At 71.3% G+C, this 922,746-nt stretch carries 748 protein-coding genes, 2 tRNA genes, 13 pseudogenes and 1 riboswitch (2 of these 764 cut by a window edge); of the genes and pseudogenes, 392 read left to right on the top strand and 371 right to left on the bottom strand.

The window, feature by feature from the left end:
* The 8 genes from SROS_RS17775 to SROS_RS46025 all read left to right on the top strand — a co-directional run.
* A protein-coding gene (locus SROS_RS17775) for a non-ribosomal peptide synthetase (RefSeq protein WP_012890333.1) crosses the window boundary here: on the top strand, nt 1-181 show its 3' end. Its footprint begins 1,607 nt before the window's first position; 181 of the gene's 1,788 nt are visible here — the last part of the coding sequence; the start codon falls outside the window, past its left edge; it ends in the stop codon at nt 179-181.
* On the top strand, nt 178-1,413 hold the full coding sequence (locus SROS_RS17770; protein WP_012890332.1) for an ATP-grasp domain-containing protein: 1,236 nt from the start codon (nt 178-180) through the stop codon (nt 1,411-1,413). The genes SROS_RS17775 and SROS_RS17770 overlap by 4 nt, the downstream gene beginning before the upstream one ends.
* Before the next feature lie 2 nt (nt 1,414-1,415).
* Nucleotides 1,416-2,177: a hypothetical protein gene (locus SROS_RS17765; protein ID WP_012890331.1), complete on the top strand. Its 762-nt coding sequence runs from the start codon at nt 1,416-1,418 to the stop codon at nt 2,175-2,177.
* The gene (locus SROS_RS17760) at nt 2,168-2,920 is read left to right on the top strand and encodes an SDR family oxidoreductase (RefSeq protein ID WP_012890330.1); all 753 of its coding nucleotides are present in this window, start codon (nt 2,168-2,170) and stop codon (nt 2,918-2,920) included. Before SROS_RS17765 ends, SROS_RS17760 begins: the two co-directional genes overlap by 10 nt.
* 42 nt (nt 2,921-2,962) lie before the next feature.
* Nucleotides 2,963-6,055, top strand: a complete 3,093-nt coding sequence (locus tag SROS_RS17755; RefSeq protein ID WP_012890329.1) for an AfsR/SARP family transcriptional regulator — start codon at nt 2,963-2,965, stop codon at nt 6,053-6,055.
* 575 nt (nt 6,056-6,630) lie between these two features.
* Nucleotides 6,631-7,098 (top strand): hypothetical protein, encoded by a 468-nt coding sequence (locus SROS_RS52155; RefSeq protein ID WP_012890328.1) that lies wholly within the window; start codon nt 6,631-6,633, stop codon nt 7,096-7,098.
* Between the two features lie 935 nt (nt 7,099-8,033).
* Nucleotides 8,034-8,462 carry a hypothetical protein gene (locus SROS_RS17740; RefSeq protein WP_012890326.1) on the top strand — a complete coding sequence of 143 codons (429 nt, stop codon included), beginning with the start codon at nt 8,034-8,036 and terminating at the stop codon, nt 8,460-8,462.
* A 249-nt stretch (nt 8,463-8,711) separates the two neighbouring features.
* Nucleotides 8,712-9,935, top strand: coding sequence for a DUF4352 domain-containing protein (locus SROS_RS46025; RefSeq protein WP_012890325.1), 1,224 nt, complete (start codon nt 8,712-8,714; stop codon nt 9,933-9,935).
* A 482-nt stretch (nt 9,936-10,417) separates the two neighbouring features.
* Here SROS_RS46025 and SROS_RS17730 read toward each other — a convergent pair whose 3' ends face one another.
* The 3 genes from SROS_RS17730 to SROS_RS17720 form a co-directional block, all read right to left on the bottom strand.
* Complete coding sequence (locus tag SROS_RS17730) at nt 10,418-11,239, bottom strand: hypothetical protein (RefSeq protein WP_148269116.1); 822 nt, start codon at nt 11,237-11,239, stop codon at nt 10,418-10,420.
* 239 nt (nt 11,240-11,478) lie between these two features.
* A complete protein-coding gene (locus SROS_RS17725) occupies nt 11,479-12,075 on the bottom strand; it encodes a hypothetical protein (RefSeq protein WP_012890323.1) in 597 nt (198 codons plus the stop codon).
* Nucleotides 12,076-12,249: 174 nt separating this feature from the next.
* On the bottom strand, nt 12,250-12,822 hold the full coding sequence (locus tag SROS_RS17720) for a DUF6461 domain-containing protein (RefSeq protein ID WP_012890322.1): 573 nt from the start codon (nt 12,820-12,822) through the stop codon (nt 12,250-12,252).
* A gap of 714 nt (nt 12,823-13,536) precedes the next feature.
* Between SROS_RS17720 and SROS_RS17715 the strand changes: the two genes are divergently transcribed.
* Nucleotides 13,537-13,791: a hypothetical protein gene (locus tag SROS_RS17715; protein WP_012890321.1), complete on the top strand. Its 255-nt coding sequence runs from the start codon at nt 13,537-13,539 to the stop codon at nt 13,789-13,791.
* A gap of 335 nt (nt 13,792-14,126) precedes the next feature.
* Here SROS_RS17715 and SROS_RS50965 read toward each other — a convergent pair whose 3' ends face one another.
* Both SROS_RS50965 and SROS_RS17705 read right to left on the bottom strand, forming a co-directional pair.
* The gene (locus SROS_RS50965; RefSeq protein WP_043652243.1) at nt 14,127-14,717 is read right to left on the bottom strand and encodes a hypothetical protein; all 591 of its coding nucleotides are present in this window, start codon (nt 14,715-14,717) and stop codon (nt 14,127-14,129) included.
* 312 nt (nt 14,718-15,029) lie between these two features.
* Nucleotides 15,030-15,623, bottom strand: coding sequence for a hypothetical protein (locus tag SROS_RS17705; RefSeq protein ID WP_148269113.1), 594 nt, complete (start codon nt 15,621-15,623; stop codon nt 15,030-15,032).
* A gap of 477 nt (nt 15,624-16,100) precedes the next feature.
* On the opposite strand from SROS_RS17705, the gene SROS_RS17700 reads away from it, so the two are divergent.
* The 3 genes from SROS_RS17700 (at nt 16,101) to SROS_RS17690 (ending at nt 18,776) form a co-directional block, all read left to right on the top strand.
* Nucleotides 16,101-16,883 (top strand): IS5-like element ISStro2 family transposase, encoded by a 783-nt coding sequence (locus SROS_RS17700; RefSeq protein ID WP_012890318.1) that lies wholly within the window; start codon nt 16,101-16,103, stop codon nt 16,881-16,883.
* A gap of 42 nt (nt 16,884-16,925) precedes the next feature.
* Nucleotides 16,926-17,549, top strand: a complete 624-nt coding sequence (locus tag SROS_RS17695) for a DUF6461 domain-containing protein (protein WP_012890317.1) — start codon at nt 16,926-16,928, stop codon at nt 17,547-17,549.
* 654 nt (nt 17,550-18,203) lie between these two features.
* Nucleotides 18,204-18,776, top strand: a complete 573-nt coding sequence (locus SROS_RS17690) for a dihydrofolate reductase family protein (RefSeq protein WP_012890316.1) — start codon at nt 18,204-18,206, stop codon at nt 18,774-18,776.
* 535 nt (nt 18,777-19,311) lie between these two features.
* On the opposite strand, the gene SROS_RS17685 is transcribed toward SROS_RS17690, so the two are convergent.
* The gene (locus SROS_RS17685) at nt 19,312-19,602 is read right to left on the bottom strand and encodes a hypothetical protein (protein WP_012890315.1); all 291 of its coding nucleotides are present in this window, start codon (nt 19,600-19,602) and stop codon (nt 19,312-19,314) included.
* A gap of 103 nt (nt 19,603-19,705) precedes the next feature.
* Here SROS_RS17685 and SROS_RS17680 point away from each other — a divergent pair, with 103 nt between their 5' ends.
* The gene (locus SROS_RS17680) at nt 19,706-20,587 is read left to right on the top strand and encodes a sigma-70 family RNA polymerase sigma factor (protein WP_012890314.1); all 882 of its coding nucleotides are present in this window, start codon (nt 19,706-19,708) and stop codon (nt 20,585-20,587) included.
* Nucleotides 20,588-20,768: 181 nt separating this feature from the next.
* On the top strand, nt 20,769-21,110 hold the full coding sequence (locus tag SROS_RS17675; protein WP_012890313.1) for a DoxX family protein: 342 nt from the start codon (nt 20,769-20,771) through the stop codon (nt 21,108-21,110).
* 486 nt (nt 21,111-21,596) lie between these two features.
* Here the strand turns inward: SROS_RS17675 and SROS_RS17670 are convergent, their stop codons facing one another.
* Nucleotides 21,597-22,553: an SDR family NAD(P)-dependent oxidoreductase gene (locus SROS_RS17670; RefSeq protein WP_012890312.1), complete on the bottom strand. Its 957-nt coding sequence runs from the start codon at nt 22,551-22,553 to the stop codon at nt 21,597-21,599.
* A 54-nt stretch (nt 22,554-22,607) separates the two neighbouring features.
* Between SROS_RS17670 and SROS_RS17665 the strand changes: the two genes are divergently transcribed.
* The gene (locus tag SROS_RS17665; RefSeq protein WP_012890311.1) at nt 22,608-23,027 is read left to right on the top strand and encodes a MerR family transcriptional regulator; all 420 of its coding nucleotides are present in this window, start codon (nt 22,608-22,610) and stop codon (nt 23,025-23,027) included.
* On the opposite strand, the pseudogene SROS_RS47470 reads toward SROS_RS17665, so the two are convergent.
* A pseudogene (locus SROS_RS47470) lies at nt 23,022-23,785 on the bottom strand (IS5 family transposase); the annotation flags it as partial. The gene SROS_RS17665 and the pseudogene SROS_RS47470 sit on opposite strands and share 6 nt — an antisense overlap.
* A 3-nt stretch (nt 23,786-23,788) precedes the next feature.
* On the bottom strand, nt 23,789-24,427 hold the full coding sequence (locus tag SROS_RS17655; protein WP_012890310.1) for a TetR/AcrR family transcriptional regulator: 639 nt from the start codon (nt 24,425-24,427) through the stop codon (nt 23,789-23,791).
* 99 nt (nt 24,428-24,526) lie between these two features.
* Here SROS_RS17655 and SROS_RS17650 point away from each other — a divergent pair, with 99 nt between their 5' ends.
* The 4 genes from SROS_RS17650 (at nt 24,527) to SROS_RS17635 (ending at nt 28,875) form a co-directional block, all read left to right on the top strand.
* A complete protein-coding gene (locus SROS_RS17650; RefSeq protein WP_245564664.1) occupies nt 24,527-25,897 on the top strand; it encodes a DHA2 family efflux MFS transporter permease subunit in 1,371 nt (456 codons plus the stop codon).
* Complete coding sequence (locus SROS_RS17645) at nt 25,894-26,673, top strand: SDR family NAD(P)-dependent oxidoreductase (protein WP_012890308.1); 780 nt, start codon at nt 25,894-25,896, stop codon at nt 26,671-26,673. The genes SROS_RS17650 and SROS_RS17645 overlap by 4 nt, the downstream gene beginning before the upstream one ends.
* Before the next feature lie 4 nt (nt 26,674-26,677).
* Nucleotides 26,678-27,358, top strand: coding sequence for an SGNH/GDSL hydrolase family protein (locus tag SROS_RS17640; protein ID WP_012890307.1), 681 nt, complete (start codon nt 26,678-26,680; stop codon nt 27,356-27,358).
* Nucleotides 27,359-27,468: 110 nt separating this feature from the next.
* On the top strand, nt 27,469-28,875 hold the full coding sequence (locus tag SROS_RS17635) for an RICIN domain-containing protein (protein WP_012890306.1): 1,407 nt from the start codon (nt 27,469-27,471) through the stop codon (nt 28,873-28,875).
* Nucleotides 28,876-29,062: 187 nt separating this feature from the next.
* On the opposite strand, the gene SROS_RS17630 is transcribed toward SROS_RS17635, so the two are convergent.
* The 3 genes from SROS_RS17630 to SROS_RS17620 all read right to left on the bottom strand — a co-directional run bounded on the left by SROS_RS17630 (nt 29,063) and on the right by SROS_RS17620 (nt 33,109).
* Nucleotides 29,063-30,073 (bottom strand): coiled-coil domain-containing protein, encoded by a 1,011-nt coding sequence (locus SROS_RS17630; RefSeq protein WP_012890305.1) that lies wholly within the window; start codon nt 30,071-30,073, stop codon nt 29,063-29,065.
* Nucleotides 30,074-30,587: 514 nt separating this feature from the next.
* Nucleotides 30,588-30,956 (bottom strand): BlaI/MecI/CopY family transcriptional regulator, encoded by a 369-nt coding sequence (locus SROS_RS17625; protein ID WP_012890304.1) that lies wholly within the window; start codon nt 30,954-30,956, stop codon nt 30,588-30,590.
* A 209-nt stretch (nt 30,957-31,165) separates the two neighbouring features.
* A complete protein-coding gene (locus SROS_RS17620; RefSeq protein ID WP_012890303.1) occupies nt 31,166-33,109 on the bottom strand; it encodes an FUSC family protein in 1,944 nt (647 codons plus the stop codon).
* A 428-nt stretch (nt 33,110-33,537) separates the two neighbouring features.
* Between SROS_RS17620 and SROS_RS17615 the strand changes: the two genes are divergently transcribed.
* Nucleotides 33,538-34,743 (top strand): YncE family protein, encoded by a 1,206-nt coding sequence (locus SROS_RS17615; RefSeq protein WP_218919865.1) that lies wholly within the window; start codon nt 33,538-33,540, stop codon nt 34,741-34,743.
* A 25-nt stretch (nt 34,744-34,768) separates the two neighbouring features.
* Here the strand turns inward: SROS_RS17615 and SROS_RS17610 are convergent, their stop codons facing one another.
* From SROS_RS17610 to SROS_RS17590, 5 genes are all read right to left on the bottom strand, one after another.
* Nucleotides 34,769-35,746: an aldo/keto reductase gene (locus SROS_RS17610; protein ID WP_012890301.1), complete on the bottom strand. Its 978-nt coding sequence runs from the start codon at nt 35,744-35,746 to the stop codon at nt 34,769-34,771.
* Nucleotides 35,747-35,748: 2 nt separating this feature from the next.
* A complete protein-coding gene (locus tag SROS_RS17605) occupies nt 35,749-36,126 on the bottom strand; it encodes a DUF2255 family protein (protein ID WP_012890300.1) in 378 nt (125 codons plus the stop codon).
* Between the two features lie 21 nt (nt 36,127-36,147).
* Nucleotides 36,148-37,185, bottom strand: a complete 1,038-nt coding sequence (locus SROS_RS17600; RefSeq protein WP_081453141.1) for a zinc-dependent alcohol dehydrogenase family protein — start codon at nt 37,183-37,185, stop codon at nt 36,148-36,150.
* A gap of 325 nt (nt 37,186-37,510) precedes the next feature.
* On the bottom strand, nt 37,511-38,473 hold the full coding sequence (locus SROS_RS17595; RefSeq protein WP_174435255.1) for a quinone oxidoreductase family protein: 963 nt from the start codon (nt 38,471-38,473) through the stop codon (nt 37,511-37,513).
* A 44-nt stretch (nt 38,474-38,517) separates the two neighbouring features.
* Nucleotides 38,518-39,348, bottom strand: a complete 831-nt coding sequence (locus SROS_RS17590; RefSeq protein WP_245564663.1) for a helix-turn-helix transcriptional regulator — start codon at nt 39,346-39,348, stop codon at nt 38,518-38,520.
* A 323-nt stretch (nt 39,349-39,671) separates the two neighbouring features.
* Here SROS_RS17590 and SROS_RS17585 point away from each other — a divergent pair, with 323 nt between their 5' ends.
* Nucleotides 39,672-41,063, top strand: coding sequence for a tetratricopeptide repeat protein (locus tag SROS_RS17585; RefSeq protein WP_012890296.1), 1,392 nt, complete (start codon nt 39,672-39,674; stop codon nt 41,061-41,063).
* Nucleotides 41,064-41,139: 76 nt separating this feature from the next.
* Here the strand turns inward: SROS_RS17585 and SROS_RS17580 are convergent, their stop codons facing one another.
* Nucleotides 41,140-42,327, bottom strand: a complete 1,188-nt coding sequence (locus SROS_RS17580; RefSeq protein ID WP_012890295.1) for a thiolase family protein — start codon at nt 42,325-42,327, stop codon at nt 41,140-41,142.
* Nucleotides 42,328-42,424: 97 nt separating this feature from the next.
* Between SROS_RS17580 and SROS_RS17575 the strand changes: the two genes are divergently transcribed.
* Nucleotides 42,425-42,880: a winged helix-turn-helix transcriptional regulator gene (locus SROS_RS17575; RefSeq protein ID WP_012890294.1), complete on the top strand. Its 456-nt coding sequence runs from the start codon at nt 42,425-42,427 to the stop codon at nt 42,878-42,880.
* A 262-nt stretch (nt 42,881-43,142) separates the two neighbouring features.
* Here SROS_RS17575 and SROS_RS17570 read toward each other — a convergent pair whose 3' ends face one another.
* The gene (locus tag SROS_RS17570) at nt 43,143-44,072 is read right to left on the bottom strand and encodes a tyrosine-type recombinase/integrase (RefSeq protein WP_012890293.1); all 930 of its coding nucleotides are present in this window, start codon (nt 44,070-44,072) and stop codon (nt 43,143-43,145) included.
* Nucleotides 44,073-44,609: 537 nt separating this feature from the next.
* Nucleotides 44,610-45,512, bottom strand: coding sequence for a LysR family transcriptional regulator (locus tag SROS_RS17565; RefSeq protein ID WP_012890292.1), 903 nt, complete (start codon nt 45,510-45,512; stop codon nt 44,610-44,612).
* 188 nt (nt 45,513-45,700) lie between these two features.
* Here SROS_RS17565 and SROS_RS17560 point away from each other — a divergent pair, with 188 nt between their 5' ends.
* Both SROS_RS17560 and SROS_RS17555 read left to right on the top strand, forming a co-directional pair.
* The gene (locus tag SROS_RS17560) at nt 45,701-46,024 is read left to right on the top strand and encodes a DUF1330 domain-containing protein (RefSeq protein WP_012890291.1); all 324 of its coding nucleotides are present in this window, start codon (nt 45,701-45,703) and stop codon (nt 46,022-46,024) included.
* A gap of 456 nt (nt 46,025-46,480) precedes the next feature.
* Nucleotides 46,481-46,873 (top strand): hypothetical protein, encoded by a 393-nt coding sequence (locus SROS_RS17555; RefSeq protein WP_012890290.1) that lies wholly within the window; start codon nt 46,481-46,483, stop codon nt 46,871-46,873.
* A gap of 16 nt (nt 46,874-46,889) precedes the next feature.
* Here the strand turns inward: SROS_RS17555 and SROS_RS17550 are convergent, their stop codons facing one another.
* On the bottom strand, nt 46,890-49,919 hold the full coding sequence (locus SROS_RS17550) for a Tn3 family transposase (RefSeq protein WP_012890289.1): 3,030 nt from the start codon (nt 49,917-49,919) through the stop codon (nt 46,890-46,892).
* 130 nt (nt 49,920-50,049) lie between these two features.
* Complete coding sequence (locus SROS_RS17545; protein ID WP_245564662.1) at nt 50,050-50,691, bottom strand: TetR/AcrR family transcriptional regulator; 642 nt, start codon at nt 50,689-50,691, stop codon at nt 50,050-50,052.
* 89 nt (nt 50,692-50,780) lie between these two features.
* On the opposite strand from SROS_RS17545, the gene SROS_RS17540 reads away from it, so the two are divergent.
* Entirely contained in the window at nt 50,781-51,188 is a 408-nt protein-coding gene (locus SROS_RS17540; protein WP_012890287.1) for a RidA family protein, read from the top strand.
* An 18-nt stretch (nt 51,189-51,206) separates the two neighbouring features.
* Here the strand turns inward: SROS_RS17540 and SROS_RS47465 are convergent.
* Nucleotides 51,207-52,100, bottom strand: a pseudogene (locus SROS_RS47465) (IS5 family transposase).
* Nucleotides 52,101-52,306: 206 nt separating this feature from the next.
* Complete coding sequence (locus SROS_RS17525) at nt 52,307-52,927, bottom strand: L-threonylcarbamoyladenylate synthase (RefSeq protein WP_012890286.1); 621 nt, start codon at nt 52,925-52,927, stop codon at nt 52,307-52,309.
* Between the two features lie 263 nt (nt 52,928-53,190).
* Here SROS_RS17525 and nadE point away from each other — a divergent pair, with 263 nt between their 5' ends.
* The 3 genes from nadE (at nt 53,191) to SROS_RS17510 (ending at nt 55,897) form a co-directional block, all read left to right on the top strand.
* Nucleotides 53,191-54,003 (top strand): ammonia-dependent NAD(+) synthetase, encoded by an 813-nt coding sequence (gene nadE / locus SROS_RS17520; RefSeq protein ID WP_174435292.1) that lies wholly within the window; start codon nt 53,191-53,193, stop codon nt 54,001-54,003.
* 345 nt (nt 54,004-54,348) lie between these two features.
* Entirely contained in the window at nt 54,349-55,560 is a 1,212-nt protein-coding gene (locus SROS_RS17515; RefSeq protein ID WP_218919863.1) for a monooxygenase, read from the top strand.
* Nucleotides 55,561-55,654: 94 nt separating this feature from the next.
* Nucleotides 55,655-55,897, top strand: a complete 243-nt coding sequence (locus tag SROS_RS17510; RefSeq protein WP_342632932.1) for a DUF2277 domain-containing protein — start codon at nt 55,655-55,657, stop codon at nt 55,895-55,897.
* A 121-nt stretch (nt 55,898-56,018) separates the two neighbouring features.
* Here the strand turns inward: SROS_RS17510 and SROS_RS17505 are convergent, their stop codons facing one another.
* Entirely contained in the window at nt 56,019-57,323 is a 1,305-nt protein-coding gene (locus tag SROS_RS17505) for an MFS transporter (RefSeq protein WP_012890282.1), read from the bottom strand.
* A gap of 121 nt (nt 57,324-57,444) precedes the next feature.
* Between SROS_RS17505 and SROS_RS17500 the strand changes: the two genes are divergently transcribed.
* From SROS_RS17500 to SROS_RS17475, 5 genes are all read left to right on the top strand, one after another.
* On the top strand, nt 57,445-58,434 hold the full coding sequence (locus tag SROS_RS17500; protein ID WP_012890281.1) for an Lrp/AsnC family transcriptional regulator: 990 nt from the start codon (nt 57,445-57,447) through the stop codon (nt 58,432-58,434).
* Nucleotides 58,431-59,735 (top strand): M20/M25/M40 family metallo-hydrolase, encoded by a 1,305-nt coding sequence (locus SROS_RS17495; RefSeq protein ID WP_012890280.1) that lies wholly within the window; start codon nt 58,431-58,433, stop codon nt 59,733-59,735. The genes SROS_RS17500 and SROS_RS17495 overlap by 4 nt, the downstream gene beginning before the upstream one ends.
* 246 nt (nt 59,736-59,981) lie before the next feature.
* Nucleotides 59,982-60,230: a DUF6400 family protein gene (locus tag SROS_RS17490; protein ID WP_012890279.1), complete on the top strand. Its 249-nt coding sequence runs from the start codon at nt 59,982-59,984 to the stop codon at nt 60,228-60,230.
* Nucleotides 60,217-60,447, top strand: a complete 231-nt coding sequence (locus tag SROS_RS17485) for a hypothetical protein (RefSeq protein WP_012890278.1) — start codon at nt 60,217-60,219, stop codon at nt 60,445-60,447. Before SROS_RS17490 ends, SROS_RS17485 begins: the two co-directional genes overlap by 14 nt.
* A 133-nt stretch (nt 60,448-60,580) precedes the next feature.
* Nucleotides 60,581-60,985 carry a RidA family protein gene (locus tag SROS_RS17475; protein ID WP_012890277.1) on the top strand — a complete coding sequence of 135 codons (405 nt, stop codon included), beginning with the start codon at nt 60,581-60,583 and terminating at the stop codon, nt 60,983-60,985.
* A 29-nt stretch (nt 60,986-61,014) separates the two neighbouring features.
* On the opposite strand, the gene SROS_RS17470 is transcribed toward SROS_RS17475, so the two are convergent.
* Nucleotides 61,015-61,245, bottom strand: coding sequence for a zinc-ribbon domain-containing protein (locus SROS_RS17470; protein WP_012890276.1), 231 nt, complete (start codon nt 61,243-61,245; stop codon nt 61,015-61,017).
* A 182-nt stretch (nt 61,246-61,427) separates the two neighbouring features.
* Here SROS_RS17470 and SROS_RS17465 point away from each other — a divergent pair, with 182 nt between their 5' ends.
* The 4 genes from SROS_RS17465 to SROS_RS17450 all read left to right on the top strand — a co-directional run bounded on the left by SROS_RS17465 (nt 61,428) and on the right by SROS_RS17450 (nt 66,260).
* Nucleotides 61,428-62,165: a lytic polysaccharide monooxygenase gene (locus SROS_RS17465; protein WP_012890275.1), complete on the top strand. Its 738-nt coding sequence runs from the start codon at nt 61,428-61,430 to the stop codon at nt 62,163-62,165.
* A gap of 249 nt (nt 62,166-62,414) precedes the next feature.
* The gene (locus tag SROS_RS46020; RefSeq protein WP_012890274.1) at nt 62,415-63,611 is read left to right on the top strand and encodes a CysS/YqeB C-terminal domain-containing protein; all 1,197 of its coding nucleotides are present in this window, start codon (nt 62,415-62,417) and stop codon (nt 63,609-63,611) included.
* A 123-nt stretch (nt 63,612-63,734) separates the two neighbouring features.
* Nucleotides 63,735-65,576: a glycoside hydrolase family 15 protein gene (locus SROS_RS17455; protein ID WP_012890273.1), complete on the top strand. Its 1,842-nt coding sequence runs from the start codon at nt 63,735-63,737 to the stop codon at nt 65,574-65,576.
* Nucleotides 65,577-65,807: 231 nt separating this feature from the next.
* Complete coding sequence (locus tag SROS_RS17450) at nt 65,808-66,260, top strand: hypothetical protein (protein ID WP_012890272.1); 453 nt, start codon at nt 65,808-65,810, stop codon at nt 66,258-66,260.
* Nucleotides 66,261-66,320: 60 nt separating this feature from the next.
* On the opposite strand, the gene SROS_RS17445 is transcribed toward SROS_RS17450, so the two are convergent.
* Nucleotides 66,321-67,532, bottom strand: a complete 1,212-nt coding sequence (locus SROS_RS17445) for a damage-control phosphatase ARMT1 family protein (protein ID WP_012890271.1) — start codon at nt 67,530-67,532, stop codon at nt 66,321-66,323.
* Nucleotides 67,533-68,050: 518 nt separating this feature from the next.
* Here SROS_RS17445 and SROS_RS17440 point away from each other — a divergent pair.
* The 3 genes and pseudogenes from SROS_RS17440 to SROS_RS17425 all read left to right on the top strand — a co-directional run bounded on the left by SROS_RS17440 (nt 68,051) and on the right by SROS_RS17425 (nt 70,302).
* Nucleotides 68,051-68,461: a PPOX class F420-dependent oxidoreductase gene (locus SROS_RS17440; protein WP_043652228.1), complete on the top strand. Its 411-nt coding sequence runs from the start codon at nt 68,051-68,053 to the stop codon at nt 68,459-68,461.
* Between the two features lie 68 nt (nt 68,462-68,529).
* Nucleotides 68,530-69,338: pseudogene (locus SROS_RS47460) on the top strand (IS5 family transposase).
* A 178-nt stretch (nt 69,339-69,516) separates the two neighbouring features.
* Complete coding sequence (locus SROS_RS17425; protein ID WP_012890269.1) at nt 69,517-70,302, top strand: DUF72 domain-containing protein; 786 nt, start codon at nt 69,517-69,519, stop codon at nt 70,300-70,302.
* A 13-nt stretch (nt 70,303-70,315) separates the two neighbouring features.
* On the opposite strand, the gene SROS_RS17420 is transcribed toward SROS_RS17425, so the two are convergent.
* From SROS_RS17420 to SROS_RS54715, 3 genes and pseudogenes are all read right to left on the bottom strand, one after another.
* Entirely contained in the window at nt 70,316-72,082 is a 1,767-nt protein-coding gene (locus SROS_RS17420; protein ID WP_012890268.1) for an ABC transporter ATP-binding protein, read from the bottom strand.
* A 212-nt stretch (nt 72,083-72,294) separates the two neighbouring features.
* Nucleotides 72,295-73,443, bottom strand: a complete 1,149-nt coding sequence (locus SROS_RS17415; RefSeq protein WP_012890266.1) for a lanthionine synthetase LanC family protein — start codon at nt 73,441-73,443, stop codon at nt 72,295-72,297.
* A gap of 565 nt (nt 73,444-74,008) precedes the next feature.
* Nucleotides 74,009-75,223: pseudogene (locus SROS_RS54715) on the bottom strand (class III lanthionine synthetase LanKC N-terminal domain-containing protein); the annotation flags it as partial.
* Between the two features lie 626 nt (nt 75,224-75,849).
* Here SROS_RS54715 and SROS_RS53885 point away from each other — a divergent pair.
* From SROS_RS53885 to recD2, 4 genes are all read left to right on the top strand, one after another.
* Nucleotides 75,850-77,214: an N-acetylmuramoyl-L-alanine amidase gene (locus SROS_RS53885; protein WP_043652222.1), complete on the top strand. Its 1,365-nt coding sequence runs from the start codon at nt 75,850-75,852 to the stop codon at nt 77,212-77,214.
* Between the two features lie 204 nt (nt 77,215-77,418).
* The gene (locus tag SROS_RS17400; RefSeq protein ID WP_012890263.1) at nt 77,419-78,537 is read left to right on the top strand and encodes an LLM class flavin-dependent oxidoreductase; all 1,119 of its coding nucleotides are present in this window, start codon (nt 77,419-77,421) and stop codon (nt 78,535-78,537) included.
* 99 nt (nt 78,538-78,636) lie between these two features.
* Nucleotides 78,637-79,254 (top strand): FMN reductase, encoded by a 618-nt coding sequence (locus tag SROS_RS17395; protein WP_012890262.1) that lies wholly within the window; start codon nt 78,637-78,639, stop codon nt 79,252-79,254.
* Between the two features lie 98 nt (nt 79,255-79,352).
* Nucleotides 79,353-81,515, top strand: coding sequence for an SF1B family DNA helicase RecD2 (recD2, locus tag SROS_RS17390; protein ID WP_012890261.1), 2,163 nt, complete (start codon nt 79,353-79,355; stop codon nt 81,513-81,515).
* Nucleotides 81,516-81,672: 157 nt separating this feature from the next.
* Here the strand turns inward: recD2 and SROS_RS17385 are convergent, their stop codons facing one another.
* Nucleotides 81,673-83,268: a penicillin-binding transpeptidase domain-containing protein gene (locus SROS_RS17385; protein ID WP_012890260.1), complete on the bottom strand. Its 1,596-nt coding sequence runs from the start codon at nt 83,266-83,268 to the stop codon at nt 81,673-81,675.
* 266 nt (nt 83,269-83,534) lie between these two features.
* Here SROS_RS17385 and SROS_RS17380 point away from each other — a divergent pair, with 266 nt between their 5' ends.
* Genes SROS_RS17380 through SROS_RS17370 form a run of 3 tightly spaced genes read left to right on the top strand, consistent with a single transcriptional unit; the run spans nt 83,535 to nt 85,758 of the window.
* Nucleotides 83,535-84,143 carry a vWA domain-containing protein gene (locus tag SROS_RS17380; RefSeq protein ID WP_012890259.1) on the top strand — a complete coding sequence of 203 codons (609 nt, stop codon included), beginning with the start codon at nt 83,535-83,537 and terminating at the stop codon, nt 84,141-84,143.
* A complete protein-coding gene (locus tag SROS_RS17375; RefSeq protein ID WP_012890258.1) occupies nt 84,140-85,120 on the top strand; it encodes a protein kinase family protein in 981 nt (326 codons plus the stop codon). The genes SROS_RS17380 and SROS_RS17375 overlap by 4 nt, the downstream gene beginning before the upstream one ends.
* Entirely contained in the window at nt 85,117-85,758 is a 642-nt protein-coding gene (locus SROS_RS17370; protein ID WP_012890257.1) for a hypothetical protein, read from the top strand. The genes SROS_RS17375 and SROS_RS17370 overlap by 4 nt, the downstream gene beginning before the upstream one ends.
* Before the next feature lie 222 nt (nt 85,759-85,980).
* Here SROS_RS17370 and SROS_RS17365 read toward each other — a convergent pair whose 3' ends face one another.
* On the bottom strand, nt 85,981-86,823 hold the full coding sequence (locus SROS_RS17365) for a class I SAM-dependent methyltransferase (protein ID WP_012890256.1): 843 nt from the start codon (nt 86,821-86,823) through the stop codon (nt 85,981-85,983).
* A gap of 747 nt (nt 86,824-87,570) precedes the next feature.
* Here SROS_RS17365 and SROS_RS17360 point away from each other — a divergent pair.
* The 5 genes from SROS_RS17360 (at nt 87,571) to SROS_RS47445 (ending at nt 96,488) form a co-directional block, all read left to right on the top strand.
* Nucleotides 87,571-89,709, top strand: coding sequence for a carbon starvation CstA family protein (locus tag SROS_RS17360; RefSeq protein WP_012890254.1), 2,139 nt, complete (start codon nt 87,571-87,573; stop codon nt 89,707-89,709).
* Between the two features lie 449 nt (nt 89,710-90,158).
* Nucleotides 90,159-90,935 carry a TnsA-like heteromeric transposase endonuclease subunit gene (locus tag SROS_RS17355; RefSeq protein WP_245564747.1) on the top strand — a complete coding sequence of 259 codons (777 nt, stop codon included), beginning with the start codon at nt 90,159-90,161 and terminating at the stop codon, nt 90,933-90,935.
* The gene (locus tag SROS_RS17350; RefSeq protein WP_012890252.1) at nt 90,935-93,208 is read left to right on the top strand and encodes a COG3415 family protein; all 2,274 of its coding nucleotides are present in this window, start codon (nt 90,935-90,937) and stop codon (nt 93,206-93,208) included. Before SROS_RS17355 ends, SROS_RS17350 begins: the two co-directional genes overlap by 1 nt.
* A 167-nt stretch (nt 93,209-93,375) precedes the next feature.
* Nucleotides 93,376-94,476: an AAA family ATPase gene (locus SROS_RS17345; protein WP_218919861.1), complete on the top strand. Its 1,101-nt coding sequence runs from the start codon at nt 93,376-93,378 to the stop codon at nt 94,474-94,476.
* Between the two features lie 17 nt (nt 94,477-94,493).
* Nucleotides 94,494-96,488 (top strand): TniQ family protein, encoded by a 1,995-nt coding sequence (locus SROS_RS47445; protein ID WP_012890250.1) that lies wholly within the window; start codon nt 94,494-94,496, stop codon nt 96,486-96,488.
* 327 nt (nt 96,489-96,815) lie between these two features.
* On the opposite strand, the gene SROS_RS17335 is transcribed toward SROS_RS47445, so the two are convergent.
* The 3 genes from SROS_RS17335 to SROS_RS17325 all read right to left on the bottom strand — a co-directional run bounded on the left by SROS_RS17335 (nt 96,816) and on the right by SROS_RS17325 (nt 99,709).
* Nucleotides 96,816-97,970 carry a hypothetical protein gene (locus SROS_RS17335; protein WP_012890249.1) on the bottom strand — a complete coding sequence of 385 codons (1,155 nt, stop codon included), beginning with the start codon at nt 97,968-97,970 and terminating at the stop codon, nt 96,816-96,818.
* Nucleotides 97,967-98,479 (bottom strand): SigE family RNA polymerase sigma factor, encoded by a 513-nt coding sequence (locus tag SROS_RS17330; protein WP_012890248.1) that lies wholly within the window; start codon nt 98,477-98,479, stop codon nt 97,967-97,969. Before SROS_RS17330 ends, SROS_RS17335 begins: the two co-directional genes overlap by 4 nt.
* Before the next feature lie 345 nt (nt 98,480-98,824).
* Complete coding sequence (locus SROS_RS17325) at nt 98,825-99,709, bottom strand: S1 RNA-binding domain-containing protein (protein WP_012890247.1); 885 nt, start codon at nt 99,707-99,709, stop codon at nt 98,825-98,827.
* 227 nt (nt 99,710-99,936) lie between these two features.
* On the opposite strand from SROS_RS17325, the gene ligA reads away from it, so the two are divergent.
* The 4 genes from ligA (at nt 99,937) to SROS_RS17305 (ending at nt 107,010) form a co-directional block, all read left to right on the top strand.
* Entirely contained in the window at nt 99,937-102,027 is a 2,091-nt protein-coding gene (ligA, locus tag SROS_RS17320) for an NAD-dependent DNA ligase LigA (protein ID WP_012890246.1), read from the top strand.
* Between the two features lie 183 nt (nt 102,028-102,210).
* Nucleotides 102,211-104,304, top strand: a complete 2,094-nt coding sequence (locus SROS_RS46015; protein WP_012890245.1) for a DUF4132 domain-containing protein — start codon at nt 102,211-102,213, stop codon at nt 104,302-104,304.
* Between the two features lie 107 nt (nt 104,305-104,411).
* Nucleotides 104,412-106,424, top strand: coding sequence for a hypothetical protein (locus SROS_RS17310; protein ID WP_012890244.1), 2,013 nt, complete (start codon nt 104,412-104,414; stop codon nt 106,422-106,424).
* Between the two features lie 82 nt (nt 106,425-106,506).
* Nucleotides 106,507-107,010, top strand: a complete 504-nt coding sequence (locus tag SROS_RS17305; RefSeq protein ID WP_012890243.1) for a DinB family protein — start codon at nt 106,507-106,509, stop codon at nt 107,008-107,010.
* 273 nt (nt 107,011-107,283) lie between these two features.
* On the opposite strand, the gene SROS_RS17300 is transcribed toward SROS_RS17305, so the two are convergent.
* Both SROS_RS17300 and SROS_RS17295 read right to left on the bottom strand, forming a co-directional pair.
* Nucleotides 107,284-107,604, bottom strand: a complete 321-nt coding sequence (locus SROS_RS17300; RefSeq protein WP_012890242.1) for a DUF6204 family protein — start codon at nt 107,602-107,604, stop codon at nt 107,284-107,286.
* Nucleotides 107,592-108,245, bottom strand: a complete 654-nt coding sequence (locus SROS_RS17295; protein ID WP_012890241.1) for a TetR/AcrR family transcriptional regulator — start codon at nt 108,243-108,245, stop codon at nt 107,592-107,594. The genes SROS_RS17300 and SROS_RS17295 overlap by 13 nt, the downstream gene beginning before the upstream one ends.
* 253 nt (nt 108,246-108,498) lie before the next feature.
* Here SROS_RS17295 and SROS_RS49610 point away from each other — a divergent pair, with 253 nt between their 5' ends.
* Nucleotides 108,499-108,753, top strand: a complete 255-nt coding sequence (locus SROS_RS49610) for a hypothetical protein (RefSeq protein WP_148269109.1) — start codon at nt 108,499-108,501, stop codon at nt 108,751-108,753.
* A gap of 59 nt (nt 108,754-108,812) precedes the next feature.
* On the opposite strand, the gene SROS_RS17285 is transcribed toward SROS_RS49610, so the two are convergent.
* Together SROS_RS17285 and SROS_RS17280 are read right to left on the bottom strand one after the other, a co-directional pair.
* The gene (locus SROS_RS17285; protein ID WP_043652211.1) at nt 108,813-109,406 is read right to left on the bottom strand and encodes a phosphoribosylanthranilate isomerase; all 594 of its coding nucleotides are present in this window, start codon (nt 109,404-109,406) and stop codon (nt 108,813-108,815) included.
* Between the two features lie 38 nt (nt 109,407-109,444).
* Nucleotides 109,445-110,275, bottom strand: a complete 831-nt coding sequence (locus SROS_RS17280) for a PIG-L family deacetylase (protein ID WP_012890238.1) — start codon at nt 110,273-110,275, stop codon at nt 109,445-109,447.
* 193 nt (nt 110,276-110,468) lie between these two features.
* On the opposite strand from SROS_RS17280, the gene SROS_RS17275 reads away from it, so the two are divergent.
* Entirely contained in the window at nt 110,469-110,810 is a 342-nt protein-coding gene (locus tag SROS_RS17275; RefSeq protein ID WP_043652208.1) for an ArsR/SmtB family transcription factor, read from the top strand.
* Between the two features lie 186 nt (nt 110,811-110,996).
* Here the strand turns inward: SROS_RS17275 and SROS_RS17270 are convergent, their stop codons facing one another.
* Complete coding sequence (locus tag SROS_RS17270) at nt 110,997-113,990, bottom strand: chitinase C-terminal domain-containing protein (RefSeq protein ID WP_012890236.1); 2,994 nt, start codon at nt 113,988-113,990, stop codon at nt 110,997-110,999.
* Nucleotides 113,991-114,423: 433 nt separating this feature from the next.
* On the opposite strand from SROS_RS17270, the gene SROS_RS17265 reads away from it, so the two are divergent.
* Entirely contained in the window at nt 114,424-115,389 is a 966-nt protein-coding gene (locus SROS_RS17265) for a polysaccharide deacetylase family protein (RefSeq protein WP_012890235.1), read from the top strand.
* Between the two features lie 141 nt (nt 115,390-115,530).
* Here SROS_RS17265 and SROS_RS17260 read toward each other — a convergent pair whose 3' ends face one another.
* The 5 genes from SROS_RS17260 to SROS_RS17240 all read right to left on the bottom strand — a co-directional run bounded on the left by SROS_RS17260 (nt 115,531) and on the right by SROS_RS17240 (nt 120,414).
* Nucleotides 115,531-116,298 carry a helical backbone metal receptor gene (locus tag SROS_RS17260; protein WP_012890234.1) on the bottom strand — a complete coding sequence of 256 codons (768 nt, stop codon included), beginning with the start codon at nt 116,296-116,298 and terminating at the stop codon, nt 115,531-115,533.
* Nucleotides 116,295-119,516: a fused isobutyryl-CoA mutase/GTPase IcmF gene (gene icmF, locus SROS_RS17255; protein ID WP_012890233.1), complete on the bottom strand. Its 3,222-nt coding sequence runs from the start codon at nt 119,514-119,516 to the stop codon at nt 116,295-116,297. Before icmF ends, SROS_RS17260 begins: the two co-directional genes overlap by 4 nt.
* Nucleotides 119,517-119,627: 111 nt before the next feature.
* Nucleotides 119,628-119,885, bottom strand: a complete 258-nt coding sequence (locus tag SROS_RS17250) for a hypothetical protein (protein ID WP_012890232.1) — start codon at nt 119,883-119,885, stop codon at nt 119,628-119,630.
* On the bottom strand, nt 119,882-120,217 hold the full coding sequence (locus SROS_RS17245) for an ArsR/SmtB family transcription factor (protein ID WP_043655883.1): 336 nt from the start codon (nt 120,215-120,217) through the stop codon (nt 119,882-119,884). Before SROS_RS17245 ends, SROS_RS17250 begins: the two co-directional genes overlap by 4 nt.
* Nucleotides 120,218-120,219: 2 nt before the next feature.
* Nucleotides 120,220-120,414: a hypothetical protein gene (locus SROS_RS17240; protein WP_043652203.1), complete on the bottom strand. Its 195-nt coding sequence runs from the start codon at nt 120,412-120,414 to the stop codon at nt 120,220-120,222.
* A gap of 301 nt (nt 120,415-120,715) precedes the next feature.
* Here SROS_RS17240 and SROS_RS47440 point away from each other — a divergent pair, with 301 nt between their 5' ends.
* On the top strand, nt 120,716-120,883 hold the full coding sequence (locus SROS_RS47440) for a DUF3073 domain-containing protein (RefSeq protein ID WP_012890230.1): 168 nt from the start codon (nt 120,716-120,718) through the stop codon (nt 120,881-120,883).
* A gap of 238 nt (nt 120,884-121,121) precedes the next feature.
* Here SROS_RS47440 and SROS_RS17235 read toward each other — a convergent pair whose 3' ends face one another.
* Both SROS_RS17235 and SROS_RS17230 read right to left on the bottom strand, forming a co-directional pair.
* Nucleotides 121,122-123,134, bottom strand: a complete 2,013-nt coding sequence (locus SROS_RS17235) for a DUF4132 domain-containing protein (protein ID WP_012890229.1) — start codon at nt 123,132-123,134, stop codon at nt 121,122-121,124.
* Nucleotides 123,135-123,195: 61 nt separating this feature from the next.
* A complete protein-coding gene (locus SROS_RS17230) occupies nt 123,196-124,320 on the bottom strand; it encodes a TetR/AcrR family transcriptional regulator (protein WP_012890228.1) in 1,125 nt (374 codons plus the stop codon).
* Between the two features lie 211 nt (nt 124,321-124,531).
* On the opposite strand from SROS_RS17230, the gene SROS_RS17225 reads away from it, so the two are divergent.
* Both SROS_RS17225 and clpX read left to right on the top strand, forming a co-directional pair.
* The gene (locus SROS_RS17225) at nt 124,532-124,828 is read left to right on the top strand and encodes a cytochrome P450 (protein ID WP_043652200.1); all 297 of its coding nucleotides are present in this window, start codon (nt 124,532-124,534) and stop codon (nt 124,826-124,828) included.
* 64 nt (nt 124,829-124,892) lie between these two features.
* Complete coding sequence (gene clpX, locus SROS_RS17220) at nt 124,893-126,188, top strand: ATP-dependent Clp protease ATP-binding subunit ClpX (protein ID WP_012890226.1); 1,296 nt, start codon at nt 124,893-124,895, stop codon at nt 126,186-126,188.
* Between the two features lie 34 nt (nt 126,189-126,222).
* Here the strand turns inward: clpX and pcaD are convergent, their stop codons facing one another.
* Nucleotides 126,223-126,978 carry a 3-oxoadipate enol-lactonase gene (gene pcaD / locus SROS_RS17215; protein WP_012890225.1) on the bottom strand — a complete coding sequence of 252 codons (756 nt, stop codon included), beginning with the start codon at nt 126,976-126,978 and terminating at the stop codon, nt 126,223-126,225.
* Between the two features lie 185 nt (nt 126,979-127,163).
* Here pcaD and SROS_RS17210 point away from each other — a divergent pair, with 185 nt between their 5' ends.
* The 5 genes from SROS_RS17210 (at nt 127,164) to SROS_RS17190 (ending at nt 130,467) form a co-directional block, all read left to right on the top strand.
* Entirely contained in the window at nt 127,164-127,895 is a 732-nt protein-coding gene (locus tag SROS_RS17210; RefSeq protein WP_148269106.1) for an IclR family transcriptional regulator, read from the top strand.
* 141 nt (nt 127,896-128,036) lie between these two features.
* Nucleotides 128,037-128,498, top strand: a complete 462-nt coding sequence (locus tag SROS_RS17205) for a helix-turn-helix domain-containing protein (RefSeq protein WP_218919860.1) — start codon at nt 128,037-128,039, stop codon at nt 128,496-128,498.
* An 80-nt stretch (nt 128,499-128,578) separates the two neighbouring features.
* A complete protein-coding gene (locus tag SROS_RS17200) occupies nt 128,579-129,271 on the top strand; it encodes a formylglycine-generating enzyme family protein (RefSeq protein ID WP_012890221.1) in 693 nt (230 codons plus the stop codon).
* A gap of 216 nt (nt 129,272-129,487) precedes the next feature.
* On the top strand, nt 129,488-129,955 hold the full coding sequence (locus SROS_RS17195) for a MarR family winged helix-turn-helix transcriptional regulator (RefSeq protein WP_012890220.1): 468 nt from the start codon (nt 129,488-129,490) through the stop codon (nt 129,953-129,955).
* A gap of 146 nt (nt 129,956-130,101) precedes the next feature.
* Nucleotides 130,102-130,467, top strand: coding sequence for a hypothetical protein (locus tag SROS_RS17190; protein WP_012890219.1), 366 nt, complete (start codon nt 130,102-130,104; stop codon nt 130,465-130,467).
* Between the two features lie 438 nt (nt 130,468-130,905).
* Here the strand turns inward: SROS_RS17190 and SROS_RS17185 are convergent, their stop codons facing one another.
* The gene (locus tag SROS_RS17185) at nt 130,906-132,093 is read right to left on the bottom strand and encodes an ROK family protein (protein WP_012890218.1); all 1,188 of its coding nucleotides are present in this window, start codon (nt 132,091-132,093) and stop codon (nt 130,906-130,908) included.
* Nucleotides 132,094-132,296: 203 nt separating this feature from the next.
* Between SROS_RS17185 and SROS_RS17180 the strand changes: the two genes are divergently transcribed.
* Genes SROS_RS17180 through SROS_RS17165 form a run of 4 tightly spaced genes read left to right on the top strand, consistent with a single transcriptional unit; the run spans nt 132,297 to nt 137,440 of the window.
* Nucleotides 132,297-133,517, top strand: a complete 1,221-nt coding sequence (locus tag SROS_RS17180; RefSeq protein WP_012890217.1) for an ABC transporter substrate-binding protein — start codon at nt 132,297-132,299, stop codon at nt 133,515-133,517.
* Nucleotides 133,518-133,534: 17 nt separating this feature from the next.
* Complete coding sequence (locus SROS_RS17175) at nt 133,535-134,503, top strand: carbohydrate ABC transporter permease (protein ID WP_012890216.1); 969 nt, start codon at nt 133,535-133,537, stop codon at nt 134,501-134,503.
* Nucleotides 134,500-135,348: a carbohydrate ABC transporter permease gene (locus SROS_RS17170; RefSeq protein WP_012890215.1), complete on the top strand. Its 849-nt coding sequence runs from the start codon at nt 134,500-134,502 to the stop codon at nt 135,346-135,348. The genes SROS_RS17175 and SROS_RS17170 overlap by 4 nt, the downstream gene beginning before the upstream one ends.
* A gap of 37 nt (nt 135,349-135,385) precedes the next feature.
* Nucleotides 135,386-137,440, top strand: a complete 2,055-nt coding sequence (locus SROS_RS17165) for a beta-galactosidase (RefSeq protein WP_081453138.1) — start codon at nt 135,386-135,388, stop codon at nt 137,438-137,440.
* A 111-nt stretch (nt 137,441-137,551) separates the two neighbouring features.
* Here the strand turns inward: SROS_RS17165 and SROS_RS17160 are convergent, their stop codons facing one another.
* Nucleotides 137,552-138,553, bottom strand: a complete 1,002-nt coding sequence (locus tag SROS_RS17160) for a hydroxyacid dehydrogenase (RefSeq protein WP_012890213.1) — start codon at nt 138,551-138,553, stop codon at nt 137,552-137,554.
* A 499-nt stretch (nt 138,554-139,052) separates the two neighbouring features.
* Here SROS_RS17160 and SROS_RS17155 point away from each other — a divergent pair, with 499 nt between their 5' ends.
* From SROS_RS17155 to SROS_RS17135, 5 genes are all read left to right on the top strand, one after another.
* Nucleotides 139,053-140,939 (top strand): DUF2264 domain-containing protein, encoded by a 1,887-nt coding sequence (locus SROS_RS17155; protein WP_218919859.1) that lies wholly within the window; start codon nt 139,053-139,055, stop codon nt 140,937-140,939.
* A 100-nt stretch (nt 140,940-141,039) separates the two neighbouring features.
* Entirely contained in the window at nt 141,040-143,553 is a 2,514-nt protein-coding gene (locus SROS_RS17150) for a carboxylate--amine ligase/circularly permuted type 2 ATP-grasp protein (RefSeq protein WP_012890211.1), read from the top strand.
* 3 nt (nt 143,554-143,556) lie between these two features.
* Nucleotides 143,557-145,347 carry an N-acetylglutaminylglutamine amidotransferase gene (locus SROS_RS17145; RefSeq protein WP_012890210.1) on the top strand — a complete coding sequence of 597 codons (1,791 nt, stop codon included), beginning with the start codon at nt 143,557-143,559 and terminating at the stop codon, nt 145,345-145,347.
* Nucleotides 145,344-147,293, top strand: coding sequence for a S9 family peptidase (locus SROS_RS17140; protein ID WP_012890209.1), 1,950 nt, complete (start codon nt 145,344-145,346; stop codon nt 147,291-147,293). The genes SROS_RS17145 and SROS_RS17140 overlap by 4 nt, the downstream gene beginning before the upstream one ends.
* A gap of 673 nt (nt 147,294-147,966) precedes the next feature.
* Complete coding sequence (locus SROS_RS17135) at nt 147,967-149,079, top strand: carboxylate-amine ligase (protein ID WP_012890208.1); 1,113 nt, start codon at nt 147,967-147,969, stop codon at nt 149,077-149,079.
* Between the two features lie 41 nt (nt 149,080-149,120).
* Here SROS_RS17135 and SROS_RS17130 read toward each other — a convergent pair whose 3' ends face one another.
* The 3 genes from SROS_RS17130 to SROS_RS17120 all read right to left on the bottom strand — a co-directional run bounded on the left by SROS_RS17130 (nt 149,121) and on the right by SROS_RS17120 (nt 151,524).
* The gene (locus tag SROS_RS17130; protein ID WP_012890207.1) at nt 149,121-150,113 is read right to left on the bottom strand and encodes an Acg family FMN-binding oxidoreductase; all 993 of its coding nucleotides are present in this window, start codon (nt 150,111-150,113) and stop codon (nt 149,121-149,123) included.
* 65 nt (nt 150,114-150,178) lie between these two features.
* Nucleotides 150,179-150,658 carry a CBS domain-containing protein gene (locus tag SROS_RS17125; RefSeq protein ID WP_012890206.1) on the bottom strand — a complete coding sequence of 160 codons (480 nt, stop codon included), beginning with the start codon at nt 150,656-150,658 and terminating at the stop codon, nt 150,179-150,181.
* Nucleotides 150,658-151,524, bottom strand: a complete 867-nt coding sequence (locus SROS_RS17120) for a universal stress protein (protein ID WP_012890205.1) — start codon at nt 151,522-151,524, stop codon at nt 150,658-150,660. Before SROS_RS17120 ends, SROS_RS17125 begins: the two co-directional genes overlap by 1 nt.
* A gap of 453 nt (nt 151,525-151,977) precedes the next feature.
* Between SROS_RS17120 and SROS_RS17115 the strand changes: the two genes are divergently transcribed.
* Both SROS_RS17115 and SROS_RS17110 read left to right on the top strand, forming a co-directional pair.
* The gene (locus SROS_RS17115; protein ID WP_081453421.1) at nt 151,978-153,153 is read left to right on the top strand and encodes a glycoside hydrolase family 65 protein; all 1,176 of its coding nucleotides are present in this window, start codon (nt 151,978-151,980) and stop codon (nt 153,151-153,153) included.
* Nucleotides 153,150-153,794 (top strand): response regulator, encoded by a 645-nt coding sequence (locus SROS_RS17110; protein WP_012890203.1) that lies wholly within the window; start codon nt 153,150-153,152, stop codon nt 153,792-153,794. Before SROS_RS17115 ends, SROS_RS17110 begins: the two co-directional genes overlap by 4 nt.
* Nucleotides 153,795-153,908: 114 nt before the next feature.
* Here SROS_RS17110 and SROS_RS17105 read toward each other — a convergent pair whose 3' ends face one another.
* The gene (locus SROS_RS17105) at nt 153,909-155,609 is read right to left on the bottom strand and encodes a sensor histidine kinase (protein ID WP_043652193.1); all 1,701 of its coding nucleotides are present in this window, start codon (nt 155,607-155,609) and stop codon (nt 153,909-153,911) included.
* A 78-nt stretch (nt 155,610-155,687) separates the two neighbouring features.
* On the bottom strand, nt 155,688-156,236 hold the full coding sequence (locus tag SROS_RS17100) for a DoxX family membrane protein (RefSeq protein ID WP_012890201.1): 549 nt from the start codon (nt 156,234-156,236) through the stop codon (nt 155,688-155,690).
* A gap of 319 nt (nt 156,237-156,555) precedes the next feature.
* Between SROS_RS17100 and SROS_RS17095 the strand changes: the two genes are divergently transcribed.
* The 4 genes from SROS_RS17095 (at nt 156,556) to SROS_RS17080 (ending at nt 161,985) form a co-directional block, all read left to right on the top strand.
* Entirely contained in the window at nt 156,556-158,313 is a 1,758-nt protein-coding gene (locus tag SROS_RS17095) for an IS1182 family transposase (protein WP_012890197.1), read from the top strand.
* A 267-nt stretch (nt 158,314-158,580) separates the two neighbouring features.
* Nucleotides 158,581-159,756 carry a sensor histidine kinase gene (locus SROS_RS17090; protein WP_012890200.1) on the top strand — a complete coding sequence of 392 codons (1,176 nt, stop codon included), beginning with the start codon at nt 158,581-158,583 and terminating at the stop codon, nt 159,754-159,756.
* On the top strand, nt 159,753-160,415 hold the full coding sequence (locus SROS_RS17085) for a response regulator (protein WP_012890199.1): 663 nt from the start codon (nt 159,753-159,755) through the stop codon (nt 160,413-160,415). Before SROS_RS17090 ends, SROS_RS17085 begins: the two co-directional genes overlap by 4 nt.
* 109 nt (nt 160,416-160,524) lie before the next feature.
* On the top strand, nt 160,525-161,985 hold the full coding sequence (locus tag SROS_RS17080) for a serine hydrolase domain-containing protein (protein WP_245564660.1): 1,461 nt from the start codon (nt 160,525-160,527) through the stop codon (nt 161,983-161,985).
* A gap of 128 nt (nt 161,986-162,113) precedes the next feature.
* Here the strand turns inward: SROS_RS17080 and SROS_RS17075 are convergent, their stop codons facing one another.
* Both SROS_RS17075 and SROS_RS17070 read right to left on the bottom strand, forming a co-directional pair.
* Nucleotides 162,114-163,871 (bottom strand): IS1182 family transposase, encoded by a 1,758-nt coding sequence (locus SROS_RS17075; RefSeq protein WP_012890197.1) that lies wholly within the window; start codon nt 163,869-163,871, stop codon nt 162,114-162,116.
* A 268-nt stretch (nt 163,872-164,139) separates the two neighbouring features.
* Nucleotides 164,140-166,698 carry a collagenase gene (locus tag SROS_RS17070; protein WP_012890196.1) on the bottom strand — a complete coding sequence of 853 codons (2,559 nt, stop codon included), beginning with the start codon at nt 166,696-166,698 and terminating at the stop codon, nt 164,140-164,142.
* 208 nt (nt 166,699-166,906) lie between these two features.
* Between SROS_RS17070 and SROS_RS17065 the strand changes: the two genes are divergently transcribed.
* On the top strand, nt 166,907-167,863 hold the full coding sequence (locus tag SROS_RS17065; RefSeq protein ID WP_012890195.1) for a LysR family transcriptional regulator: 957 nt from the start codon (nt 166,907-166,909) through the stop codon (nt 167,861-167,863).
* A gap of 127 nt (nt 167,864-167,990) precedes the next feature.
* Here the strand turns inward: SROS_RS17065 and SROS_RS17060 are convergent, their stop codons facing one another.
* Together SROS_RS17060 and SROS_RS17055 are read right to left on the bottom strand one after the other, a co-directional pair.
* Nucleotides 167,991-169,172, bottom strand: a complete 1,182-nt coding sequence (locus SROS_RS17060; protein WP_012890194.1) for a globin domain-containing protein — start codon at nt 169,170-169,172, stop codon at nt 167,991-167,993.
* A gap of 71 nt (nt 169,173-169,243) precedes the next feature.
* The gene (locus SROS_RS17055) at nt 169,244-169,672 is read right to left on the bottom strand and encodes an RrF2 family transcriptional regulator (RefSeq protein ID WP_012890193.1); all 429 of its coding nucleotides are present in this window, start codon (nt 169,670-169,672) and stop codon (nt 169,244-169,246) included.
* A 384-nt stretch (nt 169,673-170,056) separates the two neighbouring features.
* On the opposite strand from SROS_RS17055, the gene SROS_RS17050 reads away from it, so the two are divergent.
* The 5 genes from SROS_RS17050 to SROS_RS17030 are packed head-to-tail and all read left to right on the top strand — an operon-like array spanning nt 170,057 to nt 175,656.
* Entirely contained in the window at nt 170,057-171,763 is a 1,707-nt protein-coding gene (locus SROS_RS17050) for an ABC transporter substrate-binding protein (protein ID WP_012890192.1), read from the top strand.
* Nucleotides 171,760-172,713, top strand: coding sequence for an ABC transporter permease (locus tag SROS_RS17045; protein ID WP_012890191.1), 954 nt, complete (start codon nt 171,760-171,762; stop codon nt 172,711-172,713). The genes SROS_RS17050 and SROS_RS17045 overlap by 4 nt, the downstream gene beginning before the upstream one ends.
* Entirely contained in the window at nt 172,710-173,699 is a 990-nt protein-coding gene (locus tag SROS_RS48655) for an ABC transporter permease (protein ID WP_012890190.1), read from the top strand. The genes SROS_RS17045 and SROS_RS48655 overlap by 4 nt, the downstream gene beginning before the upstream one ends.
* Complete coding sequence (locus SROS_RS17035; RefSeq protein ID WP_012890189.1) at nt 173,696-174,688, top strand: ABC transporter ATP-binding protein; 993 nt, start codon at nt 173,696-173,698, stop codon at nt 174,686-174,688. The genes SROS_RS48655 and SROS_RS17035 overlap by 4 nt, the downstream gene beginning before the upstream one ends.
* The gene (locus SROS_RS17030) at nt 174,685-175,656 is read left to right on the top strand and encodes an ABC transporter ATP-binding protein (protein WP_012890188.1); all 972 of its coding nucleotides are present in this window, start codon (nt 174,685-174,687) and stop codon (nt 175,654-175,656) included. The genes SROS_RS17035 and SROS_RS17030 overlap by 4 nt, the downstream gene beginning before the upstream one ends.
* Nucleotides 175,657-175,689: 33 nt before the next feature.
* Here SROS_RS17030 and SROS_RS17025 read toward each other — a convergent pair whose 3' ends face one another.
* Nucleotides 175,690-176,817 (bottom strand): MDR family MFS transporter, encoded by a 1,128-nt coding sequence (locus tag SROS_RS17025; RefSeq protein ID WP_245564659.1) that lies wholly within the window; start codon nt 176,815-176,817, stop codon nt 175,690-175,692.
* Nucleotides 176,818-176,972: 155 nt separating this feature from the next.
* Here SROS_RS17025 and SROS_RS17020 point away from each other — a divergent pair, with 155 nt between their 5' ends.
* From SROS_RS17020 to SROS_RS16985, 8 genes are all read left to right on the top strand, one after another.
* Nucleotides 176,973-177,767, top strand: a complete 795-nt coding sequence (locus SROS_RS17020; RefSeq protein ID WP_043652190.1) for a DUF6202 family protein — start codon at nt 176,973-176,975, stop codon at nt 177,765-177,767.
* Nucleotides 177,764-178,900, top strand: a complete 1,137-nt coding sequence (locus SROS_RS17015) for a DUF6421 family protein (RefSeq protein WP_218919858.1) — start codon at nt 177,764-177,766, stop codon at nt 178,898-178,900. The genes SROS_RS17020 and SROS_RS17015 overlap by 4 nt, the downstream gene beginning before the upstream one ends.
* A gap of 23 nt (nt 178,901-178,923) precedes the next feature.
* The gene (locus SROS_RS17010; protein WP_012890184.1) at nt 178,924-179,769 is read left to right on the top strand and encodes a PhzF family phenazine biosynthesis protein; all 846 of its coding nucleotides are present in this window, start codon (nt 178,924-178,926) and stop codon (nt 179,767-179,769) included.
* Entirely contained in the window at nt 179,769-180,770 is a 1,002-nt protein-coding gene (locus SROS_RS17005) for a proline racemase family protein (protein WP_012890183.1), read from the top strand. Before SROS_RS17010 ends, SROS_RS17005 begins: the two co-directional genes overlap by 1 nt.
* Before the next feature lie 32 nt (nt 180,771-180,802).
* On the top strand, nt 180,803-181,672 hold the full coding sequence (locus SROS_RS17000; RefSeq protein ID WP_012890182.1) for an aspartyl/asparaginyl beta-hydroxylase domain-containing protein: 870 nt from the start codon (nt 180,803-180,805) through the stop codon (nt 181,670-181,672).
* Between the two features lie 152 nt (nt 181,673-181,824).
* Nucleotides 181,825-182,184: a phosphopantetheine-binding protein gene (locus tag SROS_RS16995; protein WP_012890181.1), complete on the top strand. Its 360-nt coding sequence runs from the start codon at nt 181,825-181,827 to the stop codon at nt 182,182-182,184.
* 35 nt (nt 182,185-182,219) lie between these two features.
* Complete coding sequence (locus SROS_RS16990; protein WP_043652188.1) at nt 182,220-184,103, top strand: hypothetical protein; 1,884 nt, start codon at nt 182,220-182,222, stop codon at nt 184,101-184,103.
* 5 nt (nt 184,104-184,108) lie between these two features.
* Entirely contained in the window at nt 184,109-185,683 is a 1,575-nt protein-coding gene (locus SROS_RS16985) for an AMP-binding protein (protein ID WP_012890179.1), read from the top strand.
* 70 nt (nt 185,684-185,753) lie between these two features.
* Here the strand turns inward: SROS_RS16985 and SROS_RS16980 are convergent, their stop codons facing one another.
* The 3 genes from SROS_RS16980 to SROS_RS16970 form a co-directional block, all read right to left on the bottom strand.
* Nucleotides 185,754-186,233 carry a hypothetical protein gene (locus SROS_RS16980; protein WP_012890178.1) on the bottom strand — a complete coding sequence of 160 codons (480 nt, stop codon included), beginning with the start codon at nt 186,231-186,233 and terminating at the stop codon, nt 185,754-185,756.
* Nucleotides 186,234-186,488: 255 nt separating this feature from the next.
* The gene (locus SROS_RS16975) at nt 186,489-190,001 is read right to left on the bottom strand and encodes a S8 family serine peptidase (protein WP_012890177.1); all 3,513 of its coding nucleotides are present in this window, start codon (nt 189,999-190,001) and stop codon (nt 186,489-186,491) included.
* 242 nt (nt 190,002-190,243) lie between these two features.
* Nucleotides 190,244-191,737: a mannitol dehydrogenase family protein gene (locus SROS_RS16970; protein WP_012890176.1), complete on the bottom strand. Its 1,494-nt coding sequence runs from the start codon at nt 191,735-191,737 to the stop codon at nt 190,244-190,246.
* A 443-nt stretch (nt 191,738-192,180) separates the two neighbouring features.
* On the opposite strand from SROS_RS16970, the gene SROS_RS16965 reads away from it, so the two are divergent.
* From SROS_RS16965 to SROS_RS16945, 5 genes are all read left to right on the top strand, one after another.
* Nucleotides 192,181-193,644, top strand: a complete 1,464-nt coding sequence (locus tag SROS_RS16965) for an extracellular solute-binding protein (RefSeq protein WP_012890175.1) — start codon at nt 192,181-192,183, stop codon at nt 193,642-193,644.
* Nucleotides 193,645-194,580 carry a carbohydrate ABC transporter permease gene (locus tag SROS_RS16960; RefSeq protein ID WP_012890174.1) on the top strand — a complete coding sequence of 312 codons (936 nt, stop codon included), beginning with the start codon at nt 193,645-193,647 and terminating at the stop codon, nt 194,578-194,580. It abuts the gene before it with no gap.
* Nucleotides 194,577-195,527 (top strand): carbohydrate ABC transporter permease, encoded by a 951-nt coding sequence (locus tag SROS_RS16955; protein WP_012890173.1) that lies wholly within the window; start codon nt 194,577-194,579, stop codon nt 195,525-195,527. The genes SROS_RS16960 and SROS_RS16955 overlap by 4 nt, the downstream gene beginning before the upstream one ends.
* 11 nt (nt 195,528-195,538) lie before the next feature.
* Entirely contained in the window at nt 195,539-196,567 is a 1,029-nt protein-coding gene (locus tag SROS_RS16950) for an NAD(P)-dependent alcohol dehydrogenase (protein ID WP_012890172.1), read from the top strand.
* 175 nt (nt 196,568-196,742) lie between these two features.
* Nucleotides 196,743-197,855 (top strand): ABC transporter ATP-binding protein, encoded by a 1,113-nt coding sequence (locus SROS_RS16945; protein WP_012890170.1) that lies wholly within the window; start codon nt 196,743-196,745, stop codon nt 197,853-197,855.
* Between the two features lie 39 nt (nt 197,856-197,894).
* On the opposite strand, the gene SROS_RS16940 is transcribed toward SROS_RS16945, so the two are convergent.
* Nucleotides 197,895-199,049, bottom strand: coding sequence for a methyltransferase (locus SROS_RS16940; protein ID WP_012890169.1), 1,155 nt, complete (start codon nt 199,047-199,049; stop codon nt 197,895-197,897).
* Between the two features lie 202 nt (nt 199,050-199,251).
* On the opposite strand from SROS_RS16940, the gene SROS_RS16935 reads away from it, so the two are divergent.
* Entirely contained in the window at nt 199,252-199,908 is a 657-nt protein-coding gene (locus SROS_RS16935; protein ID WP_012890168.1) for a hypothetical protein, read from the top strand.
* A 59-nt stretch (nt 199,909-199,967) separates the two neighbouring features.
* Here the strand turns inward: SROS_RS16935 and SROS_RS16930 are convergent, their stop codons facing one another.
* Nucleotides 199,968-201,236 (bottom strand): aminotransferase class V-fold PLP-dependent enzyme, encoded by a 1,269-nt coding sequence (locus tag SROS_RS16930; RefSeq protein WP_043652186.1) that lies wholly within the window; start codon nt 201,234-201,236, stop codon nt 199,968-199,970.
* A 36-nt stretch (nt 201,237-201,272) separates the two neighbouring features.
* Nucleotides 201,273-202,049 (bottom strand): glycerophosphodiester phosphodiesterase, encoded by a 777-nt coding sequence (locus SROS_RS46010; RefSeq protein ID WP_169369310.1) that lies wholly within the window; start codon nt 202,047-202,049, stop codon nt 201,273-201,275.
* An 834-nt stretch (nt 202,050-202,883) separates the two neighbouring features.
* Between SROS_RS46010 and SROS_RS16920 the strand changes: the two genes are divergently transcribed.
* From SROS_RS16920 to SROS_RS16905, 4 genes are all read left to right on the top strand, one after another.
* The gene (locus SROS_RS16920; protein ID WP_052316958.1) at nt 202,884-203,441 is read left to right on the top strand and encodes a hypothetical protein; all 558 of its coding nucleotides are present in this window, start codon (nt 202,884-202,886) and stop codon (nt 203,439-203,441) included.
* A 373-nt stretch (nt 203,442-203,814) separates the two neighbouring features.
* Nucleotides 203,815-204,513 (top strand): metal ABC transporter ATP-binding protein, encoded by a 699-nt coding sequence (locus SROS_RS16915; RefSeq protein WP_012890163.1) that lies wholly within the window; start codon nt 203,815-203,817, stop codon nt 204,511-204,513.
* A complete protein-coding gene (locus SROS_RS16910; protein ID WP_012890162.1) occupies nt 204,510-205,325 on the top strand; it encodes a metal ABC transporter permease in 816 nt (271 codons plus the stop codon). The genes SROS_RS16915 and SROS_RS16910 overlap by 4 nt, the downstream gene beginning before the upstream one ends.
* A complete protein-coding gene (locus tag SROS_RS16905) occupies nt 205,322-206,110 on the top strand; it encodes a metal ABC transporter solute-binding protein, Zn/Mn family (protein ID WP_012890161.1) in 789 nt (262 codons plus the stop codon). Before SROS_RS16910 ends, SROS_RS16905 begins: the two co-directional genes overlap by 4 nt.
* Nucleotides 206,111-206,197: 87 nt before the next feature.
* Here SROS_RS16905 and SROS_RS52150 read toward each other — a convergent pair whose 3' ends face one another.
* Nucleotides 206,198-208,414 carry an MFS transporter gene (locus SROS_RS52150; RefSeq protein WP_012890160.1) on the bottom strand — a complete coding sequence of 739 codons (2,217 nt, stop codon included), beginning with the start codon at nt 208,412-208,414 and terminating at the stop codon, nt 206,198-206,200.
* A gap of 264 nt (nt 208,415-208,678) precedes the next feature.
* Here SROS_RS52150 and SROS_RS16890 point away from each other — a divergent pair, with 264 nt between their 5' ends.
* From SROS_RS16890 to SROS_RS16880, 3 genes are all read left to right on the top strand, one after another.
* Entirely contained in the window at nt 208,679-209,281 is a 603-nt protein-coding gene (locus SROS_RS16890) for a sigma-70 family RNA polymerase sigma factor (RefSeq protein ID WP_012890159.1), read from the top strand.
* A gap of 102 nt (nt 209,282-209,383) precedes the next feature.
* Nucleotides 209,384-209,830, top strand: a complete 447-nt coding sequence (locus SROS_RS16885) for a MarR family winged helix-turn-helix transcriptional regulator (protein WP_012890158.1) — start codon at nt 209,384-209,386, stop codon at nt 209,828-209,830.
* 116 nt (nt 209,831-209,946) lie between these two features.
* Nucleotides 209,947-210,435, top strand: a complete 489-nt coding sequence (locus tag SROS_RS16880) for a hypothetical protein (protein WP_012890157.1) — start codon at nt 209,947-209,949, stop codon at nt 210,433-210,435.
* 141 nt (nt 210,436-210,576) lie between these two features.
* On the opposite strand, the gene SROS_RS16875 is transcribed toward SROS_RS16880, so the two are convergent.
* Together SROS_RS16875 and SROS_RS16870 are read right to left on the bottom strand one after the other, a co-directional pair.
* Nucleotides 210,577-212,205, bottom strand: a complete 1,629-nt coding sequence (locus SROS_RS16875) for a class I adenylate-forming enzyme family protein (protein ID WP_012890156.1) — start codon at nt 212,203-212,205, stop codon at nt 210,577-210,579.
* Nucleotides 212,202-213,977: a CoA transferase gene (locus tag SROS_RS16870; RefSeq protein WP_012890155.1), complete on the bottom strand. Its 1,776-nt coding sequence runs from the start codon at nt 213,975-213,977 to the stop codon at nt 212,202-212,204. Before SROS_RS16870 ends, SROS_RS16875 begins: the two co-directional genes overlap by 4 nt.
* Nucleotides 213,978-214,114: 137 nt before the next feature.
* Here SROS_RS16870 and SROS_RS16865 point away from each other — a divergent pair, with 137 nt between their 5' ends.
* The 5 genes from SROS_RS16865 (at nt 214,115) to SROS_RS16845 (ending at nt 221,342) form a co-directional block, all read left to right on the top strand.
* Nucleotides 214,115-215,314: an acyl-CoA dehydrogenase family protein gene (locus tag SROS_RS16865; protein WP_012890154.1), complete on the top strand. Its 1,200-nt coding sequence runs from the start codon at nt 214,115-214,117 to the stop codon at nt 215,312-215,314.
* Nucleotides 215,315-215,497: 183 nt separating this feature from the next.
* Nucleotides 215,498-216,415 (top strand): siderophore-interacting protein, encoded by a 918-nt coding sequence (locus tag SROS_RS16860; protein ID WP_012890153.1) that lies wholly within the window; start codon nt 215,498-215,500, stop codon nt 216,413-216,415.
* A 129-nt stretch (nt 216,416-216,544) separates the two neighbouring features.
* Nucleotides 216,545-218,233: an ABC transporter ATP-binding protein gene (locus SROS_RS16855; RefSeq protein WP_218919855.1), complete on the top strand. Its 1,689-nt coding sequence runs from the start codon at nt 216,545-216,547 to the stop codon at nt 218,231-218,233.
* Entirely contained in the window at nt 218,230-220,272 is a 2,043-nt protein-coding gene (locus tag SROS_RS16850) for an ABC transporter ATP-binding protein (protein ID WP_245564658.1), read from the top strand. Before SROS_RS16855 ends, SROS_RS16850 begins: the two co-directional genes overlap by 4 nt.
* Entirely contained in the window at nt 220,272-221,342 is a 1,071-nt protein-coding gene (locus SROS_RS16845; RefSeq protein WP_012890150.1) for an iron-siderophore ABC transporter substrate-binding protein, read from the top strand. Before SROS_RS16850 ends, SROS_RS16845 begins: the two co-directional genes overlap by 1 nt.
* A 71-nt stretch (nt 221,343-221,413) precedes the next feature.
* On the opposite strand, the gene SROS_RS16840 is transcribed toward SROS_RS16845, so the two are convergent.
* A complete protein-coding gene (locus SROS_RS16840; protein WP_012890149.1) occupies nt 221,414-221,614 on the bottom strand; it encodes an MbtH family protein in 201 nt (66 codons plus the stop codon).
* Entirely contained in the window at nt 221,611-244,236 is a 22,626-nt protein-coding gene (locus SROS_RS16835) for a non-ribosomal peptide synthase/polyketide synthase (RefSeq protein WP_012890148.1), read from the bottom strand. The genes SROS_RS16840 and SROS_RS16835 overlap by 4 nt, the downstream gene beginning before the upstream one ends.
* A 173-nt stretch (nt 244,237-244,409) precedes the next feature.
* On the opposite strand from SROS_RS16835, the gene SROS_RS16830 reads away from it, so the two are divergent.
* From SROS_RS16830 to SROS_RS16820, 3 genes are read left to right on the top strand one after another with little or no spacing between them, the layout of a single operon-like run.
* Entirely contained in the window at nt 244,410-245,435 is a 1,026-nt protein-coding gene (locus SROS_RS16830; protein WP_012890147.1) for a FecCD family ABC transporter permease, read from the top strand.
* Nucleotides 245,436-245,437: 2 nt separating this feature from the next.
* A complete protein-coding gene (locus tag SROS_RS16825) occupies nt 245,438-246,544 on the top strand; it encodes a FecCD family ABC transporter permease (RefSeq protein ID WP_012890146.1) in 1,107 nt (368 codons plus the stop codon).
* 4 nt (nt 246,545-246,548) lie between these two features.
* Complete coding sequence (locus SROS_RS16820) at nt 246,549-247,382, top strand: ABC transporter ATP-binding protein (RefSeq protein ID WP_012890145.1); 834 nt, start codon at nt 246,549-246,551, stop codon at nt 247,380-247,382.
* Nucleotides 247,383-247,569: 187 nt separating this feature from the next.
* On the opposite strand, the gene SROS_RS16815 is transcribed toward SROS_RS16820, so the two are convergent.
* Nucleotides 247,570-248,517, bottom strand: a complete 948-nt coding sequence (locus SROS_RS16815) for a methionyl-tRNA formyltransferase (RefSeq protein ID WP_012890144.1) — start codon at nt 248,515-248,517, stop codon at nt 247,570-247,572.
* A gap of 85 nt (nt 248,518-248,602) precedes the next feature.
* Between SROS_RS16815 and SROS_RS16810 the strand changes: the two genes are divergently transcribed.
* Nucleotides 248,603-249,937 (top strand): lysine N(6)-hydroxylase/L-ornithine N(5)-oxygenase family protein, encoded by a 1,335-nt coding sequence (locus SROS_RS16810; RefSeq protein WP_012890143.1) that lies wholly within the window; start codon nt 248,603-248,605, stop codon nt 249,935-249,937.
* A gap of 24 nt (nt 249,938-249,961) precedes the next feature.
* Here SROS_RS16810 and SROS_RS16805 read toward each other — a convergent pair whose 3' ends face one another.
* Entirely contained in the window at nt 249,962-251,203 is a 1,242-nt protein-coding gene (locus SROS_RS16805) for an RNA polymerase sigma factor (protein ID WP_012890142.1), read from the bottom strand.
* A gap of 2 nt (nt 251,204-251,205) precedes the next feature.
* On the bottom strand, nt 251,206-251,574 hold the full coding sequence (locus SROS_RS16800) for a YciI family protein (RefSeq protein WP_012890141.1): 369 nt from the start codon (nt 251,572-251,574) through the stop codon (nt 251,206-251,208).
* Nucleotides 251,575-251,707: 133 nt separating this feature from the next.
* Here SROS_RS16800 and SROS_RS53880 point away from each other — a divergent pair, with 133 nt between their 5' ends.
* Both SROS_RS53880 and SROS_RS16795 read left to right on the top strand, forming a co-directional pair.
* Entirely contained in the window at nt 251,708-251,842 is a 135-nt protein-coding gene (locus SROS_RS53880) for a hypothetical protein (RefSeq protein ID WP_012890140.1), read from the top strand.
* A gap of 147 nt (nt 251,843-251,989) precedes the next feature.
* A complete protein-coding gene (locus tag SROS_RS16795) occupies nt 251,990-252,451 on the top strand; it encodes a hypothetical protein (RefSeq protein WP_012890139.1) in 462 nt (153 codons plus the stop codon).
* Here SROS_RS16795 and SROS_RS16790 read toward each other — a convergent pair.
* Entirely contained in the window at nt 252,421-253,341 is a 921-nt protein-coding gene (locus SROS_RS16790; RefSeq protein ID WP_012890138.1) for an alpha/beta fold hydrolase, read from the bottom strand. The genes SROS_RS16795 and SROS_RS16790 overlap by 31 nt on opposite strands.
* A gap of 108 nt (nt 253,342-253,449) precedes the next feature.
* Here SROS_RS16790 and SROS_RS16785 point away from each other — a divergent pair, with 108 nt between their 5' ends.
* A complete protein-coding gene (locus tag SROS_RS16785) occupies nt 253,450-254,130 on the top strand; it encodes a winged helix-turn-helix transcriptional regulator (RefSeq protein ID WP_012890137.1) in 681 nt (226 codons plus the stop codon).
* Nucleotides 254,131-254,267: 137 nt separating this feature from the next.
* On the opposite strand, the gene SROS_RS16780 is transcribed toward SROS_RS16785, so the two are convergent.
* The 3 genes from SROS_RS16780 to SROS_RS16770 form a co-directional block, all read right to left on the bottom strand.
* Nucleotides 254,268-255,644, bottom strand: coding sequence for a protein kinase domain-containing protein (locus SROS_RS16780; protein WP_012890136.1), 1,377 nt, complete (start codon nt 255,642-255,644; stop codon nt 254,268-254,270).
* A 43-nt stretch (nt 255,645-255,687) separates the two neighbouring features.
* Nucleotides 255,688-259,326 carry a serine/threonine-protein kinase gene (locus SROS_RS16775; protein ID WP_148269103.1) on the bottom strand — a complete coding sequence of 1,213 codons (3,639 nt, stop codon included), beginning with the start codon at nt 259,324-259,326 and terminating at the stop codon, nt 255,688-255,690.
* Nucleotides 259,327-259,598: 272 nt separating this feature from the next.
* Nucleotides 259,599-260,813: an acyl-CoA dehydrogenase family protein gene (locus SROS_RS16770; protein WP_012890134.1), complete on the bottom strand. Its 1,215-nt coding sequence runs from the start codon at nt 260,811-260,813 to the stop codon at nt 259,599-259,601.
* 143 nt (nt 260,814-260,956) lie between these two features.
* Here SROS_RS16770 and SROS_RS16765 point away from each other — a divergent pair, with 143 nt between their 5' ends.
* Complete coding sequence (locus SROS_RS16765) at nt 260,957-261,166, top strand: hypothetical protein (protein ID WP_012890133.1); 210 nt, start codon at nt 260,957-260,959, stop codon at nt 261,164-261,166.
* Here SROS_RS16765 and SROS_RS16760 read toward each other — a convergent pair.
* On the bottom strand, nt 261,129-262,085 hold the full coding sequence (locus SROS_RS16760; RefSeq protein ID WP_012890132.1) for a glucosyl-3-phosphoglycerate synthase: 957 nt from the start codon (nt 262,083-262,085) through the stop codon (nt 261,129-261,131). The two genes, SROS_RS16765 and SROS_RS16760, sit on opposite strands and share 38 nt — an antisense overlap.
* A 130-nt stretch (nt 262,086-262,215) precedes the next feature.
* Here SROS_RS16760 and SROS_RS16750 point away from each other — a divergent pair, with 130 nt between their 5' ends.
* Nucleotides 262,216-264,348: a hypothetical protein gene (locus tag SROS_RS16750; RefSeq protein ID WP_012890131.1), complete on the top strand. Its 2,133-nt coding sequence runs from the start codon at nt 262,216-262,218 to the stop codon at nt 264,346-264,348.
* Here the strand turns inward: SROS_RS16750 and SROS_RS16745 are convergent.
* Nucleotides 264,333-265,802, bottom strand: coding sequence for a helix-turn-helix transcriptional regulator (locus SROS_RS16745; protein ID WP_012890130.1), 1,470 nt, complete (start codon nt 265,800-265,802; stop codon nt 264,333-264,335). The genes SROS_RS16750 and SROS_RS16745 overlap by 16 nt on opposite strands.
* Nucleotides 265,803-266,042: 240 nt before the next feature.
* On the opposite strand from SROS_RS16745, the gene aceA reads away from it, so the two are divergent.
* Nucleotides 266,043-267,335 carry an isocitrate lyase gene (gene aceA, locus SROS_RS16740; RefSeq protein ID WP_012890129.1) on the top strand — a complete coding sequence of 431 codons (1,293 nt, stop codon included), beginning with the start codon at nt 266,043-266,045 and terminating at the stop codon, nt 267,333-267,335.
* A gap of 247 nt (nt 267,336-267,582) precedes the next feature.
* On the opposite strand, the gene mihF is transcribed toward aceA, so the two are convergent.
* Nucleotides 267,583-267,891 carry an integration host factor, actinobacterial type gene (gene mihF / locus SROS_RS16735; protein ID WP_012890128.1) on the bottom strand — a complete coding sequence of 103 codons (309 nt, stop codon included), beginning with the start codon at nt 267,889-267,891 and terminating at the stop codon, nt 267,583-267,585.
* Nucleotides 267,892-268,053: 162 nt separating this feature from the next.
* Here mihF and SROS_RS50955 point away from each other — a divergent pair, with 162 nt between their 5' ends.
* Nucleotides 268,054-268,227 carry a hypothetical protein gene (locus SROS_RS50955; protein WP_012890127.1) on the top strand — a complete coding sequence of 58 codons (174 nt, stop codon included), beginning with the start codon at nt 268,054-268,056 and terminating at the stop codon, nt 268,225-268,227.
* A gap of 381 nt (nt 268,228-268,608) precedes the next feature.
* Nucleotides 268,609-268,896, top strand: a complete 288-nt coding sequence (locus SROS_RS16730; protein ID WP_031163487.1) for an HU family DNA-binding protein — start codon at nt 268,609-268,611, stop codon at nt 268,894-268,896.
* Nucleotides 268,897-269,379: 483 nt separating this feature from the next.
* On the opposite strand, the gene SROS_RS16725 is transcribed toward SROS_RS16730, so the two are convergent.
* From SROS_RS16725 to SROS_RS16705, 4 genes are all read right to left on the bottom strand, one after another.
* Nucleotides 269,380-270,114 carry a DUF7873 family protein gene (locus SROS_RS16725; protein WP_012890124.1) on the bottom strand — a complete coding sequence of 245 codons (735 nt, stop codon included), beginning with the start codon at nt 270,112-270,114 and terminating at the stop codon, nt 269,380-269,382.
* 99 nt (nt 270,115-270,213) lie between these two features.
* Nucleotides 270,214-271,017, bottom strand: a complete 804-nt coding sequence (locus tag SROS_RS16720) for an ABC transporter ATP-binding protein (protein ID WP_218919854.1) — start codon at nt 271,015-271,017, stop codon at nt 270,214-270,216.
* A 405-nt stretch (nt 271,018-271,422) separates the two neighbouring features.
* The gene (locus SROS_RS46005) at nt 271,423-273,012 is read right to left on the bottom strand and encodes a serine/threonine-protein kinase (RefSeq protein ID WP_012890122.1); all 1,590 of its coding nucleotides are present in this window, start codon (nt 273,010-273,012) and stop codon (nt 271,423-271,425) included.
* A 190-nt stretch (nt 273,013-273,202) separates the two neighbouring features.
* Nucleotides 273,203-274,279, bottom strand: coding sequence for an alpha/beta hydrolase (locus tag SROS_RS16705; protein WP_012890121.1), 1,077 nt, complete (start codon nt 274,277-274,279; stop codon nt 273,203-273,205).
* A gap of 1,159 nt (nt 274,280-275,438) precedes the next feature.
* Between SROS_RS16705 and SROS_RS16700 the strand changes: the two genes are divergently transcribed.
* From SROS_RS16700 to SROS_RS16685, 4 genes are all read left to right on the top strand, one after another.
* Entirely contained in the window at nt 275,439-275,996 is a 558-nt protein-coding gene (locus SROS_RS16700) for a Pycsar system effector family protein (protein WP_012890120.1), read from the top strand.
* A 264-nt stretch (nt 275,997-276,260) separates the two neighbouring features.
* On the top strand, nt 276,261-277,034 hold the full coding sequence (locus SROS_RS16695; RefSeq protein ID WP_012890119.1) for an ABC transporter permease: 774 nt from the start codon (nt 276,261-276,263) through the stop codon (nt 277,032-277,034).
* 42 nt (nt 277,035-277,076) lie between these two features.
* Nucleotides 277,077-277,865 carry an ABC transporter permease gene (locus SROS_RS16690; protein WP_012890118.1) on the top strand — a complete coding sequence of 263 codons (789 nt, stop codon included), beginning with the start codon at nt 277,077-277,079 and terminating at the stop codon, nt 277,863-277,865.
* A 4-nt stretch (nt 277,866-277,869) separates the two neighbouring features.
* Complete coding sequence (locus SROS_RS16685) at nt 277,870-278,634, top strand: ABC transporter ATP-binding protein (protein WP_012890117.1); 765 nt, start codon at nt 277,870-277,872, stop codon at nt 278,632-278,634.
* Between the two features lie 19 nt (nt 278,635-278,653).
* On the opposite strand, the gene SROS_RS16680 is transcribed toward SROS_RS16685, so the two are convergent.
* Nucleotides 278,654-279,127, bottom strand: a complete 474-nt coding sequence (locus SROS_RS16680) for a hypothetical protein (protein ID WP_012890116.1) — start codon at nt 279,125-279,127, stop codon at nt 278,654-278,656.
* 105 nt (nt 279,128-279,232) lie between these two features.
* Between SROS_RS16680 and SROS_RS16675 the strand changes: the two genes are divergently transcribed.
* Nucleotides 279,233-279,787, top strand: coding sequence for a hypothetical protein (locus tag SROS_RS16675; protein WP_043652162.1), 555 nt, complete (start codon nt 279,233-279,235; stop codon nt 279,785-279,787).
* A 74-nt stretch (nt 279,788-279,861) separates the two neighbouring features.
* Nucleotides 279,862-280,614, top strand: coding sequence for a YcnI family copper-binding membrane protein (locus SROS_RS16670; protein ID WP_012890114.1), 753 nt, complete (start codon nt 279,862-279,864; stop codon nt 280,612-280,614).
* Between the two features lie 60 nt (nt 280,615-280,674).
* Here the strand turns inward: SROS_RS16670 and SROS_RS16665 are convergent, their stop codons facing one another.
* Nucleotides 280,675-283,002 (bottom strand): AfsR/SARP family transcriptional regulator, encoded by a 2,328-nt coding sequence (locus tag SROS_RS16665; RefSeq protein ID WP_012890113.1) that lies wholly within the window; start codon nt 283,000-283,002, stop codon nt 280,675-280,677.
* 385 nt (nt 283,003-283,387) lie between these two features.
* Here SROS_RS16665 and SROS_RS16660 point away from each other — a divergent pair, with 385 nt between their 5' ends.
* Both SROS_RS16660 and SROS_RS16655 read left to right on the top strand, forming a co-directional pair.
* The gene (locus tag SROS_RS16660; protein WP_012890112.1) at nt 283,388-284,632 is read left to right on the top strand and encodes a hypothetical protein; all 1,245 of its coding nucleotides are present in this window, start codon (nt 283,388-283,390) and stop codon (nt 284,630-284,632) included.
* Nucleotides 284,633-284,645: 13 nt separating this feature from the next.
* Nucleotides 284,646-286,733: a tetratricopeptide repeat protein gene (locus tag SROS_RS16655; protein ID WP_012890111.1), complete on the top strand. Its 2,088-nt coding sequence runs from the start codon at nt 284,646-284,648 to the stop codon at nt 286,731-286,733.
* Between the two features lie 132 nt (nt 286,734-286,865).
* Here the strand turns inward: SROS_RS16655 and SROS_RS49600 are convergent, their stop codons facing one another.
* From SROS_RS49600 to SROS_RS16625, 6 genes are all read right to left on the bottom strand, one after another.
* Nucleotides 286,866-287,384, bottom strand: a complete 519-nt coding sequence (locus tag SROS_RS49600) for a flavin reductase family protein (protein ID WP_012890110.1) — start codon at nt 287,382-287,384, stop codon at nt 286,866-286,868.
* Nucleotides 287,381-288,619, bottom strand: a complete 1,239-nt coding sequence (locus SROS_RS49595; RefSeq protein WP_012890109.1) for a styrene monooxygenase/indole monooxygenase family protein — start codon at nt 288,617-288,619, stop codon at nt 287,381-287,383. The genes SROS_RS49600 and SROS_RS49595 overlap by 4 nt, the downstream gene beginning before the upstream one ends.
* 177 nt (nt 288,620-288,796) lie before the next feature.
* Nucleotides 288,797-289,786 (bottom strand): AraC family transcriptional regulator, encoded by a 990-nt coding sequence (locus tag SROS_RS16640; RefSeq protein WP_012890108.1) that lies wholly within the window; start codon nt 289,784-289,786, stop codon nt 288,797-288,799.
* A 214-nt stretch (nt 289,787-290,000) separates the two neighbouring features.
* On the bottom strand, nt 290,001-290,876 hold the full coding sequence (locus SROS_RS16635) for an ABC transporter permease (RefSeq protein ID WP_245564657.1): 876 nt from the start codon (nt 290,874-290,876) through the stop codon (nt 290,001-290,003).
* Nucleotides 290,877-290,889: 13 nt separating this feature from the next.
* Complete coding sequence (locus tag SROS_RS16630; protein WP_012890106.1) at nt 290,890-291,912, bottom strand: ABC transporter ATP-binding protein; 1,023 nt, start codon at nt 291,910-291,912, stop codon at nt 290,890-290,892.
* A gap of 311 nt (nt 291,913-292,223) precedes the next feature.
* Nucleotides 292,224-293,369, bottom strand: a complete 1,146-nt coding sequence (locus SROS_RS16625; protein ID WP_012890105.1) for a LolA family protein — start codon at nt 293,367-293,369, stop codon at nt 292,224-292,226.
* Nucleotides 293,370-293,526: 157 nt separating this feature from the next.
* On the opposite strand from SROS_RS16625, the gene SROS_RS16620 reads away from it, so the two are divergent.
* From SROS_RS16620 to SROS_RS16595, 6 genes are all read left to right on the top strand, one after another.
* Nucleotides 293,527-294,201: a response regulator transcription factor gene (locus SROS_RS16620; RefSeq protein ID WP_012890104.1), complete on the top strand. Its 675-nt coding sequence runs from the start codon at nt 293,527-293,529 to the stop codon at nt 294,199-294,201.
* A complete protein-coding gene (locus tag SROS_RS16615) occupies nt 294,191-295,585 on the top strand; it encodes a sensor histidine kinase (protein WP_012890103.1) in 1,395 nt (464 codons plus the stop codon). Before SROS_RS16620 ends, SROS_RS16615 begins: the two co-directional genes overlap by 11 nt.
* A gap of 59 nt (nt 295,586-295,644) precedes the next feature.
* Complete coding sequence (locus SROS_RS16610; protein WP_012890102.1) at nt 295,645-296,292, top strand: TetR/AcrR family transcriptional regulator; 648 nt, start codon at nt 295,645-295,647, stop codon at nt 296,290-296,292.
* 145 nt (nt 296,293-296,437) lie between these two features.
* Entirely contained in the window at nt 296,438-297,076 is a 639-nt protein-coding gene (locus SROS_RS52955; protein ID WP_012890101.1) for a TetR/AcrR family transcriptional regulator, read from the top strand.
* Complete coding sequence (locus SROS_RS16600) at nt 297,073-298,443, top strand: MFS transporter (protein ID WP_012890100.1); 1,371 nt, start codon at nt 297,073-297,075, stop codon at nt 298,441-298,443. The genes SROS_RS52955 and SROS_RS16600 overlap by 4 nt, the downstream gene beginning before the upstream one ends.
* On the top strand, nt 298,430-299,848 hold the full coding sequence (locus SROS_RS16595; RefSeq protein ID WP_012890099.1) for a pyridoxal phosphate-dependent decarboxylase family protein: 1,419 nt from the start codon (nt 298,430-298,432) through the stop codon (nt 299,846-299,848). The genes SROS_RS16600 and SROS_RS16595 overlap by 14 nt, the downstream gene beginning before the upstream one ends.
* 111 nt (nt 299,849-299,959) lie before the next feature.
* On the opposite strand, the gene folP is transcribed toward SROS_RS16595, so the two are convergent.
* The gene (gene folP / locus SROS_RS16590; protein WP_012890098.1) at nt 299,960-300,793 is read right to left on the bottom strand and encodes a dihydropteroate synthase; all 834 of its coding nucleotides are present in this window, start codon (nt 300,791-300,793) and stop codon (nt 299,960-299,962) included.
* Between the two features lie 90 nt (nt 300,794-300,883).
* Entirely contained in the window at nt 300,884-301,750 is an 867-nt protein-coding gene (locus SROS_RS16585) for a LysR family transcriptional regulator (RefSeq protein ID WP_012890097.1), read from the bottom strand.
* Between the two features lie 427 nt (nt 301,751-302,177).
* On the opposite strand from SROS_RS16585, the gene SROS_RS16580 reads away from it, so the two are divergent.
* Together SROS_RS16580 and SROS_RS16575 are read left to right on the top strand one after the other, a co-directional pair.
* Nucleotides 302,178-303,434, top strand: coding sequence for a neutral zinc metallopeptidase (locus SROS_RS16580; RefSeq protein ID WP_245564656.1), 1,257 nt, complete (start codon nt 302,178-302,180; stop codon nt 303,432-303,434).
* Between the two features lie 143 nt (nt 303,435-303,577).
* Entirely contained in the window at nt 303,578-305,401 is a 1,824-nt protein-coding gene (locus SROS_RS16575) for an LCP family protein (protein WP_148269594.1), read from the top strand.
* Between the two features lie 76 nt (nt 305,402-305,477).
* On the opposite strand, the gene SROS_RS16570 is transcribed toward SROS_RS16575, so the two are convergent.
* The gene (locus SROS_RS16570) at nt 305,478-307,523 is read right to left on the bottom strand and encodes a spermine/spermidine synthase domain-containing protein (protein WP_012890094.1); all 2,046 of its coding nucleotides are present in this window, start codon (nt 307,521-307,523) and stop codon (nt 305,478-305,480) included.
* A 171-nt stretch (nt 307,524-307,694) separates the two neighbouring features.
* Between SROS_RS16570 and SROS_RS16565 the strand changes: the two genes are divergently transcribed.
* From SROS_RS16565 to SROS_RS16550, 3 genes are all read left to right on the top strand, one after another.
* A complete protein-coding gene (locus SROS_RS16565; protein ID WP_012890093.1) occupies nt 307,695-309,056 on the top strand; it encodes a S8 family serine peptidase in 1,362 nt (453 codons plus the stop codon).
* 319 nt (nt 309,057-309,375) lie between these two features.
* Nucleotides 309,376-310,767, top strand: coding sequence for an RNA-guided endonuclease IscB (gene iscB, locus SROS_RS16555; RefSeq protein WP_342632941.1), 1,392 nt, complete (start codon nt 309,376-309,378; stop codon nt 310,765-310,767).
* Entirely contained in the window at nt 310,767-311,000 is a 234-nt protein-coding gene (locus SROS_RS16550; RefSeq protein WP_012890090.1) for a hypothetical protein, read from the top strand. The genes iscB and SROS_RS16550 overlap by 1 nt, the downstream gene beginning before the upstream one ends.
* A 29-nt stretch (nt 311,001-311,029) precedes the next feature.
* On the opposite strand, the gene SROS_RS16545 is transcribed toward SROS_RS16550, so the two are convergent.
* Both SROS_RS16545 and SROS_RS16540 read right to left on the bottom strand, forming a co-directional pair.
* Nucleotides 311,030-311,761 carry an ABC transporter permease gene (locus SROS_RS16545; protein WP_012890089.1) on the bottom strand — a complete coding sequence of 244 codons (732 nt, stop codon included), beginning with the start codon at nt 311,759-311,761 and terminating at the stop codon, nt 311,030-311,032.
* Nucleotides 311,758-312,498, bottom strand: a complete 741-nt coding sequence (locus tag SROS_RS16540; RefSeq protein WP_012890088.1) for an ABC transporter ATP-binding protein — start codon at nt 312,496-312,498, stop codon at nt 311,758-311,760. Before SROS_RS16540 ends, SROS_RS16545 begins: the two co-directional genes overlap by 4 nt.
* A 76-nt stretch (nt 312,499-312,574) precedes the next feature.
* Here SROS_RS16540 and SROS_RS16535 point away from each other — a divergent pair, with 76 nt between their 5' ends.
* The 3 genes from SROS_RS16535 (at nt 312,575) to SROS_RS16525 (ending at nt 314,793) form a co-directional block, all read left to right on the top strand.
* Nucleotides 312,575-313,243 carry a TetR family transcriptional regulator gene (locus tag SROS_RS16535; RefSeq protein ID WP_012890087.1) on the top strand — a complete coding sequence of 223 codons (669 nt, stop codon included), beginning with the start codon at nt 312,575-312,577 and terminating at the stop codon, nt 313,241-313,243.
* A gap of 69 nt (nt 313,244-313,312) precedes the next feature.
* The gene (locus SROS_RS16530) at nt 313,313-313,807 is read left to right on the top strand and encodes a nitroreductase family deazaflavin-dependent oxidoreductase (protein WP_012890086.1); all 495 of its coding nucleotides are present in this window, start codon (nt 313,313-313,315) and stop codon (nt 313,805-313,807) included.
* Between the two features lie 113 nt (nt 313,808-313,920).
* Nucleotides 313,921-314,793 carry an ion transporter gene (locus tag SROS_RS16525; protein WP_012890085.1) on the top strand — a complete coding sequence of 291 codons (873 nt, stop codon included), beginning with the start codon at nt 313,921-313,923 and terminating at the stop codon, nt 314,791-314,793.
* Between the two features lie 223 nt (nt 314,794-315,016).
* Here SROS_RS16525 and rpsD read toward each other — a convergent pair whose 3' ends face one another.
* Entirely contained in the window at nt 315,017-315,631 is a 615-nt protein-coding gene (gene rpsD, locus SROS_RS16520) for a 30S ribosomal protein S4 (RefSeq protein WP_012890084.1), read from the bottom strand.
* Between the two features lie 87 nt (nt 315,632-315,718).
* Here rpsD and SROS_RS16515 point away from each other — a divergent pair, with 87 nt between their 5' ends.
* Complete coding sequence (locus SROS_RS16515) at nt 315,719-316,447, top strand: DUF2470 domain-containing protein (RefSeq protein ID WP_012890083.1); 729 nt, start codon at nt 315,719-315,721, stop codon at nt 316,445-316,447.
* 207 nt (nt 316,448-316,654) lie between these two features.
* Here the strand turns inward: SROS_RS16515 and SROS_RS16510 are convergent, their stop codons facing one another.
* Complete coding sequence (locus tag SROS_RS16510; RefSeq protein WP_012890082.1) at nt 316,655-317,233, bottom strand: ClpP family protease; 579 nt, start codon at nt 317,231-317,233, stop codon at nt 316,655-316,657.
* Between the two features lie 265 nt (nt 317,234-317,498).
* Between SROS_RS16510 and SROS_RS16505 the strand changes: the two genes are divergently transcribed.
* The 3 genes from SROS_RS16505 to SROS_RS16490 all read left to right on the top strand — a co-directional run bounded on the left by SROS_RS16505 (nt 317,499) and on the right by SROS_RS16490 (nt 320,021).
* A complete protein-coding gene (locus SROS_RS16505) occupies nt 317,499-318,059 on the top strand; it encodes a hypothetical protein (protein WP_012890081.1) in 561 nt (186 codons plus the stop codon).
* Nucleotides 318,060-318,191: 132 nt separating this feature from the next.
* Nucleotides 318,192-318,779, top strand: coding sequence for a copper chaperone PCu(A)C (locus tag SROS_RS16495; RefSeq protein ID WP_012890080.1), 588 nt, complete (start codon nt 318,192-318,194; stop codon nt 318,777-318,779).
* A 15-nt stretch (nt 318,780-318,794) separates the two neighbouring features.
* Nucleotides 318,795-320,021 carry a Dyp-type peroxidase gene (locus SROS_RS16490; RefSeq protein WP_012890079.1) on the top strand — a complete coding sequence of 409 codons (1,227 nt, stop codon included), beginning with the start codon at nt 318,795-318,797 and terminating at the stop codon, nt 320,019-320,021.
* Between the two features lie 306 nt (nt 320,022-320,327).
* Here the strand turns inward: SROS_RS16490 and SROS_RS16485 are convergent, their stop codons facing one another.
* The 3 genes from SROS_RS16485 to SROS_RS16475 all read right to left on the bottom strand — a co-directional run bounded on the left by SROS_RS16485 (nt 320,328) and on the right by SROS_RS16475 (nt 324,331).
* Nucleotides 320,328-320,927, bottom strand: coding sequence for a DUF305 domain-containing protein (locus tag SROS_RS16485; protein ID WP_012890078.1), 600 nt, complete (start codon nt 320,925-320,927; stop codon nt 320,328-320,330).
* 202 nt (nt 320,928-321,129) lie between these two features.
* Nucleotides 321,130-322,431, bottom strand: coding sequence for a DUF1996 domain-containing protein (locus SROS_RS16480; protein ID WP_012890077.1), 1,302 nt, complete (start codon nt 322,429-322,431; stop codon nt 321,130-321,132).
* Nucleotides 322,432-322,564: 133 nt separating this feature from the next.
* Nucleotides 322,565-324,331, bottom strand: coding sequence for a discoidin domain-containing protein (locus SROS_RS16475; protein ID WP_012890076.1), 1,767 nt, complete (start codon nt 324,329-324,331; stop codon nt 322,565-322,567).
* Nucleotides 324,332-324,903: 572 nt separating this feature from the next.
* Here SROS_RS16475 and SROS_RS16470 point away from each other — a divergent pair.
* The 3 genes from SROS_RS16470 (at nt 324,904) to SROS_RS16460 (ending at nt 327,762) form a co-directional block, all read left to right on the top strand.
* Entirely contained in the window at nt 324,904-325,899 is a 996-nt protein-coding gene (locus SROS_RS16470; protein ID WP_043655807.1) for a LacI family DNA-binding transcriptional regulator, read from the top strand.
* A 217-nt stretch (nt 325,900-326,116) separates the two neighbouring features.
* Nucleotides 326,117-326,737 carry a hypothetical protein gene (locus SROS_RS46000; RefSeq protein WP_012890074.1) on the top strand — a complete coding sequence of 207 codons (621 nt, stop codon included), beginning with the start codon at nt 326,117-326,119 and terminating at the stop codon, nt 326,735-326,737.
* A gap of 239 nt (nt 326,738-326,976) precedes the next feature.
* On the top strand, nt 326,977-327,762 hold the full coding sequence (locus SROS_RS16460) for a sulfite exporter TauE/SafE family protein (RefSeq protein WP_218919853.1): 786 nt from the start codon (nt 326,977-326,979) through the stop codon (nt 327,760-327,762).
* Nucleotides 327,763-327,914: 152 nt separating this feature from the next.
* On the opposite strand, the gene SROS_RS16455 is transcribed toward SROS_RS16460, so the two are convergent.
* The gene (locus SROS_RS16455; protein WP_012890072.1) at nt 327,915-330,830 is read right to left on the bottom strand and encodes an AfsR/SARP family transcriptional regulator; all 2,916 of its coding nucleotides are present in this window, start codon (nt 330,828-330,830) and stop codon (nt 327,915-327,917) included.
* Between the two features lie 191 nt (nt 330,831-331,021).
* On the opposite strand from SROS_RS16455, the gene SROS_RS16450 reads away from it, so the two are divergent.
* The 3 genes from SROS_RS16450 to SROS_RS16440 all read left to right on the top strand — a co-directional run bounded on the left by SROS_RS16450 (nt 331,022) and on the right by SROS_RS16440 (nt 334,705).
* Nucleotides 331,022-332,050, top strand: a complete 1,029-nt coding sequence (locus SROS_RS16450) for a M23 family metallopeptidase (protein WP_012890071.1) — start codon at nt 331,022-331,024, stop codon at nt 332,048-332,050.
* A gap of 68 nt (nt 332,051-332,118) precedes the next feature.
* Nucleotides 332,119-333,561, top strand: a complete 1,443-nt coding sequence (locus SROS_RS16445; RefSeq protein WP_012890070.1) for an N-acetylmuramoyl-L-alanine amidase — start codon at nt 332,119-332,121, stop codon at nt 333,559-333,561.
* A gap of 631 nt (nt 333,562-334,192) precedes the next feature.
* Nucleotides 334,193-334,705, top strand: coding sequence for a DUF5946 family protein (locus SROS_RS16440; RefSeq protein WP_012890069.1), 513 nt, complete (start codon nt 334,193-334,195; stop codon nt 334,703-334,705).
* 4 nt (nt 334,706-334,709) lie between these two features.
* Here the strand turns inward: SROS_RS16440 and SROS_RS52950 are convergent.
* From SROS_RS52950 to SROS_RS16425, 3 genes and pseudogenes are all read right to left on the bottom strand, one after another.
* Nucleotides 334,710-334,898 (bottom strand): annotated as a pseudogene (locus tag SROS_RS52950) (IS256 family transposase); the annotation flags it as partial.
* Between the two features lie 356 nt (nt 334,899-335,254).
* Nucleotides 335,255-336,109, bottom strand: a complete 855-nt coding sequence (locus tag SROS_RS16430) for a hypothetical protein (protein WP_043652156.1) — start codon at nt 336,107-336,109, stop codon at nt 335,255-335,257.
* Nucleotides 336,110-336,207: 98 nt separating this feature from the next.
* On the bottom strand, nt 336,208-341,925 hold the full coding sequence (locus SROS_RS16425) for a LamG-like jellyroll fold domain-containing protein (protein WP_043652152.1): 5,718 nt from the start codon (nt 341,923-341,925) through the stop codon (nt 336,208-336,210).
* A gap of 334 nt (nt 341,926-342,259) precedes the next feature.
* Here SROS_RS16425 and SROS_RS16420 point away from each other — a divergent pair, with 334 nt between their 5' ends.
* A complete protein-coding gene (locus tag SROS_RS16420) occupies nt 342,260-345,322 on the top strand; it encodes an AfsR/SARP family transcriptional regulator (protein WP_012890066.1) in 3,063 nt (1,020 codons plus the stop codon).
* Nucleotides 345,323-345,466: 144 nt separating this feature from the next.
* Here SROS_RS16420 and SROS_RS16415 read toward each other — a convergent pair whose 3' ends face one another.
* The 3 genes from SROS_RS16415 to SROS_RS16405 form a co-directional block, all read right to left on the bottom strand.
* Nucleotides 345,467-346,363 carry an SDR family oxidoreductase gene (locus SROS_RS16415; protein ID WP_012890065.1) on the bottom strand — a complete coding sequence of 299 codons (897 nt, stop codon included), beginning with the start codon at nt 346,361-346,363 and terminating at the stop codon, nt 345,467-345,469.
* Nucleotides 346,360-346,929, bottom strand: a complete 570-nt coding sequence (locus SROS_RS16410; protein ID WP_043652148.1) for a TetR/AcrR family transcriptional regulator — start codon at nt 346,927-346,929, stop codon at nt 346,360-346,362. The genes SROS_RS16415 and SROS_RS16410 overlap by 4 nt, the downstream gene beginning before the upstream one ends.
* Before the next feature lie 142 nt (nt 346,930-347,071).
* Nucleotides 347,072-347,746: a hypothetical protein gene (locus SROS_RS16405; RefSeq protein WP_012890063.1), complete on the bottom strand. Its 675-nt coding sequence runs from the start codon at nt 347,744-347,746 to the stop codon at nt 347,072-347,074.
* A 74-nt stretch (nt 347,747-347,820) separates the two neighbouring features.
* Between SROS_RS16405 and SROS_RS16400 the strand changes: the two genes are divergently transcribed.
* Nucleotides 347,821-348,015, top strand: a complete 195-nt coding sequence (locus SROS_RS16400; RefSeq protein WP_012890062.1) for a CsbD family protein — start codon at nt 347,821-347,823, stop codon at nt 348,013-348,015.
* A gap of 275 nt (nt 348,016-348,290) precedes the next feature.
* Here the strand turns inward: SROS_RS16400 and SROS_RS16395 are convergent, their stop codons facing one another.
* On the bottom strand, nt 348,291-348,686 hold the full coding sequence (locus SROS_RS16395) for a hypothetical protein (RefSeq protein WP_012890061.1): 396 nt from the start codon (nt 348,684-348,686) through the stop codon (nt 348,291-348,293).
* A gap of 96 nt (nt 348,687-348,782) precedes the next feature.
* Between SROS_RS16395 and SROS_RS16390 the strand changes: the two genes are divergently transcribed.
* The 3 genes from SROS_RS16390 to SROS_RS16380 are packed head-to-tail and all read left to right on the top strand — an operon-like array spanning nt 348,783 to nt 349,859.
* The gene (locus SROS_RS16390) at nt 348,783-349,148 is read left to right on the top strand and encodes a hypothetical protein (protein ID WP_012890060.1); all 366 of its coding nucleotides are present in this window, start codon (nt 348,783-348,785) and stop codon (nt 349,146-349,148) included.
* A gap of 3 nt (nt 349,149-349,151) precedes the next feature.
* Nucleotides 349,152-349,541: a hypothetical protein gene (locus SROS_RS16385; protein WP_012890059.1), complete on the top strand. Its 390-nt coding sequence runs from the start codon at nt 349,152-349,154 to the stop codon at nt 349,539-349,541.
* A 54-nt stretch (nt 349,542-349,595) separates the two neighbouring features.
* Nucleotides 349,596-349,859, top strand: a complete 264-nt coding sequence (locus tag SROS_RS16380; protein WP_043652145.1) for a hypothetical protein — start codon at nt 349,596-349,598, stop codon at nt 349,857-349,859.
* Between the two features lie 194 nt (nt 349,860-350,053).
* Here SROS_RS16380 and SROS_RS16375 read toward each other — a convergent pair whose 3' ends face one another.
* Complete coding sequence (locus SROS_RS16375) at nt 350,054-351,223, bottom strand: ROK family transcriptional regulator (RefSeq protein WP_012890058.1); 1,170 nt, start codon at nt 351,221-351,223, stop codon at nt 350,054-350,056.
* 145 nt (nt 351,224-351,368) lie between these two features.
* Between SROS_RS16375 and zwf the strand changes: the two genes are divergently transcribed.
* From zwf to eda, 4 genes are read left to right on the top strand one after another with little or no spacing between them, the layout of a single operon-like run.
* A complete protein-coding gene (zwf, locus tag SROS_RS16370; protein WP_012890057.1) occupies nt 351,369-352,844 on the top strand; it encodes a glucose-6-phosphate dehydrogenase in 1,476 nt (491 codons plus the stop codon).
* Nucleotides 352,845-352,903: 59 nt separating this feature from the next.
* Nucleotides 352,904-354,784: a phosphogluconate dehydratase gene (edd, locus tag SROS_RS16365; RefSeq protein ID WP_012890056.1), complete on the top strand. Its 1,881-nt coding sequence runs from the start codon at nt 352,904-352,906 to the stop codon at nt 354,782-354,784.
* A 43-nt stretch (nt 354,785-354,827) separates the two neighbouring features.
* Nucleotides 354,828-355,784, top strand: coding sequence for a glucokinase (gene glk / locus SROS_RS16360; RefSeq protein ID WP_012890055.1), 957 nt, complete (start codon nt 354,828-354,830; stop codon nt 355,782-355,784).
* Nucleotides 355,781-356,392, top strand: coding sequence for a bifunctional 4-hydroxy-2-oxoglutarate aldolase/2-dehydro-3-deoxy-phosphogluconate aldolase (gene eda, locus SROS_RS16355; protein WP_012890054.1), 612 nt, complete (start codon nt 355,781-355,783; stop codon nt 356,390-356,392). Before glk ends, eda begins: the two co-directional genes overlap by 4 nt.
* 156 nt (nt 356,393-356,548) lie before the next feature.
* On the opposite strand, the gene SROS_RS16350 is transcribed toward eda, so the two are convergent.
* Nucleotides 356,549-357,931 carry a PucR family transcriptional regulator gene (locus SROS_RS16350; RefSeq protein WP_012890053.1) on the bottom strand — a complete coding sequence of 461 codons (1,383 nt, stop codon included), beginning with the start codon at nt 357,929-357,931 and terminating at the stop codon, nt 356,549-356,551.
* Between the two features lie 89 nt (nt 357,932-358,020).
* On the opposite strand from SROS_RS16350, the gene SROS_RS16345 reads away from it, so the two are divergent.
* The 6 genes from SROS_RS16345 (at nt 358,021) to SROS_RS16320 (ending at nt 365,855) form a co-directional block, all read left to right on the top strand.
* Nucleotides 358,021-359,193, top strand: coding sequence for an S-methyl thiohydantoin desulfurase family protein (locus tag SROS_RS16345; protein ID WP_012890052.1), 1,173 nt, complete (start codon nt 358,021-358,023; stop codon nt 359,191-359,193).
* Nucleotides 359,190-360,584: a hydantoinase/oxoprolinase N-terminal domain-containing protein gene (locus SROS_RS16340; protein ID WP_012890051.1), complete on the top strand. Its 1,395-nt coding sequence runs from the start codon at nt 359,190-359,192 to the stop codon at nt 360,582-360,584. The genes SROS_RS16345 and SROS_RS16340 overlap by 4 nt, the downstream gene beginning before the upstream one ends.
* A gap of 22 nt (nt 360,585-360,606) precedes the next feature.
* Complete coding sequence (locus SROS_RS16335; protein ID WP_012890050.1) at nt 360,607-361,926, top strand: purine-cytosine permease family protein; 1,320 nt, start codon at nt 360,607-360,609, stop codon at nt 361,924-361,926.
* 19 nt (nt 361,927-361,945) lie between these two features.
* Nucleotides 361,946-363,469: a hydantoinase/oxoprolinase N-terminal domain-containing protein gene (locus SROS_RS16330; RefSeq protein WP_012890049.1), complete on the top strand. Its 1,524-nt coding sequence runs from the start codon at nt 361,946-361,948 to the stop codon at nt 363,467-363,469.
* Nucleotides 363,462-364,529: an S-methyl thiohydantoin desulfurase family protein gene (locus SROS_RS16325; protein WP_012890048.1), complete on the top strand. Its 1,068-nt coding sequence runs from the start codon at nt 363,462-363,464 to the stop codon at nt 364,527-364,529. Before SROS_RS16330 ends, SROS_RS16325 begins: the two co-directional genes overlap by 8 nt.
* A 663-nt stretch (nt 364,530-365,192) precedes the next feature.
* Nucleotides 365,193-365,855 carry an ATP-binding protein gene (locus SROS_RS16320; RefSeq protein WP_012890047.1) on the top strand — a complete coding sequence of 221 codons (663 nt, stop codon included), beginning with the start codon at nt 365,193-365,195 and terminating at the stop codon, nt 365,853-365,855.
* A gap of 41 nt (nt 365,856-365,896) precedes the next feature.
* On the opposite strand, the gene SROS_RS16315 is transcribed toward SROS_RS16320, so the two are convergent.
* A complete protein-coding gene (locus SROS_RS16315; protein WP_012890046.1) occupies nt 365,897-366,862 on the bottom strand; it encodes an endonuclease/exonuclease/phosphatase family protein in 966 nt (321 codons plus the stop codon).
* A 200-nt stretch (nt 366,863-367,062) separates the two neighbouring features.
* Between SROS_RS16315 and SROS_RS16310 the strand changes: the two genes are divergently transcribed.
* Nucleotides 367,063-367,398 carry a cupin domain-containing protein gene (locus tag SROS_RS16310; RefSeq protein ID WP_012890045.1) on the top strand — a complete coding sequence of 112 codons (336 nt, stop codon included), beginning with the start codon at nt 367,063-367,065 and terminating at the stop codon, nt 367,396-367,398.
* Nucleotides 367,399-367,423: 25 nt separating this feature from the next.
* On the opposite strand, the gene SROS_RS16305 is transcribed toward SROS_RS16310, so the two are convergent.
* Nucleotides 367,424-368,326, bottom strand: coding sequence for an NmrA/HSCARG family protein (locus SROS_RS16305; RefSeq protein WP_012890044.1), 903 nt, complete (start codon nt 368,324-368,326; stop codon nt 367,424-367,426).
* Between the two features lie 100 nt (nt 368,327-368,426).
* Between SROS_RS16305 and SROS_RS16300 the strand changes: the two genes are divergently transcribed.
* On the top strand, nt 368,427-369,014 hold the full coding sequence (locus SROS_RS16300; protein ID WP_012890043.1) for a TetR/AcrR family transcriptional regulator: 588 nt from the start codon (nt 368,427-368,429) through the stop codon (nt 369,012-369,014).
* Here SROS_RS16300 and SROS_RS16295 read toward each other — a convergent pair.
* Nucleotides 368,985-369,443, bottom strand: a complete 459-nt coding sequence (locus tag SROS_RS16295; RefSeq protein ID WP_012890042.1) for a hypothetical protein — start codon at nt 369,441-369,443, stop codon at nt 368,985-368,987. The two genes, SROS_RS16300 and SROS_RS16295, sit on opposite strands and share 30 nt — an antisense overlap.
* A gap of 175 nt (nt 369,444-369,618) precedes the next feature.
* On the opposite strand from SROS_RS16295, the gene SROS_RS16290 reads away from it, so the two are divergent.
* From SROS_RS16290 to SROS_RS16280, 3 genes are all read left to right on the top strand, one after another.
* Nucleotides 369,619-370,443 carry a helix-turn-helix domain-containing protein gene (locus tag SROS_RS16290; RefSeq protein ID WP_012890041.1) on the top strand — a complete coding sequence of 275 codons (825 nt, stop codon included), beginning with the start codon at nt 369,619-369,621 and terminating at the stop codon, nt 370,441-370,443.
* Complete coding sequence (locus tag SROS_RS16285) at nt 370,434-370,628, top strand: DUF397 domain-containing protein (RefSeq protein ID WP_012890040.1); 195 nt, start codon at nt 370,434-370,436, stop codon at nt 370,626-370,628. The genes SROS_RS16290 and SROS_RS16285 overlap by 10 nt, the downstream gene beginning before the upstream one ends.
* A gap of 175 nt (nt 370,629-370,803) precedes the next feature.
* Nucleotides 370,804-372,882, top strand: coding sequence for a SpoIIE family protein phosphatase (locus SROS_RS16280; protein WP_012890039.1), 2,079 nt, complete (start codon nt 370,804-370,806; stop codon nt 372,880-372,882).
* Here SROS_RS16280 and SROS_RS16275 read toward each other — a convergent pair.
* Nucleotides 372,854-373,306, bottom strand: coding sequence for an Lrp/AsnC family transcriptional regulator (locus SROS_RS16275; RefSeq protein ID WP_012890038.1), 453 nt, complete (start codon nt 373,304-373,306; stop codon nt 372,854-372,856). The two genes, SROS_RS16280 and SROS_RS16275, sit on opposite strands and share 29 nt — an antisense overlap.
* A 114-nt stretch (nt 373,307-373,420) precedes the next feature.
* Between SROS_RS16275 and SROS_RS16270 the strand changes: the two genes are divergently transcribed.
* Entirely contained in the window at nt 373,421-376,888 is a 3,468-nt protein-coding gene (locus tag SROS_RS16270; protein WP_012890037.1) for an indolepyruvate ferredoxin oxidoreductase family protein, read from the top strand.
* Here SROS_RS16270 and SROS_RS16265 read toward each other — a convergent pair.
* The 3 genes from SROS_RS16265 to SROS_RS16255 all read right to left on the bottom strand — a co-directional run bounded on the left by SROS_RS16265 (nt 376,883) and on the right by SROS_RS16255 (nt 380,651).
* Nucleotides 376,883-378,334: an MFS transporter gene (locus SROS_RS16265; protein ID WP_012890036.1), complete on the bottom strand. Its 1,452-nt coding sequence runs from the start codon at nt 378,332-378,334 to the stop codon at nt 376,883-376,885. The genes SROS_RS16270 and SROS_RS16265 overlap by 6 nt on opposite strands.
* A 68-nt stretch (nt 378,335-378,402) precedes the next feature.
* Nucleotides 378,403-379,314 (bottom strand): carbohydrate kinase family protein, encoded by a 912-nt coding sequence (locus SROS_RS16260; protein ID WP_012890035.1) that lies wholly within the window; start codon nt 379,312-379,314, stop codon nt 378,403-378,405.
* A gap of 272 nt (nt 379,315-379,586) precedes the next feature.
* On the bottom strand, nt 379,587-380,651 hold the full coding sequence (locus tag SROS_RS16255) for a LacI family DNA-binding transcriptional regulator (protein ID WP_012890034.1): 1,065 nt from the start codon (nt 380,649-380,651) through the stop codon (nt 379,587-379,589).
* Nucleotides 380,652-380,958: 307 nt separating this feature from the next.
* On the opposite strand from SROS_RS16255, the gene SROS_RS16250 reads away from it, so the two are divergent.
* Nucleotides 380,959-382,245 (top strand): ABC transporter ATP-binding protein, encoded by a 1,287-nt coding sequence (locus SROS_RS16250; RefSeq protein ID WP_012890033.1) that lies wholly within the window; start codon nt 380,959-380,961, stop codon nt 382,243-382,245.
* Nucleotides 382,246-382,305: 60 nt separating this feature from the next.
* Here SROS_RS16250 and SROS_RS16245 read toward each other — a convergent pair whose 3' ends face one another.
* From SROS_RS16245 to SROS_RS16195, 11 genes are all read right to left on the bottom strand, one after another.
* The gene (locus tag SROS_RS16245) at nt 382,306-382,938 is read right to left on the bottom strand and encodes an ACT domain-containing protein (RefSeq protein ID WP_012890032.1); all 633 of its coding nucleotides are present in this window, start codon (nt 382,936-382,938) and stop codon (nt 382,306-382,308) included.
* A 95-nt stretch (nt 382,939-383,033) separates the two neighbouring features.
* Nucleotides 383,034-384,626: a condensation domain-containing protein gene (locus SROS_RS16240; RefSeq protein WP_012890031.1), complete on the bottom strand. Its 1,593-nt coding sequence runs from the start codon at nt 384,624-384,626 to the stop codon at nt 383,034-383,036.
* Nucleotides 384,623-385,603 (bottom strand): DUF6734 family protein, encoded by a 981-nt coding sequence (locus SROS_RS16235; RefSeq protein ID WP_012890030.1) that lies wholly within the window; start codon nt 385,601-385,603, stop codon nt 384,623-384,625. Before SROS_RS16235 ends, SROS_RS16240 begins: the two co-directional genes overlap by 4 nt.
* Nucleotides 385,594-391,188, bottom strand: coding sequence for a non-ribosomal peptide synthetase (locus tag SROS_RS16230; RefSeq protein ID WP_012890029.1), 5,595 nt, complete (start codon nt 391,186-391,188; stop codon nt 385,594-385,596). Before SROS_RS16230 ends, SROS_RS16235 begins: the two co-directional genes overlap by 10 nt.
* A 4-nt stretch (nt 391,189-391,192) precedes the next feature.
* Nucleotides 391,193-394,372, bottom strand: coding sequence for a non-ribosomal peptide synthetase (locus SROS_RS16225; RefSeq protein WP_012890028.1), 3,180 nt, complete (start codon nt 394,370-394,372; stop codon nt 391,193-391,195).
* Between the two features lie 49 nt (nt 394,373-394,421).
* On the bottom strand, nt 394,422-397,199 hold the full coding sequence (locus SROS_RS16220) for an AMP-binding protein (protein ID WP_012890027.1): 2,778 nt from the start codon (nt 397,197-397,199) through the stop codon (nt 394,422-394,424).
* A 146-nt stretch (nt 397,200-397,345) separates the two neighbouring features.
* On the bottom strand, nt 397,346-398,395 hold the full coding sequence (locus tag SROS_RS16215) for a LacI family DNA-binding transcriptional regulator (RefSeq protein WP_012890026.1): 1,050 nt from the start codon (nt 398,393-398,395) through the stop codon (nt 397,346-397,348).
* Nucleotides 398,385-400,001, bottom strand: a complete 1,617-nt coding sequence (locus tag SROS_RS16210) for a glycoside hydrolase family 13 protein (protein WP_012890025.1) — start codon at nt 399,999-400,001, stop codon at nt 398,385-398,387. The genes SROS_RS16215 and SROS_RS16210 overlap by 11 nt, the downstream gene beginning before the upstream one ends.
* 49 nt (nt 400,002-400,050) lie before the next feature.
* Nucleotides 400,051-400,929, bottom strand: coding sequence for a sugar ABC transporter permease (locus SROS_RS16205; RefSeq protein ID WP_012890024.1), 879 nt, complete (start codon nt 400,927-400,929; stop codon nt 400,051-400,053).
* Nucleotides 400,926-401,942 (bottom strand): carbohydrate ABC transporter permease, encoded by a 1,017-nt coding sequence (locus SROS_RS16200; protein WP_012890023.1) that lies wholly within the window; start codon nt 401,940-401,942, stop codon nt 400,926-400,928. The genes SROS_RS16205 and SROS_RS16200 overlap by 4 nt, the downstream gene beginning before the upstream one ends.
* A gap of 3 nt (nt 401,943-401,945) precedes the next feature.
* A complete protein-coding gene (locus SROS_RS16195; RefSeq protein WP_245564655.1) occupies nt 401,946-403,244 on the bottom strand; it encodes an extracellular solute-binding protein in 1,299 nt (432 codons plus the stop codon).
* A 365-nt stretch (nt 403,245-403,609) separates the two neighbouring features.
* Between SROS_RS16195 and pulA the strand changes: the two genes are divergently transcribed.
* The 5 genes from pulA (at nt 403,610) to SROS_RS16170 (ending at nt 425,217) form a co-directional block, all read left to right on the top strand.
* A complete protein-coding gene (gene pulA, locus SROS_RS48650; protein WP_012890021.1) occupies nt 403,610-409,438 on the top strand; it encodes a pullulanase-type alpha-1,6-glucosidase in 5,829 nt (1,942 codons plus the stop codon).
* Between the two features lie 79 nt (nt 409,439-409,517).
* Complete coding sequence (locus SROS_RS16185) at nt 409,518-411,557, top strand: carbohydrate-binding module family 20 domain-containing protein (protein WP_012890020.1); 2,040 nt, start codon at nt 409,518-409,520, stop codon at nt 411,555-411,557.
* 125 nt (nt 411,558-411,682) lie between these two features.
* Nucleotides 411,683-414,676: a carbohydrate binding domain-containing protein gene (locus SROS_RS16180; RefSeq protein ID WP_012890019.1), complete on the top strand. Its 2,994-nt coding sequence runs from the start codon at nt 411,683-411,685 to the stop codon at nt 414,674-414,676.
* Nucleotides 414,677-414,968: 292 nt separating this feature from the next.
* The gene (locus tag SROS_RS16175) at nt 414,969-419,822 is read left to right on the top strand and encodes a non-ribosomal peptide synthetase (protein WP_012890018.1); all 4,854 of its coding nucleotides are present in this window, start codon (nt 414,969-414,971) and stop codon (nt 419,820-419,822) included.
* Nucleotides 419,823-419,886: 64 nt separating this feature from the next.
* The gene (locus tag SROS_RS16170; protein WP_012890017.1) at nt 419,887-425,217 is read left to right on the top strand and encodes a non-ribosomal peptide synthetase/MFS transporter; all 5,331 of its coding nucleotides are present in this window, start codon (nt 419,887-419,889) and stop codon (nt 425,215-425,217) included.
* A 125-nt stretch (nt 425,218-425,342) separates the two neighbouring features.
* Here SROS_RS16170 and SROS_RS16165 read toward each other — a convergent pair whose 3' ends face one another.
* The 4 genes from SROS_RS16165 to SROS_RS16150 all read right to left on the bottom strand — a co-directional run bounded on the left by SROS_RS16165 (nt 425,343) and on the right by SROS_RS16150 (nt 429,815).
* Complete coding sequence (locus tag SROS_RS16165; protein ID WP_012890016.1) at nt 425,343-425,915, bottom strand: putative glycolipid-binding domain-containing protein; 573 nt, start codon at nt 425,913-425,915, stop codon at nt 425,343-425,345.
* 184 nt (nt 425,916-426,099) lie between these two features.
* Nucleotides 426,100-427,071 carry a proline dehydrogenase family protein gene (locus SROS_RS16160; protein WP_012890015.1) on the bottom strand — a complete coding sequence of 324 codons (972 nt, stop codon included), beginning with the start codon at nt 427,069-427,071 and terminating at the stop codon, nt 426,100-426,102.
* 108 nt (nt 427,072-427,179) lie between these two features.
* On the bottom strand, nt 427,180-427,854 hold the full coding sequence (locus tag SROS_RS16155; RefSeq protein ID WP_043655786.1) for a response regulator: 675 nt from the start codon (nt 427,852-427,854) through the stop codon (nt 427,180-427,182).
* Between the two features lie 5 nt (nt 427,855-427,859).
* Entirely contained in the window at nt 427,860-429,815 is a 1,956-nt protein-coding gene (locus tag SROS_RS16150; RefSeq protein WP_043652130.1) for a sensor histidine kinase, read from the bottom strand.
* 173 nt (nt 429,816-429,988) lie between these two features.
* On the opposite strand from SROS_RS16150, the gene SROS_RS16145 reads away from it, so the two are divergent.
* Nucleotides 429,989-430,789, top strand: a complete 801-nt coding sequence (locus SROS_RS16145) for a CPBP family intramembrane glutamic endopeptidase (protein ID WP_169369308.1) — start codon at nt 429,989-429,991, stop codon at nt 430,787-430,789.
* 130 nt (nt 430,790-430,919) lie between these two features.
* Here the strand turns inward: SROS_RS16145 and SROS_RS16140 are convergent, their stop codons facing one another.
* Genes SROS_RS16140 through SROS_RS16125 form a run of 4 tightly spaced genes read right to left on the bottom strand, consistent with a single transcriptional unit; the run spans nt 430,920 to nt 436,349 of the window.
* Nucleotides 430,920-432,710 carry an alpha-amylase family glycosyl hydrolase gene (locus tag SROS_RS16140; RefSeq protein ID WP_012890011.1) on the bottom strand — a complete coding sequence of 597 codons (1,791 nt, stop codon included), beginning with the start codon at nt 432,708-432,710 and terminating at the stop codon, nt 430,920-430,922.
* A gap of 2 nt (nt 432,711-432,712) precedes the next feature.
* Nucleotides 432,713-433,549 (bottom strand): sugar ABC transporter permease, encoded by an 837-nt coding sequence (locus tag SROS_RS16135; protein ID WP_012890010.1) that lies wholly within the window; start codon nt 433,547-433,549, stop codon nt 432,713-432,715.
* The gene (locus SROS_RS16130; RefSeq protein ID WP_012890009.1) at nt 433,546-435,084 is read right to left on the bottom strand and encodes an ABC transporter permease subunit; all 1,539 of its coding nucleotides are present in this window, start codon (nt 435,082-435,084) and stop codon (nt 433,546-433,548) included. The genes SROS_RS16135 and SROS_RS16130 overlap by 4 nt, the downstream gene beginning before the upstream one ends.
* Nucleotides 435,081-436,349, bottom strand: a complete 1,269-nt coding sequence (locus SROS_RS16125) for a sugar ABC transporter substrate-binding protein (RefSeq protein WP_012890008.1) — start codon at nt 436,347-436,349, stop codon at nt 435,081-435,083. The genes SROS_RS16130 and SROS_RS16125 overlap by 4 nt, the downstream gene beginning before the upstream one ends.
* Nucleotides 436,350-436,508: 159 nt before the next feature.
* Between SROS_RS16125 and SROS_RS16120 the strand changes: the two genes are divergently transcribed.
* Nucleotides 436,509-437,552, top strand: coding sequence for a LacI family DNA-binding transcriptional regulator (locus SROS_RS16120; protein ID WP_012890007.1), 1,044 nt, complete (start codon nt 436,509-436,511; stop codon nt 437,550-437,552).
* 82 nt (nt 437,553-437,634) lie between these two features.
* On the opposite strand, the gene SROS_RS16115 is transcribed toward SROS_RS16120, so the two are convergent.
* Nucleotides 437,635-439,389: a glycoside hydrolase family 2 protein gene (locus tag SROS_RS16115; protein WP_012890006.1), complete on the bottom strand. Its 1,755-nt coding sequence runs from the start codon at nt 439,387-439,389 to the stop codon at nt 437,635-437,637.
* A complete protein-coding gene (locus SROS_RS16110; protein ID WP_012890005.1) occupies nt 439,386-440,675 on the bottom strand; it encodes an MFS transporter in 1,290 nt (429 codons plus the stop codon). Before SROS_RS16110 ends, SROS_RS16115 begins: the two co-directional genes overlap by 4 nt.
* A gap of 375 nt (nt 440,676-441,050) precedes the next feature.
* On the opposite strand from SROS_RS16110, the gene SROS_RS16105 reads away from it, so the two are divergent.
* The 7 genes from SROS_RS16105 (at nt 441,051) to SROS_RS16070 (ending at nt 448,684) form a co-directional block, all read left to right on the top strand.
* Nucleotides 441,051-441,791: a dienelactone hydrolase family protein gene (locus tag SROS_RS16105; RefSeq protein WP_043652124.1), complete on the top strand. Its 741-nt coding sequence runs from the start codon at nt 441,051-441,053 to the stop codon at nt 441,789-441,791.
* An 18-nt stretch (nt 441,792-441,809) separates the two neighbouring features.
* Nucleotides 441,810-442,787 (top strand): alpha/beta hydrolase, encoded by a 978-nt coding sequence (locus SROS_RS16100; protein WP_012890003.1) that lies wholly within the window; start codon nt 441,810-441,812, stop codon nt 442,785-442,787.
* Between the two features lie 128 nt (nt 442,788-442,915).
* The gene (locus tag SROS_RS16095; protein WP_012890002.1) at nt 442,916-443,101 is read left to right on the top strand and encodes a CsbD family protein; all 186 of its coding nucleotides are present in this window, start codon (nt 442,916-442,918) and stop codon (nt 443,099-443,101) included.
* Between the two features lie 204 nt (nt 443,102-443,305).
* Complete coding sequence (locus tag SROS_RS47415; RefSeq protein WP_081453131.1) at nt 443,306-445,363, top strand: N-acetylneuraminate synthase family protein; 2,058 nt, start codon at nt 443,306-443,308, stop codon at nt 445,361-445,363.
* Between the two features lie 65 nt (nt 445,364-445,428).
* Nucleotides 445,429-446,358, top strand: coding sequence for a glycosyltransferase family 2 protein (locus tag SROS_RS16080; RefSeq protein ID WP_043652119.1), 930 nt, complete (start codon nt 445,429-445,431; stop codon nt 446,356-446,358).
* On the top strand, nt 446,355-447,644 hold the full coding sequence (locus SROS_RS16075; RefSeq protein WP_012889999.1) for an alpha-2,8-polysialyltransferase family protein: 1,290 nt from the start codon (nt 446,355-446,357) through the stop codon (nt 447,642-447,644). The genes SROS_RS16080 and SROS_RS16075 overlap by 4 nt, the downstream gene beginning before the upstream one ends.
* Before the next feature lie 92 nt (nt 447,645-447,736).
* On the top strand, nt 447,737-448,684 hold the full coding sequence (locus SROS_RS16070; RefSeq protein WP_012889998.1) for an aldo/keto reductase: 948 nt from the start codon (nt 447,737-447,739) through the stop codon (nt 448,682-448,684).
* A gap of 20 nt (nt 448,685-448,704) precedes the next feature.
* Here SROS_RS16070 and SROS_RS16065 read toward each other — a convergent pair whose 3' ends face one another.
* Both SROS_RS16065 and SROS_RS16060 read right to left on the bottom strand, forming a co-directional pair.
* Nucleotides 448,705-449,910 carry a DUF6716 putative glycosyltransferase gene (locus SROS_RS16065; RefSeq protein ID WP_012889997.1) on the bottom strand — a complete coding sequence of 402 codons (1,206 nt, stop codon included), beginning with the start codon at nt 449,908-449,910 and terminating at the stop codon, nt 448,705-448,707.
* Nucleotides 449,907-450,956: a hypothetical protein gene (locus tag SROS_RS16060; RefSeq protein WP_012889996.1), complete on the bottom strand. Its 1,050-nt coding sequence runs from the start codon at nt 450,954-450,956 to the stop codon at nt 449,907-449,909. The genes SROS_RS16065 and SROS_RS16060 overlap by 4 nt, the downstream gene beginning before the upstream one ends.
* Nucleotides 450,957-451,121: 165 nt before the next feature.
* Here SROS_RS16060 and SROS_RS16055 point away from each other — a divergent pair, with 165 nt between their 5' ends.
* The 11 genes from SROS_RS16055 to SROS_RS16005 all read left to right on the top strand — a co-directional run bounded on the left by SROS_RS16055 (nt 451,122) and on the right by SROS_RS16005 (nt 463,513).
* Nucleotides 451,122-451,994, top strand: coding sequence for an oxidoreductase (locus SROS_RS16055; RefSeq protein ID WP_012889995.1), 873 nt, complete (start codon nt 451,122-451,124; stop codon nt 451,992-451,994).
* Between the two features lie 15 nt (nt 451,995-452,009).
* Nucleotides 452,010-452,588, top strand: coding sequence for a TetR/AcrR family transcriptional regulator (locus SROS_RS16050; protein ID WP_012889994.1), 579 nt, complete (start codon nt 452,010-452,012; stop codon nt 452,586-452,588).
* Nucleotides 452,589-452,959: 371 nt separating this feature from the next.
* Nucleotides 452,960-453,099, top strand: a riboswitch (cyclic di-AMP (ydaO/yuaA leader).
* 20 nt (nt 453,100-453,119) lie between these two features.
* Nucleotides 453,120-453,824 carry a CHAP domain-containing protein gene (locus SROS_RS16045; protein WP_012889993.1) on the top strand — a complete coding sequence of 235 codons (705 nt, stop codon included), beginning with the start codon at nt 453,120-453,122 and terminating at the stop codon, nt 453,822-453,824.
* A gap of 576 nt (nt 453,825-454,400) precedes the next feature.
* The gene (locus SROS_RS16040; protein WP_012889991.1) at nt 454,401-455,753 is read left to right on the top strand and encodes an ABC transporter substrate-binding protein; all 1,353 of its coding nucleotides are present in this window, start codon (nt 454,401-454,403) and stop codon (nt 455,751-455,753) included.
* Nucleotides 455,754-455,834: 81 nt separating this feature from the next.
* Nucleotides 455,835-456,812, top strand: a complete 978-nt coding sequence (locus SROS_RS16035) for a carbohydrate ABC transporter permease (protein ID WP_012889990.1) — start codon at nt 455,835-455,837, stop codon at nt 456,810-456,812.
* The gene (locus SROS_RS16030; protein ID WP_012889989.1) at nt 456,809-457,684 is read left to right on the top strand and encodes a carbohydrate ABC transporter permease; all 876 of its coding nucleotides are present in this window, start codon (nt 456,809-456,811) and stop codon (nt 457,682-457,684) included. The genes SROS_RS16035 and SROS_RS16030 overlap by 4 nt, the downstream gene beginning before the upstream one ends.
* Entirely contained in the window at nt 457,681-459,105 is a 1,425-nt protein-coding gene (locus SROS_RS16025) for a GH1 family beta-glucosidase (RefSeq protein ID WP_012889988.1), read from the top strand. Before SROS_RS16030 ends, SROS_RS16025 begins: the two co-directional genes overlap by 4 nt.
* A 33-nt stretch (nt 459,106-459,138) precedes the next feature.
* Nucleotides 459,139-460,146, top strand: coding sequence for a LacI family DNA-binding transcriptional regulator (locus SROS_RS16020; protein WP_012889987.1), 1,008 nt, complete (start codon nt 459,139-459,141; stop codon nt 460,144-460,146).
* Nucleotides 460,147-460,222: 76 nt separating this feature from the next.
* Nucleotides 460,223-461,116, top strand: coding sequence for an aldose 1-epimerase family protein (locus tag SROS_RS16015; protein ID WP_012889986.1), 894 nt, complete (start codon nt 460,223-460,225; stop codon nt 461,114-461,116).
* A gap of 9 nt (nt 461,117-461,125) precedes the next feature.
* A complete protein-coding gene (locus SROS_RS16010) occupies nt 461,126-462,121 on the top strand; it encodes a phosphotransferase family protein (protein ID WP_012889985.1) in 996 nt (331 codons plus the stop codon).
* A gap of 213 nt (nt 462,122-462,334) precedes the next feature.
* Nucleotides 462,335-463,513 carry a S8 family serine peptidase gene (locus SROS_RS16005; protein ID WP_245564653.1) on the top strand — a complete coding sequence of 393 codons (1,179 nt, stop codon included), beginning with the start codon at nt 462,335-462,337 and terminating at the stop codon, nt 463,511-463,513.
* Nucleotides 463,514-463,641: 128 nt separating this feature from the next.
* Here SROS_RS16005 and SROS_RS45995 read toward each other — a convergent pair whose 3' ends face one another.
* Together SROS_RS45995 and SROS_RS15995 are read right to left on the bottom strand one after the other, a co-directional pair.
* Nucleotides 463,642-465,048: an Ig-like domain-containing protein gene (locus SROS_RS45995; RefSeq protein WP_148269098.1), complete on the bottom strand. Its 1,407-nt coding sequence runs from the start codon at nt 465,046-465,048 to the stop codon at nt 463,642-463,644.
* A gap of 152 nt (nt 465,049-465,200) precedes the next feature.
* Nucleotides 465,201-466,043 (bottom strand): class I SAM-dependent methyltransferase, encoded by an 843-nt coding sequence (locus tag SROS_RS15995; protein WP_012889982.1) that lies wholly within the window; start codon nt 466,041-466,043, stop codon nt 465,201-465,203.
* 430 nt (nt 466,044-466,473) lie between these two features.
* Here SROS_RS15995 and SROS_RS15990 point away from each other — a divergent pair, with 430 nt between their 5' ends.
* Complete coding sequence (locus SROS_RS15990) at nt 466,474-468,081, top strand: N-acyl-D-amino-acid deacylase family protein (protein WP_043652113.1); 1,608 nt, start codon at nt 466,474-466,476, stop codon at nt 468,079-468,081.
* Between the two features lie 8 nt (nt 468,082-468,089).
* Here SROS_RS15990 and SROS_RS15985 read toward each other — a convergent pair whose 3' ends face one another.
* The 5 genes from SROS_RS15985 to SROS_RS15965 form a co-directional block, all read right to left on the bottom strand.
* Nucleotides 468,090-468,590 carry a hypothetical protein gene (locus tag SROS_RS15985; RefSeq protein WP_012889980.1) on the bottom strand — a complete coding sequence of 167 codons (501 nt, stop codon included), beginning with the start codon at nt 468,588-468,590 and terminating at the stop codon, nt 468,090-468,092.
* Entirely contained in the window at nt 468,587-468,844 is a 258-nt protein-coding gene (locus SROS_RS15980) for a hypothetical protein (protein ID WP_012889979.1), read from the bottom strand. The genes SROS_RS15985 and SROS_RS15980 overlap by 4 nt, the downstream gene beginning before the upstream one ends.
* Nucleotides 468,845-468,928: 84 nt before the next feature.
* Nucleotides 468,929-469,636 carry an RraA family protein gene (locus tag SROS_RS15975; RefSeq protein ID WP_012889978.1) on the bottom strand — a complete coding sequence of 236 codons (708 nt, stop codon included), beginning with the start codon at nt 469,634-469,636 and terminating at the stop codon, nt 468,929-468,931.
* Between the two features lie 159 nt (nt 469,637-469,795).
* On the bottom strand, nt 469,796-470,317 hold the full coding sequence (locus SROS_RS15970) for a GNAT family N-acetyltransferase (RefSeq protein WP_012889977.1): 522 nt from the start codon (nt 470,315-470,317) through the stop codon (nt 469,796-469,798).
* Between the two features lie 114 nt (nt 470,318-470,431).
* Nucleotides 470,432-471,280: an antibiotic biosynthesis monooxygenase gene (locus SROS_RS15965; protein ID WP_218919851.1), complete on the bottom strand. Its 849-nt coding sequence runs from the start codon at nt 471,278-471,280 to the stop codon at nt 470,432-470,434.
* A gap of 232 nt (nt 471,281-471,512) precedes the next feature.
* Here SROS_RS15965 and SROS_RS15960 point away from each other — a divergent pair, with 232 nt between their 5' ends.
* Nucleotides 471,513-472,079, top strand: coding sequence for a nucleoside deaminase (locus tag SROS_RS15960; RefSeq protein WP_012889975.1), 567 nt, complete (start codon nt 471,513-471,515; stop codon nt 472,077-472,079).
* Between the two features lie 23 nt (nt 472,080-472,102).
* Here the strand turns inward: SROS_RS15960 and SROS_RS15955 are convergent, their stop codons facing one another.
* Together SROS_RS15955 and sigK are read right to left on the bottom strand one after the other, a co-directional pair.
* Nucleotides 472,103-472,849 (bottom strand): anti-sigma factor, encoded by a 747-nt coding sequence (locus tag SROS_RS15955; RefSeq protein ID WP_012889974.1) that lies wholly within the window; start codon nt 472,847-472,849, stop codon nt 472,103-472,105.
* Nucleotides 472,846-473,436 carry an ECF RNA polymerase sigma factor SigK gene (gene sigK / locus SROS_RS15950; RefSeq protein ID WP_043652108.1) on the bottom strand — a complete coding sequence of 197 codons (591 nt, stop codon included), beginning with the start codon at nt 473,434-473,436 and terminating at the stop codon, nt 472,846-472,848. Before sigK ends, SROS_RS15955 begins: the two co-directional genes overlap by 4 nt.
* Before the next feature lie 93 nt (nt 473,437-473,529).
* Here sigK and SROS_RS15945 point away from each other — a divergent pair, with 93 nt between their 5' ends.
* Together SROS_RS15945 and SROS_RS15940 are read left to right on the top strand one after the other, a co-directional pair.
* Nucleotides 473,530-474,747, top strand: coding sequence for an FAD-dependent oxidoreductase (locus tag SROS_RS15945; RefSeq protein WP_012889972.1), 1,218 nt, complete (start codon nt 473,530-473,532; stop codon nt 474,745-474,747).
* 65 nt (nt 474,748-474,812) lie between these two features.
* Complete coding sequence (locus tag SROS_RS15940; RefSeq protein ID WP_012889971.1) at nt 474,813-476,144, top strand: class II 3-deoxy-7-phosphoheptulonate synthase; 1,332 nt, start codon at nt 474,813-474,815, stop codon at nt 476,142-476,144.
* A gap of 84 nt (nt 476,145-476,228) precedes the next feature.
* Here SROS_RS15940 and trxA read toward each other — a convergent pair whose 3' ends face one another.
* The 4 genes from trxA to SROS_RS53875 all read right to left on the bottom strand — a co-directional run bounded on the left by trxA (nt 476,229) and on the right by SROS_RS53875 (nt 482,516).
* A complete protein-coding gene (gene trxA, locus SROS_RS15935) occupies nt 476,229-476,600 on the bottom strand; it encodes a thioredoxin (protein WP_012889970.1) in 372 nt (123 codons plus the stop codon).
* Nucleotides 476,601-476,691: 91 nt separating this feature from the next.
* Nucleotides 476,692-478,422: an outer membrane protein assembly factor BamB family protein gene (locus tag SROS_RS15930; protein ID WP_012889969.1), complete on the bottom strand. Its 1,731-nt coding sequence runs from the start codon at nt 478,420-478,422 to the stop codon at nt 476,692-476,694.
* Between the two features lie 15 nt (nt 478,423-478,437).
* Nucleotides 478,438-479,952, bottom strand: coding sequence for a hypothetical protein (locus tag SROS_RS51825; protein WP_148269097.1), 1,515 nt, complete (start codon nt 479,950-479,952; stop codon nt 478,438-478,440).
* A 176-nt stretch (nt 479,953-480,128) separates the two neighbouring features.
* Complete coding sequence (locus SROS_RS53875; protein WP_012889967.1) at nt 480,129-482,516, bottom strand: ExeM/NucH family extracellular endonuclease; 2,388 nt, start codon at nt 482,514-482,516, stop codon at nt 480,129-480,131.
* 162 nt (nt 482,517-482,678) lie between these two features.
* Here SROS_RS53875 and SROS_RS15915 point away from each other — a divergent pair, with 162 nt between their 5' ends.
* Together SROS_RS15915 and SROS_RS15910 are read left to right on the top strand one after the other, a co-directional pair.
* Nucleotides 482,679-484,106, top strand: a complete 1,428-nt coding sequence (locus SROS_RS15915; protein WP_012889966.1) for a pentapeptide repeat-containing protein — start codon at nt 482,679-482,681, stop codon at nt 484,104-484,106.
* Between the two features lie 170 nt (nt 484,107-484,276).
* A complete protein-coding gene (locus SROS_RS15910; protein ID WP_043652103.1) occupies nt 484,277-484,960 on the top strand; it encodes a permease prefix domain 1-containing protein in 684 nt (227 codons plus the stop codon).
* Nucleotides 484,961-485,070: 110 nt separating this feature from the next.
* Here the strand turns inward: SROS_RS15910 and SROS_RS15905 are convergent, their stop codons facing one another.
* The gene (locus SROS_RS15905; RefSeq protein ID WP_012889964.1) at nt 485,071-485,400 is read right to left on the bottom strand and encodes a PadR family transcriptional regulator; all 330 of its coding nucleotides are present in this window, start codon (nt 485,398-485,400) and stop codon (nt 485,071-485,073) included.
* 166 nt (nt 485,401-485,566) lie between these two features.
* On the opposite strand from SROS_RS15905, the gene SROS_RS15900 reads away from it, so the two are divergent.
* The 4 genes from SROS_RS15900 to cydC are packed head-to-tail and all read left to right on the top strand — an operon-like array spanning nt 485,567 to nt 490,964.
* A complete protein-coding gene (locus SROS_RS15900; protein ID WP_012889963.1) occupies nt 485,567-486,751 on the top strand; it encodes a cytochrome ubiquinol oxidase subunit I in 1,185 nt (394 codons plus the stop codon).
* A 10-nt stretch (nt 486,752-486,761) separates the two neighbouring features.
* Nucleotides 486,762-487,529, top strand: coding sequence for a cytochrome d ubiquinol oxidase subunit II (locus tag SROS_RS15895; RefSeq protein ID WP_012889962.1), 768 nt, complete (start codon nt 486,762-486,764; stop codon nt 487,527-487,529).
* 19 nt (nt 487,530-487,548) lie between these two features.
* The gene (cydD, locus tag SROS_RS15890; protein WP_012889961.1) at nt 487,549-489,288 is read left to right on the top strand and encodes a thiol reductant ABC exporter subunit CydD; all 1,740 of its coding nucleotides are present in this window, start codon (nt 487,549-487,551) and stop codon (nt 489,286-489,288) included.
* A 17-nt stretch (nt 489,289-489,305) separates the two neighbouring features.
* Entirely contained in the window at nt 489,306-490,964 is a 1,659-nt protein-coding gene (cydC, locus tag SROS_RS15885) for a thiol reductant ABC exporter subunit CydC (RefSeq protein ID WP_043652101.1), read from the top strand.
* A gap of 94 nt (nt 490,965-491,058) precedes the next feature.
* Here cydC and SROS_RS15880 read toward each other — a convergent pair whose 3' ends face one another.
* Entirely contained in the window at nt 491,059-492,033 is a 975-nt protein-coding gene (locus SROS_RS15880; protein WP_052316950.1) for a Vgb family protein, read from the bottom strand.
* A gap of 559 nt (nt 492,034-492,592) precedes the next feature.
* Nucleotides 492,593-492,892, bottom strand: a complete 300-nt coding sequence (locus SROS_RS15875; protein ID WP_052316949.1) for a hypothetical protein — start codon at nt 492,890-492,892, stop codon at nt 492,593-492,595.
* A gap of 250 nt (nt 492,893-493,142) precedes the next feature.
* Between SROS_RS15875 and SROS_RS50945 the strand changes: the two genes are divergently transcribed.
* Nucleotides 493,143-493,727, top strand: a complete 585-nt coding sequence (locus SROS_RS50945; RefSeq protein ID WP_081453128.1) for a hypothetical protein — start codon at nt 493,143-493,145, stop codon at nt 493,725-493,727.
* Nucleotides 493,720-494,781, top strand: a complete 1,062-nt coding sequence (locus SROS_RS15865) for a hypothetical protein (RefSeq protein WP_012889957.1) — start codon at nt 493,720-493,722, stop codon at nt 494,779-494,781. Before SROS_RS50945 ends, SROS_RS15865 begins: the two co-directional genes overlap by 8 nt.
* Before the next feature lie 174 nt (nt 494,782-494,955).
* On the opposite strand, the gene SROS_RS15860 is transcribed toward SROS_RS15865, so the two are convergent.
* The 3 genes and pseudogenes from SROS_RS15860 to SROS_RS47410 form a co-directional block, all read right to left on the bottom strand.
* Nucleotides 494,956-496,269 carry a S1C family serine protease gene (locus tag SROS_RS15860; protein WP_148269096.1) on the bottom strand — a complete coding sequence of 438 codons (1,314 nt, stop codon included), beginning with the start codon at nt 496,267-496,269 and terminating at the stop codon, nt 494,956-494,958.
* 368 nt (nt 496,270-496,637) lie between these two features.
* The gene (locus tag SROS_RS15855) at nt 496,638-499,088 is read right to left on the bottom strand and encodes a tetratricopeptide repeat protein (protein WP_169369306.1); all 2,451 of its coding nucleotides are present in this window, start codon (nt 499,086-499,088) and stop codon (nt 496,638-496,640) included.
* Nucleotides 499,089-499,350: 262 nt separating this feature from the next.
* Nucleotides 499,351-500,363 (bottom strand): annotated as a pseudogene (locus SROS_RS47410) (IS5 family transposase).
* A gap of 136 nt (nt 500,364-500,499) precedes the next feature.
* On the opposite strand from SROS_RS47410, the gene SROS_RS15840 reads away from it, so the two are divergent.
* Both SROS_RS15840 and SROS_RS15835 read left to right on the top strand, forming a co-directional pair.
* Complete coding sequence (locus SROS_RS15840; RefSeq protein WP_012889954.1) at nt 500,500-501,759, top strand: carotenoid oxygenase family protein; 1,260 nt, start codon at nt 500,500-500,502, stop codon at nt 501,757-501,759.
* Between the two features lie 19 nt (nt 501,760-501,778).
* Nucleotides 501,779-502,660, top strand: a complete 882-nt coding sequence (locus tag SROS_RS15835) for a GntR family transcriptional regulator (RefSeq protein WP_012889953.1) — start codon at nt 501,779-501,781, stop codon at nt 502,658-502,660.
* Between the two features lie 765 nt (nt 502,661-503,425).
* Here SROS_RS15835 and SROS_RS15830 read toward each other — a convergent pair.
* Entirely contained in the window at nt 503,426-504,961 is a 1,536-nt protein-coding gene (locus tag SROS_RS15830; RefSeq protein WP_012889951.1) for an acyl-CoA synthetase, read from the bottom strand.
* A 312-nt stretch (nt 504,962-505,273) separates the two neighbouring features.
* On the opposite strand from SROS_RS15830, the gene SROS_RS15825 reads away from it, so the two are divergent.
* A complete protein-coding gene (locus SROS_RS15825; RefSeq protein ID WP_012889950.1) occupies nt 505,274-505,456 on the top strand; it encodes a hypothetical protein in 183 nt (60 codons plus the stop codon).
* An 801-nt stretch (nt 505,457-506,257) separates the two neighbouring features.
* The gene (locus SROS_RS15820) at nt 506,258-506,800 is read left to right on the top strand and encodes a dihydrofolate reductase family protein (protein ID WP_012889949.1); all 543 of its coding nucleotides are present in this window, start codon (nt 506,258-506,260) and stop codon (nt 506,798-506,800) included.
* Nucleotides 506,801-506,852: 52 nt separating this feature from the next.
* Here the strand turns inward: SROS_RS15820 and SROS_RS15815 are convergent, their stop codons facing one another.
* Nucleotides 506,853-507,968 carry an IS630 family transposase gene (locus SROS_RS15815; protein ID WP_043655750.1) on the bottom strand — a complete coding sequence of 372 codons (1,116 nt, stop codon included), beginning with the start codon at nt 507,966-507,968 and terminating at the stop codon, nt 506,853-506,855.
* A gap of 443 nt (nt 507,969-508,411) precedes the next feature.
* On the opposite strand from SROS_RS15815, the gene SROS_RS15810 reads away from it, so the two are divergent.
* A complete protein-coding gene (locus SROS_RS15810) occupies nt 508,412-508,879 on the top strand; it encodes a hemerythrin domain-containing protein (protein ID WP_012889947.1) in 468 nt (155 codons plus the stop codon).
* 244 nt (nt 508,880-509,123) lie between these two features.
* On the opposite strand, the gene SROS_RS15805 is transcribed toward SROS_RS15810, so the two are convergent.
* The gene (locus tag SROS_RS15805) at nt 509,124-509,426 is read right to left on the bottom strand and encodes a hypothetical protein (protein WP_218919850.1); all 303 of its coding nucleotides are present in this window, start codon (nt 509,424-509,426) and stop codon (nt 509,124-509,126) included.
* 155 nt (nt 509,427-509,581) lie between these two features.
* On the opposite strand from SROS_RS15805, the gene SROS_RS15800 reads away from it, so the two are divergent.
* On the top strand, nt 509,582-510,484 hold the full coding sequence (locus tag SROS_RS15800) for an aminoglycoside phosphotransferase family protein (RefSeq protein WP_012889946.1): 903 nt from the start codon (nt 509,582-509,584) through the stop codon (nt 510,482-510,484).
* 5 nt (nt 510,485-510,489) lie between these two features.
* On the opposite strand, the gene SROS_RS47405 is transcribed toward SROS_RS15800, so the two are convergent.
* From SROS_RS47405 to SROS_RS15790, 3 genes are all read right to left on the bottom strand, one after another.
* On the bottom strand, nt 510,490-510,738 hold the full coding sequence (locus SROS_RS47405; protein ID WP_206641468.1) for a recombinase: 249 nt from the start codon (nt 510,736-510,738) through the stop codon (nt 510,490-510,492).
* 149 nt (nt 510,739-510,887) lie between these two features.
* Nucleotides 510,888-511,724, bottom strand: coding sequence for a S1 RNA-binding domain-containing protein (locus SROS_RS15795; protein WP_012889945.1), 837 nt, complete (start codon nt 511,722-511,724; stop codon nt 510,888-510,890).
* A gap of 98 nt (nt 511,725-511,822) precedes the next feature.
* The gene (locus tag SROS_RS15790) at nt 511,823-512,758 is read right to left on the bottom strand and encodes a hypothetical protein (protein WP_052316948.1); all 936 of its coding nucleotides are present in this window, start codon (nt 512,756-512,758) and stop codon (nt 511,823-511,825) included.
* Between the two features lie 479 nt (nt 512,759-513,237).
* On the opposite strand from SROS_RS15790, the gene SROS_RS15785 reads away from it, so the two are divergent.
* The gene (locus SROS_RS15785) at nt 513,238-513,441 is read left to right on the top strand and encodes a hypothetical protein (RefSeq protein ID WP_043652098.1); all 204 of its coding nucleotides are present in this window, start codon (nt 513,238-513,240) and stop codon (nt 513,439-513,441) included.
* Between the two features lie 7 nt (nt 513,442-513,448).
* Here the strand turns inward: SROS_RS15785 and SROS_RS15780 are convergent, their stop codons facing one another.
* From SROS_RS15780 to SROS_RS15770, 3 genes are all read right to left on the bottom strand, one after another.
* Nucleotides 513,449-513,793 (bottom strand): hypothetical protein, encoded by a 345-nt coding sequence (locus SROS_RS15780; protein ID WP_218919849.1) that lies wholly within the window; start codon nt 513,791-513,793, stop codon nt 513,449-513,451.
* On the bottom strand, nt 513,790-514,035 hold the full coding sequence (locus tag SROS_RS15775; protein ID WP_218919848.1) for a hypothetical protein: 246 nt from the start codon (nt 514,033-514,035) through the stop codon (nt 513,790-513,792). Before SROS_RS15775 ends, SROS_RS15780 begins: the two co-directional genes overlap by 4 nt.
* 286 nt (nt 514,036-514,321) lie before the next feature.
* Nucleotides 514,322-515,596, bottom strand: coding sequence for an alpha/beta hydrolase family protein (locus SROS_RS15770; RefSeq protein WP_012889941.1), 1,275 nt, complete (start codon nt 515,594-515,596; stop codon nt 514,322-514,324).
* A 231-nt stretch (nt 515,597-515,827) separates the two neighbouring features.
* On the opposite strand from SROS_RS15770, the gene SROS_RS15765 reads away from it, so the two are divergent.
* Together SROS_RS15765 and SROS_RS15760 are read left to right on the top strand one after the other, a co-directional pair.
* On the top strand, nt 515,828-516,946 hold the full coding sequence (locus SROS_RS15765; RefSeq protein ID WP_012889940.1) for a sensor histidine kinase: 1,119 nt from the start codon (nt 515,828-515,830) through the stop codon (nt 516,944-516,946).
* Nucleotides 516,943-517,608 (top strand): response regulator transcription factor, encoded by a 666-nt coding sequence (locus SROS_RS15760; RefSeq protein ID WP_012889939.1) that lies wholly within the window; start codon nt 516,943-516,945, stop codon nt 517,606-517,608. The genes SROS_RS15765 and SROS_RS15760 overlap by 4 nt, the downstream gene beginning before the upstream one ends.
* A gap of 43 nt (nt 517,609-517,651) precedes the next feature.
* On the opposite strand, the gene SROS_RS15755 is transcribed toward SROS_RS15760, so the two are convergent.
* From SROS_RS15755 to lon, 5 genes are all read right to left on the bottom strand, one after another.
* A complete protein-coding gene (locus SROS_RS15755; protein ID WP_012889938.1) occupies nt 517,652-518,485 on the bottom strand; it encodes a MetQ/NlpA family ABC transporter substrate-binding protein in 834 nt (277 codons plus the stop codon).
* 76 nt (nt 518,486-518,561) lie between these two features.
* Nucleotides 518,562-519,218, bottom strand: coding sequence for a methionine ABC transporter permease (locus SROS_RS15750; RefSeq protein ID WP_012889937.1), 657 nt, complete (start codon nt 519,216-519,218; stop codon nt 518,562-518,564).
* A gap of 55 nt (nt 519,219-519,273) precedes the next feature.
* Nucleotides 519,274-520,236 carry a methionine ABC transporter ATP-binding protein gene (locus tag SROS_RS15745; protein ID WP_012889936.1) on the bottom strand — a complete coding sequence of 321 codons (963 nt, stop codon included), beginning with the start codon at nt 520,234-520,236 and terminating at the stop codon, nt 519,274-519,276.
* A gap of 363 nt (nt 520,237-520,599) precedes the next feature.
* On the bottom strand, nt 520,600-521,733 hold the full coding sequence (locus SROS_RS15740; protein WP_012889935.1) for a Fic family protein: 1,134 nt from the start codon (nt 521,731-521,733) through the stop codon (nt 520,600-520,602).
* A gap of 162 nt (nt 521,734-521,895) precedes the next feature.
* Entirely contained in the window at nt 521,896-524,265 is a 2,370-nt protein-coding gene (gene lon / locus SROS_RS15735; protein ID WP_012889934.1) for an endopeptidase La, read from the bottom strand.
* Between the two features lie 210 nt (nt 524,266-524,475).
* Here lon and SROS_RS15730 point away from each other — a divergent pair, with 210 nt between their 5' ends.
* The 8 genes from SROS_RS15730 (at nt 524,476) to SROS_RS15695 (ending at nt 531,713) form a co-directional block, all read left to right on the top strand.
* A complete protein-coding gene (locus SROS_RS15730; RefSeq protein ID WP_012889933.1) occupies nt 524,476-525,768 on the top strand; it encodes a sensor histidine kinase in 1,293 nt (430 codons plus the stop codon).
* Nucleotides 525,765-526,421 (top strand): response regulator, encoded by a 657-nt coding sequence (locus SROS_RS15725; RefSeq protein ID WP_012889932.1) that lies wholly within the window; start codon nt 525,765-525,767, stop codon nt 526,419-526,421. Before SROS_RS15730 ends, SROS_RS15725 begins: the two co-directional genes overlap by 4 nt.
* Before the next feature lie 337 nt (nt 526,422-526,758).
* Nucleotides 526,759-527,499, top strand: a complete 741-nt coding sequence (locus tag SROS_RS15720) for an alpha/beta hydrolase (protein ID WP_012889931.1) — start codon at nt 526,759-526,761, stop codon at nt 527,497-527,499.
* A complete protein-coding gene (locus tag SROS_RS15715; RefSeq protein WP_012889930.1) occupies nt 527,492-528,601 on the top strand; it encodes an acyltransferase family protein in 1,110 nt (369 codons plus the stop codon). The genes SROS_RS15720 and SROS_RS15715 overlap by 8 nt, the downstream gene beginning before the upstream one ends.
* 78 nt (nt 528,602-528,679) lie before the next feature.
* Entirely contained in the window at nt 528,680-529,333 is a 654-nt protein-coding gene (locus SROS_RS15710; RefSeq protein ID WP_012889929.1) for a biliverdin-producing heme oxygenase, read from the top strand.
* A gap of 86 nt (nt 529,334-529,419) precedes the next feature.
* The gene (locus SROS_RS15705) at nt 529,420-530,025 is read left to right on the top strand and encodes a TetR/AcrR family transcriptional regulator (RefSeq protein ID WP_012889928.1); all 606 of its coding nucleotides are present in this window, start codon (nt 529,420-529,422) and stop codon (nt 530,023-530,025) included.
* A gap of 235 nt (nt 530,026-530,260) precedes the next feature.
* Nucleotides 530,261-530,587, top strand: a complete 327-nt coding sequence (locus SROS_RS15700) for a hypothetical protein (RefSeq protein WP_012889927.1) — start codon at nt 530,261-530,263, stop codon at nt 530,585-530,587.
* A 94-nt stretch (nt 530,588-530,681) separates the two neighbouring features.
* On the top strand, nt 530,682-531,713 hold the full coding sequence (locus SROS_RS15695) for a DUF6745 domain-containing protein (RefSeq protein WP_012889926.1): 1,032 nt from the start codon (nt 530,682-530,684) through the stop codon (nt 531,711-531,713).
* Nucleotides 531,714-531,744: 31 nt separating this feature from the next.
* Here SROS_RS15695 and SROS_RS15690 read toward each other — a convergent pair whose 3' ends face one another.
* Genes SROS_RS15690 through SROS_RS15665 form a run of 6 tightly spaced genes read right to left on the bottom strand, consistent with a single transcriptional unit; the run spans nt 531,745 to nt 537,968 of the window.
* Nucleotides 531,745-532,641, bottom strand: a complete 897-nt coding sequence (locus SROS_RS15690; RefSeq protein ID WP_012889925.1) for an STM4011 family radical SAM protein — start codon at nt 532,639-532,641, stop codon at nt 531,745-531,747.
* On the bottom strand, nt 532,638-534,098 hold the full coding sequence (locus SROS_RS15685) for an STM4012 family radical SAM protein (protein ID WP_012889924.1): 1,461 nt from the start codon (nt 534,096-534,098) through the stop codon (nt 532,638-532,640). The genes SROS_RS15690 and SROS_RS15685 overlap by 4 nt, the downstream gene beginning before the upstream one ends.
* The gene (locus SROS_RS15680; RefSeq protein ID WP_012889923.1) at nt 534,089-534,919 is read right to left on the bottom strand and encodes an STM4013/SEN3800 family hydrolase; all 831 of its coding nucleotides are present in this window, start codon (nt 534,917-534,919) and stop codon (nt 534,089-534,091) included. The genes SROS_RS15685 and SROS_RS15680 overlap by 10 nt, the downstream gene beginning before the upstream one ends.
* Nucleotides 534,912-536,120, bottom strand: a complete 1,209-nt coding sequence (locus tag SROS_RS15675; protein ID WP_012889922.1) for an STM4014 family protein — start codon at nt 536,118-536,120, stop codon at nt 534,912-534,914. Before SROS_RS15675 ends, SROS_RS15680 begins: the two co-directional genes overlap by 8 nt.
* Nucleotides 536,121-536,128: 8 nt before the next feature.
* Nucleotides 536,129-537,070, bottom strand: a complete 942-nt coding sequence (locus SROS_RS15670) for an STM4015 family protein (RefSeq protein WP_012889921.1) — start codon at nt 537,068-537,070, stop codon at nt 536,129-536,131.
* 4 nt (nt 537,071-537,074) lie between these two features.
* Nucleotides 537,075-537,968 (bottom strand): STM4015 family protein, encoded by an 894-nt coding sequence (locus tag SROS_RS15665; RefSeq protein ID WP_012889920.1) that lies wholly within the window; start codon nt 537,966-537,968, stop codon nt 537,075-537,077.
* A 212-nt stretch (nt 537,969-538,180) separates the two neighbouring features.
* On the opposite strand from SROS_RS15665, the gene SROS_RS15660 reads away from it, so the two are divergent.
* Nucleotides 538,181-539,608 (top strand): MFS transporter, encoded by a 1,428-nt coding sequence (locus tag SROS_RS15660; RefSeq protein WP_052316946.1) that lies wholly within the window; start codon nt 538,181-538,183, stop codon nt 539,606-539,608.
* Nucleotides 539,609-539,724: 116 nt separating this feature from the next.
* Here SROS_RS15660 and SROS_RS15655 read toward each other — a convergent pair whose 3' ends face one another.
* The gene (locus tag SROS_RS15655) at nt 539,725-540,363 is read right to left on the bottom strand and encodes an NAD(P)-dependent oxidoreductase (RefSeq protein ID WP_012889918.1); all 639 of its coding nucleotides are present in this window, start codon (nt 540,361-540,363) and stop codon (nt 539,725-539,727) included.
* A gap of 103 nt (nt 540,364-540,466) precedes the next feature.
* On the opposite strand from SROS_RS15655, the gene SROS_RS15650 reads away from it, so the two are divergent.
* Both SROS_RS15650 and SROS_RS15645 read left to right on the top strand, forming a co-directional pair.
* On the top strand, nt 540,467-541,045 hold the full coding sequence (locus SROS_RS15650) for a TetR/AcrR family transcriptional regulator (protein ID WP_218919847.1): 579 nt from the start codon (nt 540,467-540,469) through the stop codon (nt 541,043-541,045).
* Nucleotides 541,046-541,333: 288 nt separating this feature from the next.
* A complete protein-coding gene (locus SROS_RS15645; protein ID WP_043652095.1) occupies nt 541,334-542,761 on the top strand; it encodes an FG-GAP repeat protein in 1,428 nt (475 codons plus the stop codon).
* Nucleotides 542,762-542,861: 100 nt separating this feature from the next.
* Here the strand turns inward: SROS_RS15645 and SROS_RS15640 are convergent, their stop codons facing one another.
* From SROS_RS15640 to SROS_RS15630, 3 genes are all read right to left on the bottom strand, one after another.
* On the bottom strand, nt 542,862-543,410 hold the full coding sequence (locus SROS_RS15640; RefSeq protein WP_012889915.1) for a hypothetical protein: 549 nt from the start codon (nt 543,408-543,410) through the stop codon (nt 542,862-542,864).
* A gap of 39 nt (nt 543,411-543,449) precedes the next feature.
* Nucleotides 543,450-545,000, bottom strand: a complete 1,551-nt coding sequence (locus SROS_RS15635; protein ID WP_012889914.1) for an alkaline phosphatase D family protein — start codon at nt 544,998-545,000, stop codon at nt 543,450-543,452.
* Between the two features lie 266 nt (nt 545,001-545,266).
* On the bottom strand, nt 545,267-546,100 hold the full coding sequence (locus tag SROS_RS15630; protein WP_012889913.1) for a hypothetical protein: 834 nt from the start codon (nt 546,098-546,100) through the stop codon (nt 545,267-545,269).
* Between the two features lie 192 nt (nt 546,101-546,292).
* Here SROS_RS15630 and arfB point away from each other — a divergent pair, with 192 nt between their 5' ends.
* The gene (gene arfB / locus SROS_RS15625) at nt 546,293-546,712 is read left to right on the top strand and encodes an alternative ribosome rescue aminoacyl-tRNA hydrolase ArfB (protein WP_012889912.1); all 420 of its coding nucleotides are present in this window, start codon (nt 546,293-546,295) and stop codon (nt 546,710-546,712) included.
* A gap of 92 nt (nt 546,713-546,804) precedes the next feature.
* Nucleotides 546,805-547,248: an NUDIX hydrolase gene (locus SROS_RS15620; RefSeq protein ID WP_012889911.1), complete on the top strand. Its 444-nt coding sequence runs from the start codon at nt 546,805-546,807 to the stop codon at nt 547,246-547,248.
* 80 nt (nt 547,249-547,328) lie between these two features.
* Here the strand turns inward: SROS_RS15620 and SROS_RS15615 are convergent, their stop codons facing one another.
* The 4 genes from SROS_RS15615 to SROS_RS15600 all read right to left on the bottom strand — a co-directional run bounded on the left by SROS_RS15615 (nt 547,329) and on the right by SROS_RS15600 (nt 550,469).
* On the bottom strand, nt 547,329-547,958 hold the full coding sequence (locus tag SROS_RS15615) for a neutral zinc metallopeptidase (protein ID WP_218919846.1): 630 nt from the start codon (nt 547,956-547,958) through the stop codon (nt 547,329-547,331).
* Between the two features lie 256 nt (nt 547,959-548,214).
* Nucleotides 548,215-549,024 (bottom strand): HAD-IIA family hydrolase, encoded by an 810-nt coding sequence (locus SROS_RS15610; protein WP_218919845.1) that lies wholly within the window; start codon nt 549,022-549,024, stop codon nt 548,215-548,217.
* Nucleotides 549,025-549,113: 89 nt separating this feature from the next.
* Nucleotides 549,114-549,545, bottom strand: coding sequence for a nuclear transport factor 2 family protein (locus SROS_RS15605; RefSeq protein ID WP_012889908.1), 432 nt, complete (start codon nt 549,543-549,545; stop codon nt 549,114-549,116).
* A 24-nt stretch (nt 549,546-549,569) separates the two neighbouring features.
* Entirely contained in the window at nt 549,570-550,469 is a 900-nt protein-coding gene (locus tag SROS_RS15600; protein ID WP_012889907.1) for a TIGR03619 family F420-dependent LLM class oxidoreductase, read from the bottom strand.
* Nucleotides 550,470-550,525: 56 nt separating this feature from the next.
* Between SROS_RS15600 and SROS_RS15595 the strand changes: the two genes are divergently transcribed.
* Both SROS_RS15595 and SROS_RS15590 read left to right on the top strand, forming a co-directional pair.
* Complete coding sequence (locus SROS_RS15595; RefSeq protein WP_012889906.1) at nt 550,526-551,422, top strand: phosphotransferase family protein; 897 nt, start codon at nt 550,526-550,528, stop codon at nt 551,420-551,422.
* 46 nt (nt 551,423-551,468) lie between these two features.
* Nucleotides 551,469-551,744 (top strand): TFIIB-type zinc ribbon-containing protein, encoded by a 276-nt coding sequence (locus SROS_RS15590; RefSeq protein ID WP_012889905.1) that lies wholly within the window; start codon nt 551,469-551,471, stop codon nt 551,742-551,744.
* Between the two features lie 69 nt (nt 551,745-551,813).
* On the opposite strand, the gene SROS_RS15585 is transcribed toward SROS_RS15590, so the two are convergent.
* A complete protein-coding gene (locus SROS_RS15585) occupies nt 551,814-552,797 on the bottom strand; it encodes a hypothetical protein (RefSeq protein WP_148269095.1) in 984 nt (327 codons plus the stop codon).
* A 251-nt stretch (nt 552,798-553,048) separates the two neighbouring features.
* A complete protein-coding gene (locus SROS_RS15580; RefSeq protein WP_043652090.1) occupies nt 553,049-554,488 on the bottom strand; it encodes a bifunctional phosphatase PAP2/diacylglycerol kinase family protein in 1,440 nt (479 codons plus the stop codon).
* A gap of 135 nt (nt 554,489-554,623) precedes the next feature.
* Between SROS_RS15580 and SROS_RS15575 the strand changes: the two genes are divergently transcribed.
* Genes SROS_RS15575 through SROS_RS15560 form a run of 4 tightly spaced genes read left to right on the top strand, consistent with a single transcriptional unit; the run spans nt 554,624 to nt 559,164 of the window.
* Complete coding sequence (locus tag SROS_RS15575; protein ID WP_012889902.1) at nt 554,624-555,730, top strand: hypothetical protein; 1,107 nt, start codon at nt 554,624-554,626, stop codon at nt 555,728-555,730.
* A 1-nt stretch (nt 555,731) separates the two neighbouring features.
* Nucleotides 555,732-556,886, top strand: a complete 1,155-nt coding sequence (locus tag SROS_RS15570; RefSeq protein ID WP_012889901.1) for a toxic anion resistance protein — start codon at nt 555,732-555,734, stop codon at nt 556,884-556,886.
* The gene (locus SROS_RS15565; RefSeq protein ID WP_245564650.1) at nt 556,883-558,472 is read left to right on the top strand and encodes a VWA domain-containing protein; all 1,590 of its coding nucleotides are present in this window, start codon (nt 556,883-556,885) and stop codon (nt 558,470-558,472) included. The genes SROS_RS15570 and SROS_RS15565 overlap by 4 nt, the downstream gene beginning before the upstream one ends.
* Entirely contained in the window at nt 558,469-559,164 is a 696-nt protein-coding gene (locus SROS_RS15560; protein WP_012889899.1) for a hypothetical protein, read from the top strand. Before SROS_RS15565 ends, SROS_RS15560 begins: the two co-directional genes overlap by 4 nt.
* A gap of 97 nt (nt 559,165-559,261) precedes the next feature.
* Here SROS_RS15560 and SROS_RS15555 read toward each other — a convergent pair whose 3' ends face one another.
* From SROS_RS15555 to soxR, 4 genes are all read right to left on the bottom strand, one after another.
* Nucleotides 559,262-560,056, bottom strand: coding sequence for a polyphosphate kinase 2 family protein (locus SROS_RS15555; protein WP_012889898.1), 795 nt, complete (start codon nt 560,054-560,056; stop codon nt 559,262-559,264).
* Nucleotides 560,057-560,239: 183 nt separating this feature from the next.
* Complete coding sequence (locus SROS_RS15550; protein WP_148269094.1) at nt 560,240-560,668, bottom strand: protease inhibitor I42 family protein; 429 nt, start codon at nt 560,666-560,668, stop codon at nt 560,240-560,242.
* A gap of 34 nt (nt 560,669-560,702) precedes the next feature.
* Entirely contained in the window at nt 560,703-561,296 is a 594-nt protein-coding gene (locus SROS_RS15545; RefSeq protein WP_012889896.1) for a maleylpyruvate isomerase N-terminal domain-containing protein, read from the bottom strand.
* A gap of 12 nt (nt 561,297-561,308) precedes the next feature.
* A complete protein-coding gene (gene soxR / locus SROS_RS15540) occupies nt 561,309-561,740 on the bottom strand; it encodes a redox-sensitive transcriptional activator SoxR (RefSeq protein WP_012889895.1) in 432 nt (143 codons plus the stop codon).
* Between the two features lie 479 nt (nt 561,741-562,219).
* Between soxR and SROS_RS15535 the strand changes: the two genes are divergently transcribed.
* On the top strand, nt 562,220-562,693 hold the full coding sequence (locus SROS_RS15535; protein WP_043652088.1) for a PASTA domain-containing protein: 474 nt from the start codon (nt 562,220-562,222) through the stop codon (nt 562,691-562,693).
* A gap of 61 nt (nt 562,694-562,754) precedes the next feature.
* The gene (locus SROS_RS15530) at nt 562,755-563,030 is read left to right on the top strand and encodes a Tn3 family transposase (protein ID WP_012889893.1); all 276 of its coding nucleotides are present in this window, start codon (nt 562,755-562,757) and stop codon (nt 563,028-563,030) included.
* Nucleotides 563,031-563,214: 184 nt separating this feature from the next.
* On the opposite strand, the gene SROS_RS15525 is transcribed toward SROS_RS15530, so the two are convergent.
* The 3 genes from SROS_RS15525 to SROS_RS52935 are packed head-to-tail and all read right to left on the bottom strand — an operon-like array spanning nt 563,215 to nt 564,759.
* A complete protein-coding gene (locus SROS_RS15525; RefSeq protein ID WP_012889892.1) occupies nt 563,215-563,898 on the bottom strand; it encodes a DNA alkylation repair protein in 684 nt (227 codons plus the stop codon).
* A gap of 13 nt (nt 563,899-563,911) precedes the next feature.
* Complete coding sequence (locus SROS_RS15520) at nt 563,912-564,565, bottom strand: SRPBCC family protein (protein WP_012889891.1); 654 nt, start codon at nt 564,563-564,565, stop codon at nt 563,912-563,914.
* Nucleotides 564,562-564,759: a hypothetical protein gene (locus SROS_RS52935; protein ID WP_052316945.1), complete on the bottom strand. Its 198-nt coding sequence runs from the start codon at nt 564,757-564,759 to the stop codon at nt 564,562-564,564. Before SROS_RS52935 ends, SROS_RS15520 begins: the two co-directional genes overlap by 4 nt.
* Nucleotides 564,760-564,939: 180 nt before the next feature.
* On the opposite strand from SROS_RS52935, the gene SROS_RS15510 reads away from it, so the two are divergent.
* From SROS_RS15510 to SROS_RS15500, 3 genes are read left to right on the top strand one after another with little or no spacing between them, the layout of a single operon-like run.
* Nucleotides 564,940-565,689: a hypothetical protein gene (locus SROS_RS15510; protein WP_012889890.1), complete on the top strand. Its 750-nt coding sequence runs from the start codon at nt 564,940-564,942 to the stop codon at nt 565,687-565,689.
* The gene (locus SROS_RS15505; RefSeq protein WP_012889889.1) at nt 565,689-566,876 is read left to right on the top strand and encodes a sensor histidine kinase; all 1,188 of its coding nucleotides are present in this window, start codon (nt 565,689-565,691) and stop codon (nt 566,874-566,876) included. Before SROS_RS15510 ends, SROS_RS15505 begins: the two co-directional genes overlap by 1 nt.
* Entirely contained in the window at nt 566,876-567,514 is a 639-nt protein-coding gene (locus tag SROS_RS15500; protein ID WP_012889888.1) for a response regulator transcription factor, read from the top strand. The genes SROS_RS15505 and SROS_RS15500 overlap by 1 nt, the downstream gene beginning before the upstream one ends.
* A 165-nt stretch (nt 567,515-567,679) precedes the next feature.
* On the opposite strand, the gene SROS_RS15495 is transcribed toward SROS_RS15500, so the two are convergent.
* From SROS_RS15495 to SROS_RS15440, 12 genes are all read right to left on the bottom strand, one after another.
* The gene (locus SROS_RS15495; RefSeq protein ID WP_012889887.1) at nt 567,680-569,701 is read right to left on the bottom strand and encodes a CehA/McbA family metallohydrolase; all 2,022 of its coding nucleotides are present in this window, start codon (nt 569,699-569,701) and stop codon (nt 567,680-567,682) included.
* Between the two features lie 176 nt (nt 569,702-569,877).
* The gene (locus SROS_RS15490; RefSeq protein WP_012889886.1) at nt 569,878-570,501 is read right to left on the bottom strand and encodes a GTP-binding protein; all 624 of its coding nucleotides are present in this window, start codon (nt 570,499-570,501) and stop codon (nt 569,878-569,880) included.
* Nucleotides 570,482-570,868, bottom strand: a complete 387-nt coding sequence (locus SROS_RS15485; RefSeq protein ID WP_012889885.1) for a DUF742 domain-containing protein — start codon at nt 570,866-570,868, stop codon at nt 570,482-570,484. The genes SROS_RS15490 and SROS_RS15485 overlap by 20 nt, the downstream gene beginning before the upstream one ends.
* Nucleotides 570,865-571,293 (bottom strand): roadblock/LC7 domain-containing protein, encoded by a 429-nt coding sequence (locus SROS_RS15480; protein WP_012889884.1) that lies wholly within the window; start codon nt 571,291-571,293, stop codon nt 570,865-570,867. Before SROS_RS15480 ends, SROS_RS15485 begins: the two co-directional genes overlap by 4 nt.
* Nucleotides 571,294-571,389: 96 nt before the next feature.
* Entirely contained in the window at nt 571,390-573,795 is a 2,406-nt protein-coding gene (locus tag SROS_RS15475) for a sensor histidine kinase (protein WP_245564649.1), read from the bottom strand.
* A gap of 261 nt (nt 573,796-574,056) precedes the next feature.
* On the bottom strand, nt 574,057-575,739 hold the full coding sequence (locus SROS_RS15470; RefSeq protein WP_012889882.1) for a prenyltransferase/squalene oxidase repeat-containing protein: 1,683 nt from the start codon (nt 575,737-575,739) through the stop codon (nt 574,057-574,059).
* Nucleotides 575,736-576,533, bottom strand: a complete 798-nt coding sequence (locus tag SROS_RS15465; protein WP_245564648.1) for a terpene synthase family protein — start codon at nt 576,531-576,533, stop codon at nt 575,736-575,738. The genes SROS_RS15470 and SROS_RS15465 overlap by 4 nt, the downstream gene beginning before the upstream one ends.
* Before the next feature lie 86 nt (nt 576,534-576,619).
* Entirely contained in the window at nt 576,620-578,005 is a 1,386-nt protein-coding gene (locus tag SROS_RS15460; protein ID WP_012889880.1) for a cytochrome P450, read from the bottom strand.
* Between the two features lie 449 nt (nt 578,006-578,454).
* Entirely contained in the window at nt 578,455-579,423 is a 969-nt protein-coding gene (gene meaB, locus SROS_RS15455; RefSeq protein ID WP_012889879.1) for a methylmalonyl Co-A mutase-associated GTPase MeaB, read from the bottom strand.
* On the bottom strand, nt 579,407-581,584 hold the full coding sequence (gene scpA / locus SROS_RS15450; RefSeq protein WP_012889878.1) for a methylmalonyl-CoA mutase: 2,178 nt from the start codon (nt 581,582-581,584) through the stop codon (nt 579,407-579,409). The genes meaB and scpA overlap by 17 nt, the downstream gene beginning before the upstream one ends.
* Nucleotides 581,581-583,482: a methylmalonyl-CoA mutase family protein gene (locus tag SROS_RS15445; protein ID WP_012889877.1), complete on the bottom strand. Its 1,902-nt coding sequence runs from the start codon at nt 583,480-583,482 to the stop codon at nt 581,581-581,583. Before SROS_RS15445 ends, scpA begins: the two co-directional genes overlap by 4 nt.
* Before the next feature lie 69 nt (nt 583,483-583,551).
* Nucleotides 583,552-584,322 carry a peptidoglycan recognition protein family protein gene (locus SROS_RS15440; protein WP_012889876.1) on the bottom strand — a complete coding sequence of 257 codons (771 nt, stop codon included), beginning with the start codon at nt 584,320-584,322 and terminating at the stop codon, nt 583,552-583,554.
* A gap of 246 nt (nt 584,323-584,568) precedes the next feature.
* Between SROS_RS15440 and SROS_RS45990 the strand changes: the two genes are divergently transcribed.
* The gene (locus tag SROS_RS45990) at nt 584,569-586,041 is read left to right on the top strand and encodes a serine/threonine-protein kinase (RefSeq protein WP_052316943.1); all 1,473 of its coding nucleotides are present in this window, start codon (nt 584,569-584,571) and stop codon (nt 586,039-586,041) included.
* 165 nt (nt 586,042-586,206) lie between these two features.
* Here SROS_RS45990 and SROS_RS15430 read toward each other — a convergent pair whose 3' ends face one another.
* Nucleotides 586,207-587,388 carry an amidohydrolase gene (locus SROS_RS15430; protein WP_012889874.1) on the bottom strand — a complete coding sequence of 394 codons (1,182 nt, stop codon included), beginning with the start codon at nt 587,386-587,388 and terminating at the stop codon, nt 586,207-586,209.
* A gap of 110 nt (nt 587,389-587,498) precedes the next feature.
* Between SROS_RS15430 and SROS_RS15425 the strand changes: the two genes are divergently transcribed.
* The 4 genes from SROS_RS15425 to SROS_RS15410 all read left to right on the top strand — a co-directional run bounded on the left by SROS_RS15425 (nt 587,499) and on the right by SROS_RS15410 (nt 593,835).
* Nucleotides 587,499-588,227 carry a GntR family transcriptional regulator gene (locus SROS_RS15425; protein ID WP_012889873.1) on the top strand — a complete coding sequence of 243 codons (729 nt, stop codon included), beginning with the start codon at nt 587,499-587,501 and terminating at the stop codon, nt 588,225-588,227.
* A gap of 99 nt (nt 588,228-588,326) precedes the next feature.
* Nucleotides 588,327-589,439 (top strand): DUF5925 domain-containing protein, encoded by a 1,113-nt coding sequence (locus tag SROS_RS15420; RefSeq protein WP_043652082.1) that lies wholly within the window; start codon nt 588,327-588,329, stop codon nt 589,437-589,439.
* Nucleotides 589,440-589,659: 220 nt separating this feature from the next.
* Nucleotides 589,660-593,112: a DUF4062 domain-containing protein gene (locus SROS_RS15415; protein WP_012889871.1), complete on the top strand. Its 3,453-nt coding sequence runs from the start codon at nt 589,660-589,662 to the stop codon at nt 593,110-593,112.
* 57 nt (nt 593,113-593,169) lie between these two features.
* Nucleotides 593,170-593,835 carry a DUF4232 domain-containing protein gene (locus SROS_RS15410; protein WP_012889870.1) on the top strand — a complete coding sequence of 222 codons (666 nt, stop codon included), beginning with the start codon at nt 593,170-593,172 and terminating at the stop codon, nt 593,833-593,835.
* Here SROS_RS15410 and SROS_RS15405 read toward each other — a convergent pair.
* The 3 genes from SROS_RS15405 to SROS_RS15395 all read right to left on the bottom strand — a co-directional run bounded on the left by SROS_RS15405 (nt 593,804) and on the right by SROS_RS15395 (nt 599,456).
* Nucleotides 593,804-596,506, bottom strand: coding sequence for a DUF6493 family protein (locus SROS_RS15405; RefSeq protein WP_012889869.1), 2,703 nt, complete (start codon nt 596,504-596,506; stop codon nt 593,804-593,806). The genes SROS_RS15410 and SROS_RS15405 overlap by 32 nt on opposite strands.
* Nucleotides 596,503-597,876: an SWIM zinc finger family protein gene (locus tag SROS_RS15400; RefSeq protein ID WP_012889868.1), complete on the bottom strand. Its 1,374-nt coding sequence runs from the start codon at nt 597,874-597,876 to the stop codon at nt 596,503-596,505. The genes SROS_RS15405 and SROS_RS15400 overlap by 4 nt, the downstream gene beginning before the upstream one ends.
* 125 nt (nt 597,877-598,001) lie before the next feature.
* Nucleotides 598,002-599,456 (bottom strand): serine hydrolase domain-containing protein, encoded by a 1,455-nt coding sequence (locus tag SROS_RS15395; RefSeq protein ID WP_012889867.1) that lies wholly within the window; start codon nt 599,454-599,456, stop codon nt 598,002-598,004.
* A 422-nt stretch (nt 599,457-599,878) separates the two neighbouring features.
* Between SROS_RS15395 and SROS_RS15390 the strand changes: the two genes are divergently transcribed.
* Entirely contained in the window at nt 599,879-600,388 is a 510-nt protein-coding gene (locus tag SROS_RS15390; RefSeq protein WP_148269093.1) for a DUF732 domain-containing protein, read from the top strand.
* A gap of 42 nt (nt 600,389-600,430) precedes the next feature.
* On the opposite strand, the gene SROS_RS49575 is transcribed toward SROS_RS15390, so the two are convergent.
* From SROS_RS49575 to SROS_RS53870, 11 genes are all read right to left on the bottom strand, one after another.
* Entirely contained in the window at nt 600,431-601,153 is a 723-nt protein-coding gene (locus SROS_RS49575) for a GntR family transcriptional regulator (protein ID WP_012889865.1), read from the bottom strand.
* A 65-nt stretch (nt 601,154-601,218) separates the two neighbouring features.
* Nucleotides 601,219-602,418: a dipeptidase gene (locus SROS_RS15380; protein WP_012889864.1), complete on the bottom strand. Its 1,200-nt coding sequence runs from the start codon at nt 602,416-602,418 to the stop codon at nt 601,219-601,221.
* Nucleotides 602,419-602,483: 65 nt separating this feature from the next.
* Entirely contained in the window at nt 602,484-603,500 is a 1,017-nt protein-coding gene (locus SROS_RS15375) for an ABC transporter ATP-binding protein (protein WP_012889863.1), read from the bottom strand.
* A complete protein-coding gene (locus tag SROS_RS15370; RefSeq protein ID WP_012889862.1) occupies nt 603,487-604,476 on the bottom strand; it encodes an ABC transporter ATP-binding protein in 990 nt (329 codons plus the stop codon). Before SROS_RS15370 ends, SROS_RS15375 begins: the two co-directional genes overlap by 14 nt.
* Complete coding sequence (locus SROS_RS15365) at nt 604,473-605,369, bottom strand: alpha/beta fold hydrolase (protein ID WP_012889861.1); 897 nt, start codon at nt 605,367-605,369, stop codon at nt 604,473-604,475. The genes SROS_RS15370 and SROS_RS15365 overlap by 4 nt, the downstream gene beginning before the upstream one ends.
* Entirely contained in the window at nt 605,366-606,541 is a 1,176-nt protein-coding gene (locus SROS_RS15360) for a M24 family metallopeptidase (RefSeq protein ID WP_012889860.1), read from the bottom strand. Before SROS_RS15360 ends, SROS_RS15365 begins: the two co-directional genes overlap by 4 nt.
* Nucleotides 606,542-606,544: 3 nt before the next feature.
* Nucleotides 606,545-607,453: an ABC transporter permease gene (locus SROS_RS15355; protein ID WP_012889859.1), complete on the bottom strand. Its 909-nt coding sequence runs from the start codon at nt 607,451-607,453 to the stop codon at nt 606,545-606,547.
* A complete protein-coding gene (locus tag SROS_RS15350) occupies nt 607,450-608,403 on the bottom strand; it encodes an ABC transporter permease (protein WP_012889858.1) in 954 nt (317 codons plus the stop codon). Before SROS_RS15350 ends, SROS_RS15355 begins: the two co-directional genes overlap by 4 nt.
* A 32-nt stretch (nt 608,404-608,435) precedes the next feature.
* Nucleotides 608,436-610,058, bottom strand: a complete 1,623-nt coding sequence (locus tag SROS_RS15345) for an ABC transporter substrate-binding protein (RefSeq protein ID WP_148269573.1) — start codon at nt 610,056-610,058, stop codon at nt 608,436-608,438.
* Nucleotides 610,059-610,060: 2 nt separating this feature from the next.
* Complete coding sequence (locus tag SROS_RS15340) at nt 610,061-611,263, bottom strand: dipeptidase (RefSeq protein ID WP_012889856.1); 1,203 nt, start codon at nt 611,261-611,263, stop codon at nt 610,061-610,063.
* Between the two features lie 213 nt (nt 611,264-611,476).
* Nucleotides 611,477-611,611, bottom strand: a complete 135-nt coding sequence (locus tag SROS_RS53870; protein WP_012889855.1) for a hypothetical protein — start codon at nt 611,609-611,611, stop codon at nt 611,477-611,479.
* Nucleotides 611,612-611,782: 171 nt separating this feature from the next.
* On the opposite strand from SROS_RS53870, the gene SROS_RS15335 reads away from it, so the two are divergent.
* From SROS_RS15335 to SROS_RS45980, 8 genes are all read left to right on the top strand, one after another.
* Nucleotides 611,783-612,232 carry a hypothetical protein gene (locus SROS_RS15335; RefSeq protein WP_043652078.1) on the top strand — a complete coding sequence of 150 codons (450 nt, stop codon included), beginning with the start codon at nt 611,783-611,785 and terminating at the stop codon, nt 612,230-612,232.
* 469 nt (nt 612,233-612,701) lie between these two features.
* Nucleotides 612,702-613,373 (top strand): TetR/AcrR family transcriptional regulator, encoded by a 672-nt coding sequence (locus SROS_RS15330; protein ID WP_012889853.1) that lies wholly within the window; start codon nt 612,702-612,704, stop codon nt 613,371-613,373.
* A gap of 145 nt (nt 613,374-613,518) precedes the next feature.
* Nucleotides 613,519-614,637, top strand: a complete 1,119-nt coding sequence (locus tag SROS_RS15325) for a C39 family peptidase (protein WP_245564647.1) — start codon at nt 613,519-613,521, stop codon at nt 614,635-614,637.
* 3 nt (nt 614,638-614,640) lie between these two features.
* The gene (locus SROS_RS15320) at nt 614,641-616,629 is read left to right on the top strand and encodes a dipeptidyl-peptidase 5 (RefSeq protein WP_012889851.1); all 1,989 of its coding nucleotides are present in this window, start codon (nt 614,641-614,643) and stop codon (nt 616,627-616,629) included.
* Nucleotides 616,630-616,657: 28 nt separating this feature from the next.
* Complete coding sequence (locus SROS_RS15315; protein ID WP_012889850.1) at nt 616,658-617,923, top strand: M20/M25/M40 family metallo-hydrolase; 1,266 nt, start codon at nt 616,658-616,660, stop codon at nt 617,921-617,923.
* 605 nt (nt 617,924-618,528) lie between these two features.
* Nucleotides 618,529-619,194, top strand: coding sequence for a TetR/AcrR family transcriptional regulator (locus SROS_RS15310; RefSeq protein WP_012889849.1), 666 nt, complete (start codon nt 618,529-618,531; stop codon nt 619,192-619,194).
* A 161-nt stretch (nt 619,195-619,355) separates the two neighbouring features.
* Nucleotides 619,356-620,561, top strand: a complete 1,206-nt coding sequence (locus tag SROS_RS15305) for a cytochrome P450 (protein ID WP_012889848.1) — start codon at nt 619,356-619,358, stop codon at nt 620,559-620,561.
* A gap of 258 nt (nt 620,562-620,819) precedes the next feature.
* Nucleotides 620,820-621,413 carry a DUF1269 domain-containing protein gene (locus SROS_RS45980; RefSeq protein WP_012889847.1) on the top strand — a complete coding sequence of 198 codons (594 nt, stop codon included), beginning with the start codon at nt 620,820-620,822 and terminating at the stop codon, nt 621,411-621,413.
* On the opposite strand, the gene SROS_RS15295 is transcribed toward SROS_RS45980, so the two are convergent.
* The gene (locus SROS_RS15295; protein WP_012889846.1) at nt 621,387-622,265 is read right to left on the bottom strand and encodes a MarR family winged helix-turn-helix transcriptional regulator; all 879 of its coding nucleotides are present in this window, start codon (nt 622,263-622,265) and stop codon (nt 621,387-621,389) included. The genes SROS_RS45980 and SROS_RS15295 overlap by 27 nt on opposite strands.
* A gap of 139 nt (nt 622,266-622,404) precedes the next feature.
* On the opposite strand from SROS_RS15295, the gene SROS_RS15290 reads away from it, so the two are divergent.
* Nucleotides 622,405-623,964, top strand: a complete 1,560-nt coding sequence (locus tag SROS_RS15290; protein WP_012889845.1) for an MFS transporter — start codon at nt 622,405-622,407, stop codon at nt 623,962-623,964.
* A 151-nt stretch (nt 623,965-624,115) separates the two neighbouring features.
* Complete coding sequence (locus SROS_RS15285; protein ID WP_043655699.1) at nt 624,116-625,021, top strand: LLM class flavin-dependent oxidoreductase; 906 nt, start codon at nt 624,116-624,118, stop codon at nt 625,019-625,021.
* A gap of 123 nt (nt 625,022-625,144) precedes the next feature.
* Here SROS_RS15285 and SROS_RS15280 read toward each other — a convergent pair whose 3' ends face one another.
* From SROS_RS15280 to SROS_RS15270, 3 genes are all read right to left on the bottom strand, one after another.
* Entirely contained in the window at nt 625,145-626,035 is an 891-nt protein-coding gene (locus tag SROS_RS15280; RefSeq protein WP_012889843.1) for an ABC transporter permease, read from the bottom strand.
* Nucleotides 626,028-626,951 (bottom strand): ABC transporter permease, encoded by a 924-nt coding sequence (locus SROS_RS15275; protein WP_012889842.1) that lies wholly within the window; start codon nt 626,949-626,951, stop codon nt 626,028-626,030. Before SROS_RS15275 ends, SROS_RS15280 begins: the two co-directional genes overlap by 8 nt.
* An 80-nt stretch (nt 626,952-627,031) precedes the next feature.
* A complete protein-coding gene (locus tag SROS_RS15270; protein WP_012889841.1) occupies nt 627,032-628,645 on the bottom strand; it encodes a peptide ABC transporter substrate-binding protein in 1,614 nt (537 codons plus the stop codon).
* Nucleotides 628,646-628,763: 118 nt separating this feature from the next.
* Here SROS_RS15270 and SROS_RS15265 point away from each other — a divergent pair, with 118 nt between their 5' ends.
* Nucleotides 628,764-629,741, top strand: a complete 978-nt coding sequence (locus SROS_RS15265) for a LuxR C-terminal-related transcriptional regulator (protein ID WP_012889840.1) — start codon at nt 628,764-628,766, stop codon at nt 629,739-629,741.
* Between the two features lie 132 nt (nt 629,742-629,873).
* On the opposite strand, the gene SROS_RS15260 is transcribed toward SROS_RS15265, so the two are convergent.
* The 3 genes from SROS_RS15260 to SROS_RS15250 form a co-directional block, all read right to left on the bottom strand.
* Entirely contained in the window at nt 629,874-630,314 is a 441-nt protein-coding gene (locus SROS_RS15260) for an ATP-binding protein (RefSeq protein ID WP_012889839.1), read from the bottom strand.
* Nucleotides 630,315-630,479: 165 nt separating this feature from the next.
* Complete coding sequence (locus SROS_RS15255) at nt 630,480-631,292, bottom strand: DUF1206 domain-containing protein (RefSeq protein WP_012889838.1); 813 nt, start codon at nt 631,290-631,292, stop codon at nt 630,480-630,482.
* A 36-nt stretch (nt 631,293-631,328) separates the two neighbouring features.
* A complete protein-coding gene (locus tag SROS_RS15250) occupies nt 631,329-632,261 on the bottom strand; it encodes a Ppx/GppA family phosphatase (protein WP_012889837.1) in 933 nt (310 codons plus the stop codon).
* A gap of 229 nt (nt 632,262-632,490) precedes the next feature.
* Between SROS_RS15250 and SROS_RS15245 the strand changes: the two genes are divergently transcribed.
* Nucleotides 632,491-633,642: a polysaccharide pyruvyl transferase family protein gene (locus SROS_RS15245; protein ID WP_012889836.1), complete on the top strand. Its 1,152-nt coding sequence runs from the start codon at nt 632,491-632,493 to the stop codon at nt 633,640-633,642.
* 216 nt (nt 633,643-633,858) lie between these two features.
* The gene (locus tag SROS_RS15240; RefSeq protein ID WP_043652074.1) at nt 633,859-635,535 is read left to right on the top strand and encodes an MFS transporter; all 1,677 of its coding nucleotides are present in this window, start codon (nt 633,859-633,861) and stop codon (nt 635,533-635,535) included.
* 161 nt (nt 635,536-635,696) lie between these two features.
* Here the strand turns inward: SROS_RS15240 and SROS_RS15235 are convergent, their stop codons facing one another.
* Entirely contained in the window at nt 635,697-636,842 is a 1,146-nt protein-coding gene (locus SROS_RS15235; RefSeq protein ID WP_012889834.1) for a MalY/PatB family protein, read from the bottom strand.
* Between the two features lie 292 nt (nt 636,843-637,134).
* On the opposite strand from SROS_RS15235, the gene SROS_RS15230 reads away from it, so the two are divergent.
* Nucleotides 637,135-637,971 carry an AraC family transcriptional regulator gene (locus SROS_RS15230; protein ID WP_012889833.1) on the top strand — a complete coding sequence of 279 codons (837 nt, stop codon included), beginning with the start codon at nt 637,135-637,137 and terminating at the stop codon, nt 637,969-637,971.
* 369 nt (nt 637,972-638,340) lie between these two features.
* On the opposite strand, the gene fabG is transcribed toward SROS_RS15230, so the two are convergent.
* The 3 genes from fabG to SROS_RS47400 all read right to left on the bottom strand — a co-directional run bounded on the left by fabG (nt 638,341) and on the right by SROS_RS47400 (nt 643,971).
* Nucleotides 638,341-639,099: a 3-oxoacyl-ACP reductase FabG gene (fabG, locus tag SROS_RS15225; protein WP_043652072.1), complete on the bottom strand. Its 759-nt coding sequence runs from the start codon at nt 639,097-639,099 to the stop codon at nt 638,341-638,343.
* Between the two features lie 410 nt (nt 639,100-639,509).
* Nucleotides 639,510-643,151 carry a CARDB domain-containing protein gene (locus SROS_RS15220; protein ID WP_012889831.1) on the bottom strand — a complete coding sequence of 1,214 codons (3,642 nt, stop codon included), beginning with the start codon at nt 643,149-643,151 and terminating at the stop codon, nt 639,510-639,512.
* Nucleotides 643,152-643,737: 586 nt separating this feature from the next.
* Complete coding sequence (locus SROS_RS47400) at nt 643,738-643,971, bottom strand: TetR family transcriptional regulator C-terminal domain-containing protein (protein ID WP_281048029.1); 234 nt, start codon at nt 643,969-643,971, stop codon at nt 643,738-643,740.
* Between SROS_RS47400 and SROS_RS15210 the strand changes: the two genes are divergently transcribed.
* The 4 genes from SROS_RS15210 (at nt 643,951) to SROS_RS15195 (ending at nt 646,201) form a co-directional block, all read left to right on the top strand.
* Nucleotides 643,951-644,136 (top strand): hypothetical protein, encoded by a 186-nt coding sequence (locus tag SROS_RS15210; protein WP_012889829.1) that lies wholly within the window; start codon nt 643,951-643,953, stop codon nt 644,134-644,136. The genes SROS_RS47400 and SROS_RS15210 overlap by 21 nt on opposite strands.
* 530 nt (nt 644,137-644,666) lie before the next feature.
* Nucleotides 644,667-644,879, top strand: a complete 213-nt coding sequence (locus SROS_RS15205; protein ID WP_012889828.1) for a DUF6461 domain-containing protein — start codon at nt 644,667-644,669, stop codon at nt 644,877-644,879.
* Nucleotides 644,880-644,917: 38 nt separating this feature from the next.
* On the top strand, nt 644,918-645,604 hold the full coding sequence (locus tag SROS_RS45975) for a DUF4190 domain-containing protein (protein WP_012889827.1): 687 nt from the start codon (nt 644,918-644,920) through the stop codon (nt 645,602-645,604).
* Nucleotides 645,605-645,838: 234 nt separating this feature from the next.
* Complete coding sequence (locus tag SROS_RS15195) at nt 645,839-646,201, top strand: nuclear transport factor 2 family protein (protein ID WP_012889826.1); 363 nt, start codon at nt 645,839-645,841, stop codon at nt 646,199-646,201.
* 121 nt (nt 646,202-646,322) lie between these two features.
* On the opposite strand, the gene SROS_RS15190 is transcribed toward SROS_RS15195, so the two are convergent.
* From SROS_RS15190 to SROS_RS15170, 5 genes are all read right to left on the bottom strand, one after another.
* Nucleotides 646,323-646,790, bottom strand: coding sequence for an SAM-dependent methyltransferase (locus SROS_RS15190; RefSeq protein WP_012889825.1), 468 nt, complete (start codon nt 646,788-646,790; stop codon nt 646,323-646,325).
* Nucleotides 646,791-646,943: 153 nt separating this feature from the next.
* The gene (locus tag SROS_RS45970) at nt 646,944-647,939 is read right to left on the bottom strand and encodes an RDD family protein (protein ID WP_052316942.1); all 996 of its coding nucleotides are present in this window, start codon (nt 647,937-647,939) and stop codon (nt 646,944-646,946) included.
* Between the two features lie 219 nt (nt 647,940-648,158).
* On the bottom strand, nt 648,159-649,070 hold the full coding sequence (locus SROS_RS15180; protein ID WP_012889823.1) for a GlxA family transcriptional regulator: 912 nt from the start codon (nt 649,068-649,070) through the stop codon (nt 648,159-648,161).
* Between the two features lie 11 nt (nt 649,071-649,081).
* Nucleotides 649,082-649,666 carry a cysteine hydrolase family protein gene (locus SROS_RS15175; RefSeq protein ID WP_012889822.1) on the bottom strand — a complete coding sequence of 195 codons (585 nt, stop codon included), beginning with the start codon at nt 649,664-649,666 and terminating at the stop codon, nt 649,082-649,084.
* 174 nt (nt 649,667-649,840) lie between these two features.
* Nucleotides 649,841-650,041 carry a hypothetical protein gene (locus SROS_RS15170; RefSeq protein ID WP_043652069.1) on the bottom strand — a complete coding sequence of 67 codons (201 nt, stop codon included), beginning with the start codon at nt 650,039-650,041 and terminating at the stop codon, nt 649,841-649,843.
* Nucleotides 650,042-650,579: 538 nt separating this feature from the next.
* Here SROS_RS15170 and SROS_RS15165 point away from each other — a divergent pair.
* The gene (locus SROS_RS15165) at nt 650,580-651,092 is read left to right on the top strand and encodes a hypothetical protein (protein ID WP_012889821.1); all 513 of its coding nucleotides are present in this window, start codon (nt 650,580-650,582) and stop codon (nt 651,090-651,092) included.
* 341 nt (nt 651,093-651,433) lie between these two features.
* Here the strand turns inward: SROS_RS15165 and SROS_RS15160 are convergent, their stop codons facing one another.
* The gene (locus tag SROS_RS15160) at nt 651,434-651,805 is read right to left on the bottom strand and encodes a DUF5997 family protein (protein ID WP_012889820.1); all 372 of its coding nucleotides are present in this window, start codon (nt 651,803-651,805) and stop codon (nt 651,434-651,436) included.
* A 55-nt stretch (nt 651,806-651,860) separates the two neighbouring features.
* Here SROS_RS15160 and SROS_RS15155 point away from each other — a divergent pair, with 55 nt between their 5' ends.
* From SROS_RS15155 to SROS_RS15130, 6 genes are all read left to right on the top strand, one after another.
* Nucleotides 651,861-652,613, top strand: a complete 753-nt coding sequence (locus SROS_RS15155) for a LysR family substrate-binding domain-containing protein (RefSeq protein WP_081453121.1) — start codon at nt 651,861-651,863, stop codon at nt 652,611-652,613.
* Between the two features lie 739 nt (nt 652,614-653,352).
* Complete coding sequence (locus tag SROS_RS15150; RefSeq protein ID WP_245564646.1) at nt 653,353-655,656, top strand: sensor histidine kinase; 2,304 nt, start codon at nt 653,353-653,355, stop codon at nt 655,654-655,656.
* Nucleotides 655,653-656,084 carry a roadblock/LC7 domain-containing protein gene (locus tag SROS_RS15145; RefSeq protein WP_012889817.1) on the top strand — a complete coding sequence of 144 codons (432 nt, stop codon included), beginning with the start codon at nt 655,653-655,655 and terminating at the stop codon, nt 656,082-656,084. The genes SROS_RS15150 and SROS_RS15145 overlap by 4 nt, the downstream gene beginning before the upstream one ends.
* Nucleotides 656,081-656,479 (top strand): DUF742 domain-containing protein, encoded by a 399-nt coding sequence (locus SROS_RS15140; protein WP_012889816.1) that lies wholly within the window; start codon nt 656,081-656,083, stop codon nt 656,477-656,479. The genes SROS_RS15145 and SROS_RS15140 overlap by 4 nt, the downstream gene beginning before the upstream one ends.
* Nucleotides 656,460-657,059, top strand: coding sequence for a GTP-binding protein (locus SROS_RS15135; protein WP_012889815.1), 600 nt, complete (start codon nt 656,460-656,462; stop codon nt 657,057-657,059). The genes SROS_RS15140 and SROS_RS15135 overlap by 20 nt, the downstream gene beginning before the upstream one ends.
* 568 nt (nt 657,060-657,627) lie before the next feature.
* A complete protein-coding gene (locus SROS_RS15130; RefSeq protein ID WP_012889814.1) occupies nt 657,628-658,239 on the top strand; it encodes a DUF6461 domain-containing protein in 612 nt (203 codons plus the stop codon).
* A 35-nt stretch (nt 658,240-658,274) separates the two neighbouring features.
* Here SROS_RS15130 and SROS_RS15125 read toward each other — a convergent pair whose 3' ends face one another.
* Complete coding sequence (locus SROS_RS15125) at nt 658,275-658,745, bottom strand: NUDIX hydrolase (RefSeq protein WP_012889813.1); 471 nt, start codon at nt 658,743-658,745, stop codon at nt 658,275-658,277.
* A gap of 2 nt (nt 658,746-658,747) precedes the next feature.
* Nucleotides 658,748-659,497: a helix-turn-helix domain-containing protein gene (locus tag SROS_RS15120; protein ID WP_012889812.1), complete on the bottom strand. Its 750-nt coding sequence runs from the start codon at nt 659,495-659,497 to the stop codon at nt 658,748-658,750.
* Between the two features lie 518 nt (nt 659,498-660,015).
* Between SROS_RS15120 and SROS_RS15115 the strand changes: the two genes are divergently transcribed.
* Nucleotides 660,016-660,303: a hypothetical protein gene (locus SROS_RS15115; RefSeq protein WP_012889810.1), complete on the top strand. Its 288-nt coding sequence runs from the start codon at nt 660,016-660,018 to the stop codon at nt 660,301-660,303.
* A 721-nt stretch (nt 660,304-661,024) separates the two neighbouring features.
* Here the strand turns inward: SROS_RS15115 and SROS_RS15110 are convergent.
* The 4 genes from SROS_RS15110 to SROS_RS15095 form a co-directional block, all read right to left on the bottom strand.
* Entirely contained in the window at nt 661,025-661,429 is a 405-nt protein-coding gene (locus tag SROS_RS15110; protein WP_012889809.1) for a hypothetical protein, read from the bottom strand.
* Nucleotides 661,430-661,601: 172 nt separating this feature from the next.
* Nucleotides 661,602-662,426 carry an IS5 family transposase gene (locus SROS_RS15105; protein WP_012889808.1) on the bottom strand — a complete coding sequence of 275 codons (825 nt, stop codon included), beginning with the start codon at nt 662,424-662,426 and terminating at the stop codon, nt 661,602-661,604.
* Nucleotides 662,427-662,571: 145 nt separating this feature from the next.
* Nucleotides 662,572-663,339 carry a hypothetical protein gene (locus tag SROS_RS15100; RefSeq protein WP_012889807.1) on the bottom strand — a complete coding sequence of 256 codons (768 nt, stop codon included), beginning with the start codon at nt 663,337-663,339 and terminating at the stop codon, nt 662,572-662,574.
* 137 nt (nt 663,340-663,476) lie between these two features.
* Complete coding sequence (locus SROS_RS15095; protein WP_012889806.1) at nt 663,477-664,115, bottom strand: UTRA domain-containing protein; 639 nt, start codon at nt 664,113-664,115, stop codon at nt 663,477-663,479.
* Between SROS_RS15095 and SROS_RS52930 the strand changes: the two are divergent.
* Nucleotides 664,101-664,313, top strand: a pseudogene (locus SROS_RS52930) (replication initiator); the annotation flags it as partial. The gene SROS_RS15095 and the pseudogene SROS_RS52930 sit on opposite strands and share 15 nt — an antisense overlap.
* Before the next feature lie 333 nt (nt 664,314-664,646).
* On the top strand, nt 664,647-664,814 hold the full coding sequence (locus SROS_RS50940; protein ID WP_169369304.1) for a site-specific integrase: 168 nt from the start codon (nt 664,647-664,649) through the stop codon (nt 664,812-664,814).
* Between the two features lie 75 nt (nt 664,815-664,889).
* Here SROS_RS50940 and SROS_RS15085 read toward each other — a convergent pair.
* A tRNA-Pro gene (locus SROS_RS15085) sits at nt 664,890-664,966 on the bottom strand.
* A 113-nt stretch (nt 664,967-665,079) separates the two neighbouring features.
* Here SROS_RS15085 and SROS_RS15080 point away from each other — a divergent pair.
* The 4 genes from SROS_RS15080 (at nt 665,080) to SROS_RS15065 (ending at nt 667,209) form a co-directional block, all read left to right on the top strand.
* A complete protein-coding gene (locus SROS_RS15080) occupies nt 665,080-665,511 on the top strand; it encodes a hypothetical protein (protein WP_012889805.1) in 432 nt (143 codons plus the stop codon).
* Nucleotides 665,512-665,667: 156 nt separating this feature from the next.
* Nucleotides 665,668-666,306, top strand: coding sequence for a hypothetical protein (locus SROS_RS15075; protein WP_012889804.1), 639 nt, complete (start codon nt 665,668-665,670; stop codon nt 666,304-666,306).
* Nucleotides 666,307-666,312: 6 nt separating this feature from the next.
* A complete protein-coding gene (locus SROS_RS45965) occupies nt 666,313-667,011 on the top strand; it encodes a hypothetical protein (RefSeq protein WP_012889803.1) in 699 nt (232 codons plus the stop codon).
* A 3-nt stretch (nt 667,012-667,014) separates the two neighbouring features.
* On the top strand, nt 667,015-667,209 hold the full coding sequence (locus SROS_RS15065; RefSeq protein ID WP_012889802.1) for a hypothetical protein: 195 nt from the start codon (nt 667,015-667,017) through the stop codon (nt 667,207-667,209).
* Between the two features lie 68 nt (nt 667,210-667,277).
* Here the strand turns inward: SROS_RS15065 and SROS_RS15060 are convergent, their stop codons facing one another.
* The 3 genes from SROS_RS15060 to SROS_RS15050 form a co-directional block, all read right to left on the bottom strand.
* Nucleotides 667,278-668,603: an NAD(P)/FAD-dependent oxidoreductase gene (locus SROS_RS15060; protein ID WP_012889801.1), complete on the bottom strand. Its 1,326-nt coding sequence runs from the start codon at nt 668,601-668,603 to the stop codon at nt 667,278-667,280.
* 65 nt (nt 668,604-668,668) lie between these two features.
* Nucleotides 668,669-669,124, bottom strand: coding sequence for an ATP-binding protein (locus tag SROS_RS15055; RefSeq protein ID WP_012889800.1), 456 nt, complete (start codon nt 669,122-669,124; stop codon nt 668,669-668,671).
* A 119-nt stretch (nt 669,125-669,243) separates the two neighbouring features.
* Nucleotides 669,244-670,020: a SigB/SigF/SigG family RNA polymerase sigma factor gene (locus SROS_RS15050; RefSeq protein ID WP_012889799.1), complete on the bottom strand. Its 777-nt coding sequence runs from the start codon at nt 670,018-670,020 to the stop codon at nt 669,244-669,246.
* 193 nt (nt 670,021-670,213) lie between these two features.
* Here SROS_RS15050 and SROS_RS15045 point away from each other — a divergent pair, with 193 nt between their 5' ends.
* A complete protein-coding gene (locus SROS_RS15045; RefSeq protein ID WP_012889798.1) occupies nt 670,214-670,585 on the top strand; it encodes an STAS domain-containing protein in 372 nt (123 codons plus the stop codon).
* Nucleotides 670,586-670,662: 77 nt separating this feature from the next.
* On the opposite strand, the gene SROS_RS15040 is transcribed toward SROS_RS15045, so the two are convergent.
* Complete coding sequence (locus tag SROS_RS15040) at nt 670,663-671,373, bottom strand: ANTAR domain-containing response regulator (RefSeq protein WP_043655674.1); 711 nt, start codon at nt 671,371-671,373, stop codon at nt 670,663-670,665.
* Between the two features lie 133 nt (nt 671,374-671,506).
* Between SROS_RS15040 and SROS_RS15035 the strand changes: the two genes are divergently transcribed.
* The 4 genes from SROS_RS15035 (at nt 671,507) to SROS_RS15020 (ending at nt 676,478) form a co-directional block, all read left to right on the top strand.
* Nucleotides 671,507-673,366: a SpoIIE family protein phosphatase gene (locus SROS_RS15035; RefSeq protein WP_012889796.1), complete on the top strand. Its 1,860-nt coding sequence runs from the start codon at nt 671,507-671,509 to the stop codon at nt 673,364-673,366.
* 161 nt (nt 673,367-673,527) lie between these two features.
* Nucleotides 673,528-674,481: an MEDS domain-containing protein gene (locus SROS_RS15030; RefSeq protein ID WP_043652062.1), complete on the top strand. Its 954-nt coding sequence runs from the start codon at nt 673,528-673,530 to the stop codon at nt 674,479-674,481.
* 118 nt (nt 674,482-674,599) lie between these two features.
* Nucleotides 674,600-675,751: a glycosyltransferase gene (locus SROS_RS15025; RefSeq protein WP_043652059.1), complete on the top strand. Its 1,152-nt coding sequence runs from the start codon at nt 674,600-674,602 to the stop codon at nt 675,749-675,751.
* A 109-nt stretch (nt 675,752-675,860) separates the two neighbouring features.
* Nucleotides 675,861-676,478, top strand: coding sequence for an FMN-binding negative transcriptional regulator (locus tag SROS_RS15020; protein WP_012889793.1), 618 nt, complete (start codon nt 675,861-675,863; stop codon nt 676,476-676,478).
* A gap of 258 nt (nt 676,479-676,736) precedes the next feature.
* Here SROS_RS15020 and SROS_RS15015 read toward each other — a convergent pair whose 3' ends face one another.
* Complete coding sequence (locus tag SROS_RS15015) at nt 676,737-677,693, bottom strand: hypothetical protein (protein WP_012889792.1); 957 nt, start codon at nt 677,691-677,693, stop codon at nt 676,737-676,739.
* A gap of 271 nt (nt 677,694-677,964) precedes the next feature.
* Complete coding sequence (locus tag SROS_RS15010; RefSeq protein WP_245564645.1) at nt 677,965-679,032, bottom strand: PucR family transcriptional regulator; 1,068 nt, start codon at nt 679,030-679,032, stop codon at nt 677,965-677,967.
* A 94-nt stretch (nt 679,033-679,126) separates the two neighbouring features.
* Between SROS_RS15010 and SROS_RS15005 the strand changes: the two genes are divergently transcribed.
* Both SROS_RS15005 and pruA read left to right on the top strand, forming a co-directional pair.
* A complete protein-coding gene (locus tag SROS_RS15005; RefSeq protein WP_012889790.1) occupies nt 679,127-680,053 on the top strand; it encodes a proline dehydrogenase family protein in 927 nt (308 codons plus the stop codon).
* Nucleotides 680,053-681,678: an L-glutamate gamma-semialdehyde dehydrogenase gene (gene pruA, locus SROS_RS15000; protein WP_012889789.1), complete on the top strand. Its 1,626-nt coding sequence runs from the start codon at nt 680,053-680,055 to the stop codon at nt 681,676-681,678. The genes SROS_RS15005 and pruA overlap by 1 nt, the downstream gene beginning before the upstream one ends.
* A 281-nt stretch (nt 681,679-681,959) precedes the next feature.
* Here the strand turns inward: pruA and SROS_RS14995 are convergent, their stop codons facing one another.
* From SROS_RS14995 to SROS_RS49550, 5 genes are all read right to left on the bottom strand, one after another.
* On the bottom strand, nt 681,960-682,985 hold the full coding sequence (locus tag SROS_RS14995) for a DUF6461 domain-containing protein (RefSeq protein WP_012889788.1): 1,026 nt from the start codon (nt 682,983-682,985) through the stop codon (nt 681,960-681,962).
* A 117-nt stretch (nt 682,986-683,102) separates the two neighbouring features.
* Entirely contained in the window at nt 683,103-683,516 is a 414-nt protein-coding gene (locus SROS_RS14990; RefSeq protein ID WP_012889787.1) for a type II toxin-antitoxin system VapC family toxin, read from the bottom strand.
* A complete protein-coding gene (locus SROS_RS14985) occupies nt 683,513-683,737 on the bottom strand; it encodes a FitA-like ribbon-helix-helix domain-containing protein (protein ID WP_043652056.1) in 225 nt (74 codons plus the stop codon). Before SROS_RS14985 ends, SROS_RS14990 begins: the two co-directional genes overlap by 4 nt.
* A gap of 986 nt (nt 683,738-684,723) precedes the next feature.
* Nucleotides 684,724-685,482, bottom strand: a complete 759-nt coding sequence (locus SROS_RS49555) for a hypothetical protein (RefSeq protein ID WP_148269091.1) — start codon at nt 685,480-685,482, stop codon at nt 684,724-684,726.
* A gap of 18 nt (nt 685,483-685,500) precedes the next feature.
* Complete coding sequence (locus SROS_RS49550; protein WP_012889784.1) at nt 685,501-686,145, bottom strand: hypothetical protein; 645 nt, start codon at nt 686,143-686,145, stop codon at nt 685,501-685,503.
* A gap of 575 nt (nt 686,146-686,720) precedes the next feature.
* Between SROS_RS49550 and SROS_RS14975 the strand changes: the two genes are divergently transcribed.
* Complete coding sequence (locus SROS_RS14975) at nt 686,721-687,452, top strand: class I SAM-dependent methyltransferase (RefSeq protein ID WP_012889783.1); 732 nt, start codon at nt 686,721-686,723, stop codon at nt 687,450-687,452.
* 18 nt (nt 687,453-687,470) lie between these two features.
* Here the strand turns inward: SROS_RS14975 and SROS_RS49545 are convergent.
* Nucleotides 687,471-687,674 (bottom strand): annotated as a pseudogene (locus SROS_RS49545) (IS5/IS1182 family transposase); the annotation flags it as partial.
* Between the two features lie 541 nt (nt 687,675-688,215).
* Here SROS_RS49545 and SROS_RS14965 point away from each other — a divergent pair.
* Nucleotides 688,216-688,596: an STAS domain-containing protein gene (locus SROS_RS14965; protein WP_012889782.1), complete on the top strand. Its 381-nt coding sequence runs from the start codon at nt 688,216-688,218 to the stop codon at nt 688,594-688,596.
* A 42-nt stretch (nt 688,597-688,638) separates the two neighbouring features.
* Here the strand turns inward: SROS_RS14965 and SROS_RS14955 are convergent, their stop codons facing one another.
* Nucleotides 688,639-688,923 carry a hypothetical protein gene (locus tag SROS_RS14955; RefSeq protein ID WP_012889781.1) on the bottom strand — a complete coding sequence of 95 codons (285 nt, stop codon included), beginning with the start codon at nt 688,921-688,923 and terminating at the stop codon, nt 688,639-688,641.
* 316 nt (nt 688,924-689,239) lie between these two features.
* Nucleotides 689,240-690,541, bottom strand: coding sequence for an aspartate aminotransferase family protein (locus SROS_RS14950; RefSeq protein WP_043655664.1), 1,302 nt, complete (start codon nt 690,539-690,541; stop codon nt 689,240-689,242).
* Between the two features lie 136 nt (nt 690,542-690,677).
* On the opposite strand from SROS_RS14950, the gene SROS_RS14945 reads away from it, so the two are divergent.
* The 5 genes from SROS_RS14945 (at nt 690,678) to SROS_RS14920 (ending at nt 695,732) form a co-directional block, all read left to right on the top strand.
* The gene (locus tag SROS_RS14945) at nt 690,678-691,538 is read left to right on the top strand and encodes a fumarylacetoacetate hydrolase family protein (RefSeq protein WP_218919842.1); all 861 of its coding nucleotides are present in this window, start codon (nt 690,678-690,680) and stop codon (nt 691,536-691,538) included.
* A gap of 17 nt (nt 691,539-691,555) precedes the next feature.
* Complete coding sequence (locus SROS_RS14940) at nt 691,556-692,647, top strand: helix-turn-helix domain-containing protein (RefSeq protein ID WP_012889778.1); 1,092 nt, start codon at nt 691,556-691,558, stop codon at nt 692,645-692,647.
* Between the two features lie 258 nt (nt 692,648-692,905).
* Complete coding sequence (locus SROS_RS14930) at nt 692,906-693,706, top strand: BadF/BadG/BcrA/BcrD ATPase family protein (RefSeq protein WP_081453118.1); 801 nt, start codon at nt 692,906-692,908, stop codon at nt 693,704-693,706.
* Nucleotides 693,703-694,995, top strand: coding sequence for a hypothetical protein (locus tag SROS_RS14925; protein WP_012889777.1), 1,293 nt, complete (start codon nt 693,703-693,705; stop codon nt 694,993-694,995). Before SROS_RS14930 ends, SROS_RS14925 begins: the two co-directional genes overlap by 4 nt.
* Nucleotides 694,992-695,732, top strand: coding sequence for an SIS domain-containing protein (locus tag SROS_RS14920; protein WP_012889776.1), 741 nt, complete (start codon nt 694,992-694,994; stop codon nt 695,730-695,732). The genes SROS_RS14925 and SROS_RS14920 overlap by 4 nt, the downstream gene beginning before the upstream one ends.
* Before the next feature lie 48 nt (nt 695,733-695,780).
* On the opposite strand, the gene SROS_RS14915 is transcribed toward SROS_RS14920, so the two are convergent.
* The 6 genes from SROS_RS14915 to SROS_RS14890 are packed head-to-tail and all read right to left on the bottom strand — an operon-like array spanning nt 695,781 to nt 703,202.
* Nucleotides 695,781-697,115, bottom strand: a complete 1,335-nt coding sequence (locus SROS_RS14915; RefSeq protein WP_012889775.1) for a GTP cyclohydrolase IIa — start codon at nt 697,113-697,115, stop codon at nt 695,781-695,783.
* A gap of 52 nt (nt 697,116-697,167) precedes the next feature.
* On the bottom strand, nt 697,168-698,004 hold the full coding sequence (locus SROS_RS14910; protein WP_012889774.1) for an amidohydrolase family protein: 837 nt from the start codon (nt 698,002-698,004) through the stop codon (nt 697,168-697,170).
* Nucleotides 698,001-698,744, bottom strand: coding sequence for an amidohydrolase family protein (locus SROS_RS14905; protein WP_218919841.1), 744 nt, complete (start codon nt 698,742-698,744; stop codon nt 698,001-698,003). Before SROS_RS14905 ends, SROS_RS14910 begins: the two co-directional genes overlap by 4 nt.
* Nucleotides 698,745-698,754: 10 nt before the next feature.
* Nucleotides 698,755-700,893 (bottom strand): heparinase II/III family protein, encoded by a 2,139-nt coding sequence (locus SROS_RS14900; RefSeq protein ID WP_012889772.1) that lies wholly within the window; start codon nt 700,891-700,893, stop codon nt 698,755-698,757.
* Nucleotide 700,894: 1 nt separating this feature from the next.
* Nucleotides 700,895-701,923 (bottom strand): Gfo/Idh/MocA family protein, encoded by a 1,029-nt coding sequence (locus SROS_RS14895; protein WP_012889771.1) that lies wholly within the window; start codon nt 701,921-701,923, stop codon nt 700,895-700,897.
* Complete coding sequence (locus tag SROS_RS14890; protein WP_012889770.1) at nt 701,907-703,202, bottom strand: ABC transporter substrate-binding protein; 1,296 nt, start codon at nt 703,200-703,202, stop codon at nt 701,907-701,909. Before SROS_RS14890 ends, SROS_RS14895 begins: the two co-directional genes overlap by 17 nt.
* Before the next feature lie 295 nt (nt 703,203-703,497).
* Between SROS_RS14890 and SROS_RS14885 the strand changes: the two genes are divergently transcribed.
* From SROS_RS14885 to SROS_RS14855, 7 genes are all read left to right on the top strand, one after another.
* Nucleotides 703,498-704,394, top strand: a complete 897-nt coding sequence (locus SROS_RS14885) for a carbohydrate ABC transporter permease (RefSeq protein ID WP_218919840.1) — start codon at nt 703,498-703,500, stop codon at nt 704,392-704,394.
* Entirely contained in the window at nt 704,391-705,224 is an 834-nt protein-coding gene (locus tag SROS_RS14880) for a carbohydrate ABC transporter permease (protein WP_012889768.1), read from the top strand. The genes SROS_RS14885 and SROS_RS14880 overlap by 4 nt, the downstream gene beginning before the upstream one ends.
* A 24-nt stretch (nt 705,225-705,248) precedes the next feature.
* Entirely contained in the window at nt 705,249-706,787 is a 1,539-nt protein-coding gene (locus SROS_RS14875) for a hypothetical protein (protein WP_012889767.1), read from the top strand.
* 206 nt (nt 706,788-706,993) lie between these two features.
* Nucleotides 706,994-708,046: an iron-siderophore ABC transporter substrate-binding protein gene (locus tag SROS_RS14870; protein ID WP_012889766.1), complete on the top strand. Its 1,053-nt coding sequence runs from the start codon at nt 706,994-706,996 to the stop codon at nt 708,044-708,046.
* Entirely contained in the window at nt 708,043-709,068 is a 1,026-nt protein-coding gene (locus tag SROS_RS14865) for a FecCD family ABC transporter permease (protein WP_012889765.1), read from the top strand. The genes SROS_RS14870 and SROS_RS14865 overlap by 4 nt, the downstream gene beginning before the upstream one ends.
* A 100-nt stretch (nt 709,069-709,168) precedes the next feature.
* Nucleotides 709,169-710,209: a FecCD family ABC transporter permease gene (locus tag SROS_RS14860; RefSeq protein ID WP_012889764.1), complete on the top strand. Its 1,041-nt coding sequence runs from the start codon at nt 709,169-709,171 to the stop codon at nt 710,207-710,209.
* Entirely contained in the window at nt 710,188-710,997 is an 810-nt protein-coding gene (locus SROS_RS14855; RefSeq protein WP_012889763.1) for an ABC transporter ATP-binding protein, read from the top strand. Before SROS_RS14860 ends, SROS_RS14855 begins: the two co-directional genes overlap by 22 nt.
* A 131-nt stretch (nt 710,998-711,128) precedes the next feature.
* Here the strand turns inward: SROS_RS14855 and SROS_RS14850 are convergent, their stop codons facing one another.
* The 6 genes from SROS_RS14850 to SROS_RS14825 form a co-directional block, all read right to left on the bottom strand.
* Nucleotides 711,129-712,139, bottom strand: coding sequence for an aliphatic sulfonate ABC transporter substrate-binding protein (locus SROS_RS14850; RefSeq protein WP_012889762.1), 1,011 nt, complete (start codon nt 712,137-712,139; stop codon nt 711,129-711,131).
* Nucleotides 712,136-712,939: an ABC transporter ATP-binding protein gene (locus tag SROS_RS14845; RefSeq protein WP_012889761.1), complete on the bottom strand. Its 804-nt coding sequence runs from the start codon at nt 712,937-712,939 to the stop codon at nt 712,136-712,138. The genes SROS_RS14850 and SROS_RS14845 overlap by 4 nt, the downstream gene beginning before the upstream one ends.
* Nucleotides 712,936-713,778: an ABC transporter permease gene (locus SROS_RS14840; protein WP_012889760.1), complete on the bottom strand. Its 843-nt coding sequence runs from the start codon at nt 713,776-713,778 to the stop codon at nt 712,936-712,938. The genes SROS_RS14845 and SROS_RS14840 overlap by 4 nt, the downstream gene beginning before the upstream one ends.
* A gap of 2 nt (nt 713,779-713,780) precedes the next feature.
* On the bottom strand, nt 713,781-715,265 hold the full coding sequence (locus tag SROS_RS14835; protein ID WP_012889759.1) for a sulfatase family protein: 1,485 nt from the start codon (nt 715,263-715,265) through the stop codon (nt 713,781-713,783).
* A gap of 137 nt (nt 715,266-715,402) precedes the next feature.
* A complete protein-coding gene (locus SROS_RS14830; protein ID WP_012889758.1) occupies nt 715,403-716,581 on the bottom strand; it encodes an ROK family protein in 1,179 nt (392 codons plus the stop codon).
* Nucleotides 716,582-716,625: 44 nt separating this feature from the next.
* Nucleotides 716,626-717,552, bottom strand: coding sequence for a formylglycine-generating enzyme family protein (locus SROS_RS14825; RefSeq protein ID WP_012889757.1), 927 nt, complete (start codon nt 717,550-717,552; stop codon nt 716,626-716,628).
* 320 nt (nt 717,553-717,872) lie between these two features.
* On the opposite strand from SROS_RS14825, the gene SROS_RS14820 reads away from it, so the two are divergent.
* The gene (locus SROS_RS14820; protein WP_012889756.1) at nt 717,873-719,096 is read left to right on the top strand and encodes an ROK family transcriptional regulator; all 1,224 of its coding nucleotides are present in this window, start codon (nt 717,873-717,875) and stop codon (nt 719,094-719,096) included.
* Between the two features lie 95 nt (nt 719,097-719,191).
* Nucleotides 719,192-721,654 (top strand): family 20 glycosylhydrolase, encoded by a 2,463-nt coding sequence (locus SROS_RS45960; protein WP_012889755.1) that lies wholly within the window; start codon nt 719,192-719,194, stop codon nt 721,652-721,654.
* Nucleotides 721,655-721,810: 156 nt separating this feature from the next.
* Here the strand turns inward: SROS_RS45960 and SROS_RS14810 are convergent, their stop codons facing one another.
* Nucleotides 721,811-723,190, bottom strand: coding sequence for an alpha/beta hydrolase (locus tag SROS_RS14810; protein ID WP_012889754.1), 1,380 nt, complete (start codon nt 723,188-723,190; stop codon nt 721,811-721,813).
* Between the two features lie 195 nt (nt 723,191-723,385).
* On the bottom strand, nt 723,386-724,114 hold the full coding sequence (locus SROS_RS14805) for a dienelactone hydrolase family protein (protein WP_012889753.1): 729 nt from the start codon (nt 724,112-724,114) through the stop codon (nt 723,386-723,388).
* Nucleotides 724,115-724,186: 72 nt separating this feature from the next.
* Between SROS_RS14805 and SROS_RS14800 the strand changes: the two genes are divergently transcribed.
* On the top strand, nt 724,187-724,672 hold the full coding sequence (locus SROS_RS14800) for a MarR family winged helix-turn-helix transcriptional regulator (protein ID WP_012889752.1): 486 nt from the start codon (nt 724,187-724,189) through the stop codon (nt 724,670-724,672).
* A gap of 27 nt (nt 724,673-724,699) precedes the next feature.
* Here the strand turns inward: SROS_RS14800 and SROS_RS14795 are convergent, their stop codons facing one another.
* The 6 genes and pseudogenes from SROS_RS14795 to SROS_RS14780 form a co-directional block, all read right to left on the bottom strand.
* Nucleotides 724,700-725,251 carry a hypothetical protein gene (locus SROS_RS14795; protein WP_012889751.1) on the bottom strand — a complete coding sequence of 184 codons (552 nt, stop codon included), beginning with the start codon at nt 725,249-725,251 and terminating at the stop codon, nt 724,700-724,702.
* Between the two features lie 38 nt (nt 725,252-725,289).
* Nucleotides 725,290-726,042, bottom strand: a complete 753-nt coding sequence (locus tag SROS_RS14790; RefSeq protein ID WP_012889750.1) for a lysophospholipid acyltransferase family protein — start codon at nt 726,040-726,042, stop codon at nt 725,290-725,292.
* A 195-nt stretch (nt 726,043-726,237) separates the two neighbouring features.
* Nucleotides 726,238-726,375 carry a hypothetical protein gene (locus tag SROS_RS52130; protein ID WP_218920210.1) on the bottom strand — a complete coding sequence of 46 codons (138 nt, stop codon included), beginning with the start codon at nt 726,373-726,375 and terminating at the stop codon, nt 726,238-726,240.
* Between the two features lie 19 nt (nt 726,376-726,394).
* A pseudogene (locus tag SROS_RS52925) lies at nt 726,395-726,442 on the bottom strand (hypothetical protein); the annotation flags it as partial.
* 448 nt (nt 726,443-726,890) lie between these two features.
* The gene (locus SROS_RS14785; protein WP_012889749.1) at nt 726,891-728,645 is read right to left on the bottom strand and encodes a thiamine pyrophosphate-binding protein; all 1,755 of its coding nucleotides are present in this window, start codon (nt 728,643-728,645) and stop codon (nt 726,891-726,893) included.
* Nucleotides 728,642-729,415: a cyclase family protein gene (locus SROS_RS14780; protein ID WP_012889748.1), complete on the bottom strand. Its 774-nt coding sequence runs from the start codon at nt 729,413-729,415 to the stop codon at nt 728,642-728,644. The genes SROS_RS14785 and SROS_RS14780 overlap by 4 nt, the downstream gene beginning before the upstream one ends.
* A 132-nt stretch (nt 729,416-729,547) precedes the next feature.
* Between SROS_RS14780 and SROS_RS54410 the strand changes: the two are divergent.
* The 6 genes and pseudogenes from SROS_RS54410 to SROS_RS14755 form a co-directional block, all read left to right on the top strand.
* A pseudogene (locus tag SROS_RS54410) lies at nt 729,548-729,814 on the top strand (DUF4062 domain-containing protein); the annotation flags it as partial.
* 12 nt (nt 729,815-729,826) lie between these two features.
* On the top strand, nt 729,827-736,246 hold the full coding sequence (locus SROS_RS45955; protein ID WP_052316938.1) for a HEAT repeat domain-containing protein: 6,420 nt from the start codon (nt 729,827-729,829) through the stop codon (nt 736,244-736,246).
* Between the two features lie 386 nt (nt 736,247-736,632).
* Nucleotides 736,633-736,998 carry an RNHCP domain-containing protein gene (locus SROS_RS14770; RefSeq protein WP_043652036.1) on the top strand — a complete coding sequence of 122 codons (366 nt, stop codon included), beginning with the start codon at nt 736,633-736,635 and terminating at the stop codon, nt 736,996-736,998.
* A gap of 156 nt (nt 736,999-737,154) precedes the next feature.
* On the top strand, nt 737,155-738,147 hold the full coding sequence (gene dhaK, locus SROS_RS14765; RefSeq protein WP_012889745.1) for a dihydroxyacetone kinase subunit DhaK: 993 nt from the start codon (nt 737,155-737,157) through the stop codon (nt 738,145-738,147).
* Nucleotide 738,148: 1 nt separating this feature from the next.
* Nucleotides 738,149-738,790: a dihydroxyacetone kinase subunit DhaL gene (gene dhaL, locus SROS_RS14760; RefSeq protein ID WP_012889744.1), complete on the top strand. Its 642-nt coding sequence runs from the start codon at nt 738,149-738,151 to the stop codon at nt 738,788-738,790.
* A 58-nt stretch (nt 738,791-738,848) separates the two neighbouring features.
* On the top strand, nt 738,849-739,220 hold the full coding sequence (locus tag SROS_RS14755; RefSeq protein ID WP_012889743.1) for a PTS-dependent dihydroxyacetone kinase phosphotransferase subunit DhaM: 372 nt from the start codon (nt 738,849-738,851) through the stop codon (nt 739,218-739,220).
* 284 nt (nt 739,221-739,504) lie between these two features.
* On the opposite strand, the pseudogene SROS_RS14750 reads toward SROS_RS14755, so the two are convergent.
* Nucleotides 739,505-740,767: pseudogene (locus SROS_RS14750) on the bottom strand (RNA-guided endonuclease InsQ/TnpB family protein).
* A gap of 122 nt (nt 740,768-740,889) precedes the next feature.
* Between SROS_RS14750 and SROS_RS14745 the strand changes: the two are divergent.
* The 3 genes from SROS_RS14745 to SROS_RS14735 all read left to right on the top strand — a co-directional run bounded on the left by SROS_RS14745 (nt 740,890) and on the right by SROS_RS14735 (nt 742,607).
* Nucleotides 740,890-741,630, top strand: a complete 741-nt coding sequence (locus SROS_RS14745) for a DUF2975 domain-containing protein (RefSeq protein ID WP_012889740.1) — start codon at nt 740,890-740,892, stop codon at nt 741,628-741,630.
* A 174-nt stretch (nt 741,631-741,804) separates the two neighbouring features.
* Nucleotides 741,805-742,185: a helix-turn-helix transcriptional regulator gene (locus SROS_RS14740; protein WP_218919974.1), complete on the top strand. Its 381-nt coding sequence runs from the start codon at nt 741,805-741,807 to the stop codon at nt 742,183-742,185.
* A 5-nt stretch (nt 742,186-742,190) separates the two neighbouring features.
* Nucleotides 742,191-742,607 carry a VOC family protein gene (locus SROS_RS14735; protein WP_012889738.1) on the top strand — a complete coding sequence of 139 codons (417 nt, stop codon included), beginning with the start codon at nt 742,191-742,193 and terminating at the stop codon, nt 742,605-742,607.
* 293 nt (nt 742,608-742,900) lie between these two features.
* Here the strand turns inward: SROS_RS14735 and SROS_RS14730 are convergent, their stop codons facing one another.
* Nucleotides 742,901-743,155, bottom strand: a complete 255-nt coding sequence (locus SROS_RS14730) for a Smr/MutS family protein (RefSeq protein WP_012889737.1) — start codon at nt 743,153-743,155, stop codon at nt 742,901-742,903.
* 127 nt (nt 743,156-743,282) lie between these two features.
* On the opposite strand from SROS_RS14730, the gene SROS_RS14725 reads away from it, so the two are divergent.
* The 6 genes from SROS_RS14725 (at nt 743,283) to SROS_RS14700 (ending at nt 751,889) form a co-directional block, all read left to right on the top strand.
* On the top strand, nt 743,283-744,839 hold the full coding sequence (locus SROS_RS14725) for an ABC transporter substrate-binding protein (RefSeq protein WP_012889736.1): 1,557 nt from the start codon (nt 743,283-743,285) through the stop codon (nt 744,837-744,839).
* Nucleotides 744,836-745,858, top strand: coding sequence for an ABC transporter permease (locus SROS_RS14720; RefSeq protein WP_012889735.1), 1,023 nt, complete (start codon nt 744,836-744,838; stop codon nt 745,856-745,858). Before SROS_RS14725 ends, SROS_RS14720 begins: the two co-directional genes overlap by 4 nt.
* A gap of 36 nt (nt 745,859-745,894) precedes the next feature.
* Entirely contained in the window at nt 745,895-746,764 is an 870-nt protein-coding gene (locus SROS_RS14715) for an ABC transporter permease (RefSeq protein WP_012889734.1), read from the top strand.
* Between the two features lie 2 nt (nt 746,765-746,766).
* Nucleotides 746,767-747,702: an ABC transporter ATP-binding protein gene (locus SROS_RS14710; protein ID WP_043655643.1), complete on the top strand. Its 936-nt coding sequence runs from the start codon at nt 746,767-746,769 to the stop codon at nt 747,700-747,702.
* On the top strand, nt 747,695-748,342 hold the full coding sequence (locus tag SROS_RS14705; RefSeq protein ID WP_012889732.1) for an ABC transporter ATP-binding protein: 648 nt from the start codon (nt 747,695-747,697) through the stop codon (nt 748,340-748,342). Before SROS_RS14710 ends, SROS_RS14705 begins: the two co-directional genes overlap by 8 nt.
* A 205-nt stretch (nt 748,343-748,547) precedes the next feature.
* Nucleotides 748,548-751,889 (top strand): S8 family serine peptidase, encoded by a 3,342-nt coding sequence (locus SROS_RS14700; protein ID WP_218919839.1) that lies wholly within the window; start codon nt 748,548-748,550, stop codon nt 751,887-751,889.
* A gap of 124 nt (nt 751,890-752,013) precedes the next feature.
* On the opposite strand, the gene SROS_RS14695 is transcribed toward SROS_RS14700, so the two are convergent.
* A complete protein-coding gene (locus SROS_RS14695; protein WP_012889730.1) occupies nt 752,014-752,442 on the bottom strand; it encodes a CBS domain-containing protein in 429 nt (142 codons plus the stop codon).
* A 94-nt stretch (nt 752,443-752,536) separates the two neighbouring features.
* Nucleotides 752,537-753,736, bottom strand: a complete 1,200-nt coding sequence (locus tag SROS_RS14690) for a PucR family transcriptional regulator (RefSeq protein WP_012889729.1) — start codon at nt 753,734-753,736, stop codon at nt 752,537-752,539.
* A 183-nt stretch (nt 753,737-753,919) separates the two neighbouring features.
* Here SROS_RS14690 and SROS_RS14685 point away from each other — a divergent pair, with 183 nt between their 5' ends.
* From SROS_RS14685 to SROS_RS14610, 16 genes are all read left to right on the top strand, one after another.
* Nucleotides 753,920-754,744 carry an ABC transporter ATP-binding protein gene (locus SROS_RS14685; RefSeq protein ID WP_012889728.1) on the top strand — a complete coding sequence of 275 codons (825 nt, stop codon included), beginning with the start codon at nt 753,920-753,922 and terminating at the stop codon, nt 754,742-754,744.
* 133 nt (nt 754,745-754,877) lie between these two features.
* Nucleotides 754,878-755,702 (top strand): ABC transporter ATP-binding protein, encoded by an 825-nt coding sequence (locus SROS_RS14680; protein ID WP_012889727.1) that lies wholly within the window; start codon nt 754,878-754,880, stop codon nt 755,700-755,702.
* Nucleotides 755,699-756,589, top strand: coding sequence for a branched-chain amino acid ABC transporter permease (locus SROS_RS14675; RefSeq protein ID WP_012889726.1), 891 nt, complete (start codon nt 755,699-755,701; stop codon nt 756,587-756,589). Before SROS_RS14680 ends, SROS_RS14675 begins: the two co-directional genes overlap by 4 nt.
* Nucleotides 756,582-757,712: a branched-chain amino acid ABC transporter permease gene (locus SROS_RS14670; RefSeq protein ID WP_012889725.1), complete on the top strand. Its 1,131-nt coding sequence runs from the start codon at nt 756,582-756,584 to the stop codon at nt 757,710-757,712. The genes SROS_RS14675 and SROS_RS14670 overlap by 8 nt, the downstream gene beginning before the upstream one ends.
* A gap of 1 nt (nt 757,713) precedes the next feature.
* Nucleotides 757,714-759,036: an ABC transporter substrate-binding protein gene (locus tag SROS_RS14665; RefSeq protein WP_012889724.1), complete on the top strand. Its 1,323-nt coding sequence runs from the start codon at nt 757,714-757,716 to the stop codon at nt 759,034-759,036.
* Between the two features lie 105 nt (nt 759,037-759,141).
* The gene (locus SROS_RS14660; RefSeq protein ID WP_043652029.1) at nt 759,142-760,560 is read left to right on the top strand and encodes an aminopeptidase P family protein; all 1,419 of its coding nucleotides are present in this window, start codon (nt 759,142-759,144) and stop codon (nt 760,558-760,560) included.
* A 225-nt stretch (nt 760,561-760,785) separates the two neighbouring features.
* Nucleotides 760,786-761,595 carry an MlaE family ABC transporter permease gene (locus SROS_RS14655; protein WP_012889722.1) on the top strand — a complete coding sequence of 270 codons (810 nt, stop codon included), beginning with the start codon at nt 760,786-760,788 and terminating at the stop codon, nt 761,593-761,595.
* Entirely contained in the window at nt 761,595-762,461 is an 867-nt protein-coding gene (locus tag SROS_RS14650; protein WP_012889721.1) for an ABC transporter permease, read from the top strand. The genes SROS_RS14655 and SROS_RS14650 overlap by 1 nt, the downstream gene beginning before the upstream one ends.
* Nucleotides 762,462-762,467: 6 nt before the next feature.
* Nucleotides 762,468-763,484, top strand: a complete 1,017-nt coding sequence (locus SROS_RS14645) for an MlaD family protein (protein WP_012889720.1) — start codon at nt 762,468-762,470, stop codon at nt 763,482-763,484.
* A complete protein-coding gene (locus SROS_RS14640; protein ID WP_012889719.1) occupies nt 763,481-764,548 on the top strand; it encodes an MCE family protein in 1,068 nt (355 codons plus the stop codon). The genes SROS_RS14645 and SROS_RS14640 overlap by 4 nt, the downstream gene beginning before the upstream one ends.
* Complete coding sequence (locus SROS_RS14635; protein WP_012889718.1) at nt 764,548-765,570, top strand: MlaD family protein; 1,023 nt, start codon at nt 764,548-764,550, stop codon at nt 765,568-765,570. The genes SROS_RS14640 and SROS_RS14635 overlap by 1 nt, the downstream gene beginning before the upstream one ends.
* Before the next feature lie 109 nt (nt 765,571-765,679).
* Nucleotides 765,680-766,723, top strand: a complete 1,044-nt coding sequence (locus tag SROS_RS14630; protein WP_245564644.1) for an MCE family protein — start codon at nt 765,680-765,682, stop codon at nt 766,721-766,723.
* Between the two features lie 70 nt (nt 766,724-766,793).
* On the top strand, nt 766,794-767,813 hold the full coding sequence (locus tag SROS_RS14625) for an MCE family protein (RefSeq protein WP_012889716.1): 1,020 nt from the start codon (nt 766,794-766,796) through the stop codon (nt 767,811-767,813).
* Nucleotides 767,810-769,192, top strand: coding sequence for an MCE family protein (locus tag SROS_RS14620; RefSeq protein ID WP_012889715.1), 1,383 nt, complete (start codon nt 767,810-767,812; stop codon nt 769,190-769,192). The genes SROS_RS14625 and SROS_RS14620 overlap by 4 nt, the downstream gene beginning before the upstream one ends.
* A gap of 57 nt (nt 769,193-769,249) precedes the next feature.
* Nucleotides 769,250-770,080: a hypothetical protein gene (locus tag SROS_RS14615; protein ID WP_012889714.1), complete on the top strand. Its 831-nt coding sequence runs from the start codon at nt 769,250-769,252 to the stop codon at nt 770,078-770,080.
* 211 nt (nt 770,081-770,291) lie between these two features.
* Nucleotides 770,292-770,972 carry a 4'-phosphopantetheinyl transferase family protein gene (locus SROS_RS14610; RefSeq protein WP_012889713.1) on the top strand — a complete coding sequence of 227 codons (681 nt, stop codon included), beginning with the start codon at nt 770,292-770,294 and terminating at the stop codon, nt 770,970-770,972.
* Here SROS_RS14610 and SROS_RS14605 read toward each other — a convergent pair.
* Nucleotides 770,922-771,905, bottom strand: coding sequence for a cation diffusion facilitator family transporter (locus tag SROS_RS14605; RefSeq protein WP_012889712.1), 984 nt, complete (start codon nt 771,903-771,905; stop codon nt 770,922-770,924). The genes SROS_RS14610 and SROS_RS14605 overlap by 51 nt on opposite strands.
* Before the next feature lie 110 nt (nt 771,906-772,015).
* Between SROS_RS14605 and SROS_RS14600 the strand changes: the two genes are divergently transcribed.
* Genes SROS_RS14600 through SROS_RS14585 form a run of 4 tightly spaced genes read left to right on the top strand, consistent with a single transcriptional unit; the run spans nt 772,016 to nt 775,597 of the window.
* On the top strand, nt 772,016-772,603 hold the full coding sequence (locus SROS_RS14600) for a malonic semialdehyde reductase (protein WP_012889711.1): 588 nt from the start codon (nt 772,016-772,018) through the stop codon (nt 772,601-772,603).
* Between the two features lie 15 nt (nt 772,604-772,618).
* Nucleotides 772,619-773,170, top strand: coding sequence for a MarR family winged helix-turn-helix transcriptional regulator (locus tag SROS_RS14595; RefSeq protein WP_245564643.1), 552 nt, complete (start codon nt 772,619-772,621; stop codon nt 773,168-773,170).
* Between the two features lie 60 nt (nt 773,171-773,230).
* Nucleotides 773,231-773,908, top strand: a complete 678-nt coding sequence (locus tag SROS_RS14590) for an LppX_LprAFG lipoprotein (RefSeq protein ID WP_012889709.1) — start codon at nt 773,231-773,233, stop codon at nt 773,906-773,908.
* A gap of 3 nt (nt 773,909-773,911) precedes the next feature.
* Nucleotides 773,912-775,597 carry an MFS transporter gene (locus SROS_RS14585; RefSeq protein WP_012889708.1) on the top strand — a complete coding sequence of 562 codons (1,686 nt, stop codon included), beginning with the start codon at nt 773,912-773,914 and terminating at the stop codon, nt 775,595-775,597.
* A 138-nt stretch (nt 775,598-775,735) separates the two neighbouring features.
* Here SROS_RS14585 and SROS_RS14580 read toward each other — a convergent pair whose 3' ends face one another.
* From SROS_RS14580 to SROS_RS14570, 3 genes are all read right to left on the bottom strand, one after another.
* Entirely contained in the window at nt 775,736-777,997 is a 2,262-nt protein-coding gene (locus SROS_RS14580; RefSeq protein WP_245564642.1) for a transglycosylase domain-containing protein, read from the bottom strand.
* A 295-nt stretch (nt 777,998-778,292) separates the two neighbouring features.
* Complete coding sequence (locus SROS_RS14575; RefSeq protein WP_012889705.1) at nt 778,293-778,904, bottom strand: TetR/AcrR family transcriptional regulator; 612 nt, start codon at nt 778,902-778,904, stop codon at nt 778,293-778,295.
* 74 nt (nt 778,905-778,978) lie between these two features.
* On the bottom strand, nt 778,979-779,899 hold the full coding sequence (locus SROS_RS14570; RefSeq protein WP_012889704.1) for a LysR family transcriptional regulator: 921 nt from the start codon (nt 779,897-779,899) through the stop codon (nt 778,979-778,981).
* Between the two features lie 115 nt (nt 779,900-780,014).
* Here SROS_RS14570 and SROS_RS14565 point away from each other — a divergent pair, with 115 nt between their 5' ends.
* The 3 genes from SROS_RS14565 (at nt 780,015) to SROS_RS14555 (ending at nt 784,855) form a co-directional block, all read left to right on the top strand.
* Nucleotides 780,015-780,953 carry an MBL fold metallo-hydrolase gene (locus tag SROS_RS14565; RefSeq protein WP_012889703.1) on the top strand — a complete coding sequence of 313 codons (939 nt, stop codon included), beginning with the start codon at nt 780,015-780,017 and terminating at the stop codon, nt 780,951-780,953.
* A gap of 353 nt (nt 780,954-781,306) precedes the next feature.
* A complete protein-coding gene (locus SROS_RS14560) occupies nt 781,307-782,113 on the top strand; it encodes an SDR family NAD(P)-dependent oxidoreductase (protein ID WP_012889702.1) in 807 nt (268 codons plus the stop codon).
* A gap of 327 nt (nt 782,114-782,440) precedes the next feature.
* Nucleotides 782,441-784,855, top strand: coding sequence for an ATP-binding protein (locus tag SROS_RS14555; protein WP_245564641.1), 2,415 nt, complete (start codon nt 782,441-782,443; stop codon nt 784,853-784,855).
* A gap of 112 nt (nt 784,856-784,967) precedes the next feature.
* Here SROS_RS14555 and SROS_RS14550 read toward each other — a convergent pair whose 3' ends face one another.
* The 13 genes from SROS_RS14550 to SROS_RS14490 form a co-directional block, all read right to left on the bottom strand.
* On the bottom strand, nt 784,968-785,453 hold the full coding sequence (locus SROS_RS14550) for an ATP-binding protein (RefSeq protein WP_218919838.1): 486 nt from the start codon (nt 785,451-785,453) through the stop codon (nt 784,968-784,970).
* 74 nt (nt 785,454-785,527) lie between these two features.
* Nucleotides 785,528-785,722, bottom strand: a complete 195-nt coding sequence (locus tag SROS_RS14545; RefSeq protein WP_012889700.1) for a DUF5999 family protein — start codon at nt 785,720-785,722, stop codon at nt 785,528-785,530.
* A gap of 293 nt (nt 785,723-786,015) precedes the next feature.
* Nucleotides 786,016-787,434, bottom strand: coding sequence for a ribosome biogenesis GTPase Der (gene der, locus SROS_RS14540; protein ID WP_012889699.1), 1,419 nt, complete (start codon nt 787,432-787,434; stop codon nt 786,016-786,018).
* Nucleotides 787,431-788,087 carry a (d)CMP kinase gene (cmk, locus tag SROS_RS14535; RefSeq protein ID WP_012889698.1) on the bottom strand — a complete coding sequence of 219 codons (657 nt, stop codon included), beginning with the start codon at nt 788,085-788,087 and terminating at the stop codon, nt 787,431-787,433. Before cmk ends, der begins: the two co-directional genes overlap by 4 nt.
* Before the next feature lie 124 nt (nt 788,088-788,211).
* Nucleotides 788,212-789,321: a prephenate dehydrogenase gene (locus tag SROS_RS14530; RefSeq protein WP_043652019.1), complete on the bottom strand. Its 1,110-nt coding sequence runs from the start codon at nt 789,319-789,321 to the stop codon at nt 788,212-788,214.
* A 7-nt stretch (nt 789,322-789,328) separates the two neighbouring features.
* Complete coding sequence (aroH, locus tag SROS_RS14525) at nt 789,329-789,688, bottom strand: chorismate mutase (protein ID WP_012889696.1); 360 nt, start codon at nt 789,686-789,688, stop codon at nt 789,329-789,331.
* 78 nt (nt 789,689-789,766) lie between these two features.
* The gene (locus SROS_RS14520) at nt 789,767-791,632 is read right to left on the bottom strand and encodes a pseudouridine synthase (protein WP_012889695.1); all 1,866 of its coding nucleotides are present in this window, start codon (nt 791,630-791,632) and stop codon (nt 789,767-789,769) included.
* Nucleotides 791,632-792,189 carry an SMC-Scp complex subunit ScpB gene (gene scpB / locus SROS_RS14515; RefSeq protein ID WP_012889694.1) on the bottom strand — a complete coding sequence of 186 codons (558 nt, stop codon included), beginning with the start codon at nt 792,187-792,189 and terminating at the stop codon, nt 791,632-791,634. Before scpB ends, SROS_RS14520 begins: the two co-directional genes overlap by 1 nt.
* The gene (locus tag SROS_RS14510) at nt 792,182-793,033 is read right to left on the bottom strand and encodes a segregation and condensation protein A (RefSeq protein WP_012889693.1); all 852 of its coding nucleotides are present in this window, start codon (nt 793,031-793,033) and stop codon (nt 792,182-792,184) included. Before SROS_RS14510 ends, scpB begins: the two co-directional genes overlap by 8 nt.
* A 30-nt stretch (nt 793,034-793,063) precedes the next feature.
* Nucleotides 793,064-794,011, bottom strand: a complete 948-nt coding sequence (locus SROS_RS14505; protein ID WP_012889692.1) for a ParA family protein — start codon at nt 794,009-794,011, stop codon at nt 793,064-793,066.
* 99 nt (nt 794,012-794,110) lie between these two features.
* Nucleotides 794,111-795,037: a site-specific tyrosine recombinase XerD gene (locus tag SROS_RS14500; RefSeq protein ID WP_012889691.1), complete on the bottom strand. Its 927-nt coding sequence runs from the start codon at nt 795,035-795,037 to the stop codon at nt 794,111-794,113.
* A gap of 12 nt (nt 795,038-795,049) precedes the next feature.
* The gene (locus SROS_RS14495; protein ID WP_012889690.1) at nt 795,050-795,676 is read right to left on the bottom strand and encodes an NUDIX domain-containing protein; all 627 of its coding nucleotides are present in this window, start codon (nt 795,674-795,676) and stop codon (nt 795,050-795,052) included.
* Nucleotides 795,673-797,343 carry a CTP synthase gene (locus SROS_RS14490; RefSeq protein WP_043655618.1) on the bottom strand — a complete coding sequence of 557 codons (1,671 nt, stop codon included), beginning with the start codon at nt 797,341-797,343 and terminating at the stop codon, nt 795,673-795,675. The genes SROS_RS14495 and SROS_RS14490 overlap by 4 nt, the downstream gene beginning before the upstream one ends.
* A 156-nt stretch (nt 797,344-797,499) precedes the next feature.
* Between SROS_RS14490 and SROS_RS14485 the strand changes: the two genes are divergently transcribed.
* The 6 genes from SROS_RS14485 to SROS_RS14460 all read left to right on the top strand — a co-directional run bounded on the left by SROS_RS14485 (nt 797,500) and on the right by SROS_RS14460 (nt 804,137).
* Nucleotides 797,500-798,354, top strand: a complete 855-nt coding sequence (locus SROS_RS14485; RefSeq protein WP_012889688.1) for an acyltransferase — start codon at nt 797,500-797,502, stop codon at nt 798,352-798,354.
* Between the two features lie 51 nt (nt 798,355-798,405).
* Entirely contained in the window at nt 798,406-799,557 is a 1,152-nt protein-coding gene (locus SROS_RS14480; protein ID WP_012889687.1) for an NAD(P)H-dependent flavin oxidoreductase, read from the top strand.
* Between the two features lie 426 nt (nt 799,558-799,983).
* Nucleotides 799,984-801,141, top strand: coding sequence for a ScyD/ScyE family protein (locus SROS_RS14475; RefSeq protein ID WP_169369300.1), 1,158 nt, complete (start codon nt 799,984-799,986; stop codon nt 801,139-801,141).
* A gap of 176 nt (nt 801,142-801,317) precedes the next feature.
* Nucleotides 801,318-801,908 carry a DUF4126 domain-containing protein gene (locus SROS_RS14470; protein ID WP_012889685.1) on the top strand — a complete coding sequence of 197 codons (591 nt, stop codon included), beginning with the start codon at nt 801,318-801,320 and terminating at the stop codon, nt 801,906-801,908.
* Nucleotides 801,909-802,005: 97 nt separating this feature from the next.
* Nucleotides 802,006-802,590 (top strand): hypothetical protein, encoded by a 585-nt coding sequence (locus tag SROS_RS14465; RefSeq protein ID WP_245564640.1) that lies wholly within the window; start codon nt 802,006-802,008, stop codon nt 802,588-802,590.
* Nucleotides 802,591-803,261: 671 nt separating this feature from the next.
* A complete protein-coding gene (locus tag SROS_RS14460) occupies nt 803,262-804,137 on the top strand; it encodes a serine protein kinase RIO (RefSeq protein WP_012889683.1) in 876 nt (291 codons plus the stop codon).
* Between the two features lie 369 nt (nt 804,138-804,506).
* Here SROS_RS14460 and uvrB read toward each other — a convergent pair whose 3' ends face one another.
* On the bottom strand, nt 804,507-806,618 hold the full coding sequence (gene uvrB / locus SROS_RS14455; RefSeq protein WP_043652017.1) for an excinuclease ABC subunit UvrB: 2,112 nt from the start codon (nt 806,616-806,618) through the stop codon (nt 804,507-804,509).
* 173 nt (nt 806,619-806,791) lie between these two features.
* Here uvrB and SROS_RS14450 point away from each other — a divergent pair, with 173 nt between their 5' ends.
* The 6 genes from SROS_RS14450 to SROS_RS14425 all read left to right on the top strand — a co-directional run bounded on the left by SROS_RS14450 (nt 806,792) and on the right by SROS_RS14425 (nt 813,126).
* Nucleotides 806,792-808,402, top strand: a complete 1,611-nt coding sequence (locus tag SROS_RS14450; RefSeq protein ID WP_012889681.1) for an SPFH domain-containing protein — start codon at nt 806,792-806,794, stop codon at nt 808,400-808,402.
* Between the two features lies 1 nt (nt 808,403).
* On the top strand, nt 808,404-809,651 hold the full coding sequence (locus SROS_RS14445) for an SPFH domain-containing protein (RefSeq protein WP_012889680.1): 1,248 nt from the start codon (nt 808,404-808,406) through the stop codon (nt 809,649-809,651).
* Between the two features lie 25 nt (nt 809,652-809,676).
* Nucleotides 809,677-810,450, top strand: coding sequence for a sporulation protein (locus tag SROS_RS14440; RefSeq protein WP_012889679.1), 774 nt, complete (start codon nt 809,677-809,679; stop codon nt 810,448-810,450).
* A gap of 135 nt (nt 810,451-810,585) precedes the next feature.
* Entirely contained in the window at nt 810,586-811,596 is a 1,011-nt protein-coding gene (locus SROS_RS14435) for a hypothetical protein (RefSeq protein WP_012889678.1), read from the top strand.
* The gene (locus SROS_RS14430; RefSeq protein ID WP_012889677.1) at nt 811,596-812,249 is read left to right on the top strand and encodes a hypothetical protein; all 654 of its coding nucleotides are present in this window, start codon (nt 811,596-811,598) and stop codon (nt 812,247-812,249) included. Before SROS_RS14435 ends, SROS_RS14430 begins: the two co-directional genes overlap by 1 nt.
* A 64-nt stretch (nt 812,250-812,313) precedes the next feature.
* Nucleotides 812,314-813,126, top strand: coding sequence for an inositol monophosphatase family protein (locus SROS_RS14425; protein WP_012889676.1), 813 nt, complete (start codon nt 812,314-812,316; stop codon nt 813,124-813,126).
* Here SROS_RS14425 and SROS_RS14420 read toward each other — a convergent pair.
* Nucleotides 813,116-814,306, bottom strand: a complete 1,191-nt coding sequence (locus tag SROS_RS14420; RefSeq protein WP_012889675.1) for an ArsB/NhaD family transporter — start codon at nt 814,304-814,306, stop codon at nt 813,116-813,118. The genes SROS_RS14425 and SROS_RS14420 overlap by 11 nt on opposite strands.
* 89 nt (nt 814,307-814,395) lie before the next feature.
* On the opposite strand from SROS_RS14420, the gene SROS_RS14415 reads away from it, so the two are divergent.
* Complete coding sequence (locus tag SROS_RS14415; protein ID WP_245564638.1) at nt 814,396-820,125, top strand: WD40 domain-containing protein; 5,730 nt, start codon at nt 814,396-814,398, stop codon at nt 820,123-820,125.
* Nucleotides 820,126-820,153: 28 nt separating this feature from the next.
* Here SROS_RS14415 and SROS_RS14410 read toward each other — a convergent pair whose 3' ends face one another.
* Nucleotides 820,154-821,113 (bottom strand): helix-turn-helix transcriptional regulator, encoded by a 960-nt coding sequence (locus tag SROS_RS14410; protein ID WP_012889673.1) that lies wholly within the window; start codon nt 821,111-821,113, stop codon nt 820,154-820,156.
* A gap of 63 nt (nt 821,114-821,176) precedes the next feature.
* Between SROS_RS14410 and SROS_RS14405 the strand changes: the two genes are divergently transcribed.
* Together SROS_RS14405 and SROS_RS49530 are read left to right on the top strand one after the other, a co-directional pair.
* Nucleotides 821,177-822,445 (top strand): epoxide hydrolase family protein, encoded by a 1,269-nt coding sequence (locus SROS_RS14405; protein WP_012889672.1) that lies wholly within the window; start codon nt 821,177-821,179, stop codon nt 822,443-822,445.
* A 134-nt stretch (nt 822,446-822,579) separates the two neighbouring features.
* Nucleotides 822,580-822,732, top strand: a pseudogene (locus SROS_RS49530) (DNA glycosylase AlkZ-like family protein); the annotation flags it as partial.
* 14 nt (nt 822,733-822,746) lie between these two features.
* Here SROS_RS49530 and coaE read toward each other — a convergent pair.
* The 5 genes and pseudogenes from coaE to polA all read right to left on the bottom strand — a co-directional run bounded on the left by coaE (nt 822,747) and on the right by polA (nt 829,859).
* Entirely contained in the window at nt 822,747-823,343 is a 597-nt protein-coding gene (gene coaE, locus SROS_RS14400; protein ID WP_043655609.1) for a dephospho-CoA kinase, read from the bottom strand.
* A gap of 285 nt (nt 823,344-823,628) precedes the next feature.
* Nucleotides 823,629-824,135 (bottom strand): annotated as a pseudogene (locus SROS_RS14395) (GNAT family N-acetyltransferase); the annotation flags it as partial.
* Between the two features lie 105 nt (nt 824,136-824,240).
* Nucleotides 824,241-825,743 (bottom strand): 30S ribosomal protein S1, encoded by a 1,503-nt coding sequence (rpsA, locus tag SROS_RS14390; protein WP_012889668.1) that lies wholly within the window; start codon nt 825,741-825,743, stop codon nt 824,241-824,243.
* A gap of 213 nt (nt 825,744-825,956) precedes the next feature.
* Nucleotides 825,957-827,048: a polysaccharide deacetylase family protein gene (locus tag SROS_RS14385; protein ID WP_012889667.1), complete on the bottom strand. Its 1,092-nt coding sequence runs from the start codon at nt 827,046-827,048 to the stop codon at nt 825,957-825,959.
* A gap of 105 nt (nt 827,049-827,153) precedes the next feature.
* Nucleotides 827,154-829,859, bottom strand: a complete 2,706-nt coding sequence (gene polA / locus SROS_RS14380; RefSeq protein WP_012889666.1) for a DNA polymerase I — start codon at nt 829,857-829,859, stop codon at nt 827,154-827,156.
* 68 nt (nt 829,860-829,927) lie between these two features.
* Here polA and SROS_RS14375 point away from each other — a divergent pair, with 68 nt between their 5' ends.
* On the top strand, nt 829,928-830,350 hold the full coding sequence (locus SROS_RS14375) for a PaaI family thioesterase (protein ID WP_043652013.1): 423 nt from the start codon (nt 829,928-829,930) through the stop codon (nt 830,348-830,350).
* A gap of 219 nt (nt 830,351-830,569) precedes the next feature.
* On the opposite strand, the gene SROS_RS14370 is transcribed toward SROS_RS14375, so the two are convergent.
* Genes SROS_RS14370 through SROS_RS14360 form a run of 3 tightly spaced genes read right to left on the bottom strand, consistent with a single transcriptional unit; the run spans nt 830,570 to nt 833,043 of the window.
* A complete protein-coding gene (locus SROS_RS14370) occupies nt 830,570-831,331 on the bottom strand; it encodes an amino acid ABC transporter ATP-binding protein (protein WP_012889664.1) in 762 nt (253 codons plus the stop codon).
* Nucleotides 831,328-832,176: an amino acid ABC transporter permease gene (locus SROS_RS14365; RefSeq protein ID WP_012889663.1), complete on the bottom strand. Its 849-nt coding sequence runs from the start codon at nt 832,174-832,176 to the stop codon at nt 831,328-831,330. The genes SROS_RS14370 and SROS_RS14365 overlap by 4 nt, the downstream gene beginning before the upstream one ends.
* Nucleotides 832,177-832,179: 3 nt before the next feature.
* Nucleotides 832,180-833,043 carry an ABC transporter substrate-binding protein gene (locus SROS_RS14360; protein WP_012889662.1) on the bottom strand — a complete coding sequence of 288 codons (864 nt, stop codon included), beginning with the start codon at nt 833,041-833,043 and terminating at the stop codon, nt 832,180-832,182.
* 561 nt (nt 833,044-833,604) lie between these two features.
* Here SROS_RS14360 and SROS_RS14355 point away from each other — a divergent pair.
* The gene (locus SROS_RS14355; protein WP_012889661.1) at nt 833,605-834,165 is read left to right on the top strand and encodes a DUF4352 domain-containing protein; all 561 of its coding nucleotides are present in this window, start codon (nt 833,605-833,607) and stop codon (nt 834,163-834,165) included.
* A 62-nt stretch (nt 834,166-834,227) separates the two neighbouring features.
* On the opposite strand, the gene SROS_RS14350 is transcribed toward SROS_RS14355, so the two are convergent.
* The 6 genes from SROS_RS14350 to SROS_RS14325 form a co-directional block, all read right to left on the bottom strand.
* Nucleotides 834,228-834,998: an ABC transporter ATP-binding protein gene (locus SROS_RS14350; protein WP_012889660.1), complete on the bottom strand. Its 771-nt coding sequence runs from the start codon at nt 834,996-834,998 to the stop codon at nt 834,228-834,230.
* Nucleotides 834,988-835,803 (bottom strand): ABC transporter ATP-binding protein, encoded by an 816-nt coding sequence (locus SROS_RS14345; RefSeq protein ID WP_012889659.1) that lies wholly within the window; start codon nt 835,801-835,803, stop codon nt 834,988-834,990. Before SROS_RS14345 ends, SROS_RS14350 begins: the two co-directional genes overlap by 11 nt.
* Complete coding sequence (locus SROS_RS14340) at nt 835,800-836,969, bottom strand: branched-chain amino acid ABC transporter permease (RefSeq protein WP_012889658.1); 1,170 nt, start codon at nt 836,967-836,969, stop codon at nt 835,800-835,802. Before SROS_RS14340 ends, SROS_RS14345 begins: the two co-directional genes overlap by 4 nt.
* Nucleotides 836,966-837,934: a branched-chain amino acid ABC transporter permease gene (locus tag SROS_RS14335; RefSeq protein ID WP_012889657.1), complete on the bottom strand. Its 969-nt coding sequence runs from the start codon at nt 837,932-837,934 to the stop codon at nt 836,966-836,968. Before SROS_RS14335 ends, SROS_RS14340 begins: the two co-directional genes overlap by 4 nt.
* 157 nt (nt 837,935-838,091) lie before the next feature.
* Entirely contained in the window at nt 838,092-839,264 is a 1,173-nt protein-coding gene (locus tag SROS_RS14330) for a branched-chain amino acid ABC transporter substrate-binding protein (protein ID WP_245564637.1), read from the bottom strand.
* Between the two features lie 358 nt (nt 839,265-839,622).
* Nucleotides 839,623-840,222, bottom strand: a complete 600-nt coding sequence (locus SROS_RS14325) for an ANTAR domain-containing response regulator (RefSeq protein WP_012889655.1) — start codon at nt 840,220-840,222, stop codon at nt 839,623-839,625.
* 113 nt (nt 840,223-840,335) lie between these two features.
* Between SROS_RS14325 and SROS_RS14320 the strand changes: the two genes are divergently transcribed.
* Both SROS_RS14320 and SROS_RS14315 read left to right on the top strand, forming a co-directional pair.
* Nucleotides 840,336-840,408: transfer RNA gene (locus tag SROS_RS14320), tRNA-Leu, on the top strand.
* Between the two features lie 201 nt (nt 840,409-840,609).
* Nucleotides 840,610-841,182 carry a GNAT family N-acetyltransferase gene (locus tag SROS_RS14315; protein ID WP_218919837.1) on the top strand — a complete coding sequence of 191 codons (573 nt, stop codon included), beginning with the start codon at nt 840,610-840,612 and terminating at the stop codon, nt 841,180-841,182.
* A 755-nt stretch (nt 841,183-841,937) separates the two neighbouring features.
* On the opposite strand, the gene pyk is transcribed toward SROS_RS14315, so the two are convergent.
* The gene (gene pyk / locus SROS_RS14310; protein WP_012889653.1) at nt 841,938-843,368 is read right to left on the bottom strand and encodes a pyruvate kinase; all 1,431 of its coding nucleotides are present in this window, start codon (nt 843,366-843,368) and stop codon (nt 841,938-841,940) included.
* Nucleotides 843,369-843,602: 234 nt separating this feature from the next.
* Here pyk and SROS_RS14305 point away from each other — a divergent pair, with 234 nt between their 5' ends.
* Nucleotides 843,603-844,295, top strand: coding sequence for an ArnT family glycosyltransferase (locus tag SROS_RS14305; RefSeq protein WP_012889652.1), 693 nt, complete (start codon nt 843,603-843,605; stop codon nt 844,293-844,295).
* Between the two features lie 140 nt (nt 844,296-844,435).
* Here SROS_RS14305 and SROS_RS14300 read toward each other — a convergent pair whose 3' ends face one another.
* From SROS_RS14300 to gltB, 3 genes are all read right to left on the bottom strand, one after another.
* Nucleotides 844,436-846,106: a S8 family peptidase gene (locus SROS_RS14300; RefSeq protein ID WP_012889651.1), complete on the bottom strand. Its 1,671-nt coding sequence runs from the start codon at nt 846,104-846,106 to the stop codon at nt 844,436-844,438.
* A 133-nt stretch (nt 846,107-846,239) separates the two neighbouring features.
* A complete protein-coding gene (locus tag SROS_RS14295) occupies nt 846,240-847,718 on the bottom strand; it encodes a glutamate synthase subunit beta (RefSeq protein WP_012889650.1) in 1,479 nt (492 codons plus the stop codon).
* Between the two features lie 77 nt (nt 847,719-847,795).
* Nucleotides 847,796-852,301 (bottom strand): glutamate synthase large subunit, encoded by a 4,506-nt coding sequence (gltB, locus tag SROS_RS14290; RefSeq protein WP_012889649.1) that lies wholly within the window; start codon nt 852,299-852,301, stop codon nt 847,796-847,798.
* Nucleotides 852,302-852,501: 200 nt separating this feature from the next.
* Between gltB and SROS_RS14285 the strand changes: the two genes are divergently transcribed.
* Nucleotides 852,502-854,052 (top strand): bis-aminopropyl spermidine synthase family protein, encoded by a 1,551-nt coding sequence (locus tag SROS_RS14285; RefSeq protein ID WP_012889648.1) that lies wholly within the window; start codon nt 852,502-852,504, stop codon nt 854,050-854,052.
* On the opposite strand, the gene SROS_RS14280 is transcribed toward SROS_RS14285, so the two are convergent.
* The 14 genes from SROS_RS14280 to ppk2 all read right to left on the bottom strand — a co-directional run bounded on the left by SROS_RS14280 (nt 854,018) and on the right by ppk2 (nt 865,605).
* Complete coding sequence (locus tag SROS_RS14280) at nt 854,018-854,638, bottom strand: hypothetical protein (RefSeq protein ID WP_012889647.1); 621 nt, start codon at nt 854,636-854,638, stop codon at nt 854,018-854,020. The genes SROS_RS14285 and SROS_RS14280 overlap by 35 nt on opposite strands.
* A gap of 155 nt (nt 854,639-854,793) precedes the next feature.
* Entirely contained in the window at nt 854,794-855,600 is an 807-nt protein-coding gene (locus SROS_RS14275) for a hypothetical protein (protein ID WP_148269084.1), read from the bottom strand.
* Nucleotides 855,600-856,319, bottom strand: coding sequence for a VIT1/CCC1 transporter family protein (locus tag SROS_RS14270; RefSeq protein WP_012889645.1), 720 nt, complete (start codon nt 856,317-856,319; stop codon nt 855,600-855,602). The genes SROS_RS14275 and SROS_RS14270 overlap by 1 nt, the downstream gene beginning before the upstream one ends.
* Nucleotides 856,316-857,434 (bottom strand): prolipoprotein diacylglyceryl transferase, encoded by a 1,119-nt coding sequence (gene lgt / locus SROS_RS14265; RefSeq protein WP_012889644.1) that lies wholly within the window; start codon nt 857,432-857,434, stop codon nt 856,316-856,318. Before lgt ends, SROS_RS14270 begins: the two co-directional genes overlap by 4 nt.
* Nucleotides 857,435-857,460: 26 nt before the next feature.
* Nucleotides 857,461-858,225, bottom strand: coding sequence for a thioredoxin domain-containing protein (locus tag SROS_RS14260; protein WP_012889643.1), 765 nt, complete (start codon nt 858,223-858,225; stop codon nt 857,461-857,463).
* Complete coding sequence (locus tag SROS_RS14255; protein WP_043652008.1) at nt 858,225-858,806, bottom strand: DoxX family protein; 582 nt, start codon at nt 858,804-858,806, stop codon at nt 858,225-858,227. The genes SROS_RS14260 and SROS_RS14255 overlap by 1 nt, the downstream gene beginning before the upstream one ends.
* 466 nt (nt 858,807-859,272) lie before the next feature.
* Nucleotides 859,273-860,067, bottom strand: coding sequence for a tryptophan synthase subunit alpha (trpA, locus tag SROS_RS14250; protein WP_012889641.1), 795 nt, complete (start codon nt 860,065-860,067; stop codon nt 859,273-859,275).
* A gap of 67 nt (nt 860,068-860,134) precedes the next feature.
* Nucleotides 860,135-861,340 (bottom strand): tryptophan synthase subunit beta, encoded by a 1,206-nt coding sequence (gene trpB / locus SROS_RS14245; protein ID WP_043655585.1) that lies wholly within the window; start codon nt 861,338-861,340, stop codon nt 860,135-860,137.
* Nucleotides 861,341-861,383: 43 nt separating this feature from the next.
* Nucleotides 861,384-862,193: an indole-3-glycerol phosphate synthase TrpC gene (gene trpC, locus SROS_RS14240; RefSeq protein ID WP_012889639.1), complete on the bottom strand. Its 810-nt coding sequence runs from the start codon at nt 862,191-862,193 to the stop codon at nt 861,384-861,386.
* A 169-nt stretch (nt 862,194-862,362) separates the two neighbouring features.
* Nucleotides 862,363-862,800: a DUF2752 domain-containing protein gene (locus SROS_RS14235; RefSeq protein ID WP_012889638.1), complete on the bottom strand. Its 438-nt coding sequence runs from the start codon at nt 862,798-862,800 to the stop codon at nt 862,363-862,365.
* Between the two features lie 81 nt (nt 862,801-862,881).
* Nucleotides 862,882-863,271, bottom strand: a complete 390-nt coding sequence (locus SROS_RS14230; protein WP_012889637.1) for a DUF4190 domain-containing protein — start codon at nt 863,269-863,271, stop codon at nt 862,882-862,884.
* 273 nt (nt 863,272-863,544) lie between these two features.
* A complete protein-coding gene (locus SROS_RS14225; protein ID WP_012889636.1) occupies nt 863,545-864,195 on the bottom strand; it encodes a Trp biosynthesis-associated membrane protein in 651 nt (216 codons plus the stop codon).
* Nucleotides 864,192-864,539 (bottom strand): phosphoribosyl-AMP cyclohydrolase, encoded by a 348-nt coding sequence (gene hisI / locus SROS_RS14220; RefSeq protein ID WP_012889635.1) that lies wholly within the window; start codon nt 864,537-864,539, stop codon nt 864,192-864,194. The genes SROS_RS14225 and hisI overlap by 4 nt, the downstream gene beginning before the upstream one ends.
* A 109-nt stretch (nt 864,540-864,648) precedes the next feature.
* Nucleotides 864,649-865,605: a polyphosphate kinase 2 gene (gene ppk2, locus SROS_RS14215; RefSeq protein ID WP_012889634.1), complete on the bottom strand. Its 957-nt coding sequence runs from the start codon at nt 865,603-865,605 to the stop codon at nt 864,649-864,651.
* A gap of 320 nt (nt 865,606-865,925) precedes the next feature.
* On the opposite strand from ppk2, the gene SROS_RS14210 reads away from it, so the two are divergent.
* The 4 genes from SROS_RS14210 to SROS_RS14195 are packed head-to-tail and all read left to right on the top strand — an operon-like array spanning nt 865,926 to nt 869,242.
* Nucleotides 865,926-866,924, top strand: a complete 999-nt coding sequence (locus SROS_RS14210) for an amino acid ABC transporter permease (protein ID WP_012889633.1) — start codon at nt 865,926-865,928, stop codon at nt 866,922-866,924.
* Complete coding sequence (locus SROS_RS14205) at nt 866,921-867,685, top strand: amino acid ABC transporter ATP-binding protein (RefSeq protein WP_012889632.1); 765 nt, start codon at nt 866,921-866,923, stop codon at nt 867,683-867,685. The genes SROS_RS14210 and SROS_RS14205 overlap by 4 nt, the downstream gene beginning before the upstream one ends.
* A gap of 49 nt (nt 867,686-867,734) precedes the next feature.
* Nucleotides 867,735-868,733, top strand: coding sequence for an ABC transporter substrate-binding protein (locus SROS_RS14200; RefSeq protein ID WP_012889631.1), 999 nt, complete (start codon nt 867,735-867,737; stop codon nt 868,731-868,733).
* On the top strand, nt 868,730-869,242 hold the full coding sequence (locus SROS_RS14195) for a GNAT family N-acetyltransferase (RefSeq protein ID WP_012889630.1): 513 nt from the start codon (nt 868,730-868,732) through the stop codon (nt 869,240-869,242). The genes SROS_RS14200 and SROS_RS14195 overlap by 4 nt, the downstream gene beginning before the upstream one ends.
* Here SROS_RS14195 and SROS_RS14190 read toward each other — a convergent pair.
* On the bottom strand, nt 869,197-870,975 hold the full coding sequence (locus SROS_RS14190) for an ABC transporter ATP-binding protein (RefSeq protein ID WP_043652005.1): 1,779 nt from the start codon (nt 870,973-870,975) through the stop codon (nt 869,197-869,199). The two genes, SROS_RS14195 and SROS_RS14190, sit on opposite strands and share 46 nt — an antisense overlap.
* 64 nt (nt 870,976-871,039) lie before the next feature.
* Nucleotides 871,040-872,821, bottom strand: a complete 1,782-nt coding sequence (locus SROS_RS14185) for an ABC transporter ATP-binding protein (RefSeq protein WP_043655573.1) — start codon at nt 872,819-872,821, stop codon at nt 871,040-871,042.
* 176 nt (nt 872,822-872,997) lie between these two features.
* Here SROS_RS14185 and SROS_RS14180 point away from each other — a divergent pair, with 176 nt between their 5' ends.
* Complete coding sequence (locus tag SROS_RS14180) at nt 872,998-873,630, top strand: TIGR03085 family metal-binding protein (protein WP_012889627.1); 633 nt, start codon at nt 872,998-873,000, stop codon at nt 873,628-873,630.
* 78 nt (nt 873,631-873,708) lie between these two features.
* Here the strand turns inward: SROS_RS14180 and SROS_RS45950 are convergent, their stop codons facing one another.
* From SROS_RS45950 to SROS_RS14135, 9 genes are all read right to left on the bottom strand, one after another.
* Nucleotides 873,709-874,641, bottom strand: coding sequence for a GNAT family N-acetyltransferase (locus SROS_RS45950; protein WP_012889626.1), 933 nt, complete (start codon nt 874,639-874,641; stop codon nt 873,709-873,711).
* A 71-nt stretch (nt 874,642-874,712) separates the two neighbouring features.
* On the bottom strand, nt 874,713-875,627 hold the full coding sequence (locus SROS_RS50935) for a DMT family transporter (RefSeq protein ID WP_012889625.1): 915 nt from the start codon (nt 875,625-875,627) through the stop codon (nt 874,713-874,715).
* Nucleotides 875,600-876,658, bottom strand: coding sequence for a thiaminase II/PqqC family protein (locus SROS_RS50930; protein ID WP_052316936.1), 1,059 nt, complete (start codon nt 876,656-876,658; stop codon nt 875,600-875,602). The genes SROS_RS50935 and SROS_RS50930 overlap by 28 nt, the downstream gene beginning before the upstream one ends.
* A 9-nt stretch (nt 876,659-876,667) precedes the next feature.
* Nucleotides 876,668-877,642, bottom strand: coding sequence for a thiaminase II/PqqC family protein (locus tag SROS_RS14160; protein ID WP_052316935.1), 975 nt, complete (start codon nt 877,640-877,642; stop codon nt 876,668-876,670).
* Between the two features lie 363 nt (nt 877,643-878,005).
* Nucleotides 878,006-878,800 (bottom strand): DUF1295 domain-containing protein, encoded by a 795-nt coding sequence (locus SROS_RS14155; protein ID WP_012889622.1) that lies wholly within the window; start codon nt 878,798-878,800, stop codon nt 878,006-878,008.
* Between the two features lie 147 nt (nt 878,801-878,947).
* Nucleotides 878,948-880,165 (bottom strand): class I SAM-dependent methyltransferase, encoded by a 1,218-nt coding sequence (locus SROS_RS14150; RefSeq protein ID WP_012889621.1) that lies wholly within the window; start codon nt 880,163-880,165, stop codon nt 878,948-878,950.
* Nucleotides 880,162-880,848: a DUF1365 domain-containing protein gene (locus SROS_RS14145; RefSeq protein ID WP_012889620.1), complete on the bottom strand. Its 687-nt coding sequence runs from the start codon at nt 880,846-880,848 to the stop codon at nt 880,162-880,164. The genes SROS_RS14150 and SROS_RS14145 overlap by 4 nt, the downstream gene beginning before the upstream one ends.
* Entirely contained in the window at nt 880,845-882,086 is a 1,242-nt protein-coding gene (locus tag SROS_RS14140; RefSeq protein ID WP_012889619.1) for an NAD(P)/FAD-dependent oxidoreductase, read from the bottom strand. Before SROS_RS14140 ends, SROS_RS14145 begins: the two co-directional genes overlap by 4 nt.
* A 15-nt stretch (nt 882,087-882,101) precedes the next feature.
* Nucleotides 882,102-882,329, bottom strand: a complete 228-nt coding sequence (locus SROS_RS14135; protein ID WP_148269082.1) for a hypothetical protein — start codon at nt 882,327-882,329, stop codon at nt 882,102-882,104.
* 459 nt (nt 882,330-882,788) lie between these two features.
* On the opposite strand from SROS_RS14135, the gene SROS_RS50925 reads away from it, so the two are divergent.
* Entirely contained in the window at nt 882,789-882,950 is a 162-nt protein-coding gene (locus SROS_RS50925; RefSeq protein ID WP_012889618.1) for a hypothetical protein, read from the top strand.
* A gap of 149 nt (nt 882,951-883,099) precedes the next feature.
* Nucleotides 883,100-884,509, top strand: coding sequence for a glutamine synthetase family protein (locus SROS_RS14130; RefSeq protein ID WP_012889617.1), 1,410 nt, complete (start codon nt 883,100-883,102; stop codon nt 884,507-884,509).
* Between the two features lie 193 nt (nt 884,510-884,702).
* On the opposite strand, the gene hisF is transcribed toward SROS_RS14130, so the two are convergent.
* The 9 genes from hisF to hisD all read right to left on the bottom strand — a co-directional run bounded on the left by hisF (nt 884,703) and on the right by hisD (nt 890,888).
* Nucleotides 884,703-885,473 carry an imidazole glycerol phosphate synthase subunit HisF gene (gene hisF / locus SROS_RS14125; protein WP_012889616.1) on the bottom strand — a complete coding sequence of 257 codons (771 nt, stop codon included), beginning with the start codon at nt 885,471-885,473 and terminating at the stop codon, nt 884,703-884,705.
* A gap of 12 nt (nt 885,474-885,485) precedes the next feature.
* Nucleotides 885,486-885,878 (bottom strand): RidA family protein, encoded by a 393-nt coding sequence (locus tag SROS_RS14120; RefSeq protein ID WP_148269081.1) that lies wholly within the window; start codon nt 885,876-885,878, stop codon nt 885,486-885,488.
* Between the two features lie 25 nt (nt 885,879-885,903).
* Nucleotides 885,904-886,626 (bottom strand): bifunctional 1-(5-phosphoribosyl)-5-((5-phosphoribosylamino)methylideneamino)imidazole-4-carboxamide isomerase/phosphoribosylanthranilate isomerase PriA, encoded by a 723-nt coding sequence (priA, locus tag SROS_RS14115; protein WP_012889614.1) that lies wholly within the window; start codon nt 886,624-886,626, stop codon nt 885,904-885,906.
* A 4-nt stretch (nt 886,627-886,630) separates the two neighbouring features.
* Entirely contained in the window at nt 886,631-886,972 is a 342-nt protein-coding gene (locus tag SROS_RS14110; protein ID WP_012889613.1) for a hypothetical protein, read from the bottom strand.
* A gap of 31 nt (nt 886,973-887,003) precedes the next feature.
* Nucleotides 887,004-887,639: an imidazole glycerol phosphate synthase subunit HisH gene (gene hisH, locus SROS_RS14105; RefSeq protein WP_174435288.1), complete on the bottom strand. Its 636-nt coding sequence runs from the start codon at nt 887,637-887,639 to the stop codon at nt 887,004-887,006.
* Nucleotides 887,630-887,785 (bottom strand): hypothetical protein, encoded by a 156-nt coding sequence (locus SROS_RS50920; protein WP_012889611.1) that lies wholly within the window; start codon nt 887,783-887,785, stop codon nt 887,630-887,632. Before SROS_RS50920 ends, hisH begins: the two co-directional genes overlap by 10 nt.
* 40 nt (nt 887,786-887,825) lie before the next feature.
* Nucleotides 887,826-888,446 carry an imidazoleglycerol-phosphate dehydratase HisB gene (hisB, locus tag SROS_RS14100; RefSeq protein WP_012889610.1) on the bottom strand — a complete coding sequence of 207 codons (621 nt, stop codon included), beginning with the start codon at nt 888,444-888,446 and terminating at the stop codon, nt 887,826-887,828.
* The gene (locus SROS_RS14095; protein WP_043652000.1) at nt 888,443-889,519 is read right to left on the bottom strand and encodes a histidinol-phosphate transaminase; all 1,077 of its coding nucleotides are present in this window, start codon (nt 889,517-889,519) and stop codon (nt 888,443-888,445) included. The genes hisB and SROS_RS14095 overlap by 4 nt, the downstream gene beginning before the upstream one ends.
* Nucleotides 889,520-889,580: 61 nt before the next feature.
* On the bottom strand, nt 889,581-890,888 hold the full coding sequence (gene hisD / locus SROS_RS14090) for a histidinol dehydrogenase (protein WP_012889608.1): 1,308 nt from the start codon (nt 890,886-890,888) through the stop codon (nt 889,581-889,583).
* A gap of 99 nt (nt 890,889-890,987) precedes the next feature.
* Here hisD and ybaK point away from each other — a divergent pair, with 99 nt between their 5' ends.
* Together ybaK and SROS_RS14080 are read left to right on the top strand one after the other, a co-directional pair.
* The gene (gene ybaK / locus SROS_RS14085; protein WP_012889607.1) at nt 890,988-891,488 is read left to right on the top strand and encodes a Cys-tRNA(Pro) deacylase; all 501 of its coding nucleotides are present in this window, start codon (nt 890,988-890,990) and stop codon (nt 891,486-891,488) included.
* Between the two features lie 95 nt (nt 891,489-891,583).
* Nucleotides 891,584-892,975: an amidase gene (locus SROS_RS14080; protein WP_012889606.1), complete on the top strand. Its 1,392-nt coding sequence runs from the start codon at nt 891,584-891,586 to the stop codon at nt 892,973-892,975.
* Here the strand turns inward: SROS_RS14080 and SROS_RS14075 are convergent.
* Complete coding sequence (locus SROS_RS14075) at nt 892,962-893,510, bottom strand: hypothetical protein (protein WP_012889605.1); 549 nt, start codon at nt 893,508-893,510, stop codon at nt 892,962-892,964. The two genes, SROS_RS14080 and SROS_RS14075, sit on opposite strands and share 14 nt — an antisense overlap.
* Before the next feature lie 98 nt (nt 893,511-893,608).
* On the opposite strand from SROS_RS14075, the gene murA reads away from it, so the two are divergent.
* Together murA and SROS_RS14065 are read left to right on the top strand one after the other, a co-directional pair.
* Entirely contained in the window at nt 893,609-894,925 is a 1,317-nt protein-coding gene (murA, locus tag SROS_RS14070; protein WP_012889604.1) for a UDP-N-acetylglucosamine 1-carboxyvinyltransferase, read from the top strand.
* Between the two features lie 52 nt (nt 894,926-894,977).
* Complete coding sequence (locus SROS_RS14065; RefSeq protein WP_012889603.1) at nt 894,978-897,257, top strand: transglycosylase domain-containing protein; 2,280 nt, start codon at nt 894,978-894,980, stop codon at nt 897,255-897,257.
* Nucleotides 897,258-897,356: 99 nt separating this feature from the next.
* On the opposite strand, the gene SROS_RS14060 is transcribed toward SROS_RS14065, so the two are convergent.
* Together SROS_RS14060 and SROS_RS14055 are read right to left on the bottom strand one after the other, a co-directional pair.
* Entirely contained in the window at nt 897,357-898,190 is an 834-nt protein-coding gene (locus tag SROS_RS14060; RefSeq protein ID WP_012889602.1) for a hypothetical protein, read from the bottom strand.
* On the bottom strand, nt 898,183-898,698 hold the full coding sequence (locus SROS_RS14055) for a SigE family RNA polymerase sigma factor (protein ID WP_012889601.1): 516 nt from the start codon (nt 898,696-898,698) through the stop codon (nt 898,183-898,185). Before SROS_RS14055 ends, SROS_RS14060 begins: the two co-directional genes overlap by 8 nt.
* Nucleotides 898,699-898,832: 134 nt before the next feature.
* Between SROS_RS14055 and SROS_RS14050 the strand changes: the two genes are divergently transcribed.
* From SROS_RS14050 to SROS_RS14040, 3 genes are all read left to right on the top strand, one after another.
* The gene (locus SROS_RS14050; protein ID WP_148269080.1) at nt 898,833-899,825 is read left to right on the top strand and encodes a hypothetical protein; all 993 of its coding nucleotides are present in this window, start codon (nt 898,833-898,835) and stop codon (nt 899,823-899,825) included.
* Nucleotides 899,826-899,905: 80 nt separating this feature from the next.
* On the top strand, nt 899,906-901,213 hold the full coding sequence (locus tag SROS_RS14045) for a glycosyltransferase family 4 protein (RefSeq protein WP_012889599.1): 1,308 nt from the start codon (nt 899,906-899,908) through the stop codon (nt 901,211-901,213).
* Between the two features lie 464 nt (nt 901,214-901,677).
* On the top strand, nt 901,678-902,253 hold the full coding sequence (locus SROS_RS14040) for an RDD family protein (protein ID WP_012889598.1): 576 nt from the start codon (nt 901,678-901,680) through the stop codon (nt 902,251-902,253).
* A 169-nt stretch (nt 902,254-902,422) separates the two neighbouring features.
* Here the strand turns inward: SROS_RS14040 and SROS_RS14035 are convergent, their stop codons facing one another.
* The 5 genes from SROS_RS14035 to dnaE all read right to left on the bottom strand — a co-directional run bounded on the left by SROS_RS14035 (nt 902,423) and on the right by dnaE (nt 911,166).
* A complete protein-coding gene (locus SROS_RS14035; protein ID WP_012889597.1) occupies nt 902,423-903,574 on the bottom strand; it encodes a serine hydrolase domain-containing protein in 1,152 nt (383 codons plus the stop codon).
* Between the two features lie 321 nt (nt 903,575-903,895).
* The gene (locus SROS_RS14030; protein WP_012889596.1) at nt 903,896-904,864 is read right to left on the bottom strand and encodes a TolB family protein; all 969 of its coding nucleotides are present in this window, start codon (nt 904,862-904,864) and stop codon (nt 903,896-903,898) included.
* Nucleotides 904,861-906,081, bottom strand: a complete 1,221-nt coding sequence (locus tag SROS_RS14025) for an MFS transporter (RefSeq protein ID WP_012889595.1) — start codon at nt 906,079-906,081, stop codon at nt 904,861-904,863. Before SROS_RS14025 ends, SROS_RS14030 begins: the two co-directional genes overlap by 4 nt.
* Nucleotides 906,082-907,440 carry a galactose-binding domain-containing protein gene (locus SROS_RS14020; protein ID WP_012889594.1) on the bottom strand — a complete coding sequence of 453 codons (1,359 nt, stop codon included), beginning with the start codon at nt 907,438-907,440 and terminating at the stop codon, nt 906,082-906,084.
* 204 nt (nt 907,441-907,644) lie between these two features.
* Complete coding sequence (dnaE, locus tag SROS_RS14015) at nt 907,645-911,166, bottom strand: DNA polymerase III subunit alpha (protein ID WP_012889593.1); 3,522 nt, start codon at nt 911,164-911,166, stop codon at nt 907,645-907,647.
* Between the two features lie 183 nt (nt 911,167-911,349).
* Between dnaE and SROS_RS14010 the strand changes: the two genes are divergently transcribed.
* The gene (locus tag SROS_RS14010) at nt 911,350-912,729 is read left to right on the top strand and encodes an amino acid permease (protein ID WP_043651993.1); all 1,380 of its coding nucleotides are present in this window, start codon (nt 911,350-911,352) and stop codon (nt 912,727-912,729) included.
* A 115-nt stretch (nt 912,730-912,844) separates the two neighbouring features.
* Here SROS_RS14010 and SROS_RS54210 read toward each other — a convergent pair whose 3' ends face one another.
* The gene (locus tag SROS_RS54210; protein WP_012889591.1) at nt 912,845-913,639 is read right to left on the bottom strand and encodes a chorismate mutase; all 795 of its coding nucleotides are present in this window, start codon (nt 913,637-913,639) and stop codon (nt 912,845-912,847) included.
* 454 nt (nt 913,640-914,093) lie between these two features.
* On the opposite strand from SROS_RS54210, the gene SROS_RS13995 reads away from it, so the two are divergent.
* The 6 genes from SROS_RS13995 to SROS_RS52900 all read left to right on the top strand — a co-directional run bounded on the left by SROS_RS13995 (nt 914,094) and on the right by SROS_RS52900 (nt 921,657).
* Nucleotides 914,094-916,100, top strand: a complete 2,007-nt coding sequence (locus SROS_RS13995) for a serine/threonine-protein kinase (RefSeq protein WP_012889590.1) — start codon at nt 914,094-914,096, stop codon at nt 916,098-916,100.
* A gap of 48 nt (nt 916,101-916,148) precedes the next feature.
* Nucleotides 916,149-918,128, top strand: a complete 1,980-nt coding sequence (locus SROS_RS52910) for a serine/threonine-protein kinase (RefSeq protein ID WP_012889589.1) — start codon at nt 916,149-916,151, stop codon at nt 918,126-918,128.
* Between the two features lie 48 nt (nt 918,129-918,176).
* A complete protein-coding gene (locus SROS_RS52905; protein ID WP_012889588.1) occupies nt 918,177-918,971 on the top strand; it encodes an AraC family transcriptional regulator in 795 nt (264 codons plus the stop codon).
* 10 nt (nt 918,972-918,981) lie between these two features.
* Complete coding sequence (locus SROS_RS13980; protein ID WP_012889587.1) at nt 918,982-919,662, top strand: AzlC family ABC transporter permease; 681 nt, start codon at nt 918,982-918,984, stop codon at nt 919,660-919,662.
* Nucleotides 919,659-919,970, top strand: coding sequence for an AzlD domain-containing protein (locus SROS_RS13975; RefSeq protein ID WP_012889586.1), 312 nt, complete (start codon nt 919,659-919,661; stop codon nt 919,968-919,970). Before SROS_RS13980 ends, SROS_RS13975 begins: the two co-directional genes overlap by 4 nt.
* A gap of 109 nt (nt 919,971-920,079) precedes the next feature.
* Nucleotides 920,080-921,657, top strand: a complete 1,578-nt coding sequence (locus SROS_RS52900; protein ID WP_012889585.1) for a serine/threonine-protein kinase — start codon at nt 920,080-920,082, stop codon at nt 921,655-921,657.
* A 22-nt stretch (nt 921,658-921,679) separates the two neighbouring features.
* Here SROS_RS52900 and SROS_RS13965 read toward each other — a convergent pair whose 3' ends face one another.
* Together SROS_RS13965 and SROS_RS13960 are read right to left on the bottom strand one after the other, a co-directional pair.
* Nucleotides 921,680-922,609, bottom strand: a complete 930-nt coding sequence (locus tag SROS_RS13965; RefSeq protein WP_012889584.1) for an RluA family pseudouridine synthase — start codon at nt 922,607-922,609, stop codon at nt 921,680-921,682.
* On the bottom strand, nt 922,602-922,746 hold the final stretch of the coding sequence (locus tag SROS_RS13960; protein ID WP_245564634.1) for a signal peptidase II. The gene runs 503 nt beyond the window's last position; 145 of the gene's 648 nt are visible here — the last part of the coding sequence; the start codon falls outside the window, past its right edge; the stop codon is at nt 922,602-922,604. The genes SROS_RS13965 and SROS_RS13960 overlap by 8 nt, the downstream gene beginning before the upstream one ends.

Here is a 922,746-nt window from a genome sequence, read left to right as displayed (position 1 = left end):
CTTCTTCCGGCTCGGAGGCCACTCCCTCGACGCGGCCAAGGTCATCGCCAAGGTACGCGCCCGGCTCGGGATCCCGCTGGCCGCCGACTCGCTCTACACTCACCGCGAGCTGGCGGCGTTCAGCGACCTGGCGGACCACCTGCGCCGGAACGCCGGCCACGAGCTGGAGGGGACGCCATGACGCTTCCGGTGGTCCTCGTCGTCGGAGGCGCGGGGTCCGCCTCTCCCATGGAAGTCGCCGACGCGGCGGCCGGGCTCTGCCGCCCGCTGTTCGCCTACCGGCGCTCCGATCCCTCCGTGTCCACCCGGCTGATCGAGCTGTTCGAGCTGCTGGGGCCCGCGGTCGACCTCGACGACGCCGGCGATCTGCGGCGGCTGGGGGCTCGGGGCATCGTCTCTTTCAGCGATGCGGGAATCGGCCAGGCCGCCGCGATCGCCGAAGAGCTGTGCCTGGAGTACCACAGCTCCGCCGCGGCCACCGCGCTCACCGACAAGTCGGTGCAGCGTGCCGTGCTCGCGGCGGCGGGAGCGGAGTCGGTGCGGCACGCGCGGGTCAGCTCGTCGGCGGACGTGGGGCCGGCTCTGCGTAGCGTCGGGGTGCCGGCGGTCGTCAAGCCGGTCTCCGGATCGGGAAGCCGCGACACCTACCCGGTGTCCGACGTCCCGGCGGGGTCCGCGCTGCTTCGAGAGCTGCTGGCCGACCGGCCGGGGACGGCGTACATCGTCGAGGAGCAACTGTCCGGCGACACGAGCGTGGCCGGTCCGGCCTGGGGCGACTACGTCTCGGTGGAGACACTGGTGACCGGCGGCCATCCTCGGCCGCTGGCGGTCACCGGTCGGCTGCCGCTGGAGGCCCCGTACCGGGAGACGGGCTTTTTCGTCCCCGCGACGCTGAGGCCGGAGACCGTCTCGGCCGCGGCCGAGCTCGCCCATCGGGCGATCCGGGCCCTGGGCGTCACCTCGGGGCTGGTCCACACCGAGCTGAAGCTCACCGCGACGGGGCCGCGCGTCATCGAGGTCAACGGCAGGCTGGGTGGCTTCGTGGCGCCGCTGCTGCGCCGGGCGGCCGGCGTCGACCCGGTACGGCTCGCCCTCGCCGCGGCACTGGGCACGGCGACGCCGCGCACGCTGTCCTACTCCTGCGTGGCGTTCCAGCGGCTCGTCCTGCCGCGGGCCGGGGCGGTGCGGGTGGCCGGCATCCGAGGGGTGGAGGACCTCGGGCGCGTACCCGGCGTGGAACAGGTCCGGATCTCCGCGCTGCCCGGCGCGGAGGTCGACTGGAGGGCGGGCTACCACGGCAACCTGGGCCTTGTCGCGGGCGCGGTGGAAGACCACGGACAGCTCTCCGCCACCCTGGACGAAATCACGCGGGTTCTCCGGGTGGAGTACGTCTACCGGGCGGAGGTGGGGTAGGCATGCGGCCCATCGAGTCTCCGGCGACGATCGTCCGCTTCGAGTTCTCCACCCAGACGCCGCCGGTCTCCTTCCGGCCGCTCAGCGACCGCTTCGGGGCCCGTGTCGACCACGTCGTGGACCCTCTGGAGCATTCGGGGCTGCACGAGGAGGTGGTGCCGGTGGACGCCCAGGCCCGCCACTGGGCCGCCGTGGCACAGTCCCTCGGCGGACCGCCCTATCTGCTGCTCGGCCACTGCTCGGCCGTCTCCCTGGTACGGGCCACGCTGAGGCGGCTGCCGGCGCACGTGAGCGGCCGGGCCGTCGTGTTCGACCCGTCCGTCCCGACTTCCGCCACCGTGGCGGACCTCATGCGCGAAACCACGCGGAAGTACTGTGCCGACGCCGGCTGGGTCGAGGAGATCATCCCGTCCGCCCGACCGGAGGCGGCCGGGTTCCCGGCCGAGTTCGCGACAGCACTCGCGCGGCGCCTGCTCACCGAACACGGCCTGCCCGCGGACATCGCCGCGGATCTGGCGGCGCGGCAGGCGCGGTGGATCTCCTACTGCGCCGGCGCGAGCGCGGAACCCGACGACGGGGAGAACGAGGACCGGATCGTGGTGGTGCTCACCGACGAGACAGAGGAGCGGTGCGGCCCGGCGGGCGCGGCGATTCGCATCGCGGGCGGCCTGCCCGCCGCGATCGGCTCGGCCGAGCTGTACCGGCGGCTCAGGCACAGCCCAGGCTCACCGACCCGCCGGACGGAGGGTGAGCCGTGGACCTGAAGCTGGCCGGGCGGGTGTACATCGTGGGCGGAGCGTCGCGCGGGCTCGGCCGGGCGACGGCCGAGGTGCTCGCGGCCGAGGGAGCGCACGTCGTGCTCGCGGCACGCACCGCGGGCGCCGCCGAGCAGGCGGCCGTCCGGCTGCCCGGACCGGGCCGCGGCATCGGCCTGCACGTTGATCTGTCCGCGCCGGAGACCGCGACGGCGCTGGTCACCGCCGCCCTCGACACCTTCGGGCGTCTCGACGGGGCACTGGTGAACACGGGAGGCCCGTCGCCGGGACGCGTCGAGACGATCACCGACGAGCAGTGGGGAAGCGCCTTCGATGAGATCTTCCTCGGGCCGGTACGGCTGATGCGCGCGGTCGCGGGCAGCCTCGGCCCGGGCGGCTCGATCCTGGCCGTGCTGTCCACTGCGGTACGCGCCGGGATACCGAATCTCGACATCTCCAACGGCCTGCGCCCGGGGTTGGCCATGGTCGCCAAGTCTCTGGCCGATCAACTGGGGCCGCGGGGGATCCGGGTCAACGGCCTGCTGCCGGCCTGGATCCGGACGGACCGCACCGCCGACCTCGGGCGGCCGGACCTGACCGGCGGCGTGACCATCCCGGAGAATCTACCGCTCCGCCGGTACGGGGAGCCCGAGGAGTTCGGCCGGGTGGCCGCCTTCATGCTCTCGCCGGCGGCCTCGTACCTGACGGGAACGATGCTCGCCGTAGATGGTGGTGGCTTGCGGGCCCTATGACCGTGCCGGTCGATCGGCGCCGACCGCGCGGGCGGAGCCGATATGGTGATCACCATGGGGGCCCGCGAGGTGGAGTTCAGAATCCTGGGCCCGTTCGAGGTCGTGGTGGACGGGCGGGCGGTGCGGCTGAGCGGGCAGCGTGCCCGGGCGGTTCTGGCCATGCTCGTGGTGCACCACGGGCAGATGTTCACCATCGAACGCCTGGCCGCGATCTGGGGCGCCGACCCGCCGGCCACCGTGCGCAACCAGGTGATGATCGCGATGGCCACGGTACGCCGGGCGCTGCGGGAGGCCGGTGTCGAGCCGCAGCTCATCGAGACCATGGGTTCCGGCTACCGGCTGCGTGGCGGTCTCACCGACGCCCAGCGAGCCGAACAGGACATCGAGCGAGCCCGGCAGGCGGCGAGGGAAGGGCGACCGGCCGAGGCCAGCGACCTTTTGAGCCGGGCACTGGCGTGGTGGCGAGGTCCGGTGCTCGCCGATCTGGAGCTGCCGGAGGCGGAGGCCTCCGTGAGCCGGTGGGAGGAGCTGCGGCTGGTCGCCCTCGAAGAGCGGGCCGAGCTGGAGCTGACGCTGGGCCGGCACCGCGACCTGACCGGCGAGCTGGCGGCGCTTCTCGCCGAGCAGCCGCTACGGGAACGCCTGCGCGGGATGCTCATGCTGGCCCTCTACCGGTCGGGGCGGCGCTCCGACGCGCTGGAGATCTACCGCACCGGACGGATCCTGCTGGCCGAGGAGCTCGGCCTCGACCCGGGGCCCGAGCTGCGCCGGCTGGAGGCGGCCATCCTCGCCGACGATCCCGGCCTGGACATCCCGCCACAGCAGCAGGCGCGGCACACCCCGGCCCCCGCCGAGCTGCCACCCGACGTCATGGGCTTCGTGGGGCGCGAACGCGATCTGGCCGCGTTGCGGCGCTACGCCGTTCCCGACAGTTCGACCATGGCCGTCGTGACAGCCGTCACCGGGGCGGCCGGGGTGGGAAAGACCGCCCTCGCCCTGCGTTTCGGCCACCGGACGGCCGACGAATTCCCGGACGGGCAGCTCTACATCGACCTGCGGGGGCACTCGCTGCGTCCGCCGATGGCGCCGCTGGAGGCGCTCACCCGGATGCTGGGATCACTGGGCGTGCCGGCCGAGCAGATCCCCGGCGACGAGGAGAGGGCCGCGGGCCTGTACCGGTCACACCTGTCGGGCAGGCGGATACTCGTACTGCTCGACAACGCCCACACAGCCGACCAGGTACGACCGCTGTTACCGGGCGCTCCGGGCTGCCTCACCCTGGTCACCAGCCGGGACGCGCTCGCCGGGCTGGCGGCCTCCCATGGCGCCCGGCGGCTCTCCCTGGGCATGCTCGGCCACGCCGAAAGCCTGAGACTGCTGGAATCGGTGATCGGCGCCGAGCGCCTGGCGGCCGAGCGGCGAACGGCGGAGGAGATCGTCCGGCTCTGCGCCCACCTGCCGCTCGCCCTGCGCGTGGCCGCCGCCACCCTGGCCACCCATCCGCACTGGTCGCTGGCCGGCTACGGCACGGCTCTGGCCGCCGGGCGGCTGGACATGCTCCAGATCGACGGCGACATGGCGGTGCGCGCCGCGTTCAGCCTGTCCTATGCGCGGTTACCGCCCCCCGCCCGGCGGCTGTTCCGGCTGCTCGGACTGGTCCCCGGACCCGACGTCACGGCGCCGGCCGCCGCGGCCCTGGCGGGCATCGACGTGACGCAAGCCGAGCGGCTGCTGGACCGGCTCGCCGCCGCTCACCTTCTCACAGAGCATCAGCCGCACCGCCACACCTTCCACGACCTGCTGCGCCAGTACGCCGGAGAACTCGCCCGGCAGGAAGACGACTCGGAGAGCCGCCATGAGGCCGCCGAACGCCTCGGCGCCTGGTATCTGGCCAGAGCCGCCTGGGCGGCCGAGATCGCCTATCCGTCGATCACCCGGCTGCCCGCCCTCGAAGCGGTCGTTCGGCAGCCCGCCGTACAGGCGCCGGACGAGCACGCCGGCCGCTCGCCGGACGGGCGCGGCGCGGCCGCGGACTGGTTGCGGGACGAGCGTGCGAACCTGATCGCGATCGCGGTCCACGCGGCCGAGCACGGACCGCGGCACCACGCGTGGCTGATCGCCGATGCCCTGCGCGGCCACCTGTTCCAGCACATCGACATCGCCGACTGCGTGGCCGTCGCCGAGGCGGCCCTGCGCGCCGCCACGGCCGAGGGCGAGCCGTCCGGCCTGGCGACGGCGCAGCTCTGCGTCGGCGCCGCCGCCCAGCTACGCTCCGACTACGGTCAGGCACGCGCCGCCTACGCCGCCGCCGCGCGCTACAGCGAACAGGCCGGATGGCCTCAAGGCGTCTCCGCCGCCCACAACAACGCCGCCTCCGCCTGCCACGATCAGGGCGAGCTCCAGCCCGCCGTCGACCACCTCGATGTCGCCCTGCGGATCAACCGCGACATCGGCAATGTCTACGGCGAGACGAACGCCCTGAGCAATCTCGGCACCATGCACCTCGAACTCGGCGCCCTCGGCGAGGCGGAACGATACTTGCGCCATGCCGTGGCACTGCACCGGACGCTGCGTGGCAGCCCGCTGAGCTCCTCGTTGAACGAGCTCGCAACCGTCCGGCGCCTCCTCGGGCACCTCGACGAGGCCTTGGCCCTGGCCACCGAGGCGCTCGCACACGATCGCGCAAGCGGCCTGCCCGTGCCCGAGGTCAAAAGCCTCGCCACCCTGGCGGAGATCCACCGCGACGCGGGCCGTCTCGGCCCTGCCCTCGACCACGCGATCGCGGCGCACGACCTGGCCGAGAGCACCCATCATGTCTACGCCCTGTGCACCGCGGCGAACGTCCTCGGCACCGTCCGTACGCTGGGCGAACGCTACGGCGAGGCGGCGGACGCGCATCAGCGGGCCCTCGAACTCGCGACTGAGGCGGGCATGCGCTACATGCGAGTCCGGGCCCTGCTCGGGCTCGCCCGCGCGCACCTCGGTACAGGCCGGCGCGACCTGGCGCTCTCCCTCGCCGACGAGGCGCTGGAGCTGGCCCGCCCGACGAACTACCGCCTCCAGGAGGGCGCCGCGCTGGCCGTGGTGGCGGAGATCGGCCGAGCGTGGGAACAACGTTCCGCCCGGCCCTCGTGATCGCCCGTCCACTGCCCGCGCCCGAACTCCTCAGCCCGCCGCCGGCCGCGCCCGGCGGACCGGTCGCCCTGCACGGCGACCGGTTCGGCGAGCGCGGCGGTGCACATCGTCGCACGGTCCGCCTGTCCTTCTCAGCTATGGATCTTCGAGGCAAGTCCGCCGTCCTGGCGGGCGGATTCCGCACCGAGTCGGCCGCGAAGCTGAGGATGCGGCTTCGGGGGCCGGGGCGAACGTCGTGGATGAGGTGTCGCGTTCCGTGGACGCCGTGTTCGACAGGTACGACAGGTACGACGGCACCTACCCGAACGAGCGCGTCCTTGCGGCGGAGCCGCCGTCCTCCTGCCGCCGCCCTCCTTCGTGTGCCCTGAGGCTCAGGGCACATATTCGGGCTCATGTGCCCTGCCCTCGTAGATCCGGGTGATCTCCGATATGTGGTCGGTCCACCCGCGAAAACGGCTCGATCATGGGGACGAGCAGCGGCTACGCTTGCGGGCGTCTCGCGTCACTTCACTTCTCGATGCCTTCGGTACTCCCACGGAGCAGCGACGCAACGGAGCAGAAACTCGGAGGCGCCCGTGGCGATGCCCAGAAAGGGCTCACGGCCCATCAACGTCGACGGCACCGCCTTCCGCTGGCGGATCCGGCGCAGGCCCACCCACCGCCAGGGCGACGGCTGGAGCCCCCTCACCGTCACCGTCGAGCGGCCCGAGGAGCCGGGGCGCGTTCTCGTGGTGTCACTTCCCTTCGCCCGGCCGGACAACCCGCTCGGAGAACGGACCACCGCGGTCCGCCCCGTCCTCGTCGCCGGATGCATCCGGCGAGCCCTCGATCAGGGATGGAACCCCGGGCAACCGGGCTCGGCATTCACCCTCACCATCACCGAGGACGAACTGACCGCGCTCCTGGGCGAACCACCCCAGTACCTGATCCCCTTCCTCTGGGGCATGATCCCCGAAGGCGGAGGCATCGAAGACCTCCCTCGATGCACCGAGATCTGGAGCCGGGACAGGCAGAACACCGGCCGGGCACCTTCCGATCCGTAGTCGGTTCGGGATCCCACGGATGTCAGAAAAACCAGCTCGGAGACACCTCACACTTGATCATCTTCTGTGGGTGTCCACTCGCGTCCAGGGATGGTGTCAGCACTTCCGTCAGCAAGATCACGCGCGGTGCGGAGGCACTGTCGGACCCGACCGCCACTCCCCCGCGCATGGCAGTCCCCGAGATCATCCCCATCAGCTACGAACCCGACTACCGCGGCCGGCTCGCCGCCCTGGTCGCCGACCCCGCTCAGGGCTTCACTCCCATCCCGCACTTCTCCGGGCTCCGGCCGCCCTCACGCTACGACACGACCGCCGTCATCTGCGACGGAGTCGAGATCCGCGAGATTCCGCTGATCGAGATCGATGCTGACGGCGTCCGGAGCGTCACACCGACCCCGTCACACGGTGCACCGGCTTGGCCGTCTCCGGTTCCGAGCTTGCCTTCCTCGATCAGCACCGAGCGAGCGGCGGCTTCCGCTGGGAGATCCGCGGGACCCGCCGGCAGGACGGAGCCGTCACCGAGACGGATCGCGAGCACCTGCTGCTACCAGACGGCCGGCACCCGACCCGGCTGGGCACGGGGGAAGATCGGCAGAGATGGGACGCTGTGGCTGCACGAGGGCGGGGATCCGCGGCGTTGGTATCGCTATGAGGTGGACACCTGAACCCAATCCGGGGTTGCCGTCAACACCACGAAAGCGCCCCGGAGCGATGATCGCTTCGGGGCGTTCTTGCTGGTCAACGCTGACGGTCAGGGGCGGAGTCGAACTGCTGACCTTCCGCTTTTCGGGCGGATCAATCACCCTGGCCGGGTAGCGGAGACCTCGGCCAGAGGGTGGTGGACGGTTGCCGTGGTGTGCCCGCGTGCGGGGACGCTGCTGCCACCGCTCCGCCGGGACCTGCCAAATCGTTCCGGTCTGTAGGACCATGTCCTCATGTCAGCGACCGAGTTCGCCGGCGTGACGAAGGACAGAGATCGTGGCATCACTTCCAAGGGAGGCATGTACGAGTTCTGGACCGAGGAGGGTGCCCATGTCTACCTCCACGACACCGACTTCAGGCGCCTGACCTATGCGCCCGGCAGGCCGCCGACATTGGAATTGGAGTTCGTCTACGATCTGCAGTGGACTCCACTCGAACTGGCGAAGACGCCTGTCGTGGTCTTCCGGTTCGAGGACGTCCGCCTCGTCGAGTGGCACGAGGACCAGGAGGGCCATGACTGCGTGGCCACTACCCCTGATGCTCCACCGGGGCAGGTCGGGCTGTTCGACTGGGACGGCACCGACCTGTTCACGCTGGACGCCTTCACGCTGAGCCTGGTCTTTCACGCGCCGCGAGCAGCGGTGACCGTACGCGCGAAGTAGCACGGGAAACCACTCACGTCCTACCCGTTCGAACCTCAGCCCCCTCATGACGAGTGAACAGCGCGGCCCAGATCTGCAGGCTCACTCCTTGGTCGGATGGTGAATACGGGACGGCGACGTGTGGTCGCATAAGGCGGTGTTGCCGTACGGCGCTGCTGTAAGCGGCACACGGGTGGCCCGGTTTGGCCATGTGTAACCCGGGGCGACATCTCAGGCGTCTCACACGCACCCCAGTCATCCGGAGATGTCGTGACGTATCCCCCGCAGGGTCGGCAGCCGCATGGTCAGCGCCCGTGGCAGCCCTACAACAGCCAACCGTCCCAGCACGGCCCCTACCCTTCCCAGGGCTACCCGCAGCAGCCGACGGCATACAGGCAGGTACAGCCGCGGCTGTATGCGACTAACGGCTATCCGATGCAACAACCGGTGCCGCAATCACAGCAGCGGCGTGGCGGGTCGGCCCTCTCCGTGGCGACTGTCGCGCTGGCCGTCATCGCGCTGCTCGGTGTTGCCGTCGTCACGACCCTCCTCGTACTCAACTCCGCCACCTCGACCGGATCATCCGAGGGAGCGAGAGTGGCCCTGGTGGACCTGCGGGCGCAGGAGCAGACCGAGCCCGGGGTACGCACTGCCGCGCAACAGGCGTTCGATCTGTACTCGGCCGGCTCCTATGGCGAGTTCTGGGATCGCTGGTCTGCGCAGTCGCAGTCCCTGATGCCGCGCGACGACTACATCAGCATGTTCGAACAGTGCCCGCAGGCCGCGCAGAATCTGCGGTTCACAATCAGCTCAGTCGCTGTCAACGGCACCGGCGCGAAGGTGAACGCCAACCGTTTGATCGCAGCGTTCACCTTCGACTTCACCTATGAAGGCCAGGCGTGGCGGTATGTCCTACCTGCCGATCAGCAGCAGGAGTACCGCACCAAGAGCCTCGATCAGATCGTGCAGGAGCGGCGGGCCTCCAAGGTCTGCGGTGGACAGGATGGCGGCTTACGGCTCACCCCCGTGCCGACTCAGCCCCTGATCGCACAGCCGCCGACAGCGCAAGCGCAGACAGTGACGGTGGCGAAGGTCGGCGAGACCATCACCGTTAAGGGGCTACAGCCCGGCGTTGAAGTCGCTGTCACCCCCAATCGGGTCATTGACAACGCGACCTCCGGCAACCAGTTCCTGAAGCCGAAAGACGGCAACCGCTACATCGCTGTCGAACTCACCTTGAAGAATGTCGGCCAGGAGATCTACACCGACTCACCGGCTGTCGGCGGGACGTTGATCGACGCCGAAGGGCAACAGCATCGGCCAACGTTCGCGGAAGTGACGGAGGGAGCCGCGTTCGGCGGATCGGTCACTGTGAACCGCGGCGATACCCGAAAAGGCCTGATCGTATTCGAAGTTCCCGCCTCGGCGACGCCTGCCAAACTGCAGTTCGGGGTCATGTTTGGTCAGCAGAAGGGCGAATGGGCGCTGTCTTAGCCGGACGTGATCCACGGCGCAATCACCATGGGCCTGTGAGGTGGGATGGACGAACGACGTCCTAGCCCATTGATCACCCCTCAGACCTGTGGAGAGATCAGTGGAGGCTTTAGCCTCCGGGATATTCGCCAAAGCGATCAGCGAGTATGAGGAGCCAAGCTGTTAACAAGAAGCACGAACAATCAAAAAGACACGAAGGCCCTGACGGCGTAACCCTTGTCCAGAGGCCTCCTTGCAACTGCGCGGCCGGAGGTACTCGAACCTCTAACCTTCTGATCCGTAGATCTCCAAACGACGTCCAAGAGCGTTCAGATCAGTTCGCCGCGCAGGTCGCGTACGATCCGCCTGTTCATATCAGTCCAGCTCAACCCAGGGTCGCGTGGCCTGATGGCTCCCAATACGGCTCCCAGAATGCTGGTGGATCACCTGCTTGCAAGTCAGTCCGATCGTGGGCCGCAAAAGGCGCGAGCCGAGCGGTGAACTCAGTCGTCTTCGGCCACAAGGTTCTTGGGCGGTGCTGCGATGTGGACAGGCGTTCCCCAGCCCTTGTAGAGGACATTCATCCTCACGATGTCTACTTCCCGCTCTGGGCCGTAGGGATCAGAGACGATCTCGGCCTGGAAGCGCCTGGGCAGGCTGTCCGGGCCCAACCAGAGCTTCCACTTGATGCGGCCTCCTACCGATCTCCCATCTTTCGGGCCGTAGTAGATCCCGGCCTGGCGCGAGCCGAGGCTACCGACCTTCACCGAACCGTCATACCGGATGGCAGGGACACCGTCGTATCGGTCCATGGCGGATGTCTTCTCCGCTCCGGAGGAGATCAGCTGCAAGAATTTCGGATTTAGCGCGTCTACCAGGTTTTGAGACCAGAGGAAGCCGTCCGAGTCCCGCCGGTGGAGCCACTTCTTGCCCTCGGGGATGTTGGCCCAGGTGCCTTGAGTGTAGCTGTCGCGACCGACGTTGATCATTCGGAAGTGGACAGGCCTGTCACCCGTGGTGAAGGTGTCCGTGACGTCACTGGCGTACACGCCCACCTTGGCCGCGAAACGGTGTTTGCCGTGGGCGACCGTCAAGGCGACGACGTCCGAGCCGAAGCCGTCGCGGGTCTTCTGGGAGAAGAGCACACTGCTTCTTTCTGCGAACTCACTCTTCAGCGCGGATATCGCCTGTGTCAGTGAGCCACGACTCTGAGCGTGCGCCGTGCCTGGCAGCGACGGCGTGAGCAGGAGAGCCAGGACACCTAGCAGTACGGATAATCTTCTCATGAGATCATCTTTGGCCATCGCTGATCTCAGCCTTGTCACCGGGGGATTGCGATCCTGATGCCCGGCTGGGTGTTTCGCTGTCGCATGAATCGCTTCCGGCTCTCGTTCCGAGAAATCTGAATCTTGAAAAGTGATTCGGACCTCGGATAGACAGTAAACCCAAACCGCATTAGCAGCTCTGATCTTGCCCGTTCAGATCAGTTCCACCTGGACCAATGGGCGTGGCCGGTCCCTCCGGGACGAGATTGAACAGGGCTGGATTGCAACTAGAACTGCAACTAGGAACCGGCTGTCACGGGCAGACTGATCCCGGTGATGCGCGCGGTCCCGATAGGGGCTCGGATCTCGTGCATGGTGATCACATCGCCTGGCTTGAGGTGCTGCCAGTGTTCGAAGGTCAGGGGAAGCAATCTCAGCGACCCGCACTCACCCGGCTCCAGCGGATCACGACCTTCGACCCAGAGGCGGGCGATGCCGAGCAGGGGTTCATCCTCGGGCGTGAGAAGGCCGATGTCCCGCATGGGCCGGAGCACTCCGCGGAGAGGCATGGGGCTCATGCGGCCTCCGTCCTCGGCGCTCGTGAGGCAGAGGTCGGCGCGAACGGCACCGTTACGGGCCTCACCACATCGCCATTCGCACCAGTCGGCGTCCCCCTGAAGCCACGTCAAACGAGCGGCATCGGTCAGCAGGCTCCAGAACTCGGGCAACTGAGGATGCGCGTCGCCGAGCTCTTCGAGAAGGAGGAAGGCCATCTCCCATTCGTCATGTTCCAGATACCCCAGCATGTCGGCCACGCTGATGCCGACTTCCTCGGTCCGGACGTCGACGGGACAGAGCCGGGCAGCTTTCAGAAGCGGGGAATCCTGGAAGTCCACGGAGCCCTTTTCATCCTCCCAGCCGGCCAGTTCGGAAGCGGGTGATGTGGAGTTGCTTGGACCGGGCAGGATCGCCCGACGACCTGCCCAGCGGCGACCTGAATGCTCACCTCTACCGGTTCACTCGCTCTGAGCTGCGACTTTAGGAGGAAAAAGACTCACTGTTGGCCAACGTTACGACTTGGCTGGTTCTGGGACGACGCCCCACATGAACGTGGAGCCCTTCAGTAGATGCTCCGTCACCCTGATCCCGGTCAGGTGCTCGACGAGTAGGAAAGCCGGCCCTTCGTAGAGCGGGGGAAACGATGGGTAGAGTCTGTCGATCTCCGTCATCGTGTCCACGAGTTCGTCCGGGGTCTCCGTCGGATGTTCGGCATCGACTCCGAAGCAGAATCGGATCTCGCCGTTCTCACACCAGTAGAAATAGTCCATGCCCTTGATGGCAAGTGCGGCTTGGGAGACGAGGCGGGTGCCTTGGGAGAGTTCAGTGATCACGTCTTCGCAGGTGCCGAGCCAGTCAGGGTCGAAAACGAACGTCCAATCGCCGATGGAGGTGACGCCGAGAGGCTCCCCAGAACGCGGGTAGTGATCCGGGTCGTCGGGGAAGGGGCCCGGCGTGAAGTCCTCCCATCGACCGCCGAGGCGTGCAATCACCTGCTCAGGCGTGGCACGGATGTAGATGAAGCTGTAGCACTCCTCGGAGTATTCGCCGCAGAGCCAAGAGATATCGAGGGGCTGCATAGTCATGTCGTCATGCTGCCAGCCGCCACCGACAGGCACAGAACCCGGTGGTCACAGGATGATGGGGCTGGGCGCAATGCGGCGTGACGCACCTCGGCCAGCGTGAACTCAGGGTTTTAGTGATCAGTGCGCTTTTTCATCTTCCCAACCGGACAGCTCGGGAGCTGGTGATGTGGAGTTGCTTGGACCGGGCAGGATCGCCCGACGACCTGCTTGGCGGCCTGGGTGTTCACCTATACCGGCTAAGCCACTCTGAGCTGCGACTTCAGGATGAAAAGGTTTCACGATCTGATGTGCCTGGCCACGGCGGTAATCCTCAGCTCAGGCACCTCATGGTCCGCAAGTCCCCGAACGGCTTCCGTTCAGCTCGATCGATGTCGTACGCCTTCGTTGGTTTCCACTGGCAGAGCGTCGACGGTTTTACAGCCCGTGACCGTTCCGGCGGGAAGATGGCCTCCCACCTGCGGCGCGACCGCGCCTCATCGCCATGAGCGTCATGATCATTGCACGCATATTGTACGGCGGTCGTTGGGTAAGATTCCTGGGACCCAAACCCGGAACCTGCGGATTAAAAGATCGGCCCTACGCTGTTCCGGGTAGTTCAATGCAGTTCAGAGGGCATGGGCGGACCGCTCTGAATCGCCTTGAACGATCCTGGACTGCAACTGGAAGTGCAACGGTGCTACTGGAAGGAGAGGTGGCGAGCATTATGACCATCGAATGCTTGACACCATCCTCCCAGCCGTCTTCATCGGACTCTTTGTCTGCTTCCTTCTCTTCTTTGTGGCGACTCTGATCAAGACCCTGCGACAACGCCGTGTGCTGAAGTACACGGCCCCGATGAGAGCCATGGACATCATCGGCCGCGTGCGACAGTTCAAAGTCCGAGGCCAGGATGAGGAGGCCGTACTTCTTGTCCAAAGCGAACTCGCGATGCCTGCCGACGAAGCGCCGCCTTGGGTGAAGTCGATCTGAATCAAGACGCTCCAATCTTCTGAGCCGTAGATCCACAAACGGTCGCCAAGGACGTTCAGACCAGTTCGCCACGTAGGTCGTGAACGAGCCGCCCGTTCATATCAGTCCAGCTCGGTCCGGGATTGTACGGCTCGATGGCTCCCAAGTTGACTCCCGGAAACGGACTTGCCGGTGCTCATGTGAGCTGCCCATACTCCTCGTGGTTCCGCTCGGGAAGCCCGCCCGCGTACCTGCTTGGTGAGCCGTACGACAACGCGTCAGGGCACCGGCGCGGCGACGGTGACTGGGAACTCGGCGGATCACCCAACGTACGGATCAGAAGATCAATCTGACGCCTACTCCACCCACCACCAATCGTCTCCAAGATCGTGTGTGGCGCTGCCGAGGTCACCGCTTGCCGTGTGGATCGTCGTGCCTCGACCATCGGAACCCGGTATATAGGCAATGCCTCTGCCGCTCTCCGCCCGCCAATCCTCGAACACCGGCAGGTAGAGCACGTCGCGTTGTGGCCGTACCTGACCGTCTATCGACAGGTACTCCATCCACCCGGGCACTGTGAGCGGCCGGTGGTGCTCGTGGTCGGCGGCGAGTTCAGCGAATGCGTCCCTGTGCAACCAGACCTGGCCCTCCGCATACAGGGCACTCCAGTGAGCGGTTCTGGCCACCGATCCGGCACTGAGGACAAGCAACAGCGCGGCGACACACCGACCGTAGTCCCTACGGGACAGATAGGTCAGCACCACCATGGTCGACCGACTGATCACCCACAACCAGGCCGCCATGATCGCAAGCCAGGCAAGCAGCTCGGACACCCTGAACAATGGAATCCAGAAGTACTCCAGCGCTACCAGCGTGAGCCATGCAAGTGACACCATCTTGAGCGCCGGCCAGCTCGGGGGCTTCTTCTCGCTGGATGCAGTCGACACGGCGTGAAGTCTTCCGGAGCGACGAGTGGCCAAGCTACACCTAGACAGATAACTTCACACCGTTTGCACGGTTCCCCTACATATCCATGATGCTCGGTGGATCCGTGCTGAGACATCCGATCGCCCCCCTACGCGCCCAACCATCGCCGAGCGATCGTGAGGCCAACATCTGTGCGGCGACATCATGGCTGCACCAAACCGCATTAGCAGCTCTGATCCTGCTCGTCCCGATCGGTTCAACCTGGACCAACGCGCTTGGTCGGCCCGTCTGGAACGGCATGGCACGGCGGTGGATTGCAACTAGAACTGCAACTAGGAGCCGACTGCTAAAGGGAGAATGACTTTTGTGACGCGGGCCCAACCGGTGGAGGGCCGCATCACGTGCATGGTGATCACATCACCTGGCTGCACATGCCGCCAGTACTCGAAGGTCAGCGGTAGCAGTCTCACCGGCCCGCACTCCCCGGGCTTCAAGGGGGCGCGGCCCTCGACCCAGAGGATGGCGATGCTGAGCAGGGGTTCACCCTCGGGCGTGAGATGGCCGATGTCCCACATGGGCCGGAGCACTGCGCCAGGAGGAGCGGGCCCGGGCCAGCCTCCCTCCTCTGAGCTCATCAGACAGAGCTCGGCGAGAACGGCACCGTTGCGAGCCTCGCTGCTCCGCCATCCGTACCAGTAGGCGTCCTTGACAAGCCACAACAGGCGGGCAGCGTCAGCCAGCAGGTCCCAGAACTGGGGCGGCTGAGGATGTGCGTCGCCGATCTCTTCGAGGAGAAGGAGAGCTGCTTCCCAGTCGTCGTCCTCCAAGTGCTCCAGCACGCCGGCCACATCGACGTCGGCTTTGGGCCGGATGCCGCCAGTACAGAGCTGAGCAGCTTTCAGCAGCGGGGAATCCCGGAGATCCACGGTCTGATTGTGCCCGGCCATAGGGTAGCTCTCAGCTCAGGCACCTTCTGACCCGTAGATCCCCAAACGGTCACCAAGGGCGTTCAGATCAGTTCGCCACGCAGGTCGTGAACGAGCCGCCCGTTCATATCAGTCCAGCTCGGTCCGGAGCCGTACAGCCCGATGGCTCCCAGAAACGGGCTTGTCGACGCCTGTGTGGGCTCTGCCCATACTCCTCGTGGTGAGCCGTACGGCAACGCGTCAGAGCGCTGGCGCGGCGACGGTGTCTTGGAACTCGGCGGATCACCCGACATGCGGATTAAAAGATCGACCTCGGCTCGTTCCATATAGTTCAATGCAGGTCAGAGGGCATGAGTGAGCTCTTTCCATCGTGAAGGCACTGGTCAGGATGGGTCTGCGGAAAGCAGTGGTGGATGAGAGGAGACTCCCGATAAGACAGCAGTCGACCAAGATCCGATGCCCCAACCGGGAGCCTCGTTGCTGTCTTACCGTGCCTCGATTCCACTGTCCAACCACACCCTGATTCGCCTGGCCGAACTCATCCGCACCCGGCACGCCGAACGTCGCTCCCGGTGGCGGAAGTTAGATTCGGCGCAGCAGGCGCTACTGGTCCTGGCCCATTTACGCAATGGCGACACCTACGCCCGCCTGGCCGCCGGTTTCGCCGTAGGGACCACCACGGCCTGGCGCTATGTTCGCGAAGCCGTCGATCTCCTGGCCGCCCTGGCCGACGACGTGCACGCCGCCGTCGAGCGCGCATCCCGGCTGGCCTACACCATCCTGGACGGCACTCTCATTCCGATTGACCGCCTCGCCGATGAGCGGCCGTATTACAGCGGCAAACACAAGCGGCATGGAATGAACGTGCAACTGCTGGCCGACCCCATGGGCCGATTGGTGTGGGCCTCGCCCGCGTTGCCGGGCGCCGCGCACGACGTGAGCGCCGCCCGGAAGGTCGGCCTAATCGACGCCTTGACCAGCGCCGGCGTGAAGACCTTTGCGGACAAGGGTTATCAAGGCGCGGGCGCCATGATTCGGACGCCGTTCAAGCGACATCGCCATCGGCCCTGGTTGTCGCGCGGGCAGCGGGACGTCAACCGCGCCCACGCCCGTATCCGGGCCATCGGTGAGCGTGCCGTCGCGACCTTGAAGGGCTGGAAGGTGCTTACTAGGCTGCGCTGTTGCCCGCATCGAGCGACAGCGTTCGTGCAGGCGATCTTTGTGCTGCAGCTCGTGGAAGAAGGCCGCTACTCAGGATGAAATGGTTCTTATTGTGTCGGTGGGCACTGCAAGCATGACGGGATGATCGCGACCCCTGACGACTACTCCTGGTTCTCCCCCGAGCGCTTCCCCGGCCTGGCGGACGCCTACTGCTTCACCTACGTCCGCGGCCTGACGCTTGAGGAAGTGGTGACCCGGCTCGGCGTCCGGGTCGAAGACTGCTCTCGCGTAACGCTTGATGGGCTGATCCGGTGGCAAACCTTCGGTGCCGTCGCCGTTGGAGACTGGGTACTCCTCGTCGAGGCCAACGGCGGGCTCGGCGTCACCCAAGAGATCATCATGCCGCTGTCGGCGGGCACCCGTCTCGTCTCCCACTTCTACCTCGACGTCGATGACATGGACTACTTCTACTGGATCGACGACGGAAAGATCCGGTTCGAGTTCGCGCACGACGAAGGCTATTCCCACCGGATCGAAGACGGGAAGATGCAGTTCATGGCCAGGCCCCACGAAAGCTACTCAGAGGAGATGCCGGACGAACTCGCAGAGATTCTGGAGCGGATCGACTCCCCCGTCTACTCGATCGCCGCCCCCCACAGAGGGCCGGCGTTCCTTATGGCCGAGCGCCTCACCGGGATCACGATGACGCCGCAACTGCTGGAGGAGTCCACCTATCTGTGCGGAGTCGTTCCCGGATCGAGGTGAGCAGGATCATCGTCTGCAGCTTCCGCGGGTTGGTAGGCGGACGGTGGATCACTTCGCTGCACGCTCCTGCAGGTTTCACAGGAGCACTGTTCTCCGCGGGCCTGCCGCACCAGGCCATCAGGATGAAAAATCCTCAGTGGTCCATCCTGAACAGCTCTGAACGCTCCTGTATTGCAACCAAAGTGCACCCCTGCTACCCGTTGGGCTGGGGTTGAGGAACGAAATCCCGGACTGCCGATCGCCCCCGACCACGCACGAAGATCAGCCCCCTCAGGGCCGAACCACTCCACCACTGAGTTCGAGTCCGGTGACACCGGCCGGGACTGATGGAATCATGGTGATCATACGGATTTGCAGCAGACCTCCCGGGTTTTCTGCACTACCGGAGGTGCACTGCAAAAGCGGTCGGATCGCTTCCAAAAGAAGGCTTTTGAACTGCGGTTTTACTCCGGAGCCCTCATCACCCCGGCGAGGGGTCGCAACCGGACGGCCTCTGACGCATTAAGCATGCCTGGGCCGTGCCTTGAAAGATCGCCGGCCTTCTTGATGATCTTCGCGTGGGGCGGGGAGATCTGAGAGAATCCCGCGAGCCGTGATGAATCCTGCGGCGTCCGGCGGTCGTGCTGTCGAACCAGTTACCGGGGAGGATTTCTGATGCGCAGTGTGACCTATTCGATGAGCGTCTCACTTGACGGCTACATCGTCGGGCCGGACGGCGGCTTCGACTGGACGGCACCCGACAAAGACGTCTTTCGCTTCAACACCGACCAGATACAAGAGGTCGGCGTCCACCTGTTGGGACGACGGCTGTACGAGACGATGCTGTATTGGGAGACCGCCGACCAGGATCCATCGCTCGACGACTCAAGGCTCGTGTGGGCCGCGATCTGGAAGTCGCTCCCGAAGGTGGTGTTCTCCACCACGCTGTCGGCGGTGCGGGGCAATGCCCGTCTGGCCTCCGGCGGCCTGGCGGAGGAGATCGAGCGGTTGCGAGCCGAGCCAGGAGAGGGCGACATCGCGATCGGCGGCGCGACTCTCGCCGCAGAGGCCGCCGCGTTGGGTCTGATCGACGAGTACCGGGCCAGGGTCTACCCGGTGCTGGTTGGCGGTGGCATTCCATTCTTTCCCCAGCGCGAGCGCCAGGTGGATCTCGAACTCGTCGAGACCCGCACCTTCTCAAGAGTCGTCTACCTCCGCCACCGCGTGGCGCGCCAGGCCGTGTCCTGAGAACGCTGCCGCCTCAGCTTGTTGGCCTGGGGCGGCTGTCCTCATCACTCCCACAAGGGTTCGCAGCGGGGCGAGCCGCACCGTTGGGGACGGGGCAACGAGTCCTCATCGTCTCCGTAAGGACGGACCGGTGAGCAGGGGTTATTGTTCACATCCGTTGACATCATCGGTCTTTTCACAGATCAGGATGGGGTTCAGACGGGCAACCCCGCTCCGATCGACGATGGCTCCGGGACCGACTCTCAAGAAGGGACGCTGATGGCCGGCGAGCTCAGCGGCCTCAACCTGTAGGGGCGATCACCTTTCGTGAAGTGATTTCGTGGCAATCCTCGGTGATCTGCTGGTCGTCCAAGGGGCCGCCGGGCCCAGTACTCGGCCAGGGCGGGGCCATCGGTGGATGCCCGGCCCAGGACGAGGGGTGCCGGACGATGTTGGTCCAGGAGGGTGTTCGCCGAGCGGTTCGCCCTTCCCAGGTCAGGCTGAGCCCGGCGCAAGCCGTCGCTCTGAGCGCGCCACTCGGCCCGAAGAGTACCCGTCAGTCCTGGTGGCGGCAGTAGGCCACCGTATCGAGATGGTCGTCGAGGGCGGTCAGGTCGGGGTGGTCGAAGGTCGCCTGGGTGCTGGCCCATTCGGTGTTGTCGGCTTGGTAGGCGGCGACGACGTCGCTGGTCATGGTGCCGGTCATGGTCGCGACGTGCTCTGCCACATCGGGTGAGAGGCCCTCGGTACGGGCGAGGAACCCGATCGCCTCAATGAGGTCATCGGGGTCGTCGCGGAGGAGACGTTGTTCGATCCAGCGGGTGAATCCGCTGCGGAAGCGGGTCACCGGGGCAGCTCGTCCGCGATGGGTGACGTCATGACTCCTCCGTGGGGTCGATATGTCGATAAGTATCGTTCTCCCTTGGCACTGGTTAATGGAGGAATGTGACATGGACGAACATCAGTGGCTGACAGAGCGGTTCGCCGAGCAACGCTCGCATCTCCGCGCGGTGGCTTTTCGGATGCTCGGATCGCTGAGCGAGGCCGACGACGCGCTGCAGGACGCCTGGCTGCGTGCCAGCCGCGCCGATGTCGGCCAGGTGCAGAACATTGCCGGATGGCTGACCACGGTGGTGGCTCGGGTGTGTCTGAACATGCTGCGTTCGCGCGGTAACCGCCACGAGGAGCCGCTGGACATCCAGACGGCTGATCCGCTGCTGGGCCCCGCCTCCACCGGGAATCCCGAACAAGAGGTGGTGATGGCCGACTCGGTGGGGGTGGCGCTGCTGGTGGTGCTCGACACCCTGAGTCCGGCCGAGCGGGTCGCCTTCGTGTTGCACGATCTGTTCGCCGTGCCGTTCGAGGAAATCGCCCCCATGTTGGAGCGTTCACCTGAGGCGACCCGGCAACTGGCCAGCCGTGCCCGCCGCCGCGTCAAGGGGGCCGCACCCGCGCCGCACGTCGATCTGACCCGCCGGCGGGAGATCGTCGAAGCCTTCCTGTCCGCCACTCTCGGCCGGGATTTCCAGGCGCTGATCACGCTGCTCCACCCCGATGTCATGCTCCGGGCGGACAAGGCTGTCATGCTGACCGCCGAGCCCGTCGTGGTCCACGGAGCCGAGCCCGTCGCCAAGGGCGCGATGGCCGCCATGCAGCGGGCCCAGTTCACTGGAGCCGCCCTCATCGACGGCGCCGTTGGCCTCGTGATGGCTCCCCACAGCCACCTGCGTGTGGCACTCACGTTCACGATCGCCGACGGCCTCATCACCGCCATCGACGTCATCGCAGAACCCGATCGTCTCGATCGACTCCATCTGGCAGTCCTGGACTGACAGGGGCGGGGAGGTGGATCGCTCGGATTCACCTCCCCACCGCCGGGCTCCTCGCCTATGACGCACGTCACATTCGCCGGCGGTCACATCACCGTATGGCGCCGGGTCAAGGCAGTGACGGACTCACCGATCACGCCGCTGCGGCCCCGGCCCAGCGTCACCGAAGCAAGGAGCGCCCCAAATGGTTCACATTATCGTCACCGTTCTCGCCGCCGCCTGGGTGGCCTTCTCCGCCTACGCCATCCTCACTCGCGCCGCGTGGGTCGTCCAACCGCTGGCAGCGTACGGCGTCCCGAGCTCATGGTGGCCCTGGCTCGGTGCCGCCAAGGCCGCGGGGGCAGCGGGCCTGCTGGTCGGCCTGTTCGTACCCGTGATCGGCACCCTGGCCGGAATCGGCCTGGTTCTGTACTTCGTCGGGGCCGTCATCACTGTGCTCCGTGCACGCTCCTACGCGACGGTCGCCTACCCGCTGCTGTACCTCGTGCCGGTTGTCGCCGCCCTCGCGCTGGGAGCCACCGCCTGACAACACAGCCAGAGCCCAGGCCGACTGTCCACCCAGATCCCCCGGCACCCCTCGCCGCACGCGAGGAGTACCGGGGTTTCAGTTTTCACGACCGTGACCAACCGGGCCGCCGCATCATCCGGGGCGGCAAGTACGACACGAAGTACTGGTACTCGAACCCGTCGCACTGCGGCTGACCGAGGGCCCCGAGGGGCGCCGATGCGGGCTGTCGGCAGGAGTCCTGTCAGCAGGTACACGTGATTGCGCCAGCCCAGGTCAGCGGAGCCGTTTTCTGGCTGGTTGAGAATCTTCTGCCTCAGAGGTTTGGATCTGGGCCGCCCTCGGGTGCTTTTCGTCCTGGCTCTCTCCTTGCGCACTTCTGTTCGCATGCGTTGTAGTTTTCCTCGTTTATGAATCCGGGTGCGGATCATGCGGTTCAGGACTCGCCCGCACAGTGCTCTCTGGTCCAGGCGCACGAGGCGTGGCGCGTGACCTCACCCCCCTGAGTCAGGAGAAGCAATCCAGCCCGGTGAGTTCGCCGGAGAGGGCCCATAGCCGGGCTGCGGAATCGGGATCGATCGCCCACGTCTTGACACCGCCGACGAGCATGTCGTCGGTGGTCGCGGGTTCGGCGATGTCGCAGTCCTGGCAGTAGGCGCCGCCGTACTCGTCGAGCAGAGGTGACGTGGCCGCCCATACAGCCGTCGCCGCACCCTGCACCGGGGTTTTGAAGCCGTCGGCCTGGCGGCCCTCCGGGGTGATCCAGCCCTGGGCAATCTGCTGCTCGCGGGGGATGCGCCGTTGCAGCGGGGTGAGGATGCTGCCCGGGTGCACCGCGAAGGCATGCACGCCACCGGCCGCACCGAGGGCGTCGAGATGGACGGCGAACAGGGCGTTGGCCGTCTTGGACTGCCCGTAGGCGAGCCAGTGGTCGTAGCCGTGGCGGAAGTGCGGGTCGTCCCAGCGGATGTCCGACAGGAAGTGCCCGGACGAGGCGACGGACACCACTCGCGCCCCGGTAGGGGCCAGGGCCGGGCGCAGGCGGTTGACCAGGGCGTAGTGCCCGAGGTGGTTGATGGCGAAATGTGCTTCCCAACCTGGACCGACGGGCGTGTTCGGGTAGGCCATGACACCCGCGTTGTCGATGACGATGTCGAGGGGCCGCCCGGTCTCCAGGAACCGGTCACTGAACGTCCGGATGCTGTCGGGGTCCGCCAGGTCGAGTTCCCGCACCTCCGTCCGCGGAATGCCGCACAGCGCCTCCGTCGCCACGGCGGGACGGCGAGCGGGCACAATGACGTGCGCCCCCGCGCGGGCCAGCGCGCTCGTGGCCTCCAGTCCAAGACCTGAGTAGCCGCCGGTGATCAGGACGTTCTTGCCGGCCAGCTCGATGCCGGCCAGGACTTCGTCCGCCGTGCTGTGCGCGTTGAATCCCGAGCCGACCTTGTGTTGCGTGATTGCCATGTACTCGACGTTAAAATCTAGAGTGCAATCTAGGTCAAACTAGGGCGGTGCGGCATGAGCAGGAACGCGGACGGCCTTTCCATCGGAGACGTCGCGAAGGCGACCGGCCTGAGCGTGCACGCCTTGCGGTTCTTCGAACGTGAGGAGCTCTTCATCGGCCCGATTCCGCGCACGGCCGGAGGGCAGCGCGTCTACGGACCGGCGGACGTGGAGTGGCTCCTGTTGTGCAACCGGCTGCGAGAATCCGGCATGCCCATCGCCACCCTGAAGGAGTTCGCTCGGCTTGTCCGATCCGGTCGGGGCAACGAGGCGGAGCGGCTCGCGCTCCTGGAGGAGCACGAAAGAACCGTCCGGGACAGGATCGCCGATTTGACTGCCAGCCTGGAGATCATCCATGGCAAGGTCGTCACCTATCGCAAGCACGTCGAGGAGGGAACCGCGGCCGGACTCTGGTCTCCGACACCCTCCGCGTAGATGCAGGCCGGCCAGGTAGCTTTCGGGTGTCTTGTCGAAGCGGAAGGCCGGCCCGCGCCACTCTTTGATCTGGTTGATGCAGCGTTCTGCCGTGTTGCGCTGTTTGTAGAGGTCTGGATCGTGGCTGACCGGGCGGCCGCCGCGGGAGCCGCGTTTCTTTCGGTTGGCTGCCTGGTCGGTCTTCTCCGGGATGACGGCTTTGACGCTGCGTCGGCGCAGGTAGGCGCGGTTGCCGCGGGAGAAATAGGCCTGTCTGCGGCTACTGCGGCCGGGCGGGTGCGCGGGCGGCCGACGGGTGGCCGGATCTTGATGCGGGCCAGGACGGCACAGAACTGCGGGCTGTCGCCGGCCTGGCCCCGGGTTCAGGACGAAGGACAGCGGGCGGCATCGCCGGTCGGCCGACAGGTGCACCTTGCTGGTAAGCCCACCCCGCGAGCGGCCCAGCTTGGCCGCCGTCAGCCGGATCCTGCGCCGTAGCCGTCGGCGTTCGCTCCGGTCCCCGCCATCACTCTCGTCGAGTCCGCCACCCTGGTGGTTCCGCCCCTTTGGCGCAGCCCCTTTTCCTGCTTGGCGGCCTCCTCCGGTGCCGCGACCAGCTCGCCGTCCAGAGCCATTCCGGCGGCGTGGTGGTGGGCACGGGCGGTGGTGGAGTCCACGCTGACCAGGTCGAGGCCGGCCTGCCCGCGGGCAGCGGCCTCGGCGATCATCACCTGCATCGGTTGCTCGAAGACGCCCGTCACCGCCCATGACCGGAACCTGTCCTAGATGATCGATTGCCGGTCAGAGGGGGCGTAAGCCTGGAGGAAAGTGTCGACGGCGCCCCGGGTCACCACCCACAGCTCATCGTCGCCGAGGAGTCGGGTGCCCATGCGGGAGCGCGCCTCCAAGGGGCCGACGAGCAGGGCGAGCAGCTGCTCGGCCGCCAGGTCGGGGTCGCCGGCGCGCAGGCGGCCGACCAGGATGAGGCGGGCAAGCCGGTCGGCCAGTGCCTGGGTGAGCCGGTGCGGACCTGACTCGGTGACGACGTCGAGGATGTCGGGAAAGCAGATGATCTCCGAGTAGAGGAGCCGTCGCAGCGCGCAGGAGTGCTCGTCGCAGTACAGGCGCAGGAGCTCATGGCCGACGCCCTCGAGGGCGTCGCGCAGGTTGTCGCCCGGTTCGACGAGCGGCTCCAGCGCGGCCAGGCGCTGCTGCAGAGCGGCCTGCGCCGCGTCCTGGACGGCGTGCCGGAACAGGGTGGCCTTGTCGGTGAGGTGGTTGTAGACCGTCGGCTTGGCCACACCCGCCTCGTCGGCGATCTCCTGGACGCAGGCCTGCGCGTAGCCCTGCCGGGCGAACACGGCGAACGCGCCCCGCAGGATCGCCTGCCGCTTGTCGATCCGTCCGCGCGATGTGGTCATGGAACTACTATACCGGCCGGTTCACTCTGATGGATCTGCGAGTTGCATGCAGACTCGCTGGGTAACTATGTTGAACTCGTGAGTTCAATTGACGATCGTTTGGATCCCCGACTCCTGGCGATGATCGCCGTGATCCTGCTCGGCGGGCTGCTCGGCATTCTCAACAGCACGATGGCGGCCGTGGCCACCGGCACCCTGGCCACCGCCTTCGACACCTCGCTCAGCACCATCGGCTGGGCCTCGACCGGCTTCCTGCTCGCCGTCACCGCCACCATCCCGTTCACCACCTGGGCGGTCGACAGGTTCGGCGGCAAACGGCTCTGGCTGGCGGGCCTGGCGGTGTTCGTGGTGGGCTCGCTGGCAGCGGGGCTGGCGTGGAACGTCGGCAGCCTGATCGCCTTCCGGGCCCTTCAGGGCGTCGGCGCCGGGATCCTGGACCCGCTGGTGCTGATTCTGCTGGCTCGCGCCGCGGGACCGCGACACGCGGGACGGGTGATGGGGTTGATGGGAGTGGTGCTCTCGCTGGGGCCGGTCCTCGGGCCGGTCGCGGGCGGCGCCGTGCTGAACGCCCTGAACTGGCGCTGGATGTTCCTGCTCAGCGTGCCCGTCGGCGTGCTCGCCTACCTGCTCGCGCGGCGCGTGGTACCCGACGAGACACCTGCGGACCACGCGCGGACCCGGCTGGACGTCCTGGGCCTGGCCCTGCTCGCCCCCGGTTTCGCGGCTCTGGTGCTGGCCCTGTCGCAATCGGCCGAGCAGGGCGGGCAGGTCGCCCTTCCGCTGGTCGCAGGCGCGGCACTGCTTGCCGGCTATGCCGTGCACGCGCTGCGGGCCCGCCGCGTGCCGCCCCTGATCGAGCCCAGGCTGTTCGCCGGCCGCGGTTTCGTCGCCGGCGTCACCATCATGGGGCTCGGCGGCTTGGCCAACTTCGCCACACTGTTCGCCCTGCCGCTGTACTACCAGCAGGTGCACGGGCACGGCGTGCTGGCCGCCGGGCTGCTGATGGCTCCCGCGGGCCTGGGCGGGGCGATAGCCATGCCGCTGGCCGGACGGCTGTCGGACCGGTTCGGCGCCCGCGGCCTGGCCACGGCGGGCGCGATCCTGGCCGGGCTCAGCGCGCTGGCCTTCACCCGCATCGGTGCCGGCACCGCCGAGATCTGGCCGGTGCTGGCCGCGCTGGCGATCGGGCTCGGCATGGGCTGCTTCAGCGCCCCGACCATGGGGTCGCTCTACCGCAGCCTGCCCGGCCCGCTGGTGGCGCAGGGCAGCTCCGTGCTCTACATGCTCAACCAGCTCGGCGCCGCACTGGGCGTCGCCGTGGTCACGCTCGTCCTGCAGATCGCCGGCGACCCGATCGTCGGCTTCCACGGCATCTTCTGGCTCGCCCTCGCGATGCTCGTGATCATTCTCACCGTCATCCCCCTCCTGCCCTCTCGTGAACCCGCCCTGACCGGAAAGGCATCCCCTTGAAGACCCTCGTGATCACCGGCGGCACCGACGGGATGGGCAGAGAGCTCGCCCGCACCTACCTGCGCCGCGGCGACACCGTCGTCATCGTCGGCCGCGAAAAGGACAAAGCCCTCCCCGGCGCCCACCTCATCGCGGCCGACCTGAGCCTGGTCAGCGAGAACCGGCGCGTCATCGACGAGATCAACGCCACCTGCCCGGCCGTCGACGCACTCGTGCTGTGCGCTCGGCACTTCCGCTCCACCCGGTCCGTCACCGCCGAGGGACTCGAGGCCACCTTCGCGCTGGAATACCTGAGCCGCCACCTGCTCAGCCACGGCCTGACCGATCTCGGGGTCATCGTCAACGTGTCCGGACCCGGCGTCCCGATCGGCCGCATCCACTGGGACGATCCGATGCTGGATCGCGGCTACGACGGGGTGGCGGCCCAGATGCAGGCCGGGCGCGCCAACGACCTGCTCGGTGCCGCCTTCGCGGCCGGACGGGCGGCCAGCCGTACCCGATATGTCCTGATCAACCCCGGGCCGGTGTCCACCGCGTTCCGCGGCGAGTACGACGCCGTCACCGCCGCCCACGTCGAGTCGCTCAAGAGGTACGGCGCGCCGGTCGCCGAAGGCGTCAAACCCATCATCGCCCGCATCGACGACCCACCCGCCGCCCCGCTCAGCGCCTTCATGCAGAGCAAGCCGATCAGCCTGGACCACCCGTCATTCTCCCCCGAGGCCGCCGCGCGTCTCAGCGACCTCACCCGCCACCTGCTGAGCTCCCTGGAGGGCTGAACACATGACCACCGCATGGACGGCGGCCTTCAGATCCGCCCCGGTCAGCGCGTACGAGTCGATGACGCTCATCTACCCCTCACGCGCCTTCCGCGATCAGACGCTCCGTCAGATCGTGCGCCTGCGCGGGTCCGGTGATCGTCTGCGGGTACGGCTCAGCAACCGGTACGGCAAGCAACCCCTCACGGTCGCCCGCACCCACGTGGCCGCGCACGACACCCGATCCTCGATCACCCCTGACACCGACGCCGTCTCCCGGACGCACCTGACGGGCGCCGAAGAGGTGGAACCCCGCTTCTACCTGAGCGGCATCGACATCGAGGCTCCCGAAGGACGCCACGTGGTCGCGGCCTTCGGCGACTCACTCACCGACGGGGTGGGCACCGCCCACGGCGCCCACGAGCTCATCGCCGGGCCGGCCTCGATCACCCGACAAGCCAGGCGAGCGGGACTGACCGCGCTCGTCGCGACCGTGTCTCCCTTCGGCGGAGCCGACGGCGTCAGCCCCGGATTCGACGATGCAGGCCCCCACTCCCGCATCAACCACGCACCACCGCTCGCGGCCGGCGTGCCCGCGTCGATCCCCAGGTCTCCACGTTACGAGGGGAGGCTCAGCCACAACATGAATGATTTCACTAGAGGCTGGGGCCACATCTCCTGCTTACCATGGCCCATAGCGGCTTGATCAACTCTCCTCTAGGGTGCGCAAATAATCCCTCGACGAGAGGTTTGTCCGTGCGACGTTGGATCGCTTTCCTCTGCACGTTACTGTTACCGGCAGGCATGATCACCGTGATGGCAGGACCGGCCCATGCCGCGGTCGCGAGTGAGGTCATCCTCACCCTGCCGAACGATCGCTCCATCGAGGCGAAGGCGGTGGACCTGATCAACAAAGCCACCGGAACGATCAAAGTCGCGGCCTTCGCCATCAAGGAGGACAACGGCACCGAGCCCAACCCGATCCGCGTCGCCCTGGCCGCGGCGGCCGCACGAGGCGTCAAGGTACAGCTCGTCATCGGCGGACGGTACGCCGCCGAGAGCTCGATCACCCAGTTGCAGACCGCCTTCAACGGGACGACGTCGGGGATCAAGAAGTGCGGGACGGTGGTCGGCGGTGACAGCGGCGGCGGCTGCTTCGGCACCTACGACCAGCACAGCAAGTTCATCATCTTCGACCAGACGGACGGGGTCAGCAACGTCATCCTGGTGACGTCGCAGAACTGGGCCAAGTACGCGGGCGGCTGGAGTGCCGCCAACAACGCCGTCGTCTACGGCGGGCTGCCGTGGGACTCGCTGTTCTCCGCCAACCTCCGCGGCTTCTTCACCGACCTGTGGACGAACACCGCCCGTGACAACAACTACTGGGCCCAACGTGGATACGTCAGCTCCCCCAATGACTCCGACGTGCAGTTCTATCCCAAGAGCAGCGGCGACCCGGTCGTCTCCCTCATCAAGGGCACCGACTGCAAGGACGGCGCCAACCACGGCAGCATCCGCATCGCCGTCCCGGACTGGTCCCGCGAGAGCCCGCCCAAGCGTCCCGTGATCGCCGCGCTCGCCTCCGCGGTCACCCGCGGCTGCGAGGTCCAGGTCGTGACCGACGAGAGCCCTTCCGTCATCACCCAGCTCCAGGCGGCGGGCGTGACGACCTGGAACGACAAGGCGACCTACACGTCCACCTTCGTCCACTCCAAGTACATCCTGGTCAGGGACTCGTACGGAGCGAAGACGGTCTGGACGGGCAGCCCGAACATGACCAACGGCTCACTCCGCGGCGCCGACGAGGTGCAGCTGACGTTGAGGAAGGTCGGCAATACGACCGTGTCCGGTCTGTACGACGCCTACAACGCCAACTTCGAGGCGATGAAGGCCCACTCGCGGGTCGAGCTGTTCCCGCCCTCCGGATCGGCCGGCGGGGCAGGTGGCACCTACCGGTACGTCAACCCCGTCAGCGGCAGGTGCCTGGACGTCGCCGCCGCCGGCGTGGCCGACGGGAGCAACGTACAGATCTGGGACTGCAACCTGGGTGACGCCCAGGACTGGTACTTCACCCCCCTGGGAAACAACCAGTACATCGTCAGCGTCAAGGCCAGTGGCCAGTGTCTCGACGTCGCCGGGGCCGGCGTCGCCAACGGCACGGACGTCCAGCAGTATCCCTGCGACGGCAATCCCGCCCAGATCTGGGAACAGCAACCCGTCTGACCTCTCGGGACCGGCCGGTACGGAAGCGCCGGCCGGTCCCGGCGCGTTCTCCTCCCCGATTCGCCCGCCCGGCGCTCGGACCGTGGGGAGTCCGGTGAGCACGGACCTCGGCAGATCCGGAATGCGCCCTGGATGTGCCCTCAGAGGGACAACCGCCTGCGTGACCGCGGGTCAGCCACCTCGAACATCAGTAGACCGAGATGTGGGGATGGTCGAAGTGGTTGGCGGTGGTGCCGCCGCGGTCGGACATGGTCCGCCAGCTGCCGGTGCGGACGTGCCAGATCCGCTGGCGGAAGATGATGTACATGATGCCGAGCCGCCGGGCGTTCTTGACGGCCCATGCCGCGATCTCGTGCCCGCGCTGGGTCTCGGCACCGGAGGGCATGCCCCCTCCGCGGCTGAGCATGAAGTCGCAGGCGCGGCCGAGGGGGTGCTCCCCGCCGCCCGCGATGCCGCCGTCGGCCCGGTAGCAGCCGATGCCGAACCGCGGGCCGAAGCGCTGTGCGATCAGCTGCCGGACCAGCCGCATCCGCGGTGTGATGTTGTCCGGGCCCGAAGGCAGCTGGGGAACCCACGTGCCGTCGGCCCTCCTGAGCCCCGGGGTGGGGTAGAGCTGGTCGATCCTGTCCTTGATCTGGCCGATCAGTCTCTCCGCGCGCTTCTTCTGACCGTCGAGCTTCTTGAGCGACGCGCGGAGCGCGGCGGCGCGCTGCTCGGCCATCGTCTGCGCGCCCCGGTGGGAGTCACGGACCTTCGCGAACCCCTGCAGTTTGGCGTCCTGCTCGCTCACGATCTGCTGGGTGAGCGCCAGGCGGTTCAGCATGGCGCTCGGATCGGGGTTCTCCAGCAGCGCGAGGGTCACGCCCATCCCGCCGCTGCGGTACTGCTCGACGGCCAGCATGCGGATCTCCGCCGCCGCCCGGTCGAATTCCTGCTGCGCGCGCTTGAGGTTGCCCCGCGCCACCTTTTCGGTCTTCTCCACTTTCTGCAGCTCGATCCGGCCGTTGTAGTACTCGGTGATCATGGCCTCTGACTGCTTCTGCAGTTGTGCCAGCTCCTTGCGGAGCTTCTTGGCGCTGGGCTTGGGATCGGCCTGACCCGCCGACGCCAGACAGGCGCACAGGATCACGGCGGTGAGCGCGGAGATCAGGGCTCGGAGTACGTCGTGACGTCGAATCCCGCGGGACGCAGCCGTCACGCTTCTCCCTTCCTCTGAGGTGTGGGGCGCCGGCTGTGGCGTGTCGAGCCGGGACGCCCTTCGTCCGATGGACGGTAGTAGAGGATGATGCCCCTAGGGCGACCGTTGTGCCAAATCAGACATTCAGTGACTTGAGTGGAGAGATTTCCCCTGAAATCGCTCTGACTTGGCCTATCAACGCCACTACGACTCATCGTTGTCGATGGCGATTTCCTTCAGGGAAGGCCGCCGGTGGACGCCCGGACCGGCTGCCGCGGAGTCCTGGAAGCCGCGGCTCAGCGGGGCGGGCCCGCGGGGCGCGGCGGGGCGCCCGCGATGACGGCGCACGGGGCCGGGGCTACCGGGGGCGCCGTTCGCGGGCAGGCCCTCACCATGGCCCTCATCACAGCCGTCACCTGCGATCCCCGTGCCGATGGATCTTCACCGCGGCCCTCATGCCCGGCTCCCGGACCGATGGATCTTCACGACGGCCCTCATGCCCGGCTCCCGGACCGATGGATCTTCACGACGGCCCTCATGCCCGGCTCCCGGGCGGATAGACCTTCAGCGCGGCCTCCAGCGCGGCGGCCTCCTCCGGGCTGAGGCGCTCCAGGAAGTGCACCAGCGTGGCCGCCTGGTTGCCGCCCGAGGCGAGCGTGGCGCGCATCAGCTCGGCGGTGTAGGCCTCCTTGGTGGCGACCGTCCGGTAGATGTAGGCCCGGCCGACCGGCTCCCTGCGGAGCAGGCCCTTGGTGTGCAGCTTGTCCATCACCGTCATGACGGTGGTGTAGGCGATCTCCCGCTCGCGGCGGAGATCCTCGAGCACGTCCCTGACCGACGCGGGCCGGCGGTAGGACCACAGCCGGTCCATGATCGCCGACTCCAGGTCTCCCAGACCACGCATCGCGCGCGACTCCCATCTACCTGTCGATCATCTGATGCTACCGGCCGTCGTAGAGACCCGCCATGCCCCAACCGCAGACCGGTACGGCGCGCCCGCCTCCAGTGGCACCGCGGCCACCGGCACCACCGGCCCTTCACCGATCGCCCGTAGTAGGTCGCGTCGCCACCGGGCGGGGCCCCGCCCGGAGCAACCAGCCTTCCGGGCCCGCATCACGTTCCGTCCCTGCCGTCCCCGCCGCCGGCGTCAGGGTGCTCCCCCGACACGGTGTCGCGCAGGCCATGGACGGCGGAGTTCACCCGCTCCAGGGTCTCCTCGTCGGCGAGCTCGGGCTTTCTCGGCGTCCGTCCCGCGCGTACGTCGGCCGCGATGCCCTCCAGGGACGTCACCAGAGCCTCGACGGCGGCGTCCGACGGCGGCGGTACCCCGTGTTCGGTGCGCGCGACCGTGGCCGCGGTCACGTCGGCCACCCGTTCCAGCGCGGTCATCGCGGGCATCCAGGTGGTGACGCGGCGGCTGACCACCCTCGGCTCGGTCACCGCCCGCTGGAAGACCGTCCGCAGGTCGGCGAGGGCGTCGTAGGCCTTGCGGCGGAGCAGCGCCCTGCCGGGATCGCGTGGATCGAAGGCGTGCCGGATGTAGTGCGCGGTGGCCGACACCGCGTCGGCGAACCTCGGCCCGACCGGCGCCTCCCAGCTCGCCGGCCACGGCAGATACCCCAGCAGGAGAACGATCACGCATCCGGCCAGGGTGTCGACCAGCCGGACCTCCGCCAGCCTCGGGCCGCCACGCGTCAGCAGGTCCACCAGGAGCAGGACCAGCGGAGCCTGGAAGGCCGACATCAGGCCCCAGTTGCGTTGCATGCCGTACGGCATGAGCGCCGCGAAGACGGCGATCGGGATCAGGAGCGCCGGGCCGTACGGCACCGAGAGGAGCACCACGGTGCCGATCAGCGTGCCCGCGAGCGTCCCGAGCGCGCGCTGCACGGCACGCGCGAACACCGACCCGAAGTCGGGCTTGAGCACCAGCGCGACGGTCAGCATCACCCAGTAGGACCGTTCGAACCAGCCGAACTCGCTCACCGCGCCGGCGACGCCCATGCAGAGCGAGAGCCGGATGGTGTAGACGCGGGTGAGGTGCCCGTACCACATCTTCTCCCACAGCGCCCGGAGCCGCCGGCGGTACCCGACCGGCTCGTAGGGCACCTGGTCGGCCGCGATGTCACCGCCGGAGGCCAGCTCGACGGCGCCCTGCATGCTGGAGTGCAGGGCGCGCAGGGCGGGCGAGTCGTACGCGTGCCGCAGCGCGTGCGGCTCCGGCCCGCCGGCGAGGGAGTCGGCGACCTCCTCCACGGCGGCCGCCAGATCCCCGGGCGGCTCGCGCTCCTCCTGGCAGAGCGAGATCAGCGCGTTGCGGATCAGCGAGGCCTGGTTCAGCAGGGCGACCAGGCGGGTGCGCTCGGGATCCGTCCCCGCCGCCGCGGAGCGGGCGCTGAGCACGGTGTCGTAGCCGTTCTTGAGAGCGGTGTCGAACGCCGTCAGGGCGCCGGGGCCGCGATCGGCGAACAGCCGGGAGAGGGCGCGGTAGACCGCGATGACCGCGGCCTCCTCGGCGGCCCGGGGATGCGCCGGCCAGTGGACTAGCGCCAGCGCGAGGGTCCACAGCGCGCCCAGCAGGAACATCAGCGCGTGCGGGCCGGGCGGTCCGGGCAGCGGTATGCCGGTGCCGAGCACGGTCATCACGAGCAGCTGGAGCCCTGCCGCCGAACCCGCGCCTCCCCCGGTGCTGAGCAGCGCGGACACCAGCGAGACGGCCACCACGACCAGGACGGTCCACCAGCCCTGGCCGCGGGCCAGGGCGCCGGTGAGGTACCCCAGCGCGCCGGCGGAACCGGCCGCGCACATCAGGATGATCCTGGCCCGGTAGGATCCGCCCCGGTCGGCCATGGCGGTGGACATGGCCCCCATGGCGGGCAGCAGGCCGAGTGCGATCTGCCCGGCGGCGAGCCCCACCAGGAGCGGGGTGGTCACGGCCACGGCCATGCGCAGCATCGGCTCCCAGCGCAGCGCCGCCGGCGCCGGCCGTACCGTCTCCACCAGCCAGCCCGGGGCGGCGTCGGTCAGTCGGCCGGCGGCCCGCCGGAAGACCGGTGGCATCGCTGACCGCGCTCAGCGCACCGGTCTGCCGGGACCGGCCGGCCCGGCCGGGCGGGAGGGCCCGTCGGGGCGGTACGGCGGCCGGACGTCCGCCGGGCCCGGGGCCTGCGGTCCCGTGGTGCTCGCTTCGCCCTTCACGGGCGCTGTCCTACCCGCCCGTCCATCCGGCTTATCCCCGCGTTCACCGACGAACATTTGACCGTCGGGCGACCCCGGACGCCTCCCCCGCCGGGTTGTCAGGCGGAGACAATCCCGTCGGGTGAATTGCTGACGCGCCCACAAGCGCCCGTCCGCGGGCGCCTGTAGCGTTCTCGCCTGAACGGATTCCGGCCGTCGGGGCGGGTGCGTCCTCCCGCCACCGGCCACGGCGACCGGTCCCGCGGCGCGAGCTCACGGAAGTGCCCATCGACCGAGAGGACGGCGACACCGTGCGCGCACCTTCCCTGAAATCCGTCATGCCGCTCTCCGCGGCCGCCGTGCTGCTGGCGGCCCTCATCGGCCCCGCCACCGCCGCCCGGTCGGCGTCCCTGCGAGAGGTGCTCCTGGTGGGCAACGCCCAGGGCGGAACGGTCAGCTTCGTCGACGGCCGCACCTACCGCAACCTGGGCTCGTTCGACGCGGTCCCGGACCTCGACGAGCGCCTGAGGGCGATGAACCCGGTCGAGCGCGCGGGGTACGAGGCGGTCAACCGGATCCAGGGATACCGCAAGCTCGTCGACGACATGGCGGTCTCCCCCGACGGGCGCACGCTGTACGTCTCCCGCGGCAACCTGTCGGACGCGGTCGCCTTCGACATCGCCGGCCGGAGGATGCTGTGGCGCTACAAGATCGAGGGTTTCAAGGCCGACCACGCGGCGCTCTCCGCCGACGGCAGGCACTTCGTGGTGTCGGCGACGACGGCCTCCGCGGCGCAGGTGATCGACACCGCCACCGGCGGGCTCGTGACCGACATCCCGACCGGCACCTATCCGCACGCCAACGACTACTCCCCCGACGGCAGCCTCCTGTACAACTCCAGCATCGGCGTCACCTCCCTGCCCCGATCGCTGAACGCGCTCAAAGGCGCCCGGCAGCTCACCGTCGTGGACGGCGCCACGCTGAAGGTGATCAGGAAGTACACCTTCGAGTACGGCATCCGCCCGGCGGTGTTCACTCCCGACAACCGGACGATGTACGCCCAGTTCTCCTATCTCAACGGCTTCGCCGAGGTCGACCTGACCACCGGGAAGATCACCCGGAAGGTGGAGATGCCCTTCAGCGAGGCGGGTGGGAGGCTCGCCGCCGACGACTACCCGCAGAACTCCGCGCACCACGGAATGGCGATGTCGGCGGACGGCGGCAAGCTCTGCGTGGCCGGCACGATCGACGACTACGTGGCGATCGTCGACCGCCCCGGGCTGACCACGCGGGGCTACGTGCACTACGACACCGGCAGCCTGCCGTACTGGACGGCCACCGCCGCCGACGGCCGGCACTGTTCGGTGTCGCTCAGCGAGAAGGACGCGATCTCGGTCGTGGACTACGACACCGCGCGCGAGGTGGCCCGCGTGCCGGTGGGCGACTTCCCCCAGCGTGAGCGGCTGGGACAGGTCGCCGAGGACGTGATCGGCTCCCTGGACGCCGCCGCGGGGTGACGGGCGCCCTCACAGAGCGACCGCCTCAGTGCTCGATCATGCGCATCTGCTCTTCGTTGTGATGCTCGCCGGCGGCCGGCGGAAGGTTGTCGAGCTTGGCGATCTGCTCGGCGGTCAGCTCGATGCCGTCGGCGGCGATGTTCTCCTCCACGCGGGCGACCCGCTTGGTGCCGGGGATCGGGGCGATGTGCTCGCCCTTGGCCAGCAGCCAGGCCAGAGCGACCTGCGCCGGGGTGGCGTCGGCCTCGGCGGCGACGGCCTGCACCTCGTCGGCCAGGCGCAGGTTGCGCTGGAAGTTCTCGCCGGCGAAGCGCGGGTTGGTGGCGCGCCAGTCGGTGTCGTCGAACTGCTCGGGAGAGCGGATCGCGCCGGTCAGGAAGCCGTGGCCCAGCGGCGAGTACGGCACGAAGCCGATGCCCAGCTCCCGAAGCACCGGCAGCACTCGCTCCTCCACGTCCCGGGTCCACAGCGAGTACTCCGACTGCACGGCGGTGACCGGATGCACGGCGTCGGCGCGCCGGATCGTCTCCGGGCCGGCCTCGGACAGGCCGATGTGGCGGATCTTGCCCTGCTCGACCAGTTCGGCCAGGGCGCCGACGGTGTCCTCGATCGGAGTGTCCGGGTCGACGCGGTGCTGGTAGTACAGGTCGATGCGGTCGGTGCCGAGACGCTTGAGCGAGCCCTCGACGGCGGTGCGGATGTTGGCCGGGCTGCTGTCGAGCTGTCCTGGGCCGCCGTGCGCGTGCGAGACCATGCCGAACTTGGTCGCCACCACGACCTGGTCGCGGCGGCCCTTCAGAGCCCGGCCGACCAGTTCCTCGTTGACGTACGGGCCGTAGATCTCGGCGGTGTCGAGGAACGTGACGCCCAGCTCCAGCGCCCGGTGGATGGTGCGGGTGGACTCGGCGTCGTCGCTGCCCGCGCCGGTGTAGCCGAAGGACATGCCCATCGTGCCCAGGCCGAGGCGGGAGACGTCCAGATCTCTCAGGGCGGTGTGCTTCATGATCACCTTTCGGGGACGAGTCTGATGGTGGCGGCTCGCGCGTCGGGGTTGACGACGCCGCCGATGATGTTGGCGCCGTGGCGGCGATACTTGGTGCGGTAGACCTCGTCGATCTCGTCGTCGAGGGCGCGGCCGGCGTCGGCGAAGGTGACGTCCGCCTCGACGCCGCCGGCCGAGACGCGGCCTTCGCGGCGGGTCTGGGTGCCGCGGTACCAGGCGCCGGAGCGGCCGTTCATGGAACGGACGTACAGGTCGTCGCCGACGCGGACGACCCACATCGTCACCGGCCGGCGCAGCGTGCCGTCGTCCCGCCGGGAGGCGAGGCCCAGCTCTTCGGCGTCGCCGATCGTGGTCAGTTCGTCGCTGGTCCAGGTGGCCATCGCGAATGGTCCTCCTTCGGGTCAGGGCTGGATGAGGACCTTCAGCGCGGTGCGGCCGTCCATCGCCCGGTAACCGTCGGGCACCCGCTCCAGGCCGATCGTCCGGTCGAACACCCGGCCCGGCTCCACCCGGCCCTCCAGCACGTCCGGCAGCAGTTCCTCGATGTAGGCGCGCACCGGGGCCGGGCCGCCGGTCAGCGTGATGTTGGGGCCGAACAGACTGCCGAACCCGATCGGCGCGTCCTCGTACTGCGGCACGCCGACCCGGCTGATCACGCCGCCGGGACGGACCACGCCGACCGCCGTCTCATAGGAGTTCATGTAGCCGACCGCCTCCAGCACCGCGTGAACGCCCTCCCCGCCGGTCAGCTCCCGCACCCGCTCGACGCCCTCGCTGCCGCGCTCGGGCACCACGTCGGTCGCGCCGAAGTCGACGCCCAGCTTGGTCCGGTCCTCGTGCCGGCCCATCAGGATGATCCGCTCCGCGCCAAGCCGCCGGGCCGACAGCACCGCCATCAGCCCGACCGCGCCGTCCCCGATGACCGCCACCGTGGTACGCGCGTTGACGTCGGCCTGCTTGGCGGCGTGGTAGCCGGTGCCGTACACATCCGCCAGGGTCAGCAGCGACGGCAGCAGCTCCGAGTCCTCGTTTACAGGCAGCTTGACCAGCGTGCCCTGCGCCTGCGGCACGCGGATCGCCTCGGCCTGGGCGCCGCCCACCCCGCCGACGGCCCAGAAGCCGCCGTTGAGGCAGGAAGTGTGCAGACCCTCGCGGCAGAACACGCACGTGTTGTCCGAATAGGCGAACGGCGCCACCACCAGGTCACCGCGCTTGAACCCCGACACCTCCTGGCCGAGGTCCTCGATCACGCCCAGGAACTCGTGCCCCATCGGGGTGCCCTGCTCCGAAGCCGGCAGGGAGTGGTAGGGGTGCAGGTCGCTGCCACAGACGCACGAGCGCACGATGCGCACGACCGCGTCGGTGGGCTGCTGGAGGACCGGGTCCGGCACGGTCTCCACGCGCACGTCACCGGCACCGTACATGAAAGTAGCTCGCATCAGAGTTTTCCCTATCTTGTATTCGTGGTCGGACCTACCCGCGGCCGGTTGACCGGCACGCCTGGTCCAGGTCTGTTACCGGTAAATCCGCCCTGCAGCGGCGAGGGTGGGTGGGGTGGCCGGGGGCCGCTCCTTCCGTGCGGCCCCGCACAAAAAAGGCGGGCCTGGGCCGGAGCGGAGGTGAATGGGCACCGCTACCGCCGTCTGCCATCGGCGGAACCCGTCGGACGCTCGTCATGCCCCGACCTGCGTCTGCAGGGGGCGTCGACCCGGTCATGGGGAGTGTGGGCCGGTGTGGCGCGCCTGAGGATCTTGTGACGCTCGCTCAGCTCCGTTCGACTTCGAGCACGAGTTTGCCGGTGGTGCGGCCGGCCTCGATGCGGCGGTGTGCCTCCGCGGCCTGCTCCAGTCGCAGGGATTCGACCTGGACCCGCAGTTCCCCGCTCGCCGTGGCGGATACCGCGCGGTGCAGGGCCCGGCCCGTCTCGGCGGGGAAGGCCGCGGCGAAGGCCGCCAGGTTGAACCCGGAGACCGTCTTGTTGGTGAACCACAGCTCGTTGGCCGGGATGCCGACGTCCTCGGCGCCGGAGGCGTTGCCCATCACCACCAGCCGGCCCATCGGCGCGAGCAGGTCCAGGCTGCTCCGCCGCGCGGGACCGCCGACCATGTCCACCACGATGTCGAATCGGCCGGCCTCGGCCACCTCCTCGCGCAGCACGACCTCGTCGTAGCCGAACGACCTGGCCGTCTCGATCTTGGCGGGGCTGCCCACGGTGCCGACCACGCGGCCGGCGCCCAGCGACCGGGCGGCCTGGCCGAGCTGGCTGCCCACGCCTCCGGCGGCGGCGTGCACGAGCACGCTCTCCCCGGGTTCGATGCGGGCCACCCGGTCGAGCACGAGGAACGCGGTGGTGCTGTTGGACGGCAGCGCCGCCGCGACGCCCGGCTCCAGGCCGGTGCCGTCGAGCGGGGCCACCAGGTCCGCGGCGGTGGTCACCACCTCGGCGTAGCCGCCGCTGCCGACGATCGTCAGCGCGGCCACCGGCTGACCCACGCGCAGCCCTTCGACGCCGGGACCGAGCGCCCGGATCCGGCCGGCTGCCTCGATGCCCGGCACGAACGGCAGCGGCACGTCCACCACGCCCTGCCGGTAGAGGATCTCGGCGAAGTTGGCGCCCGCGTACGCCACGTCGACGGACACCTGTCCCGGTCCGGGTTCGGGGATCTCGATCTCGTCGAGGCGGAGGACGTCGGCGTCGCCGAAGCGGGGAATCGTGATTGCCTTCATGCCGTCGAGCATGCCGGGACGGCTTGCGGCGAGGCAGTGTCAGCTCATCCTGGGTGTACCACCACCATGCTCTCCACCTTCTCCTTGGTGTCGGTGTCGGGATCCGGGGTGTGCAGGACCACGTTGAGGTCCGCGCGATCGGGGAGCCGCAACAGCGAGTACTCGAAGACGAGGTCGCCCGCCTCGGGGTGGGTGATCGCCTTGATCCCCTGGGAACGGGATCGGACGTCCGGCCGCGCCCACAGCTCGGCGAATTCCGGGCTGGCCGCGCACAGCTCCTCGGCGATGCGCCCGAAGACCGGGTCGTCGGGGTACCGGGCCGCACTGGCGCGGAAGTCGGCCACCATGTCCGGGGCGAACTCCTGCCATGTGGTGAACCGGCCGCGGTAGATCGGGTGGGTGAAGAACGCCACCATGCAGTTGCGGACGTCGTCGTCGAAGCCGAACACCCACCTGGCCGCGTCGTTCATCGCCACCAGGTTGTAGTGCCGGTCCAGCACGTGCGCCGGGTTGGGCATCCACGCCGTCAGCACCCCGCGCAGCTGCCCGCTCACCGGCGCGCCCGGCTGCCCCGCCGGGTCCGGCGGATTCAGCCCGGCGAGCACGTACAGGTGCGTCCGCTCCGCCTCGTCGAGCCGCAGCACGCGGGCGACCGCGTCCAGCACCGCGCCGGAGACCTTGATGTCGCGCCCCTGCTCCAGCCAGGTGTACCAGGACACCCCGACCCCGGCGAGCACCGCCACCTCCTCCCGGCGCAGCCCGGGAGTACGGCGGCGCCCCGCGTCGGGCATGCCGACGTCCGTCGGGTGCAGGGCCTCCCGCTTGGCACGCAGGAACTCTTTGAGCTGGTCACGGCGGGATTGACTGGCTTTCACGGAGCACACCATAGGCGACTGTCGACCTCGGCTGCCGAAAGTGATCTCGCCGGCAAGACGGTGGCCACTGATCGTGCGCGCTCAGCGCCGTTCCCGGATCTTCCCCACCAGCTCCTTCCAACCGGGGCCCGGCGTTCGGACCGGGTCCGGCCGGTCGCCATCGCCTATGAGCTGGGCGTGGTATCGCCGTCGAGCTGAGCGAGCGCCCCCGCTGTGAGCTGCGCCTCGAACCCCGCTTTCAGGGGGCTTTTCGACAAAAATCAACATATTTCCTACTTGTTTGGTCTGATATTTTGGCGTCGCACGCCGATCCGGGAGGGCCGATGCACAAGGACGAGCACGGGCTGGCGATGAGCTCCGCGAGCGACGCCGCCGCCCGCCACTACGACCGGGCCGTCCACGAACTGCTGCACTTCCGCGCGGAGGTGGACGCCGAGGCGGAGGCGGCGCTGGCGGAGGACCCCGGCTTCCCGATGGGCAACGTCCTGGCCGCCTACCTCGGCCTGCTGACCACCGAGCCCGCGGATGCGCGGCGCGCGCGAGAGAGGTTCGCGCGGTTCCGCTCCGGCGTCGACGTGACGGCCCTGCCGTCCCGCGAGCAAGCGCACGTGCATGCCGTACAGGCGCTCCTGGACGGCGACCTCCTCACCTGCGGGACCCTGCTGGGACGGATCACCGAGGAGCATCCGAGGGACGCGCTGGCGCTGATCGCCGGGCACCAGATCGACTTCCTCACCGGCGACGCGCGGGCGCTGCGGGACCGGGTCGGGGGCGCGCTGTCGGCCTGGGGCGAGGACGACAGGCACTACGGCCACCTCCTCGGGATGTACGCCTTCGGGCTGGAGGAGGCGGGCCACTACGACAGGTCCGAGGAGGTGGGCCTGCGCGCGGTGGAGCTCAACCCCAAGGACGTGTGGGGCGTCCACGCCGTCGCGCACACCTACGAGATGCAGGGCCGCTTCGGCGAGGGCGTCCGCTACCTCGACGACAGGCTGGCCGACTGGTCCACCGGCACGTTCTTCAACGTGCACACCTGGTGGCACTACTCCCTCTACGCCCTGGAGGCGGGCGCGACCGGACGGGTGCTCGACATCTACGACTCCGTCCTGGCGGGCGGGGAGACCGCGATGGAGATGCTCGACGCCGCGGCCCTGCTCTGGCGCCTCCACCTGGAGGGCGGCGACCAGACGGAGCGGTGGAAGGTGCTCTCCGACACCTGGGTGCCCAGGATGGAGGAGCCGTTCTACGCCTTCAACGACATGCACGCCGTCATGTCCTACGTGGGCGCGGGCCGGATCGCCGAGGCCGAGAGGCTGATCGCCGGCCGCGAGGACTACGTGGCGGGCGAGCACGCCACGACCAACCACGCGATGACCGCCCGGGTCGGCCTGCCCGTCTGCCGGGCCCTCGTCGCGTTCGGACGGCGCGACTACGGCGGGGTCGTCGACCTGCTCCACCCGATCAGGCACCGGATCAACGAGTTCGGCGGCAGCCACGCCCAGCGCGACGCGGTCCACAAGACCCTCGTCGAGGCCGCGATCCGGGCGGGACGGAGCGAGGCCCGGGTGCTGGTGAGCGAGCGGATCAGCATCCGGCCGCGCAGCCCGTTCAACTGGCTCAAGCAGAGCGCGGTGGCCGACGACCTCGGCGCGCGGGCCGCCGCCCGGGCACGGGCCGAGGAGCTGGTACGGCAGGCGGCCCTCCCGTTCCGGTGATCCACCGATCAGGCGGGCCCCGGACCCGGCGTCCGCCCGCCCGGCGGCGGGCCGGCTCCGGGAGACGGGCCCGCCGTCAGGCCATGACGGCCTCCAGGATGGTCGCGTTGGCCAGGCCGCCGGCCTCGCACATGGTCTGCAGCGCGTAGCGGGCGCCGCGCTGGTGCATGGCGTTGACGAGGGTGGCCATCAGGCGGGTCCCGCTGGCACCGAGGGGATGGCCCAGCGCGATGGCGCCGCCGTTGACGTTGACCTTGGCCGGGTCGGCGCCGGTCTCCCGCAGCCAGGCCAGCACGACGCCGGCGAAGGCCTCGTTGACCTCGAACAGGTCGATGTCGTCCAGCCGCAGCCCGGCCCTGCGCAGCACCTTGTCAGTGGCCGGGATGATGCCGGTCAGCATGGTCAGCGGGTCGGAGCCGGTCACCGCGGAGCTGTGCAGCCGCGCCTTCGGGCGCAGTCCGAGGCGGGCCGCGGTCTCGCCGGAGGCGATCAGCACAGCGGACGCGCCATCGTTGATCGGACTGGCGTTGCCCGCGGTCACCGACCACTCGATCTGCGGGAAGCGCTCTGCGTAGGCGGGGTCGGCGTAGGCGGGGCGGAGCCCGGCGAGGATCTCGGGGGTGGTGCCCGGCCGTACGGACTCGTCGGCGGTCACCGTGCCCGCGTCCGTCGCGACAGGCGCGAGCTCGGCGTCGAACAGGCCGTCTGCGTGCGCCTGGGCGGCGCGCCGGTGGGAGGAGGTGGCGAAGACGTCCATCTCCTCCCTGCCGATCGACCATTTGGCCGCGATGAGCTCGGCGCTGATGCCCTGGGGGACGAGCCCCTCCGGGTAGCGGGCCGCCAGCCCCGGGCCGAAGGGGTCGGCGCCCGGCGGCACGTTGGACCACATCGGCACCCGGCTCATCGACTCGATCCCGCAGGCCACGACCAGGTCGTACGCCCCCGAGATCACGCCCTGGGCGGCGAAGTGGACGGCCTGCTGGGAGGAGCCGCACTGGCGGTCGATGGTGGTCGCCGGGACAGACTCCGGGAAACCGGCCGACAGCCAGGCGTAACGGGTGGTGTTCATCGCCTGCTCGCCCACCTGGTCGACGCAGCCGCCGATCACGTCGTCGACGAGCGCCGGGTCGACGCCGGAGCGTCCGACGAGGGTGCGCAGGGTGTGGGCGAGAAGGTCGACCGGGTGCACTCCGGCGAGCGCGCCGCCGGGCTTCCCCTTCCCGATCGGAGTCCGTACGGCCTCCACGATGACGGCGTCGCGCATGTCCATCGACTCCTTGGGTCAGCCAGTCAGTTGGAAAACTGGATGAACTATAACCCGGTCGGTTTGATAAGCAAATGCACTGTCCTAAACTGGGCGGATGCGCGACCCCCGTCCCTGCTCGATCGCCGACGCGCTCGGCGTGATCGGCGAGAAGTACTCCCTGCTGGTGCTCCGCGAGGTCTTCTGGGGGGTCCGGCGCTTCGACGCCATGGTCCGCAACATCGGGGCTCCTCGCGACATCCTGGCCACGCGCCTGCGCGCCCTCGTCGAGGCGGGCGTGCTGGAGAAGGTCCCCTACAGCGAGCGCCCGCCCCGCTCCGAATACCACCTCACCGACGCGGGCCGGGAACTGCGGCCGGTGCTGCTCACCCTGATGAGCTGGGGCGACCGGCATCTCACCGACCGCCCGTCGGTGGTGTTCCGGCACTCCTGCGGGAGCGATCTCGACCCGGTGGTGGTCTGCCGCGCCTGTGGCGAGGAGGTGGCGGAGACCTCGCTCACCGCCCGCTTCCAGACCCCGGGCTGGGGACCCGCGGGCGCCCTGCCCGCCTGAGACCCGCTCGCCACCCGCTGCCACCGCCGGCCACAGAACCGCACGAGCCGCATGGGCCGCATGGGCCGCATGGGCCGCATGGGCCGCACGAGCCGCACGAGCCGCACGAGCCGCACGAGCCGCACGAGCCGCTGGATCGTCGGCGCGGGTCATGGCCGGACGCCGCCCCGACCCCGGTCACCACGTGCCCGGCGTGTCGGGGTATCGGTAAGAGTCGTGCAACCAGGTACACCCGTTTGAGTTCGCCCAGATCAGCGGTGCCCTATTGATCGGTGGGGAGGCGTCCGACGGCGTCTTCGAGGTCGGCGTGGGTGGGCAGGGTGTACCGGCGGGTGGTGTCGAGGCGGGCGTGACCGAGTAGTTCGGCGACGACGACGATGTCGACGCCGGCGCGCAGCAGGTTGGTGGCGAGGGTGTGCCGGAGGATGTGGGCAGATAGGGCGAGGGCGCCCGCTTCGTCGAGGATGTCGGCGTCGGCTGCGAGTTCGTCGACGAGCTGGTCGACGGCCCGGGTCGACAGGCGTCCGCCGCGGCGGTTGAGGAGCAGGGCGGGGTTGTCGGTCGCGCCGGGCCAGGACGCGCGCTCGGTGCGCCACTCGGTGACCGAGGCGCGGGCGGTGCCGTCCAACAGCGGGATCTCGCGGGAGGTCTCTCCCTTGCCAGAGCGGACGATGACCTTGCCCTTGCGGGCCGAGAGCGGGACATCGTTGTCGTCCAGGGCGACGAGCTCGGCGATTCGGACGCCGGAGTAGAACAGCAGCCGGCCGATCGCGCGGTCGCGGGCGAGGGGGCGGCGTTCGACGGCGCGCAGGTACCGCTTCTGCTGGCGGGCGTCCAGGGCGCGGGGCGCGAGTTTGGGCGCGTCGTCGCGGCGGACGACCGCGGGGCCGAGCCCGAGCTGGGAGAAGAAGTGGTCCAGCGCGGTGAGGTGGGCGTTCACGGTGTTCGACGCCCGATGCAGGACGGTCTTCATGTGGGTCTTGTAGTCGCGGACGGCGAAGTCGCGGTCGTGGGCGTCGGTGAGAGGGTCGCTGTCCAGACCGCTCGCGTCGAGCCAGGCGAGGAAGGTTCGCACCCGGGAGTCGTAGGCGCGTCGGGTGTCGCCATCCAGCGGGGCGCGTTCGAGTGCCGCGGCATAGGCGGCGTGGATCGTGGTGAACGCCTCGGGTACCGCTTGGTGTTGCCGCCCCACATGGCCCCCCTCGCAATATCAGAAGTGGTTTCGCTGGGCTAAGCGTAGCCCAGTGCCGCGATATCAGAAGCTGACCCTGGTGCATGGCTTCTGATATTGGATAATATCAGAAATACGAAGCCGGCCCCCGAGCGGAGATCGTGATGGAGTCTTCAGTGGTGCGAATGCTTCGCATGATCAGGGAGCACAACCCCTACGCCGACCTCGGGACTGGCAATGGAACAGTGGTTGGCGTTAAGCATTGACCGACGTCATGGACGCCGTTGACGGCGGGCGTGCCCGCCGGTTACCCGTGCTTGTCCGGTTCGGCGTCGGCGAAGGCGCGGTATCCGCCGAGATCTCGGGCTGGGCGAGGACGTCGCCGCGGTGTACGACTCGGACCGGACCCGGGGCCATCATCGGATGCTGATCCGCCGGCGTAGCGAGGTCGTGTCGGACATTCAGCAAGACCGCCGTCGTCATCACCGCGAAGTCCGCCGGGCGTAAGGTCTTCGGCCTGGCCACCGCAGGCGTCCGTCTCGCTTGACCTCTTGCGCGTCAGTCCGACAGCCAGTGCAGCTCGTGCGCCAGGGTTTTGGCGACGGCACGGATGCGGCGGTGTAGTGGCGACTGCTCGCGTGGGAGGACCAGGTGGATCGTCAGGCTGGGCGCGCCCCGCAGCGGTCGCCAGGTGAGACCGGCCGGGGATGCCGTGGCCGCGGCTTCTCCGGCCGGGGCGAGGGTGACCCCGTCGCGCAGGTCGCGCTGAGACATGTCGAAAGAAACTGCGGGCGTGTGGAATCGAGGGTGTGGTCGGGTGTCTCGGAACAGTGCGGACAGCTGATCGTGGATCACGGGGTTGGCCGCACGGTCCGGGAGTCGCAGCGGATACGCGGCCGCGGCGGCGATCTCGATCTCCGGGTGTTCGGCCAGCGGATGATGCTGCGCCAGCTGGACCCCGACGCGCATACGCCGCAGCAGGAACCGGCGCACGCCACGGCCCGGCTGTTCACCGCGGGTGATCCCGGCATCGATGCGGCCGTCGGCGACCGCGGGGGAGATCTCCGGTGTCGCCATCGGGACCGCGCCGACCTCGAGTCCGCTGTTGCCGCGAATCAGCCTGTCCACCAGGGCGGGTGCCGTCTCGGCCCCGGCGCTGAGGCTGTATCCGATGCGCAGTGTGCCCAGTTCACCGGCCGCCGCGCTCCGGGCGGTGTCCCATGCCCGGTCCAGCGCCGCCAGCGCGGGCGGCGCGGACTCCGCCAAAGCCGCACCGGCCGTGGTCAATACGACGCTACGCGTGTTGCGGACCAGCAGGGCCGTACCGAGTTCCGCCTCCAATCGGCGCATCCGGGCGCTGAGTGCGGGCTGTGCGATACCGATCCGTGCGGCCGCGCGGGTGAAGTTCAACTCCTGCGCCAGCACCAGGAAGTACCGCAGGCTCACCGTATCCGGCGCCACGTACCCTCCCTGCCGATTGATAACGATCCGTTCTGAGTCTATCCCGTACCGATCTTTCCCTCGACCGCACATCAAGCCCTAACCTGCGCGTATGACGATTCAACTGACCGCAGTACCGGTCGCCGGGATCGATCGATCTGAGTGTCAATTCGAAGTCGGATGTGTCCGGCCGAACACAGGAGGTTTCCATGGCTAAGGGCTACTGGGTCAGTGTCTACCCCGCCATTTCCGGCCCTGAGAGGCTGACTGCCTACGACAAGCTGGCCGGTGCGGCTGTCCAGGCTGGGGGCGGGCGCGTCCTGTCCGTTGGCGGTCGAGTCGTCGCCCACGAGGCCGGAATCACGCAACGCGTCGTTCTGATCGAGTTCGACAGCTTTGAACAGGCCGTCGCGGCATACGAGAGCGAGGCATACCAGAAGGCGCTGGTGGCCCTCCCCGACAGCTTCGAGCGCGACTTCCGCATCGTCGAAGGCGTCGAGCGCGACTTCCGCATCATCGGAGGCGTCTACTGACCGGCGGGCCCAGCCATCGCTGAGCATCCGTCACCTGATACGCACACGGTGCTGAACGACGACTCACGAGACGAGTTCGAAGCCATGCCCCGCGTCCCAGTTCGTCGTCGACGTCCTCGACAGCCTGATCCCTGTCGGGCGGATCGAAAGAAGCGACGCGCCGTCCGGGGCAGCGGGACTGTCTCGCTGACCTCGTCGACGAAACTCACCCTCGCCCGAAGCGAACCGCGAACCGCTTCTCACACGACAGATCGGTCCAGCGAACACACGGCTTCGAATGACCAGGGGCGGATCCTGCATCCATCTGCCGTGTGCCCCATCGGGGCTACTCAGAGTTTGAAGAACCTCAGGTCAAGACCTCTTTCAAGGGGTTTCGATCTGCGGTTCTTCTGTTGTTGAAGTAGCCCAGGGGCGCGCCTGGCTGCGCCAGGATGGCGCACTGGAGCCGGCGACGGCGTGGTGCGGTGGACCAGCACCCGCGCCGACCTGCCCAGGGTGCGGGTGTGGATCGGCCCCTACAAGAATCTGCATGGGGTGGTAGAGCCCACCATCCAGTTCAACGACTCCTTCGAGAACGACGGCCAGGGCAAGGACGCCCTGATCGGCGAGCTGGCCTCGAAGGGCTCCCGCGACATCCTCGCCGAATGCCTGGCCAACCGTGAGGAGGAAGGCTTCTATGACGCCGACTGCTTTGACGACGAGGAAGACATCGGCGCGCTGCGGACGTGCGGAGAGCCCCATCCGACCATCCCCCTCGGGGACTACGGGTACTGCACGCTGCCCCTCCACCACGCCCACCACGTCCATCAGAACGTCAGGGGCGCCCAATGGACCCGCAGCGGGTCCTGACTGCGGGTGCGGCCCGCTACGCGGTCGGCAGGTCGGTGAGGTCGAGGCGCCGGTCCGTGCGCAGCTGGATCTCGCCGTAGGGCGTCATGTTGGTGTGGAACAGCGGGGTGAGGCCGCGCCGGTCGGCGTCGGTCAGGACGTTCTCCCACTCGGGTAGCGCGAGGGTGTCCTGGATCATCAGGGTGTTGATCAGGCCGAGGGCCGACTGGAGGATGTGCAGGCACAGCATCCCCAGCTCCTGCTCTTCGCGCCGGTTGGAGGCGAGTTCGCCGCGCTTGCCGAACTTGATGTAGTCGTTGACGCCGTTGTAATTCTCCACCACGTTCAATCCGGATTCGGTCTCCCGCTGGAGATCGCGGTCGCGGAGCCAGCGGGTGAGGAAGATCGTGCGCTGGGCGCGGCCGACCTCTAGCATCGCGGCGTAGGCCGGGTGGGTGGTCTCGCTGGTGAATCGGCGCAACAGGGCCTCGGTGGACGCGGTCCGCAGCCGGATCGCGGTGGCGTACTTCATCATGATGTCGTAGTTCTGGGTGATGATGTCCCACCGGATTGGCCTGGTCAGCGCGGGGCTGAGGAGCGGGTAGGAGAAGTCCTCGCCGCGGCCTGGCACGTACAGCTTCATCTTGTTGATCTGCTTGAACCGGGCGACCAGGTCGAAGTCCAGCAGCCTGGTGATCCCGAACCCAACGAAGCTGGCGCCGTGGGAGTCGACGAAGTTCTGCTCGATATCCATGTCGGTGCCGTGCCGCATCGCGCCCTCGACCATCGCGTGGACCTCGGAGGCTGAACAGCTGATGAGCTGGCTGTGCACGGCCATCGACCCACCTACCTCGACCGTCCAGTAGATCAGCACCCCGCGCTTGGCCCGCCGGTAGCGGGAGTGCCACTCGGTGAAGATGTTCTGATCGAAAGCTGAGAAGTGGGTGGAGTCCGAGGCGACCGCGGTCGTGCCCACGCCCCACAGGGCAGCCTGCCGGACGGCGAAGGTCGCGTTGGCGATGACCCGGGCGACCTCGCGGCAGGCCTCGACGGTCAGGTAGCGGCGGCGCGCGTACCGCAGGTCGTCCTCGGTGTGCGGGTGGTCGCCGGCGGCGACCGCGCGGATCCCGGTCCCCGTCCCGTAGGCGTAGATCAGCAGCAGGAGCCGCTCGAACAACACGGCCGGGTCCAGGTGGTTCTGCGTTCCGGCCGGGGTGAAGACGTTCAAGCAGCCGGTCCGCAGGGCGGTCTCGGTGAGCATGTCCATCAGCGGGACGACGCCCCACCGGTCCCGGATCGCGGCCTTCAGTCGGCGCAGGTTGCGCGGCTCTGGGGCAGCGTCCAGCGGGGTGAGGTGGATCGCCCCGGCGTTGCGCCGTTCGGCGATCTTCAACCACGTGAGGCCCTTGCCACCTAGGGCGTCGTTCAGCGCCGACAGCTCGGTGTCCATCTCCTCGCGCAGCTGATCGACGAACACCTGCGGGTCCAGCGGCTTGCGGAGCTTGGCATAGTTCTCGGTGCGATTGGCCTCGAAGTCCTTGGGCAAGTCGTCGTCGGGGTTGCGCCACCGGTCCGCCCCGTGGACCCAGATCTCCTTGCAGCGCAGCTTCTCGCGCAGGGACTGGAAGACGCCGCACTCGTACACGGTGCGCAGGATCCGCTGCCGCTTGGTGCTGTCGGCCCGGTACATCAGCTCCACCAGCTCGGCCGGGACGATCCCGTCGACGGGGACGTGCTCGCCGAGGGCGTAGCACTTGATCCGGTTGGACTGTTCGGCCTTGTACCGCTTGATCAAGGTGAGGGCCTGCACCATGGGCGTGTGCACGGTGTTCGTCGACCCGAACTCCAGCACCTCCAGGATCTGGATCAGGCCGATCCGGTAGTGGTTGGTGTAGGAGGCCTTGAACACCCGCTGCTTGTGCTGCCGGTAGGAGGTGCCCTTCGCCCTGTACTCGTGCAGCAGCTGGACCAGCGTCTTGTAGCCGCCCGGCACCGCCGGGTAGATGACGTCCTCCACCCGCGCCTGCGGCGACTCCAGCGCGGCCTCGGCCATCTTGAACAGGATGTTCTCCTTGCCCGACACCCGCTTCAGTTCCGCCACGAAGTCACTGATGACCTTCGTGTCGGCGCGGGCGTTGATCCGATGCACCGTCGCGATCAGCAGGTCGACCAGAGTGTCGGTGATCTCACGGGACCGGCAGTACAAGTAGGCGGCCAGCAACGTCACCTTGACGTCGTGCGGGTGCGAGCGCAGGTGCGACGGCGCCTCGGCCGCGACCCGAGCCCGCCAGGCTGCCAGCACCTTCGGAGCGACGTCGGCGAACAGGTTGTCCGGCAGGCCGACCTTGCCGATCGCGGTCAGCTTGAACACCTCCCGCTCGATCGTCTTCACGCTCACGTTGCCCGGCTCCTCGCGGATCACCGCGAACACGTCCACCGCGGCGGCCTCGGCGGCGCCGAACAACGCGCCGTCGTCCTCGTCCTGGTCTTCGGGTCCGTCACCGGGATCGGTGCTCTTGGCGATCAGGGCGAGCAGCTGCGGGACGGCCTCTGCAGGGATCCGGCTGGAGATCCGGGAGGTCTGCGTCTGCTCGGCCTGCCGCAGCGCTGTCCCGATGATCCGGCGGATCCGGTCCCGCGCCGGCGGCTCGATCCGCTCCTGGCGCAGATGCGCCAGGAGCTCGGCGCGGACGCGGTCGACCTGCCGCTCCTTCAGGCAGACCTGGGCCGCCAGCCAGTCCGCGGCCTTGTCGGAATCAGCGAGAGAGCACTCGCGGAACCCGAAGTACTTCCGGATGTCCTTGCGGTGATCCTTGATCGTCCGGCCGTCCCACTCATACAGCCCCAGCTCTGAGGCGGGTACGTCGACCAGCCGGGCGACGTAGGCGACGGCCTGATCGGGAAGCTCGGCGCGGCCCGTCGGGAACCGGCCGTTCAGCGCATAGAACCGCAGCAGGAGCGCGAACCCGAGCTTGGTCACGCCCCGCCGGCCTGACAGCTGATCCAGCTCATCCCCGACCAGCGTCCAGTTCCCAACGAGCTCGTCCTCGTCCAGCACACGCGCCATGCGACATCCGGCTCTCTCGCGAAGCGGTCGGCCACGCCGCCGCAAACCCCACGAATCCGGATCAATACTGGCCGTGCACGATCACGCACGTCCGACGATCAAAGAAAGATCCCTCAACGGTCCGTGGACACTAGGGTGTGTCTTGTGGATCATGCACTTGTCGTCTCCGGCTTGTTGCCGGTTCAGGCAAGAGCCGCCCCCAGCCTCGTTCCACTGATTGGGGGCATGAGTCGGGGTCATCGCCTGCGCCGACGAAGAGGGCGGTCAACATGGGGATCCCGTACGCGAGTGCTTCACGTGGGAGCGGGCCGGTGGCCACGAGCGACACCAGTCCGTGGCCGATGGCCCAACTTTGGGTTGCGAGCGTGAGGGGGTCGACATTGCTGCGGAAGCGGCCGATGGCTTTGCCTCGTTGGACGGCGTGGACGAGGCTGTGCAGGGTGTCATCGGCGGCCTGGGGGTCCTCGAGGTCGAAGTTCGCATCGAACATGACACGGTAGAGGTCGGGTTCGTCCAGAGCGTTGGTCACGTAAGCGGCGCCTAGAGAGGTGAGGTCCTGGACCGGATCCTCGGACATCGTGACTCTGGAGAGCCTGGCTGCCAGTCGGATGAAGCCTTCCTGCCGCATCGCCTTCCACAAACCGTCCATGCCGCCGAAGTAGGTGTAGACGGCCATCGTCGACACGCCGGTTCCGGCGACAAGGGAGCGGAGACTGATCGGCTGCCGTGCGCGCAGCATCTGCGCGGCACGGTCGATCAGGAAAGCGCGCACACCTGGATCCTTCGTCCTAGACATGATCTCACATTACATAGCAATGCTATGTTTTGGAGAGTTAGTGTCGTCATCAAAGGAGTGCAGCTGTGACCGTGACGCTGATCAATCCCGACGGACTACCGAAGCCGGAGGTGTACCGGCAGCTGTCGATCGCCACTGGATCGAGAACGGTGTTCCTCGCCGGACAGGTTGCGCGCGACGCCGAGGGCCGGAAGGTCGGTGAGGGCGACTTCGCGGCCCAGGTCGAGCAGGCCTATCTGAATGTGGGCACAGCACTGGCCGAGGTCGGTGGGTCGTTCGACGACGTGGCCAAGCTGACCATCTATGTCGTCGACTGGAGTGCGGACAAGATGCCGCTGCTGGGCGAGGGGGTCGCGCGGGCAGCAGCGAAACTGGGAGTCGACCCGGTCAAGCCGATCACTCTGCTGGGCGTCGCGGCCCTGGGCGAGCCCGATCTGATGGTCGAGGTCGAAGCCACCGCGGTGCTCGACTAAGGTCTACCCCTGTTCATCTCAGGTGACGGGGTCGCGAAGCCATATCCGGATCGAGGCAACGTCGATGGTGCCTTGGTAGATGTGTTTTCTCTTGTCATAGCGGGTGGCCACAGCGCGGAAGCCTTTGAGCTTGTTGAAGCAGCGCTCGGCGGTGTTGCGGTCTTTGTAGCGTTCGGCGTCGAAGGCGCGGGGGCGCCCGCCGGCCGAGCCGCGGTTGCGGCGATGGGCCTTCTGGTCCTCCTTCTCGGGGATGACCAGCTTGATGCCGCGGCCGCGCAGGTGGTCGCGGATGGCCCGGGAGGAGTACGCCTTGTCCGCCAGCACGCGGGCTGGGGTGACTCGCGGTCGCCCCAGCCCTCGGCGCAGGATCCGGATACGGTCCATGACCTTGGTGAATGCCCGGCTATCGTGGTGCTGCCCGGGGGTGGTTACCGTGGCCAGCGGGCGGCAACGCCGGTCGGCCGCCAGATGGATCTTAGTGGTGCGGCCCCCGCGGGACTTGCCGATGGCCTCGCGGCCGTCCGATTCGTCCTTTACCCGGCAGCCGTTGTCGCGGGGCAGCTCGCGGCGGGCCCCGGCGGAGTCCTAGTGGGCCCGGTTGATGGTGGAATCGACGCTAACCGTCCAGTCGTCGCCTTCGGCCACATCGCACCCGGCCCGCAGCAGGTCCAGGATCAGCTGCCATGTTCCGTCGCCTGACCAGCGGCGATGCCGCATGTATACGGTTTTCCAGGTGCCGTACTCGCTCGGCAGATCGCGCCAAGGCGAGCCGGTACGGGTCCGCCATAGGATCCCGTTGATCACACGGCGGTGGTCGGCCCACCGTCCACCACGAGGCGGATCCGAGGGAAGCCGGGGCTTTAGTCGTTCCCACTCGTCATCGGACAGATCGTGGCGATCCTGCACATGCAGCGATCTTTGCAAAATGTTCCGCCAAGCCAGCGCGCCACGCCGGAGATCCAAGAGACAGGCCCTAGCACCGACCTGGGCGGACTCAATCGGGTGTACTTGGTTGCACGAGTCTTACCGGCACCCCGTGTCGCACCGCATCGCCAGGGGGCGCGCGGACTCCCCTCCTCGGCCCCGTCAGAGAACCCGGCCCTTCGCTGGCCTGCCGCCTACTCGAAGAGGGACGGGTCTCCGGTGCCCCGGCGGAGGATCTCAGGCTCTCCCTGTGAGAAGTCGACGACCGTCGTCGGGGTGGCGCCGCACTCGCCGGAGTCGATGACGGCGTCCACCACGTGGTCGAGCCTCTCCTTGATCTCCCACCCCTGCGTCAACGGCTCGGTCTCATCGGGCAGCAGCAGGGTGCTCGACAGCAGCGGTTCGCCGAGCTCGGCCAGCAGCGCCTGCGTGACGACGTGATCGGGGATCCGGACGCCGACCGTCTTCTTCCGGGGATGCAGCAACCGCCGCGGCACCTCCTTGGTCGCGGGCAGGATGAACGTGTAACCGCCGGGAGTCGCCGCCTTGACCGACCGGAACAGCGCATTGCTCACATGAACGAACTGGCCGAACTGGGCGAAGTCCCTGCAGATCAGAGTGAAGTGGTGGTCACTGCCGAGTTTGCGGATCTCTCTGATCCGGTCGATGCCCTCCTTGTTGCCCAGCCGGCACCCCAGCGCGTAGCAGGAGTCCGTCGGGTACGCGATCAGCCCGTCCGCATGCAAAAGCTCGACTATCTGGCTGATCAACCGAGGCTGAGGGCTGTCCGGATGCACATCGAAATACTTCGCCACACCTTGGATCCTAGAAGGGGGGCGCTCCACCGCATGACACGCGCTCCGCGAAGGCGACCCGCGGACGCCGGGTGAGGTGAGGCCTCCGCCGGGACAGCGGTGGACCCGGCGGCACTGCGGCGGACGAGGACCTGAAACGACGTGCCCGGCTCGCTCCCCGTAGAGTGCCTCCGTCCCCCACACCCCTGGGCCCCGGTCCGGCGGCGCGTGCCGCCCCTGCCCGCGGGCCCGACCGAGGAGCAACCGTGACCGAGCCGGTGTCCATGTCCCCGCAGCAGGAGATCGCCCGGGATCTCCAGGTGAGCGCGTCCTTCGATGTACGGCAGGAGATCGAGCGCCGGGTGGCCTTCCTCACCGGCCAGCTGACCTCCACGGGCCTGCGCTCGTTGGTGCTGGGCATCAGCGGCGGGGTGGACTCCATGACCGCGGGCCGGCTGTGCCAGCTCGCGGTCGAGCGGGTCCGTGCCGCCGGGCGGGAATCGACGTTCTTCGCGATGCGGCTGCCGTACGGCGCCCAGGCCGACGAGAAGGACGCGCAGCTGGCGCTGGAGTTCATCCGGCCCGACCGGGTCCTGACCGTCGATGTGAAGTCCGCCAGCGACGCCGCGCTGGAGGCGCTGCTGGCCGGCGGCATGGTCTTCCGCGACGCGCACCACCAGGACTTCGCGCACGGCAACATCAAGGCCAGGCAGCGCATGATCGCTCAGTACGCGGTGGCGGGCGCACACGAAGGGCTGGTTGTGGGCACCGACCACGCTGCCGAGGCGGTCTCCGGCTTCTTCACCAAGTTCGGCGACGGCGCGGCCGACGTGGTTCCGCTCACCGGCCTCACCAAGCGGCGCGTGCGGGCCATGTCGCAGGCTCTGGGTGCGCCGTCCGCGCTGATCGGGAAGACCCCGACCGCGGACCTGGAGACACTGAACCCGGGCAGGCCCGACGAGGAGGCGCTCGGCGTCACCTACGACGACATCGACGACCTCCTGGAAGGCAAGCCGGTCGATGAGGCCGCCTTCGTGACCATCGTCCGCCGCTACCGGCTCACCGAGCACAAGCGGCAGCCGCCGATCGCCCCCTGAGCCGCTCCCTCGTCAGCCGGGTCCCGACCCGGACGGCCTCGCCTTCCACGGCGATCTCCGCGGCCGCCGGCGGGCGAGGGGACCGGGCGGCGGGGACGGTCGCGTGACCTGGGCGGGCGCGGGGAAGGTGTGATGACTGCCACTTGCGGCGTAGAGGCGTCCTCCGTCGCACGGAGGAGTGCCGCCGGCCGCATGAAGGAGTGGTTTCGACCTTCCGGCCGATGAAAAACGCCCCGGGAGCGAGGACTCTGGAGTGGGCGCCCGGGGTCCGGAACTCGACCGGAGTTCCTGCCCCGGCACGCGTCGGAGCCCACGGGTGGTCCCGTGGAGAACAGGGGGCGGGTTTTGAGACACGCAGTCCGGCCGGTGCGGTGGGTGGCCGGGATGGCCATCGCGCTCGCCACCGTCCTGCTCATCGCGTCATGCTCCGTACAGCGACCTCCGGCCGCCTCGAACGCTCCGAGCGCGGCGGCCGGGACCGGGGCGCACGGCGGTCACGGGAAGCCGTCCGTGCCACCGGCGGCGGCACCGCTGCGGGCCTCCGAGCGATTCGTCAGCCTGAAGCTGCCGCAGCCCTACACCCCGTCGGCGCCCTCCGGGGGCACCGACGAATACCGCTGCTTCCTGGTCGACCCCGGGCTGACCGGCCGGGCGTTCCTCACCGGCAGCCAGTTCCTGCCGCAGAACACCGACATCGTCCACCACGCGATCATCTTCCGGGTCGGCGCGGAGCAGGCCGCGACGGCCGGCAAGCTGGACGCGAGCACGCCGGGTGAGGGATGGACCTGCTTCGGCGACGCCGGCGTCGAGGACGGCGACTGGATCGGCCACTGGGCTCCGGGGGCCGACGAGACACTGCTCACCCAGAAGGTCGGCTACCCGATGCCGGCCGGCAGCAGGCTGATCATCCAGGTGCACTACAACCTGCTCACCGCCGAGGGCAAGCCGGTCGGCAGCGACCAGTCCGGGATCCGGCTGCGGCTCACCGACGGCAAGGCCGACCTCGCCCCGCTGGCGACCGCACGGCTGGCGGCGCCGATCGAGCTGCCCTGCACCGCCGAGGAGTCCGGCCCGCTGTGCGACCGTGGGGCGGCGGTCCGCGACGTGGTGCACCGTTTCGGGGACCAGGCCGGGAGATCCGTGACCGAGCTCAACGCGTTCTGCAACGGCGGCAGGTCTCCCGTCGCCGCCGCCACCCAGCACTGCGACCAGAAGATCGAGGACGCCGCCACCGTGTACGCCGTCGCCGGGCACATGCACCTGCTCGGACGCTCGATCAAGATGGAGCTCAACCCCGGCCGGCCCGGCGCGCGGACCCTGCTCGACATCCCCGCCTATAACTTCGACGAGCAGGCCATCCGCCCGCTGGCCGAGCCGGTCGCCGTCAAGGCCGGCGACACCCTCCGGGTGACCTGCACCCACGACGCCGGCCTCCGCAAGCTGCTGCCCGCGATGCGCGACCTGCCGCCGCGCTACGTCGTCTGGGGCGAGGGCACCAGCGACGAGATGTGCCTGGGGCTGCTCATGGTCTCCCCCGGCGCCGGAGCGACCGGCTGAGCGCGCCCGCGGCGGGCGGAGCACCACCCCGGTCCCGGTCTCGCCGCGCGAGGCCGGGATCGGCGATGGAACACGGGGGCGGAATGTCGGAGGGATGTCGTACCGTCGTGCCATGTGCCGGAGTATCAAAACCCTTCGCGAACCGTACGCCAGCGATGTGACGACTGAGGACGTGCGTGCCGCCGCGCTTCAGTATGTCCGCAAGCTCTCCGGGTTCCGCTCCCCGTCCGCGCGCAACGCGGAGGCCTTCGACCGGGCCGTGGACGCCGTCGCCGCCGCCACGCAGGTCCTGCTCGAAGACCTCCAGGTGAAGCAGGCCCCCCAGCGGCACCCGTAGGGATCGGCGACCGCGGCGATCCCTCCACGCCGTCCCGGGCGGCTCGGCCGGCGCGCGGGCGGGGCCGTCCCGCGCCCCGGTGAGGATCCCCGGCCGGGCGCGGTGAGGGCCCGCCGGCCGGTCAGCTCAGCGGCTGGTCCTTGGTCTCCTTGAGCGCGAAGAGGTAGACCAGGGTCGATCCCAGCGCGAGCGCCGACATGTACCACGCGAACATCCCGGCGTTGCCGCCGTCGACCAGCGCCGTGCCCACCAGCGGAGCGGTGCCGCCGAACAGCGCGACGGTCAGGGAGTAGGGGAAGCCGGCGCCCGACGCCCTGACCCGGGTGGGGAAGAGCTCGGAGTTGACCGCCGCCGAGATCGAGGTGAAGCAGCCGAGGAAGACCATGCCGACGCACTGGACGAGCAGCAGGCTGGCGAAGGAGTCGGTCAGCATCCCCATCAGCGGCACCGGCAGCACCGTGAACGCCAGGCCGAAGGCGATCAGCATCGGCCTGCGGCCGACCCGGTCCGACAGCATGCCGAGCAGCGGCTGCAGCACCATGAAGAACAGCAGCGAGACCGTGCCGACCTGGAGTGCCTCGGCCTTGTCGAACTTGACCGTGAGCTGGGCGTAGGTGGGCAGGAACGTCGTCCAGGTGTAGTAGGCGACGGTGCCCGCCATGGTGATGCCGACGATCATGAATGCCTTGGTCGGGTAGCGGACCAGGAATTCGAAGAGCTTCGGCTTCTCGGCCACGCCGTTCTTGATGTCCTCGGCCAGGGTCGTGGTCTCCTCGGCGCCGTTGCGGATCCACAGCCCGACGAGGCTGGCCAGGGCGCCGACGACGAACGGGATGCGCCAGCCCCACGAGCCCATCTCGGCCTCGCTCAGGAGGGCGGCGAGGAGGGCGGCGAGGCCGGAGGCGAGGAGCTGGCCGATGGTGGTGCTGACGTACTGGAAGCTGGAGAACAGGCCGCGCCTGCCGGGCGGGGCGGACTCCACGAGGAAGGTGGTGGCGGCGGCGAACTCCCCGCCCACCGACAGGCCCTGGGTCAGCCGGGCGAGCGTCAGGATGATCGGCGCGAGCACGCCGGCCGTCTCGTAGGTCGGCGTGATCGCGACCAGCAGCGATCCGGCGCCCATCAGGATGATCGTGAAGGTCATGGCGGCCTTGCGGCCGAACCGGTCGGCGAACGAGCCGACGAGCAGCCCGCCGAGCGGCCGCATGAAGAACCCGACCGCGAAGACCGCGAACGTGCTCAGCAACGGCACCATGCTGTTGCCCGCACCCTTGGGGAAGACCTGGGTGGAGAAGTAGATCGCCAGGAACGAGTAGGTGTACCAGTCGAACCACTCGACGACGTTGCCGACGTTGGCGGCCATCAACTGGCGGACCCGGCTCCGTGGGACGCCGAGCGGGGCCGACCTGGGGGGAACTGTGGCCACGGGGACTCCTCGCGCTTAGAGGTGTACGAAGTCTCTCAAGTGGCCTACCTTGCAACTGAATGATAGAACTAGTCAAACATCTTGAAGTCTTTTTATATTTCCGACACAAAAACGAGCCTCCGTGACCATTTTGGATGATCTAGACCGTCGCTTGGTCGCCGCCCTCCAGGTCGCCCCCCGCGCGACCTGGGGCGAGATCGGCGGTGCCGTCGGCGAGCACGAACGGACCGTGGCCCGCCGCCTCCAGCGGCTGATGTCCACCGGAGCCGTGCGGGTCACCGCCATCCTCGACGAGCTGCGCTGCGGGCTCGGCACGCCCGTGCACCTGCACGTCCGGGTCAGCCCCTGTACGGCGGAGCAGGTCGCCGAGGCCCTCTCCGGCCGGTCCGACACCCGTTCGGTCTACGCCGTCACGGGAGCCGCCGACATCGGCTGCGAGCTGGTGGCCCCTTCCAGGCACCTCCTGCACGAGATCCTGACCGCGCAGATCCCCGCCACCCCCGGCATCGCCCAGACCCGGACCCAGGTCGTGCTGCACACCTTCCAGACGGTGGCCGAGTGGCACGCGCCGTACCTCAGCGAGGAGCAGGTCGCGCGCCTGAGGGCCACCGCGCCGACGGCCGGCCCGCCGCCGGAGCACCTCGAGCTGACCGGGGCCGAAAGGGACGTCGTCGGCCTGCTGGCCGACGACGGCCGCATCGGTTTCACCGCGATCGCCGAGCGGCTGGAGGTCTCGGTGCCGACCGCCCGCCGCCGGGTCGCGAGCCTCCTGGAGCGCGGGGCCGTGCACCTGCGCGCGGAGGTGGAGCCCGCGCTGCTCGGCCTGGAGGTGGAGGCCCAGCTCTGGCTCTCGGTCCGCGCCCACGGCCTGGACGAGGTGGGCGAGACGCTCGCCGCCCATCCGAGCGTGCGCTACTGTGCCGCCACCTCGGGCACCCACACAATGATCGTTCAGGTCGCCGTGGCCCACGAGGCGGAGCTCTACCGTTTCCTCACCGCCGTCGTCGGCCCGCTCGACGACGTCACCGACGTCAACGTCACCCTCATCACCCGTGCCTACAAGCGTGGTCACCTGCGCAAGTCGGGCCTGCTCACCCTGGAGTGCCAATGACCCCCGCCGAGACCGAGGTAGCCGAGCTCTGCGCCGAGCTCATCCGCGTCGACACCAGCAACTACGGAGACGGCAGCGGCCCCGGCGAGCGCGCCGCCGCCGAGATCGTCATGGCCAGGCTCGCGGAGGTCGGCGCCGAGGCGACCTACGTGGAGAGCGCGCCGGGCCGGGGCAACGTCGTGACCAGGATCGAGGGCTCCGACCCCGGCCTGCCCGCGCTGCTGGTCCACGGCCACCTGGACGTGGTGCCCGCCAACGCCGCCGACTGGACCGTCGACCCGTTCGCCGGCGAGATCCGGGACGGCTACATCTGGGGCCGGGGCGCGGTCGACATGAAGGACATGGACGCCATGATGCTGGCGGTCCTGCGGCAGATGGTGACCGAGGGCCGCAAGCCCAGGCGCGACGTCGTCTTCGCCTGGGTGGCCGACGAGGAGGCGGGCGGCGAGTACGGCGCCAAGTACCTCGCCAGCAAGCACCCCGAGCTGTTCGACGGGGTCGACCACGCCATCAGCGAGGTCGGCGGCTACTCCCTGGAGGTCGACCCCTCGCTGCGGCTCTACCTGATCGAGACCGCGCAGAAGGGCCTGGCCTGGATGCGCCTGGTGGCCGGCGGCACCGCCGGGCACGGCTCCATGCTCAACCCCGACAACGCGGTCACCGAGGTCGCCAAGGCGGTGGCCAGGCTCGGCTCGCACGAGTGGCCGCTCAAGCTGACGCCGACCGTGCGGCGTTTCCTGTCGGAGGTGGCCGACGCCTTCGGCCTGCCCTTCGACCCGGAGGATCCGGCGCCGATCATCGAGGCCATCGGCCCGCTGGCCCGGTTCGTCGGCGCGACCCTGCGTCACACGACCAACCCGACCATGCTCGCCGCGGGCTACAAGGCGAACGTGATCCCCGGCCAGGCCAGTGCCGTGGTGGACGGCCGGTTCCTGCCGGGCTTCGAGGAGGAGTTCCTGTCCACGGTCGACGAGCTGCTCGGACCGGACGTCCGGCGTGAGTACATCACCCACGACATCGCGCTGGAGACCACGTTCGACGGCGAGCTGGTCGAATCGATGATCGCGGCGCTGAAGGCGGAGGACCCGACCGCGCGGGCGGTGCCGTACTGCATGTCGGGCGGCACCGACAACAAGACGTTCTTCGCCGACCTGAACATCAGGGGCTTCGGGTTCGTCCCGCTGCGGCTGCCCGCGGAGATGGACTTCGCCGCGATGTTCCACGGCGTCGACGAGCGGGTGCCGGTGGACGCCCTGCAGTTCGGCACCCGCGTCCTCGACCGGCTGCTGACGAACTACTGAGAACACCGGCGGCGTCCCCCTCCCCGGGGGGACGCCGCCGTGAGTTACGTCACGGACAAGGCACGAAAAGCGACATAAGGTATATAAAGGACAAGGCTTCCTCTTCAGGAGGGGCCACATCCCCGCACACATTCGCGTGATCGCAAAGAATCCCCCCGGCCCGGCCCTCACCGCGCCCTCGCGGAGACCGGACCTTCCGCCGATCACACGGACACCATGTCCGCCACCCCATCGGAAGGTCGCGCCATGAGTCAGGAAAACAACGGCGCACCCGCCGTCTTCGAGATCGATCTCACCCTCGAGGAGGCCCGTCGGCGCGCCGCGTTCATGGCGGCGGTCGGACCGGACTGGGACCCACCGGCGGTGCTGCGGTCCGAGGAACTGGCCTACGACCTCCTCTACTCCGGCCTCGACGAGCGGCAGCAGGAGACCTACGACATGCTCGTGGCGGCCGGAGTCCTCCCGCGAAGGGAGCCGGGCCGTGCTGCCGATTGATCCCCACGCCGACCTGGGACGCAGGGCCTGGGTGCCATGCCCCGGATGCCGCGACGACAAGGACTGCGGAGCCTGCCTCGGCGGCCGGAACTGCGGGGAGCACTGGCGCTACCTCATCGGCAACACCGGCAGCCGCCTGCATCTGCAGTGCCCGGCGTGCACCCACCTGTGGGATCACGAGACCCACTTCGGTGCCGGCGGGACCGCCCCGTTCTGACCGGCGCGCCCGCGCTCGCGAGCGGCGGCCCCGGCCGGCCGGACACGCCGCGGCGCTTCCGCCCGATCCCGGCCTGTATGGCACAGTCTCAGGTGATCTTCCGTCCGACCTCTGAGACATCGGGAACGGCACCATGACGCACATCGACTTCAGCACTCCCCCGACGCTGCCGCCGACCAACGGCTACAGCCACGTCGCCGGCGTCCCGGCCGGCAGCCGGCTCGTCTGGACCTCGGGCCAGGTCCCGATCGCCGCGGACGGGACACCGGCCACCGCGGGCGACTGGGAGGCCCAGACGCGCCTGGCCATGCGGAACGTCGGAGCCGCCCTCGAAGCGGGCGGGGCGACCTGGGACGACGTTTTCAAGCTCACGATCTTCGTCGTCGACACCTCGGCGCTGCCCACCATCCGGGCCGTACGGGACGAGTTCGTCAACACGGAGCGGCCACCGACGAGCTCGCTCGTGCAGGTGGCGGGCCTCTTCCGGCCGGACATCCTGGTCGAGATCGAGGCGGTCGCGGCGGTTCCCGCGACCTGACGGCGGACGTTCCGGTCACGGGGCGGCGGTCAGCGGACCGCCAGACGGTCCGCCTCGTCCTTCGAGATGTCACAGGACGCCCCGCAGAAGGTGCACTGCACTCCGTACTTCGTCCGCACCGGGAACAGCGGGACGAAGAACAGGCTGAACTTGGTGACCTTCCTGGACAGCACCTGTGCCACCGTGTTGCCGCAGTTGCGGCAGAGGAGCGTCAGCACACCGAGCCGGTGGGTCACGGTGCGGAGGCCGAAGATGAGCATCACCCAGTCCTACCCGACGGAGCCGACCGGTGGCCCCGCCGGGCGGGCCGGGTCTCGCCGCCGAGGAGTCCGCGCAGGGCGCCGGGCATCCGGCGAAAGCCGGGGAACCGCATGACTAAAGCATTTACTGTTAGGAAACTTTCCTTTACGTTTGGCTTATCCCCCCAGTAAAGGAGTACCACGTGCGAAGAACGATCAACTTCCTCGCAGCGGCGATCATCGCCATCGGGGCCACGGTGTTCATCGCCACACCGGCTCACGCGCACGGCTACATATCGTCGCCGCCGAGCAGGCAGGCCATGTGCGCCCAGGGTCGCGTGGCCAACTGCGGTGAGATCATCTATGAGCCGCAGAGCGTGGAGGGGCCCAAGGGCCTGAGGAGCTGCAGCGGCGGCAACTCCCGGTTCGCCCAGCTCGACAACGAGAGCAAGGGCTGGCCGGCCACGAGCGTGGGCGGCTCGGTCACCTTCAACTGGGTGCTGACCGCTCGCCACGCCACCAGCACCTGGGAGTACTACGTCGGCGGCACCCGGATCGCGGTGTTCAACGACCAGGGCCGCCAGCCCGGCGCCACGGTCTCGCACAGCGTGAACCTGGGCGGCAGGTCGGGCCGGCAGAAGGTCCTCGCGATCTGGAACATCGCCGACACCCCCAACGCCTTCTACTCGTGCGTCGACCTGCAGGTCGGCGGTGGCTCCCCGAACCCCAACCCGACCCCGACCACCGGCCCGACCCCGACCGCGAGCCCGACCCCCACCACCGGCCCGACGACCCCGGCCGGCACCTGGGCCGCGGGCACCGCCTACCAGGTGGGTTCCCAGGTCACCTACGGCGGCGCGAGCTACCGGTGCATCCAGGCGCACACCGCGCTCCCCGGCTGGGAGCCGCCGAACGTCCCGGTGCTCTGGCAGCGGCTCTGACCCCCCTGAGATCGGTCCCGTAGATCTCGCCCGAGCGGGCGGCGCCCGGCCGCGTTCACGATCCCCCCGGCCGGGCGCCGCCCGCCGTCGTCACGCGAACGCCGTCGTCACGCGGGCACCGTCGTCACGCGGGCACCGTCGTCACGCAGGCGCCGTGGCCGGCGGGTGAAAGCACCGGTGGTATTGCCCTCGCCCCACTTCCCGTGAATGGCTGGAATCCGTCACCTACGACGGAGAGGCGGGAGCGCGATGCAGGACCGGCCCGGCGTGCTGGTGCTCATGGGATCGGGCGAGACGAGCCCGACCATGGTCGAGGTCCACCGCTCCGTCGTCCGGCGGCTGGGCGACGGACCCCGGGCCGTACTGCTCGACACTCCCTACGCCTTCCAGGAGAACGCCGCGGACATCTCCTCACGCGCCCGGAGATACTTCGCCCGCAGCGTCGGGCTCGACGTCGAGGTCGGCACCGCGATCGCCGGAGCCGACTGGGTGTTCTCCGGCCCCGGCAGCCCGACGTTCGCACTCGACCGATGGACGGCCACGCCGGTGGCGGCCGAGCTGCGGGGCCGCGTCCGCGCGCGGGACGGGGCGACGGTGCTCGCCTCGGCCGCGGCCTGTACGGCGGGCATCGCGGCGGTGCCGGTGTACGAGGTCTACAAGGTGGGCGCCGAGCCCCACTGGCGCGAAGGCCTCGACCTGCTCGGCGTGCTCGGCCTCCGGGTCGCGGTGATCCCGCACTACGACAACGCCGAGGGCGGCACCCACGACACCCGCTACTGCTATCTCGGCGAGCGGCGACTCGCCTTCCTGGAGCGCCTGCTCCCCCCGGACGCGGCGGTGCTCGGCATCGACGAGCACACGGCCGTCGTCTTCGACCTGCGGGCCGAGAGCCTCCAGGTGGCGGGGCGGGGCGGCCTGACCGTCCGCCGCCCCGGCTCCCAGACGGTCCTGCCCGCCGGGACGGTCGCCGGGCTGGCCGAACTGCGCCGGCTGGTCCGGGGCGGGGGCGGGAGCTCCGGAGCGTCCCCCGGGCCCGTGGTCCCGCCGGAGGCCGGCCACGTCACCCTCGGCGAGCTGACCCGCGCCTGCGAACAGCGCTTCGGCGCCGCGCTCGGCGAGCACAACACCGCGGAGGCCACGCAGGCCGTACTCGACCTGGAGGCGGAGATCACCAAATGGGCCGCCGACACCGAGGAGGACGAGGGCGGTGTCGACGAGGCCCGTGAGATCCTGCGGCACCTGGTCACCCGGCTCGGCCGCCTGGCCGACACCTCCGAGCCACGCGACCGGCTCGCCCCGCTGGTCGAGCCGCTGCTCGCGCTCCGTGAACGGCTGCGCGAGCAGGGGGCTTACGACAGCGCCGACGCGCTGCGCGAAGCGCTCGCCGCCGGAGGCGTGTCGATCGAGGACGGCCCGGACGGCCCCCGCTGGACCGTGCGGGGGTGAGCGCCGCGAGCCGGCCTGTGCCGGAAACCTGCCGGGTCCTTGACGCGGCACAGACCCCGGCGAGCCTCCGCGGCACGTAGCTTGAGGGCGTGAGGTGCGGGCTGCGACGGTGGGAAGGCTGAGATGGCGGCAGCGGGGTCCGCTCGTCGCCCGGATCCGGCGGGCGCCTCTCGTTACCCGCCGATCGCCGACCACGGACTGATCGGTGACCTGCGCAGCGTGGCGCTCGTGGACACCGGCGGCACGATCGGCTGGTACTGCTGCCCGCGCTTCGACTCGCCGAGCGTGTTCGCCTCGATCCTGGACGCCGACCGGGGCGGGTCGTTCGAGCTGGCCGCCGACGTGCCCGCGCGGACCAAGCAGTTCTACTTCCCCGACACCAACGTGCTGATCACCCGGTTCTTCGCCGCCGACGGGGTGGGCGAGATCCAGGACTTCATGCCGGTCGTCGCCGGCTCGGCCGAGGACGGCAGGCACCGGCTGATCCGGCGGGTGATGTGCGTCCGGGGGGCGCTGCCGTTCCGGGCGCGGGTGGCGCCCCGCTTCGACTACGGCAGGCAGTCGCACGACCTGAGCATGCGGGACGGCCGGGCGATCTTCGAGTCGCCGTCGCTCTCCCTGTCCCTGAGCGCCAGCACGTCCATCGAGACCGACGGCCCGGACGTCTGGTCGGAGTTCAAACTCACCGAGGGCGAGTCTGCGGTCTTCGCCCTCGACAAGCTCGGCGACGGCGTGGAACCCCGCTCGTGCCCGATCGCCGAGGCCGAGGAGGAGTTCGCCGCCACGGTCGCGTACTGGCGGCGCTGGCTGTCCGCGTCGCGCTACCGCGGCCGCTGGCGGGAGATGGTGCACCGCTCCGCGCTGACGCTGAAGCTGCTCACCTACGCGCCGACCGGCGGGATCGTGGCGGCGGCGACGACCAGCCTCCCCGAGCAGATCGGCGGCGAGCGCAACTGGGACTACCGCTACGTCTGGATCCGCGACTCGGCGTTCTGCGTGTACGCCCTGCTCAGGCTGGGGTTCAGCGAGGAGGCGGCGGCGTTCATGAACTTCCTGTCCGAGCACGTCAGCCGGGACGGCACCGGCCCGTCGGGCCCGCTGCAGATCATGTACGGCATCGACGGGCGCACCGAGCTGCCCGAGGTCGAGCTGTCCCACTTCGAGGGCTACCGGGGCTCCGCCCCGGTGCGCACCGGGAACGGCGCCGTCCACCAGCTCCAGCTGGACATCTACGGAGCTCTCATCGACTCCGTCTACCTCTACGACAAGATGTGCCAGCCGATCTCCAGTGACCACTGGGAAGAGGTCCACACGCTGGTGGACTGGGTCTGCGACAACTGGGACCAGCCCGACGAGGGCGTCTGGGAGACGCGTGGCGGGCGCAAGGACTTCGTCTACTCGCGGCTGATGTGCTGGGTGGCGATCGAACGGGCCATGCGGATGGCCGGCCACCGCGGGCTGCCCGCCGACACGCCGCGCTGGCAACGGGCCCGCGACGCGATCTACCGGCAGATCATGCAGCGCGGCTGGTCGGCCCGGCTGCAGGCGTTCGTCCAGCATTTCGACGAGGACGTCCTCGACGCCTCCATCCTGATGATGCCGCTGGCCAAGTTCGTCTCCCCCACCGACCCGAAGTGGCTGTCGACTCTCGACGCCCTCGGCAGGACCCTGGTGTCCGACTCCCTGGTGTACCGCTACGACCCCCTGACCAGCCCGGACGGGTTGCGGGGACAGGACGGCACGTTCTCGATCTGCTCGTTCTGGTACGTCGAGGCGCTCACCCGCGCCGGCCGCCTGGACGAGGCGCGGCTGGCCTTCGAGAAGATGCTCACCTACGCCAATCACCTCGGCCTGTACGCCGAGGAGATCGGGCAGACCGGTGAGCAGCTCGGCAACTTTCCGCAGGCCTTCACCCATCTCGCGCTGATCAGTGCCGCGTTCAACCTCGACCGCGCCCTCGGGTAGCCGTCCGGGGCGACGGTTGACCGTGGCGCCGGCGGGCATATCGACCTCGTTGCCGCCTCGGGGGAGAACGCGCATGTCACATGGGCAGAACATGGTCGCTCAGGGGCGACGTACGGAGGCGCAGGCCGTCCGCCCGGCCGCCACCGAGCCGGCCGGAGGGCCGGAGCGCGCCCGCGGTCCAGGCGCCTCGTCCCGGCCCGGCGGCGTCCCCGGGACGGGAGAGCTCCGGCCATGAGCCTGGGAGCGGGAATCGTCGCGGGGGCGGCGGGCACCACCGCGCTGGACGCCGTCACCTACCTGGACATGGCCGTCCGAGGCCGCCCTGCGAGCCGGCTGCCGTCCGAGGCCGCCGCCGAGCTGGCCGACCGGGCCGGGGCCGACCTCGGCTCCGGACAGGCCGGCGAGAGCAGGCGCGAGGGCGTGGGCGCGCTGCTCGGATACGCGGCGGGCCTCGGAGCCGGCGCGCTCTACGGGCTGCTCGCCGGCGACCGGCGCCTCCCCCTGCCGGTCGCCGCCCTGGGCCTGTCGGCGGCGGCGATGGCCGCCGGCGACATCCCCCTCGTCGCGCTCCGGCTGACCGACCCGCGCAGATGGGAGGCGTCCTCGTGGGTTGCCGACGTCGTCCCGCACCTGGCCTACGGGCTGACGGCCGCGGCGGTCTACCGGCGGCTGACCCGCCCCTGACCTCCGCCCCGGGTCCGGCCGCCGGCGCGGTCGCCCGGCGGCCCGCCGTCACCCGCGCGGCTACGGCCTGACCTGGATCAGGGCATGCGTGCCGCTGGTGCGCCAGGGCCGCCCGCCCGCGTCCAGCTCCGTGACCACGTCGGCTCCGAGGCCCATCACGACGTCGGACTTCAGGGTGCGCAGGGCTGCCACCGGCCCGGGGAAGTATCCGACGGCCGAGGCGAACGGCGTGGTCGGCGGCCACATCCGGTCGCCGACGAGGCGCCGGTAGTTCAGATCACCCTTCATGATCGTCAACGAGGCGGAGGCGAACTCCTCCCGCAGGTCCTCGGGCATCTCGCTGTAGGGCAGGGGCGCGCACGAGAAGACGTGTGCCCGTACGGCCAGCCGCCCCGAGCCCATCGCGCCCCACAGGCGCTCCCCCACCTCCCCCGCCCGGCCCCCGGCGGCCGACAGCCGCCGCACGCAGGCGATGACGTCCGCGGGCACGGCGTCGGAGACGTAGTACGGCGTGGGCTTCACATGCAGGAGAACCTCCCGCGCCCCCCGCGCGTGCAGCAGGTGATCGATCAGGGCGAGGTCCGGCAGCAGCTCGCCTGCCGCGTTGTCGGCGACGAAGCAGATCCGCGCGGGGCGCGGGCCGTCCACCGCCGGCCAGAGAAGGTCGCTGTCGTCTGCCGTCAGGCCCGTCGTCCGGCCGCCGGCCTGCGCCCCTCCGGCGGACAGGCGGAACCCGAGGTCCGCCTGGTTTCCCCACAGCGCCCTCTGGAGCAGCGTCTGCGCCTGCTCCCCGGGGGGCATGCCGGGCACGCCGTCGAGCGCGCGGAGCTCGGCCTCGACCCCCTTGCCGAGCAGCTCGGCCTGTTTGAAGGGCTCGAACGGGTCCACGCCCCGCCACGGCCCCGGATCGAAGTATCCGACCGCGGCCAGGAGCTTGCGGTAGAAGTAGCTCTCCGCCCACAGGAACGGCGCGTCGTCCCAGCGCCGCCCGACATGGCCCCGATCCCAGCTCTCCCAGAGCTCGCGGTCGTGCGCGGCCCTCTCCAGAGGACCGATCACCCCGTCGGTGATCTCCCTGAGCAGCAGGTCGAGCGCGCGCCGACGGTCGGGACCGTACGGCGTGGCGTCACCGACCTTCCGGATCAGGGCGGGGTGCCGGTCGTGGAGGACACTCCAGGGGAAGGAGCCGGGAACGTCGCTCCGGATCACCGGCGGGTCGCCGGAGGTCACCGCGGGCTCTCCGGACCGCCCCCGGACGTCGTCATCCGCCATCTGCCGCTCCCCCGATCCGCCGCGCCGCCGTACCTCCGGCGGTCCCGGCGAGCACACGCTGTCCCCGTAGTTTGAAGCGCTCCCCACGGATGAATCCGAGGGATTCCAGCCATCCCAACCGTGCGGCTCTGCGCACGGTCGCGACGCTGTTGCTTGGCGGTTCACCTTCCGGCCCCGTTTACACGGGTTTCCACGCCCCAGCCCACGATCCCGTTCCGGGTGACACGGGCTCCGCCCTCCCGGCGGTGAGTGACGGCCAAAGGTGCGAGCCTGGTTATCGCTCACGTGTTCGACCGCGACCGACTCTACCAGCGCGTGGTGCGCTGCCGCAGCCGGTTCCGGTCAAGGCACGCTCAGGCGCTGGAGCACCTTCCCACGCCGGACTTACCGATCGTTTCAGAATGAGATGAGCCCGGGTTTTGCGGTTTGCGATCTCGGTCGGCGAGGGTGCCCTGCGTGCGCGCCGGCAGGGGATATATCGGTCGACGCCGCCTGGCGACCTGGCTAGGGTCGCGGGCGTGAGGATCAAGTTGAACGATGCCGCCTGCAGGCTCCTTGACGATGCGAATCCCGCGGTGCTGGCCACCGTGAACCCCGACGGCAGCCCGCAGACCTCAGTGGTCTGGGTCGCCCGGGACGGCGGCGACCTGCTGATCTCTTCGGCAGCCGGCCGCCGCAAGGTCACCAACATGGAGCGCGACGCGCGGGTCAGCCTGACGGTCTACGACCGGGCCAACCCGCTGCGATACCTGGAGGTACGCGGTACCGCGACGGTGGCCGAAGATCTGGGCCGGAAGCTGGCCGTCGCACTGGCCGAGCAGTACGAGGGGCCGGGCGCGGGTGAGGAGTACCTGGAACTGCCGCCGGAGGTGGTGCGGGTGGTCGTCAGGGTCACCCCGCAGCGGCTGGTCGGCACCTTCGCCGACTGACTGATCGTTTCAGAGCGAGTTGAGCCCGCGCTCTTGTACCTGGCAATGTTGATCGGGAGGCTGTGTGGGTGAGTGCTGATCTTGTTCCGGACGACCTGTGGGAGCGCGTGGCTCCGCTGCTGCCACCCGTTCCCGAGCGCCGTCGTCGCCACCCGGGACGTCTGCGTATTCCGGACCGGGCGGCGCTCACTGGCGTGATGTACGTGCTGCGGACCGGTGTTGCCTGGCGCGATGTGCCCGCGGAGACCGTGGGCTGCTCCGGAGTCACGGCCTGGCGCCGGCTGCGGGACTGGACCGAGGCTGGCGTCTGACCCCGCCTGCACGCCGCTATGCTGGCCGAGCTACGGCAGACCGACCTTCTGGACCTGGATGACTGCGCTGTCGACGGCTCACATGTCCGGGCCCTCAAAGGGGGGATCATGTCGGCCCTTCGCCCGTCGACCGGGCCCGGCCCGGTTCCAAGCACCATGTGATCGTCGATCGGCACGGAACCCCGCCGGCCGTCACTCTCACCGGCGGCAATCGCCACGACGTCACCCAGCTGCTGCCGCTGCTGGACGCCGTCCCACCGATCCGGGGCCTGCGGGGGCGCCCCCGTCGTAAGCCCCGGCGCCTGTACGCCGACCGGGGCTACGACTTCGACAAATACCGCCGCCTGCTGTGGAAGCGCGGCATCAAGCCCGTGATCGCCCGACGCGGAACCGCCCATGGATCCGGGCTTGGCAAGGTGCGCTGGGTGGTTGAACGCGCGTTCGCCTGGCTCCTCCAGTTCAAACGACTACGCATCCGCTACGAGCGCCGGGCCGACCTCCATCAGGGCCTGCTCGAACTGGCCTGCAGCATTATCTGCCTCCGGCGCCTCAGAACTTCATTCTGAAACGATCAGTTACCCCCATGGCTGAAGCCAGAGGTCCGCGCCCGGCATCTCCGATCGACCGCCTCCTCGCGGAAGGAGGCACCACCCCCGCCGCGTGGCCGCGGGTGGTGTCGAAGGCCGCGGCGGCGGGCAGATCCCGCCCCATGGAGAAGGCGGGGTTCGACGGGGCGGGACCGTCATGATGCGGGTGGGGACGTCCGGCTGGCAGTACGCCGACTGGCGCGGGGTGCTGTACCCCCCTGCCCTGGCCCGGCGGCTGTGGCTGGAGCGGTACGGCGAGAGCTTCGAGACGGTCGAGAACAACAACACCTTCTACCGGCTGCCGGCCCGCCGGACGTTCGAGGACTGGAGGGACCGCACCCCGGACACCTTCGTCATGGCGGTCAAGGCGAGCCGCTTCCTCACCCACGTCAAACGGCTGAAGGACCCCGAGGAGCCCGTCGAGCGCCTGCTGGCGGCGGCCGGCGGGCTGGGGAGCAAGCTCGGGCCGATCCTCCTGCAGCTCCCGCCGACGCTGACGGCCGACCCCGGACGGCTCGGCGCGTGCCTGCGCTGTTTCCCCGCCGACGTGCGTGTCGCCGTCGAGCCGCGGCACGCCTCCTGGTGGAGTGATCCCGTGCGCGAGGTGCTGTCGGCGCACGGCGCGGCCCTGTGCTGGGCCGACCGGCTCGGCCGCCCGCAGACGCCCCTGTGGCGGACCGCCGACTGGGGTTACCTCCGCTTCCACGAGGGCCGCGCCACTCCCTGGCCCGCGTACGGCGACGGCGCGCTCCGTTCCTGGCTACGCCGGCTGGGCGAGGCCTGGGACGGACGCTGCGACGTCCACGTGTACTTCAACAACGATCCGGGCGGCGCCGCGGTGCGCGACGCCGCCCGGTACGCGGCACTCGCCTCCGCCGAGGGGTGGCCCGTGAGCCGCACGCCGGCCCTCACCGTTCCCGGGGGGCCCGCCACGCCTCCATGAGCGCGGACCCGGGCTACGCCGCGCCGGTCTGCGCGCGGACCATCCGGGCGTACAGCCCGTGCCGGTCGCCGAGCAGGTCGAGGCGCGAGCCGTGCTCCACCACCCGCCCCTCCTCCAGCGCCACGACGGTGTCGAAGGAGTCGAGCACGCCGAACCTGTGGGTGATCATCACGGTCGTCCGTCCGGCCCGTTCCGCCAGGATCGCCTCGACGACCTTCAGCTCGGTCAGCGGGTCGAGCGCGGAGGTCGCCTCGTCGAGCACGAGCACGGACGCGTCGGCCAGGAGCGCGCGGGCCAGGGCGATGCGCTGCCGCTCGCCGCCGGAGAACAGCGCCCCCCGCTCACCCGCCGGCGAGTCGTAGCCGTCCGGGAGCGCCGCGATCCGCTCGTGGATCCGGGTGATCCGGCAGGCCCGCACGAGATCGTCCATCGTGGCGCCGGGCGCGGCGTATCTGAGGTTGTCGGCGACCGATCCCTGGAAGAGGAAGGGGTCCTGCGTGGCGATGCAGATCCGTCCGGGCAGCGGCGCCCCGAACTCCGTCCCGTCGATCACGACCGCTCCCTCGGTGGGCGGGTGCAGCCCGGCGAGCAGGTGGCCGAGCGTCGTCTTGCCCGAGCCGCTCGGGCCCACGACCAGCGTGGTGGAGGCGGCCGGGATGTCGAGGCTCACGCCGTACAGCGCCGGGCGGTCCTCCTCACCCGTCCCCGGGTAGCGGAAGCCGGCCCCGCGGGCGGCGAGCGCGCCGGGTCCCGGGGCGGGGCTCTGCCGCGGCTCCGGCTCCGGCTGGAGGTCGAGGTAGCCGAAGACCCTCTCGAACGCCCCCTGGGCGGAGCGGAACTCGGTGGAGATGTGCAGGATCTGCCACAGGGGCTGGTAGAGCCTCGCCTGCAGCACGGTGAAGGCGACGAGGGTGCCCGGAGTGATCCCGCCGGTCAGCCCCGCCGCCACGAACACCAGGTAGGGGGTCAGCACGAAGAAGACGTGGCCCACGCTCAGCACCAGCTGGGCCACCACGCCGGAACGGACCCCCAGCCGTGCCAGCCGCTCGCTCTCCGCGGTGAACCCGGCGGCCTCCTCCTGACGCCTGCCGTGCACCCGGGCCATGGTGACGCCCCCCAGCGACAGGCGTTCGGCGATGATGGAGGAGAGCTCCGCCCGGGTGCGCTGGCCGTCGGCCGACAGGGTCGAGAGCGCCCGCCCCGACCGGGAGGCCACCAGCAGGACGAGCGGCGCGAGGATCAGGGCGACGCCCGCGAGCACCGGCGACAGGGTCACCATCGCGCCGGCCGCGACCACGAATCCGATGAGGCCGGAGAGCGCGCCGGGCAGGGTGTCCTTGACCGCGTACTCGATCTGCGTGGTGTCGCCGGCCAGCCGCGACTGGATCTCGCCGCCCCGCTCCGCGGCGAAGAAGGCGAGCGGCATGCGCTGCAGGCGGCCGAACATCTCCGCGCGCAGCCCGTGGACCACCCGCTGCGCGACGCGGGCCGACAGCCACGTCTGCCCCAGGTCCACGGCGCCCACCGCGCAGGCGATCGCCGCGGCCAGCCCGGCGATCAGGGCGAGCAGCGGCAGGTCGGGGCCGCCAGGCCCGAAGAGCGCCCGGTCGAAGACCACCCGCGTCAGCAGCGGGACGGCGGCGTTCAGGGCGGAGTAGACGGCGATGAGCACGACGAGAACGCAGACGGCGCCCCGGTACGGCATGAACAGCCGCACGACCCTGCGCCAGGTCCCTGGGGCGGGAGGGGTCTCCGGGACGGAGGCGGGACGATCGCGCACGGCCGTACCTGTCCTTGTCTGATGATCGAGCGTCGGGTGATCGAATGTCGGTGATCGGGCAGAGCCCCGCCCTCCCGGGAGCGGGAGGGCGGGGCCTTCACATCAGTCGCCTGTCACGTCAGCCGTCGGTGCAACCGGCGTGCTTGAAGCAGTGGGTCAGCCGGAGCGCCTCGTTGGTGCCCGGCTCCAGCTCCTGGAGCGCCTGCAGGTCCTCAACGTCGAAGGACATGGTCTTTACCTCCTGTGGTCGGCGGGGCCGCCTCTGATACGGCCCGCTCTTCTTTCATCGCCGTCCCGTCGCGGACGGCGAGCCTGGGGGCGTCGTCGGGCATCCACAGTCGGGGATGCCCGTGACGCAGCCGGAGGAGGAAGGCGACGACGCCCGCCGTACCTCCGAGGAAGGTGGGTGAGAAGCCCGCCTGGGCGTCGGGCACGAGCAGCCGGCCGGAACGGCCGACCGCCCTGATCTCCAGGCAGGCGGCCAGGTCCCGGGCCCACCGGTGGTAGCGGTCGTCACCGGTGAGGTCGGCCATGTCGAGCAGGAACTCCCCGTCGCCTGGGAGCCCGTGGCACGGCACCGGCCCCGACTGCCACCGGGTGCGGTGCACGGCCGCCGCCGCCCCGCGCGCGAGGTCCAGCGCCTTCGGGTCGCCGGTGGCGTGCCAGTACCTCACCAGGAAGGAGCCGATCCCGGAGGATCCGCTGCACCAGTACGGCCTGCGGGGACGCACCGTCCCCGGGTCGCCGCGGAGGGTCGGCCACCAGGCGGTGTCCCCGTCGACGTCCGCGTGCTCGTAGAGGGCGCGGGCGACCTCGTGCACGGTCGCCGTCCAGTCCGGCCGGTCGAGGGCCCGGCCCGCGTGGAGCAGCGCGGTCCCGATCCCGGCGATGCCGTGCGCGAAGCCGAAGTGGTTGGCTCCGGCGAGGCCGGAGTCGAACGTCCGCGGTGTCGGCCACTGCGGGTGGCCGTCCAGGTACGACCGCGCGTCGTGCAGGTTCTGGAACGTCGTGGCGGCGCGTTGCCGCAGCGCCGGATCGCCCGACCGCAGCGCGACGCGCAGGACCGCCATGCCGCATCCGGCCAGCCCGTGTGTCACGTCCGGGCTGGGGTGATCCGTCGGCAGCAGGCTCGCCGCCCGCACCGCGTACCGGGCCAGCCCGGCGTCGTCCAGGGCCGCCGCCGCGTCGTACAGCGCCCACACCGCTCCGGAGCGGCCGAAGTGGAGGCCGGGCCGCCAGGCGTCCTCCTCCGCCAGCCGCAGCCGCAGCCGGCGGGAGAGCGCGGCGACCGCGGCGGCCGCCTCCGGGGCGGGCATGGCCAGCGTCAGGACCCCGAGGACGCCCGCCGCGCCGGCGTGCACCGAGCACGGATCCGCCTCGGGCCCGCCGGGAACGTCGGACCACGCCGCCAGGCTGCCGTCGCCCGGGGCCGCCGCCTTCCACCAGGTACGCGATCCCGTCGTCGATCAGCCGATCGATCCGGTGGAGCGGCCGGGCCGGGCCGCCGCCGGACCGCCCGGCCCCGGACCCGCCGGCGCCCGGCTCGGGCGTGGGCCCGGCAGCACTCCGCCGGGTGGGTTCCGCGGCGCCCTGCCCGGAGGCGAGCCCGGAGACGGCCTGACCGGGGGCGAGCCCGGCGGCGCTCCGGCGGCGGGTGAGTCCGGCGAGGAAGCGCTCGCACCGCTCCAGCGGCCAGCGGCGCTCCGGCTCCGCCGCCAGCAGGCCCTCCGCCAGTGGCCGCAGCAGGGCCAGCGTGGGGTTGGCCGCGGCCACCGCCGCGACCCGATCGAGACCGGTCGCGACCCGATCGAGGCCCGGCGGGTCCAGCTCGGAGCCCGACGGGTCCAGGTAGGGGCCCGGCGGATCCAGCTCGGAGCCCGGCGGATCCAGGTGGGGGCCCGGCGGATCCAGGTGGGCGCCGACCGCGAGGAAGTAGGTCATCGCGCCGAGGCTGTAGAGGTCGGCGCCGCCGTCCGGTGCGGGCCGGGGCTCCCCGACGTGCTCCACCAGCTCCGGCGCCAGGTAGCCCGGGGTCCCGCCCACCATGACGGTGGCGCCCGGCACGGCCGCGTGCTCCAGGTCGATGAGCCGGAGCTCGCCGCCGGGGAGCAGCATCACGTTGTTCGGCGACAGGTCTCCGAACACGTGACCCCGGCCGTGCACCGCCTTCAGCAGCCCGACCAGCCGGCCGAGGACGGGCAGGACCTCCGCCGCCCCGTTGCCGAAGCCGTTCTCGCCCAGCGGACCGGCGTTCCCGTCCGACCAGCGTTGCAGCGTGATCCCCGGCACGTGCTCCTCGACGAGGAAGACGTGCCCGCCCTGCTCGAAGAAGTCCACCACGGCGGGCACCGCCCCGGTCTCCGCGAGATCCTCAAGGCGGGAGCGCTCCGCCGCCACCCGGTCCCGCGCGTCCCTGCCGCTCAGATCGGCGCACGCGTGCGGACGGCCCTCCTTGACGACCACCTCGCGCCCCGTCCTGGTGTCCTCGGCGAGATACACCCCGCCCCGGTTCGCGTGCCGTACGGCTTCGCGGACGACGAACCGGCCGTTCAGCATGACCGCGGCCGCTCCGGGGCGCCGGCCCGCCGCCGGAGCCTCGAACGGGCAGATCGCGAACGGCGGCGGGGAGAACCGCGGCTCCCGCGCGTCGAGGACGAGGCGGCCCTCCGGCGAGCGCAGCCGGATCTCGTAGAACCCGTCGTTGCCGAGCGTCCTGTGCCCGCGGAAGGCGCCGTAGCGGTAATGCACGATCCCGCCTGCCCGGTAGGGGCGGTCGGAGAGGATCACGGGTCCGGGAAGGCCCCGGGTGGCCTCGTCCAGCAGGGCGGCCAGGCGGACCGGCTCCGCGTCGTCGCGCGGGTAGGCGGTGATGAACTTCCCGGCCTGCGCGCGGCTGCAGTGCGGTTCGAGGAATCTCCAGTAGTCGTCCAGCCGGGCGGGGAACTTGAAGGCGCACCCGGCTCCGGCCAGCACCCGCGAGACGCGGGAGAGCACCACGGGGGCGGAGAGCATCGTCGCGGAGACGTGCAGCTTCCACCCCTGGTCGGGGATCGCGTACGTGTCCGGCGCGACCTTGCACCAGAGTCCGTCGTCGGCGGTCGACCACTCCTGCGCGCCCGCGCGCCCGAGCTCGGCGGTCACGATGTCGCACAGGATGGCGGGGTCTCCCGAACGCGTCCTCACGTGGACCCACTCCCTGTCGTCGCGGCTCTTCCTCGCAGGATCCGAGATTGCCGGAGACCTCTTGCCAATGACTGGAATTTCAATTGCTTACGAGGTGGGAGGGGCATTTATCCGGGCAGAAAAAAATCTTGACCGAATTGGTCACATCATTATTTGCATTTATGTTCGCATCCGCTCCGGCCGCCGTCCCACCTCCGGCGGACGGGCCCCAGGCTCCCCTGACGTGGTCACCGCCCCGGGCGGTCCGCCGGCCGGACGCGCCGCCACCGGCGCGCGACGGCCGGCTCCGACGCCGCACCCGATCACGCGCGGGGGCCGCGCCGCCGTCCACCCCGCCGAGCTGATCGCACAGGCGCTCCCGCCAAGGAGCCGACCAGCCGAAACAACGCGGAAACGGCCGTACGCGGCCCACTCGATCAAGGAAGGAAATTATCATTCACACATAAAGTAATGTCAATTATTTACATTCATCATGACTTCACCTTACTGTGCGGCCATAACCGATATCCGGTGAGACAGGGACACCTGGACCCCGAGGAGGCCCCGTGCGGAACACCCGGGCGCGCACGCCATACCGATTAGCCATGGTCCTGACCGCGGCCGCGACCATCCTTCTGGGGGTGCTCGCCCAGGGTGCGAGCGCCGCTCCGGCCGGCCCCCTGGCCCGCGCCTTCGCCCGCGCGGCCACCGCCCACGACGTCCCCCGCGACCTGCTCGTCGCCCTCGCCTACGCCGAGACCCACCTTGACGGGCACAACGGCGCGCCGAGCGCGAGCGGCGGGTACGGGATCATGCACCTGGTCGCCAACCCCACCACCCACACGCTGAAGAAAGCCGCCGAGCTCACCGGGCGGCCGGTCGCGACCCTGCAGAAGGACGACGCGGCCAACATCGCCGGCGGCGCCGCCCTCCTGCGCTCCCACGCCGACGACCTCGGACTCGACGCCACCGCCAGGAAGGACGCCGGCCGCTGGTATCCGGCGGTGGCCGCCTACGCCAACGCCTCCACCCCCGAGGTGGCCCGGCTGTACGCCGACACCGTCTACGACCTGCTCGGCAGGGGCCTGCGGGCCCCCGCGCGCGACGGCGAGATCGTCACCGTCGCCCCCCGTGAGGTCGAGGCCGAGCGCGGCGCCTACGCCCGCACCCGCGACCTCAACGCCCAGCTCGCCGCCCCCGACTACCCCAACGCCGGCTGGGTGGCCGCCAGCTCCGCCAACTACACCGCCTCCAGCCGCCCCTCCGCCTACGCCATCGACCGCATCGTCATCCACGTCACCCAGGGCTCCTACGCCGGCACCATCTCCTGGTTCCAGAACCCCAGCGCGAGCGTGTCGGCCCACTACGTCGTGCGCTCCTCCGACGGCGCCGTCACCCAGATGGTCCGTGACAAGGACGTCGCCTGGCACGCCGGCAACTGGAGCTACAACACCCGCTCCGTCGGCATCGAGCACGAGGGCTACGTCAGCGACGCCTCCTGGTTCACCGACGCGATGTACCGCTCCTCGGCCGCGCTGACCCGCCACATCGCCGACCGCTACGGCATCCCCAAGGACCGCGCCCACATCATCGGGCACAACCAGGTGCCGGGCGCCACGCACACCGACCCGGGCCCGTACTGGGACTGGAACAGGTACATGCAGTACGTCACCGGCGGGAGCAACCCCGCCCCCGGCAAGTACTGGGTCGACACCCATGCCGCGGCGCCGGGCCACTCCTCTCCGGGAGGGACGCGTACGGGGACCCTGAACCAGGGGACCAACTACGTCTACTGCCGCACCTGGGGCCCGAACGTCCAGGTCGGCGGCGACTACAACCACTGGTGGCTGAAGACCGACCTCGACTCGGGCAGCCCGTGGCAGAACCAGTGGGTGTCGGCGTACTATCTCGCGCGGTGGGGCAACGACGTGGCCAAGGACAACAGCGGCAACGACATCCCCAACTGCTGACAGACCGTACCCGCGCGCACGGGCCGCCGCCGGCGGCGGCCCGTGCGCGCGTCCGCGACCCCCGGGGACGCCGCCCGCGACACCGCCGGACCACCGGGCCGCCGGACCGCCGGATCACTGGGTCACCGGGCCGCCGGGAATAATCCGCTCACCACGATGTTAGGGGTAGTTGAAAGTTCAATGGTATTGAGGAAGGTGAGCACGATGCAGTTCGGGATCTTCACCGTGGGCGACGTCACCACAGACCCCACCACGGGCAGGACACCGAGTGAGCACGAGCGGATCAAGGCGATGGTAGCCATCGCGCTCAAGGCGGAAGAGGTCGGCCTCGACGTCTTCGCCACCGGCGAGCACCACAACCCGCCCTTCGTGCCATCGTCACCGACGACCATGCTCGGCTACATCGCCGCACGGACCGAGCGGCTCATCCTCTCCACCTCCACGACCCTGATCACCACCAACGACCCGGTCAAGATCGCCGAGGACTTCGCGATGCTGCAGCACCTGGCCGACGGGCGCGTCGACCTGATGCTGGGCCGCGGCAACACCGGGCCGGTCTACCCCTGGTTCGGGAAGGACATCCGGCAGGGCATCCCGCTGGCCATCGAGAACTACGCGCTGCTGCACGAGCTGTGGCGCAAGGACGTGGTGGACTGGGAGGGCCGCTTCCGCACTCCCCTGCAGTCCTTCACCTCGACGCCGCGGCCGCTCGACGGCGTGCCGCCGTTCGTCTGGCACGGCTCGATCCGCAGCCCGGAGATCGCCGAGCAGGCCGCCTACTACGGCGACGGCTTCTTCGCCAACAACATCTTCTGGCCCAAGGAGCACTTCATCCGCCTGATCGAGCTGTACCGGCAGCGCTTCGCCCACTACGGGCACGGCACTCCGGAACAGGCCGTCGTCGGGCTCGGCGGCCAGGTGTTCATGCGGAAGAACTCGCAGGACGCCGTGCGGGAGTTCCGCCCCTACTTCGACAACGCGCCCGTGTACGGCCACGGCCCGTCGCTGGAGGAGTTCACCGACCAGACGCCGCTCACCGTGGGCAGCCCGCAGGAGGTCATCGACAAGACCCTGACCTTCCGGGACTCCTTCGGCGACTACCAGCGCCAGCTGTTCCTTATGGACCACGCCGGGCTGCCGCTGAAGACCGTGCTGGAGCAGCTCGACATCCTCGGTGAGGAGGTCGTGCCCGTGCTCCGCAGGGAGTTCGCCGCCGGACGGCCGAGCGAGGTGCCGGACGGGCCCACCCACGGAGCCCTGGTCGCCCGCCGCTCCGCCGAGGCGAGCGAGGGGTCCTCCGTCCCCGCCGGCTCCCCGGCCTGACCGCTCCGCGCCCGCACCCCCCGGGGCGCTTCCCCGAAGCGCCCCGTCACCCCGTGAGGCGCTCCCCCGAAGCGCCCGCTCACCCGTGAAAGAGGAAACATGAAGCCCCTGAAGCTCGTGGCCGTCTCGGCGGGCCTCAGCCAGCCCTCGTCGACCCGGCTGCTCGCCGACCGCCTGGCCGAGGCGGCCAGGCGGCACCTGGCGGAGGAGCGCGCGACCGAGGTGCGCGTGGTCGAACTGCGCGACCTGGCCACCGACATCGCCAACACCATGGTGACCGGCTTCCCCGGCGCCGCACTACGTGAGGCGATCGAGGCGGTGACGGAGGCGGACGGCGTCATCGCCGTGACGCCGATCTTCACCGCCTCCTACAGCGGCCTGTTCAAGTCGTTCGTCGATGTGATCGACAACACCGCGCTCGCCGGAAAGCCCGTGCTCATCGCGGCGACCGGCGGCACGGCCCGGCACTCGCTCGCCCTCGAGCACGCCCTGCGCCCGCTGTTCGCCTACCTGCGCGCGATCGTCGTGCCCACCGCCGTCTACGCCGCGTCCGAGGACTGGGGCACGGGCGGGGACGGACGCACCGACGGCCTCGCCGCCCGCATCTCCCGCGCGGCGGAGGAGCTGGCCGAGCTGGTGCTGCGCAGGCCGGTCGCCGCCGAGCGGATCGACGCCGTCGTCCCGTTCGAGCAGCAGCTCGCCGCGCTGCGCCCCTGACCGGGGAGGGCGCGGGCGCGAGCCGGGCACCCGAACTGTCACAGCCGCCCGCTAGTGTCCTGCGGTGAGATGCTGCACATGATCCCGGGGAGCGTACGGTGACCGTGCTCGCGAAGCCGTACCTGACGGATGTGGACGCCTCCGTCGAGCAGCTGGTGTACGTCCGCGAAGACGAATACACCGTCGCGCGGATGAGCTCGGACGGCCTGGCCGGGTTCGTCGCCTCGGGTCGCGCGCTGGCCGGGGTGCAGCCCGGGGAGACGCTGCGGCTGGCCGGGGAGTGGGAGGAGCACCCGCGCCACGGCAGCCGTCTGGTGGTCCGGCGGTGCGAGCGGGTGGTCCCCTCCACGGTGCGCGCCATCACGCTGTACCTCGGCTCGGGCCTGATCCGCGGGATCGGGCCGCGGCTCGCCCACGCCATCGTCAGCCACTTCGGCGAGCAGACGCTCACGGTCATCGACACCGAGCCGGAGCGCCTCACGGAAGTCGTCAACATCGGCGCCGCGCGGCAGGCACAGATCGTCCATGCGTGGGCGGAGCAGAAGGAGGTCGCCGCGCTGATGGTCGTCCTGCAGGGCTTCGGGATCAGCCCACTGCTCGCGACCAAGATCTACCAGGTGTACGGCGACGGCTCGCGCGACGTCCTCACCCGCGACCCGTACCGGCTGATCGGCCAGGTCAGGGGGATCGCCTTCCACACCGCCGACCGGATCGCGCTGCGCTCGGGGGTGCCGGAGCACAGCCCGCAGCGGATCCAGGCGGCGGTCCTGGACAGGCTGGAGACGGCGGCGGCCCGCGACGGGCACTGCTTCCTGCCGCTGCCCGCCCTCCTCGCGGCGGCGGCGAGCCTGGTCGAGCAGGAGGAAGAGCTGATCCGCCGGGCGGTCGACGCGCTGCTCGCCGAGCGCCGGGTGGTCGTCGAGACGGCGCCGGACGGCCCCGGGCAGGTGGTGTACGCCAAGGAGCAGCACGGCCGCGAAGTGGCACTGGCGGCGCACCTGGCCAGGCTCCTGCGGGCCCGCTCGACACTGCCGCTGCGCGCGTTCGAGGAGCACAAGGGGCTGGACGAGGACCAGCGGGCGGCCGTGAACCTGGCGCTGACCAGCACCGTGTCCGTCCTGACCGGCGGTCCCGGCTGCGGCAAGAGCTACACGGTGAGGGTGATCGCGGCGACCGTGCGGGCGATGGGCGGCACGGTGACCCTGACCGCGCCGACGGGCAAGGCGGCCAAGCGCCTGTCGGAGCTCACCCGCCTGCCCGCGATGACCGTGCACCGGCTGCTCGCCCGGCAGCCGGAGCGGGAGGAGGGCACGCTGTTCCAGCAGTCCCCCGCGGAGGCGGACCTGATCGTGGTCGACGAGGCGTCGATGCTGGACCTGCAGCTGGCCACCCGGCTGACGGCCGCGATCCCGGCGGGCAGCCACCTGCTGCTGGTCGGTGACAGCGACCAGCTCCCCAGCATCGGGCCCGGCAGCGTGCTGGCCGACCTGCTGCGGGTGGAGGAGGTCCCGCGCATCCGGCTGGCCCGCGTCTTCCGGCAGGCGCAGGACAGCGGGATCGTCCAGGCCGCCCACCGGATCCGGGCTGGCGAGCTGCCCGCGCTGCCCGGCAGGGGCGGCTTCTGGTTCGAGGAGCTCGACGATCCGGACCAGGTGGCCGACCGGGTGGTCCACCTGGCGACGGAGGCGATCCCCCGCAAGCAGGACATCGGCCGGGACCAGGTCCAGGTGCTGTGCCCGATGCGCAAGGGCGCGACGGGCACGGCGGAGCTCGGCCGCAGGCTGCAGGAGCGGCTGAACCCGGCGCGCGAGGGCACGGCCGAGCACTGGTCGGGCCCGTCGGTCTTCAGGGTGGGCGACCGCGTCATGCCGATCCGCAACAACTACGACAAGGGCGTGTTCAACGGGGAGACCGCCACGGTCACGGCGGTGAACCCGCAGGACCGGCTGGTGGAGATCCGCACCGACGACGGCGAGAACGTGACCTACACCTTCGACGAGCTGGACGAGCTGACCCATTCCTACGCGATCAGCGTGCACCGCTCCCAGGGCAGCGAATACCCGTTCGTGGTGGCGCCGATCGTCGCCGAGGCCGGGGGCGTGATGCTGCGCCGCAGGCTGCTGTACACCCTGGTCACCAGGGCGAAGTCGTGGGTGGTCCTCGTCGGCCAGCGCGAGGCGCTGGAACTGGCCGTGCACCGGCTCGGCTACCGCAGGAACACCGGCCTGGCCCTCCGGCTCGCCCTGAGCCTGGAGAGCTGACGGCACCTCCCGGGGCACCTCACCGCCTCATGCGCCTCACTTCCCCTCACCCGCCTCATGCGCCTCATGCGCCTCATGCACCGAGGGGCGGACGCCGGAACGTTCCTCCGCCTCGGCGCCGTGTGCCTCTGCGGCTCCCCCCGTCCGGTCCGCCGCTCTACAGCGCCTTCAGGAACCTCGCGGCGATCGGCGCCGCCACCGCGCCGCCGGCGCCGCCGTTCTGGACGAAGACCGCGAAGGCCAGCGGGCCCCGGTAGCCGATGAACCAGGCATGGGACTTCGCACCGCCGACCTCGGCGGTGCCGGTCTTGCCGGCGGTGTCCGGGGGGAGACCGGCCTGGGCGGCCGTCCCCTGGGTGACCACGGCGCTCATCATCGTGCGCAGGCCGGCGGCCACGCCGTCGTCCAGCGGCACCGGGGGCGGCGAGTCGGCGGGGGGCTCGGCGGTCATGATCGCGGGTTTCCAGACGCCGCTCGCGACCGCCGCGGCGACCTCGGCCATGCAGAGCGGGCTGGCCTGCGCCGAGTTCTGGCCGATGGCGTCGGATCCCAGCTCGTTCAGGTCCGCGGAGGGCCGGATCCGGCAGGAACTCAGGCCGGGCTTCTCCCGGAATCCGAAACGGTCGGCGGCCTCGGCGCGCAGCCGGTCGTCGCGCAGCCGCTCATAAGCGTGCTGAACGAAGGTGGTGTTGCAGGAGAGCGCAAAAGCCGTGGCGAGGGTCACGGTGCCGTGATCGGCGCCGTCGGCGTCGGTGAAGCTCCTGGCGTTCGGGATGGTGTAGGTCGCCGGGCACGCGACCGGCGACTCCGGGGTCAGGCCGGTGCGGAGCAGCGCGGCAGCGGTCACCACCTTGAACGTCGAGCCGGGAGGGTAGAGGCCGTTGAACGCCTGCTTGGCGCCCAGCGTGTCGGCCACCGCGCGCACCTGGCGGGTCTCGACGTCGACGGCCACGATCGCGGCGGGCTGCCCGAGACCGTCCAGTGCCCGGGCCGCGGCGGCCTGCACGGACCGGGAGATCGTGGTGCGCGTCCCCGTTCCCGCGGCCGGCGGGGGCGGGGAGGTCAGCAGCACCCGGCCCGAAGACGCTTCCTCCAGCGACAGGAGCACCGCCGTCCCGCCCAGCCCGGTGAGGTAGTCGCCCGCCCTGCTGTCGCGGGGGAAGGGCAGGCCCTCGCGGGTGAGCGTGGTCGGCCTGCGGACCTGGGTCTCCCTGAGCCGCAGGCTCCCGCCGTCCTTGAGCGAGGGGTGCAGCGTCTCGGGTGCCCAGAGCACCTTCCAGGTGCCGGCCCGCAGCCCCAGTCGCAGGACGGAGGAGAACGTCCACCGTCCCAGCCCCGTCACCTCCCGCACCCCCTGGAAGGGGACCTCGGCCGCCTCCTCGCCCTGGCGGCGCAGCTCTCCGGGGTTGAGGGACAGCGACGAGACCCGCAGCTCGGTGTCGAACCGCCGGTGCCGGTCGGCGAAATCGGCCGGCGGATCGGCGACGAGGCCGTTCATGGAGGGGATGTCATCGGCCTGCCAGGCGGCGAAATACCTGGCGACGGTGAGCTCCGGACCGGCCGGCGGGGTCGGCTCGGAAGTGGGCTCGAAGGTCAGGGTGAGCGGCGGTTTCCGGGTCGCCCCGTCGGGAAGGCCCGGCCGCGGTGACGGCGAGGTCACCACGGCGCCCGGGGCGGTCGCCAGGCCGTACACGCCGAAGGCGACGATCGCGACCGCCGTGGCGATCAACGCGAGGAGCCATCGACTGCGCATACCGTTCCCCCCTGAGTCCCCACGGGTGTATATCACCGGCGGGCCGGAGCGGGCCAGGCCCGGATCCGATCCGGAGGATCCGGGCCGGATCCGGGCCCGGCCCTCCCCTCGTCCGAATCAGACGAGGGCGGCGAGCTCCTCGGAAGTGGTGACCCGCGCCCTGTCTTCCGCCGATGTGAACGGGTCTCCTCCGGCAGCGTCCGCGCCCGGGCTGTAACGGTGACAGCGGGCGGAGAGATTCTGCAGTTAGCTGGAGGGAGAGGCCGATGCGCAGAGTGGTGCCGATCTACCTGGTGGTCAACACCTCGCGGTCGATGGCGGGGAGACTGGTGGAGATCGAGCACGTGCTCGCCGCCTTCGCCGACGAGCTGCTGTTCTCGCCGATCCTGGGCGACCGCGTGCGGGTGTGCGTGGTGGCCTTCTCCGACAGCGCCCGGTGCGTGCTGCCACTTTCGGACCTGACCGGGATCGTCGAGCTCCCGAAGCTCGTCCCGGGCCGGGAGACACGGTTCGCGCCCATGTTCGACCTGCTGACCAGCCTGACCGATGTGGACGCGTCCGCGCACCTGGCGGCGGGCCTCGTCTACGACCGGCCGCTGGCGCTGCTGGTGACCGACGGCGTGCCCGCCGACCCCGGATGGCAGCGGGCGTTCGACAGGTTCTACCGGCACGCCCACCCGCGCATCGTCCTGATCACGATCGGTGTCGGGGCGCCGCAGGCCGAGGAGATGGGCTCCGCGATGCGGGTCTCGTCCACGCGGATGCTCGGCGACGCGCCGGACCAGCCGATGGTGAGTCAGATCAAGGTCGCGCTCATGGAGCACCTCGCGCCGCTGGCGACGTCCCGGCGCATCATCCGGCCGGTGGGCGAGTGATCGCCGAGGCGTGGCCACCCGTACCGCCCCGGATCCCGGAAGCCGAGGTCGGGTTCGGCGAGCCGCAGGCCGTCGGCGGCGCGTCGACCGTGTACACGGTGCTCGGGCAGCGCAAGTCGCTGCTGTACAAGAGGTACAGCGAGCCACACGTCGCGGCCGAGCTGGATCGGTTGGTGAGCAAGTATTCCGGGATGGCCCCGAAAGCGGCCGCCTACGCGCGGACGCACCTCGCCTGGCCGGTCGCCGCGGTCTGCGACGGCGACCACGTCGTCGGAGTGCTGGTGGTGCGGGCGGGGCAGGAATTCCATGTCACGCTGTCCGCGAGCCGGACGCGGGTGCGGGACTTCAACTTCCTGCTGTACGAGAAGCGGGCCGAGAAGCTGGGTGTCGAGCGGGCCACGGACCGGCAGAAGGTCGAGCTGCTGCGGGGTCTGGTGGACGTGCTGTCGTGGCTGGACGAGCGCGGTCTGGTCCACGAGGACCTGGCCGCGCACAACGTTCTGTGGAGGCTCGACCCGCCCTCGGTGTTCGTTCTGGACTGCGATTCGTTGCGATCGCTCGCCGAGTCGAGCAAGCAGCCGCTGTACACCACCGTCGACTGGACCGATCCGCGGGTGTTGACCAACGATGTGGACCGGCCCGACGGAGCCTCGACGTCATACGTACTCGGCCTGCTGGCCGCGCGGACGCTGGTCTCGCCGTACTGGCATCCGGGCGACACGCTGCCGGCTGACCGGTTTCCCGCCGCGCTCACGCAGATGGTGGCCAGGGCGCACGGGCCGGCCGAGGATCGCCCGTCACTGCCGGAATGGGGCAGGGCGCTGGACGGCGCGCTGGCGCAGACCACCGGGACCGTCGTGGAGCCCGCGTCGGTGGGAGACCCGGACGCCACCAAACGGGCGGATCATGTGGCGTTCCTGGTCGGGCTGACCGTCGGGGTGGCCTTGGCGGTGTTCGTGCTCGTGAGGTTCGTGTGACCAGACCGACGGTGGCCGGAATCTCGGAGTGGGCCGGGCAGGCCGCGCAGATCACCACCGGCGTCGCCGGGCTGTCCTACGCGTTCGGGTGGGTGCTGATGGCCCGGTTCTACGGAACGCTGGGCGTGGAGCCGGAGGATGTCGGGATAACGTTCACCTGGCTGGTGGCGCGCGCGTTCCTGGTCGGCCTGCTGGCCCTGACGGTGCTGCTGGTGGCCCGATGGCTGCAGAGCCGGGCCACCGCGGTGCGGTCGACCGACCTCGTCCTCTCCGTCGGGACGGAAGTCCGGTCACTGATGGAGGTCCGGTTGCCACTGCACGGCCGCCATCTGCTGCGTGGGGTGGCCGGGGCGCTGGTCGGGTTCGTGGTGGTGTCCCTGCTGGTCCTGCCGTTCCGCCTGGGCGATCGGTTCGCGACCGACGCACGTGCCGGCAAGCCGGTGGACTTCGGCCTGCTGGGCATGTCCGCGATCAGGGTGACCCGGGTACGGCTCGCCTCCGCCGACCCAGCCGAGCCGCCCCCTGCGGCGGGGTGCGTTCTCCGTCTCGGCAGCAACGCGGGGACCTCGCTGTTCGTGGTGGAGGGCCATGTGATGCGCCTGTCCGACCAGAACGTGACGGTGTCGTCCCCCTGCTAGCGACCGGCCATGCCCCCGCCCGAAGCCGTACCCGATTTCACCGGCTCCGGCTCGGCTGCCGGCCGTACCTCCGCTCGTCCCGCGATGAGGCCGTTTCGCGGGCCCGCCGGCCGGATCGTCCCCGGCGTGTCTCCGTCGTGGGAGCGATCCGGCCGATCCGGTCATCGGGATGTGGCGAGGGCGGGCGTCCCGAGGGAGTGGGTGGCCCGGCAAGCCGTGCGGTCACGGGGAAGTCTTGTGCCAGACGAAGACTTCGGTGCTCGGCTGACGCTCGGAGAACCGGCCCGAAGGCGCGACCTCCCGCAGCAGCCGTCCGAGGTCCGCCTCGAAGTCACCGCGTCGCGTGCCGAAAAGGTGCGGCGTGGAGGAGGACAGCGACAACACCCATGCGAGGACGTCACCACAGGTGCGTTCCAGCGCCTGTCCCCCGGGCACGACATACCGCCTCGGTCCCGAGAAGCCCGCCCGGCTGAGGACGGTGGCCTCACCGCCCGGCGTCCCGTGCGGCAGCACCCCGCGGCCGGCCCGCCGGACCGGCCCCAGGTATCGCCCGATCAGATCGTTGACGGCCGCATAGGGAACCCCCGGATGCGGAAGGTCGTCGACGGATCGCGTCTCCGTCTTCAGGTCCGAGATGTGCACCAGTGCACCGTCCGGCCGGAGCATGCCCTTGACGGTCGCCGCCACCAGATCGCGATCCATCCAGTGAAAGGACTGGCCGAAGGTCGCGACGGTGAACGTCCCGAGACCTGCGGGCAGATCCTCGGCGCGGGCCCGGACCCATCGCGCCTTGCCGGTCACGCCCGCTTCGGCGGCCCGGCGCGCAGCCTCCGCGATCATCCCGCTGTCCGGGTCCACGCCGACGATCTCACCGAACAGGTGCGCCAAGTCCACAGCGAGGGTGCCGGGCCCGCAGCCCACATCGATGAGACGTCCCCGGCCGTCGAGCATCAGAGCCCCGGCGAGCGTGTCCGCGAGGCCGGGGGCATACGGGAGCCGCCCACGCTGGTAGTAGGGAGCCGCTCCCAGGAACAGCGTGTCGTCCCACTCCCAGCCCGCAGACATGTCCGCTCCCCGCTTCCCGCCCGCAGATCTCCGCCACCGCAGGAAAGGCTCCACGTGTGATCATGCCATTTCTCCGGTACGGCCCGGGCACGCTCTCCGGACAGGGCTCACCGACGCCCCGCTACGGCGAGTGCGCACCGGCCGCCCGGCTGCACGACCGTCGCTCCCATGGGACCGCGGCCACCGGGCCGCCGCCGCCGACCAGGTCCTGGCCGCTGATGTGCCGCCGGCGCCACGGCGTACTGCCACCGGGCCGGACGGACCCGATCGGAGGAACGCGCCGACGAGGGCTGCGAGCTCCCCCGGGGAGGCGATCCGCACCACCCGGCGCCACAGTGGTCACCCCGCGTTTCAACCGCTCTCACCTGGTAAGGATCCACGTTAGCTTCTGAGTCACCTGGTATTGGGGAGCCCAGGATGTCCCAGATCGTGCTTACAACCGCCGCACGCGAAGCACTACGCGCCGATGAAGTGGTCTTTTTCGACTGGCACGTCACCGGTCTCTGCTGTGCGGACGCGGGAGAGTTCTCGGTCAGGCCGCTGCGCCGGTCGCGGTTGCCCCGGCGGGCGCGACGGCTCGGGACGGATCTGGTGTATGCCCACCCCACCGCCTGGGTACATCTCGCTGAGCTTCCGGTCATGATCGACTGTCGCCCGCTGGGGCGCTGGCGGCGCTTCACAACCGATCTGCCGCCGGACGCGGGACTGCGTTGCTGCCTGGGCCGTCCCATATATGGGAGGTAACCGGTGAATGTGCGCTCCGTCATTCTCTGGACGGCGGTCGCCGCCGTCGGCGCCACGGGGTGGGCCGTTCTCGCCCTGTCCAGGGGCGAGAACGTCAACGCGGTATGGGTGCTTGCCGCCGCGCTCGGCTCCTACGCCATCGCCTACCGCTTCTACGCCCGGTTCATCCTGCGCAGGGTGCTGGGCGCCGACGACCGCAGGGCCACCCCCGCCGAGCGGCTCAACAACGGCATCGACTATCACCCGACGGACCGGCGGATCCTGTTCGGTCACCATTTCGCCGCTATCGCCGGGGCCGGACCGCTGGTGGGACCGGTGCTGGCGGCTCAGATGGGCTACCTTCCCGGCACCATCTGGATCATCGCCGGGGTGATCTTCGCCGGAGCGGTCCAGGACATGGTGATCCTGTTCTTCTCCATGCGGCGCAACGGCAAGAGCCTGGGGCAGATGGCGCGCGAAGAGATCGGTCCGATCGGGGGAGCGGCGGCACTGATCGCCGTCTTCGCAATCATGATCATCCTTCTGGCCGTGCTGGCCCTGGTCGTGGTGGGCGCCCTGGCCAGTTCCCCCTGGGGCGTCTTCTCCATCGCGATGACCATCCCGATCGCCCTGTTCATGGGGGTCTACCTGCGCACGCTCCGGCCGGGCCGGGTCGTCGAGACCACCTTGATCGGCGTCGGGCTGCTGATTCTGGCGATCGTCGCCGGCGGCTGGGTCCAGGGGTCGAGCTGGGCGTCCACCTTCACGCTGAGCCCGTCGGCCCTGGCGCTGTGGTTGATCGCCTATGGCTTCATCGCCGCGGTCCTTCCCGTTTGGATGCTGCTCGCACCCCGCGACTACCTCTCCACGTTCATGAAGATCGGCACCATCGTGCTGCTCGCGATCGGGGTCGCCATCACGCTGCCCCCGATGAAGAACACCGCGTTCACCGACTTCGCCTTCAACGGCAAGGGGCCGGTCTTCGCCGGATCGCTGTTCCCGTTCGTGTTCATCATCATCGCCTGCGGAGCACTGTCGGGCTTCCACTCGCTGATCGCCTCCGGCACGACACCCAAGATGATCCAGAAGGAGACGCAGGTCCGGATGATCGGCTACGGCTCCATGCTGATGGAGTCGTTCGTCGCCGTCATGGCCATCATCGCGGCCTCGGTCCTGAGTCCCGGCCTGTATTTCGCGATGAACTCTCCCGCGGGGGTCGTCGGCACCACCGTCCAGTCCGCCTCGCAGGCGGTCGCCAACATGGGCTTCGTCATCACACCCGAGCAGCTGCAGTCCGCGGCGCAGGCCGTACAGGAACAGACGCTGATCGCGCGGACCGGAGGCGCGCCCACGCTGGCCGTCGGCATCTCCCAGATCTTCTCCGGATTCCTCGGGGGAACGGGACTGCAGGCTTTCTGGTACCACTTCGCGATCATGTTCGAGGCCTTGTTCATCCTCACCACGGTCGACGCCGGGACCCGGGTCGGCCGGTTCATGCTCCAGGACACACTGAGCAACCTGTGGAAGCCGATCGGCCGGGTGAGCTGGTGGCCCGGTCTGATGGCGACCAGCGCCGTGGTCGTGGCCGCCTGGGGATACTTCCTCTACCAGGGTGTCAACGACCCGCTCGGCGGCATCAACCAGCTCTTCCCGCTCTTCGGCATCGCCAACCAGCTGCTCGCCGCGGTGGCCCTCACCGTGGCCACCACCCTGCTGATCAAGAGCGGACGGCTGAAGTGGGCCTGGGTGACCGCGGTACCGCTCGCCTGGGACGTCGCGGTCACCCTCACCGCGAGCTACCAGAAGATCTTCTCCGACGAAGCCACCCTCGGCTTCTTCGCGCAGCGCGACCGTTACCAGACCGCACTGGATCAAGGGCAGCTGCTCGCGCCGGCCAAGACCCCCGACGCGATGCGGCAGATCGTGCTCAACTCCACCATCGACGGGATCCTCGCCGCACTGTTCGCGATCCTGATCATCATCGTGCTTCTGGACGCTTTCCGGGTGTGGGCGAAGGTCATCAAGACGAGGGAGCCGCTGCCGAGTACGGAGGCGCCGTTCGAGGAATCCGGGATTCTCGCACCGGCCGGGCTCATCGCCACTCGTGAGGAGCGCCGGATGATGGCCGGAGCGACGGGAGAGGCCATGATCAAACATGATTGAGATACACCACTGACTGGACACAGCCCGCACCTGCCGTCACGGCCGTGTTTCACACGGACTCGCCGTACGCGGCGCGCTCATCTGGCCCCCGGGGGCAGGGGGTGGACGCCCAGGTCTGGTCCAGAGGAGCGGGCCGATGAGGCCGGCGAACTCCTCCGGCTGAGCGGCTTATGTGACGGACCACCCACGGCGGCCTCCAGCCGACGGCCGCGCACGGGAGGGACGGTCCTGAGACAGGGGCCAACTATCGCTCCCTGTCTCAGTCCGTGAGACAGGGGGCGATAGTTGGCCCTTGGAAGCGATAGTTGGCCTGCCTGAGGCTGGCCGTTGATCTCGATTCGGGATCAGCGGCTGGAAGTTCGTCGTTCCGACGACTCGGCGCGTGGTGTGGTTGTTTGGTGACGGTAAGCGACGCTTCGGTGGTGCGGTCAGATCGGTGCGGGTTGAAGGTGTTGCTCTCCCATTTCGAGGCCGGCGAGCGGTTCCGTGAGTTGTTGGTGCTTGGGTCTGGGTGGCCCCGGCGGTGGACGGTGGCGTGGCGGACGCCGGGCGGGGAGTTGATGGGTCCGGCGCGGGATCTGGGGGCGGTACCAGTTGCGGGGTGTGAGCCGGTTCGCCGTTTCTCCTGGCGGGCGCGGCAGCGTCACCGGCCGGGGCTGGAGTTCATGGTGTCCACGGGGCGCCTGCATGGGTTCGAGTCGTTGGAGGAGCGGCGGCTGCTGCTTGCGCTGGATTTCGTAGGAGTGGTGGAGGTGCTGCCGCAGCCGTTTCGGCTGCGGTTCGAGACCATCGGTGGGTTCCGCAAGCACGTTCCTGACTTTCTGGCGGTCATGCGGGATGGGTCGAGGTGGCTGTTCGACGTCCGACCTGCGGGGTTGATCGAAGAGGCGGACGAGGTGGCTTTCGCGGCGGCAGGTGAGGCCGCGTGGGCGGTCGGGTGGCGGTATTCGGTGGTGGTGGGCTGGCGGCCTCACGTGTTCTCGGTGCTGGACGCGTTGTCGGCCCAGCGCAGGGACCTGGTCGATCAGTTAGGACTGCAGGGCCAGCTTCTGGGTGTGGTGGCGTGCGAGCCGGTGGCGTTCGGGAACCTGGTGGCGCGCACATCGCTGCCTGCGGTCGCGCGTGCTCATGCGCTGCATCTGCTCTGGCGCCGAAGGCTTGGAGTCGATCTGTCCCGGCCGTTGAGGGACGGGTCACTGGTCTGGCCGGCGGAAGGACGGCGCTGATGACGGTTCGAGCGGGTCTGCTGGATCTGTCGGTGGGGAGAATGCTGCGGCTGGACGGCATCGAGTGGGTGGTGGAGGCGATCGAGGCCCAGTTCGGGCGGGTACTGCTGCGACCAGAGGCCGGAGAACCGCAGTGGCGGTCGATCCGCTGGCTGGCGCACCACACAGGCTGCGAGGCCGTTCCCGGGCGGGAGATGCTCGGGAACAGGCATGGCACTGTGACCTGGGGTGATCTGACGGAGTATCAGCGGGATGTGGTCCGGTTGCGGGTGGCGCACTTGTTGGAGGCCGAGACCGGCTTCCGCGGCGGGGATCGGCACCACCGAGAGGACGGCGAGCCGCGGCCGGGTTATGACCCGGGGCGGACCACGGTCACGCAGCGCCGCCTGGCCAAAGTCGCGGAGCTCGCCGCCCTCGGCGCGCAGGAGGCTCGGCTGCTGGGGTTGGGGCAAGTGAGCGAGCGGACGTTGAAGCGGATGGCGGCTGCCTTCCGCGAGCACGGATCGCTGGGCTGCGTGGACGGGCGGTGGCTGCGCGCCAGCCACGGCCGTCCGAGCGTCACTGAGGAGATCCGTGAGGCGATCTTCGCGGTCCGTGAGGAGAGTCTGCGCCGCTCGAAGACATCGATGCAGGCACGGTGCGTGCAGGTGCACCAGTACGTGGCCGAGCGGTTCGGCCCGCACGTTCGGGTGCCGTCCTACCGGACGCTGCGGGAGGTCTGGCTGGAGTGGTTCGGGCCGGACGGAGCCCGGCAGCGCTATGTCCGTTCAGCGGAGGCGGTGGAGACCTCCCGGGCTCATGTGGTGGTGCACCGGCCGGGCCAGGTCGTCGCCCTGGACACTACGCCCCTGTCGGTCAAGGTCCGTGAGCACGTGTTCGGCGAACCGGTGACCGTCCGGTTGACGATCGCGCTTGACCTGTTTACGCACTCGGTCGTGGCGTTCCGGTTGACGCTGGGTTCGGAGACTTCGATCGACATAGCGATGCTGCTACGCGACGTGATGCTCCCGTTGCCGATGCGGGAAGGATGGGGCCAGGAGATGGAATGGCCCTACCCGGGAGTCCCGGCCGAGGTCGTCGCGTCCTTCGCCGGGCACAAGGTCGCCGGGTTGCCGTTCTTCGCGCCGGAGACGGTAACCACCGATCACGGTTCGCCCTATAAGAATCATGCCCTGGTCGACGCTCAGCGAGTGCTGGGCTGCAATATCCTTCCCGCCCGCACCCTGCGTCCCACGGATAAGAACGCTGCGGAGCGGGCTTTTGGGGCATTTCGATCTTTGCTGTTCGAGCAGCTGCCCGGCTACACCGGGGTTGACGTCGCGGACCGGGGCGCTGATCCCGAAGCTGATGCGGTGTTGACGATCGCGCAGATGGAACGGCTGATCGCGACCTGGATCGTCCGGTGCTGGCAGAACCGGCTTTTGGGTGAGCACGCGCCGGCTTGGGGGCCGGATGAGGAGCACAGCCCGAACACGCTGTTCGCCGCGGCGCTGGAGCAGGGCGGGTTCGCCCTGCAGATCCCCAGACCGGAGCTCTACTACCAGCTGTTGCCTGCTCACTACGTGAAGATCCCGCGGCGGCGCGGCGTCAAGATTCGCGGGCTCTGGTATGACGGCCCGGGTCTGAATGACCGCCGCGGCAAGGCATCTGGCAGGGGTGGCCGGCACAAGGACCGGTGGGTGGTGCGCAGCGACCGGCGCGACCGGCGCACGGTGTTCTTCCAAGACCCCGAGGACTTGTCGGTCTGGCACGAGCTGCGTTGGAACGGGCTGCCGCCCGCAGGAGAGATCCCTGCCTTCTCCGACAAGACCGCCGAAGAGCTCTTGGAAAAGGCCCGGGCGCGGGGCTTGTCTCCGCAGTCGGACGCCGTGCTGCTGCCCGTGCTGCTGGAACTCCTGGGCGGCCTGGTCCCGGTCGACCAGTGGCAGACCCAACTCCCCAAGGCCAAGCGGGCCGGCCAGGCCCGGCAGGCAGCCCAGGCCGCTTCCGCTCAAGCCGATCGATCACCGCGTGTCTCCAGGTCCCCGTCTGAGGGCATGGCTGAGGTGGTGCCGGCGGCCTGGGCCGAGCATTCCCGGCGGGCGCAGGAGGAGATCGACGCCGAACGCCGGCGCCGCCGCGAGGCGGCAGTTACCAGCCCGCCGACGCCACCACCCCTGATGGCCGACGCGCTGCGCGGCACAAGCATCTTCCACCTGCCCGACGAGGATGACGAAATCCACCCCCAGGCGACAGTCGAGTCTTCCACCACCGGCCCTGGCAGGCAGTGGTGACCCGATTCCGGGACGGCGATCAGCCGGTTCCGTTCGTCTCGCCTGGTCCGCTGCCACTGCGGGACACCCTGGCGGGCTGGCAGCGATATCGGGCCACTCGCGGCTCCTTCGTCCCGGCCCCACGGCTGGACCTAGCCACCTGGCGGCTGCTGCCACCGCGCCGCAAGATGCTCTATGACCTGCATCGGGCCGCAACCCACGCGAACCTTCCCCTGATCGCCACCCCGATGAGCCGGGAGGTGGAACAGTTGCTGCGCGGCCGGATCGAGTCCAACGCGCTGAAACAGAAACCGACTACCCGCGCCGGAGTGATGATCACCGGCGGTGGCTATCAGGGCAAGACCGAGACGATCTGCGAGATCTGCGCTGGCTTCGAGGACGACTGGGTCGAGCTTCACCGCTACCTCAACCCGGCCGCGCTGGCGGGGATGCGGGACATGCACGCCCCGGTCGCCTACGTCCAGACCCCTGTCACCGCCAAACCCAAGTCCACCTGCAAGGCGATCCTGAACTTCTTCGGCGCCGATACCAAGAACATGGACCTGCCCGACCTGGTCCGGCACGTCGCCGCGTCTCTGAACGACCACGGCACCAAGGCGCTCGTGCTGGACGACATTACGAGGCTTCGCATGCATAGGGCCGATGACCAGGATGTCTTGGACCTGATCCGGGCGTTCATGAGCATGCATGTCACCCTCGTCCTCATCGGAGTCGACATCCCCGGCTCCGGGCTCCTGCGGGAAGGCCGCCATGACCCGGGCACCGGCCAATGGGTGTTCCCACCCTCCCACAACGTGAAAGTGCACGGCCTGGAACCCACTCAGACCGAACGCCGCTTCGATCTGATCGAACTCGACCGCTTCCGCTACACCACCGACGAACAGATCACCGCTTGGACCGCCCACCTGACCGGAGTCGAACAGCACCTGCGCCTGATGAACGCCGCCCCCGGCATGCTCACCGCGGGCACCATGCCCGAATACCTGTTCCGCCGCACCGATGGTGTCGTCGGCCTGCTCGAGCGGCTGATCGAGGACGGCTGCCGCCACGCCATCACCACCAGCACCGAAACCCTCACCGAGCCCCTCCTCGACAACATCGTCGTCAGCCTCAACGGCGCGCCCGGCCGGGACGCCACCGCCGGAGAAGTCCCCAACGTTCCTGCTACAGCTCAGAAAGCGGCCGGGCAGACCGGCAGCAAAAAACCTGGACAGCGCCGCAACACCGTCTTCGACGACCACGGCCCGGCCAGCGGCACTGGCGCCTGAAGGCCACGGAGGATCAAATGCGCTACACCGGTCCGCTTCCCCGAAGCCTTGATCCGCTGCCGGATGAAGTCATGCCCGGTTACCTGCTCCGACTCGCGCACCGGCTGGACCGCACACCGGCGCGGTTACTGCAGATCACGGGCCTGATCCCCGAACGGTCGAGGTTTCCCTCCCGCGCTTCCCATGAATTGCTGATAGCTCTTGACCAGCCGACACGTGAAGCGTTCACAAACGCGACAAGGCTCACCCCAGCCGAAGCTGAAGCGCTCTGCCTCAGATCACTCGCACCCCGTTACCCAGTCCCACCGCCCGCCCAGGGCATCGCGCTGCGTCAGCTGGCCCTGAGGACGGACTGGTGGATCTTCACCACCGGATCACGCTACTGCCCCGAATGCCTGACCGGGGACAACAGCCCAGTCCAGCAAGCCCACGGCGGCGCGTGGCGGAGATCATGGCGGCTACCAGCCATTTTCGCCTGCATCAAGCATCGGCGCCTTCTGAATCACCTCTGCCCAGGCTGCGGTCATCCCGCGCACGCGGCTGTGGCTGGCTCCGGACTCATTCCTCTCCTGCAGTCGCTGAAGGTCGGCGGGCTTCATCCCGCACAGTGCCGATCCAGCACCGTGAACGGCACCTCCGGCATCCTCAAGGGCGTCACCTCGGTTTGCGCGGCCAGGCTCGACACCGCGCCTCCACCAGGCCATCTGCTGCCCGAGGAGGTCCTCAGCCTCCAGGAGCGTCTCGACGCCCTCCTGCAACCTCACGGCCCCACACAGGTCGACGCCGCCGGACTCCCTGCTGAGCCCGCCCAGTACTTCACCGACCTGCGTTTCCTCAGCAAACTGATCAGCTTGTCCTGGCCCAAGGCCGCCTACCTCGCCCCCTCCGCAGCGCTCCGCGAAACCCTCGACCAGCGCACCGCACGACGCACCCAAGAAGCCGAGAATTCCCTGCCACCAGTCGACAGATACCGCCACAGTTGGGAACTGGACCCCGCCATCAGTGCCGCTCAGCTGGCCATCGCCGACCAGATCCTGCACGGTGACACTCTGCAAACCCGACAGCACCTTCAAGAACTACTCTCGACCGGCGGAACCAGGCTTTCGATCAACCGAACAGAGTGGAGAGGCCACTTCCTCGAAAGCGCCAGGACTACAGCATGCTCGCCTGGTCTCCGTGCCGCTCTGGCCCCTCTAACCAACGCGTTCCGCCGTCACAGCCGCACCAGCTCCATAACCCCCGAACTAAACACCCGCCTCGGCCCTCAGCACATCCCCCAGTGGCTGCCTGATGAATGGTTCGAACGCTATCTCAGCAGCTTCGACGGCATCTCGACGCTCGCGCTCCGCCGCACCGCCGCAATTCGTCTCGTCCAGATGATCTCCGGTGGGTCGCGAGGGAAAGCTGCTCAGTACCTCGGGATGACAGTCTTCCCGCACATACACCGCGGAACACCCATCTGCAGATCCGTCACAGGAGCGTTCCAATGGGCACGAGCCCGCAGCGACCCAGACGAATTCGACGCCGCCGTCCGCGCGATCGCCGCTGACCTCGACCAGACCGCGCATCTCATCGACTACCATCATCGCCGCACCGCGCTGCGGAACTGGTGCCTCGATACCGACACCTGGCAGAAGATCCTCGACCAGAGCGGGTTCGCCAGCCATCAGTGGGAAACCACCGACCGAGAGCGCCAATACGCATCCACCCACCTCTGGGCCCAGATAACCCAGGGTGAACGGTCGTTCGCCCCTCACCCCATCCGCGATCAACAACCCCTCGACATCCAAAAGTCGTGGAGCAACCGAGACCGCCCGTCCAACTGGCCGGCTAGCCCTCACCGCCCCTTCGGCTCGGGAACATACGTCTGTCGGCGATACAGGGCCCTCAGAGAGACACTCGACGCCTACGCTGCCGAGCTAACCGCCCAGATCGATAACAAGCCAATTCGCGCCACACACGACACGAGATCGGACGAGATAAAACCGGCCCCTCCACCCACCCTGACCTAACACAGCTCGCCTCACCCAACTCCAACGGCGCAACGGACACCAACTCGCGAACCGTCCTCTGCGACCACCAGCTATAAGGGTCCCGGTAGTAATCGCGGAATATCCAACGGATATGCCCCTGACCTGCTCTGATGTGAGGGCGCCGCAGGACTGGTGTGTCCGTTGGTAGATGCGGTGGGCCGGGCCGAGGATGCCGCTGACCTTGCCCGAGGGCTCCACGTCGACGCCGGTCAGCGATATCCGTTGGATTTTCGCCGATTACTCAGGACCCCTCTGTGCCGTGTCCTTCTGCATGGCGTGCCACCTGCTCAGCCGCTGAGAGGCTTGTCAAAAGGCGGCTGGGACCCCGGGGATGACCAGGTGCATCACGTTCTGGGGATGGTAGACGGCGAGCTGCCTCACTTGGCCGGTCTCCACGTTCACCGCGTAGGTAATCTGACGGTTCTCATTCCAACGGTCCGACGGGAGGGCGGCGAGCGTGACCTCGGCCGCGCTCAGCCAGACGCCGGGGGTGAGCGTGGGGCTGCCCTTCGGCAGGCCGCGCATGGTCACCGTCTTCTTGACTTTGCCGGTCCTGGCATCGAGCACGGTGATCGTGTCGTCATGCGAGTCCAGGGACTGGCCACGCCGCAGCGCGGCCACTGCGGCGCCGTTGGGGGCAAGCGCGCTGAAGCGTGTGTAGGTCTCGTCCACCGTGATGGGTGAACCGCCCCCTGCCAGAGGCATCACCCAGATCCCTGGCTTCTCCCCGTACCTCCCGTACCGGGCCAAGGTCACGGTCGTGCCGTCGATGCTCCTGAGATCCCACCCGACGGGCAGGGGCGTCGTGGTTCTCGCTCGCATATCGATGAGCAGGCCGTCCTCCTTTCTCGACGGATAGCCGGTGAAAGCGAGGTACCGTCCGTCGTCGGAGAGCTCCAGGTGCGCGTTGCCGCCCAGCTCCGCTTCGGCTATGGCGACGGGGGCGGTTTGCTCGGTGCCGCTCGCCAGGTCTCGTACTTTGAACGTCTTGGCAGACTGGTTGTAGTAGGCGATGATGCGCCCGTCGCGGCTGATCGCCAGGGGGTAGAACTTCGGTCCGCTTTTCGTGCTCAGTGTGCCCAGTGCCTGCGGCAGGTGGTACGTCTCGCCGGAGAGGGCAACCACGCGCCACTTGCCGTTCCTGCAGTCGGGCGGGATGGGGCCACTGATGAGGCAGAAGGTCCGGTAGGCGTGGCTGAGCGGCCCGACACCCCGGCTGGGCAGATCGGCGATCTTACCGGTCTGCACCGCGACCACGGCTTTGTCGGCCATCAACGGCCCGGTGCCGGGAAATACGTCCAGTACGACGCCGGCGAGCACCGCCAGCCCGATCACGGCAGCCGACCCGGCGGCCATACGGGTCTTCCGCCTGCGCCGGCTGCTCGTGATCGCCCAGTCGGCCAGGTTGAGGGTCGGGGCGTCGGCCGCCGCATTGTCCAACGCCTCGCGCAGCCTGCTCATCGGCGCACCTCCTCGATCTCGGCGAACAACTGGGACAGCTCGGGCGCGAGCGTGCGCAGGCGGCCGAGCGCGTGGTGGGTCTGGCTCTTGACCGTGCCGAGCGAACAGCCGAGGATCTCAGCGGTCTCCCGCTCGCTGAGATCCTCGTAGAAGCGCAGGACGATCACAGCGCGCTGCCGGGGCGTCAACCTGGCAAGCGCCTGACGCAAGATGATGCGATCGATCGTGGCGTCGTCGTGAGCGTGCCCGCGCTCTGGCGGGTCGGTGTTGGGCGACTCCAACTGTTTGCGCCGCCGCCAGGAGATGTACTGGTTGATCATGGCCTTGCGCGTGTACGCCTCGGGGGTGCCGTGCCGCACCAGTCTGGGCCAATGGTTGGCGACCTTGAGCAGGACGCTCTGCAACAGGTCCTCGGCTAGGTGTGCGTCTCCCGTGAGCAGGTACGCACTCCGTGTCAGCGCCTGCTGACGGGCGAGCACGAACTCGCGAAAGCCGTCATAACGATTCAAGGTAGATGATCTCCTCTCATCGGTTCTCACGCCCGCGAGAGGCAGAAAGGTTGGAACTCTGGCCCAGAGAGAAGCGCTGGCGACTCCTAAAGCGTTCCCGCGCGGCCGACTGCCCCCCACGTTGAGGTCCTGGTAGTAATCGGCGAAAATCCAACGGATATCGCTGACCGGCGTCGACGTGGAGCCCTCGGGCAAGGTCAGCGGCATCCTCGGCCCGGCCCACCGCATCTACCAACGGACACACCAGTCCTGCGGCGCCCTCACATCAGAGCAGGTCAGGGGCATATCCGTTGGATATTCCGCGATTACTACCGGGACCCTCTATAGACGGCGGCTGGAGAGAGATCAGCCTACGGGATCGCTAGGATTCCCAGGTTTAGTTGGAGGGAGGTCCCAGGTCTTCATGGCGGCCTGACAGCGAGATAGGGCGAGCCGACGCCGCAGCGGGTCGATCTCGATGACGATCACGGTGACCTCGTCGCCGATCTGAACCGCGTCGAGTGCGGCCGCGACGGGTAGGGCGGTGAGTTCGCTGAGGTGGACCAGGCCTTCGGCGTCGTCTGCCACGCGGACGAAGGCGCCGAACGGCACCACTTTGGTGACCGGGCCGTACAGGATCTGCCCCACGTGAACGCCGCGCGCGAACTGCTGGAACGGGTCGGGTTGAGTGGCGCGCAGTGATACGCGGGCTTCGCCGTTGTGGGTGTCGAAGGTGAGAACTTCGCAGCTGATGCGCTCTCCCACGGAGACGACCTCGGATGGGTCCTCGAAGCGGCGCCAGGACAGCTCGGGCATGGTGATGAAGCCGACGCCCGGGAAGACAGGATGGTCGGGTCCGTCGTCTAGATCGACGAAGACGCCGAAGCGTTCGATGGCCGCCACGGTGCCGGACAGCCGCTGTCCCGGACGCAGCGCCTTCAGATATGCCCACAGTTGTGGGTTCTCGGTCGCGGACCACGAGAGCCGAACCCGCCTCTCTTGGAGGTCAACGGCGATCACCTCGGAAGAGACCTTGGCACCGACTTCAAGGATTTCAGCAGCCGGTCGCCCAAAAGACCGCCAGGAGAGATCGAGCCAGCTGATGCTACCGACTGGATCACTGGTGAAGGCGTCGAGGAGCACGGTCGTCTGCGATCGCGTAACCTCCGCGACGGTCCCAGTGAGGACGTCGCCGACGTTCACAGTCCTCAGGAACGCGGCGAGGGACTGTTCGTGTTCAGCTGTCCCCATGCCTCCAAGGCTCCCACGAACGCCGGAAGCTCTGCACGTCCCTACCCAGCCGCCAACAAGACCTGGGAACCGCCATCTATAACTGGGGGTCGCATCCTCTCACGTCCTGCCGCTCCGCATGGGGCCAACTATCGCTTCCAGGGGCCAACTATCGCCCCCTGTCTCATCCGACTCAGGACCACATTCCGCAAGCCGAAATTGTCGGTGCCGGGCGACATGATGGGATCATGAACGACGCACCCCCCAGCACCCTTTTCGCCGATCAGACCGCCTATGCCGAAGCCGTTCAGCTCGCCCTGGACGCCGCCGCGGCATACTACGGAGACGGCACGTCCACGCTGGACGACGACGCCTACGACCGGCTGGTCCGGGGCATCCAGGCGTATGAGGCCGAGCATCCCGACGAGGTGCTGCCGACCTCGCCGACGGGCAAGGTGGCCGGTGGCGCGGTGGTCGGCGACGTGCCACACACGGTGCCGATGCTGAGCCTGGACAACGTCTTCGGCGCCGGGCAGCTGGCCGACTGGGCCGCGTCGCTGGAGCGCAGGCTGGGCCGGCCGGTCACGGAGTGGAGTGTGGAGCCGAAGCTCGACGGGCTGGCGATCGCCGCGCGATACCGCGGCGGGCGGCTGGTGCAGCTGGTCACCCGGGGCGACGGCACCGCGGGTGAGGACGTGAGCCACGCGATCGGCACCATCGTGGGACTGCCCGCCAGGCTGGCCGAGCCCGTCACGGTGGAGCTGCGCGGTGAGGTGATGATGACCGCGTCGCAGTTCGAGGATGCCTGTGTCAAGCGCCAGGCGCACGACGGCACCACGTTCGCCAACCCGCGCAGCGCCGCCGCCGGCACGCTGCGCGCCCAGGACCGCCCCTACGTGTGCGAGCTGACGTTCTTCGGCTACGGCGCGCTGCCGTACCCCGACGACACCTCCGAGCAGGCCGTGCAGCTGCGCGAGCTGCCGCACAGCGAGGTCATGACGTGGGTCGCCGGCCAGGGCGTGCAGACGCCCGCCGTCACCGACGTCGGCGGGATCGTCGCCACCACCCTGGAGCAGATCCAGGAGCGGGTCGAGCAGATCGCCGCCAAGCGGACCGAGCTGCCCTTCGGCATCGACGGCATCGTGATCAAGTGCGATCTCGCCGCCGACCAGGCGCAGGCCGGCTTCAGCTCGCGCGCTCCCCGCTGGGCGATCGCCTACAAGCTGCCCGCCACCGAGAAGATCACCAAGCTGCTCGGCGTCGAGTGGAACACCGGCCGCAGCGGCATCATCGCCCCGCGCGCCGTGCTGGAGCCGGTCGAGCTCGACGGCAGCATCGTCACCTACGCCACCCTGCACAATGTCGCCGACATCACCCGCAGGGGCCTGATGCTCGGCGACAGCGTCGTCGTCTACAAGGCCGGCGACGTGATCCCCCGCGTCGAGGCTCCGGTCGTGCACCTGCGCACCGGCGACGAGCAGCCGATCGCGATCCCGCAGGTCTGCCCGACCTGCGGCGACGCGATCGACGCCTCCCAGGAACGGTGGCGGTGCGTTCGCGGGCGCGCCTGCCGGGTGATCGCCTCCATCGGCTACGCCGCCGGCCGCGACCAGCTCGACATCGAGGGCCTGGCCGAGAACCGCATCCAGCAACTGCTGGACGCCGGGCTGATCGTCGACTTCGCCGACCTGTTCTACCTGACCCGCGAGCAGGTGCTGGGCCTGGAGCGGATGGGCGCCACCAGCACCGACAACCTGCTGGCCGCCATCGAGCGGGCCAAGGCGCAGCCGCTCAGCAGGGTGTTCTGCGCGCTGGGCGTGCGCGGCACCGGCCGTTCCATGAGCCGCCGCATCGCCCGGCACTTCGGCAGCATGGACGCCATCCGCGCGGCCGACGCCGAGGCGATCGAGGCGGTGGAGGGCATCGGCCCGAAGAAGGCGCCGGGGGTGGTGGCCGAGCTGGTCGAGCTCGCCGACCTCATCGACAAGCTGGTCAAGGCCGGGGTGACCATGACCGAGCCGGGCTGGACGCCACCCGCCGAGCCCGGCGCCGACGCGCAGGCGGACCCGGAGGCGGGCGGCACGTCCGGGCTGCCGCTGGCCGGGATGTCCGTCGTGGTGACCGGCGCGATGAGCGGAGCGCTGGAGGCGCTGACCCGCAACGAGATGAACGAGCTGATCGAACGCGCCGGAGGCAAGGCGTCCTCCAGCGTCTCGGCGAAGACGTCGCTGCTGGTGGCCGGGGAGAAGGCGGGTTCCAAGCGGGCCAAGGCCGAGAGCCTGGGCGTGCGGATCGTCGGCCCGGAGGAGTTCGCCGGCCTCGTCGGCCCGTTCATCTGATCAGGACCGGAGTCATCTCATCTGATCGACGAGCTCGAATCAGCCACGTAGCAATCGCCTCGTAGAGACCTATACGAGGCGATTGAACCGATCACCGCATCGGCCTGGACGCGGTGACGGTTCGATAGCCGTCACCGGCCCGCCCATCACCCGCCCGATCCACCTCTGACAGGAACCATCGGCATGCACCTCTCCCCCCTCGCGCAGCGCCTGCACAATTTGATCACTGGGACCGCGAATGACCCCACGTACTGGCCCGAGGCCTCCCAGTTGAGCGCCGGGCTGGGCGCGGCGGTCCGGACCGTCGACGGCAGTTTGATATCGGCACCGTACGTGGTCGACGAGCAGCGGCTGGCCGTGGCGGCCCGCGAGCTGGTCGGATACCTGCTGGACGAACACCGACGGTACGAACCCTTCTCCGTGATGGCGGCGGCGGGGCTGGCGGGCATGGACGCCGAAGTGAGCGCCCAGTTCGCGGAGAAGCGCGGGCCGATCGCGGTCGCCGAGATGGAGGTGGTGTTCGGCTGGGACGTGGAGCTGCGGGCGCTGCTCGCCGAGGCGATGGCCAAGGCGATGCGAGAACGGCCAGACCACGCCGCCCCGCTGCCCGCCGTCATCGAATGGCTCGGCGGCCGGCCCGGCTACCTGGACTTCGCCCGGACGGTTCTGGAGGCGGCCGAGGCCCGCGTCACGGCGATCCACGCCGGCGAGATTCCCTACAGCGCGGAGAAGGCGTTCGACGACGGAGAGAAGAGGACCATCGGCCGGGCCGTACGGCTGGCGCTCCTGCGGGACGAGCCCTGGCTGCCCGAGCTGCTGGACAGGCTGCTGCGCGGGATCGCGGTGGCTCCGACCCAGGCCAAGACCCTGCCGTCGCAGGGGCTGCTGTTCGAGATCGCCCGCGCGGTGGAAGAGCACCCGACGCCCGAGGCGATCTCCGCGCTGCGCGCCGCCCGCCAGGCCACCCGGCACGCCGGGGTGCCCAAGCAACTGGACCGCATGTTCAAGCGCATCGAGGCCGCCCTGGCCAACCGGCTGGAGGTGGCGTTCCGGATACCCGACGGGCAGGTACGGCAGGCCGTCGGCGAGCACACGGCGGTGATCTCAACCGACGGCAAGGTCGAGCTGTCGTGGTGGCACGGGGACAAGAAGCTGAAGACGGTCCCGGCGGCGGTCAGACGGGAGCACCCCGAGGAGGTCAAGCGGCTGCGCGAGCTGGCCAAGCAGACCGCGCAGCAGCAGGCCACCCTGAGCAGGGCGCTGGAAGCCGGATGCGCCGGCGAGACGGCTCCGCCGTACCGGCAGCTGGAGGGCAACCCGGTCACCGATCGGCTGATCTGGGAGTTCGAGGTCTCGCCGGGCGTGTGGCGCAGCGAGCTGGGCTTGACGGTGCCGGACGTGCCGGTGCGGCTGTGGCATCCGGCCCGCGCGTCCCTGGAGGAGGTGCGCGCCTGGCGGGAGGTGGTGCAGGGCAAGGAGCTGCGCCAGCCGTACAAGCAGGCCTTCCGCGAGGTCTACCTGCTCACTCCCGCCGAGGAGGAGACGCGCGACCACTCGCGCCGGTTCTCCGACCACCTGCTCCGGTACGGCCAGGCCAAGGCGCTGCTCACCGATCGCGGCTGGACCGGCATGACGCTGGGCCACTGGGACTGGTCCGGAGGGTCCGCTGAGTGCACGGCCACCAAAAAGCTGCCCGGCGGCCTGACCGTCACCTGGGACTTCCACCTGGACGAGGGGTCCGCCGAGCGGGACAACGTCGGCCCCGTCTCCATCTGCGTCAGCGGCGGCATCCGTTTCCTCGCCGGCGTCTCGCCGGTCCCGCTGGCCGAGGTTCCTCCGCTCATCCTGTCGGAGGCGCTGCGAGACGCCGACCTGGTCGTCGGCGTCACCTCCACCGGCCTGGACCCCAATGGTCACGGGGACTACTGGCAGTCCTACAGCTTCGGCGACCTGGCCGAGAGCGCCCAGGTCCGGCGCGACGCGCTCTCCCGGTTGATCGGGCGTACGGCCATCGCCGACCGGTGCGCCATGACCGACCGCTTCCTGGTGGTCCGGGGTGATCTACGCACCTACAAGATCCACCTGGGGTCCGCGAACATCCTGATGGAACCCAACGACGCCTACCTGTGCATCGTCTCCGCCCGCGACCGCCACGCCGGACTGTTCCTTCCGTTCGAGGAGGACGGCCGGTTGGCGCTCATCCTCAGCAAGGCTTTCCTGCTGGCGAACGACACCGCCATCACCGACCCCTCCATCACCCGCCAGATCCGGGCTTGATCCACGCGGGAAAGGAACCTCCGCGGTCGCGTGCGGTTTTCCCGAGGTCGCCGGGCGGACCACGCGCGGATGGGTGTTGCAGTTGCTGTGCCTAGAGAGGCGATGCGGTGTTGGAGGGTGTGGACGAGGTGCCGTGGGTGCGGCTCGGCTACGGGTTCGGCGGGCCGGATTCGGTGCCCGGCCTGCTGCGGGAGATCGCGGCGGCGCCGCCGGGCACGCAGGTGCTGTCGCCGGTGTGGCGGCTGCGGCATGGGCTGTTCAGCGGCTACGCGCCCTCCGAGGTGTTCGGCGCGGCCCCGTACCTGGTGCCGTACCTGTTGGAGGTGACCGGCATCGCGCGGCAGCCCCATCGGGAGCTGGTGGTGGACCTGATGGCCGACATCGCGGACGCTCAGCCGTACCGTGACTCCTTCCGTGATCCCGCTGCCGGGCCCGAGCCCGACCACGCGGCGCTGGCGCGAGCGGCCATGGTCGGCCGCGTCGACGCGCTCGTGCAGTTGCTGGACGATGTCTCCCCGAACGTCGTGGTGGCGGCGGCACGCCTGCTGGCCTGCCTACCCGAGGCCGCGCCGAGAAGTCTGCCCGCGTTACGCGCGCGGGCCGACAAGGCGCGGACCGACCAGAGAGTGCGGCCGGCGGGCGACACCGGAGCGGTGGCCTGCGTGCTGGCCGTGGCGTGGCTGGCGGCGGCCGATCACACGCACTGGTTCGCCGGCCTGCTCGATACCACCGCCGCGCAGCGTGATCTGCGCGCCGCCGCCGCGGCGGGGCTCGTGCTGGCCGACCCCGCAGCAGAACCGGGCGGCGACGCGATGATCAGGCTGATGGCCGGCGCACAAGCCGACTCCGGTTCGGCGCTTCAGCGCATCCGATGGCACGGTGACGGCGTCACGCCCATCGGTTCGGCTCTGCTGCGTGCCGAGCACTGGCAGCGGGCGGTGGCCCGGGACCTGCTGGCCCGTCCCGGGCAGCAGGACATCGACCAGGCCCTCCACAGTGCGCGGGAGGCGATCTGGTACTGGCGGGCCGCACCGGCCGAGTTGCTGCCGATGGTCGCCGATCGGGTGCGTGACCTGGTGTCGGCCGCACCGTCATCACGGCGCAGGCGCAGGCTCGGGCAGCAGGACCCGCTGGTGAGCGCGGTCGAGCTGATCGCCGACTCCGGGCAGGGCGCCGCGGCGCACGCCGACCTGCTGGCCGCGATGCTGACCGGAGATCCCGCCGAGCCGTGGCCGGAGGTGGCCGCACCAGCGGTGGAAGGGCTGGCCCGGCTCGGTGACGGCCGCTGCGTCCCCTGGCTTGCCGCCGCACTTCTCGACGAGTACGGCCACGTCAAGCATCTCAACATCGGAGACATGATTCCGGCCATGGTGGCGCACGCAGACGCCCTGATGCCCGCCCTGCGCACCTTTCTCGGCCCCTCGCAGCGGTACGGCGACACCAGGAGTGTCGGCTGCATGGACGCGCTGGTCTCGTGGGGAGCGGCGGCGGCGCCTTTGGTGCCGGCGATCGCCGCCCGCCTGCCCGGGGTGTACCTGTCTGTCGCGCTGCCGCTGTTCGGGGCGATCGGTCCGGCCGCCGCCGACGTCGAGACGCGGGTGCGTGCCCTGCTCGATGATGACCACCACGGGCACGAGGCGGCCTGGGCGCTGTGGCGGATCACCGGCGAGCCGGGGCAGGCGCCGGCACTGCTTGCCGAACACCTCGCACATCATGGCGGCCATGCGGCGTGCGAGGTCGCCCCGATGCTCGAACAGCTCGGTCCCGCCGCCGAGATCGCCGTCCCGGTGCTGCGCGAGCACTTCCACGACGCTGAACATGGCCACCTGTACGACCGGGTGGCGATCGCGCGAGCGCTATGGGCGATCACCGGTGAGACGGCAGGGCTGGTCACACCGCTGCTGAACGCCATCGCGGCCAGGCCGCTGCCCGGTCGGGGACATCGGCGGCCCGCCTCCGAACTGCTCGCGGTCCAGGCCCTGGGCATGATGGGCCCGGCGACGGCCGCAGCCGTGGCGGCGCTGGAAGCCATCGCACACGGCCGGGCCCGCGTGACAGATCGCGGCGTCTGGGCCGACGAGCTCTACCGGCATGTCGCCCAGCACGCTCTCCGAGCCTGAAAGCTGGGCGTGACGGTCGTATCGTGTCGTTCCGCGGCCACGGATCCGAGACGGTATTTCGCGGGTGGGAAAATTGTGCGCCATGACTGACAACCGTGTTCCCCCTCCCTTCCTCGGCGACGAGCGTGCCACCCTGAACAACTGGCTCGATTGGCATCGTGAGACCCTGGCCGTCAAGTGCGCGGGGCTCTCAGAGGAGCAACTTCGCCAACGTTCCACACCGCCGTCGACCTTGTCGCTGCTCGGCCTGGTCCGCCACATGGCACACGTGGAGCGCGTCTGGTTCCGCCGCGTGCTGAACGACGAGGACGTCCCCCTTCTCTACAAGACCGCCGACCCCGATGCCGAATTCAACGACGTGGACACCGCCTCCCCAGAGGAGGCTTTCGCCACCTGGCGGGCCGAGACCGAGCATGCCCGCAAGCTCTCGGCCGAGGTGCCGCTGGACGCCATCGGAAAGCAGCAGCGCCATGGGCAGGACTGCTCCCACCGCTGGATCCTCGTCCACATGATCGAGGAGTACGCCCGGCACAACGGCCACGCCGACCTGCTGCGCGAGCGGATCGACGGCGTCACCGGCGAATAGCCCGATCCCCGCCGTGATCACGCACAGGTTCATGTCCGGCGGCCGCGGCGACGGTCTCCAGGGGGGCGTCGACGACTGCATGCCGCGTCGCCGGCACCCCGGCTCGCTGAGCGCGATGCCGCCCACTCCCCCATGCGTCCCTGCTCGGCCCCACTCGTGTGCACCCCGTACTCTTTCCGATCGGTCAGCGGCGGCGCGGCGTGTAGGGGGCCAGCGCGGCGATGTCCACATCCGCGTCGGGCCATGCTCACCCGTCTCCGTGCCGGGAAACGATCAACCCGCATCCGGGAAGCGATCTTTCTCGCCCCGGCCCTTTCGGCGGATCTTGATGTCGCGCATGTCCGTCACCGCGGTGCGAAGGATCCGGTACCGCTGGCCGTACGCGTCCAGTGCCGCGATCGCCCGCCCCGTGGCCTCGTTCTCGCCGTCGCCGGGGTCCGCGGGGAGCTGGCAGCGGAAGGTGAACGCCGAGAGGCTCCCGTCGTGGGTGAACGTGCCCGCCTCGGTGAATGCGACGCCGCCCGCCGCGAGGATCGCGTCGCGGCCGGAGTCGGTCAGCGCGTCGAACTTGCCGGAGATGATCACTCTGAACATGGCTGGTCCTTTCGTACGGCATAGGTGAGGACGCGTTCGCCGAGCAGGCTCTCGACGGCGTCGAGGAGCTCCAGCACCGCCTCGGCGATCGCGTCGGGACTCTCCCCCGCCGCGGTGCGCCTGCCGATCTCGGCGTACACCAGCGAGTGCACGCAGCCGAGATGCCAGGCCACCACGCGAGGGAGCGGGTCGTCCGGCGCCGCCCCGGTCTCCTCGGCGAGCGCGTCGGCGAGCGCCTCGGTCATCTGCCGGCCGAGGTCACCCAGCCGGGCGGTGAGCGTGGGTGCGGCCTGCATCATCTCCAGAACCCGGCCGAACCCCTCGGTCAGCCCCACCTTGCGGTCGCGGCGCCGCACCTCGTCACGCAGACGGGCCAGCACGGCCTGTACGGCGGGCTCGCCGGGGGACCGGCCCCGCACGATATCGGCGAGCCGCTGCGGCGACGCCTCGTCCGGTGGCAGGACGAGGTCCTCCTTGGCTTCGAAGTAGTTGTAAACGGTGTTCACGGACACCTCCGCCGCCGCGGCGACCTCGGCGATCGTGACGTGCTCGAAGCCCCGCTCCACGAACAGTCCGGTGGCCACCCGGGAGATGCGCTGCCGCGTCTGCCGCTTCTTCCGTTCTCGCAGCCCTTCGGTCATGGCCGGAACCCTAACTCAACCCCAAATATGAAGTCCATTGCAATTTTGGAGCGCAGTACATTTTTATCTGCGGCACGTCCCCACCAGCCATCCGCCCCCGGGGCCTCACCGGACGTTCCAGCTCGGCGAATCGGGCGAGCGCGCCGACGGCCAGGCAGCGCGGCAGCACGGCTCGGTCTTGCCCGAGCCGGCGGGGAGTCGGTGGATCATATTGATGCCGGTTCCGGTAGCCGACAACGCATGGGACTCTTACATGAGATCGACGAGCTTCCGCCTCATTGCCGCGCTGGCCGTAGCTGCCGCCATGATCTCAGCCTGTGGCACCGGAGGATCTCCACAGACTTCGGCCGCGATCGACACCCGGCCGACCGGGGCGGTGCACGGCATGGACACGTCGGTGCTCCGGACAGCGCAATTCGACTATGACCACAAGGGATCTCCCGAAGAACTGGTGAAGTCCAGGGATCACGAGAGCATCGTCATCGGAAGTGTCGAGGGCGTCGAGTGATCGGACAACGCACCAGCGCTCACGGCGCCGGGCGGTCCGTCCGGTGGTGACCGGCGGAGTCACCGATCCGTGCGGGCGGCGGTGACGAAGTCCCTGATGAGCCCGGCGTCCTTCACCCCGGGCGCGACCTCCACCCCGCTCGACACGTCGACCCCCCACGGCTGGGCGGCGGCGATCGCCCCGGCCACGTTCGACGGGTCCAGGCCTCCCGCCAGCATCCAGCGGCCCGCAGGGCGCCCTCGCACCGCCGCCCAGTCCCACGGCTCCCCCGAGCCGGGCCTGGGCGCGTCGACGATGAGCAGGTCCTCGTCGAAGGCGCCGCAGCGCAGGTCGGCACCCGCGGCCCCGGCGCGGACCAGCGTGAGGCCGAGGTCCTTCAGCGCGGTGAAGTCCTCGTGCGGGTGGGCGCCGTGCAACTGGACGGCGCGCACCCCGGCCTCCAGGGTGGCCGCCCGGACCTCCTCGGTGCTCTCGCCCGCGAACACCGCCACGGTCAGCACGTGCGGGGGCACCGCCGCGGCCAGCTCACGCGCCCGCGCGGGGGTGACCCGCCGGGGGCTCCTGGTGAGGACGAACCCGATCGCGTCGGCCCCCGCCTCGACGGCCGCCGCCACATGCTCGGGCTCGCGCAGCCCGCAGATCTTCACATACACCCCCCGCACAGTAGCGGCGGAGGGCCGGGCCGCCTCTGTCATTCGGCGGCGTCCCGGCGCAGGCCGTCGAAGAGGTCGTCCTCGCGGTCGGCGGCGGGGACGCGGCTGAGGTGGCGGGTGAAGGCCTCCTCGGCGAGCGCCCGGTGCTGCGCCTCGGCGGGCATGCGCAGCAGGAAGATGTTCTCCCCCTGGCTCGCGTGCGCCTCCAGCGCCTTGAGCTTGCGCTCGACGTAGGGGGCCACGTCGACCACGGCGGTGATCTGCTCGTCCGGGGTGCCGAAGTCCGGGGGGAGCTCCAGGTCCTCGGGGGCGGCGCCGGTCGAGCGGAGGTAGGCGAACAGCTCGGCGACCCGCTCGCGGGGCACCGCGGTGTAGTAGAGCTTGCTGGGGATGCCGCCGGCCTCGACCGCGGCGAGGGTGATCCGGTGCGCCTGGATGTGGTCGGGGTGGCCGTAGCCGCCGTTCTCGTCATAGGTGACGACGACCTGCGGCCGGTAGCGCTCCATCAACGCGGCGAGCCGCCCGGCGGCCTGGTCGACGGGGACGTTGGCGAAGGCCTCCGGCGCCTCGTTGGCCGCCCAGCCGACCATGCCGGAGTCGCGGTAGCCGAGCAGCTCCAGGTGGTCGATCGCGAGGTGGGCCACGGATTCGCGGAGCTCCTCCAGCCGCTGCGCGCTCACCGCGTCCTCGTCGTGGCCCGGCTCCCCCGGTTTCACCCCGCCGGGACCGTCACCCTGCTCGCCGTTCGTGCAGGTGACCAGGACCGTGCGGATGCCCTCGTCGGCGCACCGGGCGAAGAGGCCGCCCGTCCCGAGCACCTCGTCGTCGGGATGGGCGTGGACGGCCATCAGTGTCAGCTCGTCATCCATGGATATCGCAACCCCTCCGTAGTAGAGGGCCATACGGCCCCGCCCACTCTACGGCGACCGGAGGGCGGCCGGAATCGGCGGGCGCGACACCTGCCGGGCCCGCGCGCGACCACCACCCCCGAGGCGGCGACCGCGCTCCGGTGCCGGTCGCGTCCGGCGGGGGCAGACGGCCCGGCGCGGGTAGAATGCCGCGGTGAGCAGGCCGTTGTACCAGCTGAAGGCCGAGTTCTTCAAGACACTCGGGCATCCGTCGCGCATCCGGGTGCTGGAGTTGCTCAGCGAGCGGGAGCACTCGGTCGCGGAGATGCTTCCCGAGGTGGGCATCGAGCCGGCGCATCTGTCTCAGCAGCTCGCTCTGCTGCGGCGGGCCAACCTGGTGGTCTCCCGCAAGGAGGGCTCCAGCGTCTACTACTCGCTCGCCAGTCCCGACATCGCCGAGCTGCTGGCCACGGCCCGGTCGATCCTCACAGGCGTGCTCTCGGGGCAGGCCGAACTCCTGGAGGACCTCAGGGGCTCGGCCCGCAACGGCGGGTGAGCGTCCCGGCCCGCGGCGGCCGTACGGCGGGGCGCCGGCCGCCGGGCGTGCCCGGCAGGGGGCAGGATCCCGAGGCCGGCGTCGAGGCCGCCACCGCGGGGCCGGAGCCCCTCGGGAGCGCGGGCGTGGAGCCGGACGCACTCCGCCCGGCCGGGGAACGGCCGGGCGGAACGCGCCGCGGGGAGGTCAGCGCGGGTTGTCGAAGGCCATCCGGTAGGACTGGCCGCCGAACGTCACGGTGAAGTTGGACGGGCTGGCGATGGGCAGGTCGTAGCGGAGCTGGACCTCCTTGGACTGCCCGGGGGCGATGCTCTCCCAGGTCGGGACCGTCAGCCGGACCCGGTGGAAGTCACCCTTGAGGCCGCCGGTGTTCGGCCCGGTATGGCCGGTGGACACGATGGAGAGCGTCCAGCCGGTCTGCTGGGTCATGGTCGCCGGCGCGGAGGTGCCGTAGTCGAACTCGATCGTGGCACCGCCGGGGATGGTGGTCGTGGAGTTGTTGGTGAACTTGAGCTTGGGCGAGATCGGGTAGTTGGCGTCACCGACCGCGAAGCCGTACAGCTCGGCCTGGACGTTCAGGGTCTGGGCGGGCATCGCCCTGGTGCCGGCCTTCAGGTTCCCGTACGGCGCGGCCGTCCTGAAGGTGTTGTAGATCTTCGTGGTGAGCGTGTCGCCGATGAAGTACTCGCCCCTGCCTCCGTCGCGCCCCGGGTGGTAGGCGTAGTCGCCGGCCAGCTCCCAGATCATGATGCCACCGAGGCCTTTGCCGACCACGTAGTCGGCCTTGGCCTGGACGGACTGGTCGTCCTCGGTGGACAGGTAGACCTTCTTGTCGTTGTTCCACAGCCAGGGGGCGGCCATGGAGGAGGAGTACTTGCGGGTGTATGTGCCGGAGAGGCGGTCGGCCGGGTCGGTGTCGGGGGTGAGCCCGTACTGGGTGATGTAGCTGCCCTGCCTGCCCTCCTGCAGGTTCTTGAAGTGCCAGACCGGGTTGACGCCCGCGGGCACCTCCTTGCCTGTTTTATCCAGGTCGTGCCAGAGGTTGTCGATGCCGATCGCGCCGTCGCCGCACGGCACCGTGGAGCCGATCTTTCCTCCGGTGCCCTCCGGGCAGTCGTTCTGGTTGGGCAGCGCGGAGGTTCCCCAGAGCCCGTCGGTGCCACCGGTGACGCCCTTCCAGCCGCGGCTGTAGTAGCCGAGGCCCAGGTTGATCCGGCCGGACTGGATCGCGCCGCGCAGGTGGTGGTAGGCCCAGTCGCCGTTCAGGTAGCCGATGCCGCTGTAGGTGCCGTACACGTTCCAGTGCTTCATCTCGGCGTCGGTGCCGTCGTCGTACAGCGCCTGCAGCGGGCCGACGAACTGGTTCCACGCCCCGTGCAGGTCGTAGGTCATCATGTTGGCGTAGTCGAGGTACGGGGTGACCTGGTAGCTCTCGCTGCCGCGCAGGATCCAGCCGGACGCGCTGGTGGCGGCGGTCAGCAGGTAGTACTTGCCGTCGGCCGCGGCGGCCGCGTCCAGCTTCTGGCGCAGCGTCCTCATCAGGTTGACGTAGCCGGCCATCAGCGTGGCGCGGCGCGGGTTGGAGAAGGCGAAGTCGTCCGGGTTGCCGGCGCTCGGGGCGGACGTCGCGTACTCGTAGTCGATGTCCACGCCGTCGAAGCCGTAATCCCTGATGAACTTCACGGCCGAGTCGGCGAAGGTGTTGATGCCCGCCTGCGAGCCCGCCATCGTGTAGAAGCCGCCGGTGGCCTGCCGTACGCCGTTGTCGTCGAGGTAGCCGCCGGTCTCGGCCCAGCCGCCGATCGACAGGATCGTCTTGACGCCGGGGTGCTGCTTCTTGAACTTGTTGAGCAGGTTGAAATGGCCCTTGTACGAGTACGACGGGTCCATCTCGGCTCCGGCGACGCCCGGCCACTGCATGCCGAGGGCGGGGTTGTCCGGTCCCGGGGTGCCGACGGAGACCTTGCCCTGGCCGTCGATGTGCGCGAAGGCGTAGTTGATGTGGGTGATCTTGTCCCACGGGATGTCGTTCGCCAGGTAGGCGGGGGCGCCGTTCCGACCGGTCCGCCAGCTCGTGAAGTATCCGATCACCCGGCGCGGGTGGTCGGCGCCCATCTTCTCGCGCCCGTCGGTGTCGTAGACGGAGCAGTAGGGGACCCCGGTCACGCCGGGCGACCGGTAGAGCCCGTCGGGCCGGCAGGCCGACTGGTCGGTGGGCTGCCTGTCGGTCCGGACGGTGACCGTCCCGGAGAAGGCCGACCGGTTGCCCGCCCCGTCCCCGGCGCGGACCTTGAAGGTGTACTCGGTGTCCTCGGTGAGGCCGCCGACCGTCGTGGTGGTGCCCGGCGGGGTCCCGGTCACCGTGGTGGCGAGCGTGTCGCCGTTGTGGACCTCGTAGGAGGTGACAACCCGGTTGTCGGTCGACGCTCCCCACTGCAGCGTCACGCCGGTGGCCGACTTGCCGGTGACGACCGGCGTGCCCGGCGTGGTCGGCGCCTCGGTGTCCGGGGTCGGGTCCTTGAGCGTGCGCACGGTCGTCGCCGGGGAGGACGCCGATTCCTGGTTCGCGCTGTCCCTCGCCTTGACGGTGAAGGTGTACTCGGTGTCGGCCGCGAGGCCGTCCACCGTGGCCGCGCTGGTCGTGACCGACCTGACCTTGGCGCCGCCCTGGTAGACGTCGTACCCGGCGACCTGCTTGTCGTCGGTGGAGGCGGTCCAGGTCAGGGCCACGCTGGTGATGTCCGGGGTCGCGACGGGCCTGCCCGGCGCGGTCGGCGGGGTGTCCGGCGGGGGCCCGCCCTCGCAGGGGTTGCCGTTGATCTTGCAGTTGGCGGGCGGGGTGCTCGGTCCCATCCCGACGAACCCGAAGCTGTTGCCGCCGGTGGTGCCGCCCGCGGGCACGTTGGCGTTGGTGCTCGACGGCCTCACGGTCACGTGGCCGCCGCTCACGGTCGGCGTGCCGTTCCACCAGTTGCCGATGGACTGGCCGGAGTTGAGGTCGAATTCGAGGGTCCAGGTGGTGGCGGCGGTGTCACCGGTGTTCTTCACCTCGTAACCGCCCTGCCACCACGTGCCGCGGTCGGCGGCGGTGAACTTGGCGGACAGCGACGCCGCGGCATGCGCGACCGGTGTGCCGACCGTGGTCATGCCCACCGTGGCGGCCGCGCAGACGACCGCCACGGCGACTGCTCTCCATGAACGGGGACGGGACATCGTGTTTCCTCTCTGGAGGATCAAATGAGGCGTGGGGTCCCCCGGTGATCTGTACGCGTGCGCGACCTTCCTCGGAAACGGTCGAAGCCGCCCGTCAAGGAAGCAACAAACAAGAAACCTTCCTATTTAATTCGGGAAGTTACGCTCGCCGACATGGGCCGTCAACCCTTGGCTTCCGTTTTGTTCCGCCGCCCCGCCAGGGGCCCGCTCCCCCGTCCCACGCAGGGGCGGAGCGGGTGGAGGCCGGGCCGCACGCCCCTCCCGCCCCCCTCCGGGAAGTCGGCGGCACCGGCCGGTGCACCTTCGGCGGGAATCGCCGGGCCTGTTCTCCCGGCGGCCCGCATGGTAAAGAAGGTTTTCAATAAGGTGCCTCGATCTCCCCCCGTCGAAAGGCTCCGCCATGCGACTGAGCGCGCGTCTCCTCGGCTTGATCACCGTCCTGGCGGTCGCGGTGACCATCGGCGGTCCCGCCCACGCCGACCGGCCCGCCGGCGGGATCGCCCGCCCAAGCGTGCCCGCCGGCGGAGCCGTCCACTCCGGTGGACCTACCGGCTCCGGTGGACCTACCGACGAGATCATCCCCGTCGGTGGGCCCACCGGCGAGATCGTCTACGCCACCCGGGGCGCCGGCCGGCTCGCCGCCCTCACCTTCGACGACGGCCCCTCCCCCGGCTGGACGCCCGCGCTCCTCGACCTGCTGCGCGACCGGCAGATCCGCGCCACGTTCTGCCTGCTCGGCAGCCAGGCCCAGGCCCGGCCCGACCTGGTGCGCCGCATCGTCGCCGACGGGCACGCGGTGTGCAACCACACCTTCGGGCACGACTCCGTCGCCGGCTGGACGCCCGAGGCGATCCGCGCCGACCTGACCGCCACCAACGAGGCGATCCGTACGGCGGCCGGCGACCCCGGCCTGCCCATCAGGTACTTCCGGGCGCCGTACGGCGCCTGGGGCGCCTCCCCGCAGGTCGCGGCCTCCCTGGGCATGACGGCCCTGGCCTGGACGATGGATCCGGCCGACTGGGACGGCTCCCCGGCGGATGTGATCGCCCAGCGCCTGGACGCGCAGCTCCACCCGACGGCCGTGGCGCTGTCCCACGACGGCGGCGGCGACCGCGCGCCCACCCTGGACGCCTACCGGCAGGTGCTCCCCCGGTGGCAGCGGGCCGGGTGGGGCTTCGACCTGCCCGCGGTGACCGGCGGACCGTATCCGCCGGCGTGCACCGCACCGGCCTGGCACGCGCACGACGTCTACACCCGGGGCGACCGGGTGTCGCGCGACGGGCGCCTGTACCAGACCCGCTGGTGGACCCGGCTGGAGGACCCGCTCACCGCCCGGTGGGTCTGGGCGGACCTGGGTGCCTGCTGAGACCCGGCGACCGGCGCGCGTGGCGGCGGACCGCCCCGGAAACGGCGTCGCCGGGCGCCCCCGCGGGTGCTGCCCACCACGTCGGCGCCGACCTGCGCGAGGCGATGCGGCGGTCCGTGGAGCGGCCCCCGCGGCCCCGGTTCAGCCGCCCCTGACCGTACGGCGCAGCTGGGCCGACAGCACCGCGGGAGCTTCGACGAGCGAGGGGCCGTACCACGTCAGGAAGCGCCCGTCGAGCAGGGCCGCGTCGACGCCGGGAAAGCTCTCGGGGCCGTCCTCCGCGGTGAAGCGGTACGGCTCGTCCGGCAGCACCACGAGATCCGGCCCGGCCTCCCTCAGCCGGTCGATCGGGATCTTCGGATACCGCTCGGGATGGCCGGCGTAGAGGTTCTCGACGCCCAGCCGGGCCAGCACGTCACCGGTGAAGGTCTCCCCGCCGACGACCATCCACGGCCGGCGCCACACCGGGATGACCGCCCGGCACCACCGCTCGCGGGTCTCCTGCCGCCACGCGTCCTCCGCCTCGTCCAGCCAGGCCGGGCGGGGCAGGCGGCAGGCCTCGGTGAGAACGCGGTCCAGCGACACCAGCGCCTCCCGCACGGTACGGATCACCGTCACCCAGACCGGGAGGCCGGAGGCCCGGAGCGCGTCGAGGTCGGCGGCGCGGTTCTCCTCGAAGTTGGCCAGCACGACGTCGGGACGGAGCGATCCGATCCGCTCCAGGTCCGGGTTCTTGGTGCCCCGGACCCTGGTGACGTCGAGGCCGGCGGGATGGCTGCACCAGTCGGTGGCTCCCACCAGCAACCCGGGCGAGGTCGCCGCGACGGTCTCGGTGAGCGAGGGGACGAGGGAGACGACGCGGCGCACCCGCGCGGGGACCGGCACCGTGGCGCCGGTGTCGTCCCTCATACGTTGCGGCGGTACTGGCCGCCGGCCTCGAACAGCGCCTCGGTGATCTGGCCGAGGGAGCAGACGCGGGCGGCGTCCATCAGCACCGCGAAGGCGTTCTCGTCCGACATCGCCGCCCGGCGGAGCCGCTGCAGCGCCTGCGGGGCCTGCTCGGCGTGCGCCTCCTGGAAGCCACGCAGCCGGTCGAGCTGGGACCGCTTCTCCTCCTCGGTGCCGCGGGCCAGCTCCAGCGGGCCGCGCTGGGCCTCGCCGCGCGGGTTGCGGAAGGTGTTGACGCCGATGATCGGCAGGGAGCCGTCGTGCTTTCGGGTCTCGTACAGCATCGACTCGTCCTGGATGCGCCCGCGCTGGTAGCCGGTCTCCATCGCGCCCAGCACGCCGCCCCGGTCGGAGATGCGCTCGAACTCCCTGAGCACGGCCTCCTCGACCAGGTCGGTGAGCTCGTCGACGATGAACGAGCCCTGCAGCGGGTTCTCGTTCACGGCCAGGCCCCACTCCCGGTTGATGATGAGCTGGATGGCCATGGCCCGCCGTACCGAGTCGGGGGACGGGGTGGTGACGGCCTCGTCGAAGGCGTTGGTGTGCAGGCTGTTGCAGTTGTCGTAGATCGCGGTCAGCGCCTGCAGCGTGGTGCGGATGTCGTTGAAGTCCATCTCCTGGGCGTGCAGCGACCGGCCGGAGGTCTGGATGTGGTACTTCAGCTTCTGCGCCCGCTCGGCGGCGCCGTACCGCTCCTTCAGCGCCACCGCCCAGATGCGGCGGGCCACCCGCCCGAGCACGCTGTACTCGGGGTCCATGCCGTTGGAGAAGAAGAACGACAGGTTGGGCGCGAAGTCGTCGATCTTCATGCCGCGGGCCAGGTAGGCCTCGACGTAGGTGAAGCCGTTGGCCAGGGTGAAGGCGAGCTGGCTGATCGGGTTCGCCCCGGCCTCGGCGATGTGGTAGCCGGAGATCGACACCGAGTAGAAGTTGCGCACCCCGTTGGCGATGAACCACTCCTGGATGTCGGCCATCATCCGCAGTGAGAACTCGGTGGAGAAGATGCAGGTGTTCTGGCCCTGGTCCTCCTTGAGGATGTCGGCCTGCACGGTGCCGCGCACGGTGGCCAGCGTCCGGGCGCGCAGCAGCGCGGCCTCGTCGGGCGCGGGCTCGCGGCCGTGCTCGTCGCGGAAGCGGCCGAGCGCCTGGTCGAGGGCGGCGTTGAGGAAGAAGGCCAGGATGGTGGGCGCGGGACCGTTGATGGTCATGGAGACCGAGGTGTTGGGCGCGGAGAGGTCGAAGCCGTCATACAGCGTCTTCATGTCGTCGAGCGTGGCGATCGACACCCCTGACGTGCCGACCTTGCCGTAGATGTCGGGCCGGAGCGCGGGGTCGTTGCCGTAGAGCGTGACCGAGTCGAACGCGGTGGACAGCCGGGTCGCCGGCTGGCCCTCCGACAGCAGCTTGAAGCGCCGGTTGGTGCGGAACGGGTCGCCCTCTCCGGCGAACATCCTGGTCGGGTCCTCGTCGTCCCGCTTGAAGGGGAACACCCCGGCGGTGAACGGGAAGGAGCCCGGCAGGTTCTCCGCGCGCAGGAAGCGCAGCAGGTCGCCGTGGTCGGACAGGCGCGGCAGCGCGACGCGCGGGATCCGGTTCCCCGACAGCGTCGGGCGCCACAGCGGGGTCCGCAGCTCCCTGTCGCGGACCTTCACCACCAGCTCGTCGGCCTGGTAGGCGTCCGCGGTGGCGCTCCACCCCTCCAGAAGCGCCCGGCTGTCCGGATCCACCTCTGCGGCGGCGCGGTCGAGGAGCAGGTCCACGGTGGCGGTGTCGGCGCCCTCGGCGGCGACGAGCTCGCGGACGGCGGCCAGTCTCTGGTGGCGGCGCACCGCCTCCGCCTGGTCGCCGGTGTGGGCGTGGTAGCCGCGTACGGTGTCGGCGATCTCGGCCAGGTAGCGGGACCGGGCCGGCGGCACGATGCCGGCGGTGACCTCGGAGGTGGTGCCGTGCACCTCCGGGAGCAGCCGCGGGGTCGCGGGCAGCCCGTGCTCGCCGAGCAGGTCCCTGAGCCGCTGGTAGAGCGCGGTCACGCCCGCGTCGTTGAACCGCGAGGCGATCGTGCCGTAGACGGGCATCTCCTCGGGCGGGACCCCGAACGCCTCCCGGTTGCGCACCATCTGGCGGCGCACGTCGCGCAGCGCGTCCTCCGCCCCCCGGCGCTCGTACTTGTTGATCGCCACCACGTCCGCGAAGTCGAGCATGTCGATCTTCTCAAGCTGGGACGCCGCACCGAACTCCGGTGTCATGACGTACAGCGACACGTCGGCGAACGGCACGATCGCCGCGTCGCCCTGCCCGATGCCCGGGGTCTCCACGATCACCAGGTCGTGGCCCGCCACCTGGCAGGCCGCGATCACGTCACCGAGGTGCGCGGGCAGCTCCTGCGCCCCACGGGTGGCCAGGGACCGGAAGTAGGCGCCGCCGCCGGCCAGGCTGTTCATCCTGATCCGGTCGCCCAGCAGCGCTCCCCCTCCCCTGCGCCGGGTCGGGTCGACCGCGATGACGGCCACGCGCAGCTTGTCCTCGGAGTCGATCCTGATCCGGCGCAGCAGCTCGTCGGTGAGCGAGGACTTGCCCGAGCCGCCCGTGCCGGTGATGCCCAGGACCGGGACCCCGCGCCCGGCCGCCGCGCTCCGCAGCGCCTGCAGCCATGCGGCGTCCGCGACGCCGGACTCCACCGTCGTGATCGCGCGGGCCAGCGCCCGGTGGTCTCCCGTGACCACCTCGGCGAGCGGGGGCGGGCCGCCCGCGGCCAGGTCCACGTCGCACGCCTCGACGACCTTGTTGATCATCCCGGCCAGCCCGAGCCGCTGCCCGTCCTCCGGGGAGAAGACCCCGGCGACGCCGTGGGCGTGCAGCGTGTCGATCTCCTCCCGCACGATCACCCCGCCGCCCCCGCCGTAGACCTTGACGTGGCCGGCGCCGCGCTCGCGCAGCAGGTCCACGAGGTAGGTGAAGAACTCGACGTGGCCGCCCTGGTAGGAGCTGATCGCCACGCCCTGCACGTCCTCCTGGATCGCGGCGGTGACGATCTCGTCGACGGAGCGGTTGTGGCCCAGGTGGATGACCTCGGCCCCCTGGGCCTGCAGGATCCGCCGCATGATGTTGATGGCCGCGTCGTGTCCGTCGAACAGCGCCGCCGCTGTGACGACGCGGACCGGATGGGCGGGAACGTGCACGGGGACTCCTTCGACCGACAGCCGAGTACGCCTCCGCAAAATTACTAGGAAGCCCTAGCAAATACTAGGACATCCTAGTATTTCCCTCGACGGCGGTCCCCGCCGGCGCGTTCAGTTGAGGTCCAGCGCCATGACGATGGCCAGGCCGACGACATGGATCAGCACGACGGTCACGATGAGGAAGACGAACACGAACTTCGCGGGTCCGTGCTCGAACTGCCTGCCCTCCTTCAGCGCGGGCCTCTCCGCCTGGCGGTCGGCTATCCGCTCCTCAAGAGTCTTCCTGCTCCGCCGGGCCACGGCGGTCCCCGGGTCGGACGGACGGTCGTCCGCGTCCCGGTGCGGCGCGCCGCCGGGAGCCGCGCTCACCCGCGGGCCTCCGCCCGCAGCTCGGCCAGCAACTCCCCCTGGCCGGCCAGCAGCTCGGCCAGGATCCGGCGAGCGGCGACCATCAGATCGGCCACGTCGGCGGTGGACAGGGCGTACACGACGGTGGGGCCCTCCCGGGTGGCGGTCACGATCCCGGTACGGCGCAGCACCGCCAGCTGCTGGGACAGGCTGGACGCCTCGACGTCGATCGCGGACAGAAGGTCACGGACGGGCAGGGGGCCGTCCTGCAGCAGTTCGAGCACCCGGATGCGGACCGGATGGCCGAGCGTGCGGAAGAACTCGGCCTTGGCCTGGTACAGGGGCACCGTCACCGTCACCCTGTTCCGGCGGCGGGCCCGCCGCCCGCGTATCGCACGTCGATGCCGTGCCGGTCGGCGATCCGCAGCAGGTTCTCCAGCCGGCCGCCCAGGACCTCGACGGCGTGGTGGTCAAAGGCCTGCCGCATGACCCGCAGTTCGGCGTCGACCTCGTCGACGCGCGCCCGTAGCTCCGCCGCGAACTCGCTCATGCCCCCACTCCCGGTAGATCAGACCAATCCCGGCACCTGGACAGTGAGCGCATGACACTCATGATGTGGCAAGTTGCATAATTGTTCAAATCATAAGGTTTCTAGGTACGATGCCGGCAGTGATATCTTCTCGGACGTCACCCGGCAGACTCGGATCCCGGGCCAGACCAGGCCGGCGCGGAGCGGGGATGCGCCGGGTGCGACGAGCAAGAGCTGGCCTAGGATGTCAAGCTGCGTCAGTCGGTAATACGACAGTGACGAAAGGTCGAGCGCGACCTGCGTGCGTAGAGGGAGTACAGCCATGGGGCGGGGTCGAGCCAAGGCGAAGCAGACGAAGGTGGCTCGCGAGCTGAAGTACGGCACTCATGACATCGATCTTGAGCGGCTGCGTCAGGAGCTCGGCTCCGGTGATGAGCCCGTGGCGGAGGTCGAGGCCGACGACCCCGCCGACGGCCCGGTCGGCAGGTAGGCCCGGAAACCGGCGGGCGCGGGCCGGCGGAAGACCGCCGGGCCGCGCCCCGGGCGGCGTCATCGACGCAGCCGCGCTTCTCCCGGGCGGATCCGCCGCAGGGCCGTCTCATCGGTGATCTCACGGTCGGCGACAGCCGTGCGGGGCAACGCGTCGCGGCGGCCTCGGCCGAGGGCGGCAGTTCGCCGGACGACGCCTCGCGCCGGTGGTCCCGACAGAGCTCCTCCTGCCGGTCGGCTCATTCGGGGACGGCGGCGACCGTGACGAACAGGTCCACATCCCGCATGCCCTCGCTGAACACCGGCGGCGGCACCCGGGCCAGCTCGGTCCCGCGCCAGGAGCGCCCGTCGCGGCGCTCGAAACGGACCTGGCCGATGACCGCCCGCGTCACCTCGTACCTCTCGCCGGCACCCGCCGTCTCGTAGCCGAACCGGACCCGCCAGGCGCCCTCGGCCAGCTCCTTCGCCGCCTCGGCGCCGTGGCCGCCGCCGAAGGACCCCAGCAGGCCCGTCCGCCAGCCGCGCTCCTTGAGCAGCGCGTACAGCCGGGGATCGTCGACAATGCGGGCGGCGAACCGGTCGGAGTGGACCCGGGTCTCCTCCTCGGCGGGAGTGATCAGGTAGACCTCGCGGAAGGCCTGCTTGAACGGCTGGCGCAGCCGCCGCTCCGTCACCTCCTCCCGCCAGGCCGTCACCTCCGCCGGGCGGGCACGCGCGGGATGCCACAGCCGGAGCGTGGCATCCGGTACGGCCCCGCCGGACAGGTGGCCCTCCCCTCCGGCCTCCCAGATCAGCGCGCGCGTGACCGCGCCGGTGATCGGGTGGTCCCGGTAGTGGCGGGCCCATTCCTCGTACGTCCACGTCCGGTCGGCGGTGAGCAGCCCCTCCAGTCGCGCGCGCTCGGCGGACAGCGTCCGGCGGATCTCCTTCCGCACGGCCTTGAGCGCCCGGAGGTCGCCGCTCTCCCCGAGCTCGGCGGGCACGGCGCGGACCGTGGTGCCGTCCGGAGCCCGGAAGCCGAGCCGTACGGTCATCGCGTCCTCGACGGCGAGCACGGCGGTCCAGTCGCCGATCGTGCGGGTGAGCGTCCCGTCGGGGGCGAGCCCGTGATCGGGGACGCCGCGTTCGAGCAGCTGCCCGGGAGTGATCCCCTGCCGGCCGGCGGCGGCGTCGAGCGCGGTGCCGACCTGCCTGCGCAGTGCCCGATGCCGGATCGACCGCTGCAGCCGCCACAGGGCCGTCATGGCGTCCGGGCCCTCGCAGTCACCAAGCGCGTTGATCGCGGCCCCCGCCAGCTTCAGGTCCTCCCTCACCCCCGGACGGACCCCGCCCGCCCGCAGGGCGAGCTCCGTCAGCGCCGGGACGAGGCCGCCGGTCCGCAGCAGGACGGCGGCCCAGACGAATCCCCGGGCCGCGTCCACGTTGGAGTCCAGGACGATCGGCCGCAGGTCTCCTCCGCTGGGATCGCCCCCTCCGGAGACGTGGTCGAAGGCGGCGAGCGCCACCCGCACGAGCTCCCCGGCGTCGGCGGGCCGGAGCAGTTCCAAACATCGCGCGCGCCACTTCTTCGCGGGCCGCGGGCCGCGGACCTCACAGAGGTGGTCGACGAGCCGCACCAGGTGCGGCGGCGGCATGTCGCCGAGGTGGCCGCGCAGGATCACCGCCCACCCGTCCAGCGGGATGAGCACCGACGGCGACAGCTCGCCGGGGTCCCTCCGCAGGACCTCCCCGATCGCACGCTCCAGCTCACGTCGCCTGACGACCTCGATGCCGCTGTCGGCCACGGCCCACATCAGCGACGTGATCGGCTCCCGCAGCACCGCCTGTTCCCCGGCGTCGAACCCCAGCGCGAGCTCCGTCACCCGCGACAGCCACACGTCGTCCCAGTAGCAGAGTTCCCGTGACCGCACGACGGTGAGCAGCGCGGCCAGCTCCACCGCGGTCCACCCCTTCGAACCGGACAGGGCGAGGTCGAGCTCCTCGGAGTAACCGCTCAGCGAGGGGCGCGCGAGGCAGATCGCCGCGGCCCGCCGCGCGGCGCCGGACTCCCGGGACAGCCGCCTCACCATGTCCGCCCGGACCCGCCTGGCCTGACGGCTCGTCCTCCCGCCGTGCCCCTCCTCCCACCCGGCCAGGCGGGCCCCCGGATTCGAACGGCTCTCCAGCTCGCGTTCCCGGGCGACCGCATCGAGGAGCCAGCCCGCTGAGACGGAGGCGGCCGCGATCACCTCGTCCACGGTGAATTCATGCATGGCGGGATCATGCCGGAACAGACCGACATAACTCACCGCCGCGGGGCCACGGTCGGGCCGGCTACCTGTGCTGTCTCGTCGGCGACGGCTGGGGCCGGGCGGCCGGCGCGGCCCCGCCGGCCGACGCGGCCGCGTGGCAGGCGCCGCGGCCGTCGGCTCGGGCGACGATCCGGCCCGCCTCGACGCGGACGGCGACCTCGGTCCCGTCGCTGACGGCGGGCACACCCGCCGCCGCGGCGAGGGTGCCGGACTCGTCGTAGACCACCTGCAGGCGCGGCCAGGCCGCCGGGGGGAAGGCCTGGCGCAGGCAGTTGCAGAGGTCGGCGATGGCCAGCCGTGCCAGCGGCGCCAGCTCGCCGGGGTCACCGGTGACCAGGACGGCGGTGACCGTGGCCCCGGGCGCCGCGGTCCGTACCGCCTCCTCCGCGGCCTCAAGCCGGTGCAGCCCGAGGACCGCCACCACGCCGTCGCCCGCGAGCCGCGCCGGGCCGCCACGGATGACGTCCACGGCGGGCGGCGGGGACCACGGCTCGTCGGCAGGCCGGGCCTGCGGGATGTACGGAACGTGCGGGGGCTGCCACACGTCGCCCAGATCGAGGTCCACGAGCTGCTCGCAGATGCCGACGACGTTGAAGGGCTCGATGAAGCCGGGCGCGGCGGCGGCCATCTGGCTCGCGCCGTGCAGGGTCGTGAGCGCGGCCTCGGCCACGCACACCATGCGGCCGGTGGAGGTCGCCGGCGGGCGCAGCCACTCCAGGGCCAGTCCGAGCAGGATCGCGTCGAGCTTCATCAGCTGCGTGAACGGCCGCCGGGTCCGTTCGTCGACGATGACCTCGGACATCAGGTCCATGCCGAGCCGGGCGGGGCCGTGCTGCCCGTCGGTGGCGAGGGGGAGCCGGGCGACCCAGGCGCGGGCGAACGCGCTGAGCGCCTCCCGGGCGGTGCGGTCCGGCACCGGGTGCGGCGGCTCGGGTGCGCGCTCGGCGAGGTCGGCCAGGACGGCGAAGTAGAGAGCCCGCTTGCCGGGGAAGTTGGAGTAGACAGCGCCGCGGGTGAGCTCGGCGCGCTCGGCGATGCCGTCGATCTTGGCGTCGCGGAAGCCGCGCTCGGTGAACTCCTCCAGGGCCGCGGCAAGCACCTTGGCGCGGTTGCGTTCCTGCAGCTCCGCCCGGTTGAGCCGGCCCATTGTCCTCCTCGTCGCGGCGTTGCCCGTCCGTCCCGATCCACGATACTCGGACCCGTGCATATGATGAGACCATCTGATTAGAGCATTCGAAATCTGGAGCATGCATGACCGACGTCGGAGCGGATGCGAGCGGCGTTCCCGAGATCGACCTGGCCGACGCCGAGGTGCTGCGCGACCCCGCCGCCCGCGAGAGGACGTCGGGACGCACGGCGTGCTGATCCCCGAGGGCGCACCCGTCACCGCCGCCATCGTCTCCGCCGGCCGCGACCCGCGCCTGTTCGCCGACCCCGGACGGCCGGACATCGGCCGCGCGGCAGGAGCGCCGGGACATCTCGGATATGCTCACGGGCCACACTTCTGTCCCGGGGCCGCGCCGGCCCGGGCACAGACCGAGGTCGCGCTCGCCGCACTGCTGGGCCGCCTCCCCGGTCTGGCGCTCGCCGGCGCCCCGGGGCGCGCCCCCGACCCGGGCACGTGGCGCCTGGCGGCACTGCCCGCCACCCTCTGACACCCGGGCCCGACCCGGCCCTTCCGCGTTCCGGTCCGCACAACCGTTGAGAAGAGGTTTCCGAGTGGCACGCATCGGTAAAGGCGACCCGCTGACGTGTTCTTTCTGCGGGAAGAGCCAGAAGCAGGTCCGCAAGCTCATCGCGGGCCCAGCCGGCGTCTACATCTGCGATGAGTGCGTCGAGCTCTGCAACGAGCTCATCGAGGAGGAGCTCAACGGATCCCCCGAGGACGGGCCGCGGGATCTGCCGAAGCCACGGGAGATCTACGAGTTCCTGGAGCAGTACGTCGTCGGGCAGGAAAGCGCCAAGAAGACACTCTCGGTGGCGGTCTACAACCACTACAAGCGCATCCGGCCGGGAGCCGCCGGGAACGGGCGGCCCCCCGCGGAGAAGGAGCCGGTCGAGCTCGGCAAGTCCAACATCCTGCTGATCGGCCCGACCGGGTGTGGCAAGACCTACCTCGCCCAGACGCTCGCCCGGATGCTCGACGTCCCGTTCGCGATCGCCGACGCCACCGCGCTCACCGAGGCCGGCTACGTCGGGGAGGACGTCGAGAACATCCTGCTCAAGCTGCTCCAGGCCGCGGACTACGACGTCAAGAAGGCCGAGACCGGCATCGTCTACATCGACGAGATCGACAAGGTGGCCCGGAAGGGCGAGAACCCGTCGATCACCCGCGACGTCTCCGGCGAGGGTGTCCAGCAGGCGCTGCTGAAGATCTTGGAGGGTACGGTCGCGAGCGTGCCGCCGCAGGGCGGCCGCAAGCACCCGCACCAGGACTTCATCCAGATCGACACGGGCAACGTGCTGTTCATCGTCGGCGGCGCGTTCGCCGGCCTGGAGCAGATCATCGAGCAGCGGGCCGGCCGCAGGGGCGCCGGGTTCGGCGCCGCGATCCCCGCCCGGGAGGAGCAGGAGAAGCAGGACGCCTTCGCCGAGGTCATGCCCGAGGACCTGCTGAAGTTCGGGCTGATCCCGGAACTGGTCGGCCGGCTCCCGGTGCTGTCGACCTTCCAGCCGCTGGACCGGACGGCGCTGGTGCGGATCCTCACCGAGCCGCGCAACGCGCTGATCAAGCAGTACCAGAAGCTCTTCGAGATCGACGGCGTCGAGCTGGAGTTCGCCGAGGGCGCCGTCGGCGCGATCGCCGAACAGGCGCTGCTCCGCCGTACCGGCGCCCGGGCGACCCGCGCGGTCCTCGAAGAGGTCCTGCTCAACGTGATGTACGAGGTGCCGAGCCGGGACGACGTGGCCCGCGTGGTGGTCAGCCGCGACACCGTGCTCGACAACGTCAACCCGACCCTCGTCCCGCGCGAGCAGCCCGACCGCAGATGGGAGCGTCCCGAGAAGTCCGCCTGAGGCGGCCTGCGCCGCTCACGTGACCGGTGACGGCTCAGCCGGTCCCCCAGGTCGACCGGAGATGGCCGGTGAGGGCGTCGGTGACGGCGCCCGGCCGCTCGACGCCGGCCAGGTGCGCCGCCCCCGGCACCACGACGAGCCCGGCGCCAGGGATGCCCCGGGCCAGCACCTCGGCGTGCTCGGGCGGCGTCGCGGGATCGTCGGCCCCGGCGATGACCAGCGCCGGAGCCCGCACCTCGCCCAGCCGGCCGCGGAGGTCGAAGCCCGCGAGGGCCTCGCAGCACGCGGCGTACCCTTCGGGGTCGGTGCCGCGCAGCATGGCCAGGTACGGCTCCGCCCCCGGGAACCCGGGGGTGAACCAGCGGCCCGCCGCCGTCCCGGCCACCGGCCCCATGCCCTCGCGGCGGACCAGGGCGGCCCGCTCGCGCCAGCCGCCGGGAGGGCCGAAACGGGCGGAGGTGCAGCACAGCACCAGGCTGCCGATCCGGTCCGGCGCGTTGACGGCCAGCGTCGTCCCGACGGCCCCGCCGAGCGAGACACCCGCGTACGCCACCGCGCCGAGGCCGTGACGGTCCAGCAGCGCCAGCACCTCCGCCGCCAGGTCTTCCATGGTGATGCCCGACCTCGCCGGGGAGCCACCGTGACCGGGCAGGTCGTAGCGGAGCACCCGCCAGGAGCCGGTGAGAGCGGGCAGCTGCGGAGCCCACAGGTCGAGGGTCGTCCCCAGCGAGGGGCCGAGGACCACGACGGGCGCGTCCCGCGGCCCGTCGAACCGGTGGTGCAGGCTCATCCGTTCCTCCTCGATCCCACTCTGATCCTCCCCTGTCGCGGTCCGCGGGCCCGGTCCCGGTGGTCCGGGCGTGAGTCCGCATGGGGTGAGCATCCCTGGCGCACACGGCGCAGGTGTAGCCTTCGCTTCCACTGGGTGGAAGGGGTGGGCGGATGGCCGGCGGCTCGCGCGATCCGGGACGGTCGGTGACCTCCCGCGTCCTGGCCATCCTCGGCGCCTTCGACACCGGCCACCCGCGCCTCACCCTGACCGACATCGCCCGGCGCAGCGGGCTGGCCCTGAGCACCGTCCACCGGCTGGTCGCCGAGCTCGAGGACTGGCAGGCGCTCAGCCGCACCCCGGACGGCCGCTTCCACGTCGGACTGCGGCTGTGGGAGCTCGGCCAGCTCGCCGCCAACCGGCTGCAGGAGGTGGCCCACCCCTGGCTGCAGGAGCTGTTCGCCAGCACCGGCGAGAACGTCCACCTGGCCATCCGCGACGGCCTTGAGGTCCTCTACGTCGACAAGGTGTACGGCCGGCGGGCCGTGCCCATCCTCTCCCGGGCCGGCAGCCGCCTGCCCATGCATCCCACCGGCGTCGGCAAGGCGCTCCTCGCCTCCGAGGCCGACTGGTTCATCACCTCCTACCTGTCGCGCACCCTGGAGAGGCCCACCCCGCACACCATCACCGAACCCGGCAGGCTGGCCCGCGAGCTCAGGCAGGTCCACGCCCGGGGGTACGCGACCACCCACGAGGAGATGACGCTCGGCTCCTGCTCGGCGGCCGCGCCCGTCGTCGTGGACGGCCGCGCCGTCGCGGCGCTGGGGATCGTCGTCTCCTCCCACCGCGCCCGGGAGCTGCAACGCCTGGTCGACCCGCTCATGGCCGTGGCCGCCCAGATCTCCCACGCCTACAAGGCCGAGATCGTCCGGGACTGAAGCCGCCACGAGAAGTGACGGCGGCCCGGCGGCCGCTGCCGGTTCCCTTCACCTCGGCCAAGGGCGGGCGTGCCGGACGAGACCTCCGGAAAGTGCGGCAAACTTCCCTATCACTCCCTTTTGTGGCTAAGTTAGGGACTGATGAGGGAAGAAATGTACTCGGTCGAGCAGGTGGCCGACCGGCTCGGCCTGCACGTGCGCACCGTGCGCGGCTACATCCGCGCCGGACGGCTCAAGGCGGTACGGATCGGCAAGCAGTACCGGATCGCCCGCGACGACCTGGAGGCGCTGACCGGCCGGCCGCAGCCGGCACCGGCCCGATCCGCCGGCGTCGCACCGATGGAGGTGTCGAGCATCGTGCAGATCGACGGCATCGACCGGGCCTCGGCCGACCGGCTGAGCACGCTCGTCCTGGCCGGGGCGAACACCTCCCGCGACCCCGCGCGACCGCTGCGCATCCAGACCGTCCACGACGAGGACCGTGCCCGCATGAAGATCGTGATACTGGGCGGCGCCGCCGCCACCGCCGACGTGCTGCGCCTCCTCGAGGCCATACTCGACGGCGGCAGCGATCTGCTCGCCGGGGAGGCCGGCGGTGCCTGACGTGATGCGGGAGCGGGCCGGAGTGCCGGCGCCGATGTACGGCCCGGCCGGGCCGCGGGTCGTGCAGGGAAGGACCTGCGATGAGCCCTGAATCGACGCCGCGTCGGGCGACCCCCGAACGCATGGTCGAGATCCCCGCCGGGAAGATCATCTTGCGGGACGAGGGCACGGCGACGAACTGGAAGGCCGAGGTCGGGGCCTTCCGGCTGGCGCCGTACCCCGTGACCCGCGAGCTGTACCGCGCCGTCCGGGGCGAGGCGCCCGCGAGCCCGGCGGGGCCGCGGACGCCGGTGACCGAGGTCTCCTGGAAGGAGGCCGTCCTGTTCTGCAACCTGCTCTCGCAGGCGACGGGGTTCGAACCCTGCTACTCGATGGGCGAGGACCCCGACGGGCAGGACGTGGTCTGCGACTGGGAGGCCGACGGCTATCGCCTCCCGTCCGAGGCGGAGTGGGAGTACGCGTGCAGGGCCGGGACCTCCGGCGTCCGCTACGGAGAGCTGGACGAGATCGCCTGGTACCGCGAGAACTCCGGCGGTGAGGTGCACGACGTCGCGACCAGGGCGCCGAACGCGTGGGGCCTCCACGACATGATCGGCAACGTGTGGGAGTGGTGCTGGGATGTCTACGACCCCAAGGTCTACGGCCCGTACCGCGTGTTCCGTGGCGGTGGCGCGCACGATCAGCCCCGAGGATGCCGGGCGTCGTGCCGCCGCAAGAGCCACCCGACCTTCCGCGTCGACGACCTCGGGTTCCGGCTCGCCCGGTCACTGTGAGGCGGGGGGAAAGATGTTGCGGCTCGCCCGGTCACTGTGAAGCGGGGGGAAAGATGTTGCGGCTCGCCCGGTCGCTCTGAGGGGGGAAGACCGGGCGGGCCGGGCCGGCGGCCCGGCCTCTCGGCGACCCTCTCGTCCCGGCCCGACATGGGACCATGACCTCCGCGGAGACAGGATGTCCCGCCCTGCCAGGGAAGCCATTTTGGAGATCATGACATGTCAACCGGTGAGGGCCTGACCGTCGACGAGGGGATCCGGACGCTCCTGATGCTCATGCCACGCCTGGTCGGGCGTGCCAAGCGCATCCCCATCCCCGAGCCGCTCCAGTCGCTCGACCTGGCGCCGCGGCACCTGTCGCTGCTGGCCTACCTGCTCTTCGACGGCCCGCTGAGCGTCAACGAACTGGCCGGCCGGCTTGAGGTCGCCCCGACGACGGTGAGCCTGATGGTCGGCGAGCTGAGCCGTAAGGGCGTCGTGGACCGGCACGAGGACGACGCCGACCGCCGCCGCACCATCGTGAGCATCGCCGAGGCCAACCGGGCCTCGGTCGACGCCTGGCTCGCCAGAGGGGCCCGGGCATGGCGGAAGGCCCTCGAACCGCTGACGCACGAGCAGCGGGAGATGTTCGTCGAGACCCTCCGGACGTACGAGCGTGAGGCCGCCGCCGAGTACGACGGCGCCTGAGCGGCGCGACCCGGTCCGCGCCCGGTGGCAGGAAGCTGCCACCGGGGGGGAACTTGCTGACTCCGATCCGCCTGTTCCACGGGCCGCGAAAGGCGCAGAGTTGGTTGTACCGGAAGAGAACAACCACTCAAGAAAAGAGAAAAGAAATGAAGAACTCCACCGCCTCCCAGATCAGCTTCAACGTCACCGCCAAGTTCTCGGCCGCGATTGTTTCGACCGTCATCGGATTCACCGCCCTCATCGGCGGCCAGGCCGTCACGGCAGCGGCGGGCACCACGTGGGACTCGGCCACCGCGGTCATGGCGGGCACCACCTGGGACTCCACCGACGGCACCACCTGGGACTCGGCCTCGGTGCTCGCTGCGGGCACCACCTGGGACGCCGCCGGCACCGACGGCACCACCTGGGACTCCACGGACGGCACCACCTGGGACTCGGCCGGCACCGACGGCACCACGTGGGACTCCACCGACGGCACCACCTGGGACTCCGCGGCCACGACCACGCTCTGAAAAACCCCGGAAAACCAGCTCCGGAACAAATGAGATAACAAAATAAATCCGGCCGACAAAAAGAGCGGAAACCCCCGGCGGAACCGCCCGTACCACCGGCCGAAAGATTACGGATAATCACCTCCCGCCGGACGAAGGCAAGAAAAGCTCGGAACGACCGACGGATACCTCGTCACCCGAGCGGCCGCCGGCAAGGACACGACCGGCACCCCGGACCGCGTGAAGACGACCGCGGCTCCCCCCTCCAGAGACCAGCCGCCGAACCGGCCCCTCGCGACACCACGGCCAAAGGCAATCAGCGCCCCGCGACACCACGGCCGACAGCAATCGGCACCCCACGACAGCACGGCCGACGGCAATCGGCGCCCCGCGGCAGCGCGGCCGGCGGCAACCAACCCCCAAGCTCCTTGCCCGGCCCGTCGCCGATGTCATCCGGGGTCACTGGACGGCGGAGGCCTGCGCGGCGGGATGGGCGCTCAGGAACTTCTCCAGAACCAGGGTGGCCGCCCCCAGTGCCACGGCGTCGGGACCGAGGCGGCCCAGCACGATGGAAGTGGCCGCGTACGGCTGGGCCAGGGAGTTGTCCGCCGAGGCCGCGCGGATCTCGGCGAGCAGGTGCCGGCCGAGCAGGAGACCGGCCCAGCCGCCGATGACGATCCGCTCGGGATTGATCAGGTTGATCAGGTTGGACAGGCCGACGCCCAGGTAGGTGGCGGTCTCCGCGAGCACCGGCGATCCGGTTTCGAGCAGGCCGGCCAGCTCGGCCTGCCAGTCGGCCGTCCGGGTGGGAATCCCGGCACGGTCGAGGATGGCCTCGGCCCCGACGTAGGCCTCCAGGCAGCCCCGCCCCCCGCACCGGCAGATCCGGCCATTCACAACGATCTTGGTGTGCCCCAGCTCGCCCGCGCTGCTGCTCACCCCGCGGAAGGTCGTCCCGTCGGTGACGACGGTGGCCCCGACCCCCGAGCCGATGAGCACGATCACCGCGTCACCGGCCCCGCGCCCCGCGCCGAACCAGAGCTCCGCCTGGCCCATCGTCTTGGCCCCGTTGTCGATGAACACCGGGAAGGTGGTGCCGGCCCGCATCATGGCGCCGAGGGGGACGCCGTCCCAGCCGAAGGTCTTGGCGTGGACGAGCACGTCGCCGCCGCGCTCCACGATGCCGGGGACGCCGACCCCCACGCCGAGCACCTGCCCGGCGGAGACCCCGCCGTCGGCGAGCACCACGTCGATGCCCGCGAGGATGTGGCGCACCACCAGCTCGATGTCATGCCTGGCGGGACGGAGGGCGTACTCGACCTTGGCCTTCTCGTTCATCTCCAGGTCGAACAGCTCGACGCGCACGTGCGTGTCGGCCACGTCGACGCCGATCGCGTAGCCGTAGACGGGGTTGACCCGCAGGATCACGCGGGGACGCCCGCCGTCGGACTCCACGTGGCCCGCCTCGACGACGACGTTCTCGGCGAGCAGGTCACCGGTCATGCTGCTGACCGTCGCGGCACTGAGGCCGGTGAGCCTGGTGAGCTCGTTGCGGCTGGCGGGCCCGTGGAAGTACAGCGTCCGCAGCAGCATGGACTGGTTGCCCTTGCGGACATCCCGGACCGTCCTGCGCTCAGGTCGCACCATGAACCCGCCCTCCCAGTTTCCAGGCCACATGTTAGTTCAAACCTTGAAGGCGTTCATCCGGCGCGTCCGAGAACGGGACATCCCCGGTGAGAGCGGAGATCGCGACACAGCGCGGCCGCGTTATCAAAGCGTTTCCTCAGAGGGCTGAACTTTTTTCGCGTCTTACATTATCGTCCGTTCAACCCCCTATGAGGAGTCAGGAAATGATCAGGAGAGTCACAGGGACGGCGGCCGGCATGGCGCTGCTCATCGGGCTTGCGGCCTGCGGCGGCGACGGCTCCGGAGAGGCCGCGGAGACCACGACGCTGACCTACTGGATGTTCCAGGACCGCACGCCGCAGGCCGGAGAGGTCGTCGAGAAGCTCCGCACCGACTTCGAGAAGGCCAACAACGTCACGGTGAAGATCGTCAAGATCCCCAAGGACGACTACAACACCAAGCTGGGCAGCGCGGTCGCCGGCGGGACCGTCCCGGACGTCGGCATTCTCGACCAGCCGCTGGTGTCCCGGTACGCGCTGGACGGCACGATCAAGGAGATGCCCGCGGGCACGGTCGACGAGAAGGCCTACTACGCCGGGGCACTGAACACCAACCGGGTGAACGGCAAGCTCTACGGCCTGCCGGTGGACCACACCGCCGTCGCCCTCTTCTACAACAGGAAGCTCGTCCCCACGCCGCCCAAGACCTGGGACGAGCTCAAGCAGATCACCGCGAAGATCCACCAGGACGACCCGCAGACCGCCGGCATGGTGGTGCCCAAGGGAGACGGCTACGGCGGCTGGATCTGGCCGGGCGTCCTCGCGGGCGCAGGCGGCTCCCTCGTGGACGAGAAGGCCAAGAAGATCCTCTTCGACCAGCAGCCCGGGGTCGACGCGCTGCAGCTCTGGGTGGACCTGCTCTCCTCCTCGCCCAGGAAGATCACCGACTCGGACAAGGCATTCGAGAACGGCCTGGCCGGCATGATGATCTCCGGCCCGTGGGACGTCGCCAACATCAAGGACCAGTTCCCCGACCTGGAGTTCGGCACCGCGCCGCTGCCGTACAAGACCGAGCCCGCAGGCAACATCGGCGGCGAGAACGCGGTGGTCTTCACCAAGGGCAGGAACGCCGATCTGGCCTGGAAGTGGCTCAAGCACCTGACCAGCGCCGAGAACAACACCCAGCTCGCCCAGGCGCTCGGCGGGTTCCCGACCAACATCGCGGCCGCCGAGAAGGACGCCGCCACCTTCGGTCCCGAGCAGGCCGCCTTCCTGGAGCAGCTGAAGGTCGCCCAGGCCCGTCCGGCCCTGCCGCAGTGGATCCAGGTCAACGACGAGATCATCGCCCCCGCCATCGAGTCGGCGCTGAGCGGCAAGGTCACCTCCCAGCAGGCACTGAGCGACGCGGCGGCCAAGACCCGCGCCCTGCTCGGCTGGACCGGCTGATCGAAGGCGAGGCGAACGTGGCATCTCCGGTGCCGGCCGCGAGGCCCACCGCGACACCCGAGCCCGGGCGGCGCCGCCGCCGCCTGGGCCTCGGGAGGCGCGACCACGTCATCGGGTGGCTTCTGATCACTCCCGCGATGGCGTACTTCGTCGTCTTCCTGCTCTACCCGGCGCTGTCGGCGTTCTACTACAGCCTCACCGACTGGAACCTGCGGTCCGCGGCGAACTGGGTGGGGCCGGCCAACTACGCCGACCTGCTGTTCGACGACGTCAAGTATCCGCACTTCTGGAAGTCGGTGCAGGTCACCCTCCAGTACACGCTGATCGCGGTGCCGCTGACGCTGGGAAGCGCGCTGGCCCAGGCCCTGCTGATCAACGCGATCCGCCGGGGCTCCAACCTGTTCCGGCTGCTGCTGTTCCTGCCCGTGGTCACCGCCGAGGCGGCCGTCGGCGCCATCTGGCGCTGGCTCTACGACCCGCGGTACGGGCTGGTCAACGGCTTCCTGGGGCTGTTCGGAGTCCCCGGGCAGAACTGGCTCAACACCCCCGATCTGGTCATCCCGGCACTGGCGTTCATCGCCGCCTGGCAGTGCGGCATCTCCATGATCATCTATCTGGCGGGCCTGAAGGGCATCCCCGACTCGATCCGCGAGGCGGCGACCATCGACGGCGCCGGGCCGGTCCAGCGGTTCCGGAAAGTCGTGTTCCCGATGCTGCGGCCCACCACCTTCTACCTGCTGGTGACCGGCGTGATCGCGGCCCTTCAGGTCTTCGGGCTGGTCTACGTGATCTTCTCCGGCGGCGGCGGCAAGAGCGTCACCGGCGGCCCCGAGCAGTCGGGCCTGACCTACGTGCTGCACCTGTACCTGTTCGCCTTCCGCTACGACGCGATGGGCGCGGCCTGCGCGATGTCGTTCATCCTGTTCCTCTTCATCATGATCATCACCGCGCTGCAGTTCAAGTTCGTCAAGCAGGAGGCGTCGTGAGGACCTCGGGGAAAGCGGGGCGCGTCTCCATCTACGTCGCCCTGGTCCTGCTGGCGGCGGTCTCGGTCATCCCGTTCGTCTGGATGCTGGCCACCTCCTTCAAGCACGGCTCGGACGTCTACACCAAGGTGCCCAGCCTGCTGCCGCTCGACCGCAAGACCGGCGAGTTCTCCCCGACGCTGGAGAACTACGAGCACGTCCTGGAGGTCGGCGGGCTGGGCCAGGCGTTCGTCAACAGCGTCTGGGTCTGCCTGATCCTGGTGCCGGCCAAGCTCCTGATCGACGCGCTGGCCGCCTACGCCTTCGCCCGGATCCCCTTCCCCGGCAGGGACAAGCTGTTCGTCCTGCTGCTCGCCGGCATGATGGTGCCCACCATCACCCTGCTGGTGCCGCGCATCCACGTCACCCAGCAGCTCGGCATGTTCGACTCCGGGTGGGGCCTGATCGTGCCCAACGTGGCCTCGGTCCTGGACATCTTCCTGCTCCGGCAGTTCTTCCTGTCACTGCCGGGCGAGCTGGAGGAGGCCGCGCGGATCGACGGCGCCGGGCGGATGCAGATCTTCTGGCGGATCATCCTGCCGCTGTCCAAGCCCGTGCTCGCGGTCGTCACGATCACCAGCTTCATCTTCCACTGGAACGACCTGGTCTGGCCGCTGGTGGTGCTCAACGACCCCGAGCTCTACACCCTGCCCCTCGCCCTGCAGCAGCTGGCCAGCAGCGAATCCGGGCGTGCCTACTACATCATGGCGGGCGCCGCGCTGGCGGTCGTCCCCGTGATAGTCGTCCTGCTGATCTTCCAGCGCCGCATCATGCAGGGCATCGCCTTCACCGGCCTCAAGAGCTGATCCGCTACGGCGCGAGCCGTACCTCACGAACGGAAGTGTGAGCGTGACCATCGAGGTCCGCAACGGTGTCACCATCGTCGATGGAGAACCCCGGGTGCTCGTCACCGCCGACTACCCCTACTACCGGGACGACCCCGGCGTCTGGGCCGACCGGCTACGGGCGATCCGCGACGAGCTGGGCATCGAGGTGATCAGCAGCTACATCCCGTGGCGGCACCACCAGCCCGACGCCGCGACGGCGCCCGACTTCACCGGTGACGGCCACCCCGGCAGGGACGTCGTCGGTTTCCTCAACCTCTGTCACGATCTCGGGCTGAAGGTCATCGCCAAGCCCGGCCCGTTCATCCATGCCGAGACCACCTACGGCGGCCTGCCCGACTGGGTCTGCCCCTCGGCCGACGCGGAGATCGAGCCGCTGCTCGACGCGGCGGGCGCCGCCTCGTGCTGGGCGGACTCGGCCGCGCGCCCGCCGGGCAGGCCGCTCCCCGCCCCGCTGGGGGCGGCGTTCCTGGCCAGGGCCGGCAGGTGGCTGGCGGCGGTCGGCAAGGAGGTGCTGGACGCCGCGACCCACCCCGAAGGCCCGGTCATCATGATGCAGATCGCCAACGAGGGCATCTACACCAACGGCGCGCGGTCGCTGTCGGCCTACGACTACAGCCCGTCGGGGCTGGCGTTCTTCCGCGACCGGCTCCAGGGATGGTACGGCTCGATCGAGGAGTACAACCGCACCCACGCGACGGCGCACCGGCGCTGGGACGAGATCGAGCCGCCCCGCTCCTGGACCGGGGCCGAGCGGCCGGAGGAGATGCGGGGCCACGCCGACTGGGGCCGCTTCCACGCCGAATACCTCACCGAGGTCTACCGGCGCTGGGCCGCCGCGGTGGACTGCCGGGTCCCCGTGGTGGTCAACCTGAACCCGCCGACGGTCGAGGAGCTGGACGGCTGGCTGGCCCGGGTGCGCCCCGAGACGTGGGGGGACATCACCTACGGGTTCACCAACTGGATGGGCGTGGTCTCGGCCGACCCCGACGCCCAGGCGCGTTACGTGATCGCCGCCAAGCGGGCACCCGGCCCGAACCTAGAGGAGAACTGGGGCTTCTCCCAGCTGTACGACCCCGCCTACTCCGACGCCGCCACCAGCTTCCACCAGAGCCTGCTGGCCTTGGCCGCCGGATCCACCGGGTTCAACGTCTACACCGGAGCCGCCACCTCCGGCTGGTCACCCGACCTGGACTCCACCCACACCGCGCCGTATCCCGACAGCGCCCCGATCGCCGCCGACGGCTCCGCCACCGCGAAGGCGCCCGTCGTCCGCGTGCTGGCGGACTTCTTCGCCCTGCACGGGGTGGAGTTCCTGGAGTGCGCGCCGGTCACGGAAGAGGCCTTCGGGCTGTACCTGCCCTACGCCGGGATCGCCGCCTGGCCGGGCGCGGAGCGGTTCGGGGCACCCCGGTGCGGTACGGCGCTGCGCGCCTTCCACGACCGCATGCGGCAGGCGGGCCGCGACTACGCCGTGGTCGAGCTGGAGAGCGCCACGCCCGACCGGCTGGCCGCGCACGGGAGGCTGACGGTTCCCGGCGGCCCGTTCATGCATCGCCACGTCCAGGACCTGCTGGCCGGCTACCTGGCGGGCGGCGGCCGGATCCTGCTGGACGGCCCGGCGCCCGGCCTCGACGAGGACCTGCGCCCGTACGGCGTGCTCGCCGAGGCGCTCGGCCGTACCGCGTCCACGCCGGACGCCCCGCAGGCGGAGGCGGGGGCGGTCCGGGTGACGCGCGGCAGGGCGGACGCGTTCCTCCGGGCGCATCCCGGACGCGACGTCCAGTACCTGACGGTCCTCGTGGACAGCGAGAACGAGGGGCCCGTCAGGGTGGAGACCGCGTACGGCGCCTTCGAGACCTCTTGCGCGCGGGGCGGCGGGGCCGTGGTGAGGCTGGCCGGGGGCGTGCTGGACGACTTCGTCGTCAAGGGGCTCAACAGCTTCCTCGACTCCGCCGTGCCGGCCCGGATCAGTGTCGGCGACCAGGAGGAGCGGGCGGGCTTACCCGCCGACCTGGCCCGGATCGGCAGGAGGATCCGCCTGCTCGGGTAGGCCCCGGGGCGCGTCCGCCCGGGGGCGTGACGCGTGTCGCCCGGCACCCCGGCGTGCCGGGCGGCACGCGCGTCACGGCCCGGCCTGCCGGGCACGGCGCCGCCACCCGGATCAGGCCGTCATGAACAGCGTCGCCGGGTCCACCCGGTGAAGCAGCGGCTCACCGGCGACGACCCGCAGCACCTCCTCCACCGCCGAGGACCCCAGCCGGGTCATCTCGTTGCCGAGCGCCCCGGCGATGTGGGGGGTGAGGACGACGTTGGGCAGCTCCCAGAGCGGCGACTCGGCCGCCGTGACCTCGGGCTCCGTCACGTCGAGCACGGCCGACAGCCGCCCGCCGACCAGCTCGGCCACCAGCGCGTCCTGGTCGACCAGGGATCCGCGGGCGGTGTTGATCAGGGTCGCGCCGTCCCGCATCGCCGCCAGCCGTCGCCGGCTCACCATGCCGCGCGTGTGCGCGGTCGCGGGCGCGTGCAGGGAGACGATGTCGCTCGCGGTGAAGATCTCGTCGAGGTCCACCAGCCGGGCACCGAGCGACCTCGCCGTCGGCGGGTCGACGAACGGGTCGGCCAGCAGCACCCGGAGGTCGAAGGGGCGGAGCAGTTCGAGAACGCGCCTGCCCGTCCTGGATGCGCCGACCAGGCCGACGGTCCTGCCGTGGTTGCCGATGTCGAGGGAGCGCCGGACGAGGCCGAGGTCCTCGCGTCTGGCGCGGTACTCGCGGGCGAGGGCGGGGGCGCCCTTTCCGGCCAGCAGGATCATCGCCACGGTGTACTCGGCCACGGGGACGGCGTTGGCCGCCGCGGCCGAGCTCACCGGGATGCCACGGGCGAACACCTCGGGGCTGACATGGCCCTTCACGCTTCCGGCGGCGTGCACGACGGCCCGGAGCCGGGGGGCGTCGTCCAGCGCCCGCTCGTCGAGCAGCGGGCTGCCCCACCCGGTCAGCAGGATCCGTGCCCGCCCCAGGCGCTCCCGCGCCTCGGGCGAGCGGAAGCCGGTCAGCGGCGCGGCCATCTCGACCGCGGCCACCGCGCGGAGCCTGCCGGCGTCGGCGGGCGTGAACAGCCTGCCGGGCAGCTCCGGGAACATGGCGAGCTCCACGACCGTCATCGGCCCGTCCCCCCGATCAGGGGGTGCCGGGGCGCGCCTCGTCGCCGGGTCCGGGCGGGGAGGCCGGGCGGGGTGGACCGCGCCCCGGCCCGGAGGCGCGGAACCTCCCGTCCGCGGAGAGCCCGGCGGCACCAAGAGAGAGTCATACCCGGGATCATATGTTTGTTCTGACACAGAAATAAGGGTTGAAACAGCGCCGAACAGTCCGGGCGCCGGGCTGGGCGCATCCGGCCCGCGGAGCGCGCCGGATCACGGGCATCAGCGCAGGCCGGACCGGGATGCCCTACCCGTCGCCGAGGACGGAGCGCCATCGGCTCCGGCTGCTTTATCAAAATGTAAAACTAAGCATTGACAGGAATGTGGCCGACGGATCAAGCTCACCATGGGCGGCTCCACCCCGGCCCGCGCCGTCCATCCTCCGCACGGACGGCATCGCCGGGCAGGCGGTCCGCGAGACGGCGGGCTCGGCCACCACCACGGAACACGAGGTTCGGCGGTATTGAAACGATCAGCCGCGTCAGCGGAGACACCACAGATCCACCCCGCAGGGAGGCCGATCACCGGCCGGGGCGCGGAGGACCCCCTCCCCGCCCCGGGGACGGGACCGGCCGGGCCGCACGACCGCGAAGGCATGGTCCGGCTCCTGCGGGAGCTGACCGACCCGCTGATCCCCCGTTTCAGTCCCGGCCGCGCGCGCCTGCGGCTCGGGGACAACGCCGCCCACTACCCCGACGCGGCCGCCGAGCTGGAGGCGTTCGCCCGGCCGCTGTGGGGGCTGGGACCGCTCGCGGCCGGCGGGGGGACGTTCGAGCACTGGGAGCTGTGGCGCCGCGGGCTCGCGGCCGGCACCGACCCGGGGCACGAGGAGTTCTGGGGGGCGGTCACCGACGTCGACCAGCGGCTGGTGGAGACCGCCGCGATCGGGCTGGCCCTGGCCGTCGCGCCGGAGGCCGTGTGGGATCCGCTGAGCGGCCGGGAGCGGGACGACCTCGCCGCCTGGCTGCTGCACGCGATCACCGCCGAGCCCGCCGACAACAACTGGCAGTTCTTCCCCGTCATGGTGGGACTCGGCCTGGACCGCGTCGGCGTCCGCTTCGACCCCGCGCCCAACACCGCCCGCCTGGACCGCCTGGAGTCCTTCGCGCTCGGCGGGGGCTGGTACAGCGACGGCCCCACCGACCAGCGCGACTACTACGTCCCCTTCGCGATGCACTACTACGGCCTGGTCTACGCCGCCCTCGCCGGGGAGGGCGATCCCGGCCGCGCCCGGCGCCTCCGCGAGCGGGCGGCGGCCTTCGCCCTCGACTTCCAGCACTGGTTCGCCTCGGACGGCGCCGCCGTGCCCTTCGGCCGGAGCCTCACCTACCGCTTCGCCCAGGGGGCCTTCTGGGGCGCCCTCGCCTTCGCCGACGTCGAGGCCCTGCCGTGGGGGACGGTGAAAGGCCATCTGATGCGGCATCTGCGCTGGTGGATGGAGCGGCCGATCCGCGACTCCGCAGGCCTGCTCACGCTCGGGTACGGCTACGCCCAGCCCGCGCTCGCCGAGCAGTACAACGCCCCCGGCTCCCCCTACTGGGCGCTGAAGGCCTTCCTGCCGCTGGCGGTGCCCGCCGAGCACCCCTTCTGGACGGCCCCGGAGCACCCCGCGCGGGAGCTCCCGCCGGTCAGCACCCAGCCGGAGGCGGGCGTCGCGCTGATGCGGTGCGAGGAGGGCCGCCAGGTGATCATGCTGAGCGCGCGGCAGCACCACACGTGGGTCCGCCACGGTGCGGCGAAGTACGCCAAGTTCGCCTACTCGACCTTCTTCGGATTCAGCGTGCCGAGCGGCTCGTGGGGGCTTGAGCAGGGCGCGTTCGACAGCACCCTGGCGCTGAGCGACGACGGAGTGCACTGGCGGCCGTGCGAGGTGACGCGGGACGCCACGGCGCGCGACGGCCTGCTCCACACGCGATGGGCGCCGTGGCCGGACGTGGAGATCGAGACCTGGCTGATCGCCCGCCCACCGTGGCACCTGCGGGTGCACCGGCTGCGGTCGGGACGCGACCTCCTGTCCGCCGAGGGCGCGTTCGCGGTGAACCGCGACTCGCCCGCGCGCCGCTCCGCCGCGGGGCCGGGCCACGCCCGCCTCGACTCCCCCTCCGGGCTGTGCGTGATCGAGGACCTCGGCGGGGCGCGGGCCGGACGGCTTGTGCGGGCCCTGCCCGGCACCAACGTCCTCGCTCCGCGCACGGTGATCCCCACACTGGCCGGCGGGCACGGCCCGGGTGAGCACTGGCTGGCATGCGCGGTGCTGGGCCTGGCGGAGGCCCCACCGGGGGCGGAGTGGCCCGAGCCGCCCGGCCGGGAGGCGATCCCGGACCTCCCCGGCGGCGGCCCCACCAGGTGATCTTTCCGGCCACTTTGGACGGCCCCTGAAGTGCGGAAGGCCTTTTTTTGGGAAAAGGGGGATAAATCCGGACGAAACAACAGGCTTCTGAGGTGGTCAAATGGCGGGTCTCGCGGGACCGATCGCGGTAGGCGTCGAGGAGGAGTTCCACGTCGTCGACGTCGACACCCGGCACCTCGTCCCCCGGGCCGGCGTGCTGCTGGACCAGTTACCGGCGGACCGGTTCACCCACGAGCTGCAGCGTTCGGTGGTGGAGGCCAACAGCAGGCCCTTCATCCGGCTGGAGGACCTCGGGCACGACCTGACCGCGCTGCGGCGCACGGTGATCCAGGCGGCGGACGGCCTGGGCCTGGGGATCGTGGCGGCCGGGAGCGTGCCGCTGGTGGACCTGGAGGCGCTGAAGATCTCCCCGGACCCGCGCTACGAGCAGATGCTCGCCGACTACCAGCTGCTCACCCGCGAGCAGCTGATCTGCGGGACCCAGGTGCACGCCGAGGTCGACAACCGCGACCTGGCCGTCGCCGTCGCCCACCGCCTGGCTCCCTGGCTGCCTCCGCTGCTCGCCCTGAGCTCCAGCTCGCCGTACTGGCTGGGGTCCGACACCGGATACGCCAGCTACCGCCCGCTCATCTGGCAGCGCTGGCCGACCGCCGGGCCCGTCGCCGCGTTCGAGTCGGCCGCGGAGTACGACCAGGTGGTCGGTGACCTCGTGCGGTCAGGCGTGATCACCGATCCCGGCATGATCTACTTCGACATCCGGCCCTCGGCGCACGTCCCCACCGTCGAGCTGCGGATATGCGACGCCTGCCCCCGCGTGAGCGACATCGTGCTGATAGCCGGGCTGTTCCGGGCGCTGGTGGCCCGGGAGCTGGAGGCCGTCCGGCGCGGGCCCGACCGCTCGGTCCGGCTGGAGATGGTACGCGCCGCGACGTGGCGGGCGGCGCGCTCCGGGCTGGAGGGCGACCTCGTCGACCCGGTCGAGGGCGTGCCGAGACCGGCCGCCGAGGTGATCGGGCGGATGGTGGACGGCCTGCGGCCGCAACTGGAGGAGTCCGGCGACCGGGAGCTCGTCACGTCCCTGGCCCAGCAGGCACTGGGGCGGGGAAGCTCCTCGGCCCGCCAGCGCAGGGCGTTCGTCCGCGGCGGCCGGCTGGCCGACGTGGTCGACCTCCTCGTCGCCGAGACGCGCTCCGAGGAGTGGGAGACCGCCTTCGGCGGGCTGACGCCGCGGATGCGTACCAGCCTGCTCGACGGCTACGACGCCCCCGGCGACGAGGCGATCATCGAGGGCACGGTGCGCGAGCCCTACCAGCCGGTCCTGCGGACCCTCGACCGCCTGGGCCCCGACGGCCTGCGCGACAGGCAGGAGCGGCGCGACCGCCACCAGCGCCGCAACGGCATGACCTTCCAGGTGGAGGGCGAGGACGAGAGCCGGATCTTCCCCTTCGACCTGGTCCCGCGGCTGGTCCCGCCCGGCGAGTGGGCCGAGATCCAGCGGGCGTTGCCCCAGCGGGTGCGCGCGCTGGAGGCGTTCCTGCACGACGTGTACGGCGGGCGCCAGATCATCGGGGACGGCGTGCTCCCCGCCTGGGTGGTCGACGAGTCGCCCGGCTACCGGGGATCCGGGCGGCGGATACCGGCCGGCACCGTGCGCTGCGCCGTGGCCGGGCTGGACCTGGTCCGCGACGACGTCGGCCGGTGGGCGGTGCTGGAGGACAACCTCCGGGTGCCCTCCGGCATCGGGTACGCCGTGGCCAACCGGCGCCTGATGGCCGAGGTGCTGCCCGAGCTCGTCCCCGGCCCGGAGTTCGCCGACCCGCAGGAGGGCCTGCGGGTGCTGCGGGAGACCCTGCTGGCGGCGGGCACGGGCGACCCGCGGACCCTGGCCGTGGTCTCCGGGGGGCCGGACGACTCCGCCCACTACGAGCACCGGATGCTCGCCGAGGAGCTGGGGGCGATCCTGGCCGGTCCGGCCGACCTGCGCGTCAGGAACGGGCACGTCGAGGCCGCCGGTCGCCGGATCGACGTGCTCTACCGCCGGGTCGACGAGAACGACCTGCTCGCCGGTCCCCTCGGGCAGGAGATCCTGGAGGCCGCCGAACGCTCCGCGGTCGTCCTGGCCAACGCGCCGGGCAACGGGGTCGCCGACGACAAGTGCCTGTACCGGTACGTGCCCCGCCTCATCGAGTACTACCTGGGCGAGCGGCCGCTCATCGACAACGTCACCACCTATCTGTGCCGGGACGACGGCGACCGGGAGCAGGTGCTGGACCGGCTGGCCGAGCTGGTGGTCAAGCCGGTGGACGGGTTCGGCGGGCAGGGGGTGGTCGTCGGCCCCGACGCCTCCCCCGAGGAGCTCCGCGAGGCCCGGGACAGGATCCTCGCCTCGCCCGACCGGTGGGTCGCCCAGGAGACGGTCCGGCTGTCGACCCATCCGGCCTTCGACGGGCGGCGGCTGAGCCCGCGCGTCGTCGACCTGCGGGCCTTCGTCTGCCTGGGAGAGACGGCGGTGGTGCCTCCCGCGGCGCTGACCCGCGTCGCGCCGGCCGACAGCATGATCGTCAATTCCTCCCAGGGTGGGGGTTCCAAGGACACGTGGCTTCCGAGGGGATGACCGATGTGCGGACTGAGTGGTGAGATCCGGTTCGACGGGCGCGCGGCCGACGTCGGCGCCGTGGGCCGGATGACCGACGCGATGCACGACCGGGGCCCCGACGGATCGGGCCTGTGGTCGCTGGGGCCGGTCGCCCTGGGCCACCGGCGCCTGAAGATCATCGATCTGTCCGACCGGGCCGCCCAGCCGATGGTGGACAGCGCCCTCGGACTGACGGGGGTGTTCAACGGCTGCCTGTACAACTACCGGGAGCTGCGCGAGGAACTTCGGGGCGAGGGGTACCGCTTCTTCTCCACCTCCGACACCGAGGTGCTGGTGAAGGCCTTCCACCGCTGGGGGCCGGAGTGCGTCGAGCACTTCACGGGCATGTTCGCCTTCGCGGTCTTCGAGCGGGACACCGGCCGGTTGACGCTCGGCCGGGACCGGCTGGGCATCAAGCCGATGTATGTCTCCCAGGACGCCTCGCGGCTCCGTTTCGCCTCGTCACTGCCCGCGCTGCTCGCGGGAGGAGGGGTGGGCACCGACATCGACCGGGTGGCCCTGCACCACTACATGACCTTCCACTCGGTGGTGCCGGCCGAGCGGACGATCCTCACCGGCGTGCGGAAGCTCCCCTCGGCGACCGTACGCACCGTCGAGGCCGGCGGAACGGTCACCGACCACTGCTACTGGCGGCCGCCCCACACCCGGTCGGCCCTGCCCGAGTACGCCGGGCTGACCTCCGGCGAGTGGAACGAGGCCGTGCTCGACCGGCTGCGCGTGGCCGTACGCAGGCGCATGGTCGCGGACGTGCCGGTGGGCGTGCTGCTCTCCGGCGGCCTGGACTCCAGCATGATCGTCGCGTTGCTGGCCGAGGAGGGACAGGAGGGGCTGTCGACCTTCAGCATCGGCTTCCACGCCGCGGGCGGCGAGTCGGGGGACGAGTTCGCCTACTCCGACCTGGTCGCCGGGCATTTCGGCACCGACCACCACCGCATCCTCGTCGACGACACGCGCCTGCTGCCCGCCCTGGAGCGGGCGGTGGGGGCGATGAGCGAGCCGATGGTGAGCCATGACTGCGTCGCCTTCCACCTGCTGTCGGAGGAGGTCTCCCGGCACGTCAAGGTCGTGCAGTCCGGCCAGGGCGCCGACGAGGTGTTCGCCGGCTACAGCTGGTACCCGCCGCTGGCCGGCCTGCCGCGCGAGGAGGCCGCCGCCACGTACGCCAGGGAGTTCTTCGACCGGCCGCACGGGGCGCTGGCCGAGGTCCTGGCGCCGGACTATCTGGCGGACGAGGACGTCAGCGGCGAGTTCGTCCGGCGCCACCTCGCGACGCCCGGCGCCGACACCGCGCTCGACGCGGTGCTGCGCCTGGACACCTCCGTCATGCTCGTCGACGATCCGGTCAAGCGCGTGGACAACATGACGATGGCCTACGGGCTGGAGGCCCGGACGCCGTTCCTCGACCACGAGCTGGTCGAGCTGGCGGCCGCCTGCCCTCCCGAGCTCAAGCTCGCCTCGGGCGGCAAGGGCGTGCTGAAGGACGCCTCCCGCAAGCTGCTGCCCGCCGAGGTCATCGACCGGCCCAAGGGATACTTCCCGGTCCCCGCCATCCGGCACATCCACGGGCCCTTCCTGGAGCTCGTCCGCGACGCGCTGACCGGACAGGCCGCGCGGTCCCGCGGCCTGTTCAACCGGCCTTACGTGGACAGGCTCCTCGCGGCGCCCGACGAGCACCGGACGACCCTGGGGGCCAACGCGTTGTGGCAGCTCGGGCTGCTGGAGCTGTGGCTGCAAGCCCAGGGAGTCCGATGACGGAGATTCTCGGCGCCCGCCCCCACCCCGCGGTGGGGACGGGTCCCGCCGCCTGGAACTGCTGGACGCCCGCCCTGGCGCCCGACGCGAGCGCGGTCGCCTTCGTCAGCGACAGGGACGGCTCGCCGCGCGTCTGGATCAGGCCCCTCGGGCGGGAGGCGGAGTCCTGGCCGGTCGACACCGGCCCGGAGCCCGCCGCCGACGTGAGCTGGTCTCCCGACGGCGGGCGGCTGGCCGTACTCGTCGTGCCGGGCGGCGGGGAGCACACGCAGGTCTGGACGGTCCGGCCCGACGGCGGCGACCTGCGCCCGCTGGCCTCCCCCGCGGGCGGGTCGGCCTCGTTCGTGCGCTGGACCGGGCGGGGCTCGATCCTCCTGGTCGCCGAGGTCTCCGCGGCGGGCCGGACGGAGGCGGTGCTGATCGACGCCCACACCGGCGGCCGGGAGGTCGTGGCGGCGGGGGCGCTGATGCACCCGGTGGCGATGAGCCGCGACCAGGGGCGGATGCTGCTGCGGCGGGGCCCGCGCGGCGTCCGCCGGATGTACGTGGCGGACCTCCCCGCGGGCCTCCCCGGCGACCTCGCCGATCTTCCCCCGGGCCTGCCCTCCGGTCTCCCCGGCGCCCTTCCCCCGAGCCTGCCCTCCGGTCTTCCAGGTGGCCTTCCCCCGGGTCTTCGGGGAGGGGCCGTGGGCGGCCCGGGCGGGGAGCGGCCGCTGCTGGCGGGGCTGCCCGGCTCCACCGACCAGGGCGCCCTCTCCCCCGACGGGATGACCGCCTACCTGCTGTCCGACGCCGGCCGCGACCGGGCCGCGCTGGTCGCGGTGCGCGGGGACGGCGAGGCGGTCGTGCTGGCCGAGCGGCCGGACGCCGAGCTGGACCGGTTCGCGCTGAGCGCCGACGGCCGCCGCGCCGTCCTGCTCTGGAACGACCGCGGCCGCTCCGAGCTGGAGGTGCTGGAGACCGGTACCGGCACGCTGCGCCCGCTCCCCCCTCCCCCGGCCGAGGTGGTGTCCTCGGTCAGGATGTCCCTGGACGGCGGCCAGGCCGTGCTGGCGGCCGAGGGGCCCGGCCACCCCTCCCACGTGCTGCTGTGCGATCTGGCGACCGGCGGCTACCGGCAGGTCGCGGGGGCCGGTCCGCTCGGCGCGCCGGCCGGGGCGGAGCCGGTGCGCTTCCAGGCGCGTGACGGCATGGAGCTGACCGGCTGGCTCTACCGGGTCCCGGGCGTCCAGGCCCCGGCCCCGTTCGTCGTCTACCTGCACGGCGGGCCGGAAAGTCAGGCACGGCCCACCTTCACCCCGCTGTTCCGGGACCTGCTGGCCGCCGGGATCGGGGTGTTCGCACCGAACGTGCGCGGGTCGAGCGGGTTCGGGCGGGCCTTCCGCGACGCCGACAACCACGCGCTCCGCTTCCGCGCGATCGACGACGTCGCCGACTGCGCCTCGGAGCTGGTGCGGCTGGGGGCCGCCGACCCGGCCCGGATCGCCTGCATGGGACGGTCGTACGGCGGCTACCTGACGCTGGCCGCCCTCGTCACCCACCCCGGCCTCTTCCGGGCCGGGGTCGACGTCTGCGGGATGGCCGACTTCGCGACCTTCTACGCGCGGACCGAGCCGTGGATCGCCGCGGCGGCCGTCAGCGAGTACGGCCATCCCACCGCCGACCGTGACCTGCTGCGGGCCCTGTCGCCCCTGCACTCCTTCGACCGGCTGAGCGCGCCGCTGCTGGTCGTGCACGGCGCCCGGGACACCAACGTGCCGGTGCACGAGGCCGAGCAGGTGCTCCAGGCGGCGCGGGCCCGCGGGGTGCCCTGCGACTTCCTGCTGTTCGAGGACGAGGGGCACGAGATCCGGCGGAGCGCCAACCGGGTGACCTTCGTCAGGAACGTCGTCGGGTGGCTCGGACGGCACCTGACCGACCCCGCCCCGCCGCGTCGATCCGCCTGACCGGCGTCCTCCGCCCCCGGACGGGACCGGCAGGCGCGTCCACCCGGAGCCCTGAGATCACGCCGTGCGGCGGACCCGGCCCGGGAGATTTCCCGGCCCGCAGATTATCCCCTCACTTTCCGTGATCGACGGGAACGGTGTGTCCGGCGCTCACACCGTCGTTTCCGAATCGGTGAAGTCGGTCGTTTTCCCGGTTGAACACTCCCCGGCTTTTCGCTGGAGAGGAAACCAGGGAAACACCATGCCGGACATGCGCATCGACATTCGGGTACGGAACAACCGGCTCAACCTTTTGAACGGCGGGAAACAGACCGAAATATCGAATGCGCCGTGTTCTGCCGGACGACACCGGCACCCCGAATTATGAAGCCATCCCATTCGGAACCCCCGGGCCTTGATATGTTGACGAAATCATAAAAGGCCTGGAAGCTTGAAAGACGGACACGTCAGACCACCCGTTCGGGGAAAACGCGATGCCGCCGTTCCGCTCCTCCGGAAATACCGCCGATCCAGCCGCGCGTCAGATCGGCGTTCCATCCGGCCGTGTCCGCCGCGCCGCCCCGGCCGGCTCCGCGGGCGCCCCTCCCTCCCGGCCCGCCGTACGGGCCCGGGTCGCGGTCACCGGCGCGGGCGCCGCCCGGCCGTGCGCTGGCGCGACCTCACCGGAGGTGACATGCGGGCGTCGGAGCTGACCGTGGGCGTGGAGGAGGAGTTCTTCCTGGCCGACGTCGCCACCCGGCACGCGGTCCTGCGGGCGGAGACGGTGCTGGAGGGCACGGCGCCCGTCCCGGGAGGCGGGCGGGTGGAGCCGGAGCTGGCACGCGCGCAGGTCGAGAGCGTGAGCGCGGTGTGCCGGGACATCGGGTCGCTGCGCGAGGAACTGCTGCGGCTGCGGCGGAGCGTGGCCGCGGCGGCCGAGTCGAACGGCTGCCGCCTGGTGGCGAGCGGCGTGGTGCCGCTGGGCGACCCCGGCCCCCCGCCGGTCTCCGACCGCCCCCGCTACCACCGGATCGCCGAGCGGTTCGGGCCGCTGCTGGACCAGCAGAGCGCGTGTGCCTGCCACGTCCACGTGGGCGTCCCCGACCCCGAGGAGGCGGTGCAGGTGGTCAACCACCTGCGGATGTGGCTGCCTGTTCTGCTGGTGCTCTCGTCGAACTCCCCTTTCTGGCGGGGACGGGACACCGGATACGCCAGCTGGCGCACCCCCCTGTTCGCCCGATGGCCCACGGCGGGGCCGCCGCCGTACCTGTCCGGCCGGGCGGAGTACGAGGAGATCGTCGAATGCCTGCGCGAGACCGGGGCGATCCTGGACGGGGGAATGCTGTTCTGGTACGCACGCCCGTCCCGCCACGTGCCGACGGTGGAGGTGCGCATCGCAGACGTGATGCCGACCGTGGACGACACCGTGCTCTTCGCGGCGCTGGTCAGGGCCCTGGTCGCGACCGTGCTGACCGACCTGCGCAGGGGACGCGCCGCCCCCGCGGCCGGCGACCATCTGCTGCGCGCCGCCTGCTGGCGGGCGGCGCGGTACGGCCTGCGCGGCGACGGCGTCGACGTGAGCGGCCGCGTCGACGAGCGGCTGATCCCGGCGAGCGGGCAGATCAAACAGCTCATGGAGTACGTGTCGCCCGCGCTGGAGGCCTCCGGCGAGGACGGCGCCGTCCGCGCGGGCCTGCGGGCCCTGCGGCTGCGCGGCACGGGCGCCGACCGGCAGCGTGCCGCCTACCGGCGCCGCAACCGCTTCGAGGACGTCGTGGACCTCCTCGCCGACCAGGCCCTCACCTGAGCGGCGTCCCCGTGCCGCGCACGCCGCGTCCCCCGTCACCGTTACCGTTCTTTCAGCAGGTCGGTGACCGGTCGCCGGATGCCCTCGCTGTCGTCGGAGGTGTAGCCCAGACGCATGATCATCTGAGGGTGCCGGCCCGACAGCAGTTCCTCCCGCAAAAACTCCCGCAGATGGACCATCTCCAGCGCCTGGGTGTGGAAGGCCGCGTGCACGTCGTAGGCGGAGGCGTGCAGCAGGACGCGCTGCAACGCCTGACCCGCCGTGATCCAGTCCTCACGGGCATCGGCCGGCGTGGTCAGCACCGCCACCGTCCCGGTGGAGGCGGCGAAGAACTGATCGGCGTCACTGCCCCAGGGATGACCGTGGGCGTAGTCGCGCTGGGCGAAGTGCGGGGAGGTCCGCCGGGGCTCGCGGGGGTAGCCCTGCGCCGGGACCCCGTCCCCGCGGGAGCTGCCCGGCGGCTGGGCCCAGCTGATCATCTCCAGGGTCAGCAGCCGGTCCTGGGACTGCACGTCCTGGGCGGCGCAGGTGAGCGCGGCGAGCACCCGGACGGCGGCCTCGGAACGGACCGGCGTCAGCCGCGCCCCCTCGGCCTGCGCCTGGGCCACCAGCGCCTCGATGAGACGCTCCGGCACGGGCAGGTCGGTGAAGCCGGCACGGTGGGTGCGGCGGCGTTCGATCTCGGCGTGCAGCAGCCGGGTGTGCTCGTCGGCGACGACGGCCTCCCCCATCCGCACGGTCGCCAGCAGGGCGGGACGGTCGGGGTCGGGCAGCACCCTCACGTGCGGCTGCCAGCCGAGGGCGCTCAGCGTGAGCCGTACGTTCATCAGGGCGGCGCCGCAGCTGATCAGCATCTCGCGGCCCGCGGCGTCGCCGAGCCGTAGTTTCCTGTCGCTGTCGGCCCGCAGGGCGATCTCCTCGCCGTCGACGGCGAAGGACCAGGGCTGGGTGTTGTGCACCGACGGCGCCCACACGGCGGCCTGGACCGCCGCGCGGATCGCCGAGGTGATCTCCTCAGTGGTGCGAGCGCTCATGGCTTCGTCTCCGTCACAGTCGCAGATGGATCCGTCACAGTCACGGGCGGAGGGACGGGCGCGCGTCACTCCGCCGGGTCCCGGGGCATGACCGGGACCAGGCGGAACATCCCCGTCAGCAGCTCCGGAGACTCCTGCGGCCCGGCGGTCCGGCCGGCCACGGCCCGCAGCACGTCGGTGGCCGTCACCATCCCCACCAGCCTGTTCTCCTCCCCCAGGACCGGGATCGCGTCGACACCCGCGCCGATCATGGACTCCGCGGCGTCGGCCAGGCGCGCGTCGAGCCTGGTGTGCGGGCAGCGGTGCTCGGCCAGCAGCGGATGGACCCGCGCGCGCGACTGCTCGGCCGGGCCTCCCGACCAGCGGGCCATGAGGTCCTCCCGGGTCAGCACGCCCCGCAGGCAGCCGCGCCTGTCGACGACCGGCAGGTGGTGGATACCCGCGCGGCGCATGATCTCCCACGCCATGAGCGGGGACTCGTCGGGCTCGACGGCGACCAGCGTCCGGCTCATCACCTGCGCCACCGTGAGGTTCTGCACGTCCATCACGCCTCCCCCCGGGCCCGCACGACCGCGACGGGGCAGCGGGCGTGGTGCAGGACCCCGTGGCTGACCGAGCCCAGTACGGCCGAGCCGAGCCGGCCCAGTCCCCGCGAGCCGACGACGGCCAGATCCGCGGCCTCCGAGGCCTCGCAGACGACGGCGACGGGGTGCCCGCAGACCACCGTCTCCTCGACCTCCACCCGCGGGTACTTCTCCCGCCAGGGACGGAGCGTGTCCGCCGCGACCCGCTCCTCGGTGGCGAAGATCTCCTCCACCAGCGGCGCGTAGAGGGTGGCCCCCTGCCCCAGGACGGGCATCTGCCAGGCGTGGATCGCGTGCAGCCGGGCGCCGCGCCGGGCGGCCTCCTCGAAGGCGTACTCCAGGGCCGCCGCAGCGTGGGCCGAGCCGTCGAAGCCGACCACGACCTCGCCGCGGATCCGCTCCTGGTCCCCTCGCACGACCACGACCGGCGCGGCCACGTGCCCGGCCAGGGCCAGGGAGACCGAGCCGAGCAGCAGCCCGGTGAACCCGCCGCGGCCCCGGCTGCCCAGCACGACCTGCTCGGCGTCCTGGGCCTCACGCCGGAGGATCTCGACCGGGCGGCCCGTCTCCAGCACGGCGTTCACCTCGGTCCCCGGGGTGCGCTCGCGTGCCAGGCGGGCCGCGGTCGCCAGCACGCCCTGGCAGTACTCGGTCATCGAGTCGCGGAAGCCCGGCGGGGTCTGGAGCGGGATGTCGTAGACCCACGGCTCGCACACATAGACGATCCGCAGGGCGCACCCGCGCCGCACGGCGTCGTCGGTGGCCCATTCGACCGCGGCCTGCGAGGAAGGTGAGCCGTCCACGCCCACCACTACATGCGCTGTCATGTCGTCCTCCTCGGGTTCTCCCCTCCATCCGACCGTTCCCCGGCGTTCCGCGCAGCGGCCGAAAGACCCGGCCGTCAGGGACTTCCGACCCCTGTCTCCCGCCGGGGGCCGCCGGCCGGCGCGGCCCGCGGTCCCCGGCGGGACGGGCACCCGGCCGGCGGCCGTCGCGGGTCCGGGGCCCGATCTACCGACGAAGGTCCCTGACCCATAGGGCCGATCAGCCCTGACGGCGACGGCGAGCCGCGCCGTACCGTGCGGGTGGAAGAGGGGTGCTCCATGACGCTCCCGGCGGTCGTGGGCCTCGGACGGACGGCCACGACGGTCTCCGGCGCCGATGGGGCCGTCGCCGGCCCGGCCGGTGCGCGCGCCGCCGCGCGGAGGCGGGTGTCCGGGACGCCGGCGCCGGCCTCGCCGTCACCGACCCGGCGGAACTACGACTCGACTGGAGAAGACGTGAACCCCTGGCTCCTCACCTACGACGGCTTCGACCCCGCCCAGGAGGGGCTGAGGGAGGCGCTGACGGCGCTCGGCAACGGCCGCTTCGTCACCCGGGGCGCCGTGCCGGAGTCGCGTGCCGACGAGGTGCACCATCCCGGCACCTACGTCGCCGGCTGCTACGACCGGCCCCTCGCGCGGGGCGCGGACCGCCCGGTGGACCTCTCACCCGGCGCGGACCGCCCGATAGACCTCTCACCCGGCGCGGACCGCCCGGTGGACGGCGAAGCCCTGGTCAACGCGCCGAACTGGCTGCCCCTGACCTTCCGCGCCGGCGGCGGCGACTGGTTCGCTCCCGGCGGCGCCGAGATCCTGGACTGCCGTCACACGCTCGACATGCGCCGAGGGGTGCTCACGCGGTTCCTGCGCGTATGCGACCCTCTCGGGCGGATCACCCGGATGGAGCAGCACCGCCTGGTCTCGATGGCCGACCCGCACCTGGCTGCCCTGGCCGTGACGATCGTTCCGGAGAACTGGGCCGGGACGCTGGAGGTCCGCTCGGCGCTCGACGGGCGCGTCACCGGCTCCGGCAGCGCCCCGCACCGGGGACCGGCCGCCCTGCCCCCCGTCCCGATCTGCGGGCACGCCGCCCACGGCGTGATCGAGCTGCTGGCGCGCACCGCCACCTCCCACATGGAGATCGCACTCGCCGCCCGTACCACGCTGGCCGGCGGGCGGTGCCGTACCGGCGTCGAGGAGGGCTGGGTGCACGATGACCGGGCCGTCGAGGTGAGGGCGGGTGACGAGGTCACCGTGGAGAAGATCGTGGCCCTGTACACCTCCGGTGACCGGGCCGTCGCCGAGAGCGAGGCCGCCGCGAGGGCCGCGGTCGTGCGCGCGGGCGGTTTCCACGCCCTCCTCAAGCGGCATGTGCGGGCCTGGGACCGGCTGTGGCAATGCTCACATGTCACCGACGAGGACGCCGAGGTGCAGCAGATCCTCAACCTGTACCTCTTCCACCTGCTGCAGACGGCCTCCCCGCAGGTCGCGGGGCGCGCCGCCGGGCCGCCCGGCGAGGCCCGCCGGGGTCACGCGTTCCGGGACGACCTGTCCGTCCTCCCCCTCCTGGTGGAGGCGGCAGGGACCTTGGTCCCTACCTTCGGCGCCGCGGGAGGGCTAGCGTTCAGAATATGATTCGCGTGTTCTTGCTGGACGATCATGAAGTGGTACGGCGGGGCGTGGCCGCGCTGCTGGAGTCCGAGGGCGACATCGAGGTCGTCGGTGAGGCCGGGACCGCGGAGTCGGCGGTGGCCCGCATCCCGGCGCTCCGGCCGGACGTCGCCGTCCTGGACGTGCGCCTGCCCGACGGCAGTGGCGTGGACGTGTGCCGGGAGGTACGCTCCGCGATGCCGGAGCTGGCCTGCCTGATGCTGACCTCCTTCGCCGACGACGACGCCCTGTTCAACGCGGTGATGGCGGGCGCGTCCGGTTACGTGCTCAAGCAGATCCACGGCTCGGACCTGGTCGGCGCCGTGCGGACGGTGGCCGCCGGCCAGTCGCTGCTGGACCCGCAGACCACCGCCTCCATGCTGGCGCGCCTGCGTGAGCAGGCCGTCCGGAAGGACCCGCTGGCCGCCCTGTCGGATCAGGAACGCCACATCCTGGAGCTGATCGGCGAGGGGATGACCAACCGGCAGATCGGCGAACGGCTCTACCTGGCCGAGAAGACCGTCAAGAACTACGTCTCGAACCTGCTGGCCAAGCTGAGCATGCAGCGCCGTACCCAAGCGGCCGCCCTGGCGGCACGGCTGAAGGCCGACCGCCCGAGGGGATAGCGCCCTTCCGCCGTGACACGGGCCGGGGCTGGTCCCGGGCAGGCGTGACACGGGCGGGGGCTCCCGGGCCGCTGTGACACGGACCGGCTGGAACCGGGGCCGCCGCGTCCGGCGTCAGCCGAGGGGCACGCTCCACACCAGCCGGGTGCCGCCTCCCCGCGGCGTCTCGGCCACGAAGGAGCCGCCGAGCCGTTCGGCGCGCTCCTGGAGGTTGCGCAGCCCGCTGCGCCGGCCGTCCTCGGGCATCCCGACCCCGTCGTCGGTCACGACGAGGACGAGCCGGCCGTCGGCCACCTCGACGCTCACCTCGGCCCTGGCGGCCCTGGCATGACGCACGATGTTGGACAGCGCCTCCCGGACCACGGCCAGCAGATGCTCGGCCACCGGCGCCGGCACCCTGCCGTCCAGCTGCCCCTCCATGCTCAGCCCCGGCATGAAGCCCAGATGCGCGCGGGCCCCCTCCACCAGCTCCACGATCTGCGAGCGCAGCCCGAAGTCGGCGCCCCGCTGGGAGGTCTGCAGAGCGAAGATGGTCGAGCGGATCTGCCGGATGGTGCCGTCCAGCTCGTCGATGGAGTTCTGCAGCCGCCCCGAGGCCTCCGGTCTGTCGACCAGCCGCACCGTGCTCATCAGAGTCATCGCCACGGCGAACAGCCGCTGGATCACCACGTCGTGCAGGTCCCTGGCGATCCGGTCACGCTCCTCCAGCAGGCCGAGCCGCTCGGCGTCCATCCGGCTCTCGGCCAGCTCCAGCGCGACCGCGGCCTGCCCGGCGAAGGCGTGCAGGGTGCGCAGCTCGGACTGGCTGAAGGGCATGCGGCCCGAGCGCTTGCCCAGCGACAGCACCCCGCGCGCACCTCCCGCCGCGCCGATCGGCACGGCGGCCACCGGGCCGAGCGAGGCGTAGCCGGCGATCGCGATCGGGCTGTGCGCCTCGGCGGGATCGGCGACCATGAGCGGCTCGCCGCTGGTGAAGGCCCTGCCCGCCAGGGAGTCCGCGACGGGCGTCTCCCCGTGGGCCACCTGGTCGCCGGCCGGCCCCTCGGCGAGGATCACCCGCAGCACCTGTCCGGTCTCGTCCGGAAGCAGCACCGCCACGATGTCGGCGCCGGCCATCTGCCGGGCCCGGCGCGCGATCAGGGTGAGCACCTCCTGCGGTTCGGCCCCCGACAGCAGGCTGGTGGTCACCTCTGACGAGGCCTGCAGCCACACCTCGCGCCGCCGGCTGTCCTCGTACAGCCGGGCGTTCTCGATGGCCACCCCGGCGGCGGTGGCCAGGGCGCTGACGATCGCCTCGTCCTCGGCGTCGAACGCCCCTCCGCCGCGCTTCTCGGTGAGGTAGAGGTTGCCGAACACCTCCTCGCGCACCCGGATCGGCACGCCCAGGAACGACCCCATCGGCGGATGGCCCGGCGGGAACCCGTAGGACTCCGGATGGTCGGAGATGCGAGCCAGCCGCAGCGGGCGCGGCTCCTTGATCAGCAGGCCCAGCAGTCCCAGCCCGTGCGGCCAGTGCTCGATCCTGGCGATCTCCTCCTCGGTCAGCCCGACCGGGATGAACTGCACCAGGGTGTTCTCCTCGCCGATCGCGCCCAGCGCGCCGTAGGTGGCGTCGACCAGGGTGGTGGCGGTCTCCACGATCCTGCGCAGCACGGTCTCCAGGTCCAGGTCGCTGCCCACGGACACGACCGCGTTCAGCAGCGCGTGCACCCGGTCACGGGTGGCCAGCACCGCCTCCAGCCGGACATGCAGCTCCGAGAGCAGCTCGTCCAATCGCATGTGGGGTATCAACGCACCGGGCTCGATCTCTGCCATGCCTACGAGTCTGGCATCAGAAAGGATGGACGCCCGCCCCGGTGAGGGGTGGGCGTCCATGTTCGCGGCCGTCATCGTCTACTTCAGGATCGGGTGGCGGCGCACCAGCGGGGTCCGCCCCCACCAGGCTCCGGCGCCGAGGGTGTCGCCCGCGCCCGCCAGCGCCAGGCCGGCCAGCACGACGGCGTAGACGAGGTGGTCGTCCATGAACGGGTTGGTGTCCAGCGGGAGCGCGGCGGCCCACATGAGCACCAGCAGCAGGCCTCCGGTGACGGCGGCGACGCGCATGCCCACGCCCAGGATGAGCGCCGCCCCGATGCCGAGCAGGCCGAGCATGAACAGCCAGTCGACCCAGGCCTGCCCCGCCAGGCTGCTGAAGAGACCGCCGAGCGCGTTCTCGCCGGTCCCCTTGAGGAAGCCGGTGGTCGGGCTGCCTCCGTTGATCCAGGCGCGCTCCGCCGGGGTCGCGAAGCCCCAGCCGAAGAGCTTGTCCAGGAAGGCCCACAGGAAGGTCCAGCCGAGGAAGATCCGGGCGATCGCCCAGACGTAGTCGACGGGGCGGGCGGTCGTGACGGGTTCGACGGCATCTGCACGGCCGCGCCGGTGGCCGCCTTCGGTGATCGCCATGACTGGTCTCCTCGGGTTCTGACGGGCTCTGGTTGCTGTGGCTCAAGCACACCGTTTTCCGGAGCCGCCCGGCAGTGCCGTACGGCTCGCCCGTCCGGCCCCGAAGTCCCTGTTCCACGGGACTTTCGGCCCTCGATCAGATCGGCGCGTCCGGGCGCGGGTGCCTGGTGACTCTGTAGGCGAGAGACGGATCTGGCTCGAAGTCCGGATGCTGTTGGTGATCTTCCTTGTGTCTGGTGTTCCCGTTGGCTTCGTGGTTCTCTAAAGGTGACCTCTCCGCACCGCTCTGTAGTCACTGTATGGAGGTGGACGGGTGTCGATGGGCGGGGATACCGGCCGGGTGATCCCGGCGGAGACGGTCCGTGCGGCCTGGGCGGCCAATCCTTCTGGAACTCCGGCGATGTGGATCCGGGACCGGCTCGCGGGAGTGTTCGGCGAGAAGGACTTCGTCGGCTGGTTTCCCGCTGATGGGCGGCGTGGATTGTCGCCGGTGGTGTTGGCGCTGGTCAGCGTGTTGCAGTTCGCGGAGAACCTGACCGATCGGCAGGCGGCGCTGGCGGTGCGATGCCGGATCGACTGGAAGTACTGCCTCGGGCTGGAGCTGACGGATCCGGGGTTCGACCACTCTGTGCTCTCGGAGTTCCGAGATCGGATGGCCCAAGACGATCGGGCGGACCGACTGCTGGCGGTGATGGTGCAACGGCTGGTCGAGGCGGGGCTGGTCAAGCAGCGGGGCCGGGTCCGGACCGATTCCACGCATGTGCTGGCCGCGGTCCGCAAGCTCAACCGCGTCGAGTTGGTCGGGGAGACGCTGCGGGTCGCGCTGGAGGAACTCGCCGCCGCCGATGAACCCTGGCTGGCCGCCCTGATCACCCCGGAGTGGGCCAGCCGCTATGGCCGGCCGGTCCGCTATGACCGGCTGCCGCGCGGCAAGGATGATCTGGCCGCGCACGTGCTGCAGATCGGCCAGGACGGGATGACGGTCCTGGAGGCGGTGCATGCGGCCGGGGCGTCGCGTCGGCTGCGGGATCTGCCGGGGGTGCAGGTACTGCGTCAGGTATGGGTGCAGCAGTACTGGACAGACTCCTACGGTGATCTGGCCTGGCGAGCCGCCAAGTCCAGCCGGGACCGGCAGAGCCGCCACGGCCGGCCGCGTCGGTCATCCGGCGAGGAAAGCGGCCAACAGCCGGACCCGGCACGGGTGCCATGGTCCGGGATCGAGATCGTCAGTCCGCACGATCCCGAAGCCCGGTACTGCCGCAAGGAAGGAAAAACGACCACGAAAGCTGAGTGGGTCGGCTACCGGGATCATCAGAGCGAGACCTGCGACGACAATGTTCCCAACGTGATCGTTCACGTCCTCACCCGCCCGGCGCCGGTCCAGGACATCGATGCCGTGGACGACATCCACGCGGGCCTGGCCGCCAGCGGCTTGACCCCGGCCGAGCATCTCCTCGACAGCGGATACGTCACCCCGGACGTCATCCACCACACCGCCCAGCAGTGGGGCGTCGCTCTGATCGGGCCAGTTCGAGCCGACCCGCGAGGCCGCCACGGGTTCACCAAGGAAGACTTCCACGTCAACTGGGACGATCACACCGTCACCTGCCCGCGCGGGGTGACCAGCCCGCCCTTCAAACCCACCCTCGGCGATGGCAAGCCTCGCCTGTCGGTGCTGTTCCCCCGCGCGGCCTGCCGGGCCTGCCCAGACCGCCAGGCCTGCACCGGTGACGCCAACGGCAAGGGTCGCCACCTCACCCTGCTGCCCGAGCCGCTGCAGCAGATCCAGACCCGCAATCGCGCCGACCAGCACACCGAACCTTGGAAGGCCCGCTACGCCCTGCGCGCCGGCTGCGAGGCCACCGTCTCCGAAACCACCCGCGCCCACGGCCTACGCAATTGCCGCTACAAAGGCCTCGCCAAAACCCACGTCCAGCACGTCCTGACCGCGGCCGGCACCAACGTCATCCGCCTCGCCGACTGCTACACCCCCGGCATCATCCCCGACCGACCGCCACGTCCGATCAGCCCGTTCCAACAACTCTGCCGACGGCTGGCCGCCCAGACCCCAGAATGACATCGAAGATCACCAACAGCATCAAGTCCGTGAAGTGGTGACGGTGTGTGATGGGCGCCGGCTGCTGAGGAGCACGCGTTTGCGGAGAAGCACGCGTTTGCGGAGGAGCGCGAAGCCGGCTCGGCGTTCGATGAGGCAGCTCGTCGACGGGCTTCGCCGGCGGGTTCGTGGCGGGGCGCCAGAATCGGCCTGCCCGTTGCTGGCTATCCTGTGGCACGTCGAGCCAGGTACGGCTCCCCACCACGAGCCCACCGGAAGGCGACGACCGTGACAGCCCCCCAGCGCCGGAGCACATGGCCGGCGACGACGGTGGTGGCGCACGTGGTCATGGCTCTCCTGACGGTGATCATCCTGGTGGGCGTCCGGCACCTCGGCGCGGACCTGTGGCAGATCTTCACCGCGGCGGGTGCTGCCGTCCTGCTCCATGTGGGAGCGGTGGTGGCCCATCGACGGCCACGGGTGGGGTACGCGATCGGCGCGCTGGCAATGCTCGTCCTGGTGACGATGCCCTTCCTGGGCTGGTCACCGAGCATGCTGCCCTCGGCCGTGTGCTTCCCCCTCACGTTGTGGCGGCTGACCGCCCGGGTCTCGGTCAGGTCCTCGGTGGTTGCGTTGGCCGTCGCCGCGCTCGGGATCGTCCTCACCGAGCTGGTGGCGTGGGCCCGGCTGCCCCCTGACATCCCTGTGTGGAACCGCCTGGTCGAGGGCGGGCTGCTGATGCTCGTGGTCGGCGGTGTGTGGCTTGCGGCCCTGCTGGTACGCCGCAGGCACGAGGCCGGCCGACGAGCCGAGAGCGAACGGCTGGCCGCGGCGGTCGCGGACGAACGGGCCAGCATCCGCCGCGACCTGCACGACGTGATCGCCCACACGGTCACCGTCATGGTCGCGCGGATCGAGGCCGCGGCGGTGACGACGGCGGATCCGGCGACCCGCCTCGAACTCGGCGACATCGCCGAGGCCGGCCGGGACGCCCATCAAGGTCTGCGAGCGATGCTGGCCACCTTGAGCCCGGCCACCGTGGCGCCGCGCGCCGATTCCCGGCCCAGAGAGGTCCCGATCTCGCTCGATGCCCTCCCTGACCTCGTGGCATCGGCGGCGAGCCCGCTCCATGCGGTGACGTTCGCGGAGGTGGGTGAGCGACGGCCACTGAGCCTGAGTGCCGAGGTCGCGGCGGTCCGTACCGTGCAGGAGGGCATCACCAACGCGCTGCGCCACCTCCAACCACCGGTCGAGGTGGCCGTCCGCCTGCGCTGGACCCCGGCCGAGGTGGTGGTGGAGGTGCTCGACGACGGCGGCAAGGCGCTTCGCGACGTCGGCAGCCAGGGGACCGGCTTGATGGGGATCGAGGAGCGCGTGCGTACAGCAGGCGGCACCCTGTCGATCGACGACGGGGACGACGGGTGGATGCTGCGGGCGCGGCTCCCCACGAAGGAGGGGACATGACCGGGATCCGTGTCATGCTCGTCGACGATCAGGAGTTGCTGCGGGCCTCGCTCCGTACGGTGCTGTCGGCCGACGAACGCATCGAGGTCACCCACGACGTCGCGAACGGCAGCGACGCGATCGAGGTCGTCCGGCGGCACCGCCTCGACGTGGTACTGATGGACATCCGCATGCCGCGCATGGACGGGGTCGCCGCCACGGCGGAGATCGTCAGGATCGCACCGGCGACCCGGGTGCTCATGCTGACGACGTTCGATGATGACGAACTGGTCGTGGCCGCCATCCGGGCCGGCGCGAGCGGCTACCTGACCAAGGACGTCCGGCCCGCCGCCCTGGCCCAGGCCGTGTGTGACGTCGCCTCCGGGACGTCGGCGCTGACCCCGGGGGTGGCCGCGACGATCCTCGATCTCGTACGGCAGGTGCCGATCCGGAGGACGGCAGCCCTGGACGGCCTCACCCCGCGCGAGGTCGAGATCTTCGGCCTGCTCGCCCGCGGCAGGTCCAACAGCGAGATCTGCGCGGAACTGGTGCTGAGCGAGAACACGGTGAAGTCGCACGTCCGGGCCGTCCTGCAGAAACTGGACCTGCGCGACCGCGTGCACGCGGTGATCCACGCGTACGAGAACGGGCTCGTGGGTCGCAGCGATCTGCCTGGCTGAGGATTCCATCCTGCCGGGTGGTCCCGTCTCACCCCTTCGGGTGATGTCGGCCGGTGACGCCCGGCCTAGGTTCGACGTCGTGCATTTCCTACCTCTCCGCTCTCCTCGTGTGACCTCCCTCATCGTCCTCGGCGGCGTGCTCGTCGCCCTGCTGCTCGGCTGGACGGCACCGGCCCATGCCACCGGCGAACGGCTGGTCGACGACTACCGCTCCGTCTACGGCACGCCGGGTGTCGCGGCGGCCGTGATCGACGGGTCGTCGGTCGAGACGATCGTCCGCGGCCGGGACGGGGACGGCAACGCGGTGACGGCGCGGACTCGGTTCCGGATCGCGTCGATGAGCAAGTCGATGACGGCGGCGGCGATCATGCTGCTGGTCGACCGTGACCGCGTCTCCCTGGACGACCCGCTCGTCAAGGTCCTGCCCGACCTCAGGATGGCCGATCCGCGCTTCACCCGAATCACCGTGCGCCAGGTCCTCAGCCACACCTCGGGGCTGTCGAACAGCACGAACAACGAGTATGTGTTCCCGCCTCCGCGCAGCGCGCAGGAAATCGTGGCCGGGCTGGCCGACAAGACCCTGGCCGCCGATCCGGGCACCCGCTCGGAGTACCACAACACCAACTACTCGATCGCGGCGAGGATCGTCGAGGTGGTGTCGGGGAAGTCCTTCGACGCCTTCCTCCACGCCGAGCTGTTCACGCCGCTGGGCATGACCGGCACCAGCTCGACGCTGGGGTGTTCCGATCGTGCCGAGGGCCTGCCGTCCGGGTACGAGGTCGTCCTCGGGGTGGCCGTCGCGGCACCGGAGATGCCGGGGATCTGCGTCGGCAACGGCGGGGTGATCTCGACCCTGGACGACATGGTGCGGTGGCTGCGGTTCAACCAGGGAACCTTCGGGGCGGACCTGCTGAGTGCCGGCTCCCTGGCCGAGTTGCACACCGTCCAGCCGAAGGCCGGCGACTACGCCCTCGGCTGGCAGTCCCGCCCCGTCGCAGCAGGCACCCCGCCGTCGGTGATCGGCCACGGCGGAACACTGGCGACGTGGACCGGGGACATGGTCTTCTCGCCCAAGACCGGTGTGGCCGCCCTCGTCCTCACCAACAGCGGCGGCGATCCCGGCCTGCTCTCGACCAACCTTCTCGCCGGACGGATCGGGGCACCGGCAACGCCGATGAGCAACCCGCTCACCGTCGTGAACGCGGTCCTGCTCGGGCTCACGGTGGGGATGGCCGCACTGCTGGTCACCGCAGCCGTCCGAGCGCGCCGCTGGGCCTCGCGACGCCACGCGGCGCGCCGGCCGATGCTGGTTCTGCGGCTCGTGCCCCTTGCCCTGGTGACGGTGCTGGGCGCGGTGCTGCCGACGCTGATCTGGGGGGCGTTCAGCTTCCAGTACTGGATCGTCACCGCCTGGCTGCTGCCGCTGCTGGCGCTCTTGTGCCTCATCTGCTGCGTGCTCGGGGCGGTCGCACTCGGCCGTCGCCTCTGGTGCTTCCGCCGCGCCGGTCAGGCGACCTTCGCACCGGTACGGCCGGCTACGGCGGCTACGGCGGCTACGGCGGACAGCTGACCTGGGCGGGAACCTGGCCGGAGCCGGCAAGGACTGAGGATTCACGAGGCGTTTCCGGTCAGAGTCCGTCGTTCTCGGCCCGGTGGTTCTTGACTTCACGGACTTGATGCTGTTGGTGATCTTCGATGTCATTCTGGGGTCTGGGCGGCCAGCCGTCGGCAGAGTTGTTGGAACGGGCTGATCGGACGTGGCGGTCGGTCGGGGATGATGCCGGGGGTGTAGCAGTCGGCGAGGCGGATGACGTTGGTGCCGGCCGCGGTCAGGACGTGCTGGACGTGGGTTTTGGCGAGGCCTTTGTAGCGGCAATTGCGTAGGCCGTGGGCGCGGGTGGTTTCGGAGACGGTGGCCTCGCAGCCGGCGCGCAGGGCGTAGCGGGCCTTCCAAGGTTCGGTGTGCTGGTCGGCGCGATTGCGGGTCTGGATCTGCTGCAGCGGCTCGGGCAGCAGGGTGAGGTGGCGACCCTTGCCGTTGGCGTCACCGGTGCAGGCCTGGCGGTCTGGGCAGGCCCGGCAGGCCGCGCGGGGGAACAGCACCGACAGGCGAGGCTTGCCATCGCCGAGGGTGGGTTTGAAGGGCGGGCTGGTCACCCCGCGCGGGCAGGTGACGGTGTGATCGTCCCAGTTGACGTGGAAGTCTTCCTTGGTGAACCCGTGGCGGCCTCGCGGGTCGGCTCGAACTGGCCCGATCAGAGCGACGCCCCACTGCTGGGCGGTGTGGTGGATGACGTCCGGGGTGACGTATCCGCTGTCGAGGAGATGCTCGGCCGGGGTCAAGCCGCTGGCGGCCAGGCCCGCGTGGATGTCGTCCACGGCATCGATGTCCTGGACCGGCGCCGGGCGGGTGAGGACGTGAACGATCACGTTGGGAACATTGTCGTCGCAGGTCTCGCTCTGATGATCCCGGTAGCCGACCCACTCAGCTTTCGTGGTCGTTTTTCCTTCCTTGCGGCAGTACCGGGCTTCGGGATCGTGCGGACTGACGATCTCGATCCCGGACCATGGCACCCGTGCCGGGTCCGGCTGTTGGCCGCTTTCCTCGCCGGATGACCGACGCGGCCGGCCGTGGCGGCTCTGCCGGTCCCGGCTGGACTTGGCGGCTCGCCAGGCCAGATCACCGTAGGAGTCTGTCCAGTACTGCTGCACCCATACCTGACGCAGTACCTGCACCCCCGGCAGATCCCGCAGCCGACGCGACGCCCCGGCCGCATGCACCGCCTCCAGGACCGTCATCCCGTCCTGGCCGATCTGCAGCACGTGCGCGGCCAGATCATCCTTGCCGCGCGGCAGCCGGTCATAGCGGACCGGCCGGCCATAGCGGCTGGCCCACTCCGGGGTGATCAGGGCGGCCAGCCAGGGTTCATCGGCGGCGGCGAGTTCCTCCAGCGCGACCCGCAGCGTCTCCCCGACCAACTCGACGCGGTTGAGCTTGCGGACCGCGGCCAGCACATGCGTGGAATCGGTCCGGACCCGGCCCCGCTGCTTGACCAGCCCCGCCTCGACCAGCCGTTGCACCATCACCGCCAGCAGTCGGTCCGCCCGATCGTCTTGGGCCATCCGATCTCGGAACTCCGAGAGCACAGAGTGGTCGAACCCCGGATCCGTCAGCTCCAGCCCGAGGCAGTACTTCCAGTCGATCCGGCATCGCACCGCCAGCGCCGCCTGCCGATCGGTCAGGTTCTCCGCGAACTGCAACACGCTGACCAGCGCCAACACCACCGGCGACAATCCACGCCGCCCATCAGCGGGAAACCAGCCGACGAAGTCCTTCTCGCCGAACACTCCCGCGAGCCGGTCCCGGATCCACATCGCCGGAGTTCCAGAAGGATTGGCCGCCCAGGCCGCACGGACCGTCTCCGCCGGGATCACCCGGCCGGTATCCCCGCCCATCGACACCCGTCCACCTCCATACAGTGACTACAGAGCGGTGCGGAGAGGTCACCTTTAGAGAACCACGAAGCCAACGGGAACACCAGACACAAGGAAGATCACCAACAGCATCCGGACTTCGAGCCAGATCCATTTCTCACTGTCAAAACCAGCCTGGACACGGCGGAGCGGAGGGTCCCACCGGGGTGGGGCCCTCCGCCCTCGTCTCCGTCGCGGTTCCGCCCTGGGGCGGCTGTCAGGCCGTCATGCCCGGCCCGCTACGGCGACGTCAGTAGTCGACCTGGAGCGCGGCTCCGGCGAAGGCCTGTGCCGCGTGGAGGCTGATGTAGTTGTAGCCGGTCGGGGGGTTGGTGATGGTCAGGGTCTCGCCGTTGCCCGCGTTGGTCGACCGCTGGGTGTGGGTCGACGTGGTGGCCCAGGAGGTGGGGCTGTAGTAGAGGTTGGCGTTTCCGGTGCCGCCGGAGGAGGTGATGGTCAGCTTGGCGGTGCCGGCCGGGACGTACAGGTAGAGGTACTTGTACTCGCCGGCGGCGGCTGACAGGTTGCTGCGCTTGCAGTTCCGGCCGAGCTCGTCGGTCCTGCCGGCGGTGCATTCGGGGGCGGAGGACCCACCGGAGGTCACCACGACCTGCTTGCCCGCGGTGGCGGTGGCGCCGGCGTTGTCGGTGACGGTCAGCTGCACCGTGTAGGTGCCCGCGGTGGTGTAGGTGTGCGAGGGGTTGGCCGAGGTCGACGAGGTGCCGTCGCCGAAGTTCCACTGGCGCGACGCGATCGTCCCGTCCGAGTCGGTCGAGGTGTCGGTGAAGGTGGTGGCGAGGCCGTTGACGGTGAAGGTGAAGTTCGCGCTCGGCGCCTGGTTGCCGCCGCCTCCGCCCGCGCAGCCGCCCGACGCGCACGCCGTCAGCCAGGTCCGCCAGTCACTGTCGTAGCGGGTGCCGATCGTCGAGGTCAGGAAGTTCCGGGCGGAGTTCCAGCCGCCGGTCCGGTAGTGGCCGAGGACGGTGGCGACGTCAGCGGGGTGCTTCTCGAGCATGTACCGCACCGCCAGGTAGCCCCAGCGGTAGATGCGGGTCGTGTCGTTGTCGTAGGTGGTGTCCCACAGCGTGCTGAGCGCGTAGGTCTGCCTGGCCGCCTCGGTGATCGCGGCGTCGTAGGTCTCCTTGCGGTAGGAGTAGGAGATGTACTCGGCGAAGCCCTCGATCCACCAGATGGTCGGGGTGGTGACGCCGTCCTCGAAGTCGCCGTACATGTTGAACCGGCCGTCGAGGTAGTGGGTGTACTCGTGGTTCAGGTTCCAGACCTGGAAGGCGGGCCGTACCCATTCGGCCTCGTAGGCGATGAAGCGCGGCTGGTTGCCCGCGGCGGCCGGGTTGCCCTCCAGGTACATCCCGCCGTTGTTGGTGCTGATGCCGAACATCGCACCGGCGTAGGTCTGGTAGTCGGTGCTCGAGTCGAAGATGCAGACTTCGATCGTGGTGTTGTTGTCGTCGGCGACCGGGCGGTTGCCGTCCTTGGCCACGTTGTGGAAGTACGCGTCCTGGTTGATGAGGCTGGTGCAGCTGTCGGCGAGCTGCGCGGAGGTCATCGCCTGGGCGCGGATCTTGATGCTGGGGCTGCAGGTGTGGTTGACGGGCAGGATGGTCTGCGCGAGGACCTGCTGGAGGTTGCAGGTGTTGAAGTAGGCGCAGTTGGCCTTGTCGTAGGCGTCGGTCATCTCGGCTACGCCGACCCACAGCGGGGCGGTCGTCCCGGTGATGTTGCTACGGGTGAGCAGGTCCTTGGCCATCGGCCGGACCTTGGCCCGCAGCGTGGAGTGCTGGAGGAAGCGCCCGATCTCCCGGCCGGCGTTGGCGGTCAGGTAGTCACGGTCGGTGCCGAGCAGGTCGAGGTGGTTCAGCGCGAAGGTGTTGAGGGTGTCGATGACGCTCGGGTCGGACTTGACCAGGGTGACGAACGCCGGAACCTCGTGGCCGCGGAAGAGCACCGTGTAGACGTTGTTGACCGCGTTGAGCATCCACCAGCTGGCGTCGTAGGAGCTGTTGTAGCCGTTGAGCAGCCGCTTGACGACGTGGAGGTAGCGGTCGTTCTCCTGGGCGCTGTCGATCAGGGTGACGGCCTCGGCGAGGATCTCGCCGTTGGCGTCGCTGACGGTCGAGGACCGGGAGTTGCCGAAGAATCCGTCGAGTCCGGACTGGATGGCGGTCTTCAGGGAGGGCCCGTAGGTGCCCACGGTGGAGGGGTGGTACCACTGCACGTAGTAGCCGGCGCGCAGGTAGAGCACGAGCTGGGCGGTGCTCGTGCTGTTGTCTCCCTGGTAGGAGGCGGCGTTGTCGCGCAGCGCGTAGGCGACGCTGGTCATCTGCGACTCGCGGAACGCGTAGTAGGCGTCGCCGCCGGTCAGGTTGAACAGGGTGTTGACGCACTCGGTGGTCGAGGCCTTGATCTGCTGGACGAGGGCGCTTCCGGAGCGGCTGGTGAAGTCGCTCGCGCTGCACGCGGCCGCCGCGGCGGTCGACTTGGCGGATTTGTCGGTCTTCGCCGAGGGCCTCGGATGTTCCGGCGTGGGCGTGGGTTTGTCGAGGTCGCGCCGGAGCGCGTCCTTCGAGGCCGACAGCGGCGGGCGCTCCTTGACCGCCAGGGGGGACGCCTGGACGTGCTGCGATCCGTCGTCGGCGGCGCGCACCCCGACGGACGGGGGCTGCGGAGCGGTGGCGGCAGCGGCGGGCGAGGCCACCAGCGGCTGGAGGACGAGTCCCAGGCCCAGCACGGGTGCGAGCAGTGCGGGCAGATGTTTTCCGAACGCGCGCAGGGACGGTGTGAATCTCAACTAAACCTCCGGGGGGTATCCCTGATGGAATGCGAGGTTGGTTTGGTGATGAGAGGTGGGTCAGGGGAGGAACGGCGGCATCGCCTGGCCCGACGGGCGGGGCACGAGACTCCGGGGTCCCAGACCCGGAGGATCGGAGGAGTGCGTCGCCCGAAGTCTCATGGCCGGATGCGGCCAGGCGTCATAACGCGCCACATAATTCTTGGCTATGGACCTCGATATCAGGCATCTCCGTATGATCTGTGCGATAGCGGATACGGGTAGCGTCACGCGGGCCGCGGCCCGGCTGGGCCTGTCACAGCCGGCCATGACCAACCAGCTTCATCGCGTCGAGGACCTCATCGGCGAGGCGATCTTCGTACGGAGCCGTTCCGGGGTGGAGCCGACACCCCTTGGACGTCAGATCATCGCCCGTGCCCGCATCGTCCTGACGGAGGTCGACACGCTCTTCGGCGACCTGCGCGGTCCTTCCGGGCCGGACGGGGTCGTCCGGCTGGGCTGCGTCCACCTGGCCTGCGTCGCGAGCGTCGTCGACCGGGTCGGCGACATGCTGCCCAGCCACGAGATCTCGCTGCGCATCGAGCCCTCCACCGCGCTACTGGCCGAGGCGCTCACCCACGGCCATCTCGACGCGGCGCTGCTGGGCATCATCGAGGGGTTCGACGTCCCCCTGACCGCACCGGTCGTCAGCCGTACCCTGATCCCCCGATATCCGATATTCATCGCCCTGTCGGCGGCCCACCGGCTGGCCGGGGAGGAGGAGATCCACCTCGCCGACCTGAAGGACGAGTCCTGGATCAGCCCGCCGGGCGCCGACGACGGCTCGCTCGCCGCGCTGCGGGCCTCCTGCCGGGCCGTCGGGTTCGAGCCCAACGTGCGCTACGACGCCCCGAGCGGCGCGGGACGGCCACTGGTCGCGGCCGGGCACGGGGTGCGTCTGGTCGACCCCTCCTGGCCCGCGCCGCCCGGCACGGCCGTCCGCCCTCTCGCCGGGCAGCCCCAGGTCGCCCGGCTGGTCGTGGCCTGGCGGCGCGACCGCCTGAGCAACGAGCAGGCGGCAGCGGTCTACCGCGGCCTCGCGGCCGCCTACTCCGACCACGTGGACGACAACCCGATCTTCAAGCGCTGGTGGGACGCGCACCCCGAGGTGCATCCCCTCGCCTGACGGTCCCCCGGCGGGTCTCCGCCCGTCCCCGCCGGTCTGACCGTGGGATTCCTCGCCGGTCCGACCGGGAGCGGCGGCGGAGGGGACGCCCCTCTCCGGCGGCTCGGACGCCGGGACGGGACTCCGATCAGTCCTGACCGAGCCAGAGGTCGGGGCCGAACACCTCGTAGTGGATGTCGGCGGCGGGCACTCCGCGCCGGAGCAGCTCGGAGCGGACACCGCGCATGAACGGCAGCGGCCCGCAGAGGTAGGCGGACAGCCCGTCGGGCAGGTCGACCTCGGCCAGGTCGACCTGGCCGATGTTGGGCCCCGGCTGGCAGGAGCAGCCGCACGCCTGCTCGTACCACAGGTGCAGGGCGGCGCCGGGCAGGTCCGCGGCCAGCCGCTTGAGCTCCTCCCGGTGCGCGTGGTCGGCGGGGGCGCGGTCGGCGTGGACGACGGTGACCCGGCGGGTGGAGCCGGTGGCCGCGAGATGCTCGACCATCGACAGGATCGGGGTGCCGCCGATCCCGGCCGAGGCCAGGAGCAGCGGGGTGTCGCCCTCGGGCAGGGTCAGGTCGCCGAACGGCGCGGAGATCGTCAGCACGTCCCCGGCCTGGACATTGGCATGCAGCCAGTTGGACACCTCGCCGTCCGGGGTGTCGCCGCCGCGCACCCGCTTGACGGTGATCCGCCAGTCGCCTCGCGAGGGGGCGCACGAGAGGCTGTACTGCCGGATCTGCCGGGCGCCGTCGGGCAGGGTGACCGCGACGCTGACGTACTGGCCGGACTTGAAGGACAGGGGGATCGGCGGCCGCAGGGTGAAGGAGACCGCGTCGGCGGTCTGGCGGTGCCGCTCGACCACGGTCGCCCGCAGCCAGCTCTCGCCCGGGTCGCGCCGGAGATCCGCCTCCAGGGCGATCAGCGCGTTGGCCATCAGCCAGTAGACCTCGTCCCAGGCCCGCACCACCTCCGGGGTGACGGCGTCGCCGAGCACCTCGGCGATGGCGGCGAAGAGGTATTTGTGGACCACGTCGTACTGCTCGGCGGTGACCCCGAGCGAGGCGTGCTTGTTGGCGATCCTGGCGAGCATCGCGTCCGGCCGGTCGTCGGGGCGCTCCACCAGGATGGTGGCGAAGGCGGCGATCGATCCGGCGAGTGCGCCGCGCTGCTCGCCGTTGGCCTGGTTGCCCCGGTTGAACAGGTCGCGCAGCAGCTCGGGGTGGTCGGTGAACATCGACCCGTAGAACCGCGCGGTGATGTCCTCCAGGGCTCCGCCGATCACGGGCAGGGTGGCGCGGACGGTCGCGACCGACTCGGGGGAGAGCACAACATCCTCCAAATTAGTAGATGATCTTCATATTTAAGGGTGTACGACGGAGATCGGCCGCACTTCGCCGATCACCTGAGGGTGAGCAGGACCGGCCCGGTCGGCGAGGCGACCAGGTCGTTCACGGTGAGCGGGTCCAGCGACGCGTAAAAGGCCTGCTGGGCGCCGCGCAGCGCGCCGCGCAGGCGGCAGGCGGCCCGCAGCGGGCAGGGGGTCTCCCCCTCGCACGCGACGACCTCCTCCTCACCCTCCAGCTCGCGGACCAGCCAGCCCAGCGACGCCGTACGGCCGGCGACGGTCAGCTCCAGGCCGCCCCCTCGCCCCCGGCGGGCCTCCACCACCCCGAGATGCTGGAGGCGGGCGATGACCTTGGCGGTGTGGGTGTAGGGAATCGCCATCACCTCCGCCACCTGCCTGGTGGTGAGGCTCGTGCCCTGCTCGGCGACGGCCAGTCGCATGGTGACGCGCAGGGCCAGATCCGTGAACTTCGTCAGTCGCACGGCACGAGCCTACCAAACTTGACTTTTACATACCAATTTAGGGTCGGGGTGTCCGCCGCCCCTCAGGCAGGGCCGGCCCGGCGGCGCGACCACCGGCCCCTCGCGGGGTACCGAACGCCCCCTTGTCGCCTTACGTCCGTTTTATTGATTTACATACGCTTTTGGTGGGCTGTAGCCATTCATCGGGCCCACGCCTACGTTTTTCGCCCGTTCCGTCGAACGCGATGGCGAATTGCCAGATCAGCCGTCTTTTCCCGCACCGCCGGCCGGATCCGTCCGGCGAGAAACGGCCACGGGTTGATAACGCCCTATTGTCAATAATATTTCACATTACTATGTTACGTGTCACTCACCCCCTTCTCGCTCAGTTACGTGGAGTGACACATGTCCTTAAAGACCACAGTGGGCACCTGCCTACTCGCGGCTGCCCTTCTGTCCGTTTCCACGGCCTGCGGCGCCGGCAAGGCACCCGTCCCCCAGAGCTCCGGGGAGGCCTCGCAGCCCTCCGCCGGTGTGGCCGTCAAGGGCGGAACGCTCACGATCCTGTCCAACCAGGACTTCGCCCACCTCGACCCGACCCGCAACTGGACGATGCCGGAGATGGACTTCGGCCTGCGCTACCTCTACCGCTCCCTGGTCACCTACAAGGCCGAACCGGGCGCGGCGAGCCTGGAGGTGGTCCCGGACCTGGCCACCACCACCGGCGAGATGTCCGACGGGGGAAAGACCTGGACCTTCACCCTCAAGGACGGCCTGAAGTACGAGGACGGCTCGCCCATCGTGGCCGCCGACGTCAAGTACAACGTCGAGCGGTCCTTCGCCCCCGAGCTGCCCGGCGGCCCCAACTACGCCCGCCTGGTCCTGGCCGGCGCCGAGAAGTACAAGGGCCCCTACAAGGACGGCTCGCTGAAGTCGATCGAGACGCCAGACGACAGGACCATCGTCTTCAGGCTCAAGCGCCCCGTCGCCGAGTTCCCCTACTACACCACCCTGCCGACCTTCGCGCCGGTGCCCCGGGCCAAGGACACCAAGGCCCAGTACGACAGCCGGGTCTTCTCCTCGGGACCGTACAAGATCGACACCTACGACCGGGGCAAGGAGCTGGTGCTCAGCCGGAACGAGCACTGGGATCCGGCCACCGACCCGGCCCGCAAGGCGCTGCCGGACAAGGTCGTCGTCAAGCAGGGCCTGCGGCAGAGCGTGATCGTGGACCGGCTCATCGCCGACCAGGGCGACGACCGGACCGCGGTCACCTACGCCGACGTCAACGGCGAGAGCTTCTCCAAGATCCTCACCAACCCCAAGGTCAAGGCGCGCTTCCACAACGAGATCCGGGGCTGCACCGACACCCTGGCCATGAACAACACCGTGGCGCCCTTCGACAACCCGAAGTTCCGCCTGGCCCTGCAGTACGCCGTCGACAAGGAGAGCTACCAGACCACACAGGGCGGGCCGGCCGCCGGTGAGATCGCCACAGCCTTCCTGCCGCCGTCGCTGTCCGGCGGCGTCGCCCAGGACACCCTGAAGATCCCGGCGACCGGCGACGTGGCGAGGGCGAAGGCGCTGATCGCCGAGTCCGGCGTGACGACGCCGGTGAAGATCAAGATGTACGCCTCCACCGGCGACAAGGTGGCCGCCACCGCCATCCAGGAGTCGCTCAAGCGCGTCGGCGTCGAGACCGAGATCAACACCTTCGACCCGTCGGTCTTCTACGACACGATCGGCGACACCGCCAAGTTCGACGGCATGGCCCTGTACGGCTGGTGCCAGGACTACCCGTCCGGGTCCTCCTTCATCCCGATGATGTTCGACGGCCGGACCATCACCGACAAGGGCAACAGCGGCAACATGTCGCTGTTCAAGGACCAGGAGACCATGGACAGGATCGACGCGATCTACGCCATGACCGACCTGAAGGCGGCCGACCGCGCCTGGGTCGACCTGGACGCCGCGATCATGCAGAAGGCCCCGATGATCCCCCTGGTCTGGGCCCGCAAGCCGCTGCTCACCGGCTCCAAGGTCGGCGGCGCGTTCGGTCACCTGATCTGGTCCGGCCAGTTCGACTACGCCACGCTCGGGATCAGGAAGTGAGCACCGCCGTGCGGGAGGGGGCCGCGGCGGGTTCCGCGGCCCCGCCCGTCCGGGGCCGCTCCCCCGGGCGGGTCGCCTACGAACGGCTCCGCCGCGACCCGGCCGCGCTCTTCGGCCTCGCCATCGTGACGCTGTTCGTCCTCATGGCGCTGGCCGCCCCGCTGCTGACCAGGCTCAACGGCTGGGAGCCCGAGACCTTCGACAAGACCGCGATCGACCAGGCGCTCGGCGGCGTCCCCAAGGGCGACTTCGGCGGCATCGGCGCCGAGCACTGGCTCGGCGTCGAGCCGGGCAACGGCCGCGACGTCTTCAGCCGCATCGTGTACGGCGCGCGGGTGTCGCTGCTGATCGCGGTGGCCTCCACGGCCGTCACCGTGCTCGCCGGCACCGCGGTCGGCCTGGTCGCCGGATACTTCGGCGGCAAGGTGGACACCGTGCTCAGCCGGATCATGGACCTGGTGATGTCCTTCCCCAGCCTGATCTTCATGCTGGCGCTGCTGTCCATCGCGCCGGACGCCGACCGCGTCCTGCTGCTCGTGCTGATCATGAGCATGTTCAGCTGGCCGTACGTCGGGCGCATCGTCCGCGGGCAGACGCTGAGCGTCAAGCACCGCGAGTTCGTGGACGCCGCCCGGGTCAACGGGGCGATGGGGCCGCACATCCTGCTGAAGGAGATCCTGCCGAACCTGGCCGCGCCGATCCTCGTCTACACGACGCTGGCGATCCCGGCCAACATCGGCACCGAGGCCGCGCTGTCCTTCCTCGGCGTCGGCGTGCGGCCCCCCACCCCGTCGTGGGGCCAGATGATCGACAACGGGCTGCTCTGGTACCAGGTCGTGCCGACCTACTTCATGATCCCCGGCGTGTGCCTGTTCCTCACCGTGCTGGCCTTCACCCTGCTCGGTGACGCGCTGCGCGACGCCCTCGACCCGAAGGGGACAGCCCGATGACCCTCTACGCGCTGCGGCGGCTCGCCGCGGTGGCGGGCGTGCTGCTGGTCATCTGCGCGGTGACCTTCGCCATCTTCTACGTGCTCCCCTCGGACCCGGCCGCCCACGCCTGCGGCAAGACCTGCACCCCCGAGCAGGTGACGCTGGTCCGCGAGCAGATGGGCCTGGACCGGCCGGTGCACGAGCAGTTCGGCGGCTACGTGGCCGGCATCTTCGCCGGCCGTACGCTGGGCACCGGCCCGGCGGCGCTGGAGTGCTCCGTCCCCTGCTTCGGCTACTCCTACCAGAACGCCCTTCCCGTCTGGGACCTGCTGACCGACCGGCTGCCGGTGAGCGTCTCCCTGGCCGTCGGCTCGGCCGTGCTCTGGCTCGCCGGCGGCCTGGCCGTCGGGCTGGTCGCGGCCCTGCGCCGGGGCACCGTGCTCGACCGCTCGCTCATGGCGGCCACGCTCGCCTCCGCCTCGGTGCCGGTCTACTTCACCGCCATGATGCTGCTGCTGGTCCTGGTCCAGCAGCTCGAATGGCTGCCCTACCCCGACTACCGGCCGATCACCGAGGACCCCGCCGCCTGGGCGGGCAACCTGCTGCTGCCCTGGATGACGCTCGCCAGCCTGTACGCCGCCATGTACGCCAGGCTCACCCGGGCCTCGATGATCGAGACGATGGCGGAGCCGTACATCAGGACGGCCCGCGCCAAGGGCCTGCACGAGCGGACCGTCGTCACCAAGCACGGCCTGCGCTCGGCGCTCACCCCGATCGTCACGATCTTCGGCATGGACCTGGGCGGGCTGCTCGCCGGGGCCGTCATCACCGAGCACGTCTTCGGCCTGCCGGGCGTCGGCCAGCTCACCTACGACGCGATCTTCAAGGCCGACCAGCCTGTCGTCCTCGGCGTCACCCTGCTGGCCGCCTTCTTCATCACCCTGGCGAACCTCGGCGTGGACCTCGTCTACGCGCTGATCGACCCCCGAGTGAGGTACGCGTGATCCTCCAAGTCAGAGACCTGCGGGTGAGCTTCCCCGCCGGGACCGCGGTGGACGGGATCAGCTTCGGCCTGGAGCGGGGCCGCACGCTCGGCGTCGTCGGCGAGTCCGGCTCCGGCAAGTCGGTGTCGTCGCTGGCGATCATGGGCCTGCACCGCCAGGCCGCCGTCTCCGGCTCGATCGTCTTCGACGGCGAGGAGCTGGTGGGGGCGCCCGCCTCCCGGTTCCGCGAGCTGCGCGGACGCCGGATGGCGATGATCTTCCAGGATCCGCTGTCGTCGCTGCACCCCTTCTACACCGTCGGCGAGCAGATCGCCGAGGCCTACCGGCTGCACCTGCGCACCTCCCGCCGGGTGGCGCGCGAGCGGGCGGTGGAGATGCTCGCCGAGGTGGGCATCCCCGAGCCGAGGCGGCGCGCGGGTGAGTACCCCCACCACTTCTCCGGCGGCATGCGGCAGCGCGTGATGATCGCGATGGCCCTGTCCTGCGAACCGGACCTGCTCATCGCCGACGAGCCGACCACCGCCCTGGACGTGACCGTGCAGGCGCAGATCCTGGAGCTGATCCGGAAGATCCAGGAGGACCGCGCCGTCGCGGTCATGATGATCACTCATGATCTGGGCGTCGTGGCGCGGGTCGCCGACGAGGTCCTGGTGATGTACGGCGGCCGCACCGCCGAGCACGCCCCGGCCCGGGAGATCTTCAAGTCCCCCCGCCACCCCTACACACGGGGGTTGCTCGGCTCGGTCCTCCGGCTGACGGCGGGCGAGGAGGAGGACGGGGGGCGGCTGCCGGCGATCCCCGGCAACCCTCCGTCGCTGCTCGCGCCGCCGCCGGGCTGCCGGTTCCACCCCCGCTGTGCCCGCTACGCGGCCGCCCCCGACGACGCCTGCGTCACCGAGGCCCCCGAGCCGCGCCCCGCCGGTCCCGGCGGCGGCGCGACCCACCGGACGGCCTGCCATCTCATCGACATCTCCGGAGGCCGGCGATGACCGAACGACTCCTCACCGCGCCGGACACCGCGAGCCGGACCGCGCCGCTGCTGGCCGTACGGGATCTGCGGATGACCTTCGGCGGGCGGAACGGGGTGAAGGCCGTGGACGGCGTCACCTTCGACGTGCGGCCGGGTGAGACCCTCGGCCTGGTCGGGGAGTCCGGCTGCGGCAAGACCACCACCGGCCGGATGATCGTCCGCCTGCTGGAACCCACCGGCGGCACCGTCACCTTCGACGGCCGCGACATCACCCACCTCGGCCCGCGCGCCATGCGCCCGCTCCGCCGCGACATCCAGATGATCTTCCAGGACCCGTCCGCGTCGCTCAACCCCCGCCAGACCGTCGAGCGGATCGTCTCCGGCCCGCTGGGGCTGCTGGACCGGCGCGGCGTGATCGAGCTCCTGGAGCGGGTCGGGCTGGGCGCCGAGCACGCCGACCGCTACCCGCACGAGTTCTCCGGCGGCCAGGCCCAGCGCATCGGCATCGCCCGGGCGCTGGCGTCCCGGCCGAAGCTGATCGTCTGCGACGAGCCGGTGTCGGCGCTGGACGTGTCGATCCAGGCCCAGATCGTCAACCTGCTCGCCGATCTCCAGCGTGAGCTGGGGCTGGCGTACCTGTTCATCGCCCACGACCTGTCGGTGGTGCGGCACATGTGCGCCCGGGTCGCGGTGATGTATCTCGGCCGCGTCGTGGAGGTCGGCTCGCGGGAGTCCGTCTACACCGCCCCGGCCCACCCCTACACCCGCGCCCTGCTGTCGGCCGTGCCGGTCCCCGACCCGGAGGTGGAGCTCACCCGCGAGCGCATCGTCCTGCTGGGCGACCCGCCCAGCCCGGCCGCCCCTCCCCCGGGCTGCTCCTTCCACCCCCGCTGCGCCCTGGCCCGGGACATCTGCCGGACCGAGGCCCCGCCGCTGGAGATCCACGGCCCCGGGGAGAGGAGGGTGGCCTGCCACTTCCCCGGCTGACGGCCCCCGCTCGCGGCACCTCGGCCGGCGGTGTCACGCCTTCGCGCGCCGGCGGACGGCGGGCGCCAGCGCCAGCTGGCCGAGGGCGGCCAGCAGCCCCAGGCCTCCGGTGGTGAGCCACAGGAGGCGGGGGTCGGCGGCCAGCAGGCGGGTGCCGATCAGCGGCGCGAGGAGGGAGCCGGCTGACCACGCGGAGCCGTACAGGCCCGCGTAACGGCCCCGCAGGTGGGCGGGTGCCAGAGAGGCGACGATCGTACCCGCCATACCCGCCGCGATGATCTCGCCGACCGTCCAGACCGTGACCGTCAGCGCGTAACCGGCGGTGGAGGACACGAAGGCCGTCAGGGCCGACCCGAGGCCGATGACCGCGAAGCCGGTCGCCAGCACGCGGCTGGGGTCGCGGCGCGCGAGCCACCCCAGGGTCAGCGGCTGGACCAGCACGATCAGCAGGCCGTTGATCGACATGGCGGCGCCGTACGCGCCGGCGGGCAGGCCGTGGCCGGTCATCGCGAGCGGCAGCGTGGTGTAGGCCTGCAGGTAGACGAACATGTAGGTGAGATTGATCAGCACGCAGCCGGTCATCAGCCGGTCGCGCAGCACGTCGCGGAAGCCACCCCTGCCGCCGGCCGCGACGTGCCGGGTCTCGGGGACCGCGCGCCACACCAGCGCGCCGAACACCGCGCAGGTGAGCGCGTCGATCCAGAACAGCCAGTGGAAACCCGTTCCGGCGAGCCATCCGCCCGTGACCATGGCGATCGAGAAACCGAGGTTGACCGCCCAGAACAGCAGCCCGTACGCCCTCGGCCGGTCCTCCGCCGGGACGAGGTCAGCGACGAGCGCCTGTGAGGCGGGCCGGTAGAGGTCCGTCACGACGCCGAGGACGAACATCGCGGCGACGAGGGAGGGGACGGTCGTACTGCTCCCGAGGAGGACCAGCGTGACCGCCGTGGCGAGCATGCCCCCGGTCAGCGTGATCCGCCGCCCGAAACGATCGCTCAGCCAGCCCGCGAGGGGCTGCGACAGCAGTGAGCCGGCCCCGAAAACGGCCATCACCAGCCCCGCCGCGGTGACGGACATGCCGTGTGCCCGGGTCAGGTAGATACCGATGAACGGCTCGACCATCGTGCCGAGGCGGTTGACAACGGTGCCGCCGAACAGCACCCAGAAAGGGCGCGGCAGGCCGCCGATTCTTGACGTAAAGGTCGCCCGTTTCACGCCAAGGTGTGCCATATATGTCCGTTCTCCCGTTCTAAACACGCCATTGACGAGGCTTCAAATCGCAGCTTAGTGTGCGACATGTGAAATATCACGCAGCGATGCAAGGGGGCATTGTGGTTGATATCACTTTCGATGAGCAGGTATCCGATGTAGTACGCCAGGCCGGCCTGTGCAGGCCCGAGAATCGGTTTTTCCAGCGGGCACGCGCACTGGATTCCGTAGAACCGGATTCGGCTCTGGCGATCGCCCGGTACTGGCAGGCCATCACGAAGGCCTTCATGTTCACGACGATCTCCAGCCTCGGCGTGATGGCACGTGGCTTCAGCGCGCAGCCGGCACCTGACCGCGAGGTGTTGGGAGCTTTCCAGACCGCTTTCCGGGTTATCGGCGACGACCTGGACAACTTCGCCCCCGAATTCAATTCGGTATCTCCGGGCGGAGTGGCCGGAATTCATTACCTGTGGTGGGAGGACTCCATCGTGGCGCCGCTGGCGGCGCTTTTCCCCGCCGCCCACGCACAGGAGCCGCCGGAGGAGGTGAGGGAGCTGCTGGCGAACATGGACCGGCTGGCCGGGTCCCACCTGGGCGCCGCCGTACAGCTTCGGGTGGTGGAGACCATAGCCCTGGACATCGCGGTGGCGTTCCGGCGGATCTTCTCCCGGGTCCTCGTGGACGGCGGGAAGGTGTTCGCGTCGGCGGGGTCGCTGGCGTGGATCGACTCGCACATCAGGGCCGAGACGGGCCACGCGCAGTCGGTCAGCGACCACGAGACCGGCATGACGGTGATCGCGGAGAGCGAGCGGGACCGGGCGGAGCTGGTACGGCTGGCGACGGAGTACGTGGCGAACTGGGCGCGGGCTCTGGACCACTTCGCGGCCGTGCTGGCCCGGTGACCGGTGCAGAAGGGACGGTGGACGGCGTGCTCGCCCACGTGATCGACGAGATCAACGAGATCCGGAGGACCCTGGGACCGCGTGCGGCGTTCCGGGACCCGGCCTTCCTCGGCGACCTGGCCGGCAGGCTGATGGACTCGCCGGTCCTGCGGGAACAGCCGGCCGTACGGGCGTTCGCCGAGGATGCCCGTACGTTCGGCGACGCCCCCCGGCTGACGCGCACGAAGCTCCACATCAACCAGGCTTCGGACAACCACGTCTTCTCGCTGTTCGACGCGTCCTACTTCCCGTCGCTGTCGCTCGACTACCTGGTCTACCGGCCCCTGCCGGCCGACGAGCGGCTGGCCCGGCGGTATGCGAGCAACACCGTCCCGGTGACGATCGAGAGGATGTCGGCGGGTTTCGAGTCACGGGTGGTCGTCGCCCTGTTCCCGGAGAACCACCTCGACGGATCACAGGCCGAGGACGACCTGATCTTCTATTTCATCGACAAGTTCGTCGAACGGCATCTCCGGCTGACGCGGCGGCTCATGACGGCCGTGACGGCGGAGGACGGTTTCCCCCTTGTCCGCGCCGCGGGAGCCGCGGAGGTCGAGCGCGCCTCCTCATGGTGGGTGCGGCTGCACGAATACCACCACAGGCAGGGTGACATGCCGATCCCCGAATACCTGCCGATAAAGCGGCTGAAGCCGCTGGCGGGACTGGAGGAATTGCGCGCCGACGTCTCGTCGATGCTGGCGTGCCTGCATGACGACGCCCTTCCCGCCGAGGACGCGCTGCTGACATACGAATACATTCTGGCGGAGCGCCTGCTGCGTTACGCGGTGGAGGGGATTCCGCGTCCCAACTACGACGCGGTGGCCTCGCAGCTTCTGTTCAACTATCTGATCGAGGCGCGGGGCGTCCGCCTGCGCGACGGTGTGATCCAGCTCGATCCGGACCTGCCGGCCGTACTGGCCGCTTTCCTGGCGGAGATCCAGGCGATCGAACGACGGATCCACACCGAGTCCGCCGAGCGGGTCCAGGGCAGGCTGCTGGACTTCACCAACCGCTACACCGATTTCGACGAGACGACGAGGGACTACCGCCACATCCCGTACTTCGCTGAGGTCAAGCAGAGGCTGGGCCTCTGATGGGCGCGGATGAGGAGACGGCGATGGAGATCCCCCTCTATCAGGTGGACGCGTTCACCGACAGGATCTTCTGGGGCAATCCCGCCGCGGTCTGCCCACTGGACCGCTGGCTGCCCGACGAGGTGATGCAGGCCATCGCCCTGGAGAACAACCTCCCGGAGACCGCCTTCATCGTCCCGGCCGGGGGCGCCTACGACCTCCGCTGGTTCACCCCGGCCACCGAGGTCGAGCTGTGCGGGCACGCCACACTGGGCGCCGCGCACGTCGTGCTGACCCGCCTGCGACCCGGATGGGAGGAGGTCACCTTCCGCTCCGCCAGCGGTCCCCTCGTCGTCTCGCGCGCCGGAGAGCGGCTGAGCCTGTCCTTCCCTGCGCTGGACCACAGGCCCGTCGAGCCGCCGGAGGCGCTCCTGCTGGGGCTGGGGCCGGCGCGTCCCACCGCCGTCTACCGGTCGATGGACTACCTCGCCGTCTTCGAGGACGAGGAGCGGCTGCGGTCGATCGTGCCGGACCAGGCGCGTCTCGGGACGCTCGACCTCCGCGGCGTGGTCGTCACCGCCCCGGGATCGGCGACCGACTTCTCCTCACGCTTCTTCGGCCCGAAGCTCTCCATTCCGGAGGATCCGATCACGGGTTCGGCGCACTGCGCCCTCGTGCCCTACTGGGCCCGGCGCCTGGGCCGGACGCGGCTGCGGGCCCGCCAGTACTCCCCGCGGCTGGGGGAGACGCTCGCCATCGACCTCGACTGCGAGCTCCGCGGTGACCGGGTCATGCTGTGCGGCTCCGCCAGGGAGTACATGTCCGGCACCATCCGCCTGTCCGCTTCAGACCTTGTTCAGACGACAAAGACATCGGAATTGGAGGGGTGATGCGCACCAAGCGGATCTTCCACGCGGTCGACTCCCACACCGAGGGCATGCCGACGCGCGTGATCACCGGTGGTGTCGGGGTCATCCCGGGCGCCACCATGGCCGAGCGCCGCGTGCATTTCCGGGAGCATCTCGACCACCTGCGCACCCTGCTGATGTACGAGCCGCGCGGGCACGCCTCGATGAGCGGCGCGATCCTGCAACCGCCGACCCGCCCCGACGCGGACTGGGGGGTGCTGTTCATCGAGGTGTCCGGCTATCTGCCGATGTGCGGACACGGCACCATCGGCGTTTCGACCGTGCTGGTGGAGACGGGGATGGTGCCGGTCTCCGAGCCCGTCACGACGGTGCGCCTGGACACCCCCGCCGGGCTCGTGGTCGTGGACGTCGCGGTGGAGGACGGGGTGGCCAGGGGGGTGACCCTGCGCAACGTCCCGGCCTACAGCGACCGGCTCGACGCGGTGGCCGAGGTTCCGGGGTTCGGGAGCATCCGCTACGACCTGGCCTACGGCGGCAACTTCTACGCCATCGTCGATCTCGACGACTACGGGCTGCCGTTCGACCGCAAGGCCAAGAACGAGATCGTGGCAGCCGGCCTGGCGACGATGGACGCGATCAACACGGCCGACGAGCCCGTACACCCCGAAGACTCCCGGATCCGCGGCGTCGGGCACGTCTACTTCACCGCTCCAGGCTCGGACGCGAGGCATTCGCGGCACGCCATGGCGATCTATCCCGGCTGGTTCGACCGCTCCCCCTGCGGCACGGGGACCAGCGCCCGCATGGCCCAGCTGCACGCGCGCGGCGAGCTGGAGATCGGCGCGGACTTCCTCAACGAGTCCTTCATCGGCTCGACGTTCACCGGGCGGCTGGTCGAGCCGGCGACGGTGGCCGGGCGGCCGGCGGTCGTCCCGACGGTCACCGGGCGGGCCTGGATCACCGGCACGGCCCAGTACTTCCTGTCGCCCGACGACCCCTTTCCCGCCGGATTCATGCTGTAGCCGGACCACCAGGAAGGACGGACACCAGCTTCATGGCTTCGCGAATTCTCGGCCGGCTCCCCCTCGACGAGGACCGGCTGGCCCAGGACATGGCCCGGCTCGCCCAGGCGCCCGCGCCGCAGGAGCCCTACGAGGTGTTCACCATCGGCAGGTGGGTGAACCTCAACCTGTGGAACGCCTCCGGCGACGACGGTGACGGCTTCTTCAACGGCCACCGGCAGGTCGCCGGGCGCCCGACCCGCCTGCTCGGCGGCGTTCCCTACATCGGCGAGCTCCTGACCACCTGGTTCAACACCGAGCTGCTCACCATGGTGCGGGCTCGCAACGTCGTCGAATGGTCCATCGTCCCGCACCGGGACTTCCTCGAATCAGGCCCCGCCGAGGACTTCTTCCGCGTGCTGGTCTTCCTGGAGGACAACGAGCACGCCCTCAACTCCGACGAGGACATGGTCTTCCACATGCGTAAAGGGGAGGTGTGGTTCCTGGACTCCGCCCAGATCCACGCGGGCGTCAACATCTCCTCGCGCAGCCGCTGGTCGCTCTGCCTCGACTTCAAGGCGGGCGCGGGATTCTCGCCGGGCGACGTCTTCGCCCGCGCCGGGGACTACGACCCGGCCATCCGTCCCGCGCTGGTCGAGAGGGCACCCGCCCCCGCCGACCTGCCGGACCGGCTGCGCGCGCTGAGCGCCGTGGTGTCCCGGCACAACATCAAGGACATCGCCTTCCTGCTGGGCAAGGTGCACTTCACCGAGGAGGTGCCGATCGGCGCCTCCTGGGACTGGCTGGTCGAGATCACCAGAGCGTCGGGCGACCCGGCGCTGCTCGACCTGGCGGAGCGGGCCCGGCGTTTCTTCGTGCATTCCCGCGAGGTGTACGAGGAGTTCAGCTTCGTCCCCGCCTAGCGGCACGTCCGAGAACGGGATCGGGGGTCGTGCCCCGTCCACGGCGGAGCACCGGGCCCGCCGCACGGCGGCGGACCCTCCCGTACGGCGGCGCGGACCCTTTGTACGGCGGCGGCCGCGGGGCGCCGGATCGAGACGAGCGGGAGGTACTGATGTCACGGGTGGAACCGTTTCCGGACGCCGGGCGGGCGGCGGCGGCACCGGAGAAACGGCGCGGGGAGCCGGAGCAGCCACCGGACGCCGCCGCACCACGCGGTGGGACCGCGTCGCATGACGGCGCCGCGTCGCATGACAGATACGAGCGGGTCATCGCGGAGGTGTGGCGGGAGGCGCTCTGCGTCGACGAGGTCGGACCGCACGACGACTTCTTCCGGCTAGGCGGGCACTCGCGCCTGGCCGTCAAGGTCGCGGACCGCCTGAGGGAGGCCTTCCAGGCCGACCTGCCGATGCGGATGATCTTCGATCACCGTACCGTCGCCGAACTCGCCACCGCGATCGCCGCCCGCGCGTGAATCGGCTCTCACCATACGAGGCACCTGTGGGAGACATGAACCATCAAGAGGCACGGCCCGACCGGGCGATCTTCCAGGCGGTCGGCACGGTCGCCCGATTCGGGCCGGCGGTCCTGGAGTTCGAGTCGGCACTGGACCGGGGCAGGACCGATACCCCGATACCCGTGTGGGTCGGCTCCCGGAGTGACCTCAACGACGGGATCGCACTCGCCGCGGACCTCTACGACGGCATCCGCAGGCCGCCGGGATGCGACCTGGGAGTGGTCGTCGGCGCCGGCGTGCCCGAGGAGCTGCGCCGGTTCGCACGCCCGCTCGCCAGGGGGTGGACCGGCGAGGGCACGGCGCTGGAGGCCACCGAGGGCTCACTGCTCATCGTGGGGTGCTACGCCGACCTGCGGGCGGCCGTGGTGCGGCCGGTGCTGGAGGACGCCTACCGGCGGGGGCGCGACGTCTTCCTTCTCACCGGCCGTGACCTGAACTCGCTGTCCTGGGCGATCGCCAAGCAGTACGGCGAGATGACCACCGAGGCCCCCACCGGCCTGTTCACCGAGATCGACGAGTCGCCGCAGCCCACGCGGGAGCCGTACTTCCACGCCGGGCGGCTGGACGGCGCCGACATCAGGGCCGTCGTGCTGGGGCGGACCTGGGGACGGATCCTCTTCAACGGGCACGGCACCGACGACAGCGTCAACCTCGGCCAGTTCACGGTCTGCGGGCTCAGTCCCGCCGTGGCCGGCGCTCCCTCCGCGCCCGGCCCGATGTGCGCCTACGGGCTGGGCTGCTACAAACCCATGGACAAGCTGATAGCGGTGCACCGGGTCCGGGCCGCGGAGATCGTGCTCAGCGGCTGCGACAGCGGGCCGCTGGTGGACCTGGCCAGCTACGGTCCCGGTCACCAACTGCTGCTGAACGCGATCGACGGCCCGGCCCGGACCGTGGTCGCGGCGCTCTCGATGCACCAGTCGGGCCGGGTCGAGAACCTTCTCTGGCTGGATTCGGCCGGGCGGGAGGGCAGCACCGCGCGGGTGCTGAACGAGAGCCTGCGGGACATCCATCCGTATCCGTCCTTCATCCAGGCCGGGCTGCCGAGTTCGGGCCGCGTCCGGAGCTCCGCCCACTCCGCGGGGCGGGAGGCCGCTCCCGCGCCCTGGCACCGGCAGGCCGAGCTGCGGGCACTGGTACGCACGGTGAGCGCCCGCCTCCAGGGATTCCTGACCGCCGGGCTGCTGTCCCCCAGGTATGGACTTCGCGACCGGCTGGAGAGGATGGCGGAGGAGATCGATTCGAGCGCCACCCGCCTGGTCATGGGCCTGGCCGCCGAACAGCGGCTGCTGATGCGGTCGCTGGAGGCGGACCTCCGGTCGCTGGACCGCGCGCTGGCCGAGCGGGTCGCGGAGGATCCCGACGACGACATCATGGAGTTCCCCCGTTTCTTCGGCCATCGCAGCGCGGTGGCCGAGGAGGACGTGACCACGGCGCCGTGCATGTGCGGGCGCCCCGCGTGGCGCTATCTCCGCCGGGGCTTCACGGCCCGCATCCCGGACACCGTCGCGCTGGGCTGCCTGCGATGCGGACCCATCGGATACGCACTCGCGGAAGGGGTCGCGGTCCGCGGGCGGGCGGCGGACTCCGTGACCGCGGGCGGCACGCTGCGGGTCGAGACCGAGCTTGAGGCGGTCAGGTCAGGAGAGGCACAGGTGGGCGTGTCCGTTCCCGGTATCCTCCGCGCCCGGATCGGCCCGCCGCTGCACCGTGTACGGCTCCGCGCCGGCGAACCCCGGCGCGTCGGCTTCGACATCGGCGTGGATGGGGCCGCCATCCCCCAGGAGTACCACTACACCGTCTTCGCCATCCAGGATCTGGGGATCTCCGTGCTCCGCCGCCACTTCGGCGTCCTACCGGACACCGGACAGACGTGAGTGCGATGACCCTGTATGAATGGTTCGCCCGCAGTGCCGGCAGGCATCCTGACGCGGTCGCCCTTGAGGTGGGGGGCCGGTCGCTCACCTACCGCCGGCTCGACGAGCTCGCCGGCCGGCTCGCACGGCGTCTCACCGACGCCCGCGGGGCGCGACCGGAGGTCGTGGGCCTCCTGGCGTCCCGCAGCGTCGTGGCCTACGGCGGCTACCTGGCGGCACTGCGGCTGGGCGCCGCGGTGGTCCCCCTCAGCCCCTCCTTCCCCGCCGCCCGGAACCTCCTCATGTGCGCGGGCGCGGGCGTCGACCTCGTCGTCCTCGACGAGGAGGGCGGCGTCCAGTTCGAGGAGGTCGGGGCGGGCGGTGCCGGCTGCGCCGTCCGGCTGACCGGGGAGGTCGCCGACCTGCCCGGCGACGGGCTCGATCCGTGTCCGGCCATCTCCGACGAGGTGGCCTACGTCCTGTTCACCTCGGGCTCGACCGGCGTCCCGAAGGGGGTGCCGATCCCCCACCGGAACCTCGACGGATACCTGGCGAGGCACATCGCCTGGTACGAGGCCGGACCCGGCAGCAGGTTCTCCCAGACCTTCGACCTGACCTTCGATCCGTCGGTGTTCGACATGTTCGTCGCGTGGGGATCCGGCTCCGCGCTGGTGGTGCCCTCCAGGCACGACCTTCTTGCCCCGGCCGAATACGTCAGCCGCAACGGGATAACCCACTGGTTCTCGGTGCCCTCGATCGTCTCCATGGCCCGGCGCCTGGACGCGCTGCCCCCCGGGAGCATGCCCTCGCTCAGGTGGAGTCTGTTCGCCGGCGAGCAGCTCACCTTGGGACACGCCGGAGCGTGGGCGGACGCGGCCCCCAACAGCGTCATCGAGAACCTGTACGGTCCCACGGAGCTGACCGTCACCTGCACGCGCTACCGGCTGCCCGCCGATCGCGGGGACTGGCCGGAGACGGCGAACGGCACCGTCCCGATCGGGACGGTGCACGACCACCTCGATTCGATCATCCTGGACGGCGACGGGCGTCCGGCGGACGACGGCGAGCTCTGCGTCGGCGGGGTCCAGCGCTTCCCCGGATACCTGGATCCGCGGCAGAACGCCGGGAGGTTCGTCGCTCTCAACGACGGCCGGGGCGTCGTCTACGACGGAGCCGAGCCGCTCACCGGCCGTCACTGGTATCGGACGGGGGACCGGGTGGCCGGGGAGGGCGGCCATCTCGTGCATCTGGGCCGCGTCGACGACCAGGTGAAGGTGCGCGGCTACCGGATCGAGCCCGGTGAGATCGAGGCGGCCCTGCGGCGCCACGCGGACGTGCTCGACGTGGCCGTCGTCCCGGTGACCGCCGGCGACGGCGAGGTGGACCTGCTGGCCGCCTACACGGGCGGGCCGGTTCCGGGCGGTGAGCTCGCCGCCCTGGTGCGCCGGATCCTTCCCGCCCACATGACTCCGTCCGCGTTCGTGAACCTGCGCGACCTCCCGCTGAACCCGAACGGCAAGACCGACAGGAAACGCCTGGCCGATCTTCTCTCCCGGGCCCCGGCGTCCGGTGGCGGTCACCTGCCGCCCGCGGCGGAGTGAGCCCGCAGGACGCGCTGGGGCGCGCGACCGTCGTCGCGCGCCCCCGCTCATTCAGCTGTCCCGGTCCGGATCAGTAGACGACCGGCACGTCGACGGAGACGGAGTTCGGGCCGGGCAGGGGCGTGCCGCCGCCACCGGGGCCCGCGGGGCCGGGGGTGATGACCACCTTGGCGCGGACCGTGGTCCCGGAGGCCACGGTCGTGGTGACGCCCTCGACGGTGAAGGAGTTGTTCCAGATGCTCAGTGCCTGGCTCCCCGAGCCGAGCAGGGCGCCGCCGACGATCGCGCCGGAGACCTCCGCGCCGATGCTGCGGGGGTTGACCGGGGGCTCGGAGATGCCGAGGGCGCCGACGATCCCGTAGACCCGCACCTGGGCGCCGGTGACGTCCACGCACGCCCTGACGTTCAGACCCTGGATCGGGCCGCCGGTGCTGCAGGTGGTCGTCGTCGTGAGAGTCGCGGCCGAGGCGGGAGCGCTCATGGCGAGCCCGCCCGCGATGGCGGCCCCGGCCATCAGGAGCGCGAGACCGCGATTGACGATCTGGTTCATCGAGTTCCTCCGTTGGGATCGGGCGCCCGGCCCCATTGCCGGGCGCCCGTGATCTCCAAGATGTCACATGTCACATTGCACACCAATGATCTCTGGGTGGATCGCAGGGAAATTGTTCGGAACGCCGTGGAACGCTGCAATCCTGCGGCGCCGTGCAATGAAATGCCGGACCGGAGCGGCGACCCACCTCTACCCCCGACAGGCGCAGGCCCGCCCCGCCATGGAGGCGGGACGGGCCTGCGGTGGTTCGGACCGCTACGGAGTGGCCTTGTCGGGACGCTCGGAGATGCGGATGGCGTTGACGATGGGATCGCCGACCCGCTCGGCGAACCGGACGTTGAGCTGGCCGTCGGTGACCTTCACGGTGTACTGCCGGGTGACGGCGGTGTACGTGCCGGCCTCCAGAGCCAGGTCCAGCGCGGGGATCGCGAGCTGGCCCTCGACGAGGACGTCGAAGACGCGCCGGCCCTCACGCATGGCCCGGGTCTCGGCGAAGTCCAGCTCGACGGTGTAGGTGCCGTTGGGCACCTGGTCGAACCGGTACTCCAGCATCGACTCGCGGGCGCGCTTGAACAGCTCCTGCTCGGTGGTGCCCTTGATCGCCTTGCTGGACGTGTGCGTCCTGGTGCCGGAGCCCACGTAGCCGTGGCCGCCCGCGCTGTACTTTCGGTCGGCGGTCCAGCGGTCGCCGGCGGCGTCGACGAGGTCCTTGGTGCCGCCCGCGTCGATGGCGACCTGGTGCTTGGGCACCACGACCGTCACGATGATCTCGATCTGCGGGTTGCGGCCGCTCGCCGAGCGCACCAGCAGCTTGCCGGTGCGGACGGTGCCCGGCTGGACGCCCGCGCTGGAGGCGGTGACCTTCAACGTCACCGACTTGCCCGAGCCGAGCTCGCCGGCGGCGGGCGTCACGCCCAGCCAGCCCTGGGCGGGGTCGGTCACGACGGTGTAGGTCGTGGCGCCTCCCAGGTTGGACAGGTCGACCGTGCCGGTCCTGGTGGACTCGGCCGGCATCACCAGGGTGAGCTCTCCGGCCGAGGCCGTCACCTGGCCGGTGGCCAGGGCGGTGTCGACCCGGGTCACGGTTCCGGCGGTGACGGTGATCTCCTGGGCAAAGGTCCCGTAGTTGTCCTTGGAGACCTCGACCCGGTAGTCGCCCACCAGGACCTGCCCGAGGAACGTGCCGTTCTCCCCGGTGGTGAAGGTCGCCACGTCGCCCACCTTGACCGTCGCGCCCGCCAGCGGCTTGCCGTCGTTGGCGTCGGTGACGGTGCCGGTCAGCAGCCCGTGCCGGCTCGCGGCGAAGGTCAGGCTCTGGCCGTCGGCGAGCGCGGCGCTGTTGTGGGAGTACTGCAGCGCGTCGGTGCCGCCCGGGCTCTCGATGCCCACCGTGGCACTGGTCCCGGAGGCGCGTTCGCTGGTGATGCCGCGGTAGCGGAACCCGATCGAGCCGTCCTCGCCGAGCAGCGTCGAGAACGAGATGCGCGGAGCGGCGTCGGAGTAGAACCGGGCGTTGCGCCATTCGATGACGAAGGTGCGCTTGGGCGCGGTTCCGATGGTGGCGGTGTAGACCCCGGACTGGTCGTCCAGCACCAGGTCGTCCCAGTAGGGGTAGATCGCCGTGTTGGGCGCGGCGGTGGAGGGCAGGGCCCCGTTGGTGGCCGTGGTGCTGCTGGCGGCGAAGTTCAGGAAGCCGTTGCTGCTGATCCAGCCGCTGGTGTGGCCGCCGCCGTAGAACGGGAAGGTGAACGGCAGCGTGACCGGCTGGGCCGCGTCGTCGCCGGTGAGCGGGTGCTTGTCGGTGCCCGCGACGTACGCCTCGGCGGCGGCGGAGCAGGTGTAACCGAAGGAGTCGGCGCGGCGCGGCAGGTCGACGTCCTTGGTCAGGTCGCCGTTCACCGTGATCGGCACGGTGAGACCGCCCGCGCACCGGGAGACCGGGGTGATCCTCAGCTCGTAGCCGCCGTTCGGCAGCGTGAGCCGGTACCGTCCCGCGGCGTCGGTGACCACGCTGACCGGCGTGCCCACCGCGGTCACCGTGGCGCCCGCCTCGGGTGCGCCCGCGGCGGTCACCGTCCCCGACACCTCGCCCGCGGACTGCTGCGTCAGCGACACGTCCTTGGTGACGCTCTGGTCGGCCACGACGGTGACGGTCGCCGTCGCGTCGTCGTAGCCGAACTTCTTGACGGTGATCTGGTAGTCGCCCGCCAGCAGGCGCGGCAGCGCGTACGTCCCGTCCTGCGCGGTGGTGACCGTACGGCCCAGCGGCCCGGTGACGGTGAGGGTCGCCGCGGCCACCGGCGTGCCACCGGAGGTGACGGTGCCCTGCAGTGCGCCGAGCGCCCCGACCGGGACGGCCTGGACCGCGGCGAACGTGTCGAGCCTGCCCTCACCCCAGACGTTGTTGTCGGCGGCGGTGCCGCCGCAGCGGGTGTCGTCGACGTCGACCGCGGTCCGGTCGAGCAGCGCCCGCGTGGCGGCGATGTCGCCCTGCAGGGCCGGCGAGGCGGACCACATGAGCGCCACGGTGGCCGCCACGTGCGGGCTGGCCATCGACGTGCCGGAGAAGGAGTCGTAACCGCCGGGCACCGACGAGCGCACGTTCACGCCGGGTGCCGCGAGGTTGGGCTTGATCTCGCCGTTCTCGCCGGAACCGCGGGTGGAGAAGCTCGCGATGGCGTTGTTGACGTCGAACGCGCCGGCGCTGTAGCTGGAGCCGTACTGGCCGGGCGAGCCGCTGGAGTTGCAGCCCGCGCCGGTGACGTTGCCGTTGGAGAAGGCCGGGAAGATGCCCGCCGCCACCCAGGCCTCGACGATCTCCTTGTACCAGGCGTCGAAGCCGGCGCCGCCCCAGGAGTTGTTGACGATGTCCGGCGCCAGGTCGGGACGCGGGTTGTCGCCGTTCAGGTCGGTGGGCGCGAGCACCCACTGCCCGGCGGCGAGCAGCGAGGCGTCGGAGCAGCTGTTGGTCTCGCAGCCCTTCGCCGCGATCCACTTGGCGCCGGGGGCGACGCCGATGGTGTTGGCGCCCTCGCCGCCCACCATGGTGCCCATCGTGTGGGTGCCGTGGTCGTTGTTGTCACACGGCGCGGCGCTCGGGCACACACCCGCCGGGTCGAACCAGTTGTAGTCGTGCTCGACGCTGCCGTCGGCCTTCTTGCCGCGATACTGCGCGGCCAGCGCCGGGTGGTCGAACTGGACGCCGGAGTCGATGTTGGCCACGACGATGCCGTCACCGCGGGTGCCGAGCTCGCTCCATACCCTCGGGGCGTTGACGCGGTCGATGTTCCACTCGACCGCGTCGACCTTCGCCGTCTCCTTGCCCGGCAGCGGCTCGGGCAGCTTGGTGACGCGGCCGGGCTCGATCCGCTCCACCTCGGGCAGCTTCGCGATCTCCCCGGCCAGCTTGGCGTCGCCGGTCACCTGGACGGCGTTGGCGATCCAGAACGGGGTGAAGTCGGCGTGCTCGGCGGTGAGGAGTTTGCGCAGGCCCGCCTGCGATGCCGTGGCGACCTCGGTCTTGGCCCGGAAGACCTGCCGGGCCTTCTCGGTCTTGGTCTTCGCACTGCGGGCCGCGCTGAGGTCGGCGTCGTTCTTCAGGCGGACCCAGAAGGTGGCCTTGTCGTCCGCGGCCAGCTCCGCCTGGACGGTTTCGTGGATCTTTCCGGGGTCGGGCGCGGCCTGGGCCACGCCCTGGGGGAGCATGAGCGCGAGGGCGGCGACGGACCCGATCAGGACCGCTCGCCAGTGCCGGGGGGTATGGGACACACGATCTCCTTCACGCCGGGCGGGAGTGTCCCGCCGGGGAAAGCGACATGGGATGCGCATGATCTTTACAACCCACGTGGAGAATCGTGAATCGATCTTGTCGATTTTTCAAGCTTTTGGCCGGTTAAAATACGATCTCTGAGAGATTACGGCGGAAGCTGCGGCCCGACCTGATGCTCAGCCGGTTGTCGCGGTGCCCCGGGCCCGGGAAAACCGCCGGGCCCGCGATGCGCGCCGTACGCTCACGTGCGCGTTCCGTGCCCCGCCAGTTCCCGCACCGTCGCGCGGGCACCCTGGGTGTGCAGCGATTCGAGGGCGCGCAGATACGGTTCGACGAACCGCCTGTCGTCGGCGAGGTCGCCGAAGAGGTCCCGATCCTCGATGAAGGCCGTGGGGTGTTCACGCTGCCTTCTTGCGGCGGCCGTCAACCTGTCTCGCAGCGGGTCGACGATCTCGATCGGCTCACCGGATTCGTCGATCCCCTCGGCGTAGCGCGCCCAGCCGGCCACCACCGCGGCCGCGCGGGTGACCTCACCGCCGCGGGCCAGCTGCTCCCGCACGACGGGCAGCAGCCATTTCGGGATCCGGTCCGAGGACTCGGCGCACAGTCTCGCGAGCGTGTCCCGCACCTCGGGATTGGAGAACCGCTCGATGAGGGTCCGCTTGTAGGCCTCCAGGTCGATGCCCGGCACCGGCCGGAGCGTCGGCGTGGCCTCGATGTCCATGTAGTCGAGCAGGAACGCCGCGATCGCGGGATCGGTCGCGGCCTCGTGGGCGTAGCGGTACCCGCTGAGGTAACCGAGATAGCAGAGCGCCTGGTGGCCGGCGTTCAGCAGGCGCAGCTTCATCAGCTCGTACGGCTCCACGTCGGTGACGACCTGGACTCCGGCCTCTTCGAAGGGGGGACGCCCGCCGGGGAAGCGCTCCTCCAGCACCCACTGGGTGAACGGCTCGCAGACGACCGGCCAGGCGTCCTCGACACCGAACCGCCGGGCCACGGCCTCACGGTCCTGGCCGGTGGTGACGGGGGTGATGCGGTCGACCATGGAGTCGGGGAACGCGACGGAGCTCTCGATCCAGGCGGCGAGGTCGGGGTCGGCGAGCCGGGCGAACGCCGTGAAGGAACGGCGTGCGACGTGCCCGTTCCCCTGGATGTTGTCGCACGACATGACGGTGAACGGCGTGACCCCCTGGGCGCGCCGGCGGCGCAGCGCCTCGGTGACGAGTCCGAACACCGTGGCCGGGACCGCGCCGGGCGCCAGGTCCGCGCGGATCGCGGGGGCCTCGGCGTCGAATTCCCCGGTGACGGGATGGATGTTGTAGCCGCCCTCGGTGACCGTGAGCGACACGATCCGCACCGCCGGGCCGGCCATCTTCTCGATGACCGCCTCCGGATCGTCGGGGGCGAAGAGATATTCGACGATCGACCCGATGACGCGGGCCTCGCGCGTCCCGTCGGGGTGCTTCAGCACGAGCGTGTAGAGGCCGTCCTGCGCGGTCAGCGCGTCCCGCATCCGCGCGTCGCCGGGCAGGACCCCGACACCGCAGATCGCCCAGTCATGCGCCTTGCCGTCGTTCATCAGCCGGTCGAGATACATCGCCTGGTGCGCGCGGTGGAATCCGCCCACCCCGAAGTGGACGATGCCGGCCGTGAGCTCCGACCGGTCGTAGGAGGGAGTCGCCACCTCCCCGGGAAGGGTTCCCAGCGTCTCCTGCGTCAGTGCGGTCACCGCCATCGATCTCCTCTTCAGCGCTCCCTTGCTCCGTCTCTACGCCGGGAATGGCCAACTCCAACAGCTTCGGACTTTAAATTGTTGGCATAGCCTCCCGTTCCGCCGGGCGGCGTTAATACCGCACCGGCATTCACGCGATCAGGCGGCCGTCTTTCCGGCAGCGGGGGGGCGGGGCCGGGTCTGCCGTCCGCGCCGCCGGCGGGTCGGGTCCGGCGGGTGCGGGGATCACGGGAGGCGCACCGGCAGGTCACGGGCTCCACGGGTGGCCGGCGGAACGGGATCACGGCCGCCGGGCGGAGCTCCAGCGGGCGGATGTCCGAGCCTTCGACCAATTAAAGCCAATATCTCATATTTTTCCAGGAAAAATATCGCATATATGTTTACATCAATGTTTCTGAAAGATGAAACTGGCGTCGTTGCCCTTACCTGCAGTGTCAGGAGGTGCAGTGGACAGCCATTCGCCCCAGCCGAGCAGGCGCGACGTCCTCCGTGGCGCCCTGGCCGCCGGAGCGTCACTGACTCTGGCCGGGAGCCTGAGCGCCTGCGGATCCCGCAGCGACGCGCCCCGGACCGCCGGCGGCGACCAGTGGCGCCAGTTCAAGGGCGCCACCCTGAACTTCATCTCGGAGAACACCGCTCCCACCGCGGCCATCGCCGCCGACCTCCGCCCCTTCACCGACCTGACCGGGATCAACGTCAACATCGTGACGCTCGAGCTGACCGCGCTGGTCCAGCGGGTCGCCCTCGACCTGGCCTCGGGACGGGCCCAGTACCAGGTGGTCTACGCCGACCCCTACCAGGTGCTCGCGCCGTACCAGCGGGGGCTGGTGGACCTGCGTTCGCTGCAGGCCGATCCGGGCCTGCCGGACCTGCCCGGCGGCGTCACGGACTTCATCCCCACCCAGCTCGACGCCGCCGGCCGGTTCGTCGAGCCCGGACCGATCTACGCCCTGCCGTACGACGCGCCGACGATGATCTGGCAGTACCGGAGCGACCTGTTCGGCAAGTACCACGACCGCATGGCCGACGACCTCGGTTTCGACCCCGCTCCGGGCGGCGACCGGACGTGGGAGGAGTACTTCGGGATCGCCCGCTGGTTCAACAAGAACGCGACGTCGGACGTCAAGTACGGCACCGGGCACCAGGCCCGCCAGCACGACTCCCTGATGAACGACTTCAGCAACGTGCTGTGGTCCTACGGCGGGGACTACTTCGCCAACGGCCGGGAGGTGGGGCGCATGGGGTCGCGGGATCCCGGCCCGTGCCGGCTCGACTCCGAGGCCGCGATCGCGGGCGCGGAGTTCTACAACCGGCTGCTCGGCATCGCCGACCCCGCCTCGAAGACGTGGGACTGGGACGGCGTGGGCGCCGCGTTCCGCGCCGGCCGGCTGGCGATGTGCCCCAACTGGCACGAGTACGCGGCCAGCAACGAGCTGGTGCTGCCCGGCAAGGTCGGCTACGCGCCGCTGCCCAGGGGACCGGCCGGCACCGCCAACATGTACGGGGGAACCGGGGTGGCGATCAGCGCCAACACGCTGGCCCACGAGCGCGGCGCGGCCTGGCTGTTCCTCGTGTGGGCCACCTCGCCCCAGACGCAGCTCGCCAACCTCAGGAGCAAGGCCGGCGGCGGCACCCCCACCCGCACCTCCGTGTACGAGCTGCCGGAGGTGCGCGCGGCCGAGAAGCGGCCGTCGCCGATGCCCAACATGCTCACGGCCGCCGCGGTGCGGCAGGCCTGGCAGGCCGACCGGATCGGCCTCCGTCCCAAGATCCCGATGTGGAACGAGTGCAACACGGCGATCTTCACGCAGCTGTCCCGGATGCTCACCGGGGGCGCGTCGCCGGAGGAGGCGATGCGTTCGATCACGTCGCGGGTGGACCGGATCGTGGCACGAGGGTGGGTGGCCTAGATGACGCACGCCGCAGACTCCTCATCGGTGCTCCGCCGGTCCGGCCGGCCGGAGACCGCCGCCCCCAAGGAGCCGCGGATCGGCTTCGAGGGCAGGATGATGGCCCCCGGCCTGCTCCTGCTGGCCGCGCTGTCGATCGTGCCCTTCCTCGCCCTGATCGCGATGAGCTTCTCCCACGTCGGGCTGCTGGGCGGGGTACGGCTCGAACCGGTGGGCGTCGGCAACTGGGAGCGGTTCTTCACTGACGCCGACATGTGGATGTCGTGGCTGCGCACGGTCATCTACTTCGTGCTCACCGTCGGGCTGGAGATGCTCCTGGGCGTGGGCATCGCGCTGTGCCTCTACCGGGTGCTGCGCGGCCGCAACATCCTGCTCAGCCTGATCCTGCTGCCGATGTTCGCCGCGCCGGTGATCGTCGGCCTGCTGGGCCGCTACCTCACCGACTCCACCTTCGGACTCTACGCCTGGATGCTGCGCTCCCTCGGCTTCAGCGGCGACATCCTCGGCGACCCCACCACCGCCTTCGCCGCCGTCGTGCTGATGGACGTGTGGGAGTGGACCCCGCTGATCGCCCTGATCACCCTCGCCGGCCTGTCCAGCGTGCCCCAGTCGGTGCGGGAGGCCGCCGCCGTCGACGGCGCCCCGGGGTGGATGACGCTGCGGTACATCGTCTTCCCGGCGATCTCCAACGTGCTGCTCGTCGCGCTGCTCATCCGCTCGATGGACGCCATCCGCTACTTCGACATCATCTGGGTCACCACCAACGGCGGCCCCGCCGACGCGACCAAGATCGTGCCCATCCGGCTGTACGAGACCGCGTTCCGCTTCTTCGACTTCGGTTACGCCGCCGCCATCGGCCTGGCGATGCTGGCCTTCTCGATCTTCATCGCCCGCACCTTCGTCCGGCTGCTGGACACCAGGGGGTTGACCCGATGAGCACCTCGATGACGCCGCCGACGCCCGCCCACCCGCGGGCCGGTGCCGGCCGGGCCGCCCGGGGAGACAGGCCGGTGGTCACCGCCGCCCCGCCGGGCACGCCGCAGTCCCCGCTTGAGGCCAGCACCCGGCGCACGCGCTGGACGGTGACCTTCCTCCTCGCCGTGGCCATGCTCTGGACGCTGGTCCCCCTGGTCTGGATGCTGCTGTCGTCGTTCAAGAACCGCATGGACGTGACCTCGGCCTCGCCGCAGGTCCTGTTCGCCCCCACCCTGGACAACTACCGCAACCTGTTCACCGGCTCCAACAACCTCGGGCCCTACATCTGGCACAGCGTGCTCGCCGCCGGGATCTCCGCGCTGCTCGCGGTCTGCCTGGGCGCGCTCGCCGGCTACGGCCTGGCACGGACCCGGATGCGCGGGAAGAAGCACCTGGCCTTCTGGATCATCTCGACGCGCATGGCGCCCATCGCGGCGATCGTGGTCCCGCTGTTCCTCATCTTCCGCGGACTCGGCCTGATCGACTCGATCCCCGGCCTGGTGCTGGCCTACCTGACCTTCAACCTGCCGTTCGCCATCTGGCTGATGAGCGCGTTCTTCGCCGAGGTGCCGCCGTCCCTGGAGGAGTCCGCGCTCGTCGCCGGCTGCACCCGCTGGCAGGCCTTCCGCACGGTCATCCTCCCGCTGACCAAGTCGGGGCTGGTCACCACCTTCGTGCTCTGCCTCGTCTTCGCCTGGAACGACTACGCGTTCGCCGTCGTCTTCTCCGGGCCGAACTCCCAGACGCTGCCCATCGCCGCCTCCCAGCTGGTCACCCAGACGGGCATCGACTGGGGGCAGCTCACCGCCATCGGCACGATCGTGGTCGTGCCGATGATGCTGGCCGGGCTCGCCGTGCGCCGCTGGCTGGTCACCGGGCTCACCCTGGGCGCCGTCACAGGAGAGTAAGGAAAGAGGACATGACAGAGCGCACGATGCGCGCAGCCGTACTGCACGGCGTGGGCAAGATCACGCTGGAGGAGCGGCCCCTGCCCGAGCCCGGCCCGCGTGAGGTGCTCGTGCGGGTCGCGTCGGTCGGGACGTGCGGTTCCGACGTGCACTACTACGAGCACGGGCGGATCGGCGACTTCGTGGTGGAGTCCCCGCTGGTGCTCGGCCACGAGCCGTCCGGGACCGTGGCCGCCGCCGGGCCCGGGGCCGGCCGTCACCAGCCGGGGCAGCGCGTCTCGCTGGAGCCGGGGGTGCCCGACTTCACCTGCCCGTACTGCCGGGCCGGCCGGTACAACCTCTGCCCGCGGATGCGCTTCTTCGGCACCCCTCCGGTCGACGGCGCCTTCTGCGAGTACGTCGTCACGCACGAGGAGTTCGCCCACCCCGTCCCGGACGTCCTGTCCGATGACGCGGCCGCCCTGATCGAACCGCTGTCGGTGGGCGTGTGGGCCTGCCGGAAGGCGCGGGCCGGGCCGGGCAGCCGCGTGCTCGTCACCGGCGCCGGCCCGGTCGGCCTGCTCTGCCTTCAGGCCGCGAGGGCTTTCGGCGCCACCGACATCATGATCACCGACGTCAACCCCACGCGGCTCGAACTGGCCCGCGACCTGGGGGCGAGCGTGACCCTCGACGTGCGCGAGAACCGGCTGGCCGACGCCGCGTTCGACCCCGATGTGCTGCTCGAATGCTCGGGGCATCCCGCCGCCGTCGGGGAGGCCGTCCGCGCGGTGGGACGGGCCGGGCGGGTCGTCCTCATCGGCATGGGCGGGGACGAGATCCCGCTGCCGCTGTCCCACGTGCAGACGCGCGAGATCGAGGTGACGGGCACGTTCCGCTACGCCAACACCTGGCCGGCCGCGATCGCGCTGGCCGCCTCGGGACGCGTCCGGCTGGACGCCCTGGTCACCGGCCACTACGGCCTGGCCGAGGTCGAGCGGGCGCTGACGGCCGGCACCCGCGATCCCGGGCTGGTCAAGGCAGTCGTCCGGCCGCAGGAGTGATCGCATGGCACGGGTCCGGACGGCGACCGCCGGCCACGGGGGGCGGCGGCGGTCGGTGCCCGCCCGCCGGCGTCCCGGTCCGGCCTTCCCCGGCTTCCCCGGCGGCCTCGTGAAACGACCGCGTGAAGTGACCTGGTGAAGTGACCTCGTGAAGTGAACGCTTAAGGAGCGACCGATGGCCAGAGTCCTCTACGACGAGGCGACCCGCGTCTATCCCGGATCCGAACGGCCCGCGGTGGACGCCCTCGACCTCGACATCACCGACGGCGAATTCCTGGTCCTCGTCGGCCCGTCGGGCTGCGGGAAATCCACCTCCCTGCGCATGCTCGCCGGGCTTGAGAGAGTCGACGGCGGGCACATCGCCATCGGCGAGCGTGACGTCACCCACCTGCCGCCGCGCGACCGGGACATCGCGATGGTGTTCCAGAACTACGCGCTCTACCCGCACATGTCGGTGGCCGACAACATGGGCTTCGCCCTGCGGGTGACCAAGGTCCCCAAGGACGAGCGCGACCGCCGGGTCCGCGAGGCCGCCCGCCTGCTGGACCTGGAGGAGTTCCTCGACCGCAGGCCCAAGGCGCTCTCCGGCGGGCAGCGGCAGCGCGTGGCCATGGGCCGGGCGATCGTGCGCGAGCCGAAGGTGTTCCTCATGGACGAGCCGCTGTCCAACCTGGACGCCAAGCTGCGGGTGCAGACCCGCACCCAGATCGCCGACCTGCAGCGCCGGCTCGGGGTGACGACGGTCTACGTGACCCACGACCAGGTGGAGGCCATGACGATGGGCGACCGGGTCGCCGTGCTCAAGGACGGGGTCCTCCAGCAGGTCGACACGCCGCTGCGCCTCTACCAGCATCCGGCCAACGTCTTCGTCGCCGGCTTCATCGGCTCCCCGTCGATGAACCTGGCCGAGTTCCGCGTCGAGGGCGAGGAGGCGGTCCTCGCCGGGACGCGGGTACGGCTGACCCGCGAGACGCTCGGAGCGCTCAAGGCGGAGGGCAGCGACCGCGTCATCCTGGGCTTCCGGCCCGAGGCCCTGGACGTGGTCGGCGAGAGCAAGGACTACAGGACCTTCCCGGTCACCGTCACCGTCGTCGAGGAGCTCGGCTCGGACGCCTTCCTCTACGGCCAGTACGCCGACAGGACCTATCCGGAGCTGCTCGAACAGACCGTCATCGCCCGGGTCGACCCCAACGCGCCGCCCGCCAAGGGCGACCAGGTCCGGCTGCGGATCATGCCGGGCAAGGAGCGGCTCTTCTCCGCGATCACCGGCGAGCGGCTGCCCGCCTGAGCGCCGCCCTGCCGGCCGGTACGGACGGGAGCGGGGCGATCAGCTTCTGACGGCCCGCAGGATGACGAACTTCGGGTCGCTCGTGACGACCTCGCAGTTACCGAAGATCCGGCGCAGTTTCACGTGGTAGCCGAGGTGCCGGTTGCCGATCACCCACAGTTCGCCGCCACGGCGTAGCGCGGCGCGCGACCCGGTGAACATGCGCCAGGCCGTCGCGTCGGTCGTCGCCTGGTGGGTGTGGAACGGCGGGTTGTTCAGCACCAGGTCCACCGTCCCGGCCGGTACACCGGACAGGCCGTCACCCACCACGAACCGCGCCGTGGTGCCCGCGCCGGCGTTCGCCCGGAACGTGGCCTCCGCAGAGGCCACCGCCTGGTAGGACTCGTCGATGAACATCACCTCGGCCTCGGGGTTGGCCAGCGCCGCGGCCACTCCGACCACCCCGTTGCCGCAGCCCAGGTCCACGACGCGCTCGGGGCCCCGGCGGCGGGGGAGGTTCCGCAGGAGGAAGCGGGTGCCGATGTCGAGGCGGTCGGCGCAGAAGATGCCCGCGTGGTTGGTGACGGTCAGGCCCGAGGCCGTTCCGATGCCGGTGGGCAGCGCGTAGCTCCGCGGCCACGGGCTGGCGCCCCGGAGGGGCTGAGGGGCCGGCGAGCAGAAGATGAGCCGTGCCTTCCTGGCCGCCAGCGACGTCCGGGTCGGCCCGAGGATCCGCTCGAACAGCTTCAGGGTCGAGGTGTGGATCTCGGCGACCATCCCCGTGCCGATGACGACGGTGCCCGTGTGGACGCGGGGTGCGAGCCGGTGCAGCTGGTCCTCCAGGAGCGCGAGGCTCTTGGGCACCCGGATCAGCAGCACGTCGATCCGGTCCGGCGGCGTGTCCCTGGTCGACAGCAGCCGCACCATGTCCGCGTCGGCCCCGTTGCGCTTCAGGTTGCCCCGGGTCGCCTCCTGGGTGAGGAAGGAGTCGGTGATCTGCGCGGGGCGGTGATCGGCCAGCGCGGTGACCAGGGCACCCCATCGGTCGCCCACCACGACCACGGTGCCCGACAGGTCCGTCGGCTCACCGTCGATTCCGTCCAGGTGCCGCAGCAGGTATTCGTCGGCGGCGTCCCAGGCGCGGAGCAGGTCACGGGGATCATCGGGAAAGCGGGCGAGGTCGAACTCACCCCTTGACGTCGTCAAACGGTTCATCGTGCCCTCAGGCTAGCCGAATCCCCCAGGCCACCGGGCATCCCGGGGTGCGGCGGCGCCGGCCGCGCGGGCGGACGGGGGCGGCGCCCGCGAGGGGGCCGGGCCGCGGGCCGTACCGGAACATCCACCGGAGACGGCCGGCGGGTTCCCGGCCCGCCCCTCGGAGGACCCGGCTCCCGGCGTCCGCGATACGGTTCCCCCCATGTCCCGATCAGCCGAAGCCGTACCGCCCCCCTCCCCTGTGACCGCGGACGACCTCGACCGGGCCGTCCGGCTCGCCGTCGGCGCCCTCCGGGAGGCGCCCCCGGAGGCGTGGGACGAAAAGGCCGGCTCGCTGGAGTGGGGCTGCTGGGAGACCGTCGAGCATCTCAGCGACGACCTCTTCGCGTACGCCGCCCAGCTGGGCCTCAGGACACCGCCCCTGGACCGCGAAGTGCCCTTCGTGTGGGAGAGCCGCAGGCCCGGAGGTCCCCGGAACGCCATCCACGCGGACCGCGCGGCGGGGCCGGCCGGGCTGTTGCAGGTGCTGGAGGCGAGCGGCGCGCTGCTGGTCGCCATGGTGCGCACGACGCCGTCGCGGGTCCGCGTTCACCACGTCTTCGGGGCGTCGGACCCGGAGGGCTTCGCCGCGATGGGGATCGTGGAGACCCTGGTGCACACCCACGATCTGGCCGGAGGGCTCGGGCTCGCCTGGACCCCGCCCGCCGATCTGTGCTCGCGGGTGCTCGCCCGGCTGTTCCCGGACGCCCCGACGGACACCGACCCCTGGACGGCCCTGTTGTGGGCCACCGGCCGCGCCGAGCTTCCCGGGCACCCGCGTCTCACCACATGGCGCTGGTACGGCGCGCCCCGGTCGTAGATCTCCCGGTGCCGCGGCCGGGGGCCCCGCCGGTTCCGTCGTGGTCGGGCCGTGCGGCGTCACCCCGCGTGCGCCGCGCGGCTCCGTTCGACGATGAACGGGACGCCGCGCTCGACGAAGTCCTCGAAGTCCTCCGCCGTGTTGTACACGTGCGTGGAGAGCCGCAGGAACCCCTGACCTCCCCACGAGGTGATGGCGGTCTCGATGCCGAGCCGTACGGCGATGTCGTGCCGCAGCCCGTGGGCGGCCTCCGGGTCCGCCGCCACGCCGCGCGGCAGGCGGACGAGACGCAGGCCGCCGACGGGCTCGCCGACCTGCGCCGACGCGTCCGTGCCGGTCAGCCCGGACAGCGCCTCGGTGACGATGGCCTGCGCGTAGTCGCCGAGCTCCGCGATGTAGCGCCGCGCCGTGTCCCAGCCGTAGTGCTCCTCGACGGTGGCGAACGCGACCGGCGCGGCCAGATAGGAGGTCACGTCGATGGTCCCCTGCTGGTCGAAGCGCGCCGGAAACGGTTCCGGAGCGGCCCACGAGTCGATGAGCGGGTGCAGGGACCGCGCGTGCGGTCCCGAAGCGACGAGGGCCGCCGTTCCACGCGGCGCGCACGCGAACTTGTGCAGGTTGCCGACCCAGAAATCGGCGTCGATACCGGCCAGCGGGTCCGCGACGAGACCGGGCGCGTGCGCGGCGTCGACGAGCACGGGGATGCCGAGACGGCGGCCGTGGGCGGCGACGCGCCCGGCCGGCAACCGGCGGGCGGTCGCGGAGGTGACATGGTCGATGACGACGAGGGCGACATCGTCCGCCATCTCGGCGGCGACCGCCGCGAACGCCTCGTCGTCGGTGGCGTCGAGGGGGATGCGCACGGTGGTCACGGAGCCGTCCCACCGGCGGGCAAGCCGTCCGGCCCCCATCAGGACCGCGCCATAGCCGTGGTCGGTCGTCACGATCCGCATCCCCCGCCACGCCGGCACGCTGTCGAACACCACGCTCGCACCGCCGCTGGCGTTGGGGACGAGGGCCGTCGCGTCGGGGCTCGCGCCGAGGTAGGCGGCGATCTCCGCGCGCGCGGCGCCGACGCGGCCCACCACGCCCGTGAACCATGCGCAGGGGTTCGCGTCCATGATCGTCCGGTACTCGCGTTGCGCGCGCTGAGCGGCGAGCGGAACGGCCCCGAACGATCCGTGATTGAGGTGCCGGACGGCCGGGTCGAGCGACCAGTCGGAGAGGGCGGGCTCACCGGACGGCGCGAGCAGCGGATCCGGGCGGGAGATGCCGCCGGAACGGGCCGGACCGTCCGGTTCCGCGAGCGGCGACACCGGCGACTTCATGCCATCGATCATGCCAGGTCCCGCAGGTCCGCGTCCTCACGGCTGACACGCCTCCCGGGCCCACGCCAGATAGGCGGACGTCTCATTCGTGATGACGCGGTCCACTCCGTAGTCCGCCAGGCGCCGCCACGCGCTCTCGTCGTCGGGCGTCCAGGCGTAGACGGCCATGCCGTGATCACGGTATTCGCGGGTCAGCGCCTCGCTCAGGTTGTCGTACCTGACGCCGGTGAAGGAGAACTTCCCGGCGAGCGAGAGCGGCGGCGCGGTCTTGGACAGCAGGCCCTTGCGGGCGGGGATGGACCTGACCGCCTCCAGGGCCGAAGGGGAGAACGACATCAGGCTCGCCCACCGGTGGGCGCCGTACCGGTCGTAGGCGTCCTCCAGGGAGCGCAGGTCCCGGGCGTCCGGGACCTCCTTGAGCTCGACCAGCACTTCCACGGCTCCGCCCTGGACGAGCTCCAGGACTTCCGCCAGAGCCGGCGGGCTCTGGCCGTCCGCGGTGCGCAGCTCGCGGAACCGCGCCAGCGTCATGCCGGAGACCCGGCCCGTGCCCGAGGTGGTCCGGTCGACCGTGGCGTCGTGCATCAGCACCGGCTGGTGATCTTCGGTGAAACGCACGTCGAGCTCGATCCGCTCGGAGCCCGCCGCGAGCGCCCGCTCGAACGCCCTGACGGTGTTCTCCGTGCCCCCGGCCCAGTAGCCCCGATGGGACACCAGACCCGGTGTCCAACATGTCGCCGGAGCCGTCCGGGCGAGACCGGGGGCTTCCCCCACCCCGCCCACGACCAGGGCCGACAGCAGCGAGACCCTCACCGCCGCCCGCACGATCCGCGGCCATCGTGCCAGGGCTCCCCCGGCCCTCCCGGACCGGCGCGCCGGCATCCGGCCGGGATGTCCGGGCGCCGGACTCCACGCGCCGCCCACCTGGGGGTGCCGGCGCCCGGCCGGCGGCATCGGCCGGGGGCCGGGAGCGGGCCGCCTCACGGCTACTTCCCGGCCGCTTTCCGCGGATACGTGACGGAGGCCCGGACGGGTCCGCCACCGGAGGCGACCGCCACCCGGCCCTCGGTGGACCGGCGCGACCCGGCGGGGCGCCCGCCGGCCGGCAGGACCGCGCTTCGCTTTCGGATCATGACCTCTCCCCACGGTCCGCACCCTGCCCGCCGGGCCCGCGCCCGCCGGACGGTCAAGCCCCGGCGCCCGGCCCGCGACGCATACGCAGAGTAGATAATCGATTACTCCACGTGCAAGCACCTGGGCGGCCGTTCAGGTGCCGGCCGTCACGGCCGGGGCGGGCCGCACGCCGGCCCGGCGCCTCCGGGACGGCGTCTCCGGGCCACCGGCGGGGGCCGGCGCTCACCGCTGGACATGGCAGGCCGGCGCCTGGCCCCGGCGGCCGGTCACCGCGTGCGCGAGCCCGTCGCCACCGTCAACCCCCTGATCCCGCCGGCCGGTCCCTGCCGGAACCCCTAATCCCGTGAGGGCGGGCGCCCTCGGCGGCCTCCGGCCTGGCCCCGCCCCGGCCCCTGTGACCAGGCTCTCCGCCCCGGTCCACCGGTTCTCCGGGGGAGCGGGGCACCCCGCCGGGCCGAAGGACACCGGACAGTGGTCTTCTCGCCGGGCGGCGCGGCTGAAAGGATGGCGTCCGTGACCCCGATGGCGTCGGCGCTCCGCCTGCCACGAGCACTCGTCTTCGCGACGCTGTGCCTCGTGGTCTCCGGCGGCGGCCACGTCCTGGCCGGCGGAGCACCGATCCCCGTGCCGCTTGCCGTCCTCGGCGCGCTGATCGCCTTCTGCCCGGCCTACGCCCTCAACGGACGCGAGCGCGGCCTGGAGAGTGTGCTCCCCGCGACCGTCGCCACGCAGATCCTGCTGCACGAGCTGTTCACCCGCGCCGCACCCGCGCCCCACACGGCCCCCCTCGCCGATCACGGCCATCCAGGCGCCGGCATGACAGTGATCCATCTGGTGGTGGCACTGCTGACCGGCTGGTGGCTGCACCGCGGCGAGAGCGCGCTCTGGCTCATGATCCGCCTGTACGGCACGCGGATGCCCGTGATCCGGCTGCTGCTCGTCACCGCCATCGGTACGGCACCGCCCGCCTGGCAGGCCGCGCCGGCATCCGACGTCCGCCCCTACGGCGGCTGGGACGTCTCCCCCACCCTCCGCAGGCGCGGCCCGCCCCTGTCGCAGGGCGCCGGCTGAAGGGACCCGGAAGGTCCCGCGGCCGGCGCGCCCTGTGACCAGGCGCTCCTCCCCCTGCGCGGAAGCGTCTTCCCGGCCGTGCCGGGCCACGCCTCCGCCGTGGCCCGGCGGTCCCCTCCGGAGTCCGAGATGACGGAGTCCGAGATGACACACGTGCCGCGCTCCGCCCGCGAATTCACCGTGACCGGCCCCGACAGCACGGAGTAACCCCCGCCCCGGAGATCCTCCGGCGCGCGCTGCTCCGCCACGCGGTGAGCCGTCGCGGACCGCCGCCTGATCCTCCAGTACCGGCAGGTCTTCCCCTGCCGCTTTCCGGGTGGACCCGCTCCGCCCGGCTGTCGCCGTACCCCCAATCCCCGGCCGGAGTATGCCCATGCCCGTTCCCCTCCCCGACCCTCCGGTGAGCACCGATCCGGTGGCCGCCACCGCTCCCCCCGTGAGCGCCGCCGGCCTGCGCCTGTCGGCCGTGAGCTGCCGGCACGGCCGGCTCCTCGCGGTGGACGGGGTCGACCTGACGCTCGCTCCCGGTGAACACCTCGCGATCACCGGCACCAACGGCTCCGGCAAGAGCACGCTGCTGCGCGCGGTCCTCGGCCTGCACCGCCGGACGAGCGGGCTGATCGAGGTCGCGGGCCGGCAGGCGCGCGGGCCGGCCGACTGGGCCCGCCGCCGGGCGGAGGTCGCCTGGATCCCGCAGCGCCAGGCGGCCGGACGCTTCCCGCTGCTGGTACGCGAGCTGCTGGACAGCGGCCGCCACCCAGGACGGGCCCTTGCCGCGGCCGAGGAGCTCGGGGTAGCCGACCTGCTGGAACGCCCGCTCGGCACCCTGTCGGGCGGGCAGCTGCAGCGGGCCTACCTGGCGCGGGCGCTGGGGCAGGTCGCGGCCGGAGCGGGGCTGGTCCTGGCCGACGAGCCGACCGCGGCGCTGGACTTCGCCGGGCAGGAGCAGGTGGCGGCGGTGCTGGCCGCTCTGCCGGTGAGCGTGGTGGTGGTCACCCATGACCGGGTGGTCGCCCAGGTCTGCGGGCGGGTGGCCGAGATGGCCGCCGGGCGGTTGCGGGAGGTCCGGTGAACTCGATCTGGACGCTGCTGGAACTCCCCTCCGTCCGGCTGGCCCTGCTGGCGCTGCTGCTCGGCTCGGTGGCACTGCCGATCGTCGGGGCGTTCATCGTGGGGCTGGACATCATGCCGGTCCGGTTCGCGATGATGCACCTCGCGCTGCTGGGCATCGCGATCGGCCTGCTCACCGGGCTGGATCCGCTGCTGTGCGCGCTGGTGCTGTGCGCTCTGACCGGCGGCGCGCTCACACCGCTGGCCCGCAGCAGCGCGGGGCTGTCGGGTGCGATGGGCCTGCTGATGTCGCTGGCCGTCGCGGCGGCGCTGCTGGTGCTGTCGATCTCCGGGGTGAACGCCAACGGCGCCTTCGAGCTGCTGTGGGGGTCGATCCTGGCCACCCGCCCCGGAGACGTGGCCGCGCTGGCCGCGCTGGCGGTGATCGTCCCGGTCCTGTACGGCCTGCGCCGCAAGGACCTGGCCCTGCTCCTGCACGACCGGGAGCTGGCCGTCTGCTCGGGGGTGGCGGTGGAGCGGCTCACGCTGGTCCTGCTGGTGGTGATCGCGGTGGCGATCGCCTCGGCCATCCGGCTGACCGGGGCGCTGCTGGTCGACGCGCTCACCCTGCTGCCCGCCCTGGCCGCCCGCCGGGTCGGCCGGTCGCTGTCGGCGATGGTCGGCTGGTCGGTCGCCTTCGGGCTGGTCTTCAACCTGGGCGGTTTCCTCCTCGCCCTGCTCTTCGACTTTCCCCCCGGTCCGGTGCTGGTGCTGGTCGGCGGGGTCTGCACGCTTCTTCTCCACTCGATCCCGGAAAGGGTTCTCGCGAAATGATCACAATGCGCCGGCTCCGTCTCACGGCCGTGGCCGTCATCACCACCGTGGCCATGGCCGCCTGCGGAGACGCCGGGGATGGCACCTCCGCGGCCCCCTCGCCGACGGCGAAGGGCCCGAAGGTGGTCGCCGCCTCCACCTGGGAGGCGGGATTCGCCAGGGCCGCGGGCGCGACCGACATCACGGTGATCGTGCCGCCCGGCGTGCAGCACGCCTCCGACTACGATCCCAAGCCCTCCGACCTGGCCAAGGTCGCCGAGGCCGACGTGGTGCTGTACGCCGCCTTCCAGGGCTTCGCCGGCAAGCTCAAGGAGGCCGCCGGGTCCGGGGCCAAGCTGATCGAGGTGTCGCTGGACAACTCTCCCGGCACGGTCAAGGCCGAGGTCTCCCGGCTGGGCGGCGAGTTCGGCACCGCCGAGGCGGCCAGGGCGTGGACCGCGGCCTTCGACATCGAGTACGCCGCGCTGAAGGAGAAGGTCACCGGCGCCACCAGGGGCACCGCACCGGTGATCGTCTCGCAGGCGTTCGTCGCCTGGGCCGCCGACCTGGCCGGTGCCCGGCCCGCCGGGGTGTACGGCCCGCAGCCGCCCACCGCCGGTCAGATCGCCGGGCTGGCCGCCAAGAAGCCCCGGCTGGTGCTGGACAACTCGGCCATGCCCGGCGGGGACGCCCTCGCCAACGTGGGGGCCGAGCGCGTGGTCATCGACAACTTCCCCGGCCGGGAGCTGGACCTGATCGCCATGTACAGGTCCAACGCCGACGCCCTCGCCGCCGCCCTCGGCTGACCGGTCTCGCGGGGCGGCCGTCCGGGCCGCCCCGCCCTCTCGCAGGAGGAACACCCGTGGACATCCCCGTCGCCCCGGCCACGGTGCTCAGCAGGCGAAAGGAGCGATCGCCCCGGTGAGGACCGCAAGGCCCACGGCCAGGAAGAAGTCACCCCACACCAGCTCGTGGCGGGTGGCGGTGCCGTGTTCCAGGTCGTAGCAGCCGTCCAGCAGGCAGCCGCCGCGCAGGTGCTCCGCGACCAGCTCGCGGAGCACGGCGGCGGCCCGGTCCCGCAGCCGGGCAGTTCCTTCGCGATCGGCCCGCGCGGCCAGCTTGAGGGCGGCGACGGCCTCGATCGCGGCGGCCGAGGTGTCCGGCGGGCCGCCGGGGCGTGCGAGGGGGACGGCGGGCGCGTGCGCGGCGAACCGGGCCGCCACCTGGGGATGTGCGAGCAGCGCCCGCCGCAGGTCGCCGTCACCGGTGCCGGTGTCGGCGACCGCCAGCGACAGCCAGGCCGCCGTGCGGCTCCAGCCGGGCGGTGGCGTGGGGTGGGGTTCCCAGGTGCCGTCCGGCAGGGCCCGCCAGGCGGGGCGGAGTCGCCGCCCGCCCGCCGTCAGAGCGAACTGCAGGTCGAGCTGGGTCCGGGCGGCCGCGGCTCCGCCGGTGCCCGCCAGGCGCAGGAGCTGTGTGAGGCCGGGCAGGCCGTCGACGCGCGCCAGCTCCCGGGGGCCGCCGAACGCGCCGCCCCAGGGCACCAGCCCGAGCTCGGGGGCGTAGGCGTCCAGGCACGCACGGGCCGCGCGCTGCCGCAGCGTCGCCGCCGGGTCGTCCCCCTCCACCGCGCCGAACGCGGTGCCGTACCAGAAGATGAGGCCCCGGGTGCCGGTGTCGGCCCGGATCCACGGGTCGAGCGAGGCGGTACGGCTGATCGCGGCGGCCCGGTCGGCCGGATCACCGCTCATGATCGCTCGCAGCCGGAGCAGGCCCGCCCAGAAACCACCGGTCCATGATCCGCGGGCGGTGGTCGTCCAGCGGCCGGAGGCGGGGTCCGCGTACAGCGGCCACCGCCCTCCCATATCCGCCTCGACCGCCCCGGCCCGCTCCAGAAGCTCGGCCAGCGCCTTCTCCGCCCAGCTCATCGGGGTGCCCCGGCGCGGAGTCGGAGCGGCGCCGCGACGGCGGCCGCGACGGCGAACTCCGCGGCCACCAGCCCCCAGCCCGGCCCGTATCCCCCGGTCTCGGCGAGGATCCCGAACAGCGGCGGCCCGGCGGCGAACCCGGCGAAGAACCCCGCCGAGACGAGCGCGGAGTCCCGGCCGGCGCTGCGGGGGGTCGGCGCGTTTGATCACCGCGAGCATGGTGACCGCGTTGCTCGCGACGGCGAAGGCGCCGACGGCCGCCGCGCCCACCCAGACCAGGAAGGGGGCCCACGAGGCCGCGCCGAGCAGCAGGGCCGCTCCGCAGGCTCCCGCCGCGAGAGGAAGGAGAACCCCTTCGGCCCGGTCGTGGCGGTCCGCCCGCCGCGACCAGCCGACCCGGCCCGCGACCCCGGCAAGACCCAGGACCGCGACCGGCCAGGCCGCCACGACCGGCCCCAGCCCCAGCCGCTCGGCGCCGAACAGCGCGAGATAGGTGTTCACCGCTGCGATCCCGCAGCCGAGCAGGAAGGAGAACAGCGCCAGCCGGCCGACGCGGGCGCGCGGCATGTCCGAGGGCGGCGGGGCCGCGGCGGTGGAGTCGGCCGGCAGCACGCGGACGGCCCAGCACGCGATGAGGGCGGCGGTCACGGCGGCCGTCCACACCGCGCCGCGCCATCCCGTCCACGCGGCGAGCGCCGCCAGCGGCAGTCCCGCCGCGAAGGCGCCGAGCTGCACTCCGGACTGCTTCCAGCCGGTGACCGCTCCCCGCCTGCCCGGTCCGACCGTGGTCAGGATGACCTTGTTGGTGGCGGGGTTGGCCAGGGCCTGCGGGAGGCCGCCCAGCGCCACCGCCGCCAGCAGCGCCGGCGTGCCCGGGGCGGAGCCGATCAGTGCCAGTGCCACCGCGGCCAGCAGCAGCAGAGCGACCAGGCAACGGCGGGCCCCCAGCCGATCCACCCAGCGGCCGGCGGTGAGCGACAGGAGCGCGGCGACGCCGAATCCGGCGGTCGTGGTCAGGCCGATCGCGGTGCGGGAGACGCCCGCCTCCCCGACCAGGCGGGGACCGAGCGCGCCGATCAGGAAGAGCTGGAGCATCGACACGCCCATGGCCGTGGTGAGCAGGACGGCGACCCGTCGCTCCCGGCCCCGGCCGCTCGCAGGACGTACCGGTCGTTCCAGCCGCATCGCCATCTCCTTCCGCCGGCGGGGTCCACCCGACAACCGCGCTTCAGACAGTCGCTCCCGGGCCTGCCGGGGTTCCCGCCGGAGCGGGCCGGATGATGCGCCCCGTCGCGGACGCCATCCCTCCGCCCTCCGCGCTCCGGCCCCGTGGCCCGCCCTTTCCCGGCGCCCGGCCTCCCGTTCACCTGCCTCCTCGACCGGCCCGTCAGGGACCACGCCCCCCGAACCGTGTATCCGTTCTGCCCTGCGACGCAAGGAACGATCATCATGAGTTCTGTCATGCGCGACCACCGCGCCCCCCACCATGACGCCACCGCCGCACGCTCAGACGATCATCTGACGGTGCTCGCCCTGGCCGCGCGCGGAGGAGCGCCCGCGGACGTCGAGGCCTTCACCCGCGCGGTGTACGCCGACGTACGCCGATTCATCGCCTACCTGGCCGGGAGTCACTCGGCGGAGGACCTCACCCAGGAGACGTTCCTGCGCGTTCTGGGGAGCCTGCCCAGGTTCGCCGGCCGGTCGTCGGCCCGCACCTGGCTGCTGTCCATCGCCCGGCGGGTCGTCGTCGACCGGTTCCGTTCGGCGGCCGCTCGCCCGGTCGTCGCCGATCTCTCCGACTGGCAGGCCGCCGCCGAGCGATGCCAGCCCCGCGGGCTGCCGGGGCGCGAGGACGGCGTGGCCCTGGCCGACCTGCTGGCCAAGGTGCCGCGCGAACGGCGGGAGGCCTTCGTGCTCACCCAGCTCGTGGGCCTGCCGTACGCCGAGGCCGCCGCGATGATCGGATGCCCGATCGGCACGGTGCGCTCCCGGGTGGCGCGAGCCCGCAGCCAGCTGATCGAATCGCTGGAGGCCGCCGACCGGGCCGCCTAGCCGTACCCGGCCGGCAGGTCCGTGACACGGCGCGGCTGAGGCTCGGGAGGGAGTCACCGTCCACGTCGCCGCAGCTGGTGGGTGGTGCGGGAGACTTGGGCGGTGACAATCGAGAACCCCCGTCCAGGTCCGCCGGAGACCAGCCCTTCCATCGTGCTGCTCACGCTGGCGCACCGGATCGAGGCCGAGCTCGGCACCGCCCTCACACCGCTCGGGCTGACGGTCAGCAGGCTCGGCCTGCTCGGGCACATCGCCGGCGTGCCCGGCGCCTCGTTCAGCGACCTGGCGCGGATGTCCGGGATCACCGTCCAGAGCGTCCATACGGCGGTGAAGGCGCTGTCCGGCGCCGGGCTCGTCCGTGACAACACCGCCCGCGCCGGGTCCGCCTCGGCCATCGAGATCACGTCCGAGGGCGCGCGTCTCATGCGGGAGGCGATGAAGGCCGTGGCCGGGGTCGACGAGCGGTTGTTCGGCCCGGACGCCGACCCGATCCAGCGTCAGGTCGCCGACGCCGTACGCGCCGCGTTCGGGGGCCCTCCCCGGCCCTGACCTGGCGCGCGAGCCGCCCCGGACGGCAGGGGCCCCACGCCTCCACCGCAACCTTCAGGCAGACTGAAGCACCTGCTAAGCTTCAGCCTGCCTGAAGGTTGTCGATAGGAGAACCCGTGGAAGATCTGTTGCTGTCGATTCACGTGCTCGCCGGCATCGTGTTCGTCGGAGGCTCGGCCGTCGCGACGAGCCTGTTCCCCCGCTACGCCCCGGTCACCACGAGTGTCACGGTGAGCCCGGCCGCCCCGGGGGCGCCCGTCGACGCGCGGCCGGAACCCCCGGGAGACCGCAACCGGGCCGTGGCCGTCGCGCTGCACCGCATCACCCGCGGCTACGGCGTCCTCGGCGCCGTCGTGCCCGTCGCGGGGATCATCCTGGCCCTCGTCCAGGGCCGGATGGGGGAGCTCTGGATCACCCTCTCCATGGTCCTCACAGCGGTCGCGGGCGGGTTGCTCGCCCTGCACATCTGCCCGGGTCAGCGCGACGCCCTCGCCGGCCCCGACGACGGCGGGCGGCTACGCGCCCTGAGCATGGCCGCCGGAATCTACAACCTGCTGTGGGCGATCGTCGTGGTGCTCATGATCACCCGCCCGGGATCCCACTGAGCGCCATCCCCGCGCGCGAGCCGGACGGCGCCGGCCTCACGGAACCCCGGGCCCGTCACACGGCGACCCGGTGCGGTGCACCTCCAGGTGTGAGGGGGCAGGGGTCCCCCGGGCCGGAGCCGCCCTCCGGCCCGGGGGAGGTCACGCCGATCCGCGCCGCCCGCCGAGCAGCAGGTCGCGGAGCGCGTCCCGGTCCGGCTTGCCCGCCGGGGTCAGCGGCAGCTCCTCCACCAGCAGCAGGTGCTCGGGGTGCTTGCTCCGCTCCAGCCCCTGCCGGAGCAGGTGGGCGGTGAGGACGGCGAGATCGGGGGCGTGGCCGGGGCGCGGCACCACGCAGGCCGCCAGCCGCTCTCCCATCACCCGGTCGGGCACGCCCAGGCACACCGCCTCGCGCACCCCGGGGTGGGTCGCCAGCGCGTGCTCCACCTCGGCCAGGCTGATGTTGGCGCCGCCGCGGATGACGACCCGCTTGAGCCTGCCGACCAGGCGCAGCCGCCCGTCGGCGTCGATCACCCCCAGGTCGCCGGTGCGGACCCAGCCGTCCGCGGTGCGGTAGCGCCGGTTCAGTTCCGGCGCGCCGACGTAGCACATCGGGGTCATCGGGCCGCGTGCGATGATCTCGCCGAACTCATTCCCGTCCGGGGCGGGGGCGATGCGGATCTCCGCCACCCGGGGGTCCGGCAGGCCCACCACGACCCCGGGACCGCGATCGCCCACCGGGGGCGGACGGAACCCGCTGTGGCAGTTCACCCCGTCGGCCGAGCCGTACAGGTTGACGACCGGGCAGCCGAACACCCCGCCCGCCTCGGCGGCCGTGGCCGCGTCCAGCTCCGCGCCGCCCAGCACCAGCGCGGTCATCGGCGGCATCGGTCCGGGCCTCGGCTGGTCGAGCATCATGCGGATCATGGTCGGTACGGCCAGCACGTGGGTGGGCCGGTGCTCGCCGATCGCGGCGAGCGCGCCCCGGGGCGAGAAGTGGTCGAGCAGGACCAGCGAGCCTCCGTGCCTGGCCAGGGTGACGGCGGTGCCGTTGCTGCCGAAGGCCGAGGCCAGCGGGACCAGGAACAGGCAGCGGGGCGGTTCCGCGCCGGCGATCAGCGTGGCCATGAAGTTGCCCCGTCCGCCCGCCAGCGCGTTGTGGGAGTAGGCGACCATCTTGGGCTCGGACTCCGAACCGGAGGAGACCAGGATGCGGGCCGCGCCGTCCGGGTCGGGCCGCGCCGGGACGAAGGCGCGGCCGTCGGCGGAGAGGACCTCGCTCCATGCCGCACTGCCCGCCGGAGGCTCCTGCGGACCGGCGGCCACGACGGCCCGCAGGCCGGGCAGTCGCTCGGCGGCGGCCACCAGCTCGCTCGCGTGCGCCGTCCCCCGGTGCTCGGTGGCCGCGATGACGGCCCGCGCGCCGGAGCGCCCCAGCAGGGAGACCGCCTCGGTGATGCCGCGCCCGACGGGGAAGGGCAGCGCCACGGCGCCGAGCGCGGCCAGGGCCAGGTCGGCGACGACCGCGTCCCGGCCGTTGGGCAGCTGGACGCCGACGACGTCGCCCTCGCAGACGCCGAGTCTCCGCAGTCCGGCCGCCGCGTCGCGGGCGAGGTGGTCCAGTTCGGCGTAGGTGAGCTCGCCCGCCGCGTCGATCACCGCGACCCGGCCGGGGGCCGCGAGGCGGTGGGTGCGGAACAGCGCGTACAGGTCGAGGTCGGGACAGGTGCCGTCGGCGGCCCACCCCCGTCTCAACGTGGCGGGGACCAGGTCGTCCAGGTGCAGGGTCATGCGAACCTCCAGGGAACGGGTACGGCCAGGGCCCCGTGCTCGTCACGGGTGAGGGCGGATGTGAAACGCGGATCCGAGGGAAGCCTGTCGAGGGCGGTCGTCACGGCGGTGGCCCGCAGCCCCCGGCGGCGCAGGGACGTAACGGCCTCGGCCGTGTCCAGGCCGGTCAGGGCGGCGGCGTTCGCCTGCTCGGCGCAGTCGTCGGCGACGGCCACCCAGCCGTCCGCCGTGGGCAGGGGCCTGCGGAATCCGGCCGGTCTGCGGGGATCGGCTCCGGCGGCGGCCCTGCGCAGCGCGGGCCCGGTGAGCGTCTCGGCCGCGCCCAGAAGCGAGGAGTCCACCCGCACGCCCCGCCCCTCACGCTCGCGCAGCAGGAGACCGGCGAGGATCGCCTCGGCGCCCAGCAGGCCGCCGAGAACGTCGAGCAGGGTCATCAGCGACGGCGCGGGCGGTTCACCGGCGGGCCGTACGGCCTCGCCCAGGCCGGTGCGGGCCTGGACCATGAAGTCGGTGCCCAGCGGGGCGTCGGCGAGCCGCCCGGCCCAGCCGCTGGTGTAGGCGTAGACCAGGCCGGGGTTGACCGCCGACAGGTCGCCGTCGTCCAGGCCGAGGCGCTCGGCGGTGCCCGGGGCCCAGTTGTGCACGAAGACGTCCGCGCCCCTGACGAGGTCGCGCAGCTCCGCCCGGCCGGCGGCCGACTTGATGTCGATCTCCACCGCGTGCTTGCCCCGGTTGAGCGCCAGCCAGCGGGCCGACAGGTCACCGCACGTGGGCGGCATGCCGCGCAGCGGGTCCCCGCCGGGCGGCTCGATCCGCACCACGTCCGCGCCGAGCAGGCCCAGGACGTAGGCGGCCAGCGGCGCCTGGATCCGCCGCCCGGCCTCCAGGACCGTGAGACCGGCCAGCGGGCGGGCGACCTCCGCGGACGGGGGCAGGAGCGGGGCCGGCAGTCCCGGCGACAGCCGCCATGGCTCCCGCGCGCGGGGCTCGGCCAGCCGGTCCCGGAGAGACCGGAGCGCGCAGAGCGACGCCCCGGACTCCTTCGCGGCCCGCCGTACGCTCTCCCAGTCCACCGCGTGAACCCGTGCGCGCAGTTCCTCGGGCAGCGGGGAGCAGGCGGTGGCGTAGCGGAACTGGAAGGACCGCCACGCGGAGCCGGCCAGGCGTCCGGCCACGCCGAGCGCCTGCCAGAACGCCACCCACACGGCCGGGTCCAGCGTCTCGACCTCGAAGCACACACCGTCGGCCGTGGTGAACGGCGGCCCGCCCGGGGCGAACGGCACCGCTTCGTCGTCCTCGGCGTCGGCGGCGGCCAGATACTGGCCGACCGAGAGCAGGCCGGCCAGGTCCACCCCGGTCCGTACGGTCTCGACGGCCGATCCCCGGGCACGGCCGATCAGCCCGGCCAGGAGTCCCTGAACGGCCAGCACGGCGCACGCCGTGGTCAGGTAGTCGACGGCCAGGCCGCGCGGCTCACCGCTGCGGCGGCCGTGGACGCAGGCCACACCGGTCGCGGCCTGCGCGGTGGCCTCGTCGGTCACCTCGTCGGCCGGGGCGACCGCGGCCCAGGCGATCGCGGCGGTGAGCGGGAGCCCGCCCGCGCCGGTGAGCGACACGGCGCCGGGGCCGTCCGAGGCCGCGGATCCGAGGCCGGCGGCCCCCAGGAGGGTGAGGTGGTGGGCGACGGTGGTGGTGAGGGCGGGTGACCCGGCCGTCCGCAGCCCGATGCCGGCGAGCGGATGCGCGGCTCGGGCGGTGGCGGGGTGTGCCATGGCTCTCCTCTCCCGCGGCGGTGGCCGCGAGTCATGCCTGACGCGGGCGGGAACTCGGGCGCGCGTCCACCCGACCTGTTCCACAGCAGGGAGTCGGATGGATTTTTCGCTCAGTTCCCGTCATGTCTGGAGTTGGAATGTCACAGCAGGCCGCCGTCATGACCGATGCCGAGCGCCTCGGCTGGGGCGCCCCCGCCTGCCCGCCTCACGTGGTCGAGCTGCGCGACCGGGTGGCCGCGTTCATCCGCGAGCGCGTGATGCCGCATGAGGCCGGGCTGGATGCGGGTGGCGGGAGCGCGCGGGCGCTCCTGGGACGGCTCAGGCGCGAAGCGCGGTCCGGGGGATTGTGGGGGCTGCCCCTCCCGGTCGAGCTGGGCGGCGCGGGCCTGTCTCTGGCGGAGTACGCCCACGTGGCGGAGGCGGAGGGGGCGAGCGACCACGGTCCGGGCGTGCTGGGCTCCACGGCGCTGCTGGACGTGCGGACCCTGGCCGGGCACGCCGTACCCGCCGTGCGGGAGCTGTACCTGCCCCGGATCGCCGACGGGCGGATGACCATGTGCAACGCGATGACCGAGCCGGACGCGCCCGGCTCCGACCCCGCTCTCACCGCCACGCGGGCGAGCAGGGCGGCCGACGGCTCGTGGACGGTCCACGACCGCAAGTGGTTCGTCACCGGGGCGGGCGACGCGGACCTCGCGGTGGTGCTCGCCCGCACCGGCGGCGCACCGCCCTCCACGAGCGGCCTGTCCCTGCTGCTCGTCCCCACCTCCTCGCCCGGCTTCCGGGTGGTCCGCGAGCTGCCGGTCCTGGGGGCGGGCGGGCAGTGGGAGATCGCCCTGGACGGGGTCACGATTCCGCCGGACCACCTGCTCGGCGAGCCCGGCCGGGGGCTGCGCGTGGTCGGCGAGCGGGTACGGCTCGGCCGGCTGCTGCGCTGCCTGCGCTGGCTCGGCCAGGCCGAGCGGGCCTTCACCCTGATGTGTGAGCGGGCACGTTCACGGCCGGCGGCCTCGGGACGGCTGGCCGACCTCCAGCTCGTCCAGCGGCTCGTCTTCGACGCGCTGCTGGCGATCAGGACCACCCGCCCGCTGGTGTTCGAGGCCGTCGCCCTCGCGGACGCCGGGCTGGACGCCCGCGTGGAGACGGGCCTGGCCAAGGTGGCCGCCGCCCGGATGCTGCAGCAGGTCGCCGACGCGGCCATCCAGGTGCACGGCGCGGCCGGGCTGGGACCAGACACCCCGCTGCCCGCGCTGTTCCGCACGGGGCGGATGGCCCGCCTGCTCGACGGCCCCGACGAGCTGCACGTCACCGCGGTGGCCCGGCGGATCCTCGGCTGAACGCCGGGCGCGGGGCATCCGGTCCCCCGCCTCCCGGCCCGTCGGCCCGCCCGCCGGCCCGCCCGCATCCGGGAGCGCCGACGCATATCCCCGGAGCAAAAGATAGGTTAGCCTAACTTTACCTTTGCCTCCGGCGGGGTGCCCGCAAGGGAAGTGCTCGCAAGGGAAAGGGAAGCCGAGACGATGATTGACCCCTACCGCATCTTCCACGTGCGGGTGAGCAGGCTGAGCCGGCTCAGCCCCACGTTCATGCGCGTGACCTTCACCGGGGACGATCTCGATCTGTTCGCCGACAACGGGCTGGACCAGCGCATCAAGCTCATCCTGCCGCTGCCCGAGCACGGGCTGGCCCCGCTGCCCGCCGACTCCGACTGGTACGCCCGCTGGCGCGAGCTCCCCGACGAGCTGCGCAACCCCGTGCGCACCTACACCGCGCGGGCGGTCCGGCCCGGCCTGCGCGAGGTGGACGTCGACATCGTCATGCACGAGCTGCACGACGACGCCGGCCCCGCCGCGCGCTGGGCCTGCGACGCACGGCCCGGCGACGAGGCCGCGCTGTTCGGCCCCGACGCCCGGCACGACGGGGACCACGGAGGGGCGGAGTTCCGCCTGCCCGCCGAGAACGGCCCCGTGCTGCTGGCCGGAGACGAGACCGCGGTGCCCGCGATCGCCGCGATCCTGGAGCGCATGCCCCGCCACTGCTCGGGCGAGGCGCTGCTGGAGGTACCGCACGAGGCCGACGTCCTGGACGTCGACGCGCCGAGCGGGCTGGCCGTCACCTGGCTGCCGCGCGACGGCTCCGGTCACGGCAGCCGGCTGGTGCCCGCCGTACGGGCCGCCGCCGGCCGGCTGCTGCCCTCCCTGCCCTCCTCCCGGCAGTTCACGGACGTGGATGTCGACGTGGAGGAGCTGTGGGAGGTGCCGGAGGAGGAAGAGGGACAGGAGGCGCCGGCGACCCGCCCCATGTACGCGTGGCTGGCCGGCGAGGCGGCCGTCATCAGGACGCTCCGCCGCCACCTGGTCGCCGAACGCGGGCTGGACCGGCGGTCGGTGGCGTTCATGGGCTACTGGCGGATGGGCCGTTCCGAGCAGTACGAGTGACGCCTCCCGCCGCCTCCCGTCACCGGCGGCCGGGGCGGCCACGCGCCGGCGGCAGGGGCTGGATCACGACCTTCAACTTAGACTAGCCTTACCTAAGTTTTACTCGGCTGCGCCGGAGGGGTGGTGGGCGTGTCAGGACCGTCGGGACGGAACGTTCTGGGGCGCGCGATCCGAGGACAGCGGCGCGACGTCGCCCTCGGATCCTTCCTGGGAGCCGGGCACCAGGCCGGGGAGGCGCTGGTGCCGGTCCTGATCGGCCTCGTGATCGACCAGGCCGTCGCCGCGTCCGACACGGGCGCGCTGCTGCGCTGGCTCGCGGTCCTCGCCGTGGTCTACGTGGGGCTGTCGTTCAGCTTCCGCTTCGGCGCCCGCGCCGGGGAACGGGCCGCCGAGCAGGCCGGTCACGCGCTACGCCTGGAGCTGGTGCGCCGCGTGCTGGACCCCCGCGGCGGGGCCGAGAACGGCCGGCTGCCCGGCGCCCTGACCATCATCGCGACCGAGGACGCCAAGCGTGTCGGCGCCGTGAACATGGCGCTGATGTCGGGGATGTCGGCGCTCGCGGGACTCCTGGTCGGCGCCGTGGTGCTGCTGCGGATCTCGGTGCCGCTCGGCCTGATCGTGCTGCTGGGAACGCCGGTGCTGCTCTGGCTCGGCCACCTGCTGAGCAAGCCGCTGGAGCGGCGCAGCGAGGCCGAGCAGGAGCGGGCCGCGCACGCGTCGGGCGTCGCCGCCGACCTGATAACGGGGCTGCGGGTGCTCAAGGGCATCGGCGCGGAGTCCGCGGCGGTCGCCCGCTACCGGCACACCAGCCGCGCGTCCCTGACGGCCACGCTGCGCGCGGCGCGCGCGGAATCCTGGCAGAGCGGCATGGTCCTCGCCCTGACCGGCGGCTTCATCGCCGTCGTCGCGCTGGTCGGCGGGCGGCTCGCCGCCCAGGGCGACATCAGCCTGGGCCAGCTCGTCTCGGCGGTCGGGCTCGCGCTGTTCCTGCTCGGACCGCTGGAGGTGTTCTCCTGGGTGAACGCCGAGCTCGCCCAGGGCCGGGCGTCGGCGGCGCGCATCGCCGGGGTCCTGGCGGCGCCGCCGGCCGTGACGGGCGGCGACCTGCCGCTGCCCCGACCGGTGCGGGGCGAGGTACGGCTGCGCGGCGTCAGCCACGGCGGGCTGCGCGAGGTCGACCTTGACGTCGCGCCCGGCGAGATGCTCGGCGTGGCCGCGACGGACCCGGCGGACGCGGCGGCCCTGCTGCGCTGCCTGAGCCGGCAGGCCGACCCCGACACCGGGGTCGTGGAGCTGGACGGCGTGACGATGTGCGACCTGGACCCGGCCGACCTCCGCATGGCGGTGCTGGTGGCCGAGCACGACGCGGACCTGTTCGAAGGCACCCTGCACGGCAACGTCGGCGCCGCCGCCCCCGGATCGGCCGATCCGGCGCGGGCGATGGCGGCGGCCGGGGCCGACGAGATCGCCCGGACGCTGCCGGAGGGCGGCGACACGGCGGTGAGCGAGCGCGGACGCTCGCTGTCCGGCGGGCAGCGCCAGCGCGTGGCCCTCGCCCGGGCCCTGGCCGCCGACCGGCCCGTGCTGGTGGTCCACGACCCGACCACCGCGGTCGACGCGGTCACCGAGTCCCGTATCGCCGCCGGCCTCCGCGAGATCCGCCGGGGCCGCACGACGATCCTGGTCACCACCAGCCCCGCGCTGCTCGCGGTCGCCGACCGGGTGGTCCTGCTCGACGACGGCCGGGTCGTCGACGAGGCCCCGCACGCCGAACTGGTACGGCGCCACGCCGCCTACCGGACGGCGGTGCTGACATGACCGGCGGACCCGTCACCGGGAGGGCAGAGGCGATGACCACGGCGGACCAGCAGGTGCCGGATCCGGGCGAGGGCGGCCCGGCGGACGCGACGGGGGGCGGGGAGGCGGACGCGCGGCGGACGCCGGAGGAGGGCCGCGAGCTGCTGCCCGTCGCGGCCCCCGCCCGGACCCGCGCCGCCGTCCGCGAACTGCTGCGCCCCCACCGGGGACTGGCGCTCGGCGGGTTCGCCGTGATGGTCGCGGCGACCGCCGTCGGGCTGCTCACGCAGCCGCTGCTGGGACGCATCGTCGACCTGGTCGCCGACCGGCACCCGGCCGGGGCGCTCACGCTGCCGGCGGCGCTCCTGGTGCTCGTCGCGCTCACGCAAGGAGGCGCCACCGCGCTCGGGCTGTCGCTGATCTCCCGCCTCGGCGAGACCGCGCTCGCGGAGCTGCGCGAGCGGTTCATCGAGCGGGCCCTGCGGCTGCCCCTGGAGCAGGTGGAGAAGGCCGGCTCGGGCGACCTCACCGCCCGGGTCACCGGCGACGTGTCGCAGGTGTCGGAGGCGATACGCACCGCCCTGCCCGAGCTGGCCCGCTCCCTGCTGGCCATCGTGCTGACCCTCGGGGCGCTGGCCGTACTCGACTGGCGGTTCCTGCTCGCGGCACTGCTCGCGGTGCCGGTCCAGGCGCACACCGCGCGCTGGTACGTACGCAACGCCGTGCCGCTCTACGCCCGGCAGCGCGTCGCCGCCGGAGCCCAGCAGCAGCAGCTGCTGGACACCATCGGCGGCGCCGCCACGGTGCGGGCGTTCCGGCTGGAGGCCGGGCACACCGAGCGGGTCACCCGCCGCTCCCTGTCGGCGGTGGAGCTGACGATGCGCGGGGTACGGCTGGTGCTGCGGTTCTACAGCCGCCTGCACCTGGCCGAGTACACCGGTCTGGCGGCGGTGCTGGTGGTCGGATTCCTCCTGGTGCGCGACGGGTCCGCCTCCATCGGCACCGCGACGGCGGCGGCACTGTACTTCCACAGCCTGTTCGGGCCGGTCAACTCCGCGCTCGTGCTGCTCGACGACGCCCAGTCGGCCGGCGCGAGCCTCTCCCGCCTGGTCGGGGTCGCCGACCAGGCGGAGCCGGAGCGGCAGGAGCAGGGGCGGCCGGAGCAGAGGCGGCCGGAGCAGAGGCGGCCGGAGCAGAGGCGGCCGGAGCAGGGGCGGCCGGAGCAGGGGCGGCCGGAGCAGGGGCGCGAACAGCAGCGGGAGCCCGGCGCCCCGCCGGAGGGAGCAGTGACGGTGTCCGGCCTCGGGCACGCCTACGAGCCCGGCCGGCCGGTGCTGCACGACGTGGACCTCACCCTCCGGCCCGGCGAACGCGTGGCCCTGGTCGGCGCCAGCGGCGCGGGGAAGACCACGCTCGCCAAAATCATCGCCGGCATCCACCACCCGACCACCGGCTCGGTACGGCTGGCCGTCTCCGAGCGGCACGGGGCCGGCCGCGCGGTGGCCCTGGTCACCCAGGAGGTGCACGTCTTCGCCGGGCCCCTCGCCGACGACCTGCGGCTGGCCCGGCCCGACGCCGGCGACGACGACCTGCGCGAGGCGCTCGCCCGCGTGGACGCGCTGGCCTGGGCCGAGGCGCTGCCCGACGGCCTGCGGACGATCGTGGGCGAAGGCGGCCACCGCCTCACCGCCGCGCAGACCCAGCAGCTCGCCCTCGCCCGGCTGGTCCTGGCCGACCTGCCGATCGCCGTGCTCGACGAGGCGACGGCCGAGGCGGGCAGCGCCGGGGCCCGCATGCTGGAGAAGGCCACCGAGCGGGCCGTCGAGGGCCGCACCGCCCTGGTCGTCGCCCACCGCCTCGCCCAGGCCGCGACCGCCGACCGCATCGTCGTCATGGACGGCGGCCGGGTCGTGGAGAGCGGCGGGCACGACGAGCTGCGCGCCGCCGGGGGACGGTACGCCGCCCTGTGGGGGGCGTGGTCGGAGATCCGCGACACCGCTCACCACCAATCCCCGCACCCGACGAATCCACCATCTGACGGAAAAATGAAGGACCCCTGATGATCCCCTCCCTGAAAGGCAGCCGTCTCGCCACGGCGCTCGCCTCCGCGCTGCTGCTCCTCGGCGCCGTCACCGCGTGCGGCTCCGGCTCCGGCACCACCGCCACCGCGCCCGCCGCCGACCCCGCCGCCGCGCCGAAGAGCGGCGCCTTCCCGGTCACGGTCGCGCACAAATTCGGCAACACCACCATCGCCTCCGAGCCCAAGCGGATCGTCACGGTCGGCCTGACCGACCAGGACGCCGTGCTGGCCCTCGGCAAGGTCCCCGTCGGCACCACCGACTGGCTCGGCGGCTACGCCGGCGCGATCGGCCCCTGGGCCACCGGCAAGCTCGGCGGCGCGGCCGCACCGGTCATGCTGACCGACACCGGCACCGGGCCCCAGGTGGAGAAGATCGCCGCGCTCGCGCCGGACCTGATCCTCGCCCTGTACTCGGGCCTCACCAAGGAGCAGTACGAGACCCTGTCGAAGCTGGCCCCGGTCGTGGCCCAGCCGAAGGAGTACAACGACTACGGCATCCCCTGGCAGCAGCAGACCCAGACCGTCGCCAAGGTCCTCGGCAAGGAGGCCGAGGGGACACGGCTCGTCGGGGACGTCGAGGCCGCCTTCGCGGCCGCGCAGAAGGAGCACCCGGAGTTCGCCGGGGCCGGCGTCGTGGTGGCCACGCCGTACGAGGGGTTCTTCGTCTACGGCAGCCAGGACTCGCGCTCGCGCACCCTCACCTCGCTCGGCTTCACGCTGCCGGCCGACCTCGACAAGGTCATCGGCGACCAGTTCGGCGCCAGCATCAGCAAGGAGCGCAGCGACCTGCTCGACGGGGACGCGATCGTGTGGACCGTGCCCGACACCGCCAAGGACCCGGCCACGCTGCACAAGGACGGCGTCTACAAGGATCTGAAGGTGGCCACGCAGGGTCGCGAGGTCTTCATCGGTGAGAGCAGCGACTACGGCAAGGCCTTCTCGTTCGTCACCGTGCTGAGCCTGCCGTACGTCCTGGACCGGCTCGTCCCGCAGCTCACGGCGGCCGTCGACGGCGACACCGCCACGGAGGTGAAGCAGCCGGAGTCCTGACCGGACGCGCCGCACACGGAGGGGGCCGGGCCGCGAGACGTCTCGCGGCCCGGCCCCCTCCGTGTGCGCGGCTACGACTCGATGAGGCTCTTCGGGCGCATGTCGGTCCAGTTGGCCTCGATGTGCTCCAGGCACTCCTGGCGGGTGCCCGGACCGTGGGCGACGGTCCACCCCTCCGGGACCTCCGCGAACTCGGGCCACAGACTGTGCTGTCCCTCATCGTTGACCAGGACGGTGTAGACGCCCTCGGGGTCGTCGAACGGGTTGCTCATGCCGGATTCTCCTCTGCTGTGTGTAGGGGGGCGGCGGCCAGCGCTCGGGCGCGGACCACCAGGGCTTCCAACACCCGGAACCAGGTCTCGGCGAGGTCCCGGACCGCCTCCTCGGTCAGCAGCCCCGAGGCGAAGGACCAGGAGGCGACGAGTTCCGGCCCTCCGGGCCGGTCCTCGGTCAGGGAGTTGACGACCAGGGCGTGGGACAGCGGCATCCGCGGATCGTCGCCCAGCTCCGCCGCCTCGCCCTCGGCCGCCCACGACCAGTCGGTCGCCTCGGGGACGCCGAAACGGCCCAGGTAGTTGAACTGGAGCTGCGGCTCCGGACGGCGGGCCAGTTCCGGCCCGGTCACCGGATTCAGGTGCCGCAGCAGGCCGTGGCCGATGCCTGCCGACGGCAGGGCGGCCAGGTGCCGCCTGATCCGGGCCAGCGCCTCGTCGAGCGCGGCTCCGCCGGCGAGCGCGCCGGCCAGGTCCACCTCACCCGGGTCCAGGCGGACCGGGACGACGCTGGTGAACCAGCCGACCGTGCGCGACAGGTCCGCGTCGGCGGCCAACTCCTCCTGCCGGCCGTGGCCCTCCAGGTCCGCCAGCACCGAGGTGCCGCGGCTCCGCCCGTCCGTCCGGCGGCGGCGCCAGTCGGCGACGGCCAGCGCCAGGGCGGTCAGCAGCACGTCGTTGACGGTCGCCCCGAAGGCGGCGGGCACCGGGCCCAGCAGCGGCGCCGTACGGTCGGCGGGCAGGGTGAGGGACAGCTGCCGCGAGGTGGCGGCCACATCCCGTTCCGGATCGAGGGGGCGCGCCACGGGGAGCGGGTCGCCGCCCTCCAGGATCGAGGTCCACAGCGGCAGCTCGTCCTCGCGGGCCGGGTCCCCGGCCCGCTCGCCGAGCAGGTGCGACCAGTCGCGGAACGACAGGCCCGCCGGCACCGGCGTCACGGGCCGGCCCGCCGCGACGTCCTGCCAGGCGGCGGCGAGGTCGGGCAGCAGGATGCGCCAGGACACGCCGTCCACCGCCAGGTGGTGGATCAGCAGCAGCAGCCGTCCGGGCCGCTCCCGGCCCGCGTCGAACCAGACCGCCTGCACCATGGCGCCGGTGTCCGGGTCGAGGCGGGACCGGGCCGCGCGGGCGTGCTCGGCGACGGCCGCGCGGAGCGCCGCCTCGCCGGTCGCGGCCGTGTCGACCCGGACGAGCCAGGACCCCACGTCCACCGTGCCCGGGGCGGGCACCCGCAGCGACCACCGCCCGCCGGGACCGGTCTCTCCACCGGGTGGCCGTACGGCCTGCGCCCCACCTCGCGACGGCCGCCCCTCGCCGTCCCCGGCGGGACCGGTGCCGTCATGCGGCCGTTCCAGGCGGGCCCGCAGCATGTCGTGCCGGTCCACCACGGCCTGGAGCACCGACCTGAGGCCGGGCTCGTCCAGGGCCGCGGGGGTCTGCAGCAGCGCCGCCTGGTGGTAGCCCTCGATCGGGCCGCCGCGCTCGCGCAGGGCGTGCATGATCGGGGTCAGCGGGACCGTGCCCGTGCCGTCGCCGGATGCGCGCGCCCCGGCGTCCGGGCCCGACGCGGCGGCGACGGCGGCCAGGGCCGCGACCGTGCGGTGCTGGAAGACCTGACGCGGGGTGATCCTCAGGCCCGCCGCGCGGATCCGGCTCACCAGCCGCATCGCGACGATGCTGTCACCGCCGAGGGCGAAGAAGTCGTCGTCGACGCCGAGGCCGGGAAGGTCGAGCACCTCGGCGAAGACCGCGTGGAGGGCGCGCTCGACGTCGCCGGTGGGCTCACGGCCGCCGACGGCCGTGAAGTCCGGCGCCGGCAGCGCCCGGCGGTCGAGCTTGCCGTTGGACAGCAGCGGCAGCGCGTCCAGGATCACCACCGCCGCCGGGACCATGTAGTCGGGCAGGGCGCTCGCGGCGAGGGCGCGCAGGGCGGCCGGATCCGGAGGCCCGGCGCTCTCGGCCGGGACCACGTAGGCCACCAGCTGCCTGACCCGGGGACGGTCCTCGCGGGCGACGACCACGACCTGGGCGACGGATTCGTGCCGGTCCAGCACGGCTTCGATCTCGGCCGGCTCGACCCGGAATCCGCGGATCTTGACCTGGTCGTCGGCGCGCCCGCCGTACTCCAGCCGACCGTCGGCGTCCCAGCGGGCCAGGTCACCGGTGCGGTACATGCGCGCGCCGGCCTCGCCGGACAGGTGCCCGTAGGGGTCGGCGACGAACCGCTCGGCGGTCAGGCCCGGCCGGCCGAGGTAGCCGCGGGCCAGGCCCGCCCCGGCGAGGTACAGCTCGCCGGTGACACCCGGCGGGACGGGCCGCAGGGCGGCGTCGAGCACGTAGGCGCGGGTGTTGCCGACCGGGCGGCCGACCAGCGGGGAGCCGCTGTCCCCGACCCGGGCGACCAGGGCGTCCACGGTGGCCTCGGTGGGGCCGTAGAGGTTGAACGCCTCGGTGGAGCGCAGGCCGGCCAGGTCGCTCCAGAGCGAGTCCGGCACCGCCTCACCGCCGACGCCGACCACGGCGAGCGGGCACTCCCCGTCCTCGATCAGGCCGGCGTCGGCCATCTGTGCGAAGAAGGAGGGCGTGACCTCGATGAAGTCCAGCTCCTGCCCGCGGATGAGCGCGGCCAGCAGCTCGGGGTCGCGGCGCGTCTCGTCGTCCACGATGTGCAGCGCGTGCCCGTCCAGCAGCCACAGCTGCGGCTGCCACGAGGCGTCGAAGGAGAACGACCACGCGTGGCCGACGCGCAGGTGGCGGCGGCCGGTGGCGCGCTTGGCCGGGTCGTGGAGCGTGCGGCGGTGGCTGTGGAAGAGGTTGACGACGCTGCGGTGGCAGACCACCACGCCCTTGGGCCGGCCGGTGGAGCCGGAGGTGTAGATGACGTAGGCCGGGTGCCGGGGGTCCGGGGCGGTGGTGAGGTCGCCGCCGGGCTGCGCGGCGAGCCGTCCGGCGGTCTCCGGGGTGTCGAGCCGGAGCAGCGGCACGCCGCCGGCCGGCAGGGCGGCGGCCTGCTCCGCGCCGGCCAGGATGAGCCGGGGCCGGGCGTCGTCGAGCATGTCGAGCACCCGCTCGGCGGGCAGGTCCGCGTCGATGGGCAGGTAGGCCGCGCCCGACTTCAGCACGGCGAGGACGGCGAGCATGAAGTCCGCCGAGCGCGGCAGCGACAGGGCGACGATCCGCTCCGGTCCCGCGCCGTGCTCGGCGAGCAGCCGGGCCAGCCGGTTGGCGCGCTCGTTGAGCTCGGCGAAGGTCCAGGTGACCGGGCCCGAGACGAGGGCGACGGCGTCCGGGGTGGCGGCGGCCTGGGCCTCGAAGAGCGCCGGGACGGTGGCGGGCGTGCCAGGGGCGGCGGGAAGGGCGGTGCCGTTCCACGTCCGCAGGATCGTGTGGAGTTCGGCGGGGCCGAGGATGTCGACTCCGCCGACGGGCTGCCCGGCGTCGGCCGCCATCGCCTCGAAGAGGCGCACCATCGAGGCGGTCATCCGCTCGGCCGTCGCACGGTCGAACAGGTCGGGCCGGTACTCGGCGGTCAGGACGAGGCGGTCGGCGGGCTCGACCGCCCAGGTGAACGGGTAGTGGGTCGAGTCCTGGTGGTCGCGTACGGCGATGCGCGGGCCCTCGCCGGCCCCGGGGGCGGGACCGGTGACGTCGGGGTAGGACTCGAACACGACGAGGGTGTCGAAGAGCTCGCCCAGCCCGGCCCGCCGCTGGATGTCGGCCAGGCCGGAGTGCTGGTGGGCGATGAGGCGGGACTGCTCGTCCTGGAGGCGGCCGAGGAAGGCCTCCAGGGGCTCGCCGTCGCGGACGCGGACGCGGACCGGGACCGTGTTGATGAACAGGCCGATCATCGACTCGACGCCGTCCAGCTCCGGGGGCCGTCCGGAGACGGTCGCGCCGAAGACCACGTCGTCGCGGCCGGTGAGCCGGGACAGCAGGATGCTCCAGGCGCCCTGGACCAGGGTGTTGACGGTCAGGCCGCGGGAGCGGGCGAGAGCCGTCAGGGCCTCGGTCAGCTCCGGGGTCAGGTGCGTGGTGTGCGTCTCGGGCACGACCGGGGCCCGGTTCGGGTCGGCGGGCGCCAGGTGGGTGGGCCCGTCCAGGCCGTCCAGGGCCTCGGCCCAGGCGACGGCGGAGGCGGCGGCGTCCTGCCGGGCGAGCCAGGCGAGGTGGTCCCGGTACGGGGCGGGCGGGCCGGGGAGGTCCGTCCCGCGGGCGTACAGCTCCGACAGCTCGCCCACCAGCCGAGGCAGCGACCAGCCGTCCAGCAGCAGGTGCTGGTGCGACAGCGCCAGGCGGTGGCGGCCGGGGCCCAGGCGGACCAGCATCAGCCGCAGCAGCGGCGGCTCGGCCGGGGTGAAGCGCCGCCGCTCCTGGGCGAGGTAGTGGGTCCACCGGGCTTCCCGGGCCGCCTCGTCCAGCTCCGAGAGGTCCGCCTGGCGCCAGGGCAGCGTGACCGTACGCGGCACGACGGCTACCGGGCGGCCGGAGGACAGGTAGCGGAAGCCGGCGCGGAGGTTGTCGTGCCGGTCGAGCAGGGCCTGCCCGGCCTCGCGCAGCCGGGCGGCGTCCAGCGGGCCGTCGATGTCGTAGGACACCTGGACCGTGTAGACGTCCGGTCCGCCGTCGCCGGAGTCGAACGAGGCGTGGAACAGCAGGCCGGCCTGGAGCGGTGTCAGCGGCAGGATCTCCGCGGCGCCCGCGGCGGGCAGCTCGGCGCGCTCGTCCTCGGTGAGCGTGAGGAGCGCGGCGGACGGGGCCGCGCCGTCCGCGGCGTCCGGCACGCCGGCGACGGCGGCCAGCGCGGCGACCGTCTTGTGCCGGAAGACGTCCCGGGGACTGATCACCAGGCCGGCCGCCCGGGCCCGGCCGACGAGCTGCATGGCGACGATGCTGTCACCGCCGAGGGTGAAGAAGTCGTCCTCGGCTCCGACACGTCCGAGGCCCAGGACGGCGGCGAACAGCTCGCACAGCAGTTCCTCGCGCGGGGTGCGCGGGAGGGTGCCGGTCACCTCGGCGGCGAAGTCGGCCGCCGGCAGGGCCTTGCGGTCGAGCTTGCCGTTGGGGGTGAGCGGGAGGGCGTCCAGGGCGACGAAGGCCGCCGGGACCATGTAGCCGGGCAGCGCGGCGCCGGCGTGGTCACGCAGGGCCGCCGCGCCGGGGGCCGCCCGGCCGGGAGCGGGGACGACGTACGCGATCAGCCGCTGCTCGCGGACGGCCACCGTGGCGTGCGCCACCGCGTCGTGGCGGGACAGCACCGCCTCGATCTCCCCCAGTTCGATCCGGAAGCCCCGGACCTTGACCTGGTCGTCGGCCCGGCCGAGGAACTCCAGCGCCCCGTCCCGGTTCCACCGCGCCAGGTCACCCGTGCGGTACATGCGCGTGCCAGGCGCGCCGTACGGGTCGGCGACGAACCGTTCACCGGTCAGCCCGGCACGGCCCAGGTAACCCCGGGCGAGCTGGACGCCCGCCAGGTACAGCTCCCCGGCGACGCCCGGCGGCACCGGGCGCAGCGCGTCGTCCAGCACGTACACCCGGGTGTTCCACACCGGCCGGCCGATCGGGACGTCCGCCGCCCCGGGCGGGACCGGGGCGGCGGTCACGTCGACGGACGCCTCCGTCGGCCCGTACAGGTTGTGCAGTTCGGCGGGGAGCAGGGAGTGGAATCGGGACGCGAGGGCGGCGGGCAGCGCCTCGCCGCTGCACATCACGCGGAGCAGCCCCGAGCAGCGCGCGGCGTCCGGCTCGTCCAGGAACGCCCGCAGCATCGACGGCACGAAGTGCGCCGTGGTGACCCGCTCCCGCCGGATCAGACCGGCCAGGTACGCGGGATCCCTGTGCCCGTCCGGCCTGGCCACCACCAGCGTCGCACCGGTGATCAGCGGCCAGAAGAACTCCCACACCGACACGTCGAAGCCGGCGGGCGTCTTCTGCAGCACCCGGTCGGCGGCGGTCAGGCCGTAGGCGTCCTGCATCCACAGCAGGCGGTTGACGATGCCCTCGTGCGGCACCACCACGCCCTTCGGCCGGCCGGTGGAGCCGGAGGTGTAGATCACGTACGCCGGGTGCCGCGGATCGTAGGAGCGGGGCAGCTCTCCCGGCGGGCCGTCGGGCAGCCCGTCGCGCAGCACGCAGACCGGACCGGCCTCCCTCAGCATGAACGCGACGCGCTCGCGCGGCAGGTCGGCGTCCAGCGGCAGGTAGGCCGCGCCCGCCCGGTGCACCGCCAGCAGGGCGACCACCAGCTCCACCGAACGCGGCAGCGCCACCGCCACCGTGCGCTCGGGGCCGGCCCCCATGCCGGCCAGCGTCCGCGCCGCGCGCTCGACCCGGGCGTCCAGCTCCGCGTACGTCAGCCGTTCGTCGCCGGAGACCAGGGCGAGCGCCTCCGGCGTCCGCTCCGCCTGGGCGCGGAACAGCTCCGGCAGGGTGGCCGGCTCCACCGCTCGCGCGGTGTCGTTCCACTCCCCGACGACCAGGCGGTGCTCCCGCTCCTCCAGCACCTCCAGCAGCCGGACCGGGCGGCCGGGGTCGGCGGTCACCTGCTCCAGCAGCCGTACCAGCCGCCGGGCGAGCCGCTCGACCGTGCCGTGGTCGAACAGGTCGGCGCTGTACTCGATCCAGCCCTGGATGCCGTTGCCGTCGCCCTGTTCGACGAAGTCGAAGCTCAGGTCGAACTTGGCGGTCTCCTGACCGAGCGGCTCGGGCCGCGCGGTCAGTCCCGGCAGGTCGGGGGCGCCGCCCTGGTCGGTCAGGTAGACGACCATCACCTGGAACAGCGGGTGCCTGGCCAGCGAGCGGGCCGGGTTGAGCGCCTCCACCAGCCGCTCGAACGGCAGGTCCTGGTGCTCGTAGGCGGCCAGGTCCGTCTCGCGCACCCGTTCCAGCAGCTCGCCGAAGGTCGGCGCGCCGGACAGGTCGGTGCGCAGCACCAGGGAGTTGACGAAGAACCCGACCAGGTCCTCCAGCCGCTCGTCGGTGCGTCCGGAGATCGGCGCGCCCAGGGGGATGTCCTCCCCCGCTCCCATCCGGTGCAGCAGCGCGGCCACGGCCGCCTGGGCCACCATGAACATGCTGACGCCGTGGGTCCGGGCGAGCCGGCGCAGGCCGCGCTCCAGTTCGGGGGTGAGCGACAGGCCGACCGCCCCGCCGCGGTGGCTGCTCTCCTGGGGGCGGGGCCGGTCCGCCGGGAGCGCCAGCTCCTCGGGCAGTCCCGCCAGGGTCCGCTGCCAGAAGGCGAGCCCGCGTGCCTGCGGGCTGTCCGGGTCGTCGCCGTCCCCGAGCATGTCGCGGTGCCAGAGGGCGTAGTCGGCGTACTGCAGCGGCAGCGGCTCCCACCGCGGCGCCCGGCCCTCGCGGCGGGCCCGGTAGGCGGTGGTGAGGTCGCGCAGCATGGGCCGGTCCGACCACTCGTCGCCGGCGATGTGGTGGACCACCAGCAGCAGCACGTGCTCCTCCGGCGCCACCTGGAACACCCGGGCCAGCAGCGGCGGTTCGCGGTCGAGTTCGAAGCCGTGCCCGGCCGCCTCGGCCAGCCGTCCGGGGAGCTCGTCCTCGGTGACCTGTTCGGTGCGGGTGGGGACGCGGACCCGGTCCGGGTCGAGGACGAGCTGGTGGGGGCGCCCGTCCCGCTCGGGGAAGACCGTGCGCAGGCTCTCGTGCCGGACCGCCAGGTCCTGTACGGCGGCGGCCAGGGCGTCGAGGTCCAGCGGGCCCGACAGCCGCCAGGCCGTCGGGATGTTGTAGGTGGCGCTCGGGCCCTCCAGCCGGTACAGGACCCACAGCCGCTGCTGGGCGGAGGACAGCGGCGGGAACTCCGGCCGGACAGCGGGGGCCGGGGCGGGGGCGGGCGCGCCGTCCCTGCTCTCCCGCAGCCGCTCGGCGAGCCGGGCGGCGGTGGGCGCCTCGAAGACCGCGCGGAGGGTGACCTCGGCGCCCAGCGCCGTGCGGACGCGGCCGGCCAGCCGCATCGCCAGCAGGGAGTGGCCGCCGAGGGCGAAGAAGTCGTCGTCGACGCCCACCCGCTCCCTGCCCAGCACGGCGGCGAACAGCTCGCACAGGATCTCCTCGCGGGCGTCGCGGGGGCGCCGCCCCGGCGTGGCGGCCGCCGGATCCGGGGCGGGCAGCGCGCGGCGGTCGAGCTTGCCGCTGACCGACCGCGGCAGGGCGGCGAGCTCCACGAAGGCCGCCGGGACCATGTGCTCGGGCAGCGCGGCGGCGACGTGCGCGCGCAGCTCGGCGGGGTCGGCGCCCCGGCCGGAGGAGGGGACCGTGTAGGCCACCAGCAGCCGCGCGCCGGGGGTGTCCTCGCGGACCGCCACGGCGGCCTGCGACACGCCGGGGTGGGCGCGCAGCACCGCCTCGATCTCGCCGAGCTCGATGCGGAAACCCCGCAGCTTCACCTGGTCGTCGGCCCGGCCGAGGAAGGCGAGGGTGCCGTCGGCGCGGCGGCGCACCAGGTCGCCGGTCCGGTACATGCGGCTGCCGGGCGCCCCGAACGGGTCGGCCACGAAGCGTTCGGCGCTCAGCCCGGCGCGGCCCAGATAGCCGCGGGCCAGGCCCTCCCCTGCCAGGTAGAGCTCGCCGGGCACCCCGGCGGGGACCGGTCGCAGCGCGGCGTCCAGCACGTGGGCGCGGGTGTTGGCCACCGGCGCCGCCCAGGGCCGGGGCCCGTCCGGGCCGCCGCCACCGTGCCATCCGTAGGCGTCGACGGCGCACTCGGTGGGGCCGTACAGGTCGTGGACCACCGTTCCGGGCAGCGCGCACAGCCGGTCCCAGAGCGGGGCGGGGGTGGCCTCGCCGCCCACCGCGATGACCCCCGGGCGGTGACGGCCGGGGTCGAGGAAGCCGAGGTGGACCAGTTCCTGCAGGTAGGTGGGGGTGAGGTCGACGAAGTCGATGCGCTCGGCGGCCAGATGGTCCAGCAGGGCGGCCGGGTCGGTCATGGTGGTCTCGCCGACGACGTGCAGCTCGTGCCCGGCGAGCAGCCAGAGCATCGGCTCCCAGGAGCCGTCGAAGCTGAAGGACGCGGCGTGCACCGCGCGCAGCGTCTGCCTGCCGGCGGCCCGGACGGCCGGTTCGATGAGGTCCTCGCGGTGCGAGCCGAACAGGTTGCTCAGGCCGCGGTGGGTGCCGACCACTCCCTTGGGCCTGCCGGTGGAGCCGGAGGTGTAGATGACGTACGCGGCGGCCGACGGCGGCGGGGCGGCGGGGAGGTCCTCCGGCGCCGGGCCGTCGAGCGGTGGCCTCGGCGCCCGCCCGGCTGCCGCGTCGTCGGACGGCGGTCCCCCGGACGGCCCGGTCCCCGGGTCGTCGAGCAGCAGCGTCCCGGCCCGCCCCGCGGGAAGCGCGGGGGCCAGGGCCGCGGTGGTGAGCACGCAGACCGGCGCCGCGTCGTCGAGCATGTACTCCAGCCGTTCGGCCGGATAGCCGGGGTCGAGCGGGAGGTAGGCGGCGCCCGCGGCGAGCACCCCGAGGATCGCCGGCACCATCTCGGCCCGGGGAAGGGCCAGGCCGACCACGCTCTCGGCGGTCACCCCGCGCCGCAGCAGCAGCCGGGCGATGCCGTCGACCCTGGCCGACAGCTCGCCGAAGGTGAACGGGCGGCCGTCGGCGACGAGCGCGACCTGGTCGCCCCGGTCCCGGACGGCCTCGGCGAACAGCTCGGGGACCGTGCGCCGTTCCACCGGCCGCGCGGTGGCGTTCCAGGCGCCCAGGGAAGCCCGGCGCTCCTCCTCGGTCAGGACGGGCACCTGGCTGATCGGCCGGTCCGGGTCCGCGGCCAGCCGGCCCAGCAGGTCGACGGCGCGCCCGGCCAGCGAGCGGGCGGTCCCCGGGTCGGCGAGGTCGGCGGCGTACTCCAGCAGGAGGGTGACGCGCTCCTCGCCGGCGTGGTCGACGAAGGTGAAGTCCAGGTCGAACTTCGCGGTCTGGATCCGGGCCGGCCACCATTCGGTGGGCAGGCCGAGCACCTGCGGGTCGCCGTCGGGGCGGTAGTGGTAGCCCAGCATGACCTGGAACAGCGGGTTGCGGCCCGGCACGCGCGGCGGGTTGAGCGCTTCCACCACCCGCTCGAAGGGCAGGTCCTGGTGCTCGAAGGCGGCCAGGTCGGCGCTCCTGACCCGGGCCAGCAGCTCGGTGAACGTCGGGTCGCCGGACAGGTCGGCGCGGAGCACCAGGGTGTTGACGAAGAAGCCGACCAGGTCGTCCAGGGCGCTGTCGGTGCGGCCGGCGATCGGCGCCCCCAGGGGGATGTCGGTGCCCGCTCCCATCCGGTGCAGCAGGGCGGCGACCGCGGCCTGCAGGAGCATGAACATGCTGGTGCCGGTCTCGGCGCACAGGGCGCGCAGGGCGCGGGAGGTGTCGGCGGGCAGTTCCGCGCGCACCGTGCCGCCGCGGCCGGTCGGCTCGGCGGGACGGGGCCGGTCGAGTGGGAGCGGGATCTCCTCCGGCAGGCCGTTCAGCGTCCCGGTCCAGAAGGCGAGCTGGCGCGTCCCCTCGCCGTCGTGGCCGGCCGGCTCGCCGAGGAGCCGCCGCTGCCAGAGGGTGTAGTCGGCGTACTGCACCGGCAGCGGCGTCCACCGCGGCGCCCGGCCCTCGGCGCGGGCCCGGTAGGCGGTGCCCAGGTCGGTGAGGAACGGCCGGTCGGACCACTCGTCGGTGGTGATGTGGTGCAGCACGACCGCCACCACGTGGTCGTCCGGGGCGACCCGCAGCACCTCGGCCCGGATCGGGATCTCGGCGCCCAGGTCGAACGGGCGGCCGACCGCGGCGCCGATCCGGGCCTCCAGCTCCTCCTGCGGGCAGTCCTCGACGGTGAGGCGCGGCTCGGCCTCGGCGGCGGGCACGATCGACTGGTACGGCTCGCCCTCGTGCTCGGCGAAGACGGTGCGCAGCGCCTCGTGGCGGCCCGCCACGTCACGCAGCGCCTGGTGGAGCGCGCCGGTGTCCAGCGCGCCACGCAGCCGGAAGACGAGCGGGAAGTGGTAGGCGTCACCGCCGCTGAGCCGTTCGGCCAGCCACAGCCGCCGCTGCGCCGGGGAGAGCGGGACGCGCTCGGGGCGCTGCGCCGCCGGCTCGACGGCCGGCCGGGCCGGCCGGCCGGTGTCCGCCCGGCCGGCCAGCAGGGCGGGTGTGGGGGCTTCGAACAGGTCGCGGATGGCGAGTTCGGCGCCCAGTTCCGTACGGGCCCGGCTGATGAGCCGGGTGGCGAGCAGCGAGTGGCCGCCGAGGTCGAAGAAGCTGTCCTCGGCGCCGGCCTGCGGCAGCCCCAGGACCTCGGCGAAGAGCCGGCAGAGCACCTCTTCCCGGGGGGTCCGCGGCCCGCGGCCGCCGGTCGGCCCCGCCGCCGGTTCGACGTCGGGCAGCGCCCGTGCGTCGAGCTTGCCGTTGTCGTTCATGGGCAGCCGGTCGAGGGTGACGAAGGCGGCCGGCACCATGTAGGCGGGCAGGCGCCGCCGGAGGTCCTCCCGCAGGAGCCGCACGAGGCCGCTCGTGTCGCGCGCCGCCGTCGGGGTGTTGGCGTAGGGGGCCTCGCCGCCGCCCGGCTGGTAGAGGCCCGAGGTGGTCCGGAACTCGCCCCGCACGAAGACGGCGTCGTAGCCGCCCGGCTCGCTCGACCACGTGGTGAGCAGCCGGTAGCCCTCCTCGGCCGCGAGCGCGTGCAGCGCCTCGGGCTCCACTCCCCCGGTCACCGCCGCGCCGGGCTCGCTGGCGGCGCGGGCGTCGGGGACGCCGGTCACCCGCAACCGCCGCGGCCGCTGCTCGCGCAGGTGGCGGGCGAGCCCGCCGTCCCATTCCAGCACCGGCTCGTCGCCGAGCCGGACGTCGGCCTCCCCGTCGTAGAGGACGACGTCGTAGCGGTGGCGCGACAGCTCGTTGTGGTGATGCCCGCGCTTGGTGCGCAGGTCGGCGCCGAAGCCCAGGGTGGTGAAGTAGTCGGGGTCGACGAGGAGTTCCTTCTCCAGCGCGAGGCCGCGATCGACGGCCCGGCGGACGTCCTCGGGGCCGGCGCCCTCCCCCGCGCGGGTGAGCTGGATGCCGGTGTGGAAGGCGCGGGCCCGCCGCGGGTTCCGCACGTCGCCGACGAACAGCGCGCCGCCCGGCGCCAGCAGCCGCATGAGGCTCCGGATGACCGCCGTCAGGTGCCCGACGCTCGGGAAGTACTGGATGACGGAGTTGACGACGATCGTGTCGAAGTAGCCGACGGGCAGCCCTTCGGTCACGTGGGCGGGCCGGCAGCGCAGCTCGACCCTGGCCGCCAGCTCGGGGTCGCGGCGCAGGTCCTCGCCGATCTTGCGGATCACCGGGGCCGCGAAGTCCGTCGCCCAGTACGCCTCCGCGTCGGGGGCCAGGCGCGACAGCAGCAGCCCGGAGCCGACGCCGACCTCCAGGATCCGGCGCGGGCGCAGCTCCCGGATGCGGGCGACGGTCTGCTCGCGCCACTCGCGCATCTGCTCGACCGGAATGGGCAGCCCGTCGTAGCTGCTGTCCCACCCGGCGAAGTCCTCGGTGAAGACGGCGGTGCCGATCTGCTCGTACTCGTCGGAGTAGATCTCCTGCCACTCGCCGATCCGCTCCCGCTCGGCCGATTCCCGCTCCTCGCCGGTGAGCGCGGCGGGCACGAGATAGCCGATGAGGCGCTGGGTGCCGGGGGCGGACGGGTCGTCACGGGCGATGACGGCGGCCTGGGCGACCTGGGGGTGCTGGGCGAGCGCGGTCTCGATCTCGCCCAGCTCCACCCGGTAGCCGCGGATCTTGACCTGGTCGTCGGTGCGGCCCAGGAAGTCCAGGTTGCCGTCGGCGCGGCGGCGCACCAGGTCGCCGGTGCGGTACATGCGCTCGCCGGGCTCGCCGTACGGGTCGGCGACGAACCGCTCGGCGCTCAGGCCCGGCCGGTCGAGGTAGCCGCGGGCCAGGCCGATGCCGGCGATGTACAGCTCGCCGGGGACGTCGTCGGGGACGGGGCGCAGCCAGGCGTCCAGGATGTGCGCGCGGGTGCCGCGGATGGGGCGGCCGACGGTGGGGGTGGGACTGTCGCCGGTGCCGCCGCCGAGGGTGTTGATGGTGTACTCGGTGGGGCCGTAGAGGTTGTAGCCGTAGGTGTCCTCGGTGTCGCGGAGCCGGTTCCAGACCGTCTCCGACACCGCCTCGCCGCCGAGCAGCACCAGCGGCGGGCGGTGGCCGTCGAGCAGTCCTTCCTCGATCAGCAGGTGGGCGTAGGTGGGGGTCACGTTGACGACGTCGACGCGGTGGGTCTCGCAGTAGGCGACCAGGGCTTCGGCGTCGCGCCGCAGCTCCTCGTCGCAGATGTGCACCTCGTGTCCCTCGACCAGCCAGAGCAGTTCCTCCCACGACATGTCGAAGGCGAAGGAGACGGTGTGCGCGATGCGCAGCCGGCGGTCGCCGGCGGAGGCGATGGCCGGGGCGAAGATCTCCCTCTGGTGGTTGAGCTGCATGTTGGTCAGGCCGCGGTACGGCGTGACGACGCCCTTGGGGCGCCCGGTGGATCCGGAGGTGTAGATGACGTAGGCCGGGTGTTCCAGGCTGAAGCGCGGGCGGTCGGCCTCGGTGACCGGGGTGCCGTCGAGCCCGGCCAGTTCCGCGGCCACGGCCGGGTCGTCGAGCAGGACGCGCGGGAGGTCCGGGACGCCGTCCTCCAGCCGCGCGGAGACGGCGGCGGTGGACAGCAGCAACGCCGGGCGGGCGTCGGCGAGCGTCATCGTCAGCCGGTCGTCCGGGTGGTCCAGCTCCAGCGGCAGGTAGGCGGCGCCCGTGCGCAGTACGGCGAAGAGCGCGACGACCATGTCGATGGAGCGCGGCAGGCCCAGTGCCACGACCTTCTCCGGCGCCGCGCCCCGCGCGAGCAGCAGCCGCGCCAGGCGGTTGATGCGGGCGTCCAGGCCGGCGTAAGTGAGGCTCTGCCCGCCGAAGACGAGCGCGGTCGTCTCGGGGGTGCGCGCGGCCTGGGCGGCGAGCAGGTCGGCGATGGTCTCCCGGGGGGCGGGCACGTGGCTCGCGGCCCGTTCCCGTTCCAGCCTGGCGTGCTCGGCCGGCAGCAGCGGGTCGAGGCTGCCGGCGGGCGCGTCCAGGTCCCGCGTCAGCCGCTCCAGCAGCAGGGTGAAGCGGTCCAGCAGGGCCTGGGCACGCGGGCGGGCGATGACGTCGGGCCGGTGAGCGAGGGTGACCCGGATCCGCTCCCCCGGCGTCACGATGAGGTTGACCGGATAGTGGGTGGCGTCGACGTTGGCCACAGCGGTGGCGCCGTGCCGGTCGGCGAGCTCGGCGAGCCGCTCCTCGGTGTCGCTGTTGCGCAGCACGAAGAGGGTGTCGAACAGCTGCCGGTGGCCGGTCTCGGCCTGCAGGACGCCCAGGCCCAGATACTCGTACGGCATCAGGGCCAGGCGCTCGCCCTGGACCCGCCGCAGCAGGTCCAGCACCGTCTCGGCCGGGGCGAAGGCGATCCGGGCGGGGACGGTGTTGAGGAACATGCCGATGACGTTCTCGACGTCGGGCACCTCGCTCGGCCGGCCCGCGACCGTCGTGCCGAAGACGACGTCGGTGCGGCCGGTGGCGCTGGCCAGCACCAGGCCCCAGGCGGTGTTGAGCACCGTGTTGAGGGTCAGGCCGTGCCCGCGGGCGGTCTCGCGCAGCCGCTCCCCCAGCCCGGCGGGGAGGACGGCCTCCAGGCTCTCCGGGATGACCGGCTCCAGGCCCCGGTCGGCGGAGCCGAGCAGGGTGGGCTCGTCCAGGCCGCCGAGGGCGGCGCGCCAGGCGCGGGTGGCGACCCCGGTGTCCTGGGCCTCCAGCCAGGTCAGGTAGTCGCGGTACGAGCCGGGCCGTGGCAGTTCGCGTCCGTCACCGCCCGTCTCGTAGAGCGCGAAGAGCTGGTCGAGGAAGAGCCAGGCGGACCAGCCGTCCCACAGCAGCAGGTGCCGGCCGATGACGAGCCGGTCGCCGCGGTCCTCGCCGAGGCGGATCAGCAGCATCCGGAAGAGCAGCGGCCGGGCCAGGTCGAACCTGCGGGTCCGCTCGGCGTCCATCAGCTCGCGCAGCCGCGCGTCCTGCTCGGCGGCGGGCAGCCCGGACAGGTCGACCTCTTCGAGCGGTATCTCGGGGTCGGCGACGATGAACTGCACCGGCCGGCGCAGGCCGTCGCTGGTGAACCCGGCGCGCAGGCTGGGGTTGCGGGCCAGCAGCGCCCCGGTGGCGGCGCGCAGGCGCGCGGCGTCGACGCGGGCGGCGAAGTCGAAGGACTCGTGGACGGTGTAGACGTCCAGGGCGCTGTCGTCGTAGGTGGAGTGGAAGAACAGCCCTTCCTGGAGGGGCGCCAGCGGCCAGATGTCCTCCACCGAGCCGGCGCCGAGGCGGCGGACGCGCTCGGTCTCCTCGTCGGTCAGCGCGAAGGTGGAGGTCAGGTCGCGGGGTTCGGCGACGGCGGCCGCCGTGGCGGCGGCCGCCAGCTCGGCGGGGGTCCGGTGCTCGAAGACGTCGCGGGGGCTCAGGTCCAGCCCCGCCCGGCGCGCGCGGCTGGAGACGCCGATCGAGGTGATGCTGTCGCCGCCGAGCATGAAGAAGTCGTCGTCGACCCCGACCCCGTCGAGCCTCAGCACGGCGGCGAAGATCTCGGTGAGGGCGCGCTCGTGCTCGTCGCGCGGCGCGCGAGCCCCGGCCCGTACCGGCTGGGGAGCGGGGAGGGCGTTGCGGTCGAGCTTGCCGCTGGGGGTCAACGGCAGGGCGTCGAGCGCCACGTACACCCCCGGCACCATGGGCGCGGGCAGCGCCCCGGTGAGGGCGGCCTGCAGCGCGGCGGTGTCGAGGGGGGCCGGCTCGCCGCCGGCGGGGACGACGTAGGCGACGAGCGCCGACCCGTGGACGGTCACCGCCGCCTGGGCGACGGCGGGCAGGCCGGTCAGGGCGGCCTCGATCTCGCCGGGTTCGATGCGGTTGCCGCGCAGCTTGACCTGCCGGTCGGTGCGGCCGAGGTAGTCGACCGTGCCGTCGGCCCGGCGGCGCACCAGGTCGCCGGTGCGGTACATGCGGCCGCCGGGCTCGCCGTACGGGTCGGCCACGAACCGCTCGGCGGTCAGGCCGGGCCGGGCGTGGTAGCCCCGGGCGAGCTGCACGCCGGTCAGGTACAGCTCGCCGGGCACACCGGCCGGCACGGGGCGCAGGCAGGAGTCCAGCACCCGCAGCCCGGTGTTCCAGACCGGGCGGCCGATGGGCACGGTGGTGTCCGCCGAGCCGTCGCAGGCGTGGTAGGTGACGTCGACGGCGGCCTCGGTGGGCCCGTACAGGTTGTGCAGCGGCACCGCGGTGAGCGCCTGCCAGCGCGTGGCGGCGGCGCCGGGCAACGCCTCGCCGCTGCTGAAGACGCGGCGCAGCGAGGCCGCCCAGGACGGGTCGGCGGTGATCTCCTCGGCCCGCAGGAAGGCCTCGAGCATCGACGGCACGAAGTGCATCGTCGTGACGCGCCGGCGGCGGATGAGCTCGGCCAGGTAGGCCGGGTCGCGGTGCCCGTCGGGCCTGGCGAGCACCACGGCGGCGCCCTCGCACAGCGCCCAGAAGAACTCCCAGACGCTCACGTCGAAGCTGGAGGGCGTCTTCTGCAGGACCCGGTCGTCGGCGCGCAGGCCGTACTCGCCCTGCATCCACGCCAGCCGGTTGACGATGGCGCGGTGGGTGACGACGACCCCCTTGGGCCGGCCGGTGGAGCCGGAGGTGTAGATCAGGTATGCCGGGTCGTCCGGACCGGCGACCGCCGGCGCGGGACCGGCGCCCCGGCGGTCGCCGGTGTCCGAGGGGTTCGAGGGGTCCGGGGCGTCGGGGGGATTCGGAGCATCCGAGGAGTCCGGAGAGTCCGGAGAGTCCGGAGAGTCCACGCGGTCCTGGGCGTCCCCGGTGTCCGGGGTGTCCGAGGGGTCCGGGGCGTCGAGGACGAGCGGGACGAGCCCGTCGACCCCGGGCAGCCGCGAGGCGGTGGCGGCGGTCGTCACGACCGTCCTCGCACCGGAGTCGGTGAGCATGTAGGCGACGCGGTCGGCCGGGTAGTCCACGTCGACCGGCAGGTAGGCCGCGCCGGACTTCAGCACGCCGAGCAGGGCGACCATCAGTTCCGCCGAGCGCGGCACGACGACCGCGACGATCCGCTCCGGACCCGCGCCCCGGGCGCGCAGGCGGCGGGCCAGGGCCTCGGCGCGGGCGTCCAGCTCCTCGTAGGTGAGGCTCTCGTCCTCGTGGACGACCGCCGTGGCCCGCGGGGTACGGGCCGCCTGGGCCTCGAAGGCGGCGGCCAGGGTGGTCGCGGGGACGTCCCGCTCCTGCCCCGCCGGCTGCGCCCGCGTCAGTTCCTCGCCCGACAGCAGCTCGACGCGGGCGGCGCGCCGCCCGGGATCGGCGGCCAGGGCCTGGAGGATCCGGACCAGCCGGTCCGCGATCCGCTGCACGGCCGCGCCGTCCAGCCGCTGGGCGTGGTGCTTCAGGCGCAGGTCAAGCCGGCGGCCCGGCTTGACGATCAGGGCGAGGGGGTAGTGGACGGCGTCGTGGAACTCGTGGCCGGTGATCCGGACCGCGCCGGAGGGGTCGGCCAGGCCGGTGCCGGCCGGGTAGTTCTCGAAGACGACGAGGGTGTCGAAGAGTTCGCCGCCGCCCGCGAGCCCGGTGAGGCGCTGGAGTTCGGCGAGGCCGAGGTGCTGGTGGTCCAGGAGTGCGGCCTGCTCGTCCTGGAGCCGGCCCACCAGCTCGGCGAGGGTGTCGGCGGGCTGCCACCGGAAGCGGGTCGGCAGGGTGTTGATGAACAGCCCGACCATGGACTCGATGCCGTCGACCTCGGCGTCGCGGCCGGAGACGGTGGTGCCGAAGACCACGTCCTGGCGGCCGGTCAGCCGTCCGAGGAGCAGGCCCCAGGCGCTCTGCACGACCGTGCCGAGGGTCACCCCGTGCTCTCGCGCGCGGGCCGCGAGCTGGGCGGTGACGCGCTCGGGCAGCTCGATGCGGACCTGCCCGGGCCGGAGCGGGGCGCCGTCCGCCGGGACGTCGACCAGGCGGGTCGGCTCGTCGAGCCCGCCGAGCGCGCTCCGCCAGGCCGCGCGGGCGGCGTCGCGGTCCGCCGCGGACAGGCGGCGCAGGTACTCGCGGTAGGGGGCCGGCTCGGGCAGCGCGGCCGGGGTGGTTCCGTAGGAGGCCATCAGCTCGTGGTGCAGCACCGGCAGCGACCAGCCGTCCGCCACGATGTGATGGAACGTCAGCACCAGCAGGCTGCGGTCGGGCCCGAGCCGTACCAGCGCGCATCGCACCAGCGGCGGCCGTGCCAGGTCGAAGCGGCGGGCGCGCTCGTCGGCCGTGACGGCGTCGATGAGCGGTCGCTGCTCCTCCGCGTCCCGCGCGGACAGGTCCACCTCACGCCAGGGCAGGTCCAGCCGGTCGGCGACGATCTGCACGGGCCGGCCGTCCGGGCGCTGGCGGAAGCAGGCGCGCAGCGGGGCGTGCCGGTCCAGGAGGCGCTGGGCGGCGCGGCGCAGGCTCTCGCCACCGACCGGACCGGCCAGCTCGATGACCTGCTGGACGACGTAGGCGTCGCCGTCCGAGCCGTCCAGCAGGGAGTGGAAGAAGAAGCCCTCCTGGAGCGGGCTGAGCGGCAGCACGTCCTCGACGGTGACGGGGTGCTCGCCCTGGATCTCGGCGAGTTCGGCCTCCGGCAGCCGGACGAGCGCGAGGTCGCCGGCGGCGTCGGGGGCGCCGCCGGGGGTGTCCGCGCGGTCCAGCGCGACCCGGGCCAGCGCGGCGACCGTACGGTGCCGGAAGACGTCGCGGGAGGTGAGCTGCACGCCGGCCTTGCGGGCGCGGATGAGCAGTTGGATGGCGATGATGCTGTCTCCGCCGAGGGCGAAGAAGTCGTCGTCGGCGGAGACCTGCCCCAGGCCCAGCACCTCGGCGTACAGCGCGCACAGCAGCTCCTCGCGGGCGCCGCGCGGCGCGCGGCCGGAGCTGAGGGCGGCGTAGTCGGGGGCCGGGAGCGCGGCGCCGTCGAGCTTTCCGCTCGGGGTGACCGGGAGCCTGTCGAGGGGGACGAACGCGGAGGGGACCATGTACTCGGGCAGCCACCCGGCCGTGTACGAGCGCAGGGACTTCATGAGGGTGGTGATGTCGCGGAACGGCGCTGGCCGGTTGGCGTGCGGGAAGCCGCCGTCCGGGCGGTAGGGGGCGGCGAGCGGGGTGTCCCCGGTGGCGAAGAGCACGTCGAGGCCGCCGTCGTCGGCGTGGCCGTTCCAGGTGACGGCCACGCGGTAGCCGTGCCGGGCCCCGAGCGCGTGCAGCGTCTCGGGGTCGGGTGCGCCGGCCGGGGCGGCGGGACGGCTGCTGTCCTCAAGGGCGCCCAGGTCGGCGAGGTCCTCGGCGAGCCGGGCGTTGGGCACCCCGGTGACCCGGAGCCGGTCGGGACGGCCGGCCAGGCGCGCGTCGAGGGCGTCCAGGCCACCGAGCCCGGCCCAGCGGACCTCCTCCGCCTCCGCCTCCGCGCCGGCCAGGGCCGGCGTTTCGGCGTCGCCCGGTACGGAGGCTCCTGATACGGAGGCTCCCGGTAAGGAAGCTCCTGGTACGGCATCGCCCGGCACGATGGCTCCGGGCGCGGAGGCGGCAGGCGCGGAAGTGGCAGGTGCGGAGACGGCAGACGCGGAAGTGGCGGTCCGCTTGCGCAGCACCACGTCGTAGCGGTAGCGGGTCAGCTCATTGTGATGGGCGCCCCGCTTGACGCGGATGTCCGCGTCGAAGTCCTCCAGCGTCGCGAAGAAGTCGGGGTCGAGCAGCAGCTCGCCCTCCCACGCCATGGAGCGCTCGACGGCCGCCAGCAGGGTCTGCTTGTCCTGCGGGCCGTCGCCGCGCCGGGTCTCGACGGCCGCCCGCAGGCAGCGCAGCAGGCGCAGGTTCCGCACGTCGCCGACGAAGACACGGCCGCCGGGAGCCAGGAGCGTCGCGGCCGCGCGCAGGACGCCGGCCAGGTATTCGACGCTCGGGAAGTACTGGGCGACGGAGTTGATGACGACGGTGTCGAAGAAGCCCTCGGGCAGCCCGGTGGCGTCGTGCGCGGGCTGGGCGCGCAGCTCCACCCTGTCGGCGAGCTCCGCCACCGCGCCGACCTGGGCGCGCAGTGCCCGTACCGCCTCCTCGGAGACGTCCGTACCCCAGTAGGTCTCACAGTTCGGGGCGACGCGGGAGAGGATGAGCCCGCTACCGACGCCGATCTCCAGCACCCGGCGAGGCCGCGACTCCTCGATGAGGCCGATCGTGGCGTCCCGCCACTCCCTCATCCCCTCCAGCGGGATGGGCAGGCCGTCGTATGTGCTGTTCCAGCCCGCGAAGTTCTCCTGGAAGCCCTCGGAACCGGCGGCGGAGTAGAGCAGCTCGTGCAGCTCCTTCCACTCCTCCACCTGCTCGGTCTCGTCGTGACCCGCCTCGGCGTCCAGCGACGGGACGACGTAGGCGGCCAGCCGCCGGTCGCCGGGCCGGTCCTCGCGGACCACGACCGCGACCTGATGCACGGCCGGATGCCCCCGCAGTACGGACTCGATCTCGCCGGGCTCGATCCGGAAGCCGCGGATCTTCACCTGGGAGTCGACGCGGCCGAGGAACTCCAGCCGCCCGTCGGCCTTCCAGCGCACCAGGTCACCGGTGCGGTACAGGCGCTCCCCCGGGGCTCCGAAGGGGTCGGCGACGAACCGTTCGGCGGTCAGGTCCGGCCGCCCGAGGTAGCCGCGTGCCAGCCCGGCGCCGCCGAGGTACAGCTCGCCCGTGGCCCCGGCGGGCAGGGGCCTGAGCCGGGTGTCGAGCACGTAGGCCCGGGTCCCCGGGTCGGGGCCGCCGATGGGCACGATGGTGCCCGACGGGGTGTCGGGGTCGCACAGGCCGAGGGTGGAGTTGGTGGTCGCCTCGGTCGGGCCGTAGGCGTTGAACATCATCCGGCCGCGCGCGTAGCGGCCGACCAGCTCGGGTGAGACGCGTTCGGTGCCGGCCAGCAGGGTGGCGGCGGGCGGCAGCCGTACGTCGTCCGGCATGGCGGCGAGCAGGGCCGGAGGCAGGATCATGAAGGTGATGCCGTTGGCGTTCGCGTAGTCGGCGAGCGGCGCGCCGGGCACCCGGCGCTCGGTCGGCACGACGACGAGGCGCCCTCCGGAGAGCAGGCCGAGGCACAGGTCCCAGAAGGCCACGTCGAAGCTGGGTGAGGCGAACTGCAGGACGCGGCTGTCCGGCCCGATGCCGAAGCGCTCGCTCTGGGTGGCCACGAGTTTGGCGACGCCGCTGTGGGACAGCACGACGCCCTTGGGACGGCCGGTGGAGCCGGAGGTGTAGATCACGTATGCCGCGTTGAGGACGGACAGCCGCCCCCGGTCGGCCTCGGCCGGGTCGTGGCCCGGGCGGGCCGCCACCTCCCGCTCGGTCTGCGGCGCGTCGAGGACCATCACCTCCAGCCCGGCGCACGGGGGGATGTCGGCCACCATGTCGGCGGTGGTGACCAGGCAGGCGGGCGCGGCGTCGGCCAGCATGTAGGCGATGCGGTCGGCCGGGTAGTCGGTGTCCACCGGCAGGTAGGCGGCGCCGGACTTCAGGACGGCCACCTCGGCGACGATCAGCTCGGCCGACCGGGGCAGGGCCAGGGCCACCACGCGTTCGGGCCCGGCGCCGCGCGCGATCAGCGCGTGGGCCAGCCGGTTGGCGCGCTCGTCCAGCTCGGCGTAGGTGAGCGAAATGTCCTCGAACACGAGGGCGACGGCGTCAGGCCGCAGGCGGACCTGCTCGGCGAACATCTCCGGCCAGGTGAGCGGCGGGACGGCGTGATCGGTGTCGTTCCACTCGACGAGGATCCTGTGCCGCTCCTCCTCGCTCAGCAGCTCCAGCTCGCCGACGGGGACGTCCGGCCTGGCCAGGCCGTCGGCCAGCAGCGTCGCGTAGTGGCCCAGCAGCCGGTCGGCGGTCGCGGCCTCGAACAGGTCCGGGCGGTAGGTCACCCGGGCCTGCCCCGCGGCGACCTCCAGGACCACGTCCAGTGGCCCGGCGGCCTCCACCGTCGCGGAGCCCGGCACGGAACCCTGCGCGGACCCCGTGTCGGAGCCCAGCGCGGAACCCTGCACGGAACTCAGCATGGAACCCGTGTCGGAGCCCGGCGCGGAACCTGTCTCGAAGCCCGGCGCGGAGCCGATGCCCGTGCCGATGCCCGTGCTGAAGCCCGTGCTGAAGCCCGTGTTGAAGAACAGCCCGCCGCCGCGCGTGGGCTCCGGCCGCAGCTCGGCGACGAGATCCGACAGCGGGATCCGGTGCGCCCGCGCCTCCCGGCAGGCGGCGGTCACCCGCCGCACCAGCTCGCCGAAGCTCGTGCCGCCGTCCAGCCCGATCCGTACCGGCAGCCCGTCGTACCCGACGCTGATGTCGCCCGACCCGCCGTAGCGGTGCAGCAGCGCGACGTACCCGGCGAGCAGCGACGCCTCCGGCGCGGTGACGGCGACCGTACGGCTGCGCGTCTCCCGGTTCCCGGTGGCCGACAGCGGATAGGGGAAATCGACCGGAAGGGTCGTTTCCTGCGGAAGTGGAGCAAGCTGCCGACGCCAGTACGCCGTCGCTTCTTCAATAGCGGACACAGGCGGCCGCCCTCCCAAGCTGTAACGAACCGGCTCGGCCGAGCCGCGACCGCCACATACTAAGGTAAGCGTTACCTAAGTAGATAGACCCTTGCGAAGAGCGGCAGTTCAGCCCCGCGGGCTAAAGTTAAGGTCTGCCTAACCTAAGGAAGTCGCAAAGTGGAGACAGCCCGATGACTCGGAGCGGAGCGCTCCGGCCGGCCTTTCTCGTGGCGCTGCTCGGCGCCCTCCTCGTCGCGCTCTGCCTGCTGTCGCTCGCGCTCGGCGCCCTGAGCATCCCCCTTGACCAGGTCGTACGGACGCTGCTCGGCCACCCGGGCAGCACTCTCGTCGAGAACGTCATCTGGTCCGTGCGCGTGCCGCGCACCGCGCTGGGCCTCACGGCCGGCGCGGCTCTCGGACTGTCCGGCGCGCTCATGCAGGCGCTGACCCGCAACCCGCTCGCCGACCCCGGCATACTGGGCGTCAGCGCCGGCGCCGCCTTCGCGATCGTGCTGTCGGTCGCGGTGCTCGGGCTGGGGACGCTGCTCGGCTACATCTGGTTCGCCTTCGCGGGCGCGCTCGTCGCGAGTGTCCTGGTCTTCATGCTGGGCAAGCTGGGGCGGTCCGGTCTGACGCCGGTCAAGCTCGCGCTCGCCGGAGTCGCCGTGACCTCGCTGCTGTCCTCACTCACCAGCGCCGTCGTCCTGACCAACCCGGAGGCGCTCAACCGCTACCGTTTCTGGTCGGCCGGCTCGCTCGCCGACCAGAACGGCGATGTGGTGCTCCATCTCCTGCCGTTCGTCATCGCCGGCACCGTACTGGCGCTGGCCTGCGCGCCCACGCTCAACAGCATGGCCCTCGGTGACGACGTGGCCGCCTCGCTGGGGCGGCGGCTGGGTCTCGTACGGCTGCAGGGCGTGATCGCGATCACGCTGCTGACCGGCGGGGCGGTGGCGGTCATCGGGCCGGTCGTCTTCCTCGGGCTGGTCGTCCCGCACATCGCCCGGGTCCTGGCCCAGTACGCCGGCCTGGGCCCCGATCATCGCTGGCTGCTGCCGCTGTCGGCGGTGCTCGCCCCCTGCCTGCTGCTCGTCGCGGACATCATCGGACGGGTCGTCGGCCGGCCGGTCGAGATCCAGGCCGGGATCCTGGTCGCCTTCATCGGCGGCCCGTTCTTCATCACCATGGTCCGCCGCCGTCGGCTCGCGGAGGTGTGAGCATGAACGTACCGTCGCCCCTGCGGCCCCGGAAGACCCCGCACCGCACCGGCGGGGAGATCCCCGCCTCTTCCCACCGCACCTTCCGGCTGGCCGCCCCGCCCGTCTCCGGGATCCTGCGGCCACGGCTGATCACGGTGTGCGCCGCGCTCTCCGTCGCCACCTTCCTCGTCTTCTGCTGGGGCGTCTCGGTCGGCGACTACCCGATCCGCCTGGTCGATGTGATGAAGGCGCTGGTCGGCTCCGGCGACCCCGGGACCCTGCTGGTCGTCCGGGAGCTGCGGCTGCCGCGCGCCGTGGTCGGGCTGCTGGTCGGCGTCGCCTTCGCCGTCTCCGGCGCGCTGTTCCAGACCATGACCCGCAACCCGCTGGGCAGCCCGGACATGATCGGCCTCACCGAGGGCGCCGGCACCGCCGTGGTCGCCGGCATCGTGCTCGGCTGGGACGGCGGCCTGGGCACCCAGACGCTCGGGCTGCTCGGCGCGCTGGCCACCGCCCTGCTCGTCTACATGCTGGCCTGGAGGCGCGGCACCACCGGCTACCGGATCATCCTGGTGGGCATCGGGGTGGCATGGGTCTGCACCAGCGCCACTGACTATCTGGTGGCCAGGGGCGGGCGGTTCCAGGCGCAGGCCGCGCTCGGCTGGCTGGTGGGCAATCTCAACGGCCGCACCTGGGAGCAGGCCGTCCCGCTCGCCGCCGTCATGGCGCTGCTGGTTCCGGCGGCACTGGTGCTGGGCCGCCTGATGCGCACGCTCCAGCTCGGCGACGACATCGCCGCCGGTCTCGGCACCCGCGTGCAGCCGGTCCGCTTCGCCCTGCTGCTCACCGGTGTCGGGCTGGTCGCCTTCGGCACCGCGGCGGCGGGCCCGGTCGCCTTCGTGGCGCTCGCCGCGCCGCAGATCGCCCAGCGGCTGGCCGGCACCGCCTGGCCGCCGCCGATCGCCTCGGGGCTGACCGGAGCCCTGGTCATCCTGTCCAGCGACCTCATCGCGCGCAAGCTGATCTCCGGCACGGAACTGCCGGTCGGGATCGTCACCGGCGTCCTCGGCGCGCCGGTCCTGCTCTGGCTACTCATCCGCGCCAACCGCGCGGGCTCAGGAGGGTGAACGCATGTCGACCACCGACCCGGACCTGCGGGCGAGCGGACTGCACCTGGCGTACGACAACCGGCTGGTGGTGGAGGACCTCGACGTGGTCATCCCGCCGGGCCGCGTCACCGCCATCGTCGGCGCCAACGCCTGCGGCAAGTCCACCCTGCTGCGGGCTCTGGCACGGCTGCTCGCGCCGCGCCGGGGCGCCGTCCAGCTCGACGGCCGGGCCCTGCACTCCATCCCCACCAGGGAGCTGGCCCAGCGCCTGGGCATCCTGCCGCAGACGCCGGTCGCCCCGGAGGGGCTGACGGTCATCGACCTGGTCAACCGGGGCCGGTCGCCGCACCAGACCTGGTGGCGGCAGTGGTCGAAGGCCGACGAGCAGGCCGTCCGCGGCGCACTGGCCGCCACCGGCATGACCGGCCTCGCCGACCGCGCGGTCGACGAGCTCTCCGGCGGCCAGCGCCAGCGTGCCTGGATCGCCATGGCCGTCGCCCAGGGCACCCCGGTGCTGCTGCTGGACGAGCCGACGACCTACCTGGACCTGGCCCACCAGATCGACGTCCTGGACCTGATCACGGACCTCAACCGGCACGAGGGCCGCACGGTCGTGATGGTCCTGCACGACCTCAACCAGGCCTGCCGGTACGCCGACCACGTCATCGCCATGAAGTCCGGCCGCATCGTCGCCGAGGGCGTCCCGTCCGACGTCATCACGGCCCGCACCGTGGAGGAGATCTTCGATCTGCGCTGCCAGGTCACGACGGACCCGGTCAGCGGCACACCGCTGATCATCCCGATGAGCCGCCACCACGGCGCCTCCGCCATCAGGGCGGTCGCCGAGACGGCCTGAGCCCGCCGCCGGGCCGTCGCCGTACCGGCGGCCCGGCGGCGACCCCGGAAGAATCGGCTCCTCGGAGGGAGCGGCGGCGGTCCCGTGGAGAGGGCCGGCCCGGCGGCGGCCCGAAAGGGGTGCCCGGCCCGGCGGCGGTCCCGGCGGGAGGGTCACTCCGGCGACGGGCGCCTTCCGGCCGGGGCGGTCACGGCTGCGAGGTGAGATAGCCGCCCATGGTCCGGAAGTAGTCGGCGGCCGCGTGCTCCGTGCCGTCGTCGGTGCGCAGCCGCCTGAGGACCAGTCCGGGCCGCTGCCCGCTCCGCGCGTCCGCGCCGGTGACGATGACCACCCCGTCCCCCTCGCGGATGAAGACGCGCCCGGGGGTGCCGCCGTAGCGGGCCCGCGACACCGCCGCCGACACGATCCGGATCCGCTCCCCGCGGTGGTAGGTGAACGCGCTGGGGTACGGGTCCGACTGGGCGCGCACCAGCCGCTCCAGATCCTCCGCCGGCCAGTTCCAGTCGATCAGGCTGTCCTCGACGGACCGTTTGTGGAAGAAGCTCGCCTTGCTGCGATCCTGCGCGACCCACCGCGCCCTGCCCGAGGCGATGAGGTCGAGCGCCTCGCGCACGATCGGCTCGATCAGGTCGACCGTCCGGTGGAACAGGTCGGTCGCGGTGTCGGCCGGTCCCACCGGCACGGCCCTCTGCAGCACGATGTCGCCCGCGTCCAGCTCGGCGTTCATGCGGTGCGCGGTGACGCCGACCTCCTTCTCCCCGTTGATCAGCGCCCAGATCAGCGGCGAGAAGCCCGCGTAGGCGGGGAGCAGCGAGTCGTGGACGTTCAGCGTGCCGTGCGGCGGCAGGTCGAAGATCTCCGGCGGCAGCCAGGTCCGCCAGTTGTTGGCGACGATGATGTCCGGTGCCGCGTCGCGGAGCGCGGCGAGCAGCTCCTCGTCGTCGGGCCGGTAGCGCAGCAGCACCGGGACGCCGTGCTTCTCGGCGAGCTCGGCGACCGAGTCGTCCCAGATCTTCTCGTAGGCGTGGTCGCTCCTGGGATGGGTAACGACGAGGACCACCTCGTGGTCGGAGTCCAGCAGAGCCCGCAGCGTGCGGTGGCCCCACGTCTGGTAGCCGAACATGACGACCCGCATGGTGGATCCTCTCCTCGAAATGCATCATTGCAAGGCAAGGCTAACCTTATTTAAAATATGACGCGCAGAGGGAGGCGATGCCGCGGTGAACACACTGCGTAGTGGGCCGGACAGCATCTACGACATCCTGGGAGTCGGTTTCGGACCGTCAAATCTGGCGCTGGCCATAGCAGTTGAGGAGCACAATGCGAAAGTCCCCGCCGGAGAGCGGTTACACGCCGGGTTCCTGGAGAGACAGCCGCACTTCGGCTGGCACCGGGGGATGCTCATCGACGACGCGACGATGCAGGTCTCCTTTCTGAAGGACCTCGTCACAATGCGCAACCCGACGAGTGAGTTCAGTTTCCTGTGCTACTTGAAGGAGCGCGGCAGGCTGGCGGATTTCCTCAACCAGAAAACCCTTTTCCCGCTGCGTATCGAGTTCCACGACTACTTCGAGTGGGCCGCCGCCCGGGTGGACCACCTGGTCGGCTACTCCGCCGAGGTCCTGGCCGTCGAACCGGTGGTCACGGAGGACGGGGAGATCCGCTGGCTCGACGTGATCAGCCGTCACCCCGACGACCCGGGCCGCACCGTCGTACGGCGGGCCCGCAACGTCTGCGTGGCCACCGGCCTGGAACCCCACCTGCCGCCGGACACCGTCCTTTCCGACCGGGTCTGGCACAACAGCGAGCTGATCCCGCGCGTCGCCGAGCTGGCCGGAGCCGGCACCCCGGTCCACCGCGCCCTGGTGCTCGGCGCCGGGCAGAGCGCCGCCGAGGCCGTCGACTACCTACATCGCTCCTTCACGGAGGCGGAGGTCTACGCGGTCTTCGCCAAATACGGCTACACGCCGGCCGACGACAGCCCCTTCGCCAACCGGATCTTCGATCCCGAAGCGGTCGACGTCTACTTCAACGCCCCACCCGGGGTGAAGCAGTCCCTCTTCGACTACCACCGCAGCACCAACTACTCGGTGGTCGACACGGATCTCATCCAGTCCCTCTACGCGACCGCCTACCGCGAGAAGGTTCAGGACCGGGAGCGCCTGCACATCCTCAACGTCTCCCGCATCCGGGAAGTACGCGCCCTGGACGACCGCCTGGACGTCACCGTGGAGTTCCTGCCCACCGGCGAGCGGACGGTCCTCACCACCGACATCCTCGTTCACGCCACCGGCTACCGCTCCCAGGACATCGGCACCCTTCTGGGCGAGACGGCCAAGCTCTGCCTGCGCGACGACGAGGACGCCGTCCGCGTCGGCCGCGACCACCGCGTCGAGACCGCCCCCCAGGTCACCGCCGGCATCTACCTCCAGGGCGGCACCGAACACACCCACGGCATCTCCTCCACCCTGCTTTCCACCACCGCGGTCCGCGCCGGCGAGATCCGCGACTCCCTCCTCTCCCGCCGCGCGCCCGCCGTAGCCGCCCTCGCCTGAACGGCTCCGCTCGCCGGGACGGCGTCACCGCCCCGGCGAGCGGAGCCTGGCGGCCCGTTCGCGCAGGTGGCGCCGCTCAGGGATGCTCGTGGTATGCCGGGCCGCGATCTCGTAGCACTCCCTCGCCCCGGCCTCCTCGCCGGCCAGCTCCAGCAGGTGTCCGCGCACCGCGTGCAGGCGATGGTGGTGGGCCATCCTCGCGTCGCCGTCGAGGGTCTCCAGCAGTTCCAGCCCGGCGCGCGGTCCGGCGGTCATCGCGACCGCGACGGCGTGGTTGAGCGTGACCATCGGATTCGGCGCGATCCGGCCGAGGATCCGGTACAGGACGCGGATCTGCCCCCAGTCGGTGTCCTCGGCCCGCGGTGGCTGCACGTGCAGCGCGGCGATCGCCGCCTGGAGCTGGTAGGGGCCGAGGGGCGACCTGGCCATGGCATCGGTGACCAGCGCGGTGCCCTCCTTGATCGCCACGCCGTCCCACCGGCCCCTGTCCTGCTCGGCCAGCGGCACGAGGGAACCGTCCGGCCCGACGCGGGCCGGACGGCGGGCGTCGGTCAGCAACATCAGCGCGAGGAGCCCGGCGACCTCACCGTTGCCGGGCAGTGACCGGTGCACCGTCCGGGTGAGCCGGATCGCCTCTCCGGCGAGCTCGCCACGGTGCAGGTCGGGCCCGGAGCTGGCGGTGTAGCCCTCATTGAAGATCAGGTAGAGCACGTGCAGGACCGCGTCCAGCCGGTCGGCCCATTCCTGCGTCGTGGGCGTCGGGAAGGTCGCTCCGGCTGCCCTGATCCGCTGCTTGGCCCGGCTGATCCGCGGTGCCATCGTGGCCTCTGGGACGAGGAACGCCCGCGCGATCTCGGCGGTGGTGAGGCCGCCGACGGCGCGCAGGGTGAGCGCTATCTGGGAGACCGGCGTCAGCGCTGGATGGCAGCACAGGAACAGCAGCATCAGCGTGTCGTCCCGGTCACCCGGCCTCCGGACGTCGGGTGCCGCCACGAGATCGGCGTCCGTCGCCTCCCGCGCCGCCAGGGTCGCCTCGCGGCGCCGGCGAGCCTGCTGGCTGCGCACCTCGTCGACCAGCCGGCGGGAGGCGACGGTGACCAGCCAGGCGAGCGGCCTGTCGGGGACACCCTCGGCCGGCCACTGCGTCGCCGCCGCGAGCAACGCCTCCTGGACGGCGTCCTCGCAGGTGTCGAACGTGCCGTACCTGCGCAGGAGCGCGCCGAGGACCTGCGGCGCCAGCTCCTGCAGCAGTCCCTCGATGGCCACGCTCACATCTCCATCCCCGCCGGGCTCATCAGCGGCCGCACCTCGATCCCGAGCCCCTCGACCCCGGCGTCCGGAATCAGCGCGGCCAGCTCCAGCGCACGCTCACGATTTTCGCAGTCGACCAGGTAGTAGCCGCCGATGTACTCCTTGGCCTCAAGGTAGGGGCCGTCGGTCACCGCCGCCACCCCGCCCCGGACCCGTACCACCGCGCTGTGCGACGGGTCGGCCAGGCCGGTGGTGCCGACCAGTTCCCCCGCCGCCCTGACGGTGTCGATGAACGCGCCGTGGCCGTTCATCACCTCGTTGCGCTCCTCCTCGGTCAGGGTGTCCCAGACCTGCGGATTCATCTGCATGATCAGCAGGAACTGCATGTCATCACCTCGAATGATCCATGGCTTCCGCGACGCGCCGGGCGGCGCCGTCAGAGGAGAGTCGTAGCGGACGGCCCGGTTTTGACATCCTGCCGGGACCGGCCGCGAAAACGGCCTCTTACCATGACCATCCATGACCGAGCCGGACTTCCTCACCGCCACCCGCGCCGCCTACGACACCGTCGCCGTCCTCTACGCCGAGACCATCCCCGAGCGTTTCACGCCGACCCGCTCAACCACGCCACGATCTCCGTCTTCGCCGAGCTGATCCGGGCCGCAGGTGACGGCCCGGTGGCGGACCTGGGCGGCCGGGGCGCCACAACCGTGCTCCAATCGATTTCCAAGTGGAACAGCTCAGGCTGAGGGCATGACGAACTCATGGCGCCGAGCTGCCGCCGTCACAGGACTCCTTCTGGTGCTGCCACTGACGCAGGCGGCACCCGCCAGCGCCCACCGTGGCTCCGGCGAACTGCTCATCCGCCTCACCAGCCTGTACGCCGCCGACATCTCCGAATCCGGCCACGACGAGCTCTACATGCTCCGCAGCGGCAACGGCCTGGTCTGGCCCAGCCAGTATCCGGGCATCAGCACCGCGCAGAACGACTGCATCGTCTTCGACGCCTCCAGGGCCGCCTGCCCGCCCGGCAGCAACGTGCGGTCGGCGGGAGACGAGAACATCAACTGGGCCAATCTCACGGCCGCCCCGAACGAGCAGCTCACCCTGGAGCTGAAGGAGGAGGACCTGATCGGCGACGACAAGCTGGGCTCGGTCCGCGTCACCGCCGTCGCGGGCAGGAGCTGGGAGATGACCTGGGCCAAGTCCGGCGACTTCGAGTACCGCTTCGCCTACAGCGTCACCACGAACCCCTGGCCGTGACCGGTGTGCGCGCCGATCGCGGGGATGACGGTGTCCCAGACCTCGTACGGCGGCATCTGGTGGCCCACCCCGGGTAGCGGGATCAGCGTGGCGCCGGGGATCTCGCGGGCCAGGGCCTCGGCATGGCCGTACGGGAAGAGCGGGTCGGCCGTGCCGTGCAGCACCAGGGTCGGCGCGGTGATCTCGCCGAGGCGGGACCGGACCGGCTCGCCGCCCTCGATCATCCAGTGGTTGGACGCGGCGGCCGGGACCGGACTGCGGTCGAAGGCGCGGCCCGCGGTGCGGCGGACCCGCTCCTCGTCGACGGGGATCGTGCCGGCGAAGACGCGTTCGGCGTCGAGGAAGTAGCCGATCACCGCGTCGCGGTCCGCCCAGTCCGGGCCGGGCGCGGGGTCGGCGAACATCTTCGCCAGTTTCTCGCTCATCGGGGGAAGGTCGGGGTTCTCCGGGCCGCCGGGGCCACCGGGGCTGGTGGAGATCAGGGTCAGCGTCAGCACCCGCCCGGGATGCCGCACGGCGAGGCACTGCGCGAGCCCGCCGCCCATGGAGACGCCGACGATGTGTGCCGCGGCGAGGCCGTACCCGTCGAGCACGCCGAGCGCGTCGGCGAGCAGGTCGTCCTGCGTGTACGTGGGCGCGCCGACCGGGAACGTGGTGGAGCCGCCGGTGTCGCGGGTGTCGTAACGGATGACGTGCCGGCCGGTCGCGGCGAGCCGGGCGGCGAAGTCGTCGTCCCACCAGTCCATGGAGGCTTCCGCCCCGGATACGAGCAGGATCGGGGGCGCGGCCGGGTCGCCGAAGGCCTGCGTGGCCAGGTCGACGCCGTTGGCGCGGACGATCTTCTCGGGGGCGGCCCGGAACGGGCTCGACGCCGGCGGGACGGTGCTCACGAGATGCCTCCTGGCTGGGGGTGACTTGGCATGCGCCGACTATACTTCGAAACTCGAAGTCCTTGCTACGATTTTCGAAGTAGCGATGCGCCGACAAGCGAGGTGGCGATGGGATCCGAGAAGAACTCCCCCGGCAGGACCGGGAGGCGGACGTACGGCCAGGCGTGCCCCATCGCCCACGCCCTCGACATGATCGGCGAGCGCTGGGCGCTGCTGGTCGTGCGCGAACTGCGCCTCGGCCCGCGCCGCTACGCCGATCTGCAGGCCGCCCTGCCGAGCCTCGGCCCCAGCGTGCTCGCGCAGCGGCTGCGCGACCTGGAGGCGGTCGGCGTGCTGCGCCGCCGCGCGCAGCCGCCGCCCGTGGCCACCAGGCTGTACGAACTGACCGAGTGGGGCACCGAGCTGGAACCGGTCTTCGCGGCACTGCGGACGTGGGGCATGCGCTCACCCGTCGTACCGCTGGAGGGCGACATCAGCGCCGACACCGTGTTCCTGGGGCTGCGGGCGTTCTTCGTCCCACGGCCGGACGATCCGTGGTCGGCGACCTACCGGATCCGGTTGGAGCGGGACGTCTACCGCGTCGAGGTCACCGAAGGCGAACTGACGGCGGTCGCGCGCGGCGAGACCCCGGACCCCGCGGACGTGCACGTCGCGAGCGACTACCGCACGCTGCAGTCCGTCCTGAGCCACGAATGCCCGCTGGAGTCGGCGATCGAGGACGGCACACTCACCGTGACCGGGGACGTGGGCGCGGTCCGGCGACTGGTCGGCGCGGTGCCGCCCCGCTGATCCGGCGACCGGGGCGAGGCCGCGCCGGCCCTCGCCTCACCGACGCCGAGCCCGACTCTTCGTACGGCGTCCGCCGCCCAGCCGCCGGAAATTCGGCGGACACCACCGGGGCCCCGGCATGCGCGAGCGATGTGAGGTCATGGAGTCAAGGTACGGAGCGCGTCGTGGAGTTCCGCCGCGCTCCGGTAGCCGATCGCGGGCTTCTCCTGGAGCGCTCTGTCGATGACGGCGGCCAGTGCTTTCGGGACACCCGGGTCCCGGCGGCGGATCGGTACCGGCGGTGACTGCAGGACGATCTGCCAGGGGTCCCTTCCGGCCGGGAAATCCCTTGGGTACCGGCCGGTCAGGACGTGGTAGAGACAGGCGGCGAGTGCCCAGACGTCGACCGCGGGCGCGGCGTTGCGGAAGTTGACGACCTGCTGGCGGGGCATGTACCAGGGTTTGCCCGCGGCCGTACCGGTCCGGGTCAGGCCGCTCAGGCCGGCCTGGTCGAAGGCCTTGGCGAGGCCGAAGTCGCCCACCTTCGCCACCGGTGAGCCGTCGGCCGCCTCGCTCAGCAGGATGTTCTGGGGGCTGAGATCGCGGTGGACGACGCCCTGCTCGTGCGCGTGTCCCACACCCTCCAGCGCCTGCAGCGCGAGGCGGACGGCCTCCGCGGCCGGGAGCCGCCCACCCCTGCGGTCCAGGAGCCGGTCGAGACTGCCTCCCGCGCAGAACTCCGTGGTGAAGTAGAACGTGCCGTCGGCGGATCCGGCGTCGTACAGAGCGGCGACGTTCGGGTGGCGCAGTGCCCGGGTGAGTTCCACTTCGCGCAGGAAGCGGCCGTGCGCTTCGGCACTGGCCGCCACCTTCGGCAGCATCACCTTCAGCGCCACTTCTTCGCCGGTGGTCCCGTGTCGGGCGAGGAACACCGCGCCCATCCCGCCACGGCCGAGCTCGCGCAGGATCGTGTACCCGGCGATGGGGGCGAGGTCGCGGCGCCCGCCGTGCGCGAGGTCAAGCAGCATTTCGGCCACCGCGGCCGGTTTCGCCTGGCAGGCGGCGCAGACGTAGTCACCGGACCGAGCGCCGAGCTCGCTGCCCACTTCCCGGTCGCAGACCTTGCACCGGGCCAGCTCCAGTGTGCGCTTCACACCGCCCGCGGCGGGCTGGACGCCGACCCGGAAGACTGTCTTGCCGATCCGGATCTCGTCACCGTCGGCCAGGTCGTGCTCCGGGAACGACAGCGCCGCGGCCTCCTCGGGTGTCTGGTGTGCCTCGCGCTGGCCGATCTTCTCATCGTTGACGTAGGTTCCGTTGAGGCTGCCGAAGTCGCGGATGCGCGCATCGGGCGGGTTGATGTCGAGCAGGCAGTGATGCCGGGAGACCGTGCGGTGGTCGTCGTCGTTCGGCAGCCGCGGCGCGCAGTCCTCGGCGCGGCCGAGCACGCAGGTGGTCCGCTCGTCGAACACGTACTCGGTGCGGGCGAGCTTGCCCTTGACGACTTTCAGCGTGATGGTGGCCGGCCGCGTCATCGCATCTCCTCTTCGGCGCCCGCGACGCTCTGCGCGTACCGCCTCACCGTCTCCACATCCTGCTCAGAACCGTGCCGAGCCGCCCGGCGCCCCGGCGTTCGAGCCGCGCCCGTACGCCTTCGGGCCGCAGCCAGCCGAACCCGGCGTCCCGGAGCCGCTCCATCAGCTCGTCGGCGTCGCCGGCTTTCCGGCCGGTCCGGTGCCGGGCCAGGAAAAGCTCCAGATGGGGGGTCGCGCCGTCGGCCCAGTCCGCCGGCTCGCGTGTCGACAGTTCCCAGTCGAAATCCCAGCGCTGGACGGTCCCGTCGGCGCCCGCGGACAGGGCGAAGCTGCCATCGGGGGCGAACGCGATGTCCCCTATCCGCCTCTGGTGTCCTTCCAGGGCACGCAGCATCTGCCCGCTGTGGACATCCCAGACCCGGAGAGAGGAATCGCTGTCGGCCGAGAGCGCGAAGCGCCCGTCCGTGCTGAGCCGGGCCTTCAGCGGATGGCCGGGGTGCTCGAGGACCCGCACGCATTCCCCCGACACGACATCCCACAACCGGATGTACCCGCGGCCGCACGACACCACGGAACGCCCGTCGGCACTCATGGACACCGACGACACCTGGTCGTCGTGCCCCTCCAGGGTGCGCAGCCGCCGTCGCCGGCCGAGATCCCACAGCAGGATCTTCCTGCTTCGACCGGTCGTGACGGCGACACGCTCGTCCGGGCTGACCCAGATCGAGTGCGCCAGGCCGCAGTCCTCGACGGTCCGCAGGAGACGGCCGTCGGCCAGATCCCAGAACTGCAGCCTGTTGTTGACGGCGGCCAGCGCCTGTCGCCCGCCGTCGTAGAACCGCGCCGAGGTCGCGCCGTGGGTGCTCGCGAACAGGACGCGCAGGCACTCACCGGTGCCGGCGTGCCACAGCCGGAGCCTGCCGTCGTGCCCGGCGGACAGCACGCGCTGGGTGTCGGCGCTCAGGCTGATGTCATTCACCATGCTCGAGTGGCCTTCGAGGACGCGCTCGCAGGCTCCGCCGGCGACGTCCCAGATCCGGATCGTCCCGTCGCCGCCGCTGGAGACCGCGATCGTGCCGTCGGCGGAAAGCACGACCGAGTCCACGTAGATGCGGTGCCCGGAGAAGGTCGTCGTGGGCCAGGCCGCCCGCAGGCCCGTGCGGACCGTGTGGCGGCCCAAGGCCCGCCAGGCGGTGAGTACCTGAGGCGATCGCTCGTGACCGGGGATCGCCCGTGCCCGGGTGAGCACGTCGAGCGCGCGCGGGTACCGGGAGGCGGCGATCTCCCGCACCGCCTCGGAGACCAGTGCCTCGACCTCGCCACCGAGCCGGCTCAGTTCCGCGTGCCGCCGTGGTTTGCTCAGCTGCGGTGCGGCGGTCCAGTCGAGGGGGAGGTCCCACCGGCGGACGGCGTTGTCCTGGCCGGCGGAGATCGCGGAGCGGCCGTCCGCGCTGAGCCGGACCGCCCGCACCGCGGAGCGGTGGCCCCGGAAAGTCCGCAGGCATCGCCCGCTGGCGATGTCCCAGATCCGGACCGCCTTGTCCTGCGAGCCGGAGAGCACGGAGCGCGCGTCGGCACTCAGCGACACGGTTTCCACCCAGTCGGGCGCGTTCATGGTCCGCAGGCAGCGGCCGGTGCGGAGGTCCCACAGGCTGATCGTGCCGTCCATGGCACCGATGACCGCGAGACGCCCGGCGGGGTCGAGGCAACTGGCTTTGACCGGCGAGGCGTCGTCCGCGCGGATCGGCCGGTAGCGGCCGGAGCTCAGGTCCCAGAAGCGGACTTCTCCGTTGGACTTGCCGGTGGAGAGCAGGAAGTCGCAGTCGGCGGTCAGCTCGATCGAGCGCACGCCGCCGACGTGCCCGGCGAGGGTCCGCCGGATCTGTCCACTGTGGACGTCCCAGATCTGGATCGGCCCGTCCGCGTTCGATACCAGCACGATGCTCGCATCGGCGTTCAGCGCGACCGGGTGGGTCGCGTATTCGAACTGGGGTGGCGGCCTGAGGGCGAACCCGCGCAAACAGCGGCCGGTGCCGAGATCCCACAGCCGCAAGGTCTGGTCTTTGCCGGTGGAGGCGGCGAAGCGCCCGTCCGGGGTGAGGGCGACCGAGCAAACCTCTTTGCGGTGCCCGTTCTCGAAGTGCGCCTCTAACGCCTGGAGGCATTCCCCGCTGCGCAGGTCCCACAGCTTCACCATGCCGTCGCGGCCCCCGGTCAGCAGCAGCCGACCGTCGGGGGTGAGGCTGGTGAGGATGTAAGGGCCGCTTTTGTACGGACCATCCGGCTCGGTCAGCTCGTCGTTCCAGAACAGCGCCCACGGGATCGCCCTGGCCTCGGCGCAGCGCGCGTCGGTGAGCTGTCCGGATTGGACGGTCCGCAGGGCCGCTTGGACTTCGGGTTCGCCGGTGGCCTCGTCTCCGAGCTCGCCGAGGAGCGCGCGGGCCGCGGTGAGGTCGCCGCGTTCGAGGTGGACCTGGGCGAGCAGATGGCGTGCCTGCCACGGATCCCCGGCGTCGGTGCGGATCGCTTCGAGGCCGGTGATGAGTTCTTCGTCGGTGACCTCGCCGTGGCGCCACCGGTGCAGGCCCGTGTTGTAGGTGGCCTCCAGGTGCTGCGGGTCCGCCGCCAGCGCCGCCGCGAACGCCTCCCGAGCCTCGGTCGTGCGGTCGAGGTCGAGCAGCGACACTCCCCGGTTGTTGAGCTCGTCGGCGCGCAGGTCGGCCGCCACCGGGGTGGCACGCGGATACGGGCCACCCGAGATCCACTGATGGACCTCGGCCAGGCCGGTGGCGACCTCGGCCATCGAGCCCGGCCGATCGGCCGGGTCGAGGCGCAGGCATCGCTCCAGCAGGTCGGCGAGTTCGCCGGGCATGGCCGGAAGCCCGGCCTCCCCCGGCCCGTCGGCGCGGTACGCCGCGAGTGCCTCCCCCGCGATCGGCCCGGCCATCCAGGTGATCCCGCCGGTGAACATCTCCAGCACCGACACCGCGAAGCTGTAGATGTCGGTGCGCCGGCCCAGCGACTCGCCCGAGGTCTGTTCCGGCGAGGCGTACGCACGGGTCATGCCACCGGCGGGGACCAGCACGCTGACGCCGGGCGTACCCTCGCGTGCGGGCATCGTCATGGCGACGGCGCGAGCCCTGGCCAGCCCGAAATCGGTGACCTTCGCGGTGCCTTCCTCGTCGAGCAGGACGTTGGCGGGCTTCATGTCCTGGTGCACCAGGCCGCGGCTGTGCGCGTGCTCGAGGCCCCACGCGGTCTGGATCGCGACGTCCGTGATGCGGGTGAGCGCCTCGCGTTCGGTGCCTTCGTACAGCCTGCGGTCGTCGATCCAGTCACGCAGGCTGCCGCCCGCGACGTATTCGGCGAACACCCGGGGAATGCCGCCCAACGTGCGGACGTAGTGGCAGGCGCACACATTCGGGTGCAGCCCCAGCGACACCCACACCTCGGCCTCGGTGACGAACCGCTCCCGGTCGGCCGCGCCCCGGAACAGCTCCGGGCGGGGGCATTTCACCGCGAGATCGGTGCCCCACAGCAGATGCCGGACCCGGTACACCAGCCCCATCCCGCCGTGCTCGTGCACCCGGGCCACCTCGTACCGGCCGTCGATGACATCTCCGACCCGCCACAGTGGCGGGACCTCGGCAGGCTCGCGCATGGACACCCTTTCGCCACCCACGCGGCCACAGTAGCGAATCCGCGAACAGGGTCCCGGTAGTAATCGCCACAAAAGCAACGGAAATGCTGGTCAGAGCTTCGGCGGAGGGCCTTTCAGGGCGAACCTCGGAAGGGCCCTGACCTGCATATCCATTGGAAATTCGGCGGATACCAGTACGGCAGCCGCCATTTTCCGGATGAGCCGGGGTGATCCGCCCGCGTTCCCGTCTGCCGGAGGAGGCGTGGCGCGGCACCTGCCCTGTGGCCACGCCACCCCTGTGAAGTGCGAAGTTGTCACCGCACCGGCAGCCCCGTGACAGCCCGGCCGATGATCAACCGTTGGATCTCCGACGTCCCCTCGAAGATGGTGAAGATCTTGGCGTCCCGGTGGAAGCGTTCGACCGGGTGTTCGCGGGTGTAGCCGGCTCCGCCGAGGATCTGGATGGCCTGCTCGGTGACCCAGACCGCGGCCTCGCCCGCCACCAGTTTGCACATCGAGCCCTCGGCCTGGCCGAAGGCGCGGTTGTTACGGGCCATCCAGGCCGCACGCCAGGTCATCAGGCGGGCAACGTCGACGCGGGTGGCCATGTCGGCCAGCAGGAAGGCGATCGCCTGGTTCTCTCCGATCCTGCGGCCGAACTGCTCGCGTTCCCGGGCGTAGTCACGGGCGTACTCGTATCCCGCTCGGGCGATGCCCACCGCCATCGCCGCCACCGACGGGCGGGTGGTCTCGAAGGTCCGCATCGCCGCCTGCTCGCCGGCACGCTCGCCGGAGCGGACGCGCGCCAGCCTGGCGTCGAGCTTCTCCCTGCCGCCGAGCAGGCACGAGCCGGGCACACGCACGTTGTCGAGGATCACCTCGGCGGTGTGGGAGGCGCGGATGCCGTGCTTCCTGAACTTGCGCCCCATCGCGAGCCCGGCCGTGCCGGGAGGGACGATGAAGGAGGCCTGGCCCCGGGTGCCCAGCGAGGGGTCCACCGAGGCGACGACGATGTGGACGTCGGCGATGCCGCCGTTGGTGGCCCAGGTCTTCACGCCGTCGAGGATCCAGTCGTCGCCGGAGGGGACGGCCCGGGTGCGGATGGCCCCCACGTCGGAGCCGGCGTCGGGTTCGGAGGCGCAGAACGCGCCGAGCCTGACGTCCTCGGGGGTGCCGAACATCTGCGGCAGCCACTCCCCCATCTGCTCGGGTGTGCCGCCCGCGGACAGGGCCGCGGCGGCGAGGCCGGTGCCGACGATGGACAGGCCGATCCCCGCGTCTCCCCAGAAGAGCTCCTCGAAGGCCACCGTCAGGCCCAGGCCGCTCGGTTCGAACCACTGCTGGGCGAAGAAGTCGAGCGAGTAGAGCCCGATCTTGGCGGCCTCCTGGATGACCGGCCAGGGCGTCTCCTCGCGCTCGTCCCATTCGGCGCCGGCCGGGCGGACGACGGAGCGGGCGAAATCGTGCACCCAGTCGCGCACCTCTCGCACGTCGTCGCTCAGCTCCGGGCAGAAGCCGGTCTCGCTCATCGTGCACTCCTCCCAGGAAGCGTTACCACCGGTAACACCCCCCTACTTTACCGACGGGCGGACCGCTCCGCGCAACCCGCGGCGGCCGCGCGCACCCACGGCGTACGGCCGGCACCGGCGAGGAGAAACTGTCCGGCCGCGACATGTACGCCGTGCCGGACGGGATGGCCGAGGTCGTGGCGGCGCCCGGCGACGACCCCGTGGACCACGCCGGCGAGGTCTACGACTTCCACCTCGCCCACCCGGCGCGGCTGCCCACGGACACCGCCGGCCGCTCGCAGTACGGCGCAGCCGGCCCACGCGCCGTACCCGCGATCACCGTCCCGGCGCGGCGGAGTATCCGGGGATGGTGATCATCGGGGGGCGTTCGGCCACGGCCACGTCGCGGACGGTCGCGTGATGGCCGGTCGTGCCCCGGCGGAACTGGGCCAGCCGGAGCGACGGCGTGTGCAGGGAGACCATCATGTTCTGGCGTTCGAGACGGGACCAGGAGGTCTGCAGGATCTGGGAGGCCATGCCGCCCAGCGCCTCGGTCGACTGGTGGGAGTGGACGCGGCGGCCCAGGTCGACCTGGGCGAGGGCGTCGAGGCCGGCGAGGTCGAGCAGATCGATCAGCAGGCCCAGCTCCACGCCGTAGCCGGTGACGAACGGGACCCGCTCCAGCACGGACCGGCGCCCGGCGTACTCCCCCGCGAGGGGTTGCACGAACCCGGCCAGCAACGGCCAGTGCAGGTTGAGCAGGGGCCGTGCGACGAGCTCGGTGACCCGGCCGCCGCCGCTCTGCACGTTCTGCAGCGGCCGGTCGTAGCAGCCCTTGACGTAGGCCACGCCCGGGTCGGCGAACAGCGGGCCGAGCAGCCCGGTCACGAACGACGTGCGGAACTCCCGCAGGTCGGCGTCGATGAAGACCAGCAGGTCGCCGGAGGTCGCGGCGAGGGACTTCCACAGCGCCTCGCCCTTGCCGTCCATCGGCTTCAGGTCGGGCAGGATGTCGTCCTGCGCGATCACCCTGGCGCCCGCCCGCGCGGCACGCACGGCGGTGTCGTCGACGGAGCGGGAGTCGATGACCACCAGCTCGTCGACGAGGGGCACCGCCTCCATCAGGTCGCGCCGGATCGCGGTGACGATCTCCCCCACCGTCTCCGCCTCGTCACGGGCGGGCAGCACGACGCTGACCGTCGTGTCGCCCTTGGCCTCCAGCAGCCACGGCACCGACCAGTCGTCCGATGATGAAGTGTGCCCACGCAGCCATGCCTCCACCTCAGGCAGCACAGCCCACCCTTTCCATCACCTCGGAACTCACGGCTATCACCCTATGTGGCGCCGATTGTCACCGGGTACCCGATCCCGACCTGTCCCCACAGGTGGGAAGATCGGATCAGACCGGAGCGAGGGGGGCGGTATGGAACCGGTGGCGGTGATGAGGGCGGCCCGTACCGTCCGCGACGAGCTTGACCATTTGCTGGGCGCGGCCTCCGGCGAGCTGCGGGAGCGGCTCGATCCGCTGCTGGCCGAGGAGGGCAGGCAGGATCCGGGGCCGCTGGCCGACGTCATCGTGATGCTCATCGCCCAGTACGGCCCCGCCTGGGAGCGGTTCGCCCTGCTGCGCCGCCTGAACGAGCAGGCCCTGACCGAGGTGCCGGACCTGTCGTCACCGGGCCCCATCGGCCCGGCCCCGTCACCGGGCCCCGCCGGCCCGGCCCCATCGCCTGGCCTCACCGGTCCGGACCTGCCGCCGGGCCCCTCCGGCCCGGACGGCCCGGACACGCCGCCCGGCTCCGCGCCCCCGGACCCGCCACCGGGGCACACGAGTCCGGCTCCGCCTCCGGGGCACCCGGCCCCGCCCCCCGGACCCGCCGGTCCGGGGCACCCGCCGTACGGCCCCGCCGGTCCGGGGCACCCGCCGTACGGCCCCGCCGACGCGGGGCACCCGCCGCACGGGCCCGTCGGCGCGGGGCACCCGCCGCACGGCCAGGACGGGCCGGACCGGCCGGGGGCCGGCCAGGCACCGGCCGGCACGTCCCCCGGCCACGGACCTCAGCCCCAGCAGGGGGCACCTCCCCCGTCCGACCGTGGCCACTCCGTGCTCGGCCGGCTGACCGGGGCCTTCCGCAGGCGGCGCAGGCAACCCGCTCCCACCGGGCCGGAGTGGGAGGCGTTCCCGCTGATCGAGGCGCCCGGCGAGGTGGTGGCGGGCTGGGGGATCGAGATCGAGGTCGGCCTCTCCCCCAGAGCCGACTCCTCCGGAACCGCCCCGTTCCCCGGGGCGGGAACCCCACCCGGCACGGGGGCGCCGCCCGGGGCCGACGCCTCACCCGGAGCCGCTCTTGCCTCCGGAGCCGTACCCGGCGGCCAGGAGGCGCCCTTCACCCACGAGCCGGTCGACCTGGACATCCAGATCGTCGCCGAGGGGTTCGAGGCGCCCGGCGGGTGGCGGGTGCGGCTCCGCGTCGACGGGGCCTCGCCGTACCCGAAGGCGACGGTCCGCCTGGTCGCCCTCCCTCAGGACCAGCCGGCGGTCGCCCGGCAGATCCAGGCGGTCCACTCCGTCGGCGGTCAGGTGACCGGGTTCGGCGTGCGCGCGCTCGCGGTCCTCGACTCCCCCGGGCTGCTCGGCCGGGAGAGCGTCCCTCAGCCGGTCGCGGGAACCCGGGTGCGGGTGGCCGGCGGCGGGGAGCCGGCGGACGTCACGGTGGTCATCGTCCACGGCGACCGGCCGGGGCTGCTGTGGTGGACCTACCAGTCCCCGCACTTCACCACCCCCGACCAGGCGGAGGCGTGCGACCTGGGGATGCGGACCTCCGAGTTCGGGCGGCATGTGGCGGAGCGGGCGCGGACGGTCGAGGACATGGGCCGGCAGGTCGCCTCGGAGATCCCGCGGGGGTTCTGGGAGCTGCTGAACGCGGTGGCCGGGCGCGTGGCCCCGCGACGCCCGAGCGTGCTGGTCCTCTCCCAGGAGCCGCACATCCCCTGGGAGCTGGCCACGCTGGAGCAGCCGTTCGACCGCTCCGCCCCCGCCTTCCTGAACTGCCAGACGGTGATCGGCCGCTGGCCCCTCGGCGGGCGGCGTCCCGAGCTGCCTCCGCCGGTGCGCGCGCGAGGCGACAGCATGGCGGTCGTGTACGGCGGGGCGGAGCCCCATCCGCTGGTCACCGCCTACGGCGCCGCCCGGGTCACCCCGGTGCTCGGCGAGGTGCTGGCGATGCTGGGCGATCCACCGGACATGATCCACTTCACCTCCGGCGGCGAGGCGTTCGACTCCCTGGGCCGGGGCATGGGCGAGGGCCCGTTCGTCTTCCTTGAGGAGCCCGGAGACTGCCAGGCGTTCCTGCTCGCGGGCGCGAGCGGGGTCGTCGCCCCGCTCTGGCCCGTCGGCGACGGCCTGGCACCGGAGTTCTACCGCCGCTGCCTCGGCGGCGAGCCCCCGGCCGAGGTGCTGCGCTCCCTGCGCTGCCAGGTCCCCGCCACGGGGCCCGCCTACCGGTTCTTCGGCCACCCGTCGCTCACGCTGTCGCGGGGTCACTCGAGCGCGTGACGCTCCAGGAAGGTGTAGACGTCGGCCTCGTCCACGCCGGGGAAGGACCCGGGCGGCAGGGCGGCCAGGACGTGGGAGTTGCCGCGGGCCGAGGGCCAGGCGTAGCCCTCCCAGCGCTGGGTGAGCTCGACGGGCGGACGGCGGCAGCAGTCGCCGGTGGGGCAGCCGGACTTGGTGCGGTGGGTGGTCTCCCGGCCGCGGAACCAGCGTGATTCGCGGTACGGCACGCCGAGGGTGATGGCGAAGTCCCGCTCCCGGGAGGGATCGACGTGGGCGACGCAGAAGTAGGTGCCGGTGGGCGAGTCGGAGTACTGGTAGAAGACGGAGAACCTGTCCGGGGAGCGGAAGACCTGCCGGCCCGACCACTGCAGGCACATCCGCTGCCCCTCGATCGCGCCCTGCTCGTCGGCCGGGAAGACGATGCCGTCGTTCTCGTAGGCCTTGTAGATGATCCCGCCGGCGTCGTTGCGGACGAAGTGGCAGACCAGGTCCAGGAAGTGGGTGGCCAGGTTGGTGAAGCGGTGCGCGGCCATCTCGTAGGAGACGGCGAAGACGTCCCGCAGGTCCTCCACGCTCAGCGCGCGGTCCTGCTTGGCCTCCCGCAGGTACGGTACCGCAGTGGCCTCGGGCACCAGCACGGCGGCGGCGAAGTAGTTGGCCTCGGTCCGCTGGCGGAGGAAGTCGGCGAAGTCACGGGGCTTGTGGTGGCCGAGGGCGAGGTGGCCGAGGGTCTGCAGCAGGATCGTGCGCGGGGTGTGCATGCCGAGCTGCTCGTGCTTGACGTAGATGCGCCGGTTGCGCAGGTCGGTGATGGAGCGGACCGTGCGCGGCAGGTCCTGGACGGTCCGCACGGTGTAGCCGAAGTGGGTGACCAGGGCCTGGACGGTGCTCTGCGACAGCGCGCCGGTGCGGTAGCCGACCGCGGAGAGCGCCTCGGCCGCGGCCTTCTCGATCTCCTCGAAGTAGTTGCCCCGCTCGCGCTGCATCCGGCGGAGCTCGGCGTTGGCCACCCGTGCCTCCTCGGGGGTGGCGGTGCCCTTGGCCTGGCGTGAACGCAGCTCGCCGTACAGGCCGAGGATGTGTTCGAGCACGTCGTTGGGGACGCGGGCGGAGACCTTCAGCCTGGCCAGGCCGAGTCCGGCATACAGCGGGTCGCGCTGCGCCTCCTCCAGGGCCATCTCCAGCTGCGCCCGCCTGCTGGGCGCCTGGCGGCGGAGCAGCTCCTCGACCGGCACGTTGAGCGCGGTGGCGAGGGACTTCAGCAGGGAGAGCTTCGGCTCGCGCTTGCCGTTCTCCAGCAGGGAGAGCTGGCTCGGCGCGCGGCTGACGCGTTCGCCCAGGTCGGAGAGGGTGAGACCGCGCTGCTTGCGCAGGTGTCTCAGTCGCTGACCGAACGCGATGAGATCGAGCTCCTGCGTCAAGGACAGCGGTTCTTCACCGACCAACGATGCCATAGCACGATGTTAAACGAAATTTCCGTAGTTATTTCAACGCACCTCCGGATCCGGTGATCCACCTCGTGGGATTGGTCTAGTCCATAGCGCAAACTCTTAAATTCTTCTCTCCTGCATACCGACCGATATTCGCCAGACGATAAAAATGAAGGTTTTTTCGCGAAGATCGACCTTGTTTGCCTGTTTCGCCCGAGCACACACTCAGAGCAAGGCACCCAGGGGACGACAAGGAGTGAAAAAATGAACGATCGCCTCAAGGGAGCCGCAGACGAGCTGCGGCGCGACTGGGAGACCAACCCCCGTTGGAAGGGCACCGAGCGGACCTACACGGCCGAGGACGTGGTCCGGCTCCGGGGGTCCGTCCAGGAGGAGCACACCCTCGCCCGGCTCGGCGCCGAACGGCTGTGGGACCTGCTCAACACCGAGGACTACGTGCACGCGCTCGGCGCGCTGACCGGCAACCAGGCCGTGCAGCAGGTGAAGGCGGGCCTGAAGGCGATCTACCTGTCCGGCTGGCAGGTCGCGGCCGACGCCAACCTCGGCGCGCAGACCTACCCGGACCAGAGCCTCTACCCGGCGAACTCGGTCCCGGCCGTCGTGCGCCGCATCAACAACGCGCTGCTCCGCGCCGACCAGATCACCTGGTCGGAGGGGAAGGAGGACGCGCCGCACTGGCTGGCCCCGATCGTGGCCGACGCCGAGGCCGGCTTCGGCGGCGTGCTCAACGCCTTCGAGCTGATGAAGGGCATGATCGCCGCAGGTGCGGCGGGCGTGCACTGGGAGGACCAGCTCGCCTCCGAGAAGAAGTGCGGCCACCTGGGCGGCAAGGTCCTGATCCCGACCGGCCAGCACGTCAAGACCCTCAACGCGGCCCGTCTCGCGGCCGACGTGCTCGGCGTCCCGTCCCTGATCATCGCGCGGACCGACGCCCAGGCCGCGACGCTTCTGACCACCGACGTCGACGCCCGCGACCAGGCCTTCACCACCGGCGAGCGCACCGCCGAGGGCTTCTACCGCGTCCGCAACGGCGTCGACTCCTGCATCGCCCGGGGTCTGGCCTACGCGCCCCACTCCGACCTGCTCTGGATGGAGACCTCCCTGCCGGACCTGGACGTGGCCCGCGAGTTCGCCGAGGCCATCAAGGCCCGCTACCCCGACCAGATGCTGGCCTACAACTGCTCGCCCTCGTTCAACTGGAAGAAGCACCTGGACGACTCGACCATCGCCAAGTTCCAGCGTGAGCTCGGTCACATGGGCTACAAGTTCCAGTTCATCACGCTGGCGGGCTTCCACTCGCTCAACTACTCGATGTTCAACCTGGCCCAGGGCTACGCCGAGGAGGGCATGACCGCCTACGTCGGGCTCCAGGAGGCCGAGTTCGCCGCCGAGTCGCGCGGCTACACCGCCACCCGCCACCAGCGCGAGGTCGGCACCGGATACTTCGACCTGGTCAGCACGGCCATCGCGCCGGAATCCTCCACCACGGCCCTGCGGGGCTCCACGGAGGAGGAGCAGTTCGAGAAGGCTCACTAACCCTTCGGACCCCGAGCCCGCCCGGGGCGCTTCCAGGGCATGGGACTCCTTCCCGGGCGAGCTCGGTGACCAGGTCGTAGAACGAGGCCCCGCCGTACGGATATCCCCCGAGTCCGTCCGGCGGGGCCTCTCACTGCCCGGGGCCCGGCCCTGAAGCCGCCCCGCCCGCTCCCGGACGGTCACCCGTTCTCGGAGCGGTTCAAGCGGTACGGCCCGCTGCGTGGCCGGGCCCGGCCGTGCCGGCGGATCAGCCGGCGACGGCCTCGATCAGCTTGCGGCGCTGCTGGACGCCGAGCCCACCGAGACGACGGGCCTCATCCACGTCGGCCTCCGCCATGAGCTGGGCGGCCTTCACATTGCCGATGCCGGGCAGCGCGCGCAGCGCCTGCGACACCTTGATGCGCTTGGCGATCTCGTCGTCGCGGCCCAGCAGCTGCTCAAGGCTCACGGAACCGGCTTTGACCTCGGCCAGAAGCTTGGCACGGGCCGTACGGGTCTCGGCGGCCTTGGCAAGGGCGGCCTGACGCTGTTCGGGGGTTAGCTTAGGCAGAGCCATGTTGACTTCTCCTCGATTACTCGGATTATGACGTTCTGTTACCCACAGCAACTCGGCTAATCATCGCCTAACTGTGGGAAAAGTGGTGCGTCCGGCACAGACCATCACGATATGCCCGGATAGTTACCCCGGCCTTACCTGACTCTTCGTAGCCTCGACCTCATGGGTATCTGGCAAGGGCCGGACGGCATCGAAGTCGAGGCGATCATGCTCAACGATCTCCCGTGTCTGCGCGTGACCCAGCGGGTCGGTGGACAGCGGATGGTGCTCGCCTACTGCATGGACGTGCGCGAGGTCGGCCGGCTCGTGAACCTGGCCGAACTCGTCGAGACGTAGGAGCCGGCCTCCGGACGGTCAAGTATTGATCACAACCGAGTCCGATTCGGTATCGGCGTGAACTTCTGGGATTCCTGAGACGTCGGTCTAGGCAGGGAGGCCCGTATGGAAGTTCTGGACGGCCTCGTTGACGAAGACCTCCGACTGGAGTTCCTCCTCGTTGAGGCCCTGTACGAGGAGGCGGAACGGCTGGCCGCCCAGTCCGACCGCTGAGCTGCGGAGTGCCTGCCACCTCGTCGAGGCGGCAGGCACTCTCGCCGTCGGACCGCGGGGCCCCTCGGGGCGCGATCACCCCCGGATCCCGGCCGTCCTCCGACGCGGAGGACCGCGAGAGGCGGGCGGGGCTCGATGGATCCGGCCCCGATGGCGTTAACTATCCCCATGAACAAGCGCGAGCTGATCGAGAAGGCCGCGGCTGAGGCGGGGCTCAGCCGGCGGCAGACCGCCGCCGCCCTGGAGGCGATCCTGGGGACCATCCAGACGGCCGTGGCGGCCGAGGACAAGGTCGCGATCCCCGGATTCGGGTCCTTCGAGATCGTGCACAAGCCGGCGCGGACCGGACGCAACCCGCAGACCGGCGAACCTCTGGAGATCGCCGAGACCTGGACGGCCAAGTTCAAGCCGAGCCCGGGGTTCATGGGCCTCATCCGGCAACGCAAGAAGGACTGACCGCTCCCCCTCCCCGGGCGCCGACGCCGCGCGCCGCCGTACGGAAGCAGGGTCCCGCACCGGAACCGGCGCGGGGCGGAGGCGGGCCGGGACAGGCGACGGCCCCCGGGGAGGTTGTCCATTCCCCGGGGGCCTTGGGTGCCGCCATGTCACGGCGTCAGCGCGTTTAAGAGGGCCGGTCATCTCTGACGATGTCGTGCTCTGCCATTAAGCTACGAACGCATGTGGAGCGCCCAGCGGGACTCGAACCCGCACCCGACGATCACTGCCTGCCCTCGGTCGATCTGACGCTCGGCGGCGAATGCTGATCCTGGAGCGAGAGTCTGAGCTTGAGCGGCTGCCTCTGCCAGTTGGGCTATCCCGGCGCGGAGAGTGCCGGGAGAGGGAATCGAACCCCCACTTGGACCGCGTGTCAGGCTGACATTTCAGTTTCAGCTTCCGCGCTTTCACGCGTCCCCGCGCTCCCGCGGGGAGTCTTGGAGGCTACCCCAGGAGGTAGCCGAATATCCGGTCGCCGATGCGCTGGTCGGCGACCTCGGTGCCGTTGGCCTCCTCGCGGGCGAACTTCACGGCGTCCTGGAGCTTGGTGACCCGCTCCAGGAGCTCGTTGATCCGCTTGCGCGGGACGGCGCCGGAGAAGGCGACCTTGGTCCAGAAGCCGACCACGATGTCCTCGTGGTAGACCTCGACCTGGGCCGGGTGCTTGTCGGTCGCCTCGGCCTTGACGTGGTTGCGGGGCACCTTCTTGGTCCGGGTCGTCTTGACCGGCTCGGTCCGCCAGCAGTCGGTCGACTGGTCCAGCGTCCACGCCTCCGCCGCGTCGAGCACGGGCAGCTTGGAGACGAAGGTGTGCAGGTCGACGAGCTGCTTCTCCAGGAAGAGCAGGTAGGTGACCGGCACGTTCTCCAGCAAGGTGGCGCCGTCCACCGTGATGTCGGCCCGCGCGACGCAGTTCGCCCAGTCCTTGGTGGCGGTCACGTCGAACAGCCGGGTGAGCGCGGTTCCGAGCTGCTTGAGCAGGTCCTCCGCCTGGACCTGCACGCGCGTCGACTCGGCCGGCAGGTGCTCGCCCTCGTCGTCGACCGGCTGGTAGGTCCGGGAGATGCCCGACAGCAGAGCGTTCTTCTGGATCGTGTGATACGCGTCGGTCACCTTGCGCTGGGTGTCGGACTTGACGCCCTTCTCCACGGCGAGGATCTGGTTCAACTTGGTCGCCATGGATGTCACGCTATCGGGAAGATCACCCGTTCTCACCTGCTTTTAGCGGCATACGCCCTCTTTCGACGGCGTACGGCCCGGCTGTCGACGGCGTACGGCTCAGCGGCGTACGGCGCGGGCGTACCAGCGCCCGTCGAGGTTGTCGATCCGCAGCGGACGCCCGAAGCACTCCGACAGGTTCTCGCCGGTCAGGATCTCCGCCACCGGGCCGGCCGCCTGGATGCGGGTGTCACGCATCAGCAGGGCGTGGGTCGTGGTGGCCGGGACCTCCTCCAGATGATGGGTGACGGTGACCGTGGTCAGCGCCGGGCGGGTGGCGGCGAGATCCTCCACGGCGGTGATCAGATCCTCGCGGGCGGGCAGGTCGAGACCGGCGAACGGCTCGTCCAGCAGCAGGACCACCGGGTCGGCCATCAGCGCCCTGGCCACCCGGACCCGGGCCCGCTCGCCCTGTGAGCAGACGCGGAAGAGCCGGTCGGCGAGGTCCTTGCAGCCCATGTCCGCCAGCAGGCTGTGAGCCCGCTCGTGCTGGGCGGGGCCGTACCGGTCCCACAGGGGGGCGCTGGTCCCGGTGTGACCGGTCAGCACGACGGTGTGCGCGGTGGCGCCCTCCTCCTCCATCAGGTCCTCGTCGACGAGCCGCTGGCTGGCCGCCACCAGGCCGATGTGACGGCGGAGCTCCCGCAGGTCCACCCGGCCCAGCCGCTGGCCGAGCACCGTGGTGGTGCCCTCGGTGGGATGCCGCACGGCGGCGGCCAGCGACAGCAGCGTGGTCTTCCCCGCCCCGTTGGGCCCGAGCACCACCCAGTGCTGGCCGTACTCCACCCGCCAGTCGATGCCGGCCAGCAGGGTCCGGCCGACCGCCCGCACGCCGACACCGCTCAGCTCAACCACACCGGGCACGGACTGGTCCACTGATCTCCCCCTATGACTCGATACGCGCCGATCACCTTAACCGATGTGCCGATCTGCCCCCGGGCCCGTCCGAGAAAGTCTTCACGCCTCAACACGAGGACTTGTCAGCGGAGGCCGCATTACGTGAAGTGGACCGCGAGCAGGGCGCAGTACGGAAGTTCAGCCGACGGGGCGCGTATCCGCCGATGACCGGTGAGCCGTCCCCGGCCCGCGCTCGACGAGATCATCGAGGCGACAGGCCAGGCGCCGGAGACCGCCTGCCGGGGACCGGGAGGACGCCCTGGCCGCCAGGCAGGCGCGCCTGTCGAAGCGGGCGTCCCCGGACGCCGGACCGGACAGGAGAAGGCTGTTCGCGCTGGTCTTGGGCACCGTCCTGGTGGCCCTGGCCGCGCCTCAGCCGCCTATCTGGACCGAGGGACTCATGCTGGGCAGCGGCGAGGGCGCCGTCGCCGTGACGGACGGGGTCGGCGAGGGCCCCGGGCTCTCCCCGTCACCGGTCTGCGGGATCTGGGTGAAGGAGGGCTTGGGGCTACCGCCCGGCGTCGCCGGGCAGTCCCGATCCTTGTTGCCTCTGCCCTGGCCCTTGCCCTTGCCCTTGGCCGTCGCGTCCGCGCAGGTCTGCGCCCCGCCCTCGCCGGAGGGGCCGTCATCGCCCTGCGAGCGGTCGGGCCGGGGCTCCTCGCGGCCGTCGCTCACGGGAGGCGCCGAGACGGTGTGGGTCGTGGTGACCTGGACCGTGGAGGGCGTCATCACCCGCGTGGGCTGCTGCCTGCCGCCGGGCGGCCGGGTGCCCCGGGAGGTCGAGCCCACGGTGGTCTCCTGAGCGGGGATCACCATCGGCGCCAGGGCGGGAGCGCCCGCGCCGGCGCCGGCGCCGCCGCTCCCGGCGGCGACCACCGTGACGGCCGCCATGGAGAGCGTGGCCAGCGCCGCGAAGCTCGCCTGCGACAGGTGTGCGGCCCTGCGTGGCGCCGCCCTGCGGGAGGTCCTGGCGGGGACCTCGGACCACTCCCACGGCGGCTCGGCGGAGGCGGGCCGTACGGGGCCGATCCCGGACGGGTGGGGCACCGGCGTCCAGATCTCCGCCAGCACCTCGGCGACCGCCACGCGAAGGTCCCACGGGGCGCCCACACCACCCGCCGCGAGCAGCGCGCCGAGCAGGTCGGCGGCCCGGGGCCGGCGCGCGGGCTCCTTGACCAGGCAGGCCTCGACGGCCGGGCGGAGCAGCGCGGGCACCGAGGCGACGCGCGGCGGCTCGACCATGATGCGCCGGGCCAGCGCGTCGGGCTCTCCGGCGCCGAAGGGATGGTGGCCGGTGGCCGCGTAGGCGACCAGGCAGCCCCAGGCGAAGATGTCTGAGGCCGGCAGCGCGGAGCCGCCGGTGAGGCGCTCGGGCGCCACCCAGCCGGGGCTGCCCATGACCTGCCCGGCCTGCGTGTGCGCGGCCAGGGCGTCCACGTCCCTGGCGATGCCGAAGTCGATCACCCGGGGACCGGTGTCCGACAGCAGCACGTTGCCGGGCTTGAGATCGCGGTGGACCAGCCCCACCTCGTGCACCGCCACCAGCGCGGCGGCCACCCCGAGGGCGACGCCGTAGGCGAGGTCCGGGGTGAGCGGGCCGCGCTCGGACACCACCTGGGACAGCGCCGGCCCGGGGATGTATTCGGAGACCAGGTAGGGCCGGTCGCGGTCGGTGCCGTCCTCGACCACTGCGGCGGTACAGAAAGGCACCACCCGCCGGGAGAATTCCACTTCCTCCGCGAAACGGGCGCGGAGCGTGGGATCGTTGAGATGCACCGGATGCGGCGTCTTGAGCGCCACCACTCCGCCCTGCGGATGCTCGGCCAGGTAGACCACGCCCATGCCACCGACGCCAAGGCGGCCGAGCAGGAGGTAACGGCCGATGATGACCGGGTCCCCGACCGTCAGCGGCCGCACCCCGGGCGGCATGCCGTTCTTGGAACCAGTTCCGCCACGCGCCATCCTGGTTGAGCCTCTCGTGTACGCACTCCGGCAAGCACACTGTGGCGGGATGCGAGAGGCCTTCGCCGCCGACCTGTCATAAGGGATATGAACAGGTAAGGCGAATGATCCCTCGGGGTAAGTCACCGGTGATGTCCCGGATGCGTACCGATACCGGATGTGACGGCGTGACCGGGGAGGAGATCACCCCTCAGGCCGCGGCGGAGCCGGGCCTCGCGAGGCCGGGATCAGGGAGGCCGGGATCGGGGAAGCCGGGATCGGGGAAGCCGGGATCGGGGAGGTCCCGCGCCGGGAGATCCCGCACGGCCGTGAGGAAGCGAGCGATGTGCCGGAAGACCTGGCGGGCCTCGGGGACGACGTCGGCGAGGATGGCGAAGACGTGGGGCATGCGGCGCCACTCCTCGTAGGTCACCGGCACCCCGCCGGCGCGGGCCCGCTCGGCGACGCGGCGCCCCTCGTCGCGGAGGACCTCGGTGGAGCCGGTGACGATCATCAGCGGCGGCAGGCCGGTGTAGTCGCCGAAGACCGGGGAGACCAGGGGGTCGCGAGGGTCGAGGCGGGCGGTCCAGCGGCGGGCGAGCCAGCCGACCCGGCCCGCCGGGATCATCGGGTTGAGCAGGCGGTTGGCCCGGCGGGGCGCGTCGGTGAGATCGGTCCACGGCGACAGGCACACCGCGGCCGAGGGCAGCGGCAGGCCCCTGTCGCGCAGCGCCAGCAGCGTGGCCAGGGTGAGGTGGCCGCCGGCGGAGTCACCGGCGAACAGGATGCCGGCCGGGTCGTAGCCGCGCTCCAGCAGGCACGCGTAGGCCGCTGTCGCGTCCTCCAGGGACTCGGCCAGCGTATGGACCAGCCCCTGGCGGTAGTCGACGGCCAGCACCGGGCACCCGGCGGCGGCCGACAGGCGCCAGGTGATCGGCCGGTGCGTCGCCGGGGAGCAGAGGAAGTAGCCGCCGCCGTGGAAGTACAGCACGGCCCTGCTCTCGTCGAGCGTCCACCCGGCGCTCTCGTCGAGCGTCCGCCCGGCGCGGACCCACTCGCCGGAACACGTCCCGACCGGTTCCTGCACGATGCTCACGTGGGCGGGGACGGGGAGCGGCGCCCTGCCCGCCAGCGCGACGATGCGGGAGGCCGCGACGACGCCGACGTCGGCTCTGAGCAGCAGGCCGGAGATCGGTTTGAGGGTGCCGCGCATCACCGCGTTGAGGGCTGCGGCCTGCCAGCTCACGGGGTAGCCGGGGCATACGTCCACGTCGATCTCATCGTGCATGCGGACCTCCGTTAAGGAGGATTCCCACAGAACATCCTTCTACTCCAGCGATGACCCCATTCGCCGCGCTCCACTCCGCCCACAAGGCGGCCGACGGCCGGCGCGCACAGGCCGACCGGGGCGCTCGCCCGACCGCCTTCATGTCGCGCTTCTCATCCGGGCCGCCCGCACATGGAGACGCCCACCCCCCTTGCGCTCACCCGAAGTAGCGAGCAATCACCGAGAGCGACCGGAGGGGCCCAGTCCTCTCGGGCAGCCAATGACCGGCCGCGACACGGTCCGGACTTTCCGTCAGAGGCCACCGAAGCGGGTCGATTCCTCTAGGGGAATTATGGATGAATGGGGGAAATATCGGAAAAATAGGAATCTGGCCGGTTCGCGCCTCGCGCGGCTCCAGAACACGGGCCGTGAGACCCACCGGGAGGAGACATCCATGAACGGCAAACGGTCGTCAGCGCTCGGCGCGGCAATCCTCGCCGCAGTTGCTCTCTGGCCGACCGGGATTTCGGCGTCGTCGACGATCTCGGGTCCCACCGAGGCGACAGCGGCCGCCTCTACTGAGCGCGGCATCTTCAACCTCAGACCCTGCCGGCGCAAGGGCCCTCTCATCTGCTGCAGATCCTGGAAGGGCGTCAGATGCCACAGAAGCTGGCGGGAGCGCCGCGGAGGCTTGGACGACCTTCACGACGAATGGCGGGACCGTCACAGGAGACAGGACCACAGCCAGGGGTGGGGTGACCGCTACGGAGGCTGGGGGGATCTCCACGAAGACCTGACGGAGTCGCGGAGAAGTACAGGCCTCGGAAGCGGTCATACGGCCATACGGTCGTCCTGGAGTGATGGAGCGGCCGCCGCCCTGAGGGTCCATCGCACACCGTCGCCGGCGGAGCCCTGGTCGGCACGTGGCCCTGCCCGGTCAGCACCGACCGCCTGACCAGGCTTGGCGGAGGGCGAGCGACGGCAACGCCCTTGCCGCCGCCCCGCTACCCGAAAAATCGATTCGCGCTCAGCGTCTCGTGGCACGCTGCGGCACATGACGTGATTCTTGCTGACGCCCTGTAGCGTCGTAGATGACCTGGATCACACCGCCCGCGTCCGAGGCGCCGGCCGCCTCGCGCACCCACTGGCCAGCGGGTGCGGTGGAAAAGAGGCGCCCACCATGAACCATGACCCGACCGCGCCGGCTTCCCACCCCGGAGGCGACAGCGGCGCAGCCCACACATACATGACCCCGGCTCTCAGGGAGCGGCTCGACTCCGTCAGTAAAACGGCCCAGATCGAACTGGTACGCGCCAGTGAGAACAAGGCCGGCCTCCTGCTGTCCTGGGGAGGCGTCGCGTACGGCGTGCTCATCACCCTCATCCTGACCGGCCCCGCCCGCTTCCCCGGACTCGGGCGCTTCGGCGTCATACTGGCGTTGCTCATGCTGTCCATGGCGGTCATGCTGATCCTGATCACCGTCCGCCCGAGAATCCCCAAAGACGGCGGGCCGAGGATCATCACCTACGCCAAGGCCCCCACGCCCGAGGCCCTGATCGATCTGATGCACGCCGAGGCGGCCGAGGCGGGCGGATACGAGCTGTCACTGGCCAACGACGCCCTCCTGGCCTGCCAGATCGCCGTGATCAAGCACCGCAACCTGCGATGGTCCGTTGACCTGATCGTCGCCAGCATCGTGACCTTGACGGTCACGGTCTTCCTGGAACGCCTGATCTGAACAGGTGCCGTTGCGCCCCGGCACTTCGGGGTGCGGGGCCTGAACACCGCCGGGCTCGTCTCGGTAGCCGAGCACGAACTCCCCGGCCTTGAGCGGCGCCTCCAGCGGGTTGGAACCGGCGATACCACTGCCCTCGACGGCGGCAACGGATTTTCCGGCTGCCCGCCGTCCGGCCGCCGGAAAATCCGTTGCCGCCGTCAAGAGGGATGAGGAGGATAGGAGGGTTGCCCTGACGCCCTTGAGGAGGCCGCCTTCCTGCTCTACGTGCGCATCGCCGGATACGGCTTCCGCCGTCACTCCGCCTACCGCGCCGCCGCCCTCGCCGGAGCCTTCACCAACACCGTCTTCGGGATCCTCCGCGCCTATGTCCTCATCGCCCTCTGGGAGGCCCGCCCCGGGCTCGCCGGATACGACATCGCCGACGCCGTCACCTTCTGCTTCCTCAGCCAGGCCTTCATCGGCCCCATGCAGCTCTTCGGCGGCGGGCTGGAGATCTCCGGACGGGTCCGCAGCGGAGACATCGCCGTCGACCTCGTCCGGCCGGCGTCGCTGCAGATGTGGAGCCTCGCCGACGATCTCGGCCGGGCGTTCTACCTGCTCCTGCTGCGCAGCCTGCCGCCGACGGTCGTCGGCGCCGCACTGTTCGGCCTCGTCACACCGGCCTCCCCGGCGACCTGGGTGTTCTTCACCGCGAGCTGCGCGCTGGGAATGATCGTCAGCTTCGGCTGGCGCTACCTGATGGCGCTGTCCGCCTGCTGGGTCGTCGACGACCGGGGCACCCAGTCGCTGTCGCTGGTGATGACGCTCTTCTTCAGCGGCATGGTCCTGCCGCTGAACCTGTTCCCCGGCTGGCTCGGCTCCCTGGCCGGCGCGCTGCCCTGGTCGGCGATGGTCCAGGTCCCCGCCGACGTCTACCTCGGCAAGCGGGATGTCCTGGAGGCGCTGGGATTCCAGGCCGCCTGGGCGGTGGCGCTGCTGACCCTGGGCGCTCTGCTCACCCGGGCCGCCCGGCACAGGGTCGTGATCCAGGGTGGCTGACGGCGCGACCGTCACGGGACACGGGAAGGCGATGAGCCCCTGATGGTCAGGACCTACCTGCTGCTGGCCTGGACGTGGCTGAGAGCCTCGGCTCAGTATCCGGGCCAGCTCGTCACGATGGCGATCGGCTCGTTCGCCGTCAACGCGCTGGACGTCCTGGCGATCTGGGTGATCTTCGAGCACACCGGGTCGCTGGCCGGCTTCGGCCTGGCCGAGGTGATGTTCCTCTACGGCAGCGCGGGCCTGTCGTTCGCGCTGAGCGACATGCTCTTCGGCAACGTCGACCGGCTCAGCCAGCACATCAGGGCCGGCACCTTCGACACCATGCTGATCCGCCCGGCGAGCGCGTTCGTCCAGATGGCCGTCGACCGCTTCGGCGTGCACCGCCTCGGCAGGACGGTCCAGGCCGTGGTCGTGCTCGGCATCGCCCTGTCCCAGCTCGACCTCCCCTGGAGCAGGGCGTGGATGATCCCGGTGATGGTCGTGTGCGGGATCGTCATCTTCGCCTCCATCTTCGCTCTCGGCGGCGCGCTGCAGTTCCTGCTGACCGACGCGCCCGAGGTGGCCAACGCCTTCACCTACGGCGGCGGCACGCTCACCCAGTATCCGCTGAGCGTCTACGGCGGCGAGCTCGTCCGGGGCGTCACGTTCGTCGTGCCGCTGGCGTTCGTGAACTGGCAGCCGGGACTGTTCGTGCTGGACCGGCAGGACCCCTTCGGCCTGCCGTACGGACTACGCTTCGCCGCGCCCCTGGCGGCGCTGATCCTGGCCGCCGTCGCCGCGTTCGCCTGGCGGGCGGGCATCCGCCGCTACCGTTCAACGGGGAGTTGATCGCATGATCGAAGTCGACCGGGTCGGCCGCTCGTTCACCGTGGGCCGCCGCCGCGCGCGCAAGACCGTGCACGCCGTACAGGATCTGTCCTTCACCGTCGAGGCCGGGGAGTTCGTCGGCTACCTCGGCCCCAACGGCGCGGGCAAGTCCACCACCATCAAGATGCTCACCGGCATCCTCGCGCCCACCTCGGGCCGCATCCAGGTGGCCGGGCTCGACCCGTCGCGCCGCCGTACGGCTCTCGCCCGCAAGATCGGCGTGGTCTTCGGCCAGCGGACGACCCTGTGGTGGGACCTGCCGCTGAAGGACAGCTTCGAGCTGATCCGCCACCTTTACAAAGTAGATCGAGTTCTCTTCCGCCGCAGGCTGGACGAGCTGACCGGCCTGCTGGACCTCGCCGGGTTCATGAACACCCCGGTCCGCCAGCTCAGCCTCGGCCAGCGCATGCGCGGTGACATCACCGCCGCCCTCCTGCACTCCCCCGCCGTGCTGGTGCTCGACGAGCCCACGATCGGCCTCGACGTGGTCAGCAAGGCCGCCATGCGCGAGTTCCTGCGCCGTCTCAACGCCGACCACGGCACCACGGTCCTGCTCACCACCCACGACCTGGGCGACATCGAGAGGCTCTGCCGCCGCGTGATGCTCATCGACCACGGCCGCCTGACCTTCGACGGCACCCTGGACGACCTGCGCGCCACCGTCCCGGAGGAGACCTCCATCGAGGACGTGGTCGCCCGCCTCTACACCGGCGGGAGCGCGAGCCCCTGACGACCGCGCGGAGCCGCCGTCAGTAGTAGCCCTCGTCGTTGGAGCGCTCGTAGCCGTCGTCCTCGCGGACCCGGCCGGACCAGCGGGAGGGCATGAGAACGGGGACGAAGAGCGCCACGCCGAGGAGGGCGTAGACGCCGCCGGCGAGCAGCGGGGCCACGCCACGGCCGGCCGGGGCGAGCGCCGGATGGAGGGAGACGACGTCGGCGATCAGTCCGGCGGCGCGCCTGGCGTCGAGGGCGTAGACGACGTTCCAGGAGAGCAGGACCATCGACGGGACGAAGGTCGCCAGCGGCGAGACCCGGCCGGCGACCACCAGGCCGAACAGCAGGCCGATCCCGGCCATGACGCCCAGCACGACCCAGGTCCGCGGATTGCTCTCACCGGAGAGAGCGACGGCGTCCGTCCCGGCCTCCTGCACCGCCCAGCCCCCGCCGAACAGCAGGGCAGCCGTCATGACCAGCCCCACGAGCAGCCCGGAGAAGTGCCGCATCACCACCGCCTCGGCCTGTTGCGCATGTCACGGTCGCGGTAACCATAGCGACAAATGCCATTAAACGGCAGCCGTTGCCGGGTGCGTGAGAGCATATGTGTCACCATGCACGCCCGACTCCCGTTACGCCTCATGCGGGCGGCCGCCTTCTCGGCCGTCTGCGTGATGCTCGCCGCTCTCGGCCACCTGGCCGCGGGCGGTTCGGGGCCCGCGCCGTGGGCGATGGCCACCGGAACCACGACGGTCACGGCCCTGGCGGTCATGCTCGCTGGACGCGAGCGGTCCACCGCCACGATCAGCGTGGGATTGTCTGCCATGCAGCTCTTCCTGCACGAGCTGTTCGCCTACGGCGACCCCTCGGGGATCTCGCTGACAGCGCACCCCCACGGGCAGGGGCTGGGCGAGGGCCTGGGCATGCTGGTCGCGCACCTCACCGCCACGCTGATCACCGGCTGGTGGCTGGCGCGCGGCGAGGCCGCCCTGTGGGCGCTGCTCCGCGCGGCGGGAGGGCGTCTGGGCGCGGCGCTCCGGCTGCTGCCCTGTCCCGTGGCTCCCGCCCTTCCCGCGCGCACGGCCGTCCCCGCCGTGGTGCCCGCCCCCGCGCGGGCCGTCCTCCGTCACACCGTCAGCCGGCGTGGTCCTCCACTTCCCGCCCGCTGACCTCCCACCCCCCTTTTTCCCTCTTCGCACGTCCCCGCGTGCTCGAAGCCCAAGCATCGAAGTGGAGAACCCCCATGTCGCTTTCCTCCGCCTGCCGCCGTGCCGTCGCCGTGACCGCCGGCGTCACCGCCCTCACCCTCGGCCTGGCCCTGCCCGCCCTCGCCCACGTGACCATCAACCCCGGCAGCGCCGAGCAGGGCAGCTTCAGCAAGGTCGCCTTCCGGGTCCCCAACGAGCGTGACGACGCCTCGACCAACAAGGTCGAGGTCGCCTTCCCCACCGACCACCCGCTGCCGTTCGTCTCGGTCAAGCCGGTGCCCGGCTGGGAGGTCAAGGTGACCGAGAGCAAGCTGCCCAAGCCCGTCACCACCGAGTACGGCGAGATCACCGAGGCCGTCACGAAGATCACCTGGTCGGGCGGGAAGATCGAGCCCGGCCAGTTCCAGGAGTTCGAGGTGTCCATGGGCGCGCTGCCCAAGGACACCGACCACCTCGTCTTCCCCGCGACCCAGACCTACAGCGGCGGCGAGGTCGTGAAGTGGGACGACGAGCCCAAGGCCGACGGCTCCGAGCCCGAGCGCCCGGCCCCGGTCCTGAAGCTCACCCCCGCCTCCGCCGAGGGCGACGGCCACGGCACGGCCTCCGCGACCCCGGCCGCGGCCCCGTCGGCGTCGGCCACCCTCGCCGCGCCGTCGGTGGCCCCGGTCGCGGCCACGGACTCCTCCGACGGCACCGCCCGCCTGCTCGGCGGCGTCGGCCTGATCGCCGGGCTCGCCGGGCTCGTGGTCGGCGTGCTCGGCCTGCGCCGCGGCAACCGCGCCTCCTGAGGCTCCCGGATCAGACGCGACGGCCCCGCGGAGTCCTCTCCGCGGGGCCGTCGCGTGAGGTCAGGTCGCGGGGGCCGGCGCCGCCCTCGCCCGGAGCGCGTCGAGCCGGGCGGCCGTGTCGGCCTCGCCCGGGGCGTCGCGGATCTCGGCGAAGAGGGCGCGCGCACGGTTCAGGGTGTCCAGGCACTCCTGCCGCCGCCCCAGGTGGTGGTCCAGCTCGCCCAGGCCGCGCAGCATGACGGCCTCGCCACGCCTGTTGCCGGTGGCACGGCAGACCAGGAGCGCCGAGCGGTGGGTGGCCCCGATCTCGGCCCACGGCGTCCGGATGATCGCGGCGTTCAGCGTGGCGGCGGCCAGCTCCCAGGCCAGCTCGTCGTGGCCCAGGTCGGACGCCTGCAGGACCGCGGCGACCAGGCAGGACCGCTCGCTGTCGAACCAGGCCAGCGGGTCGGCGAGCAGCGGCTCGCGGACGGCCGCCGGCGGCGGCCAGCGCGGCGACCGCCCGTAGAGCGGCGCCCGGACAGTGTACGGCAGGCGGCCGTCGGCGTCCTGGGCCAGCGCGAGCAGGATGGCCAGGGCGCGGATGACGACCGTGCTGACGGTGGCCTCGCTCTCCTCCCTGAGCGCCAGCTCCCGGGCGTAGCGGCGCACCAGCTCGTGGAAGCGGTAGCGGGGCTGGCCCACGGCGTCGACCCCTGCGGTGTCCAGGAAGTAGGCGTCGGCGAGCGCGTCGATGAGGTCCTCGGCCGACTCCGTGGACGCCTCCAGCACCCCCGCGACCAGCCACGGGGCGAAGGTCGGCAGGTCCAGCAGCCCGAGCAGGCGCAGGGCCCGCTGGGCCGGCCCGTCGAGCCTGCGGTAGCCGAGCGCGAGGGTGGCCCGCACGTCCGAGAGCTCGTCGAGGCCATGCCGTTCGTCGGCCATCCGGCCGGCCATCCTGGCGAGCGTCCAGTGTGGGCGGGCGGCGAGCCGGGTGGCGGCGCCCCGGATGGCCAGCGGCAGCCGGCCGCAGAGCCGGACGAGCTCGGTGGCGGCCTCGGGCTCGGGCGCGACACGCTCCGCGCCGACGATCACCGCGAGCAGGTCGCCGGCGTGGTGAGGCTCCAGCAGGTCCAGGTCGACGGCGTGCGCGCCGGGCCATCCGGCCATCCGGGACCGGCTCGTCACGATGACGGAGCAGGAGGGCGATCCGGGCAGCAGCGGCCGTACCTGGGCCTGGTCGGCGGCGTCGTCCAGCACGACGAGGACACGGCGGCCGGCGAGCTGCGTGCGGTACAGCTCGGCGCGCTCGTCCGCGTCCTCGGGGATCGCCTGGCCGCTGATGCCCAGCGAGCGCAGGAACCGGGTGAGCACCCGGGAGGGATCGGCCGGCTGCTCGGCGGAGCCGCGAAGGTCGGCGTAGAGCTGGCCGCCGGGGAAGTCGCCGATCATGCGGTGCGCCAGGTGGACGGCCAGCGTCGACTTGCCGACGCCCGCCCTGCCGGTGATGGTCGACACCGGGATCGGTCCAGGCCTGCGGTCGGCGATCAGACCGCTCAGCTGCTCGACCAGCTTGTCCCTGCCGGTGAAGTCGGCGATGTCGGCGGGCAGCAGGGACGGGCAGGGCGGCTCGGCGGGGCCGGCGCCCTCGTAGCGGGTCTCCTGGCGCAGTACCTGGAAGTACGCCTCGCGCAGCTGGGATCCGGGGTCGACGCCCAGCTCCTCGGCCAGCCTGAGGCGGATGAGCCCGTACTCGGCCAGTGCCTCGGCCTGCATCCCGGACGCGGCCAGGGCGAGCACGAGCGCGGTGTGGACGGCCTCGTTCAGCGGTTCGGCGGCGGCGACCGCGCGCAGTTGCGGGATGACGTCGGCCGACCGGCCGAGCCGCTGCGCGGTCTTCGCGGCGTCCAGCAGCGTGTCGATCCGCTCGTGCTCGATGGCGCGGACCCAAGGGTGACCGCGCAGCACGTGGTCGAGGTCGGCCAGACATGGCCCGTTCCACATCCGCAGCGCGGAGAGCAGCAGCGCCAGGGACTCCTCGGGGGAGGTGGCCGAGCGGGCCCCCGCCACCCCCGCGCGGAAGCGGACCAGGTCCACGTCGCACCGGTCGAGCCGGACCACGTAGGCGGTGCCCATCCCCGCCAGCCAGGTCGAGGCCGAATAGGCGCCCTTGCCCGGATCGATCTGGCGCCGCAGCCTTCCCACGTAGGTCTGTACCAGGTTGACCACCGACTCGGGGGTGTCGTCGCCCCAGAGCGTGTCGATGATCTCCTGACGTCTGACCGGCGAGCCGGCCCGGAGCAGGAGCAGGGCCAGCACGGCCCGTTGCTTGTCCGAGCCGATCTTGACTTCGGTCTCTCCCCTCCACACGCGGAGCGGACCAAGCAGGCGGAACCGTATGTCCGTCATATTCCCATCCAGGTCAGACCTGCAGCGGATGGCGCAAACCAGAGAATCATACGATTTGACCTAGTCATGTGCGAGGGGCTGACCTGTCAAAGTCCGGCCACTGGAGCCGCGCTGGCACCCCGCTGGATCCCCTCACCCCCGCAGGGGATCTCCCGTCCAGTACGGCGTCGGCGGCGCTCCAGCACCACCGGTCATGGTGATGCGGAACCTTCGACGCAGGGAGGGGGTGCACAGATGAAGAAGATCAAGATCCGTAAGGTCGGCCCGATCCGCCTGACCGCCGCGGCGTGCTCGATCTACAAGGTGCCCAACTAGGCGGGACCCCCGTGCGGGTGCCTGCCGGCACCCGCACGATTCCTCACGCCCTCATGCACGGAAAGGCCCCGTGGTGACCGCGAGTGCCGGCTACGACCCCGACCGACCGCTCCCGCTGCACCAGCTCGTCTACCTCGCCGACGGCGAGGAGGTGACGGTCGGCAGGCCGGACATCGACTCCTACGGCATCTTCCCCGCCGACGGCGCCGAGATCGTGCGCAGGCTGGAGGCGGGCGCCACCCCGCGCGACACGGCCGCCTGGTACCTGGACGAGTACGGCGAGAGCGTCGACATGGACGACGTGATCGCGGCCCTCGGAGAGCTGGAGTTCGTCAGGCCGGAGGAGTCGGCGGAGGCCGGCGCGGCACCGGAGACGGCCACGGCGCCGGTGCGCTGGCAGCGGCTGGGCGCGGCGCTCTTCTCGCCCCCGGCCTGGATCGCCTACGCCGCGCTCACCGCGTGGGCCCTGGTCGTCATGGTCCGTCGGCCCGACCTCGCGCCGACCTACAACCACGTCTTCTTCACCGACTACTACACCGTCGTCCAGGCCGCGCTGTTCGTCTTCGCCATCCCCCAGCTCCTGCTGCACGAGGCCTTCCACGCCCTGGCCGGACGGCGCCTGGGGCTGCGCTCCACTCTGACGATCGGGCGCAGGCTCTACTTCATCGTGCTGGAGACGTCGCTGCCCGGCCTGGTCGCCGTGCCGCGCCGCAGGAGATACCTGCCGATCCTCGCCGGGATGCTGGCCGACGTGCTCGTCATGGCCGTGCTCACCCTCGTCGCCGACCTCACCCGGGAGCCTTCCGGCGCCTTCTCCTTCGGGGGAAGGGTCTGCCTGGCGATCGCGTTCGCGGTGCTGATCCGGGTGGTCTGGCAGTTCTCCTTCTATCTCCGCACCGACCTGTACGTGCTCATATCCACCGCCCTCGGCTGCGTCGACCTGCACGACACCGCCAAGCAGTACCTGCGCAACCGGGTCAACCGGCTGCTGGGCCGTACCGGGCACCTGGTCGACGAGTCGGGCTGGCACGAGACCGACCGGCGTACGGCGCGCTGGTACTCCTGGCTGATCGTCGTCGGCTACGCGGTGAGCATCGGCTCCTTCGCCCTGGCGGCCGTCCCGATCGGCTACCGGATGCTCGTGGGGGTGCTGGGACGCTTCACCGGCGGCGGCGAGGTCGGCTGGGAGGAACTGCTGGACTCGGCCGTCTTCTCCGGGCTGGTCGTCCTGCAGTTCGTGATCATCGCCTGGCTGATGATCCGTGACCGCCGGAACCGGCGCGCGCAGCGGCGGCTCGCCCACGTCATCGCCTGAAGGGACTCATCACATGGGCAACCACTACTGGCTCCGAGGCGCCCGGCGCCGCGACCGCGACCGGTCCAGGGACGGGCTCGACCTGCCGCCGACGCTGGCGGTGATCGACGCGCACCGGCGGCTGCGGGGTCCCTACACCGCCGCCGGCGCGCTGATCCGCTCGATCGCCGCGGAGGCCCTGGCCCTCCGTCCCGAGCTGGGCCCCGCCCACAACATCGAGCTGCTGACCAGCACGCCGGAGCTCGCCGGCGTCGTGCCCTCGGCCTGGGCGACGCTGGAGTGGAGCGTCGGGGAGAAGGAGCGCACGCGTTTCTACTCCCGGCTGCACACCCTGAACGTCTCCAACGGCCTGGCCGAATTCCTCCGCGACTATCTCGCCGCGATCGGCGGCGGGCCGCGCACCCTGGTCCTGGAGAACATCCACCAGGCCGACCCGACCGACCAGGAGTTCGCCGCGGTGCTGCTGCGCCGCAGCGACCTCGGGCAGCTGACCGTCGTGGTCGGCACCGGCCCCGACCCGGTCGCCGACCCGCAGGGCGAGATCGCCGTCTCGCTGGCGAGCGTCCTGGCGGCCCACGCCGAGCCCGTCGACTGCCCCGCCTCCCCCGCCTCTCCCGCCTCCTCGGACGGGGACGCGTGGGACTACGTGGCCGGCGACGGCACCACCGACGACCCGGAACTCCTCGCCGCCTACGAACGGCTCCCGCGAGAGGAGCGCGCCCGCCTGCACGACGAGCGCGCGGCGCTGCTGACCGGCCGGGGAGAGTTCTCCCTGCTGCTCGGCGCCGTCCCCTACCACGCCGAACACGGCAGCGACCCCCGCGGGGCGGGGCTGGGCGCCATCCGGAAGGCGCTCCAGCACTGCAAGGACATCGGTCTCTACCAGGCGGCCGTCGAGCTGGGACTGCGCGCCCGCGCGATCGTGGACCGGCCGGCGCAGGAGGAGCTCTGGTGGTACTTCACCAACTCCACCAGCACCTGCATGGCCTCGCTCGGCCGCGCCGACGAGGCGAACGCGATCTACGACGAGGCCCGCGGGGTCACCCAGGACCCGGTCGTGCACATGGACCTCGCCTACGGCACCGCGATGCTCTACGCCCGCCACTACCCCGAGGAGCGCCGGGACTACCAGCAGGCCAGGGCCTGGATGAACCTGTCCGTCGCGATCGCGTCGCTGCTGGGCGACCGGAAGGAGCGCGCCTTCCACTCGGTCTTCGCCAACAACGGGCTGGCCCTGGTCGAGGTACGGCAGAAGAGCTCCGAGGTGGCCCTGCGGCTGCTGGAGGACGGGATGGCCCGGCTGGACCGGGAGCTCGGGCCGGACGAGCACGCCCTGCACCGCGCCGTGCTGCGCTACAACCGCGCCCAGGTGTTCGGCATGACGGGCCGCCTGGAGGAGGCGCTGGCCGACTACGCCGTGGTGGTCGAGCTCGACCCGGAGTTCCCCGAGCACCACTTCAACATCGGCAACATCCTGCGCCGCCTGGGCCGCAACGAGGAGGCCGTCGCCGCCTACGAGCGCGCGCTGCGGCTGTCCCCGCCGTTCCCCGAGGCCTACTACAACCTCGCCGACGCCCGGCTCGAACTCGGCGACGTGCCGGGGGCGGTGGCCGACTTCGTCTACACCATCGAGCTGGACCCCGGCCACGTGGACGCCCACGTGAACCTGGCCGGGCTGCTGCACGAGCTGGACGACGCCGAGGCCGCCTGGCGTGTCACGACCGCCGGGCTCGCCCTCGCCCCGGACAACGCCCACCTGCTCTGCCTGAAGGGGAAGCTGCTCGCCGAGCGGGGCGACGCCGACGCCGCCCGCGACGCCCTGTCTGCGGCGCTCCGGCGCGACGACGCCCTGGCCGAGGCGTGGGCCGCCCGGGGCGAGCTGGCCTTCGAGGCCGGCGACCTGGCCGGCGCCGCCGGCGACCTGGACCGGGCGGTCGAGCTGGCCGGCACGCCCGCGATCCGGTTCAACCGGGCCGTGGTCTACCAGGAGGCGGCGCGATACGCCGAGGCGGCGGCCGACTACGGGGCCGTGCTGGCGGCGATCGACGACGCGGAGGCCCGGGAGCGGCTGGACGCCTGCCTGAAGGCCGTCGCGACCTGACACCGCCGCCCGGCCGGATCCGCGCCCGGCGAGTGGACCCACGCCGGGCGAGTGGATCTCACCGCCCGGCCGGATCCGCGCCGGGCGAGTGGACCTACGCCGGGTGGCCGGATCCACGCCCGGTGCGTCGATCTACGCCGGGCGGGCCAGGACGGGCCGGGCTCCGGCCCGCCCCGCCGCCCGGCCCGCCCCGGCGAACTCGCGGTAGCCGCCCGCGTGGAAGACCAGCGGCTCGCCCTCCGCGCGCTGGAAGTGCTCGACCTCGCCGACGAAGATGACGTGGTCGCCGCCGTCGTGGGTGGTCAGCGTACGGCAGGCGAAGTGGGCCAGTGCCCCCACGAGGAGCGGCGGCCCGCCGGGGCCGGGACGGGTCTCCACCCCGGCGAACTTGTCGGGCAGCGGCCTGGCGAACCGCTGTGACAGGTGGTCCTGCCCCGCGGCCAGGACGTTGACCGTGAACCGCCCGGCCCGCAGGAAGAGCGGCGCGCTGGGAGCGTTCCTGGACAGGCACCACAGGACCAGGGGCGGGTCGAGGGAGACCGACGTGAAGGAGTTGACGGTGACTCCGGCCCGTTTCCCGTCCGGGGTGACGGTGGTGACCACCGCCACCCCGGTAGCGAACTGCCCGAACGCGTCGCGCAGAGTTCTCATGACATCTCCCCGGAGGCGCCGATCCGCGCCAGGTACTCGCCCGCCCCGGCGGGGTCCAGGAACCAGCCGGCGTAGTCCGACGGGTCGTCGAAGCCGTTGACGAAGCGGGAGGCCACCTCGGGCAGCCGGCCGGCCGCGCCCAGGATCTCCAGCACGTGCGGGGGCGGGGGCGCCAGGAGCGCGTTCGTCCAGGCGGTGGTGTGCCGGGCGTCCTCCCAGTGGCGCTCGAAGGCCCCCTCCATCCAGGCCCTGTCGAACGGCAGCTCGCCGCGCTCCAGGATGCTGGAGAGGTAGGAGGCGGCGCACTTGGCGGCGTTGTTGGCCCCCTGCCCGGTGATCGGGTCGTTGAGCACGACGACGTCGGCGACCCCGAGGACCGCGGCGCCCGAGGGGAGCGTCGCCACGGGTTTGCGGACGGTCGGAGCGAAGCGGCCGGACAGCACGCCCCGCTCGTCGGTGAGCTCGACGCCGCCGCAGCGGTCGGCCTCCCACGGCAGGAAGGTCTCCAGGATCCACCGGCTCCTGGCCAGGTGCTCGGCGGGGGTGCGCACGTCCGCCCAGCAGTCCATCGGCCCGCCGGGAACGCCCTCGAACACCATGATCTCGCAGGGGCCGGTCATGGTGAGCGCGGGGAAGACGAAATACTCCCCGACCCCGGGGATCAGGTTGAAGCACACCGCGGAGTGCTCGGGTCGCGGCGTGAGGCCGGTGACGTAGGTGACGGCCAGGGCCCGCTGCGGGGCGTCGTACGGCGAGCGCGAGGCGTCCCGCTCGAACAGCGAGGCGATCCGCCCCTTGCCCGCGGCGACCAGGACGAGGTCGTACCCGGCGGCGTAGGCCTCCAGGTCGTCCACCGTCGCGTCGTGGATGACGATCTTCCCGCCGAGCCGTTCCACCTCGGCCATCCAGGCGGGCATCTTCAGCCGCTGGTCGACCGAGCGGGCGGGCGTGTCGAGCCGGGCCGCCCAGTCGATCGCCCTGCCGCCGTCGGGGCCGGGGACGGTGAACTGGATCCCGTCGATCGGGGGGCAGGCGTCCCCCCACAGGTCCAGGCCGAGGTCGCGCTCATGGCCGAGGCCCGTGCCGAATATGACCTGGCCCGACATGACGCGGCCGTCGCGGATGTCCTCCGGGGTGCGGTTGGAGACCACGGTGACGTCGTAGCCGTTCCGCAGCAGGCCGGCGGCGAGGTGGAGGCCGGCCTGGCCGGCTCCGACGACGAGGATTCTGCGCATGGCGATGTGTCCTTTCCGAAGATCTGAAGAGGGTCCGAGAGGCTCCCGGTGAGGGAGGTGGCCGGCCGCGGCGCCTGGTGAAAAGGTACGGCGGGCGGCGCCGTACGGGCTATCCGCTCAGCGCGGACTCCGTCCGCCTGGCGCGGAGTTCCCGGACCCGCCGCGGGCCGCGCGCCGTCAACGGCCGCGCAGCGTGTGCGAGGGCGCCTGCCCGTACCGCGCGCGGTAGGCCGCGGCGAACCGCCCCTGGTGCAGGAAGCCCCACCGCGCGGCCACCCCGGTCACGGTGCACCGGGCCGGGTCGCCGGTCACCAGCTCCTCGTGGACCCGGCCCAGGCGCACGTCCCTGAGGTAGGTCATCGGGGTCAGGCCGAGATGGCGGCGGAAGCCCTCCTGGAGCGAGCGGCCGCTGACCGCCACCGCGCGCGCCACGTCGTCGGTCGTCAGCGGCTGGTGGGCGTGGCCGTCGATGAACTCCATCGCCCGGCGCACCACCTTGGGCACGGCGGGAGGCCGGGGGGCGTCCAGCCGCGCCCGGTAGTTGGACGGCTGCATGGTGAGCAGGGAGGAGAGCATCGCGTTCTCGAGATGGGCGATCGCCAGCGGCTGCACGGCGAGCCCGTCGCCGTGCTCGGCCTCCCCGATGATCAGGTCGGTCATCGCCCGCCAGGCCCGCGCCCAGCCGGCGGTCATGTCCAGCCCCAGGTCGAAGACGAGCGGCCGGTCGAGCCGCTCACCGAGCATCTGTTCCAGCGCGCCCTCGACGGCCGTCCGGTCGAACTTGACGATCAGCTGGGGGCAGCCCGCCTCCCAGCGCATGTCGAGGTGCTCCGACGGCGAGGGCAGGGAGGCCAGCAGGGGCGTCGAGACGATCTCCTGTCCGCCGCACCGGATCAGGCTCCGGCCGGCCAGCGGGATCTGCACCAGGAAGAAGGACTCCAGCTCGCCCGGTTCGATGCGGACGTCCGTCCCGTAGTCCAGGTAGTTAATCCGCACGCCGCCGAGCTGGGCGGAGTGGAACCGCGCGGCCAGCCGCGACACCTCACCGGTCAGCTCCAGCCGGTGCGGGCAGAACACGCGCGCCACCCGCTCGCGGGCCTCGTCGAGATCCCCGGTGCCGAAGAGCCGCCGGTTGCCGAGCGGGATCCGCTCGCGCGCCTCGTCCATCGACGCTCCCACCCCCGGGTGCCCATCGCCTGTGTACGGCGGCGCGGAACCCGCGCGGCCGGTCCATGGACGGTCACATGTCCGGGCGCGCCCGACCACGTACAAATACACAGAGCGCGGAGACGTCTCTCAGGGGCGATCCCGGCCGGCGGGCCCGGGGTCGTTCAGGGGGCGATCCCGGCCGGCGGGCCCGGTCCGGCCCGCCGGCCGGAGGTCAGCAGGTGATGTCCTTGCCGGTGAAACGGGCCCAGGCGATCGAGCCGAAGACCGCGATGTAGGCGGCGAAGACCAGCAGGCCCTGGCCCATCTCGCCGGTGGCCATCGGATCGCGCAGCACCCCGTCGAAGCCGTTCCACCAGTGCGTCAGCAGGTACGGCTGGAACGCCGAGAGCTGCGGGATGACGCCGAGCACCTGGACGACGACGACGAGCCCCACCGTCGAGGCGATGGCGCCGACGGCCGCCTCGGTCATCGTCGAGAACGCCAGCGCCACGGCGGCCAGGGCGGCCATGCCCGCCGTGACGTACAGCACGACGACGCCGATCCTGAGCATGCCGTCGAGCAGCGGGATCGTCCCCCCGGACAGCAGCGTGATCGGACCGGCCGGGAAGAGCAGCACCCCGGCGAGCAGCGACGACAGCGCGACCGCGGCGACGGCCGTCAGGCAGAAGACGACGGCGTTGGCGTACTTGACGCCCAGCAGCCGGGTCCGGCCGGCCGGGGCGGCCAGCAGGTAGCGCAGCGTGCCGAGGCCCGCCTCCCCGGCGACCGCGTCTCCGGCGACCACCGCGACCGCGACCGGCAGCAGCAGCTGGACCAGAACCGAGAGCGCGGCGAAGGTGAGGAACAGGCCGTTGCCGGTGACCTGCCCGAAGATCGAGGGCCCTCCGTCGTTCTCGCCCGGCCCGCCGAACGCCCGCAGCGCTACGCCGATCAGCACGGGGACCAGGGCGAGCACGGTCAGCATGGCGATGTTCCTCGGCCGCCGGAGGGTCAGCCCCACCTCCGATCCGAGCAGCCGCAGCCACGCCCGGGGGGCGCCCACCGCCCGCGCCCGGGAGAGCGGCGCGGCGCCCCTCCCGATGGACACGGCCTCTTCCCCGCTAACCGTTGACATCGAAACCCTCTCCGGTCAGGCCCACGAACACGTCCTCAAGACTCGGCCGCTGCACGGCCAGGCCGCGTACGGCGACGCCGCCGGCCACCAGCTCCGCGCAGATCCGCTCCGGAGCGGCGGCGCCCAGCTCGGCGCTGACCTCGCCGTCGCCGGTGCGGACCTGTGCCAGCCCGGAGGCCGCCAGTACGGCCGCCGCCCCGGCGAGATCCGGTGTCTCCACCCGGATCCTCACCGCCTCCCCGGCCCGGAGCCCGGCGATGGGTCCCTGGGCGACCAGGCGCCCGGTCCGCATGACGGCGATGTGAGAGCACATCTGCTCCACCTCGGCCAGCAGGTGGGAGGAGACGAACACGGTCGTCCCCCCTGCGGCGATCTCCTTGATCAGCCCCCGCACCTCGCGGGTGCCCTGCGGGTCGAGGCCGTTGGTCGGCTCGTCGAGGATCAGCAGCTCCCTCGGCCCGAGCAGCGCCGCAGCGATCGCCAGCCGCTGGCGCATGCCCAGCGAGTAGGCCCGGTAGCGTTTGCGGGCCGCGGCGGCCAGCCCGACCCTGTCCAGGGCGAGCCCGATCCTGGCGGAGGCCGTACGCGGGTCGGCCGCCGGGTCGGCGGCGTCGTAGCGGCGCAGGTTCGCCTCACCCGACAGGTAGGGGTAGAACGCCGGTCCCTCGACCAGCGCCCCCACGCGTGACAGCACGGAGGCCATCCCGCCCGGCATCGGCGTGCCGAGCAGCTCCCAGGTGCCCTCGGTCGGCGCGGCCAGGCCGAGCAGCATGCGGATGGTCGTGGTCTTCCCCGAGCCGTTCGGGCCGAGGAAGCCGAAGACCGACCCCCGGGGCACGGCCAGGTCGAGGGCGTCCACGGCCACCTGGCCGCTCCGGAAGCGCTTGGTCAGCCCGCGCGTGACGATCGAACAGTCCTCGGCGGGGAGCGTGGCGGACGGCGTCCGCTCCCGGACGGCCGGCACGGCCTCCCCGCCGGTCACCGCGTCACGGCCGGCACGGCTCTCCACTGGTCTCCTCGTCACGGTCACCGCGACTCTCCCATCGGTCTCCTCGTAACGGCCACTCCGGCTCCCCGCCGATCCCCTCGTCACGGTCACCGCGACTCTCCCATCGGTCTCCTCGTCACGGTCACCGCGGCTCCCCGCCGATCCCCTCGTCACGGCCACCGCGGCTCCCCCGCCGGTCTCCGCCTTCCGGGCGGCGGGCGGGGACGCCCCAGCGGACGTCCCCCGGATCTCATCGAGCTCCGCACGGTGGGACCCGCCGTCGCGGCCCCCACCACCGCCCGCCAGGAGCCGTACGTCTCCTGGCATCCCGCTCATCTCTGCCCGGCCGCCTCGGTCAGCTTCTCGGGGGTGACAGCGCCGACCAGCAGGCGGCCGTCGTCGGTCAGCAGCGCGGAGACCAGCTTGGTCTGGATGACCTTGCCGCTGCCCCACGCCCCGCTGACCTGCTTGGCCGACTTCAGCAGGGCGTCGGCGACCGCGGTCGTGTCCTGCCCGCCGGACCGGCCGCCCTGCTGGGCCGGACCCGCGAGGTCCTGCGCGGAGAACGGGAGCACCGCGACCGTGGTCCAGCCCTCGCCCACGGTCGTGATCTCGCCCTTCAGCGCCTCGGCCCGCTCCTGCCCGGCCTCCGGACGGCGCCCCAGGTCGGCGAGCGACTTCTCCTCCACCTTCGCGCCCGCGGGCGGGGTGAAGGTGAAGTTGTCCGGGGCGGGCGGGGTGAACGTCACCGAGGTGAAGCCGACCTCGAAGGCCGGTTCGGCCGCGCTCTTGGCGTAGACCTGGACCCGCAGCGGGACGAAGGTCTCACCGTCGAGCGCCAGCTTGACCTCCTTGACCAGGGAGGAACCGTCCCTGGGCGTCAGGACGAGCTGGTAGGCCGACCGGCCGGCGACCTTCTCGGTGTTGCTCACGCTGACCGCGGTGGCGGCGTCGGCCCGCTTCAGCATCTCGTCGGCGACCTGCTGCGGGGTGGTCGCCGCGGGCAGGGCCCTGTCATGCTCCGGCCCCGCCTGGCCGGCGCCCTTGATCCGGGTGGCCTTGTTGGTCGCGCTCTCCCACAGCCAGGCCTGGTCGCCGTTGACGATCAGGTCGGTCTCGCTCATCCGCCCGGGGAGGGCGAACCGGAACCGGTCCTCGCCGCCGTACCAGACCTTGAGCTCGTGCGAGCCCGCCAGCAGGGCCGCGGGCGACGTGCCGCCCATCCCCGCCACCTCCGGCAGCCCCGGTAGGCCGAGGGAGGCGGTCTGCATCACGGTGCCCGACATGGGCTTCAGGCCGGACTCGGTGGCCTGGACGGCGTCGGCCAGCAACTGCGCGGCGGTGCGCTCGGGCAGCACCGGATCCCCCTGGACCGCCGCGATCACCGGACCCGCGCCGATGGCCCCGGCGACCAGCGCGATCGTGGCGATCGGCACGCCCCACCTCACCGCACGGCCCCGTCTCGTCTGCTCTGACATGTCACTCCTTTACGTTATGCCGTCAATCCCTGACATATGCAGCTTGCGTGACCGCTCCTGTGCCGGAGCTGAGACAGACTGAGAGGGCTCACAGGGTTCTCAGCCGCCTCTCAGGCGGGCTGGCCGAAGATGGGGCGGACACCGGAGGGGGTGGAGGATGCGGGTTCTCGTCGTGGAGGACGAGCGGCGGATGGCCGCGGCGCTACAGCGCGGGCTGCAGGCCGAGGGGTTCGCGGTCGATCTCGCGCATGACGGCGAGGACGGTCTGCACCTGGCCAGGCAGGGCGACTACGACGTGGTCGTGCTGGACATCATGCTGCCCAGGCTCTCCGGCTACAACGTCTGCAAGCAGTTGCGGGCCGAGGAGAACTGGGTGCCGATCCTGATGCTGTCGGCCAAGGACGGCGAGTACGACATGGCCGACGGGCTCGATCTGGGCGCCGACGACTACCTGACCAAGCCGTTCTCCTACGTCGTGCTGGTGGCCCGGCTGAGGGCGCTGCTGCGGCGCGGCGCCAACCGGCGCCCGTCCGTGCTGCGGGCCGGGGACCTGTCGCTGGACCCCGCGCGCCGGCGGGTCTCCCGGGGCGAGACGCCGGTGGAGCTGACGCCCAGGGAGTTCGCGCTCCTGGAATACCTGATGCGCCGCCACGACGAGGTGGTCTCCAAGACGGAGATCCTGGAGCACGTCTGGGACACCTTCGACACCGACCCCAACGTGGTCGAGGTCTACGTCGGCTACCTGCGCCGCAAGATCGACGTGCCGTTCTCCAGGACCGCGTTGCAGACGGTGCGGGGGGCCGGATACCGGCTGGCCGGCGATGGCGGCTGACCCGCGTCCCCTCGAGCGCGTCCGCCGGGGACGGCGCACGGTCGGCTGGTGGCGGCGTAAAAGCCTGCGTTTCCGGCTGACCGCGGTGGCCTCGGTCGCGCTCGGCGCGGCGCTGGTGCTCTCGGCCTACGTGATGATCAGCGTGCTCGGCAGGTCGCTGCTCGCCACCATCGACGACTCGATCTACCAGCGGGCCCGCGACACGGTCTCGCTGGCCGACGCCGAGCGGCTGCCGGACGAGCTGACCTCGCCGGACGGCACCCTCCTGCAGGTCGTCGACGCCACCGGGCGGATCACCCATGCCACCACCGGAACCGACCGGCTGGTCCCGCTGCTGAACGCCGGGGCGCGGGCGGCGGCGATCGGGAAGGGGCAGGCGCGGTTCCTGGGCGGCGAGCCGTACGGGATCCCGCACGTGTTGCGCGTGCGGGTGCTCAGCGCCGACCGGGGCCTGACGGTGATCGCCGCCCGCCCCTTCAGCGAGGTGCAGACCAGCATCACCACGGCCGGGCACGTCCTGGGCGTCGGCACCCCGCTGCTGCTGGTGCTGCTCGGCGGGGCGAGCTGGGTGATCATCGGCAGGACCCTGCGGCCCATCGCCGCGCTGCGCCGGGGCGCAGAGGAGATCACCGACACCGCCCGCTCCCGGCGCCTGCCGGTGCCCGAGGCACGTGACGAGGTGCACAGCCTGGCCGTCACGCTCAACGACATGCTCGCCAGGCTGGAGAAGGCCGACACCCGGCAGCGGGCCCTGGTCTCCGACGCGGCGCACGAACTGCGCAGCCCGCTGGCCAGCATCCGGCTCCAGCTGGAGGTGGCCCTCGGCCATCCGCACGGGCAGGACTGGCAGGAGACGGCCGAGGGCGTGCTGGAGGACACCATGCGCCTGGCCCGGCTGGCCGAGGACCTGCTCGCACTGGCCCGCCTGGACGAGCGCGGCGGCGCGCCGGCCCGCAGGGAGCCGGTGGAGCTGGACCAGCTCGTCCCCCAGACCGTCGAGCGGTACGGCGAGGCCGTCACCGTGAAGATCGGTGACGGGGCGATCGTGGTGGCCGGGGCCGCTCTGGACCTGGGCCGGGTCCTGGTCAACCTGGTGGACAACGCGCTGCGGCACACCGACTCCCCGGTGGCGGTGGAGCTGCGCGCCGAAGGCGCCGACGCGGTGCTCACCGTCACCGACGACGGCCCCGGCATCCCCGAGCCCGACCGGGAGCGGGTCTTCGACCGGTTCACCAGGCTGGACAGCGCGCGCAGCCGCGACGAGGGCGGGGCTGGGCTGGGCCTGGCCATCGTCCGCGAGACCGTCCACGCCCACGGCGGCGCGGTCCATCTGGAGGACGCCTGCCCCGGTCTGCGGGCCGTCGTGCGACTTCCGCTATCTTGACCGAGGTTTGCCCGTCCGGTGATTGGCCCGGCCTCGTTTCCGGATCTAGCGTCGTTTTCATGACTTCCGCTGACAGCGGGCAGCGGGAGCTGATCCTGCGGGTCGCGACCCGGCTGTTCGCCGCCCTGGGCTACGACGCGACCTCCATCAGCCAGATCGCCGAGGCCGCCGGGCTGGACGTCGCCACGATCACCCAGCAGGCCGGTGGCAAGCGTGAGCTGTATCTCGCGGTCATGGAGCGCGCCCACCACGCCGAGCTGGTCGGCCTGGAGAGGTCGGTCGGGGAGATCGCCGCCGCCTCGCCCGGGGAGACCTCGGCCGCCGTGCACCACCTCATCGACGACTACATCGACTTCTGCGCCCAGAACTCCGAGTTCCCCGCGCTCTGGATGCACCGCTGGCTGTTCGACGCCAGCGACGTCACCGAGCTGGACCGCCAGTACGTCCAGCCGCTGGTCCAGTACATCATCGAAGCCATCGCGCCGCTGACCCGCGGCTCTCCCGACATGAAGTACGTGATCTGGTCGGTGATCTGGTGCACCCACGCCTTCTCCCGCGGCGGGGTGCTCGACGACGAGGGCAACCGCGTGGGTCCCGAGGACCCGGAGACCCTGCGGCGCTTCCGCGCCTACCTGCACGAGATGGTGCACTGCGTGCTCGCCCTCCCCGGAGATCTCCCCGGAAATCCCCCCGGAGGCGCGACCTGACATCTCGGAGGCCGCGCCGGGGACGTGGTCCGACGCCGGGAGACCGCCCCGGGACGCGGGCTCCCGTACGGCTTCCGCTATCTTGACGGAGGCTTGTCCATCCAGTGATTGGCCGGGGCATGTTTCCGGATCTAGCGTCGTTTTCATGACTTCCGCTGATGGCGGCCAGCGGGAGCTGATCCTGCGGGTCGCGACCCGACTGTTCGCCGCCCTGGGCTACGACGCGACCTCCATCAGCCAGATCGCCGAGGCCGCCGGGCTGGACGTCGCCACGATCACCCAGCAGGCCGGCGGCAAGCGCGAGCTGTATCTCACGGTCATGGACTGGGTGCACGAGACCGAGCTGGCCTCCCTGCACAAGGCGGTCGAGGGCGTTCCCGTGACGAGCCCCGAACAGGCGAACGCGCTGGTGTGCCGGATCATCGACCAGTACCTCGACCTGTGCGTGGCCCATCCCGAGATCCCGGCCCTGTGGATGCACCGGTGGCTCTCCGATGCCAGCGACGTCACCGAACTGGAGCTGCGCTACACCCGGCCGATGGGCAAACTCGTCAAATCCGCGCTCGCCCCCGCGATCGCCGGCGGATACATCGACCCCGACGTCGACATGGAATACCTCCTGTGGTCGATGCTCTGGTGCGTGAACGGCTTCTCCCAGAGCGGGGTGCTCGACGAGCACGGCAATCGCCGGCACATGGACGACCCCGAGGTCCTGCGCAGGTTCCGCGCCCTCCTTCACCGGATGATCCACCGCACCGTCGCCTTCCCCGGAGACCCTCCTTGACCTTGGAACACTCCCCCTCGCGGCCCCTGGCGGCCGCACCCCCGCTCAACCGCGGGCGACTGCTCGGCTACGCCCTGGGCTCGGTCGGCACCGGGATCTTCTCCGCGGTCCCCGGCCTGCTCCTGCTGTTCTACCTGACCGACGTCCTCGGGGTCTCCGCGGCCGTGGCGGGGGCCGTGCTGGTCGCCCCCAAGGCCTGGGACGTCCTGCTCAACCCGGTCGTCGGCGCGGTCAGCGACCGCGAGGCCGTGCGGACCGGCCGGCGCACCCGGCTGCTGTCGCTCGGCTCGCTCGCCCTGCCGGTGGCCTTCGCCGCTATGTTCGCCGTGCCGGGCCAGACGCCCGGCGTGGTCTGGGCGGGGGGCGCGTTCCTGCTCGCCGCGTCGGCGTTCGCCTGCTTCCAGGTGCCCTACGTGGCGCTGCCCGCGGAGATGGCCGACGGCACGGCGGAACGTACCCGGATCATGTCCTGGCGGATCGTCTGCCTGACCCTGGGCATCCTGGTCGCCGGAGGGCTGGCTCCGGAGATCGTGGGCCTGGGCGGCGGCGGCCGGGCCGGATACGCCGTGATGGGCGTGGCGGTCGGCGCGGTGATGGCCGCGGCTCTGCTGGCCGCCACCCTGTCCACCCGCTGGGTCGTCTCCCGCCCGGGTCCCCGGCAGCTCGGGCTGGTGGCCGCCTTCCGCACCGCCCGGGGCAACCGGCCGTTCTTCGCCCTGCTGGCCGCGTTCGTCACCCAGTCCCTGGGGGTGGCGGTGATGCTGGCGGGCGCGCCGTACGTGGCGGTCTACCGGCTGGGCGACTACGGGCTGACCTCGCTCATGTTCGTGTGCATGGTGGGGCCGAGCGCGCTCGCCGTACCGCTGTGGACGCGGGCGGCGCGCCGGTTCGGCATGGTGGCCTGCTACCTCGTGGCCGTGGCGGGGTTCGCGGCGGCGGCGCTCGCGCTCATCCCGGTGGCCGGCTCGGCCGGGGTCGCGGGCACGCTCCTGCTCACCGGCCTGATCGGCGTCTGCTACGCCGCTCTGCAACTGCTGCCGCTGTCGCTGCTCCCGGAGACCGTGCACGCCGACGCCGCCCGCACCGGGCACGCCCAGTCGGGCGCCTTCACCGGCCTGTGGACCGCCGGGGAGACGGCGGGCATGGCGGTCGGCCCGGGACTGTTCGCCCTGGTGCTGGCCGCGAGCTCGTTCGCCTCCGGGTCGTTCGACGCCCCCGCCGTACAGCCCGGCTCGGCCCTGACCGGCCTGCTGCTCGGCTTCACCGCCCTCCCCGCGGCCCTCATGCTGCTCAGCCTCCCTCTCGTCATCGCCTATCACCGGCTCGCACGGGCCGTATCCCCCAAGGAGATTCATGAGCCTGCCTGAGAAGGGCCGGGACATCGAGGAACTGCTGGCCGAGATCTCCCGGCTCAAGCAGGACGACCTGCCGGTGCGCGGAGGCAAGGTGACCGCGTACGTCTACGACACCGGGCGGCCGGAGGTGCACGAGGCCGCGGCCCGCGCCTACTTCGAGATGCTGGAGGTCAACACCCTCGACCCGACCGCCTTCCCCAGCGTGGTGGAGATGGAGAAGCAGGTCGTCGGCGCGGTCGCCGAGCTGCTGGGCGGCGGGTCCGGCATCTTCACCAGCGGCGGCACCGAGTCGATCATGCTGGCCGTGAAGGCGGCGCGGGACGCGCGGCCGGTCGGGGGCCGTCCCCGGATGGCCGTCCCGGTCACCGCGCATCCGGCCTTCCACAAGGCCGCGCACTACCTCGGGGTGGCGGTGGACGCCGTGCCGGTCGATCCGGTGACGTTCCGGGCCTCCGCGGCGGCCGTCGAGGCGGCGATGACCGAGGACACGGTGCTGGTGGTCGCCTCGGCGCCGTCCTATCCGCAGGGCGTGGTGGACCCGGTCGCCGAGATCGCCGCGGTCGCCTCCGCGCGCGGTGTGCTGTGTCACGTGGACGCCTGCGTGGGCGGATGGCTGCTGCCGTGGCTGCGCGAGGCCGGGGCACAAGTCCCGCAGTTCGACCTGTCGGTGCCCGGCGTCACCTCGCTCTCCTGCGACCTGCACAAGTTCGGCTACTCCCCCAAGGGCGCCTCGGTGGTGCTGTTCGCCGACCCGGCGCTGCGGCGCAAGGCCTACTTCGCGTCGGCGTCGTGGCCCGGTTACACGGTCATCAACGCCACCGTGCAGAGCTCGAAGTCCGCCGGCCCGCTGGGCGGCGCCTGGGCCACCTTCCAGGCCCTCGGCCGCGACGGCTACCTCGAACTCGGCCGCGCCACCCTCGCGGCGGCCCGGCGGCTCCGCGAGGGCATCGCCGGGATCCCGGGCCTGCGGGTGCTCGGCGACCCCGAGTCGGCCCTGGTCGCCTTCGGCTCGGACGAGGTGAACGTGTTCGTGCTGTCCGACGAGGCCAGGAAGCGCGGCTGGTTCCTGCAGCCGCAGCTCTCCTACGCGGGGATCCCCGCCAACATCCACATCACCGTGACCGGGGTGACCCTCCGGGGCGTGGAGGCGATGCTGGAGGTGATCGCGGAGTCCGCCGAGGCGGCGCGGGAGCGTGGTCCGGCTGCGCTGCCCGACGGGCTGGTGGACCTCGTCGCGAGCCTGGACCTGGACGCCCTGGACGACGCCGCCTTCGGCGAGCTCGCCGCGGCCGTCGGAGTGGACCTCGGCGGCTCGGGGCAGCCGGAGATGGCCGTGGTGAACGCGGTCCTGGACGCGCTGCCGGCCGACCGGCGCGAGGCGGTCCTGATCCGGTTCCTGTCGGTCATCTACGCCTGACCGTGACCGCGCGCGGCGGGTGACAGGACGATTCACCGCGCTCACGGCGACGGTCCCGCCCGCGGCGGGGCCGTCGCCGCGGCCCGGCGACCGTGGCCGGCGCGGCGGGGACTATCGCCGCAGCTCGGCGATGGTGGCCAGCGCGGTGCGGGCGGAGGCCGCGTCGTGGACCCGGAAGACCCGGGCGCCCTGCCAGGCGGAGACCGCCAGGGTCGCCATGGTGCCGGCGTGGCGCTCGTCGACCGGGAGGCCGCCGAGGGTCTCGCCGACGAAGTCCTTGTTGGAGACGGCGACGAGCACCGGCCAGCCGGTGGCCACCATCTCGTGCAGGCGGCGGCTGACCTCCAGGGAGTGCCAGGTGTTCTTGCCGAAGTCGTGCGCCGGGTCGATCAGGATCGACTCCCTGCGGACCCCGGCGGCGACCGCCCGCTCGGCCAGGTCGGTGGTGTAGGCGATGACGTCGGCGACCACGTCGGCGTAGGCGATGCGGTGCGGGCGGGTGCGGGGGACGACGCGGCCGGCGTGCGCGCAGACCAGCCCGATGCCGTGCTTGGCCGCGACCTCCGCCAGAGCGGGGTCGACCCCGCCCCAGGTGTCGTTGAGCAGGTCGGCGCCCGCCTCGGCGACGACCTCGCCGACCTCGGCACGCCAGGTGTCGACGCTGATGATCAGTTGGGGATGGCGCTCCCGGACCGCCGCGACCAGATCGGCCACCCGGCGGATCTCCTCGGCGGGGTCCACCTCGTCTCCGGGGCCCGCCTTGACGCCGCCGATGTCCACGATGTCCGCGCCGCCGTCGACGGCCCCGTCCACCGCCTCCAGGGCGGCCGCGAAGCCGTACGTCCTCCCCCTGTCGAAAAAGGAGTCCGGGGTACGGTTGACCACCGCCATGATCGCGAACTCGCCGGGCCGGAACTCACGGCCACGCAGGCGCAAGATAGTCATCGAGACCGAGCCTACCGCCCGGTGTCGGAGAGGCAGGCGCTCCCACCTGCGCCGCCTCTGGGGGTTTCGGGAAGAACGGACGCTGGGTCCCTAGGCGGCCGACCCACCTTCGGCCACCGACAGGAACTCCTGGGCGATGGCGGGCAGCCGCCGTCGCGCGTGGACGATGGCGATCACCCGGCGGACCGAGGGATCGAGGGGGCGGACCACCAGCCCGGCCCGGGTGGCCTGCTCGGCCATCCCCCGGTACCAGAGCAGGGAGGCCGCGCCCGAACGGACCGTGTTCAGCCAGTTGCCGCGCTCGTCCAGCTGCACGGTCGGCACCGGGGTGACGCCGTACTTGGCGAACAGCGCGTCGAACTCCCTGCGCCGGGCGCTGCCGGGGATCGGCAGGACCAGCCGCATGCCGTTGAGCCTGCTCATCGGCACCGGGTTGGGCAGGTCCATGCCGGGCGGGGAGATCAGCACGATCTCCTGACGCTCCAGCGGGTGGCTGACGAGGTCGGCGGGGACGGGCAGGTCCGTCAGGCCGAGATCGGCCCGCTGGTCCCTGATGGCGTTCACCACGCCGTCCCGTCCGTCACAGCGGACGATGTGCACGCGCACCCCGGGGTGCTCGGCACTGTAGGCGGGAAGGAGGCGTCCGGCCAGCCCCGGCTCAAGGCTGGGGGTGGAGGCGATACGCAGTTCCGCCTCGGAATGGCCATGGCTGGACAGTGCCTCGATCTCGCGGACAGCGTCGAGCGCCTCCTTGGCGAGCTTGACCACCCGGCGCCCCTGCGCCGTGACGACCACGCCCCGCCCGGAACGGGCGAACAACGTCATCCCCAGCTCTCGTTCGAGGTCTCTGATCGCACGGGAAAGCGCAGGTTGTGCGATGTACAGCGACCTGGCCGCATCGGTCATGGTGCGGTGCTCCGCTGTCGCGACCACATAGCGGAGCTGCTGCAGATTCATGGCTTTGAAGCTAAATCACCGGGCTGGGATCGGTCCTGCACATCGCGGAGATCACCTCGGATGATTTCGGAATGTAATCGAACGCAGCGACATCCGTGACGGGTGAGAAATCAGTATGCTTACGCCCCAAATTCGGCAAAGGTCCGGGCTTTTGCGCCATATCGGACGCTCGGGTTAACGGGGAGACAGCGTGACAGGCAACGGGCAGTACCCTCCACTCCCGCCTCCACCTCAGGGAAACCCGTACCCTGTCCAGCCACCGCCCGCCTGGGCTCCCCCGCCGCCCCAGGGCCCGCCGCAGGGATATCCTCCCCAGGGCCCGCCGCGGGGCTATCCGCAGGCTCCGCCTCCGGGCCAGGGCTATCCCCCGCCGCCGGTCCAGGGACCGCCGCCGCCCGGCTACGGCCACCCGCCGCAGCCCTCCCCGGTGCCGCCGCCGAACCACGGCCATCCCCCTCAGGGACCGCCGCGGGCGTATCCGCCGCACCCGCCCACGCCCCAGGGACCGCCGCAGGGCCACCCCGCGCAGGGCTACCCGCCTCCGCCCGGCCAGGGCTACCCGCCTCCGCCCGGCCAGGGCTACCCGCCTCCGCCCGGCCAGGGCTACCCGCCGCGAGGGCCGATGCCGTACGGCCAGCCTCCGCCGCCGGACCCTCGGCACCGGCAGCCGCCGTATCCGCCGCCCCAGTGGCAGCCGCAGCGCCCCCGCTCCGGCGGCGGCGCCGGCGTGATCATCGGCGGGGTCTTCGGCGTGGTCGCGCTGGTGTTCGTCGGGCTGGTGGTGGTCGGGGCGCTGATCAAGGGCAGCCGCACCGCGGACCCGGTCTCGCCGGTCGCGATCCCCACCTTCACCCCGTTCGAGCCGCCCGCGAGCAGCACCGCCTCCCCGGAGGCCACCCAGTCACGTCCAACCGAGTCCACGGTCACCACCCCGGCCAGGCGGCGGATCCTGAACACCACCCTGAAGAACAACACGCTCTACCGGGCCGGGGGCCTGCCCAGGGTGAACTGCCCGGTGGGCTCGCCCAGCATCTACAGCCACAGCCAGCTCAAGGCGCTGATCCTGAAGACCTCCAAGTGCCTGGACAGGGGCTGGTCCCAGATCATGCGCGCGCAGGGCATGACCTGGCATCCCCCGGGCTACGCCGTCACCTCCAGCCGGGGACGCGGCGCCTGCGGGGACTTCCCCTCGCCCGGCAGCATCGTGCCGTACTACTGCCCGCGCAACACCACCATCTACGCCTCGACCACGGCGATGGCGAAGGGGTCCGGAAACTCCGGCGGGTATGGCCAGATCACCGACTGGCACGGCGGGGTCATCAGCATGATGGCCCACGAGTACGGGCATCACGTCCAGCAGCTGTCGGGCCTGTCCAACGACTGGTGGCAGCAGACCACGCGCTCCACCAGCCGGAGCGGCAAGCTCGCGCTGAGCCGCCGGTTCGAGCTCCAGGCCACCTGCTTCGGCGCGATGTTCATGCGCTCGGTCTCGGCCAGCTACCCGGTCACCCCGGCGCGGCGCAACACGCTCTACTACTTCTACTCTCGGGTCGGCGACTGGCCGGGCTACCCCCGCGACCACGGCTCGCCCGCGAACAACAATCGCTGGTTCCGCCAGGGCTATGAGAAGAACAAGACCTTCCAGTGCAACACCTGGCTGGCCCCGGCCTCATCGACGTCGTAGCTTAGATGACCGTTAACCGAGAATTGGTCATCTGTCTGTCATGTCCAGGTATGGGGACTAGAATCCTGGCAATTCTGTGTAATCGGGGCCCCTCGGCTGTTTTGCCAGGTGGACTGGGATAAGACGTAGGAAGCGGTGTGACGATGCACCTTGGGCAGGACTCGGGGGGTTCCGCCGATGACGGCGGGAAACGGCGCACCCGGCGGCGCGGCGCGGGCGGCGAGGCGCGGCCCGGCGCCGGCGGCGCGCAGGACACCCCTGAAACACAGGCCTCAGGGCTGCCGGAGACCGGCCGGGGGCGGGAGCCCGAGGCGGCCGACAACACCGTGCGGGTGGAGAAGCCCGGGAAGGCGCGGGACGCGGGACAGGACCGCGAGCCCGCGCAGGCGGCCGACAACACCGTGCGGGTGAGCAGGCCGGGGCCGGCGCCCGCGGCCGAGCCCCCGCCGTCCGGCCCGCCCCCGAAGGGCCGGCCGCAGTTCGCCAAGCCGCTGACGACCCCCTCGCTCATCGGCTGGACCCTGCTGTCGGCGATCCTGCCCGGCGCGGCGCACCTGCGCGCCGGGCGGCGCCGTACCGGCTACATCCTGCTCGGCGTCTTCGGCCTGCTGCTGGTGACCGCGCTGGTCGGCGGTCTCACCCTGTACGGATCGGGCAACACCGGCGTCGTCACCCGGGACGGCACGCTTCTCGCCGCGGTGATCGTCGCCGCGCTCGGCGCGCTCGGCTGGTTCCTGCTGGTGCTGTCGTCCTACATCTCCCTGAAGCCCAACCGGCTGACCGGCAGGGGGCAGATCGTCTCCGGCATCGTGGTCGGCGTGCTGTGCGTGTCGGTGATGGCGCCGTTCGCGCTGACCGCCAGCACCGTGCTGGCCGCCAAGGAGACGGCCAACGCCATCTTCCCGAGCGTCAAGGACGACACGGCGGCGACCCCGATCAAGCACGAGGACCCGTGGGACGGGCGCGAGCGGGTGAACTTCCTGCTCATCGGCGGTGACGGGGCCGGCAACCGGGAGGGTGTACGGACCGACAGCATGAACGTGGCCAGCGTGAACGTCAAAACCGGCAACACGGTCATGTTCAGCCTGCCCCGCAACCTGCAGCACGTCCACTTCAGGCCCGGCACCCCGCTCGCCAAGCATTTCCCCAACGGCTTCATGCGCGAGCTGCCCAACGGCGGCCTGCTCAACGAGGTCTGGCAGTACGGCGAGGACCATCCGGAGATCGTGCCGGGCAAGAACGACCAGCGCGGCCCCCGGGCGCTCATGAACGCCATCGGCCAGACGCTCAACCTGCAGATCGACTACTACGCCCTCGTGAACATGTTCGGCTTCGCCCACCTGGTGGACGCCATCGGCGGGCTGAAGATCCGGGTGGACAACGACGTCAAGTGGGGCGGCCTCTACGGCACCGCGGGCACGATCAAGGCCGGCTACCAGACGCTGTCCGGCGAGGAGGCGCTCTGGTACGGACGCTCCCGCGTCGGCAGCGACGACTTCTCCCGCATGGCCCGCCAGCGGTGCGTCATCGGCGCCTTCGCCCAGCAGGCCACCCCGTCGGTCGTGCTCACCAACTTCGTCAAGGTCGCGAACGTGGCCAAGCGGATGGCCAAGACCAACATCCCCCGCGAGCTGCTGGAGCACGTGACCGACCTCGCTCTCAAGGTCAAGGACGCCAGGATCACCAGCCTGCAGTTCGTGCCGCCGGAGTTCTACACCGGTTCCCCCGACTGGCAGAAGATCCGCACCGCGACCGCGAGGGCGCTGCGCCAGTCCTCCCAGCCCTCCCGCCGCGCCCTCGCCGCCGGTGTGACGGCCTCCCCCGGGGCCAGCGCCTCTCCCGGCGCGAGCGGCGCCAGCCCCACTCCGGACCCGACCCCCACCAGGACCGCGACGGTCCGGCCGAGCCAGACCCCCACCCAGAACGGCAAGGCGGCCCAGTCCCTCAGCGAGCTCTGCGGGTTCTGACCCCCGCGCTGTGTACGCCGATGTGGCCCGGCTCCCCTGGGAGCCGGGCCACAGTCGTCTCACCGCCCCGCCGCGCTCAGGCGGCCCTGGTGCTCCGGGGGAGCAGGGCGAAGGCGCCGAGATAGAGCAGGCCCGCCACGATCAGCAGGGCCTGGTAGCCGATGACCAGCGCCAGATACTCCAGGCAGCCGCCGACCATCGCGCCCAGCAGGTTCGCGCCGAAGGCCGTCGTGCCGTCGCTGGAGTCGGCGAAGCGCTTGGCGAACACCACGTTGGCCGCGAAGATCGGCAGGAACGCCACGACCACGGCGACCACCGCCCGCAGTGGCAGCGGCAGGCCCAGCAGCCAGGAGTTGGGCACCAGCCAGGCCAGCACCAGCCCGCCGAGGAGCACGCCGTACATGACGGGCACCGGCGGGGTCCTGAAGCGGCGCGTCACCTCCACCGCGGCGAGCACGGCGACCAGCACCCCGGCGAACACGATCGCGTTCACCACCCAGGTCGTGCCGAACAGCAGCGCGAACCCGGTCACGCTCTTGGTCTCCAGCAGCAGGAAGGCCACGCCCAGCAGGAACAGGTCGGCGTAGGGGCGCATCCGGGTGTACGGCCCGGCGACCGCCCGGACGGCGAACACGCTCACGAGCAGGATCAGCCCGAGGGTGATGAGGTAGATCTGGGGGATCGTCCGGTCCTTCAGGTAGAGGAAGGGCCGGTCGTCACCGGTCGGCGGCGGGGTGAGGGCGGTCGCGCCGGCCCACTCGGCGCCGCAGCTCTGGGTCTGCGCGCTGAGGCCCGCGGTGATCACGGCCTGCTGGCCGGTCTCACTGACGATGTCCACGCACGGCTTGTGCCCGAAGGCGGCCTGCATGGTGGCGGCGAGCCGGTCCACCAGCCAGCTCTCCCGGTAGTAGTTGTACATCGAGAAGGTGCCGCCGGGCTTGAGGTGGTCCCTGGCCGCCTCCATGGCCTGCTGGGTGAACAGGTAGCTCTCCAGCCGCAGCGAGCTGGCCCCGGAGACCAGGGTGAGCGAGTCGGGCAGCGCGAAGAGGATCAGGTCGTACTTCCCCGAGGTGCGCTCCAGGAAGGCCCGGCCGTCGGTGACGACGGTGGTGACGCGGGGGTCGGCGTAGGGCCTGTCGGGGTGGTAGGTCCCGCCCAGCTCGCGGAGTTTGGGGTCGATCTCCACCGCGTCCACGTGCTTGGCGCCCTTGGACAGCGCGATGGCCACGTCGGTGCCGCTGCCCGCGCCGACGATCAGGACGTCGTCCAGCTTCTGCGCCGCCGCCCGCTCGTACGGCAGCGCGTACTGCCTCTCCCACTCCAGCCGGTTCCGCGCCGGGACGGCCTGCTGGTGCGGGATGCCGTTGACCTGGATGTCCATCACCGGGACGCCGCCGTAGTCGAGCCGCTTGTAGGTCACCTTGTAGTAGGGCGACCACAGCGCCCCCGCCGTCAGCGTCTCCACCGCGAGGGCACCGACCACGACCAGCGCCGGGACGGCCAGCACGAGCCGCCCCAGGGCCGTGCGCGGCCACAGCAGCACGAGGTAGGCGGCCGCGGCGATCGTGCCCCACACGACCGGCGGCGCGCTGAGGAACGACAGCGCGGTGAACAGCGCGATGCCGGTGAGGCTGCCGACCAGGTCGTAGCGGTAGGCCTCCAGCCGGTCCAGCTCGGGGAAGCACCGCCCGACCAGCTCGGCCGGGCCCATCAGCACTACCGCCGCCGCCACGAAGATCACCGGCAGGATCAGCCAGGGCGGCGGCCCGCTGGTGCCCAGGCTGGTCCAGTACAGGACACCCTCGGTCTGCCGGTCCACGGTGACCGGGAAGAACAGGATGACCAGCACGAGGACGGCCAGGGTGATCGGCGAGTAGTACGGCTGCCGCGCCGTGCGGCCCACGCGGAGGAAGCCGAGCCCGATGCCGAGGAACGAGCCGAGCAGGACGAAGTTCGTGAAATAGCTCAGATGAACGATGTTCGATCCGGTCCATCGGATCAGCGCCAGCTCCAGGAAGAGCATGAAGGCGCTGGCCACGATCAACCGCGGCCTGGTGCTCAGCCAGTGGGTGGACGGGGCGTCGGGATAAGGGGGTGGCGTCGTCTCCGCCGCTGCGGTCATGCCGTCCAACGCTAGTGACCGTCCTGCCCCCAGGGAAGGAAATAAGTGTCAGCGGTTTGCGGGGTTCAGGTGGGCTGATACCGATGCGGGATGCTTTGAATGGGTGGACGGGATCGAGGCGGATGAAGGAACGTGGTGGGGTCCGTTCCCCCCGAATCCTGGTGGTGCACCATGCGGGTCCTGATCCAGCTCCGCCCCTCCCCGGACGTCGTCGCGGCGGTGGCCGATCCCGATGTGACCGCGACCACGGCCGACGTCGCCGACGGCCTGCCCGGGGTCGTCCTGGACCCCTCCTTCACGCCGGTCGCCGTGCCGCGGCCGGTGCCCGCCGCCGCCGACGGCGACCCCCTGTCCCTGAACCAGTCGCTGACCTTCTCCCTCGCCGCCGGCGACGCCTCGGTCATGGTCCGCGGGGAGATCTCCGACGACGAGCTGTCCACCCGGGTCACCCTGCTGCCCACCCTCCGCAACGACGTCGTGGGGGTGTTCGCCGACCCGGTGATCGAGTCGAACCTCACCTGCGGCGGCGACGCCCCGGTGGGCGACTGGCACGACGTGGAGCGGCTGCTGCACGTCGCCGAGCTGCACGCGGAGGGCCTGGACGGCTCAGGCGTGGCGCTGGCGGTGCTGGACACCGGCATCAACGCCGCGCACGTGGCCCGCCACCTCGGCCGGGACCTGCTGCTGGACAAGGAACGGAGCTGGAACCCCGACGGGGTGACCGGCAGGCCGGGCGAGTTCGAGGTCGACCACGGCACGATGTGCGCGTTCGACACGCTGATCGCCGCCCCGCGGGCCACGCTGATCGACATTCCCGTGCTGCTCTCCCGGCGCCCCGGCGGTTCGGCCCTCGACGGCCTGCTGTCGGACGCGGTGGCGGCCTTCGCCCACCTGCGCACCGTCCTCGAGGCCCAGCCCGCGGAGACACGGTCCCTGGTGGTCAGCAACAGCTGGGGCTCCTTCTCCCCCCGCTGGGACTTCCCCGTCGGCCATCCCGGCAACTACTCCGACAACCCGGCCCACCCGTTCAACCTGATCGTCGCCAGCCTGGAGCAGGCGGGCGCCGACGTGCTGTTCGCCGCCGGCAACTGCGGGCGTGACTGCAGGGACGGCCGGTGCGCGTATCCGAACCGGCCGATCGCGGGCGCCAACTCCCACCCGGGCGTGCTGTCCATCGGCGGCGTGGACACCGGCGGGCAGCGGGTCGGATACTCCTCCCAGGGCCCCGGCCGCCTCACCCTCCGCAAGCCCGACATCTGCTCCTACACCCACTTCTCCGGTTCCAAGGCCTTCGGCGCCGGCGAGCCCGACTCGGGCACCTCGGCCGCCTGCCCCGTGGCCGCCGGCCTGGTCGCGGCCATCCGCACCCGGTGGCCCGTCTCCGCCCTCTCCCCCGCCCAGCTGCGCACCCTGCTCCGCCGCACCGCCGACGACCGCAGCGACATCGGGTTCGACTACGACTACGGCTACGGCGTCACCGACACACCGGGGGTGCTCGCGTCGTTGCGGCGCAGGGCGATGCGCGTAGCGTGAGGGCGTCAACGACCACCTCTTGAAGGAGAGGGCTTGAGGTGCCGCACCGCGCGCTGACGGCCCCGCGTTGACCAGCCCAAGTCGATCATCTTGAAGGAGGTGCATTCGATTGACTACGTTTCACGTAGGTCAGCAGACCCACCAGTCCGTGCTTCCTCAGCGGGCTGCTCTGGAATTCGCGTCAGCAGACACGCCCGAGGGTGGGCACGAAACGGGACGCGGACACCGCCTCAGCACGGTAACCGGTGTGGAACATGGGCGAGGGGAGATCGCACCGGATGGCACCCGTCTGCTGCGACGTCACCCCGAAGACACTTCGGTGTCCGAGGGAGCGGACCGTGAGGTTCACCCGGCCGTGTTCGTCCTGGACACGCACGGCCATCCGCTTGATCCGTGTCACCCGGCCCGTGCCCGCCGTCTCTTGGCGGCCGGTAGGGCTGTGGTGGTCCGGCATACCCCGTTCGTCATCCGGCTGAAGGACCGGACCGTCGCCGGCTCGACCATGCAAGGTGTCGAGCTGGGGATCGACCCCGGTAGCAAGCACACCGGCATCGCCGCGTTCTCCGAGCGCGGCGGTAGCCGTATCGGCCTGTACGCACTCCAGCTTGACCATCGGGGCGGTCAGATCCGCGACAAGCTCGCCTCACGGGCGGCGTTGCGCCGTGGTCGCCGGTCACGGAACCTGCGCTACCGCGCACCCCGCTTCAACAACCGCACCAGACCGCAGGGGTGGATTGCGCCGTCCCTGCGGCACCGGGTGGACGGCACCGTGTCGTGGGTGTCCCGGTTGTCCCGTTGGGCTCCCGTCACGGCTGTTCATGTGGAGCGGGTCGCCTTTGATACGCACCTCTTGTCGGCCGGCAGGCCGCTCGAAGGGGTGGAGTACCGGTACGGCACCCTGCACGGCTACGAGGTGCGGGAGTACCTGCTGGCCAAGTGGGGCCGGGCGTGTGCGTACTGCGGCGCGTCCGGTGTGCCGTTGAACCTCGACCACATCCACCCCCGCAGCCGGGGCGGCTCCAACCGGATCAGCAACTTGTGCGTGGCGTGCGTCGGCTGCAACCAGGCCAAGAACGCCACCCCGATCGAGGAGTTCCTCACGGATCGGCCAGTGGTGCTGGTGAAGATCCTGCAGCAGTCGAAAGCTCCGCTCAGGGACGCCGCCGCTGTGAACGCGACCCGGTGGGCGTTGTGGCGGGCCTTGACCGCCACCGGCCTGCCGGTCGCTACGGCGTCGGGTGGCCGCACGAAGTGGAACCGATCACGCACCGGCGCGGCGAAGTCACACACGTTGGACGCGTTGCACGTCGGCGCACTTGACCACGTGACCGGCTGGCCGTCCATGGTTCTCGTGATCGCGGCAACCGGACGCGGAACGTATGCCCGCACCCGAGCCGACCGGTACGGGTTCCCCCGGCTGGCGTTGCCCCGCACCAAACAACACCACGGTTTCCAGACCGGAGACCTTGTCCGGGCGGTCGTCCCGACCGGCAAGAAAGCAGGGGTCCATACCGGTCGGGTAGCGGTCCGCTCCACCGGAAACTTCAACATCCGTACCCGGCACGGCTCCGTGCGGGGCATCAGTCACCGTCATGTCCGTCTGCTCCAGCGAGCCGACGGCTACGGATACACCACCCATCCAGAAGCGCGGAACCGTGCCGCGTTTCCTCCCCCGCCTGAAGGCGGGGGTATCCACGCTGGGGGTAATTGATGAAACTCGTCACCGTACGGCTCCCGCCCCAGGCGACGCTCGCACAGGCCGTGCGCCGCCTGGGGCTGACGGAGGAGGAGGTCGACACCGGCTACGGCCTGGTGCTCATCGACCCCGGCCAGGGCCTGTACGGCCTGCGCGTGGCCGAGGAGGCCGCCCGCCGGATCGACCCGGCGGCGGGCGGCGGCCCCTACGCCGATCCGAGGATCGAGCCCTACGGCCCGCCGGACTGAGGCGGGGCCGCGCCCGGACCCGCGAGGACCTAGGCGTTCTCGCGGTTGAAGACGCGGGTCCCGACCGCCACGCAGGTCACCGACAGGACCAGGGTCACCGCGACGCCCACGGCCACGGTCCAGGTCGAGTAGTGCCCGCCGAACAGCTCGCGCAGGGCTTCGAGCACGTAGCGGAAGGGGGTGAGCCGGGACAGCGCGTCCAGCCAGCCGGGCGCCATCGACATCGGCAGGAACGCGCCGGACAGCAGCACCAGCGGGACGATTCCCGTGCTCATCACTGGCGCGAAGAGGTCGGGGTTCATGGTGAGCGCGATCGCGTTGGACAGGGCGGCCAGGCTCACCCCCAGCAGCGCCATGAGGACCAGCCCGGCCAGCACCCCGGGGACGGCCGCGCGCATGCCGAAGGCGTAGCCCACCAGGATCAGCGCGACCGACTGGATCAGCAGGGTGACCGAGCTGCCCAGGACCCGGCCGAGCAGCAGGGCCACCCGGTGGGCCGGGGTGACCCGCAGCCGCTCCAGCACGCCCGACCTGGCGTCGAAGACGACGCCGAAGCCGGCCATGCCGGCGCTGAGCAGCCCCACCTGGACCAGCAGGCCGGGGATCAGCGTCTCCCAGGTCCCGATCGTGGCGAACAGCGGCCCGAACAGCACCAGGTAGAGCAGGGGCTGCAGGACGCCGAAGACGATCCCGGCCTTCTGCCGCAGGGAGATCCGGACGTGGTGCCGGAAGATCAGCCAGGTGTCGCGGAGGATGCTCATCGGGCCGGCTCCTCCCTCAGGGAGCGGCCGGTGATGGACAGGAAGACGTCGTCGAGGGTGCCGGAGCCGCCCTTGAGCTCGGCGGGGGTGCCCTCGGCGACGATCACGCCGTGGTCGATGACGAACAGCCGGTCGGCGAGCGCGTCCGCCTCGTCGAGGTAGTGGGTGGTCAGGAAGACCGTGAGTCCGCGCTCCTCCCGCAGGCGCCTGACGTGGTCCCAGAGGTTGGCCCGGCTCTGCGGGTCGAGGCCGGTGGTGGGCTCGTCGAGGAAGAGCAGCGACGGGCCGTGGACCAGGCCGAACCCGAGGTCGAACCGGCGGCGCTGGCCGCCGGAGAGCGCACCGCCCGGACGGGTCTCCAGACCGGTGAGGTCGAGGTCGTCGAGCACCTCGCGGACCCGCTCGCGCGCCTCGGCGGGGCGCATGCCGTACAGCATGGCGTGGAGTTCGAGCGCCTCTCCCACCGGGTCGGCCGGGCTGAGCCCGCCGTTCTGGGACACGTAGCCGATGCGCCGCCGTACGCCCTCGGGATCGGCGAGCAGGTCGTGCCCGGCGACCGTGGCGGTGCCGCCGGTGGGGCGGAGCAGCGTGGTCAGCATGCGCATGGTGGTCGTCTTCCCCGCGCCGTTGGGGCCGAGGAAGCCCACGATCTCCCCGGCCTCGACGGCCAGGTCCACCCCCCGGACGGCCTCGACGCCGCCCGGGAAGGACTTGCTCAGATCCGATGTCTTGATCATTTGATCGCCTCCGTTTTTAAAGTAACACTAATTTTGGTGTGACTGTAAAATTCATCCGGCACCATAGAATGGGCCCATGAGCGAAGGGCTGCGGGAGCGCAAGAAGCGAGAGACCCGGCTGCGCATCTCCGACGTCGCGACGGGACTGTTCATGGCGCGGGGGTTCGACAGCGTGACCGTCGCCGAAGTCGCCAGGGCCGCCGACGTCTCGGTCAACACGGTCTTCAACTACTTCCCTGCCAAGGAGGACCTGCTCTTCGACCGGCAGGGCGAGGTGGTGGAGCTGCTCGGCAAGGTCATGCGGGAGCGGAGACCCGGAGAGGGCGCGGCGGAGGCGCTGCGCCGCGACTTCCTGGACGCCCTCGACACCGGCCACTGGCGGTACGGCATCCACGAGGGGGGCGACGCCTTCCACCGCATGGTCGGCGCCAGCCCGGCCCTCGTCGCCCGGCTGCGGGAGATGGACGACCTCCGAACGGACTCCCTGGCCCGAACCCTGGCCGACGAGACCGGCGCCGACCCCGGCGACCTCACCCCCGCGCTCGTCGCCGGCCAGATCTGCGCGACGCTCCACACGCTGACGGCGTATGCCGTCCGGCGCATGCTCGCCGGCGAGAGCGTGGCCGCCATCACCCCGGACCTGCGCGAGCAGGCCGGCCATGCCTTCCGCCTCCTGGAGTCGGGGATCGGCGGCTACTGCGTCCGGCGGGAGGAGACCCCGCGACCGGCGGGGCCATGGAGTTGACCTAACGCTTGCTAGGCTCTACGGTGAGGCGGAAATCGGATCGGGGCGGCGCGGGATTGTGAGATCACTGTGGGCCGACGCCTCATCGGGCTGCTCAGACCGTTCTTCCAGTGGCTGGCGGGGACCGACGCGTTCGCGAGGTTCGGGCCGAAGATCGTGCCGCGGATGGACCGGGCCGTGCACCGCCTGAGCCGGGGCAGGACCGTGATGAGCGACCGGATGATCCCCACGCTCGTCCTCACCACGGTCGGCGCCAAGTCCGGCGAGCTCCGCGAGGCCCCGCTCGCCTGCCTGCCCGAGGACGGCGGCGGCTTTCTGGTGGTCGGCTCCAACTTCGGCCGTGCGCACCACCCGGGCTGGAGCGGCAACCTGCTCAGGACCCCGGAGGCCACGGTGAGCTTCCGCGGCCGGGAGATCCCCGTCACCGGCCACCTGCTGAGCGGCCGGGAGCGGGCCGAGGCCTGGCCCCGGCTGCTCCGGGTCTGGCCCGTCTACGACCGCTACAGCGAGAAGTCGGGCCGCGAGTTGCGGGTCTTCCGGCTCTCCCCCCGGCCGCGACCATGATCTGAGCCGGGGAGGGGCCGGGCCGTCGCCGTAACGGATCGGAAGATCTTCAAGGCGATATGATCTACCCGCAGTTCACTCGGCCCTAGACCCTCGGGGAGTCATCCGTGCCGATGCGCGAGCGTGTCCGCGCGGCCCTGGAGGCCCCGCGTTTCCAGCGGGTCATCATCGCGGTCATCGTGATCAACGCCGCCACACTGGGACTGGAGACCTCCGCCACGGCCGTCGAGCGGTACGGCACGGCGCTCACCGTCGTCGACCATCTGGCGCTCTACATCTTCGTGCTCGAACTGGCCGCGAAGATGTACGTCTACCGCCGGGGGTTCTTCCGGGACCCGTGGAACCTGTTCGACATCATGATCGTCACGGTCTCCCTGCTCCCCACCGCCGGGGGCCTGTCGGTGCTGCGGGCGCTGCGGATCCTGCGGGCGCTGCGGCTGATCTCCGTGGTGCCGAGCCTGCGCAGGGTCGTGACGGCCCTGCTCACCGCGGTGCCGGGGATGACCTCGATCGTGGTGCTGCTCGGCCTGGTGCTCTACGTCACGGCCGTGATGGGCACCAAGCTCTACCGCGCCACCGCTCCGGAGTACTTCGGGGACCTGCCCACCTCGCTGTTCACCCTGTTCCAGATGATGACCGGGGACGCATGGTCCGACATCACCCGGGAGGTGATGGACGAGCATCCGTCGGCCTGGGTGTTCTTCGTGCTGTTCATGCTGGTGTGCACCTTCGTGGTGCTGAACCTGTTCATCGCGGTGGTGGTCAGCGCCATGGAGGACGAGCACGCCGAGGAGTCGGTCCAGGCCACCCAGGATCTCGGCGTGGCCGTGCTCACGGAGCTGGCCGCGCTCAGGGCGGAGGTGCGGGAGCTGCGGGAGCGGGTCCCGGTGCCGGCGGGGGCGGGGGCGATGTCAGGCGACAGGAGCCCGGCCGCCCCGGCGCCCCGGCGGCGCGGATCGGCACGCGGGCGGACCGGCGGCCGATGACCGGCGACCCACCGGCAGACGGCGGATCGGCACGCGGGCGGACCGGCGGCCGATGACCGGCAACCCACCGGCAGACGTCCGAGCCGGCGGCCGGCGGTAGCGGGCCGGGCCGGCGCCCCTCGGTGAACGGCCAGGCCGACGACCGGCGACCCGCGATGGACGGCCGGGGGCCGGGGGACCCCGCGGCCGGTGACCGGGCGACCCGGCCACTCGGCGGCACGGGTCAGCGGGAGTAGAACTCCACCACGAGCTGCTCGTCCACGGGGACCACGATCTGCTCGCGCGCCGGGCGGCCGACCACCGTGAAGCGGAGATCGGCGTGGTCGACACTCAAGTACGGGGCGATCCGGTCGTCGGCGTAGGTGCCCTCGGCGGCGGCGACGAACGGCTGCATCGCCCGGGACCTCTGCCGCACCGCGATCACCTGGCCCGGCTTGACCAGGTAGCTGGGGATGTCCACCTTGCGGCCGTCCACGGTGATGTGGCCGTGGGTGACGTACTGGCGTGCCGCGTAGATGGACGGGGCCAGGCCGGCACGGAGGACGAGCGAGGCGAGACGGCTCTCCAGCAGCACCACCAGCTCGGCGCCGGAACGGCCGGTGCTGCGCAGCGCCATGTCCCAGTAACGGCGCATCTGCCGCTCGGAGACGTCGTAGTACCAGCGCAGCTTCTGCTTCTCCATCAGCCGCAACCCGTAGTCGCCGGTCTGCCGCCGGTTGGTCTTGCGTCCATGCTCACCCGGCGGGTAGGGGCGCTCCTCGAAGTAGCGGACCGCCTTGCGGGTCAGCGGGACGCCGGCCCGACGGGACAGGCGCACCTTGGGTCCGGTGTAGCGCACGATCACTCCTTTGTGGTTAGGTTTGCCTTATTCAGGTAAGCCTAACCTTAGTTGAAAGAGTCCCCCGATCTCAAGGAGAGCCGGTCCATGCAGCAGCCCGTCACCGCTCCGCCGGTCCCTGAGCGCGTCCGCACGCTGGCCGCCACCGCCGCCCCCACCCACGTGTCCCTCGCCGGTACGGCCCTGCCCGCCATGCCCGCCAGGGGTGGCGTGGACGGCGCGGGGCGCCCGGTGCTGCTGGTGCTGCCGGGGGACCCGCTCCACGAGGTGCGCGACGAACCGGTGGTGACCGTCGACCTGACCGCGACCCGCTCCCTGGGCGGGCTTGAACTCTCGCGCGGCCTGCTCAAGGTGCAGGGCTGGGCGCAGGCCGTACCGGCCGCCGAGGCGCGGGAGACCGCGGTGGCGATCGCCGAGCGCTGCCCGGACGAGGCCCTGTTCGACGCCCTGGAACGCGCCGACGGCCCCCGGCTGCTCCGCGTCGACGTCGGCCAGGTGATCTATCTCACCGGCCCCGAATCAGGCGTCCTGGATGCCGAGGAGTATCTCGACGCCGACCCCGACCCGCTGATGAGCGAGGCCGAACGCATGCTCCACCATGTCAACTCCACCCACCGGGGGCAGCTGGAGACCGCGCTGCGCTCGCTGCTCGCCGCCCCGGTCTCCGAGGCGTGGCTCTGGGAGCTCGACCGCTTCGGCGCGACCGTCCGCTCCGGCATCGACAACCCCACCCTGGTCCGCCTGCCCTGGCCCACCCCCATCACCGACGCCGGCTCCCTGGAGCGGGCCCTGCGCTGCCTGCTCTGCCACCACTGACGGGAGGCGGTGCGGAAGGCGGGGAAACGGTGGGGCGGCGCGGGCGGCCGAGGTGACGGGCCGCCTCCGGAGGAGGCGGCCCGTCACGTCCTCGCCGGGGCCCGCCACCGGCCGTACGGCGGACCCGCGCATTACCGTCAGGAAAAACTCGGCGCCATTCCAGAAGGCGCCTGAATTGGGCGAGAAGATTTCCTTGACAGCAAATGACTAATTTGCCGACGGGACCTCACTGGTCTTCCGAATAACCTCGTCGACCAATCCGTAGTCCTTGGCCTCGGTGGCGGTGAACCAGCGGTCCCGGTCCCAGTCCTCCTCGATCTGCTCCAGCGGCTGGCCGGTGTGGAAGGCGATCCGCTCGCTCATCATCTGCTTGGTGTAGAGCATCTGCTCGGCCTGGATGACGATGTCGCTGGCCGTGCCGCCGACGCCGCCGGACGGCTGGTGCATCATGATCCTGGCGTGCGGCAGCGCGTACCGCTTGCCCGGCGCGCCCGCGCAGAGCAGGAACTGGCCCATCGAGCCCGCCAGGCCCATACCGACGGTGGCGACGTCGTTCGGGATGTACTGCATCACGTCGTAGATCGCCATTCCGGCCGACACCGAGCCGCCGGGCGAGTTGATATAGAGCCAGATGTCACTCCTGTCGTCCCCGGCGGACAGCAGCAGCAGCTCCCCGCAGATCCGGTTGGCCACCTCGTCGTTCACCTCGCTGCCGAGCACGACGATCCTCTTACGCAGCAACCGCTGGTACAGCGGGTCTTCGAACACGGGCTGTGGACTGCTCATCACTTTCACCTACCCCGAATCCAGAATTCACGAAGGGAGAATCCCTGAGACCATAACGCGGTGCCACGCCGCGGTTTCAGTCCGTTCGCTTTCAGCGCTTTCCGCTGACAGCGCAAAGCATGTGAATTCATCGAACCTCCTTGAGCGGGGAGACCCCGGGCTTCAGCCATGGGGAGGAAGTCGACCACTCGCCCGAGACACGACCGGATCAGGGGTGGGATCTGGGGTGGGGGGCGACCCGGCCGTGTGTGATGATTGCCGCACCATGCCCGCGACCGTGCCCTTCCGTCTGGCCCGCACCTCGGCCTTCGCCGTGGTGTCCCTCGGGCTGGGCATGATCGCGCACGTGCTCGGCGGGGGCGCGATGCCCGTGTGGAGCGCGGCGGTCGGGCTCGCGCTGGCGTTCGCGGCGGCACTCCCGCTGACCGGGCGCGAGCGCGGCGCGGGGGTGATCCTGCCCCTTCTCGGGAGCACGCAGGCGGCACTCCACCTGCTGTTCTCCGCGACGGCCCCGGCTGTCTCCCACGAGGCCCTCGCCCACCCGCACTCGGGCCTGCTGCCCGGCCTCGCCATGCTGGTCATGCACGGCTGGGCGGTGGGGCTGACCTCACTGTGGCTCGCCCGCGGCGAAGCCCTGCTCTGGGCGCTGCTGCGACGGCTCGGCGCCCGACTCGGCCCGGTCCTCACCGGCGCCCCCTCCCCCGTGCCGGCGCCGCCCTCGGCGATGGCGCACCCGGACAGACCCGCCGCGCTCCGTCCCTCCCTGCTCCGTCACGTGGTGAGCCGGCGCGGTCCGCCGGCGCCCCTCCCCGTCACGTCCTTCTGACGGGCCCCACGACCTGACGACTCCGGGCCGCGCCATGCGGTGCCGGGTGTTCCGCCTGACCTCTCGGCGCCTTCCGGCGGCATGTCGAGCCCAGCTCCAGCCGCCGCGCCGTACACGTTGAAAGGCTTTTTCATGATCGTTCGTCGTGTTCTCTCCGCCGGCCTGCTGGCCGCCCTCGCCACCGCGTCGGTGAGCGCCTGCGGTGCGCAGTCCAGCGAGCAGCCCGCCGGGCAGGTGGCCGCACCGGTGGTCGCGAGCGCCCCCGCCACCGCCACCGGCCCCGCCGCGGCCGACGCCGCCCCGCCCGTCGCGATCACCGATCCGTGGGTGAAGACCACAAAGAAGGGGATGAGCGCCGCCTTCGGCACCCTGGTCAACAACACCGACAGCGACGTCACCGTCGTCTCCGGGACCTCACCGCTGTCACCGAAGATCGAGCTGCACGAGGTGGTCGACTCCAAGGGGAAAATGATCATGCGGCCCAAGGAGGGCGGCTTCGTGATCCCCGCGCGGAGCACCCATCAGCTCCAGCCCGGTGGTGACCACATCATGCTGATGGGCGTCACCGAAGAGGTGAAGCCCGGCGCGCAGATCCCCTTCACCCTCACCCTCAAGGGCGGCGAGACCCTGGAGTTCACCGCGGTCGGCAAGGACTTCGCCGGCGGCAAGGAGGACTACCAGCCCGGCAAGGACATGGACATGAACAAGGACCACGGCTGATCGAGGACGCACCTCATGCCAGACCCCCGCTTGACTCGCAGGGGACTCCTCGCGGGAGGCGCCGCCGCAGCGGCCGGCGCCCTCGCGGGGTGCGCCCCCGGGCAGGTCGCCCTCTCCGGGCCGGCCGTCCCCCCCACCACGCCGGAAACGGCTCCCCCGATCTCCGGCGCCTCGGCGACGGAGCCCTTCCACGGCCCCCACCAGGCCGGGATCGCCACCACCCCCCAGACCCACGCGGTGTTCGTCGGCCTGGACCTGCTGCCCGGCACCGGCCGCGAAGCCGTCGTCCGGATGATGCGCCTGCTCACCGACGACGCCCGCCGCCTGAGCGAGGGCCGCCCCGCCCTGGCCGACACCGAGCCGGAACTGGCCGCGCCCCCCGCCCGGCTGACCGTCACCTTCGGCTTCGGTCCCGGCCTGTTCGCCGCGGCCGGAGTCCAGGACCGGCGGCCCGGGTCGATCGCGCCCCTGCCCGGGTTCGTGGTCGACAAGCTGGAGAAGCGGTGGACAGGCGCGGACCTGCTGCTGCAGCTCTGCGCCGACGACCCCGTCACCCTCGCCCACGCCCTGCGCATGACGATCAAGGACGCCCGCTCCTTCGCCCGGGTGCGCTGGACCCAGCGGGGGTTCCGCCGCAGCCCGCAGGCCGCGGCCCCCGGCACGACCCAGCGCAACCTCATGGGCCAGCTGGACGGGACCGTCAACCCCCAGCCGGGCACGCCGGACTTCGACCGGGCCGTCTGGGTCGGCGACGGCCCGCGGTGGCTGCATGGCGGCACCACCCTGGTGCTGCGGCGCATCCGCCTCAAGCTGGAGACCTGGGACGCCGCCGACCGGGTGGCCAAGGAGTTCACCATCGGCCGCCGCCTGGACACCGGCGCCCCGCTGACCGGGCAGAAGGAGCGCGACGAGCCCGACTTCGACAAGCTCAACGCGGTCGGCTTCCCGGTCATCTCCGAATACGCCCACATCCGCCGGGCCCACGTCACCGACCCGGGCATGCGGATCCTGCGCCGGGTCTACAACTACGACGAGGGCCTCACCCCCGAGGGACACGCCGACTCCGGACTGCTGTTCGCCTCCTACCAGGCCGACATCGACCGCCAGTTCGTCCCCATCCAGAAGAGACTGGCCGAGGCCGACCTGCTCAACGAGTGGACGACCCCCATCGGCTCGGCGGTCTTCGCCATCCCTCCCGGATGCGCACGCGGCGGATGGGTAGGAGAGACCCTCCTGTCCTGACCCGTCCCCGTCCCTGTCCTGACCCGCCCCCGTCCCCGTTCCCGTCCATGTCTCCGTCCATGTCCGGCCCCATCACCGTCCATGTCCGGCCCCGTCACCGCGCCGGCCCGCCGTACGGATCCGCATCCGCCGGATCCGTACGGCGGGACGCGCGCCGGGCCTCGCGTCTTCGAGGCCCGGAGCGCGGGCGGGGCGTGGACGGGGCGGGCGGGGCGTGGGCGGGCGGGGCGTGGGCTGGACGCTACGGCGGGGAGCCGGTCCGAGCCGTCCCGGGCGGAGGTTCTCCGGCCGCGTGGCGGGACACGTCTACCCGTCGAGCAGGGCGAGCTGGGCGGCGCGGGTCCTCTCGATGTCCGCGGCGAGCTCCCTGACGGCCTGTTCGGCGCCCGAGCCCTGTTCTCCCCGGGACACCAGGATCCCCTGTTCCAGGTGCTCGCGGATGTGCTCGACAAAAAGCCGGTCGAACGCGGCCCCCGTGGTCCGGCCGAGGACACGGAGGTCCCCGGCGGTGACCATGCCCGGCATGTCGTGCCCCTCGTGCACGTTGACGCCGGGCGCGCCCGACCGGCCGAGCAGCTCGCGCAACCGCGGGAGTTCGGCGCGGTGACCGGCGCCGAGCCGCGCGGCCAGCCGCGTGACCCGCGGGTTCGAGGTCTGTTCCGGGGCCAGCTCCAGCAGGCGGAGCATCTGCTCGGTCATGGGGATCATCAGTTGCAGCCAGGCGACGTCGGTGGCGTTGAAGGCGCCCGGCGTCGTGCGGGCCGGTGCGGAGATCGTCTCCCGGGCCGCCGGAGGCGGCAGGTGTGCCGCGGCCGGATGCGCGGCCGGCCCGGCGGCGGCGCATCGTGCGACCAGCAGCACGGTGAGCGCCGCCAGCACCGGTGCGCCTATGGTGGCCGCTTTCATCGCCGCCTCTCTCCTCTCTCGTTCCGGGTCTCGTGTGCCGGGCTTCTTGTTCCGGGTCGACGGTGGTGCCGCCCGGCCGCCCGGTGCTCCGCTCCGTACGTTCGGGTATGGAGTCCCGGGCTTTCGGCTGCGGGGACGGGGCCCGGTGCCGCCGGCCCCGTCCCGGGTGAAACGGCACCGCGCGGGGTGTTCGCCGGCCCTGTCAGGGGTGGCCGTCGGCGCCGCACTTGATGATCGGCCGGATGCAGTCACGCACCCGGCGCTCCATCTCCGCCTCCGGCCAGGCGTTGAAGAAGTCGCCGTGCATCGTGAAGCCGGGCCCGGAGGCCAGCCGGAACTTCGCGGGGTCGCCGTTGACCGGGTAGCGCAGGACCTGGCGCAGTTTCGGCACCGGCACCGGGTGCGAGGCCGGGCAGGTGCCGGCCACCGGGTAGGCCATGTGGCTCTTGTGGTCGGCCGAGTCCAGGTCCCGCCCGTTCCAGCACTGCGGGAAGTCCAGGTAGGACTCCAGCATCGTGCCGGCGGGGCAGGTGACGAAGTTCTTCGACGATCCCACGTGGCCGGCGTGCAGGCACGACCAGCGCGCGTTGCTGGTGTCGTCGGGCTGGGTCGCCTTGGCGTTGCCCGCCACGATCCTCAGCCCCAGCGGGAGCGGCTGCGTCCGGGCGATCACGTCGTCGCGCACGCCCTCACCCAGGTAGTAGAACGTGGTGCCGGTGGGCTCCACCGGGACGTTGTCGTTGTAGAGGGTCGGCACCCAGTACGACGACAGGTCGATCCGGGGGCTGCAGGTGCTGTCGGCGTTCAGCAGGCTCGTCAGGTCGGAGTGGGCGTCGGTGGAGGTGTTTCCGAAGAAGCTGTGCATGTGCGAGCCTCCCGGCAGTCCCGGGAACACGATCGGGTCGTCGGGCAGGCGGTGGGTGAACGGGCACTCGGCGAGAAACTCCGCCACACGGACGACGGGCCCTCCGCCGTTCGGGGGCGGGGTGGCGCCGGTGCCGTAGACCTGGAACTCCCACAGCGAGACCCCGTACTGCGTGGCGCGCCCGGTGGTGGTGAGCCGGACGTAGCGGCCGGTGCCCGACACATTCAGGGTCTGGTCGCCGCCGGTGCCGGCGGTCGCGGTGTGGATCGTCGTCCAGGCGGCGCCGTCGGCGGAGGTCTGGACCGTGAAGGCGGTGGCGTACGCGCCCTCCCAGTCCAGCACCACTCTGTTGATCGTGGCCGTCGAGCCCAGGTCGACCTGGAGCCACTGCGGATCGCTGAAGGCGCTCGACCAGCGGGTGCCGCCGTTGCCGTCGACCGCGGCCGAGGCCGGCGTGCCGGCGTTCTCGGCCGAGGAGGCGGTGGCCGGGCGGCCCTGCGACAGCGGGGTCTCGGCCGCGCCGGCCTGGGGGATCGCGACCGTCAGGGACGCGCCTGCGAGCGCCGCCACGGCGCTCACCAGCACCGCGAGCCGCAGGCGGTGCCGCCGGCCGCGGGAGAGGATGGACGTCCGAGCCATGGGACTCACTCCTTCGGTGATGAAGGCGGGGGGTGTGCCGGGAGCGCCGCCGGGACATGCCGGCGGCGCTCCCGGCAGGTGAGAGGGGTCCCGGTACGGCCTGCGGCGGCCGTACCGGGCCTCCGACGGCCGGCTACTGGTAGACGCGCACGTAGTCGACGAGCATCTTCCGGGGGAAGGGCGTGGTGGCGTCCGGCGGGCCGGGCCAGTCACCGCCCACCGCGAGGTTGAGGATGATGTAGAAGGGGTGGTCGAAGACCCATGGACCCCGTGTCGCCTCCACCGCCGCCTTGTCGATGGTGAAGACCGTCCGGCCGTCCAGGGTGTAGACGATGCCCTTGCTGTCCCAGTTGGCCGCCCAGACGTGGAAGTCGTCGGAGAAGTCCGCGTCGCCGGGGAGCCTGTAGGAGCCGCCGACCCCGCCACCGCCGTTGTAGGCGGGTGCGTGCACGGTCGAGTAGGCGGTCTTCACGTCCTTGCCCAGGACCTCCAGGATGTCGATCTCGCCGTTGTACGGCCACGGCCTGCCGGTGCGGAAGTCCGCGCCCATCATCCAGAACGCCGGCCACAGCCCGTTGCCCTTCGGCACCTTGACCCGGGCCTCGACCCGGCCGTAGGTGAACTCGAACTTGCCGCCGGTGTTCATCCGCGCCGAGGTGTACTGGCAGGTACCGCTACCGCTCAGCGGATCCCTCGGACAGGTCGATCCGGCGGTGACCTGCTTGCGCGCCTCCAGGACGAGGCTGCCGGCACCGTCCATCGCGGCGTTGTCGTGGTTGGTGTAGTACTCCAGCTCGTTGTTCGGGCCGGTGCCGGGGTCGGCCGTCCACTTGGCGGCGTCGGGCCTGGTCCCGGCCGCTCCGTTGAACTCGTCGCTCCAGACGAGCCTGGGCGGGCCGGCCGGGTCGGGCGGCAGCGGCGGCGGGGTGATCGGGGCGCCTCCGGTGCCGTAGACCTGGAACTCCCACAGCGAGTAGCCGTAGGGGGTGGCGCGCTGCGTGCCGTACATCCGCACGTAGCGGCCGGATCCGCTGACGGTCAGCGTCTGCTTGAAGCCGGTGCCGGCGGTGGTGGAGTAGATCGGGGTCCAGGCCGACGCGTCCGGTGAGACCTGGATCTGGAAGGCCCTGGCGTAGGCCGGATCCCACTGCAGCACGACCTTGGTGATCTGCGCGGTCGCGCCGAGGTCGACGTAGATCCAGCCCGGGTCCACCCAGCCGGTGGTGGAGCTGGTCGCCCAGCGCGAGGCCGGGTCGCGGTCGAAGGCCCTGGCCGGGGTGCACTCCCAGCAGTTCTGGTCGCTCTGGGAGGAGGAGGCCGCCCCCGTCCTGCCGTAGGAGAGCAGCCTGTCGCCTCCCGGGACCGTCGGCGTGGGGGTGGGGGTCGGGTCGGGGCCGCCGCCGAGGGTGCCGTAGATCTGCAGTTCCCACAGCGAGTAGCCGTACTGGGTGGCGCGCTGCGTGCCGTACATCCGCACGTAGCGGCCGGATCCGCTGACGGTCAGCGTCTGCGTGCCGCCCGCCCCGGTGGTGGTGGAGTGGATCGGGGTCCAGTCGGCGCCGTTGCGGGAGGTCTGGATCTGGAAGGCCTTGCCGTAGGCGGTCTCCCAGTTCAGCACCACCTGGGTGACGGTGGCGACCTCTCCGAGGTCGACCTGGATCCACTGCGGGTCGCTGAAGGCGCTCGACCAGCGGGTTCCGGGATCGCCGTCCACGGCCGCGGTGGCGGGGAAGGCCACGTTCTCCGCCGACGACGCCGTGACGGGCCTGCCCTGCGACAGCAGGGTGTCGGCGGCCGTGGCGGCCGGGATGACGGACAGGGAGGTGACCAGGGTGACCACCGCGGCGACGAGCAGGATCAGGCGGTGGGGATGGCGGCCGGGGCTCCGGGACGAGTGCATCGCGTCTCCTCGCAAGGGGGTGCCGAACCCGTAAGGGTTCAGGGAGCGCTCTCTGATCGAGAGGTTGCACTCCCTCGACAGGCTCTGTCAAGGCCTGTTTAACCTGCTGGAAACGGGCCATACATGGTCCGGCAACAGTCCGGGCCGGGCGAGGGAGCGCTCCCTCAGTAAATTTTTGCAACGCGACAAAGGGCTTCGAGCTGCATCGATGCGAAGTTGACCGGGGGAGCGCTTTCCCATCCTCCCGGAGTCGCGCAGGGACGTACGGGGTCCTCGATCCGCGCAAAAGTTGACGGCCGGTGGAATCGGAGCCACCCTCGATGAGGGAGCGCTCTCTCCATGATCTATATTTGAGTGGCGGGGAAGGTGCCGAGGAGCAGGCGCGCGGCCGTCGGCGACATGGCGACCGGCCGCCGGATCCGTCACGCCCGCAGGGCCGCCCCCTGGAGGGTCGCCCGTGCGGTGTGGACATTTCGATCACAATGCCCGCGGACCTCCACGCCGCCTCTCCGGAGGACGGCGCGCTCTGGCAGCATGAAACCGCCCAGCGAAACGGACTCCGGGAGAGCAAGATGAGACGACCAACCCTGGAGGCGGTCGCCACCCGGGCCGGCGTGTCCAAGTCCACCGTCTCGCGGGTGGTGAACGGCCAGACCACCGTCGCCTCCGACATCCGCGACCTGGTGATGCGGGCCGTGAACGACCTGGGCTACGTCCCCAACCCCGCGGCCCGCAGCCTCGTGACCCGCCGCACCGACTCCGTCGCGGTGATCGTCTCCGACCCCCCGGCCGGGCTCCTCTCCGACGACCCCATGTTCTCCATGGTCGTCCGCGCGGCCAGCCGCGAGTTCGAGGCGGCGGGCAAGCAGGTCATGCTCATGCTGGCCGGCTCGCCGGAGAGCCTGCTGCGGACGCGGCAGTTCGTCACCGCGGGCCACGTGGACGGCGTCATGCTCGTGTCGATGCACGGCGCCGACCCGCTGCCGGCCGCGCTGGCCGGAACGGGGGTCCCGGTTGTCTCCCACGGCAGGCCGGCTGTCACGGCAGAGCTGCCGTGGGTCGACAACGACAACGTCGGCGGGGCCACCCAGGCGGTGCGGCACCTGCTCGACCAGGGGCGGCGCCGGATCGCCACGATCTCCGGGCCGCTGGACATGACCGCCGCGCAGGACCGGCTCGGCGCCTACCGGGAGACCCTGCGCGAGACCGGACGCCGCTCGATCGTGGCCATCGGCGACTTCACCCGGATCTCCGGCGCCGAGGCCATGGCCCAGCTGCTGGAGGACGACCCCGCGCTGGACGCGGTGTTCGCCGCCAACGACCTGATGGCGATCGGCGCCATGCGGGCGCTGCGCCAGGCGGGCCGCCGGGTGCCCGACGACGTGGCCGTCGTGGGATACGACGACATCGAGGCCGCCCTCTACACCGACCCGCCGCTCACCACGGTCCGCAGCCCCATGGCCGACCAGGCCGTCGCCTCGGCCCGCCTCCTGCTCGGCATGCTGGAGGGCGGGTCCACCGCCTCGGTGACCCTGCCCACCGAGCTCGTCGTCAGGGACTCGGCCTAGTGCGATCACGACGTATCACCGAGCAAGCCGGCTGACAGCGGTAACCGGGCCGGAAGGCCGTTGTTTTCCGGGATTGTCACGCATTGCGATCAAGAGCATGCTTGGTGTCGGCGGCCCACGCCCCCCGGTTTCCCACGCGACGCACGTCCTGGTGAGGGGGAGCGGACCCTGCCGACCGTGATCGGGCACGTCACCCAGGAAGGTTGCGAGGGGACCCATGCAGGAAACACCTGGTAACGGGCGATTACCGCGCCGTTCCGTGCTGGCCGGCGCGGCCGTGCTCGGCCTGTCGGTAGCGGCCGCCGCGGCCGAATCCATGTTGTCGCCCACCGCGGCGACCGCGGAAACCCGGTACACACTGGACGGCTGGCGGTTCTGCGTGAACTGCTTCGAGCTGTTCCTGGTCGACTTCACGGTCGACCAGAGTCTCTGCCCGCGCACCCGCGGCCCGCATCAGGCCGCAGGCTGGACCTTCCGGCTGACATACAACCTGAGCCCCGCCGGCACGGGCGAGGACGCCCACACCCAGAGCAACTGGCGGCACTGCTACCGATGCGCGGCGCTCTACTGGGCACCCAGCACCGCACAGAAATGCCCGGCAGGCGGGGCGCACAGCTACATCCACCCGGGCGGCTACCCCCGGCAGTTCCTGCTGCCTCACGACATCGGCGAGCCGGCCTGGACGCAGCACCAATGGCGGTTCTGCTTCAAGTGTTCCGCGCAGTTCTACAACGGCTACGCCTACAAGGGCGAGTACGGCCTGTGCCCCTATGACTACATCTACGGCCACAGCGCCGCAGGACACGACTTCGCGATCCCTGTCTCGGCCTATACCTGATCACACAGCAGTCCCGCTCACGCCGCCCTTGAGCCAACCGCATCCCCTCAGGTCAGCAACCTGGCTCCGGTTTGAGTGCCCATCCGGTCCCACGCGCCGCACGACAGCCTGCCGCCGGCACGGGGGTCGAGGGCCATCGGCACGAAAACCGGCGCCAAGCCGCTGGGAACCTTCAAGACGGACCGTGCTGAGGTGGGCCCCGGCCGCGGCGGAGAAATACTGTCGATCACACTTGCTCCGTGGGTGAAGGCTGTGCCGGATCACTGGTGAAGAGCACCCGCGAGGAGTCGTTCGTGGAGAGTGGCTGGGCCGTCGTCCTCGTGCTGGGCGTCATCGTGGTGGTGGGCGCGTCGGTGCAGCGGCTGGCGGGGATCGGGTTCGCGCTCGTGGCGGCGCCTGCCCTGGTGTTGCTGCTCGGCCCGGCCGAGGGCGTGGTGCTCGCCAACTGCGCGGCCGGTGTCATCAGCGCGGTCGGGCTCGCCGGCGCCTGGCGCCAGGTTCGCCTGGCCGCGATGGTCCCGCTGGTCGCCGCGGCCGCCTGTACCGTGCCGGCCGGGGCCTGGGTTGCCGCCCACCTGTCCGAGCCGGTGCTGCTGGCCGGCGTGGGGGCGCTGGTGAGCATGGCCGCACTGCTGGTGATGCGGGGTGCCCGGGTACCCGCGTTGCGTGGCGTCAAAGGCGCGGTGGCCGCCGGCGCCGCGAGCGGGTTCATGAACTCCTCGGCCGGGGTGGGCGGACCGGCGGTTTCCTTGTACGCGGTCAATGCGGGCTGGACGGTACGGGAGTTCGTGCCGAACGCGCAGTTCTACGGGGTCGTGGTGAACGCCTTCTCCGTGACGGCCAAAGGCTTGCCTCAGCTCACCGCGCCGGTCTGGCTGCTGGTCGCGGCCGGGATCGCGGCAGGCTCCGTGATCGGCAAGGCACTCGCCCAGCGGGTGCCGGAAGGACCGGCCCGGCTGGCAGTACTGCTGCTCGCGCTGGCCGGCGGGCTCACCACGCTGGGCAAAGGACTGTGGAGCCTGTGATCGGGGGTTCCCCGACCTTCCCGCCGCCGATCCTTCCTGTCGCCGATCCTTCCTGCCGCCGATGTCCTCGGCGGCAGGAACCCGGCCCGGCTCCCCGGCCGGAGACGCCGGGGAGCCGCCGCTTGCCAGGACGGTCGTCGGCGCTCCCGCGCTCAGGGATGCGAAGCCATCAGCGCGGGCCCCTGCCCACCTCCCGCGCCGCTTCGCAGCTCGCGCCTCAACGTGAGGGCCTGGTGCAGGTAGTACTGGGCGAGAGCGGTACGGCCCGCCGACTGGTGCAGCTCGCCGAGCGTCTGGAACGCGGCGGCCTCCCCGCTCCGGTCGCCGAGCTGCTGGAAGATCGCCAGCGAGCGCTGCAGCTGGTCGGAACCGCTGGACCGATCGCCCTTCTTCACCTGCAGCCCGCCAAGGTTCCGCATGGCGTAGGCGCCGCAGTGACGATCGCCGAGCGTCTCGAAGATGTCGAGCGCGCGCCCCTGGACGCGCATCGCCTCGTCGGACTGGGCCACCAGGTCGTACAGCCGCCCGAGCTGCATGGACACGCCCCCTTCACGATGGGCGTCGCCGAGCTCCTCGGCCAGCCGCAACGCCTCCCCGAGCCATCCCGAGGCCCGGCGAAAGTCGCGCAGCGTCAGGTACACACGCCCGATCGCCTGCCGGGCGTAGGCCTCACCGCTTCTGTCGTCCATGGCGAGGAACATGGCCAGGGCCTGCCGGAAGTATCCGAGCGCCGTGAGATGTTCACCGGAGAACTGGCTGGCCGCTCCCAGCCCGCAGATCGAGATCGCCTCGCCGCGTAGGTCGCCCAGCTCGTGGAAGATCGCGCGAGATCGCCGGAGCATCTCTCGCGCCTCGGCGTATCGATCCTGGTAGAGGCAGACCTGAGCCAGGCCGCGGAGCATGGCGGCCTCGCCGTTGAGGTCCTCGGCCATGCGCGCGGAGTCCAGCGCGACCTGATGCGTGTGCCGCCACTCGTCGAACCGGCAGTTGAGGTCGAAGTAGGGGACGAGCGCCGCCGCGAGTCCCCACGAGGCCTGCGACAGTCCCGCGTCGGCGGCCAGCCGCACCGCCGCCACCAGTGACTCCCGCTCGGCGTCGAACCACGGCAGCGGGTCGGCGGTCAGGCGCCTGAGGGTCTCTTCCGCCGGGTCCCACCGGGGTGCCGCCGCGGACGTCAGGCTGAAGAGCGTGGTCGGCAGCCGCGACGCGGCCTGCTCGATGGCGGTCATCCATGTTCCGAGCACCCTGACGAGGGTGTGACGCTCGCCGCCGGCCTTCTCCCTGGCGTTGCAGCGGGCCAGGTCGTGCAACCGGTAACGGCGCTGGCCGATCGCGTCCGTCCCGGCCGGTTGCACGAGGTTCACGTCCACGAGAGTGTCCATCACCGTCTCGGCCCGGGTGCGGTCCAGGACGGCGTCGACCACCCAGCCCGGCATGGACTGCGGGCCGAGAAGGCCCAGCGTCCGGTAGGTCCTGGCCACCTCGTCGGGCAGCTGCCGGTAGCTGCGGTCGAAGGAGTCCCGTACTTCCAGGTCGCCCGCTCGCAGCTCGTCGAGCCGGTTCGACTCGTCGTCCAGCCGCTGTCGCAGCACGCTCAGCGGCCAGCCCGGCCGGCCGGCGAGCCTGGCTCCTGCGATCCTGACAGCGAGCGGCAGGTATCCGCAGGAGCGGAGGATCGCCGAGGCGTCCTCCCTCTCCTCTGACAGCCGTTCGGCACCCACGATCTTCCCCAGGAACTCCTCGGCCTCAGGGGGCGACATGACGCCCAGGTCCAGCCGGAGCGAGCTGGGCAGCTCCGTGATCCGCCGCCGGCTCGTCACGAGCACCGCGCAACCGTTGCCGGGAAGCAGGGCCCGCACCTGCGCCGCGTCGGCGGCGTCGTCGAGCAGGACGAGCATGGGACGTTCCGCCAGCAGGGAGCGGTACAGGGCGGAGCGTTCGTGCACCGTGGGCGGCAGGTCCGCCTCACCGGCCCCCAGCGCCCGCAACGCCTCGGCCAGGAGCTCGCCGAGGTCGGCAGGGGCGGCGGCCGTACCGCCGAGGCCGAGGTAGAGCTGGCCGGCGGGGTAGTCGGCCCGTACGGCGTTCGCGCAGTGCACGGCGAGCGCCGACTTGCCCACGCCCGGCGGCCCCACGACCACCGCGATCGACGGAGGCTCGTCCGACGGCCGCCCCTTGGCCGACAGGGCTCGCGCCAGGTCGGCGACGGCGCCCGTTCTGCCGGTGAAGTCCGGAATGTCCGGCGGGAGCTGCTGGGGCGCGATCACGCTTCGCGCGGAGGGCGCCGGGGGCCGCTGGAGAGCGGATGCGGCCGGCACGGCGGGCAGGAGCTCTCCCGCGAGGACGGCCGCGTGCACCGCGCGCAGGTCCGGCCCCGGTTCGATGCCGAGCTCGTCGACCAGCTGCTGCCTGACGGTGGCGTAGGCCTGCAGCGCTTCGGCCTGCCGGCCGCTCCCGTGCAGGGCGAGCATCAGCTGCCGCCAGAGGTCCTCCCTGAAGGGATGGACCTTGACGAGTTCCCGCAGGTCACCGATCGCGGCCGGGTACTCCCCTCTCTCCATTCTCATGGCGGCCAGGTCCTCGGCGGCGCCGAGGCGCGCCTCTGTGAGCGACCGCAGCCGCCCGTCCCACTGCGGGCTGGCCGGCAGGTCGCCCAGCGGCGTGCCGTGCCAGAGCGCGAGCGCCCGGCGTAGGCACTCGATGGCCTCCTCGTCACGGCCCGCCGCCCGCGCCCTGGCGACCAGGTCCTCGAACAGCAGCGCGTCGAGCTGGTCGATCCGCAGCTCGACCGCGTAGCCGGACGGCCTGGCCAGGATCTGCGCGCCTGCCGCGCCGAGGGTGCCGCGCAGGAAGCTGACGTAGGTGCGGAGGTTCGCAAGGGCGGACCGCGGACGGCGCTGGGGCCACAGCGTCTCTACGAGCAGGTCCGAACCGACCACCTGGTTCGCGTTGAGCAACAGCGAGGCCAGCAGGACCCGCGGCTTCGTGCCCGCGACGGGAAGCGTCCCTTCCGGCATCCGGACCCGCAGAGAACCGAGAACGCTGAATACGGGCTGATCAACCACCATGACACAGGTACTCCTCAACGGAGGCTGGCAACCGGTTGTTGTTGCGTTGGAAGCCCTTTATACCGATTTCGGATGTTCTTTGTATGGGTTCCTCGCACTCTTGATCCCCAGCACGAGCCTTTCGACGGGTCCGGCGGACAGCGCACAGCGCGAGCCGGACCTTCACCCCCCGCACCGCAGAAGGGATCCATATGAGACTCGACGGAGTGCTCACGGCGGGATTAGTCCTGCTGCTCGGCCTGGGATCGGGGGCGGCGACGTCCGCCGCCGCCGCGACCCTACCGGCCGCCCCCACGCCGACCCCGACGGCCACGCAGTCGAGCCCGACTCCCACGCCGACCGCCGGAGCCGAGAACAACGACCCGCCGAACGAGGCCGCGGTGGCCGAGCAGTCGGTGAGGGTCATGGCCTCCACCAACTTCCAGCTCCCCTTCCCCTGCGGCCAGTCCTGGGCCGGCAACAGCAGCGCAAGCAGCGCCCACAGGGCCTACGAGATCGACTTCAACCGGGGCAGCTCCGCGGACGCCGATCTGGGAGACACCGTCGTCGCGGCTGCGGCGGGCACGGTGGTCATCTCCTCCCACCAGGGATCGACCAACGGATACGGGAACCTGGTCAAGATCGACCACGGCGGCGGCTGGACGACCTTCTACGCGCACCTGAACTCGCGATCGGTGAGCGCGGGGGCCAAGGTCTCCCAGGGCCAGAAGATCGGCACGGTCGGCAAGACCAGCAAGCCGGGCAACAACGTCTCGGCCCACCTGCACTACGAGGTACGTCAGGGCGAGGGCTACCCCGGCAACATCCGCAAGGCCGTCTTCAACGGGACCACGTTCGGCTACCCGATCCAGACCCTCACCTCGAAGAACAAGTGCGGCGGTGGAGGCGGCACGAACCCGCACACCGCGCAGTCGGTCTGCGGCAGCGGCTACACCGTCATCGACTCCGCCGCCCTGGGCACCGCCGGCACCGCCTACCTGCTCTACAACAACGCCAACGGCAACAACTGCGTCGCCACCATCAAGAAATCCTCCCTGGGCACGGCGACCGCCACCACCGCCTACCTGGAAGTGCAGGGCAAAACCCGCATCACCGACAGCGGCAGCTTCACCTACTACGCCGGCCCGGTCCGCGCCGCCGCCGCCGGCAAATGCGTCAAATGGGGCGGCAAGGCCGGCTCGTCCACCTACAACAGCCCCTTCGAACACTGCGGCAGCTGACGCGTGAGCGCCGCCTCCCCTGCCGGAGGCGGCCTTTCGACGAACCCCCCACCCTTCGAGGAGAACCCGTGAAGGCCCGCCTCCGTCGTCCGGCCGCACTGCTGGCCGGCTCGCTCATCCCCCTGTCGCTCCTGATCGGGCCGCCCGCGAGCGCCGCTCCGGCCGCCCCCCTGGCCGACGCCTTCACCCGCGCGGCCGCGACCTACGAGGTCCCCCGCGACCTGCTCGTCACCCTCGCCTACGCCGAGACCCATCTCGACGGCCACGACGGCGCCCCCAGCGCCAGCGGCGGCTACGGGGTGATGCACCTGGTCAGCAACCCGACCACCCACACCCTGGAGCAGGCCGCCAAGCTGACCGGACAGCCGCTGCCGGCGCTGAAAGCCGACGACGCCGCCAACATCACCGGCGGCGCCGCGGTGCTGCGCGCCCACGCCGACGCACTCGGACTGGACGCCACCGCCCGCAAGGACGCCGGCAAGTGGTACACCGCCGTGGCCGAGTACGGCAACGCCTCCTCCCCCGAGGTGGCCCGGCTGTACGCCGACACCGTCTACGACCTGCTCGCCACGGGCGTGCGCGCCGCCACCCCCGACGGCGAGACCGTGACCGTGACCGCGCAGGCCGTACAGCCCGACCGCGGCGACTACGCCAAGGCCCGCGATCTGGACCGGACCTTCGCCGCCGCGGCCGTGGACTACCCCTCGGCCCACTGGGCGCCGGCCAATTCCGGCAACTACGCCGTCTCCAGCCGGCCGTCCGGTGACGTGATCGACCGCATCGTCATCCACGTGACCCAGGGCTCCTACGCCGGGACGATCTCCTGGTTCCAGAACCCCGCCGCCCAGGTCTCGGCGCACTACGTCGTGCGCTCCTCCGACGGCGACGTCACCCAGATGGTCCGCGAGAAGAACCGGGCCTTCCACGCCGGAAGCTTCAACAGGCGGTCGGTCGGCATCGAGCACGAGGGCTACGTCGACAACGCGTCCTGGTTCACCGACGCGATGTACCGCTCCTCGGCCGCGCTGACCCGCAACATCGCCGACCGCTACGGCATCCCCAAGGACCGCGCCCACATCGTCGGGCACCACCAGGTGCCGGGAACCGACCACACCGATCCGGGTCCCAACTGGAACTGGACGAAGTACATGCAGTTCGTCACCGGTAACAGCGGCGGAGGCGGCACGAACCCGCACACCGCGCAGTCGGTCTGCGGCAGCGGCTACACCGTCATCGACTCCGCCGCCCTGGGCACCGCCGGCACCGCCTACCTGCTCTACAACAACGCCAACGGCAACAACTGCGTCGCCACCATCAAGAAATCCTCCCTGGGCACGGCGACCGCCACCACCGCCTACCTGGAAGTGCAGGGCAAAACCCGCATCACCGACAGCGGCAGCTTCACCTACTACGCCGGCCCGGTCCGCGCCGCCGCCGCCGGCAAATGCGTCAAATGGGGCGGCAAGGCCGGCTCGTCCACCTACAACAGCCCCTTCGAACACTGCGGATAGCCCATCCGGTCATCCCGCGTCCGGGACGGCGCCGTGGCCCTCCATCGGGGGGAACGGCGCCGTCCTGGCAGGCGTCCCGCGGTTCGACGGCCAGGACGGCGGGTCGAAGCCCAGGAAGAGGGACCCGTGGTTCGAAGGCCAGGAAGGAAGAGCAGGAAGAGGGACCCGTCGTTCGGAGAGCAGGAAGAGGACCCGTGCTTCGAAGACCAGAAAGAGGGAGAGGCGCGTAGACCAGGCCGAGCCTGCCGGCGCGGTCCCGTCCGCGACTTGACCCTGACGTTACGGCAGTCCGTAGCGTCGTGGCCGACGACACCGGCGGACCGCGCGTCCACGGACAGCGTCAAGATCAGGAGCGTCGCACGAAGGGCGGCCGCTCCGGATCCGGAGCGTTCCGGCGGTGCCCCACCCGCGTCCGTCGAACGTGTGCGGGGACGGAACGGCCGCCACCGCCCCGCACACGAGCGCGGAAGCGGAGCCGTACGAGGCGGACGCGGAGCCGTACGAGGAAGAAGGAGAGAACCGTGACCGAGACGATCCCCCGAGGGGCCGCGGCCGGAGACGGCTCCACCCCGGTCGTCCCCTGTGCCGGCCGCGGTGGGCCGGTGCCGGACCTCCGGTCGAGCGGGTCCCGATGACCGCGACCACCTGCCCCGGATGCGGGTTGGTGGCTCCGGCCACCGGCGGGCCGTTCCCCGACGAGTGCGGGGCGTCGGCCGAGTGCTGGGGGCGCTACGGCGAGCTGCTGGCGCGCTCGTACACCGTCGCCGAGTATCGCCACGTCCATCAGCTGGTCGTGGACGCCTACATCGCGCAACACCCCGGCGGCGGCAGCCGTCGCGAGGTGCAGGGCCTGGCCCTGTGCCTGATGACGCTGTGCCTGTTCGTCGAAGACGGCGCCGACCCGAGAGAGGGCGCAGCGCTGCACAAGCAGATGATGGCCGGCCGCCCGGACTACTTCCACCGGCTGGAACCTCCGCCGCGGCTCGGCCCGACGACCGCCGTCGACGTGCTCGCCGCCCGCGACGCGGTCGAGCACGAGCGACTCTCCTGGGCCTGGGGCCGCGACGTGTGGCGGTCGTGGGAGCCGCACCACGCCACGATCCGCCGATGGAACACCCGTGCCCTGGCAAGACCGGAAACCTGAGAGCCGGACACGTCACCCGCGCGGACTTGATCGCGCCGGCCACAGTGAGGATCTCGCGCGGGGTGTGGTGGCCGTTGCGCACTACCAGGCGAGCGAAGGCGGCAATGCAGGCGTCGACCTCGGCCTTGAGAGCTTCGGCGAGCATGCGGCGGGCACCTTCGCGGACGAGTTCGTCGATCAGCGAGGCGGAGATGGTGCCGTCGGCCGTACGACGGGGGCAGAGACTACGGTGAGCATCGAGTGCGCCTTCCCAGCCGACATTGGCGTGTCAGCCATGTGTGTGAGCCCTCAAACGATCGAGCGGGAAGGTATACCCTTCCCTGTCGCTCCACAGGTCTCAAACATCGCTCTCTAGCTGATCCCCCTGTGATGCCTTCGCCTGCACATCTCCTCACCCCGGAGCCGGAGCACGGCTGTCATGCAGGGACTGATCAAGATATCTGCCCGCCAGCGGAAGACGTCCTCGCCAAGCCTCTCAGCGGCTCCGGAAACACCTAGAAATCCCCATCCATGCAATAATTCCGAAGCCGCAGAACATCTAGATAGTGACTACCCCCACATACGCGTGACCTCGACCACCTGGACGTCCTCAACGGCAGGTTTCTTGGCCAGTTTGCGAATCCCGGAGACGTCGCCGGTCACAAGGATCCCCGCAATACGGCCGGACGCAGCTCTTTTCTCGATCTCGTCGCCATCTAGACCCACCAACTCAAGGAGGCCACGGTCCTTCTGGGTGAGGCTGGATGCCCAGAGCTGAAACTGGCCAACATTGGAAAGGATCTGCTCGCACTCTTGGAGTGCCCGAGAATGGCAGGACGTCGTCGCCGACCATGTGATCGGGGGCGCCTCAACACCTCGCGCTGAGGGAGGGAAGAAGACCGTCTCCACGTCGTGCGGCCAGATCGCTTCCACTTCCATCTCTGTCAGGGGGTGCTTGAACCAGGCAATGGCGGTTGCCCAGAACGGTCCGCGAACCTCGGCCAGCATGTCCTCGACGGGTTCGGTCTTGAACGCAAGCTTTCTGAAAGCCGCCGAGACTCGCGAACTCCACAGCTTGGGCAGTTTGATCGAGCCGTCCGGGAGCAGTCCCACCGACGTCTCGAACCGAAGGTCATTGCCCAACTGCCCCTGCATGGGTGACAGCACCAGCCGCAGATCGCCGCCCCGGCTTGATATATCTGCATCCTCTCTGCGCGACTCCCGAAAGTCGACCGCGTAGTCAGGGTTGACCGAGGCGAAGCCGTTCACGAGAACCCGCCAGACGTCTTTGGTGTCATACGTGTTCTTCCACAGGTCCGAGGAAGGCGTTCGGACGGCCACGGGCAGCAGGCCGAGGCCAGCTAGCACCACGACCACGACGATGGCCACGCTCCACAGGCGAACGCTGCCCGCCTTCACTGCCATGGCACTCCAGGAGTTCGTATTGTTACTTGTCTCAGCCGAGACCGGCGGCAGGATGCGTCTCAAAACATCCTGCCGCCACATAATAAGAACGCTCCGGCTTAGTCTAGCGTTCCCGCGACGAGCTGCTGAATCACAGGTTCGCACTTCAGCGGGCGCGACACCACTTCGTTAGGGTTCTTGCGGTAGCGCGACACGTAACAGTCCGTCGAGTGGTTGGCCTTCACCGAGTACTTCTTGGTGGATGTCTTCTTGGTCTTCGGATCAGTGGTCTTCACGCTGAAGTACGCCCATATATTGGCGGTGAAGTGATGGGTATATCTTTCGATCCCGCACTCGCCGAAAACCGGGACAGTGCATCTCGCCTGAACGTTTCCGGTCGCATCCGAGATTTTCGTCGGATTGTTGCGGTCGTTGTTCTTCAGCAGGAGGTCCTTGGTGCAGCCTTCGGCGATCTCACCGCTCACGGTCTTGTCACCCGAGACTCCGAGCTGCTCCCACATCAGCCCTATCGTGCCCTTGATTTCGCCTTTTATGGTCTGCTTCCGGAAGCAGCCTTTCGAACGGTACTCCATGCCGCCCTGCTTGGCGGAGTTGGCGTAGAGCGCCTTGGAGAATGCACGGCCGAACGGGGTGTCCAGTTCCTTCCGGCCGTTGGAGGGATACACGTGCATGAAGCTGTGGAACCTGTTGATCTTCCAGCGGTGCTCCGGGAACTCGTCGCACTCCCGAGGACAGCCGGCGCCTATACCTTCGTGAGGTCCCCACTCGGCGTAGCCCGAGGTGAGAAGCCACCAGTTCTTCCGGCCAAGCTGTTGCCGCATCTCGCAGTACAGACTTTGGTCGGCAGTCCAACATGAAGTCCGCTCTTCCGTTGACCTGCTGCAGCCAGGCGTTCCGGAACGACACGGCGGAGGAACGGCGGCACCGCCGGCGGCACGGTCCGTATGGTCAGTGGGATCCTCGTTTACCTCCAACGGGACGTCAATGATGGTGACATTGCCGCAGCGATCGAACACGAAGATCGAAATGCTCGCCTCGCTGGGTTCGATCGTCCCCGTCGTACCCGTAGCGGATCGAGCCCGAGCGGCGTCGAACGTGGATCCGCTCGTTTCGGTCCAGGTGCGCTTGACCTCGGCGGTGACGCGGACGCTGCCATCCGGGATCGCCTGCACAACCGTATTGGCCAGCTGTACCGATGAGCCGGACCTGGTTTTACCGTCCTGCGCCAGTGCCTCTCGCTCCTGTATGAGAGCAGTGTTCAGCAGCGACAGCTTGGCCGCGCTGGGTGCGTTCGCGGTGACGCCGGGGGCATCCCAGATGGTGGTGGCCCGGCCTTCGAGGACGGCGTCTTGTGCCTGGTAATAAGCCTGGATGCGGTCGATGTACTCCTGTGCCCCCGATTCCGAGGCTGACACGCTCTTCGCAGCCGAAGGCGGTGTGTCAAGGAAGGGGATGCACGCCGTCGCCGGACGCGGCACCGGAGGCGGTGGGACCGCCTTGGTCATGGCGGTGGCCACTTCCCAGTCGCTGACACCGAATGCAGTCCTAGCCCGTACCTTGATGGTGTAGGTGACATCGTTGGCCAGGCCGCTAATTGCCGCCCACGGGTCCTTGACTTGCACCGTCTTGACGGCAGTGCCGCCATTGTCGACCACTTCGACGTCGTAGCCGTCCAGCATCGCCATGCCGCCGTTGGATTCCGGCAGGCCCCAACTGGCGACAGCGCTGGCGTCACCACCGGAGGCATTCAGGTTGAGCACCTTGCTCGGCGGTCCGGCGGGCAGGTAGGTAAGCGCGAGCGAGGGCTGTTCGGCGGCCGCCGCATCCGCGAAGGTGATGATCTCGTCCTTGTTGGATGTGAGCAACAACCACTGATACTCGCTTCCAACGATGTCGGCCTGTGGACCGACCAACGGTAGCGAGTACGGCGTCGCCTCCGGGTCGGCGTCACTCGCCAGGTCCGAACCCTTCGACTCGCTCGTAATCGGGCTCTTGAGTGGAGTGGCGGTGATGACCGCGTCCGTGGGGCAGGTGCCTGCCGGACACGCCGGGATGCCGAGCTTAAGAGTGCCTTCCGTGAAGGTCGCACCGTCGGGGAGCTCATCGAGTCTGAATCCGATGACGGCGGCGGTCTTGTCGGCGCCGGTGCCGCCGATCCGCATCACCGTGTCGTCGGTCACCGTGCATGGTGCGCCATCGCAGGCGGTGGGATCGGTCTTCGCCGACTTGATGACGAAGTTGTCCTTCAGCAGCGTCAGGTGCCGGACGTCTTCGGCGGGCGGTTCGGTCGGGGTACCGGGGACGGTGAAGCTGACCGGGGCCGTCTTGGCGGTGCAGACCTCTCCGCCGGTTTCGGTGGTGGCCTGGGTGCCGGCGGCGGGCGCCTGTGCCGTGGCGGTCTGGGCGGCGCCGCTGTAGAGGGCGGTGATCTCCGCTGTGGTCAGGGATTTCTGGTAGAGGCGGATGTCGTCGACGGTGCCCTTGAGGTAGCTGTTGTGCGCGCCGTTGACCTTGGTGCGGCCGATCTGGACGTTGCTGGTCGCGTCCCAGGTGCTGGTGTAGGCCACCTCGGCGTTCAGCACGCCGTCCACGTACAGGCGGATCTTCTTGGCGGTGGCGTCGTAGACGCCGGCCAGGTGGGTCCACTGGCCGGCCACCGCGTTCTGGGTGGACAGAGCGCGTACGGGCGCGGCGTTGGTGGTGTCGGACTGGTAGGTGACCATCCGCCACTTCTTGTCACCGGAGGAGTAGGCGAGCTTGAACGCGCTGTTGACCGCGCCGTCCTGGCTGACCACCGAGTCTTCCCGGGTGGTGGCGTCCAGGCGTGCCCACGCGCTGACGGTGTAGCCGTCGTTGGTGTGCACCGCCGGCCCGTTGGTGACCCCGTAGCTCGAGGTGCCACTCAGTACCAGGCCGTTCTGACTCTTGCCCGCTCCCCACGAGGCCGCGTTCAGCGTGGCCGTACGGCCGTTGCCGGAGGAGTCGGCCGCGACGGTGCCGCTGCCTTCGCCGAAAGCCCAGTGCGCCTTCTGCGACGGGTCGGACGTGGGAGTGGGAGTGGGCGTCGGGGTGGGAGTCGGCGTCGGATCAGGGGTAGGTGTGGTGCTCTGCGGGCCTACGCAGGCGAGCATCTGCCAGGTGTAGGTCCGGCCGGCCTGGACGGTGTTCTCCGGCACTTGGAAGGAGGCCCGCTCACCGCCGTTGACGGTGCGCTGACCGAGCGGGCTGGAGCCGACCGGGGAGCCGCCGTTGTCGTAGAGGAAGTACTTGGCCGTGACCGCACCTCCCGAGGGACGCGAGACCATGCCCGCCAGGATCGGCCGGGCCGGATCGGCCATGCCGGTCTCGGTGTCCGTCGGCAGGAACGGCGCATCCGAGGTGATGCGGTAGGCCGGGCTCTCGTTGCAGGAGGGCGGGGTGACGCCGGTACGGCATGCCTTGACGACGAACTTGAAGCTGGCCGGGTTGTCAAGGGTGAAGGTCTGTTCGATGACCTGGCCGGAGGGCTTGGCGTTGTAGCTGGTGGCGGCGACCTCGCCGTACAGGTCCTTGACCTCCTTGGAGGTCAGGACGCGCCGGTAGAGGCGCATGTCGTCAACCACACCCTGCAGGTTGTGAGACCCCGACTTGGCGGCGCCGATGCGGAAGGGGCCGCTGGTGGTGGTCCCGGAGGGCTGGTAGTCCGTCTCGGCGGACAGCGCGCCGTCGACGTAGAGCCGGATCTTGCCGGCGCCGGCGTCGTACATCGCGACCACATGGGTCCAGGTATTGACCGCGGCCGGTTTGGCGGAGTCGACCCATACGCCGTAGCCGGTGGATCCGCCGCTGCCCGATATCTGCAGACGCCAGTTCTGCGCGCTGCCACCCAGATAGTAGACGCTCAGCCCGAACGGATTGCCGTCCTGGCTCGCGACATACTGAATGTGGTCGTTGTCGTTCAGTTTGACCCAGGTACTGATGGAGAAACTGGAGTCCTGGTTGAGCGCCGCCTTGCTGGTGGCGGCGTAGGAGTCCGGCAGACAGCAGCCGTTGCTCCCGGTCATGTCATTCAGCTGCAGGGCCGATCCGAGCTTGCCGGTGACGGTCTTGCGCCTGCTGCCGGAATAGGTAGCGGTGTAGCCGTTGCCGCTGGCATCGGCCGCGGCGGACGCACCTGCCGCCTCGTCGAACTTCCAGTGCGCCACATGGCCGGTCGGGAGACTCGGCGGAGGCAGCATGGTGGAGTCATTGACCGCGACCGTGTAGTTCAGAGCCGTGCTCTCCGGGACGCTCGACTTGAAGCCGACCTTGACGCTGGTGCTGCGGGCGATCGCGTCGTTGCCGTTGAGCGAGTCGATCGACTCGGCGGTCACGGTGGGGATCTCGGGAGGCAGCATGTAGTCGACGGTCAGCTTGGGCGGATGTCCACCGGTCTTGTCGGAGGAATCGAACTCGGTCCAGCCCGGAGTGCCGCCCGAGGCGTCCCAGGGCTCGTACTCACCGCGCAACTGCAGGCCGTAATTGGTGACACCGGCCGCCCAAGTGGTGGCGATGTTCTTGATGTCCCAGGTCACCGCGCGCGGAAGCTGGTTGTAGGCCGGGCACACCTGCAACTGGGAATCCGCCTCGGCCACGGGTGGCTTGTTGGCCCAGGTGTAGGAGTACGGGTCCGGCCAGTCCGCGGTGAGACGCGACACCTTCAAGGCCCCTGTGGTGGTGCAGCCATTCGCCAGGCGGGAAGCCCGCAGTTCCAGCCGTGCCGAGGCCACCGCCCTGCCGACGAGTGGAGTCGCGTCGAACTTCAGGTAGGTGCGCATGTAGGTGACCGGCTGAGTGCTGCAGCCGCTGTTCGATGAGCTGCCGACGTTGAGGTGCTCGCTGCCGAGCACATAGGTGGCACCACAGTGATACTGCAGGTAGAAGTCCCTCAGGAGGGTCAAACTGGTGGTGGGATCCACGACGAGCGGGTAGTGGGTGGCGGGATCGGCCAGGAACGCCGGATCCGGCTTGAGCACCAGGACCTGCCGGCCCTTCTCCTTGACCACCCGCGTGTCGATCTTGCCCAGGCGCGCAGCGACCGCGGCCCCGCTCTTGACGCCCGCCGGGGCGGGCCCGCCGTCCATGATCACCGGCTCCGGCGCCGAGGCGACCTGCTTGCCCTCGGCGTCGGCGAGGCTCAGCCCGCCCTTCTTGCCTTCGGCGAAGGTGAGCCCCTCGGTCTGCACAGGGATACGGAACTCCACCGGAGCGGTGGGGCGCTCACGCAGCACCACGTCATGCCGGAACCCCGCCGGCAGTGCGGTGACGACCAGGTCCGCGCCCTGACCGGCGGCATCGCGGTAGGTGGCGACGTTGCCTTCGACCTGCGGCCGGGGCAGGTCCTCCAGCCATGACAGGGCGAATCGCTGGCCCTTGTCGCGTTGCATGGACGCGAACGGTTTGTCGGCACCGCCGGTGGAGAACTCCATGTCGGCCTTGGCGAGCTTCGGCCGCAGCACCCCGTCGCGCTCGACCAGCGTGGTGTCGATCCACGCCCATGATCCGTCCTGCTGCTTCAGCTGAGCCGGCCCCGCATACGACTGCATGGTGAGATGGCCGTCGGGATAGGCCCAGGTGCGCGAGGTCTCGGTGAACGCGTCGGTCACCTCGACCGGCTTGCTCTGCTTCCTGGCCTCCGCGATCGCGGCCCTCAGCGGCGCGTCGGGATCCGCCGGGCGGGGGAACTCCGTCGCCGTGGGGACGGCGGGAGTGGCCGGCGCGCCGGGCTCCGGGTCGGCCTGTGCGGGCATGGCGCCGCCGGCTACCAGGAGTGACGCGGCCAGGGCCGAGACGGTCACGACCGTGGGAGTGATCCGTTTGGGCGATCCACGCCGTGGCGGCGGCGTGGATGGGCGATTCGGTAAGGGGAACCCCACCGATTACCTCCAGCGATTAGGGGGTGAACCGGCCAGATGTTGGGAAATGGGAGCATCCGGCCGGACATGATCGCCATAAGCATCAGTGTTGGCGCTGTTGATCTTGTCGGATAGAATGTCGCGATCTTGGTATTCGATCCGCCGACGCCTGTTTCTTGCGGGGAAACCCCAGGTGAGAGGAGAGACGGCGGTAAACATTCATGGCCCGCAGCAGAGTCCGCTCCGTGGGACGACCGCGATTTCATCGGGGGTTGAAGTGGAAATCAGGATTCTCGGTCCGGTCGACATCTGGCGCGATGGGCGATCGACCGCGATCGTCGGGCTGAAACAACGGACCTTGCTGGCCGTCATGGTTATGCACGCCAATCGGGTGGTCTCCCACGATCGGCTTCTGACCGCATTGTGGGGCGCGAAGGCCCCGGCGACCGGACGGCGACTGCTCCACAACCACCTGTGGTCGCTGCGGCGCCTGCTCGCCGAGGGTGACGCCGTGGAGAGCACGCCCACCGGCTACCTGCTGCGCCTGCGGCCGGGCGCCTCCGACCTCGACGTCTTCGTCACCGAGACGGCACGGGCCCGCTCCGCCCTGTCGGAAGGTGACACCGCCCAGGCCGCGGAGAGGTTCCGCACGGCGCTGTCCCTGTGGCGCGGCCCCGCGCTCGGCGGCACCCACCCCGAGCTGCAGTCGACGGAGGGGGCGGCCCTGGAGGAGTTGCGCCTCGCCGCGCTCATCGGTCGCATCGAGGCCGATCTCGCCCTCGGACGTCACCCGGAGCTGATCGGCGAGCTGCGCCTGCTGGTCGGCGAGCACCCGCTGAACGAGGAACTGCGCGGCCAGCTCATGCGCGCGCTCCACCGTGCCGGCCGTACGGCGGAGGCGCTTGAGGAGTTCCGGGCCGGCCGCCTGCACTTCCGCGACGAGCTCGGGCTGGACCCCGGCGAGGAACTCACCCGCGTCCACCAGGCGATCCTCTCCGGGGAGGCCGCAGCGACCGGAAACTCCGGAGGGAACGGGGAGAACGCTCCCGGCACCGCCATCGCGGCACCCGTCCCCGCGGCACCCGGCTCACCCGTGCCCCGGCAGCTGCCCGCCGACGTCACGCGCTTCACCGGCCGCGTGGAGAAACTCCGCCGGCTCGACATGCTCCTGTCCGAGGAGGAGGGCACCGCGACCGTGGTGATCTCGGCCATCGCGGGCACCGCCGGGGTCGGCAAGACCGCATTGGCGACACACTGGGGACACCGGGTGGCCGCCCGGTTCCCCGACGGGCAGCTCTACGTCAACCTGCACGGCTACTCACGGGGACGGGCCACCACCGGGGCTCAGGCACTGGACCGGCTTCTCCGCGGGCTCGGCGTGGTCGACGACGAGATCCCGCACGACGTCGACGAGCGCGCGGGGCTTTACCGCTCGCTGCTGGCGCACCGGCGGATGCTCATCGTCCTGGACAACGCCGCCACCCCGGAACAGGTCCGTCCCCTGCTGCCCGGCTCCTCCCCCTCCAGGGTCGTCATCACCAGCAGGGACGCCCTGCGCGGGCTCTCCGTCACCCACGACGTCCGCGGCATCGTGCTCGACGTGCTGCCGGCCGACGAGGCGACCGCGCTGCTCAACAAGCTCCTGGGCAGAAACGGAACGGATGACGAGACGGATCCGGTCCCCGAGCTGGCCCGGCTGTGCGGATACCTGCCGCTGGCACTGCGACTGGCCGCGGCGCAGCTCGCGGGAGAACCCGCCTCCCGGATCGGTGACTTCATCGCCAAGCTCCGGCAGGAGAACCGGCTGACCGTTCTGGAGCTCAGGGAAGACCCCGGCACCGGGGTCCGCTCCGCTCTCGAACTGTCCTACCGGAGCCTCCCGGAACCGGCACGGCGGACGCTCCGGCTGCTCAGCGTGCATCCGGGACCGGACATCGACCTCCAGGCGGTGGCCGCTCTCACCGCCATGTCCGCCGAGGACGCGTCGGCGGCCGTCGAGTCGCTGCTGAACGCGCACCTGCTCCAGCGGGACGGCGACGGCAGACTGTCGATGCACGACCTCGTGCGCGTCTACGCGGGAGAACGGAACGAGGCCGACGACAGCGCGGCGGATCGTGACGGCGCGCTGACGAGGATGCTCGACTGGTACCAGTACGCGGTCCTGAAAGCCATGGAACACCTGTCCTCCGATGACAGCGCCTCAATGACGATCACTCCCGTGGATGACGGGATACCGGACCTGCCCGGTGTGGATGAGGCGATGGCCTGGCTGGAACGGGAGCGCCACGTTCTCATAGCCGTGATCGTCCACGCCGCGGAGCGGGATCGGCACATCCACGCATGGCAGACCGCCGCCCTGCTGTCGTGGTTCTTCTACGCGAAGAACCACTTCGACGACCTGTTCATGACGGGCGAGGTCGGGCTGTCCTCCGCCCGGCGGATCGGTCATCGGCACGGTGAGGCCGAGATCCTGAGCGACCTGGGCTACGCCAAGATGTTCACCGGGCGGTACGCCGAGCACCTGAGCCACCAGCAGCAGGCTCTGGACATCTGGCGTGCCGTCAAGGATCGCAGGGGTGAGGCGAAAGGGCTGCGCCACGTGAGCTACGCCCTGCAGCTGGCCGGACGGCCCATCGAGGCGATCGAGGTCGGCGAGCGGTGTCTCGCCCTGAGCCGCGAACTCGGGGATCGCACGGGCGAGTTCACCGCGTTGGACAATCTGGCGATCAGCTACCACGTCGCAGGGCGCTACGAGGAGGCGCTTGAGGCCCTGTCGAAGTGCCACGGCTACTGGCGGGAAGAGGGCAGGGAGTATGACGAGGCCTACTGCCTCATCCAGATGGGCGCCGTCCACACGAAACTGGGTGATCTGACGACGGCTCTGGACTGCTTCGAGAAGGCGCTCCCCCTGGGGCGGAGCCAGGGCAATCTCCGGATCGAGGTCGACGTGTTCAACGGCATCGCCGTGGTCCTGCGCCACCAGGGATCTCATGCGGAGGCTCTCGACCACCACGAGAAGGCGCTCGCCCTCGCGAGAACGCTGCGGAGCAGGCCGCTGGAGGGTGAGCTGCTCAGCAGCCTCGGGGAGACCTGCCTGGCGAGCGGGGACAGCCGGGCCGCCCTGGAGCACTACCAGGAAGCGGCGGTCTACGCCGACGAGGCGGACGACGCCTACCAGCGAGGATTCGCCTACGCGGGGCTCGGCAGCGCCCTGCACGCCCTGGGGAGGCCCGACGACGCCGCGAAGCATTGGCGGACGGCGTTCGACATACTGTCGCCCATGGACCTCCCCGAGGCCGGGGTCATCGCCGAGCGGATGCGCGCGGCGGGCCTGACATGAGGGGGCGGCGTCCGGCATCGCGGGTGACCACCGGCAGTCCCACGGGGCGCCCGCCGTGCCACGGGACCACCGGCAGTCCCACGGGGCGCCCACCGTACCACGGGACCACCGGCAGTCCCACGGGGCGCCCGCCGTGCCAGGGGACTAGCGGTAGTCCTGCGGGTCGCCCGCCGCACCCCGCTGGGCGTCGGCGAAGTAGCGGCCCCAGTCCGGACGTGAGCCGTCGGCGTCGGTGAAGCCGTACTCCCTGGCCAGCTCCCAGCTGGCCAGGGACCTGCCGTTCCAGCGCTGGACGTCGGGGTCGGCGGCGAGCGCGGCGACCGCGCGGCCGACGTAGGCCGGGGTCTCCGACATCGCGAAGTAGGGGTCCTTGGCGATCCCGTCGCGCCAGGTGTCCTCGGTCACCCCGAAGTGGTCGAGCATCGCCTCCGAGCGGAGGAATCCCGGGGTGAGCGCGAGTGCCGTCACGCCGTACGGCTTCAGGTCGCCGGCCTGCGCCTGGGCGATCCGGATGACGCCGGACTTGGCCAGGTCGTAGAAGAAGGTCCCCCGGTAGCCGTGGTCGGCCAGCCCGTCGGTGACCTCCACGACCAGGCCTCCGCCCCGGGCGACCATCAGCGGCAGCGCGTGCCAGCTGGTGATGATGTGGGTGTGCACGGCCTGGCGCTGCAGCCGCAGGCCGTCCTGGAGCGACTGCTCCCACAGGGGCTTGTCCCACACGGTCAGCGGGTCGCCGCCCCAGACGTTGTTGACCAGGACGTCCAGGCGGCCGTCCTGCTCGGCGCCGATCCTGGCGACCAGGTCGCGCACCTGGTCCTCCTCGAGATGGTCGACCTGTACGGCGATGCCGCGTCCGCCCGCGGCGGTCACCAGCTCCGCGGTCTCCTCGATGGTCTCGGGCCGGTTCATCGGCGACCTCGATGCCGCGGTCGTGCGCCCGGTGACGTAGACGGTCGCACCGGCGGCGCCGAGCTGGACCGCGATCCCACGTCCGCCGCCCCGGGTCGCTCCGGCCACCAGGGCCACCTGTCCGTCACTCATCGGTCCTCCTTGGTGATGCGATAGGGGTCGAGCAGGGTCCGCAGGTCCCGGCGGAGCTCGTCGGCGAGCGATCCCGATCTGGTCATCGCCCAGGTGAGCTGGGTGCCGTTGCGGATGGAGTCGGCGGCGGCGGCGAGCGCGCCGGGGTCGGCGGTGCCCGCCAGGTGACCGCTCGCCACGGCGGCCTCCAGGTAGCCGCGCAGCTCGGCCCGGACACCGCGGCTGTGCTCGCCCAGGAGGGCGCGGAACTCGTCGTCGGCCAGCTCCAGGTGGAGAAAGGCGAGGTTGTTGGCGAACTCCTCCGGCCCCAGCTCGTGACCGGCGCTGCGCACCACGGCCCGGATCAGCCCCTCGACCGGATCGGCCGCCGTCTCGAACGCCGCGCGCATCGGCCCCGCGAACGACTCCCGGGTCAGCTCCCACCGGACGAAGCCGAGCAGCAGGCCGCGCTTGCTGCCGTACCGCTGGACGAGCGCCCCCGTCGACACCCCGGCGGCCCTGGCCACATCCGCCAGCGTCAGCCGGGCCGGACCCGCACTCCCGACGGCCGCCGCGACGGCGGTCATGATGTCCTCTTCCCTGATCGTGCGAGGCCGCCCTGCCAAGTCCCCCACCCTTCGATTAAATAATGACTGTTCATTATTTATATCAGACACGGTGGCGCCGCCGGGACGGCCTCCGGCCCCTGGGAGACCGTCCCGGGATCCGTCAGGGGGCCGTCACCGCAGGGAGGGAGGCGCCGCCGAGTGCCGCGACGACGCGCCGGAACACGCCGTCCCAGGGACGCGCGGCCACCACCGGGACACCCGCCTCGGCGGCCTGCGCGGCGAGGCGTTCACCGTGCAGAGCGCTCACCCGGGCGCGATGGAGCTGCTCGCCGCCGCCGGGTTCACGGCGCCGGTAGTTCTCCAGGAGCTGAGCCTCGTCCGTCTCCTGGAGAACCACGGCGGCGACCTGCCCGCCCGCCGGGACGCCGGCGAAGCTGTCGCGCACGGCGAACGCGGGCAGCAGGTAGTCCCCTTCGATGATCACAGGGGTGTCGGTCTCCAGGTGGTTGCCCACGACCGCGTCCACGGCGGGGATGAGCGCCTCGGCGATGGCGATCTGCAGCTCGACGACATCGGCCGGCGGCAGCAGCGCGTCTCCCGGGTGGGCGCGCCAGTGGTGCAGGAGCGGCTGCTGCCGCGGTGTGGTCATGGCCTGCAGCGCCTCGACGAGATCGTCCACCTCGACGATCGGCGTCCCGTAGTGCCGTGCCAGCGGATAGCCGACCCGGCTCTTGCCCGTCCCGGAGGAGCCGCACAGGAGCAGGACGCGCCAGGAAGGCCGCTCCCCCGGTACGAGCATGCCGTCCACCGTCACCGCGGCAGGCGCGTGACCCATGTTTACCCCTCTCATCTGCGGACACTAAGTATCACTGCACGATGAGAACTTCGCATAAAAGGAGGAATCACACCATGGGTGCTGACGACAAGATCTCCAACAAGGCCGAAGAGCTCGGAGGCAAGGTCAAGGAAGGCGCCGGCCGCGTCACTGGCAACGAGAGCCTTGAGGCCGAGGGCCGGGCCGACCAGGCCGACAGCAACCTCAAGCAGGCGGGGGAGAAGGCGAAGGAAGGCATGAAGAAGGTCAAGGACGCCTTCAAGAGCTGACCGCCATCCGGACCCACCGGATGCGTCCACGGCGGAGGCCCCGACTTTCGGGGCCTCCTTCGCTCTGTGCCGCCGCGCTTCCGGGACCTGCCTCGCATGGTGCCGCCGCACTTTTCGCTTGCAGACCCTTCAGATCTTCCAGGCCTTTAAGATCTTTCACGCCTGTTTCACGTGTGCTTCCGCCGGGTGCCGCCGACCACTCGAGACGTGCTCGGAGCGCGCTGGGGACATCGGCCCCACGGCCCAAGACGCGCTCAGGGCACACCCAGAACGCCTCAGGACGTCGGCCCCACCTTGGGCTCGGGGACACCCTCACCGGATTTCTCGTCGGCTCCCTCGGGGGCTCGCGCGTCATCGGGGTCGGCCAGGAGCGGGCGCTCCGGGAAGGAGGTGTCGGCCCCCGACCTCTCCGCCACGACCCGGCTCTCCCCGTCGATACCCCGCGGAGCCGCGGGCACCGGGCCCTCCCCGCCCCGCGGGGTCCCGGACGCCGAGTCCTCCCCCTCCCCGCCCCGTGGAACCGCGGAGGCCGGGCTCTCCCCGTCGACGTCCTGCGGAGCCGCGGGAGCCGGGTCCTCCCCCTCTCCAGCCCCTGGAGCCGCGGGCGGCGGGTTCTCCTGCGAGGGGTCGTGGCCGTCGGCCTTCTCACGCACTTCACGGTCATCGGTCATGACACCCCCTCTCCCCGACAAAGGACTAAATATGCCGCCTACCAGGCATGGAGTGGGGCAGCCGGGTACGGACCTCCTGGAGAAAGGAACACCACCATGACAGTGACGCGATTTCAGGATCTCCCCCTCGCCGACCGGGACCGGCACTGGGACTCGGACGAGGCGGACGGGCGCGTCCGCGCGTGGGCGGGGGCCGAGGAGAAGCCCAGCGCGAAGTTCCGTGACGCGCACGTCTGGTACGACGGCGATCATCCTGACAAGTTCGAGAGCTACAAGCTGCCGATCGCCGACGTGATCGGCGGTGAGCTCAAGGCGGTGCCACACGCCGTCATGGCCGCCGGCGCGGTCGTGCAGGGGGCGCGGGGCGGGGTCGACGTACCCGCCGAGGACGTCGAGCGGATCAAGTCCCACCTGGCCAAGTACTACGCCAAGATGGGCGAGACCCCTCCCTGGGACCGCTGACCGATGCCACGTTTCGACTTCGCGATCGAGCCGGCGTGGAGGATCCCCCTCCGGCTGTTCGGGGTGACCCCCGAGCGGGCCTTCGCCCTCGTCGAGGAGGGCGCGCTCACGGTCCGCTTCGGTCACTGGCTGCTGCGCACGCCCCTGTCCAATGTCGCCGGCACCACCCTGACCGGCCCCTACTCGACATTGAAGGTCATCGGAGCGCACCTTTCGCTGGCCGACCGGGGAATCACCTTCGGCACCAATCCCAGGCGCGGCGTCTGCGTCCGCTTCCACACGCCGGTGCCCGCGCTCCTGCCCGGCGGGTTGCTGACCCATCCCGGTGCAACCCTCACCCTCGCCGATCCCGAAGGACTGGTGAGGGCACTTGAGAAGAGACCGGACACCTAACCACATGACAGGCGGACATCCGGGTACAGGGTGCGTCTGATCGAAGGAGGAACCATGACTTTCGAAGGACAGCCGGAGGAGACGTCCACGACCGGCAAGCCCATGGTCCGCGCGACACCGCGAGATGTGGTCCACATCCGCCTGGGCTCGTTCGCCCTGATAGCGATCATCGCCATCGGCGTGCTCGGTCTCGTGGCCGGGCTCAGATGGCTGATGATCACCATGGCCGTACTGGCCGTGATCGCGATCGTGGACATCGCCCTCGCGATCCACCGTCAGTCACGGACTCCCGGCGGTACCACCACGGAAGCGGGTTGAGGCTCCGGGCGGACCGGCGGGGCGGCACGCCGCCGGCCCGCCGTCACCCTCCGGGGGCTCCCCCTCACGTGCAGGCCGATGACGCCTTCACAGCAGGCCGACGACGCCCTTCACGATGACCCCCGGTCCCGCTCTGCTCACCGACCCGGTGACGCTTTCGCGGCGGCGCGGTCGCACTTCGCCCGGCGGCCCGGTCAGGCGAGGGAGTCGACGGCCTCGGGCGAGAGGATGTGGTCGAGGACCATGTGGGCGCAGCCGACGATGCCCGCGCCGGGACCGAGGCGGCTGCGTTCGATCCGCAGGTTGCGGGTGGACAGGGCGGTCGAGCGGCGGTGGACGACCTCTCGCACACCCGACACCATCGGCTGGAAGGTCTCGGCCACGTCGCCGCCGAGGACGACCACGGCGGGGTTGAGCAGGTTGACCGCGCTGGCGACGACCTCTCCCAGCATCCGGGCGGCGTTGCGGACCACCGTCATGGTCTCGGCGTCGCCCGCCCGCACCAGGCTCACCACGTCGGCCAGGGTCTTCACCTCGTGGCCGCGGGCGCGCAGGTCTCGCAGTATCGCGGTGCCGCTGGCCACCGAGTCGACGCAGTCGATGTTGCCGCAGCGGCACAGCACTCCCCCGCCGTCGCGGACCGGGATGTGCCCGATCTCCCCGGCCGCGCCGAGCGCGCCGCGCAGGATCTCGCCGCCGGCGATGACGCCGGAGCCGATCCGGGTGGAGACCTTGATGAACAGCAGGTCGTCGGCCTCGCCCGCGTAGACCGCGCGGTGCTCGCCGATCGCGATGACGTTCACGTCGTTGTCGAGGAAGACGGGGACGGGGAAGCGCTCGGCGATGATCGGCGGGACGGCGACGCCGGTCCAGCTCGCCATGATGCGGGCGCTCTCGGTACGGCCGGCCGCGAACTCGACCGTGGCGGGGACTCCCAGGCCGACCCCGCGCACCTGGGAGAGCGGCCGGCCGGCGAGCAGCCTGCTCCAGGTGTCCATGACCAGGGGGAGGACGACGTCCGGGCCCTCCTCCACGTCGACGGCCAGGCTCTCCCGGGCCAGCTCGCGCCCGGCGAGGTCGCAGACGGCGATCTGCGCGCGGCTCGCGCCCAGCGAGGCGACCAGCACGATGCCACCGGAGGCGTTGAAGACCAGCCGGGTGGGGGGCCGGCCGCCGGTGGAGGGACCCTCGCTGTCCTCCACGACGAGGCCCCGGTCGAGCAGCTCGGTGACGCGCAGCGAAACGGCCGGCCGGGACAGGCCGGTCACCCGCCCTATGTCCGCGCGCGTGACAGCCTCACCAGCGCGGATGAGGCGGAGCACCTCACCGCTGGTGGCGAGCGCGGCAGCGGGACGTCGAGGCATCGGCCAAGTGAATCACACCCACTTAGGAAATGAAAACTTCCATCTTTCTCATCTCGGATTACAAAACTCCGCTTGTGTAGAGCGCAAGATGTGACTACTGTCCGATCTATCCCCAATTTCGGTAGATCACTACGGAGCACTCCCCATGTCCGAGAACCCGCAATCCGCCGACCTGATCGTCTTCGGCGGCACAGGTGACCTCTCCATGCGGAAACTTCTCCCGGCCCTCTATCACTGCGACCGCGACGGGCGCCTGTCCCCCGAGACCCGCATCATCGCGATGTCGCGCGGCGGGCTCGACGACGCCGACTTCCGCGGCAAGGTGGACGCCGAGGTACGGGGCTCCGTGCCGGTGGACGACCTGGACACCTGGCAGCGCTTCCTCGGCCGCCTGCACCACGTCTCCGTCGACATCGGCGGCGAGGACATGACCGGCTGGGCGAAGATCACCGGCCTGCTCGCCGGGCACGAGCAGCGGGACCGGGTGTTCTACCTGGCCAGCCCGCCCATGACGTTCGGCCCGTTCTGCCGGGAGCTGCACCGCGCCGGACTGGTGACCCCCGCCTCACGGGTGGTGCTGGAGAAGCCGCTCGGCCGGGACCTGGCCAGCGCGCAGCGCATCAACGACGAGGTCGGCGCCATCTTCGACGAGCGGCAGATCTACCGCATCGACCACTACCTGGGCAAGGAGACCGTCCAGAACCTGCTCGTCCTCCGGTTCGCCAACGCCTTCCTGGAGCCGATCTGGAACTCCCTCTGGATCGACCACGTCCAGATCACCGCCTCCGAGACCGTGGGCACGCCGGGCCGCCGCGGCTACTACGACCACGCCGGCGCGCTGCGCGACATGGTCCAGAACCACCTGCTGCAGCTGCTCTGCCTGGTCGCGATGGAGCCGCCGTCGCGCAACGACCGCGAGTCCATCCGTGACGAGAAGGTCAAGGTCCTGGAGTCGCTACGGCCGATCACCGGCGGCGAGGTGGACCGTTTCACCGTCCGCGGCCAGTACACCGCGGGCGAGTCCGGCGGCGTGCCGGTCCCCGGCTACCTCGACGAGCCCGACAACACCGCGCCGACCGAGGCCTCGCGCCAGGTGGAGACCTTCGCCGCGATCCGCGCCGAGGTGAAGAACTGGCGCTGGGCGGGCGTCCCGTTCTACCTGCGCACCGGCAAGCGCATGCCGTACCGGTGCTCGGAGATCGTGGTGCAGTTCAAGGACGTGCCCCACTCGATCTTCGCGGGCAGCGCACCCAACCGCCTGGTGCTGCGGCTGCAGCCCAGCGAGGGCATCAAGCTGCACATCATGGCCAAGGAGCCGGGCGCGGGCGAGGTGGCTCTCAAGCCGGTCCCGCTCAGCCTGAGCTTCGCCGAGACCTTCACCACCCGGGTGCCCGAGGCCTACGAGCGTCTCCTCATGGACGTCCTGACCGGCAACCCGACCCTGTTCATGCGGCGTGACGAGGTGGAGGCCGCCTGGCGCTTCATCGACCCGATCCTCCGCGAGTGGGACTCGTGGGGCACGCCGCCCGAGCCGTACCCGGCGGGCTCCCCGGGACCGGCCGGAGCCCACGAGCTCGTCCTGCGCAGCGGCCGCTTCTGGCACGAGGAGGACCTCGCATGAGCGACCGCGCAGAACGAGCACGACACGCAGACCGAACCGACGAAAACGGAGGAGGCCGGGTGAACCCCGTCATCCAGGAGATCACCGACCGCCTGATCGAGCGCAGCCGCGCCAGCCGTACCGCCTATCTCGCACGGCTCGACGCCGAGGCCGAGGCGGCCCGCCGGCGTGGACCGGCCCGGGCGAGCCTGGGCTGCGCCAACCTGGCCCACGGCTTCGCCGCCGCGAGCCGGTCCGACAAGCTGGACCTGCGGGCCAACGTCAAGCCCGGCGTGGCGATCGTGTCGAGCTACAACGACATGCTGTCCGCGCACCAGCCGTACGAGACCTACCCGGCGGTCCTCAAGGCGGCCGTCCGCAAGGCGGGCGGCGTCGCGCAGTTCGCCGGCGGCGTGCCCGCCATGTGCGACGGCATCACCCAGGGCCGCGCGGGCATGGAGCTGTCGCTCTACAGCCGTGAGGTCATCGCGATGGCCACCGCGATCGCGCTCTCGCACGACATGTTCGACGCCTCGCTCATGCTCGGCGTCTGCGACAAGATCGTGCCGGGCCTGCTGATCGGCGCGCTGCACTTCGGCCACCTGCCGGCGGTGTTCGTGCCGGCCGGGCCGATGACCTCCGGCCTGCCCAACAAGGTCAAGGCCCGCACCCGGCAGCTGTTCGCCGAGGGCAAGGTCGGCCAGGACGAGCTGCTCGACGCCGAGTCGAAGTCCTACCACTCCGCCGGCACCTGCACCTTCTACGGCACCGCCAACTCCAACCAGGTCATGATCGAGGTCATGGGCCTGCACCTGCCGGGCTCCACCTTCGTCAACCCGCGCACCGAGCTGCGCGAGGCCCTGACGGAGGCGGCGGGCAGGCGCGCGGTCGAGCTGACCGCGCACGGCGACGAGTACACCCCCGTGGGCCGGGTCGTCGACGAGAAGGCGATCGTCAACGCCTGCGTGGCGCTGCTGGCCACCGGCGGCTCGACCAACCACACCATGCACATCGTCGCCATCGCCGCGGCGGCCGGCATCGACCTGCTCTGGAACGACCTGGCCGCATTGTCGAAGGTGGTGCCGCTGCTCACCCGCATGTACCCCAACGGGCAGGCGGACGTGAACCACTTCCAGGCCGCGGGCGGCATGCAGGTGCTCATCGGCGACCTGCTGGACGCCGGGCTGCTCCACCGCGACGTGCTGACGATCGCCGGGCGCGGGCTGGACCACTACCGCTCGTCCGTCGAGCTCAAGGACGGCGAGCTGGTCTGGGAGGAGCGCACCGGCGGCAGCACCGACCCCGACGTGCTGCGTCCCGTCTCGGACGCCTTCTCCCCCGACGGCGGCATCCACATGCTCGACGGCAACCTGGGCTGCGCGGTCAGCAAGGTCTCCGCGGTCAAGGACGAGCACCTGGTCATCGAGGCCCCGGCGAAGGTCTTCGACGACCAGCTGGAGCTGCTGCGCGCCTTCGAGGCGGGCGAGCTGGACGGCCAGGACTTCGTGGCGGTCATCCGCTACCAGGGGCCGAGCGCCAACGGCATGCCCGAGCTGCACAAGCTCACCCCGCCGCTGTCGGTGCTGCTGGACCGGGGGCAGCGGGTGGCGATCGTCACCGACGGCCGCATGTCCGGCGCGTCGGGCAAGGTCCCGGCCGCCATCCACCTGTCGCCCGAGGCCGCCCACGGCGGCCCGATCGCGCTGGTCTGCGACGGCGACCCGATCCGCCTCGACTCCACCGCCGGCACCCTGGAGCTGCTGGTCCCGGCGGAGGAGCTGGCCGCCCGCACGCCGCAGGGCGCGCCGCTCACCGACGCCCAGTGGGTGGGCACCGGCCGCGAGCTGTTCGCCGCCTTCCGCCGTACGGCGGGCCCCGCCGAGCGCGGCGCGGGAATCTTCGCCCTGAACGGCCACGCCGAGGGCGTCGCCGCCGCCGCCGTGAACGGGGTCCGGCCGTGAGCGGGCAGCGCGTCTCCCGTACGAGCCCGGCGAAGGAGGCCTGGTGAGCCTTCCCTGGCTCGTCGCCGACATCGGCGGCACCAACGCCCGGTTCGGACTGGTCACGGAGCCGGGCGGGCAGCCGCAGGCGGTGGCCGTACTGGCCGGAGCGGATCACGACGGGCTCCCCGAAGCCGTAGCCGCCTATCTCGCAGACCATGCGGGCGGAGTTCAGCCGGGAGCGGCCTGCATCGCGATCGCGGGTCCGGTCGAGGGCGACCGCTACCGGCTCACCAACGCCGGCTGGGCGGGCTCGGTACGCGACCTGGGCATCCCGAACGCCGAACTGCTCAACGACTTCGAGGCGCTGGCGGCCTCCCTGCCGCACCTGGTGGGTGACGACCTGGTCTCCCTGGGCGGTCCCGCGCCCTCGCGCGGGGTCAAGGCCGTGCTGGGCCCGGGAACGGGGCTCGGCGTGGGAGGCCTGGTGCCAGCGGCCGAGGGCTGGGTGCCGATCCCCGGCGAGGGCGGGCACGTCACCGTGCCGGTTCTGGACGAGCGCGACCACGCGATCGTCCAGGCGCTGCGCGCCGAGGGCCTGGAGCACGTGGTGGCCGAGCACCTGCTGTCGGGGCCGGGACTGACCCGGCTGCACCACGGTCTCGCGCTGGTGCACGGCGTGGACGCGCCCCGGCTGTCCGCCTCGGACATCGTGGCCCGGCTGGACGACTCGCTGTGCGCGGAGACCGTCGAGGTCTTCTGCGGCATGCTCGGCACCTTCGCCGGGAACGTCGCCCTGACCCTGGGCGCCCGGGGCGGGGTCTACCTGGGCGGCGGCGTGCTGCCCCGTATCGTGGACCGGGTCCGTTCCAGCGACTTCCGCCGCCGGTTCGAGGCCACCCCGACGCTGAACGACTACCTGTCCGCCATCGCCACGACGCTGATCGTGGCCCCGCAGCCCGCGCTGGTCGGCGCGGCGGCCTGGCTGAACCAGCGCCTGTCGAACATGGAGTATGTATGAGTCTGCTGGACATCGCCCCGGTCGTGCCGGTCGTCGTGATCGACGACCTGGAGACCGCGGTGCCCCTGGCGCGCGCCCTGGTGGCGGGCGGTCTTCCGGTCATCGAGGTGACCCTCCGCACGGCCGACGCTCTGAAGGCCATCGAGCGGATCGCGGCCGAGGTGCCCGAAGCGGTGATCGGCGCCGGGACCATCCGCACCCCGGCCGACGTGGCGGCCTCCGTGGCCGCCGGATCCCGGTTCCTGGTGAGTCCGGGCAGCACGCCGAAGCTGGTGGACGCCATGGAGGCGAGCGGCGTGCCGTTCCTGCCCGGCGTGGCGACCGCGTCGGAGGTCTTGGCGCTGGCCGAGCGCGGGCTGACGGAGATGAAGTTCTTCCCGGCCGAGGCCGCCGGCGGCCTGCCGTACCTGAAGGCGCTCGGCGGCCCGCTGCCGGACGTGCGGTTCTGCCCGACGGGCGGGATCCGGCTCGCGTCGGCTCCCGACTACCTCGCGCTGCCGAACGTCGGCTGCGTGGGAGGCACCTGGCTCACCCCCGCCGACGCGCTGGCCACCGGCGACTACGCGCGGATCGAGAAGCTGGCCGCCGAGGCGGCCGCCCTCCGCTAGGGCGCACCCGCCCCCGAACCTCGCAGGCGGGCCGCCTCCTCCCTTGGTCCGCCTGCGGCCATGAGTCACCGTGACCCGGTGCAGAAGCTCATGGAACCCGGCCCATGGCCGCCTTACCCGGCGGCCATGGGCTTTCCCCGTCGCGGCCTTCCGAGGTCAGATGCGGGCCGCCCGGCAGGCGAGCTGCAGCGCCAGGCGCTGCTGGGGGTCGCCGAGGTCGGTGTGGAGGAGCTCCTCGATGCGCCGGATCCGCTGGCTCACCGCGTTGCGGTGCAGGTGGAGCTCCTCGGCGACCCGCGCGGGCGAGCCCTGGTGGTCGAGGTAGGACTGCAGGGTGCGCACCAGCGGCTCGGCCCGCTTCGCGCCGAGGGCCAGCAGCGGGGCGAGGAGTTCCTGCACGGCCTGGCGGGCGGCGTCGGAGGAATACCACTCGACGAGCATGCGGTCGAGCCCGGCCACGTCGTGCGCGGTGACCGGGGAGGCGGAGGCCGGGTTGCGGAGCAGCGCCGTACGGGCTTCGAGGGCCGAGGCGCGCAGGCCGAGCGGGCCGCGGTGCGCGCCGCTGACCCCGCAGCGCAGGCCCGCGCCGGCGAAGCGGTCACGGAGGTGGGACAGCAGCCATTCGGCGTCGGCGACGGCGGCCCGCAGGCCGTCCCTGCCCGGGTCGAGCTGCTGGGTGCGGATGATGATCAGCGCGTCGTCGGCGCGGGCCAGATGCCAGTCGGGGCCGCCCGCCGACCGCAGCAGGCGCGCCGCGACGGGTCCCGCCGCGTCGAGAACGGCGTAGCGGTCCGAGCCGGTCAGCTCGGTGGGCTCCACCCGCAGCGCGATGTGCCAGGCGTCGACGGCGAGCCCGAGGGCACGCGCGCGGGTGGCGAGCCGGAACGCCTGCTCCTCGGGGGCGATCAGCAGCTCGGTCAGCAGTTGCGAACGTGACCGCACCGGGTGGTCGTCGGAGTGGCCGCCGGCCGCGGCGAGAGCGGCGACCCCGAGGACCAGCCGGACGGCACGGGCGAGATGGCCGTCCGGCGGGTCCGCGGAGAAGGTTGCGCCGTCGGTGTGGACGGGGACGCCGAGCGAGTCGGCGGCCGCGGCCGCGATCCGGTCGGGGTCACCGCCCGCGCGCAGGACCGACGCGGTCGCCGCCTCGGCCCGGACCAGCGCGTCCGCCGCCGAACCGGACAGGACCCGTTCGGCCGCCACCGCCAGCTCGGCGAGATCCCCGGTGAAGGCGAGCAGCGCGAGCGCGCCCCGATCGGCCAGGGCCGTCGCCGTGACGGGGAGCGGGCCGTCGAAGGAGGTGAACACCAGGGCCGCGGCCGAAGCGGCGGCGGCGTCACGGATGGCGACGTCCAGGCGGTAGCCCGCGGCCTGCCGGGTGACGGCGCCGGTGAGCACGATCATGGAGCCGGGCGGCTGGTGGACCAGATCGCGCAGGTCCTCCGCCAGCCGGACGTGGACGACCGGCCGGGCGTCCGGCGGACCCGCCAGGTGCCGGAGTCCGTCGAGGCCCGGCGCGCTCAGCAGACGATCCAGCATCTCTCCAGTGTGCCAGGCGCACACTTACCCGGCGAACCGTGTTCTCCCAGCATAGGGAGCATGCGCGGGGTTGTTCATAGCCTTCGGGGGTGGACATCGACAACGAGCTGCTCCCCGCGTACGCACGCGGCTGCGCCGTCCTGGGATCGGGCGGCGGCGGGTCGGTGTCGATGATGCGCGCGGTGGCCGCCCAGGCGCTGGAGGAGCACGGCCCGGTCCGCGTCATCCAGCCGGAGGAGCTGGCCCCAGGCGCTCTCGTCATGCCCTGCGGCAGCGTGGGCACCTCCGCGGTGCAGGTCGAACGGATCGGCGGCCGGGGCGAACCGGCCTACCTGCGGGAACAGGTCGAGAAGCTGCACGGCTCCCGCGTCGAGGCACTGATGCCCAGCGAGATCGGCGGCGCCAACGGATGCGTCGCCGTGGCGTGGGCCGCCTACCTCGGGCTGCCGCTGGTGGACGCCGACGGCATGGGCCGGGCCTTCCCCCGGATGGACCAGACCGCGATGGAGCTGCACGGGATCAGTCCCACGCCCGCCGTGCTCTGCGACGAGCGCGGCCGGACCGTGGTGATCGACAACGTCGACGGCCGCTGGCTGGAGCGCCTGGCGCGGGTCGCGCTGGAGGCGTTCGGCGGGCAGATGGCCTCCAGCGAGTACGTGCTGCGCGCCGCCCAGGTCCGCGCCTCCACCGTCACCGGCTCGATCACCCGCGCGGCCGGGCTCGGCGAGAACCTCCCCGCCCCGCTGCTCACCGGGAAGGTCGCCACGGTGGAGGGCGGCTCGATCCTCGTCGAGGGGCTGGGTGCGGACGGCGGACGGCTCATCCGGATCGAGGCGCAGAGCGAATACCTCGCGGTCTTCGAGGACGGCGACCTGCTGGCCGCCGTGCCGGACATCATCGCGCTGCTGGACACCAGGAGCGGGGACGCCGTCCAGGTCGAGCAGCTCCGGTACGGCCTGCGCGTCGGCGTCGTGCGGCTGGAGTGCGACCCCGTGTGGCGGACCCCCGCCGGCCTCCGCCTCGGCGGACCCGAGGCCTTCGGACTCTCCGGACTCCCCGGGCCGTCCGGGCGGTTCCCCGGACTCGCCGGCCTCACCGCCCCCGGACTCTCCCGGCCGTCCGAGCCGCTCCCCGACCCCTCCCGGACATCCGAGCCGCTCCCCGACCCCTCCCGGACATCCGAGCCGCTCCCCGACCCCTCCCGGCCGTCCGGGCGGCTCTCCGGGGCGCCCCGGCCCTGCGGACCGGAGGCGGAGAAGTGAACATCGGCGTGGACGTGGGCCCGACCAACACCGACGCCGCCGCCCTGGACGACGCCGGAGCCGTGCTGGCCACGGTCAAGGTGGCCTCGGTCCAGGGCGACCCGGTGGCCGGCGTGGTCGCGGCGCTCACGGCGCTCGGATCCGCCGGGGCCACCCGGATCGCCGTCGGGCTGCGCGGAGCCGCCACCGCGGTCGCCGAGCGCGCCGGGCTCTGCCGCGTCGCCGCGCTGCGGATCGGCGGCCCCTCCGCGCAGGCCGTGCGGCCGTTCTTCGGCTGGCCCGTCGACCTGCGGGAGGCGGTCGAGGCGGGCGCGGGGATCGTCGACGGCGGCGGCGGACTGGGCCCCGAGCACCGGACCCCGCTGGATCGGCAGGCGGTCGCGCGCTTCGCGGCCCGGGTGGCGGGGCGGGCCGAGGCCGTCGCCGTGACCGGCGTGTTCTCCCCCATCGACGGCGACCAGGAACGCGAGGCGGCGGAGATCGTCCACGCCGAGCTGGGGCCGCTGCCGGTCTCCCTCTCCGCCGACCTGGGTTCCCTCGGGCTGATCGAGCGGGAGAACGCGACGATCCTGGACGCGGCGCTCTCCCGGTTCGCCCTGGACACCGCCGAACGGCTGGCCCTCGCCCTCCCCGGCGCGGCCGTCTTCGTGACCCGGGGCGACGGGACGCTGATGAGCCTGGAGTATCTGGCCCGGCATCCCGGGCTCAGCCTGGGCAGCGGGCCCGCGAGCACGCTGCGCGGTGCGGGCGTGCTGACCGGCCTGCGGGACGCGGTGGTCGCCGACGTGGGCGCGAGCCGTATCCGGGTCGGGGCGCTGGCCGGGGGCTTCCCCGAGGAGACCACGCGGGGGGCCGACATCGGCGGCGTCCCCGTGGGCTTCCGCATCCCCGAGCTGATCCGGGTGCCCCGGGGCTCCGCCGGCGACCGCGCCCCCGGGGCTCCTCTCCGTGACCGCGCCCAGGCGGCCGCCGGCCGGGGCGCGGGGAGCGGTGGCCTCACGGAGCTGGCCGAGGCGGTGGACCGGCTGCAGCCGGGCGTCGACCGGCTGCCGGTGGTCATGGTGGGCGGCGGGGCGCCCGCCGTACCGGACGGGCTGCTGGGCGTGCCGGACGTCCGGCGGCCCGAACACGGCAGGACCGCCGGGGCGATCGGCGCGGCGACCAGCCCGGTCGGCGGCCAGTACGAGCGGATCGTCCGCCTGGAGGGGCGGACCCGGCTCGCCGAGGCGCTCGACGCCGTCGCCGAGGAGGCGCGGGCGCACGCGGTGCGCGCCGGAGCCGACCCCCGGCACGTCGAGATCGTCGAGACCGGCAGCTCCCCGCTGGCCTACCTGCCCGGCCCGTTCCTCAGGCTCCGCGCTCGGGCGGCCGGCCCTCCTTCACGGCTCTGAAACCCCCCTGAAAGGTCTCGAAATGATCGATGAGGACTACCCGCTGGAGCGGGTTCCGCAGGCTGCCCGCTACTCGTGGTTCAACGTGGCCGTGCAGCGCTTCGGCCAGCTGTCGGACCTCACGCAGTTCCTGCTCGGCGCGACGCTGGGCGCGGGGCTGTCGTTCTGGGGAGCGTTCTGGGCGTTCACGCTCGGCTCGGTGATCCTGGAGATCGTCTGCATCTTCGTCGGCATCGCCGGGATGCGCGAGGGCCTGTCCACCTCCGTGCTGGCCCGCTGGACCGGGTTCGGCCGGTACGGCTCCACGCTGATCGGCGTGATCATCACGCTGAGCCTGTTCGGCTGGTTCGGCGTGCAGACCGCGGTCTTCGCGGCGGGCCTGCACGCCATCATGAGCGGCATCCCCCTGTGGGCCTGGTCCCTCATCGCCGGCCTCGGCGTGACCGCCCTGGTCCTGAAGGGCTTCCGGGCGATGGGCTGGACGGCCTTCGTCACCGTGCCCGCGTTCCTGGGGCTGGCGGGCTGGGCCATGTGGGTGGAGGTCTCCCGGCACAGCCTGGGCGAGCTGATCTCCTCCTCCCCCTTCGGCGCCCCGATCACGGTCGCGACCGGGGCGACGATCGTCGCCGGTTCCTACATCGTCGGCGCGGTCACCACCCCGGACATGACCCGGTTCAACCGCAGCACCTCCGACGTGGTCAAGCAGACGCTGGTCGGCATCTCCCTCGGCGAGTACGTGCTCGGCCTGGCCGGGGTGCTCCTGGCCTACGCCGTCAAGACCTCCGACATCGTCGCGATCATCACGGCCTCCTCCGGAGTCGTCGGCGTCGTCATCCTGGTCTCGGCCACCGTGAAGATCAACAACTGGAACCTCTACTCGGCGGCGCTCGGACTGATGAACGCCGTGGAGTCCACGGTCGGCGTACGGCTCAACCGGGTCGCCGTCACCGTCGGCATCGGCCTGCTGGGCAGCATCGCCGCCGCCGCCGGGATCCTGGACGCCTTCGCCGGATTCCTGTTCGTCCTCGGCGTCGTCACCCCGCCGATCGCCGGGATCATGGTCGCCGAGTACTTCGTGGTCAAGCGCTGGCGGCCCGTCCTGGACGCCTCCCGCGAGCTCGGGCGGCTGCCCGAGACCGAGCCCGCCTGGGTGCCCGCCACCATCGCGATCTGGGCGGCCGCGGCCCTGGTCGGCTGGCTGAGCGACGCCTACGGGTGGATCGGCATCCCCGCGCTCAACTCGCTGATCCTGGCCGGGCTCGGCTACATCGTCGCCGGGAAGCTCGGCCTGGTCCGCGGGACGCGGGAACTCCCCGTCGACCAGCCTGCCGTACACGTCTGAAATCCATCCGGAAGAGAGCATGATGCGCATCGGAATCGACGTCGGCGGCACCAACACCGACGCCGCCCTCCTGGGCGACACCGGCGAGGTGCTGGCCGCCGTCAAATCCCCCACCACTGCGGACGTCACCTCCGGCGTCGCCGGGGCGATCACCGCTCTCGGCGCCGCCGAGACCTCCGCCGTGATGATCGGCACCACCCACTTCGTCAACGCGCTGGTGGAGGCCTCCCGCCTGGAGCCCGTCGCCGCCGTACGGCTCGGCCTGCCCGCCACCGCCGCGCTGCCGCCGATGGTCGACTGGCCCGCCCGGCTGCGCGAGGCCGTCAGAGGGCGGAGCTACCTGTGCCACGGCGGCCACGAGTACGACGGCACCCCCATCTCCGACCTCGACCACGAGGAACTGAAGCGGGTCGCGGCCGACATAGCCGCCCGGGGCCTGCGCTCGGTGGCGATCTCCTCGGTCTTCTCGCCGGTCAGCGCGGAGTTCGAACTGCGGGCCGCCGAGATCCTGGCCGCCGAACTCGGCCCGGAGGTCCATGTCTCGCTCTCCCACGAGATCGGCCGGGTCGGCCTGCTGGCCAGAGAGAACGCCACCATCGTCAACGCCGCCCTGCGGCCGCTCGCCGAGCGCACCGTCGGCGCGTTCGAGGACGCGCTGAAGGCCGCGGGCATCGTCGCCCCGCTGTTCCTGTCGCAGAACGACGGGACGCTGATGGACGTCCGGCAGGCGCAGCGCTACCCGGTGGCGACGTTCGCCTCGGGGCCGACCAACTCGATGCGGGGCGCGGCGTTCCTGTCCGGGCTCGCCGACTGCGCCGTGGTCGACATCGGCGGGACCACCACCGACGTGGGCATCCTGGTCGGCGGCTTCCCCCGGGAGGCGTCGGGCGAAGCCGAGCTCGCCGGGGTGCGGACCAACTTCCGCATCCCCGACGTGCTGTCGCTGGGCATCGGCGGCGGCTCGCTCATCGCCCCGGACGGGTCGGCGGGACCGCGCAGCGTCGGCTACCGGCTCACCGAGGAGGCGCTGGTGTTCGGCGGCCCCACCCTCACCGCCACCGACCTGGCGGTGGCCGCCGGGTACGCCGAGATCGGCGACCCCTCGCTCGTCGCGCACCTGGACCCGCGCGCCGCGCTGGCCGCGATCGCCGAGCGCATCGCCGAGACCGTGGACCGGATGCGGATCTCGGCCGCCCCGCTGCCCGTCGTCGCGGTCGGCGGCGGCAGCATCCTCATCCCCGACGGCCTCCCCGGTTTCGACGAGGTCCACCGCCCCGGCCACTTCGCCGTCGCCAACGCCGTCGGCGCGGCCATCGCGCAGGTCGGCGGCGAGGTGGACCAGGTCTTCTCCGGCTCGCGCGAGGTCATGCTCGACGGGGCCCGTGACGAGGCGGTCTCCCGCGCCGAACGGGCCGGAGCCCGCATCGGCAGCGTACGGATCGTCGAGGTGGAGGAGATCCCCCTGGCCTACCTGCCCGGCGGCGCGACCCGCGTCCGCGTCAAGGCGGTCGGCGACCTGGACCTGGAGAAGATCAATGCGTGAACTCGGAGCCGACCAGCTCGACGACCTCGCCCGCGGCGCCGGGATCCTCGGCACCGGCGGCGGGGGCGACCCCTACGTCGGCAAGCTCCTGGCCCGCGAGGCGATCCTCGCCCACGGCCCGGTGACCCTCCTGGACATCGACGAGGTGCCGCCCGACGCCACCGTCGTGCCGGTCTCCGGCATGGGGGCGCCGACCGTGCTGCTGGAGAAGCTCCCGGCGGGCACCGAGGAGCTCACCGCGCTGCGCGCGCTGGAGGCCGTACTCGGCCGCCGGGCCACCCACATCGTCCCGATCGAGATCGGCGGCATGAACTCCATGGTCCCCATCGCCGCCGCCGCCCAGGCCGGGCTGCCGCTGGTCGACGGGGACGCCATGGGCCGGGCCTTCCCCGAGACCCAGATGGTGCTGCCGACGCTGATCGGCGTCTCGACCACCCCGATGGCGCTCGCCGACGACAAGGGCAACACCCTGGTCGTCGACGCGGTCTCCAACCTCTGGTCGGAGCGGATCGCCCGCGCCGCCTGCATGGTGATGGGCTGCCAGGTCTCCTGCGCCGACACCGTGCTCCGGGGCGACCAGCTCCGCGACGGGCTGGTCCCCGCGACGCTCACGCTCGCCGAGGACCTGGGCCGTGCCGTACGGCTGGCGCGGGCCGAGCACTCCGACCCGGTGGCCGCGGCGACGCGGCTGCTGGGCGGCATCCACCTGCTCACCGGCAAGGTGGTCGACATGGAGCGCCGCACCACCGGTGGCTTCGCCCGGGGCCGGGCACTGCTGGAGGGCCCGGCGGGCACCCTGGAGCTGAGCATCCAGAACGAGCACCTGATGGCCGTACGCGACGGCGCCGTCGTCGCCACCACTCCCGACCTGATCTGCGTCCTGGACACCGACACCGGCGAGCCGGTCACCACCGAGGCCATGCGGTACGGCCTGCGCGTCACGGTGATCGCGGCCCCCTGCGACCCCCGGTGGACCACTCCCGAGGGCCTGGCGCTCGTCGGGCCGCGCTACTTCGGCTACGACTGCGACTACGTGCCCCTGGCGGGGGTGAGGAGCTAAGGCCCGCCGACGGCGGATCAGGGCGCCGGGCGGATTCCCCTTCCGCCCGGCGCCCCTTCCGCGTTCCCGCCCTGCGTCCCCTGCGTTCCCAGCCGCCCCTTCCGCGTTCCCGCCCGGCTCGGCCGGCTCTCCTGCGGCAGGGGATGTCCGTGGCCAATTGATGACATATCTATCGCGAGACAGACATATCGGAGAGCGGATCAGGCAGACAGGTGGAGTGACACGCCGGAGTCCCCTAACCTGGGAGGACGAGGGGAGTACTTCCCAAGAACCGCCCCGGTCAGTACGGACGCCCTGCGGCATCCCCGGACGGTCGCCTGCGACATGCGGGTGAAGGAGACCTCGAATGGCCAAGCGCATTCGAGGAGTCCCCATGATCGCTGACAGACCGCTCCCGGCTTCCGGCCCGGCTCCCGGCCGTCCCCCGGGCCCTGCCTTCCCGCGCCCGGTCCCCGGGCACACCGCCGTCACGGCCTCCTGCCCGCGCACCGGCCGTCGTGCGGCCGGTCCGGCGGACGCGCACCATCGATAGCCCCGCCCGACCTTCACCCGATCCGTCCGGTCCCCTGCGGCACCGGACCACAGGCGAACCCGTTTCCGCCCATCTGGAAGGCCGCGAGACGCATGACGAGACAAGTCCCCCACCCCTGTGAGGTGCACGCGATGGCCACGACCACACCGGCCGGCCGGGCGTCCGCCGAGGAGCTGAACTATCCCCCCGGATCGCTGGTGCTGCTCGCGGGACTTCCCGGCGCGGGCAAGAGCACCCTGCTGGACCGGCTGTACGGGCTGCGCGGCGACGAGAGGGAACCGGTCCGGGCCGGTGAGGCTTGGGTGATCGACTCGCGGCAGTCCCGTAACTGGTGGGCGCGCTACCTCGGGCCGATCCCCCCGCGGATCCGCACCCCGATCGTGCACGCCACACACGTGTCGCGGATCGCGCGGGCGGTGATGCGCGGGCACGGCGTCGTCGCGCACACCCGGGGCACCTGGCCCCACATCCTGTACGGCTTCGCCTGGCTGGCCCGCAGGGTCGGCGGCGAGGTCCACCTGATCATGCTCGACGTGGAGCCGGGGATCGCGCGCGCGGGGCAGCTCTCCCGTGGAAGGGTCGTCACCGCCTCCGGCTTCGCCCGGCACTGCCGGCGCTGGCAGGTGCTCATCGAGCGTGCCCGCGGCGGCTCCCTCCCGCCCGCGGCGGGTGTCACCGTGCTCGACCGGCCCGCCTCGGACCTGCTGCGCGCCATCCGCTTCGACGCACCGCGGGCCGGGGGGCCGGACCGGCGGACGGGTGGCCGTCCGGAGGGGGGACAGGACCGGCCGTAGGGCCGGCGGGCGGACCGGCGGTCACCCGAGGCGAGCAGGCCCTATCCGTCCCGGCGTGAGGCCCGGCGGCCGGAGACCCTCAGATCGGCCAGGATCGCGCGGTGGTCGCTGATCGACATCGGCAGCACCCGGCTGTCGAGGGTCGTGAAGCCGCGGGTGAGCACGTGGTCCAGGCGTACGGCGGGCAGGACGGCGGGCCAGGTGAACTGCAGGCCCGTGCCGGCCTTCTCCGACACGGGCGACAGGAGCGCGGTGAGGCGGCCCAGTTCCCGGTCGGTGGTGGCGGTGTTCAGGTCGCCGACGACGATGATCCGGGGGCTGGGGTCCTCCCGGACCGCGCGGGCCAGTGCCCCCACCTCGGCGTTGCGGTTGGCGATGACGGACGGCTGGGCGGGGCGGAAGGACGCGAGGTGCACCGCGTAGAGGCTGACCTCGCCCTGCGGCGTGCGGATGACGGCCTGCTGCGAGCGCGGCACTCCGGGCACGGGCCGCGGCAGGCCGTCGAAGGGATATCTGCTCCACACCGCCACACCCGGATTGCCGGGGAACCGGTAGGGGTAACCGGGGCCGATCTCCCGGGCGAAGACGGGATCCATCGTCCCGTTCTCCAGCACCGGGTCGTCGGAGACCTCCACCGCCACGAGGATGTCCGCGTCGGTGGCCCGCAGGGCCCTGGCGGTCGCCGCCAGGTCGCCGTTGGCGTAGCTGACGTTCTGGTGGACCACGCGCAGGTCCCGCGGCCCGGTGGCCGCGGTGCGGACGAACGCGGGACCGAACATCGCCGCCCACATCACGGCCGGGACCATGGCTCCTGCCAGCGCGAGCCATGACCGGCGGGCGAACGCGACAAGGGCCAGGAGGGGGACCGCGAGGCCCAGCCACGGCAGGCCGCTGTCGAGCGTGTTGCCCATCCCCCGCCAGTTCGGCAGCAGCCGGTGCCCCGCCAGGACGAGGGCGATCAGAGCACCCGCGGCTGCTGTCAGCCCTCCTCGGAACCGCGGCGACATGATGATCAAAAGATCCCTTCGGCGACTACGGGTTCCGGCGGCCTTCACCGGAGCAGTCCATCACGGCGCCGGCGGGCGCGGCGGCGAGGCGGGCCACTCCGGGACTCGACGTGCCCGTGCCGGGCGGATGACTTTACCGCCCCCTGGCGATGTCCTCCGTGCAGGCGGGGCAGATGCCAGGAGAAGCGGGAGGAATGCCGATGATCGACGTACTGGCCCTCGGCGAGGAGCATCTGGCCCTCGCCCGGGAGAACCCCCACGGCCGCAGCGCCCACACCTTCCTCCGCGAGGGCCCGCTGCGTCAGGCGATCATCGCGCTGACCGCGGGGTCGGCCCTCGGCGAGCACGAGGCCCCACCGGCCGCGAGCCTGCACGTCCTGTCGGGCCGGGTGCGGATCATGGACGAGGAGGGGGCCATCGGGCTGGCCACCGGGCAGATCGCGCCGATCCCGCTGCTGCGGCACTCGCTGGAGGCCGACGAGGACTCCGTCGTCGTCCTCACCACCGTCGTCGATCTCGCCTCCGGCGCCGGCTGACACCCGGTACGGCGCGCGGGCGCGCTCAGCCCCGTGTGGCGAACAGGTCCTTGAGCAGGGCCGCCCCCTTTCCGTCCAGCCAGGCGTCGAAGGTCGTCAGGCCCGGGTGAAGGCGGCGCAGCGCGGGGATGTCGGCCTGCCAGCCTCCCTTCTCGTTGACGAAGCGGTACGCGGCGCGCAGGTTCTCGGCGGCGGCCCCCATCTCCGCGCCGAGCAGGTCGATCGTCTCCGGCGTGACGGGCCGGTAGGAGACGGGGTGCCCGGTCGCCCGGCTGATGGCGGCGGCGACCTGCGACGGTGTCGGCGCGTCGCCGGCGAGCTCGATGGCCTCCCCGAGATACCTGCCGGGGTCGGCGAAGGCGAGCGCGGCGAAGACACCGATGTCGTCCACGGCGATGAGCTGGCCGGGCCTGTCGGGCGGCCCGTAGGCGGCCAGCGTGCCGTTCCGCAGGCCGTACCGGGGGGAGGCGTAGTTCTCCATGAACTGGACGGGGCGCAGGAACGTGGCGGGCAGGCCGAGCGCGCGGATGTGCCGCTCGATCTGCCACTTGGTCTCCCAGTGACTGATGCCGCTGGCGCGCTCCACCCCTGCGACCGAGGTGTAGACGAGGTGCCGGACGCCGGCGGCCTCGGCGGCGTCCGCGACCGCGATGCCGAGGGGGACCTCCATGGGGGAGTTGACGGGGTCGTCCCAGGTGGGCTGGACGCTGAAGACGCCGTGGACGTCGCGGGCGGCGGCGTCCAGCGAGGCACGGTCGCCCATGTCGCCGGCGACGAGCTCGGCCCCGGCGTCCGCGAGCGCCCGGGCGGCCGCACCGGAGGGGTCGCGGACCAGCGCCCGGACGTGCCAGCCGGCGGCGAGCAGGTGCGCCGCCGCCGCCCCTCCCTGGTTCCCGGTGCCGCCGAGGACGAGGATCGTGCCGGCCATGATGACTCCTGGTGATCGGGGTTAGACTCCAGCTATATGGAGCACTGCTCCGCAAATATACGGAGCGCCGCTCCGGATAGCAATACGGAAGGGTCACCCCATGGCGAAGGCAGCCGCCACACCGGCCACCACCGACCCCGCGATGCGCGCCGACGCCCGCCGCAACCGCGAGCGGGTGCTGACCGCCGCCCGGACCGTCTTCTCCGAGCACGGCACCGACGCCTCCCTGCGGGACGTCGCCCGCCGCGCCGGGGTCGGGATCGGCACGCTCTACCGGCACTTCCCCACCCGCGAGGCCCTGCTGGAGGCACTGGTCGGCCACGGCTTCGACAGGCTGAACAGCACCGCGCGGGAGCTGCTCACCGCCGCGTCCCCGGCCGACGCGCTGGTCTCATGGCTGCGCGACTTCGCCGCGGGCACCACCACCTACCACGGGCTTCCCGCGTCGGTCATGGCCGCCGTGCACGACGAGGGGTCGCGACTGCACGCCTCCTGCGCGGCCATGCGCGCGGCGGGAGCCCGGCTCCTCGCCCGCGCCCAGGAGGCCGGATCCGTACGTCCCGACGTCACCGTCGAGGAGCTGCTCACGCTCGCGGCGGCGATCGCCTGGGCGAGCGAGCAGTCCCGCGGCCGGACGGACCTGACCGACCGGCTCCTGTCACTGACCGTGCAGGGCATCCAGGGGTAGGGGGACCGAGGGGACGCGCACCCGCTCGTCGCACCCGGTGGTCTCGACGGCCGTCCGGAGAAGACCCGCCAGCGCTCCTTGCCGCCCGTACGGGCGGGAGCGGAGAGTCTCGGCGATCAGCCCGGAGCGCGGATGGCTCTCCCTCAGCTCGGCGTAGCGCAGCGCCACCACGCGGGCGACGGCGGCCGGATTGTCCAGGCCGTAGACGGCGTAGAGCCGCCGCCTGGTCCTCGGCGACAGGCGGCCGGTCCACCAGCGGTAGACCATGCCGTCCGTCCAGACCACCAGGTCGGCCCAGACGGACACCAGCGCCAGGCCGTAGCCGTCGTGAACGTCGCCTTCGACGCCGTGCCGTACCAGTTCGTCGCGGAGCAGACACGCGGCGTGAACGGCGGGCGTTCCCGCGAGCACGCCTCGGAGGTTCGCCATTGCCCACCTCCTCTCGGCGTTCGGTGAAAACGACGAACCGTTTCCCCTACACAGGGTGCCGTGGGATGATTACTTTCGGTAGGTGCTCGATTACTAAGAGACACATGCAACTTGGTTGGGTTTCACTGTGGGACCCACCCCGGCACATGTAGGACCCGAAAGGACGGGAGCCCCCATGCCCGCCCCAAACGAGCTGGATCCCAGCGCCAGCGTCATGGCCTACTGGGGCTCCGAGCTGCGCCGGCTGCGAGAGGCCATGGGCTGGAGCCAGCAGGAGCTCGCGAAGCGGACGACCTACTCCACCTCTCTGGTGGGCCTGGTCGAGACCGCCATGCGCGCTCCGACCAGGAAGTTCGCGCAGCGATGCGACGAGGTGCTGGAGACCGGCGGAACGCTCATCAAGCTCTGGCCGCTGATCGGCCGGGAGTCCTCGCCCGCCTGGGTCCGCTCGCTGTTCGAGCTGGAGTGGGAGGCGCGCACGCTCCGCAACTACCAGCTCGCGGTGGTGCCGGGGCTGTTGCAGACCGAGGACTACGCGCGGACGCTGACCCGGCTGGGTCGGCCGTTCGACACCGCCGAGCAGGTGGAGGAGATGGTGACGGTGCGGATGCAGCGGCAACGGCTGCTGGACCGCCCGGACCCGCCGATTCTCTTCGTCCTGCTGGACGAGGCCGTGCTGTCGCGCCCCATAGGAGGCGCCCGGGTGATGCGAGAGCAGCTCGGGCACCTGCTGGAGGCGACGGCGCGACCACGGGTCACCCTTCAGGTGATCCCCTTCGAGGTGGGGGCCTACCCCGGACTGGCCGGACCCATATTGGTCCTCTCCTTCAAGGGAGCGCCCGATGTGGTGTACATGGAGAACGCGGAGAACGCACAGCTCCTGACCGATCCCGCCCGGGTCGACCCCCTGTCGGCCCAGTTCGACGCATTGCGTTCCTGGGCACTCCCACAGGCCGCCTCCGCGGTCTTTATCGAGAAGAGGATGAGTTCATGGATCTGACCGGTGCCCGGTGGCGCAAGAGCAGCCGCAGCAACGGCAACGGCGGCGAGTGCGTCGAGGTGGCCGTCAACCTCCCCGGCGTCGTCGCCGTCCGCGACAGCAAGAACCCCGACGGTCCCGCTCTGCTGTTCTCGCCCGAGGTGTGGGCCACCTTCCTGACCCGGATCAAGGGCGACTCGCTCTAGGATCGCCTCCGCATGGTGAGGCTGCTCCCGCGGGCGTAGCGTAGATCTTTCCGGCTCGACGGTAACCATCGTGTGTATAGGCCCGAACTGTCTGGGTATGCGACTCAATCAGGGGGAAGTGCGCAGGCAGAGTTCGACGCCGGCGCACACGCGTTCTTCGGCCAGAGAAGGCACGATGAAAGTTGCCCGGGGGGAGAGATCAAGCGGGCTGGGGCTGGAGGTGTTCGATCCGGCCCCCGTCGGGGTGTCGGTCACCAGTGCTCGGGACCACCGGCTGGTGTACGCCAACGCGGTCTACCGGTCGGTCTTCGGCGACAGATCGCTCTGGGCCCTCGCTCGCGAGGCGTTCAGCGACCACGTCGATCGGGACTACTACTTCGGGCTGTCCGACCAGGTCCTGAGCACCGGCGAGCCCGTGACCGTCACCGACGCCCCCGTGGCCCTCGCCTACGCCGACACCGGCCCGCAGGAGCGCTTCTTCACCTTCAGCCTCTCGGAGATCTCTCTCGGCGGCGGCGAGCGCGGGGTGCTGCTGGTGTCGGTGGAAATGACCGAGCAGGTCAGCGCCGCGCAGCGGATCCAGGCCCTCTCCGAGGAACGGCGCCGCCTTCTCCAGCGCTACCAGAAGCTGGGGAGCGTCGGCGCGGAGATGGTCTGGGTGACCGCGGCCGACGGCCGCGTCATCGAACCGAGCCCCGGCTGGGAGAGGATGACCGGGCAGTCGTGGGAGGAATTCGCGGGAGAGGGGTGGCGGGATGCCGTCCATCCCGATGACCGCGAGCCGACCGACGAGTCGTGGTCCCGGGCGACTCGGGAGGTGCCCGACCTGTGGGAGCACATCCACCGGATACGCCTGGTGGACGGCACCTACCGGCACTTCAGCGTCCGCGCCGTACCGGTGCTCGAAGGCGACACCGTGGTGGAGTGGGTGGGCAGCTGCACCGACATCGAGCAGGCGTGGCAGGAGGACCGGCGCTGGGAGCTGCTCAACCGCGCCGCCACCGCCACCGCCGATGTCACCCGCCTGGAGGAGATGCTCTCCGCGCTGGCCCGCGCGATGGTGCCGGACCTGGCCGACGGGTGCATCATCTACCTCCTCTCCGACTCGCCGGACCGTCCCGAGAACGCGTCGCTGGTGGCGCACCTCGTCGCCTCCGCCGCCCGGCCCGGCCTGCCCGAGCTGCCGGAGTACGGCGAGGAGGTCTTCGCCCCCGACAACGTTTTCACCCGCACGGTGCAGCGCCGCCGCCCCATCCACCGGACATTCCCCACGGGGTGCCCCGCCCCCGGTGTCGCACCGGCGGGAGCCGAGGCCTGGCTCGTCTCGGCCGAGGCCAACAGCGTGGTCCTCGTGCCGGTCGTCGTCGACGGCACCGTGGCGGCGGTGGTGGTGGCCTCCGTCTGCGGTGACCGCCCCCCGATCAGCTCGGCCGACGTCGCCCTGATGGACCAGATGCTCGACAACGCGCACGACTCCCTCAGCAACGCCATCGAGTTCCGGCGCACGAAGCGGGTGGCGCTCGCCCTGCAGCGCAGCCTGCTCCCGAAACCGCCCGCCGTGCCGGGCCTGCAGATCACCGCCCGTTACCGGCCGAGCGCCGCCGCCGCCGAGGTCGGCGGGGACTGGTACGACTGCTTCCGGCTGCGGGACGGCGCCACCATGCTGACGATCGGCGACGTGGCCGGCCACGACCTGCCCGCCGCCGTCACCATGAGCCAGATCCGCAACCTGCTCCGGGGGCTCGCCGTCGACCGCGAGGAGCCCGTCGGCGACATCCTCAGACGCCTGGACATCGCGATGGAGACCCTCTACGAGGAGCAGACCGCGACCTGCGTCCTGGCGCGTGTGGAGTGTTCCGAGGAGAGCGGCTGGCAGCTGAACCACTCCGTGGCCGGGCATCCACCGCCTCTGCTGATCACCGGCGACGGCGGGGGCCGCTTCCTCGACAGCTCCACCGACCCCCTGCTGGGCCTGCTCCCCGACCGGCCGCGGAGCAGCGTCATCGAGCCGCTGCCGCCGGACGGCACGCTGCTCCTCTACACCGACGGTCTCGTCGAACGCCCGGGGGAGGACATCGACGAGGGGCTGGCCCGGCTGTGCCGCCACGCCGCGTCGCTCGCCAGGGCCCCCCTGGAGACGTTCTGCGACGCGCTGCTGTCCGAGCTGGCCGTCGACGGCAAGGACGACATCGCCATGATCGCCGTACGCCTGCCGCCCGCACGGCTCACAGCGGCAGAACGCCGCCCGGCTTGAGTGCCTTCATGGCGATCTGGGAGGTGAGCTTGTCGAGTCCGGGCAGGCGGCCGAGCTTCTCCAGGCAGAGCTGGCTGTAGGAGTCCATGTCGGGCACGGCGACCCGCAGCACGTAGTCGGGGCGGCCGAACATGCGCAGGCACTCGACCACGTCGTCGATCTCCATGACCGCCGCCTCGAAGGCGGTCACGGTCTCGGCGTCCTGCCCCTCCAACTCGACGTAGGCGAGGACCTGGAACCCGCGCCCGACCGCGGCGGGGTCGACCACGGCCCGGTAGCCGGTTATCACCCCCGCCTCCTCAAGGTTGCGGACCCGGCGCAGGCACGGCGAGGGGGTCAGCCGCACGCGCTCGGCGAGTTCGAGGTTGCTGAGCCGCCCCTCCACCTGCAGGAGACCGAGAATTGCGCGATCCGTTGCATCCATGGCAACAGATGCTAACCAATCCCATAATCGCCATAAATGTTGACATCGGATTTCGGTCCACCTGACATAACCTTGCGGGCAATCGAAGCGGTGCAGACAGACGGGACCACGATCATGACGATCTTCGCAGACGCCCGTGAGGTGACGCCCGACGACCGGTACGTCCTCGACGAGGGCCAGGTCTTCATGACCGGCACACAGGCACTGGTCCGCGTGATCCTCGACCAGATGCGCGCCGACCGCTCCGCCGGCCTCGACACGGGCACGATGGTGTCGGGCTACCCCGGCTCCCCGCTCGGCGGCTTCGACCAGGAACTCGCCCGCTCCCACAAACACGCCGGACCACTCGGCGTCGTGCACCGGCCGGGCCAGAACGAGGAACTGGGCGCCACCGCCGTCTGGGGCAGCCAGCTCGTGCCGGCGCTCCCCCGGCCGCGCAAGGCGGGCGTCCTGGGCGTCTGGTACGGCAAGGCCCCCGGTGTCGACCGCGCGGCAGACGCGTTCCGGCACGGCAACTTCGTCGGCGCCCACCCCGACGGCGGCCTGATCGCCTTCTGCGGCGACGACCCGACGTGCAAGTCCTCGACGCTGCCCTCGGCCACCGAGAGCGCACTCGCCGCGCTGGGCATGCCGATCGTCCACCCCGGCAGCGTGCAGGAGCTGCTCGACCTGGGCCGCCACGCGATCTCGGCCTCCCGCGCCAGCGGCCTGTGGGTGGCGGTGAAGGCGGTCACCAACGTGGTGGACGGCACCGGCACGGTCGGCGTCGGCCCTGGCCGGGTGGTCCCGGTCATGCCGGTCGTCGAATACGAGGGCAGGCCGTACCGTCACACTCCGGACGCCACCCTGCTCACCCCCTGGTCGCTGGAGATGGAGCGGACGCTGGTCGGCCCGCGTCTGGAGCTGGCGCGCGCCTACGCAAGGGAGAACGGCCTCAACCGGATCACCGTCGACCCCCGTGACGCCTGGCTCGGCATCGTCGCCTCGGGCACCGCCTACCACGACGTGTGCGAGGGGTTCCGCAGGCTGGGCGTGGACCCCGCCGAGCTCGGCGTCCGCATCCTCAAGATCGGCATGCTCTGGCCGCTGGAGCCCGGCATCGTCCGGACCTTCGCCCGGGGCCTGGAGGAGATCCTGGTCGTCGAGGAGAAGGCCCCGCTGCTGGAGACCCTGGTCAAGGACGTCCTGTACGGCACCGCCGACGCCCCGCGCGTCCTCGGCAAGCTCGACGAGAACGGCGCGGCCCTGATCCCGCGGGCCGGGGGCGTCGACGCCGACCTGGCCGCCAAGGCGATCGCCTTCCGGCTGCGCCGCAAGGGCCTGGACGGCCGCGCCGAGATCGCCAAGGGCCTGGCCGTGATCTCCCGCCCGGCACCGCTGAAGCTGCTCGGCGCGGAGCGCACCCCGTTCTTCTGCTCGGGCTGCCCGCACAACCGCTCCACCGCCGTTCCGGACGGCGCCCCGGTGGGCGCGGGGATCGGCTGTCACACGATGGTGGTGCTCAACCGCGAGGGCAAGGGCACGCTGACGGGCCTGACCCAGATGGGCGGCGAGGGCACCCAGTGGATCGGCCAGGCGCCGTTCACCGACACCCCGCACATCTTCCAGAACCTGGGTGACGGCACCTTCCACCACTCCGGCTCGCTCGCCGTGCGCGCCGCCGTGGGCGCGGGCGTCAACATCACCTACAAGCTGCTCTACAACAGCGCCATCGCCATGACCGGCGGCCAGACGATCACCCCGTCCCTCGCCGTGGCCGACCTGACCCGCTGGCTGGAGGTGGAGGGCGTGCGCCGGGTGATCGTCACCACCGACGAGCCCGAGCGCTACCGGGGGATCAGGCTGGCCCGGATCGCCGAGGTCCGCGACCGCACCGCGCTGGAGGAGGCGCAGCGCGAGCTGGCCGCGATCCCCGGCGTGACCGTGCTGGTCCACGACCAGCAGTGCGCGGCCGAGAAAAGGCGGCTGCGCAAGAAGGGCCTCCTGCCCGACCCGGTCAGGCGGGTGGCGATCAACCAGCGGGTGTGCGAGGGCTGCGGCGACTGCGGGCAGAAGTCCGAGTGCCTGTCGGTGCTGCCGGTGGAGACCGAGTTCGGCCGCAAGACCGAGATCCACCAGTCGTCGTGCAACAAGGACTACTCCTGCCTGGAGGGCGACTGCCCCTCCTTCCTGACCGTCACGCCGGGCAAGGCCGCCGGGAGGCGCGCCGCCGTACCTGCTCCCCCGGCGCTGCCGGCGCCGCCGGCGCGCACCGGGGCGACGATGATCCGGCTGGTGGGCATCGGCGGCACCGGCGTGGTGTCGGTGGCGCAGATCCTCGGCACCGCCGCGATGTTCGACGGCAGGCAGTCGCGCGGGCTCGACCAGACCGGCCTGGCCCAGAAGGGCGGCACGGTCGTCTCCGACATCCTGATCTTCGAGGGCGACGACGACCGGTCCGGGCGGGCGGGCACGGCCGGCGTGGACGCCTACCTCGCGCTCGACCTGATCGGCGCCACCGACCCCAAGCAGCTGAGCGGCGCCGGCCGTGACCGGACCGTCGCGGTGGTCTCCACCAGCCTGGTCCCCACCGGCTCCATGGTCCTCGACCCGTCCACGCACGTCACCGACCTCGGCTCGCCGATCGGCGCGCTGGAGTCGCGCACCCGGCGCGAGCTGAACGTCTATCTCGACGCCGAGGACGTGGCCCAGAAACTGTTCGGCGACCACATGCCGGCCAACACGATCGTGGTCGGCGCGGCCTGGCAGCGCGGGCTCATCCCGCTCAGCCTGGAGTCGATCGAGCGGGCCATCCGCCTGGGCGGCGGCAGGAGCGCGGAGCGGACGATCGCCGCCTTCCACTGGGGCCGGGCCGTCGTCGCCGCCCCGGAGTCCGTGGCGCGGGCGACCGGCGCCCCCGCACCGGCCGGACGGCCGGCGAGCCCCGAGGTCGCCGGCCTCGTCGACTCGGTCGCCGCGGCCGGCACCGAGCTGCACCGGATCCTGACGGTCCGGGTGGCCGACCTCGTCGCCTACCAGAACCTGCGCTACGCCACCCGCTACGCCGACGCGGTACGCGCGGTCCTCTCCCGGGAGCGGGAGACCTCGGCGGAGCGGTGCCCGATCACCGAGGCCTACGCCCGCCACCTGCACCGCCTGATGGCCTACAAGGACGAGTACGAGGTGGCCCGCCTCCACCTCGACCCGGACGAGAGGGCCCGCATCGCCGCCGAGTTCGGTCCCGGCGCGAAGATCTCCTACAACCTGCACCCGCCGGTCCTGCGCGCCCTGGGCATGAACCGCAAGATCCGCCTCGGCGCCTGGTTCGACCCGGCCTTCCGCCTGCTGTACGGCATGCGCGGGCTGCGCGGCACCCGGCTGGACCCGTTCGGCATGGCCGGGGTGCGCAGGACCGAGCGCGAGCTCGTCGCCGAGTACACCCGCGACGTGCACCGCGCCCTCTCGCACCTGCGCCCGGAGACCGGGGACCGGGTCCTCGAACTGGCCGAGCTGCCGGAGGTGATCCGCGGCTACGAGCACGTCAAGACGCGCAACGTGGCCGCCTACCGGGAGCGGGTGGCGGCCCTGCTCGCCGCGCTATGACCCGACCTGCGAGAGCGGTGGGGTGAGGTCTTCCAGCGAGGCCCGCTCGGCCTTCACCCCGAGGAAGATCGTGATGATCCCGGCGGCCACCATCATGGCCGCCGCGAACAGGTAGCCGTAGAACAGCCGGGTCGGCTCCGGATGGGCCTGGTCGCCGATCAGCGCGCCGAAGACGGTCGGGCCGAGCGAGCCGAACGTCTGGGCGATCGCGAAGAACACCGCGATCGCCAGGGCCCGGATCTCCAGCGGGAACAGCTCGCTGACGGTCAGGTAGCCGGAGCTGGCCGCCGCGGAGGCGACGAAGAAGATGACCGCCCACAGCAGCGTCTGGGTCGTCGCGGTGAGCACGCCCTCCTTGAACAGCCAGCCGGTCAGGGCCAGCAGGAGCCCGGAGAGGATGTAGGTGGAGGAGATCATCGGCTTGCGGCCGACGATGTCGAACAGCGGGCCGAGCAGGAGCGGGCCGAGCAGGTTGCCCAGCGCGAACAGGAACAGGTACTTCGACGCGTCCGACGCGCTGACCCCGTAGAAGTTCGAGAGCACCAGCACGTAGGTGAAGAAGATCGCGTTGTAGAGGAAGGACTGGCTGATCATCAGGGTGGCGCCGAGGGCGGACCGCTTGGGATAGTCCTTGAAGACCACCCGGATCACGTCGCGGTAGCGGACCGTGCCGTGCGGCCGGATCTCCAGGGTCTTGCGCTCGTCCACCGGCGGCAGTTCCTTGCCGGACTCCAGGACGTGCTCCTCGATCTCCCTGATCGCCCGCTCGGCCTCCTGCTCCCGGCCGTGCATGACCAGCCAGCGCGGGCTCTCCGGCAGGTGCCTCCGCAGGCCCCAGATCGCCAGGCCGAGCAGCGGGCCGATGAGCAGGCCGAGCCGCCAGCCCACGTTCACCGGGAGCAGGTCGGGGTTGAGCAGGATGAAGGTGGAGGCGGTGCCGATCATCGCGCCCAGCCAGTAGGTGCCGCTGACCGCCAGGTCGATCCGACCGCGGTACCGGGCGGGGATGAGCTCGTCGATGGCCGAGTGGATCGCCGAGTACTCACCGCCGATGCCCGTCCCGGCGATGAACCGGAACAGCAGCAGCCACCAGTAGTCGAACGAGAGCGCGGTGAGACCGTTGGCGACGAGATAGACCCCGAGCGTGAAGATGAACAGCTTGCGCCGCCCCAGCCTGTCCGACAGCCGGCCGAACACCAGCGCGCCCGTCACCTGGCCGAGCAGGTAGACGGTCGCGGCGAAGCCCACCTCGGTGGAGGTCAGTCCGAGCGTCTCCGGCGCCCGCAGGACGTCGCCGACGGCGCTGGCGATCGTGATCTCCATGCCGTCGAGCACCCAGGCCACCCCGAGCGCGGCCACCATCCTGGTGTGGAAACGCGACCAGGGCATGCGGTCGATCCGCGCCGGGATGAGCGTCCGGATGGTCTGCTCCTGCGCCGCCCCCATAACTACTCAGTGTAATAATATATGACCTAAAGTCATGGTCGATGAGGCGTCACGGGTAAGACAGGACATCACGCCGGCGAGGACCGGAGGAGGTCCTCGCCGCGGCCGAGGAGGGCCGGCTCGTCGATGGGGTTCTCGTGGGTGCCCGCCGACGTGCAGGCGTGGGCCCCGGCGACGGCGCCGAGGGAGACGGCGTCGCCCAGGGACCGCCCGGAGAGCAGGCCGTACAGGACGCCGGAGACGAACGCGTCCCCGGCTCCGTTGCTGTCGACCACCGGGCCGGGCAGCGGGGCGGCGGGGAAGTGCCGGAACCCGTCGGCGTCGAGGACGTGGCAGCCATCGGCGCCCGACGTGCAGATCACGGTCCTGGCGCGGCCACCGGTCAGGATGTCGCGCATGACGGCCTCGCGGCGGGAGCCGAGCGCGGTGCTCGACAGGAAGACCAGGTCGGAGGAGTAGGCGTAGTCCTTGTGGAAGTCGTTCTCCCCGTCCCAGTCGTGCAGGTCGGTGGAGACGGACCCGCCCTCCAGGTCGGGGTAGACGTGCCGGGAGAAACCGGTGAGCGACACGTGGACGTGCCGGGCCTCGCGCACCGCCGCCAGGTAGAGCTCCCGGGGCAGCCGCTCGCCGGGCGCGTCACGCGGGTCGAACAGCGACAGCCGCCGCCCGTCGGGGCCGACCAGCAGGACGCTGCGCCGGGTGCCCTGGGGGGCGGGCGCCCACGCGAACTCCACCCCCCGGGCCTCCATGTGGGCCCGGATGAACCGGCCCTGCGGGTCCTCGCCGATCAGGTCGACCAGCTTGACCCGCAGCCCGAGCGCGTGGCAGCCGAGCGCGACACCGCTGCCGGTGTTGCCGATCCGGTCGACCATCGGGGGGACGGCGTAGGTGTCGGCGTACGGCAGGGGCAGCTCGGGCACGTAGGCGGTGGTGTCCACCCCGGTCCCGCCGATGACGACGACGTCGTAGGCACTCTCCATCGCCCCATGATCCCATCCGCCGGATACGGCCCGATCCGGCCGGTGAGCGGTCGCCCGCCGCAGCGCCGGCGTCACCCGTCCGTGTCCGCTCATGGGGGCTGCCGAGCGTTGGCGGCGGCATTCCCCGGCGCCACGGCTCCGAAAAAGCTCACGAAAGTTTCGATGGCGGACCTCGGCCGGACATCCCCACGACCAGGAACGCGGCAGGCGCACCGGGCATCCGTCCCGCCGGCCTTCCGGAGATCGGGTACGAGGAGGTCCGGTGCGGCCCTCTAGCGGTTGACCAGCGGGCCTGAGCCGGTCGAGCGGCGCACGACCAGCTCGGGCTGGAACATCAGCTCGATGTGCCTGCTCCGGATGCCGTTGATCTCCTCCAGGAGAGTGGCCACCGCGGCCGAGGCCATCGCGCCGATGGGCTTGCGCACGGTGGTCAGCGGCGGGTCGGTGAAGGCGATCAGCGGCGAGTCGTCGAACCCCACCACCGACACGTCCGCCGGAACCGACAACCCCCGATCCCGGCACGCCCGGATCGCCCCCAGCGCCATCAGATCCGAGGCGCACACGATGCCCGTGCACCCCCGCTCCAGCAACTGCGCCGCCGCCGCCTGACCCCCCTCAACCGAGAACAGCGAATGCGAGATCAGCTCATCCACCTCGCCCGCCCCCAGCAGCTGCGCCATCGCCTGCCGGTAACCCTCGATCTTGCGGATCACCGGCACGAACCGGCGCGGTCCGACGGCCAGGCCGATCCGCTCGTGCCCGAGATCCACCAGATGCTGTACGGCCAGCCGCGCGGCGGCCCGGTCGTCCGGGGAGATGAACGGCGCCTCGATGCGTCCGCTGTAGCCGTCCAGCAGGACGATCGGCAGTCCGCGGTCGGTCAGCCGGGTGTAGCGGTCCATCTTGGCCGTGGTGTCGGCGTGCAGACCGGAGACGAAGACGATGCCGCTGACCCCGCGGTCTATCAGCAGCTCGGTGAACTCGTCCTCGGGGGCGCCACCGGGGAGCTGGGTGCAGAGCACCGGGGTGTAGCCGTGCTGGGTCAGCGCCTTCTCGATCGCCTGGGCGAACGCCGGGAAGATCGGGTTGTCCAGCTCCGGGGTGACCAGGCCGATCAGCCCGTTGCTGCGCTGGCGCAGCCGCTGCGGCCGCTCGTAGCCCATGAGGTCGAGCGCGGTCAGCACCGCCTGCCTGGTCCCCTGCGACACGCCGGGCTTGCCGTTGAGCACCCGGCTGACCGTGGCCTCGCTCACCCCCGACTGGGCGGCGATGTCGGCCAGCCGGATACCCGCGCCGTCGGGGCGGGACCGGGAGGTATTCGTGAGTTCACCGTCCATCAGAGGTACCCCACCATGCGGCTGAATTGGGCGCAAGCTGAACGACATTCGACGCCCCGGCGTGAAATTCGTTTCCGAAACTTTTCGCAAACTGTAACATCTCCCACTCGCCGGGACGGCCGTGGCCTCGCCTTGGAGCACCATCCCTCTAATGCGCGACATAGCTACTCACCAGAAACATGGAAGTAACCAGCAGATGTGCAATTTCTAACGACATCTATGGACACATGGGCAAGTGGCGCGATGTACTACCTCATCAATCACACGGCTGGATCCGGGCAGCGGAACCCGGGAGGAACGAGCGCGCATGAGTACCGTCGTCCTCGACAATGTGAGCAAGGTCTACCCCGGCGGATACCTGGCGGTCGACCGCATGAATCTGCGCGCCGAAAACGGGGAGTTCCTCGTCCTGCTGGGGCCTTCCGGCTGCGGCAAGTCCACACTGCTCCGGATGATCGCGGGCCTGGAGGAGGTGACCTCCGGAGACCTCTGGCTGGGCGGCACCCTCGCCAACGACCTCGCCCCGCGTGACCGGGACGTCGCCATGGTCTTCCAGAACGGCGCGCTCTACCCTCACCGCACGGTACGCGGCAACATGGCCTTCCCCCTGGAGATCGCCAAGGCGGACCCGGCGATGGTCAGGGAACGCGTGACGGAGCTGTCCAAGGCGCTGCACATCGACGAGACCCTCGAACGCCGCCCTGGAACGCTCTCAGGCGGCCAGCGCCAGCGCGTCGCGATGGGCAGGGCGATCGTCCGCCAGCCCTCGCTCTTCCTGATGGACGAGCCGCTGTCCAACCTCGACGCGGGCATGCGCACCGAGCTCCGCATGGAGATCTCCTCCCTGGTCCGCTCCCTCGGCGTGACCACGGTCTACGTGACGCACGACCAGGTCGAGGCCCTGACCCTGGCCGACCGGATCGCCATCATGAACCGCGGCGTGCTCCAGGACGTCGGCACCCCCGGTCAGGTCTACAACGACCCGGCCACCGCCTTCACCGCCGCCTTCCTCAGCTCCCAGCAGCTCAACCTGCTCGCGGCCACCGTGCGCACCCCGCAGAACCAGTTCATCCTGCTGGACTTCGGGGTGCACCAGATCATGATCCCTTGGACCGATCCCAGGGCCTACGCCATCTCCCAGCACGTCGGCCACCAGATCATCGTGGGCCTGCGCCCGGACTGCCTGGCGCCGGTCCCCGAGACGTTCGAGGGCCCCGTCTTCCTCGGCCGCGTCCGAGCCCTGGAGTACCACGGCCACGAGTGGCTCGCCTACGTCGAGAGCGGCATCCCCACCGTGCCCGTCCCCGAGCCCCCGGACCCCCGCCACAAGGTCCGCGACCTGGCGGCCACCGCCCCGGGAGGCCGGGCCCGCGCGGTCCTCAGGCGCCTGCTGCCGGGCTCCGGGCTCGACCCCGAACCTGCGCAGGCGCAGGAGCAGGTCGGCGCCGGCACCCACCGCCGGGCCGACCTGATCGTCCGCGTCGGCTCCCGCCCCGTCTGGCGGGCCGGCGAACCGGCCCGCGTGGGCGTCGACGTCACCCGCCTGATGCTCTTCGCCCTCGACGGCTCCCGCATCGACCCGCCGCACCGCTGACCGGCCGGCACGGCACCGCCGTACGCCCTCCGGCGCGGGTCCGCCGGTGCCGCCGCGGGATCAGCGGCCGAGGATGGAGACGATCTCCACGACGCGGATGGCACGGTCCAGCTCCGCCCGGTGGAAGGACGGCCCCTCGGTGCGGGCCAGGATAAGGTGCAGGCCCGCGGCGGGCACGGGGAGGCTCATCAGGTGGCACCGGCCCACGGCGAGGGTCGAGGGCCGCAGGGGGGTGAGGTCACCCGACTTGACGCCGGCGAGGCCGCCCGCCTCGTCGAGCGAGGCCGGGGCCTGCCAGCTGCGGTGGACGAGCTCGCCGGTCCCGGAGGAGACCGCGACCGCCCACGCGGCGCTCACCAGGTCGGGCGCGGCGTCCACGAGAGTGGCGAAGGCCCTGCCGGGGTCGGCCGCGACGTGCTTCAGGAGGTCGTAGTCGGGCGCGGCGCCGGGAATCTCGCGGGTGGGCCAGACGGCCTCGACGCGTATGCCGGGGATGACCGACAGGCGATCCCGGACCGTGTCGGCGTCGGCGGCGCCGGGCCAGGAGACGGTGAAGTCGTCCACGGCCCGGCCGGTCTCCCGTTCCAGCACCGTCACCTGGAGAATGTCCGCCCCCAGGGTGCCGAGCACCCGGGCGACCTGCCCCAGCGCCCCCGGGCGATCGGGAAAGGACACCCGTAGCCGCAACATCATTGTGGATCACCTCTCTTCGGACATCAGGGTGTCCTAGACAGGTTTCACGAAGGTTCCGGGGAGATGTCCAGGATAAGACCTGTCGCCGGAAAACATCAGCCCTGGCTGGCCTCCGCCCCGGCGTGGCTGGCTGTCGCGGGCAGCGGCGGCAGCGGGGAGTCAGGAACGGCCACGGCGGCCCTGACGTACTCCTGGAAGGACTCGGCGAGCTCGGCGGCCGTCGCGGGGTCGTAACCGTAGTGGTTGTAGACCACGGCGGCCAGCATGGAGCCGTCCCGCTGCTCCTCGACGATCAGCTCCGGGGCGCTGAGGTCGACCTCGCCCGGGTTGGCGCTCCAGTCCAGCCCCTCCTGCTCCCGGGGGAAGGGGAAGGCCTCGGACATGAGGCCGGGGAAGTGCGGGGCGCCGAAGCTCTCGTAGTGGATCCGCGAGGGGAAGGGCACCCGGAGCCGGGCGTCCTGGTAGGCGTGGAACTGGTGCGCCACCGCCCCCACGGACACCTCCCGGACCCGGTCGACCAGCTCGCCGTAGGAGGGGTCGCCCGAGGCGTCCAGGCGCAGGATGAGCGACTGGACCAGGCAGCCGATCAGCGTCTCGTGCTCGGGCGCGGTACGGCCGGGCACGGGCGACATCACCACCAGGTCGGTCATCCCCGTCCACTGGCGCAGCAGCCAGGTCCAGCACGCGGCCACCGCCATGAACGTGGTCGCGCCGCGCGCCCTGGCGGTCTCCCCCAGCCGGCCGGCCAGCTCCGCGTCGATCTCGAAGGCGTGCCTGCGGCGGGAGAACAGGGTGGTCTCCCTGCGGCCGGGGAACGGCGTCAGTTCGCGGGGGGCACCCTCCAGGACCAGGTCCCAGTACGCCTGGTTGCGCGGCCACTGCTCGCGGGTGAAGGCGCAGTAGTCGGCGTAGGACATCGGCAGCGGGCGCAGCGGGCTGGGGTAGCCCGTACGCAGGGCCGAGTAGACGATGCCCAGCTCGCGGAGCATGACGCCCAGGGAGAAGCCGTCGAAGGCGAAGTGGTGCACGGCGAGGACCAGCACGTGGTCGTCCTCGCCGAGGTGCACGACGAGGGCCCGCACGAGGGGGCCGCGCAGAACGTCGTCGAGACGCATGCGCTCGTGCCAGACGATCCGCTCGGCGTCGCGCTCGCGCTCCTGCGGCGTCCGGCCCTCGGCCACGGCCTCGGCGACCTCGGGCGGCAGCTCGTCAGCGACGATCACCTCCCCCGACGCGGTGACGACGCTGCGCAGCGGCTCGTGCCGCGCGATCACCGCCTCCAGCGCGCGGGTGAGGACGGCCACGTCGAAGGAGTCGCGGATCCGGATCGCGGTGGCGCAGGACCCGATGTCGCGGACGGGCTCGCTCTCGAACATCCAGTACAGGAAGTCCTCCTGCTGGGTGCTGAGCGGAGCTCCCCCGCCGGTCGCGGGCCCGGCGGCGGCCGAGAGCCCCGCGGCGCGGGCGTCGTCGATCCAGCGGGCCTGCCCGGCCAGCTCCGGCCGGTCGAAGGCGAGGGCCGGCGTGACGGGCACCCCCAGGCGGGTGCCGACCAGGCCGGCGAGCTGGGCGGCCCGGAAGGAGTCGCCGCCCAGCTCGAAGAAGTTGTCGCCGGGGGCGACGGCGGGCACGCGGAGCACCTGGCGCCACAGGGCGCCGAGCTCCGTCTCGGTGGTCGGGGCGGTCACGGGGTGCTCCATTCGATCAGGCTGGGGCCGTGGGCGGCCAGGTCGCGCCGGACGGTGCGGACGAGGTCGGCGCACTCCTTGAGCGCGGGCACCGACAGCAGCAGATCGCCGGTGCCGGGGAAGCGCCACAGCAGGTCCTCCAGCAGGTAGCGCCAGTAGGCCGGGCGCAGCTCGGGGAACTGGCGCAGCAGCCGTTTCTGGTTCCAGGTGTGGTGGAAGCGGTCGGCGTAGGAGGGGCCGTCCCACTCCTCCGTCTCCACGATCCAGAAACGCTCGGTGACCGGACGCAGGTCCACCCCGAGGGAGCGGGCGACCGCGGGGGCGATGCGCTGCTCGGCGAAGGTCTGGCGGACGATCGGGGCGGTGGCCGACGGCCCGGCGTTGCCGGTCATGAACGCCATGGACGCCTCGGCGTACTCGGCGCGGTGCCGGTCGTCGAGGAAGATCGAGACCGCCATGTTGGCCGCCGGGGTGTCGAAGGTCCAGCGCGACAGGTCCAGGCCGGCCTGGTTGGGGACCTCCGGAACCGGCGGGTAGACGTCGTTGCCCACCGACTCCCAGTGCGCGAAGACGAACCCGCCGCGCTCCAGCCCGTCGACGGGACGGCGCAGGTAGAGGTCGGTGTCGACGACGGCGAACGGCGCGGCGCGCAGCCGGGCCGCGTAGCTCTTGCCCGCCGCGAAGTAGAACAGCGGGTCCACGTCGAGGGCGTCGAGGGCGTCGAGGGAGGTGTCGATGCGGTCGTAGAGCGCGTCCAGTCCCTGTGCCGCCGCGTAGGAGGCGCCCAGCTCGTCGGTCACCAGCTCGACGCCGCCGTGGAAGGCCCGCCAGGCGTGGGCGCTGTGGACGCAGGTGAGGATCTCCTCGACCGGCATGCCGTAGGGGCCGTTCTCCAGGGCCCGGTCCCGGTGGCGGCGGAGGCCGGCCCGGTGCGGACCGGTCCAGTTGACGTGGAGGGCGGGTACGGTCAGGGACACGGGACGGCTTCCTTCCGCTCGGTCGTGCCGGTTCTGTCGTTCAGCGCCTGGATCCCGACGAGATCGTCGGCGACGGCGTCGGGGACCTCGTCGTCGAACCGCGACAGCGTCCGGCTGCGCAGCGCGACGAGGGCGATCAGAGCGACCAGCAGGCCGCACACCACGTACATGAACGCGATGCCGCGGCCGGGACCGACCCCGATGACGGCGCCGGCCGTACCGGCGAGGAGCCCGCCGGGCAGGAACATCGGCTCCAGGAGGCGCTCGCCGAGCGGCGCGATCACGGCCACGCCGAGCGGAATGGTGGACAGCGCGACCATCTGGTTGAGGGCGAAGACCCGCCCGTGGAAGCGCTGGGCCACCTTGACCTGGACGATGGTCGCGTAGACGCCGTTGACGAGCGCGAGCGAGCACGCCACCCCGAAGGCGCCCAGCCCGACGAAGAGCAGCGACCCGTGCGCGCCGGTCACCAGGCAGCAGGCGGCGAGCGCCAGGGTCCCGAGGAGGACGCCGTGCATGCGCCGGTGCGCCGGTCCGCCCCACACGCTCATGACCAGCCCGCCGGTCACCGCTCCCGCCCCGCCGAGGAGCGCGACGTATCCGGCGTCGGCGAGCGTGCCGAAGGACAGCGTCAGCGGCGAGAACAGCAGGAAGACCGGTGAGAGCACCAGGTTGAAGAGGGCGAAGAAGACGAGCATGGCCCGGAAACCGCGCTGTCCCATCTGGAGCCGGAACCCCCCGGCGATCTCCGCGCCGACGGACTCGCGGCGCTCGCCCGCCAGCCTGGCCGGGAAGCCGACGCACAGCAGCACGATCACCCCCGCGACGTATCCGGCGACGTCGAGCGCGAGGATCCCCTCCAGGCCGATGGTCGCCAGCAGTCCCACCGCGACGAGCGGCGCGACGAACTGCGCGACGCCGGTGGTCATCTGGACCACCCCGTTGGCGTGGCCGAGGTAGCGCTTGGGCACGAGCTGGGGCACGGCCGACACGTAGGCCAGCCGCTGGAAGGTCAGCGCGATCGACAGGGCGGTGAGCAGCGGGTACAGGTGCCAGACCGCCAGCTCGCCGGTCCACAGCAGCGTGCCGGTGAGCAGCTGTACGACGAGGGCCGCGATGTTGCCGCCGAGCATGACCGTCCGCCTGCTCGCCCGGTCCACCACCGCCCCGGCCAGCGGGGCCACCAGGATGCCCGGGATCAGCGCGAGCACCTGGAGCACGGCGAACTGGGTGAGGGAGCGGCTGTCCAGGTAGGTGGAGATCGGGATCGCGAACTCGGTCAGCGTGGCACCGACGATGGTGACGAGCTGGCCGATCGCGACCGCGAGGAACCGGCCCAGGCTGGGCTCGGGGGCCGCGGTGCCCCTCTCCACGGGTACGGAGGAGTCGGAGCGGCCGGCCACGCGCCAGGTGGGGGTGGCGGGCTCCGGCACGGCCGGCGCGGCGAGAGCCGGATGGACCGTGGTGACGATCTCCGCCAGCTCCTCGGCCCGGTATTTGAGGAAGTAGTGCCCGCCCTCGTCGAGTACGGCCAGCGCCGTGCGCGGCGAGAGGAAGTCCCACTCGGTGTAGCGCTCGGCGTGGAACTCGGTGTTGGGGTCGCGCTCGCCGACCACCGAGATGATCGGGGCGCTCAGCGGCTCCGCGCCCTCCTCGACCAGGCGGGTGAAGTACTCCTCCGCCTGCCTGGAGTCGTGCCGCATGTTGCGCACGACGAACGCCAGCTGCTCCTCGGTCAGGCCGGACAGGTCGGCGCCCATGCCGGTCAGCCAGTTCACCTGGCCCCGGTCGCCGCGCAGCCGTTCCAGCCCGGTGAACCGCGCCCAGCGACCCAGCACGCCCCGGGTGGGCCGGGCGAAGGGGAACAGGCCGCCGAGGTAGACCGCGTCGAGCGGGCGCCCGGCGGCCTCGACCTGACGGGCGATCTCGACGGTGAGCGCGCCGCCCACCCCGCAGTGCCCGTACAGCACCAGCGGGCCGGTCACCTTCCTGAGGATCTCCGCGGCGCACTCGGCGGCGACCTCGGCGAGGGGACGCGGCTCCTCGGCCAGGCCGAGGTCGTGGCCCGGCACGGCCACCGCGTGCAGCGCGCATCCCGCGGGCAGGGCGTCGGCGAGCGGCTGGTAGACCACCGCGCTGCCGCCGCCGTACGGCACGCACACCAGCGTCAGCTCGGGTGCGGCGATCCTGGGCGTCAGCTCGTACAGCAGGCCGCGCGGCCCGTCGTCGCCCGCCTCCACCAGGGTGGCCAGGCCCCGCGCGGTCGGGTGCTGGAACAGGTCCATCACGCTGACCGGCCGCATCCCGTCCAGCCGGCGGCGCAGCCGGGCGACCACCTGCACGGCGAGCAGGGAGTGCCCGCCCAGGTCGAAGAAGTCGTCGGTGGCGCCGACCCGGTCCAGGCCGAGCACCTCGCCGAAGGCCGAAGCGACGGCCTCCTCCACCATCCCGGAGGGCGCCTCGAACGCCGCCTCCCGGTCGGGCCGGACCGCCTCGGGCTCGGGCAGGGCGGCGCGGTCGACCTTGCCGTGCGACTTCAGCGGCAGCCGGTCCAGCCAGACGTAGCGGGTCGGCACCATGTAGTCGGGCAGTACGGCCTGCAGCAGCCTGCGCAGCTCCCCCACCCCCGGCCGGGCCGCCGGCCCGTCGGCGGCGACCAGGTAGGCGACCAGTTCCAGCGCCCCCGGCCCGCCGCGCGCGTCGACGACGGCGTGGGCGACGCCCGGCAGGGTGCGCAGGGCCTCGTCGACCTCGCCCAGCTCGACCCGGTAGCCGCGGACCTTCACCTGGAGGTCACGGCGGCCGAGGAACTCGAGGTTGCCGTCCGGCAGCCAGCGAGCCAGGTCGCCGGTGCGGTAGAGCCGGTCGCCGGGCTCGCCGTACGGGTCGGGCAGGAACTTCTCGGCGGTCAGGTCCGGGCGGCCGAGATACTCGCGGGCCAGCCGGTCCCCGCCGAGGCACAGCTCGCCGATCACGCCGATGGGCGCCGGCCGCATCCGCCCGTCCAGGACGTAGGCCCGCGCGTGGCCGAGCGGCCGCCCGATCGGGGTGACCGGCCCGCGGACGTCGTCGTCGGCGCCCACCTCGTAGGTGGTGACGCCGACCGTGGCCTCGGTCGGGCCGTAGTGGTTGACCACCCGGCAGACGCCGAGGGCGGCCAGCTCGCGGGTCCACTCCCAGGCCGACCCCTCGCCGCCGAGGATGAGCACCCGGCGGGGCAGCAGCCGGCGCGGGTCGACCTCCGCGGTGAGGGCGCCCAGGTGGGAGGGGGTGATCTTCAGGTAGTCGATCCGGGCCCGGTCCGCGTAGTCGGCGAGGTCGGGGCCGGAGATCCGGGACGGCACCAGGTGGAGGCACCCCCCGGTCGCGAGCGCCAGGTAGAAGATCGTGATCCCGAAGTCGAAGGAGAGCGACTGCAGCAGGGCGTACCCGGCCCCGTCCACCACCTCGAACCGCTCGTGCGCGTCGGCCAGGTAGTTGAGCACCTGCCGGTGCTGTACGGCCACGCCCTTGGGACGGCCGGTCGAGCCCGAGGTGTAGATGACGTAGGCCAGGTCGTCCGGGCCCGCCTCCCTCGGGGGGAGGAGGCCCCTGAGCTCCTCCCGCCCGTCGAGGAGGACCGTGGGCGCCTCCCCCTCGCCGAGGAGGACGGTGATCCCGGCGGACACGCGACCGGCCAGCGCGCGGGTGGTCACCAGCACCTCGGCCCCCGAGTCGGCGACCATGTGGGCCAGCCGGTCGGCGGGCTGTTCGGGGTCGAGGGGCACGTAGGCGCCGCCCGCCTTCAGCACGGCCGGCACGGCCACGGCCAGGTCGAGCGACTGCTCCAGGCAGATCGCCACCCGGCGGTCGGGGCCGGCCCCGTGATCGCGCAGGACCGCCGCCAGCCGGTCGGCGCGGGCGTCCAGCTCCCGGTAGGTCAGCGCGTCGTCGCCGAAGACGACCGCGACGGCCTCGGGCGTCCGGGCGGCCGCCCGCTCCACCAGCCCGTGCAGGGTGGCGACGTCCCGGAACGGCCCGCCGTCCCGGGACGGGCCGGCCCCCTGAAGCGGGCCGGGATCCCGGGACGGCCCGGGGTCGCCCGCGGGCGCCGGGCCGCCGGAGGTGCCGGAGGTGCCGGGGGCGCCGGGGGCGCCTGCGCGACCCGGAGGGCCGGGCCTGCTCCAGTGCTCCAGGATGAGCCGGCGCTCGTCCGCGTCGAGCAGCTCCAGCTCCGACAGCCGGGTGCCCGGGTCGGCGACGGCGCAGCGCAGCAGGGCCTCGAAGCGGGCGGCCAGCCGCTCGACCGTCGCCGGCTCGAACAGGTCGCTGTTGTAGGCGAAGTGCGCCCGCAGCTCCCCCTCTTCCTGCCCGATCTCCAGGGACAGGTCGAACTTGGCCAGGGCGAACCCGCCGTCGAACAGCTCGGTGGTGATCCCCGGCAGGGACGGGCCGGCCTGGGCCTGGTTGTGCAGGACGAGCTGCGCCTGGAAGAGCGGGGTGCGCGACAGGTCCCGGTCGATGCCGAGCTCGTTCACCAGCGCGTCGAAGGGCGTGCTCTGCCGCTGGTAGGCCTCCAGCGCGGTGGCCCGGGTGCGGCGCATGAGGTCGCGGAAGGACGGGTCGCCGGACAGGTCGCCGCGGAGCACGAGGGTGTTGACGACGAAGCCGACCATCCCCTCCAGCTCGGGCCGGTCCCGCGCCGCGACCTGGGTGCCCACGCAGACGTCGTCCTGGCCGGTGTGGCGGGCCAGCAGGGCCTGGAAGGCGGCGGTGAGCGTCATGAAAAGCGTGCAGCGCTCGGTCCTGGCCAGCCGGGCGACCTCCGCGGCCAGCGGGCCGGGGATCCGTCGCGCGACGTAGGCGCCGTTGGCCGTCCGGATCCGGGGCCGGGGCCGGTCCGTGGGCAGCGCCAGCACCGGCGGGTCGGCGAGCCTGGTCCGCCAGTAGGCCAGGTCCTCGTCGCGGCCGGGGTCCTGCCGGCATGCCAGCGCGTAGTCGGCGTACTGCAGGGCGGGGGGCGGGAGCGGCGAGGGCAGCCCGGCGGCGAAGGCCCCGTACAGGGCGGCCAGCTCCGCGCGGAGCACCCCCAGCGACCAGCCGTCCACCGCGATGTGGTGGATGACGAGGCACAGGACGTGGTCGTCGGCGGCCAGCCGGATGAGGGCGGCCCGCAGCACGGGGCCGCCGGCGAGGTCGAATCCCCGGTTGGTCAGCTCGGCCACCAGGTCCCGGGCCCGCCGCTCCGGCCCGTCGGACGGATCCCGGGGCCGCTCCTCCGGCCCGTCGGACGGATCCCGGGGCCGCTCCTCCGGCCCGTCGGAGAGGTCCACGTACCGCAGGCCGGGCCCGGCCGGGTCGGCGACCTGGACCGGGCGGCCGTCCTGGCTCGGATATCGGGTCCGCAGCACCGCGTGCCTGGCCACGACCTCGCCGAACGCGCGGACCAGCGCGCCGGAGTCGAGGGGCCCGCGGAGCCGTTCGGAGACATAGACGTTGTAGGAGGCGTCACCGGGGGTGAGCTGGTCCAGGAACCAGAGCCGTTCCTGGCCGGGTGAGAGCGGGACGCCGTCCGTGCGGGCGGCGTCGGGGAGTCGTGTCTGCACCGGCTCAGTTCTTCCCGTTCAGGCGCTCGACGGCGGCGGCGACGGCGCTGATCGTGGGCTCGTCGTAGTAGATGTGGAGCGGCAGGTCCGCGCCCAGGCGCAGGCGGACCCGGGAGGCGATCTGGGTGATGGTCAGCGAGTGGCCGCCCAGCTCGAACAGGTCCTCCTGCGGCCCGACGGCCTCAAGCCCCAGCACGTCGCACCAGATCTCGTGGAGCTCGGCCGCCACCCCGCTGTAGGAGTGCGGCCCGGCCACGCCGGCCGCGCTCTCGTGAGGGCCTGCCTCGCTCTCCCGGGGGCCGGGCGCGGGCAGCGCGGACCGGTCGAGCTTGCCGTTGGGGGTCAGCGGCAGCCGGGGCAGCCCGACGAAGTCGGCCGGGATCATGTAGGAGGGCAGCGTCCCGGCGCAGTGCTCGCGCACGTCGCCGGGGACCTGCCCGCACTCCAGGTAGGCGACGATCCGCCGCTCCCCCTTGTCGTCCTCCCGGGCGACCACGGCCGCGCGGGGAATGCCGGGGTGTTCGAGCAGCCTGGACTCGATCTCCCCCGGTTCGATCCGGTGCCCGCGGAGCTTGATCTGGTCGTCGAGGCGTCCGATGAACTCGATCTGCCCGTCGGCCCTTCTGACCACCCGGTCACCGGTGCGGTACAGCCGGCCGGGCCCGAACGGGTCGCCGGCGAACCGCTCGGCGGTCAGCTCGGGGCGGTTGTGGTAGCCGTCGGCGACGCCGTCACCGGCGATGCACAGCTCGCCGGGTACGCCCAGCGGCAGCAGCCCGAGCCGCTCGTCCAGCACGTGCACCCGGGTGTTGGCCAGCGGAACGCCGATCGGCACGGTCGTGACGGGCTCGGCGATCTCCGCGCTCATCGACCAGATCGTCGTCTCGGTGGGGCCGTAGACGTTGATCAGACGGCCGGCCCGGCTGAGGATCTCGCGGGCCAGGGGGGCGGGGAGAGCCTCACCGCCGGCCAGGGCGGTCACGCGGGGCAGGTCGAACCCGGCGTCGAGCAGCATCCGCCAGCCGGACGGGGTCGCCTGCACGTGGCTCACCCCCTCGGCGGCCAGCCGTACGAGCTCGTGCCCGTCCCTGGCCGCGGCGTCCGGGGCGATGACGACCCGTCCCCCGGTCACCAGCGGCAGGTAGAGCTCCAGCGCCGAGATGTCGAACGACAGCGAGGTGTGGGCGAGCCAGCCGTCCCCCGGCTGGGAACCGAGCCGGTCACGCATGGCCAGCAGCAGGTTGGTCAGCGCCCGGTGCGGGATCTCGACGCCCTTGGGGCGGCCGGTGGAGCCGGAGGTGTAGATGACGTAGGCGAGGTCGCCGAGCTCCGGCCAGGCGAGCCCGCCCTCCCCCCGACCTCCCGCGCCGGACCCGCCTTCCCCGGACCGCTCCAGGCCGGAACCGCCCTCCCCCGGCCCCCGATCGCCTTCCCCGGACCGCGGGCCGGGGGCGTCGAGCGAGATGACCGCCACGCCGGAGCCGGCCAGGCGGTCGTGCCGGCCGGAGCCGGCCAGGATCAGGGCGGCCCCGGAGTCCTCCAGGACCAGGCGCAGGCGCTCGGCGGGATGGTCCGGGTCGAGCGGGAGGTAGGCCCCGCCGGCGCGCGCCACGGCGAGCAGGCCGACCAGGGTGGCAAGCGAGCGCTCGGCGCAGACCGCGACCAGCGTCCCCCGTCCCACGCCGGCGCCGCGCAGCCGCCGGGCCAGGTCGTCCACGGCCGCGCCGAGCTCGGCGTAGGTCATCGTCTGCGCGCCGCACACGGCCGCGGTCGCGTCCGGGGTACGGCCGGCCTGGGCGGCCACCAGCTCGGGAAGGGTGAGCGGCGGATGGCCGGCGGCGGTGTCGTTCCACCGCGACAGCAGCCGCCCGGTCTCCTCCGCGTCGAGCATCGGCAGCTCGGCCAGCGGCATGTCGGGGTCGGCGGCCACCGCGTCGAGCAGCGCGCGCCAGTGGGCGGCCACCCGCTCGGCGTCCTCGCGGGCCATGATCTGCGGGTTGTACTGGAGGACGACACCGAAGCGGCCGGGCCCGTCCACGATGTGCACGCGCATGGCGCCGCGGACGGTGTGGTTGAACAGCACCCACTCCACGTGGGCGTCGACCCCGTGGAAGGCGGGCGCGGCCTCGCGCCTGCGGTAGCCGAGCGAGATCGGGGCGAGCGCGACACCGGGCCTGACCCCGCTGACCGCGCGCGACAGCGGTACCTCCCGGGCCCGGAAGAGGCCGCGCAGGTCGGAGCGGAGCCCGTACCCGAAGCGCTGGTCGGCCACGAACCGGCGGAAGCCCCATTCGGGCCGGAGCCCGGCGGTGACGGGCAGCTCGTTGACGAAGGCGCCCAGGTGGTCGCGGGTCTCCGGCGAGCGGGTGCCCAGATCGACCGCGACCGTCGGCTCGGCGTTGCCGTACCGGTGGAGCAGCACGTGCAGCGAGGCGAGCACGATCTCGAACCTGCCGGCCCCGATCTCCTCCGCCAGCCGGGCCAGCGCCTCCCGGGACTCCGGCGGCAGCGCGAACTCCACGGCCGCCCCCTCGTCCACCGCGGGCACCGGTCCGGCCAGGCCGGGCAGGATCACCTCGGCGGGCGGGCGCCACCGCGAGCTCCAGAACTCCCGGGCGAAAGAGAGGCCGGCCTCGACCCTGGCCGCGGCCCGCTCGGCGAGCCCGTCGTGGTCCAGCGCGGGCAGGTCGGCGGGGGTGCCGGTCACCCCGGCCCGGTAGAGCTCGGCCAGGTCCCGCAGGAACACCGAGGTGGACTCGCCGTCGAAGACGAGGTGGTGCGCCACGACCAGCAGCGTCGCCCGGCCCGCCTCCTCGACGTAGAGGGTCATCCGCACGAGCGGACCGGCGGCCAGGTCGAAGGGGCGCAGGATCTCCGCCCTCATCAGGTCGTCACGCCGGGCGGCCGTGACCTCGGCGACCACCGGCGCGGGCGGGGTGGCGGCGGGCACGACGTACGGCACGCCCTGCCGTTCCCGGACCGTGCTCGCCAGGATCGGGTGCCGCTCGATCAGCGCCCGGCAGGCGGCGGTCAAGGCGGGCACGTCGAGCGGGCCGTCGAACGTGACGGAGAAGGGCATCGTGTAGACGGTCCCGGCACCGCCCAGCCGTTCGTTGAACCAGATTCCCTGCTGGGCGAGCGAGGCCGGGACGGGTGGGGAGTCGATCTCGGACGTCACTGACATCACTTCCGATCAGTGCTGAAAGCTCGGAGGGCCGCAAGGCCGCGGGAGCTCAGGAGACAGAGAGGTCGTCGCACATGCGCCGGAACCGCCGGCCGAGACGCTCGGCGCCGGGTCCCGCGCAGACGCCGGACATGGATCCGTCCGGCTGTTCGGTGAGGGTGAGGAGGGGCCTGCCGTCGGCGGGTGCGGCCACCGGCAGCGGGTGGGGCTCGGACTTCAGGCCGGGCAGGTACGGCTCGGGTCTGAAGCCCTCGAAGAGGAAGCGGGCGGTGTGCGGCCCGGAGGGCGGGGACGGCCGGGTCGCGGCCGACTCCACCGTTTTCAGGAGGTCGGAAGGGTCGTCGAGGCCGCCGGGCGGCGCGATCCGGACGGGGACGTCCAGCGCGAGCGGGCCGACCATGCCGGCGTGGGCGGGCTCGGCCCGGCCGGGCTCGCGCACGAGCACCACCGGGTCCGGCACCTCCTCCATCAGGGAGACCGTGGCCGCCCAGCAGACCAGCGCCACCGTGGCGGGCGTGGTCCGGCAGGCACGGGCCATCTGCCGGAACCGCCCCGCCACCTCGGGCGCCAGGCGGAAGCCGTACGGCACGGCCGGGCCGGGCGGCATCGGAGCGGGACGGTCCTGGTGGGACACGGCCGGGCCGGGCGGCACGGGGGAGGCCGGATCCGGATGAGACACGGCCGGACCGGGCGGCGTCGATCCGACCGGGGGTGGATGAGGCGCGGCCGGACCGGGCGGCGCGGGGGGCCGGTCTGAGCGGCGGCGGGCCGCCCAGTCGGCGTAGCCTGCGGTGGCGGCCGGGACGGGGGCGGCCCGGCCCGCGAGCGCGGCGGCGTAGGCGGTGCCGAGCTCGTACAGGACCGTGTCGAGTGACCAGGCGTCGCAGACCAGCGGGGAGGCGCAGAGGACGAGCAGGCAGCCGTCGGCGGACGGCCCGGTCAGGATCACCCGGAAGAGCGGCCCGCGTTCCAGGTCGAAGGGCCTGCCCGACTCGCGCTCGACCCGGTCCTCCGGCCCGGCCCCGTCCCCTGCCGGGTCGTCCCCGGACCGGCCGTCCGCCGTGGCTGGCCCGGCTCCGTCCTCTCCCGCCACGCCGCCGGGGCGTCCGGCCGGGAGGCGGACCAGGTCGGGCTCGATCTCCGGGGCGATCTCGGCGACGTGGGCGCCGTCGGCGGACGGGAAGGTCAGCCTGAGCGCCTCGTGGGCGGCGGCGACCTCGCGGAGCGCGCGCCGCAGCGTCCCGGGGTCCACCGCGTCGCGGACCCGCATCGCCACCCGGACCGTCTCCTCCCGCATCCGGGGAACGGCCAGGCGCGCCTCCTGCTCGGAGGTGAGCGGGACCCGCCGGCCCCGGGCGGCGAACAGGTCGCGCACCCCGGACTTGAGGATCTTGCCGATGTCGTTGCGGGGGAAGGAGTCGACCACGACGATCCGGGTGGGCAGCTCGTGGCGGGCCAGCCGGGTGGAGAGGAAGTCGCGGATCTCGTCCACCGGCACCGGGTGCGCCAGCCGTACCGCGGCGGCGGGCATGGCGCCCATCACCGGATGGGGCACGCCCACGACGGCGGCCTCGGCCACCGCCGGATGCTCGTGCAGGGCGGCCTCGATCTGGACGGTGGAGACCTTCAGCGCCCCTGACTTGATGACGTCGCTCTCCCTGTCGGACAGGTAGAGGTAGCCGTCGGCGTCGAGGTGCCCGAGATCGCCCATCCGGACCCAGCCGTCGCGGAACACCAGCGCGCTGCCCTCCGGGTCGCCCACGTAGGAACGCGGGGCCGCCGGGGAGCGGAGCCAGACCTCGCCGGTCTCCCCCGGCGGCAGGGCCCGGCCGTCGGGGCCGAGGATGCGCAGGTCGCCGAGGTCGGTGGCCCGGCCGAGCGAGGTGGGCCGGGCGGGATCGACGATCATGGTGGTCTGGGCGGGGACGGCCTCGGTCGAGGTGTAGTAGTTGACCAGGGTCGCCCCGGCGAAGGCCGCGGCGAGATCCTGGGCCACCGACGGGGGCAGCGCGGCGGCCGAGGAGCTGAGCAGCAGGACGCTGGACAGGTCGTGCCTGCGGTGGGCGCCCGAGCCGAGCAGCTCGATGGCCATGGAGGGGACCAGGAAGACGGTGCCCACCCGGTGGGCCTCGATGAGGCGGCAGAACTCCTCGGGCTCGAATCCGGGCAGGGTGAGCGCCGCCGGGTGGGCGGTGAGGGCGTCCATCAGCATCATCTGCGCGGCGTTCGTCCCGATGGGGAAGGCGTGCAGGAAGCGCTGGGAGTGGGAGTAGGCCCGGCGCCGGGGGTACGGGGAGCGGCCGTGGGTCAGGTTGGCGTGGGTGGCGCCGACGCCCTTGGGAGTGCCGGTCGTGCCGGAGGTGTAGATGATCTGGGCCAGGTCGCCGGGCCGTACCTCGACGCCGGTGGGTGAGCCGCCGCCGGTCTCGGGCGTCGTCGTCCACCAGCGGCCGGGGTCCTGGAGCCCCGGCGTGCCCGTGCCGTGCAGCACGCCCGTGGCGGCGCAGCGTCCGAGGGTGTCGAGGACCTCGTGGCCGCTGAGGCGGGCGGAGAGCGGCACCGCCACGCCGCCGGCCTTGAGCACCGCGCAGAAGGCGACCGCGAACTCGGTCCACTCGTCTCCGCCGAACAGCAGGCCGATCCGGTCCCCGTGACGGAGTCCCCGGTCGAGCAGGCCGCGGGCGGCGGCGTCGGAGCGCCGTTCCCACTGGCCGAAGGTCAGGTCGCCGAGTCCGTCGGCGACGAGGGCGGGTCTGTCGGGATCGGTCTCCGCCCGCGCGGCGAGCAGCCGGGGGATCGTGAGCGGAGCCGGGTCGTGCACACTCATGCCGGCCTCCTGGGCGGGCGCGCGCGAGCGGGGGGGGAATCGAACGAGAGTGACACCGGGCCGCGGGCGGCCCGGATGATCACCATATCGAGGCGAGAGACCGACCGGACCCGCCGGAACGGCCGGTCCGGCGGGAGGGGAAGGGGTCAGCGGAGGATCTTCGGGCCCGAGCCCGTCGAGCCCCGCACGATGAACTCCGGCTGGAAGATCAGCTCGGAGTGCTGCATGGGCGCGCCGGAGACGGCCTCCAGCAGGGTGTGCACCGCGGCGGTCACCATCGACTGGACGGGCTGGCGCACGGTGGTCAGCGGCGGGTCGGTGAAGGCGATCAGCGGCGAGTCGTCGAACCCCACCACCGACACGTCCGCCGGAACCGACAACCCCCGATCCCGGCACGCCCGGATCGCCCCCAGCGCCATCAGATCCGAGGCGCACACGATGCCCGTGCACCCCCGCTCCAGCAACTGCGCCGCCGCCGCCTGACCCCCCTCAACCGAGAACAGCGAATGCGAGATCAGCTCATCCACCTCGCCCGCCCCCAGCAACTGCGCCATCGCCTGCCGGTAACCCTCGATCTTGCGGATCACCGGCACGAACCGGCCGGGGCCGACGGCCAGGCCGATCCGCTCGTGCCCGAGATCCACCAGATGCTGTACGGCCAGCCGCGCGGCGGCCCGGTCGTCCGGGGAGATGAACGGCGCCGGGACGTCGCCGGCGTGCCCGTTGAGCAGGACGATGGGCACGCCCTGCCCGATGAGCTGGGTGTAGCGGTCGGAGCGCGCAGTGATGTCGGCGTGCAGCCCGGAGACGAAGATGATGCCGCTGACCCCGCGCTCCACGAGCAGCTCGGTGAACTCGTCCTCCACCGCTCCGCCGGGGAGCTGGGTGCACAGCAGCGGGGTGTAGCCGTGCTGGGTCAGCGCCTTCTCGAAGGCCTGGGCGAACGCCGGGAAGATCGGGTTGTCCAGCTCCGGCGTGACCAGGCCGATCAGCCCGTTGCTGCGCTGGCGCAGCCGCTGCGGCCGCTCGTAGCCCATGACGTCCAGCGCGGCCAGGACGGCCTGCCGGGTGACGGCCGAGACGCCCGGCTTGCCGTTGAGCACCCGGCTGACCGTGGCCTCGCTCACCCCCGCCTGCGCGGCGATGTCGGTCAGCCGGGCCGCGCCGTTGCCCGGCGGGCCGCCGCTATACGGCATCGCGTTCCCACCAGACCGCGGAGTCGGGGGCGAGCCGTACCGTGTCGCCGTCGACGACCGGTTCCTCGCTGGCCAGCAGGACCCGTCCGGGCGCGGGCAGCTCGACCGGCTCGCCGGTCAGGTTGAGCGTGCAGGCGAAGCCGTCGCCCCGGGTGAAGGCCAGCGTGCCCTCGGGTGAGTCCAGCCAGGTCAGCGGCGCGTCGCCGAAGGAGCGGCGGTCCCGCCTGATCTCCAGCGCCGTCCGGTAGAGGTGCAGCGTGGAGAGCGGGTCGCGCAGCTGGGACTGGACGCTGAGCGGTCCCCAGGAGGCGGGCATGGGCAGCCATGACTCCTCGATGCCTGGCAGGCTGAAGCCGAAGTGCGGCTCGACGTCGGCCCACGGGATGGGGACCCGGCAGCCGTCGCGGCCGTCGTCGGGGTTGCGCAGCCGCTGCGGGTCGCGCAGGAACTCCTCCGGCAGGTCGAGGACCTCCGGCAGCCCGAGCTCCTCGCCCTGGTAGACGTAGGTCGAGCCGGGCAGGGAGAGCGTCAGCAGGGCCGCGGCGCGGGAGCGGCGCAGGCCGATCTCGCCGCCGCCGTAGCGGGTCAGGTGCCGCTTGACGTCGTGGTTGGACAGCACCCAGGTGCTGGGCGCGCCGACCAGTCCGGCCGTGGCGAGCGACTCCTGGATCACCGTGCGGAACCCGGCCGCGTCCCACGGGGTGTTCAGGAAGTGGAAGTTGAACGCCTGGTGCAGCTCGTCCGGGCGGACGTAGTTGGCCAGCCGCTGCGGGGACGGCGCCCACGCCTCGGCGACGCCGATCCTCTCGCCCGGGTAGGAGTCGAGCAGCCTGCGCCAGCCGCGGTGGATCTCGTGCACGCCGTCCTGGTCGAAGAACGGGACCACGTCGGAACCGATCATCCGGACCTGGTCGGGGTGGCCGACGTCGGGCAGGCCGTCGGCCTTGACCATGCCGTGCGCCACGTCGACGCGGAAGCCGTCCACGCCCAGGTCGAGCCAGAAGCGCAGGACCGACTCGAACTCCGCGTGAACCTCGGGGTTGTCCCAGTTCAGGTCGGGCTGTTCGGGGGCGAACAGGCGCAGGTACCACTCGCCGTCGGGCAACCTGGTCCAGGCGGGGCCGCCGAAGACCGACTCCCAGTCGTTCGGGGGCAGCTCCCCGTTCTCCCCCTTGCCCTGGCGGAAGATGTAACGCTCCCGCTCGGGGCTGCCGGGCCCGGCGGCCAGGGCCTGCTGGAACCACACGTGCCGGTCGGAGGTGTGGTTGGGCACGACGTCGACGATCACCCGCAGGCCGTGCCGGTGCGCGTCGTCGATCAGGGCCCTGGCGTCGCCCAGCGACCCGAAGATGGGGTCGACGTCCCGGTAGTCCGCCACGTCGTAGCCGAAGTCGGCCATCGGCGAGGTGTAGAACGGGGTCAGCCAGATGGCGTCGACCCCCAGATCGGCCAGATACCGCAGCCGGCTCCGCACGCCCAGCAGGTCGCCGATCCCGTCACCGTTGCCGTCGGCGAAGCTGCGCACGTAGACCTGGTAGATCACCGCGTCGCGCCACCACCGGGTGGCGGTCTCGCTGGCATGGTCCGCGTGGACGAGCTCGGTCATATTGGTCCCCCGATCAAGTGACATGTCAGGACGTGATAGCACGATGGTGTTACGACTTGGTGGCGCCGGCCGTGAGCCCGGCGACCAGGTGACGCTGGACCAGCAGGAAGACGACCGCCGCGGGCAGCGCGATCAGCACGGCCGAGGCGGTCAGCAGGCCCCAGTCGGACCAGTGCTGGCCGACGAACTGCTGCAGGCCCGCCGCGAGGGTGCGCGTCTCCTCCCCCGTCATGAAGACCGAGGCGTAGGCGACCTCGCCCCAGGCGGTCATGAAGGAGTAGAACGCGGTGACCGCGATGCTCGGCCGGGCCAGCGGCAGGATGACCCGCCAGAAGGTGCCGAACGGGGTCAGCCCGTCGATCATGCCGGCCTGGTCGATCTCGCGCGGGATGGAGTCGAAGTAGCCCTTCATCATCCATGCGCAGAACGGGACCGCCACGGTCATGTAGGCGATGACCAGGCCCGGGATCTGGTTGAGCAGCCCGAGACCCGCCATCAGGTTGTAGAGCGGCACGATCAGGATCGCCACCGGGAACATCTGGGTGATCAGCAGCATCCACATGACGCCGCGGTAGCCCGGGAACCGGAAGCGGCTGATCGCGTACCCGGTCGTCGAGGCCAGGAACACGCCGATGACCGTGGTCAGCCCCGCGATGATCACGGAGTTGAGCAGCCAGTTCGGGAACTGCGTCTCGGTCAGCACCCGGGCGTAGTTGTCCAGCGACGAGTTGTCGAAGAACTTCAGTTCGCTGGAGAGCCAGCCGTCGCGCGGCTTGAGCGAGGTCAGGATCAGCCACACGATGGGGAACAGCGCGATGAGAGACGCGGCGATGAGCGTGCCGTGCAGCAGGATCGAGCTGCCGATGCTGCGCTCCTCGCGGCTGCGGGCGCGCCGGCGCCTCGCGGGACCTGCGGTGGCGGTGCTCACCAGACCTCCCCTTGCTTGCGCAGCGCGCGGCGGTAGACCAGGGCCATCACGACGAGGAGCAGAAGGATGATCACTCCCCATGCCGCCGAGCCCGAGTAGTTGCGGATGCCGGTGAAGGCCTCGCGGTAGGCGTAGGTCACCAGGATCTCCGTGGAGCTTCCCGGGCCTCCGCCGGTGATCAGGAAGATCAGCGGGAACATGTTGAACGTCCAGATCGTGCCCAGCAGGACGACGGTGCTGGAGACGGTACGCAGGCCGGGGACGGTGATGTGGCGGAAGCGCTGCCACGGCGTGGCGCCGTCCACCTCGGCCGCCTCGTAGAGCTCACCGGGGATCGACTGGAGCCCGCCGAGCATGGCCACCATCATGAACGGCACGCCCACCCAGACGTTGACCGCGATGACCGCGATCTTCGCCGTGGTCGGGTCGTCGAGCCAGCCGACCGCGCCCAGGCCCGCCGCCTTCAGCATCGCGTTGATGACGCCGTAGTCGCTGTTGTAGAGGTAGCGCCAGATGAACGCGGCGACGAAGGGCGGGATCGCCCACGGCAGGATCAGCATCAGCCGGTAGGCCGAGCGGAAGCGCATCTTCCGGTTGAGCAGCAGGGCCAGGCCGAGACCGAGACCGTAGTGGAGCCCGACGCAGGCGACGGTCCACACGATCGTCCAGGTCAGCTTGTCCCAGAACAGGCCGCTGGTGAGGATGTCGACGTAGTTGCCGAGCCCGGTGAACTCATAGGTCGAGGGGATCACGTTGACGCCGATGGTCCGGCCCATCGTGGCCTCGGTGGCGTCGGTCAGGGACAGGTACACGCCCCGGACCAGCGGCCAGCCGATCAGCGCGGCGGTGACCACGACGACCGGCGCGACCATGGCCCAGGCGTACCAGTACTGCGACATCGACCGCCGGACCGGGCCGGCCTTCTTGGGGCGGCCCCGGCCGCGGGCGCCGTCAGCGGCGCCCGCGGCCCGGTCCCTGGCCGTGCCGGTCACACGCCCAGTGGAAGTCGCCACGGATCAGCTCCAGTCCTTGAAGATGCCGCGGTACTTCTCGTCCACCGACTTGACCAGGTCCTCGGGCGAGGACTTTCCGCCGACCAGGGACTGGTAACCCTCAAGGAGGGGCTGGAAGAGCTGGCCGCCCTCGGGGATCCACGGACGCGCGACCGCGGTGTCGAGGATCGGCTTGAAGGTGGCGACGTCCTTGTTGCCCTGGACGTCGGGGTTGTCGTAGGCGGAGGCGCGGGTCGGCAGGAGGCTGATCTCCTTGGCGACCTTGGCCTGGGCCTCGGGGGTGCTCATGAAGCGGACGAACTCGTAGGAGGCGTCGAGGTTCTTGGAACCGGCGTAGATGGCGTAGTTCCAGCCGCCGGTGGGAGCGCCTGCTTTGACCGACCCCGCGGGGACGGGGGCGATGCCGAGGTTCTCCTTGTCCTTGAACTCCTTGCCCTGGTAGATCTCCGACAGCGCCCAGGGGCCGTTGTAGATCATCGCGGCCTTGCCGTCCTTCAGGGCGGTCATGGCGTTGGCGTAGCTGTCCTGGATCGCGGGCTTGGGCGCGGCACCGGACTTGATCAGGTCGTCGACCGCCGCCATGGCCTTGACGTTGGCCGGGGAGTTGACGGCGATCTTCTTGTTCTGGACGTCGAGGAGGTCACCGCCCTCGCCGTACATGAAGGGCAGCAGGAAGTAGGCGTCGACGTTGAGCGCGATGCCGCTGACGCCGGCCTTCTCCTTGACGTCGAGCGCGGCCTTCTTCAGCTCCTCGAGCGTGGTGGGCGCCTTCTCCCAGCCGGCCTCCTTGAGCAGCTTCTTGTTGTACAGCAGCGCCAGGGTGTCGGTGACCTGCGGTACCGCGTAGGCCTTGCCGTTGTACTTGGTGCTGCTCAGCGGGCTCGGCAGGAAGTCGGACTCGTTCTCCACGGCGCGCGTGCCGTCCAGCGGCTGGAGGTAGCCGAGGGAGGCGAACTGGGGGGTCCAGGCGACCTCGGAGCGGATCACGTCCGGCGCCCCGCTGCCGGCCTGCGCCGCGGTCTGGAACTTGTTCTGCGCCTGGTCCGAGGGGACGTTGACGTACTTGACCTTGATATTGGGGTACTTCGCCTGGAATTCGTTGATGAGCGCCTGGAACGTCGGCCCCTCACTGTCCGGCCGGACGGTGTCCCACCAGGTGATCTCACCGCTGATCTTCGACGGGTCGGCCGCGGCGGACTGGGCGGGGGCCGCCGCCGAACCACTGTCGCCGCCACCACAGGCGGAGACCGCCAGGGCGAGTGCCGCGACGATCGTCGCAGCCGAGAAGGCTCGCCGCATCATTTCTCCTCATAGCTCAGGGGACCGGTCCGGACGGGGGAAGCCACCGGGCCGGGTTTGGAGTACGCCGGACGTTACGCCGCCGTGAACCGCATTGGAAGAAGTTTCTGCAAGAGTCTGCAAAGTTGTTACATACTCCGCCAAGGGGACAGGGTGCGACAACCCCTCCATTGCCGGTGCTACTGACGGCAAATGCAGCTCAGACGGCACATCTGCCTCACCAGGTGACCTCCGGGCGGGACGCGGCCCCCTCCAGCACCCCCTGAAATCATTACAATTCAGAAAGTTTCGGCAAGGGATTGCATAGATCATGTCCAGTGAGTAACTTCCGGGCAACACCCTCGAAACAACTCCGCGGAGGCCCCCCGGTGGTCTGGCCACTCCTCCCACGACGCGCGAGAGCGACCCTCCTGTCGGGTGCCGTCCTCACGGCGGCCCTGATCATCCCCCTCGCCGCACCCCTCCCCCCCGCCGCCGCCGAAGCACGGCGACCGGCCCTGCCCGCCGGAGCCGTGACGGCGCCACAGCCGCCCGCCTCCCCCGTGGTCTCCGAGCTGAGCCGTACGGCGGGGCCCTCCGACCGCGACCTCGCCCGGGACGCGCTCCGCGCCGACCTGAGCCGCGAGCGCTTCTACTTCGCGATGACCGACCGGTTCGCCAACGGCGACACCGGCAACGACCGGGGCGGGCTGTCCGGAGACCGGGACGCCACCGGCTACGACCCCACGCACAAGGGCTTCTACCAGGGCGGCGACCTCAAGGGACTGCTCGGGAAGCTCGACTACGTCAAGAACCTCGGCAGCACCGCGATCTGGATCACCCCGGCGTTCCGGAACCGTCCCGTCCAGGGCACGGGCGCGAACGTCTCGGCCGGCTACCACGGCTACTGGATCACCGACTTCACCCGGATCGACCCGCACCTGGGCACGAACGCCCAGATGAAGCAGCTCGTGCGCGAGGCGCACCGGCGCGGGATGAAGGTCTTCTTCGACATCATCACCAACCACACCGCCGACGTGATCGACTACCGGGAGAAGACCTACTCCTACCGGTCGAAGGGGGCCTACCCCTACGTAGACGCCGGCGGCGCGCCGTTCGACGACCGGCGATACGCCGGCGGGGACACCTTCCCCGAGGTCGGCACCGGCTCCTTCCCCTACACGCCGGTCGCGCCCGGGGACGCCAAGACCCCGTCCTGGCTGAACGACCCGACGATGTACCACAACCGGGGCGACTCCACCTTCAGCGGCGAGAACGACCAGTACGGCGACTTCTTCGGCCTCGACGACCTGTGGACCGAACGGCCCGAGGTCGTCAAGGGCATGACCGACATCTACAAGACCTGGGTGCGCGACACCGGTCTCGACGGCTTCCGCATCGACACCGCCAAGCACGTCAACATGGAGTTCTGGGAGAGGTTCTCCCCCGCCCTGCGCGGCTACGCGGCCGGACTCGGCAACAAGCGCTTCTTCATGTTCGGCGAGGTCTACTCCAGCGAGCCGGCCTTCACCAGCCGCTACTCCACCCGCGGCGGGATGAACGCCACCCTGGACTTCCCGTTCCAGGAGGCCGCCCGCTCCTTCAGCGGCGGTACGGCCGGAGCCGCCAGGCTGGCCCAGCTCTTCGCCGGAGACGACCACCACACCGACGCCGACGGCAACGCGGCGTCGCTGCCGACCTTCCTCGGCAACCACGACATGGGGCGCATCGGCAGGTTCATCGCCCAGGACAACCCCGGCGCCGCCGACTCCGAACTCCTGCGCAGGGACCTGCTCGCCCACGAGCTGATGTATCTCACCCGGGGCCAGCCGGTCGTCTACTACGGCGACGAGCAGGGCTTCACCGGCAAGGGGGGCGACCAGGACGCCCGCGCCTCCATGTTCGCCTCCCGGACCGGCAGCTACCTGAGCGACGACCTGATCGGCACCGAGGCCACCCACGCCCAGGACAACTTCGTCCCCGGCCACCCGCTCTACCAGGGCATCTCGGCCCTGGCCCGGCTCCGTGACGCCCACCCGGCCCTGGCCGACGGCGCCCAGGTCGAGCGGCTCGCCGCGGGCGGCGTCTACGCCTTCTCCAGGATCGACGCCAGAGCCCAGGTCGAATACGTCGTCGCGGTCAACAACGCCGAGCAGCCGGCCGCCGTGAACGTGCCGACCTTCTCGGCGGACGTGGCCTTCACCAAGGTGTACGGCGAGGCCGCCGCGGCGCTCACGACGGGTGCGGACACCAAGCTGGCGGTGACCGTGCCGGCCCTGTCGGCGGTGGTCTACCGGGCCTCGGCGAGGCTCGCCGCCCCGGCGGCGACCCCGGCGGTGTCGATCGCCCTGCCCGGCGCCGAGATCAGGGGGACCGCCGAGGACGGCCGGATCCCCGTCACCGCGACCGTGCCGGGAACCGGCTTCGACCAGGTGACCTTCGCCGCCAAGGTGGGCGGCGGCTCCTGGAAGGTGCTCGGCACCGACGACGCGCCCAACGCCGTGCCGGGCGCGAGCCGTACCTTCCGCGTCTTCCACGACCTGCGCGGCATCCCGGCGGGAACGGAGATCGCCTACAAGGCGGTCGTGAAGGACTCCGCCGGCAGGTTCGCCTCGGCGACCGCGACGGCCGCCGTCGGCCCCGAGCCCGCCCAGGAGGAGCCCAGCGCGGTCAAGCGCGACTGGCTGGTCGTGCACTACCAGCGCGAGGACGCCGACGGCTGGGGCCTGCACGTCTGGGGCGACGTCGACAAGCCGACCGAGTGGGGCAGCCCGCTCCCGCTGACCGGCGAGGACTCCTACGGCAGGTTCGCCTGGATCAAGCTGAAGCCCGGCGCCTCCAACGTCGGGATCATCGTCCACAAGGGCGACGAGAAGGACGGCGGCGACCGCGTCGTCAACCCGGCCAGGACCGGCGAGGTCTGGCTGGCGGCGGGCGACCCCGCCACCCACGCCTCCCGCGCGGCGGCCCAGGGCTACGCGACCGTCCACTACCGCCGCCCCGACGGGAACTACCAGGGCTGGGGCCTGCACCTGTGGGGCGACGGGCTGGCCGACGGAGTGCCCACCGAGTGGGCCGCGCCGCGCCCTCCGGACGGCACCGACGCCTACGGCGTGTTCTGGAAACTCCCGCTGAAGAACGCCTCAGCCCCGGTGAACCACATCATCCACAGGGGCGACACCAAGGACCCCGGCCCCGACCAGACGTTCACCCCCGCCCTCCAGCCGGACGCCTACGTCGGCTCGGGTGTGGCGAAGGTCCATCCGACCCGGGCCGCGGCCGAGAACGTCGCGATCCTGCATTACCACCGGCCGGACGGGAATTACGAAGGCTGGGGACTACACCTGTGGGGTGACGTGGCCACTCCCACCGAGTGGGCCACCCCGCTCCAGCCGGCGGGTGAGGACGGGTTCGGAGTCCACTTCCGCGTCCCCCTGACCGAGGGGGCGAAGAACGTGAGCTACATCATCCACAAGGGCGACGAGAAGGACCTGCCGGACAACCAGGCGCTGGACCTCACCGCCGCGGGCCACGAGGTCTGGCGGGTGGCGGCCACCGAGGGCCACCTGCTGCCCCAGCCCCCGGCCCGCGGCGCGGCCGCCGACCTGAGCAAGTCGGCGGCCCACTGGATCGACCGGGACACCGTAGCCTGGAAGGTCGAGCCGTCCGCCTCGCTCCACCATTCCCTGGCCTTCTCGGAGAAGGGCGACATCGCCTACGCCAAGGGGGACCTCACCGGCGACCTGCGGATCATCCGGCTGATCCCCGGCGAGCTCACCGATGCCCAGAAGGCCAAGTGGCCGCACCTGGCCGGCTACGCCGCGCTGAAGGTGGACCCGCGCGACGCCGGCCTGACCGGTAAGGCCCTGCGCGGCCAGGTCGTGGCCGTCGAGCGGGACGCCTCGGGTGTGCTGCTCACCGCCACCGGCGTGCAGATCCCCGGCGTGCTCGACGACGTCTACGCCAAGGCGGCCGGCGTCGAGCTCGGCCCGGTCTGGCGCGGGACCCCCAGGTTGTCGGTCTGGGCGCCGACCGCGCGGAAGGTCGAGCTGGCGCTCCACCGCGACGCCGCGGGCGGCGGCCGTACCGTCCACGAGATGCGGCGCGACGACGAGACCGGCGTCTGGTCGGTGCGGGGCCTGTCCTCCTGGAAGGGGCGCTACTACACCTTCCTGGTCACGGTCTACTCGCCCGCGGCGGGCAAGGTCGTCACCAACGAGGTGACCGACCCCTACAGCCTGTCGCTGGCCGCCGACTCGGTCCGCAGCCAGGTGGTGGACCTGTCCGACCGGTCCCTCGCGCCCGGCGGCTGGTCCTCTCTGGCCAAGCCCCAGGCCGTGACCCAGGACAGGGCGTCGGTCTACGAGCTGCACGTGCGTGACTTCTCCGCCTCCGACGCCTCGGTCCCGGCGGACCGGCGGGGCACCTACGCGGCGTTCGCCGGGGACGGCGCCGGGATGAAGGAGCTGCGCAAGCTCGCCGAGGACGGCCTGACCCACGTGCACCTGCTGCCGGTCTTCGACATCGCGACCGTCCCGGAGAGGAAGGCCGACCGCGCCGAGCCGGACTGCGACCTGGCCTCGATGCCCGCCGACTCCGACCAGCAGCAGGCCTGCGTCGCGAAGGTCGCGGCCAAGGACGCCTTCAACTGGGGATACGACCCGCGGCACTACACCGTGCCCGAGGGCTCCTACGCGTCCGACCCGGACGGCTCCGGCCGGATCAAGGAGTTCCGGGGCATGGTGGCGGGGCTGAACGGAGCCGGGCTCCGGGTGGTCATGGACGTGGTCTACAACCACACCCACGCCGCCGGCCAGGACCCCACCTCGGTGCTCGACCGCATCGTGCCCGGCTACTACCACCGGCTGCTCGACGACGGTGCCGTGGCCACCTCCACCTGCTGCGCCAACACCGCGCCGGAGCACGCGATGATGGGCAAGCTCGTCGTCGACTCCGTCGTCACCTGGGCCCGCGACTACAAGGTGGACGGCTTCCGGTTCGACCTGATGGGCCACCACCCGAAGGCGAACATGCTCGCGGTCCGCAAGGCCCTGGACGGGCTGACCCTCGCCAAGGACGGCGTGGACGGCAAGTCGATCATCCTGTACGGCGAGGGCTGGAACTTCGGCGAGGTGGCCGGAGACGCCCGCTTCGAACAGGCCACCCAGCTCAACATGGCCGGCAGCGGGATCGGCACCTTCAGCGACCGCCTGCGTGACGCGGTGCGCGGCGGCAGCCCCTTCGACGCCGACCCCCGGGTCCAGGGCTTCGGCTCGGGCCTGGCCGGAGCGCCCAACGGATCGCCGGCCAACGGCACGGCCGAGCAGCAGCGGGCCCGCCTCCTGGGCTACCAGGACCTGATCAAGGTGGGGCTCACCGGCAACCTGCGCGACTACACCTTCACCGCCTCCGGCGGCAGGCAGGTCAAGGGCTCGGAGGTCGACTACAACGGCTCCCCGGCCGGCTACACCGCCTCGCCGGGCGAGGTCGTGACCTACGTGGACGCCCACGACAACGAGACGCTGTTCGACGCCCTGGCCTACAAGCTGCCGCAGGCGACCACGATGGCCGACCGGGTGCGGATGCAGTCGCTCTCCCTGGCCACGGCCGTGCTGGCGCAGGGCACCTCCTTCGTCCACGCGGGCAGCGAGCGGCTGCGCTCGAAGTCGCTCGACCGCAACTCCTTCGACTCCGGTGACTGGTTCAACCGGCTGCTGTGGGACTGCTCGCAGGGCAACGGCTTCGGCGCGGGCCTGCCGCCCAGGGCCGACAACGAGGACAAGTGGGCCTACGCCAGGCCGCTGCTCGCCGACCCGGCGCTCAGGCCCGACTGCGCGTCGATCGGCTCCGCGCGGGCCAGGTACGGCGAGCTGCTGAGGATCCGTTCCTCCTCGCCCGCCTTCGCGCTCGGCTCCCTGGCCGAGGTGCAGAAGCGGCTGACCTTCCCCACCAGCGGCGCCGCGGAGACCCCGGGCGTCGTCACCATGCACCTGGACGCCTCAGGCATCGACCCGCGCTGGAAGTCGATCACCGTCGTCTTCAACGCGACCCCCGAAACGCAGCCGCAGACCGTGACCGCGCTGAAGGACGCCCAGGTGACGCTCCACCCCGTCCAGACGGCCGGCGACGACGCCGTCGTGAAGCAGTCGGCCTTCGATCCCATCACCGGCACGCTGACGGTCCCGGCCCGCACGGTGGCCGTCTTCGTGCGTTCCTGACCGGAAAAGAGCTCGGGCCGGGTGTTGCAGCACCCGGCCCGATCAAGGGAACCCGTCCACAACCCTGGAGGCCCCCCGCATGAGATCCTACAAAGTCATTGTCACCACAGCGTTGAGCGCCCTGGCAAGCGCCGTCGTGGTGGTGCCCGCGGTGCTCAGCGCCCCCGCCCAGGCGGCACCGCCCACGCCCGGCCCGATCGTCAAGCTGTGGAACTGGAACTGGAACTCGGTCGCGCGCGAGTGCACCGACGTGCTCGGCCCCGCCGGGTACGGCGCGGTCCAGGTCTCCCCGCCCAGCGACTCGATGAGCAAGGGCGGCTCGGTCTGGTGGGACATCTACCAGCCCGCCCGCTACACCCTGAACAGCAAGTTCGGCGACGAGAACGCGTTCAGGAACATGGTCAGGGCCTGCCACGACGCGGGCGTCAAGGTCCACGCCGACGCGGTCGTCAACCACATGACCGGCCAGGGCAGCAGGAGCTACGGCGGCTACGACTTCGGCAAGTACTCCTACCCCGGGCTCTACTCCTCCTGGGACTTCCACTCCCCCACCTGCTCGATCAACGACGGCGACTACGTCAACGACGGCTGGCGGGTGCAGAACTGCGAGCTGGTCGGCCTGTCCGACCTCAACACCGGCTCCGAGTACGTCCGCAACCAGATCGCCGGCTACCTCAACAAGCTGACCGACCTCGGCGTGGACGGCTTCCGCATCGACGCCGCCAAGCACATCGCCCCCGGCGACCTGGCGGCGATCAAGTCCAAGCTGAGGGGCTCGCCGTACATCCACCAGGAGGTCATCGAGGGCCCGAACGAGGCGGTCAAGCCGGGCCACTACACCGGGATCGGCGACGTCCACGAGTTCGTGTACGGCCGCAAGATGAAGGAGCAGTTCACCGGCCAGATCAAGTGGCTGCAGAGCTTCGGCCAGAGCTGGGGCCTGTCGGTGCCCAGCGACAAGGCCGTGGTTTTCGTCGACAACCACGACACCGAGCGCAACGGCTCCACCCTCAACTACAAGTACGGCGACGCCTACAAGCTGGCCAACGTCTTCATGCTGGCGTGGCCGTACGGCACGCCGCGCGTCTACTCCGGCTTCACCTGGAACAACGGGGAGGGCGGCCCCCCGTCGGCCAACGGCGGCTTCGTCACCGACGCCGACTGCGGCAACGGGCAGTGGACCTGCTTCCACCGCCAGATGAGCGGGATGGTCGGCTTCAACCGGGCCGTCGCGGGCACCCCGGTCGGCAACTGGTACGACAACGGCAACAACGTGATCGCCTTCAGCCGCGGCGGCAAGGGCTGGGTCGCGATCAACAACGAGGGCGGCTCCGTCACCCGGACCTTCAGCACCGGCCTGCCCGCCGGGACCTACGCCGACGACCTGGGCGGCGGCTCGGTGACGGTCGGCTCGAACGGCACCGCCTCGGTGACCGTCCCCGCCAAGGGCGCGGTCGCCATCCACACCGGTGGCGTCAGGCCCACCGACCCGCCGGCCGGTGACGCCACCGTCTACTACGCCACCACCTGGACCGCCGCCAACATCCACTACCAGCCCACCGGCGGGACCTGGACCCCCGTCCCCGGCGTCGCCATGGACGAGACCGCCTGCGCCGGCTGGAAGAAGAAGACCGTCGACCTCGGCACCGCCACCGGGCTCAAGGCCGCCTTCAACAACGGCTCCGGCACCTGGGACAACAACGGCGACCGCGACTACACCATCGGCAGGGGCGTCAGCACGGTCAAGGGCGGCGTCGTGACCGCGGGCGCCACCAGCCCCTGCGGCGACGGTCCCGGCCCCAGCCCGACCCCGACGGTGAACCCGGGCGAGGTCGCCGCCTCCTTCAACGCGAACGTGACGACCTCCTACGGCCAGAACGTCTTCGTCGTCGGCGACGTCGAGGAGCTGGGCGGCTGGGACCCCGCCAAGGCCGTGGCGCTGTCGCCGGCCGGCTACCCCGTCTGGAAGGCCACGGTGAGCCTGCCGGCCGGCACGGCGGTCTCCTACAAGTACGTCAAGAAGAACCCCGACGGCTCGGTGACGTGGGAGAGCGACCCCAACCGCTCCTTCACCACCCCGTCCGGCGGCGCCGTGACGCGCGACGACACCTGGCGCTGAGCATCGCGGCCGGGCCGCGGCCCGGCCGGCCGTCCCGGGCTCCGGTGAGCCCGGGGCCACCCCCTCGCGGTCCCGGGCTCCGGTGAGCCCGGGACCGCCCCACAGCCTCACACGGAGGAGACCCCATGCGCTCATCCCCCCGACGCGCTCTCCGGCTGCTCACCGTCGCGGTCCTCGGCCTGGCCGGCGTCGCCGTCCCGCTCTCGGCGGCGCTGGCGGCCAACAGCGTGACCGTCTACTACGCCACCGCCTGGACCGGCGCCAACATCCACTACCAGCCCACCGGCGGAAGCTGGACCCCCGTCCCCGGCGTCGCCATGGACGAGACCGCCTGCGCGGGCTGGAAGAAGAAGACCGTCGACCTCGGCACCGCCACCGGGCTCAAGGCCGCCTTCAACAACGGCTCCGGCACCTGGGACAACAACGGCGGCCGCGACTACACCATCGGCGCCGGGGCCGTGAAGGTCTCCGGCGGCCAGGTCACCGCCGGCGACCCCTGCCCCGGCGGTGGACCGACCGAGCCGCCCGGCAAGCAGGCCGTCGTCTACTTCCACAAGAAGACCAGGGGCTGGAGCGCCGCCAACATCCACTACCAGCCCACCGGCGGGACCTGGACCCCCGTCCCCGGCGTCGCCATGGACGAGACCGCCTGCGCCGACTGGGCCAGGAAGACCGTCGACCTCGGCACCGCCACCGGCCTCAAGGCCGCCTTCAACAACGGCTCCGGCACCTGGGACAACAACAACGGCGCCGACTACGCCATCGGCACCGGACTGACCACCGTCAAGGACGGGGCGGTGCGCGCGAACGCCACCGAGCCGTGCACCCCCGAACCCCCGGACACCACCGCCCCCTCCGTCCCCACCGGGCTGACCGCCACGGCGGAGGGCACCACCGTCAAGCTGAGCTGGAACGAGGCCGGCGACGACATCGCGGTGACCGGCTACGAGATCACCCGCAGGAAGGGCTCCGAGGCCCCGGTGACGCTCACAACGGGCACCAACACCGTCTACACCGACGCCCGCCTGGAGGAGCAGACCACCTACGCCTACACGGTCAGGGCCCGCGACGCGGCGGGCAACCGGTCCGGGGCGAGCCCCGAGGCGGCGGCGAAGACCGGCGACGCCCCGCCAGGACCGGCCAAGGGCTCGCCACTGGGCGGCGACCCGCGCGAGGACTCCATCTACTTCGTGATGACCGCCCGCTTCAACGACGGCGACACCTCCAACAACCGCGGCGGCGGCCAGCACACCGTCTCCGGCAACGCCAGGAACAACGACCCGATGTTCCGCGGCGACTTCAAGGGCCTGATCGACAAGCTCGACTACATCAAGGGCCTCGGCTTCTCCGCTCTGTGGATCACCCCGGTCGTGCTCAACCGCTCCGACTACGACTTCCACGGCTACCACGGCTGGGACTTCCACCGTGTCGACACGCGGCTGGAGACCCCCGGCGCGACCTACCAGGACCTGATCGACAAGGCGCACGCCAAGGGCATCAAGATCTTCCAGGACGTGGTCTACAACCACAGCTCCCGCTGGGGAGCCAAGGGGTTGTACGTCCCCCCGGTGTGGGGCGCGCGTGACGAGCAGTGGAAGTGGCTCTACAGCGAGAAGGTCCCGGGCAAGGAGTACGACCCGCTGGAGGAGCACCAGGGCGACGACCCGGAGCTGACGGCCAGGCAGAACGAGATGGCCAAGGGCAGGCCGTACAACGGCGACCTGTGGTCCACCGCGGCCCCGGCGGGCAACACCTGCAGGGACTACGGCACGCCCACCCAGTGGAAGAGCCCCGAGGGCTTCACCATCCACAACTGCCAGTGGCCCAGCCCTACCTCGGGCATGTTCCCCGCGGAGTCCTATCACCAGTGCTGGATCGGCAACTGGGAGGGCTCGGACTCCAAGAGCTGCTGGCTCCACGACGACCTGGCCGACCTCAACACCGAGAACAAGGCGGTGCAGGACTACCTGATCGACGCCTACAACAAGTACATCGACATGGGCGTCGACGGCTTCCGCGTCGACACCGCCGTGCACGTCTCGCGGCTGGTGTGGAACCGCCGCTTCCTGCCGGCCCTGCAGCAGCACGCCGTGGCCACGCACGGGGACAAGGGCAAGGACTTCTACGTCTTCGGCGAGGTCGGGGCGTTCGTCAACGACAAGTGGAACCGCGGCTCGGTCAACCACTCCGCGCAGTTCTACACCTGGAAGGAGCGCAGGGAGTTCAACCCCGACGACGCCAGGGCGGTCGTCGAGCAGTTCGACTACGAGAACCTGATGGGCACCGGCAACCAGCCCACCACCGACAACGCCTTCCTGCGCGGCAACGCCTACCACGCGCCCGACCACTCGAAGTTCTCCGGCATGAACGTCATCGACATGCGCATGCACATGAACTTCGGCGACGCGCCCAACGCCTTCAACAACGGCAAGGACTCCGACGACAGCTACAACGACGCCACCTACAACACCGTCTACGTCGACTCCCACGACTACGGCCCCAACAAGTCCAACGAGCGCTACACCGGCGGGACCGACGCGTGGGCGGAGAACATGTCGCTGATGTGGACCTTCCGCGGCATCCCGACGCTCTACTACGGCTCGGAGATCGAGTTCCAGAAGGGTCAGAGGATCGACTGCGGGCCCACCTGCCCGCTGGCGACCACCGGCCGCGCCTACTACGGCGACCACCTCGCGGGCAGCGTCACCGCCTCCGGCTTCGGCGTCGTCTCCTCGGCCACCGGCGCGGTGGCGCAGACGCTGGACAAGCCGCTGGTCAAGCACGTGCAGCGGCTCAACCAGATCCGCCGGGCCATCCCGGCACTGCAGAAGGGGCAGTACTCGACCGAGGGCGTCACGGGCCAGATGGCCTACAAGCGCCGCTTCACCCAGGGGGCGGTGGACAGCTTCGTGCTGGTCTCGGTCTCCGGGGGCGCCACCTTCACCGGCATCCCGAACGGCACCTACGTCGACGCGGTCACCGGTGACAGCAAGGCCGTGACCGGCGGGACGCTCACGATCGCCGGCGGCGGCAAAGGCAACCTGCGGGCCTACGTCCTGTCACTGCCCGGCAACCCGGCCCCCGGGAAGATCGGTACGGCGGGGCCGTACCTGAGGTAGGACACGGTTCGCCGGCCGCGACGGCGGCCGGCGAACCCCCCGGGGCCGCCGGCCCGCTCGGCGACCACGCGCAGGTGACCGACGTGTCCCATCGCGGCGCTGTCCGCCTGCGCGAACTATGGGACGCCATGTCACACAGGGTAATCGAAAGCCCACTCGGGGGTAATTTGTCCTAACCAATACCGTTCGGGTAACAAAAAGATCTTTGCCCTACCTTGCCAGAACACCCTTTGTCACCCTTGCCGTCGTACGGCCTATGCCCCCTTTTCCGTACGCCAAGAGGAGACCAGAGGTGGCTGGCAAACTTGCCCTGCTCGAACCTGTCCACAAGGCCTTCGAGCAGCAGGCGCGACGGACCCCGCAGCGCACGGCGATCATCGCGGGGACGACCCGCACGACCTACACCGACCTCAACGCTCAGGCCAACCGGATAGCACACGAACTCGTCTCCCGGGGAGTACGGCGAGGCTCGACCGTCGGCGTGTGCCTGAACCGCGACGAGACGCTGATCGCGGCGCTGCTGGGCGTCTGGAAGACCGGCGCCGCCTACGTGCCGCTGGACCCGGCCTATCCGGCCGACCGCCTGGAGTTCATCGTCGAGGACGCCGGAGTGTCACACGTGGTGACCTCCGCGGCGCCGGCGGAGCGGCTGCCGGGGCGCGACCTCATCCTGGTGGACACGGTCGGTGACCGTTCGCAGGATGATCCGGACCTGCCGAGCGACCCGGCCGACCTGGCCTACGTCATGTACACCTCCGGCTCGACCGGCCGCCCCAAGGGCGTCGTGATCGAACACCGCAACGTGATGACGCTGCTGCGCTGGGACGCCGACCACTTCACCGCCGGGGAACTGGCCGGGTTCCTCGCCTCGACCTCGGTCTGCTTCGATCCGTCCGTCCCCCAGCTCTACCTCCCCCTGCTGCTGGGCGGCACGGTGATCATGGCGGAGAACCCCCTCGCACTGCACACCCTGCCCGCCAGGGACGAGGTCACGATGATCAGCGCGGCGGCCTCGGCGCTGACCGCGCTGCTGCGGGAGCCGCTGCCCCCGGGTGTGCGCACGGTGCTCTCCAGCGGCGAGCCGGTGAGCCGGGCGCTGGCCGACCGCGTCTTCGCCAACCCCGGCGTGCGGCGCATGGTGAACCTGTACGGGCCGACCGAGTGCACCGTGCACTGCTGCGCTCACGAGATCTCCAGGGACCATACGGGCGAGCCGCCGATCGGCACGCCGTACGCCTGGTCGGAGCTGTCGGTGCGCGGCGCCGGCGGCGAGGCGCTCGGCGACGGCGAGCTCGGCGAGCTGTGGGTGGCCGGTCCGCTGGTCGGCCGGGGTTACCTGAACCGGCCCGAGCTGACCGCCGAGCGGTTCGTGACCGACGCCGGAGGCGTGCGCCACTACCGCACCGGCGACCTGGTCCGCAGAGAGGGCGGAGTCCACTTCTACGAGGGGCGGATCGACGACCAGGTGAAGGTCGCGGGCTTCCGCGTCGAGCTGGGCGAGGTGCAGGGCAGGCTGGTACGCCACCCGCTGGTGAACCACGCCGTCGTGCTCGCCCCCATCGACGAGGAGGGCACCCGGCGGCTGGTCGCCTACGTCGAACCGGCCGGTCCCGGCCTCGACGACGGGCGGTTGCGGCTCTGGTTGCGCGACTGGCTGCCCGACTACATGATCCCCTCCAGGATCGTGTTCCTCGACGCCATCCCCGTGGGCCCCACGGGGAAGGCCGACCGCTCCCGGCTTCCCGCGGTGACGTTCTCCTCCGCCCGGGACTCCGCCACCCCGGCCTCCTCCGCCACCGTGGACGCAGCCGGGAACGAGTACGTCGCCCCCCGCGACGAGACCGAGCGGCGGCTCGCCGCCATCACCGCCGAGGTGCTCGTCGCCGAGCGGGTCGGCGTCCACGACCACTTCCTCGACCTGGGCGGGCACTCCCTGGCCGCCGCCAAGATCTGCGCCAGGGTCGAGCACGCGCTCGGGGTCCACGTCCCGCTGACGGCGTTCCTGGCGCGGCCCACGGTCGCGGAGCTGGCGGCGTACGTCGCCGAGGCCGCCCCGGCCGCCGTGACGCCGCTGGTCCGCCATACCGGGCGGATCGGCTACCCGCTGACCGAGGACCAGCGTGGCATGCTCCTGCTGCGCGAGGTCAGCCACAACCCCGGCGCCACCGCCATCGCCTTCCGGCTCGGGCTGCGCGGCCTCACCTCGGCGGAGCCGCTGCGGGCCGCGTTGGACGCGATCGTGCGCCGCCACGAGGCGCTGCGCGCCGTCGTCGTGGACAACGCGACCGTCGAGATCGGGCCGCCGGTGGCGGTGCCGCTGGACGAGCACCGCCCGGCTTCGGCGGAGGAGGCCGACGCGCTGCGGCGGGCCGCGGTCGCCCATGACTTCGACATCACCCGGGTGTCGCCGCTGCTGCGGGCCACCCTGCTGTGGTCGGGACCGGACAGCGCGGAGCTGGTGCTCCTCACCGATCACACCGCGTTCGACGGCTGGTCGCTGGGGATCGTCATGCGGGAGCTCCTCGACGGGCTCACCCGCTCCGGCGACGTCCCGGAGCCGCCGCTCCAGCTCGGCGATGTCGCGCTGCGCGAGCAGGCGACCGCCCGAGACGCCGAGGCGTTGCGGGCCTTCTGGGCCGAGGAGCTCGCCGGGGCGGTCCCGCCGTACGAGCTGCTGCCCCGCCCGGACGACCACCCCAGCCGCCTGCGCGGCGAGCGCCTGGTTCGCCCGATCGACCCGGCGACGGTCGCGCGGGTCGGCGAACTCGCGGCCGACTGCGGCGCCACCCCGTTCGCCGTCTACCTGACCGTGCTCGGCATGCTGGTCGCCGGGCTGACCGACCGGCGGGATGTCATCCTCGGCGCCGCCGTGGCCGATCGCGCCGAGCCCGGCCTGGAGGCCGTGGTCGGCGTGCTGGTCGACGTGCTGCCGGTGCGGCTGCGCCTGGAGGACGGGCTGTCGCTGCGCGCGGCCGTACGGCACGCGGGAGCCGTGACCGCCCGCGCGATGGACCACCGCGCGCTGTCCGCGTGGGAGCGGGCCGAGGCCGGCGGCGTCGAGCGCCCGCCCGGCGCGGTGCTGACACCTGTCACGCTCTCCATCCAGCCGACGGAGGTCCCCCTCTCCCTGGAGCGCGAGGGCGTGGGCGTGGACCTGATCGGCGAGCTGGACGCGGGCAGCGCCCAGGCGCCGCTGATCGTTTACGTCAACGCCACGGCGGCCGGGCCCGAGCTCCAGGTCGAGTACGACGTGGAGCATCTGGACCGGGCCGGGGCCGAGATCCTCACCGACCGGCTGGTCCGCCTGCTGGTGGACGCGCTGGCCCACCCCGACCGGTCGCTGTCGGCGTTCGAGGTGGTCGGCGCCGAGGAGCGGGCGGCGCTGCTGGCCGCAGGGACCGGCGTGCCGCTGCCCGCCGACGTGCCGCGGACCGTGGTGGAGGCGGTGCTGGAGCAGGCGGTACGGCGCCCGCACGCCCCGGCGGTCGTCGACGCCGGCGGCGTCCTCACCTATGGCGAGCTGGCCGGCTGGTCGCGACGGGTGGCCGCGGCGCTCGGCCCGACGGCAGCGGGCGCCTGCGTGGGCGTATGCCTGCCCCGCGACCGGTACCTCCCCGCGGCGCTGCTGGGCGTGCTGCTCGCCGGTGCCGCCTACGTTCCGCTCGACCCCGGCCACCCGCTCCGGCGGCTCCGCCACCAGGTCGACGACTCCGGCATCAAGATGATCATCGCGGCGGGCGAGGGGCTGGCGGTGGCCGGGAAGCTCGGCGACACCGTCGTCGATCTGGCCGGACTGCCCTCGGCGGAAGCCGTACAGGACGGGGCGAATCCCGCTGATCCCTCACGGGTGGAACCCCGCGACCTCGCCTACGTCCTCTACACCTCCGGCTCCACCGGCAGGCCCAAGGGCGTCGAGGTCACCCACGCCAACCTCGCCGCGTTCGTCGCCTCGATGACGATCGCCCCGGGGATCAGGCCCGACGACGTGATGCTCGGCCTGACACCGTTCTCGTTCGACGTGTTCGGCTTCGACCTGTGGGTGAGCCTCTGCCACGGCCTGCGGCTGGAGCTGCTGGGCCGTGACGACGCGCTTGACGGGCGGGCCGCCGCGCGGCGGATCGAGGAGGCGGGGGTCACGCTGATGACCGCGACCCCGACGACGCTGCGCATGCTGGTCGCCTCCGGCTGGCGCGGCGGGGACGTGCGCGTGGTCAGCATCGGCGAGGTGCTCGACCCCGCCCTCGCCGGTGACCTGCTGGAGCGGGTCGCCGAACTGTGGAACGCCTACGGCCCCACCGAGACCACGATCTACTCCACCATGCTCCGGGTCACGGCCCCGGTCGGCGACCAGGTGCCGATCGGCACGCCACTGGCCGGGGAGCGGGCCTACGTGCTCGACCGGGCAGGCCGCGTGCTGCCCGCCGGAAGGCCCGGCGAGCTGTGGATCGGCGGCGCCGGCGTGGCCAGGGGTTACCGGGGCCGGCCGGAGCTGACCGCCGCGGCCTTCACCGAGGACCCGCTGGGCGGGCGCCGCTACCGTACCGGCGACCTGGCCCGCTGGCGGCCCGACGGCACGCTCGACTTCCTCGGCCGCCGGGATCAGCAGGTGAAGGTCCGCGGCCACCGGATCGAGCTGGGCGAGATCGAGACCGTGCTCCGCGAGAACGTCGCCGACGCGGTCGTGACCGTGTACGGAGGCGACCACCTGGTCGGCTACCTCGTCGCGCCGCCGGGGACCGGCACCGATGAGCTGGAGCGGCGTCTGAGCTCCCGGCTCCCCGACTACATGGTTCCCCGCCGCTGGGTGCTCCTGGATGCTCTGCCCGTCACGGCCTCCGGCAAGGTGGACCGCACCGCTCTGCCCGAACCCGGCGGTGAAGCCTCGCGGGTGTCGCCGAGCACCGAGGCCGAGCTGCTGGTCGCCGAGGTGTGGGCCGCCGTGCTGGGCCGCTCCGACCTCGGCGCGCACGACGACTTCTTCGCACTCGGCGGTCACTCCGTGGCCGTCGCCCTCGTGACGGCCCGGCTGAGCGCCGCCCTGGACCTGCGGGTGCCCGTGCGCCTGCTGTTCGAACGGCGGAGGCTGGCCGACTACGCCGCACGGCTTGAGGTCCTGCTGCTGGCCGACCTGGAGGCGGATTCATGACCGAGCTTGTCGAGACCATCGGCAGACACGGCACTTTGGTCACGGGACCGGCGAAGGAGGGCTCATGACCATCAGCGACGAGCGCCGGAGCGCCCTCGCGGCCCGGCTGTCGGCCGCGCGCCGCACCGCCGCCCGGACCGCCCCGGCGATCCCCGCCAGGGAGGCGACCGGCGGTCCCGCTCCGCTGTCGCCCGCCCAGGCACGGCTGTGGTTCCTCGCCCAACTCGACGACCGGGCCGCCTACAACGTGCCCGCCGCCGTACGGCTGCGCGGCCCGCTGGACACCGCCGCGCTGCTGGGCGCCGTACGCGACCTCGCGGACCGGCACGAGGTGTTGCGCAGCCTGGTCACCGACGAGGGCGCCACCCCGGTCGACGCCGACCGGGTCCCGATCACGGTCGAGGACCTCGACGACCACGATCTGTTGGAGGCGCGGCTGCAGGGGGAGCTCGCTCGCCCGTTCGCGCTGGACTCCGAGCCTCCCGCCCGCGCCCTGCTGCTCCGCCTCACCGGCGCCGACGAGCACGTCCTGGCGCTGACCGTGCATCACATCGCCTTCGACGCCTGGTCGCGGAACCTGGCGCTGGCCGAGCTGGCCGCCCTGTATGCGGCACGGCTTGGCATGGCCGAGCCGCCCGCACCGCCGAAGGTGCAGTACGCCGACTACGCGGCGTGGCTGGCCGGGCGGCCGGAGGGCGACCTCGCCTGGTGGACCGGACGGCTGGCCGGGCTCGAACCGGTCCTGGACCTGCCCGTGGACCGGGCCCGGCCGTCGATCGCCGACTGGTCGGGCGCCGCCGTCCCGTTACGGCTGGCGCCCGCGCTGACCGCCCGGGTCCGCGGGGTCGCCGCCGAGACCGGCTGCACCCCGTTCATGGTGCTGCTGGCCGCCTGGCAGGAGCTGCTGGGCCGGATCTCCGGCACCGACGACGTGCCGGTCGGCGTGCCCGAGGCGGGACGGCTCCATCCCGACACCGCGCACATGCTCGGCTGCTTCGTCAACACGCTCGTCCTGCGCGGCGACAGGTCCGGCGAGCCGACCGGCCGCGAGCTGCTGGTCCGGACCAAGGACGCCGTGCTGGACGCCCTCACCCACCGCGACGTGCCCTTCGAGCGGATCGTGGAGCACCTGCACCCCGAGCGCAGCCTCGCCACCACTCCGATCTTCCAGGCGCTGCTCAACGTCCTGGACGACCGCCCCCAGGCGCTGGACTTCCCCGGCCTCACCGCGGAGCAGGCGCCGCCTCCGCCGCGCACCACCAAATACGACCTCAACCTCGCCTTCGTCAACGAGGGCGAGGAGTACGACGGTGAGCTGACCTACCGTACCGACCTGTTCGACGGGCCGACCGCGCGGCGTATGGCCGGCTGGTACCTGAACCTGCTGGAGGGCATGCTCGCCGACCTGGACGCTCCCGCGGCGGCCGTGCCGCTGGAGCCGGTGTCCGGGCCCGCCGTCGCGGGCGCGCGGACACGGATGGACCTGACCCGGCCGCTGCACGCGGTGATCGGCGACCGGGCGCGGCGCACGCCGGAGGCGACCGCCGTGGTGGACGCCTCCGGATCGCTCACCTACGGCGAGGTGGACCGGCTGGCCAACCGCCTGGCACGTCACCTGACCGCGGCCGGGGTGCGGCCGGACGAGCCGGTCGGAGTGCTGGTCGATCGCCGATCCGTGCTGGTCCCCGCGCTCCTCGGCGTGCTGCGGGCGGGTGGGGCGTACATGCCGATGGAGCCCGCCTACCCCGACGACCGCCTCGCCTACATGATGGAGACGGCTGGCGCGCGCGTCGTACTGGCCGACCGCGAGCACGCCGGCCGGGTCCCCGGCACGCTGGTCCTGCCCGACCTGCTGGCCGCCGGGCCCGACGATCCCGTGGAGGTCGACGTCACCCCCGGCCACCTCGCGCATGTGATCTTCACCTCCGGCTCCACCGGGCGGCCCAAGGGTGCCGCGATCGAGCACCGGTCGGCGCTGCACTACCTGCACGGCCTGGCCGAGCTGGTGCCCGACGTCCACTCCTCCTACGGCGTGGTCTCCACGATCGCCTCCGACCTGGTGCTGACCTGCCTGTACGGCGCGCTCGTCCGGGGCGCCGCCGTCCATCTGGTGGACCAGGACGCCGCCACCGACCCGGAGGCGTACGCCGCCTACCTCGCGGCGCATCCCGTCGACGTGATCAAGATGGTGCCCAGCCATCTGGAGCTGCTGGCCGCCCACGGCGACCTGGCCCGGATGCTGCCGCGCCGGCTGCTGATCCTCGCCGGCGAGGCGACGTCGTGGGAGCTGGCCGAGCGCGTCCGGGCGGCCGGCCCCGACCTGGAGGTGCAGATCCACTGCGGGCCGACGGAGACCATGGTCTCGGTGCTCGGCGGCCGGGTGCCCGACCCGCCGTCGAGGTCGGGGTCTGTCCCGCTGGGCCGCCCGCTGGCCGGCGTCGACTGCTACGTCGTCGACGCCGCGAGCCGTCCACTGCCCGCCGGGGTGCCGGGTGAGCTGTGGGTTGCCGGTCCCAGCCTGGCCCGCGGCTACCTGAACCGCCCCGACCTGACCGCCGAGCGGTTCGTCCCCGACCCGGTGGCCGGGATCGACCGCTGCTACCGCACCGGCGACCGGGTCCGGCTCAACTCCGCCGGGCTGGTGGAGTTCCTCGGCCGGGTCGACGACCAGGTCAAGATCAGGGGCTTCCGGGTGGAGCTGGGCGAGGTGAAGGCCGCGCTGCAGGAGCAGCCCGGGGTCCGGGAGGCCGCGGTGCTGCCGGTCGGAGAGGGACGCTCCCGGCGGCTGGCCGCCTGGGTCGCACCCGCCTCGGTGGACCTCGCCGTAATCCGGGCGGGGCTGCGCGAGCGGCTGCCCGACTACATGGTCCCGCCCGCGATCGTCGTCCTCGACGAGCTGCCGCTCACCCCGCTGGGCAAGGTCGACCGGGCCCGCCTGCCGATCCCCGAGGCGGCGCCCGCCGCGGAGCGGGTCGCGCCGAGCACGCCGACCGAGGTGCGCATCGCCGCGGTGTGGGCGGACATCCTGGACGTGGAGGTCGGCGTCGACGACGACTTCTTCGCACTGGGCGGCGACTCCTTCCGCGCGGTCCGGGCGGTCCGGGAGATCGACCCGTCGCTGCGGGTGATCGACCTGTTCACCCGGCCCACGGTCCGCGAGCTGGCCGCCCATCTCGACGGCGGCGCCGAGGCCCCGGCCGGGCTGCTGCACCGGCTGGCCGGTCCGCGCACGGCGAGCCGTACCGTCATCTGCCTGCCCTACGGCGGCGGCTCGGCCGCCGCCTACCAACCGCTCGCCACCGCGCTGACCCGCTCCTGCCCCACCACGGCGGTGCTCGCCGTCGAGCTGCCCGGGCACGACCCGGCGCGGCCCGACGAGGCCATGCTGCCGATGCCGGAGCTGGTCGACCGGATCGTGGCTGAGCTGGCCGGGATCTCCGGCCCGATCGTGCTGTACGGCCACTGCGTCGGCTCGGCCGCCGCGACCGAGCTGGCGCTGCGGCTGGAGGCGTCCGGGACTCCGGTCACCGGCGTCTTCGTCGGCGGCAGTTTCCCCGACGCCCGGCTGCCCGGACGGCTGTCGGCCTGGTGGAACCGGAGGTTCCCCGCCCATCGCTGGGCCTCCGACCGCACCCAGCGCGACTTCCTGCGCACGCTGGGCGCCCTGGACGAGGACTTCGGCGACACCGGGACCATGCTGCGCGGCCTGCGGCACGACGTCGAGGAGGCGCAGGCGTGGTTCAGCCGCCACCTCGACACCCCCGCCGGCGAGGAGCGCAGGCTCGCGGCGCCGCTGCTGTGCGTGATCGGCGAGCGGGACCGCGCGACCGAGCTCTACCAGGAGCGCTACCGGGAGTGGGGGGCGTTCGCCGACCGGGTGGGGCTGGCCACGATCCCCCGGGCCGGTCACTACTTCATCAAGCACCAGGCCGAGCCCCTGGCCCGGCACATCTCCGAGCACCTGGACCGCTGGGCCGGCGGCGACCTGCCCGAGCCGGTCGGGGAGGTCGAGGTCGCGGGCCGGAGCGCCCGCAGGGACCTGCGCCGCTTCTACACCGTCGCGGCCGGACAGACCGTGTCGCTGCTCGGTGCCGCGCTGACCTCCTTCGCGCTGGGCGTGTGGGCCTACCAGGAGAGCGGCCGGGTGCTGGACTACGCCCTGGTCAGCATGCTCGCGCTGCTGCCGTCGCTGCTGGCGGCGCCGCTGGGCGGCGCGGTCGCCGACCGGGTCGACCGCAGGCGGGTCATGCTGGTGTGCGACGGTGTCTCCGCCGCGGCCACCGCGGCCCTGGTGATCCTGCTGTGGCTGGGGCGGCTGGAGGTCTGGCAGGTCGGGATAATCGCCGGGTTGCTGTCGCTGGTGACGGCCTTCCACCGGCCCGCCTACCTGGCGGCGGTGGCGCAGCTGGTGCCCAAGCCGTACCTTATGCAGGCCAACGCGGTGGCGAACCTCGGCACCGGTCTGGGCATGCTCATCGGCCCGCTGGGCGGCGCCGCGCTCATCGCGCTGGTCGGGCTGCACGGCGTGGTGGCCGTGAACATCGTCACGTTTCTCGCCGGGCTCGGCACGCTGCTGCTGGTCCGCTTCCCCGACCGGCTGTTCTACCGCCTGGAGGAGTCCTTCGGGCAGGCCATCGTCGGCGGCTGGCGCTTCCTCGTACGGCGCCGCCCCCTGATGATCATGATCGGGTTCTTCGTCGTGATGAACTACCTGAACATGCTCGCCCTGGCCGTGACCGTGCCCGCGGTGCTGTCGTTCGGCGACGTCGCGGGCGTGGGCGCGGTGACCGCGATGCAAGGCGTGGGCGCGGTGCTCGGCTCGCTGGTCATGGTGTTCTGGGGCGGCACCGAGCGTCGCGCGATCGGCATGGTCGGCTTCGTGATCGGTTTCGGGGCCGGGGTGCTGCTGGTCGGGCTGCGGCCCTCGCTGGCGCTGGCGGCCTTCGGCGGGCTGATGTCGTGGGTGTTCCTCACCGTGCTCAACGCGCACTGGTTGGCGCTCATCCAGCTCAAGGTCGGCCTGGAGCTACAGGGCCGGGTGCTGGCCACCAACCAGATGCTGGCGGTGTCGATGACACCGCTGGCGTTCCTCACCGCGCCGTCGCTGGCCGACGATGTCTTCGGCCCGCTGCTCGTCCCGGGTGGCGCCCTGGCGGACACGCTCGTCGGTGACGTCGTCGGGGTGGGGCCGGGGCGCGGCGCCGGGCTGCTGCTGGTCGTCTGCGGTGCGCTGCTGATGCTCTGGGGCGCGCTGGGGCTGTGGTACCGGCCGCTGCGCCGGATGGAGGACGCGCTGCCCGACGCGGTGGCGGGCGCCGAGATCGCCGATGACCTGGACGCGGTCCAGGTCGAGGCGGACGCCGTCCTGCTGGAGGACGCCGGCCGGAGAGGGTGAGGGGCCTCGCGCCCCCTCACCCGGGGTCCGGAGCGACGCCCCGGACCCCGGGTGCCGCCGTCCCCGATGGCCACCTCGGCTCCGCCGTACGCGGGGACGGCCGAACGGGCGGCGGGCGCGGGCCGTCAGGAGGCGATCAGCTTCGCCAGGCCCGGGTAGTCGGTGACGATGCCGTCGTCGTCGAAGGTGAGATCGGCACTGAAGCCCTCGCTCTCGTAGCGCACCGCGCCGGGGGCGAGATGGGTGTAGCGCTGGGGGTGGCGGATCACGTGCAGGTGCGGGACCTGGACCCAGGCCATGACGAAGTCCATCCGCCCCTCGCACTTGTCGAGGCCGTGACGGAGCACCGGCATGGTGTTCGTCAGCGGCGATAGCCCGAGGTCGCAGTCGAGCGCGCCGTTCAGGACGTTCATGTCCCCGCCGGGCGGCGGCCCGCCGAGGCGCCCCTCCTCCTTGGTCTCGCACGACCAGGTCCCGTGGGCGGAGCGGCGCAGGTCGAGCGCCCGGTGCCAGTCCGCGCCGTGGACCCGTACGGAGAGCAGCTCGGTCATGTATCCGGGGAGGGTCCGCAGGATGTACTCCAGCCGGTAGGGCACGGGATCCGTCCCGATCGCCACGCCGACCGCCGTCAGCTCCGACGCGAGGCCCACCTCGGCGTATTCGGCGCCCTCGTCCTTCATCCACACGAGTCCACGCATCCCTCTCCCCTTTCGCCCGCCCCTTCCCACCCCCGCGCGAGGTGGCCGGCGGCACCGACGTACCCCGGGGAGGGAGGCGTGAACCGCGCGCGGCCCCGGGGAGGGGGCCGGCGGTCGCGGCCCGCCCCCGTGCCGGTCTCCGGGCATCAGGCCCCCCGGCCGGCGTGCGGCCCGCTCGGGGGTGTCACGCACCTGCCGGTACGGCGTCGGCGAGTGCCTGGAACAGGCGGGACGGGTCCTCGGCGATCCGGTTGCAGACGTAGAGCCACCATTCGGTGCCGAAGATGACGTACTCGCGGACCGGGTAGCCGCGCGACTGCGCGGAGCGCAGCTGCTCGGGGCCGAGGCCGAGCAGCGTCTCGAACTCGAAGCGCTCCGCCTCCCGCCGCGCACCGGCCAGGTGGTTGTGGAGCTCGTCGAGGATGTCCTGGTCGTGGGTGGCGATGGAGCAGGCGTGGCCGCTGTCGAGCAGGGCCCTCGCGTAGCGGAGGTAGGCCGTCCGGAGGTCGGCCCCGCCGCGCGGGTAGGCGACGGACTCGGGTTCGAGGAAGGCCCCCTTCACCAGGCGGATGCGCCCGGGGCGTTCCAGCAGGCGGGGAAGGTCCTCGGCGGTCCGGTGCAGCCGGGCCTGAACCGTGATGCCGACGTGGTCGAACCGCTCGCACAGCCGCCCGTGGGTCCACAGGATGAGGTCGGTCCGGTCCGACCCCTCCATGGAGATCATCATCTCCTGGCCGGCGCCCGCCGCCGCCTCGGCGACGCGGACGGCGTTGGCCAGGCCCAGCTCGGCGTCGACCACCGAGCCGATGTGGGACAGGTCGAGCGAGATCGAACAGTTCAGCCCCTGTTCGGCGACCTGCCCGGCGAGGGCGACGAACACCTCCGTCTCCGCCACGGCCCGCGCGGCGTCCCGGCAGCTCTCGCCCGCGTATTCGACCGAGGCGGCCTGTCCCCTGGCGTTGATCTCACGGACCCGCCCGAGCGCCTCCTGCGGGGTCTCCCCGCCGATGTAGCGTCCGGCGACCCGCCGGGCGATGGGGAGCAGCACGGGGTCGGCCGCGATCCGCCATTTAAGGGCTTCGTCCAGCGCCAGGGCGCGCAGCGTCTCGGCCGCGAGTTCCTCGGGTCTCCGGGACCCGATCGTCGATGAGGTCATGGTCATCTCCTTCTTCAGCTCCCGGACTCTATCACCAACGAATATTGTTTTTACAGATTCACCGGTGGACGCCTTCCCGCTGGACGATCGAGTCCAGGCAGCCTCACCTCACTCCCCCAGGCCGGCGCGACGGGCGCGGACCACTGCCTGGGTACGGTCGGCCACCTGCAGCTTCGCGAATATCGAGGTGAGGTGGTTCTTGACGGTCTTCTGGCTGAGGAAGAGCCGCCGGGCGATCTCGGCGTTGCTCTTCCCCGAGGCGAGCAGGTCGAGGATCTCCCGCTCCCGCTGGGTCAGCTCCGGGAAAGGGCCGCTCTCCGGGCCTGTGGTGAGGAACCTCCGGATACGGCGGGCCACCGCCGGGCCGTACACCGCCTCTCCCCTGGCGACGGCCCGGACGGCGGCGATGAAGTCGTTGCCGTCCGCGCCCTTGAGGACATAGCCCCGAGCTCCGGCGCGCAACGCGGCGAAGACCGACGCGTCGTCCTCACTCATCGTCAGCACGAGCACGCCGAGATCGGGCCGCCGGTCGATCAGCGTCCGGGTCGCCTCGATCCCCGTGACCCCCGGCATCACCAGGTCCATCACGACGACGTCCGGGTTCAGTGACAGGACGAGCGCGATCGCCTCCTCTCCGTCCCCCGCCTCGCCCACCACCTCGGCCCCGCCGACCTGCTCCAGCAGCGCCCTCAGGCCGTGCCGGAGCAGCGGGTGGTCGTCCACGAGCAGCACGCGGATCGGTTCACCGATCGACTCGGAGCTCACAGGCTCACCTGTCGGCATGAAGCTCACAGGGGAAGCACCGCCTCGACGATCGTGCCCTTTCCCTGGCTGGACGTCCTTCGCAACAGGCCGCCGAGCTCGGCGGCCCGCTCCCGCATGCTGCCCGATCCCACTCCCTCTACGACGGGGTCGGGCAGGCCGCGGCCGTCGTCGCGGATCTCCAGGAACAGCCGCTCCGGCTCGGCCCTCACCGTGATCTCCACGTTCGACGCGTCCGCGTGCCGGAGCGCATTGGCCAGAGCTTCCTGGCTGATCCGGTACGCGGCCACCTCCACCGCCGCCGGGAGGGCCGGGAACGGCAGCGGAGCTCTGACAGCGACCGCCGGACCGCCGCCGGGATCCGGGGCGATGTCCAGGACGAGGTCCTCCAGCGCGCCGTCCAGGCCGAGCTCGTCCAGCGCCGGGGGCCGCAGATCATGCACGGTCCGGCGGATGTCACCGACGAGCCCGTCGGTGAGCTGCCGTACTTCCCGGAGCTGGTCGCGCAGGCCGGCCGGTGCCATGGCCCGGATCAGATCCAGCCGGACGCAGATGGTGGCCAGGCCGGGGCCGAGGCCGTCGTGCAGGTCGCGGCGGAGACGGCGGCGCTCCTCCTCGCGCGCGATGACCAGTCGCTCGCGCGAGGACTGGACCTCCCGGGCCAGGCGTACCGCGGCGAGAGCCACCGCCAGGTGCCGGGCGAGATCGTCGAGTACGGCCAGGTCCAACCTGGACAGGTCCTCACCCGGCGAGCGCGGGGCGGCGCGCAGTTCCCCTTCCCGCTGACCGCCGCTCAGCAGCGGCAGCCGTACCCCGTGTTCGGGGACGCCGCCGACGACGGAGACGGGCGTGCCGTCGGCGGCGAGCACGGCGACCGAGGGAAGCCGGAGCGTGTGCGCCACGGTCTCCGCGGCGCCGTCGAGGAGCCGCGTCGGGTCGGCCGACACCTCCAGCCGCTGGCCGAGCAGGGACAGCGCCGCCGCGGGATCGCCCCGGTTGCCGAAGAGCAGGCGGGCCACCGCCCGCTGTACCGCGTCGCGGAGCGGTGCGAACGCCACCGCCACCACAGCGGTGCCCAGGAGAGGTTCCAGCACCCCGCCGTCCTGCCGCAGCAGCGTGTCGAACGTGGTGACCGTCGCCAGGTAGGCGCCGAGCAGCAGGCACGTGACCGCGACGTAGACGACGGTACGCCGGATCAGCACCTCGATGTCGAACAGCCGGTAGCGGAAGATCGCGACCGCCGCCGCGGCGGGGAGCAGCGGCAGGGTCGCCGCCTGAAGCCACGCCCCGAGCAGCGGCAGGCCGTCCGGCGGCGCCGCGTCGACGATCGAGGCGAGCGCGATGGCGACGGCCGAGGCCAGTACGGGCAGGAGCCGGCGCCGGTCCTGGGCGGAGCGGACCCGCATGGCCACCGCGACCACGCCGGCGACGGACATCGCGACGATCACGGCGCCGAAGGAGACCGCGACGACGTCCGTCGGCACGAAACCGAGCGGGTTGGGCTCCTCGGTGCCCCAGACCCAGCTCCGGTCCCGGAACATCAGCATGGCCTGGAGCACGACGGTCATCAGGACCAGCGTCCCGATCACCCACCGCCACCGCCGGGACGGCAGCCGGCCGTCGGGCAGCAACATCGGCAGCAAGAAGAGCGGCCCGAACCCGGTGAAGAACACCCAGTTCATCACCCAGGCCGCGAAACCGGCCCCGGGCCACCCGTGCGCCTCGCCGTACACGGCATAGCCGCCCGCCAGCGCCTGCATCGCCAGCCCGGCACCGCTGAGGCAGAACAGCCAACCGAGCAGGTTACGCGGTCTGCGCGTGACGATCAGCGCCCCGACGAGGGGGAAGGTCAGGCCGACCACGGCGTCGAGTACCAGGTAGGTGACATCCGGGACGGGAACCGCGACGGTCAGGACGGCACCGGCCAGGATGGCCGTCGACGAGGCACCGGGGATCAGCCACGGCCATCGATAAGTACGCACTCGCACATGGTGAAATATCCCATGTCACCTGGACAATGGGGGCGGGACCATGACGGGACCACAGGTCCAGGAGATCGGGACCGCCGGGCGGATGTACTGCCGCCATGCATACAACGCCATCTCCTCTGTCGGAACGCGATCTGACGCGGCGGCAGCTCACAGTGTTCGCGATCGTGCTGTCCGCACTGGTGCTCCCGTCTCTGGCCTTCGCCGTGTCCCAGGGGCTCGACCTGAACCGGCTCGACCAGGCGCCGGTCGCCGCGCAGATCGCCGTCTTCAGCGGGGGGTTCATGCCGGGCATCGCCGGGCTGGCGGCCTGGCTGGCGGACAGGCGCGGCCTGCGCGGCTTCGACTGGGGCTTTCGCCGGGCACCCTGGCGGACGATCGGCCTGGCCTGGGCGATACCCGTGCTGGGTGTCGGGCTGGGGTACGGCGTGGCATGGCTGACCGGCGCCGCGCGCTTCGATCCCGGCAACCTTGCTGAGACCACCGGGCTCCATCCCGCCCTGGGCGTCCTGCTCGGGCTGGTCGCCGGCATCGTGCCGTACATACCGCTGTCGTTCGGTGAACAGGTCGGCTGGAGTTCCCTGCTGGCCGTCCGGCTCTCGGCGACCAGGAGCATCGACGCCACGGCCCTCATCGTGGGCCTGGCCTGGGGGGCGTCCCACTTCCCGCTGATGCTTTTCGTGCCGGGCGGGATCGAGAAGGGTGTTTCCACGCCGTACGCGCTGGGGTGGTTCATGGTGGAGGCGGTGGCTCTGGCCTATCCGCTGGTGTGGCTGCGGCTGCGCACCGGGAGCATCTGGCCGGTCCTGGTGTTGCACGCCACCCTCAACGCCTCGATCTACTTCGTGGCCGGGGCCATGACCGCCGCCACGCAACACTCCGGCTGGTTCGTCGGGGAGGGAGGCGCGCTGACGTCGAGCTTCACGGCGCTCGTCGTGCTCGCCACCCGGCCCCTGTGGAGGAGGTAGCGGCGGAGTCCCGGATTCTCGGTCCTCAGGCACATACCCGGCCTCGTCAGGAAGCCGGGCCCGCTGCCCACGCGCCTGGACCGCTGCGGCCTCCCGCCCCCGCCGACCGGACGGATCCCGTGACCAGGCCCTACCGGGTCAGCCGCCAGATGTGGAGGGCCGGCCCGTCGGCCGGCAGCGTGACGGTGCCGTCGTCCGAAAGGGCCGTCTCCGCGCCGCCGTACACGGGGACGGCCGAACGGGCGGCGAGCGGGAGCCGTACCGGCCGGTGGGCGGCGCGGGCGGCCAGCACCAGCAGGCGCTCGCCCGCGTGCTCCCGGACGTAGACCACGGCGTCCTCCGAAACGTGCAGCCAGCGCAGGCCACCGTGGCGCAGGGCGGGCTCGCTCCGGCGCAGCGCGACCAGGTCGCGGTACACGCCGAAGGTGCCGTGGTCCCATCTCTCCGGCCGGTCCCAGGGCATGGTCCGGCGGGCGTCCTCTCCCCAGGCCCCCTCCAGGCCGATCTCGTCACCGGCGAACACCATGGGCGTGCCGGGCAGCGTGAACATCAGCCCGGCGGCGACCTCCACCAGGGCGGGATCCCCTCCGCACACCGTACGGATCCTGGCGGTGTCGTGGGAGCCGAGGATCGACCAGGAGTGCGTCAGCGAGCGCCACGACACGAGGCTGGAGAACGCCCGCATCGTCGCCACCGCGTCGCCGCCGCCGATCCTCGGCACCTCCGCCGGGACGCCGAGGAACGGCAGCCGGAGCTCGGGGCCCCGCAGCCAGCTCCACACCGGGCGGGTGAATCCGGCGTAGTTCATCGTCCCCTGCCAGCCGTCGGCGTCGAGGTCGCCGGTGGCGTCGTGGGCGTGCTCGGCGACGAGCAGCCCGTCCGGGCTCTCGGCGGCGAGCGCCCGCCGGATGCGCCGTGCCACCTCGTGGGCGTGGTCCGCCCGGCGGAGCCTGCCGGTCATGTTCGCCACGTCGATGCGCCAGCCGTCCAGGCCGAAGCGGAGCCACCGCCGGACGACCTCCTCCATCTCCCCGGCCAGCCGCTCGCTCGCCCAGTCGAACTTGGGCAGGGACGGAACGCCCATCCACGCCTCGTAGCCGAGGTCGTCGTCGGTGAAGAAGAACATCTCCCGCTCGGCGGCGCCCTTGTCCTTCGCCGCGGCCCGGAACCAGGGGTGGGTGTCGCCGCAGTGGTTCGTCGTGAGGTCGCCCAGGATGCGCATGCCCCTGCGGTGCGTCTCGTCGATCAGCGCACGGTAGGCCGCGTCACCGCCGAGCAGCGGGTCGACCTCGGCGAAGGAGGAGGCGTTGTAGCGGTGGTTGGAGGCGGCGGGGAAGACGGGCGTCAGGTAGAGGGTGTCGGCACCGAGGGCGGCGACGTGGTCGAGCCGGGACCGGATGCCGTCCAGGTCGCCGCCGAAGATCTGCCGGGGGGTGTCGGGCCCGGTCCCGGCGACGGGGTCGTCCCAGCCCCGGGCGATCGCCCACGACGGCAGGTCGCGCTCCGCGCCGGAGGAGGCGAACCGGTCGGGGAAGATCTGGTAGACCACGCTGCCGGTCGCCCACGCGGGTGGAGCGGCATGGGTGACCAGCCGGAAGTCGGTGGTGTCCGGCACGTCGTGGGAGGTCAGCCCGGCGGCGGTCAGCCAGCGGTAGCCGCCCGGCCCGTCGATGAGGAAGCGGTAGCGGCTCACCGGATGGCGGGCCACGACGTCGGCCCGCCACCAGGTCTCGTGCTCGGTCTCGCGGTCGATCACCGCTTCGGTGAAGTGCGGTTCGCCGTCGGGTGTGGTCCGCACGTGCACGCCGGAACGCTGGTCGCGCGGGGTGCGGACGAAGACGGTGACCGTCTCGCCGAGTTCGGGCGCCTGCGTGCTGACGTGGTCCGGCGAGCCGTCGTGGTGGAATCCCCGATCTATCATGATCATCCTTTCACAGCGCCCGCGGTGAGCCCGTGGACGATGTATCTCTGCAGGAACTGGAAGACGGCGACGGTCGGGATCGCGGTGAGCAGGGTGCCCACGGCGAACATGCCGAAGTTGGCGTTGCGCTGGTCGGCCAGCATGCTGAACAGGCCGACCGCGAGGGTTCGGGCGTCGTCGCCGGTGAGGAAGACGCTGGCGATGAGGAACTCGTTGATCGTCCCGATGAAGACGAGCAGCGCGCTGATCGACAGGATGGGCGCCGACAGCGGCAGGACCACCTTGCGGAACGCCTGGGTGGGGGTGCAGCCGTCGATCAGCATGGCGTCGTCGAGCTCCCGGGGGATCGTGTCGAAGAAGCCCTTGATCAGCCAGGTGTTCACGCCGACCTGGCCGCCGATGTAGAGCAGGATCACGCCCCAGATGCTGTTGAGCCCGAAGGCGGGCCAGTTGTCGCTGATCACGCTGAAGATGACGTACAGCGGGACGATGGCCAGGAACTGCGGGAACGCCTGGATGACCAGCAGCGCCACCAGGCCCGTACGGCGGCCGGCGAAGCGGAAGCGGCTGAAGGCGTAGGCGGAGACCGCCGACACCGCCACCGACAGGACCGCGGTGAGCGCGGCGATCAGGACGGAGTTGAGATACCACGTCGGGAAGGCCGTGCTCGTCAGCAGGTCCGCGGCGTTGCCGAGACTCGCGCCGCTCGGCAACAGGGTCGCCGAGCTGAGCGTGCCGAGCGGGTTGAGCGCCGAGGAGACCACGAACAGGATCGGGAAGAGGGCGAAGGCGGTGACGACGATCGCCACCAGGTGCCGCAGGAGCAGTTCGCGCCTCATCGGCCCACCTCCTGGAAAGCCCGGGTGCGCCGGAAGCCGATGATCGAGAGCACGGCCACGATCAGATAAACGTAGATGGACATCGCCGAGGCCAGGCCGTACTGCGCGCCCTGCTGCCCGAAGGCGAGCCGGAAGGTGTAGGTGATCAGCAGGTCGGTCGCCCCCACCGTCGGGTTGTCGGCGGGGAACGGGCCTCCGGCGGTGACCAGGAAGATGCCGTTGAAGTTGTTGAAGTTGAACGCGAAGGAGGAGACCAGCAGCGGGGCCAGCGCGAGCATCAGCAGCGGGAGCGTCACCTTCCCGAACCGCTGCCAGGCGGTCGCGCCGTCGACCTGGGCCGCCTCCAGATACTCCGGCGGGATCGTCTGCAGCGCCCCGGTGGCGATCAGGAACATGTAGGGGAAGCCCAGCCAGAGCTGGACCAGGAGGACCGACAGCCGGGCGGTGAGCGGCGCGCCGAGCCAGTCGACGTCGAGCCCGAACATCCTGTTGATCAGCCCGAAGTCGGTGTTGAACATGTCCCGCCAGACCAGCAGCATCGCGAAGGCGGGCATGGCGTACGGCAGCACGATCAGGGTCCGGTAGGCCCGTACGGCACGCATCCGGGGATGGTGCAGCACCAGGGCGACCGCCACCCCGAGCCCGGCGGTCAGCACGACCACGGACGTGGCGTAGACGAGGTTCCAGCCGAAGACGCCGAGGAAGTGAGCATTGATCTTCGGGTTGGTGAGCGCGGCGGTGAGGTTGGCCAGACCGACGCCGACCTTCCAGCCCTGCGCCAGCGCCCTCCCGTCGTCGGAGACGAACCTGCCCTGCTCCTCGTCGGCCCGCCAGATCCCGTCCTGGCCTGAGACGCAGTCGCACCCCTCGTCGTAGGCCAGCGTCGCCGTGCCCCGGTAGGCCCTCGACAGGCCCTGGCTGCGGATCGCCCCGCCCTCGACGGGCACGATCAGCTCGGTGATCTCCGAGCTCCGGGCGGAGGCCTGCGCGGCGGTCAGCACCGTGTAGCCGCCGGCCGCGGTGATCCGCCCGCCGGCGCCGAGCGTGGCGCCCTCCAGCGGCCGCAGCCCCCCGGCGGTGCCGGTGTAGGCGCGCCCGGCGGACGCCAGCAGGAAGACCAGGTCGCCGTCCTTCTCCGCCACGGTGAGCCGGAATTCGGCGGAACCGGGCTGCCGCTTGACGGAGGAGGACTCGATCGCGGCGATCGCGTCCTGCTTGGTTCCCAGATGGCCGTCCCCGATGTTGGTCAGCGCCAGCGACATCGTGTGGACCACCGGGAAGACCTGGAAGGCGAGGACCAGGAGCGTGGTGGGCAGCAGGTATTTGACGGGCAGCCGCCGCGGCGTCAGGTAGACGAAGATGCCGGCCGCGGTGACGACCGCGACGATCGCCACCCCGATCCAGTTGTCCGCCGCCAGCAGCGGCGCGACCGCCCAGAGCGCGACGGCGACGATGAGCCCGAGCACGAGGACCCGCGCCGCGATCCCGCCCGCACTCCCCGGCCACGCCCCGGCCCGGGATCGTCCGGTGGTCATTGCTTGAGCTGGTCGGCGATGGCCTTGCCTGCCGCCTCGACCGCCGGAGGCACCGGCTCGCCCTTCACGGCGGCGTGGATGAGCGTGTTGAACGGCACCCAGATGGCCACCATCTGCGGGATCGCGGGCAGCGGCGTGCCGTTCTCCGCGGCGGCCCGGAACTTGGCGACGTCGGGGTCCTTGCCCGCCGCGTAGGTCAGGGCCTCCTCCAGCGCGGGCATCCGCGGCTCGGCGTCGAACAGCGCCCGCGACACCTCGGCGGAGGCCAGGGTGCCGGTGACGAACTCCTGGGCGAGAGCCTTGTTCCCGCCCTTGCTCGCCACGAAGAAGGACTGCACGCCCACGAACGGCTGAGCGGGCTTGGCCCCCTTGAAACCCGGTACCGGGGTGACGTCGTACTTCACACCGGCCTTGCGGGCGTCGGCCAGCCGCCACGGCCCGGCGACCATGAACGCGGTCCTGCCCTCGTTGAAGGCCGCAGCCGAGTTGTCGGAGGTGAAGGAGCGCTTGAGCGCGCCCTCCCCCTTCTCTCCGAGCTTGGCGATCCTCTCGAACGCCTCGACGGACTTCCTGTCGCCCACGCCCAGGTCGGAGGGGTCGGGGTCACCGCTCGGCGTGGTGCCGAACAGGTGGGCGCCGGCGGAGGTGTAGAGCGGGTACAGGTGGTAGGTGTCGCCGGACTGGCCGTCCTGCTGGCTGACCGGGTAGCCGACGATCTCCTCGACCTTCCCGGCGGCCTTGAGCTTCTTGCCCGTCTCGACCAGCTCGTCGAAACTCCCGGGCGCCTCCGGCGCGAGCTCGGTGTTGCGGAACAGCGCCAGGTTCTCCACCGCGTACGGCACGCCGTACACCTGGCCGTTGTAGGTGACGGCCTTACGAGCCACGTCCACGTATCCGGCGAGCTGGTCCTCGGTCATCTGGATCGGGTCGATGAGGCCGTTCTGCACCAGGTTGCCGATCCAGTCGTGCGCGCCGACGAGCACGTCCGGGCCCTTGCCCGCCTGGGAGGCGGTGGTGAAGGTCTGCTGCTGGTTCTGGGCCACGACGACGACCTCGGCCTTGATCCCGTTCTCCTTGGCGAAGGCCTCGGCGAAGGGCTTGAGGGTCTCCGAGCGCATCTGGTCGGCCCAGATGAGCAGTTTGGCGTCGCCGGCGGCTGCCGGGGCCGAGGAGGGCTGCCCCTGCGTCGGCGTCTGCGCTCCGCAGGCGGTCAGAGCGAGGCCGAGCGCGAGGGCTCCGGCGAGGGCGTGTGCGGGTCTGCGCACGGTTGAGCTCCAGGTGGGAAGGGGTTTTCAGGGGGTGCACCGCGGTGTGCGCCGAAGTTAACAGAGGGTTCACACGACCTGGAATGGGTTGCAGAGAATTGCAGCAATGTTTCACTACATCTTGCAATGTTTCAGAAAGCTGCATCACAATCACCGAGCATGGCGGCACGACTCGATCACATCGCCCGGCAGGCCGGGGTCAGCAAGGCGACGGTCTCCCGGGTGCTCAACGAGCGTCCCGGAGTGAGCCCGAAAGCCAGGAGCGCGGTGCTCACCGCGATGGACGTGCTGGGCTACGAGCGCCCGATCGGGCTGCGCCCGCGCAGCTCGGGGCTCGTCGGGCTGATCACCGCCGAGCTGCAGAACCCGGTCTTCCCTTTCTTCGCCCAGGTGATCGAGACGGCGCTGGCCCGCCACGGGTACACCGCGGTCCTGTGCACGCAGACCCCCGAGGGAGCGGGCGAGGACGAGTACGTCGGGATGCTGCTGGACCGGGGCGTGTCCGGCATCCTGTTCGTCTCCGGGCTGCACGCGGACACGACCATCGACCGGTCCCGCTACCACACCCTCAGGAGGCGGCGGCTGCCCATCGTGTTCGTCAACGGCGACCTGCCGGGCCTCGGCGTTCCCTGCGTCTCCTGCGACGACGTCGCCGCGGGCCGTACGGCCGCCCGGCACCTCATCGAGCTGGGCCACCGCCGCATCGGGTTCGTCAACGGCCCGCTGCGCTACTCCACCGTCCAGCGGCGGCTGGCCGGGTTCCGGGCCGCGCTGCGGGAGATGGGCGGGGAGTATGACACCGACCTGGTCGAGCTGTCGCCCTTCGACGTCGAGGGCGGCCAGAGCGCCGCGTCCCTGCTGGTCGAGCGGGGCGCCACCGCGCTGGTCTGCGGCAGCGACCTGATGGCGCTGGGCGCGGTGCGCGCGGTGCGCCGGCACGGCCTGAAGGTGCCGGAGGACGTCTCGGTCGTGGGCGCCGACGACTCCCCGCTCATGTCCTTCACCGACCCGCCGCTCACCACGGTCCGCCAGCCCGTCCAGGCCATGGGGGTGGCGGCCGTGCGCGCCCTTCTCGACGAGATCAAGGGCCGCCCCGCCAAGGCCGCCGAGTATCTCTTCCAGCCCGAGCTCGTGGTCCGCTCCTCCACCCGGGCCCGGTGGAGCCGCCACGACGGCGACGCCGCTCCGCCGGGGACGCGATGACGGCTCCGGGACCGGCGACGGCGCGGTGGGCCGACCCCGGCCGGCCCACCGGGGAAGGCGCGTGACCGCCGGAGGGGCGGCCCTACTCCAGCCGCAGCAGCGCGTTGACCGACCGCACCAGCTCGGCGGGCAGCTTGAGCGTCTCGCGGTCGTAGGTGAGCAGCCCGTTCAGCTCGTCCTCGACGTCGGAGAGCTGGGTGTACACGGTCGCGCTCAGGCCTCGCCGGACGGCCGGGACGATCTGCTCGGTGTGCAGCCGGCTGAACGCCTCGCCGAGCTGCCCGGCCGAGCCGTACCGCCGGTAGCCGAAGTCCCTGTCGTTGAACGCGTGGCCGTCCACCCGCAGGTTGTACCCGCCGTACTCCGACAGCACGAGGACCCGCCGGTCGCCGCGGCGCCGGCGCGGCACGCGGAAGCGGCGGAAGTAGACGTGCAGGCTCTTCAGGTCGCCCCCGCCCTGGTCGTGCCAGCCGCTGGCGTGGTCGACCGTGCGGGTGGGGTCGAGCTCGGCGACCTCGGCGGCGATCCGCACCGCGTCGAACTGCCCCCAGCCCTCGTTGAACGGCACCCAGACGGCCAGGCTCACCACATTGCGCAGGTGTTCCACGGTCTCGCGGAGCTCGGCGCGGAAGCGGGCCCGGCCCTGGGCGTCGGCACGCCCGAACCACCGGTGACGGCGGTCGCTGAGCCGCAGAGGGGTGAGCACGGGCGCGGTGATGACCAGCGGGTGGTAGTCGCCGCCGCCGTTGACCATGTCCTGCCAGACGAGCATGCCCAGCCGGTCGCAGTGGTAGTACCAGCGCAGCGGCTCGATCTTGATGTGCTTGCGCAGCATGGTGAAGCCGAGCCGCTTCATCGTGGCGATGTCGTAGATCATCGCCTCGTCCGACGGCGCGGTGTACATGCCGTCGGACCAGTACCCCTGGTCCAGGATCCCGGCGTGGAAGTAGGGGCGGCCGTTGAGCAGCAGCCGGGGCACGCCGTTCTCGTCGGGCCCCACGGAGAACGAGCGCATCCCGACGTAGCTGCGCACGCGGTCGGCGCCGAGCTCCACCGTGACGTCGTACAGGAAGGGGTCCTCCGGGCTCCACGGCCGCACGTCCGGGATCGGGACACGTACCGGCCGCCCCACCGGCACGACGGCCCGCGCGACGGCGGCCCCGGCGGCGAGGATCTCGACCCGGGCGTCCCCGGCGGTCCCGGCGTGCACCGTCACCTCGACGCATCCCTCGCCGAGGTGCGGGGTGAGGGTCAGCCGCTCCACGTGGACGGCGGGCACGCACTCGGCCCACACGCTCTGCCAGATGCCCGACTGGGCGGTGTACCAGATGCCGCCGCGCTTCAGTTTCTGCTTGCCGCGCGCGTGGTGCCCGGTGTCGGAGTCGTCGCGCACCGCCACGACCAGCGTGTTCTCCCCGTCGCGCAGGGCGTCGGTGATGTCGCAGGTGAAGGGCAGGTAGCCGCCGGTGTGGGCGCCGACCTCGGCGCCGTTGAGCAGCACCCGGCACGTCTGGTCCACCGCGCCGAAGTGCAGCAGCACCCGGACGGGCACGTCGCCGGCCGGCAGGAACCCGTCGGGCGCGGTGAGGGCGCGCCGGTACCACAGCGTCTGTCCGGGGAGCAGCTGCCGGCCGACGCCCGACAGCGGCGACTCGGGCGAGAACGGCACGAGGATGGCGCCGTCGTAGGCGCCGGGCTCCTCCTCGTCCGCGGTGATGGCGTACTCCCAGCGGCCGTTGAGGTTGAGGTGGCTGTCGCGGGCGAGCTGGGGCCTGGGGTATTCGGGCAGGATCGCGTCGGGGTCGAGGTCCGCGCCCCAGCGGGTGAGCAGGCTCATCGGCCCTCCCTCCGGCGCAGCGCCAGCACGGGCACGACGATGAGCACCAGTACGGCCGCGGCGGCCAGGAAGACGGCCGGCGTCGGGACCTGTTTGAGCACACCCAGCTCCTCGTAGTGTTCGTCGGCCCCCTTGATCACGGCGGCGCCGAGGGACGGCCCGACGATCATGGGGATGAGGATCGCGAAGACCATCCGCAGCCCCTGGACGTGCCCGGCCCGGCCCGGCGGCGAGTAGTCGCGGACGATCGCGCCGATGGGCGCCAGGACGAGCATGAAGCCGGACATCATCACCAGTCCGGCCGCGATCACCGGGATCATGCCGCGCGCGACGGTCATCAGCAGCAGCCCCGCCCCGTACACCGCGACCGCCGGCAGCAGGAAACGGATCTTGCCGATCCGGTCGACGTACCGGCCGCAGACGACGCTGACGGCCGAGGCACCGGTCAGGACGACCGCCAGGACGACGGCGTAGCCCTCGATGTGCAGGTACCGCTGCACATAGATGATCAGATAGGGCAGGAAGACCTGCGTGGAGATCCCCCAGATCGACCACGCCGCCAGCGCGAGGTAGAGGCCCGGGTTGGCGCGCATCACGGCCGGGCGCAGGCCGTGGACGAGGGAGCTCAGGTAGCCGCCCTCCTGCCGGGCCGGAGTGGGCCGGTCCCGCACGAGGAACCAGGAGGCCACCCCGACCATGACGATCGCCGCCCCGATGAGCAGGAAGAACAGCCGCCAGTTCCCCGCCCGGGTGAGAGCGTCGAAGCCGCCGAAGACCGCCAGCATCGACACCAGCGGCATGGTCGCCAGGACCGACTCGACCCTGCCGCGGTTGCCCGGATGCGTCACGTCGGTGACCCAGGCCTGGAAGGCCGCGTCGTTGGCCCCGGCCCCGAGGAAGGACATGAGGCAGTCGAGGGCGATGACGGCGACCACCGCGACGAGGACGGCGCCGGCCGCGGAGACGACGCCCGCGACCGCGTCCACGGTGACGAACCCGAACGCGGCGGTGACCAGCCCCCACAGCACGTACCCCACCGAGACGAACACCCTGCGGCGGCCGGTGCGGTCGGAGACGGCGCCGATCAGCAACGTCGCCAGCGTCGCGGCCAGCGCGCTGGCCGCGACCATCGTCGCGATGGCTCCGGGGTCGTCGCTGATCGTGTCGTAGACGAAAACATTGAGGTACATGTTCTCGACGGTCCAGGCCACCTGACCGACGAAGCCGAGCACGATCAGGGCGGTCCAGAGCCGCGGGCCCAGCCGGGGGGCGACTGCCGTTGTCACGGGCGAGAGCCTACAAGCCTCACTCCTGTCACAATAGATCGTTTTAGCATCATCTATTTGATTTTGCCGCAGGTCTCCCTATTCGGGTTGAGTGTCCGGTCAGCGAACCTCCGGGACGGCGGGAGTGCCCGGCCGGCGGACGGCCGGCTCGCCCACGCGCCGGAGGACGCCGGGCGGGGCCGGTGCGGGATCACGCGGCCCGGGTGGCGGGACATCTCCCCCGGCGGGAAATCACGCCGGACTGCCGTCTCATTCGCCACAATTCGGGCATATCCGGGGAGAGTGACGGACCACACCGATCAGCGGCGGACCCTCCCCACCCCGGGCGGGGAAGGGTCCCCTCATCCGAGGGAGGACGCCTTGAATGCCGTCCGGATGAACCTTGAACGCCTGGAGATCCCGGCCGCGGACATCGTGCTGGAGGCCGACGTCGTGGTGCCGCGACCGGCGCACGGAATGGTGCTGTTCGCGCACGGCAGCGGCAGCAGCCGCCACAGCCCGCGCAACCGCCACGTGGCGGGCGAGCTCCAGAGGGCCGGTCTGGCCACGGTCCTCGCCGACCTGCTCACACCGGAGGAGGAACGGGCCGACGCCCGGACGGGTGAGTTCCGCTTCGACATCGGCATGCTCGCCGTACGGCTGGTGGCGCTGACCGACTGGCTGGCGCGGCACGCGCCCACCACCGGCCTCCGCGCCGGGCTCTTCGGTGCCAGCACGGGCGCGGCGGCCGCGCTCGTCGCCGCCTCGGCGCGGCCCGCCCTCGTCAAGGCGGTCGTCTCCCGCGGCGGGCGGCCGGACCTCGCCGGCGAGGCGCTCCGCTCGGTCCACCAGCCCACGCTGCTGATCGTCGGAGGGCGCGACCCCGTCGTCGCCGAACTCAACCGCGAGGCGGCCGCCAGGCTGCGCGGCGAGACGCGCCTGGAGACGGTCCCGGGCGCCTCGCACCTCTTCGAGGAGCCCGGGGCGCTGGAGCAGGTCTCCCGGCTGGCCCAGGAGTGGTTCCTGCGCCACCTCGCAGCGGAACCCGGCCCCGAGGGCGAGGGCCCGCCGATCCCGGGGATTCGGCCCGCGCCGATCCCGGGGATCCCGCCGACGGGCTTCACGGGGAACCGATGAAACGCCAGGATTGAGCGTGTGAAGCGCACAGCCGTACGCCTGGGAGTGCTCCTGCTGGCCGGAGCGGCGGTGACGGCCGTGCTTGTCGCGCTGCTGACACCCTTCTCGTCCGGATCCTCCGGCGACCTGCCCGGGGGTGAGGGCCGCGGCGGGTCGCCGGGCGTCGCGGTCGAACGGCTGGGCGAGCGCGACCACGTGCTCACGATCTCCTCCGCCGCGCTCGGCCGCGAGGGCATGGTCCGCGTGCTGCTGCCCGAGGGCTGGCGGCCGGGCTCGGGGCCGTGGCCGGTACTGTACCTGCTGAACGGCTGCTGCCAGTCCGAGTACGACGCCTGGGTGACCCGGGGGGAGGCCGCCAGGCTCACCTCGCGCTACCCGGCGATCGTGGTCGTGCCCGAGGGCGGCGAGGTCGGCTTCTACTCCGACTGGCGCGAGGGGCCCGGCTGGGAGAGCTTCCACCTGACCGAGGTCCGCCGGATCCTGGAGCGCGACTACGGCGCCGGGGACCGCCGCGCGGTGGCCGGACTGTCCATGGGCGGGTTCGGCGCGATGTCCTACGCAGCCCGCCATCCGGGCATGTTCCAGGCCGCCGCCTCCTTCTCGGGCGTGCTGCACACCCGCGACGGCAACGGCGGCGTCGACTGGCTGCTCGGCCGGAGCGGCGAGGACTCCGGGAAGCTCTGGGGCGCCCCGCACGATCCGGAGTGGGCCGCGCACAACCCGGCCGACCTCACCGGGAGGCTGCGCGGGGTGCGGCTCTTCGTCTCCTGCGGGGACGGCTCCCCCGGCCCGCTGGACTCCCCCGCGGCCTCCCCGGACGAGGGGGAGGCGTCCCTGCTCCGCCAGGCCGCCACCTTCGCCGAGCGGGCCAGGGCGGACGGCGTCGAGGTGGCGGTCGACTTCTACGGCCCCGGCACGCACAGCTGGCCGTACTGGCAGCGCGGCCTGGAACGCGCGCTCCCGATGCTCATGGGCTCCATCGGCGTGACAGCCTGACGCCCCGTCGCACTCCGTCACCATGAAGGCGTATTTTGTCACTTAAAGTTAGCTAAGTGACGGTTAGTGACCTCACATCTGGCTATGAGAGGAAATAACCAATCGGTCCTGAACTACGGGGGAGCAAGATGACGAACTTCGACCAGATCAAGGGCAAGGTCAAGGAGACCGCGGGGGAGGCGGTCGACAACGACAGCCTGGCCAACAAGGGCCGGGCCGACCGTGCCAAGGGTAAGGCGAAGGAGGCGGCGGACAAGGCCAAGGACAGGGCCAAGAAGGTCTCCGACGACACGCGGGGCCACTTCGCCGAGTAGGGACCGCGCCGGATGACGGGCGCCGCGGACGGCACTGACGCCGTCCGCGGCGCCTTCCGTGTTGGAGCTCCCACCTCGCCCGGAAAGTTAAGGCGGGCGACTCTGGACGTTCAGCTCAGGCACCCCTGTCCGGCCACCCTCGTGACTAGCGTTCCTAAAACACCCCAGTTCAGGGGCGTTTGTCGTATGTCATGAGGAGCCACCTTGCGAGTCCTGGCCGTTGTCCCCGCCCGTGGAGGTTCGGTGGGCGTCCCGCTGAAGAACCTGGCCGCGGTGGGCGGCACACCCCTGGTCGCCCGCGCGGTGAGGGCCTGCGTGCGGGCCGAGCTGATCGACGAGGTGGCGGTCAGCACCGACCACGCGGAGATCGCCGCCGTGGCCCGCGAGGCCGGGGCGACCGTGATCGACCGGCCTGAGGAGCTGAGCGACGCGACCGCCTCCAGCGAGTCGGCCGTGCTGCACGTGCTCGACCACCTGCCCGAGACCCCCGACGTGGTCGTCCTGGTCCAGTGCACCAGCGCCTTCATCGACCCCGCCGACCTGGACACCGCCATCGTCAAGGTCCTCGACGGCACCGCCGACGTGGTGTTCTCCGGCCTGGAGACGCACGAGTTCCTCTGGAGCGCCGCCGGCGCGGGCGTCAACCACGACCCGTCCTTCCGGCCGCGCCGTCAGGACCGCGAGCCCCACTTCCGGGAGACCGGCGCGTTCTACGTGATGCGCACCGAGGGCCTGCGCGAGCACGGCCACCGCTTCTTCGGCGCCGTCGCCGTCCAGGCGGTGCCGTCGCGGCACGCCATCGAGGTGGACACCGCCGAGGACCTGGAGATCGTCCGGGCGCTGGCGCCGTTCGTGGACCAGCCCGAGCCGATCGACGTGGACGCCGTGATCACCGACTTCGACGGCGTGCACACCGACGACCGCGCCTACGTCGACCAGGACGGCCGCGAGATGGTCGCGGTCAGCCGCTCCGACGGCATGGGCATCGCGCTGCTGCGCCGGTCCGGCGTCAAGCTGATGATCATGTCCACCGAGCACAACCCGGTGGTCGCGGCCCGCGCCCGCAAGCTGGGCGTGCCGGTCCTGCAGGGCCTGACCGACAAGCGGACCGTGCTGCGCGACTGGCTGGCCATCGAGGGGCTGGACCCGGCCCGCGTCGCCTACATCGGCAACGACGTCAACGACCTGGGCCCGATGAGCGACGTCGGCTGGCCCGTCACGGTCCCCGACGCCCACCCCCGGGTCCGCGCCGCCGCCCGGACCGTGCTCACCAGGCCCGGCGGGGCGGGAGCCGTACGGGAGCTGTGCGACCGGGTCCTCGCGGCCCGCCCGGCGACCGAGGCCGTGCCCGCCCCCGCGCCCCGCGCCGAGCTGCGGCTCACCCCGGTCGCCAGGCCGGTCCAGATCGGCGACGCGCTGGTCGGCGCCGGCCGGCCGGTCTACGTGATCGGCGAGATCGGCATCAACCACAACGGCGACCTGGACATCGCGCGCAGGCTCATCGACGTGGCGGCCGAGGCGGGCTGCCAGGCGGTCAAGTTCCAGAAGCGCACGCCGGAGATCTGCGTGCCGCTGGAGCAGCGCGACCAGATCCGGCAGACGCCGTGGGGCGAGATGACCTACATGGAGTACAAGCTCAGGACCGAGTTCGGCCTGGACGAGTACACCGAGATCGCCGCCCACTGCCGGGAGCGGGGCCTGCACTGGTTCGCCTCGCCGTGGGACGTGCCGTCGGTGGACTTCCTGGAGTCCATGGACGTGGTCACGCACAAGATCGCCTCGGCCAGCGTGACCGACCTGGAGCTGCTCCGCGCGCTCGCCGCCACCGGCAAGCCGCTCATCCTGTCCACCGGCATGTCCACGCTGGAGGAGATCGACCGGGCGGTGGAGATCCTCGGCACCTCCAGGCTGGTGCTGATGCACGCCACCTCCACCTACCCGCTGCCCCCGGAGGAGGCCAACCTCCGCACGATCGTCACCCTCCAGGAGCGGTACGGCGTGCCGGTCGGCTACTCCGGCCACGAGCGCGGCCTGCAGATCTCGCTCGCCGCGGTGACCCTCGGCGCGGTGACCGTGGAGCGGCACATCACGCTGGACCGCACCATGTGGGGCTCCGACCACGCCGCCTCGCTGGAGCCGGCCGGCCTGGAGCACCTGGTCCGCGACATCCGCATCATCGAGACCGCGCTCGGCGACGGCGTCAAGCGGGTCTTCCCCGGCGAGGAGGCCCCCAAGTCCCGCCTGCGCCGCGTCACCGTGTGACCCGCCCCGGGAGGCGGCTACGCGGGTCCTCGCCGAGGACCGGACTCTGAATGGGAAAAGGAAACTTGATCAAGCTGTCCGTCGTCGTCCCGGTGCGGGACGCCGAGCTCTACATCTCCGACGCGCTGACCTCGCTCGTCAGGAACGCGCACAGGGACTTCGAGTTCATCGTGGTGGACGACGGATCGACGGACGCGACCGGGCAGATCATCGAGGACTTCCGCGAGGACCTGCCCGGCCTGGTCGTCCTGCGCAACGAGCGGCCGGTGGGGCTGGCCGACGCCCGCAACCTCGGGGTGTCGCTGGCCTCGGGCCGCTACCTGACCTTCATGGACGGCGACGACTGGCTGGCGCCCGGCTACCTCACCGACCTGGTCGGGGCGATCGAACGGCTCGGCTGCGACTTCGTCCGGGTGGACCACGTCCAGGTGGAGGGCCGCAGGCGGGTGATCCACCGGGCGCCGCCGGCCCCCCGCGAGGTGGTGCTCAAGCCGCGCGACCACATCCTGCCCGCCGAGGTCAGGACCATGGTCGACTACCCCTACGCCTGGGCCGGGATCTACCGCCGCGACCTCGGCGACCTGCTGAACTTCCCCGGGCACCTGCACACCGCCGAGGACCGGCCGTGGATCTGGCGGCTGCACCGTCAGGCGAGCTCGTTCGGAGTGGTCTCGCTGGCCGGGCTCTTCTACCGGCGGATGGTGTCCGGCTCGCTGACCCGGATCGGCGACGCCCGGCAGCTGCACTTCTTCGACGCCTTCGACCTCGTCTTCGCCGATCTGGAAGAGGAGTTCGCGCCCAAGGCGGCGCGCACCTTCTGCGCCCTGCTGGCCCACCACCTGGAGCTGGCCGACCGCTTCTCCCCCGAGCTCCGCACCCGCTTCGAGCGGCGCGGCGCCGAAGCCCTGCGGCGGCTGCCCGGGGGCCTGCTCGCCGAAACTCGCCTGGACCCGGCACGCGACCAGATCCTGCGGCGGCTGTTGGAGGCCCGATGACGCAGCTTTTCTACGCCTCGACCCTGTTCGGCGCGATGACGCTGGCGGCGGCGATCGACGACGGCCGCTTCGGACCGCGCGACGGCCGCCGGATCCTGCTGGTCTCCAACAACGCGGCCATCCCGGAGATCACCCCGTCCCTGGACCAGGTCCCCGGCTTCGCCGCGCTGCGCCCGCGCTTCGACGAGGTCCGGTCGTGGAACGACGTCGTGGCCCCGCTGCACCCGTCGGACTGGAAGGCCCGGATCATCGAGGTCCCGATGCTGGGCCGACTGCTGCTGTCCCACCTCTCCCTCGACGGCGGCCCCGACGAGCTGATCCTGGAGTCCATCGCGGTCCCGCCCGCGCGGACCCTCGCCGGTCTGGTCAAGGACTGCCCGATCACGGTCTACTCCGACGGCCTGATGAGCTACGGTCCCACCCGCGACCCGCTCCCGGCGGAGATCTCCGGCCGGATCACCCGCCTGCTCCACCTCGACCTCGTCCCGGGCCTGTCCCCGCTGCTGCTGTCGGAGTACGGCGTGCCCGCCGAGACCCTTCCGGACCGGGCCTTCCTCGACGTGATCGCGCAGAGCGGCGCGAGCGGGGAGGAGACGCGGGACCTGCCCGCCGGACCGCCGATGATCCTCGGCCAGTACCTGTCCGCGCTGGACATCGTCACCCCCGAGGAGGAGGCCGGGCTCCACGCGGACATGCTGCGCGGCCTGGTCGCCCGGGGGTTCGACACCGTGCTGTTCAAGCCCCATCCGGCCGCCGGGCGGCGGCACGCCCAGCGGCTCCGCGAGACGGCCGGAGAGCTGGGCGTCCGGCTGGCGGTGGCGGGAGAGGGCGTCCCCGCGGAGTCGTGCTTCGCCGCGCTCAGGCCCGCCCTCGTGGCGGGGTGCTTCTCCACCGCCCTGATCACCGCCGGGCGGCACTTCGGCCTGCCGGTGGCGACGATGGGCGGGGAACTGGTCCTGGAACGGCTCTCGCCGTACGAGAACAGCAACCGCGTGCCCGCCACCATCACCGACGCCCTGCTCCCCCGCCTGTCGGCCGACGGGTCGCTGGAGGAGCCGCCGCCGGTGGACCTCCAGGCCCTGGTCCGCGCGGTCGGCTACTGCATGCGGAGCGAGACCTACCCCGGCCTGCGCGAGCCGGCCGCCGCCTACCTCGACGCCCACGGGCCCGCCCGCTACTTCAAGCGGCAGCGCCTGGCCGCCCTGGAGCTGTCCCCCGCGCCCTCCGCCCAGCAGCCCGGCGCCCTGGGCAGGCTCCGCCACCGCCTGTCCCGAGCGCTTTCCTGACCCGTACGGCCCGGCGGCGCCGCGCTGTTTGACCTTGAGCGCACTCCAGGTGGAACCCTGTGTCCCGGAGCCGACGCGGAAGGGGGCACGACATGACGACGGTCAATCTCGCGCTGGGAGCGATGAATTTCGGCACGCGCCTGGACGAGCGGACATCGTTCGAGGTGCTGGACCGGTTCGTGGACGCCGGGGGCACGCTGATCGACACGGCCGACTGCTATGCCTTCTGGTCCGACCCGAGCGGCCGGGGCGGGCAGAGCGAGGAGGTCATCGGCCGGTGGCTGGCCCGCCGCCCGGGCGTCCGGGACCGGGTGTATCTCAGCACCAAGGTGGGCGCCGAACCCGTGGGGCCCGGCGAGTGGCCCGCCAACCGCGAGGGCCTGTCGGCCCCCGCGATCAGGAACGCGGTGCAGGGCAGCCTCCAGCGGCTGGGCACCGACCGGATCGACCTGTACTGGGCGCACATGGAGGACCGCGCCGCCCGGCTGGAGGACACGGCCGGGGCCTTCGCGGAGCTCGTCGGGTCGGGCACCGTCGGCCGGCTGGGCTGTTCCAACCATCCGCTCTGGCGGGTGGAGCGGGCCCGGCAGATCGCCCGGGGCAACGGCTGGGCCGGGTACACCGCGCTCCAGCTGCGCCATTCGTACCTCCAGCCCCGTCCCGGTGCCTCCGTCCCCGGCCAGGACCACCGGTTCGGCTGGGTCACCGACGAGATCGTCGACTACGTCCAGTCCGACCCGGAGCTGTCCCTGTGGGCCTACACGGCACTTTTGGGAGGCGCCTACACCCGTCCTGACCGGCCACTCCCGGAGGCCTACGACCACCCGGGCACCACCCGGAGGCTGGCCGCCCTCGCCCGGGTGGCGCGGGAGCTCGGCGTCAGCCGGAACCAGGTGGTCCTGGCCTGGCTGTCCGGCGGCGCCCCGGCGGTGACACCGATCGTCGGCGTCAGCGGCACGGAGCAGCTCGACGAGGCACTCGCCGGGGTGTCGCTGACGTTGAGCACCGAACACCGCGGCCTGCTCGACGCCGCCGCCTGACCCTCCGGGGGCGCCTCCGGTCAGCCCAGCGCGTTGAGGTAGCGGCGCATCCGGCGCTTGGCCCGGTAGCCGACGCGCAGCACGTTGGGCGGGACCTCGACCCGCAGGCGGGCGCGGCGCCGGGCGGCGGCGTGCTGCGGGCCGTCGAGCAGCGACCGGGCCGGAGCCCGGCGTCCCGCACGGACCTGGGCGACCAGCGTGACCATCTGGGACACCCAGTCGCTCTCCCCGCGCCGGTGGAAGTAGTTGGCCTGGCACCAGGCCTCGTCCGGGGTGCGGAAGCGGCTCTCGGACAGGTCGTCCAGCGTGCCGAGCAGGCCGCTGTCCTCGAAGACCAGGTTGATCATCTCGGCGCTGACCCCGAAGTCCGACAGCACCAGCAGGGGCACCGACTGGGCGATCGCCTCCAGCGCGGCGGTCGAGCTGACCGTGACGAATCCGGCCGCGTGGGCCAGGTGCTCGTGCATGGGCCCCACGGCGAACCGCACGGCGCCGGGACGGACCCGGCCGTCGTCGGCCAGCGACTGCCACAGGCGCTGGTAGTGGTGGCGCTCGTTGTGGGTCTGCCGCTCGGTGTCCAGGGCGCGGAGCTTGACCACCACGTCAAGGTCGGGCCGCCGTCCGGCCAGCGCGGCCAGCCCGAGCAGGATCCGCTCGCGCTCCTCCCTGCGCCTGGGCACCTTGGCCTGGGTCGCGAACACCACCCGGTCGCGCGGGCCGGTGACGGGGACCTCCCCGCCGCCGCCGAGGAGGAACGGCAGCCGGGTCAGTCCCACCGCCCCGCCTCCGCCCAGTTCCCGGCCGATCGCCGAGAACTCCTCGACCTCCCGCTCGCTGTGCAGGACGAACAGGTCGCATCCGCTGCGGAACACCCATGCCTTCTCGGTCGCCGGGATGGAGATCCCCGGCAGCCCGGAGACGAACACCGGCCTCGGCGTCAGGCCGGCGAGCACCTCGCTGACCAGCACGTCCACCACGGGCCCGGTGCAGGCGACCAGCACCACGTCCGGTCTGAGCCGCTCGGCGGCCCGGCGCAGCGCACGGGCCGACAGCACGGGCGGATCGGCGGCCGCACCCGCGACGGCCGCGTGGATCTGGGCCGGGGAGGGCGTGATGGGCGTACGGATCACCGCCAGCTCCGCCGTACAGCTCGACGGCAGGTCCCCGAGCAGGTGGGCGGCCCACTTCAGGTAGGAATCCGAGTCGGCCACGGCCAGGACCTTCAAGCTGTAGCTCCAGTGTCGTGATGGGCGAACATCGACAGGTGGGAACGGAGTGAGGGCGCCGCCTGGGCGGTCCACCACTCCTCGGGGACGTCGACCGTCTCCACGGTCACGCCCCGGGCCGAGAGCAGGACCCGCAGGGAGGTGACCGCGGTGGACGGCAGGCTCAGCACCCGCTGTTCGGCGGCGAGTCCGCGCAGGGTCATCTCGGCGGGGATCCCGCCGTCGTAGACGGTGATCCCGGGCTGTTCCCCGACCTGGGCGAGATCGTGGGGGTCCTCCCTGCGGTGCGGGAAGTACGCGACCGGCTCGGACGAGCCGAGCCCGGCCAGCCAGGTGAAGTAGCGGTCACGGTGGATCAGGCCGTTGCGGACCAGCGAGGTGCCGAGCACGACGGTGCGCTCCTCGGGGCGGGGCCTGCGCAGGGGCTGTGACCGCAGCCAGGCGAAGTCGTGGGTGACCAGCTCCGCGCCCCTGTCCCGTACGGCCCGCGCCAGCTCGGCGGGGACGGGCAGCGCCGTGAAGATCGACAGCCGGCCGGATCGGGCGGCGGCGCGCAGCCGCAGGCCGGCCGCCGTTCCCAGCGCGCTCCTGAGCCCGGCCCTGAGCGGGTTCGCCGTGGCGCGGGCCCGCAGCAGCGGCGTCCGGATCCGCCCGGTGAGCAGTTCCAGGAGCCTGATGGTCGCCAGGCCGTCGTCGACGATCACGATGCGTCCCGGCAGGGCGGTCAGCCAGCCGGACTGCACCTTGCCGGAGAAGGCGTCGCCGACCACCCAGGTCGTGCCCCGGCGGGGCCGGGGCATCCCGGGCTCGGGGGTGGCCAGTTCCAGGCCGCCGGGGAGGCCGAGCCGGGAGATCTCGCGGCCGGTGACGACGAGCGGGCGCAGGCCGGCACGGGGCACCACCCGGGCATGGGCGCCGAGCAGTCCGGCGTGGTGGGCCTCCACGGCGCAGAGCATCTGCAGCGGGGACTCCACCCAGGCGACGGCCGAACCCTGCTCCCGCGCGTGGTCTCGACCGTTCTCCACGCCGGGCGATGACCCGTTCACGACCGCCTCACCGTAACCCGGATGTCTTACACGTCCTGGAACTGCGGGTGAACACCCGAATACGCCCACTTGCGCACCCGGCGCGGAACGATCTACCGTGGTGTACGGAACGGTTTCGTACACTACGGCACACATCCCGATCGCACACCTCAGAGGAGACAGGCCATGTGGACTCCGGACGACATCCCCGACCTGACCGGTTCCACCGCGGTGGTCACCGGCGCCAACGGCGGCATCGGGCTCGCGACCGCGTCACGGCTGGCCGGGCGCGGCGCCCGGGTGATCGTGACCGCGCGCGACCTCGCCAGGGGGGAGGCGGCGGTGAAGGCGGTCCGGGCGGAGACGCCGGGCGCGCGGATCGAGCCGAGAGTGCTGGATCTGGCCGATCTGGGCTCGGTGCGGGGCTTCGCGGCCGCCTTCGACGAGCCGATCGACATACTGGTCAACAATGCAGGAATTGGCATGATCCCCCGGCGGACCACCGCCGACGGCTTCGAGATGCAGTTCGGCACCAACCATCTGGGCCACTTCGCGCTGACCGGGCTGCTGCTGCCCCATCTGCTCGCCAGGCCGGGCGCCCGGGTCGTCACGGTCTCCAGCGACGCGCACAGCCTGGGCAGAATCGACTTCGACGACCTGGGGCTCGAACGCCGGTACGGACGGTTCTCGGCCTACGGCAGATCGAAGCTGGCCAACCTGCTGTTCACGCTGGAACTGCAGCGCCGGGCGGGGGACCGGCTGCTCAGCGTGGCCACCCACCCCGGCGCGACGGCCACCGGCATCATGAAGCTGGGCGTGCTCACCCGGCCGGCCGGCGCTCTCATGCGGCTGGCGCTCCAGTCTCCCGACAGGGGCGCGATCCCCTCCCTCTACGCCGCGACCTCTCCCGAGGTGACCGGAGGCCGGTTCATCGGTCCCGGCCCGAAGACCCTGACCCCTTCGCCCAAGGCGCTGGACGAGACGGTGGCCCGGCGGCTGTGGGAGGCGTCGGAGGAGCTCACAGGCGTACGATTCGAGACGATCACACAGCACTCGTAGCCCACCGGAGGCATCTTGCGGCTCGACCCCAGGCGAGAGCGGGCGATTCTCGACGCGACCATGGAACTGCTCTCCGAGGTCGGATTCGACCGCATGTCCGTCGACCAGATCGCCAGGCGCGCCAGCGCGAGCAAGGCCACGATCTACCGCCGCTGGCCGGGCAAGGAGGCCCTGGTCGTGGACCTGGTCTGCAACCATCTGGAGATCGACGTCGCACCGCCGCCCGACACGGGGTCGATGCGCGGCGACCTGGTGGCGGTGGTGGCCGGATTCTGCCGGACCCTGGAGCAGAAGCACGGCCTGGTCTTCGCGCTGGTCCCCGCCCTGCTCACCGCCCCCGGCCTGGCCGCCGCCCTGCGCGCGAACGTGCCGCGCCCCGACATCACCGGCACCGTCCCGCTCCTCGACCGCGCCCGCGAGCGGGGCGAGCTGCCGGGCGGGGCCGACCCCGGCGAGATCAGGAGGGTCACCGAGGCCCTGGTCTGGCACCGGCTCCTCATCACCGGAGAGCCGCTGGACGGCGCCTTCGCGGAGGAGACGGTCGACCGGGTGCTGCTGCCGCTGATCCGCGCCTGGTCCACCGCCACTCCCTGATCAAAATCAGGTGTTTTCGCAGGTAAAACGGGGTTAAGCCAAAAGATCTACGATGATGGCGAAACCGCGGGGCGGGGCGAGATCGGCCCGGCGGCTCCCCGCCGGCGCCGATGCCCGGAAACGCCCGCCCCACAGGCGTTTCCGGCTCCGCGCCCGCCGCCGGACGCGTCGCGAGGGATCTTGAGCGTGGCCAAGACTTCCCCCCGGATTCGGGCGTATTCCCAAGTCAGAGCAATGTGCCGGACTTGTAATCGTTTGTCCGGTTCACGTAGCTTCTACTCATTCCTGGTGAACGCCTAGGTCTAACCAGTCCTACGCATTGCCAACACATTGCCCGACCGTGCTTCATCCAAGCGGATCGTTCCGCCCGGTGATCACGGCCGCCGAATCCGCGAATCTCGCGGAACCGGGGAACCAACCGTTCTTGGGGTGAATCGGCGCCTCCGCGCGCCGTAGGGCACTTCCCAGCCCGAACCCGTCAGCTAACCCGGTAGGCGGAATGAGAAGCGAAGCAAGGAGTCACACCCCCGCATGGCCAAGAACCGCCTCACCCCCAAGACCCGTCACCTGACCCACCTCGTTCTGGGCGCCTCCATCGCTCTCGGTGGCGGCCTCGCAGCAGCCCCCTCCGCCCTGGCGGACACTCCCGGACAGGGCCACCTCAACCCCGCCCCCGCAGAGGTCGCCCAGCCCGTCAAGGCGAACAAGACCCCTCTCCAGATCGAGGCCGAGCGCCTGCCCAAGGTCACGGCCGCGCAGGTCCTGGACCTCGCCGCCAAGCAGGTCGGCATCTCCGAGAACGCCCAGGGCGGCGGGACCAAGTTCCAGTCCTGGTACGTGGCCTCCCCCCGGGCCAAGGAGACCGTCGCCCGTGACGGCGGCAGCCCGCGAGCCTACGCCAACGCCCCCTGGTGCGCGATGTTCGTCTCCTGGGTCGGCGAGCAGGCCGGCATCCGGCCCACCATGGGCTGGGACGCCTACACCGTCTCCCACGCCAAGTGGTTCAAGGACAACAAGCACTGGGGCACCACCGCCAAGCCCGGCGCCGTCGTCTACTTCGACTGGAACGGCGGCAAGAGCATCAGCGGCATCGACCACGTCGGCTTCGTGAAGAAGGACAACGGCGACGGCACGATCAGCACGATCGAGGGCAACACCGGAAACGGCAAGGTCGAGCACCGCGTCCGGCCCAAGTCCCAGGTCGTCGGCTACGGCTACCCGGTCTACGCGGGCTGATTCACACCGGCCGGTTCACCGGCCACCTGATGCACCGATCGCCGAAAGGGGTCCGGCTCACCGAGCCGGACCCCTTTCGGCGTTCCGCCCTCCCCGAACGGCCCCCTCCTCCCCTCCCGGTCATCCCTTCTCCCGCCTCCCGCACCCCGCTCCGGCCCCCTCTCCCCCGTTCCGGCCCCTCTCCCCCCTTCCGGTCCCCCTCTCGCGCAGGTCTCCCTCCGGCGCCTTTCCGGCCTCCTTTCCGCCGTCCGGAATTCGGCCCCCTCCAGCGCGACCGTTCCTCCGCGCCAGCCGCGCCGTACGGAATGTCCCGGAGTGTCCCCGTGTGATGGGAGCGCTCCCAAACACCTCTCTGAGAGGTTTGCCGAACTGTGTGTCCATTCGTCCACCCTCGGCGACCCGGATGTAACGGTTGAGTTTCGGCATATTGACGTCCTGGTTGCCTATCGTCCACTCTTCGTGGGAGCGCTCCCAAAGCACATTGAGGAACCACCCCATCGCCGATCGCGTTTGTCGGGGACCGATCCGCGATGTCACCTCCCATCGATTCGGGCGACCACCTGAGAGGGGTCCGGAATGTTGAACAACAAGCGGCAGGGCAAGCTCGCCGCGGTCGCGGTCATGGCTGCCACCGCCCTGGCGATCACTTCCTGCGGTTCGAGTGACGACGCCAAGCCCGCGGCCGGCGGCAGTTCCGCGCCGGCCGCCGCCGAGCCGGTGACCATCACCGTGCACACCTTCGGCGGCGGCGAGAACTTCGGCTACGACAAGGCCGTGGAGACGTGGAACGCCGCGCACCCGAACATCCAGGTCAAGTACCAGAACCTGACGGACCGTTTCGAGGACGTCTACCTGCCCCAGCTGCTCCAGCGCCTGCAGGCCGGCAGCGGCGCGGCCGACATCATCGCCCTGGACGAGGGCGCGATGGGCCTCATGAAGGCCCGTCCGCAGTTCTTCACCGACCTCGCCGCGTACGGGCTGGACAGCCGCAAGGCCGACTTCCCCGCGGCGAAGTGGGACAACGGCATCAACGCCGACAACAAGCTGTTCGCCCTGGGCACCGACATCGGCGGCATGACCATGTGCTACCGCGCGGACCTGTTCAAGAAGGCCGGCCTGCCCACCGAACGCGAGGAGGTCGGCAAGCTCTGGCCGGACTGGAACGCCTTCATGGAGGTCGGCAAGAAGTTCCAGGCCGCCAACCCCGGCAAGAGCGACCCCAAGTTCCTCGACGGCCCGAACACCCTCTACAACGTGATCCTGTCGCAGGAGGCGCCGAAGAACGGCAACGTCTCCTACTTCGACAAGAACAACCAGCTCGTCATCGAGAGCAACCCGGCCATCAAGACCTCCTTCGACACGGTGAAGAGCTTCAGCGAGGCCGGTCTGACCGCCAAGCTCGCCTCCTTCACCCCGCCGTGGAACGCCGCCATCAAGAAGGGCGGGTTCGCCGCGATGGGCTGCCCGGCCTGGATGCTCGGCGTGGTCTCCGGCGCGGCCGGTGACTCCAACAAGGGCAAGTGGGACGTCGCGGCGGTGCCCGGCGGCGCCGGCAACTGGGGCGGCTCCTACCTCGCGGTGCCCAAGCAGAGCAAGCACCCCAAGGAGGCCGCCGAGGTCCTGAACTACCTCACCGGCAAGGAGGGCCACGTCCTGGCCTTCCAGGAGGCCGCGGCCTTCCCGAGCTCCATCCCCGCGCAGCAGGACCCGGCGGTCAGCGAGCTGAAGAACGCGTTCTTCAACGACGCGCCCACCGGCCAGATCTTCGGCGCCTCGGTCAAGGACCTGCTCCCCACCTTCCTCGGTGAGAAGCACGCCCAGGTGAAGACCTCCGTGGAGAAGGTCCTGGAGGGCATGGACCAGGGCTCGGTCCCCTACGACCAGGCCTGGACCAAGTTCCTCGAGGCCGGCGTCAAGGCAGCGGGCTGATCCCCTTCCCGATCCGCACCGGCCCGGCGGCGGCCTCCCCGCCGCCGGGCCGGTCGCCTGCCCATCGCTGAAAGGCTGGACATGACCCTGCACGTCGACACTCCGGCTCCGGCCCGGCCAGGCCCCCGCCGGCCGTCCGGGCACCGGGGCTCGGGAAGGGGCGGCGGCGGACTCGCCAGGTTCGACCTCCGGGCGACTCCCTACTTCCTCGTCTCCCCCTACTTCCTGCTCTTCGCCGTCTTCGGCGTCTTCCCGCTCGGCTACACCCTCTGGGTGTCGCTGCACGACTGGGAGCTCGCCGGGGACAAGACCTTCGTCGGGATCGACAACTACGTCTCCCTGATCACCGACGAGGCCTTCTGGAACGCGGTGATCAACACGCTCGGCATGTTCGTCATGTCGACGGTCCCGCAGCTCGTCCTCGCCCTGATCCTCGCCAACGCGCTCAACAAGCGCATCCGGGGCCGGCTCTTCTTCCGCCTCGGCGTGCTGCTGCCGCTGATCACCTCCGTCGTCGCCGTCGCCGTCGTCTTCACCCAGCTCTACGGGCGCGACTACGGAATGATCAACTGGTTCCTCGGCCTCTTCGGCGTCGACGCGATCAACTGGCAGAACGAGAAGTGGTCCTCGTGGATCGCGATCTCCACGATGATCGACTGGCGCTGGACCGGCTACAACGCGATCATCCTGCTCGCCGCCATGCAGACCATCCCCAAGGACCTCTACGAGGCCGCGGCCATCGACGGCGCCACGGCGCGGCGGCAGTTCTGGCAGATCACCATCCCGATGCTGCGCCCGACGATCATCTTCACGGTGTTCATCTCGACCATCGGCGGCCTGACGCTGTTCACCGAACCGGTCATGTTCGACGGCAACCCGACGATGGCCGGCGGTGCCACCGGCCAGTACCAGACCGTGGCGATGTTCATCGTCAAGGAGGCGTTCCGCGACTTCGACTTCGGCTACGCCTCGGCCGCCGCCTGGCTGCTGTTCGCGCTGATCCTCATCGGCACGCTCATCAACTACTCCTTCACCCGCCGTATCGGGGGTTCCAAGTGACGGCGATCCAGACCCGGCGCCCCGCGCAGCCGGAGGCCCGCAACCGCATCTGGGACGCCGGCCCGCTGACGAAGGTCGTCCTCGCCGTCGCCCTCGTGCTGTCGGCCTTCCCGATCTACTACATGTTCATCATGGCCACGCGGACCAACGAGGAGGCGATCGACGTCCCGCCGCCGATGCTGCCCGGCGGGCACCTCGGTGAGAACGTCGAGCGGCTGCTGGCCACCGAGGACGCCTACTTCCTCACCGGCCTGGCCAACTCGGCCATCGTCTCGGTCACCGTGACCCTGTCGGTCGTGCTCATCTCCACCCTGGCCGGCTTCGCCTTCGCCAAGCTGCGTTTCAGGGGCAGCAAGATCCTGCTGGGCCTGATCCTGGTGACGATGATGGTCCCGCTCCAGCAGATGGGCGTGGTGCCGCTGTACGAGCTCATGGTCACCCTCGGCTGGACCGGCCAGCTCAAGGCGGTGATCCTGCCCTTCCTGGTCAACGGGTTCGGGGTCTTCATGATGACCCAGTACGCCACCCAGGCGGTGCCGGACGAGCTCGTCGAGGCGGCCCGGGTCGACGGCGCCTCCACCATGCGCATCTACGCGAACGTCATCCTGCCCGCGCTCCGTCCCGGCATGGCCGTACTGGCGCTGCTCGTCTTCATGCAGACCTGGAACGAGTTCATGTGGCCGTTGATCGTCCTGAACCCGGACAACCCCGTGGTGCAGACCTCGATCGCCGCGCTCAACCAGGCCCACGGCACCGACTACGTCATGTTGTTCACCGGCACGGCGGCCTCGGTCCTCCCCCTGTTCATCGTTTTCGTCGCGTTCGGTCGCCAGATCGTCGGCGGCCTCATGGAAGGTGCGGTCAAGGCATGACCACGCAAGAGACGCGGATTCAGACCCCGGATCTGGTGTTCCCGACAGGCTTCGTCTGGGGCGCGGCCACCTCCGCCTACCAGATCGAAGGCGCGGTCTCCGAGGACGGCCGCGGCCGATCCATCTGGGACACCTTCGTCCAGCAGCCCGGCCGGGTGGTCAACGGCGAGAACGCCGACGTCGCCATCGACCACTACCACCGTTACCGCGACGACGTCCGGATGATGGCCGACCTCGGCCTGGGCGCCTACCGGTTCTCCGTCTCCTGGCCCCGGATCCAGCCCGACGGCAGCGGCGCGATCAACTCCAAGGGCCTCGACTTCTACAGCCGGCTGGTCGACGAGCTGCTGGCGAGCGGCGTCGACCCGTGGGTGACGCTCTATCACTGGGACCTGCCGCAGGCCCTGGAGGACGCGGGCGGCTGGCCGTCACGGGAAACGTCGAAGCGCTTCGCCGACTACGCGGCGGCCGTACACGACGCGCTCGGCGACCGGGTCCGCAACTGGAGCACGATCAACGAGCCGTGGTGCGCGGCGTTCCTGGGATACGCCTCCGGTGAGCACGCCCCCGGGCGGCGCGAGCCGGCGCAGGCGGTGCGCGCCGCCCACCACCTCCTCCTCGCGCACGGCCTGGCCACCTCGGCCATGCGCGCCCAGCGGGCCGACAGCAGGATCGGCGGCAGCGTCAACCTCTACGCGATCTCGCCGCAGACCGGCTCCGAGGCCGACCAGGACGCCGCCCGCCGCATCGACGGCCTGCAGAACCGCTTCTTCCTGGACGCGCTGCTGAAGGGCGAGTACCCGGCCGACGTCCTGGAGGACCTCGCCGAGGTGCCTGGGTTCGTCCAGGACGGGGACATGAAGGTCATCTCCGCCCCGCTGGACATGCTGCTGATCAACTACTACAGCCGCTTCACCGTCTCGGGCACCCCCGGCGGCGCGGCGTCGGCCGCGGCGGCCCCCACCGGCACCGGGTCGCCGTGGGTCGGCAGCGAGGACGTGTCGTTCGTCGAGGGCGGGCGGCCGGTCACCGCGATGGGCTGGGAGATCGACGACAGCGGGCTGCACGAGATCCTGCTGCGGCTGGCCCGGGAGTACCCGCGGATCCCGCTGGTCATCTCCGAGAACGGCGCGGCCTTCGACGACGTCGTGGGCGCCGACGGCGTCGTGCACGACCACGATCGCCTGAACTACATCGACGCCCACCTGCGCACCTGCCACGCCGCGATCGAGGCCGGGGTGCCGCTGGAGGGCTACTTCGCCTGGTCGCTGATGGACAACTTCGAGTGGGCGTGGGGGTACGGCAAGCGTTTCGGGCTGGTGCGCGTCGACTACGAGTCGCAGCTGAGAGTTCCCAAAGAGAGCGCTCTCTGGTATGCCGGGACAATCAGGCGTGGAGGCCTGAGCGGTCCGGCAGAATAAGGGGTCAGCGAATCTTTCATGGGGGCGAAGAACATGAACGGCGACCGTCGTCCGACGCTTGAGGCGGTCGCGGCCCTGGCCGGTGTCGGCCGTGGCACGGTGTCGCGGGTCATCAACGGCTCACCGAAGGTGAGCGAGAAGGCCCGCGGCGCGGTCCAGCAGGCGATCCAGGAGCTGGGCTACGTCCCGAACCGGGCGGCCCGCGCGCTGGTCACCCGGCGCACCGACACGGTCGCGCTGGTGGTCTCGGAGTCGGAGTTACGCGTCTTCGACGAACCCTACTTCGCCGGGACCATCCGCGGCATCGGCTCGGCCCTGTCCGAGACCGGTCTGCAACTCATCCTGGCGATGGCCCAGACGCCGCAGGACCACGAGCGGCTGGAGCACTACCTGACCGGGCAGCACGTCGACGGGGTGCTGCTGATCTCGCTGCACGGCGCCGACCCGCTGCCCGGGCGGCTGGAGGCGATGGGCGTGCCGACCGTCATCGGCGGCCGCCCCGTCGGCCTGACCCCATACAGCTACGTCGACGTGGACAACCGGGCCGGCGCCCGGCAGGCGGTCAAATACCTGCTGGGCAAGGGCCGCCGCCGGATCGCCACCATCGCGGGTCCGCAGGACATGGGGGTGGGCGTGGACCGGCTCGCGGGCTACCGTGACGCGCTGCTCGCCACCGGCATGACCGAGATCGTGGCCTACGGCGACTTCAGCGAGGAGAGCGGCATCGTCGCCATGCGCGGCCTCCTCGCCGGCAACCCCGACGTCGACGCGGTGTTCACCGCCTCCGACCCGATGGCGCTGGGCGCGATCCGGGTGCTGCGGGAGGAGGGCAAGAAGATCCCCGAGGACGTCGCGGTGATCGGGTTCGACGACTCCCCCGCCGGATCGCACTCCTCCCCCGCACTCACCACCGTGCACCAGCCCACCGAGGCGATGGGCCGCCAGATGGCCCATCTCCTCGTCGCCCGCATCAACGGCGAGCATCTGGAACAGCCCGTGGTGATACTCGACACCCATCTGGTCGAGCGGGCCTCCGCGTAACAGGGACGGCTCGGCCTGTATAACTTCGAGCAGGCCGTCTCCATCCCCTCCTCACTCCCCCGGCGAAAGGACTCCCGTGTCCCGGCAGTTCACCCTCCGCAGCGGCACCATGCACGCCGAGATCAGCGAGCGGGCCGCGGCCCTGCGCGTGCTCCGACACGGTGCGCGCGACCTGGTGACGAGCTGGCAGGCAGACGAGCCGATCCCTTACTACAGCGGCACCCTGCTCGCCCCCTGGCCCAACCGGATCGCCGACGCCTCCTACATCTTCGAGGGCGAGACACACCGGCTCGTGGCGAACGAGGAGGACAGGGGCACCGCCATCCACGGGCTGGTCGCCGAGGTCGACTGGGAGGCGGTGGAGTGGCTCGCCGTGGAGGACGAGCACGGTTTCGTACGGCTGGCGTACACGATCACCCCGTCCCCCGGCTACCCGTTCACCATCGCCCTGCAGGTCCTCTACTCCCTCACCCCCGACGGGCTGACCACCACCCTGACCGCCGAGAACCTCGGCGACGGCCCCGCCCCCTACGGCTGCGGCCCGCACCCGTGGCTGCTGCCGGGCGACGTCGAGGGCTACGAGCTGCACGTGCCCGCCACCAAGGTGCTGCTGGTGGACGACAGGCTGCTGCCGCGCTCCCTGGAGGACGTCTCCGGCACGCCGTACGACTTCACGGCCGGGCGCGCGGTCGGCGACACCGCCGTGGACCACGCCTTCACCGGTATCGTCCCGGACGCCGACGGACTGGCCCGGGTGCGGGTGAGCGGCCCGGACGGCGGGGTCGAGATGCGCTGGGACGCCGCGACGCTGCCCTGGGTCCAGGTGTGCACCGGGACCGGGCTCGGTCACTCCGGGCTGGCCGTCGAGCCGATGACCTGCCCGCCGGACGCCTTCAACTCGGGCACCGACCTGGTCGTGCTCCAGGCCGGCGACAAGATCGAGACCTCCTGGACGATCTCCCCGATCTGAGGTACCGCGATGGACAGCAGGACCAAACGCCCGCTCACCGCCCCCGAGCTCGACGCGCTGGCCCGGCGGGCCCTCGGTACCGGGATCACCGCCTCCGCGGAGCTGACCGACGGCTTCGCCAACGCCGTCTGGCGGCTGACGCTGGAGGACGGCCGCGAGGTGGTGCTCAAGCTGTCGCCCCCGCCGGAGCTGGAGCAGCTGCGCTACGAACGCAACCTGCTGCGTACCGAGGCGATGGTCTACGGCCTGGCCGGGCCGGCCGGCGTGCCGGGACCCGAGCTGCTGTGCGCCGGGTTCGACGATCCGGTGCTGGGCGGCGACTACCTGGTCCTGTCCGCCCTCGGCGGGGTGCCGTGGAACCAGGTCACGCCGGCCGACGCGGACCAGCGGGCGCTCCGCCGGGAGCTCGGCGGCCATCTGGCCCGGCTGAACTCGATCACCGGTGACGTCTACGGCTACCCGCACGCGGGCCTGACCGGCGGCACCTGGCGGGCCGCCTTCCTCGCGATGACCGGCGCGATCCTGGCGGACGCCCGCCGCTACGCCACGCCGCTGCCGAGGCCGGCGGCGGAGATCTCGGCGGTGATCGAGGCGAGCGCGGGCGTGCTGGAGGAGGTGAAGGCGCCTTCCCTGGTCCACTTCGACCTCTGGCCGGGCAACGTCTTCCTGACCCCCGGCGACAGCCCGCGCATCCAGGCGATCATCGACCACGAGCGGGCGTTCTGGGGCGACCCGCTGGCCGACTTCGTCACGCCGACGATCTTCGGCGAGCTGGACGAGTCCGACGAGATCGTGGCGGGATACCGGGAGGCGGGCGGCGTGGTGGAGTTCACCGACTCCGCCCGCGCCCGGATCGCCCTCTACCGTCTCTACCTCGCGTTGATCATCCTGGTGGAGAACGGTCCCCGCCAGTATCCCGAGGAGGACTACGCCCCCCTCCGGGACCTGAGCGCCGCCGCCCTGGTCAGAGCCCTGGACCGGCTCTCCGCCCAGCCCGCGCCCTGATCCGCGGCTCCGTTTCCGGCCTGAGCTATTTGCGGTGATATATGACCATTTCAATTATTTTATATAAATATCATGCGAATCCTTGACTCAGCTTATAGAAACTCATGACTCAGCGTGTCAACCTCAGCTTTGCCTGCCCAAAACGGGCCGCAGAGTGGAGGATCCCCCATGCGCAAGACGCTCCTCACAGCTCTCTTCGCAAGTTCCCTCGCTATGACGGCGATTCCGGCCACGGCCGCGATCGCCGCCGCACCGGACCCTGTCAGCAACTACATCGTCGTCCTGCAGGACGGCACGGACCCCTCGGCCTTCGCCGGCACCCAGGCACGTTCCCGTGGCGCCGCGGTGGACAAGATCTTCAACCACGCGCTCCGCGGCTACTCGGCGAAGATGAGCGCCACCGCGGCCGCCGCCGTCGCCCGCGACCCGCAGGTGCAGTTCGTGCAGCCTGACGGGGTGGTGTCGATCAGCGCCCAGACGCTGCCCACAGGGGTCAACCGGGTCGACGCCGAGCTCAGCCCCACCGCCGCCATCAACGGCGTGGACACGCGGGTCAACGTCGACGTGGCGATCATCGACACCGGCATCCAGCTCACCCACCCCGACCTGAACGTCTACACCGCGGGGGCCAAGAACTGCAACACCGGCACGAGCGCCAACGACGGCCACGGCCACGGAACACACGTGGCGGGCACGGTCGGGGCGCTGGACAACACCAGCGCCGTCGTCGGCGTGGCACCTGGCGCCCGCCTGTGGCCGGTGCGCGTGCTGAACAACAGCGGCGGCGGCAGCTGGTCGCAGGTGATCTGCGGCATCGACTACGTCACCGCCCACGCCTCCGAGATCGAGGTCGCGAACATGAGCCTCGGCGGCCTCGGCGCCGACGACGGCAACTGCGGCAACACCAACAACGACGCCATGCACCGGGCGATCTGCGCCGCCGTCGCGGCGGGCGTGACCTTCGTGGTCGCGGCCGGCAACGAGACCGACAACGCGGCCAACCACGTGCCCGCGGCGTACGACGAGGTCATAACGGTCAGCGCGCTGGCCGACTTCAACGGGCTTCCCGGTGGCGGGGCGGCGTCCACCTGCCGCAGCGACGTCGACGACACGTTCGCCAGCTTCTCCAACTACGGCGCCGACGTGGACATCATCGCCCCGGGCGTGTGCATCCTGTCCACCTGGAGGAGCAGCGGCACCAGCACCATCTCGGGCACCTCGATGGCCAGCCCGCACGTTGCCGGTGGAGCGGCCCTCTACAAGGCCACGCATCCGGCGGCGACGCCGGCGGCGGTGAAGTCCGCGCTCCAGGCGGCGGGCACCACCAACTGGAACAACGCCGACGACCCTGACGGCATCAAGGAGAAGCTGCTCAACGTCGCCACCTTCTGACATCGGGCGAACGGACCCACGGACACCGCAGGAGGTGTCCGTGGGTCCGCGCGGTACGTGAGTGTGACAGGAGCGGGTGCGCACCCGGGTTGTGGGTCCTGCCCGCCTTCACGCGTTCTCGGTGGTGGTTACGGGCAGGGCGGCGTTTGGAAAGTCACGCCGTCCAGGAAGTTGCCGGCCGTCGGGCTGCCACCCGCGGCCGACACCGACTCGAAGGCGAATCGCGTGACGGTCTGCCCCGGAGGGACGACATACACCCCGGTGTAGCGGCGCCAGGCGGTGTTGTCGTCGGAGATGTCCGCGGAGGAGGCCCCGGTGGGGACTTGAGCCGCGGTCGAGCCCGGGGCGCCGATGAGCACCCGCATCACGTCGGTGCCCAGGCGGCCCCGGTGATACAGCGACCAGGTCATCGGAGTCCCCGGAACGGTGGGCAGGTCCTGGTAGAGCATCGAGACCTGGTTGGCGTTGAGTTCGGCGAACTGCTGGCCGTCGGCGGCCGGAATCCCGCTCGCGCCGCCGCGCCAGAACTCCAGCTTGTTGTCGGTGGCGGTGGTGTGCCAGCCGACGCTCGGGTTGGTGGAGGCGTCGGGGATGGACCAGTCGATCGAGGCCACGGGCGGCGCCTCGAAGCTGCCGTTGACCAGGTTGACCGGTTTCCAGGGACAGGGGACGGTGACCGTCACCGTGGCGGTGCTGGTCCCGCAGGCCGTGGTGATGGTGTAGGTGAAGGTGTCGGTGCCGATGAAGCCCGCGGCGGGGGTGTAGATCACGGTGCCGCCGGAGATCGTCGCGGTGCCGTTGCCCGGCTGGGTGAGAGCGCTGATCGCCGGTGCGGCCGCGGTGTCGTTGGCCAGGACGGGCACGCTGACGGCCGTGCCCATCGCGGTGGTGGCGCTGTCGGCGGCGGCGCTGGTGGGGGAGATGGACTGCCCGCTGACGATCTGGATCGGCGGGGCGGGTGCGTTGTTTCCGAGCTGGCCCGGGGCTGCGAGGACGCTGCTGATCCCGGTGGGCCGGATGGTCATGCTGTTGCCGATGGTGCCTTGCCTGACCCGGAAGGTGATGACCTTCGCGGCCGGGTCGGTCTTGGACCCCTGCGAGCTGATCGACAGGGTGGTGCCGCTGATGGTGCCCGCCCCTGACTGGCTGACGATGTCGGCGTTGGCCAGCAGGGACGACAGGTCCCACATCGTGGTGTAGCTCCTGACCAGCAGCGGCCACTGGGCGGTGCGGTGGGCCAGGGTGAGGGTGAAGGTGGCGCCCGGTGCGATCTGCCCGCCCCACAGGGACGGGGAGGTGTCGACCGCGACCGACCCGCTGCCCAGCCGCATGCCGAGGACGTTCTTCCAGTAGTAGTCGACCGGGTAGGTCGCCTGGCCCGGCCGGACACAGGGCGCAGCGGCGGCTTGCGCGGCGGCCTGCCGCACGGTGGTGGCGGGTGTGCCGGTGGCGGCCGCCACCGGCGTGCCGGAGGTGGCCAGCGCCAGCAGGGCGCAGGCCAGCGCGGTGAGCGCGGATCCGGGTCGTTGTGACATCAACCTGAACTTCCATTCCGTCGTGAGGATGCCCTCGTAGATCAACTTCACAACGGACAGTACTCTCTGTAATCGATCGATTACGTTAGGCGCGTATACGATCTCCTGGCGGTGAGCGGAGTGCCGGCCCCGGCTGAATGAGATCTCCGGCCCTACTCCCCGGCGGGCGCCTGCGACTCCCCAGCGGGTGCCTGCGCGACCGCGACGAAGTTCTGGCTCATGCCGATGACGGAGGACTCCATCTCGATCAGGCGGAGTACGGACAGCAGGTGGTCACGCTGTCCCGCGTCCTCCAACCGCTGGGCGAAGTCGGGGAGAAGCTTGACATTGCCGCTCGCGCCGACGAGCACCCGCAGATCCAAGCCCGCTTCCCGGATCTCACCGGCCAGCTCCTCCGGCCGGTGGAAGTAGGAGGTCGTGAACCCCGCGGGATCACCGCCTGGGTTGCGGTACTGCCCGTCGGCGAGGAACCGGACGGTGTCCTCGATCTCACCGGGGTTGGGCGGCCGGCCCCCGGCCAGGCTCTCGAAGAGAGGATAGAACCGGGACAGCGCCTTCGCGACGACGAACCCGCCCGGTCGCACCACCCGCCGGGCCTCACGCAGCGCCGTGATGCGATCGGACTTATCCGTCAGGTGGTAAAGCGGACCAAGCAACAGCACGGCATCGACGCCGGCCTCGGCGGCCTCCAGTGCCCGGGCGTCACCGACCGTGACGCTCGCCAGCCGAGCGGAAGCGGCCTGGGAGGCCGTGATCGCCTGCTCGACGTGGAGTGGCACCGGATCGACCAGGTGCACCTCATAGCCGGCAGCCGCCAGCGGCAATGCGTAGACGCCGGCGCCACCGCCTACGTCCAGCACCTGTGCGGGGGGCGGCGGCAGATGCCGTTGCAGCAGATCCCACATCCGGAGGAACTCGATCTGCCGCCCCCCGGCGGCCAGCCGGTCCCGCTCCAGACCGTGCTCGTAGTACTTCAAGATCTCCGCATCCATCATGGCGAACACGGTAGATGCCCCATCGCCCGCTCGGCGAGCGAAATTCACCGCCTCCGGCGCCACGTGCACGCGGCTCGAAACCCGGTGAACCCATCCCGGTCAGAGCACTGGCCGCGGCGGACCGGACCCGGCGGCGGCTTCCTCGTCCCACGGGGTGTGCTTGCTCATGCCTCGGGACGCACCCGAACCAGTGCGTCATGCGCCGGCGACCCATGGCCGCCACGACGAAACCGGGGAGACTTCTTCGGCGATCCGCGCGGAGCGGGGGTGACCGGCGCGGGCCTGTCCGGGGCGGCCGCGGTGGGGCGTCGCCGGGCTTTCGGTTTGGGGGGCGGACCAACGGGGGCGTGTTCTTTCGGCGGGTGCGACGAAGTTTCACGGTGGGTCGGGGGTGAGAATCCCGAGTGGCGCAGTGGAAAGGGGGGCTCGCATGCCCAGCACGCTGATCATCCGGGGTGGGACGGTCTACGACGGAACCGGGGCTCCGGGACGTTCGGCCGATGTCGCGGTGGAGGGGGATCGGATCCTCGGCGTTGGTTCCATCCCTGACTCGGAGGGGGCGATGGTGCTCGACGCGGCGGGGTGCGCCGTCGCCCCCGGATTCATCAACGTGCTCAGCCATGCTTATCTGGCGCTTCAGCAGGATCCACGCGGGTTGTCCGATCTTTATCAGGGTGTGACGACGGAGGTCTTCGGCGAGGGCGTCTCCCTGGGGCCGGTTGCCGGGCGCATGCTGGAGTCGGTCCCCGTCGGCAAGGTGGAGGCCGACGGCACGCGGCTGGGCTGGCCGCGGCTGGCGGATTTCCTCGGTGACCTGTCGTCGGCGGGTGTCGCCCCGAACATCGCCAGCTTCGTCGGGTCACACAACCTGCGCATGCTCGGCGCCGGGAACGACAACCGGCCGCTCACCCGGGCTGAGCTGGACGCGGCCGCGGCGCTGCTGGATGAGGAGCTGTCCGACGGAGCGCTGGGCGTGGGGTCGGCGCTGATCTACCCGCCGGAGAGCTACTCGTCCACCGAGGAGCTCATCGCCCTGACGCGCGTGCTGAGCCGGCACGACGCCCTCTACATCTCCCACATCAGGAGCGAGGGCGATCGCCTGGTCGAGGGCATCGAGGAGATTCTGCGCATCGGCCGCGAGGCCGGGACACGCGTGGAGGTGTACCACCTCAAGGCCGCCGGGCGGGACAACTGGCACAAGATGGCGCTTGCGATCGACCTCATCGACGCGGCCCGCGCGTCGGGCCAGCCGGTGACCGCCGACGTCTACCCCTACGAGGCGGGCAGTACGTCGCTGGGAGCGGTCATCCCGCCGCCGTTCCACGCGGGCGGCCAGGGCCGGTTGCTGGAGCGGCTGCGCGATCGCGGGGTCCGGGAGGAGATGAAGACCGCCATCCGACGCCCTTCAGTCGAGTGGGAGAACCTCTACCTCGCCGCGGGCGGGCCTGAGCAGGTGCTGCTGCTGTCCAACGCCGCGGACGGCTCGCTCACCGCGGGACTGACCCTGGCCCAGGCCGCCGCTCGCGCGGGAGCGGATGATCCGCTCGACCTGCTGCTGGACCTGGTGGAAGGCGACCCCGAGATGATGGCGGCCTACTTCATCGGGCATCAGGACAACATCCGGATGGCGCTGCGCCGCCCCTGGGTTTCGATCTGCTCCGACTCCGAGTCGGTGCCGGCCGAGCCTCCGTTCACCGACCTGCCGGTCCATCCCCGGGCGTACGGCAGCTTCGCCAGGATCCTGTCGCGGTACGTCCGCGAGGAGGGACTGCTCAGCGTGGAGGAGGCCGTACGGCGGATGACCTCGCTGCCCGCCGACACCCTCCGGCTGGCGGGGCGGGGCCGGATCGCTCCCGGCGCCTACGCCGACCTCGTGGTCTTCGATCCGGAGACCGTCCACGACCACGCGACCTACGAGCGTCCACACCAGTACGCGACCGGCGTCCGCCACGTGGTGGTCAACGGAATCGCCGCGCTGCGGGACGGCACCCCCACCGGCGCTCTGCCGGGACGCGCACTGCGCCGCGGTCAGGGGTGAGAGCGCGGTCAGCACACCTGGCCGATGGGGCCCTCGGGGAGCAGATCGGCGAGGTAGGCGCCGAGATCCGGCTCGGCCGGCTGGAGAACGTGGCGGATCCAGGCGGAGCGCTCGTGCTCGATGGGGGGCAGCTCCCAGACGCAGCCGATCAGCGGCTCGGCCAGCTCCACCCAGTGGGTGTAGTCCTCGTCCGGGCAGCCCAGGAAAGGGATCCCGGCGGCCGCGGTCCTGCAGTACAGGACGTTGTCCCAGTACCAGCTGTAGGCGTTGAGGAAGATGCCGTTCGCGGTCTCGTGGAGCACGGTGAACGTGGCGGCCGGGGTGCCGTCGGGGCGGGGCAGCAGGCCCGGCAGGAAGGCGTAGGCCGCCTCCTGGCGGGCCTGGTCGATCTCGGAGCCGTCGAGGTTGACGTGGTATCGCTTGACGTGACGTCCGGCGGCGACGGCCGGGGCGGGCACGCGCAGTTGTTTGCGGTGGAAGACCATGGCCGGACCGTAGGGCCGGGTCACTGACACCTTCCGTCAGTGACCCGGGAAAATTCCGTCAGTGACCCGGGAATCCTCCGGAGCTCCCCTCCCGGGATCGGCCGGAACAGCACGGCCCCGGCGGCCACCCCGGTGTCGCGGACCTCGACCGCCCAGGATCCGAACCGGCGGTCCCGCTCGTGGAAGGCCCGCCGGCCGTCCACCGCGGGCGCCGCCTCGAAGGTGAAGAAGGGCGGCAGCCAGCGGGTGACCTCCCGGCGGGAGTAAAGATCGGACATCCGGATGTGCGCGGCCCGAGGTCCGGGAGACGGTCCGCCGGGATGCGCCGCCGGGCTGTCGCTCACCCCCGCCGCGACGCGCGGTCATTCCTCAACGGCCCCGCCCACGGCTCGCAGATGATCACGGAAGCTCAAGGAGGGCGTCTGCCGGCGCTGAACGAGGTAGGTGTCGAACTGCACCTGACTGCGCAGGGAGACACCTGCGCGGACCCGTTCGGCCTGGCGTCGCTCGGTGTCGCGGATCGTCTCCGCGAGCGTGAAGAGGTCCTCGGCTCGGGCGGCCGGCACAAAGAGCACCCCATCGTCATCACCCAGGACCAGGTCCTCACGGCCCACCGTGGAGTCTCCCACCGTGGCGGACTCCAACGCGTCCCAGGGACGGGCGTCGAGGCGTAGCGGGCCGGTCGGGACCGCCCCCAGGCTGAAGACCGGCAACCCGATCGCCCGTATGTCGGCCGTGTCGCGGTGCAGCCCCCAGATCACGATCCCCTCCAGCCCGGCGGCCTGAGCCTCCAGAACCACCAGATCGCCGACGCACGCCTCATCGAGACGTCCGCCGTTGTCGACCACCAACACGTCGCCGGGCGCGGCCCCTTCGAACGCCTCCAGGAAAACGTCGACGCTGCCGACATGCTGGGCAGGAACCACGCACCCGGCCAGGCGGCTTCCGGGCACGACGGCGTGCAGGCGCGCAGGCGCGCACCGCACCGGGATCTGAGCGCGAATGCACGCATCCGCCAGATGGGCGGTGTTCAAAGCCGCAAACCGCCTCCGGAGCTCTTGGCGATCCATACCGTGCTCCCTTTCCCTGTCTCCGCCGGGACGTCATCGTCCTCGACACTCGCACGTCACGGAGCCGGCATCAATCCGCGCGGCGCCGACTTCCCGGCCGGTTCCCCTGCCTCTCTGCCCTTGGCCGTGCCCGCGCCGCGTTCTCAGCGGAACGGGTGTTCAGGGGAGGCCGGCGTCCGTCCGGGGAAGGTGGAACATCTCCGACTCCAGGTCGAAGAAACGCCGGGTCCGGCCGAGCGGGGTCATCCCGAGCCGCCGGCAGACGGCGATGGACGCCTCGTTGCCCGGCATCGTCAGGGCGTAGACCTCCTCCAGCCCGGAGGCGAAACCGCGCTCGACCGCGCCACGGGCCGCCTCGGTGGCGTAGCCGTTCCCCCAGGAGTCGGGGTGGAAGTGCCAGCCCACCTCGATCTCCCCCTCCCCTCCCGGGATCGGCCGGAACAGCACGGTCCCGGCGGCCACCCCGGTGTCGCGGACCTCGACCGCCCAGGATCCGAACCGGCGGTCCCGCTCATGGAAGGCCCGCCAGCCGTCCACCGCGGGCGCCGCCTCGAAGGCGAAGAAGGGCGGCAGCCAGCGGGTGACCTCCCGGCGGGAGTAAAGATCGGACATCCGGTCGAGGTCGCCCTGGTCATGGGTCCACAGGCGGACGGTCAGCCGCTCGGTCTCGTAAACGGTCATGGGTCCAACCCTCGCCCAACCGGGTGGCGGTGCGCATCACCCTCCAGGCGGATGAAAGGCCGGAGGCCACCCGGCCCGGCCGGAAGGGACCCCGGCCACGTCGTCAGCGCGCGTCTAACCGGTGATCATGCCGAAGGCGGCGACGGACAGCGCGAAGCACAGCACCATCACCAGCGCACCGGCCACGCTCGTGGAGGCGGAGACGGCCCTGCCGGGCAGCAGCCATGACGCGAAGATCCTGTTGACGAGCGGCATCAGCAGCCACGTGAGGAGGGCGACGCTCACCACGTTGCCGATGAACAGGGCCAGATACCCGGGCAGGTGCGCCGCCTTGAGCGCGGGGCTCAGCGTCAGGTTCAGGATCATCACGGTGGGGTAGAGCGCCAGCAGCACGGACATGGCCTGCTTCCAGTTGGGCGGGGGTCCCTGCCCGGTCTCGCCGCCGAACCCGAACCAGCCGCTGAACGCCGATCGGATCGTTCGCACGTCGTAGTCGAGGAAGTAGTGGCGGCCCTCGTCCAGCAGTTTCCTGCGGGTGTCGGAGGCGAGCCATCCGTCGAGATGGTCACGGGTGTCGAAGCGGAACATGACCACCCAGCGCTCCTGGATCCCCGCCACGGGTTCGAACCCCTCGTAACCCAGGAAGCCGGGAAACCTCTCCTGGGCCTTGCGCGTCTTGTCCTGCCAGCGCAGATAATCGCGTTCACGGCCTGGCCGCACGCTGTGGGAGACGACCACCGTGACCGTGTCCCTGGGCGGCGTCTCCCCCGCGAGGATCTCCAACGCCGCCGGCTCCTCCAGCAGCGGGCGCACCTCGTCGAGCAATTTCCCCCGCAACTCGGAATTCAGCCACCCGGTCAACCCGTCAATGCCCGAGAAACGGAACACGACCACCCACGTGCTCTGCTCGCCGGGAGCCGGCGGGTAAACCTCCGCCCCCTCGAAACCCGTGGAGGAACGCATGGCGTCATGCATTTTCTCCTGCCAGCGCCGGTAATCCCCCTCGTGGCCCTCACGGACCTTCGAGGAAATCACCACGGTTGCGCCGTCACCTCCGGGCCCGCGGGCCACATTAGGCTTCACCTGGTCAAGTGTAGTGCAGGGCCGGCCGGGTAAAAAAGCACCGCAATGAATGGGACACAACGGACGACCATGACAGGTTTTCGTTTTTTCTTTACCTCTCGGAGGTTTCGGTATGGATCCGAAGAATTTCATGACTGAAGCCGTACGGCTCGCCACCGAATCCGTCATGAATGGATGGGGCGGCCCATTCGGAACGGTCATAGTCAAGGACGGCGACATTATCGCCCGAGGGCAGAATCGTGTTCTCCTCACCGGCGATCCGACCGCGCACGGCGAAGTGGAGGCCATTCGCAAGGCCATTCAGATCTTGAATCCGTGGGCCCCCTCCATATCGGAGGAGTACCAGAACGAGTCGACGCTCACGCTCGTGCCGCGCCCCGAGGGATCTCCCGATCCGCTGCCCCGGCGGGCCGGAATGCTCCTGGGGTGCTCCCTCTACACCAGCGGCGCGCCGTGCCCGATGTGCATGAGCGCCATCTACTGGTCGAGAATCGACTCCGTCTACTTCGGCTCCGACCTGGAGGCGACCAGGAAGATAGGTTTCGACGACGCCTTCCAGTACGAGGACTTCCAGAAGCCCCTCGACCAGCGCAAGATCCGGATCGAGCAGATCTATCCGGAGCTCGGCGCCCAGGCCTACGCGGCCTGGACGGACAGGCCGAACCATCACCCATACTGATCATCGCGCCGGCCGCGGCCCGGTCAGGTGGACGGCAGGTCGGCGACCATGATCGGGGCCGTGGTGGGCTGGTCGGAGCCGCCGGCCGGTTCGACGGTCAGGCCGAGCCGGTCGTCACCCCGGAGCGGGGTGGCCATGACCGGCACCGTGTCGCCGCCCGCGGTCCGCTCCAGCAGCCCTGCCGGGCGGACGCCGTCGGGGCCCATCAGCCACAGCTCGTAGACCCGGGAGGCGGGCAGCGGGGGGAGCCCTCTCGCGGTGAACACCATCTTCCCCTCGGAGGGGGACATCACCATCGTGCCGGTGCCGCCGGAGGAGACGGGGTGCCTGACCGTCCGGGCGTCGGGCGCCGCGATCACGGCCACGACCTGCCGGAGCGCGTCGCGCTCCCGCCGGGCGTCGACGGCCACGACGCCGAGGACCACCGCGGCGGCGCTCACCGCCACGGCCAGGCCCATCGCGACGCGCCCGCGCCACGCGGAGCGGGGCTCGAGCCGTACCACCTCGCCGGGCGGCGGCTCGGCGCGGACGTCGAGGAGCGGTGGCTCCTGGCGGACCTCGGCGATCTGCGCCATGACGCGGGCGCGGAGCGAGGCGGGCGGGGCCTCGGTCGCCCCCGCGGCGAGCCGGGCCGCGGTCTCCGACAGGCCGCGCACCTCGACGGCACAGGCCTCGCACCTTGCCATGTGATCCTCGAAGAGTGCCACCTCCGGCTCCGGAAGCGCGTGCAGCGCGTAGGCGCCGGACAGGGTGTGGAGGTCCTCGTTCATCGTTCCACCCCCATGCAGTCGCGGAGCCGGACGAGTCCGTCGCGCATCCTGGTCTTGATCGTGCCGAGCGGCACCCGGAGCAGCCCCGCCACTTCCGGATAGCTGTAGCCACCGTAATAGGCGAGGGTCACGGCCTGCCGCTGGAGATCGGTCAGGCCGCCGAGGCAGCGACGCACCCGCTCCCCCTCCAGGCGGGTGGTGACCACCTCGGAGACCTGGTCGTAGGCGACCTCCCCGGACATCCGGGAGACCTTCTCCTCCCGGTCGGCCGAGGCCTGCGCGGACCGGACCCGGTCCACCGAGCGGCGGTGGGCCATGGTCATCACCCACGAAAGGGCGCTGCCCCGCGTCCGGTCATACCGGGACGCGGTGCGCCACACCTCGACCAGGACCTCCTGTGCGACCTCCTCGGCCTGGGCCCGGTCCCGCACGACCCGCCGGGCCAGGCCGAACACCGGGCCGGCCAGCAGGTCGTAGACCCGGTTGAAGGCCTGCTCGCGCCCCAGTGCCACCTGGGCCAGGAGGTCCTCCAGACCGGGCTCCTCCCCGGAGGCCGGCACCCCCGAGGGCTCACGTTCTGTCCTCACACCTGCTATTCGACACCGGGTGAGGAACGGATTGCCGGGAAGGCTGTTTTCTTGGAGAGCATCCTGTGCCAGAATTTCAATGGGTGATGAATTATGGATCAGAACACATGCGTGATCGCCGGGGGCGGCCCGGCGGGGGCCGTGCTCGCCCTGCTGCTGGCCCGGGCCGGCGTCCAGGTGACGCTCCTGGAGAAGCACGGCGACTTCCTGCGTGACTTCAGGGGGGACACCGTCCATCCCTCGACCCTGCAGGTCCTCGACGAGCTCGGCCTGGCCGAGGAGCTCGACCGGCTGCCCCACCGCAAGGCCTACAGCATGACCCTGCAGACCGACGACGCCACGGTGCCGATCGCCGACCTGTCCAGGCTCCCCGGCAGATACAACTACATCGCGTTCGTGCCGCAGTGGGACTTCCTCAACCTGGTCACCGCCGCCGCGAAGCGGTATCCCACCTTCCGGCTCGTCATGAACGCCGAGGTGCACGACGTGATCCGTGAGGGCAACGCGGTGCGCGGGGTCCGTTACCGGGACACCGGCGGCGAGCACGAGCTCCGGGCGGCGCTCACCGTGGCCGCCGACGGCCGCCACTCCGACGTGCGCCGGGCCGCCGGGCTCGTCCCGGTGGAGCACGGCGTCCCGATGGACGTGCTGTGGTTCCGGCTGCCGCGCGAGCCCGGCGACCCCGGCGACCCGTTCCTGCGGGTGTCCGCCGGGCACATGATGGTGGCGATCAACCGCGAGGACTACTGGCAGCTCGCCTACCTGATCCCCAAGGGCGGCTTCGACTCCCTGCGGGCCCGGGGCATCGAGACGGTGCGCGAACACGTCGCCAGGTTGCTGCCCTTCCTCAAGGAGCGCGTCGAGCTGCTGTCCGGCTTCGGCGACGTGAGCGTGCTGTCGGTCGCGCTCAACCGGCTGCGCCGCTGGCACCGCCCCGGCCTGCTGGTCATCGGTGACGCGGCGCACGCCATGTCCCCCGTCTTCGGCGTCGGCATCAACCTGGCCGTGCAGGACGCGGTGGCCGCCGCCAACCTGCTGGCCGGGCCGCTCGCCGCCGGGGCCGGGATCCCCGAGTCCCTGCTCGCCCGGGTGCAGCGCCGCCGCACCCCGCCCACCGTGCTCACCCAGCTCGCCCAGCGCCTGGTGCAGCACCGGCTGATCCGTCCCGCCCTGTCCGGGGAGGCCGGGCCGGTACGGCTGCCGCGCGACATCTCGCGCATCCCCGTGATCGGCGCGCTGGCCCGCCGTTTCATCGGTTTCGGCGTCCGTCCCGAGCATGTCGGGAGCCCGGTCGAGTCTCACCATGCATAAAGACGTTCTCAGTCTGTGGACAAACGGGTCGGTTCGCTGACCTGGTTGCAATAGCCTGGTATGTCGTGAGCATCAACCTCGATTCCTGGCGGCAGCTGCCTGCGGCGCAGCAGCCCGAGTGGCCCGACCGCGGCGAGCTGGACAAGGTCGTCGCCGAACTGCAGGGGCTGCCGCCCCTGGTCTTCGCAGGGGAGTGTGACAACCTCAAGGCGGATCTGGCGGCGGTGGCGCGGGGCGAGGCCTTCGTGCTGCAGGGCGGCGACTGCGCCGAGACGTTCGCCGGGGCCACCGCGGACGACGTGCGCAACAAGCTGAAGACGCTGCTGCAGATGGCGATCGTGCTCACCTACGCGGCGAAGGTACCGGTCGTGAAGATCGGCCGGATGGCCGGGCAGTTCGCCAAGCCCCGTTCCAAGAACACCGAGACCCGGGACGGCGTGGAGCTGCCCGCCTACCGGGGCGACATGGTCAACGGCTTCGACTTCACCCCCGAGTCCCGCGTCCCCGACCCCTGGCGGCTGCTGCGCGCCTACCACTCCTCCGCGGTGACGCTGAACCTGGCCCGCGCCTTCACCAAGGGCGGCTACGCCGATCTGCGCCAGGTGCACGCCTGGAACCAGGACTTCGTGATCGAGTCCCCGGCCGGGAAGCGCTACGAGCAGCTCGCCCGGGAGATCGACCAGGCGCTGGCGTTCATGCGCGCCTGCGGGGCCGAGCCGGAGGAGTTCCACAGCGTCGAGTTCTACTCCTCGCACGAGGCCCTGATCCTCGACTACGACCGCGCGCTCACCAGGATCGACTCGCGGACCGGCCAGCCGTACGACGTGTCGGCGCACATGGTCTGGATCGGCGAGCGCACCCGCCAGCTCGACAGCGCGCACGTGGAGTTCTTCGCCCGGATCCGCAACCCGATCGGCGTGAAGCTCGGCCCGACGACCACGCCGGAGGACGCCCTCGCGCTGATCGACAAGCTGAACCCGGACAACGAGGCCGGGCGGCTGACGTTCATCACCCGGATGGGCGCGCCGAAGATCCGCGAGCACCTTCCCGCGCTGGTGGAGAAGGTCACCGCGAGCGGCGCCCAGGTGGCGTGGATCTGCGACCCCATGCACGGCAACACCTTCGAGGCGCCCAGCGGCCACAAGACCCGCCGCCTGGACGACGTGCTGAACGAGGTGGCGGGCTTCTTCGACGTCCACCGCGACCTCGGCACCCACCCCGGCGGCATCCACATCGAGTTCACCGGTGACGACGTCACCGAGTGCGTGGGCGGCGGCGCGGAGATCGTCGAGGACGACCTGGCCCTGCGCTACGAGACGGCGTGCGACCCGCGCCTCAACCGGAGCCAGTCGCTGGACCTGGCCTTCCGGGTGGCGGAGCTCTACCGCTCGGTCTGACCTCCTCCCTCCGGCGCTCCGGAGGGCCACCGCAAGCGAAAGCCCCGCGCCGTCAACGGTCGCGGGGCTTTTCGGGCCCGGGCATCAGTTGTTCTGAACGCCCATCTCGTTCGCGAGCTCGGCCCGGATCGCGTCCATGTCGAGCGCGCGGACCTGGCCGATCAGGTCTTCCAGGGCGGGCGCGGGCAGCGCCCCGGGCTGGGCGAAGACGACGATGCCGTCACGGATGGCCATGATCGTCGGGATCGAGGTGATCTCGAAGCCCTGGGCCAGCGCCTGCTCCGCCTCAGTGTCGATCTTGCCGAACTTGATGTCGTCGTGCTTCTCCGACGACTTCTCGAAGATCGGCCCGAACGTGCGGCACGGTCCGCACCAGGCGGCCCAGAAGTCCAGCAGGACGATCCCCTCGTCGGCGATCTCGTTGAAGTTCTTCTCGGTTACCTCGATGGTCGCCACCGTTGGCTCCTCTTGTCTGTCGCATCTGTATGGCTCGCATAACCACTTACCCTCGCCCGGCATTCCATCCACCCCCCCGGGGAGGCCCCCTTCAGACGCCGGTCTCGACGCGCAGCACGGTGATGGCGTACCGGACGGCGACCTTCTCGAAGGGCATGATCACCAGTGTGCCGTTCCGGTGGTAGACGCGGGCGTCACTGCTCTCCCCGCCGGCCTTCTGCGGCAGCTCGGCGACCGGCGAGGCCTTCCCCGTCGCGGGGTCGATCCTGGTCAGCCGCGGGACGGGCTCGTTCGTTCCGCCCTCCTCGATGACCAGCAGTCCCTTGTCGTCGGCGTCGACGAAGGTGAGCATGGTGTCACCGGTGCCCGAGGACTTCCACCGCTGCCTGCCGCTCGCCAGGTCGAAGGCCAGCAGGTCGTTGCGGGAGATCCCGCCGCCCTTCACGTTCGCCGGGAAGGTGGCCAGGTAGAGCGTGTCCCCGCGCACCATGGTGCGGAGTTCCCGGTAGCCGCCGTCGATGTAGATCGTGTCGTTGAGCGCGAGGAAGTCGGTCTTCGTCCCGGTCTCGAACTCCCTGACCTTTCCGCCCTTGTCGTCCAGCACGAGGATGGAGGACTCCTCGCCTCCCCGCCACGCCACCACCACCGGGTCGGCGGAGAGCAGGTCGTCGGGGCCCCCGTCGCCGTCCTCGATCCGGTACTCCCCCTTGAACCTGCCGCTCTTCCCGTCGAGCACGACGACGCTGTCACCACCCTGGTGACAGTCCAGGTTGACCACGACCTGCTTGGGCGAGCCGGCGACGCCGGTGGTCGTGCACACCTCCGAGGCCTTCGACGTCCACACCCGCTTGCCGTCGGAGAGCCGGTGGCCCGTCACCTGCTTGCCGGTCCGCACGACCACGAGGTCTCCGGCGAGCACGAGGCCGGGGGCCTGAAGGTTCTTCGAGCCGGCCCGCTGCGCCGGCGCCGCCGGGATCTTGATCTTCCACAGCAGCTTGCCGGTCTTGACGTCGAGGCCCGCCACGCGGTCGCAGACCTTCGTGGTGCCGTAGGCGACGGCTCCCCTGCCGCCCGCGATGTCGGGGGTGGCGGCGCAGAGCTGCTCTCCCGGCGAGGGCGTGCCCCAGGTCCGCTTGCCGGTCTTCAGGTCGTAGGCGAGCACGCCGTCCTTCTGCACCCGGATGGCGGCGGTCTCGCTCATCCAGGCGCCGAAGGCGATCGAGGCGTCCGTGCCGATGACCTCGGTGCCGGCGGCGGTGAACGGCACCTGCCAGTCGCCCTCGCCGAACCCGTCGCCGAACCCGCCGGCGACGACCCATGCCGTGCCGCCGCCGAGACCCAGCAGCAGGACGAGACCCAGCGCCACGAAGAGCACCGTCCTGCCGGTCCGCTTCCTGGCGGGCTGCCGGTCCGGCTGCCCGCCGTACTGTCCGGGGGGCTGATGCGGCGGGAACGGCTGCGCTCCCTGCGGGTAGGGCTGTGGCCCCTGCGCGTACGGCTGCGCCTGCGGATACGGCGGTGGCGCCTGTCCGTACGGCTGCCCCTGCTGCGGGTAGGGCTGCGCCCCCTGCGGGTAGGAGTGCGCCTGCGGGTGGGGGTGCACCTCCTGCGGATACGGCTGCGACCCATGCGCGTACGGCTGCCCTTGCGCGTACGGCGGCGCCTGCCCGTACGGCGGCGCCGCCGGCGGGTACGGCTGCGGCCCGGCGGGGACGCCGTACTGCCCGGGCAACGGGTTCCCGTGCGCCTGCGCCGGCGGCCCCTGGTATGCCTGCTGGGGATACGGATTCCCCTGGGGACGGGCGTTGTGCGGGTCGGTCATCTCGTCTCTCCCCGATCAGCCGAGCCGGGCCCGGACGTAGGCCGCCCACTGCCGCTGGAACTGCGCCTCGCCGGTGCCCAGGACCTTCCGCAGCGCCTCGTCGCTCGTGGCGCCCCGGTAATGGGCACTGACGAACGCGATCAGCTTCCGCTCGCCGTACTTCTCCTCGATCATCCGCATCGCCAGGTGCCCCATCAGGTAGTTGACGCTGGTCATGCCCGGGATGTCCCAGGAGATGTTGTCCGGGATCCTGCCGTCGAACCGCTCGGGCAGCCGCCCTGCCAGGTAGGCGCGGCCCTCGTCGTAGCGGATGTTGCCGGTGACGGCGGCGCCGCGGTTGGCGACGTACTCGGCGAATCCCTCGACGACCCAGTTGTCGAGCCCGCTGAGGGAGAACTTGCCGCTGTCGAGGCTGGCGACCGCAGAATGCGCGAACTCGTGCCGGAAGATCTCCCCGCTGCCCTCGGCGGTCTCGAAGAACGACGAACCGACGTCCATCACGACCCGGCTGGCACCTACCCTCACCTCGTCCGCGGCCCCGCTCCAGGTCGGCATCCCGATGGAGACCCCGGCCTCGGTGGCCTTCTCCTTGCGGAACAGGTTGCCGAGCTGGGCCTTGCCCTTGACGAGCGCCACCACGAAGCCCTTGGGCAGGGCGGCGCCCTGCGCGCCGTTGGCCGACAGGAACCGCAGATCGTTCACGGCCGCCTTCTCGGCGGTGGGAGCGAGCCGCGCCGCCTGGGCGGCCATGGCCGGATGGGCCAGCACGACGGTGTGATCGGTCCTGACGACCGAGACGTCCGGCCAGATGTCCCAGGGCCCCGGGTAGTAGACGGTCTTGGACTCGCCCAGCGGCGCCGGGGCCCCGCCCACCTTGATGACCGTGAGCGGGGCGTCGGCGCCGCTCTTGGTGATGGTCCAGCGGTACCACTCCGAGACCGGGCGCAGGTCGATCCCCTCGAACTGGTGGACGAAGGCGACGTCGAGGGTGAACGTCAGCCCCCGGCCGAAGCTGTCCTGCGTGCGTCCCTGCTGCTGCAGGGTCTGGTAGGACATCCGGGTGATCGGCAGCTTGCGCAGGTTGTTGAAGATCCTGGTCTGCTGCTGGACCAGCGCCGCGTTCTCACGGTCGAAGATCCCGGTGTAGGCCTTGAGGTCACCGGCGTTCAGCGCCTCACTGTGCCCCTGAAGGAGCTTCTGCAGGTCCTGTTTGGTGACCAGCACCGAGTTCGGATCGGAGGCGAGCTCCTCCTTGTCGAACGGGTCGTAGCGCTTCTCCGCGCTCATCACGAGCCCCGCCACGGCTCCGCCTCCCACGGCCAGCACGACCGCGAAGGCGCCGAGCGTGACCCAGAGCCAGGTCCTGCGGCGCCGGGGCGGCGGCGAGGGAGGTTGCTGCCACTGAGGCTGGTGGGGCTGCGGCTGGTTCTGCCACTGCGGTTGCTGCGGCCACTGAGGCTGCTGCGGGTGCTGCGGGTGCTGCCATTGAGATTGCGGCGGATACTGCCCGCCGGCCGGCCCCGAAGTCACTCGCGCCCCACAAGTACCAGGAGTTACAGAACGCCCAAAACCATACCGCCCTACACAAAACCTGAAAGAAGGAGTAGGACGAAAAAAAGGGGGCCGGCGACGTTCCGCGTCGCCGGCCCCCTCAACGGGTGACCTCCGGGATCAGCCCCGGCCCCCTCAACGGGTGACCTCCGGGATCAGTCCCTGCCGCCCGGCAGGGTGAGCCCGATGACCACGGGGTCGTGGTCGGAGGAGCGGAAGGCGTCGGGCCGGTAGAGGGCCGGGGGGTTGTACTCGGTGTTGTAGTCGAGGATCCGGCTCTCGTCGGCGTTGATGTGCCAGATCGTCGCGCTGGTCACCCGCTTGAGCAGGGCCTTGCCGACCAGGGCGTGGTCCAGCTCGCCGAGCTGGCCCTCGTAGAGGTAGCTGTAGCGCAGCGGCGCGGGGACGAACCTCTTGGTCACGCTGGTCAGGCCCCCGGTCTCCAGGGTGTCGATCGGGTCCTCCTCGCCATAGGCGTTGAGGTCGCCCAGCACCAGCGGGTTGGGCAGTTCCAGGCTGTCGATCAGGCCCAGCGTCGCCTCCGCCTGGCGGACGCGCTCGCCGTTGTAGCAGCTCTGGCCGTCGCCCTGGTCGGCGTCGGGGCCGGTGGCTTCGTCGTCGCAGCCCTTCGACTTGAAGTGGTTGACGATCATCGTGAACGGCTGCCCGCCCTGGACCCGGCGGAAGGTCTGGATCAGCGGGGGACGCCGGAAGACCGGGTCGGCGGACGACTGGGCCGCGCCGACGAGCTGGAGCCTGCCGGGCTTGTAGATCATCGCCACGTGGATCAGGTCGGTGCCGGGGTAGGGGTGGGCGAGCGCCGCGTAGGTGCCCGCGCCCACCTCGGCGTTGAGCGCGTCGACCAGGGCCTGGACCGCGGTCTGGCCGTTGTTCTGGACCTCCATCAGGCCGACCACGTCGGCGTTCATGCCCTTCAGCGCGGCGACCAGCTTGGCGAGCTGGCGCTGCTGCTCCCCTGCGTTGCTCGCCCCGCGCGAGCCCAGGGTGGTGAACCAGTTGAGGGTGTTGAAGCTGGCCACCTTGACGTTGCCGAGGACCGGGAACGGGGCGGGCAGGCGCGGGCTGGTCCGCAGGAAGTCGATCGGCTTGGTCGGCTGGAGCCGATACTTGCCGAAGCCGTACCCCAGCACGCCGGTGACGCCGAGCGCGGTGTCGCCCAGCCGGACGGTGCGCGGGTCGGTGTAGGGGATGACCGGGGGGTTCTCCCTGGTCGAGGCGTCGTCCACGAGCAGGGTGCGGCGCGCGTTCCCGGCGGTGTCCACGCCTGGCCGGTCGGTCGGCTGGAACACGCGGCCCTCGGAGGAGAGCGTGACCTCACCGAAGCGGCCCAGGTTGTAGTGGTCGCTGACGGTCAGCGGCTCGGGGAAGGTGACGAGCATGCTCTCGACCGGCTCGAAGGTCACGCCGTCGGGGCGGGGCAGGCTCTGCCGGGCGGGCTGGACGGTGCCCGTGCCGCAGACGTCCACCGCGGTGACCGGCGACAGCTCCGTCCAGCCGTTGAACTCCACGACCTTGCCGGTGACCAGCACCCGGTCGCCGGCCTTGACGTCCTTGAACGAGCTGCGGGCGAAGGCGAACAGGCCCTCGGAGGTGGCCGGGTCGGCATCCGGGGTCAGGTCCTGGAGGAAGAAGCCGCTGAGCTGGTCCGTCCCCTGGAAGTCCCCGGTCACGACGCCCTCGACGCGGACGCTCTGGCCGGCCAGCGGGCTGACGTCACCGCTCCCCTGTACCTGGGCGATCTGGTGGGTGGCCGGGGTCTCGCACGGATCGCCCGGCGGCGTCGGGGTCGGGGTCGGCTCCACGGTCGGCGTGGGGGTCGGGGTCGGGGTCGGCGTGGGGGTGGGGGTGGGCTCGACGTCGCCGCAGGGCGCCGGGGCGGTGGCCCGGTTGCGCGGCGCGGGAGCCGCGGCCTCCACGTCCGCGCCGTTGACGTCGGTGTCGGCGCAGCCGTGGTCCTTGCGCAGCCCGGCGGTGGTGCCGGACAGGGCCGGGGCGGCGGTGCCCTCGAAGTAGTTCGCGGTGCCGTATCCGATGAGGTCGGCGATCAGCGCCGCCTGCTCCGCCGTACAGGGGGTGGAGCCCCCGTTGCAGGCCAGCCCCTCCGCCGAGCGGGCCAGGACGACCTTGCCCGCGCTGCCGCTCATGTTGATGGCGCCGGTGCTGTCCGGTGCGGGCAACGGAGCGCCGTTGGCGCCGCCGGCGAGCTGGACCAGGTGGTACTGGCCGGGTGCCAGCGTGCCGGACAGGGGCACGACCGGGTTGGCGCCGAAGTTGCCGGTGCCGGTGGCGCTGCCGTACTGGACGGACCATCCGTCCAGCGCGACGGCCGCGGGGCCGCGGTTGAACAGCTCGACGAAGTCGTTGGTGAGCGGCGCGCCGCTGTTGCCGCCACCGCCGTAGACCTGGCTGATGACGACGGTGCCCGGCTCCGCCAGGGCGGGGGCCGAGGTGAGGGCGGTGACGCCGGCGGCGGCGATGCCGACGGCCACGAGGGCGGCGGACGCCCTGGATAAAGCACGCATGACCGGGAGCGTAGAGCCCCTTGGATCGGCGGACACTTACCTATAAGTGGATAGAGAGTGAAATCGGTAAATCTTGACACTTCATGTCGATCGGACGGGATCAGATATGGCTTGCCTTGACCTAGATCTCGCCTCGCCGCCGTCTTTGGGTATCACTTGGTCATGAGAACTCTGGACGTGGGTTGGGTGACCTGCGCCGCCTCCCCGGAGTGCGCCGGATCGGCATGGCGGCCGTACGGACGCTGCCTGGCACATCTGGACCACAGTGAGCTCGACGAGGTCGTCCGCGGCCTGTCCCCCGGCTCCGCGATCGACCTGCGGGGCACCACCGTCGGCAGGCATCTGCTGGCACGGATCCTGTCCGCCACGCACGGCCGCCTGGGCCGGGCCAGGTTCGATCGGGCGGTCTTCCCCGAGGAGGCCAGGTTCGGCGGCGTCGTGTTCGGCGGGGACGTCTCCTTCGACCATGCCCGCTTCCACCGCCTCGCCTCCTTCCTGGACGCGAGTTTCGCGGGAAACGTCTCCTTCAGGGAGGTCAGGTTCTCCAGGGAGCTGTCCCTGCACGGCGTGACCGTCATCGGGCACGCCGCCTTCGACCGGATCTCCGCCGGCAGGGACGCGCTGTTCGGCGCGGCCCGGTTCGAGCGGGCCGCGTCCTTCGAGAGCGCGGAGTTCCACGGTTTCGCCACCTTCGACGGCGCCCGGTTCACCGGTGACGCGACCTTCCGGGGATGCCGGTTCGGCCGTACGGTGTCGTTCCGCAAGGCCGGGTTCGGCGGGCTCGCCGGGTTCGAGGCGGCACGGTTCTGGGCGGGCTGCTCCCTGGCCCCGATCGCGGTCGGCCGCCGCCTGAGCCTCGCAGGAGCGTGGGCGGGCGACGGTCTCGACGTGACGGCCCGCGACTGCGCGGTGGACCTGCGGCGGCTGCGGGTGGCCGGCCGGCTGGCCGTGCGCCTCGACGGCGCGGAGGCCGACCTTGAGGGCGCGACGTTGCGCGGGCCCGCCACGGTCAGCGGGCGGGGCGCGGCACGGGTGACCTCGCTGCGCGGCCTGGACTCCGAGGCGCTGGAGCTGGACGGCGTGGACCTCAGCGTCTGCGGCTTCGCCGGGATCCGCCATCCCGAGCGGCTCCGGCTGACCCGCTGCGCGTTCGCCACCACCCCGCGCGGCGTGCGGTTCGCGCTGCGCTGGCCGCCGATGCGCTGGTGGACCCGGAGGCGCACCCTCGCCGACGAGCACGCCTGGCGCGGCTGGTCGGGGTCCGAGGCCGACCCGCCGACCCCGTACCGCCTCGCCGTCCTCTACTCCCGGCTCGGCACCGGCGTGGACGACAAGGCGACGGCCGCCGACTTCGCCTTCGGGGCGATGGAGATGCGCCGCGTGACCAGCCGGCCATCCGGCCGCTGGCTGCTGTCGCTGTACTGGATCCTCTGCGGGTACGGCCTGCGGATGGGCCGTGCCCTGGGTTGGTCCGTCCTGGTCGCGGCCATCACCGCCGGAAGCCTCCTGGTGAGTTCGGCCTCCCACGCCGCCCGCCGCCCGGCCGCCCCCCGGCCGCCCTCCCCGCCGTCGGCCCACCTGTCGCCGTAGGGCCCGTCCGGCGGCCAGCGGCCAGCGGGCAGCGGGCAGCGGGCAGTGGGCGGCGGGCAGTGGGCGGCCGGCTCGGGGGATTATCAGGGTGGTCCCCGATGCGCCGGTCCCGCCCGGAGGGCAGGATGGGGGCGAGCGCCCTCAAGGGGGATCACACGGCTGGGGAGAACATGGCGAGCACCGGAGTCATCGACGACTACGTGACCCGGCTCAGCCGCACTCTCAAAGGCCCCAGGGGGCCGAAGCTCGACATGGTCACCGAGGCGCGCGACAGCCTGCTCGACACCGCCGAGGCGCTGGAGGGCGACGGGCTGGACCGGGCCGAGGCCGAGCGCGTCGCGGTCGAGGAGTTCGGCTCGATCAGCGAGATCGCGCCGGGCTACCAGGAGGAGCTGTCCATCTCGGCGGGCCGCAGGCTGGCCGCCCTGCTCTTCCTCAGCATGCCGCTCACCACGCTCATGTGGTCCGTGATCTGGCGGATCTTCCCCACCGACGTGGCCGACTACGCCGCCAGGCCGGGCTGGTTCGTGCCGGTCGCCCGCGGGCTGGACATCCTGCAGATGCTGACCGGGGTGCTCGGCGCGCTCGCGCTGGTCGCGCTGGGGCGCGGGCTGCGCCGGATCCGGCGCCCCAGGCTCGTCACCCGGTCGCTGGCCGTGTTCGTCTGGCTCATGCTGCCGGTCACGCTGGCCCTGGGCGCGGCGCTGACACACGGCTCGCACGGTCCCACCGGCTTCTCCGACTACCCGCCGGGGATCGGCGTAGGACTGGTGAGCTACACGTTCATGCTGCTGCAGCTGTACTGCGCGGCCCGCTGCATGAGCGTCACCCGGCGCCGCCCCGTCACCGCCTGACGCGCGGCCCCGGCGGTCACCGCGCGACTCCCGCGGTCACCACCCGGCACGCGACTCCTGCGGTCGCCGCGTGACCCCGGCGGTCACCACCTGACGCGCGCTCCCGACGGTCACCGCGTGGCGCGCGGCTCCAGCACGCTGCCGATCGCGCCGGCGAACTCCCGCCAGGCGGAGCGCTCCCCCGCCAGGGCCGTACGGCCCGAGGAGGTCAGCCGGTAGGTGCGCCGCTTGCGCCCGCCCACCGTGGCCCACTCGCTGGCGAGGTAGCCCGCCTGCTCCAGCCGGCGCAGCGCCGGGTAGACGGTGCCGGTCGGCACGTTCAGCGCGCCTCCGCTGCGCTCCTGCAGCGCCTCGATGATCGCGTAACCGTGCAGGGGGTCGTGCTCCAGCACCGAGAGCAGCAGGGCGTCCATGTGCCCCCGGAGCGCGTCGGTGTTCACGCGGCCTCCCGTGCCGGGCGCGCGGGCACCGTTCCGCCGCCCCCACCGACCCGTTCGCTTCGCTCACTCACGGTGTCACCTTACCTCTCGTATAGGCACTCTACATGTAGACCTTCTACATGTAGAGTGCCTACAGGTAGACAGACATAACAATGGAGGTGACACCATGGACGTGCTCGACCTGGCCCGGACTCAGTTCGCGGTGACGGGGAGTCTCCACTTCCTGTTCGTCGTGCTGACCCTGGGCCTGGCCCCCCTCGTCGCGATCATGCACACCCGCCACGCCATGACCGGCAGGCCGGTTCACGAGCGGATGACCCGCTTCTGGGGCCAGATCTACGTGATCAACTACGCGCTCGGCATCGTCACCGGCCTGGTGATGGAGTTCCAGTTCGGCATGAGCTGGAGCGGCCTGTCCCACTACGCCGGAGACATCTTCGGCGCGCCGCTCGCCATCGAGACGCTCGGCGCCTTCTTCCTGGAGTCCACCTTCCTGGGCCTGTGGATCTTCGGCTGGCACCGGCTGCCCAAGTGGCTCCACCTGGCGTGCATCTGGCTGGTGACGCTGACCGCCTACGTCTCGGCCTTCTGGATCATGGTGGCCAACTCGTTCCTGCAGAACCCCGCCGGAGCCGTGGAGCGGGGCGACCACCTGGTGCTGACCGACTTCGGCGCATTGGTCACCAACCCCATGCTGACCATGGCGCTCCCCCACGTGCTCGGCGCGGGCCTGTGGACCGGCGGGTTCGTGGTGATGGGTGCCAGCGCCTACCACCTGTTCAGGCGGACCGCCGGGCAGGAGTTCTTCACGGGCTCGCTCCGCCTGGGGGTGGTCGCCGCCTTCGCCGGCTCGCTGGTCACGGTCGGTTTCGGCTACGCCCAGTTCGGCCCGGTCTCCCTGTTCCAGCCGGACAAGTTCAACGGCGCGCCGCTGGCCGGGATCGGGCTCGGCTTCATGATCCTGATCGGGCAGCTGCTGCAGTTCCTCATCATGTTCGTCCTGCTGCCCACCGTGTACTGGCTGCCGCGCTGGCGCTGGGCGCACCCGATCCTCATGCTCATCACCCCGCTGCCCTTCCTGGCCGCGATCTTCGGCTGGCTGGCCCGCGAGGTCGGCCGCCAGCCGTGGCTGGTCTACGGCAGGCTCACCGTCGCCGACGCCATGTCCCCGGGCCTCACCAGAGGGATGATCACCCTGTCGTTCGTCGGCTTCGTCGGCGTGCTCGGCCTGCTCGCGGTCGTCGACTACCTCCTGATCGCCCGCACCGTCCGGCGCGGACCCGGCGCCGCCACCCTCGGCGCGGACGGACCCGCCGACTCCACCGAGCGCGCGCACGCGCTGAGCCTCTAGGGAGAAGCCCGTGGACATCCTCTGGACGGGCGTGCTCGCCCTGCTGCTGATCGGCTACTTCGCCCTGGAGGGCTCGGGCATCGGCGCGGGCATGCTGCTGCCCGCGCTGGGCAGGACCCAGCCGGACCGCGACCGCGTCGTCGCCGCCATGGCGCCCTTCGTCCTGGCCAACGAGGTCTGGCTGGTGGCCGTGGCGGGGGTGCTGTTCGGCGCCTTCCCCTCGATCGAGGGAGAGGTGCTGTCCGGCCTCTACCCGCTGGTGGTCACCCTGCTCGTCTCGTGGATCCTGCGCGACGCCGGCCTGTGGTTCCGCCGCCGCCTCGACGGCCACGCCTGGCGGGCGGGCTGGGACTGGATGATCTGCCTCGGCTCGTACGGCCTGGCGCTGAGCTGGGGCATGGCGCTGGTCGCGATGGCCGGCGGCCTGTCCGGGCCGCCGATCGGCCTGCCCGGTCTCGGCGGAGGGCTGGTGGTCGCCGCCGCGTTCGCCCTCCACGGCTGGACCTTCCTCTCCTGGCGGCTGCCCGGTCAGGTGACCGGCGCGAGCCGGACCGGCAGGGCGCTGCTGGCCTCGGCTGGCGTCGCCGCCCTGCCCGTCGCCGTGCTGCTCGCCGCACTCGCTCCGTGGCTGCTGGAACACATCGCACCCTCCGGAACGCTGAATGTGTTGAGTGTCATGATTCTGCCGTTCGCGCCGCTCATGCTGGGCGCGCAAGTATGGGTGTGGCGCACGTTCAATCCCCGGCGTGCGACCGACAGGATCCCGTCGTTCTTCTGAGGCTTTTCAAAAGGTTCGCATGCACAAGGATCTCCTACGGCTTGCCCTGAGCGAGCGGGCCGTCCGCCGCCACCTGGCCCTCTGCCTGGCCGCCGCGGTCGTCACCGGACTGCTCGTCCTGCTCCAGGCGGAGCTGCTGGCCGGCGTGCTGTCCGGAAGGTTCGCGGCCTCGGCCCTGATCCTCCTGGCGCTGGTCGTCGGCGTCCGGGCGGCGCTGAGCCTGGCGCAGGGCGTCGCCGCCGGCCGTACGACCACGGGCGTGAAGTCGGCGCTCCGCCACCGGCTGCTGTCGCGGCTCCAGGAGCTGGGCCCGGCCCGGCTGACCTCCCACCGCTCCGGCGAGCTGGTGACGCTGACCGGCCGGGGCCTGGACGCCCTCGACCCCTACATGTCGGGGTATCTCCCGGCGGCCGCGGTGGCGGGCGTCGTGCCGATCGCCGTGCTCGTCCGGCTGTTCACCGCCGACCTGGCCAGCGCGGTGATCGTGCTGGTCACGCTCCCGCTCATCCCGATCTTCGGCGCGCTGGTCGGCATGCACACCAAGGCCGTCACCGAACGGCAGTGGCAGGCCCTGTCCCGTCTCGGCGGCCACTTCCTGGACGTGGTCCGGGGCCTGCCGACGCTGCGCGCCTTCGGCCGTGCCCGCTTCCAGGCCGGGGTGATCCAGCAGGTCGCCGACGCCCACCGCGGCGCGACGATGCGCACGCTGCGGGTGGCGTTCCTGTCGTCGCTGGTGCTGGAGCTGGCCGCCTCGCTGTCGCTGGCGCTGGTCGCCGTGCCGGTGGGCCTGCGGCTGCTGTCCGGTTCGCTGGATCTGCCGATCGCGCTGCTGGTGCTGCTGCTCGCCCCCGAGGCCTACCTGCCGCTGCGCAACATGGGCAACAAGTTCCACGCGGCGATGGAGGGGGTCGCGGCCGCCGACCAGGCCTTCGCCGTACTGGACGGGCAGGCCGAGCGCCCGGCACGGGACGAGCGCGCGTCCGGCGCCGGCGCGGGTGGGCGCCGGGCGCCGGAGATCCGGCTGGAGAACGTCACCGTGCGCTACCCGGGCCGCGAGGAAGCCGCGCTGGAGGACGTCTCGCTGGTGATCGCGCCCGGTGAGCGGGTCGCGCTGGTCGGCGAGAGCGGCGCGGGCAAGAGCACCCTGCTCCACCTGCTGCTCGGCTTCGTCTCCCCCGCAGCCGGCCGGGTCCTGATCGACGGCGTCGAGCTCACCGACCTCGACGCCTGGCGCGGGCGGCTGGCGTTCGTGCCGCAACGGCCCCACCTGTTCGCCACCTCGGTGGCCGACAACATCAGGCTCGGCTCCCCCGGCGCGACGATCGAGCAGGTCCGGACGGCGGCGGAGGCGGCGTACGCCGACGAGTTCGTGACGGCGCTGCCCGAGGGATACGAGACGGTGCTCGGCGAGCGCGGCGCGAACCTGTCGGCCGGGCAGCGGCAGCGGGTCGCGCTCGCCCGCGCGTTCTGCCGGCCGGCGGCGGACGTCCTGCTGCTCGACGAGCCGACCGCGCGGCTCGACGGCCGCAGCGAGGGCGCGGTGGTGACCGCCACCCGCGACCTCGCCGAGGGCCGCACCTCCGTGATCGTGGCCCACCGGCCCGCGATGATCGACCTGGCCGACCGGGTGATCCGGATCGCCGACGGCCGCGTGGTGTCCGACCGTCCGGCCACATCAGGGTCCGGCCGGACGCCCCGCTCCGGAGACGACCTGGCCGTCAGCGCCGTTTCGGCGGAGAAGAACGGGGGATCGCTGTGAACCGGGCAGGTGGGCGGATGGCTCTCGCCGCCGCGGCGGGCGCCGCGGCCGAGCTGGCCGGGCTCGGGCTGATCGGGTCGGCGGCATGGCTGATCACCAGGGCCGCCGAGCAGCCGCCGCTGGCGGCGCTGAGCGTGGCGATCGTCGGGGTCCGGGCGTTCGCCACGAGCAAGGGCGTCTTCCGGTACGGCGAGCGCCTGGCCGGGCACGACGTCGCGCTGCGGGCGCAGGCCACGACCCGGGAGCGGCTGTACCAGGCGCTCATCCCGGCCGGGCCGCTGAACCACCGGGGGGCCGACCTGCTCAGCCGGATGGTCGACGACACCGACGCGGCCCAGGACCTGCTGGTGCGCTGCCTGCTGCCGGCGGTGGCGGCGCTGGTCACCGCGGTGGCCACCGTCGTGGTCGCGCTGTTCCTGCTCCCGGCGGCGGCGCTGGTGCTGCTGGCCGGGCTGGCCGTGGCCGGAGTGCTGATCCCGGCGGGCACGGCCGCCGCTGCCCGGCGCTGGTCGGCACGGATCGCCCCCGCGCGGGCCGACCTGGCCGCCCGGGTCGCCGACCTGGTGCACGGCTCCGCCGACCTGGCCGCCTACGGGGCCGGCGACCGGGCGCTCGCGGCCTGCGCCGAGGCCGACGCCCGGCTGGCCGCGCTGGAGCGCCGGCAGGCCCGGGGGAACGCGGTGGCCACGGGGCTGGGGATGCTCGCCCAGGGGCTGACCGTGCTGGCGATCGTCCTGGTCGCGCAGAACTCCGGAGCGGGCTCGGTCGCCACGGCGGTGCTCGCGCTGACGTCGCTGGTGTCGTTCGAGCCGGTGCTGCCGCTGGCCGCGGCCGGCGAGCGGCTGACCGGGGTGCTGGCCGCCCTGCGCCGTCTCAGGGAGGTCCGCGCGACCCCTCCCGCCGTGACCGACCCCGTGGCTCCCGCCTCCGTCCCCGGCGGCCCGCTGACCGTCGAGATCGACGACCTGGTGGTCCGGCACAGCGCCGACCGCTCCCCCGCCCTCAACGGCGTCAGCCTCACCCTCACCCCCGGCAGGCGCGTCGCCCTGGTCGGCCCCAGCGGGGCCGGCAAGAGCACCCTGCTGTCGGCCCTGATGCGCCTGGTGGAGCCCGAGTCCGGCACGATCCGGCTGAGCGGGGTGGAGATCGGGGAACTGTCGGCGGATGACGCCCGGCGGGTGATGACGGGGCTGACCCAGGATCCGTACGTGTTCCAGGCCTCGCTGAGGGACAACCTTCGGCTGGCCGGCCCGGAGGCCGGCGAGGACGCGCTGGCGGAGGCGGTGCGGCGGGCCCGCCTGGAGCGGTGGGTGGAGCGGACCGGGTGGGACACCGTCCTCGGCGAGGACGGGCGGACGGTGTCCGGGGGGCAGTTGCAGCGGCTGGCGCTGGCACGGGCGCTGCTGAACGACCCGCCGGTACTGCTGCTGGACGAGCCCGCCGAGGCGCTGGACGAGGAGACGGCGGACGCGCTCATGGCCGACCTGCTGGACGCCACCCACGGTCACACGACGTTGCTGGTCACCCACCGCCTCCGCGGGCTGGAGCAGGTGGACGAGATCGTCGTGCTGGAGAACGGCTCGGTGATCCAGCGGGGCACCCACGGGGAGCTGGTGGACACCCCGGGCTACTACCGCGACCTGTGGCGGTCGGAGGCCCTGACCGCGGGACGGTGACCGCCGGCGCCCGCCGGAAGGCGGGTGCCGGCAGGGCGTGGGACGGCCGGCAGCCGCGGCCCGGATCTCGTGGGGCGGCTGCCGTCCGGCCTGGTCAGGGGGTCACGACGGCGATCTGGTCGACGTAGTCCTCGGTGATCCAGAGGTTGTCGTCGGGGCCGGCCGCGATGTCGAACGGCCCGGAGACGACGGTCGGCATCGCGTACTCGTTGATTATCCCGGAGGTGGAGGAGCTGGCGACGTTGTTGGCGCTCTGCTCGACGAACCACAGGTTGTTGTCCGACCCGACCGTGATGCCCCAGGGGAAGCTGTCGGGGTCGGTGAGCGAGTATTCGGCGAAGGTGCCCGTGGTGGTGACGGAGCTGACCTTTCCGTTGGCGTCGGTGTACCACATCTTGCCGTCCGGGCCCGCGGTGATCCCGATGGGCATCGCGCCGGAGGACGGGACGGTGAACTCGGTGATCGTCCCGCTGGTGGTGATCCGCCCGATGCTGTTCCCCAGCGGCTGGGTGAACCACAGGTTGCCGTCCGGGCCCGGGGCGATGCGCATGGCGTAGACGTCGCTGGTCGGCAGGGCGTACTCGGTGATCGTCCCGGAGGTGGTGATCCGCCCGATCTTGTTGCCCAGCGTCTCGACGAACCACAGGTTGCCGTCCGGGCCCGCGGTGATGCCCCAGGGATAGGAGTCCGCGGTGGGGATGGTGTACTCGGTGATCGTCCCGGAGGTGGTGATCCGCCCGATCTTGTTGCCGACCGCCTCGGTGAACCACAGGGCTCCGTCAGGCCCGGTGGTGATGTGCGCCGGCTCGGAACCGGAGGTGGGGATGGTGTACTCGGTGAACAGGCCGGCGGTGGTGACGCGCCCGATCTTGTTGGCGAAGTTCTCGGTGAACCACATCGCGCCGTCCGGCCCGGCGGTGATCCCGATGGGAGTCGACGGGATGGTCGGGATCGACAGTTCGCTGATCGTCGGTATTCTCCGGCTCTCCGCCATGCGCTTGGCCGCCGCCGCCGTGGCGAGCCTGGGCGCGGGCGGGAAGTGGCAGCGGATGCGCCGGTGCTGCGGCATCAGCTTGAGCTTGGAGCAGAGCTTCACCCATGGGCGTACGGGGGACGGAGGGTGTGGCGGCGGAGTGGCAGAGGCGGACCCCGGCAGCGGAGCGCTTGCCGCCAGGATCAGAGCCATGACCACGAGCGGATACCCCAGGCGTCGAGAACGGTGACGCATGACATCCCTTCCAGGAAAGAAAGAAGAAAAAGGAACGCGGGTGGGCCGCTGAGCGCAATCGGGCGATCGAGGTCCGCGGCATCGGGCCGCCGTCAGCGGGAATCTGCGAGCATCGGCGCAAACGCCCTTGAGGCCCGATCCGGACGATGCTGTCCATCCTCTGTCCGGCCCCGGCGGTCCCAATATCTCCCGCGGTCGCCGACGGCCGTCGATCATCCGCGTTCGTGGCTGGTCATGGAAACGTCAACTCATCGGCCGGAGTCGCCCTGCAACGCACCGGGGCCCTGGGCGGGCGGCCCCGGCTCCGCCACGTTCCCGGAAGGCGCGGGTGCGAGGTGCCCGCGCGGAGCGTCCCGAGCGGCCGGCGCCACCGTCGTGCGCCGGCCGGAGGGGTCGCCGCTCAGGCGACCGAGTGCGTGATGACGCCGGTGTAGAGGCCCGCCGCGTCGAGGGGCGGGATGGTGACGACGAGCGTCGGCTCCCGGCTCGTGGAGGAGGGGGCGCCCGCCTGCTTGCGTCCCCTGAACGCGACCACCGGTGCCGGCAGGGAGGCCTGCTGGGCCGCGGTGTTCTGCCCGGCGGTGCGGCTGCCGCCGCCCGACGAGGCTGTGCTCGGGCCGGACCAGTACGCGATGTTGGCTTTGGCGATCGTCTGCGCGGGCGATACGCCGCGTTTTCCAACGCCGTCCGTGGACGGCAAATCCGCCGCAAAGGCAGCGGTGGAAACGCCCGTTCCGGGGCGAACGGATGCGTCCTCCGGCACCGCCCGGGGGCCCCGGCCGCGGCGCGGAGGCGAACCCATCAGCCTCAAGATTACCAACAGTCACTATATGATCACCAAAAGTTGCCAGGTGCCCCCCTGTGACGGTTTCCGGCGTCCGGCCGCGGAGCAGGATGTGATCACGCAGGAACGGCCCAGGTGGGGCGAGCGTTCGACGAAGGAGACAGCAGTGTCTGAAAGCCGTCCGGGTATCTCTCTGACGGGCGCCGCCGCCCTGGTGGCGGCCATGGTGGTGGTGGCCCTGCCCGCGCAGGCCGGCACCTGCCCCGCCTCGACCACCTGTCCCACCACGGTGACCTTCACGGTGACCGCCCCGGGCGGGCTGACGATCACCGTCCCCGACGGCCCGGTCAACCTCGGCAGCGGCGCGCCGGGCACCCAGATCGGCGGCCAACTCGGCCCGGTCACGGTCTCCGACCAGCGCGCCGCGCTCACCGCGACGTGGACGGCGACGGTGATCGCGGCGACGGGGGGCTTCACCACCGGCGGCGGCACCACCCCCGAGACCATCCCCACCGACGACGCCCTCTACTGGTCCGGCCCCGCCACCGCCACCACCGGCACCGGCACCTTCGTCCCCGGCCAGGCCAACGCGGCGGCCGCGCAGACGCTGAACGTGTCACGGACCGCCTCCAGCAAGACGACCGGCTCCGGCAACAACTCCGCCACGTGGAACCCGACCCTCCTGATCAACGTTCCCGACCAGGCGGTGGCCGGCGTCTACACCGGCACGGTGAACCACTCCGTTGCCTAGCCCACTGCCGCGCCTGTCCCTCTCGGCAGCGCTGGCCGCACTCGCGCTGCACGCGATGATCGGCGCTCCGGCCGCCGCGGACACCGGCCGGGAGCAGGCGCACCCGGCCGGCCGGGCCGTCATCGGCGTCAGGCTGCTGGAGATCCCCGCCAACCGGGTGGACGACCCGCGGTCACACTCCTTCATCGTCGACCACGTCAATCCCGGCACCACCTTCACCCGGCGCTTCGAGGTCTACAGCACCTCACCCAAGCCCCAGCACGTGCGGCTGTACGCGGCCGCCGCCGGCATCAAGGGCTCCCGCTTCACATTCGCGCCGGCCCAGACGCCCAACGAGCTGAGCTCGTGGGTCACGCTCAACCACTCCACCGCCGACCTGCCCGCCCGCGGCAGGGCGCCGGTCAAGGCCACCATCGCGGTGCCGGCGTGGGCGACCGAGGCGGAGCGGTACGCCGTCATCTGGGCGGAGGTCGCCTCGCCCGGACCTGGGCCGAAGGGGAACATCGCACTCGTCAACCGCGTCGGGATCCGCACCTACCTCGACGTCGGGCCGGGTGGCGAGCCGCCCTCGGACTTCGAGATCGGCGAGATAGTCCCCCAGCGGACCGAGGACGGACAGCCGAAGATCGTGGCGACCGTCGCCAACACCGGCAAGCGCGCCATCGACCTCGACGGGCAGCTGTCCCTGTCGGAAGGGCCCAGCTCCCTGAGCGCCGGCCCCTTCCAGACCAACCGCGACACGACCCTGGCGCCCGGGGACCGCGGGGACATCACCGTGCTGCTGGGCAGGGACCTCCCCGACGGGCCGTGGACGTTCCACCTCACCCTCCACAGCGGCCGCATCAGCCACACCGCGACCGGGACGCTGACCTTCCCCACCAAGCCGGGAACGTGGGGCCTGCCGGCCGCCCTGTCCTCCCCTCTGACGCTGACCCTCGCGCTCGCCGTGGGGGTGGCCCTCGTCGCCGCGGTGATCCTCCTCCTCGGCTTCCGCCGTTTCCGCGCGCGCCGGCGGAGTCCGGCCACCGGTCCTCTCCACGGCGACCTCACCTGAGGCCGACCCGCATGACACCTCCACGGCGACCTCACCTGAGGCCGACCGGCATGACACCGCGGCCTCCGGCCGGCTGGTCCTTTCGCGGGTGAGCGCCCGGCGGCGCGCGAGGCCGCGGACATGGATGTGCCGCCGGGTCCGCAGCGACCCCGGCGGCACATCCGTCCCTGGAGGCTACTCCCCGGTCTTCTCGGCGAGGGTCACCGCGGCGGTCTGGGTCTGGCCGTCGCGGACGTAGGTCACGGTCACCTTCTGTCCCGGCTTGAAGCCGCGGACGGCGCCGACGACGGTGGTGCTGTCCTCGACCACGGTGTCGTTGATCTTGGTGATCAGGTCGCCCTGCTTGATCCCGGCCTGGGCCGCGGGGCTGCCGTCGGTCACCTGGGCGACCATGGCGCCGCCCGCGTCGCCGGTGACGGGTGCGAAGCTCACGCCCATGAAGGCGTGGGTGACCTTGCCCTTGTCGATGAGCTGCTGGGCGACCTGCTTGGCGGTGTTGATCGGGATGGCGAAGCCGACGCCGATGTTGCCGTCCCCGCCGTTGGTGGCGATGGCGGTGTTGATGCCGACCAACTGCCCGGACGCGTTGACCAGCGCGCCGCCGGAGTTGCCCGGGTTGATCGCCGCGTCGGTCTGGATCGCGCCGCCGATGGCGGTGGGCGCGCTGCCGCTCTGCTGCATGCCGTTGCCCCAGCCGGGCGGGAGCTGTTGCTGCTGCTGGCCGCCGACGGTCAGCGTGCGGTTCAGCGCGCTGACGATTCCGGCGGTGACCGAGCCGGACAGGCCGAGCGGGCTGCCGATGGCGAGCACGGAGTCGCCCACCTTGAGCCGGTCGCTGTCGCCGATCGAGGCCGCGGTGAGGCCGGAGACGTCGTTCGCCCTGATGACCGCGAGGTCGGTGACGGGGTCGGTGCCGACGACCTTCGCGGTGGCGGACTTGCCGTCGCTGAACTTGACGGTCACCTGGGCACCCTGGCCGGCCCCGCCGGACTCCACCACGTGGTTGTTGGTCAGGATCAGGCCGTCGGCCGACAGCACCACGCCGGACCCCTCGCCGCCGCCGTTGCCGGTCTTGACATGGATGGACACCACCGCGGGCTGGACGGCCTTGGCGACGTCGGCGACCGTGGTCACGTTGCTCACCGGGCTGACGATCGGGCTGGTGGAGGAGCCGATCGCGGTGGTGCCGCCGAAGGAGGTCACGGCGAAGGCCCCCGCCACTCCACCGCCGACGGCCATCGCGGCCAGCGCGAGTCCCGCCCCCACCTTCTGCCCGATGGTGAGCGAGGGCCGCTGGGCGGGCACCGTGGGCGCCTCGGCCGCGAGCGGTCCCTGCACCGGATGGATCAGCGTCGGCTGCGATCCGGTGTCCCCTCCCGCGGGGTACGCGCCCGCGCGCGGCGGCACCTTGCCGAACTGGCTCCACCCGTCGTTCCCGGAGGTCGTCTCGGCCGGGGTGATGTCCTGCTCATTCTTGTCCGGTTCCATGTCTTCCCCCAACTCGTACGTCCGCCCGTGGGTGCCGAGCGGCGACCGGTCCTCCCGGTGACTGAAACGATGCCCCAGGCCGTGTAAGAGCACGTTAAGGGGATGATCTCGGTTCTCCGAATCCTCTGACAGCCGCTTTATCAAGCATGCTCAGCGGCCCTCCTGATCGCTAGAAATCACCTCGAACCGGACTCCGTGGATCGGCCGGGACACGCATGGCACGCCCTTGATGATCACGCCTGCCGGACGGCGCGGCCGCCGTACGCTCCGCATGAAAGCCGCCGTACGCTCCGCATGAAACTCGCCATCCACCGAGTCCGGCCAGAGGCGGGCTTGCTGCCGGTGTGCTGTCGCTGGACTTCCGGTCCTCAGTCCGGCCGAACGGTTGTCAGCTTGGCACGCACCGCAGTGGTGAAGCGGTGATCTGTGCCCAGTATCCGCTCGGAGGCGGTGAGCGTGGCTTCGTACAGGGGGATGGCGCGGTCGAGATCACCCGCCTCCTGGTAGCCGGCGGCGAGGTTGTTGCGGGAGTTCAGGGTGTCGGGGTGATCGGTGCCCAGCGCCCGCTCCCGGTGGGCGAGCGTCTCCTCCAGCAGAGGGATGGCCCGGCCGAGATCACCCGCCTCCAGGTGGTAGAGGGCCAGGTTGTTGCGGAAGGACGCGGTGTGGAGGTTGTCTGCGCCCAGCACCCGCTCGCTGTCGGCGAGTGTCGCCTCCAGCAGGGAGATGGCGCGCTCCCGATCCCCCGCAGCGTCATAGCCGATGGCGAGGTTGTTACGGGAGTTCAGGGTGTCGGGGTGATCGGTGCCCAGCACCCGCTCCCGGTGGGCGAGCGTCTCCTCCAGCAGAGGGATGGCCCGGTCGAAGTCACCCGCCTCCCGGTAGGCGTTGGCGAGGTTGTTGCGGGTCTGCAAGGTGTTTCGGTGGTCCGGGCCCAGCACCCGCTCGCAGTCGGCGAGCGTCGCCTTCAGCAAGGGGATGGCGCGGCCCGGATCCCCCGACCACTGGTAGGTGTGGGCGAGATCATTGCGTGAGGCCAGGGTGTCGGGGTGGTCGGGGCCGTGGAGACGCTCTGAGAGCGCCACAGAGCGTTGCAGGTAGGTGATGGCCTGCTGGAGTGCGCCCTGCCCGCGCAGGAAATTGCCGACGTGGTAGAGAAGCGGGTTGATCGTGATGGCGTCGGTGATGGGGGGTGCGTGGTCGGTGAGGGCGGTGATGTGAGGGAGGAGTGCTCGTGCGAGAGGCCAGGCATCAGGGTGTTCGAGATCGAAGGGGAGGATGAGCCAGAGGAGCTCGGTGGCGGTGTCGCGTGCGGTGGCGATCTGGTCGGGCCGGCGGTGGAGATCGGCGGTGCCGCCGGGGGTGGAGGTGCCGGGGGCGCGGGCGACGGCCTGGACGAGCCGGTGCACGCTGATCGTTTTGCTACTGAGGGTGATCATGCTGTAGGCGGCCAGCAGGCCGAGGGCCTCCGTGAGCCCGGCCTGATCGGTGAGAGGCCGTGCCCCCCAACCGTGCCGTGTGCGCCGCCACCGCCGGCGGCGAGGGGCGCCGGGACGTGGCCTGGTGAGGGGGGCGAGGAGAGTGCGGGGAATGGCGTCTGGTGCCATCCATGCCAAGATCCGCAGGAGATCGCCCGGGAGCGGGGAAGAGCCAGTGAGCTGGTCGAGGGTGATCCGCCAGATCCGGGCGACAGTCCGGTCGCTGTCGGCGCCTTCGGCGGCTTGGTCGAAGAAGACTTCCGGCTGGGCGCGCAGCAAGGTGAGGTAGGCGGCTGGGGTCAGGGCGGTCTGGTGGAGGTAGGCGCCGACCTGGTCGATCGCCAGTGGTAGGAAACCCAGCTCCTGCACGAGGTCGAGGGCGCCCGGCCGGACATCGTGGCCGGGATCCTCGGGTTGGGCGAGCCTGGTCAGCAGATCGACGGCCTCGTCTTCGGACAGGACATCCAGGTGCAGGACCCGGGCGCCGATCCGTTGCCAGCCTTGACGGAGCCGGCTGGTCACCACCACCCGTCCGGACCGCACCCGGCCCAGCAGCGGAGCGATGTCCTGCGGACGGGTGACGTCATCCAGGACCAGCAGCCATCCCGAGTGGGTGGCCAGCCACACGGTCGCGCGTTCTGTCCGGGCTTTCAGATCCACGCCTTCAGCATCCCGAGGATCCAGCGCGGTGATCAGGGCGGCGAGTCCGGCCTCCAGCGCGGCGGGGCTGTCCGCAGTGATCCACCACACCGGATGGAACCTGTCATGGTGGAGGGCGGCATATCGTGCGGCCAGGGTGGACTTGCCGATCCCGCCCAGTCCCTGCACCACGGCCACCACCACCGGCTCATCCCCGCCCATCGCCGAATCCAGCTGGGCGAGGATTTCCTCACGGCCGACGAACTCGCCTGCGGCCAACGGCAGGTTCCCCAACCCGGCGGGGGCATCGATGGCGGCGATCGGGGTGGGGGGCGGTAGCACCGTCTGATGCGTCTGCGTGATCGTGGCGTTGTCGCCAGACACGATGATCCCTGACACATTCCCCGCTATCTCGATCGGCCGATCCCCCCGAGAACCGGGCTGCGGCGTCGGTGACGGAGCGGAACCGTTCTCCGCCACCTCCCGGCGGGCCAGCCACCGGTTCGTCCCTTCCGCCGTTATCGCGAGCCCCGCCGAGGCGCCCAACGCCCACCAGTTCCACGTTCCGCCATTCAGGATCTGGTTGACCGCCACCCCGACCGTGACCGTCCCCGCCGCGGCCACCACGATCCGCAGAACCCGTGACCACTGCCGCACTGTCCGCTCCTCACCATGCACGCCGAAGCCCGCCGAGAGACTCATAGGATTCATCTTGTTGAACGGTGCGGTGGCGGTCCCGAGGTTTCGCTGCCTGGGCGGGGCGGTCGGGCTGTCTAGGTAAATCTGTGACAGAGCCGTTGCTGTTACGCCCCCTCCCGAGGCAGGGTCGATCCGAACGTGGCGCGGTCACCGGCAAGGTAGATCCGAACGTGGCAAGGTTCACGCGCGGCGGACAGCCGCGATGCCGCGAGAGCCCCTTCGGACGGGCTCGCGCTGTTGCACTAGGAGCTGTTTGGGGTTCGGATCATGTGGCTGAAGTGAGGAGCTTCAGCCACATGACCGACCCTCGAAGGTAGAGTCCAGCCTCGTAGCTTTCCGGGGCTTTGTCATAGCGGGTCGCCAGACCACGCCATGTCTTGATCTTCTGGAAGCAGCGTTCAACGGTGTTGCGCTCCTTGTAGAGATCGGTGTCGTGGCTGATGGGTCGGCCGCCCCGGCTGCCTTTCTTCTTGCGGTTGGCGGCCTGGTCCTTCTTTTCTGGGATGACTGCCTTGACGCGGCGTTTCCTCAGGTAGGAGCGGTTGGCGCGGGACGAGTACGCCTTGTCCGCGGCGACCGCACCCGGCCGGGTGCGGGGCCGGCCGATCGGACCGGGGATGCGAATCTTGTCCAAGACGGTGATGAACCGCGGGCAGTCGGCGGCTTGGCCGGGCGTGAGCACGAAAGCCAGCGGTAGCCCGGCGGCGTCAACCGCGGCATGGACCTTGCTGCTCAGTCCGCCTCGGGATCGGCCAAGCCCGGCAGCCTTGGCCCGGGCCTCGCGGCGACGCCGCGTGGCAGCACGATTCGGCGCGGGCGACGCGTCCGCGCCGGGTGCGACCTGCGGCGCATCACCCGCAGCACCGGCGGCTGCTGTGCAAGCGGAGCCCCCTTTTCCTCGGTCAGCGCCTGCTCCAGCGCATCCAGACTCTCCCCGGCGACCGCCAGTCCGGCCGACTCCTGATGCGCCCGCACGATTGTTGAGTCCACGCTGACCAGCTCCAACCCGACCTGCCCGCGCGAGGCGGCCTCGGCGATCAGCGCGTCCATCAGAGTCTGGAACACCCCGGCTTTGGCCCAGCCGTTGAACCGGGAGTAGAGCGTGGACCACGGCCCATAGCGTTCCGGGACATCACGCCAGCCGGATCCGGTGCGAAAGCGCCACAGGATTCCGTTGAACTGATCACGCACCCGCCGCGGCAGCGGCCCGGTGGCTGCTACCGGCAGATACGGTTCGATCAACGCCCACTCGGCATCCGTCACATCAAAGCGCGCCACATCCGAGTTCTATCAGCCGCGGCCGGCTCACCACCGGACCTCACCTAGATCCAAACCCCAAACAGCTCCTAGTGCACAGCAGGGCGTTTCCCGTCGTGGCCGCAGGCTCAGGCGCTCTCCTCCGTACGGTGTCCACATGAAGTATTTGGAAGGGCACTTCGCGCCCGTCAATGAAGAGATCACCGTCTACGATCTCCCGGTCACCGGGCGGATCCCGGCCGAGCTCAACGGCCGCTACCTGCGCAACGGGCCCAACCCGCTGGGTGTGGAGGACCCCGGGGTGCACATCTGGGGCATGGGCCAGGGCATGGTGCACGGGGTGCGGCTGCGTGACGGCCGGGCCGAGTGGTACCGCAACCGCTCCGTCCGCACTCCGGGCTTCGCGCCCATGGTGCACGTGATCGAGCATGCCCGCCGTACCTTCGCCATGGCGGAGGGCGGCCTGCCGCCCGCCGAGCTGGACGCGGAGCTGAACACCGTGGGCGTGTGCGATCTGGGAGGGACCGCGGAGGGGTTCACGGCGGGGGCGCACTCCAAGCACGACCCGCTCACCGGCGAGCTGCATTCGCTGTCGTACATGCCGGGCCGCGACTTCGTCCAGTACATCGTGACCGACGCCGGGGGAAGCGTCGCCCGGGCCACCGCCATCCCCATGACGCGGACGCCGTTCATGCACGACTTCGCGCTCACCGGGAACCACGTGGTGCTGTGGGACACGCCGCTGGGGTTCGACGGGTTCGAGTGCCGGTGGGCGCCGGAGCACCCGGCGCGCGTGGGCGTCATGCCGCGGACCGGGGGCGACGTGCGCTGGCTGGACATCGACCCGGTCCACGTCAGCCACACGCTCAACGCCTACGACGACGGCGACTCGATCGTGGTCGACGTGGTCACGGCCGAGGGGCCGTTCGATCCCGCCGACCCCGGGGCGATCCGGCCCGTGCTGGACCGCTGGACGATCGGGCCGGACAAGGTCCACCAGCGGCGCATCGACGACCGGCCGCAGGACTTCCCGCGGGTGAACGACGCGCGTGCCACCCGCCCGTACCGATACGGCTACTCGGCCGCGACCGCCCTGTACGGGATCCCGTTCACACCTGAGGGAATGCCGTCGGACGACGCCTTCACCAACGCCCTGGTCAAGCATGACCTGCAACGGGGGACGACCGAGGTGCACAGGTTCGGCAAGGACGAGGCCGTCGGGGAGGCCTCGTTCGCCGCCACGGGGCAGGGGGAGGACGAGGGGTACCTGCTCACGTACGTGCACGATCCCCTCCGGAACGCCAGCGACCTGGTGATCCTCTCGGCCCAGGACTTCACCGGCGAGCCCGTCGCGCGCGTCCACCTGCCTGTCAGGGTGCCGCTCGGCCTGCACGGCAACTGGATGCCTGACCTCTGAGGCGTGGCACCATGGCCTCGTGAACGATCCGCGACCGCCGTACCTCCGGATCGTCGCCGACATCGAGCGACGCATCGCCGATGGAGAGCTGCGGCCCGGCGATCCCATCCCCACCACCAGGGCGATCATGCGTGAGTGGGGCGTCGCCATGGCGACGGCCACCAAGGCGCTGGCCACGCTCAAGCAGGCGGGCGCCATCGAGTCCGCCCCCCGGGTCGGCGCCGTGGTCGCTCCCCGGAGGCTGCCCTCGCGTTCGGCAGGAGGGCTCGAACGCGACCGGATCGTCCGCGCGGCCATGGAGATCGCCGACGCCGACGGCTTGGCCGCGCTGTCCATGCGGGCGGTGGCGACCAAGCTCGGGGTCGCCACCATGACCCTCTACCGGCAGCTCGAAGCCAAGGCCGAGCTCACCCAGCTGCTCGCCGACGCCGCGTTCGCCGAGATCAGCTATCCGGAGCCGCCACCGGGATGGCGTTCCCACCTGCGGGTGGCCGCCCAGTTGCAGTGGGCGGCCTACCAGCGCCATCCCTGGTTGCCGCGGCTCGTGTCCATCACCCGGCCGGTCACACTGCCGGGGCTGCTGGCGTACGGGCTGTGGACCCTGCGCGCGCTCGACGGCCTCGACCTGGATCCGGGCACCCGGATGCACATCTACGCCACGATGGTCAACTATGTGCGGGGGACGGCGGTGAACATCGAGAGCGAGGTCGGCGCCGAGCTGGACACGGGGATGACCAGCAGGCAGTGGAGCGCGGCCCGGCTCTCCGTCGACGGGCCGCTGATCGCCCAGGTCGTGGAGCCGGGCACGGAGCTCGACCTGGAGTCGCTGTTCGCCTTCGGCCTCGAACGCCTGCTCGACGGCCTGACCATGGTGATCACGCCCCGGCAGGTTCGCCGGTGACCGGGCCTTCACCGGACGGCGCGTCCGGCTAGGCCTTCACCGGAGCCGGCGGGTCAGGCTAGAACGTGAAGCCCTGGTCGGGCTCCCCGCTTCCCTGCACTCTCTCCAACTCGGCTTCCAGACCGGGCACCAGGCGTTCGAGGGCTTCATGCCATTCACGGTGCCGCCCGGGGTGTTCCACCATGACTCCGCATGTCCTGCACATGGGCGGCTGGGGCTGTGTCATGCCGGGATCCCTTCAAAGTAGGCGATCGACATCACCGAGCCGGGGCGGGCAGGTCACTTTCCCGCCCCGGGCCTCGTGGGTCGTCGCCTGCCCCGGCAGAGGGATCCAGAACCATATTCCGCGAACCGGGCTCCCGTCCGGAGCCACCGCCCGCGCCGACCTCCGGCGGGTCCGCGTGGCTCGCCTCACCGGTCAGGGACCGGGAGGAGACGGGGCACCGCCGTACGCCACGAGACGATCACCGTCGCCCGTACGGCCGCCGTCCCAGCCCCGCGGGGCTGGGACGGCGGCTGCCCGGAGGAGGGCGCGTACCCGGGCCGGCCGCACGCCGGCAGGGTTCTCACAAGGTTGGACGCCGGGCACGGCGGGAGAGTTCACGGGGTGGAGGCCGGAGAGTGCTCGCCGCCGGTGAACATCTCCGCCAGGACGCTCAGGATGCGTTCGGCAGGCCGGCGGCCCCGCGCGGGCCTCCGGGTCGGTGAGACTCCGGGTCAGTGAGACTCCGGGTCAGTGAGACTCGGGGCCGGTGAGACTCCGGGTCAGTGGCCGGCGGGCCAGTACTCGTCGCGGAGGAGGCGCTTGTAGAGCTTCCCGGTGGGATGCCGGGGCAGCTCCTCACGGAAGTCGACGGACCTGGGGCACTTGTAGGGGGCGAGCTGGGAGCGGCAGTAGTCGATCAGCTCGGCCTCCAGCCCCGGACCGGCCAGGTCCATGGAGATCGGCTGCACGACGGCCTTGACCTGCTCTCCCATCTCCTCGTCCGGGATGCCGAAGACCGCCACGTCCGCCACCTTCGGATGCACGGAGAGGACGTTCTCGGCCTCCTGCGGATAGACGTTCACCCCTCCCGAGATGATCATGTATGAGCGGCGGTCGGTGAGGTAGAGGAAGCCCTCCTCGTCGAGGTAGCCGATGTCGCCGAGGGTGGTCCAGCCCCGGCCCAGCGGGTCCCGCGAGGATCTCGTCTTCTCCTCGTCGCCGTGGTAGACGAAGCGGGGGCCGTCGGAGAAGTAGACGGTGCCGTGCTCGCGCGGCGGCAGCTCGTTGCCGTCCTCGTCGCAGATGTGCACCACGCCGAGCAGCGGGCGGCCGACCGTACCCTTGTGCTTGAGCCAGTCGTCGGGCCCGACGTAGAGGAATCCGTTGCCCTCGGTCCCGGCGTAGTACTCGTGGACGATCGGCCCCCACCACTCGATCATCCGTTCCTTGACCGGGACCGGGCAGGGCGCGGCGGCGTGGATCGCGCAGGCCAGCGACGACAGGTCGTACCGTACCCGTACCGGCTCCGGCAGCTTGAGCATCTTGATGAACATGGTCGGCACCCATTGCGAGTGCGTGACGCCGTACTTCTCGATCAGAGCGAGCGCCTGCTCGGGGTCGAACCTCTCCATCACCACGAGCGTCGCGCCGAGGCGCTGGAAGGTCATGCAGTAGCGCAGCGGGGCGGCGTGGTACAGCGGGGCCGGGGAGAGGTAGACGCTGTCGGCCGACGGTGCGAACAGGAACTGGATGAGCTGCAGCAGCGGCCCCGGCGTGTCCAGCGGAGCCTGGGACAGGGTGGGTTTGACGCCCTTGGGCCGCCCGGTGGTGCCGGAGGAGTAGAGCATGTCCATGCCCTGGCACTCGTCCTCGATGGGCGTGGCGGGGTGGGAGGCCACCGCCTCCTCGTAGGAGCCGAACCCGGGGGCGACACCGTCCAGCATGAGCCTGAGCTCCACTTTCGGCGTCGCACCGGTGATCGAGGTGGCGACCTCCGCCAGCTTCGCGGAGGAGACGAACACGCGCGCCTCGCAGTTGTCCACGATGTAGGCGAGTTCGTCGGTCTTCAGCCGCGAGCTGATGGCCGTGTAGTACAGGCCCGACCGGTGCGCGGCCCAGGCGACCGCCAGGAACAGCGGATGGTTCTCCAGCATGAAGGCGATGTGGTCGCCCGGCCGGAGTCCGGCGGCGCGGAACAGGTGGGCGAGCCGGTTGGACTCCTCGTCCAGCTCGCGGAAGGTCACGACCTGTCCGGAGTCCGCCATGATCACAGCGGGCTTGTCCGGCGAAACTGCTGCGATGGCTCCCGGGTGCATAAAACCGAACGTTACTCGGTTTGATGTTCGGTGAGAAGGCATGACAGGGCCGTGGCCCCCGGCGTCGCGGAAGCCATGGCCAGGCGGGAGAGCTCCAGACGAGTCGCGCCGAACAGGAAGGGTGTTGACGTAGATCAGGCAGGACTGCAGCAGGGTCCCGGCCGCCGCCACCAAGCGCGCTCGGTCCCGCTGTCCAGGGCCGCCCGGCCTCAGAGTCTGACGAACGTACGGCGAACGTCATGACTTCTGTCATCACTCACTCATGATTTCGACGTCTACGCGGGGCCCCTCCCCCTCCGCGAAGATCGAACCATGACGAACAACGCGAAGAACACCGCTCCCAACTGGACCATCGGCATGGCCTCCGGCCTCGCGATCGGCATGGGCCTCGGCCTCGCCCTCCACAACATCCTCCTGGGGCTCGCGCTGTCGCTCTGCTTCGGCGCGGCCCTCGCGTACGCCCTCCCCTCGAAGGACACTCAGGACCAGCAGTAACCCCGTGCCCGGTGATCCCTGGGAGCATCATGACCCATGCCACGATTCACCGATCCCGGCCCCGACCCGCGGAACTCTTTTGCCGACGTTCGTTGGCGCTGAACTCACCAGGATCCGCGGAGCAAGTTGGCAGATAAACCGGAGTCACGAGCCGGGGGCCGGTGAACCAGGGGGTTCGGCCGTGACGATCCGCACCCTCGCCCCTTTTCCTCGATCACCGATCCCCGACGAACGGAGACCACGATCAAGGGGAAGGGGCAGGCGTCCATTACCGGTAGGCATGTCAGACCCCTGACGGTTACGCCTTGAAGTTGGCACCTGCCGCTCGACTACTTTGCGGCTCGCCGTGGCTTCGGGAGTACTGGGCCCAGAAAGCCCAGAGTTCACGTGAATTGAAGGTTGTTCAGCGGGAACTCACGGGGGTTCGGCATCTGTGGGCCTGTTCGCCCCTTGGGTCCGTGGTGAACTCTGGGGCCGTCTTCGATCGTCATCTGGGGTTATTGACGTCTTCTCGCAGGTCAGAGTGACCTGATCTTGTCAGGCACGTAAGGCACGTTGACTAGTGCGCTGACCACAAACGATCACCGGGTTTGGTCACTCAGTCCGGGACCGAGGGCGACCTCACCGGCGGTGTCGTTCACGCCGTACCCGAGCACGTTCGCGACACTGCGGGCCGGCACATCCGGGTGCCGGTCTGTTCGCGTTGCGCCACCGCGGATGCGCGTGCAACTCTCGCCCTTGCCCTCCCCGCCAGGCCGAACTAGGATCCGACCTCGGTTTCCAAGATCCTTGGAGAAACGTATGAGTGATGCAGGCACCGTCACTGGCAAGGTGGTCGTGAACAGGGTGATGTCGCTGGACGGCTTCATCGCCGGTCCTGGCCACGCGATGGACTGGATCTTCGAGTACATGACTGCGGATACGGTCCCGGAGGTCATGGCGGCCACGGGCGCCATGCTCATCGGCCGGGGTACTTACGAGGTCGGCAAGCGTATGGCCGACCAGGACACCAGCTACGACGGGGGAGCACAGTTCGTCCTCACCCACAATCCTCCCGCCGAGCCGGACCCTGCCGTCACATTCCTCACCTGTGGACTTGAGGAAGCCGTTGCCACGGCACGCAGCGCCGCGGGCGGCAAGAACCTGGAGATCCTCGGTGCCGATGTGGCCGCCCAGTGTCTGCAGCGCGGGCTCGTCGACGAGATCCTGGTGTATGTCCTACCGCTGCTGCTCGGCGACGGTGTCCGTTTCTCGCCTCCAGGCCTCGGCAGGATCGACCTGGAACCTTTCAGCAATACCCAGTCGGGCGCCGTCACCATGCTCCGCTTCCGCGTGCGAAAGTAGGCGCAGCCCTTCAACGGCTACAGCGCTGTCCCTGAACGTTCGCCGAGTGTGATCAGGCAGCTTGGGGTCGTGGGCGTCCCCAGCGTTGCCGGCGTTCGCTGCGGATGCGGGCGCGTTCGCGGCGTTGTGCGGCCAGGACGTCGGGGTGGCGGGCGTTGGCGTTGCGCCAGCGCAGGTAGGCGTGGCGTTCGCGGGTCTGCACGGTGCGGTTGGGGTGGTTGGAGCTGGCCGTCACGAAGGTGCGCAGCGGCCCGAACCGGGCCTCGATCGGGTCGGCCCAGGACGCCTGGGTCGGGGTGAAGCACAGCTCCACCTTGTTCTTCCTGACCCAGGCACGAATGGCGGGGGTCTTGTTCGCGGACAGATTGTCCAAGATCACATAGATGGGGCCGTCCGGACGGGCCGCCCGGATCGACTTCAGCGCCGCCAGGCTGTGATCGCCGCCCTTTCGCTCGCGGACCACACCCCACAGCTGGTCATCACCCAGGGAATAGCAGCCGTGGAAGTACCGGATGCCGTGGGTGCGATGGCAGGTCGCCGGCAACCGATCCGGCTTGCCCTCTTCGGCCCAGGTGCTGCCGTGGCAGGGCCGGATCGACAGCGGCCCGAACCGATCGAAGGCAAAGCACCGCTCGGGAAACGCGGCGGTGACCTGTCCGATCCGATCCAGCTTGGCGTCCTTGTCCGGGTCCTTTGACTCCTTCCAGGTGCGGGTCCGCTGGAAGGAGATCCGATGCTCATGCAGGATCTGCCGGACCCGCTCGCGGCCCACCTCCATCCGCCGGTCGGGGTTATCGGCCAGATAGGCGGCGAGCTTGCGGATGCTCCAGTGCGTGAACGGACACCCGAGCTTGCGCGGACGTGTCCGGGCCGTCACAACGATGAACGCTTCGTCATCACCAGAGATCAGGCGGGGACGGCCACCCGCCCACTTATGGTCCAGCGCGGCCAACCCCCGGGCGTTGAAATCATGAATCGCATCCCGGACCGTGTCTTCGTCCGCGGCGACCAGCCGGGCGATCGCCGGAACCGGCGTCCCGGCCGCCGAGGCTTGAATCATCATCGCCCGCCGCACCCGGATCGAGCTGCCCTTGCCCCGCCGCATGATCTGCACCAGCCGCTGACCTTCCTCATCACTCAACCGCCGCGCTCTGACCGGCTCAGCCACCCCGGCCCCCTCCACCTCGACAACGATCACATCGCTAACGATCACATCGCTAACGAGCGTGAAACCCGCGCCTCCCAGAACCCGGCACATCCACTGACGTGTCACAAACCCGGCCAACCTTCGTGGTCACCGCACTAGCCCCCAAGGCACGTTGCATCGCACGCGTGTCCAGGCGCTTCGCCCGAACCCGCGACGCCGGACAGAGGTCGAAGTCGGCGCGATGGCGAAGCCGAAGCCGCCCAGCAACGCGATGGTGACCGCGGCCTGGGCGGCGGCGGTGAAGGCGAACACCGATGTTGCGGGACGGCCGACCTGAGTTGCTCGTCCAGGGGCCGTCGGTTTAGAGTTCCAGACAGCGTCGCGTGTCGGTGGCGGATTGCGTCAGGCATGGAGGCGTCGGATCCGGAAGGTGGTCATGATGACCCTTTCCCCGTTCTCCACCCGTGGGTGAGAGCGCGAAGAACAGGCTCATAGCCTGGAATCTTGAACTGCAGGCGGCGCATCAACGCCTGCAGCGAGCACTGCGCCTCGCGCGTGAATCCCTGGAAGCCGGGGACACCTCCTCGGCACGGGCAGACCTCCTGCTGTTCTGCAAGGGATTCTGTGCCGCCCTCGACGGGCATCACGTGCGCGAGGACGTCGGGCTCTTTCCCGAACTGTCCGCGCGCCATCCGTCGCTGCGGCCCACGATCGCCAAGCTCCAGCAGGACCACGAGATGATCGCGATGCTGCTCGGGCGGTTCGACCGCGCGATCACCTCGGACGCCACGCCGAGCGAGCTGGCCATGCACCTGGATGGCCTCTCTGCGATCATGGAGTCCCATTTCCGGTACGAGGAGCGCGAACTCCTGGGCGCCCTGTCAACGCTGGACCTCGACGCCGATCCGCATGACCTCCTCGGACCGCTCTGATCGCGGCCTTCCAGGCCACTCGGGGGCTGCTTACCTGACGTACCGCCAGGTAAGCGCACGCCTCGACATGCAACCCGAAGCTCTCATCCACCACCCACCACACCGACTCGTCGGCGCCCACCGCCCGCTCAGGGCGGTAGTACCGAGGCAGCGCACCTGACAAGCCTAAAGACCCTTGAATACTGAGGAGGCAAGTAGCGCCAACCCTACTTGCCTCACATGGCTTCTCTGAACTACGAAACGATCATGAATGCTGCTGGTTGTCAGGCCGTTTCCTGTGCGTCCCGAAGCGGGGCTCTCCTGAGAGGGTGAGGGTCTGGGCCAGGTCGCGATAGGTGGGTGTGCCCAGATCGACGGCGGCGTTGCGGCGGGCGATGAGCCCGTCGACTTGGGCGAGTTTGGCTTCGGCGGCGGCGAGGCTGACGTGGAGCCCTTCGGCTTCGCCGGTCCAGCCCTCGCGTTCGGCTTCGGTGATGCGGGCGAGCAGGTTGTCGCGGACCTCCTGGAGCCGACGCTGCTGGGCAGGGTCGATGCGCAAAAGTGGCACCGAATGCAGGATTCTCTGAACTATGGGGCCGTTCCGTCCCAAAGCCTCTGATCTGCAGCTCTCTGAAACCGAATCGGTGATGCCAGAGGAATCACAGCGAGATGCTCCGGAGAGCGAGAGCCGCTCCGCCTGCCGCCTCAGTACTGTGACTTCGCATGACCGACACCGAGATTGAGATCACCGCAGACCTGGTCCGCGACCTGCTGCAGGAGCAACATCCAGACCTTGCAGGGCTGGCCATCCGCGAGGTGGCAGGCGGCTGGGGCAACCAAATGTGGCGCCTCGGGGACGAGTTGGCCGTACGCATGCAGCGCATGGACCCCACCCCGGAGCTCCAGCTCAAGGAGCGGCGGTGGCTACCCGTGCTGGCCCCGCGCCTGCCACTCCCGGTGCCGACCCCGGTGCGGTTCGGCGAACCGTCCGAGCGCTTCCCCAAGCACTGGACCGTGATGACATGGGTTCCCGGCGAGCCGCTGGACCACGGCTCGATCAGCTGCGGCACCCACGCGGCCGACACGCTGGCGAGCTTCCTCAGGGCGCTCCATGTGGAGGCGCCCGCCGAGGCCCCGGCCAGTTCGGACCTCGGCGCTCACCCCAAGAGGTGCACGGGCGGCTTCGAGCAGTTCTTGCAGGCCATTGACCCCGACACCGTCGGCGATGTCCGCGCCGTCTGGGCCGTCTGGGCCGATGCCGTCGCGGCCCCCGAGTGGGAGGGCCCGCCGATGTGGCTGCACGGTGACCTCCATCCCGCGAATGTCGTCGTCTCGGACGGGACGCTCTCGGGCGTGGTCGACTTCGGTGCCTTGTTCGCCGGCGATCCCGCGTGGGACCTCGGCGCCGCGTGGGTGCTGCTCCCCGCGGGCGCGGCCGCACGGTTCTTCGACGCGTACGCGCACGCGGACGAGGCAACGATCAGGCGCGCCCGCGGGCTGGCCGCTATGAAGAGCCTCTTCCTGATGCTCATGGGGCAGAACGGAGATCGGGGCCTTCCCGGCGGGAAGCCGAACTGGGGACCTGCAGGCCGGGCGGCACTTGATCGTGTTCTGAAGGGCCTTTGATGCAGTCAGCCCGTCTTGTCCCGGTTCTCAGCTTCCCGAACTACGAGCTGGCCGATCGGTGGCATGCCGATGAATACCGGCGAGTCCTTTCGTCGCTCCCTGGCGTCAATCTGGCTGATCTTGTCATCGGTGGCGGCGAGGCTGACGGTCAGTTGCTCAACGTCGCCTAGCCATCCTTCACGTTCGGCTTCGGCAATCCTGGCATGGAGGTTCTCACGGATCTCTTCCAGGCGGGGCCGTTCGCCTGGCCCCACGATCAGTACTGGGCATCGAACACAGGCGTAACCGAACTGATCTTGATCGGCTGGTGGAGTGACGGCTTCAGGGCCTGGTGACGGATAGTGGCTGACCGAGCCTGTTGGTCTTGGGCTCTCGGCGTGTCGCGAGGATGCCGTCGGCGTACTCAATGGAGCGCCGAGCGTCGGCGGCGCGATAGAGCGAGCCGGCGTCGTGGCAGGTCGATGTCAGTGACGATGACCGTGACCTCCTCACCTTCCTGGACTACTTGGTCGGGTGTCTCGATGGGTGCGGTGGAGAGCTCACTGAGGTGGATCAGGCCTTCGACGCCGTCTGCGACGCGGACGAAGGCTCCGAAAGGCACCAGTTTGGTGACCGGGCCGTGCAGGATCTGCCCAACGTGAATGACGCGGGTGAACTGTTGGAAGGGATCAGGTTGAGTGGCACGCAGCGACAGCCGGGCCTCACCGTTGGTGGTATCGAATGTGAGGACTTCGCAGGTGATGTGCTGTCCCATCGAGACGATCTCGGACGGGTCCTCGAATCTGCGCCAGGACAGCTCGGGCATGGTGATGAAGCCGACGCCGGGGAAGACGGGGTGCTTCGGCCCGTCCTCCAGATCGACGAAGATGCCAAAACTCTCGATAGCCGCCACGGTGCCGGACAAGCGCTGTCCCGGTCGCAATGCCTTGAGGAACGCCCAGAGTTGGGGGTTCTCGACGGCTGCCCGGGAGAGCAGGACTCGCCCGCCCTGAGAATCGACGGCGATGACCTCGGCAGAGACCCGGTCGCCGACATGCAGGATCCCACCAGCCGAACGTTGGAAGGACTGCCAGGAAAGATCAAGGGAGCCGATGACGCCGACCGGAGCGGCGACGAAGCTGTCGAGGAGCACCGTTGCCCCCGATCGTGTCACGTCGGCCACGGTGCCGGCGAGGGTGTCGCCAACGTTCACTGTCGCCATGAACGCGGCAAGGGGCTGATCGTCTTCCACCGTCCCCATGATTCCAGGGCTCTCAGGAGGTACTCGATGGCGCATTCGCTGGCTTTGATCGGGCAAGGGACTGCCCACTTGGCCCAGCGGGTGGGGTCGTCGAGGGCTCAGCGGGCGATGTCCTCGTAGAAGGCCTTGACGAAGACCAGCTCGCTGCGGAAGTTGACGCGCGGCCGTATCGGGTTGCCGTCGGCATCGCGGATGTAGGCGAGCCGCTTCTTCCATGCCTGGGAGACCTCTGGCGCCAGGTGCAGGGAGTCGATGCCAGGGTGGTGGACTTCCAGGTCGCACCAGAACAGTCGGCAAAGGTTGCGGGCGATCGAGCGGAGCGAGGTGTGGTCCAGGTCGGGCGCCCGCTCGGTCAGGTAGTCGACCATCAGGTCTCGGATCGGCTGGCACTCGATGCCGTACTTGTCGACGACCTGCTCGATGCTGGGGCGGGCCTCGATGCGCAGCGCCCGCAGCCGCGGTGGAGCGGTGGCGGGCAGGATCCCGGTCTCCTTCAGCAGCGCGTAGAACAGCGGCCGTCCGGCGCTTCCCCGGAAGTGATGTTCCTCCAGGGCGGCCGTCAGTTCGACGCAGTCGCCGACGGTGATGTCCGCGACGACGCCACCCTTGTGGATCACTATCCAGGTGAGCTTGTTCATCGCGTCCGAGCGGGCCCATCCGATCGTGTCCTGGGCGTGCTGTTCAAGCCGGGCGAGCCCTTCGGGATCGAGCGCCTGACGTGCCTCGGCCAGCATCAGCGCCAGGCGCTGCCGCAGGAGCCACCGGCAGGTCGGGCGGATCACCTGCCCGACGATGAGCAGGGGGAGCCCGCCGATCAGCTCGTCGCGACGGAACCGTCGCATGTCGCTGCCCAGAATCGGGTCGGTCCAGTCCTGCCCGGCGGCGTCCGCTCCGCTGGCCGGCCAGCGGTCCTGCCAGGTGTCGCCAGGCTGTTGTTCCAGCCAGTCCAGGAGCTTGATCAGCCCGCGTCGCCGGGTCAGGTCACGTCTGACCGTCTTGGTGTCGGTGAAGGTGGCCAGCAGCCGCGTCGTCATGGCCTGGCGTTCCTGCCGAGCCTGCCACCACTCATCAGCCAGCGGACGTGCCTGCCGATCCGACGGAGGCTCCGGCAGGGTTTGCTGCGCGGTCCCGTTCGCGGGGCCGTCATGGATCTTGCGAGGCATCATGCCTCCCCGGTGATCTGCGACGTGCCGAACAGAGCGGCCAGGACCTCGGGCCGATACCCAGGCGCAGGTGGCGCCGGGAGCGACGGGGCCCGCTGCGCCGCCGCTCATGGTGGGCCAGGACGTGGCTGATCACCTCGTCCGGGGCGGGATTCGTGCGCGTGCCGACGACCTCAACGGCACGCGATCACAACAGATCCAGCCGATCACCCGCAGTGACGATCAAACCACCACAGCCACGGAACCCGGCCACTCGCGCCTCGGCCTGACCGGCTCCGCCATGCACACCGACGACAGGTTAGTTCGGTCAACGGGACCTCAGATGCCCCATGATCAACATAAATCCGAAGATGCTGCCCCGACTCGACGAGATCGAAGTCGACCTCCTGGCCCGCAGAGCCCGAGCCGAAGCCGAGGGATGGCTCGGTGAGATCGAAGGCATCGACCTCACCCTCATCTTCTTGCGCCAGAAACGAGACCAGACCCGCCGCCTCGCCAGAGTCGCCCCGATCCACCTCGGCATGCCGGGCATGCCTACGCCAGGTGAAGCATGATTCATGATCAATATGGAACGACGATGCCAAGCTCACGGAGTCTGGCGACCGCCGACGACAAGCACAGAGCAGCGCTGGCACCGTCAGCACGCATGCCCGCCTCCAACGGACCGCCACTCGCCGCGAAGGTCCAGGGAGGCCTTCCCTCCGCCAGCCTCTCGGCATCGACCCTCAGCATCGCGTTGACTCCCTGCTCGGCGAGCCACTCCAAAATGAGCAGCGCCGCGTCCTCGACACCGCCCTCTGAATCGGTCTTCGGCCATCGGCTCTTCCGTCCGGTCACGAGGGGGACCCTATCGACGACACCGAGGCCGGAGAGCTTCGGAAGATCGTGGGACGCTGCAACCCTCACACGGACGCGACTTGCATAGTGCAGAGAAACTCCAGGAACAAGAAGTAGGTCTTGATCGCCTGGGCACGCGACAGCCGGGTGCCCTTGGCCGCACCGCGCAGCACCTTACCGAAGTAGACATCGGCGTCAGCGGGCTCCATCTCCCACAACGGTCGCCCCAGCCAGGCCCGGACCTGCTCAACATGCACCACATCGGAGCTGATCGTGGCGTCCGACAACCCGGCAGCCGCGCGGGCGAGCACGAACCCCCGCCAGCACATCGGTCTCGAACTCAGCCGGCTCCTGCGGCCCGGCCGGAGCGCGTGCCTCGCGAAGATCCCGCACGACCGACAGGCTCAACCCACGTCTCCTCGTCTTCGACGCCGATGTCACACGATCGAGGAGGACGATAGACCTTCACAATCCATGAAGTCCCATCAACTCTGAGGATTCTCGGAGCCCCAGGAAGAAGCCCCGGGTCCAGGGGCAAGACCGGCCACAGAGACTTCAAGGAACCCAAGGCTTATCTCTTATACGGCGGTGGCCGGGTCAGGGGATGAGGGAGACTTCGGGAAAGCGGGCGTCGGGGGTGTCGAAGAGCCGGGTTGGCCGCCTGTTCAGGTGCAGGTCGAAGAAGGCCGCGACGTAGGCGCGCTGGGCCGACACGGACCGGCCGGGGTCGATCGTGCCGATGAAGTCGGCGGCGGGCACCTTCGGCAACGCCGCTGCGATCTGCGGCAGCATGACTTGGAGGTCCGTGAACGAGCCGTGCGCCGCGCCCGCGAAGCGCAGCTCCCGTTTCCAGCCGGTCGAGGCATCCCGGAAGGACTTCCAGCTCGGTTCGCTCGCCCGGGTGTGCGCCTCGGCTGCGACCTGCAGGAACGGTTTGGCGACGCCGGTCTTCGCCACCCGGCCGACATAGCCGCCGTCGAGGTTGACACCCGCGTCCACGCGCCGGTCGTCGTGGACAAGCTGTGCGGCCACCGACCCGCCGAGGGACTGGCCGAGCACTCCCACCCGGGACAGGTCCGGGGCGCCGCGCAGCCCGGCGGGCAGCTGCCCGGCCTCCTCGCCGAGACCGTGGCCGTGTCCCAGCGCGGCGATCCTGTCGAGGACGAACCGCATGTCCGCAAGGCGGGCCCGCGAGTGCCGCGCGAGCAGCTTGGCGATGACGCGCGGAGTCAGCTTCTTCGGCAGGGGGACGGCTCGCGCGACCCGCCCGCCGGGGAACTCCACCTGGTCGGCCTCGTAGGTGTGGTCCACGGTGACGACCAGGTAGCCACGGGCGGCCAGGTCCTCCACCAGGGAGGTGCCGAGCGTGCGCGGGCCGCCGTCCCCGGAGCCGAAGAGCACGACCGGGAGCCTGCCCGCCCGGCGGTCCACCGGCGCGCCGACGCGGGCATGGGCGGGCGTGGCGGCCCAGTCCACCGCGCCCGCCGCGATGCCCATGGGCGGCGCGGAGTGACGATCCCAGTCGGCCGCGGCCAAGGGTGCCATATGGGGGGCGACGGGCAGGGTCCGGCCGGTGTCCTTCGCCGGGTACCACAGGCTGACCATCAGCTCCCGATAGGGCTCCGACCTGACCAGGGGGTCGGGGCGCGACCGGTCGACCAGGCGCACGGCGAGGGTGCCGACGGGGTACGGCCCGGCAGGCGCGGGCAGGGCCAACGTGACGCGATGCCCGGCAGGCGCAGGATGGGCCAACGTGACGCGATGCCCGGCAGGCGCGTGATGGGCCAGGACCGCGGGGGCGGCCGTGGCGGGCGCGGTGACCGCGGCCAGCGCCAGCCCGGCGACCATTGCAGTGATCTTGACGAAGAACATGTGAGGCCCCTTGCGAGCTGCGGATTCCTGTGTCCGACGAGGCTGGCAGCGGGGCGCGGCCCCGGGCCAGCGGCGTACGGCTGATCCACGCCTACGACTTCCGGCTGACATGCCCGGATGTTCATCCTGAAGCAGGATGGGGAGCGGACCCGCGGGACAACTAGGGTGATCGGCATGAAGCAAGGCGACCGTCCAGTGGCCTGCCTCGCAGCGTCCACACGATGGCCGTCCATGCCTGCCGACGCGCTGCTGGCAGCCGTGATCTTTCTTGCCACGCTCGGGCCCGGCCGGGTGCCGGCACCCGGCGAGCCGGGGCCGCTGCTGCTTCAGGTGGCCCTGGTGGCGCCCCTGGTATGGCGGCGGCGCGCGCCGCTGACGGTGTTCTACGCGATCACGGCGGCGGCCGCGGTCCAGTGGGTCGCCGGCGTGCAGCTTCCCGCCGACGCCGCGCTGCTGGTCGCTCTCTGCACCGTTGGCGCGTACTGCACCGGTCGGCAGACGCTGGTGGCCGGGCTCACACTGGAGGCCGGAGCGCTGCTGGCCGCGGCGCGATGGGCGCCGCCCGGCCAGTTCCCGTTCACGGCGGCCGCGCTGACCGCGATGACCGCCGCCGCCCTCGCCACGGGCCTGTGGACGCGCGCCCGGCGGGCGTACGTCACCTCGCTGGAACACGACCGCGAGCAGCGGGCACGGCTCGCCGTCGCCGAGGAGCGCGCCCGGATGACCCGCGACATGCACGACATCGTCACCCACAACCTGTCGGTCATGGTGGCGCTGGCCGACAGCGCGGCGTACGTACGGCACGGCGCGCCGGAGCAGGCGGCCGCCGCCGTGGAGCAGATCGCGGCCACCGGGCGGCAGGCCCTGGACGACATGCGACGCTCCCTCGGCGCCGGCGAGCACGGCGAGCCCTGCCGGCAGGCCGGCGCGCGGCTGCAGCCTGCGCCCGGGATTGCCCAGCTCGGCTCTCTCACCGACAGGATGCGCGCGGCCGGGCTGCCGACCCGGCTGGAGGTGACCGGTGACCCGGAGGCGATGCCCGCCGCCGCCCAGCTCACCGTCTACCGGCTGGTCCAGGAGGCCTTGACGAACGCGCTCAGGCACGCCCCCGGCGCGGCGGCCGAGGTCCGGGTCCGCCTGACGCCGCGGCGCGCCGCCGTGGAGGTCGTCGACGACGGCCACCCGGGACCCGCACCGGGAGAGGCCCACGGGCGGGGCCTGGTCGGCATGCGCGAGCGCGTCGCCGCCTACGGCGGTACCCTCCATGCCGGTCCGCTGCCCGGAGGCGGCTGGCGGGTGGCGGCCGGCCTCGACATCGGCGGCGACATGGCGGGGAAGGGCACGGCGTGACGATCCGGCTGCTGATCGCCGACGATGAGTCGCTGCTGCGCATGGCGTTTCGCATGGTGTTCCAGGCCGAGCCGGACATGGAGGTGGCCGGCGAGGCGGGCGACGGCGACGAGGCCGCCCGGATGGCCCGGATGGTCCGTCCCGACGTCGTGCTGATGGACGTACGCATGCCCGGCGTCGACGGGATCGAGGCCACCCGCAGGATCGTCAGGGACTCCCCGCGCTCACGCGTGCTCATCCTGACCACCTTCGACCTGGACGAGTACGCCTTCGCCGGCCTGAAGGCCGGAGCCTCGGGCTTCCTGCCGAAAAACACGCGGCCCGAGGAACTGCTGGCCGCGATCCGCAGCGTGGCGGCAGGCGACGCCGCGGTCTCCCCGCGGATCACCCGCCGCCTGCTGGAGAAGTTCGCCCCCCAGCTCATGCCCGGCGCTCCCGAGCGCGACGAGCGGCTGGCACTGCTCACCTCCCGCGAACACGAGGTGCTGGTCCAGGTGGCGCGCGGGCTGTCCAACGCCGAGGTCGCCACGGCGATGCACCTGGCCGAAGCCACCGTGAAGACGCACTTCAGCCGGGTCCTGCTGAAGCTGGGGCTGCGGGACCGCGCGCAGGTCGTGGTCTTCGCCTACGAGAGCGGTCTCATCCGCCCGGCGACCTGGTAGCTCGGCCTTCGACCAGCCACCCGATCACACCTCGGAACAGCCCCTAGGAGGCGGGGATGACGGCTCCCTTGTAGGTCTGCTCGATGAACTGCTTCACCTCGGGGCCGGCGAGCAGCTTGGCGAGCTTGACCACGCGGGGGTCCTGCTCGCTGCCGGCTGCCACCACCAGGCCGTTGGCGTAGGGGTTGCCCTCGGCCTTCTCCAGCACCAGCGCGTTCTCGGCCGGCTTGAGGCCGGCTTCGAGCGCGTAGTTGCCGTTGATGACGGCCGCGTCCACGTCCTCCAGCGAGCGGGGCAGCTGGGCGGCCTCCAGCGGCTGGAACTTCAGGTTCTTGGGGTTGCCGGTCACGTCGCGCTCGGTGGCCGCGGTGCCGGTCCCGTCCTTCAGGGTGACCAGGCCGTTGTCGGCGAGCAGCTTCAGCGCCCGCCCCAGGTTGGTGGCGTCGTTCGGCACGGCGACGGTCGCGTTCGAGGCCAGCCCGGCGACGTCGGTGACCTTCTTGGAGTACAGGCCCAGCGGCTCCAGGTGGACCGGCTGGACGAAGCTCAGCTTGGTGCCCTTGGAGGCGTTGAAGTCCTCCAGGTAGGGCTTGTGCTGGAAGTAGTTGGCGCCGAGCTGGCCGTCGTTGAGCTGCACGTTCGGCTGGACGTAGTCGGTGAACTCGACGACCTCCAGGTTCAGGCCCTCCTTGGCGGCGAGCTTGTCCTTGACGAACTTCAGGATCTGGGCGTGCGGGACCGGGCTCGCACCGACCTTGAGCACCTCCGCGGCGGGGGTCGTGCCGACGCCGGCCGTGGTGGTCTCGGTCGAGCCGCAGGCCGTCAGCGCGAGGGCCAGGGCGGTGATCGTGGATGCGATTCCTATGAATTTACGCATGATTTGCTCCTTTTGGGCGTGGAAGACCACGGGCCCCGCTTGTGGCGGGGTCCCGGGGGGAGGGAGGAAAGACGGGTCAGTGACGCGCGAGACGGCGGGCGACGGTGTCGCCCAGGGTCTGCACGAGCTGGACGATGACGATCAGCACGACGACGGTGACCACCATGAGCGTGGTCTCGAAGCGCTGGTAGCCGTAGCGGATGGCCAGGTCGCCGAGACCGCCGCCGCCGATCGCCCCGGCCATCGCCGAGTAGGAGATCAGCGCGACCACGGTCACGGTGAGCCCCGCGACCAGGCCCGCCATCGCCTCGGGCAGCAGGACCTTGCCGACGATGGTGCTCCCGCCGGCCCCCATGGCCTGGGCGGCCTGCACCTTGTCCCGGCCGACCTCGCGCAGAGCGGTCTCCACCAGCCGGGCGAAGAACGGCGCGGCGCCGAGGGTGAGGGGGACCACCGAGGCGACGGTGCCGATGGTCGTGCCCACGATCATCCTGGTCAGCGGGATGACCGCGATCATCAGGACGATGAACGGCAGGGAGCGGCCGATGTTGACGACCAGCCCGAGCACCCGGTTCAGGGTCCACGACGGGAACAGGCCGTCCCGGTCGGTGACGACCAGCGCCACGCCGAGCGGCAGCCCGATCAGCACGGTGAACAGGGTGGACCAGGCGACCATCTGGGCGGTCTGCCAGGTCGACTCCCACAGCAGGGGGGTCATCTCATCCCACGTCATGCGTCAACCTCCGTCGGCCGCGGTCCCTCGGTGCCGTGTCTGCCGGTGCGCTCGCTCACAGGTTCTCCTCCACCAGCAGGCCGCGCCCGGACAGGTAGGCGAGGGCGGCGGCGCGCTCGTCACCGGTGAGGCGCACGCGCAGGCGGCCGGCGGAGACGCCGGCCACCTCCTCCAGCGCGCCGCCGAGGATGTTGACGTCCACGTCGAACTTGCGGACCACCTCCGACACGACGGGCTCGTCGGCCTGTCCGGTGAAGGTGATCGTGACGCTGCCGGGGTCCGGCGCGGGGAGGGGGAACAGCTCCGCGGTGAGCCGGGATCCCGGCCTGGCGATCAGCTCCGGGATGGCCCCGGACTCCTCGACCAGGCCGTTGCGCATGATGGCGGCCGAGTCGCAGATCGACTTGACGACGTTCATCTCGTGGGTGATCAGCAGGATGGTCAGGCCGAGCTCGCGGTTCAGGCTCTTGAGCAGAGCCAGGATCGACTGCGTGGTGCCCGGGTCGAGCGCCGAGGTGGCCTCGTCCGACAGCAGCACCGCGGGGTTGCCGGCCAGCGCGCGGGCGATGCCGACCCGCTGCTTCTGCCCGCCGGACAGCTGCGCGGGGTGCGCCCTGGCCTTGTCCGCCAGCCCGACCAGCTCCAGCAACTCGGCGACGCGCCTGGCGCGGTCGGCCTTCCCGATGCCCATGACCTCAAGCGGGAACGCGACGTTCCCGGCGACCGTGCGGGAGGACAGCAGCGCGAAATGCTGGTGGATCATCCCGATCCGCTGCCGGGCCCTGCGCAGCTCGCTCTGCCCCAGCGCGGTCAGCTCCTGTCCCGCCACGGTGACGGTGCCCTCGGTGGGCCGCTCCAGCAGGTTCACGCAGCGCAGCAGCGTGCTCTTGCCGGCGCCGCTCTGCCCGAGCACGCCGAAGATCTCACCTTCGCGGACATGGAGGTCGACGCCGTCGATGGCGACCACCTCGCGGTCCCGATCTCGATAGACCTTTCGCAGGCCTGACACATCAATCACAGCTGTTCCCCAACATCAGACAGATCGTCGAAAAGACTCCGGGCGGGGGAAGGGCTAGCGCGTGCCGGGGTGAAAGGGGAGATGGCTCAGGCGGCGCAGGACAAGATCGTCCGCGGGGCAGGTCATGGTCTCGGAGCCTTCGTGAAGGGAACGGGCGGGGTCGGAGCTCAGCGCACGGCGCGGATGCGGCGCATGCCGGGCATCCCACACATGCGCGCACCGCAACACATGCCCCGCCTCTGCGGGGACATGCCGGCCCGATGTGCCACGCTCACGTTCACGTCTGCCTCAACACGAGCCCTACTTACCCCCATTCCCGATATGTTATGTGATCCCCATCACTCCGACTCCGGGGTGGCGCGATCAGTCCAGCCGGTAGGGGTCGCGCAGCGGAGTCACCCGCGCGGCGAACTCGTCCTTGATCGCCTGCATCCTGGGGCCGGGCGCGTAGAAGCGCCCCTTGGTCTCCCCGTACGGCCGCAGCCAGCCCCTGGCCGCGAGATCACGCAGGTCCCTGGCCGCCTGCCCCTGGCTGAGCGACTCGTCCGTCTGGTATCGGGTGCGGCGCAGCCGCCTGTTGACGAACACCTCGTAGAGCGCAGACACGGTCCGCGCGTTCAGCCCCTCGGCGTCGGTCTGCCCCTCCAGCAGCATCCACACCTCCCCCGCCTCCGACAGGCGACGCCGGACCTGCTGGGCCTGCATGTGGTGAGCGCGCAGGCAGAAGCGCACCCAGTGGAGCGTGTCCCCGTTCGGGCTCCAGTTCCGCCTGCCGCGCGCGCTCAGCACTCGGTAGTAGTCGACCGTGTTCTCCATGCTTCCGAGCCACTCCTCGATCGAGGAGAACTCCGGGGTGGTGATCTGGTCTCTGCCGAGCACGAGCGTCTGCAGGGCACGCGACATCCGGCCGTTGCCGTCCCGCCACGGGTGGATGCTCACCAGGTTGAAGTGGGCCATCGCCGCCCGCACGTAGCTCGGCGCGTCGAGGTCGCCCGAGTTGAGCCACTCGACCAGCTCGCCCAGCAGTCCCGGCACCTCCCCGGCGTCCGGGCCCTCGTAGACGACCTCGCCCGTGGCGGAGTTGCGGACGTAGATGCCGCCGGGCCGTACGGTGCCCGGAGTCTTGTCCACGTGATGCCCGATCATCATGAAGTTGAGCGCGTGGAGCAGACCGGTGTCGAACCCGAACACCGGGGATCGCGACAGAAGCTGGATATAGGTCAGCGCCTGCTGGTATCCGGTGATCTCCCGGGCCACCCCGGCGGAGGTCTCCAGCGGATCCTCGCCGGACATGATCGACTCGATGTCCTCGACGCTGGCCCGGTAGCCCTCGATGGAGTTCGATCCCTGGATCGCCCGCGCCTGGAGCTGCCGCCGCAGCTGGCCGTCCCAGCGGTGCGTCTCCGCCAGGCGGTACTTCAGGTCGCGCCGCATCTCCTCGATCTCGCCGAGCACCGTCTCGTCCATGGCCTCGAGCCGAGGCGTGTCGTACAGCATGCCCTCATGACAGCATGGGTGAATCATTCGGTCAAGCAACTTAATGATTCACACATATATGTCCGCCATGCGCGTTCTGGCCGGTCAGGTGGATGGGACCGGTCCTCCCCGGGACGGCGGACGGCCCGCCCTCCGAAGAGAGCGGGCCGTCCGGGAGAGAGGTCAGGCCACGGCGCGCTCGGCGACCTTGGCCGGGGTGAGCGCGATCTCGAGGACCTCGCGCACGTCGCTCACCACGTGGACGGTGAGCTCGCTGCGGACGGCCTCGGGCACGTCGTCCAGGTCGGGCTCGTTGCGGGCCGGGATCAGCACGGTGGTGATGCCCGCCCGGTGGGCGGCCAGCAGCTTCTGCTTGACCCCGCCGATCGGCAGCACCCGTCCGGTGAGGGAGACCTCACCGGTCATGGCCACGTCGTTCCTGACGGGGCGGCCCGACAGCAGCGAGGCCAGGGCCGTGGTCAGGGTGACGCCGGCGGACGGACCGTCCTTGGGGACGGCGCCCGCGGGGAAGTGGATGTGCACCGAGCGGTCCTTGAGGGACGCCACGGGCAGCTCCAGCTCCGCGCCGCGCGAGCGCAGGTAGGACAGGGCGATCTTGGCCGACTCCTTCATGACGTCGCCGAGCTGACCGGTCAGGGTCAGGCCGGTGTCGCCGGTCTCCGGGTCCGCCAGCGACGCCTCCACGTAGAGGACGTCACCGCCGGCGCCGGTGACCGCGAGGCCGGTGGCCACCCCGGGCACCGCCGTACGCTGGCGGGACTCCGGCAGCGAGGACTCCGGCACGTGGCGCGGGCGGCCGAGGTAGGGGACCAGGTCCCCGACGGTCACGGGCAGCTCGCCCTCGCCGAGCGCGACGTTGGCGGTCACCTTGCGCAGGATCCTGGCGATCGAGCGCTCCAGGGACCGGACTCCGGCCTCCCGGGTGTATTCGCCCGCCAGCCTGCGCAGCGCGTCCTCCTCGACGGTGACGTCCTCGGTGGTGAGGCCGGCCTTGTCGAGCTGGCGCGGGAGCAGGTGGTCGCGGGCGATCGCGACCTTCTCGTCCTCGGTGTAGCCGTCGAGCGTCACGATCTCCATGCGGTCCAGCAGCGGGCCGGGGATGGACTCCAGCACGTTGGCGGTCGCCAGGAACAGCACGTCGCTGAGGTCGAGCTCGACCTCCAGGTAGTGGTCGCGGAAGGTGTGGTTCTGCGCGGGGTCGAGCACCTCGAGCAGCGCGGCCGTCGGGTCTCCCCGGTAGTCGGAGCCGACCTTGTCGACCTCGTCGAGCAGCACGACCGGGTTCATCGAGCCGGCCTCGCGGACGGCCCGGACGATCCGGCCGGACTGGGCGCCGACGTAGGTGCGCCGGTGGCCCCGGATCTCGGCCTCGTCGCGGACGCCGCCGAGGGCGACGCGGACGAACTTGCGGCCCATCGCGCGGGCGACGGACTCGCCCAGCGAGGTCTTGCCGACTCCGGGAGGGCCGGCCAGCGCGAGCACGGCGCCGCTGCGGCGCCCGCCGACCACTCCGAGGCCCTTCTCGGCCCGGCGTCCGCGGACGGCGAGGTATTCGATGATGCGGTCCTTGACGTCGTCGAGGCCGGTGTGGTCGGCGTCGAGGACGGCACGGGCCGCGGCGATGTCGTAGGAGTCCTCGGTCCGCTCGTTCCACGGGATGTCGAGGACGGTGTCGAGCCAGGTGCGGATCCAGCCGGTCTCGGGGGACTGGTCGGAGGTCCGCTCCAGCTTGTCGACCTCCTTGAGCGCGGCCTCGCGCACCTTCTCGGGCAGGTCGGCGGCCTCGACGCGGGCGCGGTAGTCCTCCTCCTCGGTCTCCGGGGAGGTGCCGTTGAGCTCGGACAGCTCCTTGCGGACCGCGGCGAGCTGCTGGCGGAGCAGGAACTCCCGCTGCTGCTTCTCCATGCCCTCCTGGACGTCCTTGCGGATCGTCTCGGCCACGTCGAGCTCGGCGAGGTGCTCACGCGCCCACTCGACCAGCAGCGAAAGCCGGTCGGCCGGGTCGGCGGTCTCAAGGATCTCGGCCTTGCGCTGGGTGCTCAGCCAGGGGGCGTAGCCGGAGCTGTCGGCGAGGACCGACGGGTCGTCCATCTGGTTGACCGCGTCGACGACCTGCCACGCGCCCCGCTTCTGCAGGATGGTGGTGGACAGCGCCTTGTACTGCTTGGCCAGCTCCTCGGCGCGCTCGCCCACCTGGACGGCCTCGACCAGGGTGGCCTGCACCCACAGGGCCGCGCCGGGGCCGGTCGTGCCGGAACCCACGCGGACCCGGTCGACACCGCGCACCACGGCGGCGGGCTCGCCACCGGGCAGCCTGCCCACCTGCTCGACTATCGCCCGGACGCCGACGGAACCGTATCGCCCGTCGATCCGGGGAACGAGCAGCACCTCCGGCTTGTTGTCAGCGAGAGCCTGCGCCGCGTCGATCGCGGCCCGGATCTCGTTCTCGGACAGGTCCAGGGGAACCACCATGCCCGGCAGCACGACCTCGTCGTCGAGCGGAAGAACCGGGAGGATCAAGCTCTCACTCATTTGAACTCCAAAGGTTGAGTTACATGGACTCAATTAATGGGAGCCGTGAAATGTTCCCGAGGTTGAGCGTGTTCGCTGTGAGCGATCGTAATTGTGTAATTCCACTCCTCGGCGGCCGTCCCGCCGCGCCCGCCGTACCTCCCGGGTGTGAGGCGGGGGATCACCCCCGGGTGTGACGCCGTCCGGGCCTCGGCTGTCTAGGCTGGCCGGGTGAACCTGCCCGCCGGTCTCGTACGGCTCACCCGGCCGCTGACCCTGGCGGTGCTCAGCGGCCGTGCCGACCCTCCGTTCCCCCGCTCCCGCCGCCTGGGGATACCGATCCCCAGATTTCTGGGGCTGCTGCCGTTCCGGACCGTCGACCTGGTCGTGCTGGCCAACCTGCTGATCTTCTGGCTCGCCTACAGCGGGGGCCTGTCCTCGCTCCTGTCGGGCAACGACAGTCTCTCCATTCCCTATCCCGAATGGCAGATCTACTACGCCGCCGCGGCCTGCTCCCTCCCTCTGCTGCTGCGCGAGCACTGGCCGCTCGCCGCGTGGCGGATCAGCGCGGCGGGAATGCTCACCACCGCCCCGATCATGGACGCCCTGACCGGCCATCCCGTGTCGATCGCCGGGATCGTCGCCTATCTCCTCGTCGTCTACTCCGTCGCGGTCCGCTGCGGGCGGGAGACGACCTTGGGCGCGTGGATCGCCTCCATGCTCTGCATGGCGCTCTCGACCACCAGCCGGGACGACCTCGTCATAGCCGCGGTCCTGCTGAGCGTCACCGCGCTCTTCGGCTACAACGTGCGCGCCCGGCGGCTGGCCGCCAAGCGCCTGGCCGAGGAGGAACAGCGCAGCGAGCGGGCCCTGGCTGCGCAGGCCACACTGGAGGAAAGGGCCAGGATCGCCAGGGAGCTGCACGACGTCGTCGCCCACCACATGTCGGTGATCGCCATCCAGGCGGAGGCCGTGCCGCTGCAGGCGGCCGGGGACGCCGGACGCCTGGAGGAGGGGCTGCGAGAGATCCGCGCGCTGTCGCTGGCGGCCATGACCGAGATGCGCCGCGTCGTGGGCGTGCTCCGGGACGGCGACGGGCGCGCGGACACCGCGCCGCAGCCGGGCCTCGGCCGCCTGGAGGAGCTCGTCGGCACCGCGCGCTCGGCCGGGCTCACCGTGACGCTCAAGCTGGGCGGCGACCTGATGGGGCTGCCCGCCGCGGTGAGCCTGTCCGCCTACCGGATCGCCCAGGAGTCGCTCAGCAACGCCATGCGGCACGCGCCGGGCTCGGCCGTCTCGATGAGGATCAGCCGCTCCGGCGCCGAACTGCACATCCACGTGGAGAACGACGCCAGGCGCCGCTCCCCCGCCGCGCCGGAGCACGCGGGAGAACCGGGGCACACGGGGCACGGCCTGATCGGGATGCGGGAACGGGTCTCCATGCTCGGCGGAAAGCTGTGGACCGGGCCGGTGGGGACGGGCTTCGCGGTCACCGCCATACTTCCGATCGTGGAGAACGCATGACGATCCGGGTGCTCATCGCCGACGACCAGGGCATGGTCCGGACCGGGTTCACCGTGTTCCTGGACTCCCAGCCGGACATCGAGGTCGTGGGCGAGGCGGCCGACGGCCGCGAGGCCGTGGCCCGGGTGGCCGAGCTGCGGCCGGACGTGGTGCTGATGGACGTGCGGATGCCGGTCATGGACGGCCTGGCGGCGACGCGGGCGATCCTGGACGGGGACGGCTCCCCGCCGAAGGTCCTGATCCTGACCACCTTCGATCTCGACGACTACGTGTACGAGGCGCTGCGGGCCGGGGCCAGCGGATTCCTGCTCAAGGACGCCTCCGCCCAGCAGCTCGCCGAGGCGGTCCGGGTGGTCGCGGCCGGGGAGGCATTGCTCGCGCCCTCGGTGACCAGGCGGCTGATCTCGGAGTTCGCGCGCGTCGGGCCGCGCCGCCCGCGCGGCCGGCTGGACGACATCACCGAGCGGGAGACCGAGGTGCTCGCCCTCATCGCCCAGGGCCGCTCCAACCAGGAGATCGCCGAGGAGCTCGTGCTGTCGGAGCAGACGGTCAAGACCCACGTGGGCCGGATCCTGGCGAAGCTGAACCTGCGCGACCGGGCCCAGGCGATCGTCCACGCCTACGAGACGGGCCTGGTCCGCCCGGGCGGGTGAGTCCCGGCCCCGCCCGCCCTGCCCTCCCGGACGGGTGAGTCTCCCGGCCCCGCTCACCTCTGCCCACCCGAGCCGGTGAGCCCCGGCCCCGCTCACCCCCGCCCACCCGAGCCGGTGAGCCCCGGCCCCACTCACCCCCGCCCACCCGAGCCGGTGAGCCCCGGCCCCACTCACCCCCGCCCACCCGAGCCGGTGAGCCCCGGCCCCGCTCACCCCCGGCCGCGCCGCCCCCCTCACCCCTGAGGGGGACCCGCGAGATGGGGGTCCGGGGGTGACGTGGGTGACAGACCCCGGTTCCTAATGTCCTGTCCGGTTCCCCAACCGGACAGGAGGCTCCATGTTCCGCCGCGTGCTCGCCGTGGCCACCGCCGCCGCGCTCACCTACGCGATCGTCCCCGCTCCCCGCGGCGACCGGATCGTCAGGGTCTACGGCGATCTCCGTACGGCCGGGCACGTCGCGGTCGTCGTGCCGGGCTCCGACACCACGGTCGCCAACTTCGACGGCGGCAGGGCCAAGCGGTACAGCACGCCGGGGGGCGGCGCCCGGGCGGTGCTGGCCGAGGCGCGGGCGCTGGACCCCCGGGCCGGGCTGGCGGTGGTCGCCTGGCTCGGGTACGACAGCCCGGGGACCGTCAGCCTCGCGGCGGTGACCGACGGGGCCGCCAGGAGGGGCGCCGTGGACCTGCGGCGCTACGTCGTCGGGACGCTCAGGGGCAAACGGGTCAGCCTGCTCTGCCACAGCTACGGGTCGGTCGTGTGCGCCATGGCCGCCCCCGGGTCGGACGTCGCGGACATGGCCGTCTTCGGCAGCCCCGGCCTGGGCGTCCCCCGGGCGTCCGCGCTGGGCGGCACCCGGCTGTGGGCCGGCAGCGGCAGCCAGGATTGGGTGCGGAAGGTGCCCAAGCTCCGGCTCGGGCCGCTCGGCTTCGGCCCCGATCCGGCGGACCCCTCCTTCGGCGCCCGGCTGTTCGCGACCGGCCCCGCCGGGCACAGCGACTATCTCAGGCCCGGCAGCGAGTCCCTGCGCAACCTCACCCTGATCGCCCTCGGCCGGACGGGCGAGGTGTCGCGTGGCTAGCGTCGCCGCCCGGATCGCGAGTGCCACCCCGGCGGGCCGGGACCGGGGGGTGGACGCGCTGCGCGCGCTGGCGATCCTCGGGGTCGTCGCGGGGCACTGGCTGGTCACGACGTGGGTGCACGGGCCCGGCGGGGAGGTCCACATCTCCAGCCCGCTCGCCTACCTGCCGGCGCTCACCCCGCTGTCGTGGGTGTTCCAGACGCTGGCGGTGTTCTTCTTCGTGGGCGGCTACGCGGCGGCGCGGAGCCTGCGGTCGGCCACGGGGTACCGGGCCTGGGTGCGGGCCAGGCTGGGGCGGCTGCTGGGGCCGGTGGTACCGCTGGCGCTGGTCTGGACGGGGATCGCCGCCGGGATGGCCCTGCACGGCATGCCGTACAGGACGGTCAGGGCGCTGGTGCTGCCGGCCGTCGGGCCGCTGTGGTTCCTGGCCGCCTTCGCCGCGCTCAGCGCGGCCACTCCGCTGCTGCTGCGGGTACGGCCGGCCGCTGTGGCCGGCCCGGCGTTCGCGGTCGTGCTCGTGGTGGACGCGCTCAGGTTCGGGGGGGCCGGGCCGGAGTGGCTGAAGTGGGTGAACCTGGCGGCCGGGTGGCTGGTGCCGTACGCGCTCGGGGTCGGCTGGGCGGGCGGCGCGCTCGCCTCGCGCCGGGCGGCGGCGGCGCTGCTGGCGGGCGGCGCGGCCGGGGCCGCGGCGCTGGTGGCCGGGTTCGGGTATCCGGCGAGCATGGTGGGCGTGACGGGGGCGGAGGTCTCCAATCTCGGCCCGCCCACGCTGGCCGTGGTCTGCTTCGGGATCGCCCAGGTGGGGCTGGCGCTGCTGGTGCGCGAGCCGCTGGCCCGGCTGATGCGGCGGCCCCGGCTGTGGGCGGTGGTGGCGGTGGCCAACCTGGGCGCGATGACGATCTTCCTGTGGCACCAGACCGCGCTGACCGTGACCGTCCTGGCGGCGCTGCGCTTCGGCGACGTGCCCGGCCTGCTGGCACCGCCCACCGATTCGGTGTGGCCGCTGCACCGGCTGGCCTGGCTGCCGGTGTTCGCCGCGCTGCTGGGGGCGGTCTGGCTGCTCCGGCTCGCCGGGAGGCGGTTTAATGACAGGGTGTCGTGATCAGCTTGACGAGATCCCCCGGCTTTTGTGACACTGTGTCATGAAAGTCGCGAAAGGCCCATTTGACGCGGAGTGATCATGAGTGAGTCGCCGTTCTCCGAAGTGCTCAGGAACGCCACCTGGGGCGACCACGAGTCAGCCGAGGACGACAGTTACCTCAAGGCCCTGATGGCCGGGCAGCTCAGCCGCGAGGCCTACGGGGAGCTGATCGCCCAGCACTACTTCGCCTACGTCGCCCTCGACGAGGCCTCCAGGTCGCTCGCCGCCGACCCGGTCGCCGCGCCGTTCGTCTTCCCCGAGCTCTACCGCGAGGAGGCGCTGATCCGCGACCTGGAGACCGTCTACGGCGCCGGCTGGAAGTCCAGGATCGAGCCCTCCAAGCCGACCCGGACGCTGGTCGCCCGGATCAACCAGGTCGCGACCTGGCCGGGCGGCTACATCGCCCACCACTACACCCGCTACATGGGCGACCTGTCCGGCGGGCAGTTCATCCGGATGGAGCTGCAGAAGATCTACGGCTACCAGCCGGGCGGCGGCGTCGACTTCTACCTGTTCGACGAGGTCGGCAGCCTGCCCCGGTTCAAGAACGAGTACCGCGCCCGGCTGGACGCGCTGCCCGTGGACGAGGCCGAGAAGCAGCGGATCATCCGCGAGACCAAACTCGCCTACCTGCTCAACACCGAGGTGCTGGGCGAGCTCGGCCGCGTGGTGCGGGCCGAGCTCGCCGCCTGACCTTCCCCGCCCCGGCACCGTCCGGTTCCCGTCGGGGCCGCGTCCGCCACCCGCCTGCGGCGCCACCCCTGTGCGACCATGGGGGCATGCCCCGGATTTCGGCCCCGACGATCGGCGAGCACCGCGCCCAGACGCAGGACCGCATCCTGCAGGCGGTCTCGCGCCTCTCCCGCGACCAGGGCATCGACACCATCTCGATGACCGACGTGGCGGGCGAGGCCGGAATCACCCGGACCGTCCTCTACAACTACTTCCCCGACAAGGCGGCGCTGCTGCTGGCCTTCACCGAGCGGGTGACGCACTACTTCATCGAGAGCTACGAGCGGGAGCTGCCCGAGCAGGCCTCCCCCGCCGAGCGGCTGCGCGCGTTCGTCCGGCTCCAGCTCGCCGGGCTGCTCGCCCACCCCCACCCCGGCCCCGCCGACCTGTCGGCGGCCCTGGGACCCGACGCCTACCAGCGCCTGGCCGACCACGTCGCGCCGATGCAGGACATCCTGACCGGCATCATCGACAGCGGCGTGACCTCGGGCGACTTCCACGCCCCCGACGTCGCCGCCGCCGCCCGCATCATCTTCGCCGTCATCGGCGCGGAACGGGTGCCGCTGCTCAGCGGCACGGTGACGCCCCATGAGGCCGAGGAGACCGTCTGCGGGTTCGTGCTCCGGGGACTGGGCGCCCGAACGGTCTCCTGAGACGGGTCGCTCCGGCGTCTCCCCTTCCCCGTCCCGGGACCGGCCGCCTCCCGTCCCCTCTCGCCGGATCGGCGGTAGCCGGTTCTCCTGCCATCGAACCTGCCGCCTCCCGTTCTGTCCTGGCCGGGAAGAGACCCGGCCGTGTTCCCCTGCCCCGCTCCGGGCTCCTCGGGCGGAGAAATGTCGGTGGGGATGACTAGTTTTCGATCGACCCCCGATGCGAGGAGCCTGCCAGATGTACCGCCAGGGAGACATCCTGATCGTGCCCGTCCCCGAGGACACCGTGCCCGTTCCGGCCCGGACCTCGCCGTCCGCGCCGCGTGACGCCCGCGGCCGCCTGGTGCTGGCCCTGGGCGAGGCCACCGGCCACGCCCACGCGGTGGTCGGCCCCGGCACCCTGGTCCGCGGCCTGCGGCCGATGGACCCCGACTTCCTGCACGTCCCCCAGGGCGGGCGCGTCGTCCACGAGGAACACGCCGCCATCCCCCTGCCCAAGGGCTGGTACCGCGTGCAGCGCCAGCGCGAATACGTCCCCGGCGCCTTCCGCGTCGTCGCCGACTGACCCCTCCACGCCCCCCGCCTCCCCCCGCCCGGCCGGCTCCCCTCGGAAAGCCCGGCCGGCGCGGGCGGTCCGTTCACCTGAGGAGCTCCCGCCCATGACCGTCACCACCGAACTGGCCGACGTCCTGACCGCCGCCGCGCTCCGCTGGCAGGAGGTCGCCTTCCGGACCGGCCCCGCCGACCGCCCCGGGGCGGAGACGGGGATACGGCTGGCCTACCGGAGCGCCGGGCTGGCCGAGCCCGAGAAGATCATCTGGGTCGACTCCCCCGCCGCGGGGGCCCGCGCGATCGCCACGCTCGGCGCCGGCAGGCCCGTGCGCGACGCGGTGCGGACCGGGCCGTGGGAGCGGGCCAGAGCGGAGGTGCACACCTCGCTCGGCCCCACGGCGTGGCCGCTGGCCTGGTCGCTGACCGGAGGGCGGCTCTGGGATCCGGTGAACGCGCTCGTCACCCGGATCCGCCGGGGCATCGCGGAGACGGAGGAGTCGGAGGCCGTCGCGGCCGCGCTGCGCGCCTCGACCCTGGACGCCGTGCTGGGCCAGCAGGACGCGCCGTGGCTGTCGCTGTTCGACGCGCTGGGCAGACCCGAGGTGGCGGGGCTGGTCCAGGTCGCCCGGTCGGCGGGCTGGTGGTGGCCGTTCGAGCGGGTGGCCATCGTCTGCGAGCGCCCCGCCGAGCTGCACCTCGACGAGCTGTCGCGCCTGCACCGCGCCGACGGCCCGGCGCTGCTGTTCCCCGACGGCTTCGCCGTGCACGCCTGGGGCGGCATGCCCGTCCCCGCCGGCTTCGCCGACTCCATGGCGGCGCTGACCCCCCAGCGCATCCGCGCCGAGGAGAACGCCGAGCTGCGCCGGGTCATGCTGGAGCACTTCGGCTACGACCGCTACCTCGCCGAGTCCGGGGCGACCCCGCTGCACCGGGACGAGACGGGTGTCCTGTGGCGGATCGACCTGCCCGAGGACGAGCCGGTGATGATGGTCGAGGTGGTCAACTCCACCGCGGAGCCCGACGGCACCTTCCGTAAGTACTGGCTGCGGGTGCCCCCGTCCACCCGCACCGCCCGTGAAGGCGTGGCCTGGACCTTCGACCTGTCCGAGGCCGAATACCACCCGGCCCGGGAGACCTGAGAGACGGGAGACCCCCGGCGGGCCGTCCGGGTCAGGTCAGGTGCGGGATGCGTTCCAGGATTCCGCCCGCGAAGACGTCGTAGAGACCGGTCTGCTCCAGGTGGACGTAGCCGATGTGGCAGTCGCACAGGGCCGCCGGGCACGGTCTGGCCTCCGGGCGGAAGGTGCCGTCGTAGAGGTTGCCGAGGACGGCCGGGACGAAGTGGCAGCGCCGTACGGTGCCCTCGCCGTCCACCGAGATCACGGTGTCCCCCGTACGGCAGGGCCGGCCGGCGCTGCGGTGCGGGGTGCGGCTGTAGGGGAAGAGGCGGTCGATCCGCGTCCAGTCGGCCGCCTCCTCATCGGTGTAGAGGTGCCCCTCGGCGGCGTTCACCCACAGATACACCTCGGCGGGCAGGTCGTCCCGGAGCCGGCGGGCCTGCTCCAGGTGCTCGGGCAGCCCGACGACGCCGACGCTGAAGCGGACCCCGCGCCCGGCCAGATCACGGCATCTGGCCAGGAAGCGTCCGTAGGCGACCTGACCGGGATGGTAGGTCACCCAGAGTGCGAGCGTGTCCAGGTCCGCCTCGGCCAGCCAGTCGGGGCGGCAGCTGAAGTTGGTCTGGATGGCGACCCGCCGGACGTGCGGGAGGTGGCTGAGCTCCACCATCGCCCGCCGGTACCACGACCGCACGAGCCCCTCACCCCACGGCGTGAACAGCACCGAGAGGGGGTGGTCACGCCCGGCCGCCCACCCGGCGAACCGCTCCAGCGCCGTCCGGTCCCGGCGCAACTGCTCGGTGCCGTCACGGCGCTTGGCGAACGGGCAGTAGGGGCAGTCGTAGTCGCAGCTGGACAGCGGGCCCCGGTAGAGGATCGTCAGGTGGCCGGGGTCCTGCTCTCCGGCCCGCAGGACGGGGAGGTCACGGCCGCTCGCGGGCTTGTTCAACTGTTCTCGTATCCCGCCATCAGCTCGCGGACCCGGCCGGAGAACAGCGCCGGGCCGATGGCGTCGGAGTGCGCCAGCCCCTCGGCGGCGAGCCGGAGCCGACCGCCGCCCGCCCCATCGTGGCTCTCGTCTGCTCCGCTCCGGCCGGGTCGCGTCCCGGCCTCCGAGCCGGTCGCCTCCAGCCAGCCCCGGCCGGCCAGGCGCTCCAGGTCCTCGCCGAAGTCGGCCGTCACCTCGGTGCCGAAGCGCGCCCGGTAGGCGGCCGGGTCCAGCCCCTCGGCCTGGAGCAGCGACTGGATCAGATGGCGGCGGCGCCGCTCGTCCTCGTCCAGCCGGAACCCCACGTTGGCGAGCGCGAACTCCCCGGGCGCGAGCCGTACGTAGTCGTCGATGATCGCGCGCACCTGACCGGCGCCCACCGCGTACTCGTAGGAGTAGTGCAGGCCGGAGGTGTAGGACCGGGCCCCGCAGCCGAGCCCGACCATGCCGTCGCTCTGGCAGTCGTAGCCGGTCGCGCCGGAGGATCCGCGCAGCCGGAACATCCGCATCGACACCTGCTCGTATCCGGCGGCCAGCAGGTGGTCACGGCCCTGCCGGTAGAGGCCGAGCCGGTGGTCGTCCCAGTCGCGGGCGCGGCGGCCGAGGCCGGTGAGCGGGCGGACGTACAGCGGGTAGAGGTAGATCTCCTCGGGCTTCCAGGCGAGCGCGGCGTCCAGCGAGTGGCGCCAGGACCGCTCGGTCTGCCCGTCGATCCCGTAGATCAGGTCGATGTTGAGCACCTCGAACCCGGTCTCCCTGATGTGTCCGAGCGCCGTCTCGACCTCCTGCCGTTTCTGCGGGCGTATCGCCGCGCGGGCCTCGGCGTCGACGAAGCTCTGCACGCCGATCGAGATCCGGGTCGTACCCCGCTCGGCCAGGACGGCGAGCCGGTCGGCCGTCGCGGTCGCCGGCGAGGTCTCCACCGACAGCGGCACGGCCCGCAGGTCGGCGCCCATGATCCGTTCGGTCAGGTCGAACATCCGGGTGAGCTCGGCCGCGCTCAGGTAGGTGGGCGTGCCGCCGCCGATGGCCGCGGTGACGAACCTCGGCTCCTCCAGGGCGTCCCGTACGGCCTCCGCCTGGCGTTCCAGGGCGTCCAGGTAGGCGGCGACGAGCTCCTCGGGGGCGCCGGTCCGGGTGAACAGGTTGCAGAACCCGCAGCGCATCTCGCAGAACGGGATGTGCAGGTAGAGGAAGAGGCTCCCGAGCGGCTCCCCCGACCACACCTCCCGCAGCGACGGACGCGGCTCCAGCGGCCGGTATGCCGTCTTGTGCGGGTAGGCGTACACGTACCCCTGGTACGGCCCCGCGCCGGTCGCGCCGTCGGAGGCCGGTCGCGCCGGGATGCCGTCCGGCCCGAGGGCCACCGTCTCCAGCACCCGCGTCCGTGTCCGGCCGGAACTCGGAGTCACCGCCATTGCCCCCGCTCTATCGTGAACTCTCCGTAGGGCACCGTCCAGACGACCTCGTGGCCGATCCGATGCCCGATGTATCCGTCTTCACCGTAGGCGGTGCCGTGATCGGAACAGACGATCGCGAACCCCGGCCGCCGGGTGCTCATCAGGGCGAAAAGCCGGCCGATGTGCCGGTCGACGTACTCCAGCGCGGCGGCGTGGCTCTCCCGGCTGTCACCGTGCTCGCGGGTGGCGCCCGGCAGGTGGAACCAGTTGGGCTGGTGCAGCGCCGACACGTTGACGAACAGGAACACCGGCCCGTCCACCCTCGCCACCGCCCGCTCGGCGCACTCGATCTGCGCCTCGAACGACGTCGGCGAGGTCACCCCGAACGCCGGATCCCAGTGGCTCTCGGCGAACAGCCCCGGCAGTGCGGCCCCGAGGGGGGTGAGCTTGTTGAAGAACCCCACGCCCCCGACGCAGACGGTGTGGTATCCCGCCTGGGCCAGCCCGCCGGGCAGGTCGGGCGCGTCGAACACCCACGTCCCGCCGGCGGTGGTCTCGCTGCCGGGGAAGGCCGCCGCGAAGAGGCGGGGATGCGGTCCGGGTTCGGCGGGGGTCGGCAGGAATCCGGCGAGGATCGCGGCGTGCGCAGCGTAGGTGAAGCTCCCCGGGCTGTGCCGTCGCTGCCACCGCCCGCCGGGCAGCGCCCTGGCCAGGTTGGGCAGCCGCCCGGCCCCGGCCAGCTCCTCGGCCACGTCGTGGCGGAGCGTGTCAAGGGTCACCAGCAGAAGGTCGTGGCTTCCCACGATCCCGTTCATGTCCCGCATCGTCCTCTCACCCATCGGCGTTCCCTCCCGTGGGCGCCGGTACGGCGGGGTGGTGCGCGGCGGCGTCCGGCGCCGCCGTACGGCGGGCGAGGATGGCCCTGACCTGGGCCTCGTAGGTGTTCAGGTGCTCGGCGCCGCCGCCGGGGAAGCCGGTCAGCCGGGGAAGCAGGTCGCCGAAGGCGTTGACCTCGGCCACGGCGACACTCCGCCAGTTGACGCCGATCATCAGGTCGACCCCGGCGGTCAGGCTCCCCGGAAAGCACGACGCCGCCCGGGCGCACGCCTCGGTGACCCGCTCCCAGCCCTGAGGGCCCAGCCTGGTCCTGACCGCGCCGAGATCACCGCGCTCGCCGCCGAGGTGCAGGTTCGTCATGGGGGTACGGCTCGCGCGGACGACGGCGTGGGTCGGCGTGCCGTCCACCACGACCACCCGCAGATCGATCGTCCGCCCGTCGAGGCCCGCCTTGGGGAACCACCGCTCCACGTGGAGCCCGTTCCCGGCGAGCAGGTCGACGATCGCCGCCACGTCCGCCTCGTCCTCGTAGGATCGCACCCGCAGCGAGTTGTGCAGCCCGTCGGCGGACAGCTCCGCCGACGTCACCGCCTTGATCCGGTGGCCGGAGGTCTGCAGGGCGACGACCCCGGAGGCCGACGAGCCGTGGGCCGGTTTGACGAACACCCGGCCCCAACCGGCCTGCCCCATCCGCTCGCGCAGCTCGGCGTAACCGCCGACCGGTCCTGGCAGCGCGGCGGGCACCGGCACCCCGGCCGCCGACAGCCTCGCGTGGCACAGCCGCTTGTCGAACATCACCGCGATCTCGTCGACGTCGGCGAGCAGCACGGCCCCGGGCGTCCGTTCGACGGCCCGGCGGATCCGCGCCGTCCCGGCGGTGAAGGCGGCGTGCCAGGCAGCACCGCCGCCGACCCGGGACGGCTCGCCCGGACCGCGCAGCAGCGCGTCGGCCCCGGCGTCCTCTCCGGGCGACTCGATCCGTACGAGCGTTCCCGGTTCCAGCGGGATGTCCCGGCCCCGCAGCACGGAGGTCCACGGCAGGACGGCGGGCTCCCGCAGGCCGTAGCGGACGCAGGCGTCGGCGAACATGGTCACCCGCCGCTCGCCCGGCGTGCCGACGACCGTCAGCGAGGTCGTCCGGCCACCGGCACGTGACGCCGCTCCTTCCGCGGCGGCCAGGGACGTCAGGTGCTCATGAACCATCGGAGAACCTACTCGCTGACCGCGACATAGCGGCCCTCCGGTGCCCATTCGTGCCTCGCCTCGGCCTCTCCCATGATCAACTCCACGTGTCGCAGCGCGGCGGCCATCCTCTTCACCATGAGTGGGCCGACGAAATGGTGGGTCAGGTCCAGGCGCCTGAGATGGGTCAGCGGCTGGCCCGACAGCAGCGCCTCGACGCCCTCGGCGCCCAGCGCGCCCATCGACAGCGCCAGCGACCTCAGCCCCGCCACCACCGGCGCCGACGCCACCGCCGCCGCGATCTCGTCCTGGATCTCGCTGTCCTGCAGCCCGAGGTGCCGCAACGCCGGCAGCCGCTCCCCCGACAGGATCGGCGCCAGATCCGCCACCGTGGCGTCCCCGCCGTAGTCGGATACGCCCAGCCACAGCTCAAGGTGCTCCAGTGAGGGGAAGTCGCTCGCGCCCACGGCACGGACCATGGCGCCGGACAGCCCCCCGGACTCGACGCGGAGCACCCGTAGCGAGTCGTGACTGACCGGGCGCAGGCCGAGCCCGGTCCCTCCCCGGACCTCCAGGACCTCCAGGCGGGGAAAGGCACCCAACAGTGGCGTCAGATCGCCCTGCTGGATCCAGGAGATCTCGGCCTCGTCCGAGGAGATGTCGCCGAGCGCGATCAGGCGCAGGTTCGGGAAGCGGTCCGCGGCCTGGGTGAGCAGGTCGATCGGCTCGTCGGCCGAGTCCTCGAAGGGAGCCCCCCAGGAGCCGAAGACCAGCTCACGGACGCGGCCGGTGTCGACCGTCTCGACGAAACGGACGAAATAGTCCTCGAAGGTCTCCTCACTGCTGTAGCCGTAGTCCACCCAGAGCCGCCAGGCCTGGGCTCCGCGCGGTGCGTCAGGGTCACCGTCCTCGAGGCAGGGGAAGTGTGAGAGGGGCAGGCTGCTGAACCTGCTGAGATCTCCGCGTCTCATCGGCCTACTCCGCCACGGCGACGTAGCGCCAGTCGTCGTCCGGCTCTTCCTGCTCGGACAGGTCGACCTCGACGCCGGTGCCGGCGAAGGCCTCCTCGACGTGCTTGACCATCGTGCCGGTCAGGTAGTGGTGGTGCAGGTCCAGGCGCCTGAGGTGGGTCAGCGGCTGGCCGGACAGCAGCGCCTCGGCGCCCTCGTCGGTGAGCGTGCCCATCGACAGGGCCAGCGCCTCCAGCCGTGCCACCACCGGCGCCGACGCCACCGCCGCCGCGATCTCGTCCTGGATCTCGCTGTCCTGCAGCCCGAGGTGCCGCAACGCCGGCAGCCGCTCCCCCGACAGGATCGGCGCCAGATCCGCCACCGTGGCGTCCCCGCCGTACTCCGAGACGCCCAGCCACATCTCCAGCTGCTCCAGGGCGGGAAGGTCGCTGCCGGCCACGGCACGCACCACGTGCCCGGGCAGTCCGCCGGTTTCGAACCACAGCGTGCGCAGCGCCCCGTGCCGGACCGGCCGGAGCCGGAGCCCGCTGCCGCCGCGGATGTGAAGTGTCTCCAGCAGGGGGAAGGCCTCCAGCAGCGGGGTCACGTCACCGTGCTCGATCCAGGAGATCTCGCTCTCCTCCGGCTCGATGTCGCCGAGCATGATCGACCGCACGTTCGGCAGCCGGTCGGCCACCTCGCTCAGCAGCCGGACCGGCAGCTCGGAGGTGTTGCCCTCCCAGCCGGGCCCCCACCAGCCGACGACGACCTCGCGCACCTGGGCGAGGTCGCGGGTGGCCAGGAAATCCTCGAAGTTCCGCTGGATCGAGGACCCTCCACCATCCTCGCCCACCACGTGGGCGTAGGAGTCGCCGCGCAGGTCCCATACGGCGCCGTGGCCGGGATTCTCGTTGGTCATCTCGGGTCCTCTGAGGAAAATGGGGTGAAGGGGGCCGATCCGCTCGCTGAGCGCCACGTGTCGCCGGCCACCGCCCGACGGACGCGGTGTCGTCCGTCTTGGGCTCCTGTCAGGCGAAACGTGACAGACCACGTCCTACCAGAGATCGCCGACACTTCTGGAATCATGAATCCACATCGGATGGATGAAAACGGTCAGCGATGATGAGAGTTATGGACAACGGCCACATTGGGCTCAGCTCAGCCCGGGGACGGTGGGTTCTGCTGACCACCGTGCTCGGTTCGGGGATGGCGCTGCTGGACGGCACGGTCGTCAACGTGGCGCTCCCCGCGCTCGGCGACGCTCTCGGAGCCGACATGGCGGGCCTGCAGTGGACCGTCAACGCCTACACCCTCACTCTCGCGGGTCTGATCCTGCTGGGCGGCTCGCTCGGCGACCGGTACGGCAGGCGCAGGATCTTCCTGATCGGCGTGATCTGGTTCGCCGTCGCGTCGGCCCTGTGCGGGCTGGCGCCCAACGTGGAGACGCTGATCGCGGCCCGCGCGCTCCAGGGCGTCGGCGGGGCGTTGCTCACTCCGGGATCGCTGGCCATCATCCAGGCGTCCTTCGTCCGCGAGGACCGGCCCAGGGCGATCGGAGCCTGGTCGGGGCTGGGCGGGACGGCGGCGGCCATCGGGCCGCTCCTCGGCGGGTGGCTGGTGGAGACGGCCGGATGGCGGTGGGTGTTCCTGATCAACCTGCCGGTGGCCGCGCTCGTGGTGGCGGTGGCCGTACGGCATGTGCCGGAGAGCAGGGACGTGGAGGCCACCGGGCGCTTCGACGTGCTCGGCTCGGCGCTGGCCGCGCTGGCACTGGCCGGGATCACCTACGGCCTGATCGACCTGCGGCCGGTCCCGATCGCGGTGGGCGTCCTGCTGGGAGTGGCGTTCGTCTGGCTGGAGATCAGGCGTTCACCCGACGCGCTGGTGCCGGTCGGGGTCTTCACCTCCAGGGTGTTCACGGCGGTCAACGTCGTCACGTTCATCATGTACGCCGCGATGAGCGTGGTGTTCTTCCTCCTGGTCGTCCAGCTCCAGGTGTCGGCGGGCTTCTCACCGATGACGGCCGGATCCGCGATGATCCCGGTCACGGTCCTGATGCTGCTGCTGTCGTCGCGGGCGGGCGAGCTGGCCAAGCGGATCGGGCCCCGCATCCCGATGACGGCGGGCCTCCTGATCTGCGCCGCCGCGCTGCTGCTGATGTCGAGGATCGGCGAGGGCTCGTCCTACCTGACGGACGTGCTGGTCCCGGCGGCCATGTTCGGCCTGGGGCTGTCGGCGGCGGTCGCGCCGCTCACCGCGACCGTGCTGGCCACCGCCGAGGAGCGCTACGCGGGAGTGGCCAGCGGCGTCAACAACGCCGTCGCCCGGACCGGCGGGCTGCTGGCGGTCGCCGCGATCCCGCCGCTGGCCGGCCTGACCGGCGACGCCTTCCACGACCCGGCCTCCTTCACCACCGGATTCCACACGACGATGCTGGTCAGCGCGGCGATGATGGTCGTCGCCGCGCTGATCGCCCTTCTCACCATCCGCGAGAACGTCCTGGCCGACTCCCACCCGCAGATGTGCTGCCCGGTGGAGGCTCCCCAGCAGGGCAGGTGAGAGGCGGTCCGGTCACACGGGAAACGGCCGGCCACCGGCGCACATCACGGCGGGAACCGCCGGCGCACGCCACGGCGGGAACGGCCGGCCGCCGGCGCACGCCTCGGCGGGGACGGTCAGTTCCCGACGCACACCACGGCGCTCAGCACGGCGGGATCGTCGAGGCGGCTCAGTATGCAGTCGGCCAGATCGGCGCGGGAGAGGGTGAGACCGCCGCGGACGTTGCGGTTGAGGGAGGTGCGGTAGCGGCCCGTGCGGGGGCCGTCGATCAGCCTCGGCGGCCGGACGATGGTCCAGGCGAGGCCGGTGCCGCGGATCTCCTCCTCCATGGCCCGCATGTCCGCGAACGGGTGGCGCAGGACGCGCTGGAGCAGGGGCTTGACGATCAGCCGGGTGACCGGTCCGTCGCCGTCGTCGATGAACGCGCCGCTGGCGCTGACCGCGACCAGCCGCCGCGTCCCCGTGTCGGCCATGGCCCGCACGATGCTCCGGACGCCGGCGGCGCAGACGTCGGTGGGGGTCCGCGCGCTGCCGGAGCCGAGCGCCGACAGGACCGCGTCCCGGCCCGCGACTGCGGGGCCGATGGCGTCCGGGGAGCGCACGTCGGCGCGGATCACGCTCAGCAGGGGGTGCTCGTCGAAGGACAGCCGCGACGACCGGCGTGCCACGGCGGTCACCTCGTGCCCGGCGCCGAGTGCCTGCCGGACCAGCTGGGTGCCCGTTCCGCCGCTCGCCCCGAAGACCGTCAGCCTCATCGCAATCGCTCCTGTCCTCTGCCGGGTCCCGCCGCACTGGGGTGAGTGTTCACTCACCTCTATGGTTAGTGAGTACTCACTCACTGTCAAACGGGAGGCGGCCGTGCGGAGCACCAGGGAGCGGATCGTCGACGCCGCCGCACAGGTCATGCGGACCCAGGGGCTCGCCCGCGCCACCACCAAGGAGATCGCCAGGACGGCGGGCTGCTCCGAGGCCCTGCTGTACAAGCACTTCCGCGCCAAGGAGGACCTCTTCCTTGCGGTGCTGCAGGAGCGCCTGCCCGGCGATCTCCCCCGCCTCCTGGCCACCCTGGCGGGCGAGGCGGGCCGGAACACGGTCGCGGGCAATCTGGAGAGGGTGGCGCACGCCGCGATCATCTTCTACGACGAGAGCTTCCCCATCGCCGCGTCGATCTTCTCCGAGCTGCGGCTGCTGGACGGCTACCGTACGGCGATGCGGGAGCGGAGCGCGGGACCGCAGACCGTCAATCTCGGGCTGGCCGCCTATCTCCGTGCCGAGCAGGCCCTGGGCCGCGTCCGGCCGGACGCCGACCCGGAGGCGGTCGCCGCGCTGCTGCTCGGAGCCTGCCTGCAGCACGCGTTCCTGAGCCACTTCACCGAGGTCGAGGCCGCCGGCGCCGCCGCGGGCAGGCTCGCGCGCAACCTGGCGGCGGGCCTGTGACCGGACGGCCCTGACCTCGGGCCTGTGACCGGATGACCCTGACCTCGGGCCTGTGACCGGACGGCCCTGACCTCGGGCCTGTGACCGGATGAACCCTGACCGCGGGCCTGTGACCGGACGGCTGCGGGCCGGTCTGTGACCCGCCGCCTCCGGAGGGGCCGCCGGAGGGTGGGAGCCGGGCTCCGTACGCCGTCGATTCCGGCCCGGCATGTTCTTTACCCGAGCTGGTCATGCGGATTTCACATCCCGGTGGGCGGAGTGTCCGAATTCCCGGAGACCATTCCCCGTATGAGAGCCTCGCTCCTCGCCTCCGCCGTCCTCGCCTCCGCCCTCCTCCTCCCCGCCTCCCCCGCCCTCCCCGCCTCCCCCGCCGGGACCTGCTCCGGCGTCCCCTCCGACTTCGACGGCGACAGCCGCGCCGATCTCGCGGCCGCCGCGCCGTACGCCACCGTCGGCGGTCACGCCCGCGCCGGGTCCGTCACCGTCCTGTACGGCGCGCACGCCGAGAAACGGCTCACCCAGGACAGCCCCGGCGTGCCAGGCGAGGCGGAGACCGGGGACGCGTTCGGCTCGGCGCTGGCTGCCGGGGACTTCGACGGCGACCACTGCGCCGACCTCGCCGTGGGCGTCTCCGAGGAGGACCGCTCCCGGCCGGGCGCCGACGGCGACGGCGCCGTGCAGCTCTTCCACGGCTCCGCGGACGGTCTGCGCGCCGGCAAGATGATCGACGCCGGGGATCTGGGCGGCAGGCGTGGCCCCGACCGGTTCGGCGCCGCGCTCGCCGCCGCCGACCTGGACGGCGACGGGGACGACGAACTGGTGATCGGCGTCCCGGGTCTGGGCGGGGGCGGCGTCGGGCTGTACGGCCTCAGGGGACGCGGGCCGCGGATCATCGGCCAGGACGGCGGCTGGGTCGGGCAGAGCGCGAAGGAGACCGACCAGTTCGGGGCGGTGCTCGCGGTCGGCGACTTCGACGGCGACGGCCGCGACGAGATCGCGGTGGGCGCTCCCGCCGACACGATCTCGAAGAGGAACGGCCAGGGCTCGGTCACCGTGCTCGACGTCCACCGCAGGAGGGCGACGCTGCTCACCCAGGACAGTCCGGGGATCGCCGGCCTCGGCGAACCCTGGGACTCCTTCGGGGCGGCGCTGGCCACCGGCGACTTCAACGCCGACGGCCGCGACGACCTGGCGATCGGGGTGCCGGGCGAGGGCCTGACCGACGACCAGCGGGCGATGGACTACGGCGACGGCACCGTCGACGTGGTCTACGGCTCGCGCGCCGGGCTGCGGACCGCGACCTCGCAGGCGTGGTCGCAGCGGTCGCTCAAGGGGGAGCCCCGATACTTCGACCGGTTCGGCGCCGCGCTGGCCGCCGGGGACCTCAACGGCGACGGGGACGACGAGCTGATCGTGGGAGCGCCCGGGGAGAACGCCGTCCAGGTGCTCGCCGGCAGCCGCTCCGGCGGGCTGACCAGGAGGAACAACGTACTGATCACCGGCCGGGGCGGTGACTTCGGCGCCGCCCTGGCCACGGTCCCGGACCGGGGCCTGGTGGTGGCCGCTCCGGGCGACGGCAGGCTCACCCTGCTGCGAGGGGACACGAGGAAGGGCGCGTATCCGGGCGTGCGCCCGGCGGCGGCGCGGACCTTCGCCACCGCCGCCGGGGACGCCCTCTTCGGCTACGCGCTCACCGGGGCCTCGTCCGCGCGCTGACCGCCCGCGGCGTCCGCACGCCGACCGGCCACGGCCTCCTCACCCTGACCGCCCGCGGCGACCGCGCACCGACCGGAAGCGGCCTCCTCCCGACGACTTCTCACAGGATCCTCGTCTTCGCCTTGATGGTGAGACGGACCTTCTTCGCGATCTTGCCGAGGTTCGCTCCGGGGGTCTTGGTGGCGAGCACGCCGAACCGGACCGTGGCGGTGCCGCGGCGCGAGCCCGCCCAGGCGCGGATCTTCACGGTGGTCGAGTCGCCCTTGTCGAGGGAGGTGATCCAGCAGGCCAGATCCCGCCGCTTGACGGAGCACTTCACGCTGCGCGGCTTGGCGACCACTTTGATCCTGCGGAACCCGCTCGGGAAGTCGCCGACGAGAGCCACGTAGTGCTGGCCTCGTGCCTTCCTGTTGCGGACCTTGACGGTGAAGACGAGGGACCCGCCCCGGCGGACGTGCTTGGGGAAGGAGATCTCGTAGCCGAACTTCGCGGCGGCCTCGGCGGCAGGCGACGCGGTTGCGGCGGCGGGTGAAGCGGTCCCGGCGGGTACGGCGGGCCCCGCGGCCATGGCGGGGCTCTGAAAAAGGAGGGTACCGCCCAGCGCGGCGGCGAGAGCCGCAGCGGTGAGCCTCTTGGCGAGGTGACTCATTGCCGCATCATCTAACAAATTGTCTGGAATTCCCCCTAGTTAGATCAAGGAGGATTGCCCCGCCGGAACGGTGAAGCGGGCGCCGGTCTTCGCGGGGGCGCCCCGGCGGCTGATGTAGTCCAGCGTGCGGAAGTCGGCCCGCAGCTCATCGGAGGTGAGGCGGCAGACGATGTAGCCGCGGCGCTGGTCGAGGTAGGAGATGTGGGGGTTCTCCGCGAGGGTCTCGGCGATCCGCCCCCTGTCCCGGTAGCCGTCGCCGTCGCTGGCGACCGACGAGGTGACGAGCTCCACCGCCACCCGGGGCGAGTCGGGGTCGTCGAAGTCGAGCCTGAGGTCGGCCGCGTGGTGCATGTGCGCGTCGCCGGTCAGCACGATCGGGTTGGCCGCGCCGGAGTCCCGGAAGCCGGTGAGCAGCCGGGCGCGCTCGGCGGCGTAGCCGTCCCAGGAGTCCATGTTGACCTCGGTGCCCGGCCCGACCTTGGAGTCGCGCTGGGCCATCAGGATCTGCTGGCCGACCAGGTTCCACCGGGCGCCGGAGGCGGCCAGCCCGTCCAGCAGCCAGCGCCGCTGGCCCTCCCCCAGCAGGGTGCGCCCGGTCGCGAGCCGTTCGTCGCAGCCGGACCTGAGCCCGTCCTCGCACGCCTGGTCGTCGCGGAACTGCCGGGTGTCGAGCAGGTGGAACCGGGCCAGCGGCCCCCAGTCCACCCGGCGGTGGATCCGCATCGACGAGCCTCCGGGCAGGCTCGCACGGCGCAGCGGCATGTTCTCGTAGTAGGCCTGGAAGGCGTTGGCCCTGCGCCGGGCGAATCCGGCGGCTCCGCTGCTGGAGACGCCGGCGGCCCAGTTGTTCTCGATCTCGTGGTCGTCGAAGGCGACCAGCCAGGGCGCGACCGCGTGCGCGGCCTGCAGGTCGGCGTCGCTCTTGTACTGCGCGTGCCGCACCCGGTAGTCGGCCAGCGTGGCGCACTTGCCCGCGGTGTGCCGGCGGACGCTCCCGCCGAGCGCGGTGTACCCCCGGGGCGCGTACTCGTACATGTAGTCGCCCAGGTGCACGACCAGGTCGGGGTCCTGCTCGGCCAGCCTCCTGTACGCGGTGTAGTAGCCGTGCTCGTAGTGGGCGCAGGCGGCTATCGCGAAGGTGAGCGGGGACAGGGCGGCCGGGGCGGTGCGGGTGCGGCCGACCGGCGACAGGTGGCCGCCGGCGCGGAAGCGGTAGAAGTACTCCCGTCCGGGCTCCAGCCCCGCCGGCTCGACGTGGACGCTGTGCGCCCGCTCCCAGCGCGCGGTCTCGGTACCGGTGCGGACCACCTCCGCGAACCGCTCGTCGGTGGCGAGCTGCCATTCGACGTCCACGTCCCGGGCCGGCATCCCGCCCCGCCCGTCCGGGCCCAGCGGGTCGAGGGCGAGCCTGGTCCACAGCACGAACCCGTCCCGCGACGGATCGCCGGAGGCGATCCCGAGAGTGAACGGATCGCGGCTCAGGGCTCTGGGGGTCACGGCCGGGGCCCGGCCGGCCCCGGTGAGCAACAGGCCGCCCGCACCCGCGGCGGCGACGGACAGGAACACTCTGCGTGACGGCTTCTGCTCCACACCACCAGTGCAACGCCCCCAGCTTTCCCCACTGTGGCCTGCGAATCAAGGCAGGGTGAACAGCCGTTGCACAGGCAAGCGCCTTACCCGCCGTGATTGAACGCCGCCCGTCCGGCAGGCGGCAACGGGGCGAAGAGCTCTCCTCGCGTCGGCCGCTGCCCCCGCGCCGGGCAGAACGCGGCGGTTCAGCCCGGGTACGGCCTCGGACGGCCGTGGAGCGCGCCACAGCACAGGTGCGGCCCTTCCGGGACGGCCGGCACGGCGGGTCAGCCCAGGTACGGCTTCAGATGGTCGTTGAGCGCGCCGCAGCCCAGATACTTCTCCACGGTGTGGAAGTCGAGCCAGTCCAGGTTGACCAGGGCCTCCTGGTCGACCCCGGTGAAGCAGGCCCGCAGCCCCGGCGGGATCGCCGCGATGTCGTCCTTGTCGGCGATGTTGATCCAGCGCCGCACCTGCCGGGGCCGCGCGCCCCAGCCGTTGACCGGTGCGGGCAGCAGGCGCTCGAAGATCACGTTGCGCATGCCGAGCGGGCTGCCGAGGGTGATGAGCAGGTCCACCTCCAGGTCAGGGTGGGCCCAGAGCGTCTCGTAGGCCACCACGCTGCCCAGCGAGTGCGCGATCACCACCTTCGGCCGGTTGCGCCTGATCACCTCGGCCACGGCCGCACGCGCCTCCGCCCGCACCTTGCCGCCGGCGGTCATGTAGGCGGCGACCTCGGGACAGAAGAACCTGGCGAACTCGGCGGCGTTGCCCTGCAGGCGGTCCAGCAGCCAGCCGGTCACCCGGTGCAGCGCGCCGGTCAGGCCCTCCCCCACCGAGTCGAGCTGCTTGGCCCAGGCGACGAAGACCTCCTGGGCGCCGGTGTCCATGCGCTGCACGGCGCGGGGGGAGTCGTCCTTGTTCTCGCCCAGCAGGTGGGCGTAGTAGGCGACCTCGGTGATGTAGCGCTCCTTGGCGTACGGGCCGCCACCGGTCAGGCCCTTGTGCAGGTAGCGGTCCCACTTGTCGCGCACCGCGGCGGCGGCGCCGCTGACGGAGTTCCCCGCGTCGCGGTAGTAGTGGTACTTGCCTATCCCGTGCACACCGACGATCTTGTCCACGCGCCCCACGCCTTCTCTTCACCGATCTCTGCGGTCTGCCCGCAGTCACTGTGACGGAAAAGGAGCGAATGCCACAAGACCGCTCCCATCAGCACGCCCCGAATGGGGCATAAATAGCTTGATGAATGGGTTTGCCTCCCCGTTATTCTGAACGCACACCCCGTAAGAATCCGTGAGAAGGAGTAACCCGCCATGCCCGGTCCGCTTCAGATCAGCGGCTCGGTCTCCGTCCCCGAGGCCGAGCTCCACTGGCGGTTCTCCCGCTCCTCGGGTCCCGGCGGGCAGGGGGTCAACACCACCGACAGCCGGGTGGAGCTCAGCTTCGACCTGGCCGCCACCGAGACGCTCGGCCCGGTCTTCAAGGCCCGCGCCCTGGAGCGGCTGGGGCCCCGCCTGGTGAACGGCGTCGTCACCATCGCCGCCTCGGAGTTCCGCTCCCAGCTGCGCAACCGCGAGGCCGCCGAGATGCGACTGGCCCAGCTCCTGCGCGAGGCGATCGCCCCGCCACCCAAGAAACGCCGCCCGACCAAGCCCAGCAGGGGCGCCGTCGAGCGGCGGATAACCGCCAAGAAGCAGCGCTCCGACCTCAAGCGCCTGCGCCGCGACATCTGAGCGGTCGGGCCGTCCCACCCCCTCTCCGGCCGGCCCCGTTCGCGCGGGCCGTCTCCGGGAAGGCGGTCGGCGCCCGGTGACACAATGAGCAGATGTCTCTCGTCCCCAGCGTCCGCGCGGTCCTGCTCGACGACGACCGGCTCGTGCTGTTCCGCCGCACGGTCCCCGGCGAGGAGCTCTACTGGTCGATCCCGGGAGGGCACGTCGAGCCGGAGGACGCCTGCCTGGAGGACACCCTCCACCGCGAGGTCCTGGAGGAACTCGGCGCCACCGTCTCCGACGTCACCCCGCTGACCACGCTGGAGTGCGTCCGCGAGGAGGGCGTCAAGACCCAGCACGTCTACGGCTGCCGCCTGGTCTCCATGGATCCGGCCCTGCGATGCGGCCCCGAGTTCACCGACCCCGCCCGCGGCCTCTACGAGGTGGTACGGCTGCCGCTCGACCCGGCCGAGATCACCGCCATCAACCTGATCCCCCCGGAGCTCGGCGCTTACCTGGCCGACCACATCAGCCGGCTGCCCGAGCTGATCTCGTGATCTCCGGCCGCGGGGCCCGCACCGGACGGCCCCCGCGGCGTCGGAGCGGCTCCCGCCGCGTCGGAGCGGCTCCCGCCGCGTCAGCGGGGCAGGCAGGCGGACACGCCGTACCTCGCCCCCCGCTTGAAGGCGGACATCCTCTGGGCCGCGGTGCCGTGATCGCTGATATCGGTCCACGACGTCTCGTCGCCCAGTCTCCGGTGCGCCGCCTCGATCTCCTCCAGGTCCCCTCTCTCGAACTGCAGGGTCCCGTCCGCCGCCGCGCCGTACAGGGCGGCTCCGGCCAGGCAGTCCGCCTGGAGCTCGTAGGTGCGCAGGAGCAGCGAGCCGTCGAGCCGCCGCTGCACGGCGTGCCCCCATTCGTGGGCGATGACCAGATACACCCACGCGTCCCCGAAGCGGTAGCCCTCCTCCATGAGGTCGACGTCCCAGGCGAGGTAGTCGCCGGTACGGCAGTACCACGCGTTGTCGTAGTCGAGCCGTTTGCCGTCGCACAGAGGCGGCTTTCTCCCGCCCTTCTGGTAACCGCCGAAAACGCCGGGTCGCGAGTATCTGCCGGTGAAGAATTGCGACCAGTGGGTCGCCCAGTAACGGTTGACCACGTAGAGGGCCGTGGAGATGTCCTTGTCCATGTCGTCCCTCTGCCGCACGGACGCGGAGGCGGCTCCGCCGCCCGCGCCGACAGTGATCAGGGATGCCACGGCAACCATCAGCCAGGCCGTTCTCCATCGCCGCATGCTCACGACCGCCTCTCGTCGGCCCCGATCCTGCCTAGACGGTAAACGTGAATTCAGTCCCGCGGAAGGGAGAAACATGATTCATAGCGATATCTCACGAAGCACGACTTAATCGGCGCTCCATGAGATATAAATCACTTTCATGCCCTTGTGCCACTCTTGTGGCACGCCATTGTTCCCGGTCCCGGCTCACGGGAACGCACGGCGACAGCGGACAGATCAGGTCAGGTCAGGCGCCGTCGTCGACCAGGTCGATCAGGTCGGCGACGGAGTCGACCACCCGGGACGGGCGGAACGGGTAGCGGTCGATCTGGTCCTTGGCCATGACGCCGCTGAGCACCAGGATCGTGTGCAGCCCGGCCTCCATGCCGGAGACGATGTCGGTGTCCATCCGGTCGCCGATCATGGCGGTGCTCTCGCTGTGGCCGTCGATGGCCCGCAGCGCGCTGCGCATCATCATCGGGTTGGGCTTGCCCACGAAGTAGGGATCCACGCCGGTCGCCTTGGTGATCATCGCCGCGACCGCGCCGCAGGCGGGCAGCGAGCCCTCGTTGGACGGGCCCACCGGGTCGGGGTTGGTGGCGATGAACCTGGCGCCCCCCTCGATCAGCCGGATGGCCCGGGTGATCTGGGTGAAGCTGTAGGTGCGGGTCTCGCCGAGCACCACGTAGTCGGGCTCGATGTCGGTGAGGACGTAACCGGCCTCGTGCAGGGCGGTGGTCAGGCCGGCCTCGCCGATCACGTAGGCGGAGCCGCCGGGACGCTGGCCGGCCAGGAACTTCGCCGTGGCCAGCGCCGAGGTCCAGATCGACTCCGCCGGGATGTCGAGACCGGCGGCGCGCAGCCGTACGGCCAGGTCGCGCGGGGTGTAGATGGAGTTGTTGGTGAGCACCAGGAACCGCTTGCCGGACTCACGCAGACGGCGGATGAACTCATCGGCCCCGGGCACCGGATGTCCCTCGTGGACAAGGACTCCGTCCATGTCCGACAGCCAGCACTCGATCGGCTTGCGCTCGTTCACCGTTCCCCCGCGTTCCATGCCAACAGGTACGGAACAAGGATGACAGGTCCGAGACGGGCGACACGTCATCAGGCCCGCACATCACCGGCTCCCGCCCCGGCGGCCTCCTACTGCATGGTGCGCCAGCTCTGCTCCTCGACCAGCTCCCTGCTGCGCCAGCCGTACGGCGTGCGGATCATGCGGTGGTGGTACCACCCTCCGCCGCGGATGAGCCCGGCGGCGTCGGCGGCGACCATGTCCCTGGACGGGGCGAGCGTGTCGGTGAACGAGGCGGTGACCACGGCCTCGTCCCCCTCGAACCTGACCGTCGTCGCCCCGATCAGGTGCTGGCGGCCCGGCCAGTTCGGCAGCACCTCGGCCAGCCAGCGCCGGGCCTCGTCCCGGGTGCCCCGGATGCCGCCGGCCGCCGTGTAGTCGATCACCGCGTCCGCGGTGAACACCAGGTCGAGCCTGGCCCAGTCTCCGGTGTCGATGGAGTAGGCGTATTTGGCGAGCAGGTCGCCGATCTCCAGCCGGTCCGCGATCTCCTGTTCCCTCATCCCCCTATACAACCAAACGCTTGGTCAGGGCGCGAGGGCATCCAGTGCCGCTCCGGCCCGCCGCATCGACTCCTCGGGGTCGGCGTCGGGCGAGCCGATCTCCGGGTCGAAGTTGAGGTCGTGGAAGACGTCGGTGACGCCCCTGGCCTCCAGCACCGCCACGTCCTGCCGGATCTCCTCGAACGAGCCGGTCAGCGGGGCACGGCCGGCCGCTCCGGACGGGCGGATGCAGGTGACGCCGCGGGTGACGAAACGCAGCGCCTCCGGATCCCGCCCGGCGGCCCGAGCCGCCTCCTTTACAATGTAGATTTTTTCGTCGATCCGGTCGAGGTCCTCGCGGCTCGAACTGATCCAGCCGTCCGCCAGCCGCCCCGCGCGCCGCAGCGCCACCTCCGCGCTCCCGCCCAGCAGGATCGGCGGCGGCGTGAGCGGCTTGGGATCCTGGTGGACGGGGGGCAGCTCGTAGAACTCCCCCTTGTGCTCCACGACCTCCTCCGACCAGAGCCGCCGCAGCACGTGGACGAACTCCTCCCCGCGCCGGCCGCGCCGCTCGAACGGCACCCCCGACGCGGCGAACTCCTCCGGCAGCCACCCCAGCCCGAGCCCGACGTCCAGCCTGCCGCCGGACACCGCCTGCAGGCTGGCGAGCTGCTTGGCCAGCATCGCCGGCGAGGAGAACGGCATGTTGAGCACCGCCACGCCCAGCCGGATCCGGCTGGTCACCCCCGCCAGGTAGGCCAGTGTGACCACCGGGTCGTGCACGCTCCGGTAGACCGGCCCCATCGCATGCCCCTGCGGGTACAGCAGGCGCTGGAAGGTCCACACCTCGTGGTAGCCGAGGGCCTCGGCCCGCTGCGCGACCTGCACCATGTTGGCGGGCGTCGCCCAGGATCCCGACACCGGCACCGCGAACCCGATCCTCATGTCATGCACTTTATTCGCCGTACGGCGGAGCCGCGGATCAGTGGTTCACTTGCCGGATGGATCACAGCGACGACCTGATCGACGAACTGCTCCGGATCGGCACCCGGTACGGCGACGCGCCCGCCGAGGTGCTGCCGACCAGGCCGGACGTGATCATCGTGCGGGCGGGCTCCGTCGTGGTGAAGGCGCACGCCCCCGGGGCGGCCGAGGCGCCGCTGGTGGAGCGGATGCGGGCCGTGGCGCACCCGGCGCTGCGCGGGATCATGCTCGAACCGCTGACCGAGGAGGTCGCGGTCGTCCACGACCGGCTGGTCACCGTGTGGCCGGCCGGGGTCCCGGTGGACCACCGGGACCCGGACGCGGCCCCCTGGGAGGCGGCCGCGCGGCTGCTGGCCCGGCTGCACGCCGTACCGGCGCGGGAGCTGCCCTCGCTGCCGGCCGCGGGCGGGCCCGCCCGGGTGGCCGCCACGGTCGCCCGCCTGGACGGCGACTCCGCCGCCGAGCGCGTCGTGCGCCGGGCTCTGGCCTGCCTGCCCTCCCTCGACGCCGGACCCGGCTCGCCGGCCCACGGCGACTGGCACATGGGCCAGCTGGTCCGCCTCCCGGGCGGATGGATCCTCATCGACGTCGACGATCTGGGGATCGGCGACCCGGCCTGGGATCTGGCCAGGCCCGCCGCCTGGTTCGCGGCCGGGCTGCTGGAGCCGGAGGTGTGGCACCGCTTCCTGGACGCCTACCGCGCCGCGGGCGGACTCGCCGCAGGAGCCGGCGCAGACCCGTGGGAGCGGCTCGATCTGCCGGCGCAGGCGATGACCGTGCAGCTCACGGCGGCGGCCGTGGCCACCGCCAAGCGGGAGGGACGGCCGCTGGACGAGGTCGAGCAGGTGCTGATCGACACCTGCCAAAGAATTGTTCAGCTCCGGAGCGCCTGTCATAGTGTGCCCACGCAGTAGGTTGTGGTTACGTCAAGACAATGCCAAGGACAAGGAGATCAGCCAGATGCAGTGCCCGAAGTGTCGCGGCGCAATGCGCACTTATGAGCGCAATGGCGTCCATATCGACCAGTGTGACGGCTGTCGCGGGATCTTCCTGGACTATGGCGAGCTCGAGACGCTGACTCGCATGGAGAGCCAGTGGTCTCAGTCGCATGCCGCTCCGCCGCCGCCTCCGCCGCCCCCGGTGCACGGTGCTCCCGCCTGGGGCGCGCCGCACCACGGCGGCCACTACGGCCACCACCGCCAGCGCAGCTGGGTGGGGATGCTCTTCTCGACCTGATCCGATCAGGGGGGAACCGAGACCGCGATCCCGTCACGGGATCGCGGTCTTCGCGTCTCCGGCCGGGGATCAGCCGGGGAAGTCGCCGGGCTTGATGCGCTTGGGCCGCACGGTGCCGCCCTTGACCGCGTTCAGCGTGATGGTCCAGTCGGTCCAGCGGATCTGGGTCGCGGTGTGGACCGTCCTGAAGCGCACGGACTTGCCGAACTGCTCGAAGTCGCACGACCGGGTGAAGCCGCGGGCCTTGGAGTCCCAGTCGGTGCCCAGGGTGTAGTAGACCTTGTAGCTTCCGTCACGCACGCCCTGGATCCTGAACTTCGACTTCTTGCGGACGTAGACGCGGATCGCCTTCTTCTTGCCGCGCACCAGCACGACGACCGCGTCCCGGCTGTTGCCGTTCTTCAGCTCCAGGTAGGCCCGTCCGGGACGGCCCTCGGAGGTGATGAACTTGCCGTTGGACAGGCGGCGGGACCGCTCCTTGCCGACCTTCACCGGCACGACGTCGGCGCGGTAGTCGCCCAGGTCGGCCAGCGCTTCCCCGCTGTCGCGGACGGGCGACAGCTGCCCGGCCTCCTCCACCCCGGTCAGCACGGCGGGCCCGGTGCAGACCTCCTGCGCCCGCACGTCCTCCTGCGCCGCGGACAGCGCGGACACCAGCCGCCGGAGCGTGCCCACGTAGTCGCCGTGCTCGGTCCTCACCTCGGGCGGCGGGACCACGGCCTCCAGCCCGGAGACCGCCTCCTCCATCATGGCGACCGTCCGCTCCAGCCGCTCGTCGAGCCCCTTGCCGTCGGTCGCGTCCAGCTTCTTGAGCGCTTCCCTGATCGGGCCGCGCGCCTTGTCGAGCTCGGCCCGGTAGGCCTCGGGGGTCAGTCCCGTGGGGGTGGGCGTGCCGCTGGAGGACGCGCCCGTCCCTCCCCCGCCGCCCGTGGTCCCCACGACACCGCCCGCGGTGGCCGAGCCGACCACGGGATCACTGGAGGTGCCGGAGGTGCAGGCGGTCAGGGCCAGCACGGTGACCACGGCACAGGAGAGCAGACGGGGGGTAGTCACCTGCCCCACTATCGCCGGATCGATCACGACACGTCAACGGGGAATCGTCCTTTCTCCGAATCATCGCTCGTCCGGCGGCAGAACGCCCGGCCCTCGCAGGAACAGCGCGGAAAGAGACATGAAACGATGCCCAGAAACGTGTCGTGATTTATCGGGACACAGGAGACTGCGCAGGCGCGCATGCCGTTGAAAGCGATTCCATTCCGCCTCTCCCCCTCCGGGCGGACGGCCCGGCCCTCGGGGCGGACGGCCTAGTCCACCGGGCGGACCACGAGCAGGGAGCGGGGCCGCTTGGTGAACTCCACGTCCCCCGTCACGGTGAACGTCTCGCCGTCGCGCGCCAGCCGTACCACGCCGGAGGGCGAGGAGACCTTCAGCGTGTCGGCCTGCCACTGATGGTAGTGCCGGGAGAGGCCGAGCCCGCCCAGCAGCACGCTGGTGAGCGCGCGCAGCCGGGGCAGCCGGGAGGTGGCGGTCAGCAGCCGGACGTCCAGCAGCCCGTCCTCCAGCCGCCGCCTCAGGCGGGGGGCGGCTCCACGCGAGTCGTAGCGGCAGTTGCCGACGAACAGCAGCCAGACCCGCCGGGGGACGCCGTCGACGACCACCTCCTCGGGCTCGGCGGTGCGCAGCACGCGGCCCAGGGCCCACAGCAGCGCGGGCCACTTGCCGACGCGCCGCTCGACGGACTCGCGCCGGTCGACGAGCTCCGGATAGACGCCGAGGCTGGCGTTGTTGAGGAAGACCCGGCCGGCCACCTCCCCCACGTCCACCGCGACCACCCCGCCCGACCGGTAGGCGGTCAACGCCTCCTCGGGACCGTGCAGGCCCAGCGCCCCGGCGAAGTGGTCGAGCGTGCCCGCCGGGATGACCAGCAGCGGCCTGCGGTGCTCCAGCGCGGCCTGCGCCCCGCGGTTGACCGTGCCGTCGCCCCCGGCGACCGCGAGCACCCGGGCGCGGGCGGCGGCCTCGCCCATCAGCTCCGCCATGTCCCGCCCGTCCGCCTCGACCACCTCGGCCCCCGGTAGCGCGGCCCGCACCGTCGCGGCCGTGGACGGTTCGCCGCCCGCCCGGGGGTTGATCACGGCCACCACGCCCCGGCCGTCGGGGTCGTGACCGGGCACCGACGGCGCGGTGACCACGCGCGGCGCGCCCGTCACGGCCTCCGGCCAGAGCCGCCGGGTGACCAGCCCGGTCGCCACGCCGATCGCGGCCCCCGCCAGGACGTCGCCGGGGTAGTGCACACCGGTGTAGACGCGGGAGAAGCAGACCGCCGCCGCCAGCAGCGCGACGGGGACCGCGACCGCGACGGGAGCCTCCATGGCCACGGCGGTGGCGAACGCGGCGGCCGAGGCCGAGTGGCCGGACGGGAACGACGCCGATGCGGGCACCTTGATCATCCGCGCCAGCGGGAGGCCGTCCAGCGACGGCCGGGTCCGGCCGAAGAGCTGCTTGCCGACCAGGTTCACCAGGGGGCTGGCCAGGCTGACCGCCAGCAGCCCGCGGGTCGCGGCGCGGCGCAGCGGCCGCCGCCCGCTGGCCGCCAGCGTCCCGGCCAGACCGGCCCAGAGCAGCGAGTTGTCGGCCGCGCGCGACAGGGCGGGCACGAGGCGTTCGAGACCGGGGAGCCGGGCGTCCGCCACCGTGGCGAACAGCCGCCGGTCCAGCCTGCCGAGCCTCGACCTCCACCGCATGGGCCCCACCTTTCCGAATGACGAGCAAGCGAACAGCCACTTAATTCTGTCGCATACCCCGAAATCCGGCGCACGCGCCATTTCCTGTCCTCTCATAATTCCAACAAGAGAGGCTATTTATGGAAATGGGGTGGAATGAAGCGGTCGATCGGCATCGCTCTCGCACTGTTGCTCGGCGCCGTGGTGGTGGCGGCGGTCGTCCTGGGCGACGGCGGCGGCGGACCGGCCACGGTCCGCGGTGTGATCGGCTCGGAGAAGAGGCCCTTCTTCGACGATCCCCGGGTGCGCGCGGCGTTCGAGAGGCATGGGCTGCGGGTGGAGGTGGACACCGCCGGCTCCCGCCAGATCGCGACCGAGGTGAGGCTCGACGACTACGCGTTCGCGTTCCCCTCCAGCCTCCCCGCCGCGGAGAAGATCAAGAAGGACCGGAAGGTCTCCACGACGTTCTCCCCCTTCTACTCGCCCATGGCGGTCGCGACGTTCCAGCCGATCGCCGACGTCCTGGCCAGGGCCGGGCTGGTGCGCGACTCGGGCCACGGCTACCAGGTGCTCGACATCGCCGCGTACATGAAGCTGGTGGCCGCGGGCACCCGGTGGGACCGGCTGCCGGGCAACACCGCCTACCCGGCGCGCAAGCGGGTGCTGCTGACCACCACCGACATCAGGACCTCCAACTCCGCGGCCATGTATCTGGCGATGGCCGGCTACGTCGCCAACGGCGACGACGTGGTCACCAGCCCGGCCCGGATCCCCGAGGTGGCCAGGGCGGTGGCGCCGATCTTCCTCGACCAGGGGTACTCGCAGTCCTCGACCGAGGCCCCCTTCACCGACTACCTCGTCATGGGGTCGGGCAAGACGCCGATGGTCATGATCTACGAGGCCCAGTACCTGTCCCGCGTGTTCGCGGGCGACGGCTCGATCCGGCCCGAGATGCGGCTGCTCTATCCCGCGCCGACCGTGCTGAGCAAGCACACGCTGGTGCCGTTCACCCCGCAGGCCGCCGAGATCGGGCGGCTGCTGACCGAGGACCCCGAGCTCAGGGGCCTCGCCGCGCTGCACGGCTTCCGCACCGCCGACCCCGGCGCCTTCACCGATCTGGCCGCCAGGCACCGGGCACCGGTGGCGCGCGACCTGGTGGACGTGGTGGAGCCGCCCGCCTACGAGCACCTGGAGGGGCTCGTCTCCGCCATCGAGCGGCTGTACGCGAGCGGCGCCGTGCCGAAGACCGAAGGAGGGCCCTGACATGGCCGACAGCGAACTGACGCTCACCCCGCCCGCCCCCGTGGCCGCCGTGTCCACCACGGCGGCGGCGACCATGCTCCCGCTGCCGGACGGTCGCGAGGCCGAGCTCGGCGCGAAGGCGCGGCGGTTCGCCGCCGAGCTGGCCGCGCTGGACCACCGGCAGCCGGACTTCACCCGCAAGGTGCGCGACATCTCCTCGATGGGCGACGCCGAGATCCGCTCCGCCTCCCAGGCGGCCAACCGGATGTTGAAGCGCCCGGTGGCCGCTTTGGCGGCGGCCCGGGGAGAGGGGGCCGACGCCCGGGGGCGGGTGGCGGACCGGCTCGTGGCGCTGCGCCGTACCGTGGTGGACCTCGACCCGAAGCAGGCCGCGGGCGGGCCGCGCAAGCTGCTGGGACTGATCCCGTTCGGGGACCGGCTGCGCGACTACTTCGCGAAGTACCACTCCGCCCAGAAGCACCTGGACGACATCATCCGGGCGCTCCGATCCGGCCAGGACGAGCTGCTCAAGGACAACGCCGCGATCGAGGGCGAGAAGGCGGACCTGTGGGAGGCGATGACGCGCCTGCAGGAGTACGCGGTGACGGCCGCCGCGCTCGACGCCGCGCTGGAGGACCGCGTCCTGGCCCTCGACGCGGCCGAACCCGGGAAGGCGGCGGCGCTCCGCTCCGACGCCCTGTTCACCGTACGGCAGAAGCACCAGGACATCCTCACCCAGCTCGCCGTCTCCGCCCAGGGCTACCTGGCCCTCGACCTGGTCAGGAAGAACAACCTGGAGCTCAGCAAGGGCGTGGACCGGGCCACCACCACGACCGTCGCCGCGCTGCGCACCGCCGTGACCGTCGCCCAGGCCCTGGCCAACCAGAAGCTGGTGCTGGAGCAGATCACCGCGCTCAACTCCACCACCGGCGACCTGATCCTGGCCACCGGCGAGATGCTGCGCACCCAGGCCGGCGCCATCCAGACCCAGGCCGCCTCCACCACGGTCGACATGGACGTCCTGCGCCGGGCCTTCGACAACGTCTACGCCACCATGGACATGATCGACGGCTTCCGGTCGCAGGCCGTGGAGAGCATGGCCGTCACCGTGGAGAGCCTGAGCACCGAGCTCGCGCACGCCAGGACCTACCTCGACCGCGCCGAGGCCGCCTCGTGAGCGCCGCACGCCCGGCCGCAGGCCGGCGCGTCCCGCCCGTCGTGCGGCGGGCGGCGGCCGCGCTCGCGCTGGTGACCATGGCCACGCTGGCCGCCTGCTCCTCCGGCGACGTGCCCGGGGACGGCCCGGACGTGCTGCGGGTGCTGGCCGGCAGCGAGGTCAAGGACCTGGAGCCGCTGCTGCGGAGGTCCGGGGTGAAGGTGAGGATCTCCTACACCGGCACGCTGGACGGCGCCGAGCAGGTGGCGGGCGGCGGCGCGGACGGCTCCTACGACGCGATCTGGTTCTCCTCCAACCGCTACCTGTCGCTGATCGACGGCGCGACCGCACGGCTGTCCACCGAGACGAAGATCATGGTCTCCCCGGTGGTGCTCGGGCTCACGACCGCCAAGGCCAGGGAGCTCGGCTGGGAGGGCAGGCCGGTCACCTGGGAGCAGATCGCGACCGCCGCCCGCGAGAAGCGGTTCACCTTCGGCATGACCAACCCCGCCTCCTCCAACTCGGGTTTCTCCGCACTGGTCGGGGTGGCCGCCGCGTTGTCGGACGCCGGGGAGGCGCTGAGCGGCGAGCAGATCACCGCGGTGACGCCCAGGCTCAAGGAGTTCTTCTCCGCCCAGCGGCTGACCTCGGGGTCCTCCGGCTGGCTGGCCGACGCCTACTCCCGGGAGGGCGGGGTGGACGGCATCGTGAACTACGAGTCGGTGCTGCTCGGCATGGGCGGGCTGAGCCTGGTCCGCCCGAGCGACGGGGTGGTCACCGCCGACTACCCGCTGACCCTGCTGGCCTCGGCCCCGCGGGAGAAGAAGGAGCTGTACGGCAGGCTGACGGCCTGGCTGCGGACGCCGGACGTGCAGCGGGAGATCATGACCGGCACCCACCGGCGGCCGATCGTCCCCGGCGTCCGGCCGGGGCCGGAGTTCGGCACGGCGCCCCTGCTGGAGCTGCCGTTCCCCAACCGCAGGGCCGCCGCCGACGGGCTGATCACCGCCTATCTCGACGAGGTGCGCGTCCCTGCGCGGGCGCTGTTCGTGCTGGACACCTCGGGGTCGATGGAGGGCGAGCGGATCGAGGCGCTGCGCCAGGCACTGGTCACGCTCACCGGCGCCGACACCTCGGCCTCCGGCACGTTCTCCCGCTTCCGCAGCCGGGAGAACGTGATCATGATCCCGTTCGGCGGCTCGGCCGGGCTGCCGCAGCCGTTCATCCTCCCCGAACGTGACCCGCAGCCGGCCCTGGCGCAGATCAGAGCCTACGCCGAACGGCTCCGGGCGGCCGGCGGGACCGCGATCTACGACGGGCTGCGCGCCGCCTACGGGCAGGCCGGCGACGCCGGCCGGGACCACTACACCTCGATCGTGCTGATGACCGACGGCGAGAACACCGACGGCTCCTCCTACGAGGACTTCGAGGCGTACTACCGGTCGCTGCCCGAGGCGCGGCGGCAGGTCCGGACGTTCGTCGTGCTGTTCGGCGAGAGCGACGCGGACGAGATGGAGAGGATCGCCACGCTGACCCGGGGCGCCGTCTTCGACGCCCGCACCGGATCGCTCGCCTCGGCGTTCAAGGAGATCCGTGGCTACCAGTGATCGCCCCACGGCCCGGGGCCGCGCGTGCCGCCGAGGGCGCCCCGCCGTACGGAGCCGCGGCGGGTGTCACCGTGTCCGCTGACCGGGTGCTGGGATACCTCGGCTCCACCAGGAACATCGCCGGCTGCGGCCTGGCGCTGCTGGGGACGCTGGGGCACTTCCTCGGCCTGGCCGGCGCGTTCTGGCCGGTGGTGGTCGCCGGGCTGTACGGCGTGGGCGCGCTGCTGGCCCCGCCGGACCGCGTCAGGCTGGCCGTCTCCCACGCCGAGGTCGAGACCACCCTGCTCCGCGCCGACCTGGAGGCCCTGCTGCGCGGGGTGGACCGCTCGCAGCGCTTCCCCGGCGACGTGCGGTCCAGGCTCGGCGGCCTGGCCGACGTGCTCGGCGGCGTCCTGGGCCGCGCGGAGGTGCTGACCGCCTCCCCCGACCACCTGCACATCGTCTCCCAGACAATCCGCGACTACCTCCCGGCCAGCCTGGAGGCCTACGCCAACCTGCCCCGCACCTACGCCCTCAGCCGCCGCGCGGACCGCGAGCGCAGCGCGCACGAGGAGCTCCTGGCCCAGCTCGACCTGCTGGACGTCAAGCTGCGCGAGGTGGCCGGGGCCGTGCACCGGGGCGACGAGCAGGCCCTGCGCGACCAGGGCCGTTTCCTGCGGGAGCGCTTCGGCGGATCGGCCCTGGACCTGTAGCGCGCCCCGCGCCCCGCCCGGCCCCGGTCACACGGCCCACGCCCCGCGTCCCGTCCAGCCCCCGGGCCACACGGCCGGTCGGCCGGCTCGCCACCGGCTACCGGGGCGTCCGGGCCGGGGCGGCGGCGGGGGCGCCCAGGTCGGCCAGGTCGTACCCCCGGGCCCGCAGCTCGGCCTCGACCGCGGCGCAGACCGCCTCCACGACCGTGACGCGGGCCAGCCGCTTGTCGTCTCCCGCCACCACGTGCCAGGGCGCCTTCGGATGGTCGGTGCGGGCGAGCATGTCCTCCACCGCGGCCTCGTACTGCGGGCGCTTGTCGCGGTTGCGCCAGTCCTCGTCGGTGAGCTTCCAGGCCCGCAGGGGATCGGCCGCCCGATCCTGGAAGCGCCGCAGCTGCTCCTCCTCGGAGACGTGCATCCAGAACTTGACCATGATCATGCCCTCGGCGACGAGGGTCCGCTCGAACTCCACGATCTCGTCGTAGGCCCGCGACCACTGCTCCTCGGTGGCGAAGCCCTCCACGCGCTCCACCAGCACCCGCCCGTACCAGGAACGGTCGAGCACGGCCATGCCGCCCCAGCCGGGCAGGACGGGCCAGAACCGCCACAGGAAGTGGTGCCGCTTCTCGTCGTAGGTGGGCGCCGCGAACTGCGCGACCCGCACGTGCCGCGGGTCGAGGGGGCGCACCAGCCGCTTGATGGCCCCTCCCTTGCCCGAGGCGTCCCAGCCCTCGAACACCGCGCAGAGCGGAGGGCCGATGCGCTTCTCCCCGACCTGCCCGCCCAGCACGAGCCGCAGACGCAGCAGACGGTCCAGCGCGGCGTCGAGCCGCTCGGCCGCCTCCCTTTTATTCAGCTTCTGCGACAGATCAACCTGAGACAACCGATTCATGGGCATCAGCCTCGCACCCCCGGCGAGGTACGGACCACCCGCCCCGGACCACCCACCCCAGACCACCCGACCGCGCCGGACCACCCGACATGCCAGCCCCGGACCACCCGACCGCCCCGGACCACCCGACCGCGCCGGCCGCCCGGACCGCCTGCCCGGACCGGCCGCCCGGACCGCGCCGGCTCAGGCGACGGTGATCCGGAAGATCGCCTCACCCGAGGCGCGCCTGCTCTGCTCGTCGGCGGGCACCCGATCGGCCGGGCAGCGCCGGCAGTTGGAGATCGTGACGACGGTCGTGCCGGGGCGCTTGGCGTTGAAGACGAAGTAGCGGGTCCCGCCCGCGCCGGGCTCCTCGGAGGCGGCCCGGTACTCCTCGCTGATGAACGAGGCCACCATGACGTCCGGCAGGTCGGGCATCAGCCAGCTGTCCCCGACGGAGGCGTTGTCGTCCACGGCGAGCGAGAACCGCTGGCCGGGGGTGAGCCGGACGTCCGCGGTCTTGCCGACTCCCCCGTGGACGATCAGACCCAGGTCGGAGACGGCGGATCCGGCGCCGCACCCCGCCACGAGCGCCACCACCAGCAGCACGGCCAACCACGTTCGGTGAATCACGCAGTTCACATTAGCGACCGCGACCGCCGGCGCCTCAGGGGGCCGCGCCGTCCCATTCCGCCAGCGGGGCGCAGTGCCAGCGCCATTCGCGCCGGCGGGGATGCCCGGAAAGGTCGGCGCGGCCGTTGGCCCACAGCAGCGTCCGCCACGGATCGGCGCCGTGCGGCGCCCAGGGGAACAGCCGGCGCAGGGTCGCCTCGCTCAGCTCGGCGGACGGGGTGAACGGCAGCTCCAGGCCCAGGGAGGCGTCGTAGGTGTGCATCAGCAGCTCGTCGCAGGACATGCCCGCGAACCCGGAGGCGTCGGCCATGCCGTAGGGATGCCAGCCCCGCGCCCCGGCCGGGGCGCCCTGGACGACCCTGGCCACGACCGTGGCGAACGTCCCGAGGGTGGCGGCCAGGTCCGCCGGGGAGCTCTCCGGCCGCACCCGCAGATCCATCGTGCTGAGTTCGCGCTGCCCCGCGGCGAAGTCCGTGGCGTACCACAGGAGGGTGTCGGAGATGTGCGCGACCGCCTGGGCGACGGTCCACTCCATCCCGGGGATCCCCTTCTCCCAGTCACGGTCGGACCCCGATTCGAGGAAGGACCGGCATTCCGCCGCCGTCTGGAGAACCGTGTTCGCGTCCATCGGACGATCCTCTCAGAGGCGCCGGGCTCCCGGCCCCTGGCCGGCGAGCTCGTCGCCGGGGTTGACCAGCGCGCACTGCTCGAACGACAGGCAGCCGCAGCCGATGCACTCGGTGAAGCGGTCACGCATCCGCTCCATCTTCTCGATGCGGGCGTTGATCTCCCTGCTCCAGCACTCGGAGGCCCGGACCCAGAACTCGCGGGTGGGCGGGGCGTCGGCGGGCAGGAGGGCCAGCACCTCCCCGATCACCGACAGCGGCATGCCGACGCTCTGCGAGGCGCGGATGAACGCGACCCGGCGGAGGGTGGCGCGGTGGTAGCGGCGCTGGTTGCCGGTGGTGCGCCGGCTGTGGATGAGCCCCTCCCGCTCGTAGAAGCGCAGCGCGGAGGTCGCCACGCCGCTGCGCTCGGCCAGCTCGCCGACGGTCAGTTCCTTGGTGATCATCCGGTCGGCTCCCTGGCGGTCATCGCGGATCCGGCGGGCCGGCCGCCCTGCGCGGACATGAACCGCAGTTTAGGTCCGGGACCGCCGGGCGTCAGGGGGCCCGGTGGTATCGGGGAGATTTTCGACGGACACTCAGGTCGGAGCACCCGTGCAGGCCTTGGATCACACCCTGGAAGTCTGGCCGCTGACCTGCGCATCCATTGTTTTCTTCGCCGTTCCTCAACCCCGGACATGCCGGTGTCTTTCCCGACCCGGACAATCACCGGCGCGGTTGCCCTGCGGCGCGAAGACAGCCATGATCGTCGCGTACATCCGATCACGCTCGGGAGCAGCATATGGTGGAGGTCAAGCCCCTTGTTCTCGCTCTGTTGACAGTGCCTCTGCTCAGCCTGGCGGCCTGCTCGGGCGGGGGCGAGGACAACGCCTCCACCCGAGCGAGTGAGGGAAACGGCGCACAATCGCAACGTCCGTCACCTGCATTGCCTTCCTTCAAAGGAAAGACGCTCGACGCCGTCAGCGGCGAGCTGGGGCGCTCCTGGCCCGCCTACGCCACCGCGTACAAGGCCCTGCCGGACGGTCATCTGTTCGACGGTGAGTCCTACTCCGGTACCTGGATCGTCTGCACGCAGGTCGAGGACTCTCAGGCGAAGAAGGTGGAGTTCGGTTTCCTGCCCCCGCAGGTGCCCTGCCCACCCGACGGCCGCGTCACCACCTGGCCCGTCGTGCCGAACTTCGTCGGCAAGACCGGCAATGAGGCGAAACAGGCCGCCTTGCAGCTCGGCTTCCCGCTCGTCGGCAGCCGGCCCATCGTGACCGAGGGATACGACGACAGTTCGCACCTCGAACGCACCGTCTGCACCCAGGACCCGCCCGCCGGCCAGAGCATGCGCCAGCACTACGGCACGACGCTGAGCCTGCGAGTCACCGACAGCAAGGGGTCATGCACCCCGTAGTCCCCCCCCTTGCGTAGGGGTACAGCCGGTATACGGCAGAAACGGGCCGTGGGACTGCCCCTTGATCATTAAGGTGGGCTTCGTCCTGGTTCGGTGGATCCGACGGCCAGTACGAGCCGGGGTCGTCCGCCGGCTGCAACAGGAGGGCCGACCGATCGACCCGGAGGACCTGGCGCAGGTCTCGCCGTACCTGACAGAACACGTCCACCGCTTCGGCGAATACTCCACCCACGGACTCGGCGACACCCCCGCCGCCTACGACCCCCGCCTGGATGTCGACTTCACCTCGCTACGTGGCGAAGCACCCGCCGCGGCCGGCTACGGCCAGGCCGCCTGAGCGCGGCTTGGGCGCGCGGAGCCGAATGGGGAAGTTGGCGGTGCGGCGGGGAGCGGGCTCAGCTCGCCTACCGGTAGCGGTCAACGATCGCGGCGCGCAACACCGGGGCAGACACACCGAGCGCCGATCGTCCGGCACCAGCCGCTCGACTGTCCCCATGCCCGAGGCGACGGGCCACCGTCAATCAGGCCACCGTGTTGTCGCCCTGTCGGCGCACCATCTCGGCGATCCAGGTAGGCGCGAACGGAGATGTGCAGCCCGGGGACGTCGGGTAGTCCTTGAGCACCTGGAGGCGCTCACCGATGTCGATTGCACGGGGGCGGTGCTCGGCGTGCTCGATCCCGATCCGGGCCAGGCAGTTGTTCATCTCCCACTGCAGTCGGTCCTGGGCGTCCTTCATCTCCGCCTCGATGACGTCGAGCAGTCCTGCGAGGTCGAGGCCATCGGGCTTCCTGGCCACCCGGTCGGCGGTCAGCGCCCAGCCGGCACTCGCGACCACCGGATCCGGGTCGGCGGACCAGGCCAGGCGCAGCTCTTCGGCGTGCGGGTTCTCCTTCACCACGTAGTTCACCAGCCAGGCGTGCACCTTGGGAGTGCGCGTCTGGCGCAGCATGGCGTCCAGCTCGTCGCGCCCGAACGCCTTCGGGCGGCAGATCAGCAGCGCCAGCAGCCGCGCCGCGGAGTCGCCCGTCTCCCAGAGCCGGCGCGCGAGTTCCTGCTGCGTCTTCAGCCGCTTGGCGAGCACGCGCAGCTTGCCGAGGTTCACACCGTGATCGTCACCGTGTTTCTCGTTCACCTCGCGTGTCTTGGGGTCGGCGATCTCGGCCAGCTCGGCCATCACCTCGTCCACCATCGCCCCGGCCGGCATCGTCTGGGCCACCTCAGTGTCCTGTCTCGTCGTGGGGGGCGTAGTGCTGGGTTGCGAACGCGACCGCCGCGGCGATGTCGTCGTCGCTGGTGCCCCAGGCGGCCTGGATCGCCTGTCCCCAGGCTTGGCTGCTGCGCACCGCGAACTCCTTGACCTCCGGCGCGTTCTCCCAGGTCGCCGGGTCGAGGCCCTCGCCGCGCAGGTGCAGGTCCAGGCCGAGGAGGGCGAGGTCCCAGCCGGCGCCGATGCCGATGGTGCCGCCGGGGCCGTAGGCGCGCAGCATCTCGTCGACGAACTCGGCGGGGGAAGCGTGCTCCAGCTCGAAGACGGTGTCGCCGTCCTCGCCCGCAGAGAGGCGAACCTCGACCTCGGTGGCCATGCCTCCTCCCATGGTCCAGGTCACCTTGAGCAGGTGCGGCTCCTCGCAGCGCAGGATCTCCCCGCCGGCGTTGCCCTCGAGCTGAAAGGTGCCGCCCGGGCGGAGATCACCGCTGACCGGCCCCAGCCACCGGCCGATCCGGTCGGGCTCGGTGCAGGCACCCCAGACGTCCTCGATCGCGGCGTCGTAGGTACGGCGCAGCAGCACCGAGCGCCCCGCACCCGTGCTGACGGGCTGGTCGCCGATCTCCCGGTGGACGGCGTTGACCTGGTTGATGACGTCGATCACGTGTCTTCCTCGCTCTTGGTGGGTGGTCTGCCGCCCCCCGACGGCCCGTCTCCGCGCCGTTCACCGCGTTCGCGCTTGCCCCGCGCGAGTTCGGTGCTCAGCGCGTCCAGGCGCTGGTTCCGAAACCGCCGGAAGTGCTCCAGCCGGACGTCGACCTCCTGCAACGGCTGGGCGTCGACGGCGTAGGCATGCACGGATCCATGATTTCAGTAACGACTTATATAAGTCAAACCTTAATTCTTGCTGCCGGCCGAGGAGGCCGAGAGCTGACTCCGGCGGCTCCGGGGTTGAGGAACAGAGGTGGAAGGACCTCTACCCCTGATCGGTAAGCAGCCCTATCGTCAACCACCAAGGCAGCTAAGATCATCGAAGGCATGGATGCGTCACTGGAAATCGTGAAGGTCAAGCGGCAACTCCGGCGGATGCAGGTTTGCCTGATCACCGCAGTGGCCGCCGCGGTCGCCACGGCGGCGATCGTGGCCGACAGCGGGGAAGCCGTCGCGCAGGACGGCGGTAAGGCCAAATTCGACGAGATCGAGGTCGAGCGGATCAACGTGGTGGAGCCGGACGGCAAGCCGCGCATGGTCTTGAGCAACAAGGAGAGGTCGCCGGGCGTGGTCGTGAACGGCGTCGATCTGGGCAACGCCGGCACGCGGCCGGGCATGACGTTTTATAACGGCGAGGGGGATGAGTCCGGCGGCCTGGGCACCGACAACGGTGTCAACGGCGGAAAGCCGTGGGCGGTCGGGCAGCTCTCCTTCGACCAGTACAAGCAGGACCAGACCCTCGTTCTCCGGTACATGGAACAAGAGGGCCTTCGAGGCGTCGGCCTAGCGGTCAATGACCGGCCCGGGGCGCCCCTTCCGGCGTCCTTCGAGGAGTACAAGAAGATCGAGCAGATGCCGCCCGGCCCGGCGCGGGACCAGGCGATGGCCGCGTACAGGAAGAAGTACCCGAGCCCGCAGCGGGTCTTCATCGGCAAGAACCCCGACAAGTCGTCGGCGGTGACGCTCGCCGACGGCAAGGGCACGCCGCGCATCGTGATGCGGGTCGACCAGGACGGCAACCCCCGGATCCAGTTCCTGAACGCCAAGGGCAAGGTCACTCGGACGATCAAGGGCTGATGAAGAACGTCACCTCCCTCTGGCTGGCGATCACGGGGAACCCGCTGCGGTTCCTCGGGTCGCCATGGCCCTGGCGGGCGCTCGCCTACCTGCTGACCAGTCTGCCCGGCGGCGTTGCGGTGGCCGTGGTGGCCGCCTTCGGACGGCAGACCGCGCTGCTGATCGCGATGATCACGTTGTTGATCGTCGCCGTCGTGCTGAGCGGCCCGATCGCCTCCCTCGAGCGCTGGCGGCTGAGGCTGATCGACCCGGCGGCGGTCCCTGCGCCGAAGCCGAGAACGCCGATCTCCTTCGCGGACCCGACCGCCTGGCGCGAGATCGGCTACGCGCTGCTGTGGGCGACGATCCTGCCTGCGGTCAACGGCCTCGTCATCTCTTCGGCGGCGTTGACCGTCTTTTCCTACGCCTCGGCTCTCCCGTCTGGCGGCTCACCGCTGGTGGTGTTGCCGGCCGTCGTCGTGGTGCTGGTCGGGCTGGCCGGTTGCGCGTACCTGTTCACGGTGGTGGCCGCGGCGCAGGGGGCGCTGACGCGGGGTCTGCTCGCCGCGCCCCCCGAGGAGCGGATGATCGAGTTGACCCGGTCGCGGGCCCGGCTGGTGGACGCCTTCGAAGCCGAGCGGCGGCGCATCGAACGGGATCTGCACGACGGCACTCAGCACCAGCTCACCGCCGTGCTCATGCAACTCGGCCTCGCCCGGCTGGACGTACGGGAAGACCCGGAACGTACGGCGAAAGCCATCGGCCTGGCCTACGACCACACGCAGGCCGCGCTGGACGAGTTGCGCCGCGTCATCAGAGGCATCCACCCCTCCGCGCTCACCGACCGGGGGCTCGGGGTCGCCGTCACCGACCTGGCCCGCCACTGCCCCATCCCGGTGACCCTGGACCTCGACCTCCCCCGCCGCCCGCCCGCGGGCGTGGAGGCGGCGGCCTACTTCTGCATCTCGGAAACCCTCACCAACGCGATCAAGCACAGCAGGGCACAGAACATCACGATCAAGGCGAAGCTGTCGGACCGTCTTCTCGCCCTCGACGTGCACGACGACGGCATCGGCGGAGCCGACGCCGTGAAGGGGAGCGGGCTCACCGGGCTGGCCGATCGGATCGGCGTGCTCGAGGGAACCCTGTCTCTCAGCAGCCCGCGGGGAGGGCCCACGGCGATCCGGGTGGAGCTGCCGTGCGGTTGATGATCGCCGAGGATGCGGTGCTCCTGCGGGAGGGGCTGACCGGCATCTTCACCCGGTTCGGCTGCGAGGTGGTCGCCGCCGTGGGCAGCGCCGACGAGCTGCTGCGCGCCATCGCCCGGGACCTGCCCGACGTCGTCGTGGTGGACGTCCGCATGCCGCCGAGCTTCCACGACGAGGGGCTGCGGGCCGCCATTCAGCTGCGTGGCGAGCATCCCCGGCTCGGCATCCTCGTCCTGTCGCAGTTCGTCGAGGCGGCTGCGGCCGGGGAACTGCTGGAGGCCGGCACGCGCGGCGTCGGCTACCTGCTCAAGGACCGGATCGGCGCGATCAGCCAGTTCGTGGAGGCGGTACGTGAGGTCGCCGCCGGGGGCACGGTCATCGATCCTGACGTGGTCCACCAGCTGCTGGTCCACCATCGCGCGCACGATCCGCTGGACGCGCTCTCGCCGCGCGAACGCGAGGTGCTCGCGCTGGTCGCCGAGGGGCGGTCGAACAGTGCGATCGCCCAGCGCCTGTACGTGTCGGAGGCCGCCGTGGCCAAGCACGTCACCGGTGTATACACCAAGCTGAACCTCGGCCCGGACGCCGACGACCACCGCAGAGTGCTCGCCGCGCTGACCTTTCTCCGCTCGCGCTGACCTCGAAACGGGTGCCGACCCCGGCCGACCGCGGCCCCGGCCGGTCCTGGCGACCCGGCACCCCGACGCCGGCCGCGTCCGCGTCCGCCCCCGGTCCGAGTCCGCCCTCACCTTGGCCCGCGAGATCAAGGCCCACGCCCCGCGCTGCCGCGTGCTGCTGACCGTCTATGAGCCCAGGCGGGCGCGGTAGACCTCCCTGGCCCGCTCGATCAGCTCCAGGTGGTCGCCGAGCTGCGCGGCGGTCTCGAACGTGCCCTGCCGCCGGAGCAGCGTCTCCATGCCGTCCAGCCACTCCAGGCACCAGCGGACGTCCTGCTCCCTGGCCACGTGACGGCCGGCGACGTCGAGGTAGACCGGGCTGGTATGGGCGTAGGCGCCGCCGGTGAGGGCGCGCTCGTGCGGCCCGCCGACGGCCACGGCGACGACGTAGGTGGGGTCGCCGGCGACCAGCTCGCAGGTCAGCTCGGCGGGCGGCCCCTCGGCCAGGACGCCGTCGGCGGTGCGGATCTCCAGCCTCTCCACCTCGGGACCTGCCGACCTCGCGGTGACCGTGACCCGCTCTCCCGGCGAGAGGTCCAGGGTGGCACCGGGTCCGTGCCCGCCGGCCGACAGCTCCAGCCAGGGGCCGGTGGTGCCGAACGTACGGCCCCGCCTGACGGCCTCGGCGAACGACCCGGCGGTGAGCGGCCCCTCGACGCGGGCGTAGACACGGGCCCAGCCCGGCGGGTTGGACTGGTTGCCGCGCCGGGCGAAGGAGACCATCGCGTCGGTCCCCGCGGTGACCGCGATCCGGTTGCCCGCGCCGATCAGGTGCCGGTAGACGGCGGCGGTCGCGGCGATCGAGGTGTGGTTGAGCACGTCGAGGCTGTCCACCAGGCCGAGGGCGGCGTCGGCGACGATCTCCCGGGAGGAGCAGTTGCGGCCCTGCCACAGCAGGTGGCCGGGGCCGTCGGTGTCGGAGATCGGGTTGTGGAACGGGTGGCTGTAGCCCAGGAGCGCGCCGAGGCCGCGCAGTTCCTCGCAGGCGACGCTGTTGGGCGGCCAGTCCGCGGTGCCCAGGAAACCGGTGTGGAAGCGCGAGGGCGGCGCCGAGACGCCGAAGGCGTAGAGGTGGCCGAGGAGGTCGTTGCGGTATTCGACGCCGATCCTGGCCAGGTGGGTGCCGTCCGACCACGGCAGGTCCCGGCCCGCCCAGTGTGCCAGCGCCTCGGAGTCGTAGACGCGCTCGGAGGAGACGTTCCCGGCCACCAGGTTGAGCACGTGCAGGTCCTCGCCGTGCTGCATGGCCGCCGCCAGCGCCGGGGTGCCGACCATGTCCCCGGCCCAGTTGAGGTGGGCGTGCATGTCCCCGCCGTACCAGCCCAGCGCCGCCGCGTCGTAGATCCGCTCGGGCGCCAGCTCGACCAGGGTCTCCTCGCCGGCCGCGGGAGTGACCGCCAGCTCGGCGGAGCCGTACTCCATCCCCCTGGAGACCCGCACGGTCAGCGGCTCGGCCGGGACGTCCAGCACCACGTCGTCGCCGTGGAAGTAGGGCAGGACGTGGTAGTCGCGCCTGGCCGGGGCGCCCTCGGGGTACCAGCCCTGCCCCTGCTCGCCGTACACGCTCCACCTGCACGGGAACCCGGCGCGCAGCCGCAGGCGCGCGGCGGCGGCGGGGCGGGTCAGGGGCGTGAGGTCCACGCGCCCGCCGTCGGCGATCACCTCGCTCCCGCTGGTGATCTTGATGAGGCGCGCGCCGCGCGGGCCGATCTCGTGCGCCCGGCCGTCCACCAGCACGGTGACCGGCTCGTCGCGGGCGGAGTCGACCAGCAGCGTCGTGCGCAGGGGCCCGCCGTCCAGTACGGCCAGCGGGTGCGCCTCGACCGCGAGGCCCTCCCCGGTGAGCCGGAGGGCCGCGAGGTTGTCCGACACCCTGCCCGCCAGGACGTTGCGCACGACCTCGTCCATGTCCAGCTCGGCGAAGCGCCCCGCCAGCTCGCCGGAGGACGCCTGCGGGTAACGGGCCCGGAGCATGCCCTGGCAGACGTCCCGGAAGGTCGTGGTGCCCATCAGGTAGGCGTCGGCGGTCATGGACCTGACGTAGGGGATGGGGTCCTCGCCCCAGGTCACCCCGTGTTCGGCGAGCAGCGCCCGGTACTCCTCCAGGGCCCGCGCCACGGCGGGGGGCATGGCCGGATCGTCACACATGGATCTCTCCCCGTGATGGACTCCTCGTGATCGCCGTCATCGTGGCACGCCCGGTACGGGCCGCCCAGGGGCGAAGAGTCCGGAAGAGTTGATTTGTAGCTATCTGAGGTACAGAGGTGATCCGCGGACGGTCAGCTCTCTCCCCGGGGCCCGCGGGCCCCGGGGAGGCAGGGGCGTCAGGTCGCCGGCGCGGTGCTCCCGGCGGCCGGCGCCGTGCCGAGGCGCATCTTCATCGCGTGCTCCACGAGGGTGATCAGCACCTTCTTGCCGGACTCCCGTTTGCGGGCGTCGCACATCACGACCGGGATGTCCGGGTGGAGGGTCAGTCCGAGCCGGACCTCGTCGAGGTCGTACCTGCGGGCTCCGTCGAAGCAGTTGACCGCGACGATGAAGGGCGTCTCGCGCCGCTCGAAGTAGTCGAGGGAGGGGAAGCAGTCGGCCAGCCTGCGGGTGTCGGCCAGCACGACCGCGCCCATCGCGCCGAGCGCCAGCTCGTCCCAGAGGAACCAGAACCGTTCCTGTCCCGGCGTGCCGAACAGGTAGAGCCGGTAGTCGTCGCCGATGGTGATGCGGCCGAAGTCCATCGCGACCGTGGTCGTCTGCTTGGTCTCCACCCCGGACAGGTCGTCGATCCCGAGGCCCCGGTTGGTCAGCGTCTCCTCGGTGCGCAGCGGCTCGATCTCGGAGACCGCGCCGACCAGGGTGGTCTTACCGGCCCCGAAGCCTCCGGCGACCAGGATCTTGATCGCCTTGGGCAGCTTGATCCGCCCTGCGTCACGGCTAGAGTGCGCGGAGTCCATCGAGCACCGCCCTGTACAGCCTCTCGTCGTGCATGTCCGTCTCCGAATGAGGTTCTTGCAGGGCGATGAATCCCTGGTCCAGCAGGTCGCTGAGCAGGACACGGATGGTGCCCGCCGGAAGGTTCATGTGTGCGGCGATCTCCGCGACCGACTGGGGCTGGCGGCAGAACCGGACGATGGCCAGGCACTCCGGGTCGAGACCCGTCTCCCTCGGGGAGGCGGAGCGGACGGTCACCGCCAGGGTGATGAGGTCGAACCTGCCTCGGGTCGGTTCGGTCCTGCCCCGGGTGAGCACGTACGGCCGGACGATCGGCCCGGCCTCCTCGCCCACCCATTGCGTCTCGGGATGCTGTTCGAAGGGGTTCATCGCGGGGCGTCGTCCGTCACGGGGTCCGCCGTCCGGGCGGGCGAGGTGAGGTACTGGCCGACCCGGGTGACGAGCATGGCCATCTCGTAGGCCACGAGGCCGACGTCGGCCTCGTGGGTGCAGAGCACCGCCAGGCAGGCGCCCTGCCCGGCCGCAGTCACGACCAGATACGCCGACCGCATCTCGATGATGGTCTGGCGCACCGCGCCGCCGTCGACCCGGTCGCTGACCCCCCGCCCGAGACTCTGGATCGCCGATCCCACGGCGGCCAGGTGCTCGGCGTCGGGCTGGCCGAACCCCGCCGACGCCGCCAGCAGCAGGCCGTCGGCGGAGAAGACGATTCCGTGCTCAGCTTCCCCCACCCGGGCGACCAGGTCATCCAGCAACCAGGCCAGGTCGGTGAAAGATCCTGTTCCCTGCACCACTCGTTGTCCTCTTTCTGCCGGCGGGCGTCCGGTCACCGGCCTCCGGCGGCTCGTCGGCGCCGGGCCGCCACGCGCGAATCGAGATCGTCACTTGCGTCACATGCGTGGTTCTCCGCCGTTCACGGGGTCATCACCCCGCTCGACCAGCTGTGCCGCGTCGGAGCGGCCGCGGCGCGTGCCGTCCTGGAAGGACGCCATGGCCGCGCGGATCATCTCCGGGGAACGCTCGTCGTCGTCCTCGGGTGCGGGCGCGGGTGCGGGCTCGTCGTCCTGGAGCGGGGCGGCGAGGTGGGTCTGGGGGACCCGGCGCGGCAGGCCGCCCGGCGTGTGGCTGGTGTCGGGTGGGGGCATGACGGGTGGCAGCGGGGAGGCGGGGTCGCCGGAGGCGCCCGCGGACGCGTGACGGCCCGCGGCCGGCGGGGCGGCCTCCTGCCGCGAGGGCGGCGTCGCCTCCCGGAGACTCTCCTCGATGGTCCTCTCCCTCCTGTCGAACGGGTCGCCGAAGGGCCCGTCGAGTGGCCTGTCGAACGGCTCGTCGGCCGGGGCGCCGCCACCGGTGATCGCCTGCGGGCCGGAGCCCGGCCCGCGGAGCGCGGTGGTGGCGGAAGACCCGCCGGAGAGCGCGGTGCGGGCCTGCGGGATGCTGACGACGGCCTCGGGCTCCGCCTGTTCGGTGATCAGCTCCTGCGGGATCAGGACGACGACCGTCGTGCCGCCGTACGGCGAGGCCTTGAACGTGACCCGGATCTCGTGCCGCTCGGCCAGCCGGCTGACCACGTACAGTCCCAGGCGGGCGTTGCCCGACAGCTTGAGCTCGGGCGGGTTGGCGATCCGCTCGTTGGCCCCGGCGATGTCCTCCGGGCTCATGCCCAGGCCCCGGTCCTCGATCTCGATGGCATAGCCGTGGGCGACGATGTGCCCGCTGACCTGCACGGTCGTGTAGGGCGGGGAGAAGGAGGCGGCGTTCTCGACCAGCTCGGCGATCAGGTGGATGACGTCGCTCACGGCCCGCCCGTCCAGCGCGACGTCTCCCAGGGGCAGCACGTCCACCCGGGTGTAGTCCTCGATCTCCGCCAGCGAGCCGCGGACCACGTCGATCATCGGGACGGAGTCGCGCCAGGCGCGGCCGGGAGACGCGCCGGACAGGACCAGGAGGTTCTCGGCGTAGCGGCGCATGCGGGTCGCCAGGTGGTCGAGACGGAAGAGGTCCCGCAGTTCCTGGGGGTCGTTCTCCCTGCGCTCCATGACGTCCAGCACGCTCAGCTGGCGGTGGACGAGCGACTGGGTGCGCCGGGCGAGGTTGCGCAGGATGTCGGCGATGTCGCGCCGGAGCTGGGCCTGCTCGGCGGCGACCTTGATCGCGGTCTGCTGCACGGCGTTGAACGCCTGCCCGACGTGGCCGATCTGGTCGTCGCCGAACTCCAGCGGCGGCGCCTCCTCCGCGATGTCCACCTCCTGTCCGCGGCCGATCCGCTCCACCACCGAGGGCAGGCGCTCGTTGGCGAGCTCCCAGGCCGCGACCCGCAGCTTCTCCAGCTGCTGGATCAGGGCCCGCGCCGTGGTGATGGACAGGACGACGGAGGCGATGACCGCCAGCAGTCCCAGGCCGCCGGCCAGCGAGAGCCGTACGACGACGCCGACCGCGACCGGGGTGGCCCGCTCGACGATCCCGGCGCCGGCGGTGAGCACGACCTCCGCCAGCCGGGAGTGCGCCGGTTGCGCGACGGTGCTCCAGCGCCGGACGTCGACCAGCCCGGCCGGCACCGCGCTCTCGTCCGTGATCAGCAGGTCCTCCATGGCGCGCAGCCGGGTGAAGTGCTCGCCGGCGGCCAGCCGCCGGTAGGCCTCCTGGTCCGCGGCGGGCAGATCGGCCACCGCCTGGGTGGTCAGGAAACGCCGGGTGCCGACGATCTGCGTGAGCTGGATGCGCTCGGTGTCGGTGAGCCGGCCCGCCGTCAGGGCGCCCACCATCATGGCGTCCTCCTGGGCCAGCATGTCCCGGGCCCGGTTCATCCCGATGAGCGTCCGGGTGTCGTTGGCGAGCTCATCGTCGTCCAGCGTGGCCATCGAGTCGTAGACGCGGAAGATGGCGTCGACGACGTCGGTGAACGCCGCGACCGCCCGGGTCCGGTCCATCCGCCGGGCGTCGATCTCCTTGCGCGCGGGGGTCAGGGCGTCCAGCAGCCGGCGGGTCTCGGCGATACGGTGTTCGAGGGTCGCGCTGCCCAGAAGCCGCACACCGTCGGAGCCGGTGAGTTCCCGGAAGTTGGCGTCGGCCTCGGCGGTGCGCCTGCGCTGGGCGACCAGCGCCTCCTGCCGCTGGCGCTCGGCGCCGAACGCGCCCAGGGTGATCGCGGTGAGCCGCCGCTCGGCCTGCAACTCGACGATGAGCCGCTCGCTGGGCTCGGCCACGTCGGAGTTGAGGGTGGCCACACCCAGCATGTTCAGACCGTCACGGACCGTCACCCATGCGGTGAACGCCCAGAGCGCGGTGAGTGACACCAGTAGTGCTGTGACTTTGGTCCGCAAGCGCGCGTTGCGCAAGCGCATAGCATCCACCCCGGGAAGCAGAAAGAAATAGATGGCATGCTTTGCGGCAGTCAATGCATATACGCCACCGGTCGCCGCGTCGCACGGATCAGCAGGACATCCCACATCACACCCGCTGCACCCTAGCAATGTAATCAAATACCCTCAAGACGGGATCAACCGAAGTGGCTTTCTGTCCCATTTAGGGATTTACGGCCGTTTTTTCAATGTAAGTTACCCTCCCGTAAGATTCATTGTCCGCTCAGCCAGGTGAAGCGCGCCCAGAACGGCCGCCCGGACGATCGCCACCGGCAGATACAGATCCTTGTCGACCCAGAGCGGCGCCCCGCGGTCGTGATCGTGGCCAGCCAGCAGGCGGTGATGGCCCCGCTCCACGACCTCCCGCCACCGCCCTCCGCGCGCGGCACCGGTCAGCAGCAGGGTCTGCAGCGCGTAGGCGGTCTCCTCGGCGGTGCCCTCCCAGCGGCCCCATGACCCGTCCCGGCGCTGGGTGCCGAGCACCCAGTCCACGGCCCTGCCCACCGCCTCCTCCGACTCCTCACCGCCGAACTCGCTCAGCGCGATCGCGCAGCAGGCCGTGGCGTAGTAGGGCGAGACGTGCCAGCGGTCCAGCCAGCTCCCCCGCTCCTGCTGGCGTCCGCGCAGCCACGACGCCAGCTTGGCCACCACGGCCGCGTGGCGGGGCTCCCCGCCGCACCGGCGCACATACTCGCCGAAGGCGTCGAGCACGTGCGCGTTGGTCGTCGGGGACATCCCCTCTTCCCCGCGCCAGGTGCAGAAGTGACCCTCCGTCTCGAACGGCCACAGCCCCTCCGGCTCGCGCGGCTCGCCGAGCAGCGCCAGCGCGTACAGGGCCACGGAGGTGGTGTCGGCGTCGGCCGGCAGCCCGGGGCCAGCGGCGACGCCCTCCGGGCCGAGCCCGTCGCGCAGGCTCGCGGCCAGCTCCGGCGGCACGTCCACGGCGATACCCGCACGCAGCAGCCAGCTCAGCGTCCAGCCGCGTTCGAACACGGTGATGGGGATGGCGCACGGCACCGGCCCGCCGGAGGCGGCCACGACCGCCTCCAGGTAACGCCGTACGGGCATCCCCTCCCGGATGGACCGTCCCGTGCCGCGCGGCGTGACATCGTCCCCCGGTCCGGACGCCGCGCCTCCCGCACGCTCGGGCGGTGCGGCCAGCCAGGCGGCGCTCGCCCCGGGCGAGGCCCCGACGGCGGCCATCCCCCCGGGCATCGGCGTGGGGACGACCCCGGAGGCGGCGATCGCCTCCCCGCCCGCGACCTCCAGCGCGTGAACCAGTTTCTGGGGGATCGCCGCACCCGACGCCAGCCGTGTCCTGACCGCCGCCAGTTTGGCGCCGCTCACCCCCTGAAGCGGTCCCGGCCCGTCGAGGTGGCCGTCGATCAGGGAGAGCAGGGAGGGCACGATGAGCTCGATCGCCGGCATGTCGGGCAGGGGCGCTCCCGGGCCCGCGAGCTCCCAGTCCCGTACGGCCGCCAGCCCGCGGCCGGCCGCCGCGGCCAGGAGGCCGGGATCGGCGCAGGGGGGCTCCCTCCGGCACTCGGCCATGAGCGCCTCGACCGCGCTCAGCGTGGGGACGAGGCCGTAGCCGCCGGGCGCGCCCCAGCCCCCGTCCGCCCGCTGGGCGGCGAGCAGGAAGCCGACCCGCTCGGCGTGCCCGGCCATCCACGGCGCCAGGCTCACCACCCGGCCGGTCTCGTACGGCGAGGCCGACACCTGGCCCCACGGCACGGTCAGCAGTCCCGCGACCAGCTCACGGACCTCCTCGGCAACGCCGCTCTCCTCCAGGAGAGCGGAAGCCGGGACGCCGGACACCGGGGACACCGGAGGCGGGAGGGCGGGCACCGGGGGCGCGGACAGCCCGTCGACGCTCACAGCGTCCCCCAGTAGTCGCCGACCTGGTAGAACCCGGCGCAGAAGTCCATCTGCCGCTCCATGTAGCCGGCCAGCTCCGGCTGGGCGGCACGCAGCGGGGCGATCAGCTCCCTGCTCCGGGCCACGAGCCCGGCGAGCCGCCGCTCGACCCCGTCGCGGCCGCCGGCGAGCATGAGCGCGTTGAGATCTCCCCAGGCGACGTCCCGCTCGTAGGTGCCCAGGTCGTTGAGGAGGCGGATGACCCGCTGCACGGCCCGGCCCGCCTCGCGCACCCGGTCGACGTCCGCGACCGGGCCGTGGCCCGTGACGTGGATCCAGTGGGCGGCGAAGACGAAGGAGAAGCCGAGGTTGTCGGCGTTGCCGAGATACTCCTCGAACGACGGCCTGGTCTTGTCGCTCTTCCAGCGCCACTCCACGAGCATCCCGTCCAGCATGCGCCGCAGCTCGTCGAGCCAGACCGGCCCGAGTTCGGGGAACGCGGGCGAGGACGCGAGCTCGTCGCGGATGCCGGCGAGCATGCGGGTGAGGTCGTCGCCGGGCACCGGAGGGGCGCCCGAGGCCACGTCCGCGCATCGCCGGGCGATCTCCTCGACCTCCTGCCGCGAGGCGGCGACGTAGTCGACGAGCCAGTCCAGCCCGAACGCCCAGAGGGAGACCTTGTTGGCCATCCGGAGCTGCTCGGCGGTGAACCACGGCCCGCTGAACGCCATGGCGAGCGAGAGCGTGCTGTACAGGGCGGCGTCGAACGGCTTGGCGGAGAACAGGCCCGGGTAGGCCTCCGCCCACTCGCGCATGTCCCGCTGGGACCGTCCGGCCCCGGCGCAGATCGCTCCGCACTCCGCCGCCGTCGGCCGGACGCCCGGCCCGGGGCCGGCCGCCATCATGCCACCCCAGCCCGGTCGCGCCCTGCGAAGGACACGTCCAGATCGACCTTCTGCCTGGGACGCAACGAGGCGGCCCACCCCGTGGGATACGGCCCCGGGGTGGGTACCCCCACGCGGAACCGGCTGAGGATGGAGGCGACCAAGAGCGGCGCCTCGACGTAGAAGAGGTGCTCGCCCAGACACTTGTGCGGCCCGCCACCGAAGGGGAAGTAGGAGTACCGGTGCCTGCGTTCCCCGTCGCCGGTCGCGAACCGCTCGGGGTCGAACTCGTCCGGGCGCTCCCAGAAATCCTCCAGCCGCTGCGTGGCGTAGGGGCAGATGAAGACCGTCGAGCCGCGCCTGATCCGCACGCCGCCGATCTCCGCGTCCTCCATGACCTGCCGGGGCAGCAGCCAGCCCGACGGGTACAGGCGCAGAATCTCCAGCAGCACCATCCGGGTGTAGGCGAGCCGGGGAAGGTGTTCGGGACGGGCCGGCCCGTCGCCGACCACCTCGTCGACCTCCGCCTGGAGTCGGACCGCGACCTGCGGGTGCTCCTTCAACAGCAGCCACACCCAGGTGATGACCATCGCGGTGGTCTCCGACGAGGCGGCGTAGACGCTGACCAGCGCGTCGCGGATCTGCGTGACGGTGAGCGGGTCGCCGTTCTCGTCGGTGGACCGGCAGAGCACGGAGATGACGTCGGTGCTGTCGTCGGGAGCGGCCATGGCCCTGCGCACGATCGGATACACGACGTCGTCGATCCGCTTGACGGCCTTCAGGAGTGCCCGGTCGCGGGGCACCCGGATCGAGTAGGGCATGAACGGCATGAGGAACCGGTAGACGAGGGAGTGGGCGACCGTGTCGAAGGCGGGGATGATGCTCTCCCCGTCCTCGCGGTCCAGCTTGTCGCCGAACAGCACCCGGTTGACGATGTAGCTGAGGATGTTGGACATCTCGGTGGTGGCGTCGAACCTCCGCCCGTCCCGGGCGTACCGGTCCCACTCCTCGATGCGCCCGGCGACGCGCTTGGAGACCTCCTCGGAGATCGTAGCGATGTACCGCGTGGTGAACATAGGCTGCAGGATCTTCCGGCTGATGCGCCACTGCTCGCCGTCACCCATGACGCTGTGCCCGAAAAGGCGCTCCAGCGGGCGCCAGAACATCCCCACCCGCTGGTAGTTCGTCCACTCCAGGCGCATCACCTGCTGGACGTGGTCGGGGTGGGTCACCAGATAGGGGCGGAACGGTCCCAGATCCAGCCGGACGACCTCCCCGCCGGCCTCCCGCGCGAACTCCGCGAGCGCCGCGGCGGGCTCGCGGGCCAGTTTCGGCAGGGCCCGGTGTATCGGAACGGACCTCACCCGCCGCTGGACGGATCGGGCGGCCGTATCGGTCGACATTGCCAGACTCTCCCCACTGATGGACGGAACCCGCGCAGCGTGATCACCGCCCACGGCGACCCGTGGACGGTTCGGGCGCGATCCGGGGCCGCGCCACTCCGTCGTGGCCGACCCCCCACGGGCAGGTCAGGGCCGGTCGACCGGCAGCCCTTCGCGACCTTCCCGCGCCTCGCCATGCGCCTTCTCACACTCGCGTAGCTAAAGAGTGCTTATTACGTGTTTCGTGACTCTTCGGGCGAAGTATTCCATGCCCCACTCTCTGTGATCAAGGTTGGAGTAGAGCAATGATCCACTGGTGCGCGAAATAATTGCGTAATTAACCAATATTTCATGTGGTATAGGGCGAATTCGGCATCTCAGTCCTTGACTAAAAGTCACTCACTGTAGTCAGCGCCGCACATTCGCGCGTTCCCTGGCCGGATCCGGCCAATTTTTTCGGAATCTCCGCGTCAGTGCTTGAAGACCGCCAGGAGACGGTCGGCGGCGAGGGAGGGCGTCAGGAGCCCGGCCTGCACGTCTTGCTCGACCTCGGCCGTGATGGCGGCGACCTCGGGGTGCGCGCGGAGCCTGGACAGCAGGCGCTCGGTCACGAGGGACCAGGTCCAGGCGACCTGCTGGTGCCGGCGACGGGCGGCGAGCTCGCCGGAGGCGGCCATGGCGTCCTGGTGCCGGACGAGCTGCCGCCAGAGCTCCTCCAGGCCGGTGCCCTCACGCCCGCTGCAGGTCAGCACCGGCACCGCCCGCTCGGAGCGGAGCAGCCGCAGTGCCCCCGCCAGCTCCCTGGCCGCCTTCCTGGCGTCCAGCTCGTGCGGGCCGTCGGCCTTGTTGACCGCGATCACGTCGGCCAGCTCCAGCACGCCCTTCTTGATGCCCTGGAGCTGGTCGCCGGTCCTGGCCAGGGCGAGCAGCAGGAAGGTGTCCACCATGTCGGCGACGGCGGTCTCCGACTGGCCGACGCCGACGGTCTCCACGAGCACGATGTCGTATCCCGCCGCCTCCAGCACGACCATGGCCTCGCGGGTCGCCTTGGTGACCCCGCCCAGGGTGCCCGAGGTGGGCGAGGGCCGGATGAAGGCCGCCGGGTCGGCCGCCAGGCGGGACATCCTGGTCTTGTCGCCGAGGATGCTGCCCCCCGTCCTGGTGGACGACGGGTCGACGGCGAGCACCGCCACCCGGTGGCCCTGCCCGGTCAGGTGCACGCCGAGGGCGTCGATGAGGGTGGACTTGCCGACGCCCGGCACGCCGGTGATGCCGATCCGGCGCGCCTTCCCCGCCAGCGGGGCCAGCTCGACCAGCAGCCGCTGGGCCAGGTCCCGGTGGTCGGCCCTGGAGGACTCCACCAGCGTGATCGCCCGTGCGATCCACGCCCGGGAGCCCTCCTTCACCCCCTGGAGATAGTCGTCAAGCGTCCGCGTCATGGCCCAGCCGGGTGAGCAGGTCCGCGAGCAGGCCGCGGGCGGCGTCGGCGATCACGGTGCCGGGCGGGAAGATCGCGGAGGCCCCGGCGGCGCGCAGCTCCTCGAAGTCGCCCGGCGGGATGACGCCGCCGACCACGATCATGACGTCGCCGGCGCCCAGCCCCGCGAGGGCCTCGCGGAGGGCCGGGACCAGCGTCAGGTGCCCCGCCGCCAGCGAGGAGACCCCCACCACGTGCACGTCGGCCTCGACCGCCTGGCGGGCGACCTCCTCGGGCGTCTGGAACAGCGGGCCGACGTCGACGTCGAAGCCGAGGTCGGCGAAGGCGGTGGCGATCACCTTCTGCCCCCGGTCGTGGCCGTCCTGGCCCATCTTGGCCACCAGGATCCGCGGGCGGCGCCCCTCCAGCCGTTCGAACTCGGCGCACGCCGTACGGACCTCGTCCACGCCCGACCCCACCTCCTCGCGGTACACCCCGGAGATCGTACGGACCTGACCGGCGTGCCGCCCGAACACCCGCTCCAGCGCGTCGGAGATCTCCCCGACCGTGGCCTTGGCGCGGGCGGCCTCGATGGACAGCGCCAGCAGGTTGCCGTCGCCCGCCGCGCCCTTGGTCAGCGCGTCCAGCGCCTGGGCCACCTGGCCGGCGTCGCGCTCCTCTCTCAGGCGGCGGAGCTTGTCGAGCTGCCGGTCCCGGACGGAGGTGTTGTCGACCTTGAGCACGTCGATGGCCTCGTCGGCGTCGGGCCGGTACTTGTTGACGCCGATGACCGGCTGGCGCCCGGAGTCGATGCGCGCCTGGGTGCGGGCGGCGGCCTCCTCGATGCGGAGCTTCGGCAGACCCAGGCCGATCGCCTTGGCCATGCCCCCGGCGGCCTCGACCTCCTCGATGTGCCCCCAGGCCCTGCGGGCCAGCTCGTGGGTGAGCCGCTCGACGTAGTAGGACCCGCCCCAGGGGTCGATCACCCGGCAGGTGCCGGACTCCTGCTGGAGCAGGAGCTGGGTGTTGCGGGCGATCCGCGCGGAGAAGTCGGTGGGCAGGGCCAGGGCCTCGTCGAGGGCGTTGGTGTGCAGCGACTGGGTGTGGCCCTGCGTGGCCGCCATCGCCTCGACGCAGGTGCGCACGACGTTGTTGAACACGTCCTGGGCGGTGAGCGACCAGCCGGAGGTCTGCGAGTGGGTCCGCAGCGACAGCGACTTGGGGTTCTTCGCCCCGAAGCCGGACACCAGGCGCGCCCAGAGCAGCCGGGCGGCCCGCAGCTTGGCGACCTCCATGAAGAAGTTCATGCCGATGCACCAGAAGAACGACAGGCGCGGCGCGAACCTGTCGATGTCGAGCCCCGCCTCGACGCCCGCCCGCAGGTACTCCACCCCGTCGGCGAGGGTGTAGGCCAGCTCCAGGTCACAGGTGGCCCCGGCCTCCTGGATGTGGTAGCCGGAGATCGAGATCGAGTTGAACTTCGGCATCTTCTCGCTGGTGTAGGAGAAGATGTCCGAGATGATGCGCATCGACGGGTCAGGCGGGTAGATGTAGGTGTTGCGGACCATGAACTCCTTGAGGATGTCGTTCTGGATGGTCCCCGCGAGCTGCTCGGGCGCCACCCCCTGCTCCTCGGCCGCCACGATGTAGAGCGCGAGCACCGGGAGCACCGCGCCGTTCATGGTCATCGACACGCTCATCCGGTCGAGGGGGATCCCGTCGAAGAGCTGCCGCATGTCGTAGATGGAGTCGATCGCCACCCCGGCCATGCCGACGTCGCCGGCCACGCGCGGGTGGTCGGAGTCGTAGCCGCGGTGGGTGGCCAGGTCGAAGGCGACCGACAGGCCCTTCTGCCCGGCCGCCAGGTTGCGCCGGTAGAAGGCGTTGGACTCCTCGGCGGTGGAGAAGCCGGCGTACTGCCGGATGGTCCACGGCTGGTTGACGTACATGGTCGGGTACGGCCCGCGCAGGTACGGCGCGGCACCCGGATAGGTCTCCAGGAAGTCCAGCCCGGCCAGATCGGCGGCCGTGTAGAGCGGCTTGACCCCGATCCCCTCGGGCGTCTCCCACACCAGGTCCTCGGGCCCCCCGCCGGTGGCCTCCCGTACGGCCCGCTCCCATCCGGCCGGGTCCGGCGTCACGGGCTCACCCTTCAGCCCGATTCCGGAGAAGTCGGGAATCATCGAGCCACCCCCAGGTCGTCGAAGGTCGTGCGGAGCACACCGAGTGCGTCGCACCCGGCATAGAGGTTGGCGTCCACGCCTGCGAACTCTCCCTTCCCGGCCAGCCAGACCTTCCTCGCCCCCGCCTGTCTCAACGCGGCGGCCACGGCCTCGGCGTGCTCGCCGTACAGCCTGTCGCTGGAGCACAGGCACGCGACCTCCGCGCCGCTGGCGGCGAACGCGGCGGCGATCCGGCCGGGGTCCACGCCCGGCGCGGCGGCCACGGCGGCGGGGTCCGCGCCGGGGCCGGAGGGCGCGGCGGTCACAGTGGCGATGCCGCCGGACTGGAACAGGTTCGCCGCGAACGACGCCCTGGCGGTGTGCGCGGACACCGGGCCGATGGTCGCCAGGAACACCTTCGGCCTGCTCTCCTGGGCGTCGGCCAGGTCGCGGAGCGCCTCGAACTCCTGGGCGTAGCGGACCCCGCCGGCCCGGCCGGGCCTGGCCTGGCGGACGGGGACCCTCTCGGCGAGGTCGGGGAACTCGCTCACCCCGGTGATCGGGTCGCGGCGGTGGGCGATGTTCTCCGAGCGCCGCTTCCAGGTCGCGGCGAGCCGCCCGGCGACGAGCCCCGACTCCAGGGCCGCGGCCATGCCGCCGGCGCGCTCGATCTCCTGGAACCACTCCCAGGCCTTCCCGGCCAGCTCCTCGGTGAGGCGCTCGACGTACCAGGAGCCGCCGGCCGGGTCGATCACCCGGGCCACCCCGGCCTCCTCGACGAGCAGCGCGTGGGTGTTGCGCGCGATGCGGCGGGCGAAGGCGTCCGGCAGGCCGAGCCGGGCGTCGAACGGCTGCACGGTCACCGCGTCGGCCCCGCCGGTCCCGGCGGCGAAGCAGGCGAGCGTGGTGCGGAGCATGTTCACCCACGGGTCGCGGGCGGTCATCATGGCCGAGCCGGTCACCGCGTGCTGCCGCTGTCCCGCCCCGCGTCCGGACGTCCCCGCCCCGCACACCTCGGCGACGCGCGCCCAGAGCCGGCGCGCGGCGCGGAGCTTGGCGATGGTGAGGAACTGGTCGGCGGTGGCGGCGTAGCGGAACTCCAGCTGCCCGAACGCCTCATCGACACCGAGACCGGCGCCGGTCAGGATCCGCAGGGCCGCGACCCCCGCCGCGACGGAGCAGCCGAGCTCCTCGGCGTCGCTGCCGCCCGCGTCGTGGTAGGGCGTACCGTCCACGACGACCGCCCGCAGGCCCGGGAGGTCGGCGACGCAGCGCCGGGCCAGGTCGATCGCGGTCCGCGGGTCGCGGAGCGGGTCGGCGCCCAGGTTGCCGGCGAGCTCTCCCGGCCCCCTCTCCCCTGCCGGGCCGCCCCCGCCGCGGCCGTCCGCAGGCCCGGCGGATCCGGCGGAGGCGCTCTCCCCCGGCCCGCGGAGCCGGCCGGCGGCGGCCCTCTTGCCCTCGGCCACCGCGAACAGCGCCTCGGCCGCCTCGCGGGTCCGCTCCCCCGCGTCCAGGGTGATCGAGATCAGCTCCAGGTGGACCCGGTCCAGCACGCGGGGCAGGTCCTCGGGCTCCAGGGCGAGCCAGAGCGAGGTGACACCGTTCTCCAGGTCGGCGAGGACCGCCTCGGGATCGGCCACCTCGTGCCTCTGCCGCACCTCCCAGCTTCCGCCCTCCGGCCGGGCGCCGCGGACGTAGGGGGCCGACCCCGGCAGGCCGGGATCGTCCGGGAGATCGGACGCGTCGTAGAGCGGCGCGATGGTCACGCCGTCATAGGTGAGGGAGGCCAGCGCCTCCTCGGGAGAGCCGGCCTCGACTCCGGACTTTCGCAGGACCCCGAGCGCCAGCTCGCGCCACCGTTCCCGCGTGGTCGGCGGGAAATCGGCGGCCGATCGGAGTTCCTCAGGCGGCACCGTCATGCACCGGATAGTAAGCGCCGCCGCCGGCGAACATTCTTCCGGGGTCCGGTCGGGCACTCCGCCGGCGGCTCACGTGACGGGCTCCTCCCAGGTCGCCTGCCAGGTGGCGCGGTTGACGGCGCCGGTGGCCGACAGCCCCTTCTCGCGCTGGAAGGCACGGCAGGCGTCCCGGGAGGCCTCGCCGTACAGGCCGTCGACGTCGAGGTCCCAACCGCGCCTGCGCATCTGCCGCTGCCAGGTGCGGACGTCCTCGCCGACCATGACCGGCGGGTATTTGAGGACGCGGCCGGGGAAGGAGGGGTGCGGCTCGGGCGGCTCGGTGGGACCGCCGCCGGGCCGGGGCGCGCCCCGCCTCACCCAGGCGTACAGCGGACCGCCGGGACAGTCGGTGGAGTAGCCGTCCCGGTGCCCCTTGATCTCGTCGCCCGCGCCGCCCTTGTCACGGAGGTATTCGACGGCGTCGAGGATGCCGTGCAGGACGTCGTCGGTCGGCTGGGTGAACCCGGTCGAGCCGACCAGGCCGAGCACCGCGTAGTGGCCGCTGTTGAGCCCGGAGCCGTTCGCCGCGGGGAGGTGGTTCGGCCCGCGGCCCTCGAACACCTTCCGGTGCGGGCAGACCAGCACCGAGTAACCGACGTCGATCCAGCCGTTGCCGTCCATGTGGTGGTTCTGGATGGACCTCACCAGGGCCACGCACCTGGCGTGGTCGCCGACGATGTCCGGACTGACATGGCCGCCGGTGTAGTGGACCTTGACGCCCCGGGTGGAACCGAGCCGGCCGTAGGCACCGCGCGGCTGACGAGCCCCCCACTCGCGACGGGTAACGAGATCAATGGCCACGGGACTTCTCCACGGTTCGAGTGACTAGGGCCTACCGGAGCGTAACGGGTGACACATCGCACTATGCCGGGTTTTGCCAACTGATCTACCAGCAGATCGTCATGGAACAGGGCTCCGGGTATGGTTCCAGCGGGCAAACAGCCATCCTCTTACCTCGGAGGAGGCGCCTAAACACCCGGCTCCGGCGGAGCACCCGTATGCCGCGAGGCATGTCCATGCCAGGCGGGCATGGATAGCCTTGCCCCCATGGTCGCGACCCCCCTCACCCCCGACGACCCGGTCCAGCTCGGCCCGTTCCGGCTGGCAGGAAGGCTCGGGGAGGGCGGTCAGGGCGTCGTCTACCTCGCGTACGCGCCCGACGGCGAGCCGGTCGCGGTCAAGTCGCTGTTCCGCGGCGACCCGGAGACGCGGATGCGGCTGTCGCGCGAGCTCGCGGCCCTGGAGAGCGTCGCGCCCTTCTGCACGGCGCGCGTGCTGGCCGCCTCGGTGGACGGGCCCCGGCCCTACGTGGTGAGCGAGTATGTGGACGGGCCCTCGCTGGAGCAGCGGATCCGCGAGCGCGGGCCGCTGCGGGGCGGGGAGCTGGAGCGCCTGGTGGTCGGCACGGCCACCGCCCTGGCGGCGATCCACGCGGCCGGTGTCGTGCACCGCGATTTCAAACCCGCCAACGTCCTGCTCGGCCCGGACGGTCCCCGCGTGGTCGACTTCGGCATCGCCAGGGCGGACAGCGCCGCCACGACGACCTCCGGCCTGATCGGCACCCCCGCCTACCTGGCCCCCGAGCAGATCGCCGGCTCCCCCGCCTCGGCCGCCTCCGACGTGTTCGCCTGGGCGGCCACCATGCTGTGCGCGGCGAGCGGCCGGTCGCCGTTCGGGGCCGACACCCTGCCCGCCGTGCTGAACCGCATCCTGCACCACCGGCCGGACCTGTCGGCCCTGCCCGCCGGTCTCACCGGACTGATCGCCTCCTGCCTGGACAAGGATCCCGCCGGCCGGCCGGCGGCCCGCGACCTGATGATCCGCCTGGTGGACCCGGGCGCCCGCGGGCGGCCTTCCACCGAGGACCTGGCCAGGGCCGGCAGCCTGATCGCCGCCGACGCCGGCGTGACGGATCCCGGGCGGCCCGCCCTGGCCACGCGGGCCTCCGGACGGCGCCGCCGCGGGATCGCCGCCGGCGTGCTCCTCGCGGCGGTGTCGCTCGTGATCGCCGCCGGAGTCGCCGGCCGGTTCGTCCTCGGCGACCGCCCGGACACGACCGACCGGAACACGGCCACGCGGAGCCCCGCTCCCCCGTCCTCGCCCGCCCCGGCCACGGGCTCCCCGAGCGCCACCGCCGCACCGGAACCGGGCGAGGCGAGCACCTCCCGCCCGCCCGCCGCCGGGGACGGGCGAAAGGTGCCCGTCTCCTTCGCGGGCAGGTGGGCCGGGGACGGCATCACCTCCACCAACCCGTTCTCCCCCGGCGAGAAGAGGATCGAGGTCGAGCTGAAGGCGGGCGACGACGGCGCGACCTGGGCTGAGCCGGTCAACGGCTGCAAAGGACGGATCTCCCTGACCGGGGTCTCGGCCGGCAAGCTGACCTTCGCCCTCGGCGCCGGCACCGGCTGCGTCGCCGGCACCGTCTGGCTGGAGAGGAAGGGCGACACCCTCACCTACACCTGGAGGGACGTTCCGGGCCCCGGCCTGGTGACGGAGACCGGCGCCCTCACCAGGCGCTGACCCGGACCCCGGGACGGCCGGCGCGGACCGGCCCGGACCCCGGACCCCGGACGGCCGGCACGGACCCCGGACGGCCGGCACGGACCCCGGACGGCCGGCACGGACCCCGGACGGCCGGCACGGATCGATCCGGACCCCGGACGGCCGACGCGGAGAGGGGACCTGTCAGGCGAGAACGCCGTCGCGGGCGACGATCCGGCCGGACTTGACGACCAGGGACCGGCGCGGGCGCACGCACACGGCCTCGGCCGCGTTGCGGGCGTCGACCACCACCAGGTCGGCGTGGTCGCCGACGGACAGGCCGTAGTCCCGGAGGCCGAGGGCGCGGGCTCCGCCGTAGGTCGCGGCGTCCAGGGCCAGCTCGATGTCCTCGTCGCGCGACCCGGTGCCCTTGGCCTGGAACAGGGCGCGCTCCAGCATGTCCCCGGTGCCGAACGGGCTCCACAGGTCGCGGACGCCGTCGTTGCCCAGCGTCACGGGGACCCCGGCCTCGCCGAGCAGGCGGAGCGGCAGCAGGCCCCGGTTCGGGGCGACCGAGGCGAGGGCGATCCGGGCCTCGGCCAGGCCGGAGATCAGCCTGTCCCGGGTGGCGGGGTCGGCGTCGGCGAGCGCGAAGGCGTGGCTGACGGTGACCTTGCCGCCCAGCCCGAGGACCTTGGTCCGCTCGATGATGAGCTCGAACTGCCAGGCGCCGAGCGTGCCGCCGTCGTGCAGGTGGATGTCCACGCCCGCGCCGTACCGCTCCGCCAGGGCGAACACCGCGTCCAGGTGCCTGACCGCGTCCCGGTCCACCCCCGCGGGGTCGAGCCCGCCGATCGACTCGACCCCGGCCTTGAGCGCCTCCTCCAGCAGCGCCTCGGTGCCGGGGCTGATCAGCATGCCGGCCTGCGGGAAGGCGACGAGCTCGGCGGAGATCCGGCCGTCGTGCCGCTCGACGGCCTCGCGGACCGCCTCGACCGAGCCCAGGCCCACCAGCGGGTCGACGTCCACGTGCGACCGGACGTGCGTGGTGCCGCAGACGATCATGTTCTCCAGCAGCGCGGTCACGAAGTCGGCGTTGGGGACGCCGAACTCCGGCCGCCGCTCCTGGCCGTTGCGGATCTTGCTCATCAGGCCGGGAGCCGCGTCGTGCGGCACCCAAGGGCCGCCCCACAGCGTCTTGTCCAGGTGGGCGTGGCCGTCGACGAGGCCGGGGAGCACGAGCCGGCCGCCCAGGTCCTCCGCGCCGTCCCCGACGCCGTCCTGACCGGCCCGCCGGATCTCGGCGATCCGGCCGTCCCTGATCAGCAGGTCGGCGGCGCCCTCGTGGCCCCAGATCCGGGCGTCGCGCAGCAGCAGCTCGGTCAACGTCTTCCCTTTCCGTCCGCGGTGACACCGCTCCACGGTGACGCCGCCGAGGTTAGTGGTATACCGCTAACCGGGCAAGTTAGGCTGACCCCTGATGAGAGGGGTGGAAGGTGAGCGCGTTGCGCGACCGGGTCTACGAGACGCTCAAGCGGCGCATCGTCGAAGTGGAGCTGCGGCCGGGCGAGCGGCTGGTGGAGCGCGACCTCGCCGCCGAGCTCGACGTCTCCCGCATCCCGCTCCGCGAGGCGCTGCGCCTGCTGTCCGCCGAGGGCCTGGTGGTGATCGTGCCCAACCGGGGCGCGCTGGTCAGCCCGTTCACCCCGGCCGACGTGCGCGACCTGTTCGACGTGCGCGAGAGCCTGGAGGTGCTCGCCGCGCGGCTGGCCGCCGAGCGGGCCGGCGCCGACGGCCTGGCGCGGCTGCACGCCTGCCTCGAACGCGCCCGCGCCGCCGTACGGCGGGACGACCGGCGGGAGACCGTGGCGGCCAACGCCGAGTTCCACTCCGAGATCGTGCGGGTCTCCGGCAACGCGCTGCTCGGCACGCTGATGCAGCCGCTCGACGCCCGGCTCAGGCGGCTGTTCCGGCTCACCTCCGACCGTGACCCCGCCCGGCAGTGCGCCGAGCACGAGGAGCTCTACGCGGCGATCGCCGGCGGCGACGCCGACCGGGCCGCCGCCTGCGCGTTCCGCCACGTCGCCGACGGCCGCGAGCCGACCCTGGCGCTGGCCGAACGCTGGACCGCCGACATCGACCCGGTCAAGGTGACCCACACCCGCCGCCGCAGGACCGTGACCCAGAAGCCGCCGGCGGTCCGCGGCCCCGCGCCCCGGCCCTGAAACCCGCCCGCCCCCCCGCGGGACCTCCCGGCCGCCCATCGGCCCGGCCCCCGCTAAAACCCGTCGACCTCCATGGCCGCGGAAGGGATCATTGCCGTCATGTCCGTGCTGAAAAACGTCCCTTTCGCGCCGGAGCCACGGCTGGCGGAACTGCCGATGAAACTCTGGCTCGACGACGGCGACTCGGCGATGGACGTGATCGACGCGCTCGCGCTGTCGCCGTTCGCGACGGGCGCGCAGCCGTGGTCACGCACCACGGAGCTGGAACGGGTCCGCCCCGACGCCCCGCTGGCGCCCGCCGCCGGGACGCTGGTCCGGGCGGCGCGGGAGGACGACGGCCGGGAGTCGCGGCTGATCTGCGGGGAGGGCTGGACGCTGCGCGTGGTCCGCTACCGCAACCGCGCCGCCACGGTCAGCGTGACCGCGGTCGACGACGAGCTGGCCCGCTCGGTGATCGAGGAGACCGTCAAGGACGCGGTGGAAGCCGCTCCGGACAGCGACCACGTGGAGATGGGCTTCTGGTGGCAGAGCACCGACGGCGTCCGCCGCTCCGCCAAGCCCGTCACCGCCTCCCCCTGGGAGGAGGTCGGCGGTAACTACGCCCGCTCCCTGCACGGCCCGCTGTCACGCCTGATGTCCGTCACCCCGGCCGACGCGCACGGCCGCCTGATCCTCCTGCACGGCCCGCCCGGCACCGGCAAGACCACGCTGCTGCGCACGCTCGCCCGCGAGTGGCGGTCGTGGTGCCAGGTGGACTGCGTGCTCGATCCGGATCGCCTGTTCAACGCCCCGGGATACCTGATGGAGGTCGCGGTCGGCTCCGACTCCGACGAGGACGGCAAGAAGTGGCGGCTCCTCGTGCTGGAGGACTGCGACGAGCTGATCAGGTCCGGCGCCAAGGAGGCGGCGGGGCAGGGCCTGTCGCGGCTGCTCAACCTGACCGACGGCCTGCTCGGCCAGGGCCGTGACGTGCTGGTCGCCATCACCACCAACGAGGACCTGGCCCGTCTCCATCCGGCCGTGATCCGCCCCGGCCGCTGCCTGGCCCAGATCGAGGTGGGCGCCCTGCCCTACGAGGAGGCCACCCGGTGGCTCGGCCGCACGGAGGGCGTCCCCCCGTCGGGCGCCACCCTCGCCGAGCTCTTCGCCCTGCGCGACGGCGTGGCGGGCCACCCGGCCACCGCTCCGGAGACCACCGGCCTCTACCTGTGAGGAACGCCCGGCCGCGCCTGTCCGGCCGTACCCGTGAGGAAGGCCCGGCCGCCTGACGGCGCGCGGCCGGGCGTTCCTCACGGGTCCGTTCACGGTGAGGACGGGCCGCCGGGGAGCGCGCGGCCCTCTCGCGTTCGGGAGACCCAGGCCGGAGCGGGCGGATAGGGTCGCGCACAGGGTCTCGGGGGAGTTCCGTCACGTATCGCGAGGTCCCCCATTGGTGAAGGTATACGTCTCGTCCACGTTCCAGGACCTGGTCGAGTGCCGTGGCCGCGTCCGCACGACGCTGCGGCAGATGGGGCACACCGACGTCGCCATGGAGTACTACGTCGCCGAGGACGCCCGCCCCTTGGAGCGCTGCCTGCGGGACGTGGCCGACTGCGATCTCTACATCTGCGTCCTCGCCCTGCGGTACGGCCACATCCCGCAAGGACATGACCACTCCGTCACGGAGCTGGAGTTCCGCAGAGCCCAGGAGCTGGGCAAACCCATCCTGGCCTTCGTGCTCAAGGACGGGGCGAGCTGGGACACCGGACAGATCGAGTTCGCGGCCCATTCCCGGATCCAGCGGTTCCGCGGGGAGCTGACGGAGGGCTTCCTCGCAGGCGAGTTCACCGACGCGGGCGACCTCGGGGCCAAGGTCGCCACCGCCGTCCACGCCTGGGGGCGCGAGCAGGACTCCGTCCGTCCGGGGCATCTGGTCAACTGGGGTTCCTACCGCGTCTCGGCCACCGACCGGCACCGGCTGGTGCGACTGCAGGTCATCATGGGCGCTCGCCAGGATCGGCCGGTCGAGATCCCCCTGGCCGACGTGTTCGTGCCCCAGCCCTGCCGCAGCGGGCGTCCCGACTACGACGTCCCCGAGGAGAACGGCGTGCGGGCCGATCCCGTGGCCGAGGCCGCGGCCGGCTCCCTGCTGGCCGGCAGGTCGGACGGACCGGCGACCGGCATGATCGGCAGGGAGAGCCGCCAGGTGATCCTGGGCGGTCCCGGCAGCGGCAAGAGCACGCTCCTGCTGAGCACGATGCTGCGCCTGTGCGAGACCCCGGACTCACCGGTGCCGATCCTGGTCGAGCTGCGGCAGTACGCGCTGGATCCGTCACGGAGCCTGCTCGACTACATGGTCGACAGCGTGAACCGCGACCACCTGATGGGCCTCGACTCGGCCGGGCTGCGGGATCTCCTGGTCAACGGGGCGTCGGCGGTCCTCTTCGACGGCCTGGACGAGGTTCTCGGCCCGAACGACCGCGCGAAGGTCACCGGCGAGCTGAGGGCGTTCGCCTGGGCGTTCCCGAGGGCGTCCGTCGTCGTGACGTCGCGCCTGGCGGGCTACGACGCCGGCGAGCTGGAACAGGCGGGATTCTCGCACTACACGCTGCTGGACTTCGGCATGCCGGAGATCAGGTCTTTCGTCCCCAAGTGGTATGAGTTCTACACCCTGCAGGGCGACGAACGGGACGCCCACGGCCTGATCCGCCGGATCGCCGACAACCCGCGGCTGCGCGAGCTCGCCGGCAACCCCCTTCTGCTGACCATGATGGCGGTCATCTACAAGCACTCCGACCTGCCCGAACGCCGCTGGCAGCTGTACGGCAAGTGCACCGAGGTGCTGCTGGAGGACTGGGACGTCAAGCGCAAGAAGATCGGCCGCGAGGAGCTGCTGAGCTTCGTGATGACCGCCGAGCAGAAGGCGCAGCTCCTGCAGCGGGTGGCCATCGCCATGCTGAACGGAGCCCGGCCCGGCCGGGAGCTGAACGCCATCGCCCGCGGACCGCTGCTCGGCATCGTCTCCCGCTACCTGCAGGAGACCTACCGCCGCTCTCCGGGAGAAGCCCGCGGCATCGCCGCCGAGATCCTCGACCACCTGCGCGAGCGCACGTACGTGCTGGCCGAGATCGGCGAGAACATCTTCGGTTTCGTGCACCGCACCTTCATGGAGTTCTTCGCGGCCGGCCACGTCCTCGCCGAGTTCAACTCCCGGGAATCCGACTTCGCCTGGCTCACCGAGGAGATCTTCGGCCCCCACTGGCGCTCGGACGACTGGCGCGAGGTCCTGCTGCTCCTGGCCGCGATGCTCCGGGGACAGGGCTCCCCGGCACGCAAAGTGATCGAATACGTCGAGCACCGGAGCCCGCGGGCGGAGGCGCTCGCCTTCGCCGCCCGGCTGCTGGGCGAGGCGGGCGCGGAGCCGTGGGCGGCGGGACTGGTCGAGAAGGCGGTCCTCTCCGTGATCGCGATCTCCCGGCAGGGCAGGACCGCGAACCGCGACGCGCTCGTCGCCGAATACCTGTCGGCGCTGTTCCTGATAGGAGACGCCGTCCCGCTCTCCGAGGGCGCCGGGGAACAGGCCGAGGCGCTCGCGAACGCCGCCGACATCCGCACGCGGCTGACCGCCTTCCAGCTCGGGGTCGCGCTGCGCGGCCGGGCGGACCGGCTGGAGTTCACGCTCGCCTCCCTGTCGGGGGACGAGGCGACGAGCCGCGGGGCCGCCACCGTGCTGGAACGCGAGTGGCCGGGGAACGAGCGGGCCGGGTACGCCCTGCTCGAGGTCTTCGACTCCGAGCGCCACGCCCGGGTCCGCGGCGAGGCGCTCAGGGCACTGACCCGGGGTTGGACGCTGGACGGCGAGTTGCTGGACACCCTGTCCGCCCGGGCGGGCAGGGAGCGCAGGAACATCGCGGAGATCGCCGTCCCCTATCTCGGCGAGCGCTGGGCGGGCGACGAGCGGGCCCTGCGCCTCGCGATCCGATTCATCGCGCTGAGAGCCATCGGCCAGGACCATTCCTTCGACCGGCCGTATTTCGACAGAGCCCACGCCCTGGTCGCCGGGTCGTGCCGGGCGTCGTTCCTGCGGGACGTCGCCCACGCCGTTTCCACGGAGCATGAAGATCCCAGAACCCGGCTGATCGCGCGTCTCATACGGGTACGGGCCCGGGAAGGCCACCGGCGTCCGGCCCTGGTGACCGAGCTGTTCGACGAGGCCCTCACCCTGTTGCGTCCAGCCGTCGCGCTCCCCCTCGCCCTGTCCTCCATGACCGAAGAGGAGCAGGAGTACGAATGGCTGAGCGGCACGGCGCTGAGGACGTCCCGGCGGGAGGTGCACAGGGCGTGCTGTGCGGAGCTGGGCAGGTTCACGAGGCCGGAGTTCGACGGCCGCTACGCCGGCGACATGCGGAAGCGGCTCCTCCGGCAGCTCAAAACCCACGCCCACGCCCCCGATCTGCCGAGCGTGATCGGCCTGCTGCTGGCCACCGGGATGTCCGCCGAGGAGATGGAGCGGGAACTACGCGAGGGAGGCAGGGAATGCCGGCTCGCGGGACTGGCCCTCAGAACGTGGAAGCACGTACCGGCGGTGCCGCCCACCCTGATCGCCGACCTTCTGGACAGGGCCTCCCAGGGGCACGGGGCGGTCGACTTCTTCGTGGAACCCGTTTTCCGCCACGATCCTCCGGACGACGACACTCTCCGGCTCATGACCTCCTACGCCCGCCATGACGAGAGCTGGGAGGTACGCGCGTTCGCGCTGTCCCTTCTCGCCACGCGGGGCGCGCGCCCGGCCGATCTGACCGAGGACGTGGCCTCGGCCGTCACGCTCCAGGGCACCCGCAAGAAGCCGAGCTGGGCACGGCGCGTCCTCCAGACGGCCCGGGATCTCCATCGCCCGGAGGGCTGACCCCTCGCGGCGGCCGGAGGTGACAACAAAACCCGTGCGGCGCGCGTCCAACCGGACATGAAACGATCCAGCGGTGCCGGGCGGCTCACGGCCCTGTCGACGGTGATGGCGGGCGTGCTGATGGCGTCGGCCGCGTGCGGCTCCCCCGCGTCCTCCGAGCGGAGCGTCACAGCGGCGGCCGAGGGCACCCTCCCCCGCATCACGAGCGTGAACGCACGGCCGGCGGACGCGGACGCGAAGGTCACAGGCGTGGACGCGCAGCCGGCGAGCTCGAAGGCGGCGGACAGCGGCTCCTCCGGCGCGGGGACGGCGGTCGAGCGCTGCCGGACCGGAGCGCTCGCGGCGCGCGTCGGCGCGGTGGACGCGGGGGCGGGCCAGCGGTACGCGCCGCTGGTGGTCACCAACAGGTCCGCCAGGGCCTGCTGGGTGTACGGCTTCGTCGGCCTGATCATGATCGACCGCAACGGTGACGCCCTGCGCACCAGGACCCGCAGGGAGAGCGTCCAGCCGCGCCGGGTCACCCTGCGTCCGGGAGCCGGCGCCCACGCCAGGATCCACTGGACCGAGGTGCGGAGCGGGCGCGAGACCAGGTGCCCGACCTCCGCGCGGCTGATGATCATCCCACCGGACGAGGTCGCGCACCTGGAGATCCCCTTCACCGCCACGGTCTGCGACGACGGCCGTCTCGACATCACCCCGATGGCCCCGGGGACGCGTCTCTGAGATCGCGACCGGCCTTACCGGGGCGACTCGGATCAGGGCCGGCTGCGGCACTCACGGACGTCAGCAGTCCGTGCAGGCGGTGGCACCCGCGGGTGAAGGCGCTGGAGGGCCTGCGGCCCGCGAACGGGACGAGCTCGGGGATCTCCCCGCGCGCGCCGGCCCACCGGGCGACCGTGGCGCCCAGGATGACGAGATCGCTCACCCCGGCTCCCGGCCTCTGCCCCGCGCGTGGCAGCAGGTGCGGCAGCGCCGCGCGGATCACCGCCCAGACCTCCCGGTGAGCCCCCTGGCGGGCCGCCGCCTCCAGCCCGGCCGTCGCGTGCGGCAGTTTCGCCTCCGTCCGGGCGGTGAGCAGGGCGAGCTGCCTGCCGAGCGCGTCGGCGGGCAGGCCGCCCGCGGCCGCCATCCGCAGCAGGAGCCGCACCCCCTCGGACTGGTCCCGGTGGGCCAGGAAGAAGGCGAGCAGCAGCGCGATGGGTGCACCGGCCGGCCCCTCGCCGGCCGCGAGCATCTCGACATGGGCCGGGTGGACCTCCGGCCGGCTCCAGTGGTGGGGCAGGTGCGGGAGGTAGTGGGCGGCGACCGCGTCGCGGTGCGAGGGCAGGACGGCGGGCCACCAGTCCAGGTGGCCGCCGTGCTCGCCCCACGTCCCGGCCGGCACCCCGCCGAGCAGCTCGTCGATGTGGGTCAGGCCGGTCGGCTCGGCCCTCAGCCGCGGGACGATGCGCGTGTGGAAGGCGGCGCGCGGCTCCCGCTCCTCGAAGGAGTAGTCGTCCGTGTTCTCGGTGTATCGCCAGCTCACTCCCGTCTCGGGTGCGACCGGGCCGTCCTCCAGCCGGCGCGCCGCCCGGCGCCCGGCCTCGGAGGTGAGCCGCCCGGCCCGCGTGACGACCTCGGGCGGAACGGTTCCCGGCAGCCGGAGCAGCGCCTGCTGGAAGTCGGCGGGCAGCGGCTCGGCCCCGGCGGCCTCGACCGCCTCCAGCCGGCTCACGAACTCGGCCGGGTCGAGATGGCCGGTGGCGGCGGTCGGGGTGGCCAGCAGCAGCGGCGGGAGCGCGTCCGCCTTGAGCGCGGCGAGCACCTCGGCGTAGCGCCGCAGCAGGAACCGGTGCGGCCGGGAGACGGCGTGCTCCCCGGGCAGCCGGTCGGGCCGGGCCTGGTGGCCCGGACGGCGAGGCCCGGCCGGACCGGGGTCGGTACCCGGGTCGACCAGCTCTCCGGCCATCGCGGTGAACCAGTCCTGGGGGGCGTACCACTTCTCGCGGCCGTGGAGGCCGGAGGCGCGGCGGGCCATGCCGGAGAGCGCGACGCGCAGCGCCTCGCGGTCCGTGGCGGCGAACCGGACGAAGCCCGCCAGCCACCTCTCCCCCGACTGCCAGGTGTGGGCCCACCGCTCTCCGGCGAACCCGGCGACCGAGGCCGGCAGGCCGGGGAAGGGGCCCGGCGGCTCCGGCGCGGCGAGTTCCGGCGGGGTGAAGTCCTCGGGCTCCTCCTGCGGGGCGGCCTCTCCCCCGACCGCCGCGGCCAGCCGCCCGCCCAGGTCCGGCGGGAGTGCGGCGAGCGCCTCGCGCAGGGTCTCCGCGCCGAGCGGGCCGAGGTGGCGGGCGTGCTTGACGGCCACGCGCACGGCCCGTTCCTGTACGGCGTACGCCTGGTGGCCGAGCACCGACGCCAGGGCGGGGACGAGCTCGTCGGCCCGCTCCGGCGCCTGCCGTACGACCCGGTCCAGCCAGGCGAGCCCGGCCCGCACCAGCCCGGCCTCGGCGCGGAACAGCAGGCCCTCCAGCGCCTCGGTCACGTCGGCCGGGTCGAGGCGGTCCAGCCGGCGCAGGTGGGCCAGCGACAGCTCGGCCACCGGGCCGGGAGCCGTCGGCAGCAGCCGCAGGTAGTCGCGGGCGCGGGCCTCCACCTCGGTGTAGGCGGGTTCGAGCAGCTCGTGGAGCCGGGCGAAGAACCTCAGGTCCTGGGCGTCTCCCCCGCGCAGGAAGCGGCTGACGCAGCCGTCCAGCAGCGTCTCCCGCGACACCCGTCCCTCGCTGCCGAGCACGGCCAGCGCGCCGAGCCAGGAGGTCGCGCTGAGCGGGGAGCTCCGTTCCTCGCGCAGGGCCCGCCCGATGCCCTGGGCCTCGAAGATCCTGGGGAGCAGGGCGTCGAGGAGCGGGTCCTTGCGCAGCTTGGAGGCGCTCGGGGGCACCGCGACCCATGCGGCCACGAGCGGATCGTGCTGCGGCGGGGTCACGCCGGTCCGGCGGAGCAGGGTCAGGACCAGCGAGGTGCCCGGGGAGTCGGAGGTGCGGATGCGGAGCGCGAGCCGGGTGACCAGGTCGGCCTGCCACTGCGGCTCCCGTGCGGAGATCACCTCGATCAGCGCCTCGGTGTCGCCGGGCGCCTCCCATTCGAGGAGGGCCAGGTCACGGCGGTTCAGCCAGGTGGCCACGGCCGCCGCGCCGCCCAGCGAGCCCGCGCCCGCCACCCGCATCGGCTCGGCCCAGTCCCCGCGACGCGCCCAGAGGCCGGGCGCCGCCGTCTCCTGGCGCAGCAGCTTGAGGTGTCCGGGCAGCTCGCGGGCGACCTCCTGCCGTCCGGCGTCGTCGAGCCCGGTGAGGTGGGCCGCCAGCTTGTCGACGTCGCAGCCGTCGATGAGGTCGCGGACCTCGTCCCAAGCGGTCATCGGGAGGGCTCCTGCGCCGCAGGGTGCTGCGGGGCCGGCGAGGGCCGGCCGGAGACCTCCCGCAGGGCGATCCGGGCGGCGAGCACGTGCTTGCACGGGCCGCGCGAGCCGCGGTGGTCGTACCACCAGGGGCAGGTGCACGATCCGGCCTCCGCCTGGACGAGGCGGACGCCGCCGTCCGTGGTCACCTCGGCGGAGCCGGGACCGGTCAGCCGGACGGCGCCCCTGTCGACCAGCGCGCGGGCGGAGGCGAGCCGGGGGTTCAGCGCCGCGACGTGGTCGCGGTCGTAGGGCAGCTCGCGGTGGAAGTGGGCGGCCTCGGCGAGGTCGTAGCCGACCCGGCCGGCCGTGCCGAGCTGGGTGAGGGCGGCCCGGACCCGTTCCGGGGCGAGGCCGGCGCGCTCGGCGAGCAGGCCGAGCTCCAGGGTCGGTTCGAAGTCGAGCAGGACGCCGACCAGGTCGGCGTCGGCGGCCACCTCGTCCCCGGAGAGGTCGTCGAGGACCGCGCCCTCCCCGGAGAAGCCGCGCCAGGCCTGCGGGGACAGGGCCAGGGTGTAGCGCATGCCGGGCAGCTCCAGCTCCCACGCGCTGGAGCCGGCCCCGTCCGCCGGGCCGTACACGCGCAGAGCCTTGACGAACCTGAGCAGCGGCATCATCGTGGCCAGCCGCCCGACCCCGGCGAGGTGGACCCCGCCGGGCACCTGCCGGTCCGACACCCGCAGCTCCCTGCCGGACGGGACGGCCCACACCTCGGCGGCGGCCCTCCTGGGCAGGCCCCGCAGGAACCGTACGGCCTGCGGGCCGGGCAGCTCGGCACGGAGGTCGAACCCGGCGGCGATGACCTGGACCTCGGCGAAACCGCGCAGCCACCGGCCGGGCAGCGGCACCTTCTTCTCCACCACCGCGCCGTCGAGCGTGGTCACGGTGAGCTCGTCGGGCCCGACGCCCACGTGCAGCGGATCCCGGCCGCCGACCCTGGCCAGCGCCTCGCGCAGCGGGTTGTTCACGTCCACGTTGGTGGTGCCCCGGTCGAAGACCTCCCCGTCGAGGGCGGGGCCCAGCACGTCCAGCCGGGAGTAGACGCCGCCGCAGGCGGAGAACGACTCGAAGCGGAGCCGGTCGCCGCCGCAGGTCACCACCGGGTCGCGGGTGAATCCCGGCTGCGGCCGGTGGTAGCGCGCCAGCGCCACGTCGGCGACCGCCAGCAGCCCCGCCGCCGCGGGCGCGGCCTGGGTGAGCAGCCCGCTGAAGAACCGGGGGTGGTCGAGGAAACCGCTGGCTGTCCGGCCGCCAGAGGTCGACAGGCCCAGATGGCCCTCCGAGAGTCTGGAAGGTCCGGCGTAGGAGTACGCCTGCACCGCATTCGTCATGCGCCGGACAGTAGAGATCACTACCGACAAAACACGGTCGGCCGCGCCGCCGATCCGGCAAGCCCGTCCGATTCACCCCCGCCGGGATGAGTCCGGAGGGACGGGGATGATGTCAGGGCCGGAGCTCAGGCGGTCTTGGGTGTGGCGCGCATGCCGATGTACACGCACGGGGTGCCGTCCGTCAGGGTGGAGAAGACGACGGGGATGTGGTCCTCGCTGAAGGCGGGACCGTCGGAGGCGGCGAACACCGTCTCCGACACCGGCACCAGGTCCATCTCCAGCGGCGGGGAGAAGTCCTTCATGCCGTCGACGAACTCGTATCGGATATGCGCGCGGCCGTCGTCGTCCTGGGTGACGGTGGTGACGACGCCCTCGCGCTTGTAGGTGCCCACCAGCGGCGTCATGTCCACCACGGGCGGGTTCGCCGCCGGCCCGAAGGCATCCGGCATGCGCACCCCGGCCAGTTCCTCCAGCAGTTCCCGGAAAAGGTCGGCGTACAGGTGGCCGGTGCCGCCGCCGTTGGTCAACAGGACGACGGCGACGCCCGCGTGCGGGACGACGCGCAGGTAGGAGTGCTGCGCGACGGCGCTGCCGTCGTGTCCGTAGCCGGGAACGCCGTCCCAGTCGTACAGGGTCCAGCCCAGGCCCCAGCCGTCGGCGCTGACGGTCCACTTGTCCGGGCTGTCGACCTCGCGGCGCTGCATCGCCGCGACGGCGTCGGCGGACAGGACGCGGGTGCCGTCGGGGGCGGTGCCGCCGTCCAGGTGCATCCGGGCGAACCGGGCGACGTCGCCCGCGGAGATGATGACCCTGCCGTACGGCCCCGCGGAGCGCGGCATCAGGTCCCAGGCCGGGGCCGGGTCGGGATCGGTCCCCGGTTCTCCCAGGTGGCCCATGGCCACGCGGAACCGCAGCGCCTCCTCGGGCAGCGTCATCGAGTGCTCCAGCCCGAGCGGGGTGAAGATCATGTCCTTCAGCGCCCGGTCCCAGGTCTTGCCGGTCAGCACCTCGACGACGCGGCCCAGCACGACGTATCCGAGGCTGCTGTAGGAGATCGCCGTCCCGGGCGGGCAGTCCAGCGCCACCTCCCTGGCTGCCTCGACGTATTTGGCCAGACAGTCGTCACCTCGACCGGAGTCATAGGTGAAGTCGCAGGTCAACCCGCCGGTGTGACTGAGCAACTGTCTGATCGTGATCGTCTTGGTGGCCTCGGCGTCCGGGGTGGCGAACTCCGGCAGCACGCTCACCACGGGCGCGTCGAGCGCCAGTTCGCCGGAGTCGACCAGTTGCGTCACCAGCGTGGCGGTGTAGACCTTGGCGAGCGACCCGGACAGGAACACCGAGTCGGTCGTCACCTCCACCCCGGTCCCCCGGTGCAGCACCCCACTGGCCAGTTCGTGGATGTCCCCACCGGCCAGTACGGCCAGCGACGCCCCGGGCACATGGTGGGCGGCGCACAGCTCGTCCAGCCGTGCCTGCCAGCGGTCAAGGGAGAAGCCTCGGCCTTCCGAGTCCGCCGTCCCCCAGTCCCCCTTGGCCTCCCAGTTGCCCGTGACATCCCAGCTCACATTTTTCGACATGCCTCTCCCCTTCTTGAACGCTGTTGATAAACATTGAACACCGTACATCAGTTCCTGCACAGTGTTCAACACATGAACAACGTACGGGGACGCCTGGACGCTGGATGCCATCTTCACGGGGTGCGATCCTGGGATCGAGACGGCCGGTTCCGCTCCGGTGGAGGCGGACCAGGCCATGACCCCAGTCGTCGTCCGCGTGCTCGAACGGGTCATGGTCGGCGGGGAGAGCACCCGGCGACCGCGGGAGCCGCGGCACTCCTTGACAGCGTTCCGGCCATGAATGCCGACCGACCGGCTCCGCCGCTCGGGGACGGGGTGCCGTCCTCGAACATCCGGGCCTTCGTCAGCGAAACGGCGAGCCACCGTGGCGGATTGGACCGTTTCACCGGCCTCCGCGACGCCGGCCCCCTATCGTCCGGTACGTGCAGACTCTCGGCCGTCCACGGTCCCGGCAGAACCGACCACCGAGGCGGCAGAGCCCGCTGAAGGCCCTGCTCCTGTCGGCCGGAATGGGATTCGCGGCACTCGCGGGGGTGGGCGTCGTCGGCGACAGGATCAGCGCGGCGAACGACGCCGTCAAGGGAAGCACCCCGGCGCCGAGCCGTACGGCACACCCCGGGCCGGGCGAACGGGGCGACCGGCCGCCCTCGGCGCTGAGCCGCACGGCCGCCGACAGGCCGGTGGTCTCCCCGTCTCCGGGCCCGGGCGAGACCCGTGCGCTCCTGGCCGGGCTGGGGGAGATCGACCCGGCGCTGGACCATCAGCGGTCGATCAGCCGGGCCCGGGAATCGTGCCGGGACCTGGCGGACGGGATGGGCCGGCGGGAGGTCGCCGACCGCACCCGCCGGCGCTTCGGCGGCACGGCCGGGATCGGCCCCCGGCAGGCCGGCCTGATCCTGGCGGTGATCGAGGACACGTTCTGCCCGTCCTAGCGAGTTCGGGGTCCGGCGGGCTCCCTCCCCGGAACGGCTCGATCAGCGGGCGATGCGGATCCGCACGATGTCGGTGCGGTGCAGGGTGACGCCGTAGGCGAGCGGCACATCGCCGTGGCCGAAAACGGTCTGCAGCGTACGGGCCAGGGGGGAGCCCACGGGGACGCGCAACGCGTCGGCCCCCTGATCGGAGGCGAGCACGGCTTCGAGATCGGTGATCACCTGGGCGACCGGGCGCAGGGCGACCCGGTCGAGGAAGGTGAACAGGTCGGTGTCGATGCCGAGCATCGGACTCGGGTCGATCTCGTCCGTGCCGATCTTCAGCGGCACGTAGTCCCGCATGTACGCGGCCCGCACGTCGTCGACGCTGAAGATCCGTGTCACCTGCCATACAGGCGCCCGCGGCGGCAGGCCCAGTGCCTCGGCCGCCGCGGGCGGGCTCGGCACGGTGTCGCACGACGACGTGACCAGCTCGGCCGTGTGCCCCGCCATCTGGATGCGGTCGCGGTAGGCGAGAATCTTCGACATGCTCAGCGGCGCCAGGTCGTGGCTGCCGGCGACGAACGTCCCGACCCCCCAGCGCCGGATCACCGCGCCCTCGATGGCCAGGACGCCCAGCGCCTCGCGGACGGTGCCGCGGCTCACGTCCAGCATCTCGGAGAGGTCCTGCTCGGTCGGCAGCCGGTCTCCCGGCTGGAACTTCTCCTGGAGTAACGCCCGCAGGCCGTGCAGCGCCGCCTGCGCCGCGGTATCACGTCGGCCCATCGTGGGTTCCCTTCGTCACGCTGCCCGGGTGCCCCCCGCGTCCGAGGACGCCGGGGGGCGAAGTCCTACCAGACATGATCGAGCACGCGGAGCGTGTTTCCGCCAATGACCTTGCTGATGTCATCATCGCCGTAGCCGTGCTTGACGAGCCAGCCGACGATGTTGGTGAAGTTCTCCGCCGGGTTCTCCAGGCCGTCCACGTAGGCGACGTTCGGGTGGTCGGGCGCGGCGTCGCGGTTCTGGGCGTAGTTGCCGGCGTAGGTCTTGTGCACCCCCACGTGGTCGCCGAACATCGTGTCGGGGCCGAAGGTGACGTGGTCGATGCCCACCAGGTCCACGCAGTAGGTGAAGTGATCCATCACCGACTCCAGCGAGTGCTCGCGATGCTCCTCCGACAGCGTGGTGTGCGGAGCCGCCTCCAGACCGATCACACCACCACGCTCGGCACACGCCCTGATCACCTCATCGGGCTTCATCCGGTTGGTCGGCCACACCGCACGAGCACCGGCATGCGTGATGAAGACCGGCACCGCCGAATGCTCGATGACCTCCAGACACGTACGGTCACCCGAGTGCGAGATGTCGATCGCCATACCGAGCCGGTTCATCCGCTCCACCGCACGACGGCCGAAATTGGTCAGACCGGCATCGGCCCGCTCGGCCAACCCCGAACCCAACTGGTTGGCCTGCGAATACGCGACACCGATCTGACGGACCCCGAAGCCGTACAGGATGTCCAGACGATCGAGCTCATTCTCGATCATCGTCGCCGACTCCAGCCCGGCCACCAGCGCCATCCGGCCGTCGCGCTTGGCTGCCCTGATGTCGTCCACCGTCAGCGCGTGCACCACGTAGTCCTGCTTGGCGATGTCCGCGAGCCGCAGGCCGAGGGCGTAGATCATGTCGTTCCACTTCCAGCCGTTCTCGCTGGTGACGCACGACGCCCCGGCCATGAAGTTGTCGAACACGGCCGTCATGCCCGAACGCGACAGACCTTCGTAGCCCGTACGCTGCCGGCCGGTGCGGTTGTACCGGCGCAGTTCACCGACGTCCTTGGGCAGGACCACCGCGTGCTCGTGCAGTGAGATCACGATGTGCTCGGCCATGATCCGGCTGACCCGTTCGGACTGCTCGGCCGACACCCCACCGTCGTAGGCGGGCACTCGGCCGATCTGCTCGGCCAGCTCGAAGTCGGCGTAGTCGACGCCCGGCTCGAGATAGCCGTAGGCCTGGTGACCGCGGTAAGAGGCGGATGGTGACTGCATGGTGGTGAATCCTCCAGATGTATTGATGTCGTGGCGGCCCGGGTCCGGGCACCGGTGACGGTCGGTCATGCCCCGCCGAGGCGGGCCAGTGGGGTCTGCTCGGGGAAGTGACAGGCAGCCTCGGCGGCCGGCGTGGACCCGATCCGCAGCACGGGCTCGGTCTCGGCGCACACGCTCTGAGCCTTCGGGCAGCGCGTGCGGAACCGGCACCCCGACGGGGGGTCGACCGGGCTCGGCGGGTCGCCGGCCAGCAGGGTCCGGGTGCGCGAGGCCCGGCCCCGCGGCTCGGGAACGGGCACCGCTTCGAGCAGCGCCCGGGTGTACGGGTGCTGGGGACGCTCGTACACCTCCCGGCGATCGCCGAGTTCCACGACCTTGCCCAGGTACATCACCGCCACCCGATCGGAGATGTGCCGCACCACCGACAGGTCGTGCGCGATGAACACGTAGGACAGGCCCAGTTCCCGCTGCAGCCGCCGCAGCAGGTTGACGACCTGCGCCTGCACGGAGACGTCCAGCGCGGAGACCGGCTCGTCACAGACCACGACCTCCGGCTCCAGGGCGAGCGCGCGGGCGATCCCGATGCGCTGGCGCTGCCCGCCGGAGAACTGGAACGGGTACCTGTCGAGGTGGTCCGGGTTGAGCCCGACCACGTCGAGGAGTTCCTTCACACGGCTCAGCCGCCGGTCCCGGGGCAGCACGTCCGGGTGGATCTCGAACGGTTGCGTGAGCAGGTCGCGGACGGTCTTCCTGGGGTTCAGCGACGTGTAGGGGTCCTGCAACACGATCTGGACGCTGCGCCGCATCGCCCGCAGCTCGCGGCCCGACGCGGCGTGGACGTCCACGCCGCGGTAGCGCACGTGCCCCGACGTCGGGCTGTCCAGGCCGACGATCGTGCGGGCCAGCGTCGACTTGCCGCATCCCGACTCGCCGACGACGCCGAGGGTCTCGCCACGCCCGAGGGTGAACGACACGCCGTCGACGGCCTGTACGGCACTGCGGCGCCGGCTCAACAGCCCGCCCCCCACCGGGAAGTGCCTGACCAGGGAATCAACCTCGAGCACGACCTCACGCTCGCCCATCGAACACCTCCGCGCGCAGATGGCAGGCGCTGGTGCGGCCTGCCGCGATCACCTCAAGGCCGGGCTGCTCGGACCGGCACAGGTCGATCGCGATGTCGCAGCGCGGATGGAACGCACACCCCTTCGGCGTCAGCACCGGGCTCGGCGGCGCGCCGGGGATGGCCCACAGCTCGTCGTCCTCTCGGTCCGTCCGCGGCATCGAGCGCAGCAGCCCCCGGGTGTACGGGTGGGCCGCGTGCTCGAAGAGCTCCTCCACGGAACCGCGTTCGACGATCCGGCCCGCGTACATCACGGTCACGTCGTCGGCCACCTCGGCGACCACTCCGAGATCATGGGTGATGAGCACCATCCCCATCCCGTTCTCGCGCTGGAGCTCGGTCAGCAGCTCCATGATCTGCGCCTGCACCGTGACGTCCAGGGCTGTGGTGGGCTCGTCCGCGATGAGCACGCGCGGGTTGAGCGCGACCGCCAGGGCGATCATGATCCGCTGGCGCATGCCGCCCGAGAACTGGTGCGGATAGTCGTCGACGCGGCGTGCCGCGGCGGGGATCCGCACCCGTTCCATCAGCTCGACGGCCCGGGCTCGCGCGGCGGAACGGGACATCTTCCGCCGGACCCGCAGCAGCTCACTGATCTGATGGCCCACCGTGTAGACGGGGTTGAGCGCGGACAGCGCGTCCTGGAAGACCATGGCGACGCCCTCGCCGTTGACCTGCCGGCGGACCCGCTCGGCCGCGGTCACCAGGTCGGTGCCCTCGAACATGATGCTTCCGGAGGTGATGCGCGCCGGCGGCGTGTCCAGCAGACCCATGACCGCCTGGGCCGTCACCGACTTGCCCGACCCCGATTCGCCGAGGAGCGCGAGCGTACGGCCGGCGAAGACCTCAAGACCGACGTTGCGTACCGCGCGGACCGCCCCCTCGCGGGTGGCGAACTCCACGCTGAGGTCGTCCACCCGCAGGACGGGCGCGTTCACGGCCTGCCTGCCCGAGGGTCGAGCACGCCCGCCCTGGTCAGGAAGTCGCGCACCACCTGCTGGAAGAGCTCCGGCTCCTCCAGCTGGGGCGAGTGACCGGACTTCTCGAACACCACCAGCTCCCCGCCGGGGACCAGGTCGGCGATCGCCTGGGAGGCCTGCACCGGCGTGCGCCAGTCGTGCCGTCCCACGGTCACGAGCGTCGGGCAGGTGATCTCGTGCAGCCGCGGGGTGAGGTCGTAGGCCGGCATGTTGACGCCGAACGCCTCGTTGTGGGTCTTGTAGTGGTAGGACGTCTGCGCGACCCGCCGCTCGACCGCCTCGGGATCGTAGTCGTGGTCGTAGAGGGGCAGGATGGCCCGCCAGTACTCCCTGAACTCCTCGTTGCCGGTGAACCGGCCGGTGCCGATGCGCTCGATGACCCATTCGGGGATCCGCACCCGGTCCGTCGTCCGGGCCCGCTCGACCGCGAGGTGGTCGTAGTCGGTGTTGGCCGCGGTGTCCCGCAGGACGAGCGCGGCGACGTTCTCCGGGTGGGCCAGGGCGTACTCCATCGCGATGAAGCCGCCGTAGGACCCGCCCGCCATGACGATCCGGCCGAGATCGAAGTGCCGGCGGATCGCCTCGACGTCGGCGACCCACTGGGCGTGGCTGAAGGGCCCCGTGTCACCGGACTCACCGGACCCGCGGGCGTCGAAGACGACGACGCGGAGCCGGTCGGAGAACGGCCCGAACGACCGGCGCGGCTCGGCGCGGCTGCCCAGCCCGGGAGCGCCGTGGTGCACGATCATCGCCGGCGCGTTCTCGGGCCCCATGACCTCCACGGCCAGGGGGTTGCCGTTGATCTCCACGAACACCGTGTCCTCCTCGGTCTGTTTCCGGCTCGTCGTCATGGCGCGATCACGTTCTCTTCGAGGCCGCGCGGATAGCTGGTCAACCGTTCAGGTCCCGCGTCGGTGACCAGCACGGTGTCGGAGATGCGGTAGCCGCCGTGGCCCGGCACGTACACGCCCGGCTCGCTGGAGAGCAGCATTCCGGCCCGGAGCACCGTGTCGTCGCCGTCCTCCACCCATGGCGGCTCGTGCTGCTGGACGCCGATGCCGTGCCCTTGGCGGTGCCGGATGTGCTCGCCGAGCCCGTGTCCTCTGATGACGTCGAGACACTCGCGGTTGACCTCCGCGCAGGTACGGCCGGCGCGCAGGCCCGCCGTGCCGACCTCCTGGGCCTCCGCCGCGACGGCGAAGTAGCGCCGCTGGTCGGCGCTGGGTTCGCCGATGACGAAGGTCCGCTCGCTCTCGACGAAGCGGCTGCCGACGGCGGCGCCCAGGGAGAGGATGACGGTGTCGCCGATCTCCAGCCTGCGCCTGCTGGGCAGTCCGTGCGGGTTCGCGGAGTTCGGGCCGGCGTACACCAGGCCGCCGGCCAGCTTCGTCGTGTAGATGACATGGTCGTAGCGCTGGTACATCGCGTCGGAGCCGTACCCGATGACGTGCCGCGCGAGATCGCCCTCGCTCGGCAGCGGGCGCCCCGCGCGCAGCGCGTCCTCGATGAGGGCCCGGCCCGCCGCGAGCATCTCGTCACAGATCCCGGCCGCCTGGCGGTGCCAGGCGAGCTCCTCCGGATGCTTGATGAGCCGCAGGTTCGACACCACCGGACTGGTACGGAGTCCGGCTGTGCCCAACGCCTCGGTCAGCGCCCGGTGGCCGGCGAGGCTGAGCCCGCCCGAGATGCCGATCCGGGCCGCGGGCCGGCCCGTACGCCCGATCTCACGCGCGAGTACGGCCTCGGCCGGATCGACGCCGGGAAACTCGGCGTAGGTGACGACGTCGGCCTCGATGCGCTGCAGCGCCGCGTACTCCTCATCGAGCTTCGGCACCACGCACAGGGGCCGGCCGTCACGGGGGAACCAGAGATAGACCGGTCGTTCGGTGACGGCGTAGAAGAACCCGGCGAGGTAGGCGACGTCACTCGGCGACGTGGCCAGGAATCCGTCCAGACCGTCCTGGTCCAGGGCGTCCCTGAGGGAGGAATGGACGTCCGCGTAGTAGTCGGAAGAAAGGCGCATAGGTCACCGGTCCTTCAGCCGAGGGTCGCGTGAGTCGTTGAATCGCACGCCGGCGACCGTCGCCGAGAGCACGAGCAGCAGGATCGCCAGTGACGGGAACAGCGTCTGCCACCACGCGGTGGAGATCACGCCACTGCGCTGGGCGTTGAGGATGATCCGTCCCCACGACCAGGAGTCGGGGTCGCCGAGCCCCAGGAAGCTCAGCCCCGCTTCGGAGATCACCGCTCTGGCCGCGGTGAGCAGCACGCTCACCACGATCAGCGGCACCACGGCGGGCAGCACCTCACGGGTGACGATCCGCCAGCCCGTCGCGCCGAGCGCGCGGGCGCCGTCGATGTACGGCATGGAGACCACGACCAGGCCGTTCGACCGGATCAGCCGCGTCACCTCGGGCCAGGAGAACAGCCCGATGACGAACGTCAGCGTCGTGACGCTCGGGCCGACCAGCGCGGTCACCATGATCATGAGCGGCAGCAGGGGGAGCGACAGCATCAGGTCGGTCACCGTGGTGACCCAGGCGTCGGCCCGCCTGGAGTAGGCGCCGAGCAGGCCGAGGGCCGTACCGATGACGATCGCGATCGCCGACGCCGCGACCGCCACTGTCAGGCTGACCCGGGTCCCCCACACCACCTGGGCGAACACGTCCTGGCCGAGATCGTCGGTGCCGAACCAGTGCGCGACCGACGGCGACCGCAGGATCTCGGAACCGAGCCCGCCTGGCCGGTCCACGAGGAGCGGGCCGAACAGGCCGGTCACCAGGAACACCAGCAGCATCGAGATCGACAGCGCGCCGCTGGGCTTGGCCAGGAATCGCCGGAGGCTCTTCATCGCCGACGGCGGGGTGCTCGCCGCCGGCTCGTCCACCGCGACGGCGCCGGCGGGCCCCGCGTCGGGAGGCATCATGGCGCTCATGCGCGGATCCTCGGGTTGAGCAGCATGCTGATCACGTCGGTGATCAGGTTCGCGACGACCACGGTGATCGCGAGCATGATGAACGCTCCCTGCAGCAGCGGATAGTCGAGTTGGCCGACGGCCTCGTAGATCAGCCGTCCGACGCCGGGGTAGGCGAACACGGTCTCGGTGAGCACCGCCCCGCCGACCAGGGTGCCGAGCTGAAGACCCATCAGCGTCAGCGCCGGGAGGAACGCGTTGCGCAACGCGTGCCGCCACAGGGTTCGCTGCGGCGACAGGCCACGGCCGCGGGCGCTTTTGATGTAGTCCTCGCCGAGGACCTCGAGCATGTTGGTGCGCAGCGTGAGCGCGTACGGCCCGAGCTGCACGACCACGAGGCTCAGCAGGGGCAGCGCGAGATGGTGGAGCAGGCTGACGTACGCGGCGGCGCCCCGGGTGTCGGGGTCGATCGCGCCACCGATCGGGAACCAGCCGAGCCACGAGCCCGCGACCACGAGCAGCAGGATCCCGATGCTCGGGACGAACAGCGCGTGCCCGGTGATCCCGAACATCTGGACGACCCGGTCGACGCGCTTGCCGCGATGGGCGGCCGCGTACACCCCGAGCGGGATGCCGAGCACGATGGTCAGCACGAACGCCGAGCCGGCCAGGAGCGCCGTCCACGGCAACCGCGACACGATGATGTCGGTGACCGGCTGGAGCTGCCTGAACGACGTGCCGAGGTTCCCCTGCACCAACTCGGTCAGATACAGCCAGTACTGCGTGAGCATGGGCTTGTCCAGCCCGTACTGCTCCCGCAGCGCCTGCTGCATCTCGGGGGTCATGTCCCCCTCGACGACCAGGAGGGTGGGATCACCCGGCAGCAGCCGGAGCAGGAAAAACGTTACGGTGACCGCGATCCAGATGGTCAGGATCGCGCGCATCGCCCTTCTGGCGATGAATTCAGCCATGGGGTGACCCCGCCTCCTCTCCTTTCCTCGCCTCAGCCGACGGGTCGGACCTGCGACAGCGAGTAGCCGGTCACCATGCCGAGCAGATCGCTGGGCGAGGGCTGGAAGCCGGTGAACTTGCCGGCGTTGTAGGCGAACTGGATCTTCTCGACGTAGAGCGGCGTCAGCAGCGCCTGCTCGTGCACGTAGGCGTCAAGGTCCTTGATCTTCCCCGCGAACTTGTCGTGGTCGGTCGTGACGGCGGCCTCGTCGATGAGCTTGTCGAGCTTCGGGTCCTTGACCAGGTTGTAGTTGATGCCGCCCGGGTTGCTCGACAGGTAGGTGCTGCGGAGCTGGTCCATCGGGTTGTCGAAGACGGCCCACTGCGAGACGTCGAGGTCGTAGTCGCCGCTCTTGGTCCTGCTGAGGAACGTGTTCCGCTCGACACACGACGCGACGAGTTCGACGCCGGCCTTGGCGGCGTCCTCCCGCACCACCTGGGCGACCCGGGTCAGGTTCGGGTTGCTCTGGTCGCAGACCATCTCGAAGGACAGGCCGTCGAGCTTCCCGTCGCCGTTCTTGTCCGCGTATCCGTCCTCTTCGAGCAGCTTGCGCGCGGCGGCCGGGTCGAACGGGTACGGCTGGAGCTCGGTGTTGTCGTACTCCGCGAAGATCGGTGAGATCGGGCCGGTCATCGGTGAGCCCTCACCCTGCAGCACCGTAGAGATGATCGACTTGGTGTCGACGACCATCGACAGCGCCTGCCGGACCTTCGGCCGGGCCAGGTGCTCGTTGGTGACGTTGTAGGTGATGTGGGCGAAGCCCAGCGAGCCGACCTCCTGCAGCTTGATCTTCTCGTCGCCGCTGAACGAGGCGATGGCCGAGGCGGGCACCGGCGTGCCCATCAGGTCGATGTCGCCGTTGCGCAACGCGAGCTGCATGGTGTTGACGTCCGGGTACAGCCGGTACTCGACGGTGTCGACGGCCGCGCCGCCCGCGGGCGCGTAGGGGTACTTGTCGTTGCGCGTCATCACGTAGCGCTGACCGGGCGTGGCGCTCTTCAGGATGTAGGCGCCCGCGCCGACCCAATCGGAGTTGTTGGCGAACTTGGTGATGTCGCCGGCCTTCTCGAAGATGTGCTTGGGGACGATGGACATCCAGAAGCCCACGCCTTCGGCGAACGGCGCGTAGGGCTGGCTGAGCTTGAAGACCACCGTGGTGGCGTCGGGCGCCTCGATGCCCTCGACCCAGGTGAGCTTCGCGGCCACGTTCCCGAGCTTGTTCTTCATGATCGTCTCGGCCGAGTACTTCACGTCGGCCGACGTCACCGGGGTGCCGTCACTCCACACGAAATCGTCGCGCAGGGTGAAGACGACCGACTTGCCACCGTCTTCGTGGGTGTACTTGCTGGCGAGCTCGGGGACCTTCTTGGCGTCCCCGTCGATCCGCAGCAGGTGTGGGTACATCGCGTTGAGAATCCAGTTGTCGGTCTTGCTCAGCGACTGCAGCGGGTTGAAGTTCGCGACGTCGGTGGTGGTGCCGATGCGCAGCGTGGTGGAGCTGTCGCCACCGGCCGGCTTCGAGGCGTCCTGGCCCTCGTTGAGGCCGCACGACGTGAGCGTCAGCGCGGTCACGACGGCCGTGACGGCGCCGGACCAGCGTCCGAGGGTACGCATGTTCACCAGACTTCCTTGAGTACGCGCAGGATGTTCCCGCCGATGACCTTGCTGATGTCGTCGTCGCCGTAGCCGTGCTTGACGAGCCAGCCGACGATGTTGGTGAAGTTCTCCGCCGGGTTCTCCATACCGGCCACATACGGCACGCGCGGGTGCTCGACGTGTCCGTGGGCCTGGCCGATCGAGAGGTGACCGGTGAAGGAGTCGTGCAGCCCCACGTGGTCACCGAAGTTGGTGTCGGGGCCGAAGGCGACGTGGTCGATGCCCACCAGGTCCACGCAGTAGGTGAAGTGATCCATCACCGACTCCAGCGAGTGCTCGCGATGCTCCTCCGACAGCGTGGTGTGCGGAGCCGCCTCCAGACCGATCACACCACCACGCTCGGCACACGCCCTGATCACCTCATCGGGCTTCATCCGGTTGGTCGGCCACACCGCACGAGCACCGGCATGCGTGATGAAGACCGGCACCGCCGAATGCTCGATGACCTCCAGACACGTACGGTCACCCGAGTGCGAGATGTCGATCGCCATACCGAGCCGGTTCATCCGCTCCACCGCACGACGGCCGAAATTGGTCAGACCGGCATCGGCCCGCTCGGCCAACCCCGAACCCAACTGGTTGGCCTGCGAATACGCGACACCGATCTGACGGACCCCGAAGCCGTACAGGATGTCCAGACGATCGAGCTCATTCTCGATCATCGTCGCCGCCTCCAGCCCGGCCACCAGCGCGAGCTGCCCGCCCGCCTTGGCCTTCTCGATCTCCTCGACCGTGCGGGCCAGGACGACGAAGTCCTGCTTGGCGATGTCGGCGAAGCGCAGGCCGAGGTCGTAGATGACGTCGTCCCACTTCCAGCCGTGCTCGCTGGTGACGCAGTTGGTGCCGTTCATGAAGTTGTCGAAGAGCGCGGTCATGCCCGAACGCGCCAGGCCCTCGTACCCGAGCACGTTGCGTCCGGTCCGGTTGTAGTCGCGCAGCAGCGTGACGTCCGCGGTCAGGACCTTGGGGTGCTCGTGCAGCGAGATGGCCATGTGCTCGGTCAGGAGGCGGCTGACCCGCGCGGACTGCTCGGCCGACAGGCCCAGGTCGTACGCCGGAACACGGTCGATTTCGGGGGCGAGGTCGAAGACCTTGAAGTCGGCGTGTGGCTCCAGATAGTCGAACGACCGGTATCCCTGGTAGCGGGGATTGGGGGGCTGCATGGGGAGCACCTCCGAAAGGTTGGACCTTAAACGTCTGAGGTGCAACCTTGCATGAGGTGCGTCTGAGCTTCAAGAAGCTCGATGTGACATTCGGATCACGACGGCCGGGCGTACGGCGCGGGCCCGGAGAGCCTCCGGTGGCGGCATGTGTGGCGTGCACGGAGTTTTCGCGCGGGTCGCCGGGCCGGCGGAGGCCTGCGAGTGTGAGCGGAATCACACGTAAAGAAACGCCACTCCGCCCTGCGGCCGGGCGAGCAGCTCGAAGAACACCGCCTTACCGAGGCGGGTGGCGCGGCGGGGGAAGGGGCCGCCAGGAGGTCGCCGACCGTTGCCCGCACCCCGCCGCATGACGGCTCCATCACGGCGATGACCGAATCCGCCGCCGCGCCCTTCTTCCACTTCAAGGCGATGTCAATGAACTGCCAAATACCGACGGCAGCAGATTAAATGCAACCATGAGGGGGGACGAGAGGATTGGCCCCATTCTGGGGGCCGGATTGACCTTACAGGGGAAGGGGTGTGCTGGAAATGGCGGAGATTGCCCTGTGGAAAGACCTGAGCAGATATTTGAAAATCACTTCAAAAATCACAGAAAAGGAGGGCAACGAGATCAACGTGGGCGAAAAATTCGCGCTCGAAGTGACCGGGTCGAACATCGCACCTGAAGGCGACGGGCTCCCCGTCATCATCTTCAACCGGCCGAGGATCAGAGTTCAGGGCACGAAGAACGCGACTCCTACCGCCGGAGACGGCTGGCACCCCATGCCCGCCACGGTCCTGAAGCCCGGCGAATCCACCTCGATGAGAATCGAAATGAATGCGATCGGCGAAGTCAGCCGAGGCATCTTCGATAATTTCACCAAAGAGGTCGTCGCCTCGGTCCTCATCCGAGGCGACCTGGATCAGGATCAATTCTTCCAGATCGACAGCGCCGTAGCGGAACTGAAAGAAGAGATCGAGGCCGGGTGATTCGACTCCTCTTTGTGCGGGGCAGGACGTGCGGAGCGGCAGGTCGTCGTCACCGTCGGCACAGATAATCAACGCCGTGATGCGACGTTTCCGTAGGGCTTCGCAGCCTGTGAACGGTTTCACAGCCGGACATGCCGGCGGGCCCGGAGCCGTCTGATCCGGGATCGGGGCACCCGCTGTCACCGCGGCCTGTCACGGCGTCCGGAAGGCGTCCGGCCACGGCCGCCGGTCGCTCCGGGAAACCCCTTTTTGGAAGAAGACGACCCGCCGTGACGTCTGGAATTCTCGGTGTAGCAGGGCTGCGATCCTCCACTGCCGTCCACGGAGCCGACGGCACGCGCGTAGCCCGGCCAGCGTCACGGGGCTCTCCGGCGGGATCGGGAAGGCCCCTCCGGCCCGCGCGATCCCGCCCTCCCGCGACGGCTGAGCCGGGGCTCACTCCGCCAACGCCCGAAGGAACGCCGATCAGATGACTCTTCCGAATCCGTCTCCCGGCGGGCCGGGCGTCCCCGGCACCGCGAGACCGAGCTCCCAGGGCGCCAGGAGGCCGCGCGCCGACGCCCAGCGCAACCGGGCGCGCATCCTGGCCGCGGCCGAGGCGGTCTTCGCCGAGAAGGGGCCGTCGGCGTCGACCGACGAGGTCGCGGCCAGGGCTGAGCTGGCGATCGGCACGGTCTTCAAGCACTTCCCGACCAAGCAGGCCCTGCAGCAGGCCCTGATGAGAGACCTCCTGTCCGACCTCACGCGGGAGGTGCAGGCGCTCACCACCGACGGCGACCCCGCCACGTCCCTGTTCGGCTTCATGACCCGCGTGGTCGAGCAGGCGGCCCAGAAGAAGACCGTCGTCGGTCTCCTGGCCGATACCGGCGTCGTCCTCCAGGTCGCCGACTCGCTGCTGCTCCTGCGCGACGGGCTGGAGGGGCTTCTGGCCCGCTCCCAGCAGGCCGGCGCCGTCCGCGAGGACGCCCGCGCCGACGAGGTGATCGCCCTGATCACCGGCTTCTCCCAGGGCGCGCTGCACGCCCGCTGGGACCGTGATCTCCGGCACCGCACCCTCGCCCTCGTGTTCGACGGGCTCCGCCCGCCCGGAGCGCGCCGGTCCTCACGACCCGCGGCCGGATCGCCGGGATGCGCCCCCTGAGTCCCCCGCCCGGAGCGCGCCGCCGTACGGGGTGAAGGGCGGCCGCGCAGCTCCGCGTGTCTCCCCCCTGGCCCGGCGGGTCACCTGTTTCGGATACGTAAACCTTCCGATGCGCCGCGTCCGGGGTGAAACCACAATCAACCAGGTGGTCACCCTGCTGCCTGCCGATCTGAGCCGCGTCGTCCTCCACCGGTGGACGGATGTGGCCCCGCACGAGAGCGGGCTGGCCGACTACCGCGACCCGTTCGGCGGCGCCACCAGGACCTGGGAGTACACCCGCTGGACCGGCGAGGAGAGAGCCATCGGCTTCCCCGCGACCGAGCTGGTGCCGTCATGGGCGGCGAGCACCCCGCCGGGGACCTGGCTGGAGGTCGGGCTGCAGGCCCGCACCGTCGAAGGCGACCTCACCAAGTGGTACGTGATGGGCCGCTGGGCCGAGGGCGACGGCGACATCCACCGGACCTCCCTGCCCGGCCAGGGCGACGAGGACGGTGACGTCGCGGTGGACACCTACGTGGCCACCAGGCCGGTCGTCGCCTACCGGCTGAGGTTCACCCTGTACGGCTCGGGCGCGGAGGTCCACCGGGCCGGGGTGATGGCCTCGGCGGTGCCCGCGCGGGCGACGGTGCCGGTGAGCCCGCCCGGGGAGGCCGGGGGCGTGGAGCTGGACGTGCCGCGCCGGTCGCAGAAGGTCCACACGGGGCACTTCCCCGAATGGGACGGCGGCGGGGAGAACTGGTGCAGCCCCGCCTCGATGAGCATGGTGCTCGCCTACTGGGAGCGCGGCCCCCGCCGGGACGACCTGTCCTGGGTCTCGGCGGACGACCCCTGCCCGGCCGTGGACCACGCCGCCCGCGACATGTACGACCACAGCTACCAGGGCACCGGGAACTGGCCGTTCGGCGTCGCCTACGCCGGCCGGTACGGCCTGGAGGGATTCGTCACCCGGCTGCGCTCGCTCACCGAGCTGGAGCGCCTGGTCCACGCCGGCATCCCGGTGATCACCTCGCAGTCGTTCCGGGACCACGAGCTGCCCGGCTCGGGGTACTCCACCGGCGGCCACATCATGGTCGTCGTCGGCTTCACCCCGAGCGGTGACGTCATCGCCAACGACCCCGCCGCACCGGGCGACGACACGGTGCGCCGGATCTACCCGAGGGCCGCGTTCGAGAACGTCTGGCTCCGCAGTTCCGGCAGCGGGGGGATCGTGCACGTCGTCCACCCGCCCGGCCTTCCCCTGCCCCCCTCCGACGGCAATTGGTGATCAATGCTGAACGACTCTCCCATCCGCCCCGTCGACGTGGCCAGGGTGGACGACCGTCCGCTCTGGGTGGAGATCCTCGGGGAGGAGGTGTGGTGGGACGAGCCTCGTCCGCATGAGGGCGGGCGCAGGTGCGTGGTCCGGCGCGGGCCGGACGGCGTGCCCCGTGACGCGATCCCGCAGGGCTGGAACTCCCGCAACCGCCTCATCGAGTACGGCGGGCGCTCCTGGCGGCCCCTGCCGGACGGCGGGGTCGTGTTCACCAACTGGGCCGACCAGCGCATCTACCTGTACGGCGGGCAGCCGGCCCCCGGCTCCGGCGAGGCGGCCGGCGGACCGGCCCGCGCCGGCGACGGCGACAGTGGCGGCGACGGCGGGCAGCCGGTCCCCCTCACCCCCGACGACGGGGCCCGCTACGGCGACCTGTACCTGCCGCCGGGGCTGCGGGAGGTCTGGGCGGTCCGCGAGACCCATCCCGCCCCGGAGACCACCGCGCCCGGGACCGGCGCCGAGCCCGCTCCCCGGTCCCTGCCCTGCCGGGAGCTGGTGGCGGTGCCGCTGGACGGCGGGCCGGTGCGGCTCATCGTCCGCGCGCAGCACTTCCTGACCAACCCCCGCCTCTCCCCCGACGGCACGCACATCGCCTGGATCGGCTGGGACCACCCCGCCATGCCCTGGGACGGCACCGAGCTGTGCGTGGCGCCCCTGGACGCGCTCGGCTCGGCCGGGCCGTACCGGGTCGTCGCCGGCGGCCCGGAGGAGTCGGTGATCCAGGCCGAGTGGCGCGACGACGGCGCGCTCTACGCCCTCACCGACCCGGACGGCTGGTGGAACCTGCATCTGGTCCCCCTCGACGGCTCCCCCGCCCGCAACCTGGCACCGCTCCAGGAGGACTGCGGCGACGCCGTATGGCGGCTCGGCAACACCTGGTTCTCGCTCGCCGGCGACAGGATCGTCCTCGTGCACGGCACCCCGGACCGCCGCCGCCTCGGCGTGCTGGACCCGGCCACCGGCGAGATGACCGATCTCGACGCCCCGCCCACCTACTGGAACCCGACGGTCTCCACCGGCGGGGACCTGGTGGCAGGCGTGGCGGCCTCGCCGTACACGCCGTTCGAGGTCGTCACGGTGGACCTGCGCACCGGCGCGCACGCCGTGCTGTCCCCGGAGAAGGAGCTGCCCGACCGCGACGTGCTGCCCGACCCCGAGGCGGTGACCTTCGACGGCGTGCACGCGCACCTGTACCCGCCGCGCGGCGTCACCGGCCCCGCCCCCTATGTGATCTTCGTGCACGGCGGGCCGACCAGCGCCAGCACGATGGTCCTCGACGTGGAGATCGCCTACTTCACCAGCCGGGGCATCGGCGTGGCCGACGTGAACTACGGCGGTTCCACCGGCTACGGCCGCGCCTACCGGGAGCGGCTGCGCCACCAGTGGGGCGTGGTGGACGTGCGCGACTGCGAGACGGTGGCGCACGGCCTGATCGCCGCCGGGCGGGCGCACCCGTCGAAGGTTGCGATCCGGGGCGGCAGCGCGGGCGGCTGGACGTCGGTGGCCGCGCTGGTGCACAGCAAGGTGTTCCGCGGCGCGGTGGCCCACTACGCCATCACCGACCCGGAGGGCTGGGCGGCCGAGACCCACGACTTCGAGTCGCGCTACCTCGACGGGCTGATCGGCCCGCTCCCCGAGACCCGGCAGCGCTACCTGGACCGTTCCCCCACCCTGCACGCCGCGAACGCGTCGGGTCCCGCGCTGCTCATGCACGGCCTGGAGGACGCGATCGTCGACCCGGTCCAGGCGGAGCGGTTCGCCGCCGCGCTGGAGCGCGAGGGCACCCCGTGGGCCTACCTGACCTTCCCCGGCGAGCAGCACGGCTGGCGCCGGGAGGAGACCATCATCGCCGCGATGGAGGCCGAACTGGCCTTCTACGGCCTGATCTTCGGTTTCCCGACGCCCGAGGTGCCGCCTCTGACCCTGCGGGGTATGCACCAATGATCCACATGTTTTCGGGGGAGCTTTTTCGATGAACGAGGTCGCGCAGATCTGCTCGGACCTGATCAGGTTCGACACCACCAACCCCGGCTCCGGCGAGCGCCCGGCAGCCGAGCACGTCGCCGGACTGCTGTCCGACGCGGGAATCGAGCCGACGGTCTTCGAGTCGGCCAGGAACCGCACCAGCGTGGTCGCCAGGATCCCGGGCGACTCCCCCGAGGCCCTGCTCATCCACGGCCACCTGGACGTGGTCCCGGCCGAGCCCGCCGACTGGCAGGTGCACCCGTTCTCCGGCGAGGTCGCCGACGGCTGCGTCTGGGGCCGGGGCGCGGTGGACATGAAGGGCACGCTGTCGATGACGCTCGCCCTGGTCCGCGACTGGGCCCGGCGCGGCGTGCGGCCCAAGCGCGACATCGTGCTGGCCTTCCTCGCCGACGAGGAGGCCACCGGCGAGTACGGCTCGCGGTACGCGGCGACGCGGCACCGGGAGCTGTTCGACGGCTGCACCGAGGCGATCAGCGAGTCCGGCGGCTACAGCGTCCAGGCCCCGGACGCGCGCATCTACCCCGTCGCGGTGGGCGAGCGCGGCACCGCCTGGATGAAGCTCACCGCCCACGGCGTCGCGGGCCACGGCTCCCGGCCGCCGAAGGACAACGCGGTGGCCGAGCTCTGCCACGCCCTGTCGAGGATCGCCTCCTACCAGTGGCCGGTACGGCTGACGCCCGGGGTGGCGGCGCTGATCGCCGGCCTGGCGGACATCCTCGGCGAGAAAATCGACTACGACCGCCTGGAGGAGGAGGCCGAGCGGCTCGGCCAGGCGGGCGCCCTGTTCAAGGCGCAGATCCGCAACTCGGCCAACCCGACGATGCTGGAGGCGGGCTACAAGGTCAACGTGGTCCCCGGCACCGCGACCGCGCACGTGGACGGCCGCTTCCTGCCCGGTTACCGGGAGGAGTTCCTGGAGACGATCGACCGCCTGCTCGGCCCCAAGGTCACCCGCGAGTTCGTCAACATCGAGGACGCCCCCTCGGCGCCGCTGGACGCGCCGTTCTTCGGCCAGCTCTGCGACGCGCTCGTCGCCGAGGACCCGGCCGCGCGGCCGGTGCCGTACGTGATGTCGGGCGGCACGGACGCGAAGTCCTTCGCCGACATCGGCATCAAGGGCTACGGCTTCGCACCGCTGATGCTCAGCCCGGAGCTGGACTACTACGGCATGTTCCACGGCGTGGACGAGCGGGTCCCCGTCGAGGGGCTGGAGTTCGGCATGCGCGTCCTGGACCGTCTCCTCGCCTCCTGACAGGACCACGGGCCATGGTGACGTGACAGGGCCACAGGCCTCCTTGACAGGACCACGGGCCTCCTGTGGTGCCACGTGACAGACCACAGGCTTCCTGTGACACAGGGCCACGGGCCTCCTTGAAAGGGTCACGGCCGCCTTCCGAGGTGGCCGGCGGGCCGCCTCCCAGGGGCGGCCCGCGGATCGGTCAGCGCGGGGAGCGGGCCCGGACGCCGTCCGGGTCTACTCCCAGCCGTCCGCTCCCCGCAGGTCCGGCCTGGCGGTTCCCGCAGGCGCACCGGCGGGGCAGGTCCACACGTTCCGGCTCGTCATGTGCCGGCTCCCTCTGTTCGGCGATGGTCGGACTGTCGCTCTACCCGGCTCAGCGGCGATAAACAACGCTCTGCCACCCGCCGTCGACGAACAACGGCTCGCCCGGCTCGCCCCCTGGCCGCCTTCACCGGACCCTCGTCTGGAACCAGCGCCGCCCTCTCCATGCACCGCCCTCTCCATGCACCGCCCTCTCCATGCACCGCCCTCTCCATGCACCGCACTGGACAGCGACTACACATGCGTATAGCCTCCTACATGAACGAGTAGTCAGCTATACCTGTGGATAGGGATGGATGAGCGTGACCACGACCGGACCCGACCCCGAGGACCTCACCGCGCGCGCCCGCATCAGGGACGCCGCGATGCGGCACTTCGCCGAGCAGGGGTTCGAACGGGCCACGATCAGGGGTATCGCCGAGACCGCCGGCGTGTCGTCAGGGCTGGTGCGCCACCACTTCGGCTCCAAGCAGGCGCTGCGGGAGGCGTGCGACGCGCACCTGACCAAGGTGATCCGCAGGCTCAACGACGAGGTCCGGTCGGGCCACGCGCTCGACAAGGCGAACCCCGTCGCCACCGCCAACACCGTGATGGCCCCCTACCAGGGATACCTGGCCCGCGCGCTGGCGGAGGGATCGGCCGAGGCCGTGTTCGACCAGATGGTCGAGCTCACCGAGGAGTGGCTCGCGGACGCCGACGAGAGGCGTCCCGACGTCCCCGACGTCGACAGGAAGGCCAGGGCGACGGTGAGAACCGCGATGGCGCTGGCCGTCGTGATCCTGCACAAGCATGTGTCCAGGGGCATGGGCGTCGATCTGTTCAGCCCCGAGGGAGACCTGCTGCTCGCCAGGACCCTCATCGACGTCTACTCGCATCCCATGCTCAGCACCGAGGACGCCGCCGAGGCCAGAGCCGCTCTCGACAGGCTCCGGCCCGAGCCGTCCGAGACAGGCCGGGCCTGATACGCGCCGACCTGCTGGAGCGCTCCGACCTCGCCCCCCCCCCGGCGAGAAGGGGCGCGCCTGCTCCAAGGGCGACAGGCGGCAGGTGGTCCTGGTCGCCGCCTTCGCCTCCGACATGGAAACGCTCGTCTTCCCCACCGAGCATCTCAAGAAGGAGCACGATGTCCGAGTCCACGGCTCCCGCGCCGCTCCCGGCCGCCCGTAAGGCGGGCTGTCCCTTCGACCCCCCGGAGGATCTCGCGCGGCTGCGCAGGGACCATCCGATCAGCCCCATGGCGTACCCCGACGGCCACATCGGCTGGCTCGTCACCAGCCATGCCCTGGTGCGCGCCGTCCTCGCCGACCCCCGCTTCAGCCACAGGGCCGACCTCACCCACAGTCCCCTGAGCGGGGCGCGCACGGGCGCCCCCCGGCCGGCGCCGCCGGGGATCTTCACCTCGATGGACCCGCCCGAGCACACCCGCTACCGGCGCCTGCTCACCGGCCAGTTCACCGTCCGCAGGATGCGCCGGCTGACCGGGAGGATCCATGAGATCACCGCCGAACACCTGGACGCGATGGAACGGCAGGGGCCGCCCGTCGACCTCATGGAGGCGTTCGCGCTGCCCATCCCCAGCTTGGTCATCTGCGAGCTGCTCGGCGTGCCCACCACCGAACGCGCCGGATTCCAGAGCGACATGTCCAAGCTGATGAGCCTGGAGGTCTCCACGGACGAGAAGATCGCCGCCTTCGGCACGCTCCAGGCGTTCATGCTCGACCTGGTGCTCGCCAAGCGCGCCGAGCCCGCCGACGACCTGCTCAGCGGCCTGGTCACCGGCACCGACCTGACCGACGAGGAACTGACCAACATCGGCGGTGTCCTGATGGGCGCGGGCTTCGAGACCACCGCGAACATGCTCTCCCTCGGCGCCTACGCCCTCTTGGGCCATCCGGAGCAGCTCGCCGCGCTCCGCGCGGACACGGGCCTCACCGACAAGGCCGTCGAGGAGCTCCTGCGCTACCTGAGCATCATTCCCGGCACCGTCAGGGCCGCGCTCGAGGACGTCGAGCTCGGCGGGCAGCTCGTCAGGGCAGGTCAGTCGGTCATGGTCTCCATCCCCGCCGCCAACCGCGACCCCGAGCACTTCGCCGACCCCGACACGCTGGACCTCCACCGGCCCACCGCGGGACACGTGGCCTTCGGCCACGGCATCCACCAGTGCCTCGGCCAGCAGCTGGCACGCGTCGAGATGCAGGTCGGCATCCCCGCGCTGTTCGCCAGGTTCCCGACGCTGCGCCTGGCCGTCCCGCCCGATGAGGTGCCCCTGCGCACCGACATGATGATCTACGGCGTGCACCGGCTTCCCGTCACCTGGGACAAGGGGTAGGCCATGCGGATCGATTCGGTCGACGCGCAGTTCCCGGAGATCGGTACCCCTCAGGCGCCGGTCGTGGAGCGTCTGACCGGCACCTGAGGGGTACCGATCTCCGGGACTCCAAAATTCCTCCCAAAGACACCAGTGCGGAAGATGACGCGGACCGGTCGCTGCACTCGGCCGATACCGGGAATCGCTCTCACAAACGGACGCCGGTCACCGATCGTCCGGCCGGCGCCCGCCCGGCACCCGGAGCGTCCGAGGGAAACCATGAGCGAACTCGTCACCATCGCCTACCCACATGTGGACAGCGCGATACATGCCAGGGACAAGCTGCTGTCGCTACAGCGGGACGGATCCGTACAGCTGGCGGACCTGGCGCTGGTGGAGCGCCAGGACGACGGCGGGGTGATGGTGCATCCCACCCACCACAGAGCCTCCACCTACGCCGCCGAAGGGGCGGTGGCGGGAGGGCTGCTCGGGCTGATCGCCTTCGGGCCGATCATCGGCATCGCCCTGGCGGCGGCCGGTGTCGCGTCCGCGGCCGCGGGAGCCACCGTCCTGGGGGCGAGCGCGACGACGCTGGCCGGGGCCGGGGTCGGCGCGGCGGTGAGCGCGGCGGACAACAACAGCGTCGACCTCGGCTTCGTCAAAGAACTCGGCGAGCACCTGCCCGCCGGCGGCGCGGCCCTGTTCCTGCTGCTGACCACCGACATCGACAGGATCGTCGCCGCGATCGCCCCCTACGGCGGGCACGTCATCCGCACCACGCTCAGCGCGCCGGAAGAACAGCGCATCCAGCGCGCCATCGCGACGGCCCAGGCGCCCGGCGTCGGGTCAGCCGGTGACGAGGGCGGCCAGTAGCGCGTTGAGCTCGGCGGCTTCGGCGTCGCCGAGCAGGTCGGCGAGGTCGCGCTGCGCGCCGTCCTCCACCTTCAACGCCTCGGCGAGATACCGCTCCCCCTCCGGGGTCAGCCGCAGCACGTGCTCGCGCCGGTCCGCGGGGTTGCGGTCGCGCAGGATCAGGCCGGCCGAGTGGAGGTCGTCGATGGCCTGCACGATCGTGGGGCCGGTCACGCCCATGCAGCCGGCCAGCCGCTCCTGGGTGCACGGCTGCGCGGAGTCGAGCGCCACCAGCATCCTCACGCACCACGGCTCGATCCCGAGCCCGCGCAGCGCCTGCTCGCGCTGCCCGCGGAGCCGCCGGGAAACGCGGTCGAGCAGGAAGCCCGTCTGGCCGGTGACCGATTCCGGGAGCGCGTCGACCAGGTCGGGGACGATCGGCCGGAGCAGCTCGTGCAGGCGCCGGTGCCCGGCCGGGCCCAGCGGGGCCACCAGCCTCTTCTCGGCGCTCCGCACCGATCCGCGCATCTCCTCCAGGGCGGCCGCGCCCTCGCCGGTGACACGCAGGGCGTAGCGCCGGCGGTCGGCCGGGTCACGCTCCCTGCGGACCAGCCCCGCTGACTCCAGCCCGTCGATCACCGCGATCATGACCGTGCGGTTCACCTCCAGCAGGCTCCCCAGCCGGGCCTGGGAGAGCGGGCGCTCGGCGAGCACGCACAGCACGGCCAGGTCGCGCGGGCTCCGTCCGGACGGCAGCGCCGCCAGGTCGCACCTCTCGGCGCGCTGGGACGCCAGGCGCGCCAGATATCCGGTGTGGCCGGCGAGCCTGGGCTCGATCGGCGTCCCCACGCCTGCGTCATCGGTCACCGTCATCTCAGCGACTATAGCAACCAGCCTAATGATTAGGCACATGGATGATTAGGTTGGTTGACGATTTGGCTTGATGACACTAGCGTCCCGAGCACCGAAGCCGGGGTCGTCCGACACCGGACACGAGAAGGGACACCGTTGGATGGCACAGAAGTGGTGGACGCTGACAGCGGTCGTGACCGGGGTCTTCATGCTGGTCCTCGACATCACGATCGTGAACGTCGCGCTTCCCTACATCGGGCTGGACTTCCATGCGCCGCTGTCCGACCTGCAGTGGGTCATCGACGCATACGCGCTGGCGCTGGCGGCCGGGCTGCTGACCGGGGGATCGCTGGGTGACCTGTGGGGACGCCGGCGGCTGTACGCCGTCGGGACGGCGATCTTCACCGTGGGCTCGCTGCTGTGCGGCCTGGCGACCGGGCCGCTGGTGCTGTCCATCGCCCGAGCCGGGCAGGGCATCGGGGGCGCCGTCGTGTGGGCCACCTCGCTGGCCCTGCTCGGTGACGCGTTCCGCGGCCGCGACCGCGGAACGGCCTTCGGCATCTACGGCGGGATCCTCGGCATCGCCGCCGCGGTGGGCCCGCTGCTCGGCGGGGTGCTCACCAGCGGCCTGAGCTGGCGCTGGATCTTCTGGGTGAACGTGCCCGTCGGGATCGTCGTCATCATCGTGACGCTGACCAAGCTCAGGGAGTCCAGCAATCCGGCGGCCTCCCGCCCCGACTGGCCCGGCTTCCTCACCTTCGGCGGCGCTCTGGGCCTGCTCGTCTACGGGCTGATCGGCTCGGCGGACGGCTGGGCGGAGCCCGAGGTCTACGGGAGCCTGATCGCCGCCGGGGCGCTGCTCGTCCTGTTCCTCCTCCTGGAGTTCAAGCAGAAGCGGCCGATGCTCGACATGAGGCTCTTCCGCAAACCCACCTTCACCGGCGGGCTGATCGCCGCCTTCGGGCTCAACGCCTCGGTCTACGCGCTCTTCCCCTACCTGGTGCTGTACCTGCAGCAGCAGCTCGGCCAGTCGGCCGCGCAGGCCGGCGTGCGCTTCCTGGCCCTCACCGCGGCGATGTTCGTCGCCTCGACCATCGCCGGGCGGCTGACCTCCACGGTCCCGGTACGCCTGATGATCGGCGGCGGCTTCGTCCTCATCGGCGCGGGAATCCTGCTGATGTACGGCCTGACGCCCTCCTCAGGCTGGACCGACCTGCTGCCCGGCATGATCATCTCCGGGGCGGGCGCGGGCATGGTCACCGTGCCGCTGGCCTCCACCGCCGTCGGCGTGGTCGACGTCTCCCAGGCGGGCATGGCCTCGGGCATCAACGCCACCGCCCGCCAGGTCGGCATCGCCACCGGGATCGCGGCACTCGGCGCGATCTTCACCTCACAGCTCCGGGAGACGGCAGCCGACCACCTGCGCGACACGCCGCTCGCCGCGCAGGCCCAGCACCTCGCCGACGGGATGGGAGCCTCGACCGGGCCGGGCGACGCCTCCCTCGCCGGGCTGCCCGCCACGGCCGCGGAGCTGGTCGACCAGGCTGCCCGGACCGGCTTCGTCGACGGGCTGAACCTGATCCTCGTCATCGGCGCGGCGGTGGCCTTCGTCTCCGCCCTGTTCAGCCTCGTCCTCATCCGGCACCGCGACTTCGTCCCTCCGCCCGCCGCCCCCGCGCCCGCGGCGGCCGCGAGCGCCGCCGAGGCCCACGGCTCCTGAAGGGCCGGCCCCGCAGAGGGCGGCGACCACGTGGTGCACGCCCCCGACCACACCGATGCCTTCCTCCGCCACGGCGGGGACACCGGAGCGCCCGTGCGGGCGGCCGCCCCCGCCTCGCGGAGACATGATCCACAGAGAGGTGCACATGACGATGCCAGAACGGAAAACCCTGTTCGGATTCGGCCCGGGAACCGCCGTCGGCGAGGTGTCCGAGATCCTGCGGTGCGCGGCTCGGGCGGACCGCGACGGGCTCGACCTGTTCACGATCTCCGATCATCCCTACTACGGCGGGCGGCTGGACGCCTACGCCACCCTGGGGTTCGTCCTCGGCCGGACCTCGGCCCTCACGGGGGTCGCGAACGTCACCAACCTGCCGAGCCGCCCCGCGCCCATGCTGGCACGCACGGTCACGTCACTGTCCGCGCTGTCGGGCGGGCGGGTCGTGCTGGGGCTCGGCGCCGGCGGCTACTGGGACGAGATCGTCAGGCTGGGGGTGCCGCGGCTGGGTCCCGCGGCCGCCGTCCGCGCGATGGAGGAGGCGGTCATCCTGGTCAGAGCGCTGTCGGGCGGCGGAGGCCCGGTGACCTTCGACGGGGAGTTCCACCAGGTGTCGGGCATCGATCCGGCACCGGTCCCGGCCCCGCCGATCTGGCTCGGTTCGGTCGGGCCGAAGTCGCTGGCCGTCACCGGGAGGCTGGCCGACGGATGGATCCCCGGTCGCGCCGCGGACTGGCTCAGCTCCCGGTACCGCGAGTCCCGGCCCGCCATCGACGACGCCGCCGCGGCCGCCGGACGGGATCCTGCGGAGATCGCCACGATCTACAACCTCCCCGGCCGCATCACTCCCTCCCCGCTGCCGGCCACGCGCGACCGCGCGGGCCGCTGGGTCGGAGGCTCGGCCGGGCAGTGGGCCGAGGAGCTCACCGCCGCGGTGCTCGAACACGGCGCGTCCGGCTTCGTGTACTTCGTCGCGGACGACACGCCCTCCGAGGTCGCGCTCGGTCGCTGGGCCCAGGAGGTCGTCCCGGCGGTCCGCGAGGCGGTCGCCGGGGCCTGACGTCCCCGCGGAGCCCGGTGAGGCCCGGCTCGACGCGCGCCGCCCCGCGACGGCCGAGGCCGTACGGCGCCGCACCGCCCGCCCCGCCGTCCGGGGCCCGGACGGCGGGCCCCGGACCTCCGCCTAGCGCAGCTTGGGGTCCAGGGCGTCGCGGACGACGTCGCCCAGGAGCAGGAAGCTGAGCACCGTCGCGGTGAGGAACAGCGACGGGAAGACGAGCAGGTGGGGGTATTCGGCGAAGTAGGCCTGGGCGACGTTGAGCTGCAGGCCCCAGGAGACCTCGGGATACTGCAGGCCGACGCCCAGGTAGTCGAGGGTGGCCTCGCCGGCGATGACGTTGCCCACGTTCAGCATGGCCACCACGAAGACCGGGGCGATCGCGTTGGGCAGGATGTGCTTGAACATGATCCGCCGGTCGCTCGCGCCGAGCATCCGGGCGGCGGCCACGAAGTCCATGTCGCGGACCGCGATCACCTGGGCGCGCATGAGACGGGTCATCGTGGTCCAGCCCAGCACGACCAGCACCAGGGTCATCGCCCAGACGCCGTGGTCGGGGAAGGCGATGAGGATCACGGTCGCGCCCAGGACGAACGGGATGCCGAAGAACACGTCCGTGAGGCGGGAGATGAACGCGTCCATCCAGCCGCCGTAGTAGCCGGCGAGCATGCCCAGCACGACCGAGATGAGCAGGGCGAAGGCCGTCACCGCGATGCCGATCAGCACGGAGGCGCGGGTGCCGTGCACGATCTGCGACCAGTATTCGCAGCCCTGCGTGTCGTAGCCGAACACCGCGTCGCCGATCGGGCCCTTCTTCGACATCCGCAGGTTGCAGCCCTCGTTCGGGCCGAACGAGGCGAACAGGTCGGGCAGCAGGGCCATCGCGGTGGCGACCACGAGGATCGCGGCCGAGAACCAGAAGATCACCCGGTGGCGCAGCTCCAGCCAGGCGTCGTACCACAGGGACCCGGGGCGGGTCCGGACCGTCTCGGCCTCCATGACCTGGGTCTCAACCACGGCGGATCCTCGGGTCGAGCACGCCGTACAGGAGGTCGACGAGCAGGTTGACCAGGATGAAGATCATCACGAGCACGGTGACGATGCCCACGACGACGGGCCCCTCCTGGAGCTGGATGGACTGGAAGACCTGCTGGCCGATGCCCGGCAGGTTGAAGATGCCCTCGGTGACGACCGCGCCGGCCATCAGGTTGCCGAAGTCCACGCCGAGGAAGGTGATCACCGGGATCAGCGAGTTGCGCAGCGCGTGCCTGCCGATCACCCGCCTGCGGCGCAGCCCCTTGGCGCGCGCCGTGCGGATGTAGTCGGCCCGCATGTTCTCGATCAGGCTGGTGCGGGTCAGCCGCGCCACGTAGGCGAGGCCGAAGGAGCCCAGCACCATGCCGGGCAGCAGGTAGCTGACCGGCCACCCCTCGTCCACGCCCGCGGTCGGGAACAGCGAGAGGTTCAGGCCCAGCGTGATCTGCGCGGTGTAGCCGACGACGAAGACCGGGACCGCGATGACGAAGGTGGTGCCGGCCAGCACCGCCGTGTCGGCGATCCCGCCCCGGCGCAGCCCCGCGATCACACCGAGGCCGATGCCGACCACGAGCTCGAAGATCCAGGCGGTGACGGCGAGCTGGGCGGTGACCTCCCAGCGGCCCTGGAGCAGCTCGCTGACCGGCTGCCCGGTGAAGGTCTCCCCCAGGTCGCCCTGGAAGGCGTTGAGCATGTAGATGCCGTACTGGACGACCAGCGGGTCGTTGAGGTGGTAACGCTCCCGGAGCGTGTGCAGGACCTCGTCCGGCAGGGGCTTGTCCCCGGCCAGGGCCACGATCGGGTCACCCGGCAGGGCGAAGACCATCGCGTAGATCAGGAAGGTGGTGACGAAGAAGACCGGGACGGCCTGGAGCAGCCGGTGGAGCGCGTACCTCACGTCCCCGCCCCGCGGGGAGACGTCTCACGGGGAGACCCCGGAGCGGCGGGCTCCGGGGTCGTGGGTGCCTCGTGGATCAACTACTTCACCGTGATCGTGTCGAGGTTCGGGCTGTAGGCGTCGATCTGGACTCCGCTGATCTTGTCGGAGTATCCGGCCTGGTCCTGCCAGTTCCACAGCGGGACCATCGGCATCTCGCTGAGCGCGAGGTCCTCGGCCTTCTGGTAGAGCGGGATGCTGGCCTCCATGCTGGCGGCCGAGTTGGCCTGGGTGAGCAGGTCGTTGAACTCCTTGCTCTCCCAGCCCATCCGGTTGCCCTCGCCCCACATCGGCTGCAGGTAGTTCTGCGGGCTCGGGTAGTCCATCACCCAGTTGTTGCGGTACGGCCCGTCCTGCTTGTGCGCGCGGAGCGTGGACAGGTAGTCGGCCGCCGGGATCTTGCGGAACTGGATGTCGGCGATCCCGAGGTTGTCCTTGAGCTGGTTGGCCACCGCGGTCATCCACTGCTCGTAGCTGGGGTCGGCGTTGGAGAAGTAGAGGTTCATCGTGCCGCTGAACCCGCCGGCCTTGTCGAACAGCGCCTTGGCCTTCGCCTTGTCGAAGACGCACGCCTCACCGCAGGCGTTCTCCCGGTAGCCCGGCACCAGCGGCGCCACCAGCGAGCCCATCGGCTTGAAGTTGCCGTTGAAGACGGCGTCCACGATCGCCTGCCGGTCGATGGCCATCGAGATGGCCTTGCGCAGGTCGGGGCTCTGGAAGCGCTTGTCGTAGACCGGGAAGCCGAGGTAGTCCATGGTCCCGCTCGGCGTGGCCACGAACCGGTCGGCGAGCAGCCGCTTGGCCTCCGACGTGCTCGCCGGGGGGATCGTCTGGATCAGGTCCACCTTGCCGGCCCGCAGGTCCACGTAGGCGGTGTCGCGGCTCTCGTAGATCTTGAAGTTGACCGAGGCGGACTTGGCGGGCCGGGGCCCGGCGTAGCCGTCGAACTTCTTCACCTTGATCTGCCGGTTGCGCGCCCACTCGCCGTCCAGGGCGAAGGGGCCGTTGCCGATCGGCTTGACGTCGTAGGCCTTGAGGTCGGCGAAGGCGGCCTTCGGCATCGGGGCGAACCCGGTGTAGGCCAGCGTGATCGGGAACTGGCTGAACGGCGCGGTCAGCGTCACCTCAAGGGTGGTGGCGTCCACGACCTTCAGCCCGCTCAGCTTGTCGGTCGTGGGCTTGGGCGCCTCCTCCGAGCCCTCGGGGGCCTCGGGGTTCAGCTTGTCGTAGCCCTCGACGTTCTCGAAGTAGTAGTTGTTGGTCCACGCGTTGGGACCGTAGGCCGCGGCGTTCCACGCGTCGGCGAAGCTCTCGGCGGTCACCGGCTCGCCGTTGTGGAACTTCTGCCCCGGCTTGAGCTTGATCGTCCAGACCTTCTGGTCATCGCTGGTCACCGACTCGGCGGCCCGCATCTGCGGCTGCCCCTTGGAGTCGATGAACACCGGCAGGTCGAACAGCGCCTGCAGCACGGTGATCGAATAGCTGCTGGAGGTGTTGCCGGGAGTCAGGTGGTCCGGCTCCGTCAGCCCGACGGAGAACTCCTTCGCGCCCTGCTGCCCTCCGGCACTCGGCGCCGGGGATCCACCGCACGCGTTCACGGCGAGCATCGTCGCCAGGAGGACGGCAGAGCCTCGTGTCCTCGTCCAGACCGTCACTGTTCCTCCCAGGGGGTATTGCGGGAGAGGGTAAAGACGCTTACAAGGCGAGACATCGGATAATTTACGTATTCCCTCCCCACGGTAACTTGGGGCACTCTGTGCACGGAGGAGACCCATGGACCAGATCACCCTGAGCCCGCGCCACCTCCATGCGTTCACCGAGGTGGGTTTCCAGGTCGCCGGGCGCAGTGGCGCACCCGGCGCGATGCGCGCCCTGCGCGAGGTCATCGCGCTGGAGGCCTACGAGTTCGTCGCCTACGACCCAGCGACGGGACGGCACCGCAGCCTGGTCTCCGACGGCTACGCGCGGGTGGACGGCGACGCCGCCGAGGAGTACGTCCGGCTCGACTCCTACCGCCGGGCCATGGACTCCCGGGTTCCGCTGGTCATGGGCGCCCCGGGCACCGAGCGCTACTTCCGGCGCCATCTGGAGCCGTACGGCTGGCGTGCCGGGCTGACCACTCCCCTGTTCCTGACCGAGGGCCGCTACACCGGCCTGCTCCATCTGAACGCCCGCGACCCCGAGGCCTTCTCCGCCGAGACCAGCACGCTGATCAGCGCCGTCTCCCCCACCCTGGCGCACGTCACCGACCTGAGCCGCTGCGTGATCGACCCCGTCGGACTGCCGCCCGGCTTCAACGCGGCGGCCTTCGACCGGGGCGGCACCCGCAGGGACGTCACCGACACCCCTGCCTCGGAGGCCGTCGCGGCCGAGCCGGCGATGGCCGAGCTGGCACGGGAGTTCATCGACTCCCGCGAGCTCAACCGGCGCGGGCTCTGGCTCGACGGGACCGGGCAGTGGCGGGAGGTGCGGCTGCTGCGCGCCGGTGTCGGGCCGCACGGCGCCATCCAGGGCGCGGTGATCGCCGAGCGCCCGTGCGCCCTGCCGTACGAGCTGACCGGCCGGGAGATCGAGGTGATCACCCGGGTCGCCCTCGGTGACTCCAACCCGCAGATCGCGGCGGCCCTGGTGCTGAGCGTCCGCACGGTCACCACCCACCTGGAGCACATCTTCACCAAGCTCGGCTGCGAGAGCCGGACCCGGCTCACCACCAAGGCCCTCGCCGAGGGCCTGTGCCGGCTGTTCGTCTGACCCCCGGGTTCCGGCGCCCGCCCGAGCCCCGCCCCCGGCCCGCCCCCCGCCGCCGCTCCGGGGACCGCCGTCCGTGCCGGAACCGGCGCCCGTCCGGGCCCCCGTCCGTCCGGGGTCCGGTCCCGCCGGTTCTCACCTGACGCCGGCCAGCCGGTTCTTCGGCACCCCGGCCAGTTCCAGCACGAGCTCGAACCAGACCTTGTTGGCCCCCGCCTCCCGGACCAGGCCCCAGCGGTGCGCCAGAGCCTCCAGCAGGGGCAGGCCGCGGCCCCCCGTGGCGTCCGCCGGGGCGTGACACACGCAGGGGGCGTTCGACGATCCCGCGTCCTGGACGCAGACCCGCACGGCCTCCGAGGAGTAGGCGACCGTGACCGTGAACACCCCGCCGTCCCCCGACCGGGAGTGGACCACCGCGTTGGTGGCGATCTCGCTGGTCAGCAGCACGCAGTCGTCGTGGAGGGGATGGTCACGGCCCAGGGTCATCGAGACCAGCCGGCGGGCCCGCACCACCTGGTCGGGGGAGCCCGCCAGGCGGAGAACCCATTCATTGCCTTCATACTCCGACGAGTCCATCCGGCCCCTCCGATGCTGTTCGCGCCCATGGGAAGACGCGGAGCTCAGGAAGGTAGATGTCTCGGAAAAGTACGAATGAGATCACTTACCGGATAGACAGGTGGGGCTTGCCAGACGGGCCTCCGCCTGCGTGCCCGCACCTGCCGCCACGTGCGGCTCCATCCGTCACAGCCGGTGCCAGCGCGCCTGGAAGAAACAGTAGGCCGCGAACAGCAGCAGGCCGATCGCGACGACCCCGAGGAGCCACGGGCCGGCGGGGGTGTCGGCCAGCGCGCGCAGCGTCGAGTCGACGCCCTTGGCCTTGTCGGGGTCGTAGGTGATCGCGGCCTGGATGACGAAGACCCCGGCGACCGCGGCGATCACGCCACGGGCGAGGTAACCGGCCATGCCGAGCTTCTCGGCGAGCTCGCGCGCCTTCGGGGGCATCTCACCGGTACGCAGGTCCTCGAGGAACTTCTTCTTCCAGCCCTTGTGGACCCAGTAGGCGCCCAGGGCGATCAGGCCCAGCCCGACCAGGCCCACGATGAACTGCCCGCCGGGCAGGTCCATCAGCTTGGCGGTGAGGTCCTTGGAGCTCTTGTCGGTCGAGCTGCCCGCGTCGCCCCGCAGCAGCAGGCTGAGCAGCGTCGCGACGATCAGCCCGTAGACCGCCGTGTGCGCCGCCGCCTCGACCCGCTTCTTGGCCTCACCGCGGCCGATGATCGCCTCCGAGAGCTGCCAGAGGGTCAGGGCGGCGAAGCCGACGACCATCAGCCAGAGCAGCACCGTGCCGAAGGGCTGCTCGGCCACCATCTCGACCGCGCCGGTCTTGTCGGCCTCCTTGCCTTTACTCCCGCCGCCGAAGGCGATCTGCAGGGCCAGGAAACCGATCAGCCCGTAGAGGACGCCCCGGCAGGCCAGGCCGAGCCGGGCCAGCCTGTCCAGCGTCTGACTGTTCGCCGCTCTGCGCGCGGCGCCTTCCACCTGAGCGCTTTTCATAACCACGCGCTCTTACCTGGCAAAGAGGAGGTAAACCTAGCCTTCCGGCATGGCGTCCAGCCTGCGCAGGATGACCCCCTCGCGCAGCGCCCACGGGCACACCTCCAGCTCCCCCACCCCGAACAGGTCCATCGTGGCGTCCGCGACGATCGCCCCGGCCGGCAGCTGCGGCGCCCGCCCGTCCGACACCCCGGGCAGCCCCGCCCGCTCCCCCGCCTCCATCTTGACCAGCCGCTCCGTCCACTCGGTCAGATCGGCGTGCCTGAGCACCCGGCGGACGGCCGTGCCCTCGTGCGAGGGCGCGGCCCCGGCGATCCTCGCGAGCTGCCTGAACGTCTTGGACGTGGCCACCGCGTGGGTGGCCTGGCCGTACCGTGCCACCTCGCCCACCGTGCGGGCGATCTCCGCACGCACGTGCCTGCGCAGCGCGCGCACCTCGTCGGCCGGGGGCGGGTCGGCGGTGAACCAGTCACGGGTGAGCCGTCCGGCCCCCAGCGGCAGCGACACCGCCACGTCCGGCTGCTCGTCGATCCCCGAGGCGATCTCCAGCGACCCGCCGCCGATGTCCAGCACCAGCAGCCGTCCCGACGACCACCCGAACCACCGCCGCACGGCCAGGAACGTCAGCCTCGCCTCGTCCTGGCCGGACAGCACCTCGATGTCGGCCCCGGAGCCGGCCTTGATCCGGCCGAGCACCTCCTCGCCGTTGACCGCCTCCCTGACCGCGGAGGTCGCGAAGGCCATGAGGTCCTCGACCCCCTTGTCCTCGGCGAGCCGCAGGGCCTTCTCGACGAACTCCCGCAACCGCGCGGCCCCCTGCTCGGAGAGCCGGTTCCCCTCCTCCATGTGCTCGGAGAGCCTCAACTCCTCCTTGTGGGAGTAGGCGGGCAGCGGCCGAGCCCCCCGGTGGGCGTCCATCACCAGCAGATGCACCGTATTAGAACCAATGTCGAGAACACCCAGTCGCATGGGTCGAAGTTACTACCGTTCCCGCTGTCCGCCGTCCGCCCGGCAGCGCGTTTGCCGCGCCCTCCCACGGCGCATGTCATGGACACGGGCCGGGGCGAGCTCGTGCTCCGCGTCACCCCGTGACCCGCCGGCACGGGAGGCCGCCCACGGCGAGAGAACCGGCCCGGGGTGGGATACGCAAATCGCCATATGGGTACAGAACATCCGAAAAAGGAAAAAAGGGGTGAATATGAGCAAACCTCGCGGGCCGACCATCGGGCTCCTGGGCTCGTACGGTGGCCGCAACGTAGGGGACGAGGCCATCCTCACCAGCATCCTCAGCAGCATCCGGAAAGGACGCCCGGATGCCTCGACGGTGGTGTTCTCCCGGTCCCCCGAACACACCCGCATCCACCACGAGGGCGTCGACGTGGTCGGGTGGGAGGGGGTCAGCCGCGAGCCGGCCTCACAGATCGTGAGCCGCCTGGACGTGATGGTCCTCGGCGGTGGAGGCATCCTCTACGACACCGAGGCCCGCCGCTACCTGAGGCTGGTCCGGCTCGCCCAGGAGCAGAACGTCCCGGTCTTCACCTACGCGCTGGGCGCCGGGCCGCTCACCGACCGCCTGGACTGCATGATGGTGCGGGAGACCCTCACGGCCACCACCACGATCACCGTCCGCGACGAGGAGTCCAGGCTGGTCCTGGAGGAGGCCGGGGTGATGAGCACGATCACGGTCACCGCCGATCCCGCGCTCCTGCTCGAACAGGAGGAGTTCGGCCACGACCTGCTCCGCGCCGAGGGGGTGCCGGAGGGGGAACGGCTGGTCGGCATGAGCGTGCGCGAGCCCGGCCGCGCCGCCGAGCACCTGGACTCGCAGGGCTACCACGAGCTCCTCGCGCACGTCGGAGACTTCCTGGTCCGCCGGCTCGACGCCTACGTCGTCTTCGTCCCGATGGAACGTGACGACATCCGGCACTCGCACGCGGTGCTGTCCCACATGAGCGCCGCCGACCGCTGCCGCGTGCTGCACGGCAACTACCGGCCGCGGCAGATCCTCGGCCTGGTACGGCACCTGGACCTCGTGGTCGGCATGCGCCTGCACTTCCTGATCTTCGCCGCGCTGCAGGGCGTGCCGTTGCTGCCACTGCCCTACGCCGGCAAGGTCTTCGACTTCGCCCAGCAGCTGGGGGCGCCCGCTCTCAGCGGGGTCGTCAGGGAGGCCGCAGGACCGCTGCTGGCGGAGGTCGACCGGGTATGGGACGAACGGCCCGCGCACACCGAGCGGATCAACGCCCGCACCCCGGCCCTGCGTGCCCGCGCCGCCGCGACGGCGGAGCACTTCCTGTCCCAGCTCGACATCATCTCACCGCGCACCACCGTCTGGGGCCCGGCCGCGTAGGCCCCGCGGACATCCGTCCGGAGCCCGGCCGCACAGGCCGCACCCACCCGTCCGGCGCCCGGCCGCACAGGCCGTCGCGCCCACTCGTCCAGCCGGCCGCACAGGCCGTACCCACCCGTCCGCGGCCCGGCCACGCGGGGAGCCGGGGGCGGAGCCCACCGGGTCCAGGACCGCGCGGGCCGGGTCCGGACCGAGCGAACCGGGGAAGCACCAGGGATGAGCCAGCCACCACTGGAGCAACCAAGGGGTGTCCCACCGTCCAAGGCGATGTGGGCTCCCCTGCGTCACCGCCTGTTCCGCGCGCTGTGGATCGCCCAGCTCGTGTCCAACACGGGGACGTGGATGCAGACCGTCGGCGCGCAGTGGCTCATGGGCGACCTGGGCGGCGACGCGCTGGACATCGCCCTCGTGCAGACCGCCGCCACGCTCCCGATCTTCCTGCTCGTCGTCCCCGCCGGCGCGCTGGGCGACATCCTCGACCGGCGCCGCCTGCTGCTGACCAGCCAGGTGATCACCTTCACCGGCGCGGCGGCCCTCGCGGCGCTCACCGCCGCCGAGGCCACGACGCCGGCGCTTCTGCTCGTGCTGACCGGCGCGATGGCCGTCGGTCAGGCCTTCGCCGTGCCCACCTTCCAGGCCATCCAGCCGGAACTCGTCAGGCTGGACGAGATCCCGCAGGCCGCGCTGCTCAACGGCGCGAACGGCAACGTGGCGCGGGCCGTCGGGCCCGCGCTCGGCGGCGTGCTCATCACCCTCGCGGGGCCGGAGGCGACGTTCGCCCTCAACGCGCTGTCCCTCTTCGGCGTCACGCTGGTGCTGTACGTCTGGAAGCGGCCGCCCGACCACCGCCCCCTGGGCGCGGAGCACATCCGCGACGCGATCCGCGCGGGCGCGCGCTACGTCCGCAGCGCCCCGGAGTTCGCCTCGGTCCTGTGGTGCTCGGTGGTCTTCACCCTCTGCGCCAGCGGGATGTGGGCCCTCCTGCCCGCCCTCGCCCGCGGTCCCCTCGGGCTGGGCGCCGGGGGCTACGGACTGCTGCTGGCCGGTGTCGGCTCCGGCGCCGTCATCGGCGCGTTCGCGCTCCCCGTCGTCCGCGGGCGGGCGGGACCGAACACGCTCGTGGCCGGTTCGACGACCTGCTACGCCCTGGCGATGACCGTCATCGGCACGGTCGAGAGCATGCCGATCGTCCTCGCCGCCCTGGTGGTGGCGGGTCTGGCCTGGATCACCGTGCTGTCGACGCTGAGCGCCTCGGCCCAGCTCCTGCTCCCGGAGTGGGCCCGCGCGCGGTCGCTGGCCTACTACCAGCTGGTGTTCATGGGCGGGCAGGCGGTGGGGTCGCTGGTGTGGGGAGTGGTCGCCGACGCGCTGACCCTGCAGGCGGCCTTCCTGCTCCCGGCCGCCCTGCTCATCCTGAGCACGCCGATCGGCGTGTCGCGCGTGCCGCTGCCGACCGAGCACTTCGACATGAGCCAGGTCAGCCACTACCCCGAGCCGCCCGACGACCTGCAGCACGGCAGGGGGCCGCTGCTGGTCGTGGTCGAATGGCGGGTCAGCCCGGAGAACGCCGAGGCGTTCCTGGAGGTGATGCGGCAGATCGGCCGGGCCCGGCGGCGCACCGGGGCCACGATGTGGAGCATCTTCCAGGACATGGAGGAGCCGACGCTCTATCTGGAGACATTCACCGCCGAGACGGCGCACGAGCACCTGCGCCAGCACGTCGAACGGGGCACGGCCATGGACCAGGAGCTGGACCTGCGGGCACTGAGCCTGGTCATGGATGGCCAGTTCCCTGAGGTGCGCCATCTGATCTGGGCCTACGCGCCCATGCCCGGCGCCGAGACCAGGGAGCCGGAGTTCAGGTCGATCGTGTCGATGCTCCGTCCCCGCTGAGACCGGCCGCGCCCCGTCCCACCGGGATCGAGCTCCCCGCCGGTCATCGCCGCGGCCCCGAGCACCTCGCCCGGAATGACCCCACATAACCAATCAGGTGATATTTCATGATTTTTGCGGAGACGCGGGGGCCCTCCGCCCGTGCGAGCCCTTGAGGCTTCTCAGCGGGCGGCGGCGATACGGGTGACGGCTTCGGTGAGCGTCTGCGGCGAGCAGCCGAAGTTCAGCCTCGCGAATCCGATGCCCGCATCGCCGTAGCGGTGTCCGGCGTTCAGAGCGACCCTGGCGGCGGCGAGGATGTGTTCGGCGGGGTCGCCGCCCCAGCCGAGGGCGCGGAAGTCGATCCAGGCCAGAAAGCCCGCCTGCGGTTGCCCGTAGTGGACGCCGGGGAGCAGTTTCGCCAGCAGCTCGTCCAGCAGTCTCCGGTTGCGGTCGAGGACGTCCAGGACCTCGGCGAGCCATTGATCACCGTGGTTGAACGCGGCCACCGTGGCGAGCACTCCGAGGTGCCCGGTGCGGTAGAGCGAGTGCGGCGACAGGCGGTCGACGTGCCGTTTCGGCACCGGGCCTGCGGTGATGACGGTGGCCGCCTTGAGCCCGGCCAGGTTCCAGCCCTTGCTGGCGGACAGGAACGAGAACCCCCAGCGCCTCGCCTCATCCGATACCGACAGGAAGGGGACGAACTCGGCCCCCGGCAGGACGAGCGGGGCGTGGATCTCGTCGGACAGCACGTAGACGCCGTACCTGTCGGCCAGCTCGGCGAGCGCGACCAGGTCCTCGCGCCGGTGCACAAGGCCGACGGGATTGTGCGGGTTGCACAGCACATACGCGGTGGCATGGCCGGCGAAGGCGCGTTCCAGGGCGTCCAGGTCGAGCCGCCATCCCAGCGGTCCCCCGGCCAGCGGCGCCTCGACGACATGGGCCCCGACCTCGCGTACCCACCAGGAGAACGGCTCGTACACCGGCGGGCTGATCACCACGCGGTCTCCGGCGCCGACGACGCGGCGCAGCGTCTCGACGATGCCGATTCCGACGTCGGCGACGGTGCGCACATCGTCGGCGTCGATCCTCCAGTCCCAGGCGCGCCGGGCGTAGGCGCTGACCGCGTCCGCGAGGTCACGGGTCGGTGCCGCGTAGCCGGTGTCCGACCGGTCAACCGCCTCGTGAAGGGCCCTGGCGACCGGCTCCGCCAGCGGGAAGTCCATCTCCGCGACCGGAAGGGGCAGGACGTCGTCCGGGAAGGTACGCCATTTCGCGCTCCGGCGCTTCCTCAGCTCCGCAAGAGGGGGGATCGAGAGGTTGCCCATGGTGAGCTCCTGAAGGTCTTCGCAGGGATATGACGGCGGCGGCCGGGGACGGCGTCGTTCGACGCGTCGTCGGCGCGTTGACGGGATCTCCGGCCCGGGAACCCCGCCGATCTTCCGGGCAGGCCCGGGAACCCCGCCGATCTTCCGGGCAGGCCCGGGAACCCCGCCGATCTTCCGGGCAGGAGTCCGGCGCGCCCCGATGACCGGCAAGTGATCCCAGGGGTTGGTCTGCCGTCACTCCTCGATGATCGGTGCCGCGGAGCCCGTTCCGCTTCCGATAAAATGACAATTAATGTCGGAAATCCGCCATAATCCGCGTGCGAGCACAGGTCTCCGCCCCCTGCCCGCCGGCGCCGGAATCGACGCTCACTGGCACGACGAGAACCAGATCGTCTACGCCGGCCGCGGCGTGCTGTCGGTCACCACCGACGCGGGCAGCTGGATCGCCCCCGCCATCCGGGCGATCTGGATCCCGGCCGGAACCGTCCATGAGCATCGCGCCTACGGCGACACCGACCTCCACCTGGTGGGACTGCCGGTGAAGGACAACCCGCTGCGCCTGGACCAGCCCGCGGTCATCAGCGTCGGCCCGCTGCTGCGCGAGCTGATCATCACCTACACCGAGCAGCCCGCCGACCTCACCGCCGAACGCCGCCGCCTGCGGGCCGTCCTGCTCGACCGGCTCCGCCACTCCGCCCAGCAGCCCGTCCACGTGCCCGCCGCCCGAGACCCGCGCCTGGTCGCGGTGTGCGCGATCCTCCGCGACAACCCGGCCGACAACCGGACCCTGGCGCGACTCGGTGCCGTGGCCGGCGTGAGCGACCGCACCCTGACCCGGCTCTGCAGAGCCGAACTCGGCATGAGCTTCCCGCAATGGCGCACCCAGCTGCGCCTGCACTACGCCCTGCTCCTGCTGGCCGAGGACACCCCGGTCACAGCCGTGGCCCACCGATGCGGCTGGGCATCCAGCAGCGCCTTCATCGACGTCTTCCGCCGGGCCTTCGGCCACACCCCCGGCACCCACCGCGCGCTGTCGCCCACCGCGACCGCCCCGAGACGCGCCCTGCGCGAAACCCTCGATCCGGCCGGCGGCTCACCCGGACCCGGCGGCCGACGGACCTCGATCTGACCCGGAAACCGGACCTCGGACGGGCAGGCGGCAGCGGCCCTCAGCCGGTGATCGTGGGATGAGGCCGCGAGTGCGGGAAGCGGTCAGGCGGCAGGTCGCCGGCTGGGTCGGACCAGGGTGCCCTTCTTGCCGGCGAGCCGTTCGGGCTGACGGACCGGGTCGCGCTCCCGGCCGGTTCGTTGAGCCGGCCGGGAGCCGGGACCCCGGCCCCGGGCGCCCGCCCGGTCCCGGGAACCGACACCCCGCTACGACGTACGACGCCGGAAAGACCTCCCGACGGGACCTCACCATGACCGCCCGACGGCGACGCACAGGTCGCACAGATCTACGGGAGGACAGGGTCCACCGCGCCTCATGCGTCGCCGGCGCTCAGCGGGCGCCGCCGTTGATGTAGATGGTCTGACCGCTGACATAGGAGGCGTCCTCACTGGCCAGGAAGGCGACCACCGACGCCACCTCCTCGGGCGTCCCCACCCGGCGCAGCGGCGTCCGCTCGGCGGCCGCCTTCTGGTGCTCCTCGGCGGAGGAGCCGACACGCTCGGCGGTCGCCGCGGTCATGGGGGTCGCGATGTATCCCGGCGCCACCGCGTTGACGTTGATGTTGTACGGCCCCAGCTCGATCGCCAGCGTCGCGGTGAGCCCCTGGATGCCGGCCTTGGCCGCGGCGTAGTTGGCCTGCCCCCGGTTGCCGAGGGCCGAACGGCTGCTCAGACTGACGATCTTCCCGTATCTCTGGGCCACCATGACCTTCTGCGCGGCCTGGCTGCAGTTGAAGGCACTGGTGAGGTTGACGGTGAGCACCGAGCTCCAGTCCTCGGCCGACATCTTGAAGAAGAGGTTGTCGCGGGTGATGCCCGCGTTGTTCACCAGGATGTGCAGCCCGTTCAGCTCGGCCGCCACCCGCTCGAACACGGCCTCGACCTCCGGCTTGACGGCGACGTCGCAACCGTAGGCGCGGGCGAGGCCGCCCTTGGCGGTGATGGCGTCGACGGTGGCCTGCGCCCTCTCGGCGGTGAGGTCGACGACCGCCACGGCCGCGCCCTCCTCGGCGAGGCGGGCGGCGATCGCGGCGCCGATGCCCTGGGCCGCGCCGGTGACGACGGCGACCTTGCCAGTGAAGCGACTCATGTTCTGCTCCTGCTTTCGTGTCACGGAGGCCGAAGGGCCGGCCCCGGGCCTCCAGCCCGGCGCGTCCTGCCCCACTCCCACACACATCGTGGCCCATCCGCGCAGGGCCCCGGCGTTTCCGCGCTCCCCCGCCCCGGCAAGGAAGATCACCCGCGCAGCGCGCGGGCGACGGCCGGACCATGACGAGCCCGCCGTCCGGTGGGAGGCGCGTGGGTGACCGGTCGCGGCGGCGGGACCGTCACGGTCGATGCGGCCGGCCATGAGCGTGCTCCCCCGGTGGTCCACCCGGGAAGCACGCCACATGGCCGGCCGTTCTTCGAGCGCCGGACTTCAAGCGCCGTTCTTCGAGCGCCGTTCTTCGAGCGCCGTTCTTCGAGTGATCGTTCACACCGGAGCGGTGGCCGGAAGGGCTAACCGCCCGTGATCACGAAGCTCGACCCCGGTTGTTTCACGATGTCACCGGTGGCCGAGTTGGTTATGGTCACGTTTGTCAGCGTCGCGCTACCACGAGCGCCGCTCATGGCCAGAATGCCGGCACCGTTGTTGGACTTGTCGATCCGGACATTGGTGATCACGACATCCGGCATGGTGCCGCCGCCCGTCTTGAACTGGATGCCGTCGTAGGTCGAGTCATGGATGTCGGTGTCCCGGATCGTGACACCGGTGATATCCCGGCTCGCCGCGAAGAGCGTGATGGCTCCGAACTCCTGGTCCTCGTTCCAGAAGACGCCACCGCCACGGTGGATCGCGTTGTTGGCTATCAGGGTCCGTCCCGAGAAGGGCAGGGGGTCGTGGTCGGTCGCCAGCATGATGCCCGGGTAGTTCATGGTGTCGTAGACGAGGTTGTTCTCGATCGTGTTGCCGTAGCCGCCGTAGATCGCGATGCCGGTCGCCCGCCAGGGCAGCTGGATGGTGTTGTTGACGAAGTGGTTGTCGTGCGCGATGTCCACCGCCGGGTCCTTGACGTACCGGTTGGCCCAGACCGCCAGGGAGTCGTCGCCGGTGGTGCGGAACGAGGAGTTGAACACCCGCGAGTTCCGCGTGCCGTTGGTGAAGTTGATGCCGTCGGCGTAGGTGTTGCGGATGCGCATGCCGCTGAACTCCAGGCCGTCACCCGGCCCCCACAGCGCGGGGATGTTGTCGTAGTCACGACCGACCCAGACGCCCACGTTGGCGTGCTCGATCCACACATTGGTGATCTTGGTGTTCTCCCCGAACCGCCCGTTCAGGCCCACCCCGCCTTCGGCGTTGCCGTCGCCGCCACGGATGCGACCCGAGCCGAAGATCGCGATATCGGAGATCTGGGTGTTGTCGTCGATGTCGAAGCCGAAGTTGCCCTCGTGCGGATGGTTGATGCCGCCCACCGCCAGATGCGGCTCGGTCAGGGTGTACAGCTGGGAGTGCCACATCCCCGCTCCGCGGATCGTGACGTCGCTGATGCCCACCTGGTTGTACTGCCCCCGGTTCAGCGGGTCGTCGGTGAGGATCTTCTTCTCCTGCCGCCACTGTCCCGCGGGGATCCAGACACAGCCGATGACACCGTTCTGGTCGTCCGTCACCGCCCGTTGGATGGCGGCCGTGTCGTCGATCCCGTCGTCGGGCACCGCGCCGTAGGTCGTGATCGAGGTGCACCCGGCCGGCTGGCTCGCCGGTGCCGCCACCTGCTCCAGGTCGATCAGGTCGATGATGTAGAACGAGGCCGTATCGGTCGCGTCCCGCTGCAGCCGGAATTTGGTGCCTGTCGGGTAGGACTGCGTGAGCAGCGCGTGCGACTCGTCGAACAGACGCCGGGCGTCGGCCTGGGGGGTGTTCGTCAGCGCCTCGGGGCCGTCGGCGTTGCCGTACAGCCAGCTGTGGCGCGACGAGAGGGTCAGTTTCCGGGCGAAGGCGTCGTTGATGTACAGGCTGATGGTGGCCTCGATGCCGCCGCCGCTCGGCGCGTCGGGGATGGAGTTGCGCACCACGATCGAGTTGGAGGGGTTGGTCGAGGTGAACTCGACGAACTGCCCCGTGCTGTTCAGCCGCACCGACTTCCGGCCCGAGGACTCGGTGGCGAAGTTGGTGTGCCCGAAGGTGCGCAGCGGGTCGGCCTCCAGCAGGGTGCCCTGGTAGCGGGCAGCCTCGGCCTCGTACTCGACCCACGGAACCGCCGCCCCGCGCCCGACCACGATCGCCTGCAAGAACGCGTTGTTGGTCTCGTTGGTCTCGGTGACGACGTTGGTCGCATCGGCGGTGGCGGTGATGGTGGCGCCGCCGCTGGTGGCGGTCCAGCTGCCGCTGACGGCCACGTTGGCCGTCGCGCCCGCGGCGATCGACGGGGTGGCGGTGTTGAGCGTGGTGCCGCCCACCACCAGGCGGGTGACCGTGCTCGCGCCCGATGCGGCGGTCCCGCGGTTCTTCACCGCCACGCTGAACGTGACCGCCGCTCCGACGGCCGGATTCGGCGGGTTGGAGCTGATGCTCAGGACCTGCAGGTCGGGGCCGGGAGCCTCCGCGACCACCAGGGGCGACGTCGCGGTGAGGGTGTTGTTGTCCTCGTTCTGCTCGAAGACCGTGTTGTCCGCGTCCACCCTGGCGCTGACCGGGTAGGTGCCCGCGGGGCGGGTGCCGATGTTGTGGGTCACCGTGGCGGTGCCGTTGACGGGCAGGGCGGGGATCGCGACGGTGCCGACCAGCGTGCCGCCGAGGTTGAGGTTGACGCTGTCCGCGCCGGAGGCGGCGGTGCCCGCGTTCTTGACCGTGGCCGACAGCGTGATCGCGCTGGTCTCGATCGGGGAGGCAGGGGTCCACGAGAGGTTCGTGACCGTGAGGTCGGGGTTCGGCGCCGGGACGCCGATGACCTGGAACTCGGCGACCTGTCCGCCCGGCGCGCCGCTGTTGGCGGTGAACTTCAGCTGGACGTCGGCAACGGTCGCCGACAGGTCGATCCTCACCGAATTGCCGCCGGAGGCCGGGTTGAAGGTGTAGCCCGCCGCCGGCACCAGGCTCTGGTAGGCCGTGGCGCCCTGCTCACGGCCCAGGACCTGGATGTTCTGCGTACGGGTGCCCCAGGAGGGGTCGGGGTTGAGTTTCACCACGACCGAGCTGACGCGGGCGTTGGCGCCGAGCTTGACGGTCAGCGTGTTCGGGTACGCGCCGGAGTTGGCCTCCCAGTAGGTGGCCAGGCTGTTGTCGTTCGCGTTGGCGGCGACGAACGTGTGCACGTGGCCGGACTCGACGATCTCCTTGCCGATCGCCAGGTTCGAACCGGGGTCGCCGGTGCCGGTGCGGGTCACGGAGTTGCTGCCGGCCGACTGGTTGCCCGCCGCGTCCTTGGCCCGCACGAAGTATGTCACGGTCGCCGACGCCGGCTGGCTGTCGGTGTAGGTCAGCACGTTGCCGACGCTGCCCCGTAGCTGGTTGTCGGCGTAGACGTCGTACCCTGTGACGCCCACGTTGTCCGTCGAGGCGGTCCAGGTCAGCCTGATCTGGCCGGTGGCCGGCTGGGTGAAGGCGAGGTTGCCGGGGGCCGACGGCTTCTCGGTGTCGCCACCGCCGGCGGCGCCGTAGATCTCGAACTCGGAGATCTGCGCGGCGGGCCAGCCGGTGTTGGCGGTGATGTTCACGCGCCAGTACCGGTGGGTCGCGGCGCCGAAGTCGATCTTGACCGTGTTGCCGGTCGCCGGGTTGAAGGTGTAGTCCGCCGAGGCCACGACCGTGCTGTAGCTGAAGCCGTCGGCGCTGCCCTGGACCGAAAGCGTCTGGGTGCGGGTCTGCCAGACGGCCGGCGCGGGCACTTTCAGGACGATCTGGTCGACGCTCGTGGCGGCGCCCAGGTCGATCCGCGCCCACTGCGGGAAGCTGTTGTTGGCGCTCTCCCAGTAGGTGGCCTGGTCGCTGTCGTTGAGGGCCGACACCGCGTGTCCGGCCATGGAACTGCTGACCTGGGTCGCCTTCCCCGGCGACAGGTTGGGTCCGCCCGCGGCGGAGGCCGGGACGACCGGCCCCACGGCGAGCAGGCCGGTGGCGACCATGGTCGCCACCAGCCGTAACGGCCGATGCAGCTTTCTCATTCGCGTCTTCTACCTCTCGTCAGGCACGACAGGATCGGCGCGGTGAAGGCATGCGCCTTCACCGCACACGTATGGGGGCAGGTGCACGGATGCAATGCATCCCTGAAGAGTTGCGAGGAAGAGCGAGAAAATTAACATCAGTTTGCAATATTTTTGCGTAGTGTCGGCCAAATGTTACATATGTGCTACGGGTGCGTCAATGGCCGGGAAACAGCTTTCCGAACCGGCCCGACGCCCTGCGCGACAAGAGGTTCGGGACGGCCGTGAACGCCGGGGCCGTGGATGCCGGACAGCCGGATCGTCGAGCCGCTCCAGCGGCCCCAGCGGCCTCAGCGGCTCCACCGCTCGGCCCCGGCCCCGGCCCCGCGGCCCCGGCTCGGCAATGATCCCCTGCCGGTTCGCGCGAGCCCTCATCGCCGGCCGGCAGCGGCGGCGGAGCCGCCGCGTGGTCAGCCCTGCCACGCTCCGGCTGCCACGGCGCTCTTCACGAACTCGCTGAAGTCCCGGACCGGATGACCCCCTACCCGCTCCCGCCTGTGCATGCAGGCCATGGCACCGGCCTGCCGGCGAGCGCGGGGCGGTTCGATCAGCCGGCCAGCTCGTCGAGGTGTGCCTGAAGGACCTCGACGCAGCGTTGCCCGCTGAGCATGTCCGGGTGTAACACCGTGTTGAGGCTGAGTCCGTCCAGCAGTGAGCTCAGCCGCTCGGTCTCGGTGTCGATGTGCAGGCCGGGCCGGAGCGTCCCCATGTCCCTCATGCGGACGAGAATCCGCCTGACAAGGGACCTCAACGGTGACCGATGACCGGCGGCCCGTTCCACGCGCTGCCGGCCGGGGGCGAAGGCTCCGAGCTCCTTGACCACCTGATGTCCGACTTCCTGATCAAGGGGGTCATCGTGGTCATCGCCCTGCTCGTCCTCGCGCTGGGCATGGTGGTCATCTGGAAGATGATCGGAAAGGACGGCACCCGCGGCCATGACCGATGAGGCGCCATGACCGGGTGCGGGCACTCCGTGGCCCAAGGTCGTTCAGGCTGTGCTCGAGACCGGCCTCCAGGCCGCATGCCCGGTCCCGATGTCCGTCCGGCGCGGGCGGGCGGGCCGCGCCATGCGGCGGTGCGGAGCGTTGACGCCCTGATGACGCCATCACGTCCCACGACCGCTTGCCACAAGCGGCCACGGGATGCCTGACCTGCGATTACGGTCTCCGGTCGTCCGGCCGGGTCCGTGGTCGTCGTCACCCGGTCGGTCAACTCACGCCTACGTCTTCCGAGACGCTGCGGGCAACGCTGTCCCTGTCGGTGACGGCTGCCGTCATCGTACGTAACTGATCAAGGGAGCTACGGTGACGGACTCGCACGAAGAATTCGTGCCGGCTCGCGAAGCACGGCCCGTTCCATGACGTCTCCTGCGTCGCCTTCGCCCGATCCCTCAGCCCTCGCGGGGCGTTGACGCGTCGCGGCGCGGACAGCAGCGGGATCGAAGAGGTGACCTTTGAAAATCGCCAGGAACGAACGATGGAGTACATCCACGCCTCGGACTATTGCGTCTACGCGATCGACGGTGAACAGGTCACCTGCTTCGATCAGTCGGTTCCTGGTACACGCCGGGGCAGTGATCCAGACCGCTTGGTCAGCAAGATGCGCGAAGTCGGCCTGTCCGGGGAGGGGCCCGGCATCAATACCCCGTTCCCGCGTTCCTTCGGCCAGGCGACAACCGTTCACAGGTAACAGGCGTCCCACACGTACCCCCGAAATATGGAGAACCCGTGAGCTACCCCCCTGGCTACGGCCGGCAGCCCCCACCCGGATACGGCTACGGGTACGCGACCCCGCCGCCGAAAACCAACGGGCTCGCCGTCGCCAGCCTCGTGCTCGGCCTTACCGGGTTCATCACCTGCGGATTCACATCGATCCTGGCCGTGGTGTTCGGACACGTGGCCCTCGGCCAGATCAGGAGGGATCGCACCGACGGCCACAGCATGGCATTGGCCGGCGTCATCCTCGGCTGGATCCTCACCGGCCTGTGGATCCTCTACTGGATGCTCGTCGTCAGCGGCATCGTCGGCGCCGGGTTCACCGCCCTCGACGACCCCGGGCCCGGCACGGGGCGCACGCAGCTCAGCCCCAGCAGCCCGCCCGCCGCGCAGGATGAGCAGGAGAACACGTCGGGTGCGCACACGGTGCTGCTCGAAGCCATCGGCAGCGACGGGGCCACCAGCGCAGGCAACATCACCTACAGCGTGAAGTACGGCATCAAGCAAGAGCAGGGCGTGCCCCTGCCGTACAGCAAAGAGATCAAAGTCGGCGACACCCCCTACCTGTACCTGTGGGCGCAGAACGCAGGCGCCAAAGGGTCGGTGACGTGCCGCATCACGGTCGACGACGAAGTCATGTGGGAGGACGTCGCGAAAGGCCCGTACGGGGTGTGCACCGTCACCGGCAACACCCCATAGGCCGGCTCCTCGTTGGGCCCTGCATCCGGAGGATCCAAGCCCTCCGGGAAGGACCGTCTCGCCCAAAGGATCAGTCCTCACGACCACCATGAGGAGCCGGGCACGACATCCGTCGGAGATCAACCCTCCCGGCGCCTTGCGGCGATGGGATACCCACCTTGGCGATAGTTGCGCGTCGCCCTCCGCCCCGTATCGTCCCCACCAGTGATCCCGACCGTGTGAGGAAGGATCGGCATGACCGACGATGCGGTGCGACGCGTTTTCCAGTCAGTCGACTCGTTCGACCCCGGCGAGTTCGTACGGTTGCTGGCCGATGACGCCACGCTGGTGTTCGGCAACGCCGAGCCGATGACGGGACGTGAGGCCATCGCCGCCGGGTTGCGGGCGTTCTTCTCCACCATCGGCGGCCTGCGGCACCGGATCGTCAGGAACTGGCAGGTGGACGCCGACATCATCGCCGAGACCGAGGTGACCTACCGGCGGCTCGACGGCAAGGATGTCAGCGTCGTTGCCGTATCGATCTGGCGCACCCGCGACGACGGCCTGATCACCGACTACCGCATATTCGTCGACCTCGCCCCCGTCTACATCGTCTAGGGCGGGTCTCTTAGGTCGGGTGGTCGGTTGATCGGACATGCCTGTCCGATCAGTACTCCAGCCGCATTCGTGACCTGTCACAGGGTGAGGCGGTGAGGGCAGGCAGGTTGGCGGGGGCCGTTTACGGCTGGAAGTACTCCGACATCAGGCGGCTGACCCATTCCGGCTGCTTGATGTTCACCGCGCGGAACTCCGCCATCGTCGGCTTCAGGTCAATGACCGGGGTGCCGGAGACCGCGTCGAGGCCCACCACCGTCAGTTCGCGGCGGTGGACGGATTCGATGGCGCAGCACGTTACCCCGATGCGGTTCGGTCTGCGGGGGCCGCGGCCGGCGAAGACACCAACGGGCGGGAGGTCGGAGCGGCCGCGGTAGGGGCGGGGTTCGCGGTAGTCGTCGTGTTCCGGGAACTGGTCGAAGATGAAGAGGACCTCCACGTGGGAGAAGCCCTCCAGACCCTGGAGGCACGCCTCGCCGAAGCGCTCGTCGATGGTGATCGTGCTGCGGACGGCACCCCAGTTGTCCGTGTGCTGGACGTCCGTTCGGTTGTTCCGGACTGTACCTATCGGTGTGACCTCGAAGCTTGGCATGGCAAGGTTCTATCGCATCGGTCAGCGTCGTGCCCGGATGAGGATGGCAGCCAGGTGGAGCAGGGTCTACGGGGCTCCTCAATCCATGGTCGTCCAGGACCGTGGACCTGTGGTCGGCACCCGCGTTGGCAAGATCATGCCGATGGTGGCCGGTCACGTCTGCGGCCGAGCGTCCCGTACCCGGTCGCGTACCACCGTGGCGCCCAGCCAACGGTCACGGAGAACCCGGCCTTCGGGATCGAGGAGCATCCACAGCCCGTCCGCGAGGAGGCACGGCAGCCCGATGCCGGGGACGAAGGCGAGGAGGGGGAAAATCAGCGTGCGGAGCGCGGTCCTGCCCGCGCCCAGCCGTCCGCCCGTCCGCGCGGCGATGACCCGGACACCCAGCAGCCGCTTGCCGAGCGTCCGCCCCCACAGAGCGTGCTGCACCCAGAAGTAAAGGAACAGCCCGGACAAGATGACCAGCTCCTCGAGGTCCGTACCGACCTGCAACAGGTCGACCTGCCCCAGGAGCCCGAACCCCATCCGGAACCCGGAGCCGAGGCCGATCAAGGACCAGAGCGGTCCCACGACGACACCCAGAGCGGCAACGGCGATCAGATAGTCGACCAGGGCCGCCGCCGGTCGCCGCCACACCGTCCCGGCCCGTGACGCGCCCGGCTCCTCCCCGATGACGGGCCGCACCACACGCGACGCGGCGAACACCAGCGCCGCGGCCGCCAGGAGACACAGCTGGGTGATCCCCCAGCCACCGGCCACCGTGCCGAACCCGCCGGCGCCGGACAGCGGGACCGTCTCGCCGTAGATTCCTCGCCCGCTGTACCACCAGGCGAGAAGTTCGAGGACCGCGATCAGGACGAGGAGTCCCGCCACCCGCCGGCCTGTCACCCCGGGATCCCTGCGGCCGAGACACGCGAGGAGGCCGAGGAGAACCACGAAAGCCGGAACCGCCCAGTCCTCCATGATCTTCATGACCGCTTCGAGATCAATGCGCAGCGGGGCAAACGGCGACAGCGTCGATCCATGGCTGTACAGGAGCACGGCCCCGTAGATCTGGTCGGACCCCCCATGGGTCCGGGTGAACTCCTCACGATCGAGTCGCTCGCACCACAGCCCCCAGGTCGGGAAGGCGGCGACGGCCGCAGCCACCACCCACGCCGACAGCGCTGACCGCGATAATCGAGAGAGTTGCGGCACAATGATCCTTTCGCCCTGAGGGCGACACCCTACGATGTCCCGGCAAGCTCAGGCCGACACGTCCCGACCCCTATCGCGCACCTGCTCGTTGATATCCACCGGTGGCCACTTTCCTGGCATCTCGGAACCGCCGCGTTTTGCCGCGGCAGCCGTAGCGCCGCAACCACCCAGTCACCTGGTCGCCCGCGCCCCGGTGCGGGCGCGCAGGCGGCGTAGCATGCGGGCGTCCTCGTAGCCGACGTCGCGTGCCGCCGTCTCGGTCGTGGCCCCTTGGGTGATGAGATGCTCGGCCCGCTCCAGCCGTAGCACAGTCTGGTATGCCAGTGGCGTCATGCCGGTCGCGTCGCGGAACAGCCGGGTCACGGTCCGCTCGCTGCAACTTGCCGTCCGGGCGAGCAGGCTGAGCGGGAGGCGTTCGGTGAACCGTGTGTCGATCAGATCCTGGACGCGGTGCACGGTCTCGTCGACATGCGAACGGTGCCGGAACATCATGCTGATCTGCCGGGCCGCGCCGTCGCGGTGGGCGTGGACCACCATGGTGCGGGCCACCTGCCCTGCGGCGCGCGGGCCGTGGCGCACGCTGAGCAGGTGCAGCGCCACATCAATGCCGCTGGCCACTCCCGCCGAGGTGACCACCCGCTCGTCCGCGACATACAGTGCGTCCCGGACCACGTGCGCCTTGGGGTACAGGCGCGCCAATTCATCCTGGACCGTATGGTGCGTTGTGCAGCGGCGGCCATCGAGCAGCCCGGCCCTGCCCAGCGCGTCGGCGCCCGCGCACACCCCGGCGAGCGTGCCGCCGGTCGCGTGATGGTCGCGCAACCGGGCGAAGGTCCCGGCATCCGGCATCCGGACGGGCCCGCGCCAGCCCGGCACGACGATCAGGTCGTCGGCGTCCAGTTCGGGCCACTGTGTCTGAGCGCGCAGCGGGAGCCCCTGTACGGTGGCGACGTCCTGCTCCGCGGAGACGTAGACGAGCTTGTAGGTGTGGCCGAGGTCTGCCGCCGTGGAGAAGACCTGGGCCGGTCCCGCCACGTCGAGCAGGTGAATCGACGGGATGAGCAGGAAGACAACGCGCGCCATGGTCGCCGAGCCTAACCTCCGATCACCTGGTCGACAGTTCGGACAGCCGCGAACCGGCCGGCCAGCGCATACTCGGTGCGGGCGATGACGTCGGCGACTCCCAGCGTCCGCGGGTCCGCCACCAATTCCGCGAACGGCAGATCCGCTGACGCGTCGCGATGCGGGATCGGGGTCGTGGCCGTGGCGTCGACGGCGAAGACCACGTCGAATCCCAGGTCGGAGGCGATCCGGGCGGTGGTCTCGCAGCACTGCTCGGTCCTGATGCCGCACACGGTCAGCTCCCTCACCCCTCTAGCGGTGAGCATCTGGTGCAGGTTCGTCGTGGTGAAGGCGTTGTGCGCCGTCTTGGTGATGACTGGTTCCCCGGCGCGCGGATCAAGCCCCTCCATCAGGCGGACATATCCCCGAGCCGGGTCGAACACGGTTCCTGACCCCGGCCGCGAACCCAGCACCCACACCACCAGCTCGTCTTGAGCCCGCGCGCCCGCCACCAGCCGGTTGACCTGCGTGACGATGGCCGGCTGCGAGACGAACTCCCAGTCGGGAAGCTGCCGGAAGGATTCCTGGACGTCGATGACGACGAGTGCTCTTTTCACCTGTCCAGGATTCAGGGCGGAAGGTGGCGGCTGAAGGCACAAGCCGGACAGCCTGCGGACCGATCCGGCAGCCCCGGCCACTCATGGACGACGCCCCGACCTGCGCTCCGGGGCACGGGTCTGTGGGGCCGGTGCCGTACCCGGCTCTTCGGCCAGGACGTGGGCCACGCCGGATTAGGTCCGCGAAAGCGCTTCAGTGCTTCGACATTCGGATGTACGGCCCGCTGCCGTGAGCGCCTCCTTCAGAACGGCGACCTGGGTGGACTTGCGCTGGGCGAGCAGGCTTGCGGCATCGATCAGTTCCTTTCGGGCGTGGCGGTTCAGCGCGACGGTGTCGGCCACGATGGGCAGGTTCACCTGTACGACCGCGTCCACGCCTTCGGCATGAGCCTCAACCAGGCAAGAACCTCAATGCATACCGCCAGGGCACTGCGCACAGACTGGGCGTGACGATGGATTCACGAGTTTCAGCCCGGCCGCTGAAGATGATCCGCGAGACCTTCTCCTACCGCAGACCAGATGCCATCTCAACGTGCCGAACGACTTTCAGGAGGTCCCGCGATCGTAGACGCTGCTCAGGTTCGCTTACATGGACAGCGAGAAGGTTCCGCCGCAGCGCCGTCAACTCGCCGCCGAATTCCAGACACGCGCTGACACACTCACTGAGCTCCAGGAGGACCGGGTCGGCCGAAGCCACCATGGCGGGCAACCGTCGCCGACGCCGAAACCACAACGCGTGCAGCGCGGCTTTTCTGGGTGCGCGCCATACCTATTACCAGCGAGCGCCGGCGGCGGCGCGGAGCGCTGCCGCCTTGACCACTCCGGTGCGATCATGGCGAACCTGGAGCACTGTTAATCTGCGCACAGTATCGACCAGAACATAGGTCGCCTTAGGCGACGGAGGTTTCCTGTCATGTCCCCCGCTCGCGCCACCAGCCCGAACCGTACGACTGCGGTGGGTAAATCCGTGCTCGCCACTCTGAGTGCGTTACTCATACTCTGCGGCTGCGGCGCGCAAATTTTTCCCGAGAAGATACTCGAGGCCGATCCGGCTGCTGTCAGCGAAGTACGCGGCATCGGCAGGGTTGTTACGGAGACCACGATGGAGCTCTCCTACCCCGGTAAGCTCTTCGTTCGACCAGCTATTCAGGTCGAAAACTATGTGCTGATGGACGTCGGAGCCTCAGATTTCGAGAAGGCGCGTGCCACAGCACATGACCGCCTGCAACAACGCGGATGGGTGACCACCGGAAGCGGTTTCCACATGGAGTCGGCCAAGTGGGAGCAGACCAGCCTGTCGATCGAATCATTCAAGGACTACGAGTCCTACGGTTCGCCTCTGGAACCGCAAATAGAGAAGAAACTCAAAGACGATCCCGCCAGGACGGATACGTATGTAATGCTGCAGCTGGTTCGCTGGGATTGAGGCTTGCACTGACTTCGTGTATTCAGTTGTCGAGCACATGGGCGGCGCTGGAACCAGTGAAGAGACTCCGGGTCACCCCGCGATCAGCACCTTGTGCCACCGACGATCATCAAGACGATGCCGTTGTCCCCGATCCTGTTTGTTCTGATCGTGTCTTGAACGCCCTGCTTGACGATGCGGATCCTGGGCGGTCCAGGGTCTCACCTTGGTGAACGTTCCGCCCAGATGCTCGGCCGTCCGCACGCGTCCGGGGCCGTTGCCACTCGGATAGTCACTCAGCGAGACGGTGGCGGCAGCCTGGAGACGTGTCCGGGGTCGGAGACGTGCAGGATCTCAGCTGTCTAGCGTTGCTTGAGGCGGAGTGCCTCTTTGCGGGCCTCGGCGTAGAGGGACCGCTCGCGCTCCAACCACTCCGGGTTCTCCGCTTTCAGCGCATCGATCTCAGCGGTGGTGAGCGGTCCGGTGATCCCGCCTCTGATCAGGCCGGCAATGGAGACCCTGAGCTTCGCGGCGATGACCTGCTTGGTGTGCGGGCCGTTGCGGCGCAGGTCAGCGAGCCAGGTGGGTGGCGTCGACTGCAGCTCGTTCAGCTCGTCCCTGGAGACGACACTCGCCTGGAACTCGGCGGGAGTGGCCGAGAGGGGGACACCCAGCTTCTTGGCCGCGGTCGCGGGCTTCATCGTCTGGATGGTCTTCGGTTTGGGCGAGGTCATGGCGTCAAGAGTAGTCAGCCGGAACAGGTTCCCATGACATCGGTACCCTGAGGAAGTGACTGATGGAGAGACCGGCAGGATGTTCCGACTGGCGTACGTGCCCGGGGTGACACCCGCGAAATGGGTCAACGTCTGGACCGAGAGAATGCCCGACGTGCCGATCACCCTGGTCGCGGTTCCCGCCGCCGAGGTGGTGGGACTCCTGCGGAATGGCGGCGCCGACGCCGGATTCGTCAGGCTGCCGGTCGACCGGGACGGGCTCAGCGTGATCCCTCTCTACGTGGAGACCACGGTGGTCATGGTGCCCAAGGACCACGCGGTGACCGCCGCCGACGAGGTGACCGTCGCCGACCTTGTCGACGACGAGGTGCTCCACCCTCTGGACGACACCATCGAGTGGACGGTCCGGCCTGGTCTGCCCGCGTTCACCCGCCCCGCCACAACGGCGGACGCGGTCGAGCTGGTGGCGGCCGGCACAGGGATTCTCCTGGTTCCGCTGTCGCTGGCACGCCTCCACCACCGCAGGGATCTCACCTACCGGCCGGTGCCGGACGCGCCGCAGTCTCAGGTTGCGCTGACCTGGCCCACGGACGCGACCACTGACCTGGTGGAAGATTTCATCGGCATCGTCCGCGGCCGGACGGTGAACAGCTCGCGGGGCCGTACCCCCGCCTCCCCTGCGGAGAAACCGGCACAGCGGCAGGCGCAGAAACCCGCACAGAATGGCTCCGGTCGCCGGGCCGTGCCGGCCAGCCGAAAAAGGGTCGTGCCGGCCAGCCGTAAAAAGAAGGGCCACCGGCCTCGGTGACCTGCAGACAGACGTGAAGATGCGCCGTCACCTCGACGACGTCGGAGAAGTCGAGGCCGCGGGCGGCGAGCAAGGCGCCGAGGTTGCGCAGCACCTGTCGTGTCTGCCCGGTGATGCGGCGCCGACGTGATCCTGTCCACGCGAGCCGAACGCAACGGGCTCAAAGCACGGCACCACACCTGGCTGTCCGACCCCCCGGCCGGCCTCTGAGGACACCGCGCCCCACCGGCCGGGGCGCCGCCCCCGAGGTTGCAGGGCGTACTCGACGTCGGCCCGTGGCGCACTGCCGTCCGAGTACGGCATCGGCCCACCTGTCCCGCCGCCGCCCGCTGCCTCGAACCTTCGGCGCAGGCGGTCACGGCCCCGATTCCGGCCCGGGGCCCCCGTTGATGCTGCTCTGACCCTCAGCGCACGGACCGGTCGAAGAACTCCGCCGGGGCCGCCCGACCGCGACGCGCGGAAACGCCGGGTGAGACGAGGGCTTTATCCCTCAACCGCCATATGGCTAATATCAGGCCACCAATCGCCTACTTTGGCGATTTTCGTCGTAGACGCACCGATCGGTGAGGAGAGTGTCCTGCACGTGGCTGGTTTGGGCAGGATCGGGCGACGACGAGCGGGGACCGTGGGCGACGGGGACGGGGTATCGGGGTCAACCAGCGGCCGGCCGCGGCGCCTGGCCGGTGCCCGCCGGCTGCCCTTGCGTACCGTGCTGATCATTGTCGTGTCCGTACCGAGCATGACTTTCACCCCGCTGCTGGGGTCGGGCGTATACCAGCTGGCTACTCAGTGGCAGGCGGAGAAGATCCAGATGGATCTGGCCACCGATACCGTCGGCAGACCTGCGGCCGACCTGTTCTTCAGCCTTGAGCAGGAGCGACTGCTCACTGCGGAGACGCAGGCCAGTCCCCGTAGCACCTCCCGCGACAAGCTCGCCAAGCAGCGCGCGGTGACCGATCAGGCCGTGAGCGCCTTCCGTCCGCTGGCAGCCCTGGACACCACCGACGGACAGGAGGGGCTCGCCGACGCCATCGCCCGGACCCAACGCAACCTCGACCTCCTCGACCAGCAGCGGCGGGCGGTGGACGCCGGTTGGTCCAGCGAGCAGAAGGCGTTCGACTACTACAACGGCGTCCTTGAGTCAGACCTCAGCGTATTGACCGCCCTCAGCCACACCGACCACGCCGAGGTGAGTAGCAAGGCGCAGACGCTGGTCGACCTCTTCTGGGCCGTCGACATGATCGGCCGCGAAGACGCCATCCTGGCCCGCGGCTGGGAGACGGGGCACCTGACGAGGGACGAGTACGGCCTTGTCGCCGATGCCATCGGCACCAGGAAGCACCTCCTGCAGTCCCGGGTGGCCCCCAGTCTCCTGGGCAACGAGAGCCAGTACGGCGCGCTGACGGCCAGTAAGGCGTGGGAGACCATGACCGCGCTGGAGGGGCGGCTGCTCGCCTCCGAGACCAGCGCCGGGAGCAACCAGGTGACACTCCGCGAGGTCGGCCCGGTGTGGCGATCCTCGGTGGACACGGTCACCCCGCAACTGCTGCAAGTTCTCAATCTCCGGCTCGAAAACGTCAGCAGGATCGGCTACGGCCACGCCGATCGGCTCTTCGCGACCTTCATCAGTGTCACCGCCGTGGGCCTGCTCGCCCTGGGCCTGGTCATCGTCACCATCTGGCGCCTCACCGCCATTCTTCGCCGGCGCATCCTCCACCTGCGCGAGGACGCCCAGGAACTCCAGGAGCGGCTGCCCAACGTGGTCGCCCGGCTGGAGCGCGGCGAGGACGTCGACGTGGACGCGGAAGTACACATGGTCGAGCCCACCCCCGACGAGCTCGGCGAGCTCGGGAAAGCCCTCAATCTGGCCAGCCGCAGCGCTGTCCTCACTGCCGTACGGCAGGCCGAACAACACCGCGGCTTCCAACGCATGCTCCAGCGCATCGCCCGCCGTACCCAGATCCTCATCGGCCTTCAGCTGAAGAAGCTGGACGAACTGGAACGCAAGCACGAGGACCCCGAGGTGCTGGAGGGCCTGTTCGACCTGGACCACCTCACCGCTCGGCTGCGCCGCTACGAGGAGAACCTGGTGATCCTCGGCGGCGGTCAGCCGCAGCGCCGCTGGCGCAAGCCGGTACGCCTGCTCGATGTACTGCGCGCCGCGCAGGGCGAGGTCCAGGACTACCGGCGGATCTCGATCGATGTCGAGGGCGAACCCTGGGTAACCGAGCGCGCGGTGGGACCGTTGATCCACGTCCTGGCGGAACTGATGGAGAACGCCACCGCCTTCTCCAAGCCACTGACCCCCGTCGAGGTGCGGGCCGCACCGGTCAGCCGGGGCCTCGCCGTGGAGATCGAAGACCGCGGCCTGGGCATGGAACCCGAGCAGTACGCCGCCGCCAACGCCCTGATGCAGTCGCCGCCGCAGCTCGATGTGATGACCCACGCCGACGATGTACGTCTCGGCCTGTATGTGGTCGCTCGGCTCTCCGCGGGTCTGGGCCTCCAGGTGGAACTGCGGCCGTCGGCCTTCGGCGGCACCCGTGTCATCGTGCTGCTCCCGGAACCGCTGGTGGTGGACCGCCCCCGCGCGGTACCCGGGCCGGCCGCACCCCCCGAGGAGGCCCCCCGGGACCCCACCGGTCCGCAGCTCCACCCGCACGAAGGTACGGCCGGTCCCCGCCCGCCCCACGAGGACGCGCAGTTGCCGACTCGCTCCAGAGGGCGTGCGATGGCATACGTGACAGCGCCCACCGCCGGATCACCGGATCAGGGTGACGCGCCCCCGTCGTCCGGCCAGGAGCCGCTGCCCCAGCGGGTGCGCCAGGCCAGCCTGGTCACCGAGCTCAAAGTCCCGGCGGACAGGGATGAACAGACCGACCAGGAGGACTGGGCCGTACGCGACCAGCCCAGCCGATCCAGTGCCACGATCGGCGCGTTCCAGAGGCAGTCCCGCAGGCGCCGGACCGGTGACGACACCTTCCAGCCCCGGCCGGACGGATCCCCCGAGCCCGGTTCCCCTACGACGGAAGATCGAAGATGACGCAGCGAACCACCGCCACCGACACAGACCTGGACTGGCTCCTGGACGGCCTGGTCGATCAGGTCGCGGGCACCCGGCACGCCATCGTGCTGTCCGACGACGGACTGGTGATCAGCCGGTCCCGGACCATCGAACGCGCGGACGCCGAACGCCTCGCCGCCATCGCCACCGGCCAGCAGAGCCTGGCTCGCGGTGTCGGGCAGCTCTTCGGCGGCGGACCGGTCCACCAGGTCATCATCGAGATGGCCGACCTGTGGCTGTTCCTCACAGCTGCGGGCCGAGGCACCCATCTGGCCGTAGTCGCCTCCCAGGAGGTCGACGCCGAACTGATGAGCGTCGCGATGCACACCCTGGTCCAGCAGGTCGGCCAGAAGCTGGGAACCAACGCGCGTACCCCGCAGGCCGATGACGCGGGGAGACACGGATGAAGCACTGGACCGAGGGCTTCGACGACGATGACGCCGACGAGTCCCTTGTCCGTCCCTATACGATCACCGGCGGACGAACCGCCCCCGAGCGGGACGACCTGACGCTGATCACCCTGGTGACGGCGATTTCCACGGTCTCCTCGGAGACCGGACACGGCCTGCGGAGAATGCAGCCGGAGCACCGCACCATCCTCGCTCTGTGCAAGCGGCCCCTGGCAGTGGCCGAAGTCGCCTCCGCGCTGAACCTCCCGGTGTCAGTGACCAAGATCCTCATCGGCGACCTGATCGAGGCCGACCAGGTGCGGGCCCGGCCACCGCTGGCCTTCGCACAGGCGGGCGGCATTCCCGGTATGACAATCCTTGAGGCGGTGAGGGATGGATTACGCAATCTCTGACCACGGGGACGCCGCTCCCCTGGCAGTGAAGATCCTTATCGCCGGTGGTTTCGGCGTCGGGAAGACGACCCTGGTCGGCGCGGTGAGCGAAGTCGCCCCACTACGTACCGAGGAGTACCTGACCCATGCCAGCGTCGGCGTGGACGATCTGGAGGGGGTGAGTGGCAAGTCCACCACCACCGTCGCACTGGACTTCGGGCGCATCACCATCAACAGTGAACTCGTGCTCTACCTGTTCGGCACGCCCGGGCAGGAACGCTTCTGGTTCATGTGGAACGACCTTGTCAACGGAGCGATGGGCGCGGTCGTCCTGGTCGACACCCGCCGGCTGGATGTGAGCTTCGCGTCGATCGACTTCTTCGAGAGCCGAGGCATCCCCTTCGTCGTCGGCGTCAACTGCTTCCATGGTGTCAGGGACCGGACACAGGAGGAGATCCGCAGGGCGCTCGATCTCGATCCGCAGGTGCCGCTGGTGCTCTGTGACGCCCGTGACCGGGCGGCGGGCCGCGATGTGCTGCTGGCGCTCATCGACCACCTGATGGCCGCTCAGTCCCGCACCGCACCGCACCCCGTGGCCTGACCGGGCCGTCCCAGGGACGGGCCGGGTCGTCAACGAGGCCGTCGGCCCGTTCCGGGCCCTCTGACTGCTCCGGCCCGTGTGGGACATCGGCTGTTGCACGCCAGGGGGTGAACTTCTGCTCCGCATCGCTCCCTCCGGATCGAGGGCCGTGATCCCCTTGAGCCGTGCGGGTGTGCGCCGGTGAGATCGCCTCACCAAGGCCCGGAGGTCCCGGAGGTCTCGCGCGCTGCCTCGTCGCCGCGTCGAAGCCCTCCGACAGAAAAGGTGTCACCCTTTCGGGTGACACCTTTGCCGACCAGTGAAAACCTGGTCAGGACGACAGGATTCGAACCTGCGACCCCTTGACCCCCAGGCAAGGCGGGTGGGGGCGGAACCATGAGCTTTACCCGCTCCCACCTGTGCATACAGTCCACGGCGATCCACCGTCGTCCGGCCCTGTCCAGGGCAGTTGTCACTCAGTTCGTCACTCACGCATCTGTGCTCTGGCCTGCCATCAATACTCATCGAGCATGATCGATTTGTCAGAGAGGGCTGCCATGATGACCCACAACCGATCAAGGGAGTCACAGTGCCAGACATCCTCAAGAGCTTCGACTGGCTCTCCAGGGATGACGGTCGGTTGGGCGACATCTACGGGGTGTCGTTCATCCGAGACCTCTCACCCCGGGAAGTGCTTACCCGTCTGTGTGTGAACCCGGACACGATTGAGGAGATGACCTTCGATGAGCTGGACGAGTATGTATGCGAATGCCTGGCGGTACCCGGCGGCGAAGCGGAGCACGTCGGCGCCGTAAAAGTAGACGACTGGACCATACTCGTCGAACCTTCCGGCTGGAGAGTAGCCACCGAACCCGATGTGCTGGAGCGTGTCTCACGAGGAACCGAAGTCGTGTCGGTCAACCGGCACGACTACGCCTCGGACGACTTCATCCATGCGATCGACGGCAATGTGATCACGCGCTTCGAGCCCTTGGTGCCGCATCTCCGCTCGGGTAGTGATCCTGACCGGTGGGTGAAGCAGATGCGTGATGTCAGGCTCGGCCGACACACATTCGACGACCCTATACCTGATGATCACATCGCTAGCGCGTTCGCTCTGGCGAGCATCATCACCGGTGTCAACTTCTCCAGGAACGTGCTTGACATGACGTTTCTGAGTGCCGCGATTGACAGTGATTGACCGTGATTACGTGAACGCCCCTCAGGCCGTTTGCCTCACCCGATGTAAGGTGCCGACATCCCTCGGAGAAAGTGATCGATCCGGAGGCGTTGCGTGTCGTGCATGGGCAGTGTCTTGATCTCCTCCCGGTCGACCCAGCGGACGTCGGTGGACTCGTCGCTGACCGCGAGCGTCCCGCCGACGAGACGGGCGGTAAGGCAGACGTTGAACTGGCGGCGGACCTCTCCGTCGCTGTAGGCGATGATGTGCCGGGCGTCGGTGTAGAGGCCGACCAGGCCGGTCACCTCGACGTCGTAGCCGGTCTCCTCCCGCACCTCCCGTACGGCGGCCTGCGGCACCGACTCGGTGAGATCCATCCCACCCCCGGGCAGCGCCCACAGCCCGTTGTCGGTGCGCCGTTGCAGCAGGATGCGGTCCTGGTCGTCGACGACCACGGCGGACACCCCCACAACCAGGCTGTTCGGCTCGGGGGCGTCGGGATCGTCGTAGTACTCGGTACGGGCCACTCTCACTCATCCTCGCCGGGAAGCCGGGACTGTTCCCACACTGCCTCAAAACTGGCGGCGTAGACGTCGAACAGTCCCTCGTCGTGCATGCGGCGCAGGTGGTAGACCGGTGCACCGTAGGCGTTCATGCCGTACACGTGCGCATTGACGATCATGTGATCGTCACCGACGAACAGGGAGTTGTAGAGCGTGGTGGCATGCACACGCAGCTCGACGCCGGACGACATGGCCAGCGGCCGGTAGTGCATGAGCGCGACGCGACACCGTGACTCGATGCCGTGCCCGAACCGCTCCTCCGCTCCTCGGCCTCGGATGATCGGTGAGTCGGCGTCGCCCAGGAGGACACGGACCCGGCACCCCTGACGCGCCTTGGCGGCGAGGAGCTCGTTGAAGTCCGGCCACGACTCGTGCAGGAAGTTGGCGGCGTAGACCAGGATGCCGATGCGCTGCTCGGCCCGCTCGAACAGGGTCCGCCACATGTCCAGGGGGGCGGAGGAACGGGTGGGGTAGGCGGTGACCAGCTCACCGCTTCCCCGGCTACGGCGGCGCCCCTGCTCGATCGCAGGCCACAGGTGGGCGAGGTCCTCCCGGAGTACGGCCGCCGCTCGGTGGGCGATGCCGGGGTGCGGCGTACGGCCGGTGCTGACCCATCGTTCAACGGTCTTGGGGTCGACGCCGATTTCCTCGGCCAGTTGCCGGACGGTGATACCCGCGGTGAGCAGGGCGGACCGTAGGCGCTCGTTGGGGGGCATGGGACGTTTATACGCTCCCAAAGACGTCCCGTCAGCGTCCTTGCGTGAAGTTCCCCCGTCCCATGCCTGGTCAGCATGCTTGGGACGTATCAAGCCGCACCAAACGTCCCTCGCTCCAGGCGGGCCTGAGGATGCGGCTCTCCCGCGCGATTGCCATGTCACGAGCATTCGAGACCTTCCGGAGAAGCGATGACCCGCAGGCCGGTGACAGCAAGAGCAGTCCGTTCCCTCCAAGCGGCCGAACGACTTCGCGCCGCTCTTCACCAGCTCGGGATAGCCACCGATGTCCACGCGGGCTATGACCTCGCGCTGGTCTCGGTATGGGTGGAACTGATCGTGTGGAGTGACGGCCGCCTCTACTGGTGGTGGTCGGGGCGCAAAGCCAGACGTAGCGGCCGGTGGATCTACGTGATCCACTCCACCGACGCTCCTGACACGGCGGCCCGCCGAGTGGCCGCACGGTACACGCACCTTTGGCGAACCCACCCCCTGTCGAGAACGGTCGAGGAGGTCGCCTCATGACCCTCGTCGGCGAGTGTCTGAGCCCGCACGTGACCATGGCTCAGCGTGATCACATCCGGTTGGAGTGGCGCATGCCGTACCGGGTGCTCGAACGGACGCGCCAGGTGGCCTGGACCTGCTTCTGCCGGGCCTCGGTGTACGAACTATGCGAGGGCGGTGGACAGGCGTTCCTGCGGCGAACCGTCCAGCTCGACGGCAAGCCTACGGCGCACGAGACCTCCCCCTGCTCGATCAGTGAAGCCCGGGTGATCTGGACGGCGCTGCTGTCCGGACGAGCCCGATAGACCAGGCGTGGCGGCGTGGGATCTGGAGGGACGGCGCCGCCACACCTGCCAGGAATCACGGGGCCACCCGGCGGATTCCTGGCCCATTCCTCCCCCGCCCCCGATAGCTGCCGGTTTGTGTGTCCCGACCGAGGGGTCAACTCCGTCTTCGCGTGTCCGTCCGCCCCCGACGTGCACGCCAGCCCTCGCCCAACAGGTACAGACGGAGTTGACGCCGACCGAGGGACACGAACAATGAGGCAGCGGGGGCGGGGAGTCACCTACATCAACTCGGCATCCCATGTGCGGGAGCGGAGCGGCCGGCGCCAATCCGAAGGACCCCGAAGGGGTCGCGTAGCGGTTGGGGCCGGTGGCGGAGCGGCGGCAGCGTGCACCACGGGCGGTGGGTTCGTTCGGTACGGCGAGTGCTCGGTGCGGCGGGCGGCGTGGTCTGCCCGCCCGCGCTGGACGGTGCGGGCCGGGACCGGCCGCCAGGGCCGCGTGCCCGGATCCGCTGGCCGGCGCGGGCGGGCACGCCGCGCCGTGCGGCGGCGCGGAGCGCTGCCGCCTTGAACCAGTAAAGAAACTCTGAGAGCGTGTTTGAGAAGATCAGCTTGCGGGGGTGGAGTTGCCGCCACTTCAAGGAGTCGCATCAGCCCACGGAGCCGGTTGGCAGGCTGCGGACATGTTCGGGCAACGCGGCATGTCACGTATGCGGTCACCGTGGCCGCAGCGTCGACCATCAGGAGGCTGAGGCATCCCTGACCGCGGCGGACAGCCAGACGGTCAGCGCGGTGAGGGCCACGATGGCGATGACAATCAGTGCAGGAAAGTACCAATCTGGGAAAAGAAGCCCGAGATCGACATCGCCAGAGGGATACAGCACGATCATGTAAGTGCTCAGTACGGCCAGGGCGAGACTCATCAGGTAGACCATGCCGGCGGCCGTGCACAGCACGAGGCCGCCGATGGTGAATCGGCGATTCAGCCGACCACCCAGCGCGGCGAGCACGGCCGCCTCGGCGGTGAGGATGAAGGCGATGGCGCCCACCCATCCCCTCGCCGATGCGATCTGCCCGTCCAGCCGGCCTGACAGCAGGTCGTTCCAGCCTTCGTGCCCGGGGTTGAGCCCCGCCTGGGCGGCCAACTGGAGCGCGGATCAGGGTCACTCCGGCGTACAGCAACGGCGCTGCCAGAGCGCACAGCAGAGCGGGCGAGCGTTTCAGGTGTCGCAGGTCCATGATCGATTGGACGGCCGATTCACACTGAGCGTTCCGTGAGGGATCACCTCCAGGTGCTTGAGATGGTGGTCATCTCTGTCAGTCGCAGATGTAACGAGCCTGGCGTCGGGCGGGTCCGCCGCGAGTAAGGCGACGGGCAATACCGGCGATGGCGGCCCAGCGGATGATCGCCGCGGACACTGCGGGATCGCGTTCGTAGTCGCGAGCCAGACGGCGGCAGGCGGTCAGCCAGGCCAATGTCCGCTCGACCACCCACCTGCGCGAGATAACGTTGAACCCACGCTGGGCAGCGGGCTTGCGCACGATCTCCAGGGTGGTACGCAGCGTGTCATGAGTCCAGCCCACCAGCCGTCCGGCAAAACCCTGGTCGGCGAAGACACGCCGGATCGGGGTGGTCAGGTACGTCGACAGCAAGGTGGTCTTGGCGCCGTCACGGTCTTGCCGGCTTGCAGCCATCACTGCGACCGTGACCAGCAGGCCGCCGGTGTCGGTGACGATGAACCGCTTGCGGCCGTTGACCTTCTTGTTCGCGTCGTAGCCGCGGCTGTCGCGGCCGACTGTGTCGGCGCCCTTGACGCTTTGCGAGTCGATGATCCCCGCCGACGGCTCATCGGCGCGGCCGGCCTGCCGGCGGGCCGACCTGCGCAATTCGGTCAGCAGCGTCTCGGTGACGCCGGCTTCTTCCCACCGCTGGAAGTACCAGTACACGGTCTGCCAGGGCGGCAGGTCGATGGGCAGGTACCGCCATGGACAGCCGGAGCGCACCACGTACAGGATCGCGTTGACGATCTTCCTGCGCGGATGCTTCTCCGGGCGTCCGCCGGTGTTTGGCTCGGGCAGTAAGGGTTCGATCAGCTCCCACTGCGCGTCGGTCAGGTCCGAGGGGTAACAAGCAGGGGACATCCAGCCATCCTGGCAACCCCAGCACCCGTCGACACGCCGCCACACCGAGCATGAATGATCTTCTCAAACACGCTCTGAGCCATCCCTCGATCAGCACGGTGGTCTTTCGGGAGACTGAGTACAGAAGTCAGCGGTAGACGGTGGCTCAGTAGGTGTGGTTGGGCCAGTGAGGGTCCTCCCAGCGGGCGGGGTCAGCGAGGCCGAGCAGCCGTACCCGGTGGAGCAGTTCTTCGGGAGCGTTCCGGGCGCGGAGCCGGGCAGGGGCGTGACGGATCAGCCAGGCCGTCAACTCGGCACGCGTCGCTTCCTCGTCCTTCCAGTTCCAGGCTTCCCAGGGGAGCCGGTCTCCCAGTAAGTCGTACTCCCAGTGCGCCACCGCTTCGGCTAGGTGCTGGTCGGCCACGGCGTGCGTCTGTGCTTCCCAGGTGTGCAGCCATGGGCTGAGCGTGGTGGAGGCTTCCGCGCACAGGGCGAGGACCTCGTGAGCAGGCACAGCGGGATCCGGGTCGGTGAGGGTGTGGGCCCACCAGGCGTGCAGGAATTCCCGTACCGTTGCGGCCTGCTCGGCAGGCCACTGCTGCCACTGGCCCAAAGCAAGTGAATACCCGACCTCCTCTATGCCGAACAAGGACTCGACGAGGCCGCTGACGAGGGCCGTGGAGAGCTGGGGCAGAATGCGGCGCAGCACGGATGCGTGGTCATCCCAGTCCTTGGCCTGCCAGGCGGCACGCAGAAGGTCAGGACTCAACTCCACATCCGGCACCTTCAACCGGGCGAGGTCTTCTGCGCTGCCCCAGTGGCACTCGCAGTTCTGCTCGTCGGGATGGGCGGTCATGCCGCGGAAAGTGACGGCCACTCGGTCCAGCGCGGCGTCGAGACGAAGGTGTGAGGGCGTCCGGTCAAGGATCGTCATGCGTGTTCGCCTTCAAGACTCCGGGAGCCTGAGCCAGCCGAAGATCGCTACCTTACCGGGCCCATGGTCGCCTGGTTGCATCGGCATCTGATGGGACTGGACACCCGATCAGCACCTGTACTGATCTTCGAAGGGCTCTAGATCATGAGGGCGATGCCGTTGTCGGCGAGTTCTTCGGGGGTGAATACCGCGCTGGGGTCGTCGGCGAGTTCGGCGCTGTAGCCGATCTCGTAGCGGTTGGCGGGGGCCTTGACCTCGGTGACCTCGATCGGGTGGCCGTTTAGGTCGGCCATGGTGCGGCGGATGATGAGGATGGCTTCGACGTAGTCCATGCCCAGACCGGCGCATTCGTCTTCGTAGGCGATGCGGGAGGTGGTCAGGGTCATCCAGCGGACGGGGCTGTGTTCGCGGATGAGGGTCTGGTAGAAGAACGCGGGCCGCTTGCGGTACTGGTGGAAGCGCTCGGGGTCGTCCCAGTCGGGGACCATGTCGGCGTTGGCGTATGAGTTGATCTCCAGGCGGGCCGATGCTCCGTGGATGGTCGTGGTGTGGCCTCGGTGGAACATGCTGCGGCGGTGGATGACGGGGTGTCCGGTGCGGACGCCGAGCATGATGGCGATGTCGCGGTTGGCGGTGATCTTCTCGCTGGTGAACAGCGGGGCCTCGGGGTCGGCGTCGCGCAGGGCCAGGTCCCAGCCGAAGGCTTGGATGTCGGGCTGGTTGCCGGGGGCGGCCAGGTCGGGCCGGTTCTGGTGGCCGATGAGCCGTCCGGGCATCTGCTGGTCGCCTGCGGCAACCGGCGGGCCTCGGTGTGTGCGGCCTGCTCGGAGGTCTACCGGGCCGACACCTTTCACTTGATCCGAGCGGGCCTGTCCGGCGGCAAGGGCGTCCCGGAGACGGTCAGCACCCATCCCCGGGTGTTCGTCACCCTCACCGCGCCGTCCTTTGGGCCGGTGCACACCAGAAAGGAGAAGAACTGCGGGCGCTCGTCTGGTCGGAGATGGATCTCACGGGAGAGCCGGGCACCGGTACTCCCCCTTGGATCGCCGTGTGGCGCTCCGTACGGGAAGGTGGCGATACCAAGACCCGGAAGTCCCGGCAGTCCCTCGTCGATGCGTTGAGGCCCTGTGGGAGCACCGGGCACAGCAAGACAGGGAACGCGAGGCGGCGGGCGCGAAGTGGCAGGAGAACGATCTCGTCTTCGCCTCCCTGGTCGGCACTCCCCTGGACTCCCATAACGTACGGCGGGCCTTCCGGAAGATCGCGAAAGACGCCGGGCTGCCCGCGAAGACCGGACGCCCCGCGAGATGCGGCACAGTTTCGTCTCGCTGCTGTCCGACTCCGGCGTCCCCCTTGAGGACATCGCGCGGCTCGTCGACCACAGTGGGACCGCGGTCACGGAGGCGGTCTACCGCAAGCAGATCCGCCCGGTCCTGCTCGGCGGCGCGGAGGCGATGGACCGGATCTTCACGTGAAGGGAGCGATAGTCACTCAGAATGCAGAAAAGGTGTCACCCTTTCGGGTGACACCTTTGCCGACCAGTAAAAACCTGGTCGGGACGACAGGATTTGAACCTGCGACCCCTTGACCCCCAGTCAAGTGCGCTACCAAGCTGCGCTACGTCCCGGTTGTCCTGCGCCCTCTCGGGCGGGACGTCATAACCTTAGCGCAGATCGGACGGGTGTGTGTACGCCAAGACGTCCGGCGGCCGGACGTGATCATGCGAAGGATGAGGTGCACGTGGGGCGCAAAGCGCTGATCGACCAGGATGAGCTGCGGCGACTGGCCGGGGAGGGGCTGTCCAACGCGGAGCTGGCCGCGCGGTTCGGGGTGAGCGAGTCCGGAATCCTGCAGGCCAAGAGGGCCGCGGGGCTCTCCAAGCCGATGCTCGACCACTCCCGGGCGATCCCGTGGAAGCTGGACCGCTCGCACAGCCAGTCCGGCCCGGCGACGAACCTGCGCAACCTGTCGTCCGTCGCGCAGGGCCGGGCGATCCCCGCCGAGAAGCTCAACACCGCGCTGCGCTGGGCCGACCGGCTGGTCGCCGGCGGGCTGGACATCGCCTACGAGCCGGAGCGGGGGTTCCGGGAGGTCCCGGCCGTCGCCGGGCGGTCGCTCATCCAGAGGGTCCTGGCCGAGGCCCTCAGCGCGCTGGAGCCCGCACAGGACTGAGGGACGGTTACGGCAGGACATTTCACGCCTGACAAAGCTTGATAAAACGCCTGTGCAGAATTTCTTGACAGCGGATCACTGACATAGGCAGCCGGTTTCGAGGCTTGTCCCTGGGGCAGCGCACGGGAACAACCGCTTACACAACCGGAGGCAGACATGTCCACCGTGATCTGGGTGGCCGTCGTCGTGGCCGCGGTGGTGGCGATCATCGCAGTCGGCTACGTCGTACTGCAGCAGCAACGCCGGCACCGACTTCGCGACCGATTCGGCCCCGAGTACGAACGCACTCTGCAGGAGCGCGACACGCGGCAGGAGGCCGAGCAGGAGCTCATCGCCCGTGAGCAGCGTGTCAACTCCCTCGACATCCGCCCGCTCGACTCCGGGACTCGTGACACCTACGCCAAGAAGTGGATGGAGGTCCAGGAGCGGTTCGTGGACGCTCCGGGCTTCGCGGTGACCGAGGCCGACCACCTGGTGACCTCCGTGATGGCGGAACGGGGCTACCCGACCGAGGACTTCGAGCAGCGCCTCTCCGATCTGTCGGTCGTGCACGGCCGCACCCTCGACCACTATCGGCAGGCCCACGAGATCAGCAGCCGTGCCGCCCACAAGGAGGCCTCCACCGAGGAGCTCCGGCAGGCCATGGTGCACTACCGCGTCCTGTTCGAGGAGCTGCTCTCGGCTCCCGAGGGCGCGATCAACGGCGACCACTCTCCCCGGCGCACCGGTCCGCGCCTGGAGGAGACGGCCAGCGACGACGAGCGGACCGGCCGCCACGACCCCCGAGGACGGTGACCCGGCATGAACGACCGACACGAAGATCGTCTGGTCCACAAGAACGATGACGACGAGCTGAACGTCCCGCCCCAGCGCGCCGACGAGGTGACCCCCGCATTCCAGGAGCCCCGTCACACCGGAGCGCTCCCGGGATCGCACGACGGCCCGGGCGGCGACCCGGGAAACGATCTCGACGGCGACCGGCTCCGCGAGCCGGGTGACGGGCGACACGACGACTGGCGCGACGACCGGTCCGGTGCGCTCGGCCAGGACGTCCCCGCGGACGTCACCGGCCGGCACAACGTGCCCGGCACCGTTCACGACAGCGCCCACGACGACGACCTGCTGGACGACGGTGCGCCGACGGTGATCGCGGACAGGCCCGGCGACGTGCTGGACCTTGACCGGGCGGGGACCCGCTCCGACCGGCCCGACCCCGCGCACAGCCCCCTGTTCGACCAGGACGCCGAGCAGGTACGGCGGCGCTGGCAGGAGGTCCAGGCCAGTTTCGTGGACGACCCGCGCGACTCGGTGGAGCGCGCCGACTCCCTCGTCGGGGAGATCACGACCTCCCTGCGGACCGCGCTGGAGACCCGGACCGCCGACCTCCAGGGCCGCTGGAAGAACGGCGACCAGAACGACACCGAACAACTCCGGACGGCCCTGCGCGACTACCGGGCGATGATGGAGCAGCTTCTGGACCTGGCCGACGGGACGAGGTGACCCATGCTTGCAATCGCTGCCGCAGTCGTTTTCGGCCTCGGCCTCCTGCTTGACCTGATCAACACCAGGATCGGCGGCATCACCGGCACGACCTTCCTGCTCCTCGGGCTGCTCCTCCTGGCGCTGCACCAGGCCGGAGTCGGTACGGCGGGCGTGCGGAGCGGGGGCGGCGGGGGGAACTGGCGCCGCAGGCGCTGAGAGCTCTCGACGGGTCGAACGCGCGGAAGGGGGCGCCGTCCATGAGGACGGCGCCCCCTTCCGGCCGCTCAGCGGGAGGACGGGACACGGGCTTCGGTCCGGATGGCGAGCTCGAACTCCTGACGGGGATCGCTTATCGCGCCGAGCGAGACGGTCTCCCTCTTGAAGAACAGCCCGAGGGTCCAGTCGGTCAGCACCCGCACCTTCTTGTTCACCGTCGGTATCCGCGACAGGTGGTAGGTCCGGTGCATGAACCAGGCCGGCAGGCCGCGGAGCTTGCGGCCGTAGATCTGCGCGACCCCCTTGTGCAGCCCCAGGGTGGCCACCGAGCCGGCGTAGGCGTGCCGGTAGGGTCTGCGCGCCCTGCCGCGGAGCGTGGCCACCACGTTGTCGGCCAGCGTGCGGGCCTGCCGTACGGCGTTCTGGGCGTTGGGCGCGCACATCTCCCCCGGCTTGGTGAGGTCGGGTACGGCGGCGCAGTCGCCTGCCGTGAAGACGTGGGGAAAGCCCTCGACGATCAGGTCGGCGCTCGCCTTCACCCGGCTCTTGTCGTCCAGCGGGAGGCCGCTGGTGTGCACGAGCGGGTTCGGCTTGACCCCTGCGGTCCACACCAGGGTGTCCGCGTCGAACTCGGTGCCGTCGTCGAGCACGATGTGGCCGTCCACGGCGGAGTTCAGCCGGGTCCCGAGCCGCACGTCGATTCCCCGTCCGCGGAGCTGTTCCAGCGTCCACCGGCCCATTTCTGGCCCCACCTCGGGAAGGATGCGGTCGGTGGCCTCCACCAGGAGCCAGCGCATGTCACCGGGGTCGACCGTCGGGTAGTAGCGGCAGACGTCGCGGGCCATGTCCTCCAGTTCGGCCAGCGCCTCGACGCCCGCGTAGCCGGCGCCGACGAACACGAAACTCAGCGCCTTGGCCCGGACGGACCTGTCGGTGGTGGACTCGGCCAGGTCGAGCTGGGCGAGCACGTGGTCGCGGAGGTGAATGGCCTCCTCGACGCTCTTGAAGCCGATGCCGCTCTCGGCCAGGCCCGGGATGGGCAGGGTCCGGGAGATGGAGCCGGGCGCGAAGACCAGGATGTCGTACTCCAGGGTGCGGCCGGGGCCCTGGTGCAGGCAGAGATCGGCGGTGCGGGCGACGGGATCGACGCCGACCACCCAGCCGTTGAGGATCTCGCACTTGTTCAGGACGCGGCGCAGGGACACGACGACGTGCCTGGCCTCGACGTTGCCTGCCGCCGCCTCGGGGAGGAACGGCTGGTAGGTCATGTACGAGTCGATGTTCACGACGGTGATGCGGGCCTCGCCGCGCCGGAGTTTGCGCTGGAGCCGCAGGGCGACATACATGCCGACATAGCCGCCACCGACGATCAATATGCGGACAGGTGCAGTCATAAACCGGCTTGTACCCGAAAAAGCCGATTCGGACCTTTAGGGGCCTTATGTCGGAAAAAGCTGGTTCAGACTTTGAAGGACATCGTGATGAAGGTCCCCGCGGCCCCGGTCTCGAACTTGATGTCGGAGCTGATCATCCGGGCCACCCACAGCCCCATGCCGCTGGTGGCGTAGGGCGCGGGCGGCGTCTCGCCGGGACTCGCCCCGGGGGTCCAGCGCCCCTCGTCGTGGATCTCCACGACGAGGGTGCGGCCGACGGTCCACATCCGCAGCACGGCCTTGGCGGTGGCGTGGCCGTGCGTGACGGCGTTGGTGGCGACCTCGTTCACCGCCACCAGGAAGTCGGCCAGGCCTTCCTGCGACATCCCGCTCCGCACGGCTTGGACGGTGGCGAAGTCGCGCACGTCAGGCAGGTCGGGAAGGCAGAAGGCGAGCTCCGCCACGGCGGCTCCGGCAGGGACGGGCCGGGAACGGTCGCCGCTCGCCAGGAAGCGAGCAGGACGAGCACCGTTCTCGTTCACGCGAGATCCGCCTCCCCTGTCCCATCGCGCCATCGTCCTCGACGCCTGGGGATCATTCAAACGCACCTTATGCCACTCCTGCCGTCGCCGACTGGGGTGCCCGGTGAGGGGCGGTGTATTCAGCATTCGGCGACGAGTTCCTCGCGGAGCTGGTCCAGCACCTTCCGCAGGATACGGGAGACGTGCATCTGGGAGATCCCGAACTCGGCGGCGATCTCGGCCTGGGTCATGTTGCCGAAGAAGCGCAGCAGCAAGATGTTCTTCTCACGCGTCGGCAGCTTGTCGATCAGCGGCTTGACCGCCTCGCGGTCCACGAGCACGCCCAGCGCGTCGTCCTCGTCGGGGATGATGTCGCCCAGCGCAGCCGCGTCGTCGTCGGCGCCGAGCGGCGCGTCGAGCGAGAGCGCGCTGTAGGCGGCCGAGGCGTCGAGGGTGAGCAGGACGTCCTCTTCGGAGATCCTCATCTTCACGGCGAGCTCGGCGACCGTCGGCGCGCGGCCGAGATCCTGGCTGAGGTCGGCGACCAGCCGGTTCAGCTCGGCCCTGCGCTCCTGGTAGACGCGGGGTACGCGGATGGCCCAGGTGCGGTCGCGGAAGTGTCGCTTGACCTCGCCGGTCATGGTGACCACGGCGTAGCCGCGGAAGGCGTGACCGAGAGTGGGGTCGAAGCCGTTGATGGCCTTCATCAGCCCGACGTAGGCGGCCTGGAGGAGGTCCTCCAGCGGCTCGCCCCGGTAGCGGTAGCGGCGGGCGATCTCCATCGCGAGCGGCCGGTGCATCTCGACGATCCGCTCGCGCAGGCGCTCGGCGCGGTATTCGGAGATCTCGGGCAGAACCATCTCGGCGAGGAGTTCCTCGGCGGTCATGTCGGTGAGTTCGAGGGCCTGAACAGACATTGCTGCTCCCTGATATTACTGTCGGACGGTGCCGGCAGCACGGAACAGCATCCGGGCAGACGGCATCGCCTCGACCACTTTTCGAGGCGAGGCCCTCTGCTGGACCTCGGTTCTAGTATTACCCCGATTCCGGGAGTATTGCTCCCCTCCAGGTAACAGTAAGGTTGCTAATCAAATGTCGAGGAGGACCTGAGTGACGGTGTCGGAGAACGGCGAGAGAGCGGCGGCCCTGACTCTGACGTCGGCGCTGGTCGGTGGGATCACTGTGATCCGGGTGACGGGTTTGCTGGACGCGACGACCAGGGACCAGTTCGCCGACTACCTGGCGGCCGAGGTGGAGGAGCACGGCCCCGACATGGCGCTGGACCTGGGCGGGGTGACGTTCATGGACTCCCGCGCGCTCGGGCTGATCGTCCACCACTGGCAGCTCAGCACCAACGCCGGCGGGAAATTCGCCCTCATCGGCGTGGAGTACGCCAAGACCAAGGTGATGTGGATCACCGGCCTGGCCCAGCGTCTGCCGCTCTACGACACGATCGAGGAGGCGCTCGCCGCCTTCGGCTAGCGGGCTCCCCCGCGACGGATCCGGCACCGGGACGGGCAGGCACCACGGACCGGGCGCCGCGGCGCGACGGCGGCCTCTCAGCCGGCTTTCCCGTCCCGGTTGCGCTGGTGCTCGTCGACCAGCAGGCGGGCGAGGTCGGCGACCTTCACCTGGTGATGCTGGGAGACCCTGCGCAGCTCGTCGAACGCGGCCTCGGCCGAGCAGCCGCTGGACTTCATGATGATGCCCTTGGCCTGGTCGATGATCGCCCGGCCGGCCAGCGCCTCCTGCATCTGGGCGGCATCGGTCCTGACCTCGTCGTAGTCCCACATGTTGGCCAGCGCCACGGTCACCTGCTCGGCCAGCATGTCGGCCAGCGGGGGGACGCTGCGGGCCGCGAAGACACCGGGGCGCACGCCGTACAGGCCGAGGACCAGGACGGCGCGCTCGACGGTGATCGGCATGGCCAGGACCGAGCGGACCCCGCAGCGGACCGCCATACCGATGTAATCCGGCCAGCGGGATTCGCGCAGCACGTCCTGGACGATCACGTGGCGGCCGGTGGCGCGGGCCTCCGAGGAAGGCCCCTCCCCCAGGTCGCCCTCGCTGTCGACGAGCACGATGAGCTCGCTGTGCGAGGCGGAGACGACCATCCGCTCCTCGCGCCACAGCTCGGCCGAACCGCCCGCGCAGCCGGGCACGTCGCCCGCGAGCGTGGCGGTGAGCCCGCGCAGCACGCTCTCGCTCGAGGTCTCCTCGCTCACCCTGCCGAGAGCCGCGAGATCCCGGGCGAGAACAGGAGTGACCATCTCCATGTCACGAAACCCCTTCCTGACTTCGCTAACTTAATCACTATCTGACCGCGCATCGATCCGATCCACCGGGGGGCGTACCGTCTACGACGGGGCCAGCCCCCATCCCGGCCGCCGACGAGGACGAACATTGACCGACGCCATTGGCCTTCAGGCCCTGGAACAGGCGCTCAACGCGCTCACCACCAGGGTCTCCTCCCTGCGCGAGGCCAGGTCCGCCTACCCCGCCGACCCCCGGTCCACACTTGACGCCGCGCTCGCGGAGCTCGACACCGCCCGCGAGCTGCTGGAGGCGTCCCTGCGCGAACTGCGCAAGGCGCCCAAGCGGTCCGGCGAGCGGGAGAGCGGGTCGCAGCGGGAGCTCAAACTGCTACGGCAGGTGTTCCGCACCTTCCCCGTCCCCGTGGTGGTGCTGGACGCCTCGGGGGTGGTCCGGCGCATCAGCGCGGAGACCTCCCAGATGCTGGGCAGCCCGGCCGGGTATCTGATCGGGCGCTCGTTCCCGCTGCTCGTCGACGTCTCCCGGCGGGCGGCGTTCCGCTCGCATCTGACGGCGGTGCAGCAGGGCGGCCAGACCGCGACGTTCCAGACGCGGCTGGCCCACCAGGGCCGCGCGCACACGGTGCAGCTCGCCGTCACCCGGCTGACGATGCCGGGCGAGCCGCAGGAGATGACCGCCATCGTGATCCTCCCGCTGGAGGCTCAGGTGGCCGGGGCGCCCCCGGGGCCGGTCGACCGGTCGGACGCCACCCTGATCATGGCCGCCGCGCGCCGCCAGGAGCTGCTGTCCACGATGACCCGCCTGCTGCTCGACGAGGAGAGCCTGCGCCAGCCGGTGACCGTCACCCGTGCCGCGCGGCTGCTGGCGGCCGAGAGCTCCGACTGGGTGATCGCCGACGTGGTCCGCGACGGCGTGCCCCGGCGGGCCTGCGTGCTGGGCCCGAGCGACAAGCCGGTGACCGAGCTGGTCCGCCTGATCGAGGGGATGACCCCGCTGGCCGCGCCGGCCGTCGCCCACGTGCTGACCGGCGGCTCGGGCGTGGTCCACGAGATGCTGGAGGAGGAGACGCTGCTCGGCGAGGTCCCCGGCGGGCCTCCGCTGCTGCGGGTCATGGGCGCCGCCTCGCTGCTGATCGTGCCGATTCAGGGCGAGGACGGCGCGCTGGGCGCCCTCACCCTCGTACGGCTGCGCGACCGTGAGCCGTTCTCCCTGGCCGACCTGGGGCTGATGGAGGAGATCGGCGTCCATCTCGGGCTCGCCCTGCGCGCCCGGCGCAGCTTCCAGACGCGCTCCCAGGCCGCCGACGCGCTGCGTACCAGCGTGGTGCCCCGGAGCCTGCCGGACATCCCCGGGTTCGAGGCGGCGGCGATCTACCACGCGGGCTCCAGCCCGGTCGGGGCCGAGTTCTACGATGTCTTCCCCGTGCGGGACGGGTGGGGGTTCGCCCTCGGCGGCGCGGCGGGCAAGGGCGAGGAGGCCGCGTCGGTCAGCGCGATGGTCCGCAACGGGCTGCGCGTGCTCAGCGTCTGGGAGTCCGATCCGGGTGAGGCGCTGCGCAAGCTGAATCACGCGCTGACCGCGCAGAACAGCGGCCTGTTCGTGATGGCGGTGGCGGGGTTCGTCCGGGCGCGCAAGATCAGTCTGGCCAGCGCGGGCCACCACCCCGCCGCGCTCCTGCAGCCCGACGGCGGGGTGCGGTTCACCGCCGGCGGCGGCGTGCCGCTGGGCATCGCCTCCGAGGCCGAGATGTTCAGCGAGGAGCTCACGCTGACCTCGGGTCAGACACTGGTCTTCTACTCCGACGGGCTGGTCGCCTCGCAGAACGAGCAGGGCGAGCAGTACGGCGAGAACCGCCTGGCCGACGTGCTGGCGCGCTGCGTGGCGCAGTCTCCCGCCACGGTGGTCAAGGCCGTGGAGGAGGACCGGCACGCGTTCTCCGGCGGACGAGTATGGGACGAGATCGTGATACTCGCCCTGCGCGTCGTATAGCTTGGCCGTCTCGCCATGTGAACGGTCCGGCGGTCCATCACCCGGGGCGTGCCCGTGTCCGGCGGAGGCCTGTGCTCGTGTCCAGCGAAGTGGGGATGGGGAATGGCACCAGCCCTGAATCGGCGTTCCCGCGGCATGTGCCGGGACGGGGGCGGTCTCCGGTGACCCCCGTCCACCAGGCCGCGGTCTACGACTCCGATCAGTGCTTCCTGGCGATGGCGCTGCCGTTCGTCCGGGACGGGCTGGCCAAGGGCGATCCCGTGATGGCCGTGACGACCCCGGCCAACCTGGAGCTGCTCGGGGACGCCCTGGGCCAGGACGGTCTCCTGGTCGACTACGCGGAGAGCGGCTTTCTGGGCCGCCGGACGGTGGAGCGCGTCACGGCCTTCCACCGCTACTGGCGGCGGCGCGGCGCCGAGGCCCGGGGCGACGGGCACGTCCGGGTCATCGCCGAGCCGCTGTGGACCGGCCGGGCGGCTCGCGAGGTCCGGGCCTGGCAGCGCATGGAGTCGGCTCTCAACCTGCTGCTGAGCGGCACCAACGTGTGGATGATCTGCCCCTACGACGCGCGTGTCCTGGACCCGGAGGTGGTGGCGGCCGCCCGGCGCACCCATCCGACGACGTCGGCGGACGGCCGCACACCGCTGGCCTGCTCGGAGTACACCGATCCGGTGGACTTCATCCGCGAGTGCGACTCCGCCCCGGTCCTGGAGCCTCCGCGGGACGCGGCCTCCGTCACCGCGGCGACGTTCCCCGCGCTGCGCGAGTTCGTCACCGGCCAGGCGTCCCTGCTGGGACTGAGCCCGGACCGGGCGAGCCTGCTCGCCGTCGCGGCGGGCAAGGTCGCCGACCAGCTGGAGCTGCCCGTCACCGTCCGGCTGTGGGAGCGGTTCGGCGCGATCACCTGTCACCTCCACCGGCCGGGCGGCCGCATCGCCAATCCGGTCGCCGGGTTCCTCCCGCCGGGGCCCACGGACCGGCCGGGTGACGGGCTGTGGGTCGCCCGGCAGCTGTGCGACCGGTTGGACATCCACGATGACCTGGGCGGATGTACGGTCCAGCTCCACGTTCCCAGCGCACGCGCCGAGGAGTTGCGGCAGAGCCGTAAATACTGAGGTTTGCCTCCGGCATGAATCCGGGTATGGTCTCTCTCATACAGACGTGTGCCTAAGACGCAGGCACCCCTGAAGGAATTACAGGCTTTCCATGCCTATCTCCTCCCAGAGGTGTGCCGTGAACATTGCATTCGTCTCCTCCGACGCTCTCTCCGCCTCCCAGAGCCAGTCCGACCTCGCCGCGCAGCGCGCCCACCTTCTGGCCATCGCCCGCGAGCTGGGCCGGGAGCACAAGGTCACGATCTACACCCGCAGGCACTCCGACGCCGACAAGCCCCGGGTCCGCATGTTCCAGGGGGTCACGCTGGAGAACCTGGCCGCCGGGCCCGCGGAGGACCTTCCCGAGGACAGCGTCCTCCCCTACCTGCCCGACCTCGGCGACCAGCTCATGCGCCGCTGGGGGCAGGACCGCCCGGACGTCATCCACGCGCACTCCTGGACCGGTGGCCTGGCCGCCATCGCGGGGGCCGACGGCCTGGGCGTGCCGTTCACCCAGAGCTTCAGCAGCGAGCACAGCCGCGACGCCAAGAAGGTCCGGGTGCAGCGCGCGATCGGCCGCCGTGCCAGCGCGGTGATCGCCGGATGCGGGGACGAGGAGTCCACGCTGATCCGGCTGGGCGTGCCGCGCCGCAACATCTCCGTGATCCCCTGCGGCGTCGACGTCGAGCGCTTCCGGCGTCAGGGCCCGGCCGCGGCCCGGGGCACCCGCCCCCGCCTGCTCCACGTCGGGCCGCTGACCCAGGACAAGGGCGTCTCCACCGCCATCCGCGCCCTGGAGGGCATCCCCGACGCCGAGCTGCTCATCGCCGGCGGCCCGGACGTGGCGGGGCTGGCGCACGACGCCGACGCGCACCGCGTCATGCTGCTGGCCAAGGAGGTCGGCGTGGAGGACCGGGTCACCCTGCTCGGCCAGGTCCCGCACACCTCGGTGCCCAAGCTGATGCGCAGCGCCGACCTGGTCATCTCGCTGCCGCACGAGACCGCCACCGGTATCGTCGCGCTGGAGGCCATGGCGTGCGGCGTGCCCGTCATCGCCTCGGCGGTGGGCGCCCACCTCGACTCCGTCGTGGACGGGGTGACCGGCCTGCTGGTGCCGGCGGACCGTCCCGCGCAGACCTCCCGCCTCATCCGGGAGCTGCTCGCCGACCCGACCCGGCGTACGGCGCTCGGTTTCGCCGGCGCCGACCGCGCCCGCTCCCGCTACTCCTGGGAGCGGATCAGCCAGGAGCTCGTCCAGGTCTACGAGAACGCCCTCGCGACGCAGCACTGACCGAGCCGTGTTCTGGGGTCCCCGTGCCGGGGGCCCCAGTTTTTTTGTCCGCTTTCGAGTGATAAATCTGATTTGATGACAGAGGCCGAATAGAAATACATTTCACTGCATGCTAATTCACCCCTGGGATTCCGCGACCGAGGACGAGGCGCTGGACTTCGTCCGGGCGAACGAGTTCGGTCACCTGATCGCCGCCGGCCGGGGCCGCGAGGTCCCCGTCGTGGTGCCGACCCAGTTCCTGCTCACCGGCGACCGCACGATCCTGCTCCACCTGGCCAGGCCCAACCCGATCTGGGCCGCGATCGAGGAGAACCCGGCCGTGGTGGTCTCCCTCGCCGGGGACTGGTCCTACGTCCCCGGAGCGTGGAAGACCCTGCCCGGCCTGGAGGATCCCCGCACGGGCGTCCCGACCACCTACTACGCCGCGGTCCAGCTCGTCTGCCGCGCCGAGGTCGTCGGCGACGCCGAGGGCAAGACGGAGATCCTCCGCGCCCAGCTCGCCCGGCTGGAGCCCGACGGCGAGCTGGTGGACCCCGCCGAGCACGGGCGGCGCCTGCCCGGGATCCGGGGCCTGCGGCTGACGATCCAGGAGGTCAACGGCAAGTTCAAGTACGGCGGCAACGCCGACGAACGGCACCGCAGGCACATCGCCGACCGGCTCGCCGAGCGCGACGGCCCCGGCGACGCCGCCGCCCGCCGACACCTCCTGCGCAGGCTCGACGGGTGACCCGCCCGGGTGATCGGCTCGGCTGACCCGTCCGGCCATCCGACTTCGATGATCCGCTCGGTCGCCCCGTCCGGGTGATCGGCTCGGGTGACCCGCCCGGGTGAGCCGCTCGGCTGACCCGTCCGGCCATCCGACTTCGATGATCCGCTCGGTCGCCCCGTCCGGGTGATCGGCTCGGGTGACCCGCCCGGGTGAGCCGCTCGGTCGCCCCGTCCGGGTGGATCGCCCGGTCATTCCCTCCCGGCCGGCCCCGCTCCCCTACCGCCCCCGCGCCGTACGGCGGTGCAGCAGGACGCCGAGGCCGGCGGCGGCCAGCAGGACGGCCCCGGCCAGGACCAGGATCACGGCGCCGCCGACGGCCCCGCCGGTCCAGTGCCAGACGGCCTCGGGGACCGCCAGCGTCAGCCCGGCCACGCCCGCGACGATCAGCACCCAGGTGCGTTCCCTGCCGTACAGCGCCAGGCAGGCCAGCGCGATCACCGCGGTCGCCGAATAGCCCCAGACCTCCTCCTCCCAGAGCAGCGGCCACTGCCCGCCGAACAGGGCGACGGCCGCGCCGACGCCCAGGGCGAGCGGGCGTGGGACCAGCCGCCCGGCGAGCGCGAGCCCCAGGATGAGCACGCCCAGCGCGACGTAGCCGGCCCCCCAGGCGGCGCTCCCCGGCCAGGCGAACGCCTCCAGCAGGCCGGTGACGGCGACCATGCCCAGCGCGCCGCAGGCCAGCAGGCCGACCGCGGTGGGCAGTGCCACGTAGGCGGCGGCCGCGACGACCAGCCCCGCCGCGCCCGCGGCGAGCGTCTCGTCGCTCTCCGCCAGGACCCCCGCGCAGAGGGCGGCCGAGCCCGAGCCCAGCGCGGCGAGCGTCGCGGCGACCCTGCGCTGCACGGCGGCCGTCCTGCCGGTCGCCACCCATGCCAGCCGGCCCAGCCAGGCGGCGGTCACCAGCAGCAGAACGGTGATGACCGCGAGCACCGTCACCCTCGCGGGCTGGGTCATCCTGTCCCAGCCCAGGCCGACGAAGGCAGCGGCCCCGGCGAGGACGAGCCCGCCGCCGACGTAGGAGACGATCTCGCTCCACCGCACCCGGTCGTCGGCCACCCGGACGCGCAGGGCCTCGTGCACGGCCAGGGCGACCGGCTCCACCTGCTCCGCACGGAGCTGGCCGGAGTCGACCAATCTGGACAATGCCTGCCGTACCGGATCAGCATCGCTCATGGCGGCATGCTCGCACAGGCGGGGGCCGGGCGGAACGCCGGCCGGACGAGATCCCCCGCCCGGCGGCCTCCGGCCGGGGCCGTGAGCGCCCCTCAAGCCGCGAGCATCCCTGAGACGTGGACATCATCCCCTGAGGCCGCGAGCACCATGAGCCATGAGCACTCTTGAGGCTGTGAGCACCCCTGAGATCGTGAGCACCCTGAGACCGTGAGCACCCCTGAGATCGTGAGCACCCCTGAGATCGTGAGCACCCTGAGACCGTGAGCACTTCCTAGAGCAGGCGGGCCGCCTTGAGGCTGAGGTGGACCAGCAGCCGGTCCTCGCCGTCGGCCAGGTCGCGGCCGGTGAGCCGCTCGGCCTTGCCCAGCCGGTAGTAGAGCGTCTGGCGGTGCACGCCGAGCGCCGCGGCGGCCGCCTGGACGTGACCGGCGCGGTCGAGGTAGCCCTCCACGGTCCTCGCCAGCTCGGGGTCGTCGGCCAGCCCGGCGGTCTCCTCCGCCAGCTCGCGCAGATCGGCCGGTGACAGGTGGGCGAGCGTCCGGTAGACGCCGAGGTCGGACCAGGCCGCGACCGGGGCGAGCGCGGGCACCTTGCCGGCCACGTTGAGCGCCTGTACGGCCTCCCGCCAGCTCCGCCAGGCCTGCGCGGGATCGGCGCGGGCGTCGCCGACCCCGGCGGCCGTGCCGTACATGCCCTGGACCCGGCCGGCCAGCTCCCAGGCCTGGCCCGCCGGGGCGAGCAGGGCCACCAGCGACTCCCCCTGCACGAGGAGCCCGGGGTCGGCGAGCACGCCGCGCGGCAGCGTCCAGAGCGCGGCCACCCGATCCAGCGAGCTGCGGACGGCGATCGCCGTCACCGGGCCGGGCACGTTCAGCCGGGCCAGCGCCCAGGAGCGCTCGTCGGCGTCGGGGGAGAACAGCTCCCGCAGGTTCCTGCCCAGGTCCTGGCGGCGGCGGGTCTCCTGGGCGAGCACGGCGGCGACCCGGGCGACCAGGTCCGACACCGAGGCGAGGGCGTCACCGCCGAGCGTGCCGTCGTCCAGCAGCCACAGGTAGCCGTAGGTCACCCCGTGGTGCCGCAGCGGAACGCACACCCGGGCCAGCACGCCCAGCTCGGCGTCCTCGGGGATGCGGACGGGGCCGGGCGCGGTCGCGATGCCGTACCCCTCGAAGTAGGCCCGCACCTCCTCCGTCGCGCGGCGGCGCAGGATCGACTCCTGCCGCACCTCGTCGATGTCGCCGCTCTGCGCGGCATAGGCCAGGAGCTGGAACGAGCGGTCCTCCAGGGTCGCGGAAGCACCCAGCCTGGCGGCGATCTCGTCGACTGTCTCCTGAAGCACCCCCCCATTGTTGTGCATCTGTATGAACGGAGGTTCCAACGGTCGTGGCAGATGCACATGAGGCATATCTGAGCTGGGGTTTTAGTCTGAATACATGCTCGGTTCCCTTCTTCTCGCCGGATCGCGGGTGCCGCTCGTCCGACGCGCGGTGTCCGGCGTCCCGCTGACACGCAAGGTCGTCGACCGCTTCGTCGCGGGCGAGACCACCCAGGACGCGGTCGAGTCCGTCCATCGGCTGACCGACGCCGGTCTCGCCGTCACCATCGACCATCTGGGCGAGGAGACCCGGGACGCCGAGGCCGCCGCCCAGACGGCCGACGCCTACATCGTGCTGCTCGGCGCGCTGCGCGAGCTGGAGCTCGGCGACCGCGCCGAGGTGTCGGTGAAGCTCTCCGCGGTCGGGCAGGCGCTCGGCGCCGACGGGGACAAGATCGCGCTGGAGAACGCCCAGCACATCGCCGAGGCCGCCCGGGGCGCCGGGGCGAACGTGACCTTCGACATGGAGGACCACACCACGGTCGACTCCACCCTGGGCATCCTGCGGGCGGTGCGCGAGGACTTCCCCTCCGCCGGCGTCGCCCTCCAGGCCTACCTGTTCCGCACCGAGGACGACTGCCGCGACCTGTCACACGAGGGTTCGCGGGTCCGGCTGGTCAAAGGCGCCTACGCCGAACCCGCCTCGGTGGCCCACCAGAACAAGAACGAGGTCGACAAGGCCTACGTCCGTTGCCTGCGGATCCTCATGGCGGGGAAGGGCTACCCCATGGTGGGGACGCACGACGACCGGCTGATCTCGATCACCGAGACGCTCGCCGACCGCTTCGGCCGTTCCCTGGGCGAGTACGAGTACCAGATGCTCTACGGGATCCGCACCGACAAGCAGCAGGCCCTGGTCGGCGCCGGTCACACCATGCGCGTCTACATCCCTTACGGCGACGACTGGTACGGCTACTTCATGCGCCGCCTCGCCGAGCGTCCGGCGAACATCGCCTTCTTTCTTCGTGCCCTTGGAGGCAAGTGATGGATGCCATCTTCAACGTCCCGGTTCCGGCCAACGAGCCGACCCTCGGCTACGCCCCGGGCAGCGCCGAGCGCGCCACGCTCGAGAACCGCGTCAAGGAACTGGCCGGAGCCCAGCTCGACCTCACCATGACGATCGGCGGCGAGCAGCGGATGGGCGGCGGCGCCCCCATCGACGTGGTCCAGCCGCACAACCACGCCTCCGTGCTCGGCCGTACGGCTGACGCCACCGCCGACGACGTGCGGGCCGCGATCGACTCCGCGCTGAAGGCCGCTCCGGCGTGGCGTGCGCTGTCCTTCGAGGAGCGGGCCGCGATCTTCCTCAAGGCCGCCGACCTGCTCGCCGGGCCGTACCGGCAGACGCTGAACGGCGCCACGATCCTGGGCCAGTCGAAGTCCGCGCAGCAGGCGGAGATCGACTCGGCCTGCGAGCTGATCGACTTCCTGCGCTTCAACGTGGCCTACGCGCGCCAGCTCTACAGCGACCAGCCGGTGTCGTCGCCGGGTGTGTGGAACCGGATGGAGTACCGCCCGCTGGAGGGCTTCGTCCTGGCGATCACGCCGTTCAACTTCACCGCCATCGCCGGCAACCTGCCCTCGTCGGCGGCCCTGATGGGCAACGTCGTCGTCTGGAAGCCCTCCCCCACCCAGCAGTTCGCCGCGCACTTCACCATGCGCCTGCTGGAGGAGGCCGGGCTCCCGCCGGGCGTCATCAACATGGTGACCGGCAACGGCACCGCCGTCTCCGAGGTCGCGACGACCCATCCGGAGCTGGCCGGAATCCACTTCACCGGCTCCACCCCGACCTTCCAGCACCTGTGGTCCACGGTGGGCGCGAACATCGGCTCCTACCGGGGCTACCCGCGCCTGGTCGGCGAGACCGGCGGCAAGGACTTCGTGCTGGCCCACCCCTCGGCCGACCCGGCGGCGCTGACCACCGCGCTGGTCCGCGGCGCGTTCGAGTACCAGGGGCAGAAGTGCTCGGCGGCGTCCCGCGCCTACGTGCCGCGCTCGGTCTGGTCGCTCATCCGTGACGACCTCGTCGGCACCGCCGAGTCGCTGACCATCGGCGACGTGGCCGCCGACCTGTCGACCTTCATGGGCGCGGTCATCGACGAGCGGGCGTTCGCCAAGCACAAGGCCGCGATCGACCGGGCCCGCGGGCTCGACTCGATCAACGTGCTGACCGGCTCCTACGACGACTCCACCGGTTACTTCGTCAAGCCGACCATCCTGGAGTCGGCCGACCCGACCGACGAGATCTTCACCAAGGAGTACTTCGGGCCGATCCTCGGCGTGCACGTCTACGACGACGCGGACTTCGACTCGGTGCTCGACCAGATGGAGAGCGTCTCGCCGTACGCGCTGACCGGCTCGATCATCGCCCAGGACCGCTACGCGATCGCCTCGGCCTCGGAGCGGCTGCGCTTCGCGGCGGGCAACTTCTACATCAACGACAAGCCCACCGGGGCCGTCGTCGGCCAGCAGCCCTTCGGCGGCGCCCGCGCCTCGGGCACCAACGACAAGGCCGGTTCGATCTTCAACCTGATCCGCTGGGTGAACGCCCGCACGATCAAGGAGACGTTCGTCCCGCCGACCGACCACCGCTACCCGCACATGGGCTGACATTCCGCGGACCGGCCGGCAGCGGCCCGATCTCGGGAAACTCGGCTGTTCGAACGGCACCTCCGAATAGCTGGCAGTAAACGACGACGCCCGGGTCTCGAATTCGAGACCCGGGCGTCCTCCATTTCCGTCGCCGATCACAGCCACGGCATCGACCCGACCCGGACGGCGCCGCCGGCGACGTCGGGCCGGTACCAGCCCGGCCCGTACGCCGCCCGCAGCGGCACCGCATCCGAGCATCGTCCTCCCCCGGGGCCGGCGGCATCCCGGCTTCCGGGCGATCAGCCGCCCGCCTCCGCGATCATGGCCTTCAGCCGGCTGCGCAGCGGCGGCCAGGTCTCCCCGAGGATCGTCGGCGCGTTGACGAGCGCGTCCAGACGATCAGACCAGCGGTGGCCCCGCAGGGCGGTCTCCAGTGCCCGGGCCGCCCAGTGCCGGCACGAAACGGGGTGGTCGTTCGGAAGAACCTCTCCTTCGGCATCGCGCCGATCGTCCATGAGCCGGGCCAGAAGCGGCCTCAGGTCGGCCGCGGCCTGCTCGGCGGAGTGCCCGGTCACAAGGCGGTCGAGCGCGTCCCGGACCAGGGATTCGTCGGCCAGGCCGGTCGCCTCGACGCATACGGCGACCACATGACGCACCACCTTGGCCTGTACCGGCTCGGGGGCCAGCCGTAGCCGTACGTCCAGGTCGGGATCCACCTGGCCCAGCGTGCTCGGCGGGTGCGGATCCTCCGGGAGGGTCTCCTCCAGCAGCAGCCGCGGCGCGCCCGCATCGGGCAGGTCGAGCCGCACTCCGGTGACGGCCTCGACGACCGCCATCGCGCCCGCCCGCCAACCGCCAGGCCCGTGATCCTCGTCCAGAACCGCCAGCTCGGCATCGAGCGCGTGCGGGTCCTTACCCCAGCGCCTGCCGGGGAACATCGGATCCAGTGCGGTGACGACGGTGCCGTAGACGGCGTAATGCAGCATGGTGTTGGCGTTGACGTTCCAGAACAGGCTCACCACACGGGCGCTGTCACTCAGCTGCCGCAACACCTCCGGACGCGTGCCCTGGTAGCCGTTGTCTTCGAAGACGACGAAGGACGCGCCATCCTGGCTGATGTAGAACGCCCCTTCGTAGTCGGCTTCATCGACGTCGTCGTCCGGCTCGTACTCCAGGTCCTCGGCCCGTCCGCCGAGCCGTTCGGCGATGGTCTCGACAGACAAGGGGGCGGTGACCGGCTGCACGACGATCCAGCAGGTGGCCTGTGCCACATAGGGGTTGCGCTGCAAGAAATCGGCGTAGCGGTGCCGCGTCTCGTCGATCATGCAGCCAGTATGTTCGTCTTCACCGACAGTCCGTCGATCTTCCGGCTTGGTCTCGCCTGCGCGCTGTCAGGCGACCAGGACGCGAACACCGCTGCCCACAACGTATTGCGGGACGGTCTACACCAGCGGCGGAGGGTAGCGGTGGATCTCCGTCCGGTGCCCGGTCGAACCGGCGAACTTGGCATCGTCGGTGAGCATCGGCACCCCCAGCAGTTCGGCAAGGGCCACATACATGCCGTCATAGGCGGTGAGATTGTTCCGCAACTCCAGCACCCGCGGCTGCAGAGGCAGCATCGGATGCCGGACGATCTTGAGCTGGGCATAGCGCTCCAGCATGATCTGAGCCCGCGCCTCGGAGATGCGCACCTCCGGCTTACCGGTGACCACGTGCCCGCGCACCACCGAAGCGATCTCCACATCGATCAACGCCGGGGCGTGGACCTTGCGGGCCAACCGTTGACGGAGAAGATCATCGCCTTTCACGTTGGCCAGCAGGCGAAAGACGATCGAGGCGTCCACGACCAGGCTCACCGGTGACCCTCACGCATCATCTCGCGGACGAAGTCAGGGTCGTACGGCACCGGCTCATCGGCGGCGATCTTGGCCATCACCTCGTCCAAGGTCGGGGTGGCCGCCTCCTCGTTCAGGAGATCACGTACGTAGGCGGTCAGCGATTTACCGTCACGCTCGGCCCGCGCCTTCAGCGTCCGCTCGGTCGCGTCGGGGACATCGCGGATCTGCATGGTTCCCATGCCACCATTTTAGCATGCATTCTGCATGCAGTCGTGAATGGTGGAGCCCGAGCGCCGTCACCGCCCAAGACCGGCGGCCGGTCGGGAGTCTCGGCCATCCGTGTTCCCCTGACGGTCGATCCGGCCGGACCGGCGCACACGCCCGTTCGGAACGAGCCCCGAAGACACTCATGCGCTCTTCGCCCCCCTGGATCGCATGGCGTCTCCCGGCCGCAGCCGGGAGACGCCTATCCGAACACCTGTATGGCTCCGCGATAATCGCGGACTCGATTGGAAGCCGAACCATACAGGGGAGACATTTCCCTCCGACGGCGTCGAGAGTACGACGCCGGACGGTCGAAAACTGTCCCGCTACAACTGAGCAGCCGCAGGCTCAATGGCGTCGGCCGTGTTCCCGCAGCTCATACCTATATGGCCGAGTGATAATCGGGCCGCCGACCGACCACCGCTACCCGCACATGGGCTGACATTCCGCGGACGGGCCGGCAGAAGCCTGATCTCAAGAAGCTCGGCCATTCCGAACAGGCCGTGAAAAGCGGTGACGACTGGGTTTCGTATGCGAAACCCAGTCGTCACTCGTTTCCGTTGTCTCCGGCTCCAGCCAGGGCATTGACCCCACCCACGATGTGCCGCCGCTCGCGGCCGGCCGGTACCGGCCCGGCCCGTACGCCGCCCGCAGCGACACTGGCTCCGCGCACGGGTCTTCCCCGTCCAACTCTCCTCAGGAGGCGGCCGGCGTCGCATATAGCCGCTGGGCGTCCCACCATTTGCAGGCAGGTCGCCTGCTGCACCAGCCGCTCGGCGTCCGGCGGGTGCAGCAGCCCGTACAGTCCGCATTGCGGAGGATAAGCTCCTGGTGTTGCGTCGACTCGAACACGTCCGCATGCACCAGAGGCTCCACCACTCGATGAGTGGGTTAAGCGGTGGCCAGGATCCACGGGGACGCTGCTAGTTTTTCAGGGGTTTCAAAGTGAGCGTAGCGAGGGTTACTCGCTGAACCCTCGTTGTTTCAGGTGTGTGACGAGCTCGCCCATGTTCTTGGGCTTGAACCAGGCTTCACCGCCCACACTTAAGCGCTCTTGACCGCCTACCAGAGCGGTGGCGTCACCGGATTGCCTCTGCAGGAGTTGCGGGTCTTCAAGCACGAGTCCTTGCGGGGGCACAACCATGAGTTTCGCCTCCGGAGGGAGGGGCGCACCAGGACTGCGAACCGGCATCTCGTGGCGAGGACGCTCTCGCGGGAACACGAGAATTTTGGTGCCGGCGGGCAGAGCCTTATCGAAATCCTCGATGGACTTACGTGGCTTCCACTGGCCGGCTGGAACCGACGGGTCACTGACAACCCCGCCCTGGTCGAGTTCGATGTAGATGAGCCCGTCGGATATTGATTCTCGCCCCTTAACGCCCTTGAGAGGTTCCGTGACGCGTACCCTCAGTACGGCACGGTAGTCCAGTGGACCGTTCGGGTAGCTTTCCAGGATAGGGCCCTGCTGCCAGCCGTCGATGACTCCAGCGGCCACGATGGGCCGATCTGCAGCGAGCGCTTCCGGCGATTCGTAAGCAGAAAAATCGGAATGCACGACGCGGAGTACGGAAACATCCAGTTTTCCGATTTGTTCTACATCATGAGCCTGGCCTTGCTTTTGGCCGGTGTTTTCGGCAGCGATGCCACCGGTTCCACCACACGCGGACAAGGCCGTGGCCGCAGCGAGGGTAAGCGCGAGAATCGCATATCTTCTCACCATTGTCCTCTTTTCATACGATCAGGCCCAGTGAGGGTTCGCGTCGCCGATGTGATGGGGATTATAGGTGTGGATCCACGATCCGCCTGGGTTGCCGATGGCGGTGACGTCTCCGCTGGCCATGCAGTCCTGCGGCTGACCGAACGCGCCCGGCGGTTCGGGAGGGGCTGCGAGGGGGGAATAGTGGTCGATGCCCGCCGTGTGGCCCAGCTCATGGCAAACGGTCTTGATGAACTGGTGATGGGGGTCACCACTTGCTCGTATGACGTTGCCGTTGATCCTGGCGTGGCGCTGGTCGCAGACATCAGGGTCTGATGCTGTCCAGACCTTGCACACAGCTTGACCGAAGGAACCTTCGACCCAGACATCGAACCATGCGACGTCGGTTGCGGGGGTTCCGTCGCTGCTTGAGTTCGTAGTCTCGCAGGGCGAGTGGAAGGGAACTCCAGGGATGGTCGTCGCGTTTGCGAGGTAGTTCATGGCGCCCGGGATGTATGACTTGAGATCCGCCTGAACCGATGTGGTGTAGCAGTAACTGTGAGTGCTCTTGTCTGGTGGGATTCCATCGAATGGCCAGAGGTCTGCGGCTGCGGGTGTAATCGTCGTGACAGTGGTGGTGACAATGGCGATGATTGCAGCCAAGACGACTCTGATCCCTATACGCATTCATCACTCCTTTCGGGATACTGGTTACAATCAGTGATTCTTGTGTTCCCAAAATGGATCATGTCAATTATCCCCCCTGACAGCAAGGCTTGACTTGACTGAGTAATTTCAGGTATCCAGAGGCGCTCCTCGAAATTTTCCATCCTGACTACTCGGTCACAACAACCTCACCATCTTGGTAATGTTTGGTCCGTAATATCACCCATTGCGATTGGGGTCTACACCCATAGTGAGACTTTTTAATCCCGAGTAGCGATCCTCTGCAACCAGCCGTGGTACGAGGATGGCCTGTACCAGCAGCACAGTGAGGTGATCTCGTGCGCCCAGCAGAACTGGAGGTGAAGCCGTGACATAGCGGCTGATCTGTATGTTCGCAAGCTCGTCGGCGTTTGCCGGTGGAAGTCCGGTCCGGGTAGCTGCCAGGAGGCCCGATAGCAGGCCGGCGGCTTCGTCTGGAAACGGGCGGGGTCGAAGCCCGGCGTCGAAAGCCCTTAGGGTCGCTTCACTTGGTGAGCGGGTGGCGAGGCGCCGAAAATGATGTCGCCGAGCATTCGACTGAAGCGTAGGGTTCGGGCGTGAATCCCGCTGATTTCTACACAGGCATCGTCGCCGAGTTATATGGACCACTGAAATCCGTCGCTCAAGATCCAGAGCCCTACGCGGCCTTTGTACAAGAGGCCGGTTCCCCGGCTCTGGAGCTGGGGTGCGGGGACGGCGATCCGTTGCTCGACCTGCGTCGGCGCGGCCTGGACGTCGAGGGCGTTGACGCCTCGGCGGACATGCTGGACCGGTGCCGTCGCCGGGCATGGAAGCAAGGCGTCGATGTCGACGTCTACCACCAGCGCATGGAGGCGCTCGATCTGCCACGCCGCTACCGTGCGATCTTCCTCGCCGGACCGACTTTCAACCTACTTCCCGACGACTCCACCGCTCTGGCTGCCCTCCATGGCATCCGCAACCACCTCGCCGTGGGCGGCACCGCCCTGGTGCCCCTGTTTGTCCCATCGCCCACACCTGCCGAACAGATCGGCCGAGCGCGCACCGCTACGGCGGACGACGGTGCTGAGTTGCGTGTCTCGGTGCTGTCCGAGGAGCGTAGCGATTCCGCGCGGACACAGACGACGGTGTTGCGCTACGAGCGATACCGCGACGGCGAGAGCACCATCGTGGACCGCCCCTGGGTACTGCACTGGTACACCCGCTCAGGATTCGAGGGCCTTGCCGCAGCCGCCGGCCTGATCGCGGTGTCGGTCCTGGAGACGCCAGGCGCCTCCGACCTGCAATTCCAGCTGCAAGCCGCCGATTGATACGCATCTGGTGCCATGTCATGCGGCGAGCCGCCGATAGTTGATGAGGCTGGTGGCGATGGCCGTAAAGGCGAGGAAGTGTTCGGGTTTGCGTTCGTAGCGTCGATGGGGACGGCGACATCCGGAGAGCCAGGACGGGGTGCGGTCGATGACCCATCGGTGGCGGCCCAGTCGCTGCGAGGACTCTGTGCCCCGGCGGGCGATACGCGGCGTGATGCCGCGTTGCCGTTGTAGCCTTCCTGTCGCGGCAGCGGTCCGGCATCGGCCCGCGCAATCCGGCGTGGGCCATCACCGAACGCAGCACGCCCAGCAGGGCCCCTGCCCAAGATGCATGACCCAGTTCACCGACTCGGGCTGACGTCCGGGCCGCTCGGCCATCCCGGTCAGCCGTTCAAGGACCCGCGCCGGAACATGGGAGTCCGGTCAGCCGCTGCTCCGCCTTCTCCCCGGCGTCATCACCACGGCCCCAGCCGTCCCGGCGATCAGCCCCTGCCACAACGCGCGCTTCATCATGACGTCTCCGTACCCGGCAACCACGCCTTCACCGGCCCGTCCGTTCATCCCCCGGTCGAGCCCGGCTCGCACTCGGGCGACCGAGGCCCGGGCCGGTTCCTTCCGCTCCTCCTCCGGCCACCGGGAACACGATACGACGACCGTTCATCCGGACCCCCTGGGACCACCGCCGAGACGGTCGACCCCGCCCGCCATCGGCCGGGCCCGCGCTCCGCACTGACCGGCGAACCACAGGAGCGAAGAACCGATCATGACATCCCAGCGACAGCACCTGCCCGTGCTCGCCGTCTCCGCCACGCTGCGCGACGGGGTGAGCATCATCCACGTCGCCGGTGAACTCGATCTGGCGACGGCGCCGACACTCCGGCGGCACTTGCGCGCCGCCACCCTTCCTTCCGCTCCGCCGGTGCTGATCGTGGACGTCCGCGAGGTCTCCTTCTGCGACTCGGTTGGGTTGAGCGAACTGGTCCTGGCGTTACATCGCAGTCAGACCGGCGGACAGCGGCCGATGCTCAGCGGCCAGCACAGGAGCCTTGAGCGGCCGCTGTACCGCACCGGCCTGCACAACGCCTTCGAACGACACGCCAGCTGTGATGCCGCGCTGCGGCAGGTGGGCGTCGAAGCCGACTGATGATCTCTCTGATGCCAGAAACGCCTGAACTCAGCTCGTATTTCAGCGCTGGCAATGGCCTCCCGGCAAGTCCTTGTCTGGTGTCCCTTTCCCGATATCTCGACAAAAGACCGGCCCCTCGGTCTCCAGCCGGTACTCCTCACCGGACTTGGCGCGATTGTCGTCGATGACCACCTCGCTGGGCGGCCGTTCTCCGCCCATGATCTCCTCCTGCCACTTCTCGAAACGCTCGTGGGCGTCCTGGACGTAACCGGTACCGACCGTGGTGAAATCGATCCGCGTGGCCAGCAGCTCGCGCAGGTAGCCCTTGTTCGGCTCGAAGGTCACCGGCGCGGGCGCGACCCTCCGCGGCCATGGTGTGAGGCCCCCGGTCGCCTTCGACGAGGTGGCGGGTGAACGACCACGACGGGATTCGCCAAGGAGAACTGACAAGCCGTTCTCCCGGGCGTCGTGAGCCGCGTCCCCAATCCCGTCGGGGACGCGGGCCATACGCGACCCCGGCGCCAGGCGCGCAGGCCGGGCCGACCTCGCCACACGGCCCGTACCGCATGTAGGTGGTGAGCCTCCCCGGGAGTGTGGCGGTCCGAGGGGCCGGGCAGGCGTCGCCCCTTCGTCGTGACCGGGGCGACGCCACACCCGGTGGTCAGAGCGCCCGGAGCGCCCCGGCGAAGGCGTCGACGGTGGCGTCGATGTCGGACTCGGTGTGCGCGGTGGACAGGAACCACAGGCCACGCGGCACCATGTTGACGCCGCGGTCGAGCAGCGCCGCGTGCAGCCGGGCCATCATCGCCCGGTCGGTCGCGGCGAAGTCGCGATAGTCGCGTACCGCGCCGGCGTCGGTGAAGTAGGTCTGGAAGACCGGCCCGGGACCGTCCACGAGCAGCGGCACGCCCGCCTTCTCCGCCGCGGCCCTGATGCCCTCCATCAACGCCGAGCCGCGGGCGAACAGCGTGCCGTAGACCTCGTCACGCCGCTCGTCGAGAACGCGCAGCGTCGCCTCGGCCGCCGCGATTCCTACGGGCTGGGAGTTGAACGTGCCCGCGTGGGCGACCTTCCCCGTCGAGATGTGGTCCATGACGGACGCCTTTCCGACGAGCGCCGACACCTGCATGCCCCCGGCCATGGCCTTGCCGAACACCGACAGGTCCGGGGTGATACCGAGGTACTCCTGCGCTCCGCCGGGCGCCAGCCGGAAGCCGGTGATGATCTCATCGAAGATCAGCAGGCTGCCGTGCTGGTCGCAGAGCTTCCGTACGGCTTCGAGGTATCCGGGGTCCGGCAGGATCGCCCCGGTGTTGCAGAGCACCGGTTCGGCGATCACCGCGGCGATCTCGGCACCGTAGCGGTCCATCAGGCGGGTCAGGGTCTCCAGGTCGTTCCACGGGCAGACGATCAGGTCCTCGCCGTGGCCCTCCTGCTGACCCGCCGTACCGGGCACCGCGACGGGAGCGTCGGCCGGGCCGGCCAGGTCCAGGGCGGGATGCACGCTGTAGAGGACGGGGTCCAGCCAGCCGTGGTAGTGCCCTTCGAACTTGAGGATCCTGGAACGGCCGGTGAAGCCGCGCGCCAGCCGGAGGGCGGCGTGGACCGCCTCGGAGCCGACGGTGTTGAAACGGACCCGTTCCGCCGAGGGCACCATCGCGCACAGCCGCTCGGCCACCCGGACCTCCGCGGCGTGCTGGGCCGAGTAGACCATGCCCCGCGCGGCCTGGTCCGAGATCGCCTCGACCACCTCGGGCGGGCAGTGCCCGAGCAGCGCGGGCCCCTGGCCCAGGACGTAGTCGACGTAGGCGTTGCCGTCCACGTCCCAGAGACGCGCGCCCTGCGCGCGGTCCACGTAGAGCGGGACGCCGGTGGTACGGCGAGCGTCGCTGGAGACCCCTCCAGCCAGGTACTGCTGCGCGGTGGAGTAGAGGTCGCGGCTGACGTCCAGATTGCGGGTCATGACGACCATCAAAGGGCGCATCGCCCGCCGCGGACAAGGAAGAGCGCAAGGGAGGGGTCGTCATCGCAAGGATGGGTTCTTGTGACGTCCCGACCGAGCTGGTGAGCTGGGGCACAACCCTCAGGAAGGAATAGCCGTGTTTCTCGGGCGTATCCGGCGGACTCCCGCCGACCAAGTCGAAGTTGTGGCCTGGCGCGAGGGCGGCGAGCTTCTCAGCCTGTCCGGTCTTGACGGGCCCTCCGATCCGGTGGCCCTGCTGAACCGGTTCGGGCTCGACCGGCTCACCGGGGAGGTGGACCGGCTCTGGGCCACCGCGTCCTCGCTGCTCGACGAGTCGGCGGTGCTGTTCGAGCCACCGGTGGCCACCTGTACCAAGATCTGCTGCCTGGCGCTCAACTACGTGGAGCACGCCGAGGAGAGCGGGCTGGAGGTGCCGCCCTCGCCGGTGCTGTTCTTCAAGCCGCCGTCCTCGCTGACCGGCCACAACCGCCCGGTCGTGGCTCCGGCCCGGACGCGGCATCTGGAGCACGAGGTGGAGCTGGCCGTCGTCATCGGGTCGGTGACCCGGGACCTGCCGGCCGAGCGCTGGCGGGAAGCCGTGGCCGGCTACACGGTGATCAACGATATGACGGCCCGCGACCTGCAGCTGGCGAACATCGACCGCAACGTGCCGTGGGACCAGGCCAAGGGGTTCGACACCTTCGCCCCCGCCGGGCCGTATCTCGCCACCGTGGACGAGGTGCCCGATCCCCAGGCGCTCGAACTCCGCCTGGAGGTGGACGGCCAGGTGCGGCAGCGGGCGAACACCAAGCAGATGGTGTTCGGGATCCCCCAGCTGATCGCCGACCTGTCGGACGGGATGACGCTGGAGCCCGGCGACCTCATCGCGACCGGCACCATCGCCGGGATCGCCCCCCTCCAGGAGGGCGACGTCATGCGGGCCACGGTGGCCGGCGTCGGAACACTGGTGAACAGGGTTACATTTAGGACCGCCTAAATAGTACTATTCGGCGCATGAACGCGCCCTTCACGGTCGCCGCGCTGGTCGACATCGACGACTTCGTCGCCTCGCGGCGGTCGCGCGGGCAGCCGTGGGCCCGCCACCAGCTCGACCGGGCCGGGCGGGCGGTTCAGGCGGTGACGTACGGCCGGCCGGCGGCGAGCTGCCGTTCGATGCCTCCCGACGAGTGGCTCGTGCTCCTGACCGGCGACGATCCCCGCACGCTCATGACCGACGCGGGCGGGCTGGCGGAGGAGCTGCGCACCCGCATCGTGCGTGAGACCGAGTTCACCGCCACCGTCAGCCTGGGCACCCCGCACAACGGGCCGGACGGGGTCACGGCGGCCGAGCGGGGCGCCCGGTGGACGAACTCCTACAAGCTCCTGCTCGGCGGGGACCAGGTGATCACCTCGCCCGCGCCGGACCGGCCGGGCTCACCGCCTCCGGTGCGGATCGAGCCCGAGCTGGCCCGCCGGATCCAGGTCGGCGACGCCGGCGGCGCGGCCGGGCTGCTCTCCAACTGGGTGGACCGGTGCCTGCAGGAACGCGACCTGGACCCGAAGACCCTGCACAGCTGGCTCATGGGCGAGCTGCTGTTCGTCGTCGACGTGGTCAACGGCCCCCGGCTCACCGGCGGCTCCACGGACTGGCTGGACGCCTGCGCCCGGCTGCCGGTCGAGAGGCTGATCACCGTGACCGAGATCCACGAGCGCTCCTACCTGCACATCTGGCTGGAGGAGACCGTCAGGCGGCTGGTGCCGGGCGACGGCGCCAAGGACATCCTCACGATGGCCGAGAGCTACCTGACCGCGCACTACGCCGATCCCCGGCTCAGGCTCGCCACGGTCGCCGAGGCGATCTCCGCCAGCCCCTTCTACATCTCGCACCTGTTCGCGGAGGAGCGCGGGACCACCTTCCTGCGCCACCTCACCGGGCTGCGCCTGCGCCACGCGCGGACCCTGCTCAGCACCTCCGCCCTGCCGGTCGACGTGGTCGCCACCGAGTCGGGCTACCTGAGCGCGAAGGCCCTGCGGAGCGTGTTCCGGCGCCATGTCGGCTGCTCGCCCACCGAATACCGGCGCCAGACATATCGGGCTCGACCATAAATAAGAAGTTACTGAATTATCGCACAGGTTATTGAATTAAGGTCTGCACCGAAATTAGGGTGGCCCGCATGGAACTGGCAGTCGACGGCGGACAGAGCGGGCTGCGGCTCGGGCTCGCGTCCGGCGGGCGGATACTCCTGACCCGCGAGGAAGCGGGCCTGGCCTACGCGAGCGGACTCACGGTCGACGCCGTCGCACAGAAGGTGCTGGCGGCCTGGCGGGCCCTGGCTCCGGCGGCCGCCCCGGGCGCCCCCGGCCCTGCCGGAGGCCACAGGCGCCTCGGCCCTGCCTGCGGCGCCGGACGCCGCGGTCGGCACGATCTGCCTCGGGCTCACCACGCTGCTGGGCGGGCCCGCCGCCGACCGGGAGCTGGCCGAGCGCCTGTTCACCGGGATCGGTGCGCGGCGCGTCCTGCTCACCAGCGACGTCGTCACCGCGCACGCCGGCGCCTTCGCCGGGCGCTCCGGCGTCGTCCTCGCCGCGGGCACCGGCGCGATCGCCCTGGGGGTGGCGCCGGACGGCCGTACCCGGCAGGTGGACGGCTGGGGATACCTCTACGGCGACGCGGGCAGCGGCTTCTGGATCGGCCGGCGCGGCCTCGACGCCGCCTACCGGGGATTCGACGGCCGCGCGACCCCGGGCCCGCTCACCGAGCGCGCCCGGCACGTGTTCGGCGATCTGGGAACCGCTCCCCAGCGGCTCTACCTGTCCCCCGATGCCGTCGCCCAGGTCGCGGGCTTCGCCGTCCACGTGTTCGACCTGGCCGCCGAGGACGCCACCGCGCGGGCGATCGTCGAAGAGGCCGGCCGCGAGCTCGCGGCAAGCGTCGTCGCCGCCGCCCGCTGCTTTCCCGGCGACGAGCCGGTGCCCGTCTCCTGGACCGGCCGCCTGCTCCGCGCGCCGGCCCTGCGCGCGGCCTTCGAAGCCGAGCTGACGGCCCGCCTGCCCCGGGCCCTGCCGGCGGCCCCGGCCGGCGACGGCCTCGCGGGCGCCGCCCTCCTCGCCGCCACCCCGCGGCCCGGCCACTACCGGACGCTCGTCCGGACGGTGGAGCGATGAGGGTCGGGCACGGGACGGCCCGCCTGCCCGTCCCTCCCGGCACGCCGATGGGCGGCTACCTCGACCGGCCCGGCGTCTCGGCCGGCGAGCTCGACCCGCTGCAGGTGGGCGTCATCACCTGGTTCGACGGGCGGCGGCGCTTCGCGCTGGCGGTCGCGGATGTGATCTGCGTCAACGACGACCTCTCCCGGCAGGCCAGGCAGGCGGTCTCGGCGACCTGCGAGCTGTGGCTGGCCGCGACGCACACCCACGCGGGCCCGGAGACCGGGTGCGTGCCCGGTGGCGGGCCGACGCCCCAGCCCTGGCGTGACCGGATCGTGGAAGCCACCCGCACCGCCCTCGCGCGCGCGATGGCCGCCGAACGGCCTGCGGGAGGCTCGGCCCACCAGGGCGGGCTACGCGACGTGGGCGCCGCCCGCGGCGTGCCGTCGGCCGAGCCCCTGGTGCCGCTGGACGTCCTGGCCGTCCGGGATCCGGCGGGCCGCCTGGCGGGCGTGCTGGCCGTACTCCCCGTTCACCCCACGGTGCTGCCCTCCGGCAATCTCCTGGTGAGCGCCGACCTGGTCGGCGCGGTGCGCGGGGCCCTGCGGGCACGGCTGGGATCCGGCGTCTGGGTCCTGGTCGCAACCGGTACGGCCGGCGACATCAGCACCCGCCACACCCGCCGGGGCCAGGACGCCGCCGAGCTCGACCGGCTCGGCGGCCTCGTCGCCGACCGGTGCGCCGAACTCGTCGAGGCCGCCGCCGCCGAGGCCTGGACCCCCGGCTCCGCGATCGGCTGGGCGTCGAGGCGCTGCTCCCTGGCCCGAGGCTCCTCGGTCGCCGACCCGCAGGCCCTCCTCGCCGAGCTGCGCGCCGCCCACGAGCGGTCCCGGGCCGCCGGCGACGCGATCGCCACGCGCATGGCCCTGAGCCGCCTGGAAGGCGCCCGCCTCCTCGCCGAGACGCCGCCGGAGCCCACGCCCGGCACCGCCCGCCCACCGGGCGGAAAACCGCCGGCGCCCATCACCACCGAGGTGAGCGCCGTGCGCCTCGGCAGGCTCGCGCTGGCCGCTCTGCCGGGTGAGCCCTTCGTCGCCACGGGCGAGGCCGTCCGCCGGACGCGCCCGGACCCGACGTTCGTGCTGGGATACGTCAACGGCTATCCGGGCTACCTGCCGACGGCCGCCGCCTATTCCGGCCAGGAGTACGAGGTGCTGGCCGGCCGGGTCGCACCCGGCAGCGCCGAGTTCCTCGCCACGACCGTCTCAGAACTGCTGCACGACCTCGACACCCCGGAGGACTCATGATCGGCCAGGCGGCGTATGCGGAGATCGCGCGGGCGGCGGTCGACCGGCTGCTCACCGGAGAGCACGCAACGATCGCGCGGGCCGGGGAGCTGGTCTTCCACGCGCTGCGAGCGGGCGGGGTGCTCCAGGCGTTCGGCACCGGACATTCCAGATCGGTCGCCCTGGAGCTGGTGGGCCGGGCCGGCGGGCTGGTCCCCGCCAACCAGCTCGGCATCCGCGACGTCGTCTACTACGGCGACGTCGCCCCCGCGGCCACCCTCGACCCGAAGATCGAGCGCGAACCCGGGCTGGCGGAGCGGATCTGGGAGCTGGCCGACATCCGGCCGGAGGACGTCTTCGTGATCATCTCGAACTCGGGCGGCAACGCCTCGGTCGTCGAGATGGCCCGCCTCGCCGCCGACCGCGGGCATGTCGTGATCGCCATCACCTCCCGCGCGCACACGAGCCGGGTCACCGGGCGGGAGAGGCTCGCCGACCTGGCCCACGTGGTCATCGACAACGGCGCGCCGTACGGTGACGCGACCGTGGAGCTGCCCGGCGGGGACGCCGTCTGCCCGGTCTCCAACCTCACCGGTGTCCTGATCGCCCAGCTCCTGGTCGCCGAGGTGGCCGGCAGGTACGTCGCCGAGGGCGTGTCGCCGCCCGTGTTCAGGTCGGCCAACACCCCGGGCGGCGACGCCCACAACGACCTGCTCCTGGCCGGGTACGGCCGGCGGGTGCGGCTCGGCGACGCTTGAGCACCTGGTACGGCCGGCGGGTGCGGCTCGGCGACGCGTGACCGCCGGCTAGCGGAGCGACCGCTCCATCACCAGCCGGTACGGCTGCCGCGGACGCCCGGCCTGGGCCGCGCGCACGGTCGGCATGGGCCAGGCCAGCCCCTCCTCCACCAGGCCCTGCAGGACCCGGCGCGCGCTGCGCGGGGCGATGGACAGGATGTCCGCCACGATCTCGGCGTCCACCACCCTCGCCTCGGGCCCGTCGCCGAGCCCCTCGACCAGCCGCTCCAGGACCTTCGCCGCCTTGGAGGTCACCGCGGGCTCGCTCGCCGCCTCGACCCTGCGGCGCTGGCGCAGCGGCAGGGACAGCACCGTTCCGTCCAGGCCGACGAGGAAGGCCGCGGCGGCGTCGGCGCCGCGCGCCTTCTCCACGGCGAGCATCGCGTTGGAGTCGGCGTCCCGGGCCGTGTTTCCCAGCCCGATGCCGACCTCGACCGCGACGCCCACGTCGGTGCGGATCCGGTCGATGAAGGGCGCGACCCGGAAGCCGTCGGTCGCCTGCGAGAGCGAGCCGACGGTGGCGGTGACCACGTAGCTGTTCTCGTCGCGCGGGACCACGGTGGCGCCCATCAGCCTGGCGTCGGCCAGCAGCGCCTGTTGCAGCGAGAGCTTCAGCTCCTGCTGCCAGTAGTTGCCCGGCCCCGAATAGCTGGGCCGGGCCGAGGCCGCCAGCTCCACCAGGACGATGGCGATCTGCGACTCCTCCAGCCGGCTGCCCGTCCCGAGGAGCGCCGCGGTGTTGAGCGCGAGCCGCAAGGTGTGCGGGGTCGGCAGCATCCGCAGCACGGGCACCTGGGCGGCGACCAGCTTCTTGGCCACGGTCCTGATCGTGGTCAGCGCCGCGGTCGTGGTCCCCTGCCGGTAGAGCTTCTCGTGGAAGCCGATGAAGCCGCGCGCCGACTCCGGCTGGTCGTACTCCGACAGGTGGACCTGGTCGGTGCTCACGCCGATCTCGCCGTAGGCCTCGCGCACGTCCGCGGCGGAGATCGAGTCGATGCTCACCCTGGCCGGGTCGATGCCGTGGCTGAGCACGCCCCGCAGCAGGCTGGAGTAGAGGCCCGAGCCGTTGACAGGGACGAACGTCGCGGGCACCGGCAGCTCACCCGACTGCCGGGCCAGGTCGTGCTGGAGAGGCCCGGTGAAGAGGACGACGTCGATGCTGTCGGCGATCTTGCAGAACTTCTCGTATGTCTCGCGCTCCTCCGCGTGCGGGGCACCGACCAGCCGCCAGTCCGCGGCCGCGGGCAGATCCGCCCCGATCGACATGATCTGCTCGACCAGGTCGTGCGGCCCCACGACGCCGATCGTCACCCTCGATCGCGTCTCGGACCGTAGCCGCTCCATGACCGTTGTCACCCCTTATCCGAGTCGCCCCCACGGGGATCATAAATCGCGCTCAGGGTGTGGTCACCTGACTGGAACGTGCTCGCCGGGCGTTGTCCCGCCACTGGAGCAGATCGGTCATCGTTCCACCGAGCACGGCGGCTCTGGCATCGTCACCGAGATCACTGAAGAGTACCCGTCCGAGCGACATCCGGAGGTCGATGAACGGGAAGTCGGAGCCGAACACCACCTGTCGCGGGCCGACCTCGCGCACCATGCGGGCGATGTCGGCACCTGTGTTGTACGAACCGCACACCTCCAGCACCACCTCCGGACGGCGCTGTGCCACCTCGATGGCCGCGTCGAACCCCAGCGGGGTGGCGCCCGCGTGCCCGGCGAGGATCACCACCCCCGGGTAGCGGATGGCCATCTCCTCCACCATAGGCAGGTCGTTGTACGGCGAGCCGTCGTAGGTGTGCGTGAGCACCGGGCAGCCGGTGCGCTGCGCGAACTCCCACACCGGCGCGTACCTCGGTCCCGTGAGCGGGTAGACGTGCAGGTCCGGATGGAGCTTGATGCCCCCGAAACGGGGGTCCTCCCCCCACTTCCCGATCTCCCCCACCGGGTCCTGCCACGGGTTGACGGTCAGGTAGCCGGTGAACCGGTCGGGGGCGTGGCCGACGGCCTCGGCGGTCGCCGCGTTGCCCGCCGCGGCGTCGAGCTGGATCGCCAGGTGGCTGGAGAGGACGGCGTGCGACACCCCGCACCGGTCCATCACCCTGACCATCGCCGCCGGTCCCGCCTCGGGGATGAAGAACAGGCTGTACGGCCCGGTGTGGGCGTGCGCGTCGACGATCCGCAGGCTGCGCTGGGGACGGCGCTCCCACAGGGCGGACGTGAGGGGGTTCAAGCTGCTCTCGCCTTCTTGCGGAGCAGGCTCCGCAGGTTGCCCGCGCCGATCGCCGCCACCGCTCCGTCGTCGAGCTCCGACCAGAGCAGCCGGGTGACCGCCTCGGCCGGATCACGGGTGGGCGCGCCGGTGCCGAAGACCAGCCGCTGCTCGCCGAACCGCTCGACGAGCCACTCCAGGCCGCAGTGCGAGGAGAGGTTGGCCAGCCCCAGGTGGACGTTCTCCGTGCGGGCCAGGACGCCGGCCGCCTGGCGCAGGACGCGGTAGCCGAGCCCGCCGACCACGATCGCGAGGTGCGGGCGGGCCGCGGCGACCGCCTCCACCTGCGGCCACGTGGTCTGGGCGGCGTCGAGGAGCAGGGGGAGCCCGGCTTCGGCGACCGCGTCGAGCATCGGCGCCGCGTCCACGCCCGCGAGGTCGTAGCCGTGGTCGGCGGGGTAGGCGCGCACCGCGTGGACGCCGCTCTCCAGGGCGGCGGTCACGAACGCCGCCGGGGTTCCCGTCTCGCCGCAGGTGTCGGGGAGCATCACCCAGCACGGGTGCAGCCGGGGCTGGCCGGCGACCAGCTCCAGCAGCGCCCGGTTGCCGGTGCGGGGGTCGTGCAGCCACGACAGCGTGTGCCCGACCAGCGCCTCGGAGATGCCGAAGCGGTCCATCCCGGCCAGCGCCTCCGCGACGGTGCCCGCGCCGACGTCGCGGGCGGGATGGCGGCCCAGCATCGCGTCGGTGTCTATCAGCACGGGCCCTCGGCTACTCATCGGCTGCTTCCAGGTGCCATCGACCGGACGACGGGAGGGTGACCGTGAGGCCCGGGCGCAGCCGTACCCCGTTGAGCGCGAGCCTGGTCACGCCGGGGGCGTGGACCCTCAGCTCGGTGCACCGGTCGGTGTCCACCACCGCGGCGAATCCTCCGCGGTAGGTGACGTCGGCCGCGACCAGTCCGCGGGCCTCGACCAGGGCGATCCCGTCGTGGACGAGGGAGGGGCCCCAGCAGGCGGCGGCGAGCAGGACTCCCTCGGTGTCGCAGCGCGTCCACTGGTGACCCGAGAAGGCGTCGACGACGCCGTCGAGGGAGACCTCGCCTCCGCGCAGCCGTACCGCCGGAGGGTCCTCGGCGTAGGGGAAGAGACCGACCGTGAACGTTCCGGCCCGCTGACGCAGGCCGAGGGTGTGCACCTCGCCGTACTCCGCGGTCCTGGCCACGGGGTCGGGGATCCGGCTCGGCCCGCGGCCGTGCAGGACGCCCGTGACCGCCTCGGGGTCGGCGGGGATCACGTAGAGGCCGGGGCCCCGCACGTTGGCGTGCCCTCCGGCCCGCTCCGTCCAGGGCGAGCGGCCGTGCACCTGCCAGACGGCCTCCGGGCCGTCCTCGATCTCGTCGGTCACCAGCCAGTACGACGGGGAGTCGCGGACGAAGACGATCCGCCGGTCGTGCCTGCTGGGGTAGCCGTGGTGATGGCCCGCGAACACGTCCACGTGCGGCAGGGCCGCGAACGTGTCGCAGGTGGCGTCACGGTCGGCGACGAACTCCTCGCCCGGCAGGAGCACCGTGTTGTGCCCGCGGGTCGCCTGGTACCAGTCGTAGTAGCCGGGATCGTCGTAGGACGGCGGACCGCCCGCCTCCCACGCGAGGGGCACGCCCCAGCCGGACAGTACGAAGTCCAGCGCCGCGTGGTGGCTGTGCGGCTCCAACTCGTGGCCGACGAACGGCCCGTAGTTCACCACCGTGTGCAGCGAGTCGGGCTCCCATCCCGTGCGGAAGACCGCGTACCGGCTGGTGTCCAGGGTGCGGGAGGAGGAGTCGGGCTCGCTCGCCGGAGCGGGCACGGGCGCGCCGTCCGGGCGGGGCGGCAGCCACGCCAGCTCGCCGCGCAGCTGCTCGGGCGTCAGCCAGCGCCGGGCGAGCTCCTCGTAGCCGGGATCGCCGAGCAGGTAGTGGCCGCGCAGCAGGTGCGCGGCGGGCCAGAACAGACCGCTGTCCTGCAGGTGGGGGATCCACCCGGCGGGGGTGACGAGCGCGACGTACCAGTCGTGCATGGCCCGGACCCTCGGGTGGCCGGCCAGGTCCCAGCCCAGGTACTGCTCGCCGATGACAGCGGCCCGCTGGACGGCCTCGACGCACATGCTGTGGTAGCCGGGAGAGCGCTCGTGGTGCCCGCCGTCGGCCCGGACGTCGAGTTCGAGGTGGTCGAGGATCCGCGCCTTGGCGATCTCGGCCCAGCCGCCCGCCTCGCCGAACTCGGGGAAGACCGCGGCGACGTGCAGGAGCTCGGACGCGCACGCGAACTGCCAGTTGCCCTGCCGGAACTCGTCGTGCTCCTCGGCCGCCCAGCGGGCGCCGCCCAGGATGGTCTTCACCATCCGCAGCCAGCCCTCGCGGCTGAGCGCGGGCTCCTCGCCGAAGACCGCCAGTGCCTGGGTGACCAGGGAGGAGCGCGCCCAGACGCCGAGGGAGTACCAGATGACGTCGAGACCGGGCCAGTCGCCGGCCACGTGGTCCCGGCTGTCGTACCACTGGCCGAACAGCCGGTCCCACTCCTTGGCGTAGGCCGGGTCGCCGGTCAGCGCGTAGGCCGAGACCAGCGGCGACATCCACCTCAGGTAGTGGAATCCGTAGAGCCTCGACCGTCCGCGCCCCTTGTCCAGGAAGTCGACCTCGGTGCCGAGGAGCTCGTCGGCGGCGGCGACGGCCTGCGCGGCGGCCTCCGTCCCGGACATGGCCGCCGCCCAGCGGGCGACGTCGAACACCGGCCGGGGCCCGGTCCTGGTGGACAGGTGGCGGCGCAGCTCCTCCACCGTCGCGGTCCCGGTCGCCGCGAGCAGGTCCTCATCGGTGATGTGACGCATCCGCACGGGATCGATGTGTGGCGGTCTCTCCACGTACTGCACGTCAGTCCCTCCCCGCGACCTTCACCGGCAGGCCCGTCCGCGCGGACTCGTGCGCGGCGGCGAGCACCGCGGTGACGTGGCGGGAGCTCTCGACCGTGATCAACGGCTCGGTTCCCGTCCGGGCGCAGTGCACGAAGTGCTCGATGGCGTCGCGGTAGGCGCCGGCCGGAATGCCGTGGACGACGCGCTGGAGCATGTTCCGCGGGTAGGTGTAGCCCTTGTCGGTGGCGAGCTGGATGTTCTCCCGCTGCCGGTCGAGCTGGACCACGCCGTCCTCTCCGACCACGGTGACGTAGCTGTCGACCATGGTCGGGAAGGTGTTGGGATAGATCCAGGCCGACTCGAACGTGGCGGTGGCGCCCCGGCTGAACCGGGCCTGGATCTGCATGGCGTCGGGGGTGTCGACGCCCATCGCCCGGAGCTTGCCGTGGCGGGCCGTGGCGAAGACCTCGACCACCTCGTCGTCGAACAGCCAGGTCACCAGGTCGATGTCGTGGCTGGACAGGAACCAGGCGCAGGTCGTCCGGTCCGCCCAGCCGATCATCTCGGTGGGCACGTGGATCGTGTCGTTCTTCCTCGCGTAGCCCACGACCGCCTCCCCCAGCAGGGGCATCTGGTCCTTGGCCTGGGCGTAGGCGGGCACCCAGCGGTGGTTGAACAGGCACATCGCGACCACGCCCGCCCGCCGGATCGCCGCGAGCGCGCGGTCGGCGTCGGCCACCGTCGTGGTGAACGGCTTCTCCACCAGGATGTGGACGCCCGCCTCGGCCGCCGCCACCATCACGTCGGCGTGCAGGTGGTCGGGCGTGGTGATCGACACCGCGTCGACCGTGCCGGAGGCCAGCAACTCCTGGTAGTCGAGGTGGACGGCGGCTCCCACCCGCCCGGCCAGTTCCTCCGCGTGCTCCCGGGTACGGCTGGCCACGGCGGTGATCTCGGCATGCGGATGGGCCGCCAGCACCTCGGCGTGCCCGCGGCCCATGATCCCGGCGCCCACGATGCCGACTCGTAGCTTAGACAAGAGCGTCATTCCAATTCTTCTCTGCGGTGTCGAGCGCGTCCTTCACGCTCTTCTGTCCCTGGAACACGGCGCGGATCTCCTCCGCCAGGGACTCGGCGAGCTCGGTGTCCTTGGCCGTGCCCATCGGTGTGTACTCCAGTTTCGGCAGCCCCTTGACGATCACCTGGCGGGCGACGTCCATCGGCTCGGTGCCGCCGGTGCCGGTGAAGAAGGCGTCCTTCGTCGAGGAGATCGTCGACGGGTAGATCGGCACGATCTTGCAGAAGGCGAGCTGGTTGGCGCCGTTGGTGAAGAACTTGATGAACTCGGCCGCCGCCTTCTTGTGCTTGGAGGCCTTGGGGATCGTGAACGTCTGCTGGGCGTTGAGCAGGTAGCCGCCGCCGGCCGTCCGGACGGGCTCGGTGACGACGAGGTCCTTGTAGATGTCGGGGGCGTTCTTCTGGATGTTGACCAGGGTCGAGCCGTTGGCGCTGGCCGTGAAGGCGACCTGGCCGTTGTCGAGGCTCTGCGGAAGGGCGCGGACGTCCTTGGAGACGGAGCCCGGCGCGATGCCGTGCTCGTCGTAGCTCTTCTTGAACCTCTCGATGATCGCGGCGACCTCGGGGGTGTTGAACGCCGCCTTCTTCCTGTCCTCCGACAGCAGCGTGACCCCGTAGTAGCGCAGCACGGAGACGACGGACGGCCCGGGGATCTCGTTGATGCCGTAGACCTTGGTCTCGTCGTAGACCTTGGCCGCCAGGTCCAGTGCCTCGTCGTAGGTCTTCGGCGGCGCCTTCTCGTCGAAGCCGGCCTTGGACACGACCGACTTGCGGTACATCGCCACCGGGGCGCCGCCGTTGTACCAGGGCACCCCGTAGAGCTTGCCGTCCTGGCGCAGCGGCTCCACCAGGTTCGGCTGGAAGTCGGCGAGGTCCTCCGGCTTGAAGTAGTCGTCCATCGGCGCCAGCGACGGGATGAACCTGCCGATGTCGGGAGAGCCCAGGTTGACCGCGTCGGGCACGTCACCGCTGGCCATGGCCGCGAGCAGCTTGGTCGCGCTGTCCTGGCCGGGCACGTCCACCCACTTGACGGTGACCTTGGGGTGTTCCTTCTGGTACTGGGTGATCAGCCCGGTGACATAGTCGTTGAAGTTCTTCTTCAGGTTGATCGTCCAGAATTCGACCTCACCCTCGAACGGCTGGTCGGCCGCGGCGGAGGGGGCGCCGGCGGAGGTGCCCGCCACGCACCCGGTGGTGAGAACCGCCAGCGCCAGCAGCCCTGCCGCTAACGCCGTCCTGGGTGGAGTCATTACGAGCCTCCTGAATTGCGGCCGTCCTTAAATCATTCTTTCGGCACAATGTCAGCCCGGTCACGCCCCGTCAAGCCCCCGGATCCGCCTCTCTCACAACTCTTCCGGCCAGCCCGTTCACCCTTGACGAACGCGAATCGGCAAAGATACGCTCCCGGAATTCTGGCCTGCCGTTATCTAATCTACGGCCCTCACAAATTCGCGCTGAAGGGTGTTAGCGCCGATGGCCATACACGTACAAGAGAGCCACGCGCCTTCGGCGGCCCCGATGCGGCGTGGCCGCGGAAAACGCGACGTGCGAGCGCCCCGGCCCGGCAGGTTGCCGGGGCAGCGCTGGTACACGCCCTACCTCTTCCCGCTGCCGGCCCTGATCCTGTTCGGGGTCTTCTTCGCGTGGCCGGCGATCACCGCGATCCAGCTGTCGTTCTTCGAGTGGGACGCGATCTCCGAGCCGGTCTTCGTGGGCGCGGGCAACTTCGTCCGGCTCATGGGCGACGACAGGTTCTGGACCGGCCTGGGCAATTCGCTGCTGTTCCTGGTGGGGATGTTCCCGCTGCTCGTCGTCGTCCCGCTGCTGCTGGCCGTACTCGTCAACCAGAGACTGCCGGGCATCAAGACGTTCCGGATGCTCTACTACCTGCCCGTCGTGACCTCGATGGTCGCGGTCGGCGTCGCCTGGGAGTACGTCTTCAACCAGCAGGGCGTGCTCAACTGGATCCTCACCGGCTTCGGCGTCCTCGACCAGCCGATCCAGTATCTCCTCGACCCCGTGTGGGCCCTTCCGGCCCTCGTCCTCGTCGAGGGCTGGAAGAGCATGGGCGTCTTCATGATGATCTATCTCGCCGGGCTGCAGACCATCCCCACGAACCTCTACGAGGCCGCCAAGGTCGACGGCGCCTCGGCCTGGCACCGGCTGCGCCACATCACCGTCCCGCTGATCGTCCCCTACATCGCGGTCACGCTGACCATGGAGATGCTTGAGGCGATGCAGGTCTTCACGTCCGTCTACGTGATGACCCAGGGCGGCCCGCAGGACTCCACCCTCACGCTCGGCTACTACATCTGGTCGGCGGCCTTCCAGAAGTACGACATGGGTTACGCCAGCGCCATGGGCCTCGTCCTGTGGGTCCTCCTGATCCTCATGGCGCTGGCCAACTACCGGATCACCAAGGGAAGGACGGTCACGCCATGACGCCGAGGCTCGCCTTCTGGCTGCGGCGCGCGGGCATGTACGTCCTGCTGACCGCGATCGCCCTCGTCTTCGTCGGCCCGTTCCTGATCCTGCTCTCGGCGGCCTTCAAGCCCGCCGGCCAGGCCGTCTTCTCCTTCCCGCCCGACGTCATCCCCCGGCCCCCGGTCCTGACCTGGGTGAAGGAGGCGTGGACGACCATCCCCTACCCGACCTACCTGATCAACTCGGTCATCTACGTCGGCGTGATGGTGCCCGTGTACATCATCGTCTCCGCGCTGTGCGCCTACCCGCTCGCCCAGATGAACTTCCGCGGCCGGAACCTCATCTTCTTCGCCATCCTGTCGACGATGTTCCTGCCGGGCGAGGTCATGCTCCTCCCCCGCTTCCTGGTGGTCTCGCAGCTCGGCATGGCCGACAGCTACGCGGGCGTGATCCTGCCCGGACTGCTGTCGGCCTTCGGGATCTTCCTGCTCCGCCAGACCTTCACGGGCGTGCCGCGCGAGGTCATCGACGCTGCGCGCACCGACGGCTGCCACGAGCTGAGGATCTTCTGGCACGTCATGCTGCCCGCCGCGCGCCCCACCCTGGCGATTCTCGGCATCTTCGGCTTCATCTCGGTCTGGAACAGCTTCATATGGCCGATGGTCGTGCTGAAGGACTCCGCGATGTACCCGATCGCCCTGGGGATCTCCTACCTCGCGGGCGTCACCGGCACCGACGTCCGCAGCCTCGCCGCCGGAACCGTCATCTCGATCCTGCCCGTCGTCATCTTCTTCATGATCATGCAACGTCACGTACTCGAAGGCATGCGCGGCGCGGTCAAGGGCTGACGTCGCGCGAAAGGTGGTCGAGCAATGCTGTCACGCAGGCAATTCGCGCTGGGATCTCTCGCCCTGGGAGTTCTCGGCACCACAGGTACGGCCCGCGCCGCCGCGGGCTACGACTACACGGCCAGGGAGACCTTCGACCTGTTCGACAAGGTCTTCCACTCCAGCGGCGCCCTCGGCCAGCCGACCGACCACAACGAGCAGGGCGGCCTGGGCTGGGGTCAGTCCTACGCGCTTGCCGCCTTCATCAGGATGTACGAGGCATACCAGGACACCTCCTACCTGGACCGGCTCATCCACAACGCCGACCTCATGCTGGCCATGCGCGACTCGGAGCGGGGCGTGGCCGACTACCGCGGCCTCTCGCTGCCCGTCTGGCGCAACCGGAGCTACACCGCCGGAGGCGTCACCCTGCTCGATCCGGCCGGGCAGCCGCTGCTGGAGGTGCGCAGCGCGCTGACCAACGTCGACGACGCCGTCGCGACCGTCCGGGCGGGCACGAGCGAGGACCGGTTCACCCTGGAGGTGGCCAACGCCCCCAAGGCCAAGGTGTCCACCTTCGCCAACCTCACCATGGACCCGGCCGGCCCCGACTACGCCGTGCGCCGCGTCCTCGACGCCTACCCGTCGGCGACCATGGTGACCGTCCGCGACCTCAGGGACTCGCCGGCCGCGGGTCCGATCCCCGCCCTGGGGACGGCCGGGCTGGCCGCCTCGCCGGCGCACTTCTCCGTGCACACCGGCATGATCACCTATCCGCTGGCGTCGTTCGTGCGGATCGTCTACCGCACCCCGGGCCTGCGCCGTGACCGGCGCTACAAGGCCAAGGCCGACGAGTATCTCGCGGCCGTCCGGGACGCCGCGGCCGTCCACGACCGCGAGTGGGTGCAGAACGACGCCGGGCTCGGCCACTTCATCTGGCCCAAGGGGATGCCCGTCCCCTACGACGGCACGGAACAGCCCATCAACCAGAGTCTCGGGCTGGGCCAGACCTACGCCGAGCTGGCCGCCGCGACCGGCGACCCCACCTACCTGGACCGCACCCGCCGCCTGGCCCGCGCGTTCGCCGGGGACCTGAAGGTCGACGCGGACGACGCCTACGTCTGGCCGTACTGGCCGACGTTCGGAAAGCTCTACAACGGCTACACCAAGGCCGACGACGTCTCCGAGTACACCCCGTCGTACGGATCACCGGGCAAGGGCGCCCAGCAGGTCGAGGACCTCAGCCACGGCGCGATCGACGTCGAGTTCGCCGCGCTGGCCTTCCGCCGGAAGATCCACTACAGGGGCCGCGACATGGAGCGCTTCGCCCGCACCTACACGAAGAACCTCGCGACCTCCGACAACGGTGTGGCGACCACCCTCGTCCGGGTCGACGGCACCGGCGCCCTGGCCACCGCCGGGCAGTACCTCCAGGCTCCCCGCTGGATGCCTGTGGCCCAGTGGGACGAGACCCTCTTCACCCATGCCCGCGCGGTCTACGACGACCACGCCGTCGAGTCGCAGTACGGTTCCACGCTGCTCTGCGTCGCCTACCTCAACTGGCACGCCCGCCGGAGGGGCTGAGAGGAGGCCGGCCGGGCCGGTGTGCGCGCCGTGCGGGAGGGGCGACGGGGCCCGGCCGTCGCCCGAGCGGGGATGTCATGGGCCCCCAACGAGGCATGGAGGTTACGTAGGCTAGGCTTACCTAACTTTGAAAGTTCGGGGCCGTGGCCCGTGCCTCCTCGCGCGGCCGGTACACGGCCGCGCATCCATATGCACAAGGATCATCCATGCCGTTCAGGTTCCCTCCCGTGCGCCGCCCCGCGCTCACGCTCTCCGCGATCGCCGCCGCGGCCGCCCTCGCCCTCGGCGGCTGCTCCGCGGCCGGGGAGAAGCCCGCCGCCGCTCCGGCGCAGACCACCGGCGGGACGGCCGCGTTCCCGGTCACGATCGACAGCGCCCTCGGCCAGGCGAAGATCACCGAGCAGCCCGAGCGCGTCGTCACCCTGGGACAGGGATCGACCGAGACCGCCATCGCGCTCGGCTTCACGCCGGTCGGCATCGAGAGCTACGCGTGGGGCAGCGACAAGACCGGCTACCTGCCGTGGATCCACGAGGCGGTGACCAAGGCCGGCGGCACGCTGCCGAAGCAGTTCGCCGGCGGCGAGGACATCGACTTCGACACCATCGTCGAGCTCGAACCCGACGTGATCCTGGCGCCCTGGTCCGGCATCACCAAGGAGCAGTACTCCGTCCTGTCGGGCATCGCGCCGACCGTGGCCTACCCGGATCTCCCGTGGAGCACGAACTGGGACCAGCAGATCGAGATCATCTCCAAGGCGCTGGGCAAGCCGGCCGAGGCGCAGACGCTGATCTCGACGATCAAGAAGCAGCTCTCCGACGCCGCCGCGACCCGGCCCCAGTACAAGGGCGTCACCTTCTCCTACATCTACACCACCGGCCCCGGCACCCTCGGCGTCTTCAAGCCCGAGGAGCAGCGGGTCGAGATGGTCACCTCCCTCGGCCTCACCCCCGACCCGGTGGTGAACTCCTTCAAGGAGACCGAGGGCACCGACTCTGCCCTCATCGGCCTGGAGAACGCGCAGAAGCTCGCCGGGAGCGACCTGATCTTCACCTTCTACACCGACGGCAAGACCCGCAAGGAGATCGAGGCGCAGAAGCTCTACGCCGCCATCCCCGCGGTCAAGCGCGGCGGCGTCGTCGCCAGTGACGACACCCCGTTCGTCACCGCGTCGTCGATCATCAACCCGCTCACCGTGCCGTGGGTGATCGATCGTTACCTGCCGCTGATCGACAAGGCCGTCGCCACCACCGGCAAGTGAGCCCCACCTCCACCGGCACCCCGTCGAACGGCGCGCGCGTCGCTCGGCGGGTGTTCCTCCCGATCGCCGCGCTCGCGGTGCTCGCGCTCGCGATCCTCGCGAGCGTCGCGCTCGGCAGCCACCCCACCTCGCCGTCCGACGTCATCGACGTCCTGTACGGCACCGCGGATCCGAACACCACCGCGGTGGTGGAGAGCCGCTACCCGCGCACCGCGCTCGGCCTGCTCGCCGGGCTCTGTCTGGCCGTCGCGGGAACGCTCATGCAGGGCGTCACCCGCAACCCGCTCGCCGATCCCGGACTGCTCGGGATCACCGCGGGAGCGTCGGCCGCCATCGTCACCGCGATGGCCTTTCTCGGCGCCTCCGGCCAGGCGAGCACCGTGTGGTGGGCCCTGCCGGGAGCGCTCCTGGCGGGACTGCTCGTCCACGTCATCGGCTCGGTGGGCGCCGGCGCGGGCCTGGCCCGGCTGGTCCTGGCCGGAGCGGTCGTCTCGGCCGTCCTGATGGCCTACGTCCAGGCGGTGACGCTGAGCAGGCCGCAGGTCTTCGACAGCTACCGCTACTGGGTGGTCGGCGCGCTGGGGGGACGGGACTTCGGCGTGCTGATGTCGGTCCTGCCGCCGGCCGCCCTGGGCCTGGTGCTCGCCGTACTGCTCGCGCCGGGCCTGAACACGCTCGCGCTCGGCGAGGAGTCGGCGTCGGCGCTCGGCGCGGATCCGGCCCTGATGCGGGCGGGCGGGATGCTCGCGGCGATCCTGCTGAGCACCGCGGCGACCGCGGCGGTCGGGCCCATCGCCTTCGTCGGCCTGGCCGTACCGCACATCGTCAGGGCGCTGGTGGGCGTCGACGCCCGCGCGCAGATCGCCTTCTCGGCCGTCGCCGGTCCCGCGCTGCTGCTCCTGGCGGATGTCGCGGGCCGCGTCGTGCTGCGTCCGCAGGAACTGATGGTCGGCGTGGTGACCGCGTTCGTCGGAGCGCCGGCGCTGCTGCTGGCCGTACGCAGGATGAAGAGCACCGCGTGAGCCCCGCCCACCGGAGCGGCGGCCTCACCGCCGGCCGTACACATGATCGGGAGACCGCGTGACCCCGCCCGCCGGCCGCACGCAGGATGGAGGAGGCCGCGTGACCCCGGCTCCGCGCGGCTACGTCACGATCGGGCGCTCGGTGGCGCTTCCGGTCGCCCGCGCCTCCGTCATCGCCGTGATCGTCACCGTGTCGCTCCTGGTCGCCGCCGCCGTCGCCACGCTCTCGCTCGGCCGGCTCGGCATCGCCCTGCCCGATCTGGTGAGCGCGCTCACGCGGGGCGCCACCGGCAAGCAGGCGTTCGTGCTGGAACGGCTGCGCGGCCCCCGCCTGGTCGTGGCCGTCGGCGCCGGCGCCGCGCTCGGCCTGTCCGGCGCGCTGTTCCAGACGGTCACCCGCAACCCGCTGGGCAGTCCGGACGTGATCGGGCTGAGCGCCGGCGCCGGGGCGGGCGCCGCGTTCGCCGTGCTGCTCCTTCCCGGCGTGCTCCCTGCCCCGGCCGGCGCCCTGGCGGGTGCGGTGATCGCCATGGCACTGGTGCACATGTCGACCGGCACCGGGTTCCGCAACCCCGGGCGGCTCATCGTCGCGGGCATCGGCGTCCACGCGATCGCCACGGCGTTCACGCAGTACGTCGTCTACGCCGTGGAGCGGGACAAGGCCACCGTTCTCACCGCGTACATCAACGGCAGCCTGACCGCCCGCTCCTGGGAGCACGCCGTCACGATCTGGGCGGTCCTCCTGGCCGTGGTGCCGCTGGTCGCGCTCTTCGCCCGGCGCCTGAACATCTCCGAGATGGGCGACGAGCTCGCCGGCTCGCTCGGCGCCGAACCGCAGCGGGCCAGGGCCGTCGCCGTCACGCTGTCGATCGTCCTGTCGGCGGGCGCCGTCTCCGTCGCGGGGCCCATCGCGTTCATCGCCCTGACGGCACCCCAGATCGCCAGGCGCCTCACCCGCCTGCCCGGCCCGCACCTGACGCTGTCCCCGCTGGTCGGCGCGCTGCTGCTGGTGCTCGCCGACCTCGCCGCGCAGCAGGCGCCCGTCCCGGGCAACCTGCCCGTCGGCATCTACACGCTGGCCGTCGGCGGCCTCTACCTCGGATACCTGCTGACCCGCGAATGGAAAAAGGGAAGCCTGTGAGCAGCGAGAGCGGCCTGGCCGCGCGGGACGTGACGATCTCCTACGGCGGCGCCCCCGTGGTCCGCGACGTCAGCCTCGACATCCCGCACGGCGGGTTCACCATGGTCATCGGGCCGAACGGGTGCGGCAAGTCGACCCTGGTCAAGGCGTTCGCCCGGGTGCTGAAGCCCGCCCGGGGAAACATCCTGCTGCACGGGCGCGACCTGTGGTCCTACCGGGGCCGGGAGGCCGCCCGGCACGTGGCCCTGCTCCCGCAGAACCCGATCGCTCCCGACGGCATCACCGTGGGCGGCCTCGTACGGCGGGGCCGCTACCCCCACCACACGCTGCTGCGCCAGTGGTCACCCGACGACGACACCGCCATCGGCTTCGCCCTCGACCGGACGGGCCTCCGGGACCTCACCGAGGCGCAGGCCGGTCGGCTGTCCGGCGGTCAGCGCCAGCGCGCCTGGATCGCCATGGTGCTGGCGCAGCAGACGGACCTCCTGCTGCTCGACGAGCCGACCACCTTCCTCGACATCGCCCACCAGTACGAGCTGCTGGAGCTCTGCCGGGAGCTGCACGAGGACGGCAGGACCATCGTCGCCGTCCTGCACGACCTCAACCAGGCCGCCCGCTTCGCCTCCCACCTGATCGTGATGAAGGAGGGACGGGTGATCGCGCAGGGCCCGCCGCCGGAGGTGCTGACGCCGGAGCTGGTCGAGGAGGTCTTCGGGCTGGCGTGCGACATCGTGCCCGATCCCCGGACGCTCACCCCGATGGTGGTCCCGCACGCCCGCCGGCCCTGACCGGGGATCGGCGCCGGGGGACACCGATCACGCGGGGAAGGCCCGGGATCGACGCCCGGAGCGCCGATCCCGGGCCTTCCCGGGGACTGCCTTGGAGAACCTCGCCGCCGGACGCCCGGCGGCTCGGGACACTAGCCGAGGGCCGCCTTGTAGAGGTCGGCGGTGTAGTAGGTGGCGGGGTCGGGAGATTCCTTGATCTTGCCCATGGTGACGAAGATGTCGGCCAGGCCCTTGTACCAGCCGCCGACCGTGCCGTCGTCGCCGAACTTCGCCAGTTCGGCGCTGGGCAGGATCTTCGTGACGGCCGAGGCTCCCTTGAACTGCTCGGCCGGGACCTTCAGGAAGGTCGCGGTGAGCGTCTCGGCCTCGGCGGTGTTGGCCGCCACCCAGTCGTTCGCCTCCTGGATGACCTTGAGCACCTTGGTCACCGTCGCCGCGTCGTCCTTGACCAGCTCGTTGCGGGCGACGAAGGAGCTGGGGAAGCTCAGCTCGGGGTAGAAGTCCTCGCTCTTCTTCAGCTCGACCAGGTCGGGGACGTTCTTCTTGATGGTGTCGATCAGCGGGTACCAGATGGCGGCGGCGTCGACCTGCTTGGAGGAGAACGCGGTGACCACCGTGCTCGCGTCCATGGTGACCTTCTGCACGTCCGCCGGGGTGAGGCCCGCCTCCTTGAGGGCGAGCTGCAGGATCATGTCGCCGGAGGTGCCCTCGGGCACGCCGACCTTCTTGCCCTTCAGGTCGGCGATCGAGGTGATGCCGGAGCCGGCGTGGGTGATGACCCGGTCGGCCAGGCCGAGCATGTTCACCGCGATGATCTTCGCCTTCCCGGAGGCGGGCAGCCAGGTCGCGCCGGAGCCGATGTAGCCGAAGTCGAGGTCGCCCGCGCCCAGGGCCTGGATCTGCAGCGGGCCGTTGGTGAAGACCTTCAGATCGGGCGTGAGACCCTGCTTGGCCCACAGGCCCAGCTTGTCGGCGGCGGCGAGGGTCGCGCTGCCGGAGAAGTCGGCGATGTAGCCGAAGGAGACCTTCTTGGCGCCGTCGGCGGAGTCCGCGGAATCGGCGGAGGATCCGCACGCGGCGACGGGGAGGAGCAGGGCCAGGGCGGCGCCGAAGGACGCGATCAGCCGGCGGGGATGCCTCATGACGAGGTCCTTTCCATGGGGGTGGGCTGGTGGTAGACGGAGCGCCAGACCTCCCGCCGGAGTTCGGCGAACTCCGGCGACAGGCGGATCTCCTCCGTGCGCGGATAGGGCAGGTCGACGTCGATCACGCGGTGCACCCGGCCGGGCCGGGCGGCCATGACGATCACCCGGTTGGCCAGGTAGACCGCCTCGTCCACGTCGTGGGTGATGAACAGCACCGTGCGCCGCTCCCGGCTCCAGGTGTCCAGCAGCCGGTCCTGTAGCTGGACCCGGGTGAGCGCGTCGAGGGCGCCGAACGGCTCGTCCATCAGCAGGATCGTGGGATCGACCGCGTACGCGCGGGCGATGGCGCAGCGCTGCTTCATCCCGCCGGACAGGGTCTTCGGAAGCGCGTCGGCGAAGTCGGTGAGCCCCACCATGTCGATGAACCGCTCCGCCCTGCGGCGGCGCTCGGCGGCCCCGACCCCGGCGATCTTCAGGCCGAACTCGACGTTCTTCCTGACGCTCATCCAGGGGAAGAGCGCGTACTGCTGGAAGATCACCCCGCGCTGCGGGCTGGGCCCGTGCACGGTCTCCCCGTCCACCACCACCTGCCCCGCGTCCGGCTCCAGCAGGCCCGCCGCGACGTTCATCAGCGTGCTCTTGCCGCAGCCGGACGGCCCGACGACGGTGACGAACTCGCCGTCGGCGATGTCCAGGCTCACCCTGTCCAGCGCGGCGAACTCCCCGCCGCCCAGGGCGAAGCTGTGCGAGACGTCACGGAACTCGATCTTCGGAGCACCGGAGACCACCGGGCTCACCTCCGCTCCTGCCAGTTCGTCAGGCGACGCTCGGCGAGGAGCAGCGCGCGGTCCATGATGAGGCCGATGAGGCCGATGACGATCAGCTGAACGAAGATCGTCGGAAGGTCGTAGTAGAGCTGGGCCTGCTGCATGCGGTATCCGAGCCCCTCCTGGGCGGCGATCAGCTCGGCGGCCACCACCGTGGCCCAGGAGGCGCCGAGGCCGATGCGCATGCCGACGAGGATGAAGGGCGTTGAGGCGGGGACGACCACCCCGGTGAAGACGGTGCGGTCCTTCGCGCCGAGGACCCTGGCCGCGTTGATCAGCGTGGAGTCGACGGAGACCACGCCCTGGAAGGTGGAGACCACCGACGACAGGAACGAGGCCAGGAAGATCACGAATATCTTGGGGGTCTCGTCGATGCCCATGAGCACGATGGCCAGCGGGATGATCGCCAGCGGCGGGACCATGCGGAAGAACTGGAGCCACGGCTCGATCAGGCCCCGGATCACCGGGTACCAGCCCATCAGGAAGCCGACCGGCACGGCGAGCGCGACGCCGAGCACGAAACCGGTCAGAACCCGGCGGAGGCTGGCGAGGGCGTCACCCAGGAGCGTGCCGTCGCCGATCGACGTCACGGCGCGCTCGGCCACCTCGAGCGGGCCGGGGAAGCCCTGGATGCCGATGTTGGCCAGCACCACCCAGAAGACCAGGCCGAGCAGGCCGGAGCCGATCGTCAGCGGCAGCGTCGAGCGCCTCGTCCGGGAGCGGGTCTTCCCGGGGGGCACGGGGCCCTTCCCGGTCACGGCCGCCTCCCGCGCGGCGGGGGCCGCCGCGTCTTTCCTCACGGTGGCCATGCTCAGGCCACCTCGCCGGCCACGCCGTCGACGTCGGCGGCCCGGTCGCCGTCGATGTCGGCCATGTAGCTCATCCAGGTGTAGGCGGGATCGCCGCGCCGCAGCAGCTCGCGGTAGAGCCGCCCGGTGAGGTCGCGCCGCACCCCGGCGTAGGCGGGGGCGGAGTGGACGTTGTGCAGTTCGTGCGGGTCGGTCTCCAGGTCGTAGAGCTCGTTCACGCTCTCGGGGTTGAAGACCAGCTTGTGGCGCCGGTCGCGGATCATCCGCTGGGAGTAGGGGAAGTGGTGGCCGTGGAACTCGGTGACCACCTCCTGCCGCCACGCGGGATCCTCATCCTCGATCAGCGGCAGCAGGCTCTCCCCGTCGCAGGGCTCGCGGGGCGGCAGCCCGGCCAGGCCGAGGATCGTGGGGTTGAGGTCGATCAGCGTGGCGAACTCGTCGACGACCCCGGCCGGGGCGCCGGGGACGCGGACGATGCCGGGGATGCGGTAGATGTCCTCGTACATCGCCGGGCCCTTGTCGTTGAGCCGGTGGGCGCCGGTGAACTCGCCGTGGTCGGCGGTGAAGACCACGGCCGTGTCGTCCCAGAGGCCGTGCTCGCGCAGCGCGGCGAGCAGGCGGCCGATCTGGTCGTCGATCATCGTGACGTAGCCCCAGTAGACCGCGATCAGCTTGCGCCAGGCGTCGGCGTCGAAGTGGTCGGCCGACCAGTACTCGGCGTAGCGGCGCTGGACGTCGGGCTTGCCGGCGAAGGTCTCGGCCATCGAGGCCGGCAGCGGCACCTGCTCCGGGTCGTACATGTCGTAGTACTCGTCCGGGATGAGGTACGGCAGATGCGGGCCGTACCAGTGGCAGGAGAGCATGAACCGTTTGCCGCTGTCGTGGAAGTCTCGGGCGTAGCCTTCGAGGAGCTCCAGGGTCCGCTCGGTCAGGAACGCCTCCATCGTGGCCTCGGCGGGCTGCTGGAGGCGCCCCGCGATCAGGTGGCCGCGCCCGGAGTCGTTGGGCGCCTTGCCGAAGACCGCCTCGCGCACCGCGAACGGCGGGTGGCCGTTCTCCTTGAGCCACCGCTCGTAGGAGGGATGGTGGAAGGGGTTGAGCGCGCCGGGCAGGTGCTCGCCGTCCATCGTGTAGAACTCGGGGCCCCGCTCGCGCCCGATGTGCCACTTGCCGACGTGGCCCATGTTGTAGCCCGCCTCAAGCAGCGGCGCCGACAGGATCGGGTGGGCGTCGTCGACCTCGTCGCGGGCGCCGCCGTTGCGCTCGGGGTTGACCAGCAGGCCGTGCCGGAAGGGATGCAGGCCGGTGAACAAGGAGGCCCGCGCCGGGGTGCAGATCGCGGTGGGCGTGTAGAAGCGATCGAACCGGGTGCCCTCGGCCGCCAGGCCGTCCAGCGCGGGAGTGCGCACCACCGGGTTGCCGTAGCACCCCAGTGTGTCGACCCGATGCTGGTCGGTCATCAGGAACAGGACGTTGCGTGTGGACACTCGTTCTCCGATCGCTATTTTTCCTGAGGGTTGACATTAATGCTCGTCGACATCGTCCGCAAGAGGGTGCTATTGATCGTTATCGCAGGGTATACGCCTATTTGCGGTGTTAAATTTCTCCGGAGGCCTGCGGAAAGTCAGGGACGCAGGTGTCCCGGGATCGCCGGCTCCTCGTTCAGCAGGAAGGCGATCGCCCCCATGGCCGAGGCGTTCACGCCGAGGTCGGCGGGGGTCACCCCGATGCGGCGCCGGATCTTCGGCAGCGCCAGCCCGTCGATCGCCTCGCGGATCGGATCGAGCACCAGGCTGCCCAGCGAGGCGAACTCACCGCCCACGACGACGCGTTCGGGGTCGAGCTGGACGACGGTGTCGGCCAGGATCCGGCCCAGGTCGGCGGCGGCCGCCGAGATCACCTCGCAGACCCCCGGCACCCGGTCCTGGGCCGCGGCGACCAGCGCGTCGAGGCCGGTCAGCACGATGCCGCGCGCCGCGCAGACCTCCAGCAGCGCCTGGCTGCCGATGCGCCGCTCCAGGCAGCCCCGGCCACCGCAGTGGCAGGGAGGCCCCTCGGGATCGAGGGAGACGTGGCCGAGCTCGCCGGCCGCGCCGTGCGCCCCGCGCAGCAGCCGCCCGCCCACCACGAAACCACCGCCCACACCGACCGACCAGCGGACGTAGACCAGGTCGCCGACCGAGCGGGCCGCGCCCCAGGTGTTCTCCGCCAGCGCGGCCAGCCTCGCGTTGTTGTCGACCGCGACCCGCACCCCGAACTCCTCGGCCAGCCGTCGCGCGACCGGGGCGTGCTGGGCGGGGACGGCGCTGGCGGGCAGGGAGGGGTCGTCCACGATGCCGACGAGCCCGAGGCCGATCGCCTCCAGCGCGCCGAGCCGTATCCCGTGCTCCTCCCCCACCCGCCGGACCAGCCGTACGGCCGCCTCGGCCTGCGCCGGCGCGTCCGCGCCGGCCGGGATGTCCGCCATCCCGGTCGCGATGATCTCGTGCGCGACGTTGGCGATGGCCAGGCGGACCCGCCTGCGGCCCACGTCGAGCCCTATCAGCAGGCCGGCGCTGGGGTTGAGGGCGATGAGCGCGGCGGGGCGCCCGCGCCCGCGCGGCTCGGCGGGCAGCGCCTCGACCTCCACGACGGCGTCGCGCTCGATCAGCTCGGAGATGATCGAGAACAGGGTGGTCCGGGAGAGCCCGGTACGCTGGGTCAGCTCGGCGCGGCTCAGCGCCCCGGCCGAGCGCAGTACGGCGACAGCGGCGTCCTCGTGCACGCGGCGGAGTCTCTGCAGCGCGTCGGCGGGCTTGTCCATGGGAGCATCATGACGAGATCGGTAAATATCGTCAACTCTTCGGATTAAATATCCGCCGCGAGCCGGAAACCGGTGTTGCCCGAGCTGCTGTCCGGGGTGTTGGAACTCCTCGCGGCGACGCGGTAGCGGTTGCAGTAGGAGTCGTGGCACAGGTAGGAGCCGCCCCGCAGCACCCGGCTCTCTCCGTCGTCCGGGCCGCGCGGGTCCTCCAGCGGCCGGGCGAGGTGGTCGACGGCGAACCAGTCGGCGCACCACTCCCAGACGTTGCCGACCATGTTGTGCAGGCCGTAGCCGTTGGGCCGGTAGGCCTTCACCGGTGCGGTGGCGAGGTGGCCGTCCTCCTCGGTGTTGTGGACGGGGAAGCGGCCCTGCCAGATGTTGCAGCGGTGCCCGCCACGCGGGGTCAGCTCGTCACCCCACGGGTAGCGCGCCTGGTCCAGCCCGCCGCGCGCGGCGTACTCCCACTCGGCCTCCGTCGGCAGCCTGCCACCCGACCAGGCGCAGTAGGCCTGCGCGTCCTGCCAGGAAACGTGCACGACAGGATGGTCCTGGCGGTCGGCGACCGTACTGCCCGGCCCTTCGGGCGCGTGCCAGGCGGCGCCCTCGATCCCCAGCCACCAGGGGGTGGCGGCGGGCGAGGGCGCGGAGGCGCGCATCGCCTCCGGCACGAGGAGGTGGAAGACGTAGGACCAGCCGAACCGCTCGGCGTCCGTCTCGTAGCCGGTCGCCTTCACGAAGGCGGCGAAGCGCGCGTTGGTCACCGCCGTGGACGCCAGCCGGAACGGCCGGAGCGTCACCGCCCTGACCGGCCCCTCCCCGTCGGAGGGGAAGCCGTCCCGGTCGTCGGTCCCCATCCGGAATGTCCCGCCCTCCAGCCGGACCAGCCCGCTCGCCCGCCTCCGCGCGGGCTCCGCGGCCGACGCCCGAGCTCCTCCCGAGGTACGGCCGGGCATGCAGCAGTGTTCGGTCATGCGTCTTCCTTCCGTTTCGCCCCAAAGAGTATGCCGACGGAAAGTGGTCACGACCTCACGCTCCCGGCCCCGGCCCGGCGGGACCGGCCCGGCGGCCTCGATCGCTCACGGCGGATCCGGGACACCGGGCGCGGGATCGGGCACCCCGTACCGGGCCGGTCGCCGGCTCACGGCCGCGGCCGTTGCCGCAGCCCGGAGGCACCACCTATTCTCGTCAAGAGGCTTGACATAAATTCTTCCCCGCTGCTCGCGGGTCTCCGCACGACGGTACGGCAGAGGGCAGAATCGGAGGCCCGTCTGGACGCGAAAGGACGAGCCCGGTGAGCAACGACGGCGTGCTCCGCAATCTACGCCGGCAGCACGAACTACGGGTGCTGGCCATCCTGGTCGAGCGCGGACCCTGTTCGCGCCGGGAGCTCGAGAACGCCACCGGGCTCTCTCGGACCACGATGTCGGCCATCGTCGCCGACCTCGTCCGGCGCCGCGCGGTGGCCGACGACGCCCAGCGGCCGGCGCCGGGCCGGGGCCGGCCGACGACGCTGGTCCGGCTCAACCCGCACGCGGCCGCCGCCGTCGGCGTGGAGCTGGGCCGCGGCCACGTCAGCGTCGCGGTGGCCGACATCGCCCGCACGGTGCTCGCCCACGTCACCGAGCCCATCGGGATGGAGAGCGGGCTCTCCGTCCGGATGGACGCCGCCTTATCGCTCCTGAAGAGGGTCGCGGCCGGGCGGCGACTCGCACTCGAAGGGCTCGCGGCGGCCGGGCTGGGACTGTGGGGGCACCACCCCGATCCCCGTGCCGGCGGGGGCGACCCGGCGGGCGATCTCGTCGTCACCGACCTCGCCGAACGTCTGGGCGGAACGCTCGACGTGCCGGTGACCTGGGATAACAACATCCGGCTCGCCGCCGTCGCGGAGAGATACACGGTCGAGTCGCCGGCCTGCGCGGACCTGGTCTACATCGCCCTGTCCCACGGCGTCGGCAGCGGCGTGGTGATCAACGGCACGCTCGCCCGCGGGGCCTCGGGCACGGCCGGGGAGATCGGCCACGTCAGCGTCGAACCGAGCGGCCCGCCGTGCTGGTGCGGCGGCAGGGGCTGCCTTGAGCAGTATCTCTCGATCGACGCGGTGCTGGGGCGCGTCAGGGCCGTCGCGCCGGACGTCGCCGACGTCGCCGGCCTGGTCGCGGCACTGGACCGCGGCGACCGGAGCGTCCGCGACGTGGTGGACTGGAGCGCCGAGCTGCTCGGCCGGGCTCTCGGCACGGTGGCGATCCTGCTCGACCCTCACCGGGTGGTCATCGGCGGCGAGCTGGCCGATCTGGGCGACCACCTGCTCGACCCGGTCCGCGCGTCACTCGCCCGGCAAAAGCTGTCCATCCGCGACCGGCGGCTCGAACTCGGCACCGCCAGGATCTCCCAGGGAGCGGCGGCGGTCGGCGCGGCACTGGTGGCACTCGACCGCCACTCCCCGATCCACGGCATCGGAGACGTCACGGCCGAGTTCCCGGGCAAGGGCGACGGCGATTTATGTAGGGACTATTGACGTAAGAAAGCGCGGCATCCACACTCTGGCGTTAACCGAGTGCCACACCGGAAGCACGTCTGACCGGCAGCGGCCGAACGTCGCGAAGGAGCCCCATGTCGGATGCCCCCCACCGCTGGACATCACTGTCGAAACACCGCTCGATCGCGGTTGCCCTGTCCGCCGCACTCGCCATGACGTTGCTGGCCCCACCGGGAGCCGGCAGCGCACAGGTGATCACGCCGGATGCCCCGGCGGCGGCGGGCGCCGCCGCGCCGGCCCCGACCAACCTGGCCCTCGCGGGCACGGCCACCGCCTCCAGCGTCGAACTCGACCGCGACACCTTCGCCGCGGCCCACGTCAAGGACGGCGACACCGGCACCCGGTGGTCGTCGAAATACCAGGACGACAACTGGGTGCAGATCGAGCTGGCCGGCCCGTCCAAGGTCGACCACGTCACGCTCACCTGGCCCAACGCCTGCGCCCGCGACTTCGTCCTGCAGACCTCGGCTGACGGCGCCACCTGGACCGACGTCGCCGCCCTCCAGCGGGACACCTGCCCCAGGACCGACGTCGTCGAGGTGAAGTCCGAGGAGCCGGTCTCCTTCGTCCGGATGCAGGGCCGCAAGCGCTGGGCGGCCTACGGATACTCCATCTCCGAGTTCGAGATCTGGGATCGCCCGCCCGCGCCGCCGGAGCCGACGCTCGGCCTGGTGCCGGAGCCGGTGTCGGTCGAGGAACACGACGCCACGCCGTTCACCCTCCACCGGAACACGCGGATCGTCGCGGTCGGCGACGGCGCCCAGGCGCCGGCGCGATACCTGGCCGGCGTCCTCCGCCCGTCGACCGGGCACCGCCTGCCCGTCGTCGGCCGGGGATGGGGACCGGCGCCGATCGTCATCGAGGTCGGGCCGGGGAAGGGCCCCGACGGTCATGAGGCCGAGGGCTATACCCTCACCGTCGCCGCCAGTCGTATCAGCATCGGCGCCGACACGCCCAACGGCGCGCTCAACGGTGTGCAGACGCTGCGCCAGCTGTTCCCGCAGTGGGTGGAGTCCGGCACCGCCACCGACGCCGAGTGGACGGTGCCGGCGGTGACGATCACCGACTACCCGCGCTTCGCGCACCGGGGGATGATGCTCGACGTCGCCCGCAGCTTCTATCCGGTGAACGAGGTCAAGGCCTACATCGACGCAGCGGCGCAGTTCAAGGTCAACCGGCTCCACCTGCACCTGACCGACGACCAGGGGTGGCGCATCGCGATCGACGAGCCGCGGGACAACCCGTCCGGCATCGACTACGGCCTGCTCACCGAGGTGAGCGGCGCCACCGCCATGACCTATAACGGCAACGGTCAGCTGATGGGCACCGAGCTCGGCGTCACCGGCCACTACACGAAGGCCGACTACGCCGAGATAGTCCGCCACGCCGGCGAGAACGGCATGACGGTGATCCCCGAGATCGACATGCCCGGCCACACCAACGCCGCGCTGCACGCGATCCCCCAGCTCAACACCCCGGGCGCCCAGCCGCGGCCGAAGCCGGGAGAGACGACGGTGCCGCACAACGGCACCGGCTCGGTCGGCTACTCGTCGTTCGACTCGGGCAGCGACGTGACGTACGAGTTCGTCGAGCACGTCCTCACCGAGATCGCCGAGATGACCCCCGGGCCGTACCTGCACATCGGCGGTGACGAGGCGCACGTCACGAGCCACGCCAGCTACACCACGATGGTCGACGCGTTCACCAGGACCGTCACCTCCCTGGGCAAGACCGTCGTCGGCTGGAACGAGTACTCCGGGACCGCGCTCCCGCAGGACAAGGCCGTCGTCCAGTTCTGGAACGGGAACCGGGCCGCCGTGGCCGGCGCGGTGCGCGACCGCGGCGCCAAGGTCATCCTCTCCCCCGCGGCCCACACCTACGTGCCGCAGAAGCAGGACCCCCGCCAGCCCCAGGGCGGCACCTGGGCGTGCGGCGGGCCCTGCGGACTGGACCGCCACTACAACTGGGACCCGGGGACGTTCATCCCGAACATCGCCGAGTCCAGCGTGCTGGGCGTCGAGTCGGCGCTGTGGGGAGAGTTCATCCGGCGCCTCGGCCAGGCGCAGTACTACAGCTTCCCCCGCATCATCGCCACCGCCGAGGTCGGGTGGACCCCGCAGGCGCAGCGCGACTACCGCGACTTCAAAACGCGCCTGGCCAAGGTGGGGGGCAGGCTGACGGTTCAGGGGACGAACTTCTTCCCCACCGCCGACGTCGCCTGGCTGACGGACGTGCTCGGCACCCCGGCCGCCGTCGACAGCGGCGAACCGGCCGGGGCCACCTGGACCGTCACCGCTCCGGGAGCCGCGCCCGGTGATCTCACGGCGACCATCGCCTGGAGTGACGGCATGCGGGAGGACGTCACGTTGACGACCCCCCGTCAGGCAAGCATCCCCGACATGCGGATCAACGACGCGTTCACCGCCACGTCCGGCCGTACCTTCGACCGGCCGGGAACATACACGGGAACGCTCTCGGTCAACGCGCCCGGCCGGTCCCCGGTCGAGGGGCGCCTGACGGTCACCGTACGCGGCTGACGGAGCCCCCGCCCGTCCCGTCACCTCCTCTCTCCGGGGAGGCGGCGGGACGGGCGCCGTTCCGCCTCCCCCGGACGGAAACGCGCGTCCCCTCCGTCCTGTCACGTGCGGGTCGGCCCGCGTTCCTCACTCACCGCGGGCCGGGCTCGCCCTCCGTCAGCACTCCGTCTCCGCCGAGGGCAGCACGCGGTCGGTGAAGTAGCGGTCGATGTGGTCGCGGGCACAGGGGTTGAAGCCGTAGAGCGTGTGGCCGGGCCCCTCGTGGCGGACGGTGACGCTGCCCGGCACCTGCTTGAGCACCCGCCGGACGGCGTCGGACTCGCCCCAGGCGCCCGCGCCCAGCATCGGCGGCAGGCCCTTCGGCAGCGGGGCCGGCGGGTTGGTCACCTGTACCGGCCAGCCGACGCAGCCGAGGGTCGCGGTCGCCAGCGTGTCGGCGGTGCCCGCGTTGGGCGCGACCTTGCGCAGCCGGGCGATCGTCGACTCCAGCTCGGCACGGCCGGCGGGACGGGGCCAGTCGAGGCACTCGGTGACGCCGGTGGACTGGTCGGGGTAGCGGAGGCCGCGCTCGGGGACGAACCCGGAGGCGTCACCGCCGGCGGCCCCGCGGATGTCCCGCGCCAGCTCCGGCCACGCCTTGACGCCCTCCTTGGCGGCGCCGACCACGAAGGACCGCAGGTCGCGGCCGTCGTAGGCGATGCCGGCCCGCTTGGCCGGGATCGGCGTGCGGTCGGCCCCGGCGATCAGCCTGCGCCACTTCGCGGGCACGTCACGGCACTTGCCGGCGGCGCACCAGTCGAAGAACCGGCCGATGGCCTCCTCGTTGCTCCTGGCCATCTCCTCCAGTTCGCCGGACCAGTCGGCCGCGCCGTGGTTCCACGTGCCGTCGAGCACCATCGTGCGCACCTGGCCGGGGAAGAGGCGGGCGTAGTCCTGCCCGTAGAACCCGGCGTAGGAGGCGCCGTAGAAGTTGAGCCTGGCGCCGCCGAGCGCCTTTCTGATCGCCTCCATGTCTCTGGCGTTGTCGGCCGAGCTCATGTTGGCGAAGAACTCGGGGTCCTTGTTGCGGCAGGCCTCGGCGTAACCGCGGTTGGTGTCGGCGAGCCGCCCGAAGTCGGCGTCGTCCTCGGGGAACTCGGCCAGCGGGATCCGTGTCCAGGTGCACGGCAGGCCCGTGCTGAGGCCGCCGAACTGCTCGCCGTAGCCCCGGGTGTCCCATGTGACGATGTCCATGCGCTCGCGGAGCCTGGTCCACCAACCTCCCGCTCCGGACTGGGTGAGGGCGATCCCCGGCCCGCCCGGGCCGCCGTAGGCCACCAGGACGGAGCCCTCGGAGGCGCCGGTGGCCTTCAGGCGGCCCAGTTTCAGCGTGATCTTGCGACTGTCGGTTCTCTGCCAGTTGACCGGGACCTGCAGGTCGGCGCATTCCATCCCGGCCTTGTCACTCGGGCAGGGACGCCAGTCGAGGGGGTCGGCTTGCTGTGCTTGCACGCCCGAGCCCAGCAGGGTCAGGACGATGGCGATTGACTTCAGCATGCCGGCCACGATCTCCGAAGGGACACCCCGGCCGCATCGGACCGTGGTCTGATTCCGGCGACGGCGGATCAGACCACAGGATGTCATCCCACGACGCGCCCGCGCGCCTCGCCGGTGCGGGAGCCGTGGTGGGCGAGCGGCTCGACGAGGGTCTCGCACCGGGTGCCCGCCGGTCCCGGCGGAGGTGCGGGGCCGTCAGAGGAAGGCGAGGACGCGACGCCAGGCGTCGGCGCACGCCTCGGCGTGCTCGCCGTTCCCGGCGTCGAAGAACCCGTGCGGGGCGCCGGGATAGATGACGAGCTCATGGTTCACGCCGTTGGCCGTCAGGGCCTCGCCGAAGGCCGCCACCTCGCTCGCCGGGATGCCCTCGTCGGCTCCGCCGAACAGGCCGAGGATCGGCGCCGCGAGCTCGCCCGCGTGCTGGGCGGGCCCGGGACCGTAGGGGGCGGCGAGGCCCGGATGGCCGTAGAAACCGATCACCCCGGCCAGGCCGAACCGGGGCTCGGCGGCGAAGAAGGCCAGCCGTCCGCCCATGCAGAAACCCAGGGCCGCCTGCGTGTCCCCGAACTCGCGCAGCCGCTCGACGGCCGCGGACATGTCGTCCAGCATCCCCTCCCTGGTGAGCCCGGCGAAGTGCTCCATGGAGGGGAAGCCCTCATCCCGGCCGTCGGTGGAGGCGCCCGCCGTACGGCCGAAGTGGTCATAGGCGAGCGCCGGGTGACCGTGTTCGGCCAGCCGTACGGCGAGGCGCTCGTAGAAGGGCGCCAGTCCCCTGTTGTCGGGGATGACCACGACCCCGGCGCCCGAGGGCCGCTCGGGGACGGCCAGGTAGGCCGCGAAGCGGGTGCCGTCGGCCGAGGTCAGGGTGAGCGGGCCGGAGGCGACGGGTTCGATGGGCGGGGTGGCGCCGGCGTCGTGACACATGGAAGGGGGATCCTCTCGGGTCGGTGCCCGAAAAAATAGCAAAGCTGGATTGATAAAGCTAACCTTGGTTTTATGAAGGATCCCGACTCTACGGTCCATGACCGCGCGGCCCACGCGCACGCGGTCCATGACCACACCGCACGCGACCTCAGGATCGTCGTCGGCCGCCTCGCCCGGCGGATCAGGCAGATCTACGCCACCGTCGACGACACCAGCGGTCTCACCTTCACCGAGCTCACCGTGCTGTCCCGGCTGGATCGGAAGGGGCCGTCCACCTCGGCGGCGCTCGCGGGCTCCGAGCAGGTGACCCCCCAGGCGATCGGCACCGCCCTCGGCACTCTCGCCCAGCGCGGCCTGGTCGCCCGCGCCCCCGACCCCGCCGACAGGCGCAGGGTCGTCACCGAGATCACCGAGGCCGGGCTCCAGGCCCTCGGCGACCGGACCCACGCCGTCACCGCACGGATCACCCACGTGCTCGGCGACACCGTGAACGAGGAGGAGCGGCGCCGGCTGGCCGAGGCGCTCCCCCTGCTGGAGCTCCTCGCCGACCGGCTGTGAACGCCGGGCAGCCCGGAGACCGGGCCGTCAGGAGTAGGCCGCGACCAGGCCGACGACGACCCCGGCGAGCGAGACGGCCGTGAGGAGGGCCCCGAAGGCCACGGCGGCGTGGCGGCCCCGCCGCGCCTTGAAGACGTAGAGGAACACGTAGGGCAGGAAGGCCAGGACGCCCACCCCCAGGAAGGGCATGGTGAGGGCGGCGAGAAGGCCGGGGGTGCCGCTCGGGACGGCGCGGTCGCCCTCGGGGGTGAGCTGGGCCCGCTTGACGTCCCCGGCGGTGGAGTCGGGCGAGGCGGCCACCGCCACCACGGCGCCGCCACCGTCGGGCACGAAGCTGCCCTTGCAGTCGTAACGGCCCTTGCCCAGGGACTCGCATGAGACGACCGTGAGGGTGCCCGCGGTGCCGATCTCGCCTGCGGCGAGCCTGAGATCGGACACCGAGAGCACCAAGGGCATCAGGCCCAGCCCCACCCAGCAGATCAGCAGGATCGTCATGCCGATCGGTCCCGGTGTACGGCCGGGCCCGGGGGTCGGTCCGGGCTGGAAGGCGCCGGCGATGTTCTCGAACGCGTCACTCATGGGGACAGCGTGGAGCACACCACTTGCGGCTCACCTGTTCACGACTTGTGCCGGGCCGCCCTCGCCTCAGCCTCGGCGGCGTCCATCTTCTCCGCCTCCTCGGGGGTGGGAGCGGTGCCGCCCAGATGGCGCGGCTGCCACCAGGCTCCCGGGGGGATCTCCGGGTAGGTCCGCTGGGCCCGGTCCAGCAGCGCGGACATGCGCTCGCGCAGGTCGGCGGTGACGGCATCGTAGTCGTCGCCGCGCTTGGCGTGCAGCGGCTCGCCGACGAGGATGGTGATCGGCACATGCCGCTGCAGCAGCTTCTTGGGGTGCCCCTTGGTCCACAGCCGCTGGGTGCCCCACAGGGCGATCGGGATCATCGGCACCTTGGCGCCCACGGCCATCCGGACCGCACCGTTCTTGATCTCCTTGATCGTGAAGGACTGGCTGATCGTGGCCTCGGCGAACACGCCCACGATCTCACCGGACTTGAGCGACTTCAGCGCCGCACCGAACGCGGCGGCGCCCGCCGCCCGGTCCACCGGGATGTGGTGCATGCCGCGCATCAGCGGGCCGGAGATCCTGTGGTCGAAGACCTCCTTCTTGGCCATGAAGCGCACCAGCCGCTTGGCGGGCAGCGCGGCCAGGCCCGCGAAGATGAAGTCGAGATAGCTGATGTGGTTGCTGACCAGCACCGCTCCGCCGGTTCTCGGGATCCGCTCGGCGCCCTCGACGCGGATCTTTAGGTCCAGCGCGCGGAACAGGGTCCGCGCGGCCCCGATGACCGGGGGGTACACGATCTCAGCCATGGCTGAACCGTACCTCAGCCTTTCGGCGGGATTCGACCGGCGGCAGCGGCGGCGGGAGCAGACCGTGCGGGCTGTCCGGTCGCCCTCGGGGAATACCGAGCCGCAGGAGAAGCCGGACCTGTCAGGACTGCCGGATCGCGGTCGCTGGGGTTACGGGTGATCAGGCTTCGGCCGTCCCCGGGTGAGCGGCGCGCGTCAGCACATCGCCCAGGGCCGGAGCTTGTCGGGGTTGAGCACTGCCCAGACGTGCTTGATCCGATCGCCTGCGACGTCGAACGCCAGCACCGACACGGTGACGCCGTCCAGCCGGGCCACAGGTCTCCTGTACGACATCCTCGGCATCGGCCAGGGAGCCCAGGAGCCGGTACGCGAGATTGATCAGCTGACGCCGCTCGCTCATGATCGCGCTCAGGCCCGGATCGGGTCGGCCGCGTCCTGGCCCGGCTGGGTTGGTCATGGTGTCGCCCGCTCCCTTGGTCGCTCTGCCCTCACCCGGTTCGACGAGACAGCGCATCGAGGTGTGAGGCCTGCGCGAATGCCGCCAAGCACTACGACGAGGAGCGGCTCGCCGCCCTGGCGTGTCTCGTCTCCCTCATCAACGCCTCCAACCGCCTGGGCGTCATCACCCGGCAGCCCGGCGGCGACTACCAGCCCGGCCAGTTCGGATAACGAGGAGTAGCCAGGCGCCGGGCACCGTTGCCTGAGCGAGGCCGCCCCGCTGGTCGCCGAGTGCGCGAACCGCAGCTCCGGCGATCAGGCGATCCCTACCGCGATACGGCCTTTGCAGCCACGCGACACGCGGTGTCAGATCCCGGTCGCGGCGTGTCGGCGTGCTTGGTGCGGAGAACTCAATGCCCGCGGAAGGCCTCCTCCAGCCACCACGACCCCCGCGCGCCACTGACCTTGGCGTGGACCAGCAGCGGCCGGTGCCGCGGCCCGTCCAGCCATCCGGCCACCGCGGCGAGGTCCTCCCGGCCCCGTACGGTCACCGCCTCGCAGCCGAAACCCCGGGCTATGGCGGCGATGTCGACGGGCGGGAAGGTGACGGTGTCCAGGCTGTGCCCGTCCGGGCCGAAGTGGTGGACCTCGGCCCCGTAGCCCTCGTCGTCATAGACCACGATCACCATCGGAAGGCCGAGCCGTACGACCGTCTCCAACTCGGCGACGCCCATCAGCGCGCCCCCGTCGCCCAGCGCCGCCACCGCGAGTCGGGCCGGTTGGGCCAGGGCGGCGCCGATCGCGGTGGCCAGGCCGAGGCCGATGGACTGAAATGCCTGGGTGAAGCAGAAACCGCGTTCATCTGGGACGTCGAGGAACATCGACGGATATCCCATGAAATTTCCGGAATCGACGGAGACGACGCGTTCGGCGGGGAGGAGGTCGTCCAGCTCGATCGTGAGGGTGCGGGGGTCGATGCGGCCCTCGCCCCCCTCGTCGGCATAGGGCACGTCCCGCCAGCGGTTCTCGCGGGCGATCCGCTCGGCCAACACCCGCGACCGGTACCCGATGCCACCCGGCGCGCCGGGACCGCTCCCACCCGGCGCGTCCGGCGCCCCGGGCCCGTCGCCCGGTACGGCAGAAGCCTCCCGGCCTGCCCCGTCCCGCGCGGCGGACGCCTGGCGGAGGTCGTCCCCGCCCCCGGCGAGCAGGGTGGTGACGGACCGCGCGGTGAGGGCGACGTCGCCGACCACGCCGAGATCGATCGGCCGGTGGGCGCCGAGGGCGTCGGCGTCCAGGTCGACCTGGGCGACCTTGGCCTCCGGGCCGATGAGCGTGCCCTGGCGCATGGTCCACATGTTGAGCGCGCAGCCCCAGCCGACGATCACGTCGGCGCCGCGGACGAGTTCGGCGGTGAGAGGCGAGGCGAAGCCACCGCTCACGTCCAGATCCCACGGGCTGCCCCGGAAGAGTCCCTTGGCCACGGCGGAGGTGGCGAGCAGCGCCCCGATCCGCTCAGCGAGCTCCTCCAGCTCCAGCCTGGCCGCGCGTGCTCCCCGCCCCGCCACGAACACCGGCCGCCGCGCGGCCCCGAGAAGCTCCGCCAGCCGCGCGACCTCCCTCGCCTCCGGCTCGGAGGGCTCCGGGACGGAGGCGAGAGAGGCGGGAGCGGGCGGGGTGGGGACGGGCCGGCCCTGGACCTCCAGCGGGAGGTTCAGCAGGACCGTGCGCCGCCCGTCGCGGGCCAGGTGGAACGCCTGGAGCGTCTCCGCGACGGCGGTCCCGGCGGAGGTGATCCGCAGGGGGACGGCGCCGACCGCCGTGGCGAGGGCGGCCTGGTCGACGAAGAAGTTGGACCGGGGCTCGGTCACCTCGGCGGCCAGCACGATGAGCGGCGTGCGGCTCTTGGCGGCCTCGGTGATGCCGGTCATCGCGTTGGTGAGCCCCGGCCCCTGGTGGACGCTGAGCACGCCGACCCGGCCGCCGGTGCGCGCGTAGGCGTCGGCCATGGTCGCCGCGCCGCCCTCGTGGCGTGCGGCGACGAACCGCACGCCGTGCTCGACCAGCGCGTTGGTCACGTGGAAGTTGCCGCTGCCGACCACGCCGAAGGCGGTGTCCACACCGAGCGAGGCGAGGACGCGGCCCACGGCCTCGGCGACGTTCACCTTTCGACCAGGGCCAGCACGCGCACCGGGCTGCCCGAGCCGCCGACGATGGGCAGCGGCGGCGCGACGACCACGGCGCCCGTGACCGGGAGCCGGTCGAGGTTGCGGAGCTGGGTCAGACCGTACTTGCCCGCGCCGAGCAGGAAGGAGTGGCAGGGGAAGGCGGGATCGAAGCCGTGCGCGGCGCCCGCGTCGGTGCCCACTGTCTCCACGCCGAGCCCGGCGATCGGGGTCTCCTCAGCCAGCCACCTGGCGCACTCCACCGAGATGCCGGGGGTGTGCGGGCCGGCCTCGTCGGCGTTGAGGAAGCGCTCCTGGTCGTGGGAGCGGGCGTCCCAGCCGGTGCGGTAGAGCAGCCAGCCGCCGTCGGGCAGCGGCCCGTTGGCCTCCTGCCAGGCCTTGACGTGCTTGATCTCCAGCAGGAAGTCGGGGTCCTCGCCCGCCTCGGCGGACAGGTCGAGCACCACGGCCGGGGCGATCAGCCGGTCCACCGGCACCTGGGAGACGTCCTCGCCGTCCCGGGCGGTGACCCAGTGGACCGGCGCGTCGAAGTGCGTGCCGGTGTGCTCGCCGGTCGAGATGTCGTTCCAGTACCAGGCGGGCCCGCGGTCGTCGTAGCGGCTGATCTCCTTCAGCGTGAACGGGACGGTGTTCCCGAAGGGCTCGGGCAGTTGCAGGATCGGCGTCTCCGACGACAGCGGCGCGGTCAGGTCGATCACCTCGATCCCGCCGTTCCGGATGCTCTCCACCAGGTTCCGCAACACCGACATGACGCCTCCAGCATCGGAAGAAGACCTGGCCAGATCCTCCTACACCACCGTGACCCCCGTCACCTCCACCCTCCGGCCGGGCCGGGCAGCGGAAACGACATTCCCGTCGGGGAAAATGTTTGTTTACTCGATATGGCTCGTCATATGGATATGCATGACCCGGGCTTGGCGAGGGGTATTTTGTGGGATGTGCCGAGCGTCTTCATCAGTCACACATCGGACATGGCGGAGTATCCGCCCACAGGGTCGTTCGTGCAGTCGGCCATCGACGCGGTGGCGCGGGCGGGCCTGGTGCCGGTGGACATGCGGTACTTCCCCGCCCAGGAGACCACGCCGGCCGACTATTGTCGCGATCGTGTTCAAAAGTGCGATTTATACCTTGGAATAATAGGGTTCCGCTACGGATCCCCGGTGCCCGGCACGAATGTCTCCTACACCGAACTGGAGTTCCTCGCCGCGTCCGACCGGGGAATCCCGAGGCTGCTGTTCCTTCTCGACGAGGAAGCCCCCATCCCCCTGCGGCTCGTCGACCAGGACCGTTCATCGGTCGAGGCGTTCCGGGCCCGCCTGCTCGCGTCCGACATCATGGTCAGCCGGTTCGCCTCGGCCGACGACCTCAGCGGCCGGGTCCTGCACGCCCTCGTCGAATGCCTCGGGCAGCAGACCTCGCCGGCCACCGGGACGGAGGCCCCCGACGCCGGGGAGGAGTCCTTCGCGGTGGCGCGGGCGGCCTACCTCACGAGGATGGAACAGCGCTACCGGCGGCTCGACCTGGAGGTGCTGACCCCGGCGGAGCAGGACGCCCACCTGCCCGTCCTCCTCCGGTCGATGTTCGTCCCGCAGAGCGTCAGAGCGGATCCGCCTCCCGTGGAGCTGTCCAAGGAACTGTGGCGGCGGCTGCTGAGCGCCGAGGAGATCTCGGAGAAGGACCTTCCGGAGGGGCTCGACCTCGACAGGATCGCGCAGGCGCGCACCACGTACGACAGGACTCCCCGGCGCGCGGTGCTGGACGTCCTGGGCGAGCCCGGCAACCGGCTGGTCGCGCTGCTCGGCGATCCCGGCGCCGGCAAGTCGACGCTGGCGCGCTATCTGGTCCTGGGCCTGATGGGTGACGGGACGGAGGAGGCCCTGGCCGGGCTGAGGGGATGGCTGCCCCTGCTCGTGGAGCTGCGCTCCTACGCCGATCTCCGGTCGCGGTGCGAGACCTTCCTGGAGTACCTGGAGCACCTGCACCGGACCGAGGGGACCGGCATTCCCGCGCGCCCCCTGGACCGCTACCTCCGCGAGGACGGGCGGGCACTGGTCGTCTTCGACGGGCTGGACGAGCTGTTCGATCCCAAGGTGCGGGAGACGGTGACCCGGCAGATCGCCGGATTCGCCACGCGATATCCGAAGGTGCGGATCCTCGTCACCAGCCGGGTCATCGGATACCGGCGGGCCGAGCTGCACGACGCCGGGTTCCGGCACTACACGCTCCAGGATCTGGACACCGCTCAGATCGGGGAGTTCACCGAGCGCTGGTACGAGCTGGCGATGCGCGACCGCAAGGACGAGGCGCGGCATCTGCGGGACCGGCTGATGCGCGCGATGACCGACTCTCCGTCCATCCGGGAGCTGGCGGGCAACCCCCTGCTGCTGACCATCCTCGCGATCATCGGGCGCCGCCAGGAGCTTCCACGTGAGCGGCGGACGGTGTACGTCCACGCGGCGTCCGTGCTGGTCGAGCACTGGGACGTCAACAGGCATCTGGAGGACGCGCGCATACCGGCCGGCTACATCGACGCCGAGGACAAGAAGGAACTGCTGCGCCGGGTGGCCTGGCGGATGCAGAGCGGCAGATCGGGGCTGGCCGGCAACCACATCCGGCGCGAGGACCTCCTGGAGGAGTTCGTCGGCTACCTGGGCAGCCGCTACCAGCTCGACCCTCGGGCGGCGAAGACCGTCGCGCGCGGCATGCTGGACCAGTTCCGGGAGCGCAACTTCATCCTCAGCCTGTACGGCGGAGGCGTCTACGGATTCGTGCACCGGGCCTTCCTGGAGTTCTTCTGCGCGGACGAGATCGTCCGGCGGTTCCAGAACAAGCGCCAGTGGAGTCCCGACCAGCTCGTCTCGGAGATGTTCGGCCGCCACTGGCACGATCCGGCGTGGCGCGAGGTCCTCCTGCTGGTGGCCGGGATGATCGACGAGCGGTTCACCGGCGAGATCGTCGACTATCTCGTCCGCGAGGCGAACCCGCTGTGGCCGTTCGCGAGGGCCGAGGACCCGCCCCACCACCTGATCCTCGCGGCCGAGTGCATCGCCGAGACGCGCAACCTGGGGGCCATGGAACCGCAGGGCGCGGCGGTCATCGACAAGATCATCACCTGGCTGGAGCAGTCGGAGGGCACCTACGTCTTCGACGTCGACGGGTTCCTCGCCGACAAGATGATCCCCCTCCTGCGAACGGTCCGGCCCCGATGGCCGGGACGTGACCGCTACCTCGGCTGGTTCCTCGGCAGGGAGCGAGCCATCATGTCGTCCGGCGGCACGGAGATTGCGACCATGATCGTGGCGGCGCTGTTCCCGGACGACGACCGCCTCAGGGAGCACTTCCGGCGGCAGGCCGTCGGCGAGGTCAGCGCGAGCATGCGCGACGGGGCGGTGCGGGCCCTGGCACAGGGGTGGCGGGAGCACCCCGGCACCCTGCCCCTCCTGCGCGAAAGCGCCCTCACCGACCCGGGTGGGAATGTGCGGACGGCGGCGCTCCAGGCCATCGCCGACAACTGGCGGGATCTTCCCGAGGCCCTGACGACGTTACGCGCGTGCGCCACCGGCGACGCGCAGCGGCAGGTCCGCTCAGCCGCTCTCCGGGCGATCGCCACCGGCTGGCGCGACCACCCCGGCACCATGCCCCTCCTGCGCGAAAGCGCCCTCACCGACCCGCACGGCGAGGTGCGGGCCGATGCCATCCGGGCGCTCACCGTCGGCTGGGGAGATCGTCCCGATCTTCTGAGGCCCCTCTACGAGGGTGCCCTCACCGACCCGCACCAGGAGGTCCGCCGGACAGCGCTCGACGCCGTCGCGGCGGGCCGGCCGGACCACCCCGGCACCCTGGCCCTCCTGCACGGACACGCGCGCACCGACCCGGACAGGGACATACGGGAAACAGCGGTGGAGGCCGTCGCCGCGAGCCTGCGCGACCACCCCGACACCCTGCCCCTCCTGCACGGAAGCGCCCTCACCGACCCGGACTGGAGCGTCCGCCGGACAGCCGTCCAGGCCGTCGCCACCGGCTGGCGGCACCACCCCGGCACCCTGCCCCTCCTGCGCGAGCACGCGCACACCGACCCGGACGAGGACGTGCGGACCGCCGCGCTCCAGGCCGTCGCCACCGGCTGGCGCGACCACCCCGGCACCCTGCCCCTCCTGCACGGACACGCGCGCACCGACCCGGACAGAGACGTGCGGACAACCGTGCTCCAGGTCGTCGCCGCGGGCTGGCGCGACCACCCCGACACCCTGCCCCTCCTGCGCGAAAGCGCCCTCACCGACCCGGAGTGGAGCGTCCGCCAGGCAACCGTCCAGACCATCGCCTCAGGCTGGCGCGACCACCCCGACACCCTGCCCCTCCTGCGCGAGCGCGCGCTCACCGATCCGCACGGTCTGACGCGGAAGGCCGCGGTCGAAGCCGTCGCCTCAGGCTGGCGCGACCACCCCGACACCTTGGCCCTCCTGCGCGAGCGCGCACTCGCCGACCCCCACAGCGGCGTGAGAACCAGCGCGATCCAGGCCGTCGCCGCGAGCCGGGGCGACCACCCCGACACCCTGCCCCTCCTGCGCGACCGCGTGCGCACCGACCTGAACTGGAGCGTCCGCCAGGCAACCGTCCAGACCATCGCCTCAGGCTGGCGCGACCACCCCGACACCCTGCCCCTCCTCCGCGTCCGCGCACTCAGCGACCCGGACGAGGACGTGCGGATCATCGCGCTCCAGGCCGTCGCCGTGAACTGGCGCGACCACCCCGACACCCTGCCCCTCCTGCGCGAGCGCGCACTCGCCGACCCCCACAGCGGCGTGAGAACCAGCGCGATCCAGGCCGTCGCCGCGGGCCGGCGCGACCACCCCGACACCCTGGACTGGCTGCGCGACCGCGCCCTGAAGGATCCGGACGGCGACGTGCGGGCAAGCGCGCTCGAAGCCGTCGCCGCGAGCCGGCGCGACCACCCCGACACCCTGGACTGGCTGCGCGACCGCGCCCTGAAGGATCCGGACGGCGACGTGCGGGCAAGCGCGCTCCAGGCCGTCGCCGCGAGCCGGCGCGACCACCCCGACACCCTGGACTGGCTGCGGCGGCAGGCACTGCACGGCTTCGGCCCGGTACGCCCCACGGCGTTGGACACGCTCGCCGAGATGTACCGTGGCCGCCCGGAGATCCTGGAATGGCTCCGCGAGCTGGCGGACACCGGCGACGACGCGACGTCCAGGGCGGCGCTGGCGGCCGTGGCGACCGCCCGGCCAGACGATCCCGTCACCCTGGCGCTGCTGCGCGAACGCATGGTGACGGGCGGTCACTGGAAGACCCGCCAGACCGCCCTGCAGAAGCTGGAGGACCTTCTCACCTTCGCGATCGTGCGACAGGCCATGTCGGACGGTCACTGGCAGGTCCGCCGTACCGCCGCCCAGCAGCTCGCCCTGTCCTGGTCGCGCACCCCCGAGGCCCTCGCGCTGCTGCGCGAGCTCGCGGTGACGGACGACCACTGGGAGGTCCGCCGCGCCGCCGCACAGGCGTTCCCCGTCTGGCACCACAGTCAGGACAACCGGGCACTGCTGCGCGAGCGCGCGACGGCGGACGGCCACTGGGAGGTCCGCCGCGCGGCTTTCCAGAGACTCAGCAACTGGAGACCCGGCACGGACGACCTGGAGCTGCTGCGCGAGCGCGCGACGGCGGACGGCCACTGGGAGGTCCGCCGCGCGGCTTTCCAGAGACTCAGCAACTGGAGACCCGGCACGGACGACCTGGAGCTGCTGCGCGAGCGCGCGACGGCGGACGGTCACCGGGAGGTCCGCCTCATGGCTCTGCAGAGGGTCGTCGCGACATACCAGGGTGATCCCGGGACTCTCGCGTGGCTCCGCGATCGCGTGCTCCGCGAAGGAGACGAGGACATCCGGGCGGCCGCCGTCGAAGCGGTGGCCGAGCACCGGGCCCACGACCCCGCGACGCCGCTCTGGGTCAGCGAGATCGCCGTCACGGACGGCCACTGGAAGGTGCGCAGGGCCGCGGTCGAGATCGTGGGGCTGATCTGGCCGGACGAGCCGGACACGCTGCCCTGGCTGCGGCGGCGCGCCCTGACGGACCCCGACGAGGACGTCCGCCGCACGGCCGTCGAACGGGTCGCCCTGGGCTGGCCGGACCGGCCCGGCGTCTCCTCGTGGGTGCGCGGTCGCGCGACGGCCGATGTCCACGAACGGGTCCGCGCGGCGAGCGTGGAACTCGCCGCGCGGATCTGGCCGGGAGATCCGGCGACCCTCCCCTGGCTGCGGGAGGTGAGCGCACAGGACGGAGACTGGAAGGTACGGCGGGCGGCGGTCGAGGCGGTGGCGCGGATCGGGCCGGACGAGCCGGACGCCGCGCCGTGGCTGCGAGGCCGGGCCGAGACCGACCTTCACCGGGAGGTGCGCGGCGCGGCCGTCCGGGAGGTGGCCCGGATCGCCGCCGACGACGACGCCACCCTGTCCTGGCTGTACGGCAGGATCTCCGGCGACCCGGACCCCGATGTCCGCGCCGTCGCCGTGGACACGGCCGTGCGCCACTGGCGCGACCACGACGGCATGTGCTCCCGGGTGCTCGCCTGGATCGCCGGGGACGACGCGGAGGAGGTGCGGGCCGCGGCGATCACCGTGCTCGGCTGGGGCTGGCCCGACGGGCCCGGCACACCGGAGCGGCTCCATGAGCACGCGAGAGCCGACCAGCACTGGATGGGCCGGCGGGCGGCCGTACAGGCACTGGCCGAAGGCTGGCCGGACGACGACCGGGCACGTTCCGCCGTGGAGACGAGCGCGGCCGGGGATCCGCACTGGCAGGTACGGCTGGCCGCGCTGACGGCGCTGGGGAGCACCTGGCCGGAGGAGCCCGGCACCTTTCTCCTCGTCAGCGGGCGGGTGCGCTCCGACGGGCACTGGCAGGTGCGCCGGACGATGGTGGAGACGATCGCCGCCTGCCGGGCCGACGACCCGGCCACGGTCCCGCTGCTGCGCGAGCGGGCCGTACGCGACGAGCACGCCCAGGTCCGGCTGGCGGCCCTCCGCGCTCTCGCCCGGGGCTGGTGCGACGATGCCGCCACCCTGAATCTCCTGCGTGACCGGGCCTGCGCCGACGATCACTGGAGAGTCCGCGAGGGGGCCGTGGAGGAGCTCACCAAGGTAGTCGGCGGAACATCGGAGATGATCTCCTGGCTGCGGGAGCGGGTCGCGCGCGACCCCAGCGCGGCCGTGGCCCGCGCCGCCGTACAGGGGGCCGGCATGTGGGGGCGGGGAGATCCGGACCGCACGGCGGCCCGGCTCCGTGAGCGCGCCGCCGGCGACCCGCGCTGGGCCGTCCGGGCGGAGACCGTGGTGGAGATCGTGAGGCTCTCCGGGCCGGCCGACTCCGCCACGCTGCCGTGGCTGCGGGATCGCGCGACCGCCGACAGCGCCTGGCCGGTCCGGAGGGTCGCGCTCTGGGCCGCCGGCATCCTGTCGCACGAGGACCCGCTCACCCTCGCCTGGCTGGAGACCCTCGCCCGGGACGACCCGCACCGGGGGATCCGCGAGGAGGCCGCGTCCGTGCTCCGCCATCTGGGGACCCCCTCTTGAGGCCGGGGTCGCGGAACATCGGGAACGCGGGGATCATGATCATCGGAAAGCCCCGCGCCCGGCCGCGGAACCCCGGGCGGGCGAAGCCGTACGGCGAGGGGGCACGGGACCACGTGGCCGGCGACCATGATGGTGCCGAGCGGTCACCGGCCGTGGTCGTCCCCGGGCGAAGATCCACCGGCGTGAACTCCGACGGCCGGCGGAGCGCAGGAGGAAAACCCGTTGATATCCCTCTCGTCCTCCGCTTCACTCGGATCGTCGCGACGAGCTTTCGAAAGGGGGGATTTTGATGCCCGCGGGCACCGAAACGGCCTTCGCGCGCACACGACGTGGCGTGACGGAGGCACCGGTGACCTGTGCCCATCATCATCCCTGAGGAAGTCTCCTTGCCCCGCCACCCATCCCGCGACCGCGCTCGCGTCCGTTCCTTCCGCTGCGTCCACTGCGGCCTCGACGTCCCCGCCGACGCGCCGGGCACGGCGCACCGCAACCACTGCCCGACCTGCCTGTGGAGCAGGCACCTGGACGACACCCCGGGCGACAGGGCGGCGGACTGCGGATCGTCGATGACCCCGATAGCCGTCCACGTCCGCCACAACGGCGAGTGGGCCCTCGTCCACCACTGCACGGGCTGCGGAGCCCTCGACGCCAACCGCATCGCGGGCGACGACAACCCGCTCGCCCTCATGCGGATCGCGGTGGCACCGCTGGCCCGGCCGCCGTTCCCGCTCGACTGGTTCGCCCGCCTCTGAGCCGGGCCGGCGACCGGCCGGCCCGGCCGGTCGCCGGCCCCGCGCACGGTGAGCGCGCCGCCGCCGTCGAGATCCTCGACGGCGGCGGCGCGCTCCGGGGAAGAGATCGCCCTGATCGCGCTTGCCTCCATCGCCGAGGGGGAAGGGCTCTGAGATGTGAAGAAGCTCATCAACGACGTCGACTCGGTCGTCACGGACGCGCTGCGCGGACTCGCGGCGGCGCACCCCGGACTGCGGGTGGACGTGGACAACCAGATCGTGTTGCGCGCCTCGGGGCCGCGTCCGGGCAAGGTGGGCCTGGTCTCCGGCGGGGGTTCCGGGCACGAGCCGCTGCACGCGGGCTTCGTCGGGTACGGCATGCTCGACGCGGCCTGCCCGGGCGAGATCTTCACCTCTCCGGTGCCCGACCAGATGATCGCGGCGAGCGAGGCGGTGAACGGCGGCGCGGGAGTGCTGCACATCGTGAAGAACTACACCGGCGACGTCCTGAACTTCGAGATGGCCGCCGAGCTCTGCGCCGAGGAGGGCGTGGAGGTGGCGAGCGTGCTGGTCGACGACGACGTGGCCGTGCAGGACTCCCTCTACACGGCCGGCCGCCGGGGAACCGGCGCCACGCTCTTCGTGGAGAAGATCGCCGGAGCCATGGCCGAGACCGGCGCGCCGCTGGCGGAGGTCACCCGGGTGGCCGAGGCGGTCAACGCCCGCAGCCGGTCCTTCGGCGTCGCGCTGAGCGCCTGCACCACCCCGGCCGCGGGCAATCCCACCTTCGACCTGAAGGACACCGAGGTCGAGCTGGGCATCGGTATCCACGGCGAGCCCGGCCGGGCCCGCTCGGCCATGCGCGGCGCCCGCGAGCTGGTCCACACCGCGATGGACGCCCTCGACGAGGACATGCCGGTCTCCGGCGACAACCTGGTCATGGTGAACGGCATGGGCGGCACCCCGTTGATCGAGCTCTACATCGCCTTCGCCGAGGTGAGCGGCTACCTGGCGGGCAAGGGCGCGAGGGCGGCGCGGAGCCTGGTCGGCAACTACGTCACCAGCCTCGACATGCAGGGCTTCTCGATCACGGTCTGCAGGCTGGACGACGAGCTCACCCGTCTCTGGGACGCCCCGGTGGAGACCCCCGGCCTGCGCTGGGGCCGCTGACATGGGCGCCGCCGACCTGGACACCGCCTTCTTCACCGCGTGGATCGAGGAGGTCGCCCGGACCGTCGGGGCCGAGAAGGACCGGCTGACCCGGCTGGACGCCGCGATCGGCGACGCCGACCACGGGGCCAACCTCGACCGGGGCTTCAGCGCGATCACCCAGGCTCTGGCCGGCACCGAGCCCGAGACCCCCGGAGCGCTGCTGGTCCTGGTGGGGAGCACGCTGATCCGCAAGGTGGGCGGAGCCGCCGGCCCCCTGTACGGCACGGCGTTCCGGGAGGCGGGCAAGGCCCTGGGCGACGCCTCCGAGGTGTCGGCCGCGGACCTCGCCGCCGCCCTGCAGGCCGCCCTGGCCGGGGTCCAGAGGCTGGGGTCGGCCGCCGAGGGCGACAAGACCATGGTGGACGCGCTCGCTCCGGCGGTCCGGGCGCTGTCGCGGGCCACGCAGGAGGGCAAGGATCCGGAGGAGGCGATCGGCGCGGCCGCGTCGGCGGCCCTCGCCGGATCGGAGGCGACGGTCCCGATGCAGGCCCGCAAGGGACGGGCCAGCTATCTCGGCCCCCGCAGCGTGGGCCACGAGGATCCCGGGGCCGCCTCGACCGCCCTCATCCTCGCCGCTCTGCGCACGGTGGTGACGCGTTGACGCGCCCCCCTGACCGGGCACTCCCCCACACCTCCGCGGCGGCGTGCGGAACCCTCCGATGGTAGGCATCGTCCTCATCTCGCACAGCGGCCCGCTGGCCGCCGAGGTCGCCACCCTGGCCACGCAGATCGGCGGCACGGCCGTCCCGCTGGCCGCGGCCGGAGGCACCGACGACGGCGGTGTCGGCACCAGTCCCGACCTGGTGGAGGCGGCGATCGGGGAGGTGGACCGGGGCGACGGGGTGATACTGATCCCCGACCTGGGCAGCTCGGTGCTGACCGCCCGCCTGATGGAGGGGCCGGGCGTGGTGATCGCCGACGTGCCGTTCGTGGAGGGGGCGATCGCGGCCGTCGTCACGGCGGGCACGGGCGCCTCGCTGGAGGCGGTGCTGGCGGCGGCCGAGGAGTCCAGGAACTTCCGCAAGCTGTGATCCGTCCGCGGTCATGTCCTATCGCGAGGTGACGGCGCGGAAGCTCAGGACGCGTGCGAGTCCGGCGAAGCCCGGAGCCGTCGGCCGTTCTTCGCACGAACGGATCGATGAGTGGATCCATCCGACGCAGACGACCTTCCCGATCATCCAGGACAGGGGATACGGCCAGGACTGATGCGATGGACGGAGGATCTTTCCGTGGAGTGTTGCCGCGTGCCGGGACCGGCGATCGGCCGTACCGACTGAAAGACACCGACACTTGCCCTATCGTCGCACTACAGCCATCAACCAGCTTGACATCCTCCCCCCGGCTGAAGCCGGGGGATTCCACCCCTCACGGGGTGGATTTCCTGCTTCACCGGGCCGCGCCCTCGCCGCTTTCGCGGGTCGGGTCCTACCAGCCCTCCACAGGCGTTTTACCTCTCCGCCAGCCCGGCGGCGAGAATGTTCTTCGCAGCATTCACATCCCGGTCATGGGCGGCGCCACAGGCGCACACCCAGTCACGGACGTTCAGCGGCATGGACCGCTGGATGGCCCCGCACGCCGAGCACAGCCTGGAGGAGGGGAACCAGCGGTCGACGACCACCAGTTCCCGCCCATACCACGCCGCTTTGTACTCCAGCATGGAGCGCAGCTCCCGCCAGCTCGCATCCGAGACGGCGCGGGCCAGCGAGTGATTCCTCACCATGTTGCGCACGGTGAGGTCCTCGATCACGACCGTTTGGTTCTCACGGACGATCGAGGTGGTGAGCTTGTGCAGGTGGTCGCGGCGGCGGTCGGTGATGCGAGCATGCACCCGGGCGACCTTCACCCGTGCTTTGGCCCGGTTGCCGGAGCCCTTCTCCGTGCGGGCCAGGGCGCGCTGCGCACGGGCCAGCCGGTTGCGGTCGGCACGCTCGTGGCGGGGGTTGGCGACCTTTCCCGCCGCGTCGGTGAGGCCGGGAATCGGCCGCGACAAGACGAGCAGGGACGTGATCCCGGCATCGATGCCGACCACGCCCTCAGCCGGGTCCAAAGGGCCGATCGTGTCCTCGCACAGGATGGACACGAACCACCGCCCGGCCGCGTCCTTCGACACCGTCACCGTGGACGGGTCCGCCCCCTCCGGCAACGGACGCGACCACACGATATTCAGCGGGCCGCCCATCTTCGCCAGGGTGATCCGGCCGTCTCGGTAGGTGAACGCCGAACGGGTGTACTCGGCGCTGAGCCGGGACTTCTTACGGGATTTGAACGTCGGGTACTTGGCGCGTTTGGCGAAGAAGTTCGCGAACGCCGCCTGCAGGTGCCTGAGCGCCTGCTGCAACGGCACCGACGACACCTCGTTCAGGAACGCCAGTTCCTCGGTGCGCTTCCATTGCGTCAGCGCCGCCGACGACTGCACGTAGGAGACCTTGCGGCCTTCGAGGGTGTAGGCGCGGCTGCGCTCTTCGAGGGCCTTGTTGTAAACGAGGCGGGCGCAGCCGAACGTCCGGGCAAGCTCGGAAGCCTGCTCCGGGGTCGGGTAGAAGCGGAACTTGAACGCCCGCTTCACGATCCGCGCCATGCCTCACACGATATTGCGAGACCGGTTAACCACGCTCGCGCATTCGAGAAATACCGTGCGACACCGTGCCGCGTTTCCTCCCCAGGACTAAAGCCCGGGGTCTCCACGCTCAAGGAGTTTCGATGAAGCGGATGATGATGACTGATCACAAGAGGTTGACCAACCCGTTCTCGTTCTTCGCGGCAATGATCGTGTACGGAGTGGCCGTTCTGGCCGTGGTCACCTTGGGCATCGGAATCTTCAAGCTGCCGGGCGGCGAGATCGCGCCGATCACGTTCTACGGTTTCGGGGACGCCGGCGTCTGCGTGTCCGGTGTGGACGCGGGCTTGCCGGCAGGCGACAGGGAGATCGACGCGATCGGAGCGCTGACATCCGGCGTCACACCGTACGTCACCGAGATCAAGGTGTGTTCCGATCGGCCGACGATCCCCCAACGCGTACTTGTCACGCTGGCCACCCTCCCCGTGCATGTGGTCTACGCCGGGCTCCTCGTGGGTCTCTGGCGGATTACGTACCGCGCCCGCCGGACGGGGGTCTTCGATCCAATGGTGGGACGCCGCCTCGGCCGCCTCGGAAAAGCCGTCGCCTGGAGCGCCATTCCGGCCGTTCTCATCGGAGAGGTCGCGCGCCTCCAGTTCATCGAGATTGTGAAAAGCGACATATTCCCCTTCGGGGACGACTCGTTGGGGACTCGGGCTCTGTCCATCTTGTTCTTCGGGAAGTTTCCCTTCGGCACACTCCTGACCGGTCTGGCGTTGATCACCCTTGGACGGATCTTCCTCTACGGCTCTCGCCTTGAGGAGGTCGTGGGCTCATCCTCCGCGTCATCGGACGGGAACGAGGCCTCCACGCCGACGACGTAGGAGACATCAGTAGGCGCTACGGCGCAGCGGTTCCCGCGCCCCTGCCGATACTCCAGCCGTAGACCGCGCAGCCGGGCCTCCACCATCCTGCGGCACCGGCGGCGCCCGGCGCCGTGGGATGGTGGTCACGTGACGTTGGAGGACCTCGTCCGGCTGCGCCGGGCCCGCGACCTGATGGACCGCGACTACTCGGAGCCGCTCGACGTTCCGGCGCTGGCGCGGGTCGCCCTCATGTCGCCGGGCCATTTCTCCCGCAGCTTCCGCGCCGCCTTCGGGGAGACGCCGTACAGCTACCTGATGACGCGCCGGATCGAGCGGGCCAAGGCGCTGCTGCGGCGGGGTGACCTGACGGTGACGGAGGTCTGCTTCGCGGTCGGCTGTACATCGCTGGGATCGTTCAGCTCGCGGTTCACCGAGCTGGTCGGCGAGAGCCCGAGCTCATACCGGGCCCGCAGCCATGACGACGGCGCCGCCATCCCGGCCTGCGTCGCCAAGATCTACACGCGACCGGTCAGGAATGGAGAAGCGAGACCTGATTCCCCGCCCCTAGTGTGAAACGCATGGACATCAAGCTTTCACAGACCTTCATCGCCGTCGACGACCACGACAAGGCGCTCGCGTTCTACCGGGACGTTCTCGGCCTGGAGGTGCGCAACGACGTCGGGTTCGAGGGGATGCGCTGGGTGACCGTCGGCGCGCCGTCGCAGCCCGACGTGGACATCGTTCTCGAACCGCCCATCGGGGACCCGAACGCCTCGCCCGCCGACAAGAAGGCCGCGGCGGAGCTGCTGGCGAAGGGCCTGCTGCGTGGTGTCATCTTCGCGACCGACGACTGCGACGCCACCTTCGAGCGCATCCACGCCGCGGGTGGCGAGGTGCTGCAGGAGCCGGTCGACCAGCCGTACGGCGTGCGCGACTGCGCCTTCCGCGACCCCTCCGGCAACATGGTGCGCTTCAGCCAGCCTCGCAAGCAGTGAGCTCTGCTCCCGCGGACCGGGCGCTCCCCTGCCGGTGAACTGAAGCACCCAGGCAGACGGTGACCCGGGTGTTCCCGACGCGGCGGCGCCGGTGTACCGGCGCCGTACGCCCGCGCTGCCACGACGAGACATCTCAACATCGCCTGATCCCTGCCGGCCCGTCTTCGGTTCCCCGACGCCGCCGATCGTGCCAGGAAGGCGATGGACGCCTTCCTCCCGGACGGGCCGTGTGCCCCCGGCGTGCCCCAGACATGGCCAGGAGGGTTGTCTGCGCTGATCAGCGCATCGCGCCTCTACTTGTAGCGGAAGTACACGAACAGCCGGCCGTGGTTCTTGGCGTCCTTGTCGATGCGGTGGTAGAGGGCCTTGATCTCCTTCTGCTCAAGGAAGCGCAGGACCTTCTTCTTGAGCTGGCCCGAGCCCTTGCCCGGGATGATCTCGACCTCGGTGGCCTTCTTCCTGATGGCCTCGTCGATGATGCCCCGCAGCGCCTTGTCGATCTCACCGCCCCGGTTGAAGATCGGGTGCAGATCCAGCTTGAGCTTCAACCGGGCCTCCCACAGGTCGCGTCCGACCAGTTTACGCGTACCGGCTCGTCGCGTTTCATTCTCAGTTGCAAGGCTTTCGCAATAAGGTTAGTGTCCGGGAGGTTCTGTCGATCCCCCGGAGGACTCCATGAGGCTGGCCCGGCGCCTGGCCGCCCTGTCCGTGACGTTCGGCCTGCTCGCGGCCGCCTGCGCCAACCCCGGCAGCGGTCCCGCCGCCCCCGGGGACGCCTTCGTCGTCGGCCTCGGCTCCGAGTTCGACAGCCTCAGCCCGGTGATGGGCTACGCGCCCGACGGCGGATCGCTGATGTACGAGGGGCTGATGAGCCGCGGGCCCGATCTGTCGATGAGACCGGCGCTCGCCTCCGCCGCGCCGGTCACCTCCGCCGACGGCAGGACGGTCACCTTCGCCCTCCGCGACGGCGTGCGGTTCCACGACGGCAGGCCGGTCACCGCCGCCGACGTGGAGTACACCTACGAGGCGCTGCTGGAGGAGGCCAACAACTCCCCGATCCGGGGCGACTACGCCGCGATCAAGGAGGTGGCCGCGCCGGACGCCAGGACCGTGGTGTTCACCCTCCACCATCCCTACGCGCCGCTGGTCCAGCGCGCCACGCTCGGCATCGTCCCCAAGGACGCCCCGCTGACGGGCGACAGGCCGATCGGCGCCGGGCCGTACAGGTTCGTCTCCCGGACGCCCGGCGACAAGATCGTGCTGGAGGGCAACCGGGACTACTGGGGCGGCGCCCCGGCCATCACCCGGCTGGTGCTGGCCTTCGCCGAGGACGACAACGTCCGGGCGACGCGGATGTCGGCCGGGGAGTTCGACGCCACGATCCTGCCGCCCAAGGCCGCGGCGCAGTTCGGCGGCCGGCAGGACGTCACGGTCCACCAGGTGCCCAGCGCCGACTACCGCGGCATCATGTTCCCGCTGGACCAGCCGGTCACCGGGGACAGGACGGTCCGCAAGGCGTTCAGCCTGGCCATCGACCGCAAGGCGATGGTGGACACCATCCTCGCCGGAGCGGGCATCCCCGCCTTCGGCCCCGTCTCCCCCGACACGGCCTGGCACGCCCCGGAGGTGACCGGCGCCGCGTCCGGGGATCCCGAGGCCGCCGGGCGGCTGCTGGATGAAGCCGGCTGGAAGCCCGGCGAGGACGGCGTACGGGTCAAGGACGGCAGGCGGGCCGCGTTCTCGCTGATGTATCCGGCGGGCGACTCGCTCCGCAAGGACCTCGCGCTGACGGTGGCCTCCGACGCCAGGAAGATCGGCGTGGACGTCCAGCTCGCCGGACTCGACTGGGACGCGATCGAGCCGCGCATGGCCAAGGACGCCCTGATCATGGGCTGGGGCAGCCCGTACGACCCGGACTACGTCAACTACGAGCTGTTCCACTCCGCCTACGCGGGCAAGGGCTTCTTCAACCCCGGCCGGTACCGCGACCCGGAGGTGGACCGGCTCCTGCGGACCGGCCGCGAGTCCGGTGACGACGCCACCCGCAAGCGCGCCTACCGCGACTTCCAGAAGATCGTGCACGACGACGAGGTCTGGACCTACCTCGTCTTCCTCAAGCACGTCTACGTGATCCGCGGCCGCTACCAGGGGATACAGCCCAGCGTGGACGCCCACGAGCACGCCGTCGGCGGCCTGTTCCGCGACATCCACACCTGGAAGCCCGCGGCATGAGACAGCCGGCCACCGATCGGCGTCCCTCCCGGGGCCTGGGAACGGCTCTCCTGCGGATGGTGGGCTGGCGGCTGGCGTTCGCCGCGCCCCTGCTGCTGGCGGTGACGGTCGGCATGTTCGCCCTGGCCCAGGCGTCCCCGTTCGACCCGGTCCGCCAGTACCTGGGAGACCGCGCCATGGTCACCGACCCCGCGGTGGTCGAGCGGATCCGCGCCAACTGGGGCATCGACCGGCCGATCCTGGAGCAGTACGCCACCTGGCTCGGCAACCTGGTCCGGGGCGACCTGGGCGACTCCCGCTCGCTGCACCTGCCGGTGCTCCAGGTGATCGCCGAACGGCTGCCGTGGACCCTGCTCGCCACCTCCGCGGCGATCGTGCTGATGCTGGCCGCGAGCCTGGTCGCCGGGACCGTCGCGGCCTGGCGGCGGGACTCGTGGCTGGACCGCCTGATCACCGGCGGGGCGTTCGCCAACGAGGCCGCCCCGGTGTTCTGGTTCGGGCTGCTGGCCATCTGGGTGTTCGCGGTGGAGCTGCGCTGGCTGCCCGCCGGCGGCCTGACCGACGCCGCGTCGGCGACCGTGGAGGCCGGTGACGTGGTCACGCACATGATCCTGCCGGTGACGGTCCTGGCGATCTCCCAGTCGTCGTGGCTCGTCCTGTACGTCCGCGAGTCGGTCATCGGCGCCCTGCGCGAGGACTTCGTGGTCGGCGCCCGCGCCCGGGGGCTGCGCGAGCGGACCGTGGTGGTCCGGCACGCGCTCCGCTCCGCGCTGCTGCCCTTCCTCACCCTCCTGGGCGCGCGGATCCCCGAGCTGGTCACCGGTGCGATCCTGGTGGAGACCGTCTTCTCCTGGCCGGGTGTCGCCTCCGCCTCCGTGCAGGCCGCGCTCGCCGTGGACTTCCCGCTGCTCGCCGCGCTCACCCTGCTCGGCACCCTCGCCGTGGTCGGCGGCAACCTGCTGGCCGACGTCGCCTACACGATCGCCGATCCTCGCGTCCGCACCCTGGGGGTGGGCTGACATGACCGCCGTCGCACTCGCCGGAGGTGTCGCCGGATGACGGCGCCCACGGACTCCACCGGGCGCCCCGCCCCGGCGCTCTCCCGCTCCCGGCGTCCGGTACGGCTCGCCGTCGCCGCGCTGGTGCTCCTCGGGCTCGCCGTGCTCCTGGTGCCGCCACTCGTCCAGCTCGACCAGCAGCTCGTCGACCTGCGCGCGGCCGGCCTGCCGCCGTCCCCGCGTCACCCGCTCGGCACCGACCAGGTCGGCCGGGACGTGTTGCTCCGCTCGATCTACGGCCTGCGCGTGTCGTTCCTGGTCGGCCTGGTCGCCGCGCTGGTCAGCATGGTCATCGGCGGGCTCGTGGGCCTGACCGCCGGCAGCCTCGGCGGCACGCCCGACCGCCTGCTCATGCGGGTCGTCGACGGCTTCAACTCGGTGCCGCACCTGCTGTTCGGCATCTTCATCGTGGCGCTGTTCGCGCCGAGCCCCGCGGCGGTGGTCGTCTCGGTGGGCGTCACGCACTGGACGACGGCGGCCCGGATCGTCCGCTCGGAGGTGCTGTCGCTGCGGTCCCGGCCGTTCGTGGAGGCCGCGATCTCCGGGGGCGCGAGCCGGTCGCGGGTGGTCCGCCGCCACCTGCTGCCCCACCTGTTCCCGCACCTGCTGCTGGCCACGGTGCTGATGGTGCCGCACGCGATCTGGCACGAGACCGCGCTGAGCTTCCTCGGCCTCGGCCTCCCCGCCCACCTGGCCTCGCTCGGCAACATGATCAACGACGGCCGGCACTCCCTGCTGACCGGCGACTGGTGGTCCAGCCTGGTCCCCGGCGTGTTCATCCTGGTCCCCACTCTGGCCGTGGCCGTGCTGGCCCAGCACTGGCGCGACCGGCTCAGCCCCCGCCACCGATCGGAGCTGTCGCTGTGAACATGCTCGGGGTCCACGGTCTGACGGTCTCCTTCCGGATACCCGGCGCGACCGTGCGGGCCGTCTCCGACGCCGATTTCGAGGTACGGCCGGGCCGGTGCCTGGCGCTGGTGGGCGAGTCCGGCTGCGGCAAGTCCGTGCTGGCCCACGCGCTGCTGGGGCTGCTGCCCGGCAACGCCGAGGTCTCCGGCCAGGCCTGGCTGGAGCAGGACGGCGACCCGCTGGAGCTGCTCGGCGCCTCGCAGGCCGTGCTGGCGCGGAAGGTGCGGGGCCGCTCGATCGGGCTGATCCCGCAGAGCCCGGCCACGCACCTGACCCCGGTGCGGACCGCGCGGGCGCAGCTGGAGGAGGCGCTGCGGGAGCTGGGCACGCCGGCAGGGCGGGTGAGGGCCGGGGCGGACACGCTCGCCGAGCGGCACGGCCTGCGCCCCGCCGACCTCGACCGGTATCCGCACGAGCTGTCCGGCGGCATGGCCCAGCGGGTGGCCAACGCGATGGCGCTGGCCGGCGACCCGTGGCTGCTGCTGGCCGACGAGCCGACCGGCGGGCTGGACCGGCCGCTGGTCGACAGGGCCATGGCCTCGCTCCGCGAGCTGTGCGACGAGGGCCGGGCGGTCCTGCTCATCACGCACGACCTGCGGGCGGCCGAAAAGGTCGCCGACGACATCGCGGTGATGTACGCCGGCCGCCTGGTCGAGCTCGGCCCCGCCGCCGGGATCCTGGAGCGGCCCCGCCACCCCTACGCCGCCGGCCTGGTCGACGCCCAGCCCGACCGGGCGTTCGTCCCGATCCCCGGCATGCCTCCCGAGCTGACCCGGCTCCCCGCCGGCTGCGCCTTCGCCCCGCGCTGCCCCTCCGCGAGCGCCGCCTGCCAGACGTCGCCGGCGATGTCGGACGGCGTGGCCTGCCATCACGTCCTGGAGGGCGAGCGTGCTTGAGGCCAGGGAGATCACCGTCCGGTACGGCAGGCAGGTCGCGCTGGACCGCGTCTCGTTCGTCGTCGAACCGGGCGGGGTGACGGGCCTGGGCGGGCCCAGCGGCTGCGGCAAGTCCACTCTGGCCCGGGTGCTGTCGCTGATGCTCAGGCCCGCCGCCGGATCGGTGACGGTGGACGGGCGGCCCGTACGGCGGTGGCGCCAGCGCGCGGCGCGCGAGCTGCGGACCAGGATCGCGCTGATCTACCAGCAGCCCAGGCTCGCCGTGGACCCCCGGCTCACCGTAGCCGAGATCATCGCCGAACCCCTGGCCGCCGCGGGACGGCCCGGCGGGGACCGGACGGGCGAGCTGGCCGCCGAGGTCGGGCTGACCCGGGACCTGCTGACCCGGCGGCCGCACGAGGTCTCCGACGGCCAGCTCCAGCGGGCCTGCGTGGCCAGGGCCCTGTCCCTGGAGCCCGGCTACCTGATCTGCGACGAGATGACCACCATGCTGGACGCCTCGACCCAGGCGCACCTGGTCGCCGTCGTGAATGCCTATCGGGACAGGACGGGCGCCGGCGTGCTGGCCATCACTCACGACGATGCCCTAATGGGCCGCTGGGCTGACCGAGTAATTAAATTTGACCAATTAATCCGTTGATTGTGGCAATTCCACGATCTAGGCAAATAAATGATCTCTAGTTAGGCTCCCTGCATGATCGGCCGCCTTTACGGGTGGCCGTTCTCTCGTCACCCAACGGGGAGGGTCGAGTCCTCCTCAGCCATGCCCTGATCCAGGCATGCCCGGGTGACCCGGCACCTCCTTCCGGCGTGACGTGGTCATGCGTCCCTACAGGGAGGTCTCGTTGCCCAGGAAGTCCCATTTATCACGGACCAGGCGCGTGGCGATGCTCGCCGTCGCCGCCGGACTCGTCGCGGCGATGGCGCCGCCGGCGAGTGCTGATCCGACTCCCACCCCGGGTGCCAAGAAGTGGACGGCGACCCCGCTGACCGGCGGTGAACCGGTCCAGGGCGCCAAGTCCGCGACCGGCAAGCTCGCCCAGAGCGACCAGGCGCTGCTGAAGTCCACCTCGGGCGCCACGGTCAGCGTGATGGTCAAACTCGACTACGACTCCTACGCCGCCTACCAGGGTGGGCTTGAAGGACTTCCCGCCACCAGCCCCGCCAAGACCGGCAAGGCTCTCGATGTCAAAAGCGCCGATGCCCGGAAATACGAAAAGCACATCGAGGAAGTCGAGAACACCTTCCTCGCCGGGCTGGCCAAGAGCGTCCCCGGCGCCAAGGCCGGGCAGAAGCTGCGCACCGTCTACGGCGGCATCGCGCTGCGGATCCCCGCCAACAAGGCGGCCGAGGTGCTGAAGCTGCCCGGCGTGGCGGCCGTCCAGGAGGACCGGCCCGAGCAGCTGCTGACCGACTCCAGCGCCTCCTTCATCGGGGCTCCGGCGATCTACAGCAAGCTGGGCGGCAGCGCCTCCTCCGGCAAGGGCGTCGTCGTCGGCATCCTGGACTCCGGCGCCTGGCCGGAGCACCCCCAGTTCGCCGACCCCGGCACGCTGCCCGCCGCACCCCCGACCAAGGACGGCACCCCGCGGGTCTGCGATTTCGGCGACAACCCGCTGACCCCGGCGGCCGACCCGTTCTCCTGCAACAAGAAGCTGATCGGCGGCGCGCCGTTCCTCGACACCTACAACGCGGTGTTCCCCGGCGAGGTCTACCCCGACAGCGCCCGTGACTCCAACGGCCACGGCACCCACACCGCGACCACCTCGGCCGGCGGCCCGGTGGCCGACGCCAACCCGCTCGGCATCAGCCGCGGCCCGATCCACGGCATCGCCCCGGCGGCGCACGTGTCGATCTACAAGGTCTGCGGCGTGGAGGGCTGCTTCCCCTCCGACTCCGCGCAGGCGGTGGGCCGGGCGATCCTCGACGGCGTCCGCGTGATCAACTTCTCGATCTCCGGCGGCACCTCCCCCTACAGCGACCCGGTGGAGCTGGCCTTCCTCGACGCCTACGCGGCGGGCGTGCTCGTGTCGGCCTCGGCGGGCAACGCCGGGCCGGGCGCGGCGACCGCCAACCACCTCAGCCCGTGGGTGACCACCGTGGCGGCCTCCACGCAGACCAGGACGTTCCAGTCCACGATCACGCTGGCCGGCTCCGGCGGCGCGACGGCCACGGTCAAGGGCGCCTCCATCACCGCCGGGGTGAACTCGCCGCTGCCGGTGGTGCTCGCCTCGGCTCCGCCGTACTCCAACGCGCTGTGCACCTCCCCCGCCCCCGCGGGCCTGTTCACCGGCAAGATCGTCGCCTGTGAGCGCGGCCCCAACCGGGTGCTCAAGAGCCACAGCGTGCTCCAGGGCGGCGCGGCCGGAATGATCCTGTACAACACCACGCCGCTCGACGTGATGACCGACAACCACTGGATCCCGACGGTCCACATCGACAAGCCGGAGAGCGACGCGCTGCTGGCCTTCCTGTCCGCCAACCCGGGCGCGACCGGCAGCTTCACCCAGGGCGCCAAGGCCACCTGGCAGGGCGACGCGATCACCACGTTCTCCTCCCGCGGGCCGGGCGGGGACTTCCTCAAGCCGGACGTCACCGCGCCCGGCCTGCACATCCTGGCCGGGACCACGCCGGCGCTGGAGGGTCCGGCGGGCGGGCCGCAGGGCAACCTGTACCAGGTCATCGCGGGCACCTCGATGTCGTCGCCGCACGTCGCCGGCGCCTCGGCCCTGGTGTTCGCGCTGCACCCCGACTGGACCCCGGGCCAGGTCAAGTCCGCGCTGGAGACCACGGCCAAGACCTCGGTCACCAAGCAGGACCGCGTCACCCCCGCCGACCCGTTCGACTTCGGCGGCGGCCGCATCGACCTGACCAAGGCCGGCGATCCGGGCCTGACGCTGAACGAGACCGCGGAGAACTTCGCCGCCTCCGCCAACGACGAGCTCAACCGCATCGACCTCAACCTGCCCTCGGTGAACGCCCCGACCATGCCGGGCCTCATCACCGCCAAGCGGACGTTCACCAACGTCACCGACAAGACGCTCACCTACACCACCTCGGGCACGAGCGTGAGCGGGGCGAACATCACGGTGCTGCCGCCCCGCTTCAGCGTCAAGCCGGGCAAGACCGCCAAGATCACGGTGGTGGTCACCGCACCGGACCTGCCCGAGGGGCAGTACTTCGGCCAGGTCAACCTCAAGCAGTCGGGCGGCAGCCGCGACCTGCACCTGCCGGTGGCGTTCTTCCGCAAGGAGGGCGCCGTCCCGGTCGAGCAGACCTGCGTGCCGGACACCATCGCCCGCAACACCGGCGAGTCCACCTGCACGGTGAGCGTGCAGAACACCACCCTTGAGGACGCCGAGGTGACGGCGGTCAGCACGCTGGACAGCAAGCTGCGGCTGAACTCCGTGACCGGCGCCACCAAGGTCGGCACCCAGATCGCGACGGCGAAGACCACCCTGACGGCCAGGCAGCCGGACAGCCCGAGCATCGCCCCCGGCACCGGGCCCGCGCCCTACCTGCCGCTCGACGCCTTCGGCATCACGCCGACGCCGATCGGCGACGAGCAGGCGCTGAACTTCACCGTCCCGCCGTTCACCTACGCGGGCAAGACCTACAACCGGATCGGCGTCGTCGCCAACGGCTACACCGTCGCGGGAGGCACCGCGGGCTCGACCGACATCTCGGCCACCCCGCAGTCGCTGCCCAACCCGGCCACCCCGAACAACGTGCTCGCCCCCTACTGGACCGACCTGGACGGCACCGGCGCGCCGGGCGTCTACGTCGGAACGCTGACCGACGGCGTGAGTGACTGGCTCGTCGTCGAATGGCGCCTCAACGTCTACGGCACCACGGACGCCAAGGTGTTCCAGCAGTGGATCGGGCTGAACGGGACCGAGGACATCACCTACACCTACGACCCGGACAACCTGCCCGGCGACGCCCCGGCGTCCTACGGCCTGACCGTCGGCGCCGAGAACGACGAGGGTACGGCCGGCGGCCAGATCACCGGCCCGCCGACCCAGGACCTGCGGGTGACCAGCACGCCCGGCGCCCCCGGCGGCACCCTGACCTACACGATGAAGGTCAAGGGAGTCAGCGCGGGCAGCGGGTCGGTGACGACGGGCACGTCGACACCGCAGGTGAAGGGCATCACGATCGAAGTCGACAAGATAACCGTGCAGTAGCGACCCGTGGGGCCCGGCGCCGGTGCGCGCCGGGCCCCATCCGGCTTCCGCCCGGCTTCCTCCCGGGCGGGACCCGGGCTCTCCGCGGAGCGGGACCGGACCCGCGGCCCCACCGGGGCGGGCCTCAGCGGTGCAGGTAGTCGACCAGGTAGGCCTTCTCGGTCTCCAGCGACTCGATGGCGCTCTTGACGACGTCGCCGATGCTCACGATCCCGGCCAGCCGGTCGTCGGCCACGACCGGGACATGCCGGATGCGGTGCGTGGTCATGGTCTGCCGCAGGTCGTCGACATTGGCGGTGGGCGGGCAGGTGCGGACGTCGGTCGTCATGATGGACGACACCGGGGCGGTCAGCACGTCCGCGCCCCGGTCGTTCAACCGCCGCACCACGTCGCGCTCGGAGACGATGCCCGCGATCGACGAGCCGTCCTCGGAGACCACCACGGCGCCGATGTTGTGCTCGGCCAGAAGCTCCAGGAGCTCGGTCACCGTCGCCTCGGGGTGAACGGTTGTCACATCCGTTCCCTTACCTTGCAGAATCGTACCGATCAGCATCGACACCACCTCGGTTCAACCTGGCTGGGGTATCCCTAACCATTGCCCCATCAACGCCCTGTCTAAGCGCGGACGGGGGTAAACGGCGTGGCTGTCAGGTCACGGGCAGTAGCCGTACCGCGTCGAGGGCCAGGGCGAGCTCCACGATGTCCAGCGGGCGGGCCAGGGAGCGCCCGGTGAGCTGCTCGATGCGGCGGATGCGGTTGAAGACCGTGTTGCGGTGGCAGTAGAGCTGCCCGGCGGCGCGCATCGCGGAGCCCTCGCAGCGCAGCCAGGCCTCCAGGGTGCCGAGCAGCACCTCCCGGTCGGCCGGGTCCAGGGCGAGGATGGGCCGGAGCACAGCGCCGCTGAGATGGCCGGCGAGTTCGGGCTGGCTCACCACCAGTGCCGCGGGCAGCCGGTCCTCCAGCCGGGCGATCTCCGGCCCCTCCCCCACGCAGGTCCGCAGGGCGAGTTCGGCGAGCCTGCGCGCCCGGCCCAGCTCGGCCAGCCCCTCGACCACCGGGCTGATCCCGGCGCAGCCGGTGACGTGCGGGCGGAGGTCACGGGCCAGGTCCTCCATTCCCGCCTCGTGGAGCAGGACGACCGAGACCTCGTAGTCGGGGCGCATCCGCCACAGCAGCCGCATCACGCCCAGGCCCGTCGGGCGGACGGCGTCGTCCCGGTGGTCGTGGCGTCCTGGCAGGCGGGTGATGACGACCGCGTAGCGGCCGAGTTCGGGCAGGTCCAGCGCCGCGGCCGCGCTGCGGACCAGCGCGGCGTCGGCACGGTCCTCCAGGAGGGCGTCGAGCAGGGCCTGGACCCGCTCGGCGGTGCGGCCGAACATCTCGGCCTCCCGGCTGCGGTAGGCCTCGGCGGCCGCGACGGCCTGCCGGTCGACGGCGTGCCAGACCTTGGTGGCGCTGCGGATCAGCACCGGCAGGCTGTCGGGCTCCTCCTCGGCGACGACGCCGACCAGCCCGTCCCACATCACCTGGGCGGAGATCCGGTAGCTGCGCAGCAGCGAGTCCATCGGCAGGCCCTGCTCGGCGCGGCGGCGCGCGGTCCGCTCCGCCTGCTGCAGGTCCCGCCGCTCGGCGAGGGGCAGGAGGATGGCTCCGATGCCGACCCGCATGGCGTCGTGCACGCTCTGCCAGTGGTCGTCGGTGGGCACCATCCGGCGGTAGGCCTCGTCGGTGTCACGTGTCCTGGTCACCAGTTCGTCGGTGAGTTCGGGGAGGCGCTGCAGCAGCCGGGCGGCGGCCATGCGCATGATCCTGCGAACCTCGTCGTCGGCGGTCGTCCGGATCCCCATCGGGCAATGGTGTCAGCCGCACACGAAGCCGAACAAGGTTCTGTTCTGTTTCGTGACCCCGTGCTGTGCTGAAGCACAACCGGCACCGGCTCCCCGTGGGCGCCGGTCCCGACTTCACCCGGGCCTATGGACTCCGGTCAACCGCCCGGGTTGGGTGCGTTCATCGGTTGTCAGGAGGCACACATGGACGTCCACGCCCCTCCACCGCCCGAAGACCCCGGGCTGGTCGTCAGGGATCTGGCGGTGAACTACGGCCCGGTGACGGCCCTGCGCGGGATCTCGCTGAGCGTCCCGCGCGGCTCGATCGTCGCGGTGCTCGGCGGCAACGGCGCGGGGAAGTCCACCCTGCTGCGCGCCGTCTCGGGCACCCTCAGGTTCCACCGGGGCGGGATCACGGCGGGCGAGATCGTTTTCGGCCGGACGCGGCTGTCCGGCGCGGCCGCCTCCGCCGTGGTCGCCCGCGGCGTCGTCCAGGTGCCCGAGGGGCGCCGGGTGTTCGCCCGGATGACCGTGGAGGAGAACCTGCGGGCCGGCGCGCTGGGCGCCCGTGACCGCCGGGCCGCGGCCGGGGCCAGGGAGCGCGTGCACACCCTCTTCCCGGTGCTCGCCGAGCGCGCCCGGCAGCGCGCGGGACTGCTGTCGGGCGGCGAGCAGCAGATGCTCGCCATCGGCCGCGCGCTGATGGCCCGGCCGGCGATGCTCCTGCTCGACGAGCCCACCCTCGGTCTGGCGCCGATGATGGCGGCGCGGATCGCCGAGACGGTCCGCGAGATCAACGCGCAGGGGACGACGGTGCTGCTGGTGGAGCAGAACGCCGCCATGGCCCTCTCGCTGGCCTCCCAGGCGTACGTGCTGGAGGTCGGCGAGGTGGTGCTGTCCGGCCCCGCCGCCGACCTCGCCCGGAGCGACGAGGTGCGCCGGCGCTACCTGGGCATCGAGGACGACCGGGCGACCTCCCCGGCCGGCGCGTCCGCCGGGCGCCCTGCCCTGACGAGGTGGTCGGCGTGAGCGGCGCGGCCCGCGCGACCGGCGCGGCCGGGGCGGCCGGGGCGGCCCGCACAGCCCGGGCGGCCCGCGCGACCGGTCGCGCCGTGGAGGTCAGGCCGTACGGCCGGCACGCCGGCGGGCCGGGGCGATCCGCATGAGCGACACATACCAACCAGACGGTATGACCGCCTCCCCGCCCCGGCTCGAAGTCCGGGACGTCACCGTGCGCTTCGCCGGGCTCACCGCGCTCGACGCGATCGGCTTCACCGTCGAGCCCGGCAGCGTCCACGCGGTCATCGGCCCCAACGGCGCGGGCAAGTCGACCTGCTTCAACGTGCTGTCGGGGGTCTACCGGGCCACCGCGGGCAGCGTGCGGTTCGGCGAGGCGGAGCTGACCGCCCTGGCCCCACACCGCATCGCCGCCCTGGGCGTGGCGCGCACCTTCCAGAACATCGCCCTGTCGCCCCGTCTGTCGGTGCGCGACAACCTGATGCTCGGCCGGCACCGGCTGACCCGCGCCGGATTCGTCGCGGCCGGCCTGCGGCTGCCGTCCGCGCGGCGGGAGGCCAGGCTGCACGGCGAGCGGGTGAGCGAGATCGCCGCCTTCGTCGGGCTCGCCGGACGGCTGGCGACACCCGTCGGGCTCCTGCCGTACGGCGTGCAGAAAAGGGTCGAGCTGGCTCGGGCCCTGTGCATGGAGCCCCGCCTGCTCCTGCTCGACGAACCGGTGGCCGGCATGAACGGCGGCGAGCGCCGCGAGATGGCCGAGCTGATCGTCGCCGTCCGGGAGAGCCTCGGCATCTCGATCCTGCTGGTCGAGCACGACATGGGGATGGTCATGCGGCTCGCCGACGCGGTGACGGTCCTGGACTTCGGGCGGCGGATCGCCGACGGGCCTCCCTCCGAGGTCCAGGACGATCCCGAGGTCATCCGCGCCTACCTGGGCGCGGCGGGCGAGAGCGGGGAGGCCACTCCGTGACCACCTTCCTGGAGCTTCTGGCGAACGGGATCTCCGTCGGCGCGGTGTACGCGCTGATCGCCCTGGGGTTCGTCATCATCTTCAAGGCGACCGAGGTGGTCAACTTCGCCCACGCCTCGCTGCTGCTGGCCGGCGGCTTCGTCGTCGCGCGGCTGCACTCCTCGATCGGCTTCTGGGCCGCCCTGCTGCTCGGCGTCGCCGGCGCGGCCGCCGTGGGCGTCCTGATCGAGTTCCTGATCATCCGCCGGGCGAACGTCTCCTCCCACAGCGTCCTGGCGATCGTGACGATCGGCGTCGACATCGTGCTGACCACCGAGCTCACCCGGCGGATCGGCACCGAGGTGCTCGCCCTGGGCGATCCGTGGCGCGACCGGGTGGTGCACCTGGGGCCCGTCGGCATCGCCCAGACCCGGGTCGTGGCGCTGGCCGTGGCGGCGGTCCTCATCACCGCGTTCCTGCTGGCGTTCAAGCACACCGGCTGGGGCGTCGCCATGCGCGCCACCGCCGAGGACCCCGAGACCGCCGCGCTGATGGGCGTGCGGCGGGGGCGGGTGTCGATGGGGGCGTGGGCGGTGGCCGGCGCCCTGGCCGCCGTCGCCGCGCTCTTCCTGTGCGTGTTCCCCACGCCGGGCCTGGACCGCAGCACGACGTTCGCCGCCATGAAGGCCTTCCCCGCGGCGATCCTCGGCGGCCTCGACTCCACCACGGGGGCGCTGGCGGGCGGCCTGATCATCGGGGTCACCGAGACCCTGATGAGCGGCTACCAGAACGACCTGGTCTTCCTCGGCAGGGGCATCGGCGACGTCGCGCCGTTCCTCGTGATGATCGTGGTCCTGCTCATCCGCCCCGCGGGGCTGTTCGGGACGAGGGAGCTGGCACGTGTCTGACAAGCCCCGCAGGTCCGTGCGGATCCTCCTCCGGTCGGCCGTCCTGGTCGCGGCCGCGGTCGCGGTGCCGTTCTACCTGGAGGGCTTCTGGCTGCAGGCCGGGCTCTTCGCGATGTCGGCGGCCGTCGGGGCGATCGGCATCAACCTGCTGACCGGCGCCACCGGCCAGCTGTCCATGGGTCACGCGTTCTTCCTGGCGGCCGGGGCCTACTCCTACGTCTACTTCGCCTCCGAACCCGGGCACGGCCTGGCCGGGCTGGGCCTGCCCACCCCTGTCGCGGCGGTGCTCGCGGTGCTCACCTCGGGCGTCGCCGGGGGCCTGTTCAGCCCGATCGCCGGCCGTCTGAAAGGGGCCTACCTCGGCATCGCCACGCTGGCGCTGATCTTCCTCGGCCAGCACCTGCTGTTCAACGCCGGGCCCGTGACGGGCGGCTTCAACGGCCGCCCGGTGCCGCCCATGGAGCTGTTCGGGTTCGCCTTCGCCGACTCCCCCGCGCTCGTGGTGGCCCAGGTGCCGTTCGGCGCGCTGGAGCGGCTGTGGTTCCTCGGCCTGGCCGCCCTGGCCTGCGCGGCGCTGTTCGCCCGCGGGGTGCTGACGGGGCGTCCCGGACGGGCCATGAACACCATCCGCGACCACGAGATCGCCGCCGGGGTGATGGGCGTTCCGGTGGCCCGCTACCGCGCCGGCGTGTTCGTGCTGTCGTCGATGTACGGCGGGCTGGCCGGCGTCCTACTCGCGCTGGTCTTCCAGCGGACCGTGCCGGAGTACTTCGGCATCCTGCTCTCCCTCGACTACCTCGCCATGATCGTCATCGGCGGCCTCGGCTCGGTCGCGGGGGCGGTGATCGGCGCCGTCTTCATCTCCCTGCTGCCCCAGCTCCTGACCCGCTACAGCGACGCCCTGCCGCTGGTGGCCGAGCCGGGCTCCGGCGGGGTCTCCCCCGCCGAGGCCGCCCGGATCCTGTACGGCGCGGCCGTCGTCGTGATCGTCCTCTTCCTGCCGGGCGGCCTGCTCGGCCTCGCCGGCCGCCTGCGATCGGCGCCGAACCGCCGGACCGCCTCCGCCTCCGCCTCCGCGGCGGAGAAGGCCTCCCTACGCCCGTCCCCCGAGACAAGGAACTGACGTGACTCCTCCACTCCCCTCCCCGCTCCCGTTACCCGCACCGCGCCGCAGGGGGATCGCCGCGATCCCGGCGCGGCGGATCGCGGCGCTCGCCGTCCTGGCCCTGGCCGTCGCCTCGTGCGCCAGCGAGAAGGCCACCGGGGGCGCCGGCGCCTCGCCGGCCGTCGGCGGCGACGGGGTGAAGACCGGCCCCGGCATCACCGCCGACACGATCACGGTGGGCCTCATGACCGATCTCACCGGCCCCTACGCCTCGTTCGGCAAGAGCCTGACCCAGGCGCAGCAGCTCTACTTCGAGCAGGTCAACGCGGGTGGAGGCGTGTGCGGCCGGAAGGTCGAGGCCATCGTGCGCGACCACGGCTACGACGCGCAGAAGGCCGTGGCGGCCTACACCGAGATCGCCCCGAAGTCCGTGGCGATCGCCCATTTCATCGGCTCCCCCATGGTCATGGCGCTCAAGCAGCGCATCGAGGCCGACGAGCTGCTGACCATCCCGATGGCCTGGGCGACCGGGCTGCTGGGCAGCAAGCCCATCCAGGTCACCGCCACCACCTACGACATCGACATGATCAACGGGGTGGACTTCCTGGTCAAGGAGAAGGGCATCAAGTCCGGAGACAAGATCGGTCACCTCTACTTCGAAGGGGACTACGGCGAGAGCGCGCTGAACGGCTCCAAGTACGCGGCCGGGAAGCTCGGCCTGACGCTCGTCGAGCAGAAGATCAAGGCAACCGACCAGGACATGAGCGCCCAGGTCGCCGCCTTCAAGGCCGAGGGCGTCAAGGCCGTGCTGGTCTCGGTCGGCCCCAAGCAGTCGGCCTCGCTCGTCGGCGTCTCGCTGGCCAAGGGCATGGACGTGCCGTTCGTCGGCAGCAACTCGGCCTACTCCCCGCAGCTGCTCCCCACTCCGGCCGGTCCCGCCCTGCTCAAGGACTTCTACGTCATGACCGGCGGCGCGCCGATCAGCGCGCCGCTGCCGGCCATGAAGAAGCTGGCGGCCGACTACGCGGCGAAGTATCCCGGCCAGACGATCGACAGCGGGGTCGCCACGGGCTACTCCGCGGCGGCGATCGTCAGCGACGCGCTCAGGAAGGCCTGTGAGGGCAAGGACCTGAGCCGGGCCGCCGTCGTCGCCGCGCACCGCGGCCAGTCCTCCTGGGGCGGCGACTACGGCACGGTCATGGACTTCTCCATGTTCGACAAGCCCGCGTCGCGGGCGTCCTTCGTCGTCAAACCGGACAAGGCCGCGCTCGGCGGCGCCGTGGTCTTCAAGGAGGGGGCGGTCTCGGATCTGGCCAGGGACTATCCGGTGCCGGTCGGCTGAGTTCCGGTCCTGGGTGCGGCGCGCACCCGCCTAAAGTGGGGGTGCGCGCCGCACCGCCCGCGAGTAATGTGTGAAATACCACACACCTTCGCTCCCGGGGACACGATGACCGAGAAGCTGAACACCGGCAGCCACGACCTGCCGATCTCCGACGCCCTCGCCGCATTCATGGCGACCGGCTGGGCCGACACCCGCCGCGACGACGTGAGCGCGCTGCCACTGGCGGCCTACACCGCCAAGCGCCGGGCCGCGCTCGCCGCGCGTTTCCCCGGCGAGCGGCTGATCATCCCGTCCGGCACGCTCAAGGCCCGCAGCAACGACAGCGACTACCGGTTCCGGTCGCACAGCGCCTTCACCTACCTCACCGGCGACCAGGAGCCCGGCAACGTCCTGGTCATCGAGCCGTCCGGGTCGGCCACGCTGTTCCTGCGGCCCCGCTCACCGCGGTCGGCCCCGGGGACGGCCGGGCAGGAGTTCTACCGGGACCGCCGCTACGGCGAGTTCTGGGTGGGCCGCCGTCCCGACCTGGCCGAGGCGGAGGCGCTCTATCTGATCGACTGCGCGGCCGTGGACAGGCTGGACGACGTGCTCGGCGGGCCGGCGCGGGTGCTGCGCGGCGTGGACGCCTCGCTGGACTCGCGGGTCGCGGCGCACGACGGGGACGGCGAGCTGGAGACGTTCCTGTCCGAGATGCGGCTGATCAAGGACGAGTGGGAGATCGCCGAGCTGCAGTTCTCGGTGGACGCGACCGCCCGCGGGTTCGAGGACGTGGTACGGGCGCTGCCCCAGGCCCTGGCCCACCGGCGCGGCGAGCGCTACCTGGAGGGGGTCTTCGGCCTCCGGTCCCGCCTGGAGGGCGGCGCGGTCGGCTACGACAGCATCGTGGCCTCCGGCGCCCACGCGTGCGTGCTGCACTGGATCCGCAACGACGGCCGGCTGAACGAGAACGAGCTGCTCCTGCTCGACGCGGGCGTGGAGACCGACAACCTCTACACCGCCGACATCACCAGGACCCTGCCGCTGTCGGGACGGTTCAGCCCCATCCAGCGCCAGGTCTACGAGCTGGTCTACGAGGCCCAGAGCGCGGCCATCGCCACCCTGAGGCCGGGCGCGAGGTTCCGCGACTTCCACCAGGCGGCCATGCGGGTCATCGCCGAGGGACTGCACGACTGGGGCGTGCTGAAGATCGGCGCGGACGAGGCGATGGAGGCCGACAGCGGCCTGTACCGCCGCTACACCCTGTGCAGCAGCGGCCACATGCTGGGCATGGACGTCCACGACTGCGCCAGGGCGCGCTCGGAGGTCTACCTGGACGGCGTGCTGGAGGAGGGCCAGGTCCTCACCGTCGAGCCCGGTCTCTACCTCCAGCCGGACGACCTGACGCTCCCGCCCGAGCTGCGCGGCATCGGCGTGCGGATCGAGGACGACCTCGTCATCACCGCCGACGGCGCCCGCCTGATGTCGGCCGGGCTGCCCCGCCACCCCGACGAGATCGAGGGGTGGATGAGCGCGATCTCCTCCTGACCGGGGCGGCCGGTCCGGCGCCCGCGGCCGCCGTACGTCGCGCCCGGCCCCCACGGTCACCTGCGGAAAATGTGAGGCCCTGACAAGATGTGATCTGGGCCTCATTCCTTTTCATCAAATTACACAGGAGCCATCGACTTACTGGACTACCCGTCAGTAGGGTGACTGATCCATGGTCGGAGTCGCGAACCCCGAGGTGTTCATGGCACAACGGACGGCGCACTGATGGCGGTCGGCGGGCGGGACAGGGTCACCGGTTACCTCGTCCGCCGGAGCACCGACGTGTTCGGCCGGGTCGGCGACATGTCGGTGATCGCACTTGAGGGGTTCCGCCGGACCTGGGACGTCAGGACCTGGTTCTGGGAGTACATCCAGCAGTGCTGGTTCCTCGCCCGCGTCACCAGCCTGCCCGTGCTGCTCGTCTCGCTCCCGCTGGGCGCGACCGTCGCCCTCCAGGTGGGCCAGCTCGCCTGGCAGCTGGGCGCGTCCTCGGCCACCGGCGGCGCCGTGGTGGTCGGCCTGGTCCGCGAGGTCGCCCCGATGGCCTCGGCCCTGCTCATCGCGGGCGCCGGAGGCTCGGCCATGACCTCCGACATCGGCGCCCGCAACATCCGCGACGAGCTGGCCGCCATGGAGGTGATGGCGGTCAACCCGATCCACCGCCTGGTCACCCCCCGGCTGTGGGCGGCCAGCACGGTGGCCGTACTGCTGGTCCCGCTGGTCATCGTGGCCGGTGCGGGCGGCGGATACTTCTTCAACGTCGTCATCCAGGGCGTCACCCCCGGCGCCTACTTCGACGGTGCGGTGTCCCTGCTGGTCACCAGCGACCTGCTGGTCACGCTGTTCAAAGCGTGGATCTTCGGCTTCATCGCGGCGATCATGTCGTGCTACTTCGGCATGACCTGCCAGACCAGCCCGGTCGGCGTGGGACGCGCGGTGAACCAGTCCACGGTCGTCACGTTCATGCTGGTGTTCGCGGTCAACTACGTGATCACCATGATCTACTTCCTCGCCTACCCGCCCAGGCCCATGTGATGGCGACGATCCCGGGCGCGCGCACCGCCGGATTCCGCGCGTACGGCATGCTGCGCGACCTCGTGGACCGCGCGGCCTCGCTGTCGGACTGGCCGCTCTTCCTGTGGAAGGTCGTCTTCTACTCGCTGCGGGACATCGTCTTCCGGCTGAAGTTCACCAAGGTCGTGCTCCGCCAGGTCAGCGACGTGGTGGTGGGCGTCGGCGCGACCGTCATCGGCGGCGGCATGGTCTTCGTGGCGTTCACCATGGCCTTCGCGGTCGGCGCCACCGTCGGCCTGCAGGGCTACCAGGGCCTGCAGGCGATCGGCGCCGAGTCCTTCATCGGCCTGGTGGGCAGCTTCGCCAACGTCCGGGAGATCACCCCGATCATCGCGGCGGTCGCGCTCGCGGCGCAGGTCGGCTCCTCCTTCACCGCCGAGCTGGGCGCGATGCGGATCTCCGAGGAGATCGACGCGCTGGAGGTGATGGCCATCAACGCCTTCACCTACCTCATCTGCACGCGGGTGGTGGCCGCGCTGATCGCGCTGGTCCCGGTCTACCTGATCGCGCTGTTCGCCAGCTTCTTCGCCACCCGGCTGATGTGCACGGTCCTGTTCGGCATGTCGCCCGGCGTCTACGACTACTACTTCTACCTCGGCCTGCCGCTGATCGACATCGTCTACAGCGTGATCAAGGTGATCGTCTTCGCGTTCGCCGTCATCAGCATCCACTGCTACTACGGATTCAACGCCACCGGAGGCCCGGTCGGCGTGGGGACCGCGGCCGGGCGGGCGATCCGCCAGTCCATCGTCACCGTCATCCTCCTCAACCTGCTGCTGTCCTACCTGTTCTGGGGCAACGGCAGCGGCGTGAAGCTGACGGGGTGAGCGACGATGGCACGCGGTGAAGTCCCCCTGCCGATCCGGCTGGCGATCTCGCTCGGCGTGGTGCTCACCCTCGTCCTGACCCTCGTCCTGGTCATCCGGGGCGCGGCGAGCGTCAGCGGCATGCGGGTGAGCGCCGTGTTCACCCACGCCGGGCAGGGGCTGGATCCCAACTCGCCCGTCAAGATCCGCGGCATCACGGTGGGCGGGGTCAGCTCCGTCACCCTGGACCGCGAGGGCAGGGCCGTGATCGGCATGCACGTGGAGCCCGGCGTCAAGGTGCCCGAGACCGTCACCGCCGCGATCGAGCCGAGCTCCGTCTTCGGCCCCAAGTTCGTCAACCTGATCCTCGGCACCGGCGAGACGGCCGGCCCCTACCTGGGCGACGGCGCCGTCATCACCAGGACGGAGGCGCCCACGGACCTGTCCGACTCCCTCTCAGCCGCCTACGAGGGGCTGGGCGCGGTGGACCCCCAGGACATCACGACCATCGTGCACACCCTGGGGCGCGGCCTGGACGGCAAGGGTCCGCAGATCGGGGGCATCATCGACAGCACCGGGAAGATCGTCGAGGTGGCCCATCGGCGCCGCGGGGAGTTCAGGCGGTTCATCGGCGACGCCGGGGCGCTGAGCGCCGGCCTCGCCGACAAGGGCGACGAGCTGGTGGCGATCTCCTCCGACCTCAACGTGATCACCCCGGACCTGCTGAAGCGGGCTGACAAGATCCGCGCGCTGCTGCGGGAGTTCGACGAGATCTCCCACCTGACCGCACACGGCCTGCGCACGCACCGCAAGGACCTCAAGGCCGCGGTGAACGCCGGGGAGCGCGCGGCCGCGCTGCTGTACGCGCAGCTCGGCGTCGCGGGCGAGGGCGTGCGGGGGCTGAACCAGCTCCTCAGCGTGCTGAACGACCTGGTCACGGGCAAGGGCCCGGACGGCGCCAACCAGATCAAGATGGAGGCCTTCATCGCGACCGACATCTGCGAGCTCTTCGTCGGCGCCTGCGGCCCCACGAACGGCAGGTGAGCCTTTTGGCCCGGTCGAGAGAGCAGGTCCAGCGCCGCTGGACACTCGCCAAGTTCGTCGTCTTCCTGCTCGTGACGGCCACCCTGATCGTCCTGATCGGCGCCCAGATCGCCCGGGTGAACGTCGGCGACACCTACAGCCTCGTCGCCACCTTCGACGACGTCTCCGGGCTGCACGAGGGCGACCAGGTGAAGATCGCGGGTGCGCCGGTCGGCCAGGTCGACTCGATCGAGGTGGTCGACGGCAGGGCCGAGGTCGTGCTCAGCGTGCAGGCGGCGGTGCGGGTGCCCTCCGACAGCTCCGCCGCGGTCCGCTGGCGCAACACGATCGGCCAGCGGGTGATCTACCTGGAGCCCGGCACCGCCGCCGACACGCTGGGCGACGGCGCCCGCGTGAAGCTGACGAGCTCGGTGGTCGACATCGGGGAGCTGGTCAGCGACCTCGGCCCGCTCACCCGCAGCCTGGACCCCGACCAGATCAACCAGCTGCTGACCGCGGCGGGCGAGGCGCTGGACGGCAACCAGGAGAACATCCCCAAACTGGTCGACAACCTCAACGACCTGACCACCACGGTGGCCGACCGCAAGGAGATCATTCAGGGGCTGCTTGAGGACTACGCCACGGTGACCGGGGTCGTCGCCCGCAGGGACAGGCAGATCGCTCAGCTCGTGGACAACCTGGTCGCGCTGACCGGCGCCTTCGCCCGCAACCGTGAGCTGGTCGACGACGCCCTGGTGGAGCTGTCCACCACGGTCAGGGTCAACAACCAGGTGCTCGGCCGCAACTCCCGGGAGTTCGGCCGGGTGGTGGACAGCATGACCCGGCTCACCGGCGGCATCCGGCGCAACATCGGCAGCATCGAGAAGGTGCTCAACACCATCACCCCGCCGCTGCGGCGCTCGTTCCAGGTGACCGGCCGGGGTCACTTCGTCACCACGGCGGTGCCCTGCCTGACGCTGGGTCCCCAGCCCTGCCCCTACCCGATGAGCGCTCCCCCGCCGCTGCGCGGCAGCCTCAAGCTCACCAGCACGGAGAACCTGCGGCGAGTGCTGGTGGGGCCCTGATGGCGCTCAAGTCGTTCCGCGACCGCAACAAGACCGTCGTCGGCCTGGTGTCGATGGCGATCCTCGCCTCCGTCCTGGTGGCCACCTTCCTCGTCGGCAACCTGGGGCTGCTGGAGGGCGGCTACACGATGTCGGCGATACTGCCGGACTCCGCCGGGCTGCGTTCCGGCAACGACGTGCGGGTGGCGGGCGTCCCGGTCGGCAAGGTGACCGAGGTCCGCGCCGACTACGGCCAGGGGCACGTCGTGGTCACCTGGAAGGTGGACGACGGGATCAGGCTCGGCCCGCAGACCCGGGCCGAGATCACCCTGTCGAACCTGCTGGGCGGCCGCTACGTCAAGCTCACCGGGCCGGTCACCCGGCCGTACATGGACGAGCTGCCGGAGGAGAGGCGGCGGATCCCGATGTCGCGCACCAGCACCCCCGTGCTGATCACCGACGCCCTCAAGGACGCCACCCGGCTGGTGCAGAAGCTCGACACCGACTCGGTCGACAAGCTCCTGTCGGAGCTGGCGGAGCTCAAACCCGCCCGCAAGGGCAGGGTCAGCAAGCTGCTGGACAACATCGGCGAGCTCTCGGAGATCATCAGCGAGAGCGAACCCCAGCTCCAGCGGCTGCTGGACAACGGCAACAAGATCATGAACGTGCTGGAGACGAAGGACGCGCAGCTCGGCCGGCTGATCGACTCCATCGAGATCATGCTGAGCGAGCTACGGCTCCGCCGCGACGAGCTGAAGTCCCTGCTCGGTGACGGCAGCGACCTGGTCAACAGCATCACCGCGCTGGTCACCGAGCACGAGAAGAACCTGATCGCGGTGGTCGACGACGTGACCGCGATCGGCAACCGGCTCGACGGCAACGGCAAGGCGCTCAACTCCGTCCTCGCCTGGGTCGGACCCACCTTCTCCGGACTGGCCACCTCCGGCGGCCAGGGCCCGTGGGTGGAGGCCATCACCACCGGCCTCGGCCCGATCAACCCCGAGGTGCTCGGCGCCATCCGCAAGGACAGGACCAGCCGATGACACGCCGTGGACTGCGAGGGACGGGCCGTTCCCGGCACGTGCCCGGAGCGGAGCGATCCGAATGACGCGTGGACCGCGAGGGACCGGCCGTTCACGGCGTGCGCCCGGTGTGGGACGCCCCCCGGCGAGACCGGTCGCGGCGCTCCTCGCCGGGGTGCTGCTGCTCTCGGCGGGCGGCTGCTCGCTGCTGCCCGGCGGGGCGTCGCCGTACCGGCTGACGGCCTACTTCAGCGCGGCGCCGTCCCTGTACGAACAGGCCAAGGTGAAGGTGCTGGGTCTGGACGCGGGGACGGTGGAGAAGCTCACCGTGGAGGGGGACAGGGTCCGGGCGGACCTGGTCATCGACGGGGAGGTGCCGCTCCCCGCCGACGTCAAGGCGGTCGTGGCCGCGCAGAACACGCTGGGCGAGCGGAACGTGGTGCTCCACCCGCCGTGGAAGCCCGGCAAGGCCAGGATCGCACCGGACGCGGTGATCCCGCTGGAGCGGACCGACCTGCCGGTGGAGATCGACGACGCCTTGGAGGCGTTCACCAAACTCACCGACGCCCTCGACACCGACAAGATGGGCGACGTGGCCGGCAACCTCGCCGAGACGGTCAGGGGCCGGGGCAAGCAGATCAACCGGGCGCTGGCCGACGCGGCCTCGCTGACCCGCACCCTCGCCGGGCAGGACGAGCAGCTGATCGACCTGGCCGACGGCCTCAACCGGATCGCCTCCAGCCTCAACCGCCGCGAGGACCAGGTCAAGACGGCCATCGACGCCTTCGCCGAGGCCGGCGCCACCCTCGCCGACGAGCGCCGCCGCATGAAGCGCTTCATCACCGGCCTCGCGGAGTTCGTCCAGCGGGGTGACGTGCTGATCGAGGCCTACCAGGAGAGACTGCCCAAGGGCGTGGCCAACCTGGCCGAGGTGGTGCTGACCCTGAAGGTCAACAGCGAGTCCGCGGCCGAGGCCATCGCCGGAGCCCGGAAGTTCGCCGACAACCTGGTCCTGTCCTGGGACAAGGAGCACCACCTGATCAAGATCCGCCTGGTGCTCAACGCGATGACCCGGGCCTGGCTGAGGCCGCTGTTCGAGGCACTGGGCCTGGGCAAGGTGCCGTGCCTGCCGGGAGAGCTGAGCAACTGCCCCTGGGAGAGGGGGAGACGGTGAGCGTGGTGCGACGATCCGGCCGCCGGGCGGGCGGGCGAGGGCGAGTGGGCCGGGGAAGGGAGGACGCCGGATGAGGGCGTGGACGCGGCTGACCGCGGGACTGGCCGGACTCTGCCTCGCCGCGGCGTGCACCCTGCAGACCGCGGGGGCGCCGACCGGCGGGCTGACCCTGACCGCGACCTTCGACGACGTCCAGAGCCTGGTGGCCGGGCACAGCGTGCAGATCTCCGACGTGCGGGTGGGCAGCGTGACCGACATCCGCCTGGAGGGATACCGCGCGAAGGTCACCATGTCCGTCGAGGATGGCATCCGGGTGCCCGAGGGCACCGGTGCCGTGGTGGCCAAGACCTCGATCCTGGGTGAGAACTACGTCGAGCTGGAGCTGCCCGAGGGCAGGGACATGACGAGCGGGCCGTTCATGCGGAGCGGCTCGACGATCACCCGGACATCGGTGGAGCCGGACATCGAACAGGTCACCGAACGGGCGGGCCCGCTGATCGACGCCCTCGGCGCCCAGGACGTGAACGCCGTCCTGGACGCGGCGGCGACCGGGCTCGGCGGCAAGGGCAAGGACCTCAACCGGCTGCTCAGGCAGACCACCGAGGTCACCACCGCCTACGCCGAGTCCCGCGAGGACCTGGCCCGCACCATAGACGGGCTGGCCAAGCTCGGCGACGAGCTCGCCAAGGGCAGCGAGGAGCTGGACAGGCTGCCCGGCACGCTCACCGACGCCACGGCCCGGCTGAACCACGGCCGCAAGCATGTGAAGAAGACCCTCCAGGAGCTCACCGCGCTGGCCCGCGAGGTCAACAGCACCGTCTACCCGAGACACGCGGCCCGGCTGCGGACCCTGCTCCGCGAGCTCGACGCGGTCTCCACCTCGATGGTCCGCGGTAAGGAAGACCTGAAGGTCCTGGTCGGCCGCGTGCAGCGGTTCATCGACCTGCCGCCGATCGTGGTGAACGGCCAGCTGCTGACCTTCGTCTGGCTCAAGGGACTGCTGCTGCCCAAGCCGGGCAAGAGCAGCGACCGGCCGCGTCCGCCCAACTCGGTGAACGACTTCCGCCTGCTGCTGGAGCCGCCGCGATGAGGAACCGAATCCGGATCAACCTCGGCTTCTTCGTGGTGCTCGGCGTGGTGATGACCGTGTGGGCGTTCACCAGCATCATCAAGCTCGACATCGTCGAGCGGCCCTACCGGATCAGCGCCGAGTTCCTGTCCTCCCCCGGTCTCGTGCGGGGCTTCGACGTGGCCTACCTCGGCGTCCGGATCGGCCGGATCGACGACGTGGCGCTGGCCCCCGGCAAGATCGTGGTGGGCCTGAGCATCAACCGTGACGTACGGCTGCCGCTGGGCGTCACCGCCGAGGTGCGCCGCAAGTCCGCCATCGGCGAGCCGTACGTGGAGATCTCGCCGCCCAGGTCCGGAGCCGGCGGCGGCACCCTCGCCGCAGGCGCCACCATCCCGCTGGCCAGCACCTCGGTCCCGCTCGACTACAAGAAGCTGTTCGACGGGGTCGGCAAGCTGCTGAACGCGGTGCCGCCGGAGGACGCCCAGACCATCGTGCACGAGCTGGCGGCGGGACTGGACGGCCGGACGACCTCGATCCGCGAGGTCGTGGACAACGCCCACGACCTCACCGCGACCCTCGCCGCCAACACCGGCCTGCTGGACGAGCTGTCGGTGGAGCTGACCCGGCTGACCGGCACGCTGGCGGGCCGGCGCGAGAAGCTGTCCCAGGGCATCACCGACCTGGCCGGGGTGACCCGGGCGATCCGCGAGTCCCGCAAGCAGCTCTCCACCGCCCTCGACCACGGCCCGGGCTTCTTCCGCCAGGTCGACCACCTGCTCACCACCGCCCGCCCCGGCCTGTCCTGCATGCTCACCGCAGCCGGGACGGACCCCGGCGTGGTGTTCACACCTCGGACCCGGGCGAACGTCAACCAGCTGCTGCGGACGGTGCCCATCACCCAGGCGATGGTCGCCGACATAACCGACAAACGGGCCGACGGGGTGTACGGCAGGGTCACGTTCGTCTTCAGCGTCCCCGGCGGCCCCCCGGTGGCGCGGGAGTACCGTGGCCCGCTGTCCCCGCCGAAGGTCCCCGTGCTGCGTGCCTGCCCGAAGGGCCCCGCGGTCAAGGTGTCCACCCGGACCGACGACGACGAGGACCGCGGCCCCCACCCCACCGACGGCTCCTGGAGCGGCGACGATCCGGCCGATGAGGCGACCGCCGCGCCCGACGAGGCGACGCGGACGCCAATGGAGGGCGACGGGCCGCGCGACGCCACCGGTTCCGAGGAGCCCGGCACGGCCACCCCCGCCGCGGACGCCGGCAGGACCTCGCGCTCCACCGGCCAGAACCTCCTCCCTTTCGTCTTCGCGATCCTCTTCGCCGTCGTCATCTCCGGCGGCGTGCTCGGCTGGATCGCGGTCGGCCGGACGTCACGCCGCCGTGAACAGGAGTGAGCAGTTGACACCCTCCCCAGGGCCGAGGTCCGGGGTCTCCACGCCGGAAGGATCCAGATGAGCCCAATCCCTCAGCAGCCCGACGACCTCCCTCAGGGGGCGGGCTCAGGCCGCGGCGAGGTCCCGGAGGACGGAGGGGAGCCCACCGAGCCGGATGCCGCCGCCGTGCCCGCCGCCGGCGCGGCCCCGGAGGCCGCCGCCGCGGACAGGTCTGCCGCGGACCGAGCGGCCGCGGAAGGAGCCACCTCGGACGGGGCGGCTGTGGAAGGGGAGGCGGCGGCCGGGGGCGCGGAGCGGGGCGGGTCCCGCGGGGGATCCCGGACGTGGCGGGCCAGGCTGGTGGGCGCGGTCGCGGCCGTGCTGTTCGCGGCGACGGCGACGGCGGCGGTGTGGTTCTGGACGACGGCTGACCGGCTGGCCGAGGAGAAGGCCGAGCGCGTCGCGGTGGCCGCGCGGGCGGGCGAGTTCGCCGTGGCCCTGCAGACCTACGACTACGCCAACCTCCAGGCCTATCGCGACCAGGTCTTCGCCATCTCCGGAGAGGACTTCGAGAAGACCTACGACGAGGCCTTCAGCCCGCTCGAGGGCGTGATCACCTCCATGAGGGCGAACTCGTCCGCCTCGGTCCGGGGCGTCTACGTCGCCGAGGTCACCGAGGGCAGAGCCAAGGCGATCACGGTCGTCGACTCCCAGGTCACGAGCACCGCGGGCACCCGGCGCATGCTCGGCACCTACATGGAGCTCGGTCTGATCAAGACGGGCGGCGAGTGGAAGGTCAACGACGCCACCGTGATGGGCGCGGCCGAGGAGCTGGTGACCGATCCCAACGGCAAGGCCGTCGAGCCGGCTCCCACGCCCTCTCCGAGCACCACCAAGAAGGACAAATAGGTCTCCCGAGGGAGCCCTCCACGTGTCACTCCCCCACCGCGTCGCGACCGCCTCGGGGCACCGTCGGCCACCGCGTCGCGACCCCGCGTCGCGACCGCCTCGGGGCACCGTCGGCCACCGCGGATCAGGCGACGATCCGGACGGTCATCGCATCAGCGGTGATCTACGGATAGATCACCTACCAGGCTGTCGAACCGCCTAATCTGAGCAAATGCGCGATTGCCTGGTGCTGGCCGGTCCCACCGGCGAGCTGTACTCCACCGCCGGAACGGACCTGCTCACCGAGGTCGAGCAGGAGCGCGCGGCGAAGTTCCTCCAGGAGGACGACCGGCGTGACTTCGTGGCGGCCCACCTCCTGGTACGGCGATGCGCGGCGAAGGTCCTCGGCGTCCCCGAGGACCGGCTGACGCTGCTCCAGCACTGCGACCGCTGCGGGCCGGGACACGGCAGGCCGTACCTCGCGGAGGCCCCCGAGCTCGGGGTCAGCCTGTCGCACAGCCATGGATACGTGTGCGTGGCGGTGGGGCCGGGCCGGGTCGGCGTGGACGCCGAGCGCGTCCCCGCGGGCCCGCTGGACAGGGCCCTGGTCTCGCACGCCCTGGCCCCCGCGGAAAGGCCCCTGGTCCGCGACAACGAGGCGCTGATCCGCCTGTGGGTCCGCAAGGAGGCGCTCATCAAGCGCGGTGAGCTCACCCTGGACGCCCTGGGCACGATCGACCTGTCCGCGCTCCCCCTCGGCGGAGACACGACGCTTCCGGGCGGAGAGGGGGCCGGTCCCGGCGGAGAGGGGATCCGCCGCCTGAAGTGGGGGGGCAGGCACCTGCTGGAGTGGCGGACCGGCTCAGGCGTCGCGGTCTGCGTCGTCACCGACCACCCGGCCACCCTGGGCTGACCTCGCGGGGGTCGGGTCGAGGAAGACCTGCGAGATCGAGGGGAAACGCTCGGCGAGCCTGCGTTCCACCCGGTCGGCGGCCCGTTCCAGGCCGGCCCCGGTGGCGTCGTCCGCGAAGTCGACGCGGGCGGCGACCATCACCTCGCTCGGCCCCAGCATCATGGTGAGCAGCTCCACCACGTTCTCCACCTCGGGCAGGGCGAGCAGCTCGGCCCTGATCTCCTGCTCCATCCTCATCGGCACCGCCTGGCCGATCAGCAGGGACACGTTGGCGCGGATGAGGTTGAGCGCGATCCCGAGCAGCAGCAGGCCGATCACCACCGAGGCGACGCCGTCCCACACGGGCGAGCCGGTCAGCTGGCAGGCCAGCAGGCCGGACGCGGCGATCAGCAGGCCCACCAGGGCGGCCCCGTCCTCGAAGAGCACGGCCTTGAGCGCGGTGTCGGAGGTCCTGGCGACGTAGCGCTGCGGGCTCACCTCCAGCCGCCCGGCCTCCTCACGCACCTGTGACAGGGCCTTGAGGAACGAGATCCCCTCGATCACGAACGAGATCGCGAGGACTACGTAGGAGATCGTCAGGTCGGCGAGCTCCTCACCGTGGCTGATCTCGTGCAGGCCGTGGGTGATCGAGAATCCGGCTCCGCCGATGAGGGTGGCGAAGGCGGCCATCAGCGCCCAGAAGAACCCGGCCTTGCCGTGCCCGAAGGGATGCCTGGCGTCGGCGGGGTGGCCGGCCCGGCGCACCGCGACGAACAGCAGGATCTCGGTGACCGTGTCCGCGGCCGAGTGCATGGCCTCCGACAGCATCGCCGACGAGCCGCTGATCAGCCCCGCGACCAGTTTGGCCACCGCGATCGCGAGGTTGGCCAGACCCGCCACGATCACCGTGCCGAGGCTCTCCGATCCGGACTTCTCCCCCGCCTTGTCCACCACCCGATCACTGTACGCGCCTGTGACCCACGTCTCGGGCGGGCCAGGAATAGTTGAATCTTCACTCATGTTGAAACGGACAAATAGCTCATAAGACTCGTAAAGGACTGAAAATGGCTCTCGCGCTCTCCTCCGAAGCCCAGGACCTGCTCTTCCGTGAGGCCCGCACGGCCAACACCTTCACCGACGAGCCGGTCGGCGACGAGCAGATGCGGGCGATCTACGACCTGGTCAAGTACGCCCCGACCGCGATGAACCAGCAGCCGCTCCGGGTCCTCCTGGTGCGCGGCACCGAAGCCCGCGAGCGCCTGGTCGGCCTCATGTCCCCGGGCAACCGGGCCAAGACCGCCGCCGCTCCGCTGGTCGCCATCCTCGCCGCCGATCTGGACTTCCACGAGGAGCTTCCCAAGGTCTTCCCGCACTTCGCAGGCGCCAAGGACCTGTTCGCCGACGAGGCGGCGCGTGCCCGGTCGGCCAGGTTCAACGCGACCCTGCAGGTCGGCTACTTCATCCTGGGCGTCCGGGCCGCCGGTCTGGCCGCCGGTCCGATGGCCGGCTACGACGCGGCCGGCATCGACAAGGAGTTCTTCGACGGCGACCACACCGTGCTGGCCGTCGTCAACATCGGCAGGCCCGGCGAGAACGCCTGGTTCGACCGCCTCCCCCGCCTGGCCTACGACGAGGTGGTGACGACCGTCTGAGGTAGGTTCTCACCTATGAGCAGGGAGCGAGCCGACGCGGGGAGCGGAGTGGCCGGCTGGACGGAGCCACCCGCGCAGCTGATGGGAAATGGTGAGCGACCGGTGGACGAGGAGGAGCCCCGCTGGCTCAGCTCCATCGAGCAGCGAGCCTGGCGTGCCCACCTGGCCGCGCACAAGCTCCTCGAACACCGTCTCGACCGCGACCTGCAGACCTTCGGGCTCTCCGTGAACGACTACGAGATCCTGGTCAACCTCTCGGAGAGCCCCGGCCATCGCATGCGCATGAGCGACCTGGCCGACGCCACGATCCAGTCCCGCAGCCGCCTGTCCCATCAGATCTCCCGGATGGAGACGGCCGGGCTGGTCGCCAGGGAGACCTGCGCGGACGACCGGCGTGGCACCTTCGCCGTCCTCACCGAGCACGGCTGGGCCACCATCCAGAAGGTCGCGCCGCACCACGTGGCCAGCGTGCGGCAGCACTTCATCGACCTGCTCACCGACGACCAGCTCCGCGAGCTGGAGACGGCCTACACCCCCGTGGTGAGCCACCTCAAGAGCCTGCGCTGAAGCGAAACCGATACCGGCGGGTTCTCCCTTAGGTGACCGGGCGGTCGCTACGATCCGGCCATGTCTGCTCGCCGGATCCTCATCGCCGCGCTGGTCGCCGCGCTCTCCCTTGTCACCGCGTGCAGCGGCGGCTCCTCCGACGACCAGGCGGCGCTGCCCGGCGGGAGCGAGCTCGTCAAGAAGTCCGCGGAGGCGATGCGAGGCGCCAAGTCGGCCGCCTTCACCATGGAGACCGAGGGCACCCCGCCGGTGCCGGTCAAGAAGGCCACCGGCCGTCTCAGCGGGACCGGCGACGCCGACGGCACCATCAACATCGATCTGGCGGGCAGCCTCCAGGAGATCCAGTTCGTCCTGATCGGAGAGACCGTCCACTTCAAGGGCGTGACCGGCGGCTTCCAGAAGATATCGCGGAGCCAGCTCGCCGCGATCTACGACCCGTCGGCCATCCTCAACCCTGACAAGGGCATCGTCCAGCTTCTGGGCACCGCGCTGGACCCGAAGACCGAGGCCGTGGAGAAGGTGGACGGCACCGACGCCTACCGGGTCGCCGCCACGCTCTCCCAGCAGGTCCTCGCCACGATGGTGCCGGGGCTCTCGCAGGGGGTCAACGGACGGCTCTGGATCGACAAGGCCACCAGCCGCCTGCTCAAGGCCGACCTGCCGATGAACGGCGGCAAGGTGATCGTCACCTTCCGCGACTACGACGTGCCGGTCCAGGTCACCGCGCCGGCGGAGTGACCCATGACCGACCCCGCACCCCACCGCCCCGCCGCGCCTCCGGCCGACGCCGCCGGCACCCCGGCACCCCCGGCCGAGAGCTCGACCGGCTCCGCCTCCCACGACGTGCCCGGCACCGCCGCGCCCCCCGCGGCCACCGGCCGCAGGCCCGGCGCCGGCCCGGCGGCCCGGCGGCGGACGGCCCTCGGCGTCGGCGGCACCGCGGTGCTGCTGGCGGCCCTGGACGCCTATGTCGTGGTCACCGTCCTGGTCGACATCGCCAAGGACGTCGACGTCCCGCTGAACCACATGGAGCGGGCCACCCCGATCGTCACCGGCTTCCTGCTGGGCTACATCGCGGCCATGCCGCTGCTCGGCCGGCTCTCCGACCGGTACGGCAGGCGCCCGCTGATCCATCTCTGCCTGGCGGGCTTCGCGGCCGGCTCGGTCGTCACCGCGCTGGGCGACACGGTCCCCTGGCTGGTCGCCGGGCGCGGCCTGCAGGGCGTCGCGGGCGGCGCGCTGCTGCCCATCACCATGGCCCTGGTCGGCGACCTGTGGGACGAGCACGACCGCCCGGTCGCCCTCGGCGCGGTGGGCGCGGCCCAGGAGCTCGGCAGCGTGCTCGGCCCCCTGTACGGCGCGGGCCTGGCGGCCCTGGTCCCGGCCACGCTGCGTCTGGGCGACGTCCAGCTCGGCGGCTGGCGTTCGATCTTCTGGCTGAACCTCCCCCTGGTCGCCCTGGCCGCGGTGGCCGTACAGCGATCCGTGCCCCCGCCGGCGCGCGACCGGACGGGCGATCCGGCGGGGAGGCAGGGCGTCGACGTGGTCGGGGGCCTGCTGCTGGCCCTCGCGCTGGGCCTGCTCGTGGCCGGGCTCTACAACCCCGACCCGAGCGTGTCGGTCCTGCCGCCGTGGGGTCCGCCGATGATCGTGGCGGGAGTGGTGGCCGCCGTCGCGTTCGCCGGGTGGGAGAGGCGCTCCCGGACCCGGCTGATCGATCTGACCGGCGCACTGCGCGGCCCGTTCTCCGCCACCCTCGGGGTGAGCTTCCTGACCGGCGCGGCGCTGCTGGTCACGCTGGTGGACGTGCAGCTGTCGGCGCAGACGCTGCTGGGGCTGGAGACGCTGGACGGCGCGCTGGTGCTGTCCCGCTTCCTCGTCGCGCTCTCGGTGGCCGCGCTGCTGGGCGGGCTGCTGGCCCGCCGGTACGGCGAGCGGGTGGTGACGGTGGCCGGGCTGGCGCTCGCGACGGCCGGCTACGTCCGGATCGGCCAGTGGCCCGCCGACCTGGCCGCCGCGGGATACCGCATGGACGTCGACCTGGTCGTCGCCGGGCTCGGCCTGGGCGTGGTGATCGCCCCCCTGTCCTCCGCGGTGCTGCGGACCACGCCGGCCGCCCAGCACGGCGTGGCCTCGGCGGCGGTGGTCGTGGCCCGGATGATGGGCATGCTGCTCGGCGTCGCCGGCCTGTCGGCGTGGGGGTTCCACCGGTTCCAGTCGCTCACCGCCGACCTGGACACGCCGCTGCCGTTCGGCGTGGATCCCACCGTCTACGCCGGGCGGCTGGCCGAGTACGAGGACAGGGTGCGGGCCGCCCTGCACACCGAGTACAGCGAGATCTTCCTGCTCACCGCCGTCCTGTGCGGGGTGGGGGCGCTGGTCGCCCTGCTGCTCCCGCACAGGCCCGCGGGCGCGGCCGCGGAGTGAACGGCAACGCGGCACGGCCCGTTCCGGCACGGCGCGGACACCGGTGACCCACCTCGTGACGCCCGAGGGAGCTCGCCGTGCCCGCGCCGAGCCGCCAGGCGCGTCCCCGGTCTCACGGGACAGGACACCGGTGCCGCGTCAGTCGTCGTCCGGGTCGAGGGGGATGTCCGGGCCGCCGGAGTCGTCGCCGCTGCCGCCATCGGGACCGGTGAGGCCGTCGTCCTCGGTGGCGTCGTCGCCATCCGACGGGGGCGGCGTGAGCGACGGGGACGGCGTGGGCGACGGGGGCGGCGTGGGCCGGCAGCTCTGGCCGCAGCCGCCGAACCGCGCCGGGTCGATCGGGGTGAACGACGACGGCTCGACGTCCCTCAGCGCCGCCAGCATCGTGTCCCTCCAGATCGGACCCGGGATGCTGGCGCCGAGCACCAGACCGTAGTACCGGCCGCCGATCGTGACGCCGCTCAGCTTGTGGTCCTGCGAGCCGCGCGGGTCGCCGAGGCTGACCGCTCCGGCCAGGTCCGGGGTGAACCCGGCGAACCACGCGCTGGCGTAGCCGTCGGTGGTGCCGGTCTTGCCCGCCGCGTCGCGGCCGATGCCGCCGACGCCCCGCATCGTGCCCTGGGTGAACACGCCGGACAGCACGTCGGCCGCCGCGTCGGCGACCTCCGGGTCGAGCGCCTGGCGGCACTTGGGCGTGAAGTCGGTGACCTTGCCGTACCTGTCCGTGATCCGGGTGATCGCCATCGGCGCGCAGTACCTGCCGCGCGCCGCGATCGCGGCGTACGCGTTGGCCACGGTCACCGGGTCCATCTCGTTGATGCCGAGCGTGAACGTCTCGTACTCCTGGAGCTTCGCCCCGTCGGAGCGGTGGATGCCCAGCGACTTGGCGGTCTTGACCGTGTCACAGAGCCCGACCCGCTGCTCCAGCGTCATGAAGAACGTGTTCACCGAGCCCCAGGTGCCGGTCCGCAGGGTCTTCCAGCCGGGGCTGCCCTCGTCGTTGGTGACGGTGTGGGTCGGGTCGCCGATGTTCTCGCCCTTGCAGTTCTTGAACGCCGCGTAGCCCGAGGCGCGGTAGCCGGCACCGACGGTGAAGCCGTCGTCGACCTTCATGCCCTTCTGCAGCGCGTTGAGCAGCGTGAAGGTCTTGAAGGTGGAGCCGGCCTGGAAGCCGATGGCGCCGCCGTGCGCGGCGTCCGCGACGAGGTTGTAGGAGATCTCGTTCCTGGCCTTGCTCCGGCCGTACGTCCGGCTGGCCGCCATGGCCCTGATCGCCCCGGTGCCCGGCTGGACCAGGGCCTCGGCCGCCGCCGGGTCGTCGGAGCGGTGGACCCACTTCCTGATCGCCCTGTCCGCCGCCGCCTGGGTCTCCGGGTCGATCGTCGTCCTGATCGTCAGGCCGCCGCGGTTGAGGAACTCCTCGCGTGCCTCGGTCGTCCCGCCGAAGTCGGAGTTGTTCAGGATCTCGTTGCGGACGTAGATGCAGAAGTACGGATAGTCGCTGGTCTCGCAGCCGCCGGGCAGCTCCGTGCCCTTGTAGCCGAGCTTGGTGGCCTTCGCCTCCGCCGCCTCGGCCGGGGTGATCTCGCCCAGCTCGGCCATCCGGTCCAGCACGGTGTTGCGCCGGTTCAGCATCCGCTCGCGCTGTTTGCCGCCCAGGTTGGGGTCGGTGGCGTTGGGGTCCTGTACGGCGCCCGCCAGCGTCGCCGCCTGCGGCAGGGTGAGCCCGTCCGCCTCGACGCCGAAGAACCGCTTGGCCGCCGCCTCGACGCCGTAGGCGCCCGCGCCGAAGTAGGCGATGTTGAGGTATTTCTCCAGGATCTCGTCCTTGGAGTACTTCTGCTCGACCGCCATCGCGTAACGCAGCTCGTTGAGCTTGCGCGCGTAGCTGGCCTCCAGCGCCCTGTCCCTGTCCTTGTCGGTGGCGGCGGAGTTGAGCAGCACCTGCTTGACATACTGCTGGGTGATGCTCGACCCGCCCTGGCTCACCCCGCCCGCCTGCATGTTCCTGGCGAACGCGCGGATCGTGCCCTCGATGTCGATCGCACCGTGCTTGTAGAACCGGTAGTCCTCGATCGAGACGATCGCCGTCTTCATGATCTCAGCCACCTCGTCGAGCTTGACGACCTCGCGATACTCCTCGTAGAACCGCGCGATCTCGTTGCCGTCGACGTCCTGCACGATCGTGACCTCCGCCGGTGGCGGCTCGGTGAGGTCCTCGGGCTTGAGGTTCACCTCGTTGGCCGCCGATATGACGCCGAAGCCCACACCTCCCACGGCCGGCAACGCGATCCCCGCGACCAGCACGCCCGCCGCCGCCCCCATGGCGGCAAGGCGCACGATCTTCGTCACGGCCCCCGGCCGGTCCTCGCCCCGTCCGGGCATATGCCTATGCCGCATGCCATGTCCTTGCTCTCGTCCGTCAGACGGGAGGAGCAAAGCAGATCGGGCCAGCGGATGTCCAATACCGATATCGATGGGAGACCGATATCAGTTAACGCATGATTGCAGCTCACGTCGGTGCCGGCCATGCTCCACGCCGCCGGCGGAACGCTCCCGGCAGGATCCCGCCGGTACGGCCAGATGGCTGTGGGGCTGAACGGCACGGCCATGTTCCGCCTTCCGCGCCTTTCCAGACCTTCCGGAGGTCGAGCAGATACATGTCCGGAACAAGGACGGAGGGCGGAAGGGGCGGTCAGCCACGGTTGTCGACGAAGGCACCTGCCCGGGCCGCGGTGAGCGCCATGGTGACGGCCCGCGCGGCGACGTGGGCGTCGATCGGCTCCCGGCTGACGACCGCGCGGTAGTACAGCGGCGCGGAGACGGCCCGGATGACGTCGGCGGAGTCGGTGCCGGCGGGCAGTTCTCCTCGGCGAACGGCGAGGTCGACACGGCGCGCCCACTCGCCGATGCGCCGCGCGTAGAACTCGTGGAGCGCCGCGGCCGCGGCGCTGTCGCAGGTCGCCGCCGCGATCATCGCTTGGAACGTCGCCCCGAGCCGCGGGTCGGTGAGCGCGTCGAGCACGCTTGTGGCGTTCTCCAGCAGATCGGCCTCCAGGTCGCCGGTGTCCGTATGGGCCACCGACCGATCGGCCAGGTCTGTCATGAGATCGGTGACCAGCCCGATCGGCCCGCCCCAGCGCCGGTACACGGTGGTCTTGCCGACACCGGCCCGGTCGGCGATCTGATCCATGGTGAGGCCGTGGAACCCGTGCTCCACGAGCGCGTTCTGGGTGGCCTCGAGCACGGCTTCGCGGACCCTGGCGGTACGGCCGCCGGGCCGGAGGGTTCCGGGTGACACATCCACAGTGACGCTCCTGTCGCGTTCGGTCCTCCGGCCAGCTTAACGAATCCCGAATCCCATTAGTGCGGGCCCGAGGTTCAGATCGTGTCGACGACCGCGGAAGGACCGCCGCGGCTTTCGACGAACTCGCGGGAGAGCTGGACGAAGGCGCGCACCCGGGCGGTTTCGCGGGCGCTCGGCCACACAAGTGCGTACTCGATGGGCGGGGCGTCCCGGAAGGGGACGAAGGCGAGTCCCGGGCGGCCGTAGTAGCGCGCTCCGGCGGCGGAGACCGGGCAGACACCCTTGCCCGCGAGCACGAGCGACAGCACGTCCTCCCAGTAGATGATGGCCTGGCCCTGCGGGATGGGCCTGCCGGTGGGGGTCTGGCGTGGGGCGTGATACTCCACCCAGTGGGCGGGGACATTTCCGCTGACGGTCAGCAGGGTCATCTCGGCCAGGTCTTCCAGGCTGACCGACGCATGCCGGGCGAAGGAGTGTGCGGACGGCAGGATCAACGCACGGGTCTGGGAGATCAGGACGGGCCCGACGGTGAGGTCGGGTTCGTCGATCGGAAGTTCGGTGACCTGAAGATCGATATCGCCGGCTCGCAGGGGACCGTAGGGATCGGATATCTGCACCTGCTGGATCTGCAGTTCGGTGCCCGGATGGCGGGCCGAGAAGATGTCGGCGACCTGAAGGACGAGGTCGCCGGTGAAAGCTCCGGAGAAGCCGACCCGCAGCATTCCGGTGATGCCGCGTCCAGCCGCCGTCGCCCTGGCGACCTCCTCCTGGATGCGCCGGTAAGCGGGTTCGATCCCCTCACGCAGCTGTTCACCGATCGCGGTCAGCGCCACGTTGCGACTGTTCCGTTCGAACAGCTTCACCCCGATGCGACGCTCCAACTTGGCAAGCGTCTGGCTGACCCTGCCCTGCGACACTCCGGCGCGCTCTGCCGTCCGCCCGAAATGCAGTTCCTCGGCCAGCGTCAGGAAGATCTCGATCTCGAGCCGTTCCATGCCATCCACCTCGAACGATGCATCCAACTAATGAATTGTTCCATATATCACTCTTGTTGCGATATGTCCGATTCCCCGATGGTGGAGTGGTGACCACAGATCGAGGAGTACCGCCGTGACAGAAGCGATCGACATTTCGGCGGCACGCCCCACCGCATCCGAGCGGGCAGCCGCCGTCCGGCAGGACGCCGCCCTTATGAGCGACAGGCGGCTACGCAGGCCGTCGGGGATCCGGTCACTCCGGCTCGGCGAGCTGAAGATCACCTATGTGCCCGACGGGGTGGCGCAGCTCAGGCCGCGCGGCTGGCTGCCGGCCACCACCGGAGGGGATTGGGCGGAACACGCCGAATATCTCAACGACACCGGCCATCTGGTGGCGGGCGTCGGCGGACTGCTGGTGGAGTACGGCAGGCGCGCCCTGCTCATCGACGCGGGATTCGGGCCGCGGGCCGTACCGGAGGATCCCGATCATCCGCTGATCGGCGCCATCCACGGTGGCGCCCTGCTGGACAACCTGGAGAGGATCGGCCGCGCACCCGGCGAGATCGAGGCGGTGGCGTTCACCCACCTGCACCCCGACCACCTCGGCTGGGCCTGCGTCGCCCCCGCGGTCTTCACCGGCGCCGACTTCCTGGTGTCCGAACAGGAATGGACCGGCCGCCACCTGGCCGCCGCGCACGGCGTCACCGCGGGGATGCTGGCCGCCATCACATTGCGGCTGCGGCTTGTACGCGAAGGCGAGGAGATCTTCCCGGGCGTGCGCACGCTGGCGATGCCCGGCCACACGGCGGGGCACACCGCCTTCACGGTCACCTCGGGCGGGCAGCGGCTGATCGCCTTCGGCGACGCGCTGCACTCTCCCATCCAGGTACGTCACCCGGCGTGGTCCGCCGCCACCGATCACGACCCCGCCCTCTCGGCCCGCCAGCGCCACCGACTGCTGGCCGAGCTCCAGCGTCCCGACACCCTCGGCTTCGGTGTGCACTTCGCCGACATGGTGTTCGGCCGCGTACACCAGGACGCCGACGGCGCCACCTGGCAACCACAACCATGAAGCACGAGAGAGCCACCTCATGGAATACAGACAACCGGGCGCGTCCGGGCTCAAGGTCTCCGCGCCGAGCTTCGGCACCGGCACTTTCGCCGGCCGGACCGATCCCACCGCCGCACCCGACCACCCGGGTCTCGGCCCCGCGGCTCATCATGGCCGAGGCCGTCGACCCGCCACAACGCGCAGCCGGGCAGACGTCGCCAGAGGTGGGGGCGGCGGAAACCGCACCTGACCGTCGCACGTAACAGCCATCCCACCCAGCAAAGAGGTCAAGAGTTTCATTAGCACAGGAATATGCCAGCTTCACTTAACGGGACTTTTGGCCTGTTAGACATTCGATCCGATGGAGAATGATCATGGATTTGCAGTTGTCCGGCCGTATCGCACTCGTCACCGGCGCCTCCCAGGGGGTGGGCCTGGCCACCACCCGTACGTTGCTGCAGGAGGGGGCCCTAGTGGTGGCTGTCTCGCGCCGCACCAGTCCCGGACTCGATGAGCTGGCAGGCCCGAATCTCGTCCATGCGCCAGTCGACCTCGCCCACCCCGAGGGGCCCGGCGTAGCGGTCGCCTACACCGCCGAGGCCTTCGGCGGGCTGGACATCCTGGTCAACAACGCGGGCGGCCCGCCGCCCGGGGCGCAGCTTCCCCGCTTCGGGTTCCTGTCCGCGACCGATGAGGACTGGCGGGCGATGTTCGAGTTCAACCTGTTCTCGGCCGTCCGCGCGATCCGGGCCGCGATCCCGCTCATGCTTGCGCGGGGCGGCGGCGCGATCGTCAACATCTCCTCGGTCAACGCGCGGAAACCGGCCCCGATGAACGTCGACTACAACGCGGCCAAGGCCGGACTGACCAACCTCACCAAGGCGCTGTCGGAGGAGTACGGCCCGCAGGGCATTCGCGTCAACACCGTCTCTCCCGGTCCGGTCCGGACCGCCTGGTGGACCGAGGAGGGCGGCGCGGCCGACATCATCGCCGCTCGGACCGGAGCGGACCGGGACACCGTCCTGGACAAGATCGTGCCGGAGATGATGAACCTCACCACCGGACGTCTCGTCGAACCGCAGGAGATCGCGGACGTGGTGGCCCTGCTGGTCTCGCCGCGCTCGGCCAGCACGACCGGTGCCGAATTCTCCGTGGACGCCGGATTCCTCAAGGAACCGTGACCCGCGGCGGCTGAACGTGATGGGGCCTCCAAGACGCGGAGGCCCCATCACGTTCAGCCTGAGCACGACGTGGTCGGGTGTGGACATCGCGGGCCCTCCATGTCGTCGACTCATGGCCGGCCACGCACTCTATCGGCGGCACCGCTGCGACTCGGCCGCGGGCGCCCGGCAGAGGTCCGCGGTGAAGGGCGGGGACTCCTCGAAAGGCTGCGTGGCTCCCCCGGTGCGGGCGAGGGACCGCGGAGCCTCCGGCGCTCATCCGGGTGCGGCCTGTGCACCGGAAACGGCTGGGACATAACCTGGGTTCTGTCGGCTTGGTTCCAGCGCATGGTGATCCGCTGGCCGGGACGGCGCGAGGCGCTGATGAATGTGGTGGCATCAACCACCTCGAAGCGGCTGCAGGCACAGGGGCTGCCGGCCGAGGTGACCAGTTTCGTGGGACGTCGGCACGAGGTGGCCGAGGTCAAACGGCTGCTGTCCGGAGCCCGTGTGGTGACCCTCACCGGCACCGGCGGGGTCGGCAAGACCCGGCTGGCCCTGCGGGTCGCGGCCGACGTGCTGCGGGCCTTCCGGGACGGCGTGTGGCTGGTCGACCTCGCCGCACTGGAGTGCCCGGAGCTGCTCGTCCAGGCGGTCAGCGAGGCCCTGAGGATCCGGGACCACTCCACCCGTCCCCCCATGCAGGTGCTCATCGAACACCTGCGGGACAAACAGACCCTGGTGATCCTGGACAACTGCGAGCACCTCCTGCACGACTGCGCCGTGCTGGCCGAGACACTGGTGCGCGCCGCGCCCGAGGTGCGGATCCTCGCCACCAGCCGGCAGGTGCTGGGCATCGCCGGCGAGCAGACGCTGGCCGTCCCGACGCTGCCGTTGCCGCTGCCGGACTCCGGCGTCTCGCGCCCCTCCCTCGAATCGCTGGCGCAGTATGACGCGATACAGCTGTTCGTCGAGCGGGCCGGGGCCGTACTACCGGGTTTCGCCGTCACCGAGTCCAACAGGGACGCCGTGGAGCGGATCTGCCGGCGGCTGGACGGCATCCCGCTCGGGATCGAACTGGCGACCGTGCGGCTGCGGGCCCTCTCCGTCGAGCAGTTGCTCGCCCGTTTGGACGACCGTTTCCAGCTGCTCACCTCGGGATCACGGGCGGCGCTGCCCCGCCAGCAGACCCTCCGTGCGCTGATCGACTGGAGCTACGCCCTGTGCACCGAGCAGGAGCGGCTGCTGTGGGCGCGCGCCTCGGTGTTCGCCGACGGCCTGGACCTGGCTGCGGCCGAGGAGGTCTGCTCCGGCGACGGCATCCTCCGTGAGGAGGTCGTCGACCTGGTGATCGGACTGGTGGACAAGTCCGTTCTGATCAGAGATGACCATCCGTCTTCCCCGTCGGCGGCCCGGTATCGGCTGCTGGAGACGGTCCGGCAGTACGGCCGGGAGCGGCTCGCCACGACAGGGCAGGCGGCCGCGTTGCAGCGGCGGCACCGTGACTACTACCGGAAGCTGGCGGCGGAGGCGCGAGCGCGGCATTTCGGCCCGTCCCAGGTGGCCTGGTTCACCACCCTGAAGATCGAGCACGCCAACCTCCACGCGGCCCTGGAGCACTGCTTCTCCAGGCCGGAGGGGGTCGCGACGGGCCTGGGCATGGCCGCCGACCTGCTCTACCACTGGATCACCAACTGCTACCTGCACGAGGGGCGCCGCTGGCTGGACCGGGGGCTCACCGCCCACACCGCACCGGACGAGACCCGGGCCCGGGCCCTGTGGACCGACAGCTGGCTGGCCGTCATCCAGACCGACGTCACCTCCGCCACGGCGATGCTGGAGGAGGCCCGGGCCCTCGGGGAGCGGCTCGGCCAGGAGCCGGTCCGCGCCTACGTCGCCCTCTACTCCGGAATGGTCGCCATGTGCCGGAGGGACGCCGGATCCGCGGTCGCGCTCTACGAGGAGGCGGTGACTCGCCACCGCTCCACCGGCGACCCGGTGGGCCAGGCGCTGGCGCTCATCCGGCTCTCCCTCGCCCGATCCTTCCTGGGCGACTCGCCGGGCGCCGTCTCCGCCGCGGAGGAGTGCCTGGCGGTGTGCGACGCCCACGGAGAGGGCTGGCACAGGGCGTACGCGATGATGGCCCTCGGCATCGAGATCTGGCGTCAGGGCGACACCCCGCGCGCGGCTGCACTCGAGAAGGAGAGCCTGCGGTTCAACTGCTCGCTCAACGACCCGCTGGGCGCCGGGATCAACCTGGAGGTGCTGGCCTGGATCGCCGCCGCGGAGAAGCAGTACCGGAAAGCGGCCCGGCTGCTCGGAGCCCTGGAGACCATCTGGCAGGCGATCGGCGCGCCGCTGTCCGGATTCGGGCACCTGGCCGGCTACCACGACGAATGCGTGTCCCGTGCCCGCCGGGCGCTCGGGGAGCCGGCCTTCAACGCGGCCGTCAGGCGAGGCGCCAGGCTCCCCTACGAGGAGGCGCTCGCCTACGCCCTCGAAGAGGGCGCACCCGGGGACGGGTCCCAGGCGGAGGAGGGGCGGCAGGCGCCGTTGACCCGCAGGGAGATGGAGATCGCCCAGCTCGTCGCCCAGGGGATGAGCAACAAGGAGATCGCGGCCGCGCTGGTGATCGCCCAGCGCACCGCCGAGGGACACGTCGAGCACATTCTGAGCAAGCTCGGCTTCACCTCACGCGCTCAGGTCGCCGTCTGGATAGGCGAGTGGAACCGGAGCGTGGACGGTGAGCACGGTTCCGGCTGACAGCGGCCACGGGGTGACACGGTGACGGGCGAAGGGACACCGGGGCCGATCCGTGTGGTGACCTCATCGGCTCCGGTGTCCCTCCCGGGGAGGGGGAGGGGGAGGGGCCGGATCAGGCGACGCAGTCCTCGGAGAGGGCGTCGACGGGCAGCTCGAACCAGACCACTTTGCCCGCCGGCGTGCGGTCGCTGCCCCAGCAGCAGGACAGCAGGTCGAGCATGTACAGCCCGCGCCCGTTCTCGTCGTCCTCGCCGGCACGGCGCATGCGAGGCGCCACGGGATGGGCGTCCTCGACCTCGCAGCGCAGCAGGCCGTCCTGGCAGCAGAGGGTGAGCCGGATCGCCCCCCTCGCGTGGTCCAGCGCGTTGGTGACCAGCTCGCTGACGAGCAGTTCGGCGACCTCGCTCTGCTCCTCCAGCCCCCACTCGGTCAGCCGGGCGCGGACCAGCCGCCGCGCCCTGGGCACGGAGAACGGCTCGGGCGGGAGCGACCAGGAGGCCTCCGGGGCAGGGGGCTCCTCCGGCGGGCGGGCCACACGTTCACCGAGCTGGAGAACGGTGGTCCTGAGCCGGTGCCGGAAGCGCGCGTAACGGTTCACGGAAAGGACCTCGGCCGGCGCCGGCGGGAGGGCCTGCGTGCCCGCTCGCCGGTCGGCGGGCGTGGAGAACGATTTCATGCCACGTGCTCGCAGAGGTCGCGGCGGGCGGAGACGCTGCTTCCGTCGGGCAGGAGCTCACCGGTGTCCTCGAAGACCACCACGCCGTTGCAGAGCAACCCCCATCCCTGCTCGGGGTGGAAGGCCACGAGTGACGCGGCCTCGCGATCCGGAGCACTCGCGGGAGGACACAGGGGTTGGTGCTGACACATGGCTCGTACCTTCGATCCTTTGCTGTTCGCGCCGGGGTGCTTGCCGACGTGACCAGCATCTCCTCCGAAAAGCTGGAGACAGAACGGGATAAATACCCGTATAGGTACCTATTCTGTGATACACGGGCACGTAAAGCCTAAGCCGGTAGGACGTAGACAGGCGCCCCGGATGACCCGCCGCGGAACGTGGGGGTCGCCCGGCCGGATGCGGCGGAGCACGCCGCTCGACCGCCCGGCGCGGGGGTCCGGAGACGAGGACGGCCCGGCGCGGGCCGGGCCGTCCGATCAGATGGTCACTTCTTCTTCTGAGCACCCCGCTTGTCACGGATCTTCATCGTGACCTCCAGCGGAGAGCCCGCGAAGCCGAACTCCTCGCGGATCCGGCGCTCGATGAAGCGGCGATAGGTCTCCTCAAGGAAGCCCGAGGTGAACAGCACGAACTTGGGCGGCTCCGTCGACGCCTGGGTGGCGAAGAGGATCTTGGGCTGCTTGCCGCCACGGACCGGGGGCGGGGTGGCCGCGACCAGGTCGGTGAGGAAGGCGTTGAGACGGGCCGTGGGGACCCGGGTGGACCAGGAGTCCAGCGCCTTCTCGATGGCCGGGACGAGCCTCTCCACGTGCCAGCCGGTCTTGGCGGAGATGTTGACGCGCAGCGCCCACGGCACGCGGACGAGCTGGCGGTCGATCTCCTTCTCCAGGTAGTAGCGGCGGTCCTCGTCGAGGAGGTCCCACTTGTTGAACGCCACGACCATGGCACGGCCCGACTCGATCACCAGGGAGATGATCCGCAGGTCCTGCTCGGTCAGCACGTCGCTGGCGTCGATGAGCACGACCGCGATCTCCGAGCGCTCCAGGGCGCCCCGGGTGCGCATGCTCGCGTAGAAGTCGGCGCCCTTCAGCTCGCGGTCGCGCCGGCGGATGCCGGCGGTGTCCACGAAGCGCCAGGTCTTGCCACCGAGCTGGATCAGCTCGTCGACCGGGTCACGGGTGGTCCCCGCCATCGGGTCGACCAGCACGCGCTCCTCGCCCGCCAGCTTGTTCAGCAGCGAGGACTTGCCCACGTTGGGCTTGCCCACCAGGGCCACCCGGCGCGGGCCGCGCTCGACGCCGAAACGCTGCTGCGGCGTCTCCGGCAGCTTGTCCAGGATCACGTCCAGCAGGTCGCCGCTGGAACGGCCGTGCAGGGCCGAGACCGGCTGCGGCTCCCCCAGGCCGAGAGCCCAGAGACCGGCGGCCTCCAGCTCCATCTGCTGGTTGTCGACCTTGTTGGCGGCCAGGATGACCGGCTTGCCGGAACCGCGCAGCACGTGGCCGACGATCTCGTCGGCGTCGGTCACTCCCACCACGGCGTCCACCACGAACAGGATCACGTCGGCCAGCTCGGCCGCGACCTGCGCCTGCTCGGCGATCTTCAGTGCCATGCCGGTCGCGTCGGGATCCCAGCCACCGGTGTCGACCACCGTGAACCGGCGGCCACGCCAGGTGGCGTCGTAGGTGACCCGGTCACGGGTCACGCCCGGCACGTCCTCCACGACCGCCTCGCGGCGGCCGATGATCCGGTTGACCAGCGTGGACTTGCCCACGTTGGGGCGGCCCACCACGGCCACGACCGGCTGCGGGCCGGAGTCCTGGCCCGCTTCCTCAGAGCTGTCTTCGGTACCCAGATCGGCCAGCTCAGCCTCGATCCAGCCGCTGTCTTCTTCCCCGGTCACGCCTTTTCCTTAATCATGCGTAGCACCTCGGCGATGACCTCTTCCAGGTTCAGCGCCGTGGTGTCCAGTTCGACGGCGTCGGCCGCCATTGCGAGCGGATCTGTCTTCCGCGTCGAGTCCAAGGTGTCGCGCCGGGCCATCGCGGCCTTCTGCGCCTCCACCGTGGTCCCGGTGAGCTCTGCCGTACGGCGGAGCGCACGGGCGTCCGCGCTCGCGGTCAGGTAGACCTTGACCGGAGCGTCGGGCGTCACCACCGTGCCGATGTCGCGGCCCTCGACGACGATGCCGCCCAGGCCGATGACCTCCCGCTGCTCGGCCACCAGCCGGCGCCGCACCTCGGGCACGGAGCTGACCGCGGAGACGGCGGCGGTGACCTCGGAGGTCCGGATGGCCAGGGCGGCGTCGGCGCCGTCCACGGCCACCGACGGGGCATCCGGATCGGTGCCCATCGAGAGGACCGGGTCCAGGGCCCTGGCCGCGATCGCCGCCGGATCGGTGAGGTCGACCCCTCGCTCCAGCATCCACCAGGTGATCGCCCGGTACATCGCTCCGGTGTCGAGATAACGCAGCCCCAGCGCCCGCGCGACACCGCGCGACGCGCTCGACTTGCCCGACCCCGAAGGACCGTCCATGGCGACGACCAGTCCGGTCACGACGCCTCTCCCTTACAGCCCGCTTCAGTTGTCCGTACGAGGCTACCGGGAGCGGAGGCGGAAGCACGCATCGATCGCCCCGGGCGTTCCGTGGCCCGCCGCGGCGGGCCACGGAACGGACCCGCTACGGCAGGTGCCAGCCGTGCGCGCGCAGGGCCTCGGACAGCACCGCCACCGCCTCCGGCTGCACGGACAGGTCGGCGGCGCCCAGCGGCAGCCCGGGGGCGTGCTCCAGCCGGACGTCCTCGATGTTGACGCCCGCCGCCTCGGCCACCAGGAACAGCTTGGCCAGCTCGCCCGGACGGTCGCCGATGATGACCTGGACGGTCGCATAGGTGCGCGCCGGGCCTCCGTGCTTGCCGGGGATCCGGCCCGTGCCCGCGACGCCGCGGTGCAGCAGTTCGGTGACCTGGCCCATGGCCTCCGGATCCGCGGAGGCCCGCAGCGAGGCGGCCGCGGCCGCCAGGTCCGCGGCCACCGCCTCCAGCACGTCGGCCACCGGCAGCGCGTTGCCCGACAGGATCCCGGTCCACAGGCCCGGGTCGCCCGCCGCGATGCGCGTGACGTCGCGGACACCCTGCCCGGCCAGGCCGAGCGCGGTCGCCGGCGCGTCGGCGAGCCGGGCGGCCACCGCGGAGGCGGTCACGTGCGGGGCGTGCGAGACGATCGCGACGGCCCTGTCGTGCTCGGCGGCCTCGACCCGGACGGCCTCGCCGCCGCAGAGCTTGATCAGCCCGAGCAGGACCTCCACCGCGTCGGGCGAGGTCTCCTCCGTCGGGCACAGCGCCCACGGGCGGCCCAGGAACAGGTCGGCCCGGGCCGCGGCGGGCCCCGAGCGCTCCCGGCCCGCCAGCGGGTGCCCGGCGACGTAGGTGTTCAGATCACAGCCGAGGTCCGCGGCCTGCCGGAGCGGCAGCGCCTTGACGCTGGCCACGTCGGTGTAGAACCGGGCGGCCCCGGCCCGCTGGAGGTCGGCGAGCTGCGCGGCGACCCCCTGCGGGGGGACCGCGATGACCGCGAGGTCCACGGTCCGCCCGGCATTCCACTCGGTGCCCGCGCCCAGTTCCCGCGCCAGCCGTACGGCTCCCGCGTCGCGGTCGGCCAGGTAGACGGTGACGCCCTGCTCCCGCAGGGCCAGGGCGACCGAGGTGCCGATCAGGCCCGTGCCGACGACGAGGACGCTCTCGAGACCGCTCACGCGTGCTCCCCGGACTTCTCGGATGTGGTGCCGCATGACGGGATCACTGGGCGATGTCCACGCGCAGGGCCACCGCGCCGCGCAGGTAGACGTGCTGGATGTCCTGGCGGGGCCGGTCGGTCTCCACGTGGGCCATCAGCCGGACGACATGGGGCAGCGCGCCCGGGACGTCGATCTCGGACGCGCAGATCAGCGGGACGTCGTGGAAGCCGAGCTTGCGCGCGGCCAGGGCGGGGAACTCCGCGGTCAGGTCGGGCGTGGCCGTGAAGATCACGCTGATCACGTCGTCGGTGGTGAGCCTGTTGCGCCCCATCACCTCGGTGACAAGCTCGGTCACCCCGGACAGGATGGCCTCCCGGTCGTTGCCATCGACCTGGATCGCGCCCCGGATCGCCCGCACCATCGTCGCTCCTCCATACCGTTCACGCCGGACCACCCCGCAGGCGGTCCGGCGTGTCCTAAACGTGCGTATTACGGAAGGTTACAGGCCGACGGCGGCGTAGAGCTCGCCGACTTCCTTGACGGTCAGCGCGCGCACCGTGCCCGGCTTGAGACGGCCGAGCTTCACCGGGCCGAACTCGATGCGGGCCAGGTCGATGACCGGGTGCCCGACCTCCTCCAGCATGCGGCGGACGATGTGCTTGCGGCCCTCGTGCAGGACGACCTCCACCAGGGCCTGCTGCCCATGCTCCTGCACCAGGGTGAAGGAGTCGGCCTTGGCGATGCCGTCCTCCAGCTCGATGCCCTTCTTCAGGCGGCGGCCCAGGTCACGCTCGATCCTGCCGGGGACCTTCGCCCAGTACTTCTTCTGCACGCCGTAGCTCGGGTGGGTGAGCCGGTTGGCCAGCTCGCCGTCGTTGGTGAGCAGGATGAGGCCTTCGGTCTCGGTGTCCAGGCGGCCCACGTGGAACAGCCGCTCGGTGCGGTCGGCCACGAAGTCGGCCAGCGAGGGGCGGCCGTCGGGGTCGGACATGGTGCTGACGACGCCGATCGGCTTGTTGATGGCGAGGTAGACCAGGTCGGGCATCGTCGGCAGGCGCTTGCCGTCCACGTGGATGACCTGCTTGGCCGGGTCGACCCGGGCACCGAAGCGGCGGACCACCTGGCCGTCGACCGTCACCCGGCCGTCGCCGATCATGTCCTCGCAGGCCCGGCGGCTGGCCACGCCCGCCTGGGCGAGGACCTTCTGCAGCCGGACGCCGTCCGGGACCTCGGTGGTGTCGCGCTCGTCGACGTAGTCGCGGTCGTAGAAGTCCGAGTCGCGCTTGGGCTGGCGGGCGGTCTTGAACCGGTCGTTGTCGATCGCTCCGGGCCTGCGCTCGGCCTTCGCGGGGCCGCGGTCGGCGACGGTACGGCGCTCGCCGTAGGAGTCGGCGCGCTTGCCACCGATCGTCTGGACCTCGTCCCCTCGGCCGGCCCTGCCGAACCGGCTGCGGGAACCGGCGCCGGGCGCCTCCCCGCGGCCACGGTCGGCACCGAACCTGCCACGCGAACCGCCGCGGTCGTCACGGCGCGGGCCGTCGGAACGGAACCCGCCACGGTCGTCACGGCGCGGAGCGTCAGAGCGGAACCCGCCCTGCGAACCACCACGGTCGTCACGGCGCGGGGCGTCGGAGCGGGGACCGCCCTCGGCGGGCCTGCCGAACCGGCTGCGGGAACCGTCGCGCTCGGCGCGGAACCCGCCGCGGTCGTCACGGCGGGGACCGTCGGAGCGGAACCCGCCCTGCGAACCACGGTCGTCACGGCGCGGAGCGTCAGAACGGAACCTGCCCTGCGAACCACCACGCGAACCACCGCGGTCATCACGGCGGGGACCGTCGGAGCGGAAGCCGCCCTGCGAACCACGGTCGTCACGGCGCGGAGCGTCAGAACGGAAGCCGCCCTGCGAACCGCCGCGGTCGTCACGGCGCGGGCCGTCGGAACGGAACCCGCCACGGTCATCACGGCGCGGAGCGTCAGAGCGGAAGCCGCCCTGCGAACCGCCGCGGTCGTCACGGCGCGGGCCGTCGGAACGGAACCCGCCACGGTCATCACGGCGCGGAGCGTCGGAGCGGAACCCGCCCTGCGAACCACCACGGTCGTCACGGCGCGGGGCGTCGGAGCGGGGACCGCCCTCGGCGGGCCTGCCGAACCGGCTGCGGGAACCGTCGCGCTCGGCGCGGAACCCGCCGCGGTCGTCACGGCGCGGGGCGTCGGAGCGGAACCCGCCCTGCGATCCACCACGGGATCCGCCGGACCGGGAGCCGCCTCGGGAGTTGTCGCCCCCACGGGGGCTGCCACCGCGCGGGGCTCCGCTACGGCCTCGACCGCGTCCATCACCGGACGGGGTACTACGCCTGCTGTTCACTACTTGTGCTCCTCTAGGGTTTCCACGTCATCGGGCAGGAACGGTGCCAGCTCGGGGAGCTCGTCGAGATCCCTCAGGCCCATCCGCTCGAGAAAATACGAACTTGTCCGGTAGAGCAAGGCTTGGCTCTCCGGTTCGGTGCCGGCCTCCTCGACCAGCCCCCGCGTCACCAGCGTGCGCATGACACCGTCGCTGTTGACGCCTCGGATGGCCGCCACCCGGGCCCGGCTGACCGGTTGCCGGTAGGCGACCACGGCCAGGGTCTCCAGCGCGGCCTGGGTGAGCCGCGTCTGCTGGCCGTCGCGGACGAACCGCTCCACGAGGGCCGCGCACTCGGCCCGCGTGTAGAACCGCCAGCCGCCCGCGACCTCTCTAAGGTCGAAACCCCGGCCGGCCTCCGTGTATTCCGCCGACAGCTTACGGAGTGCGGCGGCGACCTCGTCGGTGGGCCGTTCCAGGATCTGAGCGAGGGTCATCTCGGCGACCGGCTCGTCGACCACGAGCAGGATGGCCTCCAACCCGGCGTACAGGTCCGGCTCGGGCACCACGTCAGTCATGGGCGGGCTCTCTCTTGATGCTCTCGTCGTAGTCGTCCGCCACGGCGACGTCTCCGTCGTCGCTGCCGGTCCAGGTCACGTGCAGTTCCCCGAGGGGCTCCACCTGGTCGAAGGAGACGGCCGCCTCCCGGTAGAGCTCCAGGACGGCCAGGAAACGCGCGACGACCTCGAAGGTGCCGGCGCAGTCGGAGGTGAGGGCCCGGAAGGTCGCCCGGCGCACCCGCCGCAGCCGCTCGACAAGGATAACCGCCTGATCCCGCACATTGGCGAGTGGTTGGTAGATGTGGGCGACGGAGACCGACGGAGGGACCTTGGGCGCGAAGGCCCGCTGGGCGAGCTGGGCGAGGCGGTCGGGGCCGATGCCGAGGATCAGCTCGGGCAGGAGGTTGGCGAACTGGGCCTCCATCGGCACGGTCCGGGGGAAGCGCAGGGCCTCTTCGGCCATCCGGCCGGAGAAGACCTTCACGACCTCCTTGTAGGCCCGGTACTGCAGGAGGCGGGCGAACAGCAGGTCGCGCGCCTCCAGGAGGGCGAGGTCCTCCTCGTCGTCGACCTCGCCCGAGGGCAGCAGCCTGGCCGCCTTGAGGTCGAGCAGGGTCGCCGCGACGAGCAGGAAGTGGCTCGTCTGCTCCAGGTCCCATTCCGGGCCCCGGGCCCGGATGTAGGAGATGAACTCGTCGGTGACCTGGCTGAGCGAGACCTCGGTGATGTCGAGCTTGTGCTTGGAGATCAGACCGAGCAGCAGGTCGAAGGGGCCCTCGAAGACCTCCAGGTGCACCCTGAAGGTGTCGTCGGGCGCCTGCACCCCCAGGGTGCCGTCGGCCGTCTTCGGCTGCTCGGTCATCCCACCATTGTCCCGCACCCGGGACCGCGGTCACTGCTCCAGCGCGGCCCATCTGGTGAGGACTTCGCGGGCCAGCTCGCGGTAGGCGCTGGCGCCGAGCGAGGAGGAGTCGAAGCTGGTGATGGGCTCACCGGCCACGGTGGCGTCGGGGAAGCGGACCGTCCGGTTGATCACCGTGTGGTAGACCTTGTCGTCGAACGCCTCGACCACCCGGGCCAGCACCTCGCGGCCGTGCAGGGTCCGCGCGTCGTACATGGTGGCGAGCAGGCCCTCGATGACCAGGTCCTCGTTGATGCGCTGCTGGACCTTGATGATGGTGTCCATGAGCAGCGCGACCCCGCGCAGCGCGAAGAACTCGCACTCCAGCGGCACCATGACGCCGTGCGCGCAGGCCAGCGCGTTGATCGTGAGCAGGCCCAGGGAGGGCTGGCAGTCGATCAGGCACACGTCGTACTCGGGCAGGAGGGGCTTGATCACCCGGCCGAGCACCTGCTCGCGGGCGACCTCCGTGACGAGCTGGACTTCGGCCGCGGACAGGTCGATGTTGCTGGGCAACAGGTCCATGCCCTCGACACCGGTCTCCATCAGCACGTCCCTGGCGGTGATCTGCCGCTCCATCAGGAGGTTGTAGACCGTCAGGTCGAGCTGGTGGGGGTTGATCCCGAGGCCGACGGAGAGGGCGCCCTGCGGGTCGAAGTCGACCAGCAGCACCTTGAGCCCGGCCTCGGCCAGCGCCGCGCCCAGGTTGATGGTGGTGGTCGTCTTGCCGACGCCGCCCTTCTGGTTGACCATGGCCACGACCCGCGCCGGCCCGTGCACCGTACGGGGGGGCGGGTCGGGAAAGACCGGACGGGGTCGCCCGGTCGGGCCGAGGACTCCCCCAGTGTGAGGGGTCCCGGCGGTCTTGGTGTCCCCCCAGGGATTCTCGGGGTTTCCGGGGGTCGTTCCCCGGACAGAACCGTCGGTGGTCACAGTCACCAGTCGAACCTCCCTGACGGCCTCGAACCGGACCGTCCGGACGGACACTATGGCGTCAACACGTATGCGGCAAGGCGGCACGCCCGGACATAACCAAGGTCAATGCCGCGCGCGCGGGTGCGCCGCGGCATAGGCCTCGCGGAGCTTGTCGACCGTGACCAGGGTGTACACCTGCGTGGTGGTCACCGAGGCGTGGCCGAGTAATTCCTGAACCACCCTAACGTCCACACCCCCGTCTAGGAGGTGCGTTGCGAACGAATGTCGCAAGATATGGGGGGAGATTCCCGCCAGCCCCCCGCGCTCGGCGGCCGCCTGGAGGACCTCCCACGCGCCCTGGCGGGTGAGCCGGCCGCCCCTGGCGTTGAGGAACAGCCCCGAGGTGCCCCTTCCGTGGGCGGCGATGCCCGGACGCGCCCGGGCGAGGTAGGCGCCCAGCGCCTCCCTGGCGAAACGGCCCAGGGGCACCAGGCGGGTGCGCCCGCCCTTGCCGCGCAGCCGCACCTGCTGGGTGTCGGAACCCAGGTCGACGTCGTCCACCGCGAGGCCCACGGCCTCGGAGATGCGCGCGCCCGTGCCGTACAGCAACTCCAGCAGCGCCCGGTTGCGCATCGTCAGCGGTGCGCCCTCGGGGCCGGAGGCGGCGATGAGCCGCTCCACGTCGTTCACGCTGATCGCCTTGGGCAGCCGCCTGAGCTGCCTCGGCGGCCGTACCCCGTGGGCCGGGTCGTGGTCGGAGACACCCTCCCGCAGCGCGAAGCGGTGCAGGCCGCGCACCGCGGAGACGGCGCGCGCCGCCGAGCTGGCGACGAGGGCCTGGTGCTCCTCGTCGCCCGCTCTGAGCGCGGCCAGGAAGGCCGTGACGTCACCCTCGGCGATCTCTCCGAAGGTGACGCGTCCACGGCTCTTCAGATGCTCCACATACCGCAGGAGGTCACGGCGGTAGGAGGCCAGTGTGTTGGCAGCCAGGCCCCGCTCCAGCGCCAGATGGGCGAGGTAGCTGGAGAGGACGGCCTCCGTCTCGCTCAGGGTGTCCTCCTGTCATGCCTCCGGCGCGTCGGCGGGCCGCAGTGAGGCGAAAGCATCCGCCGAAGCGGCGTATGCGGCGAGAATACCGGCCACGGCTTGGGAATTGTGGATCATTCCCGCCAGGGCACGCCGAACCGCGTCGGACAGGGGAATCCAGACCACCGGCATGTCGACCTCCTCGTGCCGGTGAACGAAGTCGAGCTCCCCCTCGGGGATGGGACTGAGGTCCCTGGCGAGGAAGATGCGGGTCCGCTCGTCGGTCATCCCCGGAGAGGTGAAGGCGTCGACCAGGGTGTGCCAGGTCCGTGCCCGGTAGCCCGCCTCCTCGGCGAGCTCGCGGGCCGCTCCGACGTGCAGCGGCTCGCCCTCCACGTCACGCAGGCCCGCCGGCAGCTCCCAGAGCAGGCGCCGGACCGGGTGGCGGTACTGGCGGATCATCAGCACCCGGTCCTGGCCGTCGAGCGCGACCACGGCCACCGATCCTGGATGGAGCACGTAGTCGCGGTTGACGACCTCCTCGCCCTGCATGAGGACCGCGTCGGTCACCCCGGCGATGACGCGTCCCCTGAAGTGCTCGGTGGAGGAGACGACCTTCCACTCCTCCGGGACGTCCTGGACGTCGAGCCCGGAGACGCTCACTTGCCCCGCCCGGCCTTGGCCGAGCTGCCGCGGACGTCGGCATAGGTCAGGGCGGCGCCGACCAGCCCCTTGAACAGGGGGTGCGAGCGGGTCGGCCGGGAGCGGAACTCCGGGTGCGCCTGGGTGCCGACGAAGAAGGGGTGGACGTCGGCGGGCAGCTCGGCGTACTCCACCAGGCGGCCGTCGGGCGACAGGCCGGAGAAGACCATGCCGACCTTCTCCAGCTCGGCGCGGTAGGAGTTGTTGACCTCGTAGCGGTGACGGTGGCGCTCGTCCACCTTCGCCATGCCGTACAGCTGGCGCGCGAGGGAGCCCTCGGCGAGCTTGGCGGGGTAGAGGCCCAGCCGCATGGTGCCGCCCATGTCGCGCTCGCCGGAGACGACGTCCTCCTGGTCGGCCATGGTGGAGATGACCGGGTGGGTGGTCTCGGGGTCGAACTCTGTGCTGCCCGCGTCCTCGATGTTCGCGAGGTTGCGGGCGGCCTCGATGACCATGCACTGCATGCCCAGGCAGATGCCGAGCAGCGGGATCTTGTTCTCCCGGACGTGCCGGATCGCGCCGAGCTTGCCCTCGATGCCGCGCACGCCGAAGCCGCCGGGGACGAGCACGCCGTCCACGCCGTCCAGCTCGCGGGCGGCGCCCTCGGGGGTCTCGCAGTCGTCGCTCTTCACCCAGCGGATGTTGACGCGGGCGTCGTTGGCGAAGCCGCCCGCGCGCAGTGCCTCGGTGACCGACAGGTAGGCGTCGGGAAGGTCGATGTATTTGCCGACCAGCGCGATCGTGACCTCCTTGGCCGGGTGGTGCACCCGGCGCAGGAGCTGCTCCCACTCCTGCCAGACGACGTCGCGGAAGGGCAGACCGAGGCGGCGGACGACGTAGGCGTCCAGTCCCTCGGAGTGCAGCACCTTGGGGATGTCGTAGATGCTCGCCGCGTCCACGGCGGAGACCACGGCGTCCTCGTCGACGTCGCACATGAGGCTGATCTTGCGCTTGATCGAGGTGCTGACCGGGCGGTCGGAGCGCAGGACGATCGCGTCGGGCTGGATGCCGATGCTGCGCAGCGCGGCGACCGAGTGCTGGGTCGGCTTGGTCTTCAGCTCGCCGCTCGGCCCGATGTACGGCAGCAGCGAGACGTGCAGGAAGAACACGTTGTCGCGGCCGACCTCGTGACGGACCTGGCGGACGGCCTCCAGGAAGGGCAGCGACTCGATGTCGCCGACGGTGCCGCCGACCTCGGTGATGACCACGTCCACGTCGGGACCGGCCATGGACCGGATGCGGTCCTTGATCTCGTTGGTGATGTGCGGGATGACCTGAACGGTGTCACCGAGATACTCGCCGCGGCGCTCCTTGGCGATGACGTTGGAGTAGACCTGGCCGGTGGTCACGTTCGCCGAGCCGTGCAGCTCGGTGTCGAGGAAACGCTCGTAGTGGCCGACGTCGAGGTCGGTCTCCGCTCCGTCGTCGGTGACGAACACCTCACCGTGCTGGAACGGGTTCATCGTCCCGGGGTCGACGTTGAGGTAGGGGTCGAGCTTCTGCATGGTGACCCGCAGACCACGCAGTTTGAGGAGGCGTCCGAGGCTCGACGCCGTCAGTCCCTTACCGAGACTGGAGGCGACGCCGCCGGTGACGAACAGATGCTTGGTGTGTGCGGCGCTGCGCAAGAAGTCTCCCGTGGTCGTCATAGATCAGTCGGCACACCCTGATAGCGGCCCACCTGTCCACGGACTCTCAGGATATCAAACCGTTCCCGCGAACTGTCCGGACGTCTCCCGCCCCGCATTCCATTGGAAAATGACCAAGCGGTAACTTAGGCCGTTATGTCGATTCGTGGCGTGGTACGGCGTGCCGCCGGCAGCCTCATTCACCGCGGCTGGGCCGCGATCCGGGCGGCCGGCACGGTGAGCCCGGCCAATCCCGCCGGTTACCGCTTCCGCCGCCTCGGTGACGGCGCCTGCCTGTCGTTCCCCGTCGGCGCGATCTTCGGCGAGGCCTGGATCGAGATAGGCGAGCACACCCTGGTCGGCGAGCGCGTCTCCATCTCCGCGGGCATGGGCCCGGGGGTGGACCTGGGCCCGGACTCGATCGTGCGGATCGGCGGGAGCTGCTCGATCGGCCGGGGCAGCCACATCGTCGGCCACCAGTCGATCGACATCGGCGACCACGTGTTCACCGGCCCGTACGTCTACATCACCGACCAGAACCACGTCTACGACGACCCGGAGACGCCGATCGGCCGCCAGTGGCCGCGCAACAACCCCGTGGTCATCGGCTCGGGCTCCTGGCTGGGCACCGGCTCGATCATCCTGCCGGGCACCCGGATCGGCAGGCAGTGCGTGGTCGCGGGCGGAGCCGTGGTGCGCGGCGAGTTCCCCGACCACAGCGTGATCGCCGGCGTGCCGGCCAAGGTCGTCCGCCGCTACGTGCCCGGAGACGGGTGGCTGCCGCCCCACCTCAACGGCACCCGCGTCGATCCCGGCACCGCCGGGATCGCGGATCCCGGCGAGGCCGTCGAAGCCGTCGAAGCCGACGGGCTCGCCGGAACCACGGGGGCCGTGGAGCACGCCGGATTCCTGAGCGCCGCCGAGCACCCCCCGCCTTCCGGGACCGTCGGATCCGTTCAGCGTGTCGCCCCCGCCGGGGCCGCCGGGACCGGGCCGGCCGGCGGCGCCTGAAGTTCCCCCGCCCCCTGGACCGAACAAGGTTCTGGGATTTACGGTCGCGGCATGCGCACCGCGATCTGTGAGAGATTCGGCGTCGAGTTCCCCCTCTTCGCCTTCAGCCACTGCCGCGACGTGGTCGCCGCGGTGACCAACGCGGGCGGGATGGGCGTGCTCGGCGCCGTCGCCTACTCCCCCCGGCAGCTCGACGCGGAACTGAACTGGATCGACGAGCGGGTCGGCGGCCGGCCGTACGGCGTGGACGTCCTCGTCCCCGGCGGGATCGACGCGTCGGCGGCCGACCGGAGCGCCCGGCTCCTCGACGTCATCCCCGAACGGCACCGCGACTTCGTGACGCACCTGTTCGGCAAGTACGGGGTGAGCCTGCCGGAGCCGTTCACCGGGGCCATGTCGGCCTACGCCGACGAGATGGGACGCCGGGTGACCGCCGAGGGCGCGACCGGCCTCGTCGACGTGGCGCTCAAGCACCCGATCGGCCTCATCGCCAGCGCGCTCGGCCCGCCTCCGCCGGAGATGGTGGCCAAGGCCCGGGAGGCCGGGGTCCCGGTCGCCGCGCTGGTCGGAACCGTCGAGCACGCCCGGCGCCAGGTGGCCGCGGGAGCCGAGGTGATCGTGGCACAGGGGTCGGAGGCGGGCGGGCACACCGGCGAGATCTCCACCATGGTGCTGGTTCCCCAGGTCGTGGACGCCGTGGACGTCCCGGTGCTGGCGGCGGGCGGCATCGCCTGCGGCCGCCAGATGGCCGCCGCGCTCGCGCTGGGGGCCGAGGGGGTGTGGTGCGGCTCGGTCTGGCTGACCACGGAGGAGGCCGAGACCCTGCCCTCGGTCAAGCAGAAGATGCTGGCCGCCACCTCCTCCGACACCGTCCGGTCCCGGTCGCGGACCGGCAAGCCCGCCCGGCAGCTGAAGTCCGCCTGGACCGAGGAGTGGGACGGCTCGCAGGAGAGCCCGGGACCGCTGCCGATGCCGCTGCAGATGCTGCTGGCCGAGGGGGCGATGGCCCGGATCGGCCGGGCGGCCGACAGCGGCGACCCCGGCGCCGGGGAGCTCGTCAACTACTTCGTCGGGCAGGTCGTGGGCCAGATGAACCAGGTCAGACCGGCCCGCCGGGTCGTCCACGACATGATCGAGGAGTTCGCCACCGCCGCGGAGCGCCTTGAGGCCGTCACCGGCGGCGGGCATCGCCGTGAACCGTGAGTCCGGTGGACCGCGGGCCCCTTCGACGGCAGAGGGCCGACGACTAAGGGCCGTGAGTCCGTTGGACCGCGGGCCCCGTCGGCGGCGGAGGGCCGACGGCGCGGGGGCGACGGCGAAGGGCCGTGAGTCCGGTGGACCGTGGGCCCCGTCGACGGTGAGGGGCCGCCCGCCGGGGGCCCGTCCTCCCTGGAATCCGTCGGCGGCGAGGCCTGCCCCCTGAGACCCGTCAGCCGCGCCGCCGGGATCCGCCTGAGCCGGCCCTCGTCATCCTGAGGAGGGACGCGCCCTCACCCGCTGGACGGAAATCGTCTCGCGGGCCGGTGGATTGGGGCGGGATTCCCTTGTGAGGAGGCTAGCGCCGCTCATAGCTTCTCCCGTGTTCGCTCCCGCCGACGGATGGGCGGGGCGGTTGCGGAGGGGATCGTGTTGAGCGGAGTTCGTGTCGGTCGCCGGCTGCTCGCGGCGGCTTCGGGGGGAATCGCGGCGCTGGCCGTGACGGTCGCGCCGGTCGCGACGGCGCACGCGTCCGAGGACGCGGCCAAGGTCGTCGCCAAGGGCCTCGACAGCCCGCGCGGGCTGTTCTTCGGCCCCGACGGCACGCTTTACATCGCCGAGTCCGGCCACGGCGGCAAGGTCAGGTGTGCCACGCCTCCCGCTCCGGAGGGCGAGAAGGCGGAGAAGATGTGCCTCGGCCTGACCGGCCGGGTGAGCACGCTCAAGGACGGCAAGTCCTCGGTGCTCATCGGCGGTCTTCCGTCGGCGGCCAGCGGCGGGTTCGCGCTCGGCCCGCACGACGTCGCGCTCACCGGGAAGGGCGACCTGCTGGTGACGGTCGGCTTCTCCGGCGACACGGCCTTCCGCGCCAAGCTCGGCCCCAAGGGCAAGACCCTGGGCACGCTGCTGACGCTCTCCGCGAAGGGCAGGACGATCTCCATCGCCGATCTGGCCGCCCACGAGACCAAGCGCAACCCCGACGGCAAGGACAAGGGCAGCTCGGTCGACTCCTACCCGTTCGGGGTGGCCCCGCTGCCCGGCGGCGGCGCGCTGGTCGCCGACACCGGCGGCAACTCCGTGCTGCGGGTGAGCAGGAAGGGCGGTGTCAGCACCGAGGCGGTCTTCCACGCCCGGTCGGTGGCCGCCCCGCCGGCGCTCAAGATGCCGAAGGGCAGCAAGATCCCGATGCAGTCGGTGCCGATGGGCATCGCCCAGGGCCCCGACGGCGCCTACTACGTCGCCGAGCACGGCGGATTCCCGAACCCGGAAGGCGCCGCCCGGGTGCTCCGCCTGGAGCGGGGCAAGGTCACCACCGCCGCGAAGGGCTTCACCACGGTGGCCGACGTGACCTTCGACGCCGCCGGCCGGCTGATCGTCCTCGGCTCGGTCGGGCCGATCCCCGCCGACGGCATGACCAAGAGCGCCGTCTACCGGATCGAGGCCGACGGCACCCGCACCGAGCTTCTCAAACCCGGCACGCTGGTCACCCCGCTCAGCGTGGCCGTCGGCCCCGACGGTGCCGTTTACGTGGCCAACAAGGCCATGGTGCCCGGCAAGGGCGAGGTGCTCCGGGTCCCCGTCTCGGAGTAGCCCTCAGGGGGAACACGAGGGGCGCGTCCCGCACGGGACGCGCCCCTCGTCGTCGTGTGCCCGTCGCCCCGTTTCCGGCGCCCGCTCCTCTCGCGTCCGGCAATCGCCGCGATCCGGTGGGATCCATCGGCGACCGGGAATCGTTGAAGGAGGGGACGAGACACAACGGAGGCACGATGCTCGCGGCACTGACAGGCCTGGGGCTCTCCACCGCGGCGGGGCTGAACGCCTACATCCCGCTGCTCATGGTCGGCCTGGTCGCCAACTTCACCGATCAGCTGCGGCTGCCACAGGAGTTCGCGTGGCTGTCCAACGGTTGGGTGCTCGGCATCATCGGCGTGCTGCTGCTCGCCGAGTTCGTGCTGGACAAGGTCCCGGTGGTGGACAGCGTCAATGACATGATCCAGACCGTGGTCCGCCCGGCCTCCGGCGGTGTGGTGTTCAGCGCCACCGAGGCGGCGGCCCGCCTCGACGGCTCGACCTGGATGAGTCACAATCCCTGGCTGAGCTGGGTGCTGGGCATCGGGATCGCGCTGGCCGTGCACGTGATGAAGACGACCGCCCGGCCCGTGGTCAACGCCTCGACCGCCGGGGTGGGCGCGCCCGTGGTCAGCACGGTGGAGGACGCCGGAGCGCTCGGCATGAGCCTGATCGCGATCTTCCTGCCGGTCCTGGTCATCGTGGCGGTGGCCGTGCTGGCGCTGTTCGCCTGGTGGGCGATCCGCAAGGTACGGCGGCGGCGCGCGTTACGGCGGAGTCCGGTCTGAACGACGGCCGCGCCCACCCGGATGCGCGGGCTATGCTCGAAACACTCCGTTCCTCTCCTGCCGGGAGGTGGCTTCGATCGGCACTTTCATCACCATCATGCTGGTGATCTTCCTGTTCTTCCTGCTTCTGGGAGCCGCGGGGATCTACCTGCTGGTCAAGGTCGGCAAGAAGGCCACCAAGAAGGCCCGCAAGGTGAGCACCCGTGTCGCCTCCCACGTGGCGGCGATGGGCACCGGCGACGCGGCCGAGACCGAGCGGATGCGGCTCGACCTGCGCCGCGAGGTCTCCCTGACCCGCCAGACGGTGGAGCACGCCCTCCGCGACGGCTGGGGGCTCGGCGACCTGCCGCAGCTCGTGGCCGAGATCGGCGCGCACGCCGACCAGCTCGACGCCCAGCTCGGCGTCTACGCCCAGGAGCGCCGCGTGTCCGCCTATGTCGACCACACCGCGCTCGGCAGGCTTCGCGAGCACCACGCCAAGCTGACCACGGCCTGCGCCCGGATCCGCGCCGACCTGCTCAACGACCAGATGGCGCACGCCTCCGGCGGCATCGACGAGATCCAGAGCCGCACCGACCTGGAGATCGAGGCACGCCGCCGCGCCCCCGACCCCCTGGACCAGATCGACGATCTCTACAACCGCACGATGGTCGACCGCGCCCGCCCCGACGACCCGCGCTGAAGCGCCGGACCTCCCGTTCCGGCCTCCGGGCCGGAGCCCGTCCCGGCGCAGGTCAGCCTGTCCAGCGCACCGCCGGACGCAGGTCAGCCTGTCCAGCGCACCGCCGGACGCAGGTCAGCCTGTCCAGCGCACCGCCGGACGCGCCGGTCGTGCCGCTGCGGCTCATCGGCGACCACCTCGGCTGCGAAGCATCGCGGCAAGCGTCCACTTCTCCTCGGCCGAGAACGGGGCCGTACCGAAGCCGCGCCGCAGGAACCGCCGCCGGCCGTCCTCGGCCAAGCCGTCGACCAGGCCGCGGCAGAGGGCGCACTCCGCCGCTCCGCCGTACTTCCGGCATGCCGTCTCCCGGCATACCGTCGCCTCCCGGCATACCGTCGCCTCCCGGTATACCGTCGCGGGCCGCGGCGGTGTGCGGCCCGGCGGCGGCGCGCGAGGGGATAAATCCGGTTGCCGATCTTCCGGGCGACTGGCAAAATCGTGCCCGCTGATCGCCGGGCGCACTGGACGCGCCCGACGGCAGGGATTCCGGGGGCGCCGAACGCGCCCGCAGGGGAAGGGAGGGTGACCCGTGACGGCTCTCGCATGTCCTTCTCGCGTCTCTGCCCCTCCCACCGGCCGCCCGCCGATCTGACCACGGCGCCGGTGGAGCTTCCTTCCTGGAGAACCCGCCCGTGCCCAAGCGTTCAGAACACCGTCGTCGCGGCAAGAACCGTCTGGACGACGACGACATCGAATGGCTCGACACCACCGCGCCCGAGGACCTCGACGGCCCGCCGTCGGGTGACCGGTGGTCCACCTGGGATCTGAGCACTCCCACCGAGCGCGGCCCCCAGCCGCATCCCGGCTGGCTCGTCACCGAGCTGGCCGCCGTCGACACCGAGCTCGGCATCCTGAAGACCGGCAAGGAAGCCGACGTCCACCTCATCTCGCGAGGCGTCCCGGACACCGACCGGGTCTGCCTGCTGGCCGCCAAGCGCTACCGCTCGGCCGAGCACCGCCTCTTCCACCGTGACGCCGGCTATCTGGAGGGTCGCGGGGTCCGTGACAGCCGGATCAGCCGGGCGATGTCGAGCCGGTCCCGGTTCGGCAAGGAGATGATCGCCGGGCAGTGGGCGAACGCCGAGTTCGCGGCGCTGTGCCGCCTCTGGCGGCTGGGGGTGCCCGTGCCGTACCCGGTGCAGATCGTCGGCACCGAGGTCCTGGAGGAGTTCGTCGGCAGCCCCGACGGCTTCGCCGCGCCTCGCCTGGCGGCCGTCTCCGAGGGGCTGGCGGAGCTGTGGGAGCAGCTCGTGGACGCCATGGTGATCCTGGCACGTGAGGGGCTCGCCCACGGGGACCTGTCGCCCTACAACATCCTCGTCCACGAGGGACGGCTCATCATCATCGACCTGCCGCAGATCGTGGACGTGGTGGCCCACCCCACCGGCCCGGAGTTCCTCGACCGCGACGCCCGCAACGTCGCCACCTGGTTCACCGCGCGCGGGCTGGCCGCGGCCGACGGCGCGTCGCTGGCCGGGCTGCTGCGGGCCGAGGCAGGCGTCGGCTGACCGAAGGAGCGGGGGCGGTCGCCCGGGGAGGCGGTCCCCGGGCAGCCGGCCAACCGGGCAGGAGACTCCGGCCCGGCTGCCCGGGGAGGAGACCCCGGCTTCAGAAAACTCCTGATCAGAAGACCTCTGTCCAGGCAACTCCTGCTCAGAAGCCTTCTGGTCAGAAGCCTGCTGCCCAGAAGACCCCGACTCGGGAAGCTCCTGCTCAGGGGCCCGCCGCCCAAGCAACTCCTGCTCAGGTGCACGCTGGTCAGAAGACCCCGGCCCAGGAAACTCCTACTCAGAAACCTTCTGGTCAGAAGCCCGCCGCCCAGAAGACCTCGGCTCAGGAGCCCGCTGGTCAGAAGCCCGCCGCCCAGGAGACCCGGTTCAGGAGACTCCTGCCTCCCGCATGTCTCGGACCTCCCGCTTGAGCTCCTTGATCTCGTCGCGGAGCCGGGCCGCGACCTCGAACTGGAGATCCGTGGCGGCCTGGTGCATCTGGTCGGTGAGCGATTCGACCAGCGCCTCCAGCTGGGCGCGGGGCATCTCCCCCGCGATCGCCTTGGCGTGCTGGCCGACCTGCTTGACCACGAAGCCGGGGACCGGGGCCTTGCCGCGCGACTGCTGGCGGCCGCTGCCGCCGAGGAGCTGCGCGGTGTCGGCGTCCTCGCGGTTGAGCGAGTCGAGGATGTCGGCGATCTTCTTGCGGAGCGGCTGCGGGTCGATGCCGTTCGCCTCGTTGTAGGCCGTCTGCTTGGCCCGGCGCCGGTTGGTCTCCTCGATCGCCCGCTCCATGGAGGGGGTGATCCGGTCGGCGTACATGTGCACCTGACCGGAGACGTTACGGGCCGCGCGGCCGATGGTCTGGATCAGCGAGGTCTCCGAGCGGAGGAAGCCCTCCTTGTCGGCGTCGAGGATGGCCACCAGCGACACCTCGGGCAGGTCCAGGCCCTCACGGAGCAGGTTGATGCCGACCAGGACGTCGAACTCGCCCATCCGCAGCTCCCGGAGGAGCTCGATGCGGCGCAGGGTGTCGACCTCGCTGTGCAGGTAGCGGACCCGGATGCCGAGCTCCAGGAGGTAGTCGGTGAGGTCCTCGGACATCTTCTTGGTCAGCGTGGTGACCAGGACCCGCTCGTCCTTCTCGGTCCGGGTCCTGATCTCGTGGACCAGGTCGTCGATCTGGGACTTCGTGGGCTTGACGATCACCTCGGGGTCGACCAGGCCGGTCGGCCGGATGACCTGCTCCACCACGTCGCCCTTGGAGCGGCCCAGCTCGTAGGTGCCTGGGGTGGCCGACAGGTAGACGGTCTGGTCGATCCGCTCCAGGAACTCCTCCCACTTGAGCGGGCGGTTGTCCATCGCCGACGGCAGGCGGAAGCCGTGCTCGACGAGCGTGCGCTTGCGGGAGGCGTCGCCTTCGTACATCGCGCCGATCTGCGGCACGGTCTGGTGCGACTCGTCCAGGACGAGCAGGAAGTCCTCGGGAAAGTAGTCGAGCAGCGTGTTGGGGGCGCTGCCCGGGGCGCGGCCGTCCATGTGGCGGGAGTAGTTCTCGATGCCGGAGCAGGTGCCGATCTGGCGCATCATCTCCAGGTCGTAGGTGGTGCGCATGCGCAGCCGCTGGGCCTCCAGGAGCTTGCCCTGCCGCTCCATCGTCTCCAGGGTCTGGGCCAGCTCGGCCTCGATGCCCCGGACGGCCTTCTCCATCCGCTCGGTGCCCGCGACGTAGTGGGAGGCGGGGAAGATGTAGAGCTCCTCGTCCTCCGTGATCACCTCGCCGGTCAGCGGGTGCATGGTGGAGAGCTTCTCGATCTCGTCGCCGAACATCTCGATGCGGACCGCGAGCTCCTCGTACTTCGGGATGATCTCGATCGTGTCGCCGCGCACCCGGAAGGTGCCCCGGGTGAAGGCCAGGTCGTTACGGGTGTACTGCATGTCGACCAGGCGGCGCAGCAGGCTGTCGCGCTCGATCTCCTGCCCGACCTTGAGCGAGGTCATGCGGTCGACGTACTCCTGCGGGGTGCCCAGGCCGTAGATGCACGACACCGACGCCACCACGATCGTGTCGCGGCGGGTCAGCAGCGAGTTGGTCGCCGAGTGGCGCAGCCGCTCGACCTCGTCGTTGATCGAGGAGTCCTTCTCGATGTAGGTGTCGCTCTGCGGGACGTAAGCCTCGGGCTGGTAGTAGTCGTAGTAGGAGACGAAGTATTCGATCGCGTTGTTGGGCATCATCTCGCGCAGCTCGTTGGCGAACTGCGCGGCGAGCGTCTTGTTGGGCTGGATGACCAGGGTCGGCCGCTGCAGCCGCTCGATCAGCCAGGCGACCGTGGCGGTCTTGCCCGTGCCCGTGGCACCCAGCAGGACGTTGTCCTTGTCACCCGCCTTGACGCGCCGTTCGAGCTCGGCGATCGCGGTGGGCTGGTCGCCCGAAGGGGTCATGTCGGTGACGACCTCGAAGGGCGCCACCTTGCGCTGCAAATCAGTTACCGGCCTCACTCCACCCACTGTAGGCGGAGCCACCGACATTCCTCCGCCGGCCGCGTCACGGACGGCCGTCTCAATCGAGCGGCAAGCGGATCGCAAGCCGGATGCTCTTTACTTTCCCGGGTGCGCCCGCCTACCAAGCGTGATATATCGGGCTCTCCACACATATCTACCTCGGAGGTTTGATGTCCCGGCCAAGAGAGGCCATGCAGTCGGCGATGGCCGCTGCGCAGGCGATAGGGCAGGGAGGCGACCCGCGGCAGGTGGTGGGCCAGCTGGCCAACCAGGCGATGGGGCAGCTCGCGGGCCAGGCGGGCAGTGAGAAGGGATTCGCGCTCAACCCCTCCGACTTCCTGGCCGCCCGCGACCAGGGCGCGTCCCTGGGCACGGTCATCGAGGCCCGTGGCGCGTCGCTGAACGAGGCCGGCGAGATCGTCAACCGCAGCTTCACCGGCAACGGCCCGGACGGCCAGGCGGTCCACGTGATCTCGCCGGTGGTGATCCCCAAGAGCACCACCGCCCGGGTGGTCGTCCCCCTGATCGTGCTGGCGGTGCTCGGCCTGGTCGGCCTGGTCGCCACCGGTCTCCCCGAGGGCGCGCGGGTGCTGTTCGGCCCGCACTACTGGGCCGTGCTGGTGCTGGCCGCCGCGTTCCTGTGGTGGCGGCGGAGCGTGGTGATGGTGCCCGAGGGCTGCAAGGCTCTGATCACCAAGTTCGGCAAGCTCGTGCAGATCGCCGAGCCCGGCAGGGTGACGCTGCTCAACCCGTGGAAGCGGGTCAGCTACATCGTCAACACCACCCGCGAATACCCCTTCAACGCCCCCATCCGCGAGGCGCCGACCCAGCAGGGCGTCAAGGCCAGCGTGGACCTGTTCCTGCAGTTCCGGATCGAGGATCCGGCCGAGTTCATCTTCGTCCTCGGCTCGGTCAGCGGCTTCCAGGCCAAGCTGCAGAACGCCATCAGCGAGGTCACCCGCTCCCTCATCTACGCCCAGCGCGCCGAGGACATCTACGATCTGGTCGGGGAGAGCACCCTGGGCATGCTGGACAACCTCAACCAGCAGTTCCTGCCCGCCGTACGGCTCACCGACGTGAACATCACCCACGCCGAGCCGTCCAGCCAGGAATACCGGATGGACCTGGCCGCCCCGGAGATGATCAGGGTCGCCAAGGAGGCGTACACCTACGAGTACGAGCTCCAGCTGCGCAAGGAGCAGAACGAGGGCGACCTGATCAAGGAGCTCGCCGGGCTGCAGGAGCAGCTCTCGGCCATCCACGCCGAGATCGCCGGCTACCAGGCCCGGATGGACACCGCGCTGGAGCGCGCGTCCCACCAGGCGAAGGCGCAGGCGGGCCAGCGGCTGGTGGAGGCGGAGTCCACCGCCAAGGCCAACGCCGCGCTGCTGGAGGCGCAGGCGCTGGACATCCGCGCGCTGAGCGCGGCCGAGGCGCCGGAGATCCTGGAGTACCGGTTCCAGCAGGACCTGCTCGACAAGCTGGAGTCCGTGGCCTCCCACCTGCCCCGCGTGGTGCAGGTCGGCGAGACGACCGACATCGACCTGCTCTCCCTGGCCAGGCAACTGGTCGGCAGCCGGGAGGCGCAGCTGTTCTCCGCGGCGGACATGACGGCGATCAGGGAACGGATCACCGAGATCGGCAGGCGGGTCGAGGGCCGCGAGGCGGAGATCACCACCCTGCTCAACCCGGTCGCGGAGACCGCGGCGCCCGCCGTACGGGAAACTGCGGCGCCCGCCGTACGGGAGACCGCGGCGCCCGCCGCACAGGAAGAGGCCTGAGATGAGCAGAGAGTTCTCCAAGATCAAGGAATCCCTGGCCTCCTGGTCGGAGATCCGCCAGCTGCTGCGCGGCGGCGAGTCCGGCCAGCTCGTCCCGGTGGTCATCCCCAAGGACCGCCGGGGCTTCGCCTGGCTGACTCTGATCTTCCTGGCCCTCTACCTCGCCGGTACGGCCCTGCTGTCCGGCGGGGTGTTCGCCGCGCTGGCCGCGCTCGGCGCGGTGCTGTCCCTGATCGTGGCACTGGTCTGGCTGTGGCGCCGGGCGATCATCGAGATCGAGGAGGGCACCACCGGCGTGCGCAGCCGGTGGGGCGCGATCGTGGGCACCCTGCCCCCGGGCCGCCACTACCTGTGGCTGCCGTGGGACCGGGTGGACGCGGTGGTGGACACCTCCACCGAGATCCCCTACTCCGCTCCGATCGTGGCCTGCCCGACCGCGGAGAACGTGCCGCTGAAGTCGATCGAGTTCTTCCTGAAGTTCCGCATCATCGACCCGGTGGCCTTCGTCCGGACGATCGGCGCCGGCAACTTCGACCTCGTGCTCAGCAGCGCCGTACAGGACGCCATCCGCCAGCGCAGCCGCCTCGTGCACACCGAGCGGGCCTACGACCTGCGCGGGTCCGACGTCGGCGACATGCAGGAGCTCCTGACCCGCCAGCTCGGCCGCTACGGCGTGCGGATCACCGGCGCCAACATCCCCGACGTGCAGCTGCCCGACCAGTACCAGCAGCACCTGGCCACCCGCGAGAAGGTCGCCAAGGAGCTGTCGGCCTTCGAGCGGGAGTGGGAGCTCACCCGCAAGCGGCGCATCGACACCCTGCTGATGGAGATCGAGCGCTCCAAGAAGACGCGGGACGCCCGCATCGTCGAGGTCCGGGCCGCCGCCAACACCGCGCGCAAGGACGTCGCCCGCATGCTGGAGGAGCACGAGACCGAGGCCCAGCGGGTGCGCTGGGAGATCGAGGCCAAGGGCCGGGCCCAGCTCACCTCCGCGGAGAACGAGGCCAAGGGGCTGCGCCGGCTGGCCGACGCCTACCGCGACAACCGGGCGGTGCTCCAGTACGAGCTGGCCCGCCGCCGCCTGGACGTGGGCGCCAAGCTGGCCGAGAACGCCCCGCGCCCGGTCGTCGTGCGCACCGACGGCGCGTCCGGCGAGTCCTCCGTGCTGTCCACCATGCTCCTGGCCCAGATCCTGCCGCAGCTCGGCAGCGGGAACGGCCAGGTCAAGCGAGCCGTTGAACCCAACTGAAACCTTCTATCCCGGGAGTCCCCCAATGGTGTTCCGTAAGCTGATGGCCGCGTTCGGCGCGGGTGTCGAGGTCGACACGATCCTGCAAAACTCCAACGTCCGCCCCGGCGAGGTCCTGCGCGGGCAGGTCAACTTCCGCGGCGGCGGCTCCGACTACAAGGTCGAGGGCATCTTCATCGACTTCACCGCGGTGGTCGAGGTCGAGAGCGGCGACAACGAGCACAAGTCGACCTACAGTTTCCTGCGCAAGCAGATCACCGGCCCGTTCCACCTCGCGGCGGGCGCCCCGCAGTCGGCCCCCTTCGAGATCCCCGTCCCGTGGGAGACCCCGATCAGCGCCATCGGCGGCCACCCGCTGCGCGGCATGCAGCTCGGTGTCTCCACCGAGCTCGCCCTGGCCGGCGCGCTGGACAAGGGCGACCTCGACCCGCTGTTCGTCAACCCGCTGCCCGCCCAGGACCACGTGCTCGGCGCGCTGGACAACCTGGGGTTCCGCTTCAAGAAGGCCGACCTGGAGCGCGGCACCCTGCGCGGCTCGCAGATGCCGTTCTTCCAGGAGATCGAGTACTACGCGGGCCACGAGTACGCCCGGCACTTCAACGAGCTCGAACTGACCTTCATCGCCGGTCCGCAGGCGATGGACGTCATCCTGGAGGCCGACAAGCGCGGCGGCTTCATGAGCTCCAGCCACGACACCTACAACCGCTTCACGGTCCGCTACAACGACCACCCGGGCCAGGTCGAGCAGTCGCTCCGCGCCGGTCTTCACGCGATGGCGCAGAAGCGCGGCTGGTTCTGACCCGTCCCCCGTACGGCTGACGCCCCGGTCGCCGCCGTCCACCGGCCGGGGCCGGGGCCGGGGCCTGGAGCGCGCCCCGGGTAAGGCCCTACCATGACGGCGGGGCTGACTGGCGACCGGGCGGGCGGAGCGCGCATGGGGCGGATGGCACGGTTCGGGGCATGGCTGGGTAAGAACGCCGACGGTTTCATCGCACTGCTGCTCGCAGCGGGCGTCGGCGTGGTCGGCCTGCTGGACGACTCGATCGACAAGGCTCTGCGGGACCAGGTCATCGAGTCCGGGACCCTGCTGGTGCTGGCCCTGCTGACCACCGCCATCCTGCGTGACCGCTGGCGCCAGGAGCCGGTCGAGACGGCGATGCGGGAGAGCTTCGCCATGACCTCGGCGCTGCCGGAGCGGCTGGAGCGGCTGGAGGGCGTGGTCTCCGGGGCCGGGCGGGCGTTGCAGGACCTGTCGGTCGTGAACGTGCTCAACGGCGCCGAGGAGATCGCCAAGGCGCACGCCGAGGCGCGCGGCGGCACCGACCGCTGGATTTTCAAGGGCGGCACCGGCACCTACCTGCGCGCGGTGACGCTGCCCGAGTGCGTGGCCGCCGCCCGCAGGGAGCGTCGCGCGCTGGTGATGCGCCTGGAGATCATCGATCCCGGCGACGAACGGGTCTGCGAGGCCTACGCCCGCTTCCGCCGGTCGATGTCGCAGGAGCCGGACGGCACCGGGGAGATCTGGACGCCCGAGCGCACCCGCAAGGAGGCCTTCGGGACCATCCTCGCCGGCTGCTGGTACCACCAGCGGTTCGGCCTGCTGGAGATCCACATCGGGCTGTCGGCCACGATGACGACGTTCCGCTGGGACCTGTCGGCGTCGTCGCTGATCATCACCGGGGAGGATCCCCGGCGGGCGCTCATCGCCCGCAGGGGCTCGTTCTACTACGACAGCTGCACCACCGAACTGCTGGCCAGCCTGGAGCAGGCCAGGCGGGTGCCGGTCGAGCTGGCCAGGTCCGTACCGCTCAGCGAGGAGCCCACGATCGAGGAGGTGCGCAGGCTGTTCGAGACCCTCGGCCTGCCGCTGCCCCGGTCCTACACCGACAGGGACGTCGCCGACCTCACACGAAAGGCGCTCCGGGCCAAGAACCCGTACCTGTGATGAGATACCAGGATCTGTACGACGAGATGACCGGCGGCACGGCGCGCGGCTCCCTGCCCCGCTGGGCGGGGGAGGTCCTGGCGGCCATCGGGTCGGGCGACTCGCCCGTCGTCGGTGTCCGCCATCCGCTCGGCTTCCTCTGCCTGCCGCTGGAGCGGACCGAGGAGCACGGGGTGTGCGTGCACATCTGGTCCAGCACGCTCCCCCGCGCCGCCTCCACCACCTCCCAGATCCACTGCCACAGCTGGGACCTGGTCAGCCACGTGCTGTACGGCCGGGTGGAGAACGTGCGCGCCGACGTCGGCGACGCGACCGCCGGCGCCACCCACCGGGTCTTCGAGGTTCTCAGCGACGCCGAGGGCGACCGTATCCGGCCGACCCCGCGCACCGTCCGGTGCCTGCCGGGGGTGAGCGAGGTGTACGGCCCCGGCCAGACCTACACGCTGCCCGCGGGTGTGTTCCACGCCAGCGTGATCCCCGGCGGGGAGACCGCGACGATCGCCCTGGGCCGGGGGCGTCCCGGTCGGAGCGACCTGTCGCTCGGCCCGCCCGGCCTCGGTGCCCATCTCGTCCCCCGCCACCGCTGCGACGCGCGGGAGACCGCGCGGGCCGCGCTGCACGCCGCCGGGCGCCTCGCGGAGCGGCTGCCCTGACCGGCCGCCCTGACCGGCCGGCCCGGCCGGGTGGCCGCTCCACGACACGACCGAGGAGGACCGCATGGTTCAGGAGACGGATCTCGAACACGCTCGCCGGATCGCGGTCGACGCCGCGCGGGCGGCCGGGCGGCTGATCGCCGACGGCACCCGGGGGATCGTCGAGGTCACCCCCAAGGGCGACGACGGCGACGTGGTCACCGACCTCGACCTGGCCGCCGAGCGGCTGCTGCTGCGGCGGGTGCTGACCGCCTTCCCGGACCACTCGGTGATCGCCGAGGAGTCGGGCGAGCTGGTCGGGGCGGACTCGGAGTGGACCTGGCTCATCGACCCGCTCGACGGCACCAACAACGTCGCGATCGGCCTGCCCCTGTACGCCGTGGGCCTGGCCCTGTGCCGCAACGGACGGCCCGAGCTGGGGGTGGTGCACGAACCGGTGACCGGCAGGACCTGGTCGGCCGTCCGGGGCCGGGGCGCGCTCGGTCCGGGCGGCCCGCTGACCGCCCCGCCGTACCGGCCGACCGGCAGCGGTCCCGTGCTGGCCTGGATCCAGGGGTACGGCGTGCGGCGCGGCGACACCGTGGCCTGCGCGCTGAAGGCGGTGCTGGACAGGCGTGCCCGGCGGGTGCTGCGGCTCTGGGCGCCGCTGCTGGCCTGGGTGATGCTCGCCCGGGGGGACATCGACGGGATCATCGGCTACCGGACCGGGATCGTCGACCTGCCCGGCGGCCTGCTGATCGCGCAGGAGGCCGGAGCGGTGGTCACCGGCTTCGACGGCACCCCCTTCGACTGCGCCCCGCTCTCCGGGGGCGGGCGCGACTTCGTCGCAAGCCGGGCGGGGCTCCAGCAGGACCTGCTGGAGGCGGTCAGGCGGTGAGCAGCAGCACGCCCACGGTCGCGGTCACACCCACCACGGCCAGCCCCGCCCCGGCCAGCACGAACGTGAGCATCGGCACCCGCACCCCCCTCCGGCGGCACCACTCGAACCACAGCAGGGTGGCGAGCGAGGCCCAAGGAGTGATCACCGGTCCGATGTTGGTGCCGATGAGGAGGGCCAGCAGCTGGTCCTGGTTGACCACCGGGATGACCTTCTCCACCGCGGTGTAGGCGGGCAGGTTGTTGATCAGGTTGGACAGGCCCGCCCCCACGGCGGCCGCCCGGTAGGCCCCGTCACCGTCGCCCCCGGTCCCGGCCAGGGCGCTCATCAGCCCGGCCAGGCCGTACCTGCTGAGGGTGGGCACCACCAGGAACAGGCCGGTGACGAAGACGAGGAGCTGCCAGGGAAACAGTGCGAGGGTGAGCTTCGACCTGTCGCGCCAGGCGAAGGCGGCGATCATCAGCACCGCCGCGGCCAGGGCGGCCAGCTGGATCGGCAGCTCCAGCAGGATCGCGGCGATGAACAGCACGCACACGGTGGCCGCCGTCCGGAACAGCAGCGGGTCGGCGACCGGCACGGGGGGCGGCGGGTCGTAACGGTCGGCGCCGCGGCGGCCGCGCCGCCAGAAGAACACCCAGAGGAAGACCATGGTGACCGCGACGGAGACGAGCTGCGGCAGCCAGAGCCGCCCGGCGAACTCCTTGGTCGACAGGCCCAGCCGTTCCATGGCCAGCAGGTTCGTCAGGTTCGACACCGGCAGGAACAGGCTGGCGGTGTTGGCCAGCCAGACCGTGGTCATGGCGAGCGGCAGCGCGGCGATCCCGGTCCTGGCCGCCAGGGCGAGCATGACGGGCGTCAGCAGCACCGCCGTCGTGTCCAGGTTCAGGAACATGGTGACCAGCGACGCGAAGGCCGTGCACAGCAGGAAGAGCACGACGTAGTGTCCCCGCCCGGCCGCCGCCAGCCTGGCCGCGATCACGTCGAAGACCTGGGCCTCCTTGACCAGCTCCGCCAGCACGATCACGGCGACGAGGAACAGCAGGATGGGCGCGATCCGCTCCACCTCGCCCGCGGCGTCCTCCACGGGGAGCAGTTCGGTGACGACGGCGAGGAGACCGAGCCCCAGCAGGCCGACCCGGATCCAGTCGAGAACGCTCAGTCGCCGCAGCACACCGACCATGATCTACGAGGCGGCCCAAGATCGCACGCCTGTCCTTGATCGAAGCCCTCCAAAACTCCGATACCAGAGGCGATACTGAACTCCCGGACATGGCGGCGAGGGGTGGGGACGCGATGGCGCGCGACGACAGGCCGGTCGACATCTTCGTCAGCTACTCCCCCGCCGACGAGCGCTGGGCGTCGTGGATCGCGTGGGAGCTGGAGGCCGCCGGATACCGGACGATGATCCAGGCCTGGGACTTCGTGCCGGGAACCCAGTTCATCGAGTTCATGGACCGGGGGGTCAGCGAGGCCGCGCTCGTGGTGGCGGTGCTGTCGCGCAACTACCTCAAGTCGCGCTGGGGGCGGATGGAGTGGCAGGCCGCGCTCCGCGCCGATCCGGACAACCCCTCCAACAAGCTGGTCACGATCCGGCTGGAGGACTGCCCGCTGGAGGGACTGCTGTCCACGATCACCTGGGTGGACCTGGTCGGGGTCGCCGATCCGGACCAGGCGCGGGCGCTGCTGCTCAACCGGATCGGCCAGGCTCTGGCGGGCCGGGCCAAACCGCTGGACCGGCCGTCGTTCCCCAACGGCCCGGCGACCATCCCCGGCGAGGTGCTGCCCGCGCCGTCCGGGCGCGGGCAGGCGCGGGCCCGCCGTACCCCGGTGGCGCCGCCCGCGTATCCGGCGGGGCCGTCGGCGCACGTCCCGCGCGAGTCGATCACGCTGCTGCACGTCGCCGGCCCCCGGTTCGGCCGGGGGCTGGCCGACGAGGACGAGCCGCTGACGGCCGAGGAGCTGCAGCCGAGGATCTGGGCCGACCTCACCCGGCTGCGGGACGCCGGGCTGCCCCGGCCGGACCTGATGGTCGTGACCGGAGACCTGACCGAGTCGGGCGGCCGCCGGGAGTTCGGCGAGGCGGCGGCGTTCCTGACCGGGCTGCGGGTGCTGCTCGGACTGGAGCCGCAGCGGCTGATCGTCGTACCCGGTCCGAGGGACATCACGAAGGCCGCCTCCCGGGCGTACTTCAGCAACTGCGAGGCCGACGACGTGCGCCCGCAGCCGCCGTACTGGCCCAAGTGGCGCCACTTCACCGGCCTGTTCGAGGAGCTCTACCTCGGGCTCGACGGACCGGAGTTCGACAGCGCCCAGCCGTGGACGCTCTTCGCCGTCCCCGATCTGAAGGTCGTGGTGGCCGGACTGAACTCCACCATGGCCATGAGCCACCGCGAGGAGGACCGGTACGGCTCCGTGGGCGAGGCGCAGGCGGCGTGGTTCGCCGAGCGGCTGCGGCCGTTCGAGGAGGCGGGCTGGCTGCGGATCGGCGCGGTCGCCCACCCGCCCGCTCCCGCGCACCTGCGCGACACCTCGACGCTTGAGCATCTGCTGGCCGGGCGGCTCAACCTGCTGCTGCACGGCGCGGGCGGCACCGGCCCGGAGAGCCTGACCTGCCTGCCCGCTCCGGGGCCGGGCCGCCACCAGCTCGTCGAGGTGACCTCCGGCGGCCTGCGCCGCTGGGACCGCGACCGGGCCGCCCTCCTGCCCGCCGAGGAGCTGTCACGCGCCTGGCACGGGACGGGGCTGACGTTCTCCCCCGGGGGCGGCGCGCCCGCCGCCCTGCCGCCGGCGGCTCCCCCCGCGGCGGCCGAGCCCAAACGGGCGGCCGCCCCGGCCATGCTGCTGCTGGACCGGATCGCCGAGGTCTGCGAGGCCCGGCACGAGCGGGTCAAGATCAGGAGGGTGGTCGGCGACGTCCCGCAGCTTCTGGTCACCTATCCGGAGGACGGCTTCGTCCGGCAGCTCAGGATAGGCGCCCACGCCGGCGAGCTGACCGGGCAGGACGTGGAGGCCTTCGCCGGGCAGGTGCACGCCTCCGGGCTGGAGCACGGCGCCGAGCTGGTCTACCAAGGGCCGCCGCCCGCGCAGGCGCTGCGCGAGGAGATGACCCGGCGCGGGCTGCGGCTGCGCAGCTTCACCGAGTTCCAGGGACTGCTCGACCTGACCGGATACGTGGCCGACCAGACAGCGCGGCTGCGCGGGGACCGCCGCTACCCGCAGGGGCTGTACGTGCCGCAGCGTTTCCGGGAGCTGGACCGTCCCGACCGGCGCGTCCGGGAAGGGCTCACCGACGAGCTGATGCGGTTGCTGGCCACCGACCACGGCCGGTTCCTGCTGGTGCTGGGCGACTTCGGGCACGGCAAGACCTTCGCCCTGCGCGAGCTGGCCCGGCGGATCCCGGTGGAGCTGCCTCACCTGGTGCCGATCCTGATCGAGCTGCGCGCGCTGGACAAGGCGCACTCGGTGGACGGGCTGGTCGCCGCGCACCTGGCCAACCACGGCGAGGACGTCATCGACCTGAAGGCCTTCCACTACATGCTCCGCCAGGGCCGCATCGTGCTGCTGTTCGACGGGTTCGACGAGCTGGTGACCCGGGTGACCTACGACCGGGCCGCCGACCATCTGGACACGCTGCTGCAGGCCGCCGAGGACAAGGCGAAGATCGTCGTGGCCAGCCGTTCCCAGCACTTCAAGTCCAGCGCCCAGGTGCTCACCAAGCTCGGCGAGAAGGTGGGCCTCCTGCCGCAGCGGCGCCTGCTCAGCGTGGAGGACTTCACCGGCCCGCAGATCCGCTCCTACCTCGTCAACCGCTACGACGGCGACGAGGGCGCCGCCGGAGACCGGCTCTCGCTGATGAGCGACATCGAGGACCTGCTGGGCCTGGCCAGGAACCCGCGCATGCTCAGCTTCATCGCCGACCTCGACGACCAGCGCCTGGCCACCGTCGCCAAGGCCCGGCACACCATCAGCGCGGCGCTGCTGTACGAGGAGATCATGGGCTCCTGGCTCGCCTTCGAGGAGCGCCGGGTGCGGGACGTGCCGGGCGCGCCGGCCGGGCTGCGCGCCGGGGAGCTGCGGCAGGCGGTGACCACGCTGGCGCTGCGGCTGTGGGAGAGCGGGGAGGCCTACCTGCGGCCGGCGGAGCTGGCCGAGATCGCCGAGACGCTGACCGGCCTGGCGGACGGGCAGCTGTCGGGCCAGCAGACCGCGCACGCGGTGGGGACCGGCAGCCTGATGGTCCGCACCGAGGAGGGGCTGTTCGGGTTCATCCACTCGTCGGTCATGGAGTGGCTGGTCGCCCGGCACATCGCCATGACCTTCGCCGACCCGGTGACGCTCGCGCGCAGGCCGCTGTCTCAGCTCACGGTGGACTTCCTGTGCGACCTGGCCGACGTGCGCGCCTGCCAGGCCTGGGCGGCGGACGTTCTCGCCGACCCCGGCGCCGACGACGTCTCCCGGACCAACGCCATCAAGATCACCACCCGGTTGCGCACCCCGGCCATGACCGACCTGCGCGGCGCCAACCTGCGCGGCGAGGACCTGTCCGCGCGCGACCTGCGGGAGGTCGACCTCACCGGGGCCAACCTGACCGACGCCACCCTGGTCGGGACCGACCTGTCGCGCGCCGTGCTCCGTGACGCCCGGCTGACCGGAGCCCGGCTGGACGAGGCCCGGCTCACCGGCGCCGACCTGCGCGGCGCCGACCTGACGCGGGCCCGGCTGGCCAGGGCGGACCTGCGGGACGTGGCGGTGGCGGGCAGCCGCTGGCAGCGGGCGGCGCTGATCGACGTCACCGGCACGGTGGCCGGTGTCCCCGAACTCCGCGGCGCCGCGATCGCACCTGGCCAGCCGGTGGAGGTCCAGCTGGCCCCGGCCGCGATCGGCGTGCCGTACGGCTACCACTTCCAGACCAGCAGGCTGCCCGAGCCCGTCGCCTACAGCCCCGACGGCGAGACCCTGGTGATCGGCGGCGACGACGGCGGGGTGCTGCTCTGCGACAGCGCCACCGGCCTGCCGGTCAGAAACCTGCAGGGTCATCGGGGCCGGGTCTACGCCGTCACCTTCAGCCGCTCGGGCGACCTGCTCGCCACCGGGGCGAGCGACGGCACGGTCCGGCTCTGGGACCCGGTCACCGCGAGCGCCTCCCACGTGCTCGCCGGGCATCGCGACGGCGTGTGGCCGGTGGTGTTCAGCCCCGCCGGGCGGCTGATCGCCGCGGGCGGCGCCGACGGCACCGTACGGATCTGGGACACCGCCACCGGCCTGCCGTACCGGGAGCTCCCCGGCCACCTGGCGCCGATCTACACCGCGACGTTCGACGCGGGCGGCGACACGCTCGTCACCGGCGACGCGGGCGGGACGGTACGGATGTGGGACGTGCGGACCGGCGAGATCGTCCGGACCCTGGACGGGCACCGCGGCTCCGTCTACCGCATCGCCTACGACCCCGGCGGCACGCTGCTGGCCGCCGGCGACCGCGAGGGCGTGGTGCGGATCTGGGATCCCCGGGACGGGCAGGTCCTGCACGCGCTGACCGGGCACACGGGCAGCGTCTACGCGCTGTCCTTCGCGCCCTCCGGCCGGCTGCTGGCGACCGGCGACACCGACGGCGCGATCCGGCTGTGGGACCCGGTCTCGGGCGCCTCGCGCGGCATGCGGACGGGCCATCGGGCGGCCGTCTACCAGGTCGGCTTCAGCCCGGACGGCTCGCTGCTGGCCAGCGCCGACTCCGACGGCGCGGTCCACCTGCACGGGGTCGCCGAGGAGCGCGAGCGGGTGGAGCTGGCCGGGCACCGCGGCTCCGTCTGGCCGTTCGCCTTCCGGCCCGGCGGCGGCCAGCTGGCCACCAGCAGCAACGACGGCACCGTCCGGCTCTGGGACACCGCCACCGGGCAGTGCCGGCGCGTCCTGCGCGGTCACGGCCGCAAGATCACTTCAGTGCGGTTCAGCGCCGACGGGAGCATGCTGGCGACCAGCGGCAACGACGGGGTCGTGCGGATCTGGGAGCCGCGCACGGGCCGCCGGCTGCGGGAGCTCACCGGGCAGGCCGACCGGCTCATCTCCGCCGCCTTCAGCCCCGCCGACCCCACGATCGCCGCCGCGAGCAACGACGGCGGGGTGCACTTCTGGAACGCCGCCACCGGCGACTACGAGCGCGAGCTGGACGTCGAGACCGACCACGTGTGGGCTGAGGCGTTCAGCCCCGGCGGGGACCACCTCGCCACCGCCAACGACGACGACAGCGTCCGCGTCTGGTACCGGGCGAGCGGCCGCCAGGTCGTCAAGCTCGCCGACCACCACGGCCGGGTCCGCTCCATCGCCTTCAGCCCCGACGGCCGCCACGTGGCCACCGGCTGCGACGACCGGCTGGCGCGGGTCTGGGAGGTCGAGACCGGCACGTGCGTGGCGATCCTGGAGGGCCACACCGACCGGGTGTACTCGGTGGTCTTCAGCCCCGACGGAAGCACGCTGGCCAGCGCCGGCAACGACGGCGACGCCCGCGTGTGGGACCTGCGGCCGGATCCGCGGCCGGGCCACCCGTGGCGCCCCAGGCTGCTCCACACCCTCACCCGCCACCCCGGACGGCTGTGGACCGTCGCCTTCAGCCCGGACGGCTCGCTGCTGGCCACCGGGGGCGACGACCCGGCGGTGCGGCTCTGGGACGCCCGTACCGGCCGGCACCTGCACGCGCTGACCGGCCACACCCGCCGGATCTGGTCGCTGGCCTTCGCCCCCGCCGGGGACCTGCTGGCCAGCGCGGGCGACGACGGCGTGGCGATCCTCTGGGAGCTCCACCCCGGTACGGCTCCCGCCCAGCGGGTGGCCCTCCTCGGCCTGCCGGAGGGATGGGCGGCGATCGCGCCGGACGGCCGCTACAAGCTGGCGGGCGAGGTGGCAGGCCAGTTCTGGTACGTCGTCGGGACCCGCAGGTTCGAGCCCGGAGAGCTGGACGCCTACCTGCCCGCGATCGGGCAGATCGCGCTGGACGCGGAGTTCTGACCGCGCCGGGCGGTCTCCCCCGCGGGGGCTATGTCACCCGTATGGCCTGCAGGCAGCGGGTGGCCTGGGTGCGGAGGGCGTCGGCGAGTGCCGGTGGGCCGCTGATGAGGGTGAAGTCGGTGTCCACCGATGTGATCATCCAGACCAGTGCCGACGGGGTTTCGGCGCCGACGTGCAGCAGGCAGGTGCGGTTGTCGACGGCCTCGACGACGCCCATGCCCGGCCACACCCGGTCGGCCACGGCTTCGGCGGATTCGTGCAGGCTGACGGTCGCCTGGCACGGCCAGGTCCGTGACGAGAGCTGGTGTGCCAGGTAGGTCGCGACATCGCCGTCGGGTGGCTGTCTGGGCGCGAATCGCGGGCCGGTCGGCGTGCGCGGCCGTAGCCGGTCCACCCGGAAGGTGCGCCAGTCATCACGGCCGGTGTCCCAGGCGACGAGGTACCAGTGCCGGCCGAAGCTGACCAGGCTGTGTGGCTCGACGGACCGGATCGTGTCGCCGCAGCGAGGGCTGGTGTAGTCGAAGCGCAGCCGTTCGTGGCGACGGCAGGCGTCGGCGATCGCCATCAGCGTGTCCGGGCTCACCGCGGGCCCGGTGCCGCCGACCCGGACGGTCGCCGTGTGCAGCGTGTTCACCCGGTGCCGCAACCGGGAGGGCAGGACCTGTTCGAGTTTGGTCAGTGCCCGCAGCGAGGTCTCCTCGATCCCGGTGACCGAACCGCCCGCCGACGTGCGGAGCCCGACCACCACGGCCACCGCCTCGTCGTCGTCGAGCAGCAGCGGCGGCAGCGACGCGCCGGCTCCCAACCGGTAACCAGCGGTCCCCTGAACGGCGTTCACCGGATAACCGAGCTTGCGCAGGCGCTCCACGTCCCGGCGGACCGTGCGCGTGGTGACGCCCAGACGGTCGGCGAGCTCGGCCCCGGACCAGTCGTGATGGGTCTGCAGGAGCGACAGCAGTCTGAGCAGGCGTGCGGAGGTCCCCGACATGCCCTCAAGATTGCCAGACTTTTAGGACCGGACCCGTCCTAAGGGCTTCATAGGTTCACAGGCATGACGAACACCCGATCTTTTCGTATCGATATCCCGCAGGCCCAGCTCGACGATTTGGGTGCACGGCTGGCCAACACCCGCTGGCCGGAGGAACTGCCGGGGGTGGGCTGGAGCCGGGGGGTGCCGCTGGGCTACCTGAAGGATCTCGCCGAGTACTGGCGCACCGGCTACGACTGGCGGGCGCGGGAGGCGGCGCTCAACGCGTACCCGCAGTACCTCACCACCATCGATGAGCAGAACCTCCATTTCCTGCACGTGCCCTCACCCGAGCCCGACGCCACGCCCTTGCTGCTGCTGCACGGCTGGCCTGGCGGGTTCACCGATTTCCTCGACGTGATCGGCCCGCTGTCCGATCCCCGCGCGCACGGCGGCGACCCGGCCGACGCCTTCCATCTGGTGATCCCGTCGTTGCCGGGGTTCGGGTTCTCCACGCCGCTGGCCGGGCCGGGTATGAACGCGGCCAGGATGGCCGGGGTGCTCGTGCGGCTGATGGCCCAGCTCGGGTTCCAGCGGTACGGCGTGCACGGCTATGACACCGGCTCATGGGTCGCCCCCCAGATGGGCAGGCAGGATCCGGACCGCGTCGTAGGCGTCCACGTCAACGCCATGATCACCTTCCCGATCGGGGCGGAGGGGGAGATGGAGGGCCTGTCCGAGGTCGAGCAGCGGCGCTGGCAGGCGATGCAGAATTTCAACGACGGCTATCTGCAGTGCAACTCCAAGCGGCCGCAGACGGTGACCTACGGTCTGCACGATTCACCCGTCGGCCAGCTCGCCTGGATCGTGGAGAAGTTCAAGGAACTCACCGACCCCGAGGACGGGCTGCCCGAGGACAGCATCGATCGCGATCGCATCCTGACCGACGTCTGCCTGTACTGGCTGACCGGCACAGCCGGATCTGCGGCGCAGATCTACTACGAGGAGATCTCCGCGAACGCCTGGGACGCCGAGGCCGCCGGCGACTGGAGTGCCGACTCCGGTGCCAGCGCCGGAGCCGACGCCGGTGACTGGAACGCCGGCTCCGGTGACAGCACCGGAGCCGGTGCGGGCTGGGGCGAAGGCGCAGAGGAGTGGGCGGCATCCCAGCCCGGAACGGTGCCGACCGGTGTGCTGGTCTCCAACCATGACGTGACCATCCGCCGCTGGGCCGAGCGCGACCACCATGTCGTGCACTGGACCGAGCTCGGCAAGGGCGGGCACTTCCTCGCGATGGAGGCGCCGGACCTGCTGGTCGGCGACGTTCGCGAGTTCTTCCGTAAGGTGCGCTGAGCTGGGCGCCCGCGGTCCGGCGCGTCGAGCAGGTGCCGGCCCGCTGTGCCCGCGGGCGCTCAACCGCGCGGTTCCGGACCGGCGTACGACCGAAGGCCACGGCGGCGGACATGCGCCAGATGGTCCGGTGCTAGCTGGCGGCGTTCGGCCCGGCACCCCTGGCCGACACCCGGGCCTGGTCCGGCGTGAGTGGACTGCGCGAGGTGTTCGAGCAGCTGCGTCCCGAGCTGAAAACCTACACCGACGAGCCCGGCCGAGAACTGTTCGACCTGCCGGACGTGACGTGGACGGTGGCGGCGTCTCAGCCGGCGCGGGCGGACAGTTCGGCCCAGACCTCGTCCACCCGGGCCCCGAGGTCCTCCAGCGACCCCTCGTTCGGCACCACGAGGTCGGCGATCTTCAACCGGTCCTCACGATCCGCCTGGGCCGCGATCCGGGCCCTGGCGTCCTGCTCGCTCATACCTCGGATCCCGACCAGCCGGGCGAGGCGGACCTCGTCCGCGGCGTCCACGACGACCACCACGTCGTACATCGGGGCGAGGTTGTTCTCCGCCAGCAGCGGCACGTCGTAGACCACGATCGCGCTCTCGTCCGCCTGGTGCTGCAGCTCCTCGACCCGGGCTCCGACCAGCGGGTGCACGATGCCGTTGAGCGAGGCCAGCTTCCCCGAGTCGGCGAAGACGATCGAACCGAGCTTCTCCCGGTTGAGCGACCCGTCCTCGCGCAGCACCTCGGTTCCGAAGATCTCCACGATGCGTGCCAGCCCGCCGGTCCCCGGCTCGACCACCTCCCGGGCGATCTTGTCGGCGTCGATCACCACGGCCCCCCTGGACGCCAGCCGCCGCGACACCTCGCTCTTGCCCGACCCGATCCCGCCGGTAAGACCCACTTTCAGCATGATCCGCAGCATACGCGGTACGACACGCGCCCCGGAGTAGCCGGGGAACAGGCGCATCGGATCGGCAAGCGGACCGTCAGAGCGGGAAACGCCCCCAAGCCGGAGAGCAGGGGCATCGGACAGGGAGACATGGCCATCCCCGAACCGGGAGGCGGACCGTCAGAGCGGGGAGCGGCCCTCCGGGCCGGGGAGCGGGCGGCTTGGAGGGGCTCCCACCGCCCGGAGCACGAGGCCCTGCCCGCCGTCATTCACAAGAAAATGAAATAGGCCGATATTTTACGTTTTTTACGGTCGTTCCTGGAGCTCCCGGCGCATGTGGACCAAGGTCAGGTGGTCGCTCATCCGCTCCCGGCGGATCTCGCGGTAGCCGTGACGGCGGTAGAGCCTCAGGTTGCCCTCGGACAGGTGCCCGGTGAACAGATCGAACGCCACGGCGGCGGCGATCTCGTCGTGGAGAGCCGTCAGCAGGGTGCCGCCGACACCACGCCCCTGCGCGTCCGGAGCCACCACCAGGCGGCCGACCCTGCAGGTCGTGCCGGACGTCTGCCCCCGGACCGCGCCGACGATCCTCTCCCCCTCGCGGGCCACGAGCACCACACCGGTCTCGATGGCCTTGCGGACCTGCCCGGCCGACTCCACCAGCGGCGGGATGAACGGATCGCCGTAGAGCTGGGCCTCGCTCACGTAGGCGGCCCGCTGCACGGTCAGGATCTCGCCGGCGTCCTCGGGCTCAGCCCACTCGATCACGGTCACAGCGCAAACCCTAACGCCCGCACGACGGCCACGGCGCGAACGCCGGCGTCCTCGCGGCGGTCAGGACGCCCCCGCGCACGAAAAAGGACCCCGCCGGAGCGGGGCCCTTTCTCAGATCCTCAGATCCCTACTGCTACGCCGGCGTCAGCTCTGGCCGCCCGCGAGCTTCTCGCGCAGAGCCGCGAGAGCCTCGTCGGAGGCGAGGGCGCCCGCCGCCGGAGCGGAGGAGCTGCTGCTGGTGGAGCTGGAGCTCGAACCGGCGGCCGGGGTCTCACCGGAGTAGGACGTGGGGGCAGCCTCGCCCGCCTCGGCCTCGGCCTTGCGGGCCTCCTCCACCTGCTTCTTGTGAGCCTCGAAGCGAGTCTGGGCCTCGGCGTACTGCCGCTCCCACTCGTCACGCTGCTTCTCGAAGCCCTCGAGCCACTCGCTCGTCTCGGAGTCGAAGCCCTCGGGGTAGATGTAGTTGCCCTGGTCGTCGTAGGTCGCCGCCATGCCGTACAGCGTGGGGTCGAACTCGATGTCGGCGCCGGTCGCGCTCTCGTTCGCCTGCTTGAGCGACAGCGAGATCCGGCGACGCTCCAGGTCGATGTCGATGATCTTCACGAAGATCTCGTCGCCGACCTGGACGACCTGCTCGGGGATCTCGACGTGGCGCTCGGCCAGCTCGGAGATGTGGACCAGGCCCTCGATGCCCTCCTCGACGCGGACGAACGCACCGAACGGCACCAGCTTGGTGACGCGGCCCGGGACGACCTGACCGATCTGGTGGGTGCGGGCGAACTGCTGCCAGGGGTCCTCCTGCGTCGCCTTGAGCGACAGCGAGACCCGCTCGCGCTCCATGTCGACGTCGAGAACCTCGACGGTGACCTCCTGGCCGACCTCGACGACCTCGGAGGGGTGGTCGATGTGCTTCCAGGAGAGCTCGGAGACGTGAACCAGACCGTCGACGCCGCCGAGGTCCACGAACGCACCGAAGTTGACGATCGAGGAGACGACGCCCTTGCGGACCTGACCCTTCTGCAGGGTGTTGAGGAACGTCTGACGCACCTCGGACTGGGTCTGCTCAAGCCAGGCGCGGCGGGAGAGAACCACGTTGTTGCGGTTCTTGTCCAGCTCTATGATCTTCGCCTCGAGCTCACGGCCCACGTACGGCTGAAGGTCGCGGACGCGGCGCATCTCGACCAGGGACGCCGGCAGGAAGCCACGGAGGCCGATGTCGAGGATGAGTCCACCCTTGACGACCTCGATGACGGTGCCGGTGACGATGCCGTCCTCGTCCTTGATCTTCTCGATCGTGCCCCAGGCCCGCTCGTACTGAGCGCGCTTCTTGGACAGGATCAGGCGCCCTTCCTTGTCCTCCTTCTGGAGGACCAGGGCCTCGACGTGCTCGCCAACCTCGACGACGTCCGCGGGGTCGACATCGTGCTTGATCGAGAGCTCACGCGAGGGGATGACACCCTCGGTCTTGTAGCCGATGTCGAGCAAAACTTCATCTCGATCGACCTTGACGACGGTGCCCTCGACGATGTCGCCGTCGTTGAAGTACTTGATGGTCAGATCGATCGCTGCGAGGAAGTCTTCCTCGGACCCGATGTCGTTGACCGCTACCTGCGGGGTGCTCGAGGTGGCCTCAGTGCTGCTCGTCATGTGTGGAATTGCTCCGAACGCGGACAGATGTCGATGTGGCGAACACGCGGCAGGCCTCTTATCGTTCAAGCCGAAGGATTCCAGGATTCATCGGCTTGACCGAGCGCGAGCCCACTCCGTCCGAGACACGCGCGAGCCCACAGCGCAGCGATCAGCATATGAGACCAGACGAGTCTGGTCAATCCGAAGGCACGACACGCCGGAAACAGGACGTTAATACGCGTTGACCTGCCGCCGCCGTTCGGAGCCGATGATACCCCGAAGTTTTTGCGGTACGGATACGCGATCGGGATCACCGTCCGCGGTGTAGCGCTTGTCCGGATGCTTGTTCAGCCACTCCAGCCAGTACTGCGAGCACCACTTGCGGCACTCGCCCCTCTTCCCGTTGCTCTGGATCCGCTGGATGGCGCGCCAGTCGAAATCCTTGACGAATGGCGACACCGACGGCTGCGCGCCGGCCAGGAAGACCCCCTTGAAGGCGAAGCGGGTCCCGTCCCACTTGCCGGCCTGCACGGTGGACCTCTTGCGCGGCATCGCGCCGAAGGGCAGCGCGAGCGTGTCGGACGGGCCGGTGCCGAGCTTCTCGAGCAGCCGCTCGACCCGGACGAGCTGCTCGGCGACCTTCTTCTTCGACAGGCCCGGCAGGTAGGGGTGGCCCCAGGTGTGGTTGGCCACCTCGAAACCGCGCGAGGTCAGCCACTGCACGGCGCGTGCCTGGTCCTTCCGGCCGCGCAGCCCGAACGGCTGCTGGTTGACCCAGAAGGTGGCGACGGGACGGAAGCTCGGATACTTCTTGGCGACCTGGTAGATGATCCCGACCGCGGTGTCCCTGGCCGGCATCCCGTTGCCGTCCAGCGCGAAGTGGCTCGCATGCCCGTCGTCGAAGGTCAGCACGACCGGATGTTTACCCGCCGGAATGTTGATCTTCCCGGTGACGAACTCCTGCGCGGTGACCGGCACGTAGCCGCCCCGGGCCAGCTTCTCCATCTCCTGGCGCACCTGGGAGGGCGTGCGGTCGATGGAGGCCAGCCGCTTCTTCGTGATCCGGTGGTACATCAGCACCGGGACCATCCCCGCCTCGTTGGCCTTGACCTGGCGGGCGAACTCCGGGGTGGCCTGGACCGGCGGCGGCAGGGCGGCCGAGGGGAGATCGGGCGAGGGCGACGGCGTCGGCGTCGGCGAGGGAGTGGCCGTCGCCGCGCCGGTCGCCGCGCCGGCCATGGGGGTGGCCTGCGGGATGACCGTCGCGGGCAGCGTGAGAAGCACCACCACTGCGGCGGCCACCACCACGACGTTGGCCATCATGATGATCTGCGGTAGGGGGGATGAACTCCGCACAAAACTCCCGTGCCCGTCGAGATATCGGCTGAATCACCACCCTAGAACAGAGTCGGGCAGGCCGGGCAATCGTCAGTGCCCGGCGTCCTCCCAGGTGCGGCCGACGCCCACCGAGACCTCCAGCGGGACGCGCAGGGAATATGCGGCGTTCATCCGGTCGGTGACCAGCTCGCGCAGGGTCTCCAGCTCTCCGGGGGCCACCTCGAACACGAGCTCGTCGTGGACCTGGAGGAGCATCCGGGAGCCCAGGGCCGCCTCCTTGACGGCGCTCTGCACGTTGAGCATGGCGACCTTGATGATGTCGGCCGCCGAACCCTGGATCGGCGCGTTGAGCGCCATCCGCTCGGCCATCTCGCGGCGCTGGCGGTTGTCGCTGTTGAGGTCGGGCAGGTAGCGGCGGCGGCCCATGATGGTCTCGGTGTAGCCGTCCTGCCTGGCCTGCGCGACGATCGCGTTGAGGAAGTCGCGGACGCCGCCGAACTCCTCGAAGTATTCCTCCTTGAGCGCCTTCGCCTCCTGCACCGGGATGTTGAGCTGCCCGGCCAGCCCGAAGTCCGACAGGCCGTAGGCCAGGCCGTAGTTCATGGCCTTGATCTTGGCCCGCATCTCCCCCGTCACCTGCTCGGGCTCGATGTCGAAGACCCGGGCGGCGGTGGTCTTGTGGAAGTCGTGCCCGGACTCGAAGGCCGCGATCAGCGACTCGTCGCCGGACAGGTGCGCCATGATCCGCAGCTCGATCTGGCTGTAGTCGGCGGTCAGCAGGGTCTCGTAGCCCGGCCCGACCACGAAGCCCTGCCGGATCCGGCGGCCCTCGACCGTGCGGATCGGGATGTTCTGCAGGTTGGGCTTCTCCGAGCTGAGCCGCCCGGTGGCCGCCACGATCTGGTTGAACGTGGTGTGGATGCGCCCGTCGTCGGCGATCTCCTTGACCAGGCCCTCGACCGTGACCTTCAGCTTGGCCTGGTCGCGGTGCCTGAGCATGATCGTCGGCAGCTCGTGCTCGGTCTGGGCCGCCAGCCAGGCCAGCGCGTCGGCGTCGGTGGTGTAGCCCGTCTTGGTCTTCTTCGTCTTGGGCAGGTTGAGCCTGACGAACAGGATCTCCTGGAGCTGCTTGGGCGAGCCCAGGTTGAACTGCTCGCCGACGGCCGCGTGCGCCGCCTCGACGGCCTGCTTCACCGCGGCGCCGAACTCGGCCTCCAGGCCGCTGAAGTAGTCGCCGTCGGCGGCGATCCCGGCCCGCTCCAGCTCGGCGAGGACGGTCACCAGCGGCAGCTCCACCTCGCGCATCAGGTGGGTGCCGCCACGCGGCTCCAGGAACGCCTCCAGCGCGTCGGCGAGCTCCCTGACCGCCAGTGCCCGCAGGCCCAGCTCCCGGGCCGTGTCGTCGTCCTCGTCGTCGAAGAGGCTGGCCTGGCCGCCGGTCTCGGCCTCGCCGCGCAGCTCGCGCTGGAGGTAGGCCCGCACGAGGTCCTCCAGCAGGAACGTCCGCTGCCCCGGCATCGCCAGGTAGGCCGCCAGCGCCGTGTCGCAGGTCAGGCCGCGCAGCTCCATCCCCTGCGCCCACAGCGCCAGCATCGGCCCCTTGGCGTCGTGCACGGCCTTGGGCCTGGACTCGTCGCCGAGCCAGGCGCGCAGGGCCGTCTCGTCGGCCTCGGTCAGCGTGGTGGGGTCGATGAACGCGGCGCCATGCCCGCCGCCCGCGCCGTCGGGCGCGGCGACGGCGATGCTGTCGATCCGGCCGGTGCCGCTGCCGTAGGCGCCCTTGAAGGCCAGCCCGGCCCTGCCCTCGGGCAGCGCCCGCAGCCATCCGGCCACCTCGCCGGGGCCGAGCCTGACGGCCTCGACCTCGAAGCCCTCCTCGACCTCGGGCTCGGCGGAGGCGAGCGTCTTGAACAGCCGGTCGCGGAGCTCCCCCCGGAACTCCAGCGTGTCGAGGATCTTGTTGATCTCCTCGCGGTCCCCCTGGCCGATCGTCAGGGCGGAGACCTCGCGCTCCAGCGGGACGTCGCGCATGAGCTGGGTGAGACGGCGGTTCATCAGCACCTGGTCGAGGTGGTCGCGGAGCTTGTCGCCGACCTTGCCCTTGACCTCGTCGATCCGGTTGACCAGCTCCTCCAGGGAGCCGAACTCGCGGATCCACTTGGCCGCGGTCTTCTCCCCCACGCCGGGGATGTTCTTCAGGTTGTCGCTGGAGTCGCCGCGGATGGCCGCGAAGTCGGGGTACTGGGCCGGGGTGAGCTCGTACTTCTCCAGCACCGCCTCGGGGGTGAACCTGGTCATGTTGCTGATCCCGACCCGGGTCATCAGCACCGTGACGCGGTCGTCGACCAGCTGGAGCGCGTCACGGTCGCCGGTGACGACCAGCACGTTCATGTCCTGCCCGGCGGCCTGGGTGGCGAGCGTGGCGATCAGGTCGTCGGCCTCGTAGCCCGCCAGCGACAGGTGCGGGACGCGCAGCGCGTCGAGCATCTCGTATATCAGGCTCATCTGGCTGCGGAAACTGTCGGGGCTGGCGCTCCGGTTCGCCTTGTAGTCGGCGTACTCCTCGTGCCGGAACGTCGGTTCCGACCGGTCGAAGCAGACCGCCACATGCGTGGGCTGCTCGTCGCGGAGCACGTTGACCAGCATCGACGTGAACCCGAACACCGCGTTTGTCGTCTGACCCGTCGTCGTGGAGAAATTCTCCTCGGGCAGGGCATAGAAGGCCCGGTAGGCCAATGAATGCCCGTCCAGCAGCAGGAGACACGGACGAGTGGGGGTCGCTTCGCTCTTCGGCACAACGGAAGCCTAGTCTCCTGGTGCGACAGAAAACCTGGTCCCGCACGACAGGAGACATCCCCTTGACCATGACAGACCCCGACGAAGTGGCGCGCCGCACGGAGGAGCAACTCGGCGTCTCCCACAGGGACACGCTCGTCCAGCGGATGGGGATCGAGATCACCGAGGCCACCCCCGCGCGGGTGGTGGGCCGGATGCCGGTCGAGGGCAACATCCAGCCGTACGGCCTGCTGCACGGCGGCGCCTCGTGCGTGCTCGCCGAGACCCTCGGCTCGACCGGGGCGGCCCTGCACGCGGGCCCCGGACGCATCGCCGTCGGGGTCGAGATCAACGCCACCCACCACCGCTCGGCCACGTCCGGGCACGTCATCGGCGTGGCGACCCTGATCCACGGGGGGCGGACGCTCGCCACCTACGACATCGCGATCACCGACGAGCAGGGCCGGCGGGTGTGCACCTCACGCCTCACCTGCATGTTGCGTGACATCTGACCCCACGAGTATTCGCCCGTATCAGGACCTCCCCTTTTTGCACTCTTGCCACACGAGTCGCTACCGTGGGTGACAACGATGCCCGTGGGGGGACCGAGTAGAAAACGTGTGGGGTCGGGGAAGCCCCGTACGGTGCCAAAGGTCTCCCCCGGGCTCGTACGGCCCGGCAGGCACGGCACGGCCCGCACCACGCGGGCGCGGGCCGTGCCGGATCGACCTCTAGACGTCGGTGTGCGTCGGGTCGAGCACGCGGCGCAGGAAGGACTTGGTGCGCTCGTGCTGCGGCTCGCCGATCACCTGGGCGGCCGGGCCGTCCTCGACGATCACGCCGCCGTCCATGAACACCACCCGGTCGGCCACGTCCCGGGCGAAGGCCATCTCGTGGGTCACCACGAGCATGGTCATCCCCTCCTCGGCCAGCTTGCGCATGACCGTGAGCACGTCGCCGACCAGCTCCGGGTCGAGCGCCGAGGTGGGCTCGTCGAAGAGCATCAGCGCCGGGTTCATCGCCAGTGCCCTGGCGATGGCCACGCGCTGCTGCTGGCCGCCGGACAGCTGGAGCGGGTAGGCGTCGCACTTGTCGGCGATGCCGACCTTCTCCAGGTTCTCCCTGGCGACCCTCTCGGCCTCCGCCCTGCCCCGCTTGAGCACCCGCCGCTGGGCGACCATGACGTTCTGCAGCGCAGTCATGTGGGGGAACAGGTTGAACTGCTGGAAGACCATGCCGACCCGGCGGCGGGCGGCGTCGATGTCGACGTCGCGGTCGGTCAGCTCGATGCCCTCCAGGACCACCCTTCCGGACGTGGGCTGCTCCAGCAGGTTCACGCAGCGCAGCAGCGTGGACTTGCCCGACCCCGAGGGGCCGATGACGCAGACCACCTGGCCGGGGTCGACGGCGAAGTCGATCCCCTTGAGCACCTCGAGCTTGCCGAAGTGCTTGTGCAGGTCACGGATCTCGACCGCGTGGTTCACCGGAGTCACCGTCCCCTCGCCTGACGCTTCTCCAGCCGGGACGCGAGGTAGCCCAGCGGAATGGTGACCAGAAGATACGTCACGCCGACCACCAGGATCGGCGTGGCGTTGGCGAAGGTCGAGGCCATGTCGTTGCCGAACTTCGTGAGCTCGACGTACTCACCGGAGACGCCGAGGAACAGCACCAGCGAGGAGTCCTTGAGCAGGGACACGAACTGGTTGGTCGTCGGCGGGATCACGATGCGCACCGCCTGCGGGATGACGATGGTCGTCATGGCCCGCGCGTGCGACATGCCCAGCGAGCGCGCCGCCTCCATCTGCCCCTTGGGGACCGCCTGGAGTCCGGCGCGCAGCGTCTCGGCCATGTAGGCCGAGCCGACGATGGTCAGGCCCAGGATGCCCTGGCCGTAGGTGCCGCCGGGCACCTCGAAGCCCGGCAGGGCCAGCGGCAGGAACAGGATGAGCAGGAAGATCAGCAGGGCGGGCAGGCCACGGAAGATCTCGATGTAGGCGATCGCGATCCACCGGTACGGCCGTACCGAGGACATCCGCATCAGCGCGAACAGCAGGCCGAGCAGGAAGGCGAAGAAGAAACCGCCGACCGAGTAGATGATCGTGTTCTTCAGGGCGACCGTGAACAGGTCCGGCAGCGTCTCGGCCGCGACCTCGGGCTTGGCGAAGTTCTCGGCGAGCTTGCCCCACTCGATGCGCAGGAGGAGGAAGACGACCGCGGCCGCCAGCACGACGTACTGGACAGCCCTGCTGATCTGCTGTTTCTTGCGGGGGCTGAGCCCGGTCCTGACAGGGATGCCCCCGTCAGGACCGGGCTCGGTCTTCGTCGACTGGTCGGTCATGGATCAGCCGAGCTCGCCGGGCTTCTTGCCGAACCACTTCACGAAGATCTGATCGTAAGTGCCGTCCGACTTGGCGGTGGTGATCGCGTCGTTGATGGCCTTGAGCAGGACCGGGTCGGCGCCCTTCTTCAGGCCGACGCCGTACTGCTCGCCGGTGTCCAGGCTGCCGACCAGCTCGAACTTGTCGGCGATCTCCGGCTTCTTGAGCCAGGTCAGGACGACGGGCAGGTCCTGGACGATCACGTCGACCTGGCCGGACTGCAGGCCCAGGAGCTCCTTGGGAGAGTCGGCGAACTCCTTGGGGTTGAGCCCCTGCTTCTTGACATAGTCGAGGCCGGTGGTCGAGGCCTGGGCCCCGAGCTTGAGGTTCTTGGCCTTGATCTCCTCCAGCGTCTTGACGCCGGCGCCCTTCTTGGCCAGCAGCGCCTGCGTGGCGTCGAAGTAGGGCACGGAGAAGTCGATGTTCGCCTGGCGCTCCGGCGTGATGGTCATGCCCGCGGCGGCCACGTCGCACTTGCCCGCGGCCATCGCCGCGCCGCTCTTGATGACGGCGAAGTCGATGTCGACGATCTCCTGCGTCAGGCCGAGCTTCTTGGCCGCCAGGTCGACGATGTCGACGTCGAAGCCGACGACCTTGTCGCCCTCCTTGAACTGGAAGGGCTCGTACGGAAGGTTGGTGCAGGTGGTCAGCTTGCCGGGGGAGACCAGCTTGGGACCACCCGCGGCCGCGGGGGCGTTCGACGAGGCACCGTCACCCGTGTTCGCACCGGTGGTCTCACCACCGCCGCATGCGGACAGGCCGAGCGCGCCGGCGACGACCATCGCGCCCACTGCGAGCGCGCGACGGGAAACAAAACTCAGGCCCACGAAGGCCTCCTTACGGTCAATGTCGCATCTCGAACAGCTACCTCAGTGCTGGTGATGCTGCCCCACCTGCATGGCCATGCAGATCACCGATACGACACAATTCGGACAACAACCACGTGCGGAGTCGTCTGATCAATACCCTGTTCCAGGCATAGATCTTGACGCGCCCGTTCATCGAACGGTCAACGACTCCCCTTTGAGCCGACCGTCGCGGACCCGAACCGGTTGGGGTCGAGTCCTGGAACATGAAAATAGCCTATATCTGCACTTCAGGTAGGTTTCACCTCGCAGGCCGGGCGCACCGCGGGCCGGCCGCCGGGACGGCTCCCTCGCATCCGTGACACGGACTCGGGATGACTTCCCGTCAATTCTCTCAAAATCCGACAAATCTGACTAACATTCCCTTTTGGGGTCGAAGTACGGCCTGACGGCCACCGGCGACACCGCCGGACGGCCGCGGACGCCGCCCCGCGCCGGCCCCGCCCATCGCGTCCGGCGCGCCGCCATCGACTGTCACCGGCTCATTGAAAGCGGCGGCCCGACTCGGTTACGTTGCCCGATGTGCGAACCTCCCTGATACGGTTCACCGGGGCCGCCCTGTCCGGCGTGCTCCTCGTCGGCTGCACCGGGACCGGCCAGCCGCGATCCGCCGCTCCCTCGGCCACCCCCACCGCCACCTACGAGCTGGCCCCGCGCCCGGTCCGCCCCGGCGAGCGTCCGATCAACGCCGCACCCGTGACCGACAGCGACGGCCGCTTCCAGGTGATCGGCCTGCAGACGGGCCTGGGCATCCTGTTCGGCTCCCACGCCGAATGGCCGGCCAAAGGCCAGTACGTGGTCGTGCGCATCGTCGTGGAGAACCCCGCCCGCGCCAACTCCAGGTTCGACGCCAAGCGGCAGAAGCTCATCACCGCCGACGGCGCGGCCTACAGCATCGACAGGTTCGCGCAGGCCATCAAACGCCAGCCCGACACGCTCCCTCTCGGCGCCGGGGTCAGGATCGAGATGGACCTGTGGTTCGACATCCCCAAGAAGGCCAAGGTCGCCGCCGTCCGGCTGTTCGGCGAACCGTCACTCGGCATCCGCGGAAGCACCGACGGCGTCGAGGTCCCCCTGACCTGACGCCGGCGGGCCCGTCCCGCGCGGATGCGCGGGACGGACCCGGCGACGTCACTCGCTACGGCTCACGCCTGCTCGCCCGGCACGTCGCGGCTCTCCGCCCCGTCCCGCTCCGGCGGCGCGTCGTGACCGAGACCGCCGCCGAGATAGGCGGCCTGCACGTCGGGGTCGTCGAGCAGATCCGCGGCGGGCGCGCTCTTGACCACCTTCCCGGTCTCCAGCACATAGGCCCGGTGGGCGAGCTTCAGCGCCTGCTGGGCGTTCTGCTCCACCAGCAGCACCGTGGTGCCCCGCCGATTGATCTCCTCGATGATGGAGAAGATCTGCTGCACCATCAGCGGCGCCAGGCCCATCGACGGCTCGTCCAGCAGCAGGACCTTCGGCTTGGCCATCAGCGCCCGGCCGATGGCCAGCATCTGCTGCTCGCCGCCCGACATCGTGCCGCCCATCTGCGTCTTGCGCTCGGCCAGGCGCGGGAACAGCTCGAAGACCTCTGCCAGGTCGTCGCCGAAGTCCCCGGAGCGCGTGTAGGCGCCCATGAGCAGGTTGTCGTACACCGTCATGCCGGGGAAGACGCCCCGGCCCTCGGGCGCCTGTCCCAGGCCCGCCATGACCCGCTTGTGGCCGGGCAGCTTGCTGATGTCCTTGCCGTCGAAGGTGATGGTGCCCGACGACAGACCGCGCAGGCCCGAGATCGTCTTCAGGGTCGTGGTCTTGCCCGCCCCGTTCGCTCCGATGAGCGTGACGATCTCGCCCTCGTTCACCTCGACCGAGATGCCCTTGAGCGCCGCGATCTTGCCGTAGTGGACATGGATGTCCTTGATCTCAAGAAGCATCTGCGGGAGCCCCCAAATACGCCTCGACGACCCGGGGGTCGTTCCGCACCTCGTCCGGCAGACCGTCGGCGATCTTCTGGCCGAAGTCCAGCACCGCGATGCGGTCGCTGATGCCCATGATGAGGCTCATGTCGTGCTCGATGATCAGAATCGTCCGGCCGGCGTCCCGGATGTCCCTGATCAACTGCTGCAGCGCCACCTTCTCCGCCGGGTTCATACCGGCGGCCGGCTCGTCCAGCAGCAGCAGCTTCGGCTGGGTCGCCAGCGCGCGGGCGATCTCCAGCCGGCGCTGGTCACCGTAGGGCAGGTTCTTCGCGTGATCGTCGGCGCGGTGGGAGATGCCGACGAAGTCGAGCAGCTCCATCGCCAGCGCGCGGCCCTCACGCTCGGCCTTGCGGTGCCAGGGAAGCCCCAGCGCCACGCTGACCATGCCCGAGCGGTGATGCGCGTCCGCGCCCACCATGACGTTCTCGATAGCCGTCATGTTGTGGAACAGCCGGATGTTCTGGAACGTACGGGCGATTCCCCGCTTGGTGATCTTGAAGCGTTTGACGCCGCTGATCTTCTCGCCTTCGAAGCGGACCTGCCCCTCCGTCGGCTGGTAGACACCGGTGATCACGTTGAAGATCGTGGTCTTGCCGGCGCCGTTCGGGCCGATGAGAGCGAAGATCTCCCCCTCGTTGATGGTGAAGCTGACATCCTTCAGCGCCGTGACGCCGCCGAAGCGCATCACGACCCCCTGCAGCTCCAGCAGCGAGCGGGCACTGCGCTCCTGGCCGGCCCCTGCGCTCACCTCGGCGCTCACTTGGAGGCCACCTCCTCACCACGCGACTCCGGCCCGGGCACATCGGCACCGAGCGATCCCATCCCGCCTGTTCCCTCTTTCAGCTCCGCCTTGCGTTGACGCGACGGCAGCAACCCCTCAGGCCGGAAGATCATCAGCGCCACGAGCACCGCGCCGAAGATCAGCATGCGGTATTCCTGCAGGCCGCGGAAGCGCTCTGGCAGCCACGCCACCACGAACGCACCCAGCATGACGCCCGGCAGGTTGCCCGCGCCACCCATGACCACCGCGGCCAGGATCGTCGCCGACAGCAGGAACTGGAAGTCGTTCGGGTTGAGCGAGATGACCTTGGAGGCCCACAGCACGCCCATCGCGCCGCCGATCGAGGCGCCGATGGCGAACGCCAGCATCTTGAACCGGAACGTCGGCACGCCCATGACCTCGGCCGCGTCCTCGTCCTCGCGGATCGCCGCCCACGCGCGCCCGACCCGGCTCTTCTCCCAGCGCTTGACCAGGATGATCGCGACGACGGCCAGCGCGACCAGCAGGTAGTAGTAGGGCCGCGGGTCCAGCACGCCGTACTTGAAGATCTTCACCCCGAGGAGCTCGTAGACGTCGACGCCGAAGATGGTCAGCTCGTCGATGCTCGGGGGGTGCGGGATGCCGCGGATGCCGTTGGGGCCGCCGATCGCGTCGGTGTTGCGGGCGGTGATACGAATGATCTCACCGAAGCCCAGCGTGACGATCGCCAGATAGTCGCCGCGCAACCGCAGCGTCGGCCCGCCCAGAGTGATGCCCGACAGGGCGCAGATCCCGATGCCCACCACCAGGATCAGCCAGAAGTTCCAGCCGAGCCTGGTGCCGATCAACGCCATCGCGTAACCGCCCACGGCGTAGAAGGCGACGAAGCCGAGGTCCAGCAGGCCCGCCTGTCCGACTACCACGTTCAGGCCGATGGCCAGGATCACATAGGTGCCGATCGGGAAGAACAGGATGCTCGCCCAGTCGGTGTAGGGCGACATGAAGCCGCCGATGCTCTCCGACGGCAGCAGCAGGGCTCCGACGATCAGAGCCACGTAGAGGATCCATCGCTGCCAGCCGGGCGTGTTCAGCCAGCGGACGTGCATGGTGTCGCCGTACTGACCGAGCCGGTGACGGATGCCTGCCAGGGAATTCTTCTGGTTCATGCGCGCGCCTGCTGGAGTGATTCACCGAGAATTCCGGTGGGGCGGAACATCAGGACCAAGACGAGGATGGTGAAGGAGATCACGTGCTTCCAGTCGGAGCCGAAGAAGATGGCTCCGTAGTTCTCCACCAGGCCGAGCACGACCCCGCCGACCAGCGCACCCCGCAGGTTGCCGATGCCGCCCAGGACCGCCGCGGTGAACGCCTTGATACCGAAGAGGAATCCGATGTAGTAGTTCGTGTTCTCATACGAGATCAGGTAGAGCGCACCGGCCACTCCGGCCATACCGCCACCGATGAGGAACGTCATCCGGACAATCTTGTTGATGTCGACACCCATCAGAACCGCCGCCTCGGGGTTCTGCGCGGTGGCGCGGATACCACGGCCGATCTTCGTGCGGTTCACGAGCGCGTCGAGCGCGATCATCATGCCGATCGCCGCCACGATCACCAGCACCTGGTCGACGCGGACCGAATGACCGAAGATCGAGAAAAGCTCGGTCCGCTCCATCAGCCGGGGCAGGCCCATCTGGATACGGCCCTGCTGCGGACGGTTGAAAACCTCCGGGATCACCAGCAGGGCGAACAGCTCCTGCAGGAAGATCGAGGCGCCGATCGCGGAGATCAGAGCCGCGAGCCGGGAGGCCCCGCGCTTGCGCAGCGGCCGGTAGGCGATCTGCTCCAGGGCGATCGCGGTGCCCGCGGAGGCCAGCATGCCGGCCAGGATCATCGCGATGATCACGCCCACCAGGGCGAGACCCGTGAGCGCCGAGTTGATGCCGAGCACGAAGGGGACGAACATCGCCCCGAAGGTTCCGATCATGAACACTTCGGAGTGCGCAAAGTTGATCAGCCGCAGCACGCCGTACACCATGGTGTAACCGAGCGCGATCAGGGCGTAGATCGATCCGAAGGCCAAGCCGTCGATCGTGGCCGGCCAGAACTGATTGACGAAGTCATTGAGCACTAGGGGTTACCACTTCTAGCGGGGGTCGCCTGCACTGCCGGTAGCACACCGCTTCCAGCAGGGCCTCGTGGACTCTCTGGAAGAACACGAGGAGCGGGAACCCATCGCGGCGTTCCCGCTCCCGCGCGTCAACTACCTACTGTTCTCAAGGTGTCGGCTAGCCCAGCTTGGCCTCGGCGGCCTTGCCGAGCAGCGTGATGGCGCCGTCCTTGACCTGGTACATGTAAATGTCCTTGGCCTCGACCTCGCCGTTGGGGCCGAACTTCACCTGCTTGGAGACACCGGCCAGGTCAACGGTCCCGATGAAGGTGTTGATCTTGTCGGGGGTGGTGTTGCCGGCCTTGATGGCCTCGATGAAGACCGTCGCCGCGTCGTAGCCCTCGGCCGCGTAGATCGACGGGTCGGCGCTGAAGGCGGCCTTGTAGGCGTCGGCGAAGCCCTTCACCTTGGCGTCGGTGACGTCCGGCGTGGCGATGTAGCACGGGCAGCCGACGAGGGCGCCCTCGGCGTTCGGAGCACCCGCGCCGTCGATCAGGCCCCTGTCCAGCGAGCCGTCACCGGAGAAGAACTTCGCGTCCTTCACACCCTTGTCGCGGAGCTGCTTGAGCAGGTTGCCGGCCGCGGCGTAGTAACCACCGAAGAAGATCGCGTCCGGCTTGGCCGCGGCGACCTTGTTGACCACCGAGGAGAAGTCGCTCTCCGCCGGGTCGAGCGAGTCGTCGGTGACCTTGGCGCCCTTGCTGGTGAGCTGGGTGCGGACCGCGTCGGCCAGGGGCTTGCCGTACTCCGACTTGTCGTCGATCACGAAGACGTTCTTCGCGGCGGCGGCGCCCGCGATGAAGTCCGCGATGCCGGGACCCTGGACGCTGTCGTTCGGCAGAATGCGGTGCCAGAACTTCCAGCCGTTCTCGGCGAGCTTGGTGTTGGTCGCCGAGGCGGTGATGCTGGGGATCGCCGCCTCCTCGAGCACCGGGCCCACCTGGGCCGACTCACCCGAGAACGCCGGGCCGATCATGCTGGCGACCTTGTCGGTCTTGATGGCCTGCTGGGCCAGCGCGACGGCCTTGGAGGGGTCGCCCTGGCTGTCGTATTCCACCAGCTCGACCTTCACGGCCGGGTTGGTCTTGTTGTACTCGTCGATGACGAGCTTCGCACCATTCCTCGGCGGGATGACGATGCCGGCGTTGGGGCCGGTCAGGTCGCCCATGAAGCCGATCTTGACGGTGCCGGAAGCGGCAGCGCTGGAGCCGCCGTCCGCCGGCTTGGCCTCCGTGCCGCCGTCACCACAGGCAGCGAGACCGAGGGTGAGCGCCACACCGGCAGCGAGCACTCCACCGAGGCGAGCAGTCTTAGGCCGCAAGGTTGCCTTCCTTTCGCCAGTCCCGCTTCAGGACCGGGTTCACAGATGCCCTCCCCTGGCGGAGTGGCCAGGGGGTTGTGTCGGTTAGTACAGCCAGCGGATGTTACGGGTCGATACAGGAGAGCCTCCCGTTATCGTTTCGTTACAACACCGATTCTTTTCGGCTACCACGGCAAAACCCATGGTCATTGGCAACCTAGCGCTCTCTCGATGATCACTCCGAGTACGCGAAAGCCCACGCATCCCCCTTGACTCAAGGTAATACGCGGGCTTGTCAAGAAGCAGACCGGGCACCGTACGGCGCGGCGGAACGCGGCGGGCGCCCCCCTCAGGCCTCCTCGGCCTCAGCGGGACCAGGCGTCCCGTCCAGCACGACCTGCGCCACCTGGCGCATGCTCAACCTGCGATCCATCGACGCCTTCTGGATCCACCGGAACGCCTGCGGCTCGCTCCAGCCGTGCTGCTCCATGAGCCGCCCCTTGGCCCGCTCGACCAGCTTGCGCGTCTCCAGCCGCTCCGAGAGCGTCCCGACCTCCCGCTCCAGTGCGGCGATCTCCTCGTGCCTGCTGACCGCCATCTCGATCGCCGGGACGAGGTCGGACTTGGTGAACGGCTTGACCAGATAGGCCATCGCCCCGGCGTCCCGGGCCCGCTCGACCAGATCCCGCTGCGAGAAGGCGGTGAGGATCAGGCACGGCGCGATCCGCTGCGACACGATCTGCTCGGCGGCCGAGATCCCGTCCAGGATGGGCATCTTCACATCCAGGATCACCAGATCCGGCCGATGCTCCAGCGCCAGCTTGACCGCGGCCTCCCCGTCCCCGGCCTCGCCGACGACGGCATATCCGTCTTCTTCCAGCATCTCCTTGAGATCGAGGCGGATCAGCGCCTCGTCTTCCGCGATCACTACTCGCCGCTGCGTACTCACGAGCAAGAGAGTACCGATGTCCGCTAGATTAGGACCACGCCGGTGCCTGTAACTGATCCAGTTCTGGGTAAGCTCACAGCCGCCATACACAATCTGGACAAGTCCAGAAATAGGCCCCGATATCCCAACGGCAGAGGAAATGGTCTCAAACACCATCTAGTGTGGGTTCGAATCCCACTCGGGGCACAGACAGCCGCCCAGCATTCGCCGGGCGGTTTTTTCATGCCCACCCTCCTCGCTCTCCGTGTGCGGACCATCACCTTTCATGGAAGTCCCCGACATCTCGCAGACCCGGCCGGATGGCCGGTGGGGGCGTGGGGGGCGGGAGCGGGGGTCGAGTAGGTTCCTGGGGAGGGACGAGTCGGGAGTTGACGGCATGGGTGAGCGGTGAGGGGCGCCGAGGAGGATCGCGGCGGTGTCGCGGTGAGCTTCCCCGGCGAGCTCCGGCTGAGCGGGCACGGCCTGGTGCTCCGGGAGTGGGACGACGGTGATCTGCCGGCGATGGTGGGGCTGTTCGACGACCCCGAGGTGGCCTACTGGACGCCGCTGATCTCGCCGTTCGATCTGAACGCCGCGCAGGTCTATCTCAAGAGGGCCCGGGAGCGGCGGACGGCGGGGCAGCGGGTCCAGCTCGCCATCACCGTCGACGGCCGGGAGCCCCTGGGTGAGGTTCTGCTGATGCTGACCGAGCCGGGCCTGGACGTCGCGGAGATCGGCTACGTCGTGGGGGCGGCGCATCGGGGGCGGGGCCTGGCGGCGCGGGCCGTGCGGGTGATGACGGACTTCGCCCACGACACGGTGGGCGTCGTCCAGCTGCTGCTGGAGATCGAGGCGGGCAATGCCGCGAGCGCGGCGGTCGCGCGCGCGGCGGGCTACCACCTGACCGACGTGCCGCCGATCCCCGGCGAGGACAAGGGCCGCCCGCTGTTCCTGCAGACATGGGCGTACGGCTGCGCGTAGCCCGGTACGGCTCCGGCAGGTGCCGCCGCCCGCCGTGGGAACGGAGAATCAGGCCCGTCATCGCGCGCCGAGGACCCCGCCGAACTTCTCGACCGGGCCTTCGCCGTGCTCGCCCCGGCGTTGGACGCCGTCGAACCGCAGGCCTCCGGTGCAGGTGCGTCGCGGTAGATGAGTGAGCTGCTTCCACAGCCGTCCGGCAGACGCCGGAACCCTCGTCCGGCGCAACGGGCCGACCGAGGGCGGAGATCAAAGATCGAGGTAAGGCCGGCATCCCCTTCCGGAAGGCCACGGGAGGGTTGACGCTCGGAGCGGCGCCCGAAGCCCCCTTCGCCGGGCCGGCCCCGGTGGCCGACGCAGATCCGCCACCGGGACCGGAGGCTGCCGCCGTCCCGGGATCATCAGAGGCATCGATTACCCCGGGAACACCTTCCGAAACGGGAGTGCCACCGGATCAGCCATCTGGACCGGGACCGGCGGGCACGGTGATGACGGAGCCGCCGCGGGGAGCGCGCCGTCCAGCCGGTCGAGCACGACCAGGCCCCCAGGGGGCCTGAGAGCGGCCAGAGCCGTGTCCGCGCGGGTGACCGCCGGTCGGCACCGGCCCGGCCTCAGCGCCCGGCATGCTGCCCTTCACAGCCTCACGGCCGCCCGTCACGGCGGTGGCCGCCTCCGCCGTCACGCTGGACGATCGTCAGGGGCCTCACATGCCGGTACGGCCACCGCCCATGGGCGGTGGCCGTACCGGCAGGAGGATCTCAGGCGGGGTGGGAGACCGCCGAGCCGATGGTGTGGACGCGCAGGGCGTTGGTGGAACCGGCGGTGCCGGGAGGCGAGCCGGCGACGATGACGACCTTGTCGCCCTTCTCCAGCCGCGCGTTGGCCAGCAGGGAGGCCTCGACCTGGCGGACCATGTCGTCGGTGTGGTGGACGAACGGCACCTCGAAGGTCTCCACACCCCACGTCAGCGCGAGCTGGCAGCGGACGTGCGGGGAGGAGGTGAAGGCCAGCAGCGGGATCGGCGAGCGGTAGCGCGCCAGGCGGCGGGCGGTCTCACCGGACATGGTGAACGCGACCAGGGCCTTGGCCCCGACGATGGCGCCGACCTCGGCGGCGGCACGGGCGATGGCCCCGCCGGTGGTCTCCGGCAGCCGGTCCAGGCTGTGGGTGGCCTGCAGCGAGGTCTTCTCCGCGGTGGTCGCGATGCGGCTCATGGTCTGCACGGACTCGATGGGGTAGTTGCCGACCGAGGTCTCGCCGGAGAGCATGACCGCGTCGGCGCCGTCCATGACCGCGTAGGCGACGTCGGAGGCCTCGGCCCGGGTGGGGCGCGGTGAGCTGATCATCGAGTCGAGCATCTGGGTGGCGACGATGACCGGGCGGGCCTTCTCGCGGCAGAGCTCGATGGCGCGCTTCTGGACGATCGGCACCTCTTCGAGGGGCAGCTCGACGCCGAGGTCGCCGCGGGCGACCATGATGCCGTCGAAGGCCTCGATGATCTCGGGCAGCCGCTCCACGGCCTGCGGCTTCTCGATCTTGGCGAGCAGCGGGAGGCGGACGGCCTCCTGCTCCATGATGTTGCGCACCACGTCGGCATCGGAGGGACGGCGGACGAAGGAGAGCGCGATGAGGTCGAACCCGGTGCGCAGGGCCCAGCGGAGGTCGGTCTCGTCCTTGTCGGTGAGGGCGGGCGCGCTGACGTTGACGCCGGGCAGGTTGAGGCCCTTGTTGTCGGAGATCATGCCGCCGATGATCACCCGGGTGGTGACGCGCGGGCCGTCGACCCTGGTCACCTCCAGGTGGACGCGGCCGTCGTCGACGAGGATGCTGTCGCCCGGGCGGACGTCGTTGGGCAGGCCGAGGTAGGTCGTGGAGACCTGCTCCCGGTCCCCGGGGACCTCCTCGGTGGTGACGGTGAAGACGTCACCGAAGCCGAGACGGACCGGCCCCTCCTCGAACTTGCCCACCCGGATCTTGGGGCCCTGCAGGTCGGCCAGCACGCCTACGCCGCGGCCGAGCTCGGCGGCGGCCTCCCTCACCCTGTCGTAGACCTCCTTGTGCAGCTCGTGGCTGCCATGGCTGAGGTTGAAACGGGCCACGTCCATGCCCGCGGCGATGAGCTCGCGGAGGCGTTCGGGAGAGGAGGTGGCAGGGCCGAGAGTACAGACGATTTTTGCGCGACGGGTCACGGGTCCCACCCTAATTGGTACAGACCACTCGGTTGTTACGTTGGCCGTAGCACCGATGAAAAACTCGGTGACATTACGCTACCTCCGGTGACCCGGAGACAGCGAACCGCCCCGTGACCCGGAGACGGCGAATCGCCCCTTGACCAGGAGACGGCGGACCGCCCCTGCGACGTTCTCATCGGATCTTCATGCGTCGCCAAGGAGGCGTTGAGGGGATCCGCCGAGGGTGGGCCCATGGATGTGCGGAGAGAGCCGCGGTGGTCGAGGTGGGCGCTGGTCGCGGCGTGTGCGCTCGGCGGGGTGCTGTACGGCTGGGCGCTGGGTTCGGTCGGGTACGGCAACTCCTACTACGCGGCGGCGGCCCGGTCGATGAGCCAGAGCTGGTCGAACTTCTTCTTCGGGGCGTTCGACCCGCTGGGCGTCTCGACCGTGGACAAGCCGCCGGGCGCGCTGTGGGTGCAGGCGCTGTCGGTGCGGTTGTTCGGCTACCACGGCTGGGCGCTCATCGTGCCGCAGGTCGCCGAGGGGGCGGCGCGGGGCGGTGGGTCCTCGGGCGGCGGCCTGTCCACGTGGGGCGTGGCCACCGGGACGCTGACCGCGCAGCAGCGGAGCGTGCTGGACTACGCCACCGCCAACCGGGACGGCGCCCGGATCCTGCTCGCCACCCTGTCGGCGACCGGCGCCGCGCCGTACATCATCGCGACGGGCGGGGACGTGATCGCGATGGGCGGCTACAACGCCACGGACCAGGCGGTGAGCCTGGCGGAGCTTGAGCGGCTGGTCGCGGAGGGCGACCTGCGTTCGGTCCAGCTGTCGGGGTTCACCGGGCAGGGCGCCGAGGCCGACCCCCGGCTCGCCTGGATCCGGCGGAACTGCGCCCAGGTCCGGCTCGACGGGGTGAGCGACCTCTACCGGTGCGGCGCCTGAGGAGGGCCGCCCCGGTGCCGGGCACGGGATCCGGACCCGGCCCTGGCGGCTCAGCGGGTGACGGCGGCGGCCCTGGCGCCTCAGCGGGTGACGGCGGCGGCCCTGGCGGCTCAGCGGGTGACGGCGGCGGCCCTGGCGGCTCAGCGGGTGACGGCGGCGGCCCTGGCGGCGTTGACGATCCCTCTGCCGTAGAAGCCGTTGCGGGACTTGGAACCCTCGCAGACCTGGGGGAACTTCTGTCCCTCGATGCGGTAGACGTACCTGCGCGGCGAGGGGCAGGACTTCTTGGTGGCGGTGGCGTAGAGCAGGCGCTGGACGTCGGCGGGGGCCATGCTGACACCGCCCTTGCCCGGCTTGCCGAAGCGGCTGAGGAGGATGGCCGCGACGCCGGTGGCGTGCGGGGCGGCCATGGAGGTGCCCGCGAGGTACTGGTAGTAGGCGCAGGTGCCGTCGCGGCAGTCGCGGACGACCGAGGAGTTCTTGGGCAGGCCGTCACGGTTGATCAGCCCCTGGGCGCGGAGCACGTGCTCGGGGGCGGCGGCCAGGATGGTCCTGGCGACGTCGGGGTCCTTGGTGCCGTCGTACTCGTCGCCGCCGGGGGCCGACAGGTCCGTCTGCTCGAGGCCGTAGTCGGAGTAGTAGGCCTTGCGCCCGCTCGTGCCGAGCGCCGACACCGCGATGACGCCCTTGGACTCGGCCGGGACGTTGAGGCAGGAGTTGTCGACCTTGCGGACGCGCGTGGAGTCGGCCGGGTAGTCGGGGCTGGTGGTGTCGGTCTTGGGCCGGCCGAGGTCGGTGAGTTCGTTGCCGAGGGCGCTGATGAGGGTGACGCCGTGCCCGCGGGCGTAGTCCAGCGCGCGCTGCATGCCGGTGATGACCCCGCGCTGCTCCAGCTGTTCGGCCTTGGAGTCGGCGGGGTTGGCCGCGCAGTTGAAAAGCCAGGGGTCGACGTAGTAGCTCATGTTGACCACGTTGATCCCGGCGTCGCCGGCGTAGGTGAGCGCGTCGAGGCTGGGCTTGAGGAAGAATATCCCGGCGTCCTGGCCGGCCCGCAGGTTGACCAGGGACACCTCGGGGGCGACGCCGGCGACGCCCAGGTCGTTGATCGGCGAGCCGATCGTGCTGGCGACGTGCGTGCCGTGGCCGTCGTCGTCCCAGTCGGCCGGGTCCTTGCATCCCTTGAACTCGCAGGGCCCGTCGAAGGTCTGCCCCTTGGAGTCCTTGGGCCGGTCGGTCACGAAGTTGCGGCTGAGCGCGCGGTTGAAGTTCGGCGCGATGTCGGGGTGCCTGCCGTCCACGCCGGTGTCGATGACGCCCACCAGCACCTTCTTGCTGCCGGGCGCGGTGGCGTAGGAGCCGTCGGCGGTGGCGCCGATCATCTTCATGTCCCACTGCCGTCCGGCCAGCGGCTCCACGTCGTCGGCCAGGACGACCTCCCGGATGTCCGAGGCGCCCGTCCCGGCGGCGGAGACCGCGGGGCCGGTCCCGGAGACGGCGGTCGCGGAGCCGATCCTGCGGTCGGAGGAGACGCCCGCGACGGCGTCGCTGCCGGCCAGGTCCTCGACGAAGCGGGCTCCCGGGCCCCTGGCGACGACGTAGCCGAGCTTGGGCTCGGTGGACAGCGCGGCGCCGCCGCCCGCCCTGATCGCGGCGATCGCCCGGTCCCGGGCGCCGTCGGCGTAGAAGACCAGGTAGTCGCGGAGCTGTCCGCCGGCGGCCGCCGTCCCGCCGGTCAGGGAACCCACCGTGAGGGAGCCCGTCAGAGCCACCACCGTCGCCGCGCCGGTCAGGCGGCCGCTCCAACGATTCATATATCCCCCGCATCAACCCAGATCAGGAAGAATCATCTTTCAGGGATATAACCGCCACAGCAACCTGAACACTGACTTAGCCTGATGTTTCCGGTACGACGGGCAGCGCCGTACCGGAAACACCGTGGGACGGTCAGACCAGCGGCCGGGCCGTGGGCGGGATCGCCACCGGCAGGGCCGTCTGGCCGGTGAGGTGGCGGTCGACCGCCGCCGCGGCCGAGCGGCCCTCGGCGATCGCCCAGACGATCAGCGACTGGCCCCGGCCGATGTCACCGGCGACGAACACCCCGTCCACCGACGACATGTAGCCCTTGTCCCGCGCGACGTTGCCCCGCGCGTCGAAGAACTCGCCCGCCGCGACGGAGGCCAGCTCCTCCAGCAGGCCGCCCTTCTCCGGGCCGACGAAGCCCATCGACAGGGTGACGAGCTCGGCGGGGATCTCCCGCTCGGTGCCGGCGATCGGCTTGAAACCGGTCGCCGGACCCTCGACCTCGACCAGGCGCAGCGCCCGGACGTTGCCGTCGGCGTCGCCGGCGAACTCGGTGGTGGAGACCGCGTAGACCCGGTCGCCCCCGCCCACGGCCAGCTCCTCGTGGGCGCTCTCCATCTTGAACAGGATGGGGAACGTGGGCCACGGCTGGCTGCCCGGACGGTCCGCCGGAGGCTGGGGCATGATCTCCAGCTGGGTCACCGACGCGGCGCCCTGCCGGATCGCGGTGCCGATGCAGTCGGCGCCGGTGTCGCCTCCGCCGATCACGACGACGTGCTTGCCCTCGGCGCTGATCGGCGAGACCGGGAAGTCGCCCTCCTGGACCTTGTTGGACGGCGGGAGATACTCCATCGCCTGGTAGATGCCCTTCAGGTCGCGCCCGGCGACGGTCAGGTCCCGCCACCGGGTCGCGCCGCCCGCCAGGACGACGGCGTCGAACTCCTCGCGGAGCCGGGCCGCGGTGATGTCGACGCCGACGTTGACGCCGGTGCGGAACTCGGTGCCCTCGGCCCTCATCTGCGCGAGCCGGCGGTCGATGTGCCGCTTCTCCATCTTGAACTCGGGGATGCCGTAGCGGAGCAGGCCGCCGATCCGGTCGGCGCGCTCGAACACCACCACGTCGTGCCCGGCCCTGGTGAGCTGCTGGGCGGCGGCCAGGCCCGCGGGGCCCGAGCCGACGACCGCGACCCGCTTGCCGGTCTTCGAGGCCGGGAGCTGGGGGGTGACCCAGCCCTCGTCGAAGGCGCGGTCGATGATCTCGACCTCGACCCGCTTGATCGCCACCGGGTCGGAGTTGATGCCGAGCACGCACGCCGCCTCACAGGGCGCCGGGCACAGGCGGCCGGTGAACTCCGGGAAGTTGTTGGTGGCGTGCAGGCGCTCGATGGCCTCCTGCCAGTCGTCGCGGTAGACCAGGTCGTTCCACTCGGGGATGAGGTTGCCCAGCGGGCAGCCGTTGTGGCAGAACGGGATGCCGCAGTCCATGCAGCGCGCGGCCTGCTTGGTCAGCGCGGGCTTGGGGAAGTCCTGGTAGACCTCCCGCCAGTCGCGGATGCGCACGTCCACCGGGCGGCGCGCCGGCAGCTCGCGTCCGTGCGTGAGAAAACCCTTCGGGTCAGCCATCGGTGTGCCCCCTTATCCCTGAACAGTCTCGTGAGCGCGGCCGGTGGTGACCGCTCCGGCGGGCGCCGGCGCCGGCGTCATCCCTGAACCGCCGCGGTCATGACCGCCTCGTCGATGTCGCGGCCTTCGAGGCGCGCGGCCTCGGCGGCCCTCAGGACCCGCTTGTAGTCCGTCGGCATGATCTTGCTGAACCGGGCCGGGTCCCAGTCGGTCAGGAGCGCCTTGGCGACCGTGGAGCCGGTCTCCGTCAGGTGCGCCTCGACGATCTCCCTCAGGGTCTCGGACTCGGCCTCGTCCAGCGACTCGATCTCCACCATCTCGCGGTTGACCCGCGCCGGGTTGAGGTCGAGCAGGTAGGCGACGCCACCGGACATGCCCGCCGCGAAGTTGCGGCCGGTCGGGCCGAGGACGACCACCTTGCCGCCCGTCATGTACTCGCAGCCGTGGTCGCCGACGCCCTCGACGACCGCGGTGGCGCCGGAGTTGCGGACGCAGAACCGCTCCCCCATGACCCCGCGGACGAACACCTCGCCGGAGGTCGCGCCGTACAGGCCGACGTTGCCGGCGATGATGTGGCCCTCCAGCGGCGCCTCGTCGTGCGGCTGGACCGTGATCCGGCCGCCCGACAGGCCCTTGCCGAGGTAGTCGTTGGCGTCGCCGGTCAGCCGCAGCGTGACGCCCCGGGGCACGAAGGCGCCGAAGGAGTTGCCCGCCGAGCCGGTGAACCGGACCTCGATGGTGTCGTCGGGGAGACCCGCTCCGCCGTACCGCCTGGTCACCTCGTGGCCGAGCATGGTGCCGACCGTGCGGTTGACGTTGCGGATGGGCAGCTCCAGGGTGACCCGCCGGCCGTGGTCCAGCGCGCCCTCGGCGAGCTGGATCAGCGTGTGGTCCAGCGCCTTGTCCAGCCCGTGGTCCTGCTCCTGCGTACGGCGGAGCGCGGTGCCCTCGGGCAGCTCCGGCTGGTGCAGGATCGGCGCCAGGTCCAGGCCCGCGGCCTTCCAGTGGTTCTCGGCCGAGGTGGTGTCCAGCAGCTCGGCGTGGCCGATGGCCTCGTCGAGGCTGCGGAAGCCCAGCGCGGCGAGGTGCTCGCGGATCTCCTCGGCGATGAACTCGAAGAAGTTGATCACGAACTCGGGCTTGCCGGTGAACCGCTTGCGCAGCTCGGGGTTCTGGGTGGCGACGCCGACCGGGCAGGTGTCCAGGTGGCAGACGCGCATCATCACGCAGCCGGAGACGACCAGCGGGGCGGTGGCGAAGCCGTACTCCTCCGCGCCGAGCAGCGCGGCGACGACCACGTCGCGGCCGGTCTTGAGCTGGCCGTCCACCTGCACCACGATCCGGTCGCGCAGGCCGTTGAGCAGCAGTGTCTGCTGGGTCTCGGCCAGGCCGAGCTCCCAGGGCGCGCCCGCGTGCTTGAGCGAGGTCAGCGGGGAGGCGCCGGTGCCGCCGTCGTGGCCGGAGATGAGCACCACGTCGGCGTGCGCCTTGGACACGCCCGCCGCGACCGTGCCGACGCCGACCTCGGCCACGAGCTTGACGTGCACGCGGGCGACCGGGTTGGAGTTCTTCAGGTCGTGGATGAGCTGGGCGAGGTCCTCGATGGAGTAGATGTCGTGGTGCGGCGGCGGCGAGATGAGGCCGACGCCCGGGGTGGAGTGCCGGGTCTTGGCGATCCACGGGTAGACCTTGTGGCCGGGCAGCTGGCCGCCCTCGCCGGGCTTGGCGCCCTGGGCCATCTTGATCTGCAGGTCGTCGGCGTTGACCAGATACTCCGACGTCACGCCGAAGCGGCCCGAGGCCACCTGCTTGATGGCGGAGCGGCGGGCGGGGTCGTAGAGCCGCTCGGGGTCCTCGCCGCCCTCGCCGGTGTTGGACTTGCCGCCCAGCCGGTTCATCGCGATAGCGAGGGTCTCGTGCGCCTCCATCGAGATGGAGCCGTAGGACATCGCGCCGGTGGAGAACCGCTTGACGATCTCGGAGACCGGCTCGACCTCGTCGATCGGGACCGGCTCGCGGACGCCGTCCCTGAACTTGAACAGGCCGCGCAGCGTCATCAGCTTCTCGGCCTGGGAGTCCACCAGGCCGGTGTACTCCTTGAAGATCTCGTAGCGGCGCGAGCGGGTGGCGTGCTGCAGCTTGAAGACGGTCTCGGGGTTGAACAGGTGCGGCTCGCCCTCGCGGCGCCACTGGTACTCCCCGCCGACCTCCAGGCGGCGGTGGGCGTTCTCGGCCCGCGGGTAGGCCCGCCCGTGGCGGAGCGCGACCTCCTGGGCCAGGACGTCGAAGCCGATGCCGCCCAGGCGGGAGGTCGTCCCGGTGAAGCAGGCGTCGATGACGTCCTGGCCGAGCCCGAGCGCCTCGAAGATCTGCGCGCCGGTGTAGGAGGCGACGGTGGACACGCCCATCTTGGACATGACCTTCAGCACGCCCTTGCCGTACGCCTTGATGAGGTTGCGCACGGCCTTGTGCTTGTCGATCGCCAGGACGCCGGAGTCGACCATGTCCTCGACGGTCTCGATGGCGAGGTAGGGGTTGACCGCGCCCGCGCCGTAGCCGACGAGGAGCGCCATGTGGTGGGCCTCGCGGGCCTCGCCGGTCTCGATGACCAGGCCGACCCGGGTGCGGGTCTTCTCGGCGATCAGGTGGTGGTGGACCGCGCCGGTGAGCAGCAGCGACGGGATCGGCGCCAGCACGTCGGAGGAGCCCCGGTCGGAGAGCACGATGACGCGCGCCCCGCCCTCGATCGCCGCCGAGACCTCGGCGCAGATCTCCTCAAGGCGGTGCAGCAGCGCCTCACCGCCGCCCCGGACCTCGTACAGGCCGGAGACGACGCGCGGGTGGAAGCCCGGCAGCGCGCCCTCGTCGTTGATGTGGATGATCTTCGCGAGCTCGTCGTTGTCGATCACCGGGTACGGCAGCACGAGCTGGCGGCAGGAGGCCGGGCCCGGGTCGAGCAGGTTGCCCTCGGGGCCGAGGGTGCTGGCCAGGGAGGTGACGAGCTCCTCGCGGATGGCGTCCAGCGGCGGGTTGGTGACCTGCGCGAAAAGCTGGCTGAAGTAGTCGAACAGCAGCCGGGGCTTCTCGCTGAGCACCGCGACCGGGGTGTCGGTGCCCATCGAGCCGATCGGCTCGGCGCCCACCTTGGCCATCGGCGACAGGATGATCCGCAGCTCTTCCTCGGTGTAGCCGAAGGTCTGCTGACGCTTGATCAGCGCCTCGTGGGTCGGGATCTCACGCGAGCGGGCGGGCAGCTCCTCGAAGCGGACCAGACCGGCGTGCAGCCACTCGGCGTAGGGCAGCTCGGCGGCGAGCTCCGCCTTGATCTCGTCGTCCTCGATGATCTTGCCGAGCTCGGTGTCGATCAGGAACATCTTGCCCGGCTGCAGGCGGCCCTTGCGGACCACGTCCTGCGGCGCGATGTCGAGCACACCGGCCTCGGAGGCCAGCACGACGAGGCCGTCCCTGGTGACCCAGAACCGTCCCGGGCGCAGGCCGTTGCGGTCGAGGACCGCGCCGACCAGGGTGCCGTCGGAGAAGGTGATCGAGGCAGGGCCGTCCCAGGCCTCGAGCAGCGTGGAGTGGAACTCGTAGAACGCCCGCCGCGCGGGGTCCATCTCGGTGTGGTTCTCCCACGCCTCGGGGATCATCATCAGCACCGCGTGCGGCAGCTTGCGCCCGGCGAGGTGGAGCAGCTCCAGCGTCTCGTCGAAGGAGGCGGTGTCGGAGCCGTCGGGGTCGCAGATCGGGAAGAGCCGCGACAGCTCGCCCGGGATGGCCGCGGTCTCCAGCATGGCCTCGCGGGCCCGCATCCAGTTGCGGTTGCCCTTGACCGTGTTGATCTCGCCGTTGTGGGCGACGTAGCGGTAGGGGTGCGCCAGCGGCCAGGAGGGGAAGGTGTTGGTGGAGAAGCGCGAGTGGACCAGCGAGATCGCGGTCTCGTAGCGCTCGTCGCTCAGGTCGGGGAAGAACGGCTCGACCTGCGGCGGGGTGAGCATGCCCTTGTAGACGATCGTCCGGGCGCTCAGCGAGGGGAAGTAGACGTCCACCTCGTGCTCGGCCCGCTTGCGCAGGCAGAAGGCCAGCCGGTCCAGCTCCAGGCCGCTCTCGCCCTGCGGCGAGGCCACGAAGATCTGCCGGAAGAACGGCATCACCGCGCGGGCGCTCGGCCCGGGCAGCGTGGGGTCGGTCGGCACGTCGCGCCAGCCGAGGACCGTCAGGCCCTCCTCCGCCGCGATCTCCTCGATCATCCGCACGCCGATCGCGCGGGCCTCGGGGTCGGCGGGCAGGAAGGCCGTGCCGACGGCGTAGGAGCCCGCCACGGGCAGCGGGAAGTCCGTCACGGCGCGGAAGAACGTGTCGGGGATCTGCGTCAGGATCCCGGCGCCGTCGCCGGTGTCCGGTTCGCTACCCTGGGCCCCCCGATGGTCGAGGTTGCAGAGCGCCGTCAGGGCCTTCGCGACGATGTCGTGACTGCGGCGGCCGGCCACGTCCGCGACCATGGCGACGCCACAGGCGTCGTGCTCGTGCGAGGGGTGGTAGAGGCCCTGGGGCTCGGGAAAGCCGAGGTGGGCAGCAGGCATTGAATCCCTCCCGTCGTCTTGCTTCTTTGGAACAAGCAAGGGACGACGTTGGCCCTGCTGCGTGGTGTGTAGACATTACCGTACCCTGTCGGAAACGTGCCTACCCGGTCCATATCGCGAACATTTAGTAGCGATCCGTCCGTTCCGTTCAACATGGCGGCGGGGCAGGACATTCCAGGTGAGGGCTCTAGGGTGGCCCCATGGAAGCGATTGCGGCGCTCATCGCGCAGGCGGGTGTGGACGGCAGGCGGCTGCGGACGGTGCTGGCACTCCTGGGGGACGGCCGCTGGTGGACTCTGGCGGATCTGGTCCGGGAGAGCGCGACGTCACGGCGGACCGTCGAGGCCCTGCTGCGCGAGGTCGGGCTGGAGCGCTCCGGCGACCGCTTCCGGCTCCGGGAGCCGCTGATCGGCCTCGCTGGCGCCGCCGTCGCGCCCGCCGACCCGGTGGCGCACCTGCTGCCCGGCCACGCCGAACTGGTGGCGCGGATGGAGGAGCTGGTCGCCAAGGCGCCCCGCGGCCGCCAGGCGCTGGATCACGTGGCCGCGACCGCCGACACCGTGGTCCGCCGGGCACTGCTGCTGGACGCCCGGTTCTGGCTGGAGGGGGCCCGGCTGCTGTGCGTGGGAGACCACGACCTGACCTCGCTGGCGACCGCCCTGCTGCACCCGGGCGTCGAGGTGACCGTGGTGGACATCGACGAGCGCATCCTCGCCTACATCGCCGGCCAGGCCGACCGGCTCGGCCTCAACGTGCGGACCCGCTGGGCCGACCTGCGCCTGGGCCTGCCCGCGTCCGTCCAGTCATGGGCCGACCTGGCGATCACCGACCCGCCCTACACCCCCGAGGGCATCGGGCTGTTCGCCGCCCGCGCCGTGGAGGGGCTCCGCGACCGCGAGCGGGGCCGGATCCTGCTGGCCTACGGGGCCAGCGAGCGCACCCCCGCCCTCGCTCTGAAGGTGCAGCACGCCCTGTCCCAGCTCAACCTCGTCAACGAGGCCATCTACCCCGACTTCAACCGCTACTTCGGCGCCGAGGCCATCGGCTCCGCCGCCGACCTGTACATCCTCCGTCCCACCACCAAGACCTGGCCCGCCGTGGCCGCCCGCGTCGACGGCTTCGGCGCGGCCATCTACACCCACGGCCCCCAGTCCGTCGAGTCCACCGGCGTCCCCGTCCCCGCGCCGGCCGCCACCGGCCAGGCGCCCGAGGTGCTCGTGGGCGAGTGGCCCAGGGACCTGCTCGCCAAGACGCCCCGGGCCCGCCTGACGACATGGCTCGCCAAGCCCTACGCCAGCGACCCCGGCAGGGTCGCGATAGCCGTACCGGCGGGGCTGGAGGCGGCGCTGCCCCGGCTGCTGCTGGCCACCCGCGCCCGGCAGGTCCAGGTCACCCTGGCCGGACCGCCGAAGGACCTGCCCGCCGACCTGCTCTCCCCGGTCTACGGACTGACCGTCGACGGCTCGACGGTCCACGCCGTACGGCTCCCGCCTCCCGCGACGGACGAGGGGCGGATCCTGCGCCGCATCCTGGACAACGCCCACGGCAAGCTCGCCAACACCTGGCGCGAGGCCCTCATCAAGGTGCGGGGCGAGCTGACCAAGAAGCAGGCCAGGGCCGTCGTCACCGCCGTCGCCCCCTGGGCCGACGACGTCACCGTCCTCGAACTGCCCGCCCACCGCCTCCAGGAGCTCCCCGCCGCGGTGCGGAGCTCCCTCAGCGCACCAGACGCTGCTGGATCACCAGGCTGAGGCTGTCCATCGCGACCTGCGGGTAGGTGAGGTCCACCCGGCCCGCGCCGCCCACCGGGGCGACCCAGCTCACGGTGACGTAGTGTCCCAGGGCCCGGGCCTGGGCCCAGCTCCGGGAGCCGTCGAAGCCGGCGGGGGTGCCGGGGGCCGGCCGTACGAAACCGCCGCTCTTGAGAGCCGCCACGAGCCGGTCGGCCGCGGCGGAGTCGGCCAGGTTGAAGATGAGGAACTGCCCGGAGACCCGGCCGTCCGGGGTCGCGTAGTGGGCCCGGAGCGCCTGCGTGCATCCGGCGACGGCGGCCTCGGCGCTCCCCCACACCGCCGGGACGCAGTCGGTGAGCGTCTCGGCCCCCTTGCTCGCGAGCGTGCTCTCGCCCGCGGTCACCGATCCGGTGGGGAACATCTCCGCGGCGGTCAGCGGATCGGGGTCGGCGGCGCGGGTGGCGATCGGGGCGTAGTGCGCCGTGGTCGGCTCGCCCCGGAAGACCGCCGGACGCGGGCCGTCCTCGCCGCCGCCCAGCCACAGGAACGCCGCTCCCGCGGCGACGGCGAGCAGCACGGCGGCGACGGCGATCCACTTGCGCATGACCGATGAGCCTACTGGGACCGCGGGGGTGGCGCAGGCCTGAGGGGCGGAGTCACGCAGGTCCGGGGACCGGGAGCCGCAACGGACGGGCCGCCCCTGCAGAGCTGACGGGCGGGCCGCCCCGCAGGGCTGACGGGCGGCCCGCCTCCGCAGGGCTAGGGAGCGGGAGCGGGGCCGGCGGCGACGACGCGGCGGAACACGGCCTTCTCCGCGCCGCGGACCGCCAGCGACAGGGAGACGAAGTCGTCCTTGGCCCCCGGCTCGGCGCCGTCGGCCCGGCCGATCCAGACCAGGCCCACGTAGTGGCCCATGGCGTGACCGCTGGCCTCGGTGTAGCCGCCGATCGGGAAGCGCGCCCTGCCCGACTCCAGCAGGAGGGTCCAGCCGCCCCGGTGCATGGTCGTCAGCGACTGGACGAGCCCGTCGGCGGAGGCGGTGTCACGCAGGTTGAGCAGGGTGTACTGGGCGACGTGGCGGCCGTCGGTGTAGACGCCCCGGGCCGCCTGGGTGCACCCGGCCTGGGCGAGCTGGTCGGCCAGCCCCTGCCCCCAGACCACCGCCGAGCAGTCGGCGTCCATTTTGGTGGCCGCCAGCTTCAGCGTGGTCCTGCCCTCCTTGAGGACCTTCTCCGCGAAGACGTCCTTCAGGGTCAGCGGAGCGGGGTCGGCCTTGCTCCGCGCGATCGGCGCGAACAGCTTCGGCGAGACCCAGCCCTTGTAGGCCTCGGGCCGGGGCTGGGTGGAGATGGCCGCGGCGGTGGCCCGCTCGGGCACGAAGTCACTGCTCATCGAGCCGATCACGAAGGTGAGGACGACCGCGGCGACCAGCACGCCGGCCACCGAGCCGACGACCGCCAGCAGCCGCTGCTGGCCCTGGCTCAGCCCCCACTCCTCCAGCCGGGGGCTGCTCCAGGTCTGCGTCTTCGCCGGGGTGCGGCGGCGCTTGCGGGCGGGAGTGGTCATCACAGTCCGCTCCCTCCCAGGAGATTGCCGAGGCCGAAGGTCAGAGCGGCCGCGACCACGCCGACCACGAGCTGGCGCAGCCCGCTGTACCACCAGCTGCGCGCGGTGACCCGGGAGACCAGCGCGCCCGCGCCGAACAGGGCCAGGCAGGAGATCACCGCCGAGCTCACCAGGCTGGTGACCCCCAGGAGGTACGGCAGGAGCGGCAGGATCGCGCCCACGCTGAAGGACAGGAAGGAGGAGAGGGCGGCGATCCTGGGCGAGGGCAGGTCGTCCGGGGCGACCCCGAGCTCGGCCCGGGCGTGCACCTCCAGCGCCTTCTCGGGATCCTGGGAGATCTGCCGGGCCACCTCCGCCGCCACGCCGGGCTCGACGCCACGCGACTCGTAGAGCTGGGCGAGCTCGGCCTGCTCGGCCTCGGGGTGGCGTTCGAGCTCGCGCCGCTCGACGTCGATCTCGGCGAGGGCGAGCTCCCGCTGGCTGGCCACCGAGACGTATTCGCCGCCGGCCATGGAGAACGCGCCCGCCGCCAGCCCGGCCACCCCGGCCAGCACGATGACCTTGGTGCTGGCCGTACCGCCCGCGACACCGGCGATCAGGGCGAAGTTGGAGACGAGCCCGTCCATCGCACCGAACACCGAGGGCCGCAGCCAGCCCCCGTTGACGTCACGGTGCGCGTGATGGATCTCGGCGCGCCCCCCGGACTCGCCTGCGCTCATGGTCTCTCTTTCTCGGCCTCTGCTGTGGCCCGCACCGCGCTCTCCTCCCGGGACGCCCCGGGGGTGCCCGCGGCGCCGGTCTTCTCGGCCTCGTCGGCCTGGTCGGACGGGTGCGCCGGGTCGACGGCCCCCGCACCGTCCGGTGCGAGCTCCGAGGCCACGCCGGCGGGCTCCGCACGCCCCTCCGGCCGGTCCTGCCCGTCATCCCCGGCGTCGCCGGCCCTCTCGGCCTCGTCGGCCTCGTCGGACGGATGCGCCGGGTCGACGGCCCCCGCACCGTCCGGTGCGAGCTCCGGCGTCACCCCGACGGACTCCTCCCCTGTCTTCCTTCCGGCATACCAGAAATAGGCCAGCGCCGCGACGAGCAGGATGATGGAGGTCCACTGGTTGAGCCGCAGGCCGAGGATGTGGTGGGCGGTGTCCACCCGCAGGCCCTCGATCCAGAACCGGCCCACGGTGTAGCCCGCGACGTAGAGGGCGAAGACCCGGCCGTGACGGAGCGCGAACCTGCGGCCGGCCCAGATCAGGACGAGCGCCAGCCCCAGGTCCCAGATCGACTCGTACAGGAAGGTGGGGTGGTAGGTCGCCTCGCCCGGCACCGTGCCCGGCCGGTCGGGGTCGATCTCCAGGCCCCAGGGCAGGTCGGTGGGCCTGCCGAACAGCTCCTGGTTGAAGTAGTTGCCCCAGCGGCCGATCGCCTGGGCGACGGCGATGCCGGGGGCGACGGTGTCGGCCACCGCGGACAGGGAGATCCCCCGGCCGCGGCAGCCGAACCACACGCCGAGGGCCCCGAGCGCGACGGCCCCCCAGATGCCCAGCCCGCCGTTCCAGATGAACAGCGCCTCGATGGGCTCGTTGGGCGCGTCCGGCCCGAAGTAGAGCTGCCAGTCGGTGATGACGTGGTAGAGACGCCCGCCGACCAGGCCGAACGGCACGGCCCAGACGGCGAGGTCCACGATCGTGCCGGGCGCGCCGCCGCGGGCGCGCCAGCGGCGCTCACCCATGATGACGGCGACGATGACGCCGAGCACGATGCACAGTGCGTAGGCCCGGATGGGGACCACGCCGAGGTGCCAGACCCCCTGGGAGGGGCTGGGAATCGAGGCGAGGGGCATGTCAGGTGACGTTACCGTGTCACGGGCTACTTGGCCGCATCAAGTATCGCCTGGCGCAGATCGGCCGGCTTGAACGCCACGCTGTTGTCCACCTCGGTGCCGTTGATCTTCAGCGTCGGGGTGCCCTGGAGCTTCGCGCTCTCCAGGATCTTGGTGCTGTAGGCGGTGTGCTCGGGCGCCTTCTGCTGGCCGGTGACGCACTTCTCGAAGCCCGGGTCGGTGACCCCGGCGTCCTTGCCCCAGGCGACCATGTCATCGAGCTTGAAGCCCTCGACGGTCTCCGACGGCTGCTCCTCGAACAGCCTGTCGTGGAATTTGATCCACGGAGCACCGCCGGGGACGCAGCGGGAGGCGGCGCCGCCGCGGACGGAGTTGCCGCGGGTGACGCCCTTGTTCGCCTCCTGCGGGAAGATCGTGATCGGGTGGTAGACCACCTTGACCTTGCCCTCGGCGGCCAGGTTCTTGATCGTGGCGCCGCTGGTCTCCTCCAGCGCCTTGCAGGCGGGGCACTGGAAGTCCTCGTAGACGTCCAGCACCGGCTTCTCCACGCCCGCCTTGGCCATCACCACGGAGCCGTCGGCGGCGGCGGTGATCGGTGCCAGCGCCCCGCCGGCCTCCTCGGACTTGCTTCCCTGGGCGGCGTACCACCATCCGGCCCCGACGGCGCCGAGCGCGACGACCGCCACCGTTGTGATCGTCGCGATGCGCTTGAGCCGCTCCTTCTTCTGCTGCTCCTCGCGCTGCGCCTTGATCCGGTCACGCGCCGAATGATCCCGCGCGGCCTTGCCCATCAGTGGTTCTCCTTTTCATAGGGCTTCTCGTCATCGCCCTCGATGTCGTCGTCGTACGGCTCCCGCCCCGAGGTCAGCCCCAGCGCGGAGTCCAGCGCGAACCGCCCCGGCGGGAACCAGGCGACGACCACGCCGAGCGCGAAGAAACCGGCGTCACGCAGGATGTCGATGAGGTAGTCGGGCTCCACCCCGGCCTTGAGCTGACCGCCGCCGCCGAAGCAGCCGCAGTCGATCCGCAGCCCGCGCGCCCACGCCGATGCGATTCCGATGACAAAAGCCAGCATAAGCAACGCGGAGATGATGCCCGCCGCACGGGTGAGCAGCCCGACAACCAGCAACACCCCTATGACGATCTCCAGGATGGGCAGGCCGTAGCCGACCACCGTGGCAAGCGAGTCCGGAAGCAGTTCGTATGCCTTGACCGCCTGCACGGACAGCACCGGCGTGCCGATCTTGCCCCAACCGGCGACGATCAGCACTCCCGCCAGCACCAGCCGCGAGACAGTCGTAACCCAGGGTAGCGCCGAACTAGCCGAGTGCGACCGCGGAAGCACGGGCTTGTCAGAAGTCACGAGCACCATCGTCTCCTATTCCGGGCCCCCGGTTATGGCCGACCTCTATGGATACGGCACCATCTGGGGGAAACCCCATCACGAGCTGGATAAGCGTCGAATAAGCCAACTAACGAGCACGGAACCACAGAACTGCCGCACCATAAATGCCCAGGTGACAGGCCGACACAGCAGCAGACATCCTACGGCGAACTCCGGCTCCAATCCCGCTGGACGGCTTCCTCACCCTGACGCACCGTATCCGGGACGGGCTCCGCCCTGATCTCCGGCCCCACCCCGCCGGGGACGCGGGAACCGGCCGGCGGCTCCGGCGGCCGGAAGGGAGGGGCGCGGCCGGCCGGTAACGGCACGCCGGGAAACGCGGCGTGCTCCGGCGGGGCGTTTTACCGCATTCACCGGAGGTGGAACGGATGGGCCCGGTGGGAAACGAGAAATGCGGCCGTTCCACGGAACGGCCGCATTTCAGATGAGAGATCTACCTCCGGACGCCCGCCGCCAGCTCGGCGCCCAGTTCGCGGACCGCCGCCAGGCCGGAGGCCTCGTCGGGGGCGTCCAGCAGGCGGCGGATGAACGCCGAGCCCACGATGACGCCGTCGGCGTAGCGGGCCACCTCGGCGGCCTGCTTGCCGGTGCCGACGCCCAGCCCGACGCAGACCGGCATGTCGGTCTGCAGGCGGGTCCGCTCGACCAGCCCCTGGGCCGCCTCGCCGACCGACTCGCGGGCGCCCGTGACGCCCATCAGCGAGGCGGCGTAGACGAAGCCGGTGCAGCAGCCGACAACGGCCTTGATACGGCTCTCGGGAGAGCTCGGCGCGACCAGGAAGACGGTGTCGATCCCGGCGCCGGCGCTGGCCGCGCGCCAGGGCTCGGCCTCCTCCGGGGTCAGGTCGGGGGTGATGGTGCCCACCCCGCCCGCGTCCGCCAGGGCACGGGCGAACCGGTCGGCGCCGTAGCGGTCGATCGGGTTCCAGTAGGTCATGACCAGCGTGGCGGCGCCCGTCTTGGCCACGCCCTCGACCGTGCGCAGCACGTCGGCGATGCGGGTGCCGTTGGTCAGCGACCGGTGCACGGCGTCCTGGATCGTCGGGCCGTCCATGAGCGGATCGGAGTAGGGCAGGCCGATCTCGATCACATCGCAGCCCGCGTCCACCATGGCGGCGGCGGCCGCGATCGCGCCGTCCTTCGTCGGGAAGCCGGCGGGGAGGTATCCGATGAGGGCGGCGCGATCGTCCGCCTTCGCCCTGGCGAACACCGTCTGAAGAGTCGTCATCGTTGATTCCGTTGCGGGTCGTGGCCTCGTCCCCGCCGGCCGGGCCGGCGGGGACGCGAGTCGGCCGTCAGAGGTTGAAGTACTTCATGGCGGTGCCCATGTCCTTGTCGCCACGGCCCGAGAGGTTGACCAGGATGGTCGCCTCGGGTCCCATCTCACGGCCGAGCTTGAGGGCGCCGGCGAGCGCGTGGGATGACTCGATCGCCGGGATGATGCCCTCGGTGCGGGCGAGCAGCGCGAAGGCGTCCATGGCCTCGGCGTCGGTGATGCCGTGGTAGGAGGCGCGGCCGGTGTCCTTCAGCCAGGCGTGCTCGGGGCCGACGCCGGGGTAGTCGAGGCCGGCGGAGATCGAGTGGGAATCGATCGTCTGCCCCTCCTCGTCCTGCAGGACGTAGGTGCGCGAGCCGTGCAGGACCCCGATGGAGCCCTCGGTGAGCGTGAGGGCGTGCTCGCCGGTCTCCAGGCCCCGGCCGCCGGCTTCGTAGCCGTGGAGCTGGACGCCCTCGTCGCCGATGAAGGCGTGGAAGATGCCGATCGCGTTGGAACCGCCGCCGACCGCGGCGGCGACGGCGTCCGGCAGCCTGCCGGTGAGCTCCAGCATCTGCCGGCGGGCCTCGACGCCGATGATGCGGGCGAAGTCGCGGACGATCTCCGGGAACGGGTGCGGGCCGGCGATCGTGCCGAAAAGGTAGTGGGTGCGGTCGACGTTGGCGACCCAGTCGCGGAAGGCCTCGTTGATGGCGTCCTTGAGGGTCTGGCTGCCGTTGGTGACCGGGACGACGGTGGCGCCGAGCAGCTTCATGCGGGCGACGTTGAGCGCCTGGCGCTCGCAGTCGACGGCCCCCATGTAGATCACGCACTCCAGGCCCATCAGGGCGGCGGCGGTGGCGGTGGCCACGCCGTGCTGGCCCGCGCCGGTCTCGGCGATCACCCTCGTCTTGCCCAGGCGCTTGGTGAGCAGGGCCTGGCCGAGCACGTTGTTGATCTTGTGAGCGCCGGTGTGGGTCAGGTCCTCGCGCTTGAGGATGATCCGGGCGCCGCCCGCCTGCTCGGCGAACCGCGGCACCTCGGTGAGGGTGGTCGGCCGCCCGGCGTAGGTGCGCAGCAGGTGGTCGAACTCGCGCAGGAAGCCGGCGTCGTTCCTGGCCTTCTCGTACTCGGCGGCCACCTCGTCCAGCGCCGGGATGAGGGCCTCGGGCACGTAGCGCCCGCCGAAGACGCCGAACTTGCCGTGGACGTCCGGGTCGTCCCCGTGAACGCCGTTGCCGGCCAGGTCCGCCGGGGTGAGAAGGGTTCCGTCTGTCGCTGTCACGTTCTTACTGCCCCTCAGGTCGAGATGCGGGGTGGGCGCCGGCGGTGACCAGGTCGACCACCGCGGCCCGCGGGTCCTTCCCGGTGACCAGGCTCTCGCCGACGAGGACGGCGTCGGCGCCCGCCCTGGCGTAGGCGAGCAGGTCATGCGGACCGCGCACACCCGATTCGGCGATCTTGATGACGCCTTCGGGGATCTTCGGGGCCAGCTTCGCGAACACCTCGCGGTCCACCTCAAGGGTCTTGAGGTTGCGGGCGTTGATGCCGATGATCCGGGCTCCCGCGGCGAGCGCCCGGTCTAGCTCCTCTTCGGTGTGCACCTCGACCAGCGGGGTCAGGCCGATCGACTCGGCCCGCTCGATGAGCGAGACCAGCGCGTTCTGGTCCAGCGCGGCCACGATCAGCAGCACCAGGTCGGCGCCGTAGGCCCGGGCCTCCCAGAGCTGGTAGGAGGTGACGATGAAGTCCTTGCGCAGCACCGGGATATCGACCACGGCGCGCACGGCGGCCAGGTCGTCGAGGCTGCCGCCGAAGCGGCGCCTCTCGGTCAGCACGCTGATGACGTGGGCGCCGCCCGACTCGTAGTCACCGGCGAGCGCGGCGGGGTCGGCGATCGCGGCGAGCGCGCCCTTGGACGGGCTGGAACGCTTCACCTCTGCGATGACCGCCACCTGGTCGCCCCCCAGCGCCGCATAGGCGTCGCGGGGCGCGGGCGCCCGCTCGGCCCGCTCCTTGAGCTCGGCCAGCGACACCGTCTCCTGCCTGCCGGCCAGATCAGCGCGCACCCCTTCGAGGATTTCCTCCAGAACGCTCACTTGCCCTCCTCGCGAAACTCGGAGGTCAAGTTCGCGAACGCTGCCGTGTCCATGGTCCGCTCGCTCCACTCGCTCACGAGTAAGGCCCCTCCCGATCGATTGCCTTGGTCCAGCCGATGCTATCGGGCTTGCCGTGGTCGCCCCGCCACGGGGTGACGCCTATAGGTGACTATGGGGCCAAGAATTCCCCAAAAGCAACATTTCTCACTATCCAAAAAACGATCATTAAAGCAAGAAAAGCCCATACATAGGAAGGATGTATGGATATCCCCTTCAGGGGCGCGCCCCGCCAGGAGCGCAGCGCCCAGCGCCCCCACAGGAAGGCCAGGACCGGGACCATGACCACGACCAGGAGGTTGAGTCCGAGGGCCGTGACGGGGTCGCCGTGGGCGAGCGCGTGAACGGCCCGCAGGCCGCCGCAGCCCGGACAGTAGAGCCCGGTGAGCATGAGGAAGGGACACGTGGGGTAGTGCCCCGGCTCGTTCGGGTCCACCACGCCCACGTAGGCGACCGCTGCGCCGGCTGCCAGCGCGGCGCCGAGCGGGGCCAGCACGGCCAGCGCCCGCGCCCGCGGTCCCCGTACGTCCGCGGTCCTTTCCGTCACCATCGGCCCGCCCGCACCTCTCCGCCAGCGACTGAGCGACTACCTGTCACCGGCCACGATACTCAAGGCGGGGGCGGATGCCCGTCAGTAACCCGACAGCGAGGCGGAACCGGCCAGTACACCGATCGCGACCAGCCAGATCACCAGCACGACCAGCCAGCAGGCGACGCCGAAGTAGGACAGGACCAGGCCGGCGATGGCCATGCCGCGCCCCTCCTCGTGCGTCCGCTTGATCTGGCCCAGCGAGATGTGCCCCAGCACGATGCCCACGATCGAGGTGATGCCGCATATGAACAGCCCGGCGATGCCCATGATCAGCGCGGCGATGGCCATGCCGTTGTTGCCCCGGGGCGGCTGCGCGCCGTAGCCGTAGGGGTCGTAACCGCCGCCGGGGGGCGGGCCGTACCCGCCGGGAGAGCCGTATCCGCCGCCCTGCGGTGGCCCGTAACCGCCGGACTGGTTCCCGTAGCTCATGAATGACTCCCCTTTATGCGAGTTGCGGGCGAAATCCTAGCGAAAACCGCGTCTTCCACGAGATCCGCTCCCCGCTTCCGTGGGCAAGTTGTGACCGTGCGGTGAGCATGGGCGTCGCGTACGGCGCCGCCACCGATATCCCGCCGGCGGGGTGCCCCCGGAAAGCGCAGCCACCCGCAGCCCTCCGGCCGTCTCCGGAACGGGACGACCGGCCGCGAACACCGTGCCGCCGACAGAACGGGACGGCCGGCCGCCTCCCGGGACGGCCGGTCCTCAACGCTCCCTGTTCTCCGGACCGGCCGTGCTCTCCGGAGCGGCCGTGTCTTCCGGAGCGGCGGTGTCCTCCGGACCGACCGTCGGATCGGAGCCGAGGTCGATCGCGTCCCACAGCGCCCGCTCGCTCGGAGCCCCGCCGGTGGAGGCGGCGCCGGCGGCGGCCGGGCCCGATCCGCGGCGGTCGTAGCGGTCGGACATGCCGGGCCAGCCGGCGCCCCTGACGGCGGCCACCACTCCCGCGCACGCCAGCAGCAGCCCGCCAGCCCCGGCGACCAGCGGCCAGGCGGCGGCCGGGGCGGCGTGGAGGGCGCCGGGCTCGGCCAGCGGGATCTGCCGGGCCGCGATCTCCAGCGCCGCGCCCGAGTCGCTTCCCTGCCAGGCCCAGGCGATCATCCCCGCTCCGCAGAGGGCCATCACCGCGCCGACGAGCCTGCGCCAGACCCCCCGGGTCGCGAGCACCGCGACCACCGCGGCGAGCGCCGCCCAGGCCGCCGGGCCGAGCGCGGGCACCAGTTCCGCGGCGGTGACCGCCACCTTGCGCGGGCCGTACGTCACGGTGAACCACTCGCGGCCGGCGGCGAGCAGCACGAGCGTGGCGCCCGCCGCGCAGACGGCCACCCAGGTCCACAGCACCCGCCGGGCGGTCACTTCGGGTTCACCGCCAGCTCGTCGGCGTCGAAGCAGGTCCGGTCGCCGGTGTGGCAGGCGGCGCCCACCTGGTCGACCTTGAGCAGGATCGTGTCGCCGTCGCAGTCGAGGGCGGCGGACCTGACGTGCTGGACGTGACCGGAGGTGTCGCCCTTGACCCAGTAGGAACCGCGGCTGCGCGACCAGTAGGTGGCCCGGCCGGTGGTGAGCGTGCGATGCAGGGCCTCGTCGTCCATCCAGGCGAGCATCAGCACCTCGCCGGTGTCGTACTGCTGGACGATCGCGGGCACCAGCCCGTCGCCGGTGCGCTTCAGCCGTGCCGCGATGGCGGGGTCAAGGGACATGCGGCAATTGTGCCGCAACCAGGGAGAGGGGTGACTTCCGGCATGGCCGGGCGGCCGCGCCCGCGCCTCCCCGGAAGATCGGGCCGGCCGTCCACCGGGCCGCGCCGGTTCAGCGCGCGCGGTCGTCGTCGAGCAGGTCGGCCGCCTGGACGACGATCCTGGGATCGGGCTCCCCCACGATCTCGTGGTCCTTGTTGTCGTACTCGAACTGGCTCAGGAGGTGGCGCATGGCCTCGATCCTGGCCCGCTTCTTGTCGTTGCTCTTGATCACCGTCCACGGCGCCTGCTCGGTGTCGGTGTACAGGAACATGTCCTCCTTGGCCTCGGTGTAGTCCTCCCACTTGTCCAGCGACTGCAGGTCCATGGGCGACAGCTTCCACTGCCGCACCGGGTCGACCTGGCGGATCACGAACCGGGTGCGCTGCTCGGACCGGGAGACGGAGAACCAGAACTTGACCAGGTGGATGCCGTCGCGGACGAGCATGCGCTCGAACTCGGGGGCCTGCTCCATGAACTCCAGGTACTCCTCCGGCGAGCAGAAGCCCATCACCCGTTCCACTCCGGCGCGGTTGTACCAGGAGCGGTCGAAGAAGACCATCTCCCCCGCGGCCGGCAGGTGGGAGACGTAGCGCTGGAAGTACCACTGGGTGCTCTCGCGCTCGCTCGGCTTCTCCAGGGCCACCACGCCGGCCCCGCGCGGGTTGAGATGCTCCATGAACCGCTTGATGGTGCCGCCCTTGCCCGCCGCGTCGCGCCCCTCGAACAGGACGACCAGCCGCCCGCCGGTGTCCTTCATCCAGTACTGGAGCTTGAGCAGCTCGATCTGGAGCAGTCGCTTGAGGCGGTCGTACTCGGCCCGGTCCATCCGCTCGCCGTAGGGGTATTTCTCCCGCCAGGTGTCCACGGGAGTGCCGTCCATCCGCACCAGGACGGGATCGTCGTCGTCATCGTCCAGGACGCGCAGATTCGGCAGCTCGTCGAGCAGGTCGCTGCGTGCCACGGCCGACCGCACGTCGAGCACCGGGAACTGCCCCTCCGTGGGCTCCTCGCCCAGCACCTCTGTCATGAGTCCCCCCGCGAGTTCCACACCCTCACCTGTCCCCTACCTCCCCGCGGGTGCCCTAATCCTCGGGCGGGCCGGTATCGGGTCCCCGGCGGTCACGATAAAAACCCACTAAACAAGTAGGTCTTGACGGAATTAAGCGCCTGTGCTGGAGTGAGAACCGTGCGGGCCGAGCTACGAACGGTGACTCGCGGTCACATCGACCTGTGCCGCGCCCGGTCCTCCCCCTGTCGCCGCTGACCTCTCCGATCGCCCGGCGGCGCCCTCGCACGCGCGCCGTCCTCCCCCCACTCGCTCAGACGACCTGCAGGAAGGCTGCAACCATGGCCGTGGAGTTCTTAGACATCGGTGGCGCGCACGACGGGCCGGAGAACGGCAGGGGCGGCGGCTCCCCCGCGACGGTCGCGACGGCCGGGCCGCAGGTCCCCCGGCCCGCCGAGAGCGGTCCGCCGGAGAACGGCGGGAACGGGAGAGACGGCGGGGACGGCCGGGACGGCGGCCCCGCGCCGAAGGTGGTCACCACCCGGCATCCGGGACGGTGGGTGACCGCCGCGGCCGTGGTCGTGCTGCTGGCCATGGCGGCCAGCGCGCTGATCACCAACCCCGCCTGGGAGTGGGAGGTGGTCGGGGAGTTCCTCTTCGCCCCCTCCGTGCTGCGCTCGGTGGTCTTCACGCTGGAGCTGACCGCCCTCGGGATCGGCTTCGGCTTCCTGCTGGGCACCGTGCTGGCGCTCATGCGGATGTCGGCGAACCCGCTGCTGTCCTCGGTGGCCTGGGGCTACATCGCGCTGTTCCGGTCGATCCCCCTCATCCTGCAGCTGCTGTTCTGGTACAACCTGGCGCTGCTGTACCCGCGGCTCTCCTTCGGCGTCCCGTTCGGCCCGTCGTTCTTCGACATCGGCACCATGGACCTGATCGGCCCGGTCACCGCCGCCGCGCTCGGCCTCGCGCTGCACCAGGCCGCCTACGCCGCGGAGATCGTCAGGGCGGGGCTGCTCTCGGTGGACCACGGCCAGCGGGAGGCCGCCGCCGCGCTGGGCATCCCCAGGTCCAGGCAGCTGTTCCGGATCGTCCTGCCGCAGGCCATGCGGTCGATCGTGCCCACCGCGGGCAACGAGATCATCGGGCTGGTCAAGGGCACCTCGATGGTCTACATCATGGCCCTGCCCGAGCTGTTCTACCAGGTCCAGGTGATCTACAACCGCAACGGCAGGGTCATCGCGCTGCTGCTCGTCGCGACCATCTGGTACCTGGTCATGACCACGGTCCTGTCCGTCGTCCAGCACTACCTCGAGCGCCACTACGGGAAGGGCCGCGCATGAGCGCCGCGATGGTCGACCTGCGGGACGTGCACAAGAGCTTCGGGTCGCTGGAGGTGCTGCGCGGGGTGGACCTCCAGGTCGCCCCCGGCGAGGTCACCGTGGTCATCGGCCCCTCCGGGTCGGGCAAGTCGACCCTGCTGCGCACCGTCAACCACCTGGAGAAGGTGAACAGCGGCTCGGTCAGCGTGGACGGCGAGCTCGTCGGCTACCGCCGGATCGGCGACAGGCTGCACGAGCTCCCCGAGCGCGAGATCCTCCGGCAGCGGACCAAGATCGGGTTCGTCTTCCAGAACTTCAACCTGTTCCCGCACCTGACCGTGCGGCAGAACGTCACCGAGGCTCCCCTGGCCGCCCAGCGCCGGCCGAGGGCCGAGGTCGAGGAGCTGGCGGCCCGCCTGCTGGAGCGGGTCGGGCTGGCCGGCAAGGCCGGCGCCTACCCCCGGCAGCTCTCCGGCGGCCAGCAGCAGCGGGTGGCCATCGCCCGCGCCCTCGCCCTGGAACCCAAGGTCATCCTCTTCGACGAGCCGACCTCCGCGCTGGACCCCGAGCTCGTCGGAGAGGTGCTCGACGTGGTGAAGGACCTCGCCCGGAGCGGCACCACCATGATCGTCGTCACCCACGAGATCGGCTTCGCCCGCGAGGTCGCCGACACCGTCGTGTTCATGGACGAGGGGCGGATCGTCGAGCGGGGCTCCCCCTCCCAGGTGCTGGACGCCCCCCGGCACGAACGCACCCGCCTCTTCCTCAGCAAGGTCCTCTGACCCCTCCCCACCGCCAGGCGAACCCTTCCGACACCGAGCAAGGATCGACATGTCCCTGTTATCAAGGCTCACCCCCGTCGCCGTCGCGCTGCCCCTGCTGCTCGCCGCGGCCTGCGGCGCCTCCGAGAGCGCCTCCGGCACCGCCGCCAAGCCCGCGGCGGCACCCGCCGCCGCCCCTTCCGGGGGCGGCGGGCTGAGGATCAACACCTCTCCCGAGCAGAACCGGATCCGCGCCGACAAGGTCGACGCCATCGCCGCGCAGGTCCCCGAGGCGATCCGCGCCAAGGGGGCGCTCACGGCCGGCTTCAACGGCGAGGGCACCCCGCCGCTGGTGTCCCTGGCCGACGACGACACCACGCTGATCGGCGTCGAGACCGACATCGCCCACCTCGTCGCCGACGTCCTGGGCCTGAAGCTCCAGGAGGAGAACACCTCCTGGGAGAACCTGTTCCTGGCGGCGAGGTCCGGCAAGTACGACCTGGTCTTCAACAACGTCACCGTGACCGAGGAGCGCAAGGACATCTACGACTTCGCCACCTACCGGGTGGACCAGCTCGCCTGGCAGACGGCCGCGAACAGCCCGATCACCAAGATCGAGAAGGCGGCCGACATCGCGGGGCTGAACGTGTCGGTCGGGTCGGGCACCAACCAGGAGAAGATCCTGCTGGAGTGGGACGCGCAGAACCAGAAGGCCGGGCTCAAGGCCGCCCAGATCCAGTACTACCAGAAGTACGGCGACATCCTGCTGGCCCTGAAATCCGGTCGCGTCCAGGCCTACCTCGGCCCCAACCCGCCCATCGCCTACCAGGTGGCCGTCGGCGGCGACAGCAAGATCGTCGGAACGCTCTCGGGCGGCAGCTCGCTCGAGGGCCTGATCGCGGCCATGACCCTCAAGGGCAACGGGCTCGTCAAACCGGTCAGCGAGGCGCTGAACACCCTGATCGAGAACGGCAAGTACGCCGAGGTGCTCAAGCGCTGGGGCCTGGAGAACGAGGCGGTGACGGAGTCGCGGATCAACCCGCCCGGGCTGCCCCGGCAGGCCAAGTGACCGTCGGGTCCGTCGAGGTGCGGCACGTCGCGGTCCACGACCCCGAGGTCAGGCCGCTCCTGGACGACCTGCGTCAGGAGTACACCAGCCGGTACGGCCCCAACCAGGAGCTCAGCCGCTACCCCGGCGAGCAGTTCACCCCGGCGCACGGAGGGGCGTTCCTGATCCTCGTCGAGCACGGGGAGACCGTCGCCGGAGGCGCGTTCCGCCGCTACGACGAGGAGACCGCCGAGCTCAAGCGGATCTGGACCCACCCCGGCCACCGGCGGCGCGGTCTCGGCCTCGCCGTCGTACGCGAGCTGGAGCGGGAGGCCGTACGGCAGGGCTATCGCAGGATCTACCTGACCACCGGCCCCCGCCAGCCCGAGGCCGCCGGGCTCTACCTGGCGACCGGATACACCCCGCTCTACGACCTGGGAGCCGACCCCGAGACGGTCGGCCCCCACCCCTTCGAGAAAACCCTCTACGAGCGGGCGGCCGAGACCCAGGAGGCGTGCAGGTCGGCGTAGACGCCGGGCTCCTCGACGAGTTCGGCGTGCGGGCCGCGCTGCACGATCCGGCCCCTGTCGAAGACGAGCACCTCGTCGGCGGCCTCGGCGGTGGACAGCCGGTGGGCGATGGAGATGGCGGTACGGCCCCGCGTGACCCCCTCCAGGGCGCGGGCCAGCCGTACCTCCGTCGCCGGGTCCACCGCCGAGGTGGCCTCGTCGAGCAGGAGCAGGTCGGGGTCGGCCAGGTAGGCGCGGGCCAGTGCCACGAGCTGGCGCTCCCCCGCCGACAGCGACTCCCCGCGCTGGCCGACATGGGTGGCCAGGCCCGCGGGCAGGCCCTCCAGCCAGCCGGTGAGGCCCAGCTCGGTCATGGCCAGCCGGATCTCCGCCTCGGTCGCCGACGGGCGGCCGAAGCGGATGTTCTCCTCCAGGGTGCCGTCGAACAGGAAGCCGTCCTGGGGCACCATGACGATCCGCTCGCGCAGGGAGGAGAACCGGACCGCGCGCAGGTCCTCGCCGTCGACGGTGACCCGGCCGGAGACGGGGTCCATCAGCCGGGTGAGCAGCTTGGCGAAGGTCGTCTTGCCCGAGCCGGTCTCCCCCACCACCGCGATCCGCGAGCGCGGCGGGATGTCCACCGACACCTCGCTGAGCACCGGCACCCCGCCGGGGTAGGAGAACCCGACCTCCTCGAAGGAGACCGAGATGGGGCCGCGCGGCAGCTCGACGCCCTCCGGGCCCGGGTCGGCGACGTCGGGCGGGGTGTCGAGCACGCCGAGGATGCGCCGCCAGCCGGCGACCGCGTTCTGCGCCTCGTTCAGCACCTCGGTGGCGATCTGCAGGGGCGAGACGAACAGCGTGATCAGGAACAGGAAGGCGATCAGGCGCCCGGCGGTGATCTCACCGCCGATGCCCAGCCGCACGCCGAGCAGCACCACTCCGGCGAGCGCCACCGCCGCGACGATCTCGGTCAGCGGGAAGACGGTGGCGACGATCCGCTGCGTGCGGGCCTGCGCGGCCCTGTTGGCGTCGATCGCGCTGTCCAGCCGGCCCGCCGTACGGGACTCCGCCCCGTGGGCCCGGATCACCGCCGCGCCCACGACCGACTCGCTGACGGCGGCGAGCATGTCGCCCGTGCGCTCGCGGACCAGCGTGTAGGCGCCCGACAGCCAGCGCTGGAAGCGCGGCAGCACGACCATGAGCGGCAGGAAGCAGATCCAGACCAGCAGGGCGAGCTGCCAGGAGTAGACGAACATCAGCACGGTGGCGACCAGGAGCTGCCCCAGGGCGATGATGATCATCAGCCCGCCCCACTGCATGAACACGCTGATCTGGTCCACGTCGCCGGTGACCCGGGAGACCAGGGCGCCACGCCGCTCGGAGTTCTGGGTGAGCACCGACAGGTCGTGCACGTGCCGGAAGCCTCGCACCCGCAGCCCGGCCAGGGAGGCCTCGGTGGCCTTGTACAGGCGGACGTTCATCAGATACGCGCACACCGCCGTCAGCACCACGGCCGCGGCGCACAGCAGCACGGCGGCGCGGATGTAGGGCAGGTCGGGGACCTCGCCCTTGAGCCCCCGGTCGATGGTCTGCTGGACGGCGATCGGCACGATCACCTTGCCGAGCGTGGCCAGCACGGCCAGCACGAGCGTGCCTGCCAGCCCCTTGCGGAACTCCGGCGTGAGCGACAGCCCGTGCCTGACGGTGGCCAGCGCCGACCGTTCGACCCCCTGAAGCGAGCTCACGCGCATCCCTCGCCCAGCGGTTCGCCGGTCCGGAGACGCACCGGACCGCTGTGTTGACCGACTCGCTCGCTCACGCGCTGACCTCTTCCTCTTCCTCTGCTCCGAGCGCCTCGCGCTCGGCCTCTTCGCGTTCGTAGGCGGTGACCAGGTTGCGGTAGCCCTCGCAGCGGGCGAGCAGCAGGTCGTGGCCGCCCCGGTCGACGACGCTGCCGTGCTCCAGGTAGACGACCTCGTCGGCCAGGGCGATGGTGGCCATCCGGTAGGCGACGACGACCACGGTCGAGGCCTGGGCCGCGTCCCGCAGGCCGTACAGGATCCTGGCCTCGACCTGCGGGTCCACGCTGGAGGTGGCGTCGTCCAGGATGAGCAGCCGGGGGCGGCGGACCAGCGCGCGGGCCAGGGCCAGGCGCTGCCGCTGGCCGCCGGACAGGGTGGTGCCGCGCTCGCCGACCTTGGTGTCGAGCCCGGAGGGGAGGGCGCTGACGAAGCCGTCGGCCTGCGCCAGGCGCAGTGCCGCCCAGACGTCCTCGTCGCCGACCGGCAGGCCCAGGGCGACGTTGCCGCGCACGGTGTCGTCGAACAGGAACGTCTGCTGCGGCACCAGCGCCACCGCGTCGCTGACCCCGCCGCGGGCGACCTCGCGCAGGTCCACCCCGTCCACGACCACGGCGCCCGCCGCCGGGTCGACCAGGCGGACGAAGGTCTGGGTGAGCGTGGACTTGCCCGAGCCGGTGGGGCCGACCAGCGCGACGGTACGGCCCGGCTCGGCCTCGAAGCTCACCCCGTGCAGGACCGGGAAGTCGTCGTAGGCGTAGTCGAGGTCGCGGACCTCCAGCCTGGCCGGGGCGGTGCCCCGCAGCGTGGCGGCGCCGTACTCCATGGAGCCCGTCGCGGCGAGCACGTCCTGGACCCGCTCGTAGCCGACGACGGCGCGGGGCAGTTCGGCGAGGACCCAGCCGAGCGCGCGGATCGGGAAGGCCAGCAGGGTGAACAGGTAGGCGACCTGGACCAGGACGCCCGAACTGATCGCGCCGCTCTCCAGCCTCCCCGCGCCGACCAGCAGCACGGCGAGCACGCCCAGGGTGGGCAGGGCCTCCAGCATCGGGTCGAACAGGCCGCGGACGCGGCCGACGGCGATGTTGGCGTCGCGCAGCTCCTCTGCCCTGGCCTGGAACCTGACGGTCTCCTCGTCCTCGCGGCCCAGGGTCTTGACGACCAGCGCGCCGTCGAAGCTCTCGTGCGCGATCTCGCTGACCTCGGCGCGGAGCTGCTGGGCGCGGGTGGCCAGGGGGCTGAGCCTGCGCTGGTAGACCAGGTTCAGGACGGCGATCGCCGGGAAGATCAGGAAACCGACCAGGGCCAGGACGGGATCGGTGATCACCAGCGCGATTGCCGCCGTGAAGAGCATCACGACCACGCCGACCGCCATCGGCAACGGCGCGAGCGGGGCCCAGGCGGCCTCGGCGTCGGAGCTGGCGTTGGACAGCAGCTGGCCGGTCGGATGCCGGTGGTGCCAGGCCAGGGGGAGCTTGAGGTACTGCCGGGTGACCTCCCGGCGGGACCGGGCCTGCATCCGGTACTGCATGACGCCGGCGAAGAAGCGCCGCCCGGCCACGCCCAGCGCCTTGAGCAGCGACACGCCGAGGATGAGGAGCGTGCCGAGGACGAGGGTGCCGGTGGCGACCTCCCCCTTGGCGAACGCGGGCAGCACGACGTTCTCGGTGGCCCAGCCAAGCGCCCACGCCGATGCGACCGTCATGACGCCGTAGAGCGCGCTGGACAGGGTGGCGGCGGCGAAGACCGCCTTCTCGGCCCGGATGGCCACCCCGAGTACGCGGAGTCCCTTACGCATGACGGCGGAAGTCACCTTGCTCGCCACTCGGGGGGTTTCCTTTCGCTGAGAAACATTGCTACAAGTCACTATCACGCAGGATCACGCCCTTATTCCCTCAGCCCCCTCCCCGGAGAGTCGTCCCCCGCCCCGATCTGCCCTGATTTCCGGGACAACGACGTTGTTAGGATCATCAGATGACTCACGCCCGCGCCGAGCGCGCCGCGCTCAGCGACCTGTTCGTCCAGCTCGGCCCGGATGCCCCCACGCTCTGCGAGGGCTGGACCACCTTCGACCTCGCCGCCCACCTCGTCCTGCGCGAACGCCGCACGGACGCCGCCGGCGGTATCGCGATCAAGCCGCTGGCCGGATACGCCGCCTCGGTGCAGGAGTCCCTGAAGGCCAGGCACGGCTACGCGGGCCTGATCGAGCTGATCCGTTCCGGCCCGGCCGGAATCTACGGCCTGGTGCCCGGCATGGACAAGGCCGTCAACACCATGGAGTTCTTCATCCACCACGAGGACGTACGGCGGGCGCAGCGGGTCTGGGAGCCGCGCGAGCTCCCGGCCGACCTGGAGGAGACCTTCTGGAAGCAGGTGCGCGCCGGCAGGCGCCTGTTCCTCCGCAAGTCCCCGGTCGGCGTCGTCCTGCATCGCATCGGCGGGGGCGTCGCCCTCGGCGGGGCCAAGAACGTCCCCAGGGTCGAGGTGACCGGCACCGCGGGCGAGCTCCTGCTGTTCTGCTTCGGCCGCCAGTCGCACGCCAGGGTCGACGTCGCCGGCGGCGACGAGGCCGTGGCCAGGCTGATGGACGCGCCGCTGGGCGTCTGAGGCCGTCCGGGGCCTCTCCGGACCGGTCCGGCACCTCTCCCCCGGCCGTCGGGGCGTCCGCGAGGCCGTCGGGGCGTCTCAGCCCGGCAGCAGGCGATGCCTGGCGCCGAGGACGAACGGGAAGTCGCAACGGCCCGGATCGACGGGGCGTCGGCTGCGCGCCTCCAGGCGATACCCCGGGAAGCCGTCCCCGGCCGAGACGTCCCCCAGGTATCCCAGCATCAGGACGAGGTCGTTCAGGCCGTCCAGGGAGAGCAGGAGGTCGGCCTCGTCCCGCCACGGATTCATCCCGAACGGCTCCGCCGCGACCGGGGTGAACCCCAGGCGCGCCTTGAAGGTCAGCAGCCCCGGCTGCGGGATGTGCCCGTACAGGTTGGGGTCGTTGCCCAGGGTGACCCGGCGGTAGCCCTTGCGCCGGGCGACGGCGACGGCCTCGGCGTACAGGACGCGGGCCAGGCTGCGGTCGCGCCAGAGCGGGTCCACGGCCGAGAAGCGCAGCTTGACCGTGCCGGTCTGCGGGCTCTCCAGGCACAGGCAGCCGCCCGCCATGCCGTCCTGGCCGTAGGCGTAGACGGCGTAGTGGCGCTCCTCGGCGAGGACCGCCTCCCGCAGCGACGCGGCGAACCCCACTCCGCGGGGCATCCTCGCGACCATGTGCCCGTACAGCAGGAGGAACTCCTCCAGCGCGGCGGGGACCAGGGGCTGCTGCACCACCTGCCGCAGCTCCCGCGCCGCGGCCTGCCGGGCGCGGCGGACGTCGTAGCGGGACCGCTTGGGCAGCCGGGCCAGCCACTCCTCGTCGGTGTCGCACACCGGGGAGACCCAGGTGATCCACGAGGGCTTGCGGACGAACCCGGCGCGGGCCAGGTCGACCCAGCTCCCGGCGGGCGGCTCGGGCACCCGCAGCACGTTGACGCCCGGCGGCAGGGCCCGCCGCTCGCGGGAGAGGGCCAGCGCCTCCCCGGCGGAGGCGACGGCGACCGAGAGTCCGGAGTCGTCGCGGAGTTCCATGTCGGCGGGCCTCCATGTCAGCGGGGTTCCAGGCCGGCGTCGGCGGGTGCCACTCCGGCGGGTCTCGATCGTCAGCGGGTCTCCGCCGGATCGGGGACGGGCGCCGGTCCCGCCTCCCGGGTGCGCTCCCAGGCGTACAGGGCCGCGAGGGCGGACAGGATGAGCACCGAGCCGAGCGCCTCGTTCGGGTTGAGCCGCTCGCCCCTGGCGACCAGCCCGGCCACGACCGCGACCACCGGGATGAGGTAGAACGCCAGAGACGCCCGCACCGGCCCGACCCGGGCGATCAGCCAGTAGTTGACCAGGAAGGCGACGGCCGTACCCGCGCCCAGCAGCACCAGGCAGAGCGCGATCAGCCACGTCAGGCGCACCGGGTGGGCGAGCTGCCCGCTCCCGGCCGGAAGCATGATCGCCGAGGCGGCCAGCGCCTGGGCGGCGGCCAGGGAGAGCTTGCCGTCGGGGAGCGTCCTCATCAGCCGGCCGGCGTAGCTGTAGGCGAGCGCGTAGCAGGTCGCCCCCGCCAGGCACAGCAGCTGGCCGCTCAGCGGCGCCCGCTCGCCGCCGCTCCAGGGGGCGAGGACGACGGCGAGCCCGGCGAAGCCGATGACGGTGGCGCCGACCTCGGCGGCCGTGGGGCGCTCGCGCAGCAGCAGCCAGGCCACCGGGATCGTCATCAGCGGCGTCAGGCCGGTGTAGACCCCGGCCAGGGCGCCGGTGACCTCCCGCTGCCCCCAGGCGAACAGCAGCCAGGGCACGGCCTGGCCCAGCAGCCCCATCCCGGCCAGCTTCAGCCATACCACGCCCCCGTGCGGCAGCGCCGTACGGCGGGCGCGGGCGAGGAGCACCAGGGCCGCCGCGCCCAGCACCAGCCGGATCAGGACGATCTGGATGGGGTCGAGCCCCTCCAGCGCCTCTTCGACCAGGAGGAAGTTCGTGCCCCAGACGGAGGCGAGGACGCCTATGCCAAGGATGTCAGCGGGGCGCACGTGAGAGCCTTGCCTGCCTGTGTCGGGTAGCCGTGGTGACCGAAGTCGCGCAGCTCCCCGCCCGCCCCGTACCAGGAGACGACCTCCGCGTCGAGACGGGCCCGCTGCTCGATCACGTCGGCCACCGCCTTCGCGCACTCGCGGACCGTCTCGGTGCTCAGGTAGGGGAAGTCGGCCAGCAGGTCGAGGGAGACCGCCTCGTGCGCCTCGTCCTCGTTGACGTCGGAGTGGCTGACGATCGGCCGGACGAAGCCCTCCGGCAGGCCCAGCTCGGCGCAGCGGAGGCGGAACAGCTCCAGGAACTCCGGTTCGGGCTCCTCCATGGGGAAGAGCGTCGAGATCAGCGCCAGCGGGAAGTTGTAGGCGTACACGCCGAGTGAGGCCATGATCGCCATCGTGGCCGGCAGCGGCTGGGCGCGCAGCAGCGCTTCCCGGGGGACGCCGACCGCGGCCAGTGATTTCTCCATCATGCGGTCGTGGTTGCGCTCGGTCATGTAGAAGTGCATCAGCTTCTCCCACACCGGCAGGCCCAGGTCGTCACGGGCCAGCGCCGGGGCGAGGGCCCGGGGGCACAGGTGGGTGATGTGCCAGTATTCGACCGCGTAGCCGATGAGCTGCCCGCGGGTGACGCTGCCGTCGACGAGCGCCTCGACCAGGGGGCTGCGGACCTCCGCGCGCACGTGATCGGCGTGCCTGCGCAGGTGAGCGTAGGCGCTGACCCCGCTCATCCCGGCCTCCGCGGCCTCCTCGGCCTCGGCGATCATGCCCTGCTCGTCCAGCGCGGCGAGCATCTCGCCGTACTCCTGCGGGCTGCCGGGGAAGGCCGCGCCGAGTTCGGCGGCGCTCAGGCCGCCCCCGGCCAGCACGGCGACGAAGTCCTGGAACCTCTCGGCCCGGCCGTCGTCGAACTCGAACTCGACGAACCGGCGCCCGTCGAGATAGGTGAACTCGATACCGCCGTCCGGCGTGGCGGCCGACCGCACCCCCGGGCGCAGCGAGGGCCGCCGGAATCCGGCGAAGTCGCTCATCATGCCTCCTGTTCAGATGTCGCCGGTGCGCAGCAGCGGGCGCCGGGGGTCGGAGTAGTGCTCCAGGATTCCGTTGAAGAAGGCCGCGTAGGCCTCCATGAACAGGTGCGCCTTGTCGTGCCAGCGCCGCTCGGTCTCCTCGTCGACGCCGGGGACCCGCGCGAACAGCTCCCGGCTGACGGATCCGTGGTCGTGTCCCGCGTTGACCCGGGCGTGGGCGCGCATCGGCTCGACGAAGGCCGGGTCCAGGCCGATCCGGTCGCAGGCGGCCAGGAAGGAGTCGTAGGCGATCCGCCCGTCGGGGCCGTCGGAGTCGGAGTCGAGGCGGCCCTCCAGCACGCCGATCGTGGCGACGAAGAAGAGCGGATCGGTCCGCGCCCACCAGGACAGCGTCTTGATCAGTGCGGTCGTGGTCGGCAGGGGACGCGCCCTCAGCAGGTCGTCGCGGGTGACGCCCAGGGGCTGGAAGGCACGGAGCACGATGTCGTCGTGGCGGTGCTCCTCCTGGTAGAAGTCGTTGAGCATCGCTCTGAGCTCGGCGCTCTCGGCCAGGGCCAGCACGGCGGAGTCGAACTCGTTCTCCCGGAAGAGGAAGAACCAGTTCTCCAGGCCGAAGCCGAAGAAGACGTTGCGGTGGAGGGTCTCCGGGCGCTCCAGGACCCCGCGCCAGAAGGGGCCGGCGAAGACCAGATCCTCCAGGAGCCGGTTCAGGACGTCCTCCAGGCGGGACAGGACCGCCAGCCCCGAGGACGCCACCGGGACGGCGCCGTCGTCGACCAGACCCCACACCACGGCGGGCGCGACGACCTCGCGCACCGCCTCGCCGTCGAGACCGGTCTCGCGCTCCAGGTCGCCGATCGTCCTGCTGCCGTCGAGCAGCCGGAGCAGCCGGAGGAAATCCCGCTGCCCCATCCCCTCCGGGGCCTCGACCTCCAGGACGCCGCCGGGGGTGTGCAATTCGGCCTCGCCCTTTTCTCCGATCCGCACGGTGGCCCGGAGAAATGGCTTTACTGGAAGGAAGTTCACCGACACGGCCGGTCCCCTTCTGACGTCGGAAGGTGAAACACAGGAGGAAGACCGGCACCGAGGGTGCCGGCCTTCTGGCGGTTCGCTACATCACAGGTGAACAGCCGAAAGAGCGGTCACCTTGGCACGACGCTTGATCCGCATGGAACACCTCCTCGACTCTCTGCGACCGCAAAGAAAGAGGTCCCGCCGCACATACTGGTCGATTTACGTACATGCGGTGACCAGTGTCAGACACTAAGCCGGGCACATACGGGAGTCAAGACTTGTATCACAGGCCGATATACCTGCTCCATTTACATCCGCGATATCCATGAACTCCGATTAGAGCGATTTCCTGGGTGGCAGCGGAAAGAACCCGCTGGTACGGCGGACGTAGTCGGCGTAGCCGGGGCGCGACCCGGACAGCTGCCTCTCCAGCATCGGCTTGCCGGTCTTGCCCGCCAGGAAGTAGGTCATGAGGACCGGGGAGAGCACGGTCAGCACGCCGGGCCACTGGTCGGCCGCGACGAGGAACAGACCCCACCACACGCAGGCGTCGCCGAAGTAGTTGGGATGGCGGGTGTAGCGCCACAGACCGGTGTCCAGGACCTTGCCCCTGCTGCCCGGATCGGCGCGGAAGCGGGCGAGCTGCCAGTCGCCGACCGTCTCGAAGAACGCTCCCACCAGCCAGAGCGCCACCCCGGTCCAGGCGACCCGGCCGAGCGGGCCCGGCTCGAACATGGCGACCTGGACCGGCAGCGAGACGAACAGCAGGGCGGCGCCCTGGGTCAGGTAGACGGCGCGCAGGGCGTACAGGGTGCGGCTGCCCGGGGCGCGGGCGAGCATCCGCTCGTAGCGCGGGTCCTCACCCTCCCCGATGTTGCGCCGTCCGATGTGCGCGGCCAGCCGGACCCCCCACGCGGCGGTGAGCACGAGCACCAGCAGCCGCCGGGCCGGATCGCCGCCGGACGACGCGTAGGACACCAGGGCGACGACCGTGAAGCCGAGGCCCCAGGCCACGTCGATCACCGAGTGGCGGCCCACCCGGAGCGCGACGGCCAGGGTGAGGGCCAGCAGCGCCGTGAGGGCCGCCGCCGACAGCAGCAGGGACCAGGCGAAGGCTGCGAGGTCAAACATCCCGCCCCTCCGTCCGGCCGGGCAGATCGGGCATCGTGACCTCCGGTCGCCTTGGAAGTTGGGAGAGAACGGCCCGCGGCCTGCCCGGAAGGCCGGACAACGCGCCTCCGGCCGCCCGGGGGTCAGGGACCCGGTGTGCGGTGACGGTCATGATCGCCTCCCGAGGGTGAGCTGCCAGACGTCCAGGTAGCGCGAGCGGAAACCCGCCTCCGAGTAGGCGAGGTACAGGATCCACATGCGGTGGAAGGTCTCGTCGAAACCGAGGGCGCCGACGGCGTCCACCCGCTCCAGGTAGCGCTCGCGCCACAGCCGGAGCGTCTCGGCGTAGTCCGCGCGCAGCGAGAGCCGGTCGGTGATCCGCAGCCCGCCGAGGTTGTCCTCGATCGCGGTGACCGAGGGCAGCATGCCGCCGGGGAAGATGTACTTCCGCACCCACGTGTGGGTGTCCAGCGTGGCCAGCATCCGCTCGTGCGGCATCGTGATCGCCTGGATCGCGATCCGGCCGCCGGGGGCGAGCAGTCTCTCCAGCGCGGCGAAGTAGACCGGCCAGTAGCGCGCGCCGACCGCCTCGACCATCTCGACGCTGACGATGGCGTCGTAACCACCGCTCACCTCGCGGTAGTCGGCCAGCAGGATCTCCACCCGGTCCGACAGCCCGGCGTCGGCGACCCTGGCACGGGCCAGCTCCCACTGCTCCTGCGACAGAGTGATCGACACCACCGCGGCCCCCCGGCGGGCCGCCCGCAGCGCCAGCTCGCCCCACCCGGTGCCGATCTCCAGCAGCCGGCTGCCCGGACCCACCCCCGCCTGGTCCAGCAGCCGGTCGATCTTGGCGCGCTGGGCGCCGGCGAGGGTCTCCCACGACGCGGGGCCGTCGAACAGCGCGGCGGAGTAGGTCAGCGTCTCGTCCAGGAACTCGGCGAACAGGTCGTTGGACAGGTCGTAGTGACGGTGGATGTTGCGCCGGGCGTCCTCCTGGCCGCCCAGCTCGTCGCGGGGCACGCGCCGCACGGCCAGCCGCCGCAGCCGCTGCAGCCCGGGCGGGATGAGCGTGGCCAGCCGCTCGGCCATCACGGTGAGCACGGCGGGCAGGTCGTCCGCCTCCCAGTCGCGCGCCATGTAGGCCTCGCCGAACCCGATGAGGCCGCCCGCCCCGACCCGCCGGTAGAACGCCTCGGGGCGCCGCAACCGCATCACCGGGCCTCCCGCGCCCAGCCGCCGCCCTCCGGGCAGCTCCACGGTCAGGGGCAGCCGCCGTACGGCGTGCAGGAACAGGCGCCGCGCGAGCGCGCCGCGCAGCCGCGAAGGGGGGAGGGTGTCGACGTCGGGCCAGAACGCGGCAGGCCGGTCGGTCGTGAGGGTCATCTGGGTCCTCCTGGGGGAACTGTCTTCAGGCCGCGCAGGTAAAGGCCGATTCCCTGGCGGCGGATCCTGGCGCCGCCCACGAGGGGGGCCAGAGGATGCTTGGCGGCCATGCGGTACAGCCAGGGCCCGGTCGCCGGCCTGCGGCGGCCCCGGACGCTCGCCACGAAGGGAGGGTGTCCTTCGCGGTGCAGGGTGACGGTGAGCGCGAGCCGCTCGCCGGGCTCGGGAAGGCTGAGCCGGTAGCGGCCCTCCACCGGGTGGAACGGCGAGACGTGGAACTCCTTGGCCACCTCGTGCTCGCCGGGGCGCAGCAGGTAGCGGTGGCGTCCGCCGTAGGTGTTGTGCACCTCCGCGACCACGGCCACGCCCTCGCCGGTGTGGCACCAGTAGACGGTCAGCGGGTTGAACACGTGGCCGAGCACCCGGGCGTTGGTCAGCATCGTGATCCGGCGGGCGGTGACGCCGTGCGCGGCGAGGAAGGCGTCGACGTTCCGCCGGATGCTCAGCCCGGGGTCGCCCATGTGGTCACGGGCGTGGAAGGCGGCCAGCCACCGGTTCTCCGGCAGCCGGTCGAGGTCGACCAGCCACAGGTACGACCCGTAGCCGAAGCGGTTGCGGATCGGCGCGGACCGCACATGGGTGATCACGCACTCGTACAGCGCGGGCAGCGCCGGCTCGGTCACCAGCGCCCTCCGAGCGCCTCGGCCGCCCGGACTCCGGAACGGCAGCCGTCCTCGTGGAACCCCCAGCCGTGGTAGGCCCCGGCGTAGGCGACCACCCCGCTGTTGAGCCGGGGCAGCCGTTCCTGGGCCTCGACCGACTCGGGGGTGTAGACCGGGTGCTCGTAGACCATCCGGGCGATCACGTGCTCGCCGGGGATCTCGGTGCCCAGGGTGACGAGGTGGCTGCCGGGCGCGTCCAGCCGCTGGAGCCGGTTCATGTCGTAGGTGACCCGGACGCCGCCGCCGGCGGCCGCGCAGGACTCCGTCCGGTAGTTCCACGAGGCTCGCGCCCGCCGCGCCCGGGGCAGCACCGACGGGTCGGTGTGCAGGGTCACGGGGTTGCGGGAGTAGCGGAAGGCGCCGAGCACCCGCCGCTCGTCCGGGGTGGGGTCGGACAGCAGGCGCAGAGCCTGGTCGGGGTGGGTGGCGACGACCACCGCGTCGAACCGGTGCGGGACGTCGTCGGCGACGATCTCCACCCCCTCCGCGGTACGGCGCAGCATCTGCACCGGGGTCGAGGTGTGCACGGCGGTGAGCGTCTTGGCGATCTTCTCGACGTAGCCGCGCGAGCCCCCGGTGACGGTCCGCCACCGGGGGGATCCGGAGACGCCGAGCATCCCGTGGTTGGCCAGGAACGCGAACAGGTAGCGGGCCGGGTAGAGCCCGGCGACGGAAGGGGGACACGACCAGACCGCCGACACCAGCGGGGTCATGAAGTGGGAGACGAAGTACGGCGAGAAGCCGGCGAGGGCCTCCCCCAGCGTGCGGTCGTCGCCGCGCTCCAGCACCTCGCGGGCCGTCCGGTGGAAGCGCGGCACCTCGGTGAGCATCCTCAGGTACGGCAAGCGGAGCGCGCTGGAGGGCCGGGCGAACAGGCCCGGCGCCTTCTTCCCGCCCGCGTACTCCAGGCCGCAGCCTCCGCAGGAGACCGACATGCTCATGTCGGAGGGCTGGGTCCGCACGTCCAGCTCGTCGAACAGGCGGATCAGCGTCGGATAGGTCCGCTCGTTGTGCACGATGAACCCGCTGTCCACCGCCAGCGTCCGGCCGTCGTCACCGGCCACGTCATGGGTGTGGGCGTGCCCGCCGATCCGGTCGTCGGCCTCGAAGACGGTGACGTCGTCGGCCCGCTGCAGCACGTACGCCGCGGTGAGGCCGGCCACCCCGCTGCCGACCACGGCGATCTTGCGCCTTGCCATCGTTGGGACGTCCTCTCAGACCACAAGCCTGGGCAGCCCGGCGGCCGCTCTCCGGAAGGCGTTCGCGACCGGTCCCGGAGCGGCCGGCCGCGACACCATGACGTCGCTCCCGCGTGTCGCACGCCGTACGGCCCGATCGAAGGGGATCATCCTGAGCACGGTGAGCCGGGCCGGGGCCGTGGGCGCGCGGCCGGCGGCGCGCCCGCCGTGCATGATCAGGACAGCGCAGGCAGATCGGGTCATATGGGCCCCTCGGGTCGGTTTGATCTCTTATTCGGAGCCGTCAGAGGTCTGGATGCCCTTTTTGCTAAGAACCCTTAGTTTTCTCGGAGAAGGGTGCGCCCCCGCCCTCCCGGAGCCTTCCGTGGCCTTTCATCGGCCTTTTCCCAGGTCACCGCCGGGCAGGCGGCCCGGAGCGCGGCCCCGAGCCCCCCTGCCGTCAGATGCGGAGAAACCCGACAGGGCGCTTGACCTGCCTCTTCCCTACCCCTACCGGTACATCTGGCAGTAAGGGTTGGACAGAAGCGTCTCGTCCCCGCACGATGGCGTGGGGGGACTCATGCCAATCCAGCGGTCTGGCCGTGGATCGCCCCGGCCGGACAGGTATGATCATCAAAATCCGGGAGCCACCCGGGCCGCAGATGCCAAAGATCCTTAAAATCCGGGTATATAAGGCTGGGACTGGAACTGCAGGAGGCCCCCATGCAGGTCAAGAAGGTCGCTACCTACGTAGCGGTGGCGTTCGTGGCCTTTTATCTGTTCACCAAACCCGCTCAGGCGGCGGACGCGGTGACCGGAGTCTTCGACGGGATTGTGAGGGGAGCGGACCAACTGGCCCTGTTCTTCACACGAGTGCTGAGCTGACCACCGGCGGGGGCCACCCCGCCCATGACCTTTTTGCCGGTCTTTCCTCGGCGCTCCCGCCCGACCCGCGCGGGAGCGCGGACCTCTCGCAGTGCCGAGCACCATGCGATGTGCTTCCCCTGTCCGCGAGGACATGTTACGCAGGGAGCATGGGAGATCGTCACAGCGTCACCGGAGTTGATCGGCTCGGCCCGGCGGGTCTTCGCGTCGTCGAACACGCCGAGACGGAGCACGTCGAGCTGATCCGTTTTCTCTACGCCGACCACGGCGGAGTGATCCGGGGCAAGGCGACCTCGCGCTCCCGGCTGGCCGAACGGCTCGTCTCCGGCATCGGGCACACCGTGGCGATGATGGCGATGAACATGCTCGACCAGCTCCAGGAGGTCGAGCGGCTCGGCCCGGTCGGCGAGGTCCGCCTCGTCCCCGACCCGGCCACGTTCGTCGCCCTCCCCTACGCCCCCGGCGCGGCGGCCATGCTGTCGGACCTGCGCCAGGTCGACGGCTCCCCCTGGCCCGCCTGCCCGCGCACCTTCCTGCGCGAGGCGATCGCCACCCTGGCCGGCGAGGGCCTGGTCGCCGTCGCCGCCTACGAACCCGAGTTCACCCTCGGCCGCCGCGTGGCCGACCCCGGCGGAGGCCTGGACCGGCTGGTCCCCGTCGACGACAGCCTCTGCTACGCCACCACCGGCTTCGACCAGGCTCACGACTACACGATGAGCCTGATCCACGCCATGGAGACCCAGGGGCTGCGGGTGGAGCACTACCACCCCGAGCTCGGCCACGGCCAGCAGGAGCTGTCCATCCGCCACGCCTCCGCCATGCGCGCCGCCGACAACCAGGTGCTCTACCGCGAGACCGTCCGCGGCGTCGCCCTCCGCGCAGGGCTGTGGGCCTCCCTCGCCCCCAAGCCGCTCGCCGACCAGGCCGGCAACGGCGCCCACCTGCACCTGTCCCTGTGGGATCCCGACCTGCGGACCAACCTCTTCAGCGACCCCTCGGACCGCTACGGCCTGTCGGCCACCGCCTACCGCTTCATCGGCGGCCTGATCGCCCACCTTCCGGCGCTCACCGCGCTGACCTGCGGCTCGGTGAACAGCTTCCGGCGCCTCACACCGAGGGCATGGTCGAGCGCCTACGCCTGCTACGGCATGGACAACCGGGAGGCCGCGGTGCGGATCTGCTCCCCGGTCGGGCAGGACGCCGAGGCGTCGGCCAACCTGGAGATCAAGCCCTCCGACTCCTCGGCGAACCCCTACCTGTCGCTCGGCGCCGTCATCCACGCCGGCCTGGACGGCATCCGCCGCGACCTCGACCCCGGCGAGGCCCTCGACGTCGACCCCGCCACCCTCGGCGAGAGCCGGCTCTCCGCCCTGGGCGTGCGCCGCCTGCCCGCGACCCTCGACGAAGCCCTGGACGCCCTGGAGGCCGACGACGTCCTCATGGACGCCCTCGGCCCCCTGCGCGGCGCCGCCTACCTGGCCGTCAAACGCTCCGAGGCCCGCGCCTTCGCCGCCGAGGACCTCTCCTACGAGCTGTTCCACCACATGCGCGTCTTCTAGCGGACGGGCACCGGAGCGGGGTGGGACGAGGCGGGGAGCGAGATCACGCGGGGCTCTCCGCGGCGGCGAGGGCGGCCCGGTCCGGCGAGGTCTCCGCGGAGCTCTCGGCTGGACACCGCACTACCCGCCGCCGAACCCGGGCCGGTCACCGAAAGGCGACGCGCCCGAGGTGTGAACCCGGACGCCACACCCGTCAGCGGACCGGGTGCCCCGCCGCGCGCAGCGTCTCCTTCACCTCAGAGATCTTGAGCTGGCCGAAGTGGAACACCGACGCGGCCAGGACCGCGTCCGCCCCCGCCTCGACGGCCGGGCAGAAGTCCTCCAGCGCCCCGGCGCCGCCACTGGCGATCACCGGGACCGACACCGCGGCCCGCACCGCCCGGATCATCTCCAGGTCGTAGCCGTGGCGAGTGCCGTCGCCGTCCATGGAGTTGAGCAGGATCTCCCCCACGCCCAGCTCCTCACCCCGGCGGGCCCACTCCACCGCGTCGATCCCGGTCCCCCGGCGGCCGCCATGCGTGGTCACCTCGAAACCGGACGGCGTCGGCGGCCCGTCGACCACCCGGCGGGCGTCCACCGACAGCACGATGCACTGCGCGCCGTAGCGCTGCGACGCCTCGGTCAGCAGCTCCGGCCGGGCGATCGCCGCGGTGTTCAGGCCCACCTTGTCCGCGCCCGCGCGCAGCAGCGTGTTGACGTCCTCGACCGAGCGCACTCCCCCGCCGACGGTCAGCGGGATGAACACCTGCTCGGCCGTCCGCCTGACCACGTCGTACATCGTCGACCGGTCGGAGCTGGAGGCCGTGATGTCGAGGAACGTCAGCTCGTCGGCCCCCTCCGCGTCGTAGCGGCGGGCCAGCTCGACCGGGTCTCCGGCGTCACGGAGGTTCTCGAAGTTGACACCCTTGACGACCCGCCCGGCGTCCACGTCCAGGCAGGGGATCACTCGTACCGCGACACTCATCTCCACAGCTCCTCATTCACGGTAGGCCTCGACCTCGGCCTCGACAAGCATGCGCGGGTCGATCAGGCCCGCCACCCGGACTCCGGTGCAGGTGGGACGGACCTCGCCGAACAGCTCGGCGTGCGCGCGGCCCACCTCGTCGTAGTGCTCGTCGTCGACCACGAAGTAACGGACCCGGACCACGTCGTGGCGGGACAGCCCCGCCTTCTCGATGGCGTCCAGCGCGACCCCGAAGGCGGTCAGCGACTGCCGGTAGGCGTCGCCGACGTGCTGGACCTCACCGCCGACGGTGGCGGTGCACCCCGAGACGATCACCCATGGCCCCGCCACCACCGCGCGGGCATAGCCGTAGCGCTCCTCCCAGACGCCGCCGCTGAACACCCGGGTGCCCGAACGGTGGCTCACCCCGTCCCCTGTCACGTGAGGCAACCTACGAGCTCACCGCGGCCAGGGCCTCTTCGAGGGTGAAGGCGTGCGCGTAGAGGGCCTTGCCGACAATCGCGCCCTCGACGCCGATCGGGACCAGCGAGGCCAGGGCGCGCAGGTCGTCCAGGGAGGACACGCCGCCGCTGGCGACCACCGGCTTGGCGGTACGGGCGCAGACCTCGCGGAGCAGGTCGAGGTTGGGACCGCGCAGGGTGCCGTCCTTGGTGACGTCGGTGACGACGTAGCGGGGGCAGCCGTCGGCCTCAAGGCGGTCGAGCACCTCCCACAGGTCGCCGCCCTCCTTGGTCCAGCCGCGGGCGGCGAGGGTGGTGCCGCGGACGTCGAGACCGATGGCGATCCTGTCACCGTACTCAGCGATGATCTTGGAGCACCAGGAGGGGTTCTCCAGGGCCGCGGTGCCGATGTTCACCCGGCGGCAGCCGGTGGCCAGGGCGGCCTCCAGGGAGGAGTCGTCACGGATGCCCCCCGACATCTCCACCTTGATGTCGAGGGCGTCCACGACGGTGGCCAGCAGCTCGCGGTTGGAGCCGCGGCCGAAGGCGGCGTCGAGGTCGACCAGGTGGATCCACTCGGCGCCGGCCTCCTGCCAGGCGAGCGCGGCCGACAGAGGGTCGCCGTAGGAGGTCTCGGTGCCGGCCGCCCCCTGGACCAGGCGGACCGCCTGGCCGTCGGCGACGTCCACGGCGGGCAGCAACTCTAGCGACATCTGATCAAGACCTCCGGTCGAAGACAAGGGTGACGAAAAGCGGCACGAAGAGCACCGAGAGAACCAGCACGCCGAGCCGCGCGGTCCACGACGACCACAGCAGCCAGGCGATCACCTGGACGATCAGGAACAGGACGGCCACGAGGCCGTTCTGCGCGCGGCGGCGCCGGGCCATGATGCCGCCCTGGACGGCGACCCGGACGGGCCTGCGGGGCAGGAGGGCGGTGACCCGGCCGACGCGTCCGCGCCGCCGGGCCAGGCGGGCCTCGCGCTCGGCGCGCAGGGCCGCCTGGCGCGCCTGCTCGGCCTCACGCTCGGCCCTGCGCCTGGCCCGCTCCTTGCTCACCGGCGGCTCACCCGACACCTCATCCGGCGGCTCACTTGACGGTGCCGAGCCAGTTGGTGAGCAGCTGGGCTCCGGCGTCGCCCGACTTCTCCGGGTGGAACTGGGTCGCCATGAGCGGGCCGTTCTCCACCGCGGCGACGAACGGCACGCCGTGCTCGGCCCAGGTGACCAGGGGGTCGGTGAAGCCCGGCCCGGCCTTCAGCTCCCAGTCGCGCACGCCGTAGGAGTGGACGAAGTAGAAGCGCGTGTCCGGGTCGATCCCGTCGAACAGCACGGTGCCCTCGGGCGCCGTGACCGTGTTCCAGCCCATGTGGGGCAGGACCGGCGCGTCGAGCCGCTCGACCGTGCCGGGCCACTCCCCGCAGCCCTCGGTCGTGACGCCGTGCTCGACGCCCGTCTCGAACAGGATCTGCATGCCGACGCAGATGCCCAGGACCGGCCGTCCGGCCGACAGGCGGCGGTCGATGATGCGGTCGCCGCGCACGGCGCGCAGCCCGGTCATGCAGGCGGCGAACGCGCCGACCCCCGGGACCACGAGGCCGTCGGCCTCCATGGCCGCCTCGTAGTCGGAGGTCACCGTGACATTGGCCCCGACCCGGGCCAGGGCCCGCTCCGCCGAGCGGAGATTGCCGGATCCGTAGTCAAGAACGGTTATGTTCACCACCAGAGCACCGCCGCGGTAGTCGCCAGGGCGGCGAGGACGGCCAGCAGCACCGCGCCCACCTTCAGGCCCTGTTTGATGAAGGAGACGATCCCGCCGACCAGGAAGAGGGCGATGAAGGCCATGGCGACGGCGGTCCAGTTGTCGCTCACGCGCCCTCCCCGGCCGGCCGCGCGGGCACGCCCGACCCGCTCACAGCACGCCCTTGGTGCTCGGTACGCCGGTGGCGCGGGGGTCGAGCTCGGAGGCCTCGCGCAGCGCCCGCGCCAGGGCCTTGAACTGGGCCTCGACGATGTGGTGGGCGTTACGGCCGTAGGGGACGTGGACGTGCAGGCAGATGGCGGCCTGGGCGACGAACGACTCCAGGATGTGCCTGGTCATCGTCGTGTCGTACTCCGCGCCGATCATCGGGGCCATGCCCCCGGGCTCGGTGTGCACCAGGTACGGGCGGCCGGACAGGTCGACCGTCACCTGGGCGAGAGCCTCGTCGAGCGGGCAGGACGCGCTGCCGAACCGGCGGATGCCCGACTTGTCACCCAGGGCCTCGCGGAACGCGGCCCCCAGGGCGAGCGAGGTGTCCTCGATCGTGTGGTGGGAGTCGATGTGGAGGTCGCCCTCGGTCTTGACCGTCAGGTCGAACAGGCCGTGCTTGCCGAGCTGGTTCAGCATGTGGTCGTAGAACCCGACGCCCGTGGCCACCTCGACGTGCCCGGTGCCGTCGAGGTCGACCTCGACCAGCACCGAGGTCTCCTTGGTGACGCGCTCGACGCGGCCGAAACGCTTGGCGGACTCGTCTACGGCGAGACTGCTCACAGGGTTCCCTCCAGGGCGGCGCGGAAGGCCGCCATCTCCTCGGTCGTTCCGATCGAAACTCTCAGCCACCCAGGCGGCCCCACCTCGCGGATCAGCACCCCGCGATCGAGCACGCCCCGCCAGATCGCGTGCCGGTCCGCGAAGCGGCCGAACAGCACGAAGTTGGCGTCGGAGTCGGCGACCGCCAGCCCCTTGCCGCGCAGCCACTCCACCGTGGCGTCCCGCTCGGCCCGCAGCGCGTCGACGGTGCCGAGCAGCTCCTCGCGGTGGGCGAGCGCGACACGCGCCGCCGTCTGGGTGAGCGTGGACAGGTGGTACGGCAGGCGGACCAGGAGCAGCGCCTCGATCACCGCCGGGTGGGCGGCGAGGTAGCCGAGCCTGGTGCCCGCCATCGCGAACGCCTTGGACATGGTCCGCGTGACGATGAGCCGGGGGTTGTCCGGCAGCAGGGTCAGCGCGGACGGGGTGCCGGTGCGGGCGAACTCGAAGTAGGCCTCGTCCACGACGACCATGCCGGGCGCGGCCTCGACGATCCGGGCGATCACGGCCGGGTCGAGCGCGGTGCCGGTGGGGTTGTTGGGCGAGGTCAGGAAGACGACGTCGGGCCGGTGCTCCTCGATCGCGGCGACGGCCTTGTCCGGGTCGATCCCGAAGTCCTCCTCGCGCGCCCCGGAGATCCACTCGGTCGAGACGCCGGTGGTGATGATCGGGTGCATCGAGTAGGAGGGCTCGAAGCCGAGCGCGGTGCGGCCGTGGCCGCCGAAGGCCTGCAGGATCTGCTGGAGCACCTCGTTGGAGCCGTTGGCGGCCCAGACCTGCTCGACGGTCAGCCCGTGGCCCAGGTAGCCGGCCAGGTCCCGGCGGAGCGCGAGGGCGTCGCGGTCGGGGTAGCGGTTGAGCCCGGCCGCGCCGTGCCGTACGGCTTCGGCCAGGTCGGCGACCAGGGACGCGGAGGGCCCGTAAGGGTTCTCGTTGGTGTTGAGCCGGACCGGGACGTCGATCTGGGGGGCGCCGTACGGCGACCGCCCCCGCAGGTCGTCCCGGATCGGCAGGTCCTCAAGCTTCACGGAGATGTCTCCCAGTCGGAACGGGCACGGACGGCCGCGCCCCCGGTGAGCACGGGCCGGGAGGTCCTCACGAGGGGACCTCCCAGTCGAACCTCGCGCGGATCGCCGCGCCGTGCGCCGGGAGGTCCTCGGCGTCGGCCAGGACGCACACGTGGGCGGCGGCGCCGGCGAGGGCCTCCCGGGTGTAGTCGACGACGTGGATGCCGCGCAGGAAGGTCTGCACCGACAGTCCGGAGGAGTGGCAGGCGCAGCCGCCGGTGGGCAGCACGTGGTTGGACCCGGCGAGGTAGTCGCCGAGCGAGACCGGCGCGTAGGTGCCGACGAAGATGGCCCCGGCGTTGCGGACCCGGGCCGCCAGCGCGGGCGCGTCGGCGGTGTGGATCTCCAGGTGCTCGGCGGCGTAGGCGTCGACGACGCGCAGCCCGGCCTCCATGTCGTCGACGAGGATGATGCCCGACTGGCGGCCGGACAGGGCCTCGGTGACGCGCTCGCCGTGCTTGGTGGCGGCGACCTGGCGGGGCAGCTCCCGCTCGACGGCCTCGGCCAGCTCGGCGGAGTCGGTGACCAGGACAGCGGCGGCGATCGTGTCGTGCTCGGCCTGGCTGATCAGGTCGGCGGCGACGTGCACGGGGTCGGCCGTGGAGTCGGCGAGGATCGCGATCTCGGTGGGACCGGCCTCGGAGTCGATGCCGATGCGGCCCTTGAGCAGCCGCTTGGCGGCGGCGACCCAGATGTTGCCGGGGCCGGTGACCATGGTGGCCGGCGGGCACTCCTCGGTGCCGTAGGCGAACATCGCCACGGCCTGGGCGCCGCCGACGGCGTAGACCTCGTCCACCCCGAGCAGGGCGCACGCGGCCAGGATCGTCGGGTGCGGCAGCCCTCCGAACTCCTTCTGCGCGGGCGAGGTGACCGCCAGGGAGGACACCCCCGCCTCCTGGGCGGGGACGACGTTCATGACCACGCTGGACGGGTAGACCGCCCGGCCGCCGGGGACGTAGAGGCCCACGCGCTCGACGGGGACCCAGCGCTCGGTGACGGTGCCGCCGGGCACGACCTGGGTGGTGACGTCGGTGCGGCGCTGGTCGCGGTGGACCAGGCGGGCGCGGCGGATCGACTCCTCCAGGGCGGCCCGGATCCTGGGGTCGAGCTCCTCCAGCGCCCTGGTGACCGTCTCGGCCGGGACCCGGGTGGACTCCAGCTCGACGCCGTCGAACCTCGCGGTCAGCTCCCGCACGGCCTCGACGCCGCGATGATGCACGTCCTCGCAGATCGGCCGGACCTTCTCCAGGGCGGCTTCGACGTCGAGTTCGGCACGGGGCAGCACGTGGCGGAGGTCCTCCGGGAGGGCTCCGCGCAGGTCGGTACGGGAAATCACCCGTCCAGTCTACGGAGGTCCGGCACCCGGTCTCGTTCTGTCCACCATCCGGACATAGCCTTTACAATGTAGATTTTAATCAGACAGTAAGCTTCGCCCGTGAGTAAGAGCAAGAGCAAGGGAGGCCAGGGGACCCCGGCGACGGTGGCGCTGGCCCAGGCCAAGGTGGATTTCACCCTGCACCCCTACGAGCACGACGCCGGCGCCCAGGCCTACGGCGAGGAGGCCGCCGACGCGCTCGGCGTGCCGTACGGGCAGATCTTCAAGACGCTCGTGGCCGAGGTGGAGGACGGGCTGGCCGTCGCGGTGGTGCCGGTGGCGGGCAAACTGGACCTCAAGGCGTTCGCGGCGGCGCTCAGGAGCAAGCGGGCGGCGATGGCCGACGCGGCGAAGGTGGAGCGGGTCACCGGCTACGTGGTGGGCGGGATCAGCCCGCTGGGGCAGCGCAGGCGGCTGCCGACCGTGATCGACGCCTCCGCGCTGGACTTCGCGACGATCTACTTCTCGGCCGGCCGCCGCGGGCTGCAGATCGAGACCGCCCCGGCGGAGCTGGTACGGCTGACAGGAGCGATCACCGCCCCCATCGGCAAAGCGGGCTAGTCCCCCCGGCCATGCCGTTGTCGAAGGTTGCCGACGCGGGCGGCGGCGGCCTTCGGCCAGACTCGGCGCAGGCCGTACCGTGATCGGGGGAGCAGATGTTTTACCTGACCGCTACCGAGATGCTCCGGCTGCTGCGCACCAGGCAGGTCAGCGCGGTCGAGCTGCTGCGGGCGCACCTGCGCCGGATCGAGGAGGTCAACCCGCGGGTCAACGCGGTCGTCACCCTGGTGGCCGAGCGCGCCCTGCGGGAGGCGGAGGAGGCCGACCGGGATCTGGCGAGGGGCCGGTGGCGCGGGCCGCTGCACGGCCTGCCGGTCGCGCACAAGGACCTGGCCGACACCGCCGGGATCCGCACCACGTACGGCTCGCCGCTCTTCGCCGACCACGTCCCGGACGCCGACTCCCTGATCGTGCGGCGGATGCGCGAGGCCGGGGCGATCACGGTCGGCAAGACCAACACCCCGGAGTTCGGCACCGGCTCGCACACCGTGAACGAGATCTTCGGCGCCACCCGCAACCCGTACGACCTGTCGAGGTCGGCGGGCGGCAGCAGCGGCGGGGCCGCGGCGGCGCTGGCGTCCGGGATGGTGCCCCTGGCCGACGGCTCGGACATGGGCGGCTCGCTGCGCAACCCGGCCTCCTTCTGCAACGTGGTCGGGCTGCGGCCGACGCCCGGACGGGTGCCGTCGCCCTCCCCGACGGCGGCGTGGTTCACCCTCGGCGTGCCGGGCCCGATGGCCCGCACCGTGGAGGACCTGGCGCTGCTGATGAGCGTGGTGGCCGGGTTCGACGCCGCCTCTCCCCTGGCGGTCGCCGAGAGCGGAGCGGTCTTCACAGAGCCCCTGGAGCTGGACCTGACCGGGCTGCGCGTCGCGTGGAGCCCCGATCTGGGCGGGCTGCCGGTGGACGCGGAGACGGCGAAGGTCACCGCACAGGCCCCCGCCGTGCTCGCCGGGCTGGGCGCGCGGGTGGAGCGGGTGGAGCTGGACCTGTCGGACGCCGAGGACGCGTTCCGGACCTACCGGGCGTGGCACTACGCGCTGTCCTACGGCGACCTGCCCCAGGACCGCCTGGGACCGAACGTCCGCTGGAACGTCGAGCGGGGGCGCGCGGTGACCGGGGCGGACCTGGCCAGGGCGGAGCGGCTGCGCAGCGGCCTCTACCGGCGGATGACCGCCTTCTTCGACACCTACGACTTCCTGATCGCGCCGGTCAGCCAGGTGCCGCCGTTCCCGGTGGACGCGCCGTACGTCTCGGAGATCAACGGGGAGGCGCTGCCGGACTACCTGGCGTGGATGCGCTCGGCCTACTGGATCAGCGTGCTGCACGCCCCGGCGGCGTCGGTGCCGTGCGGGTTCACCGCCGGCGGGCTGCCGGTGGGGCTGCAGATCGTCGGGCGCCCCTTCGCCGACCTGCGGGTGCTGCGGCTGGCCCACGCCTTCGAGCGGGCCACCGGGCACGGCACGCGCAGGCCTACCTTCCGCTGATGTCGTAGCTGGACAGCGGCCCGTAGGGGTCCTGCCCGCCGAGCGGGCGGCGCAGCGGCGAGTCACGGTAGCCCGCCACGCCCTCCAGGGCGAAGAAGAGACCGACGGCGAGCAGCGGCCAGGCGCACATCACCCCCTGGGCGGTCAGCCCCAGCGGGCCGGGCGTCAGGGTCATGGCCTGCCCGGCGGCGGTGACGCTCTGCGCGCCGAGGTTGACCGCCCGGCCGACCACCAGCGTGAGGTATGCGCCGAGCAGCCCGCCGGCGGCCAGGCCGAGCACCACCGCGAGCGGGCGCCCCCGGCGCGACAGGCTGTAGCCGACGGCGCCGCAGACCAGCCCGAGCACCCCGGTGACGACGGCGAACCAGCCGTCGGCCGCGATGAGCGCCTGGGTGGAGGGATCGGCCAGCAGCGGCCCCTGCTTGGTCATGACGTACGGCGGGCGCGGCGCGAGAAGCGACCACAGGACACCGGCGGCCCCTCCCAGGAGGCCGAGCACGAGCACCGTGACGGCGAAGTCGCGCGCATGCCGCAATGTGTTTCCCCTCACCCTCTGTACTGGTGTGCCCGATGTTACCGACCCTCCGGCCTGTGGTCCCTGAGACTTCGACCGAATCCCGTTAGTCTGTCCGGGTGAACGAAGAGGTATGGCTGATCGAGCCCTCCGGGCCGCTCCGCGGCGACGTCGAGGTCCGCGGGTCCAAGAACGGCGTCTCCAAGCACATGGTCGCCGCGATGCTGGGCACCGGTGAGAGCACGATCCACAACGCCCCCGACGTCGGCGAGGTCGGGATCACCGCGCAGATGCTCCGGGCGCTCGGCATCGACGTGGAGATCACGCCCCGGGAGATCCGCATCGCCCAGGGGCCGCAGATCAACCCGCACGTGCCCGCCGCGTTCACCGGCCTCAACCGGATCCCCATCCTGATGCTGGGCCCGCTGCTGCACCTGGCGGGCGAGGCGTTCGTGCCGCTGGTGGGCGGCGACCCGATCGGACGCCGGCCCGTCGACTTCCACGTCGAGGCGCTGCGCGCCATGGGGGCCGAGGTCGAGGTGAGCGACACCGGCGTCTACGCCAAGGCCAAGCGGCTGCGCGGGACCCGGCTCGAACTGCCCTACCCGAGCGTGGGCGCCACCGAGACGATCCTGATGTCGGCGGTGCTGGCCGAGGGCAAGACCGTGCTCAAGGGCGCGGCCATGGAGCCCGAGGTGGTGGAGCTCGCCCTGTTCCTGCAGCGCATGGGCGCGCGCATCGAGCTCAGCCCCGACCGGCGCATCGTGATCGAGGGCGTGGAGCGGCTGCGCGGCGCCTCCACCTGGCTCAACGGCGACCGGATCGAGGCGTTCTCCTACCTGGCGGCCGGCCTGATCACCGGTGGCGAGGTGCGGGTGCACGGCTGCCCGCAGGACCGGCTGGTCACCGCGATCACCACCCTGGCCCGGATGGGCGCCGAGATGGACATCACCGACGACTACGTGTCGGCCTCGGCTCCGGACGGGCTGCGGGCGGCGGCGGTGCAGACCGACACGCACCCGGGCTTCATGACCGACTGGCAGACGCCGCTGATGGTGCTGTTCACGCAGGCCCAGGGCATGTCGGTGCTGCACGAGACGGTGTTCGAGAACCGGCTGGTCTACGTGCCCGCCCTGCAGCGGATGGGCTGCGAGATCGAGGTCTTCGACGTGTGCCTCGGCGGCCCGGCGTGCCGCTACCACGACACCAACGCCAAGCACTCGGCGGTCGTGCGGGGCGTGTCCAAGCTGCGCGGCGCCGACGTGACGCTGCCCGACATCCGGGCCGGCTTCTCCGCCGTGCTCGCCGCGGCGGCCGCCGAGGGCACCTCCACGTTGCGCGGGGTGCACCACATCGAGCGGGGCTACCACCGCCCCTTCGAGCAGTTCGCCTCGCTGGGTCTGAAGGTCAGCCGGGAAGAGGCCCCCCGAGAGTAAAATTTTCCACCCGGATGTTTGTGCCCGATCATCCGGCCGCACTTTACTATCTGTGACTTCGCGACGACACCAGGTGAGGCGCGGCCCCGTCGTGTGCCTGCGCGGGCTGCTGGCCTGCGGCGTGCTCGGCGGCCTGCTGGCGGCGGCCACGGCGCTGCCGCTGGTCGGCAGCGCCGGGATCACCGCCAACAACGTCGCGCGCACCGTGATCGACCTGCCTCCCAGCCCGCGGGAGGACCCCCTCCCGCAGCGCACGGTGCTCCTGGACAAGAACGGCAAGCAGTTCGCCCAGTTCTACACCGAGAACCGGACGATCGTGCCCCTCGACAAGGTCGCCCCGATCATGCGGCAGGCGATCGTGGCGATCGAGGACTCGCGGTTCTACGAGCACGCGGGCCTCGACGTCAAGGGGACGCTGCGGGCGCTGGTGACCAACACCCAGGCGGGCGGGGTCCGGCAGGGCGGGTCCTCGCTCACCCAGCAGCTCGTCAAGAACATCCTGGTCGAGAACGCCCAGACCGGCGCCGAACGCGCCCAGGCCCGGGCGCCGAGCCTCAAGCGCAAGATCACCGAGCTGCGCTACGCGCTGGCGATGGAGAAGAAGTACACCAAGGCCGAGATCCTGGAGCGCTACCTCAACATCGCCTACTTCGGCGCGGGGGCGTTCGGGATCGAGGCGGCGGCCCAGCGCTTCTTCTCGGTCCCGGCCTCGGACCTGTCCCTGCGGCAGGCCGCGACGCTGGCCGGCGCGGTGCGCACGCCGTACGCGACGGACCCGTCGCTGGACGAGCAGCGCCGCGCCCGCCTGCGGGAGCGCAGGGACACCGTGCTGGAGCGGATGGCCCAGGTGGGGAACATCACCCAGGCCCAGGCCGACGCGGCCAGGAAGAGCCCCCTGGGCATCCGGCTGAAACCCGAGCCCGGCGGCTGCGCGGAGAGCTCCTACCCCTACTTCTGCATCTACGTCCACAAGGAGCTGCTGACCAACCCGGTGTTCGGCCACACCCGCGCCGAGCGGGAGCGCCGTCTGGCCAGGGGCGGCGTCGTGCTGCGCACCACCGTGGACCCGGTCGCCCAGAGGGCGGCGCAGCGGGCCATCTCCTCGCGGGTCGATCCGGAGGACACCGAGGTGGCGGCCGAGGCGATGATCGAGCCGGGGACCGGGCGGATCCGGGCGATGGCCGCGAGCAAGAAGTACGGCCGCAACTCCGGCAACACCAACAACGGCCCCCGGACCACCTTCAACCTGCCCGCCGACGTGGCGCACGGCGGCGGGCAGGGCTTCCAGGCCGGATCCACGTTCAAGGTGTTCACCCTGACCACCGCGCTGGGCAAGGGCTGGCGGTTCGACGAGGGCTTCATGACACCGGGCCGGTTCGTGCCCGCGTCGGGGTTCGTCGACTGCCGGGGCCGCAGGGTCAACGACCCCCGCACCGAGATCTTCAACGCCAGCGGCGAGGGCAGCGGCGGCCCGCAGAGCATCTCCACCGGCACCTGGAAGTCGGTGAACATCTTCTACATGATGCTGGAGCGGCGCGTGGGCCTGTGCCCGGTGGTCAGGACCGCCAAGGCGCTCGGCATCGTCCGGGCGGACGGCAAGCCGCTGCGCGAGGTCCCGACCTTCACCCTCGGGGTCAACGAGATGGACCCGGTGACGGTGGCGGGGGCGTTCGCCGCGCTCGCCGCGCGGGGGCGCCAGTGCCACCCGATGGCCATCTCCGACATCGTCCAGCGCAACGGCAGGCGCGTCCAGGTGCCGCCGAGCTGCACGCAGGCGATCGATCGCGAGGTGGCCGACGCGGTCAACCACATCCTGTCGGGGGTGTTCACCAAGGGCACCATGACGGGCCAGGGCATCGGCCGGGACGCGGCGGGCAAGACCGGCACCAACAACGGCTACACCTCGGCGTGGTTCGCCGGATACACCCCCGACCTGGCCGCCGCGGTCAGCGTGGGCGACATCCGCGGCTCCTACCGCCACCCGCTGCGCGACGTGCGGATCGGCGGCGAATACTACGGCGCGGTGCAGGGCGCCTCCCTGCCCGGCCCGATCTGGGTGTCGTCCATGTCCGCCGCCCTGGAGGACGTCCCGCCGTCCTCCTTCCGCCACCCGGACATGGGGCGTTTCGGCGGCGGCTTCACCCCCGGCATGGAGAAGGACAAGGACGAGAAGGACGGGGAGGGCGAGCGTCGCGCCGCCGGGCGGCGCGGCGGCTGGGGACACGCGACCGGTCAGCGTACGGGCGCCCGCCCGCACCAGCGGCACGCGCGCGACCAGGCCGGCCGGCCGTACCGGGGGTGGCGGGACGGGCCGCATCGCGGCCGCCGCTGAGCCGGTGACGGGCGGGTTCGGCCCGGCGGGGAGCTCGGGAGATCCCTCGTGGGTCCCCAGCCGTCGCGGGTCATCCCTCTGACGGTCTTTCCGGGGAGTTCAGCCGCCGGCAGGCGCCTCGGTGGCCTTCCCCACGTCCCCGCCGTCGGGGGCGGGCGCTTCGCTGGTCGTCCCCGGGTCCCCGTCGGTGGCGGTAAGGCCTTGGGCGATCTTCTTCAGCTCGCGCTCGACCGCTTCCCGGGTCCCCAGATCCTTGACGAAGAACGGGCTGAGCATGATCTCGGCCATCCGGTCGGAGCCCATGGTGAGGAACATCGTGGGGGTGCCCTTGCCGCCGTCCTCGCCGACCCACTGGGTGACCAGGTAGCCGGTCCGGTCGCCGAGGGTCGCCTCCTCGCCGTCGGACTTGTCGCGGTAGGACTGCACGACCTCGCGGGTCCTCTGGGCGGCCTGGCCTTCGTGGACGAAGATCTGGACGCAGTAGAAGCCGTTCTTGTCGCCGTCGTAGTTCCACGAGGTCGTGTACTCGTCACCCCAGTCGCTCGACCGGTGGGACCACTGCAGGCCGTCGGGCAGGTATCCCACCTTGACACGCCCGAAGGCCTTTCCGTCGCCCAGGTCCCCGAAGTCGCGGGTCGGCGACGGGGTGGGCAGCGGGGGCGGTTCGAAGGGCTGCGGCACGGCGGATGCGGTGCTGTCGGATGACGCCATCACGGCCTCGGGTCCCGGCACGACCGTGTGCCCGGAGGCGAGGGTCAGACCGGTGGGGACCGTGATCCCCACGACGGCCGCCGCGGCGACCACCGCGACGTACCTGGTCCGCACCGTCCTCCTGCGCCGTGAGGAGCGGATGACCCGGTCCACCAGGTCGGGTGCGGCGCGCAGCCGCGCCGTCTCGTCCGCCATGACCTGGCGGAGGTCGTCCTCAAGCATGGACATTCCTGATCAGCCCTTCCACTGATTCGGCGCCGATCGCCGACCGGAGCTTGGTGAGCGCTTTCGACGCCTGGCTTTTCACGGTGCCCGCCGAGCAGCCGAGGATCTCCGCGGTCTGGGTCTCGCCGAGGTCCTCCCAGTAGCGCAGGACGACCACCGCGCGCTGCCGGGGAGGCAGGGCTCGCAGGGCGTCCATGAGCACGCGGCGCAGGTCGACGTCGGTCTCCCTGACCGGCAGCTCGGGCGGGGTGTGCGTCGGGATGATCCGCAGGATCGCCCGGCGCCGGGCACGGCTGATGGCGGTGTTGACGATGACGCGGCGGACGTAGGGCTCGGGGCTGTCATGACGCACCCGGTCCCACTTGCGGTAGGTGCGCTCCAGCGCCGTCTGCAGCAGGTCCTCCGCGTCCCGTCCGTCGCCGCACGCGAGGTAGGCGACCCGCAGCAGGCTGGTGCCGCGCGCGGCGACGAACGCGGCGAACCCGTCGTCCTCCGGGCCGCTCACGCCTGTTCATCCAATTTCATGCCAGCTAATACGCCTGGGCCGGACAGATCGTTGCCCGCATCGATCACCCCGATTCCAGGAAATTTATGGATTCGGCAGGCAACGCCCTGGACGGCCCAGGCGTATTAGCTGGCATGCGAACTGATCATTCGAAGGACCGGACGACGCGCCCGGCCACGCCGATCCGCCGGTTGACCGCGGTCGGGATCGGCCTGGCCGCCGTGGGCGCCATCGCGCTGTCGGGTCCGCAGCCCATGCCGGCTCTCCGGCTCGCGGCCGCCGCTCAGGCGGTGACGGCTCCCGCGGAGGGCGCCTACTGGCACACCCGGACGCTCTGGAAGGGCACCTACTCCCACCAGCTCGGGCGTGGGAAGAACCGTTACTGGGTGGAGCAGCAGTCTGTCGCGGAGAGATGGACCGCACTCGACGGCAGGACCTGGCGGGGATACCGGGATCTCGGCGTGCGTCCGAAGAGCGCCGCGGACGAGCGGGCATGGCGCCGCGACGGCTCCCCGACCACCTGGACCCGCACCGCGAACGGCATGACGGCCTCCCTGTCCGCCCAGCCGGACAAGGGCAGGCTCTTTCTCAACCTGGGCGCAAAAGGCGCTCCCCTGATCGGGTTCGACCTGGTCGACCGGATGCTGTCGTACGAGCAGGCCCAGGCTCTGCCCACGGACCCGGCCGGGCTGAAGACCTGGATCGACAAGGCGTCGCGGGATCCGAACTCCGGCGTCTCCGACGACACCCGCGAGAGCTATGTGAGGGGGCAGCTGGTCGGCATACTGTCCGACGCCCCGGTGAAGGAGGTCCGCGCCGCAGCGTATGAGGCGCTGCCCACGATACCCGGCGTCCGTTCCCTGGGGAAGGTCGAGGACCCGCGGGGCAGGACCGGCCAGGGCTTCCTCATCGACCTCGCCTGGGGCAAGGGCTCCGGCGGATCACAGCAGAAGCACGTGATCGCCGCCACAGAACGGCTGATCGTCGACACCGGCACGATGACACCCCTGGCCTCCGAGGTGAAGTACGGCGGCGAGCCGGTCCCCGCCAAGACCTCGACCTCGACCTCGGTCACGCTCCAGATCGGCTGGACCGACGGCAAGCCGTCGGTGCCCGCCCTCCCCTAGGGCGTCGCGCTCCCGGGACCGGGGGAGGTCCCGGGAGCGCGTCATGAGACGGGACGACCATTCGAACGGGGAACCTTCAATTGACGGGGAAAATTCGGGGATCGGTCAGGCGTGCGGCGCTGTGGTCACTGAGGAGGCTCAACGACAGGCGGGCGCGACGGGCGTCCGCGACGGGCGCGGGCGGGGACACGGGCACGGTCCGGATCCTGCTGCATCACGCCTACGGGATGGGCGGCACCATCCGCACCGTGCTGAACCTCGCGGGATACCTGGCCCGGGAGCGGGACGTGGAGATCGTCAGCGTCGTCCGCACGGCCGAGGAGCCGTTCCTGCCCATCCCGCCGGGCGTGCGGGTGTCGTTCCTGGACGACAGGGTCGCGGCGCGCGGCCCGGCGGCCCGGCTGCTGTCGCGCTTCCCCAGCAGGCTCGTGCCCGAGCAGGAGAACATCCACCACACCGTCTCCCTCTGGACCGACCTGCGCCTGATCCGCCGCCTGCGGGCCATGCGCGGCGGCGTCGTGATCACCACGCGGCCGGGCTACAACCTGGCCGCCGCCCTGTTCGCGCCGCCCGAGGTGATCACCATCGGGCAGGAGCACGTCGCCCTCCAGGTCCACAAGCCCGAGATGCGACGGCTCATCAGGCGGCGGTACGGCAGGCTCGACGCGTTCGTCACCCTCACCGAAGCGGACCTGGAGCAGTACGCCGGGCTGCTGGAGGCCGACGCCCCCCGGCGGCTGGTCCGCGTCCCCAACGCCGTGCCCCGGCTGGCCGGAGACGTCTCGCGCCTGGAGGAGAAGGTCGCGGTCGCCATCGGCCGGGTGGTCCACGCCAAGGGTTTCGACCGCCTGGTCAAGGCCTGGCGGCAGGTCGCGCAGGCGCACCCGGACTGGATCCTGCGCATCTACGGCGGAGGTACGCCGGAGCGGGAGCAGCGGCTGCGCGATCAGATCGAGGAGGCCGGCCTGACCGGCCGGGTGCTACTGATGGGCAGCAGCCGGGAGATCGGCGTGGAGCTCGCCAAGGCGTCGATCTACGTGGTCAGTTCCCGGTACGAGGGCTTCGGCATGACCATCCTGGAGGCGATGAGCAAGGGGGTGCCGGTGGTCAGCTTCGACTGCCCGCACGGCCCCCGCGAGATCATCACTCACGAGCACGACGGCCTGCTGGTCGGCGCCGGGAAGGCCGGCGCGCTCGCCGGCGGCATCCGCCGCCTGATCGAGGATGAGGAGCTCCGCCGCACGCTGGGCGGCAACGCGCTGCGTACCGCCGCCCGCTACGACCTCGACGCCGTCGGCGCCCGGTGGGACGCCCTCCTGGCCGACCTGTCCGGGCTGAGCAGCCGTCCCGATCCCCAGCCCTGCTCGCTGGGCACCCCGGTGTTCTGACCCCGGTCCCCCCTGTCGCCGCGCCCCCTACGGCGTGCGGCGTCCCGTCCGCCGTGCCGTCACCGGCGCCGAACGGCTCGGCTCCGGCCGCGGGGGCCTGGAGCCGAGCCCGCGCACGCGCTCGGGCGGCGGTCACGGCACGGCGTCTGCGGGGCCGCCGGCATGCGACGGCCGGAGGCGGCCGTGGCCGGTCCCGCGGGGGCGGGCCGGCCATTCGAGTGCAACTCGATTCAGGTGCAAAGGGAAAAAGATACACTCCGGGGTTGGCCAGGTGCATACTGGAGCGATTCGCCGATCACGGCGGTATGTTCCACCCCGGAAAGCGACAAGGTGACGCCCCGATCCGGCTTGTCCAACCGCCGTCCCACGGGAGCGGTGATCACAAGAGGATCGAGCGGGCACCGGTCCGACCGGAGTATCCCCCGGACACCGACAGCCCTCAGGGCACGTGGAGATCGTCAACAATGACCGCTGAACCCCCCAACCACGGCGCGTACGGACAGGCCCCCTATGGATCCGTCCCTCCCGCTCCCCCCGTCCTGGCCGTCTGGTGGGAGCGTCTCGTCGCCCGCCTGATCGACTCCGTCATCCTGGGCGTCGTCGTCATGGTGATCATCACCCCGATCATCGCCGGGGCGTTCACCACCACCGAGGAGATCACCCTGCTCGGCACCACCGCCGAGGTGCCGGTCACCTCGTTCCTCGGGTTGCTGATCTCAGCCATCGTGGGATTCTTGATCTATTCGGCCTACGAGTACTTCCAGATCACCCGTGACGGGCAGACCCTCGGCAAGAAGCTCATGAAGATCCGCATCACCACGGTGGGCGCGGGCCTCCAGGGCGGCCTGGACTCGCAGAGCGCCCTCAAGCGGATCGGCGTGCTCTACGGGCCGCAACTGCTCGGCTTCCAGACGTTCCTCAACCTCATCGGCGGCATCTTCAGCCTGGTGAACGTCCTGTGGCAGTTCTGGGACAAGCCGCTCCAGCAGTGCCTGCACGACAAGGTGGCCAACACCGTCGTCGTGAAGGTGTCCCGCTGACCACCTGACCCACAGGCCTGACCCCTCTCTGTGAGAGGTTCCCGTTCCCGTACGGCACCCGCCGTACGGGAACGGGAGGCTCAGCGCGACACCGCCGGCGAGGACGCCCCGCGCACCGGCGGGGCCGGGGCCCCGGGCCGACCGGCGGGCCGGCCACGGGAGCGGGCGGCTACCTCTTGACCAGGACCTGCTGGGTCGGGAAGGGCGTGAGCGGCCGCTCACCCTTCGCCAGGGGCGCGGCGGGGCCGCACAGGGCCTGGAGCATGTGGTCCCCGAGCGCGAAGTCGATCGCGTGGGGCTGGAGAACGCCGTTCTCGTCGATCCGCTGGTACTTCATCAGGTTTATCCCCAAGGAGAGCTGGCGGCGGCCGTCCGGGCTGGACAGCGAGAACGTGCCCATCCCGAACACCCCTCCGTCGTGGCCCCAGAACCGGCCGCACGGCAGGTCCTGGGCGTAGAGGCCGAGCCCGTAGTTCATCAGGACGTTGCCCTGGCCGTCGGTGACCGGCACCGTGGTCTGCATCTGGGCGAGCTGCGCGGAGCCGAGGAGCCTGCCGCCCAGCAGAGCCCGGTAGAACCGGTTGAGGTCGTCCATCGTCGAGACGACCGCACCCGCCGTACCCGCCCAGGACATGTCGTAGACGCTGTAGTCGCGCGGCGGGTCGATGTAGCCGTAGAACGACTCGTAGGCCTTGGAGTGCGGCCCGGGGATCAGCGGCGTGCGCGGGAATGAGGTGTCACGCAGCCCGGCCTTGCGGATCACGTGCCGGGTGATGTACGGCTCGGCGGCGGCGCCGGTCACCTTCTCCAGGAGCAGGCCGGCGATGATGTAGTTGGTGTTGGAGTAGGACCAGTTCTGTCCCGGCTCCCCCGTGGACGGCGCCTCCAGGCCGAACCTCACCAGTTCCCCGGGGGAGAAGTCGCGGAAGCGGTTGTCGTCCAGGCTGGCGGTGGAGCCCTGCTGGAACGAGGGGAAGGCACCGGAGACGTAGTCGCCGATGCCGCTGGTGTGGTTGAGCAGCATCCGCACCGTGATCTTCTGGCCGCGCTCCCCCGGGATCAGCTCGGGCAGGTAGCGCGAGACGGGCGCGTCCAGCTCGATCCTCCCCCGTTCGACCTGCTGGAGGAGCGCGACCGCTGTGAAGGTCTTGGTGATGCTGCCGACCCGGTGGAGCATCCGGGGGTGGACCGGCCGCTTGGTGCGCACGTCGGCGACCCCTGCCGCCCCGCTCCAGTCGGCGCCGGCGTCCCGCACGGCGGAGTAGGTGCCGTACATCCCCGGCCTCGCGGATCGCGTCGAGGCCGCGCCGGAGCGCCTCACGGTCGAGTCCGGCCGACGCGGCCGCCGGCCCGGCCAGGGGGCCGGCCGTCGCGGCGGGTGCGGCAGCCCAGGTGGCGGGTGCGGCGGCCCAGGTCACGAGCACAGCGCTCAGCCCGAGTCCGGCGATCGTCCGTCCGCGGTGGTGGGGTCGCGCGAGAGTCATCGCCCGTCAGCTCCTCAGGTCCGGAAAATACGACATGACGATCATCGCAATCCGGTCACGGCCCTCCCTCCTCTCTCCGGATGATCCGGCCTTCATCCGCCGGTACGAAGCCGCCTCGATGTCATATGACAACCGTCATCCACCCGGTATGACAGCCGTCACCGGACGGCCACCGGGGAGGACGCCCCGCGCACCAGCCGGGCCGGGGCGCCGGAGCCGTCGGCGGGGACCGACCAGACGTCCGGCCCCTTGGCGTACATGACCGTGCGCCCGTCGAGCCAGGCGACCTGGTCGTCGACGCTGGCGGTCTCGGCCAGGGGCGTCTCCCGCATGGTGGCCAGGTCCAGCAGGTGCAGGCGCCACATCCGGCCGGGGTCGGCGGAGACGCGCTTCTTGAACACCAGACGGGTCCCGTCGGGGGACAGCGACGGGCACTCGGCGTTCTCCCTGAGCGTGCGGGCCTGCCATCTGCCGTAGTCGCCCTCGACGAGGTAGGTCTTCCCCTTGGTGGCCACGGTCGCGTAGAACCGGTTGTCGTCGGCGGCGAAGGTGACCCCCCAGTAGTTCACGTCGGCGGCGTGGTAGCGGCGGCCGTTCAGGGTCAGCGGGATGTCCTCGATGTTGGTCACCGCGTAGCCGGTGCGGGTGTCCAGGATCCCGCTCCAGGTGGAGAAGCCGCCCTCGCTGTAGGAGTCGCCGGTGACGAACACCGTCCACGACGCCATCCGGCCGCTCTGCGACATCCTGGCCCGGTTCGGGATGCCGGCCAGCTTGACCCGGCGGGTCTCCCGCATCGAGCGGTCGAGGATCACCGCGTGCGTGGTGGCCACCGGTCCCGGCCGGGCCACCAGGCAGATCGAGGTCCCGCCGCCCGTGGAGAAGCGGTCGCAGGCCAGGCCGCCGCCCGCGGGCGCGGCGGAGGTGTCCGCCAGCGGCACCCCGGCCACCCGGCCGGCCGCCGTACGGAACATCAGCTGCCCGGGACGGAGCACGCCGCCCGGCCCCGCCTGCCCCGCCTGGGCCGGGACGGGGTCGCGGCGCGCGGCCCAGGCCGCGTAGCCCGCCGCCGCGCCGCCGAGGACGGCGAGGGCGGCCAGCAGCACCAGCAGGCGCCGTAGCGGGGTCATGCGTGCCTCCTCACGACGGACCAGGCGCCGAGCACGCACACCGCGAGCCCGGCGGCCATGGCGGCGAGCCCCTGCGTGCTCCCCCACACCGTCCAGACGGCGCCGAACAGGACCGAGGAGAACAGCCGGGCGGTCGCCTGGCCGGTCTGGAGCAGGGCCAGGCCACTGGTACGCAGGTGGGCGGGGAGCATCGGCCCCGCCACGGCCATCAGCACGCCGTCGGTCGCGGCGTAGAAGACCCCCTGCAGGGCCAGCACCGCCACGAGCCACCCCGGTCCGATGAGCACGAGGTAGGCGGCGACCAGCGCCACGTGCCCGGCCAGGAAGACCGGGATACGGCCCACCCGGTCGGCGAGGCGGCCGACGGGCACGGCCAGCAGGAGGTAGACGGCGGCCGTGCCGATCGGCAGCAGCGGGAAGTACTCGGCGCCGAACCCGCCGCGCTTCTGCAGGAGCAGGTAGACGAACGCGTCGCTGAGCGTGACCAGGCCCAGGGCCGCGGCCACCACGCACACCCGCCGGAACGCCGCCTCGCGCAGCAGCCCGAACGCCGCGCGCGGCGAGGTCGCCGACCGCGGGCCCGGCAGCGGCATGCGCCGGTCGCGGACGTACATGACCATGAGCAGCACGCCGAGCACGGCCACGCAGAAGCTGACCACGAACACCGCGTCGTAGGCGCCGCCGGTGCCCATCAGGACGGCGAACGCCACCAGCGGGCCGAGCAGCGCGCCGAAGGTGTCCATGGCGCGGTGCACGCCGAACGCCTGCCCGAGCCCGTCCGGCGGGACGCTCAGCGAGATCAGCGCGTCACGCGGGGCCGTCCGCAGCCCCTTGCCGGTCCGGTCCACGGCGATCACCGCGCCCAGCGCCGCGACCGAGCCGCCGGCCGCGAGCAGGGCCGGCTTGCAGAGCGCCGACAGCCCGTATCCGATGCCGGCGACCAGCTTGCGCCGCTGCCACCGGTCGGCGAGGTTGCCGCCGGCCAGGCGGACCAGCGCCGTCACCCCGAAGGAGAGCCCGTCCAGCAGGCCGAACTGCAGCAGGTTGAGCCCGAGGGAGAGCGTCAGGTAGAGCGGGAGCACGGCCGTGACCATCTCCGAGGAGATGTCGGTGACCAGGCTGACCGCCCCGAGCGCGAGCACGTTCCCGGGGACCGCCCAGGAGAGCCGGGACCGCGGACGTGCTCCGTCCGCGGCCCGGCTTGCCGAGATGTACATCTAGTGGCAGGTGTAGGTGGGGCTGGTGTCCTTGACCGCGCCATCGGTCCCGATGAGCTGCGAGGAGAACGTGTCGGGGCCGAACTTCAGCTTGAGCACGCCGTAGATGTCCTTCAGCCGCTTCAGGCTGTTGGGCTGGACGTTCTCGATGTTGTACGGCGAGGCGCCGCCCATCCCGCCGAGGATCTCCACGATGCCGTCGGGGGCGGCCTGGGCGTCCGGGTTCTGCGGGGCGAACCGCTCGTAGTGGTGGTCGTGGCCGTTGAGCACCAGGTCGGCGCGGGCGTCGTAGAGGATCTTCCAGACCGGCTTGCTCACCGGGTCGTTGCCGTGCTCGCCGGAGCTGAACAGCGGGTGGTGCCAGTAGGCGGCGACGCAGCCCTTGGTGGTCGCGGCCAGGTCGGCCTTGAGCCAGTTGATCTGGGCCGCCTGGTCGAAGTAGTTGGAGTCGAGGGCGATGAAGTGCCAGTTGCCCCGGTCGTAGCTGTAGTAGGTCTTGCCCTGCGGGGTGGCGATGGAGCCGAAGTAGCCCTTGTATCCGGCGTAGGTCCCGGCCGGGTCGTAGGTCTCGTGGTTGCCGGCGGCCGGGCGTGTCTTGCTCTTGAACTTGCCCCAGGTCTTGTCGTAGTAGTTCTGGAAGTCCGAGAGCCGGGCGTCGTCGTACTGGTTGTCGCCCATGGTGATGACGAACTCGGGGTTCATCGCCTGGACCTGCGCCGCCGTCTTGGGATGGGCGCAGGAGCTGGAGCTCGCGGTGCACTGGGCGGCGATGTCGCCGGCCGCCGCGACGACGAAGGAGTCGCCCGGGGGCACGCTCGGGGTCACCGTCGGGGTCGGGCTGGGCGTGCTGGTGCCGCCGCCGAACACCTGGAACTCGTACAGGGAGTAGCCGTACTCGGTGCCCCTGGCCGTGCCGTACATGCGGACGTAGCGCCCGGAGCCCGACAGGCCCGTCAGGTCGTCCTCGCCGCCGTCTCCGCTGCTCGTGGAGTAGACGGTCGTCCAGGTGGCGGCGTCGTCCGAGACCTGGATCCTGTAGGCCTCGCCGTACGCCGCCTCCCAGAACAGCTTGACCCGGGAGATCGGGGAGACCGCGCCCAGGTCGACGCGGATCCACTGCGGGTCGCTGCCCTCCAGGGAGGCCCAGCGGGTCGAGGTGAGGTTGCCGTCGACCGCCTTGCCCGAGCTGTAGGAGGAGCCCTCCTTGGACGAGGAGGCGGCGGGCTTGCCCTGCGACAGCAGGGTCTCGGCCGCTTCGGCGCGGCCGGTGGCGACGAGGACTCCGGCGAGGAGGGCGGCGAGCGCCGCGAGGGCCGGCAGGAGGCGGTGGGGGACGGATCGGGACGTCGTTGAAGACACGTGCTGTCTCCTGGGGGGTGAGAGACGGGGATCACGGCGTCGACCGCGACGCCGTGCGACACGCGGCCGGGGCAGCACATCTCTCACTGAGCGCGTCACGTCCCCGGGAGGGACGCCGCGCCAAGCCGCTCACCGGCATACTGGCAAGCGGCCGGGCACGGTGTCAACGGAAGTTAGGAAGGTTTCCTAACTTGTTCCCGATCGTCAAGCTCCGAGACAGGCCGGACCCAGGAGCTGCTTCAGATCTCCCATCAGGGCCGGGGAGGGCGCCACGCGCAGGCGGTCGTCCAGGCGCACGATGGTGGTCTTCGGGCCGTTGTGGACCTGGAGGTGGACCTCGGTGGTGCCGGGATGGGCGGTCAGGACCTCCTTGAGGCGGCCGACCACCGGAGGGGTGCAGCGGGTCAGGGGGAGGCTGACCGCCAGGGGGCCGCCGCTCTCGCGGGTCAGGTCGGGAGCGGTCACCTCCATCGCGATGATCTTTCCGACGTCCTCGCGCTTGTCCAGGCGGCCCTTGACGAAGACGATGGCGTCCTCGGCGAGCACCGTCGCGCACAGCTGGTACGCCGAGGGGAAGATCATCACCTCGATGGCGCCCTCCAGGTCCTCCAGCATGGTGAGGACCCAGGTGTCGCCCTTCTTGGTGACCTTGCGCTGGACGCCGCTCAGGATGCCGCCCACCGTGACGACCTGGCCGTCGGAGCGGTTCTCGTCCTGGAGCGCGGCGATCGAGCAGTCGGCGCCGGAGGCGAGGATGTGCTCCACGCCGAACAGCGGGTGGTCGGAGACGTAGAGGCCGAGCATCTCCCGCTCGAACTGGAGCAGGGTGGTCTTGTCCCACTCCCCGGGCGGGATCTGCACGTCGAAGGTCTGGTCCTCGGCGCCCTCGACCGCCCCGAACAGGGAGTCCTGCCCCTGCGCCTCGTTCTTCTTGATCCCGATGATGCTGTCGACGGCCTGCTCGTGGACCATCACCAGGCCCTTGCGCTCGTGCGCGAACGAGTCGAAGGCGCCCGCCTTGATCAGCGACTCGATGACCCGCTTGTTGCAGACGACCATGGGAACCTTGCGCAGGAAGTCCTTGAAGTCGGCGAAGCGGGTCTTCTCCCTGCGCGCGGCGATGATCCCGTCGACCACGTTGCCGCCGACGTTGCGGATGGCCGACAGCCCGAACCGGACGTCGGTCCCGCGCGGGGTGAAGTCGAAGTCGGAGTCGTTGACGTCCGGCGGCAGCACCTTGATGCCCATGCGCCGGCACTCGTTCAGGTAGAGGGCCGACTTGTCCTTGTCGTCCTTGACGGAGGTCAGCAGGCCGGCCATGTATTCGGAGGGGTAGTTGGCCTTGAGGTAGGCGGTCCAGTAGGAGACCAGGCCGTAGGCGGCGCTGTGCGCCTTGTTGAAGGCGTAGTCGGAGAAGGGGAGCAGGATGTCCCAGAGGGTCTTGATCGCGGCGGCCGAGTAGCCGTTGTCCTTCATGCCCTGCTCAAAGGACTCGAACTGCTTGTCCAGCTCGGACTTCTTCTTCTTGCCCATCGCGCGGCGCAGCAGGTCGGCCTTGCCGAGGGAGAACCCGGCGACCTTCTGCGCGATGGCCATGACCTGCTCCTGGTAGACGATCAGGCCGTGGGTCGTGCCGAGGATCTCCTGCAGCGACTCCTCGAACTCGGGGTGGATCGGGGTGATGTCCTGCAGGCCGTTCTTGCGCAGCGCGTAGTTGGTGTGGGAGTCGGCGCCCATGGGCCCCGGCCGGTACAGCGCGCCGACGGCGGAGATGTCCTCGAAGTTGTCGGGCTTCATCAGCCGCAGCAGCGACCGCATGCCGCCGCCGTCCAGCTGGAACACGCCCAGGGTGTCGCCGCGGCCCAGCAGCTCGTAGGTCTTGCGGTCGTCCAGCGGCAGCTTCAGCAGGTCGATCTTGGTGCCGGTGTTGGCCTCGATCATCTTCAGGCAGTCGTCGATGATCGTGAGGTTGCGCAGGCCCAGGAAGTCCATCTTGAGCAGGCCGAGCGTCTCGCAGGTCGGGTAGTCGAACTGCGTGATGATCACACCGTCGGAGTCACGGCGCATGATCGGGATGTAGTCGGTCAGCACCTCCGAGGACATGATCACGCCGGCGGCGTGCACGCCGGTCTGCCGGATCAGGCCCTCCAGGCCCCGGCCGAGGTCCATCGCCGACTTGACGTCGACGTCCTCGTCGTACAGCTTGCGCAGCTCACCGGCCTCGTTGTAGCGCGGGTGGTCCTTGTCGAAGATGCCCGACAGCGGGATGTCCTTGCCCATCACCGCGGGCGGGAACGCCTTGGAGACCTTGTCGCCCAGCGCGTACGGATGGCCGAGGACGCGGGCGGCGTCCTTGATGGCCGCCTTCGCCTTGATGGTGCCGAAGGTGGCGATCATGGCGACCTTGTCGGCGCCGTACTTCTCGGTCACGTAGCGGATCACGTCGCCGCGCCGGCGCTCGTCGAAGTCGATGTCGACGTCGGGCATGGAGACGCGGTCGGGGTTGAGGAACCGCTCGAAGATCAGGCCGTGCGGCAGCGGGTCGAGGTCGGTGATGCCCAGCGCGTAGGCCGCCAGCGAGCCCGCCGCCGAGCCACGGCCGGGCCCGACCCGGATGCCGTTGTTCTTCGCCCACATGATGAAGTCGGCGACCACGAGGAAGTAGGAGGGGAACCCCATCTGCAGGATGACGTTCATCTCGAACTCGATCTGGGCGCGGTGCTCCTCGTCGACGCCCTCGGGGAAGCGCCGCTCCATGCCCTTCCAGATCTCCTTGCGGAACCAGCTCTCCTCGCTGTCCCCCTCGGGGATGGGGAAGGTCGGCATCAGGTTCTTGAAGCCGAACATGCCGGTCGGGTCGACCTTCTCGGCGACCAGGAGCGTGTTGCGGCAGCCCTCGGCCCACAGGTCGGAGGAGTCGACCGCGCGCATCTCGTCGGCGGTCTTGATGTAGTAGCCGCTGCCGTCGAAGCGGAACCGGTCGGGGTCGGCGAGCTGCTTGCCGGTCTGGATGCACAGCAGCGCGTCGTGGGAGGTCGCGTCCGACTCGTAGGTGTAGTGGGAGTCGTTGGTGACCAGGGGCGGGATGTTCAGGTCCCGGGAGATGCGGGTCAGGCCGTCGCGGACCCGGCGCTCGATGTCGAGCCCGTGGTCCATGATCTCCAGGTAGTAGTTGTCCCTGCCGAACAGCTCCTGGAACTTCGCCGCCGCCGCGAGCGCCTCGTCGTACTGCCCCAGGCGCAGGCGGGTCTGGACCTCACCCGACGGGCAGCCGGTGGTGGCCATCAGCCCCTCGGAGTGCTCGGCGAGGGTCTCGGCGTCCATCCGGGCCCACTTGCGCACGAAGCCCTCGGTGTAGGCACGCGAGGAGAGCTTCATCAGGTTGGTCAGACCCTTGGCGTTCTTCGCCCAGATCGTCATGTGGGTGTAGTAGCCGCCGGCCGACACGTCGTCGCGCTTCTGGTGGGGCTCGCCCCACAGCACCGGCTTCTTCTGGTGGCGGGAGGCCGGCGCCACGTAGGCCTCGATGCCGATGACCGGCTTGATCCCGGCGCCGGTGGCCTGCTTGTAGAAGTCGTAGGCGCCGTGCATGTTGCCGTGGTCGGTGATCGCGATGGCGGGCATGCCCAGGTCACCGACCTGTTTGAACATCTGCTTCAGACGAGCGGCTCCATCGAGCATGGAGTACTCCGTGTGAACGTGAAGATGCACAAACGAGTCGGACATGCGTCCCCGTTCCTCCCCTAGTCGCGTGTCGGCGTGGGAAGCCTACGCGTGTTTGCCGTCCGCCGCCGCACCCCCTCGACACACACTTTGCCACCACTCGGCCCCTCCGCGGTCGCACACTCTGAGCGATGATCGGCTACTTTGGGTGACGATATTTCTGAGCTGGGCGTACGGGGGGAACATGTGAAGACCGACGAGGGCTACAGCCACGCGCTCGGCAACCGCCAGGTGCAGATGATCGCGATCGGCGGCGCGATCGGCGTCGGGCTGTTCCTCGGGGCCGGCGGGCGGCTCCAGGCGGCAGGTCCGGCACTGGTGCTGTCGTACGCGGCCGCCGGGCTCGCGGCGTTCTTCGTCATGCGGGCCCTCGGCGAGCTGGTGCTCTACAAGCCGACCTCGGGCTCGTTCGTAGAGTACGCCGCCGACTTCGTCGGACCGTGGGCGGCCTTCGCCAGCGGCTGGATGTACTGGATCAACTGGGCCTTCACCGGCATCGCCGAGCTGACCGCGATCTCCATCTACGTGAGCCTGTGGGCCCCGGAGTTCCCCCGGTGGCTGACCGCTCTCATCTCGCTGGGGTTCGTGCTGGCCGTCAACCTGCTGTCGGTGCGGCTCTTCGGCGAGCTGGAGTTCTGGTTCGCCCTGCTGAAGGTCCTGGCCATCTGCGCGTTCCTGGTGACCGGCCTGGCACTGGTGATCTTCGGTTTCGAGCTGGGCGGCAGCACCGCGGGGGCGGGGAACCTCGTCGCGCACGGAGGCTTCTTCCCCAACGGGTTCCCGCTGGCGCTGATGAGCCTGCAGTCAGTGATCTTCGCCTACTCCTCGATCGAGCTGGTCGGCATCGCCGCGGGCGAGACGGAGAACCCCCGGGAGGTCATGCCCAGGGCGATCAACGGCGTGATCTGGCGGATCGTGGTCTTCTACGTCGGCTCGGTCCTGCTGCTGGCCATGGTCCTGCCGTGGACCGCCTACGGCCCCGGCCAGTCCCCGTTCGTGACGGTCTTCGCCGCGCTCGGCGTCCCCTGGGCCGCCGACGCGATGAACCTGATCGTCATCACCGCCGCCCTGTCGTCGTGCAACTCCGGCCTCTACTCCACCGGCCGGATCCTGCGCGCCATGGCCCAGAAGGGCGAGGCCCCCGCCTTCGCCGGGCAGCTCAGCTCCCGCCAGGTCCCCTACGGCGGCATCCTCATCACGGCGACCGTGTTCGTCGCCGGGGTCGTCCTGTACTACTACGTCCCGGAGCGCGCCTTCAACATCGCCACCGCGATCGCCTCGCTCGGCGTGATCACCACCTGGGGCACCCTGCTGTACTGCCAGATCCGGCTGCGCCGCGCCGCCGAACAGGGCCTGCTCGAACGCCCGCCCTTCCGGATGCCGGGCTCGCCGTACACCGGCTGGCTCACCCTGGCCTTCCTCGCGCTGGTGATGCTGCTCATGCCGTTCGCCGACGCCGACCAGCGCATCGCCTTCTTCTGCATCCCCCTGCTGGTCGCCGCCATCGCCGTCGGCTGGCGGATCGTCGACCCCCGCCGCCGGCGCGCCGGGGTGCCCCTCGACTGACGCCCTGCGCGGGCACACGCCGCGGCCGGTCGGCATCCGGCACCCTGCGTGTGCCCGCGCCGCGGCGCCCCGGACCGGCCCTCCGGGGACGGGCCCGCGCGCGGCGGGCACGGGCTCAGTCCTGACCGCTTACCCTGCGCTCCTCCGCCAGGTGCAGACCCGCCTCGATGACGGCGTTCATGATGGGCGCCAGCCGTACCTCCCCCAGGCCGGGGGCGCGGCGGGCCATCTCGGCGACCAGGCGGCGCTCGCGGTCCATGTCGCGGCCGGCGAAGCCGCCGACGGGCTTGAGCCGCTGGATGGTGCCGGCGAGCTCGGCCCGGCGTTCGAGGAGGACCGCCAGGGCCGCGTCGACCCGGTCGACGGCGCCGCGGGCGGCGAGGACGGAGTCGGGGGTCTCGCGGCGGGTGACCGCGCCGACGATCTTCACGGCCTCCTGGGCGTCGAGGACGGCCCGCTCGCCGGCGCCGGGGGCCAGCAGCAGGCCGTCGGCGCCGGCGGCGATGGCGGCGGCGGCCAGCGCGGGGTCCTCGCCGAGGTCGGCCAGGACGGGGCGGCCGGACTTCTCCCGGGCGGCGCGCATCAGGGCCAGGTCGAGCGTCACCCCGGCCAGGTGCGTACGGCTGCCGCTCTCGCAGAGCACGACCTGGTCGTTGCCCTCGGCCACGCAGTAGTCGGCGATGGCCAGCCACTCCTCCAGGGTCGCGGCCGGGCCGCGCTGGACGAGCACCGGCAGGCCCAGGCGGGCGACCGCGCGGACCAGCTGGAAGTCCTGCATCCAGGCCGCGCCGACCACCACGCCGTCGGCGCTCGCGACGATCTCCGGCAGGTCCGCCGTCGAGAACGGCTCCACCAGGATCGGCCCGGCCCACTCGGCGCGGACCGCCGCCACCGCCTCGGCGGCGGGCACCCCCCCCGTGGTGGTCGCGCAGGTTGACCCAGCGGGCGTCCGCGCCCGGGCCGCCGACCACCACGGCCGGTCCGGCCCCCACCGTGAGCGTCCCCAGCTTCACGGCGCCGCGCTCCAGGTGTGCGGTCAACAAGGACATCTCGGCTCCTCATGCTCAGCCGGCACCCATCCGCGAGCCGGCGCATCGTCAGAAACAAAAAAGGCAGAGACTGGGTCTCTGCCTCGTGCCGGCTCCGGATGGTCGCTAGATCACGCTGTCACGACCGGCCCTCCGGAGCCGGCTCGATAAACGCGAAATAGCAAGTCATGGTATTGACGATAGGCCATCTCCCCAACACGCGCCACTTGCTGGACAACACGTCTCGGATTGTGGACACTCAGGCCGTGCGGGAGTCGATCACCCTTCTCGGCCTATGAGAGTATTCGGGGGTTTAGAAAGGGGTAGGTGCGGTTGATGGCCGAAGCACAGTCTTCTGAGGGACGTCGCATTGCCGCCCGCTACCACCTGCGCGAGCCCATCGGCCGGGGTGGCATGGGCATCGTCTGGCGGGCCCACGACGAACTCCTGGACCGCGAGGTCGCGGTCAAAGAGGTCCGCTACGCGGACATGCTCGGCGAGGACAACCAGGAAGACTTCAACCGGCGCACCAAGCGCGAGGCGCGTGCCGCCGGGCGGCTGACGCACCCGAACGTGGTGGTCGTCCACGACGTGGTCGAGGAGGACGGGCGCCCCTGGATCGTCATGCAGCTGGTGGAGTCCCGCTCCCTCGGCAAGGTCCTGCGGCAGGACGGTCCGCTCCCTCCCGAGCAGGTGGCGGAGATCGGCCTGCAGATGCTGGACGCGCTGCGCGCCGCGCACGCCCAGGGAGTGCTGCACCGGGACGTCAAGCCGGAGAACGTGCTGATGGCCCACGACGGCCGGGTGGTGCTGACCGACTTCGGCATCGCGACGCTGGAGACCGAGACCGCGCTGACCATGACCGGCATCGCGGGCACGCCCGCGTTCATCCCGCCGGAGCGGATCAAGGGCGGCAGCGCCCAGCGCGAGTCGGACCTGTGGTCGCTCGGGGCGACGCTGTACGCGGCCGTGGAGGGCAAGCCCCCGCACGACCGGGGCGGGGCGCTGCCGACCATGCACGCCGTGCTGAACGACGAGCCGGAGCCTCCGGTCCGCGCCGGACGGCTGCTGACCACGGTGCTCGACGGGCTGCTGCGCAAGGACCCGGCCCGGCGCATGTCCTACGACGAGGCCGCGAGGCTGCTGCGCGAGGTGGCCGACGGCGGCAAGCAGCGGGCCGCCAAGCCCGCCAAGACCGCCGTCATGCCGGCCGTGACCACCTCGGCGACGGCCGAGACCGACCCCGGGATCAAATACGAGCCGGAGGGCTTCCCCGCGACCGGCGTGCAGCTGGGTTCCGCCGCGCCCGCCCCCGCGAAGAGCCCGCCTCCCGCCGCACCGGCGCCGCGGGAGCCCGTCGTGGAGGTACGGCAGGAGCCCGCTTCCCGACCGGCTCCCGAACCCGCCCCCCGGCCGGCTGCCACGCCCGCTTCCCGACCGGCTCCCGAACCCGCCCCCCGGCCGGCCCCCAAGGCGAGACGGGACCCCTTCCCGCCGCTCAGGCCGGAGCCCAGAGCCGAGCCGGTCCCCGCGCCCAGGCCCGAGCCGGTCCCGCCGGCCCCCCGGGATCCCGGCGTCCGGGACCTGTCCTCCGCGGCGACCTCCGCCCCGGTGCACGGACCCTTCTCCACCTCGCCGACGGCGTTCTCCCGGGGATCCCGGTCGCCCGTGAAGCGGGGCCTGCTGGTGCTCGTGCCCGCGGTCCTGATCGTCGGGGCGGTCGCCGGCTGGCTGGGGATGCGCAGCCGCGAGTCGGACGGCCTGCAGGCGCCACAGGCGAACACGGGCAAGCCGGCCGCCTCGGCCGGACCGGCCAAGACGACCGCCGACGCCACCCCGTCCACCTCCCCGAGTCCCGCGCCCAGCCCCACCAAGACCAAGGAGAAGGAGAAGGAGGAGTCGAAGCTCCCCGACGGCTGGCACATGCACAAGGACAGCAACGACTTCTCGATCGGGCTGCCCAAGGGCTGGAAGGTGGACAAGCGGCCGGGCCAGCAGGTGTGGTTCCGCGGACCCGACCGGACGAGCTTCGTGTTCGTCGAATACGTCGCCAAGGCGGGTCCTGACCCGAAGAAGGACTGGTACACCGGCGAGCGGGCCAGCCGGGGGAGCTTCCCGGGCTACGAGCGGATCCGGATCGAGAAGGTCGACTACATGGAGAAGGCCGCCGACTGGGAGTTCACCTGGAACACGAGCTCGGGCAAGGCCCGGGTGCTCAACCGGGGATTCGTGACCAAGGGCGGCCGGGGATATGCGATCTACTGGCACACCCTGGCCAAGGACTGGAAGAAGAACATGCACCTCTTCGAGGGGTTCGCCCGGACCTTCTCGTCGAAAAAGTGAGGGCCGCCCCGACCGGCTACGATTCGTGAGTTTGGGAGGGGCGAGAGAATGACCGAACGGAAGGTGGCGGGCCGGTATCGCCTGCTCGAACCCATCGGCGAGGGCGGGATGGGCGTCGTCTGGCGGGCCCACGACGAGCTTCTCGACCGGGTCGTGGCGGTCAAGGAGGTCCGTCACCGCGGGATCGACGAGGCCGCGCGCACGGAGATGAACCGGCGGACGATCCGGGAGGCCAGGACCGCCGGCCGGCTCGACCACCCGTCCGTGATCATCGTGCACGACGTGGTCGAGGAGGAGGGCCGGCCCTGGATCGTCATGCAGATGGTCCGGTCGCGCTCGCTGGGCGAGGTCGTCCGCGCGGACGGGCCGCTGCCCCCCGAGCGGGTCGCCTCGGTCGGGCTGCAGGTGCTGGGCGCCCTGCTGGCCGCGCACGCCGCCGGGGTGCTGCACCGTGACGTGAAGCCGGAGAACGTGCTGCTGGCCGACGACGGCCGGGTCGTGCTGACCGACTTCGGGATCGCCTCGATGACACAGGAGACCGCGATCACCCGGACGGGCGGGATGGTCGGCACCCCGGCCTTCCTCCCCCCGGAACGGCTCCACGGGCTGGCGGCCACCCCCGAGTCGGACCTGTGGTCCCTCGGGGCGACGCTGTACGCCGCCCTGGAGGGGCGTGCGCCGTTCGAGCGGGCCACGGCCGCGGCGACCATGATGGCCGTCCTCCACGGCGAGCCCAGCCCCATGACGCACACCGGTCCCCTGGCCGACGCGGTCCTCGGCCTGATGACCAAGGACCCCGCCATCCGGATGACGGCCGAGCAGGCCACGGCCCTGCTCAGCCGCGCGGCCCATGGGCAGGTCCCCGGCCGGTACGACCCCGCCGGCATGGCGGGGCCGGCCGCACCGCCCCCGCACCCCGGCACGGCCACCCGCCACACCCAGCCACCCCACCCGGGTGCCCCGGCGGGCCACGACGGCTCTCCGTACGCCGCCCGGCAGCCGCACGCCGGGCAACCGCCGTACCCGTCGGAGGCGTCGTCGTATCAGGCGGGGGCGGCACCGGGCGGGTGGCAGCCGCAGCACGCCGGGCAGCCGTCCCATCCCGGCCCGGCACAGCCGTCCTACGGCGACAGCCCCGCCCATTTCGGGCAGCCGTCCTACCGGAACTCCCCCACCCACGCCGGGCAGCCGCCCCACCAGGACGGGGCCGCCCACTTCGGGCAGCCGTCCCATCCCGGCGACCCCGCGCAGCGGCCCTACGGCGACAGCCCCGCCCATTTCGGGCAGTCTCCCCCGGACGATCCCGCCCACCCGCGGTGGCCGCACCAGGGGCAGCCCACCGACGCCGGGCGGCTCGCCCCTCCGGCACGCCGGTCGGGGACGGGGCGGGTGGCGCTCGCGGTCGGGGTGCCCGCGCTCGTGGTGGCGGTCGGGGTGGGGGGATGGCTGGTGCTCCGGGAGGGGGACGGCACGCCGTCGCCCTCGCCGACGACCACGGCGGTCGTCACCGGCGGGCCGGCCGCCTCCGCCACACCCTCCAGGACCCCGCAGGCGACCCGCACCCCGTCCGCCCGCCCGACCACGGCGATCCCGGCGGGCTGGCGGCTCCACCGGGATCCGATGGGCTTCACCGTCGCGGTGCCCAGGGGCTGGGCCGTCAAGCGCTTCTCCGGACGCGACAGGGTCGAGTTCCGGCCTCCCGGCAAGAACGGCTTCCTGTGGATCGAGTCGACCGAGGACCCCGAGACGGACCCGGTCAAGCACTGGGAGAAGGTGGAGCGGGGCGGGCTGAAGCAGAACATCTGGCCGGGCTACGAGCGGATCAGCATCACCGCGCTGAGATACCGCGGCCTGCCGGCCGCCGACTGGGAGTTCACCTACCTCAGGGACAAGGTCAGGATGCGCGTCCTGGACCGTGGCTTCCGCACGCTCACGGGCCGCCCGTACGCGATCTACTGGGAGAGCCCGGACGACGGCAGGTCGAACCGGACGTTCTTCGACAGGTTCACCGAGACCTTCCGGCCGTGACCGACCGGGAGGCGGCGCGCTTCTGGCGCAGCCCCGGGGCTGCCGGGGGTGGACCTGCTCAAGGCCAGGTACGTCACCCACCGCTTCTCCCGGCACGTGCACGACGGCTACGCGATCGGGGTGATCATGTCCGGGGTCGAGGAGTTCGACTACCGGGGCGCCCGGCACCGCGCGGGCACGGGGAGCCTGGTCCTGGTCAACCCCGAGCACGTGCACACCGGCCAGGCGGGCGAGCCCGGCGGCTGGGCCTACCGGATGCTCTACCCGTCGATCGAGGTCATGTCGGGCATCGCCGCGGAGCTGGCGGCCGGGCGCGGCACGCCGCACTTCCCCGAGCCCGTCGTCTCCCACCCGCACGCCGCCGCGCTGCTGCGGGCCGCGCACGACGCCGCCGAGCACGGCGACGGCCTGGCCTCCTCCACGCTCGCCCGCACGGCCTTCGGCGCCCTGCTCAGGCATCACGCCGCCCACCGCACGGCCGACGCGCGGCCCGCCAGGGAGGACCGGGCGGTACGGCGGGCGCGGGAGATCCTGCACGAACGGCTCGTCGACCCGCCCACGCTGGAGGATCTGGCGCGGGCCGTACAGGCGAAGCCCTTCGCCCTGATCCGGGCCTTCAAGGCGGTCACGGGCCTGCCCCCGCACGCCTATCTCAACACGCTCCGGGTCCGGCGGGCCCGAGGACTGCTCGACTCCGGCACATCGGCCGCACAGGTCGCCACCGACGTGGGTTTCACCGACCAGGCCCACCTGACCAGGCACTTCAAGCGGGTCGTGGGTGTGCCGCCCGGCGCGTACCAGCGCGCAGGAACGTACAAGACGGCATCAGAAAACCGGACATAACCTCGTTCCCATGGATACAACCACTCGTTCCTCAGCGGTCAGGGACGGACTGGGCGTGGGGATCGCCGTGGGACTTTCCGGACTGGCGTTCGGCGCCGCCGCGGTCACCGCCGGCCTGAGCGTCGCGCAGGCGTGCGTGCTGAGCCTGTTCGCCTTCACCGGCGCCTCGCAGTTCGCCATGGTCGGCGTCGTCGCCGGCGGCGGCAGCCTGGCCGCCGGCACGGCGGGCGCGCTGCTGCTGGGAGCCCGGAACGGCCTGTACGGCCTGCGCATGTCCGACCTGCTCGCGGTCCGGGGCTGGCGCAGGCTGCCGGCGGCCCACGGCGTGATCGACGAGACGACCGCGGTGGCCCTGGCCCAGCCCGACGAACGGTCCGCCCGGACCGGGTTCTTCGTCACGTTCATCAGCATCTACCTGACCTGGAACCTCACCACCCTGCTCGGCGCGGTGGGCACCTCCCGGGTGGCCGACCCTGCCGTGTTCGGCCTGGACGCGGTGGGCCCCGCGACGTTCCTGGCCATCCTGTGGCCCCGGCTCACCGGCAGCGGTCCCGAGACCCGCTCGCTGCGGCTGATCGCCGGCGGCGGCGCGGCGATCGCGCTGGCCACGACCCCGTTCACCCCGCCGGGCGTGCCCGTGCTGATCGCGGCGGCCGCCGTGCTCGCCGTGATCCTGAGGAGGCCGAAGTGACTGTCTGGTGGGCCATCGTGATCACCTGCGCGGGCTGCTACGCGCTGAAGCTCGCCGGACTGTCGGCTCCGCGCCAGGTGCTCGACCATCCGACGGTGCAGCGCTTCGCCGCGCTGGTCCCGGTGGCGCTGCTGGCCGCGCTGATCGCGGTGCAGACCTTCGCGCACGGGCAGCAACTGCACTTCGACGTGCCCCGTACCGCCGGGCTGGGGGCGGCCGTGGTGGCGCTGCTGCTGCGCGCACCCTTCCTGGTGGTGCTCGCGACGGCCGCCGTCGTCACGGCCGCGCTGCGCCATTTCATGAGCTGACACCGGCGGCGCCGCCGTACCGTGCCACGCCCCTCGTCCCGCGCAGCGAACCATCAGACCGCGTGACATATCCGGATTGTCCGGGTCGAACGGGGGTAGCCCGACGTCCATGACCGATTCTCAGGGGCTCATCGGCGCTCGGTACCGGCTGCTCGAACATATCGGCCGGGGAGGCATGGGCACGGTCTGGCGGGCGCGCGACGAGGTGCTCGGCAGGGACGTGGCGGTCAAGGAGGTCATCCCCTCCCCCGACCTGACCGGCCCCGAACGCGACGTCTTCACCGTACGGACGCTCAGGGAGGCCCGCGCCGCCGGGCGGATCGGCCACCCGGGCGTCGCTACGGTCTACGACGTCATCGAGGAGCAGGGGCGTCCGTGGATCGTGATGCAGCTCGTGGACTCCCGGACGCTCGGAGCCGTGGTCCGGGAGGACGGGCCGCTGCCGCCGGCACGGGTGGCGCAGATCGGGCTCGAAGTGCTCGGGGCGCTGCTCGCCGCACACCAGGCGGGCGTGCTGCACCGGGACGTCAAGCCGGACAACGTGCTGCTGTCGAAGGACGGGCGGGCCGTGCTGACCGACTTCGGCATCGCGGTGCTCGAAGGCGACTCGTCGGTGACCAGGACCGGCGCCCTCATCGGCACCCCGGCGTTCATCGCGCCGGAACGGGCGAGCGGAGGCCCGGCGGAGTTCGCCTCCGACCTGTGGTCGCTGGGCGTGACGCTTTACATGGCGGTCGAGGGGCGTTCCCCCTTCGAGCGCGCCCACCCGCTGGCGACGCTCAGCGCGGTCATGCACGAGGAGCCTGCCCCGCTGAGGTTCGCCGGATCGCTGGGCCCGGTGGTCTCCGGCCTGCTCCGCAAGGACCCCGCGCAGCGCATGTCCGCCCACGATGTGCAGATCCACCTGAGGGCGATCGTGAACGGCACCGAGCCGCAGCCCACCGCGCCCATCGCGCTCCCGGTCCCGCCTCCCCGCGCCCCGGTCCAGGCCGGCGCGGCGGTGCCCTCGACGGACGCGGACCCCGGGGTGGCCGGCCGCGGAGGACGGCGGCGTCCGGCCGTCGCGGCCCTCGCGGCCGCGGTGGTCGCGGTGGCCCTGACATCGGGTGGAGCCGCCTGGGTAGCCCTGAACTCCTCCGCCGGGTCGCCGGAAGGACCCCCCGCCTCCGTGAGCGTCCCCGCCAAGGACGACACGCCGAAGGACAAGACCGAGCAGGCCAGGCTGCCCGCCAAGAAGAAGGATCCCACCCCGGACACGAGCGGCGACGGCTCGTATCGGCCCTCCGCCCCTCCCTCCTCGGACCAGCCCCGGCAGAACCGCCCGTCCCCGTCGGAGGAGCCGACGCGGGACGGCTCGAAGAACGGTTCGAAGGACGGCTCGAAGGACGACTCCGGGGACAAGCCCGGCAAGGATCAGGGCGAGGACCAGAGCGAGGACTCCGGCAAGAAGCCCGGCCAGGGGTCGCAGGACGACTCCGGGGACGACACCGGCCAGGACCCGGGGCAGGAGCAGGGGCAGGACGACACCCCTGGGCAGGAGTCCGGAGACGACGCCCCCCAGGACCAGGGACAGGGCCAGGAGGGGCAGCTGGCCGAGCAGGCCGGCTACAACGGCGGGACGAGCGCCTCCGGCAAGACCGGGAACACGTCCGACGGCAAGGTCAAGAAGGCCAAGAAGGCCAAGTAGCCGGCGCGGAGACGGGCGGCCGCTACGACTCGCTGCCGACGATCTTCAGGGCATGGGCCAGGTCATCAGGGTAGTCGGTGGTGAAGGAGACCCACTCGCCCGTCGCGGGGTGCTCGAAGGCCAGCGAGACCGCGTGCAGCCACTGCCGGGTGACGCCCAGACGGGCGGCCAGCGTGGGGTCCGCGCCGTACATCATGTCGCCGACGCACGGATGGCGCAGCGCCGACATGTGGACCCGGATCTGGTGGGTCCGGCCGGTCTCCAGCTTGATGTCGAGCAGCGACGCCGCGCGGAACGCCTCGATCGTGTCGTAGTGGGTGACCGACTCCTTGCCCCCGGCCACGACGGCGAACCGGCCGTCTCCTGAGGGGTGGCGGTCGATCGGCGCGTCGACGGTGCCGCGCAGCGGGTCGGGGTGCCCCTGGACCAGGGCGTGGTAGCGCTTGTCGACCGTGCGCTCCTTGAAGGCCCGCTTCAGGTGCGAGTAGGCGTGCTCGCTCTTGGCCACGACCATGGCGCCGGTGGTGTTGGCGTCCAGGCGGTGCACGATGCCCTGGCGCTCGGCGGCGCCGCTCGTCGCCACCCGGTGCCCGGTGCCGAGCAGGCCGCCGATCACGGTCGGCCCGGTCCAGCCGGTGGTCGGGTGAGCGGCCACGCCGATGGGCTTGTTGACGACCACGATGTCGTCGTCCTCATAAACGATCTTCATGCCCGGCACCGGTTCCGCGACCGGCATCGGCGCGGTGGGCGGCGGCGGCAGGGTGACGTCCAGCCACGCGCCCGCGTGGACCCGGTCGGACTTGGCGGCGGGCGAGCCGTCCACCAGCACGTCACCGGAGACGATCAGCTCGGCCGCGCGGGTGCGCGAGAAGCCGAACAGCCGGGACAGGGCGGCGTCGAGGCGCTCGCCCTCCAACCCGTCGGGGACCGGGAGACTCCGCTGCTCAGCCATTGCTCTTGTGCTCCCCCGTGTCGCGCGTGCCGTCGATCTGGTAGCCCCGCCAGGCGAGGATGACGGCCAGGATTCCGCCGCAGACGATCGCCGAGTCTGCCACGTTCCAGACCGGGAAGTGCCCGGGGAAGGTCTCG

This window comes from Streptosporangium roseum DSM 43021 (assembly GCF_000024865.1).
GTDB lineage: Bacteria > Actinomycetota > Actinomycetes > Streptosporangiales > Streptosporangiaceae > Streptosporangium > Streptosporangium roseum.
The sequence above is the reverse complement of the archived record's forward strand: the minus strand, read 5'-3'. Positions and strand labels throughout refer to the sequence as shown.

What these genes read in the sequence shown, in the direction of transcription:
- SROS_RS17005 (WP_012890183.1), top strand. Translation starts at nt 179,769, where the DNA reads ATGCGCACCAAGCGGATCTTCCACGCGGTCGACTCCCACACCGAGGGC.
- SROS_RS17510 (WP_342632932.1), top strand. Translation starts at nt 55,655, where the DNA reads ATGTCGTACCGTCGTGCCATGTGCCGGAGTATCAAAACCCTTCGCGAA.
- SROS_RS16405 (WP_012890063.1), bottom strand. Translation starts at nt 347,746, where the DNA reads ATGGGTCACGCGCCTGCCGCGGTGACGGTGGACGGCATGCTCGTACCG.
- SROS_RS17020 (WP_043652190.1), top strand. Translation starts at nt 176,973, where the DNA reads ATGCAAGGGGGCATTGTGGTTGATATCACTTTCGATGAGCAGGTATCC.
- SROS_RS16930 (WP_043652186.1), bottom strand. Translation starts at nt 201,236, where the DNA reads ATGAAGTCGCCGGTGTCGCCGCTCGCGGAACCGGACGGTCCGGCCCGT.
- SROS_RS15605 (WP_012889908.1), bottom strand. Translation starts at nt 549,545, where the DNA reads ATGAGGGAACAGGAGATCGCGGACCGGCTGGAGATCGGCGACCTGCTC.
- SROS_RS15285 (WP_043655699.1), top strand. Translation starts at nt 624,116, where the DNA reads ATGCCAGAACGGAAAACCCTGTTCGGATTCGGCCCGGGAACCGCCGTC.
- lgt (WP_012889644.1), bottom strand. Translation starts at nt 857,434, where the DNA reads ATGCCCCTCGCCTCGATTCCCAGCCCCTCCCAGGGGGTCTGGCACCTC.
- SROS_RS15975 (WP_012889978.1), bottom strand. Translation starts at nt 469,636, where the DNA reads ATGGATCGCCAAGAGCTCCGGAGGCGGTTTGCGGCTTTGAACACCGCC.
- SROS_RS16730 (WP_031163487.1), top strand. Translation starts at nt 268,609, where the DNA reads ATGAACAAGCGCGAGCTGATCGAGAAGGCCGCGGCTGAGGCGGGGCTC.
- SROS_RS15255 (WP_012889838.1), bottom strand. Translation starts at nt 631,292, where the DNA reads ATGAAAAGCGCTCAGGTGGAAGGCGCCGCGCGCAGAGCGGCGAACAGT.
- SROS_RS15485 (WP_012889885.1), bottom strand. Translation starts at nt 570,868, where the DNA reads ATGAACCCCTTCGAACAGCATCCCGAGACGCAATGGGTGGGCGAGGAG.
- SROS_RS14920 (WP_012889776.1), top strand. Translation starts at nt 694,992, where the DNA reads ATGATCGGCCAGGCGGCGTATGCGGAGATCGCGCGGGCGGCGGTCGAC.
- SROS_RS16640 (WP_012890108.1), bottom strand. Translation starts at nt 289,786, where the DNA reads ATGGACGAGGCGCGCGAGCGGATCCCGCTCGGCAACCGGCGGCTCTTC.
- SROS_RS17580 (WP_012890295.1), bottom strand. Translation starts at nt 42,327, where the DNA reads ATGCGCGACGCCGTCATCGTGGAGGCCGTACGGACTCCGATCGGGAAG.
- SROS_RS52130 (WP_218920210.1), bottom strand. Translation starts at nt 726,375, where the DNA reads ATGTCGTACAGGAGACCTGTGGCCCGGCTGGACGGCGTCACCGTGTCG.
- SROS_RS13965 (WP_012889584.1), bottom strand. Translation starts at nt 922,609, where the DNA reads ATGGCTGAGCAGCGGAGTCTCCCGGTCCCCGACGGGTTGGAGGGCGAG.
- dnaE (WP_012889593.1), bottom strand. Translation starts at nt 911,166, where the DNA reads ATGTCCGACTCGTTTGTGCATCTTCACGTTCACACGGAGTACTCCATG.
- SROS_RS16010 (WP_012889985.1), top strand. Translation starts at nt 461,126, where the DNA reads ATGGACAGCAGGACCAAACGCCCGCTCACCGCCCCCGAGCTCGACGCG.
- SROS_RS52955 (WP_012890101.1), top strand. Translation starts at nt 296,438, where the DNA reads ATGACTTCCGCTGATGGCGGCCAGCGGGAGCTGATCCTGCGGGTCGCG.
- SROS_RS16955 (WP_012890173.1), top strand. Translation starts at nt 194,577, where the DNA reads ATGAGCACCTCGATGACGCCGCCGACGCCCGCCCACCCGCGGGCCGGT.
- SROS_RS16260 (WP_012890035.1), bottom strand. Translation starts at nt 379,314, where the DNA reads ATGGAGAGTGCCTACGACGTCGTCGTCATCGGCGGGACCGGGGTGGAC.
- SROS_RS13980 (WP_012889587.1), top strand. Translation starts at nt 918,982, where the DNA reads ATGGATACAACCACTCGTTCCTCAGCGGTCAGGGACGGACTGGGCGTG.
- SROS_RS46020 (WP_012890274.1), top strand. Translation starts at nt 62,415, where the DNA reads ATGCAGGACCGGCCCGGCGTGCTGGTGCTCATGGGATCGGGCGAGACG.
- SROS_RS15695 (WP_012889926.1), top strand. Translation starts at nt 530,682, where the DNA reads ATGACCGTCACCACCGAACTGGCCGACGTCCTGACCGCCGCCGCGCTC.
- SROS_RS15195 (WP_012889826.1), top strand. Translation starts at nt 645,839, where the DNA reads ATGACCGACGATGCGGTGCGACGCGTTTTCCAGTCAGTCGACTCGTTC.
- SROS_RS49610 (WP_148269109.1), top strand. Translation starts at nt 108,499, where the DNA reads ATGAGATCGACGAGCTTCCGCCTCATTGCCGCGCTGGCCGTAGCTGCC.
- SROS_RS15670 (WP_012889921.1), bottom strand. Translation starts at nt 537,070, where the DNA reads ATGAGACGCGGAGATCTCAGCAGGTTCAGCAGCCTGCCCCTCTCACAC.
- SROS_RS17280 (WP_012890238.1), bottom strand. Translation starts at nt 110,275, where the DNA reads ATGGATGACGAGCTGACACTGATGGCCGTCCACGCCCATCCCGACGAC.
- SROS_RS16320 (WP_012890047.1), top strand. Translation starts at nt 365,193, where the DNA reads ATGGCCACGACCACACCGGCCGGCCGGGCGTCCGCCGAGGAGCTGAAC.
- SROS_RS15405 (WP_012889869.1), bottom strand. Translation starts at nt 596,506, where the DNA reads ATGACCGCTTGGGACGAGGTCCGCGACCTCATCGACGGCTGCGACGTC.
- SROS_RS15840 (WP_012889954.1), top strand. Translation starts at nt 500,500, where the DNA reads ATGAAGTATTTGGAAGGGCACTTCGCGCCCGTCAATGAAGAGATCACC.
- SROS_RS16375 (WP_012890058.1), bottom strand. Translation starts at nt 351,223, where the DNA reads ATGCCTCGACGTCCCGCTGCCGCGCTCGCCACCAGCGGTGAGGTGCTC.
- SROS_RS14590 (WP_012889709.1), top strand. Translation starts at nt 773,231, where the DNA reads ATGTCTGCTCGCCGGATCCTCATCGCCGCGCTGGTCGCCGCGCTCTCC.
- SROS_RS17640 (WP_012890307.1), top strand. Translation starts at nt 26,678, where the DNA reads ATGACCACCGCATGGACGGCGGCCTTCAGATCCGCCCCGGTCAGCGCG.
- SROS_RS15970 (WP_012889977.1), bottom strand. Translation starts at nt 470,317, where the DNA reads ATGACCGTTTACGAGACCGAGCGGCTGACCGTCCGCCTGTGGACCCAT.
- SROS_RS16505 (WP_012890081.1), top strand. Translation starts at nt 317,499, where the DNA reads ATGCCCGCGACCGTGCCCTTCCGTCTGGCCCGCACCTCGGCCTTCGCC.
- SROS_RS14825 (WP_012889757.1), bottom strand. Translation starts at nt 717,552, where the DNA reads ATGACCGAACACTGCTGCATGCCCGGCCGTACCTCGGGAGGAGCTCGG.
- scpB (WP_012889694.1), bottom strand. Translation starts at nt 792,189, where the DNA reads ATGACTGACGTGGTGCCCGAGCCGGACCTGTACGCCGGGTTGGAGGCC.
- SROS_RS16170 (WP_012890017.1), top strand. Translation starts at nt 419,887, where the DNA reads ATGACCATCAGCGACGAGCGCCGGAGCGCCCTCGCGGCCCGGCTGTCG.
- SROS_RS17765 (WP_012890331.1), top strand. Translation starts at nt 1,416, where the DNA reads ATGCGGCCCATCGAGTCTCCGGCGACGATCGTCCGCTTCGAGTTCTCC.
- SROS_RS15400 (WP_012889868.1), bottom strand. Translation starts at nt 597,876, where the DNA reads ATGACGAATGCGGTGCAGGCGTACTCCTACGCCGGACCTTCCAGACTC.
- SROS_RS17325 (WP_012890247.1), bottom strand. Translation starts at nt 99,709, where the DNA reads ATGGGGACAGCTGAACACGAACAGTCCCTCGCCGCGTTCCTGAGGACT.
- SROS_RS17675 (WP_012890313.1), top strand. Translation starts at nt 20,769, where the DNA reads ATGGTTCACATTATCGTCACCGTTCTCGCCGCCGCCTGGGTGGCCTTC.
- SROS_RS17145 (WP_012890210.1), top strand. Translation starts at nt 143,557, where the DNA reads ATGTGCGGACTGAGTGGTGAGATCCGGTTCGACGGGCGCGCGGCCGAC.
- SROS_RS53880 (WP_012890140.1), top strand. Translation starts at nt 251,708, where the DNA reads ATGACCGAGCCGGACTTCCTCACCGCCACCCGCGCCGCCTACGACACC.
- SROS_RS13995 (WP_012889590.1), top strand. Translation starts at nt 914,094, where the DNA reads ATGGCCGAAGCACAGTCTTCTGAGGGACGTCGCATTGCCGCCCGCTAC.
- SROS_RS17575 (WP_012890294.1), top strand. Translation starts at nt 42,425, where the DNA reads ATGCGCGACCCCCGTCCCTGCTCGATCGCCGACGCGCTCGGCGTGATC.
- SROS_RS52150 (WP_012890160.1), bottom strand. Translation starts at nt 208,414, where the DNA reads ATGCGGCTGGAACGACCGGTACGTCCTGCGAGCGGCCGGGGCCGGGAG.
- SROS_RS14655 (WP_012889722.1), top strand. Translation starts at nt 760,786, where the DNA reads ATGGCGGTCGGCGGGCGGGACAGGGTCACCGGTTACCTCGTCCGCCGG.
- SROS_RS16005 (WP_245564653.1), top strand. Translation starts at nt 462,335, where the DNA reads ATGACGGCGATTCCGGCCACGGCCGCGATCGCCGCCGCACCGGACCCT.
- SROS_RS14205 (WP_012889632.1), top strand. Translation starts at nt 866,921, where the DNA reads ATGAGCGCCGCGATGGTCGACCTGCGGGACGTGCACAAGAGCTTCGGG.
- SROS_RS17655 (WP_012890310.1), bottom strand. Translation starts at nt 24,427, where the DNA reads ATGACCACATCGCGCGGACGGATCGACAAGCGGCAGGCGATCCTGCGG.
- SROS_RS16825 (WP_012890146.1), top strand. Translation starts at nt 245,438, where the DNA reads ATGAACGTACCGTCGCCCCTGCGGCCCCGGAAGACCCCGCACCGCACC.
- SROS_RS16330 (WP_012890049.1), top strand. Translation starts at nt 361,946, where the DNA reads ATGATGCGCATCGGAATCGACGTCGGCGGCACCAACACCGACGCCGCC.
- SROS_RS15205 (WP_012889828.1), top strand. Translation starts at nt 644,667, where the DNA reads ATGGAGTACATCCACGCCTCGGACTATTGCGTCTACGCGATCGACGGT.
- SROS_RS17550 (WP_012890289.1), bottom strand. Translation starts at nt 49,919, where the DNA reads ATGGCGCGTGTGCTGGACGAGGACGAGCTCGTTGGGAACTGGACGCTG.
- SROS_RS17635 (WP_012890306.1), top strand. Translation starts at nt 27,469, where the DNA reads ATGGCAGGACCGGCCCATGCCGCGGTCGCGAGTGAGGTCATCCTCACC.
- SROS_RS16155 (WP_043655786.1), bottom strand. Translation starts at nt 427,854, where the DNA reads ATGCCGACAGGTGAGCCTGTGAGCTCCGAGTCGATCGGTGAACCGATC.
- SROS_RS17230 (WP_012890228.1), bottom strand. Translation starts at nt 124,320, where the DNA reads ATGGGCCGGCTCAACCGGGCGGAGCTGCAGGAACGCAACCGCGCCAAG.
- SROS_RS15960 (WP_012889975.1), top strand. Translation starts at nt 471,513, where the DNA reads ATGGATCCGAAGAATTTCATGACTGAAGCCGTACGGCTCGCCACCGAA.
- SROS_RS16040 (WP_012889991.1), top strand. Translation starts at nt 454,401, where the DNA reads ATGTTGAACAACAAGCGGCAGGGCAAGCTCGCCGCGGTCGCGGTCATG.
- SROS_RS16475 (WP_012890076.1), bottom strand. Translation starts at nt 324,331, where the DNA reads ATGCACTCGTCCCGGAGCCCCGGCCGCCATCCCCACCGCCTGATCCTG.
- SROS_RS16550 (WP_012890090.1), top strand. Translation starts at nt 310,767, where the DNA reads ATGAAACTCGTCACCGTACGGCTCCCGCCCCAGGCGACGCTCGCACAG.
- SROS_RS16890 (WP_012890159.1), top strand. Translation starts at nt 208,679, where the DNA reads ATGAGTTCTGTCATGCGCGACCACCGCGCCCCCCACCATGACGCCACC.
- SROS_RS14510 (WP_012889693.1), bottom strand. Translation starts at nt 793,033, where the DNA reads ATGACCGAGCAGCCGAAGACGGCCGACGGCACCCTGGGGGTGCAGGCG.
- SROS_RS15790 (WP_052316948.1), bottom strand. Translation starts at nt 512,758, where the DNA reads ATGACGACGCGGCTGCTGGCCACCTTCACCGACACCAAGACGGTCAGA.
- SROS_RS16295 (WP_012890042.1), bottom strand. Translation starts at nt 369,443, where the DNA reads ATGGCGAACCTCCGAGGCGTGCTCGCGGGAACGCCCGCCGTTCACGCC.
- SROS_RS17335 (WP_012890249.1), bottom strand. Translation starts at nt 97,970, where the DNA reads ATGAGCAGGCTGCGCGAGGCGTTGGACAATGCGGCGGCCGACGCCCCG.
- scpA (WP_012889878.1), bottom strand. Translation starts at nt 581,584, where the DNA reads ATGATTCCCGACTTCTCCGGAATCGGGCTGAAGGGTGAGCCCGTGACG.
- SROS_RS14235 (WP_012889638.1), bottom strand. Translation starts at nt 862,800, where the DNA reads ATGGTGACGGAAAGGACCGCGGACGTACGGGGACCGCGGGCGCGGGCG.
- aceA (WP_012890129.1), top strand. Translation starts at nt 266,043, where the DNA reads ATGAACGATCGCCTCAAGGGAGCCGCAGACGAGCTGCGGCGCGACTGG.
- SROS_RS15510 (WP_012889890.1), top strand. Translation starts at nt 564,940, where the DNA reads ATGGATGCGTCACTGGAAATCGTGAAGGTCAAGCGGCAACTCCGGCGG.
- SROS_RS17050 (WP_012890192.1), top strand. Translation starts at nt 170,057, where the DNA reads ATGTCCTTAAAGACCACAGTGGGCACCTGCCTACTCGCGGCTGCCCTT.
- SROS_RS15305 (WP_012889848.1), top strand. Translation starts at nt 619,356, where the DNA reads ATGTCCGAGTCCACGGCTCCCGCGCCGCTCCCGGCCGCCCGTAAGGCG.
- SROS_RS16115 (WP_012890006.1), bottom strand. Translation starts at nt 439,389, where the DNA reads ATGAGCCTGCTCACCCGCTGGGGCGCGGACCTCGACCCCGACGCGATC.
- SROS_RS48655 (WP_012890190.1), top strand. Translation starts at nt 172,710, where the DNA reads ATGACCCTCTACGCGCTGCGGCGGCTCGCCGCGGTGGCGGGCGTGCTG.
- SROS_RS46015 (WP_012890245.1), top strand. Translation starts at nt 102,211, where the DNA reads ATGCACCTCTCCCCCCTCGCGCAGCGCCTGCACAATTTGATCACTGGG.
- SROS_RS15755 (WP_012889938.1), bottom strand. Translation starts at nt 518,485, where the DNA reads ATGCGTAAATTCATAGGAATCGCATCCACGATCACCGCCCTGGCCCTC.
- SROS_RS14285 (WP_012889648.1), top strand. Translation starts at nt 852,502, where the DNA reads ATGGAAGCGATTGCGGCGCTCATCGCGCAGGCGGGTGTGGACGGCAGG.
- SROS_RS17605 (WP_012890300.1), bottom strand. Translation starts at nt 36,126, where the DNA reads ATGGCCACCTGGACCAGCGACGAACTGACCACGATCGGCGACGCCGAA.
- SROS_RS16780 (WP_012890136.1), bottom strand. Translation starts at nt 255,644, where the DNA reads ATGACGCGGCCGGCCACCATCACGCTGAAAGTCGTCAAGGGCAAGCTC.
- SROS_RS14230 (WP_012889637.1), bottom strand. Translation starts at nt 863,271, where the DNA reads ATGAGCTACGGGAACCAGTCCGGCGGTTACGGGCCACCGCAGGGCGGC.
- SROS_RS15860 (WP_148269096.1), bottom strand. Translation starts at nt 496,269, where the DNA reads ATGGAACCGGACAAGAATGAGCAGGACATCACCCCGGCCGAGACGACC.
- SROS_RS17610 (WP_012890301.1), bottom strand. Translation starts at nt 35,746, where the DNA reads ATGAAGCACACCGCCCTGAGAGATCTGGACGTCTCCCGCCTCGGCCTG.
- SROS_RS17200 (WP_012890221.1), top strand. Translation starts at nt 128,579, where the DNA reads ATGAGCCCTGAATCGACGCCGCGTCGGGCGACCCCCGAACGCATGGTC.
- SROS_RS45980 (WP_012889847.1), top strand. Translation starts at nt 620,820, where the DNA reads ATGAGCGAACTCGTCACCATCGCCTACCCACATGTGGACAGCGCGATA.
- SROS_RS15120 (WP_012889812.1), bottom strand. Translation starts at nt 659,497, where the DNA reads ATGCCCCCCAACGAGCGCCTACGGTCCGCCCTGCTCACCGCGGGTATC.
- SROS_RS14180 (WP_012889627.1), top strand. Translation starts at nt 872,998, where the DNA reads ATGACTCACGCCCGCGCCGAGCGCGCCGCGCTCAGCGACCTGTTCGTC.
- SROS_RS16830 (WP_012890147.1), top strand. Translation starts at nt 244,410, where the DNA reads ATGACTCGGAGCGGAGCGCTCCGGCCGGCCTTTCTCGTGGCGCTGCTC.
- SROS_RS15880 (WP_052316950.1), bottom strand. Translation starts at nt 492,033, where the DNA reads ATGCCGCAGCACCGGCGCATCCGCTGCCACTTCCCGCCCGCGCCCAGG.
- SROS_RS16750 (WP_012890131.1), top strand. Translation starts at nt 262,216, where the DNA reads ATGGAACCGGTGGCGGTGATGAGGGCGGCCCGTACCGTCCGCGACGAG.
- hisF (WP_012889616.1), bottom strand. Translation starts at nt 885,473, where the DNA reads ATGAGTGTCGCGGTACGAGTGATCCCCTGCCTGGACGTGGACGCCGGG.
- SROS_RS15615 (WP_218919846.1), bottom strand. Translation starts at nt 547,958, where the DNA reads ATGGTTGCCGTGGCATCCCTGATCACTGTCGGCGCGGGCGGCGGAGCC.
- SROS_RS16945 (WP_012890170.1), top strand. Translation starts at nt 196,743, where the DNA reads ATGGCCAGAGTCCTCTACGACGAGGCGACCCGCGTCTATCCCGGATCC.
- SROS_RS14340 (WP_012889658.1), bottom strand. Translation starts at nt 836,969, where the DNA reads ATGAACCAGAAGAATTCCCTGGCAGGCATCCGTCACCGGCTCGGTCAG.
- SROS_RS17265 (WP_012890235.1), top strand. Translation starts at nt 114,424, where the DNA reads ATGCGACTGAGCGCGCGTCTCCTCGGCTTGATCACCGTCCTGGCGGTC.
- SROS_RS16440 (WP_012890069.1), top strand. Translation starts at nt 334,193, where the DNA reads ATGACCGCGACCACCTGCCCCGGATGCGGGTTGGTGGCTCCGGCCACC.
- SROS_RS14545 (WP_012889700.1), bottom strand. Translation starts at nt 785,722, where the DNA reads ATGTGTCAGCACCAACCCCTGTGTCCTCCCGCGAGTGCTCCGGATCGC.
- SROS_RS17295 (WP_012890241.1), bottom strand. Translation starts at nt 108,245, where the DNA reads ATGACCGAAGGGCTGCGAGAACGGAAGAAGCGGCAGACGCGGCAGCGC.
- arfB (WP_012889912.1), top strand. Translation starts at nt 546,293, where the DNA reads ATGCCCGGTCCGCTTCAGATCAGCGGCTCGGTCTCCGTCCCCGAGGCC.
- SROS_RS17205 (WP_218919860.1), top strand. Translation starts at nt 128,037, where the DNA reads ATGAGGGAAGAAATGTACTCGGTCGAGCAGGTGGCCGACCGGCTCGGC.
- SROS_RS17450 (WP_012890272.1), top strand. Translation starts at nt 65,808, where the DNA reads ATGAGCCTGGGAGCGGGAATCGTCGCGGGGGCGGCGGGCACCACCGCG.
- SROS_RS17445 (WP_012890271.1), bottom strand. Translation starts at nt 67,532, where the DNA reads ATGGCGGATGACGACGTCCGGGGGCGGTCCGGAGAGCCCGCGGTGACC.
- SROS_RS15020 (WP_012889793.1), top strand. Translation starts at nt 675,861, where the DNA reads ATGCTAATTCACCCCTGGGATTCCGCGACCGAGGACGAGGCGCTGGAC.
- SROS_RS17125 (WP_012890206.1), bottom strand. Translation starts at nt 150,658, where the DNA reads ATGGACGTGCAGAACCTCACGGTGGCGCAGGTGATGAGCCGGACGCTG.
- SROS_RS15245 (WP_012889836.1), top strand. Translation starts at nt 632,491, where the DNA reads ATGAGCAAACCTCGCGGGCCGACCATCGGGCTCCTGGGCTCGTACGGT.
- SROS_RS17740 (WP_012890326.1), top strand. Translation starts at nt 8,034, where the DNA reads ATGTCAGCGACCGAGTTCGCCGGCGTGACGAAGGACAGAGATCGTGGC.
- SROS_RS15340 (WP_012889856.1), bottom strand. Translation starts at nt 611,263, where the DNA reads ATGCAGCCCCCCAATCCCCGCTACCAGGGATACCGGTCGTTCGACTAT.
- SROS_RS15945 (WP_012889972.1), top strand. Translation starts at nt 473,530, where the DNA reads ATGGATCAGAACACATGCGTGATCGCCGGGGGCGGCCCGGCGGGGGCC.
- SROS_RS14560 (WP_012889702.1), top strand. Translation starts at nt 781,307, where the DNA reads ATGGATTTGCAGTTGTCCGGCCGTATCGCACTCGTCACCGGCGCCTCC.
- SROS_RS17120 (WP_012890205.1), bottom strand. Translation starts at nt 151,524, where the DNA reads ATGACAGCGCATGTAGTGGTGGGCGTGGACGGCTCACCTTCCTCGCAG.
- SROS_RS17140 (WP_012890209.1), top strand. Translation starts at nt 145,344, where the DNA reads ATGACGGAGATTCTCGGCGCCCGCCCCCACCCCGCGGTGGGGACGGGT.
- SROS_RS16210 (WP_012890025.1), bottom strand. Translation starts at nt 400,001, where the DNA reads ATGACCGAGCTCGTCCACGCGGACCATGCCAGCGAGACCGCCACCCGG.
- SROS_RS15620 (WP_012889911.1), top strand. Translation starts at nt 546,805, where the DNA reads ATGTCTCTCGTCCCCAGCGTCCGCGCGGTCCTGCTCGACGACGACCGG.
- SROS_RS14965 (WP_012889782.1), top strand. Translation starts at nt 688,216, where the DNA reads ATGACATCCCAGCGACAGCACCTGCCCGTGCTCGCCGTCTCCGCCACG.
- SROS_RS15965 (WP_218919851.1), bottom strand. Translation starts at nt 471,280, where the DNA reads ATGCGTTCCTCCACGGGTTTCGAGGGGGCGGAGGTTTACCCGCCGGCT.
- SROS_RS50930 (WP_052316936.1), bottom strand. Translation starts at nt 876,658, where the DNA reads ATGATGAGCGACTTCGCCGGATTCCGGCGGCCCTCGCTGCGCCCGGGG.
- eda (WP_012890054.1), top strand. Translation starts at nt 355,781, where the DNA reads ATGAGTCTGCTGGACATCGCCCCGGTCGTGCCGGTCGTCGTGATCGAC.
- SROS_RS17010 (WP_012890184.1), top strand. Translation starts at nt 178,924, where the DNA reads ATGGAGATCCCCCTCTATCAGGTGGACGCGTTCACCGACAGGATCTTC.
- SROS_RS15165 (WP_012889821.1), top strand. Translation starts at nt 650,580, where the DNA reads ATGTCCCCCGCTCGCGCCACCAGCCCGAACCGTACGACTGCGGTGGGT.
- SROS_RS14405 (WP_012889672.1), top strand. Translation starts at nt 821,177, where the DNA reads ATGACGAACACCCGATCTTTTCGTATCGATATCCCGCAGGCCCAGCTC.
- aroH (WP_012889696.1), bottom strand. Translation starts at nt 789,688, where the DNA reads ATGGTGCGGGCGATCCGGGGCGCGATCCAGGTCGATGGCAACGACCGG.
- SROS_RS15705 (WP_012889928.1), top strand. Translation starts at nt 529,420, where the DNA reads ATGCCCCGGATTTCGGCCCCGACGATCGGCGAGCACCGCGCCCAGACG.
- SROS_RS15750 (WP_012889937.1), bottom strand. Translation starts at nt 519,218, where the DNA reads ATGACGTGGGATGAGATGACCCCCCTGCTGTGGGAGTCGACCTGGCAG.
- SROS_RS49600 (WP_012890110.1), bottom strand. Translation starts at nt 287,384, where the DNA reads ATGAGAACTCTGCGCGACGCGTTCGGGCAGTTCGCTACCGGGGTGGCG.
- SROS_RS16700 (WP_012890120.1), top strand. Translation starts at nt 275,439, where the DNA reads ATGAACCATGACCCGACCGCGCCGGCTTCCCACCCCGGAGGCGACAGC.
- SROS_RS17495 (WP_012890280.1), top strand. Translation starts at nt 58,431, where the DNA reads ATGACCCCCGCCGAGACCGAGGTAGCCGAGCTCTGCGCCGAGCTCATC.
- SROS_RS17160 (WP_012890213.1), bottom strand. Translation starts at nt 138,553, where the DNA reads ATGACGGTCGTGGAGCTCGCCATGTTCCCGGAGCTGCCCGGCAGGCTG.
- SROS_RS16135 (WP_012890010.1), bottom strand. Translation starts at nt 433,549, where the DNA reads ATGAGGCGCGAACTGCTCCTGCGGCACCTGGTGGCGATCGTCGTCACC.
- SROS_RS17680 (WP_012890314.1), top strand. Translation starts at nt 19,706, where the DNA reads ATGGACGAACATCAGTGGCTGACAGAGCGGTTCGCCGAGCAACGCTCG.
- SROS_RS17695 (WP_012890317.1), top strand. Translation starts at nt 16,926, where the DNA reads ATGATCGCGACCCCTGACGACTACTCCTGGTTCTCCCCCGAGCGCTTC.
- SROS_RS16480 (WP_012890077.1), bottom strand. Translation starts at nt 322,431, where the DNA reads ATGGCTCGGACGTCCATCCTCTCCCGCGGCCGGCGGCACCGCCTGCGG.
- SROS_RS15915 (WP_012889966.1), top strand. Translation starts at nt 482,679, where the DNA reads ATGAGAACTCTGGACGTGGGTTGGGTGACCTGCGCCGCCTCCCCGGAG.
- SROS_RS16960 (WP_012890174.1), top strand. Translation starts at nt 193,645, where the DNA reads ATGACGCACGCCGCAGACTCCTCATCGGTGCTCCGCCGGTCCGGCCGG.
- SROS_RS17305 (WP_012890243.1), top strand. Translation starts at nt 106,507, where the DNA reads ATGACTGACAACCGTGTTCCCCCTCCCTTCCTCGGCGACGAGCGTGCC.
- SROS_RS15375 (WP_012889863.1), bottom strand. Translation starts at nt 603,500, where the DNA reads ATGGGCGAGCGTGAGGTCGTGCTCGAGGTTGATTCCCTGGTCAGGCAC.
- SROS_RS14615 (WP_012889714.1), top strand. Translation starts at nt 769,250, where the DNA reads ATGAGCCCAATCCCTCAGCAGCCCGACGACCTCCCTCAGGGGGCGGGC.
- SROS_RS17595 (WP_174435255.1), bottom strand. Translation starts at nt 38,473, where the DNA reads ATGAAGGCAATCACGATTCCCCGCTTCGGCGACGCCGACGTCCTCCGC.
- SROS_RS17720 (WP_012890322.1), bottom strand. Translation starts at nt 12,822, where the DNA reads ATGACTATGCAGCCCCTCGATATCTCTTGGCTCTGCGGCGAATACTCC.
- SROS_RS14030 (WP_012889596.1), bottom strand. Translation starts at nt 904,864, where the DNA reads ATGACCCCGCTACGGCGCCTGCTGGTGCTGCTGGCCGCCCTCGCCGTC.
- SROS_RS15235 (WP_012889834.1), bottom strand. Translation starts at nt 636,842, where the DNA reads ATGGGCAACCTCTCGATCCCCCCTCTTGCGGAGCTGAGGAAGCGCCGG.
- SROS_RS15710 (WP_012889929.1), top strand. Translation starts at nt 528,680, where the DNA reads ATGAGTGAGTCGCCGTTCTCCGAAGTGCTCAGGAACGCCACCTGGGGC.
- zwf (WP_012890057.1), top strand. Translation starts at nt 351,369, where the DNA reads ATGTCCGAGAACCCGCAATCCGCCGACCTGATCGTCTTCGGCGGCACA.
- SROS_RS14530 (WP_043652019.1), bottom strand. Translation starts at nt 789,321, where the DNA reads ATGCGGCACCACATCCGAGAAGTCCGGGGAGCACGCGTGAGCGGTCTC.
- SROS_RS17600 (WP_081453141.1), bottom strand. Translation starts at nt 37,185, where the DNA reads ATGCGAGCTACTTTCATGTACGGTGCCGGTGACGTGCGCGTGGAGACC.
- SROS_RS15145 (WP_012889817.1), top strand. Translation starts at nt 655,653, where the DNA reads ATGACGCAGCGAACCACCGCCACCGACACAGACCTGGACTGGCTCCTG.
- SROS_RS16565 (WP_012890093.1), top strand. Translation starts at nt 307,695, where the DNA reads ATGCGGGTCCTGATCCAGCTCCGCCCCTCCCCGGACGTCGTCGCGGCG.
- SROS_RS17260 (WP_012890234.1), bottom strand. Translation starts at nt 116,298, where the DNA reads ATGAGGGACGACACCGGCGCCACGGTGCCGGTCCCCGCGCGGGTGCGC.
- SROS_RS16535 (WP_012890087.1), top strand. Translation starts at nt 312,575, where the DNA reads ATGAGCGAAGGGCTGCGGGAGCGCAAGAAGCGAGAGACCCGGCTGCGC.
- SROS_RS16725 (WP_012890124.1), bottom strand. Translation starts at nt 270,114, where the DNA reads ATGGCGACCAAGTTGAACCAGATCCTCGCCGTGGAGAAGGGCGTCAAG.
- SROS_RS16940 (WP_012890169.1), bottom strand. Translation starts at nt 199,049, where the DNA reads ATGAACCGTTTGACGACGTCAAGGGGTGAGTTCGACCTCGCCCGCTTT.
- SROS_RS14995 (WP_012889788.1), bottom strand. Translation starts at nt 682,985, where the DNA reads ATGATCGACGAGACGCGGCACCGCTACGCCGATTTCTTGCAGCGCAAC.
- SROS_RS14625 (WP_012889716.1), top strand. Translation starts at nt 766,794, where the DNA reads ATGAGGGCGTGGACGCGGCTGACCGCGGGACTGGCCGGACTCTGCCTC.
- SROS_RS14740 (WP_218919974.1), top strand. Translation starts at nt 741,805, where the DNA reads ATGGACCGCGACTACTCGGAGCCGCTCGACGTTCCGGCGCTGGCGCGG.
- SROS_RS49575 (WP_012889865.1), bottom strand. Translation starts at nt 601,153, where the DNA reads ATGGGCCGACGTGATACCGCGGCGCAGGCGGCGCTGCACGGCCTGCGG.
- SROS_RS16185 (WP_012890020.1), top strand. Translation starts at nt 409,518, where the DNA reads ATGAGATCCTACAAAGTCATTGTCACCACAGCGTTGAGCGCCCTGGCA.
- SROS_RS15995 (WP_012889982.1), bottom strand. Translation starts at nt 466,043, where the DNA reads ATGATGGATGCGGAGATCTTGAAGTACTACGAGCACGGTCTGGAGCGG.
- SROS_RS17240 (WP_043652203.1), bottom strand. Translation starts at nt 120,414, where the DNA reads ATGAGCGAGTTCGCGGCGGAGCTACGGGCGCGCGTCGACGAGGTCGAC.
- SROS_RS15320 (WP_012889851.1), top strand. Translation starts at nt 614,641, where the DNA reads ATGCTGAACGACTCTCCCATCCGCCCCGTCGACGTGGCCAGGGTGGAC.
- SROS_RS16020 (WP_012889987.1), top strand. Translation starts at nt 459,139, where the DNA reads ATGAACGGCGACCGTCGTCCGACGCTTGAGGCGGTCGCGGCCCTGGCC.
- nadE (WP_174435292.1), top strand. Translation starts at nt 53,191, where the DNA reads ATGTCCCCGCAGCAGGAGATCGCCCGGGATCTCCAGGTGAGCGCGTCC.
- SROS_RS15770 (WP_012889941.1), bottom strand. Translation starts at nt 515,596, where the DNA reads ATGTTCTTCGTCAAGATCACTGCAATGGTCGCCGGGCTGGCGCTGGCC.
- SROS_RS15570 (WP_012889901.1), top strand. Translation starts at nt 555,732, where the DNA reads ATGGCCGACAGCGAACTGACGCTCACCCCGCCCGCCCCCGTGGCCGCC.
- SROS_RS14735 (WP_012889738.1), top strand. Translation starts at nt 742,191, where the DNA reads ATGGACATCAAGCTTTCACAGACCTTCATCGCCGTCGACGACCACGAC.
- SROS_RS17395 (WP_012890262.1), top strand. Translation starts at nt 78,637, where the DNA reads ATGAAGCCCCTGAAGCTCGTGGCCGTCTCGGCGGGCCTCAGCCAGCCC.
- SROS_RS15495 (WP_012889887.1), bottom strand. Translation starts at nt 569,701, where the DNA reads ATGTGTGACGATCCGGCCATGCCCCCCGCCGTGGCGCGGGCCCTGGAG.
- SROS_RS16025 (WP_012889988.1), top strand. Translation starts at nt 457,681, where the DNA reads ATGACCACGCAAGAGACGCGGATTCAGACCCCGGATCTGGTGTTCCCG.
- SROS_RS16765 (WP_012890133.1), top strand. Translation starts at nt 260,957, where the DNA reads ATGTACGCCGTGCCGGACGGGATGGCCGAGGTCGTGGCGGCGCCCGGC.
- SROS_RS17365 (WP_012890256.1), bottom strand. Translation starts at nt 86,823, where the DNA reads ATGTCTGCGGGCTGGGAGTGGGACGACACGCTGTTCCTGGGAGCGGCT.
- SROS_RS14875 (WP_012889767.1), top strand. Translation starts at nt 705,249, where the DNA reads ATGCTGTCACGCAGGCAATTCGCGCTGGGATCTCTCGCCCTGGGAGTT.
- SROS_RS16470 (WP_043655807.1), top strand. Translation starts at nt 324,904, where the DNA reads ATGAGACGACCAACCCTGGAGGCGGTCGCCACCCGGGCCGGCGTGTCC.
- SROS_RS15680 (WP_012889923.1), bottom strand. Translation starts at nt 534,919, where the DNA reads ATGGGTGAGAGGACGATGCGGGACATGAACGGGATCGTGGGAAGCCAC.
- SROS_RS15420 (WP_043652082.1), top strand. Translation starts at nt 588,327, where the DNA reads ATGTCCGTGCTGAAAAACGTCCCTTTCGCGCCGGAGCCACGGCTGGCG.
- SROS_RS16840 (WP_012890149.1), bottom strand. Translation starts at nt 221,614, where the DNA reads ATGAGCAACCCGTTCGACGACCCCGAGGGCGTCTACACCGTCCTGGTC.
- SROS_RS17135 (WP_012890208.1), top strand. Translation starts at nt 147,967, where the DNA reads ATGCGGGCGTCGGAGCTGACCGTGGGCGTGGAGGAGGAGTTCTTCCTG.
- SROS_RS16070 (WP_012889998.1), top strand. Translation starts at nt 447,737, where the DNA reads ATGACGACGGTCAATCTCGCGCTGGGAGCGATGAATTTCGGCACGCGC.
- SROS_RS15830 (WP_012889951.1), bottom strand. Translation starts at nt 504,961, where the DNA reads ATGCACCCGGGAGCCATCGCAGCAGTTTCGCCGGACAAGCCCGCTGTG.
- hisI (WP_012889635.1), bottom strand. Translation starts at nt 864,539, where the DNA reads ATGTCCCTTGACCCCGCCATCGCGGCACGGCTGAAGCGCACCGGCGAC.
- SROS_RS15260 (WP_012889839.1), bottom strand. Translation starts at nt 630,314, where the DNA reads ATGGACTCGTCGGAGTATGAAGGCAATGAATGGGTTCTCCGCCTGGCG.
- SROS_RS15210 (WP_012889829.1), top strand. Translation starts at nt 643,951, where the DNA reads ATGACCGGCGGCCCGTTCCACGCGCTGCCGGCCGGGGGCGAAGGCTCC.
- SROS_RS16980 (WP_012890178.1), bottom strand. Translation starts at nt 186,233, where the DNA reads ATGAACCAGATCGTCAATCGCGGTCTCGCGCTCCTGATGGCCGGGGCC.
- SROS_RS45950 (WP_012889626.1), bottom strand. Translation starts at nt 874,641, where the DNA reads ATGGAACTCCGCGACGACTCCGGACTCTCGGTCGCCGTCGCCTCCGCC.
- SROS_RS50955 (WP_012890127.1), top strand. Translation starts at nt 268,054, where the DNA reads ATGGGTATCTGGCAAGGGCCGGACGGCATCGAAGTCGAGGCGATCATG.
- SROS_RS14985 (WP_043652056.1), bottom strand. Translation starts at nt 683,737, where the DNA reads ATGGGAACCATGCAGATCCGCGATGTCCCCGACGCGACCGAGCGGACG.
- SROS_RS17770 (WP_012890332.1), top strand. Translation starts at nt 178, where the DNA reads ATGACGCTTCCGGTGGTCCTCGTCGTCGGAGGCGCGGGGTCCGCCTCT.
- SROS_RS15720 (WP_012889931.1), top strand. Translation starts at nt 526,759, where the DNA reads ATGTTCCGCCGCGTGCTCGCCGTGGCCACCGCCGCCGCGCTCACCTAC.
- SROS_RS16510 (WP_012890082.1), bottom strand. Translation starts at nt 317,233, where the DNA reads ATGAGCAGTCCACAGCCCGTGTTCGAAGACCCGCTGTACCAGCGGTTG.
- SROS_RS14415 (WP_245564638.1), top strand. Translation starts at nt 814,396, where the DNA reads ATGGCGGCGAGGGGTGGGGACGCGATGGCGCGCGACGACAGGCCGGTC.
- SROS_RS15330 (WP_012889853.1), top strand. Translation starts at nt 612,702, where the DNA reads ATGACTCTTCCGAATCCGTCTCCCGGCGGGCCGGGCGTCCCCGGCACC.
- SROS_RS14385 (WP_012889667.1), bottom strand. Translation starts at nt 827,048, where the DNA reads ATGATGGCCAACGTCGTGGTGGTGGCCGCCGCAGTGGTGGTGCTTCTC.
- SROS_RS15095 (WP_012889806.1), bottom strand. Translation starts at nt 664,115, where the DNA reads ATGCCCGGACGGCTCATCGGCCACCAGAACCGGCCCGACCTGGCCGCC.
- SROS_RS17000 (WP_012890182.1), top strand. Translation starts at nt 180,803, where the DNA reads ATGGCTTCGCGAATTCTCGGCCGGCTCCCCCTCGACGAGGACCGGCTG.
- SROS_RS14470 (WP_012889685.1), top strand. Translation starts at nt 801,318, where the DNA reads ATGCTCGCGGCACTGACAGGCCTGGGGCTCTCCACCGCGGCGGGGCTG.
- SROS_RS17190 (WP_012890219.1), top strand. Translation starts at nt 130,102, where the DNA reads ATGAAGAACTCCACCGCCTCCCAGATCAGCTTCAACGTCACCGCCAAG.
- SROS_RS14260 (WP_012889643.1), bottom strand. Translation starts at nt 858,225, where the DNA reads ATGGGCAAGGCCGCGCGGGATCATTCGGCGCGTGACCGGATCAAGGCG.
- SROS_RS15230 (WP_012889833.1), top strand. Translation starts at nt 637,135, where the DNA reads ATGTCGGAAATCCGCCATAATCCGCGTGCGAGCACAGGTCTCCGCCCC.
- SROS_RS14950 (WP_043655664.1), bottom strand. Translation starts at nt 690,541, where the DNA reads ATGACCCGCAATCTGGACGTCAGCCGCGACCTCTACTCCACCGCGCAG.
- SROS_RS14375 (WP_043652013.1), top strand. Translation starts at nt 829,928, where the DNA reads ATGACAGACCCCGACGAAGTGGCGCGCCGCACGGAGGAGCAACTCGGC.
- SROS_RS14600 (WP_012889711.1), top strand. Translation starts at nt 772,016, where the DNA reads ATGGCTCTCGCGCTCTCCTCCGAAGCCCAGGACCTGCTCTTCCGTGAG.
- ppk2 (WP_012889634.1), bottom strand. Translation starts at nt 865,605, where the DNA reads ATGACAGAGGTGCTGGGCGAGGAGCCCACGGAGGGGCAGTTCCCGGTG.
- SROS_RS15980 (WP_012889979.1), bottom strand. Translation starts at nt 468,844, where the DNA reads ATGTCCGATCTTTACTCCCGCCGGGAGGTCACCCGCTGGCTGCCGCCC.
- SROS_RS15015 (WP_012889792.1), bottom strand. Translation starts at nt 677,693, where the DNA reads ATGAGCGATGCTGATCCGGTACGGCAGGCATTGTCCAGATTGGTCGAC.
- SROS_RS14645 (WP_012889720.1), top strand. Translation starts at nt 762,468, where the DNA reads ATGGCACGCGGTGAAGTCCCCCTGCCGATCCGGCTGGCGATCTCGCTC.
- SROS_RS15190 (WP_012889825.1), bottom strand. Translation starts at nt 646,790, where the DNA reads ATGCCAAGCTTCGAGGTCACACCGATAGGTACAGTCCGGAACAACCGA.
- SROS_RS47445 (WP_012890250.1), top strand. Translation starts at nt 94,494, where the DNA reads ATGCGCTACACCGGTCCGCTTCCCCGAAGCCTTGATCCGCTGCCGGAT.
- SROS_RS15135 (WP_012889815.1), top strand. Translation starts at nt 656,460, where the DNA reads ATGGATTACGCAATCTCTGACCACGGGGACGCCGCTCCCCTGGCAGTG.
- SROS_RS16430 (WP_043652156.1), bottom strand. Translation starts at nt 336,109, where the DNA reads ATGGCAGTGAAGGCGGGCAGCGTTCGCCTGTGGAGCGTGGCCATCGTC.
- SROS_RS14300 (WP_012889651.1), bottom strand. Translation starts at nt 846,106, where the DNA reads ATGAATCGTTGGAGCGGCCGCCTGACCGGCGCGGCGACGGTGGTGGCT.
- SROS_RS14780 (WP_012889748.1), bottom strand. Translation starts at nt 729,415, where the DNA reads ATGTCGGTGTTGCGGAACCTGGTGGAGAGCATCCGGAACGGCGGGATC.
- SROS_RS50940 (WP_169369304.1), top strand. Translation starts at nt 664,647, where the DNA reads ATGCGGCACAGTTTCGTCTCGCTGCTGTCCGACTCCGGCGTCCCCCTT.
- SROS_RS15290 (WP_012889845.1), top strand. Translation starts at nt 622,405, where the DNA reads ATGGCACAGAAGTGGTGGACGCTGACAGCGGTCGTGACCGGGGTCTTC.
- SROS_RS16075 (WP_012889999.1), top strand. Translation starts at nt 446,355, where the DNA reads ATGACGCAGCTTTTCTACGCCTCGACCCTGTTCGGCGCGATGACGCTG.
- SROS_RS14725 (WP_012889736.1), top strand. Translation starts at nt 743,283, where the DNA reads ATGAGGCTGGCCCGGCGCCTGGCCGCCCTGTCCGTGACGTTCGGCCTG.
- SROS_RS16970 (WP_012890176.1), bottom strand. Translation starts at nt 191,737, where the DNA reads ATGGCGGTGACCGCACTGACGCAGGAGACGCTGGGAACCCTTCCCGGG.
- SROS_RS17560 (WP_012890291.1), top strand. Translation starts at nt 45,701, where the DNA reads ATGGCTAAGGGCTACTGGGTCAGTGTCTACCCCGCCATTTCCGGCCCT.
- SROS_RS16670 (WP_012890114.1), top strand. Translation starts at nt 279,862, where the DNA reads ATGTCGCTTTCCTCCGCCTGCCGCCGTGCCGTCGCCGTGACCGCCGGC.
- SROS_RS14420 (WP_012889675.1), bottom strand. Translation starts at nt 814,306, where the DNA reads ATGGTCGGTGTGCTGCGGCGACTGAGCGTTCTCGACTGGATCCGGGTC.
- SROS_RS16990 (WP_043652188.1), top strand. Translation starts at nt 182,220, where the DNA reads ATGAACCATCAAGAGGCACGGCCCGACCGGGCGATCTTCCAGGCGGTC.
- SROS_RS17425 (WP_012890269.1), top strand. Translation starts at nt 69,517, where the DNA reads ATGATGCGGGTGGGGACGTCCGGCTGGCAGTACGCCGACTGGCGCGGG.
- rpsA (WP_012889668.1), bottom strand. Translation starts at nt 825,743, where the DNA reads ATGACGAGCAGCACTGAGGCCACCTCGAGCACCCCGCAGGTAGCGGTC.
- SROS_RS15955 (WP_012889974.1), bottom strand. Translation starts at nt 472,849, where the DNA reads ATGAACGAGGACCTCCACACCCTGTCCGGCGCCTACGCGCTGCACGCG.
- SROS_RS17100 (WP_012890201.1), bottom strand. Translation starts at nt 156,236, where the DNA reads ATGGCGATCACCGAAGGCGGCCACCGGCGCGGCCGTGCAGATGCCGTC.
- SROS_RS14060 (WP_012889602.1), bottom strand. Translation starts at nt 898,190, where the DNA reads ATGCTTGAGGACGACCTCCGCCAGGTCATGGCGGACGAGACGGCGCGG.
- SROS_RS17095 (WP_012890197.1), top strand. Translation starts at nt 156,556, where the DNA reads ATGGGCGGGGATACCGGCCGGGTGATCCCGGCGGAGACGGTCCGTGCG.
- SROS_RS16820 (WP_012890145.1), top strand. Translation starts at nt 246,549, where the DNA reads ATGTCGACCACCGACCCGGACCTGCGGGCGAGCGGACTGCACCTGGCG.
- SROS_RS14270 (WP_012889645.1), bottom strand. Translation starts at nt 856,319, where the DNA reads ATGAGCGCAGGCGAGTCCGGGGGGCGCGCCGAGATCCATCACGCGCAC.
- SROS_RS15685 (WP_012889924.1), bottom strand. Translation starts at nt 534,098, where the DNA reads ATGGCGGTGACTCCGAGTTCCGGCCGGACACGGACGCGGGTGCTGGAG.
- SROS_RS15700 (WP_012889927.1), top strand. Translation starts at nt 530,261, where the DNA reads ATGTACCGCCAGGGAGACATCCTGATCGTGCCCGTCCCCGAGGACACC.
- SROS_RS15525 (WP_012889892.1), bottom strand. Translation starts at nt 563,898, where the DNA reads ATGCCGGCCGGGGCGATGGTGGACGAGGTGATGGCCGAGCTGGCCGAG.
- SROS_RS16390 (WP_012890060.1), top strand. Translation starts at nt 348,783, where the DNA reads ATGACAGTGACGCGATTTCAGGATCTCCCCCTCGCCGACCGGGACCGG.
- SROS_RS15005 (WP_012889790.1), top strand. Translation starts at nt 679,127, where the DNA reads ATGCTCGGTTCCCTTCTTCTCGCCGGATCGCGGGTGCCGCTCGTCCGA.
- SROS_RS15505 (WP_012889889.1), top strand. Translation starts at nt 565,689, where the DNA reads ATGAAGAACGTCACCTCCCTCTGGCTGGCGATCACGGGGAACCCGCTG.
- SROS_RS17065 (WP_012890195.1), top strand. Translation starts at nt 166,907, where the DNA reads ATGGACCTCGATATCAGGCATCTCCGTATGATCTGTGCGATAGCGGAT.
- SROS_RS15590 (WP_012889905.1), top strand. Translation starts at nt 551,469, where the DNA reads ATGCAGTGCCCGAAGTGTCGCGGCGCAATGCGCACTTATGAGCGCAAT.
- SROS_RS14485 (WP_012889688.1), top strand. Translation starts at nt 797,500, where the DNA reads ATGTCGATTCGTGGCGTGGTACGGCGTGCCGCCGGCAGCCTCATTCAC.
- SROS_RS17130 (WP_012890207.1), bottom strand. Translation starts at nt 150,113, where the DNA reads ATGAGCGCTCGCACCACTGAGGAGATCACCTCGGCGATCCGCGCGGCG.
- SROS_RS14580 (WP_245564642.1), bottom strand. Translation starts at nt 777,997, where the DNA reads ATGCGGCATAGGCATATGCCCGGACGGGGCGAGGACCGGCCGGGGGCC.
- SROS_RS46000 (WP_012890074.1), top strand. Translation starts at nt 326,117, where the DNA reads ATGCAGGAAACACCTGGTAACGGGCGATTACCGCGCCGTTCCGTGCTG.
- SROS_RS15380 (WP_012889864.1), bottom strand. Translation starts at nt 602,418, where the DNA reads ATGCAGTCACCATCCGCCTCTTACCGCGGTCACCAGGCCTACGGCTAT.
- SROS_RS14800 (WP_012889752.1), top strand. Translation starts at nt 724,187, where the DNA reads ATGAAGGATCCCGACTCTACGGTCCATGACCGCGCGGCCCACGCGCAC.
- SROS_RS15460 (WP_012889880.1), bottom strand. Translation starts at nt 578,005, where the DNA reads ATGTCGACCGATACGGCCGCCCGATCCGTCCAGCGGCGGGTGAGGTCC.
- SROS_RS16850 (WP_245564658.1), top strand. Translation starts at nt 218,230, where the DNA reads ATGACCGGCGGACCCGTCACCGGGAGGGCAGAGGCGATGACCACGGCG.
- SROS_RS14585 (WP_012889708.1), top strand. Translation starts at nt 773,912, where the DNA reads ATGACCGACCCCGCACCCCACCGCCCCGCCGCGCCTCCGGCCGACGCC.
- SROS_RS17030 (WP_012890188.1), top strand. Translation starts at nt 174,685, where the DNA reads ATGACCGAACGACTCCTCACCGCGCCGGACACCGCGAGCCGGACCGCG.
- SROS_RS16625 (WP_012890105.1), bottom strand. Translation starts at nt 293,369, where the DNA reads ATGTCAGAGCAGACGAGACGGGGCCGTGCGGTGAGGTGGGGCGTGCCG.
- SROS_RS15345 (WP_148269573.1), bottom strand. Translation starts at nt 610,058, where the DNA reads ATGCGTACCCTCGGACGCTGGTCCGGCGCCGTCACGGCCGTCGTGACC.
- SROS_RS14040 (WP_012889598.1), top strand. Translation starts at nt 901,678, where the DNA reads ATGACCGCTGAACCCCCCAACCACGGCGCGTACGGACAGGCCCCCTAT.
- SROS_RS14155 (WP_012889622.1), bottom strand. Translation starts at nt 878,800, where the DNA reads ATGTTTGACCTCGCAGCCTTCGCCTGGTCCCTGCTGCTGTCGGCGGCG.
- SROS_RS15725 (WP_012889932.1), top strand. Translation starts at nt 525,765, where the DNA reads ATGACGATCCGGGTGCTCATCGCCGACGACCAGGGCATGGTCCGGACC.
- SROS_RS16610 (WP_012890102.1), top strand. Translation starts at nt 295,645, where the DNA reads ATGACTTCCGCTGACAGCGGGCAGCGGGAGCTGATCCTGCGGGTCGCG.
- SROS_RS16865 (WP_012890154.1), top strand. Translation starts at nt 214,115, where the DNA reads ATGTCACAGCAGGCCGCCGTCATGACCGATGCCGAGCGCCTCGGCTGG.
- SROS_RS16995 (WP_012890181.1), top strand. Translation starts at nt 181,825, where the DNA reads ATGTCACGGGTGGAACCGTTTCCGGACGCCGGGCGGGCGGCGGCGGCA.
- SROS_RS16665 (WP_012890113.1), bottom strand. Translation starts at nt 283,002, where the DNA reads ATGACGGACATACGGTTCCGCCTGCTTGGTCCGCTCCGCGTGTGGAGG.
- SROS_RS16285 (WP_012890040.1), top strand. Translation starts at nt 370,434, where the DNA reads ATGGATCTGACCGGTGCCCGGTGGCGCAAGAGCAGCCGCAGCAACGGC.
- SROS_RS16335 (WP_012890050.1), top strand. Translation starts at nt 360,607, where the DNA reads ATGATCGATGAGGACTACCCGCTGGAGCGGGTTCCGCAGGCTGCCCGC.
- SROS_RS14940 (WP_012889778.1), top strand. Translation starts at nt 691,556, where the DNA reads ATGAACGCGCCCTTCACGGTCGCCGCGCTGGTCGACATCGACGACTTC.
- SROS_RS14790 (WP_012889750.1), bottom strand. Translation starts at nt 726,042, where the DNA reads ATGGCTGAGATCGTGTACCCCCCGGTCATCGGGGCCGCGCGGACCCTG.
- SROS_RS15665 (WP_012889920.1), bottom strand. Translation starts at nt 537,968, where the DNA reads ATGACCAACGAGAATCCCGGCCACGGCGCCGTATGGGACCTGCGCGGC.
- SROS_RS16680 (WP_012890116.1), bottom strand. Translation starts at nt 279,127, where the DNA reads ATGCGGCACTTCTCCGGGCTGCTCGTGGGGCTGGTCATGACGGCTGCC.
- SROS_RS16575 (WP_148269594.1), top strand. Translation starts at nt 303,578, where the DNA reads ATGCACCTTGGGCAGGACTCGGGGGGTTCCGCCGATGACGGCGGGAAA.
- SROS_RS16315 (WP_012890046.1), bottom strand. Translation starts at nt 366,862, where the DNA reads ATGTCGCCGCGGTTCCGAGGAGGGCTGACAGCAGCCGCGGGTGCTCTG.
- SROS_RS16875 (WP_012890156.1), bottom strand. Translation starts at nt 212,205, where the DNA reads ATGACCCTGCACCTGGACGACCTGGTCCCCGCCACGTTGAGACGGGGG.
- SROS_RS16280 (WP_012890039.1), top strand. Translation starts at nt 370,804, where the DNA reads ATGAAAGTTGCCCGGGGGGAGAGATCAAGCGGGCTGGGGCTGGAGGTG.
- pruA (WP_012889789.1), top strand. Translation starts at nt 680,053, where the DNA reads ATGGATGCCATCTTCAACGTCCCGGTTCCGGCCAACGAGCCGACCCTC.
- SROS_RS17105 (WP_043652193.1), bottom strand. Translation starts at nt 155,609, where the DNA reads ATGGCAGAGATCGAGCCCGGTGCGTTGATACCCCACATGCGATTGGAC.
- SROS_RS45965 (WP_012889803.1), top strand. Translation starts at nt 666,313, where the DNA reads ATGAACGACCGACACGAAGATCGTCTGGTCCACAAGAACGATGACGAC.
- SROS_RS15855 (WP_169369306.1), bottom strand. Translation starts at nt 499,088, where the DNA reads ATGAGTCTCTCGGCGGGCTTCGGCGTGCATGGTGAGGAGCGGACAGTG.
- SROS_RS15930 (WP_012889969.1), bottom strand. Translation starts at nt 478,422, where the DNA reads ATGACCGACCCGCACAACGCCCGTCCCCAGGGGAATCCGTATCCCCAG.
- SROS_RS14185 (WP_043655573.1), bottom strand. Translation starts at nt 872,821, where the DNA reads ATGCGTAAGGGACTCCGCGTACTCGGGGTGGCCATCCGGGCCGAGAAG.
- SROS_RS16595 (WP_012890099.1), top strand. Translation starts at nt 298,430, where the DNA reads ATGAGCCTGCCTGAGAAGGGCCGGGACATCGAGGAACTGCTGGCCGAG.
- folP (WP_012890098.1), bottom strand. Translation starts at nt 300,793, where the DNA reads ATGACTATCTTGCGCCTGCGTGGCCGTGAGTTCCGGCCCGGCGAGTTC.
- SROS_RS14715 (WP_012889734.1), top strand. Translation starts at nt 745,895, where the DNA reads ATGACGGCGCCCACGGACTCCACCGGGCGCCCCGCCCCGGCGCTCTCC.
- SROS_RS52910 (WP_012889589.1), top strand. Translation starts at nt 916,149, where the DNA reads ATGACCGAACGGAAGGTGGCGGGCCGGTATCGCCTGCTCGAACCCATC.
- SROS_RS16935 (WP_012890168.1), top strand. Translation starts at nt 199,252, where the DNA reads ATGTCCCGATCAGCCGAAGCCGTACCGCCCCCCTCCCCTGTGACCGCG.
- SROS_RS14210 (WP_012889633.1), top strand. Translation starts at nt 865,926, where the DNA reads ATGGCCGTGGAGTTCTTAGACATCGGTGGCGCGCACGACGGGCCGGAG.
- SROS_RS17345 (WP_218919861.1), top strand. Translation starts at nt 93,376, where the DNA reads ATGCTCTATGACCTGCATCGGGCCGCAACCCACGCGAACCTTCCCCTG.
- SROS_RS15765 (WP_012889940.1), top strand. Translation starts at nt 515,828, where the DNA reads ATGCCTGCCGACGCGCTGCTGGCAGCCGTGATCTTTCTTGCCACGCTC.
- SROS_RS14635 (WP_012889718.1), top strand. Translation starts at nt 764,548, where the DNA reads ATGGCGCTCAAGTCGTTCCGCGACCGCAACAAGACCGTCGTCGGCCTG.
- SROS_RS14135 (WP_148269082.1), bottom strand. Translation starts at nt 882,329, where the DNA reads ATGACCCGATCTGCCTGCGCTGTCCTGATCATGCACGGCGGGCGCGCC.
- SROS_RS16490 (WP_012890079.1), top strand. Translation starts at nt 318,795, where the DNA reads ATGCCAGACCCCCGCTTGACTCGCAGGGGACTCCTCGCGGGAGGCGCC.
- SROS_RS14275 (WP_148269084.1), bottom strand. Translation starts at nt 855,600, where the DNA reads ATGACCACTCCCGCCCGCAAGCGCCGCCGCACCCCGGCGAAGACGCAG.
- SROS_RS15150 (WP_245564646.1), top strand. Translation starts at nt 653,353, where the DNA reads ATGACTTTCACCCCGCTGCTGGGGTCGGGCGTATACCAGCTGGCTACT.
- SROS_RS14850 (WP_012889762.1), bottom strand. Translation starts at nt 712,139, where the DNA reads ATGAGGCATCCCCGCCGGCTGATCGCGTCCTTCGGCGCCGCCCTGGCC.
- SROS_RS15250 (WP_012889837.1), bottom strand. Translation starts at nt 632,261, where the DNA reads ATGCGACTGGGTGTTCTCGACATTGGTTCTAATACGGTGCATCTGCTG.
- SROS_RS17300 (WP_012890242.1), bottom strand. Translation starts at nt 107,604, where the DNA reads ATGTTCAGAGTGATCATCTCCGGCAAGTTCGACGCGCTGACCGACTCC.
- SROS_RS16270 (WP_012890037.1), top strand. Translation starts at nt 373,421, where the DNA reads ATGACGATCTTCGCAGACGCCCGTGAGGTGACGCCCGACGACCGGTAC.
- SROS_RS14350 (WP_012889660.1), bottom strand. Translation starts at nt 834,998, where the DNA reads ATGCTTCTTGAGATCAAGGACATCCATGTCCACTACGGCAAGATCGCG.
- SROS_RS17180 (WP_012890217.1), top strand. Translation starts at nt 132,297, where the DNA reads ATGATCAGGAGAGTCACAGGGACGGCGGCCGGCATGGCGCTGCTCATC.
- SROS_RS14570 (WP_012889704.1), bottom strand. Translation starts at nt 779,899, where the DNA reads ATGGAACGGCTCGAGATCGAGATCTTCCTGACGCTGGCCGAGGAACTG.
- SROS_RS14365 (WP_012889663.1), bottom strand. Translation starts at nt 832,176, where the DNA reads ATGACCGACCAGTCGACGAAGACCGAGCCCGGTCCTGACGGGGGCATC.
- SROS_RS49595 (WP_012890109.1), bottom strand. Translation starts at nt 288,619, where the DNA reads ATGCGCAGAATCCTCGTCGTCGGAGCCGGCCAGGCCGGCCTCCACCTC.
- SROS_RS16160 (WP_012890015.1), bottom strand. Translation starts at nt 427,071, where the DNA reads ATGACCTCATCGACGATCGGGTCCCGGAGACCCGAGGAACTCGCGGCC.
- SROS_RS17625 (WP_012890304.1), bottom strand. Translation starts at nt 30,956, where the DNA reads ATGCGTGGTCTGGGAGACCTGGAGTCGGCGATCATGGACCGGCTGTGG.
- SROS_RS14650 (WP_012889721.1), top strand. Translation starts at nt 761,595, where the DNA reads ATGGCGACGATCCCGGGCGCGCGCACCGCCGGATTCCGCGCGTACGGC.
- SROS_RS45995 (WP_148269098.1), bottom strand. Translation starts at nt 465,048, where the DNA reads ATGTCACAACGACCCGGATCCGCGCTCACCGCGCTGGCCTGCGCCCTG.
- SROS_RS15800 (WP_012889946.1), top strand. Translation starts at nt 509,582, where the DNA reads ATGACCGACACCGAGATTGAGATCACCGCAGACCTGGTCCGCGACCTG.
- SROS_RS15555 (WP_012889898.1), bottom strand. Translation starts at nt 560,056, where the DNA reads ATGAATCGGTTGTCTCAGGTTGATCTGTCGCAGAAGCTGAATAAAAGG.
- SROS_RS17195 (WP_012890220.1), top strand. Translation starts at nt 129,488, where the DNA reads ATGTCAACCGGTGAGGGCCTGACCGTCGACGAGGGGATCCGGACGCTC.
- priA (WP_012889614.1), bottom strand. Translation starts at nt 886,626, where the DNA reads ATGTCGCTAGAGTTGCTGCCCGCCGTGGACGTCGCCGACGGCCAGGCG.
- SROS_RS16415 (WP_012890065.1), bottom strand. Translation starts at nt 346,363, where the DNA reads ATGAGTGACGGACAGGTGGCCCTGGTGGCCGGAGCGACCCGGGGCGGC.
- SROS_RS17470 (WP_012890276.1), bottom strand. Translation starts at nt 61,245, where the DNA reads ATGCTCATCTTCGGCCTCCGCACCGTGACCCACCGGCTCGGTGTGCTG.
- SROS_RS16675 (WP_043652162.1), top strand. Translation starts at nt 279,233, where the DNA reads ATGCACGCCCGACTCCCGTTACGCCTCATGCGGGCGGCCGCCTTCTCG.
- SROS_RS14830 (WP_012889758.1), bottom strand. Translation starts at nt 716,581, where the DNA reads ATGGACAAGCCCGCCGACGCGCTGCAGAGACTCCGCCGCGTGCACGAG.
- SROS_RS14435 (WP_012889678.1), top strand. Translation starts at nt 810,586, where the DNA reads ATGGGGCGGATGGCACGGTTCGGGGCATGGCTGGGTAAGAACGCCGAC.
- SROS_RS14080 (WP_012889606.1), top strand. Translation starts at nt 891,584, where the DNA reads ATGTTTTACCTGACCGCTACCGAGATGCTCCGGCTGCTGCGCACCAGG.
- SROS_RS15140 (WP_012889816.1), top strand. Translation starts at nt 656,081, where the DNA reads ATGAAGCACTGGACCGAGGGCTTCGACGACGATGACGCCGACGAGTCC.
- SROS_RS16120 (WP_012890007.1), top strand. Translation starts at nt 436,509, where the DNA reads ATGGCGGCACGACTCGATCACATCGCCCGGCAGGCCGGGGTCAGCAAG.
- SROS_RS14720 (WP_012889735.1), top strand. Translation starts at nt 744,836, where the DNA reads ATGAGACAGCCGGCCACCGATCGGCGTCCCTCCCGGGGCCTGGGAACG.
- SROS_RS15740 (WP_012889935.1), bottom strand. Translation starts at nt 521,733, where the DNA reads ATGCTGTACGACACGCCTCGGCTCGAGGCCATGGACGAGACGGTGCTC.
- SROS_RS14440 (WP_012889679.1), top strand. Translation starts at nt 809,677, where the DNA reads ATGGTGTTCCGTAAGCTGATGGCCGCGTTCGGCGCGGGTGTCGAGGTC.
- SROS_RS46005 (WP_012890122.1), bottom strand. Translation starts at nt 273,012, where the DNA reads ATGGCGCGTGGCGGAACTGGTTCCAAGAACGGCATGCCGCCCGGGGTG.
- SROS_RS17475 (WP_012890277.1), top strand. Translation starts at nt 60,581, where the DNA reads ATGACGCACATCGACTTCAGCACTCCCCCGACGCTGCCGCCGACCAAC.
- SROS_RS15820 (WP_012889949.1), top strand. Translation starts at nt 506,258, where the DNA reads ATGAGTGATGCAGGCACCGTCACTGGCAAGGTGGTCGTGAACAGGGTG.
- SROS_RS16410 (WP_043652148.1), bottom strand. Translation starts at nt 346,929, where the DNA reads ATGACCGCCGTCGCGGCGGCCGTCGGGAGTGCGGGTCCGGCCCGGCTG.
- SROS_RS16250 (WP_012890033.1), top strand. Translation starts at nt 380,959, where the DNA reads ATGAGTACCGTCGTCCTCGACAATGTGAGCAAGGTCTACCCCGGCGGA.
- SROS_RS14140 (WP_012889619.1), bottom strand. Translation starts at nt 882,086, where the DNA reads ATGGCAAGGCGCAAGATCGCCGTGGTCGGCAGCGGGGTGGCCGGCCTC.
- SROS_RS15825 (WP_012889950.1), top strand. Translation starts at nt 505,274, where the DNA reads ATGACGAACAACGCGAAGAACACCGCTCCCAACTGGACCATCGGCATG.
- mihF (WP_012890128.1), bottom strand. Translation starts at nt 267,891, where the DNA reads ATGGCTCTGCCTAAGCTAACCCCCGAACAGCGTCAGGCCGCCCTTGCC.
- SROS_RS14915 (WP_012889775.1), bottom strand. Translation starts at nt 697,115, where the DNA reads ATGGAGCGGCTACGGTCCGAGACGCGATCGAGGGTGACGATCGGCGTC.
- SROS_RS15295 (WP_012889846.1), bottom strand. Translation starts at nt 622,265, where the DNA reads ATGACGGTGACCGATGACGCAGGCGTGGGGACGCCGATCGAGCCCAGG.
- SROS_RS14595 (WP_245564643.1), top strand. Translation starts at nt 772,619, where the DNA reads ATGAGCAGGGAGCGAGCCGACGCGGGGAGCGGAGTGGCCGGCTGGACG.
- SROS_RS14410 (WP_012889673.1), bottom strand. Translation starts at nt 821,113, where the DNA reads ATGTCGGGGACCTCCGCACGCCTGCTCAGACTGCTGTCGCTCCTGCAG.
- SROS_RS16455 (WP_012890072.1), bottom strand. Translation starts at nt 330,830, where the DNA reads ATGGTGGTTGATCAGCCCGTATTCAGCGTTCTCGGTTCTCTGCGGGTC.
- SROS_RS15065 (WP_012889802.1), top strand. Translation starts at nt 667,015, where the DNA reads ATGCTTGCAATCGCTGCCGCAGTCGTTTTCGGCCTCGGCCTCCTGCTT.
- SROS_RS16615 (WP_012890103.1), top strand. Translation starts at nt 294,191, where the DNA reads ATGGCGGCTGACCCGCGTCCCCTCGAGCGCGTCCGCCGGGGACGGCGC.
- SROS_RS15365 (WP_012889861.1), bottom strand. Translation starts at nt 605,369, where the DNA reads ATGACGACGAGCCGGAAACAGACCGAGGAGGACACGGTGTTCGTGGAG.
- SROS_RS15315 (WP_012889850.1), top strand. Translation starts at nt 616,658, where the DNA reads ATGAACGAGGTCGCGCAGATCTGCTCGGACCTGATCAGGTTCGACACC.
- SROS_RS16165 (WP_012890016.1), bottom strand. Translation starts at nt 425,915, where the DNA reads ATGCGTGGACTCGTGTGGATGAAGGACGAGGGCGCCGAATACGCCGAG.
- SROS_RS16785 (WP_012890137.1), top strand. Translation starts at nt 253,450, where the DNA reads ATGGGATCCGAGAAGAACTCCCCCGGCAGGACCGGGAGGCGGACGTAC.
- SROS_RS17350 (WP_012890252.1), top strand. Translation starts at nt 90,935, where the DNA reads ATGACGGTTCGAGCGGGTCTGCTGGATCTGTCGGTGGGGAGAATGCTG.
- SROS_RS15075 (WP_012889804.1), top strand. Translation starts at nt 665,668, where the DNA reads ATGTCCACCGTGATCTGGGTGGCCGTCGTCGTGGCCGCGGTGGTGGCG.
- SROS_RS15675 (WP_012889922.1), bottom strand. Translation starts at nt 536,120, where the DNA reads ATGGTTCATGAGCACCTGACGTCCCTGGCCGCCGCGGAAGGAGCGGCG.
- SROS_RS15600 (WP_012889907.1), bottom strand. Translation starts at nt 550,469, where the DNA reads ATGAGGATCGGGTTCGCGGTGCCGGTGTCGGGATCCTGGGCGACGCCC.
- SROS_RS15785 (WP_043652098.1), top strand. Translation starts at nt 513,238, where the DNA reads ATGCTGCCCCGACTCGACGAGATCGAAGTCGACCTCCTGGCCCGCAGA.
- SROS_RS16310 (WP_012890045.1), top strand. Translation starts at nt 367,063, where the DNA reads ATGATCGACGTACTGGCCCTCGGCGAGGAGCATCTGGCCCTCGCCCGG.
- SROS_RS15100 (WP_012889807.1), bottom strand. Translation starts at nt 663,339, where the DNA reads ATGACGATCCTTGACCGGACGCCCTCACACCTTCGTCTCGACGCCGCG.
- SROS_RS17150 (WP_012890211.1), top strand. Translation starts at nt 141,040, where the DNA reads ATGGCGGGTCTCGCGGGACCGATCGCGGTAGGCGTCGAGGAGGAGTTC.
- SROS_RS16400 (WP_012890062.1), top strand. Translation starts at nt 347,821, where the DNA reads ATGGGTGCTGACGACAAGATCTCCAACAAGGCCGAAGAGCTCGGAGGC.
- SROS_RS14710 (WP_043655643.1), top strand. Translation starts at nt 746,767, where the DNA reads ATGCTCGGGGTCCACGGTCTGACGGTCTCCTTCCGGATACCCGGCGCG.
- SROS_RS16620 (WP_012890104.1), top strand. Translation starts at nt 293,527, where the DNA reads ATGCGGGTTCTCGTCGTGGAGGACGAGCGGCGGATGGCCGCGGCGCTA.
- SROS_RS17235 (WP_012890229.1), bottom strand. Translation starts at nt 123,134, where the DNA reads ATGCATGAATTCACCGTGGACGAGGTGATCGCGGCCGCCTCCGTCTCA.
- SROS_RS16655 (WP_012890111.1), top strand. Translation starts at nt 284,646, where the DNA reads ATGGGCAACCACTACTGGCTCCGAGGCGCCCGGCGCCGCGACCGCGAC.
- SROS_RS15050 (WP_012889799.1), bottom strand. Translation starts at nt 670,020, where the DNA reads ATGTCTGTTCAGGCCCTCGAACTCACCGACATGACCGCCGAGGAACTC.
- SROS_RS15465 (WP_245564648.1), bottom strand. Translation starts at nt 576,533, where the DNA reads ATGCGCGAGTGGGCGGAGGCCTACCCGGGCCTGTTCTCCGCCAAGCCG.
- SROS_RS14755 (WP_012889743.1), top strand. Translation starts at nt 738,849, where the DNA reads ATGGTAGGCATCGTCCTCATCTCGCACAGCGGCCCGCTGGCCGCCGAG.
- SROS_RS14305 (WP_012889652.1), top strand. Translation starts at nt 843,603, where the DNA reads ATGGATGTGCGGAGAGAGCCGCGGTGGTCGAGGTGGGCGCTGGTCGCG.
- SROS_RS14840 (WP_012889760.1), bottom strand. Translation starts at nt 713,778, where the DNA reads ATGGCCACCGTGAGGAAAGACGCGGCGGCCCCCGCCGCGCGGGAGGCG.
- SROS_RS15990 (WP_043652113.1), top strand. Translation starts at nt 466,474, where the DNA reads ATGCCCAGCACGCTGATCATCCGGGGTGGGACGGTCTACGACGGAACC.
- SROS_RS17665 (WP_012890311.1), top strand. Translation starts at nt 22,608, where the DNA reads ATGAGCAGGAACGCGGACGGCCTTTCCATCGGAGACGTCGCGAAGGCG.
- SROS_RS17110 (WP_012890203.1), top strand. Translation starts at nt 153,150, where the DNA reads ATGATTCGCGTGTTCTTGCTGGACGATCATGAAGTGGTACGGCGGGGC.
- SROS_RS15115 (WP_012889810.1), top strand. Translation starts at nt 660,016, where the DNA reads ATGACCCTCGTCGGCGAGTGTCTGAGCCCGCACGTGACCATGGCTCAG.
- SROS_RS16525 (WP_012890085.1), top strand. Translation starts at nt 313,921, where the DNA reads ATGCGCGAGCGTGTCCGCGCGGCCCTGGAGGCCCCGCGTTTCCAGCGG.
- SROS_RS16585 (WP_012890097.1), bottom strand. Translation starts at nt 301,750, where the DNA reads ATGAATCTGCAGCAGCTCCGCTATGTGGTCGCGACAGCGGAGCACCGC.
- SROS_RS16485 (WP_012890078.1), bottom strand. Translation starts at nt 320,927, where the DNA reads ATGAAAGCGGCCACCATAGGCGCACCGGTGCTGGCGGCGCTCACCGTG.
- SROS_RS16245 (WP_012890032.1), bottom strand. Translation starts at nt 382,938, where the DNA reads ATGATGTTGCGGCTACGGGTGTCCTTTCCCGATCGCCCGGGGGCGCTG.
- SROS_RS16255 (WP_012890034.1), bottom strand. Translation starts at nt 380,651, where the DNA reads ATGGACGGTGAACTCACGAATACCTCCCGGTCCCGCCCCGACGGCGCG.
- SROS_RS16130 (WP_012890009.1), bottom strand. Translation starts at nt 435,084, where the DNA reads ATGACCACCGGACGATCCCGGGCCGGGGCGTGGCCGGGGAGTGCGGGC.
- SROS_RS16220 (WP_012890027.1), bottom strand. Translation starts at nt 397,199, where the DNA reads ATGAGTGTGCACGACCCGGCTCCGCTCACGATCCCCCGGCTGCTCGCC.
- SROS_RS16870 (WP_012890155.1), bottom strand. Translation starts at nt 213,977, where the DNA reads ATGGCACACCCCGCCACCGCCCGAGCCGCGCATCCGCTCGCCGGCATC.
- SROS_RS16275 (WP_012890038.1), bottom strand. Translation starts at nt 373,306, where the DNA reads ATGGATGCAACGGATCGCGCAATTCTCGGTCTCCTGCAGGTGGAGGGG.
- SROS_RS15655 (WP_012889918.1), bottom strand. Translation starts at nt 540,363, where the DNA reads ATGAGGCTGACGGTCTTCGGGGCGAGCGGCGGAACGGGCACCCAGCTG.
- SROS_RS16745 (WP_012890130.1), bottom strand. Translation starts at nt 265,802, where the DNA reads ATGGCATCGTTGGTCGGTGAAGAACCGCTGTCCTTGACGCAGGAGCTC.
- SROS_RS17755 (WP_012890329.1), top strand. Translation starts at nt 2,963, where the DNA reads ATGGTGATCACCATGGGGGCCCGCGAGGTGGAGTTCAGAATCCTGGGC.
- cydC (WP_043652101.1), top strand. Translation starts at nt 489,306, where the DNA reads ATGGCTCTCGCCGCCGCGGCGGGCGCCGCGGCCGAGCTGGCCGGGCTC.
- SROS_RS16515 (WP_012890083.1), top strand. Translation starts at nt 315,719, where the DNA reads ATGCAGCAGCCCGTCACCGCTCCGCCGGTCCCTGAGCGCGTCCGCACG.
- SROS_RS14685 (WP_012889728.1), top strand. Translation starts at nt 753,920, where the DNA reads ATGGACGTCCACGCCCCTCCACCGCCCGAAGACCCCGGGCTGGTCGTC.
- SROS_RS53885 (WP_043652222.1), top strand. Translation starts at nt 75,850, where the DNA reads ATGGTCCTGACCGCGGCCGCGACCATCCTTCTGGGGGTGCTCGCCCAG.
- SROS_RS15395 (WP_012889867.1), bottom strand. Translation starts at nt 599,456, where the DNA reads ATGTCGAAAAATGTGAGCTGGGATGTCACGGGCAACTGGGAGGCCAAG.
- SROS_RS16950 (WP_012890172.1), top strand. Translation starts at nt 195,539, where the DNA reads ATGACAGAGCGCACGATGCGCGCAGCCGTACTGCACGGCGTGGGCAAG.
- SROS_RS16140 (WP_012890011.1), bottom strand. Translation starts at nt 432,710, where the DNA reads ATGATAGATCGGGGATTCCACCACGACGGCTCGCCGGACCACGTCAGC.
- SROS_RS16045 (WP_012889993.1), top strand. Translation starts at nt 453,120, where the DNA reads ATGGCCAAGAACCGCCTCACCCCCAAGACCCGTCACCTGACCCACCTC.
- SROS_RS49550 (WP_012889784.1), bottom strand. Translation starts at nt 686,145, where the DNA reads ATGCGTATAGGGATCAGAGTCGTCTTGGCTGCAATCATCGCCATTGTC.
- SROS_RS15105 (WP_012889808.1), bottom strand. Translation starts at nt 662,426, where the DNA reads ATGTCCCCTGCTTGTTACCCCTCGGACCTGACCGACGCGCAGTGGGAG.
- SROS_RS14255 (WP_043652008.1), bottom strand. Translation starts at nt 858,806, where the DNA reads ATGGTGCTCGTGACTTCTGACAAGCCCGTGCTTCCGCGGTCGCACTCG.
- SROS_RS15410 (WP_012889870.1), top strand. Translation starts at nt 593,170, where the DNA reads ATGAAACGATCCAGCGGTGCCGGGCGGCTCACGGCCCTGTCGACGGTG.
- SROS_RS17380 (WP_012890259.1), top strand. Translation starts at nt 83,535, where the DNA reads ATGCGCAGAGTGGTGCCGATCTACCTGGTGGTCAACACCTCGCGGTCG.
- soxR (WP_012889895.1), bottom strand. Translation starts at nt 561,740, where the DNA reads ATGATCACCAAGGAACTGACCGTCGGCGAGCTGGCCGAGCGCAGCGGC.
- SROS_RS14280 (WP_012889647.1), bottom strand. Translation starts at nt 854,638, where the DNA reads ATGCGCAAGTGGATCGCCGTCGCCGCCGTGCTGCTCGCCGTCGCCGCG.
- SROS_RS15180 (WP_012889823.1), bottom strand. Translation starts at nt 649,070, where the DNA reads ATGGCGCGCGTTGTCTTCCTGCTCATCCCGTCGATTCACCTGCTCGAC.
- SROS_RS16845 (WP_012890150.1), top strand. Translation starts at nt 220,272, where the DNA reads ATGATCCCCTCCCTGAAAGGCAGCCGTCTCGCCACGGCGCTCGCCTCC.
- SROS_RS14465 (WP_245564640.1), top strand. Translation starts at nt 802,006, where the DNA reads ATGCTGGTGATCTTCCTGTTCTTCCTGCTTCTGGGAGCCGCGGGGATC.
- SROS_RS47440 (WP_012890230.1), top strand. Translation starts at nt 120,716, where the DNA reads ATGGGGCGGGGTCGAGCCAAGGCGAAGCAGACGAAGGTGGCTCGCGAG.
- SROS_RS16215 (WP_012890026.1), bottom strand. Translation starts at nt 398,395, where the DNA reads ATGCCGTATAGCGGCGGCCCGCCGGGCAACGGCGCGGCCCGGCTGACC.
- SROS_RS15660 (WP_052316946.1), top strand. Translation starts at nt 538,181, where the DNA reads ATGGACAACGGCCACATTGGGCTCAGCTCAGCCCGGGGACGGTGGGTT.
- gltB (WP_012889649.1), bottom strand. Translation starts at nt 852,301, where the DNA reads ATGCCTGCTGCCCACCTCGGCTTTCCCGAGCCCCAGGGCCTCTACCAC.
- SROS_RS16290 (WP_012890041.1), top strand. Translation starts at nt 369,619, where the DNA reads ATGCCCGCCCCAAACGAGCTGGATCCCAGCGCCAGCGTCATGGCCTAC.
- SROS_RS15220 (WP_012889831.1), bottom strand. Translation starts at nt 643,151, where the DNA reads ATGAGAAAGCTGCATCGGCCGTTACGGCTGGTGGCGACCATGGTCGCC.
- SROS_RS17185 (WP_012890218.1), bottom strand. Translation starts at nt 132,093, where the DNA reads ATGGTGCGACCTGAGCGCAGGACGGTCCGGGATGTCCGCAAGGGCAAC.
- SROS_RS17585 (WP_012890296.1), top strand. Translation starts at nt 39,672, where the DNA reads ATGCACAAGGACGAGCACGGGCTGGCGATGAGCTCCGCGAGCGACGCC.
- SROS_RS45990 (WP_052316943.1), top strand. Translation starts at nt 584,569, where the DNA reads ATGGTCGCGACCCCCCTCACCCCCGACGACCCGGTCCAGCTCGGCCCG.
- SROS_RS16915 (WP_012890163.1), top strand. Translation starts at nt 203,815, where the DNA reads ATGCCCGTTCCCCTCCCCGACCCTCCGGTGAGCACCGATCCGGTGGCC.
- fabG (WP_043652072.1), bottom strand. Translation starts at nt 639,099, where the DNA reads ATGAGTCGCTTCACTGGCAAGGTCGCCGTCGTCACCGGCGCGGCCCAG.
- SROS_RS15445 (WP_012889877.1), bottom strand. Translation starts at nt 583,482, where the DNA reads ATGACGGTGCCGCCTGAGGAACTCCGATCGGCCGCCGATTTCCCGCCG.
- SROS_RS16905 (WP_012890161.1), top strand. Translation starts at nt 205,322, where the DNA reads ATGATCACAATGCGCCGGCTCCGTCTCACGGCCGTGGCCGTCATCACC.
- SROS_RS16570 (WP_012890094.1), bottom strand. Translation starts at nt 307,523, where the DNA reads ATGACCGCAGCGGCGGAGACGACGCCACCCCCTTATCCCGACGCCCCG.
- SROS_RS15060 (WP_012889801.1), bottom strand. Translation starts at nt 668,603, where the DNA reads ATGACTGCACCTGTCCGCATATTGATCGTCGGTGGCGGCTATGTCGGC.
- ligA (WP_012890246.1), top strand. Translation starts at nt 99,937, where the DNA reads ATGAACGACGCACCCCCCAGCACCCTTTTCGCCGATCAGACCGCCTAT.
- SROS_RS14130 (WP_012889617.1), top strand. Translation starts at nt 883,100, where the DNA reads ATGGGAGATCGTCACAGCGTCACCGGAGTTGATCGGCTCGGCCCGGCG.
- SROS_RS16815 (WP_012890144.1), bottom strand. Translation starts at nt 248,517, where the DNA reads ATGCGGGTCGTCATGTTCGGCTACCAGACGTGGGGCCACCGCACGCTG.
- SROS_RS15265 (WP_012889840.1), top strand. Translation starts at nt 628,764, where the DNA reads ATGGACCAGATCACCCTGAGCCCGCGCCACCTCCATGCGTTCACCGAG.
- SROS_RS15160 (WP_012889820.1), bottom strand. Translation starts at nt 651,805, where the DNA reads ATGACCTCGCCCAAACCGAAGACCATCCAGACGATGAAGCCCGCGACC.
- SROS_RS17715 (WP_012890321.1), top strand. Translation starts at nt 13,537, where the DNA reads ATGCTTGACACCATCCTCCCAGCCGTCTTCATCGGACTCTTTGTCTGC.
- SROS_RS14425 (WP_012889676.1), top strand. Translation starts at nt 812,314, where the DNA reads ATGGTTCAGGAGACGGATCTCGAACACGCTCGCCGGATCGCGGTCGAC.
- trpA (WP_012889641.1), bottom strand. Translation starts at nt 860,067, where the DNA reads ATGACGACTCTTCAGACGGTGTTCGCCAGGGCGAAGGCGGACGATCGC.
- SROS_RS49555 (WP_148269091.1), bottom strand. Translation starts at nt 685,482, where the DNA reads ATGGTGAGAAGATATGCGATTCTCGCGCTTACCCTCGCTGCGGCCACG.
- SROS_RS16450 (WP_012890071.1), top strand. Translation starts at nt 331,022, where the DNA reads ATGAGACTCGACGGAGTGCTCACGGCGGGATTAGTCCTGCTGCTCGGC.
- SROS_RS15645 (WP_043652095.1), top strand. Translation starts at nt 541,334, where the DNA reads ATGAGAGCCTCGCTCCTCGCCTCCGCCGTCCTCGCCTCCGCCCTCCTC.
- SROS_RS50925 (WP_012889618.1), top strand. Translation starts at nt 882,789, where the DNA reads ATGCAGGTCAAGAAGGTCGCTACCTACGTAGCGGTGGCGTTCGTGGCC.
- SROS_RS14805 (WP_012889753.1), bottom strand. Translation starts at nt 724,114, where the DNA reads ATGTGTCACGACGCCGGCGCCACCCCGCCCATCGAACCCGTCGCCTCC.
- SROS_RS16985 (WP_012890179.1), top strand. Translation starts at nt 184,109, where the DNA reads ATGACCCTGTATGAATGGTTCGCCCGCAGTGCCGGCAGGCATCCTGAC.
- SROS_RS52900 (WP_012889585.1), top strand. Translation starts at nt 920,080, where the DNA reads ATGACCGATTCTCAGGGGCTCATCGGCGCTCGGTACCGGCTGCTCGAA.
- SROS_RS16545 (WP_012890089.1), bottom strand. Translation starts at nt 311,761, where the DNA reads ATGAGCATCCTCCGCGACACCTGGCTGATCTTCCGGCACCACGTCCGG.
- SROS_RS53875 (WP_012889967.1), bottom strand. Translation starts at nt 482,516, where the DNA reads ATGCGTGCTTTATCCAGGGCGTCCGCCGCCCTCGTGGCCGTCGGCATC.
- SROS_RS53870 (WP_012889855.1), bottom strand. Translation starts at nt 611,611, where the DNA reads ATGCGGCGGGGTGCGGGCAACGGTCGGCGACCTCCTGGCGGCCCCTTC.
- SROS_RS17085 (WP_012890199.1), top strand. Translation starts at nt 159,753, where the DNA reads ATGACCGGGATCCGTGTCATGCTCGTCGACGATCAGGAGTTGCTGCGG.
- SROS_RS15575 (WP_012889902.1), top strand. Translation starts at nt 554,624, where the DNA reads ATGAAGCGGTCGATCGGCATCGCTCTCGCACTGTTGCTCGGCGCCGTG.
- SROS_RS16055 (WP_012889995.1), top strand. Translation starts at nt 451,122, where the DNA reads ATGTGGACTCCGGACGACATCCCCGACCTGACCGGTTCCACCGCGGTG.
- SROS_RS14745 (WP_012889740.1), top strand. Translation starts at nt 740,890, where the DNA reads ATGAAGCGGATGATGATGACTGATCACAAGAGGTTGACCAACCCGTTC.
- SROS_RS15795 (WP_012889945.1), bottom strand. Translation starts at nt 511,724, where the DNA reads ATGGGGACGGTGGAAGACGATCAGCCCCTTGCCGCGTTCATGGCGACA.
- SROS_RS14690 (WP_012889729.1), bottom strand. Translation starts at nt 753,736, where the DNA reads ATGGGGATCCGGACGACCGCCGACGACGAGGTTCGCAGGATCATGCGC.
- SROS_RS15360 (WP_012889860.1), bottom strand. Translation starts at nt 606,541, where the DNA reads ATGCGCCTTTCTTCCGACTACTACGCGGACGTCCATTCCTCCCTCAGG.
- cydD (WP_012889961.1), top strand. Translation starts at nt 487,549, where the DNA reads ATGCACAAGGATCTCCTACGGCTTGCCCTGAGCGAGCGGGCCGTCCGC.
- SROS_RS16225 (WP_012890028.1), bottom strand. Translation starts at nt 394,372, where the DNA reads ATGTCAGTGACGTCCGAGATCGACTCCCCACCCGTCCCGGCCTCGCTC.
- SROS_RS14890 (WP_012889770.1), bottom strand. Translation starts at nt 703,202, where the DNA reads ATGACTCCACCCAGGACGGCGTTAGCGGCAGGGCTGCTGGCGCTGGCG.
- SROS_RS16800 (WP_012890141.1), bottom strand. Translation starts at nt 251,574, where the DNA reads ATGCAGTTCCTGCTGATCATGCAGATGAATCCGCAGGTCTGGGACACC.
- SROS_RS15500 (WP_012889888.1), top strand. Translation starts at nt 566,876, where the DNA reads ATGATCGCCGAGGATGCGGTGCTCCTGCGGGAGGGGCTGACCGGCATC.
- SROS_RS14610 (WP_012889713.1), top strand. Translation starts at nt 770,292, where the DNA reads ATGCGCGATTGCCTGGTGCTGGCCGGTCCCACCGGCGAGCTGTACTCC.
- SROS_RS14430 (WP_012889677.1), top strand. Translation starts at nt 811,596, where the DNA reads ATGAGATACCAGGATCTGTACGACGAGATGACCGGCGGCACGGCGCGC.
- lon (WP_012889934.1), bottom strand. Translation starts at nt 524,265, where the DNA reads ATGAGTGAGAGCTTGATCCTCCCGGTTCTTCCGCTCGACGACGAGGTC.
- SROS_RS14880 (WP_012889768.1), top strand. Translation starts at nt 704,391, where the DNA reads ATGACGCCGAGGCTCGCCTTCTGGCTGCGGCGCGCGGGCATGTACGTC.
- SROS_RS14680 (WP_012889727.1), top strand. Translation starts at nt 754,878, where the DNA reads ATGAGCGACACATACCAACCAGACGGTATGACCGCCTCCCCGCCCCGG.
- SROS_RS16685 (WP_012890117.1), top strand. Translation starts at nt 277,870, where the DNA reads ATGATCGAAGTCGACCGGGTCGGCCGCTCGTTCACCGTGGGCCGCCGC.
- SROS_RS16705 (WP_012890121.1), bottom strand. Translation starts at nt 274,279, where the DNA reads ATGCACGATGAGATCGACGTGGACGTATGCCCCGGCTACCCCGTGAGC.
- SROS_RS17385 (WP_012890260.1), bottom strand. Translation starts at nt 83,268, where the DNA reads ATGCGCAGTCGATGGCTCCTCGCGTTGATCGCCACGGCGGTCGCGATC.
- SROS_RS14925 (WP_012889777.1), top strand. Translation starts at nt 693,703, where the DNA reads ATGAGGGTCGGGCACGGGACGGCCCGCCTGCCCGTCCCTCCCGGCACG.
- SROS_RS15900 (WP_012889963.1), top strand. Translation starts at nt 485,567, where the DNA reads ATGGACGTGCTCGACCTGGCCCGGACTCAGTTCGCGGTGACGGGGAGT.
- SROS_RS14200 (WP_012889631.1), top strand. Translation starts at nt 867,735, where the DNA reads ATGTCCCTGTTATCAAGGCTCACCCCCGTCGCCGTCGCGCTGCCCCTG.
- SROS_RS16860 (WP_012890153.1), top strand. Translation starts at nt 215,498, where the DNA reads ATGATTGACCCCTACCGCATCTTCCACGTGCGGGTGAGCAGGCTGAGC.
- meaB (WP_012889879.1), bottom strand. Translation starts at nt 579,423, where the DNA reads ATGACGCGGACGCTTGACGACTATCTCCAGGGGGTGAAGGAGGGCTCC.
- SROS_RS15580 (WP_043652090.1), bottom strand. Translation starts at nt 554,488, where the DNA reads ATGCGGTGGAGGTCGAGGCTCGGCAGGCTGGACCGGCGGCTGTTCGCC.
- SROS_RS17620 (WP_012890303.1), bottom strand. Translation starts at nt 33,109, where the DNA reads ATGCCACCGGTCTTCCGGCGGGCCGCCGGCCGACTGACCGACGCCGCC.
- SROS_RS15350 (WP_012889858.1), bottom strand. Translation starts at nt 608,403, where the DNA reads ATGGCTGAATTCATCGCCAGAAGGGCGATGCGCGCGATCCTGACCATC.
- SROS_RS14450 (WP_012889681.1), top strand. Translation starts at nt 806,792, where the DNA reads ATGTCCCGGCCAAGAGAGGCCATGCAGTCGGCGATGGCCGCTGCGCAG.
- SROS_RS16305 (WP_012890044.1), bottom strand. Translation starts at nt 368,326, where the DNA reads ATGGCCGGCACGATCCTCGTCCTCGGCGGCACCGGGAACCAGGGAGGG.
- SROS_RS16265 (WP_012890036.1), bottom strand. Translation starts at nt 378,334, where the DNA reads ATGGGGGCGGCGCAGGAGCAGACCATCCGGACGCTCATCCCGGCGCGG.
- SROS_RS16325 (WP_012890048.1), top strand. Translation starts at nt 363,462, where the DNA reads ATGCGTGAACTCGGAGCCGACCAGCTCGACGACCTCGCCCGCGGCGCC.
- SROS_RS16385 (WP_012890059.1), top strand. Translation starts at nt 349,152, where the DNA reads ATGCCACGTTTCGACTTCGCGATCGAGCCGGCGTGGAGGATCCCCCTC.
- SROS_RS14295 (WP_012889650.1), bottom strand. Translation starts at nt 847,718, where the DNA reads ATGGCTGACCCGAAGGGTTTTCTCACGCACGGACGCGAGCTGCCGGCG.
- SROS_RS14695 (WP_012889730.1), bottom strand. Translation starts at nt 752,442, where the DNA reads ATGCTGATCGGTACGATTCTGCAAGGTAAGGGAACGGATGTGACAACC.
- SROS_RS16035 (WP_012889990.1), top strand. Translation starts at nt 455,835, where the DNA reads ATGACCCTGCACGTCGACACTCCGGCTCCGGCCCGGCCAGGCCCCCGC.
- SROS_RS16690 (WP_012890118.1), top strand. Translation starts at nt 277,077, where the DNA reads ATGGTCAGGACCTACCTGCTGCTGGCCTGGACGTGGCTGAGAGCCTCG.
- SROS_RS17075 (WP_012890197.1), bottom strand. Translation starts at nt 163,871, where the DNA reads ATGGGCGGGGATACCGGCCGGGTGATCCCGGCGGAGACGGTCCGTGCG.
- SROS_RS15910 (WP_043652103.1), top strand. Translation starts at nt 484,277, where the DNA reads ATGGCGAGCACCGGAGTCATCGACGACTACGTGACCCGGCTCAGCCGC.
- pcaD (WP_012890225.1), bottom strand. Translation starts at nt 126,978, where the DNA reads ATGAGCCTGCACCACCGGTTCGACGGGCCGCGGGACGCGCCCGTCGTG.
- SROS_RS16380 (WP_043652145.1), top strand. Translation starts at nt 349,596, where the DNA reads ATGACTTTCGAAGGACAGCCGGAGGAGACGTCCACGACCGGCAAGCCC.
- SROS_RS15640 (WP_012889915.1), bottom strand. Translation starts at nt 543,410, where the DNA reads ATGAGTCACCTCGCCAAGAGGCTCACCGCTGCGGCTCTCGCCGCCGCG.
- SROS_RS16395 (WP_012890061.1), bottom strand. Translation starts at nt 348,686, where the DNA reads ATGACCGATGACCGTGAAGTGCGTGAGAAGGCCGACGGCCACGACCCC.
- SROS_RS15355 (WP_012889859.1), bottom strand. Translation starts at nt 607,453, where the DNA reads ATGAGCGCCATGATGCCTCCCGACGCGGGGCCCGCCGGCGCCGTCGCG.
- SROS_RS14190 (WP_043652005.1), bottom strand. Translation starts at nt 870,975, where the DNA reads ATGCGCGTGAGCTCGCTTCAGGGGGTCGAACGGTCGGCGCTGGCCACC.
- SROS_RS15595 (WP_012889906.1), top strand. Translation starts at nt 550,526, where the DNA reads ATGGATCACAGCGACGACCTGATCGACGAACTGCTCCGGATCGGCACC.
- SROS_RS15545 (WP_012889896.1), bottom strand. Translation starts at nt 561,296, where the DNA reads ATGGACGCGAACACGGTTCTCCAGACGGCGGCGGAATGCCGGTCCTTC.
- SROS_RS17455 (WP_012890273.1), top strand. Translation starts at nt 63,735, where the DNA reads ATGGCGGCAGCGGGGTCCGCTCGTCGCCCGGATCCGGCGGGCGCCTCT.
- SROS_RS17490 (WP_012890279.1), top strand. Translation starts at nt 59,982, where the DNA reads ATGAGTCAGGAAAACAACGGCGCACCCGCCGTCTTCGAGATCGATCTC.
- SROS_RS45960 (WP_012889755.1), top strand. Translation starts at nt 719,192, where the DNA reads ATGTCGGATGCCCCCCACCGCTGGACATCACTGTCGAAACACCGCTCG.
- SROS_RS15240 (WP_043652074.1), top strand. Translation starts at nt 633,859, where the DNA reads ATGAGCCAGCCACCACTGGAGCAACCAAGGGGTGTCCCACCGTCCAAG.
- SROS_RS16350 (WP_012890053.1), bottom strand. Translation starts at nt 357,931, where the DNA reads ATGCTGGATCGTCTGCTGAGCGCGCCGGGCCTCGACGGACTCCGGCAC.
- SROS_RS14855 (WP_012889763.1), top strand. Translation starts at nt 710,188, where the DNA reads ATGGAAAAAGGGAAGCCTGTGAGCAGCGAGAGCGGCCTGGCCGCGCGG.
- SROS_RS14150 (WP_012889621.1), bottom strand. Translation starts at nt 880,165, where the DNA reads ATGACCCTCACGACCGACCGGCCTGCCGCGTTCTGGCCCGACGTCGAC.
- SROS_RS14025 (WP_012889595.1), bottom strand. Translation starts at nt 906,081, where the DNA reads ATGTACATCTCGGCAAGCCGGGCCGCGGACGGAGCACGTCCGCGGTCC.
- SROS_RS15490 (WP_012889886.1), bottom strand. Translation starts at nt 570,501, where the DNA reads ATGGACTCCGCGCACTCTAGCCGTGACGCAGGGCGGATCAAGCTGCCC.
- SROS_RS15610 (WP_218919845.1), bottom strand. Translation starts at nt 549,024, where the DNA reads ATGGAACGCGGGGGAACGGTGAACGAGCGCAAGCCGATCGAGTGCTGG.
- SROS_RS17690 (WP_012890316.1), top strand. Translation starts at nt 18,204, where the DNA reads ATGCGCAGTGTGACCTATTCGATGAGCGTCTCACTTGACGGCTACATC.
- SROS_RS14480 (WP_012889687.1), top strand. Translation starts at nt 798,406, where the DNA reads ATGCGCACCGCGATCTGTGAGAGATTCGGCGTCGAGTTCCCCCTCTTC.
- SROS_RS14620 (WP_012889715.1), top strand. Translation starts at nt 767,810, where the DNA reads ATGAGGAACCGAATCCGGATCAACCTCGGCTTCTTCGTGGTGCTCGGC.
- SROS_RS16195 (WP_245564655.1), bottom strand. Translation starts at nt 403,244, where the DNA reads ATGATGCGGCGAGCCTTCTCGGCTGCGACGATCGTCGCGGCACTCGCC.
- SROS_RS14555 (WP_245564641.1), top strand. Translation starts at nt 782,441, where the DNA reads ATGGTGATCCGCTGGCCGGGACGGCGCGAGGCGCTGATGAATGTGGTG.
- SROS_RS15310 (WP_012889849.1), top strand. Translation starts at nt 618,529, where the DNA reads ATGAGCGTGACCACGACCGGACCCGACCCCGAGGACCTCACCGCGCGC.
- dhaL (WP_012889744.1), top strand. Translation starts at nt 738,149, where the DNA reads ATGGGCGCCGCCGACCTGGACACCGCCTTCTTCACCGCGTGGATCGAG.
- SROS_RS17400 (WP_012890263.1), top strand. Translation starts at nt 77,419, where the DNA reads ATGCAGTTCGGGATCTTCACCGTGGGCGACGTCACCACAGACCCCACC.
- SROS_RS16105 (WP_043652124.1), top strand. Translation starts at nt 441,051, where the DNA reads ATGAACCTTGAACGCCTGGAGATCCCGGCCGCGGACATCGTGCTGGAG.
- SROS_RS16770 (WP_012890134.1), bottom strand. Translation starts at nt 260,813, where the DNA reads ATGAGCGAGACCGGCTTCTGCCCGGAGCTGAGCGACGACGTGCGAGAG.
- coaE (WP_043655609.1), bottom strand. Translation starts at nt 823,343, where the DNA reads ATGCTGAAAGTGGGTCTTACCGGCGGGATCGGGTCGGGCAAGAGCGAG.
- SROS_RS14660 (WP_043652029.1), top strand. Translation starts at nt 759,142, where the DNA reads ATGACCGAGAAGCTGAACACCGGCAGCCACGACCTGCCGATCTCCGAC.
- SROS_RS14895 (WP_012889771.1), bottom strand. Translation starts at nt 701,923, where the DNA reads ATGACGCTCTTGTCTAAGCTACGAGTCGGCATCGTGGGCGCCGGGATC.
- SROS_RS14795 (WP_012889751.1), bottom strand. Translation starts at nt 725,251, where the DNA reads ATGAGTGACGCGTTCGAGAACATCGCCGGCGCCTTCCAGCCCGGACCG.
- SROS_RS14050 (WP_148269080.1), top strand. Translation starts at nt 898,833, where the DNA reads ATGCGAACTGATCATTCGAAGGACCGGACGACGCGCCCGGCCACGCCG.
- SROS_RS15040 (WP_043655674.1), bottom strand. Translation starts at nt 671,373, where the DNA reads ATGGTCACTCCTGTTCTCGCCCGGGATCTCGCGGCTCTCGGCAGGGTG.
- SROS_RS16540 (WP_012890088.1), bottom strand. Translation starts at nt 312,498, where the DNA reads ATGATCAAGACATCGGATCTGAGCAAGTCCTTCCCGGGCGGCGTCGAG.
- SROS_RS16300 (WP_012890043.1), top strand. Translation starts at nt 368,427, where the DNA reads ATGGCGAAGGCAGCCGCCACACCGGCCACCACCGACCCCGCGATGCGC.
- SROS_RS16095 (WP_012890002.1), top strand. Translation starts at nt 442,916, where the DNA reads ATGACGAACTTCGACCAGATCAAGGGCAAGGTCAAGGAGACCGCGGGG.
- SROS_RS14870 (WP_012889766.1), top strand. Translation starts at nt 706,994, where the DNA reads ATGCCGTTCAGGTTCCCTCCCGTGCGCCGCCCCGCGCTCACGCTCTCC.
- SROS_RS16495 (WP_012890080.1), top strand. Translation starts at nt 318,192, where the DNA reads ATGATCGTTCGTCGTGTTCTCTCCGCCGGCCTGCTGGCCGCCCTCGCC.
- SROS_RS17670 (WP_012890312.1), bottom strand. Translation starts at nt 22,553, where the DNA reads ATGGCAATCACGCAACACAAGGTCGGCTCGGGATTCAACGCGCACAGC.
- SROS_RS14810 (WP_012889754.1), bottom strand. Translation starts at nt 723,190, where the DNA reads ATGCTGAAGTCAATCGCCATCGTCCTGACCCTGCTGGGCTCGGGCGTG.
- SROS_RS16180 (WP_012890019.1), top strand. Translation starts at nt 411,683, where the DNA reads ATGCGCTCATCCCCCCGACGCGCTCTCCGGCTGCTCACCGTCGCGGTC.
- SROS_RS14445 (WP_012889680.1), top strand. Translation starts at nt 808,404, where the DNA reads ATGAGCAGAGAGTTCTCCAAGATCAAGGAATCCCTGGCCTCCTGGTCG.